The sequence below is a fragment of the Desulfosarcina ovata subsp. ovata genome, from assembly GCF_009689005.1.
Lineage (GTDB): Bacteria > Desulfobacterota > Desulfobacteria > Desulfobacterales > Desulfosarcinaceae > Desulfosarcina > Desulfosarcina ovata.
Genome location: NZ_AP021879.1, coordinates 2,536,962 through 3,459,707, shown reverse-complemented (window position 1 = coordinate 3,459,707; position 922,746 = coordinate 2,536,962). Strand labels below are relative to the sequence as shown.

Below are 922,746 nucleotides of genomic sequence, written 5' to 3'. Positions count from 1 at the left end.
ACGCGGGTCAAACCGAAGTTGATGATGTCCATCTCAACCGAATTGGGCGGGCAGTCGACGCTGCAGAGTCCCAGTGTGCCCTCGGGTACAACCGGCAGTTTTGGAAAATCAGCCGGCGCACCTTCCAGTCGTTTAATCTCACCGGTCGTGGCGTAGATGATATCTTTACGGCCCAGGTAGTAGTCGTAATCGACGCTACAGTTTGAGCCGTCCACAGGGTCGTCGCCGAGTCCGGTTCGACCGAAATTGACCAGGCTCAAATTGCCCAGGGCGATCTGCACCGGGGACATGGTCAGGCCACTGGTATTGGATGCGGGTGGGTTACCGCCGACGATCTCGTCCACGCCGTCGTCTACGTAGGTGGTGGCCCCGGAAGCGACCTCCTTGAGAAGCTGAAAGTCGGCCCGGTCGGTGTTCTGCGTGCCGCGGTAAACGCGATAGCCGGTGGCTCCATTGACCGGCAACCAAGACAGCTTGTTAATTTCACTGGCCAGGGTATCGCGGGAAACGACATCAGCCGGGTCATATTCGGTCTCACCTGAAGCGTCCAGGACCGTAACCTGGTAGAAGTGTTCCCCGGCGGAGGGATGACCGGATTCGCCGAACCAACCACCGTCCACGTAATCCGTACCTTTGATCATCTGCTTGGTATAAGTCCAGCGTACGGTATAGGTGGTGCCGATGGCCGGTTCGCTTCCCGATCCGAGCCAGTCCACATAATTGCCGGACTGCTGCCAGTCCACGCTTTCTTGAAAAACAGTTGCACCCTGGCTTACCTCGAGAATATCCACAACCGGATTCGGTGTGAGAAGGTCTTCTCCGCCTCCCACCGAGCCGCGTGTGATATTGGAGACAATCTCGACAATGGCTTCGACCTGAGTACTCTCCTTCAATGGTGTGCTGTTGAGCGCATAGCGCCTGGTACCGACGTTGTACGTCTTCTGCTCGCCGCGCACCGATTTGGTGGCGACGGATTTGGGGACCAACGTGGTTGTCGGCAGATCCTTTTGCAGGCGGAATCCCTGGATGTAAGCCCGCCCGGCGTTAGTGATCACCTCCACGTTGTCGCTGTCGTTATCACCGATGAAACTGTCCAGCCCCTTCACCAGGTAGCTACCGGCCTGGTCGAAGGTTCGTTCGGCCAGGTTCTGGAGCAGCGAGTTCAACCCCTCCGCCGCGGCAAAGGAGAGCTGATCCTCGGTGATGGAAGAGACCGTGATGCGACTGCCGGGAATCGTCCCCAGGAGATCCCGGAGGTACATGTTGGACTTTTCCTGGACCGTGGCGGTGACGTCACCTGTTTCCCGGTCGAACTTGTAAATAGGAATGACTTTGCGCTCGAGAACGTTATTGGGCAGCGTCTCACCGCTCGTGTCATGGTTTTTCTGTGTCAGAACCCATTTTTCACGCTCGGCGGTTGGTTCGCCCGTGGCCGGATTGATGAGCGCCGCGTCCTGGTTGTAACCGTAGTTGTATTTGAGCAACTCGACGTAAACGTAGTCCACACCCGATGTCTTGGCGGGATCGTAGGTCAGAACCGCGCCCGGAACCTGCTCGAGATAACCGTCGACATAGACAATCCCTTCGGCAACGGTCAGCACATTGTCGGTGACCGATACCCCAAGCCCGCTGATGACCGCCCCCTCCTTGAAGAGCATGTCGGCGATCTTTTTGCGTTCGAGGTTGATGATCTCCTGCTGTTCGTTCAATTCCGAGTCGAGCAGGTCGCGATCCTGGTGGTAGCGGATCTGTTTATAGTTTTTTGTCGGGTCGAATGTATCGCGCGAGATGGACATGGTTGTTCCTCCTAAATTTTAATGACCCCGACCAGCTCCACCCGCGTATCAGAGGTCTTGTTGAAGTCGGGGATATTTTTCACTTCGTACAGGTATCCGGACGTGAGCACTTCGCCGCTCGGATTGGTGTCCGGGTGGTAAACACCATTCGCTGCGTAATCCGATTGAAGACCATCAATATAGGCCACATCACCACCGAAGAATCCATACTCCCGAATGGTGATACCGTTGGCCTCGCTTTCCTCGAAACGGAAAAACACACCGATGGTCTGGGTCTCCTCGGCGGTCTCGATGTAGTGGATACCGTTGACGACGAGTGTCCCTTCCGGGTCTTCTTTGAGGAAGGTGCGCTTGTAGTGCTTCTTTCTCGCTCGTTCAGTTTTAAGCGCCGTCTGATCGATGTCCGGCGCGGGCGGGTTGAGCGGGTCGATGAATGTGGCGTCACCGTCGCCGATGGCGCAGTGAGTGATTCCGTCGATGGGTTCCCCCATTAGCAGCCTCGCGGTGAGGATGCGGCCGGTTTTAACAATAAGTCCCAGTGACATATGTATTCCTCCTTCAGGTCTGGATCGCGTGGCTTTCGTTGATCAGCACAGCGAAGATTGTTTGTCCGATGTCAAAATCGCTTTCCAGCTGATGAACCACGCGTTGTTCGGTGTCCGTGTGACGTTCGAGGGCGGCTGAAACCGCCTGCCGTGTATCGCCGTTGATTGAAAATGGGCGTATCACCAGCACGGAGATATCGGTTTCGTATTGAGGGATACGGACAACCCACATGCGGGCATCGAATTCCCGCAGCAGTGAATGCACAATCCTGGCTTGCGAGTCGGCTTCGACGATAAATGGCGTCCATATCCGCATGGCGGTATTCGCATTGTTTCTCACCGTTCTTATCGAACTGGTCGCACCGACGGCCTCGAAAACAGCCGCCGGAAGGACCGGTCCCTGGGCGCGGTTCATCGGAATCACATGTCCGGCTCGCGATTGGAATGTGAAACGATTGCCGTTATGGGTTGCCACGTCTCAGCCTCCCGCGAATTCGATACGCCACGCCGATCATCCGGGACATCCGAAATTGGGGTACGACCCGTGCGGCTTTCTTGGTTATTGCCTTCTTGTTTCCTTGTCTTACAGCCATCCCTCTACTCCTTCACCGCACACCAACCCGGTCCGGAGATATTGAAAATCCGGTAGGTCGTTCCGCTCATGTCGAGCACATCCTCTGAATCAGCGGCTCCGCTTCCGATGGCGTAGACTTCGATCAACTCACCGCGCAGCTCTTTGTAAGCGCTTGATGTATGGGCTACGAGCCACGGAAACATGGTGAGCAGGCCGTAACGTTTATCCGGGTTTGCCGCAGTGTGAAAATTGCCGTGCGCCGCCGCCGATGATCCAGTTTGACCGGATGTACTGGACCATCCGTCGAATTTGTTCAGAGCGTAGAAACTTCCCGGCGATTGGTAGCGGCCGATGATGACCGGCTGGGGGTCCTCGCCGATCTTCGCACCCACAGCATAGGCGTTTGCCAGGCTTGCTACTGTTACCGTGTTGGGCGTAACGCCTGTATCCACGGCGGTGATCTGAACCCTTTCGATTCCAGCGTCGTCTTTGATCAGGTAATATCCGTCCACGGTGAATATCGATGCGTCGTTTACCTGCAGGACGACGTCGCTTCCGGGAGTGGCTGCGGTCTGGGTCACTGCCACCGCACCGGACCAGAATCTGTTGATCAATCCGCTGTAGTGGCCGTAGTAGGTAGCCGTCACCTTCGTAACCACGAATACATGATCGAGGTCGGCGAAGAGCCAGTACAGAAACTGCGAAGCGTCCACGGTGCGGATATAGGTGTAGCTGTTGTGGTAAGCTTCTTTCACGCCCGCGTGTGCTGTGGCGTCCCAGAAAAGGCTCCCGCGCACGACGATCCGGTCGGTATTCGTATCGTCGATGAACTGTAGGTAAATGTCCTCGATGCCGGACTCGCCGACTGATTTCAGAACGTGGTAGGGATCAGGCTGTGCAGATCCGTCATCGTGGAGCGTCCACCCGACAACGGTCGTCAGAAAGTCTTTCAGCTTCACCAGGAAGTCGGCGGTGTTGTCTGCGGTACCGGATGTGCTGTGATAGGCCATTTATTCCTCCTACAGGATCGGGTTCTCTGTGCCGGTGACACGGAGCCTGAGATCCGTCTTGTTCTGTACAGGTGTTCCGGCAGGCACGATGCAGCGCCTCCATAGCGAGACGGTGACGTTGTGCGCCTTGTCGCCCATGTTGAGCGGTGCGCCGTGAGTGGCTGTGTCCAGTTCCGCTTGGGTCAGGGCCAGCGCATACCAGTCCGATTCGTCTCCGCCTACGGTATCGACAGGTTCAATTACCAGTCCTGTGTAGTCGTATCCGGAGTAGACCGCGGCCCCGGCGTCATGCGCGGCCGGGGCTGTTCCCCCGTAACCGCGCTCCACACCAAGCGTGGTGGTTCCAGCGCCGCTCAAAACACGCAGTTGTTCGTTGTCGATGATGATGACTTCACCATCGGCGAAGCGGGACTCATCCAGCTGCAGCGAGGTTTCTCCCGAAGCCAAAGCAACAGCCAGCGTTGTCTGCTCGTTGGCGAGGAAAAGTTCCTTGTCTTTTGATTCGCCGTCGGTCCCGTTGTAGGTGTCGTCATCGGGGTTTGAGAGGTCGCCCTCGGATACCTGCTGGACCAGAGTGATGTCTTCATATAAGTGAATCGCCATAAAATCCTCCTATGCCGCCGGCCATTGCGTGACAGTGTACTGATTGGCCGCCGCGTCGATTCCGGCCTGGACTTCCGCGTGGTCATCCTTTTGCCGGAAGCGCCAGCGCAGGCACGGCTCGGACAAGCGAAAACCGGAGCCGTTCAGCGGCATGCGGCCCAAACGCATCGGCCGGGTACGATCCACCGAAAGGCGGAGCCCAGTGTGGTTGAGCCTGCGGCTATTGAGAAGCAGTGTCTCCATGCGTCGGCGGCGGGGAATGCCTGTATCCACAGTCAGCTCGAACGATGCTCGAGCCTCGGTGATGTATGCGTCGGTGATTTCAGTTGAGTTCAGGGTTCGGCTGTTCAATGAAAATCCGGGACGACGAGCACGCCAGCGGTCCACCACGTCCCAGGCTCCAGAAACCTCCGGCCAGTCCGCATGGGCATAGGCAGTGATGAACAGATGCCTGCCGGCAGCCGCGCCGGACACCTTGTCTATACCGTTCACGCGGGAATGGCCCACTTTGAACCAGTGAGAAAGTCGTGAACGACGACCATAACGATGGGTCCGCCGGTTCCCCTGATTTTCCGATTCACTGTGAAGTGCCTCGGATACCAGATCTTTCTGTCGAAATTTTATCTTGCAGGCCGGAGCGGATTGATTGAGTCGAGACCGGTTCAGATCCTGACCCGCCAGTCGCACGACCGGCGTTGTGGTATCAGATGTTGGTTTGGTATCGATCCCGCAGCAGACGGCGAACTTTCGCTCGCTTATCCAGAGATTGGGCAGCCGGTCGGAATTGAGCGGTACACTATTTAACCGGAACCGCGGTGTGCGTCCGTGCCAGCGCGAGAGGCATACTCCGGCTCGTTCAATATCCTGCAGGAGCGTTGTGCCGTCCGTAATCCGCCACAAGCCCCAGGTCTTGTTCTTGCGGGTCAGGTGGTAGTCGGTGTTCAGCGCATTGTGATTGACCACGAAAGTTTCATGCAGATGGCCGAGACAGACGCGTTCCACCACCTTTTTAATAACCGCCTCAAAATCCGATTCCATAGACAGCAGCGAGTAGAGCCACTGCAGAAAAAAGACCCTGGTACTTGCCGGGTGATGGAAATCCAGTGCCGGACGAACCCCTTGTACGACGTTGTCGCTTTCGATGCGATAAACGCCGAGACTGTAGATCAACCCGGGCAGCTTTGAACGTCCCACCAGGGAGCGCCGATTAAGCCGCAACGCCTTGTGGAAGGTTTCTTCTATACCTCCCCGCCAACCGATGTCAGTGAGAGACCTGCTGATCGCCGGAATAGTCCCTTTACGCCGATAGATCTCCACGGCCTCACGAATGAGCCTGCGCTGGGTCGGGGCATCGGCAAGGGGATCGAAGCGATGTCCCACGATCTCTCCGAGGAACGGGAGAAACCTGTCTTCGCAGCGGTCGACGTCAAAGAGTTCTGGAAATCTATCGATCAGTTCCTTTATCTCATCGAAACTGGCCGCGGGGACATTGAGAAGAGTCTGCAGATCACCAGAACCGTCACGCTCGCGGTAAAGCGGGGGCAGTAAGTCGATGAGTTTTTTCTCGAAATAGGATGCCATCAAACAGCCCTCCTGACATCGAGATTCAGCGTGCCGATGACGGCGATTTCACCGGCTCGGATTTCAACATCCTGCTGCGGAGTGAACATGTTAACGTGGCTCACACCGCGCACGGCGTCGATCGCGGAAACCAGGTCGGAGAAATGCACCGGTACGCCGAAACTCATCCGGTCAAAGGCGAAAAAATCATCCAGCGCCTGCTCGACCCGGCTGTGCACCAGATCCAGGTCTTCTCCCGCATAGACGAATATCTCCGCGTCGATAACCACAGGCCGATATACCGGTTCAAAAAGATTGATCTCTACTGTGATGACCTTGCGCGATTCCAGATATTGGGCAAGGTCCTCTTTAAGAAGTGTTGAGGGTGGTCCGCCGCCGTCCGGGGCGACAGCCAGGTTGACCTGGTAATAACGGATATTTCCGCAGTCGTTGACATCGAGAATCTGTGCCTTGGCGACACCGGGATATCCCTCCGCAAGCGCCTGATAATCTTCCTTGGTGACCGCCTTCCACAGTGACCGCACTTCGGCAGGGGCCTGTTTGCGAGCGTGCTCCAGGGTCTCCCGGTCGGTCCCGCCGGTGGCCGGAACCGGGTTGTCGACTGTGAGAGCGACTTGTTGACTGTCGAGATAAACGGGCGTCAGCAGCTCATTAACCAGATTTACTCCGATGTTGCCAGACGCGCCCAGGGTTTCGAGATACGCCACCTCGATTTCCACTCCGGCGGTTGGAACAAATCCGCGCATGCCGTCACCAAAGACGATACGGGTCTTGTCCAGGGCGTCTGTGTCGGATTGAAAGTGAAGGGATTCGGCATCGCTTTCCTGGAAGTGAAGGACCTCTATCCACTCCCGGTCTTGTATCCGGATGCGGATGCTACCTTGAGCGACCGCCGTCCCGGTGAGATTGATCTTCTGACCAGGCTCGCCCGTGCCGGAAAAGGTTTCAGTTTTGCGAATCCCCTGGCGCGCGCCTACTTCGACCGTCATCTGGCCGGTCGGGATGGTGGCGTCTTTGGCCGTCTCAAACTCGACATCTTCGTCTTCCAGACGGGCCCTGCACGCTGTTCCTTCCGGTATGACCAGATCCGCGTCAAGAGGCGCGGCCAGGGAGAAGCGCAAATTGGTTGTGGCAGCCACCGGTGAGTCCAACCGGTAGCTGATATGTTTGCAAAGATTGATGACGTTTTGCCGCTGGCGGGCGGTGGGCAGAAAGGCTTCGGCGGCCTGAGCGTCCAGATAGTACGCCAGCATATCGCCGACGCCGCAGAAAAGTTCGAGAAGAACGACACCGAGGTCGGACGCGTTGAAATCCGTCCAGCGGTCGGTCAGCTGCGGCACCCGCGCCAGAAGTTCCCGACGCAAGGAGTCGTAGTCCTTGTTTGTATAAGCGATACTGGCTCTGCCCATTTCCGGTCACCTGTCGGTTTTAGCAACATGGGCTCCTCAAACTGCCGCAAATGACAGAGAGGACCCGCTTGTTACTTACCGGCAATGGCGCGGAACTGTCGGGGAGCGGAAACTTGAAGCGGCTCGCGATAGAAGGGGTAAACCAGGTTACCTTCCACCTGGCTCTGAATAACGCGGTAGGAGATGCGGACCGGCAAAATGTGGCGGTCGATATTCTGCGATGAGTCGTCAAAGGATACGTCGGTGATGACCACCCGCTTTTCCCAGCGTTTGACGGCCTCGATGACGTAATGGCGGATCAGGCCTTTCAGAACTTCATCGTTGGGCTCAAAAATGAGGTCCTTAAGCCGGGAGCCGAATTCGGGGCGCATGAATCGTTCGCCCGGGCGGGTGCCGAGGATCTGGATAATGCTTTCGCGGATGTGTTCATGTTCCAGCGAAGTGGCTGAAGAGATCTGCGCCCCACCCGAGCGTTGCCGGAATCTGAAGGGAAATTTCAGTCCCTTTCCGAGAAAATCGAGTCCCATCATTCACGCTCCTCACAAATCACAGGAGCGACATCATCGTTACCGTATTCATCTCCGGTTCCTGCGTTTTCAGGAAAATGAATGACGAGGTCAAGACCGTTCACCATGGAAAGATGGATCGTACCGTCGGCTTCAATGATCCCTTTGTGGCCGCTTTCGGCTGCGGTGAATCCCTTGGCTCCGCCGGGAACCAGACGCACCTGAATATCCTCACCGACACCTTCGATACGAACGATGGCGAGAATATTGACGGTACCGGCAGGGTTGCCGACAACAGCGGTACGTTCGTCGTGAGAGACATCGAGACGGTATCCACCCGGCAATTCAACCCGATAACGGCCTTGGGCCGTCTGGACCGGGTCGATATCGAGAGGCAAACCCTCGATTCCGGCGGCTTCATGCGTAACGCGGATCGCTTCCGGTTTAAGGGTGAGTTCCCGACTGTCAGGAAGCGTCACGATACCGCCGCTGGCAGGTTCAAGTGTGACGGCGGTTCCATCCTGGCTGATAGAGACAAGGCTGCCGTCTGCATTCACCCGCACAAGCACGCCGTCAGCCAGGGTGAAGATACGTCCGCCGTCCGGCAGATCCCGAACGGTGGTTCCCTCAGGCATGGATACAAAAGGGTGAAAATCCGGTGGATTGGGTTGTTCGACCTGTTGAATATACTCTTGGGCGCTTTCCGCGTGGGCTTCCAATACGGTCTGGGCCTCGGCACGGATCGCTTCTGAAGCGTTGTGACTCTGCTCCATGATATCCTTGATCGCAGAGAGGCTGTTCTTGACCTGAAGAAGATAGGGTTCTTCCTCCTCGCCGGTCACGCCAAGGCCGGTGGCCAATAACCGCGCCAGCGTCATAATTTCATAGTGGGACAGCGACGAACTGGTCTGTTCTATGATCGGCCCGCCTTCCTCACCGTAACCGTCTCCATATCCTGATCCTTCTTCATCCCACAGGGCCATATCACCTATCTCCTTTACACTGGCTCACCGTATCCACCGCCAAATTCCTCGATCACTTCTATCTCTACGTAACGAATACTGTCCCGCGACGGAGAATCGTAAACCATGATAATCGTAGCTCCCGTGCGCCAACCGAGCCGGACGCGCCCTTCCCAATCAACCCAGGCGATACTGGAATCGACGGTCTCATATTGCAGTTCGCCTTTTGGCGTTCCGCGAATCGAGAGGGGAACCGACATGGACCACCAACTGCGCGTCACCTTGATTTTTTTTGGAAACACATCCCAGTAATAAAACCCCAAATCTTCGTAATCCATCCGTCAAACCTCAGTTATCAGTGGTGTCCAGGCTGCCGGTGACAATGACCGCGCCGCAGGCGGTGACGTCGCCGATGCGTGCGTTGGGCATACCTTCAGTGGTCGTATCGAGGCTTCCGGTAACAATGGGCGTGACCCCATGACCTGGAATAGGACATGCGTGCAAATCACCCAAGCGTGCAGCGGGCCTACCGTTGACCACCGTTCTCGTTGCGCCGGTGATGATCACGCCGCCGTGGCTGGAAATGTCACCGAGTCTGGCTTGCGGTCTGGCCATGATCATTTCCCCGTCAACACGCGAATCAAAAAGCCGACCACACCGCCCACGGCTCCGCTGATGGCGAGTACCAGCCCCACCACCTTCCACATGGTCTCGACACCCATCTTCTGATTAAGACCTGTTTGCAGGTTTTTGATGTCGTCACTGTGACGACGCAGATCACCCTGGATATTGCGGACCACAAGATCGACGTTCTCCTTGTCCGATTTTTTCTCGATCTCGCGCTCGATTTTTTCCAACCGCGCTTGTATTTCCCGACGGTGATCTTCAAGAATCGCTCTGAACTCGGCTCGCCAGGAGTCGAAGGTGCGCGCCAGGAGACGCTCATTTTGCTCCCAGTTGCACGGCGTTTGGCCTTGATCGCGTTCATCCATCGGGTTCTCTCCTTTTCAGCGAGAAGCGTTCTCGAATTTGAAGATCGACCTCAAAGCGATCCGCCAGCCCCCTGCGCTTCAAAGCATTAGAAATGGCTTCCCGAGACCAGTGGACTTGTTCCAGCCGCATCTCATGGGAAATGGACCGGGGATGGACTCGATATTGGTACAGCGGCTTTTGAATGTGACGAATTTCAGTGACTTCAGATAAACGCAGGCATAGATCGTAGTCTTCGGCGCATCTGAAATCGGCATCGATACCGCCTGTCTGTTCGTAAACCGAACGGCGTATGAGCCGAAAATGGAAAGTCATAAAATCGAGAAGTAACCGGTCCTTGCTGTACGGAATACGACACCGTCGTCCGTTCCCCTTAACCCGCCCGACAGTGTCAATTAGCTGGTAATCTGTATAGACCATCCCCACCGACGGATTCTTTTTCAGGACCGCGACCATTTCTTCCAATGCCGTGGGTGCCAAAAGGTCGTCGCTGTCCACCCAGCACAGGTAGGCCCCGAAGGTATCCGCCACGGCGGCCTTCAAGGACTTAACAGCCCCCCGGTGATCGCATGCGGCGACACGGACGCGTCTGTCCTTCTTTGCATATTCGATGGCGATTTGGGCGGTCTTGTCGGTTGAGCCGTCATCCCAGACCAGCAGATCGAAGTCCGTATAAGTCTGAGCAAGCACGCTTTCGATGGCTTGGCCGATATATCGTTCTCGGTTGTAGCCCCTGATGATTACCGACACTGATGGATACATAAGATTTTCCCTCATGTGTTGATCAACACCTTATTGCTGGAGCGGACGATGATGTTGCCCATGACGCCGTCCATGAGGATGACACTGCCGGATTTGTCGGTGGCCTGTATTCGTTCTTGTCCGGCTGCGGCGTTCATGACCACCACCTGGCTGGCTTTGTCGGTCAGCTGGATCTTTTCTGCGCCGCTGGTGGAATCGATGAGAATCTCCTGAGTGCCGCAAAGCCCCCAGATATGAACTTTTTCCCGTCCCTTGGTGGTGTCGATGAGAATCTTCTGCCAGCGGGCCCGGGTCTTGTCGCAGGATTGGATATGGATTTTCTCCTTATCCTTCCATGCCTCCCAGCGCATGAACTGACGGCAGAGATCGGTGATTTCGATACGGCCATGCTGGTCCTTGATGTCGGCGGCGATGTCCAATTGATCACCTTGCTCGGCATTCTTGGTCCCCCGTCTTCGGGAGTTGCCGGTTTGAACATCCCGCTTTACCCGGCAGTCCATGTGAAGGATCTGCCCGGCGCGGTCGATGATCTTTAAAAATTCCTCTTCATCCCGGTCGTCAAAAACGATGGTGTGGCCGGTCTCGGTTTTGAGCAGTACCTTGCGGCGTGGGCAGTAATACGGCGGATGGCCGTGGTATTTCTTATGTTCGAGGTTGTCGTGGCTGTCCGGTTTATGTTCGACTTTATCCTCACAATCCCGGCAGGTGGGATCGCTGCAAACGCGTTTCGACTCCTCCGGCTGTTCACCGGGATTGCTCTTTGCCAGCCATACGCCCGACCAGATGGGGAACTGGACCTTGCCGCCTTCGAACTCCGCCCATACCGACGCGCCTTCTTCGGGAACAAGAAACACACCGATGTCCTCGTTCCCGCCGTAGGGAAAGCAGGGTGATGCCCAGTCCGACCAGTTCTCCTTGCCGGTACCGAGCACCGCCGGCACTTCCAAACGGCAGCGCCCGAGACGCTCGGGGTCGTTGTTATCGCGCACAAAACCTCGGTATTTGCCGTACCAGCGGTTCTTGTAACGCTCCTCATGTTGTCGGTCCTGGGTTTCGATCACAGACAATCCTCCCGCTTATTTCAGTGGCAGAACGCCGCGCAGTACCTCCCGCACCACACGGGTCGCAAGTCCATCAGCCTTCTTTTTCGGATCGGCCTTGGTCACCGCGTGACGAAGGGCATCCTTGGCCGCCGTCTGGAGATTGATTTCCTTGGTTGCGACTCCACTTTTCACCTCTTTTGCTCCCATTCGCTCAATGACACCGATAACCGCATCCAACGCCGCGGCCTTGGCTCGGCCCCACGAAGTCAGTTTGATAATCGCCAGAAGCGTCGCGAGAAAAGTCCCGATGAGCTCCTTGTGGTCCAAAATAAAGGTCAGAATCTGTTCAAGCTGTTGCATGGTCGTTTCCTCCTGTGTTTTTCAGCGCTTCTGCAAGCGCAACGTATTTCCCGTCGAGCTGTCCCCAGCGGGCCCGTCCGTCTCGCACATCCACATGAATAAATCCCTTGTCCGGGTAGACGCCGATACCGCCGTTGCGAAAGGCCTCAACGTCTTCGGCCAGTCGGTACATTTCGGTCGGGGTCATTCCTCTGACTGAGATGTCCGCCGCGGTTCCGAGCAGATGCTGACTTCGGGTTGCTCCGCCTATCGCCCGATTGTGTTCCGAACAGCGGTAACCGCTGGTGACTCGAACCGGCAGACCTGCGAGATCGCGCAGCTCCTGCAGCGCACCCACCAGCCGCTGGTTGATCTCGGCCCGGTCGCAGCATCGACATGCGAATTCATGCCGTGAAAAGTTCTTGCTTAGATTTCCCATTTATTTCAACTCCTTACCGTCGTTGCCCGCTATCCGCGTCGATGGTCACCATTTGTGGCGGTTCTTCCTGTGGGGTCAGCGGCGCTTCCTGGTCGTTTTGCTTACCCTTGGCCTCAATCGACTTGTCACCGGCTCCTTTGCCCAGAGCGTTTTTCTTGAGTTTGAGTTCGCACTGATATCCATTGTCACCGATGGCGTGACGGATCGAATGGCAGTAATAGATTCCGGAGAACTTCTGACCGACGCCCTTGACTTCCACGTTCTGCTTGGCCCGCAGCGCGGGAATGCCGATGGTGACGGCGACGGCCTCGACCTGGCGGAGCTCGGCTTCCTTGAACTTGCCTTCGGCCAGGTCCTGGGCGGGTTCCTGACGCGGCTCTTCGTGGAAGCCTTCGGACCGTTCGAAGCTGGGAACGATTTGTCCCGACTCCTGCTCTTTAAAGGCTCCCTCACCGGTATTTCCGTCGACCAGGTAGGTCCGCTTGCCGAGAGACGTGCGCTCCGGGGTGGTCTCGTTGTTGGCGGTATGTTCCACGGGTTCTTTCTTGCGTGGATCAACGCCGGTGGTCTTGGTCTCCGTTCCGGCTCCTTTTGCCCCCTGTGATTGGGTGGAGGGGCGAAAGGAGCGGAGCACGCCCTTACGGTCGGTGAAGTATTCAAGGACCGCGGCGGGCTTTTTCTCCAGCTCGCGGGGATGAAAGTGCAGTTCGTCGTCCTGGATGTAAAAGGCGTAACCCGTAACTCCGTCGCCATCCTGTTCACGGGCTTTGATTGCGAGTTCCTTGAGAAACTGGGCGTCGGAGATGTTGCTTTGCGCGACCCGCAGATGTTGTCCCTTGGTGGGCTTCACCACCGACGTCAGTCCGTTGGCGGAGCTAATCTCCTCGGCGATTTCGGAATAGAGGATGCCCGGAGCGGGCTTTTTCCAAACCTTCTGGTTCTCTTTGCCTGCCAGTTTGAAACCCTTGTCATAGGCCTTGATGCGAATGGTTGGGTCACCGCTCTCTGGAAAGTCGTAATCGATATCCTTGATGACTGCCTTTTTGCGCGGGGAGAGGTTGTCGACATATCCGAAGCGGGCGACGATCTCGTTGCCCTCCTGGAACAACGGATCATCCACAAACTGCAGGTTGCGGTTCGTGACCGACAACTCCAGGACATCGAGTTCCTCCTCGTTGTCCTCGAAGATGAACGAGGTTATCTCCTGCGTGATGTCCGCCGATAATGTCTGTCCCTCGATCTGAATCAGGAACGTCGGTTTGAATGTATCGAGATCCATGCGCCTAACTCCGGTTGTACCGCCGGCATGGCGGTCTTCACCGGATACTTACCGGAGCGTGGGGAAAGTTGTCGGCGCGAATGAGATGAAAGGCTTGAGTCAGCTCAGCAAGCGCATCAGAACATGTTCAACGGATGGAATTCGAAGCACGGTGCCGGGCTCGATCTCCAGGGGGAAGAAGATGTCGTTGTAATCGCAGATGATCCACCACAGATCGGCCCGGTCCAGGTAGCGGTGGGCCAGCAGATCCAGCCTATCGTCGTCAACCACCGTGTGGAAACGATCATCGGGACGGGGAGTTGTATCGACGCGTGGCCGGACTCCCAGAAACTCATCCCCATAATCCGTGTAAAGGATGCCCGAGGCATAACGGGAACGACGTCCGATCATCCGCGCACCTCCGAGTAATCCACCGACTCGTCGATGTACTCCTCGAGCACCATGTCGACTTCGGCATGTTGGGGAAGTAGATTGTCCCGGTCGAACAGGTGGAAAAAGCGCGCCTTGACCTGCCTGACCACGCAGAGCACACCGGGATAAAGATCACCAAACATGAACAGCACACGGTGCGGCGCGTTCTTGAGCATCGTTCCTGCGTGCTCCGGGTAGAGGAGAGAGCGCAGCCAGTCCACCGATTCCTTGACCGGTCCCTTGAAGAATAAAATTTTGAAGCTGATCTTACGGGGTTCGCCGGCCACATATTGGTAGCGGGGATGGCTCATCCCTGGAATCTTGATGGCGGCGTACGCGGTGCTTTTGTCGTCCACGATATCGTTGGGGTTATATTGGAAATCCAAGTAGTCACCCGTATCCACATCCACGATGTATGCTGTGATCTCTTTCTGGTCCCAAGCCACGGTCAGAACTCCTCGATCTCGACCACGGTCTTGCCAAGACAAAGGGCGTGGTCCATTTCTCTGCGCATGCCACTGGAAACCCCATCACCGATATAGGCCCAGACCTCGTCACAGGTTTTCATGAAAATCAGTCCACAGGAGATGCCGATCTCCCGCTCCGACGCCTTTTCATCGTCAAGGAAGCGGGTGAACAGAAGATGGGGTGCGAACGGCGCGCAGCCTTGTTCCACAGCCTTGCGACACAAGCGTTCGGCGACAGTTACATTGCGGGTGACGTCTCCCGCATAGCGACTGCAAATGAATATTTTCTTCATGCTATCCTCACAGCGTTTCGTAATTCTTGATTTTGCGCTCACGCAGATCGCGATAGACCGATTGGGCAACCTGACGTCCGTCGAGCAAGGTGGTCACCGAGACGTCGATGGGCCGTTCCGCGAGCGCGTCGAATTTGCTCAGGATGGCCTCCAATACCGGCAGGAGGTTCTCTCCGGTGGACGACTGCGTGAAACCGTTATTTCCTGCTCCAAGGACACCTCTGGTCTCGCCGAGAAGACGCGATTGTTCAGGAGGCGCAGCCTCCGGTCTCGTTTCCATGATCGCCGGCTCGGTTCCGAAGAGAGGCGTTCCCGCCGAAGGGATTTCACCAGCTACAACCGGCGTAAGCGCCAGTGTCCCGACCAGCATCGATGGTACGGCTACACGTCCCAACATATCGTTCATGAAACCGAAGGCTCCAGCGATTGCCTTAGCAGGAACCGCCGCGGCCTTGGCGATCCCTCCGGCCAGCGCTTCCAGTAGTGCTGATCCGCTACGAGTCAGATTGGCCAGCGGGCCCTCCTTGGCGTCGGAAAACGGCAACAGATCGCGAACAAAAGATAGGGCCGACTTGGCCGCCCGGTACGGTGCGGCGACCGCCGATTTGATCCCTTCTCCCACCGTGGTGAGAATGGCTTTACCGCTTTCAAACGCAGTGCCTGCCAGGTTGGATACAGTGGACGTCACGGAATTCCACGCTCCTGAGGCGGCGTTCTTTACCTTTTCCCAGGCGGAGGAGGCGACTGAAGCCAGCCCTTCGAACGGCGCTTTGATCCACTCCCATGCACTTTGCGACATTGATCTGAGACCGTCCCAAGCCATGGATGCGGCGTTGGTAATGTGACTCCACGCACTTGAAGCCGTATCGGCGACCCAGGTAAAGGGTTTGCTCACGAAGGACCACGCCGACTGAGCAAGGTTGCCGATCCCTCTCCACAATTCACTCGCCGTGGAACGAATCCCATCCCAAACGCTTCTCGCGACATCACCGATCCAGCGAAACGGCGCGGCCATGGCATCAAACGCCGACGCGCCGAGACCCTTGATTCCGTTCCAAGCGGAAGCGACCACGCCAGTGACACCACGCCATGCGGACGCAGCCAACTCGACGCCTTTTCGAAACGGCAAGGTCAGCGCCGAGAGGATGCCGGAACCCAAGGACTTGATGCCTTGCCATATCCAGCGAACAGCGGAGAACATCCCCTTGAGCGCCATACCGAGTATCTTGCCCGGCAACGAAAGGACGCCCAGCATGCCTTTGGCGAGAGTCTTGAGAATCGACGCACCTGAATTGCTCAGACTGGACAAAGGTCCTGTCTCGGCGTCTGAGAACGGCAGCAGTTTTCTGAGCCAACCAAGCGCCTTCTTGAGGAGCTCGAACGGATAGGTCACCGCCGACCAGATACCTTTGCCCAAAGCGATCAATAGTCTTTTGCCCGCTTCGAAAAAGGTCGTGTCGCCCGAGAAAAAGCTCCGCACCGCTCCGAAAACATTCCTTAAGGTTCGCACCAGCGGCAGGTCCATGAATGCGGCGACCAGCGACGATGCGATGCCGCTGAAGAACCGTCCGATAGACGAGAACAACCCCTTGATGAAATTCCAGACACCGACGATCACATCCAGGGCCCACCGAAACGGTGTGGCCAGGAAATCAAAAACGGCGCTGCCCATGGACTTTAATCCGTCGACTACTGAAAGGTCTCCGGTGAGCACCTGCCAGACCGTGTAAACCACCCGGCCGACCATGCGGAGCGCCTGGACCAGGAGGCGGATCGGCAGGAAGAACTTATAGATGAACTTCCCGGCTTCGATGAAAGCCGTGACAATGGTCTTACCCAGCCAGACGACCGCGCGCACCACCCAGGTGACGACCTTGACGACCGCCACCAGGTTGTAGATCACGAAGTTGAGCAGATACGCGCCCACCTTGGCGATGACACCCAGAACCGTGCCGAGCGTTTCTCCCAAACTTCGATAGGATGAAGCGTCGGCGGAAGATGCCGCCAAGCCGAAGATTTCCAGGACCGAAAAGACCGCCTTGTAGAGAGCGCCGTATGCCTGCATGAGCGCACTAACCGCCGGTTCAAGAATCGCCCGGATCTTTCCGAACGCGTTGGAAAAGGCTTGCCATAAACCTGTCAGGAATTGGCGCACCCGGTAATAGATGCGAAACACCGTAACTACGAGTCCCATCAATCCGGCCGCCTCTAACTTTTTGGCCAGCTCAGCCGACATCCGTCCGGACCCGCCGCTCAGGGAAGAGATCAGCTCACGGATACCGCCCACGACGAGTTTTACCTTTTCCCACGCTCCAAGAATCGTGTCGCGGATGCCGCCGAAGTTGCTCTCCCACGCCTTTTTGAGCAGATAGACGGCCAGCACCACGCCTCCGATGATGGCCACAACCGGCAGAAAATAGGTGGCGAACACCGACCCGACACCGGCCACAGCCGCTCCCATGGCCGCAAGACCGGCCTTGATGGCGGGAAGCATCAAACCGATAGTCCCCGCGGCGGCGATTACGCCGCCCACAACGACGAGCACCGCACCCAGGGCCATGGACAGGGTGAGAACGACCCTGGTCAACCCCGGCATGGACTTGGCCAGTTTCTGAAAGAAGAGCACGGCTTTGGAAATGCCCTGAATAATCGGCGTGACCACCGGGAGCAGTGTGCGACCGAGGATTTCAGACAGGTTGCCGATTTGCTGCCACAGGAGCTTGAACTGGCTGCCGATGTCCATGTTCATCGCCTGTGCCATCTCTTCGGTGACGGCGGTGCCGGTCTTCATGGCCCGCGCGACGGACTGAATATTGGTCTCCAGCGCCCCTACGCCCTGGGACATCTGTAAAAGGAACTTGACGGCTTCGTCGGAACCGAAGGCTTTCTTGATCTCCACCTGGGCCGCGGCCTGGGACAGGTCGGGGAAACGCCCCTTGATCTCCTGGAGGATGGGGATAATCCCTTTCAATCGTCCCGTGGAATCGATAAACGAAAGCCCGAGCTTCTCGCCGGCCTCGGCGGCTTTCATGATGAACGCCTTGTACAAGGTTCCGGCTTCCGAGCCGGGCATGGTGGTCTGCAACTGTCCAAGAATGGCGAGTTGTTCCTGCAATGGGACATTGGAAGAGGCAGCCACCGCGCCGATGTTCTTGATGGCGTCGGCCATCTGGCGGCCGTTGGTCTTGAAGGAAGCGACCGTCTGGGCCATGGCTCCGGCGAATGTCTTCGCCCACTGCGCGTCCGACATATCCTGCATGATGGGCTTGAAAATCCCGTAGGCCGTGGTGAAAGTGCCGACCATCTCTTCGGTGGTCGCCTTGGTGGCTTTGCCGGTGAGGGCGGCCATGGCGGTGAACGATCCGACCGCTTCGTCGGTCAACCCGGATAAAGCGGAGCGGACGTCATAAGCGGCGGTGATGAATTCGGCCTTGGTCGATCCGGACCAGGTGTTGGTGAAAGATTCCGCGGCGTCTTCAATGGCTCGCAGATCCTTGACCCCGAGGGAGGACAGTTCACCGAGCGCTTTCTGGGTGGCTGCCGTGGAAGCCACGAGACCGACGGGCAAGGCCATGAGCGCCAGACCCGTGCCGATCATCATGGTGCCTTTCTGGATACGGTCGAGGTTGCGCGTCATGCGCTCGCTGGAAGCTGCGACCGTGGCGTCCAAGGACTGCATGGACGTCTGGACCCGGGCCGCGTTCTGCGAAAACCCGTCCTTCATCGAAACAACGACACCGAGTCCAAGATCTTCGTTCATGTGCGATTGCGCTCCAGTTCCTCACGTTCAAAAGCAAGCTGCCGCTCCAGGGCTTCCACGAATTCGCGGCGGACCCGAAGCGGCAGCGCCCGTGTTTCCGAATAACTCCAATGGAGCCCGCCGTAAGCGAGAAAAAAGACGTCCCTTACAAGCGAACTCCGGGGAACAAAAAACCCGGTTCAGCCTCCAGACGCGTGCGGATACGGGTACCGCAGGTTTCGCACTCGGTCTCCACGGTGGTATCGACGCCCGCGTCAACCCGCAGCATTTCCTGCCGCAGGGCGCTGCGGTCGCGCAGGGACATATCGTTCATCAGCTTCTTGCTCGGGGCCGCGCCATCAATGTCGATGAGACGGATCAGCATGGCCGAAGAGATGGACGGTTCTTTAAGCGCGGCCAGTCTTTTTTCCTTTTGGCCGTCCAGATACCCGAACCGCACCTTGCGTTTCGAACCGGGCAGGTCAAAGGTGAACTCCCGTTCTTCACCGTACGGTGTAACCTCCAGATCATCCATGTTGACGGTCACGATGTTCGTGGTACGACAGGCTGTATTGGGACAGAGCAGCTCCAGCTCCGACTCATCCCCGAGAGATATCTGCCGCAGCTTGACCAGGATGAACAGACGGTCTCCGGACAGAAGATCGAGCACGTCTTTCATGGACGGCTCCTCGATCTCTCCCAGCCGGACGGTACAGTTCCTGAGCACTTGGTTTACAGCGTCACCGTTTCGGATGAGCCTTTGATTGGTAAGCAGTTCTTCCTCGGCTCCGGTCATTTCCCTGAGCTCGATTTCAGTTCCGCTTGGCAGTTCAAATATGTGCATGGCTTATCTCCTTGAATCATGTCCAGTACTGGTAACTGATGGTGAGTTTTTCGATGGTGTTGTCCGTGTTCGCGCCCTCGAGTTCGTCGTACTCCAGGACCTTGACCCATGCGCCGTGCAGGGTCCAACGCCGGGTTTCGTTCCCGGCGCGGTCGTAACGTACGATGTCAATGTCACGCATATAGTCGTTGGGCATTCCACCCACCACGGCGTTGACGTCCACCTGTTTCTTGGTCCATTCCCGCGCGGCCTCGTCGGAACCGTCCTGCAGGATGCCTTTTTCAAGAGTGATGTCCTCGAACTTCACCCGCCCGGCGACCTTCTGATCGAACATCGACCCGGCCGGTGCAAAGGCCACTTCCTCGAATTCGGTCTTGGGCTCCTGGCCTTTCTTGAAGAGCGCCACATCGAAACCGTTGACCTCGATGGCGAACTGCCAGTTCTGATACAGGCTCTTGGGCATATTTCCGCTACGCATGGGCTGCCTCCTTACGCTGTCTTGAAGATTTCTTTGAAGTCGGCCCCGGTGGCGGTGAGCACGAAATTGAGTTCGATGAATTCAGCCGTCTTCGTGGGTTTGACGAAGATGCGGGCCACCAGCTCGTTGCGGTCGATGACCGCCGGGGTGTTGGTTTCCTCGTCGCACTGGACCGCAAAGTCGTAGAACCCGCCCTTGTCCTTGATGTCCTGTAGAAAGGGATTGATCAGCCTGATCAGGGCCCGCCAGGTCTGCGGATTATTGGGTTCGAAGACCACGAAACGAGAGGATTCGGCGATGGCCTCCTCGATATACATCATCAGCCGCCGGACGTTTACGCGGTCCAGGGCGGATGGTTGACTCTGCAAGGTTTTCTGTCCCCAGATGTTGATTCCGGTGTCGGGGAAAGAAGCAATCACGTTGACACCCTCGGGGTAGATCACGTCCCTTTCACCCCGGCTGGCCTTGTAGCCAAGCGACAATGCGTTGAAGATTCGTCCACGATCGATACCGGCGGGGGCGTACCAGACATAGGTTTTCTGGTCGCTTCGCGCGTAACATCCGGCCACGGCCCCGGAGGGTGGAATCAGCTTTTTCTTGCCGGTAACCGGGTCGCTGATCTCAAGCCATGGGTAATATAGGGCCGCATAGGACGAGTTGAATGCCGCGTGCGAATACATGCCCTGGCCTTTGCGAAAATTGACTGTTTCCAGTGGTTCAAGATGGATGGGCGCTTCAGCGACGAGCATCAGGTCTTTGCGGTTTTCGGCATAGGTGATTCCGGCATGAATCACGTTGGCAGTGGTCACGCCGGGAGCCGTAAGCATGTTCAGAGCGTCGATCTCGTCAAAGGCGTAGAATCCGGTGTGCTGCGAGGGGTCTCCGATGTAATCGATGTCATTCAAATCGACCAGTCCGTCATCGCCGCCGGATAAACTGAATCCGCCGTTCGCAGGCCGATCGTCCGGTGTGCCGGACAGGGGTCCGAGATCCTCGACGCTGATAAATTCGGAGCGCTCGTTGATCGCCAGCTCCATATGACTCGACGCCGATTCATCCATGGAAAGGTCTTTGAAAACCTCGACGACCTCGTCCTTATATCGGACGACGAGATTGAATCCCGTGGCAGGGTCGAGTGTGCCGTCCTCAATTTGAACGCTGAGACGATCACCCCAGACGCCTTCGTTAACCGCGAGCGCGCGGAGGGTGTCCTGGGCGTCCTGTCCACCTGCAAGGTTCGCGGACGTAACTGGTTGCACGATGCCCGTATCCTCTGTGCTTGCTTGAACCAGGGCGTCCGCCTCCGGCTTCGCGATAATTGCCGCAACGACCTGGTCCGCGGTGGCGGCCGGATCGCCGGCGCTGTCCGTAGCCAGATTGACGGTGATTGCCTGACCTGTAACGTCCACAGAAAGTGGTGTGTCGGTTCCCGAAGCGACGAGTTCTATAGAGATACCGTTTCCATCGACACCAGCCTGCCGCGCAAGCCAGGTGATGCGATCCGTCCCGGCGGTCCCGGTTTCCAGCATCGCGGTCACAGCTCGCCGGTCCTTCAGCGTCACCGAGGATTTCACAGCGGTGAGGCTGCTCTTGTCGGTGGGGTCTGTCAGGTGGGCGATCCGGTTCACATAGAGAACCGACCCGCCGTTATCGAAGAAGGCCCTTGCGGCATAGGCCAGATAACCGGCCTGCAGGTAGGAGCCGAATTTGTTGATGAACTGTTCCCAACTGGTGACCAGCACGGGTTTGTTGATCGGGCCGCGCTCGGCCACGCCCACCATGCCGCAGGATGATGTGGAAATCTGTTTGACGTAATAACTGAAATCGATCTCGCGCGTGTAAACGCCCGGGGAAAGATAGGTGGCCATGATTTACCTCCGTTTCGTGCGCCGGGACGCCTGCGTTCCATCGCCCTTTGGTTTTGTCTTGGATTTTTTCGCGGGAGACTTGCCCGTTTTCGCTGAGGCTTCCGGCGGTTTTGCCGTCTCGGTCAATGAAATCAGCCCCCGCTTTGCCGCAGTTTCGATTTCAGGTGACAGCTGTTCATTGCCTATTGATTTGCGCTCACGCGGGTTCAGATGCAGTCCTTGCCCATCGCCCGCGAGGTGAAACGTGAGCGGCTGGAAAAGTAGATTTTTGATTTCAATCATTTTGGCTTCTCCTCGTTTATGGTGTGTAGAGACGGTCCTCTTCAACACCGTCACGGAATTCGAACTTGCGGTCCTTGATGAGCGGACCGACTTCAACGACCCCGTCATATACGGGGCAATCCTCGATACGGCAGCGACCGGAACTCTGGCGAAGATCTGAAAGGTTCACTCTGCGCAAACCGCCCAGGGCGGTGAGTTCGGTCAGGTTAAGCGATCCGCGGTCTTCCACGGTCAAAACCGGATGACGCTGATAGAAGCGGGCGACTTTCTCCTGGAGATCAAGCAGCTCGCCTTCATGAGCGGCGGTGACGACGACATCGAAGTCGAGGTGATAAAGACGGGGATAGCGGCATTCTTCATAGCTCAAGTTTGGGACATCTTTTTCCACCGTGCGGGCCTGGGTTCTCCGTTCGCCGTTTTCGATCAGCGTTGGTCCCTGGAGGATCAGGCTCGGTACATTGGGTACCTCGAACACATCGTCCGCGGCCACGAGCACCGCATCCGGGTCGATCTCGGCCTTTATCAGGCGAATAAAACTTTCAACAACTGTTCGAACGGTTTCCAACGATGCACCTCCGGTGATCCGGTTTCTTCTGGCTGTTACCTACCGGAACCTGTGTGGAAGTGTCGGAGTCGTCAGAGAACAAAGTGAATGGCCTGCCGGTAATTCTCGATAATCCGCTTGCGGTATTTCTGCATGGTGGGATGGAGAAACGGTCTGGGCGGGATCACAATCACCGCGCCGTTGGGATGTTGGATAGTGGCTCCGTATTCCATTACCGCCCCGATATTGACCATGTCATCACCGTCCTTGTTGACGGTGCCTCGCAGGAGTCCGACAAAGGCATGGTCGGCCATGATTTTTTGGGTGATGGCATTGACCAGGAATCCGGTATCGATCAGAGCCTTGCTGGAGCCCTTGCGTATGATAGTGCTTTCGGCGAGCTTGGCGAATGGTTTTCCGCCGGGGGCCTGGCTGCGGATGCCGCGTTTGATCTCCCGAACAAGCAGGATGGCGTTCTTGATGGTCGCTTGACGAAGCGCCAGAGCCAGCCGGGCACCGGGGGCATTGGCTAATTTCGCCCTGGCCTTGTCCCAGTCTCCGAATCGCTTAACCCCCATGGAGACGAACCAATTTGAGAACCTTGTGTGTTACCACGCCGAACAAACGCTCATCTTCAATGGTCTGAACACGAAACTCATTCGTACCGCTTCGGATGTGGTCTTCCGGCTGGATATCCATGTCCGGCAAAACGCAGGCGACGGCGTCGATTTTACTGCTCAGGTCTTCCGGTGGTGTCTCCACAAACTCCAGAGGGAACGGTCCGACTTCCTCGTATGTCGCGTCATCCGAACCGTAAAGCCGTTCACCAGGTTGGCTTCGAAGCAGTACCGCCTCTTGTCCCGATGCCAGAATCAAGTCCTGTACATCTTCCGCCGCCGAGATCTTTTCGTTATCGGTCAGCAGATTCACAAGTCGCCTCCCTGCTCATAAATGACCGGCTTCATATCTGAAGGGGAAATGATGTAGTCCTCGGGGCTCGCCGCGGCTCCCGGCTTGATTTCGCTCAGGCGCAGCTTGTAAAGAGCCTTGAGATCATCCTCGAGTTTCGCCCAATGCTCGGGTTGCTTGGTCTTGTCGACCCGCTTGTCGCCGCTGGAAAACGAAAAAGTGTTCGCCGTGGTCGCACGCATGACCTGGCAGGCGTGTATCTGCCCGAGCAGTAAAAGCAGTTCGCGCGTTTCGCCTTCAGGGTCCGGTACGACCTCGTCACCTACAACGGACAGCGATATTTCCAGATCACGGGCCAGGCGGTAGACGCCTTTATGGATGCATCGCTGAAGTACATCGTCCGCGAAAAGAGCGCTTTCAGGATCGGCCAGATCGATGCGAAGCGTGAGAACGAGGTCAGCTATCGCCACCTTCCACCTCCACCAAACGCTTCTTCAACGCATCGATAACCGTGCGTCGTTTTTCATTGGCGAGATGGGATTTGAGTCTGGCGGTATCGTTTTCACCACCGACCTTCGAGATGGCCTCGGCCGCCGGGAGTTTTGACCAGTCCAGTTCCTTCTCACCAGCTGTTTCTTCCTCGGGTTTGGTATTCGTGTCCGCGGGCGGATCTTCATTTTTTTCCGGCCTGGCGAGCAGACCGGCCGAGACCGCCCATTCCATGTGAGGGGTCAGCTCCTCGACTTCCAGCACGTGCCCCGGTTCAAGCCGAAGCCCGGCGTCGGCGATGATCAAAATTCCCGGACGGACGTTTTTCACATTGAACATAATAAGGCCCCTCCATCAGCCGAGAATCTTGATTTTTGCCATGATATCCGGACGCGTGATGCCTTGACCCAACTCGGACCATACCAACCAACCGGTCTTGAAACGGGTCTTCTGCTCGATAGCCTCGGTTTTGATATTTTCGCGCACCGGCATTTTGCCGACTTCCTCATCAGGAATCAGGAGAACCTCGTCTAAGGACTGGGCCGCGGTGAGCAGGATACCGCCGGTGCCGTAGTTCTTGATAACACCCTTGGCGCGCAGCTCGGCCTTGGTCTGAGGGTCGAGGTTCCAACTGCGAAGGTCGTTGAACCGCCGGCCGCGCATGACGATGTACTTCACCGACATCTCCATGTCCTCGATAATGGAGATCGCCTCGTTGAGCGCCTCCTCGGTGAGGCTCGTACCGGTGACCTCCACCGTATTGCCTGCCGGGACCGCGGATGAAATCACGGTAATGCTCCGTTTATCGATTTCTTTGCGGATTTCATCGGCAGCGGATGTCTGGATATCCATCAGGGTACCGATATTGCCGTTCTTGAGCACCGAAACATCGACCATCGGTGCGGAGTGGATGCGGTGGGTTGGAAACTCCACTTCATCCTTTCCCAGCTCCTGCTCCTGGGCCTCGCCCTCGTTGCTGATCCAGTACGCCTTGACCTTCGGCTTTTTCTGGTACAATGGCCGTTCGCCCTTCGGCAGGGTATGACGGGTGAGCAGGAGAGATGAAATCTCCTTGCGTTTGATCTCCTGTTCAATGGGTGCGGCGATGGCGGCGGCCAGAGCGCGCATCCCTTCCGGAGACTCCAGCGCCTCGGACATGAGGCGGGCCATGGTCTCCATGTATTCCTGGCTGTGTACGTTCACTTGAGTCTTCTCCATTTTAGGTCTCCTCCTGTAATCAGATGATAAGCCGGAACTTCAGCGTCCCGCCGGAGACGGAGACGGCCCGCGCGATAACCTCTTCACCGGCTTGAACACCCGAGGTTAGGACGCCGGTGGCCGATACCTTCAGGTCGTCGCCCGGATTGACGGTGCCCTCGAAGGCATCGGTCTCGTACACGCCGCCCATGCAGTAAATGCCGGGCATCTCTCCGTTCTTGTAGTCTTTGATCAGAATGCCGAAGGACTTGATGGTCGGATCGGTGTTCACGGCGAACAGATCGTCGCCGACGATCCTCACCACCTGGCCGAGTTGGCCGTCCCCCTGCATGTAGCCGTCGCCGTAAGCGAGGCCGCGATGGTTTGGGTTGATGTAAGGCATGGTCTATCCTCCTTATTAATCGGTTTGAACCGGTTCGCCGGTCGTAAGACCCACGCGTTGGTGATAAGCGGCCATGAAGCCGTTTTTGAGCTTGTCTTCGAGACTTTTCTTCCCGTCGTCCACGTCCCTGGGTCGAACACCCGCGTCGCTGCGCATCGGCTGATCGTCCCTCTCGTCATCCGCTTTCGCCTGCTTTTTCCCGGCGTTGTTTTCGGGTTTGTTCCCGCCGTCTTTGGCCTTCTCGGCGTCAGCCTTGATCATCCGATCAAAGGCGTCCTCGGTTGCGTTGAAGGCATCGTCTGAAAGCCCGGCCAGCCGGGTCAACTCGTTCGTACGATCTTCGTCGCTATCGAAGGTGATGCCGTGCTTTTCCACTTTGCTCAGGAGCTTTTGGGCCCTTGCACGGTTGGCCGCTGCTTTTTGCTCAGCTTCCATTTCTTCAACCTGCTTCTGTAGGGTGAGCACCTGTTGTTTGAGCTCCTTGTTCTCCTTTTCCAGCTCCTTGATTCGAGCCTTATCGTCAGTGGTGCCACCACCGCCGTCTTCGGTCTTCTTGGCGGCTTCGGCCGCCTCGTCTTTCGTTTTTTGTTTCTCGTCCATCGTCGGATCTCCTTCGTTAAGAGTTTCGGAAACCTCGCCCCGTTCAGAGGCGACCTGAGTGATACGTGCATTTTCATCAGCGCCTTTGCGGTCAAGAAGGCCGAGGCCGGTGAATGTCACACCGTGAAGAATCTCAAAGACGGGCTTTCCCTGGAATGCACCGCCTTTGTGCTTGCGCAGGTGAATGCAGTAGTCGTTTTTCGACTGCACCCGCTTGCCGCAGATAGAGCACTCCCCCTCTTCGTAGTCGCATTCCATCGAGACCTGGGTGATGATGCCCTTCCGGATCAGCTTGTACGCCAGTTGGGAATGTGGGCTGTCCGAGATAAAGAGTTCACCGGCGCACTCGATTCGCCCACCGTTATCGTCTTCGATGAAGTCAGCCGACACGATGCCGCCGACGATGTCCGTGAACTCCTGGGAATGTTTGAGATCGATCTTCTTGTTGACAGCTGTGGTGTAACGGGCCGCCAGTTCATCAGAGGTGAAGTGGTCACCGTTTTTGTTGGTCCCGGCGCGACAGAGAACAAAGGTAAACTGCGGATCACCGGTTTCCCTCACGACATCCAGCGCTTCCGCACTGAGGACCGTCGGCACTGACGCATTGATCTCCACCGGAAAGGAGGTATGGCAGGCCGCGGCGGAGGATGAAGCAGACGAACGAGGCGTGCTGCGTGGTTTGGATGAGACAAACAGCAGCTCCCGGGCATGTTTTCCTTCCCGGCCGATGTCCTTGGCGATGTTGTAATCCACCTCCATACAGCGCACGCGAACCAGGCCGTAGTGCTCGGATAGAATCTCTCGGATTTCCGCTTCACGAGGAAAGGCTCTGTCGCGGTATGACAAAAGGACCGTTCCATACTTGCCACGGGCGTCGGCGGCCAGCGTCTCCATCATGGACCGGATGGATTCCTTGGTGTACCTGGTGCGGGACGGGAAATTCTTGCGTGGGTTGGAATAAATCTTCTTGTCCGCCCAGCGAGTCATCAAACCTTCGATGAAATGAAGGGAATCCTCGTAATCGTTGCTGCCGAATTCGGTCACGTACGGCGGATCGAGATACAGGACATCCGAACCATAGCGCCGGACCGCTTCGGTCGCGTCCAGGTTGAACGCCTTACACTCTTTGCTGTTGTCAAAGACCAGATTGTTGAGCTGGCGGACGGTACGCTTGAATGACTCGATGAACTTCGACAGCGGGGGATTGGAAAGCTGGGACTGTTCCAGGCTCGCCTCAGATTCCAGGTCGGCTTTACGATGCATCTTCGAGCGGGAAAACTGCCCGAAGGCGCTCTTGGATTTCACGGTACTCCCGAGCGCGGCAAGAGCCAGGTCTTTCTTATATCCGTGAAGCTTCTGGATATTGGCCCACACCTGGTCGAGCCAACGGAGAACCGGCTTAGTGTAGTAATAGCCGTAGAATTGATCGACGATGAAGGTGCCGGCGTCCGGGTTGGGGGCAAGTAGCCTCTCCACATCCTCGTCAGTCAGCTTGTCGCTGGAGTTTTCGACCACGGCCTTGGCAAGGTGATAAGGGAACCGCAACAGGTCGTTGGCAATAACTTTCATTCCCTTGCGTTTGAAGTGGTAAGCCACGTTCGCTCCGCCGGAAAAAGCGTCGAGAAAACTCTCAGCGCCTTTGGGGAGCTGGCTTTCAATCCAGCCGAGCATCAGGTATTTGCTGCCCATAAATCCGGTGACACGAACGGTGTCCGCCTTGCCCGCCTGGCAAGACAGCAGGTTCAGGGAATCACCCAGTGGCGCATCGGCCAAAGCGCAGATATTATCTTCCACGCGCAGAGCGGCCTCGGTTGCAGCTGAGGCTTCGTGTTCCTTGATCCACTCCTTGGCTTTTTCAATCGTCCAACCGTCCGGGTTGCGCTCGGTTTTACGAACGAACCGGTAAGCCTGGAGCACCATTGAGCGGGGATTGTCGTTTTCAGGGACGAATTCCTTTTTGAATCTGCCGATGATGATGGAGACGCCATCGACTCCATCGAGCGACTTGCGCCGGAAACTGTCGGGATCGAATTGCTTCGGGTCCTTGGCGCGGTAGCGGATCTCGTTTTCGGTCTCATCCCAGACCGCCTCTGATCTCATGCTTTCGGCACTGGCATCCGCTTTGACGGATCGGCCTTTTCTGTGTTTGCAGATGAAAAGCCGTTCTTTGGCGTGGGAAGCGTCCCCGTGGCGCGAGGTGATGGAATAATGGTGATCGCGGGAACGCATCGCCGGCTCGAAACCGTGAGTTGTTATGATTCCCCGCATCTCCCGTTCGTTGGGATACGCGTGGTCCCGGTACGAAATAAGCCAGTTTGCGATGTGTCGGGCGTTGCCGAGGAAAGTCTCGAAAAACTCCTTGGCGTTGGCTCTGGAAACGGTTTGGTGGTCCGTCTTGTAGTGCTTGGTCTTTGAACCCTCGACCAGGGTCAACCCGTCCCAATACGTCATCAGCCCTTCCACGAAGTGGTAGGACTTCTCGTAATTGGTGGTCGAGAACTCAGTGGCATACGGTGGATCGAAGTAGGCCAAGTCTACGCGCACCTCGGACAACAGTCCGTTCACATCCTTCCGGTAGGCCTTGCACTCTTTGCCGTTGTCGAAAACAAGCGCGTTGATGCGGACCACATTCTTGCGGAACCGATCCTTGAACTCTTCCGGGGTGTCTTCGCGTTTTCCGTAGCGGGTTGAGGAGGAAAAATGGCCGAATCCGCCCTTGCCCGACATGCAGGTCTTGCCCAGGGCGAATAAGGCGATGTCCTTCTTGAATCCGGATAATTTGTCTATATTGGCCCGGACTGTGTCGATCAGTCCGTGGACGCCCTTGGCGAAGAATATCCCTTTGAAATTGTTGCGGATAAAGGAACCCGCCTTGGCGTTGCCGGCCAGGAGCGCTTCCAGTTCCTCGTCGGTGAGACGGACATTGCGGTTTTCAACGATGGCCCGAGCCGCGTGATAACAGTAACGAAGCCGGTCGTTAGCCAGGACACGCAATCCCTTGGTCTTGTACATATAAGCCACGACAGCCGAACCTGAAAACGCGTCCAGAACGGAGCCCACACCTTCCGGCGTGTGTTTCCAGATCCAGTCGACCAGCTTCTGCTTCGAGCCGATGTAATTGGTGATGTATTTTGGCCGTTTGGCCGGCGACGCCTCTTCTGTGACAGCCTCCTTGGCCTGGGCTTCAAGGGTTTCGAAGTCCAGATCAAGAGCGGCATCAGTCTCCAGCAGAAACGCCAGTCGGTCACGGTCGGTGGCAAAAAGATCCATTCGTATCTCCGGTCATGTCGCGACAATTTTCAGCTCTCCGCCCCGCGGAGCGGGTGCGAGAAAGCCCTGTCGCTGGATACCTACCGGAGGCCGTCGAAAAGTGTCGGAGGGGGTCTTGTTGGGTTCAGTTGAGAGGATCAGGGGCCGGAAATCGTAGTTGACATTTCCAGTGGAGCCACATAGCATATGCTATATTATTTGCAATGGCTTTTGACATTGGATGGTTTACATGATGAACACCGGAAAAAACACAATGCCTAAAACCGAAGAAAACGAATTGGCAAGAAAGATAAGGGGGTTACGCTCCAAATTAGGCCTGACCCAGGAGCAGTTTGCCGCCAAGGTTGGTGTAACCTTCAGTACGGTCAATCGCTGGGAGAGTGGAAAGAGCAAGCCCTCGCCCCTGGCCATGCAGCAGATTCATAAATTACAGCGTTACATCCAAGAAAAAGGGGGCTTAAAATAATGATATTTTTTCAGCCTTCTTCACAAAATGTTTTTAACTAAAATAGGAGGTAAAACTATGGAAGATTTTAATGCGGAGCGGGTTCTTGAATGCTTTATGGAACTACATACGTTAACGAAGCTCCGCCGGACTGGATGGTTACTCGTGGGTGTACCAGAGGCAGAGTCAGTTTCAGATCATTGTTATGAGGCGGCGCTTTTTGCTTTTATTTTATCCAAACAACTTAATGTTAAGGTGGATATTGGCCGTGTTGTATTGATGCTTCTTTTCCATGAGGTCGCAGAGGCAAGGATCACCGATCTTCCGAGAAGGTCTAAAGATTATATTGGGAAGGCAAAGAAACATGGAGAAACCGAAGCAGCAAAAGACATTCTTTTTGATGTAGCTGATGATGTTATAGAGCTACTTGATGAAATGCATGCGAAGGAGACGCCAGAAGCAAAACTTGCAGAAGCAGCCGAGGAGTTGCAAATAATTTTCAGAGCTTTGGTATATGCAAAAGAATGTCGTGGAGATATGTCGGAGTATCGACGTGATGTACAAAATTACGATGACTTTGGAATTCCTGCTGCTCGACAGATAGCAGATCTAATAGGAAAAAAATTAGATGAGTACTTGGCTGGAAAGCCTTACTGGGAGATCGGGTATTCGAAAAGACCCAAGGATGCTGACCAAAAATATTGAGGCTTACCAATGGACGATCTCGACGATAAAATTAAACGCCTATTAGGAGAAGCGATTGTGCCTCCCCTTTTAGCCAGTGAGGAACAATACCACTCCGCTTTTGACGAATCGGGTGTTGCAAAGGCGGATGATATTATTTCAGCTCTCTCTGCGGAAAAAATAGATCTTAAACGCTTTGCATACTTAAGTATTGGTGGGTCATCTGGGGCTGAAATCCTACATGTTCTTTCCAACACATCAATGGAATATGGCGTGTTGCTGGAGTATGACGATGCGGCAGGAGCTTTGGCTGAAAAAAAAGCTAAAGATTTAATTCCATCAAAAACCCTTCGAGTTCTTCGTGGTGACGCTACCCAAAAAATAGAAACATGTAGAAGGATTTTGCTCGATTTGAGGGATAATGGAAAAATTGACGGGATAGTCTGCTCCGTACAAGCTGTTCTCCATGAATTACCTACGAGAAGTCCAAAACATGAGCTTGAGTATTTGCTTGGTGAAGCGCTATGGGACTGGAATCCTTGCTTCTTTTTTTGCAGGGAGCCTTGCTCACCTCAAACTTGGCCTGAAAAAGTTAAACTTTCAGTTGGAAATCTTAGCAGTGAGCGTCTTGAAGCACTCGCCAATCATATTCGGGGAATGTTATCAATGCCCGGTGAGGTTAGACGGGCAGGGCCACGCTTTATCCTGCTTCATAAAGACCTCGCTGTCGAACTCCTATTTAAAATTTTTTACATAGACGATTATTCCTATGAAATTGATGAACGTGTTACATCACTTAACCCCCTTCTTGTTGCTAAAGTAGTTGAGGGAATTTTGGAAGGGGGCGAAGTTCGTTCTGAGTACCTTAACAGTGGTAGCTTTGAAAAGCTATATCGTAAGTTTCAAGTTATGGCAAAGGATCATAATGAAACACCGCTAAGGCCTCCGCTTACATTTGTCCGTATCTACGCAAAACGTTTAATTGGCCATGAGCAACAGGCAATTGACAATTCACAAGAGAATAGCTCCAAGAATGAACATAACAAGATTGGAACCAAAAGCGTCAAGACGCAGGCAGAGCGCCTTCTAAATTTATCCCTTCTCCCATGGAGCCCAAGGAAAAGTCCAAGCCTACGTGTTCTATGGCCAGAGCTTCTTGTAGATCCAGAATTATTACCCCACAAGAATTCAACCACCGCTGACAGACTAACAAACTGGGTTAAGTTTTTGCATTGGAATTCAAACGTGGCTCTCATTGGGGCCCCTGGGGCAGGTAAAAGCACAAGTCTTCGAAGACTTTTTCTTGATTTGGCTGCTAAAATCGATTTGCCTAATTCCCCTTTTCCTGTTTTTGGTCATGTTAGTGACTATGTGCAATATATTGATAGTCAGCAATCTTCATATCCACTGGAAATCGCGATTTCCGAAGCGCGGCTAAGTCAAAAGCCTATTATATATTTTGTTGATGGTCTTGATGAAATCGATTCTATATTAGTAGATAGGTTCTTTTCTGAATTTATCCAAAATTTCCAAACAACAGAATTCATATGGTGCGCATGTAGAACTGAATATTTTTTTAACCAACTTGGAGCACAAATAAAGTACACACAACATTTTCGTGAAGTACTCGAGTTTTGTCCATGGAGTGAAACCGACACACTTTGGTTTGTAAAAATGTATTCTGATCGGCTTGAAATTCCGGAACTCCCGAGTCGTTTTAATCGCCTTTTGTTATCTACACCAGAGGCCTCAGAATTTTCAAACAATCCATTTCATTTGACACTTATTCTTTACCTTTTAGGTGAAAATATAGAAACTGATAACGCTTTTACTAATGCATATTCGCTTTACAATAATTTTTACAATCATTGGCTACGCAGAGAGGCTCATAGAGGCACATCCTCTGCAGATGAAAGCGAAGTTAGGAGTTTTCATATTCAGATTGCTGAGAATCTTTTTGATTTAAGGGGAGCCGTTAAGGGAAGAACTGTGCTGTTAGATAAACCCACAAAGACGATGATTGAATCTCATACAGCGGCGGCTGACCTTCTACGTGTTGAAAGATTTCCTGATCGTATTTCTGGATTCCGACACGAAACAATTGGTGAGTTTTTGCTTGCGAATAATATAATTGAGGCATTATCAGATAGGAATACAAAACTCGATAATGTTTTACTTAGAACATACACTTATGAAATTAATCGTTTTGTTAGAGAAGCAATCAGCTTGATTGATGAAAATGGAAGAGAGTATCTAATTAAGCTGCTTTCTGAGCGTTATAAAGAATATTTGAATGATATGGAGAGTGAATTATCAAAATGCCAAGAAGACATATCTCCTACTTTGCGTATTCGAGAACAATTATTATACTATATTGGCAGGATTCCATGTTTAGAGTTTCCTGAGATACTACGTATTTCCTACCAATCGGAGCATCACTCGCTTCTCGTTCGAATAGCCGCTTTAGGGTCAATTTTACATGGTAATGAAGATATCGAAATGGACTACATTGAGAAACTTTCTCCTGGATCAAGTTGGGACATTGAAAATCGCTCGGTTCAACTTGTATATTTTGGCGATGTTTATGGCGATATTTATCATTTTACCGATAATGGTCTATATTCATGGGATAGAACCCGTGAGGCAATTTTAGCTCGTTTAAAAGGTAACAGTATTCGTGATCAAAGGCTTAGATGGTGGGACTTGCGCACTATTATGCTTTTTGCTGTCAGTCGGATGAATGGTTTTAAGTTCACTGCTCGCGAAAAAGAAATAATTAGAACGACGTTTATCGATCATTCAATTTCATCTAATGATAGAATTCAGCGCATTCAAGATGAAATACGAATAATTGAAGAAAAATTCAAGGAGGACAAATGAGTCAAATAAGATACGCAAAAATTCGCGTATCTTTGATTGCTCTATATTCATCAAGATACCCTGCTATAGGCGAAACGCATGCTTTATCTGTATTAGGAGGGGTTGCTAAAGCTTGCCTTGGTGAAAATCTAGAGCAATTAGACATATTTGACATGGTCTCTGTTTCACAAGGAAATTGTGATTTATTAATTGATTTTTTGGAAAATAGTCGGCCTGATATTCTTGGTATTTCTGTTGGATATGGCACTTTCTCATTTATCCTGAAAGAATATGAAAGGATTAGAGCTAAAGTTGGTGATAATTGCTGGATCGTCCTTGGAGGTCCTCTTCCTACTAAGATGGCCAGCGATTTGGTCCAAAAGCTCCCTAATATTTATGTAATTACAGGAGAGGGTGAATATGCCTTTAAAGAACTTTTACTGCAGCGTATAAAGGGTTTATCACTTGACCCGTCAAATATTCCTGGAATTGTTTACTTGCGAAAAAACCAAATTTCAAAAACTGATAGGCATCTGATAGATTTAGACCTTTCTCCGAACCCCTATCGGAAGCATATTCAATCTGTTCTTGACGGGGGTGGACAAATTTTCTGCGAGTTGAGCCGCGGGTGTTCCTGGTCAAAATGCAGATTTTGTCTAAGAGGTTTAACCGATTTTAAGGGTACGCGTGAAGAATATCGAAGATTTCCAAGCAACCGATTAAGAGATGACCTTCACAGTCTTTCCTTACTTGGTGTGCACAATATCACATTCGCCGATGAAGACTTTCTTGGAGCAGATATTAAAGACGCAAGGTCTGTCGTTGAAATTATAGAGGAGATTCAAAAAGAACTGCCTCATCCAATGAATTTTGACACCAGTATTATGCCATCATCGATTTTTACGAAAAGTATGAGCATATCAGAGACAGAAGAAAGACAATCAATATTGCGTCGATTAAAGGAATGTGGTTTGCGAAAAGTGTTTTTAGGCATTGAGTCTGGGGCCGATTCTCAACTTCAACGTTATGGTAAAGCACACACAGCAATTGAGGCTGCTCAAGCAATAGCGACCCTTAGAAAAATTAGCATTCATTTTGAAATTGGATGGATCATGTTTGACCCACTTAGCACTGTTGAAGAACTAATATTAAACACACAATTCATAAAGGATAACAATCTTGTACCGAGTATATCCTATATGTTTTCAGAATTAAGATTGCAGCCAGGCACAGGATATATTAAGGCGCTGAATAAAATAGAAAAAGATGTTAATTTTAAAATATATAACAGGAAAATAGATCCTGACACATTAAGTTTCAAATATAAATTTATTAATCAAGGCGTTGACCAAATTGTTTCCGAAACACATATATGGCGAGATAAAATCGGTTCTTTACATTACCCTTTGAAAAATCTAAGTCGGTTCGGAAAAGGTTCAGTACTTGGTGAGAACATAAATATTGCTTGGGAAATCCTATCCGATATTCGCTTTGGACTTTTTCAGGGCTTTGAATCACTGCTTACTACTAATGATTCTGACTACACTGTTAAAAACGATTCACGCACTATGGTACTCGACTCTGCAAGGGCTGCTTCAAATAAAATTATTCAATTAATTTGCCAATTACATGAAAAAAGTCAAAGACAACCCGTCGTTAGATCACTAAAAGAAGCAGCCTCAAAATTCTGCAACAATTGATGTGTAGTAGTTCAGCTTCTAATTAATTTTACCGCTACATTATTAAACTTCTCAAAAGCATCACTCATTATCGTTTTTTCAATCGCCTTGATAAGTTGCTGCTTATTCTTGGTCGTGGCGATGTGATATCTTTGCTTGGCTTCAATCAGGGACTTGCCTTTGAGTCCAGAATGGTCCACTTCTGGTTCCAGCTTATCGAGCAAGTCGATCACGTCCTGTCTTATCATGTAGATTGAAACGCCCTTTGTCCGGGCAACCTCCTGCAGTTCGTCCATAGTCAGCACATGAAGTCCTTCACCTTTCTTCAAGCGCTCGGATACAATCTGCGCCTTCTTCAGTGCCCTTTGCTTCTTGGCCAGGAGTTTAACCAGGTCATCCTTGGTTCGCAGCAGGCCGATTCTATGTTCTTTTAGTTTCACCTTCAGTGCGGCTCCGGTGAGATCCGAATGGTCGAAGCCCGGCTCGACCTGGTCGAGCAGTTTGATGAAGTCGGACTTTGTTCGGGCGATGGAAACGCCGTTCTGCTTCGACAGGGTCTGGAGCTGCTTCACAGTGAGTGTGTTCAGGTCCGCGACCTTCCCGCTCTCGAAGGCGGCTTTGAGCTTGGCGTTCTCCTTGGACTTCGCCTTTGCTTGATTTTCGATGGCCTGGGGAGGGAGGATGCATGCATCAGGTTCAGCCGCAACCTTAGCGCCCAATTCACCACCGCAAATCTCAAGCGGCCAAGCCACCACATTGGTGCAGCGACAGTTGGGATGGGCAGGCTGCTGGGGAAATCGGCCTGTATCGTAGACCTTTCCGTCCAGCGGGCCACAGATCGGGCAGACCCGCTCATCCTCCATGGTCATCCATTCGAGCTTTCGAACACCGACTTGGTCGTGGAATTTGATCCGCCCCTGGTTATGGGCTCGCAGCACCTCAGTGCGTGCGATTACCTCCATGCGGTACTGAGCCTTGGTGAACACTTTGGAACCCGCGTGGCGAAAGGATTCTGGGTCCTTAACAGCACGCCCGAGATCGCGGGCGATATCTTCGATACCTTTGCCAGTGGCGATGCCGTTCATCACGGCCCGCTTGATGCCGTCGGCCAATTCGCGGTGGACATCTCCGGCGAGCACCAGGTTGTAGTTGGTCATGAAGTCGAGAGCGTCGGTGTCGACGATGGTGAAGACGCGGGTGGCGAGCTTGTCGATGCCTTCCGGAGTCAAGTCACGGTAGAACGGCAATTGCGCCGCAGCAAATTCACCGATGCCGCGGTAGATGCCTTGGCGGAAAGAGGCTTTCGCTGTCTTTCGAAAAAGCAGTGTCTGATCCCGGTGCAGTCGGGACGTGGCCTCCCGGATATCCGCCTGGAGTTTCTTGAGCCCTTCCAGGGCTGCCAGCTTGTTGTCGGGAAGCGAGCCGAGGCTCTTGTACCGGAGGATGGCGCGACGCACCTCGTCTTCGGCGTCGACGAGCATGGCGGTCAAATCGGCGACCGTCTGCTCCGTGTACAGGTTCCTTGCCCGGACGCTTTTTTCAGTGGCTCTTCGGATAGCCTCTACCTGAGAGACGGTTTTTTTCGCTGCTAGTGCACCGATCATTTCTCGCACTCCGGGCAAGCTGTCGTCCTCTCTCGCTCCTCACCTTCCTGGTCGGATGGGATTTCCGAAGAAACGATCTTGGCGTCTAAGAAGCGGCACGCCGGGGTGTCGAAAGTGGTTTCATTTTGCTGGACACGACAGTGGTTGTGCTCGTCATTGAAATGAGCGCAGTCGTCACAAACGGCATTCCCTCTGTCGCCCCGGGCGAAAGGTCCGGCCCAAGACGCCTCCGTCCGGCTTCCAACGGGATTCTTCATCGGGTCGAGACCGAGCATCTCCTGTGCGGTTTCGACACCCATGATCCCGGCCAGGACCATGTCGGCGATGGGCTTGACCTGCTTTTCATCCAGCAGGTCCACCGAGCGTCGTTCGTTTTCACGATTGGCAGATTCGATATCCGGATCGAGGTCCATCTTGAGCTGGAGACTGGATCGGCTGATGAGTTTGCGGTCGTAAAGCTCGATAAGCAGACGCTTGAAATCCACCGCGTCCGAGAGATCGAGGTCGTTGAACAGGAACTGGAGTGTCTTGTCTTCGTGACCTTTAAGCTCCGCCCAGTCGTCGAAAATCCAGGAAAGAATGTTCCGTGCGGCCTGTTTGATCTCCCGGATCATCACGAGCATCTTCTGGAGACTGACCGAGGCTGTGGCGAAATTCGGACCGTCACCGGTGACCAGGGAACGCGAGAGTCCCAGGGCCACGACAATATCCTCCTTCACCTCCTTGACCTTGTCTTCGACGTTGAGGACTTGACCCTCGGTGCCGTGAGTTTCGACCGTGACATAGAAAGGCACGACTAATCCGCTTTTAAGGTCCATCTTGTTGACCATGTTGCGGACCTGTTCCAGCATCTTTTGATCGGGCATGACCATTTTTTGGCCGAAGGCGCCGCCGACCTTGAGCAGGCGGAACGGCGTGGCCCAACGCTTGGCGATGGCTTGTTCCGCCCGTCGGTAATCGCGCAGCAATTCAATGGACTGGAAAGCGGGCAGCACCTGCGAGTTGCCACGCGATGAAAAAGACGGTGCGTCCCATTTCAGATGGAGCACCTGGTCGACCGGCAGTTCCAGACCTTCACCGATTCCGGGATTATCGTCAGGATACTGGCGGGCCTCTACCATCTGTCCCTGGGCATACTTGACCTTCACGGAAACCGGATTGACGCATATGGCCTCTTCCAGATCCTTGCCGTCTTTGGTGTAGCGCTTGAATCCGACGGCGTCACCTTTGACAAGCAGTTGAAGAATCATGTCCTTGACAAACGCGGAGATGTTCAGCCGGTCGGCGAGGAAGACGGCGTCACTTTGCACATCCTCATCGTCGCTGGTGATTTTGATTTCATCACCGACAGCAAAGGTACGCCATGAGTTGACGCAGTTTTTGACCAGCGGCTCTTCGATGTAATACTCCCAGGCCTTGCGCGCCCGTTCCTCCCAGGTTGCGGGTATGGCCTCAATTGCGCTTACCTTGCTGAAGACCGAAGGGTCCAGGGCCGCCGCTGTAGCCAGAGGTGCGATTACCAATCCATCGGTTGACGGGTTGGTCGCGGGTCCGCTGCCATCAGCGGTAGTGGCCGTTTCATCTGAAGTTGTGCGCTCGTTTTGTCTCTCCACCAGTAACCTCACGTTTTCTTGGCCTGTGTGCGCGACATCTGCGCCGTGTGGCGAGATGAAGCTTGTCCTGGGGTTATCTACCGGAGGCGGGGAAGAAACGTCGGTTGGGAGGGGATGTGATGTCGGTTCAGATAAAGACCGGATCGGTCAGGATAGGTATCAGGGAAACGGTCTCCTCCCCGACCTGATCGAGGTTGGCCTGTTCCCGGGCCAGCAGGGCACAGCGGACGGCGTCGATAATGTGGTCGTTGCCTTTGGAATAGATAACCCGGCCGTCACGCAGCGTGTAGGTGTGGGTGGTGAATTGATCCTCCAATTCCAGGTCCTCCGCCGGAAAGACGATCTGCCGACGCTGGAGAGCTCCGTTGATGAGGCTAGTCATGAACTCCTTGGTACGCTTTCTTACCTCTTTCCCATCGCGCACTGCCAAGGTCGTCATCCCTCCGAAATCGTAGCCGCGCAATCGGCCGTCCAGCAGGAGGTCTTTGTATTTGTCCAGCGTGTGAAGCTCCTGCACCACGGCCAGTCCGTTGCCGCCGTTATCCACGCCGATACCGGTGGCGGTGTAGTATCGGTCCAGCAATGCGATGGTCTGGGCGATGTGCGGGTAGGCCACGTGTTTCATATGAACACGCAGGACGAGTTTAATGATTCTGCGCTCCCCCAGTTCCAGCTCCTGGAACACGACGAGTTCGGTCGGGTCGTTGGTATAGCCAAGGTCGCCGCCGATCCAGAACACGCCTGTCTGGGGTACAAGGTTGAGCAGCGCCTCAAGTCGGTCGTGCGATTCTTCTTCGGTATCGCAACCACTCAGCTCGTCGCCCGTGATAACCACTTTCTGATATTCCAGAAGTTCCTGACGGCAGAAGTTCAGATATTCAATGTTGAAGGCCCCATACGACGGTTTGCCGTGTTCCCCGGCCACCTCATGCTGCCACCCGGCGCTGTCCCGGCCACCATAAAATTCCAACAGCTCCGCTTCACGTTCCTCAGACCATATCGGGTTGAGCCAGGAGGGCCATCGAAACACCTTGAACTGTGTCGAGGTGGTCAGGCGATAGTATGTGCTGTTCCGCATCCCGTTCGGTGTGGAGTAGATTCGCAGCTTACCTCCGGATTTCAAACACTGGCGTAGCGCCTTCCATGCCCGCTCAGTGAGCCAGGCCCCTTCGTCTACCCAGACGCGTTCGACGTGAAGCGAGCGAAACGCGTCGCCGTATGCTCCGGCCGGGCGGAAATAGAGAATTGTGCCGTTGGTGAATTCGAGCCGGAAGTATGGTTTGCGATGAATCTTGGGCTTGCCGTATTTGGTCAGAGCGATGCTGGCCATAAGATCCGGATTGGCTTCCAGTTGGAACTCGATCTCCTCGGCAATAGTGTCGAGATGCCCCTGGTGCGGTGCGGCGATCAATCCCTGGCCGCCGCGGGTGGTGAAAGCAAAATGGAGCGCGTCGGTACCGATACAGACACTCTTGCCGACGTCGCGTCCATCCAGGTGGATGATGTTCTTGTCCGGACAAAGCAGGTCCTCCACCTGATGCGGCCAGTATGTTCTCTGGCTGCCGTCGCGATTGCCCAGGTATGCCTGACCCCAGAGCACGGGATCGGCCAGAGTCTGAGCCAGCTTGCGGTCCTTGGCGGATATCCGTGCCATCAAGCCAACCTCTCTACAAAAAATGCCCACGGTACCGTCTCAGCTAATATGGCCAGGGAGGCTGCTAAAATCGCAACTACGATGGCCCGCAATATAAGCTCCAATTCCTTTTTCATGAATGCCGTCCTCTCACTGCAAATACTTGTACATTCTTTAAGTAACCTGTGAATACGCTTTGACTTCCTTCGCACACGAAGCCTGTATGTGGATGTGTAATAACGTTGTAAATCAATGTGTTATAGAAATTTACAAACAATAACGGAGACAAGCCATGCACCGCAGAACCAGCAATAAAGACGCCCAGAAGGCATATCGAAAAAAACAGGAAGAGATCACAAAACTGATGGTCAGCATCCAGAGGAAACTGAGACGGCATGCCGGGGAATCCGTTCATTGGGGTCACGTTGGCGACCTTGGCCATGTTGAAGAGCTGCTTAGCCAGATCGATGAATTCCTTGGATAAACCATCACAAACAAAAAAGGAGGTACTATTATGATGGAATCTAAACTGCACGAGGCCGCGAAGGCCTACATTGAACATCTGAGGACCCAGGGCAAGACGGAGCGGACCCTCTACACCTATGGAAAGGATTTCGAACAGATCGAAGCCTTCTTCGGTGCTGAGCGAAAGCTCACCAGCATCCTCGTTCCCCACGTTGGGAAATTCTTCAAATCCGATGCGCTCCTGAAACTGCAAAACGGAAAGGAACGGGCCAAGCCCACGGTGGATAAGACCAAGCGCGTGTTGCGCATGTTCCTTATCTGGGCCAAAGAGACCGGTCGCATTGATAAACTGCCTCTGCCCAAGGGAACCCCCATGGGCCGGAGCGTAAAGAAAGGAGACAAGAAAAATGACGAACACAGCCAACATTCCGCTCCGACTCCTGCCCAGGCCTGAGCCTTTTGGGCAGGCGGTGGAAGCCTTCGGCAGAAGGCTCGCCGCCGATGGTCGCTCGCCGAACACAATCAACGCATACATGCGAGACCTGAAATGCTTCGCGGGGGTGCTCTCGGCCCGGCATCCGGGAATTGCAGTCAATGGGGTGACGACAGGTATGATCGATGAGGCGTTGACGGCACCGGCGGTTTTGCGCACTGTTTCAGACACGCCTCGCTCACCGGCTTCACTCCACCGCTTCAAAGCGGCGGTCAGGTCCTTCTTCACGTGGCTGGAGGAGACAGGCCAAGCTTCGGAGAATCCAGCCAGGTCGGTGACGCTGCACAGGATTCCACGCACACCACCATCCTTTTTGACTGAGGCTGAGAAGCGAAGACTGCTCAAGGAACTTCGCGGGCGGTCTTCGACATTGGCCATCCGGGACCGGGTTGTCATTGAGCTGTTCCTCGGCACCGGTATCCGGCTGCAGGAGCTTGTCGACCTGGACATCGATGACGTTGACCTTGACGCCAAGCATTTGCATGTTCGCGCCAAGGGCGATGTTCCACAGGTGAAATTCTTGAAATCCAAGCTTCGCTCCCTCCTACGCGGTTACCTGAAAGAACGCCGCAAACAGGGCGACGGGGAGTGTCAGGCGCTGTTCGTCTCTAACCGCGGAACACGCCTTTCCGAGCGCCAGGTTGCTCGAAGGCTCGAGCACTGGCTCAAAGCCGCGGGGATCGAGAAGCAGCTTACTCCGCATTCGCTGCGGCACACGTTCGCCACCCACCTCTACAGCCGAACCGGCGACATCCTGGTTGTCCAGCGCGCCCTCGGGCATCGCGACCTGTCTACCACCCAGATCTACACCCACCTTGTGGACGGGGTGCTCGAAGACGCCATTGAAAGACTGTGACCGGTCTTCCGGTCCGGGAATACGGCGGTCCTTCGGGACCGCATTCTCGTTCCAGGCTTCAGGAAGATGATGACAGTGTTGAGTGACAGTAGACTCACAGTGACGCGCCTGAACACAATTCTGGAGCATGATTGGATCATCACTGCGCAGCATCATGGGTGACGGGAAAAAACGATTGACTGATGTTTCCCGTTCTTGGGCTTTTTGGAATGTCAGAGAACACGTCTTATCTGACATTCCGGCAAACTGAAACGCCGTAAACCCGCGTGACTGGTGCTCTCTTTTCTGGATGGCTCTGGTGTTATCCGACATTATTTCTGCGTTTTCTTTTTCTTGGCCGACTTCCTGGCCGGTTTCTTTTGCGACTCGGCCAGCTTTTCCAGCAGAGCGGTGGCCCATTCGGCCGGAGTGGTTTCCGGTCCCTTGGCGGCTTCGCCCTCGCGGGCGATCTTGGTGGCCTTCAGGTCCTTGAGATGACAGCGGATCATGCGGTCGAGCTTCTCCGCAGCGTCCCAGTCCCCGGATTCCTGGGCCCGGCCCAGCTTGAGAAAGTAGACGGCCACCAGTTCGACCTGCATGAAGTCAGAGCTCTTGTTGAACACAAAGTCCTGATAGAGCTGGCCGATGATGGTCTCAAACAGCGGGCGCTCCTCGGGAGAGAGGAACCGGTCGGCATAGATGCCGTGGCGCAAGCTGTTCTGGTTGCCAGGAAGCGCTCCCGAGCCGACGCGTGCCTTGGCCGAACTGCGCACCTCCTCTTCGGATGCCGCGTTACGGTGCCAGCGGTCGAGCTGACCCGCATCCTGTTTTCCAATCTTGTTTTCAGCCTTGTCGTTAGCCATGATCTCCGCCGATTTCTGTTTTGGCACCTCGGGGTTCGGGGCGGAAGGCGAATTTCGCCTCCTGTCGCATCCTCACGGATGTCCCCACGGTTACTTACCGGAAGCCGTTTCAACCTGTCGGATCTCGGACGCTCTTCTGCGGTCGGCAAGGATTTGATTTACCCGTCGGGTGGTGACGCCGGCCAGATGGGCGATCTCCTTGGTATTGACGCCCTGTTCATGAAGGGCGATGACGAGTTGACGGCGCTCCTTGTAGAACCGGCTTGGGCAAGGAATCCAAAGCACGCCGGTGTGATATTTCTGGACCTCCTCGAGCAGTTCTTTGGGCAAAATCTTTCCCGCGTTGGCGTATCTTTTCATTTGTCAGTCTCCACTTTCTTTAACCATGGCTGCGAAACGTCCGGGTTGTGGAACCGTAGCGTGCTGGGACGCGGTGTGTTCGCACCATGGATGATCTCGATGGATTGTTTTGTAACCGCTCCGATTTCCCGGTCCTCGTCGACAAAACAGACCAACCCGTAATCCTGGCCGCAGGGGAACCGAAACCGTCCCTGGTTTTGATACAGCCGGGCTTCGGACCAACCGCAGGCCATGGCTTCATCGCGAATGGCGTCCACTTTGGCCACGGCCCGGGAAGTCACCGGCTGCTTACACTTCCAGGCTTCTTCCGCGGGATAAATCCAGTCCTTTTTTTGATGTATGGCAGGAACCTGGTAGGTCCTCGGGTTCATGCCGCGTATAGACTTCTGCAGGACGTCTTCACCGAATTCCTCAATGGCCAGTTTTTGTATCCGGTTGAATCGTTCCCGCAGGAGGTTCCATCGGTTGTCCGATAGTTTGCCGACCTTATGAGCGTTGCCTGCGGCCACCATCCTGGAACGAAGCCAGGCGAAATATTCAGGATCGAGACGGCGATAGATTTTTCCTTCGTATTCGATATCCCGGTTTCCGTCTTCTTCGCATTCGAGCTTTTGGAACTCCAAGTCGGTAGCCACGAAAAGGACTTCTGGAACAACGGATACTTCCTCGACCTGCGGAACAGGGCTTTGAACGGGGCACTCATCCTCCTTGCCGAGGTGGGCGATCATTGTTTTCATCAGACTCATAGGCGCATCTCCGGAAGTTGGGATTTACTGTTCTTCCCGTTACATACCGGAGCGAACGCGATACCGCCGGATTGCGAAGGTGCGAAGGTCTCCTACCGTCCTAAACACCTTCGCAGGGACCTTCGCAGTGCTGTAAGTGATTGATAAGATAGATAGATAAGATAAATAGAAGGTGAAGGTGCGAAGGGTATAGAGGGTATTACTCTCGTACGGACAGAAAAAACACGGGTAGATCGGAGGATGTCTGACAGGTAAGACGTGTGATATTTTTTTCGACAGAAGAGTGCGGACTCCTGAAACCCTTCGCACCTTCGCACAATCAGTGCAACTGGTTGAAATGACGGATGTTAAAGCTGCGAAGGTATATCGGGGTATGCGAAGGGTACCCTTCGCAATATTGTTCCGGGAAAGAAAAGGTGATCAGGCGATGTAGGTGATGTCGTAGGTGGCGGTGCGACGGACGGAATGATTGGGCCGGTTGACCGTAATGTCGAAACCGACCTGCCGGATGGTGTCCAGGTCGTTGGAGAACCGTTGGGCGAATTGCTGGACGGAATTCATGTGGAAGGAAAGGCCGAAATCCTTGGCCAGCCTTTTGATGGCGATGAAGAGGTCGCGAGCCAGGGCCCCCTTGATGGTTTCCTCGTCCAGAAAATCCAGTTGGTATCGTTCAAGGAAGGCGGCCTTGTTGGTCTTTGCCACATTGAGCGCGGTACTTTCCTGATCGGCTTCCAACGCGTGGCGGTAAGCCTTGAAGAGTGCGGCCAGGACCGTGGCGATAGGATTTGATTCCCGGGCTGTTTCCATGCTGATTCTGTTGAGTGAAGCGATCCGGTCGAGAAACTGCTGGGGCATGGTTTCAAGCGCCTGGTCGATCTCTTCCTGGGGTTCACCGGCCAGCATCATCAAATACATCAGGCTGAGATAATCGTTGCAGCGGCGTTTGCCGTGATTACCCAGAGTCTTGTGAAGAAGACGCATGACCTTCTCCTGCCCCCCTTCGTTGATCATGGCCAGAATCTGTTGTGTTCGTTTCATCAGCGCCGAGATAATTAGAGCCCGGTGTTCGCGAATGGCTGCCAGAACCTTGGCTTCCAGAAAACAGTCGCTGGCCTGTTCGTCCAGGTCGAAGCGGATGATAAAGGAACGGGAGAGGATCTCAGCCAATTCGCCTCCAAGTGGTTCGATGCCGGTGGTGTTCAGCAGACACTTGGTACGCTCGATGACAGTCTCGGTGTCGGTGCCGCTCTTGCGCTTTTCCTTGGCGATGCCCGTGATACTGGTGAGGATGAAGGTGGTCAGGTCCTCGGTCATCTGTTTGACTTCAATGTTGTCGAGGACGATGAGCGGATTCTGCGAACCGTCAGTGTAATTGGCCGCATCGGTGCTTTTCTTCTGCTGGGGCTCACCGTACAGCATAGCCGATATCAGTTTGCTGGCTGTGGTTTTACCCGAACCGGCCGGACCTTCGAAGCGTGTCATCGGTCGTGTCCCGGCGAAGTCGATGAGCAAAAAACAGGACAACCAGGATAGGATCAGGTAACGGTCGCCCGGTGGACAGGTCATATTGCCGAGAATGAGTTCGCTCAGCAATTGGTCGGCCTCGTCCGGGTCAGCGTCAGGCAGAAAACAAATGGGCTCCAGCTTGCGGGAGCCGTCCAGGATCACTCCGTCGGCGTTTCCGCCGTTTTTGAGTATCTCGATGCCACCCGGTGTGATCTTGGCTATCTCATGGTTGGGATTATTGAGGTTGAAATACACCGTGCAGTCGCCCACGTTGGTGTGCAGCCACGAAAAGTGGTCCCGTACCGGGCCTCGCTCGACGGCAAGGTTCGCCAGCACCTCGTAGAATGTCCGGCCGCCGCCGGTGGTCTGAACAAGCCCTGTATGTTTGTAGATGACCGAGGAGTAGAGCCTCTTGCGTCCGCGGTCCGGGGTGTCCATCCAGAATATGGCGTCCTCGAAAAACATGAACGGCTCGCCCTGGGGCGTGCGAAAGAAACGGGCTCCATTGGCGGCGAACCAATCGTAAGCGGCCTCGGCCACGCGGGGATAATCCGGCGAGCCGGATTCCTCCTCCGTTTCAAACATGATCTGCTTTATTCTGGCCCGGCAGGAGCCGGCAGGGGCGCTTGGCGTCCGTTTCTCCCGTTTCTTCTCCTGCTTGGCCTGAGCGCGTTTTTCCTTTTGCAAGACGCGAATCTGGTCGCGCAGAACAGCGAGAGAGAGATTGGATTTTCCGAAATGCTCCTGGATGAGTTTCAAATACCGGTTCTGCTCCAGAGGAACAAGCTGCGCCACTTCGTGTAACACCGACTCGAGTGACCGGTTCCTTTCCTCTTCGGACACGTCAGCGGGTAGGCGTGAAATCCCGAACTCCAGCGGCATTTTCGACTCAGCGATCAGTCCCTCGAAATCCACCTCAGTGTGCCCGGAGGCGAAGAAGTCGTTGACATCGATCTTGGCCGCGGCCAGAAGTTCTTCAGCTTCCTTGATCTCTTTTTCCGGACGTCCGGCAAGACGCTTGGTGAGATCTCGCGGACCCACCGCGGTATCCAGGCCGAAGCGCTCTTTGAGCTCTTTTCGTGCGTTTTCCCGATGCTCATCGAGGGGTAAGACTACCAGCTTGGTTTGGATCTTGTGCCCGGCAAGAACGAACGCGGTTTTAAGCGCACCGTGCAATCCGGCCTGGGATATCTCGTTGTCCTGGCAGATATAGACGGTCTTGACGCTGCGAAGGCGCGGCAGCAGCCGTTCCCAGTCGGCGGCCCGGATACGAACCGTGACCGGCGACACCGCTGCGAACCCATGCTCCATGAGCGAAATGCAATCGGTGACGCCCTCGGTGATAATCAACCGCTCAGGGTTGGCGAGCAGACAATCTTCGTTGAAGAGGTAGCCGTTGTTGATACACGGGGCGATGTGCTTATTCGAACTGTCATTATGGACCGGTAGCTTCTTGTATTTGCCATGCTCCCAGTTCCGGTCCGGAGTCCACGGCGTTTTACGGCCGATCATGAAGACCACGCGACCGCGGCTCCAATACGGGAAAACGATCCGTTTTTCAAAGAATGGGAAAAGGCCGTCCTGACCGGTCGGACGGAACGCGCCGGTCGCGGACAGCTCCCGCAAGCTGAAGCCATGTTTCTTATTGGTCAGTGTGGCGATGACACCTTCACAGCTTTCCGTATCTCCATTATTGTCCGCATAGCCAATAAGCAGGTTCTCAATGGTCTCATCCGTGATCCCGTACTGAGAATGGAGCCATTGAAGGACCTCGGGGTTTTCCTTGAGCCGTTGGTGATAGAACAAAGCGAGGTCGGTCAGTGCGGATTGAACACGCAGCTCCAGACTCCGCGCCGCTTCAGCTTCCGCCAATTGCTCCGGAGACAATCCATAGCTTGATAACGAAGGGAGACCCGCCTTGACGGCCAGGAAATCGCGGGCTCCCTGGTGGCTTTCCGGCATGGGACCGGATTGACCCCGCGTTACCACGCAGTCGTTGATGAACTCCACCAACTGCAGCACATCGCCGCCCAAGCCGCAGCCGAAACAGTACCATCCCTGCTTGTCCAGCATGACATGAAGCGACCGGTGAGACTGGCTCTTATGGTTCGGACAATCGCACTGCAGAAGGTTGGCAGACTCCTGCACGACTCTGCCACCCAGAAGCTCTCTTGCCACGAGGCCGATGTCTATCCCGGTGACGAGTCGATAATACTCCTTGACGTTGTTTGGTTGCTCCGATGCCATTCCGGCTCCGCTTCCACTGGTTTTCATATCTGCAGCTCAACCGAAACAGCCGGATCGTTTAGGGGCCCAGCCTGGTCGGGTGTAAGCAACAGCGAAAGGAATGTCTTTCGTTCATCCTGCCGGCGCTTTCGGGCGCAGTTCTGTATTCCCCACCGGTCTCCAATGACTACGGCTGTTTTTCTGGCTCGGGTGACGCCGGTATATAAAAGGTTGCGGTGGTGCATAAACGAATGCGCTTTATGGACCACAACAATGGCGCACGGAAATTCTGAGCCTTGGGCCTTGTGTATCGTGAGCGCGTAAGCCAACTGCAGGTCCTGCATATTCGGCGAGCCCGATTCGATATCTACCGGCACGCCATCGAATTCGATGGCCATTGAACCGTCTCGGTCTATACGGATCACGTTGCCCATCGCACCGTTCATCACACCGAGGTCGTAATTGTTCCGGGTTTGGATCACCTTGTCGTGGAGCAGGAACTTTGGTCTTCGGCCCGGTTTCGGAACCGGTGCTTCAACGTCCCAGAGTTTCTTTTGGATCAACCGCTGGAGTTCTGAGTTGAGTGATTTGGTCCCGAGCGGACCCTTGTGTGTCGGCGTCAGTACCTGGACGTCTTCCCGAAGGTCGTAACGCAGCCGTTTATCCAGTACATTTTCAAACAGCTCGAGGAGGAAGCGTTGCGCGTCCGTCTGATCCGTGAACTGATCCACCACATACCATGCTCGGCGATTGGAATCTTCCGGCTCGCTGGTCTTGCGCACCTCTCCGCTCAAGACGGCAATACAGTTTTCCTTGAGCACTCCCGCTTGTCGCACAACCGTGTCCAGCAGAACCATCGGAACGGCTCGTGACTGAGTGAGATCCCGAAGCATATTCCCCGGTCCCACCGGGGGCAGCTGGTTATGGTCTCCCACGAGAACCACCGCTGTGCGCTCAAGGTCGATGGTTCTGAACAAATGCCAGGCCAGCGGAATATCAACCATCGAGACTTCGTCGATGATGATGACATCGGCGTCGATAGGGTCTTCAGGGCCTCGCGCGTATGTCTTGCCGTTAAATCCCAACAGCCGGTGGATGGTGCTCGCGGAGTGTCCGACGACTTGCTCAAGTCGCTTGGCCGCCTTTCCGGTCGGTGCTGCCAGGACCACTCGAAGCTCGTGTTCCTCGAATATGTTGGTTACGGATGAAACGGTGAATGTCTTGCCGCTGCCGGCACCGCCGGAGATGACGGAAATGGAGTTTTTTAAAACGGTGTAAACGGCATCCCGCTGACCCTGGTTGAGTTGCGGTGCTACTCGTGAAATCAGTGATCGCAGATCATCCCCATCGTCGAAGTGGGGATTTGCCTGTTTCCCCTTTGCGAGAGTCGCCGCCAGATCCTCTTCCATTCGGCGAATCTCGGGTTTTGCCACGAGGAACCGTCCACCCCAGGAGATACACGAGAGCGAGCTGTCCTCTATGAGTGAGTCCAGCGACTTTTCGATCCGTTCACGGCTGTCAAGCACATCCATGACAAGCAGCGTGTTCGCCCGGTCAACCAATTCCTCGTACTCGACCCAGCAGTCACCGTCATTGAGGGACTCTTCAACACAATGAAGCAACCCTGCCCGGATGCGAGTGTCATGCTCCTTGGGCGTGCCCATCTTGCGGGCGATCTTGTCGACTCGTTTGAATCCGAAGCCGCGCACCTCCCGAACAATGAGGTAAGGATCGGCCTTGAGCATGCCGAGAACGTTGTTACCGAGCTTCTTGACCAGGCTTGCCACCTGGTGGTGGGTCAGACCGAAAGCGGCCAGCCAAGTGATCGCTTTATTGACCTCCCTGGTCTTTCGCCATTCATCACGTAGCCTTTCTACCGCAGCCAGCGAGAGTCTCGCAGCTTCTGCCACAGCCTCCGGTCGTTCAATGAGCGCCTGGTCTAAATCCTTTCCGAAACGCTCGGCGATAAGTCGCGCCTTGACCGGTCCGATGCCTTTGATCTCCGGATGATTAGCCAGGTAGTGGGCAAGTCCGTCCGTATCCAGCTCGAGGTCATACTCCATGGCCTCGACATCGAATTGACGCCCGTACTTGGGATGGGTGATCCAGTGGCCGCGGAGGACAACCGGTTCGTGCTCACGCACAAACAGCAGGCCCGCGAATTGGATATCCTCGCCGGAGGAGGTTGCCAGTCTGCCCGCTGAAAACCGCGGCCCGGCGTAAAACACAGCTTCGACGCGACCGCGTATGGTTATTTGATCACTGGTTGTTTTTCTTCGCATCGTCTCGATACCTTCCGGTAAAATCGCAATAGGAATTCCTCCACAAACCGGCAGGCGACTTGCCGGTCGGAGCAAAAGAAGACCGGGATTTGGAAGTCGACGACGATGGAAATGACGGTTCCAAGGACCGCGTTTGGATGGGCTCCTGATCGGTAACGTCCGGTCAAGACATCACGCAGGTCGGATTCGACCACAACGCACGCGGCTTCGTACTCTTCGAGACGCTGAAGCTCCCTGTAAAACCGCTTTCTTTGGCGGATAACGGTGGAAACGAAATCCTCGAGGGTTTTTCGCTCCACCGCCACAGAGTCTTCGAATCCTTCAATCGAGTAGTCTCCGGCTGGAAGTGCTCGGCGGACCACTTCACAGCTGGCACCGAAGGCGTAGGGCTCCTGTTCCCGTGTATCGACGACGACGGTAATCCGGTCCACGTTAAAACGGGGCCAAGGCGTCTTTAGCGGCGGTGCCGTACTCGTCGCTGCCGTCTTCGAGCACAATGCGTTTGTTGAGATATACGTTTTCGTTTTCACCCCGCGTGCGCTTGGTTACTTCGAGCTTGATGTTGATCAGTTTCTCGAGGTTGGCCGGAAGATCCGAGATCTTCTCAAGGCTCAGGCCGCAGGTATGCAGGTCGGTCTTGAGCCACTTGATATTTTCGCGGGAGACCATGACGTTGTTCCGCCACAGCAGACGCCCCCGGAACCGGGGCGCAATGATGCGCAGGGTCCATTTGAGCATGGGATTTCCCGAGGTCTGAGCGCGGGTAAGCTCCACCCGCTCGACGTTAACTTGGTACTTGCCGTCGGGAATCGGCTCAAACTCGCGATCTTCAACTTCCGCTTCGGCGAAATCATCGTCGAACTGCGCGAGATCGATGTCGTCCTGGTCGTAGCCTTGGTCATAATTTCCGTAGTTGTCGTTTTGCATGGTTCTATCCTCCAATCAGGGGTTTATTTTCCGGCGGAAGCAGGCACCTTGCTCTGCTTGTCCCCGGAGCCGACTTGAGATCGCGAGGCACTCACCTTGGGCGCGGTCGCCGGCATGTTGAACACTTCAATGAACTTGCTGAAATCGAGATCGATGGTCTCGGGCAGACGTCCGGTACGGTCACCGGCCTCATAGTTGGGGCTTGGTTTCGTCCGCATCACACGGCGGTATGTGGGATTCCCATCCTCGTCCTTGGTTATTTCCAGGTCGCAGAAGAGAATGAGATCGACCATACCGAGCACGATCTTCCGGGCCTTGTCGGGCAGGGTCGGAACAATGCGCGTGTGTTTGCCTGTACGGGTCTCGATCTCTTTTTCCACCGAATGCGAAACGAGAAAGAGGCCGTATGACATGAAGGCCATCTTGGTCAAAACGCGGTGGAACTCGTTGTTGATCAAGGCCCAGCCTTTTCCGTAGCCGAGATCGGATTCGTGCTCGATCTTGAATTTCTTGCAGATGTACTCGCTGCACATCCGGTAGGCGTTGTCGACCGTGTCGATAATGATGGTCTTAAACGGGTGTTTGCCCTCGGCGATATCTCCGCAGGCGGCAAGCAAATCATCCCAGCTGCTTATCGGTACCTGAAAAACATCCAGGGCGTTGAGTCCGGGTTCGGTCGCCAGGAACAGCGCACCGTCGGACTGCGAGCACCAGGTTGATTTGCCGATTTTGCTGCGGCCGTAGATGAGTACCGTGAGGTCGGCCAGGTCTTGTTTAGGTTGGGTTTTCTTTGTTGGTAGCATATTTATCTCCTTTTGATTGGTCCTCAGAATGCCGGGGTCTCTTCGATTGATTCCCCGTCCCGCAGTTCTTCATGCGGGGGGACTTGTTGGTACAGGTTTTCAATGATGTTGGGGTTGCCGCCGGAACGGCATAACGGGAAATAGGCGCAAGGCCGGTGGTAGTGGAAACAAAAGCCAGTGTTGCGGTAAAAGACGCCGCGCCTCCGCGCGTCCAAGAAATTCTGGGTCAGTTCCCAGAGATCCTGCTGCAACGACCTGAACTGATCGCGTGAGATGTAAAGGGATTCCCGGTGGAACATTCCGGGGTCCGCGTACTTGGCGCAAAGTCGATCCTGGAAGGTTTCGTCTGATTCAGGATGTTTCCGCTTGGCCGAACTCTTGCCGGTCTTTGACTTGGCGATAAGAATCCGGCGGCGTTCCTCAAACTCCGCCTCTGTTTCACCGCGACCTTGCTGAAGCCGGGCTTTGACCAGGATGTTGTAAAGAATGCCCGCAATGCGGAGCCCTTGTGTCTGCTCGATGTACCATGCGTATAGAATGATCTGGAAATCGGTCCATAACCGCTCCAGATAATCAGCGTCGATCTGCGATGCGGTCTTATGCTCCAACAGAAAGAACTCGTCGCCGATCCGGACAATGCCGTCGACTTTTCCGGCCAGGACAAAGCTTCGGGATGAAGCGCCCGTAGCGGGGTTGACGATCTTCCCTTTGAAGGTCTTCTCCAGCGCGATGACCTCGAACTCCTCGGTCTGGTAGCGTGCGGCGTAGCCCTTCATCATGGCTGTGGCCAGGTGCCAATCTCGTTGTTCCCGGTCCTCCTGAGCCCGGTTTGGGCACGCGCGGTCGATGAAATTCAGTACCTGCTTCAGGTCCCGATCACGGTGCCAAATCTCCAGGCATTCATGGATCAAAGAGCCAAAATTAAGATTGTGATTTCGCTTCAGCGGCACGAGTTCACGTTGGTAACGCCAGTCGCAGGCCTTTCGGCAGTTACGGAAGAGACTCCACATCGAGTAAGTGGTCAGCATTGGAGTGCTCATCACGCGGCCCCCGTTGCCTGGAGGCCGGCGTCCTGCTCACTGCCATGGCCCAGACGCTCGACCTTGAAAGCCTCCTCACCGAACTCGCGGGTAAGAAACCCTGTGAAGATCCGAGCGATGTGACGGCCAACTTGGGTACCGGCGTCGACGACACAGGACCTCTTCTTTTCTTGCAGGCAGAATGACGCGTCCAGACGAACCAGGGAGCGCCCGTGCAGGCTTTCCGTCGCAAGGACAGCTAGGAGTAACGACTCCTCCACGTCTCTTAGCGGAACGTCCGCGGTAAAGTTGTATCTGTAAATTTCTCTGTTCATGAGTTTGCCTCCGTTCCCTTCGGTTAACTGTTCGTGAAGGGGCGCGCCCGGGTCCGATGCTTCGATGTCTGTTTCGCTTCCTCCGAACATCCGACCCGCTTCTTACCTACCGGAACCGGTCCAAGAGCGTCGGGCGATCACAGGTAATCCTTCAGCCCCGCGTCCTCGAACAGCGTCCGCAGTTTCTTGATGGACTCGTAGATGGTCCCTCGCGGAATACCTGTGTCGCGGGAGATCTCCGTCACACTCTCGGTCTGGAGGCGCTTGCACAGCTCGCGCAGTTCAGGCGGCAGTTTTTCGACGGCACTGCGGACGTCGATGGACAGCCCCCGTAAATCGGATATGGGGCGGGAGAGTTTGCCGGTGCGTTGCAGGTAGTCGTCCTGATTGATGGTGTCTATCCGCTCGACGGAACCGCCTTCTTCGTTTTCAAAGCGGTCGTTCAATGAACAGGAGCAAAGTCGGTAATCCCGCATCCCGGCTTTTTGCGCCTCGATGATCGTGGCAACCTTGTGTTCGACCACCCGGGCGATGAACGTGTTGCGCTGGGCACGTTCGGGTTTGAACTTCGGTAAGCGACGGAGCAGGTCGAAGACCATCTCCTGCTCCAAGTCCTGGCGGTCCGATTCGGTGAACCCAACCCGTCCAACCAGTTGTCTTGCCTTGTACTTGATGATCCGGACGGCATAGTCGTCTATGCCCTGATAGCGATTTTCGTAACCCATTTGAGCCTCCTCGGGGCCGAGGAGGAGCTCGTGTGGGTGCCGACATTCGCCGGGAGAGACGCTTTACCTGTGACTTGCGGAGGTGTTGCGAGTTCGCCGGTTCTGGCGACACCCACAACGACCTCCGCTCTGCGGCCAGTCTGTTGTCTGGTGACCTTGTTTTTGGTTTCGAGCCCTATGCCCGAACCGTTTCTTTCACACTCATGCGGAAGGGGAGCCCGTGCTTGACATCCAGGCTCAGCACCGTTCCGTTCCCCAGGTAGTCGAGCTGCGCGAAAAGCTGGGTGGCCTGGGACTTTAAGGCAAAGTCTTCGACCGATACCTCTTGTCTCGGGCCGTTTTCTCCGCCGAACTTGATCTCACGAACCACTTGCGGAGGCGGATCAAAACTCGGTTCACCGTCGCGCACGGTCAGCTCTTCGATCCGCCCGAAATTGATTTCCTGCATCAGCTCCAAAAGGCGTCTCCGCCCTGGAGACAGCGATGCCTTTGTTGCCACTTTGGTCATGCCGAACCTCCTCTGCTGAAGACCTCCCGGAAGACAGGTCCGGCATGCTTTGTCCGGGTGAGGTCATGAACGTTTTTCTGTTCACCAGACCTGTCACCCTTCTTTGGCGAAATTTCGTTGGGACTCTCGATGGAGGCAGATTGAAGAATGGGAAGGCTGGCTAATTACTTAGGAAAACAGGGGGATAAGGGAATTAGAGGAGGGAAATTTTTCTTAACTTTTTTTGCCACCCCCCGGTGAAATTTCGTTGGCTTCGTTGATTTCACCGGGATCGGGCACAAAAAAAGCCGCCCGCGAAGGTCGGCTCATGTGTCAGTTTAATATTTGGTTTCGTTCAGGCTGAAGTGAAGCCGAACATGGCCCGTTGCTCATCCCAGTCCGTGGGGAAGGTTTTGGTCAATTTGGCAAGCGACAGACCGGCCGGCTCCTCACCGTTGAGGATTGCCTCGACGATGTCGGGGGCGAGTGTGGACAGCTTCAGGATGCGGGCCACATAGGAGTTGTCCACATCCAGGTTCATCGCGAGATCACTAATGGATTTTACTTCACCGCTCTCGATCACCTCCGCCCAGGATGACGCCCGGGCCAGGGCCTGCACGATGGCGGTCTGTACGGGTCCCGGACTGTCGGGAATATCGCCGTCAAGGGACTTGGGAGCGATGATGACCTTCCGTCCGCGCATCCGGCGGATCAACATTGGAATATGGATATGCAGATTGCCGTTCTCGGTAACAGTGATGGTCGGTTGTATGTTCATTTAACGTTCCTCCGTTCCTTGACTTCACACGCCAGTCCGGTCAGCTCGGTGATAAGGCTCGTCAAGCCGTTGGTTTTCAGTTCCATATCGATGCCGGTTTCCCTGATTTTTACACTCTCTACCAGCAATCGCACAAGCCGGTTACGCTCCAAGGGAAACAGGTCCTCCCAGAAAATCTCGATGCTCTCGAAAGCTTCCGACACATCCCGTTCCGTTACCTGATCGCTTTCGAACACCCGCAATCCGGCCGACACGTTTGCCAGATGTCGGGTCAGGGTTACCGCGCGCTGGTTGATCGTGGCCAGTTTTTCCTCCCGATCGGGTTCGTTTCCATCCGGCGACATCAATTCAAGTGCCCGTTTGCGAACCAGTGTAAGATCTTCTTCAAGTTGCTCTTTCTGTTTCGTCAGCCTGTCCCGTTCGGCTTCTTCCATCTCCTTGGCCGCGAAGTAGGTTTTGGCCACCAGCGTCGGAGTTCGGAATACAGCGCCCAGTTGTTCGAGCACAGCCTTCTCGATATCCCCTGCGGGGACCCGTTTCAACGGACAGCGGCTGACAGCCCGCTTGACGTCCTTCTCGCAGATGTAGTAGGTATAGCGCCGTTCGCCTTTTTGGGTGTAGGTCGGTCCCATCGAGCAGTCACAATGACCGCAACGAATCACTCCCTGCAGCGGTGAGATCATCTTGCTCCGGGCTTTGGTTTGCTTGGCCCTGGTATTTTCAGAGAGAATCGACTGGACCTTGTCCCACAATTCCTTGTCGACGATGGCATGATGCTCTCCGGGATAGCTATTCCCTTTGTGGACCACTTCGCCGTTGTAGATCCGGTTACCAAGTAAACGGTAGATGTGACCGGTATTCCATTCGGTCCCTTTCCGTTCTTTTCCTTTCTTCGTGGTCCATGACTTGGTTTTGTATCCCTGTTCATTGAGCTCCTGCGCCAGCTTTCTGGCCGATGCCAGCTGTGTGAATCGCCGGAAGATGTGCTGAACCAGGGGTGCTTCGTCCGCGTTGGTCAGCAGCTTCTTGTTTTCCCGATCCACGTCGTATCCGAGTATGGCCGGGCCGCCGCAGTATTTGCCCCGCCGCTTCGCCGCCGCCACCTTATCCCTGATACGCTCGGCGATGACCTCACGCTCGTATTGCGCAAAGGTTATCAGGATGCCGAGAAACATCCGGCCTGTCGGGTCGGTGGTGTTGAAGTGCTCGGTAACCGAGACGAAATTGATACCCTTCTCATTGAACAGATCTACCATTTTCATGAAGTCGAGCAACGAACGTGAAAGGCGGTCGATTTTGTAAACCACGATTACATCCACTTTCCCGTCGTCCACGTCATCGAGGAGCCGCTTTAGCGCCGGACGTTCCATGTTGCCGCCGGAGAATCCACCATCGTCATATCGGTCCGGCAACCCCTGCCAACCCTGCATTCGTTGGCTTTCAATATACGATTCTGAAGCCTCCCGCTGGGCGTCCAGCGAATTGAATTCCTGCTCCAGGCCCTCCTCATGACTTTTGCGGGTATAGATGGCGCAGCGCAGCGGCTTATTCCTGGTGGATGTTGTGTTGGTGTTATCGAGCATTCTTGCCACCTCCGTTCTTTTTGCCATAACTTTTTTTCAGGCCGAAAAAGACCTTCCCGTTCCAGCGGGTGCCGGTGATTTCCCGAGCCACCGCACTGAGTGATCGGAAGACCCGGCCGTCGTATTCAAAGCCCTTTTCCCGGGCGGTGACCTCGTATCGACGGTCATTCCAAACCCGCACGAACCGTGTTCCCGGCAGGATGTTTTCGTTGGATTTGCGCTCCTCGGATACCTTGCCCTCGACCGTAGCCACCGGATCATCCAGGGCGATTTGCCGCAGACGTGTCTTGGCGGTTTCCGACAGGCCACCGTAAAAGAGCTCCTGGATGCGATAGGCCAGGCGCTTGATGAGGAACTGCTTTTTGTAGCGGGGCGGGTCGCTGCCATAGATGTCGATCCATTTCTCGCGAAGTTGCTCCAGCGTCAGAGTCTGGAGCGTTGCCAGTTGCCGCAGGACGGAATTCCGGGTCCTTTCATCATTTTTTCCGTTGCGGGCTGTTTCTTGTAAGTCATTCATATACAACTCCTTATCCAAGGTTTCGGACGCGTTTGTCATGAATGAATGCTCGATTCCCGCAACTAATCAAGTCCTTCTCCGGTTGTTCCGGAATATTCTTCGATGTCCTCCAAGTTATTACTGGAAAATGCTTTGCGGACCTTTGAGCGCAGCACGGCAACCGCCAAAATTGAGGCGATGACATCCAGCCGGTTGCCAGGGGAAAGTCTCTTCGGATCAGGCTGTACACCTGCTTCGAAAGGTATGGGGATGGTAGTTTCAAAGGATAAATCGGCATCCAACATCGGTTCCTCCGGCGAATGTGACCGGGTTGTCGGTGTGGATGCCGGAATACCGTCATGCGGTTGGGATGCGTGGTTGCCGGCACCCACAACCGCCTGAGCTCTGCTCCCGGTCAGCTGTCTGGTTTCTAACTGCTCGTCCGGGCACGATGCCCGGCTCTGTCAGTGGTTACATACCGAGAGCGTTCCCCGACTGTCGGAAATCCGGCTTTATAAGACTTCTTGACCTGATAGGTATCAGGTTGTATATTGGATCTTTATGCGGCCCATTGGGCCTTTTCCTCTTTCTGAAAAATGGAATGAGCCATGGGCAGGAGTAAGACAGAGAAAATTACACCGCTGCAGCGGGAAACCCTTGAAGAGATATGCCGCTATATCAATGCGAAGGGCTATCCGCCGACGGTGAAAGAACTGAGCGTTACCTTTGGTATCAGCCATTCAAGCGTGCATGAACGCATTAACCAGCTGGTTCGAAAGGGGCATTTAAAGCGTGAAGGCCGTAAGGCACGCGGCTTGACCGTGGTCAAGCGGCCAAAGGATATGGCTGCCGATCTGGTGGCGGTTGCCGTGGTAAGGACGGTCGTAGCGGGTGAACCCGTCCTCGCGGAGGGGAACATCATCGGTGAAGTTCTGGTTGACGCCGTCACTGTCAAGTCCGGTGAGTTTTTCGCGCTCCGCGCTTCCGATGACAGCATGACGGGAGCGGGGATAAACGACGGCGACCTGATTATTGTGAGACGTCAGCAGCTTGCGGAAAACGGAGACATCGTCGTGGCTGTGCTGAATGGAGAAACCACCGTGAAACGGTTGAGGCTTGAGGATAGACGAATCGAACTCGTTCCGGAAAATCCAGGCCTGGCACCGGTTAAAGTCAGGCCGAAGGATGATTTGCGGATAATGGGTAAAGTTGTGGGCCGGAAACATAAATGAGAGCGCCCTATGAAGGAAGACTGACAAACTTAAGGTAGGAGACGACAATGGCAACTTTCAATCTGCGCCGCTTTTCGAAGCCGGGAATGCTACGGAGAATTGATCCGGAGCACCTGATCGCATTTCTTGAACCCCATGCGGACTATTTTTCAGATCGCGGTGTGGAGTTGCCATCGACTGATAACGGAGACGAGCTGGACTACAAAGCGCTGAGCCAGGCTCTACTCAATCCGAATGCGTCCACCCCGGATGACCTGGCCGAGGCTTTATATTACGTGAACGAAATGTCCACTCAGGAAGGATTCGACTCCCTCCAGGAGGCCATTGCCGATACTGATTTAGATGTGGTAATCGGCGAGAACGCCGCTCACGCGGACCTGGCAATTCAGGTATGGATGCAGGACCGAGAACTCGTCGAACGGCTTCACGCCGAACAGTTCCTCTTTCGACCTCGATCATTCGAATACTTCAAAACCAACAACGGTTCCGTCCCGGAATTTAAAGTACCTCCAGCTGAGACGATTCGAGCGCTGGAGGCCGAGTTGGACGAATGGTTCGCTAAAAAACGCCGGGGGAAACATTCAAAGGTCTATGTGTTTCCCAAAGAGGATTACACTTGGTTTCTGGTGCGCCACGGCAAACCTTATGCCCGTGAATCCGTGATCGAGGCAGGTGAGTCTGCGGCCCAGTATTTCCGTCCGGAAAAGTTCGATGTCATCGTGTACAACCCGGTTCATGGTGAAATTCGGATGAACGCCGAAACCAAGGGCGAGAAGGATCTCTATCGCACCAAGTTCGGCAAGTATTTCTTTGGTGACAGTGAATTTTTCAACGGCAAGAGCAAATTCACCCTCGAACCGTTAAGGGAGATCGGTGAAGATTCCATCCTTTGTGATGACATTGACGGTATGGAATGGGTGCGTCTCAAGGAGTATCAGATATACCACGGTGGTTCACAGAAAGATGTGGAGATCAGAAAGGCCGAGGATATCTTCGCCTCTTTACGTGAGCGAGAACGGTCGATTCCTCAAAGCGGCCCCCTTATAAGAGCCAGCTTTCTCATCAAGTTCAAAGACTCCAAGAACGCCAGGACATTGACCATCAGCTCCGGAAACCGGGCGCAGTTCAAGCGGGACGATGACGCTGAAATCATCGAGCAGTGGATGACCAACCGGGGTTTTATTGTCATGGATTCGGAGGGTGGCGGTGAGTGAATGTGTGCTCTGGCAATACCTGGAAGATCTGCCTGGGCAAGCCGCCCCCCTGGTCGAGTGGCATCAGCATCTTGATGGGTGGCCTGGGTTCCAGAATTTCCAAAACCGCTACCTCAAATTGACCCGAAATCATGCAACGGCCGTGGATTGCGCGACGCAATGTGGACTGGGATGCCCGCGCAAGGTGGTGACGCACGCGTCTAACGACATCGTGGCTGTCTGTCCAGAGCAGGAGGAAAAGCCATACCCGCTCAAGCGGCAGGACACCCTCATCTATTCGGTGAAGCGAACTTCCCTGCACAAGGATATCTGTTCAGCGTTGGCAATCGATCACCGCGAAAGTAAGGTTGACGGCTGCCGGCACACATGGCGCCTGGGTGATTTCGTGCCCACGGCCGGACTGGCATTTCCCGTATTCTTGACTCAACAGGAAGGTCAAGACGAACTACTTGAAATCGTGAAGAATCTTTGCCTGCTTCATGCCGATCCCTTTGTGCTCCTGACACCGACCCGGCGACGTTTGTCCCCTCCAGCTGAACAGATGCTGGCTCAACGCAAAGCCATCTTCCTGGCGCTGGAAAACGAGATGCCGTTCGACGTGCAGGGCTGCCTTCAGGTACGCCGGACTCCCGACGATTTGTTCGCTCCGTTTCACGAGGAAATCCCCGAGCCTGGCTCCGGTGGCATGGTTCATTTCGATACACCGGCTGGAATCAGTTGGAGTGGGATCACAATCAAGTTCGTGGATGGGCATACGGTCTCAATCCACACCAAGAAATCACACGGCCGATACAATTACACACAGATGGGGATGGCCAATACCCGAAACGGGAATCCCACTGTCCATTGGGCACTGTTGCTGGACTTTGCAGAAAATCGTGGCGTCATAGATAACACCAGCCCCAAGGATACCCCGTTCCATAACATGCCAAAACGCAAGCAGGACCTGTCTAAAAAGCTGAGGCAATTTTTCCGGCTTGAAGATGAACCCATCGAATATCTGAAGAAAGAAGGGTGTTACCGCTGCCATTTCACGATCAAACCAGAGGGAGATGATGAGTTCGCATAACGACTATCTCTGCCACTTTGATTTTGAAAAATCTATGCCTTCCTCAATTAAAAAGGCTGCGAACTGGGCATGGACCTGTCTTGAACGCCTTTCCTCATCTTTCTGTTTTTGTTTTTGCCAGCCAGAAACTAAATGTGTACTGCAGCATCATCTAAAAGCGAGTCATAAAATTGAGTTCGAGGAAGCTCAAAAGGCTTTCCATCAGGCACTGGCATATCTACCTGTAATTGATGTTGCCAATGATGAATGCCCAGCCTGCTTGGTTACGAATGCCCTCAAAACATTTCCCTTAATTGCTTCCAAATCAGAAATCGCTCCGGTTTCTGAACTCAAAATGAACGGAGTGGACTGCTATCCCGAAGTTGTCCCAATGGGATTAAATACAAAGAGGTCTTTCCCTTGCTGTGTAATAAATACATGGATTGGAGACTCAGAGTACGAAATAGAAAATCAATGCCGGGAAATAGCTCTTTTAAACTTGGACCTTGATGAGTTACCATCAATGCCTCCATGGGAATACGAAAACATCGAACATGCGTTTCTGCCCGGGCAGGCCGTTGTAAAACGACTGTGGGCAATCAAGCAGGGTGAACCTGAAGAAGAGGTCGGGAAAAGTGAACTCTTTCGGCACAATCTGTCGAATGCTGTTGCTGCGACAATATGTTTGAGAGATCTAGTACGAATAAAATGCTTTTATCCAGGTGCAATACCCGAAAGTGATTTTGACTCTTTGATGGATTCCCTTACTGAATGGATAAATTGCTCTGTTGAAAAGGAGCCTTTGCTAAAAAAAATATCCGATGAATTATTCAAAGCCGACACATCTGAAGTTTCAGCTTATTTGGATTCTCTTTCAGCACTTTATTCAGTGATGTTGCTTCACCATCCTGACATGCCTTTGATCGATAGCGACCAGGGTAAAACAAAGGATTCTATTTCAAAGATCATGAACAAATGCATTGAGGAATCCTTGCAACCGATCAAAGATGCTGGTGATTATATAATTAATGCAAAGCTGAAAAGTTGCATATATCCAACGCCAGAAGGCCAGCAACAATATCGTTCTACATCCAGATATTTTATGATGCTTAGAGAGTACTGGATGCTTTGCCAAAGAGCTATCACAGATCGAACTGGCCATCATGTGGCTTGGCACCCATACCCTCTGTCAACACTTGTGATCAATATTAAGCACCGAATTGATACCTGCATCAAAGGGATGTCGAAAACCGGATTCGAATTTAATGAAAATATCAAGAGTGACATGGATGAGCTGGTTGAGGCTCTTTTACACTGGGATGTTGATGAAATCACCATAGGTGGCGAGGATTTATTAAACAAGATCCAGACAGTAGCTTTGTGGTTGGAAGAGACTGACATTAAACTTGGGCGATGCCTTGTGGTAATGATTCCTGAAGAGCAGACTTATATTGAATATGCACGGCAGCTTTTTGAGAATTACGATAATGATGCCAAGACAGCGTTTAAGAGGATGTTGGATAACGCGGATAAACAAGCGGCAAAGCAAAAGGAAAACATTGCAGAAGATTCCCAAAAAGAAAAAACTACAGAATGTTTTCCGACGCCAGACGGGACAAGATGGTCCGATATAAAAATCCAGTTGGGTGCAATCCCATTTAGGGGCAAGCTTCAAATGTTCCTCGATTCAGTTGTAGCAAGTGTTCCAGCATATTATCCCAACGCCCGCAAAGTAATGTGCTCCTGAGAAAAAGCATGACCTCAGCGGTCTCACGCTTCCAAAAAATACCCGGCGCTTTCAACCGAAGATTGATCACGCGACGTATCGCGCTTTCAACACAACCGCTGCCGGTCGGCAGATTTAATAACCGAAAGGCCGCATACTGCATGCGGCGGAGATTTTTCACAAAGTAATTGTTGAACTTGTTCAATGCTTTCTTTAGCTTCGACGGATACGTGATGTACTGACGAATCTGATTTCGGATTTCCATCAAATTTCCTTGCCATAACAGGTCCTTCCAATTCTTGAGAATCGCCGTTCGCTCTTTGGCTTCAAGGGTTTTGGGAAGATGATCCGCGACAATATGCAAATTCTGTTTGGCATGGGTATAGTCGATCACTTGGAAACACGTCTTGGCTTCAAGCTTTTCTGCCAGTGAGGAAAATCGTTTCCAATATCTGCGATCGCCATCCGCGCAGAAAATTACTCCGTCGGCCTGGTCAACGCCGATTTGACGAAGATAATCTTCCAATAATTCAAACGCACCGTTGATGTCGGCCATCGTGGCATCGTAAAGCGGGGCAATTTCCTTGATCGGATTTGCCTGGGCGTCGAGCCATTGAATAACGATTTGTGTCGGCTCCCGCCAGTCGGAATAATATCCTCTCCGTTTTTGATGGGAAGCCAACCGCCCCTTTTTGGTCCGGCGTTCACGAAGGCGGCCACCATCAATGCACACGAACAAAACGCGGCCGGTTACATGGTCATTTTCCGATAATGTTATCCGATGCCGATTCTCCATGGAGCGATTGCCCATGTGCATACACAACCGCCGGATCGTTTTAATATCCATGTCGATGCCAACAGAAGACAAGGTCCGATTGGCAATCTCAAATGACGGACACAATAAGCTTGCCTGAACAGACGCCGATGCCAAAACAGCGCTGCAACGATCCATAAAACCCAGATAGGCCAACCCCAGGTGAATACCGCTTTTCGGTTTCCGTTTCTTCCTTTTACGACCACGGCGAGATTTCGGAAGCGCTTTGGCAAAATAAGGGGATTCAATCGGTAGCGATCGGCCGGATAAAAGCCGAATGCTGGTGGGTTTGAATCCCTTGAAGCGAAATCCGAGTTTTGCTGCCAGCTTTTTTACGGCTTTAAAAAAACATGGATCGGAAAACAGATTTTCAATGGAAGATACAATCAAGTCCTCAATTGTGGAGAAGAGGGCTGTGCGCAGATCGATGATCAGCCGGTTGGCATCGGAATGTGTCTGGAAATTGGAAAGGGTTTCATCAATGGTCCGTTGCAGCTTTTGAATATCGACAGTGGTCTCCATGGCTCGCCTCGCAGATAGCAGGTTCTCGAATGCCTGCCGTGCAAGTAGCGAAGCTTCAGCCTGCGGCACATAAGCGCTTTTTGAAATCGGCTGTCAACGGATAAACGTACAGGTCTTTGACCGGCACCTTCAACTTTCGATAGCGATCTTGACGGCTGCGGCCTTTGGTTTGCCCCAATTTTAGCCAGTTGGCAGCCTGATAACAGGTCCCTTCAAAGCGGGAACGATCGACGAAGGTTTCGACCAGGCACAAATCGTGACCATAGCGCGTGGACCAATCGGACCGCAACCGCCTGAGACAAGCGCCCAGAATGAAACTGGCCAAGTTGGGAATGCGAACCCAGGGTAGAATCAAAAACCGGGTGTTGTTGGTCAACAGCTTCAGATTCCCTTGGCGTGTAGCCACGTTCCATCCGATGTAACGGTCTCGTGGTGTTGTTTTCCAGGCTGCCGATCCAAAAAGCAGGCAGGCCAGGGGCCTTTCGTGGCGATCATAGACCATATACTTCATATGCTCGCCAACGTGACCCCGGCACCCCAAATAATGGTAGCGATCCATTAGACAATGAAAAAGGTGATCGTTGTCTGAACGGCCACTGACCATGATGATTTCAACAGGACGAAGATCGTCCAGCACTCCCTCGATGGGGTCGCGACGATGAGGCATGTCAGGTATCTGCCGGGAATGATTTCCCGGTCGCAACGGTGGCGGCAGCACGATGAACTGGCGTTGTTCTAGCTTACGCAACATTGAACGGCAGGCAATATCTTTGGGCTGACCTTTATCGGTGCGCCAATTCCACATTCGGCACAGTTCGATGGATAACCGACTGCGGTGCCAATCCGGATTGTCGGCCATCAGCCGACGAATCAGTTCAATATCTTCGGAAAATAATTTGCGCCCCTGAATGGTCATGCTCTCACTCATGGACGACACCTTATCGAAGATAGCGTTTTGAGTCCAGCTTTATTTTTCAAAGAGCGAGAAAATCGGTACCATTACGCCTGTTAGTAAATTTGCCCCAATTTGGGTTTACACCCATCCAGTTCAGGAACGGACACACGGTTACGATTTGGGCCGGTAGCCAAAGCGGGAGGTACACCTACTATCAAATGGGCATGTACAGCAAGAAGAATGGAGACTGTACCGTACAGTGGAAGCTCCTGGAAGCATTTGCCAATTCCAGAGGCGAAATCGATTGGAGCAGCCCGTTAGCAACTGACAAGTTGAAGAAACAGAAGCAAGAACTGTCCAGGCGCTTGCGGGAATTTTTCCGTCTCAAAGAGGACCCCATAGAGTGGGTCAAGGGCGAAAAGTGTTATCGTTGCCGGTTCCGAATCCTACCTGAAGGAGCCGACGAGTATTGAGCATTCCCTGCAGGGAAAACCACATCAATCCCATTTCTTAAATCCTGCGAGGGACTTTTGGTTCGAAAATTCGGGTGCTTTTCCGCACCACAGGCCGTATTTCCATAACTCTCAAAATAGACCGGTTGGCTTAACCTCTTGATATAACAGGAATAGCCCCACCGGACGAGCTTCAGACTTCGTCCTGAGAAAACAGAGAATCCGGAGGCGAACAGAGAATGAAAGGCTGGAAAATGGTGGAAATGAGGTGGGTGGAGAGGGGTTTAGGGTTGATGTGAAAACCGCCTAAGCCCTTTGAAAACAAGGGGAAATAGAAAACCCGTCGCCCCCGAGAGTGGTCCCGGAGAGACGGGTTGTCTTTTTTCAATTGGTGGAGGCGGCGGGAGTCGAACCCGCGTCCGAAAACATTCCACGCAGATATCTACATGCTTATCCTGATATCTAAGTATTGCCCTCACAAGTCTCCATCAGGCAGGGTACTGCAAAGGCTATCCTGCTAAAAGTTCGCCAATGCTGTAGCAGGCATTCAGTATCGGCTATCCCACTAGTCGACGTTCTATCCAGATTCGCGGGAAAAACCCGGTAGAACGGTAGCATTAAGCTGCTACGGCGTAGTTATAATCGTCTGCGATTATATTTAAGTCCCACCAGTTTTACGAGATGGCAGGAACTCGGCATGGGAATAATAGGGACGTCTCTCATTATCTAATCAACTTGATTTACCTCTCAACGTAACAGTTCGAGGGACGCCAAACCAAACAACTGAAATAAAATAGAAAATGTTTAAAAAGTAGGCCTAGTTAGGGCCAATATCGTAATTTTCGGGGCCAAAAAATGAATTATAGGGGCTGTGGCGGCACAGGCACGGTGTGGTTAACCCTGGAAAATACCGACGACGAGGAGATTGAAATCGTCACCGCGAGAAATTGGAGCAATACCGATTCCAACCAGATCGCCTTCACCCTGCTATATGAGGATGAGAACATGATCACCACGAAGAGTTTCCGCTATGGCAATTGGGATGCATTGAGGGGAGTTGGTGTCTATTGATATGTAGTACCGGTAACTTGGCTGAATCGAATCATCAACGCCGACATGGTTCATTATGTCACCAACTTTCCGCTTTATAATGTCAGGAGGGCTTCTAACAAAAAGACAAGCGGTGGCAAATCAGTTTGAATGGTTTCCCAGATAATTTTTTTGATGATTCCGAATTTTGTCAATAGCCTGGAGAATGTCGTGAATGCGGAAATCCCATCGTCTAGACGGCATGGATCGCCTCTTCCTTGATATCCGCTTTAAGATCCTTGTGCAGTGCATCGGGAGTGACCAGATCCACATCGCAGTTCAGAAGCTGGCCAAGCTCATGGCGAAGCCTTGAAAATTGAAACAGGCTTATGCGGGAATCCGGTATGAATTCAACGAGAAGGTCAAAATCACTGGTATCGATCGCCTCGTTTCTGGCAACCGATCCGAAAAGATAGATATGTTGAATGGAATACTTGCGCAACAGATCCGGCTGTTTTTTTAAAATGCTTATGATCTGCTGGCGTTTCATTTTGAATGAATAAGAAAGGGGTTATACGGCACGAAACGATAAATAAAAAGCAGGTCGCGTCGTCGCTTCCTGCTTATTTGATTCTAACCAAGCAATTGGTGGAGGCGGCGGGAGTCGAACCCGCGTCCGAAAACATTCCACGCAGATATCTACATGCTTATCCTGATATCTAAGTATTGCCCTCGCAAGTCTCCATCAGGCAGGGTACTGCAAAGGCTATCCTGCTAAAAGTTCGCCAATGCTGTAGCAGGCATTCAGTATCGGCTATCCCACTAGTCGACGTTCTATCCAGGTTCGCGGGAAAAACCCGGTAGAACGGTAGCATTAAGCTGCTACGGCGTAGTTATAATCGTCTGCGATTATATTTAAGTCCCACCAGTTTTACGAGATGGCAGGAACTCGGCATGCAATCTGAGCTTCTTTATCCCCGTCGAAGCCGTTTCGCCCCCAATTTTTTAAAGAACCTTTTATGACGCTAAACTAATTCAATAAATGTGAAATGTCAAGATCCGGTGGAATCGAAAAAGCCCCTGAATGCCTTTTATACAAAGGCTCAGGGGCTTTTTCGGTCAACCCGCCTTCAGATTTTATTCGCCCAGATAGGCCTTGCGGATTTCCGGGTTGTCGAGCAGCGTTTTGGCGTCATCCTCCAGGGTGATGGCACCGGTTTCGAGCACGTAGCCGCGAGAGGCGGCCTGCAGGGCCAGGTTGGCGTTCTGCTCCACCAGCAAAATAGTGGTGCCGTTTTTTTCGTTAATGTCGTGGATAATGTCGAAAATCTGCTGGACGATGAGCGGTGCCAGCCCCAATGAGGGCTCGTCCAGCAACAGCACCTTGGGCCGGGTCATCAGGGCCCGGGCAATGGCCAGCATCTGCTGTTCGCCACCGGAAAGGGTCCCGCCATGCTGTTTGCGGCGGTCCTGGAGGATCGGAAACAGATCGAACATGTGCTGGCGGTCTTTTTCCACATCGGCTTTGTCCTTGCGGTAAAAGGCGCCCAGTTCCAGGTTCTCGTCCACGGTGAGGCGCGGGAAGATCCGGCGCCCCTCGGGCACCTGGCACAGCCCGGTGGGCGGGAGGGTCTCGGCGGCCTTGCCGTGGATCGGCTCGCCGTTGTACCAGATTTCGCCCTGATCAATTGGGATCACGCAGCAGGTCGTCATCAGGGTGGTCGATTTGCCGGCGCCGTTGGCGCCGATGATGGCGACGATTTCCCCGGGATAGACCTTCAGGGAGATGCCTTTCAGCGCCTTGATGTTGCCATAGCTGGCATGGACGTCTTTGAGCTCGAGAATCGGTTGTGCGGACATCTATCCCTCCCTTTCTTCGGATCTCGAACCCATCCGTTTGGCCGGGATCAGGCCGGCGGGTCGGAACAGCATCATGACCACCATGGCCATACCAAAAGCGAGCATGCGGTAGAGTTCGAACTCGCGGAACACCTCGGGCAGCACGATCAGGGCGGCGGCACCGAGGATAATGCCGGGAATGGAGCCCATGCCGCCCAGCACCACCATGCTGAGCACCATGGCCGATTCCAGGAAGGTGAAGCTCTCCGGGCTGACAAAGCGCATGCGGGCACAGAAAAAGGCCCCGGCCAGTCCGGCGAAAAGCGCGCCCATGCCGTAGGCCAGAAGCTTGAGCAGGAAGGTGTTGACGCCCATCAGTTCGGCGGCGGTTTCGTCCTCGCGGATCGATTCCCAGGCCCGTCCGATTCTGGAATAGTTCAGGTGGCGCACCGCAATGATGGTGACGACCGCCAGGGCTAGGGCGATGTAATAGAGAAAGTGTAATTTTTTCAGAACGAACAGCTCGAATCCGAAACCGCCGTCAAAGGTCGGAATGATAATGCTGGGCGGCTTGACACCAAGAATGCCGTTGGGGCCGTTGGTCAGGGACATCCAGTTGTTCAGGATCAGGCGTACGATTTCGCCGAACCCCAGGGTGACAATGGCCAGGTAGTCTCCGCGCATACGCAGGGTCGGGTATCCGATGAGGCAGCCGGCGATCATGGCAAGGGCCGCGGCGATGGGCAGGCAGAGCCAGAAGGACATGCCGAAATGGATATTCAGCAGGGCGTAGGTGTAGGCGCCCACCCCGTAAAAGGCGATGTAGCCCAGATCCAGCATGCCGGCCAGCCCCACCACCACGTTTAACCCCAGACCCAGGCAGATGTAAATCAGCACATTGATGGCCACGTCCTGGGCATACCGGGAAGTAAATACGGGAAAGATGCCCGTTAAGACCAGTGCCAGGAGAATCCAGAACCATGTGGGAACGATACCGGCCGTTGCCGCGACGCGGCTCCGGGCGGCCGACAAGGGCGTGGTCACCGGTTTGAGGCTGCCACTTTGATTCATTACGTAGAGCAGCAGGCAGACGAAAGAGGCGGCAGCAATATAGAGCCAGAGGGTGAAGGCGTTGGCGAAGGAGAGGGTGCCATCGGCGTGGATGCCCACCAGCGGCCAGATAATGCCCATCAGCCACAGCAGGCCGATGGCGTAGCTTTTCCAGATTTTTTTAAACTCGTGTATCATCGACGTTCTCACCCATGATTCCAGTCGGTTTAAAGTAAAGCACGGCAATCAGTATGATGAAGGCGAATACGTCCTTGTACTGCCCGGAGATATAGCCGGCACCGAAGATCTCGACCATGCCGATGATCAATCCGCCCAGCATGGCGCCGGTGATGTTGCCGATGCCACCTAACACCGCTGCGGCAAATGCCTTGATACCGGGGACGAACCCCATGTCGTAGCGAACCGAACCGTAGTAGAGCCCGACCATGATGCCGGCGGCAGCGGCCAGCCCGGAACCGATGGCAAATGTGAGCGAGATGATCCGGTTGCTGCTGATGGCCACCAGGGACGTCATGATTTTGTCCTGGGCGGTGGCGCGCATGGCCATGCCGATACGGGTCTTGAAGACCAGCAGGTTGAGTCCCACCAGGAGCAGAATGGTCAGACCGACGATCATCATCTGTAGCACGCTGATGCGGATGTCGCCGAAAACCAGCCCGCCGGAGAATTTCTCACCCGGATAAGGCTTGTCGAAGACCCCCTGGGTCAGCATCAGGGCGTTCTGGAGAAAAATGGACATGCCCAGGGCGGACAGCAGCACGGCCAGCCGCGACTGATGACGCAGGGGTTTGTAGGCCACTTTTTCCACGGCCATGGCCAGAAATGCACAGTAGGCCATGGTGAGTGCCAGCGAAGCGGCGAGGCACAGCCAGGGATTGGAATCCATCAGACCACGACCGGCAAAGTAATTAAGAACAATCACCCCCACATACCCGCCGGCGGCGAAAAACTCGCCATGGGCGAAATTGATCAGCTGGATGACACCATACACCATGGTATACCCGAGGGCGATCAGCGCGTAGAGGCCGCCCAATGTCAGACCGTTTATCAGTTGTTGAATGAAATATTCCATATTGTCTTTATTTTGCGGGTTGGCCTGATCATTCAGGCGGACGTCGGGGCCGGCGGGTCCGGCTCGCTGCCGGACCCGCCGTGGATCGTGTCGCTTTGCTCAGTTTGCTGCGTTACTTCAAAATGCCTTTTTCCGGGGTCCAGTACAGCTTGTAATCGCCGCCGTCGATTTTGAACGCCACGTAGGAAGAACCGCTGTCCCCATTGGGTCTGAACTTCACATGCTTGGATGCGCCGTCATAATCCAGCTTCATCATCTCGGCTTTGATTTTTGCCGGATCGGTGGAACCGGCATTTTTAATGGCGGTCATCAGGGCGATGGCCGCATCGTAGGCATAGGTGCCGTATGCACCGATCTGGCCGTATTTGGCGGAAAAGCGTTTCTCATATGCCTTGTAGGCGTCGGTGGTTTTGTCGGTGTAACCATAGGTGACATAGACCCCTTCGGCCGCATCCTTGGCCACGCTGATGAAGTTGGGATGAAACATGGCGTCCTGGGAAATGATTTTGGACTTGAGGCCCATGCGTTTGGCCTGGATGGCCATCAGGGAGCCGGAGGCATGATTCTGCAGGCTCATGTAGAAAACGTCGGCATTCTTGTCTCTGGCCATGGTGAGAATGGCAGAGAAGTCTTTGTCGCCCTGGTTGACGTGGTCGCGGCCCAATACAGTGAGGCCCATCTCTTTGCAGGCTTTCTCAACGCCGTCGGCCAGCCCCTGGGAGTAGGTGGTTTTGTCATCCAGAATGAAAATGGTTTTGGCGCCCAGGGCCTCTTTCATGAACTTGACGGCGGCCGGGGCCTGGTCATCGTCGCGACCGCACATGCGGAACATGTAGGGCAGACCACGGTCGGTGACTTTCTCGTTGGTCGAAGCCGGGGTGATCATGATGATGTCTTCCTCGGCCAGGGTCTCGGACGCCGGGATGGTGGACGAGGAGCAGTAGGCCCCGATGACGCCGACCACTTCCAGGTTGATCAGTTTGTTGGCGGAGGCCACGGCCTGTTTCGGGTCGCAGGCGGTGTCCTGGGGGAACAGCTCGATCTTGTCGTAACCGGGGACGCCGCCCTGGTCGTTGATGACGTCGATGGCGCACAGGACACCGTTTTTAATGTCATTGCCATCGGCGGCATAGGGGCCGGTAAGGGGTCCCATGGAACCCAGTTTGAGGGTTTTGGCAGTTGCCGTGTCCATGAGAAAGGGAACCACCATGATACCAAGTACCAGTGCGACCAACAGTTTTCTTTTCATTTGATACTCCTCCTGATTTTATTGTTGTTTCTGACTTGCCGGTTGGCCCAGGTAGGCTTCGATCACCTGCGGGTTGGACTGAATCTCCTCGGGGGTCCCCTCAGCGATTTTTAGCCCATGGTCAACACAGACAATCCGGTTGCAAACACCCATGACCACTTTCATGTCGTGCTCCACCAGAAGCACGTCAATGCCCAGTTCCGATATGCGTGAAATATCCTTCATCAATGCCGAGCTTTCCGACGGATTCATGCCGGCGGCCGGTTCGTCCAGCAGCAGCATCTTGGGCTGGGAGGCCAGTGCCCGGGAAATCTCGAGGCGCCGCTGCAGGCCGTAGGGCAGGTTGGAGGCCACGGTGTCGGCATACGCGTCGACCCCCATGAAGGTCAGGGCCTCCAGCGCCTTATTCCGGATCTGGCGCTCTTCCCGGCGCTGGGAACCGGTCCGGAAAATGGCCCCGACCACTCCGATCCCCGAGCGGCAGTGGCGGGCCACCATGGCGTTTTCCACCGCGGTCATGGCCGAAAAGAGACGAATGTTCTGAAAGGTGCGGGCAATACCTCGGGAAAAGATCTCATGGGGACGCTTTCCCAGAATACTGTTGCCATCGAACCGCACATCGCCGCTGGTGGCTCTGTAGACCCCGGTCAGCACGTTAAAGACCGTGGTTTTGCCAGCCCCGTTGGGGCCGATCAGACCGACGATCTCACCGGTGTTGATGGAAAAGCTCAGTTCAGACAGAGCGACCAGTCCGCCGAATTTTACGGTGATGTTGTCCATTTCCAGTTGTGCCATAATCCGTAACCGTCACTCCTTGTCTTGCATGGCCTGATGCCAACATGCCGCCACCTGCCGATGGGACTTACTTCAGGTTTTGCTGTTCACGGGTTTCCATATAGCCGTTGAATCGGCTGACGTGGGCCCGGGCGATACTGCCGGCCCTTTTCGCGTCCCCCGCTTCCATGGCGGCCACCACATCTTCGAGATCCTTGAAGTTCTCGTTCATTTCCCGTTCTTCCATCACCAGATACTCGTCATAATATCGGCGAATGTTTTCATGGATGGTTTTGAGGATGGAGATATAGATGGGGTTGCCGGTCAGTTTGGCGAAGCCCAGATGGATGTTTTTGTCAGCCGTGAGGAATTCCGATACCGCTTCCGTTCCACGGTTGACGCACTGCCTGGCTTCCTCGAGAAGGTTTTTCAGGTATATCCTGTCCGATTCGGTCATTTGCCGGGTGGCTAGCTCGACCACATCGCCTTCGACCCGTTCACGGAATTCGGCGATGTGCCGCAATGAGACTTTCTGAGATCGGATCAAAAGATCCAGACTCTCGGCAACCATGTCCGATGATACGGCCTTGACCACCGCACCGCCACCCATGCCCAGTTTGATTTCAATCAGCCCTTTTTGTTCCAGTACTCGCAATGCCTCGCGCAGGGTACTGCGACTGGTCTGCAACATCTCCTTGAGTTCACGCTCGGCGGGAAGGCGGTCACCGACTTTAAGGCGGCCCTGAATGATGGCTTCCTGAATCTGCTCGACCACATCCTGGAAGATGCGGTTCTGTTTGGCGGCACGGAACAATGGGTTCATAGTTCTATGATTCAATTCCAGCTACACGGGATAAAACGAGTTGATCGTTTTTATGGGAATACTGAAAAACAGCAAATGATCGTTTGAATGGTCAGACCATTTACATGAGCATTCGCTCTTTGTCAAGATGGATTCTTTTTAAAATTACCATTTAGTTTATCTACCGTGTTGCAGTAAGCGTGTGGCAAATTTGAAACTATTTTTTTTCAAGTATCGCGCCAAACACAACAGATATATATTATCATACATAATAACAAATGGTTGTTTGTTATTATGTATGATATATTCGGCTGGTAAAGACACAAATATGTAGTTAGTATACTACTAATATGTCGAAAATGTCTGAAATGGAAAGATGTTGGATTTCGGGGTGGTGAGGCACAAAAATAAAAAGATCTTTCCGCATCTACGAAAAGATCTTTTTATTTTTATGTGGAACGCTTTCCCTCCGCCGGTGCCCGATGCGCGTGGCGGGGTGAAAAGCGGTATTGCCGATGTGGAAGTTAACCCGGCCGGCCTTTCGGATTGTCAACCAATCATTTCATCAACGGGCGTGTAGTCCAGTCCGAAGGCTTCGGCCACAGCCCGGTAGGTGATCTTGCCGTCGACCACGTTGGCGCCCAGGCGGATCTCGCGGCTCGCCTGCATGGCCGCCTTCCAGCCCTGGTCGGCGATCTTCAGGGCGTAGGGCAACGTTGCGTTGGTCAGGGCCAGGGTCGAGGTTTTGGCCACGGCGCCGGGCATGTTGGCCACACAGTAATGCACCACGTTGTCCACCACATAGGTGGGATGGCTGTGGGTGGTCGCCTTGGAGGTCTCGAAGCAGCCTCCCTGGTCGATGGCCACGTCCACCAGCACCGATCCGGGTTTCATGGTCGGCAGCATGTCGCGGGTGACCAGCTTGGGCGCCTTGGCACCGGGAATCAGCACCGCCCCCACGACCACGTCGGCCCGGGTGACCAGATCACGGATCGCCGCCGGGCTGGACATCAGGGTGAAGCAGTTGGCCGGCATCACGTCGCTCAGGTAGCGCAGCCGGTCCAGGTTCATGTCCAACAGGTAGACCTTGGCACCCAGGCCGCAGGCCATCTTGGCCGCGTTAACGCCCACCACGCCGCCGCCGATCACCACCACCATGCCCGGGTCCACGCCGGGGACGCCACCCAGCAGCACGCCCTGGCCCCCCTGGGCCATCTCCAGGTACTTGGCCCCCTGCTGGATGGCCATGCGGCCGGCCACTTCGCTCATGGGGGTGAGCAGGGGCAGCGTGCCGTCGGCCTTCTGGATGGTTTCGTAGGCAATGCACACCGCACGGCTTTTGATCAGGGCCCGGGTCTGGGGCTCGTCAGCGGCCAGGTGCAGGTAGGTGAAGACGATCTGACCCTCGCGAATCAGGTCGTACTCGGCGGCCAGCGGCTCCTTGACGTGCATGACCATGTCGGCCTTGGCGTAGATGTCCCGGGGGCTATCGATCAGGGTCGCCCCGGCCTTGGCATATGCGTCGTCGTCAAAGCCGCTGCCGGCACCGGCGCTGTTTTCAACCAAAACCGTATGGCCATGGTGGATCATCACTTCCACCCCCGCCGGGGTCATGCTTACCCGGTTCTCTTCCGCTTTGATCTCTTTCAGAATTCCGATAATCATGGTCACTCCTTGATGGAATCTACCTCATAAGAAACCGATATTAACGGTTGCCAACGGTGAGTCTGTTTGCTGATGATCAGCATCAAAGCAAAACGTTTGCCAGAAATGAAATCGAGCCTGGTTTGATGGGCGGGTCGGTGCCTGGAGGTCGCCGGTATGATTGTAAAGGTTAAAAAAAATAATAATGATGCAAAACGGTTATAGACATGCCGATATCTGCCGGCCAGATGCATGCGGAGCCAATTCGGCGTCGGGAAGGTTGGCCTGAAGCAGTGTTGCTGTTTGTCAATTGTGGAACAAAATAGTGCCAAAAAGTTTTCGCTTGTATGAAAAATTATATAAAATTTAATCATATAAGAAATATTGGAAACAAAACGTTAAATGGAACGAAAAAATTCCATTGCGCGCAGGCGGCGAGGTTTCACTGGGGCCGGCGACGATAACCACCACTGGCGGCGATTGCAGTTATCCCCTCTTGCCGCCTGGCCGGTCAACATTGGCCAGGCAGCTGTTTGCCGTTTACGATTCGGTTTCGGCATTTTCCCGGGGGGATGGGGTGGGCGCATTCTTTCCGCGCTTGCGGCGCCATTGAAGGGGTTTCCAGAGCTGATCCTTGGCAAAACAACCCCAGCCCCAGCGCAGCCAGGCCATCAGGCTGAACGCCAGCCAGAGGGACCAGAGCAGCATGAGCAGGTGATAGACCCATTGGGGCAGACTGATTACCCAGGCCATGGGCATGAGGCCATCAATGCGGTCCTGGGTCCAGTTGAGCTGGAAGCGGGTGGAGCCGTTGCCGCTGATCTGCATGTCCGGGATACCCAGAAGGCCGCGTTCGATGGCCGAATAGAGGGCGGCCAGGGCAGCCAGGGTAAGCAGGACCAGCAGGACCTGGCCCAGATTGAAGACCGCCGCCCGCGTGGACACCGCCTTTCGGCAACGGGCCCCCAGCGCCAGCAGCCAGCCGACCACGACCGCGGCCAGGGCGGCCGGGACTTGGGTCAGCCCCAGTCCCAGCAGCATCCAGTGATGGGTTCGCAGGGGGGTGAGCGTGGTTTTGCCAAGGCCGACGCCGGCAACGAGCACCACGATCACATAGCTCCAGAAAAGCACCGCCGGTCCAAGCTGCGGCCCTCCGGCAAAAAGGATCCAGCGATGGGCGGGCATATGCATGGTCATGGTGGCATTGACCGCTGTTCCGCCCACATGCACCCGGGGGGCTTCGAGGCGCGTGGCCGAGATGCTCAGCGCCAGCCACTGGACTTCGATAGCCTGCCTGCCCGGTTCGATGGGAACGGTTACCAGCTGGCCATCCTGGCGGATGGGCAGACTTTTGCCATTGATCGTGACTCCTTGGAGATTGGCTGCCGCAGGCAGTTCAATCTGATGGCGGCCGCCTTTGCTGGCGCGAATGGACAGGGCCAGGGTTGCCTTGATGAACCGCTTTCCGGGAGTCATTGAAAGTCGGGCGCTGTCGATGGTGAGCGTCCGCCCGGCAATCGCTTCGGGCCGGGTGACGGCGATGGTCACGGTTTCACCCGGCCAGGGCTGCCACTGGGGTTGCCAGTTGCGGGCCTGATCCTGGTGGTGGACCACGGTCAGACCCGAGGTCGTACATTGCCACATGGTGCCCGCATCCAGGATCCAGGTTTCGGTCCAGGGAGCATGGCCGGGTGCCGTCAGCCGGATGGTGGGGGTGATCGGCAGGCTTGCCGAAAACGTGGTCTGCATCGTTTCCGGTCCCAGGGTGAGCTGGGCAACGCCGCCTTCTACCTGGATACTGGCGGTTGTCACCGCGGCCCCGTCCGGCAGGGGGATGTTGAGCAGGACCGGCGTGCCAGGTCTGGTGAGCCGCTTGACGTGGGTGGTGACCTCCCATTGAATGCTCAGATGAAGGGTACGCGTGATCTGAAAAAAAGCGGGGATTTCGATTTTGGGAGCGGGCGCTGCCGCGGCGGATTCATCGCGATTCGTGCGGGTCAGGGAAACCGCGGCTTCCATGCCGCCGTCGGACCGGAAACCACGGGCCTGCCAGCCCACACCGGCGTAGGTCCCCTGATGGGGGCGAATGGGGAAGGCAATACGGATTTCGTTGGCGCTGCCCGTGGGGCCGACCATTTTGATCCGATGGACGCCCTGGGGCAGAACCATCCACAGGTTGCCGCGATCGTCACGGGCGAGGCTGCGGACCGGTTCGTTGTCCATCGTCAGTTGGGTCGGCCGCCACTGTTCCTGGGTGGTCGGCAGGGGAATGGCCGTATCGGTCAAGGCATGGGCATGCAGGATCAGGCGAATCTGATCGGGGGTGGCGGTCAGCTCCAGGCGGCTGATGTCCGCGCAGTGGGGCAGGCAGGGCGGTGGTTCGAGAAGCCGCTGGCGCAGTTCGTCCAGAAGCGGTTGGGGCGGAAAGCCCTGCACGGTGGTCTCGGCGCGCAGCCCACCCATCGGTGCCAGAAGCAGCAGAACCAGCGTGGCCATTGCGGCTGGCGTCGGAGTCGGCAGGTGACGGCGCCAGTGGCGCAGGTCCAGAAAGATCACGATCAGGAGAATTAAAAGCGCGACCCTGGCCAGTCCCAGAAGCAGATTGACAAGGGGGGAGATCAGCCACAGGCGGATCTGCTGCTGCTGATCCACGGGACCGTTCCAACGCAGGTCGACGGTATGCCAGCGCCAGGTCGGCAGACCGGGGCCGGTCTGAATCAGCGCATTCGGATCGGGGGTGAAGCGGTATGGCGGTTTGGCGACGGCAGACGGGGCGGCCTTAAACGATTGTGCCGTTCTCTGCATGGCTTCGCTCGCAACGGTGCGTTCTTTGTCGATCATTACACTTGTATCGAACCCCCCACCTTTTGAACCAAAAAGGAACGGGCTGATGGACCCGCCACGGGCCAGTTGCGGGTAAATGGCGCTGCGGACCTGCTGGATCATGAACGGCAGGCTGATGATCACTAGGGCCACGACCGCGCCGACGCCCCATACCGTCACCAGTTTTCGGAACCAGCCACAGGGCAGGTATTTGAGCAGCGCGGCCACGGCCAACAGATGCAGCCATACCAGGCGCGGTGCCCCCAGCTCATGAAAAATCATGACCAGGGTCACAAGGGCCAAAAGGCCGGTCATTCGGTTGCGAACCTTGACGGTGCTGATGGCGATGACCAGGATGAGGAAAAAGTCCAGCAGGGTCCATTGCTGCAGCCAGGCACCGGGAGGCACATCCACCCCGGCAGCGGAAAAGAGCGTCCAGCCCGGCGGCAGGTTGAGCGTTCCGCGTACCTGCTGAAAATCGTGATCCCAGCCGACGGCCGGCAGGCCGGCATTTTTTCTGGGCAGGCGGCTGTCGGCCTCCAGGGCAAGGCGGCCACGGCGAAGCTGAACACCGGGCAAGCCCTTTTCGCCCTGGCGGGTGATCAGCTGATCCTCACCGTCCAGGGCCACCCGGCCCAGGGCCATGGGCGGGACCATGGCCAGGTGCCAGGTGCGGCTCAGGGTGCCGTTGATGCGGTCGTGCAGGGTGAAGCCGCCACCGTCGAAATCGAGCCACCAGGTCCGCTGCAGGTTCAGTTGGTCCGGCGCCGGATCCGGGTCGCCCCGGCGGATGGTCTCGATGGCCAGTGTGCCGGCCGGTGCCATGCGGTAGGCCGGATAGCCTTTCCATGCATCGGGCATCCGGGTGCGTGACGGCTCAATGGCGGGTGCGCCGGAGAGTTTGACCATGCGCAGGTCGTGAAAGGCCCTGAAGGACCAGATCTCGTCCCCATAGGCGCCTTTGCCGGTGGTGAGCTGGTTGACGGGACCCTCTCGTCGCACCGTCGCCCGGATGTCCCAGCGACCGGGTTTGCCTTGCAGCACGAGCGTGTTGCCGTCGGTGATCCGGGCGGGCAGGGGGCTGTCGATGGCCAGCAGGGTCGAATCCTCGGGCAGCAGGTGGGGAAGACGGATATCCCGGGCGCGGCCGGATACCTCAAGCAGGATCCGGGTCGTGATGCGCAGGGGAATGTCATCTTCGATCAGCCGGAAGAGGGTGGCGGAAAAGGTGTCTTCCCGGCCGACCGCCTCGTCTTTGCCGTGCAGTCGCAGCCAGCCGCCTTCTTCCAGTTCCGGCAAAGCCACTTCATGGCCGGCCACGTTCAGGTCGACCATGCCCACGGCTGGCGGTATCTGGATACGTTCCGGCAGCCGGTTCCACATGAAGAGCCCGCGGATGCGGTGATCACCCGGTTCCAGCCAGACCCAGGGTTGCGCGTTCCGGCCGGTCACGGGCAGGCGGTCCTCTCCGTTGGTGACCGATTCGGGCCAGTGCTTCGGGTCGCCCGGAAGACGCATCCAGGTGGGCGCGTAAACGGTTACTTCCTGTTCGAATACGCCGCCCGTCACACCGGCATTTACCCTCAGCCGGGAGGGCCACCAGCAGCGCTGCTGCGTCCCGTCGTCAAAATGGGCCGGACACTGGCGTTCGGTCTTCCCGTGAAGCACCCACTCTTTCCAGGGGGCCAGGGGGGCGGGGACCTCAATGGCCTGCGCCGGCGCTGCAACACCGGCCAGGGTTTTTACGATACATCCCACAATCAGGGCAACCACAACCGCTCGCGTACGACTCATGAATCCTCCTCGCTGGGGTGGGCATCGGTCCTTCATCCGTCATGGGGCCTGCCGGTCTCCTGCAGGGCGGCGTGGGCCGCGGCCAGGCGGGCAATGGGCACCCGGAAGGGGGAGCAAGAGACGTAGGTCAGCCCCAGTTGATGGCACAAGGCGATGGACTGCGGATCCCCGCCATGCTCGCCGCAGATGCCGCACTCCAGATCCGGTTTGCTGGCGCGGCCTTTTCTCACCGCCATGTCGATGAGCTGGCCGACCCCGTCCCGGTCCAGGGTGGCAAAGGGGTTGGCCGGCAGAATGCCGCCCTCCATGTATTCGATGAGAAAACCGGCTTCGGCATCGTCCCGGGAGATGCCGAAAGTGGTCTGGGTCAGGTCATTGGTGCCGAAGGAGAAGAACTCGGCATGTTCGGCGATCCGGTCGGCGGTCAGGGCCGCCCGGGGCAGTTCGATCATGGTGCCGAATTTGTAGCCGATCGTCACGCCCTGCTCGGCCATCACCGTCCGGGCCTCGGCCTCCAGCACCGTGCGCTGGCGGATCAGTTCGTTGACATGGCTGGTCAGCGGGATCATCACCTCCGGGTGGACATCGATGCCCTCCTTGACCACCATGCAGGCCGCTTCGAAGATGGCCCGCACCTGCATGCTGGTCAATTCGGGAATATAGATTCCCAGGCGCACGCCGCGCAGCCCCAGCATGGGATTGGCCTCGCGCAGACTCAGGGCCCGTTTGCGCAGCTGCTCCTTCTGGCGGATGTCGCTCAACAGGGCATCAATGGCCGCCATGTCCGGGGCATGTTTGAGCTGGATTTTCAGGTCGGCCAGCTCGGCCACCAGCTCCACCAGGTCGGGCAGGAACTCGTGCAGGGGCGGATCGATCAGGCGGATGATCACCGGTCGCCCATCCATCACCCGGAAGAGTCCGGCGAAGTCTTCCCGCTGGAAGGGCAGCAGGGCCGCCAGGGCCTCGCGACGTTCCACCGGGTAGTCGGCCATGATCATTTTCTGGAAGTAGGGCAGCCGGTCGGTCTCGAAAAACATGTGCTCGGAACGGCACAGGCCGATTCCCTGGGCACCGTACTCCACCGCCCGCCGGGCGTCGCGGGGATAGTCGGCATTGGCCCAGACCCCCAGGGTGCGGAACGAATCGGCCCAGCCAAGCAGTTTGATCAGCCAGGGATCCTTGATATCCGGTACCATGGTGGCCAGCTGGCCTTCATAGACCACGCCGGCGGTGCCGTCAATGCTGATCCACTCGCCTCAGCTCTGACGCATGAATAAAAAGAATCAGGGGTTGGTCACGATTAGGGCCCCACTTTTCATCACCCGGCTAACGTCTTCACACTTTTATGACCAAGATTTGCTCCTCAGACAATTGTCATGACATAATCTCAATTATGTCTGACCGTGGACTCCCATCTCTTCCAGGCTTGAGAGGCTGTTTCGCTTTGTTTTGGTACGGCTACTGCTACACCAACCGAAGCTGAAAAGGGGCGGCCAGACGAATTTCCAGCCATTCATAATCCAACCAGGGGTTGGCTATGGTCTCGCGAATAAAGCGAATAAGGCCTCGCACGCCGGTATCTTTGACGACCTTGGCCAGCCGTTCCGAATAGCGAGCCAAAACGTTGAACATATGGCCCAGACGCATTAAATAGTGATATCCCTTCATGACATTCCAGTTATACGAAAAGCAGTGCTCATAGCGATATCCATGATGTTTTTCAACCAGGATACCGGTTTCGATGCCCCAGCGCGCGCGTGCGCCCAGATTGCACCGTTCGTGAAGATTAAACCGGTTCAACGGTTTGCTGGACAGCCACACGTGTCGGCTGCTTTTGTCCTCCAATTGCCCGGTTTGCGGGTTAACCTGTTGCCAGCGCTCTTGGCATTCGACGACGTGCAGGATTTGGCTTTTTTTATCGTTCGGACCAAACCGATAGTCGATACTGTTTACCCATTTGAACACCTGTTTTCTGTTGCCCCATCCCTGGCGGAAACGATTTTTTATCTCAAGTGCCGCAAGCGCTTCAAATTCACTCATCACGCTGGGAAGGGATTTGTCTTTCAGGACGATCATGAACTGCCATTTATTTTTGCGGCAAACCTCTACCACGGGACCCTTGGCGTAAAGCCCATCGATTAACACCATGATTTTCAGCGCCGGAAAGGCCGACTTCAGGCGTTGGGCCAATCGGTAAAAGGCTTTAAGCTCGCAGTCCTGTTTATCATTGGCGGTGTCGCCTTCGGTGTAGCTTAACATTTCACTCATCAACGGAATAGTCATGCCATCGCGAAACGCCAGATTGGCCTCTAAAATATAGACATGGTATTGAAGGTGCTCCCCATCCGCTTGCGTAACGGTGCGCTGCAAACACTCCTCGGCCCAAATCCAGTCACGCTTAAATTTGCCGGTGCCATCGATCGCGATCGGATAGCACTCGTCAATCAAATAGCGCCGAAATTTCTTTTTCCGGATCAATTGCCGGATCAACTCAAGATGCAACTGTTCGATTTGATTGACGTCGATCACCGCCAGTAACCGTTTGAGCGTGTCATGATGGGGCAAACTTTCAAGCTCTGGGAAGAAAAACTGCAGATTCTGCCAAAACAGCGGCCGGGACATCTCCCGGTTGGCCTCGCGACTAGAGCTCATCTGAAAAACAAACATCAGTATCCCATAGATCATCAGGGTCGACAGATTGTGCTTGATCTTTTTAGGATTTCTCGGGTCCTCGATTTTGGACAGTTGCTTAAGCAGCACAGGCATCTTGGCCCGAAAGATCCCTATTTTCTCGGCAACCGCCTCATTGCGGGCAGTGTACTCCTGCTCAATGCTTTCGTATTTACACTTGCCGTTTGAAATCGTGGCATGTGATGGCGCCTTAAAGCCCTTGGCCTTTTCATCCTGACGCAATTTTTTCTGTGCATGTTTGCGCTGTTTGATTTGGGCTTTGATCTGCTCACGACTGGGTCTGCGGCTGGTTTTTTTCATCCGTCAGCCCTCCCCTGAACATAACACTTGCCGAAAATTATCCGCCAGCGGATAAACAAAGATCTTTTTCGGACTGGTGGCGTAGCTTTGACCCTGTCGAATAAGCCCCATTCCGCGGGTCATGCCAAGATACCTAAAATTGGCCGCCCGGTAGCACGTCCCATCGAAATAGTGCGGATCGACAAAGGTTTCCAGCAAAACCGGCCGATAGCCCCAGCGCTCCTGCCAGTGCCGCCCCAACTCCCTGATCGCCTTGCCCAATGCGCAGCTTGCCAAGTACCTGACCTTTACCCACGGAAAAATCAAATACCGCCCATTGTTGACAACAAATCCCAGGTTCCGCAGTCGCTCGTTGGTGCTCCAGCCGATCCATTGATCTCTCTTGATTAGCGCTTTGGCCGCTCCTGAAAACAGCATACACCCCAATAGCGTGCCTGCGCCTTCGACAAAATAGCGCAAATAACATCCAAATGGCTTCTTGTCCCCCAAGTAGTGGTAACGGCTCAGGTATTCATTAAAAAGCGCCTTATCTGCTTTGCCTTGTACGACCCTGAGCCGGATCGGCCCGATATCCGAAAGCTTGCCCACGACTGGCTCTTGAGGCTGGATCCGATGGGATGCTATCGGCTGCTTGCCGCTTTTGCGGCCGCTATCGCGTTTAGCGGGCAATCGTATGCGCCCTTGCGCTTCCAAACGCTTGAGCAACTTCAGGCAGGCGTCCACTTTATTGCCGCCGGAAGCGGTGTGCCAGCCCAAATGCTCACATACCGTTTGGGCCAACTCCCACTGACTCAACCGCCAAAATGTCTCAACGGTTTCGCGAATTTGCGCAAGCTCCTCACTCTCAATCTGCCGTCCACACTGGACTATCAAAGCGACCTCCTTTTCAAGTGTAGCGTCACGACTAGGATGCGTGCTTACAAACATCCTATGCTACCTCTACCAAAAGCCCGATCGCTTGTCTATAGCTATTTTGAGACAAACTTTTTTTGATGTCTGTCTATCTCGCTGGTATCAGTGGGTTTAAATAGTTATGCGTCAGTGCTGCGGCAAAAAAAACGGTTAACCGGGATGACGCCGGTTAACCGCTAAGGAGGAGAAAAGATGAAAATTATTAGGTTGACAATCTACAAAAGCAATTGGCTTGCCAATAATGGGCGGCTGGATTGAAGAAACGCTGAATTTGTTAAAACATATTGAAATCAAGGTTAATAATAAATTTGTGGCGGCGGCGGGCATTCACTGGACCGTATAGTAGCGCCGTGTTTCCGGTTGAAAAAGTTCAAGATCATGAACCTCAAAAAGTCATCAACTTGATTAACATACTGAAATAAAAATTAAAAAATTAAGTTTGGGAAAAGTTCAAGATTTTGAACCCGTATTGTCCCTTCTTTGTGATTATATTCTATCTGATTGTATTATATATGTATTTATGTGGTTTTGATTTTTGAACGGCAGGCGTTGATCCCCAGCGGCCTGGGTCCGTCAGTGGGTTTTCCAGGCAATCGCATGTAACTCAGGTTTATCGAAATCGAAATCGAAATCGAAATCAAAATCGGGATCGAAATCGACGATATATTTTGGAATCACTGGTTGACAAAAGGGCGCTATACGGTTCCTGGTTTTCCGGTTTCCCATGGCACCGATTACCATTGACCGCAAGTCGATAGACATCCAGTCTGCATGTCTCCGTCCCATTTTTTTTTCGATTTCGATAGCGATCCCGATTTCGATTTGGATCATAGTAACGATCCGTACGCGATCACCCTGTAAAGCACATCACATACCAAGGTTACATGCAATTGCCCTGGTGGGTTGCCGGTGGTCTCTTGACAAATGGCAAATCGCCCCCATAATTGTTCATCGTAAAGGTCGAACTAATTATAACCATTGATAAAAGATCGATGAAGGAGCATTCAGGAGAGCCCATGGACGCAAAGAAGGAAACCCATCAGTTTAAGACCGAAGTGCAGCAAATGCTCAATCTGATCATCAACTCCCTCTATTCCAATAAGGACATCTTCCTAAGGGAGTTGATTTCAAATGCATCGGATGCCATCGACAAGGTCCGCTACAAGGCCGAGACCGAGCCGGGGATTCTGGGCGACGACACCGAGTTCAAGATTCATTTGAAGCCCGATGCCATCAAGCAGACCTTTGAAATTTCCGACAACGGCATCGGCATGACCCTCGACGAGGTTCTGGAAAACATCGGTACGATCGCCAAAAGCGGTACCGCTGCCTTTATGGAGGCCATGGAACAGGCCAAAGGCCAGGAGACGCTGATTCCCGAATTGATCGGCCAGTTCGGCGTCGGGTTTTACAGCGCGTTCATGGTCGCCGACAAGATCACCCTGGTTACCCGGGCCGCCGGTACGGCTGCCGATCAAGCGGTCAAATGGGTCTCCACCGGTGACGGATCCTACACCACCGAGACGGTGGAAAAGGCCACCCGCGGTACCACGATCACCCTGGAATTGAAAAAGAAGGGCAAGGACGACAAGGACTTCACCGACCAGTGGGTGATTCGCAACATCGTCAAACAGCACTCCGATTTCGTCAGTTACCCGATTACCATGGAGGTCGAACGCGACGAACCACTGCCCGACGAGGAGATTATCAAAGACAAGGACGGCAAGCCCATCGGAGCTACCACCCGTAAGGTGATGCGCGAAGAGACGCTCAATTCCATGAAGGCCATCTGGACCCGCAGTTCCAGCGAGGTCAAGGATGAAGAGTACGAAGAGTTCTACAAACATCTGAGCCATGACTGGAATGCGCCCATGGAGCGGCTGCATCTCAAGTTCGAAGGTACCACCGAGTACCATGCCCTGCTCTATATCCCCTCCAAGGCGCCTTTCGACCTGTTTACCCCCGAGCGTCGCCACGGCATCCACTTGTACTCCAAGCGGGTTTTCATCATGGACGACTGCAAGGAGCTGATGCCCGAGTATTTCCGTTTCGTCAAAGGGGTCGTGGACGCGTCGGACCTGAACCTCAATGTCAGCCGTGAAATTCTTCAGCAGGACCGCCTGGTGATCAATATCCGCAAGAACCTGGTGAAAAAGCTGTTTGATCTGCTGGAGAAAATGGAAGATGAGAAATACAACCAGTTCTACGATGAGTTCGGCGCTGTCCTGAAGGAGGGTATTTATACGGATCCGACCCGCAAGGAGAAGATAGCCGGGCTGGCCCGCTACAAGACCACCAAGTCCGAGGACAAATGGGTGTCTCTGGATGACTACGTCAAGAACATGGCTGCCGACCAGAAGGAGATCTACTACATCACCGGTGACAAGTTGTCCGCCCTGCTCAACAGCCCGCATCTGGAAAAACTGAAGGAGAAGGATTTCGAGGTGCTGCTGATGACCGATCCGGTGGACGAGTGGGTGGTGCAGTCACTGACCGAGTATGATGGCAAACCGCTCAAGAGCGCTGAAAAAGGCGATTTGGAACTGGATACGGTGGATGATTCCAAAAAAGAAGCCTACAATGCCCTCTTCGGTTTCATCAAGGGCGCCTTGGAAGAGAAGATCAAGGAGGTCAAACCCTCCAGCCGGCTTAAAGACTCCGTTTCCTGTCTCTCCGGGGATACCTGGGATACGAGTGCCTACATGGAAAAACTGCTCAAGGCCTCCGGCCAGAAGACCCCCGAATCCAAACGCGTCTTGGAGCTGAACATGGATCATCCGGTGGTCGAAAAGATAAAAAATCTGTTTGAAAGCGACCGCGATAATCCCGCGCTGAAGGATTACAGCCATCTGCTTTTCGACATGGCGGTAGTCGGAGAAGGCGGTAAACTGGACAACCCGGCCCGTTTTTCCAAAATGGTGGGCGATTTAATGGCCCGAGCCATGTAACCCCATCATCCGGGCGGCGTACTGATTGCCGCCCGGATGGTCAGATGGCGGGCGTGGTGCCCCTTAGGCGATTGGCGGATAAGAATATACCCGGATGCGCAGGATTTTTCATTCGTATTCAAGGCGGGCTTTTTTACGCATAGTGGGGCTATGTGTGGAAAAGCCCAACGCCGAAGACGGATGAAAAGACAAGAAGGCGGGTATATTCTTTGACAGAAATCGCCTTATTCCACGGAATACTTGAACGACAGATTGACCCGGGCGCGGTAAGCGGTCACTTTGCCGTCTTCGACGCGCATATCCAGTTTGGTGATTTCCGCGATCCGCAGATCTTTCAGCGATTTGCCAGCGGTTTCAACCGCATTTTTAGCGGCTTCCTCCCAGGACGACGGGCTGGTGCCTACCAGTTCGATGACTTTGTAAATGCTTTCACTCATGATATCCTCCTTTTGGTGTCTCAGTTGAAAAAAACGAAAACGACCGTTGAAACGACCGGTTCATTTCAACGGAAAGGACCCCAAGACAGGTGGTGCATCAACGACGTGGCAGCAGTTATAGCCTTCAAGATAGTGTTTTCGGGCGGCGTTATCGGTCGTCGCGGTATGGGTTATACAGCTTCCTCCCTCTGGCCTTGCCAAAAACATTATCTTAAAAAACTATAGGAACACGCACAATTCAGCGAAAAAGATGCTCGCAACGATCGGACATACACTGCGGACGGGAGAAAAACGATACTCGTAGTTTATTATGAGAGTCGTCAGCTGGTCAAGGACAGAATTGACGGCGGATTGAAATGCATATTGAAACCCGCTATTATCCACAGACGGATCCGGTTATTGTTCCCCCACCCGAATTGACGAAAGACGGCACCTCATGAAGCCGGTAAAGTGGTTGTTTCATCCGATCTCGGTGTTCATTTTTTCCGTGACAGCCCTGGTGGTATCGCTTTTTCTGTATATCTACTGGTACGTCGGGGTAAGCTCGGGGTTGCGGGCAGCCATGGTGCGCTTCAACCTGGAACAGGATCAGGTGTTTGCCGCCGATACCTGGGTGGTGATTCTGGTGCTTTCCATGCTGATCGGCACCATCTTGCTGGGGATCTTCATTATCTTCGTATTCAGTCAGAAAACCATGCAGCTCTATCGCCTGCAGAACAATTTCATCAACAATTTCACCCATGAACTCAAAACACCGGTGACATCGCTGCAGCTCTATCTGCAAACCTTTTCCAAACACGAACTGGCCCGGGCCGATCAGCTGAAATACATCCAGTACATGCTCCTTGACGTCAACCGGTTGACCGAGAATATCAACCGGATGCTCAATCTCGCCAAACTGGAGAGCAAAAGCTATATGGGTGAGTTTATCGTCTGCGACGTCGTCAAGACGATCAATCGGTTTGTCGAGGAAAACGTCCATCTCTTCAAAGCGTGCCGCATTGTCGTTCACGCACCGGAAAACGCCACCGTTTACCAGCACGTCAACCGACATCTTTTTGAAATGCTGCTCATGAACTTTTTGACCAACGCCATCAAGTACAATGACGCCAAATTCCCCCAGGTGGATATTTTTATCGAATCGGGCCGTAAGCAAACCCGGATCCGTTTTGTTGACAACGGGATCGGTTTCGATCGAAAGGAGATGAAAAAGATATTCCGCAAATTTTACCAGATCGGCCGGTCCGATGATATGACGGCCAAAGGCAGCGGGCTGGGCCTTCATCTGGTGCAGAACATTGCCCGTCTGCACAAGGGCAGGGTGGTTGCCGAGAGTCCGGGGCGGGGCAAGGGGTCCACGTTTACCCTCGTTCTGCCGGCCCTGGAATAGTATTGATTGGAATGAATCGCAGGAGAACGGTTATGGAGCAATCCAAAAAGCGCATCTTAATCATTGAAGATGACCTGCATATTGCCGAGGGTATTCAACTCAACCTGAGCCTGCAGGGCTATGAGGTCATTCTCGCATCGGATGGGGTTTCCGGTCTGAATCAGTGGAAAGAGACCTGCCCCGATCTGGTGATTCTGGACGTCATGCTGCCGGGTATCGACGGACTCTCCATTCTCCAGAGCATTCGCCTGACGGATGAGCGCCTTCCGGTTTTGATTCTTTCCGCCAAGGGGGACCCGGACGATCGCATCAAAGGGCTCGCCTTTGGCGTGGACGATTACCTGGCCAAGCCGTTCAACCTTGAGGAGTTGCTCTTGCGTGTCGAACGCCTGCTGAAACGGGGGAGCTGGAATCAGGAAAATGGAACGACGGTGGCATCGGTTTCCGAAACCTATCGGTTTGGCGACAACCGGATTGACTTTAAAACGCATACCGCCCATTGCCAAATGGGGGAAATCTCGCTGACCGAGCAGGAATCGAAGGTGCTGAAACTGTTCATTGCCCATCGCGGCAAACCGCTGTCGCGGGATAAGCTGCTCCAGATCGGCTGGGGCTACTCCAGAAAAACCTCCACGCGAACGGTAGACAATTTTATCGTTCGTTTCCGCAAGTACTTCGAGGCGGACCCACGCAATCCGATCTATTTTAAAAGTCTGCGGTCGATCGGCTATCTGTTCGATCATGCCGACTGAACGGTGTCTTTCTGCTATTTCCGTTTTAAACCGCCGTCGTCGCCAGGAGGGCACCGCAAACGGCCGGCAGTGTGGCGATCAGTCGCGGCAGAGTGACTGGTCCTTTCAGAAAAATGGTGGCCAGGATAAAGGTGAAGTCAGGCGCGCAGCAGAAAAAGTTGGATAAACCGCGGGTCGAGATTGCCGGCCCGTACCGGCGCGAGTTCCCGTTCGATTTCAGCGAACAGATCTTCGAACACCATTCCCAGCCGGTCGCCCAGATCGGTGGCTGATTCGCCGGCGGCGTCGGCCAGCCACTCGAGGAACCGGGCCTTGCGCGAATCGTCGATGATGCGTCGGCCCTCTTTTTCCGTCCACAGCCAGTCGTAGAACGTCCGGAATGCGGAGAGCGGGATGGCCAGTGGCGTCGCCGTCTCGTCCATGGCAGGACGATTCAGCCACGCCCGGGCCCAGAGGGTCAGGATCAGACTTTTATGGGTCAGGAACCGGCTGCTGCCCAGCATCGGTCTGGTGATGGACAGGCGTTCGAGCAGTGCGTCCACGGCCTTCATCTGCTTGAGTGCCCGGCCGGTGGCATCGATTTCCGCCATGGCCTGAAAATCACGGTAACTGGAACCGGCCACGGCGGGATCGTAGAATTTTGGCCGATCGAGCAGCAATCCGCCCAGCACGCCCAACCACGCTTCGTCCCAGAAGGTGAGTTCCAGCCGCATGGCCTGGAACCAGCTCGATGGGCGCCACCTTTCGGCCTGCCAGTGCAACTCCAGGGCGGCGGCAAAACCGGTTCTGAAAAGGTCGGCCAAAAAGTGGCGTTGCAGGAGCTTGGCCGCCATGGCTTCCCGATTGCCTGACCGGTTGGAGGTGGCCTGCTCAAGGCCGATACTCAAGTATCCGCTCACCTTGGTCACTGCCGCGGCCAGCTGGTCCCGTCCGCGGACGATCTGCCCATCGGCGGTAATGACCTGGTTGCAGAGGCTGGCCAGTTCCGTTTGCAGCAAGTCGATCACATAGGGGGCGTCGATGCTTTTCAGGCCGCGCACGAAGAGATTGTCACCTTCGAGAAACGTGGCCGCCAGGCTGGGCACCGGCAGCGGCATCTCATCGGCAGAAGGCCGATGAAAGCGTTTTTTGCCCCTTGCCGCCAGCTCTCCGGGGCCAAGGGGCTGATAGACGCCGATGGCTTCATGATAGGGCAGAAATCCTTTTTCGGCCAGGCGTCCGTTGCGCAGCCGAAACAGCTCCTCTTCGGTTTCGGCGGGAAGGATGCTTTCCGCTTCCATGAGAAGACCCTGGTAGCGGGGATGATCCCATAGGGAAAGCCGGCGAAACAGTTCGGCCAGCATGGCGTTGCGCTGGTTTTTCAGGGATTCCTCGGCCGGTGTCGATACCGGGTAGTCCACAAAACGCACATAAAAGGTGTCGTCATCGGTAAAATAGCCCTCTCCCAGGTCGGAGGGGGTCTGATCCGACTCGCGGACACACAGTTCCATGTTCCTGAACAGGTACAGTTCCATCAATTCGAGTTTTTCGTCAAAGCACCATTTGATCAGCCGATTCGGATCGGCCTGCAGCAGCAGATTCAGCCAGGTGGTGGCCATGGGGTAGTCCAGCTGGTCCCGCGTCCAGATTTCCGTGTCCAGGAAATATTCCCATTGCCGGTTGGATGCCAGGCCGATCAGGGGCAGGGCGTCGTGGATACCGATGTCGTGAATCAGAAAATGCAGATCCGTTTCGGTAAACGAGTGAACCAGGGCAGCCGGTTGCGGATGGTCAAGGATGGCGGACATGGCTTTTTCCGGTGGCATGGAAAGGATCTGCTGGCGGCTTTCGGCCAACTTCTGAACTCGCCGGGCATGGGTGTCTTGGGGATTTGGGGGCGTCGTCACGGGACGTCTTCTCCTTCGGATCCGGGATCCTATTGTAAAATCGTTGGCAAACGTGGGCCAACCATAATCAGAAATAATAGAAAAACAAGCGGCAGTCGTACGGGTCAGTCCGGATGGCGCCCGCCGATGCGCAGCAGCAGAAGCAGACCGGGAATGGCGATCAGGGTACACAGGATGAAAAATCCGACCCAGCCCAGCCGGGTGGCCAGATAACCGGTGGGTGCCGAGGCCAGCACCCGGGGAACCCCCATGAGGCTCGTGAGCAGGGCATACTGGGTGGCGGTGAAGCGTTTGTCGGTAATGCTGGCCATATACGCCGCGTAGGCCGAGGTGCCCATTCCGGCGGTCAGGTTTTCGAAGGCGATCACCCCGGACAATGCCGCCAGATTGGGGCCCAGAATCGCCAGCAGGGCGAATCCGGCGGTGGAGAGCGCCTGCAGAATGCCAAAGATCCACAGGCTGCCGATGATGCCCAGGCGGATGATCACGATGCCGCCCAACAGGGTTCCCCCGACCGTGGCCCAGAAACCGAACAGCTTGACCACGGCGCCGATCTGGGTTTTGGTGAAGCCGATATCCAGGTAAAAGGGTGTGGTCATGGCTGCCGCCATGGTGTCGCCGATTTTATACATCAGGATGAAAGCCAGCATCCACCACGCACCGGTGCGGCTGAAATACTCCACCAGAGGGTCCACCACGGCGGCTTTGAGGGTCGTCGGAAATTGGTTGACCGTCGGTTCCGGGGTCAGCAAGGTGGCGATGACCCCCGGCAGCAGGCACAGGGCCATGATCGTGTAGACCATTGAAAAAGGGATGTGGTCGGCCAGGATCAGGCCGCCACCGGAAGCCAGAAGCATGCCTACCCGGTAGCCGTTGATGTACAGCGACGATCCCAACCCCAACTCCCGGTCGGGCAGGTCCTCGCGTCGGTAGGCATCGACCACGATATCCTGGGAGGCGCTGCAGAAAGCCACCGCTAGGGCGGCGACGGCCAACAGTTCGGGGTGATCCAGCGGATCGCTGAAGCCCAGCCAGACCAGGCTGCCCATCAGCGCCAGCTGGGCGATCAGGAGCCATCCGCGTCGTCGGCCGAGAACCGGCAAGGCAAACCGGTCGAAGACGGGGGACCAGAAGAATTTGAGCGTATAGGGCAATCCCACCAGCGAGAAGAGTCCGATGGTGGTCAGATCGACACCGGCCTCCGTCATCCATGCCTGGAGTACCGACAGGGTCAGCAGCAGCGGCAGCCCACAGGAAAACCCCATCACCAGCGCCACGAGCATCCGGCGATTGAGCAGGCTGGTGATGATGGATGGTGGTGGCATGAAGATCCGGCCCTAATTGATCAAAGAAAAAAGCGGCAGAGTGATTTTCTGCCGCCTGGGTTGATAACGCGATACGTTCGACCAGCTCAATGATGGGAAGCGTCGGGCGTGCTTTTTCCCTTATAGAGTCTGTTTGATAAATCCGTCTAAGGCCCGCTAACGGCGTTGGGAAGTGTCTCAAAATGCTCACATATTACATATATGCTCCGCTTTCGAGCCACGTTCCGCCTTGTTATCGAGCCTGATCCAGACTTCTCAAACAGGCTCTTACAGAAAAAAGCCACGCCATTTGAGCATTCATCGATGTCTACATGTTCGACAACTGTTCCGGCGTGACGATGGGGCCGAATTTTTCCTTCAGGGCCACCAGGCCGTCGCGCTGTTCTTTCAGGACGTCGAAGAGCCGCGGGGGAATGTTTTCTTCTTTGGAATAAGCGGCTATCTGGAGATCGATCCGTGCCAGGATGTTGTCCACATAAAGAGAAAACTGACGGTTGTAGAGATCTTCCGGATAGGCCTTGTCGATCCGCGTCTCGAAAAGCCTCTGCATATCGGCGTAGCGGGGAATGAAGCCGATGGGCGTCTCGATGGCATCCACATCGCCGTGGGCCCGTTGCTCCAGCCAGGCCAGCCAGGCCTTGACATCCTTTTTCTCGCCCAGCAGTTTTTTGCCGCTGCCCCCCCGGGCCTCATGGGTGAGAAAGTAGTTCAATCCGGCCATGATCGGCCGCTTGCCGTCGGCAATGGCCGCACTGCCAAAAAAATCGAACTGCGCTTTCATGTAATCCCCCAGGGCGCCGGGGATAAAAGGCGCATTGGCCCACGGCGCCCGCTTGACTCCGCTGGCACCCACCTCGGTGGCCGTGGCCGCCGAGACGATGCAGGCCCCGATGGCAACACCGTGGTCGGAGTTCTTGGCGACCCACACCGGCGGCATGGTATCGCTGTCACGGCCGCTGTAAGTGATTACCCGGGTTTCGACCCCTTCGGCCGCTTCGGCTGCCTCCGAGTAGTTGGCCAGGGCCGAGGAGGAGATGGTGCAGCGCGCATTGGGGTGGGAAATGGGGATCTCCTTGCCATTGGCATCTTGCAGGCCCTTTTTCCAGGGGCCCTGGAAGTTGCGGCCCCGGATGGGCTGGGCTTCGCCGTTGCCGGTCCAGTGGGGGGTGCCGGTTTCATCGATCAGCACATTGGACCAGATCACCTCGGATCCGGGATTTCTCAGCCGGTCCATGAGCATGGGATCGCCCTCCCCATTGACATCCTCAACAATGCCGAAAATGCCGCACTCCGGATTGATCGAGCGTACGCTGCCGCTTTCGTCGATCCACATCTGGGCCAGATCGTCACCCACAAAGTGATTGCCGGCCATGGCGGTGGTGGTCTTGCCGCAGCCCGATGGGGCGGCTCCGGCGACCCAGGTAACGCGCCCGTCCGGACCATCGATGCCGGTGATAAACATGTGCTCGGCCAGTTCCCGCCCTTCTCCTTCGTAGACGGCTTTGTCCACGGAGAAACGGTGGTTGCCCTTTTTCAGCAGCAACGTGTTGCCGGCATAGGTGCAGTTGAAGGAGTAGGTGGTGCGGTGGCTGCGGTCCATGAAGACCCTGGCGTTGGGCAGATCTTCGGCCCGGTTGAGGCCCTCGCTGTGGATATTGGTGTAAAAGTGGCCCAGGCGTTCGACCTCTTTTTCAAAATCGTCGAACGCGTTGCGATAGAGAATCTCCGCGCTGTGTGATACATAGGCCGAACTGGTCAGTTCAAGGGCCGGGTTGGTGGCTGCGGCGCCAACCGGACCGCGCATGTAAAGCCCCACGACCATGGTGCCGCCACTCATGATACCGGCCATCTTGGTGCGTACCTCCACCAGGGCGTCGTCCCTGAGAATCTTGTTGGCCAGGGAACTGATCTTCTCGTCCGGATTGGCAATGTAGAAGGTCCGGTCGATGATGCGCCCCTGTTCCTCCTTGAGGTCGTAGTGGATGGTATGCCCGTCCATGGGCAGGACCGCCTCTTCGCCTTTGTTCAGTGCCAGCTGGCGAATGAACTGGCGATCCGCTGCGGAACCGGTGTTGATGTAAACCCGGGCAGGATCGCACATGGCGATGGCATTGGCGATTTTAATCAGAATTTCCGGTTGGCTCAGTTTGCGGATCCGGATCAAGTGGTCGCTGTCCAGCCGTTTTTCAAACAGGGCCTGGGCCTGTTCAACGTTCTGGATGCCTCCCAACTCCTTGACGATATCAATCCCTTCATTTTTTTTCAGCATGCAAAATACCCCTTTTTGGCTGTAATCCGTCGTTCTTGCACGATACCGTCCATTGCCCCGGGCATGGTGACAGGCCTCCATCCTGTCCGATCGCGCGGCTGTTGCCCACCTGCTGCATTTTAGTCCGTTTCAATGGTTGACAATCCATTGAACGAACCGCTGATTTCAGGTATTGCGCTGCTACTCGCCCTGGCAGCCGACAATTTCCGGTTCCGGCGTCTGGTAATCAATCCACTTGATGATCTTGTCAAATTCATCCCGAACCTCCTGCAAGGCCCTGCCGCGATGACTCACGCGGCCTTTCTCGGCGAGGGTCAACTGCGCAAAGGTTTTGTTGAGCGGTGCATAGAAAAAAACCGGGTCATACCCAAATCCATTGCTGCCCGCCGGGGCGTCCAGAATGGTCCCTTCACAGCGACCTTCGTAGGTCAATGCCGGCCCGGCGGGAACGGCAATGGAGATGACACACGCAAACGCCGCCTTGCGGTTGGGCTGGTTTTCCATCTCAGTCAACAATTTGCTGCAACGCTCGGCATCGGTGGCTTCGGGACCGGCCCAGCGGGCACTGTGCACGCCCGGTGCCCCCTCCAGGGCCTCCACCATCAGTCCCGAATCGTCGGCCAGGGCCGGATAACCCAGTACCCTGGCCGTGAAGCTCGATTTTTTATAGGCGTTTTCGTCGAATGTCTCCCCGTCTTCCACGACTTCCGGGATGGGACCGAAATCATCCAGGTTTTTTATGGTAATCGGGAAGCCGCTGAGCATGTCGCGGATTTCGGCCGTTTTCCCCTTATTGCGGGTGGCGATGACAAGTATCCTCGATTTATTCATAATGCCTCTGATTTGGAGGGTAGAAACCTAATTTTATTAACACAAAACCGATCGGATATCTACTATTAATCGTTTGTTCAAAACGGTTGGGAAAAATTAAATAAATTGTGACATTGTGGTACTTGATGATTAGCTTATTCTTGATCGACAGCGGAAGGTGCAGCGCTTTAGAACCGTTTCCGCGAGGATGCGGATGGTGAAATACCAAGCGCTTTCGATCATTCAATCCACTTATATCCCGCCACCGGCTTTTCAGCGCCGGAGCGTTGTATCTCAAAGGAGGTTTGCCATGTCCGATAAAAAACATGACCGTAAACGTGAGCATAAAGAGCAAAAAAAGCACCGCCACGCCAGCGCCGCCGATCGAAGCGGCTGCTTTTACGTGGTCGATGCATGCGGTTGCCAGGTGGTTGACCCGTGTGGCTGTTATGTCAGCCAGTGTTGCTGCTGACCCCTGTTTTCACTGCAGTTGATTCAACTTCTGACGGGGCTGCCGGATGGCAGCTCCCTTTTTATGGGATCAATACTGTGCTGCCCGTGGTTTTGCGGGATTCCAGGTCCTGATGGGCCTGGGCCGCGGCTTCCAGCGGGTAGGTCTGGCCGATGGCAATCTTTACGGCCCCGGCGGTCACCACGTCAAAAAGATCCCGGGCGTGGGCCAGCAGATCATCGCGCTTGGCCGTGTAGGCCATCAGACTGGGCCGGGTGAGGAACAGGGACCCTTTTGCCGAGAGGAGCCCCACATCCAACGGCGCTATCGCACCCGATGACTGGCCAAAGGAGACCATGGTGCCCATGGGCCGCAGGCAGTCCAGGGATTGCATGAAGGTGGCCTGGCCGACACCGTCGTAAACCACATCCACCCCCTGACCGTCGGTGATCTCCTTGACCGCCGCCACAAAATCGGTCTCCGCGTACAGAATCGGGTGCTGGCAGCCGTTCTGCTTGGCCAGTTCGGCCTTTTCCACGGATCCTACCGTGCCGATCACCTCGGCGCCCAGATGGCGCCCCCATTGGCATAAAAGGGTGCCGACGCCGCCGGCCGCGGCATGGACAAGGATGCGGCTGCCGGCTTTGACCGGATAGCATCCGACAAGCAAATACCGGGCCGTCATGCCCCTGAGCATCATACCCGCGGCCTGCCGGGTATTGATGCCGTCCGGCAGCTTGACCAGGCGATGGGCCGGAATGCAGCGTTCCTGGGCATAGGCGCCGGGTGGTACGCCGGCGTAGGCTACCCGATCGCCTGGTTTGAATTCGGACACCCCGGTGCCTACCGATTCCACGACACCGGCACCTTCCAGCCCCGGTACCGCCGGCAGGGCTGGCAGCGGGTAGAGCCCCGTGCGATGATAAATATCGATAAAGTTGAGACCAACGGCCTCCTGGCGCAAGCGAACCTCCCCCGGGCAGGGCTCGCCGGGGTCGAAATTTTCCCATTGCATGACCGTGGGATCGCCCGTTTGATGGATCACGATGGCTTTGCTCATTTTTCTCTCCTTTGCAAATAGACACCCGGTGGTGCGGATCACTGCCGCCGGAAAATAACAGCGGCTGTATCAAAACGAATATCATCTATTTTAAGCATCCTCACTCCAAAGCCAACCGATCTGGATTCGAAAAAGCAGCATACAAACAGGAGATTCACGCGATTAGGTGATCCACGCAGAAAAGCCAGTCGACCGCCGATTCCCATTGATCGCGGGTTGCAATATGCCCGGAGTGCTTGACAGCTGGTCGTTCTTCAGGTTACCCAGAAAGATACCTCCCATTGTTTTCGATTCCAACTTTTCGGGAAATTGCCGATTTGAAATGCGAAGCCATCGCTGTTGCCGATGAGTTTGTCGAGGTCCTGGCCCGGCCGCTCTGTGGAATATGGATATGGATACCGTTACCCAGATCGCCAATGCCTACCTGAGTTCAGATTTTCTGACCGGCGTGCGGGTCAATAGAGACCCGGAGATTTTGCTGAACAACATGTCAAAAACGCAGCAGGGCAGTCATTGGCTGATTTTGGAAAGGGATATCGTCAACGCTGGTGAAACCATCGGGACGACCACACTGCTGTTTTCCAAAGTGCGCATCGAGGAACACAGTGCGGACAATCAGGTCGGGTTGACGAACTCGGTCAAAATGATTTCATAAAGCTCTTCACCAATAGCGAGCCCCATGTCGATAAACTGCGGCCCGTAACGCCGACCGGTACGGGAGCGGAAGGTCTTGCGGATTTTTTTCAAAATGGCCATCCCCGCCGGGTAGTGATCCAGAAATGTTTTCAGCGACGGATTCGAGAAACTGACCATGTCCCAGAGGGTGTGGGTGAAGTTGTCCGGCCCCCAGCGGAATTTGTCTGCGTCATACAGGCAGTCGGAGAGCAGGCGTGCCTGCCGGACGGGCAGATGCTCCATCCGAACAAAGGCCTCGTGATTGCGGATCGCCGCACAGACCGCGGTGATTTCATCGGGGCCCAGTGGGTAGCCGTTCAGGATTTGGCGTGCGGTTTCGGCGCCCTTTTCTGCATGGTCTTTCTCTTTGCGGCAGATGTCGTGCAGCAGGCCGGCGCACTGGGCCAGCAGCAGGTTTCGGCGCACCTGGGTTTCGGCATGGCCGGCCCGTCGGCTTTCGATGATCACCAGGGTGCCGGCATCGATGGTCACTTTTTTCGCGTGGCCCATCCCGTGACCGAAATCGTTGTCCAGACAGTCGGTCATATTCTGGCGCAGACGTACGATGACGGCATCGGTCCGGTAGAAGCGCCGAGCATCCTTCGCCTCCGACGCATGGTCACCGTAAAAATCCGGCTGGGGATAACGGGCCACAATGTCGCGAGCGATTTTTCGAATTTCCAGGTAAACCGTGTCCATCCACAATCACCATCGCCAGAGTGCAGATGGTTACAAAAACGCCGGTTTCACGGCTGGGTGAAACCGGCGGCAAATAACATTAACTTGATTCAGGGGATTGATCCGCTGTTGCGCGCGCTGCGCATTTCCCGTGAGATATGCTGCTAAACACCCAGGGAAAGGCCATAGGGGGCGCCACAGACTTTCCATCGACCATTTTCTTTGACCAAATTGAGTGTCTCCTCGAAGCAGTAAGTCTCACCCATGCGGAACAGCCCGGCTACGTAGGCGAACACCGGATGGATGCAGGTCCGGCTGGCCCCTTTGAGATGAATGGTCGCCGAATCTTTATCCTGAGCCACGGTCTCGGTCTCCAAATGGGTAATGATCCGCTTTACCATTCCCTTGCCGAAACCCCGCTGCCGGGCCGTTTCGGTCATGGCCTGGATGTAGTTGGCCGAAACCGATTCGTCAGCCTCACCGGTTAGATCACTGCACAGATACCGCTCCATATCCGCATCGAGGCGGAAGTACGCCTTTGAAAAATCGACGGCCGTCCCCGTGGCGGTCTGTTTGCAGTCTGCGAAGACAAAAACCACCTGAAAACACACTGCCAGCACTGCGACCAGTATCCACATCAAATAGTTACTGCGGTTTGCCATGCTCAACGCCTCCTTGCAGAATCATCCCGGCAACACGCAACCTGCGCTGCCCGGCCCGGGTTATTGGTGCTTGGATAATTGGGATTTGAAATAAAAGGACAACTACTTCCGATACCACGCTTTATTCCATTAGACAAGTCCTATATGGCGGCCGCAGCAATTGTAATTTTGGAGCGTATCAATACAATATATAGATTAATACTAATTAATTAAGCACAATATATTGATAAAAGCAGGCCAAAATTACAATTGCTGGTGCTTGCAAACACCCTATGCCACCTCTACCAATGAAGGATCAATTGACAACATCGGCCAGCCGCTGATACGCTTTCATTCGAGATGATGTCAAATCCCCAAATGGTGAATCAAATGGAACTTCAATCGGTTTCCACACGCGGGCGAACCCTGGATCATGCCGCGCGGGTCTATGACCTCCTGGAGCCCTTGCTCCTTTTGGGCAAACAGGCCGAGTACGATCTTCATCTTCTCTCCCTGCTGAATGTGAGCGCATCGGATCGAGTTCTCGATCTGGGATGTGGAACCGGCGTACTCACGCGCATGATTGCAGACCGGTTGAATCCAGCCGAGGGAGGGGAAAGCGTGGGTATCGATGCGGCCGCCAGAATGGTTGCCGTGGCGCGCAAGAAACGGGCGTCGGAAAACTGCCGCTTCGAAGTGATGGCTGCCGAAGCGCTGGGTTTTGCCGACGCCACCTTCGATGCTGTGGTATCGAGTCTCTTTTTTCACCACGTTCCCCTGGATCTTAAGGAAAGCGCCCTGACCGAGGCGTTTCGGGTTCTCAAGCCGGGAGGCCGGCTGGTCATCGCCGACATGCACATTCCCACGACCCGGATGGGCGCTTTGGTCTCCCACGTATCGCGTTGGTTTTTCATGCAGCCCCAGATTGGTGAGAACATCCGCGGGGTCCTGCCCCGGGTTATCGAGGCGGCGGGGTTTGCACCACCTTCGATCGTGGCCGTCTATTTCGGATACATTGCCCTGTTCAACACCCGCAAACCGAATGCCTGAGATGAATCGCGGCCATCATCATGCGACCTTCCTGGCCAAGGCTCCACCCCTGCAGACGCTGCTGGCCGAACTGAAGCAGGGCCTTGCGCAGTACTGGACGGTCGCGGATCAAATTCTGCGACCGGCCGGCGTGGCCCTCGAACCGCCGGGAAGGGAATCCTTTGCCTGGCAGAAGAATTTTTTCTCACTGCTTTTTCTCTACTCCTACCAGCGGGCCGGCATCCCCTCCCGGCGCCGGATTCTCTATGCCGCCACCCTGCAGTGCCTGCGAGGCATGGTGACCGGTTGCGACAACCTGCTGGACGACGAGTACAAGGCAACCCTTGAAACCGATCTTCCGCCAGGCGGGTACCGCTTCCGCTCGGTGGTTGATATCATGGTTTCGGATCGGGTGCTTTTCCAGATTCTCATGGATGCGGCCGGGAAAGGAGACATTCCCATCGACCGGGTCACCGACGCAGCGGCGGCATCCATGCGCACCATGACCCGCAGCGGGAGACAGGAAGCCGGGGAAGAAGCCGGCATCGATACCATTCTGGCACCGGATGTCATCCTCGAATCGATCCATCACTATAAAACCGGCATTTTGTTCCAGTGTCCGTGGGACATCCCGCTGACGTTCGAAACGATAACCGAAAACAGGCTGGCTCCGCTGCTGGAAGGGCTGTACCGGATCGGCATGGGCTGCCAGATCATGGACGACATGGTCGATCTGGCCATCGATGTGGAAAAAAGAAGGCACAATTATCTGGTTTCACTGATTTATCACGATGGTCACGCGGCAGAAAAGGATCGGCTGAATCGGATCATGCGCACCAAACCGGCGTCCCTGCACGCCAGCCACTTTCCCGAGGCGCTGCATCAGGCCGCGACCCGCGCCCGCCTTTTGCTGGAACAGGGACTGGGCACCCTTTTCTGGCCCCAGCACCGCAAACTGATCCCCCCGGCCATCCGGTTTCTGGAAAAACGCATCGGCATGTCGGCACTGATGAATGAGGCCAGCGGGTGAAAACCGACGGCATCTGGCTCTGGATCCGGATTGCATTGTGCTTCCTCGGCCGCTCCGGCCGGGCAACGGCAGCCCTTTCGGTCATGGTGGTCACCGCCGTGGCGGCACTGATTTTTCTCGCGGCGCTTTCCGTGGGGGTCGAGGACGCCATGCTGCGCAATACTGTGGGGCTTTTTTCCGGGCACATTACCGTCACGGCCCCGTCCGTATCCGACCGTCCCGAGGGGTTGCGGATTCCGGACGTGAGCGCGGTGCTGGAACGGATCTGGGTCAACGGCGCGCTTTCCGCAAGCGATCATTTTCGGCCGGTGGTGCTTTGCGGCATCGATTCCGATAAAGAATGTGCCCATACGGCCCTGAAGCACAAAATCATCGCCGGCCGTTATCCGTTGGACAGCCGGGATGAGACCCTGATCAGCCGGGATCTGACTCGGGATCTGGATGTGGGAATGGGGGATACCGTCCAATTCGAGGCCCCATCCGTCCATCCGCCGATCCGCCTCCGGGTCGTGGGGATCTACCAGACCGGACTTGACGCCCTGGATCGAGGAATCGCCTTCTGCCCCCTGGCGTGCATTCCGGCCCGGACAGGCAAACGGACGGACGCCGTCTTCCTCAACACCGGCGTCGATACCGAAGCGGTGATCGAGGCATACCGGCGGCAGCTCCCCGGTACGGTCCATATCGAGGCCTGGTACGATCAGATGCCGGATCTGCGACAACTCATCGACCTGGAAGCGGTTTCCATGGCATTGGTCATTTTTATCGTTTTCGCCGTCGTGGCCATCGGTGTCGCCTGCTCCTTTGTCGTTTTCATCATCCGCAACATGCGCGAATACGGCATCATGAAGGCCATGGGCGTCAGCGCCACCGAAATGGCCGGACTCATCGTGATTAAAGTGGTTCTGATGAATCTTTTCGCCTGTGGTCTGGGAACGTTGATCGGAATTGCCGGCACCCTGGCCGTGGCCCACACCGGCGGGATCGATCTTGGCGCCTTCACCTCTCACAACCGCTATTTCACTGTGTCCGGGGTGATCTATCCGCGGCTGACCGTCTTCTCCCTGTTGGCTCCGCCGGTCACCGCGCTGGTCTTCGGCCTGATGTCGGCCATCTGGCCGGCGGTTATGGTAAGCCGCAAGAGGGTTGCGGAGATCCTGAGAATGATTTGAAACCATGATTGAAGTCAGAAATATCAGCAAAACATTTCGATCCGGGCGCGGTGTGGTCAACGCCATCAACAGGGTCTCCATAACCATTCGCGCCGGCAGCATCGCCGCGGTCATGGGCAAATCCGGATCGGGCAAATCCACGCTGCTCAACTGTGTCGGCGGAATTGACCTGCCGGAGAAAGGCGAGATCCACTGTTTCGGCACGCCGGTGCACCGGCTCTCTGCAAAATCGCTGAGCCGGTTTCAGCGGCGCCATCTGGGATTTGTCTTTCAACGGGGAAATCTGCTTTCATACCTGACGGTGGCCCAGAATATCGGATTGCCGCTGGCCCTGAACGGCATCGGGGGAAAGGTTCGACAGGCAAGGATCGAGGCCCTGCTGGAGGCCATTGACCTTCTATCCGCGGCAGGGGCGCTGCCCCATGAACTGTCCGGTGGCGAAACCCAGCGGGTCAGCGTAGCCCGGGCCATTGCCCATCGGCCGAAATTGCTGCTGGCCGATGAACCCACTTCCAATCTGGATACGGCCACCGGCGACCGGATCGTGCAGCTGATGGTTGGTCTGGCTGCACAGACCGGCTGCACCATCCTGATGGCCACCCACGACCGGGATCTGGCCCGCTTCACGGAAAAAATCATCGAGCTGAAGGACGGCAAGCGGACAGCGGATTCCTGAGCCGTCCGATCGCCGTTTTGTCAATGTCAACCGGGAATCAGGGAGGAAAAATGAAAACCGCATGGTGCTGCATGATTTGCACGATCCTGCTGGCAGTTCTGGGTGGCTGCGCCTACCGACACTATCTGGGACTGCACGGACCGTCCGTGCGTCACTATCCCGAGGTTCATCAAGGGATCGTTGAGGATGCCGAATGTCTGGACTGTCATCATCCGGACCGGGATCCCGTCGGCCCGCCGACCTCGCATCCCCAGTTTACCGGCTGCCTGAAGTGCCATAACGATCAGATCGAGGAAAAATAAACCTCCAATATTGGGGTAAAAACAATCCGCCTGACCGGGAAGTATTCACGGTCAGGCGGGTTGTGGATGATGGTGATGATCGTTTTCCTGCGATACCCGCATAGTGACGTGGTGGCTAAAAACGGACATAGAAAAACTCATAATCGCCGGCGTTGATATCGATTTTCAAATTGTATCCCCGGGCTTCGGCAAAAACGATCCAGGGTGGTCGTCCGTTTCCACCGCATTCGTATTTGGGCCAGAATTCACCGGTTTTGCCGCTGTGGTAGGAAAGCATCATGGCGTTGCTGTCCATTTCCCGGGCCGTGGTTTTGGCCAGGGCGCTGGCCGCGCCCAGATCCAGATCCGGCTCGTCGACCGTCAGGTTGATGGTATCGAGGGGGTATTCGTTGAAGGATGCATCAAGTTCAACCATCATGGGCTCCTTTCGTGTTGGCATCATACTGATTTGAAGATAAGATGGCTTCGTGATTTGTAAATTCGCAACCCATAGGCCCTGGAAAGGAAAATATGACAAAACCTCTGGAAACGGCCAACCTGGCCGTGTTCTGTGATTTCGAGAATGTTGCCCTGGGCGTTCGAGACGCCCGCTGTGCCCAGTTCGACATCAACAAGGTGATCGAACGGCTGCTGCTCAAAGGCAACATCGTGGTCAAAAAAGCTTACTGCGACTGGGAGCGCTACAAGGAGTTCAAGGCCGGCATGCACGAAGCGGCCTTCGAACTGATCGAGATTCCTCATGTGCGTCAGTCAGGCAAGAATTCGGCCGACATCCGTATGGTGGTGGATGCCCTGGATCTGTGTTACACAAAACTTCACGTCGACACCTTCGTGATCGTCAGCGGCGATTCGGACTTTTCACCGTTGGTCAGCAAGCTGCGTGAAAACAACAAGAACGTGATCGGGGTGGGGGTGAAGAACTCCAGCTCCGATCTCTTGATTGCCAACTGCGACGAGTTCATCTACTACGACGACCTGGTGCGAAAAAAGAAAAAAGCCAAGAAGGCGGCACGCAAACCACCGGCCAAGAGTCCCAAGACGCCGGCTCCGGAAACCGCGCCTAAGGAGGATGCCGAGACACTGACCCAGGAAGCCCTGGACCTGGTGATGGAAACCCTGGAGGCCCTGGCCGAAGAGCGCGGCTCGGAAGATAAAATCTGGGGGTCCATGGTCAAACAGACCCTCAAACGCCGCCGCCCGGGATTCAATGAATCCTATTACGGATTTCGCTCGTTCAAGCGCCTGCTCGACGAGGCCGCCAGCCGGGGGCTCATGGAGCTGGAACCGGACGAGAAATCCGGCGGGTATATCATCCGCAGCTTTCAGTCGGAGGAGTGACGGGATTTACCGCATCTTGCCGCAACGCAGGAGATAGACAAACCAGGATTTGGGCGTGATCGGTTCAGCCATGGGAACCGTTTTTTCTGACCGGGTGAAGAAAAATCGCGCGTACGGTTTGGCGGGACGAGCAGGGAGAACCAGCAAAAAGGAACAACAAAGGCCCGATTCTGTTTCGGGCCTTTGTTGTTCCTTATTTTCAACGACTAACCGACGTTAAAGCTCCATAGAATACCGGCACAGATGGCAGACCCGATCACGCCGGAAGAGTTACACGCCATGGCGTGCATCAGCAGATAATTGGTGGGGTCCTCTTTCTGGCCCATCATATGGACTTCTCTGGCAGAACCGGGAACGGCGGAAACGCCGGATGCTCCCAAAAGCGGGTTGATTTTGTTTTTGGAAAACAGGTTCATCAGTTTGGCGAAAAGCAGTCCGGATGCGGTCGCCAGGCTGAACGCGACTGCACCGAGAAAAAATATTCCGATTGCTTTGGTGGTCAAAAAGACGTCCGCCTGAGTACTGGCGCCGACCGTGAAACCCAAAAAGATCGTTGCCGTATCAATGATGGCATTTCTGGCCGTATTGGCCAGACGATCGACAACCCCACTGACTTTCATCAGGTTGCCGAAAAAGAAGGTTCCCAGAAGGGGAATCGATGCCGGTGCCAGAAAGCAGCACAGGAACACACCGATAACCGGGAAGATGAGCAGTTCCTTACGCGATACCGGTCGTGGGTCGGGCATGTGAATCCGGCGCTCCGCCTTGGTGGTCAACAGCTTCATGATCGGAGGCTGGATGATTGGAATCAGGGCCATATATGAGTAGGCCGCGATGGCGATGGGGCCGATGAGATGTGGTGCCAGCTTTGCCGTCAGAAAGATCGAGGTCGGGCCGTCTGCACCACCGATAATGGCGATGGAAGCCGCCTCCTTGGGCAGGAAGCCCAAGGCCAGGGCGCTGAGCAGGGTAAAGAAAATCCCCATCTGGGCCGCCGCGCCCAACAGCATCAGTTTGGGGCGTGCCAACAGCGATGAAAAATCGGTCATCGCGCCAAGGCCGAGGAAAACAATGGAGGGGTACACGCCGGTGGTAACGCCGAAATAGAGATAGTGAAGCACACTGTTGTTTTCGTAAATGCCCAGCCCGAAGCCTTTGAAAAAGGGAACATTGCCCACCAGCACACCAAAGCCGATCGGCAGCAGCAGCAACGGTTCGTAGTTTTTAGCGATCGCCAGGTAAACAAAAAAGATACCGATGCCCCACATTAGGAAATGACGGTAGTCGGCCAGATAATATCCTGTGTTTGTGAGAAATTGAATTAATAAATCCATTGATTGTGTCCTTATCGTTTACTCTGATTGGGATTTCCAGTAAAAAAGGCCCTCGCCGGCAGGGATCAAAATGCCGGCATCTCTGAAGCGATTGACCGAATAGTGGGGATTCGCCAGGTTGGCGTCCCGGCATTTGCGGTGCAGATCCGACAGGCTGAACGTTTCTCCCAGCCCTTCGGTCAAGGCCATGAAAATGGTGCATGCCTCTTCAATATCGTCCGGAATCTGATCCGGGACGACGACTGTGGGCGCCTGCTCTTTTTCAGGCACCGCTGCCGCTGGTTCCGGCTGCGGGGCTGCCTTCGGTTCGAACAGCCCGGTGAGACGCGGGAGTAAGGAAATCAGAAAAGAAAGAATCGCCAAGCCAGTGAGAACGATGCAGGCACCGGCTCCTGCCATGGCCCATCCGTTGGCCTGTTGAATTGCCGCTAACCCGTACATGTTACCCTCCTTATAGAATTGCTGACATGCTGCCCTTACCATTTGGCGCCCATGCATAAATAGCGTATTTCGACCCCAACCCCGTCTATGCTATGTAGCGTTGCAACATCTTGTATTTGCAGAGACATTGCGGTTTTCAGCAACGGGGCCTGAACCCAAATCGACCATTCATGGTCAGGCACTGAATGTCGAATTTTCCAATTTTTTGAGGATCAAAATCCGATATCGTAGAAAACCAAAATTTTTTAACGATCATACCCACAGGGAAATGTCAATGGATAAAGCGGAAAAATGACCGGCGCAGAGTCATTAATTTCCAAGGTTCTCCACATAGTCCAGTGGAATAGACGCCGACCGCTTTGCGTTTTTTCATGAATTGATCATCGTTTCGCCCAGAAGGTACCTGGTTCCCACGCTTTGCGTGGGAACCCCGATTCCAGTAAGAAATAGCAAGGCGCTCCCACGCAGAGCGTGGGAGCGAGGCGATGGCCATTTTGGAGTGGCCACAACGATGATCAAGGCCAAATATTCCGATTTGGTTCCCTCAAGAGGAATGGGCTTGATTGATCTCTTAACCTAAAATTTATCTCTAAGGGTTCAGTCAGAAATAAGTTCACATTTTAAAAGTTCTTCCCATCTCATAGCTTCTGCTTTTGCTGTTGGACATGAGGGCTTGATCGTATAGTTCCAATTGCCCAATTCCTTGTTCTTTGAAATATTGAGGCTTTTGAATTCCTTGTCTGGGACTTTTATCCCTTTGGCATATTCTCGCTCGTCAAAATATGCCTTGATTTGAAGCCCTGTTTCGGTATCGGTATCATTAATAAAATTGAGCATGATATCAAAACTTTCTAAAGGTATCCCGGCCCAATTTTTACTGATTTCGCTAAACATTCGATGCTCCACCGGGTTCCATTTGCTTGCTCCTGTCGGATAGTGCGAAACCGAAATTTCAAGACCATGCCCGTCGGCAAGCCGGTGCTGAAGAAACTTTTTAAATGCACGTGGCCTGGCTCCATTGCTTCCGCCGCTGTCGGCTAAAATTAGAACGCGTTTGGACCTTGGATATTGATGCTTGCCAGAACTCTGCCACCAAGTAGTGATGGCGTTGACCGCAAATTCAGGTGTATCTGCCGACTTTCCGATCACCACCACACCTTTGTTGAGCCCGACGTCATAGATGCCATAGGGGGAAGCTATACCCAATGCCTCGGATCGGAAGTCGTGATCTTTGACCTTGGTGGCTTCGTCGCACCACACGCGACCATTATTTTTGAACAAGCCGATCAATTCCTTCTTTTTCGTGTCCACGCTGATGATCGGATCTCCTGTCGCGCTGAAGTTTTCCCGAAGGCGCTTGATGATGTCGAACTGCTTGTCTCTGTCTGGATGCGATCCGGCCGAAAGGGCTTTGTTGTTGGCCTTCAATGAATAATCGAGCTCGTCTAATAGTCGCCGAACGGTTGCCGCCGACACGCGGATATCGAGACGTCTTTCAAGCAAGCGGGCTATCTTTGCCGGGGTTTGACGGGTCCATTTTCTCCCCGTGATCGGGTCTCCGGCGGTGTCGTATTCCAAAAGATTTCTGATCTCCTCGATCACTTCCGGTGTTTTTTTTCCACAGGTTTTCTACCGGCCCCTTTCTTGCGGGTGCGATCGACAACAATGTCTTGGTCAATGAGTTCCCGGCGGCCCTTGGCAACGGTTTGAGGATGCAGCCCCAGCAGATCCGCAATGCGCAGATCACCTCCATGACCCAGTTTTAACGATTCAAGTCCGGCGAAAAGTCGCCGCTGCTGTTCATCAAGAATGCTGACGAATAAGATAATCGCTGCTTTGACTTCGTCCGAAAAGTCTTCGGTATCCGAAAGCTTGACCCGACGAGCCAGCAATTGTTGCCTGCGCATAGAAGCATCGGCTGCGCAGTACAGGTAAACGCCGGAGACTTTTTTCCTATCGATTTTGCCTTTTTTTATCAGACGTAAAAGCGATTCCTTAACACTAACGGCCAACAGCGCTTCAAGTTCTTTGGCAAAAAAACCTGCTTCCGATCCTGCTATCAAGTGCTCAAGAGTTGAAAGCAGGTTGCCATGCTGTGAAAAGCATACAGACAAGTGACACCATAGGCCGTTGTCGTCGAACTTGGCGACTTTATCCAGGGTGTAGTATCTGCCCCCATGTGAGTAACTTGATCGATACGACAATTGTTTAAGTTTTCTAAAAGCCGTCATATCGACATCGGTGCCGAGCACTGTCTTAATCTCTTTTAACGTGCTGATTTTTTGACGTATTAAAAACTGCTCCAGGTCTTTTGATTGATATTTTTGAATGTTCATAATGTTATAGTGTCAACTTTAAATTGTTATATAGTTGACACTATAACATTTAAACCGCAGAGCGTCAAACAATCAAAGTCCTGTAACGCACCATATTTTAATAGTTTATTGTCGCAAACAATATTTTTAATAGATATTTGGATAAATTTAAAATGTTAGCATATCACCTTAATAGACGAAGTTATTTATAGGCTGTTCCTAAGATCAAAACCTGACCAACTATCTTGGGAAATTAAATTTAGCGAGATTCAAAAGAGCGACGTCGGTATTGACTTGAAGAAAACTAATATCGTAGTAGTCGTTAACATTTTTTTAAAAATGAGCCTGTGTCAGCTCATAAAACTGATATTGCAAAAGGAGTTTATTAAATGTTTAGAAAACTCAGTAAAAACATGCCAATTTTATTGTTCTTTTCTTTTCTTTTTTTATTTATCCTTTCTTGCGGAGACAAAGAAGGCCCCGGTAAAGACCTTGAAGAAAAAGTTCAAAAACTTTCGGATCGTGTTGATGAGTTGGCAAAACAAGTTGAAACTTTGTCAGAACAAATCAAAGCTATTGTTGAGAAACCAGTGCCAGAGGTTTCAGAAAAACCGTTGAAAGCCGGTTTCGTCTATGTCGGTCCGGTGGGAGACTACGGTTGGTCGCATGCCCACGATATCGGCAGAAAATTTGCCGAACAGAAGCTCCCCTGGCTGGAGAGCGTTTATATCGAATCGGTGGCGGAGGCGGATTCCGCGCGCATCATCGACCGATTCATCCAGGAAGAGAAATGCGATGTCGTTTTCACGACCAGTTTCGGCTACATGGATGATACGCTCAAAGCCGGCATGAAATATCCGGATAAAAAGTTCATGCACTGCTCCGGTTTCAAGCAAACCAAAAACGTGGGCACCTATTTTGCCGATCTTTACCAGGCCTATTATCTAAACGGACTGATGGCCGGCGCCCTCACCCAAAGCAACAAGATCGGTTATGTGGCGGCATTTCCCATCCCGGAACTGGTCCGGCACATCAATGCCCTGGCGCTGGGTATCAAGGCGGTGAATCCTAACGCGGAGATCCATGTCCGCTGGACCTACGCCTGGTACGGACCGGACAAGGCCAGGGAAGCCGCCGAATCGTTGATTGCCGAGGGGTGCGATGCGCTGGCCTTTACCGAGGACACACCGGCCGTCATCGAGGTCGGGCAGGAACACACCGAAAAAGGAAAACAAATTTACACCTTCAGTCATTACAGTCCGATGCAGGCCTATGGAAAGGACTCCGTCGTCTCCGGGCAGTTGGTCGACTGGGGCGTGATGTACGAAAAAATATTAAAAGACCTGCATGACGGCACCTGGAAGAGCGACGATCTCTGGTGGTTGGTTGCTGAAAAGGCGGTGATTCTGGGAGGATCGTTTGACGCGCCGATCAATCCCAAATTTATCGATGCATTGAAGGCCGTTCAGGTCGATACCAACGATTTTGGTTCGGTTTCCGTGTACGACTTGGTGATGAAACGCTACGATCAGATGAAAAAAGGGACCGATCTGTTTGACCCCTACACCGGCCCCATTGCCGACAATACCGGCAAGATCCGGATCAAGGCCGGTGAGCGAGCGTCCAAAGGCGATCTGCTGAGCATCATGTATTATGTCGACAATGTGGCGGGCAGTATTCCAAAATAACAATACAGGCTCCAATATCAAGAGGGGGGCGGGCAGCATGGTTCCGACTCCCTCTTTCTTTTCCGCCAATCGCCTAACGGGTTGCGGTGACGATGAATAAAATCGAAACGCTTGAGATGAAGGAGATTTCAAAATCGTTTCAAGGTGTGCGTGCAAATGACGGGATCTCTTTAAAAATCAGGTCAGGCGAAATCCTGGGGCTGTTGGGCGAAAATGGTGCCGGCAAGACGACGCTGATGAATATCCTGTATGGGATTTATCAGCCCGACGGCGGCGAGATAAGAATCAACGGCTGCCGGGTATCCATTGACTCGCCCCGGGATTCTATTGAACAGGGCATCGGGATGGTTCACCAGCATTTTATGTTGGTTCAGAACCATACGGTGATTGAAAACCTTGCCCTGGGGTATATCCGGTCACCGATGTTGTTTCCCCAGAAAAAGCTGCGCCAGCGGATCGCCACGTTTTCGAATAAATTCAATTTCGATGTCGACCCGGATAAAAAAGTGTGGCAGCTGTCTGCCGGCGAACAGCAACGCGTTGAAATTGTAAAAGCGCTGGTCAATGGCGCCGGGCTTCTGATTCTGGATGAACCCACCTCTGTTCTCACGCCCCAGGAAACCCGCGATTTTTTTCAGATACTGGAAAAAATGCGCCGTGACGGACAGATGATCATTCTCATCAGCCACAAACTGGATGAGATCAAAAAACTCTGTGACCGGGTGACTGTTCTGCGCAAGGGCCGCATCGTGGGGCATGCGGATACCAAGGACCTGGACAAGCGATCCATGGCAAAAATGATGATCGGCCGCGATGTCATCTTCTCCTTCAGCCGCGAGGCGCTTCCAAGGAAAGATAAGGTCCTTGACGTTTCCGATGTCACCATCGATGGCGACAAGGGCTTCCCGGTGGTGAATGGCATCTCCTTTGATGTTTACCGAAATGAAATTTTTGGGATCGCCGGTGTTTCCGGTAATGGACAAAGAGAACTGGTCGAGGCGATCACCGGGTTGAGAACCGTTTCCCGGGGAAGGATCCGCATCAACGGTGTGGATATCACCAACCGGTCCCCCCGCAAGATCCATAATACCGGAGTGTCGCACGTGCCGGAGGAGCGGATCCGGTTCGGGATTGCGCCCAATCTGTTTCTGTATGAGAATGCGATTCTCAAACAGCATCATCAGAAGAAATTTTCCAGCCGCCTCTTTCTTGCCTATGGTCGAATAAAGGCGCACACCCGGAAACTGATCGAGGAATTTCAGGTGGCCACGCCGTCGATCAACATCCAGACCAAAAACCTCTCCGGCGGCAACATCCAGAAATTGATTCTCGGCCGTGAAATTGCCGGCAACCCGGATCTTCTGGTGGCCTCGCACCCCACCTACGGATTGGATGTCGGCGCCACGGAGTATTTGCGCAACCAGTTGCTCAAGCGCAGGGCGGAAGGGGGCGCCATCCTGCTCGTGTCCGAAGACCTGGATGAGATCTTCGAGCTGTGCGATCGGATCGCGGTCATTTTTCAGGGGCGCTTCATGGGGGTTCTCGAATCCGACGATCCCCGGCTTTCCGATATCGGATTGATGATGGCCGGAACAACCCATTTGACGACAGGAGAGGGCGCGGATGGTTCATTTTAAAGTCACCGACCGGGAAGACGTCTCCGCCGCCGGTTCGTTTGTCACGCTGCTTTTGTCGCTGATTGCCGGCCTGTTGGTGATCGGGCTCATTTTTTTGCTGTGTGGCGTCAACCCGCTTTTCGCCTTCAAGAAAATTTTCCTCGGGTCCTTCGGCAGTTGGTACGGGATCAAGGAGTCGATCACCAAGGCCATCCCGCTGATTCTCATCGGCGGCGGTCTGGCGCTGGCGTTCAAGGCCAAGTTCTGGAACATCGGTGCGGAGAGCCAACTGCTGATGGGAGCCATTTTCGGTACCTGGGTCGGGCTCAACGTGGATCCGACGCTGCCCTCGATGATTCTGGTGCCATTGATGTTCATTGCCGGGTTTGCCGGGGGCGCGCTTTGGGGGCTGATTCCGGCGGTTCTCAAACTCCGCTTTGCCATCAACGAGGTCATCTCCACGCTGATGCTCAATTACATCTGCGCTGAATTTCTTACTCTTCTGATTGTCGGGCCCTGGAAGAGCAGCAAAAAATTCGGATTCCCCTACACCGACGATCTGCCGGAATCGGCGATCCTGACCCTGCTGCCGGGGTCCAGGATTCACACGGTGACCCTGGTCCTGGCGGTGATCGCCGTCGTCGTGCTGACCGTCGTGATCTACAAAACCCGGTTCGGCTACGAAGTCCGGGTCATCGGCGAAAATCCCGATGCAGCCAAATACGCGGGGATCGATTTCGGGCGGACCACGCTGCTGATCATGGCCATCAGCGGGGGCATGGCCGGCCTGGCCGGAGTGGGCGAGGTGGCCGGTATCCATCACTATCTGAGTTATCCAGACTCCATCTCCTCGGGCTACGGGTTTACGGCCATCATTGTGGCTTGGCTGGCCAAACTGAATCCGGTTTTGGTTATCTTTTCGGGGTTCTTTTTTGCGGCGATTCTCGTGGGTGGGGATGCCATTCAGATTTCCCTGGGACTTCCGGCGGCGACCGTGGATGTTTTCAATGGAACCATGCTGTTTTTTTTGATCATGGGCGATTTTTTCACCAAGAACAAGGTTCGTCTGGCATCGGACAAGGAAAGGGCCTAGTCCATGGAAGATATGAACATTCTCATTTCCGTGGCTCAGCGGACGCTGGTTGCCGGAACGCCCCTGTTGCTCGGTACGACCGGTGAGATTCTTTGTGAGCGATCAGGCATTCTCAACCTGGGTGTGGAGGGGGTGATGGCGGTCGGTGCGGTCAGCGCATTTATCGTCACCCACCACACGGGCAACCCGTGGCTGGGACTGTGCGTGGCCATGGCCGCGGGAATGCTGGTGTCGATCATCCATGCCTTCGCGTCGGTCAGCCTTCAATCCAACCAGGTGGTCTCCGGCCTGGCGCTGACCATGCTCGGGCTGGGAATCGCCGGCCTTTTGGGCAAACCCTATGTGGGTAAGCCCCTGGCCATTAAAATCAACAATCTGGCGATTCCGGGCCTGTGCGACATTCCGCTGGTGGGACCGGTTTTCTTCAACCAGAGCCCCTTTTTCTATCTGGCCATCGTGCTGGCCATCGGCGCCTGGTTTCTGCTCGAACACACCCTTTTGGGCATTCGCATCCGTTCCGCCGGTGAGAATCCCAAAGCCACGGAAACCCAGGGCGTCAACGTCTCTCGGGTGCGTTATCTCTGTGTGATTGCCGGGGGGGCGTTTTCAGGACTGGCCGGTGCGCATCTCTCTATTTCCTACAGCAAATCCTGGATCGAAGGCATGACCGCCGGCCGGGGCTGGATCGTGATTGCCCTGACCATCTTTGCCCTGTGGAATCCCACCCGCGCCATCCTGGGGGCGTTTCTTTTCGGCGGTATTTTCGTGCTGCAGTATCTGCTGCAGCCGCTGGGCATATCGCCGAACTTTCTGGCCATGCTGCCCTACCTGGCCACCCTTCTGGTGCTGCTGGTGGGCGGGATCAGGGACAGCCGCCGCTTGAATGCCCCGGCCATGCTGGGGGAGCCGTACCGGCGGGGCGAACGGTAGCGCCCATTTCCCGCGGCGTTCCGGCAGGGGCTTTTCCGGACAATCTCAGGCTGACGGTCAGCCGTTTGCTCACTTTTTCTTGAAGTGTGACGTCGCTTTGTCAAAGGCGCCGGCCAGTGATTTCCAGGCGTCTTCGACCCCGTCTTTCAGATCGCCCCAGGCATTTTCCCCGGCAGCGTCCAGCTCTTTGAGCCTGTCCTTCATCTGTGTCTGGTATTGGCGCAGAACCTCACGTTTTTCTTCGAATTTTTTAATGACATCGGCGCTCTCGTGCTGGGCTTTGGCCTCCAGTTTGTTGCGTTCGATATTCCACCGGTAGTTCAAATCGTCGAACTTTTTTTTCATCTGTTTCAACAACTCATCTTTGTCGATCATCTGCCACCCCCTTCTGTTGATGGTGTTCTTTTATGATGGCCCGGAAGGACATTCCGGGACGATTGCCCATGAAGAGTGTCTCACCGGGAGATGAGTTCCTCATACGCCTGTTGAATCTCTTTGAAGCGCGCTTCGGCCAACGCTTTGAATTCATTGCCCAGATGCTCTACCTTGTCCGGATGATACTTGCCGGCAAGGCGGCGGTAGGCGGTTTTGATCTCTTCCCTGGACGCGCCTGGAGGAATCCCCAAGACCGTGTAGGGACTTTGGCGGTCCGGGCCGTCTGTTTCGGTGGTGCGGTATTGCCGCTCGTCAACCTTGTCCCGGGCTTGTTCGGTGCCCTTTTCAGTGCGTTTCGGTTGCGGCTGGCGCCGATAATAGCGCCAGAGCAGATACAGCACGATCAGGTCGTCAAGCCAGCCCCAGCCAATCAGAAAATCAGGGACCAGATCGCTTGGGAAAAAAACATAAAGCAGGACTCCGATCAGGAGCAAACGGCTTTTGAGGTCATTCATTGGGCACTATGTCAAAAAAAACGTCGGATGCGGCTTAAAATCGTATCCGGCATTTCGAAAAGTGTGACGAACACATTCCGGCGGCCACCGCCACCGGCATGATCCAGTTTAAACTCGGTATACAGCTTTTTTCCGCACGAGGGGCAGGCCATCAGCATCCCACCGATTTTTTCCGGAATCCGTAACTGTTGACCGCATTTTGGGCACGTTTTTATTGTATGATCATTCATGGGTTGACCTGTCTGGGTTGAATAAAATAGTATGCCACACCATTTTGCAAGCTTCACTAGGAAAGGAAACCTCCATGCTGAAGGATGGCCAAAAAGGCGTCATATTACAGCGAGATAAAAAGACTTACGGTATTGCCCCGCACCTGCCATGCGGTCTTGTCACCCCTGAGATATTGGAAAAAATAGCCAACGTCGCCCGCAAATACAATATCCCGATATTGAAGATCACCAGTGCCGCCCGCATTGCGCTGCTTGGTATCGAGGAAGAAAACGTCGATGCCATCTGGGACGAACTGGAATTCGACAAAGGCTATGCCGTCGGTCTTTGCGTTCGCAGTGTCAAGGTCTGTCCGGGCATCGAGCATTGCCGGCTGGCCAAACAGGACAGCATCAAAATGGGTAAAAAAATTGACGAACTCTACCATGGGATGACACTGCCCAGCAAGATGAAGATGGCGGTGAGCGGCTGCAAGATCCAATGCGGTGAAAACTGCATCAAAGATCTATCCCTCTACGGAACCAAGAACGGCTGGAACCTGTTGGTGGGGGGAATGGGCGGGCTCAAACCGCGATTGGCCGAGGTTCTGTTCGAGGATCTCAGCTGGGAAGATGCCCTCGATAGGGTGGCCAGGACCGTCGCCTATTACAAAACGAACTCACGCCGCTATCGACTGGGGTTCATGATCGATGATATGGGGATCGAGGCGTTCAGGAAAGGTGTCCTGTCCGCTTCGTTAAATCCTATAGAATAGAATCATGGGAGCATGACAGCATGAAGGGGTGACCGTTGCCCGTTTTGTTTCTTGTTTCGGGTGGTTCAGCGGGATCGCTTACGGGCATAAGGCGATTGGCGGATAAGAATATACCAGGATGCGCAGGATTTTCATTCGTATTCAAGGCGGGCTTTTTTACGCATAGTGGGGCTATGTGTGGAAAAGCCCAACGCAGAAGACGGATGAAAAGACAAGCAAGCGGGTATATTCTTTGACAGAAATCGCCTAAGCATCGTGCCACCCCATTGAAACCGGCATCTGGTCATACAATTCAGCCCGCTTTGCCTCCAGCAGTTGTCTTGGAAGCCCCATGTAATCTGCAGCGCAATAGACCTTTCGACCGGCGCTTGCGGAAAGCGCATTCAGCCAAACGGTGCCTTCCTCGCTGCGCATCAAGTGGTGGTCGAGGATCACCACCTCAATGTGCCGCACCAGACGACGCGCGTTTTCCCAAGCGGAGTCGCGTGCGGTGTCGCTTAAGCGATCGAGATACAGAGGCGGCCCGGAAGCCAAAAGAATGTCCGGGTGCCAGTCGATCACCCGATCTACCGTCGGACCGTCCAGCAATTGAATGTCGGATGCATGCACGAATACACGGCGCCCCATGGTGACGCGGGTCATCATTACGGAGCCCATGTTGCCGCCGGCAGCACCATGGGGAACGGATCGGGAAAACGTCAATTCCCCCGCCGAAATTCCTTCGGCAACCCGCATCCGGGGCCCCAGCCGATCCGCCAGGTCATCAAATCGTTTTCGCATACCGGCTGACAGGCCGTCACCGGATTTGCTCCAGCAGCGCAATTGCCCGAAAGCCTCTGGCAGTTCTCCCATCGCCAGCTGGTAAGGATTCGCCTTCACCAGCGGCACATGATCGCCGTGGAAATGGCTGAAGACCACATCGGTGGCGCTGTTCAGCGCCCGCAGAATTTTCTCCCGGATACTGCGCCCGATCGCGATTTGGTACGGGTGGGGCTTTAGGCCGTTGCGCATATAACCCAATGCCACGCCCGGATCGATGATAATGCGCCGATGCGGCAGGGTCACCCGGCAGCAGAGGCTTCGCACCCCCAGGGATTCCGCACCAATGATTTCAATTTTCCGGTCAGCTGTCATCTCTTTATACGATTTTCCCGCAGGAGATATCTTTGCCCCAATATTGCAATATTGGGGTTTGGATGCCTCACAGTACGATTTCCGAACGAACAACATTGGACGTTTGAAATACGCCGATGGAATCGTTAGCCGGCGAACAGGCGATGAGTTTATCCAAAAAGGTCGTCCGCTCACCCACCGGCATCTCTTTGGCCAGATGGATTAAAATCGATACGAGTTCCGCTTTGGAAAATGGCTCGCAGTGTTTTTCGATCGCTTCCAGATAGGGTTTTAACGCCATTTTGTTTGTTGTCATACCGACCACTCTCCATTGGGCATTTATCATTTGCAACGCAGACGGAAACCGTCGGCTTTGCCTCGCTCCCATGCTCCGCGTGGGAGCGCTAATATGTGCCATCTTATCAGTCTGGTTTTCCACGCAGGGGCGTGGGAATCTGGCAACTGGAGTCTCATAGCTCATAATGTTTCCACGCTCAAGAATTCAGCTTCCATTAAAATCTGTTGGGTTTCGTACCTCCACCCAACTCACTATGTTGCTATAGTGATTTTTCCTTGACGAAACCTATCAATCCGACTTATTGGTTGAAAAAAGATAAAAAATCCTATTTTTTTCATCTAAAATGACATTGAATACCTTCTTTCCAACGGATATCGTGCTGCGCGTCACCGGTGCCAGTGCAAACCAGCTAAAATATTGGGTCAAGATCGGCTTGATCAAGCCGCTCAAGGAAGGGAAACGGTATCTTTACTCATTTCGGGACATTATCAAGCTCAGGGTCGTCACTAACCTAAAGAATAACGGGCTAAGCCTTCAAAAGATTCGAAAAGGTATTGATAACTTGGCGAAAGTGTTGCCCGTTGAAGATGATCCGCTTGCTCGGTTGGTGATTTTTACTGATGGCCAGGATATGATCGCCATGGAAAAAGGCATGTATTTCAGCGCCACATCCATGCAACGATATTTTCGTTTTGATCTTGAGCATCTACAAGCCAGCATTCTTGAAATCCAATCAGAGGCAGCTGATATGGACGACGAATCGCTAATAAAGATAAGCTCGGTGGGCACATAGGGCAGGCATCGTGGTGAAGAATACACATGAAATACGTGACCCTGTTCATGTCTTTATCAAACTCGATTCGCAGGAGCGCAACGTTCTTGATTCACCACCGTTTCAGCGGTTGAGGTGTATCCACCAGTTGGCAATGACCTACCTGGTTTATCCCGGAGCCACCCATCGACGGTTTGAACATTCGCTGGGGGTTATGGAATTGGCGGGGCGCGTATATGACATCATCACCGATCCCGAAAATTTAACCGATGAAATCCGAAATCTTTTTTCCCAAGTTCAAGATAAGGATGCACAGCGCTATTGGCGTCGGGTACTTCGATTAGCCGCTTTATGTCATGATATTGGTCACCTTCCCTTTTCCCACGCAGCAGAGGATTTATTGCCGGGCGGGATGGATCATGAGCAAATGACGCGCAACATCATCCTTAGCCCGGAAATGAACGCAATCTGGTCCGGTATGCGCCCGAAACCAGAGCCCGAAGACATCGTCAAACTGGCACTCGGAGCAAAAAAATCACCGGACTTGGAGTTCAGCGATTGGGAGTCCCTGCTGGCGGAAATCATTGTTGGCAATGCTTTTGGGGTAGATCGCATGGATTATTTATTGAGAGACTCCTTGCATACTGGCGTAGCTTATGGCAGGTTCGATCATTTTCGCTTGATTGACACCCTAAGAATTTTACCGCCACCTGCTCATGGCGACGAGGGGGAAAGGTCATCCGAACCGTATATTGGCGTTGAAGCTGGCGGATTGCAATCGGCGGAAGCGTTGTTGCTGGCTCGCTACTTCATGTTCAGTCAAGTTTATTTTCACCCAATCCGGCGGATATACGATATTCATCTGAGGGACTTTCTTGTGGAGTGGCTTGAAGGTGGATGCTATCCAACAGATACAGACCTTTTTTCTAAATTCACGGATGCAGAAATAACCAGCGCCATGCGAAAGGCCGCCAGTGAACCAGGGCACCCCGGACATGACCATGCTAAACGAATAATCAACCGCGGCCACTTTCATGTCCTTTATGAAGGGCTATTGAATGATATCATCGCTTCAGGCGGAATAATGAGGGGAAAACAAATTGCAGAAGCCGCAGCGGATAAATTTGGCTCTGAGAATGTCAGGTATGATGCCTATACGCCAAAGCATAGCAGAATCGAATTCCCGGTGCGCGAGCGTGACGGCTCTGTGGTTTCCTCGCTTGCCAAATCACAAGCATTGTCAAAGATTCCTGATGCGGCGTTTGACTACATCTTTGTAGAGAAGGCTATCTTGTCCGAAGCTGCCGACTGGTACCAAAGCAATAAAGATGAATTGGCGGCCGTTAGTGGAAAGGAGGAGTGATGAAAGAAGAACAAAATAGAGCCGTACTGCTGGCACTAATCGACTCGCTCCGTGAAGAAGGCAGCTGGTGTGGAGAGACCCATATCCAAAAGGCAGCATTTTTCTTGAAGAAATTGACAAAAGTTCCCATCGATTTTGATTTTATCCTTTATAAACATGGCCCCTTCTCTTTTGATCTAAGCGATGAGTTGAGTGTCATGAAAACATATGGATTGTTGGAACTCGTGTCGAAATACCCTTATGGGCCTAAACTCGTAAGAACTGGCAATGGCGAAGCACTTTGCAATCGGTCCACCAAGACGATTGCTCGGTACGGGAAACAGATTGGTTTTCTTTCGGATAAGTTGGGTGGTAAAGGTGTCGTTGATTTAGAACGTTTGGCTACGGCTTATTATGTGACCCTGAAAACTCCTGACGACGGTCCGGAAGAACGCGCAAAGGCAATTGTTAAACTCAAGCCGCACATTTCCTTGGACTCAGCCAAACAGGCTGTTCTTGAAGTTGATGGGTTTATTGCGGAGGTGAATGAGAAGCAACTGGCTGCAGCGTAAAATATGAATCCAGTTTTTGCGGCTCCACCATCCCAGGAAATTGGAAGTGCTTTATTAATGTACCATTCGAGACAGAAATGACTTTATATACAATAGGTTACGAAGGGCTCGATGAAAGGCAGTTCATCGCACATCTCACCAGGCATGGTGTCAATGTGGTCGCAGATGTTCGCAAATTACCACTCAGCCGTAAAAAAGGTTTTTCAAAAACCGCTTTGAAAGAAATGCTGAAACAGGACAACATCGAATACCTGAATTTTCGGGACTTGGGCGCCCCCAAAAAACTGCGCGACGAACTTTACCAAACCTGGAACTACGACCGCTTTTTTGAAAAATATTTGAAATGCATCGAGGACAAACAGGACATTCTGGAAGCCATTCATGGGCTGATCAATTCAGGTAAAAAAATTTCACTGCTATGTTATGAGCGTAACCCGGAACAATGCCACCGTAAAGTGGTGGCGGAACAGATAAAGAAACTTGATGGCAATGGTTTGGAGATCAAACATATCAGATCGGGTAAAACCGAACCAGCCGTTTCGTGTCGGCAATGACGCCGGCTGTGCAAACCGTTTCTGTATATTTGTTGCTGATTTCCGGATATGTCTTGACCACAATCAGAATGTCACTTTTCTTCATGGACGACTCCCGGGAAAAAAATAATGGCCCAGTATGGCTAATGGATTTTAATGGCAATGCGCCTTCGTGGCATACCAAAAGTGGATGTTGGTTCGTTTTCTCTCGTTCCCACGCTCCAGCTTGGGAACGAGAGAAAAGGTAATTCACACAAACCGCTTCGATGATCGCCATTTCACTATTACAAAAAATAGTCAGAATCGATTTTTTTGATTTCGTATGTCGCCACAGGATCGACCCCGACATTGTATTCAACCATCAACTCGGCCAGACGTTCACCGTCGATCAGGATGATTTTGGCATCTAGGCCTTTGACGTAATCTTCGGCTTCATGTGAGAATCTGGATGTGGTTAAGAAAATGCCTTTTTTGGCTGCTTTTCCCAAGAGCGCACCGGCAAATCGCTGTATCTCCGGACGTCCGACGGTGGTTTTATCCCAGCGTTTGGCCTGGATGTAGATAATACCGAGACCGAGTTTGTCCTCCCCTGATACGTAATTCCCTGATTTTCAGCCACTCGACATGCATGTCAATCATTGGCTACAGGCGCGTCATCACCGCGTAGAACCGGTTTCTTCCCATCCCAGATCACGGCATAGTGACCGAACCTGCGTTTTTTGTCCAGGGTCTCGGACACGGCTTTTTTCAATGATTTCAGACATTTTTTCGCGTTTTCGGTTGGTTCGGTGGATGTCATATTTTGGCCTCCTGCGATATCATTTCTCCTCGTTCCCACGCTCTGCGTGGGAACGCCCTGGCACCATATCCAGTTCTTGACCGTTCCCAGGCGGGAGCCTGGGAACGAGGGGGGATCTCGTTTACGCGATCCGTTCTCTTCCCTCGCTCTTGTGGGAGCACCCATTGACCATTATTTGACCGGACGAGGTTCCCACGCAGAGCGTAAGAACCAGACAATATTTTGGCAAATCACCTTATGCCTGCAACAAACGACGTTTGAAGGATTGACCAAAGGTATAATCCTTAAAAAGGTCTACGGTCAAGGCGGACGATGGACCTGCACATCCCGTATGCCCGCATGCCAAGTGGCGAATGGAGAGGGAAAAAACATTCGGTTTCCGGGGCAGTGACAATCGCCCGGATTCGTTTATTTACGAAAGCGGGAATCCATGGCAGAATGCTAATTTTCGAGCGCCGACCATTTTTCGGGAGATACACCATGTGGAGAAGCGTTCTTTTCATCCTGATGGTGGGTTGCCTGCTGCCGTACACGTTGGCGGCCAGGTCCGATGTTGATCTGCGTCGCCTCACATCCGAATGCGTCAGGGCATCAAACGCGTACCATCCGTTCCAGAACGATTTTGCCTACAAGGTACTGCACACCGTGCACTACACAGGCTGGAGCGGGGATATGGATCACTCAGACCTTCGATTAAGCCGAAGACGGAAGGGGGGCGCATGCGTCTCAATCGCAGGATTGTTTTTATGGTGGGTGCGTGCCTGGTGGGGGCCGGGTTCATGTTTTTTCTGGGTGTGATGACCGAGCGTCACTGGGCAGCCGAGCGGTTGCCGACTACTGATGGGCTCGATCTTGACGCGTTGATCAAGGCGTCTGATGAGGCGGCCGCCAATCAGACCATCGACATCCGGACTCTGGAATATCCCGAGGCGTTGAGATCGCGCGATTCCCTTCCCGATGATTTCAACACGCGTTAAGACGCTTATTGGGTTCCGTAACTGGCCAGCTTGCGCCGCAGGGTGTTCAGGCCGATGCCCAGCAGGCGGGCGCTTTTGGATTTGTTCTCGCCGGTCTGCTCATAGGCCTTGAGAATGTATTCCTTCTCCACTTCCGCCAGGGGGCGGATGGGGATGCTGCCCGATGCCGGCCCCTCCTCGACACACTCTTTGTGGGCGGCCATGATATGGGAGGGCAGGTGGGTCTCGTTAATCGGTGCGCCGCGGGCCAGGTTGGTGGCCGACTGGAGGATCGATTTCAGTTCGCGAATGTTGCCGGGGTAGGGATACTGCATTAATCTTTCCAGGGCCTCTTTTTCGATAAATCCGGAATGGTTGACATCGTAGTACTTCTCAAGAAATTTGCGCACCAAAGGAAAGATATCCTCGCGCCGCTCGCGCAGAGGCGGAAGATGCAGCCAGCCGCCACGGATGCGGTAGTAAAGGTCCTTGCGGAAACGCTTCTGAACGATCATCTGCTCCAGGTTCTCGTTGGTGGCGGCAATGAACCGCAGGTCGACTTTCTGCCGGTTGCTCGATCCGAGCCGGGTAAATTCGCCATCCTGAAGGACGCGCAGCAGTTTTCCCTGCAGGGGTAGGGGGAGGTCTCCGATCTCATCGAGAAACAGGGTTCCCTTGTTGGTGTATTCCAGGTAGCCGACCCGTCCGTTTTCGGCACCGGTAAAGGCCCCCTTGGTGTGCCCGAAAAACTCCGCCTCGAATAGCGAGCTGGTTAGCGATGACATGTTGATCGGCGTAAAGGGCTGCTGGGCACGCGGGCTGGCTCCGTGAATGGCGCGCGCCAGCAGTTCCTTGCCGGTTCCGCTCTCGCCGGTGATCAACACCGGGACCAGGCTGGCGGCATGCAGTTCCGCCTCCTTTAAAATCCGCATCATCTTTTTGGACTGGGTGATGATCGGCTTGAAGGGCGCCTCGTTCTCGAGAGTCGGCAGGTCATCGCGCTTTTCCAGGTCCAGCAGGTCGAGCAGGCGTTTGCGCTCCAGGGTGCGTTTGATGGCCAGGGAAAGGTCCTCGGTGGCCACGGGCTTGACCAGATAGTCATAGGCGCCCTTGTTCAGGCATTCGACGGCAATGCGGGCTTCGTTGATGGCGGTGACCATGATGCATTCGGTGGACGGAGAGTTCGCCTTGATGGTCTCCAGCAACTGCATGCCGTCCATTTCCGGCATAGTCATGTCGATCAGGGCCAGGTCGAATGCCGCCCCTTTTTTTACCTCATCCGCCATGCGCAGAGAACTTTCCTCCAGACGCACGCGCTTCAAGCCGATTTCGGCCAGTTTTCTCCCCAGAATCTCCAGATAGTCCCGGTCATCATCGATGACCACCACCGAACTGTTCATCGCTCACCCGCCTTTTGTTGGAAGGTATGCCAAAATGGACTGTGCCAGCTTGGCGTTGTTCTGATAAGCCGCTAAATTTTCAAGGCTTAGTTGATAAGGTAGTCCATTTTGGCATGGTTGTCCAGCTATTTTCAAACGCTGATTAACGAGGTCACAAAGGGTGCGAATATTAAAATTATATAGATAAAACAATAAGTTGATATATCCATGATCGGTTTTCAGATCACTGGCACAGGCCTTGCTGTTCCATAATGGCAGAAAATTACGACAAAATGGCCAATCTTTACAAAATGGCCTGTTGATTTTGGAAGGCGGTGATGGCCTTCCCGATCCAGCGTCAGTTTTTTCTCACCTTTTTTATTAACCGTTATCGCTCGTTTTTCGCAACCACCATGAGGGGATTGGCTTATGCACTTAAAAAACAAATTTGATGTTGGCAAATTCGCCATTCTTGCCGAGATGCAGCCGCCGAAAGGGGTGAATGTGTCCACGATGGTCAACAGCGCCACCCGAGTTCGAAAAGCGGTGGATGCCTTTCTGGTGTCGGAGATGGGCAATGCCGTGATGCGGATGAGTGCGCTGGGAGGGGCTATGATTCTGCAGAGCAGGGGCATGGAAACCATCATGCAGGCAAACTGCCGGGACCGCAACCGCATCGCCCTCCAGGCGGACCTGCTGGCGGCCTATGGCTGTGGCATCATCAACGTGATGGGGGTGGCCGGAGAGGATCCCAGCCTGGGCGATCACCACCAGACCAAGGCGGTCCACGACATCGATCTGATGACCCTTTACAGGGCCATTGCCGTGCTGCAGACCGGCAAGGACCTGGCCGGCAACGAACTGTCCGGGGCGCCGGATTTTTTCGTGGGGGGAAGTGTCAATGCCCGTGCCGCCGGAGACGAACTGGAGAATGTGCTGGCCCGTCTGAACGAAAAGATCGATGCCGGCGTTAATTTTTTCATTGCTCCGCCAGTATATGACGTCGGGGCATTCGCGGCGTTCATGGAAAAGGTCGATCTCAAAACCACCCGAATTATTCCCACCGTCATGCTGCTCAAGTCCGTGGGCATGGCGCGCTACCTGGACCGGCATCTCAACGTGACGGTTTCCCAGGACTTGATCAAACGAATGATGCATGCACCGGACAAAGCGACCGAGAGCCTTGCCATCGCCGCCGAAACCATCAAAGCCATCAAGGAGGCCGGTTTTGCCGGGGTGTTGATCTCAGCCATGGGTTGGGAAGACAAACTGGAAAAACTGGTGGACCTGATCTGATGGATGGCCGGGTTGACGCGAACCCAAAACCCTTAACCCGTTAACGAGGATCGCTACATGTCAGATAAAGCAAACCCCCAAGATAAGGACGTCGTCGGTTCCGTACTGGTGGTCGGTGGCGGTATCGCGGGCATCCAGGCGTCCCTGGACCTGGCCGATTCGGGCTACTTCGTCCATATGACCGAAACCAAATCGGCCATCGGCGGTGTCATGGCGCAGTTGGACAAGACCTTCCCGACCAATGACTGCTCCATGTGTATCATTTCTCCCAAACTGGTCGAGTGCGGACGCCATCTCAACATCGACCTCATGACCCTGACCGAGATCGAGGACGTGAGCGGCGAGGTGGGCAATTTCACGGTCAAACTGCGTCAGAACGCCCGTTATATAGAAATGGACAAATGCACGGCCTGCGGCGAGTGCGCCAAGGCCTGTCCCATCGAAACGCCCAACCTTTTCGATGAAGGTCTGCGCGAGCGTAAGGCGGCCTTCAAGCTCTACCCCCAGGGCATGCCCAGCGCATACGCCATCGACAAACGCGGGACCGCCCCGTGCAAGGCCACCTGTCCGGCCCACGTGAGTATTCAGGGGTATATCGCCCTGATCAACGACGGCCGCTACAAGGAGGCGCTGAAGCTTTTCAAACAGGATCACCCTTTTCCCGGTGTTTGCGGCCGGGTCTGCCATCATCCCTGTGAAGGCGAATGTTCACGCAACGATGTCGATCAGCCACTGGCCATTCGCGAGCTACACCGTTTTCTCGCCGATTTCGAGAAGCAGAGTGGAGAGACCTATGTCCCCGAGGTGACCGTAGAGAGGCGTGAGGAGAAGGTCGCCATCATCGGCTCCGGACCGGCTGGCGTGACGGCGGCCTACTTCCTGCTGCAGCAGGGCTACGGGGTGACCATTTTCGAGAAGATGCCCGAACCGGGGGGCATGATGCGCTACGGCATTCCCGAATACCGGCTGCCCCGCGACATCCTGGCTGGAGAGATCGATGTGGTTCGACAGATGGGGGCGGAAATCAAATGCGGGGTGGCTTTTGGATCGGATGTCACCCTGAAGAGCCTCAAGGCCGACGGGTATGGTGCCTGTTTCATGGCCATCGGCCTGCACGGCGGCCGCCGACTGGGCGTTGACAACGAGGATGTCGAAGGCGTGCTGCAAGGCGTCGATTTTCTGCGTGAAGCCGCCATGGGCAAGGATTTCGACCTGGGTGAGGATGTCATCGTGGTGGGCGGCGGCAACGTGGCCGTCGACGTGGCCCTGACCGCCAAGCGCAAAGGCGCCAAGAACGTCACCCTGATCTGCCTGGAAAAACGCGAGGAGATGCCCGCCTGGGAGCACGAGATCGAGGAGGCCCTCGAAAGCGACATCAAGATCGTCAACAGCTTCGGCCCCAAATCCTTTTTCATCGACAAGAACCAGCGCGTATCGGGAATCGAATTCAAGACCTGTACGGCGGTGTTCGACGGGAGCGGACGTTTCAACCCGAGTTACGATGACAATGAATGTCAGCCTTTCTTCGGCGACACCGTTATCGTCGCCATTGGTCAGAGCACTAACCTGGATGGCATCAAAGAACAAGGCGTTGCGATTTCGCGGCCCGGCGGCCTGGAAGCCGACCCGGTTACCCTGCAGACGCCCATCGACTGGGTATTTGCCGGAGGTGACGCTTTTTACGGCCCCAAATCGGTGGTCGACGCGGTCTCCTGCGGCAAGGAGGCCGCCGAGAGCATCCACCGCTTCATCAACGGTCTGGATCTGACCGAAGGCCGCCCGAAGGAGTGGGATTTTTACAAGCCCGATGTGAGCGAGGAACCCAAGAAACCGCGCACCACGGTGCGCTGCCTCGATCCCGAGGCCCGGGAGTGCAATTTTCTGGAGGTTTCCTACGGGTTCAATGAAGAGGAGGCCAAAAACGAGGCTCAGCGGTGCCTCAAGTGCGGTCTCTGCTCGGAGTGCTACCAGTGCGTGGATGCCTGTCTGGCCAAGGCCGTCAACCACGACATGGTGGCCGAACACAGGACCATCAACGTGGGGGCCATCATCCTGGCACCGGGGTTTACGCCGTTCGATCCCACGGCCCACAAGACTTATGCCTACGCCAGCCATCCCAACGTGGTGACCAGCCTGGAGTTCGAGAGAATTCTCAGCGCCTCGGGCCCGTTCGAGGGGCACCTGATGAGGCCGTCCGACCACAGGGAACCGGACAAGATCGCATGGCTGCAGTGTGTCGGTTCCCGCGATATCAACTGCTCCGACCACAGCTACTGCTCGTCGGTGTGCTGCATGTACACCAACAAACAGACGGTGATCGCCAAGGAGCACAGCGGCAAGCCCCTGGACACGGCCGTCTTTTTTATGGACATGCGTACCCATGGAAAAGAGTTTGAAAAGTACTACATGCGTACGCGTGAGGAAAAGGGTGTGCGCTATATCCGTTCCAAGGTGCATACCATCGATCCGGTCGAGGACGACAACCTGCGCCTGCGCTACGTGACCGAAGAGGGAGAAATAAAGGAAGAGGATTTCGATATGGTCGTCTTGGCCGTCGGCCTGGCGCCCAACAAGGAATCGGTGGACTTGGCCAAGACTATGGGGATCGACCTTAACAAGCACCTGCATGCGGCGACAAAGGCCCTCGATCCGGTCGCCTCCAGTCGTCCGGGTATTTTCGTCTGCGGGGCCTTCCAGGAGCCCAAGGATATCCCCCAGTCGGTCATGGAGGCCTCTGCCGCGGCGTCTACGGCCACCAGCCCGCTGGCCGAGGCCCGCGGAACGCTCATTCGCACCAAGGAACTGCCACCGGAGATCGATGTTTCCGGCCAGGAGCCGCGAATCGGCGTTTTTGTCTGCAACTGCGGAATCAACATCGGCGGGGTGGCCGATGTGCCGGCGGTGCGGGAGTATGCGCGGACCCTGCCCCATGTGGTGCATGTGGAAGATAATCTTTTTACCTGCAGCCAGGACACCCAGGACAAGATGAAAGAGGTGATCAAGGAGAACGACATCAACCGCGTGATCGTGGCCTCCTGTTCACCCCGTACCCACGAACCGCTGTTCCAGGAGACCATCCGCGATGCCGGCCTGAACAGATACCTGTTCGAAATGGCCAATATCCGTGACCAGAACACCTGGGTGCACATGAACAACCCCGAGCGGGCAACCGAGAAGGCCAAGGACCTGGTGCGCATGGCCGTGGCCAAGGCCGCCTATATCGAACCGCTGCATCAGGTCCGCTTGGCCGTCGTTCAGAAGGTGCTGGTGGTCGGGGGAGGCGTCTCCGGCATGGAGGCGGCACTCGGGGTCGCCGACCAGGGACTTCCGGTTTTCCTCGCGGAGCGGGGAAATTACCTGGGTGGCGTGGCCCATAACCTGGTTTCCACCTGGCAGGGTGAACCGGTGGCCCCCTATTTGGACGATCTGATCGAGAAGGTCCGCAGCCATGCGAACATCCGGGTTTTCATGAAAACGGAACCGGTGGAGACCACCGGAGGCATGGGAAACTTCACTACCACCCTGATGACCTCGGGGGAAACCCTGACCGAGACCGTGGTGGAGCACGGGGCCACCATCCTTGCCACCGGCGGCAAGGAGTACCTGCCCACCGAGTACCTCTACGGAGAGAACCCCGATGTACTCACCCATTTCGAACTTGATGCGATGCTCAAGTCCGATGACGAGCGGCTGGCCAAGGCCGGCAGTGTGGCCTTCATCCAGTGTGTCGGCTCACGAACTCCCGAGCGGCCCTACTGCAGCCGGCTTTGCTGCACCCACACGGTAAAAAGTGCATTGAGCCTCAAGGCGCGCAATCCGGAGATCGACATCTATGTCCTTTACCGGGATATGCGGACCTACGGCTTCCGGGAAGAGCTGTACAAGGAAGCGCGCGAAAAGGGCGTGATTTTCATGCGTTACAATTTGGAGGACAACGTTCCCGATGTCGGCACCGCCAACGACGGCCGGCTCAGCGTAAAGGTTCGGGATCATGTCCTGCAGATGCCTGTGGAGATCAACCCGGATCTGTTGGTTCTGGCCACGGCGGTACTACCCAACGAGAACAAGGACCTCTTCGACCTGTTCAAGGTGCCCATCAACGCAGACGGCTTCCTGGTGGAGGCGCATGCCAAACTGAGGCCGGTAGACTTCGGCTCCGAGGGGATCTTCATGGCAGGCCTGGCCCACTACCCCAAGCCCCTGGACGAAAGCATCGCCCAGGCCCGCGCATCGGTTTCCCGGGTCATGACGATCCTTTCGCAAGATGCCATCTGGGTGGGCGGCGTGGTGGCCGAGGTGGATCCGGAAAAGTGCGCGGTGTGCGTCACCTGTGTGCGCACCTGCCCCTATCACATTCCATATATCGGCGAGGAAGGCCACGCGGTGATCGATCCTGCCGAATGTCATGGCTGCGGCTGTTGCGTTTCCGAATGTCCGGGCAAGGCGATTCAGCTCAAGCATTTCACCGATGAGCAGATCGTGGCCAAAACCGTGGCGCTGTTTGAGAAGCAGAAGGGGCAGGCGGCCTGATAAAGAGGGAATATGGGCGCCAACAACCCGGCAGCCTGAGAACTCCGGGCGCCCAAAAATAAAAGCAGATAGGCTGAAGCGGTTTAGGCTGAAGACAAGCGTGAGACAAAATGTGAAACCGAAATGCGTTTGTTCCGCCTGAACGACTAACCACCTAATTTCTGGAGAAAAACCATGAATGAAACCTTCGAGCCCCAGATTCTCGCCTACTGCTGCAAGTATTGTGCATATGCAGCGGCCGATCTGGCCGGCTCCATGCGGCTGAATTATCCGAGCAACATAAAGGTGATTCAGGTTCCTTGCAGTGGTCGTGTGGATATTCTTCACCTGCTGACGGCGATCGAACGCGGGGCGGATGGCGTATACGTGGCCGGATGCATGGAAGGCGAATGTCATTTCGTCGAAGGCAACCTCAAGACCCGGCGTAAGGTGGAGTCGGTTCAACGAACCCTGCAGGAATTGGGTATCGAACCGGAGCGTGTTCAGATGTTCAACCTCTCGTCCGCCATGGGACCCCGGTTCGCCGAGATTGCCAGCGAAATGACGGAGAAAATCAAGGCGCTGGGGCCCAGCCCGATCAATACTTAAAACGGCCAGACGGCGAATCGCGCCGCATCTGGACTACGAAGAGGTGAAGCCATGATAGTTGCGGATCGAAAATCCCTGGAAGAGATAATGGACATGATCAAGCCGTACAACAAAATCCTCATAGTGGGGTGTAAGGGCTGCGTCACTGTTTGTAACGTCGGCGGCGCCAAAGAGGTCGGGGTATTGGCGGCCGCTTTAAAGATCGGCAGGAAAAAGGACGGAAATCCCATTGAGATCGACGAGAAGACCATCGAACGCCAGTGCGATCCCGAGTACATCGAACAGCTCCGTGACATCTATGATCGGTACGATGCAGTACTTTCCATGGCCTGCGGCGTGGGTCCCCAGTTTCTATCCGAAGCTTATCCGAGCCAGAAGTTCTTTCCCGCGGTCAACACCAAATTCTTCGGCGGGGCAGTCCAGCACGGCATCTGGGAAGAACGTTGTGCCGGCTGCGGCACCTGCATTATTCACTATTACGACGGTCTTTGCCCCATTGCACGCTGCTCCAAAAGTCTTCAGCACGGACCGTGCGGCGGCAGTGCCAACGGCAAGTGTGAGATTTCCAAGGATGTGGAATGCATCTGGGACACCATCGTCAAGAAGAAGATGGAGCAGGGACGCCTCGAGGATCTTCGGCAGATCCGGGCGGCCAAGGACTGGCAGACGGCCAGGGACGGCGGACCGCGAAAAAGCATACGGGAGGAGTTGGTGCAATGAGCAATAACGGATATAAATCAGGAAGTAATCTGGAGAAGGTGCTCAAGGCCGGCCACTTTGCCTTTACCGGTGAATGCGGCCCGCCCAAGGGCGCCAACGTGGAACACCTCAAGGAAAAATTCGAGCACTTGCGGGGCAAGGTGGATTCGGTCAACGTCACCGATAACCAGACCGCCGTGGTGCGCATGTCCAGTGCCGCCGCGTCGGCCATCATGGTGGCCAACGGTATTGAGCCCAATTTTCAGATGGTCTGCCGGGATCGCAACCGTTTGGCCATGATGGCCGATATCCTCGGGGTCTATTCCCTGGGGGTGAGAAACATGCTCTGTCTTTCCGGAGACCACCAGAAGTTCGGCAACCATCCCCAGTCCAAGAACGTTTACGACATCGATTCCATGCAGCTGATCGCCATGGTCAAGAAGATGCGTGACGAAGGCAAGTTTCTCAACGAAGAGGAGATCGACGAACCGCCGCGGATGTTCATCGGCGCCGCGGCCAATCCCTTTGCCGATCCGTATGAATTCCGTATCTACCGGCTGGCCAACAAGATCGATGCCGGGGCGGATTTTATCCAGACCCAGTGTATCTACAACATGCCCCGATTCCGTGATTTTATGAAACAGGCCGTGGACATGGGCCTGACCGAGAAGGCCTACATTCTTGCCGGTGTCACTCCCATGAAAAGCGCCCGCATGGCCCAGTACATGGCCAAGATGGTGCCGGGCATGGATGTGCCCGAAGAACTGATCAAGCGCCTCCAGGATGCCGGAAAGGGAAAACAGGCCGAAGAGGGCATCAAATTCGCCATCGAACAGATAGAAGAGTTCAAGGAGATGGAGGGGGTCGCCGGGGTTCATCTGATGGCCATCGAATGGGAACACAAGGTGCCCGAAATCGCCGAACGCGCCGGTGTGCTGCCCAGACCCCAGGTGAATTAAATCGTTGTCCGGATAAAAGCGGGTCGGGGGCCTTTTTGCTGCCGCCGACACCATTCCGGTCCGGTTAGGCAACCTGTTAATATGCTCAGGCTGCTGATGAAACAACAATCAGCGTGGAATAAAGGAGAATGATTATGAGTGAAAAGAAACGAATCTTGGTGGTGGATGATGAGCCCGATTTCTGTTCCATTGTTCAGGGAAACCTGGAGAAAGAGGGTTTTGATGTGGAGGTCGCTTACGATGGCGTGCAGGGGATCGAAAAGGTCAAGGCCAACCGCCCGGATGCGATCGTGCTGGACGTCATGATGCCGGAGAAGGACGGGTATGAGGTCTGCAAAGAGCTGAAAGGCGACGAGGGCCTTGCCGACATCCCCATCCTCATGCTGACCGCCGTGGCGTCCCACGTCTCTTCGACACGTTACTCGCATTTTGATGGCATGAGCATGGAAGCCGACGACTATCTTCCCAAACCGGCTTCCGCGGAGGAGATTACCGACAGCCTGAAGGCACTTTTGAACCTGTAGCCGGATTTTTCGCCGAAAGGGCCGCCGCCAAGGAGCGTATCAATAGCTGGCCCACCCCTCCTTGTCGGCTGGTCCAATCCGGTGCGATTGCCATCCGATTCAACCTGAATTGATGAATGCGTCAAATTTAGGTTCAACACCATAGCCGGGACCCTGCCAGATGAGCCACGATATAGGAACTCTGGATTCCGTATACGAGTACCAGACAAGGGTATTCTGTATCATCAGCGACCAGCGGGTATTCCGGTCGAAATCGCCGGAAATGTTCAGCGCGGTTTTCCGCCGTACGGGGATCAAAGGCGCCTATGTTCCGTTTATGGTTGATGCCGGCGACATCGGCAAGGCGCTGAACAGCCTGCGGGTACTCAATATTGCCGGTGCCAACATCACGGCGCCGTTCAAAGAATCCGTGTTGGCCTACCTGGATGTTCTTTCCGAAGGCGCCAACATCATTGGTGCGGTCAACACCATTGTGTGCAAGGGCGGCCAGCTCAAGGGGTATAACACCAATGCCATCGGGATCATGGATGCCCTCAATGCGGTCGGTTTCGACATTGCCGGGAAAAAGGCGCTGGTCATCGGTACCGGCGGCGCGGCCCGGGCGGTGGTGTTTATTCTCAACTGGCTGCGGGCGGAATCGATCATTGTTGCCGGCAGGGACGCGGCCAACACAGAGCGGATGGCCGATCACTTCCAATGTACGCCGCGCAGCCTGGCCGACCTGGCCGATTTTCCGGTAAGCGCGGATATCGTCGTCAATGCCACTCCCATTTCCAGTCGTGACGAAGAGGAGCCCTTGACCGATATCGCCAAACGCATGAATCCGGTCGGTTGCCAGCTGGTATTCGATCTCAATTACGGGGCCCGGGATAACATCTGGCAGGCCATGGCCGCCGACCATAACGTTCGCTTCCTGGACGGGCTTTCCACATTGGCCTACCAGGCCCGGCGGACATTTTTGCTGTGGACCGGCCAGGAGGTTCCCCAGGATGAGTTTGCAAAAGCGCTTTCCCCCTGATGGGCTCGTCACCATTCGCCCCCCATAGCGGGCGGCTGACGAATCCGTTTTCCACGCGCCTTACAAGGTTTGGGCAAACGCGCGTGCCGCTTCCAGGTGAACCGTGGCGCCGGTCTTGCTAAGGCATTCCATGCTCTCCTCCAGGAGTTTAGCGGCCTGATCGGGCTGCTCCATGATACTCAGGGTTTTTCCCAGGCCCAGCAACGACAATCCCTCCATGGCCAGGGCTCCCATCTCCCGGGCTTCCGAGATACACGTTCGATACCAGTGCAGGCATTGATCGGACGTCCTTTTGATTTGCGATGCATCCATGTTTTCAGTGGTCTGGCGGGCGGCCTGAAGCAGCCGTGCATAGACACCCGCCATCACATACCCGCAGGTCAGGTAGCGCAGGCGGCAACCGGTGGCCTTCCATTGGGCCAGCAGGGATTCCATGGTTTCCAGGCCGTCGCGGACCTGACCATTTAAAATGCGCGTCAGCCCTTTGAAAAAACGGGCCGGGTCGCCGACAAATTCGGCGCCGTTGGCCTCGTCAAACTCGATCAGCTGGTCCAGAAACGGCAGGGCCTCCTCGCTTTTTCCGTTACTGATGGCGCCGTAACACAGGGCCAGCTTGGGAAACTGGGAATACCAGGGGTCCGCAGAAATTTCCAACGCGGCGTTGAAGCTGGCAATGGCGCGATCAATATCACCGACCACCAGATTCTTCCAACCCGTGCAGCAGTGTCCGGAAACCAGGCTGCGGACGTTGGCATGGCGTTTGCCAAATTTGATCAAGCGTTCACCGATCTTCCCGGTCCGCGGAGCGTCGCCCTTATGCCAGTAGGCATAGCCTTTTCCATGGAGTGCATTGAAATAGATATACGCGTCCTGAACCCGGCCGTCGCCGTACAGGGTTTCGGCCCGTTGACTGTTTTCAATGGCTTCGTCAAAGCGGCCCAATTCGGTCAGCGGCCAGCTGATCCATGTGCTGGCATAGCCGGTCAGATAGGCATGCCTGGTCTTTTTGCCCAGTTCCACGGCTTTGGCGAGGCTCCGGTGGGCATCCACAAACTGGTGGCGGTGCCAGCGGGCGCATCCGTGCCAGGCATGGTGGAAGCCTTCGCGGACCGGATCATCCAGATCCCCAAGGAGGGACTGCTGGTGTTCGACCAGTTCGAGCAGTTTGCGATTCAGGCCCCTGTAGTAGAAGACGAAGGCCCATTGATTGACCACATCGAGCAACCGTTTTTTGGTTTCCGGCTTTGCCAGGTGCTGCTGCTCCAGCATGGCTTTGGCGGTTTTAAAATATTGATCCGACTCATCCAGGGCATAGCGGCGCAGCGCCTTTGTGCCCGAGCGGATCAGATAATCGGTGGCTTTGTCGGTGGCGATACTTTTTTGAAAATGGATCGCCAGAGTTTCTTCGAACTCCGACAGGCGATCGCGGTAGAGATGTTCGATGGTGCGGCCGATGCGCTCGTGAACCCGTTGACGCTCACGGCGCAGCAGGCTGCCGTAACCGACCTCCTGGATCAGCGCATGCTTGAACATGAACTCCATTTCCGGGTGCAGGGCACGGGGTTTGATCAGGCCGGCCCGTTCCAGTTTGTAGAGGCCGGCATCCACTGCGTCGCCATGAACGGAGATCCGCTTTAAAATGTCGTACAGAAAGGCCCGGCCGATCACCGCCGCTTCCTGCAGGATACGCTTGTCCTTGGCATCCAGTTGATCCATGCGTGAGGCAATGATGCCATGGATGGTCGACGGAATGTCGCTTTCCTTGAATGCCCGGCTCATCTGCCAGCGCTCGTTCTCAAAAATCAGCGCACTGGATTCCACCAGGGCATTTAAAATCTCTTCCAGATAAAACGGATTGCCTTCGGCCCGGTTGCGGATCAGGCGGCAAAGGTCGTCGGGCAAAAGGTCGGTTGCGAGCATCGATTCCATCATGCCTTCGGTTTCGGACCGGGAGAGTTCCTTGAGGCGAATTTCCGTATACATGGGAGTCAGAGACGCCTGTTCATGGCTGGTAAACAGGCTGGCGTGGGGTCGTGTGGTGCAGATCACCAGCGCCGGATGTTCGAAGTTGAAGATAATATCTTTGAGCAGTTTGAACGATGCTGCATCGCCCCAGTGAATGTCTTCCATGCAGAAGACGGTCGGCCGCTGACGGGCGATGGCCGAGAGCAGATTGAGCATGGCCGATTTCAACCGTTTGCGCCACTCTTCCGGGCTCATCCCGGCGGTCTCCCTGACCTCCTGCCCGATAAGGCCCTGAATGATGGGGATTTCCTCTGCGTTGGGGCCCAAAAGGGATCCGACCCGCTCGGCAATGCCGGCGCTCATCGCCTCGGCAGTGGCTGAGCCGTCGAGTGACAACCAGCGCCGCACAATCCCGGCCAGCGGGAAATAGGGTACCTGCTGGGTGTGGGCAAAGGCGTAGCCGGTGATCCAATTGATCGTTTTGGCGGCCTGTTCACGTTCGAATTCGTAGAGCAGGCGACTTTTACCGGTACCCGCCTCGCCCACAATCGAAATGATGCTGCCCTGTCCGTTTTCCAGCGTCTGCATTGCCTGGCGCAGCCGGGCCAGTTCGGCCTGACGCCCGATAAGCGCGGAGGAGAGGTTGAGTTTGCGCAGTCCGGTCAACGGACGGTTTTTCTCACCCCTGACGGCGTATACGGAGATCGGGTGCGATTTCCCCTGAATCGGTATGGTGGCTTTGGAATCGAACTCGAAAAAGCCGAAGGCCTGGCGGTAGGTTTCCGGTCCCACCAGGATTTCATTGGGTCGCGCCATGTCCGACAGTCGGGAAGCGATGTTCACCGCTTCGCCGGAGAGATTGTAGTTGCCGTTGATCGGGGTGGTGCGGGCGGTGACCACCAGCCCGGTGTTGATCCCGGTGTGCATGGTCAGCGGCTGGTTCAGCGGGATCGTGCTGGGTTTGAGGGCCATGATCGTGGCGTGGATTTCCCGGGCAGCTTTGATGGCCCGGATGGGATCGTCTTCATGGGCCACCGGAAGGCCGAAAAGCACCAGCATTTCATCGCCGATAATTCTTTCGATGTGACCGTTGTAAGCCTCGATGATCTGGATGCTGCTGCGAATGATGGATGTCATAAGGGCTTGTACATCTTCCGGGTCAAATTTTTCCATCATGCGGGTATAGCCGGTCAAGTCGGTGAACAGGATGGTCATGTGACGTCGCTCGCCCTGGGTGACAAAGCCGGTCTTGTCGGTCTCTGCGGATGCCTCCGGCTGCGGCTTTTTCGGTGGCGGCGGGCTGGCCAGGGGGATGCCGCACTCCGCGCAGAATTTACTTTCGGGCGGGTTGACGGATCCGCAGGATGGGCAGTCGAGTCGTACCCGACGGCCGCATTGACCGCAGAATTTGGCCGTTGGCAGGATCGTTGCCTGGCAGTAAGGACAGATCATGTCAGCACCTATTGGGAGAGCGTGGAATTGGAGAGCAACCGGAGCCTATTGGTAACGAAAAACAGTCTAAATTGTCAAACCGTTTAAACGGGATGCCCGAGGCAATCGCAAGTAAAATCAAAAACCGGCCGTTCCTGAACACGCACCATTCCCGAAAGTGGGAAAATGCCAAATGCCAAAGCCCAAATGTCAAATGAAGGATGAAATCGATTTAAAATAGATAGAATACCACTATTTGGCATTTTTCATTTGGTCTTTGACATTCATGGACGCTCTAATTTTGGGAAGAAAAGCAACCCGCAAATCTACATGCGATTGCCCTGACGGGATGCCGTTGGCACGCAAGAGCGGTCAGACGGCCGATATTGGCAAAAGTAAGGAGTTGACGGCGGCCCGCGCAGTCCCTGCATAAATGGCCGGGTGGTTCGACGGTCAGGGACTGGCGGGCGCTGCCGGATCAGTTGGCCGGTACCGCGCTGGAAAAGGCGCTCAGGTCGGTATGGGGCAGAAACAGGGCCGCCGTGAAGGCGTCCATGTATCCCGGGTTGCTGGAAAGAGTTACATCTTTTTCAGCAACTGGTTGGCGGCGGTAAGCAGGGGATCCCACACCGGGCCGAAGGGGGGAGCGTAGGCCAGATCGGTCTGAGCAAAGGTTGCCACCGACATGCCGGCGTGCAGGGCGACCGCTGCGGCGTTGATGCGATGGGCCGCCCCTTCGGGACCCACCATCTGGGCGCCGAGGAGTCTGCCGGTCTGCCGGTCTCCGATCAAGTGAACCCAAATGGTTTTCGATCCGGGATGGGCATGGGCGCGGGAGCGGCTTTTAATGGTCACGACCGCCGGGTCGAAACCGGATTGTTGTGCCTCCGCCGCGGTCAGCCCGGTGCGGGCCACTTCCAGGTTGAAGGCCTTGAATACCGCCGTGCCGGCCACGCCGTCCACACGGACCGCTTTGCCGCAGACATGGTCGGCAACGGCCCAGCCCGCCCGGTTGGCTCTGAGGGCCAGGGGGATCCAGACTTTTTTGCCGGTCACGACATGAATGGCGTCCGCGCAGTCGCCGGCGGCATAGATGGTTTCATCGGATGTCTGCATCTGCCGGTTGACGGTGATGGCATTGCCGGGTCCGGTCGGGATGCCGGCATCGGCGGCCAGTTCGCTGTTGGGTGAAATACCGATGGCCACCAGGACCATATCGGCGTTCAGGGAACAGTCGGCGCCGATGACGCGAAGCTGTTTTCCGTCCTGCTCGATACCGCTAATCGTCTGTCCCGCATGAAGGTCGACCCCGTTGGCGGCCAGTTCGGCCGTCACCACCTGAGCCAGTTCGCGTGGCATCCATGGCAGCAGGTCGGCACCGGGTTTGATCATCTCCACGGCGATGCCCCGTTCCCGCAGGGCCTCGGCCATTTCCAAACCCACATAGCCCATGCCGATGATCACGGCTTTTTGAACCCCGTGGTCACGGATATGGGCTTTAATGGCTTTGCCGTCTTCGAGACTTTTCAGCGCCAGCACACCGGGCAGGTCGAAACCGGGCAGGTCCGGAACTCTGGGACGTCCCCCGGTGGCGATGAGCAGTCGGTCGTAAAAAAAACGGAACGGCTCCTGGCTGTGGCGGATGGTTCCCGAGACCGCGCGGTTCCCGGGGTCAATGGATTCCACCCCATGGCCGGTCAACAGATCGATACCCTGTTTCTGCCGGAAGACGTCGGCCTGGCGAACCACCAGGTCGTCCATTTCCCGCCCGGCATCGGCGATGTTGTAAGGCATGCCGCAGGCGCTGTAGGAGACATCCCCGGTTTTTTCCAGGACAATGACCTCCATGTCGGGCATGGTTCGTTTGGCTCGACTGGCCGCACTCATTCCGGCCGCATCTCCTCCGATAATTACGAATTTCATAGTGCTCTCCAGTGGGTTCTCCGGCAATGCCGTATTTTTTTGCTGGTGATATGCCGGTTTCTGTCTTGTGACGGGTCTGGTGGTAATGGTCAACGGTCTGCCGCATCGGCCGCTGATGCGGGCCTGATCGGCGATTCTTGAAATTGTCTGTGTTATACGCCGCCGTGCCGGCAGTGGTCAAGGCGAGGCGGTAGCCATGCAGGGTGACCGCATTTGAAAACTGGATTAACGGTTGACCCGGCGGGCGGATTGTGAATAGAACATCAGGGTAACGCCTGGTAACGTTATCGTAACGCAACTTTTTCCGGGAATAAAGCCGTGACTGAAAAAATTCATGACATCTGGAATGCCCGTTTTATCAACCGGATCATCGACTCCATGGCCGACGGAGTTTTCACCATGGATGGCCAGGGGCGGATTTCTTCGTGGAATCCCTCCATGGAGCGTATCAGCGGATATTCGGCTCGGGAGGCGCTGGGCCAGACCTGCCAGATCCTCCAATGCAGCCGTTGTTTCGGCCGTAATTGTCCAGCCAATATAGAAAAATGCCAGATTCTGGAGATCGGCCAGTCCGAAGCCAAGGAGTGTTTGCTCCGGCACAAGGACGGGCATGATGTTCCGGTGATTAAGAATGCCAGCGTGGTCAAAGACGACGCGGGCCGGTTGGTCGGCATCGTCGAAACCGTCACCGACATGACCGAGCTAAACCGGGCCCGTGAGCGCGCCGAAGCGGCGGCGTTGCGTCTGGCGGAAGTCCATCAGATGAACAACATCATCGGCCGCAGCCACGCTATGCAGCAGGTGTTCGGAGCCATCCGCGTTGCCGCCGCCAGTGAGGCGACCGTGCTGATCTTGGGCGAGAGCGGCACCGGAAAGGAACTGGTTGCCGGTGCCATTCATTTCAACAGCGACCGGCGTGAAGGCCCCATGATCACCGTCAACTGCAGTGCCCTGTCGGAAAACCTGCTGGAAAGCGAGCTGTTCGGGCACGTCCGGGGGGCGTTCACCGGGGCCAACCGAGATCGTATGGGGCGCTTTGAAGAAGCGTCCGGAGGAACGATATTCCTCGACGAAATCGGTGAATTGAGCCCCTTTATCCAAGTCAAGCTGCTGCGGGTGCTGCAGGAGCGCGAAATCGAGCGAGTGGGGGACTCCCGCAAACGCAAAATCGACATTCGCATTATCACGGCCACGCATAAGGATCTTTATGCCCGGGTTCGCGAAGGGCAATTCCGGGAGGATCTGTATTACCGGCTGAAGGTGTTTCCCGTCCATCTGCCGCCGCTGCATGAACGCCGTGAAGATATCCCGCTGCTGGTCGATCATTTTATTCAGCGCATGAATAAAAAGACCGGAAAAAAGGTGGCCCGTATCTCCCATGAGGCGTTGCGCATTTTCATGGATCATCCCTGGCCGGGCAATGTGCGCGAGTTGGAAAACGCCATCGAGCACGCCTTTGTGCTGTGTGACCGCGAGCAGATCGAAACCTCGGATTTGCCCATCGAAATCCGCCAGCCGGGTGCCGCCGCCGCATCCCAGACACCAGTGTCCGCTCCCCAAAAGCGGCGTCGGAAACTGACCCGGACTGCCCTGATCGAATTATTAAACGAATGCGACTGGAACAAGGCCGAAGTGGGGCGTCGGATGGGGATAAGTCATACCGCCATCTGGAAGTACATGAAAAAATGGGACATTCCCTTGAAACAGCCTGCTTCTTAGCGGGCATGAAGGATTTCGGCCTGATCCAGCAGCAGCCGCTTAAACCGATCCAGGCTCACCGGCCAGGGGATGATCGGAATGCCCATCCAGTCGGAATACTCCAAAAACGTTTCCGGATTTTCCGCCATGAAGTCGTCCATGTACCCCACACCGTCCAGAACGATGGCCCCACCGGTGTGTTTGGGAAAATTCTCGTTGGCCAGGCCTTTGTCCCAGCCCTTGAACACATCCTTGCGGAATTTGATCCATCCCGGGGTCATCCACCAGACCGGCTCTCCCCCGGCTGCCTCGGCAGCTATCTGCTCCCGTTCGGCTTCGCTGGCAATCATATCCATGCAGTGCGTTGCTTCTATTCTGGCCACGGAGGGGCCCTGCTCGGTGATGATGGTCTGCATCAGACGCGTTGGTTGGTCGATGTTGACGTAACAGAACTTGCCGCCATAGACAACGAGTACATAGGGCGTTTTTTGCTTGGCCTGTTCGATCTGCCGGACCAACTGCCGCTCCAGTTCGGGGGTGTCCTGGTGAAGCCCAGGGCGCGTATACAGGATCTGGGGAGTGTCCAGAAACCCCTCTTTTTTTAAAAAATTCAACTCAAGGCTCATCGTTCCGCACGACACGATGGAAATATCATTAAATCGAGCCTCTGCCATAAAGTGCTCCTTTGGGTAACGTTACCATTTCAATGGCACGCAGGCATCATTGGACAACAAACGGCGTTTTGGGTGCCTCACCGGCAATCGCACTGTTGATCGCTGTTTCCAGGGCGCTACGGGATGACATACCGGTAATGCTGTTGACTACCTGCCCCCCCTGGAAAATCATCAGCGTCGGAATTGCCTTGATACCATATTTTGCTGCAATAGATTGATTTTCATCGACATTACATTTGGCAAAGACCATTTTTGCGGCGTATTCGGCGGCCAGTTCTCCAAAAACAGGCCCCATGGCTTTGCAGGGGCCGCACCATGGGGCCCAGAAGTCGATAATAATGGGTTTGCTCTGATTCAGTACCTGCTGGTCGAACTGGCTTTCCTGGATTTCAATTACGGATTCGGACATGGCTCACGTTCTCCTGCTCGGGGTTGTTGTTTTTGCCGGTCATCAAGGCGGTCGGACTGATACTGTCCGATACAAAATATGTGCCAGAAAAGGATGGCCCCGGTCTGGCGGGTATAGAATCCGTCAAACCGGGGCCTTGAGGAAGTGAGAGTAAGGTTGAGTGAATCAAAATGGAGGTAATGATTGGCTTACTCGACAAAGTTAAAAGCAAACCTCATGCCATAAAAAAGATTATTTCATTTGGATCAGGTCATGGATAAAGGGCATCAACTGTTCCCGCATGTCCGGCCGGTCCATGGAAAAAGAGAGATTGGCCATCTGAAAACCGGCTTTGTTGCCACAGTCGAAACGGGTTCCCTGGTAACGGTAGCCATAGATGGACTGGGTTTTAAGCAAGCGGGCCATGGCATCGGTGATTTGGATTTCGCCGCCGGCCCCTACCTCCTTACCCTCCAGGATATCGAAAATTTCCGGGGTCAGGATATAGCGCCCGATGATGGCCAGGTTGGAGGGGGCTTCCGTGGGCTGCGGCTTTTCCACCAACCCGCGGATTTTGGTAACACTGTCGACCAGTGGATCCGCATCCAGAATGCCGTATTTGCTGGTATCCTTCTCGGCCACCTCCACGACGGAGACGATGGACGACTGCAGTTCATCGAATTTTTCGATCATCTGTTTCAGGACCGGTTTCTCGGCCTTGATCAGATCGTCGGCCAGCAGAACGGCAAAGGGCTCGTTGCCCACGATATTGCGGGCGCACCAGATGGCGTGACCCAGACCCAGGGGCTGGTTCTGACGGGTGTAGATGATGGATCCCGAATCCGGGATCAGCGAGTGGATCGCCTTCAGCTCCGAGTCTTTACCCCGTGCCATGAGCATATGTTCCAGCTCGCAGGAGTGGTCGAAATGGTTTTCGATCGCCTGCTTACCGGCTCCGGTAACGAAAATGATTTGCGTAATCCCAGACGCGTAAGCCTCTTCAACGGCGTATTGAATCAGGGGTTTGTCCACAATGGGGAGCATCTCTTTGGCCATGGCCTTGGTTGCCGGCAGAAACCGGGTCCCCAGACCTGCAACGGGAAAGACGGCTTTTCTGACTTTCATTGAACCTCCATGATAGACATTGATAAACGGGAAAGCAGTCGATAATCCGATTAAAGGACTTCGATCCAGCCTTCGGGTCCTTCGGTGACGCCATACTGGATATTCTGAATGGTTTCGAAAAACTTGTGCGCCAGGGGACCGACCTTGCCCTCGCCCACGCTGATGACCGTATCTCCGTATTTCAGCTCTCCCACCGGAGAGATGACCGCAGCCGTACCGGAACCGAAGATCTCCTTGAGATGACCGGTGGTGTGGGCGTTGATCACTTCATCGATGGTGATGCGTTTTTCGGAGACCTTCAGTCCCCATGAGCGGCCCAGGGCAAGTACCGAGTCCCGGGTGATGCCGGGCAGGATGCTGCCGGAAAGGGCGGGGGTGATCAGTTCGTCGTCGATGACGAAGAAGATATTCATGGCACCGACTTCCTCGATGTACTTCTGTTCCACCCCGTCCAGCCACAAGACCTGGGTGTAACCCTCCTCGTGGGCCGCCTCGCCGGCATACAGACTGGCGGCGTAGTTGCCCATGGTTTTGGTGTCTCCCACGCCGCCCCGCACAGCGCGGACATGATCCTTGGTGACCATGATTTTCACCGGGTTGAAGCCTTCCGCGTAATAGGCTCCCACCGGGCAGAGAATTACGAAATAGCGGTAGGTGTGGGAGGCACGCACCCCAAGGAAGGGGTCGGTGGCGATGACGGTCGGTCGGATGTAAAGTGATGTGCCCGGCGCCGAGGGAACCCATTCCTGCTCCACCGAAATCAGCTGCTTGAGCGAATCCATGGCAAATGCTTCATCGATTTCGGGGATGCAGAGTTTGTGGTTGGAGTGGTTCAGCCGTTTGAAATTTTCCCGGGGGCGGAACAGCTGGATGCCGCCCTTCTGGTTGCGATAGGCCTTGAGACCTTCGAAAACGCCCTGGCCATAGTGCAGGACCATGGTGGAGGGATCCATGATCAGCGGGGCATAGGGCTCGATACGCGGGTTATACCAGCCTTTTTCGACGCTGAAATCCATATTGAACATATGGTCGGTAAAGATGGTGCCGAACCCCAACTGGTTTTCATCCGGTTTGGCTTTCATCTGCTCCGCTTTTTTAATTGTGACTTCCATTTCGGGTTCTCCTCGATACGTGATCCGCTCTCGATCCGGTGTCCGGACGGTGGAAAATAAATGTATTAAATGGCTTGGAAAATAACCGGTAGAACAACTGCTCGATCATAGGTACACCCATTTTTCCCGTGAATCAAGCCCATCAATATCTTAAAGTCCGTACCAACGATTTGAAGCACCCTTAACAATTATATAATGTCTTCTGACGGATTGTCAGGAAAATGATTGACAAGCGACCGACCGAAAGGTAAAAGCCTACTTCAAGTAGATTTTTCTAACATGACTATAGTTACCTTACGACCTGCGACCGTTTGGCGGTGCGCAGGGCAGTGAAGGCGCAAGAGAGCATGGCACAGGCAGCTTTCTCGCGCCTTTTGTTTTGTCTGAATCGAACAGGAGAAGCATGAAACCGTCCCGCATCATTGAAACGCTGAAAACACTGATCACGATTCGCCAGCCGGTGTTCGTATGGGGCGCACCCGGAGTGGGCAAGAGCCAGGTGGTTGCCCAGGTGGCCCGGCAGGCGGGGGTCGAACTGGTAGACATCCGCGCCGTTCTGTTGGACCCCGTGGATCTTCGGGGGCTGCCCCGTATCGATGACAGCAACCGGGCCTGTTGGTGCCCGCCCGATTTTCTACCCATCAACGGCAAGGGGGTCCTGTTTCTCGATGAATTGAACGCCGCGCCGCCGCTGGTACAGGCGGCCTGTTACCAGCTGGTCCTGGACCGGCGATTGGGCGAATACCGCCTTCCCGACGGGTGGAGTATCGTTGCCGCCGGCAATCGGGAAACCGACCGGGCCGTCACCCATCGCATGCCTTCGGCCCTGGCCAACCGTTTCGTGCACCTCAACTTCGAGGTAGACGATGCCGAATGGCTGGCCTGGGCGCAAGCCGCCGGGGTCGCCGTCGAAGTGAGCGCCTTCGTGCGGTTTCGCACCAACCTTCTGCACGCCTTCGATCCTCAAAAGGACGACAAAGCCTTTCCCACGCCCCGTTCCTGGGAATTTGTTTCCCGTATCATGAACAGCCGGACAACGGCCATTCCGGACCTGGAGTTGATCGCCGGTGCGGTAGGTGAGGGGGCTGCGGCCGAGTTTTGCGGGTTTTTGCGGGTTTTTCGTGACCTTCCGGATCCGCAGGTGCTCATCGACAGCCCCGAAACCGCCGACGTTCCCGACGATCCGGCGACGCTATATGCGGTTTGCGAATTGCTCTCCCAGAAAACCGATCTGGCCAACCTGCCGCGGATCATGACCTATGCCAAACGACTGCCGCCGGAATTCAGTGTCCTGCTGGTGCGCGATGCGGCCCGGATCAACAGCGCCATCGTCGAAACGCCGGCCTTCAATGACTGGGCCGTTGCCCATGCCGATGTCCTCATCTGAGAGGCGGTTTGAAACGTCTGGACCAAGCCCGATAACCAGTCGAAAGGTAACGCAAAAACGGGATATGAATAAAGAGGCCCATAAAAAAGTAATCCGTGCCCGGGCTGGCTTGGTTTTGGATCACCCCTTTTTTGGGCATCTGGCCTTGCGATTAAAACTGGTGGAGGACGCCAAATGTGACACGGCATGGTCGGACGGGCGCATTCTGGCCTATAATCCGCTGTATGTTCAAATTCTGCCCGGGGAAAAGCTCAAGGGACTCATGGGGCATGTGGTCATGCATCCGGCATGTCGCCATCACCTGCGGCGCAAATCGCGAGAACCGGGCTTGTGGAACATGGCCTGCGATTACGCCATCAACTGGATTCTTCTGGAAGCCGGATTGAGCCTGCCCGACGGCTACCTGGACGATCCCGGATTGCGGGGCAGGACCGCCGACAATATTTATGCTCACCTGGAGGCCGAACGTTTCCGTGAACGTTCCGATAACCAAGACCGCAGGGTCGAAAAGCAGGCCATGGAAGCCGGGGAGGAAGTCGATCTCCCCGACGTCGAAAGCCGAGGCAAACGCCGGCAGCGCATCGGCGAGTCTGAGGACCATGAAGAGGATTCAGGAGAAGCCGAGGCCATTGATCAGGATGGTCCCGATGAGGACCAGGGAGATCCGGGGCAAGGCGACCCGGGGCGGTCCGGAGAAGTCCGCGACGCGCCACCTGCAGAAGACGGCGCCGGGGGCATCGGCGAGGATACCACCGGGGAGAGCCAGTGGCGCATCAATCTGGCCCAGGCCGCCTCCCGTGCCCGGTCCATGGGAGATCTGCCGGCCGGTCTGGCGCGCATGATCGAACGACTGCTCAGCCCGAAACTGGACTGGCGGCAACTTCTCAACCGTTTTATCCAGGCATCGGCGCGTAGCGATTATGCCTGGATGCCGCCCAACCGCCGGTATCTTCACCGAAATCTTTATCTGCCGGCCATGCGCAGCACCGATCTGCCGGAAGTGGTGGTGGCTGTGGATACATCGGGGAGCGTGTCGTCCACAGAACTCAACCAGTTTGCCGCCGAGCTTTCCGCCATTCTGGAAACATGCGCCCAAAGCGTCCATTTGCTTTATTGCGACAGCCGGGTGGCCCGTGTGGAAACGGTCGGCAGGCAGGATTTGCCGCTCTCCCTGGTGCCGGTCGGCGGCGGCGGAACCGATTTCCGGCCGGCTTTCGACTGGGTGGAAGGCCGGGGCCTTGCCCCTCTTTGCATGATCTACCTGACCGATCTGGCCTGTAACCGATTTCCCCAACCGCCCCCCTATCCCGTTTTGTGGGCCTGCGTGGGAGAGGTGAGTGCGCCGCCGCCATTTGGGGAGTGGCTGTCGATAAACGGCTCGGAGTGACAATGAGAAAAGGATAAAGCCGATGAAGATGGAATGGACAATTGGGAAAAAAGCCGGGCACCTGCGGCCCAAACTGCATTACACGCTCACCCTTGAGGATTTTGAGATCGACCTGGCCGTTCCCATGGTGCGGATTACCAGTACCATCCCCAAGCCGCCGGATGCCGGCCAGCACTATGTCTGGCCGGGGACCAAAGAGTGCGGTAAGGAAGAACCCGAAGAAGTATACGACTTATGTACTCCTTCTCATAAAACCGGCCATTGCCGGGAGATGCTGATGCTGCCCATGCGGCCCGGCAACAACTATCCCGAGGTCGAAGTCTCCTTTCGTCAACTTCGCCGTGCATATGAGGAGGCCCTCTTGGCCGCCTATGCCAACAGTGCCTTCGAAATCGGGGGCCGGTTGGAGATGACGCCGGAAACCAAACGGCGCATGGCACCGGCCGTAGCCGCCCGGCGCTTTCTGGCGGTCGTCGGCCAAGTATCCTGAAAAATAAAAAGGAGGTCAATCCAATGCGTCTGAACGGACAATCTCAGTCGAAGTATGCGTGGTGGGGACTATTGACGATGATGCTCGTGGTTACGCTGATTCCATCTGCCGCCCTGTGCCATACCCTGTTCATCCAATCCAGCCGGTATCAGGTTACCGAGGGGAAGCAGTCGCCGCTGTTTTTTTGTTACGGCCATCGTATTCCGGTGGACGACGGGGTACGCGCCAAAAAACTGATATGGTTGAACACTTGTCAAGAGAAAAACCTATCCATACCCAAAAAACTTGGGCCAATAATTTTCATCGAGCGTTTGGATAGAGGCGGGGTCTGCAATAACGACGGTAGAGCACTCTGATATTCGCGGATTGGATACCGCATGACTAGGCTTCGTCGTGGAGCTGCCTCGGTCTAAAGACGGGAGTTTCGGCCTGAAGGCCTATTCCGATAGCTTTTTCGAGGGTTCTCCAAACCGCGACCGCGCCCCTATCCAAAAGCTCGATGGCTATATTTGTTCTTTGATAAAGCCGATCCTTTCTTGAGCATTTTTAAAATCAATAAGTTCTTTTTCTATTTGCATCATCGATTATAGAGAAGTACTTATCCAGCTTCTTGAGCCGGAGCAACAGTCGCGCTTCTCTCGCCGTCGCTAATTCCCACCCAGCGTGGAAAGTCAGGGCTGTCAAGGCTGCGACCTTAGGGAGCACCCTTTAGGGCTTGGCCTTGATAGGCCTGGGTTTCCACGCTATAACAAATCATCTTTCAGCGGCCACGATTGGAACAGCCCGGGCAATGGCCCAGATGAAACCGGCCAACTCGCGTGCAATCGCGGTGATGACCACGTTATGGTTTTTGCCCTTTGCAATCAACCTGCGGTAGCGGTGGCATAGTCGTAGCTGTGCATTCCAGGCAATATCCAAAACATCGTCCGGCAAGCCTTCCTGGCGTTTACGGATCGCCTTACTTTTCCGGGCCGGCATACGATAGGCCTGAGCCGATTCGATCAACGTCCTGCGGGCATGGGTATTGCCGGTTTTGGTAATGGGGCCTTTTTTGATGGTGCCACCGCTTGAATGCTCCGATGGGATCAGACCCAAATAGGCCATCAGCTGTGCCGGCGTATCGAAACGGCTCAGATCCCCCAGTTCAGCGACGACGGTCACCGCGCTGAGCAAAGAAATCCCCCTGAGCGCTTGCAGAGCCTCGATAACCGGAAGCAGTCGACTGGTTTGGCAACATTGCTCAATCGCTTTTTCGATGCGCTTAACGCGGGCCTCATGGTCTTCCATGGCGTCCAGGTATTCGGTAAGGGCAATATGCTGGGCAGGATGCTGCATTTTCAGCTCCGCCAGCCAATTTAAATGAGCTTTACCCCATTTGCTTTTACCTGGATAACTGATTCCTTGTCGCAATAAAAAGGCATTGATCTGTTGTTTGACTTTGCGGAGCGATATTTGGATGTCTTTTCGTGCACGTACCAGGTCACGAAGCGCTTCATCGGCCTGATCGGGGACATACACCGGCGTCAGTTCTCCGGAACGGTGGAGCGTCGCCAGGTGGGTTGCATCACGGCGATCATTCTTAACCCGATCACCTGTTTTTTTGGGGATCAACGCTGGAGCAACGACAACGCAATCGATCCCCTTGCTTGTTAAATGCCTATAGATCGGATATCCGCACGGACCTGCTTCGTAAACACAATGCAATTCGGCGTTTTGTGAAATCAGTTTTCGCATGACGTTATCAATCTGCCCCAGGTCGTTGCTGATTTTTCCATACACTCGAACGTTTCCGTCACGTCCTTCATCGGCGATAGCAATGGTAATCGAATCTTTGTGGACATCTAAACCAACATACTTTACTATCTTGTTCATGGCCTGCCTCCTTGATTTTGGCTCTGTAGTTAGGTTTTTTACGGACCGCTCACTATAACCCACGTTTTCAAGGTTTGGCAGGCCTTTTTATTGCCGTCTTGGTTAACGTTCAACCATATTGTCTAAAATCGGTGCGGGTGCATCCACCTGCCGGAGACGTGCGCCCGGTCCTCATTCGCAACGAAACCTGCCTGCATTCCTACATGGTGGACTACGATATTCCCGGCTCCTATGTCCTCTCAGCCGAAACCAACCCCGGTTATTACACCGTTTACGTGGATAAAAAAGGCCGCGAGCGCCATACCATCAAACCCAAAAGCGCCGTTGCCGACCAGGCCGTGGAAATCAAAATGAGTCTTTACAGCAAACAGTACACCAAGACCTACGTGGTTTGCGAACACCCGTCTCCACAATTTCCGGCTCGCATCGGGCTTCCCCTGGAGCTGGTGCCGACGAAAGATCTTTTTCAATTGAAAACGGGAGACGTTCTGGAGTTGAAGGTATATTTCAACGGTGTCCCGTTTGCCGGGTCGGGTACATGGGATGCCACCTATATGGGATTTTCCACCGAGCCCGAAGACAACGCGTATCCCAAAACAGAGGTTTCCGGAGACACACTGCGAATTCCGATCCCCGTCGCGGGCCGCTGGTTCGTTCGCTATTCTACCAAAACCGACGCCCAAGGCGAAGCCCGGGCGGACTACACCCATCTGAAACACACCGCAACGCTGGTTTTTCAGATTCCCAATTCGCGTAAGATGTCCGCGACGGGATCCCATTGACCCCAATGTTTCCACCTCGGGGTTAACAAGGGCTTGATGGTAAGAGAAGGATATGGAGGGTCGAAAACGACTTAAAAGTTAGAACGGTTTCATTAAAATAGGATGTTCCTTACGGCCTGTGGCCAACTGACGGTGCACAGGAAGTGAAGGCGCGAAAGGGTTGCTTTTATGCGACAACCCTCTCACGCCTTTTTTAATGCAGAAAGGAGGGCGCCAAACCGTAATTTTCACCGGAGTAAGAAGCCGCTGTCGGCCTTGCCGCCACAGCAACGGCAAAACCCAAATGAAACAAAATGCATTCGTTAAAAAAGGAGAAAATCGATGAAAAGAGCAATGACCCTTCTGGCCTGTCTGGCCCTATGCGGGATATTTTTTACTGCCACGGTTTACGCCGAAGCGATGTCCAATCAGGAGTTGTCCGACCGGATCCGGCAACTGGAAGCCAAATTGGGTGCCGAAGGCGGAATATTGCCTGATAAATGGAATGAACGCATCACCCTGAGCGGCACCATCGAAGTGGAGGCCGGTTATGTCAGTACCGACCCGGAGGGCGGCGACAGCACCGACGAAAGCGACATTTCCGTTGCCACCGTGGAACTGGGGGTTGACGCCGAAATCGTCAAGCATGTCTCCGGCCACATCCTGTTTCTATACGAAGACGGCGAAGACATTGTCATTGACGAAGCTACCATTACCCTCAGTGGCGAAGACGTGATCCCGGCCTTCCTGACTGTCGGCGAGATGTACGTGCCCTTCGGCAACTTCGAGTCCCACATGATTTCCGATCCCCTGACCCTGGAGATCGCCGAGACCCGTGAAGCCGCCATCCAGGTGGGCGTGGAGAGCGGTGGCTTCTATGGATCGGCCTTTATCTTCAACGGCGATGTGGATGAGGCGGACGAAGACGACGATCACATCGACAACTTCGGGGCCAATGCCGGCTACACCATGGAAAGCGATACCTTCACCATCGACGCCGGGATCAGCTATATCAACAACCTGATCGACGCCGACGGATGGGAGGACATCATCGATGAAGAGGGCCTGGAGCTGAACGACTATGCCGCCGGCCTGGGGGCATACGCCATCGTCGGCATTGGGCCGGTTACCCTGATCGGCGAGTATATTACCGCCCTGGACGAAATCGAGTGGGTCGGCGAGGCGCCCCAGGACGAAATTTCCGCCTGGAACCTTGAAGTCGGCTACACCTTCGCCATAGGTGAAAAAGAGGCCGTCGTGGCGGCAGCCCTGCAGGGAACGGATGAGGCCGAAAACGCGTTTCCAGAAACCCGCTACATGGGTTCATTCAGCCTCGGTATCTTTAAAGCGACCACACTGGCTTTCGAATATGCCCATGGCGAATTCGAAAACGATGATGAAGAGGATGCCTTTACCGCGCAGTTGGCAATAGAATTCTGACCAGTTTCAATGCATGACGGATTCGTAAAAAGCCCGATATCGGCGTTACGCTTCATCCTTCGTCACTGCGGAGTACGATCAGTACGCCTCATTCCTCAGGATTCGCAAGCCTTGATCTCGGGCTTTTTACGAATCCGTCTGAACGGAGATTTTTTACGAGACCATCAATGCATGCACGCCCACCGTTTGTCGGCAATCGGTGGTTTCCGGAGCCGGGAGATGCCTCCCGGCTTCGGCATTTAAAATCAAGTCTGGTTAAATCTTTTGGGTTGATGGCAGGTTACCGTGGCGGGAATGGAAAGCGGCGACAGTCATGTATCCACGTCGACTTCGATGAGTTTTGCCTCCGAGCGGCTCAAGGCGACGCTGCAATTGGCCACCCGACATTGAATCGGGTCGCCGAACGGGGCTCTTCGAATGACATCGACCTCGGCATGGGGCAGAAAGCCAAGGTCAAGCAGGCGCCGGCGCATGGCACCGGTAGCGTGGTGGCATTGGATTCTGGCCCGTTGACCGCATTTTACATCGTTAAGCATGCAGCATCTGCAGCGTTCTCGTTTTTTGCATCCGCGTCCTCGCATGCGTCCTCCATTCATGATCTTTTCAGAGAGTGATGTTTATACTCAGAAAGTAAGCCATGTCAACAGCTATTTTATATTTCTAACTTTTTCCCCAATGCTGAAAACGCCGGCGACCGCAGTTTATGGCGCGTATAATCCTGCCTTGATCGGCAGGTACAGGGAGAGGATGGGCAGCAGGGACAGAAGGATCAGGACGATCGCGTCCATGAGGACGTATGGGATGGCCTCTTTGGCCACACTGTCCACGTCACTGCCGATCAGGTTGGCGGCGGTAAACAGGTTGACGCCCACCGGCGGTGTGGCCTGCCCCACGGCCAGGGCTGAAATGAAAATCACACCGTACCAGACGGGATCGATGCCGAAAGCCTTGAGCACCGGGATGAGAATGGGCATCAGCAGGTAGGAAATGCTGATGGCGTCCAGCACCATACCCAGGGCCAGCAACAGCAGATCGACCAGAATGATCATCACCACGGCATTGGGCGCGATGCCCACGATCAGTGCGGCGGCCTTGTCGATGACCCCGATGACCGAGGCGGTCCAGGTGAAAATGCCGGCGAAGACCACGATGAACATGATTACCGAACTGGTGACCGCGGCGTCCACAAGCATGTCGATCATGTCACGCCAGTGGATCGAGTGGTAGACGAAGACGGCCACGAACAGGCTGTAAAAAACGGCCACCACCGCGGCTTCCGTGGGGGTGAAGATGCCCGAATAGATCCCGCCCAGAATGACCACCGGCGCCAGCAGCGCCCAGACGGATTTTTTAAAGGCCTGCCAGATTTCCGTGGGGCTGCCCCGTTCTGCCAGCCCCCGGTAGCCGCGTTTTCGGGATACCCAATAGGCCACCAGTACCGTCCCGAAACCGGTGATCAGGCCGGGGACGATTCCGGCAACGAAAAGGGCACTGACCGAGACGCTGGTGATGTTGCCGTAAATGATAAAGGCAATGCTGGGCGGCAGAATGATCGAGAGATCCGAGGCATTGGCAATGGTCGCGCCGGCAAAGCTTTTATCATAACCGTGTTTGATCATGGGGGCCAGGAGGATCATTCCCACAGCAGCCGTCGTCGCCGGTCCGGATCCGGACAGTGAGCCCCAGAAGATGCAGGTCATTACCGCCACCATGGCCAGTCCGCCGGTGCTTTTGCCCACCAGCAGTTCGAAGAAGCGGGCGATGGTCGCCGCGAGCCCGGCGCGATCGAGAATCACACCGGCCAGAACGAAGAAAGGAACCGCCAGCAGGGGGAAGGAGGCGATCCCCGAAGCGAAGTTGACGCCGAGCATTTCGATGCCCAGATCGAACTGGTAGATGGTGACCACCCCAGCCACCCCCAGGGCGGTGCCAATGGGGACGCCGAGCGTCATCAGGACCAGAAACACCGTGCTGATGAGCACAATTTCCATCAGGGCGCCGTCTCTCTGTCGAGCATGGCCAGACGGGCCAGGGTGCCGCGGTAAATGCCCCTGAAGACAAAAACTGAAAACAGCGGCACGCCGGCATAGTAGATCCACACCGGAATTCCCAGGGCCGCGCTGGTGGCGTGAAACAGGGTTAGTTCATCGTAGATGGCCTGAATCATGTACCCGCAGACCAGGACGAAGAGGCCCGCGCCCAGAAGCGCGCTGAACACCACCAGGCCTTTGCGCATTTTCAGCGGAAACCGGTTGAAAACGGTCACCATGCCCAATTGGGCCCCGCGCTCGAAGGCGATGCCCGTTCCGACCACCGTCATCCATACAAAGAGGTTGATGGTAATCTCTTCGGTGGCACCGATGGAGAAGTTGATGAAATAGCGGCTCAGGACGTTGATGAAGGCGATCAGGGCCATGCCCATGAGCAGCAGCGCGGCGATCCAATAGTCTGCGCGAATCGGCTTGTGTGATTTCAAGAAATACTCCCCACCCGTTTGGCATAAGGCTCGGGTTTTACACAGTGAGGGGCGGCCCCGGCCGCCTTGTCGGGGCTATCGGCCCATGTCAGCCCGGGCTTTGTCAACCAAGTCCGTTCCCAGTTTCCGGGCCCACTTCTTCAACACCGGGGCCGTGGCGTCGGCAAAGGCCTTGACCTGATCGGTGGACAGAAAGGAGACGGTCATGCCCTTGGATTCCATGAATTGAACCGGATCGGGCACCTCCATAGTGTGGTTGAATTCGTTTTTGAGAATGTCGAGAGATGTGTTGCCGTCCAGCCCGGCCCGGCACAGGGCGATTTCAAACCGGCCGGAGGTTTGGGCGGCCTCCTGAATCGCTTGCCGGATATCGCTAGGAAAGGCCTTCCACTGCTTTTGGTTCCAATAGATGACCAGCGGATCAACGAGGTAGTTCCACATGGTGGCGTAGCGGTGATACTGGTGGATCTGGACCGGAATCAATACGCCCACCGGGTTCTCCTGACCGTCGACAACCCCCTGCTGAAACGCGGTCTGGGCGTCACCCCAGTTCATGTTGACCGGATCGGCCCCCAACTGGCGAAAGGTGTCCATGAACATTGGATTGCCGACGACCCGGATGCGCAACCCTTTGAGGTCGGCCGGTTTCCCGATGGGGTGCTTGCTGTTGGTCACTTGCCGGAATCCGTTTTCGGCCCAGGCCAGCGGCTGGAGGCCGATTTTCCGCATGGCGGCAAACACCGCCTGACCGGACTGGCCGGCCTTCATTTTGTCCAGGTTCTCGAAGGTGTTGATAAAAAAGGGCAGGTGAAAAATGTTGGCTTCGGGTATGACCGGCGAGATGTTGATGGTCGACTCATAGGCACAGTCAATGACGCCCTTGGCCACCATTTGGGCGGATTTGAGCTGAGCCCCCTTGAGCAGGGCACTGCCGAAATAGGGCTTGATGTTGATCTGACCATCGGTCTTTTCCCTGACCAAATCGGCGAATTTTGTCGCACCGATGCCCCAGTAGAACGACGGCCCCACGTTGACTTGCAGCTTGTATTCCCTTTTGAATCCCGCCGCCAGTGCAAAGGGCGTCATGAACAGGGCCAACACCATGACCGCAACCATGGAGACAAGCCCATGGAAGAAAGCTCTTTTCATTGTCGTCATTTCCATCTCCTTTTTTGGCTTCAATTACCTGCATTTCCACCTCCAGAATAAAATACTCGAGCCAAGCGGACATGTCCATGCCGTTTTTCCTGCGCACTGGATTGATTTGGCGGCTGTTGAAAAAAGAGAAAAATTCCAGTCAGGTCTTTCCAGCTCTAAAACGAGAGCGAAACCGTTGCGTACATCGTAAACGGTGCACCCGTATGATAGGATGAGCCGAGGGTCTGATAATCGGCGGTATTGATGATGCTGATGTATTCCTTGTCAAAGATGTTATTGAGTGACAGAGAAATATCCATTTTTTTGATCGGTGTTTGCGGGAAGGCCTTGCTGTAGGTGACATCGAAATCAAAGACCACGGCATCGTCGATTTTTTCTTCCTGGAGAATATCTCCATATCTGCTGGAGCAGTACCGGACAACCGGGGAAAAGGAGAAATCGCCAAGGCGATAACTTACCATGCCTTTGACGAGGAATTCCGGGGCGTCCGGTACCTGATTCCCATCCACGGAAATCGTTTCGCCTGCCTTGTTGCTGATATCCTGGGAAAAATAGAAGCGGTTGTAGGAAAAGGATGCATAAATCGAGAGATTTTGCAAAGGCATGGCGCCGGCTTCCAGTTCAAACCCGTAGGCATCCGCATCAAAAATGGCGGCCGGGAAGGTTGCGTCGAGGGATGCATCATAATAGATGGCCGTTTTGTTTTTGTGCTTGGCATAATAGATGGTGGGAACGATATACAGTTTGTCTGTGATATATCTGAATCCGAAATCGAAATTGTCCGCGATCTCCAGTTCCTGATTGTCCCAGAGGTCCTGCAGGGTGATGCCCTTTGCATCGAACGCACTTTTCTGGGAAATGAAGTAGGGATAAAGAGCCACACTCATGCCATAGTTTCTGCCGTAGGAAAAATAACAGCTCAGTGAATCGGTCAGGACATAACTCACCCCGGCATTGGGAAGGATCTCATGGAAATCCTTGGATTGGACGCTCGCACTGGCTTCGATGGTGGTGGCCATTCCAAGGGCGGATTCATAACTGACGTCCGGAATGCCCTGGGTGTTATAAGTGGTTATCGAAGGCATGGAATAATTCAGATATTTCATGCCGGCTTCAAACTGGAACCGACCGATGGCATATTTACCGGAAACAAAAGGCGTTTTCTGACGATTGTGGGATGAATTGGAAAGAATCTGCCATTTGTCGAAAACGAGCCTGCCGTCGGACACCGTATATAATTTCCAGGAGGTGGGCGGTCCGGGTCTTTCCTGTTCAAGATAAAAATAGCCGATATCAAAATCCAGGGCGTTCAACAACTTCACGGAGTATTCCGCCTGCACACCGTTGAGGTCGTGATCGATGTCCCACCGGCGGATTCTGTTCTGGCCGTTTTTCATGGTTATCGTTTCCTGATAATAGCCCTTGTCATTCCAATAAAATGGCTTTAGCGTTATTTTCGAATTTTCCGTAACGGCATATTCGATATTGGCCAGAATATTGTGGTCCTCGAACTTGTTTTTGTTGTATCCATAATAAAAATAGTCAGATCGGTTGTCGCTAAAATCAGAATCGTAATTCTCGCCAAGTGATGAGGCCTGCTCAAAATCGAGCGGCCTGTACGGGTTGGCCTCTGTCTTGTTATAGCTGGAGAAGAATTCGAATTTGAGTCTGTCACCGAACATTTGCCTCAACCCCAGCATTGCATTCTGTCGCTTGGAATCTCCCTCCCCTTTCCACTTGTCCGCGGCAGTATTGGAATAGGATAAGAATCCGGCCGTTTGGGAAGGCAGGATCCCTGAATCAAGCCGCAAAAAGGTCCTCCTGGCGTCATGACTGCCCAAGGTCTGTTTCAGGTTGAACCCGAAGTCTTCTTCCGGCCGTTTGACCTCCATATCGATTTTTCCACCGATATTCGTGAGACCGAACCCCTTTTCCGCAGGCACGCCTCCCTTGTAAATGGAAATGCTGCTGAAGTTTTCCATGTCGTAAATATTGGCGCCGCCACCCGGTCTTGCCGACATTGGAACATTTTCCATGTTGACGGGCGTGGATGGGTTGCCGCCCCCCGTCGGTTCAATCCCTCTGAAGCGGAACGATTCGTGATAATTGCTGATATCCGCCAGACCCAGAGGGTCCACGCTTTGCTGATGCACGGATGGGATCAGGTTGATGGCCTTTGGTACGGACATCATGGACGTGGGCCCGAGGGCGCCTATCCCCTTTTCGGTGATTTTCGTCTTGGTGTTGGTTTCCGTGAAAAGAGGCCCCACAAATTCTTCTCTCTCGAATCGGCCTTGCACCACGACTTCGGGTAAGGTGACGACATCTTTTTCCTCATTCTCATCCTGAGCATTTACCGGCGTGAGAAACAGGGTCAACAAAACGAACAGCACAGATCCGATGCAAGTGAAACTTTTCATTAGCCCTTCCTTTTATCACGTTTATCCATGGTGTTAGCGCGTAGACCAATGCCAGACGGCACAAACCGTTATGACGAATGTTAAAATGTCGTTTTAAAACGTAGTAAATTATTGTTCAGAGTTATTGCCAATAACGTAATAACGGTAAAAAAGTCAAATAATATTTTAAAACGTTATTTTAGGTTTTTTGCCATGATGGCTATGATAGAATAATTTAAATTATATATTTTGAATTAAATGGCCTAAGTTTTATCGAAGAGAATTTATTGGCATCTCAGGAGATGGGAGGCATGTAGCGTTAAAAAACGTCATAAGGTGTATATAAATATTTATTGACTCACAAAAAGTCTCCGGGTCGTCATGCCGGATTTGGCCCGGTATCCTGAACCCGTTTAATGGCTGGTGTATTGGTCTTCTTCTCAAGTTGGGCACCCGGCGATGGTCAATATTGGGATCCGGCCGGGAAAGGTCCCACTGTTTTGGCGTGGGGTCGCATGGTGCGCTTGTCGTCAAGGGGTTTGTCTTCGCCTTTCCCCATGGCGATGGCCGTGAATTGTATCGACCAACCTTTCAATAAAATCTTTTGGCGTGAGCGTTTGCAAGCGAAGGTTAAAATGTGAGCTTAACTGAACGACTTGAGGCGGTAGCAAACCGCATTGTTCAAGGAACGAATGCTTTTCAAAGAGGTCGGCAACGCCCCCATCGAAGCATTTGCGGCCATTTTCAAGGCATACCGCCCGCAACATGTTTTCTGCAATGAAATCCATGTCGTGACTGATGACCACCACGCTTTTCCCATTGGATTGAAGCTGTCGCATGGCCGCTTTGAGCAGGTTGATTTCCCGAGGATCAAGGCCAGCGGTAGGCTCGTCGAGAACGACGATTTCCGTGTCCATGGCCAGGACGGAAGCGATGGCCAGCCGTTTGCGTTCACTGTAGCTCAGATCGTGGGGATTGCGCTCCTTCATGGTGAGAAGGTCGAAAGCGGATAGAGACGCATTCACTTGTTCGCGTACCCGCTCGTTTGCATATCCAAGGTTTTTCGGGCCGTAAGCCGTTTCATCCCATACCGTTCTTTTGCATATCTGATCATCGGGATTTTGAAACAAGAGGGCCACCACACCGGCAAGCTGCGCGACCCTTCTCTCGGTGGTGGGGATACCGTTGATTAACACCACCCCTTGCGAGGGGTGAAGAAGGCCGTTGAAGTGTTTTACGAGAGTTGTTTTTCCCGATCCGTTATGACCCAGCAAAGCAACACATTCCCCTGGTTGAATGGTTAGCGAGATATCTTTAAGAGCACAGACGCCAGTGTCATACCAATAAGAAAGGCCCTGTATCTCGATACCCATGATGAACCTCCTCTCAGTCTCTTCGTAATCCGTTTATGGTGTCTGCAAGGGTTGTTGCCAGGGGGCTGCCCTCGTGCCAGATGCCCTTGGCCCTTGCCAGATCGGCAATCGTGGTGAAACGGGTCCAGCCCAGTCCGATTTCTTTCAGGATCGGTGAAACCAGGATTTCGGCAGGAGGGCCGTCCAGAATTTTTTCTCCGTTGTTCAGGGCAATGACACGGTTTGCATAGATGGCGATCATTTCCAGGCGCTGTTCTGCGAGCACGATGGTTTTTCCCTGCCGGCGCAATCGATAAAGAATTTCAAAAACCTGCCTGGCGCTCAGCGGATCCAGGAAGGTCGTCGGCTCATCCAGTACCACGATTGGTGCATCGCTCGCCAGGGCTGCTGCCAGGGCTACCTTTTGCAGCTGACCACCAGAAAGGTGATGAGGGGAGCGATCCGCCACATGGGTCAGACCTGTCATGCGGAGCACGGCTTCAACCCGTTCCTGCATTTCGTGCCTGCTCATGCCCTGGTTTTCAAGACTGAAAGCGACTTCTTCACGAACAGTAAAACGAACACCGGAAAGCTGGTTCTCAGGCTTTTGCATGACCAGCGCGACAGACGATGGGCAGATCTTTGCAACGTTCGCTTCGGCGGTATCCATGCCGCATACACGCATGCGACCTTGCATGCGGCCATGATAGAGGTGGGGGATAACACCTGTAAGTGCAAGGCACAGGCTGGTTTTTCCGGAATTGTTGGCCCCGATGACAGCGACGAATTCGCCTTGTTCAATCTGCAATGAAAGCCTGTCAAGAGCCTTGTTATCCGCAGCCGGGTAGGTGTAGGAGAAATTTTCAGCCTCAATGATTGGCATCATTCAAACCGCCAGCCTGGACAGAAGGAGAAGTATGGATGCAAGTACCATCAGCCATCGAGTCGTCCGCTGCGCCTTTGAGTCGTGCACCATTCTCAGAGATGTTTTGGCACCCGACGCGTTGAAGCCGCGTATCTCCAATGCAATGGCGCGCTGCTCGATTTCGATGAGTGCGCCAAGCACGAAAGGCACGACCAATGGTACGAGCGATCGTATCCGTTTGAGCGGCCCCCCTTCGACGTCCAGCCCCCTGGCCCGCTGAGCGGCCTGGATGACACCGATTCTCGTGCGCATGGCCGGCAGCATCAGCAACGGGCTACCCATGAGGTAGGCCATGAAAGGCGGCCAACCGGCCTGGGTCAAAGCGGTTATGAAGTCCGCAGGGTGTGTGGTGAAGACGAAGAGAAGCGAAGCTGTGAAAACCGTCGCCAGCTGTAGGAGTTTGGTTCCGGAGAAGACTAACCCCTCCAGACCAAACAGGATGTTATGGTACGATACCAATGGCGTGTGATTACCGGGATACAGAAACCCATGGATGGGGATCATGAGCAGCGCAAGCGGAAGAAGCATGCGCCATGTGATCTTCCATACGGCGGAAAGAATACCGTTCGTTCCTGCTAAGACAAGGTTTAGCCCCAAAAGGACCGCATCCGGGATCCAGGCGCCGGGGGCACCATATGCCGCCAACCCTGCCAACAAGACATAGGCAAGCTTGTTGAAGGGGTGGTCGGAGTGAAGCGGGGATTTGCCCTCAATAAAGAGGGTGATGCTGCCTGAATGCAATGATATCTTCCATCACCTATTCATATTTGTCCGCCCATTATTCAGCGTCTACGGGTTGGTGGCGGTCAGCCGGGGAAAACGGGCCGATGTCCTTTCAGGCAGCGCCTTCACGATACCCCAGGCCAGCACAGCGGTGACCACTTTGTCCAACAGGTTTGACGTGAATACGGTGACCACCACCGATCCGAAAAGGTCCCTGCCCAGTGCCAGCATGTACGCCGTGATGAAATCCGCTCCGCTTCCGGTGATGCCGCCGAACATATAAAGCCTGATGGGTACGGCCACGATGGCGTTGAATACCGTGATGATCACGCCGGCAACAATGGCAAGCCACCAGTTTTTGAAAAGACCGTACCTGGCACACAGGCCAGCGACGATACCAATCACCATTGCCACCGGGGCAAACGCCGCAGCCACCGGGGAAGAGATTACGCCCCAGATCAAATTGGTAAACAGACCGGTCAGCCCACCAGCCCACGGTCCGGCAAAAACGCCTACCAGCACCGTGCCGATGGAATCAAGAAAGATGGGAAGCTTGAGAAGGGACACGAGTTGCCCGATAGCGATGTTGAGGACGATGGCGACGGCTATCAAGACCCAGGTGAATGTTGAAAAGTCCTTCTTCAGTTGTTCGTTAAATCCCATTTGATTACTCCTTATCAGGGGGTAACGGTTTGATTTCCAGTTCAGGGTAACCTGTCTGCTTGTCGAAGGTTCTCAAGAACCGGTATTGAGGGATAATTTCAATGATGATTTCGGCCGTTGTGTATATTTTGCACCCTTCAAGCAGATGGCCCCCGATGGTTTTGCCGTGCTTGTCGGAAATGGCGATATGAACGTGTGATCCGTGACGTGAAAGAACACCTGTGAGTGAAACGATTTCGAAGTGGCCATGCAGCAGGGTTGCTTCTTCCTGGTTGGCAAAGCGAAGTGTTGCGGTGGTAAGGCTGCCCACGCAGGTCAGAATGCCGGCGGCTTCAATGGCTTGTTCCCTTGCGATCCGTTCCAGTTCAACGAGGAGATCCTGTCCCGGGTGCAGTCGAAAGGCTATCGGCAACATTGACACTCATCCCTTTGTTCTCATGCACTTGCATGAATCGTACGATCCAACGATTAACGGTCCTATAGCATTCAAGATAATGTTTTTGGGCTACGTTATCAGTCGTCGCAGTATGGTTTATACGGCTTCCTCCCTCTGGCCTTACCAAAAAACATCATCTTCAATACTATATATATTTGTAATAGATTGACCACGATACGCATTTAAGAGAATCCCATTATATCATTTTGATCAACGCGACCAATTGATTGTTTTGATGGAGAGGTCGAATAAGAATAGAAAATAGCGATTCAGTAAGTGATCGTCTGATCGAGTTTTGCGGCGAGATCGGTCGTCGACCGAATCACTTCGTCCAGCAACGCCTCGAGCAGCGTTTCCTCTTCAGCGGTCATATCGTCTTCACCGAAAACATCAACGGCGTTCCGTATGACCTCAGCGAAGGACACGTTTCTATCCTTGGCGATTCGGTCAACCTTTTCGATCAGATTGGCCGGCATGAGAATCGGTTTTCGCAGCATGGCTGGATTATCCGCCGGCTGCGGTGTGTCGTCTGGAAACAATGGAAAAATCCCAGGACCAAGGTCCGAAATCTCAAAAAGCTTGGCATTTCGCATAAGGATGCTATGCGTTGCGGAAACGCCCGCAAAAAGTACTGGCGCATGAGCAAGGTCAAGTGGGTAATATTTGCTCTACCACACCGTTACTTCTTCGAACGAGGACTGTTCCTGCCTGCTCAATAACCTTCCTGATCAGCCGAATCGCCTTGGTACGCGATCCGTATGCCGGGTGGTGTGGGAGGGGGCAGCCGTGAGGTCACTCCCTATCCCGATGGGCTTTTCATCCTAATATACTGTTGCGACACGGTTTTCCACTGGATTGATTGAATTTAATTCGGCTGCTTCTGCCTGTTGAGCAAAATACAGATCCCATCTTAATTGAATATTCATCCAAAAGTCTGGAGAAACGCCAAAAAACTTGGACAATCTTAATGCTGTACTGGGAGTAACCCCTCGGCGACCATTGATGATTTCGTTAACTCTTTGATATGGAACGTGCATAGAATCAGCTAATTGCCCTTTTAGGCAGTGCTCGTATACTCGGCGCTTACGTACCGAAAGATGTGTGTTTACCCCGGGAGGCCCGCTGCATCTCGGGTACTGTCGTGTGAAATAGCCGATAAGGGGGAATCCGGCCAATTTCTGAGTCGTTCGGTAATCCCTCATCACCGCGGCATCAGCGCGAACACACCCCAGCCCAGGTATTCACGCGTGTAAGTGGCGTAGCGCTTGGGTTCTGAGGTTAGTTTGGCTCGAACATCTTTCGCGAACTCGTCGTCGGGATTGGCTTCAAGCCATCGGCGCATGGTGAGCCATTTGGCCGCCTCGTATCTGTCCCAGCCGTCTTGGTCAGCCAGAACCATTTCAACGACGTCGTAGCCAAGATGGTCAAAAGACACGAGAAGTTCTGAAAGCATGAGAAAGTCGGAGATCGAGTTAGCAAGACATCCCTTGGCAACATCTTCCGTCGGCGGTAACTGCCGCCAGTAGGGCTCGCCGATGAGGATGATCCCTTCGGTGCGCAGGCTCCGCGCCAGAAGCTCGATAGTGCCGACAACTCCTCCGGCGATCCAAGTGGCACCGACACAGGCTGCCACACTGACCTTCTCGTCAGAGACATAGCCGGCAGCATCGCCATGGATGAACTTGACTTGATCGGCGACGCCGAGTTCTTCAGCACGGAGTTTAGCTTGCTCGGTGAACAACTGGCTCATGTCGATGCCGATTCCGATGACGCCGTGATCGCGTGCCCAGGTGCAAAGCATCTCCCCCGAACCGCTGCCGAGGTCGAGTACCCGGGCCCCCGATTCAAGACGCAACGCCGCGCCGAGAGTGGCGAGCTTTGCGGGTGTGATCGGGTTGTGGATGCGGTGAGCACTCTCAATGATATTGAAGATCCGTGGAATATCCAATGCAGAAAATCTCCTTCCGGGTGTGAATAGATTCAGTCATTGATCGGGTAGCCGGGGGCTGTCACCAGCCCCGAGCCCCCTCAGAACCGTAGGTGACAGTTTCCCGTCATACGGCTCAAGCATTCATTAAGGCGTGCCTTTGCTGGGCAGCCCGGCCGTTTTCGTATTGAGTGAACTATGCTGGGCATGCTTGTTGTCCGTAGGCTCGCTTGAACCTGCGTCGTTTAAAGTACGTATCGTACTCTGGATCAAAGGTTTTGTCCTTTAATTTTTCAAACTCAATGCTATCAACCTGGCGGCAGACGTCCACAAGCAGAACAACGCCACCGTTCTTATCCATGACAGGGTCATATTTCCGGACATAATTCGCTTTGGGACCACCGTAACACCCCATTGTCATCAAAACCATGATAAAGCATAGAGTACGGACAAACATTTTCATTCCTTCCTTGCCATATGATGGTGCCAACGCGCTTCTCACCTGCAGGTGTGTAGCGGCAGCGGAACACCTGTCGGGTGAAGAAGAATGTTGTGTGCCGGGCACGGCACACATCTTAAAAGTGAGCCAAGCATATCAGTCGGTTGGATTGCTTGGCAAGTCTAAGAGCCCGTTTGATAAATCCGTCTAAAGCGCGCTAACGGCGTTGGAAAGTATCTCAACATGCTCACATATTACATATATGCCCCGCTTTTGAACCACTTTCCGCTTTGTTATCGGGCCTGATCCAGACTTCTCAAACAGGCTCTAAAAAATACGCCCTTACCGGATGGCGTGTGGGCTGGGTGATCGCTGCTGCCCGTTGGATGGAACAGATCATGAAGGTTCACGACGCAGCAACCATTTGCTCGCCCACCCCATCCCAGATTGCGGCCCTAGCGGCCCTGGAAGGCGATCAGGAATGCGTGCAGGATATGCGCAGCGAGCTGACCAAACGAAGGGCGCTTTGCTGCGAGCGACTTGACCGCTTGAGCGACTATTTCTCCTACGTGCCGCCCAAGGGGGCTTTCTACGTCATGTCCAAATACCGCTTTACCGATGACAATTCCCATGAGGTCGCCATCCGTCTACTGGAGGAGGCCAAAGTGATCACCATCCCCGGCGGTGCCTTTGGATTAGGCGGCGAGGGGCACTTGCGCTTGTCGTTTGGTTGTGAGGAAAAGGTGATCGATGAAGCCTTTGATCGAATCGAACGGTGGCTGCGGTGAGGAATGCTTAGGCGATTTCTGTCAAAGAATATACCCGCCTGCTTGTCTTTTCATCCGTCTTCTGCGTTGGGCGTTTCCACACATAGCTCCACTATGTGTAAAAAAGCCCGCCTTGAATACGAATGAAAATCATGCGCATCCTGGTATATTCTTATCCGCCAATCGCCTCAGGTTGAGCACTCGGTATCTGAAGCGATTGAAAAACAGGGTTTATACACGCGGCATACGATTTAAAATCGATCTGAAGTCATTTTTTTTTATGGTACCCATGTAACAATACCCTCATTGGGATTCTGTTCCATCCATCTCCAAAACGCTTCTAAGCTACGAACACCACCCTCAATTACGGATTGATAGATTAGAATAGACATTACTTTTTTATCAATTGGAATTGCGTTTTTTATCCGAAGGATTGCCTCGCGAGTCTCGTTTGTTAAAACTTTTGAAATGCGCTCAGCCACATTCTCAAAATAATCTACATAAAATGATCCGTTTAAAATATGGATCATGTCTATTTGCCATGAATTTCCATCCTGATCATCATAAAAAGCGTGCCACTCTATGCACTTATCTTCATCTTCGAGTAGATTTGTATAGCTAATTGTTTTAATACGTTTGTTTTCTGCAAATCTGGATACAGCTAAAAAGCTATCAGAAAGCTTGAATGGATTTGTGTAGATATGAAAATCGATGTCTCGATTATTTATCATCAACCCTGTTTTAAGTGAACCTACTAAATTAATAGTTGCTCCAATAGAGGTCCAATGTTTGACTACACCAGTTTCTTCAATAACAGACCAAGCTTTCTTTTGTATTTCCTTCGCGGTTTGCAAAATATCTCCCATGGATCTTAATCCCTTTAATTCAATGCCGAACGGTGGGGTGAGGGATGCGCAAAGAACCTATTCAGAAAAAGCCGCCACGTTAATTCGCGTCCAGCACCACTCTAAAGATAAATAAACCAATCACAAATATTGCAAACAATATTGCATTTGAACTACTTTCACTTATATTTTTTAAACCCATACATTATTATAGATATAGTAGAACTTATCACAGTACCAACGCGTTTGACTGAAAATGTTATTTTTTTATATGCTCAATATAGACGATCTTTATCTTTTGGTCCTTAAAAAATGGCGGATGTATCATCCAATCAACTAAACTAAGAAAAAGCAAAATTAGAAATATTCCAATTTTTCCCTGTGTACTATCAGATAACCTCATCTGAAAGTTTAAACCCTTGCTCTTCGACAATCCGCAGGCCCCTCGCCGCGGACTCCCTGGCCGTCGAGGCAGCGATGTTCAGTCGTTTTGATTGCTACCGTGCTCATCCCAAGTTCCCGCGTCGCCCAATAGCACAACACGCTGCGCGCCGTTACCGTTTTGCGTTGTTTTCCACCAGCCAACACGAATTCCAGATAGTGCCCTCTGGCCTGCGCGATCTTTTCGCCAAAAAGATTTAATACGTAATCAATATTATGAAATCCATGGATGACGTTGCCCATTATCACGCTATGACCGCAGTAAGGGTTGATATTCAACGCCTTTATTTCATCGACGATGCCGGCCCGCAAAGGATTGAGGTGAATATAGCGCACCAGTTCCAACAGGTAGGGATCTTCCTCGCACAAAATCGACTTGTAGCGATTCTGAAACAAGTGTCCAGATCGCCGATGCCGCCGGTTAAAACTAATCGCGTAACCGGTCAACAGCCTGCGCATCACCGTGGCGATGGGAACGGTTCCAGTCCTCCACTTAGATGACGGGTTCTGCCTTGCTATTCATAATGTGTCCACATACGGATAACTTTTACAATCTTTTGGTCTTCGATAACCTCATAGACCAGTCGGTGTTGAATATTTATACGACGGGAATATGCGCCAGCTAAATCGCCTACAAGTTTTTCATAGAAAGGAGGGGTCTGATAAGGATTTTCCCGCAATATTTCGATAATATTTTCGGCCTTTGTCTTGAAACCGGAGGCGGATAATTTTTTCGCGTCTTTTTGTGCTTGTTTTGTAAAAACGACCTTGTAATTTACCAATCGAGTTCCTCTTTGCAATCCTCAACAGGTGTTGCCAAACCTTCACGAATTGACTCGCGCATGCCTGGGATGTTTAACAGGTACATTGTTTCTTGGATTGCCCGCCAATCGTCCTCGGATAGAAGAACAGCATTGCCTCTTTTACTTGTAATTACAATTGGTTCATGGGACAAGGCGGTTTGGTCGATAAGACGGTAAAGTTTCGATCTTGCCTCAGTGGCTGATAAAGTCGGCATAAGTCACCTCAACATATTTTTCAAACAGCGTACGCTAATACGTACGACTTGTCAAGGTTTTTACAGGCAGAACGCCAAGTATAAGGCGCGGCGGCTTTTTGCCGTCGCTCTGGCCTTGATCATCGTTTCGGCCAGCAGTTTTGAACCTAAAACAAAGTCTTGTAAATATTCATAATAAATCTAGACATTTATGTTTTTCTAGGGTATATGCTTAAAGTATGACTCAAAAATAATACCCCAGAATCGTCGGCCAAGACAGGAAATCGCTGATATCATGGCAAAACATGAATCGGCATTCAAGGATAACCAGCGGGAAATTGCAAAACAACTTGGTATTCCTCGTTCAACGCTGCAGCATTGGATGGATCGAAAAGATTCTATTGATGCTGAGCCTGAGGTCAAGGCTTTTTTTGAATCACCAACCGGAACAGCCTTTTTACACCGATTGGTTGTCGCCGCTCAGTTTGTAATAACGCTTTTGGGGCCTGGGAGCGTTCGATTGGTCTGCGAATTTCTCGAATTGTCAGGCCTTTCGAAATTTATTGCCGCTTCGTACGGATCTCAGCAAAAAGTCTCGGTTGCTATCGAGCAAGCCACTGTCGATTTCGGCAATAAAGAAACCAATCGTATGGCAAAAGACATGGAACCTAAGGATATCACCGCTTGCCTGGATGAGACATTTCATCCTGAGACGTGTTTGGTTTCCATTGAACCGGAATCTAACTATATCTTGCTGGAAACATACGCCGATGGGCGCAAAGGTTCAGACTGGATGAAGGCGATGGAAGATGCATTGAAGGCTGTCGTTCATAATTATTTTATCAAGCGCAGAGATGAAACGACCCCAGCAGAAAGGTTTTTTGGTGCGAAGCCAAATGATTTGTTTTCTTTCTTGTTGGATAAAGCTGATATTCCGCGCAGGCCGGCAAAGAAACGTTTTAAACCAGAAGTAAAAAAGCCTCTCATTGCTGTGGGTTAGACGAAGTGGCCAAAACGATGATCAAGGCCACGATACGGTCATCGATCAATGAGTCGATGTATTGCAGTTCAATATCCTTAATGGCTGGATGAGGGCTGTGCTTTCCATAGAGTCTAAACAGTGGATCGGATTGGTGTTTGGCAATAAATTGCTGCCTAAAATCAAGGCTGACCCGCTACCTTATAAAGCCCAGGATGGACAAGTAAGGCGCCGCTACACTGTCCAAATTCAAATGGTTAAGAGACATCTGCAAATCTGTCTGCAGAAATATCTGCCGTTGATCAATAGCAATGCTAAAAAAGTTGCAAAGACATACAAACTAAAGTTTCCCCTTTTTGAAAGCAGCCCGGCGGGGTGAGTACTACTGAAGAATATTAATATTTCCTGTAATAACAGATGGTTAGCAAAATGGCGGTCGCCTGTAACCTATTGAAATCATTACAGATATCGGGACCGATTTTTGGCAATATGATCAAATATTTAGTTAATACAGTATGTTAATGTTGATTGCGAGGCTCGGTTGTGGTATGTTTCTTCTTCCACAAACAAACAACCCAACCGGAGGCCTCGCATGCTTATCCTACACGACATCCTTGAAAAACTCAAAAACGAATTTGCTCAGTCCAGTAAAGGTCAGGAACGGGGAATATGGTTCGTATACACGATCGTGGCGATCATTGTTCCTTTCGCCTCATCGAGGACCTCAAACATTCTACGGTGCTTGAAGACGGTGTTCGGCTTTTCCGGGATCAGTCGTAAAAAGTTCTATACCTTCATGGCATCCCCACGGATTCCATGGCAACGGTTATGGCCCACGCTGTGGAAATTGATTCCGCTGCCAACGACCGGTGGGCGGTTAATGCTGGCTCTGGATGACAGTATCAACGCCAAGACAGGCAAGAAGATTTTCGCCTGCGACAAGGTTTTCGATCATGCTGCCAAGCAAAACCAGTCCAGGTATCCGTGGGCCCAGAACATCGTTGCTGTGGGGTTGTTGAAGATGATCAAGGGACGTTGGGCCTGTCTGCCGCTGAGTTATCGTTTCTACCTCCTGAAGAAAACCATCGAACGAATGAACCGTGACAGCAATGGACCGGAAGTGACATTCAAGAGCAAGCTTGCCATGGCGGTCGACATGATCGGTGAGATTGCCGCGGTGTTTCCCAGAAAACGGATTGTCATCATCACCGACTCATGGTTCGGCAATGGCGGCCTGTGGAAGCCATTGAAAAAACAGTTGGGCATATGGGTGGATATGATTTCCAGGCTTCGATCCAACAGCACAATATTTGAACTGCCGCCACCTCCGACCGGACGACAAGGCCGCCCGCGTAAATATGGCCGCAAGCTGGGGAATGCGGCAGCGTTGGCCGTTCGATTCAAATCGCTGGCAAAAGAATACATCGTCAACCTGTATGGCCGCAACCGGAACATCGTAGCCTATGAACGCGTGGTGATGCTCAAGACCATCCGATGTGCGGTCAAGGTGGTCTGGGTCTATCGTAAGACACAGTGGGTGGCACTTTATTCCACCGACCTGTCCCTTTCGGCTGAGCAGATTATCGAATACTATGGGGCCCGCTGGAAGATCGAAGCCTTATTCAAGGAATTGAAAAACGACATCGGCAGCGCTGACACGCAAAGCCGTCATCCGCAGGCCGTCAGCAACCATCTGCACTTTTGCATGCTGGCGACCACCGTCGCCTGGATTTACGCCAGCCGGGTCGAGAAAACGCCATCTCGCCGGCATGCCGTCGGCGGCCGCCGTCATTTTGCCTTTTCGGATGTCCGCCGATCCGTTACAAAGGCCGCGATGGACAAGGATTTTGGTAGGCTCTTCCCGGTGCCACGCAAATCCGTCTTTAATTCTCTCGTGGACGTACTGCTGCGCATGGCGGCTTGATTGAATTTAGGAAACTTTAGATACAAATACTATTTGACCCGTTTTGGTAGCAAGGTGATCACCATGGGATTGAAGTTGAGCGATTGTCCGAGCTTGCCGCAGATACAAGGACTATGATTTTCCTCTGTAGTCGCCTATGCGGGAAGTCATCAGACGCCGTAGATGGGGTAAGATCGGAAATCTCGGAGGTTTTCCCATTTTGGTGTTTTAGGATGGCGTAAGGCACTAATATTGCTCTTGATTAAAAAATATCCAAAATGGGAGACGCTCAAATTAGGTATGATAAAAATTAAATCGTATTGACATGATGAATACGAAATATTAAGTGCTAAAAATTAATACGACCACAAAGACGCCAGCTCCAGGCGTAATTTTTTATTTAACTATCCTGACCGGTCGGCCGGTTGGGTGGATTCATATCATAATCAAATTTAAGTTCTTATTAACGCAAAAGAAAAAAGGAGGGGGTATGCAAGAGAAATGGGCCGGCACAACTGCCACGGGTTATTCTGCTTTTTCAATGGTTTGTCTGATTATCTGGTTGTCACTCAATAACTATATTCCCAAAGAGAATGTTCCGATATTTTTTGCACTCCTGACGGCAGGTGGTCTGGCTCAGATCCTTGCCGGTATGATTCAACTCAAAAGAGGGCTTGCCACTCCCGGAAACCTGCTCTTGACTTTTGGCACCCTGTTTATGCTGGGACCAGCGCTTACATTCCTTTTGGTCGGTTTGAAACTGGCTTCCCCAACTCCGCTGATCGGTTATGTGAATATCTTTTTGGGGGTTTTAATGGGCCTTTATATCATTCCTTTATTACGTGCGCCGTTAATTCCTTTTTTGATTGGCCCGCTCGGTTTTTTTGTATTATCAACCTTGGGTTTGACTGAAATCGGATATGTTGCATTTAAACCGGTCGCTTCTTTCCTTTTTGCCGTTTCCGTTATTTATGGACTTTATATGGTGGCCGTCGGTTTGGGTGAAGAAGTACAAATTCATTTACCGGTTGGCAAGCCTCTGATGCCTTTAAAAATGCCGGAAAATCAAAGCGCCGTTAAAACTGAGGATGGTCTTGTAAATTGATGGAAACGTGGCTATTCCCTTGATACAGAAATGTTAACCAACAAACGAAAATAACTTCTGTTTTATGATCTATCCAGCATGCTGCAACTTCGTCAGTTTCGGATAGTCCGTTTTCTGTGTTGACGATTCCATCTGGGCAAAGTTCAATATGGCTTCGATGTACGCAATGGGCAATATTACCGGGTCCACGGGAACCCCCAACTGGTCGAAAATGATCTGGTAATTCAAAAACAATTGGGTCCGTTCGTTTTTGATTTTCGTTGATGAGGGGGGGGAACCAACGGTTGATCTTTTCCACGGGGGTAAAAAAAAGGAGGGAACGAATCTGATCTTTTCTCCCGTGGTATTGCACGACTGAAATGGGTTATACATGGAAACAAAGTAGATGGCCGGACTGACGGAGTTGGCGGCAAATACTTTTTTATATTGCTCCATTTTGGGATATTGATGGTCCACGATAAAGTTGAGCAGCGCCTCGATCATTGAAAGGGTTAAATACTACACACCAACCGGGAAAACGACCTTGTCGAACAGCGACTGGGCCCGTTTGCGGTATTGGTAATAATCTTGTAGAAAAAGCTTTTTGCTTTTGGGCAGCGGCGGCCGTATTTTTTGCCGGCATTCGTAATGATTTAAAAAATTGTATATTTTTTCTTTCTTCTCCCAGCTCAATCCTGACAAACTGACGGGAAAATATTCCGTTACAAGACCTTCGGCATCATGCTGCGCTTCACGCCCATGGTGGTGGCGCCGGAAACCATCACCGTCCAGGTGGAGCCGGAGATCAGCACTGTGGACTACTCCCTGTCGGTGACCTCCGGCGGGGTCAACGTTCCCGGTCTCATGACCCGGCGGGGTTCCACTACCCTCCAACTCAAGGATGGCTATACTTTTGTCATGGCCGGTCTGCTTCAGGAGGATTCGTCCACCATCACCAACAAGATTCCCTTCCTCGGCGATATCCCCTACCTGGGCAGCCTGTTCACCAGCAAGGAGTTCGAGAAAAACGAGTCCGAACTGATGATCATCGTCACTCCGCGGCTGGTGCGGGCCCTCAATCCGGACGAAGTCCCCCGGCTGCCGGGAGAAGAAGAGATGGGCGTGGTCGGCGATGGTTTTTTTTTCTTAAAAACCGAACCGAGGTGAAGTCGGATGACGACCCTGAAAGCGAGACCGGCCAGGCTGCGGAGGAGCCCGAGATGATCGGAGGAAACGGATTTGCAAACGAACGCCCTCATATCTGCCCTGGTTTTTCTCGAACGTTATTTCCCGCCGGCCATTGCCAGCAATAACCTGGGCGTTATCTACGAGCGTGTCGGCTATCCGTCCAAGGCCCGCGGTATGTTCCCGCGGGCCCTGGAACACTATTCCGGCCTGGCCGTGGCCCGCCGCAACCTGAAGCGCCTGGAAACCAAGGAGGTTCGTCAACCATGAACCCGTAAACGCCGAACCGGTCATGGACGGTTTTTTACCGCATGCTGTTTGCCCTTATTTTTCTCTCTGCCTGTTCTGCTGCTCCCCAGCGGCTCGATTTCCATTTCGGACAATACGTGACAGCCGGGTTTTCGGCCCAGCCCATCAATCCGGACGCGCCAACGGATCCGACACCGGCCGAAACACTGCCCGGTGACCTGGCCGGCCACATCTATAAAAAGCGTTACATCAAAGGCATGACCGAAATACCTACGATTGAAAAATGAGTCGCATGGCAGACCCCGATAGGCCCCATCAATCGGGAAATCCCGGGAAAAAGGGTTGAATTCCGGTCCGGGCATGGTAGAAAGGCGCCAACTCAAGGGACGAATCAGTAAAGAATCATGACCGACAAACAACCCACCATTAAAGACTTTCGGCGCCAACTCGGCCGAACCATGCATGCGGACCGGCTGCTGTTGCGGCGCCAGCTGGACAGGCTGACCCGTCGCCGGAAATCGCTGGGCGAAGCGGCGTTTGCCCGCCAAATGGCCGATCTGACGACGCGCGTGGAAGCCGCCGTTTTGCGCCGTCAGCACCGCCAGCAGCGGTTGCCCCGTTTCGATGACCTCGACCATCTGCCCATCACCGCAGCCAAGGCCGACATCGTCGAGGCCATCCGCAATCATCCGGTCGTCATCATCTCCGGTGAAACCGGATCGGGCAAGACCACCCAGATTCCCAAATTCTGCCTGGCCGCCGGCCGGGGCGTCGATGGCAAGATCGCATGCACCCAGCCCCGGCGCATTGCCGCCACCACCGTGTCCGCGCGCATCGCCGAAGAGCTGGGCGAGGACCTGGGCCGTTCGGTGGGCTACAAGATCCGTTTCCAGGACAAGAGCGATCCGGACGCCTACATCAAGGTGGTCACCGACGGTATCCTTCTGGCCGAGACCCAGGGCGATCCCTGGCTCAACGAATACGACACCATCATCGTGGACGAGGCCCACGAGCGCAGCCTGAACATCGATTTCGTGCTGGGCATTTTGAAACGCCTGGTCCAGCGGCGAAGGAACCTCAAGCTGATCATTACCTCTGCCACCATCGATACCGAGAAGTTCTCAAAGGCCTTTGACGATGCGCCGGTGATCGAGGTTTCCGGACGGCTTTTTCCGGTGGAGACGCGCTATTTCTTTCCCGATGCCGAGCCCGAGGATCGGGAAGAGCGCACCACCGTGGAACTGGCGGCCCAGGCCATCGACGAGCTGATCCGCCGGCAGGGCCGGGGCGATATCCTGGTCTTCATGCCCACCGAGCAGGATATCCGCGAGACCTGTGAGGTCCTGGAAGGCCGCGGCTATCCGCGCACCCTGGTCCTGCCCCTGTTCGCCCGCCTGAGTCCCGGCGAGCAGAAACGGGTGTTCGCGTCCACGGGTTATCGCAAGATCATCGTGGCCACCAACGTGGCCGAGACCTCCATCACCATTCCCGGCATCCGCTATGTGGTGGATACGGGACTGGCGCGCATCTCCCAGTATGTGCCGCGCTCGCGCACCACCAGCCTGCCGGTGGTGCCGATTTCGCGCAGCAGCGCCGACCAGCGCAAGGGGCGTTGTGGCCGGGTGCAGAACGGGGTGTGTGTCCGTCTGTTTGCCGAAGAGGATTATCTGAACCGGCCCCTGTTCACCCAGCCGGAGATCCTGCGCGCCAACCTGGCCGAGGTGATCCTGCGCATGATCGCCCTGAAACTGGGCGATGTGGCCGACTTTCCCTTTGTCGACCGGCCGGCGGAAAAAAGCATTCGCGACGGCTTCAATCTGCTGGAGGAGCTGGGCGCCATCGGCCGGGTCGAGACGCGGCGCAAGGGGGCGGCTCCTTATCGACTGACCGAGACCGGTCAAATCATGGCCCGCATGCCCATCGATCCGCGCCTGTCGCGCATGCTCATCGAGGCCCAAAAAGAAAGCTGCCTTTGGCAGATGACGGTCATTGCCGCGGCCTTGAGCATTCAGGATGTGCGCGAACGCCCCCTGGACAGGGAGGCCCAGGCCGACCAGGCCCACCGACGCTTCGTAGATCCGCTGTCCGATTTTATCACCATTCTCAACATCTGGCAGGCGCTCCACACCGGGGGGGATGCGCCGCGCAGCATGAACGCCCTGAAAAAATTCTGCCGCCAGCATTTTCTCTCCTTCCGGCGTATCCGCGAGTGGCGCGACATCCACCGCCAGATCACTGCGGTGCTGCGCGAGCAGGGACTCGATCCCGGTGGCAATGGCGACGTCCCGGTCGCCGCCAAGGACGCCAAGGGGCGCTTTCACCCGCTGTATGCGGCCATTCAGCGTTCGATCCTGAGCGGTTTTCTCTCCAACATCGCCATGCAGAAGGAGAAGGTTTTTTTCCGGGCCGCCCGGGAGCGCGAGGTGATGATTTTTCCCGGATCGGGCCTGTTCAAGAACCCGGGCAGCTGGATCGTGGCCGCCGAGATGGTCGAAACCTCGCGGCTCTACGCCCGCACGGTGGCCACCATCGATGTGGCCTGGCTGGAGCCCCTGGGGGGCGAGCTGTGCCGCCGGAGCACCAGCGATCCCCACTGGTCGCGCAGCCGTGGGGAGGTGGTGGCCCAGGAGCAGGTGACCCTTTTCGGCCTGCCCATCGTTCAGGACCGGCAGGTGGCCTTCGGTCGCATCGATGCGGAGAAGGCCAGTGACATTTTTATCCGTAGCGCGCTGATCGAGATGGACGTCAAACAGCCCCTGGCGTTCATGCAGCACAACGCCGATCTGGTGGCCGAGGTGCGCGGCATGGAGGATCGCATCCGGCGGCGCGACATCCTGGTGGATGACGAGAGCCTGGTCGCCTTTTACCGCGAGCGCCTTCCCGGTGTGTGCGACATCCGTACCCTTAAATATCGTATCCGCAAACAGGGCGGCGACGGTTTCCTGCGTCTGGACCGCGAGATGCTGACCCGCTACCGGCCCGAGGAGACGGTGCTGGCGCAGTTTCCCCAGAAGCTGGACCTGGGGCACCGGGTGCTCGACTGCGACTATGTCTTCGATCCGGGGACCGACGCCGACGGGGTCACCGTGACCATCCCTGCCGAGACCACCGGCGACGTGCCCCGCGAGCAGCTGGACTGGCTGGTGCCGGGGCTGCTGGCCGAGAAGATCACCGCCCTGATCAAAGGCTTGCCCAAAGCCTACCGGGTCCAGTTGGTGCCGGTGGCCGAGACCGTGGAGACGATCGTGGACAAAATGCCCCGCGGCCGGGAGAGCCTGACGGCGGCCTTGAGTCGTTTTCTCTTCGAGCATCTGCAGGTGGACATCCCGGCTTCGGTCTGGCCGGTCGATCAACTGCCCGAGCATTTGCGGATGCGGCTTTCCATCACCGACGCCAAGGGACGGGTGGTGGCCAGTGGCCGGGATGAAACCCTGCTCGACCAGCAGTCGGCGGACCCGGCGTTGCCCCCGGGTCTCCAGGCGATCAAAAGAAAATGGGAACGCACCGGCATTGCCGACTGGGATTTCGGTGATCTGCCCGAGGTGCTCAGCGTGGACGACCGGCAGGGCACGCCGTGGCGCATCTACCCCCGCCTGGCCGTTGAGAATGAAGCGGTCGGGATCCGTGTCTTTACCGATTCCCGTGCGGCGGATGCGGCCCACCGCGATGGCGTGGCCGCTCTTCTGACCCGTCGTTTTGCCGATGACGTCAAATTTCTGAAAAAGAATCTCAAACTTCCGGGACTGCTCAAACGCCAGGTCGTTTATTTCGGCGGAATGGCCGCGGTTGAGGCGCAGCTGGTCGAACGGGTCACCCGCCAATTGTTTGCCGTCAGTCCGCTCACGGCGGCTGATTTCGATGCCCGGGTGGCCGAGTTGATGGCCCTGCGGGTGCATGGGTGTGGACAGGATTTTCGCGAGGCGGTGATCGCCGTGATCGAAGCCCACCACGAGGTCCAATGCCGCATCCTGGAGGTCGAACAGAAACGTATTTCCGCGCCGGTGGTGGCCGAATTCCTGGAGACCCTCAAGGGCGAGGCCCGCCGGCTGGTGCCCGACAACTTCGTGCAGCTGTACGACCGTCAGCGGCTGCTGCATCTGGTGCGCTACCTGAAAACGATTGCGGTCCGGGTCCAGCGGGGGCTGACCGATCTGGCCAAGGATCGCGCCCGCCAGGACCAGGTTGCCCCCTATACCGCCACACTGAACGAAATGCTCAAATCCATGAACGGCAGGGCCTCGGCCGACAAACGGGCGGCCGTGGAGGAATTTTTCTGGGCCATCGAAGAGTACAAGGTCTCCCTTTTCGCCCAGGAGGTGGGCACCGACGGGCCCATCTCGCCCAAGCGGCTGAAAAAGATGATCGGCGAGATCGAGCGCATGGTGTAGTAGAGCGTCGTTATCGGAACCCGGATGAGGATCATCTGGTCGCAGGCATGGCCAGCTCCTACGGAAAACGGTGTGGAATCAGACGATTGAAACGCGTCGGGGCGGGCCATGCCCGCGAAAAAACAAAAATCAATCCAATTTAAAATCGATTTCATCCTTCATTTGACATTTGACATTTGGCATTTGGCATTTTCCCACTTTCGGGAATGGTGCGTGTTCAGGAACGGCCGGTTTTTGATTTTACTTGCGATTGCCCTGGGGGCGGGAACTGCCGCCTTGCATTTCTTCCGCTTTGGGCGCTATTATACCGTTAGTCCGGGCGATTGACCCGGAGAGACATCGTTCAACGCGTCACCATACCGCCAGCCGCCCCTCGTTTCCTCGATCTCACCGCTTGCTGCACCAGCCGCGCGGTATGCCGGTTCTCATTTTTCACTTCCACAACCCAAGGAGGAGGATATGGCCGACATCTATCAGCAAATCTGGGATGCGGATCAGTCCGGTTCCGGTGTCAGACCCATTCTCGATACCGAGAGCGGCGATCCGTCAACGGGGTTCGTCAAGGTCAACAGCCGTCTGACGGCCACGGACAGGGACCTGCGAGTTCTCACCGAGACTGTCATTCCCGAAAGCAAACGCCGCTCCTATGAGCTGTGCCGGGTGCTGTTCGACAACTATGCGCTGCCCGAACGCGATGAGGAGCAGGAAACGGCCCAGGAGCGCGAGGAGGTGCACGATCTGGTGCACGCCATGGTGGATACGCCGCCCATGCTGGTGGCGCGCGACTATGTGGCCCGCGCCACGGAAACCAGCATCACTCGCGAGCGGTGGTACAATACCCTCATGGAGATGTGGTTCCGGCGGTTTTCCATGGGTGGGGATCCGCACCTGACAGGGTTCGAACACGTGGCCGTGGGCGAACAGGAAGGCGCCAAGGCACAGGGCTACCATTTCTGGTACAAGTACTACCTCGACGATGGCTTCGCGCGACAGGTGGACGGCGCGACCAACCATTTTCCCGGCCTGTCCGACGACCGTATCGTCTATCTGGGGTCCAAACAGTCCGCCGAACAGTCCCAGTTCCCGGAATCGGTGACCATCTCCTATCGCTGGCAGGCGCCGGATTACGACCGTGACGCCCTGCGCCCGCTGACCAAAAAAATCGGCGGGTTTTTCGTGGGTTGCAGCGTCGAAGGGCTGCTGGCCCTGGGGACGGTGCGTGCCCACGTCGGTGCGCGGGCTCCCAAGGACGCCGTGATCAACGGTGCGCGGTACCATCTGAAGGTCTTCCGGGATGACTCGAACCGCCACGTCAGAACCTTTTACCCGGTTTTTTCCGGGGCGGAAGGCCCGACCATCCCATCGACGCCTCCGGTGACCCCGACCGACATCGATATCCCCGTTCCACCGGCAACACCGGTGGTCGACGGCCGCATCCGCATCATCGCCGCCCTGGTCAACCCAGAGGGGCACGATCCGGGAAGTGAAAGCGTGACCCTGATCAATACCGGCAGTGCCGCCGCCGCCCTTGACGGCTGGCACCTTGAAGACCGCAACGCCAGGCGGCAGCCGCTTTCGGGCATGACCGTCGGTGCCGGTGAAACGCTTCGCGTGGTGCTCGATCCGTCCGGTGTCCAACTCTCCAACAAGGGCGGGAGCATCCGCCTTCTCGACGCCAATGATCATGCGGTCCATCTGGTGACCTACTCCAAAGGGCAGGTGAAGACCCAGGGCGAGACGATTTTGCTTTAAGTTCCCGGCAACCCAATACAAGGAGCAGCCATGAGCGCACCCAAGGTTCATGTGAAGCAGGCTGTCAGCGGCGGACGCCAAAAGATCGCCGCCGGCTGGGTGATCGGCTGTTGTCTGGTCGTTTTTGTCGCCGCCACCGTCTACGCCCTGAAGCAAATTCCCCGGCCGGATCCCTTCAAACCGGCTTCATTCAAGGAGACGTTCCTTTTCCCTTACGAGGAAAACGCCTTCATGCGCCTGCCCATGGTATCCGGTAATTTGAATGATGTGGTTATCGTTCCCGGAAGCGGGGTGATCTGGGCGGTGGGGGGCGGCGGCCTGATCCTGGTCAGCCGGGACAAGGGGAAATCATGGATGCGGCGGCCATTTCCTGCCGGTGTTGAGATTGCCGGACCACCGGAGGCGAGAAAAAATGCCGGGCTGAATCTTTTGGGGTGGGGCGTCCGCCCTGCCAGCGCCGCCGACCAGCCGGCATACAGGCAGGAAAGTAAAAAAAGTGTCCGGGACATCCGGCAGCAGGTGCCGGTGAAGACAACCCCTGAGAAATTGCCGGAAAAACCGCAACCGCAGGAACCACCGGAAAACACGCCATTGCGGGTTCCCGACCTGCAAACGGTTTTCTTCGTGGATGACACCTGCGGCTGGATAGCGGGAGAAGGCGGTACGATCCTGGGCACGAGCGACGGCGGCCGCACCTGGCAAGCACAGCCCAGTGGCACCGCCGCCGGGTTGTCAGATCTCCATTTCACCGATCGCGGGCACGGTTGGGCCTGCGGGGACAACGGCACGATCCTGTCGACGACCGATGGGGGGCAGCGCTGGCAAGAGCAGGATCGCGTTACCCGGGACCAGCTGTTCGCCCTCCATTTTGCGGATCAGGAACACGGCTGGGCCTGTGGGGACAACGGCACGATCCTGTCGACGACCAATGGGGGAAAGATTTGGCGGGAACAATCCAGCGGTCGGTACCCGCGCCTGTCGGCCCTCGATTTCACGGACGCTGAGCACGGCTGGATCTGCGGCGAATACGGCCTGATCCTGTTGACGACGGACGGTGGCCGGAATTGGGACGAACCGGCCAGCGGCACCACCACCGACCTGCATGCCCTTCATTTTACGGATCCTAAACACGGCTGGGCCGGTGGTAAAGAGGGCGTGCTGCTGTCCACCGGCGATGGCGGCCGCACCTGGCAGGTTCAGTCCAGCGGCACCGCTGCCGGCCTGTCGGCCCTTGATTTTAAGGACGCTGAGCATGGCTGGGCCTGCGGGTCTGACGGCACGTTTCTGTCGACGGCCGATGGGGGCCGGACCTGGCGTCCCCAGTCCAGCGGCACCGCTGCCGGCCTGTCGGCCCTTCATTTCACGGACAACGAGCATGGCTGGGCCGGTGGTTTTGACGGCACGCTGCTGTCGACGGCCGATGGGGGCCGGTCCTGGCACCCGCAGCCCAGCGGCATCACGGCCGATCTGTCGGCCCTTACCTTCATGGACGCTGAGCATGGCTGGGCCGGCGGGTCTGACGGCACGCTGCTGTCGACGACCGATGGGGGCCGGACCTGGCATCCGCAGTCCAGCGGTACCGATGTGTGGCTGTCGGCCCTTACCTTCACCGACGCTGAGCATGGCTGGGCCGGCGGGTTTAACGGCACGCTCCTGTCGACGACCGATGGGGGGCAGAGCTGGCGTGCGCAGTCCAGCGGTACCGATGCGTGGCTCTCGGCCCTATATTTCACGGACGGCGAGCATGGCTGGGCCTGTGGGTCCGGCGGCACGCTTCTGTCGACGATCGATGGGGGCCAGACCTGGCAGGTGCTGTTCAGCGACGCCCGTTTCTATCTGCGCGATCTTTATTTCACGGACGACGAGCATGGCTGGGCCTGCGGGTCCGGCGGCACGATTCTGTCGACGGTCGACGGGGGCCGGACCTGGCAGGTGCAGACCAGTGGTACCACTGCCTACCTGTTTGCCCTTCATTTCAGCGACCATGAACGCGGCTGGGTCAGTGGTGAAAACGGCACGCTGCTGTCAACGGTCGATGGTGGGCGCACCTGGCGTCCACAGTCCAGCGGCACCGCCGCCGATCTGCGGGCGCTGGATTTCACGGATGGTGGGCATGGCCACGCCTGTGGGTCAGGGGGTACGCTCCTGTCGACCGTCAATGGGAGCCGGACCTGGACCCTGCCCACGTACCGCCGTCTGCCGGCTCCCTGGTACTGGAGCCTGTGTTTGGTTCTGATCATCGTCTCTCTGTTCGTGGTCCAGCGGCGTGGCTGGCCCGAGGCGGCCGGCGAGACCGTGGCCGATCTCCTGGCCTCGGACCGGCCCCTGGCGGCCGGAGACCCCGACCCGCTGGACCTGGGCAGTATCGCTGCCGGCATGGCGCGTTTCATCGCCAACCGCAACACCGACCCGCCCCTGACCATGGCCGTGACCGGCGAGTGGGGAACGGGCAAGTCATCGCTGATGAACCTGCTCTTGCATGACTTGAAAATGCGTCGTTTCCACCCGGTGTGGTTTAACGCCTGGCACCATCAGAAGGGCGAGCAGTTGCTGGCCTCCCTTTACGCCCATATCCGCCGTCAGGCGATCCCGCCCCTGTGGCATCCCGGCGGCATCCTTTTCCGGCTGCGCCTGCTGTTCCGGCGGGGGCGGCGCAACCGGCTGGCCTTTGCATCCCTGGCCTTCCTGCTGTTCGCCGCCTATCCGTTTCTGGAAGGTTTGGTGGTTTCCCTGATCGGCACCCTGGGGGCCCTGGTCCAGGCCCTGCTCGCCGGCAACCCGGACGAGATCCGGCATCTTTTCAGCCTTTCCGATCTGATCCCCGATAACCCCGACAACTGGATCGGCGCCCTGCTGGCCTCGCCGGCGGTGGCGGCAGCATGGCGGGGCATCCGTGCCTTCGGCCTTTCGCCCCAGCGGTTGCTGACCCTGGGGGCGACGGAAGGCGGCAGGAAGGGCGGGCTCGACCCCGGTGCGCGCGCCCATTTCGCCCAGGAGTTCGAGGATGTGGCCGCCAGCCTGGATCTGGGGGCGATGGTGATTTTCATCGACGATCTGGACCGCTGCACCAAGGAGAACGTGGTCGAAATTCTGGAAACGATCAATTTTCTGGCAGCGTCGGGACGCTGCTTCATCATTCTGGGTATGGCCCGGCAGTGGGTGGAGACCTGCGTGGCCCTGCAGTTCAAGGAACTGGCCGAGGAAACGAACAACGGGAACGATGGGAGCAAAGACGGCTTCGCCCACCGGCGGCGTTTCGCTCAACAGTACCTTGAAAAACTGATCAACATCGAGGTGCCCGTGCCGGTGCCGTCGGCCGATGCCACTCGTGCCCTGCTCACACCCAAGGTAACGGAACCGCCTTCGCTGCTGGTGAGAATACTGACCGCTTGCGGTCGAACGGTAAAAAAGCAAATCCCCGTCCTTTGCCTGGCGGTCCTGGCGACCCTGGCATGGTACCTGTGGCGAATCATTCCCGATGGTGAGCCAGAGCAGAAGCCGGCCGAAACAGAGGACCTGCTCGTTCTGCCGGCCGCCACCGGCGGCGGGGAAGTGGTCCTGGATGACGGCCGCATCCGGATTCCATTGGACGCGTTGGGTTCGCCACCGGGCAGCCAGGACGGGCGTGCTCTGGAGATTGTGCTCAAGGGGGCGCGGCAGGCACTCGAAGAGGGGCTCCCCATCGGCACGCTGGGCAGGGACGACCGCAAGGCCGAGCTGGTATTGCGCCATGCACCCCGGAAGGAGGCCGCGACGCCGGCAACCCTAACTGAAGCGGAGCCGGACCGCCCGACGCCGGCACCGGAAGAGAAACCCACCGGCAAGGCCGGTTTTCGTCCGGGGGCCACGGACGAGAGCCCGACCGGTCTTTGGCTGGCCCTGCTGGCCGGGCTGGGGTTCGTCGTCATCGGCGGACGCTACCTGGTCCTGCGGCCACGACGTTTCACCAAAGATTCCCGTACGTTTCGCGACGCCCTGGCCATCTGGCATCCCTGGATCGTCCTGTTGCGCCGTACGCCGCGAACCATCAAACGCTTCCTCAACCGGTTGCGCTACGTGGCCATGCGCCTGCGCAGTGAGCCGGAAAACCTCAGCCTGTGGGAGCGTATCTGGCGGTGGGCCATCCACCGGAGAGACGATTCCGCGGCGGAAAAACGGTCTGAAGGCGTGCCCGAACCGGTTCTGGTGGCCCTGGGCGCGGTCTACCACGTGAACCCGGAGTGGGTGAAGGACGAAGCGGTGCTCAGGGATCTTTTTTCAGAAACCAGCCAAGACCTGATCGACCGCTTAACCCACGCTTTTGACCTTGTTGCGGATACCGATCCTGCGGTTCTGGCCGATACCGCCGCCAAACTGAAAGCGGCCTTCGAGAATTACCGGAAGACCTTCGGCCACGGCGTTGAATCCCTGATCCGGCACCGCGACGCCTTCCTGGCGGTACTGGCGGAAACGGGTCTGTGACGGGGAATTTGGGTTTGTTTCTGATCCGCGGATATTATAAGGGGGAAGCGAACTGCTGATCATTCCAGATGAGAAAGGATTGTGATGAACTACCGATTTCACCACCTTCACCTGTTGTGCGGCGATCTTGAAGCGACCGTCGATTTTTTTACCCGGATTTTGGGTGCCGCCCTGAAAGGATACCAGAAATTCGGTACGGCCGATGGTGCGTCCCTCGATCTGAACGGCACCATCGTCAATCTGCGGGTGGCCGCCGAAGGGGAAACCGTCAACACGGATATCACCGGCCCGGTTTACGGCTACCACCACATGGCCCTGGGGGTCGACGACACTGACGCCGCCTGCCGGGAGCTGACCGACAGGGGAGTCGAATTTGTCGTCCAGCCCCGCAATACGGATGACGGTCTGCGGGTGGCGTTTTTCAAGGGGCCGGACGATGTTCTCATCGAACTGGTCCAAGAACTTTGACGGATTCGTAAAAAACCCGATATCGGCGTTACGCGTATCCTTCGTCACTGCGAAGTACGCTCAGTACTCCTCATTCCTCAGGATTCGCAAGCCTTGATCTCGGGCTTCTTACGAATCCGTCTGAACGGCGAATTTTTACGAGCCCAGCAGCTGTAACGCCCCGACATCTTCCTTTGCCCCGGCCTGTTATCGGGTCTGACCGAGGGTATCCTCCAGGGCATTTAAAAAAATATTGGCCTCGCCGGCCGTCAGACACAGGGGCGGCCGCAGCTTCAGTGTGTTGCCGTACTTGCCCGCGGCACCGATCAGCACGCCGCGTTCCTTGAGACCGTTGATCACATCCGTGGTGATCGACTGATCCGGCCGGCGGGGGTCGCCATCCGCACACAGATCGGTGCCGATAAACAGGCCGCAGCCCCGGACAGCAGTGATCACCGGGTGGGACGCGCGCAACGTATTCAGCCCGGCCACGATCTGCCCGCCGACATTGAGGGCGTTTTCCATGAGCCGTTCCTCCCGGATGATATCCAGCACGGCCTGACCGGCGGCGGCGGCAACCGGATTGCCGCCAAACGTATTGAAATATCCCACATCTTCGCAGAACCGGTTCATATGTGCCGCGCGCGCGGCCACACCCGCCATGGGGAATCCGTTTCCCATGGGCTTGCCCATGGTCACCAGGTCCGGCCTCACGGCGTGGCGCTGGAAGCCCCACATGCATTCTCCCGTGCGGGCGAACCCTGGCTGAACCTCATCGGCAATGTAGAGCCCGCCGGCCTGCCTGACAACGTCGACCGCATCGGCCAGAAATCCGGCCGGGTCGCTGAATACCCCGTCGCTGGAGAAAATCGAATCGCAGATCAATGCCGCCACGCCGTAACCGCGTCGATCCAGCGTGGCGACAGCCTTGGCCATGGCGGCGGCAAACCCCTGGGCGACGCCGTCCTCGAAAACCAGCGGGCTGGGCGGCGGAATCGCCACCACATGATCGGGCAGCGGATTTTTTTTCAGGGCCGCCGGTGAGATGTCGGTCGTGGCCAGGGTGTTGCCGTGGTAGGCGGTTTCGGTGACGATGAACCCCCTGTTGCCGGTCCATGTCGAGGCGATGCGCAGGGCCAGGTCGTTGGCCTCGCTGCCCGTGCACGAGAGCAGAAGGTTGTCCAGGTGGCCGGGCAGGGTGGCTTTGAGCGCGTCGAGGTAATCGTCTACCACGCGGGTGAGGTAACGGGTATGGATGTTCAGGGTGGCCACCTGGTCGCTGATGGCATCCACGACCCGCGGGTGACAGTGGCCCACCGAAGGCACGTTGTTGTAGAAATCCAGATATTGCTTGCCGTTCTCCGCGACCATCCAGGCGCCGCGGGCGCGGACCATTTCGATGGGGGAGCGGTAAAAAAGAACCGATGCCGCGCCGAAATTCTGCAGGCGGCGTTCCAGCAGCGGATTGCCGGGGCCACTCTTCCGGCTGGCATCAAAGGCGTTCATGTCCAGTATTTGTCTGATTGCAGGGGGCATGGGGATCGTCGCTTCCTGTTAGCAATGGTGGTGGGTATCGAGGTATCTTGTTGCCAGCCGGATGGTGCCGCGGGTGTAGGCCGGGCCCAGCGCCTGGGCGGTTTCGGTCTCCGCATGGCTGGCGATCCAGGCGGTCAGCAGCAGGCGCCGGAGCATGATAAAGGTCGGGATCGCGGCTTCGTCCGCTGTGGAAAGCTTTTTGATGGAACGGTAGCCGGCGACCCAGCTGTCCTGCAGTTCGGGAATCTGGGGGTCCTCTTCAATGAAGCTGATGGCCGCAGCAAAATCGTACATGAACCAGCTGAAACCGCAGTCGTCGAAATCGATCACACTGAGGGTCTTGCCGTCGACCAGCAGGTTGGCCAGGCGAAGATCCGCATGCACCAGGCCGAAACGGTGCCCCTCCTTGCCATAGGCCGACAGCTCCTTTTCCAGGTGCCGAGCGGTCTCCTCCAGCAGCCGGCGGCCCTGGTCGTCCAGGCCCAACGCTTCCCGCCAGTCTCCCCACAGGGGCCGGTTTCCCAGCATACTGTCAAAATCCCAGGTTTTTCTGACGAATCCAGCGGGAACCCGCCAGCGCTGACTGTGGTCGTGAAGGCGCGCCGTAATTGCCCCCAGGGCATAGAAATCGCTTTTGAGATCGTTTTGCGGGGCTGGCTCGCTGCCCGGCAGAAATTCGAAGCCGACCACCAGGCGCGATTCACCATTGTAACTGAACTCGGCAATCCTGCCGCCGGAATTCAGGGGCAGGGGGGCGGCCGTCGACACGATTCCTGCTTTGCACAGGCTGTCGATCCAGCTCAGTTCCGATTCGATCTCCTGCCGGGTGTGGTAGCCGGGGCGATGGACCCGCGCGATGATCGACCGCTCACCCGCCGGATCCCGGGCCACAAAAGTGGCGTTTTCCGATATGTTCAGCAGTGATACACCGCTGCTCGCGGGCAGTTCCCATTCGTGCAGCAACGCTTCCACGCCGTGCTGCATCGCTTTGATAAACCTGTCATTGTACGTTTCGGCCATTTCCGCCTTACCTCTTTGTTACATTATTGTGTGGCAAGAACAACAAAATTGTCTGTGACTATAAAGAAAAAAAAGTCCAAAAACAACATTTTTTCTTGATTTAGTCATAAAAATCTGTGACTGTGCAGAAAATAATTTTGTTGTTCAAAAGAATGACGACGAACGCTGCTGATCAACCAACAATGCTTGACGACGATGGAGGTGGTTCCATGAGGATGACCCGACGCGATTTCAACAAAACAGTAGGACTGTCGGTGGCGGCGCTGGCCTGCGGCCTGCCCGGCAAGGTGTTTGCCGCAGACAAGAACGAGCTCAATATCCTGTGTTGGGAGGGGTACAATACGGACGATGTCCTGGGGCCTTTCCGCAAGGCGCATCCCAAGGCCACCGTGCGCGCGGAAAGCGGAACCTCGGATCCGGACATGATCAACAAGCTGCGCGCCGGAGAAGTCAAGGTATGGGACCTGATCAATGTGAACCAGCCCTGGGCGCGCAACCAGCTTATGCCCGAGGGGTTGATCAAGCCCCTCGACAAGGCGCGCTTCCTGCCCTTTTTCGAGAAGATGTCGCCTGAGTTCAAAAAGCCCTATCCACTGGCCTTTGCCGACAACGGCAATCTCATCGGCATGCCCCAGCGTTACGGGCCGTTCAGTTTTGTGGTCAACACCGACAAGATCAGCCGTAAGACGGCCGAAGAGCAGGGCTGGAAACTCTTTCTGGACCCCAAGATGAAGGGCCGTTACGGCATCCTGACCTATGACAACTGGAATATCATCCACATGTGTCTGACCGGCGGGCTGAACCCCTTCAAACCCCTGGATGCCGCTGGAATGGAGACCTTCAAGAAGACCGCCATCCAGATTTTCGGCGGCTCCAAGATGCTTTCCGACGATCTGGTGGCCATGAACACGGCCCTGATCAACGGCGAAATCGATGCCTATTTCACCGGTGGAACCTACACCGCCAGCCCGGCCCGCCTGGACGGCCTGACCAACGTCCTGGCGATCACCCCCCAATCGGGCCCCGTGGACGGCAAGGGCGGGGTGGCCTGGATCGAGCTGACCTCCCTGGTCAACAATCCCACGCCGTCTCCGCTGGCCGAGGATTTTCTCGAGTTCGTGCAGAAACCGGAAATCTGCAAGGCTGTCGGGTTCGCCGAAGGCACCTACAACCCGGTCAGTCAGATGGGCAACCCGGAGGTTTTCAAGCTCTGGAACGCCGAGGAACTCGACGCCATTCAGTGGGGTACGCTGGAAGAAGAGATGTCCCGCTGTCTGGAATACGACGTGGTCGCGTCCTATGACGAGCTGATCAAAATTTACTCTGCCGCCAAACGGGCCTAAGTGCTGCTCCCTCCGGGATCGTCGGCGACGCAACCGTTGCAACCGAGTCTGGCCGGTGAACAGCGATTCACCGGCCCTTTGAACCAATCCGACCAATAGGTGCCCCTCCGGAACGCCGCCTGTGGCTGACCCGGAACGGTCACCGGTGAGTGTTATGACCGAACTACCCATTCTTCAGATCGCCGGTCTGCGCAAGGAGTACGGCGGTTTTGTCGCGCTGAAGGATATCGACCTCAAGGTTCGCGAGGGAGAATTCTTCACCATTGTCGGCCCGTCGGGAAGCGGCAAGACCACCCTGATCAAACTGCTGGTTGGCATGGAGGAGCAGACCGAAGGCTCCATCTGGCTGCGCAACACCCGCCTGGATCGTGTGCCGGCCAACCGGCGTCCCACCTGTATGGTGTTTCAGTCCCTGGCGCTCTTTCCCCACCGCAGTGTCGGCCAGAACGTCGAATTCCCGCTGAAGATCAAAGGGATGCCCGCGGCCGAACGCAAAAAACGGGCCCTGGAACTGTTGTCCATGTTCCGTCTTCCCGAGAATTACTACGGCAAGCACATCAACCAGTGCTCGGGCGGTGAGCGCCAACGTATTGCCCTGGCCCGGGCCCTGGCTTTCGATCCGGAGATCCTCTTTTTCGACGAACCGCTGTCGGCGCTGGATTACCGGCTGCGCAAGACCCTCGAAAAGGAGCTCAAGGCGCTGCACCTGAGAACGGGAAAAACCTTTATCTATATCACCCACTCCCTTGAAGAGGCCATGGTGATGTCCGACCGCATCGCCATCCTGCGCGAGGGCCGTTTCGAGCAGATCGGACCGGCCGATGAAATCTACAACCGGCCCCAAAGCTGTTTCGTGGCGTCGTTCATGGGGGATGTCAACCTGTTCGCGGTGGCGCGTGATGCGGCTGGCAGCGGTGCCGCGATTGCCCATTTCAGCATCTCCGCCGAGGCGGCAGCGGCCATCGACATCGCCCCGGACAAAAAGAACACCCTGATGGTGCGTCCCGAATCGATCCGCATCCTGTCCGAAAACGATCTGGCCGATTTCATCACCCGGGGAAGGGTGGCCGGTCAATATTTGCTCGGATCGCGCACCCAGTACGAGGTCGAGCAGGAAGGCGGCCGGGCCCTTGTCGTCGAGGCCGCCAACCACACCCCCGGCGCGTCGGCCGGAGAAGTCATACGGCTGGGGTTTGACCTCAAACAGGCCCATCTGATCCAGGAGGCGGTTTCATGAACGGTCGTGAAGCGCGCCTGGGCGCTTTTTCCTCACTGCCGCTGACGACCCTGCTGCTGGTCACCTTTATCGCCCCGCTGTTGGCCATCGCCGCCTTTTCGATCATGCCGGCAAAGGTTTTCAGCCTTGCCCATGTCCCCGATTTCTCGGCTTATGCCGAGTTTGTGCGCGAAGGCTACTGGAAATCGCTGGCCTGGTCGCTGGGCATGGCCGCCGTGGCCACGGCCCTTTTGCTGGTGATCTGCTGGCCGCTGGCCTATGCTATGGTCCGCATTTTCAAGCGCTTCACCCTGGTGATCACCATTGCCGTGGTGATGACGCTGTTTGTCTCGGAGAACATCCGCCTCTTCGGCTGGGTGATCACCCTGATGAAAGGCGGCATGCTGGAAGGATACCTGCGCGCATGGACCGGAAACGGGTTCGACGGGCTGCTCTACAATGTGCCGGTGATCGTCTTCGGTCTGGTCTATATCTATCTGCCGTTCATGCTGTTCCCGCTGGCCCAGGGAATCAGCATGATTCCCGATGATGCCCGGCATGCCGCGGCGGACCTGGGGGCCAACCGCTGGCAAATTTTCACCAACATCGAACTGCCCCTGGCGTCTCCCGGGATCGTGGTGGGCGCTTTGCTCACTTTTGTCCTGGCCGCCGGGGCCGTGGCCGAATCCAAGCTGCTCGGCGGCCAAGCCGTCATCGTGATTTCCGATGACGTCGAAAGCGCGTTTACCTATGGTCAGAACTGGCCCCTGGGATCGGCCCTGGCCATGGTCCTGATCCTGGTGATCTCCATTCTGATCGTGATGACCCTGATGAAAATCGACCTGGATAGCGTGATGGGTAAGGGGAGGTAGCCCATGAAATCTCGACCGGCCAACGTCCTGTTCTATCTATACGGCCTCGGCGTTCTGCTGTTTCTCTATCTGCCGATCGTCGCCGTGGGCTTCGCCTCCATATCCAAGGCGCGCTACCTGAGGTTTCCCATCCGCAAGTATGCCACCGGATGGTATGCCAGTGCCCTGGCTAGCGACACGGTGGCCGGACTGGTCTGGACCTCCCTGACCATTGCCGCCATCGTTACCCTGATCTCGATTTTGTTCGGGTTTTTCGGTGCCCTGGCTTTCGCGCGCTATCAGTGGCGGTTCCGCAAGCTCTACCAGAAGCTCATTCTGCTGCCGATTTTCTTCCCCCAGACCGTGCTGGGGCTGGCCCTGCTGATGTGGTTCAACGCCCTGGGCATCATTCCCAGCTGGCACACGGCCATCGTCGCCCACCTGGTATGGATTACGCCGATCGTCACCCTGATCATCGCCATCCGGGCATACGGTTTCGACCCGTCGCTGGAAGATGCAGCCCGCGACATGGGCTGCACCAATTGGCAGATCATGCGCGAGGTGACGATTCCGCTGTTGATGCCGGCGGTCAACTCGGCCGGCCTGTTCGCCTTTTTGCTCAGCTGGGGCAATTTCCCCCTCTCCCTGTTCACCACTGGTGCGGATTCCACCCTGCCCGAGTGGCTGTACGCCAAAATGGTGTCGGGCTACTCCCCCCTGGTGCCTACGTTGGGGGTGCTCTCGGTGGCTGCCTCGGCACTGGTGATCGTGGTCGCTTTGCTGGTTCGTGCCCTGCTGCCGATGATCAAACGCCTGAAAACGGCCCGACCGGCCGTTCAACCCCATTAAATTTCAAAGGAGAACACCGTTATGTTGACTTCCATACAGAATCGTTCCGTCATTGTTACCGGCGCGTCCAAAGGCATTGGCAAGGGCATCGCCACGGTTTTTGCGGCCCAGGGGGCCAAAATTATGGTGGTCGCCCGGGGGGAAGCCGATGCGGTCAAGACCGTCGAGGAGATCAGCGCCGCCGGGGGTACCGCCGAATACACCCTTTGCGACGTTACCGACGAGGACCAGGTGGCGGCCATGGTCGCCAAAACGGCCGATACCTTCGGCGGTGTCGACATCCTGTGCGCCAATGCCGGGATTTTTCCCCAGAAAAAGATTATCGAGCTGACCGGTGACGACTGGGATGCCGTGATGCAGACCAATCTCAAGAGCACCTTTTTATGCGTCAAGGCCTGCATCCCGTATTTCGAGAAGAACGGCCGGGGGCGGGTGGTGGTGACATCCTCCATTACCGGCCCGGTGACGGCCTTTCCGGGGTGGGCCCACTACGGTGCATCCAAAGCCGGCCAACTGGGCTTTTTGAAAACCGCGGCCATGGAGCTGTCCCGGTACAACACCACGATCAATGCGGTCATGCCGGGCAACATCGTTACCGAGGGGTTGGAGGGCCTGGGCCAGGACTATCTGGACACCATGGCGGCCTCCATTCCGCTCAAGCGGCTGGGGGACGTGAAGGATATCGGGTATGCGGCGCTGTTTTTCGCATCGGACGAAGCCGCCTACATCACCGGCCAGTCCATTGTCGTCGACGGCGGGCAGATTCTGCCGGAGTCGCTCGAAGCCCTGGAAGAGATATAACTCCACGCCGAAAGGGATTTCCATGAACCAGAACAGGCACGCCGTCGGCCGCGCCCAGGCGCATTTCGGCTGGAACCATCAGCTCACGCCGGTGCTTCACGTGGCTCCCGGCGATATCGTCACATTCGATACCATCGATGCCGGGGGCGGGCAGCTGAATCGGAACAGCACTGTGGACGATATCGGCCGGTTCGAATTCGACCGGATCAATCCGACCTTCGGCCCGGTTTACGTCGACGGTGCCGAGCCGGGTGACGCCCTCGAGGTGACCGTCCTGAACCTGGAAATCGCCGATTGGGGCTGGACCGCCAACATCCCCGGTTTCGGCCTGCTGGCCGAGCGTTTTACCGACCCGGCCCTGCACATCTGGAAACTGGATCCGGTCGGGCTGGCACCCGCCGAGTTCAAGGCGGGCGCCAGGGTACCGCTACGGCCGTTTCCGGGTATCATGGGCAACGCCCTGCCGGAAGCGGGCACCCACAGCGTGGTCAATCCGCGGCGATTCGGCGGCAACATGGACACCCGCGACATCGGCGAGGGGAGTCGCCTGCTGCTGCCGGTGGGCGTGCCCGGTGCGCTGTTTTCCTGCGGTGACGGCCACGCGGCCCAGGGGGATGGGGAGATCTGCGGCACGGCCATCGAAACGCCCATGCGCATGACCCTCAAGCTGGATCTTGTCAAGCGGGCCAACCTCAACTTTCCGCGCTTTACCACCTCAGGCCCGGTGAGCAACCATTTTGACCCGGGCGGATACGAGGTTTGCATGGCCATGGGCGGCGATCTCATGACGTCGGCCAAAAATGCAGTCAGCGACATGGTGGATTGGGTGGCCGCCACTTATCAAATGGCGGATGTTGAGGCCTACCTGCTGCTCAGTGTGTGTGCCGATTTGCGTATCAATGAAATTGTTGATACACCCGACTGGGTGGTTTCCTGCTATCTCCCGAAAATCGTCTTTCAGCGTTAACCGACGAGTAACCCATGGCCAACAAAAAAACCTTACGCCAGAACGAAATTATCACCCTGCTGCGCGAATCCCCTGCGATGCGGGTCAACGAACTGGCAGGCACCCTGAACGTGACGGCCGAAACGATCCGCCGCGATCTGGATGAGATGACCGAAAAGGGACTGCTCGAGCGCACTTACGGCGGGGCGATTCTGCGCCTGGAGCAGGAACCGGGAATCAACGTGCGCCACAGCCTGCTGGTACGGGAGCGTGAGGCGATCGCCCGCCAGACGGTGAAAGAGATCAAAGGGGCGTCCCACCTGATGATCGGTTCCGGCGCCACCACCGTCCATGTCGCCCGCTACATTGCCGCCGAAATGTCCAACCTCACGGTGATCGTGCACTCTTTCGGCGTAGCCATCGAGCTGGTGCACAACCCCACCATTCGGGTGCTCATGGCACCGGGCGTATACAGCCCCACCGAGGGGGCCAATCACGGTGAGCACACCCTCCGTTTCCTGGAGAAATTCTGGGTCGACTACACCATCGTCAGCGCCAGCGGACTCAGCCTCGAGGGGCCCTGTGATGCGCTGATCGATGCCGGCGAGGTCTACGCAACGATGATGTCGCGGGCCTTCCAGACCGTGCTGACCGCCGATCAATCCAAATTCAACCTGAAGTTCCCGGCACGCTTCGCCTATTGGGGGGAGGTCGACCTGCTGGTCACGGATGCCCGGCCCACCGATCGGTTGGCCACCATGCTGGAGCGGCACGGGGTCAACCTGCGCGTTGCCCCGCCGCGGCCTTTTTAACGACGGGGGCCCTGGCTGCCGCGGAAAAAGGTCACGTTCCACCCGGATGGAACCGACCTTAAAACGTTCGATTTCATAAAAGGATCAAGCATGAAGAAAGTCTGCATTTACGGCATCGGCGCGGTTGGCGGATTTCTGGGGGCCATGCTGGCCCGCAGCGGGTGCGAGGTCAGTGCCGTGGCGCGCGGGGCCACCCTTGAGGCGCTGGAAAAAAACGGTCTGCGTCTGGAGATGGAAAACCAGCGGTTTACCCAGCCCATCCGTGTGAGTGAGGATCCGAAAGCGCTGGGCGTTCAGGACCTGGTGATCGTTGCCGTCAAGGCCCAGTCCCTTTCCTCCATCACCTCGGGGATCCCGGCGCTGATCGGACCCCAGACCACCATCCTGACGGCCATGAACGGCGTTCCCTGGTGGTTTTTCGATGGGTTTGGCGGCAAATGTGCCGGCCTCCGGCTGACCTCGGTCGATCCCACCGGTGCCATTGCCGCTGCCATTCCCACGGGGCAGGTGGTCGGTGGCGTGGTGCATGGCAGTTTTGCCCTCAACGAACCCGGTTTCGTCCGCCATGTGTTCGGGAAAAAAATGATCATCGGCAAACCGGACGGCACGCCAACCCGGCCGCTTCCGGAACTGGCCGGGTTGCTGGGTGAGGCCGGGATGGAGATCGATGTCTCCGAGCACATTCAGCGCGATATCTGGTTCAAGCTCTGGGGCAATATGACCATGAACCCGGTTTCGGCCATTACCGGTGCGACGTGTGACAAAATCCTGGACGATCCGCTGGTGAATCGCTTCTGCCTGAACATCATGGCCGAGGCTGCCGGGATCGGCGCCATTTTCGGATGCCCCATCGAACAAAGCGGTGAGGACCGCAATGCCATGACCCGCAAACTGGGCGCCTTCAAAACCTCCATGCTGCAGGATGTGGAAGCCGGTCGCGCCGTCGAGTTGGATGCATTGGTGGGGGCTGTTCAGGAGATCGGTCGGCATGTGGGGGTTGAGACACCCACCATCGACACACTGCTCGGTCTGGCGCGCCTGCATGCACAGGTACGGGGATTGTATCCGGTGGCCTGATCCAAATCACAGGGTCGTTTTATATCTTTTTGCTGTTTGATCAATCGATTTCAAAAATCGGAATTTGTGAATTGAAGCATGGCCGACTATAGCCACACAGCCCAGTCACCGTAGTCAAATGTTCCGCTGCCATGATGCAGTTTGCCCTCATCCTGCAACTGCCGAAAAGCATCACGCATTCGAACCAGAATCTCAGGCTGAATATCCAAAGTGTGATGTGCCGGAAACACACGCTTCACCGGGATCGCCGATACCCGCTCCAGAGAGTTGAGGTACGCCTCTGGATCGGTGGACGGAAAGTAGGCAAAGAGCGTGTCTTTATAGACCAGGTCACCGGTGAAAAGATAACCGCGCTCTTTTTCCCAAAAACACATATGCCCCGGAGAATGTCCGGGCGTATGCATTATTTGAACACAGCGGTCTCCAAGATTAATAACATCATTATCCTTTAGCACGCTTGTCGGTTTTCCCTGGAAGAATTCATATCCGTTGACGTCATAACCTTCCGGCAGGTCACAGCGGTCAACGACCATGCCTTTAATCTGCTCAATCGTCAAAGGGAATTCTCCGCTGAGCCAATTCAGTTCATCCTCATGCGCGTAAAAGTCTGGAAAGTATTTATGACCGCCAATATGATCCCAGTGAATATGGGTGGCCACTGCGGTAACCGGTTTGTCAGTCAGCTTAACGACTTTATCGTGGATGTTACAGATTCCCAGCCCGGTATCAATAAGCAAACTGGATTCAGAGCCATTCAGGAGATAACAATGGGTTTCCTCCCAGTGACGGTATTCGCTGATGATATAAGTTTCCTTGTCAATTTGATCTATTGTAAACCAATTGTTCATTTGGCTTTCTTTCCAAGCGCTTCCTCTATTTTGTTCACTGCAAGCTCATAGGTGGCCGGAGATTCTGTCTTCAGGGCTCTAATCTCCGATAGCATCGTGTCTATTTCTGACAAAAGATTTTTTGGCGTCTTCCATTTTTTCTTGACTTGCTCAATCTCTGAAATCATCTTCTCAAAGCGCCCAATGGTTTGTTTCTGGTCTTCCTGAAGATCTCCCATGGCGGAATGGTCGATTAGAACTTTTAAAACATCTGTAATCTGACCGATCTGTCGTCCGTAGCTCGCAACATCCTCAATGATCTCCTGTTCAATCCGGTAATCGGAAGACGTGACGTTTCTGATGTTAATGAATCCCAATTGGGAACTTAAGGATTTGATCCAGAAATCCCACGGATTGATCGACTGGGTAACAGCGCCTGATAACGGAAATTGAATAGAATTATCCACTGTTTTATCTCCTTTTAAAAAGTAATGTTGCATCCCTCGCCCCTTAAGCGCCGCCAAACGGCAAGCTCACTTACCGGCAGGGTAGCAGCGAATGGTATTAAACCACAAGAAAAATGGTCTTTTAGGGATGGGCTTTTGGGCACTGATAATAGGTTTTTTTGCTCTCCCCCCCCCCCTGCCATGATTAATGTTAAACCATTTTTAGTTTTTTTACCGTAGAAAGACCATATCGATGGCCAGCAATTGTAATTTTGGCCTGTTTTTGTCAATATATTGTGGCTAATAAATTAGTATTAATCTATATATTGTATTGATACGCTCCAAAATTACAATTGCTGATCGATGGCTTGACGAAGGGACACGTCGGAGCATATACTTAAAAAACTAGAGCTCTCGCCGCCGCGAACATTCGACGCTTTTTTCTTCCTCGCCCCCAGATCCTGCTTAAGCGACCACTTTGTTGTGTGATGTAATCATTAAATTTCTGTTTTCTTTACAAGCATCGAGTAAAAATTATGAAATACTTGGATGGGAAGCCCCCCCTAAAAAATCCAAAAGGAGATAACCCATGAATGTAAAAAAGATTTTATGGCCGACGGATTTTTCAAAAATATCTGAAATCGCCTTGCCTCACGTTAAATCGATGACTCAAAAATATGACGCGGAAATCCATATTCTTTATGTAATTGAGGATGTCGCCCATCATGACGGATGGTATGGTGCTTTTGAAGAAAAACGGGTACACGAACTGATGGAACATGCCAACAAAACGGCATCCAAACGGTTGGGTCAAATATGTGAAAAATATCTCGAGGGCTGTCCACTCTATATTAAACACGTGGCAATTGGTGATCCTGCAAATGAAATCCTGAAGCTTATGGCCAAGGAAAAAATGGATTTGGTGATTATGGCGAGTCACGGCGAGAAAGGTCACTTTCGGTTTGGTAGTGTAGCCGAAAAGGTTCTGAAGAATTCTACGGTTCCAGTGACCATAATTCCGACTGGGCCCAACGAGCAAGAAGGCTAAATAACGAATAGCGTTTTGGCCAACGTCCCGGTTTTGGCCATTGCGTTCGGCTGGTAAGGCCCGAATAATGAGTCTGTTGGTGGCGGGTTTCGAGGGCCAAATCCCCATCTTTTGGGTGTTCGGGCACACTCCACCGCGGCCTGCCGCCACCGGTGCATATCGGGAATATGTGCCTGTGGCGGCAACGCGGTGGACGGGCACAAAGACAAGCAGGATGGTGGAATAATTTCTTTCCCCCAGCCTAAGTAGAAATGGAACTGTATTTGCCTTTTGTAAGTTTGATTAAATCATCAGGTGCGAGTTCTATCTCCAGCCCTCTTTTCCCTGCACTTACAAAAATGCTTGCAAATTTTTTTGCAGTTCCATGAGTATATTCATGAATTGTAAAATCAATTTTTGCTTTCTTTGCGATTTTTATAGCTGGTGTCATTTTCTTTAAAAATAGATGTGTCAGAATTGGGAATATATGTTTCTCGCATGGCGTCAATTTTTTAATCCCAAAATTCCTTATCAATAAAATTTCATAGGAGCGATAGCCGCCCGTTCCCCCATTGTGCCAGATCATTTCCAAGCCGTTCGATCAAAATCCTTTGAATCTCCTCGTCGGATGGGACTGGAGATGCCAATACTGACCGTCCAAGGGCGGTTACTGATATAATCCATGCTCCACATCGTAATAGTACTCCCACATGAAATCCCGATGAGATTTAGAACGTCCAACAGAGCCAGTCCCGATTCGACCGCAGTCGTCTTCCCTTTCATCCGCTTGACATAAAAATCGGACAGCCTTCTCGTGGTTGCATACTCATCTTTTGCGACCGGATTCCAAAGAAACTGATGGAACGATGAAAGGGATGATGGATAAAATGGTGTTGAACAGAGCCGCCTGATGCCGTCGGTCAAGCTATGGATTTTATATAGCCTACCTGATGAAGAATGCAAGGGAACATTGGAAGTTTGGATCACGAAATCGTTTTCTGATCATCTCGTTCGACCTGTAGGTTTATATAAATGAGTCCGTCAAGGGCGGATTCCGATGGAAAATTCAGAGTCTTCGGGCCGCTCTTTAATGGGCGCCCCCTTTTTGACTTGGCCACGCAATCAATCAGTACTATGATATATTGCTACAGCGTCAGAATACAGTTGGATGCTAAGGCAAAAATAGTGTAACGGCCTACCCCGCCTATGCGGCAAAAGTGTAACGGTTGGTTCTACTATCCCGCAGCGAGACCCCGCCCCAAAAATCAATAAACCTACCACGCTACCCCGCCGCAATAGCTCCCGCCGGCAATCGTTTTTACCAAAAAGTTTTTGTAGGTTGTAACTTACATTTCGCATGGCGGGCGAATAATTTTTTAATTTTCTTATGTTTTTGTTTTTTAAAATCAATCAGGTAGCTTTAAATTGCCACCAGCCATCTTGAAAATAATTGTAGATCGCCTCGGGTATCTCCAACAACCGGTTGATAAGTTTGTGCATGTCACCGATTCCCTTCACCACTGATTGTATACATACGCCATTCCGGATTATCTGCGAGAAGTGGACATTACGATAGAAATAACGGATGTTATTCCAAGTCGGCTTTTTTGTATTCATCCCTTGGGGTAATATGGGCAGCTTGTCTATCTCCTCGGCTGTCATATTCATCCGTATCTTTCGTTCGATAAGGGACACAATCATCAAGGCTATAAAATATAAAAAGAGCATGGCTTCAATACGGTGCTCCTTTTTTAAAAAAACAGGCGCTACTTCCAGAATCGATTTTTTGGTATACATCCGTTTTTCAAGGAATGGTTGGTTTTTATATTTTCCTAATACCTCACTGGCTTCAAGCTGCGTATTAGTAATCAAGGGAAAAACGCCATCAGTTCGCGATGCTTCGGTAAGAGATTGTTCGTTTAACTGCCACTCAATGCGGTGGGTATATTTCCATTTATTTTTGTAGATGCTTTGTGGAGACGGTCTGCCGGGAGATACTTTCACCTTGATCTGTTTGCGATCGGTTACTATCCGGACCTCTACAAACTCTTTAACATCCTTGACAATCTTATCGATAGCGGCCTTGATTTCCCTTTTGGTTTTCAAATGATACGCATTGAGTTTAGGTGACAGGCTTTCTAACTGTTCAATGGCCTTATCGATCTTTTTCTGTCTTTTGGCTTCGTCCTCTTTTTGTTTGGAACTGCTGTGAACAAAAATGACCCGAAAGCCTTCTTCGGTCAGTTCGGTCTCATAGGTGCGGTAAACGGTAAACTCACCTTTCTTCCGTGAGTTTTCAACGCTAACGGCGTCTTCCCAAGGCACTTCGTTTTTTTTCAGATATTTGATGAACTGGATGTATTCCTTGTGATTCTTCGGAACGATGGTGATAAACAGCCCTCCTTCACCAGCGATGTGCTTTAGATTCTTTTCGGTTTTCAACTTGCAGTCGGCGATGTAAATGAAATCCTCTTTTCCCAACAATGTGCGCAGGCCGTTCCAGTTGGGAATATGGGTCACATCATCGGTCGTATTCCCGTCAAATAGCTGATAACTGAGTGGAACATGTCCGTCCGCCGTGATATTCAGACCAAATACAACTTGTTTGCAATCGGGTCGAAAATCCTTGTTGTGCCCATGCTTAAGCTTGACCGCTTCCGGATCGGGAGTTTTGTATTTGCCGATGAAAGTCACGGATGTGCTATCATTATGTATTTCCTCCGTAAGTAACTGGTGTACCGATATGGCATTGCAAGAAGCCTCGGTCATCAGCGTATGGCGGTCTGCATGAAATAATGCTGATAGTGCCCTGGCAAGACGATCATCGTTAAAAAAATTTGGCTCGACCGGTTCTGTTACAAGTCCATCTGTATATTGGCACAACCATTCTTGAATCTTGTATAGTGGTTTGTTGTCACATATGATGTTGGCAATTAAGATACACAAGCTTTGCGCATGCTCCGCAAGACTTCCGTCGGATGCCGGAACATACTTGGAAAAAAGGTTGAAAAGGTCAAGCTGATCCATGAAATACTTGACCATTGGCAATACATCAACTTGCTTGAATCGAGTTTCAAATTGCTCCATAACGCCTCCGTAGTCTCGGTTATGAGGCGCTTGGATATAGATGAAGGAATCATTTTACCAGCCTCATACATTGTATGCATAACAGATAAGGCCGGAATTGTCCAGTGCTTATTTAATTCATTTTTTCAATATGTTATAGACTTGCCCCGCCTTGAGCAATAAATTTGATAATTACCGTTTCACTCGTGCGAAATGTAAGTTGTAAAGTGGGTATTGTCATGGTCCAAGAAAATGAGGAGAAAGCCCGGAACCATCACTTCCGGGCTTTCAGGGTGAACTCCGTATCAAGGCCGGATGTTCATTAAGTAAATTACTTTAAACTCCGGCCACTTTCAAGGCCGGATGGTAAAGCTGATCCAAATATCCTGTCGTTGGTGCAACACCGTTTTTTGTGTGTGCCGGTGCTGCTTTCGTGGGCATGCTTATTGTTGCGATGCATGCCGCATCGCCGGTCGTCTCCAGTCCCGTCGAAAAGCGCAGCGACGCTACCGTAAAACCGATAAAGGTAAAAAAGCCCACCGTCTTGCCGAAAACCGTCGTCGGCATCGTGAAATCGATCCACGTAGAAAAAACATGGATGATCATACTTCAACAAGCCCTTTTAAACGGGTTATGTTGCCACCACAGATCGAAATTTCGGTACCTTTTCGCCTCGGTTTTCGATGCCGCTGCCATTTTTGCGGTCGGCCGGGTGAAATTGTGAGCCATTTTCCACGCCGTGGTTATGGATGAAATCTTTTTCAGGATTTTTTACGCAGATAAGGAGGCCAATATCATGAGACGACGGTTTACAGGGGGAGAACTGTTTCAACTGCGCAATCGGATCCCGGTTGACTGGCTGATCAAAGAACAGCTTCATATCCCATCTAAAGTGATCGAAGGCATTTTTCGTTTTCTATGCCCGCTATGCAATGAATTTCAAACCGCGACCAACCCCAAGACCAATCTCGCCAGGTGCTTTCTTTGCGAGAAAAACTTCAACCCGATTGATTTGGTCATGACCGTGAAAGGCCTTGGATTCGTTGACAGTGTCAAATATTTGCAAACCCTTGTACCAAACAGACCGGATCCTTTAACGGACCAACGGTTGGAATTGAATCAACTGCTTGGCGATATCGGGAAACGGATGAGCATCGGGTGAACAGATGGCCAACAACCGACTCACCCAATTGGAGGAGATCATCGCTGCCAATCAACACCATTTTCACCAAACCGGTAAGGCATTAAAGCAGATTCGAGACGATCAATTGTTTCGAGATTTGCTGTTCGATTCGTTTGAAGGCTATGTCAAGGACCGGTGGGATATGGCCCGATCCCAGGCATATCGTCTGATTAAGGCCGCCAATGTCATCGACAATTTGTCTCCAATTGGCGACGGCATCCTTCCGGAGAATGAATACCAGGCCAGGATTCTAACGCGTTTTACAAAAGAGGATCAACGCAAGATCTGGCGTGCATTTATCGCATCCGGCATGGCGCTCACGGCTAAGAATATTAGAAAGTACGCCCATCAAACCCTAAAGGCCAAGCATGTCAAAAAAAAGAATGCGTCTGTGGTCGATATCATCAGCGCAGACTATAAAACGGCCGTGATGGCCATGCTGGAACAGATTCGGTCGGCGCAAAACGATGATTGGCAAACGACATCCAGACAAGCGGCCTTATTCTGGCTGAAAGTGATGAAAGAGAAAATCATTCGTCATGAAAGACAAAGACTTTGAACAACTGCCCATGGACGACCGTTTCCTGATCTTGCTGCACAAAAAGATCATGGACAAAACCGGCAGCGCCAAACGCAGGGCCAAAAAATATTACATGGATCAATACCGTAAGACCGGCGTCATTCCCAAACCGCTGCTGCTTGCCGGCCAAGGCATCATGGAAGGCAGAAAGTGCAGCGGCCGGCGCCGGGTCTTGACCGAAAAAATCCAAAACCGCTTCATCGAGATGGTCAAGGCTTCCAGCGATCCATCGGACGATCGTTTTGTATTTATCACCCGCCATGGACGAACCATCAAAAATTACCACGCCTGGCTCGAACAAGAGTTCGAACGTAGCATCTCACTTAGCGCTTTAAGGCGTTTTGCCAGGCAAGCCAACCTCAAGGTCTATTTGGAAAAACCAGACTTCGAGGAAAAGAACGATCCCAGCGTCTGCTTTAAGGACGAACCGGTCTTCGATTTGATTCAAATGGACGGATGCAGGTTTCGCTATTTCAAGATTCGATCGGACGACGGCGTTTGGGCCAAGCCCCAGGTGATCGAGTTTTTTGACACCGGATCGCGCAACATGCTTGTGCTTGACGCCTATTTTTCCGAAAGCAGTCTAAATTCGGTGGACCTGTTCGAGAAATTTTTGGTGAGCACCCCCTTTCCGCAAAAAAAGATACGGCTGAGACCGGACAATGCAAAGGGTTTTGTCAACCTGAAACGCCCCATCAACGAACTGAACATCAAATTTTCATTGCCAGGCGGATTTTATCTGCAACCAAACTTCTCACGCATCCATGCGCCCAAGGACAAAGCACATCTGGAATCATCCCATCGCAGCATCCATCATTTTGAAATGCGGATCATCAAGCACTTTGAAGACCGCATCGTTAAGACAGAACCGGGCTATATCTACAAAAAGGGCAAAAAAGGAAAAATTACCATCACCTATCTCGACATCGATCTTGCAACGCTGCGCCAGAGTGGTTTACTCGAAGCCTATCGCCGGCAGCACAATGAGCAAAAGCACTATTATTCTGTGAACGGTAAAACATCGGCCTGGGTGCCCAAGGAGAAGTTTGACGACGGTCTTGCCCAATACGAGTGGATAACGTTCAGTGCGGATGACGTACGCCATTTCGTCAAATACGGCTATGACAAGATCAACGCCACCGTGGGGGCGAAAGGCATCATTACTTTCAAAAAGCAGACCTACTATGTGGCCGTTGGCGCGCAACACTTCAGCCGCCACAAGAGCACCAAGGTGTATATCTCCGATCTTGGCGACAAGCTGTTTATCTTCGAGCATAAGGAAAACGGTATCCTGCTGGGTGAAGCGCTGCGCCGGGAACCTTACGAAAAGCCGGTCAAAAAGGCAGGCACCGAACCCAACGCGGTTGAATTGATCAGCGCTTTTCTGCAGGAGAAAAAGATGGCGGTGGACAGGCCACGACTGATTGACATCCATCTTCGGGGTTTGACCCTCGATGCCGCCCAAACAATCTATCGGCAACACCGGAAACGATATATCGCTTACGCGATCAAACTACGCCAGCCTGAAACCATCACCGGCAAGGCGCTTTTCAATGCGTTCATTTTGGATTGCGAAAGACAATTGTCAAACAACCCTTTGGCCCCGTATGCCTCATGCAGCGAAAACAAAGTTTTATAAACGATAAGCGCCGGGTCTCCTATCTATCCGCGGTATACAACCGGATCTACCGGGGACAGAGCGTATTGATCGAGGGCGAATATGGTGTCGGAAAAACTCGTTTCCTCGAACTGCTCAAACCCAAAAAACTTCAAGGCGTATGGGTGGAGTCGCTTTTCAATGTGCATGAAATGTTGGCCTCCATCCTTCAAGGGTTGAACTACGAGGCGGTGGCCACTTATCGGCGCACGCCCCATCATTTGAAGCTGATCCGCAATCTGACCGATTATTACATCATCATCGACGAGGCCAATGACATCGAAAAAAGGGTTTGGCCCTACCTGAAACGAATCATGGACGCGCACGTGCCCATCGTTTTGGCCGGACTGCCAAAGGTGAGGACATATTTGACCAGCCAGCATCCGGATATCCTCAGCCGATTGAAAACCTTGATTCTGTATCCCATCGTAGTCGAGGATTTCATCCTGGAATACAAGGATTTTGAATCTGAAGCCATCGAACAGATTTATGTGGCCACCAGGGGCGATATGAGAAAATTCAAGGAAATTTGCACGGATTGCCGCGACAAGGCCAAAGAACTGGGCCATAGCTTCGTCGATTTAAATCTGGCGGTCGACTTTCTCGCCAATCTTCATCCCATGTAGGCTCCAAAAAACAATCTCTTCCCTCACTCTGCGGCGAATCAGCTTTCTCCCAAGACCTGTTAATCTAAATCCCACATCGTAACTTTTTTTAACTCTCGTAAAGTCGATTGTTATTGCATCGTTTCTCTATTAACCGCTAACGCGCAGCGGCATAAGATGCTTCAAGGCCTGAAATACGATGAAAAAGTTACATTATTTTGCAACGTCCTAAAGGCAGCCAATGATCACTAACGCATTAATATATTTGGGATATTTTTTAAACGGGGCCTGAATAAACAGAACGGGAAGCGTTACACTATTTTTGCCTTAGCAGTCCAAAGGCTATCATGAAAGCCATCAGTTAATAATGCAACAAATGAGTCCATAGTATGGAGGGCATTTTCGATCTCATTTTGCCACTCTCTTGTAGGATCAATATCCTCATGTGCCACAAAGCAAGAAATGCCGTAAAGTTTCAATTTGTCTTTAAGTCCAGCAGTTTCCGTTTTCACTTCCGCTTTATGACTGAGAAAAACACGAAAACATTTTTTATCCCATATCCTGCTTGCAACAGGGTCTGGAATGACTTTACTACGAGAGATTAAAAGGCCCGAATCTTTTCGCCAATCGTGATCTTCTGGAACCTCCATTTCAAAAAAAACTTCTTCAACAAATTCATTTTGTATATCGTGAATTTTATTAAGTCCCTCTCTGATTTCAGATTGTAATTCGGCTTTTTCGTTTACAGCGTTCAAATAGATTGATTCAGGAATCGCCAAATAAAGAGCATGCCCATATGTCCCACCATTCCAATTATCATAGCTCCATCCTTCATGAACCCTTGGTTTTGAATTGACTATTATTTCTTGTAATTGTTTTTGACCTTCTTTGCCGTAATATTTGGAAAGAGTTGCCAAATAACGATCAATCTTAGGGGGCAGTTCAAATTTGTCTTCTTGACCGATCATAATCTTAAGACCTTAGTTTCTTACAAAACCTATTGGTGGCAATATGTGGAAAATTTTCCACGTATCACACTTATTGAATGGAAAAAAATCCACATATTGGCGTATTAAGGGTGAAAAGTGGACACTGAGCCGAAAAATTATCCATTTTTGGTTTTTGGGATATGCTCAATCCGGAACTGCCAACTCAACCAACATATTTTTTTATGAAAATCAAGGGAATTCAAAGGAATCATGCAAGGCACTTGATTACCGTGTTCGCATCAAAACCGCCCATTATGCAAGACCAGATGTTTTTTCTTTCAATTCGCATTTCCCACTATTTTTGCTCAAAATACGCAATAACCAACCAAAATAATAGAGCATAAACACTTTTTTACCGACCATTTTACCCTTTAAGTAATCGCCGATGTACGCCAGGTTCGATGATGCCGGTGTCACTACCCAATGATACCAGAAAACCACCCACCGGATGATAGAAGGCTCCCAGTTTATCTGACCCCGCAAATAAGTAGGACAGCCCGGGCAGCCATAAACAACCGTGCTCCAGTCCTACAAATCAATACACAAGGGGGGTGAATGAAAAATGGGAAAACGAAAAAAGAAGTGGCCGAAGGGATTTAAACCCAAACTACATCAAGGCGGTGTGATCAACGAAAGCAAAAAACTCAGCATTGATGACGTGGTACCGAAAATCGAGCGGGATGGAAGAACGTTTACCACAAGGTTGGTGGACAGAAATGATCCGTATAATCTGCGAAGGAAATATTGAGGCGGGGTGCCGGCGGGGAAATTTTAACCGATCTCGGAATACATCCTGGCGATGATGCCCTGATCGGCGAAACTGTAATACCGAGCATCGTCCATGTTGATGATCAGGTGTTCGTGGACCTGGATGCCGATGACAGCGGCGGCCTGGATGATTTTCCGGGTGATGTTCATGTCATCAGGGGATGGTTCCAGATCGTTGGAGGGGTGATTGTGAGCCAGAATCAATGCCGCAGAATTGGCAATGATGGCGGGCTTAAGTACTTCACGGGGATAAACAGATGCTGATGAAAGGCCACCAACGGATACAATATTCAGTCCGATCATCTCGTTCTTGGCGTTGAGCAGGGCCACCACAAACTGTTCTCGGTCCGGCTGTCCTCGTGTTCGGATGAGTTCCTGGATCACGGCCTGAGCCTTCTGAGCATTGTTGATAATGGCTTCACCGAAAGAGACGGTGGCGTCTTTCACAAGGGATACTCGGTAAATGGAAACAAACCTATTGGCCGGCCGAGCGATGTAATCGGTGAACAGGTTCAGTTGGACGTAAGGTTTGATTGCTTTCACGGATAGGCCTCCAGACGCAAAGAGGGCAGCGGCCGGGTAAAACCAGCAACTGCCCTCTATGCTTGTTTCAGATGGGTTATGAACTTTTCCAGCACTTCAACCGGTAATGCTGGTAAGTCAGGTTTTCGATACACAGTTCTTTGAAGTCCGTAAGCTCGGTTTTCCATCCACGTTTCTCCATTATTCGTTTGGCCCGAAAAATGGCTTCTTCATAACGATCATGACTGAAAAAGCTGAGGGGATTTTCTACCAGGTGGCTGTTTTCGATGTTCCGCCAGCGGCTTCCGTCGCGGATACGGGGGATGTTCCAAATGGTGCGTTTGATGGTACGGGTGACGAACTGACAGATCTCCACTGACTTTGGCATGATGGATCTCCTTTCGTTTGGACATAAAAAAGGCGACCTGTCGTGGTGACGGGGTCGCCTAATGGTTGTGTTATGATTGAAAATTAGGTTGGGATTATATCAATAGGACAAGGGGCGGCAGGGACAGATTCGAGGGGCGCCGAATTCCCGAACAAATGAAAGCGCGGTTCGCCTACGCCGACGGATTCCGACGCGCCGGCCATCAGTGGGAGGACATGCTGGCTTTCTTCAAAAAAAACCACGGCCTGCCTTTCAAGGGTCAACTGATCAAATGGTGACCGGCAAACAAGGAGAAAACCCCATGCTGATCCAGTCAATCAACAGTCCGGTGCCCAAATGGTGCCCGCCCGGGTTCATTCCCAGGATATCGGCCGGAAAAAAAAAGCGCCGCCGGTCATTCCGGTTCGACCGTGCCGAGCGGCGATCAATGCGCAAACGTCCGCCGATACCGGTCAGCGAATGGGCGGAGCAACACCGCGTCCTGACCCAAAGCGTGATCCCGGGGCCAAGGATTTCATGAACAACTACGCCGCGCTGCCATGGAAGCCCTACGAGATCACCGATTATACGGACGCTGACGGGAACCGCTATTTTGTGCGCATGACCGTCCAGGATGCCATGGGCCACCGCACCGACGATGTCTACACCTTTGTCCGGGCACACAGGGGGCATCTTTTGGCGTTCAAGGGTGAGCAGCGCATGGCCCAACCGTTTGCCTTTTCGCAGGTGGATTACTTCCCCGGAACGAAAAAGGCTATTCCCGGTGGCCTGAAGTTGTGCCGAGCCGACGTCAACGATTACAAAAACATCCTGGCCGGCAAGCTGGCGATTGCGCCAGCGGACCCTGGTGCCTGGCATTACAATTCCGAGACCACCGACATCTGGCTGCGCATGCTGACTGTGGAGTACATCGATGAGAAAACCGGACTGTGGGACTGTCCGGACGGCAATGCCAATCATGGTTGGGACTGCTCGGTTTACGCATTGGTGGCGGCGGATGTGATTGGAGTGCGTTACTGGTCGCGGCCGGAGGCCAGGCCGGCAAAACCTGTAAAAAAGGCGGCGCCGGCGATTAATCCCTGATTATAACGGATTTTGGGGAGTTTGATTCCAATAAGCCGAACATACAGTGGCCTATCCCCCGACAAAAACACAACATGTTGATATTATTGAAGATTTGAGTCTAGACTTTTTACTAATAATTTTATATAGTTAGAGACACATCCCGCCAAAGGAGGTCTCTAACTATATGGGAATAGCAGATACAAGATCCGCTAACCGAAACAACAGAATCATATGTTTGCCCTTTTCTCAAGGCAATTATGAATGCAACATACTCAACCCGGTTGATTTCAGAACTTCCGTAAACAAAAGGATCGAACTGTTTCCGGAATTATTCCCGGCTGAAATCGAAAATGGATATCGGATGAAGGATCTTTATTACTCAAAAAAACAATCCATATGGATCCGTCGAATTAAAATATCCGGTGTTGCTTACACCATTCGTCCTTCATTTGTACTGCCATACCTCGTTGGATTTGTTGACGAAATCGAAGATGCAATGTTTTTTAGAAAGTTCGACATACCATTTTGGGCCATAAGTCGTGTTTTCGGAAAAGATCCCATGTATTGGTATCGAATCGAACAATCTATCGGGCGAAACAGCATTGTCGGAACAACTGTCCGAAATCCTCAAGATGTTCCCGAACATCTTGCCGCTGATGAAAAGCATACTCGAATTTTAGGTGAAAAAACGTATGTGGCCACGACAGTTGGTGATGGCTGTATTCTCGGTGCAGCCGTTGCCAAAGACGCCGGAGAACAAGCGTTAACAGATGCGTATCAAGTGTACAAACAAGAGGCCCAGTGTATAAAGCCGGAATATTCACCGGAAACCGTGAATATGGACGGCTGGAAAGCCACCCGAAATGCGTGGCAATTCCTCTTCCCGGCAGTAGTTATCATTTGCTGTTTTCTTCATGTGTTTATCAAAATTCGTGACCGTGCCAAAAAGAAATACCGAGATATTTTTGAAAACGCCGCATCAAAGCTATGGGAGTGTTATCGCGCTGAAAGTAAGGCATCGTTTTCCCAAAGAATAAGAAGGTTGTACGAATGGTGCGAAAAGAATGCTGTGCCATCCGTTATCATAGATCCCATAACGAAGTTACGGAAAAACATTGCCGCCTATCGTGTTGCCTACGATCATCCTAAAGCACACCGAACCAGTAACATGGTTGACCGGTTGATGCAAAGAATGGATCGCCACCTGTACAGTACCCAATATTTTCATGGATCGATGGATGCAGCGCAGTTGAGTATTCGAGGATGGACGCTCATCAATAATTTTTCACCATACAATCCTCGAACGGTTAAGTTGCACAATGGATTTAAAAGTCCGGCGGAACAGCTAAACCAATTCAGATATCACAACAACTGGTTGCAAAACTTGTACGTTTCGGCTTCTTTGGGTGGGTACCGGAGACCTCCCCAAAATCCGATATAATCAGATTAATCCTTATACCGGCCGGTCGGCACTGGTTCAGTTGAATAGGTGTTGTAAGTGCCAGAATATACATAAAATAGCTGGACAATAGAAGATAAAAAATGTACGGTAATCTACCCCAACCATGATGAGAAGGAGTAGATTATGCTGTTATTTACATGCAAATGTCCCAATTGTTCGTCTGAAAATATCCGACATGACTATGTATATCGCACAATTTCTAACGGTGATAGGGAAATGTTTCTTTGTCAAGACTGCAAATATTCATTCTCAGAAACAAAAAACACATTCCTGCAAGATATCAGAAAGCCTGTCAGTAAAATTTGGGAGGTCTTAAACGCCCGAACTGAGGGAACGTCACTCAATGCCACCTGCCGGATCTTTAAAATCGCTAAAAACACCCTTCTTGCCTGGGAAAGAAAATTTTCCTATCTTTATAGTACTTTATTTATCTATTCAATGGCGCATACGTTCATCCAGTCAGTCATCGAAGGTGATGAATTTTATACAAAAGTCAAAAAAAATGTTCCTGCTGAAGAATCTTCCGGATGGACTATTGTCCTCATGGATAGAGCCAGCCGTTTCATTTGGGAAATGAGCTGCGGTAAAAAGGACAGGTCCCTTTTTGAAAAAGCAATCAAAACCCTGGCGGAACTTGTCAACCAAACTGAAGACATAACCCTTCTGACAGATGGTGAACGTCGATATGGAAAAATTCTATTTGAAATATGCCACGAGCTTTTTCAAACTGGTATGCGTGGTCGTCCTCGAAAAGTGTTGAAAAAAGGAGTCACCGTCAGGGTAAAAAACAAAGGATCCCAAGCCCATAAGAAAGGACGCAAAAGACCAAAATACCAGACAACATGTCCTCAACACCCTGAGACCACAAACCATATTACAGATAAGGAAACACACGCCAACCACGTTGAAGCCAACAATGCTGCAATGCGCCGAAAATGTTCCGCCTATAGGAGAAAAACAAACACATATGCAAAATCAGAAACCGGTCTTCAACGCGTGTTGAACGTTTATTGGGTTGTCCATAACTTCCTCAGAGTTCACTTTACGACCAAAAAGGTTCCCGCTGTTAGTTTAGGAGTACTCGAATGCGAGACCACTCCAGAAGTACTTTTCAGTGCACAATATGTTTAACTATTCAAAATTATGACTAATTAATTGCCTATTCAACTGAACCAGTGCCGGCCGGTCAGCCGGGTATTTCAATTGATCTGAGGTGATGCCATGGGATTGAGTGTTGCGGTGATAAAAGAGGTACAGGGTATTTGGATGACATAATTTGCTAATCTGAATCCTATGCCACGTTCATCCCGATTAGATATGCCTGGGATTTTGCATCACACAACATATTGTATTTATATTGCTCTTGACTTACAGTGGGCTTCTCACTATACTTTATCGCGGAAAAAGCAAGTTCTTATCCTCTCTATCCTCCTTCACCCGCGACTCAGGCGTCGGAGGATTCCCGGAATGAACTCTGGACACGCTATAATAGCAATCGAGGACAAATCTCGATAGGGTTCGTCCATACAACAACATGCGGAGGGGCGAGCCGATGGGGTGGGAATCTACGACGTTGGACGGTCACACATATCAAGTCTATCGGCAGCACGACTTGAACAATTGTGGTCCAAGCAGCATCCTGATGCTTCTGAAGTATGCGATGAATCGCGACGTGGCCATCGGGTTCATCCAAATTATGTGCGGAAAGATGGAGATGGGGCGGTGCGGTACGTCGGCGACCCGATCAGACCAACGGTGGCACGAGTGGAGTTCAGACGGGACGATTGGGTGGGTGCTGTTGGACGCATTGCAGAAGAAGTGGCCAGCGCTCAACGCCACGGACTCATGGCCGATCTACGAGAAGCTGAAGACCTGTTCGGCAGGTAAACCCGCGATTTGCCGTGTGGCGTGGAACACCGGTTACGGGCACTTCGTTGTCTGTCTCGGCGCAAGTGGGGCGAACTTCATCTTTTTGGACCCCTATTATGGCATCGTATTCTCACCAGCCACGAAGAATCTGTTTGGTGGGGTGCACTACAAGACCAAGAAGAACTCATTCGCAAAGGGCGAGGCGACGGGACTGATCGACTACGCGATCTTCACCAATCTAACATAACAGAGTCGTCACCCTATGTGCCCCCCCAGTAGTCAGCGCGGAATCCCGCCAATCAGCCCATCGGCAGTCTGCCAATTTTTCTCGCGTCTCGGCTCCGGGCAGGGTTTTGGCGGTTCAGGAAGCCAGTACAGATATATCAAATTCCTTTCCCTTTATTTTTCGTTCCGTCCTGCAGATTATAAAATAGAATCTTCAATTAGCTCGAACGCCAGATACATGGCAAACAATCACACATTCTTTCGAAGTTGTCATTTGTACAGCCACTCTGTAACATACCGTCTATTCAACTAATTGTGATATTTTAACATATCACCGGCACCATCTGGGCCGATAATATTTTTGTGGTCGGTAACTACCGTGTGTTAGCATCAAAACCGTCCATTTTGCGAAAACAGATGTTCTTCCTTCCAATTCGCAGGTTACAGGTCGTTTGGTCAAAATGCGATAGAAACAACCGTAACCATTACGTATATTAGCGTTTTACTGTCTAAATTTCCCCTTTAAGTAAACGCCGATATGTGCTGTGCCTTGGCAGGTGCTTGTACGGGTGGTAACAAGAATGCGGAATAAGGCTGAAGCGGAACACACAAAAAAGACCAAACACCTGGGGGCCGATGAATGAGCGATTCCGTACTGCAATACGAAGAGAAAATGTGGGAACTGTTCGAAGTGACCAAGGAACAAATGCCAGACCTCACTGAAGCTTACTATGGTGCTGTCAAAGATGCCGTTTACAGAGATGGTGCCTTGGATCTGAAAACCAAACGGCTGATGTCGCTGGCTGTGGCGATACAGGCGGGCTGCAAGGACTGCGTTCTTTCCCAGACTTCCAAAGCTCTGGAACTGGGAGCAAAGCCGGCGGAAATTTTCGAAGCCTGTTCTGTCGCAGTCAGCATGGGCGGCACACTTGCATGGAGCAAGGTTCTCCTGGTTGCGGATTATTTGCAGGAGCGAGGCATAACCAGAAGCTAATCCTAATACGACCGTAAATTACTTGCCGAAAATGCCAGCGTTTCATATGGGGGAAACAGCTTTCCTGGCGTCACACTTTCTCACAACGTGGCCTCAGAGGCGGACGTTGTCCAAATCGTTGCGAAAGCGGTCAACCAACTGATTAAGCCGCCACAAAAGGCCTCCTGGGGCGGTTACCAGGGCTATTTCAAGGATCCCGACGGCTACTTGTGGGAGGTTGCCTGCAACCCGTTCTTCTGGGGCGGTCCCGGGGACAAAAAATAGCAAGGCTCAATTCCCACGTTGCTGGCTTGTTTGCAGAAAGTCGGCTTTTCCTGCATTTCGCATTTCCCACTATATTTGGTCTAAATATCACATAACAGACTGAAATATTAACGTATACTCACGATTTTTAGTGTTCATTTACCCTTTAAGTAAACGCCGCTGGGTGAAGGTTTGTCAGTGAGCAGTGCGAAAGCATAAACCACCATGGCAGAGACCAGTTGATCAGTGCTTGGGAAAGTACCGCACAGACAGTCGCTGTGGTCTGACTGAAGTGTTTATGTTGAGATATTCCAGATCCTGAAGCATACGCTTGTAGGTTGTGATGGTTCGTCTGCTCGTCCCTAACCACTCAGCCAACGTAGAGTCAGTCTGCCGGACCCTACGCTTTTTCGTTTGCTGTTCGATGACCAGCCTCAACCAGAGGATCAGTGCCGGCCCCAGATCAGTGTAGGCCTCCGTCCGCAGGAAATTAGCCGGGATGGTGAAAAACGCTTCCCCTGGTGGCTCTGTGGGCCGGTACTCCAGGCGTCCTGTGATTTCGTTGATTGTTTGATCCAGCATGGCTTTATTTCCGTGGGCGTAGGAAAGCAGCGGTAGAAAGTCGGCCACGCGGTAATAAAACTCCGTTGGTGAGGCCTCCTCGGGCCACCAAGCAGGTGCTTCCGCTTCGGCCGGGCTGAAAATCGTTTCCCGTTTATCCGGCGGCCCACAAGAAATAAATGACATGTGGATGGGCTTGTCCGTGGCGGGTTGATGCTTCTTTGCTGAAGCCATCAGGTGCCTGAGTGAAAATCCGTTGATGGAGCCGACCATGGGTTTCAGCTTTTCCGCTGGATCTTGTCCGGGTTGCATGCCACCCAGGTAATAGACCGTGCCACCGACCTCAGCCGCGATCCGTTCGATCCCTTTGCGGCCGGCTTCGTCCCAGTCATAGGCAACGATAAAGTGCTCCACCCCAAGCTGTTTGAAAATGCCCATCGCTTCGGCGGAAAGATAGGAACCCAACGTGGACACCACCACCGGCCGGCCCTGGTCCTGCAACAGGCGATAAAAGGCGAAATAGTCGAAGATCCCCTCCACCAGGATCACCGTTCTGTATTGCTTGATGAAGCGATATGCCTTGTCGATGCCGTAGAGCCAGCTTTTTGTGGTGATGGCACCTTCACCGGCCTGCTGTTTGAGCCAGCGAACGCCGCGATTGTCTGGCCGTCTGCCGATGATGCCGATGACCTCGCCAACGTTATTGCGTATGGGAAACACGATCCGGCCGGCGAAATAGTCGCCATAGTTCCGCGTGAAAGGGCTCCGCGTGGTGAAATCGATCTGCTGGAGATAAAATCCATAGGCACGAGAACTCTCGTCGTTAAGCAGCCGGACCAGGCAAGCATCCTGGAAGCGTTGGAACGTCTGGTAGTCAGCATCGAAACGATCCATGAACCCGCGAATGAGGGCTCTGCCGAGATAATTCTTGTCAATATAGGCTTGGGCTATAGCCAATCTGAAATCGTTCGATTATGGGGCTCTCAAGGCCTCTACGAGCGAGATATGTGAGAACTTTGGAATACTTCTCTGAATCAGAAAGAAGCAGTTCATTATAGAAGCCGGCAGCCTCGGCCAACGTGGCTTTGGTCTGATCGGTGGGTTCGGCGGGCTCCAAGAATTCAACACTATCATCGGGCTCTGGTTCTGCGTCAGGCTCTGGAATATTTTGACTCCGCCCGCTATGAAATTCCACATCCTTCAATCCCAGATAATCCGCCCAAATCCGTTGAGCCTGCCGGAAAGAACATTTTTCCCGCAACATGATCACGTCATAGATGTCCCAGTCTCCGCCACATGCACCGAAACAATGAAACCGGACCACATCGTTTCCGTCCACATACAGGCGGAAGCTGTCTTTGGTGTCCGCATGGAACGGACAGAAGGCACTATACCGGTATTTTTCGGTCGGCCTGAACCGGATGCCCAGATGGGCTTCGGCATAGTTGAGCATCGGATCGAGATACGCCACTGTTTTAATGTCGTTGTGGGATGGCATGGCGGAATAATCGGGAATAACGGGTGAGTGTGTCAAGATGGAATTGGCTGGATCAGGTATGGTGGTGGGCTGGTGAGGCGGGATGCTGGTTCAGAAGGAATTGTTTGCGGGTGCCTACCCTAGCCCCATAAAACGTGACAGGCGGTATTGTCTCTGTCACATATCTTACCACCCTGACACTATCAATATGGGCCGAAAATAGTCATGACCACGATACCCCTCGCTGACCATCAGGTTTGGACAGCGCTGTCCAATTGGGCAATCCTGGAAGCAGGGAAAAGGCCGGAGCCATTATAAATAATTGACAGTAATTGTGAATGAGTTTGGATACACGCCCTTCGACTCAAAAGAATGCAATCTGTTTTTAATGACAAAACTTACTTTCGACACCCCTTTTAGGTGAGTTAGAAAAACATGGCGTTGTTAAAATTGTAAAAGCAATTAACCTGCTGATTGATTTCAGCGGGGATTATTGATTTCTTTTTTTTAGTAGGTAAAGCTCCTTTTCAAGTTTGTTTAGCTCGATCTGTTCTCTTGCGAACCTTGCTTTAGCTGAACGATCTCTTTCCATCCATATTACTCTATAGCTTTCGTATTTTGCTCTCATAGATTCTGAAGAACTTGAATAACTTAAGCTATGATATTTTTGAACTTCAGAATTACAATAATCAGAATGATTCATAGCATTATGCATTTTATTCTTTTGTCTTTCAATTTGTGATTCAAGTTTTTTTATTTGCATATTTTGAACATAACTTGAATTGCTTTTTTTTGATTTATTCGCACTATTATTGAAAGTTTCATCTTTCATACTTCCATAATATGTATCTTCAACATTTGTACTTTTTAATCCATTTTCATTACATTTAAAAGATCTAATTTTATTTGGGCTAAAATAAATAATTTTATTCTTAATCAAAAAAGCGATATTTGATCCTTCAACCCACGATTTGCGAACAGTATATTTCCTGTTATCGTTTAAATATAAAATTCCTCCATCAGATTCATATGAGTATAGATCGCTATTATATTTTGAATCATCATTTGTATTATTAGAATATTCATGCTTTTCAGGATCTATAATTTTTTCAATGGCATATTTTCCCAAAGTAATTTCTTTCCCATCAATCTCTATTATTTTTTTTCCATCTTCCTCCCAATGGTCGTCAGCTAAAATAATTTTTCCATTTTTAAGTATGATGCAATAGTCATAAGAAAATGAACTATCTGCACTTAAAAGGAATATAATTAAGCTAATATAAATTAATTTTTTGGAATATTCAGCGATAGATAATTTAATTGCAAAAATCATCATACCAAACCTCCGGATGAAGAGTAATATTAATTATATTTCATTTTCAAAGTCCAATTGCTGTTGATACGTTTATTGAATTTTCTAAGTTAAATGAATTCGTTAGGTCGGCGTTCGTAAAATTCGTATTTTTTATATTTGCTTTATTAAAGTCAACCCGATTTAATTTTGCATTTTGTAGTATTGCATCGCTTAAATTTGTATTCACTAAAACTGATTCATTGATGTTTGTGTTACTTAAATTAGCGTTTGAAAGATTGCAATTTGTAAAATTTGAGCTGTGTAATTTAACGGACCTTAAGTCTAAGTTGGATAAATTCGAACCGCTAATATTTGTATTGCTCATGTCTATATTCTCTAAAGTAGATTTTCTAAAATCAGTATACTTTAATACGCTTTCAGATAAATACGTATTAATTATATGAGATCCTATAAACTTTGCTTTTTCAAAATTTGCTTTTGAAATTTCAGAACGATCAATAATAGAATATGAAAGATCTGAACCGAACAGGTCAGTATTTATCAATATAGTTTGCTTAAGATTTGCTCCTCTGAGTATTGCTCTTTGTAAATTTGCACCTGACAATATTGTTTTAAAAAGGTTGCATCCAGTCATATTTGCATTTTTCATGTTATAATTTCTTAAGTTTAAGTGCCTCAAATCAACTTTAGATAGATTTACATTTTCAAAACTAATTCCAAGGATATTGGCATTCTTTATTGTAGCGTTCGAAAAATTCGAATTCTCGATAATTGCATTATGAAGATTTGCATTTCTAAAATCAGAATTTGAGAAATTAGAGTGAACCATAAAAGCGCCTTCAAAAGAAACCCCTCTAAAGTTTCTATTTGAAAGATCTAATCCACTCAAATTTTTTCTTTCTAAGTTTTTTGTTGTTTTAAGCAAAAGTTCAATTTTCTTTTCTTCAATAGAATAATTATTTATTCTAGAACTCAAATTTCTATGTTTTTTATAATATTTAGCCCATGTCATTTCTTCGATATTAATACTTATTGAATCTGAAATAATACTTCCATCGTTAGTTATTAAAGTTGCAGTTATTATGTGATCACCGATAGAAAGATTATTATAGGTACATTTAGAATTACTACCAATTATTCCATCAATATTCGAACTCCATTCAACTGAACTAATTATCTCTTCTCCATTTTCATCATATGATTCAAAATCAATATCTTCACCATATAATGAAATAAAATTATTTTTTGGAAGTAAAATAACCAAGCTATCATTGTCTTTCTCAGCACATCCAATTAAGCAAAATAATAATAATAATACATAAAATTTATCTTTTGTTTTCATTATTAATCCTTAAAACTTAAATAAAAAATAAAAAGAAAATTGTGGCTATCAATTTTTGTCTGTCTGGTAAGGGCGAGCCCGGCTTTGTCGTGGAATATTAGGGTTTTCTTGGCATTCGTTTTTTATTGCTGGTTCAACTGCAGGAGCAGACTCTGGATTTTCACCTGTACTGGAAACTGGCGATATATTTTTTTCGGCAGGTGCTTTCGGTTGGGTTTTTTGAATGACCTTTGCCACTGGCGTATTCTTAGCCCTTGACGCAGCATCAAACGCTTGCCAAATCTGATCTTTTGGCACCGTGATGGTCACCGTGATTTGATTTTTCCCTGAGGCTAAGGCTGGTTTGATTTTGAATTCTCCATCGATATCTGATTTGTGGAAGGCTTCTTGGACTCTATCGACGATATCTTTATTCTTGTTTTGAAATTCTTTTCCGGCTTTCTTTCTTTCCAAGTCAGCATCGATTTCACTGGCATCTTTGACCAGAGATCCAGCTTTACCTTTAAGGATATCAGGGTATTCCTTGCCTGTCTTTCCGCGCAAGTGTTCAACGCGCTTTTCAAACTCCTTCTTTTTCAAGGAAAGGAATCCGTCCGCGTTTTTGCATTCCAGTACGGCAGCCAGGGACATTTTTGATTTGTCGCAACAATATTCAAGATTGCCATAGGCCTTTTCAAATTGCCTGGTTGTTTTGGGGTGAGCACCGAGATAATCCAGCAAGGCTGAAATATTTATAGGATCGTCTTTCACTAAATCTTTTTTCCCTATTTCAAGGGCCATAGTAGGTGAAATATTTCCGGAATGGACCGCTGCCTTGATTTTCTCATCTTGAATTGATGCCAGCTTCAGGTAGCGTCGCACAGTCCTTTTATCTTTCTGAATCAAACTGGCAATGTAATCGTCGATGTCACCCTTGACCTTTCCAGCTCCCCCCATTTTTTTCTTTATCTCGGCGCAGGCTTGGGCAATCTCCCACAAGGACAGATCTTTCCTGGCCAGATTTTCCGTGAAGCTGATCCGGTATGCGTCATCGTCCGATACCGTGGCATCCAGAACCCTTGCCCAGATGAGTTCATCCTCGAAACTAGCTGGATCATCTTTCGATGCTTTTAGCGCTGTTATCCTACGGAAGCCAGATATCAGCTGATACGGTTTTCCACTATTGTCGCTATACTTCTTGACGATGATATTATTCAAAATGCCGTTTTTTCGGATCGATTCGACCAACTGATGGAATTCGACTGAGTCGGAACCAATTTCATCAATCCTCACCTTGAACTTATCTTTGTCGAGGTCAATATCACCAGCCCTGATTTGCTGGATGATTCCATTTTGGTCAGCGCTGTCCGAAGACGTCTGTTTCGGTTTTTCTTGGGGTCTATGCAAAATCATCTTTGAAATGGCATCTGCAATGGCTTCAGCAGTGATAGCTGCGTGCTTGCCTGACTCCCGAAATTCTGTTCTCTTGATTTCGATTTGGATAGGGGTGTAAACCCAAATTGGGGCAAATTTACTAACAGGCGTAATGGTACCGATTTTCTCGCTCTTTGAAAAATAAAGCTGGACTCAAAACGCTATCTTCGATAAGGTGTCGTCCATGAGTGAGAGCATGACCATTCAGGGGCGCAAATTATTTTCCGAAGATATTGAACTGATTCGTCGGCTGATGGCCGACAATCCGGATTGGCACCGCAGTCGGTTATCCATCGAACTGTGCCGAATGTGGAATTGGCGCACCGATAAAGGTCAGCCCAAAGATATTGCCTGCCGTTCAATGTTGCGTAAGCTAGAACAACGCCAGTTCATCGTGCTGCCGCCACCGTTGCGACCGGGAAATCATTCCCGGCAGATACCTGACATGCCTCATCGTCGCGACCCCATCGAGGGAGTGCTGGACGATCTTCGTCCTGTTGAAATCATCATGGTCAGTGGCCGTTCAGACAACGATCACCTTTTTCATTGTCTAATGGATCGCTACCATTATTTGGGGTGCCGGGGTCACGTTGGCGAGCATATGAAGTATATGGTCTATGATCGCCACGAAAGGCCCCTGGCCTGCCTGCTTTTTGGATCGGCAGCCTGGAAAACAACACCACGAGACCGTTACATCGGATGGAACGTGGCTACACGCCAAGGGAATCTGAAGCTGTTGACCAACAACACCCGGTTTTTGATTCTACCCTGGGTTCGCATTCCCAACTTGGCCAGTTTCATTCTGGGCGCTTGTCTCAGGCGGTTGCGGTCCGATTGGTCCACGCGCTATGGTCACGATTTGTGCCTGGTCGAAACCTTCGTCGATCGTTCCCGCTTTGAAGGGACCTGTTATCAGGCTGCCAACTGGCTAAAATTGGGGCAAACCAAAGGCCGCAGCCGTCAAGATCGCTATCGAAAGTTGAAGGTGCCGGTCAAAGACCTGTACGTTTATCCGTTGACAGCCGATTTCAAAAAGCGCTTATGTGCCGCAGGCTGAAGCTTCGCTACTTGCACGGCAGGCATTCGAGAACCTGCTATCTGCGAGGCGAGCCATGGAGACCACTGTCGATATTCAAAAGCTGCAACGGACCATTGATGAAACCCTTTCCAATTTCCAGACACATTCCGATGCCAACCGGCTGATCATCGATCTGCGCACAGCCCTCTTCTCCACAATTGAGGACTTGATTGTATCTTCCATTGAAAATCTGTTTTCCGATCCATGTTTTTTTAAAGCCGTAAAAAAGCTGGCAGCAAAACTCGGATTTCGCTTCAAGGGATTCAAACCCACCAGCATTCGGCTTTTATCCGGCCGATCGCTACCGATTGAATCCCCTTATTTTGCCAAAGCGCTTCCGAAATCTCGCCGTGGTCGTAAAAGGAAGAAACGGAAACCGAAAAGCGGTATTCACCTGGGGTTGGCCTATCTGGGTTTTATGGATCGTTGCAGCGCTGTTTTGGCATCGGCGTCTGTTCAGGCAAGCTTATTGTGTCCGTCATTTGAGATTGCCAATCGGACCTTGTCTTCTGTTGGCATCGACATGGATATTAAAACGATCCGGCGGTTGTGTATGCACATGGGCAATCGCTCCATGGAGAATCGGCATCGGATAACATTATCGGAAAATGACCATGTAACCGGCCGCGTTTTGTTCGTGTGCATTGATGGTGGCCGCCTTCGTGAACGCCGGACCAAAAAGGGGCGGTTGGCTTCCCATCAAAAACGGAGAGGATATTATTCCGACTGGCGGGAGCCGACACAAATCGTTATTCAATGGCTCGACGCCCAGGCAAATCCGATCAAGGAAATTGCCCCGCTTTACGATGCCACGATGGCCGACATCAACGGTGCGTTTGAATTATTGGAAGATTATCTTCGTCAAATCGGCGTTGACCAGGCCGACGGAGTAATTTTCTGCGCGGATGGCGATCGCAGATATTGGAAACGATTTTCCTCACTGGCAGAAAAGCTTGAAGCCAAGACGTGTTTCCAAGTGATCGACTATACCCATGCCAAACAGAATTTGCATATTGTCGCGGATCATCTTCCCAAAACCCTTGAAGCCAAAGAGCGAACGGCGATTCTCAAGAATTGGAAGGACCTGTTATGGCAAGGAAATTTGATGGAAATCCGAAATCAGATTCGTCAGTACATCACGTATCCGTCGAAGCTAAAGAAAGCATTGAACAAGTTCAACAATTACTTTGTGAAAAATCTCCGCCGCATGCAGTATGCGGCCTTTCGGTTATTAAATCTGCCGACCGGCAGCGGTTGTGTTGAAAGCGCGATACGTCGCGTGATCAATCTTCGGTTGAAAGCGCCGGGTATTTTTTGGAAGCGTGAGACCGCTGAGGTCATGCTTTTTCTCAGGAGCACATTACTTTGCGGGCGTTGGGATAATATGCTGGAACACTTGCTACAACTGAATCGAGGAACATTTGAAGCTTGCCCCTAAATGGGATTGCACCCTTTGGATAGACTCGACCTTATCCCGCTCGTATTGTTTGACGAAAAACTGATTCATGATGTTTAGGTGCCAGCCGCAATAATCGGAACCTTTCTTTGATAGAGCGGCTTTTATCGGCTTGAGTGAATTGGATGCCAGACATTCAATCATTTTATCAACGGTTTTCTTGTTGGCCGTTCGTCTATCTGGCTCACCTTGACCAATGCCAATCAGCGCGTCCATACCACGCTGGCCACGTTCGGTATTTGAAGGGATCAAATTGTCATCATCAATGCCATGAATCCAAATAACTATTGCATTACCGAATTTTTCAATGATCTCATTAACGATATTGAGTAGCGGGGATTTGAACTCGGCTTCAAGATGTGGCTCGACCTGATTTCTCCGATTCAGATTGATCCACTTTTTTGATTTATCAGGATCATGTCGAACCTTTTTGCCATTCTTGTTAAAATAGTAGGTTCCATCATCGTTCTTTCTGAATGGCGGTTTCTGGTAGGTTTTGTTGACGATGGCGTATGAACCGAACGTGTCTGCGGCTTTCCTTGTTATAGAGTACGTCCTGCCATCATTGTCAGGATGCCCATGCGGCGCGATTAACAGGACGTTACAGCTTCCTTTACGATGTGGAATGTCGCCCTCAGTCCAAGAGGAAGGCCGGTGTGGCTCAACGGCTGCATCCTGGCTCGACGGATTCTGGCTCATGGCTATGCTCTGCTGATATTTTCTATATGGAACGGTTTACAATGTGGATCTACGAGGAACCTACTATCCATATCAGCATTTTTGCTTTCAGCTTGAGCAGATTTTATGGGTAAATGTCGAAAAACAGTAAATTCCCATTGAATTTACAATGAATTCGTGAGTAAAATAAATTGTTCTAACCTATACCCTCAATGGAAAAGGGTGCAATCCCATTTAGGGGCAAGCTTCAAATGTTCCTCGATTCAGTTGTAGCAAGTGTTCCAGCATATTATCCCAACGCCCGCAAAGTAATGTGCTCCTGAGAAAAAGCATGACCTCAGCGGTCTCACGCTTCCAAAAAATACCCGGCGCTTTCAACCGAAGATTGATCACGCGACGTATCGCGCTTTCAACACAACCGCTGCCGGTCGGCAGATTTAATAACCGAAAGGCCGCATACTGCATGCGGCGGAGATTTTTCACAAAGTAATTGTTGAACTTGTTCAATGCTTTCTTTAGCTTCGACGGATACGTGATGTACTGACGAATCTGATTTCGGATTTCCATCAAATTTCCTTGCCATAACAGGTCCTTCCAATTCTTGAGAATCGCCGTTCGCTCTTTGGCTTCAAGGGTTTTGGGAAGATGATCCGCGACAATATGCAAATTCTGTTTGGCATGGGTATAGTCGATCACTTGGAAACACGTCTTGGCTTCAAGCTTTTCTGCCAGTGAGGAAAATCGTTTCCAATATCTGCGATCGCCATCCGCGCAGAAAATTACTCCGTCGGCCTGGTCAACGCCGATTTGACGAAGATAATCTTCCAATAATTCAAACGCACCGTTGATGTCGGCCATCGTGGCATCGTAAAGCGGGGCAATTTCCTTGATCGGATTTGCCTGGGCGTCGAGCCATTGAATAACGATTTGTGTCGGCTCCCGCCAGTCGGAATAATATCCTCTCCGTTTTTGATGGGAAGCCAACCGCCCCTTTTTGGTCCGGCGTTCACGAAGGCGGCCACCATCAATGCACACGAACAAAACGCGGCCGGTTACATGGTCATTTTCCGATAATGTTATCCGATGCCGATTCTCCATGGAGCGATTGCCCATGTGCATACACAACCGCCGGATCGTTTTAATATCCATGTCGATGCCAACAGAAGACAAGGTCCGATTGGCAATCTCAAATGACGGACACAATAAGCTTGCCTGAACAGACGCCGATGCCAAAACAGCGCTGCAACGATCCATAAAACCCAGATAGGCCAACCCCAGGTGAATACCGCTTTTCGGTTTCCGTTTCTTCCTTTTACGACCACGGCGAGATTTCGGAAGCGCTTTGGCAAAATAAGGGGATTCAATCGGTAGCGATCGGCCGGATAAAAGCCGAATGCTGGTGGGTTTGAATCCCTTGAAGCGAAATCCGAGTTTTGCTGCCAGCTTTTTTACGGCTTTAAAAAAACATGGATCGGAAAACAGATTTTCAATGGAAGATACAATCAAGTCCTCAATTGTGGAGAAGAGGGCTGTGCGCAGATCGATGATCAGCCGGTTGGCATCGGAATGTGTCTGGAAATTGGAAAGGGTTTCATCAATGGTCCGTTGCAGCTTTTGAATATCGACAGTGGTCTCCATGGCTCGCCTCGCAGATAGCAGGTTCTCGAATGCCTGCCGTGCAAGTAGCGAAGCTTCAGCCTGCGGCACATAAGCGCTTTTTGAAATCGGCTGTCAACGGATAAACGTACAGGTCTTTGACCGGCACCTTCAACTTTCGATAGCGATCTTGACGGCTGCGGCCTTTGGTTTGCCCCAATTTTAGCCAGTTGGCAGCCTGATAACAGGTCCCTTCAAAGCGGGAACGATCGACGAAGGTTTCGACCAGGCACAAATCGTGACCATAGCGCGTGGACCAATCGGACCGCAACCGCCTGAGACAAGCGCCCAGAATGAAACTGGCCAAGTTGGGAATGCGAACCCAGGGTAGAATCAAAAACCGGGTGTTGTTGGTCAACAGCTTCAGATTCCCTTGGCGTGTAGCCACGTTCCATCCGATGTAACGGTCTCGTGGTGTTGTTTTCCAGGCTGCCGATCCAAAAAGCAGGCAGGCCAGGGGCCTTTCGTGGCGATCATAGACCATATACTTCATATGCTCGCCAACGTGACCCCGGCACCCCAAATAATGGTAGCGATCCATTAGACAATGAAAAAGGTGATCGTTGTCTGAACGGCCACTGACCATGATGATTTCAACAGGACGAAGATCGTCCAGCACTCCCTCGATGGGGTCGCGACGATGAGGCATGTCAGGTATCTGCCGGGAATGATTTCCCGGTCGCAACGGTGGCGGCAGCACGATGAACTGGCGTTGTTCTAGCTTACGCAACATTGAACGGCAGGCAATATCTTTGGGCTGACCTTTATCGGTGCGCCAATTCCACATTCGGCACAGTTCGATGGATAACCGACTGCGGTGCCAATCCGGATTGTCGGCCATCAGCCGACGAATCAGTTCAATATCTTCGGAAAATAATTTGCGCCCCTGAATGGTCATGCTCTCACTCATGGACGACACCTTATCGAAGATAGCGTTTTGAGTCCAGCTTTATTTTTCAAAGAGCGAGAAAATCGGTACCATTACGCCTGTTAGTAAATTTGCCCCAATTTGGGTTTACACCCATGGAAAACCGTAATAACCCCAATAACAATCTGGCACGAAGAGCAGAACGTGCGCGAAGGCAGGGTCATGCCGACTGTGCATCATGAGCAGGATAGGGCAGGGGGCTTGTCATGGCGGGTACATCGTGGCAGGATGGCAGATCGTAAATGTGGTGGTGTGGGTGCCGGTGGGAGACACTTTCGGCTTTATGTTTAAGAGTGGGAATGGGCGGAATAATTTTTCGGGTCAACTGTCGAATAAACCGGAAAACCCTGTGTCGGATTTGTGACATTTTGATTTGTCATGGTTGCCGTCATTGCGATTATTGAACAAGATCAGTGATCGTCTTGTTTTCTCTCAACCAACAGGAATAAAAGGGAAAGCCCGTCAATACAGCGTTTTCTCTAACTTATTGAAATAATTTCAAAAGAGGCTCATAACCCGAAGGTCTTTGGTTCGAATCCAGCCCCCGCTACCAAAAAATAAAAACAGGCACATACAAGAGATTGTGAGTGCCTGTTTTAGTTTGTGAAAAATGCCGCTTCCCACATTATTCCCCACAAGGGGAAGGTAAAATGGGGTAAATGGCTCTAAAAAATATGCTCATGGTTGAGCTGACCCACCAGAATCATCATCGCAATGAAAAAAGGAGACCGGACCATCCAGTGATGATCCGGCCGGGTGCAAGAGGTAGAGCGAAAGGTAGCTCGGGAAGCTGATGATGTTTTTTGCTGGGAATTTGTTTGGTTTTTATTAAGCCGCCAAAAATTGATCTGTTGCCAGGATAATTTCATGACCGGGAACGGAATCCAGGTTGACCCGCCGAACGCCTTAGCCAAACCATATGCTATGGCTTGAATGGTTCTTTTCTATTGGTGTCGGGAACCGGACATATACACACATCATCCTCTCCCGATTTATCGCTGGCAACTTTTCGTCCCCACTCCACGGCGTCGCTGAACTCCATGAGGATACTGACTTCATTACCGCCCGTGACTATTGTTTTTGCATTGGGGTAGCGTTTTTTAAAGACCCGCAGCATAGCTTTGTTTTCACGCAGCACGGTGGCCATAAAACCTGTAAAATTATTTTCCTTGGCAATGGGTTGCATGATGGCCAGGAGGTAGGAGGCGATTCCCATGCCCTGAAAATCCTCACGTACCACGAAGGCCACTTCGGCTCTGGGATTGCCTTCGTCTTCGTCGGCATAGGAACCGATAGCGATGATCTCCTGATGCCCACCGATGCGCACCTGGCCGATGATGGACATGTTTTTGCGGTAGTCCACGCTGGCCCACTGCTTCTGGACCACCTCATGGGAGAAAAGATTCATTTTGTAAAAGAAACGGAAATAGATGGTTTTTTCCTGTAGCGAGTAAAAAAAATTGCGATAGGCGAACTCGTCCGAGGGCAGCAGCGGTCTGAATTCGACGATTTTGCCATTCTTCAAAGGCATCTGGTTTTTGTAGCGTTCGAGAAAAATCAGGTCATCCTGGGTGGGCGGAAGCTGGTCGGAAAAAATGTAGTGGCGGGTTTTTGCCACCGCGATGATCTCTTCGCGGAATTTCGGATGCGAAATCTGAGCCAGTTCCATGACCCGCTGGTAGATGCTTTTGCCGGAGAGCTCGGCGATGCCGTATTCGGTGACCACAAAGTTGACGTCGCCACGCGTGGTGGCCACCCCAGCTCCCTCGCTCAAGTGCGGTACGATCCTGGACACTTGGTCATTCTGGGCGGTGGACGGCAGGGCGATGACGGAAAATCCGCCTTTGGACATGGCGCTGCCGCGTAGGAAATCGACTTGGTCGCCGATGCCGCTGTAGAACAGATGGCCCATGGAGTCCGTACAGACCTGACCGGTCAGGTCAATCTCCAGGGCCGAGCTGATTGAGATGAGATTATCGTTGAGGGCGATGACCGTGGGATCGTTGACGAACTCCGATGAGCAGAAAGAAAACATGGGATTGTTATCAACGTAGCGGTAGAGCTTTTCCGAGCCCATACACATTGATGTCAATACCTTGCCGGGATGCAGGGTCTTTTTCCGGTTGGTGATCACCTTCTGCTCGAGCAGCGGCAGGAATGCATCGGTGATCAGCTGGGTATGGATGCCCAGATCGCGTTTGTCGGTCAGGTTCCCAAGGATGGTGTTGGGCAGATGGCCGAACCCGATCTGGATCGTGGCGCCGTCGTCCACCAGTTGGTTGACGTAAAAACCGATGCGATCGGCCACATTCGGGTTTTTGAAATGGGGCCGGGCCTCGACGAGGGGTTCTTCGAATGGCACCAGGTAATCGATCTCATTGATATGAACCATGCTGTCTCCCCAGGTTCGCGGCATGCGCGGGTTGACCTGAGCAATGACCAATTTGGCATTCTGCATGCCGGCCAGGGTAATATCCACGGATACACCGAGACTGCAATAACCGAATTTATCCGGCGGGCTGACCTGAATCAGAGCCACGTCCAGGACGATACGGCGATTGGCAAAGTAACGTGGGATCTGAGAGAGGTAGGTGGGAATATAATCGATTTTCCCCTCGAAGGCCGCTTTTCTCATGTGGGCGCTGATAAAGAAAAGCTTGAGCGAGAAGCGTTTCATGAACTGGGGATCGTCCACATAATTAGCGAAGGTCCATGATAGCATCTGGTAGAGCATGATGTCCTGCATGTTCAGGTCTTCCACAATGGTTCGAATCAGATGCTGCGGCTCCCCACACCCAGAACCAATAAACACCCTGCTGCCGTTTTTGATTTTGGACATGGCGGTTTCTGCATCAACCAGCTTCTTCGGACAGGCTTTCTTCAAATCCATGGTTATCCTCCATGAAGGCTTGATGGCGCCGAAGGTGGCCGCGTGGAAAAATAGGTTTGCGAATTCATTAAAATTAGACATAGCATGACCCCAAAATAGAGGCGTAGTCAAGTAAGATGAGCTCGTAACAGCAATTCTAAGCAAACGTAACGAAAACCGTTTTGGATTCAGGGGGGGCACCGCTTAATGGACATATTCAGGGATTTTCCGGATCAGCGATATGGTTCTGAAAAAAATATGGGGGAAAACATGATGACTGCCACATTTTAAACGATCCCCTCCTGATGCATCAGGCGGCGCTGGCAGAACGTTACTGCCTCGATGATCCAAGCGCCTCGCTGACCAAGCTTCGGCTGTTCGGCGAACTGCTCGCAAAAAATACTTCTTGAAATGAAAGTCGAAAGCGATCTTCGTGCCCTGGGTAAGACCAAGCTCCTTGGCTCGGCGAACCAAATCGCAACGCAGAAGATGAAGCTGGTCAAATTTGAATTCCAGGGTGTCCTCGTAATAGCGTGAACGTGTCCCGAACATGCCCAAGCCGCTGGCAAAGGCCACAGATCGATCTCGGTTATTGCTTAGATGATTAATGCGCCGGTATCCGGACAGAATGCGAAAAACATTCAGCAGGGCCAAATTACTCAAGTCCTTACCGCGTAACCGCGCCGGGCCGTAGCTTTCCATCGCCTGCACGATCCCCAGGTCATTAACAAACGGCGCAAGCAAAATTGGGCCTGGATCGCATAAATGATAGGCATGTGTTCGCATCTTACCGCACCGTAACTCAAACTGCCGGTTTATCCGGCGCGATTCGAGCAACGACGCCTCACTATGAAGATGATACGCCGTCATGTCAGGAACAAACGGCTTCGCCTCGTTGTCCGACTCGGAACAGAATTGATTCAAAGCCACCGGTGCCCGCGTGCGGTCCGTTAAAGCCCAGCGAGAAAACACCCGGTTGACGGTAAATCTCGAGCAACGCAATTTCATAATGTTGATAATCCCCTGCGCCGATTCTCGAGGATGACGCAACTTGTGCAGGACAATGCTCAACTCGGTCTCATCGCTCATCGTATCCTTGCCGGGCGTATTGGCCGGAATGAGTGCCCAGGGTCCAAAAAGGCGATAGTCTTTCACCAAACGGTAATAACTGGTCAGCGATAAACCGTAACTCAAGCAAACCAGTTTAACTGCATTCGAGGACTGCAAAAATATCTCTCTAAATAATTCTAGACGCTTATGGCATAAATCGGCATCATGAAAAATTGCTTGTTGGGACAGGCTTGGCCGTGCCCTGCTGACCATAATCACCAAACGTTCCAAATCCGGTGCATCGATGTAAGCAGTGCTTAAAATAGAAGAAGACCTATCCAACGGAGGGTGTATCGTCCCTTTAAAGAGCTATTTATGGCGTGCATTAAGAGGGGCATTGATCCATAGCCTCACTTTTCATGCCAAAAACTAATCCTTTTTACCACGACCGATGAAAAGGTTGCTTGTTCTCTAACCTTTAGGCGTTCCAGAAATGATTCTAAAAATAATCGGCGTTGGCCATCGTCTGCAGCCAGCTTAGTTTTTTCATATAGCGCTTCCATATCTTTAGCCGGCCAGGGAGAAAGCACAAGAATTAACTGTTCCTTGATCATTCCTTCGGTTAACTGATCAAGTTTGCTCAGAAAAAGCCAGTCTCCGGAATCCGAAGGCACACTGACTCTGTCGAGTGTTGGGGTGATCGGATTTAATGTCCCCCAGAGTTGACTCGGAAACAAGCGATCCAGGTTTCCTACCGTGTCCAATTGAAAAAGATACAAATGCAAAACAGGTCTGGTTTCAGGGAAAGTTATTTCAAGGCGATAATAATCGCGGTGATTTAATCTTAGATTGTCTGTTGGCTCTGAATTAAGAGTCATTCGATGCAATTGAGGATTGTCATCCTTGCGAAAAATAAAACCGACTTGCACGTTTAATTCGATATTCAAATTATTGGAAATCTGTTTGGTCCACAGTTGATTTCTATCAGCCAATGCCAACTTTCTTTGCGCTTCATCATATTCACCATGAAAAATTAGTGATTGGATTTCATCTTGGCTGATATCTTTTTTATTTTGAAAAAATAGAACTAATGAGAAAGAAGCAATTAGCATTACAATGAATGATGATAAAATCCATTTTTTTGAATGGTTTTTTGGATTAATAGGGGTGAAAATAGCCTTCACTAATTCGGGTAGTTCGTTCGGTAGCACCTTAATTATTGATTTTTCTGATTGACTCGCGAGGCTGTTGAAATTTGGATCAGAAAATTGATCAAGGGTAAACGTTTTTGCTCCTTTAAAAGATGCAAGTTCTAATATCTTGGAATTGAAATTCGCTGCCGGTACGAAGAAGATTTGGTCATTGTTTTCAGGGGACAAAAAGGAGTTTAATTTCAACTCAAACCCGGTTGGGTCGACCTTGCGCAAAATCGGCTTCCCATCGCTTGTTTGTACAACCCCGGTACACCAAATATCGCCGATTGGATTAATCCGTAAGTTCCTGCTCCGGTGGATGTGGGCCAACAAATAGGCCAAATCGAGAGAATCGCCTTGGTATTGATGGTTTGGTTGATCTCTTTTCTCAAAAATGGTTTTTGTGGCAGCATAGCTTTCGGCCCCCATTGTTTGCAGGGCGTGTTCCAGGACCATTCTATTTGGGGTGTTGGGTGTCTCTTCCACCGAATGATATTCAGGCGGGCAGTCATCCTTTGGATCCATGGCGCGATACCGCCCACAACCAATAAAGCGTTTCTCTTTGGGAAGCACATTGGGATAAGCGAAGTGTGTTGTCATCGCGTTATTAGTTCCTATGGCTCTATTTTTTCCACAACAATAGAAACCGCCCATTTTTGGGCCGCCGGATCAAAACCCAACTCGTTTTGATCGAAGCGTTTTTCGCCTTCGAGATGCAGTCCCAAAGGGAATTCGGAATATGTGATTTGGGTCTCAGGGTTGACAAATCGAACCCACAGGTTGCTGGGAGAGATCAGATTTGCACGCCAGGTCAAACGGACATGGGGCTCGGATTCTCGGCTTTGTCCCTGCCAGAAGCAGGAGATGTTGATGTATTCACCATAGTCCATTTCAAACTGACGGGATTGTTCGGTCAGGTCCGCAGCGGTTACAGGTTGGCCGGCCAGCATCGGCTCCCAAAGGGGTGACGCCCATTCAATCAGTGATTCTTTTGTTTTTGTAAGTTTTTCTTGGAACCGGAGTCGTTGCTGATTCTCTGTCATAGCCGCTATTCTTTTCGCGCCACTTGGCCCCAAAACCGAATTCAATCCATGATCAGGGTCGCGGTCCATTATCATTTCAAACTCGGTCTGGTCGGCCGCAACTTTCATTTTTGCCATTTGACACGATTCACAAGTTGCAATGTGGTTTGAAATTTCCTGGCTTAAAGCATCACCCAGATCGCCATTGAGATAATCACTCAACAGCCCTTTTGATATACAGCTTTTTCGTGACAACACCCTATTGTAGATTCGTCCAGTACTGGTAACCAAACTTTGATATCTTTTCTCGACATTCATGATATCCTCTCATGATTGTATTTGATATTGCGAAGTGACGCACACCTTTACAGGATTGTAAACATCAGATTGGTAACGACGTTTGAATGTCGCTATGCTGACATTTTTTGTACTTAGCTTTTTATAAATTTTACCAAAAGAGATGCCTTCGAATTCATGCCGAATGAACAGGAGCCTGGCTTCGGGCAATAGTTTTTCAATGCATTTCATCAAAATTCGGCGTGCTTCTTGGCGAATTACCTGGTTTTCTGGGGAAATGCCCGCCCTTCCTTCTACCTGCGCAGAATTTATCGGTTCATCTTGTTGGCCTGAAAGCAACGATTCTTGGTTCTTGCTGATGTGGCTATCAATATCGACGCCACTGATAACCATTCGCAGGTTAAAACCTTCGACGATCATTCCTTCGATTTCTTTGACGGGTCGCCCCGTATGCTCCGCAATTTCTGATGCCGTCGGTTCTCGTCCCAAGTCCTGTTTCAACTCATGGACGATTTTAAACAACGTCCTGTTGGCTGGAGGGTTTTCTCTGAATATTTTTCTCTGGAGACTTGTCAGACGACGGGAAACCATAAAACGTACGTGATGATCAAATGGGCCACGATGATCATAAGCCTCACAGCATTCAAACATTATAATGAACGCCTCTTGGATCCAGTCATCCAATTCATGGCTTGCCGTGAAAGAATCCGGCATTTGATAAAATTTTCGGATGGCCATGCGGCGGACTTGTTTGATTAATGTCAGCAGGCGATACCGCCGGACCTCGATCGTGGTGCCGTTATCCGGTTCGCCATCCGCCCGGCTCAATGAAAAGCCTTTAGTAAGTGACCAAAAAGTTTCAAAAAAATTCTCTACCATAGCTTTACCCTTACCTCATGAACCATTCCCTTTGAATCCTTGTTTTTATAGGAAAAGCCGTCAATTTAGCCATGGATTTACATATTGGCGTGTCACACATTTTTTAGACACTGACCGCGGGCCAAGTTATCTTAACTATCTACGATTATTATAATAATCAAGAGGGTTCTTATCATTGGCCTATAGTGTGACGGGAACAAATAGGCCATTAGTTCAGAATGCCCATTTTTTACCTGTTTATTTATTATTTACCGGCCAGCGTTTTCCAAACACCGGCGACTTGGTCCAAGAACTCCAGGGCCCATTTGCCACCCTCATCACGCCGAGACCGAACCTGAATACCCATTTCATTGCGGCCTTCTTTCAGGCTGTCCTTGGCCATGTTGTTTAATGTAAATGCCATAATAAGCTTTCCGGACAAATTCCCATATTTTGAACCCATACCGTCTTTATTCAGCGTCCATATTTTATCGACAACGGCATTGGCATTGCCTTGGGAACTGTAAGGGTTTTTGGCCATCTTGGTCAACTCTGCATGCGTAAAATAGAAATTATGATAAATATAGTCTCCGCTGACTGTGCTGGAATAGGTAAACGGCTCATTGGTATCCACAGCGGATAACGAAACGTTGTTTACGAGTTCTCGTTTTCCAGTTGGGTCATAAACAGAATTTGGATTGGGAGCCATCGCGCGCAGATATGCCCGTAGCTTTTCAGTTAGATGCCACGGCATCAAGCCTGCCGTCATGTCAGTCTTTCCTTGAACTTCGGACATCTCAAATGCTCCCACGGAAACCTCACTTCCAGCCCCGATTTCGAGACCACCTGTTTGTGCGGTAAGATCCATCTCAATATCACCACCCACCGAGCTTTTTCGAATCAAAGCCGAGGCAACATCAAGTATTCCGCCTTTATAAACGGTTACCGTTCCTGTGTCGGCGTGGGTATTGATTTGCATGTCACCGTTTAAGGCCGCATTCTGAATTTTTACTGCCCCTGCCCGCAAAGCAGCATTTTTCTCTGCCACAGCCTGGCTGACATGAACTTGCGTGTCAACTGCCGTGTGATTCGGCTGCGCCAGTGCCGGCAGGTAGCTGCAAAGAGTGAAGCCCAATACGAAATGAAGCAGCCCAATCCTCGAAATCCTTTTCTGTTTCATCATGTCCTCTCTTTCCTAAATTGTTGTTGGGAATAAAGTTAGTCTAAACGCTCTATCGCTCTCCTATATCCGTTGGCTCAAAAATCTTTTAAGAGGTCGTCCTCAATCCAATTGTTCCCTCTCCCTATAATGGCAAATAGTTTTCAGCGAACGGGTTAGGAGGGAGTGCGCTCATCAAAATAAAATTATCAATTTTGAGCCAGCGGCGCTGAACGCGCGATAGGAAGGTTAAACGTTCACAAAGCAGAGCAACATGAACGGCAACCCAACAACATTTTTTCAAACCCTAAAGAGATGGAGGATGAACATGAAAGCAAAATCAATGATCTGTGGCGGCCTGGTCGTATGTGCAACTCTTTTTGCATCCAACCTGTACGCTCAAGATGGCGGTACCGTCGGAGGTAACCTACGGGTGACCCTGAATAGCACCACTCAAGACGTTGTCGCCGGTAAGAATACAACGGTCCACCTGGGATCTGCAAAACTCCAGCACTCATCAATTGGCGATGATGTTACGATCTACGGATATTCTCGTGTCAAAAACGTAAACGCTGACAAGAATGCTTCCGTAAGTGCGGCGGCATTAATGGTTTCAAATACAGAGATTGACGGAGACCTGAAGGCGTATATGGTCGGGCAAACACAAAATATTAAGGCAGACAAAAGCGCGCAAATTCGCCTGGGAAGCGCAGATATTGAAAATGCAACTTTTGGCAAAGATCTAAATCTTCACACCTATGGCTATGTAACCAATGGCATTACGGCGGGAAAAAACGCTGTTGTAAGCGTGGCAGGCCTCAACGCTCATGAAGTACGAGTCGATGGTGGCGATGCCAATTTTTACCTGCAAGCACGCACCCAGGAGGTCGAGGCCGAAAAGGGCAGCCGGGTCGCTGTTTCGACAGCTGAATTATCCAACACCACCTTTAAAAAAGGCGTCGACATTCGGACCAACAGCGAAATGGGCAGAATCAGGGCGGAAAAGGGTGCCAAAGTTAGCGTCGCATCTGCAAACCTTTCCAACCAGCGATTTAAGGGGAATTTTTACGCCAACATGACGGCTCGTATTCCCGGCGGAATCAAGGCAGGCAAAGGTGCTGATGTCGAAATCGGAAGCTTCACGATGGAATAAACACATTAGGGGGCACTGCAAGGTGCCCCCTAATGTGTTTATTCCTTGAAACTTGCCTTTCCCTTTCACCTAATTTATGACCCAATAGCACCTCAAAAGTCTGGAACTTCACCATGAAATATTCAATTGCGATAACATTTATTTTGATCATAGCAGGATACGCATTTTATCCTACTGTACCGGTCCATGCAGAACAGATTAATTCGCATACACGCAAGAACACCAAGTACCGAATGATCCGAACGAAGCACAGAGCCATGCGCGGGTTTACCAACAATGGTAGGATCCTGTATCAGTATGTTACCGATGCGGATGTGTCGGATCGCGATTCAAGCTGTATCGGAGAGGTCCGGATCAAAGCGGGGAAAAATATTGAGCGTTTTGCTAATGGAAACGTCAATATCGGTGCAAAAAGCAGGATCCGGCGGATTAACATCGGAGTTGACCTTAAAAAGATTTATCGTTTCGATGATCATGTAAAGATTGGTACGATTAAAGCCGGTAGTTCAGAATCCAGGCTCCAATCAATAGAAAGCAATGTGAATCTCCAGGCGCCTGTGAAGGTCCACTGATCGAAAATAAAATGATCGAAAAATAAGGTTTAGAGTCATGAAACCAAAAATCAAGATGGGAATTTTTTTAATTCTGACGCTGTTGCTGAGTGGTTGTAGCCTGACCCCTCGCTTGACTCAGGAGGAAAAGAATCAATTTCTGCGGCCACCGGCACCGTACACCAAAGCGACGGCATATAGCGATGCCTTGGGACATCTGGGGACCATGCTCGAAGCCTACAATCATCCCAGTGAAATATACGTAATCCAGGGTCGTCATGTAATCAACAAAACCGCCTGTAAAAACTTGCCCCTGGATATCACTGATATGATGAAGACCGCGGTGAACAAAGTTGGCGGCAATGTGAGATATACCAAATTCGATCCCGATTATATGATTGGCGAGGTGCAGACCGGCAATCCCAACCTTCAGCGCAAGCTTCCAATAGTCGTCCTCGAGGGGGCAATCACCGAGTGTGACGAAAATTTGGATAGCCAAGGTTTCGGTGTGGATGCTGACGTAATGTTTGGCGGCGGAAGCACTGAGACGGATGTTGGTGCCGGTGCTGACAAAGAGGTGGGGCGTTCCCGCATAGCTCTCGATCTTCATTTAATGGATTATGCCACCCAGACATTGATTCCACGAAAACAGACAACGATGGCCGTGGATGTCTGGAGTTTGGATAAATCATACAATTTTGGATTTCAGGTCAACGGAAGCGGATTGGGCCTTGATGGTCGACGCAAAATTACTCAGGGAAAACACGACGCCGTAACCCATCTTTGTCACTTTTTTCCGGAAAATTGCTGAAGAACCGCGTTTTTTACTACATATGAAATTATTTTATTAATAATTACAATATGTTGAAATTTTGCCGGCCAAAGTAGTGCCATAAAATTCACCGAAGTATTGACAATCGGTGTTTTTTCTGTAATTCAAGATGGCATGTATATCCGACGAACAACAATTAAGAGCAAAAAAGATGGCGAAACATATTTCACTCATCGCCTTGTTGAATCAGTTAGAGTTGGAAATAAGGTGAAGCAGCGCACTATTATAAATCTCGGTAAAAATTTTCCTTTTCCACGAGAACAATGGCCAGATATTGCTTGTCGTGTTGAGGGAATTATTAATGGTCAATCAAGTTTGTTTAAATTGCCGGAAAAAATTGAGCAAGCCGCACAGCATTATGCTGCACAAATCATACAAACCCGGTCGAGTCAAAACAACAATACAGACAAAAACGATAGTATAGATGCCCCCGATTACCGTTTGATTGATATCGATAGTCTTGAACTTATAAGACCGCGTAGCGTTAGTATTGAACATGTATCACATGAAACATTTCTCAAATTACAATTGGATAAAATATTTGAAGGTCTTGGATATAATAATCATCAAATAGCAGCTGCAATCGGAAGTATAGTTGGTCGAATGGCGGTTCCCGGCAGTGAGTTATCAACGCATTACTGGCTGCAAAATCGAAGCGGTTTAGGCGAATTAATCGGCTATGACTATGAAAGTATGTCGCTAAAACGAATCTATGAAATATCTGACCGTATTTACAAAGACAAAGAAGCGATTGAAAGGCATTTATACAACCGAGAACGTTTTTTGTTTGGTTTTGAAGAAATAATTACACTTTATGATTTGACAAACACATTTTTTGAGGGAAGCTGTAAGTATAATGAACTTGGCAAGCATGGAAAATCAAAAGAAAAACGCTCAGACTGTCCCTTGGTAACTTTGGCTTTAGTTTTGGACAGTAGCGGCTTTCCAAGAAGAAGTAAAATATTTTCCGGAAACGTTAGTGAGCCATCAACACTGGAAGAAATGATTTCAAGCTTGAATAAACCATCAGAAAGTTCATTAGAAGACGATAAGCAGATGAGTGTTTTTGATAAAAAGAAACCAGTTGTCGTAATGGATGCCGGGATAGCAACAAACGATAATGTACAATGGTTGCAGGCGAATCATTACCGATACCTTGTTGTCAGCAGGAAAAGATATAGAGAATTTGATCATGATAAAGCTGTTGAAGTAAAAAGAGATAAGGATTACATTGTTAAAGCGTACAAAAAATATGTCAAGGAAACAGAAGAGACTGAAATTTATTGTCATTCAAGTGAGCGAGAAAAAAAGGATCAGAGCATTCAAAATCGATTTTCAGAAAGATTTGAAGCAGACTTAAAATCATTGAACGATGGTTTAAATCAAAAAGGTCGGCTAAAGATTTATGAGAAGGTTGTTGAAAAAGTAGGACGGCTGAAACAAAAATATACCAAAGCTGCTAAAAATTATGAGATTACCATCCATAAAGATAAAGGATCAAAGAAGGCGACAAAGATTACCTGGAAGATAAAAAAAAATTCTGACTCTTCAGATTCAAATCCAGGCGTTTATTGTTTGAGAACAAACTTGAACGATCTGGATGAAACTATTCTTTGGCGTACATATACGATGTTGACTGATCTTGAAGCTGTATTTCGAAGTTTAAAATCGGAGTTGGGTTTACGGCCGGTGTTTCATCAAATAACGAGGAGAGTAAAAGGACATCTCTTTATCACATTATTAGCTTATCACCACGTTCATACAATCAGGTTTAGACTTAAAGAAAATGGGATTCATACAAGTTGGTCCGATTTGAGAAAAGAATTAGACGGCCAAAATCGAACAACAGCAGTAATGAGAAGTAAAAATGGCGAGACAATACATGTTAGAAAAAGCACAAAAGCAGAGTCTCGTCAACTAAAAATTTATGATGCACTGGGTGTGCCTCATAGTCCAGGAAAAGTGGTAAAATATGAGGTATAAAAAATAAGTAGTGCCATAAACGCCTTAGCGTATGACTCAACTATTAGAAATTACAGTAAATATTAAATTCAAGCGGAAAAGATGGGGTAAGGATTCTGGTTGAATTAAGCACGCTCCAGCTATTGGGACGGCTATTTGAAGTCCCTTACTGGCGCTGCATTCCGGGTGCCGAACCTGACCCCGTCGTGATCAAAATGGTCAGAAAAGATTTTGAGAATGTTTCCAGCGAGACTCAAATTTCAACCATCCAGGCATTGCTCAAACGACATGGATACCAACTGACTGTGACTGGTAAAATCGACCGAGAAACTCTTGATGCGATTCACCGGTATGCAAATGATATAGATGAGTATATTGATCGAAGAATAGGGCCGGATCTATACTGCCATCTGTTTTTGAATATGCCCCTGGCAACAGAATCGGTAAAAAAATCTGTGCCCCCTGATAGTATGTCAAAAAAGGAATCCACAGAATTTCAGTCGGATTCCTTGCCAATCGAATTGCATGCGGCCCTGATCTATAGTCCTCGTTGGTCCCCACAGCCCCTTCGCTTGAAATCAGGCGGCCGAATGATGTCCGGCGACCGCTACAAGTTCCTTATTATGCCCGAACAAGACTGTTTTTTATATATATTCCAATCTGATGCAGCAAACCAACTCTCCATGCTGTTTCCGATGGAAAGTTTTGGGGACGTACAGGTAAATAATCTTAATCCGGTCAAGGGACAATCCGCCTTCGCACTGCCTGGACCGGAAAGTAGTTTTATTCTTGATAAACAAAAGGGTATTGAGCGAATTTACGTCATTGCCGCGCCCAAAGCTGACACCAAATTGGAGGAACTCGGGCGGCAGCTTAACAAAGCTAATCATGAGACAGCCCGCAACGGGATCGGTGCCGAGTTAATGGAATATTTGGGTGCGAAGGAGTTGACCCGGGCAACTTTGCCGGGTGCAACGTTCACCATGGATGGCAACGGTGGGAGCGAGGTTAAAATTGATGCCGACAAATTTCAAACATCCAAGAAGCGGGTCTATCTGCTGGAATTCGAACATCGTTAAACTCCGATTTTAGGCAATATATTTGCCAACCGGTAGCTGATAACACCAAAACTAAAGTAATGATATGGAGGTTACCATGTATATGCTACGATTGTTCATATCTTGCCTTCTGTTAGCTTTCCTTCCCCTTGTTGCCCAGGCTGCGGAGTCTCTATCTGTTGATGAATTTACCGAAGCGTTGTCACCCCCTAAATCTGTAGCGTCTTCTGAAACTAACGAACCGGTCGAAAAGAAGCCAAGATTTAAATTCCGCGGAATAGGTGGTATCCAGGAGATTCCCTCTAAACCAAGTGTTACAATGCATTTGACGTTTGCCTTGGACAGCGCCAAGTTGAGTGAACGATCCAAAGCCGTGTTGACCAACTTGGGGCAGGCACTGGAGAAAAAGGCCCTGCGCGGATATTTATACCAATTGGAAGGCCATACCTGCGATTTGGGAACGGAGGAGCACAACATGGATCTTTCTCAAAGGCGGGCATTGGCTGTGCGAAACTATCTGGCAGACAATTTCGAGCTTGATTCCAAGCAATTTGAAGTAGCCTGGTTTGGTGAAACCCAACCATTGGGCCCCAATACCGACGAAACCGCACGGCACCAAAATCGGCGAGTAGTGATCAAAAACACCTTGAAAGCATTTGACCTGTCTATTGACGGTAATCAACCGGTTGTGATGCAAGTTAAGTGTTTGCGCGGGCAGGTTGAGGAAGTTGTTTCCGATGGCGAAACATTAGCCGCTGATGATCGCTATGCCGTGGAGTTTAAAACCACAGATCAAATGTATGTATATTTGTATCAGGTAGATACCATCGGGAAACAGCAACCACTTTTTCCGAACGCCAAATTCTCCGATAGTAACAATCCCGTTCCGCCGGATTCTTACAGGCGGCTGCCGTCGCCAGGGCAATGGTTTTTTCTGGACGATAAGTCTGGTAAAGAACAAATAATCCTTTTCGCAGCAAAAAAAACAATTGATGACCCGAATGCTTATTGTGCTGAACTAGTTTCCGATGAAGCGATGATGCCTCTAATGGCTGAAAATTCAAAAGGCACCTTTAAAACGAGAGGATTAGGTGGAATTGTCCATGAAACAATAGAAACCAAAAATGAACAAGACATTCGAAGTTCAAAGTTAGCAGAATCTAAGGCTGAATCAAGTGAAAATAATAATGTTTATATGGTGCGCCTTTTTTTCATCCATCGCTAATTAAAGCAGTAACCTTAAAAGAATAGTTTTCTTTAATGTCCAGTGTTAAAGAATGACCTTTAATTTGCATAAAAATTGTTATGAGAAAAATTATTTTTGACTCATTTGTGGTCCGCATAATTTTAATTTTCTTGCTTATACCATTTCTTGGTTGTCATAAAGCCATCAGTGTAAAAGATGCCCAAGTATTAACGCTGAAGTTTCATGGTGAAACATTAGAACCGCCACCGAGAAGACTTGGGACCAAGATCGAACAAATCGTGGAATATTACCAAAAAAATATTATATCACTATATGCGCCACCTGAATACACCTTGTCAGAATTTGATGAATTAGTAGACTTTTATAAAGGCTCAAACAAAGGGTATTTCTATCTGCAGGAAGATGCTCGAAGGTGCTATTTTTTAGGTTATATGGACCAAGCTATTCTTTATTCAAAAGCCAGCATAGGAGTAGCCCCCGGTCACTCTTCTCGAACAATTGCAGAACTACAATTTGATCAAGCTATGATTCTTGCTGAATCAGGAGATTTTATCGGAGCTAAACATGCGCTTGCCCGTGCTCGAAACAACTATTATGGATCGTTTGGCTCAAATAAATTAAAATGGCAATTAAAATCTTCTTATCTTTCCAGTCTATCATCGGCCTCAATTAAATTTGCAGAAGGAGATATGAAAGGTGCTGAAACATACTTCTATAAAGCGTTAGATTGTTTAACACAAATTCGACAACTTAGATCATCCATTCGATATTCAGGACAAAGCTATCTTTTGGCTCATGTCAAGATCGGCATAGCAAGTTCTTTGCTGTGGCAGGGAAAACTTATAGAAGCAGAGTCTTGGGCTCGAACAAGTTTAGAACACTCTGGTCACTATTACATGTTGCCGAGAATACTTATTACTTTAAGCCAAATTTTTTATGAGCAGGGACGTTTTGAAGACAGCAAAAAAATTGCCAATACTGTTATCAACATGTTTACCATGAATGATCTACCCAACCAATACTCTTCAGCCCCTGGATCCCTTGTATTAGCCTCATCACGCGAAGCATTATCCCGGGTCTTTATAGCGCAGGAAGACTATGCACAAGCCTTAGCACAGTATGACCTTATCCAAAAGGAAATGGCTGCCGATCCGAAAACCTATGAGCAGCTGTTTGAAGGTAGGGTTGATCGAGGAATGGCACTATTTTTCAATGGTTACATACAAGAAGCCCAGGATCAATTTTTATTAGCGTATGAAAAGGCCAAATTGCAATTTGGCAAAAACGATTATACCGTTTCAGAAGCCCAAGCTTTGTATGCATTAACTCTTTCAGCCAAAGGAAACGATGTAGAGGCCCTAAAAATTTTAGATCAATTTATGATGGATTTTATATCCCGCTACCGGGAACAATTAGGGGCCACCATAGGATACTATACCCGAAAAATTAGACTAGATCGGATTCTGGAAGGGTACGTAGAGCTATTATTTAGGACCGGTGATACCTTATCTGCAATTAAAGCGTTTGAGGCGGTCGATGCCATCCAGTGTCATTCAGTCGATCAGGCCTTGTCGCGAAGCGCTAATCGTTTTGCAATTGGGGATCCTGAATTGGTAGCCATCATCCGGCAAAAACAAGATTTGGAGATGAACATAACGGCTAACAAAAACCGGATTGCTGCATCAATGGGGATAGATGATATCAAGCACCGTGACAAGGTCATTAAAGAGCTTAAAACCAAGGGAGATGAATTAAGAGACGCTTTACATGTTTTGAACAAAGAAATTGCCTATCGATATCCGCAATATAATAAATTGACCTCACCGGGATCTGTTTCCTTAACGGATATCAAAAAAAAGCTTAAAAAAGACGAGGCGATTCTATCAATTTTCACAGGGCAGAAATCTACTTATGTCTGGGCATTTGGAAAAACTGGGGAAGTCGCCTTTGCCAGCATTCCCATTAGTTCTGAAGTTCTGGGGCGTGAGATTAGCCGGTTACGCAAATCGTTAACGCCTAACGATATTCGTACCGTTGAGGATATACCGACATTTGACACAGAATTGTCTTACAAACTTTACAGAAAACTATTGGCTCCCGTTAAACAGGGCTGGGAAAATTCACGTGTAATTATGGTAGCTGCTAATGCACCGATGGATCGCCTGCCCATTTCTCTTTTAATTTCGAAACCTGTCGGTTCAATTCAGCACAAATCCGATATTTGGTTTTCCGAATACAAAACCATTCCCTGGTTGGCCCGTACCCATGCCGTTTCGCAACTACCGTCAGTAGAGTCCATTCTTTATCTCAGAAATCGGAAATCCTCCAGCCAACCTGCTAACACATTCGCCGGGTTTGGTGATCCTTGGTTTTCACCTGATTCTGTTGAGGTGGATGATGGAGAAGTTGCCATCGCACAAAGGGGCCTGCATTTACGAGCGACGCCAGTTGCCAAGGGAGACAATCTTTCGTCATTCAGGCATTCAATGCTGCCCCGCCTTCCTGAAACTGCGGATGAAGTCAGGCAAATCGCTTTGGCCGTTGGTGCCGATCCCACCACTGACGTTTTCCTCGGGCTTGAAGCCACTGAAGCCCGTATTAAGAATATGGATCTAATGAATAAAAGAATAATCGTATTTGCGACTCATGGGCTAATGCCCGGCGACATTGACGGTTTAGGCCAGCCGGCATTGGCCTTAAGTCATCCATCATTGTTACATAACAAGGACGATGATGGCCTACTGACGATGGGTGAGATCATGTGGCTCAAGTTAAATGCCGACTGGGTTGTACTATCCGCATGCAATACCGCAGCTCCAAAGGGCAAAGGCAAGGAAATGCTCTCCGGGCTAGGGCAAGCTTTTTTCTATGCTGGTGCAAAATCTTTGCTTGCTACGAGCTGGCCAGTCGAAACCAACAGTGCAAAGGCTCTTACTACTGGACTTTTCAAATATATAGACCGAACTCCGAATATTTCCAAAGCAGAGGCACTTCGTCTGTCGCGTATCGCACTTATCGATGGCCCTGGCCAAGGGAAGTGTAGTTATGCCCACCCTATCTTTTGGGCACCGTTTATTCTTGCCGGTGATGGAGGGCTTTGAAAATTATTATCAGACAACTAAAAACCAAGTTTGGTTCCACCTGACCACTACAACCTATTTTTCGTTATGCAGGTTTATAAAGATTGCCATATATAGCCCCTCTGCTATTCCGCTTCTATCCGATAAAGATGTTAGGCCTTGTAGCCTTCGACCAAAGAAAACATGCGCTTATCCTGAAGCTGTTTTATTTTTGTAAATCCGGCTGCCGCGAGTCCGGCTTCGATTTCTCGGAATGTATACTCCTAAACTGACAGCAGGCACTTTTTTGGTTGTAAAGTGAACTCTGAGGAAGTTATGGACAATCCAATAAACGTTCAACACGCGTTGAAGACCGGTTTCTGATTTTGCATATATATTACGTTATTGTAATTTCTGAAGATATATATTACAGATATGTGATGGAATAATGCTGAACAATTGTGATCGAATACCAATAACTATATGAAATATTATCGTTATGTAATTTTGGCACAATGAATGCTTGAATGCGTAGTCAGCGTCGGAGGTTGCTCCTCCTCCAAATCATCCCCCTGGGGTAAGACCTCTTGGGGAGAGGTCTTGCCCACTTTATTTTGCTGAATGTGCCGCCTGCCACCTCCGGTATCCCTCATGGGCGCTGGCGTGCTGCTTTGTTGGAGGAAGTCCTTAAGGATCAGATCAAAAAATACGAAAACCACAAAATTAAAGGCGGTAGCAAATGCCAACTCAAATCTGCCCCCTTTGTGGGAAAAAAGCGAAATACGATAACCCGCCTGGTAATTCCGAAAAGTACAAATGTTTTTTGTGCCCGGTCGGCGGTAGTTTCGTCATCTCACTGATGGCAGAGGACCATCTCGCAAAATTTCCCATAATAGACAGAACGTATTATTCTGATAAAGCTAAGGACGCCAAAAAAGGAAAGGTCTTGATCATCCAATTTTGTGATGATGGACTTGAAGCACCGCTGATCCAGAGGTACGATGAGAAAGCAGAATGGTTTAGGCTCGGGGATGAAATTAATTGAACGTAATTGCGCCGGGCTTGTGTTCGTCTTCAAGACGCATCAAGGGTTGCATACCGGGAGTATGTGGCCGTTGATGCAACGCGGAAGACGGGCGCAAGAACAAGCAATTTCGTTTAATTAGGCGATTGGCGGATAAGAATATACCAGGATGCGCAGGATTTTTCATTCGTATTCAAGGCGGGCTTTTTTACGCATAGTGGGGCTATGTGTGGAAAAGCCCAACGCAGAAGACGGATGAAAAGACAAGCAGGCGGGTATATTCTTTGACAGAAATCGCCTTAATAAAATTCCCGATCCTTAGATAATCCATTTTGCGGGAGCACCTTTCCCTGGCATCACACAATCCCGCATGGGGTCGGAGTTAAACGCGGTCTATACTCCGTTGTGCTCCGACCCATTTTTTACCTGGCCCAGTCGTCAAGCGGATTTCATCGATCCCCACGCAAAACAGCCACCACCCGCCACTGCCAAAACTGCCAAAAGGTTTTGTCACCGGAAGCAAAACCCCCGCGCGCGTGGGGATGTGACGCGGCTTTATAGTTTTCGCCAATTCCGGCAAAAATCGGTGTTTCCACCGGGTTTATGATGATCACAGCAATTGTAATTATGCGGTTCAGGTTTGTACCAGCATGGCAATTCGATCAGTTCTTCGAAAAATTTAGTTCAGGTTATGATCAAAAAGTGCAACAAAACTGTAAGCAATTAGCCAGCCGATGAATAGTCAGCGATTCTTAGAAAAACAGCGGGAAAACAATGCTATTTTAAATGGATTGCTGTGAGGAAAAACGAGAGGCGTATGGGGAAGATGAAACAGTACGGGGCGCGGTGGGCTTGTCTGTCGATGGCGGCTGCAATACTGGCCGCTGCCACGTCGTGGGCCGCTGAAACACCCCCAGAGGCCGATTTTGTCCGGCGGCTGTCCGTCCTGGCGGGTCCCCGGGATGCCATCCTGGTCGCCGCGCCGGATGGCCGGATCATCGCCGCGGTCCATGAAGACCGTCCCCTGGTGCCGGCCTCGATTCTCAAGTTGCTGACGACCTTGACGGCCCTTGAGAAATTGGGTCCCGACTACCGTTTCAGGACCGAATTTTATCTGGATTCGCACAATAACCTGAAAATCAAGGGATACGGCGATCCCCTGTTGGTTTCCGAAACGATTGGAAAGATTGCCCGGCATCTGGCGACCCTCGTTCCAGCCGTCCATGACCTGGTTTTGGACGACGCCTTCTTTGCCAAATCGATCTACATCCCCGGACGCGGTACGTCCACGCAGCCTTACGATGCGCCCAACGGCGCCCTGTGTGTCAATTTCAATACGGTTGCCTTCAGAAAGGAAAACGGCGTCTGGGTCAGCGATGAGCGCCAGACCCCCTTGTTGCCATCGGTGATTCCCAAAATCGCCACCTCGGGTATCATCCGGGGCCGCATTACCCTGGCCGCCGACCGATCCGAAGCCCTGCACTATGCCGGAGGGCTTTTTCGTTATTTCCTCAATCAGGCCGGCGTGCGGGTTACCGGTACCGTCAGACCCGGCCGGGTCGATCCGGAATCGGATGTGTTGATGTGGTTGCACCGGTCCGACGCGACGCTGGATAAAGTGGTGAGCGAGCTCTTGAGGTTTTCCAACAATTTCATCGCCAATCAAATCCTTCTGGTCATGGGCGCGGAGATGGTGGGGCCGCCGGCAACCGTGGACAAGGGCCTGCAGGTGTTGAGAGGTTTTTACCGCGTTGATTTGGGAATTGAAACCGGGCGTGTCGTCGAGGCTTCGGGAATTTCCCGCGAAAACCGCGTTACCGCCCGGGCCATGCTGAAAATACTGCAGAACTATGAACCCTATCACGATTTGATACCCCGGAAAGGACGGCAGTTTTATAAAACCGGGCACTTGAAAGGGGTCCGGACACGGGCGGGCTTCTTGTCGGGCACCGACGGCGAACTGTACCGCTTCGTTGTCATGTGCAACACGCCGGGGAAAAACACGAACGCTGTTATGACGGCCATTGAACGACACTTTGAGCAGTAACCACTCATACCCGTGTTGGAAAGCGTCTCAATATGCTCGCCTAAGTTACATATGCTTACCCTGGTCGCCATCAGCGAAAGGATTGACAAAATAACATAACTCGAATATCTCATGTTTCTGGTTTGCTGCGGTCGGAGGAATGACACTCTGGACGTGGCCGCCGAATTTTTCATACGGTAATGTATTCAGGTGCGATACGCTTAATAGGGAACTCCGTTAAAATCGGAGGCGGATCTGCCGCTGTAATCCTGCCCGCTAACACCGGGAACGTCTTCAAGCATGAGGCCACTGTTTCAGGCTACTGAAATGGGAAGGCGCTTAAAGACGGGGGAAAGCCAGAAGACCTGCCAGAATGCATTGAGGGTGTTTAGGTGCCATAGGAAAGCCATAGCAGGACGAGGAACGTCCTACGAGCAGGCTAAACGCACTCTTCTACCGGCCATTGCTTCAGGAATTAAGTATGCCGGCAAATCAATATGTCCCTTCCATTGTGACATGGTTTCCACATGGGAACCATGATCATGTCAAGGCAGCCTGCCTCCGATACTTTTTCCCGAATCGCATTGGCATCTATTCTACATCAATCAACGTAACAAGGAGGAGATGTAAAATGAGAAAAAGTTTCATGGTTTGTTTGTTGGCAATGTTTCTGATGGCCTCAATGTCCATCCAAGCCCTGGCCTCCGGCGGCGGTCAACTGACCGAATCCAAAACCGCCATTATCCTGGCCAGTTTCGGTACCACCGTACCCGAGGCGGTGAGCGCCATCACCAATATTCAGGCAAAGGTCAAAAAAGCGTTTCCCGGCGTTCCGGTGAAGGTTACCTTTACGTCCAACATCATCCGCTCGGTATGGAAAGAGCGGCAGGCCGACGCAAAGACGTGGCTTGGCAAGGGCATCCCCGAGGAAATTCTCTACGTCAGGAACATTATCGCCACCTTTGGTGACCTGCGGGAAGAGGGGTACACGGACATCATCGTGCAGCCCACGCATATGTTCTTCATGGAACAGTCCCATGATCTGACGTCCTACGTCAATGCCATGCGCTCCATTCGCACAATGAAGCAAAAGTGGATGCCTTTTCACAAAATCGCCATGGGCCGCCCGGCATTGGGTACCGTGGGGCCGCAATACGACTATCATGAAGATGTGGAGAAAGCCATCAAGACCCTGGCCGACGATTTTGCCATGGCCAAGAAGAACAAGGCCACCCTGGTGTACATGGGCCACGGCAACGAGCACTGGTCAACGGGCATTTATAGCGAAACCGCCAAGGCCATGCGCGAGATGTATCCCGCCGTGAAAACGATCATCGGCTCCGTGGAAGGCTATCCGTCGATAGATGATGTGCTTAAATGTCTCTCCCGCACCAAGGGCGACAAGGTCATACTCAAGCCATTCATGATCGTGGCAGGAGATCATGCGACCAACGACATGGCCAGTGAAGAAGACGATTCCTGGAAAACCTTGATCGAGGAACAGGGATTGAAAGTCATGCCGGTTTTGAAAGGCCTGGGTTCCAATGACGCCTTTGCCGGAATTTTTGTCGAACATATCCGGGATGCCGCCAAGGATGCGGGCATTGCGCTGAAGTAAGCGCAAGCGCCTGTTCTGCAGAAATAAAAACGGCTCGATAGTCTGGCGGGAAGGGGTGCCCGCGCGATACTTTCGAGCCGTTTTGTTTGTCTATCACTGGCCACCGTAGCGCATAGCGGCAGTTGCGCGCAACTGCCTGAAACTCAAGTTCCTGCAACGTCAATTAAAATAGTGTCGGCGCCAGCCATTCCATTCCTCCCAGCAAAATCAGGGTTAAAAAGAGACAACCGGACCCGATCCGGTCCGTCCGGGAAAAAGAGAATTGATGAATACAATAGAACTTCCCTTTGAATCCCCGGCACAGCATGGACTGGTAGACCCGATCCGCCCTTGCCAGGGCGCGGACCAGCAGCATGCCGAACAGATAGGCATAGGTTTTATAGGTATTTATATTGGATTTGAGGGTGATGCGGGCCGCCAGGAGCAGACCTTCCCGGGTGCATGCCACCGGTCCCAGAAAAAACGCGATGGTTCCCTCGAAGGTAATGGGCAGCACCAGAAAAAGCACGATGTTGAAAATGTTAACAACGGTCAGCCGCCTGGCGACTTCCATCCGGGGAAGCCGGGATATCCACACCAGAATGACGGACATGGCCAGTCCGCTGACCAGGGTGGGAAACTTCAGGGACAGCGCCAAAAGGAATGAAAACAGCGTAGCAAAAACAATCCGCAACCGTGGATCGAGCCGGTGGAGCAGAGAGACTCCCTGAGCAAAGGATTCACTCAACATCGGCGTCTTTACCCGTGATTCAGGCTTTTTTTCGCCGATAATTGAAATAGGTCCCAATGCCCACCAGAACGAAGATATAACCAATGCCGCCGGCGATATCCTTAACGTTTGACCCGGTATTCTCTTTTACCGACAGTTTGCGGATAATGCGACGCAGCTTATTATCCAGGGACTTTTCCACGATCGCCTGAATTTCCTGTGCGCTAAGACCCGAAACCATTTGCGAATCAGCAGGTGCGGTTTTAGCCGCTTCGGTTGACGGTAACGCCGTCGGGGCGTCGCGTATCCTTTGCCGGGAAGGCGGCTGCCACCTCCTCCAGGGGGATAACGACCTTTTTGAGAAATCCAATACAGAATGCAGTGATAATGCCCTCGATGATCATTACGGGAAGGTGGGCGGTCACCACCAGGGCGGCGACTTCAAAAAAGCTCTCTTCCGTAAAAAGCAGGGAAAGTGCGACCATAAGTGACGTCAGAAGCACCGAAAGTGCCCCGCAGGCAAAGGCCCCGACAATGGCGAGTCCGGTGTCCTTCTGCACCAGCCGACCGAACAGGTATTAGCACAACACGGCCGGGCCGGCCACATTCAGGGTGTTTACTCCGAGAACGGTAATCCCCCCGAACTGAAAAAGCATGGCTTGCAGGGCCAGCCCCACGAGGATGGCTGCAAAGGCCCCCCATCCAAGCATCAGCCCCACAATACCGCTGAGCAACAGATGGACGCTGGACGGGCCGATGGGAACGTGGATCAGGGAGGCCAAGAAAAAGGTTGCCGACAGAATCCCCGCCTGGGCAACGTGCTCATAGTCCATTTTTTTTAATCCGATGGCAGTGCCTGACACTGTGAGGACGCCGCTGCCGATGAGAACCGGTGCTGAAATAACACCCTCTGATATGTGCATGATGCGTGCTCCTTTTAAATTTGCTTTTGAATTGTCAACTAAAAATAGGGACTCTGATTCGACTGTCCTGACACAAATTGGAATGGCCCTTGACAATTAGAAGTATTTGTACATAATGACTTTCTCATATAAGGTGCGCCACGGCGCTTAAAAGGGAATTCCGTGAGAATCGGAAGCGGACCCGCCGCTGTAATCCCGGCCCCTTTGTCGAGGGAACCTTTACAATACCGGCAGCCTCATATTTGTGCCCGCGAAGGAAGAAGATGGCTATCCACACCGTCGCCTTCAACGGCTCTTTGGACACGATATTGGTCACCGGTGAAACGCCACTGCTCTCGATCGGGGGGTGGGAAGGTTATTGTAAAGGCGGGAGAGCCAGAAGACCTGCCAAAAAAACTGTTTTCGCATAGGGTAAGTGCGAAAAGTAATTAAGAAGCCTAAAACGGGGCTTTTCTATCACATGCCAGATAGAAAGGTCCCGTTTCTTTTTTGCATGGCGGTTACAAGTGGATAAGTTACTGAAGGAGATAAGCATGAAAAAAATAACCGTTATTACCGTTATCGTTCTATCGGTGTTCTTTTTTATTTTGGCCACCCAAAAAAAACAAACGGAAGAAACGGATCGCGATGTTCTAACGATCGCAACGGGTCGGGATGCTACCCGCACCGGCGATTATTCCCCCTACGGCATGTGGGAACCGGCGGCGCTTATCTATGAAACACTGGTGAACCTGGATGCCGCGTGCAACCCGGTACCCTGCCTGGCCGAGTCGTGGACGGTCTCGGAAGACGGAAAGAGCTATGTGTTTTACTTGAGAAAAGGGGTCTCCTTTCACGACGGCACCCCCTTCGATGCCGCGGCGGTCAGGGCAAATGTAGAGAAACTCAAAAGCGGGAACTGGTCGAACGTCGTACGCGTTTTACAAAGCGTGAACGTCATTGACGCGCACACGGTCGAACTGGTCCTCAAACGGCCCCACCCCACCTTGTTTACCTTGCTGGCCAGTTCAACCAACGCCATCGTTGCGCCGGCCAGCATAAAGGCCGGCCCATCAACAGGCCCATCCCCCGCGATGAAGATGCCCAGGCCGAAAGCCGGATCTGAGAACAGCCCGGCCATGGCCATGATGAAGAAGTCCGTTGCGACCGACAAGTCGGCATCTCCTGGTTATGTCGTTGCCTGGCCGGTGGGGACCGGGCCGTATATCTGGGATGGGGAGCGGCATCTGAAAAATCGATGCTTCAGTGTGGTGCGCAACGACGTCTACTGGCAGGGGACGCCGCGATTCAGCCGGATTGACTGGCAGGTTGTTCCGGACGCCGCAGCGCGGGCGATCGCGCTGGAGTCGGGAAAAGTGGACCTTACCGGCGAAACACCCAACAGCACCCTCAGTGCCGAGAACATCAAGTTGTTGAAGAATAATGAGAAGATCAAGGTAACGATGGCCGACAACTGGGGCACACGCCTGATGATTGTGAACCACACCCGGCCGCCTTTTGACGATCCCCAGATCAGAAGTGCCTTGAAGTACGCCATTGATGTCAAGGCGATTCAGAAACTGTTGGGCGATACGGTTACGATCTGTCCCGGCCCCTTGGGCCCCACATCCCCCCTGACCGACCCCTCTTTGAAGCTGTACGACTATGACGTGCAAAAGGCGCGAGCCATTCTGGACGCCAAAAACATCATCGATACAAACGGTGACGGGATTCGGGAATATGGCGGCCGGGAGTTGCATCTGTCCATCCTGTCCGGAAAGGTGCCCACGGTTAGCGTGCTGATGCGGGAATTTTTCCGGGACATCGGCATCGATCTGACGATCGATCAGAAAGAAACGGGCAGTACCTTTCAAATTCTGGCCCAGATGCAGTTCGATATCGCCACCCACAGCAACATTCCCTCTTTCTACCTCAATCTCAGCCAGCAGTTCTCGAACAAGGGCGGACGGTGGTCCCTTCATATCGACGATCCGGCGCTGGAGGACGCGATCCAGAAGTATAATCAGAGCACCGATTGGAATACTTACAAAGCCTGTTCATTTGAAATCCAGCGACGCGTGCATGCCAAACAGATCATTCTTTTTGCCGTCAACGAGCAAAAAGTGGCTGCGTATCGTAAGGATCTCGGTGAGTTCGTGTTTCCGCCCGAAGAGTGGGTGGGGGCGGATCAAAATCTCTGGAACATGAAGAAGATCTGATCCATGGCCGGCTTTTTCCTCAAACGATTCGCCAATGCCGTGCTGGTTCTGGTTGGGGTGGTAACGCTCACCTTTTGTCTCATGCGCTTTACCGACGGGGACCCGGCAACCATTATCGCCCTGGACAAATACGGATCAACCCTGATTTCAAACACGGTGATCGACCGGTTGGCCGCCGAACACGGCCTGTGCGATCCGCTTCCCGTTCAGTATTTTAACTGGGTGCGCCGGGTGCTGAGCGGCGATCTGGGACGATCCCTGAGAAGTGACGCACCGGTTTGGGATGAAATCATGCAGCGGTTTCCCTACACTCTGCAACTGGCGGTGCTTTCCATCCTTTTCACATCGGCGTTGGCCATTCCCTTGGGAATATACGCCGGGGTTCACCAGGGCAGTTTCGTCGACCGGATGACCCAGTGGACGGCCTCAATTACGGTCTCGGTCCCGGACTATTATCTGGCCATCGTTCTGATCTACGGCCTGACAGTCAAATGGACCCTGCTTCCGTCATATGGATACGGGTCCGTCGCCCATTTCGTGCTTCCCCTGGCAGTCCTGGTGAGCTCCAGAGTCGGGTATACCACCCGCCTGGTCACCTCGACCACCGTTGACCTGATGTCGGCGGATTATGTGGCCTATGCCGAGCTGAGGGGGGTGCCCCGCCATCGAATTTTCTTTGTCCATATTCTGAAAAACGCCCTGATTCCCATTGTTACCCATCTTTCGCTTCAGTTTTTAATGGCGCTGGAAGGATCGGTGATCGTGGAGAGCATTTTCGCCTGGCCGGGTATCGGTAAGTGTATGACCGATGCGGTATTGGGGCGGGATTTTACCATGATTCAGGGGCTGGTGCTGTTTATGGGCGTGCTGATCGTGGGCATGAACTTCATTGTCGACCTGTTCTACATTCTAATGGATCAACGGGTGCAGGTTACCGGAAGCCGGGTGGGGGTATGAGCCTGCTAAAAAAACCTTATGTTCTGTTTATCCTTTTGCTGATCGTGCTGGCCCTCGGTGGTCAGCACCTGTCGCCCAACGATCCGTATCAGCCCCACATCGATCAGCGATTGTTGCCGCCGTCCAGCACTTTTCTATTTGGCACCGACGAGCTGGGACGCTGCATGTTCAGCCGCCTGATCTGCAGCGTGCGGGTGTCGCTGGGACTGGCGGCATCGATTCTGGCCATCTGTCTTCTCATCGGCGCATGCATCGGGATGGTTGCCGGCTATTTCGGCGGTCTGGTGGATGAAATTCTCATGCGCGTGACGGACACCATCATGGCGCTGCCGTCGTTTATCGTGGCCATGGTGCTGATCGGTACCATGGGGGCCGGTATCGGGAACATGATCTTTGTTTTCGCCCTTACCGGGTGGACCCGCTATGCCCGCCTGACCCGTTCCCTGGTACTAAACGTTAAAAATGCAAACCATGTCGTTACGGCCCGGCTGACCGGGCTAGGCAGCGTATATATCCTGCGCCGGTACATTCTTCCGGCCATTGCACGGCCGTTGCTCGTGCTGGGCACCCTGGGGATGGGAATGATGATTCTGATGACCTCTTCCTTGAGTTTTCTGGGACTGGGCATCACGGAGCCGACGCCGGACTGGGGGGCCATGATGACCAATGGCACGACCTATATCCGAAGCGCCGCCCACCTGGCGATTTTCCCCGGCATTTTGATTTGTCTGACCGTGCTCTCTTTCAATCTTTTGGGAGAGGCACTCAAGAAGGACAGCGCATGAGAAAAGATCCGGTCGTTCTGGATGTCAGGCAACTGCAGGTGAGCTTTACCACCTCCGAAGGGTGCGTACGGGCGCTGGCGGGTGTCTCCTTTCAGGTGGGCAAAGGGGAGGTGTTCGCCATTGCCGGGGAAAGCGGGGCGGGAAAATCGGTCGTCTGCCGCTCCATCGTCAACCGGCTGGAGCCGAGTGCATCGGTAGCCGGGGAGATCTGGTTCGACAACCAGCCGATACTCGATCTCGGGAAATCGGCGCTGCGACGCCTCTATGCCCGGGAGATCGCCGTGCTGCCCCAGCATACGACAGCCTTGAATCCTTTGATGAGCATCGGCGAGCATTTGTCGGAAACGCTAAGGGCCCATTTCCCGAAGATGAAAAAAAAGACGCTCCGGGACCGCTCGATCCATCTATTGGAGACATTCGGCTTAAAGGAGGCCGGCAGAGTCTACCGGGCCTACCCGTATCAGCTGTCGGGGGGAATGCAACAGCGGGTGCTCATTGCCCTGGCCTATTGCTGCGATCCCGTGCTGGTCGTTGCCGATGAACCCACCAAGGCGCTGGATCCGGTACTCAAGGAAACCCTGCTGGAAACCCTGTTGGAAATCAAGGCCTCCCGACGTGTGTCCATGGTGCTGGTGACCCATGACCTGACGGTTGCCCACCGGTTGGCGGATCATGTCGGCATTCTCTACCATGGACGTTTTCTGGAAAAGGGCGGTAGCCGGCAGGTGCTCGAGCAAAGTGCCCATCCTTATACCGCCATGCTGATTCACGCCATGCCCGAAAACGGGCTTGCCCCCGATCTTGACGAAAATATTGAAGCGACTCAAGGTGAACCCCACGACGGGTGCCCCTTTCAACCGCGATGCCAACGAGGAAAAGATGATGCCCCCCATCCCTATGCGGCCAGAAAAATTGACGCTAACCACACGGTATGGTGTACCCATGCTGGCAGTCAATAATCTATTCAAGGCCTTCGACGGCAGCCTGTTTTCAAGGTGTAAAATTACGGCCCTCGATGATGTCTCCTTTAACCTGAGGCGGGGCGAGACCCTCGGGATCGTGGGAGAGAGCGGATCCGGCAAAACAACCCTGGCATCGATCCTGCTGCGGGCGACGGCCCCGGACAGCGGACAGGTGATGCTTTCTGGAAACGATATTTTCGGCAAACGGCGGATGCCTGAAAGAGAATTCAGAAAAAAGGTGCAGATGATCACCCAGAATTTCAGCGACGCCCTTCATCCGGACATGAGTGTCATGGAGAGCATGCGGGAGGTGTTTCGGACGCTTGGCAAAAAGACCTACCAGTCGGTCAGTGAAACGGATATCGTCCGCCGGCTGAACGATGTGGGGCTGGGCAGGGAGCTGCTGCACCGCCGGCCGGCCCAGCTTTCCGGCGGGCAGTTGCAGCGCATCCTGATCGCCCGTGTGATTTCCCTCAGGCCGCAACTGATCATTGCCGACGAACCGACCTCCTGCCTGGACACCTCGGTGCAGGCCAGAATCATCCGCCTGCTGATGACCCTGAAACAGGAATACGGGTTTGCGATGATATTCATTTCCCACGACCTGCCCCTGACCGCGGCCATTGCGGACCGGATCGCGGTCATGTACCAAGGGCGCATCGTGGAGCTGGGCTTGCCACGGGAAATTCTCACAAACCCGCAACACGCCTATACGCATCGCTTTGTATGCAGCGCCGTGGGTAAACATTTTCTCAGTAGGGAGCCGATATGTCTTGCCGTTTGACGTTTGTTTGCATCTCAAGTGCCGGGCTGAAGTATGTGGACGAGGTGGTCGTTTACTTCCGCAAATCTCCTGAAATAAAGAGGGCGCTCAAGGACGAGATTACGATCGCCAGCTTTTACATCGGCGAGGCCAGGGACCATTCGACCAAACACGGGCCAATTCGGGAGAGTATCCTGGCATCGGATTTCGTGTTCCTGGATCTCATGGGAGCGGATTCAGCGACCGTGAACGTCATTGAAGGGGCCGTCCGCGAGTACCACAAGGACCTGGCGGTCATTGGCAGCGGTACGGAATACCTGAGGCGCCGAACCCGGCTGGGTGCCTTCGCCTTTGACAAATTCTCAAAAAAAATGGGTGCGGGCAAAAATAAAGCCGCGTCCGGCATGCGTAACATGGATCCGGACCGGATGATGAAAATGGCCGCGGTCGCGGGCAAGGTCAGCCGATCCGCCAGGGGCATGCACGACTGGTTGCTGCTGCAAAAGGCCTGGACCTTTGCCGGGTTCGAGAACATCCGCAACATGATTCTGCTGGTCTTGAAGCGGTATTGCGGGATGAAGGATTTGCCGGCACCCGGGCCCATTGTTGATTATTCGGACCTGGTGCTGTTCGATCCCCGGACCCAGACCGGTTACAAGCGCTTTGATGCCTTCAGGCAAGACGTCGCCTGGGACGACGGTCGGCCGACCGTGGGCCTGCTCTATTCCCTGAGAAATTATCCCTACCATAGTTTCGGCATCGTTTCACAGATCATGGACCGTTTGGCCGCCAACTGGAATGTGGTGCCCATGGGCGTGTACACGGGCGAGAAGAAATTCGCACTCATCGAAAAGCATCTGGCCGAGGGTCTGAAACTGGACGTGGTGTGGGATTTCCTTCCCTTTCGCTTCGGCGCCGGTCCCATGGGCGGCAACGAGGAGGCCGGGCTTTCCGTGTTCAGGCAGCTGGGGGTGCCGGTACTGCACCCGATTTTCATGAACAAACGCAAAATCGAAGATTGGAAAGAGCGGTTGACCGGCTTCGGACCGGCGGAGCTGATCATCGGTATCATGCTGCCGGAGCTCGACGGCGTGGTCGATACCATTCCCATCGCCGGGCTCCAGCCCGTTCCCAGCCAGACCATCCCGGACCTTTCCGAACTGACCCTGATTCCCGACCGGTTCGACAAAATAGAAGAGAAGTCCGCTTACTACGTCGCACTGCGAAAGAAGAAAGCCAAGGATAAAAAGATTGCCTTCATTCTCTATAATTATCCGCCGGGGGAGGCCAGCGTCGGTGGCGGGGCGTTTCTGGATACCTTTCAATCCGTTGAAAATATCTGCCGGTTTCTCGGACAAAACGGCTACGTCGTGGGCGATGTCACGGCCAAGCGACTCGAAGCGACCTTCATGGACGGGGGGTGCTGCAATACGGCCCAATGGTCTAAGCCATCAGAGGATTTGCTGTGCGTTGACCGGGATGCGCTTTTGCCCAGGTCCCATGAGACATTAAAGCGCCGTTTTCTGGAGCGGAGCACCGCCGAATGGGGCGATCCCACAGGGACCATTATGGCTGACGGAGAGCAGTATTTCATTCCGGGCATCATCGACAAAAACATCTTCATTGGGCTTCAACCCTCCCGGGGACGGTTCGAAGACCCGGCCAAAAATTACCATGACAAGGTGATGCCGCCCCAGCACCAGTACACCGCCTTTTACCAGTGGCTGGAGGAGGACTTCGGGGCGGATGCCATTGTTCACGTCGGCACCCACGGCAGCCTCGAATTTCTGCCCGGCAAGGAAAGCGGCATGTCGGCGGACTGCTACCCGGATTACCTGATCGGGACCTGCCCCCATTTTTACTATTACTATACCGGCAACCCCTCTGAGGCCATCATTGCCAAGCGGCGGACCCATGCTTGCCTGGTCTCTTACTCGGGCCCGGCCTTCAAACGGTCCGGCGCCTATGGAGACATCCTGGCCCTTGAGGAGTTGATCGCCGATTACGAGTCGGCCGCGAGCCTTGCGCCGGTGCAGCAAAAAGAGCTGTATGAGAAAATAATTCAAAAAGCTGAGCAGATGAAGCTCATTGCCGATGACCCGCACGATGTGGATGCCATCGCCGGCGAATTGATTCGTATGAAGACGTCCCTGATGCCCCTGGGGCTGCATCGGATCGGAGCGATGTTTTCAGATGCCGAGAAGGCGTCTTTTCTTTCGGCGATTTTAAGCTGGAAACGCGGCGACCTGTATCCCATACAAGAGATTATCCGGCCTTTGGTGGAAGCGGAAGTCCCGCCCATCCGGCGGGAAGAACGGGCCTGTGAGATCGCCGAGGCCCTGGTGGCGGACCACTATTTTGGCAGTGGCCGCTATGCGAAAGACGTCCGGGCGACGCTTTCCCCCGAGCAGGCCCGGGCGCTTGACAAGGCCCTGGCCTTTGGGCAAGTCTGCCTGCAGCGACTGGAAACGAGCGATGAGCTCGGCGGGCTCCTTCGCTGCCTGGAGGGTCGGTATCTGGACGCGCATCTCGGAGGCGATGTCATTCGGGACCCGGAGGTTTTTCCCACGGGCTTCAATATGTTCCAATTTGATGCCCGCCTGGTACCGTCCGAGGTGGCGGTGGAACGGGGGCGCCAGATCGCCGAGAGCACCCTGGCCTTTTTCCTCAAGGAAAACGGCCGCTATCCGGAAACCGTGTCCCTGGTGCTGTGGGGGCTGGAGACCTCCAAAACCAAGGGCGAGACCATCGGGCAGATCCTGCATTACCTGGGGGTGAAGATCATTCCCACCCAAAACGCCTTTGAAAAAAAGTTTGCCCTGGTTCCCCTGGAAGCGTTGGGCCGTCCCCGGATCGACGTGGTAATGACCATCTGCGGATTTTTTCGCGACATGTTTCCCAATATGATCGATTTTCTGGACGAGGTGGTGGACGCCGTGTGCACGGCCGACGAACCGGATGAAATGAATTTCATGAAAAAGCACGCCGACCGGCGGGAGGCCGAACTGAGCAAGCAGATGGGTGAAAAGGAGGCGGCGCAACTGTCCCGGGGAAGAATTTTCGGCCCCCCTGAGGGACAGTACGGAACGGGCCTGACCACCATGATTGAAAACAGGGCCTGGACGGATGAATCCGAGATCGCCGAGGGATACTTGAGCGCCCAGAAGCATCTGTATACCCGGACCCGACGGGGCGAGGCGCAGCGGTCCCTGTTCGAATCCAATCTCAAACAGGTGGAGGTGGTCTCCCAGGTGAGAAGTTCCGTGGATTACTCCATCACCGATCTGGATCACTACTATGAATACTTCGGCGGCCTGTCCAAAGCCGTCGGCGAGGTGCGGGGAGAAATGCCGGTTATGCTCTATACCGATTCGTCGTCCAGCAAAATATACACGGACGAGGCCGGCAAGGCCGTCCAGATCAGCGTCCGCACGCGGCTTCTAAATCCCGAGTATATCAACGGCCTGCTGGAGCATGGGGTGCACGGGGCCCAGCACCTGGCCGATCGGGTCGAAAATCTGGTGGGTCTGAGTGCCACCACAGGAAGGGTGGAAAGCTGGATCTTCAGTGCCGTGAAGGAAACCCTGCTTGATGACCGGGAGATGTTCAAAAAACTCAGTGAGAACAATATTTATGCGGTCGGCGATATTCTTCAGCGCCTTTTCGAGGCGCAAAAGCGAGGCTATTGGGACGCGTCGGAAGCGGAACTCGATTCTCTCCGGCAGATGTATCTGGACCTCGAAGGCGATATAGAAGAGAGAACGGATCAGGGCTAACGCGTACTCCCGATTTTGAAAAAACCGGAGGCGCCGGCGGTACAAGGGGGGGCATAACATCCATGATCCCCCGGCAGCGCCGGATCGGTTCTCCTCCGGCTTTTATTTAATGTTGATCAGAACGTGAACTCCGCGCCTGCCCAGAAATATCGTTCGGGGCCGAGATTGGAGCCGTGTACCTGGTATTCCTCGTCGAGAATGTTGTACATGGCGAATTTAAGGCTGTGCTTTTCCAGAATGTTGAGGCGCACGATAAAATCCATGACCGTGAAGCCGTCCAGTTTCTCCACGGTCATGTCGGTCATGCTGTCGACATAAGTGGTTTCCCCGCTGTACCTGGCATTGAGTGTGGTGTTCAGGACAAGGTGTTTCCCGATGGGGGTTCTGGTTCCCAAGCTTAAATTGGCCTGGTGCAGGGGAACATCCGCCAGGCGCCCCTCACCCTTTTCCACCGAGTGGGTGTAGGTGTAGTTCAGGTTGAAGGTCAGCCACGGCGTCAGCCAGCCCTCAATGCCGGCTTCGAAACCGTCAGTTTCCACCTCCTCCAAGTTTTCATAAATTCTCACCGTTTGACCGTCGATGATTGTCGGCGAAGTGCTAATGAGATCCTCGGCCTTGGAATAAAAGCCGGTCACGAAGAAATCGATTTTCGGGGTTATTTTTATTGTGGTTCCCAGATCGTAGGACCAGACGGTTTCGGGCTCCAGGTCCGGGTTTGAATAAAACAAGTACATGCCCATCAGCCAGGTCGGCTGGTACATTTCCTGAAGCGTCGGCGCACGAAATGCTTTCCCAGCGGAACCATGAAAACTGATCCTGTCGGACATTTTATAGAAAAGCCCGAGCTTGGGCGAAAAGGCGTCTTCCGACTCGGAATTGGCATCGTAGCGCCCGCCAAGGGTGATCGTCACCGGGGCCAAGTCGATTTCGTCCTGAAGGTAGACCGCGTAGTTCGTCATGGTTTTGTCCAGGGTCGTGTCGATCACCTCGCCGTCCTCATAGGTTTCCTTCCAGTACCCTTGCTTGTAATTAGCATCGATGCCGGACGTAATATAGTGTCTTGCAAAGATTGATTTGTTGGCCTTGATTTGCAGGCCGTTGTTGCGGCCCCAGAAATTCTGATGACCCATTTCATAGGACGACCCCATCATTCCGCTGCTGACCCGCTGTTCCTTGTTGGTGTCTCGCTCGTCGTAGTTGGTATAGAGCTGTAAATCTAGATCCAGATCATCCAGGAGGGTCGTGTGGGCGTTGAGGTTCAGGAAATAGGTGTCCTGCTCCTTGTCCCCGAGATCACGAACCGTAGGCAAATTCTCGCTTTTTCCCAAATTTTCGCTTGACGTGGCATAATTTCCTGAGAGAGTGAAGCCCGTGGTGTCGTCCACATCATAGTCGATGCGGGCGAATACCCTCGAGTTGTCGGAATCGGCATCCTCGATATCGGTATAAACCTTGGTGTACGTATAATTGCCCATCATGCCGCTTCTCTCATATTCCAGTTGTTGATCCCGGCGGTAGCGGTTGTCGAAGTGCTGCTGGCTGGCATTGATGGAATAGGTCAGCCTGCCCTTTCGGCCGATGACGTTCGACCCATACTCATAGAACCCGAAGTCGCCGGCGTCCATCCTGCCGGTAATGTCGAAACCGTCGGTCTCCCTTTTCTTGGTGATGACGTTGATTACCCCACCCATGGCGTTGCTTCCGTAAAGAGAAGAAAAGTTTCCCTTGACCACCTCGATCTGGTCGATGATACTCAGATCGATACCGGAAGTATAGGTAAAGTCGGACAATCCGGAATTCAACGGCACCCCATCGACCATCATCAACATGCCCCGGCTGCTGTCAATGCCCCTGATGTCAGTGGAAAACCATCCGCCCTGGCCTGTCTGCCCCCGGTTGTCCATACCGGGGATTCCCCGCAACAAATCCAGCAGGTCATTGCTGGACGAGTCGGCAATCTCCTCGCTGGAGATAACCTCCACGTCGGCATATATCTCAGCTGCCGATCTTTCCGATCTCGTGGCGGTGACGACGATGTCATCCATACTTACTATCTCTGCCGCAGGTTGACTGGCCTGGGATTCATCTGCCGTGACAGGATGTTGAAAGGCAAGCAAAATCAGACCGATCAGGAAAATAGAAGAGAAAAACCGCCTGTGATTCAACTGGATTACAAATCGTTTCATTCCGAACCTCCTCCGCTTCAACAATGAAAATGAGTCGCCGGATCGAAAAAAAATCCCGAACCGGTTGGTTACCGGTTCGGGATTCCCCGATTTTATCCACTGAACCGTCATGAAAAGGCCTTGCCCACGAAGGCTTTTCAAAAAGAGTCATGACGGCAGGTCTTCTGGCTTTCCCGCCTTTACAGCCGCCTTCCCATTTCCCTGCCGGGAAACAGTGGCATCATACTGCTGTAAAGGTTTTCTTCTTAAGAAATACGGGATTACAGCGGCGGGTCCGCTCCCGACTTTAACGGGATTCCCTATTAAGTCCTCAAAGGACACCCATGACCGTACGCGTGTTTGCCTGAACGTCACGACCGAAGTCCGCTTAGGATCGGGGATGAAATTAATTGGACGTAATTGCGCCGGGCTTGTGTTCGTCTTCAAGGCGCATCAACGGTTGCATACTGGGAGTATGTGGCCGTTGATGCAACGCGGAAGACGGGCGCAAGAACAAGCAATTTTGTTCAATTAATAAAATTCCCGATCCTTAACCAAAAACATTCCAAAACGATCGCATCATAGATGCGATGCTACGCATGGAAGTATTTTTTGCCTTGTCGTCGGGTTTTGGTCGAGAGGGTTACAAACACATCTAAAATGAACACTATCCCATAATGGGATTGGTCTTGATTTGTCAACAGAAATATTTCTTGCTACCGATCAGTAACCTCCTCAATCTTCCCCTCCGCGTCTAAAAAGGCTTCCCGCAACGCGTCCAGCGTTTCCTCATCCGCCTGCCACATGCCCCGGGAGGCGGCTTCGAGCAGCTTGTCGATGATGTTGTGCAGGGCATACGGGTTGACCCTTTTCATCCAGGAGGCCATTTCCGGGTCCAGGGGCACTTTTTTGGCGAACCGCCGGTACATGTGGTCATCCACCACGTCGGCGGTGGCGTCCCAGCCGATGATGATATCCATGGCCTTGGAGATATCACCGGCCCCCTTGTAGCCGTGGCGCTTGAGACCTTCCAGCCATTTGGGATTGAGCAGGCGGGCGCGGAAGATGTGCCGGGCCTCCTCGGTGGTGGTGCGTACGACCACCTGATCGGGGTCCGCGCTGTCGCCGGCCAGGGAGAAGGGACGCCGGCCCTGAACCGCATGCACGGCAGTGATCAGGCCGCAGTGATAGTTGTAGAAATCGGTGCAGGCCATCATGTCCTTTTCACGGGTGTCCTCGTTCTTGACCGTGACCGACATACGCCCCAGGGTCCGCCGGAAAACGGATTCGGCGGGCTGACCATTTTTTTCTCTCCGCCGTACAATTTGCAGGTGATCCGGTTCTCAACTCCGCTGTTTCAGGCCCCGACCTGGATAGGAATAACAGACGTCTCGAGATCAATCAGAAGATTGTTGGCGCCAGCCATTCCATTCCTCCCAGCAAAATCAGGGTTAAAAACAGACAACCCGACCAGATCCGGTCCGTCCGGGAAAAAGAGAATTGATGAATACAATAGAACTTTCCTTTGAATCCCCGGCACAGCATGGACTGGTAGACCCGATCCGCCCTTGCCAGGGCGCGGACCAGCAGCATGCCGAACAGATAGGCATAGGTCTTATAGGTATGTATATTGGATTTAGGGACAAACCCCCTGATCCGGATGGCCGTGCTCAGTCGTTGGTATTCCTGTTCCAGCACGAATACATAGCGATAGGCAATCAGCATCAGATAGACGATTTTCTGCGGCATGTGGAGCCGGTTCAATCCATGCCCCAGGGTGGCAATGGACATCGTGGCGACCAGGGCAATGAAAATCATGAGAATCGAATTGGATTTGAGGGTGATGCGGGCCGCCAGGAGCAGACCTTCCCGGGTGCATGCCACCGGTCCCAGAAAAAACGCGGTGGTTCCCTCGAAGGTAACGGGAAGCACCAAGAAAAGCACAATGTTGAAAATATTGATGACGGTCAGCCGCTTGGCGACTTCCATCCGGGGAAGCCGGGAGATCCACACTAAGATGACGGACAGAGCCAGTCCGCTGACCAGGGTGGGAAACTTCAGGGACAGCGCCAAAAGGAATGAAAACAGCGTGGCAAAAACAATCCGCAACCGTGGATCGAGCCGGTGGAGCAGAGAGACTCCCTGAGCAAAGGATTCACTCAACATAGGCGTCTTTACCCGTGATTCAGGCTTTTTTTCGCCGCCGATAATTGAAATAGGTCCCAATGCCCACCAGACCGAAGATATAACCAATGCCGCCGGCGATATCCTTAACGTTTGGCCCGGTATTCTCTTTTACCGAGAGTTTGCGGATAATGGGACGTAGCTTATTATCCAGGGACTTTTCCACGATGGCCTGAATTCCCTGTGCGCTAAGACCTGAAACCATTTGCGAATCAGCTGGTGCGGTTCTATCCGCTTCGGTTGACGGCAACGCCGCCGAGGCGGCAGGCGTATCCTTTGCTGGGAAGGCGGCTGCCACCTCCTCCAGAGGGATAAGGATCTTAGCCTGATGTCCCATGCCGGCCTTTACTTTAATGTGCAGGGCGCTTTTTTGGGGAATTGTAAATGAACAGATTCCCTCATCATCGGTGGTAGTGGAAAGAAGCAGGGTGCCCGCGTCGTCCAAAACAAGGACTTCGGCATTGTGGGGAATGTCTCCGTTGCCAAAAGCCGCCTCAAGAACAACCGTATCCCCCTCCACCCATCCGCTGGCGAGAAACTTGTGGGCCAGTGCGGGACCCGTTGCGGCCAGAATGAAAATAATGGTTGGCAAAACTGTCCGGATGAGACATCTGTTTGCCTGGTGTAGCACTTTTTTTTTGTTTCGTTTCATAACGTTCTCCTTATTGGACAGTGCTTTCCCCGGGGCTTGTTGAAAAACCAGGCAGTGAATCGGGTTTGACCTTTTTGAGAAATCCAATACAGAATGCAGTGATAATGCCCTCGATGATCATTACGGGAAGGTGGGCCGTCACCACCAGGGCGGCGACTTCAAAAAAGCTCTCCTCCGTAAAAAGCAGGGAAAGTGCGACCATGAGTGACGTCAGAAGCACCGAAAGTGCCCCGCAGGCAAAGGCCCCGACAACGGCGAGTCCGGTGTCCTTCTGCACCAGCCGACCGAACAGGTAGTAGCACAACACGGCCGGACCGGCCACATTCAGGGTGTTTACCCCAAGAACGGTAATCCCCCCGAACTGAAAAAGCATGGCTTGCAGGGCCAGCCCCACGAGGATGGCCGCAAAGGCCCCCCATCCAAGCATCAGCCCCACAATACCGTTGAGCAACAGGTGGACGCTGGACGGGCCGATGGGAACGTGGATCAGGGAGGCCAAGAAAAAGGTTGCCGACAGGATCCCCGCCTGGGCAACGTGCTCATAGTCCATTTTTTTTAATCCGATGGCGGTGCCTGCCACTGTGAGGACGCCGCTGCCGATGAGAACCGGTGCTGAAATAACACCTTCTGATATGTGCATGATACATACTCCTTGTTTGCTCCAAAAAAAATCCCCGCACCTGTTAGGGCACGGGGATACCGTTTTTTATCCCGGACCGATCGACTCTATTGGGGTAAAACACCATCCTCCACGTTGGGTTTTACCGATTCATCAAAGGCGGGTCTTCTGGTTTCATCCGGCTCCTGGCGGCCTTCCCGTCCATGAAAAACGGAACAGTGGCGTATTGGCCAGCAGCGTCGTTTCCGGCATGCGGTGGAAACATGGATGTCACAGCGGCGGGTCCACTCCCGATTTACACGGGATTCCCCATTAAGTCCTGGCGGACACCTTTAATTGAGAGAACAATGATTCCTATTCGAGAATTTAAAGGATTGTCAATAGAATTCTTAATGTAACCCCATCTCACAGATCTGCCAGCGCTGCCAAATACCCTCTAACGTTGACATGCAAACAAATTCCTGGTACGGCGGTATGATTTTAGAAAAGAGAAGAGGATCAGGTGCGAGTCCACTTGCTGTTGAGAACTATGCAAGGGGGATTGCCAAGAGGGAACCCCGTGAAAGTCGGGGACGGACCCGCCGCTGTAACCGGGGACGAAAGCTGCACATTGCCACTGACCGACAGGTCGGGAAGGCGCAGCCGGTAGGAAGATCCGGGAGTCAGAATACCTGCCTGAACCCGAAGAGGGTCGACCACGAGGACGACGTCGAACCTAAGTACTATCTGTGGATGTAAAAGGGAGATCCCGGATCGATTTTTGCGGTCCGGGTTTTTTTTTATCATGACCGCTAATACACGCAGTATTCCGGCTTTCGGCATTCTGGCCCTCAGCGGGGTTTCTGGATGTGAAGCGGTCATATCCGGGGATATTACGGGATAAAGCGTATCAAGTTCGATAGTGATAGCTATAAATCCAGCCGGCGAGTCGCTCCTCTTGCGAGTCGCTCCTCTTGGAAGACAGCAACGAGTTGAACCAATAAAAGAATGAAGGAGGAGTTACTATGGTTGGAAACACGCGATCGATGAAATTCATGTTACGACTTTTTTTGTACGGCACTCTTGTTCTTGTTATGATGCCTGCCTGTTTGGCCCTATCTTTTTCGGAGACGCAAGAGCTCGAAGAAATGGTTGTCGAGGGGAGGAAAATAGAGGAACGCCTGTCGGGCGAACTGGAGGAGTTCGGTCACAAGGTGGAAATCGTCACCGGTGAAGAGATAACCGCCGGAGGATATGCTGATGTCAACCAGATATTGGAAAGCCTGGTGCCGGGTCTCTATGTATCTTCAAAAAGCGGTCGCGGTGACTATATGCGTATGAGTATGAACGGAGGGGACACCAAGCGGGTGATTTTCCTGATCGACGGCGTCCGGATCAACAACCGGCTTTACGGGAGGGGCTATCTGGACACCCTTTCCGTGAAGATGATCGACAGGATTGAGGTGTTAAAGACCGGTGAGGGGCTGTATTACGGCACAGACGGCACATCAGGCGTGATCAACATCATCACCAAACCGGTCACCAAAGAACGACATGGAAGCCTGGGGGCCGGATATGGGAGTTATGATGCCGCCGAAGCCCATGGGTACCTCTCGGAAACCATCAACGAAAACGGGTTTCTGATTTACGGATCCTACGATGCATGGGAGGGGTATCAGACTTTTTGTGACGAAGATTACGATCATATCGAAGGGGCTGCCCGAAAAGATCGCGGTTACATAAGAAATAGCCTGTTGGCCAAGTACGAGAGAAACGTCGATTGGGGAAACGGGGCGGTCTTGCGGGGTTCAATCCTGCGAAACGAAGCGGAAGCCGATTTCATGAGAGTCGACGAAGACAAGGCGGTAAACGATCGGACCGAATATGTGGGTATTCTAAAATGGGATCACGATATTGCAGAAGATTTATCCTACTACGTTAAAGCCTATTATCACGAGTGGTGGACCGAATACACCCGGCAAGAACTCGACGGCACGTTTGTTTACAACGAAGCCTTGTGGGGATATGAAGATTGGGGTGTCAATCTGATGGGAAGCTGGTTCTTTCTCGAAGAAAACGAGCTGTTGCTGGGCTTTGATTACCAGAATTACTGGGGAAAAGACGAGGTTGTTGTCATCAAGGGTGATCACGAGGAAGTATACGCCGGTTTTTTTGCCCTTCGCCCGCACTTCAATTTTATTCCCGACCTGAAAATGTCCCTTGGCGGCCGTTATAATCAGACGGGAGGAAGCGACAGCTTTGTATGGAATGCAAGTGCGCGATCACCGATTTTCGGGCCGTTTTTCGCGAGAGCTGTAGTGGGTACGAATTTCCGGCTGGCCAACGCCTATGAGCTTTATGCCGACGAAGATTATGCCATCGGCAATCCGGACTTGGATCCCGAAGAAAGCTTAAATGTCGAAGCGGGGCTCGGGGCTACCTTCGGCCTTTTTACGGCTGCAGTTGATTACTACTATTCAGAAATCACAGACATGATTGCCGTGGGTGACGACCTGGTTTTCGAGAATACCGATGGTGAAACGGATTTGGAGAGTTGGGCAATCAGCCTTTCATCGCAACCCTATAAAGGTTTCAGTTTCGTTCTAAGCGCGGTTTACACGGATGCGACCAACAAAGATGACGATGTTCAATTGACCCATATCCCCGAATCCTTCTACAAAGGATTGCTGCGCTACTGGCATCCCTCCCGCCGGTTCGGCGGGGATCTTTCCGTTCGCTATATTGGCGACGTTTACGGCACCGACTACCCGGAATTCGGGGCCGTCAATTACGGGAAGTACTGGGTCACGGACATCTCGGGCTTTGTCCGTTTCGGAAACGATCTGGCCCATACGCTGACCCTTCGCGTGGATAACCTTTTCGACAAAGATTATACCACATATGGGTACGGGAGAACCACCGGTTCGGATGGTGAACCCTTTATTTATGAATACCAGGGCACTCCGCTGGCGCTGATGCTCAGCTACACATATGATTTTTAGATCGATTCAGTAATAATTGACTCGACGTTACAACCTTTGAGTTGGCAGACCCGGCGTGCAGGCCGAAAGGACTGCACGCCAGTTTGACGTTTTATTGCCAAAGGGATGTGTATGCTTCGCAAAGCACATAAAATCCTGGGACTTACAACCGGTCCGCTGATGATCCTATGGTTTCTGTCCGGAATTGTGATGATGTATGTCGATCATCCGAGGTTTCACCGAACCTCACGGGATCGACTGCCCCGGACTGCACCTTTGATTGCTGACACGATTGCCATCGATTTTCGGGAAGCATGGGCGAAAACCGGTTTGTCCGAACCTCCGATAGAGGCCCGGCTCAATATGCTTATTGACAGGCCGGCCTATTTTTTTCGTACGAAAGAAAGCCGTCGGAACGTCGTTTATGCTGACGACGGTTCGATATTGGATACTATTTCGCCCGAGTCTGCCATAAAATCCGCATCCCACTATTTAGGCAAAACGATCGATGTCGCCGAGATTCGCTCTTTGAACGGCGTGGATCAGTGGACCGTCGGTACGGCCACTGGTGTCTGGTACCGGCCCTTGTACAAATTGTGCTGCCGGGATGAGGATGCCACCTGGGTGTATGTGTCGAAGACCAGTGGAGAAGTCTGCCAGGTCGTCACAAAACAAGAACGCGGCCTGGTTTGGTTGGGATCGATTCCACACTGGCTGTATTTCACAGTTCTGCGCAAACATCTGGAACTATGGCGGCAGGTAATTATCTGGCTTTCAGCGATAGCTACACTGGCGGTGCTGCTGGGGTTGTGGATCGGGGTTGCTGGCTTCCGCTGGAAAGGATATGGACGTCGCCGTTACAAAAGATCCAGCCTGTTTATCGGGATCAGAAAATGGCACCATTACCTGGGATTGGTCTTTGGCCTGACGACGCTGCTGTGGGTGTTTTCAGGCATGATGTCCCTGTCTCCATTTAACTGGCACAGTAACACGGCACCAAAGAGTGAGGAAACCTTGGCGTTATCAGGCGGGGACATCGATCCAACCCGGTTCGCATTGCATCCAGCCAAAGCCTTGAACACAAGTCAGGCGCACGATATCGTTCGTCAAATGGATCTGTTGTACTTCAGGGGAACAACCTATTATCGGTGCTGGACATCACCATCCGAATCGTTCCTGATTCGGGCCGATGCGTCTGGACATTCCCCCATCGCCTGTTTTTCCCTGGAAGATATCTTGGCTGCATCACAGGGGCTCGTGACGGGGCATCAACCGATCGACCATCGTATCTTGACTACATACGACCGCTATTACGTTGACAAGAAACGACAACTGCGGCTCCCGGTGGTGAGGCTCACATTCGACGACCCGGCGCATACCCTGTTCTATATCGACATGCACGACGGCACCATCGCCAGACGGTATGATGCTTCCGCACGGCTCAATCGATGGCTTTACCGATTCCCACACTGTCTGGATATTCCGTTCTTATTGCGGCACCGTCTTATGCGGGATGGACTGATGTTGTTTTTTCTATCCGGTGGAGCTGGGTTGGTAATAACCGGTCTTTACTCACCGATTAGCGATCAGTAACCTCCTCGATCTCCCCCTCCGCATCCAGATACGCATCGCGCAAGGCTTCCAGGGTATCCTCATCGGCGTTCCACATGCCACGGCCGGCAGCTTCCAGCAGCTTGTCGATGATGTTGTGCAGGGCGTGGGGGTTGACCTTTTTCATCCAGGCGGCCATTTCCGGGTTCAGGGGTACTTTTTCGGCGAACCGCCGGTACATGTGGTCATCCACCACGTCGGCGGTGGCGTCCCAGCCGATGATGATATCCATGGCCTTGGAGATATCACCGGCCCCCTTGTAGCCGTGGCGCTTGAGACCTTCCAGCCATTTGGGATTGAGCAGGCGGGCGCGGAAGATGTGCCGGGTCTCCTCGGTGGTGGTGCGGACGACCACCTGATCGGGATCCGCGCTGTCGCCGGCCAGGGATAGGGGCCGCCGGCCCTGAACCGCATGCACGGCGGTGACCAGGCCGCCGTGGTAGTTGTAAAAATCGGTGCAGGCCAGCATGTCCTTTTCACGGGTGTCCTCGTTCTTGACCGTGACCGACATGCGCCCCAGGGTCCGCCGGAAAACGGATTCGGCCGGCTGACCAAAGGTGTCCCGGCCATAGGCGTAAGACGACCAGCGGATATACATCTCACCCAGATCGTCGGTGGTTTTCCACTGCTTGGACTCCACCAGTTGAGCCACGCCGGCGCCATAGCTGCCCGGCGGCGACCCGAAGATGCGGAAGGTGGCCTGGCGGAAGGCGGCGGTCTCATCCAGGCCGTCGGCGGTGAGATCCGCGACGTCCCGGATGACATGCCGGCGGATGAAATTATGCTCCGGTTTTTCCTCCAGGGCCGCCACCATTTGAACGGCGGTATCGATCAAATCCACCAGCAGGGGAAAGGCGTCGCGGAAGATGCCGGAAATGCGCGGCGTCACGTCGATGCGCGGCCGACCCAATTCCGCCGCGGGAATGATTTCCACACCGCGCACATTGCCCGATCCCTTCTGCCATACCGGACGCACACCCAGCAGGTAGAGAATTTCGGCCACATCGTCGCCTTTTGAACGCATGGTGGGGCTGGCCCACAGGATCAGCCCCACATTGTCGGGATAGCGGTCATGCTCCTCCCGGTACTTGTCGATCAGGGCATCGGCGAGCCGTTTGCCGGTCTCCCAGGCCGCCTTTGTCGGAATCTTCTGGGGGTCGACGGAGTAGAAGTTGCGGCCCGTGGGCAAAATATGGGCCTGGCCCCGGCTGGGCGCGCCCGACGGGCCGGGCGGCACGAAGCGACCTGCCAGGGCATCCAGGCAGGCGGTCTGCTCGCCAGATGTCTGCTCCACGCGGGGCAGGAGGTCATCGCGGATGAAGGCCAACGCGTCCGTAATATCGGGGGTGGCTTTGCCCAGGTGGCGCTGCTGAACGGTTGTCACCACGTCCGGATCATGGCTGCCGGCCAGCAGATCGGCCACCAGGGCTTCACACAGATGGTGCGCCCTGTCCAAAAGCTGGGCGCCCGTGGCGCCGGAGGCGGTATCGATGACCCGGCCACGGTGTTGGGTGAGAAAATCCGCGTCATGGCCCAGGGCGGCGGCAACGGCCCGGCGCAGGGGCGGCACCTCGCCGTTGGCCAGGCGGGTCATCTGCACCAGGGTGCGAACCAGGGGCTGCCCGACCGGTGCCCGGCCAAGGATATGCAGGCCGTCGGCAATGGCCGTGTCGGCAATTTCGCCCAGGTAATGGTGCAATGTTTCCAGAAACGTCTCCATGTCGCCCAAGGCGGTGGTTTGATCAAGATTCAACTCGCCGGTGATTTCCGCTTTTTCGGCCGCTTCCCAGATCATCGGGGCGAGCAGATCGAGTTTGCCCTGATCCTGGATCCTGGCCGCCTGATATTCCGACAGCAGGTTTTCCACTTCTGCCAGATCTTCGTAAAGCCCGGCGTTGGTCAACGGCGGGGGCAGGTGATCAATGATGCAGGCGTAAGACCGGCGTTTGGCCTGGGTGCCTTCGCCGGGATCGTTGATGATGTAAGGGTAGATGTTGGGCAGATCACCGATGGCCAGATCCGGGTAGCAGGTCGCGGACAGGCCCACGGCTTTTCCCGGCAGCCACTCCAGGCTGCCGTGCTTGCCCACGTGAATCACGGCATCGGCGCCGAAGGTCTCCGTGATCCAGCGGTAGTGGGCCAGGTAGTGGTGGGGCGGCGACAGGTGCGGATCGTGATAGAGTTTGTCCAGTTGCTCGAAATATCCCCGGGGCGGCTGGATGGTGAGAAACACATGGCCGTTGATCAGCCCGGGGAAGAAAAGGCGCCCGTCGTGGACGAACAGATCGCCGGGTATGGGCTGCCAATCGTGGGTCATCTTCTCGCGTACCGTTTGGGGCAGCTTTTCATGCCAGCCGGTGTATGTCCCGGGGCCGGCCGAGGCCCGGGCACGCGTGGCCATCTGGTCCATGGGCAGCCAGCGCCGGTCACAGGTCATGCCGGCCAAAAGATGGTGGGCCAGGGCGTCGCCATCGGGGTAGTCGGTGTCGACACGGTATCCCTGTTTTTTCATGGCGCCGAGCAGATCCACCACGCTGGCAAAGGAGTCCAGTCCCGCGGCGCAACCGATGCGGTCATTGCGCGGCGGGTAGTGGTGGAACACAATGGCGACCTTTTTCTCGGCGTTGGGTTTGCGCCTTAAGCGTGCCCAGTTCAGCGATAGACGCACCATCCGGGCCATGCGTTCGGGAATGGCGACGTATTTGTTGACCGCCGCGCCGGTCAGGGGGTCGATGTCCACACACTGTTTGGAGGCCACCGGCACGTTGATGATCACCCCGTCCAACTCGGGCTGGGCCACGCTGATGGTGATATCCACATTGTTGAGGCCCTGGTCGCTGGCCTCCCATTCGGCAATACTGCGACCCGTTGAGATCGCCTGGATGACCGGTACGTTCAGACGCGCCAGTAAGCCTTTGTATTCCGGTGCCGCTGTCTGCAAACTGAACATCACCGGATTGACGAGCACATCGATGACCGGCCGGCCATCGTTCATGAAAAAGTGCTTGACCACGTAATCGGGCCCCTGGTTGCCCAGTACCGTGTCCTTGAAACGCATGTGAAAGACGCAGATCACGTTGGCCCCCTGGGATTCCACCTCCCGGACCATGGCATCGATATGCGCTTTGTTGTTGCTGGTCCAGAAATTCTGGTAAAACCAGATGCCCACGGTGGGTTTGGCAGGGTCCAGGGCCGATCGGTAAGCGTCGGCATCACAGATATGGCCGTGGTCCGGATGATACAACCCCTCGTAGGGCGGCTGACGGGGCGCCGTGACCGCAACACTACCGCCGCATGCCCGCCGGTAGAGAAAGCGCAGCAGGTTGCCCAGGTTGTCGACTCCGCCATAACGGTAGTAACGGCTCAGGGTTTGCCAGGCATCATCGTCATGGCCGTCGGAATGCTTCTGAACCAAAGTCAGGGTGTCCGGATTGCTGCCGGTGGGCTGGATATGCAGGTAGGGAAGGGGGCGTTTTTGATCACGCCGATCGGAAAGAGCTTCGGTCAGTGCCTCCCAGGCCGGGCAGGAGTGACTCCCGGCCATGAGGGTGATGATCACGGCATCGGCCGCCAGGGCCCGGCGCACGAATTCAGCCTGACGTTCCGGGTTGTTCTCGAGCTGGGTGCGCGTGCGGGCGAATATGTCAAGCGCGGCGACATTTTCGACAAACAGCCTGGCGGCTTCGCTCAGGTTGGGGATTTCATTGGAGGTGACACTGAAGTAGACGAGTTTCAATGGGGGGCTATCTTTCTTCCGATTTTGGTTTTTCAATTCCACATAGCACTTTTCTCGATTCATTGGTTTCTCCTTGGACATGGTTGCGACCAAGGCGATAAAAACCATGAGAATGGCATTGGATTTGAGGGTGATCTGGGCCGCCAGGAGCAGACCTTCCCGGGTGCATGCCAAAGGCCCCAGAAAAAACGCGATGGTTCCCTATAAGGTAATGGGCAGCACCAGAAAAAGCACGATGTTAAACCGGTTTGACTTTTTTGAAAAATCCAACACAAAATGCAGTGATAATGCCCTCGATGATCATCACGGGAAGATGGGCGGTCACCACCAGGACGGCGACTTCAAAAAAGCTCTCTCCTAACGATGACAACTGAACGGCCATACTCGCCGAGCTCTCCGCCTTTCGCGATCCCTTGGTAAAGCCGGACCTGGCATCCGCGTCAGTCTTCAGTCATTCCAATCAATGCCGCGCCCAAGGCGCCGTTGAGCTGGGGGTATTCCGGCACATGGATGTCCATCAAAAGGGCCTCGTCGAGAGCACTGGCGATACCGGCGTTGCGTCCACCACCGCCAGTAAGAAGAATCCCTGGTTGTGCGCCTGCCTTGCGGGCCATGGCCGCGATGCGTTTGGCCAGGGAGTGATGGATGCCGGCGACGATATCCTCGCGTTTCTTTTTACGGGCCACCAGGGAAACCACCTCCGACTCGGCAAACACCACGCAGGTGCTGTTGATGCTAAGTGGCATGTTCGATTGAAGGGAGAGGGGGCCCAGTTCACTGATGTCCAGCTCCAGCACCCGGGCCAGGGATTCGAGAAAACGGCCGGTTCCGGCCGCACACTTGTCATTCATGGCGAAATTGAGGATTTCATTGTCGCCGTCCAGGACGATGACCTTGCTGTCCTGCCCGCCGATGTCGATCACCGTGCGGATACCGATGCTATTAGGGGCGGACCAGGCCGCGCCGCGGGCATGGGCCTTGATTTCCGTTACCGTGTCCCTGGCCATGCTGATGATGCGCCGGCTGTAGCCGGTGGCGATGATATTTTGGATGTGATCCGCAGGAATGCCGTTGGCCTCGGCCATGGCCGCGATCATCTTTTGCGATGTTCCGTCGGCGTCAATGCCGGTCGGTCGCTGGTCAAAGGCCACCAGGGCCTGGTTTTCGTCCATTAATGCGGCTTTGACATAGGTGGAACCGGCGTCAATGCCGGCGAAGTAGGTTTGGCTCATTTTATTTTCCTCATCTACGAGACCGCCTGTTTCGTGCGGCTGCGTTTGGATTTGAGCATTTCGATAAATGCCTCGATGCGTGTCCTAAGCTGTTCCACGTCTTCAGGGTTGTAGTCGGTTTCGACACGCAACAACGGGATCTGATTGTTCCGTAGCGCGTTTTCGACTCGGTTGACTTCGAAATCATAGACAACGCACCCCTTGAGTACATGGTACAACACCCCGTCCACGGCAAAGTCGGTTATCATGCGCTGGATCAGGGTCAGCCGATCGTCGTTGGGGGTGAAGGATGGGCAAACGCACGGGGCCAGGTAGCGGGAGGCCACGCCGAGCATCTGGTCGTTGAGATTTTTTTCCGTGCTGCCCACCGGGTCATACAGGTAGCGGTCGCCGGCACAGGACTCGTCGGCCACGACCACACCGCCCATCTCCTCCACCAGGGTGGGGATTTTGAGATTGGGAAAGAGCGAGGGGCTGCCGGCAATATAGATGCGCGGTCGCCCGCTGTCCGCCATTGGCTGATCGTTTTCGGCCATGGCTGCCAACCGGTTGTTCAGCCGTGTAACGGCTTCGGTCCACCGGTTGACATGCGCGTAGGCAAAGGCGTTGACCACGGCGGTGGCCTGTCGGCCCCAGATAAGCGGCTTTTCGGCGGATCTTAACGAGAGCAGACGCCGCATTTCCGCTTGGGCACGGGCCGTGTCCTGGATGGCGGCGGCCATGCGCCGCGCATTGATCCGCTTGCCCCGGGTTCCGTTGCGTTTGACGGTTTCAAGTTTTGCCTTCAGGGCGTACATCTGCTCCATCCAGATGCGCCGCGAGAAGTCGGCATCTTTGATGTGGGGAGTCTCGATCATCCAGACTTCCTTGAATGCCGAGAGTTCTTCGCCCAGTTTGCGCTTGGCATCGCAGGTCGTGGGAATGGCCACTATGTCGCACAGGTCGAAAACCTTGAGCCCCTTTTGCATGGACAGGCCCATGGATGATTTCACCAGGGGGCAACCGTCCCTGGGCACCCGGTCCTCGCCGATCTGGGAGGACTCGAAGCATCCCGCGCACAACCGTACCGGAATCGCGCCGGCGGCATAGATCAGCTCCTCGGGAACCACCATGCAGTAAACGCCCACAAACAGGTCTTTGTCCGGCCGCGCATCCAGCATCGGCGCAGGATCGTTGCGTACATAAGCCGCTTCCAGCACATCGTAGAAAAAGTTCAATTCCTCCGGTGTGCCGGGGATCGAGCGCAACCGTTCCAGTTCGACGGCGGCGCTGCGGGCGACACCTTTCAGCAGACGTCGGGTCCGTTTGGCCACCATATCACTGATTTTCATTTTGCTCACCTTGGGCAAAAGGGTTATTGGAAAGGGACCGTTTATGATTGGTTCGATGGGCCCGCTTTCTTAGCCGAATCAATCGCAACTACAATTTGAAGCTCAAGCCAACACCATAAGTCCGGTCAATGGCCGGATAGCCTGTCGCATTCAGATAGGATTCGTCGAACAGGTTCTTGTCATCGCCCTTGTGCTTGAAATCCTGCCAGGCATAGGTCAGATAAAAAGATAGCGGATCAATAATGTGACCGTTCAGCTCCACATCCACGCCGTTGCGGTGGACCTTGTCCACGTTGGTGGCGCTGACAAAATAGTCTTTGATTTCATAAAAAGAGTAATCGATCTTGATGGCAACATCGTGCCACAATCGGCGGCTGAGGATCAGGTCATAGCCCATGCCATGTTCGGGCTCCAGATCTTTACCGACCCTGCTTCGGCCGCGATAAATGAACTGAGCATCCGGGGCATGCCAGATTTTGCTTACGCCAGCCGACAGGGAGGTGTCGTGCAGCCAGGCGGCCAATACGCCCAAATCCCAGGTTACAAAAGACTTGGGGATCAATTCGGCAAAATGACGTTCATAAATTTGGTCGTTACCGCTCATCCAGACGTTCAAATCTTCATAGCGCACCCCCAGTTTGAGATTCAGCCAGGGCCGGATGCGCCACTGGTGCTGCAAAAAGCTGCCCTGCTTGTCAATGCGCTTGGTCTTCTCATCTTCAATGAGATCATCGTGCATCAGTGCGTAATCAAAGCCCAACGTCGTCGTGTGATTGGCCGTCCAACCCACCGTGTCGGTGATCTTACCGCCCTGCTGCCACCAGTGTGTGTCATAATGAACAAGTTTGGTGCCGCTGGTATAGTACCGATCCCGGTTGGCTTTGCCGTAAAAGGCACCCAGGTTGATACGGCCGATGGGCAGCGCTTGCTGGTAATTGAGACGGTAGTTGTAGGAAAGGCTATCCCAGGTTGGATTCTGGCCCGGGTCAAGGGAGGTACCGCTGGTTACGGGATAGTCGGGATCGTAGTCACTGCCGTCTTTAGCAGGATTGTTGACCGGCCGTTCGCGGTCCGCATCCGAGTAAGAAGCACCAAGGGTGATAAAGCCGTCCTGCGGCAGCACGAGGCCTAAACGGCCGTAGACGGTGTCCATGTCGCTGGCACTGTTGCGCAGGTAGCCGTCCGTGCGGTATTTACGGTAAGCTAGGTCGTAGCTGACCTTTGAGACCGCGCCTTGTGCCGACAGGGTGCTGTTCATCGTGTTGTACGTGCGGTAGCCGCCTTTGACAATGAGATCCGGCTTAAGGCTTTCCGTAGTTTGTGGCGCCTTGCTGACAAAATTGATGGCACCGCCAATGGCCTTGGCGTCAACCATGGCCGAATGCGGCCCAGGGATAATCTCGACCCGGTCAATCAAAAATGGCGGTAGCGTGGCGTAGTCGACGAGATTGCTGCCGCCGTTGCCGCCGGTACGCTGAATGGTCACCCCATCCAACGCCGTCACGAAGCGATAGCTCTCAAAGCCGCGTAAATAAATGCTGTCAACCCCGGGGTCGAGATCGTTTTCGCCTCTAAAATCGACCACCGCCTGGGTTTTCAACACATCCATTACATTGTCGGTGTCTCCGATGACCGAGAATTCGTCAAGTTCGATGGTTGTCTTGCCAGGCTGCATTGAAATGCCGGGGTTGATGTCGCTGCCATGGACCACCATTTCTTCGAGTTGTTGTACCGTGGTTTGCCCATCCTCCGCCAGACAGGTAAAGACACTCACCGCATTGAGCATTACCGCCGATATTACCAGTTTGAGCAGAATACACCATTTCCCATGTCTCATTTGTTTCCCATACCTCCTTCAGATTCAGTGGGTGTCAAATTAACGCCGCGTTTGATAAAAAATTTGCCGGGTGAGGACCGGTAAATAGTCTTGCCCAGGTAGGTGGCTTTCAGCGCGCCTTCCTCGGGGCAGTTTTCGACGCATTTCAGGCACAGCATGCACTCGGCCGTGGTGACATCCGTTTTCCCCTGGGAGCGAAAAACTTCCGTGATTTCCGAGGGACAGACGTTGTAGCAGATTTCGCAGCGGGTGCAGGCGGCGTCATTTTTCTTGAGTTTGATGAAACTGATTTTGCGGTACCACCCCAGAATCAGGCCCAGGGGGCAAAAGCCGCACCAGAAGCGGCGCTTGATCAGTGCCCCGAGCAGGGCGACCATCGAAAAAGTCAACCCCAAGATGGACATTACCACATGGGTGCCATTCTCATAATTGACCGATATCCGGTCGGGGTTGCCCACGCATAAGGGCAGGATGTACTTGCCAGGGCAAAGCTGGCAGAAGGGTATTTGCAGCCCCAGGGCCACGGCCGGGCACATCACCGGAAAGGCGACCCATATGGGCAGGAGAACGGCAACCGCGAGAAAGGCCCACTTGATCCACGCCAGACCGCCGCGCAGCTTCTCCGAAAAGCGGACATACCCCAAGCCCACGGCTTGCCTCAGACGGTCGAGCAGGTCCTGAACAAAACCCAGCGGGCAAAGCCAACCGCACCATGCCCGGCCGAGGAGAATCACCAGAAGCGAGAAGAAAATAAACTGCTTGAGTAGAATGAACATACTTTCCCAGGTGAACATGCCCAGCGTCCGTTGCAGGGTCAGCATGAAGCAGGTGCCGGCCCGGGCGCGCACCCAGCAGCAGGAGAAAGTCGGCAGGAAATAACCAAAGTACAACCCACCATAGGCGCCGAAAAGCAGGATGACAAAGGCGGCGGTCAGGATGGTCCATCGCAGGGTGGATATCTTCATGGCAGATCCCTTTGAATTCTGTGATTTTCGAAGACGATCAGCGCCTGACGGTCCCGGCGCCGGCGTCGGCGGGTCAGGCCGGCCACCATCAGTAGGGTGACACCGGTGCCGATGATGGACCAGAAGGCGAACCCCATGGCCTTGGAGCGCCATTCGGGTTGGTTCCTATAGACAACCGTGGGCAGGGTGGCGACATAGTAAGTGTGCGTTTGGCGATCGAGATGAGTGGCCGTGTAAAGGTAGTTTTGCCATTCACGCCGGGAAAAACGGTCATCGGTGGGCATGATTGCGAATTTGCCGGCCTTGTCGGTGATGAAGGTCTTTTCCCATTGGCTGCCTTCGGTGGTTACCGTGACGGCTGCTCCAGGCAGGGGGCGACCCTGGTATTTGACCATCATTTCATACGTCTCGTGGGGAATCTGCATGCCGCCTCCGAATTTTGATTTGGCCGTGTTGATGGCCGGGCCGATTTCGAGGGGCATCTTCCCGCCATCATCGAAAAAGACCACTGAGGCGTGTCCCATCCGTCCGCCATGTCTACGATGAACGACCAGATGCTTGGCGCACAGAAAGACGGACTCGCTGATGCCGTCGGCGTCCACATCGTGCTCTCCTAAGGGAATTCGGGCGCCGAGCAGATACCGCCCCATGAGCATGTTGTCTTCGGGAAGGCCTATGCTGTCTTTTTCTGCGGTCATGGCGGGGATCTGGGAGATATCCCCGTTGGGATCGCGTACCAGGATACTGGCCTGCACCAGGTACTGCCCATCGAGTTTTCGCATGTCGCCGATATTGCCTGAAGGGGGCAGGGCATTAAGCGTCAGAAACTTGGTCTTCTTGCCGGCATCCATGTTCTGCCGGCGAATGTTCCGAATTGTCCGCCAGCCGAAACGCTCCAGATCGAAGCGATGGATGTAGCGCTCCTCATCCAACAGTTTCCAGTAAGCGACGGGCACGGTGCTGTCGGCAAAGCTGATGTCAGGGGCACCCATAAAAACGGCCACGGCCAATACGATCGCGCTGAGTGTTTTCATATTCTCGTTCTCCCAAAAAAAAATCCCCGCGCCTGTTAAAGCGCGGGGATACCGTTTTTTATCCCGAACCGAACAACTGTAGGGTAAGTAAAACACCATCCTCCACGTTGGGTTTTACCGATCGATCAAAGGCAGGTCTTCTGGTTTCACCCGGCTATTGGCCGCCTTCCCGCTCGAGAAAAATCGAACAGTGGCGTCTTGGCCAACAGCGTTGTTCCCAGCATGGGCTGAAAACATGGATGTTACAGCGGCGGGTCCACTCCCGATTTGCACGGGATTCCCTATTAAGTCCTGATGGACGCCCTTGATTATTTTTTTTGCATTGCGAATGCTATGAGGCAGCCAAGCGTTGATTGCCTGTCAAAAATTTAAAACACTACTTTGTATTCGAGACTTTTGGGAATTGTCAAGGGAATTGTCCGTGAAACGCTTGCCCAACGCGAGGCTATGGCGGATCGTTTCGTTACTGCCATAACCGACCTTGGCTGTGGCTTCCAATTTTTCAGGCACACTGGTGATAATGTTGATTACGCCAACGATAGCACAGCGCGTTTGAAAGTGAATGAGTGCTTATGCCGTTAGAAAAAAACACCGTGAAGAACCATCACGCCGGTGTTGACAACCTGCCTTTCTCCGGCTATGCATACCAGCCAACACCAATCAGTATACTTTCATTGTTTATCATGGCCATCCGTTATCTTATTCTTGCATTGACCCACCGCTGTAACCTGCGTTGTGCCTATTGCTACAACGGTGACGGAAATAGCGAAACGGACATGCCTGAAGCCGTGATGCGGCAGGCCATCGGCCAGGCGTCATCCCAGAAACCATTTCATCTTCAGCTTACCGGTGGCGAGCCTACCCTGGTTCCGTTGTCCATCGAAAAGGCTGCCATTCTGGCACGGAAGACCGGCCGATGCCGCAGCCTGGGAATTCAAACCAATGCCACGTGCCTTACGCCGGATTTGCTGACGCTGTTCAAAACATATAATTTTCAAATCGGGGTCAGCCTGGACGGCCCGCCTGCGATCCACCAGCAGCAGCGTGGGATGGCTGCCGAGACCTTGCGCGGGTTACAGCAGTTGGAAGGTGCCGGCATTCCTTTCCGGGTCACCACCGTGGTCACCCAGGCCAGCGCCGCAACCCTGGACCGTTTGGTGTTGACCCTGGCGGGGTTTGGTTGCGTCCGGGGTGTCGGCCTGGATCTCTTGGTCGGCAAAGGCCGCGCCGGTCAAGGCGGCGTCGCCATGCCCGCCGATCCGCAGGTGTTGGAAACCGGGATCCACAGCATGCTGGCGGCGTTGACTGCCGTCAACCAGCGTCGGCGAATTCCCATTCGGCTGCGGGAACAGGAACTGCTTCGGGCGCGGCGCAAAAGGCCTGTTTTTTGCCACGCGTGCGTCGGCGAAAGTATGGCCGTCGATCCCGGAGGGGACGTTTATCCCTGCGGGCAGACCATGGGGGACGCACGATTCGCCGCAGGTACCGTCTGGCAGCCGCAGTACCCGCGGCTTGCCGCCCTGCACGAAACAAAGCCCCGGCAGACGGCCTGTGCCGGTTGTGCGCTTGAAGCAATCTGTCCGGGGGATTGTCCCAGCCGGATCCACTATAACCGCCAAAACGAGCGGATGCTGGTCTGCCGGCTGTATCGAACCATTTGGCGATGGAATTGCGATAACGCCGCCCAAAAGCAGTATCCTGAAGGCGATAGCGAAACCCATTCGATCCTTTCCATGTCGCCCTGAAGGGGCGACAAAACAAACCGCACGGAGACGAGCATGATCGTATTCGATAAATCCCGACAGAAAGTTGTGCACAACCGCAGCATCGATACCGTTATTTACGAGGGGGCTTCCGGCGACACCATCATTGTTGAAGGTGCGCTGCAGGATCGTCGCTTCCTCGACTCTCACCACCCTTCCGGAGAAATTCGCCCGCCCTACACTGTTCACCACATGATTGTCCGATTGGAGCTCACGGTGCCGGAGATGGTCATCAAGGATGTCGAGGTGGAAATGCCCGAATTTCCCCACCCGGATTGCATCGACACCCTGCATACGCTTACCCCGCTTAAAGGGATGTGCATTGCCGGCGGATTTATGGCCCGGATCAGGAAACTGGTGCCGCGCAAAGGCGGATGTACCCACCTGCATGAGCTGCTGACGGCCATGGCACCGGCCGCCTTTCAAGGCGCCTGGAGTTACAGGATCAGCAACCCCATCGATTATGATACCTTCAAGATGATGTCGCGCGGGTTGAAAAACAATTGTTATGCCTGGCGCGAGGGGGGGGACCGGGCCCGGGAGTGGATCGATGACGAAGTCGAATCATAACTCGGTCCGACGGCTGCCGGCATTGGCCGGGTTATGCAAAAGCAGACCGGGTGCGTAGCAGAGCAATCGCATGTAACCCAACTATCGGGAACCATTGTCGCAGGCAAGGTCAGCTCCTGCAGCAAAAGCTGTAAATTGGCGCATTTACAGGAAACTGTAGGAGCGGTCCATGACCGCGAAAAAAGAAATCAAGATACATGCGATTGCCCTGGGGTGCGTAGTGGCCGGGAGGCAAAACGCGTTCTGATTCCAAGGAGGCGCATGGCGAGAAAAGCGATTCACGGACAACGTTCACCAGGAGTGACCACGGGAGAGAGTCGACTGGCCCGAATCATACTCGATTCCCTGTCCGCCCATGTGGCCATCCTTGATGAGAACGGATTCATCCTTGAGACGAATCGGGCCTGGAAAGCCTTTGCCGAGGAGAATCGCATCGGCATCCGGCCGGATACGCTGAACGTCAATTATCTGGAGATTTGTGACAGTGCCGGCGGAGACTCGGCCGAGGCGTCTTCGTCCGTTGCCCAGGGGATCCGGGATGTGATCGCCGGCCGCATGGAAGAGTTTGTTATGGATTATCCCTGCCATTCACCACGGGAACGGCGCTGGTTCTACATGCGTGTGACCCGGGCCGCCGGCCCCGGTCCCGTGAGGATTGTGGTCAGCCACGAAAACATTACGGCCCTGAAACTGGCTGAGGAACGCCTGCGCCGGAGCGAACAGGCCCTGTGGCAGGAGAAACAAAAACTGGAAGAGTCCAACACGGCCCTCAGGGTTCTCCTGCGCCAGCGGGAGGTGGATCAGCGGGAGATGGAGGACGATGTGCTCGACAATATGCGTCGCATGGTTCTGCCGGTGCTCGAACGGATGGCCCGTCTGCCCCTGCCGGCAAGGGCCCGTCCGCTGGTGGCAAGTCTGGAGGCACGCCTCGGGGATCTGACCCGGCCGTTTCTGCGTCGCCTGTCGGCGGCCCAGGCGGTATTGACACCCCAGGAGATCGAGGTCGCCGCCCTGATCCGGGAGGGCCGCAGCAGCAAGGAGATTGCCGATCAGCTCAACCTCAGTCTGGCCACGATCAATTTTCACCGGCGCAACCTGCGCCAGAAGTTAAACCTGCGCAACACCCGCACCAACCTGCAAAGCTTTCTTATGGGGCTCAGTGACTGATGGGTTTTGCCCGTCAGTGACCCGTCAATCCGCCAATATTGCCCTCTTTCCCCGGTTGGATTAGATTTGATCCATACTCACCGATCCTTAACCCAAACCCGAGGAGGACCCAGCCATGTTATGTTCCCTTGACACCACCATGAACGAAGCCACCTTAAAAAGCATCACCGACCTGGAAAAGGACCTGGGCAAGACCCTGCTTGCCTTCAAGTGCCACGACCTGAAACCGTCGACACTCAGCGAGGATCAGCTGCAGAAAGTCCAGGCGGTCGAGGCCAAGCTTGGCGTGTCCCTTGTGGCAGTGGACGGATGACGGCATTGCCATCCCGTGCAAGGCAATCGCATGTAACTCAGGTTTATCGAAATCGAAATCGGAATCGGAATCGAAATCGGGATCGACGATGCATATTGGAATCACTGGTTGACAAAAGGACAATAGACGGTTTCCGGTTTTCCAGTCTCCTATGGCGCCGACCACCATTGACCGCAAGTCGCTATACATCCAGTCTGCATGTCTACGTCCCATTTTTTTTCGATTTCGATAGCGATCCCGATTTCGATTTGGGTCATAGTAACGATCCGTACGCGATCGCCCTGTAGGGCACATCAGGGCTTGGTTATAGCTTCGTCCACCTGGATTTAGGAACGATTAAAACGGGCTGATCCCATATTACCTCTCGTTCCCACGCTCTGCGTGGGAACGTATAAGGCCAGCCATTCCCACGCAGAGCGTGGGAACGAGGGGGTAAGTGGACGAAGTTGGAACCAAGCCCGCACATCACATACCAAGGCTACATGCGATTGCTCTGCCATCCCGAACGATGCCCCTTGCCTCTTTCTGATCAACCTGCCTCCGGCCGTTTTTTCAACTCAAGTTTGTCCCGTAACCCACCGAAAGTGGTATTCATACCAACCGCATTCATCTTGATTCCTGTGCATGCGGTTGGTATCATAAAATGGCATGTGAGGGTCAATACCATTCCCACTGCGCTGCAATCCTTCTTTTCGCACGTTCTGGCATCCTCCGCTTCCTCCTGACGACCTCCGTGTTTGATCCCTATCCGGCGTTGGCGGTAACTCCCCATGTTGCAACATGGGGTTAACCTGTAACGGTTCACTGGCCCTGGGGCGGCTTTTCCCTTGCATTCCCCACCACGGTGAATCTTCCGCAACGCGGCAGTCCGTCATGTTATGGGAGTATTACAGATGACATCCATACGTCCATCATCACCGGCGAAAGAGCAATCCCAGGCCATTAAAAAGACGCTTCTCATTATTCTACCAATTTTTTTGCTGGTTCTGGGCTGTATCGCAACGGTCTACTGGTTTGAACTCCGCAACCATCAACGAGCCGTTCTGGAAAATGAAAAAGCCAGCGTACTTCTGGCCAAACAGATCACCCTGAGGGCCCTTGCACCGGTGATCGCGGACCTTCGATTTCTGGCAAGCGAGGTGGCGTCAAGCGGAGTGCTGGGCCCGGAAACAACGATGTTGGCAAAAATCCGGTCGGATATGGAAGCCCGGTTTATCAATTTTTCGTCTGCCCATAGCGACTATGATCAGATTCGCATCATCGACCGGGCGGGCATGGAGGTGGTGCGGATCAACCAAAATAACGGTGCCCCTATGGCCGTTGCCGATCGTGAGCGCCAGGCAAAAAAGCATCGCTACTATTTTGCCGAAACCATGAGACTGACCAAAGGCGGGATTTATGTCTCCCCACTGGATTTGAATATTGAGCACAACCAATTGGAAACACCGCGCAAACCGATGATTCGTTTTGCCACGCCGATTTACAGTCGCCAAGAAGTAAAGAGCGGTATGGTTATTATCAATTATACCGCTCAACATTTGCTGAACCAATTCTCTCCGGCGAGCAAGGGGAGCGATTCACAACTGATGCTGCTCAATGCCGACGGATACTGGCTCAAGGGTGCCACCCCGGAAGATGAATGGGGATTTATGTATCCCAATGGTCAGAACCTCACCCTGGGCAGGAGGTATCCTGAGTTGTGGGCGCGGATCAACACCGTGAAACACGGCCAGATGGTCACCGATCAGGGGATTTTCACCTTCGGTACCATTTACCCGTTGGAAGAGTGCCCTGGATGTGCGACGACACCAAAACCGAATCAATTATCCGACACGCGGGATTATTCCTGGATCATCGTTTCCCAGCACGCTTCCATCGGCTTTCGTCAGGGGCAGAATCGTTTTTTCATGAAGGCGGTGCTGGCATCTGTGGTTGCGTTTTTGGTTCTGGTTTTTCTCTCTTTTCGATTGACGGTTTCCGATTTCCATCGTCGCTCCTCGGAGGCCCGGTTGCGCCGGTCCAAAGCGACCCTGGCCCAGGCGGTTGTCGCCAAGACCAGTGAACTCCAGTCCAGCAATCGGGCCCTGCGGACCCAGATCGATGAACGCTTGAAGGTCGAAACGGCGTTGCGCGAAAGCGAAGAGAAATACCGTACGCTGATAGAGACCATGCGTGAGGGCATCTGCCTGATCAATGGCAATGGCCGCTTTGCTTTCGTCAACCGTCAGTTCTGTGCCATGCTGGGATATTCGCAGGAAGAGATCGTCGGTCATGAATACAGGGAGTTTCTTGACCCGGTGAACCTGAAAAAACTGAATCGAGAACGCGAAAAACGGATGGCCGGCGAAGCCGAACCCTATGACCTCAAGTGGATAAAGAAGAACGGGAAACCGGTTCTGACCTACATTTCACCAGCGGCCCTGTATGATACGGGCGGCGAATTTTCAGGCAGTTTTGCCGTGGTGACCGACATCACTGAACAAAAAACGTTGGATAAGGAGAAAGCCGGTCTGGAAATGCAGCTTCGACAGGCACAGAAAATGGAGGCGATCGGCGTGCTGGCCGGAGGCATTGCCCATGATTTCAACAATATTCTCATGCCCATCATAGGGTACGCGGAACTGATCCGGGAATTGTTGCCCGACGATCACGATGCATGGGGGTACATTCATCCGATTCTCGAAGCCAGCCGGCGCGCCAAGGAGCTGGTCGCCCAGATTCTTTCGTTCAGCCGGCAATCCAACGATGAACTGAAACCGACACCCATCGCACCGCTGGTGGCCGAACCGCTGAAACTGCTGAAGGCTTCCATTCCGTCCAATATTGAGATCGAACCGGACATCGACGCCAAGGATGCCATGATCATGGCCAATCCTGTTCAAATTCATCAGGTGGTCATGAACCTGTGTACCAATGCCTATCATGCCATGGAAAACACCGGCGGCAAGCTGTCGGTCTCGCTGAAGAAAGTTGAAAGTTCCCACTCCAGGGAGCGGGCATCCGACCGGCAACCGGATCGATTTGCCTGCCTGACCATATCCGATACCGGGCCCGGCATCAAACCGGAGTACCTGTCCCGAATTTTTGAACCCTATTTTACCACCAAGGAACAGAGCAAGGGGACGGGACTTGGCTTGTCCGTCGTCCATGGCATCGTCAACGCATGCAACGGGGAGATCCGGGTGGAAAGCCATCAGGGGAAGGGAACCACTTTTTATGTTTTTCTGCCGCTGCTCTCTTCCGAGGCGGCCGGTAAGTCCGACGATCAGCACAAGATTCTACCCGGTGGGGCGGAAAACATCCTTCTGGTAGATGACGAAGCGCCCATTGTGCAACTTGAAAAACGCGTGCTCGAGCGGCTGGGATACACGGTGACCACCCGCATGAGCAGTGTGGATGCCCTTGAGATATTCCGGATCGATCCGTATCGTTTCGATCTGGTGATCACCGATCTGACCATGCCCAACCTCACCGGTATAGACCTGGCCAAGGCGATGACCGACATCCGGCCGGATTTGCCGGTATTGATGCTGACCGGATTCAGCGAACAACTCAACCGGCGGATGGTGGAAAACGCCGGCATCCGCCGTGTCCTCATGAAACCGGTGCTTGCCAAGGACCTTGCCGCGGCCATCCGCAGTGTGTTTCCGGGAGAGTAGGGTCAGTGACCTAAGAGCGCAGGCGGGCCACCAGATAGCTGTCCATCATCAGATGAACGATGTGGTGCAGGACGCACACCAGAAGGGCAGTCCCATAGGTCGGAAAGCAGGTGATCTGGAGCATTACCGCCAAGGGCAGGGTCTTTTGGGATCCCATGAAAATGACCGCTTCGCGCCGGCCCGGTCCGATTGCCAGCAGCCGGCAGGCCGTGGCGGCCAAGATGAGCAGGATCCCGTGAAATACCACCACCAATGGCACGATGACCAGCACCGCCCCGGCCCGGGTCATCAGCACCTGCCTGGCACCGGACAGCGACATGAACACAATCGCCAGTACCATCATCTGGTTGATCATGCCCAGGCGTTTTTTCAGCGGGATCGTAATGGTCAGGCCAAAGCGTTTTGCCCCCATACCGGCCAGAAGGGGACAAAGAACCAGCAGCAGCAGCTTGATGAAGATCGCCCGCTGATCGATGGAAAGATCCGCCGCCAGATGGCGGGGCTGCAGGAGCAGGGGCAGCACCAGGGGGATGGAGACGATGGCCACGCAATTGGAGAGGATGGTCACAAAAAGGGCGTGGGCAATGTTGCCGCCTGCCTGGCCGGTCATGACCACCCCGCTGGAGAGGGTTGTCGGCATGGCCGCCACCAGGAAGAGCCCCAACACCACACCGGTTTCCAGGGGCATCCGGGAAAGGCCGATCGCTACCAGGGGGGCCAGCAGCGCGATCAGCACCAGGGCGGCGGATGTGGCCTTGACATCCCGGATGCCCGCGCTGATCTGTTCGACTTCGATGATCAGGCCGGAGAAAAAGAAGATGACCACGATCATCACAGATGCGCCGTGATGGGCCTTGAGCATGATTCCGATTTTTGCCAGGCTGAGCGTGCCGTCGAGGAGCACAGCGGCGAAGATCAGTACCATACCGATGAGAAACCACTGTTTTTTCACCGCATAGGGAAACCATCGTTTCATCATCCGGAATTTTCTACGGGCCGCTCCCGGCTTTGTCAAGGTCCATTTTTGCGGCCCGGGTGGGCCCAGGGCAATCGCAAGCAAAATCAAAAACCGGCCGTTCCTGAACACGCACCATTCCCGAAAGTGGGAAAATGCCAAATGCCAAAGCCCAAATGTCAAATGAAAGATGAAATCGATTTTAAAATAGATAGAATACCACCATTTGGCATTTTTCATTTGGTCTTTGACATTCATGGACGCTCTAATTTTGGGAAGAAAAGCAACCCGGAAATCTACATGCGGTTACCCTGCGGGTGGGCCTGAATCTCCTTGACTTGAGCCGTGCGAATATTATAGTAACCAATGCATTCAAGGCGTACCAAGAAGGTGCGGCAGCACTAAAAAAACAATTTTTTATCAGGCCACGAAGGCATCGACAGGCGCATCGCATTGTCGGACATGTGGCCTTTTTTTTGTTCAGGGCACCCGTCGGATAGCGCGGAACCGGTATCTATTGTCAGTTGAAAAGAAGGTTATGGCGAGAAAACGCGTTTGTGTCATAGATGGACAGGGGGGCGGCATCGGATCGACCGTGATCAAATACATCAAAGCCGCCTATGGTGAACAGATCGAACTGATTGCCCTGGGGACCAATGCCATCGCTGCATCTCAGATGCTGCGGGCCGGCGCCAACAAATGCGCCTCGGGGGAAAACGCGATCTGCCACACGACGGCCAATGCCCATTGTATTGTCGGTCCGGTAACGATCACCTGGGCCAATGCCATGCTTGGCGAGGTGACCCCCAAAATGGCTGCCGCTGTTTCCAGCAGTTCGGCGTTCAAGCTGCTGTTGCCCCTTTTTCAGGAGAACGCCGAGATCATCGGGGTGATATCCGAACCCCTGCCGCATCTGGTACAGACCCTGGTGGAAAAACGATTACAGGAGGTACTCGATCATGTGTGAAGCCAACGCCTATATCCTCAAGAATGGAGAAGAGACGCTGTTGATGAAATCGGTGGACCTGGTAGAGCCCGAACCGGACGGCACCTTCCGTTTGGTGGGCATCTTCGGCGACCAGATTGTCGTCAAGGGCAGGATCAAACGCATGAATCTGGTGGATCACCGGATTTTGTTTGAGGAAGAGGAATACGCCTGATCTCTTCGTGCCCTGTTTGCCGATTGATCAGAAATGAGTTATCCGATCAAATGAACGCATCAGCAGGCCGCCCGTCACCGGCTGTTTAGCCGGTGGTGTTGCCTTTGTCTGCCATATGGCCTTGAACTGCGGAACACACTGAATAAGCTGGAAATCGTATTTCTGGCCGGCATGTGTCTATTTAAAATCTGTGCCGACATGCAATTTTCATTGCTTTTTATCTTCGCAATCCCTACCATCGTTTATCATTCCTTACCGCAATCTTACAATTCACTTAAGGAAATCATGGCGGCAACCAACGACAAATGGCTGACCATCGACGAACTGGCAGCCTATCTCAAGGTGGGGCGAACCAAGCTCTATACCATGGCCCAGAAGGGAAATATTCCAGGCAGTAAGATCGGCAGCCAGTGGCGATTTGACCGTGAAGAGATCGATGCATGGATCAAATCGGGGCGGGCTGCGAAATGATGAGTAGCCAGCGGACTCAGCGGGAATGAAAACCGAACAGCAGACGCGTCAGGAACTCATTGATATCGCATTGAAGGATGCCGGATGGAACGTGGATGATCCATCTCAGGTGATCCAGGAATATGATATCGTGGTGGATCCCGCCAAGGTCGCCGAAGCCGCCACGCCGTATGGAGGCCACCGGTTCAGCGATTACGTTCTTCTGGGAAAGGACCGCAAGCCGCTGGCCGTCGTCGAAGCCAAAAAGACCAGCAAGGACCCGGCCCTCGGCCGTGAACAGGCCAAACAGTATTGCTACAATATCCGAAAGGATAAAGGCGGTCCTCTGCCCTTCTGTTTTTACACCAATGGCCTGGAGATTCATTTCTGGGACCTGGAAAACTATCCGCCACGCAAAGTAGTCGGCTTTCCGACCTTAGACGACCTGGAACGTTTGCACTACATCCGTCAGCGCCGCAAACCGCTGGCCGACGAATTGATCAATACGGATATCGCCGGACGGGATTATCAGATCCGTGCCATTCGTGCCGTTCTCGAATCCATCGAATCAAAAAAACGCGATTTTCTGTTGGTCATGGCCACGGGCACGGGAAAAACACGCACGGCCATTGCCCTGGTGGATGTGCTCATGCGGGCGGCGCACATCGAGCGGGTTCTTTTTCTGGTCGATCGCATCGCCTTGCGTGAACAGGCACTATCGGCATTCAAGGAGCATTTGCCCAACGAACCCCGCTGGCCCAACGTCGGTGAAAAAATCATCGCCAAGGATCGGCGGATCTACGTTTCGACCTATCCGACCATGCTCAACATCATTCGGGATCCGGCAAACCGGATGTCACCCCATTTTTTCGATCTGGTCATCATCGATGAAAGTCACCGCTCCATCTACAACACCTACAGCGAGATTCTCGACTACTTTAAAGCCATCAATCTCGGCCTGACAGCCACGCCCACCGATGTCATCGACCACAACACATTCAAGCTGTTTGCCTGCGAAGACGGCCTGCCGACCTTTGCCTATACCTATGAAGAAGCAGTCGGTAGCACCCCACCCTACCTGTGCGATTTTCAGGTCATGAAGATCCAAACCAAATTTCAAAAGGAGGGGATCAGTAAGCGCACCATCAGCCTGGAGGACCAGAAAAAACTCATCCTCGAAGGCAAGGATATCGAAGAGATCAACTTCGAGGGTAGCCAGCTTGAAAAGCAGGTCGTCAACAAAGGCACCAACACGCTGATCGTCAAGGAATATATGGAAGAGTGCATCAAGGACCCCAACGGTGTCCTGCCGGGCAAAACCATTTTCTTCTGCACCTCCAAGGCCCATGCGCGCCGAATGGAAGAGATTTTCGATGCCCTCTATCCACAGTACCACGGTGAATTGGCCAAAGTGCTCGTATCGGAAGATCCTCGGGTTTACGGGAAAGGCGGTCTGCTCGACCAGTTCATGCATCTTGACATGCCGCGCATTGCCATCAGTGTGGACATGCTGGATACTGGCATCGACGTGCATGAGGTGGTCAATTTGGTGTTCGCAAAACCCGTCTATTCTTACACCAAATTCTGGCAGATGATCGGCCGCGGTACCCGTTTGCTGGAACCGTCCAAAATCAAACCCTGGTGCATCGAAAAAGATGTTTTTTTAATTCTCGACTGCTGGGATAACTTCGAATATTTCAAGCTCCAACCCAAGGGCAAGACGCTAAAGCCCCAGCTCCCGCTGCCCGTCCGGTTGGCTGGCCTGCGCATCGATAAAATCGAAAAAGCCCTGGCCCGGGAACAAGTGACGATCGCTGAAAAGGAAATTGCGATCCTGCGCGGCCAGATTCAGGATCTGCCGGCATCCTCAGTGGTCATCATCGAGGCGGCAGCGGCGCTGGATCGGATTTCCGACGAAAATTTCTGGGCACGGCTCACACCCCAAAAGATCGAGTTCTTGCTTGATCAAATCAAGCCGCTTTTTCGAACCGTCTCTCAGGTTGACTTCAAGGCCATGCGGCTTGAGAAGGATGTGCTCGATATTTCCGTAGCCCTTTTATGCGCTGAAAAAGCGAGATTCGACACTTTGAAAACCGGGCTCATCGAGCAGATCGGTGAGCTTCCGCTCTCGGTTAACATCGTCGCGAGGCAGGCGGCGCTGATTCGAAGCGCGCAGCAGGAGCATTTCTGGACGTCCTGCACGGACGCGGTCCTGGACGACCTCTCCGAACGACTGGCTCCCCTGATGAAATTCCGCGAACAACAGGGACCCGGCCAGGAAACGGTCAACCTGGATCTGACCGATGTGCTGCACAACAAAGAGATGGTTGAATTCGGCCCGCAAAACGAAGCTGTCAGCGTGACCCGATATCGCGAAATGGTCGAAGCTCTGGTGTTGTCGCTTACCCGCAGCAATCCCATCCTGCAAAAAATCATAGCCGGTGATGCGATCTCTGAAAAAGAAGCCGAGCAATTGGCCGATCAGTTGAATAAGACACATCCACATATCACCGAAAAACTATTGCGGGTGGTATACAGGAACCGCAAAGCACGCTTCATTCAGTTCATCCGCCACATTCTGGGGCTCGAAATCCTGGCCAGCTTTCCCGACACGGTAGCCCGTGCCTTCGACCAGTTTCTCACCGAGCATACCGACCTCAACAGTCGCCAGTTGGAATTCCTCAAACTGCTCAAAGACTTCATTATCGAACGGGAAAAGGTCGAAAAGCGCGACCTCATCCAATCGCCTTTTACCATTATTCATCCGGAAGGGATTCGCGGTGTGTTCAGGCCCGCTGAAATTGAAGAGATCCTCCAGCTCACGGAGCAATTGGCAGCATGAAGTACCGCAAAACCACCGACAAAGAGCTGGCCCTCATCCTTGAAGAAGGCGAAGGCTATACGCTGGAATTCAAGCAGAGCGTCAATGCCGACCTGCCCAAGGAACTTGTGGCTCTGGCCAACGCCTCGGGCGGCCGCATCCTCATCGGCGTCAACGATAACAATCAAGTTATTGGCACCGATCTGTCCAACAAAACCCTGGCCCAGATCGAGGATATGGCTGCCGCCTGCGATCCGCCCGTGGCCATTCGCGCTGAAAAACTCACCAAACACAAGTTGCTGGTCATTCACGTGCCCGAAGGCGCCAATCGGCCCCACCGCTGTACCAAGGGGTTCTATTTACGCAACGGCGCCGGCTCCCAGAAGATGAGCACCCAGGACATCACAGCCTTTATCCAGGCCGAGGGCCGGGTTCGCTTCGATCAGCAGCTCCGGCTTGACCTGGACTGGAAAAAGGTGATCGACCAAAAGCGCCTGGAGCACTTCCTGAAACTGGCCGGCATCTCCCCCAAGAAGGATATTGCCAATCTGCTGCTCAATTTAGGGGCCGGTGATGAAAAAGAGGGCCAATTCTACCTCAACCAGACCGGCGTGCTTCTCTTCGCCAAGGAACCCACCCAGCGCCTGTTCCATGTAAGTGTGGTCTGCGCGCTGTTCAAAGGCACCGGCAAGGCGTATATCCTCGACCGCAAGGAGCTTACCGGCAATCTGCTTGAAAATGTGGAAGAAGCCCTGATTTTCCTTAAAAAGCACCTTCAACTGCGCTGGGAGATCACCAGCGCTTCCATCCGCCGCCAGGAGATCCTGGAGCTTCCTGAGGTAGCTCTGCGCGAAGCCATGGTCAACGCCGTGTGCCATCGCGACTACAACGAGGCGGGCGCCCATGTCATGGTAGAAATTTTCGATGACCGGGTTGAAATCTACAACCCCGGCGGCCTGCCCAAGGGACTGCCGCCCAGGGACTTCGGGCGCCGTAGCGTGTGCCGTAACCCCAACATTGCCGCGCTGCTGTTGAGATGCGACTACATCGAAAAGATGGGTACTGGCATCGAGCGCATCCGCGCGGCCCTGGAAAAGGCCGACTGTCCGCCGGTCAAAATCCGCTTTGACAGCATGTTTACCCTGGAGTTCCCCAGGCCGACCTACGCAGGGAAATCTTCCCCGCAAGTCACCCCGCAAGTCACCCCGCAAGTCACCCCGCAAGTCACCCCGCAAGTCACCCCGCAAGTCGAACGCCTGCTGGCGGTCATTCAGGGGGAAATGACACGCGGGGAGCTTATGGAGGCACTGAGTCTAAAGGATCGCACGCACTTCAGCAAGGAATACCTGGCCCGTGCCATGGAGGCAGGGGTCATCGAAATGACCATCCCCGACAAACCCAATAGCCGCTTGCAAAAATATCGATTGACCGCAAAAGGAAAGACTGATGCTGCAAAATAACCCTGCATTGAAATCAAAAATCGACCAGCTCTGGAACAAATTCTGGGCCGGTGGCATTGCCAATCCCCTTACCGCCATCGAGCAGATCACCTATCTGCTATTTATGAAACGGTTGGACGATCTGGACCGGAAGCAATAGGCCGATGCCGACTTCACCGGTGACCCCTTCACCTCCAAGTTTGCCGGCACCTGGGTTCCGCCCGAACATCGCTTTACCTCCAACAAAAAAGATCCGGTCGAGGCGGAGAAAGAAAAAGCGGAACGGGAAAAGCCTTTTGCAATCGACCGCCAGACCCTGCGCTGGAGTGAATTCAAACGCATGGCCGCCGACGAGATGCTGCCGCATGTTCTGAGCAAGGTGTTCCCGTTTCTCAAGGATATCAACGGCAGCGGTCCCACTTTACCGAACACATGAAAAACGCGGTCTTCATGATCAGCAAGCCATCGTTGCTGGTCGAAGCGGTGAAGGCCATCGGCGATATCTATGGGGAGATCGAAAAGGATTCCCAGAACAAGGGCCAGGCATTTCAGGATATCCAGGGCGACGTGTACGAATATCTGCTCTCGGAAATTGCCACGGCCGGCAAAAACGGCCAGTTCCGCACCCCGCGCCATATCATCAAGCTCATGGCCGAACTGGTGCAGCCCCAACTGGGCCACCGGATTTGCGATCCGGCTTGCGGTACCGGCGGATTCCTGCTGGGAGCCTTTCAGTATATCGTTACCCAGTTGGCCCTAAAAAAAGGCGCCAAGAATCTCAAGGCCGACGAGGACGGATTCGTGCGCACCTCGGTCAGTGCCGGCCTCACCGAAAAGGCCAAGCACATTCTCAACGAGAGTCTGTGGGGCTATGATTTCGATAGCACCATGGTTCGCCTGGGCCTGATGAACCTGATGATGCACGGCATCGACGACCCCCATGTCGATTACAGCGATACCCTGAGCAAAGGTTTCAACGCGCCAAACCAGTACGACATTGTCATGGCAAACCCGCCCTTTACCGGCAGCATCGACAAGGGCGACATCAACGAATCCCTCAGCCTGAAAACCACCAAGACCGAACTGCTCTTTGTCGAAACCATCTACCGCCTGCTCAAGAAAGGTGGAACCGCCGCCATCATCGTGCCTCAGGGGGTGCTCTTCGGATCATCTAAAGCATTCGTGGCGGCACGCAAAATCCTGGTGGACCGCTGCGATTTGAAAGCCGTCATAACTATGCCCAACGGTGTTTTCAGACCCTATGCCGGGGTGAGCACGGCTGTCCTGCTCTTCACCAAGATTTATGACAAGGAAGACAAGGTCAGCGAGCCGGGGACTGAACATGTCTGGTTTTATGACATGAAGAGTGATGGGTACTCTCTGGACGATAAACGTAACAAACTGGACGGGTTTGGCGACTTACAAGAGATCAATAAGAAGTTCAAAGACCGCGATTCAGAAAAGGATACCGACCGCACCCGGAAATATTTTGTGGTGCCCCGGCAGGAGATCGTTAATGAGAAATATGACTTGAGCCTGAGTCGGTATAAGGAAGAAATCTTTGAAGAGATTGTATATGAAAAACCGTCGGTTATTCTGCATAAGTTGTTGATGAGTGAGGTGGGAAAGGAGTATGACGAGAAGGTGCTTGCTGATGTTAAAGGTGGAATTGTGAAGGAGTTGTTGGAGTTGAAGGGAATGATAGGATGAAAAACATTGCCCTTGGTAAAATATGCAGGGTGGTTTCCGGTGCGACTCCGAGAAGGGTAAAAAAGGAATATTGGAATGGTGACATCCCTTGGGTTACTCCAAAGGAAATCAGTTCTTTGAAAAGTGCTTTCCTTGAGGACTCGGTCGAAAAAATCACGGCAGCAGGTTATAAATCATGTTCGACTGAAATGTTGCCACCGGGATCTCTTTTGCTAAGTTCTCGAGCTCCAATAGGCTTGTTGGCAATCAATAAGATCCCAGTTTGTACCAACCAGGGATTTAAAAGCCTTGTGCCGTCAAAAGACATAAACGTGGTTTTTCTTTATTACACATTAAAAAATCGAATTGATCAATTACAGGCAAAAGGCAAAGGAGCAACGTTTAAGGAACTCTCGAAGGCTGATGTAAAAAGATTTAAAATTCCTCTTCCACCTTTAAACGACCAGATCCGTATCGCCACACTGCTCAGTCGCGTCGATGCGCTGATTGCCAAACGCAAAGAGAACCTGCGCCTGCTGGATGAATTCCTGAAAAGCACCTTTCTGGCAATGTTTGGTGATCCGGTACAAAATAGCAAAGGATGGAAAAAGAGACCGTTAAGAAAACTGTTATCTGCTATAGAAAGCGGCTGGAGTCCAAAATGCGAGAATCGACAAGCTGAAGAGGATGAGTGGGGTGTTTTAAAGTTAGGCGCTGTCACTGCATGCAATTTTCTTGAAATTGAAAACAAAGCTCTTCCACAAAGTGTCGTCCCGAAACCCGAAAAAGAAGTGAAAAATGGCGATCTTCTTTTTTCACGAAAAAACACTTACCAGTTAGTCGCTGCCTGTGCTTACATTTTTAACACAAGACCACATTTAATGATGTCAGATCTGATTTTTCGCCTTGTTGTACAGGATAAAAATATAATAAATCCTATATCCTTATGGAGGCTATTGATAAATCCAAAACAACGCGGACTTATCCAATCTTTGGCTGGCGGGGCCGCAGGATCTATGCCTAACATCTCAAAACAAAAATTAATGAGTGTATCCTTGCCCGTCCCTCCGATAGAAGCCCAAAACCAATTCGCTGAAATAGTTAAGAAAGTAGAGAATCTAAAATCCATATACTTACGAAACCTCAGAGAGTTGGAAAACCTCTACGTTGCCCTAAGCCAAAAAGCTTTCAAAGGTGAACTGGATTTAAGCCGGATTCCGTTGGAAAAAGTATTTGAACCGCAAATAGATTATGATGAAAACGAATCGGAAGCAGGGACACCTTCTTTTACTTCTTTGGAACATGAGGCGATATCCGATCCGGAGGAACGAAAAAGATTGCTGCGACAAATCTTCGAAGACTATTTCACAAGCGAACCGAAGCGGTTTTCGTCTTTTAGCGATTTCTGGTCAAGAGTCGAGTTCAATATACTGGACTATATGAATGAAGAGAGCCCACCTTTGGGTATTGAGGACTACGACCAGGTCAAAGTATGGCTGTTTGAGCATCTAAAACGTGGTGAAGTCGAACAAACCTTCAATGAACATGAAAACCAAATAAAGTTGCGCCCCAAGTCATGAAACTGCTGCGGCTACACATCGGCGAACCGTTTCGTTGCCTGCAAGCCGGGTTCGAACTCCACTTTCTGCGGGAGTGGGACCGGGATAGTGCCGATCCCTTTGCGCCCTATGTTCTGGCCGGCCCCAACGGCTGCGGCAAATCCAACATTCTGGAGGTGCTGGCCGCCATCTTCTACCAAATGGAGTGCCAATACCTCACCTATCTTCCCGATGCTTTAGCAGCGAACAACGCCGATGAGGATTCCGACGAAGCTCTTGCCGAGCCCGAGGAAGCGGAAATCCGCAGTCCCAATAGCTTTGAGTTGGAATATTTGATTTTGGTGCCGGATCGTTTGAGAACCAGTAGCAGCGAGAGTGTTGCCCATATTAAAATCAGCAAATCTCCCGGTCAAAGCGCTGAAATGTTCTGGTTGAACCACCCCGACCACGGCGAAACGAATCCACTCACCCGGCAGGATGCCCGTGATTTCCTGCCGGACTATGTTCTGGGGTATTCCTCGGGCGAGAATGAAATCCTGAGCCTGCCCTTTTTCAAGCTGCGCTTTATCCAACTGGATGAGTATCTGCACAGTTTGAAAGAAGATCTTTCATATGGTGGAAAGCCCGAAGCGCGCCACGCGTTTCTGGACAACGCCTTTAATCAGGCCATCCTGGTCAGCAACCTGATTTTTGAAACACAGGATATCTTGCAGCAGTTCAAGGACGAGGTGGGGGTCGAGGGTCTGGAGCAATTTCGCATCGTCCTGAAAAAGAGCATCGTAATCACGGCGGCCCAAGTCAATGAGTACCCTGAAGGGTTTGTCCAGGTGGATGAAGGGGCAGATGGTAGTAAAATCTATCGAATCCCGATTCTGAAAAAATTCGAACCTGCAGATGAAAGGGACAAAACCGCGCTATTAGACCGGTTGGAGCGGTGCGCCACCTGCTCCTATCTCGATGCGGAAACCGACACCCTTTACCTGGACTATCTGGTCACCGAAGCTATCCGCGGCGCCTTTGCCAACAATTTCGACTCGGCCATGGATCTCTTTCAATCCCTGCAGATGTTGCTGACCCTGAACCTGTATGAGGTCAATGATGCATTAAAGAACGAACTGTATCTTTCCGACAGCCTCTATGTAAACGAGACCGTTCCCACTCTGCCGGCGGATGAATTGGTGATTCGTTTTGAAGAACTGGTCCTGAAAAAGGCCGGTGTGACCGAACCCATCTATGCCAAATCCTTGTCCGACGGCGAGTATCAGTTCCTGCATAGCCTGGGGTTGTGCCTGTTGTACCGCAACTCCCATAGTCTTTTCCTATTGGACGAACCCGAGACCCATTTCAATCCGGACTGGCGCTCCAAGTTCATCACCCGCTTGCGAGATTGCTTTAAAACGGCAAATCCCAAAGTCCGACGCGAAGTACTCGTCACCACCCATACTCCGTTCCTGATTTCCGACAGCACTCCCGAGCAGGTGCTCGTGGTAAACAAGGAAACGTCCACTGGTATAGTCAGCGTCAATCGCCCCGACTACAACACCCTGGGTGCGTCCATCAACAAAATCACCATGAAAACCTTCGGCAAGCGTGAAACCATCGGCGGTTTTGCTCAACAGAAAATGGGCGCGCTGAAAAAGCGTTTTGAAGCGTTGAACGAGGCAGGTACCGATGCGGAAAAGAACGCCTTGATCGATGAGATCGAGCTGCAGTTGGGCGATTCCGTGGAAAAGATGCTGCTCATCAAGACTATTCTCGATAGCATGCAAGGAAGCGACGATTAATGCTGTTTGCTTATACGTATGTGCCCCATCCCATGGAAAAAATGCAGGAATTCATCGAATTCATCTTTTTTGAAGTGTGGTGCAAAGCGCCGGGTGGTCCCCCATTCTCCCTCGATTTATTCGACGCAGCGCCCGAGTTGAAGGACGTTATGGAGGCGTTTCACTACTCCGATACCAAAGGTGCGGATTTTTTCAATGGCCATATTGAACGGATCTATGGCCTGTTTGCGGACCTTTCGCCTGAGCAGGTCGGCCAACTTCAAGCATGGTTCAGAGGTAACAACGACATTGCCGGTTTGTGCCGCAACGATCCGACTGTGGCCATCGCCAGGTATGACGATCTGAATACGTTCAACCCGCCTTTGGCAAACGAATTGGCATCTTTCTTCAAAGGTCTGTACAAAAAGGATTTGCTGGAATTGGAAGTGTTGAGGAATGTCATCGGCGAGATGAATGATCACCATACGCAATTCACCACGGTCAATCGGCAGGGCAAATGTCCTTTCTGCGGCATCAATGATGTCAAAGGCGTTTATCACAGCCGCCGGGAAGCCTATGACCATTTCCTGCCCAAGGGGAAGTATCCGTTCAATTCAATCAATTTCCACAACTTGGCTCCTGCCTGCCACGAATGCAACAGCTCCTATAAACTGAACAAGGACCCTTTGTATGATGCCAAAGACCCCTTGCTGACCAAGAATGGTCGACGAAAAGCGTTTTATCCCTATCAAACAACACCACCCACCATCGATATTGAGATTGCGCTGAATACCAAAGACTGGACGAACATCACACCGGACGACGTCAACATCTCCACAGGACCTGAAATGGCCAGAGAGGAGATCGATACCTGGCTGGATGTTTATGGAATCGAAGAGCGTTACAAGGCCAAATGCTGCGGTGATAATGAGGGCAAGTACTGGATCGAGCAGGTAAAGGACGAATGGGCAAACGGTGGCAGAACGCCGGAGGAATTCCTGACCACACTGTCGCGCCAAGCCAAATCGCGGCCTTTTGCCGAAGCGAATTTTCTGAAACTTGCCTTTCTGGAAGGCTGCAATCGATCAGGGTTGTTCACCTGACAGTATCTTTGGCACCGGTTAAAGGGCGGCTAACCACGGAACACACGAGCACACAAAAATCCAATTGCCGTGTGTTCGGTGTGTTCCGTGGTTTCCAATGAATGATGGACGACAATCTAACTATAGGTTACCCGGCCACAAACTTCTCGAACGGCCAGCAGACCACCCCGCCATCCATGTAGCTCACGTTGGGATAACCGGTTCCGGTAAGCAGCCGCTCCGCCTCATACCCGCGCAGGGAGATTTTGCAAAAGGCCACGATCTCCTTTTCTTTGGGAAGCTGATCCAAGGATTCGCGCAATTTTCCCAGGGGGATCAGCTTGACCCGCGGGTCTTCGATGCGCATCTCCTCGAATTCCTGGGGCGAGCGTACATCCAGAAAGATGAAATCCTCATTGTTGTCGATTTTGGCCTTGACCTCCATGGGCGTGTAGGACTTGCCAAATCCATTGAGCTTGTTCTCGGCGATATTGGCCGCGGTAATGATGTTGTCCATGGCCGGTGAGAAGGGTGGCGCATAGGCCAGGTCGTATTGGGCAATGTCAATCACGGTGCCGCCGGAGGCGATATTGCTCACGGCTACCTCCATGCGTTTGGCCACGTCACCCGGCCCCACAATCTGGGCGCCCAGAAGTTTTTTGGTGTTGCGGTCGACCACCAACTTGATGATGATCAGCTTGGCTTCCTTGAGAAAGTGGGCCCTATCCGGTGAGGGGTTGAGCACCGTGATCGTGTCGTAGCCCAGATCGGCGGCCATTTTTTCGGTCAGGCCGGTGCGGGCGACGTTGACGTTGAAAAGCTTGCAGATGGCGGTCCCGCAGACGCCCTTGGACCGGGAGTCGATGCCGCAAATGTTATCCGCGATGATGCGGCCGTGCTTGTTGGCGGTGGACCCCATGGGTGCGTACATGGGCTTTCCTGTGATTCGGTTGATGTTTTCCGCGCAGTCGCCGCCGGCATAGATGTCCGGATCCGATGTGCGCAGGTTGGCATCGACCTTGATCGCGCCGGTTTCGCCGATTTCCAGTTCCATATTTTGGGCCAGTTGGATGTTGGGCCGCACTCCCACTGAAATAAGGACCATGTCGGCCGGATACTCGCCTTTGTCGGTGGTTACGCTTTTCACGTTTCCGCGGTCGTCGCCGTTGATCTTGAGCACCCGTTCACTCAGTTTGAGGGGGATTCCGTTGGCGGCGAACTCCTTGTGCACATGGTAGGCGATTTCCGGATCTAGCAGCTGACCCATCACCTTGTCGAGCATCTCGATGACGGTGATTTCCATGCCCTGCTTCTTAAACGCCTCGGTCACCTCGATGCCGATCAGGCCGCCACCGATAATGACGGCTTTTTTACCTTTCAGGGCGCCACTCTCATTGCGGATTTTGCGCGCATCTTCCACGGTTTGCAGGAAATTGACCCCGTTCAGGTCCGTGCCCTCGATGGGCGGCACCTGGGTTTTGCTGCCGACGGCAAGAATCAGTTTGTCATAGGGAATCTCAACGTTGGCACCGGAGAGGATACTGATGGCGTCGATGCATTTGTTTTTCCGGTCGACACGTTTGACCAGGGTATGGTTTTTGATCTCGATGCCTTTGACCTTATGGAAAAAGAAGGTGTCGCGGACCACGCCGGTGGGCGTGGCCATCAGTTCATTGTGACTTTCCACCTCTCCTGAAATGTAAAAGGGGAGTCCGCAGCCGGCGTAGGAGAGCAGTTCCCCTTTTTCGATGATGGTTACCTCGGCATCGGGATTGAGACGTTTGATTCGTGATGCGGCTTTGGGCCCACAGGCCACACCGCCGATGACAACGATTTTCTGTTTGCTTGGCATATCGATCCTTTCATGGAATATGGGCGCATAATAACGATTGTCGATTGCGGTACCGTCGCAATTATAAGACTCACACACGGGTGTTGCAACCATGATCCGGTCCAAAAATGGCCGTACCGGTCTTTTGGGCATCACTGCGGCCGGACATGGGCGCATCGCAAGGACACTTTGCGACCCGGAAGGCTCGCCTTTGCAGTCTGTTATGCATGCGGTATTGGCGTGAAGGCGTTTTAAAACGAAATTATTTGAGTTTATTGCGGCGTTTTTTGGCTTTTTGCCTGCGGTGGCACGAACGATGCTCTATTATGTCGGGTCATCATCCCGAACCATTTGGGGATCAATTTTCACGCTTTTTACGAAAGGATATTTTCCATGCACGTTGGTAATCTTTACGCGACTCAGCAAAAACCGGCCATCTCTTTTGAATTTTTCCCTCCCCGGGATGAAAAAGCCGCCGAAAAATTTGGCGCCGTCGTCGACACGCTTGCCGAATTATCACCGGATTACATGTCCATCACCTTCGGTGCCGGCGGATCGACCCGGGACGGTTCCTATCAGGCCGTCAACCAGCTTCTGGTGGAGAAAAAAATCCCCACCGTCGCCTATATCGCCGGATTCGGCCTCGCACCGGATGAAATGACGCACGAGCTTGACCGATACCGGGATCTGGGCGTTGAGACGATTTTTGTCATCCGTGGCGACAAGCCCCAGGACCCGGATTTCAAGCCCCATCCCGAAAGCTTTTCGTATGCATCGGAAATGATTGCGTTTATCAAGTCGCGTTACGACTTCTGTCTGGGCTGCGCCGGATACCCCGAAGGCCATATCCAGGCGCAGAGCCTGGAGGCGGATATTGGTTTTCTCAAGCAAAAGCAGGACAACGGTGCCGAATATGTCGTCACCCAGTATTGTTATGATAATGACACCTTTTTCCGGTATGTGGAGAAGTGCCGCTCGGCGGGCGTGTCAATCCCGATTATTCCGGGGATCATGCCGGTCTATACCCTCAAGTTGACCCAAATGCTGTCCAAGATTTGCGGAACGACCATCACCGATGAAATGCAGCGCGGGTTGGACCAACTGGACGCGACGGACAAAGATGCAGTACTCGATTTTGGTGTGGATTTCGCGGTTGAACAATGCCGCGGGCTACTGAAAAAGGGGGTTACCGGATTGCATTTCTACACGATGGATCGCAGCCGCTCCACCCGAGCAATCCTCACCCGTCTTCGCGAGGAGAACCTGGTTTAGCTATAAGATCCGTTTGCCGGAACAATGCGGGATGGCCGGTGGCCACAGGGATACCGCCATGGGCCAAAGGTCATCCCTGAACGAATTGTTTATCGTACGTTGTCATTTGTTTTTCGACGGCTCTGTTCCCGGCGGCAGATCCATCCCACCGTGCTGACATAGGTGAATCCGTTGCTGTGCTCATGCCGACGTTCCATACCGCTTCGCTGGTTAACGGACTGATTTTTGGTAAACCCATCAAATACGTTCTCTTTTTTCTTTTCCTGTCCTTTCATGCGGCACCCCCATCGTTTGGTGTCAACGTGACCGGATCCCATTGGATAAATGGTGGGAAAGCAAGGCAGATTTATCGGGTTCGGCGTTTCGGTTCGCATCCAATGTAGAAATTATACTACCAATGATGCATGGTCGTTGGCAAGGATTTAAACTTCGGATGTTCAGAAATAGGTATTAATGCCCATTGCCATTTCCCGCTGGCAATGGGTGCCATGCAGTTCGGACGGGTGTGCGTGTGGGATTGCGTCAAGACGATTGATCGGGGTCTTTTTTGCTGTCCGGCTGTCCGAATGTGTCGAATACGGAACGAAACGGATTCATCTCAACGAGGTTTTTTTTGGTCGCTTCGGACATATTGAGCCCCATGCCCAGCCATTGACGGAACTGGTTGTCCATGGCCTTCCTGTGGTTGACAAAATTTTCCACGACCAGTGCAAGGTACTTTTCAAAAAACTCACCGAGAAGGTTGTCTCCATAGCGAATGATCAGATGTAAAAAGGGTACCGGCAACAGAGCGTTGTTTTTTTTGGCTTCTTCCAGAACAATTTGGGTTAGGATAAAAGCGGTGACATCTTCTTTTGTTTTGGCATCGACAATGGAGACCAGTCGTCCTCGGCGAATATAGCCTGACACATCGCTTAAAGTGACATAGACACTCTTTTCAGTATCATACAAGCGACGGTTGGCGTATTTTTTCAGTACTACCGTTTGATCCATGCTTTCTCCCGACCTGAAATGGTTTGCAGTGATTAAAACATCCATCATAATGCCAAAACGCGGTCAAGTAAAGAATTGTGAACAAATTCATGAGCGTAGCCGGTCAGGGGCGTGCAAAATGAGCAAATAATGATGCAACGCACAAAAATGCTTGACAGTCATATGGATGGGGCATACAAAATAATAGCAGGTTGGATTGCGGCCTGTTGGTGCAATGCCGCATAACAAGAATCCTCAGCAAAAGGAGAGGTCCATGGAATACAGCCAGATGACGAAACGGGTGATTGATTTCCAGAAGATGTCTTTCGACAATTGGTACAATGCCGTTACGTCGCTTCAAAATCAGGCCGTCTCAATGATGGACACGGTGCTCGATCAATCCCGCTGGCTACCCGATGATGGTCGCAAGGCGATTCAGAGATGGATCCATTTATGTGAGCAGGAGGGGGGGCGGTTCAAGACCTATGTGGATGATGGTTTTACCGGGATTGAAAAGTATATCAGTGAATCAAAAACGACAGCCCCGACGAAAACCAAAACAACAGAATAGTTACAGGAGGGATGTATCATGGACCAGAAAGAAATGGTAAAACAGGTGCTTGATTTCAACCATGCCACGTTCAACAATAGCTTCAATGCCTTGGTTCTGCTGCAGGATCAATTTGAACGGGTCGCCCAGACCGTCCTCTCCCAGACCGGATGGCTGCCGGAAGAGGGGCACGAGGCCATCAATGAATGGGTGAATAATTATAAGGCCGGTCGCGACCAATTCAAAACCTACGTCGACGACAACTACACGAATATGGAAACGTTTTTCGCCGGTTAAACTTAAGGCTGGCGGAAAGAAATCATTCCACCATCCTGCTTGTCTTTGTGCCCGTCTACCGTGTTGCCGCCACAGACATATATTCCCGATATGCACCGGTGGCGGCGCCTTGTAGACGACCCCAAATCCAGCGCGATCTGGGGGAATTATTTCTTTCCGCCAGCCTAATGCCCGGGTGAAATGCGGTCTTTCAGCAGGCCTGGCCGAAAGCCCACGGTCAAGACCTTTAACATCCGGGCCGCTTTATGTGCCTGGATCGGCGCAGGGAGACGTGCGGATACGCTTTCGGGCCTTCCCGCAAATGCAGCATGTTTCAATGCCTATCATTTACCCTGATGGGGCATGGTTGGCCTTTTTCTGTGGCCGGTTCAGCCGGATGCCCTGCGATCAATCGTGTAAGGAGAGGAGAGGGGACCCCGTGACAGAACCGATATGGAGCCGGCAATGGCAGGAGACCCTTGCTCCGATCAACCTGCTTAATGCATGCCAGACGGGTACGGCAACGCTGACACGATATGCCAATGCGTTTTACATTCCCTTTCTGCTGGCAGCGAGCTATTTTAACCGCGTGGAGGGCCAACGGTTTTGGCAGCGCAATCCTTTGGATAATCTGGCCGCCTACACCAAATTGGGACAGATGAATCTTGAATTGGTGGACCGGGCCCTTCGGGGCAGCTGTTCGGCGGCGAACCAGTTTGTTCAAAGCGAGGTCAATACGGCTATGGAGGCCTTCCTGTCCGGCAGTCCGGATGCGTGCAGCCGTTTTGCCAAACGGATCAACACATTGGTGGAGGGCGTGGCCTACACCTATCCGAAAGCCATTGATGATATCGAAGCGGAGTTCGGTTTTCATTTCGAACGGCAGCCTGCCGGGACAAAAATTGACGAAACCGACCGTTTCGAGCTTTATCAGGTGTTACCGCGAAACTTAAAAACGCCGACGCGCCGGGATGGAAAACCGCTGTTGATCATGCCGCCTTTTGTTCTGGGGGCCAATATTCTCTCTTTTTTGCCGGGGGAAGGACGCAGTTACGCGCATGCGTATGCCGATCAGGGCATTCCTACCTACGTCCGCATTCTCAAAGATGTGGAGACCTCGCCCGCGGTTCAGCTCATGACGTCGGAGGACGACGCCCGCGATACCCGCCGTTTTTGTGAAAACCTGAAAGGCCGGCATGGTCGCGCGGTGACCCTCAACGGATATTGCCAGGGCGGATTTGCCGCACTGTGTGATCTGCTTAGCGGAGAACTGGACGATCTCGTGGATGCCTTCATCACCTGTGTGGCACCCATGGACGGCACGCGAAGCAAGGGGTTGGCCCAATTTCTCCGTGATCTTCCCGTAGTTTTCAATGATTTGTCTTACGGGACCAAAATTTTGTCCAATGGAAACCGGGTAGCCGATGGCGATCTGATGGGCTGGATCTACAAACTGAAAAGTATTGAGATTGAAATTCCGTTACTGGTCATGTGGCGGGACATGCTGTTGGTGGCCAATAACAACGGCAAGACCAAGGGTGTCGGCAAAACCGCCGCAGCGCTGAATTACTGGCTGATGTATGAGCGCAATGATCTGCCCATGGAAATCACGCGGATGAGCTTTGCTTCCTATAATACGCCCATTTCTGCTGACGGTATCCTGCCGGTAAGGCTGTTCGGCCGCAAGTTGGCGCTCAAGCGCCTGCAGGCAAAGAAAATTCGCTGGTTGATCTGCTATGGGTTAAACGATGACCTGGTGGAGCCGGAAACCGCCCTGGCACCGCTCGATTATGTCGATGCCGAGGTGACCCCGTTTCCCAAGGGGCACGTTGCCATCGCCACTTCCTGGAGTTATCCCGACTCAGCTTATGCCCTGCACCATCGTTATCCCAAGGAGGGGACCCGGGGGCCGGTGCGGTTTCAACTGGACCTGCAGGATGATACGCCTGACCCTTCCCGTTGACCGATCCTGCTTGCCCCCCCTGGGGACATCACGGAGTTAGGTTGCCGGAAATAAATAATTCCTCCATCCTGCTTGTCTTTGCGCCCGTCTACCGCGTTGCCGCCACCCGCACATATTCCCTGATATGCACGGGTGACGGCGCCTTGTAGACGACCCCAAATCCGGCGCGATCTGGGGGAATTATTTATTTCCGCCAACCTTAAACGCCTTTTGCCGCTACGGATGGTTGTGTTCTCGGCACCGGCTTTTTTATCGGTGCGGATTTGGGGCCCTGTGCTTCAAGCGTTTTCAAGTGAGCGGCCTGCCGATTCAGTTTTTCTTCCAGCGTCTGAATCGCTTTGTCTTTTTCGCCGATCTCTTTGAGTTGCTGGGTTGCCGTCGCCGTCTTTTTGCTCAGAGCTTTTTCCTTATTGGTGAGGGCGCGCTTCAGGTTGGTGAGTTCCTGTTTTTGCGCCTTTAGTTTTTCCTGGGCCGCCTCGTATTTTTCTTCCAGCTCGGCGATTTCTTTTTCATTGTGATCGGATTGTTGTGACGACGTCGTTTTTTCCCAACTCTGCAAGGCCATCTTCCATTGATCGTTGAACGCCATGGCCGCATCCATCCAGATCTGAATAGAGGGGGCGACCTGGGCATAGGGCTGTAGTAACGTCCACGAGTCGATCCATTGTGTCGACCACTGCTCAGCCTGCTTCAGGTAATCGTTCCAGTCCCAGGCCGCCATGGTTTCTTCCAACAATGCTACCCATTGATCACTTTCCATCACGATCTCCTCCTTTATTAAATGAAATAATTGCCAATTGCCTGGCATTGATGTGCCGCCGTCAAAACATCGCTTCCGGAAGTTCTTCTGGAAGCATAAAGTTGGTCTTCCGGGGATAAACACTGATTGTAAGCAATTGATGAGGATACCGGACTATTCTGTGATAACTTCCGATAAATATCAAGGAAAACCTTCAGGAGAGGCTATTTTTCTTCATTCACCGGCCTGCTGATTCAGTTTTTTTCCAGGGCCTGAATCTATCTGTCTTTCGGGACGGTCATACTTAGGATCGGGGATGAAATTAATTGGACATAATTGCGCCGGGCTTGTGTTCGTCTTCAAGGCGCATCAAGGGTTGCATACCGGGAGTATGTGGCCGTTGATGCAACGCGGAAGACGGGCGCAAGAACAAGCAATTTTGTTCAATTAATAAAATTCCCGATCCTTACCTTCCAAGCAAGCAGCGCCAGTTCATAATTTCCCTGCAACAAGGCCGCGCAGGCCAGCAGGCGGCGACTCGACCGGGTTCGGTGGAGAGAGAAGGCGCGTCGGGCATGATGCAGCATGGTTTCAAAACGGTTGGCGGTGTAAGCCTCGGCCGCCAGCTTGAGATGCGCCTGCGCCTGTTCGGCGGCTTCCAGCGCCTTGCTCACGTCGGTCCTGCAGCGTTTGCAAATCCGATTTCCCTTCAGAAGGGCTTTGCAGGTGGGGCAGTATTGCACGGATACGCCTTTTAGTCTTCTATGTAAAACAGCAGATCATCCAGGGTATCGCGATGCTGCCGGGCCCGGTCCGAATCGCCGGCCTTGAGGGCGTCACGGATATCTTCGATCAGGTTGACGATTTCTTCGCGATCCTCTTCTTCGATGGTGCCGTCCAAATGCCCTTGGGCGCGACGGACAAGGTCGGTATATTCGGATGGAAGCGTATCTGTTTCCGGTTGCGCATCGCTGCCCGGCGCCTGGGGCCATAGCGCATCGATACGCTGGCGGGTCTGGTCCAGGTCTTCTTCGTCCAGGCGCGGAAGCGCGTTTTCAATCACCGCATCGATATATTTCCCGGTGTGTTTTTCCAGCGCTTTGAGTTTCAGAATGCCGTTGAGATTGAGGTCGAAGTAGAGGGCGATCTGGCTGCCGGCCGGTGCCTTGGTCAGGTTGAACAGATAGTTGCCCAAAAGGACGTTTTCGGTGGCATCGGGTTCTTCCCCCTGGTAAACCGTGACATCCACGGCTTCCTGATTGTCGTACATGGTATAGAAGACTTCACTGCGGCTGGCCGGCAGTTTGGTGTTTCGCCGGATCAACGGCACAAATTGGGACATGCTCGGTTCACCGTTGACTTCCCCGACGGCCGAGGTGCCGAAGGTGTACGGAGTGATGTCAACCAGTACGCTGGCATGGTCCTGCCCCGTCTCCCGGGCCGACTGGATGCCGGCACCCATGGCGACGCACAGATCCGGGTCGATCTCTCCATGGGGAGGGATACCGAATTTTTCTTCCAGGAGCTGGGCGATCCTGGGAATCCGCGTCGATCCACCGACCAGAATGATCTGATCGATGGCCCCCGGCAGCATATCGGCATCTTTCAGGGCGCGGGTAACGGCTTGCATGGTTCGGGAAAGATCCGCTTCGATGAGGGTTTCGAAATGGTCGCGGTTCAACTCCATGGAGAGATGAATTACCTGGCCGTCTTTGCTGGTAAGGTGGTCCTCTTCGATCCGGGTATACGGTTCGGTGGAAAGCGCACATTTGGCGGTCTCGGCGGCCCGCAGAAGCCGGGCCATGACAAAACGATCGCCGGAAACGTCCATCCCGTATTTGTTTTTCAGGTGGGTCACCAACTCGGCGACGATTTTCTTATCAAAGTCGTCACCGCCCAGTTTGTTGTCCCCGGTGCTGGCCAGTACTTCCACCACACCGTTTTCAATTGTTACGATGGAGACATCGAAGGTTCCGCCCCCCAGATCGTAAACCAGCAACCGACGGGTCTGGGTGTTGCCGCGTTCGTAGGTCAGTGCCGCTGCCGTGGGCTCGTTGATGATCCGAACCACCTCCAGGCCGGCGATTTGGCCGGCTTCCCGGGTTGCCTGGCGTTGGACATCGGTAAAGTAGGCCGGAACGGTGATGACCGCCTGGGTCACGGGCCGGCCAAGGTGCTTTTCCGCCCGCTGCTTCAGGGCCTTGAGGATAAAGGCCGAAATCTCCTGAGGGGAAAACCTGTTTTCGCCAAGTTCGATCACCGCATCGCTGCCCATACGGCGCTTGATGGAAAGAACGGTCCGCTCCGGTGCGACCACCGCTTGATTCATGGCCTGCCGGCCGACGATCACGGCTCCGTTTTCGTCCATCCCGACCACCGAAGGGACAATGCCGTTGTCGTCATTGGTGATGATCGATATCTTGCCGTCAGCGTAAACCGCAACTTCCGAATTGGTGGTTCCCAGATCGATTCCAACGATTGTTGTCATGACATTCCTTCCGGATGATTACTATGCGTTGACCACGACTTCGGCTGTGCGCAGCACTTTTTCCGCGCGAATGAACCCACCGGCGATTTCTTCGATGACGATTCCCGGGGCGCTGTCGGCAACATGGCGTTTGTCCACCGCCCGCATGCATGTGGCATCAAAGGGCCGGCCCGTAGTGACGATCGGCGTGATGCCCAACTGGTCCAGGGCATGATCGAAGCGCCGCCGTGCCATGGCATACCCTTCCGCTAGGGTATCGATGCCTTTGGGTGCGCGCCGCCAGAAACCGCGCTTGCCGGCCACGCTGCGGGTGGCCTTTTCGCCTCGTACCAGGGCGTCGCGGATATCGAAGAACGCCGCCGCCGTTTTTTCTTCGATGCCCTGGCAAAGGGCGTCGCGAATCTGGTCCAGCTGGGCGATACGGACATCGAATTGTTCACCGAGCCGGCCGAATTGCTCGGCCAGTTCCGTCTGTGATCGTAAGGTTTTGCGCTGCTGTCGGGTCTGCAGGTTGATTTCCTGGCGCAGGGCCGCAAATTCGGTGAGCAGCGTGTACAGATCGCACGCCTGCGGATCGGGTTCGCCATCGGGACCCGTGTCCGGGAGCGCCGCCAGCCAGGATGAAAAATCGTCCATCGCCTTTTCTTTCCACTTGCCGGATGCGACGGACGAGTCATTGGCACTGGCGGCCCAGTGCAGAAAAAGAGTGGCCGTGTGCCGGAGTGAAGGCGCGATCCATGTTTGAAAGCACCATTGCCAGCCACGGCGGATGTTGTGGGTCAATATCGATGGTTTCATTTCAACCCTACAAGAAGGAAAGGAGCCTCATTTCGATCGGCCCGCGTCGGTTTTTTTCAGTGCGTTCAGCAATGCCTTGAGTCCGGCACGATGGCGGGACGGTTTCGCTGCCCTCGCCAGGTAGCCCAGGGATGCCTCCACATCGCTGGCCGCCTGATAACCGAACAACTGGTGACGGATGCGGCTGTGCCTGTCTTTCAACCGTTCATAGGCCAGGGTGATATCCTGAAACCCCTGCGGGTCATGCTCCGGTGGATGGATTTTGATCATGGCCAGGTAGCGTTCGCGAACCGCCTCGTCGGTGGCTCCCGGTTCCAGGCCGAGCATCAGATAATCTGCCAGCAAAATCCACCCCCTATCCGAAAAGCAGGTAACGCGCCTCGTCCGAAAGCCGCATGGCCACGATGGGCGGTATGGTTTTGGCCATGTCGGCCAACATGGTTCTGCTTTGGTAATCGTTCATCATCTCCTTGCGCCGCCGCTTGAGTTCCCTTGGGCTGGCCCCGCGCAGATCGAGCGTGTCGACAAAGGCTTCCGCCATCGAGGCAAAAACCTGGTCAGGATGGTTTATTTCCGATATCAGGCTATCCAGGTAGTCGTCATCGGTCCAGTCGTCGATTTCCTCATCAAAGTCATTCATGTCTGCCCGGCCTGAGCAGATCGGGCAGTTGCATTGGGAATCCAGCAGCTCGAAATCGAAGTGTTCCAGTGCGGCACGAAGCGGCCACCGGGCCGATCGGGAGAGCCGCCGGGCCGCACTGCGAAACATCTCCTTGTGTTGTGACGGCACACCATCGATGAGGGCGGAAAAATCGGCGGCAGTCGATCGGGACGAACCGATGTTGTGCTGCACCACCATCCGGTAGAACCGGAGGAGGGTCAGATACGGTTCGGACGCATATTTCAGCCGGCGTTGGATCTCTTTGAGGCACACATCCTCGCTGTGCATTTCGATGAGGGCCTCCACCACCGGAAGGGCATCCTTATCGCTGAGGGGCTCGAAGATCTGTTTATAGCGGCTGACGAAAATATCAAGCCATGCCGCCTGCCCAAAACCTGCCGGCAACGTGTCGATGTCGGGTAATAATAAATTGTGCATCGCTTTGGAGGTCAACGTGCCGATGGCCGCCCTCCGGCTTTTGAAACACTGCTCCAGGCATTTGTTCCGGGCCTTGTTCCAGATTTCCGGGCGTTGCTGCCGGTCAATGTCCATGATGCCGAGGGCAGCGAACTGCCCGGCTGCGGACAGGGGGGCGGTATGCCGGTCAATGATTGTCGGCAGCGTCTCCTTTTCTCCGGGTTGGATGCCGTCGCCGAAGAGGGACAGTTGGCCGGTATGCGCCATTTCCAACAGGATGTGCCGGGCCGCCACATGGGCAGCCAGCTTTCTGGCGTTCAGGGCCTCGACCTTTCCCAGGTCCGTTTTGACCAGATGGAATTTGGCGCGCTTCAAATTGGTATCGATCGATCGGAGCAGGGTCAGGACATGCATTTCCTTGACCTGCTCGTCGTGAGGTGCCCGTCGTTCCGCTTCCCGGAGATGCGTTTCGGCTTTGCGCAGGGCGTTTTTTTTCAGATAGAGCCTGGCCAGGGCGATACAGGCCGCCGGATCGTCAGGGTGCTTTTCGACCAGCTTCAGCAGCCCGGTCTCCTTCAAGCGCTTGGCCTCGCGTGAAGTCCCCGGCAGTCGGTTCAGCAGGTTTTGGGCCTGGGCGTTTTGCGGATCCAGTTCGATGGCCCGGAGAACGATTTCCAGTAGCACGAGCGCCGGTTCGTTGGATGTCGCACCGAGACGTTTCAGCGCACCTTTTGCAAACCGGCTGGTGTGGACCGCCTCATATTGAATCCCCTGCTCGACGACCCATTCCACGGACGCTGAAAGCACCATGGACGTGGCCACGGCACGATCCGCCGGGTCGGGAAATTCCACATCGAGACGATCAATGTAGGTGTCCGTGTCCGCAAAATAATCATCGAACGCCAGAAAATCGAACTTAGCGGCAATGGCCCCCCCACGCGGATCGGGGAGCAGAGTCTCGGCCAGATTCACAAAATCATAAGCATCCAGGTACTGTCCCGTTGCCAGGGGAAAAAGCATGCAAAGCAACTGCTCGATGGCGGGCAGCGGATCCTGCGGGCGTATCGCCTGGGCCATTCGCCTGATGATTCGGGCCGCACCGGAAGCTTGGGTATCTTTAAATGTTTGCAGGAGGAAGTGGATTTGATCGGTGGTGATGGACTGGCCCTGCCATAGGGGAGACAGCCGATCAGAGGCGGTTTTCAGGCGTTCCACCAGCGGGTGAAGGGGAAAACGATCGGGAATCATCGCCAGGGCGCGCTGCATGCCGTCATCGTCTTCCTGATAGAAGCAAACCATAGCCCGGCACAGCAGTTTGGCCGGGGCCAGGGGGGATCGGCGGGTGACGGGTTTCAGGCAGTCAAGGGCCGCCTCCCAGTCGGCGCTGTCCATCAGCCGGGCGGCTTCCCGGAGAACCGGTAGATCGGGCTTGAGCAGCGCCGCATCGGCCATTTGGGTGGCGGCTTGCCAGTCATTCGTCTCCAGGAGGGTGCCGGAAATGATGGTTTCCGCCTCGCCCACCGGTGGGTGATGGGCCAGATATGCGTTGTAAAGGGAAATGGCGTTTTGCAGATCGGTCGCTTCAAGAAAAAAAAGCAGGTCCGCTGCTTCCATTACCGCCACGTCGGGCCGATGTTGGCGGACCTGGTGGTGCAGGGCCTCGGCCTCTTTCAGCATCCCTTTTTGGCGCAACTGAGATTCTCTGAGCGCATAGGCCCGGACCAGTAGGCGTTGCGCCTCGGTATCGTCCGGAGCCTTCTGCAGCGCCAGTTTCAGGGAATTGATCGCCTCGCGATAGTTTCCGCCGGCCAGCAATGCTTCGCCTTTTTGCCTCAATTGCCCGGCCGGCATTTTCTGCAGGTTCTGCTTGGCCTGTTTGCGCGCTTTCCGGCTCTTGTTCTTTTTTGCCATCGATCACTCTCGACCACACGGAAATCGATTCATCGGGAAAAATATCGAATCGCGCAACTATGTCCAGATCGCGTTGTGATGTCAACCCTGAAAATAGGGCGATATGGCCTGAAAGGGCTCCCTGCATGAAAACGATTACCCACGATTCCAATGGAATGGGTCGGGGCAAGGGGGAAACCCTATTTGCCGTTTCGCCGTTTGATTTTCCATCCGTAAAGCAGGCCGAACAGGCCGAAGATGATTCCGATTCCTGCAACGATGCCTTCCCGGCGGGAGACCGGGGCGGGTTTGCCCGGCTGGACAGGGGCGGTTTCCTTTTGCTCAGGGTTCAATGATTCGACCTGATGTTCCAGTGCCAGCCGATGCCCCATGCCATCGCTGACCACGATGCACCATTTCCCGGGCTGGTCGGGGACGAACATGAAAACACCGTTGCGATCGGTGCGGCCTTTCTGGAACACGACATCACCCTCCGGGGCGGATATCTCAACCGCCGCATAACTCATTGGCTCGCCGTCATCATATCCGGCGTTGACCCGGACACCGTCAGCCGATTGGGTGTACCCGATTGTTCCATGGCCCCATGCCAGGGAGGATAGCGTCAGTGAAATAGCAAGCCAACAGATCCATAAGAAAACGTTTTTCATGATTGTGTCTCCAACTTTGTGTTTGTTGACGATAAAAGAGCCTGTGTATACGGATGGGCTGGATGGTTCAGGATATCCGTCGTTTTTCCGATTTCAACCAATTTTCCGGTGAACATGACCGCCACTGCATCCGTTGTTTGACGAATGAAACGAAGACTGTGCGATATAATGAGAAAAGTGGTTTGCTGCTCTGCTTTAAGGCGATTGAAGAGCGCCATGACCTGCGCTTGTCCGATGAGATCCAGGGAGGCGATCGCTTCGTCAGCGACGATAAATTCCGGTTTGATACTGATTGCCCGTGAGATCGCGATTCTCTGCCGCTGTCCGCCGGAGAGCGCGTTGGGATAGCGACCAAGCAAGTCGGCGGGCAGGTTTACCTGTGCCATCAACGCAGCGGCGGTTTCCTGCGCCCGTCCATTTAGCTGCCTGTGTACTTTCAAGGGCTCCAGGAGAAGATCCTTTACCGTCATTCTGGGATTTAAAGCGCCATCGGCGTCTTGGAAGATAATCTGCATCCGCTTGCGAAAGGGGCGGAAATCGCCGTTCATGGCCAAGATATTTTTCCCTTTAAAATAGATTTCACCGGCCGTCGGATCGATTAATCGAAGCAGGCATCGGCCCAGAGTGGATTTGCCACTGCCGCTTTCGCCCAAAAGGCCCAGGGCCTCTCCTCTTTTGATCCGAAATGATACCCCATCCACGGCGCTTACCTTTTTGTTGCGGAACAGGCCGCCTTGGAAATCCTTTTTCAGGTTGATGACTTCAATAACAGGTTCAATCATAGATGGCACCTGACTCCATTTTTTACCTGCGGTTCCACTTCATGGCAGATGCGCATCCTGTTTTTACAGCGTGGATGAAACGGACATCCGGTCGGCAATTTTGTCAATTCGGGAGCCATGCCCCCGATGGGGGCGGATGCGTCATTTGAAAAGGCATGCATCAGCGCCTGGGTGTAAGGGTGCTGGGGCATTTTTTGAATATCTTCGATCTGACCGCTTTCCACGATTCTCCCCGCATACATGATTGAGATGTTCTCACACAGTTGGAACGCCAGCCCCAGGTCGTGGGTGATCAGCAGAAGCGCAGTGTTGAACTCAGCGACGAACGTTTTGATCAGCGATACAACATGCGACCGGGTAGTGACATCGAGCGCGGTCGTCGGTTCATCGGCGATGAGCAGTGCCGGTTTCAGGGCCATCGCCATCGCGATCATCGCGCGCTGCACCATACCACCGCTGTATTCATGCGGATATTGGTCATATCGTTTTCGAGGGTCCGGTATATTCACCTGGGTCATCAGCGTGATCGCCTTCTCACGTGCCGCGGATGATGAACACCGCTCATGGATTCTCACCGCTTCAGACAGTTGATCTCCCACCGTATAGACCGGGTTGAAACAGCTCTGGGGTTGTTCGAAAACCATGGCGATGTGATTGCCCCGAATATCACGCATTTCCTTTTCAGATAGATGAAAAAGATTCGTGCCGTTAAAGATAATTTTGCCACGGGTTATTGCATTTTTCGGAAGCAACCGCATGATGGCAAGGGCGACGATGGTTTTTCCACAGCCGGATTCTCCGGCGATACAGTGGGCTTCCCCCTTTCCTATTGTCAGGGATACATCGCGTGATGCCTGTACAACGCCGGAAGCCGTCGGCAGGCTCACATTCAAATTGTTGATATCACAAAAGATGACCATGCTATTAAGTGCCAATCTTCTGTATGCTGAGGTCAAAAAGATCGCGAAGACCGTCGCCAAGAAAATTGAAGGCCATCACGGTAACCATGATCATCAGGCCGGGGAAAATCATCAAGTGAGGATATGTTTCCATGAATGGCTTTGCCTCATTGAGCATGACGCCCCATTCCGGTGTCGGTGCTTGAATCCCCAGGCCGATGAAGCTGAGTCCGGCGGTAGAGATGATAATGGTCCCCATATTCATGGTCGCCAGTACGATAATCGGCGAAACGATATTTGGCAGCATATGGCAGCATGCAATTCGCAACTTACCGCATCCGATGGCCCTGGCGGATTCGATGAACGGCTCTTCTTTCACGGCGAGGATCGTCCCGCGAAAGAGCCTGGCGTACTTTCCCCAGCCGACCGACGATAGTGCGACAATCAAATTCATTGGTGACGCGCCCCGAATTCCAACGATGGCCAAGGACAAGATGATACCCGGAAAGGCCAGCAAGATGTCGACGAGCCGCATTAATAGTTCATCAACCAGCTTTCCGAAATAGCCGGCGGCAGTGCCCACGATCAAGCCAATCAACGTCTCAAAAAAGACAACAACTGCTGCGATCACCAACGATATTCTGGTCCCATATATGATTCGGCTCAGCATGTCCCGGCCCACCGCGTCCGTTCCCATGGGATGGTTGATGCTTGGCGGTAACAATCGCGCGCCCAGATTCAATTCCAATGGATCATAGGGAGAGAAGACTGGCGCCATAATTGCCGTCATTGAGAGAAAGAACAGTATCCCTAAGCCTACCAATGCCAATTTGTCCTGAATGAATCGATGAATCATTTCTATTAAACCGTTAACGATTGCCAAGATGCCGAACACGGGGATCGCAAAGGGCGTAAATCATGTCAACAAACAGGTTTGTGAGAACGAAAAAGAGGGCGATGAGCAGCACAAAGCCTTGAATCACCGGATAATCCTTGGCATGAATCGCTTCTATGAGAAAATGACCGATTCCAGGCCAGGCAAAAATTTCCTCCACGATCACCACACCGGAAAGTAGATGAGCAAACTGTATGCCGATAATCGTGATTACCGGAATCAAGGTATTCTTAAAGGCATGCTTGCCGATTACCATGAACTCATCGAGTCCCTTGGCCCTTGCGGTTCGGATATAGTTTTTGTTCAATACGTCCAGCATACTGGCACGCTGCAGACGCATCAGTATTGCAGCCAACCCCGTTCCAAGGGTAATGGTGGGGAGAATCAGGTGCGGCAAACCGCCATAGCCAAAGGTGGGCAGCCAACCGAGGCCGACGCCGAAAAACAGGATCAGCATCATGCCCAGCCAGAAATTTGGTATGGATACGCCTCCCAAGGCGATCAGACGACTGAGATGATCCAGTCGTGAGTTTTGTTTGACGGCAGAGACAACGCCCAGCGGCAGTCCGAGGAAGATCGCCAGTACCATGGATGCGGTGGCCAACACCAGGGTCGCGGGAAATCGCGACCAGAACTCTTCGGCCACCGGCTCCCCGGTTCTCAGGGAGGTACCCAGATCCCCCCTGGACAGTCGACACGCCCACTGCGTTAGCCGAATCAGCACTGGACTGTCCAAACCGTGCGCCTCAGTGAAAAACGTAAGTTCTTCCATACGCGGGTCATCTACCCGAACCGCTGAAAGGATCGATTCGGCGGCATTGCCCGGCGCAAGGGAGATCAGCGCGAAAGACAAGATGGCCGCACCCAGCATGACAACCATCGAAAGCAACAATCTGCGCAGGATGAATGCAATCATGGGTGGATGAAAACCCCGGTCAGGTCCATGTCGAACATGGTCGGCCCATGCCGAAAGCCCTTCACCTTTTTATTCATGACCACGGCCTTGGTCACATCGTAAAGCGGAATACATGGATTGGCATCATGAAGCAGCCGCCAGATGTCATCGCATTTGCGACGTTGCTTGACGGGGGCGGTGGTGGTAAAGGCCGCTTCGATCAGCTCGTCAAGAGCCTTTGAATGAAAGGCGTACGGCCATCCGCCGGCCGAGTAATATTTCCCTCCGATACCGATGCCTCCCGGAATCGAAGGCAGGCATCCGCTGTGGTGCAGAAACAGGTCGTACGTACCGCTCATCTGTTTGCCCGTGCCATCCATGGATGTCTCAATCCGCATCCGGATTCCCATTTTTTTCAATTGCGACTGGACCACCAGCGCAATCATGTCTCCATTGGCCTCTCCCGTGGTAACAAGAAGATTAATGTCGAAGGGCCGGCCATCCTTATCCAAGATACCGTCACCGTCGTTATCGACCCATCCGGCTTCCTGGAGCAGATGTTCGGCTGTTTCAGGATCGTAGCGGTACCCGACGTTTATATTGGACGGCCCCCAGACAAACTTGGGATCTGTTATCAGACCACATGGATCGGTGATATCACCAAAGAGCGAGCGCACCATGGTCTCCCGGTCAATAGCGCAATTCAAGGCCTTTCGTGCGCGCTGATCGTCAAAAGGCGCTTTACGGCAGTTGAATTCAAGTACCTGGTAGCGGCCATACGACTGGGTAGTGACGACCAGTTCCGGATTGGAAGAGAGTTCTCCAAGCTTCATGAAGGGGACGCTGGAGTGGTGCTCGGGAACGCCGATGATATCGAGTTCACCGGCCTTCAACGCCATGATCTGCGCATACGGTTCCGGGGTATATGTCCAGACGATCCGATCCAGAAGTGCGGGCTTGCCCCAATAGTCCGGGTTTCGGATCAGGGTGGCATCCCGGTCCTTGCGGTAATCCGCGAGCTTAAATGGCCCGGTACCGGCGTATTGGACGATCCTGCCCGCCGGGTCCCCGGACGGATCCACGGCGGTCGGACTGATGAAACTCTCCGGTTGCGCTACCCCGGCCATATCCAGCAGGAAGGTTGGAAAGCAGGTATTCAAGGACACCTTCAAAATGAATTCATCGAGCACCGTGATGTCGTCGACGTATTTGGCCCAATATGCATCGACCATTGCCCGCTGCAGATTGAATTTGGCGGACGCGGCGTTGAATGCCGCGCCGTCGTGATACCGGACACCTTTTCTCATCACAAACGTCCAGGTCTTGGCGTCCGGAGAGATCGTCCATGACTCCGCCAGTTGGGGCTGTATATGACCGACCGCATCGGGTGACGCCAGGGATTCGAATATCAGGTGCTTGCCTTCATAGACGGCCATGAAGTCCTTCTGCGCGCCCATGACCAAGGTCTGTGTGTCGTCACCGTGGCAAACACCCCAGTTGAGGATAACCATAAGGACCGCGTAGGCCATCGGGATGAAAACGGATTGTTTGGTAACACGGATCATCGGCTGCTGCCCATCCTTTCTCATTTGCTTGCCGTCATTCATCAGACCCGGATATGGGTCCATTGGCGGCGACGGATAAACGCCTTCTTAAGCTGTTTTGACACCGTTCACCACGAACTGGTATTGGCTGTGCTTGGAATAGCCGTATTTCATGTATTTCAACAAAGAATACTTCCGTGGCAATTTGACCTGGTTGACGTCGGCCTTGAACCCCGCTTTTTCGAGAATTTCGATATCGGCGGCCGGGCGTTCCCGTTGCCGCATGGGCAGGTGCGTGTCCAGATCCCGTTTCCACCGCGGATCCCTGAACTCAGTCAGAAGGATCAGAGGCATCGCCATGTAGCGCCACGCCTCCTGCAGGAGCGTTCGCTTGGATTTCCCGAAATTACCGTCGATGATGACGATCCGCCCTCCCGGCTTCAGGACATCTCGCCATGCATCCACCGCTCGCTCCGGGTTGGGGAGGGTCCAGAGCAGATGCCGACAGACGATCGCATCGAACGATTCCTTTTCAAAGGGCGGCGATTCGGCATCCCCGATCTTGAAATCCGCATTCAGAGAAGCCGTTCGCGCTTTATTATGCGCCCGCGCCAACATCTTCTCTGAAAGATCGATACCGACCACATTATGGTTCATTTCCGCCAGCAGAAGCGCCAGGGCGCCGGTACCGGTTCCCACGTCCAGCACCGTCAGGTTCGTCTTGTGGTCAAGGGCGGCGGACAATATGTTCACCCACGCTTGTTTTTCGCGTTCGGAATGGATTCCATGCCCCGGCGACAGGTCATAGGTTCGTGCCCGGATACTCCAACGCGTGGCGATGACTCCTTTCAGATCGGTTTCGTAAATCATCTACCCCTCCTCCTGTTTTGATTAAATGACATCGTTCAACAACGATTACACGGCCGACGGTTCTTCTGCCAGGGATTGAACAACGCTGTACCGCTTGGCGACAACCCCGTTCGGCAAGCCCCCACGACGCTCCATGCACAGAATCTCATCGCAAAACGCATTCGCCAGGGCCATGTCGTGGGTGATAAAAAGATAGGCCGTATCGTGCTCCCTGTGCAGGTCCCGCAAGGTATGGATAACGGCGGCCTGTACCGAGACATCCACCATCGAGGTCGCTTCGTCCAGCACCACAAGGGCGGGTTTGGTGAGGATGGCGCGGGCGATGGCCAAGCGCTGGATCTCTCCGCCGGAAAGCTGCATCGGGTGACGTTTGAGAAGTTCGGGCGGTACGCACACATGCTGCAGCGTGGCCTCAAGGTAGTCCGCTTGTTCATGGCGCGGGCAAACGGCATGAAACCGGAACACCTCCCGCAGACTGGCGCCGATGGAAAGGCGCGGGTTGAAGGCGGCATCCGGATGCTGGGGAACCATCTGCACGTTTTTGCGGAATTCCATTTTTGACGAGCGGTTCATGTGCCGGATATCCCGGCCGTGAAACAGGACCCTGCCTCGATCCGGTTGTTCAAGCCCTAGGATGATATGGCCCAGAGTGGACTTGCCGCATCCGGACGGCCCGACCAGTCCGATAATCCGCCCTTGTGTCAAGAGCAGGGAAACATCGGCCAGCACCACGTTTCTACGACGGAAACCGGTGGGGTAGGATTTGGTGATCGACTCAAGCGCGAGCATATAGCCAACACCTCACCAGGCTGTCATCGCAACCGTTGATCGGGGGATCCAATCGGCCACAACGGGCCGTCGAGAGCGGGCAGCGGGGATGGAACACGCAGCCCTGGGGCCTGACGCCGGGCCTGGGGGCTACACCGGGAATCGGAAGCAGACCCCGTTCCGGCATGGCTTGCAGCAAGGCGCGGCTGTAAGGATGCAGCGGCTGGTCGAAAAACCGGCCGGCATGGGTATGCTCCACTACCTGGCCCGCATACATCACCGCCACTTCGTCGCTGATTTTTTCGGCGAGGCGGATGTCGTGGGTAATCACCAGAACGGCCATGTCCGGGCTGCGTTCCCGCATCCGGGTGAACAGGTCGATCACCTCCTGTCGGCGGTAGGCGTCGATGCCCTTGGTGGGCTCGTCGGCGATCAACAGATCGGGGGTGACGGCAAGGCCCATGGCAACCAGGACTCGCTGGCGCATCCCTCCGGAAAGCAGGTGCGGATACGTATCCACCACCGATGGCGATAGACTGAGCCGACCCAGTAAATCACGGGTTAAGCGAGCCGATTCGTGCCGGTTCCGCCCCTGGCGATAGGCGTAGATTTCCGCGACCTGACCGCCGCAGGTCATGGTGGGGTTCAAGGAGAGCCCGGCACTCTGCGGCACGAAGGCGATGCGCCGGCCCCGCAGATCGCGCATCCGATCGGCGTGCAGATCCAGGAGGCTTACGTCGTGAAACACAATCCGGCCCGAGACCATGGCCGCGTTGGGCAGGAGACCGCAGACGGCCAGGCCCATGATGGATTTCCCTGAGCCGCTTTCGCCGATAACGGCAACGGTTCGGCCGGCCGCAATATGCAGACAGGCGCTTTCCACCGCGGTCATCACATCGGCATCTCGGAGCGCGAACCGCACGTTGAGATTCTCAATCGATAGCACGCAAGCCCTCCCCGTCATTCTGCAGCCCCTTTTCCAGGGCCCGACCGACCAGGGTGAACACCAGGATGTAGGCAAAGATGAACAGCCCGGGAAAAACCGCCGTCCAGGGCGCACGCATGATATAGGGTTGGGCTTCCATGATCATGGCGCCCCATTCCGGCGCGGGCGGCTGGAGACCGAGCCCAAGAAAACCAAGGCTCGCGATGGACAGCAGGGTATGCCCCATGTGCAAGGCCGCCAGTCCCACCACCGGCAGGATCACGTTGGGAAGCAGGTGGCGCAGGCAAATCCAGGTGAATCCCGCGCCAAGGACCTTTTCACAAAGGATGAAGTCCACGTTTTTCAGTGCCATGACCTGGGCGCGGATGATGCGGCTGTATTTTACCCAGCCCGGCAGTACTAGGGCGATGATAAGGCCTGTCGGGTTGTAGGAGAGATACAGCATCAGCACCATGGCCAGGACGATGTGCGGAAGGGATAGAACCACATCCATGACCAGGGTCAGGAGATGATCGACCCAGCCGCCGGCATAAGCGCAGACAAGGCCTAACAAGACGCCGATCAGGGCCGATGCGAACGCCACCGACAGGCTCAAACTGATGTCCCAGAAAAAGCCGTGGGCCACACGTGCCAGGATGTCCCGTCCCAGATGATCCGATCCGAAAGGGAGGTCCGGGCTGGGCGGGGACAAGCTCAACGGCAAGGTCATGGTGACGGGATCGCGGCCCAAGCCCCAAAGGATCAAGGCGCTGAAAAAGATTGCGCAAGCGATCAAAGGCCGATTTCTCATGGTGAGCACTTTCATGTCGCCCTCCGTGCTCTCGGGTCCAGCAGCCTGACGCATCCATCGGCCAAGAGGTTGGACAGGGAAAAGGCCAGGGCGATGAAAGCGACGCAGGCCTGGATCGCGGGCAGGTCCCGGGTCTGAATGCTGGTCACCAGGTAGTTGCCGATACCCGGCCAGGAAAAGACCGACTCCACCACCACCACGCCGCCCAGCACGTACCCCAACTGCAGGGCCACATAAGGCGCCACGGGCACCAAGGCATTGCGCAGGATGTGCCGCCGGAAAACCGTCGCCCCCGGCAGCCCCTTGGCCCTCGCGCTGAGGATGAATCCCTGCCGGCGCACATTGGCAATGGCGTCGTTCAGGATGGCGGTGGTGTAGCCGAACAGCGTCAGGCCCAGGGTGAGGACGGGCAGCATGAAATGGGCCGGGCTGCCGTAGCCCGAGACCGGCAGTACATCCAACTTGACGCTGAAGACAATGATCAGCACGATGGCCAAATAGAAATTGGGAACCGCGACACTGGCCGCGACCCCCATATCAATCAGTTTTTTGGCCCATGGGTTCTTCATCAGTCCGGCTACGGTTGCGCAAGCCACGGTGAGGATCAGCGAAAGCCCCATGGCCAGGAGGCTTAAGGAAACCGTCGGCCAAAGGCGCAGGCCGATATCATCGCGGATGCGCTGGCCGGTGCGGAAGGAATGTCCCAAGTCACCGCCAAGCGCGGCCCTAAACCATGCCCCGTATTGCCGGTACAGGGGCGAATCCAGCTCAAAACGTCTGACGATGGTCTGTCTTGCGTCTTCATCCGCAATGTAGTCCTCCGGACCCACAAAGACTTTTTGCAGGATCAGTTCCGCAGGGTCGCCGGGGGAAAGGCGCAGCATTACGAAGCACAAAAACGTAGCTGAAACCACGGTGAGTACTGTCAGGCCCAAACGTTTGACAAGGTATGGAACGGGCATAACGCGATTATTTCTCCAGGGTCATCTGGGTGTTGAGCATGTAGTCGTGGCACACAGGATTGAAGACAAATCCGTTGACCTTGGGGCTGGTGATGATATTGACCCCGTAATAGGAGACATGGATCAGGGGCTGGTCCTCAACGACCAGGGCCTGGATTTTTTTATAAGTCTCAAGCCGCCTGGCCGGATCCTTCTCCCGGATACCCTCGGAGAGCAGGTCCTCGACCGTTTGGTTGACATACCCCCACTGGTTGTCCGGACTGGTCCTGGCGTAAAGCCTTCTCAGGTAATAGTCCGGATCCGGTATCATGGCCGTGGCATTTGCGCCCAGGCGCGCGTCGCCGGGTTTCATTTCCATGCCTATCGCGGACCAGTTCATTACGCGCACGTCGGATTTGACGCCCACGGCCATCCACTGCTGGGCGATGGCCATGGCCATGGGCTTCTGTCCCGGGCGCTGGGGATGCGTGTAGAGCGTCAGGGCCAGAGGCCGGCCGTCTTTCCGGCGAACGCCGCGCCCCTCCGTGTCAACCCAACCGGCTTCCGTCAACAGCACGTTGGCTTTTCCTGGATCAAAAACGGAAGTATTCAGATCCTTATTGGCGAACATCATATTCTCCTCGTACGGCCCTGCAGCCGGCTTGCCCATGCCGAAGAGCACATAGCGGACGATATCCTCTCGGTTGATGGCAAGACTCAAGGCCTTGCGTACCCGGACATCGGCAAAAGGAGTGCCCGTAAGACTGCCGAAAGAGATCTGATAGACCCGCGCGGCGTTCGCGATGGTCACGCTCAGGCCTTTTTTGCGTAACAATTCCAGATCGCCGTAGGGCGCGTCCGGCACCAGGTCGATACTGCCCTTTTGAATGGCCAGGCTCCGGGTGGCCGGATCGGGAATGGCGCGGAATTCAATTCGGGCGATTTTTGGCTTTGGCCCCCAATAGGTCTCGTTACGTGTCAGCCGTACCGTCTGTTCGGCCCGTTTCCACGCCACCAGTTGATAGGGGCCGGTGCCGATAGGATGGACGATGATGCCCTGATCGTTGGTCTCGGACTCGGGATGCACAATGGCCAGATCCGCGTAAACCAGAGCGGCCGGCAGGGCCATGAAGGGTCCGTCGGTTCTGATTTGAAGGGTCTGTTCACCGGTAGCGGCAACGTTCTTGATGCGCGTGATCCCGGCGATAGCGGGATTGATGGCAAGGGCGCGGGTGATGGAATCCGCCGCCGTCCGGGCGGTCAAGGCCGCGCCGTTGTGAAAAAAGACACCCTTTCTCAGCCTGAATTCCCAGACCGTGTCGGAAACCATTGTCCATGATTCGGCCAGGCCCGGGATTAGGGTAAAATCGGGGGCAGGTTCGACAAGGGTTTCGGCGATCAGGGCCTTCTCCTTGACAAAGGTGCCGCCCTGGGCCGGATCGAGACTGTCGATCTCGAACATTTCACCCACCCTGAGGGTTTCGGCGGCAATCGGCGGAGCGTATACGGCGCCCAGCACTGTGATCACAAGCAAGAGTGTAATGAAGCGTTGATGCATGGTTATTTTTTCCATCTTTGGATATGGTTTATGCTGTTTTTCGACCACTGATCAGATAACGCCGGTTTTTCGCATGGGCAATGCGGTATTCCATGGTGCCGAAGCGGCGCTCGTGATCTAGGATGGCGGCCATGTCATTGCGTCGGATGTCCGTGAATCCCGCCGCCTCCAAAAAGGCCTCAATTGTTTCCGGCTCGGCACCACCGAAAAAGGGCAGGTCGCCTTTTTTTCTCATGTACTCCTTTTTCCAGGCTGAATGACGCTTGAAATTTTTTAGGCGTCTGATCAAGTGCGCCACAAAAGAACGCACAAGTCCGGGGAAATCCCTGGGTGTCCATACCCCGTCGATGACCACCACCCGGCCTCCGGGGGCAAGCAGGTCTTTCCAGGCGCGGAGCGCCCGGCCGGGGTACGGCAATGTCCACATCACATGGCGCGAGATAACGGCTTCAAATGTCCCCGGGGGAAAATCGGGTGCCTCCGCGTCCCCTTTCAACAAGTTGACCTTAAGGCCGGCGGCCTCGGCCTTGCGTCGGCCTTCGGAGCGCATGGCCTCGGAAAAATCAATGCCCGTGACGTCCAATCCGATTTCCGCTGCGAGAAGCGACAGAAAACCGGTGCCGCAGCCGACATCCAGAATTTTGGCACCAGCACCAGCGGGCAGGTATCGGGCAAGGAGGTCAAGCCACAATTCTTTTTCACCGGCCGAGTGGATACCGTGGCCGAATTGATTGTCGTATCCATTCGCCGACCGGTCCCAGTAGTTTTGGATCCGCACCTTCATATCAACCGCAGCAAATTGTTCCATTTAGATTTCCTTTCGACCAGGCCATGAAATCGGCCGGTCGTTTTGAACAAGGCGCCCAGCCAAACCCGCTTATCCTCGCTCCACCGTTCATCGATTCCATGGTCAATGAACGTTCATCACCGTCAAGACCGACGTGATCACTTTCTCATCATACTGGTCGTCAACGCCTTTGGCCGGATCGGCGTGCCTGACCTTGAACATCCAGTTTCCCGGCTGATCAAGTGGAACGATCGCCGTCCCATCGGCGCCCAGGACGGTTTCAAGCCCCTGGCCGTTGTCGCCGCTGACCGCCACGGTCAATGCGCCGCCGGCCAGAACCGCACCGTCATAGAGCACTTTCAAGGTGATGGCCTCGTCCACATGGTAATGGCCATCGCCCATGGCGATGATTTCAAGTTCCTGCCCAATTGCCTGGCTGGATGCTTCGACCCCATGCCCGGGAACGATGGTTTTGGCGTATTGGTAGTAATAGCCGCTGCGTTTGACGTTCTCGTAATCCTTTTTCTCCTTATGGATGAGCGTTGCGGCTCGTTGGATAAAACACACCTACCACCGAATGTTCAGCGCCTTTTGAAACGTAGTGGTGCCTGTTCCTGCGATCACTCCAGCTTAATGCCGGAATGATCGAAGGAACGCGATGGGTTTTTATTTTACTTCAAAGGTCAGTGATGCGGCCCATCTCTGTTGGTCACACTTTGCCGCATCCGGATAGCTATCCTCGGCCTTGACGATCAGTAACCAGACGCCGTCATGAATCATTTTAACCTCGGCGACGCCGTCCTTGTCGGTGCGGGTGGCATAAGCGAAGGTGTTGGCGGCCTCGGTGAATCGGGCGTAGGTGCCGAACACGATGGTCCGGGCCGGCTTCCCTTCCAACAGGACCTTGACGGGCAGGACATCACCGGTTTTCAACAGCGACGGGTCCTTCATGGGGATAATTTCCATGGCATGTCCCAACGGTTTCGAATAGGCGTCACCACCGGGTTTGCCCACTGAAAAGACCGCCTTGGCGAATTTCTGCGAGTAGCTGCAGGCGATAGGATCTTTGACTTCCTGGCGGCTCTTTCCCCGCTGATATCCATCGGGGGTCTTGGTGGAAAATCCGTTGACCGGAAGGGCCACGGCAACATAGGTTCCTGTTTTTTTAAAAGGTGTTTGGGAACCGTAGACGCCTTTTCCACTGTCCGCTGCGACCGCTTGCCGGCCTTCGGGAGAGACAAACAGGAAGCGTTCCATGCGTTCGGGGGATATGGCATCTGCTGCCGGGGCCGGGAAGTGATGGCTGCTGAAAACCGTTCCCTTAATGGTTTTATTTTGGTCGATCTGGTAGTTGTCCATGGTGATCCACAGATCGTGTGCCAGGACCGGAGTGGCGAAAAGGATTGAGGACATGAACAGGGCGATCAGAAAAAGGGTTCGTTGGGTTCTGTTCATTGGTGATTCCTTTCTTTAATTTTTTCTGATTATATCGGATTTTGGGGAGGTCTCCGGTACCCACCCAAAGAAGCCGAAACGTACAAGTTTTGCAACCAGTTGTTGTGATATCTGAATTGGTTTAGCTGTTCCGCCGGACTTTTAAATCCATTGTGCAACTTAACCGTTCGAGGATTGTATGGTGAAAAATTATTGATGAGCGTCCATCCTCGAATACTCAACTGCGCTGCATCCATCGATCCATGAAAATATTGGGTACTGTACAGGTGGCGATCCATTCTTTGCATCAACCGGTCAACCATGTTACTGGTTCGGTGTGCTTTAGGATGATCGTAGGCAACACGATAGGCGGCAATGTTTTTCCGTAACTTCGTTATGGGATCTATGATAACGGATGGCACAGCATTCTTTTCGCACCATTCGTACAACCTTCTTATTCTTTGGGAAAACGATGCCTTACTTTCAGCGCGATAACACTCCCATAGCTTTGATGCGGCGTTTTCAAAAATATCTCGGTATTTCTTTTTGGCACGGTCACGAATTTTGATAAACACATGAAGAAAACAGCAAATGATAACTACTGCCGGGAAGAGGAATTGCCACGCATTTCGGGTGGCTTTCCAGCCGTCCATATTCACGGTTTCCGGTGAATATTCCGGCTTTATACACTGGGCCTCTTGTTTGTACACTTGATACGCATCTGTTAACGCTTGTTCTCCGGCGTCTTTGGCAACGGCTGCACCGAGAATACAGCCATCACCAACTGTCGTGGCCACATACGTTTTTTCACCTAAAATTCGAGTATGCTTTTCATCAGCGGCAAGATGTTCGGGAACATCTTGAGGATTTCGGACAGTTGTTCCGACAATGCTGTTTCGCCCGATAGATTGTTCGATTCGATACCAATACATGGGATCTTTTCCGAAAACACGACTTATGGCCCAAAATGGTATGTCGAACTTTCTAAAAAACATTGCATCTTCGATTTCGTCAACAAATCCAACGAGGTATGGCAGTACAAATGAAGGACGAATGGTGTAAGCAACACCGGATATTTTAATTCGACGGATCCATATGGATTGTTTTTTTGAGTAATAAAGATCCTTCATCCGATATCCATTTTCGATTTCAGCCGGGAATAATTCCGGAAACAGTTCGATCCTTTTGTTTACGGAAGTTCTGAAATCAACCGGGTTGAGTATGTTGCATTCATAATTGCCTTGAGAAAAGGGCAAACATATGATTCTGTTGTTTCGGTTAGCGGATCTTGTATCTGCTATTCCCATATAGTTAGAGACCTCCTTTGGCGGGATGTGTCTCTAACTATATAAAATTATTAGTAAAAAGTCTAGACTCAAATCTTCAATAATATCAACATGTTGTGTTTTTGTCGGGGGATAGGCCACTGTATGTTCGGCTTATTGGAATCAAACTCCCCAAAATCCGTTATAATCAGAATTTTTTAAGGTGAGGAAATTAAAAATCGACGGTAAAGGAGAGATAGGCACTCAGTGGCAAGCCTGGAGAATAAGATGTTGATCCGCTCCAATAAGACTCGCACGCCGGATATTTCTCGTCAAAAACGTTCAGGACCTCTAAGGCAATGGTGTATCTGGGATCATTGCCGAAGCGATAGAAGATATTCGCATCGATTTTGTCCCACGATTCGCCCTTGAGGGTGTTGGCGTCGTCGAGCATCCCACCGTCTTGATAATGGTACCTGAGTCTTCCACCAAAGCCTGTTACCGGATTGTAGCCTATTTCGATGTTAACGATATCAGTTGGCACCCCTGAAAGATCGTTGCCGTCATAAGACACGCCCCCTGATGAGTAGTCTTCATAGGTGGCGTCGATATAGCTGTAGTCGCAGTGCAGGTAGCCGAAATCGAAAGCATAGAAATCAAGCGTCAATTCAATTCCGTCGCGTCTGGTTTCACCCTTATTTTCATATTCGCTGGTAACCGGGTCCTGAATAAAGTCATCGGTCGTATCCAGGCGAAAACCGATCAACTGACCGTTAAACCAGTCCACCGGTCTTACCCGCATGCCGATTTCATATTGCGTCCTGATTTGCGGATCCCAGCTGTCCTGGGTGTACTGCGCCTGCTCTGCGAAACCGGACATCATGGCAAACCCGCGGGAATAATTGCCGAACAGTTCCAGGCGATCATCCAGCAGGGTAATCAGCAGGCCTCCCTTGGGGCTGAATATATCGGTGTCATCCATGGAAGACTCCTGGTCGTCCAACAGGTGATCGGTCAAATCCCCGGTGAAGTGATCGTAGCGGCCCCCGATGATAATCTTGAGTGGATCGATGACCTGGTAGTTGATATCGGTATAGATTCCGATCGACTCGAAGTCGATATGGTAGTCGATGTATTTCTCGCCTTTTTCACGGCCGTTGCCCGCCGTTAGCCGCCATCTGTTGCGGTCGATGTCCTCCATCATATAGTCGGCGCCGGCCGTAAAGCTCATCTGCCGGCCCAATAGATCGCCAAGAAAATTGTAACTGACGTTGGAGCCATAGGCCAGCCGGTCAAAATCGCGCACATTGCCGATGTTGGTCCCCACCTCCACGCCTTCGTCCCTGCCGGCGTAGTACCTCACGAAATTCTGGTCATAGCTCCAGAGCTGGAAGAGAAGTTTCGAGTCGCTGGAGAGCATATAGTCGACGTCAATTTTGCCGGATTTGTAGTCCTTGCTTCCGCCATTGGCGTCGTTGACGGATTTTTCGGGGTCGTCTTCATACTCTTCTTCGTTGAGCCACCCGGGGGCGTCCCAGTCTGAATTGAATCCGCGCAAACTCAGGCGGATATTCAGATCGTCGGTCAGATGGTGGGTAATCCGGGCGGCGCCGTTCAGCTTATCCCAATCCGAATTGTCCTGGTAGCCATCGGTGTGGTAGGTCATAAACGAATAGACATGGTCCGTCTTCCCATCTTTGCTGGTAAACCCGCCCACATAATTGCCTTCATACGTGTCGTAGGCGCCATACTGCAACTTGACGTGTTGATGGTCCACCTTGTTTTTTGTGTGAAAATGGACAACACCTGCCGACGCATAATTTCCGTAAAGGGGCGAAATCGGACCCTTGATCACTTCCACCCGTTCCAGTTCTTCCGGGTTGACGATATTGGTGTCTGCATACCCGTCTCCCTCGTTAAGCGGGATACCGTCAATGTAAAATGCGGCATCGGAACCGTGCGAAACGGAGGTAAATCCCCTCATTTGAAGACTGGACGCCGTCCCTCCCTGCTTGTACTGGTTTATCGATACGCCGGGAACCAGGCCAATGATTTCCACGGGATTATCATACACACGGTTGGTAATTTCCTCACTGGTCAATACTTCCGATGAGGACGCATCCAGGTTTTTCTGGCTCAGGTCACCGCGCACCACAACATCTTCAAGTTTGTACGGTTGTTCCGAAGTTTCATCACTGGCTTCTTGAGAAAATGAAGGTTCAACAGCAATAATCGGTACAACCAGAAACAGAACGAACACGCACCATGTAATTATTAATCTTTTCATCTTTCCTCTACGCTCCTTCTCCTTGATATCGCTCAATGGCAGATCATGGGCACACCCCAGGTGCTGGGCTCAGACGGGAATCCAAACCGATTGCTTGGCTGGGATGGGTTAATGGTGGGCCCTATAGACAGACCGGGATAGACCAGCAATTGTAATTTTGAAATGGCTCTCTTTGCTACCCAAACGGAAGTTTTTTTCAATCAAAGTTCGATGCATTTATTTTCTGTATTATTTCAAAATGTTCTGGACACAGAAGCTTGTAATGGATATAAGAGGGTGAATACTCATCCACTTTTACCAAAAGCGAGCCAGGGCCATGCGATTGCCAGAACAAGAAGAAAACCGCATCCTACTTGAAAGGAAACATGCAGAATTCACATTTGACAAAGTGATCCAATTTTTTCGCCAAACTATTTCTGCATTTCCTGACCGGCGCATCGGAACTAATACCAGCTACAGCATAGAAGACGCAGCCCTGGGAGCTTTTTCTGTTTTCTTTACCCAAAGCCCATCCTTTTTAGACAATATGGTTGAACGTTAACCAAGACGGCAATAAAAAGGCCTGCCAAACCTTGAAAACGTGGGTTATAGTGAGCGGTCCGTAAAAAACCTAACTACAGAGCCAAAATCAAGGAGGCAGGCCATGAACAAGATAGTAAAGTATGTTGGTTTAGATGTCCACAAAGATTCGATTACCATTGCTATCGCCGATGAAGGACGTGACGGAAACGTTCGAGTGTATGGAAAAATCAGCAACGACCTGGGGCAGATTGATAACGTCATGCGAAAACTGATTTCACAAAACGCCGAATTGCATTGTGTTTACGAAGCAGGTCCGTGCGGATATCCGATCTATAGGCATTTAACAAGCAAGGGGATCGATTGCGTTGTCGTTGCTCCAGCGTTGATCCCCAAAAAAACAGGTGATCGGGTTAAGAATGATCGCCGTGATGCAACCCACCTGGCGACGCTCCACCGTTCCGGAGAACTGACGCCGGTGTATGTCCCCGATCAGGCCGATGAAGCGCTTCGTGACCTGGTACGTGCACGAAAAGACATCCAAATATCGCTCCGCAAAGTCAAACAACAGATCAATGCCTTTTTATTGCGACAAGGAATCAGTTATCCAGGTAAAAGCAAATGGGGTAAAGCTCATTTAAATTGGCTGGCGGAGCTGAAAATGCAGCATCCTGCCCAGCATATTGCCCTTACCGAATACCTGGACGCCATGGAAGACCATGAGGCCCGCGTTAAGCGCATCGAAAAAGCGATTGAGCAATGTTGCCAAACCAGTCGACTGCTTCCGGTTATCGAGGCTCTGCAAGCGCTCAGGGGGATTTCTTTGCTCAGCGCGGTGACCGTCGTCGCTGAACTGGGGGATCTGAGCCGTTTCGATACGCCGGCACAGCTGATGGCCTATTTGGGTCTGATCCCATCGGAGCATTCAAGCGGTGGCACCATCAAAAAAGGCCCCATTACCAAAACCGGCAATACCCATGCCCGCAGGACGTTGATCGAATCGGCTCAGGCCTATCGTATGCCGGCCCGGAAAAGTAAGGCGATCCGTAAACGCCAGGAAGGCTTGCCGGACGATGTTTTGGATATTGCCTGGAATGCACAGCTACGACTATGCCACCGCTACCGCAGGTTGATTGCAAAGGGCAAAAACCATAACGTGGTCATCACCGCGATTGCACGCGAGTTGGCCGGTTTCATCTGGGCCATTGCCCGGGCTGTTCCAATCGTGGCCGCTGAAAGATGATTTGTTATAGCGTGGAAACCCAGGCCTATCAAGGCCAAGCCCTAAAGGGTGCTCCCTAAGGTCGCAGCCTTGACAGCCCTGACTTTCCACGCTGGGTGGGAATTAGCGACGGCGAGAGAAGCGCGACTGTTGCTCCGGCTCAAGAAGCTGGATAAGTACTTCTCTATAATCGATGATGCAAATAGAAAAAGAACTTATTGATTTTAAAAATGCTCAAGAAAGGATCGGCTTTATCAAAGAACAAATATAGCCATCGAGCTTTTGGATAGGGGCGCGGTCGCGGTTTGGAGAACCCTCGAAAAAGCTATCGGAATAGGCCTTCAGGCCGAAACTCCCGTCTTTAGACCGAGGCAGCTCCACGACGAAGCCTAGTCATGCGGTATCCAATCCGCGAATATCAGAGTGCTCTACCGTCGTTATTGCAGACCCCGCCTCTATCCAAACGCTCGATGAAAATTATTGGCCCAAGTTTTTTGGGTATGGATAGGTTTTTCTCTTGACAAGTGTTCAACCATATCAGCTTTTCAATCCGCTATGCAGCAAACAAAAGGCAAAAACAATGCGCAATCACTTTTCGGCCTCACTCAAATTCCCTGTACCAACCACATCAAAAGTTTAATGGACGAGGTCCATCCCTCTTATGTCACGCCCGTGTTCAAATATCTTTTCGACGGATTGGAAAAATCCGGTCATCTGGACGGGTTTCGCTCATACGACAACAATTTATTGGTTGCCTTTGACGGAACGCAGTATTTTGCTTCAAATACAATTCATTGTGATAATTGTAGTCGCAAGCACCATAAAAATGGAACCGTAACCTATTCGCATTCAGTCGTGACCCCGGTGATTGTGGCACCGGAAAACAATAAGGTGATTGCTTTGCAACCGGAATTTATTACCCCCCAGGATGGCCATGATAAACAAGATTGCGAAAACGCGGCAGCAAAACGCTGGATCGATCAATATGCGGCGGAGTATCAACCTTTTGGCATCACTGTATTGGGCGATGATCTATACTGTAAACAACCGATTTGCAAAAAACTATTAGATCAAGAACTTGATTTCATTTTGGTCTGTAAACCCGATTCTCATAAAACCCTTTACCAGTGGCTGGATGAATTGGACGCCATGCAGACCATCGAAACCGTGGTGGAGAAGCGCTGGACCGGCAAAACCCATGAAATCGATACGTATCGCTTTGCCAACAAACTGCCGCTACGTGATAGTGAAAACGCCATTGATGTTAATTGGTGCGAACTGACAACAACCCTGCCCGATGGAAAAATCGTGTACAAAAACGCATTTGCAACCAATTTTGAAGTTTCAAAGAGCAACGTCAAGCAAATTGTCAAAGATGGCCGAGCACGCTGGAAAGTCGAGAACGAAAATAATAATGTTTTGAAAAACAGAGGCTATAATATTGAACACAACTTCGGTCACGGGAACAAGCACCTTTCATCATTATTGCTGACCTTCAACTTGTTAGACAATATGGTTGAACGTTAACCAAGACGGCAATAAAAAGGCCTGCCAAACCTTGAAAACGTGGGTTATAGTGAGCGGTCCGTAAAAAACCTAACTACAGAGCCAAAATCAAGGAGGCAGGCCATGAACAAGATAGTAAAGTATGTTGGTTTAGATGTCCACAAAGATTCGATTACCATTGCTATCGCCGATGAAGGACGTGACGGAAACGTTCGAGTCTACAGGGTCAGAATGCAGTTGGGTTTTTTAACCCACTGAAATGTAAGCAAATATATCGTTATATTCATTCATAATTGTATCGCTGTTCGATGATTATGACGGCACTAAAAAATGTAACCATTTGATATTATTAAACCCGAGGATTGACATGGGAGGGCTAAATTGATACGATTGTTTGAATAATTTACATTCAAACAAATAATTGTATCATGAGGCCATATGCTCTCACCTGAAGAATCCAAGACAGTACTTTGGAACTTTTTCAATAAGAAGTATATCGCAGATATTGGCCAGTTATATCATTTACTTCAAACGACGTCGCGAATGAGTGTTTTTCGAAGACTCAAACGCATGGGATATTTAACGAGTTTTACGGATGCCGGTCGTTATTATACGCTTCAGGATGTACCGATTTTTGATGAGTGGGGATTGTGGTTTCATAAGGGGATTGGTTTTTCACAATATGGCACGCTGAAAAACACCATCATCAAAATCGTCCATTCTTCAGATGCCGGCATGATGCCCAAAGAAATGCTGAATTTGTTGAAAATAAGAATTCCCAACACGTTGCATAATGCACTGCATGGGCTGGTTAAAAACAATCAGATCGGTCGCCGTCGGCTGGAACGTTTCTTTCTATATACAGATGCAAATCCTGAAAAAGCACAACTGCAGTTAAATACGCGCCGTTTTCTTTTGCAAAAGACAGCACCGGTTGTTGAACCACCATCAGCAGAATTAACCATCGCCGTGCTGATTGAAGCGTTTAAAACCGTAAAGATCAGGGTGTCTCCAACGTTGGTTGCTGAGCGCCTGGACGTACGAGGGATGTCGGTTACAGTCGAGCAAGTCAAACAGATTTTTACTCGACACGGGATCCCGACAGAAAAAAAAACGGCAAGCCTCCCTTAAACGTCCTGAGCGATTTGAGAGATGAGGCGCGTCGTTTGAATGACCGTTGTTGTAAACAGGCTTTCGGACTGACCGATGTTGTTGTTTCGGCCAAAGAGGAGCGTGGACGCTGTGAAATCTGTCATGGCCCAATGAAAGTTCAGAAAACATACCGCCATGAAGGCAGGACCCTTCGACATGGAGTATTCGAAGTATGTGAAACAGTGTATGTTTGTGCCGGCCGATGCCATCATCCCGTCGGCACCTTGGTGACCCAAAGATCTTTATCCGTGTCGCAAACTATTATGCCAAACTGCAATGCCGGCTATGATTTGATGGTTTTTGTCGGACGCCAGCGGTTGCTTGAACATCGGCAGCGAGAAGAGATCATGGCAGCGCTCAATGACGACTATGGCATTCGTATCTCAGCTGGTGAAGTCAGTGACTTGGCCATGCGGTTTTCACAATATTTTCTACGGCTTCATTATGCAAAAGCCGACCGCATAAGAAAAATATTGGAAAATGACGGTGGATGGCCGATGCACATCGATGCAAGCGGAGAAAACGGCCGAGGCACGCTTTTTGTTGTGATGGCCGGTTGGCGAAAATGGGTGCTTGGCGCATGGAAGATAGCCACTGAGAAAGCTGAACTTATTTTGCCATGTCTGCGCGACACCGTTGAAAGATTCGGCCCGCCTTGTGCGGGGATGCGAGATTTAGGGCGAGCGGTCACACCGGCGCTGAACGATTTGGTTTCCGAATTGGGATTGGAGATCCCTGTTTTGGCCTGCCATCAGCATTTTCTGGCGGATATCGGCAAAGATCTTTTAAATTCTGACCATTGTGCCCTTCGCGACCTTTTTCGCAGAACCAAGGTTCAGGCCGACATTAAGCGCCTGATTCGCGAGTTCGGCGGAAAGATTGGTTTACAGATCGATGATGCTCGGCAAACGGTTATTGCATGGCAAGAGATGGAAGACCATACATATCAATTGCCGCCGGGAAAAAATGGGATAGCGGTTGTCCGTGCGCTAAGCCAATGGGTGATCGACTATCATGCCGACGCCTCCGGGCTGGATTTTCCATTTGACCGACCCTATTTCGATTTTTTTAACCGCTGCATGATCGGATCAAAAGCGATTGATGCGTTTCTTCGTATCCCATCCGATGATCGAAAAGTAACGGGTGCACTCAAACGGCTTGGCCGGATTTTGACCAAAGTTGCATGTGAAGTTCCTTTTCGTCACATCATCAAGCGTCTTCAACGCCGTGCTGAGCTATTCGATGAATTGCGGGATCAACTGCGGACCGCGAAAAAACTGCCCGAAAATGAAACAGTGGCAGACATTGATTTGATGCGGAAACGATTTTACGATTGGACGGCATCGCTCAAAGAACGTCGTCCCAAAAGAGGCCCGGCCCAAGATATGCGTGATGCCATTGATATCATCTTGAAACATATCGATGTTCATGGCGAACACCTTTGGGGCCACGTTATTACGTTACCGGAGAACGCCCCTTCTCGAATGCGACTTGTGAGTCGTACAAACGAAATTATAGAAAATTTTTTCGGCACCATAAAACATGGCGAACGACGCAGGAGTGGGCGGAAAAACCTCACACATGATTTTGAACGATTACCGGCTGAGGCAGCGCTGGTGTATAATCTGAACCAACCCGATTATGTCAGTGCCGTTTGCGGATCCATTGATCGTCTTCCTCTTGCTTTTGCACAACTCGATAAAGAAGAAGCGCGGAGAAAAGAAAAAGGGTTACCGTCCCAAAAGATGTCAAATCTGGATAAAATACTTCAACTTTCCACTTCATCTTTATCTTCCGCTGATCGCCATGTTGTAAGAACGGAAAATATGAATCAACGCATCATCAAGGCAGCCAGAAGCCGCGCTCCGCACGTCGCGTGTTGAAAATAATGGAAAATCCAACCGCAAAATGACGCTTAAGGTTCGAGTGTATGGAAAAATCAGCAACGACCTGGGGCAGATTGATAACGTCATGCGAAAACTGATTTCACAAAACGCCGAATTGCATTGTGTTTACGAAGCAGGTCCGTGCGGATATCCGATCTATAGGCATTTAACAAGCAAGGGGATCGATTGCGTTGTCGTTGCTCCAGCGTTGATCCCCAAAAAAACAGGTGATCGGGTTAAGAATGATCGCCGTGATGCAACCCACCTGGCGACGCTCCACCGTTCCGGAGAACTGACGCCGGTGTATGTCCCCGATCAGGCCGATGAAGCGCTTCGTGACCTGGTACGTGCACGAAAAGACATCCAAATATCGCTCCGCAAAGTCAAACAACAGATCAATGCCTTTTTATTGCGACAAGGAATCAGTTATCCAGGTAAAAGCAAATGGGGTAAAGCTCATTTAAATTGGCTGGCGGAGCTGAAAATGCAGCATCCTGCCCAGCATATTGCCCTTACCGAATACCTGGACGCCATGGAAGACCATGAGGCCCGCGTTAAGCGCATCGAAAAAGCGATTGAGCAATGTTGCCAAACCAGTCGACTGCTTCCGGTTATCGAGGCTCTGCAAGCGCTCAGGGGGATTTCTTTGCTCAGCGCGGTGACCGTCGTCGCTGAACTGGGGGATCTGAGCCGTTTCGATACGCCGGCACAGCTGATGGCCTATTTGGGTCTGATCCCATCGGAGCATTCAAGCGGTGGCACCATCAAAAAAGGCCCCATTACCAAAACCGGCAATACCCATGCCCGCAGGACGTTGATCGAATCGGCTCAGGCCTATCGTATGCCGGCCCGGAAAAGTAAGGCGATCCGTAAACGCCAGGAAGGCTTGCCGGACGATGTTTTGGATATTGCCTGGAATGCACAGCTACGACTATGCCACCGCTACCGCAGGTTGATTGCAAAGGGCAAAAACCATAACGTGGTCATCACCGCGATTGCACGCGAGTTGGCCGGTTTCATCTGGGCCATTGCCCGGGCTGTTCCAATCGTGGCCGCTGAAAGATGATTTGTTATAGCGTGGAAACCCAGGCCTATCAAGGCCAAGCCCTAAAGGGTGCTCCCTAAGGTCGCAGCCTTGACAGCCCTGACTTTCCACGCTGGGTGGGAATTAGCGACGGCGAGAGAAGCGCGACTGTTGCTCCGGCTCAAGAAGCTGGATAAGTACTTCTCTATAATCGATGATGCAAATAGAAAAAGAACTTATTGATTTTAAAAATGCTCAAGAAAGGATCGGCTTTATCAAAGAACAAATATAGCCATCGAGCTTTTGGATAGGGGCGCGGTCGCGGTTTGGAGAACCCTCGAAAAAGCTATCGGAATAGGCCTTCAGGCCGAAACTCCCGTCTTTAGACCGAGGCAGCTCCACGACGAAGCCTAGTCATGCGGTATCCAATCCGCGAATATCAGAGTGCTCTACCGTCGTTATTGCAGACCCCGCCTCTATCCAAACGCTCGATGAAAATTATTGGCCCAAGTTTTTTGGGTATGGATAGGTTTTTCTCTTGACAAGTGTTCAACCATATCAGCCTTTCTGTTCCATACCGTTCTTGAACTGATGGATGAGAAGTACAGCTTGGTTCGTGCTGAGTTACCAACGCGCAAAACCTTTTTTGACGATGTGCGCGCTTTGACGCGATATATGTATTTTCCCAGTTGGGAGGCGATGTTAACTTTTATGATGCGAGGCCTGGAGATCGAATACGCAGACACCAGTTAAAATCCTTGGCAGATTTTCACATCAAACCGTACGAGTTCCTTTATTAACCAATGGATAGGTTTGATCAAAATTTCTGATACAGAGAGCCAAAAATGAAGAAATTCATCGGCTGGCTAATTGCGTACAGTTTTGTTTCACTTTTTGATCATAACCTGAACTAAATTTTTCGAAGAACTGATCGAATTGCCATGCTGGTACAAACCTGAACCGCATAATTACAATTGCTGGGGATAGACACGTCTGCTTGTCATCGGAAAGCGCGGATGGTAAGATGTTTAGCATGGCGCTCCTATCCAGGGGCCCTCACCGGGGAAGGCAGCCGAAAAACTCTGGCCGGAGCCGGCTGCCTTCCCCTTCCTCCATTGGTTTATAGGGTTGTATCACCCCCTTTCCACTGAATCCCGGCAATGTTGATCACCCGATCGCAGATCCTTTTTATCAACTGCGCATCATGACTGATCACCATCGCCCCGATATTTTTCTTTTTGGCAACGGCCAACAGGGCCGTCCATATTTGGACCTGGGTGATGGCGTCCAACATGGTGGTAATCTCATCGGCCAGAAGATAGCGGGTTCCGGTTCCTAATACTCTTGCGATGGCGATGCGCTGCAATTCGCCGCCGGACAACTCATGGGGTTTTCTTTCAAGCCATTCTTTTTTCAACTGGAAATGGCGCAGTCGTTCATCCGGTACTGTGCCTGCTTCTAAAAGAGAATCCCGGATACACCAACGGGGGTTAAGAACGGTTTCGGGATGCTGAAAAACCATCTGAACCGGGCAATACCCTTTGCTTGGCAGCGGTGCTTGATCCACCCGGACCGTTCCCTTGTCCGGCATCAGATAGCCGGCCAGGATTTTTGCCAACGTGGTTTTGCCTTCTCCACTATGTCCATGGAGCCCGACGACTTCCCCGGGTGCGATGCGCAAGGTGGCATTTTGTATGATCCAGGGCTGGGTATCGGCAAACCGGTAACTGATATGTTCGGCTTCAAGCATTATGGCACCTTACAAATCCGCCGTTCAGCCGGCGGCCAATTGGCGGCTGGATTGCGCACAGGTCGGTTTTTGCAGCGCAGTATTGATAAAGTGGACAGCCTTGTACAAGCGAACCGGGTCCTTCCCGTGAAAAAAAAGAGGTTTTAAATGCATTGCCCGGCAGCGCTTCCCACAGTGCGCGGGTAAACGGGTGCCTGAGGTTTTTTCCGCCATGATCGAAGTCGTTTGCCGACGCCTCTTCCAAGATTGTTCCGCCGTAGAATACCGCTATTTTATCCGCTACATGGAGGACGGCATCTAACTCGTGGGTAATCAACAGAACCCCTTTACCGCTGTCGGCAAGCTCGCGAAAATGGCTGAGGGATTCGCTGACAATCTGCGGTTGAAGACCGGGCGTCGGTTCATCGGCGATGAGCAGATCGGCGTTGCCGACAGTTGCCGTGGCCAGCAGTGCTCGACGGACCATACCTCCCGAGAGTTGGAATGGGAAAAGACGGGCTGTTGATGGAGGCAGTTGGTAACGCTCGAAAGCGGCTTTCTGACGCAGGATAGCGGTTTTTTTATCTACTCCGCTTAAGATCGCCGCACGGCGTACCTGTTCGCCGATGCGTTGCAGCGGGTCCAGGAAGGTAATGGATTGCGGAATCAGCGCAATTTCCTTCCCACGAACAGCTTGTTGCCGCTTGTGTGTCAGGGGGGCGCCTTTGAATTCCATCGTTCCGGTCAGATTTGCGTTGGCCGGAAGAATTCCAAGCACGGCATGGGCAAGGAGGCTTTTTCCCGAACCACTGGCACCAACGACCCCAACTAGTTCATTTTTTTTAACAACGAGATCCAACCCATTCAAAACAGGCAGCTCTTTGCGGATCAAGCCGGTTTCGTAGCGGGTAAAAGAGAGGGTAATATCGTGGAGCGACAGCATTTGTTTTAATCCTGACTGGTTCTTGGCGTAAGAAGGGTGCGGATGTTTTCTCCCAGAATATCGAAGGATTTGACCATGATCAGCAGCGCCGCCCCGGGTATGACCGCAAGCCACCAGTAGCCGGTCGAAAGGTGGCGGAGCGATTCTCCCAGCAAAATACCGACGGATGGCATATGCGGGGTCAGGCCGATGCCGATGAAACTCAATCCCGCTTCGTGCAGGATTGCATGGGGAAACATGAGAATCAGTCCAACGAGAAATTGCGGTACCAGGTGCGGGAAAAGGTGGCGTCGTGCAATCCAGAATCGGGAATGCCCCAGCTTGGCGGAAATCAAGACATAATTGTTTGTTTTCAGATGCAGGGCTTCGGCGCGAATGATCCGGGTCAGCCCCGGCCAGTGGGTAATGCCCACGGCCAGAATCACTCCGGGCACACCCCCGCCCACCGCGAAGCAGATCAGTATCTGGAACACCAGGTGGGGGAGGCTCATGAATAGATCGACAAGCCAGATGATCACCGTATCCACCACGCCGCCCAGCATGGCGGCCGTAAGACCGAGAAACATTGCTAAAACAGTACTGATCAGCGCGGCGACCAGACCGACTGAAAGACTCAACCGCAGGCCGAGCAGAACCCGGGTGAGCATATCCCGGCCGAGCCAATCGGTCCCGAACAGATGTCCCCATCCCGGCGGTTGGTTGCGCTGCGACAAAGCAGTCGAAAGCCCTGTCTCACCGACGAGGACTCCCCATATCAGGATGGCGGTCAGCAAACCGAGGCAGGAGAAAATGGCCAGCAGGGTACGTCCGCGCCGGGTCGCCAGGATGTACATCCATTTTTGTTGATCCGGCATGGCGGCAGGAATTTGTTGCGAAATGGTGTCGGCGGTGTTCATGTTCTCCCTCCGATGCGGATACGCGGGTCGACGACGCGATACGACAAATCGGCCAGGGTGTTGCCGGTAAAAACAAAGATGGCGCTGAAAAGAACGACGCCCAGCAGCAGGGGCACGTCGCTTCGCAAACCGGCCTGGATGACGGTTTGTCCGAGGCCTGGATACGAGAACACCTGCTCGGCCAGAACCGCGCCTCCGAACAGTTCGGAAAAGGATGCGAACTGAAGGGTCAGGGCCGGCAGCGAAATATTGCGCAAACCGTGATGACAAATGATGCCCCAGGTCGTATCCCCCTGTGCCCTGGCAAAAAGGGCATAATCGCTATGCAGGACGTCGATGAGTTTTTGGCGGGTGTGCAGGGCGACGTTGGCGATGCCGATGATACTCAACGTGGCCGCAGGGAGAATCAGATGATGAATCCACTCCCACAAAGAAACTTCGGCGGCCGGTTTACCTGGCGGTGCGGCACAGCAGACCGGGGTAACCTGGAGTTTCACGGAAAAAACGATTAAAAGGAGCATGCCCAGCCAAAATGCCGGTGTGGAGGCCAGGGTGTAGGCGTAAAAGCGAATTGCGCGATCAAGCGCTGATCCCTTCCATGCACCGGCGATGATCCCGAGGCAATAACCGAAAATTCCCGATAACAGCCAGGCCATTCCCATGAGCCATAAGGACCGCGTGAAACGTTCGCCGATGACGTCGATTACCGGTTTGTTGAAGATCAATGAGTCGCCCAGGTTTCCTTGGGCAATCTGTCCCAACCACTTGAGAAATCTCGTCGGTGCCGGTTGACCGCTCCCCCATCGCTGGGCGATCTGCAGGCGCTGTTCGGCAGACATGCGCGTCATGTCATCACCGATGTAAGCACGAACCGGATCGATGGGAGAAAGGCTTACCAGGGTGAAAGAAATGATGGCGACTCCGATCAGCAGCGATATCAGCTGAATGGTTTTACGTCCGATGTATCCCAGCATCGATTCCTCGACTTTCGTTTTTTGGCTCATCGCGGATTAGTGTGAAAATCACCTAATCCTGCGAGTACCCGTATCCTAAAGTTGTTGAAATTTCTGTAGCCGAATGCCATGCGTATAATAGCCCTGAGGGAATTATTGGTACCTTCAACGAACCCATTTGTAATTCTTTCGATGAAGTAATTTAAGATCTGCTCTCGCCAGTTCTTCAAGGTCTTACAGAACTTTGAAAGATATTTATCACCTGTACGTTCGGCCTTCAAACACCATACATCAAGAAATCGGGCTGCCTTTTCTCTGCATCTGACTTTCTCAAAAATCGTGCGGAACTCCTCCTTTAAAAGGTACAATGCGCGAAGATCAGGACACAATTCCAATATTTGATCCAAGTGATCAGCTTGCTTTGTCGACAATTCGGATCGGTTACGCACGATGAGCCAACGGCTACCCTTGAGTATCTTTTGTGTTTCAGGATCGCACTGCCTTTGAAATCTGGTTCGAAGTTGGGTCAGACGGTGGTTGAGTTGTTTCATCACATGGAACCGGTCGACCACCACCTTGGCATGGGGAAGCTTGTTGCAAGCGGCTTGATAATAGGGCGCCCACATATCGATGGAAACAAATCGGATCGCCTTTTTTTGTTGATCACTCAGCGATTCGATCCAATTTTCCAGTGTCTGTTTCTCCCTGTCAGGCAGCACTGCGAGAATGCACTTTCTGGAAATATCCGAAATCACGAGAACGAATTGCTTGTGGCGTTTTTTAAGCGAAATTTCATCGATTCCCAGCACCCGGGTCAGGCCGTCAACGCCAACACTCTTTTTCAATGCCGCGAGACGATTGAAGATCTCTTTAACCGTGGATTGGCTTAACCCCTCACGTTTAGCAACATCCTTACGTGTACTGGTAAGGCAAGATTGATAGACACGCATCTCAAAAGCAGAAGATTGCCTACGATGGGAATCAACGAATGGTAATTCCTCGGTGAAAACCTTACCACATTGATCACATTCGAAACGGCGGGACAGGAAATGCAAAAAGGTCTTTTTACCCCAAACATCCAAATGTCGTACGCAACGAGGCTCCTCCTGATGAACTTTTGTTGAAAGAGCCCCACAATGGGGACACAAAGCAACCTCTTCACGATGGGCACATCGAAGATGCAGCACGTCTTCATCCCCTTCGCGACGAAGGGCATACATAGTAACGAACAAGGTCGCTATGCCCAGCAATTCTGTCAATGTGTTATCTGCGACACTTGTGAATTCCTGCTGGCTAATTCGTTTCACGGACTTTGCGGCGTCCTTTACAAATGATGTTATGTACGGCAGTAGTTTCATGGGAAATCCTCCAAAGAGTTTTTCCCATTACATATAGTCACAAGCAGTTCCTGATGTCCAGTAAAATGTACCTGTATATCTCGGAATCACACTATTCCGCGATGATCCCGTTTTTTTAAAGGTGACGGATTCGCAACAAGTCGAAGTTCTCATCTTTTCGTCATTCCGGCGTAGGCCGGGCACGAAGTGAAGCTTTAGCGCTATCCATTCATTTCAATAAGTTCTGGATGCCGGATCAAGTCCGGCATGACGAGAGCGGCACTTTTTACGAGTTCATCAAAGGTGAGCGCCGAAAAATGCCGGCCGGCCCGAATCAGGTGCCGGATGCACACGGCCGGGACGGAACCTTCCACCGCCATTGGGGCAGATTGGCGATTATGTAAGATCCGTGCTGTTCCGTGCATGTGTGCCCGATATCGAGGTGTTGGCTGATAAAATAGGTGTGATCCAAGTTGACCAGCCAGGCCCAGGCCGCATCGCCCCGGGTCGAGAAGCCGGTCTTTCCGTCCCACTGTGCCTTTTGCCAAAAAGGAATGGCGGCATTCTCGGTAGGTGCCGCCATGGCCGCGTTCAGGTAACCGTCAACGGTTTGATTGGCATAGAATCCCGGGTTATGCAGCGCTTCTTCTTTTCGTCCGCCGAAATAGAGGTTGTGCATTTCCGTCTGGTCGAAACTGCCGAATCCGAAAAGGACCGCATTGCTATGCATCAACTTGTAGATGTCATCCCAACTCTTGCCGGTGACAACGATCTCGATACCGATTTTTTTTGCTGCGTCCGAGACGGCCAGGGCCAGGGCTTGCCGGATACTGTCGTTGGCGTCGTAAAGCAGGCTGAAAGATGCCGCGATGCCATTTTTCTCGACAATACCGTCCCCGTTGTTATCCTGCCACCCGCCGGCCTTCAGGATCTGACGGGCCGTTTCCGGATTGTTGTCCCGAATGGCGCTATCCGGTTGGTCCCAGGGCAACATGTTTACCGGCCCATGGGCCGGGGAGCCGAATCCTTCCAGTATACCGTCCACCAGTTCCCGCCGATTCACCGCATGGTTGATGGCTTTGCGAATGGCCGAATCCGCCGTTACCGGGTTGCCTACCGGATATCCCTGCGGTGATTGCCAATTCTGTGGAGGAAGGCACGGAAAACAGATCCCCCGATTATCGACACTAGGGACGGCATGGCGGATCATCCCGGGGATTTCCTGTTTGGCCAGCATCTGGGGGGCGCGAAAAACATGAACGGTGCCGGCCTTGGCGGCGGCAAAGGCGGCGTCCTCCTCCATGAAAAGAAAAACGACCTTTTCGATTGCCGGCTTCTGACCGTAGTAATACGGGTTGGACGCCATGACCATCTGCCGTCCCTCGTCCCATTGTACCAGTCGATAGGGGCCGGAGCCGACGGGATTTCGGCCATACGATTTGCCGTAAGCGTGCGCCGGAACAATCCCCAGGGTAATGAGCCGGTTGATGAAGGTGATCTGAGGGGTCTTAAGACGAATCTCGACCGTGTAAGGGTCGATGACGACCGCCTGTTCAAGAACTGTAACATCGGTTTTACCGGCGGTCTTCGCCGCCTGGTTGAACGTAAAGGCGACGTCTGCGGCCGTTAACAGCGTTCCATCCGAAAAAACGGCATCATCCCGGATGGTTATTCTCCAGACCCGGCGGGAATCGTCAAGTTCCCATGCTTTGGCCAGGTCGCCGGAGACCGATTGATCGGCATTGCGCCGAAGCAGTGTACTCTGGAAGAGGGGCGTTCCATAGCTCCCCCATCCCATGAGCGGGTCGAATCCATCGTCCGGTTCGATATCCAGGGCCAGCAAGAGCGGTTCATTGGTATTGATCGCTGGGGGAGAAGATGTCTTCCCCGTGGTCTCGAGCGGTCCTTCGGCAGCCGTTTCATCGCCGGTTTTGTGGCAGGCCGAACAGATCAGTATAACGAGCATGACGAGACAAAACAGATTGATTCTTTTCATTCTTTTCCGGTCCATGTATTCCATTAAAAATTCGTTGGGTTCTTGAAGTACGACTCACAGGGACAGCCAATGGGGTGCCGCAAGTGGGTACGGCACCCCGTTGACGAAAAGCGTGTTATTCTGCGTTTTCGTTTCAGAACTCGTACATAACGCTAAAGTAATAGGCGCGCGCATTGCTGCCTGCATATTGGTTTTCTCCCGACCAATAACCCACAAATTCTGAATAGGTTTCATCGGTGAGGTTTTTAATATCCAGAGAGAGAATCCATGATTTGGCCAATGTCTGAATAATTTTAAGGTCAATGGTTTCATAGCCTTCGTAGGAATGCTCGTTGGTCGCATCCGTTTTCCACTCGCCGACATCATCTTTTTCTCCTTCTCCTCGCTCATTAGTGTACTTCAACTTCAAACAGCATGTAAGGACGGTAATTCGCATAATCGGCATAGGGACTTTCAGGTGTGTTGACCTCATGTTTTGCGTAAATCAGCTATTTGCTCGAACGGTCTATATTTTATATTGGCAGCTCCAGCGGCCAAAGCGCCAGTTTTGACCAAGTGGTCCGAATGATCCTTGCATTGCTTCTTTTTAAGTAGATAAGGGCAGTTCCACACTCGTCCCGGAACACGTCAACCGTAACCGTTCAGGACGTGCAACACGGTGGCGAATCAGACGCAGATTGGCAGTCCAGGGAACTGTTTTTATCCATCGATTTTTGTGATGGATGGAATGTTTCCGCAAAAACGGTTTGAAGGCGGGGTGCTGAGGTGATATAAATAGACCATTGCATCCCTCGCCCGCGAGGGACTTCATGGGGATGGCAGCCAAAAGACTCTGGCCGGAGCCGGCTGCTTTCCCCCTTTCTTTTTTATGTTTCCCTGTTTTATCACTCCCCTTTTTGTTTTTGGGTACAAGCCTGACTTTCCATGCTCGATCCTTGCCATCACTTCAGATCGGATGATTGGCGTCAGGTCAGCTCGAAAACGATGGTCAGTTCCAGGGGCAGGTCGCCTTTGAACAGGTTGGATGGTGGCCGGGGAAACGGGGCCGCCCGTTCGACCGCGTCCAATGCAGCCATGTCCAGGGAACGATGACGGGCGCCCCTGGACACGGAGAGATCGCGTACATTGCCGTCGGCGAGCAGGATGAAACGGATGGTCACGCGACCTTCAATGCTTCTCGCCTTGGCGGTTTCGGGGTAACGCTTGCGGCTTTCGATTTTGAGCCGCACCATATCCAGGTAGCTGGATGTAGTCATATATTCGCCGCCTACGGTCTGAGCATGGGGGCCGGGGACCCAGGCGGCGCTCTCCACACCCGGTGTTTGCGGGACGTCCGGGGCGCTGATGCCCTCCATCAGACTGTCGGGCAGGTTGCTCTCCACCGGCGCCATGGCCAGGGGCCTGAAACGGGGCACGGGACGGGCAACGGCTTTGAGCGCCTTCACTTGATCCTGGGGTTCGGGTACTTTGGGTCGGGGCCGCGGCCGAGGAATATCCCTTGCGGCCGGCCGGGCGATATTCTGCAGGGACATCTCTATATAACTCAGTGCCTGGGTGCGGTAGATGCCTGACAGGTGCATGAACATCACCCCGTGGATCGCCACGGAGAGGATGATCAGCGTCCTGAGCAGCCAGTTGGGGGGGGATGGGCGATCCATGGCCGATAGGTGCAAAGATGCTTCCATGGCTTACAACTCCTTTTCCGTTGCCAGGCAGAGCCTGCCGGCACCGGCGGCCTTGGCGATGTCCATGACCTTGACCGCCTGGTTGAGAATTACCGTACGATCGGCGCGGACGACCACCAGTTCATCCTGCCGGCCGCCGATTTTTTCCTTGAGCCGGTCGAACAAGCAGTCCAGGGCAAGCCGCTCCTCTCCGATAAATGCCTGCCCTTGGGAATCCACATAGACCGTGATGGTTTCCTCGGTCTGGGGGGCTGCTGCCCGGGCCTGGGGCAGCTTGATCTTGATGCCTTCATCGACCATGAAATTGGTGGTCAACAGGAAATAGATCAGCAGCATGAAGACGATATCGATGAGCGACGTCATGGGCATTTGAACGGCGTACCGTTTTTTGGGTTTTGCATGTACAAGCATGAAGCGACTCCGGATGGGAAATGGTTATGGATGGGCATGGGTGTGCGTATGGGTGTGGTCTTTCCCCGTGTGGAGATGGCCGTGGATCCGAAAACCAATGGCTTTGAGAAATGTCACCGTTCCGTCCTGGAGCTGGGCTTCGTAACGGTCGACCCGGGCGCTCAGGTAGCTGTGGGCCACCATGGTCGGCAGGGCCACGGCCAGTCCGAGGGCTGTGGTCAGCATGGCTTCCCAGATACCGCCGGCCAGGACGGCCGCGTTGACCTTGCCGCCCATCTCCTGGATCACCATAAAGGCCTTGATCATGCCCATAACGGTGCCCAGCAGACCCAAAAGGGGCGTGATGTTGCCGATGGTGGCCAGGGTCTGGAGATAGCGGGAGAGGTCGCGGGATTCCGCTTCGGTGGCGTGCACAAGCACCGCTTCCAGGGTTTCGCGATCCTGGTTCTTGACTTCCATGGCCTGGGTGAGAATACGGCCCATGGGGGAGGCATCCTGGCTGACCAGGTCATAGGCCTGCTGATCTTCGCCTTTTTGGATAAACCGGGCCATGCCGGCGACCAGACCGTTGCCGCGGACTTTAACCCGTCCCAGGCGAATGAGACGTTCCAGAAAAAGGGCCAGAGCAATCACGGAACAAAGCAGAATGGGCCCCACCAGAACGCCTCCCTTGGCAAGAAAATCGAACATCGTTGGCACTCCTTTGAAAAGAGATAAATGGGTCGAGGACTGAAAGGTTTCAGATCCAGTTGGAAAAAACTCAGCTACCGCCGGCGCTTTCGGTGAAATCCACCTCACCGTCGTAGTTCAGGTCCTTTGACCGAGCCACCAGGGCCTCTGCCTCGTCGTAGGTTTCCCACAGGTCGGCTTTGCCGTCGCCGTTGGTGTCCTCGGCCAGGCCGGCCAGTCGGCTTTGGCGATAGTCGTACCAGATATCCGGCCGACCATCCCGGTCGCGGTCCTTCTCCGCCCGGATGGCGGTTTCGTTTTCGTCATAGATCCAGGCCAGGGTGAAGCGGCCGTTCTCGTCGGGCGCCTCTTCACTGCGGGTGATGCGACCCTTTTCATCGTAGATCTCCTTGAGATCGAAATGGCCGTTGCCGTTTTCGTCCACCTGCTTTTCCCGTAGCACACCGTCTTTATAGCAGTAGCACCCCTCGGGCGCGCCGTTCAGATCGGCGTCCAGTTCCATGACCATGGACCAGGGGGGCCGGTCGAACCACTGGGTGGTCTCGAAGCGGCCGTCATTGTCGCGGTCCTGGACCAGTTTGCGGCGCTCGGCGTTGCGATAGAAAACCTTCAGATCCACCCGGCCGTTGCCGTTGCTGTCCCGCTCGGCCCGCACCAGGGCCTGGCCGCGGTAATACTCCCAGGCGTCGGGTTTCCCGGAAAAATCCGTATCGCTTTCAACCCGGGCCTTCTCTCCTTTTTTGTTAAAAAAGATTGTCATGTCGGCCCGGCCGTCCTTGTTCGTGTCCTGGGTCTGGGTGGCGATTTTGCCCTTTTTGAAAAACGAGGTGGTTTCCAGAAAACCGTCACCGTCGCTGTCGGTGATTACCCGTTTTACCATACCGTCCTGGTAGTGGCGGATGCGGTCGACGTGCCCGTTGTAGCGGGTGTCCTCCTCCATTTTCAGGGGCTGTCCGGCGCTGTCGAAGACCAGGGTCACATCATTGGTGCCGTCAAAATTGGTATCCTTCTCTTCGCGGACCGGCTGTCCGGCCTTGTAGCGGGTGGTCACATCCACGCGTCCGTCAAAGTTGGTGTCGCGGGTCTGCAAGGCTGGCAGGGCGTTTTCGAACTGCACCACCGTGTCCGGGGTGCCGTCGTCGTTCTCGTCCTTTTCCTGCCGGGCAATTTCCCCATCGCGGTAGTGGCGTACGGTTTCGAAGCGGCCGTCCACGTCCAGGTCGTGCCGGGACAGGCGCGGCTGGCCCTTTTCGTCGAAGTCGACGATGCGTTCGACGCGGCCGTCGCCATCGCCGTCGGTTTTCTGTTCCAGGGGAAGGTCGTTGCGGAAGGTCTGCCAGACATTGATTTTGCCGTCACCATCCGTGTCGCGGGTCGATCGGGCCAGCCGGCCGGCCTCGAATGCGTGGTGGGTGTCGAAGCGGCCGTCAGCAGTGGTGTCCCGGTCCATGGTCAGGGGCCGCTCCTGATCGTCAAAGCGGATGATCTGCTCCACCCGGCCGGTCTTGGGATTCATGCGTTCATGGCGCACACGTTTTTCGTTCTCGAAGGTGTCGCGGGTATCCATCGACCCGTCATGGTTCCGGTCGCTTTCGATGGCGGTCAGTTTGCCGTCGCGGTAATGCTGGATCTTGTCGAAACGCCCGTCCGCGTTGCTGTCGATCTCCAGGCGCAGGGGATTGCCGCGCGGGTCCATGAGGGCGACTTGGTCGATTTTACCGTCATCATCGGTGTCCCGTTCGACGCGTTTGTCTTGGGCGGCATGGGCGGATAGGCCGTAGGCTGAAAACAGGACAACCAGCAGAATTCCTGGAATGATTTTTTTCAAGGACGATTCCTTTTATCTGAAAATAAAAACGCCATGAAACGAACGGACTTCAGCCCGTGCGCCTTCATGGCGTTAAGCGGTTTTGTATTCGATTGTCGTTCAGATTGGATTAGGCATTTTCATAATGCCGGTGATTTGAAGCAATTCTTTATTGCGTCCAATATGATAGGCGAAGCCGGCATTTTTGTCAAGCGCCATTTTTTATTAAAAATCCAAGGCCATAATTATCCATGCAAAAAATAGGCAACATTTCGCAGGTTTCCCAGGGAATTCAACAAGGTGTGACTGTTGTATCCGACCGAACCACGAAAAAAAGCCTCTGGGTTGTTGATCCGGGGGCTTTTTCCATAGCGGCGATGGTTGCTTGGGGCGTTCTCTTGGGTGCTTACGACGAGCAGCAGCTACCGGCAGTGCCGCAGCTTTGGCAGCCGCCGCTCAGTTCAAGATTGGACGAGATGCGAAAACTCGTGTTGGCATAGTCGATCTCCACGGGTTTGGCCTGTTCCAGCAGGGTCTGATTCATAATAAACTGAAAACCACCGGCCTCGTGTACGGCATCGGCATCGCCTATCGTATCCAGGGCCATGGAGAGTTGCTGCCCCCCACAACCCTGGGTGAGAAAGATGCGGATGGGTTTGACATCCATGTCTTTAAAATACTCGCCTACCGCCTGAATAGCGGTTTCGGTGACATTGAACATGGTGATTCCTTTCAATGGGTTGTAAATTATTGGCTAGTTTCCATTCACCAGGCCGCTGAAAATAACTCTCAGATCGCGGTCATCCAGTGGCGGAATCCAATCCTCTTCCGGTTCTGTTTTATCCGTGCAGTGCGTTTCTTTTGCCGGGGATGCCTGGGGGATCGGCCGTTTAACTGTTCGACTGCGTTCGGCAATCATTTCCAATGGCAGATGGTCGCGGTTGTTTTCAATCCAGCGGGAGCACTCGTCGTGGGTGCCGGCAAAAAGCAGGTAGAGGTCACTGTCCTGTTTCAGCGTTACCAGGCGGTATCCGGCACCCAGGTTGAATTTGCGGCACCCCTTGATGCGCGCCTCGCCATTGCGGGTGAAGGCACAGACCTGTTCCGGCAGGGTGCCGCCTGTTTTCAGCGCGTCAATAATGGTCTCCACCCGATCGGCGGCCAGACAGGCCCGCCGGCTGCCCTTTTTAAGAGTTACCAGGCACTTTTTCAGTTTGGGGTCCAGATGTATTGTTTCGATCATCCGCGAACTCCTTCGGCTGTGGGTTGCCTCTCAGAGCCTGTTTGAGAAGTCTGGATCAGGCTCGATAACAAGGCGGAAAGTGGCTCAAAAGCGGAGCATATAGGTAATATGTGAGCATTTTGAGACACTTCCCAATGCCGTTAGCGGGCTTTAGACGAATTTATCAAACAGGCTCTCAGGCCTTTTTGGCATTGATCTGACCGATCACATAAATGGTCAGTTGGGGCCGCAGGGCACTGTCGGTCCTGATCATAACCCGTCCCCGATACTGTCCCGGTGTGGTCATCCGGTTGTTAATGGCAATCCGGTAATCGGCTCCCTGGCGCTCCATTCGGACGTCGATATTATCGGCAATACGGACATCGGGCACAATCTCCAGAATCCGGAACGGATGATCGGGATTCGGGGTGATGGTTGCCTGGGCCTGTATGGCGTCATCCGGTGTGCCGCGCAAAACGATCTTGAGCGGCACAATGTGGGCAAACTCGGCCACCGGCCCTTTTATCCACAAGCGGATCTGTGGTGCGACCGGGTCGTTGGTGTAAACCGTGATGGACTTATTAAAGTGCGTGCCGCCGTACCCACCGGTGTTGCCATTGACAACGAGCTCCCCGCTGGACCCCGGAGCGATGGCATTGGGCCGCTGGGCGGTGGTGCAGCCGCAACTGGTTCGGACCTTGAGCACCTTCAGCGGAGCGGTGCCATGGTTTTCGATAACAAACGCATGGGTGACCGCCATGCCTTCAAGCACCGAGTCAAACGTGAACGTTTTCTCGGGCACAACAGCAACGGGTGCATCGGCCGGACTCTGCTTCGTGAAACGATCGGCCGGTCGCTGCCCGCAACCGGAGGGGGGGCGATTCCCAACAGCAATACAAAGATAAAAAGTGCATACCGCTGCATGCGATGATTCTCCTCCGGGATCAGCTTGACAACGGTCCCGCTTATTTCCGGGTATTTACCGTTTTGTTTTATCTCCCTTCAAAGGGATTGGGCGTGCCTGGCTCGCCGGGCAGCCAGACTTCCTGAAGATCCTCGCCCAGGTACACCCTTTCGGTATCGGCCAGGGCGCCCAGGGATAGGGCCAGTAGGGACCACAGGTGAATCGTGTGATAGCCGCCGTTGAAATGATCGTTCAGGTCATGAATCTGGGCATGGCAGTTGTGGCAGGGGGTGATGACGTACTTGGCACCGGTGGCCATGACCTGATCGAATTTGATTTTGCCATACTGGTGTCTGGCTTCGTTATATCCCGATTGCAGGTATCCACCCCCACCGCCGCAGCAGAAGTTGTTGGACCGGTTGGGGGTCATGTCCACGAAATTTTCTTCGCCGACGCAGGCTTTAATCACGAAACGCAGGTCTTCGGCCAGGGGATCGCCAAAGCTCTTACGCACCTGCTGGCAGGGATCCTGGCAGGTGAATTTAATTTTCATGTCCTTGTTCCAGTCGCTGCTGGGTTTGAGCCTGCCCTCACGAATCCAGCGGGCATAGTAGGGAACGATCGGTGCGATCTCCAGATCGGTCTTTATTTTGTGGCGCTGGACGCCCATCCAAACCGCATAGGTCGCATGTCCGCACTCGGTGTTGAGGTAAATTTTACACCCTAACGATTCCGCCTTGCGGATTGATAGCTCCGTAGTTGCTTTCCAGTTCTTGTCGTCGGCCAGGAACATGCAGTAGTTCTCGCCGCCCCATCCGGTGCTGCCATAGGTCCAGTCGACCCCGGCCAGATGCAGGATTTTCCATAGTGGTGCCATCTCTTCGGGTTCGGTGACCGGCTCACGGGAGTTCTGGGTAAGAAAAAACTCGGCGCCTTCCTTGTCCATTGGCGCTTCAAGATTTTCCCAACCCGGCTGGTCGGATTTGACTTCCTCGCAAACATCCTCAACGACAAAGATGAAATCGTCGGGCGGTGAGCCCATGGCACTGCAGCTGTCGTTGCGCAGAGCCATGTCACAGGAGGCCAGGATCCCCTTGGGGCGCTCCTCCCGCGGCCAGAGCATTCGGGCTTCGTTAACCAAGGCCGGAATATTGATGGACATGGGACAGACATAAACACAGCGTTGGCACAGGGAACACATCCAAACCCAGGGATGGCCGGTGATTTCGTCGTCCAGGCCCAGGGCTGCCATGCGCAGGAATTTACGCGGATCCATGTTCTCCAGGCCCGTCGCCGGGCATCCCGACGCGCAGGCGCCGCAGGTGAGGCACAGGTTCAGGTTGCCGCCTTCCGGGAGAATCTCTTTTACCTTTTCAATAAACGTGCTCTTTCGATTGTTTTTGATTTTTATCGTGGCTTCGGCGTTACTCATGGTCACTCCTCTCTTGGGCATCCTTAGATCTATCTAATGGTATCCAGGCTGATGACGGTCAAATCCGTTTCCCATACCCATCCTTGCCCCGGTCGAATCGCCGGGCAGGGGTTGACATCCATGGGACGAAAGTATCGGGACAACGCCGACCGACAACCCCATACGGGTGACGTGTCGGGCGTGCCAAACGGCTGGTCACAACGGATCAGTGGTGTCGAACAGCATCTTCAATTAACGGGATGTCGCGCAGAAATGCAGCCTTTCAGTCTTATCCAGTGCATACCGACCCGGGCAGCAAACCTGAGCACCGTCATGTAAAACCGAAAAGCCGAAGCATGGGTAAACCTTTATATCGTAGGTTGGTTAATGGTCATCCATTCTCTCAAGTGCCGGGAAATGTCAAATTAATAATGCCGATAAGTACGGCTGGACGAATAGATATAAACTGTTTGACTAATCTTGTGGTGCCCTCTAATTGCAGTTAATCAACCCTTCTCTGCGTGCTCGAGCGAAGCGGGCGAGAGAAAAACAGGCTGCCGAAATTGATTCCGGTCGGAACCCTGACAGGCGGTTTTGCCTGTCCGACAATGGCGTTTGAACAACCAAATTTAAAAGGGTAAAATCATCGAATACGGACAACCCGCAATCCAGTGCGGTGTTGACGAGGAGACAAAATGAGTGAAAATTATAATGCCATGTGGACCGACTTGGGCCTTGATCTCGAAGCCCACGATATGCTCCTGAATGTGTTGGGCCAGGCCTATCAGGATATCTACCTGGCACAGGAGAATCGGCCCGAGGGAATGGGCTATTTCGATTTTGTGATGAGCGAAGTCCACGGCCTGCGCATTAAGGAACTGATGGACGAGAAGGCTATCGGTCGCAAGATTATCGGTTCTTACTGCGTCTTTGTTCCCGAGGAGATCGTGCTGGCGGCCAATGCCACCCTGGTCGGTCTCTGTTCCGGTGCCGATTTCGCCACCGAGGATGTGGAACGGCTGTTGCCGCGCAACACCTGCGCATTGATCAAGTCGTCCTTCGGGTTCAAGGTCGGCAAAGTCTGCCCGTATCTGGAGAGTGCCGACATGATCGTGGGCGAAAACACCTGCGATGGCAAGAAAAAGTCCTATGAGACCCTGGGCGGCATGGTTGACAACCTCTATGTGATGGACCTGCCGCAGGTCAAGTCCGAAAACGGTAAGGCGCTGCTCAAGGCCGAATATCAGCGATTCAAGGCGGCGGTTGAAGATCTCACGGGTGTCGCCGTGACCGCCGGGTCCCTGAAAACAGCCATCCAGACGGTCAATGCCAAGCGCGCGGCCCTGCATCGGCTTTTCACCCTTCGCAGGGCCGACCCGGCCCCGATCTCGGGCCTGGATGCCCTTCTGGCCAACCAGGTGTTCTTTTATGACAATCCGGAACGATTTACCGATTCGGTGAACAAGATCTGCGATGAACTGGAAAAACGGATCGAATCCAAACAGGGCGTATTTGCGGAAAAAACCCCCCGTATCCTGGTTTCCGGCTGCCCCCAGGCGGTGCCCAACTGGAAACTGCCCATGATCGTCGAAACCGCCGGCGCGGTGATCGTCGGCGAGGAGTCCTGTGTGGGCGAACGCGGCACCCGCAACCTGACCGATGAATCCGGCGAGACGGTGGAAGAGATGATCGATGCCATTGTGGACCGCTATTTCATGGTTGACTGTGCCATTTTCACGCCCAATCCGGACCGGCTGGCGCATATCGAGCAAATGGTGGCCGATTACCGCGCCGATGGCGTGATTCATTACGGCCTGCAGTTCTGCCAGCCCTACCTGATGGAATCTATTCCTGTCGAGACGGCCCTGGAAGAGAAGCAGATCCCCTGTCTGCGTATTGAAACCGACTACAGCATGGAAGATGTCGGCCAGCTGAAAACGCGGGTGGAGGCCTTTGTCGAACAACTCCGATAGGATGGACAAGTACTCCACGCCACTCAGGCAAACGATCGATCGTATCGGTTCGACATGCACGGATTGCGGGGCGTGCCAGGCCGGCTGCGCCTTTCTGCAGCATTACGGGACACCAAAGGCGATTATCGAGAAATACGACTTCTCCGATCCGGCGAATCAGCAACTGGCCTTTGAATGCAGTCTCTGCGGCCTTTGTGGCGCCGTCTGTCCGGAAAAGCTGGATCCGGGGGAGCTTTTTCTCGCCATCCGGCGGGAGGCCGTGATTCATGAAAATGGCAACTTCGCCTCCTATCGCACCATACTGGCCTATGAGAAGCGGGGCTCGTCAGCGCTCTTCTCCTACTATGGGCTTCCCGACGGATGTGATACCGTTTTTTTCCCCGGCTGTACCTTACCCGGAACCCGTCCGGAATCCACCTGGCGGCTATTCGCCCACCTGCAGCGCAGCATCCCGGCGCTGGGCATCGTTTTCGACTGCTGCACCAAACCCAGTCATGATCTTGGCCGGCAGGGCCATTTCGATCGGATGTTTGCTGAAATGCGGGACTACCTGCGCTCCAACGGCGTCCGAAGGGTGCTGACTGCCTGCCCCAATTGCCACAAAATTTTTAAGCAGTACGGCAACGGGTTGGCGGTGGAAACCGTCTATGAAATTTTAAGCCGGGGAGAACTTCCCGCCGCTGCCCGAGGGGATGGCGAACTGGCCATCCACGATCCCTGCCCGCTTCGCAGGGAATCCGCCGTTCAGGACAGCGTGCGTACCATCCTGAGGCGAATGGGACTCACCGTGACTGAGATGAAACATCGCCGTGGCCGCACCCTCTGCTGTGGCGAAGGCGGCAGTGTGGGGTTCATGCGTCCGGAACTGGCCCGGAACTGGAGGCGAATCCGCAGCCGGGAAGCGCAAGGCCGCAAGCTGGTCACGTATTGTGCCGGTTGCGCCGGGTTTTTAAATCGCAAGACCCCGACCGTGCATCTCGCCGACGTGCTTTTTTTTCCTGAAAAGGCGCTCAACGGGAGTATGCGGGGGGCCGGCAGTCCGCTGACCTACATCAACCGTCTGATACTCAAGCGGCGCTTTAAAAAGAGTCTTGCCGCCGCCACCCAGCGGGCGGGCAGGAATCCTAGCTGACCATGCGTCCTTTTCAGACCACAGGAGTATGAATCGCAATGGCGAAACGGTTTGCAGGTATCGACATCGGATCGCGCACCATCGAACTGGTGGTGGTCGATGAGGCCGATGAAATTTTAGAGAGCCACCAGGCCGACACCGGTTTCGACCCCATGGCCGAGGCCAAGAAAATGATCGCGGGAGTGGCTTTCGACCGCATCATGGCCACCGGCTATGGCCGCAACCTGTTCGAGATATCCTTTGATGCGTCAACAGTGACGGAAATCAAGGCCCACGCCCGGGGCGCCCGTGCGCTGTTTCCCGACGTTCGAGCGGTTATCGACATCGGTGGGCAGGACAGCAAAGCCATTGCCATGCTGGATAACGGCCGGGTGAAGAAATTCGAGATGAACGACCGCTGTGCCGCCGGCACCGGAAAATTTCTGGAGATCATGGCCCGCACCCTGGGATTTGCCATCGACGATTTCGGCCGCGAAGCGCTGCTGGCGGAAAAGGGCCTCAACATCTCCAGCATGTGCACGGTTTTTGCCGAATCCGAAGTGACCTCCCTGATTGCCAAGGGGGAGAACCGCCGGGAGATTGCCCGGGGATTGCACGCCAGCGTCATCCGCCGGGCAGCCGGCATGATCAACCGTGTTTCCACGGAAGGGGATATCGCCTTTACCGGCGGCGTGGCCAACAACCCTTGTATGCACAAACTGCTGGAAGAAAAGCTGGGGCGCACCATTCGGCTGCCGGACGATCCCCAACGGGTGGGTGCGCTGGGTGCGGCACTGCTGGCCAAGGAGACGGCATAGTAAAAGAAGAGCAAATACGCTTGACTTTTCGCTTCTTGTTATGTAGTCGGAAAATCAAAATTTATCTGGTGCCGTTGGCTTAATAGGGAATTCCGTGCGATTCGGAAACGGGCCCGCCGCTGTGATCGGTGACAAATGCTGCACAATGCCACTGTTGATATAACGGGAAGGCGCAGCATGAGGATGATCTGAGAGTCAGAAGACCTACCTGATAAAACGTTGAGCAACCGTGTATGGCAATGCCGGTTACTCAGGATCTATCTGGATAAAAAAGGGATATCCCTGGATCGTAACCTGTTTGCGATTCAGGGATTTTTTATTTTTTATATGCAGAAATGTGAGGCCGAAAAAAAAACGGAAATATCGCAAGATGATCCCCTTGATTCCCAAACTATGGGAAAAGGCTGCGTTGAGCAATGCCTGAGAATTTCACAATGTCTCGGTGAAGGGACGATGAAGGCGTATCACTTCAAAAGTGGAATTCACGTATTTATTAATAATTATAATATATTTCATAAGGTTAAAATCGAGCACGGCGGTGATTGCCCCACATACGGTTTCAGTTTCTGGCTTTCCGGAACTACAAAATTAGATCTGTATTGCTTAAAAAAAAGTTTGGTCTTTAAGAATAGGGAAAGCGGATTTTTCTATTTTCCAAGCCGCGAAGGCTTTTTTGAAGACATGCCCGGAACCCGGATAAATAACATTGTCGTATTGATAGATCCCTATTCCTTAGGTGCCTTGATGGAAGAGGAGTTGTACAATATCCTCATTAACTTAAAAGTCCCTTTAAGAGACAATGGGAGTATAAGCGAACCGTTTGATTGCACGGATAGTATCACCCCTTCTATGCACATGATCTTGCAACAAATCATTCATTGCCCTTATCAAGGGGCAGGCCATCGAATTTTTATCGAGGCCAAGGCAATGGAGTTGATTGCGTGCAAGCTTGACCAGCTTAACCCGAGCATACGCAAACAAGAAAAGACCGCTCGATTAAAATCCTGTGACATTGACAGAATACATTACGCAGGGGAATTGTTGGTAAAAAACCTTCAATCCCCTCCGAATATAATTGAACTATCTAAGGCAATAGGTGTCTCTCGTACAAAATTGTATCATGATTTCAATCTGTTCTACGGCACAACACCTACGGAATATCTTCGATTCAAGCGTATAGAAAAGGCCAAAAGGATGGTTCAGAATAAAAATTTGAGCTTGACTCAAATTGCCTATTCCCTTGGCTATTCAAACTCCAGCCATTTTGCAAAAGCGTTCAGGGAACATTTTGGCATGCCTCCCAGCCGGTATCGTCAAAATGAACGATGATGACAAAAAAAATGGACCTGTATGGTAGCCCTCCTTTTTTTTTATGCCTATAGATACCTCCACGATTGTCTATAACCAACCGGTTTAAAACAATAAACGCAACTAACTTACCATCATCATGGGCAATGAGGATTGGAGCTGCCCCATCAGTCTTCAAACCGGCACCAAGGAGGAATCTGTGACTTTTCAATCGATTAAGCTCAGTATACTTTGCATTCTTTCTGTAAGCTTGGCATTTTCAATACTCACAAAGGAGGTGAATGCCGATGAGAATGAAAGCTATCGCCTTGATGAAATAACGGTTACGGCAAATAAACATGAGGAGAAAATTCAAGAAATTCCCGCATCCATAAGCGTATTTACGGCAATAGATCTTGAGGATGCCAATATAACGACCCTATCGGATCTCCTGAATTTAGTTCCCAACCTTAAGGCAAACGACAACAACGGCATTAGAGACATTAGTTTCAGAGGATTGGGCAGCAGCAGATATACATTTAAGAACCCTGTAACCATCTATATAGACGGCGTCCCCAGTGACAAGGTGTTGTTTACGGACATTGATTTTAACAACGTGGAAAGAGTGGGTGCAATCCCATTTAGGGGCAAGCTTCAAATGTTCCTCGATTCAGTTGTAGCAAGTGTTCCAGCATATTATCCCAACGCCCGCAAAGTAATGTGCTCCTGAGAAAAAGCATGACCTCAGCGGTCTCACGCTTCCAAAAAATACCCGGCGCTTTCAACCGAAGATTGATCACGCGACGTATCGCGCTTTCAACACAACCGCTGCCGGTCGGCAGATTTAATAACCGAAAGGCCGCATACTGCATGCGGCGGAGATTTTTCACAAAGTAATTGTTGAACTTGTTCAATGCTTTCTTTAGCTTCGACGGATACGTGATGTACTGACGAATCTGATTTCGGATTTCCATCAAATTTCCTTGCCATAACAGGTCCTTCCAATTCTTGAGAATCGCCGTTCGCTCTTTGGCTTCAAGGGTTTTGGGAAGATGATCCGCGACAATATGCAAATTCTGTTTGGCATGGGTATAGTCGATCACTTGGAAACACGTCTTGGCTTCAAGCTTTTCTGCCAGTGAGGAAAATCGTTTCCAATATCTGCGATCGCCATCCGCGCAGAAAATTACTCCGTCGGCCTGGTCAACGCCGATTTGACGAAGATAATCTTCCAATAATTCAAACGCACCGTTGATGTCGGCCATCGTGGCATCGTAAAGCGGGGCAATTTCCTTGATCGGATTTGCCTGGGCGTCGAGCCATTGAATAACGATTTGTGTCGGCTCCCGCCAGTCGGAATAATATCCTCTCCGTTTTTGATGGGAAGCCAACCGCCCCTTTTTGGTCCGGCGTTCACGAAGGCGGCCACCATCAATGCACACGAACAAAACGCGGCCGGTTACATGGTCATTTTCCGATAATGTTATCCGATGCCGATTCTCCATGGAGCGATTGCCCATGTGCATACACAACCGCCGGATCGTTTTAATATCCATGTCGATGCCAACAGAAGACAAGGTCCGATTGGCAATCTCAAATGACGGACACAATAAGCTTGCCTGAACAGACGCCGATGCCAAAACAGCGCTGCAACGATCCATAAAACCCAGATAGGCCAACCCCAGGTGAATACCGCTTTTCGGTTTCCGTTTCTTCCTTTTACGACCACGGCGAGATTTCGGAAGCGCTTTGGCAAAATAAGGGGATTCAATCGGTAGCGATCGGCCGGATAAAAGCCGAATGCTGGTGGGTTTGAATCCCTTGAAGCGAAATCCGAGTTTTGCTGCCAGCTTTTTTACGGCTTTAAAAAAACATGGATCGGAAAACAGATTTTCAATGGAAGATACAATCAAGTCCTCAATTGTGGAGAAGAGGGCTGTGCGCAGATCGATGATCAGCCGGTTGGCATCGGAATGTGTCTGGAAATTGGAAAGGGTTTCATCAATGGTCCGTTGCAGCTTTTGAATATCGACAGTGGTCTCCATGGCTCGCCTCGCAGATAGCAGGTTCTCGAATGCCTGCCGTGCAAGTAGCGAAGCTTCAGCCTGCGGCACATAAGCGCTTTTTGAAATCGGCTGTCAACGGATAAACGTACAGGTCTTTGACCGGCACCTTCAACTTTCGATAGCGATCTTGACGGCTGCGGCCTTTGGTTTGCCCCAATTTTAGCCAGTTGGCAGCCTGATAACAGGTCCCTTCAAAGCGGGAACGATCGACGAAGGTTTCGACCAGGCACAAATCGTGACCATAGCGCGTGGACCAATCGGACCGCAACCGCCTGAGACAAGCGCCCAGAATGAAACTGGCCAAGTTGGGAATGCGAACCCAGGGTAGAATCAAAAACCGGGTGTTGTTGGTCAACAGCTTCAGATTCCCTTGGCGTGTAGCCACGTTCCATCCGATGTAACGGTCTCGTGGTGTTGTTTTCCAGGCTGCCGATCCAAAAAGCAGGCAGGCCAGGGGCCTTTCGTGGCGATCATAGACCATATACTTCATATGCTCGCCAACGTGACCCCGGCACCCCAAATAATGGTAGCGATCCATTAGACAATGAAAAAGGTGATCGTTGTCTGAACGGCCACTGACCATGATGATTTCAACAGGACGAAGATCGTCCAGCACTCCCTCGATGGGGTCGCGACGATGAGGCATGTCAGGTATCTGCCGGGAATGATTTCCCGGTCGCAACGGTGGCGGCAGCACGATGAACTGGCGTTGTTCTAGCTTACGCAACATTGAACGGCAGGCAATATCTTTGGGCTGACCTTTATCGGTGCGCCAATTCCACATTCGGCACAGTTCGATGGATAACCGACTGCGGTGCCAATCCGGATTGTCGGCCATCAGCCGACGAATCAGTTCAATATCTTCGGAAAATAATTTGCGCCCCTGAATGGTCATGCTCTCACTCATGGACGACACCTTATCGAAGATAGCGTTTTGAGTCCAGCTTTATTTTTCAAAGAGCGAGAAAATCGGTACCATTACGCCTGTTAGTAAATTTGCCCCAATTTGGGTTTACACCCGGAAAGAGTTGAGGTGTTGAGAGGTGCACAAGGTGTTTTATACGGTAAGAATTCCATCGGTGGTATTATCAACGTTATCACCAAACAGTCGGGAAATGCCGTGGAAGGAAAAATCAATACCGAGTTTGCAGAGCACCAGACCTATGGTGCGAAGGGGTGTGTCAATGCCCCCCTAATAACAAATAGACTGTATTTGAGTCTTTCGGACAATTATAGAAAAACAGACGGATACATGACAAACGATCACCCTGATGAAGACACATACGGCGGTTATTATGAAAACAGTTTCAGAACCAGGATGAACTGGTTGCCGACGGATATGTTGGAAATGGATTTTAATGCATCTTTTTACAAACACTCAGGCGATCATACCTCAACGATTTATGGCAACACGAATGAGGTCGTCTATCATTCATACAAAGATCCCGATGATGAACTGTCAAAGGACTCATTGAATTTAAGCATGAGCATAAACTACAGCTTTGAAAAGGCAGAATTAAAAATTATCAGCACGTATACGGATGCCATGTATGACAGGTTCAGCAAAAGGCTCTATGAAGGGGCTTCCATGATAGACGGTGGCATGAAGCTGGAACTCGATACCTTTACCCAGGAAGTTCGTATTCAATCGGCTGCTGATAATTCATTCAAGTGGATGGCTGGGCTGTTCTACTCAAATGAAGATATTGATAATAAAAAACAGTTTGCCGTCTATGATACCCATGAAACGTTGGGATATGATAAACATATGAACTGGCCTACCAAAACCTATGAAGACACCATTGCCGCATTTGGAGAGGTCACCCTACCCTTTGGAAGATTCAACCTCACTACGGGTATCAGATATGAACGAACCGATGCGGCAATGGATTACCGATATGAAGAAAGCCGGGAAGACACAGGAGCGTTGGTCAAGGACCCGGTCACCTATCATACTGAGGATGACTGGGATGTCTTGATTCCCAAAGGTGTTCTGTCTTGGCAGTACAGTGACAACTGCATGATCTATGCAAGTATCGCCAAAGGCTATCTGGCCGGGGGATACAATTTGGCTGAGGCCGATGCGGATTATGCAAGGATTGATAATCAAACATCCATTAATTATGAAGCAGGATTCAAAACAATGCATTTTGGCAACCGAATAATGTTGAATGCTGCGATATATTATATGGATATTAAAGATATACATGTTCTTATAGAGGGGATTGATACTGGAACATTTATTGCCTCAAATGCAGGGGCGGCACATAGTCAGGGCATTGAAATCGAGAGTGTCTTCAATGTTATGAAGGGTCTTGATTTGATGGCATCCTTTGGGATTATCGATGGTGAATATGATGAGTATCTTTATGATAAAAATACGGACTATTCCGGAAATAATCTCATACGTACACCGGAGTATAGTTTTAATGTCGGCATATCATACCGGCATGATTCAGGACTCTTTGCACGCGCTGATGTTTGCGGATATGGTGATACGTATTTTAACCCTGGCAACACTAAAAAACAGAGCTCATATGAAATATATAATGTTAAAATAGGCTATGAAGCTTCATCATGGGAAGTCTATGGTTATGGCAAAAATATTTTTGATGAAGAATATTTTACCAACATGGATGTATTGAATACCGTCGGAGCACCCAGCACATTTGGTATAATTGCCACCTTAAAGTATTAAGGTGGCAAAGCTCAACGCAGAATACGGATGAAAAGACAAGCAGGCACAATGGGTCTCTTTCTGAAGGCCAACGGGTTGCTGAAGATGGTCATGGACCGCGGCATCGGGTTGCACTACCATATCGATGGATTATGGGGCAAACTGTCCGTCGGAATCGCCATTGCCACCATCGCGGCCGATTATAAGAATGAGGGCCAATGGATAAAACCCACCAACAAGAATACACCCAAATGCGGCTGCCCTGCCGCAGGCGGATTAGTGCCTTGTCTAAAACCGATACCTGTGGAATAATATTTCAGATTACTATCCCGCCTTGATCGAATCAGGAACCAGGAGCGAGGAGGCAACCATGCGCCAAGCACCGCAGAACCGATTCCACCTCAAGCATTTCAAAGCCATCAGCCTGGCCATTTCCCAATATGAAGACTTGGATATGCTTATGAACCATTTTGTGGAAGGGCTGTGCCTGACCTTTAAAATCAAAGGGGCCAGTGTGCTGCTCCATGACGAACAGGAGTCCCAGCTGTTCCGGGTGGCCAGTTACGGCGTCAGTGAGGACTATCTGGCCAAGGGGCCGCTGTTTGTGGATACCAAGGACGACGCATTCACCCAGGGACGGCCGGTTTTCATCAACGACATGCTCAGTGATCCGCGCGTCCAGTACGGTGACGCGGCGCGCAGCGAGGGTATCGTCGCCATGCTCTCCTTCCCCATCAAATGCCGCAGCACGGTAGTGGGCCTGATCCGCTGTTATCACACGGCACCCATCACGCTGCACGAAGAGGATGTGGATTCCGTTGCCGTTCTCTCCCAGCTTCTGGGGCTGGTGATCGAAAACAACGGTCTGAAGAATTTTGTCAACCATGTGCAGATCGCCGTGTCGGGCCTGCCCCTGCGACTGCGCAAGGGAAATGGATGATGGCTGCGGCCCGTTGCTTCAGCGATACATCGGATTTCCTCTCCATTCGTTCCGGGGATCATATCCTGCTGGACGGCCGGCGGTTTCTGGTAACCGGTGAAGAGCGCGAACGCCGTTTCGGAATCGAAGACCCGAAGTTCTGGGTCAAGCGGGTCGTCGAGGAGGAGACCGGCGACCGCAAGATCGCCAAATTGTCGTTTTTTGAGAGTTTCAATACCCGGCTGGGAGAACTGGTGATCCGGTGTTACCGCAGCCCGGAGAAGGAGGAGCGCATCCTCGACCTGTGCCGGAATCACCCGGGCTTCATGCAGGGGGTCACTTTTCCGGATGCCAAAGGCAACCGGGTACGAGTCCTGGAAATTGTGCGCGGGAAAAACTTCATGCTCTACCTGGACAGCCTGCGGATGCCCCACGTACAGTACTTTGAAACCGAACTGCCCGGCATCCTGCGGCACCTGTGCGAGGCCTTTGCGGCCATCGGTTTGTTACATGCCCATGGTTTTCGCCATGGCGACATTCGCAACGATCATATTATCGTCGAAAGGCGGTCCGGCCGTTACGTCTGGATCGATTTCGATTATGATTTCGAGGCTCCGGAAAATCCGTTCGGCCTGGATCTGTTCGGGATCGGCAACATCCTGATCTATGCCGTCGGCAAGGTGTTTCACAATTCGTATATGATCAAAAACGATACCTACACCTACCACGACCTGATCGAACGCCTGGAACCGGACGATTTCTCCATTTTGCATCCCAACCGGCTGGTCAATCTGCGCAAGCTCTATCCGTATGTTCCGGTGATGCTGAACAATATCCTGATGCACTTTTCCGCCGGCACATCCATCACCTATGCGTCGGTTGACGAAATTATCGAAGATCTTGGTGGTTACCTCGCTTCCCTGTAAAGGAGGAGGCCCATGAAGCAATCCATACTGGTCGTTATGAACGACACCTCCCATTCAACCATGGTGGTCGATTTCTTAGCCCGCCTGCCGCTTGTTTTTTCCGAGGTGCAGGTCACTTTGATGCATGTCTTCAGAAAGCCCAGCGGCAGTGAGGAGATGATGGGGAAAAAGTTCATGCAGGCCCAGCAGGAGAAAACCGAGATGGCCATGTCCAGTGCCCGCCGGCGCCTCATGGAGGCCGGCTACCTGGCAGACCATATCCACACCCATCTGGAAACCGAGCCCTATGCGACGGTGGCCGACGGGATCATCGCTGAAATCGGGAAGGGCCGTTACGATATCGTGGTCATCAGTCGCCGGAAGATGTCCCGGTCGGAGGAGTTTGTGCTGGGCGATGCCAGTATCAAGGTGATTCGGGCGCTGGATCAGGCGGCCGTGGTGGTGGTCAAGTGTTGACGAATCCGACTGAACCAAACTGAACGGCCGATCTGCCCGAAACATCCCCAACGACCGGAGGTGATGATGGTTGCCAGCGAACTGATTCCCAAGATCAAAATGGTGGCCCCCGGCACGCTGTTGCGCCGCGCCCTGGATGACATTGTGATGGCGGAATTCGGTGCCCTGTTCGTCTTTCTTGACGATACCCAGGCCCAGGAGGAAATCCTGCAAGGCGGATTTTACATCGGGTCCAGCTTCTCGCCGGAGAAGCTGTATGAGCTGGCCAAGATGGACGGCGCCATCATCCTGGACGAAAGTGTCACCCGGATTCTGGCAGCCAATGTTCAACTGGCGCCCGATTCCTCGCTGCCGACCGATGAAACCGGCATGCGTCATCGGGCGGCGGAACGCACGGCGCGCCAGACCGGCAAATTCGTGCTGACCATTTCCCGGCGCAGGAAAGTCATTACTCTGTACTACAGGGACCACAAACACCAACTCCACGACATCAATCATCTCATCACCCGGATCTACCAGACCATCGGCACGGTGGAACGTTACAAGGGCAATCTCGACAAAAAGGCGGCGCGGATTCAGCGCGATGAATTTCTGGATCAGGTTCAGCTTGTCCAGGTGACCGAATTGATCCGCGACGGCGTCGCCATCATGAACCTTTTGGCCGAGATCGACCCGTATGTCATCGAAACCGGGACCGAGGGCCGCCTGCCGGCCATGCGCCTGAACAGCGTCAGGGAAGAGGTCGATGCCATGCTGCAGCTTTTTATCAAGGACTACGGCGTCCCGAAATACACGGACGCCGAAGTGGCCGGGGTGATCGACGCACTCGGACGCAGGGAACCAGCCGACAGCATCCGCATTGCAAACCACTTGGGATGGCGCGCGGTAACGGAGACCGACCTTCACGATATCGCAGTGACACCCCGCGGCTACCGGCTGCTCAAGCAGGTGGCCAAGATCCCGCTGGCCACGGCGGAAAATGTAATCGACCGTTTTGAGAATCTGACCAATCTCGGCTTTGCCGATAAGGATGCCCTGATGACGGTTGAGGGCATTGGCGAGAAACGCGCCAAATCCATCGTCGAGGGGATTCAGCTCATGCGCGATCGCGGGGGGTACCGCTAAGGCGATTGGCGGATAAGAATATACCAGGATGCGCAGGATTTTCATTCGTATTCAAGGCGGGCTTTTTTACGCATAGTGGGGCTATGTGTGGAAACGCCCAACGCAGAAGACGGATGAAAAGACAAGCAGGCGGGTATATTTTTTGACAGAAATCGCCTAAAAAAGGTCGGAAGCGGTATCAACCATACCGCTTCCGACCGATAGCGACTCTCAAAAACATTATCTTGAATGCTATATTTTCTTACAGGGACAGGTTGATCGTGCCCAATATCGTCTGGCCGGGGGCCTTGTAATATTCATAGTATTCCTCATCAAACAGATTGTCCACAGACAGGGTCAGGGAGAGTTTTTTACTGGGTTTGACCGTTATTTGGGCATCCACGACAAAAGAATCCGTATAATCATTGAACGCGTCGCTGGCATAGGGATCCCGATCATCATCATTGTCGTAGCTCACGAACTCAGAGACTCGCATCTCACGGACTCAGAGACTCAGAGCTCACTGACTCAGAGGCCCACGGACTCAGAGACTCAAAGCCCACTAACCCACTGACTCATTTTCAATTGTAGAAAAAAATATAGAACAAATAATCACGGCTCAGTCCTCCTCACCTCACTCACTCCGAACCTCCCATCACATACCTTGGCAATCGCATGTCCGCCCCCTTCAATTTTCATTCAGAGAGTTATCAAAAACAAAATCCGGTGCTCAGCATTTTTCACTGAAGCACCAGTTCATTTGTTCACCCGTAGAAAAAGGGTATTATACAGGGAGTTACAAACCGATTAGGAGGCGGGCTACAGAATTCGTCGATAAGGATGAAGGGGGCATTGGCCTGCCCCCTTCGGCAACCAAGATGGAGGCACCCATCCCGATCACCATAGCAATTACCAATGCTACTTACATTTGCCTTTATTCGCAAGGACTTCTTGACGATTATCTGGCCGAGACGATCTGTCCAAAATGTTCTGTCGATTGCGCCTGCCAGCAACCACCGCCATCACTTGAATTGACCAGATCCACCGTTTGTCGGACCTCCTACAAACTTGAAAAGGATCAAGAGGGTATCGATACGGTGGTCAAGGATATGGCCCAGATTGTTCTGGTTAGATGCCCCATATGTAAAAGCCGGTTCCGGTTGCTCCCGGCGGATATTCTTCCCTACAAACTTTACTCACTACCGGTTATCGAGCGTTCGGTAAGCCTATACAATCGAGGAGACATGGCATTGCGCCAAGTGGTTTGGAATCATTTTTACGGTGATCAAACCCCTGGGCACACGACACTTCACGCATGGACAGAAGGTTTGGGTGCTTGGTGGCTGGGCAGGCCGATGGGGGAAACGACCTTTTCCATACCGGCCACTCGGATCCAGGCGGAGTTGGAAATCCGTTACCCACAAATGTGTTCATTGCATGGTCAACCGGTTTGGATCAACCCGCATCGTTACCGCAGCCAGGGGCGCCGGGAACGTCTTGAAGCCTGCAAAAAATTTGAATTTGTCGGTTCGCTGATCGCGTCCGAAAATCCGCCAAACTTCGTTGAACTCGACTGTCTCATCGTCAGTTGGGGCAATTCGTTCGGCCTTGGCTTTAAAACCGGCATTCGCTGCACGGCGGCTGAACACATCGATTTTAAAAATATGCTAGCATGGGGCCAAATTCTTCCAGAGGAGCCCTTGTCATGTCCGATTCATGGGAGATCGCCGCCTGGCGGTTCGAAATGATCAGTCCACTTGTGGACGACAAACTGACCGAAGCGGAAAAACGGCGCATTCTTAGCGATCGTACGCGGAAGTCTGTTCAATGGCCGTGTTCGTCCCCAAAAAGGCCCATCGGCAGAAGCACACTGTTCCGGTGGATGAAAGATTACCGCGAAAAAGGCTTTTTGGGGCTGATGCCCAAGGTCAGAAAAGACAAGGGGCTGGCCCGCACCGACCGCAGTGAACAGGTGAACTACGCCCTGGGGCTTTTGTACGAAGAGCCCGGGCGCTCTTTGACCCAGCTGATGATTTACCTCGAATTGGAGTTCGGTGAGCTGTCCATGAGTCGCTCGACCCTGAGCCGTGATCTTCGCGCACACCCGGCATTTTTGGGCATTTTGCAACGCCGAAAGGCAGCAGGCAAAAAGCTGCGGGACCTGTACGAGACAGATCAGCCACACGAGATCTGGCAGATGGACGCCAAAGGCCCGTTTTCGGTAATGTTGACCGACGGCCAAACGATCCGGGTCCATGTGCTGTCGATCCTCGATGATTTTAGCCGATACATTCTGGCCGCCATCATCGCACAGGCTGAAAATATCCAAGCCGCCGTCAGGGTCTTTCGCCTGGCCGCATCCAAGTGGGGGATTGCCCTTCGCATGCAGTTTGACCGCGCCTCGGCTTATGACTCCGAAGTCTTCCGCACCGGCCTTGCCTTTTTGGGGGTTCATCGAAACTGGGTAAAATCCCGCAACCCAGAGGCACAAGGGAAAATCGAAGCTTATCACAGATCCCTGAAAAGATGGTTCGTCAAAGAGCTGCCAAACCAGGAAGTGGTCGATATCCATCATCTGGAGGCTCTGCTTCAGGCGACGATCGCTTTGGTCTACAACCGGCACCACCATCGTGAAATCAAGATGACCCCGGAACAAGCCCTGGCCCGACGCCTCTCAACACGGCGCGTCGGTGCCGAACAACTTGCCCAGGCATTTAAAATCGCCGTCCAGGCCAAAAGCCACCCGAAAACCGGCCAGGTGAATCTACCCAACGGCCTTTTCCGTGTGCCGACCCGCTTTGCAGGAAAAGAATGTGATTTTCGCTACGATCCGGTCAACACAGACCAAGCCTTGCTGATCATCGATGATGCGCACCAGATCCCGCTTGAACCCTTCACCAAAAAGCACCCCTTCGATTTTCAAAAGACAGAGGAAAAACGGGGCACCGGACAGCTGCAAAAACTTTTGGATGTCTGGCAGGGTCACTGCCGACCCAATGCCCAGCCCGGCTTCGGTTTGCCGGAAGTGTTTCGTGAGTTAAGCCGGCTGCTGCAGCGCCCCGTCCCCATCGACCAACGCGAAGCCGCGGCCATCGAAGCCTTTTATCGACAAAACGGCCCCTTGCCCGCACAGCCGTTTCACCAAGCGATCGACAAAACCGCCGACGCCCTTGGACCCAACCGTGCCCTGAAAACCTATCTGCAATACCTGGAAAGGCTTGTAAAGGCACAGGCAAATAAACCCGATCCCCAGGAGGACTCTCTATGAACCCATCGTCCTACTTTGTCTTTGACGACTTTGCACGGGCGCTTGAAAACCTTGAAAACGCCTTTCGAAACGAAAACGACCGTTATCTCATGTTAACCGGTGAGACCGGTGTCGGCAAAACCTGGCTGTGCCGGCAGCTGAACACCGTCCTGGACCGCTGCAGGCATCGCGTGCTGTATTTTTCTCACGCTCGTCATCTGAGTGCAACCGCCCTGGTCCGCGTGCTGGCCACCTGGATGAGGCTGCCCACCCGACGTTCTCACAGCGAAACGCTCCAGGGCCTGATATCCGCGCTTGGCGAACAACCCCACCAGTTACTGATATGGTTCGACGAAGCACACGAATTGGCCGATGAAACCCTGCTGGAGGCAAAGGCGCTGGCCGAAAGCAATCTTGACGACAGCTGCCCGGTACGCATCCTGCTGATCGGTATGCCTTTGCTGCGGGACAAAGTTCAGGCCATTGCCCCTTTGTGGCGACGTATCGTGGTTAGGGAAGAGTTGACCGGTTTGACATTCGATGAACTGCCTCCTTTTATCGAATATCACTTCGGCCCCGAAAATTTGCAGCGCATCTGTCAGCAGGGGATGCATATCCTGTTTGAACGCGCCAGAGGCATCCCGGGCCTGGTTGTCCCTATGCTCAAAAAAATCTTGGCCGAAAGCAAACCGGACGGCCCCATCGATCCCTTTACCCTCGACGACATCCTCCAACGCTGGGAACTGACATGAAAGGAGATATGCCATGAACCCGCAGCAAGCCGAAATCCTGCGTGACATCGTACAGCGCATGATGGCACGCTACATCACCGTCAAACCTCTGGGCATCGATCTGGGTGACAAAAGAAAACTGATCCCAGCGCTTGACTGCCGGATCCTTGATTACGGCGCCGCCAGAACGCTCTACCGGAACCGACGCCCTGTCTGCCGATCTCTGGATGCCGTCAAACCCATCAATGATCAGGAAAAACTCTGCCAGAAATGTATCGATAGAGAACCATGTACCGGCCAGGTGCGCTTGGATCTGTTGTTCGACAACACCCCTTACAGACTCCTGATCGCCTACACTTCCGCTAAAAACTTCCTGATCTACACCGGTAAACTCGTTGAAAAAAAACTTGAAATTCGATCCATCAATACCAAGATCGTCGTTGTTAACAGAGGCTCATGGGGTGAGTTGCGCTTCTGCCTTGCTAATATGTAGAGGAAAAATATACTGACTTCTTGTTGTAAGTCGGTTTTTTACGGTAGTTGCTTTTTGCATAGTTGGCGAAACGCCATCCACGCGGTAGGCTGTATCATCTGGTCATTTGAATCCGTCTTTATTATGGTCGATATGATATATGCTAACGTGACGATATCGAATGCTACCTGGATGGTCTCATGAAACGTGGGATGACAGTCTCAAAAAACGTGGCACACGACAATCATCATAAACACTGTCAGAGTATCTTAAGTTAACCGAAGCGTCCAGAAAATCGGTGAAATATCCTATCCAGAAGTTGAAGATATCCGTGGGCACCTCTGCCACCTCCCATCCAGCTTCATTGACTTCGGTCTGGGTATACTCGGACCAATGATGGGTGTAGTGGATACCGCCTTTCAGGTTATAAGGCAGGATAGCTTCAATGGCCGCTTCTATGCCGTCGACGTCAGCGGATTCGGCGTTGGTCCGTCTTTTTATGGTAACGGTCTCGCCGTTAATTACGTAATTTCTTGAAGCATTGACAATGAGGTCCTCGAACTCGTTCTGAAAATACGTGGCTTTGACGCGCAGGTGTTTGTCAAAAAACTCCCACTCCGTGCCGACTTCCCAGGATTTGTTTGTCGTAGGATCCAAGTCCGGGTTGCCCGCGGCATAAGTCGTTTCTCCCCCGATTGAATAACTATAGCTGGCGATTCGGTAATACAGGGAAGGGGCGGTAAATGATTCACCGTAAGAGGCACGCAACACGCCGTTCTCCCCCAGCCGGCAAACCACGGAGGCTTTGGGGCTGAACTGGCCGTCATCCGTATCCTCGCCGACCTCATGGTTTCCGTTAATATCATAATACTCCGTATCCGTGGCCCACCAATGGTCATACCGTCCCCCCAGATACAGGGTGGTAAAATCAACGGGCGTATATTCGGCCTGAACAAAGGTACCCCAGGTCAGACTTTCTCCCGAATCCTGCGACTGGGTGGATGCCCAACTGTCCGAATCACTGGGGCTGGACAAATTGTATTTGGTGACCTCAGCCGTCTCTTTTACCCCCTGGGTGCCCACGGTTAAAAGGACCCGGCTGTCCATCATGTAAAAGGTGGCGGACAGGTCGGCCTGGATGAGGTCGTTGTCTTCCACCTTGGTGTAGGCACTGGCAACCGAATGTGACTGGGTTTCTTTGTCGTTGTACCCCACAATGGCGTTGACATCCACCTTGCCCGGTACAGAGTAATCATAATGAAGGGTGTGGACAAAGGACTCTTTTTGATAGGCGGTTGCTGTAAACGTGGTGTCGCTCAGACTGGTCAGATAGTAGTCGGAGCCATCCTGGATGTATACATCGCCAGATGTAATCAGGTCACCGCTGTCATCGGTCAAATAGCTTTTCCCTCCCTCCCATCCATACTCAAATTGGCTGATATTAAAACTGTACCAGACTTTGGAATCATCGGAAAATTCATACCCGGTTTTTAAAAATGCACCGTAATCCTCATACCAGTTGTCCCCCTGGGTTCCGACAATGTAGCGGGTGTCTCCGGTCTGGGGATTAATATCAGAATCCACGTTTGTCGCAACAGGAATGGATGAGTCCAAGCCTCCGGTCACCGGGGCCGACAGCGTTTTATAGGTCGGGTTCGTTTCGTAACCGTCCGTGGTCCGGTATTTAAAACTCATGGAAAAGAAAAAATTGTCTCCAAGGTTTTTCTCCGCCCAGGAAAGACTCTCAGGATCGTCCGGGGCGGCAAAGGGACGGGCGGCAACGCGGGCGCTATAAAACTGTGTATTATCTTCCCCATAGGTAAAAGAGCCCTCGGCCTCCATGTCATAGGGAATCTTGGTGATATAGTTGATCACACCGGTCTGGGCAAGGGTGCCGTACAGGGCCGAAAAAGGACCCCGGACCACCTCGATTCTTTCTATATCCTTCATGGGGATGGCCCCGGTGTTGTAGTAATGGCCGTAATCGTACCAGTTAAGCCCGTCAACCATGACCAGGGCCCTGTTTCCACGAATCATCGGACGGGACCAGTAATCGGCAAGCCCTCTGTACTGGCGGGGATAAATCCCCTCTATTCGGAACAGAGGCTTGAAGGGATGCTCCGAATTAAAAGCCTGAATCTCGTCTTCGGAAATCACGGAAACCGATGCCGGTGAATCCAAGGGTGCTTTGGGCGTTTTCGTGGCAATTACCGTAATGGGCTCCAGTTGAAATACATCGTCCGTTTGTTCGCCGGCATCATCCACGGCATTGGCCGAAGTCCCCAAAGATAGCCCCCCAAACAGAAAAAATAGAACAAAAACGAATAGCTTCATACCTCTCACCTTCACCTTCATCTCCATGCCTCCTTTTTCCCTTATACAGTGCCATAAAAACCAAGTGCGCAAACAAATGACGGATTCGTAAAAAACCCGATATCGGCGTTACGCTTCATCCTTCGTCACTGCGGAGTACGATCAGTACGCCTCATTCCTCAGGATTCGCAAGCCTTGATCTCGGGCTTTTTACGAGTCCGTCTGAACGGCGACTTTTTACAAGACCATCAACAAATGCCTCTTCAACCCACAGGCAAAAGTGTTTAACCCACTGTATCCAAATACAATTAAGCTACGCGGTCCGATCCCGCCGGGGAATACCGAAACCTTCGTGGTTTGGATGTGATCCATGCAACCGGTTTGCCTGAATGCGTAAACGGTTCATGGGCGCAATGGTTGGTTTGGTGCAGAATATAAAGAAGAACGGCTTCGGCCGTCAATTGGTTAAGTAGACATATTGAATTGACCGATGGATGTCAAGCCATTACGACGGAAGGGCCAGGGCAATCGCAAGTAACTCAGGTTTCGCGGAATCGCTATCGAAATCGACGATGTATATTGGAATCACTGGTTGACAAAAGGGCGATAGACATCCCGTCTGCATGTCTACGTCCCATTTCTTTTCGATTTCGATAGCGATTTCGATTTGGATCAGAGTTAATGATCCGTACGCGATCGCCCTGTAAATCACATCACATACCAAGGTTACATGCGATTGCCCTGACGGAAGGGCAAGTTACAAAACAGACCTGCAGTACTCGGTGAATAATTGTGCCCAATTGCGCTGGATTGTGGGGCGTCTACAAAGCGCCGGTACCGGTGCATATCGGGGAATATGTTCCGGTGCCGGCAACGCGGTAGACGGGTACAAAGACAAGCAGGATGATATTTTGTTTGCTATTTTCCAGCGTGCCGAAAATATATGGACAGCCGATGCAATCTTCACGTAGTATAACGGAACGGCCCTCCTGGGAAACCCAGGCCCCGTTGACCGTCCGCCCGGCGGACTTCAAGCTGCCTGCCAGCGGGCAACGACTGGCAGATGGAACGGGAAAAAATTGAGAACGTCTGCCGCGCCTGTCACGGCGATTCATGGATCAACGACTTCTCTACCAGGGCTTCGACAAGGCGGTGGAGGAGTACAAGGAGGTCTACTTCAAGCCGGCCAAGGCCACCCTGGACGATCTGTACGGCAAGGGCCTTCTGAACAATGGCGCCTACTTCGACGAACATTTGGAACGGCAGTTTTACGTATTCTTGGCAGCCCCGACCAATCTGCTGCAGGAGAGATCATGACCACCGCCCCCCGTTTTCGTCTAAAATTTGGACTCAAATTATTTTTAAGCCATTTCCTGGCCGTTCTCCTGGTATCCGGCAGCATCGGCACGTTCTTTTACTTCAACGCCATCGACAGCCTGGTCCAAAGCCTGCGTTCACGCCTGCAGAACAGCGCCGCCTTTCTAAGCCAGGGCATCGATGCCCGGAATCTGGAAGACATCCGCTCGGCCGACGATGTCAAAAACACCGTCTATGTGGACACGCTGGGCAAACTCCGCCGATTGCGCAGGTCCAACTCCGACATCGCATTTCTCTATATTATGCGTAAAATTGATGATCGTATCGTCTTCGTGGTCGATTCCGACGAGACCGACCAGCAGGCGTTGCCGGGTCGCGAATACACCAAGGCCCCCGATCTGTTGCGATCAGGTTTTACCGCACCTTCGGTGACAGACAAACCCTATCGCGATGAATGGGGGGTTTTCCTCTCTGGCTACGCCCCGTTACGCAATGGCGACGGCAAATACCTGATCGGTATTGATATGCGCGCCGACGAGGTGGATCGCAAACTACACGAGATCCGTTTGACCGGTCTGCTATCGCTCTTGGCCTCCCTCCTGCTGGCCCTGATTTTTGCCCTGTATTTCTCCAAAAACTTGACCGGCCGTATCAATCCGATGATCCGGCGCTGTCAGCAAATCGCCATGGGTCGGTTCGATGGAACCATCACCATGCGCACCTTCGACGAATTCGACGAGTTGATCGCAGCCTTCAACACCATGAGCGACGAGTTGGTCCAGGCTCGCACCCGGGCCGATCGGGCCATCACCGACCTGGAACACGCCAGGGACAATCTGGAAATTCATGTTCAGGAACGGACCCGGGATTTGAAAGATGCTCTCGAGAAGGTCCAGGTGCTCACCGGAATGTTACCGATCTGCAGTTCCTGCAAAAAAATTCGCGATGACAAAGGATACTGGCAGCAGGTGGAGCAGTTTGTGTCCATGCACACCGGCGCCCAGTTTTCCCATGGTCTTTGCCCGGAATGCGCCAACCGGCTGTATGGGGACATTTTAAAGCGGGACGATCCGCTATCCGAATAATCGTGGGCCATCGGGTACCAGGAGAATCTGAACGCCGTGAGCAGGATTTCAATCTGCCACGGTCCAATCCATCCACTGCATAGCTGAAATCATTTCTTTCCGATATCGATGTCCAACACTCCCAAATTGCTTTCAATGGAAAAACTTCTCACCGATTTGAATCCGCATTGCACCATCGTTTCGGCAATCATACCCTTGGGAAAAATCATGTCCATGCCGGAAAGCTCATAAAAAAGGAAATCACAGATGTGATCGCCCGGTCGGGTTCTTTCGTGAGAGGCTTCATTATGCAGTGACATAAAAACACCGCCGGGGTTCAGGCCATTATATATTTTTCCAATGATTTCGTTGAGATGAATCTTCGCAAAATACAGGGTTCCGCTGGCAAGAATCAAATCGTAACCATCGCCGATTGCATCGGCCGTGTAATCGCCGGCCATTACCGACACGCGATCGCCGGCGTCATATTCATGGATGAATTCCCGGCTGATATCGGCAACCGGCGGCAGGTCGAAGACCACCCCGGTCATGGTTTCATGGGCGGAAACGATGGCCATGGCGTAAAACCCCGCCCCTCCCCCCAGATCAAGCATCTTGTTCATCCGCGGAAATTCAGGTAATGAACGCACGATTTCGGCAATCTTCTGCGCAGGTCCGCAATACTGGTAGGCGGAAGCCTCCCGGGTAAACGCCACCCAGTTGGTATCATCGACCCGGCCTGCTTGCTCGCCGGGACCGCTCTTCAAAAGCGCCTGCATTTGTGCCGGCGATTGGAACGATTCATACCAATCGTGCACCCGGCAAAAAAACGTTCCCAGGTACGCGGGGCTCGATGTGACCATGAATTCATTGCTCACCCCGGTGTTGGCAAACAACCCGTCGTGCTTCTCTATGAGACCCATGCCGACAAGGGCGTTGAGAAAAAGTTCCGTATTTTTTGGATGAAGGTTAAGCCGTTGGGCAACCGAAACCGCCGCAACCGGTTCAGACAGGCAGTCGAAGACATTGCATTTGATTGCCGTAACCAGGACCGCGCCTTCAACCTTCATTTTCAGGAAGCGGTAGATGGTGCCCCATGAGTGTTTGATTATCGGAAAGGGTTTCATCTGATCGTAGCCTTCGTACTCATCATATTCGGCATCGGTCCAGCCAAACTGCGCGGTGATATCGTGTCCTTTGAGCGGTCTGGCCATCATCTCGACTTCGATCCCTTTACTATGGGCCTCACCTGCGTTGGAGGCCACGAAGACATAAGGCTCGGGCATGCTGTAGACATGCATATCCTCGATATCCATATAAAATACTGCCATATTAAAAGTCAAGCGATCGTCGAGCCATTGAGTCTTTGTCCCGAATTCATAATCGATGGAGATCTGCTCATCAAATTTCGCGCGCTCTTTCACGGTATCATAAGGGTTTAGACCGCCTGCCAGATATCCTCTGCTTATGCTGGCATAAATCATGGCGTTATCCATTATGTGCCAGGAAAGAGTACCCTTGGGGAGAAGTGCGCTCCAGTCATCCTCGATATCATAAGCTATTTTCGTTGTCTGATTAGTATCAAGGCGGGTCTCCGTATACCGAAAGTTCAACTCCTTGTACACCCTTTCGTATCTTAACCCTGCTGTAAAATGAAGTCCTTCGATGGCAACCAGTTGAGAAGAACCTTTGTTCGCCAGCTTTCGTTATCATCGAAAGTATCCTCCCCGGGGTAGTGGTTTTCCATGAAGCCTTCCGTTTGGCTCCATGAACCGGAAAGACCCAGAAAAAGACGATCCTGCACAATTGGACCGTCCGCATAAGCCTTGACCTTGTAGGTCTCATTTTCGGCATATTCGGCAGTAACCTTTGCATCCACCAGATTATTCGGTCGCTTTGAAACAACATTGATAATGCCCCCAATGGCGTTTTTACCATATAATGCGCCTTGGGACCCCCTGAAGACCTCGACGCGCTCGATATTGTTTAGATCGGCATCAAAACTATACACATGGTCATGGGGAATACCGTCAATGTATATGATGACAGGATTTTTATAGGTAAATTGGCTTGGTCGTATTCCTCTGAATATGGTTTCCCCCCCAAGAAATGTTTCACCAAAGGTCATGTTAGGTACCCGATTGATGACTTCACCGATTTCGTCAATACCGGCATCCTCGATCACTGTCTCAGTGAACACCGTTATTGCCGATGGAATTCTCTGGACTTCTTCCTCTTGCTTCTCCCCAGATACAGTGATCGTCTCCAATTGTATTAATTCCGATTGATCATCTTGTGCAAAATCTGGTGTCGCCCATATCATTCCACTCACAATGCACAGTAGCCAGTAAATCCCTGCTGATTTATGCCGCAGCATAATATCCTCCCATAATTTCATTTCCAAGAAAAAGCCCTAAGAGCCTGTGTGAAGATTCTGGATCATGCCTGATAAAAAGGCGGAAAGGGGCTCCAAAGCGGGTAGCGGGCCTTAGACAGAGTTTTTAATCAGGCGAACAACTATATGCATAGGGAAGCAGTAAATACTATCACAGGCGTCCATTTATTTATCAACAGTGTCCGTTTTTTCTACGCATGCTCATTTTGGCGCTAATGAGGAGGGGACACGCCCAAAAAAACCGAAAGATCAATGTAGAAAGCCCCATACATTCCGATCAGTCTTTGTTTTAGGCTGCCGGAAAGATTGTCATAATATAGTATGACAATATGAAGTTAACCCGAAACCAATCGAACCCCTTGGGCGTCAAGGAACAGATCAAGCGGCAAATCAAAGGCTTGATCGAATCCGGCAGCTTGAAGGCCGGTGCGCCGATTCCTCCCTCCCGGGATTTGGCGCTCACCCTCGGCGTTAACCGGAACACCACTTGGGCCGCTTACCGGGAATTGACAAAAGAGGGCTGGTTGAGCACCACGACGGGTTCGGGAACGTATGTGAACCAGATGAAAACCACAGTGACATGTTGAAGACATGTACCGTGGTACTGGCCTCGCACTACGTTTACGAACGCTTCAAGGCCATCGCCGGCCAGGAAATTGAAATCATCAAGGTGGCGCTGGTCCCGGATCCAGCAGGAATAACAATGGTGCGGGAGTACCTTGCCAGCCGCTGACCGGCATTGAACGAAACACCGTATCCACGGATATAAGAACCATAACTTTCTTGACAAGCCAATGGATATTCATTACCCATGGTTTACACAAAGGTCATAAAAGCCATTTATGACCTATATATGAACCAAGGGGAAAGCGATGCCAAAATCCATCCCACGGACGTATTCACGCTATAGCCGCGATGCGGCCACGCTCCTCGGCTCATTGATCCGCGAAGCGCGCACGGAGCGCAAGCTCACCGCCCAGGAATTGGCCGACCGCGCCGGTATTTCCAGGAGCATGCTGCAGCGCATTGAAAAGGGTAACCTCAAATGCGAAATCGGCGCCGTCTTCGAAGCGGCGGCCGTCCTTGGTGTCAGGCTGTTTGATGCCGATGAAGCCACACTGACCAAACATTTGCGTCAAAGCAATGAAAAGCTGGCGCTCCTGCCAAAATCCGTGCGCAAGAAATCCAAGGCGGTGAAAGATGACTTCTAGCGCCGGGAAAGAAGCCTTTGTCTGGATCTGGCTGCCGGACGAAACCGAGCCCGTGGTGGCCGGGCGGCTTGAAGCGGATAACGGCAATATTCTGTTCAATTACGGCAAAAGCTACCTGAACCGGATCGGAGGCGGCAATCCCGCGATCGCGATCTATGAACCTGAGTTGCCCTTAAGGGCCGGGGTCTTGCCGTTGCCCGAGGGCATGACCATGCCCGGCTGTATCCGGGATGCCGCGCCCGATGCCTGGGGCAGGCGTGTGATCATCAATAAGAAGCTGGGGGTTAAAGGCGCGGGTACGGACACGGGCGAACTCGATGAGTTGACCTACTTGCTGGAGTCCGGATCGGACCGGATCGGCGCGCTCGATTTTCAGCGATCTCCCACCGAATATGTGCCGCGTACATCTGAAAACGTCAGCCTGGAGGAATTGATCGAATCCGCCGAACGGGTCGAAAAAGGCGAGCCCCTCACACCGGAACTGGATCAGGCGTTATTCCATGGCAGCTCCATCGGCGGTGCGCGGCCCAAAGCCTTGATTCAGGACCGGGACAAAAAATACGTGGCCAAGTTTTCATCCAGCTCCGACTTGTACAGCGTCGTCAAGGCCGAATTCATCACCATGCGTTTGGCCGCAATGGCCGGGCTGGAAGTAGCGCCGGTAAAACTGACCAGGGCGGCAAATAAGGACGTGCTCCTGATCGAGCGTTTCGACCGCGTGCCCAAGGATGACGGGTGGACACGCAAGGCCATGGTCTCGGCCCTGACGCTGCTTGGCCTGGATGACATGATGGCGCGTTATGCCAGCTATGAAACGTTATCTGAAATCATCCGCCACCGGTTTACCGATCCGAGGCAAACGCTGAAGGAGCTGTTCTCCCGGCTCGCTTTTAACATCCTGTGTGGCAATACCGATGACCATGCGCGAAACCATGCGGCCTTTTGGGACGGCAAGGCGCTGACCCTGACGCCTGCCTACGACATCTGCCCTCAGGGCCGCGCCGGCAACGAGGCCTCACAGGCCATGCGCATTGCCGGCAACAACAATCTGAGCCAGCTTAAAACGTGCCTGCAAACCGCACACAACTTCCTTCTTTCCGAAGAAGAAGCCCTCGAAATATTCGGCAACCTGATGGCTGTCATCCAACAGCATTGGCAAACCGTCTGCCAGAAAGCCGAGTTGAGCGACGTTGATCGGAAGCTTCTCTGGAGACGGCAGTTTCTGAACCCCTATGCAACAGAGGGAACCCTTTAACAACGAGCAGCTTCGCCTCCTTGTATAATCCCTGTATAATCAGTTTCGCACTTTCCTCTATCTGTACGTCCAGTCCATCCACTGCACGGCGCGCAGCTTTTCAGCCGTTTGCTCATTCACACCGTAAACATTGCGGTAGAAGTCGATCAGCCAGTCGGCCAGGTCGATGTCGAAGAACCGGTCCGGATAGGCCGTCTTGGCCATGACCATGATGTCGATGGGATACTTCAGGCGTTTATCGCAATTGCAGGGAGTAAAAGACAGGGCGGCCACACGGTGGTTCTTGACCGCCGTCATCTGACGCAGATCGGCATAGTACGGGGCCTCAACCAATTCCTGGGGTGGATGGTAGCCCCAGGCGGTGGGCAACAGGATGGCATCGGGCGCAAGGGCCAGGATCTGCTCCGTTCCCAAAACCTTGAAGTTACCGCTTTCCTGGAAGGCGTTGACCCCACGAACGATGTGTTCGAGCAAAAAGGTATCGGTGGTTCCCCTTCCGACGGCCATACCGGCCCCACCAGCTTCCCGCGACTTGGGGGAAAGCCCTAACAGCAGCACCCGGGTGCGCCGGGCTTCGGGGATACTGCCGGTTCGCCGGCTAACGGTGTCCACCTGGGCGCGGAGATATCGGACCAGCGTGGAGGCCTTCTCTTCTCTATCGAACAATTGGCCGAGGATCTCTATCTCGTTGTATAGGGTCGCCAGGTCTGGTGCGTCGTAGGTGTTGGGACTCTTCAAAACGACGACGGGGATGCCCAGGGACTCGATCATCCGAATGGATTTGGCGACCTGGTCATCGTCCCGCCAATGCCAACAGGAGCCCACCCGGATAATCGCAAGGTCAGGATTCAGGCTTGCGATCTTTTCATAATTGGGTGCGCTGTTCCATACCGCGATCAAGGGCAAATCGGCGATCCAGGGGTTCAACAAGGTGACGGTATGCATGCCTTGCGCATAGTCCCGGGTTTGCTCGCCCTCCAGCGGGAAAGAAAAACGATAATCTTTTTGGGTGAGGCAGGAAGAGCCGACGCCGACCAAGCGTTTCTGAACGCCGAAAACGGTCATGACGCCCTCGATGAATCCGTCGCTGATGGTGACCACCCGATCGATGCGCGGGGGGAGGGTTACGCGAACTCCCCGGCTGTCGACAATGCTGCACAAATTGGTTTGGGAAGGCTTTGAGTCGGCGGCATGGCTGCAGATAGGCGTTGCAATCAGGATGACGAGTAAAACGATCATTCTTCCGTTAATGCGCATGAACAGCTCTCCTCATAAAATCATTATTCCAGGTCCAAGGCCGACCGTCGGGCCACCTCGCGGAGCAGTACCAGTTCACCTTGCTCCCATGCAGAGCATGGGAACCAGACAACTCGTAAAAAAGTCGTTGTTCCGACGGATTCGTATCAGCCATTATTCCAGATCAAGGGCCGACCGCCGGGCCACCTCGCGGGGCAGTACCAGTTTGAGTTCTCCCGTTTGCCCGACGCTGCAACTGCCCCCATAGATCGTATCCAGGAGCCTGTGATTCAAGATCTCCATGGGATCGCCCTGGGCGGCGATCCGTCCATTCTGGATGACCACCATCCGGTCGCAAAACCAGGCCACGTGGTTGGGGTCGTGGGTGCAGGCCAGGATGGTCGTGCCCCTCTCGGCCATTTCCCGCATCACCTGCCAGATGCGAATCTGGTTGTTGAAATCCAGGGCCGAGGTGGGCTCGTCCAGGACCACCAGGCACGTCTCCTGGGCCATGGCCCGGGCAATCAGAACCAGTTGACGCTGCCCGTTGGACAGCTGATTGTAGGGCCGGTCCGCCAGATGGTCAATTGCCAGACGCCGCAAGGCATCGAAGGCCTTTTGTTTGTCCATTGCGCCGGCACCAAAGATGCCGTTCAAATGCGGCGTGCGCCCCATGAGAACGACCTCCTTGACCAAAAAAGGAAACGGGGGGCGATGCTGCTGGGGAACATAGGCCACCTGCCGGGCGATCTCCTCGACCCGCAGGGACTTGACATCGCGCCGGTTCAATACGACCGATCCTTGATGAAAGGCCAGAAACCGCAGGCAGCATTTAAACAGCGTGGTCTTGCCGCATCCATTGGGGCCGAACAGCGCGCATAGTTCGCCTTCCGGCACATGGAAGGAGACCTCCTCGAGGACATTCCCGTTCCCATAGGAAAAATACAGATTGTTTACCGTCAACATGATTACGCACCAAACGCGGTCTTGCCCTTGGCCCTGATCAGGAAGAAGAGATAAGGCGCACCGGCAATGGAAGTGATGATTCCCACGGGAATTTCGGCACTGGTCAGGGTCCTGGCCAGGGTATCGCAGACGATCAGGTAGCCGCCGCCCAGAAGGCTGGCCAGGGGCAGTACGAAACGATGATCGGGCCCGGCCGTCATGCGGGCGGCGTGGGGTATCATCAGTCCCACCCAGGCGATAATGCCCACCACCGAGACGGCCAGGGCGGTCATAAGGGTCGCCAGGGTCAATAGCAGCAGCTTGATTTTCTCCGGGTTGACGCCCAGGGAGCGGGCCTCCTCGTCCCCCATGGACAATACATTGAGTTTCCACCCCAGGGCCCAGGAAAGGAAGAAACAGCCGGCGATGATGGGCGTGATCAGCCGCACGTCATCCCAGGTCACATAGTAAAAGCCACCCATGAGCCAGAAGACGATTTCCCGCAGGGCGGCATCCTGGGCCACGTATTTCATGATTCCCACCAGGGCCGAAAACACCGACCCCACCACGATTCCCGCAAGGACCAGGGTGATGGTCGGTATGCGGCCCCTGACGCGCGCCATGCCGCAGGTACAGATCACCGCGACGGCTCCGCCGGTGAAGGCCAGCACCTGCACCGAAACCGGCAGCCAGGGAAAGACAATGCCGACGGCGGCCCCGAAGGCCGCGCCGGAGGAAACCCCGAGGATGTACGGTTCGACCAGGGGATTCCTGAAGCACCCCTGAAAAATGGCGCCGGCCGAGGCCAGGGCCGTGCCCACGGTGATGCATAGCAGCACCCGGGGCAACCGGATTTTCCAGACAATGGTGTTGAACAGCGGGTTGATCGCGGATGCGTTCTCTCCGCGGATCAGATGTGCATCGAGCACCGCCAGGATGTCCGGCAGACGGACCGCATAGGCGCCGCAGGAGATGGCCAGGCCGGACAGAACCAGCAGCCCGGCGATCGCCGCAACCAGGAGCCAAATCTTGTTGGTCACGGCAAAACAGGCCGTTGCCGGGACGGCCTGCGCCTCGGCGTCTGTCCCGCCAGTAAAGACAGCCGGAACGCCTTCGCCTTGGGTCGTATCGGCCTTCATGCGGTTAGGCCTTTTCCCACCACAGTTTCATGCTCTGCCATGTATAGGGGAGAATTACCTTTCCATTCTTTTTCTCCACGATTTTTTTATAGTAGGCCTTGAGCGCGGACGCCTGTTCCGCGGACAAATCGGGCATGCGCATCATGATATCCGCGAGTGCATCGTCCAGGCTGTCGTAATAATGATCCATCCGTCCGGGGAAAACATCCACATGGGGATAGATGCCCATCTGATAGAGGAGGTTGAAAATGATATCCGCCTGGGGCATTCCCGGGTACTCCCGGTCAAAAAGAGTCTTGAAAAGATATCGGGATTCCCGATCCCACGAAGACGGACCGGCAAACCACAAGAGAAAGACATAGCCTTGCGACACCCGCTGCATCTTTTCGATGGCGGCCCGAATGTCAGGCATGCCCAGGGAAAAGGAGGCGATGACCAGATCGTAGGGTGGCGAAAGGTCCTTTTTCTCGTCGACCTCCTCCCAGCGCTTATGGACGCAGTCGACGTTCCGCAGTCCGAATTCGTCGATGTTCTCATGCAGCACATCGGCCATGGCGCCGGCCGGCTCCACGGCGGTGATGTGCGCCACCTTCGGCGCAAGGGGCACCACCAGGGTACCGGGGCCGGATCCCACATCCAGAATGCGGCAGTCCTTGTCAACGGGCAGCCCTTTCAGGATATCGTCGATCACCTCCCGGGCATCCAAAACCATCCGCCAGTAGTTGCGGGCCGAGGCTTCGTTATTCCACGCCCGGGCGCAATCGGATCCGCCCATGGCCGCAACCGAGGCCGCCATTCTTTCTTTCCATACCTCGCCCCAATCCATTTGCTCTGCTGCCATATTGTTACTCCTCTTAAAACTTGAATCCCAGGTTGACGCCAAACACCCGATCAGTCGCCGGCACCAGATACTGCTCTTCGTATTCCGCATCGAAAAGGTTGGTCACGTATACCTTGACATGGGCCTGCTGGTTCCAAAAGCGCTGTTCCACGGCCAGGTCCATGGTGGTGAAGGCATCGATCTCTTGGTTGAGGCTGGTCTTCCGCTTGTCCACATACCGGACGTTGGCCAGCAAAATGGTATTTTCCAGCACCGAGTAGTCGACGCCCAGGGTGGCCTTATGGCGAGGAAGCTGGTAGTGGTCGTCGTAAAGCTGATCCTCGGGCACCCGGGTGTCACCCAGTTCAGAATTCTGATAGGTGTAATTGATATAGCCGTTGAGCCGATCGAACAGGCTGAACCGCAATTCCGCCTCCACGCCCTGCAAGATCAGATAGTCGGCATTGAAGACCGCATCTTCGATCCGGCCGGAATACAGCAACGGGTAAGGATCGCGATTGAACATGATGTAGTTGTCGATTTTATAATAGTAATATCCCATGCGCGCGGTGATATCCCTGGCAAGCTTCTGGATAATGCCGCCTTCGTATTCCATGGCGGTTTCCGGGTCGATGAAAAGGCCGGTGGGCGCCCCCATCCAGGTAAACTCCATGCCGGTGGGGATGCGAAAAGCCTTGCTGACATTGACATATCCCGTGGTTCCGGGCCGGAAGGTGTAGTTCAATCGTGATTTGGGAGACCAGGCATCCATGTCCTTGGTATAGTCATCGTACCCGGCGAAGTCGATGTCCACATCCATGTCGACCCGGTCGTAACGCAGTCCAAGGGCCAGGCTGAGCTTGTCCGTGACCTGCCAGATATCTTCTATAAAAGCCGCCTGGTGAGTAATCATCTTGGTCTGGGGGACATGCCACTCCTGCCCCAATGCGTATGCGTTGTATCCAATCTCATACTCCCGTCCTTCCATTCCGATGGTCACGTCATGCCGGTCAAGGAGGGTAAAACGGTCGTGAATGATCCACCCCCAATCCTCGAAATTGACATCCCATGGGTAGTCATAGAAGAGACCATAGCTGGAACTGTAGTTGTAATGGCTGACGTCACGAAATTCCTCGGATTTATAGAAATGAAGCTTCCAGTCTCCGATGGGTGAGGGCTGCTCGAAAAACAGGTCGAAATACTCGGTCTCGCGTTCCTCGAAACTGTCGCTGCCCGGATAATTGATGCTCGATCCGGAAGTCGCCCCTTCGACAATCGGGTAGTCGCTGTCATAGAGGTCACCCACCAGGGCGTTATCGGGATCATTGACCACATAGGGTTCCTTTTCCTGGAAACTACCCTTGTAGCCAAAGGTCAATCGGCCGTCGAAGGGAAAGGTGTACGAAATGCGACCATTGACATCCTTGAGTTCGTATGCGCTGTTTTTCAGGAATCCGTCGGATTCCCGATAGGCTCCGCCAAAAGCATAGCCCAGGGCATTGACATTGCCGGCCACCCCGGCCGAGTACTTCCGGGTGCCGTATTCGGAGATATCCGCCGTTGCCTGAACCTCCGGCCGGTTGTCGGCACGGAAACTGCCTTTTTTGGTCACGATGTTGATCGTTCCGCCGATGGTCTCTCCGTACACCGCCGAATGCCCGCCCCGGACCACTTCCACACGTTCCACGTTTTCGAGGGTCAGGGAGTTCCAATCCACCAGCTTGTCCCAGAAGCCCCCGGCATTGCGGATGGGCCGACCGTCGATACGCACCAGGATCCGCCTGGCCCCCATGCCCCGGATCTTGACCACATCCTTGCCGTCGGACAGGGTCGAGTCACCCCGCTGAATGTCAACGCCGGCCATGCTCTCCAGAATATCCTGAACGGTCTGGGGTGTCTTGGCGCTTTCATAGGTATCGATCACGACGGTGGTGGCCGTGGGATCGATGGCGATCCCGGTGGCCTCCCCCTCACGGTCCGAAGTGACGACGATTTCGCCCAGCTTGTAAGTTTCCGGCAAGGCCCTATCCGAGTTCTCATCCGATTCGGCAACTGAGGCCAGCATGGGCAGCAATATCAACAGACCCGCAGCCAGGATAAAAGGTTTTCCCATAAGCGGTCTGCGCAATAACCTTAAAAAATGTATCCGTTTTTCTCTCATCCGCCACTCTCCCTTTCCCGTTTGTTCGCTACGCCGTGGGTTTAGCCAGAAAGTTTATCTTTCTATCAAACACCCGGACTGTAGTCTTTCATCAGATGCACGATTTTTTGTATTTACCGCACTTCTTGGGGGCGGGATCAAAGTTGGCCGGCAACGATCAAACGGAACAGATTGAACGCGTCCTGATCATTATGCCGTCGTGCAGAATCGAGTGGCGGGCAAACAGAACGGCGCAAGGAATCGAACTTGGCAGGTGTACATTTCCGAAAGGTTTTGGGCGGAATGCCGAACTGTTTGACAAAGGCGCGGGTAAGATGGCTGTGGCTCTTGTAGCCAGCAGCATAGGCCGCCTCACCGATGTTCAGGCTTCCCTGGGCCAGTAGCTGCAAGGCCTGGTCAAGTTTTTCCCGGCGAAAGACACCGAATACGCTGTCACCATATCGTTCCCTGAACCGCTTGTTGAGTTTGTTGCGGTTCATCCCGGCAATCCGTGCAAGGGTGTCGAGGTCCGGAGGATTTTCCAAATCGTTCAACAGATGAAAATGGGCCGCCTCGACACCGTCCCGCTCCTTTTTGCTAAAAGCGTTCCTCGATTCGGTCTTGGCTCCGCCATGGGCAAGGGCTATGGTAATCAATTCCAGAGATTTCCCCTCCAGGTACATCCGACCGAGAACACCTTGATAGGGACAATTCATGATCCCCTGGACAACAACAGCCATCTCCGGGCTGGTTGATGCGAGTTGGCCAATTGGCCTGGCCTTCCCCGATTTCTCCTGAAGTACGGAAAGGACTGGTGCCGGAAGTCCGTTCCATTGCGCCTCGGGATAAAAGGTACGCAGAAAGTCGGCGGTGATATAGATGGTCATCGATAGATGGTCCTGATCGCCAACGCCTCGCATCTCGCCATGGCAAAAGGGAAAATGGTTGACGGCAAATTGACCGGCCCCGGCAATACCTTCCCGTCTGTCCGCATGACTGCATACAATACGGTATTTTCTGGTACCGCGAATGTGGAAGTGCAACTCCAGCGGCACGTCGCCAAAGGCAAACTCGACCTTCGGCATCCTGCGGGCCGCCTCCCGACTGACGACCAGATCGAACCCGGGCCGCAGATTAAGGCAACCGAAGCTATCCTGATCATCTCCCTGCCACTGAAAATCTGTTTGCCGCGGTCCTTTTATGGAGCCCTTCCGGTCGGTTTGCTTTTCAAGATTGATAGTTACCTGCATTGAGCAGCCCTTTCAAGGTAGCACTAAAAGACCATTCATAACTGGATGAACTTATTAAATAAATGCTGGACAAACCCACCCCCAAAATATACAGTAAAAAAGAAAAACTGTATTATTTGGGAGGTGACATCATGTTGAGTCCTGTTTTTACGCCGTTCATCAAGAATTCTCCGATTTCTGTCATGGCTCGTGGTTTGATGGAGAAGGTACTGAATCCTGAGCAATTGGACGAATGGTTCGAGAACACCGCTAAAGAACAATACACAAGGGACCTTTTGTTTTCGACGCTTTTTTACCTGATGAGCCAGGTCGTTCAGGGAAGCCAGCGATCAATTCACGCAGCCTTCCAGGCTTCAAAAGAGGATATTGCCGTTTCAGTTACCTCAATCTACAATAAGTTGAACGGCATGGAACCAAGTACATCGGCAGCTTTGGTCCGATATGCCGCCGAGCAGGTGGAACCTATTATTCAAAGATTGTTGGGTAAACAAAACTCCCCTTTGCCTGGCAAACGAATCAAACTGCTTGATGGCAACTGTATCGAAAAGAGCCATCACCGAATCAAAGAGTTGCGGTCCATAGCCTCAGGTCCTCTTCCGGGGAAATCATTGGTTGTGTACGATTCGATGTTGCACCTGCCCATCGATGTGTTTCCTTGCGAAGACGGCCATGCGCAAGAACGCTCATTATTGAAAACGGTGCTTGAAACTATTGTTGCCGATGATGTTTGGGTTGCCGATCGCAATTTCTGCGTGGTTGAATTCACCTGCGGCATCGATAAGCGGGATGCGTGGTTCATTATCCGTGAGCATGGGAATTATCCTCTCGAGCTAATTGGAAAGGAAAAATATATCGGCAAAATCGAAACAGGAACCGTATACGAGCAACCCATCCGGGTTCGTGATGAAGCTGGCGAAGAGCACGCCTTCAGGCGGATTCGCGTGAAGCTGAAGGGTGAAACCCGTGATGGTGATACCGAGATTTTCATCATCACGAATCTATCAAAGAGCGCAGCAAACGCTAAAACAGTTGCCCGGTTGTATCGGGATCGATGGACCATCGAAACGGCCTTTCAGCGTCTCGCTGAATATTTAAACTCTGAAATTAATGCATTGGGCTATCCTCGTGCCGCTCTTTTCGGTTTTTGCGTTGCTCTGGTCGCCTATATCAGCATGTCCGTTGTAAAAGCAGCACTGGGCAGTGTTCACGGTGTCGATTTCATAGAACGGAACGTATCTGGTTATTACATCGCCAATGAAATCGAAGGCGTCTACCAAGGGATGATGATCGTTATCGAAAGCGACCATTGGGTCGTTTTTAGAGACATGCCAGAAAGTGATCTGGTTCGGTTGCTTGAAGAATTAGCTGGCAACGTAAAATTATCAAAGTACCAGAAGCATCCTCGAGGTCCCAAAAAGCCCAAACCGAAGCGGGTTGCGATGAAAAACAAGCCACATGTTTCAACCGCGAAAATACTCGCTGAGAGAAAGAAGTCATAGTACTACCTTGAAAGGGCTGCTGCATTGAGCTATCCTGTTTTTTTGCGCATTTGTTTTTTCTCTTCTGCATGGGCAATAGCTTCCCGGTTGTCTGCATAACTGCATACGATTTTGTGTTGTATGCTGCCAAAGCAACAATCCTCATCGCCTGCGGCAAATCATGATTTCGGAGCCCAGCCGATCGCCGAATTTGGCCAATGGCGGTGTAGCGAACGCCCCGGCATCGATGATCGCCACGACTTCGAACTTTTGCTTTAGTCGTTCCATGTATGCTTCCTGGCACAAATCCCGATCGAATGCATACAGGAAAACTTGCTAAATCTCCAGTTGGATACCGACCATCACGTTGGCGCCGGGCATGGGATAGCCGGGTTGGTACTCATAATCCACATCAGTCAGGTTCTCACCGGCCACAAACAGTTCTCCTTTATATTTGCCGGCCAACCCGTCGAAGGCGTAGCTGAGTTTGCCGTTGACCAGGGTGTAGCTGCCCACGGTATCATTGTTCTCGGTATCGGCCTTGCGTGTCTGTGAATTGACATGGATCGAGGATACATAGGATCCATCCAGGCTCAATTTGAAGCGGTCGAGGAAACGCCAGTTGGCTCCGCAGCTGACCGTGGTTTCCGGGGCATAGGGCAAATCGGTCGGGTCGGTGTCCAGCAGGGTGATACCGGCGAAAAAGGAGAGACTTTCGAGTGGCTGCCAGTTGACCGTGGCCTCCGCGCCCTGAATGGTGAATTCTTCCACATTGTCGTATGTGGGTGGGAAAGGTGGAGCGGGGACAATCACGTATCGATCCTGGCCGTCGTCGTAGAAAAAGATCAGGTCCGCCGTAAGCCGCCGGGTAAAGGTGTATGCGATTCCGATCTAGTAATGGTCCACCACTTCCGGTTCCAAATCCTCCCAACTCTCCCCCAGGGCCGGCAGGACCGCTTCGGACATGACCTCGACCTCCAGGCCGGGATAGAGCACTCCGCGGGAATACCCCACATGCACCTCGGCCGGTCCATAGGCGGCGACCAGCCCGGCATGGGGCGCCCATTGACTGTCGAAAAGACTGTGATCGTAGTAGCGGATGCCGGCCGATGGGATCACTTGCAGGCCGTTTTCATCACCCCATCGCCAGCTGATGGCCGCGTAGGGAGAGAGGATGTCGAAATTATCACCATCCCAGGCATCACTGCTGCCGTCGCTGTATTCCTGGGTATAGTCGCCTTCGGTATAGTCCCAGTCCAGACCCGCCAGCAACTCGGTGCCATGGCCCAAGTTCACTTTCTCTTTGGCTTTGATGCCGTAGTAGAGAAAATCATTGTACAAGTCCTCGCGGACGCCCTCCGTATCGGTGGGCTGATCCAACCAATCGCCTTCTCCGGCGCTACGGTAGCCCTTTATCTCGCCACTGAATCTCTCGTAATCGTGTGACAGGGTCAGGGTGCTGAGAAAGGCGCGGGTCTCATAGCGGCCCTCGCGCGCGTCGGGGTCGGCACCCTCGGCGCCGGGATCGTCAGCGTAGTTGTCATTCCACATGGCGAAAAGGGACGCGTCCCAATTTTCGTTCAACTGCCTGCCAAGCCGGCCGTAGGCGTTGTCCAGTTCGCCTTCGGAATTGTCGCGATGCCCGTCAGACTCCCTGTGTCCGCCACCGATGTAGTAGTCCCATCCGCTGATTTTGCCACCATGCTCGGCCTTGGCCACCAGTGTGTCGTAGCTGCCAAAAGCCACCTGGGCCTTGGTCGTGTAACCTTCGATGGTTTTGCGTTTGGGAACGATGTTGACCACACCGAAGGCATTTCCGAAATGCTGAGGCTGCGGGCTTTTGTATACTTCGATAGAACGAGCGCTGTCGATGGACATCAGGTCCAGCAACGGGTGGTTCCAGACACTCATGAACATGGGGGCGCCGTCGACCAGGGTTTTGATCTCCGCTCCCGGACGGCTCGACCCCATGCCACGGATGAACACCCCGCCGCCTTCTGCACCGCCGAAAGAGCCGACGGGATTGAAACGGGACATGTTGACGCCGGGGGTTTGTCTCAGGGCCGTCTCGATATCCTGGGCGTTGAGATCGTCCAATTGCTCTTCGGTAATCACCGTCTTCACACTGCCATAGTCATCCCTGCGGTTGCCTTCGATAATCGGTCTTGCCGTCACCCAAATAGGTTCCAGCCGGGTGACCGGTTCGCCCTCATCCTGGGCGTTGGCCAATGGAAGAATCCATCCGCCAATCAACAACATCAATACAGCCAGGTAACTTTCGATCCGATGGGTAAGCATCAATCTCTCCTTTTCTAGATTCAGCAGCATTGCACTTCGGTGAGATGTCCAATACCGCGGCCGGGTGCCAGCAACCACAATCCGGGCGGAGGCATTGAAACATACAGCCTTGACCCGATATGCGTCGGTTTGCCTGTTGCGTACCGTTTGTCTGATTATTTGTCTGTCTGCGTGTTCGCAGGCGACCTTGTGGATCGAGAAAGAGAAATCCACGCCGTCCCTGATTTCAGAAAAAGTCAATCCAGGCCTTCATGGCATGCCGGGCGGTACTTCAGTATGCTGCCCTGGTATTTTGGGATTGGTTGCCGGCCTTCAAGCCGGCTTTCGAAATATTTCCCTTTAGCGGTTGAGCTACACAATGTCAAACCCTTTCCATGAGTCGGTGATGCGGCGATTGTCCATTGACAAACGCGCCCATGAAACGTAAGAAAAGGTGCATCAATCGAGCCACGAAGGCCACCGGGAAAAGTCTCCCGGCGGACGCGTGGCTTTTCTCTTTTGGTCACGGCGAAAAAAAGGAGGACACGATGTCCCGGCGCTTTTTGTTGATAGTCCTTGTCCCGGTGATCTGGCTCACCACGGTCACGGCGGTCGCCCACTCGGCGACCCTCATCGATATGACGCAACGCGAGGTGACGATTCCCGGAGATGCCGACCGCATCCTGTGCCTGGGTCCGGGGACCTTGCGGTTGATCGTCTATCTCCAGGCCGAAAAAAAAGTGGTTGGCGTCGAGGCGCTGGAGAAGAATTACCCCGGTGGCCGTCCCTACTGGCTGGCCCATCCCGAATTGGCGTCACTGCCGACCTGCGGACCTGGAGGGGTGGCGGCCATCAACCAGAAACCGGACCTGGAGACCGTACTCAAATTGGCGCCCGAGGTGATCCTCGTCACCTACATGGATGCAGCGCTCGCCGATGATGTTCAGACCGTTTTGAACATTCCGGTGGTTGTCCTGAGCTATGGGGACTTCTCCACCTTCGATGAAACGGTTTACACCGCCCTGCGGCTGGCCGCGGCCATCGTCGACCGGAACGATCGTGCAGAAGCGGTAATCCGCTCGATCGAGGCCTGGCGCGCGGACCTTTCCCGCCGCAGCGTCAATGATGCCGGAGAAAAACGCCCGAAAGCATATATCGGAGGCATCGGCTTCCGCAAAGTACAGGGCATCGAAAGCACCCAGCACAACTACCCACCATTGGAATGGATCAATGCCGACAATCTGGCCCGCCGGATGGAAACGAAGGCAGGCAGTCATGTTGTCGTGCCCAAGGAGATGTTGCTGAATCTCGATCCACCAACAATCTTCATCGATGGCGGCGGTCTTGGCCTCGTTACCGGTGATGTCGCCCGCAAGCCAGAATACTACCGGATGCTGACGGCCTTCGCCAAACGGCGAGTGTTTGTCCTGCACCCGTTCAACTGGTACACCACCAACATCGATACGGCACTGACCGACGCCTATGCCATGGGCAAGATCCTCTACCCGAAGCGCTTTGCGGACGTCGATCCCGAGCGCAAGGCCGATGAAATCTATACCGAATTGGTGGGCCGCCCGGTATACGAAAAGATGAAAGCCGATTATGGACCCAACGGCCGGGTGGCACCCTTCGTCGATTGAATTTTGGCAGGATCATCCCAACCCAAAGCAGCAGGATGGCGCCGGCGGGGTGCTAGCGCCGGCGCCGTTTGCTGAAGCGACGGAGGGACGCAGGACGCGCCACTGGCGCTTTCAGGGGAGGGCCAATGGTAATGTTAAAAAAACAAATTTGACTTTACAGAAGAAAGTGATCTTCTCCTCTCTGAATCCATTGATGATTCTCCGTACCATTCCTGTGCAAGCAAAAAAGGCCACGAAGAGTCCGTCTCTTTGTGTCGAGACATGGGCCTTCGTGGCCTTTAAAACCTGTTTGTTGTTGTAACTGCGCCACCTACTGGTGGGTGATGGAAATGACCATGTTAGTTCGGTACGAGTTCCAACCGTACCCGATTTCAGCCCGGGTTCATCTGTTCAAAAGGGCACTCAATAAGTATCCATTGTCATCATCCTGCCATTGTTCGATGGTCAGCCGGCACTGCCCGCACCACCTCTGCATGATCTGTTGAGGAGGCATCAGGTCTTCGGCCACGGCGGTACCGGCCTTGCGGTGCACATCATTGATTTCGGCAAAGGAAATAAAATGAGAAATCACCAGCCGCCCCGCTGGTTTGAGCATACGCACGAGCGTTTTGAGAGCAGCCGCCCGATCTGCAAAATGGGGAAACACCTGGTGGCAGACAATTTGATCAAATATGCCCAACTGATCCGCCATCGTCTCCACCGGCCCCATGCGAAGGTCCACATTGGCAAACCGCATCAATCGCCGGCGTGCCGCAGCCACCATGCGCGGGCTGATGTCCATGGCCACCACCCGACCATGGGGGCCGACCTTCTCGGCCAACACCGCAGTCAGCCGACCCGTGCCGCAACCGGGTTCCAGCAACCGCAGCCCGTTCAGGCAACCGGTGACCGCAAAAAGCCGCTCCAGTTTTTCAGCTTCATCACCGCCATAAGCCTGGGCCGCCCAATCAGCCTGCACCTGGGCATCAAAAAAACAAGCTTTGGCCAGATAAGAATCATCTTTCTGGTTGTTCATCATACCCTTTTCTAAATTCTAATAAGTGCAAAAAACGGGGAACCGCCCCCCCGCGTCCAGCGCGCTTGCCGACAGGATGAACGTCGGGGCCTTCTTGGCTTGTGTTGTGGAATTGTCGATTATGGAGAAAGAATTGATGAGCCGATTTTCTAATCGGCCTTTCGTAATTTGGCTTTACTACCTTTTGGTGAACGGATTGTCAAACATTTTTCATTGACTGATTTACTCGATTTTACTTTTTACTCATAGCGCAAGGCGTCAATAGGATCCAACCGGGCCGCCTGCCGGGCCGGAAAATACCCAAACAAAACGCCCACAATGGCTGAAAAAAGAAAAGCGATAACGATGACGCCGGAATTCAAAATAAACGGGACTTTCAGGATATGGGCACCAATGGCGGCAGCCCCCAATCCCAGCGAAATGCCCACCAGGCCACCAAAAGCCGAAAGGACCACTGCCTCGATGAGAAACTGCATCAACACCTGACGGGCCAGCGCGCCGATCGCCAGGCGGATGCCGATTTCGCGGGTCCGTTCGGTAACCGAGACCAGCATGATGTTCATGATGCCGATACCGCCCACCAGCAGGCTGACAGCCGCAACAGCTCCCAAAAGGGTGGTCAGAACCCGGGTGGTGCCGGTCAAGGTACTCATAATCTCCTGCATATCGCGCACGTAAAAGTCGTCTTCCTTATTTCCCGTTATTTGGCGCCGCTGGCGCATCAGACCTTCGATATCGGCTTTGATTTTCTCAGTCGAAACCCCATCCCGGGCGGAAAGGTAGATGGTACTGACATCCCTGTTCCCGGAAATCCGGCGCTGAAAGGTAAGCATCGGAATAAGAATAAAATCGTCCTGGTCGGAACCGAAATTGGACTGGCCCTTGACCCCCAACACCCCAATCACTTTGAATGTCAATGTCTTCAGCCGGATGGATTCGCCGGTAGGATCCTGGGCGCCGAACAGTTCCTTGCGGACGGTTGCGCCAATGATGCAAACGGCGCCACCAGCCTGCAGCTCATGACCGCTAAAAATACGTCCCATGTCCAATTGCCAGTTGCGCACTTTCAGGAACGCGTTGGTGCTGCCGGTAATCGACGTGGTCCAGTTGGTGCTGCCGTAAATCGCCTGGGTGCTCGAATTTGCGGCCGGGGCCACTGCTGCCAGACCGGAAATTTCATTTTCGATGGCAACGGCATCGGCGATCTCGAAATTGTCCGCTCCGCTTCGGGTGCCGCCGGGCCCGCGCAGGCGCTGGCCGGGACGAACCTGGAGAAGATTGCTGCCCAATTTGGAGATATCCGCCGTCACCTTGGCGGTGGCGCCGCCGCCCAGCGTAACCAGGGTGATGACCGACGCCACGCCGATCACGATACCGAGGATGGTCAGCGAAGAACGCAGCGCATTGCGTCGGATTTCACGTTGGGCGAGAAGAATTGTTTCCCATAGCATAATGGCACCCTTCAACGCTCGTTTATTGCCCCATCGGCAAATCGAATCCGCCGTCCGGCATAGGCGGCCATCTCCGGCTCATGGGTCACCATAATAATGGTGATGCCCCGCTCGCGGTTCAGGCCGGTGAGTAAATCCATGATTTCCCGGCTGCGGGCGGAATCGAGATTTCCCGTCGGCTCGTCGGCCAAAATGACCTTGGGCGTCGTTGCCAATGCCCGGGCAATGGCCACGCGTTGCTGCTGACCGCCGGAAAGCTCTGACGGCGTGTGTCCTTCCCAGCCTGCCAAACCGACGGAGGCCAATGCGTGCTTTGCCTGACGATGGCGCTTGCCGGCCGGGATACCGCGGTAAACCAGCGGCAACTGGACATTTTCCAGCGCCGACGTCCGGTTGAGCAGGTTGAAACCCTGAAACACGAAGCCCAGGTAGTGACGGCGCAGCAGGGTCCGCTGGTCGGCAGTCAGCGTTCCGACGTCGACCCCCTGAAAGTAGAAATGCCCGCCGCTCGGCGTATCCAGGCATCCGAGAATATTCATGCAGGTGGATTTGCCCGATCCGCTGGGTCCCATCACCGCCACGAATTCACCTGCCGCGATTTCGAGATCGATGCCTTTCAGGGCCATTATGGTGGCATGGCCCCTGCCGTAACGCTTGGTGACGTTCTGCAGCCGAATCAGCGGTACGGCTGTCATGGGGTCACCGTAATCCAGTCAACCACAAGATGATCACCGGGCGCGAGTTCCCCTCCGGTCACCACGGTTCGGGTGCCGTCCGTCACGCCGATAGTGATGAACACGGGCGAGAGTTGATTGTCGTTCAGCCTCCAGACGCGATGGCGTTTCCGGCGTTCATCCCCCCGTGAGGACGGCCGGCGATTGCTGCCTGTCCGGGGCCTGCGGGACAGAAGCCTCTGGATCAGGTCGCTCTTTTGGCGGGTCCGTTCCCGGCCGTCGGTCGGCGGCGAGAATCGTAAGGCGGCATTGGGAATCAGCAGGGCATCCGCCACCTGCTGAACGGTTATTTCAGCCGTTGCCGTCATGCCGGGCCGCAGGCTCAAATCCGAATTGTCGACATTCAGAACCGTGGCGTAAGTGACCACGCCATCGACGGTTTTCGCCCCATAACGCACCTGCGTGACGTGGGCCGGATAACGACGATCCGAATAGGCATCCACGGTAAATTCAGCAGCCTGGCCGGCGTTGACGGCCCCCACATCGGCCTCATCAACGTCCACAATCAGTTCCATGCGGGTGAGATCCTCGGCCAATGTGAACAACACCGGTGCCTGTAGCGATGCCGCCACGGTCTGTCCCGGCTCGACATCCCGTGAGAGAACGATGCCGTTGACCGGTGAGACGATCACCGCCTTGGAGAGATCGGTTTTGTCCTCCTCCAGCGTCGCCGCGGCCAGTTCGACGGCTGCCTCGGCCATCGCCTCATCGGCCCGGGCGCGGGTCAAGGCAGCCTTGGCTGCATCCAGGTCATTCTGGGATACCGCCTTGCTGCCGCTGATCTCACGGAAACGGTCGAGGCGGCCAACCTGGTTGCGGGCCTCCTCCACCGTGGCCCGGGCCGACAGGACCTTGGCGTGCGCCGACGCCAGAGATGCTTTTGACTGCAACACCTTGGCCTTCAGTTTGGTGGTATCCAATATCGCCAGCGGCTGGCCCACCTCGACACGATCGTTGTAATCCACGTTTACCCGCTCAACGATGCCGGACAACTCGCTGCCCACCTCAACCTGGTTGGTGGGGACCAGATTACCGGTGGCGGTGACGCTGACTGTCAGGTGGTCGCGCTGAGAGGCTTCGGTTTTATACTTTGTCCGGGCTTTCGGTGCTTCCCCATGGCGCCAGATCCAGAACACCGCACCGGCAACCATGAGAAAAAGGAAAACCAGCAGCAGCGGGAAACGGTGCCGGCGGCCGCCGCCGTCTTCCAGACCAAGGGTTTCAGCGATTTCGGGATCGGGAAGAGAATTCGAATCGTTCACGGGGATGGGATTCCTTTATTTGTCATCGCGGGCGTCCAACCGCCGCCCAATGCCTTGTACAGCCGAATCAGGTTGGCGGTTATGGTTCCATCACTCTCGACCAGTTGCTCCTGGAAGGAAAGCAGGCTCCGTTGCGCCTCCAGGACCTCGGAAAAGTCGATCAATCCGGCCATGTATTTGCCGCGCGCAAGTTTTTCGGCGCACTCGGCCGCCTCGGCCGCCTCGGCCAGGCGCAATCGCCGCAACTGCTCCTGGGCGAATGCGGTCATCGCATTTTCTACTTCCTCCAGTGCTTCCAGCACGGCACTTTCATAGGCAATCCGTGCCTGCGCCTGCAATGCTTCCTGGGCGTTGACGGCATTTCGGATGGCGCTGGCATCGAAGATGGGCCAGGAAATTCTCGGGCCATGATTCCAAAAGAGCGTGCCGGATTCGAAAAGATCCGCCAGCTTGCTCGCTTCGATGCCAATGGAGCCGCTGAGACGGATCTGGGGATAGCGTTCCGCCTCGGCTTCACCGATTCGGGCGGTCTGGGCGGCCAGTTCACGCTCCGCCCGGCGAATGTCCGGGCGACGCTGTAACATGTCGGCGGGGACCCCCACGGCAATGGTGACCGGCGCCACGGGAAGGGGCTGCCGCTCGGCCAACAGCCGATCCAACTTCCCCGGCGCCTGGCCGGTCAATACGGCCAGACGATTGCGTGAGGCAACAATGCTGGTGAGCAGGCTGGGGACCCGGCTGCGGGTGCTTTCCAGATTGTAGCGTGCCTGCTGCAGGTCCAGTTCGTTGCTCAAACCAACCGAATAGCGGCCTTGTATCAGGTCATGGGTCTCCTGCTGTGAATCGATATTGGTGCGGGTCACGGCCAGGCGGGCCTGATCCATGCGCAGATCCACGTAGCCGAGACCGACTTCGGCGGTCAACGACACCATGACGTCGTACAGATCTGCCGCATCGGCCTGCAAATCGGCTTCGGCCGCCTCTTTGGCACGCCGGAGGCCGCCGAACAGATCCAGCTCCCAGCCGGCGTCGAGACCGCTGCCATAGGCGTCGCCAGCGGGATCGTTGCCACTGCGGCTCCAGGTGGCGTCGGCGGAAAGGTCAAGGTTCGGAAACAGGGCGGCGTCACTGATGCCGTAACGCGCCCGTGCTTCGCGCAATCTGGCCAGGGAATTTTGGACGTCCAGCCCTTCGGCGATGGCGCGTTCGATCAATCCGGAAAGGATGGGGTCATTGAAATTGGCCCACCAGCATGCCAGATGTGACGGGTCAGGCAGCTCCGGCTGCGCGTTCCCAGCGAATGTGGTCTGCCAGTTGCCGGAAACAGCGATCTCGGGTGCGGCATAGTCCGGTCCCACGGGTGCGCAACCGGTCATGCCAAGCAGCATCGTCAGGGCAATAAACACCACCATCGAATCTGTTTTGATGTCGGGCCTCATATTGCAACCATTTCAGCAGTCACGATGGCTTGAATCCAATGGGGTTTTCAAACCGCCTCTTAGGTGCTCAGATGTCAGGCCACACAGGAAAAACTTCAGGCAATTCTTCTTCCAGTTCTCGTCTTCGAGGGGCGATCGAATCGAATACCAATCGGGAGAGTTTATTGCGATAGGACCATCTACTAGTCTTATTTTTTGGTGTCAAATGATTTGTGCCGAAAACGTTTTTTTAATAGCGACAAAACGGCGAAACGGAACGCAACCGGTTCCCGGAAACAAAACCGGCCCTCGCAGGGCAATCGTATGTAGATTTCCGGGTTGCTTTTCTTCCCAAAATTAGAGCGTCCATGAATGTCAAAGACCAAATGAAAAATGCCAAATGGTGGTATTCTATCTATTTTAAAATCGATTTCATCCTTCATTTGACATTTGGGCTTTGGCATTTGGCATTTTCCCACTTTCAGGAATGGTGCGTGTTCAGGAACGGCCGGTTTTTGATTTTACTTGCGATTGCCCTGCCGGCCCTCGTTTATTTCCTTGACGCTCGAACCGGGGTGATATAAGAATCGTTATTCGTCAGGCGGTATACGATTACTGGTGCAATGAAGGTGCTTCTTCGCTTGACGATCTGTAGTTTTTTATCCCGACATATACAAATCAGCCACCATAACAATATGCACAGCCACGAAGGCTTGGGTGTATCAGCCCTGTTTTTGTGGCTTTTTTTGTTTGAATAGAAGAAAAACAGGCACGGTATTTCATTCGGTTGTATTTTAACGTGTCGCTCCGGAAATCGGAAGCGTTGACGGATAGGCACAACATGAGAAAAGGCAGCCCCATCCCGGCCAGGACGTATGGGCTGCCTTTAGGTTAGCGTCCCCGGTAAAGGGGCTGCTTCTGATTTTCTACACCGAAGCGCCCCTGGCGTCAATCCATGATGCTTTATTGCCGGTTTTCGCCCGTTACCGTGTTATTACAAAATTCAGGGAGGAGAACGGAAAATGAAACGGATTAGTACGTTGGCGGTGTTGATTGGTTTCGTAATCAGCATATGTGGCGTTTGGCCTGTGTATGCGCAACAGGACGATTCAAAATCCGGAACTGCCGGTCAATCGGAACAGGCATCCGAATCCGAAGGGGAAGCGCTTAAAAAACTGGAAGATATCGTGGTTACGGAAAAAGGGGGCATCCAAGGCATTTACGTCGAGCCCGGCGAAACCACCATAAATGTAGACGATTATTCAGCCATCGGCGACAAAAGCAACATCCAGGACCTGCTCAAGACCCAGGCCATTTTCGATTTCCGGGGAGACACCGACCTGGTGCCCGATGACGACACCATGACCATGCGCGGCTTTTCCAGCGATCGATTTGTGATGGCCGTGGACGGGTTGACCGTACAAAAAACCGGTGGTCGCAAAAGCTCGCATATTGTAGATTACAGTTTACTCTCACCCCTGCCCATTGAAAAAATCGAAATCATCGCCGGTCCCCATTCCGCGCTCTACGACAGCAAGAGCATCGGCGGAGCGGTGAATATCGTCACCCAGGCACCCCGCCGCCGTGACAGCCTGGTGCCGAATGTCAGACTCAGCACGAGTTACAGCTCATATAATACCCAGAACCACAAGTTGAACGTAAACGGGGCCATTGACATGGTAACCTATGCCTTTGACGCCCAGAAGAATACCACCGACGGGTATCTGCGCTATAACGAAACCGATATCGAAACGTATTCGGGCAGCCTGGGACTGCTTTTGCCTTACGAGGGATATGTGAATGTGAGCGCCTCCCGTTCCGACATCGATCGGCAGGTTGCCGTGGTCAACACCGGCGACGATTACGATTCCAGCTATCCGGAAGTCACGGATTCCTCATGGGAGCCCTACCAGGACCCCACCTGGGATAAAGAGGCGTGGTCCTACAAGCTGAATTACCTCCAGAACCTGCCCATCGGACACTTGACCCTGGGCGCCTATAAAAGCATGGAAAATCGCAATCGGGACTATGACGATTGGGTGGACGACGACGATCATTCCCTTGGAACGGAACGAACCTATTGGAAAACAAACTGGCGACAGAAGGGCGGCAAGATCCAGGATATCTACAAGTGGTCGGACAGCCATGAAACCACCGTCGGGTTTGATATGGTCAAGATGTACGATGGTGAGGACCTGGATGAGCGGATCAACAAAAAGGCGGGTTATCTCCAGCACCAATGGACCATCACGCCTTATTTGGAAACAAAGTTGGGGGTGCGTTACGAGGATGTCAAAATATGGGTCAGCAACAGTTACATTGACTATCTACCGGAGTGGGTCGAACGAAACTGGGACCAATGGGTGCCCAAAACCTATACCACACTGAAGATGGATTCGTTTGCCGATTGGCTGCGCGATACCTCGTTTTCGCTGGGCATCAGCAAGATCTGGCATGCACCGGATTACCATGGCGTATATAATGGCCAAGGCCGGCCGTCCGGCGTGTGGCTGGATCCGGAACATGGAATCGGGTATGACTTTGTGCTCAATCGGCGCCTGTGGCGGGATATCTCCTTGATGGTCGATTACTCTTTCTATCAGATCAAGGATTACATTGTCGCCAACCGCAGTTACTACGAAGATAAAGAAAATTACAGCGATTACAAAATCAATCTCGAGGAGGTCTATCGTCATGGCATCGAACTCTGTCTGGGCGGGCATTTGTTCGAGGATCTCTCGTTTTATGTGACCTATGCCTGGCAAAAATTCGACAACCAGGGCGATGAGCCGGCCGGCGTGACGGAGCTGGACGATGAGGCCGAACATCGGGTGACTGCCGGACTGCGCTACCAGCTTTTCGAGAAGACCGCCCTGAAGCTGGACTATTACTATCAAAGCGAGGAAACCCAGGAGAATTCCGAGGAAATCGGCGAAGACGAAAACGGGGATCCCATCTATTCCTATTACCAGGTGGACAATCCGTCCTACAACCTATTTAATTTCGCCGTGGAACAGACCTTGTTTCAGGAAAAATGGCACGTAAAGGATGCACGGTTGCAGTTCTTCATTAAAAACCTTTTTGACGAAGAGTACTACGATTCCCGGGGGTATCCGGCCACAGACCGGACTTTCGGCGTCAATTTGAGTTTCCGGATGTAGGTTGATTGCAAGGTGTTTACCGTAAAATATGGAGAAAATCGCATGAATGGCAAAAAAACGAGCAAACGGATCTGGATCGGTGGCCTGCTATTGATCCTGGCATGGATGTTTGTCATCGGGTGCGCGGCCAATCCGCCGTTGACCGGAGACAACCAAGAAAAAACACCCGGAAGCTATACGGTCGTGGGGATCGGGCCGGGGGATGGCGATCTGCTGACCCTGAGAGCGGCGGAGGCCATCTGCCGTGCGGATATGGTTTTCTGCAACCCGAAAACTCAACAGAAACTGGCCGCTTACGTCGATTTTTCCGGCAAACAGGTGGTGGACGGCTATGGTGTTCTGTTCCGCTATTACGGCAGGGACTGCAAGAAAATCAGCCAGGAGGAAAAGAAACCCAGGCCCCCGATGGACCAGGAGAAAAAAAGGCCCAGGGGACCGATGCGCTGCGAGGAGTTCCACCGCAAGCAGGCGGAATTTGCCGCCATGGTAAGGGACGCCGTATCATCGGGCAAGCATGTGGTCTTGCTGAGCGGCGGCGATCCCACCATTTACGGGCCGGATATGTGGACCGTGAAGGAACTGAAAGAACTCAATCCAACGGTCATTCCCGGGCTTAGCGCGTTCAACGCCGCCAATGCGGCCCTTAAGGTCAGCCTGGGAGAAGTGATGCTTACGGCGCCTTTCAAAAAAGAGGGCAGCCGGGATACCATCGAGCAACTGGCCGGTCATGAACGCGCCACCATGGTCATTTTCATGCCCCGGGACATGCAGGCGCTGTTTGCGCGTCTTTCAGCGTCCTACCCGGCCCAAACCCCGGCGGCCATTATCAGCCATGCCGGTGTGGTCGGGCAGGAGAAGGTCACCATGGGCACGGTGGGCGGGTTTGCCGCCGATACTTCCGGGATCGATCGATGGCGATCCATCGTCTACGTGGGCGAAGCGGTGGGTCGGGCGGCATTCAACCCTGGCTTGTCATTGCAATCAGCTGCCCAGGGAAAATTCTATTTGGTGGGCGTAGGGCCCGGCGACGCTGATTTGATCACCCTGCGGGGGAAAAAAGTAATCGAATCGGCCGATCTGATCTTCGCCCACCAGCGGCTCAAGGATAAATTCCAGGACGTTTTGTCCGGCAAGGAAGTTCTCACCGGTTATCACCGTCTTTTTCCCTTTTACGGAAAGCCCTGTGCCAAGGTACGGCCCGGCGATCAAAGACGGGAGCGCATGAGCTGCGAGGAGTATCACCAAAAGCAGGAAGAATTCGCCGCCCTGGTGCGCGCGGCAGTGGCCAAGGGCAAAACCGTGGCCATGCTCGACAGCGGCGACCCCTTGGTTTACGGTCCCTGCTCGTGGTCGCTGACCGAACTGCGCGATATCGAGACCGAAGTAGTACCCGGCCTGAGTTGCTTCAACGCCGCCAATGCGGCCCTCAAGGCCGGCGTCACCGAAGGCAAGACTTCTCATTCTGTAATCCTGGCCTCGGGTTGGTCGGTGGAGGAAATGGCTGTCCATCAGAGTACCATGGTGCTGTTTACCATGCGCACGCAGTTTAAGAAATTCATTGACGGCCTTTCCGCCCATTATGATGCAGACACACCGGTAGCCATCGTTTTCAGTGCCGGTTATGCTGAAAAGGAGCGGGTGATGCAGGGAACCCTGGGGACGATTTCGGATCAGGTGGGAACCGGCCGGCTGCCCTTCGAGTATCTGCTCTATGTGGGCGATTTTTTGTCTGATGGAGGGCGCGTTGCCCATTAATTACTCTTGCCCGAAAAAAAATCGCCTAAAACAGCAAACAGGGAGAATTGAAATGTTGCGAAAAACCTACGTCGTTCTGATGGTCACTCTATTTTGTTCGCTTGTATTCGGCGGTGCCGTCCATGCCCACAACTTGTGGCTCAATCCCGATAATTACTTCCCAGCGGTTGGCACGACCGTCGAAATCGGCATCGGCTGGGGGCACAAGTATCCGGCCAACCGTGTCGATCAGCAGATTCGGGACGGGCAGCTGGAAGCCATCCAGGCGGTCGATCCCAATGGCGGAACGGTTGATCTGACCAAAATATCAACGGGGAAATACCAACTGGCCATCGACAAGCCGGGCGCCTGGCTGATCACCGCCCGGATCAAGCCGGGTTTCTTCACGATGACGCCCGAAGGCCGCAAATGGGGAAATAAGAAGGCGGTGGAAAACGCCGTCAAGTGCACCAACTTTCACATCCAGGCCAAAACCGTCCTGATTGCTGGCGGCAGCGCCAAGAACCTCGGTGGTGCGGCCGGTCAAAGCGTCGAGATCATACCGATTACCGACCCATCGGGGATAAAGGCCGGCGATGAATTGGCGGTTCAGGTCCTTTTCAATGGGAAACCGCTTGCCGATGCGTCTTTAAAGGCAACCTACGCCGGTTTTGGCCCCCAAGGTATGGACCATCACCATCAAAAACCGCCGGCAAAGCCCGAGGGCGCGCCCCCGAAGCCACCAGCTGATGGAAAGAAGCCTCCGCGTCACAAAAGTCATTATCCGGTGGAAACAACTACCGACGCCCAAGGCAAGGCCGTGTTGCAATTAAAAAATTCCGGCTACTGGATGATCATGCTTTCCCATCGTTGCCCCTTTGCCGACTCGGCAACTTGTGATGAGTATATGTACAACATGGCGTTTACTTTTGAAGTTTCCAAATAGAGGCACTTCAACGTATTGCCGAAGGAGAACTGAATGAAAAACAACGGACCCCAAATAGCATTTGTTGTTCTTTTCGGTTTGACGCTCGTCTTTTCGTTCATGACACCAACCGCTTTGGCCTACCAGCAGACCGAAAACCACTTCTATCTGGTCAGTCTCGGTGTCGGTGACCCGGATCTGATTACCCTCAGGGCCATCAATACCATCAGGGCGTCGGATGTCATTGTCTGCCGGGACCGGACCAAGGACGAGTTGGTCGAATACCTGAAAGGCAAGACGATTCTGGATCCATCCATGGCAGGCTGGCGTAGGTATCGCAAGGATTGCGCATCCATCAAGGATCCCAAAGCACGGTCAGAATGCCAAAAAAGAGCCGAATCACGGGCGCAATTGATCAAACAGATCCGTGACGCGGTTGAGGCGGGTCAAACGGTTTCGGTTTTGGGCAGCGGCGACCTGATGATTTATGGCGGTCCGTACCGTTGGTATCTTGAGGAATTCAAGGATCTCAATCCGAAAATCATTCCCGGCGTGAGCTGCTTCAATGCGGCCAACGCGGCCCTGGGCAAGGACATCATGTCCGGCAAGGCGTGCCATTCAGCGGTGTTGACCACCTTTCGCGAGATCGACAAATTGGCCGGCGCCCATCCCACCATGGTTATTTTTACCATGCATACCCAATTCAATGAGTTGGTTGAGAAGCTGAAGACCCATTATCCTGTCGACACCCCCATCGCCATTGTGTTTCACGCCGGGTATAAGCAAAAGGAGCACATCGTCAGGGGGCGCCTGAATACAATCATCGAGCAGACAAAGGATAAAAAGTTTCCTTTCGAGCATCTTGTCTATGTCGGCGATTTCATGAAATAGCGGTTAAAAATGTCTAATGGACTGAAAAGAGAGCTGGGTCTGTTTTCGGCAACGGCTTTGGTCGTTGCCAACATGGTCGGGACCGGTATTTTTACGACCTCCGGATTTATCATGGCCGAACTGGGCGATCCGCGCGCGCTTATCTTGTGCTGGATTTGTGGCGGTCTGTTCGCCCTGTGCGGCGCCCTTTGCTATGGAGAATTGGGAGCGCGGTTTCCCCGGGCCGGTGGTGAGTATGTCTTTCTGAAGGAGTGTCTGGGCCGGCCGGTGGGTTTTCTCTCCGGCTGGATTTCCCTGATCGTCGGGTTTTCCGCTCCCATCGCGGCGGCATCCATGGCTTTTGCCACATACTTTTTCCAGACTTTTGCCATTCCCTCGGGCAATGAGGGGTTTGTTTTCTCGATGTCGGGCATTCCTTTGGTGACCTTGTCGCCCTTGACCCTGACCGCCATTGGCGTAATCGTGCTCTTTTCCTTGATTCACTACCACAGTCTGCATGTCGGCAGCCGGGTACAGAACGGATTGACGCTGTTTAAAATCATTCTGGTGGTCGTGTTTATCGGTGCCGGATTGTTTATGGGCAACGGCTCCGCCGACCATTTTGCGGTCACCGCAACCACTGCCTGGTCGTCGGAGAAGTTTGCCGTGGCCCTGATTTTCGTCTCCTTCGCCTACAGCGGTTGGAATGCTGCCGCGTATCTGGGAGACGAGATCGTCGATCCGCAAAAAAATATTCCGATCTCTTTGTTTGCGGGTACCGTGATCGTGATGATTTTGTACGTCTTGCTGAATGTTGTCTACCTATATGCATTATCTCCCGAAGCCATGCAGGGGATAATGGAGATTGGCGCCAAATCGGCGAAATCGCTGTTCGGCCGGGGAATCAGCCGGCTGTTCAGCGGCGCCGTTGCCCTGGGACTGTTGTCCGTTCTGAGCGCCATGATTCTGACCGGGCCGAGAATTTACTACGCCATGTCCAGGGACCGATTGTTTTTTCAAATTTTCGGGAGACTGGATGCGAATCGAAACACTCCGGCCAAATCCATTTTCCTGCAAGCCGCCATTGCCATCATGATGGTGGTCTCGGCTTCCTTTGACAGCCTTTTGCTGTATATCGGCTTGACGCTTTCGTTGTTTGCCATGCTGGCGGTCATTGGATTGATGCGCGTTCGTCGGCAATCTCCACTTTCCGGAGGATCCTACCGCACATTCGGATACCCATTTACCCCGTTGCTCTTTATCCTGGGCAACCTATGGATCATATTTTTTTCAATCAAGAGTCGGCCGATCACGGCCCTGTTCAGTCTCGGCACTATCGGATTGGGGATTGCGGCCTACCTGTATTTTACTTGCCGTTATCATCCGGAAGACGAATCGGCTGTAGTGGGGGGCACGGCAAATACCGAAAGCCAACCGTTGCTTTGAGTTTTGAAAGGAGAAGCGCATGAGAACCCTTTTCATTGTATTGGGCGCGATGGCGGTTGTCGGCGGCAAGCTGACCGTTTCCGTTGGCTGGTGCCATGGCGTCGAGGGCTATGTGGCGCGGGATTGATTAACAATTGAAACCCGTTCCATCACATCGTTCATCTATTCCCGTTGACGGGAAAGTGCTCTCCGCCTTTGTGGCCGGCTGCTTTTTTCTCTCCGGTGCCGCCGGTCTGGTCTATGAAGTCATCTGGGTGCGGCTGATCGACAAAATCATCGGCAGTGCACCGTTTGCCGTGGCCACGGTGCTTTCCGTATTCATGGCCGGATTGGCTTTGGGCAGCTATCTGTCCGGCCGGATCGTCGATCGGTTTGCCCGACGCGGCACCCTGCTGGCCCTGTACGGCGGTATGGAAATCAGCATCGGTTTATGCGCCATGCTCGTGCCGCTCTTGATCCAAGCGGTTCAACCGATCTACCAGTCCATTTATGATCGACTCCTGAACCACTTCTGGTGCTATCCGCTTGCCGCATTTATCGGCTGTGTTTTCATCTTGATCGTGCCCACCGCACTCATGGGGGCGACCCTGCCGGTGCTGTGCCGATTTTATGTGATGCGTCTGGACCATATCGGCGCCCGCACCGGATGGCTTTATGGCCTTAACACAATCGGGGCGGCACTGGGCGTGATATTGTGCGGGTTCGTGCTGATCAAAAGCCTGGGCGTTTTCATGAGTCTGCTGCTGTTTGCCGGTATCAACGGGGTAATCGGCCTGTCCTGCATTCTATGCTCGCGGTTTCTATCTGTCGATAGCGCATCACCGGAACCTTTGCGCCAAAAAAAAGCAGCGAAAACCGATGCCCCGCAATCCGACCATACCCATGACGGCCCCATCCACTGGGGCGTGCTGATTTTTGCCGCTTCCGGGTTTTGCGCCATGGCTTACGAAGTTTTGTGGACGCGTCTGTTAGGACTCATTGCCGGGCCGACGACGTATTGTTTCAGCCTTGTGGTGGCCACCTTCATCATTGGCCTGGCCGCAGGCAGTATCCTGTTCGGCCGCCTGGCGGACAGGACACGCCATGCATTGGGTTGGCTGGCCGGGACGCAGATGGCGGCCGCCATGACGGCGCTTGCCGTGAGTCAATTGCTGGGCAACGGACAGTTCTTTTTCGCCAAGTTGATTCATACCTACCATGGACAGTTTTCCCATCTTGTTCTCATGCAATCCCTGGTGCTGTTCGCTGTGCTGTTGTCTCCGACCCTATTTTTGGGAGCGGCCTTCCCCCTGGTAAACCGCCTTTACGTACAATCGATCGACGACATGGGGCGTCGTCTGGGAACGGCCTATGCCCTGAATACCGTGGGCGCCCTGGCCGGTTCCTTTGTGGCCGGGTTTGTGCTGGTTCCGTGGGTGGGCAAGATGAATGGATTGCGCCTGGTCATTTTGTTGCAGTTTTGCCTGTCGGGCCTGCTGCTGTTATACTTAACCGCCGTGAAATACAGGCGCGGCCGATACCGGTTGGCCATCGTGGGGCTGATCGGTATCGGATGCATGCTGATCGGCCTTTTCCCGAACTGGCGCACCGACCTGCTGTCACGGGGATGGTATCGTGACTTTGACGCGCTTGGGTCGGAACTGGACCGCGTTGGGTGGGGAGAGGCATTGATGCAAGGTTCCCGGCGGATTGCCGATCACCGTCAGGGACTGGATGTCGTTTTCCAGGGTGAGGGCGCCAACGGATTTACCACGGTCGAAAGGGAGACCACTAGCTTAGGAACCGTGGAATTCGCCCTGTTCAACAGCGGCAAGGCCGATGCCTCCTCCCATGGGGATCGCTCCACGCAAACGCTATCGGCACATATTCCCATGCTGTTCCATGCGGATGCCCAGAAGGTCATGCTATTGGGGCTTGCCAGCGGCATGACCGCCGGAGAAATACTGCTCTATCCGGTAAAGCAATTGGATGTGCTGGAAATCAATGAAGCGGTTGCGAGCGCCTGCCGGAACTATTTTCAACCTTGGAACAATGACTGCCTGGAAAATCCACGTACGCGCCTGATGATTCAGGACGGACGCAATCATCTGGCCCTGACCGGGCAGCGCTACGATGTGATTATCTCCGAGCCTTCTAATCCATGGATGGCCGGGCTGGCCAATTTATACTCCCTGGACTTTTTTCAGTTGGTCAGGCAACGGTTGACCGCCGACGGACTTTTCGCCCAGTGGATCCAGGCCTATGAAATGGATAAAGAGACATTTTCTCTGTTGGGGCGGACGTTTACTGCTGTTTTTCCCAACAGTTCCTTGATCAAGGTGGGGCCCGTGGATTACCTCATGCTGGGGTTCAATAACGATCACGGACGATTGAACTGGGATGTGGCCCAGCGCAACGCGGTTTATGCCAAAAAGTCCAGGTTGGTTACTTTTTCAGGTATCGATTTTCTTGTCCATTTGATCATGACCGAGGATTTAAGCCGGCTTTTCGGCAAAGGTCGGCTGCATACGGACGACCACCCCTATCTTGAATTCTCGGCACCACGGACCCTATATCAGGGCAGTGGGGATGTCGAACGCATGATCGGCGACCAGCGCTGGTTGTCGGCCGACACCCAGCGCCTTTTACACAGCCACAACGATTTCACAACCCTGATGGATCTGGTGGAATTTGCCGCCTCGGCCAATGTGCCCATGTTCAATGTGCTCCCCTGGCCGCAGCTTGAAAATGGGCAACAACTGCGCTACCGGGAAATCGTCGACGGCTATTGTCGGCGTGTCTTGGTGCCTTCCTATGGAATCTTCAACTGCCCGGACCTCAAGGCCGCTTGTGCCGGAATTCAAGCCACGGCGATTCAAAAAAAAATCACGGCCGATGATCATGCCACGGCCATCGATCATTATAACCTGGCCCTGGCTCAGATCGCTGGTGGAGAGAATACGCTGGCGGCGGATAGCCTGCACACGGCGATCAGGCTTGACCCGGATAATGAACCGGCCCTGACTGCCCTGGGCCTGTTGCTTGCCGAAACCGGATCGTTTGATGAATCCGCGCAGCTTTTAAGCAATGCCATCGGCCTGGCGCCGCAAAAGGCCGCCCCTTACAAATATCTAGGAATGGTGGAATTGCGCAGAAGCGCTCCCGAACGCGCAGTGATCAACCTATCTACCGCACTTGCCCTGGCGCCCGATGATGATGTTATTCTCAGCGAATTGGGCACCGCCTATCTAATGCAAGGCAACAACGAGAAAGCAGTTACCTACTTGACAAAAGCCTTGGATAAAAACCCGCATGACGATCAAAGCCGGTACTATTTAAAATTGGCCAAACGAAATCTTGAAGCCGGAAAAGAGATCTCCCACGCTGAGTAGTTCAAGAATAGGCGCCACTCTTTTCTCTTTTTCCCCCGCCCTTATCTTTCATTGAGCCGATCTTTTAATTCTTTGCCGACTTTGAAAAAAGGGAGTTTCTTGGGCTTGACCTTAATATTTCCGCCGGTTTTCGGATTGCGACCAATATAGCCGGGGTAGTCCTTGACGGAGAAACTGCACCAGCCCCGGACCTCTACCCGCTCGCCTTCCGCAAGGGAGTCGGTAATTGATTGGAAAAAGGTGTCGACCACCTTTTGCGCCTGAGGCTTGGTAATGCCCGTGACCGCCCGCAATCTTTCAGTCAGTTCATGTTTATTCATCGCGATAGTCCTCACCCGTGCAAAAATGGCGGCCCAATAGAAAAAGGCCATGAGATCTTTCCCGGATTACAGGGGAATAGACCTTCATGGCCCTGATCATAAATTGATGCATGGATTGCCGTCATCTGAATTGAAGAGATGATCGTTTGGTAATTTTTTAATCATGTTGGGGTAAGGGTTAACCGGTATATTGAAAACAACAGGCAAGCTCAGAAGAGCTTATTCCTCTCTTTCCCCTTCCCCAATCCGGACCATCGCATCGATGGTCCGGATTCCCTACAAACAGACCCGACATCAGCTCTTCGTTTCAAGTTCCCTGAGAAGCGCTGCTGAAGATGCCGGTTCGATATTGGGCCGACATCTTTTCGATGGGTCAAATGATTTCCAAGGATAAAGGATTTCTTCCCGAGGACGTATCGAGAGAGACCGAAATGTATCGAAAGGAAAAGGCATCGCGGAAATGACACCTCGCGTTGTTTTGGATTCCAATGTGATCATCTCGGGGTTTCTATTCGGAGTGCCACCGGCTCATCTTCTTGAATGCATTGTGAATGGTACGATCCTGATCGTATCGGGCGACTCGCATCTATTGGATCTCGGTCGTTGGGAACATATTCGAATATTGTCACCGTCCAACGCGTTAAAAGATAGTTAGGGGCCAGCATTGGAGTAAATCCCCTTATTCCCATGCTCGGCGTGGGAGCGATGTTGGTAATTACGGCAATGTGACCGGCAGGGGGGCAAGCACCTCGCTCACCACCGGCAATACCAGTACCAGGCCGCAGAGACCCCTTTTTCCTCACCGATGGTCATCCGGGTTCGCCTGAAATGACTGGCCAGCAACAGGTCAACCCCTTCCGGTGAAATTCCCCACGGCCTGCCGTTGACAAACCGGGGCAGCCAGGCAAACAGCAGGTACCATGCGCCACTTTTTAACGGCTACGAAATCGATCACTTCAGAAGGCGTGGACCCGTCATCCCATGGGGTTTTCCCGCGCATGTAGCGCCACTGGTACCGCCATCGGCGACGGTTTAACAAAGGCAAGGCTGAAATCAACATCCGGTCATGCTCCGCGTGAAACCTGTTGCTGCCCAGTTCCGTCTGTAACGTCTACGATAATTCCATTAACTATCGCAGATCAAAAGTAATGGTGCAAGTAAAATGGACCCAATACATCGTCTCAATCGAGATAGCGTGCCCCCATCCCGTATAGAGGCGTATTCCCGTCGTCAATGTGCCGCAGCCATCTCACTTCCGCCAGGCAAATCGTTCGGGGCTGTCTGCAAGCGGTCGGGCATATCCGGTTGAAACAGCAAGTAGTCCTGACAAACAGGATGGTCCCGGAGTCAAATTGCTTATTCGTCTCAATGTAAAACCCCTGGCTTGAGAAGTTGCGCATGACACCATTGGTCACCCCCATCCCCCCGGTACTGGCGTATGGCTGACAGGAAATCGATGCTTCCACGGGATCACGCGCACAAGCACGTTGGCAATATGCATTCACCATTTGCGGTTTGCCCATATAGTTGATGTGGTGCGCGGTCAATGCAGGTGATCGCGCAGGCACCCGGCGTTCATTTGCTGCAGGCAGGAAATGCAGTATATTTTATCCTGATAGTTAACCGCATGACTACCGAGCACCTGTTCGTTGCATCGACAACAGGTCAGATATATGCTTGGCACCTCGGGGATCTGCGGCTCTTTTTCAATCGATTCGATCCTGAAAAGGCTTTCCGGCGGCTGTCGGAGCAGGTATTTGACCCGTTCGTCAAGAAGTATTTGAAGATTCACGACTTCATCCATCACAATCGTATTGGCAAGCATTTTTCCGGACAACCGTTGGTACGTTTCTTCATTTTCGTAATCCTGAACGGTCAACCTCATCCGGAAACTGGTGGCCACCGATTTAGGGATGATGGTGTAGTTGTGTTTGCCGATATCCATGATCTTCAGGCGTTGGTTGCCCAGGGTCGTTCCGAGCATGATCTGGATGGCGTCCAGTGCAGAGGTACTGTTCTCCGCAATGATGGCCGTTATGCCATTGGCCGGTTCCGTGGGCGGCAACCGCTGTTGGATATACTCACACAACTTGCCGCCAAGAACGAGATCCGGGCACAAATGACCATGAAAATCGGCAATCCGTTTGAGGGCCATATTTACAATCATTTTGCGTTCCCTCCTGTATAGAGCCCATCACTTTCCGTTTGTACCCAACTTGACTGGCCGACCGCTTTGCAGATCAGGCTTCCATTTGAATGGGCTCCGCCCCGGCAAGTCCCATTGCCGCCTGTTCATGCCCGCCTTTCAACTCCATTGCCAGAAGTTCCCGGCGGACTCGCCTGACCGCCATAGCAATGGCACCACGGACCGGTTTGGAGATTTCATACCCATTTGTGTTTTCCGGCTCAATCCAGATAAAAACCAGTTTGCGCGCAAGTCCTCCGGCCAGATCCGCCCTTGCCAGGGCAGAGAGCAGGCGATCGATGGCCGGATCTTCTCCAGCCACCCATGCGGCATGCTGTCTGAAGACGCGACCATTCCAAACATGCAGGCTTCCGGGTATGCCAGACAAACTCAACGTCCCGACAATAATCGCCAGATCGGTCTTATACAGCAGCCCGCCCGCGAAAGCCGGGTTATCTCCCAGGTAGGAAATGTGAATATTCTCACCGGATATCTCGTTGGCCACAGTTTCCAGGACATAGCAGGCGGCACCGCGGTCACCTTGAAGCACATCGCCCAGTCCGAGGATGGTAATCTTTTTCATCATCGCCTCCCTGATTGAACGGATTGTAACGATACGACCGGCCTACAATTGCAGATCCCTGAAAACCGAATCCATGGTGCGGCAGACCCGATGGGCCTCGGGCTCGGATCCGGCAAAACCGATCCAGCACTGCCAGATCTCGTCCTCGTTTTTCCATCCGCTGCCGTCGGGTTTCAGTAAGTCCTCATGGTTACAGTTTTCCAGGACCCGGTTGAACAGCGCGATCTTCCTGATCAGGTTCTTTTCTGAATCCTCTCCGCCGATATTCTGATATTCATGATAGAGCTTCTCCCTGACGTGATTGTACAGTCCGTATTTGAAATCGTGAACCCGGCGGGGAATGTTGGACAGTACCCAATGCTGGTTTCTTCGGACCAGTTCTTTGCGGGTTTGAGTTCTGGCCTCATCCACAAGGGCGGCCACTTTCTTCTTCAGCTCCGCGATATCGATCTTACCTTTTTCCAGAACGGGCACGAAGTTATCATGCCATTGGTTGAAATCCGCCATGAGCGCCGATCGGATATCGGACTCAGCCAGTTGACCGGCAATGTTTTCCGGATCGGGAACAAGGGCTTCGTCGAGATCGATGCGCAGTGATTTTACCATCCAGTCATACGGTTTACCGGTTTGTGAGTCCTTTCCAGGCTGATTCAAGAGAATTGCAACCTGTAGGTATGGCTGGCCTTTTGCATCGGAGATAATACGGAACCCCCAATCATGGGTAACCGGCGGCCGTGTGGCAAACGTTCCACGGTCGTTAAGGTCAAATATGCAAGGCACTTTGTATTTGGGTTGGAAGATAACGACATCGCCTTCATTGAGTTTCATGGTTGCATCCTTTCCTTAGGGTGGCGGCAATGTGTCCGGACGGCCTAATGCCGACCGACGACACCGGTCCGCTTTTCAAGATCATCGCGTGGAGACTTGCTCAACGCACGCCGGGTGAACATTCAGGTGGCTGACAACCGAAGGGTAATGCCGAAAGAGATAAAAAAAACCATGCCGGCCTTCCGGTGATCAGCGGGTTGGCCTTCATGGCTCGAATAGGTATGAATGGATCGAAGATTGCGACGCGATTATAAGGCGATTTCTGTCAAAGAATATACCCGCCTGCTTGTCTTTTCATCCGTCTTCTTCGTTGGGCTTTTCCACACATAGCCCCACTATGCGTAAAAAAAACCGCCTTGAATACGAATGAAAATCCTGCGCATCCTGGTATATTCTTTTCCGCCAATCGCCTAAACTACCATTTTCCGAATGGCAGTTCTTTCTTTCTAAATGAAATTTATGAATCTGTAAATACTTTTTTCTTCCTGTCGCTTATGTCCGGCTGTCCCACCGGTTTCGGAACCCGTCCCCCAATATATTGAAGGCCAGCACCGTCACCATGATGGCAACGCCCGGAAACACGGAAAGGTGCGGCGAGCTCAGGATATAGTCCTTGCCTTCCATGAGCAGCATCCCCCACTCCGCGTCAGGGGGCTGGACACCAAAACCGAGAAACCCGAGGGCCGAAACCGCCAAAACCGACTTACCCAGCCCGATGGTGGCCAGAACGATAATGGACGGCATGCTCGCCGGCAGCACATGACGCCACAGGATAGTTGCCGGCCGGACACCGGAAAGCCACGCGGCCCTGACGTACTCACGCTCGCGCACGGAAAGCGTAATTCCGCGAACCACCCTGGCGTAACGCATCCAACTGGCCACCGACAGGGACAGCAGAAGATTCACTGTTCCCGGTCCCATCAGTCCGGCAATGGCCATGGCGGCGACGATTTCAGGAAAGGCGAAAAAAATATCGGTCAGACGCATGAGCAGTTCATCCACAAGCCCACCGGCATAACCGGCAACCAGCCCAACCGCCACGCCCATCACCACGGAGAGCAGGACGACCGAGACACCCAGGCCAAGCGATGCGCGGGCACCGACCAATATACGCGAGAACAGGCAGCGGCCCAATGCATCATTGCCAAAAGGATAGTGCCAGGAAGGTGGCGCCAGCCGCATGCCGATGTCGGTGGCAAGCGGATCGTGGGGGCAGCACCAAGGGCCAAAAACAGCCATGCCCACCACCAGTACGACAGTCAGTGCTGCCAGCGTCATCAGGGGGTTCGAAAAAACGGTCCGTCGCCATTGTCCGGCGGACCGATTCTCCTCCGGCAGATCAAAATGATGAGCAAATCCCTTCATCGCAAGCGAATCCGTGGGTCCAGGTAAAGGCAGACCAGGTCGACAATCAGATTGATACCCACAAAAACAGCCGCCGTAAACAGCACGAGGCCCTGGATGAGTGGATAGTCGCGATTGCTGACGGCACTAACCATCAGCCCTCCCAATCCCGGCCAGGCAAAGACGGTTTCGGTGATAACGGCGCCCTCGAGAATCATCCCGAACTCCAGGCCGACCACCGTGACGACCGGGATGAGCGCATTTTTCAGGATGTGTCTGGCCAGCACCAGGCGCTTGCCGACGCCCCTGGCACGCAGGGCCGTCAGATAGTCCGCGTGAATGGCTTCAATGATGGCGGAACGCAGCATTCGTGTCGTGTAGGCGGTCAGTCCCGTTCCCAGGGTGATGGCGGGCAGGATCAGGTGATGCCAGTCCCCACGGCCGAAGCTGGGCAGCCACTGCAGCTTGACGCAGAAAACAATGATCAGCAAAAGGCCCAACCAGTAATTGGGCATGGAGACCCCCAGCACGGCAACGCTGACCCCCATCGTATCCATCCAGGTGCCCTGTTTGACACCGGACAGGATACCGATGGGAATGGACAGGCAAAGGGCCAGGCCAATGGCCCATACGGCCAGTTGCAGGGTTTTGCCAAAACGGGACCGGATCAGCGTCCAGACCGGCACCTCTTCCACAAGGGAATTACCGAAGTCCAGGACCGCGACATGCTTCAGCCAACTGCCGTACTGGGCCAGCATGGGACGATCCAGCCCCTCCTTTTGCCGAATCCATTGGATGGTCGCTGGATCGGCCCGAACCGCATCGCCGTACCGGGCCATGGCGATCTCCAGCGCGGCATCCCCGGGAGCCAGCATCATCAGGGCGTAGGTGATGAAGGTGGCGCCGAAAAAAACGAAGATGGCGGTAAGCGTGCGTCGGAAAAGAAAATGAACCATCATTGGCGCTGCTCCCGGATATCGTTGCCTGCCGGACGGCCATTGAAAAGATGGCAGCAGACCGTATGCCCACCGCCAACCATCCTTGGCCGGGGCGCGGTGTGGGTGCAGACGGCCAGGCGCCGGGCACAGCGGGGATGGAAAACGCAGCCGTCGGGGGGACGCCGGAGTGACGGCAGTTCGCCGTGCAGCACGATCCGTTCCCCCTGCCAGAGACCGGGCCGCAGAACACTGGAAAGCAAGGCCTGGGCATACGGATGATAGGGATGGGCAAAGAATGACGCTGCCGGGGCTTGTTCAACCAGGGTGCCCAGATACATCACGGCCACATGGGTCCCGATCTGGCTGGCAAGGGCCAGGTCGTGGGTGATTAAAAAATAAGTCAACCGAAACGCCTCCTTGAGTCGACAGAGAAGCGCCACGATCTGCTGCCGGGCAACCGCGTCCAGGGCGGTGAGCGGCTCATCCAGGACCAGCAGCTTCGGTCGTGTGGAAAGTGCCCGGGCAATGCACGCCCGTTGATTCTGTCCGCCGGAAACCTCCCCCGGTCGGCGGCCGAGCAGGTCCTCGGAAAGACCGGCCAGGCCGGCCAACTCGCAAACCGTTTCCCTCCGCCGGCTTGACCCCATGCCCTTGGCCCCCAGCGGTTCTTCAATGGACTGCTGCAGGGTCAAGTGCGGGTTGAGCGACGCCGCCGGCGACTGGAAAACCATCTGGCAGTCGGCGCGCAGGCGTTGGTGGGCCGTATCGTTGCTCCTGTTTATGGTCGATCCGTTATGGGCAATCTGGCCGGCATGAAAGGGATGCAGACCGAGGATCGCACTGGCCAGGGTAGTCTTCCCCGATCCGCTTTCGCCCAGCAGGCAGAAGGTTTCACCAGCCTGGATATCGAGGTCGATGTCATGGATCGCCAGGGTCGAACGGCGCCTGAAAATGCCGCCGCGACGGTCGGCAAAGCGGACCGATAGGTTGCGGATACGCAAAAGGGGCGGGGCTGTCACTGCCGCTCCGCCGCATTCGGACCCGCCGGGTCCGCGGTACTGGAAACCAGCAGCCGGGTGTAGGGATGGGCCGGTCGCCGGAAGATGTCGCCAGCCGTTCCCGTTTCCACGATACGGCCGTTGTGCATCACCGCCACCCGGTCACAAATCTCGGCGGCCACAAAAAGATCGTGGGTGATCAGAATCACGCCGGTGTGGCGGGTCTGTTTCAGGCGCATGATCGCATCCAGAATCTGCAGGCAGACCGTCGGGTCCAGCGCGGAGGTTACTTCATCGAGGATCAGCACCGCCGGTGATGCTGAAAACGCCATCACCAGTTGGGCGCGCTGCAGCATCCCGCGGCTCCACTGGTGTGGATACTGGCGGCAGCGCCGGCGGGCATCGGCGATGCCCACGGAGTGGAGCATGCGTTGAATGACCGACAAAAATCGCCGCTGCTGCCGCCGTGCATCGACGCGGTCCGATGTCCAGACTTTACGGAACTGGCTCTCCATTCTGAAGACCGGATCCATGGCCCGTTCCGGGTGCTGCAGCACCAGCGTAATCTTCTTGCCGCGCAGGGGTTCCATCTCCCGTTGGGTCCTGGCACACAACTCTTCACCCTCCAGCAGGATGGTCCCCGCGGTGATCCTGGCCGGTGACTCCAGTCGTACCAGCGACCGCGCCAAAAGGCTTTTGCCCGAACCCGATTCGCCCACCAGGCCGAAGATTTCGCCCGATTTCAGCGTCAGGTCGACCCCTTGCAGGACATTGCACGATTCCGGGGTACCGGGAAAACCGACAGTCAGCCCTTCCACCCGGAGGATGGGTGCGGAAGGCGGTGAAAAGGCATTCATGCTATCGCCGCCCCAGCTCCGGGGTAACGATATACTTCTCTGCCGGATGAATGCGGTAGTTCTCCACATGGTCGTATACCGCGGAAACCATGGATTTGTGGAAGAGCACGATCACCGGACTCTCATCAAAAACGATCTGCTGGATACGGTTGTAGATGGCTTTGCGCTTTTCCGGATCAACCGTGGTCTTGCCCTTTTCGGCCAGATCGTCCAATTCGCGGTTGGCATATCCCATCACATTGGAACCGGCACTGCGGGTAAGAATGCTGGTGATAAAGAAATCGGGATCGCCCTGGGGAGCGGTGTTCCACATCTGAAGGTTCAGATGCACGTCGCCCCGCTGCATGGCCAGGTTGATGGGCGAGGCCCTGCGTGTCACCTTGAGCCGGCTGGCGATTCCGCAGGCGGCCAGTTGCGCCTGCACCAGTTCCAGCGTGGGCTTCAGCGACGGCCGCGAATCGTAGGTCCACATATTCAAAGATAGCGGCCGGCCGTTGATTTCGAGGATGCCGTCCCCATCGCTATCCCGGGCCCCGGCTTCTTCCAGCAGTTGTGCCGCCTTGCCCGGATCATGGGGACAGGGTGCCAGCTCAGGGTTGTTCCAGGGCAGGATTTGCGGAAAGATCGAACCAGCGGGGCTCCCCCCGATGCCGGCCAGCACGGTCTCCACGATCTGCCGGCGATCGATGGCATAGTTGATGGCCCGACGGATGCGTCCATCGGCCAGGGGGCCGTCTTTCACCCTGACGAAAAAGAAACACAGCCGATTGGTGGGGTGGGATACGATATCGACATGCTCGCGATTTACAATCCGCCGGGCGTCGTTTTCCGGAAAACTGGCGGCTACGTCCACCTGCCCCGCTTCAAAGGCCAGCATGCGGGTTGCCGGATTCTGGATCATTTTGAGACAGACCCGCTCAAGTTGAGGCGGCGTCCCCCAATATCCGGAAAACCGGGACATGACCATCTCTTCCTTGGGAATCACCTTGCGCAGAACGAACGGACCGGTGCCATAAACGTAGTCCATCTTCCCGCGGGGACTCAGGCTCGCCGTATCCGGAGAGGCCAGGGCGCTCAAAAACGCGGCGTTGGGCCGGCGGGTACGGAACCGGAGGATTTGGTCGTCGACCACGGTGATGGTGTCGATATCGAGCATCTGCTGGACCCGCTTGTTGAACACGGCACTCTTCTCATCGATCAAACGCATGATCGACCATTTGACGGCCGTGGCGTCAAGCGGTGTCCGGTCATGAAAAAGCACCGCTGACCGCAACTCAATTTCCCATGTCAGGGGATCGATATTGCGATAGGACTTTGCCAGCCAGGGGACCAGGCGCATGTCGAAATCGATCCTCAGGAGGGTCTCGGTTACCCCGGCCTCACTGGTATACCACCCGTTTGACCCCTTGGCCGGATCCGGCACCGGCACGGCGGGTCCGAATGGCGTGGCAATGACAAGACTGGCGCCGTCTTCAGCAAAAGTGAGCATTGGAAAAACGGCCAGAACCGCCCCGAGCCCCATCCATAGCAATAAAGCAAATCCTTTCACAACATCCTCTCAATCCTGGGTAGGCATAGTCTGCCTTAGCACGATGGGAGATATGGGGTCAACGGATTGCCGATGCGATAAAAAACGGTGGGGCGGCCCTCTTTGGAACCGAGGCACCGTAAGGGTGGATCCGTAACTGGCTGGTGTCATAGGGGGTGACGGCTTCAAACCGGGCCGCTTGCATAAGAGCGAGGGCCGATTCCAGGCTGACCCCTTCGTAAAAGGGAAGTCTTTTCTGAAGCGACGCGTAAGTGTAAAAGAAACGCAGCGAAATCCGACTGCCGTTGCGGCCCATGTCCTTTGCCAGCTTGAAAACCAGCCGGGGAACGCGTTTCCAGGTGGTGTTCATCCACAAACCGTCGGATAGCATCAGCCGGCCACCCGGTTTCAGCACCCGCCGCCATTCCATCAGGGCCTGGTACGGCCGGGGAAGGGTCCACAAAAGATTGCGCGAGACAATGACATCAACGCTTTGGTCGGCAAAATCCAGGGATTCGGCATCGCCGGTCTGAAAATCGATTTGAAGTTGCTGATCGGCGGCATAACGCCGGGCTTCGGCAATCATCGCCTCTGAAATATCGATGGCGGTAACCTCGTATCCGGCGCGGGCCAGATAGACGGCCAATTGCCCGGTACCGGTACCGATATCCAAGGCGCGCTTGCCCGGCGCCCCGTTTATCAGCTGGTGGACGATGGATTGCCATTGATTGGCAATGGCTGCCGATTTGTCCGCATCAACACCGTAGCTCGAGCTACGCCAGTTCCAGTAGTTTTTTATGGATGTCTTTATTTTGTTCATCGGTCCTGTTCTGCATTAATATTGGCGATCAGTGATCAGATGGACGTTTGCGGGAAAATTGTTTCAATCGATCGGAAAACAAAAAAACCACGCGTCCGCCTTCCCCATGGGAAATCGAAACCTTCGTGGTTTTGGTTCACCGATCTGTCAGCAACAGAGCGGAGGGTACTTTATTTGTGGATCTTGATTGACCGAACCTAAATCGCCGCAGCTTCAGCTGCGTTTTGGCTGCCGACGATACTCAGAGATGGATGACATGTCAATATTAATCAATATTTTCCGATTCCGTTTTTGCAAAATAGATCGTATTTCTTGTTTTCTCAAGATGATGGCAACAGACGATAGATATCCATCAGCGCCGTATCATCATGCAGCACAGGTTCCAGATCGGAACCCCGTTCGGCCAGGCGCCATGCGGCTTCGGCGAATATGGAATCGCGTTTTACGACACAGTAGTTCACCCCCCGACCGCGGAGAAGGTGGATCGATTCGGGGGCGGGGAATGCGGCCATGGGCATCTTCAGGTCGAGAAAGGTTCTGGGAAAATGCCCGGAGTAGCCATTGACCATCTTACGCCCGTGGAAGGTCTGCCAGTACATCCACTGCGTCTCCTGCTGGTAGCCGGCCACATCGGGCCTGAAAGGAAAGGGAACACAAACGATGACGCTGTCAGCGGGGGTACGGGTGGCCAGCCAGTTGACCCAGTGCCGGTTTGCAGCATCATCCGGCGCCTGGTAAAGGGGTTGTGCACGCGGCAGTACTTCCACCGCCGCCAGCAAGCCGGTGACGATGGTCACGGTGATGGCCAGGCGGCGCAATCCGTCCCGGCAAATATGCCGGCGAGCGAGGGTCAGCATTCCGTGCACGCCCATCATGGCGAGCAGCACCGCCATCAGGTGAACCAGAACGCCGAATCGAAAGACATTGCGCGCCTGGCCGAAGCCGGGCAGATGGTCCACCAGGAGCATATAGGGCTGCCAGCCGGAAATCTGCAACAACGGACCCAGCGAGAGAGCGAAAGCCACGCACAGCATGGAAAGGCAGAAAAGGGTCCACCTTCGCCGCCGCCGTGCCAGCAGGCCGAACACCATGCCGGCAGACGCCAGCCCCAATTTCAGATAGCCCGGGCATAGCCTGAACCCGGCGTAACCGCCCGTCCCGGTTTGGTCGGCGGCACCGGACCAGTGCGGCCAGGGCGGAACGAGATAATCCGGAACCATTGCCGAAAGCTGGGCCAGGTATTGCTCCGTATGGGCCGACCGGTCACCGTCTGTGATTCGCCCCTGGCGCATGGCAAAGGGCAGGCAGATTATCCCGCCCACAAGCAGGGCGGCAAGCAGGGCTCGCCACATACGCCATTGGCGGATACGACAGCCCAGCAGCCAAACCGCGGAAAGCATTAACGGCAGCAACAGGAACAGACCGTAGTAGGCACACATGAGATAGGTGACGGAAAATGCGCCCCCCAGCACCATGCCGCCAACCGGGGTGGGCCGGCGGCTGAGCCGGTAAAGCGCCGCAACGGTCCAGAGAATGCCGAAAACCGGAACCAGTTGCAGCACCCCCAGCCAGGAATGGATCAGGGGCAATAGCGTCACCATGGCACCGCCGATCCAGGGAATCGGCCGGTAAAAATGGAACCGGCGAAGCAGGCGATAGGCGACCCAGCCATTCAACCAGAGACACACAATCAGCAAGGTATTATAGGCCAGGACGCGATTGCCAGTGATCCATAGGATTGGCGCGGCCACAACGCTAAGCGGCATGGGTTCGGAAAAGGAGAAGGCGCCCGTTTGGGGGTGAAATATGGGCGCATCCCAGTATCCGTCGTATCCGGTGGCGGCGCGGTCAGCGTTCCACCACACGGTCCACACGTTGAACAGGGGAACCGTGGCGCTGGATTCCGTGCCCATGGGCAAACGGCTGGCCGGCGACGCGGCCAGCGGCCAGGTGGCGGCCAGGGCCAAAAGGAGGAAAACGGCTGGTGCCGCCAGAGGGCGCGCCAGCCGTTTAAGCATCGTCATGGGCGACCGGTCCGGCCGCCCATAACGATGGTTGTGGTTTGTTTTTCTATTGGATTTCAAAGGTGCAGTCTGCAAGGAAACTTTCCGTATCACACATTTCCGGATCGGAGTAGGGGATCTTATAGCTTACCTTGATGAGCCATGACCCCGGGGCGAGAATGCGGATTTTTCCCATGCCGTCCTTGCCCGTGGAAGCTGCGTAGGCAAAAACATTGTGCTCCGTGGAGAACCCACCGTAAGTCGCCAGAAAATCGGTCTTGAAGGGCTTGCCCTTGAACAGCACCTTGATGGGCAGGTAATCGCCGGGGCGCAGATCCGCCGGGTTGGCCAGGGGCACGATTTCCAAATCATGGCCCACGACGGTGTCAACCTTGCCGCCCGCATCGCCCACGTTGGCGATGGCCTTCATGTATGCGTGGGACAGGGAGGAACTGAGCACGTTTTTCAATCCTTTTTTCGGCTGGCGTTTATAGCCTTCGGTAGTTTTGGTGTAAAAAGTGCTTTTCTTCTTTGCAGCGATAACATAAGCACCTTCTTTTGTTAATGAGCTTGGGGATTTCATTTGAATCCCGGAAAGATCCTTTATTTTTTGGGTGCCGCCGGGCCCCATAATGAGCACTTCTTCCAACTCTTCTCCGTCCATGAAACCGGCAAGCGGAAAACGGTGGCCCCACCCAATCACCCAGCTAAGGGGCCTGCCCGGAGAAATGTTGCCGTCTTCCAGAAGAAGCCAGGGAAAGTGGGCCTGAACCTGCGGGGTGGCGAAAATACAGATTGCCAGGGCGGCCAGGGCGATCATCCAGATGTGATTGTGACGGTTTTTCATGATGTGTTGTCTCCTTGTTTGTTTAGAATTCCATGTCCATGCCGACCGTGAAAGTCCTGCCGGTGCGGGTATACCGATCATCTCCATGGTCGGAGTCGAAGATGTTGTCCATTTCAAATGTGATTTTGGCCATTTTGCTTAACCGTTTGAATATTTTGCCGTCCACAATCACGTGGGCGTCCTGGGTGCGTGTGTTGTCGGTATCTGTGTACTGGTCGGACGCGTATGCCAGCGTTCCGCTGACGCCCAGGCCCCAAGGCATGTATTCATAGGCGGGGGATATGCTGAACGCATGGTCGGGGGTATAGGTCAGGTCGTTGCCCGTGGACTCGTCTTCCGAGTCGGTAAAGGTGTATCCGGCTGTGAGGGAAAAACTGTCGTTGGGGTAGAATTGGGCCGTGACTTCCACCCCCTGAACCGTGGCCTCCTCCACGTTCTCGTAGATGTACAGAGGCGCGTCTTCGTATGTCTGTCCGGTCGTGTCCGTAACCACCATGTCGGTTATTTCATTGCGGAAGTAGGAGATGTTGACCATCCCCTTGTTGTCGAACAGCCACTGCTCGATGCCCGCCGAGTAGCCGATGGACTCTTCCGGCTCCAGGTCCGGATTTGACGCAATCCAAAACGGGGAGTGCCAAAAGGGTACGTCGTAATACAACTGTCGGATGGTTGGGGATTTAAAGGACTTGCCCACCGAGGCGCGAAGGGAGGTGTTTTCCAGCACCCGGTACATCACGTTCAATTTGGGGTTGAAAGAATCGCCGAAGGTGGAGTGATCGTCCCAACGAAGGCCGGGAACCAGTACCAGCTTGTCGAACAGGGTCCATTCATCCTGCAGGTATACACTGAAGGTATCCACGTCCTCCTTCACTGTGGTCGTGGTTTCCACGGTCACATCGTTGACGGTCGCGGTGTTGTTCATATAGTAGTCAATGCCCTGGCGCTGGAATTCACTTCCGAGGGTGAGTACATGGCCGACCCCCGTATTCCAGGTATACTGGAATTCGATCTGGTCAAAACCGATTTCGCCGTCCCGGCTAGAAGTGGAGAACTCATCGAGGTAGTGGTAGCCCTTGAACATGAGCATGTGATTTTCCGAAATATCGAAGTCCAGGCCGGCGGCGATACGATAGCTGTCTTCCGCGGTGACACTGGTAGTCGTTCTTTCAAATTCGCTGATTTCGCCCTTTACCCAGGCACTTACCGTATCACTGAAAACAACGTCGAACTTGCCCATGGCAGAGTCCCGGTTATAGTCATAGGGGCTCGTGCTGGTGCCTTCGGAATCTTCATGGTCATAGTTGAACAAAAAACCCATGCTGTCGTTGATTTTGTTGCCGGCGTAGGCATAGGCGTTTCTAGCGATACGGTGTTTGCCGTAATCCGAGGGGGTGACCTCCGCGTCGGTATAATAGTTGAGACTCTTAGAAACCTTGTACCAGCCGTATTTCACGCCGGCACCCGTCGTGGCTTTTTCAGGCACCTTGCGGGTGATGATGTTGATCACGCCGGCCATGGCGTCACTGCCGTACAGGACTGAGGAAGGTCCCTTTACCACTTCGATCCTTTCGATCATGGAAACGGGAATCTGGTTTAGCCCCACGGCATACTCTCCATGTGCGCCGCTTTGACTGCTGCCATGAATCCGCTGGCCGTCGATGAGGATCAGGCCATAACCGTTGTTAAAGCTCAAGCCCCGCAGCCTGGCTCGGGAAGAGCCGGAACCAAAAATGTCGTCGGTACCCGTTGCAGACAGGCCGGGAATGGTTTTGACAATGTCGGTTACGGTCTGAGCGTTGCTCTTCTCGATGTCCTCACGGGTAATCAGGGTGGTCTCCACCGGCACATCCTTGATTGCATGGGAGGTACGCGTGCCGGTCACCACGATCTCTTGGAGCTTGGTGACCGATTCGGTTTCTTCTTCGGCCCAGACCCCGCTGGGTAGCAACAATAATAATAACATCGTCAGAAGCAATCCAATTCGTTTGCAGTGCATGTTGCAAATTTTCATTTTCTCTTCTTCTCCTCCTCTTTCTTCAAAGTTACGGGTAAACAGACGCAACAGTCGCCCCCGGCACAGGTACCGTCACCATTCAGCAGCTTATGGGCGCAATGAATCAATTGACAGCAAGCTGTGCCAGATAGAAATAAAACTGTTTATCTTTCTTTGCAGGAAGGGACCGCCACGGGAGGACCTGGATAATGTGAGGACATTACCTCAATAAAAAAGCCACAAAGGCCAACCCGTTAAAACGGAGATCACAGCCTTCATGGCATATTCGGTTAGAAAAAGTATGATTTGTTTTTACAACCGTTTTCGCGTTGCTCCATGCAACTTCATAACGCCGCCATATAACGCATCTCTCTCTTTGTGTCAATATAATTTTGGTATTTGTAATATCGATTTTTATAATACATCATTGGCGCTTGGCCATTGCGACCAAGGCAGCCCCAGGGCCCCGTTGAGCTGGAAATATTCCGGCACATGGATATCAGCCATCTGGAAAATAAAAGGGCCACGAAGAATCCGCCCAACGAAAGCCGCCGTGGGCCGCCACCCTGTCCAGTTCCCGTTTGTATCGGGCATAATTTCGCGGAGCCATGGCCACTAACGGCTCCCAATTCAGCTTGCCTTCGTATCTTCCGGATGGGCCGGCCGATCAATAAGAATAAACGTTTAAACATAGCACCCCCGGGCATCGACAGGTTCCGTTTCAAACTCGCCGTGCGTCGTGAGGAGATAAAACGTATCATACTGATTGACGCAATGACTCACCGCAACGGGAACAATACTCAGCCGCTGTCCGATCTGGGGCGGCTTTGGGCAGCGGCTGACGTCGACCCAGCCATGTTCCTCGTGGAGCCGGAAAATCCGCGCCTCGGGATATTCGGGGATAAACCCCATCTCGAGGTTCTCGTTCCGCAAAAGCGGTTTGGCGGACAGGGCCTTGGCGCCGGCATCGATAATCACCTGCCCCGGGACCACGTCCGAAACCACGGTGGCGACAACGCGGACCGCACAGTCTTCGAGGGTGCAATGACCAAATTTCAGGCTGAAAGCATCCTGATAAACCGCCGTACCGACACGGATCTCGTTAACATGCCGGACCCGGTGGGTGTTGAAGAGCGATGGGGTCGATCCGGAGGAGACGATTCGCGGTCTGAGACCGGCGGCGCAAAGGGTGTCATGGGCCGGCTCCCACAAACGGTTGATCGCGTCGTAACTGTCGGCCGACCGGGCGGCATCACCATAAAGGTGTCCCAGGTAAATCTGAATGCCGTCAAAACGTAGCCCCTTACGGGTGGCCGCCAAACGGGCGAGACGGGTGAGTTGACCGGGATCGGCGACGCCGCAGCGATGCAGCCCCGCGTCGAACATGATCAAAATGCCGATGGTGGTAGCCTGCTCGCCGGCGGCATGGGCCAGTTCCTCGATCAGGTACTCGGTATCGGCGGCCACGCTGATTTTGTGATGCTGTGCCAGCCTGGCCAGGGATCCGGCACGCTGGGCACCCACCGCCGGATAGGCAACCAGGATGTCCAGATTCTCAATTGCCGACATGACCTCGGCCTCGCCCACCTTGGCTACGGCAACGCCGACCGCGCCGGCGTCCAGCTGCATGCGGGTGATGCGCAGGGATTTGTGCGTTTTGACATGCGGCCGCACGGCAAACCCGTGATGGTCCGCATAATCCTGGACCTGGCGGATGTTTTTGCGGACAATGGCCTCGTCTACCAGGAGAAAGGGGGTTGGAATGGATGCGGTAAGGACGTCCAGGACGTTATCGTTAGCCATGTCCCTCCTTGATCACGAACACCGACGTATTGTTCACCGGCGGCTCGGGACGAATGCGCCGGTATTCCTTGAGGGGGTGAGGAAGCCCGCCGACATGATCCCGGTCGAACAGACGCCTGAAGCCCTTTTCATAAATGCGGTAGGAGAGTTTCATCCCTTCCGGCAGGGTACGGGCGAGATGTTTGAATATCTCATCCTTGGGGATGGCATCGGCACCGACCATGACGAGGTTGCACGGCCGGGACAGGGGCAGCGTGAAGTGGTCCCCGAGAAGGATGTTGATGCTGTCGCCGAGTTGCAGCCGCTCGATCACCTTTCGTGAAAGATCGGCATTGAAGGGATCCCGTTCGATCCCGACCCCCGTAACGGCATGACCGCGGACCATGCTGATGAGGCTGAGCGGCACCGGACCGCAGCCCAGAAAGACCACCCGGTCACCGGCCTTCAGTTCGGCGCCCCGGCATTCCATTTCCGCCAGTTGCAGATAATTGGGGTAGTAGACGAATCCCCTGAGGGTTTCCCATGGATCGCCGCTGTCGATAATGGCCCCGGCCCGTTGGCGCTCCAGCCGCAGGGCGTGGATCTGCTTGAGCGCGGCGATCTTTTCGATGACTGGCTGCAGGGTGTTGTCGGCAACTAGGGCATCGACCTGGCTGTCATCGACATCCAGGGTGGCCAACCGATTCAAGGTTTCCATCTGCTCATAAAACACGTCTTGCGGATCGCCTATAATCTGCTGATCGGAAATATGGCGGCATTCCGCGAAGATCGCCAACAATTGGGATTTTATATTTTCCAACATGACTTATCCGTCCAGTTTGGCTATCACCACGGTGTTGTTGACCCGCCCCATGGGAAAAAACCGGCCGACGATGGTAAACCCATCGATGTCGTCGGCGGCCACCGGCGCATGCAAAATGGCCCGCATACCGCTGTAGGTCCGGTAAAACACGCTTGCATCGGTTTTGCCCGTTTCCATCAGGATACGCCGCAAATTACCAAAAATCCGTTTTTTGGGCATGGCCATGGCAGCGACCAGGATCGTGTCCCAATCCAGATCCCGCAGCAGGGTTTCGTCGCCATGCACGATGTCAATTTCATGTTCCAATCCGAGGCTGCCGACCACCTTTCTCGATAACGCAGCAGTAGCGTCGTCGATTTCCAGCCCCACGGAACGGATACCGGCCAGGTGATTCAGGAGAATCAAGCTGGAAGGCACCGGACCGCAGCCGATAAATGCCAGGCGGCTGCCGGGCTCGATGTTGTACAGTTCAATCTGGTTTTTCACCAGGGCTTCGTAGCGGGGGTACAGCGGAAAGGACTTCAGGGTTTCCCAGGGAGCGCTGGTGTGGAGCAATCGCTCGGCCAGGTGGACTTCATGGATGCTGAAAAAGGTATCGTAATAGGCACGAATCTCCGGCAGGACGGCGTTTATCTCCGGTTCGGCCAGAATCAGTTCGGCCAGATGCTCTCCGGCGTCCATATGGGCCAGGTCGTCGAGGATCAGAAAAAGCCGATACAGGTCGTCGGCGGGCAGTGCCCTGAGCGCCGCTTCATCATATTGTCTGATTCTGTCGGCAAACGCCATGATATGGGGTTTGATGATTTCCAGGCTGTGCTGGCAATCCTTGCAGCAGCCCAGAAACTCGTGCTGGGTCAATTCGTGGTCGTGATGAAAGTTGACATCATGCATGGGTGTGTCTTCCGGGTTAAACGTTATTTTTCGTCTTCTGGTTTCGAATCATTTCCCATGGTGTCGGTCATGGACGGTGCATCCTGGGCTGAATGGGCATGATCGTGGGCACCATGCTCGCCGTCATGCCGATGATCGTGATATCGCCGGCTGGCACCATGGCGGTGCGGATCATCTTCACCGGGATGGCTGTGCGCAAAACGGTGCCGGTGGGTGTGCTCGTGCTTGTGGAGATGGTCGTGATTCACTCTCTCGTGTTCATGCGGATGGTCATGCAGATGCCGGTGAAGATGGCTGTGCGCGTGCTCATGCTCATGCTGCAAGGCCAGGATCGCCTCGCCGCAACGCTGGCGAAAGGAATAGGCCAGGCCGTTGAGATTACCCAGCCGGTCATCCTTGAAAAAGGCCTCGGTGGCCAGATCCTGACAGATCGCCCCCTGGTGCATGACCACCGTTCGATGGGTCAGTGCGCCCACAAAGAACATGTCGTGACTGACCAGCAGTTGGGTCACATTCAGGTCGCCGAGGATCGACAGAAGCAACTCCTCCCCCTGGGGATCGAGCCCGGCCGTGGGTTCGTCCAGAATCAGCAGCTTGGGGGACATGGCCAACACACAGGCCAGGGCCAGGCGTTTGCGCTCGCCGCCGGACATGTGCAGGGGAACCCGCTTTTCAAACCCCTCCAGGCGCACCCGGGAGAGCGCTTCCTCCGTGCGTTGACGGATCTCGCTTTTGGATGCGCCCATCTGCTTCAGACCGAAGGCGATCTCCTCTCCGGCACTCGGGCAGAACAACTGGTCGGCACAGTCCTGAAAGACCATGCCGATGTTGCGCCACAGATGTTTGCGCAGACGGCGGGTCACCGGCTGTCCTTCGAAGCAATAGGTACCGGTCCCTTGCTGCAACCCCAGCAGGCAGGCGAGCAAGGTGGTCTTGCCGGCCCCGTTTTCACCGACCAGGGCCATGCGCTCGCCGGGTGCGATGGAAAAATCGACCCGGTCCAAGGCATGGGTGCCGTCCGGATAGCGGAAATCATAGTTGCGCATTTCAAGCATGGGCGCCGGGACGTTTGTCTCAACCGGTGCCACCGGCGGGCAGACACGCACCGGGTGGCCGTTTGCCATGCCATCGGAAGGGGCTTCCAGACGGAAGGAAAAATCCAGCCCATGGGACCGCAACCGGCTGCGCTGGGCCACGAGGTCGTTCATGGTGTAGTCGTGGGCAATCTTCCCATTTTTCATCACCACGGCGCGCTGGCACAGCTCGAAGAGGAAAAGCAGGTCATGACTGATGCAGATCAGCGTGCCCTTGAAATCCATGAGCAGATCCAGGAAAACCTGCTCCTGGCTGGGATCCAGGTTGGTGGTGGGCTCGTCGAGAAGCAATACTGCCGGCTGCATGGCCAAGAGGCCGGCCAGGGCGGCCCGTTTTTTCTGTCCGAAACTTAAGTGATGCGGCGCCTTGTATGCCCTGTCGGCCAGATGGACCCGTCCCAGGGCCCGCAGGGCGGCCTGCCGGGCACGATCACGGGATAGCCCCTGATTGGAAGGGCCAAAGGCGACATCGTCGATCAGGGTGTGCCCGAAAAGCTGATCGTCGGGATCCTGAAACAAAAGCCCGATTTCCAGGCGGCTGCGATCCAGGTGGTCGCCGACAAGGGGACCGCCCTTGAAACGGACCGTGCCGTCCTCGGGCAGCAGCAATCCGCAGAGCTGTTTTATCAGGGTGGTTTTGCCGGAACCGTTTTGCCCCACCAGGGCGATACGCTCTCCCCGGGCAATCTCGAGATTGATCCCGCTCAAGGCCAGGGGGCCGTTCACATAGCGATAATTCAAATCGGTCAGTCTGAACAACGGGGTGTCGGGATCGGGAAGCGGCATTCCGGTAGCTGCAGCGTCGATCATCGAACCTCTCCTACCACGCCATGCGATCGTAAACGAGCAACGCCACGCCGATGGTCAACCACAGGCCTGCGCCGACAATATCCACGGGGCGCAGGCGCAACTCAGCCTGTTCCGGGAAACGCCCCTTGTAGCCACGCGCGCGCATGGCGTCGAATACCCGTTCGGTGCGCTCGAAACTGCGCACGAACAGCATTCCCAGGAAATTGGCCATGGCCTGGACCGTGGCCAGGCCGGTGCGTTTGCGAAAACCGCGCACCTGCATGCCGGTGGACATGCGCCGGGCCTCGTGGCGGAACACATTCAGATACCGGTAGCTGAGCAGCACCATCTGACCGACCATTTCCGGCACACCGAGCCGGGATAGCCCCTGGAGGGTTACCGGCAGGGGCGCCGTGGCCAGCAAGGGTTCCATGAGCAGGGTGATGGCCACGGCCTTGGCGGCAATGGTCGCGGCCAGATGGAATCCACGCATGCTGAAATGAAGCCATTGCAGACCACCGAAAACGATGACCGTATCACCGTTTTTCAGGGGCACGGTAAAGGGCATGACCAGCAGGAACATGGCGATGAATCCGACGATGGCCAAAAGCCGCATGAGCACTCTTGCCAGGGACACCCGCGCCACGACCAGCACCAGGCACGACAACCCAATGGCCGCAAGCGCCGTTGGCATCTTATGGATGGCCGTGATCATGAAGCTGTAGACGAGGATGGTGACAATCTTGCAGCGCACATCCCAGCGGTGAAGCGGCGTGTTGCCGGCACGACCCTCCAACTGGGGCACCGACCAGTCCGGCTCGCCTTTTTCCATACTGGCAGCGCGGGCCACGCGCTTCAGCACGGCCACAATGACGGCCAGCACCACCACCGGCAGGCCCACCATGGCGAGAAGTTGCCAAAGCGGCAGTTGGACAACGGTCACCTCATCCATGGGCCTGTCCATGCGCCGGCTCCAAGCCGTGCAGCAACAGGGCCGGTTTGACCCGGGCCAGGAAACCGATCGTCAAGGCGCTCACCGCGCCTTCGATGATGATCACCGGCACATGCGCCGCCAGGGCGAGCTTGGCCACACCGAAAAAATCCTCGCCACCGGTGACCAGCAACACCGCCAGGATCAGGGCCGCCAACACCGTTCCCCCCGCACCGACCAGGCCGCCGACCAATGCCTGGCGTGAGGGACTGCTGCCCTTGAATGCCTGGAAAAACCAGCCGCACGCGAGCGCGGGTACCCCCATCATCAAAGCGTTGGCGCCCAGGGCCGTCAGGCCGCCGAATTGAAAGAGCAGACTCTGCAAGAGCAGGCCCAGGCCGATGGAAAGAAAGGCCGACGGCCCCAGAATCGCACCGGTCAGCCCCGGAATGATGAGATGCACGCTGGTGGGGCCGAAGGGAATATGGATCAGGGAGGCCACAAAGAAGGCGGCGGTCACCACCGCCAGTTTGGGCATTTCCTCACTGCGGGTCTTGCGGGCACTCCAGACGGTCAGGCCAAGGCTGACCGCATAACTGCCGATGGACACGGAAACGGGCAGAACCCCGTCGGATATGTGCATAATTTACTCCTTCGTTTGGGATCATGAGCCGACATGTTTGACGAAAATGGCATCCAGCGGGCATGCCTCGATACAGTCCCAGCATCCCATGCACATGTCCTGAAAAACCACCGGTGATTCAAAAGGACCATCCAGCGTTTTAATCACCTTGTGGTCGCACGCCGGCGCCGCCAGACAAAGCCCCTTGTCGGGGTTGCATTGGTCCGGATGGCATTTTTCGTAGTCAATCGATGCAAATGTTTTTTTAGACTGCATGTTCATGGTTACCTGTCAGGTGTGGTAATATTTTTCAATCTTGTGCGTTTCCAGGTTGCCTCAGATAGGGGAAACCGCCGCATCTTTCAGCCGACGCGTCAAAGCGGCACCGGTCATGGCCAGGCTTTCCGGATCAAGATAGTACTCGGCCTGTTTCTGAAAGAGAGTGGTGCCATAAGCGGGAAAATCCTCGTCGCCGTCAGCAAAGAGCAGCAGCAGGTCAATCCGTGGCAGCGCCGTGAAGCGCAGTACCAAATCGTAGTTAAACAAGCCTTCCTCACGAACACCCCCAAGTTTTTCGCCGGCCTCGAACAGAGCATCGATGCGGCCCGTGAAAGCACCGACAATGGCCTTTTCCGTATCGCTGGCGAAATAGTTAACATTGGTGAAGTGAGATTCTTTTTTAAAGTCCCGGAAGGCACACCAGTCTTCATCGCGATGGATTTGCGCAGGGCAGCGAAGAAGGTATTTGGCCAGGATAACACAGACGCCATAGGACGGCGCCGTACCTGATTCGTCAACAAAACCCTCCTTCGAAATCAGATACGGCTGTCCGAAAAAAGTTACCGAGAATTGATCACCCCTCGATTCCAGCCCAAGAATCGGGGCAGCGGAGGTCAGATCGAGGTTGGCGATCTGAGCAAGGTAAGTTTGATAATTTTTTTTAAAAACATCCGAAGTCATGGCCATGGACTTGGCCTTTGCTCCCCGACCATAAAACTATCGGTCGCCAATGGGTTTTCATATCGGACACAATCAAGCCAGGCATCCCCGGCAAACCATGGTTCCATCGACGGCTTCCAGTTTGGAGGCCATGGTCGGTTCACCGCAGCGGCTGCAGGGCTGGGAGGGTTCGATGCGGGCCTTGTCGGGCATGCCGGCCGTTACCGGCATAACGACAAAAAGATCCTCGGCCGGGATGTTGAGCACCTCGGCGGTCCGTTGGGCCCCCAGTTCATCAAGTTCGGCCCGTTCCGCCTCGGTAATCTTGCCGTCGCGCGTCTTCTTGAACAATTCGATCTGGCGTTCGTTGACCCGAAAAGAATCGGGCTTCATGGCCAGGCGTACGCCCGTTCCGGTGCGGCGGTTGAAAAAAGTGAACCCCATCTTGCCGTAATCCTTGTAGATCAGATTGCCCTTGCCGAAGGTACAGCCGGTCAGCACCTGGATGGCGTCCACGCAGCAGGCATCGGTTTCCACGATGGCCACCAGTTCCTCATCCAGGGCGCGCTGTTCTTCCAGCCAGGCCAAGCCGGTCGTGGCCGCCTTGTATCCGATGGCCAGTCCGCCGCAGATGTGACCATGAAAGGTCGCACACCGCTTGAAATCATCACTTTCCAAAATCTCCTGTGCGTTGTTCATTGCAGTTTTCCTTATGGTAATTTCAATTAATCGGCTTCCATTTCCCGATGGATCTGTTCCATCCAGGCCGGCATGGTCAACTTGTCCACCGTCATGTAACTTCTGGAATAGGGCTTGATATCGATAATCGGGCTGCCATCCACCGCTTCCAGTCCTTTTACCGTAATCACATTTTTCTCTCTCGCAACCAGCGGAACCGCCGACACCAATACGGGGTTGGGACGGGCCGGGCTGCAGGTGGCGAAAATGCCCTGCCGGGGCAGGTCCTTGCGTCCCATGGGATGGACTTTCTTCAGGTTCCGCCGGGCCGGATCGATCAGGTGCGGCCAGTAAAGCACCAGCACGTGGGAAAAGCCCTCGATACCGTCGAGCAGTTCCGCATAGGCGGCATCGATGACCACTTCGACAACGGCATTTTCAACCTGGCGGTGATAAATCTTGATATTCTCCATGCGGTCGGTCAGCGAGAGCCCGGCTTCATCGGCCGACAGCATGGGGGTTTTAATGGGGCTGCGTACCACACCGATGGGGGTGAGTTGCATGGCTGGCATCGTCATCATTTCATTTTCCATCATCGTCTCCATCAGATTTCCAACGACACGGACAGCAAACTGGTGAAGGGCGCACCGGCGTAGTAACTTGTGCTTCCCGACCGGCTGTCGTCCATGGCGTTGATCAGTGAAACGTACTCCTCGTCGAACAGGTTAATGAGTTCCAGGGAGACCTTCAGCGATTTACAAAAGGCGAAGTCTTTCAGGGTGTAACCGACCTTCAGGTTGGCGACCACATAGTTGTCGACTTCCTCCGTGTTTTCGGCGTCCCCGTATCGGTCGTCCAGGTAGCTCAGCATGGGCACCACCTCGAAATTCCTCCAGCGCAGGATCAGGCCGGTCTTGAACATCCACTCGGGCGTATCCACCACCTGATTGTCCTCGGTATCCATGGTGGCCCCGGCATAGGTCAGGTCTTCGTCATAGGTCAGGGAGGTGTAGGTGGGGTTGAAGAAAAAGGTCACGTGGTCGCCCAGGAAAAAATTGGTCTCCAACTCGACGCCGTACCCGGTGGCCTCGCCCACATTCTGATAATAATTCACGCCAGTTGTGCCGATACGGGGGTCATGAACGGTCGTGAGCAGGTTCTTGTGTTTGGTGTAAAAGAACGTGGGCATGATTTCCATCCAGGATAGACGGAAACGGGCACCCAGCTCGATGTTATCGGAAGTCTCCATGTCGTAACCGCTGAACATGTCGTCCAGTGTCACCCCGGCGGCCTGGAAAGCGGCCCGGTTTTTGTTATAAACGTTAACCAGCGGTACATAGGCATAGGGCCGGATCTGGTTGCGGCCATAGCTGGCGAAAAGTTCGATGTCGTCGCCGATGTGGCAGTTGACGCCCACCGTGGGCAGCAGCTCGTCGTAGGTCTTTTCCTGACGGTACAGATCGGACGCCTTGACCAGTTGATAATCCGGCGCCGAGGCCGTATAGCCCTGGCTGGCGGGATCGGTGTAGTGGAAGTACTTGAGGCCGGCCTGCCAGTCAAGGGGACCGGTGCTGCCGGCCAGCTTGAGATAGGGGCTGTGCACAATGCCGTCATCCTCGTTTTCCATCACCATGCCGTAGCCGGCAAAAGCGTGTGTCGCGACATTGTAGTACTTTTGGCTGATGACCATATCCGAATCTTCAAACCAATACCCCAGGGACGCGGTCAGCCAATCGAAACGGTAGTCGAGCTGGGAGATCAGGCCATAACGCTCGATATCACGCATGCGTCGCTGCACGACGTAGTTCCCGCTGACGGTGGTTCCACCGAGGATATCGGTATCTTCCTTGGAGTAGTAGGGTTTGACGGTCAGCTTGAACGCATCGGTAAAAGAGATGGGAATCACGGAGAGGAAATCGCGGTTGCGGTAATTGCCGCGGTTGTAGTCGAAATAATTGATATCCTGCGAGGCGATGCCGGTCAGAGACCCGTTGTAGTCGTTGTCATAGTTATCGCCCAGATCCTTGACCTCATCGTAGGTCAGCGGTTTGTAGAGGTTCTGGTCGAGGTCGTTGAGGTTGAACCAAAGCTGGATCGTGTCGCGGTCGTTGATGGGCTGGCTGAGCATGATGTTCGCATTCTTGCGCGGCCCCAGGTCGCCGGGCCCCTTCCATTTCTCGGCATCCGTATAGGAGCCGGAAACGGACAAGCGCGTACTGACCACCGGCAGAGCTCCCGAATCCAGACGCAGGAAGGTCCGGCTGTAGGCATTCTCGCCGATGCCCTGGCCGAATTTGACACCCCATGTTTCCTCGGGCCACAGGGGACGCAATTCGATGGCACCGCCGCGGGCCCCGACACCGGTTCCCAGATCGGCCGGCACGGCCCCCTTGTAAACGGCAATGCTTTCAAAATTCTCCATGTCGTAAAGGTACTCCCGGGGTCCCATGGGATTTCCGCCATAATTGGGAATCCCGGCCACGGTCATGGCGCCCAGAAAACCGCGCACACCGCGGATGCGGATGTTTTTCTGCTCGGCGGCCAAACCAAACGGGTCGATACTCTCGACGCTCACGCCAGGCAAAATATTGACGGCTTCGTAGACACTCACCGCGGCCTTGGCTCCCTGGGCATCGATACCCTCCCGAATGATCTCGCTGCCGGTGTAAACTGTGTCGTTGGTCTGTTTGGTCGGCTTGACCAGTTTCTTTTCACGGACAACGATCGACTCCAGCGTCACCGGCTCTTCCGCCATCGCCACCGTAGGGAAAAGCAACAGCACACCCATGGTCACAAAACAAATCGTCCTTTTCATCCCTCCTCCTCCATGTCTGTTTTCAGTAATACAGGTTCCCGGCGACACTGGTCCGTTCGGCCTGACTGTTTCTGAAATGACCGTCCGTATCGAGAAAAACTGCCGCCCACCGAGTCCGTGCGCGCCGCTCCCGAGGCATTGATGGAAACGGATGGGTTGTCGATGGATGCCTTCACGGCACCTGTTTTAAGGTATTGTTTACCGAGAAAACGCGGCCGCCTGGCCGATGGGACCATACACCGCAGCCATCTGTGCATACACCGGTTTGCCGACCAGGAACGTATAAATGGCATCGGCCTTGGCGAATAGGTCTACATCGCTGAAGTGCTGTGGATAGATCGTCTTGCCGATGGCATAGGCATCGGCCATGGCCGTGCCGATGTTGGTAGTATAAAAATTGAACGGCAGCAGGGTGAAGACCCGCTTTTCCCGGAATGCCTTGAGTACCTGGTAGAAGTCCGGTTTTTTGCGGTAATCCTCCGCTACCAGGGCTAGCCCGCCACCGTCGATGAAGATCACGTCGGGATTGAGCCCCAAAAGGGCCTCCTTGTCCACCACCACGTGGCTGCCGCCGGCCGTCGATCCGACGTTTCTGGCCAGGTTGACGGCGTGGTTCCAGTCCAGGGGAATGTACTGCCGCTGGGTGCTCTCGATACCGTGAGAGCCGCGATAGCCGATGCCGCCCACGTAGGCGCGTGGTTTTGCATCCTCGGAGATGGCGCCCGTGCGCCGATCCAGATCCTGACGCAGCCCCTCGAGATAGGTCACAATCGCCTCGGCACGCTCCTCGCGTTCCAGCAGGGTGCCGACCAGATGCAACGAGGTGTAGACGGCCGTATCGAAAACAGCCAGTTCGCCATAACTCAAGACCGCCACCGGGATGTTTAGGGTCGTGGCCACCTCGTCGGCCAGTGAGCGATTCATATAGGTTACGAAAATCAGATCGGGTGCCACGCGCAACACGGCCTCCATGTCCGGTTTTTTATTAATCGCTCCCGGCCCACCCGGTCCGATGACGGGCAGGGTTTTGAGTTGCGGTTGGGCCAGCCAGTAAGGACGGCCGTCCGGTTCGCGCAGTTCCATGGATTCCACACCCACCACCACATCCTGGGCCTGGAGATAAACGATCAGGCGCAAGGCCCCCGGACCGATGCAGATGATCCGCTCCGGCTTTTCCGGCACGGTCACGGTCCGGCCGACCAGATCGGTCACCGTGCGTTCCCCGCCCATGGCCGGAACACAAAACAATACAACACTCAGCAACACCAGCATGCACGCAGTTCTACTTCTCATTACACCTCTCCCGCTTCCATCGTATTCCTTCTTTCATCCATCCATCAAACCGGCACCACCACCCGCTGGCCGGCCACCGTCTGCATCGTCACCGGCAGACCGTAGACTTGCTCGATCGTTTCCGCATCCAGTTCGTCCCGTGCGGCCAGCCGATGGATCCGGTGGTCCTTGACCAGCAGAAAATGGTCGGCAAACCGCAGCGCCAGGTTGAGATCATGGATGGCCATCACGGCCGTCAACCCCTCGACATCGACCACGTTTCGCACCAGACGCATCACCTCCATCTGATTCTTCAGATCGAGGTTGCTGGTGGGTTCGTCCAGAAGCAGGATCTGCGGCGATTGGGCCAGGGCGCGGGCGATCATCACCTTCTGCACCTCACCGCCGCTAAGATCATCGACGTGGCGAAGGGCCATGGCCGACAAGCCCATGCGCGCCAACACCGCCTCCACCACCGCGTAGTCGGTCTTGCCGGCGGAAAGGCCCATGTGCGGCCGCCGGCCCAACAGCACGACCTCGTACACGGTCAGGCGCTGCTGTTCGTGCTGTTGCGGAACATAGCCCACGCGCCGGGCGATGGCGTTCTGGGAAAGCCCCAGGAGATCCTCGCCGGCCAGAAAAATCGCACCTGCCTGGGGGCGCAAAATACGGTTGAGGCATTTGAGCAGTGTCGATTTACCGGCCCCGTTGACGCCCAGGATCGCCAGCAGTTGTCCCTTTTCCACACTGAAGGTGACCGCGTCCAGAACCGGATGGCTGTTGTAGGCAAAATTCAGGTTGGCCACTGAGAGGATCATCGCCGCCCCCGGATCAGGAGATAGAGAAACATGGGAGCCCCCATGAAGGAGGTGATGATCCCCACCGGCAGGGCACCGGAGCCGATCATCGCCCGCCCCAGGGTATCGGCGGCCAGCAGCAAAAGAGCGCCGATCACCGATGAAAAGGGGATCACCAGCCCGTGGTCGGCGCCCACCAGGCGCCGGGCGATGTGGGGGGCGATCAGCCCGACAAAACCGATCACGCCGTGAAAGGCCGTCACCACGGCCGCCATCATGGCCGCTGCCAGCATGCCCACCAGGCGCAGGCGGGCCACCCGCACGCCCAAGCCGCTGGCGGTCTCCTCGCCGGCGGCCATGGCGTTGAGGTCCCAGCGCCGCAGCATCAAAAAGAGGGTCACCCCGACCACCACCAGGCTCAGGACACCGATCTCTCTCCAGCTGGCCCGGGTCACATCGCCGAAGGTCCAGAACACCACCATGGCCAGTTGGGTGTCCGAAGAGAGGTACTGGACCAGCACGGTCCCGGCCATGAACAGGGAGGTCAGGGCTACCCCGGCGAGGATAATGGCATCGGCGGAAAGCCGCCGGACGCAGGCCAGCAGCATGATCACCATGGTCGATCCCATGGCGCCGGCAAAGGCGCAAACCGTCACCCAGACCAGTCCCGAACCAAGCAGCACGATGGCGACCGAAGCACCGAAGGCGGCACCGTGGCTGATACCCAGGGTCATGGGCGAGCCCAGGGGGTTTTTCAGCAGGGATTGGATCGTCAGGCCGGCCAGCGAAAGCCCCCAGCCGGCCACCAGGGCCGCAACGATCCGTGGCAGGCGGATCTTCCAGACCACGATATCGGCCGGCCCGGCCGCCGCGCCGGAGAGCACCTGCAAAAGGTGATCGAGGGTGATGTCGTAGGCGCCCTGGGTGATGGCGACAATCGCCAGCCCGATGGCCAGGGCAATACCGCCGAGCAACAGAATCTTTTTCCGGCGCACATGACCGAGAAAAGTGGCCGTCACCCGGCCCGGAGGCTGCGCCATCGGTGACGGTTCGGATTCGTTGTTGTCAAGCGATGCATCGTTGTTTTTCATGGTCGAAGACAGGCCGGTCATAGGCGCCTTTCGGGTTGCATCCGTCCAAAAAATACAAAAAGCCACGCAAAAAAACGGGACGGTCGGGTCCCGCTGACATGGCCTTCGTGGCTGGATTCTTGATTGTGGTTTACAACACGATCTGGTGAATTGTTCAGCTTCTGCCGAACGGCTTTAGACAGAGCATATACCCGGCTATGACTGGCTCTGTCAACCGCTTTCGGGCAACCTCACAGGGCAATCGCATTCAGATCGATTTTCTATTTTTCGCGGTCATGGACCGCTCCTACAACTCCCAGTGGTGTCATTGTTTATTGTGGTTTGCTGTAAGAGCTGGCCATGCCTGCGCCCCCTATTTTGTATAGCATTCAAGATAATGTTTTTGGGCTGCGTTATCGGTCGTCGTAGTATACCAATACGACTTCCTCCCTCTGGCCTTGCCAAAAACATTATCTTAAATACTATAGAATAAGTTCCAAGTGCGGTTCGCCTGGGCATTCTCATGGGGTGGCGGTTTCCGCGTCCGCGTGAGCATCCGGAACGCCGATCCCCGCCACCCGTTCCAGTTCGGCCATGGCCAGTTGGCAGGCAACAGCAGCCTGGAGAACATTGAATTCGGCTTCTTTCTGGGACACGACCAACGCGTCGCGGACCGATGCGGTAATCAAACGGGCCTCCAGCTGGTCGCTGCCGATGCGCAGGCGTTCGTTTTGCAGCGCCAGCGCCTCCCTGGCCACATCCATCATCATTTTTGATTGCGCCAGTTTCCGGTAGGCCTTTCCCACTGCCACGTCCACCTGCTGTCGGACTCGTTTGAGATTTTCCTCGGCCTGGGCCAGCTGCATCTTGCGCTGCCCCAGCACGGCACGTTTCTTCCCCCCGTCGAAGATCTCCCAATCCATCTTCAGGCCGACAACGCCGATGTCCTCCCTGACAAAGGAGACCCCGTCCTGATGGATGTAGCTGCCGAAAACACCGATGTCAGGGATATAATCGTGCCAGGCCGCATCCACGCCATTTGCCGCCTTGCCGACCGTTGCCCGGGCGGCCCGGATGTCCGGGTTTCCGGTCATGGCCGTGTCAAGATACCATTGCCGGGGCAAGGGATCGGCCGCATCGAAACCCGGATCGCTCAACGCGTAAGTCGTATCCAGCGGCAGGCCGGTCAGGTCGCTGAGTTCGGCACTTCGATCAGCCATCTGGATGTCCGCGGCCAGCAGGGACTGCCGCGCCTGGAGCAGCTTCACCCGTGAACCGGTAACGGCCACCGGGAGCACGGTTTCGGATGTCTCGGCATCCCTGCTTTCACGGAGTTTCTCCTCTGCTGCGGCAATCGCCGCTCGCGCGGTCGCCTTCCGCTTTTCTGCCAGAAGCAGTCCGAAATAACATTGCTTGACAAAAAAGATAACATCCACCTCGGCTTTATATCGCTGTGCTTCCGAAACCCCCTGCTCGGCGGCGGCAACACGTTCCGCATCCCGCACCTTGAGAAGTTGCGTCAACGGCTGCTTGAGGGTCAACGTATTGAGAAGTGTGGCGCTCGATCCCTGTGAGATGTCGACATCCGACAGCGGAAACGCACCCAGGCCGGGAACGGTGCCCAGTGCGCCCGCCGGAATGGTGATAATCTGGTTGTCCGAAAGCACCGAATAGGCGGCACTGTCCGAAAGGTTCGGGAAGTAATCCGAACGGGCGGCCGCCTTCTTCCGGGCGCTTTCAAGCACCTTGGCGGTGGCGATCTTAAGGGCCGAATTCCGGGCACGGGCCAGTTGCACCGCCTCGGTCAGCGTGAGCGGCCGGGTATCGGCGGCGGCCCTGGCAGGACCGGCCAGCCCGATCAGGACGACCAGCAGAACGGCCGCCACCGGCACGGTATGTTTTTTCAGGTGGGAGCAGATCAGTACATACAGCACCGGCACCACCAACAGGGTGAAAAACATGGAAACAATCAGACCGACGGCGATCACGCTGGCCAGCGGGCTCCACAGGCTTGACCGGGATAGGATCATGGGCGCCACCCCCACGGCGGTCGACATGGTGGTCAGGAAAATGGGTCTCAGGCGCCGCTGCCCCGCTTCGGTGGCGGCTCGCACCAGGGTGTGCCCCTCGCCGATCTTCTCATTGATGTAATCGACGAGGATGATGGCGTTGCGCACCACGATACCGGTCAGGCTGATCAGGCCGACGAAGGCGGTGAATCCGAAAGAGTTGCCGGTGATCAGCAGGCCGAAAACCGCACCCGGCAGCATGAGCGGAATGGAGCACATGATGACCAGCGGCTCGAGAACATTACGGAACTGCAGCAACAGCACCAGGAAAATCGCCAACAGGCTGATGCAAAGCGCCGTCACCATCCTGGGAAATGTCTCGTCCTGGTTGAATTTTTCTCCACCGTAGGAAATCGCGTACCCGTCGGGAAGCGCGAGGGCCTCGATCTTGGGCCGGATGGTCTTGAGCAGCTCCGAGGCGTAATGCCCCCGGGTGACGAAACTTTGCACCGTAATGGTCCGCACCCCGTTTCGTCGCACGATGCGACCGGTCTCCCACGATGGCGTCAGGGTGGCCACCGAACGCAGCGGCACGCTGGCCCGGGTAAGGGAAGAGGTGACGTAGGCATTGTCCACATCCTCAAAGGTGGCCCGCTGATCGTCCTCGAGCCGCAAAACAATGGTCACGGGCCGGTCGCCCTCCCAGAAAATGCTCACCGGTAGGCCGTCGAAGGCCCCGGACAGGGTCCGGGCCACCATGGCGTTGGTGAGCCCCAGCCGGTTGGCCAGCTCGGTGTCGATGTTGACAGCGGCCATAAACGCGTCGTTGAAATAATCCCGGTGAACATATCGGGAGAACGGCACGTCCCGGAGAATTTCTTCGACGGAGGCGGCGATCGTTTTCAACGCGGCGATTTTTTCGCCGGAGATGCGGACCTCCACGGGCGCCTCGATGATATTTCCCTGCTGCAGCTCCTTGACCACCACCATGGCCTCGGGCACCCTTTCGGCCAGTTCGCGGCCGAGCGCCTCCACGATGGCCGGGGTCGCTTTCTCCGAGCGGGTCCGGACGATGAGTTGGCCGTAGGCGGCATCCGGCTGCTGGGGATTGACGTTGTAATAGAATCGGGGGGCGCTCTGACCGATGAAGCTCGCATACTGGTTGATGTCGTCACGACCGCCAAGATAGGCTTCGATCCGCCGCATCGCCGCGTCGGTGGCCTCGATACGGGTCCCCTGGCGCATCCACACATCGATGACAAACTGGTTCCGTTCAGCCGAAGGGAAAAACTGCTGCGGAACCGTTTTGAAAAAGAACATGCCCAGAGCAACGGTAACCACGCCCAATGCCACGGCGACGGTCCAGTGACGCATGAGAAACTCGATCGCCGTTGCGTACACGCCCTGGAGCCGGTCAAACAGCGAGGTGTGGGTCCTGTTTTTCTCACCGGAGGGGGCGCTGTCGTGGAGGCCCTGGCGCACAAAGAACCGGCACAGGATCGGTGTCAGCATGACGGCCACGGCAAAGGAGACGCCAAGGGCGATGGCGACGGTAAGGGGCAGCGCCCGGATAAACTCGCCCACGGAGCCGGTGAGGATCAGAAGCGGCAGGAAGGAGCAACTGATGGTTACCGTAGCCGTGAAAACCGGCACGACCACCTCCGTTGCCGATCGCCATGCCGCCTGTGCCCACGGCACCTGATGGTCGAGCAGCTCCACGTAATTGTCGGCAATTACAATGGCGTCATCGACGATGATGCCGAGCACCACGATCAGGGCGGCGATGGAAACCTGGTGAAGCTGGATGCCGAAGGTGTTCATGATCCCGAGGGTCGCGGTCAGGGTAACGGGGATGGCCACGGCCGACACCACCGCCACCCGGATCGGCAGAAGCAGGATGGTGACCAGGATCACAGAACCGATGGCCAGCAGGAACTCATGGCTCAGGGTGGTGATGCGGTTTTTGACCACTGCGGGCTGGTCGGCAATGATGTCGAGCGCCAGATCAGGCGGCAGCATCGCTTCGAGCCGGCCGAGAACCGCCGAGATGCGTTCGCCGAGATGCACGATGTTGTGCCCTTTTTGCATTTCGATGGACAGCAGCACACTCGGCTCGCCATTGCAGCGCACGAGAAAGGTCGGGTCCGCATAACGGCGGGTGACATCGGCAATGTCACGGATGTAAACCGGCTGGCCATCCCTGGATACGTTCACCATCACATTGCGGATATCCGCCTCGCTGCCGAACACCCCGGTGGTTCTCAACGGGGCGTCCACCGGTCCTGAATCCAGGCTGCCCGACTCGCTGATCACATTGCGCTGCTGCAACGCCCGGAGCACCTGGACGGGATCGGCCAGGTGCTGGGAAATGCGCGCCATGCTGCTGGTGACCTGGATCTGTTCGGTCTGCCCACCGTAACGGGCCATTTTGCCGATCTGCCGGACCTTGCGGAGCTCGTCTTGAATCCGGTCCACAAAATCCTGAAGTTCCCGGTAACCGTACCGTTTCCCGTGCACGGCGATGAGCATGGCCACCGTATCGCCGAAATCGGAGTTGACGATCGGCCCCCGGACGCCGGCAGGCAGTTCGGTGGCCGCGGCTTCGTTCATTTCATGGCGCAGTTTGGCCCAGAAGAGATCGGTGTCCTTTACATTGTCTTCCAGTTCCACGTTGATCACCACCAGGCCGTGGCGGCTTGTTGAAAAGGTCCTGTCCCGGCGCACCTCGGGAAACTTGAAAATATGCCGTTCCAGGGTTTTGGTGACCTGCTTTTCGACCTGCCGGGCAGTGGCACCGGGATACTGGGCCAGGATCAGCCCGGTGCGGATGGTGATGGACGGGTCCTCGGTTCGCGGCATGTTGAAAAACGCATAAATACCGATGGTGAAAATCAGGGTCGCGAAAACCAGGGTCACGGCCGGAAATCTCAAGGAGCTTTTAATCGGGTTCATCAAGTGGGTTTCCTCACTCGGCACTCGGAAAAAATAAATTAAACAATCCGAGCGTCTTAGTTCACCGTTCCGGCACCCGTCACGACAGACACCGGGACACCGTCCCGCAACCGGTCCTGTCCGGCAACGACAATTGCCTCATCGCCGGACAATCCGTCCATGATCTCCACACCGTCCCCGATCAAGGCGCCGACGGCCACCCGTTTGGCATAGACCCGCTTCTGGTCAGGATAATAGACAAATACCTGGGTGGCCCCCTGGGGGTCCCGGACGATGGCATCGACGGGCAGGGTCATGGCGTCCCGCTGCCCGCCTCCGATAATTTCGGCCTCCGCCACCATGCCAAGCCGCATGAGGTGCTGGGGATTGGGGACTGAAATGCGGGTCATGTAGGTTCGGGTACCCGCATCGGCGCTGATGTTGATAATGCGAACCGTCCCCTCGAAGGTCGTCTCAGGCATCGCCGGCAGGGTGACGACCGTCTTCTGTCCCACGGCCACCCGGTGAATGTCCGTTTCCGGCACGCCCACCAGGATTTCCACGGGGTCGAGACGGACGATCTCGAAGACGGGCATACCCGCCGCCACACTCTGTCCCGGTTCGACGAGGCGTCTTGAAACATAGCCGCCCACCGGGGCATCCAGCCGGGCATCCGCAAGCCGCTTTTTCTCAACCCTTGCGGCGGCGACGGCCTGGTCCAGCTGCAAAACGGCGGCGTCACGGGCCGCTTTGAACTTCTCGAAATCATTGCGGGCAAGACTCTTGCGCTCGAAAAGAAAGGCCATGCGTTCGTATTCGTTCCCGGCGCGGTCGGCGGCGACCCGGGCCTGCCGCACGGCTGCCGTGGCAGCATCCACGGCAAAGCGGTAAGCCGATGGATCCAGGGTGGCCATCAGGGCCCCCTTGCGGACAAACTCTCCTTCCCGGAAAAACGATTCCTGCACCTTCCCGGCTACGAGGAAAGCGACGCGTGTCGGCTCGTATGGGGAGACCACGGTGCCGCTGACCGGAACGATACGGAGGGTTTTGACATGGCCGACATCGCCAATGGCAATCGGCACGGAAGCGACGTTTGGGTTGGCCGGCGCGTCACCGGAACAGCCCGCGGCAATCAGCCCCACAAACAAGCAAAAAAGAAAGCCCCCCACGGGCCGGGCGAACCTCATTCTCGCCGGGCATGATTTGCGGCCTGTATTCATACCAGAAGGTAGCATCCTAACGTTCTCCCATCTGCACCCGGGGAAAGCCTTGCAAAGCTCTTTCCCCCATGCCATTTGGAATGCGATGGCCATCTTGTTCGCACAGCCACCACGTTGTCTCTATGGCAGGGCACGCCCGCCGTTCTTCCTGAGCCCGCCGAGGATAAAAGCGGTCATCTGGCGGATCAATGTCCCGACATCAATGCTGTTGTTCAATTCGATGAAGTAGAACAGGCTGTTGTGAAATGGAATTTGAATTCAGTGCAGATATTCAGGAAAATATCATCTTTGGATTTAAAGTAAAGATAGAAGGTGCCTTGGGCCACATTCGCCGCGGTCACGATGTCCGACACGCGGGTTTTCTGAAATCCCTTTGCGTGGGAAATATCGATGGCAACATTGATCAGGTCGGTTTTCGTGTCTCTCTGCCGAGGTTTGGTTGACATGCATGGTCCTCGCAACGGATTGATATGACTAACGCGTCAGTCATACTAGTGGGGGTGGATGCTCCTGTCAAGAAAATAGAGGGATTCTATAGCATTCAAGATAATGTTTTTGGGCTGCGTTATCGGTCGTCGCAGTATTATAATACAACTTCCTCCCTCTGGCCTTACCAAAAACATTATCTTAAACACTGATATCCACGCGAGACAATGATATTGAATGTTCGAATACCACCCTGCCGGTGTATTCAAATTATAAATTGGACTTCGCCTGCATTCCATGCGACGTGGGCTTTTACTCATAATAAAAGCCAACAATACAAAAGCCTGCAATCGGTGGAAGGAGGAAATTGCTGCGATGAAAAACTTTTTTGCCAGCCGTTGGGGAATCATCAGCGTGGGCGGCATTATCGGCATTCTGGCCGCACTGCTTCAGAAACTGGGCAACCCAGGAAACATGGGGATCTGCGTGGCCTGCTTCGAGCGGGACATTGCCGGCGCCCTAGGGCTGCACCGCGCCGGAGTGGTGCAATACATCCGCCCGGAAATCATCGGCTTTGTCATCGGAGCGATGATCGCCGCCTACCTTTTTAAAGAGTACCGGCCCCGCGTGGGCTCGGCGCCCATCGTGCGCTTCGTCCTCGGCGTCTTTGCCATGATCGGCGCCCTGGTCTTCCTGGGATGCCCGTGGCGGGCCGTCCTGAGGCTGGCCGGTGGTGACGGCAACGCCATTTTCGGTCTGCTTGGCCTGACCGCCGGGATCTGGATCGGCACACTTTTCCTGAAAAACGGGTACAATCTTGGCCGAACCCAGACCACCCACGCCGCCGTCGGATGGATGCTGCCGCTGATCATGCTCGGGTTCCTGATTCTCATGCTGGTTTTCCCACAAGTCGAGGGACAGGGGAAAAACGATATCCTTTTTTACAGCCTAAAAGGGCCCGGCGCCATGCATGCCCCACTCTTTCTGGCCCTGATCGTCGGTTTAGGGATTGGATTTATCGCTCAGCGCAGCCGATTCTGCACCATGGGGGCCATCCGCGACCTGGTGCTGTTCGGTCAGATTCACCTTCTTACCGGATTCATCAGCCTGGTGGTTTTTGCCTTCCTGACCAACCTGGCGCTGAAACAGTTCCATCCGGGCTTTGCCGGACAACCGGTGGCGCATACCATGCAACTCTGGAATTTCGGAGGGATGATGCTTGCCGGGCTGGCCTTCGCCCTTGCCGGCGGTTGCCCGGGCCGCCAGTTGTTCCTGTCCGGTGAAGGGGACGGAGATGCCGCCGTTTTCGTGATGGGCATGATCGTCGGCGCGGGGTTCGCCCACAATTTCGGCCTGGCCAGTTCGCCCAAGGGGGTCGGCCCCCACGGTATCGCCGCGGTGATCATCGGTCTTGCCGTCTGCCTGTTCATCGGCTTCAGCATGCGTAAAAAAACGACCTAAGGCTGGCGGAAAGAAATAATTTCGCCAGATCGCGCCGGATTTGGGGTCGTCTACAAGGCGCCGCCACCGGTGCATATCGGGAATATGTGCCTGTGGCGGCAACGCGGTAGACGGGCACAAAGACAAGCAGGATGGTGGAATTATTTCTTTCCGCCAGCCTAAGAGGAGGCTACCCATGAGTACGACCATTGATGCCCGCGGCCTGTCCTGTCCGCAGCCGGTACTGATGACCCTTGACGAAATCAAAAAAGGCAGCGATACAGAAATCGTTGTTTTGGTGGACACGGACACATCCAAGGAGAACGTCGCCCGCGCCGCCCAGAGCCAGGGGTGCACGGTCACCCGTATCGATCCGGACGGCGACGGCTATCAACTTTTCATTAACAGGGCCTGAGTGTGGCATTTTTCAATTTTTTCAAACGCTCGGCACCGGGCCAGCGGCCGGTGGAAGTGCGCCATGAGGATCGCGGGTTTTTGGTGTTCGAAAACACCAGCGAGGTGATTCAGGCGGAAAATCGGCTGAAGAAGGAAGGCTGGCACGTCCAGGTCATGGGTCCACCTCCGGAAATCCACTCCGGCTGCGACCTGGTGATCACCTTCCCCCTGATCGAGGAGTTGAATATTCTGCGGCTGCTCGAACAGGCCGATCTCACCCCCTTGTCGGTGGTTCCGGTCACCGGACCGCTGCTGGAACCGGTGGGCCTTTTCCAGGTGAAAGACTTTGGGGAACATCTGATGGTGCGCGCGGCCAACATGAAACTGGTGGTCGAAAAGAAAAGCCGCCGGATCGTCAACATCTCCGGCGGCGGTTGCCCGGATGTTCCTTACCTGGCCCAGGAAATGGTGGGCAGAACCCTTGACGATGCGCCCCGGCCAAGGGCTATCGGACACACCCTGTGCGGCTATGCCCTGGAGTTGGCTTTTGCGGAGACCCTGAACCAATGCGCGCCGTAGTCGGCACCGTGCCATCCGCCGATTTTCCCCTGACCGTGGGTGAGGTTTCTCTATCCGGGGATGCGGTGCACATTGAGGGGCAACGGGTGTCCGTTAACCGCGGGACACCAGCGCTGCTGGCGGCGGCGGTCGAAGCAATGGCGATCACCGGCCAAGGGCCGTTGATCGGTTTTCTGGTCGGGGATATCGGCCTGGGAGACGGCAGCCGCCGCCTGTATGAATTCCTGTCGCACCATCTGGATCGCTATGATCTGGAAAGCATCACCTTCCACTACCTGCAACCGGATGTGGACTGGCATAACCGGGTCCTGTTTGCCGTCGAACGGATGTCCCGCCCGCCCCTGCTCATCGCCGACGCCGGCTTCATGTATGCCGCCAAAATGAGCGGCAGTGCACCGGCCTATGACCTGTTCACCCCGGATGTGGGCGAGCTTGCCTTTCTGGCCGATGAAGCCGCACCGCATCCGTTTTATACCCGGGGGTTCATTCTCCACGACGAAAACCAGGTGCCCGATCTGATCCAGCGGGCCTATGCCCACGATAACGCGGCCCGGAACCTGCTGGTCAAGGGGAGTATCGACCGTCTGGCAGATCGTTCAGGCGTGCTTCATGCCGTTGACCGGCCGTCCGTCGACGCCATGGAGGCCATGGGCGGCACCGGTGATACCTTAACCGGCCTGGTAACGGCCCTGATCGGTGTCCATGACCTGTCCATCCCCCAAGCGGCCATGGCGGCGGCCCGGATCAACCGGGAAGCGGGGTTGCTGGCCAACCTCTCTCCAGCCAGCCAGGTGTTGGAACTGATCCGGCAACTTCCCCGGGCCATGGGAAGTGTTCTGGAAAATATTGTGTGATGGCAGAGAGACAAAGTGGTCAAAAAGGCTCGATTAAGGCGTATGTTTTTCAGCCCTTTCAATCAAGCACCGATCTTTTCAATCCATTTACAAAAAACGGGGTCATAAATCCGGTACTCTCCGTTTTTGCTGACCAATTCCCTTTTCTCGAGCACTTTGATTGCGGCGGTCGCCAGCATGCAAAAGTGCAGATGGTTGCTGACGGCCTGCGGATGACGGGTTTGCGTGTCAGCGCTGCCGATGTCGTTTTTCAATTCCTTGAACAAGGCTTCGATCTTCCAGCGGGCCCCATAGTATTCGCCAATCGCCTTAGTCCTCACATGCGGTAATCAGCAATTCGCCTAGTAAATCAATGTATGTCGCATTCTTGCCATCAAGTCGATCAAGAGTAGTGCGAAGCAGGGTTCTAATGGATGGCATCGCCGTTTTTCGCCAGTTGCAGGCCCTTTCGGCGAATCCCTGCTCATAGATCGTTCCAATCGACCAACAGTGGGGAAAACCGTAGATAAAGGGAACGATAAGACCGTCGGCTTCCACGACCAAAGAAGGAACCAGATCGACGAACGGCACTGTCTCGCTTAAATTTTGATCGCATGCTGTTCAGGTGGCCCGTCAACACTGACGGAAACGAGTCCTACGTGGTCACGCAGCTGTTTGACAGACGATTCATCTATCAGGGTCCCATTGGTCGTAATCGCCGTCGAGAACCCCAATTCACGGACATCATGCAAAAACGCATAGAGTCCGTCCCAGAGGAGGGGCTCCCCTCCGGAAACGCCGACAAAGTTGTAACCCAATTCGGCAGCTTCCCGAAAGAAGCCCTCAATATCCTCGGGGATAAGATCTTCAGCGCTGTTTGAATGACCCGCGGAATAACAGTGCAAACATTTCAGGTTGCAACGATGGGTTGGGTGAATCTCAATTACCCGCATACCATCCGGCGATAATAGAAATGGCGTCGTTAGCGTGTTTTCACCTTTACTTCTACCCCTCCATTCATTTTGCTACCATATGTTCATTCGGATTCGCCTTTTTCGTGCCTCTTGACACCGGGAATAGCGCCTGCGGTAGACTGCCCACATGAGAGATGTCTGTCCTTAACGCAGGTCTGTATAGGCAGTTTAGCCGGATGACTCTTCCGACGGCCGAAGCTCCAAGCCGATGTCGACATGAAAACCACCCGAGCCGACACTCGCCTTGGAAATCTGCGACGTTTTCAAGATTGTGCCCTGCTTGGTGATGCTACTGGAACCGCTGCCGGATGGGGACTGATCACCGGACTCCACATCTTTGCCTTCAGGCAACGGTCCGACATGTATCTGGAACCTTTTCGTACGGATGAACATGGGTGCCGGTTCACGGGCCGGCTCGCTTTCCCCGTCCCGCTTGCGTTCGGCCTCTGCTTCGGCTTCCGTTGCTTTACCCTGGTTCACCATTTTGAGGGTCACCGAGTAGGAACCTGGCTCATCAAATTGCAGGACATTTTCATAGACGCCGTTGGCCACACGGGCAAGGGACCTGGAGGCGTTTCCGGATACCGGGGTTTTCACCGTTCGCTCTTTCAGTACAACCGTCTGCGCGCCCTTCAGGAGACCCAGTCGCCCCACCGTAAGCGTTTTGGTTCCGGGGGGCTTGAGATCAATGCTGGCGATGGGGCTGCGTAGCGCAGTCAATGGGGTTTTGAAGACAACTTGGCTTTGCAGCTTTATCGTATCCATAACCCTATAGGCGCGATTGATACCATTGATGCCAAAGGCGATATCCCGATTCTCACTGAATGCGAAGATTTTAAAAGGAATCGCACCGGTAGCCTGACCGCGGGTTACGCGCATCGTCCAGAATCCGGAGGCGGGTTTGCGTACCACATAGAACGCGTAGGGAGCGTAAGTTGGATTCACTAGGGTGACGTCCGTATCCGTTTGCGGGTTGACCAGGGTGCCGTCTGGAGCGGTGAGGAAAAAATTCACAGCGGTTCCTTCCTTGTGGCTTACGACAAAGGTAGCCCGATCGGATCCCGATTCGATGTATGCTCTGTGATCGAAGCCCGTCGAGCGCACCCGAAAAGCCAGGGGGATCTTGCCGACAGCGGCCAGGGTCGTCTTGGAGCTTCCCTTCAGGCGAACCACATCTTTAACCGCTGCAAATTCCGACGCTGCCGGTTCGGGCAGCAAGCCCGGCATCATGGTTACAATTCCACTTCCGTCCCTTACTTCTCCAGAAATTTCGATCAGGTAATTTTGAATTTCGAGCTGCCCCGCATCGCTATCCGGATCGGCATCGATGAACTCAAATCGTCCTCCCGTATCATCGGCGATCTGTTCCAGTCGGGCCTGATCAGCGTATGGTCCGAACCCGATCGTGTAAACCCGCACCCCGTTTTCGACCAAATCGTCAACCACACTCTCCGGCGGCGTTCCCGTATTGTGCAATCCGTCCGAGAAAAGGATGGCGACTTGCGTGGCCGCCCGGTCCCCCGGACTCAAAATTTGCATCAGCCCGCTGTCGAGGGCACCTCCCACATTGGTAGTTCCACCCGGTGTGATACTCCCAATGGCCGTGAGCGTAGATCCCAGATCGGTGGTTGCATCCAGGCTGGTCAAGGGTAGGATGACATCCTGACCGTGGTTGTAGGCGATAATGGAGAGACTGTCACCGGAAGTAGCGAGGTATTGGGTCCAGTAATCGGCACCGAATCGAACGCCACTGATGCCGTTGCCGGCCGACATGCTCCCCGACTTGTCCAGTAGCAGGACGAAGCGCGGGTCTTCCGCCAGCAGAATCCAATCGACGTCTTCATGACCGCCGGGAACCGGTCCGCCGGGCAATCCGTCCGGGATCGCAACATCTGGGAAATTGGTGTGAATGGTGTTCCAGCATGGCTCCCCATGAATACTCTCTTGGTCCGTATCGCTGTCCGGATCGTGGTTGTCTTCGACACAAAACTCATTCACCGGGCCCGGGGTGAGCGTACCGTCGTCGGCGATCTGATCGCCATTCCAGTAACCGTGCTCCATGATGCAGGCACCACCGCTTGTCGTCCCTGTACACTCGGCTGAACCAGACGGACCGATATATTCGTCGTACAGCCCGAATCCGTAGTGACCGAATTCATGAATCACGACAAAGGGTTTGTTTTTTTCGTCCGACTTGAGATTCATGTGCAGCCCAGGTATCCCCAGGGCGTTAACAAAAGACGACGATGTACCTTCATCGGGCAGAAGCCAGGCATCAGCCTCCGTCCCTCCGATACTGTTGTTTGCCACATAAAGCTTTCCGAACTGCATCTGTCCGTCGGTTGCATCGAAAAGAATTTCCGACGCGCGACGGAAGGAACGCTCCCATTGTCCGATCCGTGTGGCATCGGCATTGTGGCGTAACGAAAGGATAAGATCGAATTTTCCGTTTTTGTAGCGTCCTAAACCCATGGCGTCCTCCTTCTGTCTATGGTTGCCTGTTCGTGTCCCCGACCATCTGTCCGGTTCGACTGTCGATAACGGATTCAAGGAATGGGGAGATCTTCCTCAAGACCGTTTTCGTGTGACCAACTTTAGCGAAATTCTTCTTTCTATCATGCCATCTCTGTTTCGCTGTAGGAGATCGAAATTGAATTGCTCTTCTCGTTTGGCATTAGGCCTGGTATGGCCAATTATCACCATGAAAGACAAACTGAGTCTAGGCCCATGCTTGTATGCGGTAGTCGACAAAAAAACACGGATAATACCAACACCACGCAGACTGATCAGAGTTTTATTGCTTCAGTTGGGAAGTTTTTGTATGTTACTGATAGTAACGCTCATCATGGCCCAAGGATATGACGATACTCACACCAATGGTGTGATTACACTCACAATTCAACTCAACAAAATGGAGACAGTAAGAATCCCGTTAAAGAGGATTAACGAGTTGTATAGTATTCAAGATAATGTTTTTGGGCTGCGTTATCGGTCGTCGCGGTAATCATTATACAGCTTCCTCCCTTAAGGCCTTGCCAAAAACATTATCTTGAATGCTATAGTTGATCATTGCAGGCTGTGAAAGACACCTTGTTTCGGTTACTGCTTTGGGATCGACATCATGTTGCCCTTAATCCGGGCAACGGCAATTGTACGCACAGCAGTCCAGGGTCGTTCTCATAGCCTATTTTGTCGGGAAATGAAATCAATCATCTTACGGGAGGGGGCACTGGCCTCCAAATTTTTCCTTTAATGCTGCCCTTACATCCGTTGGACAGTCTTTTCCGGTCCAGTATACTCCTCCCTCACCTTCATGACATAAACAGATGATGGGGTTACTATGGTAATACCCAAACACAGCAATCGATCCTGCTATCATACCGATAAAAAATGTAGCCCCTAATAATATGAACCTTTTCATCGCCAATTTCCTCCTTTGTGAAAATGATGGTATTGTAAAAAATTGCCCAAATGCTATTTTTACAAATTGCCATCCCATCTACATTCATAACAGAGTATTTAAGATAATGTTTTTGGCAAGGCCAGAGGGAGGGAGCCGTATTGTAATACTGCGACGACCGATAACGCAGCCCAAAAACATTATCTTGAATGCTACAGAATAGAATCGTTGTCAGTTTCTCTTTCTCTCGTCTTGCACCATGCAACCTGCAGTCAACAGCTCAATAGTTCAGCACGACTCTGACAAAAAACGTTCTCTCCGGCAAAAACGGCTGAATAACATTAAATTTATCCGATGTTTTAAAACTGGCATCCTGGAAACGAAATTCCTCGTTAAGGAGATTGCAAATTTCAAAGCTTATCATGCCCAGGCGATTGGGCAAGCGATAGCCGATTGCGGCATCGACGACCACGAAGTCATCTTTTACTTTTTCCTGAGGCTCGGTTCCAGTTCCCATCTCTTGCCACACAAACGTTGGGCCGATCTGACCGAAGAAGCCTATCGGGCTGAAATAGCGAATTTCAAGCGGCACTGAAGTCGTCTCCAGTTCAAAAGACAAAAGATCGCGCTCAAATTGATATTCGGCATTAATGGACCAATTGGAAAATAGTGCCCAATTAAGGTATCCACGATATGTTTTCTCATCTCTTTCTGATGCTTCGGAAAGATCACGCTGGATAAATTCAAAGCCGGTGTAAAGCCCATTCGTTAGTTTTGCATCTATTGCGATCCCGGAAAGCTTTGACCAAGTGCCGTTGATATCATCAAAAAATTGGTTAAAGCCTGCCACCTGAGTCGGTTCGATGGTTTGATCCACGGCCAACATCCGCTTGATGTTTCTAATATATGCTGCCCTGAAGCGAAACCTTTCAGTGAGATCCCACTGCAAGCCAAGCTTTGGGTTCACACGTTCCAAATTGAAACGCATATCGGTATCCTCGTAGGTTTCGTAACTGAGACCTAATGTCCAGACAATCGATTCCGGAACCTTTATATTCGCATAAATATAAAGGGTGTCACCATTGATTGCATAATTACCCTTCTCAGAAGTGGAAGTTGCAGGTATCGGTGGAAACGGAAATGGCAGAGGGATCTCCTCAGTAGTCATTGTGTATTCATACTCAGCATCGACTCTGTATGCACCCCCACCTATTAAGACGTTGAACGTATCTTCATGGAACAGATATTGTACTTCGGTATCATAGCCCTCCCTACCATCGTTGTTCTCCACTCGCTGATCTGAAACTTCGCTCAGATACCATTCTCTGCGGTCGCTATAGAAGAAGGACGCGATAACATCATTCCGGGATGAGAGCGATAAATGCAAGCCGGCGCGCCAGATGTCGTGTTCCAGATTCCTGCTGTGTGGCGGAATAGTAGCCGGGTATAGGAAAAGCCGAAGATCCCCTTGGGACGTTTCGCGGCGACGATACTCGAACTGCATGTTCATCTTGTTCGTGATGGCGACCTGCGTGAAAGCATTGTAAATATCATGCTCAACATTGCTGTTTTCCCGAAAGCCATCATTTTGGTAGTGAAACTGGCCCAGGCTGTAAGAGAAGGGACCTTCTATTCCGGAGAGCACCGCTTCATCGCCGTAGGTATCATTGTTTCCGACTATGCCGGCCACCGTCAATTGAGGCTTATTTCGCTCGAACAATGGAGTGTACTCATTGAAGGCAGCTTCTCCCGGACCAACGCCGGAGACCGTGCTTATCCCTTTAATGGACAGCCTCGGTTGCACTGGGTTGATATTGACCGGCTGCAGCAATTGGGCTTGCAGGAGCTCACTGACCTGTGCGATCTGATGCTGTGGCAGCCGCATATAGGTGTCAGATAAAAAGCGATGAGCAGAGTAATTGGTTGGATCGATGCTCAAGGATTTAGTGCTTTCCACAAGGGACCTCTGCTCAAAACCGAGATCATCATATATCCGTGCCAGACTGACTCCACGCGCTGCTCTGTCCTCATCCAGCAACAAACGCGACCGATAGATTGCCCGATTATCGTTCAATTCAATCGATTTCTGCAGGCTCTGCAACGCCTCCACCGGCCGGTTGGCACTCTGCAAACGGATGGCATCGTAGAGCCAGGGGGTAGGGTCGTTAGGATCAAGACTTTTTGCAATCTCAAGCTGCCGTTCGTCCAGCGGTCCACGTTTCTCATCGAAATAAGCCTTTCCCAGATAGCTGCGGATCAAGGCATTGTTGGGATCCAGGCCGGCGGCGATTTCAATTTGGGCCCGGCCTTCTTCCAGATCGCCGTCGCGGATGGTGGCCAGCCCCAAACCCAACCGCGGCAATGGCGCGGCCGAATCCAGGGTGATGGCATGATTGAATGCATCGCGGGCTTTGCCGGTCTTGATTTGGGTCAGGTAGGCAAATCCCAGGATCGTATGGGCGTGCGCCGTATGCGGGCTCAGATCGGCGGCCTTCTGGGCGGCCTCTACCCCTTTGTCCAACTCGCCCACGCAAATCCGCAGTTCGGCAAGGCGGGCCCAGGCCACCCCATCACCGGGCACCTGTGCCGTTGCATTTCGTGCGGCTTCGAGCGCCCCCGGCAAATCGAGATCGGCCTGCAGCGCATAGGACAGGGCAATCTGCGCCGCCGCCGAGCGGGGGGCCAGTCGCACCGCTTCCCGGGCCAGCCGCAGCGCATCGGCGTTGCGGTTCTGAACGATGGCGATGACTGACTGCAAGGCCAATGCATTCCCGCTGGCAGGGTCCACCTCCAGGGCCCGGCGGATGTCGGATCCGGCCTCGACCACACGGCCAACGCAGAGCAGCAGTGCGGCACGCAAAACGAAAAACCGGGCACTTCGCGCTTGAGGTTCCAGATCTTCCAAACGCGTGAGGGCTTCGGGAATTCGCCCCTGATTGGCCAGTGATAGCGCGGCGTTGATGTCGGTTGACCGTTCATCAGGGCTCAATGCCGGTATCGGCGGGTAGTACAACGCCCATTGGACGCTGTCTCGCGGGCGGACGAGAACCTGAAACTGCGGTGCGCGGCCAGCCAGGGCCACGGCACCCTGTCCCGGTACCAGTTGAAGCGAGCCATAAGGGTTCTCGGCCAGGATCCGACCCTCGAACAGATCGATGCGGGTCTGGTCGGGATCGACGCGAACAAAGAATTCGGTACCTTCAATTATGGCATTGACGAAAGGTGTGATAATTTTAAGGCTACGTGGCCGATGGCTGAAAAAATGAACGGCCCCTTTGATCAACCGGATGAAAAAGGTTGACGGCTGCTCGATTTCGGTCATGATCAGCATCGTTTGCTGATCCAGTCGCAGCAGGGCATCGTTGACCAGCCGGATGCCGGCCCGGCTGTTGGCTTCGACATAGATCTGGTCACCGACGAAAAAGGTGTCGTCGAGCAGGACCGGCTGCCAGACTGTTTCTCCCTTTCGTCTGACCCGAACACGACCCTGAAGGGAAACCATTTTGCTTACCCAGCCAGCGTTCGATTCATCGGCCGCCGTTGTCTGGGGCACTCCTGTAGCTCCACCAATTAGAACGCTCATTAGAACAATAGTCCAGATAACCATCCAATGCCGTATCATTCCCTCTCCCTTAAACAACATACAATGGAGAGCTATTTTCATAACAGGCAACTGGAAAATTGTTGGCAATGGAAGTAAAATATCTATTGCATGAAATACAGGAAACTTTATTAGCTTTGCCATTTTTAAACTTTGTATATGTGCCGGTGTCGGCAACGCGGTAGACGGGCACAAAGACAAGCAGGATGGTGGAATTATTTATTTCCGGCAACCTTAGCTCTGTTGGGTTGTAGAAGACTCTCAAATGCAATCCGCGCTACCACGTCCTGTTCTCTATTCTCATCAAAGACTATTTTAAAAGATCTCACTGAGCTGGATCGACAAGGACAGCAGAGAGAGGATGGCGGAGGTTGCGCCCACCCACTTGAACACCGTGCCGGTGACATGCCACCAGCGGTGTCTGGCCTGCGGAGAGCGGCAATGGGGCAAATCCTGGCCCCTGGTTGAATCGGTTCCCGGCAGGCCCGGCACAGTGCCTCCGGATGTTGGTCGCCGACATACTCGGCGGATTGGCCGGCCTTTTGATCATCTGTCTTAGAGCCTGTTTGAGAAGTCTGGATCAGGCCCGATAACAAGGCGGAAAGTGGCTCGAAAGCGGAGCATATACGTAATATGTGAGCATTTTGAGACACTTTTCAACGCCGTTAGCGGGCCTTAGACGGATTTGTCAAACAGGCTCTTAAGGCTCATTTTGGACCGTCTTCTCCCCATACCGCATAACCATTTCCCGAGGTGAGCAGATCATCCACCGGGTCCCACCTGCTTCCCGTCGGAGACCAGCTTCCCGGACCGATTTTGACCGCTATCTCCCCATGATCTCCGAAAATGTAGGCGGCATAGCAATCCCCCTTGCCCGCCCTGTCGATCCAGACCTTGCTTTCCGAATGGATGCCGTAGCTTTTACGAATCGAAATAAGCTGCTTGATTCGCCTTTCACGCTCCGGACCCGTATCGAAGATATCCTTCCAGAACACACAAGGGGTTCCGGGGTGCGTCAAAATAAATGCATATCCCTGAAGCGTCTGATCCCCGTCGGGAAATGGGGGCGCGTAGGCACTGTTTCTGGCCTCTTCCGTGTCGTGGTTTTCGATAAAGGTTACCGCCTTGTCGCTCCAGAGGCCGATAACCCCGGCTCCCCGGTCGTGATATTTCAGCCAGTCATAATTGCCCCAGGCGATCGCCTGGTAAAGAGCGTTTCTCAAGGGGAAGTCAAACGCCGTCGTTCTTTTCTGCCATTCGCGGTGGGTGGAATCGATCCAGTCGATCACTTTTGCCGTATCGTCATCGAAGTATTCGCCGACTGCGAACGCCGGCAGCGTATGATCGTTATAGATTTCGATGGCCCAACCGGCATAGCCCTTGACCATGTCATACCGCCAGCCCGCAAAGCCGACGTCATTTTTCAACCACGCCATCCAGGATTTGATTCCGTTTTGCGTTTCCGGGTTTTTATGATCCAGGTCCCGGGAGAAGGGGGCCGGATTGCCAAGATCGGTGTTGATGGATTTCTCTCCACCCCATTCGTCGTCACGGACGATCGTAAACGTGGACCAGTCGGGATTGGTGAAATCCGCCCAGCCGTTGGTGCCGGACCGATGATTGATGACGATATCGGCAAGCACGTTGACTTCGGGACTCAAGACCCGGATGGCTTCTCTCAGTTGGGCCTCAGTGCCGTATGCACTTTGTAAATTTCGCAGTTGCGTGGGCTCGTACCCCTGGGGTGACGCCGATGCAGACGGGGGAGGGAACCAGACAAGATTAAGCCCGGTCTCTTTGATCCGTTGGGAATTCTCAAGAATAATCGTGTACCATCCCTGGGGTACGGCACTAGACTCCCAGTGAAATCCCTGCAGCATGATATGATAGGTGCCAGGGTAGGCAGAAAGAGGAACAAAGGAAAAGGATGTAAATAGTAAGATAGCGAAAAAGATACGTCGATTTTTCATGACTCCCCCTTTTTCGGCAGGGATTTTCACCGATGAGGTCTTTTTTGCTGTCAAATAACTGCGCCAGGGGAGTGCGTAGCAGCCGCTCCATGGTCTCCCCAATAAAGAGAAACGATGATAGTCGCCTTGCCATTCGTAATCGCGTGTCGTTTCGGTTGGTGAAATCATGATATTTCCTTTTTTTTCTTTTCACTCGGAGAATTTCCTGATTGTCTGACCTTCATGAAGCGGTTAAGCATATCAAACCAGAAAGGCGCGCCAAGGGCGATGGCGAAGATGCTGATCAAGAGGCCGACGATTTTATGGACCCACGCCCATCCTTTTGGCGGGGTTTCCCAGCCAAAGCGAAGACCGGCGTTTTCCATCGTCGATTTGGCCTTGTTATAGGCCGCGATGGCCTCGGAAAGTTCCTGCCTTTGCGCGGCCAAGAGTGGATCCGATGCGGCGGCGGGCAGTGGTATGGCGAGTACCGCCGGTATTACGCCTGAACCGGGGAGCGCTGTATCTTGCATCGCCGTTGGCGCCGATTCGCTTTCGATAATTTTTTCGGCTTGGGATATCAGGCCTGCACGAATCTCGGGATTGGTATAGAGTGCTTTGGCAATGGAGAGGGTGTCTACGTTGGCGCTAAGGACCAGGAGGGCGGAAGCGATCAGGGCGACGGTCTGCTGTCGGCGCTTGACCCAGCCGGCGGCCCGGTCCATGGCGGCATCGAAGTGGGTCTCGACCGCCTTGCGGAAGGAAATCAGGTCCAGCTCTCCCTGGGCCACGAAGGTTTTTAGCATTTCCTTGACCCGGGTTGCTTGACCCGTCTTCGCGATATCGGGGAGTCTCTCGATTGCCTTGACCAGCGATACGTCAGGGCCGTTTTTCAGCAGCAGCGACTGGATCACCCGCCCGACGACGTCGGTGGGAAGATAGGAGGGCCGTCCGTCCGGTCCCTTGCTCAGCGCCTGGACCAGCGGATGGGCGTAGAAAGCGTCGACAAAGGGTTTGTTCGCTTCCAGTTCACCGTCAAGAAGTTCTTTCAACCCTGCTTCAAGGTTTTTGCTGCGCAGGTTCATCCAGGACGACAAGGCCTCGACGATGGCCGTGCACGCCAGGGCAAAGACGAGATAGATGGTGACCAGTCCGATCAGTACGTCGATGGCGGCGATTCCAAACATGTTTGTATCCTCCCTGCACTACTCTGTTAAATGAAATTCCGTCTGCCAAACATCCAACCCGATCGCCCGGCGGTGGTACTCCCAGGCGTCGTCCAGCAGCAGGAAATAGCCGAACAGCTGATATTTATATTCGGCCGGGTCGACGGACGAGTGGTAGGGCACGTCCAGGGCCGTGGCGTAGATGAGTTGGCCCAGGAACAGGCCGTCGGCGATTTCGACCAGCTCGTCCAGACACAGTCCGATGGGCACGGGCCCGCCGACCATGGGGTAGCGGTAGTGGAACTGGAAGACCTTTTTCCGGCGTCCGTCACTGTGGTTCATGGGCAGGATCGATTCCCGGTCGGATGTTCCGAGGAAGATGTATCCCTGCCGGGCGAAGGGCGACGGGCCGGCTTCGGAAATGGCCTGCAGCGACGGGTCGGGGATGCGGTAGTTCATGTCGATGATGCGCATCAGGGGATCGGCGGCGATGATGCGTCGGTCCTGGATGTTGTTGCCGTCGACCCATCGCGTGGCGGCTTCATTTTCCCAGAAGGCCTTGTCCGCATCGCTCATGCCGTGGTCCCAGCTGCCGTTTTCAAGATGCGCCGCATAAACGCCGGGGTTTTTCCAGTGCCCCCCGGCGGCCTTCTTCACCAGGGCGTAGTGGGGCGCACTGGCCAGGTGGGTTTTCAGCTCCCGGACGCGTGCCGGGTAGCGCTTGGCCAGGTCGGGGCTTTCGTCGAGGAACATGCTCAGTTTGCGACCGCTGATGCGTTCGAAGGATTTTCCCGCCCAGGGGAAGATGTATTTCCCGATGCTGTGCCAGACCATGTCCAGCACGTTGGGCGGTGCGTCGGGTTCGCCGGTCAACAGGCCGGCCAGGGTGCCGGGAAACAGCTCGTTCTCTTCGAAGGACGAATCACCGGAGCCGTGCAGGGTTTCCCTGAACCCCAGATGCAGGTTGAGGTTGGCCCCGTGGTAGTAGCCGAATCCGTGGGCAACGTCCGCCTGACCATACCAGTCACGCGGCTCCGTGCCGTCCATACGGCAGTTGTAGCCCGGGCGTCCATGGCCTTGGAAGAGGCCGTCGACCACCTGCGGGGCCACGCCGGCCCGGAATAGCCGGTGAAATTTTTCGAAATGGCGCAAACGGTCGTCGCCGGCGGTGCGTTCGGATATTTCCCGGCCGATGCGTTGAAGCATCTGCAGGATCGATTCCCCATCCCGGCGCATGGCCTGTATGGCTTCCACGGACGACGATGGCAGGTCCGGTTCCAGGAGGAAAGTGGTAAACTTCTCCTTGAGGTCCGTATGGTCCCGCCAGCCGTCGATCCATTCCGTGACTTCGGGCCAGCGGCCGGCGGCACGGCCGGGCGCGGCACCGGCACGATCCGGCGAGGAGACGTCATACCCCAATTCGCGGTAGCCGCTCTCTCCCCGGCGGGGCCGAAGCTGGGGAAAGGCGCTATCCGCATATACCGCCTTTGCATAGGCTGGATCCATCATGAGAAAATAGCCGTTGTTTTGGTAGCCGTAGTCAACGGTCCGGTCTCCGGAGAAGAGATCGAAAAGCGTGCCTTCAGTCTTCTCCTTCTCACCCGCGTAAGCCTTGCCCAGGGGAATGGCCGGTATTCCGGGACGGTCCGGAAAGTGCAAGCTGCCCAGGCTGTAATGCCGGGTGGCGAACACCAGTTGTCCCAGATAGATGCCCTCGGCAATCTGGACCAGTTCATCGATCAGGCGGGTCATGGGATAGGTGGGGCCGAGCTTCGGCCAGCGGTAGTTGAGCTGGTAGACCGCCTTTTCGTTCATTTCCGGCACCACGGACCGTCCGGGCGCGGCAAGAAAAATTCCGCCGGTCATCGAATAGGGAATATTGACTTCCTTTTCCAGGTTCTCGATGGTCAACTGGCCATCGAACCCTTTCTCCGAGGTGGACAGGGGGCGCGGTTTCAGCCCCCACAGGGCGGTGAGCGCGGGCAGGCCCAGACGCTGGAGCGGGTCGGGCTGCCCGGGTTCGCGAAAATAGTTACGGCCGATGCGGCTGGTCGCAGGACAGTATGCCTCCAGGGTGGCCCTGTCGCCATCGGTCTTGTCCGCCACCACGGCCTTTGACACCGGCTCGAAGGTCTTGCCCATCCAGAGGCCGGTATCGGCAAAGGTCATGTTCCAGGCGCTTGCCATCCACTCGATATTGGCGAGGCTGGAACGTGTACGGCCCATCAGCTTTGCCGTTTCACGGAAGTAATCGCTGTCCCGGATGGACACCGACATGCCGATCATGGGGCCGTCGACGGTGGCATCGGTGCCGCATTTGAACAGGGTTTCCAGTTTCCGGTGGATGGTGGGCCAGCGTGAATGCTGCCGGTTGTCGGCCAGGATGCGCTGGTAGCCGCCCAAAAGGGCAAACATATTACCCTTATAATCTTCTTTCAGCAGGGTCTCCAGTTCCGTGGCCAGGATGACCGCCGAGGCGGAATCGACTGCCGGAAAGTTCTTACTGTTGAGATAAGGAGTATTCATCTTGTTTCCAATCCTTGGATGGGTTGATGCCAAGTGGCCGCAACGCCGGCGGGCATATGCGGTCATATCAGGTTAAATGGTACCGGTCGTTTTACGGGTCGGGCACGGCGGGTGAATGAAACAATCACTTTTTTCCCGCCGGATCGTCTGTCGATTTCAATGGACAATGGGTAAGATCGTTTTTTAACGCGTCGCACCGAACATGCGCTCAGAGAAGAATGCCACATCGGGATGATTTCACTATCATCAGAGTTCATCTGCTTGTGCAGTGATGGCGGTCACATGGATGGTGTGACCGCGGTCACAATCCGTGGATACCCAAAATTTGCCCTTTTGGCGAATGAATTACAGTCGAATCTGGTATTTTTTCATTTTTCGCCACAGCGTGGTACGTTCCATACCCAGTTCCCGGGCGGCTTGCTGGCGGCGGCCGCCGGTTTTCTTCAGGGCGGACAGGATGCGATGGTATTCGGCAGCGTCCCGGGCAGGCACTGCGGCGGATTCTTGAAGCGTGCGGCGGCCATTTCGCTGGCGGACATAGTCGGGCAGGTGGTCGGGCTGGATCATGACTTCACGGCAGATGATCAGGGCGTGTTCCAGGATGTTTTCCAGTTCGCGCACGTTGCCCGGGTAGTCATAGTTGAGCAGAATCTGCATGGCCGAACGGGAGATTGCCGGTGGTGTCACGGCACGGGCGGCACAGAGGCTGCGGGCGATGTGGCGGATCAGCAGGGGCAGGTCGCCGCGTCGTGCCGCCAGCGGCGGCAGTTCGATCCGCATGACGTTGAGCCGGTAGTAGAGATCCTGTCGGAACAGGCCCTGATTCACCAGGTCGGTGAGCGTGCGGTTGGTCGCCGAGATGATGCGCACATCCACCTTTTGGGTGCGGCGGCTGCCCAGGGGGTAGAACTCGCGGTCCTCCAGCACACGTAGCAGTTTGGCCTGCAGGGAAAGGGGCAGATCCCCGATCTCGTCCAGAAAGATGGTGCCGCCCTCGGCATCCGAAAAGCGTCCCGGTTTGTCGCGCTCCGCACCGGTGAAGGCGCCTTTGACGTAACCGAAGATTTCCGATTCGATGAGGTTTTCGGGAATGGCTGCGCAGTTGACTTTTACCAGCGGTTTGGCCGCTCGCCTGCTGGCCGAATGGATCACCCGGGCCATAAGATCTTTGCCGGTGCCCGTGGCGCCTTCCACCAGCACGGTGGCGTCGCTGGGCGCCACGACCGAAACCATATCGAAAATCCGGTGCATGGCCGGATCCTTGCCGATCATGTCGTGGAAGGTGTAGCGGTTGCTGATGGTCTGGTTGAACTGATGGGCCAGGGTCATGTCGTGAAAGGTCGCCAGCCCGCCGATGATGACATCCGTTTCGTTTTTCAAGGCCATGTAGTTGGCGCGAATGGGAACGTTGACGCCTTCCCTGTCGATCATGCATCCCCGGCAGCGGGTGCGGGCCTTGCCGCTGGCAATGGATTCCTTCAGCAGGCAGACATCCTCGGTTTCCGTGTCGGGAAAGAGCATGGCAAAGGATTTGCCCAGCACCTGGTGGCGATCATAGCCCGAGATGGTTTCTGCCGCGCGGTTGAAAAAATTAATCAGGCCGCCCCGGTTAACGGTGAAAATGCCCACATCGAGGTTGTCCAGGATAATTTTGAGACGATGCTCTTCGTAGTGCAGGCGATCGATCAGATGGGTGATCGGGGAGTGGTCCTGAAGGATTGTCATGCATCCGGCAATTTCCCCCCGACCGTTGGTGATGGGCGTGGCCATGCGGGTGATCAGATGCCGCCGGTTTTCCTCATCGGTGACTTCCAGGTCCGGATTTTTTTCACCCGAGGCGTCCGGGTGATCGAGGACGCAGGTCACGGTGCAGGGAACACCGGTGAAAACTTCCCGGCAGTCACGGTCAAGGACTTCCGTTTTGTGCAGGCCGAGCAGTGCCTGGGCACTGAGATTGATGGCGGTGATCCGGCGCCGGCCATCGGCCACGAATGCGCCGATGTTCAGCTCGTCCATGACGTCCAGCCAGTGGTCGCATCGGATTCCCAGCCATTTTTGCAACGTCGTTTCGGCCGTTTTCATGACACCGCTCCGGACTGCATGGGGTCTGATGGCGACAAAGGGAGCCGGATTTCGAACCGGGTCCCCTGGCCGGGTTGGCTGGCGGCCGTCAGGGTTCCGCCGTGGCGCTCGATGATGCCGTAAGTCGTGGAGAGGCCCAATCCGATGCCGCTGCCCTCCTGTTTGGTGGTGAAAAACGGTTCGAAAATATGCCCCATGTCCGCCTCGCTGATTCCATGGCCGGTGTCCTGCACTGTGATCGCCACCATGCCGGCGGGCGTATCCGTCCTGGCTGCCAGTGTCAAGGTTCCTCCCCGGAGCATGGCATCAACTGCGTTGAAGATCAGATTGAGCAGGCACTGCTGAAGCTGGTTGGCGTCTCCGCGGATGGCGGGAAGATGGTCGTCAATATGGGTGGCCAGTTCGACATTGGCCAATTCCAGGCGATGGCGGGCCAGTACAATACTGCGCTCCAATACTTCTTCCACCGACACCGGTCCCATGGAAACCGGGGATTTGCGGGAAAACGTGAGCAGACTGGAAACGATTTTCGCACAGCGGTCGGTTTCGGTCTCCACCAGTTCGAGATAATCCCCGAACCGGGCCTGCTTCTCCGCCGGAAGCGGGCCCTTCTGCACGGTGCGCTGCATCAGCCGGATGTAGTTGAGAATGCCGGCCAGCGGATTATTGATTTCGTGGGCCACGCTGGCGGCCAGTCGACCCAGGGACATCATTTTATCCTGGTGCAGCAGGCGCGCCTGGTCGGCCATCTCCTGCTGCAGACGGTGGATGCAGCGCAGGTCGCGTACAAAACAGACCCGGCCGGCGGTCGGATCCGCTTCCGTCAACGGCGTGGCCGACAACTGCACCGGAACCGGCTGGCCGGCCTGGTCCAGAAGGCGGGTTTCGTAAAGCATCAGCCGACCGGCACCGCCATGGCCGGTAGCGGCAAGGTCCTTTTCGAAGCGGTGGTATTCATCAGGACGGAAGAAGTGATCCATCCGTAACCGGCCGATGACCCGGCTGCGATCGATCCCCAGCATCTGTTCCATGCTGCGGTTGAAGATGACCACCCGTCCCTCGGCATCGCAGCCGCAGATGCCGTCCATGGCGCTTTCGATGAGACGTTCGAGGTAGGTGACCGTCTCCTCCAGTTGCCGGGTGGTACGGGAAAGCCCCTGCTCTAGCTGGCGGGTGTGGGCTTTCAATTGCCGGCGGGTGGTGTAGCGGCGACGGGCACGGGAGAGGGCCACCATCATGGCGTCGTTGTGGATTGGTTTGGTGATGAAGTCCGAGGCGTCCAGCTGCAGGGCCCGGATGGCGGTATCCATCTCACCGAAAGCGGTGGCAACGATGACTTCGGTGTCCGGGAAGCGCGCCTTGACGGCTTCCAGTACCTGGATGCCATCCATGCGGGGCATGCGGATATCGGTGATGACGATGCGCGGAGCAACGGTTTCGCAGCGTGCCAGGCCGTCCTTGCCGTCGACGGCGGTCTCCACCCGGTATCCGGCGTCCCTGAGCGTCAGGGCGGTCACCTCGCGGATGTCCTCTTCATCGTCGATGATCAGTACGGACCAGTCGTCGGTCATGGCGGCTGCTTGCTCCCCGGCTGTGGGGCCGTTATCCGGACGATTCAGTCGTTTGCTTTTCGAATTGTCGGGCTCATAACCTATAAAATATATCATAGGGAACCAGGCACGATAGATCAATTGTGATGTGAATCATATTTTATTTGTTACAAAGTGTAATACATATTAATATAACAATGTCTTCTCGACAATACCGATTTCCCCGATCCGGAGCGATTCGGAAACCGCCGAACCCAATGCCAGTTGCCAGAACGGCGGACCCTATTTTTTGACCACCCCCGCGTATCCGGTTTCGGGTCGTATTGAAAAACAACCGATCATCAAATTGCCGGGTGCACCGCAGACCCAATGACAACAGGGGGCCACCTATCATGCATCCATCTGTTCTGATCGTTGCTTGCGACGGTCGTCCTTCGGATTTTATGGCCGACCCGTCGTTATCCCGTAACCTCACCTGGGTGCACACGACACCGGGAGAATCCGTCGTTGCCGCCATGGACCGTCATCAGCCGGGGCTGGTCCTTGTGTATAGCGGAACGGCAGCGAATTCACGGGTGTTGGCATCCGTGAGCCACATCAAGCGTCGTTTCCCGACCACACCGGTGTTCCTGGTTGCCCGGGAGAGTAGCGAGTCACTGGCCATCGGCGCCCTGAAAGCCGGGGTTGATGACTATTTCAAGTATCCGCTCCGAGCCAAGGCCCTGTTGGCGCAGATTGAACAAAAACTGGGATCGGATAACGAGAACTTATCAAAAGGCACATTATCAAAAGACGCATCCAAAGGATATTTTCCCGGAAAGTTGGTTGGCGAAAGCCGGATCATGGAAGAAATAAACGGTCTTTTGGAACGGATTGCGATTGTTGACAGTACCGTGCTGATCACCGGGGAAACCGGCACCGGTAAAGAACTGGCCGCCGGCATCATCCACACGAAGAGCACCCGTACCCGCCAGCCCATGGTCAGCGTCAACTGTGCCGCGCTACCGGACAGTCTGGTGGAGAGTGAATTGTTCGGCTACGAAAAAGGAGCCTTTACCGGTGCGGTAACCCCAACCCGGGGACGTTTCGAGCAGGCCCGGGGCGGCACGGTGTTTCTCGATGAAATCGGGGATATGACCTCCTTGGCCCAGGCGAAAATCTTGCGGGTCATCGAGGAGAAGGCGATCTCCCCGCTCGGCGGCGGCGATCCCCGGCCGCTGGATTTCCGTCTGGTGGCCGCCACCAACCGGGATCCGGAGACACTGATCGCCGAGGGTGTTTTCCGTGAAGATCTGTTCTATCGACTCAACGTGGCGCGGGTGCACATGCCCAGCCTGCGGGACCACCCCGAAGACCTGCCATCTTTGGTGGCACATGCCATTGACTGTCTGAATCTCAAGTTCGGACGCAGGGTCAAGGGGTTGTCCACCGCCGCCATGGATGCCCTCGGTCAACACAGTTGGCCGGGAAACGTCCGTGAGCTGATGAACCTTTTGGAGGCGACCTATATCAACATGCCCGCGGACACCATCCATTTCGCCGATCTGCCGGTACAATTCCAACGCTGCCTGGAAGATAGCCGCCACATGCCGGAGAACGAGCGCGCCGCGATACTTTCCGCTCTCATGGAAACCAACTGGAACAAAAGCACGGCGGCCAGAAAGCTCAACTGGTCGCGAATGACCCTGTACCGTAAAATGGCCAAGCACCGCATTGTGGAAGAACGCCGCCATCCTTGAGAATTGTGTAACTTTGTCACCCGACGGTGTAACAGGCCACGGTGGAAGCCGGGTGGCGCGGGGCAGGGGGTGCCACGAGGGTGAGCAGAAGGGGTTGACTGTAACATCCATCCGCTGTCGATACCGGCAGAAAAATATGGGGATTTGCTCCCTACCAGTATTCAACTGCTTGATACAAAAGCGATTTTTTTTTCCGGCGGATGACTCTTGAAGCGGCATTTCCTTTGCAAAGTAATTTGCGTCCAGCCGACCCATTAATCGCCGAGGAATTTATGCTGTGGACTTCTTCTCACCGAGAGACGGATGGCAAGGGCCATCCGGAAGGACGTTACGCCAACTTTTTCAAAGTGGGTCACAACGCCTATGAATTCGTTATTGATTTCGGGCAATCCTATGCGGATGACCCCCAGCGGGAATCGATCCATTCTCGGGTCGTGACCAGTCCGGCCTATGCCAAGGTCCTGCTGAAGATCCTGCAGGATGCGATTGGGCGGTATGATGCTAAATTCGGAAGTATTATTGACGCTGAGTGATTAACCGCCAATTGAGATGACCCATAATGCAAGCCTACACGCGCGGGTTCGCTTGGGCCCGGCCGAAAACCCTATTCTCTTTTTGACTGAAAGGAGAACGTTATGCCCAGTTATTTACACCCGGGAGTTTATGTTGAGGAAATTCCCAGCGGCGCCAAGCCGATCGAGGGGGTCGGGACATCGACGGCCGCCTTCGTCGGGTACGCCACCAAAGGGCCCATGGCCCAGCCCACCCTGATTTACAAATGGGATACTTACGATGAGCAGTTCGGCGGCCTGCGCGACACCGGAAAGTCCGCTCAGGGCGATCCCATGGGGTTTGCCGTGTACAACTTCTTTCTCAATGGGGGCACCGCGGCCTATATCGTGCGCGTGGCCCAGGAGGACAGCGCCGACACGGCCGAGGGGTTTTTGCTCAATCCCGACGACAACAGCCAGATCATTCGGTTTGTCGCCGCCAACCCGGGAGAGTGGGGCGATGCGCTGGAGCTGCGTTTCGCACCCAAAGCGGACAGCACGACCTATTTTACTTTGAGAATCGGATCCCTGGACGATGAAGGCGAATTCAAGGAACTCGAACGCTTTACCGACCTGACCGTGGCGGATGCGGACGCCGCCGATTTCATCGAGAGCAAGGTCAACGATGCGTCGGAGTGGGTGCAGGTGGAGGTCCAGAATGTCACCACTTACCTGCTCGGGACCAGCAGCAGCCAGGATCTTGGTGCCGTCAGCGATTTCAGCGTGCTGAACGACAAGACCATGACGGTCAGTGTGGACGCTACGGCCCGGCCCGTCGCCTTCGCGGCCGACGCGTTTGATGGCACCAACACCCTGGCCGACGTCGCGGCAATGATTCAGACGCAGGTTGTCGGCAGTGTGGTGGCCAACCCGGCGGTCGAGAATTTTACCTGCCAGGCGGTGGGCAGTCAGCTGGTGTTGACCTCCGGTACCCGGCTGCCGGCCTCGGCGGTGGTGGTGACCGGACCCGGCGACGGTACCGATGCGTCCATCGATCTTTTGCTCGGCGTGGCCAACGACGGCACCGAGCTGACCGGGCAGGCCTCGTTGAACCTACTTTTGTCCGGCGCGGCGGATGAAGTCTCCCTGAGCGGCGGCTCGGACGGCAGCCTGCCCGACAAGGCCGCTTATGATGCGGTGTTCAGCGCATTCGAAAAATATCGCGACATCAGCATCCTCTGCCTGCCGGACCAGACCTGGAACACCGTCGGCGAGCAGGCCATCATCGATGCCGCCGTGGCCCATGCGGAGAAGATGAAAAGCCGCATGGTCATCATCGATCCGCCGGCAGGCACCGAATTCACCACCGAAAAAAGCGTCACCGACCTCGGCTTCAAACCCAAGACGTACGCCGTGGTCTACTACCCCTGGGCCAAGGTGGCCAATCCCTTCTACAACGCCGAAACCAATCCCGGCGTGCCGACCACCCTTTTGGTCGGGCCGAGCGCGTTCGCCGCCGGCATGTGGGCCAAGACCGACGGCCGGCGCGGCGTCTGGAAAGCTCCGGCCGGCGTGGAAACCTCCCTTTTGGGTGTCGCCGGTCTGCAGTATGTGGTCGAGGATAGTGAACAGGACAGCCTCAATCCGCTTGGTATCAACTGCCTGCGGCGCATGCCCGGATACGGACCGGTCATCTGGGGGACGCGCACCCTGGCGACCAAGGCCGAGCCTGAATGGCGCTACGTGCCGGTCCGGCGCACCGCCATCATGATCGAGCAGAGCATTTTCAACGGGATCCAGTGGGCGGTATTCGAACCGAACAACCATAACCTGTGGGCCTCCCTTCGAGGCAACATCGGTTCGTTCATGGACGGCCTCTTCCGGGCGGGTGCTTTCCAGGGAGAAAAAGCGTCCGATGCCTATTTCGTGCGCTGCGGCCTGGGCGACACCATGACCCAGGGCGATATCGACCGCGGCCAGGTGATCGTGATCGTCGGCTTCGCCCCGCTCAAGCCGGCCGAATTCGTCATTGTCAGAATCCAGCAAAAGGTTGCCCAACAATAAAGGAGGCTACGGATGGCTGCTCCCCTTTTTCCCGTCAACACCCATCGTCATGATCCCTATCGGACCTTCAAATTCCAGGTGGTCATCGATGGCCAGGTGGTGGCCGGGCTCAAGAAGATGAGCGCGCTCAAGAAGAAGACCGAACCGGTCAAGTGGCGCGCCTCCAACGATCCCTCCCATGAGCGGATCATGCCCGGCGGCACCAGTTACGAGCCGGTCACCCTCGAGCAGGGCCTGACCCACGATCCGGTTTTCGAAACCTGGGCCAACCTGGTGAACAACATCGAGGGCGACGGCGGCATGTCGCTGAAGAATTTCCGCAAGGATGTCATTATCAATGTGCTGAACCTGCAGGGGCAGGTGGCGATTGCCTACAAGCTTTACCGGGCCTGGGTATCCGATTATCAGGCCGTGCCGGATCTGGATGCGGGCAGCATGAATACCGTGGGGATTCAGACCGTCACCCTGCAGCACGAAGGCTGGCAGAGGGATACCAGCGTTTCGGAACCGACGGAATCCTGATGCGCCTGCCGGGTGGATTGTGGCATGACGGCCGACGGCACCGTGAGGTCGGTTTCCGGCCGCTGACCGGGGCGGTTGAGCTGGCCGTCAGCGAGGCCTTGCAGACCGCCGAAACCCTGCCCGAGGCGACCACCATGATCTTGCAGGCTGCCTTGGCGCATATCGGCGACCTGGCCCCGGAGACACCATGGGTCGATGCGCTTTGCGTCGGCGACCGGCAGTTTCTATCCGTTTGTCTGGCCGGACGGCTGGGCGAGGACGAGGTCTGGTTCACGGTCGAATGCACGGCCTGCGGCCAGCGGTTCGACTTCCCGCTGCGGTTTTCGGCCCTGCCGGTCAAACCCGCCGGGCCGACCTATCCGTTTTGTGAAACGGACCTTGCCTCCGGGGCATACCGCTGGCGCACGCCCAACGGGGCCGACCAGAAAATCCTGGCTCGGTTCGCCCCTGACGACACGGCGGTCGCGACCTTGCTGCAGCGCTGCCTGGTGCGGGAAGACACCGACGCCCAGGCAGCGGATGCGGCCGATCTGGTGGATGGGTTGACGGCTGCGGAAATCGACTGCATCGAGGCGGCCATGGAAGCCCAGGCTCCCGAGGTGACCGGCCAGGTGCAGGCGACTTGCACGGGTTGCGGCCGGGTCAATGTCATCGATATCGATCCGCTTTTCCATCTGAAGCGGCTGCTGCGCGATGTGAACGTGGATATCCATCGGATCGCCTCCACGTATCACTGGAGCGAGGCGGAAATCTTGTCCCTGCCCCGGCAGCGCCGTCTGCGCTATCTCGAGTTGATCGACCGGGCGCGGGGCATGGCCGTTTAATCAATACGCCAGAAGATGAGACGTTTTGCGAGTTCATTAATTTAAACGAGGTGTTCAGGCGGTGGGATTTTTTTTCAACATCATCCGCATGAGCCAGCGACCGCTGGGACATGCGGCTTCGGACAGCGCGCCGCGGATTACGGTTGCCCCGGCCGGGATGCCGGCCGCAGCGGGTGAATCGTCCGGGCCGATGGATTCTGGCGACGGTCTGTCCCACAGCCACGCCCCACCTCGACCGTTTTGGGAGGAGGGCCTCGGACAACGTGGCATTGCGCACAGCGTTGCGCAGCAGCCGCTGGGGTCCGAGGTCCGCCAGGTGGTGGGCCCTTCGCCTTCGGAACACACCGAGGATTCGGAGCTTGCGAAGGCGCCGGGAAGTAAATGCAGTTCTCCCGTTATTGGGAAGCCGAAGCAGACCGGTCTCAACAACCGCCGCGATGCAGCTGTTCGTCCTTGGATGAATCGAGACCCGAATCTTCATGGCCTTGTGTCAACTGACGGTGTTGTTTCACGCTCGGAAGACGCGTTTGGTGTGGAGCCGGTAACGAAACGTTCGGAACGGCATGAACGTGGAAAGTCAGTGGAAGCGACGCATAGGAGCCGGCAAGCGGGTCAGACCCGTGCGGGCGCCACCACCCCTCCCGATCCCATTTTTATGGACGGGCCGGCGGTTACGCCGGTTCGAGCCCCAAGGCCGATGGACGCGCCGCCGTTGTCCGGATCCACTGACCGGCCGTTGCCCGCAGTCCTTCAACCGGGGGGCGAACCCGTGGTGCCGGACAACCCGCAGCCCATGCCCGACATGGTGCCGGAGGCTGCGGGCATAACGGATATCACCGGCGGGAATCTTCCCGGAGTTTTGGAGGCCGATGCATCCTCGGCCCGGGCCACGTCGGTCGCGGCGATGGCGCGTGAGGGGTTTGCGGCGCCCTTGCCTCCTTCCGCCGACCGGCCGCGTCCCCAGGTCCGGGCCATAGAAACGCCGCCGCCGTCCCGTGACGACCCGGCCGTGACCGCAGCGGCCCCGGGCCCCCGGAACGAGGCGGGTGAGCCGGCGGTCCACATCGGCCTGGTGGAAGTGGTCGTCCTGGCACCGCAAAATGGTGGCACCGGGGCCCGTGCCAAATTCAGGCAAGGGAACGATTTCGCCAGTCGGAACTACTTACGGAACCTGTAAACCATGGCTCTACCAACCTCATCCCTATCCCAGGTCTGTCGTGAAATCGCCACCGTGATCAGCGACGGCCTCAACGCCAGCGCCAATTCGATCCGCGTCATGATCGGCAGCCCGGCCGATGCCGTACCCGGCCAGTCGGATACCCAGCACCGCATCAATCTTTTCTTTTACCGCATCGAACCGTCGGGGTATTTTCCGGGGAGTCTGCCGGGTGAGCCCTGGTGGCTCCGGCTGTACTGCCTGGTGACCGGTTTCGGTATTCCCGAGGATCAGATCAGCGCCGGCGAAAACGACCTGCGCCTGTTGGGCGAGGTGATGCGCCTGTTCCACGAAACCCCGGTGCTCGAGGCCTTCACCGTCGACGGCGAAACCTTCCGCCTGGAGGTGATTTTCCAACCGCTGAATCCCGATGACCTCAACCATATCTGGTCGACCCAGGGGGAGGTCAGCTATCGACCGTCGGTGGTTTACGAAATGGCCCTGGCGCCGGTGGTCCCCCGCGAACGGACGCCCGGGAGCCCGCTGGTGGGCGCGGTCGGCTCGCAATTGCGCGGTGATATGGCGAAGCGCAGCGAGCCTTTCGACGGCGTGGCAGCGGGACCGGCTGTTCATCGCACGGTGGTGGATGCGTCCCGCGAGGATTGGGCGCCGGCGATCTGCCTGGTGGTCGACGACCACTGCGCCCATAGTCTCGCCTTTGTGGACGGCAGTCCGGCGCTGGCCGCTTTCACGCCCTCCATCTGGGTGGCCGGCGCGCTGAACGCACCGGTGGAGCTGGTTTGGGAGAAATGGACCAGCGCCCAGGGATGGGAACAGCAGCCCACGACCCTCGACGCCGTGGCCACCACTACGACCATCGACCCCGACGCGGTCGACGGGGCGGTGACGGCCGCTTTCGATCTGCCCTTCGCCGCCCATGAAACCGGCCAGGCGGTCCTGTTTGCCCGGCGGACCTATCAACGTGCCGTCGACGGCCAGGCGATCGTCGTTCGCAGCAATCCGATCCTGGTCACCATTTACGCGGAGGCGCCATGAACCCGTCGTCCGCAGACATCGCCGCCGGCCTGCTGACGCCGGAATGGGAGCGGGTGGAGCTGCTCGGCCACCTGTTGGCCGCATCCCGGCGGGGGCGGCCGGCACCGGCGGATCTGTTGGATCGGTTGCGGACGCTGCAGGGGCGGCTGGAACAGGATCGGCGGCACGGGCGGGGGCTGTGTGGCGCGGTCCCCTCGCCGCTGAGCGATCTTGAACTCGATGTGCTGGCCTGCGTGATGGCACCGGAAGCCGAGCCGCGCCTGGGATGGCTGTTTCAGACCCTGCAGCCCGGAACCCCGCAGCCCTATCCGTCCGTCGCGCTGCTGCAGGAACTTTTGGATATCGACGCCGGGGCCGCGGGCGACCTGTATGCGGCCCTGGCCGAATCGTCTCCCCTGCGCCGGTTCGGTCTGGTGGATGTCGACGGCGCCGATCCGTTTCAGCCCCTTCGTCCGGCCAGCGGTCTCACCGCGCGCCTCTTGGGGCGTCCCCCGGTAAACGGCAATTTGCCGGGGGCGGTGCCGGTGGACATCCGGGCCGGCTGGGACGACCTGGTGCTGCCGCCGGACCGGCTGGCCATGCTGCGCGAATTCCTGCTCTGGATCACCCACAAGGAGCGGGTGGTCGGACAGTGGGGCGGCCAGGATTGCGGCGGTCCGGTGGCGCTGTTTTGCGGACCCTCCGGCACCGGCAAAACCTTTGCCGCAGCCGTGATCACCAACCAGCTTGGCTGGCCCCTGTATCGGGTCGATCTGGGGCGACTGGTCAGCAAGTACATCGGCGAAACCGAAAAAAACCTCAACCGCCTCTTCGACGCGGCCCACGGCCGGCCCATGGTGCTCCAGTTCGACGAAGCGGACAGCCTGTTCAGCAAGCGCGGCGACGTTAAGGAGGCGCGCGACCGCTATGCCAACATGGAGGTCAGCCACTTGCTGGCGCGCATCGAGTCCCACCAGGGACCGGTGATCCTGACCACCAACCTGCGCAATCATCTCGACCCGGCCTTTGCCCGCCGTTTTCAGGTGGTGGTCGATTTTCCCCGGCCCGATGCCGCTGCCCGCGGGCTGCTGTGGGAGAAACTGCTTCCGCCCCGGGCGCCGCGGCAGCCGAACCTTGACTGCGGTTTCCTCGGCCGGGCGGTCAACCTCACCGGCGGCAACATCCGTAACGCCGCCCTGATGGGTGCCTATCTGGCCGCCGACCAGGATGCGGCCATTGGCCTGGACCACGTCGCCCTGGCGGTCTGGCGGGAGCTGGGCAAGGACGGCCGCGAACTGGCCCGGGCGGATCTGGGGACCCTGGCCAGCCATTTGCCCGAGGGGGCTTTATGCTGAAAATCGATCGCCTGCAGCTGCGCCTTCCCGCTGAATACCGGGACCAGGCCCATTTGATCGCCCGCTGGGTGGCCGAGGAACTGGCCGGTATGCCGGTGGAAGCCGCCAGCACCCTCGATCGGCTGGCCGTTCCGCCCATCAACGCTGTGCCGGGAACCGGGGGCCGCCATATCGCCCGGCAGATCGCCGCGGCCGTGGCGGATCAGTTGAACACCAGGCCGGGCCGCGATCCCCAAGCGGGTGGTTGATCCATTTTTTACGAACCCGTTAAAACCGTGTCAGAGGTTTCTATGCTCAACACCATGAAAGGCATGCTCATCGAATACGCCCTCTCCCTGCCGCCGCTGGTGCTTGTGTTCGAATTCAACCCCGAACGCCTGACGCGCACCCGTACCATCACCCTGCGTACGGGAAGCGCGCCCGGCACGCGCGGCGGGTATGACTTCGCCCTGCCGACGGAGACGGCGCGGGTCGCCCAGGGGGTGACCGTCCAGCCGGAGCGCTTCAGCATGGAGATCCTGCTCGACGCCACCGATCGCATGAACGATGGCGATGCGATCGCCTCCCAGTTCGGCGTCGAGCCGGAACTGGACACGTTGCGCAGCATGGTCGAGCCCAAGTCCCAGGGCCCGGGGGGCTTGCAAACCCTGGCCAGCCTTGGTCTCGGGGGGCAGCGGGCCTTCCAGCGCAGCGAGTCGGCCTCGGTTCTGTTGCTGGTGTGGGGCACGCATATCCTGCCGGTTTTTCTCACCAGCGTCGAAATCACCGAACAGGCGCACCTGCCGTCGCTGGTTCCCTACCGGGCCAAGGCCACCTTGAGCATGCAGGTCATCGAAGGCAACAACCCGTTCTATACGGTGGAAAAAGTGCGCCAGGTGGTCGGCGCGGCCTTGAATACCGGTCGAACGGTGGTCGGAGGAATTTTCTGAATGCTGAAAAAAGGCTCACGCTACGAAAAGACTCGGACCTTTGATGCGGCAACCGACGGGTCGACACCGTTTGAGGGGCTCCGGCCGCGTGATATCGCCACTGCCACGGGCGTCATCGAGCACGTGATCACGGCGGGTGACCGTCTCGATCTTTTGGCCAGCCATTATTACAACGACGACCGCCTGTGGTGGCGCATCGTCGACGCCAATCCGGAGTTCCTTTACGGGGGCGACATGGTGCTCGAATCCATGCAGGGGCAGGTCATCCTGATCCCCAAAGCGAGGGAATAAATGGGATTGCTGGATTTCCTGGAAGCCAGATTCCGTGAACCGGCCGAATGCATCATCAAGGTCGGAACCGCCTCTTCGGAGATTGCCGATCTCTACCCGTTTTTAACGGAAGTTGCGGTTTCGGCCAGCCGCAGGCGGCCTGCGGTGGCCACCCTGATCTTCGAAACCCGCCGCGACGCCCAGGGGCAATGGGAGGTGCAGGACAGCGGCGTTTTCGCTCCCTGGGAGCCGATCGTCATCGAAGCGGCCTTCGGTTCCACCACGGAGGAAGTCATGCGCGGTTTTGTGCGCGAGATCCGGGCCGATTATCCCGAGGAGAGCGGCGCGGCCACCGTTACGGTGCAGTGCCAGGACGATTCCCTGCAGCTTGACCGGGGGCACGTGCGCGAGGTCTGGGGCGGCGATGTGCCCACCAGCGATTCCATCATCGTCACCACCATCCTGGCCAACTACGGACTGACGCCCGATCCGGACAATGGTACCGGACAGAGCGATTTGACCCTCAACCAGGACGAAACCGACATCGCCTTTCTCAGGCGGCGGGCCGAGGCCAACGGTTACGATCTCTTGTTCCGTGACGGCGCGGTCTATTTCGGCCCCATGCAGCTCGATGCCGAGCCCCAGGAGACCATCATGGTCTATGCCGGCGAGGCCACCAATTGCCAGCGGTTCGACGTCCGCGACGACGGCCACCAGGCCGACCAGGTGCGCTTCGACCGGGCGGAGACGGCCGGGCAGGGGACCGTGTCGGAGACCGTGGCACCCGCCCTGCCGCTTTTGGGCAACGAACCGGCCACCGGCCAGGGCGCCGGGCTGGCGGAATTTTCCTGGCGCATGCGCCGTCAGGGGGGACTCAGCGAAGCGGAGTGGATGGCCCGCGCCCAGCGCCGGGCCGACGACCTCTCCCTGCGGGTCCGGGCCGACGGCGAAATCGACGGCTCGCTGTACGGCCATGTCCTCAAGGTCGGCCTGCCGGTGGGCGTCGACGGCGTGGGCGACCGTTACGGCGGCATCTATTTCGTGGATGCGGTGCATCACTTGTTCAACGCCGACGGCTACCGCCAGCGCTTCCGGCTGCTGCGCAACGCCTATGGCGACAATCTTGACGGCGGCAGCGGGCTGCTGTCCGGTGTGCTGTAACCGGATCCGGGGCAGTGGCGCGACAATGATCCGTGGAGAGCATCAATGGAAGACCTTTTACTGAACCTGGCCCGACAGTTTCAAAATAAATATTTCGGGAAATACCGGGGCTTCGTGGCCGACAATGACGATCCCGAACAGGTCGGCCGCCTGCGCCTGACCGTTCCCGCGGTTCTTGGCGAGGCGACCAGCGGCTGGGCCCTGCCGGCGCTGCCCTTTGGCGGGCTGGCCGACCAGGGCTGGTTCGTTATCCCCGAGGTCGGCGCCCAGGTATGGGTCGAGTTCGAGGCCGGCAATCTCAACCAGCCGATCTGGACCGGCACCTTCTGGCAGGCCAGCGGCGATCCGCCGACCGAGGCGGCCCTCAGCCCGCCGACCACACGGGTGTTCAAGACTCCCTCGGGACACACCCTGCAGTTCGACGACAAGGACGGGGAGGAGAAGTTTCGCCTGGCCCACCCCGCCGGCACCGAGACCACGGTCGACGAAAACGGCACCGTCATCATCGCCGATCCCCAGGGCAACACCCTGACCCTCAACGCCGACAGCAACGAAGTGGTTCTGGAAGATGCCAACGGCAACACCCTGACCATGAATTCCAGCGGCACCACGGTCGAGGACAGCAACGGCAACAAGATCGAGATGGCCGCCGCCGGCATCACGGTCAAGGGCACCCAGGTGGTCGTCGAAGGCCAGCAGGTCATGCTCGCCGGCAGCGGCGGCGAACCGATCATCAAGGGACAGAGTTTTCTGACCCTGTTCATGACCCACATGCACCCCAGTGCCATGGGACCGACCGGCCCGCCGATTCCGCAAGGGGAGATGAGCACCCTGTCGATGAAGGTGATGACCTCGTGATGGTGATAACCCATAGGAGGACCGACCCGCATGCAGCAACTCAGTGATCCGTCCTATCTCGCGTTTCCGTTCCGCATCGGGACGGACGGCGCGAAAACCAGCACCCGGGCCCGGCATGTCCGTGAACAGATCGAGCAGGTGCTGTTCACCAACCCCAACGAACGGGTGTTTCGACCCGATTTCGGTGCCGGCGTGCGCAAGCTGATCTTCGAACCCAATGCCTCGGCGTTGTGGGAGGTGACCCGCAAGCGGTTGATGGCATCGCTTGCCGAGGCCTTGCAGGGCGAGGTCGATCCGCGCACCCTGGATGTCAGCGTGAGCGGCGACGGGGAAAAACTGCTGATCGAGATTGCCTACCGGCTGGCAACCCTGGGACAGACCGAACAACACAGTTTTGTGGTTGGATGATGAGGATGCCCAATGGCCGAGAATCCCAAGATAACGCTTGAATTCGGAGGACGCTGTCCGGACTGCGCCCAGCGCCGGGTCTCGCTGCCACAGCCTCTGCCGGCGGTGGGGGACGATTTCGACTGGCGGGTGCGGGATTTCGACAGTTTCCGGCGGTTCATGCTCGAAGAACTGGCCGCGCGGTTTCCCGAGCGGCAGCGCTGGACCCCCGGCGATTTCGAGGTGGTGCTGGTGGAGATCCTGGCCGCGGTGCTGGACCAGCTCTCGGACATGGCCGACCGAACGGCGGCCGAAGCCATGCTGGAGACCGCCCGTCGCCCGGAATCGGTGCGCCGCTTGCTCGGTCTGATCGGCTTTGACGCCGCCACCGAGGCCGGGCTGGAAGATGACGCGGACACGGGCCGCTCCAAGGAAGATCTGCTCGAACAGATGTGGCGTGGCAACCTCGCGCTGATGACGGCGGCCAAGCGCGAGGGGCCGCTGGCCATTCACACCCAGCGGCGCATGGTTTCGGTGGCCGATTACGCCAGTCGCCTGATCGACCATCCGCTGGTGCTGCGCGCCTTTGCCTGGGAGGAGTGGAGCGGGGCCTGGAACCGCCTGCGGGTGGCGGTCGTGCTGTGGCAGGACCAGTCCCTGGATGCCGACGGGCCGGATTTCCCCGTGGACATCAAAGACGATGTGGAGCGGCTGAACAGCAAGCATCAGCTGCCGGCGCCCCAGTGGGCGCCCGCGCCACCAACCCTCCGGACGCTTTTAAGGCCCTATTTGGATGCCTTTCGCATGGTCGGTCAGGAGGTGATTCTGCAGGATGCCGAGCCGGTGGGCATCAAGATGTCGCTTTCGATCCGCGTGCGCGACCATTTCTTCCAGTCGGAGATCCGCCACGCCGTCGAACAGGCCCTGGGCACCGATCCGGGCGGTTTTTTCGAGCCGGGCCGGCTGGATTTCGGGGAGCACGTCTACGCCAGCGATATCTTTCAAACCCTGATGGCCCTCGACGGGGTGGACAACGTCTGTCTCAACCGTTTCAAACGCCTCGGCAACGCCTATCCCGACCAGGCCAATACCGGTGAAATCGCCCTGGAGGGGCTTGAGATCGCCGTTTGCGACAATGATCCCGGCCATCCCGAGCGGGGTTTTTTCAACCTTAAACTCAGTGGAGGACGGCGCGGATGAACGGTCGAACCGATTTGACCCGTTGGAACCGGGCCAGCCTGAATCGCTTCCGTTATATCGACGGCAACGCCATGACCTTCCTGGAAACCCTGCGCCAGGCCCTCTTGGCGCGGTTTGCCGATCCGGCGGCCGCGACCCTTACATGGGGGGATCTGGTTCCCCGGCGGGCGGGTGACGTCGCCGATGCCTACCTTCGATACGAACAGGAACAACTGCGGCTGGCGGCGGAGACCGAGCGCGAACGCCTCGATCGCCTGGAGGCCCAGTATGATGGCGACCGGCGCGACTGGGCCTGGGAAATCGCCCGGGTATTGGCCCGCGCGTCCCACGTGTTGACCGAGCACATGGATGCATACGCCAACGAGGGTTACCTGCGCACCGCCACCCAATGGGACAGTGTGCGGCGGCTGGTCGAGATGCTCGATTACCACCCTGCGCCGCCCGCCTCGGCGTCGACCCGACTGGTGATCGAGGCCAAGGCCGGGGCGGTTGGACCGCTGGCCAGCGGATTCCAGGTCAAATATGCGCCGCCCGACGGGGGCGCGCCGGTGATTTTCGAAACCCTCGACGATATCGACCTGGATGCCGGCCTCAACCAGCTGCGACCGGCCGAATACAATCGCAATCCCGATCGGCTAAGTGGCGACCTGCTCTGGCTGGAAACCCTGGTGGAGGACCTGGCCATCGGCGATCCGCTGGTCCTTGAGGACGAGAAGACCGGGGTGCTGCGTGCCCACCTTATTGCAGGGCTTCAGGTGGACGGCGGCCTGACCCGGCTCAAGGTGTCGCCGCGCCTTTCCCGGCGTCTGCAAACGGGATACACCCGGGTGCATCTGAAACCCAAGGATCAGCTCGCCCCCCTCGGTCCGGCCGCCAAGGGGGCCGAGGTCGAACGCGTGCTGCGCCTTACCGAAACGCCCCAGGATCTTCTGCCCGGCATGGTCCTGTACATTACCGACGGCGTCGAGGCCAGCTACCGGCGCCTCGTGTTCCTGCGCGGCAAGCGCCTGGTGCTCGACGCCGACGTCGGCATCCTGCGGCTCGACCAGGGCCTGGTCAGCCAGCCGGTGACCCTTGCGATCAGCCAGCAAGAGGCCGACCCGCGGACCGTCAGCGGCGGTCAGACCGTCATCTACGCCTACAGTGTGGCCGGTGACTGGTCGCGGCTGAGCGGCGCCCTGGTGGCCGACAAGCGCAAGGACGACGAAGGCAAAATCCATTTGCCGGTTTACCGGGTCACCGATGCCCGCTACCACCCGGCGGATGGAACCCATGAACGGCGCGGATACACCATCTTGACCCTGACCTGGGATCAAAACGCCCACGATTTTGCCCTGGACAATCCGCAGACCCTGCTGGCGCCGCCGGCCACGCCCGGCCCCTTTCAGGTGGATACCTATCTGGAAAAAGTCAGCGGCCATCTGCCGGAGACCCTTTTGGCCGAAAAACCCAAAAAGACCAGTGCCGGCGACCTGGCCGTGGTTGCCATGGGCCGGCAACTGGCCTGGACGCGATTGGCGGCGGTATCCGTTGATGAGGAAAACAAAACAGCTTCCCTTGTGGCCGAAGATGGCTGGTTCGATCGCGGGGGCGGTGACTTTTTCCTGACCGAGACTACTCTTTACGCCCACTTCAAGGAGATCGTTCGCCCCAAGGAGTGGACGCTGAACACGCGCTCCCTCACCGGTCGGCGAATCCCCCTGGCCAGCCTTCCTTCCGGGCTGGAAAAGGGCCGCACCCTGATGGTGAAAAACCTGAGCGACGCCTCGGCGGCCTTTTTCGTCACGGTTGCCGACATCGACCGCTCCACGAGTCCGGCGGAACTGGTCTTGAGCGGCGACCTGCCGGCGGGATTCACGCGGGGCAACATGTCCATCGCCGGCAACGTGGTGTTGGCCGGCCACGGCGAGACCAAGGGCGAAAAGGTATTGGGCAGCGGCGATGCGACCCGGCTGAGCCAGGTTTTCCGGTTCGCGGAAAGCGAGGTGGCCTTTGTCGCCGATGCCACCCAGCCGTCGGGAGTGCGGGCCGCCATCGTCGTGCAGGTGGCCGGACGGGCCTGGGAGCAGGTGGCCGGTTTTCAGGACAGCCGGCCGACCGATTTCCACTACACCGTGCACATGACCGAAGACGCTTTCCTGAAGATCACGTTCGGTGACGGCAAGCGCGGCCGGCGGTTGCCCACGGGAAGCAACAACCTGCGCATCACCTTCCGCAAGGGGGCCGGGCTTGCCGGCAATGTGGCGGCGGACAGCCTGACCCAGCCCGCCAAGCCGCACCGATGGGTCGACACGGTACGCCAGCCCATGGCGGCCACCGGTGGAAACGATATGGAGACGGTGGCATCGTTGCGCGAGAACGCCCCGGCCACGCTCCTGACCCTGGAACGGGCCGTGTCGCTGACGGATTTCGCCTTCCTGGCCATGAGCCAGAGCAGTGTCTGGCAGGCCAAGGCCTTTTCACGGCCCACCGGCCTGGGACGCAACCAGAAGGTCGAGGTCGTGGTGGTCCCGGCCGGTGGCGGCGGCCTTGGCACCCTGGGCGACACCCTGACCCGGTTCCTGTTGGCGCATGCGATTCCCGGGATCGAGGTGGCCGTTCTGCCCTACGCGGAGGTGACCTTCTCCTTGGAGGTGCTTCTCACCGTCGATGCCGAACAGTTCATCCCCGAGGCGGTGGTCCAGGCGGTTGAGGATGCGCTGCAGGCGGCCTTTTCGTTGCAGCAACGGGAATTGGGACAGGATCTGTTTCTGAGTGAGATCTATGCCGTCGTCGAGTCGGTCGAGGGCGTCAGCCATTCGGTGGCCGTGGTCAACGGCGACAAGACCCTGCGCCGCCTGGCGGCCACGGACCGTCAGGTTCTTGTTCTGGGGACGCTCAGGATCGATGTCGAGGGCAGTGCGGCGGTACAGGCGACGTCCGCGACCCCGACATCGGAAGCAACTGTCGAAGCATCTGTCGGAGCAACGGGGCCTCTGGTGGGGCGCCGTCCCGTGCAGATGATCCAGGGGGTGGGATCACGCTACAGCCAGATGCTGAGAAGTCGGGGGGTGCGAACCTTGGACAACCTGGCCGGCTTGGCGGATGATGCGCTGCCGGGAATCTCGGCGACCCGTCTGGCCGAGTTCAAAGCCAAGGCCCGGTTCATTCTTGATATCGAGATCGGTGACGCCGCCATCGCCGCTCTCAAGGACCGTTCGGTGCAGGCCCTGCTGGCGGCCGGACCGGCCGCAGTGGCCCGTGACAGCCGGCAGTCCCTTGATGCGGCGCAGCGCTTGGACGATCGGTTGCGGCTGCTTCAGGCGGTGGTTGATGAACACTACCTGACCTTGCTCACCCTGAGAGAATTCTCAACCTGAGCGGCCGTCGGACCCGTATAGGAGGACCCTTTCATGGCCACGGACAACCTCTTTAGCACCCGCATGGGAAAACAGCTCTACGGGCTTTTGCCCGAGGTCTATCGCACCCGGGACAGTGCCGCGGACGATGGTGGCGGCGACCTGGCCTGTTTTCTGGATGCCTGTGGCCATCTGCTTGACCTGATCCGTCAGACCCTGGACCAGCGTCTGGCCGACGCCTTTCCCGACAATCCCTCCTCGGGCGAGGCCTGCCAGCCCTGGCTGCTGCCCTATTTCGCCGATCTTTTGGACGTGCGCATGGTTTCGCCCGATGACGCCGGGCGCCGCGACGAGGTGGCCCATGCGGTGGCCTGGCGCCAGCGCAAGGGAACCCTCAAGGCGCTGGAACAGATCGCCGAAAACGTGGGGCGCCTGGAAGTGGAAATCCAGGAGGGCTGGAAGCGCGTGGCGACCACCCCGCAGGTGGGCCTGCCGCGGCTTTTGGCGCCGGCGCTGGGTGAATCGGCGCTGCACGACGCCTTTGGCGACCATCCGGGCTGGGCCGCGCGGCATCCCGGACTGCCGGCGGTCACGGTGGATTTTCGCTATCCCTCGCGGGCCATGCAGGTGGCGACCGACGGCGGCGCGGCACCGCAGAACCCGGCCGCCAAACAGACCACCTTTGACGGACAGGCGGTCTGGTGGCGCCAGGTCAACCGCCATGGGGCGCCGTGTTTTCCAGGCAGTTATGAAGACGTTTCCCGCCGCACGCCGGATGTGCGTACCCCGACCTGGTCCCGGGGGCATGCCCACCCCAAGCGGGTATTGCTCCACGCCCCGCCGCCGCAGGGCTTTTTCGGGCCCGACCCGTATACCACCGTTTCCGACCTCGATTACAGCGCGGAGGGCGAGCACCTGCTCGAGGATCACCATGTCCAGGGGACCCTCACGGTGGGTGCCGGTCGTCTGACCCTGCGGCGCTGCACGGTGAAACATCTGGTGGTCACCGTGTCATCCCATGATGATGTGATCCTCGCGGCCGAGGAAACGCTTTTCGACACCGTGTCGGTGGGTGCCGGCGCGGCCAGCTTCGAAGGTTGCACGGTCCTGGGGGCGACCACGGTTTTCCGGCTGACCGCCGCCAACTGCATCTTCAATGGCAGCATCTTTGCGGCGGCGGGCGGGTCGATCCGTTACTCCAGGATCCCGGCCGGCCTGGACGAAAGTATTGAACAGGAGGCCGGCACCACGGATGTCGCGAATTTTTTCAGCGCATTTTTCGACGATCCCGGTGCGGGGGTGCTGCGACCGGATGCTCCAGCGACGATTCTGTTCGGTGCCGAGGACGGCGGCGAGATGGGGGCCTATCATGGCGGGCGGGAGGACCGACCGGTACGCGTCCCGATTGTCGGGACCGTGACCATGGATTTGTCGGCATCGTCCGGCTATACGCTCAAGGATCTGATTTTGGAAGGCAGCGGCTCCCTGCGGGTGGCCCAGGGGGTGCTCACCCTGGAGCGGGTGGCGGCCTTTGATCTGCAGGTAGAAAGTATATCGCCCACCGACGAGACCGGCATGTTCCAACCGGTGTTGGCCGCCGAAGACTGCCTGTTCGACCGGTTGGCGGTTTCATCTGGCCTGGCCCGGCTGGTCTACTGCACCGTTTTGAATCAGTGCCAGAGCCGCTGCCTGCAAGCCAGTGACACGATTTTCGCCGCCGGCCTGGACCTTGCTCCGGGAACCGATGCCAATCCCCACTGTATCCGTTTTTCACGTATTCCCGAAGATGTGGACGTGGCCTATTTGCGGACCCTGGAGAACACCACGGAGCCGCCGATTTTCTACGAGTTTGCCTTTGACGAGGGGGACCAGGTGGTGCAGCGCCGGCCGGTGTTTAGCGAGGCGGGATGCGCCACCCTCCACCCGGCCACCAGCGAAGCGATTCGTTTCGGTGCCGAGGACGGCGGCGAGATGGGGTGTTACCACGGCTGGCGGTACAGTTTGCTGATGGCCGCCGTGGCGGACAAGCTCAGCGATTTTCTCCCCGTGGGGATGGAGGCCGTCATCGTTCCGGACCTGCGGCTGCATCGGCTTCCCAGGGAAGCCTGTGTTGAATAAATTTGCAATTGTTTTCATCATGACCTGACGGGGGACCCATGAAAACCCAGATATCCAAAAAATCCGTTGATGCGCAGAAGCGCTACGCCGGGGTCTATCAGCAGCAGGGACGCATGCTCACCGATGCTGACTGGAACAGCCTGGTCGACGTCCTCAAGGCGCAACTGGCCGAGGCCCTCAAGGATGTGGTCGGCAGCGGCACTCCCCGAAGCGGCGCCCTCTCCATCGCCGACAACCGCAACATCCAGCCGGGCGACGTCTACATCGACGGGTTGCGCGCCGTGCTGCCGGGCACGACGGCGTTTGTGGCCAGCCTGCAGCCCGATCTGCCGGGAAGCGGCGATCTTCCCTCCACCGGGCCCTACGTGGTTTACGCCGACGTCTGGGAGCGCGCCCTGACGGCCCTGGAAGATCCCGATTTGCGCGATGTGGCCCTCAACGGGGCCGACACCTGCACCCGCACCCAGACCATGCTGCAAGTCAAGACCTGTGGCGGCGGCGTCAATCCGGAGACCGACATCCCCCAAAAGGGGAATGCCGCCTTGAGCCTCGATCTGCACGATAATCTCGAAGCCAGCGATCCCTGCGACCCCTGCGCCGGTCTGGTGGGCGCCGGCGCCGGCCGGGTGGGCAATTACCTCTTTCGCCTGGAGGTGCATGCCGTGACCGGCGCTGCCGACAATCCCACCGCCCTGACGCTGAAATGGTCCAGCGAAAACGGCGCCGAGCAGTTCAGTGCCCAGACGGAGGGGCTGATGCCTCCGGGATTCGTCAATGCGCGCTTTCTCTACGAATTTTTTGATTTAACCACCGAAAAGCATGCCGGCGTTCACCTGACTTCAGGATTCTCGCCGCTGGCCGGGATCCTTAACACCACCTACGCCATCCCGGATGGCGCTGCGGACCCCAAAGCCTTCGTGCGACGCTGGGACGGGTATTGCGAACTGAGCCGCAGCGGTTCCACCTGGACCCTGGTGGACGGTTGGGACAAGGGCGTGGACCTGTCCACGGGCATCTCCTCCACCCAGCCCGGATATGTGGCCCTGGGGCCGGGGTTGACGGTCAACCTCGAAGCCTTTCGGATGAACCTGGAATTGAGCGGCCGAACCTTTGTCGTGGGGGATTACTGGCTCGCGCCGGTGCGTGAGGCGGTTCACACGGCCGGCAGCGCCGTCTGCAGCGGAACCTTGCCCGACGGGATCGACCACCACTACCTGCGCCTGGCGGGCGTGGCCGCCGACGGAACGGTCACGCGCCATGTGGACGACGCCGACCGGCGGCGCCACAGCTTTCCGCCGCTCACCGATCTGCATGCCCACGATATCGATTACCAGACCGACTGCACCCAAGGGCTGTTTCTGAATTTCCAGGGAACGGTCAAGCAGGCGCTGGACACCATCTGCAGCATCCAAGCCGAGCATGTCGGCTTCACCAAACCATGCAACACCAGTCTTTATCGGGGACAACCCATCGCCACGGTGGCCGATGCCCTCGGCCTGCTGTGCGATATTCGGGCCCGGCACGTCGCCTACGATACCGGTGCGTGTGCTTTCCTGAACCAGCCGGAGATCGAGACGGTACAGGATGCCCTCGACGCCCTGTGCCAGCGACCGGCCGGTGGCGGATGCAAGGTCACCGTCGGCGAGGAGGGGCAGTTCCCTACCATCGCCGCAGCGGTCAAGACGCTGACCGCCGAAGGCATCTTCGATATCTGCCTCTGCCTGTTGCGCGGCGACCATGCGCTGGAACAGGTTGAGAAAGAGAAGAACTTTCCATACCTAAATCTATCGCTGACCGGGTGCGGTCCCGGCACGCGGATTCAGCCGGGCGAAAAGGCGGCATTTGTCGGCATCGATGAATTGCACCTGGACGATCTGTGGATTGTCAGCCTCGAGCAGGAGCGCCCGGTGGCGATTGAAGGCTGTGGCGTGGTCGATCTGGATCGCGTGCATCACGTGGGCATGGCGGCCGAAACGGCTTTGCTGGAGGTCAGCGGCACCGCCGCATTTTCCATGAACCACTGCACGCTGGAAGCCCACGCCAAGGCGGAGCTGAGCATACCGGCGACGATCTTTGCCTTCGACGCCGACCTGGCAGCGTTGTTTGTTCATCCCGAGCGCCGGACGTTCCTGGCTGAGGCAGGCCTCGAAGCCCAAAGACTGGCCAAGTTGAACGCCAATGGCCGCCAGAAAATAGCCGAACAGCTGCAGGCGGCACTCGAGACGGCCGGTAGGCTCTCACGCAACGAACGCCTGAGTTACGAGCGCCTGATCCAGGTGCTGGAGCTATCGGAAACCGGCAATACCCATTTCCTGGACGCGCTGTGCGATATCCGCGATCAGGCCCATCACGCCACGGCCGGCGGTGCATTGCTGCTGGCCGATGCCCTGGCCCGGGTTTCCATTCTGAACAGCCGGATTTATGGTCAGGTCAGCCTTTACGGTGCCTCCGGTGACAGCCTCGATGAGGAGGAGCTCAAGCAACTCCAGGAGATGCTGGCCAGCGCCGGTGTGTTGACCCTGGTTGCCCAGGCCGCCGATTTGAGTATCCAGGGCACGATGCTGACCCGCCTGGCCCTGGCGAGGGAACGGGTGGATGAAATCCGCCAGATCATCGAAGCCGGCAAGGGGATCCTGACCGATCTTTATAAGGCGATCCTGATCTCCGATTCGATGATTGCCTGGAACGGCAACCTGGTGTTGTCCGCGGACGTCACCTTGAATGGCAATACCATGGAATCCCTGCATACGATCGTCGGCAGCGTGATCGCAGAAACCGTGATCTATAGCGGCAACCGGGTGCAGCGGCGCATCCGCAACAACGAATGGGTGGGCGGGGGACGTTTGCTTACCGCAGCGCGGGATGCGGTGAAAGCGGCCAACATGCCGGAGGGTAGCTGGTAGCCTGGGTGGCTTCACCCCAATAAGGAGAGGTGCATGCGGACCTTTGCCTGGAAGCATAAAAAAACCGCCCATGGGTATCGCAAGGCGGTTTTTCCACCCTATCGTCCATGGTCCGGCAACCAACGGACGGCGACCGTGGGGTCGATTTTGCGTTCGACTGGAATCCAGGCCAAGCGGAAGGCCGGGGCCCCAGGTGAACCTTACGAACTGGATGCGGACCGGGCGACCGGAATCGAGGCCATCAAGGCCGGCGGGCGTCCCTTGGATCCCGTATCCCGGACTTTTTTCGAGTCGCGCTTGGGACGCGATCTGGGCCAGGTTCGGCTGCATATGGATCCAGCGGCGTCGGAGATTGCCGAATCCATCCAGGCGCGGGCCTTTACCATTGGCAACCATATCGTTATCGGGCGCGGTGGCTGCCCGCCCCACACACCCACGGGCCAACGATTGCTGGGACACGAATTGACGCACGTGATCCAGCAACGGGAGGATCGAATCTCGATTGGTGGCGTGTCGACCAAGCAACGCGCGGCCGAATCCAGTCACGACGCCGGTCGTCAACAGGTGATCCGCCGGGACCTGATTGACGATATCCGCGAGGGGGCCGAAGCCATCGGTACGGCACGTTTGCGGGCACTGGCCAATAAGCCGACCGGTTCGGGCGGCTGGACCGGTGCGGATGCAAGCTGCCATGCAAACTTCTGCAGACCTTTCGCCGACGTCAACGAGGCGTTGCGTGACCTGGTCTGGGCCGGGCCGTTAATCCTCGCCGGAATCGCCACCAAGGTAAATCCCAGGGTCGTACCGCTGTGGGCTACGTATATGACCGGCGGCGCCGCTGTGGAAGACTTGAGTGGCCGTTTTGGTGCCGACTTCTCCAGCTCACCAACCACTCAGGCGACGACGCGTTTTCTCATCGACGCCTTACGCCGCCTTGTCGAGCGGGACCATGCCACCCTGATGGGCGGTGCATCGAGGGTGACCCTCGATGTGTCCAGCCATCTGATCGACGCCCGGCGTGCGATCAATGCATCGGGCGGACCGGATGAGATGAATTTCAACTATCCCACGGACATCGCGGGCAACATCGCCGGCGGCATCGGCAGCGACCAGAGTGCCCATCCTTTCGGGGCCCGTCCTTCACCGGTCGACGATTCGCGTGCAGCGGTCATCACCGCCACCCTGGTGCGGGATCCTTCCGGCACCATCACCGTGACACCTTCGATTCGTTACCGTGTCACGGACACCATCGATTTGTGCCCCGGTAACTGCGGTACGTCGAGGGAACAAGTCGCTACGGTGCCGCTTTCACGCTTCGAAGCCACAAACCTGGTTGGCGATGTCCCCTTCACCATTGATTTCGACGCACCGGCCGCCGAACTGGCCAGCTTTACCGTGACTCCGGCGCCTGCCGTCGCACCCCCGCCCGCCACGGTGCACGGGGTGGTCACCGCCTCGGCCCTGCGTTACCGTGCCGCACCGGACACGTCGTCGGCCGTTCTCGGCCTGTACCCACGGGGAACCGATCTGACGCTGCTGTGCCAGACCCGCGGGACGTCCGTGCTGGGTGTCGACACGTGGTATCGTACCGCCGATGGTTTTGTATCGGGACGTTACGTATCGTTGACAGGGGCCGGCACGCTGGCGGCGTGCTAGGTCGGATGGCGTTTTGCTCACTTGCGGCATTGACTTTCTGCTCCAGCCGAGAGCAGCCGTCGATGAATGTGATCGGAAAACGTCAGACGGAGGATACGGCCGATGAGAACCTTTGCATCCCCAACCAAGAAAAAACTGCCGGCACGATCGACCCACACCCTTCGGCCGCCGGTTTACGGTCTTGACCGCACCCGGCAAGCCGGGACGATCCGCCACATCCTGGAAACCTCCCGCATTCAACCCCAGTTAACCGTGGGGGCAGCCAACGACGTCTGCGAGCAGGAGGCGGACCGCGTGGCCGATGCGGTGATGCGCATGCCGGACGCGGCCTCGGCCCGTCGACCACTGGAAGACGATGCGCGGGTTCAGTCTACTCCCCTCGGCAACGATGCCAACGGTGCCGATTTGCAGCGCCAGGTCGAGGAAGAAGAGGAGGAGGAGGAAGAACTCCTCCAACCCAAAAGCGAGGGCAGCGATCGTCCACCCGTGACGCCGCATCTCGAAGGGGCAATCGCCGGCCGTCGGGGAACCGGTCGGCTCCTGCCGGCAAAGAGTCGGGCATTTTTCGAGTCTCGCATGCAGTTTGACTTCAGCAAGGTCAACGTCCATACCGACAATGAAGCGGCTCAGATGAATCAAGAGTTGGGTGCCAGGGCATTTACCTATGGCCGGGATATTTTCTTTGGGGCCGGTGAATATGCGCCGGAGACCCAATCCGGCGAACACCTGTTGGCGCATGAGTTGGCTCATGTCATTCAGCAGGGGCGAAGCGGTGCCTATCCCGCCACCGTGGCGCAACAGGCAGGTCTGGAACAGGCGGCAGACATTGCAGCGGATGCATTGACCGCCACTGATCATCGATTCGTCAGCGTTTCAGGGGCGTCCGCTAACTGGCTGGCGTGTAACCGGCGTTCATTGCGTGGTTCGCATGGGTTGCGCCGCGGCACGGCCGATGGCGTGCAATTCCAGGAAAGTCCGCGCGATGTGATCGCCCTTCGCCTTTCGAACATCAGTGGTGATATGTCCAGCATCCTGTCGAGTATCGATGCGGTGATGGCTAATTTCGGCAGTGCTGACCGGAGCTATGTGCGTGCGCTGGATTTCGCAGCATTGCTGGAGGCGCGTTTGGCAGAGCTGGGTCACCCGGCTGCGACAGGCGGTGGCCCGCGTATGAGCCGTGACCGTTGGCTGACCATTCGCGTCCGGATTGTTCGTGGCCAGGGTGGGCGTATCGAAGGATTGCGGCTGATGCCGCAGGCGCGGGTGACCGAAGCACCCGAGGGGCTGGAGATTGAGGGGGAGCAGCCGGAACCCGTGCTCGAGGTCCGCCCCCCGGTTGTGGAGGCTCCCCGCGAGGAACCGACCGAGCCTGTCGGCTGGCGCGGATGGGCCGAGAGCATCGGCGAGGGCCTGGAAGCAGCGGGTGATTTGGTCAGTGGACGTTGGTTCTGGGATCCGATCATGGACCAGATGGCCGAGTGGGAACGCGACCTTGCTGCGATTGGCGAAACCGAAGGTCGTACCATCGAGGTGTCCGGCACGGAAGCCGCGTTGATACCGATCGGCATCCTGTTCACGGTGATCTACGGCATATTGGGCACCGCTAACCTGCTGGCGGAGGTGAACCCATACAATTTGGTATTGCAGGAACTCTCCCGTAGGGCGCGTGCCCTGTCCGGTTCTTATACTCGTGCACAATTCGAAAGGGACATGCGTGTTGTGGGTGAAGAGGCATGGGGGATTCTGACCCTGGGCCTGGGCAGGGCGATCGATCATATGCGGGAGGGGATTCGTGACGCCAACACCTTCCGCACCACCCAAGCGGTCACTGAGATTGTGATGGCAATCGAAGCGGTGATTGGCTTGGTCGCGGGCGTGCGAAGCATGTCGAGCAGCGCACGCATGTCGGCAGCCGTGGAGGCCGAGGCCGCCACCGGTGTTGAGGCAGGTGCCGTGGAGGCCGCCACTCGTCCTACTGAACCCGGTCCAGGTGCGGTGGAACGATCCACTGTGCCAGAGCCTGACCTGCCTTATCGCACCACTGAGCCCGGTGCTGGCGCAGCCGAACGCGCCACCGTGCCGGAGCCTGATCTTCCCCATCGTGCGACTGAGCCCGGAGTTGGCGCGGCTGAGCGTACTACCGTACCTGAACCGGGGCTGGCTGAAAGACCTACAGAGGCGGGGCCGGCGCCTACAGAGAGGACGACGACTCCCGAACAGGGTCCCCCAACAGAGGGACGTCCCACCGGACCCGCTGGCGGCCTTCGCGTAAGGCGCCCCATCCGAGATCTGGCCGAGGCGCGCCAGCTGCGCGATCGTTTAGTCAGCGAAGCGGAGGGGGTGGAGCTGATGCCGGATCACGCCTATTTCGCCGAGGAGTACCGTGCCCTGGGGGGAACAGGAGAGGTTCCCTACGCCTATGAGCAGACGAACGGACGTGTGGTGGTCGATACCACCCGTGTGGGCTGGCCGTCGCAACAAGCGTTGCGAAGAGGTGCTGTGCACCAGTCGGCCAGAGCACGTGCTGCTCGGGAGGCACGCGTTGCTGCTGAGGCGGCCATGCGTGAAGCTTCTGCAGTTAGATGGCAACAGCGTATCGACACGCCAGTGGAAGCACGCGCGGTCATAGACAGGCAACTCGAAGCTGGCATGCGGCGGCAGGTAAGACTCCTATTGAGTGAAGAAACGTATTTGTCCAGGTGGCGTGCTGCAGGAGGAGGAGACCCCGTGCCAGTTGCTTTTTTCGACACGGAGGGTGTGTTGTGGGTCAATCAACCGGGTTTGGGAGGGATGTAAGTTGTGCTTTTTTGTTCTATCTTAAAGAGATAGAGACAGAGACAGGTACGGTATCCTATCGTATTTAAGATAATGTTTTTGGTAAGGCCAGACGGAGGATAAGGCCGATGAGAACCTTTGCGTCCATATCCAAGAAAAAATTGCCGGCGCGATCGACCCATACCCTTCAGCCGCCGGTTTACGGTCTTGACCGCACACGGCAAGCCGGGACGATCCGCCACATCCTGGGGACTTCCCGCATTCAACCCAAATTGACCGTGGGGGCACCCAACGACGTCTACGAGCAGGAAGCGGACCGGGTGGCCGATGCGGTGATGCGCATGCCGGACAAAGCTTTGGTCCGTCAACCGCTGGAAGACGATGCGCGGGTTCAGTTTACTTCCCTCGGTTACGATGCCAACGGTCTGGATCTGCAGCGCCAGGTTGAAGAAGAAGAACTCCTCCAACCCAAAAGCGAGGGCAGCGATCGTCCGCTCGTGACGCCGGATCTCGAAGGGGCGATCGCCGGCCGTCGGGGAACCGGCAGGCCCCTGCCGGCGGAGAGCCGGGCATTTTTCGAGCCGCGCCTGGGCCGGGACCTGAGCCGGATACGGATCCACATCGGCACCCAGGCGGCGCGCTTGGCCCGGCAGATAGGCGCCCGCGCATTCACCCTGGGGAGCGACATCTATTTCGGCAGCGGCCGGTTTTCTCCCCAGACAGCCACGGGCCAGCACCTGTTGGCCCACGAGCTAACCCACACGATCCAGCAACGCGGCGAGACTGCCGGCTGGGGGGCGGTCGTGCGTCGAATTCCCGGGGATGAAACCGATGCCGACGAAGTCGAGACCCCCACGCCGGTGCTGAGCAATCCCCGTTTTACCGGAAACCGCGCGCTGGAGCGGATCCTGGACGGCCGGACGCCCCGGCTCTCGTCACGTCATGACGGCCGCCGCGGCGCCGTGTCCAAGGTGCAGCAGGCGCTCGTCGATCTGGGATTCGAGCTGCCCATGTACCGTGTCGACGGGCAGTATGGGGACGAGACCGTGGAAGCCATCCGCCAATTCCGCGATCGATACGGTCCCTCGCCGGGAGACGAACTGGATGGTGCCACGCTGGCCGTCCTGGATCGTGTGGCCCCTGCGCCCGGCGAGCGGCATGAGCACACCGTCGACTACGACCGATTGCTGGCCGACGGCCGGTTGGACATCACCGTTGGCATTGGCGCCACCGACACCATGGTGCACCGGGAGACCCGTCCCGGCCACTACGAAAGTACCGACCGTCCCACCGAGGATTTGATGGCCGAACGGTTTCGCACCTGGATGGAGGGGCAGGGGTTCAGCCTCGAGCTTCTTGGCCTGTCGGGCAATGAGTACTGGACGGCGACGCGCACCATTACGTGGACCGATGCCAGTGGCGTCGAACAGAGCCGGGAGGTGACCATCTGGATCAACCTTGTCGTTCCGGCCGCCGGCGCCGCCCGTGAATTCGGACGCGGGCTCAGCGAGGACGAGATCACCATTTACAACGGTCACGCCCGTTATGGCTCGGGGCCTGATTTCGACGCCAAGGCCAGCCCGTTGGAGAATTTCCGCATCGGCATCGACAGCGCCCTTGAGGCCGCCGGCCGCCGAACCCGCGTTGAAGAGGCACGCCGCCACGGCGTCGCCATCGACGAGGAACACGACCTGCTCGACATGGTCAGCAGCGGCAGCTTCGATCCGAACCGCTATCGGGTGCTGTTTTTCGAAGCCTGCACCTCGCTGGCGTATCTGGACGAGATCCGCGAGCATGTGGGGAACCCCGAGGATGCCGATGTGATTGCCACCCGCCGGCCGTCACGGTTCACCACCGTCGAGTCCGATGTCGGCATGCGCGAGACCCAACGTTTCCTGGAAGGTATTTTTGCCGCCGAGTCGGTTGAATCGATGATCAGCGCCCTGAACGATATTCAACGCGAGCTCCACGGGACAAGTGCTCGTTTTCCGCGAGGCGGCGTTTTTACCAGTTCGGGGATGGGTGACAACCCTCAGAAAAATTAGACTATTTCAATATGAGAAATGAGAGGGCAATGAGCGTAGTTCAAATAACTTATGAAGAAGCACGGTCAAAAATGCAGGCTGACCTATACCAACCTATTTTGGAAAAGAAGGGTTTAACATGTACACGGTAAAATTCTACAAAGGCGATTACTCCAAACGCCAAAACGATGCCAACCAGGACAAAGCCGTGGCCTATGTGGAGCACCATTTCAACAGCTTTACGGCGACGTCCAACTATGCCGTGGTGATCACCGGATCGAATGCGTCAACCACCAGCAAGAACTGGGGCCGCTGGTATGCCAGGGAGGTCGCCGAGCACTTCGGCATTCCGGTCGGTGGGGATAACGGCATCAAGGTGGGCGGTTTTGGCGGTCGCGGTGACGGCAGCATCAAACATACCGATATGCCGGCGGTTCTGCTTGAGCCGTTATTTGCCAGCAACCCCCAACACGCGGAAATCATCAGGAGCGAAAGCGGGCAGTCTGCATTGGCACAGATCCTGGTTGAGAGCATTCGACGGTTTTTCCCCGATGGTGGGTTGATTGCTTTCAGCGTCGGACACAAATACAAGGATAGCAGTCCGCACGACCGTGGCGCCCCTCTTGCCGGCCGCGGGAACGAGGCCGATTTTGCCGAAAAGGTATTGGAAAAAGCCCAGGCGCTATTGCTTGCTGCCGACCACCCCGCCGAAGGTCGGATCGTTCGGGTCATGCAGGGGGACACGCTGTTGTTTGAAAAGCGAATCGACGAGGATGCGGTGGTCACCTGGTCATCGGGTCGCGATCTGTTGTTCATTCCCGAATGAAAATAGCTCGCGCCATGACCGTTCCAATAAAAAAAACCTTTGCGGCCAGCAAGACGTGGTGCGCCACTCTTGGTGCCATGACCTTGGTGACGTTGTTTGTGTTTGTCACTCTCATCTCGGGATGTACCTCCAGGCGGGGTGTTGTCGGAGACAAGGCGGTTGCAGCGATAAACGTCTATTTTTACAACGAGCGCATGGCGACGGACCCCATAGATTGTGCAGCGACCTTTGCCGTCGAAAGATATGTGCCGGCGACGTCCGATCTGGTTGCGGAAGCACTGCGCCGTCTGTTTCGAGGTCCCACGCCCAAAGAATTGGAAGAGGGGTATTGGTCGTTTTTCTCGGACGAAACGGCGGGTTTGCTCAAGCACGTCCGTGTCGAAAATGGAATCGCCTACCTGGATCTTAAGGACATGCGGCAGATTCTATCCGGTGCCACGTCAAGCTGTGGAAGCGCGGCGTTTTACTCGCAGGTGGAACGTACGCTGCTGCAGTTCCCGAATGTCAAAAAGGTGATATACGCCATCGAGGGTGATCCCAGGGTATTTTATGACTGGATGAACGAAGCGTGCGGTCCGGACAATCAGTATTGCGATCCTTCCCCTTTCAGCAAGCAATAGCTTCGGTTATCGACGGTATCGAAGGCAAATGATCGTGTTCATATGATACAGCTTCAATGTCTGGCATGAGGGGAGATAGACCGTATCGATCCGGCGATCCCATAATAACGCTGTAGGAACACTGCTTGACGGTATGTGAAAACATTATTACCAAACACAGTTGATTCGCAGGCGGGCTGATAACCCGCCCGGTTGAAGTCACGGGGAGCCCGGGATATTCTTAAATATCTAAATAAAAGGTCGCGATATCACCATTATAAACATATGAGTGGAAACAACGGACGGGCAAGGCCCGCCAAACATTGCCCGTGCGGAAAGGAATCGACACAATAAGACTGAATTCCGGTCGAAGTGTTGGACTGATTGACAACAGCCAACAGTGTTGGTATTGTTTCCAACATGAAAGCCGTGAAACTCATTCACACACGTATTATATATTCCGAATCGGCATTTGCGGAATTGATTTTGTGGCGTCTCCCAAAGCAGCTGATTGGGTCTTCACACGGGTTTAAATACAGGCTTGCGTATGTTGTGCGTGGCGAATGTGTTTTGCGCTACGATAATGAGACCGGTAAGGGCGATCATCGCCATTTTGGTGGAAAAGAACGCGCCTATGTGTTCACAACACCGGAACAGTTGGTCGTTGATTTCCAGCATGATATCGAGAGGTGGAACCATGAAAACCGTAACCCTTGATGTACGGACGCCTGCCGATGCGATGGCGGATTTTACAAAGGCCTGGGAGACAGGAAAACCCGAAGGTTCCGCACGCATCAGCTTTGCGACGCCGGAATTGCTTTGGAGCGTATTAACCGCCAAACGCTGGGAGTTGCTCAAGGTTCTTTGCGGCGCGGGGCCTGTCTCGATTCGCGAAGCCGCTCGGCGTGTCGGGCGTGATGTAAAGGCCGTTCACGGAGATATTACCGCCCTCCTGAACGCTGGAATTCTCGTTCGTACCGACGAAGGGCAAATCGTTTTTCCATTCGATGCCGTCAAAGTCGAGTTTCTGTTGCATGCGGCATAGCGGAACCCGGCGAGGATGTTTCGGATCACCTTGCATTTTTTCAATCTTTCTACCCGATAGCGGTGGGCCACAAATGTCAAATGTCCAATGAAAAATGCCAAATGGTGGTATTCTGTCCATCTTATAATCGATAGGATCCTTCAATTGACATTTGGATTTTTGCATTTGGCATTGATTGAATCAGAGCGGTTGGGTTTGCGATCACGCCACCGACCAGAATACACCCAAATGCGATGCCCTGATTATCAGGCAAATATGTCTTGACAACTTTACATATTGATGGCAGATAGTTTGCCATCATGCTGAATCCCCAATCCCCCATACCCCTGTACCACCAACTGGCCGACATCCTCATGGAAGGGATCCGCACTGGTGACTATCCACCCGGTGCGCGGATCCCGTCCGAGACGCAGTTGGCAAAAGATTACGGCATTGGTCGGCCCACGGTGCGCCAGGCCATCGATCTTCTGGTGCGCCGGCATCTGCTGGTCCGGCGTCGCGGATCGGGGACCTATGTGTGTGCACCGGAGCGGGAGATCGATCTTTTCTCCCTGGCCGGCACCAGCTCGGCCTTTCACAAGCAGGGCATCGATGTGGCGGTGGACCTGCTCGATCCGCCATCTAACATTCGGGTTGATGGAGGCGATGGGAATCCCTTTGCCGGCGGTACGGCTTTTTTTCTCTCCCGGCTCAGCCGGGTGGCGGGAGACCCGGTGCTGCTGGAGGAGATCTACCTGCACCCGGTGCTGTTCAAGGGCATCGAAGGGATGGATCTGACCGGCCGCTCCCTTTCCCAGGTGGCCGAAACCCAATTTTACCTGCGTCCGGCGGACGGGCGGCAGACCTTTCGCATCGACTATCTTGATGACCGGCGCAGGGCGCTGATGGATGTCCGCAGCCGGACGCCCATTCTCACGGTCCATCGCTATCTTCACTTCAAACAGGCACAAAATGCCGTTTTTTCGATCCTTTACTGCAACACCGATCGGTTTGTTTTTTCCCAACAGATAGGAGGCCTGAATCATGAATAAGCGGGGCTATTTCGGCAACTTCGGCGGTGCGTTTCTGCCCGAGATCCTGGTTGCCACATTCGACGAACTCGAACGGGTCTACACCGAGGCCAGAAACGACCCCATTTTCTGGCACGATTACGAGCAGCTGATGTCCAGCTACTCCTGCCGGCCCACCCCGATCACCTATGCCGAAAACCTGACGCGCCACTTCGGCGGGGCAAGGATTTTTATCAAGCGCGAGGACCTCAACCATACCGGCGCCCACAAGGCCAACAACGTCATGGGCCAGGGACTTCTGGTCAAACGCATGGGCAAAACCCGCGTGATCGCCGAGACCGGAGCCGGTCAGCACGGGGTGGCCACGGCCACCATGGCGGCGCGCTTCGGTTTTGACTGCACCATTTATATGGGCGAAGTGGACGTCGCGCGCCAGCGACCCAATGTGTTCTGGATGGAGCAGTTGGGTGCCACCGTGGTGCCGGTGACCGATGGCACGCGCATCCTCAAGGATGCCATCAACGAGGCCTTTCGGGACTGGGTGACCAACATGGACGCCACCCATTACGTGCTCGGTACGGCTTGCGGCCCGCACCCCTTTCCGGAAATGGTCGCCTGGTTCCAGTCCATCATCGGCAAGGAGGCCCGTCGGCAGTTCATGGAACGGGAGGGCCGGCTGCCCACCCGGGTATTTGCCTGCGTGGGCGGCGGTTCCAACGCCATGGGCATATTCAGCGGTTTTTTCGACGACGATGTGGAACTGGTGGGCGTGGAGGCGGCCGGCCGGGGCCTGAACTCCGGCGCGCATGCCTCGCGGCTCTGCTCCGATGACGCCAGTGTGGGGGTGGCCCAGGGCTACAAAACCTATTTTCTGCAGGATGACGACGGCCAGATGCGTGAGACCCACTCCATCGCCGCGGGCCTGGACTACGTGGGCGTATCGCCGATCCTTTCCGATTTCAAGGAGAAGGGGCGGGTGCGGTTTGAAGGCGCCACGGACCGTGAAGTGATCGAGGCGGTCCGCCTGACCATGCGCAAAGAGGGGGTCATCCCGGCTCTGGAGTCCGCCCACGCCTTTGCACGCGCCTTTAAGGAGGCTCCGACGATGTCACCCGACGACATCATCCTGATCAACCAGTCCGGCCGCGGCGACAAGGATATCTTCACCATCGCCGATGCCATGGACGATCCCAAATGGAAACAATTCATCATTGAAAAGGCGAAACAATACCATGCTTGAATCCCATATCCGATCACGACTGAAAGAGAAGAAGATCCTGCTGATGACCCACATTGTCATCGGCTATCCCTCCCTTGAGGCCTCCCTGGAAATCGTGCGCACCATGGTGGCGGCCGGGGTGGACCTGATGGAGCTGCAGATTCCCTTTTCCGAACCGATTGCCGATGGGCCGGTGATTCTCAAAGCCAACCAGAACTCACTGGCCGGTGGGGTGAGCGTGGCCCAGTGCCTCGAATTCGGCCGCACGGTGGCCAGGGAATTCCCGATCCCGTTCCTTTACATGACCTACTACAATATTTTGTTCAAATATGGCGTGGACCGGTTCGTGGACGAGATGCGGGATGCCGGCCTGAAAGGGTCCATCGTTCCGGATCTGCCGCCGGAAGAGGCCGATGGCTACCTGAGCGCCATGCAGCGCAACCAGCTGAGCCCGATTTTCATCTACTCGCCGACGACCTCCGAGGCGCGCCTTACGGCCATCGCCAAGGTGGCCGACGGTTTCGTTTACTGCGTGGCCCGCAAGGGGGTGACCGGCGACCAGACCGAGTTCTCCCAATCCCTGGATGCCTACCTGGCCCGCTGCCGCACGGCCACCGGGCTTCCCCTGGCCCTGGGATTCGGGGTGAAAGACAAATCCGACATCAAGTTTTTGGAAGGCAAAGCCGATATCGCCGTCATTGGAACGCAGGCCCTGCGGCTGATCGAAACCGAGGGGATCGCCGCATTGGGTCCTTTTATCCGTGATTTACAGACATAAATATCGGGCCCGCCTATGCTGATTGTCCCCATTTCCGGAAAAATCGGTTGGAAAAATCCCCCGCTTGTCACCCTGGCGATTTTGGTGATCAACTGCCTGGTCTTTTTCCTGTTCCAGATCAATGATGACCAGGCCCGCCTGGAAGCCGAACACTTCTACCTGGAATCGGGGCTCGCGGGGATTGAGGTTCCCCGGTACATGGATTATCTGGAGGCGACTGGAACGGCCACCGATGGGGACCTGGCGGTGGACCCGGACGATGCCGAAGGGCTCATGCGGCTTCATTTCGCGCTGGAAGCGGACGCCATTTTCCTCAGCCGTCTCAAGGGGGAGCAGGTGATCACCCCCCGGGATGCCGTTTATGAAAGGTGGCGCATGCTGCGCCATGACTACGAGGAAAAATGCAATCGCAGTGTTGCCTTTGCCCACGGACTGCGTCCGGCCACCCCGCGGGTTTCGACCTTTTTTACCTACATGTTTCTGCACGGGAGTGTCGGCCATCTGGTCGGCAACATGGTGTTCCTCTGGATCCTGGGTTGCATGATCGAGATCGGTGCCGGGCGGTCACTTTTTACGGGGATCTATCTTGCCAGCGGGCTGATGGCGGCGGGATTGTTCTGGCTGGTGTATCCCACCAGCACCGTCCCCCTGGTGGGGGCCTCCGGTGCCATCGCCGGTCTCATGGGCGCCTACACGGTGCTATACGGTCGCAAAACGGTCAGCGTGTTCTATTCACTGGGATTTTACTTCAATACCGCGCGGATTCCGGCGATCATTCTGCTGCCCGTGTGGATTGCCAACGAATGCTATCAGCTCTTTTTCAGCGGTGCCAGCCATGTGGCCTATGTGGCCCACATTGGGGGGTTGGCCGGTGGCGCACTGCTGGCTTTTTCAGGCGCGCGGCTGGTGGGCGGCGTGAACCGCGACAGTTTCGAGGAGGCCGCCGAAGACAAGGTCGGTCCGCTGATGGACGACGCCCTGGAGCATATGGCCCATCTTGAAATGGACAAGGCCAGCTGTTTGTTCGAACAGATTCTCGACTTGTCGCCGGAGCGTGCGGATGTGCTCACCCACCTGTTCAACATCCACAAGCTGACCCCTGAGTCGGATGCGTTTCACGACACCACCAAACGCCTGTTGCAGGTCCAGCTTAAAGATCCGGCCACCCACGCGGCCGCCATCGGCGTTTATCAGGCCTATGCCGAACGGGTCCGTCGGCCGGCCCTCTCTATTCCGCTTTACCTGCAGGTTGCCGGGGCCATGGCCACTGCCGGAGAAATCGCCGGTGCCGAAAAGATCCTGCTGGCGATCCTGAAGAAACGGCCCCAAACCCCCGGTCTGCCCACCAGTCTGGTCAAGCTGGCCAACGCCTTTCGCGAAGGCGGACAGGTGGACGGCTGGAAGCGCTACCGCACGCTGGTGTGCAAGCATTTCCCCGACTCCGTGGAAGCGGCGATCATTTTGCGCGCCAACTCCCGGGCCTGAAGCCCCAAACCCTTGTTTATCCCATCTGACCCAGGTAACGCTCCACGAAGGGGATGATGTCGTGATCCGGGTACTTTTTGAGTAATCCGTTCAGGATCTTTTTGGCTTTTTCCGGGTTGAGCAGATTGTCGTTGAATATCTGTGCAGCCCGGAAGTAGGCTTTGGGAACCAGTGGATCTTCAGGATAAACCTTGGTCAATCGATTAAACGCGCCGATGGCCTCCTTGCGCTTGCCGCTTTCGTTGAGCCACCCGCCAATTTTGAACAGGGTGCCGGCTTCCGGTGCAAAACCAGGGTCCCTGGCCAGACATTCCAGATACGCTGCCACGGCCGCTTCTTTTTGCCCGCCCTGCGCAATCAGATCCAGGTGCCGGCGCCCATGCTCGATCAGTTTTTCAGTCGGGCCGGTCATCTTCAACAACGTGAAGTAACGGTCCGACAACACCGGGTCGCTGATGCCGTCCTCGGCCGTCTCATTTTCGATGAGGTCGCGGGCACCGTCGTGGTCGCCATCTTTGATCAGCTGATTGACGCGCCGCTGCAATCGGATTTCGGAATCTTCTGCTTCAAGGGCCGCCTGCAGGGTTTCGGTCTCCTCATCCTTGAAATCGTCAAAATTAACCTCATAGCCGATATCTTCATGATACTGCAGGATCACGTAACCCATGAGGTGATAAACGATGAAGGTATAGTAGATTTTAACCAGCGTGAAGAGGAAAACCTGCAGAATCGGTGGCAGGTATTGGATCACGTGACGGCCCAGCAGGGCGGGGGCCCCGCCGAGAATGGAGTAAAAAAGGTACATCAGCAGGTAGCCCCAACCGATCCTAAAGGCCAGGGTCACGAACATCATCGGATTGATGGCCTGAATCAGTGATTCGGTGGTGACCAGCAGGATGATCATGGCCGGCAGAAACAGGGTGGTCAGAACTAGAAAAATTGCTCCACCGGCGATTCCCAGACGGGCAAAGACCACCCCCGCGGCAGCGGCAATGGCCACATAAATCCCCACTTGTTTGACGACCGGTGCGAAATTTTCCGAAAGGGTGTGTGAATTCAGCTTTGGGGCGGTCAGATCCCCGCTGGCCGTGGCTTGTAAAATGGCGTAGGCATACTTGAAGGTAATGCCCCATACTACGATTTGGCACAGGACGCCAAGCAGCCCCGGGCGCAGCAGCAGCGCGGACAGCACCGACAGTCCCAGCATCAGTATTAACGGGCGTTGGGAAAACGGATAAATGAAAAAGTCGGAGATGCGTTTCCAGAAAGGATCGATGATGTTGGCCACTCCCAGCCACTGCACTTGCTGATTGCAGTTGGGGCACATGTGCAGTTTCTCCCCCTGGCGGTACCCGCCCATGTCCCTGGTATCCACACACTGCGGGCAAAGGGCTTTGTTGCACTTTTCGCAATACCAGTGTGCCGGTTTTGTCGGGTGGTACTGGCAGAACTGTTTCATAGCGACTTCCTTTTCCGCTCTCTATTGGTCTGGCGTAGAAGCGTCCCGCCAGTATGATGATCTCTCAACGTATCGTCCCTTTTTGACATTTTCTAAAGAGTTCAGTACACACCCCAAATTGTCCATTAGGGGACCATGAATTCCAACGCTGTCAGAGAGGCTCCGGATGCGTGACGCATTGTCTTTTACCACGATGCCAGCGCCACGTTCCAGTGACCCGATCCGGCAAATGCTTTTTTTTACGATGCTGAGAACAGGATCAACACTTTGGCACTGGCTGATCCGGCTGGTTTGCGGGATTCTCGCCGTGCTTGTGCTGTTGCCGGTGGTCGTCGACGATACCCAGGCGCTGTTCCAGCCCGGTCAGTGTCCCGACGCAGCCTTTTCTCTCCTGGAAAATGGTGCTCATCGGTGATCCGTTCTACCGTCCGTTCTCAATTTTACCATAAACGCCTGCCGGCCGGTGATCCGGCCTGATCCAGGCTTTTCAAACCGCCTCTGAGAAGAAAATGAAAAATTCACTGTGGATGGCAAACCGTCAGGGGGTGAAAATGGATCTCATCGGTCGATGGGAAAAATAAAACCGGTGCAAAACGAAGATCTACCGGTCACATTTAAGGCGATTGGCGGAAAAGAATATACCAGGATGCGCATGATTTTCATTCGTATTCAAGGCGGGCTTTTTTACGCATAGTGGGGCTATGTGTGGAAAAGCCCAACGTAGAAGACGGATGAAAAGACAAGCAGGCGGGTATATTCTTTGACAGAAATCGCCTAAGATGGATCGAAAATCGATTGGCGTTCCGGATATCGATTTTATCGATGACGTAGCGTAAAACGGTGTGTCTGATAAATGATCATCCATGCGCATTTCTGCCGGCACCGTGAGAAATACGCATGGCCTGTGTTATTCGATGATTTCGAGAACGGTGCGTTTTCTGACTTTGGAGGAAACGGCGCTGAGGATGGTACGCATGGCCTGGGCTGTTCGCCCCTGTTTGCCAATCACCTTTCCCAGGTCTTCCTTGGCCACGGTCAGTTCCAGCACGGTGGTCTGGTTGCCTTCTACTTCCGCTACGGTGACTTGCTCAGGCTTGTCCACCAGCGATTGGGCAATGTAGGTTACTAACTCTTTCATTGAAATCATCCCCTTTTCCGTTGATCGTTCCGTCGTGATCGTTTGCATCTTTGGGTTCCAGTAGGGCATAGGTATACGTATACAAGGTGATCTATATTTTTGGTTGGAAGCAAAAGGTGTTCTGGTGTTGTTGAAAGATTATCGAATTATATAGGGTTTAAGGTAAATCACAATACTAAAATATTTCGTAAATACCACGTATATAAATAGCGTGGTATGAGTCTGTTTCAGGGAACTGCATGATCGGATAAAATCTTGGCCGGTAATTTGTACCTGAGTGACGGAAAGAAATCCAGTCCGCGCTTTGCGCTTGTTTCCCGACAGGCTGGATGATAAATCTGCTGATATCATTTTGTGACAGAGTGAATTGCGATTATTTTAAGGGGTCTTGATCATGCGCGCAATAACTGGCTTCAGTGGATTGATTCTGATTCTGGGAATTCTCATGTTGGTTTCATGTGCCCCCTTCCAGCCGGAGCGGATTCCTGATGCGCCGGGACCCCTTCCCGGGACCTTTGCCATTTATAACGCGGCGGTCGATGTGACCCTGCCATGGTGGCCGTCACTGGGCTCCCCGGAACTGAACCGGTTGATCGATGAGGCGCTTTCGGGCAGTTTTACCCTGAAGGAATCCTGGGCCAGACTGCGCCAGACCGAGGCATTGGCCATTCAAGCCGGCGCCGAACGTTTCCCGGCCGTGACCGCTTCGGGCTCTGCCGAGTCCACCCGTGGTCGTACGCGGACCACGAGCAACACCTCCCTGTGGCGTGAAAGTTATCTCCTGGCGCTGGCCGGCAGTTATGAACTGGATTTCTGGGGGCGCATCCGCAGCGCCCAGGAAGCGGCCCTTCTGGACGTATCGGCCTCCCGGGCCGACCTGCAGACGGCTGCGATGACGTTAACCGCAACGGTGGCCGACCGCTGGCTGCAGATTCTTTCCCTGAAACGCCAGGAAAAACTGCTGAGAGAACAGCTGCAGAGCAGCCAGACCTTTCTGGAACTGATTGAACTGCGTTTCAGAAAGGCCATGGTTTCGGCCCTGGATGTTTACCAGCAGAAACAGGTGGTCGAGAACATCCGCGCCAAGATTCCCCTGATAGAGGCGGAAACCCGGCTGCTTGAGCATGAGTTGGCTGTATTGATCGGGCGGCCCCCCCGTGCGGACCTGGAACTGACGCAGGCGCAAATGCCGACGATCGGGCCGCTCCCCGCGGTCGGCTTGCCGGCGGACCTCCTGGCCCACCGCCCCGATGTGAGGGAGGCCGGTTTGCGTCTCAGGGCCGCCGGGTGGCAGGTTGCGGAGGCCCGTGCCAATCGCTTGCCCAAGTTGCAGCTGGGCGCTGATCTCCAATACGGCCCCAATGAACTGGATCTGTTTTTCGATACCTGGCTGATCAGCTTGGCGGCCAATCTGACAGCCCCCATCTTCGATGGCGGTCGGCTGGCAGCAGCGGTGGACCTGACCCGTGCCCAAGAGGACGAAAACCTGTGGGCGTATCGCCAGGCCGTATTGACGGCGGTGAAAGAGGTCGAGGACGCGCTGGAGAGCGAAGCCCGGCAGCGGGAACATATCCATGGGCTGGCGGCGGTCATGGAAGCGGCCCGCCGGGGCTTCGAGGAGGCCGTCCAACGCTATCGGCGCGGATTGAGTGATTACCTGCCGGTGCTGACCCAGTTGATCGCCGTCCAGGACCTTGAGCAGAATCTGATTCAGCAGCAGGAAACGTTGGTTCGCTACCGGATTGCCCTGCATCGGGCGCTGGGCGGAGACTGGCATGGTATGACCGAGCCGATGGTGCCGAAAGATCAAGGATAAGGGCAGATGAACCAATCCACCTTATACCCACCGGAAGAAACCGCAGCATCAGGTGCCACCGCCGTATCCCGCCTGCGAACGCTGATTGCCTGCACCATGATCATCGCCCTTGGCATTGCCGGGGCCGGCTACATTATGCGAACCGCCCCCCAGGCCCAGAAGCGACCGCCGCAACGGGCGGCGATGCGCGTGAGTACCCAGCCCCTTTTCCCGGGCACCTATCAGGTCACCGTATCCGCCATGGGCGCCGTTGTTCCGGCCAGGGAGATCACGCTGAAAACCCGTGTGTCTGGAGCGGTCCAGTCCGTCCATCCTGAATTTGTCGAGGGGGGCCTGATCCGGGCCGGGCAGAAAGTCCTCAAAATCGACGCCAAGGATTACCAGCTGGCCATCGCCCGCCAGGAGAGTGCCGTGGTTGATGCCGAATACGCCCTCAAGGTCGAAATGGGGTACCAGGATGTGGCCCGGCGTGAATGGGACCTGCTTAACCCGGGACAGCCGGCCGATGCCCAGGACGCGGAACTGGTTCTTCGAAAACCGCATCTGGCCAAAGCCCAGTCCGACCTGGCGGCAGCGCGGGCCGAACTTGAGCAGGCCCGGCTGAACCTGTCGCGAACCGACGTGGTCGCACCATTTAACGCCGTGTTGCGGGTGAAAAACGTATCCGTGGGCTCACAGGTGACCACCCAGGATGCCCTGGCCGAGCTGGTCGGTACCGATGAATACTGGATTCAGGTGTCGCTGCCCATGGAACGGCTGGCCTGGATCCGGATTCCACGGACACGGGCGCAAGCCGGTGCCGAGGTGACCGTTTTTTACCGCGGTCACCAGCGCAAAGGGACCGTGGCCCGGCTGCTCAGTGATCTGGAAACCGAGGGGCGCATGGCCCGGATTCTGGTCTCGGTCAAAGATCCGCTGGGACTGGCTGACAAGGCCGGGGGGCCGCCCATGCTCATTGGCGAGTATGTGCGCGTGGAAATTCAGGGGCGTCGCCTGACCGACGTGTACCGGATTCCCAGAACCGCTCTGCGGGACAACAGCACCATCTGGATTCTCTCCGACGACAACCGGCTGGTCGTGCTGCCGGTGAAGACGGTGTGGCGTGATGCCGATTATGTGCTGATGAAAAATGGCATTACGCCGGGGCAGCGGCTGATCGTATCCGATCTGGCCACCCCGGTTGAAGGCATACCGCTGATGGAGGGTGACGGCGGTGAGTTGGAACCGGCTCCCGGAAAATCCTCCCCAGGGGGAAAATCCGATGGATAGAGATCTGCTTGGCCCTGAAACCGAGGGGGATCGCCGTAAATCCGGTCCCATCGCCTGGATGGCCGGGCACACCGTGGCGGCCAACCTGTTGATGGTTGTTTTTCTGGTGGGTGGCCTGATCTTTTCCCGGCAGATCAAAAAAGAGGTGTTTCCCGATTTCGAACTGGACATCGTGACCGTTTACATGGCCTACCCCGGCGCCAGTCCGGAAGAGGTCGAACGCGGGATTGTGCTGGCCGTCGAGGAGGCCATCCAGGGGATTGACGATATCAAGGAAGTGACCGCGGTGGCCAACGAAGGCTCTGCCACGGTGACGGTTGAAGTCGTCGAGGGCAAGAATATCCAGCGGGTCGCCCAGGACATCCAGAATTCGGTGGATCGGATCACTTCGTTTCCCGATGAGGCCGAGGACGCCCGGGTGACGGTAACCCAGCGCCGACGGTATGTGGTTTCCCTGGCACTGTTCGGCAATCCGGGAGAGCGTATTCTGCGAGAGACGGCGGAGATGGTCCGCGACCGCCTGCTTCAGGATCCGGGCATCACCCAGGTGGATCTGTCCGGTATCCGGGATTATGAAATCAGCATCTCCGTTCCCCAGGCCACCTTGCGGGCGTACGGACTTACCCTGGAGGGCGTGGCGGCGGTCATCCGGCGGGCGGCCATCGAACTTCCCGGCGGCTCCATTAAAACCGACAGCGGGGATGTGCTGGTGCGCATGACCGAGCGGCGCGATTTCGGTCCGCAGTTTGCCCGTATCCCCATCATCACCGCCAATGACGGCACCCAGGTGCTTCTGGGGGATATTGCCGACGTGGTCGACGGTTTCGAGGATACGGACAGTTTCGCCACCTATAACGGCCAGCGGGCCATTCTGATCGATGTCTACCGGGTCGGCGAGCAGACCCCGCTGGCGGTGTCCGATGCCGTGCGTCGGAAACTGGTCGAGATCCGGCCGGACCTGCCCCCGGGCATCGATCTGGTTTCCCGTAACGACCGATCCGACATTTACCGTCAGCGCATGGACCTGATGCTGCGCAACGGCTACTTCGGTCTGACCCTGGTGTTCATCCTGCTGGCCATTTTCCTCGAACCGCGGCTGGCCTTCTGGGTTAGCCTGGGGATTCCCATCTCCATCCTTGGCTCGCTCTTTTTCCTGCCCGCCGCCGGGGTGAGTATTAACATCATGTCCATGTTTGCCTTCATCATCACCCTGGGCATCGTGGTGGACGACGCCATTGTGGCCGGTGAGAACATGTACCACCACCGCCAGGCCGGGAAATCCTGGATCCGGGCGGCCGTGGCCGGCACCCGCGAGATTGCCATGCCGGTGACCTTCAGCGTGCTGACCAACATCGTGGCCTTTGCTCCGCTGTTTTTCGTTTCCGGCATCATGGGCAAAATCTTCCGGCAGATTCCGGTGGTCGTGGTGGCCGTTTTCGCCGTTTCGCTGGTCGAGAGTCTGCTGATTTTACCGGCTCATATCGGTCATCGCAAACCCCGTTCGGAAACGGGCCTCTTCGGCTGGATCCTGCGTCAGCAGGAGCGCTTCAGTCACTGGTTTTCCCGTTTGGTGCGCACCCGTTACGGCCCCTTTCTTGACCTGGCGTTACGGCAGCGGTTCATCGTGATCTGCATCGCGATTACCGTTTTGATGCTGACGGTGAGTTACATCAAAAGCGGGCGCATGGGATTTGAGCTGTTTCCCAAGATCGAATCCGATTACGCGCTGGCCACGGCGGTGCTGCCCTACGGCTCGGCCGTGCATAAAACCGAGGCCGTGCAGCAGATGCTGGTGGCATCGGCCCGGCAACTGGCTGCAGAAAATGGCGGCGATCGCCTTGTCGAAGGCGTTTTTGCCGATATTGACGGCAACCAGGCCCGGGTGCGCATCTATCTCACGCCGCCCGACGTCCGTCCCGTTTCCACGGCCCGGCTCACCACCCTCTGGCGGGAGCGGGTGGGACCGGTTACCGGTCTGGAATCCCTAAAATTCGAGTCCGATGCGGGCGGCCCGGGACGGGGGGCGGCCATCTCCGTTGAACTGAGCCACCGCCGGGTGGATGTGCTGGCCCGGGCCAGTGCCGAGGTGGCCGAGACATTGCGTTTTTTCGCCAATGTGAGCGATATTGACGACGGTTACTCACCAGGCAAGCGCCAGCTGGACTTCAAGATCCGTCCGGAAGCCCGCAGCCTGGGGCTGCGGGCCCAGGACGTGGCCCGGCAGTTGCGCTACGCCTATTACGGTGCCGAGGCCTTGCGGCAACAGCGTGGCCGGAACGAGGTCAAGGTGATGGTGCGCCTGCCCAAAAGTGAGCGCATTTCCGAACATCACCTGGAAGAGATGATCCTGCGCACGCCGGCCGGCAAAGAGATCCCCCTGCTGGAGGCTGTGGACATTCAGCAGGGCAGGGCCTACACCTCCATTGACCGGCGCAATGGCCGGCGGGTGATCACCGTGAGTGCCGATGTGCGTCCGCGTAGCCAGGCCGATCGGGTCATGGGCTCTCTGATGGGCGAAACATTGCCGGCACTGCAGGAGAAGTATCCCGGATTGACGTACAGCTTCGAGGGACGACAGGCGGACCGGCGCGAGAGCATGCAGAGCCTGATGACGGGACTGGTGTTTGCCTTAATGGTGATCTATGCCATGCTGGCGGTTCCTTTCAACAGCTTTGTCCAGCCGCTCATCATCATGATTTCGATTCCCTTCGGTATCGTGGGGGCTGTCATCGGCCACATGATCATGGGCTACAGCCTGAGTGTGATGAGCATGTTCGGTGTGGTGGCCCTGTCGGGCGTGGTGATCAACGACTCGCTGGTGCTCATCGATTTCGCCAACCGCCGGCGCCTTGGCGGTATTTCCGTGCACGACGCCATTCAGCAGGCGGGGATTGTCCGTTTTCGTCCGATTCTGCTGACCACCCTGACCACGTTTGGTGGGTTGGCACCGATGATTTTTGAAACATCCCGCCAGGCCCGTTTTTTGATCCCCATGGCCCTATCGCTGGGGTTCGGCATTCTCTTTGCCACGGTGATTACGCTGGTTCTGGTGCCGTGCTTTTTTGTTGTGGTCGAAGATTTGCGCCGGGCGCTTGGATTGGCCCAGGAGCAGCCTGAAGGCACTTCGGAGGTAATCGATCGTGAAAAACAATCAGCTGCTTGATTGGCCACCACTCTTTTAAATAATGATCAGTGTGGAATCAGTAAGGCATAGCTGCTACATTTGAATTGGGAAAACAATATGGAGGCTGGGCATGCTTACACGCCTTAAAGTTCATGGGTTCAAGAATCTAATGGATGTCGATGTCCGTTTTGGCCCATTTACTTGTATTGCTGGAACCAATGGTGTCGGAAAATCAAATTTGTTCGATGCAATTCGATTTTTGTCAGCTTTGTCAGATATGACTCTGCTGGAAGCCGCATCATCAGTCCGGGATGAAGGTGGAAAAGCGCCGGACGTTCGTGGGCTTTTTTTTAGAACGGGCAATAAGCCTTTGAATAAAATGTTTTTTGAAGCGGAAATGATCGTTCCTGAAAAGGTGATAGACGATTTTGGTAAGGAAGGGACTGCCAAAATTACAATTCTTCGATACGTTTTAGAATTAAAGTACCGGGCAGCAGATTCCAGAAAAGCAACAACAATTGGTGGCGATCTTGAAATTGTCCGTGAAGAGCTCGTGTATATTCAAAAAGGGGAGGCGTTGAAGCATCTTCTTTTCAAACCAAGCAAAGAATGGCGTGAAAGTGCTGTCATCGGCGCAAGTCGCACACCATTCATATCAACAGTCGAAGAGGATGGGCGGACAATCATCAAACTCCATCAAGATGGGAGTGGAGGGCGTCCCTCTCACCATGTCGCGGAGTCGTTGCCGAGAACTTTGCTGTCTTCCGGAAGTGCAAGCGAAAGCCCAACCGTATTGTGTGCGCGGCGCGAGATGGCTTCATGGCGATTATTGCAGCTTGAACCCTCCCGCCTTCGTCAACCGAGCGAATTCAACAGCCCCAACCAGATCAGTCCCGCAGGTGATTACCTTTCCGCCACCCTATACCACATGGCACAGAGCGCAAAAGATCAAGGTGTTGCACCAGATGAAGATTCTGTTTATTGCCAAGTTTCAAATCGGCTCAGTGAACTGATTGGGCATGTCGATTTGGTGAGAGTGGATCGGGATGATAAAAGAGAATTGTTTACTTTAATGCTAAGGGAGACGCGCACAACAGAGTTCCCCGCACGGGCGTTGTCTGATGGGACATTGCGGTTCTTAGCCCTTGCGGTTATTGAAATGGATATTCGAAGTGGCGGCCTTATCTGTTTGGAAGAGCCTGAAAATGGCATTCACCCAGTGCGCATCCCGGCGATATTGCGTTTGCTAAAAGATGTGGCAACTGACGTGAAAGAACCCATAGAACCAGGAAATCCATTGAGGCAGGTCATCGTCAACACGCATTCACCGGCGGTGGTCAGCGAAGTCCCTGATGATTCACTGATTGTAGCCGAAGTCGTAGAAACGATAATCAATGGAAATCGTGGAAATAAAGTCCGCTTTTCATGTTTGGACAAAACGTGGCGTTCAAATGCCCCCGAAAAACCACCTATTGTGGCAAAAGGGAAATTGCTGTCCTATTTAAACCCCCGGGTTATCTCGTCAATTGCTGATGAAGAATTAGAACCGATCAGTCAGAGAGTTGAGCCGCGTTTCTGTAAAGTCCGCAACCGTGAGGATCTTCAGCAACTTTCATTGCCGCTTGAGAATCCATCATGTCGCTAAAATATACATTAATTACAGATGGCCCTTCAGACCGGGCGCTTCTTTCGGTCCTGAATTGGGTTTGCCGAGAGCAATACCCAGGCCCAGTTGAGAGCCAATGGTTTGATCCTAGACCGCTATCTGCTTCTTTGATGCCTTTGGGAAAACGATTACGATTGAGCATTGAACTTTATCCTTGCAATATCTTGTTCGTTCACCGGGACTCAGAAGGCCAAGATCCGCAAACTCGGTATGACGAAATATCGGAAGCCGCCGAATCGCTTTCGACGGCTGGAGAGAGCATCCCATTTATATGTGTGGTACCTGTAAGAATGACTGAGGCTTGGTTTCTTTTTGACGAAAAAGCAATTCGTTGGGCATCGGGAAATCCAAATGGGAAAACTGCATTGGATCTACCGATATTAAAGACGGTTGAACGTTTGCCGGATCCCAAATCACGGCTTTTTGAATCCCTTAAAACGGCAAGCGGTCTAAACACGAGAAGGCAGAAAAAACTAAAATTATCTCAATGCAGGCTTCGACTTGCGGAAAGAATCGTTGATTTTTCGCCGTTACGTGTCCTTCCTGCTTTTCAACGTTTGGAGAACGATGTTCAGTCATTTTGCCGAGTATTAAACGAAAATGGATTCCAACGATGACCTGCCGGCGCTGCGGGACCTGTTGTGAAAAGGGCGGGCCGTCCCTGCATCATGCGGATTTTTCCCTGGTGGCCGACGGCCTGATCCCGGCCCGCTGTCTGTTTACCATTCGGCAAGGCGAACGGGTGCGGGACAATGTGCGCGATCGGCTGATTCCGCTGAACCACGAAATTGTCAAGATCAAAGGCCGCGACGGCAAATGGACCTGCTGTTTCTATGACCGTGACCGGCGGGGATGCGGGATTTACGCTCACCGGCCATTGGAGTGCCGGGTACTGGATTGCCGGGACACACGACAGATTGAAGCGATCTATGAGATCGACCGGCTGACCCGCAAGGAACTACTGGAACCGGCGCCGGCGGTGTGGGAGCTCGTCACGGCCCATGAACAGCGCTGCAGTTACGCCCTTTTGGGGCGGCTGATCGGATTGGGTTGCACGGACGGCCGCTACCGGGAGGAATCGGCCATTTTCGAGATGTTGCGCTACGATGCCCACCTGCGCGAACTGGTGGTTGGCAACGGCGGGATGGACGCGTCCATGCTGGATTTTATTTTCGGCCGTCCGCTGTCGACGACGATTCATATGTTCGGCGTCCGGCTGGTACGGGGAGACGGGGATTATCGACTGGTCGAGTCCACCGCCACTGCCGGCACGCGCCCATCATTTTCCACCTGACCCAAAAAATATGTATTTTCTACAATGGCAACCGCTTGAACAGGAGAAGGCGATGCAGAAGCGTTGTTTTTTTATTTTGGCCCTATTTGTTTTTTACGTTCAGTAGGGGCGCGCTGCCATTTTTCCCCCTCGCCACCCTCGCTGGGGGCCGGGGTTATCCGTCCAGATCCTCATTCTGGATTGGCTGGCGGTACAACTCGGGACGCCGGTTGGGCAGGAAATAGCGCATCCGGTGATTGCGGACATGGTCGATCTGCCGGCTGTTCAAATCGGTGATGAGCATTCCCGATTTTCCGGTAAGCAGGGTATCGATGATTTCACCGGATGGAGAGAGGACCACGGCATTGCCGGGAAAGGTCAAGCCGTTGGTGTTGTCGCCGGTCTGGTTGCAGGCAACGATGAAAAGGGCATTGTCAAAGGCCCGGGCCGGGAGGTGGCGCATCCATGACTGATGTTTGTCCGCTGCCTGACCGCGTGGCGAGGCATGCGGAAGGAAAATCACATCGGCGTGGGCTTCGGCCATACGGGTGGACAACTCCGGGAAATGAGCATCATAACACAGCTGGATACCGAAGCGGATGCCTGACCAGTGGAACACCGGCAGGTGCGTACCGGCACAGAAGTATTCCACCTCCGGCGGGGCCAAGTGCAGTTTGCGGTAAATTCCGGTGCGTCCCTGGGGGGTGATGACCATGTGGCTGGCATAGAGGGATCCATCTCCGGTTTTTTCGGCAAATCCGACCAAAAGGGCGATTTCCTGGTTTCGGGCCAGATGGATCAGGGTGCCGATCTCCGGTCCCCGGGCGTCGATGGCATGGGGTGTTATTTCCCGGCGGTTACTGTAACCGGTCAGATTCATTTCAGGGAAGCAGACCAAATGCGCCCCGCGTTTTTTGGCCCGTAGCACCCAGTTGCGGACTCTTTCCAGATTGCGAGCGGTCGAACCCACAGGGCAGCGGCAGACCACGGCGGCAATGCGGATGTCGCGCTTCATCATGCCCCGATCAGGCGAATGTCCAGTTTTCGGGTTCGAGGCCCGTCAAATTCACAGAAAAAAATTCCCTGCCAGGTTCCCAGCACCAGTTGACCATCTTCCACGGCAATGGTTTCCGAAGAACCGACAAGGGTGGTTTTCAAATGGGCCGGCGAGTTGCCTTCCATATGCCGATAAGCCGCTTTCCAGGGAACCATCTGGTTGAGTACCATGAGAATGTCTTCGCGGACAGCCGGGTCGGCACTTTCGTTGATGGTTACGGCGGCGGTGGTGTGGGGCACGAAAACCACACACAGGCCGTTGGCGACGCCACTTTCGGTGACCTGCTGCTGGATCCGGGCGGTGACATCGATCATTTCGGTTTGCGTGTGGGTCTTGATGGGGATACGCATGGACGGCCTCGAAGGTCAAGGGGGAAGGTTCCTATGGGCTTCGGCTGCAGGAAAAAATTCCGGAATTTCCTGCAGCGGTCCTAAACGGCCATAGCCCAAACGGCTACAAAAAAGGCTCCGCTTGTTGAACAAGCGGAGCCTTTTGTCTCTCAGAATCAGGTGATGATTAGACGCAGCCGGTGGGTTTCGGCAGGCCAGCCATCTTACAGGCTCCTTTTCCAGGTCCTGAAGGGAACAGCTCGTAAATGTGTTTCAGTTTGAAGCCGGTCACTTTGGAGAGCACGCGAACCATGGGGGCAATGCCATTTTTCTCATAGTACTCGCGGAGTACGGAGACGACTTTTTTGTGTTCATCATTCAATTCGTCAATACCTTCTTCCTTTTTGACAAACTGAACCCACTCTTCAGACCAGTTGGTGTAATCATCAATGAAACCATCTTCGTCAACGGTAAAACTTTTTCCACCAAATTCGATTGTCGGCATGTTACTCAATCCTCCTTTACAAATTTGTTAGCAATTCCGGCACACTGCCGTTTAAATTTTGAATTATGAGTCTGAGCTTAGTAACGAATTAAGTTTTCAATGTCAATATGAAATCCGATGAATCTACCGTTTAACCGGAGCTAGTATTCTCTCGGGGTCCGATTAATCTGGTTCAGGGTGAAGACCGGGCCGTCCTTGCAGACCAGTTCCTTTCCGATACCGCAGCGGCCGCACATGCCGAAACCGCACTTCATGCGGTTTTCCAGGCTCATGATGATATGGTCATGGTCGTAGCCCAATTTCTCCAGCACCGGCTGGGTGAACTTGATCATGATCGGCGGGCCGCACACAATGGCATAGGTGTCCGCGCCGCCCGGAGGGGCCTTCTGCTCGGTGATGGGCGGCACGAACCCGATGTTGTATTTCCAGTCCGGATCGTCGGTGCCATCCACGGTGATGTGCATGTTGATGTCGTCACGTTTTTCCCATTCCACCAGTTCGTCCTTGTAGAGCAGCATGCCCGGGCTGCGGGCCCCGTAAACCACGTCGATATTGCCGAACCGGGAACGGTTGGCCGGATCGAGCATATAGACAATCGACGACCGCAGGGTGGTGAAGGCGAACCCACCGCCCACGATGAGGATGTTTTTGCCCTCCAAAAGATCCCAGGGATAACAATTGCCCAAGGGCCCCCTGAGGCCCATGCGATCGCCCGCGCGCATGTTGTGCAGGTGGGTGGTGACCACACCGGCACGGTTGACGGTGAATTTGACGAATCCCTTTTCCACGGGCGAGGAGGCGATGCCGATGGGGATTTCCCCCTTGCCGGGGATGGAGAGCTCGGCGAACTGGCCGGCCCGGTAAGCGAATTGATCTTCGTCGCCATCGTTCAAAAAGACGAATTTGAACGTCTTCAGGCTTTTGTCCTCGGCCTCGACGGTGATGTCGTCAATGCGGACCGGATAGGGTAAATATGGATTTTGCATTTTTCTTTATCTCCCTGCATGGGATTTAAAATCTAATTTGTGAGTCCCCCCCCTTATTCCCAACGCAGACGCCCATCGGATTCAAGAGAAGGGTTCCGGTAAGGCCAGAGGGAGGAAGCTGTATTGGTCATACCGCAACGACCGATAACGCCGCCGGTACCCTTCTCTTGAATCCGATCATCCCTGCGCAACGCAGGCGTCGGCTGGCTTGAAACTGTTCATCAACTCGCACACCCGGCGGATATCGATATTGACCGGGCACTGACGCACGCACCGTCCACAGCCCACGCACATGATGCCGGTCTGGTACTTGTCCACAAAGTACTTGAGTTTGTGCATGAAGCGCTGGCGTACCCGCTGGGTCTTGGTGTCCCGGGGATTGTGGCCGGTGGTGTGCACGGTGAAAATGGGAAACATGCAGCTGTCCCAGTTTTTCATGCGCACGCCGGATTTGCCCTGGACCTCGTCCTGGATGTCGAAACACCAGCAGGTGGGGCAGGTGAAGGTGCAGGTGCCGCAGTTGAGGCAGGCAAAGGCGATGTCATCCCAGAACGGCGCCCCGTGCAGGTCGAGTAGGTCGGTATCGGCCAGGTTGTCCGTACTGATCGTGGAGACCATTTTCGCCTCGGCCGCTTCCTTGGCGGCCACGAACGCCTCGGCCGCCTCGGGGGTGGCCTGGTTCCAGCCGGCCGTATCGGCGAAGGCCTTGCCCTTTTCGGTGAAAATCTTGGCCAGGTAGGTCTCGCCCCGGTCCATCATAAGGATGTCCAGGCCCTCCGCGTTGTACGGACCGCATCCGGCAGAGGTGCAGAAGCAGGTGGACAGCGGCGTATCGCAGGCCATGCCGATGAAGGTGGTGGCCTCATAGGCCTTCAGCCAATAGGGGTCCTTGACATCCGGCGTGTCGAAGTTGAGCTTGACCAGTTGAATCGCCCTGGCATCGCAGGGACGCATGCCGACCACGGCCCGGGGGGCGTGATCCGTATGGGCCTCCTTCATGATATGGTGGTCCTCACGGGATTCGTCCAGCGAGTACGTGAGCATGATTTCGGACTGGGGAAAAACCAGGTCCTTGGGCGACAGGCGGGTGTTCACCAGGTCCAGGTCGGGGAGCCGGCCCTTTTCCAGCGCCTTGAACTGGTGCTGGTCCTTCTCCTTGACCGGCCCGAACAGCCGGTAATGATCCGCCGCAGCCGCCAATCCTTGCGTCCAGTGGTCTTTGTCAATCGTTAGCAGCGTCATGTTTTTAACCTTTATATGGAATTGCAGGCGGGAAGCGTCCTGCCCGCTAAAATTCATCATGGCTACAAGTGCTTGGCCTGAAATGCCGTTTCAGGTCAGGCACTACTTAATAAAGTCGCCCGGATCATTGGTCTGGTAGACATCCAGGGCCGGACGCTGATCCAGGGAGAGCCCGGCCTCCCAGCCGAACTGCTCTTGGCAGTCCTTTTCCAGTTTGCGGGTCAACAGCCGCATGTCGATGCCCACCGGGCAGGCCCGCTGGCAGGCCCCGCAATCGGTGCAGCGCCCGGCGCAGTGGTAGGCCCGCAAAAAATGGAAGGTCCGCACATCGATGGGATCCTGGCCCTTGCCCACCCACTGGGGTTTGGATTCGTCCACGAAACAGGTCGGACAGTAGCACAGCGGGCAGGCGTTGCGACAGGCGTAGCAGCGGATGCACGGTGAGAGCAGGTCATCGAAAAACTGCCACTTCTCCTTGGAATCCATCTCCTCGATTTTGCGGACGTCCGCGTAGCGGTCGATGTCGGTCTGCTCGGCCACCGGATCGGCGACCATCTCATCAAAGATCACCGGGTTGCGGTGAATGCACAGGGCGCAGTTCTGCTGCAGCACCTCGCGTTTGTCGAAAAGCGTCTCCGCTTCCGCCGTGCGCACCTTGATGGTGTCTTCGGTCTCGGTGGTCTCCAGGATCTCACCGTTCACCATGCCGGTGATCTTGCGCTTGTCGATCATCCCCGTGCAGGGCACGCCGACGATGTGCAGCTGATCGCGTTTGATCTTGTTCTCGACAATGTGGTTGACGATGTTGCGCGAATCGCACCCCTTGGCGAAAACGGCGATCTTCTCTTTTCGATTGGTCAGGTAGTTGGCCAGGTTGATCCCGCAGTTGCTGTCCCAGACCAGCGACGGGACCTGTTCGGGGTTGGTGACGAAGCACGGCTCGTTCATCATGGGCAGGGTCCCCTTGCGGAATCCGATGACCATCTGGACACTGCAGTCGCCCAGCAGCCGGCCGGCGATCTCCCTCATCTTTTCTGTGTATCCGGACATATCACGCTACCTTCGCCTGGTGTTTGACAAAACGGGTGTTCGGACCCAGGGCACGAACCGCGTCGGTTACCCGGGTCACGACATCGATAAATTTGGTGGCTTCGGCCGAAGACACCCACGACATGTGCAGGCGATCTTTTTCGATCCCCATGTAATCCATCAGGTTGGTAAACAGGGCAAATTTCCGTCGGGCGTAGTAATTACCTTCCAGGTAATGGCAGTCACCCGGATGTCACCCGGACACCCACACCCCGTCAGCACCATTGCGCAGGGCCGCCAATGCAAATTTCGGGCTCATCCGGCCGGTACACGGGATGCGGATGATGCGCACGTTGGACGGATACTGCATCCGACTGACACCAGCCAGATCGGCGGCACCGTAGCTGCACCAGTTGCACAGAAAGGCAACGATCTTCGGTTCCCATTCAGACATGGTTTTCTCCTTGTTTTCAGATCCGTCCGGTGAGGACGTTCCACCGGACGGTAATTAATTAGATGGCATCGAGCATGGCAAAAATCTGATTGTTGTCAAATCCGCTGAGATGGATGGCACCCGAGCGGCATGAGGCCACACACAAACCGCATCCTTTGCACAGAGCCGCGTTGATGGTGGCCCGGCCGGCAAACATACGCGCATCGGCAGCGATGAAGCTGGGTGCCGAGTAGGGGCAGATGGAAACGCAAACCCCACAACTGGAGCACATCTGCGGATCCACCGAGGCGACTTCGCCACTGGTAAAAATATGCTCCTGGGCCAGCAGCGTCACCGCCCGGGATGCTGCCGCCTTGCCCTGGGAGATGGCTTCGTCGATGGACTTGGGATAGTGGGCCAACCCGCAGAGGAACACCCCGTCGGTGGCGAATTCGCAGGGGCCCAGCTTGGCGTGTTTTTCCACGAAAAACCCATCGTCGTTGAGCGGAATTTTGAAATACTGGGCCAGCCGTTCGTCGGCGTAGGGAACAATTGCCGCTGCCAGGGTGATCAGGTCCGTGGTGATTTCCAGGGGGAAGCCGAGCACATGGTCGGTGACGCGAACTGCCAGCCGATCGCCGTCGCGCACCACCTGGGGTTTGTTTTCCAGGTTGTAGCGGATGAAGATCACACCGGCCGCACGGGCTTTTTTATACAATGTTTCCCGTTCGCCGTAAGTCCGGATATCCCGGTAGAGGATATAGACGTTGGTATCCGGATTCCGCGTCTTGATGGCCAGGGCGCTTTCGATGGAATGGGTGCAGCAGACGCGCGAGCAGTAAGGCCGCTGGGGCTCCCGGGAGCCCACGCACTGGATGAACACCGCCGCGTTGAGGGTGCCCAGCATGGCATCGTCGGTCAGCATTTTGCGATCCAGTTCCAGGCTGGTCAAGATTCGCGGATCTTCACCGTAACGGTATTCATCGGGTTCGAGCTCCCTGGCACCGGTGGCCACCACGGCGACGCCATGGTCGATGGCGGTTTCGGCGTCACCATTTCTAATAACGGTTTTGAAGTTGCCCACAAACCCTTCCACATCGGCCAGCTCCGTGTTCAGGTGCACGTGGAGCCGCTCTTCGGCATTCACCTGGACGATCAGTTCGGCCAGTCCGCTTTTTATGTCCTCCCCTTTCCAGGTGCGGAAAAGGCTGTTGGCCTGTCCTCCCAGCTGATCCGTCCGTTCCACCAGATGGGTATCATACCCCTGGCGGGCCAGGCTCAATGCCGCGGTCATACCGGCGATCCCACCACCAATGACCAGTGTGGCCTGGCCGACGGTCAGTTCGGTTTCGGTCAAGGGTTCCTTCAGGGCCACTTTGTTAACGGCCATGCGTACCAGATCCTTGGCCTTCTGGGTGGCAATATCGGGATTGTTCTTATGCACCCAGGAATCCTGGTTGCGGATGTTGACCATTTCGAACAGGTATTTGTTGAGCCCCGCATTGATCAGGGTTTCCTGGAACAGCGGCTCGTGGGTCTTTGGCGTACAAGCCGCCACGACTACCCGGTTGAGATTTTTCTCGCGGATGATGGCCGTCATGCTGTCCTGGGTGTCCTGGGAGCAGGTGTACATATTATCGGTGACATACTCCACGAACGGCAGGCTGGCCGCGTAATCGCGTACCGCCGGAACATCCACCACACCGGCGATATTGATACCGCAGTTACAGACGAAAACACCCACCCGGGGACGCTCGCCGAGCACGTTCACTTCGGGTATCACCTCGGCCGTACGGGTTTGCGTGTTCCTCGCGGAACTGAGCATTTCACCGGCGGCAGACGCCGCAGCACTGGCATCCACGACGGCCTGGGGAATATCCTTGGGCCCCTGAAACGCGCCACAGACGTAAACCCCGTTGCGGGTGCTGGTTACCGGAGCAAAGGTCGTGGTGTTGCAGAAATTGCCCGGAGTGAGTCCCACGTCAAGCGATTCGGCCAGGGCGACCACTTCGGGGGAGGTCTCCAGCCCCACGGAAAGAACGACCAAATCAAATGTTTCCGTCTGCATTTCACCACTTTCGGTGACATAACGGATGGAGAGGTCGTCACTGTTCGGTACGCTGTCGATGGTATGCACCTTGGACCGCAGGAACCGGACCCCCTGGCTTTTCGCACCTTCGTAATAGCGTTCGAAATCCTTCCCGTAGGTGCGCATGTCCATGAAAAAGACGGCGCAGTCCAGATCGTCGCCGGCGTGCTCCTTGGCGATCACCGCTTCCTTAATGGCATACATGCAGCATACCGAGGAGCAGTACTCGTTCTTGCAGCGGTTCTGGTCGCGGGAACCCACGCACTGGAACCAGGCGATCTTCCGGGGATCCTTGTGATCCGAAGGCCGGGCCACATGGCCGCCGGTGGGACCGGAAGCAGAGAGCAGGCGTTCGAACTGCATGCTGGTGATGACGTTGGGATGCCGGCCATACCCGTAGAAGTCAAGCTTGGACGGATCGTAAGGGGAAAACCCGGGTGCCAGAATGACCGATCCCACATTGAGATCGATCCGTTCGCGTTGTTCCTGATGCGTTTCCAGGGTCACGGCGCCGGCGCCGCAGGCCTCAACACACTGGTAGCACTCGCAGCAGTAGCCGCAGTTCAGGCAGCGCGCCGCCTCGGCCTGACCGGCCTCGGGGGTGATGCCCAGTTCCACTTCGTTGAAGTTGCCCTTGCGCGCCGCGGGTTCCAGCTCGCGCGGCTTGACCCTTGCTACAATCGGCTCGCCCTCGGGCACCGGACGGTAGACCGGCTCGGACCGCTCGATGGGCTCGCGGCCCGCGGCCATGTCCGCACCGTCCAGGTAGCGCTCGATGGACTCGGCCGCCTCCTTGCCCGCGGCAATGGCGCCGATGGCCACCCAGGGCCCGCTCTGCAGGTCGCCGCCGGAAAACACGCCCGGCCGGCCGGTGGCATAGGTCACCGGGTCCACTTCCGTGGTGCTCCAGCGGGTGAATCCCACGCCGTCCACATCCTCGATGGAGGAAAGGTCCGGCCGCTGGCCGATGGCCGGGATCAGCTGGTCGATCTCAAGGTCGTATTCACTGCCCGGTACCGGTACCGGACGGCGGCGTCCCGAGGCGTCCGGCTCGCCCAGTTCCATGCGGATGCAGCGCAGGCCGGTCACCTTACCGTTTTCGGAAAGAATTTCCTGGGGAGCGGCAAGATAGGTGATCTCGGTCCCTTCGGTCTCGGCGGCCTGGATCTCTTCTTCCCAGGCCGGCATCTCCGCACGGGTCCGGCGGTAGATGATCTGTACTGTCTCGGCGCCCAGGCGCACGGCCGAGCGGGCCACGTCAATGGCCACGTTGCCGCCACCGACGATGGCCACGTGCTTGCCCACCGGTGCCTTGCCGGTGAGGTTGACCTCACGCAGGAAATCCACACCCTGGCGCACGCCCGCGGCCTTTTCGCCGGGAACCCCGAGGGTGATGCCCTTGTGGGCGCCCAGGGCCAGGTAGACCGCCTTGAACCCCTGATCGAAAAGGCTGTCCACGGTCAGGTCGTTGCCCAGGGGCGTATTGGTCAAAAGTTCCACCCCCATGTTGGTGATGATTTCGATCTCCTGGTCCAGGATCGCTGGCGGCAGGCGGTGATCCGGAATGCCCACCCGCAGCATGCCGCCGGCCTTGGGCAGGGCCTCGTAGATCGTGCTCAAAATGCCCCGGCGGGCCAGATGATAGGCCGCACTCAGACCGGCCGGACCGCTGCCGATGATGGCCACGCGTTCCCCGCGCTTTTCTGCCATGGGGATCTCGATGGTGCGCGGATCGACCTGGTCGGCGGCCAGGCGTTTGAGCTCGCGGATGGCCACCGGCTGATCCACCTCGCAGCGCCGGCAGGCGTCCTCGCAGCCGTGGGGGCAGATGCGCCCCAGCACGCCGGGCAGGGGCAGGTCGTCCATGATGATCTTCAGGGCCTCGGCATACTTGCCCTGGCCGACCATCTGCACGTACCCCTGGACGTTGATGCCCGCCGGACAGGCCAGGCGGCAGGGCGCCTTGTCGGCCTTCTGGATGGCGTATGCACCGGGGATGGCCTGGGCGTAACGCTTGTAGGTGGCTTTGCGGAAATTCAACCCCTGATTGTATTCGTCGGGGAGGGAGACCGGGCAGGCTTCGGCGCAATCTCCACAAGAAGTACATTTGGCGGGATCGATAAAACGGGGGCCTTTGTCTACGGTAACGGTAAAATTGCCCTCGGTTCCTTGAATCTCTTTTATTTCAGCACAGGTAATAAGATTGATGTTGAGATGCCGGCCGAACTCGACCAGTTTGGGGGAGATAATTCACATTGCGCAGTCATTGGTGGGGAAGGTCTTGTCCAGTTCACTCATCACCCCGCCGATGGCAGGAGATTTTTCTACAACGTGAACCAAATACCCGGAATCGGCCAAATCCAATGCGGCCTGCATACCGGAGATGCCTCCACCAACAACCAAAACGGAACCAACTGTGTTCGTTGCCATAATACGTCTCCTGGTTGCGCATGAAACGCGTTCTGGTAAGGTGTTAAGAATATTAATGTATTAAGTGAAAATAATGGATTAGGAGATGTTTTCTCAAGAAAACCATACCTATATGGCCCAAAACGGCTTGTCAACAGATTTTGCCATTATAGTTATGGCTTCATCCATTCCCTTTTGTGTATATGCCCCAAAAAGAAGATAGAATCAAGTTTGATCTGTTTTTCTGACTTCAGGCCGATTATACGAATAAAACCCTTTATCAATATGCAGGCCAATTTGTATTTGATCATTGTCAAACAATTGGGATGCCTCGATAACTATATGATAAAATGTTTTAAGTTTTTTTTCATCTGTTTGTGTCGTATGCATGCAGTGGGTCAGTTTGATACAACGAGAAAAATTGTCTCGGGTCAAAATGACTCAGATCGGTTTAGCGCCCGATCTATTTTCTTTAGAAACAACCCCGACTGGTTTTAAAATCGGCTTGATCGACAAATTGTGGATATGATAACATAGTTCAAAAAATTCAGTAAGTTTATTAGCTGATTGGTTTTCATTATTTAGGGGCGAAAATAATGATGGAGAACGGCACGGTGCTCATCAACATTGCCTTGATCGGTGGTGGTAGTTATTGTGAAGCGGTGTTGAAGATGACTACGCTTGCTTTTCTTCAGGACCAGGTCAATTCCCGGATTGTCGCTGTGGCCGATGCAGATGAAAACGCTCCCGGCGTTCGCCTGGCCCGCCGCTGGGGGTTGAAGATCGTTTCCGATTACCGGCAGTTGTATGATCCTGCGTATGGCATTGACCTGTTTATTCTCCTCGACCCCGATCCCGATCTGCTGCAACGGATTCTGGAGACAAAGCCGGACCGCCTGCGGGTGCTCGCCTATCCGGCCTTCGACCTTTTCTGGCGGGCCTTCAAATCCAGGGAAAAACTGGTCCAGCAGCGTTCCGAGGAGATTCAGACCATTCTCAACGGAATCCAGGATCTGATTCTGGTATTTACCCCGGATCAGGAAATCGTCGATGCCAACGATGCGTTCCTCAAATATATGGGGTATGAGAAGCAGGACGTTATCGGGAAGAAATGCTACGAGGTTTACCACCAGACCCACCAGTCGTGTTATGGAGAAGAGAACGGTTGCCCGTTGAAAAGCGTGATCCAGAACCGGTTGCCCGCCGAGACCATTCGTACGCGCACCGGGCCCGACGGGAAAGTTCATTACATGGAAGTGTCCATTCATCCCATCTGGGAAAAGGGCGGCAAGATTTCACGGCTGATCGAGATCAGCCACGATTTCACCGAACGCCGGCTGCAGGAGGAAGAGAATCGGCGCCGGCTGGAGAAGATGGTTGACGAACGCACCCGGCAACTCCAGGAGACCCACGCCAAATTGCTCCATCAGGACAAGATGGCCTCCCTTGGCAAGCTTTCCGCTTCCGTGGTTCACGAAATCAACAATCCCATTGCCGGTATCCTGAATCTGATTTTGCTGATGAAGCGGATCATGAAGGAAGAGAAGGGGGACCGTGATCCCGAACTGTTTGAACGCTACCTGTCCCTCATGGAGGCGGAAACCCGCCGGATCAGCCGCATTATTTCCAATCTGCTGACATTCTCACGCCAGTCCAAAATGGAGCCCGGCGCCCAGGATATTAACCAGTTGATCGAAAAGACGCTGGTGATCAACGAAAACCTGCTGAAAATCCACAACGTCAAGGTGAAAAAAACGCTCGACCCGGGCCTGCCTGCGGTGATCGGGTCTGCCGATCAACTGCAGCAGGTGTTCATGAATATGGTGTCCAATGCTGCCGAGGCCATGGAATCGGGGAGGGGCGGCCTGCTGACGATCAAGAGCTGGTGTGATGAGCCGGCAAAGACGATTCTCGTCTCCTTCACTGACTCGGGGATCGGCATTTCCCCGGAGTACCATGACAAGCTCTTCGAGCCGTTTTACACGACAAAAACAAAAGGCAAGGGGGTCGGCCTGGGACTGAGTGTTGTCTATGGCATTATTAAAGCCCATAACGGCAGTATTACGGTCGATTCCCGGACGGGGCACGGCGCGACCTTTACGATTCAACTGCCGCTCTCCTTGGAGCCCGTTTCCCCTTCGACAAAAACGGAGCGATGATCCTGTCAACCCCAACATTGGGGTGAACTGACCATGCAATCAGCGCGGAGGCAAGATGAGTAGAACCCGGATCATGGTGGTGGACGACGAATTGATCATTCGGGAGTCGCTGGCCGGTTGGTTGGAACGGGACGGCCACCACGTGGAAACTGCCGCCAGTGGCGAAGATGCCCTAGAAAAATTGACTGCCGCCCGTTTTGACATCATGCTGGTGGACATCAAGATGGAAGGCATGAGCGGGCTCGATCTGCTGAAAATCGTCAATGATCGCGACCTGGATACCGCGGTGGTGATGATTACCGCCTATGGCTCTATCGCTACCGCTATCGAAGCCATGAAACGCGGGGCGGTGGAGTATCTGCTCAAGCCTTTCGACCCGGAAGAGATCGGCCTTTTGATCGAAAAAATTATTTCCCGTCAGGAACAGGAACGGGAGAATGCCTACCTGCGTGACGAAGTAAAACAGCGCACCCGCTTTGAGAGCATGATCGGCCAGTCCCGGGCCATGCAGCGGATTTTCGATCTGATCAACGATGTGGCCCCCACCGATTCCACCGTTTTGATTACCGGTGAAACCGGAACCGGGAAAGGGCTGGCGGCAAAGGCCATTCATACCTGCAGTGGCCGCAACCGGGGGCCTTTTGTGGCGGTCAACTGCGGGGCCATTCCCGAACACCTGATGGAGAGCGAACTGTTCGGCCACCAGAAAGGTGCGTTCACGGATGCGCGGGAAACCAAAAAAGGGCGTCTGGAAATGGCCGACGGGGGTACGCTTTTCCTGGACGAGATCGGCGAGGTCAGCATGCGGATGCAGATCGATCTGCTGCGCGTGCTGGAGGATCGTGTTTTTTACCGCGTGGGGGGCACCCAGCCGTTGGAGGCCGATTTTCGCATCATTGCCGCCACCAACAGCGATTTAAAAAAAGCCATTGCCGAGGGGACCTTTCGCGAGGATCTTTTTTACCGCCTCAACGTGATCTCGCTTCGCATGCCGGCCCTGCGTGAGCGCAAAGAGGACATCCCTCTGCTGTGTGACCAATTTTTGCTGCGCTTCAGCCAGGAGACCAACAAGCCGATCCAGAAAATATCCCGGCCGGCCATGGATGAAATGATGCTTTACGATTGGCCCGGAAATATCCGTGAACTGGAAAACGCCATCGAGCGGGCCGTGGTGGTCGGCAAGACGATCCAGGTGATGCCCGAGGACCTGCCGATTGCCTGTATTCCGGAACCGGGCAAGCCTGCCGACCACTCCCTGAAATCCATTGAAAAACATCATATCCGGCAGGTTCTTGACGACAACGACTGGAACATCTCAAACAGTGCCCGGATACTCGGCATTGACCGCTCAACCCTATACAGCAAGATTAAGCGCTACCATCTGCAGGCCCCCGATTGACTGCCACCTTCAGCCGAACGGTTATCCTTTCACCCATCGGCCATTTCGATGCCGATATCCTGTGCGCCGTCGAGAAAATGGTACGACGCTCAATGGGCCTGCCCTGCCGAATCCAAGGCCTGATCGATACTATCGACTTTGCCTGGGATGCCAAGCGCAGGCAATTCCATTCAACGGCGATCCTTGCGCAGTTGAGCGAACAGGCGCCGGGGGATGCCCTCAAGGTACTCGCATTGACCGATCGGGATCTGTTTATCCCGATTCTGACCCACGTTTATGGAGAGGCGCAGCTGGGGGGACTCAGTTGCATTGTGTCCACCTTTCGCCTGGCGTCCGAGATTTCAGCCACCGGCGAGCGGCGGCGTTATCTGGCACGCATCGTCAAAGAGTGTGCCCACGAACTGGGGCACACCTTTGATCTGCGGCACTGCAAGGACAATCAGTGTTTGATGCACTACTGTCGCAGCATCGCTGATGTCGACCACAAAAAGGACCAGTTCTGCCGCTATTGCCGCGTCATGCTGGCCGATGGGCTGAAGGCGCTTGATGGTCATCCCGATGATACAACATTTTCCCGGCATACAGGGTAACTGCCTTTGCCTTTCTGTCGTTCTTTTTACCTGATAGCGGCTGGTTAAGAATGTCAAATGTCCAATGAAAAATGCCAAATGGTGGCATTCTATCCATTTATAATCGATCCGATTTTTATGACCATGAGAATTGAGACCGGTCAGCTTTTCAGGATCTGCCGGGTTACCGCTTCCCATGCTGTGCGCGGCAACGTTTTAAGGAGGTCGTCACAAAATTGGCCGCCGTCGGCGGCCAGTGGCCCCAGGTGGGGTTCCAGGGCCCGGTGAAGACCGGCGATTTCATCCCTGATAAAGGGGGCTGCCTCTTCATCGCCCATCTTCAGCCGGCGCAGTTCCTCGCGCAGGTTTGCCGGCTGTACCATCAGCAGCCAGCCTTTGCCGTAAGGATCGTCCGCCAGCGATTGGGGATTGTCACCGACCTCGGGATTGAATGCCGTGACCACGCCACTGACCGGGGACAGCAAACCGGCCTTCAGCGAACCGCGGTGCAGGGTGATGCCTTCCTGGTCCTGGGTCAGGGCCTTTCCCATCAGCGGCAGCTCGATGCGGTCCATGGGGCCCAGCAGCCGGACGGCAAAGTCGTTCAGGCCAATGCGCACCTGGCCTCCGGCGGCCATTCCCAGCCACGCATGGCCGCGGTGCAGGTAGATGCCCCGGGGAATCCGATACCCTTGGATCGTATTGATATCGACGGGCTTGAGGGCGGCATGGACCAGGAACTGATCCTGAAAGTACTGGTCGAATTCACAGTTGCTGCACACGTAGTCGTTGGTACAGGGGCGAAACGCGATGCGGCGTTTGAGGTGATGCACGCAGGGCCGCCGGTGAGCCGGCAATTCCTTGAGCTTGTCGGCCCAGTAGACGATCCGTGCCCGTCGCTCCGCCCCGGGGGGATTGCCTGCCGAGGGGTGTCGATTTTCCCGGGCCAGCTGCCGCAGGACCCTGTCGAAGCGGCAGCCGGCACAATGATAGTCTTTGGTGCATGTCTTGGTTCTGACCACGCCGGCCTGCATCCAGATGCAGGGGCCGGCCGGTGATCGCTGTCGTTGATGTGCCATGGGATCAACCTGTTTTCAAGAAGGTGCGGGCCAGTTGATGCCAGTCCAGGCCGGGCAGATTTCCATAAATATCCGGCCCGAAGGTACCCCCGTCGGCGGCCAGGGGGCCGGCCACGTCGGTGACCATCTCTTCCAGAATCGAGACTTCGTTGTTGATCCAGTTCAAACTGGCCTCATCATCCATCAGGCGTTTGGCCGCTTTTTTGACATCCGGCGTGCGCACCAGAAAGAGCCATCCGTCGCCATACGGCTCCCGGTTGGCCAGTCCCGGATTTTCCATCACCCGGATGTTGACCTCCATGATCACACCATCGATGGGGGCGCGCACGTCCGCCAGATGATGCTTTCTTTTCAGGCCCCAGCCGATCTGATTGTGATTCAGTTCCTTGCCCATCAAGGGCAGGTCAAAACCATCGGCCTGACCGAAAACCTTCAAGCTGAAATCATCCAACCCGATCCTGAGGTTGCCCCCGCTTTCGATCCGCGCCCATGTGTGGCCGTTGTGGAAATGGTAATGACGCGGAACATCAAAGCCTTTGACGCGGGCGATGTCGGTGGGTGCACTCTGGGTTTTGGCTGCCAGGACATCTTCGAAGTACTGGTCAAAGTCGCATTTTTCGCAATGAAAATCGTATGCGCAGGCCCGCTGGGCGATCCGCCCGGTCAGGCTGTGCCGGCAGGTGCGCGCCAATGCCGGCTGCCGCCGCATGCTGTCCTGCCAGCTGACTTGTTTGCCCAGGGCCACCTTGTTCTGCATGGCATGGTCATACTTGCAGGTGTTGCAGTCGAAATGATTATTGCAGGTTTTGTACTTGACCGCACCGGCCTGCATCCACAGGCATGCATTCTCGGGAACCGCCTTTCTGTCCGGTTGAATGACCCATACCTGACCTCCCAGGACGGAGCCGATGCCGGGGCCGCTTCCCACCTCGTGACGTTCTCCGCGGTGGTAAGATGATCCGTAGCCGATCCGGCTTCTTTGACGTTTGTTGGTTTTTTCGCTCATTTCTTCTCTCCTTTTGCATGCTGCATGATAAATGCTTTGGCTCGGGGTGGCTTGATTCGCATTGACCGGGTGTGATAGTTACCCATACCAATTGGGTTCGTATTCACGTTTGTCATAATGTTCAGCAAACGCCGTGCCGTTTCTATAAATAATTGAATATAATACTAAAAAAGTATTTTTCGGGTAGATTGTCGCCGATAATTGGCGCAGCGACTGGGGGATTGTCCAACAAGCGATTTCATGATTCCGACCATGGAGGCCGGGAACGTAGCGATATTATGTTATTTTTCAATTGGTTAACTCCGTGTCGGAATTTCCCGCAACGGGTGTCGGTTTTTCCTACAGGGAAAGGCGGATTGGTATCTTTTACTTTAGCAAACAATGCATCTATGGATGACTGATCGTTGATGAGCCCCTTGTCGAAAAGTAAGATTGTGGTTGTCTGTGGTCCGACCGGCGCCGGAAAGACCGGTTTCGCCATTGATCTGGCCCGCCGGTTCAATGGCGAAATCATCGGTGCCGATTCCATGCAGATTTACCGCCACATGGACATCGGCACTGCCAAACCCACGCCGGCAGAGCAGGCGGCGGTGCTCCATCACATGATCGATATTGTGGATCCGGACGAGGATTTCGACGCGGCTGCCTATGCCGCCATGGCTGGAGATATCGTCCGGCGAGTGGTCGCTCGAGGCCGTCGTGCCTTTGTGGTGGGAGGGACCGGGCTTTACATCAAGGCGTTGATTTATGGTCTTTTCGAACAGGGGCCGTCCGATGCGGCCGTCCGTGAGCGCTTGCGGGCGCAGGCGCAGGCCGACGGCGGCGAGGCCATGTACCGGAAACTGGCCCGCATCGACCCCACTGCCGCCGGCCGGATTCACCCCAACGACACCTATCGTACCCTGCGGGCGCTGGAAATATATAAGATAACGGGTAAGCCCCTGTCGGTCGTTCAACAGCGGCATGGCTTTCGCGAACCGCGTTTCACAAGCCTCGAAATCGGCCTTTCATGGCCCCGACCGATATTGTATGATCGGATTAACCGGCGGGTGGATGAAATGATGGCGCAGGGTTTTTTGGATGAGGTCGGGCAACTCCTGGCGGCGGGCTACACAAGGGACCTGAAATCCATGCAGAGTCTTGGATACCGTCACTTGGCGGCGGTTATCGAGGGCGAGGCTATTCTGGATGACACCCTCCGGACCCTTAAGCGGGACCATCGCCGATACGCCAAGCGTCAGTTGACTTGGTTCGGTGCCCGTGAGGGGATCCACTGGCTGACCCCCGACCAGTCGGCTAAGGCGGCTGAACGGATCCAGACATTTTTTGGGTGAGCCCTAAGCACCGGGCGGTGAACCAAAAATGGCCATGGCCGTGCCGGTTGCCTGGCCTGATGGATCAGGATATGATGGGGTAAAGGCCATTTCGGCGGGAACGCCGAGCAGAACGATTCACCGAAACAGTTATCCAGGCACCGGGAGGCGCCATGTCATCAGCTATTCGTGTGTTGGTCGTTGACGACGAACCATCCATCCGTAACAGTCTTGTTGAGTTTCTCGAAGATTTCGAGTTCGATGTTTTTGCCGCGGATAGTGCCGAAAATGCCCTTGATCTGATTGCCCGTTTTCCCATTGACGTTGCCATTGTGGATATCCGGCTGCCCAAACTCGATGGCGATTCGTTAATTCTCCAGGCATACCAGCTTCGTCCGAATATGCGTTTTCTCATTCATACCGGCTCTGTGGAGTACAAATTGGATCAAGATCTGAGAGATCTCGGCGTCACTCCCGAGCATGTTTTTCTGAAACCACAAATGAATTTATCGGTTTTCCGCGACGCCATTGCAAAGTTGATGAAATCGTAAAGCGGATAGGTTTCAGCGGAGATACCGTCGATGTCTACGACCATTCATTCCCCCGACGATGTCGTTACTGTGTGTCCCGAAACGGGATTGCCCATTACTTCCCGGCCCGAGTGGACCCACCGCCGATTCGGCAACGATTTTTGGCTCACCAGCCGGGTGATCGGCGATCGGATCATCCTCAACCAGCCTTCCGGTTATGCTGAGCTGGAGGGGCTCATTGAATCGCTCAAAATGACCGACACCGTCATCCGGTCATCCATCGACTCTTCAACCGGTTACGTTCATATCTCGGATTATTCGGGCATGCGGGGCGTCTCCCGCGAAGCCAGAAAATACTACATCAGATATGTGGAGCAACGCGAGCATTTGCTGGGGATCGCCTATTTCGGCGTCAGTCCGCTGTTTCGGATTATGATCAACATGGCCAAGCGGTTCAGTTGGGTCAAATGCAATGTCCGGATCACCAGGGACTACGCCACGGCCATTTCGGCCGCCGCACAGTTGCTCGGTGGCGAACCGCAGCTGGCGGCAGCCGAGCCCCGGCCCCGGAAACAATGGGCGGCCGGAATTACGGAACACTTTGAAAGCGGCCATCACGTCTTGCGGTGTGACCGCTGGCGTCTGGCGTTGGATGGTTATACCCTGACCGTCGAAGTCATCGATCGACGGATCTACCATGCCATTTCCACCGGAAGGATGGAAGCTCACCATATTGCGTCCGTGGACCGGCTGCGGGAACGTGTCCGCCAGATGCTCGGCTTCGATGCGGGTTTTCCCGTGCTCATGAGTACGACCACCGGTGGTCAGTGCAGCGACCGCCATGTCCGCACCCAATACATGGACGCGCTGAAACGCTGGCATGCCCGTTATCCGGTCAAACTTTACCTCCTTTACGATGCCAACTGGTCGGTGCGCACCGCAGCCATGCTGGCCAGCCCGTTTATGCCATTTCGGGTAAAAACGGTATCCGGCTTTGATGCCGCCCTGGCCATGGCAGACCGGGTCGTCGGGTTCGCCCCTGTTGCTTCCCCCAACGCCTTGCCAACACCAGATATCCCTGCTGACTCTTCGGTACCCGAAGTCCGTCAACTGCTGCAGTTCATCGGTGATATCGATTGGGAGCGTAACGGGGTGACCCTTCCGGACCATGTCGATGCCGCCCACCCCTTTCGTCCTGTGTTTGACGCCATTGCCCTGATCAAGGGGGAGCTGGATGAGGTTCTCCAGGCGCGTCATCAGGCTAAAGCGGCCCTTCGCGAGAGCCAGCAGCGTTTTGAGGAGGTACTTCGCCATTCGCGCGATATTCTATTCAAGCGGAACCTCCGGCAGGGCACCTACGACTATGTCAGTGATTCGGTACAGGAACTTTTGGGGCTTTCTCCGCAAGAAATATACGAGATGGGGTTCAGTGGCGTGCAGGCGCTGGTTCATCCCGACGACCGGAGCCGATTTATAGCCCTCAGCAGCCAACTGATGACCGGTTCCGATGAGGCGCGAGCAGGGATCGGTGGCCTGTATCGGATTCGTGGCAAGCAGGGAAATTACCTCTGGTTTTCCGATAAACGAGCGATTGTCCGCGATTCGGAGGGGCGGCCGGTGGCGGTTTTGGGCAACCTTCGCGAAATTACCGAACAGAAGCTGGCCGAGGAGGAGCGCCGGTCATCCCACGAACGTTTAACGACGGTGCTGGACAGCATCACGGCACACATCTATGTGTCCGACCTGCAGACGTTCGAGATCCTGTTCATGAACCGGGCCATGCACGATGTCTTCGGCGACTACCCGGCGGGTTCGCGCTGCTTTGAATTTTTCCGTCATGCCTCCAAGGCGTGTGACGGCTGCATTGTCGACAAGCTGGTAGACGGCCAGGGTCATCCCACGGGGGTCCACATCTGGGAAGGCCAGCATCCCGTGAAAAAATGCTGGTACCTGAACCATGACCAGGCCATCCGTTGGGTCGACGGTCGAATGGTGCGCGTGCAGATCGCCATGGACATCTCACGACTCAAATCCCTGGAACGCGAGCGCCTTGAGATTGCCGAACAGCTGCGGCAGACACTTAAGCTGGAGGCCGTCAGCACCCTGGCCGGAGGAGTGGCCCACAATTTCAATAACTTGCTGATGGTGGTGCTGGGTAACCTGGAACTGCTGCGTATGGATATGGGAGAGAACAGCGACCAGCTGCGCCGAATCGATGCCGCCGAAAAATCGGCAACCAAAGCGGCGGATCTGAGCAGCCTGATGCTGACCTATGTGGGTCAGACCAAAATCAACCCTCAGCCCCTTGACCTCAACGCCACCCTCAAAAAAATGGTGGACCTGATCAATACCACCGTGGCCGACAGTGCCTCCTTAACACTTGACATAAACGATGGTCCGACATGGATTCATGCCGATTCCGCCAAGGTTTACCAGGTGATCACCAACCTGGTGACCAATGCCGTGGAGGCCTCCGGGGACCAGCCCCTCGAAATCCGTTTGAGCGTCGGGGCCCAGTATTGCGATACTGCGCAATTGTCGCGGCTGGCACCCGGTGATCGCCTGCCCGAGGGCCGATATATCTGGTTGCGGGTGTCAGACAACGGCCGGGGAATGGACCCGGAGACCCTGGAAAAAGTGTTTGATCCCTTTTTTACGACCAAGTTTACCGGGCGGGGACTGGGCATGGCTGCTGTGATGGGCATCATGCGCGCCCACCGGGGCGGTGTGCGCATCGACAGCCGGCCCGATGCCGGCACGGCCGTTACCGTATATTTTCCGGAACGAGAGGCGGTTGCGGCCCTTGCTCCCAAGACTCCGCCCGTCGACGCCGCAACCCGCCGGAAACAGCGGGGGACAGCGCTTCTGGTGGACGACGAGCCGCTGGTCCTGGAGCTGGGTTCCCAGATGCTCGAACTCTTGGGATTCGATGTCATCACGGCCACTGACGGCGTCGAGGCCCTGGCCGAGGCCGAGGCCAATGCGGAGCGCATCGGTATTGTCCTTTTGGATATCAACATGCCGCGCATGGGGGGACGGGAAACCCTGGAACGGCTGCGTGCCATGGGGGCCGCCTTTCCGGTGCTGGTGACCAGTGGTTTTACAGAGTTTCAGGTTCGCGAAAAGCTGGGCGATGTCCAGGTGGACGGTTACATCAACAAGCCTTTCCGCATGGATCAGCTACAGGAGAAGATCAGCGCCGTGCTTGATCCTTCCGGCCGGTGAGGTGTACTGTGGAGAAATGCCGCAATGGCGAGGACGGACGCGTAAATAGGAAGTGTAGCGTTTTGGAAGTAGTGCTTCCGTATCAACTGATGTCGAAGGGGGTCAAAATTCGATGACCACTTTTCCCATATCTTTCGTGTCGTAACCACCTATCTGAGAAAATTCTTCCTGGAATGCTTGCGAACGAATAATGTTTAGTAAAGATTGTATTTCGTATCGATCCGCATCTTCGCGTCTGAACACAATATCGTATCGCTCTTTTTTAATGGGTACAAAATCAATCCCTTCCACCTGTTTTGCTATTTTTTCGGTTCCTATTGCGACATCAGCTTTTCCAGAGGCCACGATGCTTGCAACCGTAAGATGGGATTGGATTTCCTGATCATATCCAGCGATATCTTTCCCGAATACGCCTATCAATCGAAGGTTTTCATCAAGCAATACCCGTGAGCCAGCCCCTTGTTCACGGTTCACCATTGTAATGTCATCTCGCCCAAAATCTTCCCAGCTGGTAATCTCTTTCGGGTTTCCTTTCGCAACATAAAAGCCCTGTATACGGCAGGTCAAATGAACAACCACAGCAGGGATTCCAGGTAATAATCGCCGAACGTAAGGAACATTATAGGTATCTGTATCGCTGTCCCAGAGATGAGCAGAAGCGACATTTACCTGCTTACGGTAAAGCGCAATCAAACTGTCATAGCTTCCAATATATGCCCGCAGTGCAGGGACTCCGCGTTGACGCATATAATTCGAGAGTATGTCTAAAATGATATCCTGGCCGCATAGCACGAATCCCTCATTACGGATTGGGGTTAGAATTTCCCGGTTTTTAACAAGATCCCCTTTTTTCGAGTTTTGAATGTATGACTTTATGTCATCTTCCGAGAAGCGAACCTTGCGGCCTACTTTGTAGGATTGCAGTTCATTGCTTTTTATCATGCTGTAAATTTTGCTTTTACTGACTTTCAGGATGCCGGCAACATCTTGAACGGAAAGTTCGTCTTTCGTCTTCACAAACACTCTCCCATTTACAGTTAAATCTTGACTGAAAGCACCAAATTATATAATCCAATACATAAAATTTATTTTATATTCTATTTCGTATTATTACGTATTAAATAACACACAAAACTAAATATCAAGTGTTAAATAGCATGAAATGAAACAAATAGTTTAATCTCTAATCTATTAAAAAAGGAAGAGAGAATGAAGAAGTGGATTATTGCTGGGCTAATAGGTGCAGTGGTTATATTTTGTGTGGGAGCAAATGGTTTGGCCGATATGCAATCCATAACCGTATTTTGCGGCTCTGCAAATAAGCCGCCAATGGAAGAGATTGCAGCAAAATTCAAACAAGATAGGAATGTTGAAGTAAATATGATTTTTGGTGGATCTGGCACATTACTTTCTCAAATTGAACTATCTAAAAAGGGAGAGATCTATTTGCCAGGATCGCCTGATTATATCATCATTGCCGAAAGAAAAAAGCAGATCATAGAAAACAGCGATCAAATCGTGGCCTACCTTGTACCGGCAATTATTACCCCGGCGGGTAATCCGGCAAATGTGAAAGGGTTGGAAGACCTGGCGCGGCCTGGGGTTCGGGTCGGAATCGGCAATCCAGAGACGGTTTGTTTGGGTTTGTACGGTATAGAAATACTGGAAACAAACAACTTTTTGGAACCGGTTCTGAAAAATGTGGTTACCTTCGGCGGGTCCTGCTCAAAAACAGCAAACTTGGCTGCGTTGAACAAGGTCGATGCTATCCTCGGATGGCGAGTGTTTCACTACTGGAACCCCGAACGCATGGAATTTGTCGCTATCAACCCGAAACAAATCCCAAGGATATCATACATACCGATTTCAATTCCCAAATATACCAAGGATATTAACCTATCAAAGGCTTTTATTGAATATACGCTTTCTCCCATAGGACAATCTATATACAAGAAATACGGATACTTGAGTAAATTAGAAGATGCGAAATCGTTTGCGCCGCAGGCTAGTGTTGGCGGTGAATATACCCTTCCTGACAAGTATTTCGAAATTATCAAGGATCTATGGAAAAATAAATGAACCGCACCTTTGACACTTTTATGTGGGGTGCGGCTGCATTGCTTATATTCGTATTTGTCAGCCTTTTCGGCAGCATGCTTTTTGAATTGGTCGGAACAAAGGCGATCTCCGCCCCCCATTTTGACCGTGTTTGGTTTGCCATTAAGCTCTCACTGCTAACGGCCACGATTTCCTCTGCCATTGCCATCCTGGCCTCAGTACCCGTTGCTTATTTGTTTTCGCGCCACTCTTTTATCGGCAAAGCCTTTATTGACACACTGTTGGACTTGCCCATCGTGCTTTCACCAATAGCTCTTGGTGCAATGTTGCTCATTTTTTTCAACACCGCTATCGGCAAACAAATTGAGCAAATTTTTGGCTCCGTTGTCTTCGAGGTCAAAGGGATCATTGTGGCACAATTTTTTGTGATCGTGGGACTGTCCATACGATTACTAAAAAACACCTTCGACGGAATCGATACAGAATATGAAATTCTGGCTCGGACGTTAGGCTACAGCAAAATGCAAACCTTTCTAAGGGTTGTGATTCCCATGGCAAGCCGGGGGCTTATCGGCTCTTTTTTGTTGGTGTGGGGCAGGGCGATCGGTGAATTTGGCGCAACGGTTACATTGGCAGGGGCCACGACTATGAAAACCGAGACGATTCCGGTGGCGATTTATTTAAGCTTCGAGTCAGCCGATGTCACCGGGGCTTTAATTTATATAACCATTCTCGTGACCATGTCTCTGGCCATTCTGCTCTTCGTCAGGTCTGTCAACGGGGGGAGACTATGACGGCTCCCCAGTTGGATATTCAGTCGCTGAATCTATCGTTGGGTAAATTTTCCCTGCGCAACATTAACCTCTCGTGCGAGAAGGGAGAATACCATATTCTGCTCGGTCCCACCGGTAGCGGCAAAACGTCCTTAATGAAATGCATTTTGGGGTTTTACAGGATTACCAAAGGAAAAATATTTTCAAAGGATAAAAATACTCGAGTTTTCGAAAAATAGTGCGGGACATTATTCTCAATATGTGCGATAATATTTCTGGAGGTGTATAACATGCTGAAATAGAAGGGATAATAAGGATGAAGATTCCGTGCGCTAAGCCGCTCGCATTCCTTGTCACCGGGCTGTCCTTTTTGAAACCAGGGCTAACCAACATTCAATTTGATAACATGATACTGGTCGCAACGGCCTTGGTATTGGGTTCTGGATTCAACCTGAGCCGCATTAGTCGAATGTGGTTGGAAGAAAAGGCGGTTAGCACGCTTTCTTATTTTTTATCCGATGCAAAATTTTACATCCCCGAGTTGCAATTGCTTTATGCCAAACGCATCCAGCAAATGTACACCCTTCAACCAGGTTATTTTCTGATCGACGACACAATGAAACACCATACCAAATTCTGCAAATGGATTCACGGTGTGTTTGTTTTATTCGATCATGCCTTTGGAACGAACATGAAGGCAACCTGCCTTGTTTTTGTGTATTACAGTGATGGAAACCTTATCAAATTTCCAATCAATTTCAGAATGTTTCACAAAGAAACGGGGACGATGCCTTGGCAAAGAGGGAAAGCCCATCCATACAAAACCAAGTATGCGCTTGCCGTCGAGATACTGGAGTGGGCATTGGAAGTCGGTTTCCCCCCTTCCATGGTGTTAGCGGATTCCTGGTTTTGCACAGGGCCGTTTATCAAAGAACTTAAACGCCTTGAGCTCAGTTATATTATCGAACTCAAACCCAATTACACGGTCAGGGTCCCATGCCAGCCCCCTAAGCTCACCCCCAAAGGGCGATTGTCAAAAAATCAATATTACACGCGGTCCCTGCCCGAGGTTTATAAATCCATTTCTTACGTTGAAAAATACGGCTTTACAGCAGACCCGGCAACTGGTAAAGCTCAAAAAGTTCTTTATCACACGAAGACTAAGACGCTTCGTTTAAATTCTATAACTGGCAAGCATTGTGTTGTTGAAAGTGTTGATCCCACCACTCAAACCACGAAATATTTACTTACCGATCAACTCACTTGGGAAGCCGGTAAAATTCTCATCACTTACAGCCATAGATGGGTAATTGAAGAGTTTTTCAGGAATGCGAAGCAGCTAACCGATATGGAGGGAGCCACTATCAGGAGTGAGCAAGGCGTATCAATAACGATATGCCTGGTGTCCTGGATTGACTCCCTCCTCCATTTTGAAAACTACAAGCAAAGCACTGCTGGAAAACTGTCAAAGGGATCATTAACGATCCCCTCAATTATACGTCAATCCCAATACGAAAATTTCAAGGCAGTATTTGAGAGACTGAAGGCGGACGAAGATTTTTATCGCAAGTGGTTAGAAGTGGAAGAGAAAAATATCTTCAGGTTCCGCAAACCGAGAAAAGAAGTGGAGTTGCTCGAACGGAACCAGAATCTCAACCCCCAAGAGGCTGCATAGCAATGAAAGTGCCATAATCACAATTTGTCAAAGAACTATTTTTCGAAAACTCGAGAAAATATTACCAACGAAATCCCCGAGCGCCGCTGTATGGGTTATGTCCCACAGAATTATTCTCTTTTTCCCCATTTGAATGTAGAGGGAAATATCAGGTTCGGTTTTCACGCAAGAGACAACTTTATTCAAGATCCGGACGCTATTGTCGATAGACTGTGTTCAATTTTGGACATTCATAAACTCCGCACCCGAAACGTTCATCATCTATCGGGTGGAGAAAAACAGAGAGTCGCCTTGGCCAGAGCACTGGCCATACAACCGGATATTGTATTGCTGGATGAGCCTTTTTCTTCAATTGACGAAAGCGCCAAACGCAACCTTTGGGTCGAACTGAAAACAATTATTAATGAAATCGGTATAACTGCGTTTCATATCACCCACAATCTTGAAGAAGCTTACAGCATGGGTGACAGGATATCGGTGCTGCTAGATGGTGAGCTGCATCAAAGTGATCGAACACAGATTATATTCGAAAAACCGGCTACGGAAGGCGTTGCCCGGTATCTCACCTACCGCAATCTTTTCTCCGGAATCGCCAAAGCGCACAACGAAACAACAATTGTCGATTTGGGACATTTCAGCATTGTGGCGCCCCAACAAATACCATCAGGGGAACAAGTCAAATTATGTATTATGCCACAGGATATCAAAATAATTAAGGAAGAGCGGCCTGTTAAGGGAGGGCTGAGAAAAAACATCTTTCAGGTTGAAATTGTCTCAATTTTGCCTCTTCCGGATTATTTCCTAATATACACCAAACTACTTGAAAGCCCAAAGGAATTTGATTTTGAAATGAAAGTGCCAAGATATCTCGAAAGAAAATATAATTTGTTTAACGGGAAGAAGATTCGTGTCGCAATACCTGAAAAACAAATTGTCTTGGTGTCATCACAGATACAAACAGGCGAATGAAATAATATGCTATTTCCAGTATCAGGCGTAGAAGTTCACCCGCTTATTCCTTTTTTTGTTGCTTTCATTGTATCCTTTTTCACCTCGATGGGCGGCGTTTCGGGAGCTTTTCTTCTTTTGCCTTTTCAAATGTCGTTCCTCGGATACACCGACCCTTCGGTCAGCGCTACCAACCAGGTATTCAACATTGTAGCCATCCCAAGTGGTGTTTATCGCTACTGGCGCGAGGGTCGGATGGTGTGGCCCCTGACATGGGTGGTGATTGTCGGGACCCTGCCCGGCGTTTTTATTGGCGCCCTCCTGCGAGTAGTCTACCTGCCCAATCCGAGTCATTTTAAGCTTTTCGCCGCCGGTGTCCTCCTATACATCGGCCTAAAAATGGTGCGTGACCTGCTGAAGAAGAACACAAGCGGGGACGCCAAAACTGACAGTGAAAAGCGCTTTCAAGCGTTGATGAAAAACTATCATTCGAAAAGCGTTGCCAAGGAAATGTGTTTGAAGAAAACGTCGGTCGCGCATTTTAACTTCAAGCGGCTGGGATATACGTTTTATGATGAATCGTTCGATGTTTCGTTTTGGGGAATTTTTATCCTCAGTTTTATCGTGGGCATTGTAGGAGGCGTTTACGGCATTGGGGGAGGATCTATCATCGCCCCGTTTTTTGTAACCTTTTTCGGTCTGCCGGTTTATACCGTGGCCGGAGCGGCCCTGATGGGCACTTTCGTCACATCGGTGGCCGGTGTCGTTTTTTATCAAACCATAGCGCCGCTGTACCCGAATATTTCGGTGGCTCCGGATTGGCTCTTGGGTGCATTATTCGGTTCAGGGGGAATGGCCGGCATGTACCTCGGAGCGCGCTGTCAGAAATTTGTTCCCGCCAAGGCCATCAAATGGATGCTTTCTATGATCATCGTTTTTACAGCCCTTAAATACGTTGCTGCGTTTTTAGGGTATTGAAGCGGCCCCCTCTTTGCCAATGTAAGTGAGATACCCGCCTAAAAGCCCAAGTAATTGTCATCCATTTCTGCAACAAAATCCCCTGATCGTGTTTGCAAAAATTAACCACCACAGGTGGTTTATCAAATTGACGCTTGAGAAAACTTTTAAATTCAGGCTGATATGCGAAGTCAAGGCAATCGATTTGATTTGAATTGACTTTTGTGGATGCAATTGTTTATAACGGCCCATCAAGATTAACTTTCACATCTATTCATTATGCCACTAACGATCCGTCGAATAGGGTTTACCTGAGGTGCCTGGCACTAGCGTGTCCGGGTCGACACGCATATGGTAATTCCCTGGTGACGGAATCGCCTTTTTTCTCGATTCCCCGCCACAATTGATCAAACGCCACTGATCATCATTTTTGCCTTCACGACCAACGGCGCGAGGATCGTTTAACTATTGGCGCCTCCGCGCCAACAGGTCGGAAAACTGCGCCCAGAGGAGTTCGATAATGAGCCAAACCCTTTTCATTAACGGCAATGAGTTTCCCTTTTCAGCCGGTGAGACGATTCTGGATGTTGCCAAGCGCAACCAAATCGATATCCCCACGTTGTGCCATTTGAAGGATGCCACACCCACCGGTGCCTGCCGGATCTGTGTGGTGGAAGTGGCAGGATCGCAAACTTTGCTGACCGCGTGCACAACGCCGGCGACAAACGGCATGGCGGTAAAGACCGAATCTCCTGAAGTCGTGGCCGCACGGCGGCAGATCATCGAGCTCATGCTCAGCTCGGGTAACCACAACTGCGCCATTCGAACGGGCAATGATTCCCAGTGGTCGGAACTCCAGCTCAAAGTTGCCAATGAGGACATGAGCGGCGAACTGTGTCCGGTATGGGGAGATTGCCGCTTGCAGGATTTGGCGTATCGGTATCAGGTGAGTACGGAGTATGTCGATCATCGACCGACGCGGTATCCCTTGGAAAGCGTCAATCCGTTTATCGTGCGGGATTTTTCCCGTTGTATCCAGTGCGGCCGCTGTGTTCAGGCCTGTAACGACATCCAGGTAAACAATGCGATCCGCTTTGGCTATCGTGGCAAGGACGCCAAAATCATCACCGCCGGCGATCGACCGCTAAGCGATTCGGATTGTGTGTTTTGCGGGGAATGCGTCCAGGCCTGTCCGGTCGGCGCATTGGTCGAAAAGGATGCCCGCTACACCGTACGCCCCTGGGAAACCCGCAAGGTGCGCACCACCTGCAGTTACTGCGGTGCGGGTTGCCAGCTTTACCTGCATGTCAAGGAAAACCGGGTCGTGAAGGTCAGCGGTGTGGATGCCGCCCCGAACCACGGCCGCCTGTGTGTCAAGGGACGTTTCGGCTACCACTTTATCGGATCACCCGACCGTTTGACCCAACCGCTGATCAAGGAAAACGGCAGTTTTCGGGAAGCGTCCTGGGATGAGGCGCTGGGGTATGTCGCCCAGCGATTATCGGCGATCCGTGATTCCAGCGGCCCGGATAGCATCGGTGTGCTGACGTCGGCCCGGATGTCCAATGAAGATAATTATATAGCTCAGAAATTTGCCCGTAGTGTGCTTAAGACCAATAATGTGGATCATTGCGCAAGGCTTTGCCATGCTTCCACGGTGGCGGGTCTGGCGGCCAGCTTTGGCAGCGGGGCCATGACCAATCCCATCGCCGATTTGAGCAAAGCTGATGTGATTCTGGTCACCGGATCGAACACCACCGAAACGCATCCGGTGACGTCCACATATATCAAACGCGCCGTGCGCTTCGGAAAAGCCCAGTTGATTGTGGTCGACCCGCGCGACATTCCCTTGTCCAGGCATGCCGTCTTGAAGATGACCCAGAAGCCGGGCACCGATGTGGCCTGGATCAATGGTCTCATGCATGTGATCCTAAAAGAGAACTTGCATGATGCGCAATTCATCAAAACCCGAACAGAAGGCTTCGATGCATTCAAAAAAGCCCTTGAACCTTATACTCCGGATGCCGTATCCCAAATCACCGGAATTCCGGCCGATCAAATCGTTGCCGCGGCCAGGCTTTATGGCACGGCAGGCGTCGGCAACATCGTTTACTGCATGGGGATCACCCAGCACAGCACGGGTACGGATAATGTAAAAGCCCTTGCCAACCTGGCCATGCTTTGCGGCAACCTCGGAATTGACGGGGGCGGTGTCAATCCGCTGCGCGGCCAGAACAACGTCCAGGGGGCCTGTGACATGGGCTGCCTGCCCAACGTATATAGTGGATATCAGTCGGTGACGGATACAGCCGCTGCCCAAAAAATGGAGGCCGCCTGGAACACCACCCACCTGTCCGAGAAGATGGGATTGAAGGCCACGGAGATGATTCCAATGGCGTTAACAGGCGACATCAAAGCCCTTTACATCATTGGCGAGAATCCCATGGTTTCGGATCCGGACCTGAACCATGTGCAAAAAAGCCTTCAAAACCTTGACTTTTTTGTGGTTCAGGACATTTTCCTGAGCGAAACGGCCCGGTTGGCCGATGTTGTCTTCCCCGCCACCTGTTTCGCTGAGAAAGCGGGAACCTTCACCAACACGGAACGCAAAGTCCAGCGGATTCGTCCGGCCGTCCCGCCGCCGGGTGAGGCCCGTGATGACTGGTCAATCACCTCGGCCTTGGCAACCCGCATGGGGGTACCCATGGAATACGCCGATGCCGAGGCGGTGTTCGATGAAATCAGCCGAGTGACACCATCCTATGGCGGCATTTCCTACCACCGTATCGATGCCGACGGACTGGTCTGGCCATGTCCCACGGACGACCATCCAGGAACACCGGTGCTGCACATCGGAAAGTTCACCTCCGGACTGGGGAAATTTCATGCGGTCGAATTTATTCCCCCGGCTGAAACGCCGGATGACGATTTTCCGTTTACCCTGACCACGGGCCGCCTGCTTTACCACTATCATACCGGCACCATGACCATGAAGAGTGACGATTTGAACGAGCGGGCGCCGGAATGCCGGATCGAAATCGCCGATTCGGATGCCTTGCGCCTGGGTGTTGTCAATGGAGAGATGCTGAGCATCCGTTCGCGCCGGGGGACGATCCAGGCACGGGCCACATTGACGCCAGCCATTATGCCGGGAACCGTGTTCATCCCCTTTCATTTCGCAGCGGCGGCGGCCAACCGGCTGACCCATGCCGCGCTGGACCCCGTATGCGCGATTCCGGAGCTGAAAGTCTGTGCCGTGGCGCTGTCGCCCGCAAAAATGGATGCGAATCCATTGAACGCCTAAGAATTGTTGAAAACAAACGTATTTTGAGAAAATTCACAATGAAAGGAGTATTTGAGAATGAAAACGGGGTACGAGTTCAGGCCGAAAATTTTGGGGTTTTTGTGTAATTGGTGTTGCTATGCCGGAGCGGATCTGTGCGGGATTTCGAGGTTCCAGTACCCGCCTTATATGAAGGTGGTCCGCTTGATGTGCTCGGGCAGGGTTGATCCACTGTTCATTTTCAGGTCGTTTTTGAACGGCATGGATGGGGTGTTCATCGGCGGCTGCTGGCCGGGCGAGTGCCACTATTCGACCGAAGGCAACTATGACGCATTGACCAAGAAGTATATTTACAAAAAACTGCTGGCCCACATCGGCATCAACCCCGAGCGTTTGCGGCTTGAATGGGTATCCGCCTCCGAAGGTATTCGTTTTGCCGAAGTCATGAACGACTTTTCGCAAAAATTGATCAAAATGGGGCCCATCGGCAAAGCCGAAGGCTTGACCGACGATGAACTGAAATCGAGACTCGACGTGGCCTCCAGCCTGGTCCCCTACCTGAAGCTGGTTGAAAGGGAGAAAATCCGGGTCCGTTTTAAGACGGAAAAAGAGTATGATGAATATTTCAATAGTGATGAATTCTCCAAACTGTTCAATGAAATGATCGCGGAAAAAGTGACAACCGGCCAGTTGATCGCATCTTTAAGAAAACAAGATCATTCAATTGAGGAAATCACCCGTGAGTTAAAGTTGGACCGGTCCGTGGTCATCAAACAACTGCATGCGTCAGTTCGGCAAGGTTTCATCAGTTTTGACGAAGACAACAAACGATATTGCGTTGGCAGCTAATCAGATCGCCAGGTTAGGTAGTGCCCATCCAGAAATAGGCAAATTGGGTTGAGATCAAGGCGCCAGAAAAATTTTACCACAGGCATATGGTTGATATTCCGAGGATAAAATTTTTCGGGGAACAAAGATATCGGGCAAATTGGTCATTTCTGGATGGGCACTATTCAAGCCTTCGCCTGGGTATCAACGGGTATGGTCCTGGGAATCCGCACCGTGAACGTGGCCCCTTTCCCGGGCATGCTTTTGACCGTTATGCTGCCGTTGTGCTGGCCGACAATACGGTTGGCGATGAACAATCCCAGGCCGGTGCCCTTGCGCTCCTTGGTAGAGTAGAACAGGGTGAACAGTTTTTCGCGGGTTTCCGGGTCCATGCCGATGCCGTTGTCGGCAATGGTAAAGACCACAGTTTCCCGGTCGGCGTGCACGCTTAAGTCGATCCTGGCGGCTTCGGCGGGTGTGGTTTTGAGGCAGGCATCCACGGCATTGTCCAGGATGTTGACCAGCGCCGCCTGCAGGTAATCGGCGTCCACGTCCATGGTGTCAACATCCGCCGCCACATGACAGATCAGCTTGATGCCGAAACCGTCGGCCCGCGGGCGGACTATCGCCACCAGCGCCTCGGTGAAGGCCGCCACCTGAACCGGCTTGCACTGCAGCTGCCGTTCCTTGGCGTAATAGAGGATGTCCAGCACCATCTTGCGGATGCGTTCCGCCGTATTGGCGGCAGCCTGGCAGCCCTCGCGGGCGCGCTCGATATTATCCTTCTGCAGACCCGACGAAACCAGGTAGAGTCCCCCCTCCAGACTGGTGAGCAGTCCTTTCATCCCGTGCGATATGGATCCGATCATCAGGCCCAGGGACGCCAGATGGTCCTGCAGCTCGGTCTTTTCGCGAACCAACTGCTCAAGGCTGCGGGTGTAGGCCTGCAGTTTCCGGCGCATGGAGATCTTTTCCAGCGCCCGGTTCAGGGCGATATCGAGCACGTCCACATTGATGGGTTTGGTGATGAAATCGGTGGCTTCATATTTCAGACTGCGGATGGCCAGGTTCATGTCTCCATGGCCGGTGATCATGATGACCTCGGTTTCCGGGTTTTCGCGCTTGATTTTGCGGAGCAGTTCGATGCCGTCCCCTCCCGGCATCTTGATGTCGGTGACCACGATTTCCGGAGAGGATTCGATAAAGACCTCGAAGGCCTGCATGGCGTTTTCCGCCTCCAGGGTGAGGTAACCCATATCCATTAGAGAAATGGTCAGCACGTCGCGGATGTCGGGTTCGTCATCGACAATCAGGATCGTCTTGGGTGCGGTTTCATCCATGGGTTGATTTCTTCTCTTAGGTGTTGCCACCGTTCTTTTCTGCCGTTTCACCGGCGACCGGAAAGCGCAGGATAAAACAGGTGCCGTGGGGAACATTGGCGGTGGCCTCGATGGTACCACCGCACTCCTTAACAATACCATAGCTGATGGAAAGACCCAAGCCGGTTCCCTTGCCGACCTCCTTGGTGGTGAAAAAAGGTTCAAAGATTTTCTCGACGATGGTTTCGGGCATGCCGGTTCCCGTGTCGCAGACCCGGCAGGTAACCCGGCTATCCTCCATGCCGGTCCAAAGTTGGATGGTTTTGGCGTTGTCGGCGTCGGTTGCCGGGGCGTCGCTCCACTGCGATTCGATGGCATCGCGGGCATTGAGCAGCAGGTTGATGAAAACCTGCTCCAGACGGCTGGGATCACCGTGGATGCGGGGCAGCGTTTCACAGACGTCCCACTCCACTCGGATGCCGCGTACCTTGAGCTGCTGACTGAAGATCTCAAAGGCGCTTTTCAAAACCTCGTTGAGCTGGATGTGATCCATCTGCATGTCCGATTTGCGGGCGAACTGGCGCATGTGGTTGATGATCCGCGTGGCCCGGTCCACGTTGTTGTCCACTTTGCCCAGCATGGTCGACAGGATCTCTTCGGCGATGGGCTCGGCGGCGTTGATTTTGCGCATACAGAAACTGCTCACGGTTTTGATGACCGACAGGGGCTGGTTCAACTCGTGGGCCACACCGGTGGCCATTTCACCCAGGGTGGCCATCTTGCTGGCCTGAATGAGCTGCTGTTCGGCTTCCAGGCGTTTGGTGATATCGCTGGTGGTGACCAGGAGGACTTTCTGCCCGGAATACTCCGAGGGAGAGATGCGGATGTTGACAAAGAGCCCCTTGCCCTCCCGATTCAGATGGCGCGCCTGGTTGATCATCGAACAGGTCACCACCTTGAACGCGTAGTGGTCGCGCTCATCGGGATGAAACAGGGTCATGAAGGAACGGCCGACCATCTCTTCCACACTGAAACCGTAAACGGTGGTGACGCTGCGGTTGCAGTCCACGATCCGGAGTGTTTCCAAATCGAGTACGAAAACCGGGTTGGGAATGTTGCTGAAGATGGCATGGTACTTCTTCTCCGACTTCTGCAGGTCCACTTCCAGTTGCCGGCGTTGGGTGATGTCCAGGGAGATTTCCATGGCGGCAACGATCAGGCCGCTGGCGTCCTTGATGGGGGAGGTGCGTACCAGCCAGTGTTTGGTGGAGCCGTCCTTGTCCACCCCGCTCTCCTCGGTATGGTGAGAAAGGCCGTCGGCAAAGGTTTTGTCCACCGGGCAGGCAACGCATTTTTCGCTCCGTCCCTTGTATGCATGGTAGCAGAAGTCACCCGGTTCGGGTGAGAACCGCTGGGAGAATTCATGGTTGTAGCGCAGCAGTCGGTAGTTGTGGTCCTGGACCGTAATCAGGCAGGGGACCCGTTCAAACAGGTTCTGATATTCGTCGCGCTGGTTGTTCAACTCCCGCTGACTGGAGGCAATTTCATCGGACATCTGGTTGACGGCCACGGCCAGTTGACCGAGTTCATCGGCCTGGGGCAGGCGTACTTTGCTGGCGTAATCGCCGCGGGCGATCCGGCGCGTGCCGTCGATGAGACGGCGGATGGGCTGGTTGACGAAACGCAGGACAAAGACGAAGATCATCGCCGAGGTAATCAAAAAGACAAAACCGGCCAGGCCGATGATGCCCCGTTCCTCCATGAGCAGTTCGCGGTCGGTGCTTTCCAGGGAGATGACCACGTCCAGGGCGCCCAGGATCTTTTTGTCCTCGGGGTGTACATGGCAGTCGCCGGTGCTGCATCCCGGCTCGTTGCGGATCGGGCTGATAATGCCCAGCAGGCGGTAGCCGGCCGGAGAGGGGAAGATGCGCGTGCGTCCTTCCAGCGGGACATCTGCCATCGGCGGGTCGGTGCGGTGGCAGATGTGGCAGGCCTCGGCCTTGATGTTGGTGGTCTGCTCGACCTCGTTCGGATTGTTGGTGTACTTGATTTCGCCGGCCTTGTTGTAGATGCGGATATTCTTGATTTCCGGCTGACGGCCGATGTTGTTGATGATCTGGTTGATTTCGTCCCGGGAGTTGAGCATCATGGCATAGTGGGTGCCCAGGCGGATGGTGGTGGTGAGGCGATCCGTGCCGGCCACCATGTTTTTCATCATTTTCTCCTTCTGGTAGCGGATATTGAAAAACGCCCAGGTGGCGATGGTGATCAGCAGGACGACGCCCACCGCGAGGATCAGTTTGGCGGCCAGGCTGTTGCGGATTCTGAGAATCAATTCGATCATAGGACCTTTCAGGAATGTCAAATGGCAACATCCAAATGTCAATTGAAGGATTGTGTCGTTTTTTTTCTCATCGATAGCATACCATCAATTGGCATTTGTGATTGAGATTTTGACATTCATCGTTCTATCTTTTCACGAACCCCTTCCAGGATTACCAGGTTGAGATTCAGCCCCAGCGCTTCCGCAGAAAGTCCCATGGCCAGCCCAAGCAGCTGGGGCAGGTAGAGGACGCTGATGGACAGATCCTCACCGGCAATGCGGGATGCCTTGGCCTGCCAGGCATCCAGGTTGATCTGGCACATGGGACAGACGGTGACGATCAGGTCGGCGCCCTTGGCGGCCCGCAGGATGGCCGCAACGCGCTTCAACCCCGCTTCCGGCTGGGTGTTGACCAGCGCGGCGCCGCAGCAGCGGGCGCCCATCTCCCAGGCAAAGACATCGGCACCGGTGGCTTCGATCAGCGGCGCCATGCTGACGGGCCGTTCCGGATTGTCGAATTCCACGAACGGCCGCAGGCACTGGCAGCCGTAATAGGGGGCCACGCTCAGGCCGGAGAGCGAGCGGGCCATCAGCGGTGCAAGACCGCCGGATCCAAGGTCGGTGGCGAGTACGTCCAGCAGATGGCGCACCCGTCCCCGGCCACGGGCGGTCAGATTCACGGCGGACAGGGCCGCATTGATCCTGGCCCGGCCGTCGGCATCGGTTTTCAGCACGGTATGGGCTTTTTTCAGATTGAGATAACAGGCACTGCAGGGGACCAGGACGTCGCCATCGCTTGCCATCCCTTCGGCCAGGGCCAGGTTGCGGGCGCTCAAGGAAAGAGAGAGAAGATGGCTGATGGGCGCCGCTGCACTGGCCCCGCAGCAGGTCCAGTCGTCGATCTCAGTCAACGTCGCTCCGGCAGCGGCCAGTACGGCACGGGTGGCCAGGTCGTACTCGCGGGCCGAACCGGTGAGGCTGCATCCCGGGTAGTAAAAATAATTCATGCCTGATCCTCCTCGGCGGCGGATTCGGGGGCCGCCTGATCCATGGCCGCCACCTTGTCGAACAAGGGGGCCAGGGGCGTGTCCGTGGCATGGCCGAACCCCAGTTCGACTTTGCCTTTTTGTATCAGCTTGAGTCCCATCGGCGCGAAACGCAGGGGCACCATCGGATTACGGACGGTCGTGAAATAGCGGCTCATGAATTCCAGTTCACGGATACGACCGTGGCGGCGCACGGTGGCCAGGAATTGTTCGTAGAAATGCCGTGGATGGCGATGTTTTTTTTCCTGACGGGCAAAAGCGATGCCCTTGAGCATCTCCATGGCGTCGGTCAGGGGCAGGCCGCGCGGGCAGCGCAGGGTGCAGGTGTAACAGTCCGAACAGAGGATAAACGTGCGACTGGTCATGATCCGATCCAGGTGGCCCATGATGACCCGCCGCCACATGTGCCGCGGGGTCAGATCCATCTCGTCGGCGTTGGGACACGACCCGGTGCAGGTGCCGCACTGGATACAGGCCCGGACCATGGATTGGATGGCGGCCAGGGGATGGGTGTTCGGTTCATTGGATTGGTTCATTTTTCCCTCCGTAGGGGCACGGCGCGCCGTGCCCCTACCTGTTTACATGGCCGCCATGGCCCCGTCGATGGCCCCGAAGAGGCTGCGCTGGGAAAATCCCTCCACGATGGAGGCATTGTTCAGACAGACCGTGGCGCAGTCGCCGCATCCCTGGCACTGGGCCGGATTGACCTGTACCTGCTGCCGGTCTTCATTCAGAAAACGCGCACCGTAGGGACAGGTGTCGATGCAGCGCAGGCACAAGGTACAGAGGCTGTGGCGCACCACGGCCGTGGTGCGTGCGGCCGGCAGGCGGACGCTGTTCAGCATGGCCAGGGTTCGGCCGGCCGCGGCGTCGGCCGTGGCCACGGATTCAGCAATGGACCGGGGGGCGAGGGCGATGCCGCAGGCCAGAACGCCGGCCTGCATGGCCTCCACTGGCCGCCATTTGGAGTCGGCTTCCTGAAAGAAACCGTTTTCATCCGGCGCCAGACCATAGGCCAGGGTCAGTTCCATGGGCAGGCGGGACGCGATGCCGGTGGCCAGCACCAGCAGGTCGGCAGTGATGGCCACCGGTGCGTCGAGGATCGGGTCGTGCAGACCAATGGTGATCGTTTCCCCTTCACCGACCGTCACCACGGGCTTGGCTTCCGGCCGGTACTGGAAGAAGAGAATGCCCTGCCGCCGGGCTTCGGTGAACCAGGCCTCGGTGGTGCCGCAGGTCATCATGTCGCGGTAGATGATGTAGACCGCAAGCTCGGGATTGCGTTTCTTCAGCCAGAGGGCCTGCTTCAGGGCGGTGGGGCAGCACACCCGGCTGCAGTAGTTGCGCGGGTCTTCCCGGGACCCCACGCACAGGATCATGACCACAGCCTTGAGGCTGCCGGCATCCAGTGTGTCATCGCCAATGCGCTGTTCCAGTTCTCGCTGGGTGACCACCCGGTCGCTGGTACCGTGGCCGTAGGCATCGGTGGTCGCCTCGCCGCCGCCGGTGGCCAGGATCACCGCCCCGTGTTCCAGGGTTTCGGTGGGCCCGCCGGCGGTTTCGATGGTCGACAGAAAATGGCCCGCCTGGCCGAATGCCCCGGCCACTCGGCTTTCGGTTATCACCCGGATGCCCGGATGCCGGTCGATGCGACCGACGGTCTCCTCCAGAAAGGGCCGCACCGCGAGGCCATCGATGGTTTCGTGAAGCCAGGTGAGGTTGCCGCCCAACCGGTCGCTCGTTTCCACCAGGGTTACCGGTACCCCGTGGTCGGCAACTGCCAGTGCCGCGTGCATGCCGGCGATGCCGCCACCCACCACAAGGGTGTGATTCACCGCTGCCTGGCTGGGCGGTGCCTCCAGGGCGCAATTTTTCAAGCGGGCGATGCCGGCCAGAAGGGCCGCGCGGTTGGTCGGTGCGTCGGCGGGAAGGTGCTCGTCCATGATCGCCGCATCCACCAGTGCCGGGGCCAGCGAAACGGTGCCGGCAAGCTCGCGCATGCGCCGGCCATAGGCGAAGGGCCGGCAGACGCCGAGCAATACCCGGTTGACGTCGCCGGTGTCCAGGGCGCTTAGCGCCTTCCATCCATCGGCCGTGCAGATGTGGTCCATGGTGTTTACCCGGACCACGGCCGGGTCTTTTTCCAGATCCGCGGACAGGGCGTCTACGGCCGCATCGGTATGTTCTCCGCTCTGGCAGCGGCAGAGCAGGACCAGGATGCGTGGTGGCTGTCCGGAAACATCCCGGCAGGCCGTGGGTTCGCTTTTCTCTTCGGCCAGACCGCCACCGGCGCGATGGATCGCTTGCGACGCCCCAAGGGCCGCGGCCGATGCACGAATGGCCGACTCGGCAATGTCGGTGGGACCGGTGAGGGTGCCGCCGGCAAGGATGCCTGGCCGGGCCGTGCGGGTTTCGGAAAAAGATGCCGTTTTGACGAAGCCAAACGGGTCAGTCTCGATTCCCAGGGCCTCGGCCATTTCGGCCACGCCCGCCGCCGGCCGCTGGCCCACCGAAAGCACCACCAGGTCGAAGGCCTCCTCATGGACCGCTTCCGATGCCGTGCTCCAGCGCAGGGTCACGTCGTCGCTGCCCGGAGTGGGGGCGATGGAGTGGACCCGGCCGCGGATCAGGCGGACGCCGTCGGCGGACATGACCGCCTGACCGTAGCGGTCGAAGGATTTGCCGAAGGTGCGCAGGTCCATGTAAATCATGCTGGCCTCAAAATCGGCGTCTGCCGCCTGGCGGGCCAGGGTCATCTCCTTGAGGGCGAACATACAGCAGATGGTACTGCAGAAGTCGGCACCGCACTGCAGGTCCCGGGACCCCACGCACTGGATCCACACGGCCTTTTTCACCGGACGCTTATCCGAGGGGCGCAGCAGCTGTCCGGCGTCCGGCCCGCAGCCGCTGAGCATACGCTCCAGTTCCAGCCCGGTGACCACATTGGGCACGACGCCGTAGCCCATGGGATTCTTTCCTGTGGAGGGATCGAAACAGACCGTCCCGGTGGCCAGCACCACCGCGCCCACGGTGTGTTTCAAATGGGTGGTGGCTTCGAAGGCGTCGTACACGGCCGTCACCTTGGGGGTCAGATCGTCGGGTTCGAAAGGCTTGATCAGGTAATCCATGGCGCCGATTTTCATGGCCTCCACGGCGGTTTCCACAGTGGCGTAGGCGGTCATCATCAGCACCTGCAGGTCCGGCTGGATCGCCCGGGCCTTCTCCAGCACCTCGACCCCGCTCATTCCCGGCATCTTGATGTCCACCAGCATGAGATGGAAGGGACCCTCGGAGAGCTTTTCCACGGCCTCGGCACCCGAAGCCGCCAGTGTCACATTGTAGCCCTCTTCGTCGCCCAGCCAGGCATCCAGGGAATTTCTGATGATTGCCTCGTCGTCCACCACCAGAATGCGAAATGCCCGGCGCCCCGTGGCCGACAGGCGGATTGCCTCGGTGGGGCAGACCGGCTCGCAGGCTCCGCAGCGGGTGCAGGCATCGGTATCGATGGTGTAGGTGTTGGGAAGGTTGTGGGGCACGGGCAGGTAGATGGCTTTGCGCTGGGTGAGACCGGCGTTGAAGGCGTCGGGGACCGCCACCGGGCAGACCGCCGCACATTGGCCACAACCATTGCAGCGCTCGGGATCGACGGGGGCGGGCGCCTGTTTCAGGATGACGTCGAATTTGCCCGGTTCCCCGTCCACCGCGATCAGGGTCGTGCCCAGCAGGATGTCGATGCGCTCGTGAAAAAGGCCTTTGCGCAGGCAGGTCTGGATGCCGCTGTCCCGGTCGGTCATGGGCAGCATGCGGCACATCCCGCAACGGTCGGAGGGGAACTGGCGGTCCAGCTGGCTCAGGATACCGCCCATGTGCGCGGCCCGGTCGATCAGGGTGACGCCGTATCCCATCTGGGCCAGATCGATGGCCGCACGGATACCGCTGATGCCGGCGCCGACAACCAGGGCCTTGCCGATTTTCTGGTTCATGGTGCGCTCCCTTCCAAGGATTCCAAATCTCAAATCTCAAATTTGAAATTTCATAGCCCCACGATTTCCGGGTATTCCTCTTCCTCAAACCCGTTCATGGGCGGACGGGCGTTAATATCCAGGCCGGCCCGGTAGTCAAAGGCACCCTGGGTATGCCGGGCCACATAGGTGAACAGGTCCGATAAGGGGATGTCGTTGGGACAGGCATTGGTACACTGGCCGCAGCCCACGCAGGCACAACTCATGTGGGCCATGCGGGTCAGATGGAAAAAGAGGGTGTCCGTGGGCATCTTGATCTCCCCTTTGCGACGGGCCCATTGCACGTACTGGAACGGCTCGTGGCGGAAGGTGTCGGTGCTGAACACACAGGTCGTGCAGTAACACACCGGGCAGGCCCCGCGGCAGTTGTAACAGTTGACGCAATCGGCCAGGTAGGTACTCAGGGCCGGAATCGTGTTGGTGGCTTCGGCCACTTCGGCGAACATCCCGTCGCGATATCTCCTGCGGACCGCCAGAATGGACTGGATGGCGGCTTTGCGGCCTTCGGCGGGCGCCTGTGGGGGAGGGAAATCGAGGCCCGTGAGCGCGGCTTGCCCGCTTTCCGTATGGGCCCGCGCCACCGGATCGGTTGCCTGATCGTCACCGAACCGTTCGATGCCGATGTCGCCACCATCGCAAACCGGATGGTCGCATGCCCGGCAGGCACTTGTGACTTCCGGCAGATCGCCTGCCGGAGCGCTGGAAAAGGCCGTGGCGGCAAATGCCCGGGAGGCGGCGTCCAGGGAGTCGTACCCATCGGCAAAAGTTCTGAAATCGCTGTTGGACAGGGCACCCGGGCAGTCGAGGCTGATGATCAGCACATCCTCACGACGGCCCTGGTTCAGCTTGACCAGCTCGTTGAAGGCCCGCACCTCGCAGGGGCGCAGGACCGCGGCCAGGCGCCCCCCGGCCGGTTGGCGGGTAAGCCGGGTGAGCTGCTGGGCGGCGTTGACCGGAAACGCCGGGGAGAGCGGATCCGCCTCGGTCAGGCACGCCGGATCCGATATCAGCATGGGCATGATCCGGTTCTTTACGGACAGGCGGGCTGGGACCAGAATAGCGTCGATCCCGGATTTTTCCATGATGGCGGTCAAAAAGGAACGCATGCCGGTGAGAAGGTCATGATCCTGGATAGGAATGCTAACTGCCTGTGTCATATTGCCTCCGGATGTTCGGTTTCACCACGCCGTGTCAGATGACCATTTTTAGGTCGGGGAGCATGGGGCCCAATTCCCGGGTCTGTTCCACGAGCTCTCCCATGATGTGCGAAAATTCAATCCCGTCGCTGGCACCAATCCAGGTCAGACGCAGCCGCCGGTCGTCGATACCGAAGCGGGGCAGGATCTCCTTGAGCAGCTTGACCCGCCGGCGCGCCTTGTAGTTGCCGTTGATGTAGTGGCAGTCACCGGGATGACAGCCGCTGATCAGCACACCGTCGGCCCCTTCGAGAAAGGCCTTGATAACGTACTGGGGATCGACCATGCCCGTGCACATCACCCGGATCAGGCGGATGTTTTTCGGATAGGCGAGCCGCGAGGTACCGGCCAGGTCGGCGGCCGTGTAGGTGCACCAGTTGCAGACGAAGGCGATGATGGCGGGTTCGAAAGGTTCCATAAAAATCTCCGATTTTTATTCAGTTTTAACCAACAGCCGAAAGCGCATCCATAATTCCATCCAGTTCGGCAAACACCTGTTTCCCCTTGAAATGGCTGACCTGCGCCGCATTGGATGGGCAGGCCGTGCTGCAGCTGCCGCAGCCCTTGCACAGGGCGCCGTTGACCATCGAGACCTGGCGGCGGGCATCGAAACTGATGGCACCGTAGGCGCAAAGGTCGATGCAGGTCTGGCAGCCGGAACAGATGTCCGGATCGATCCAGCTGATCGCCGAGGGCACCTGGACCTCGCCGCGGGTGGCCAGGGAAAGGGCCTTGGCGGCCGCGCCCGACGCTTGGGCCACGGTGTCGGGGATATCCTTGGGACCCTGGCAGGCACCGGCCAGGAAGACGCCGTCGGTGGCGGTGTTCAGCGGCCCCAGTTTGGGGTGCTCTTCAAGGAAGAATCCATCGCCGCCCGGGTTGACGCCGAACAGCCGACCCACATCGGTGGTATCGCTGCGGGCCTCCATGGCGCTGCACAGCACCACCATGTCCACCGGAACCCGGATGCGTTCGCCCAGAAGCGTGTCCTCGGCAATGGCCACCAGTTTGCCGGCTTCTTCCGGGGTTTCTCCCTTATCGGTGATCTCGGCCACTTTGCCGCGGATGAACACCGTGCCCTCCTCCTGGCAGCGGCGGTAGAACTCCTCGTAGCCTTTGCCGAAACAGCGCTGGTCGATGTAAAAGTCGTAAACTTGGGCGTGGTGGCCGACCTTCTCCTTGATCAGGTGGCTGTACTTCAGGGCGTACATGCAGCAGACCCGTGAGCAGTAGGGGTGGTGGTTGACATCGCGGCTGCCCACGCAGTGGACCAGGGCCACGCTCTGCGGCGGCTCACCGAACCGGCCGCTGTCGTCGCGCGTGAGAATCTGGCCGCCGGTGGGACCGGTGGCATTGCTCAGGCGTTCGAACTCCAGGCTGGTGAACACGTTGGCGTAGCGGCCGTAACCCAGCGGCTGGATGGGACCGGGATCCATCAGATCGTAGCCCGTGGCCAGGATGATGCTGCCCACTTTGAGGGTTTCCCGGGTGGGGGCCATGGTGTGGTCGATGGCCCCCGCCTCACACGCCGTCACGCAGGCCATGCATTCGCTGCACACCCCGCAGTTCAAACAGCGGGACGCTTCCTGGCGGGCCTCGGCTTCGCTCAACCCCCGATCCACCTCATCGAAGGTCCTTGCCCGGGCCGGGTCCGTGACATGGGCGGGTGTGGCCCGGGGTTGCGGGGCGATGGTGTCGGCGATATCGGCCCAGTCCTGGCCTGGTGGCGGCCGGTCGGCCAGGTCCCGGGCGAACCGGTCCATATCGGCCCCTTCGATGTAGCGTGCCATGGCCGCCGCCGCCTTGTGGCCGGCCGCCACCGCCTCGATCACCGTGGCCGGGCCGCTGACCGCATCGCCGGCGGCAAAGAGGTGGGGGATGGAGGTCTGCATGGTGCCGGGCGCCACGGCAATGGTGTTTCTGGCGGTCAACTGCAACTCGGGGAGCTGGGCCGACCAGGAGGCGTCGATTTTCTGCCCGATGGCCGGGATCACCGTGTCGCACTCAATCACAAAGGCGGAGCCTTCCACCGGCACCGGGCGTCGCCGGCCCGTGTCGTCCGGCGGCCCCAGCTCCGTGCGCATGCATTCGAAACCGGTGACCCGGTCGCCCTCGGCCAGGATGCGCACCGGTGCCGTAAGGGTGGTGAACCGGATGCCTTCATTCCGGGCTCCCTGGATTTCCTCGGCATAGGCGGGCATCTCCCGTTCGGACCGGCGATAGACCACGGTGACCGTTTGGGCGCCGAGCCGTTTGGCCACCCGGGCCGCATCGATGGCCACATTGCCGCCGCCCACGACGACGATCTGCTGGCCCGGTGCCTGCCGGTCGCCCAGGTTGACCTCCCGCAGAAAGTGCATGGCATCGACCACACCTTTGGCGGTGGCTTCACCGGGAATGCCCAGGGTCATGGCGTGGTGGGCGCCGATTCCCAGGAACACGGCCTGGTAGCCCTGGTCCGCCAGGTCCGTCAGGCTGAAGTCGACGCCGAAACGCATGCCGGTGCGGGCTTCGATGCCGTGGGCGAGCAGGTGGTCGATTTCACCGTCGAGTACCGCCGGCGGCAGGCGGTAGTCGGGGATACCCACCCGCAGCATGCCGCCCAGCACGGGCAGTGCTTCGAAGATCGTCACCGGAAACCCCTGGCGCCGCAGGTCATCGGCCACGGTCAGTCCGGCCGGGCCGGAACCGATGACGGCTACCCGTTCGGGCCGGTCCTCAATGGCCGGAACGGGCAGATCGGCCAGGCTGACCTGGTCGGCGGCAAACCGCTTCAGGTCGCGGATGGCCACCGCGCTGTCCACCTCCTGACGCCGGCAGACCGATTCACAGGGATGCGGGCAGACCCGTCCCAGCACGCCGGGAAGGGGTAGGCGCTGGCGGATCAGTTCAACGGCTTCGCGATACTTGCCCTGGCCGATGAGTTGAACGTAGCCCTGGACATTGATGCCCGCCGGACAGGTGGTGGTGCAGGGGGCCCGGTCCTTCTTGTCGATGGTAAAGGTGATCGGCACGGCCTGGGGAAAGGCCCGGAAGATCGCCTTGCGCTGGGAGAGCCCCTCGTCCCATTCGCTGGGCAGCGAGACCGGACACACCTTGGCGCACTCTCCGCAGCCGGTGCAGACGCCCTCCTTGACGTAGCGCGGCCGGCGGGTGACGGTGACGTCGTAGTTGCCGATGTAACCGGAGACATCGGTCACCTCGCTGTAGGTCAAAAGTCGGATGTTGGGATTCTGGGCCACCTCGACCATTTTGGGCGTCCCGATGCAGGCGGCGCAGTCCAGGGTGGGAAAGGTTTTGTCGAACTGGAGCATGTGGCCGCCAACGGTGGTCTGACGCTCCACCAGGTAAACCGTCAGGCCGGCGTTGCCGATGTCCAGGGCCGCCTGCATGCCGGCGATACCGCCGCCCACCACCATCACATCGGGATGCACGTCAACGGTGCGGGTCTCCAGCATCTGGTGGAAATTGACCCGGTTGATGGCCCCGGCGGCCAGGGTTTTGGCCTTGCGGGTGGCTTCGTCCTCGTCGGTGGTGACCCACGAGACCTGTTCGCGCACCGACGCCATCTGGAACAGGTATGGGTTCAGCCCGGCCCGCTGGCAGGCCCCCTGGAAGGTCTTTTCGTGCAGTCGCGGCGAGCAGGAGGCGACCACCACCCGGTTGAGTCCATGGGTGCGGATATCGGTTTCGATCATCTCCTGGCCGGGATCGGAGCACATGAATTTGTAATCGCGGGAAACGACCACGTTTTTCAGGGTGCGTATAAAATCGGCGACCTCCTGAACCCGGACCTTGTGAGCGATGTTGATGCCACAGTGGCAGATGTAGAATCCAATCTTGATAGACATGCCGCCTCCCTCATCCTTTTGTTGCACAGAGTCGGTTAACCACAGCCAGCAGTTCGTCCGCTTCGGGTGGTTTCTGCAGGTATGCCTCGGGTTCGGGGATATGACGCCCCGATGGCGAGCGCCGGGTTCCCGGCCAATGATAAAACATGCTTTTGTCCACTGTGGACAACATGACAATCGGAATATGGCACAGGCGGTCGCTGCACCGCAGGCTGCGGTAAAGGCGCAGCCCGGCTTCGCCGGGCAGCATGGCGTTGATAATCACCAGATCCGGACAACCGTCCACCGCCTTCTTGAGGCCTTCGACAATTGTGCTGGCGCAGATCGGGCAGAATCCGTTGGCGGCGAGCAGGTTGGACAGAAAGATGCTCGTGTCGGGTTCATCTTCGACCACGAGGATGGTCTTGGCTGGCTGCTTTGCTGACACCATCGCTCCTCGCTGGCTGGGCCGCCGGGGACCCGATTGAAGGGCATCGTCCGTTGATTGCGGATCGAACATGCCCTAGCGATTGTTGACGTTTCAGGTGCCGTTGCCGTTTATCGGCAGTGTGGGTAAATGTGGAATGGCGCGACGTTGCTCATTGGGTACAGCATAAGCCATGCCAGTGGGGATTTCGCAGGAAACCGGTTGTTTTTAAAGGCAAAAGGCTTTTGCCAAAAGGCTATGGGGAGGAGTGTTGCGTTGCGGTTTCTACAACAGAGTCCGGCTGACGAATGAATTAAGGCTCTGTTATCGTAGAATAAATATTTTGCAGCAAATGTCTTCGCGGTGTTGCATTATGTTGCGCAACAATCGCTGTTCTCCGGAATCGGCCAACTGCGGTCACCCATCTGAAAGATGAGTCCGTTGGCTGTCTCTTTCAGGTGTGACGCCAGGGTCAGAAGCGCACGGTCAGAAAATTTGATGCGTTCGACGCCCCGCACCTGGTAGAGCTGGTCGTTTTCAATGCACAGTGCCGGCGGATCGATGATGATCGCTTCGCCGGTATTGAGAACCCCCTTAAGGTCCGTCTTTTCTATGATGCGAACGACAAAAAGGGGGGTGTCCGCATAGTGGAAATAGACCTTTTCGCGAACATTCCCCCGCACCTGGGTAACGTAGTAGCCGTCGCCGTCGCGGCGGATGGCCTGGTTGAAGTGATCGATGATGCGTTTATGCTCGAACCGGCCGTGGCGATTGTGCCAGCGGCCACGGTCGTCCATCCAGAAGACAGCGTTCTCTTTGGGAATGACCACGTCGATGAGGGAATCATTCATGGTTGCGTGCTTTTGGCTTTGGCTTTGTGTTGGTGACTGCCGCCCGGTTTGTTGGCGTCCTTCCGGAAACGGGCAGAACGGGCCATTCATGGCGGACAGCCACTGATTATCCCAAACCCGGCCGATTTTCAAGACCGATACTGTTATGCACAGGTCAATCGCAAGTAAAATCGAAAACCGGCCGTTCCTGAACACCACCATTCCCGAAAGTGGAGAAATGCCAAATGCCAAAGCCCAAATGTCAAATGAAGGATGAAATCGATTTTAAAATAGATAGAATACCACCATTTGGCATTTTTCATTTGGTCTTTGACATTCATGGCCGCTCTAATTTTGGGAAGAAAAGCAACCCGGAAATCTACATGCGATTGCCCTGCTGTTAGCAGCGTTGGAGTTCATTTTGGCTACACCGGCCGGTTGTATCGATGTAATTGGCAACACCTGTCTAACCTGCCGTATTCAAAACCGAAATATTGATGTGGAACCCGTCTGCGGCCACTGGGGTGTAGCCGTTTTAAACGCTTCGTTCGCGCCGTTCGGGCGTGTCCGATCCCGGCGGGATTCAAAAACAACGAATATTCTATAAATTCAGTGGTTAATAGTTAAACTGACAGGGGCTCGGTATCTGGCAGACTGTTTGCTATACAAAATTGGTGAAAACCCGCAACCCAAGGAGGATCACCATGAACGTTTCCCCGAAAAAGAAGCCGGTTTCGCCCAAAAAACGCGTGGTCGGGTTCAATGTCATGGAGGATCGTTGCATTTGGATGAAGGCCGGAGTGGTCAATTATCACATCTGTGACAATGCCTTTGACTGCAATGCCTGCCCGTTCAACCGGGCCATTCGCCAGGCCATGAAAATCGACCCTTCCGTTGACCATCAAACGGCTGCATCAAAATGGGTCACCTACCTTGTCGAACGCTACGACGGCGCCAATCGGCCCTGCCGGCACGCACTGACCGGCCGGATCGCCGCCCCGAAAACATGCCCGTACAATTATAACTGTTCCAACTGCGCTTTTGATCAGATGCTCGACGAGATGGATCTGGGCGCCGATCTGGGGGAACCGACCTGCAACGTGGTGGCCGGATTCAAAATTGCCGATGACTATTACTATCACATGGGGCACAGCTGGGTCCGCTTTGAACACGGCGGACGGGCCAGGATCGGCCTTGACGATTTTGCGGCATGTGTGTTCGGCCATTTGAGCCAAGTCGACCTGCCGCCCCTGGGAGCCAAGGTGCAGCAGGACCGGGTGGGGTGGACGTTCGGCCGGGATGATCATCGGGCAGGGGTACTCTCTCCGGTGACGGGTACTGTACTGGCGGTGAATCACCCGGCACGGGAGCATCCGCAACTGGTCAACGAGGATCCCTATCATACCGGATGGCTTTTCATCGTCGAGCCGGATCTGCCCAAACGCAACCTGAAACGGCTTTTCTTCGGTCAGGAGTGCACCCAGTGGATCGATCAGGAGCATCGCAAGCTGCTGGGCCTGATGGGACCGCCGTACGAGGATATGGCCGCCACCGGCGGATCGGTGGTGCGGGATATTTACGGCGCCATTGACACCCTCCGATGGGATGACCTGGCATCGCAATTTTTGCACACCACCAAGAAATGATCGTGGCCTGAACCCAAGACGGTTGCCCTCCCTTCAGGGGGAGGCCAAAGCCCGGTGCAGCGACCGCCGGCAATAGCGGCAGAAATTGAATGGTGTTTGGTCCAGATTGTCCACTGTGTCGGAAAAGTTCATCAGGCACAGGGGATCGGCGCAGTGCAGCAGGTTCAGCAGGTGCCCCATTTCGTGCAGGGCGATTTTGGCGGCCCGCTCCAGGATCCGGTCAGATGGCGGGCAAGATCCGTCGGCGTGGATGGACAGGCGATAGAGGGAGATCGCGGCAACCCGCCCGTTCTGCCGGGCTTCCCCGAAAACATGGGTAAACAGGGGGATGAACAGATCGACGTCAAAAAGGGCGACAATTTTGAACGCATTCGTCATATCCGCCGCCTCCAGGGTCTCGATGATCCGGGCGGCGTTGTATTGCAGCCGCTCGCCGTCCAGGGCGTCGGGGGGGATGGGCATGCTCGGCAAGGTTTCCGCGTCCATGTTCAGATAGCCGGAAATGTGCGCGGCGATCACCTTGGCGGCAATAACAGGCGTCTGGCCGAAGGGAATCACGGTCACCAGCGGCTTTTTGCGATCCACGCGGTCGTCGTCTGGCATGGGCTATTGATTGTCCCTGCTGCCGGCCTTCAACTGGTAGCGCCGGATTTTTTTGTGCAGGGTGACCCGGTTGATGCCCAGGGCCTTGGCCGCCTGGGTGATGTTCCATCCATACTGATCCAGGATATCGAGGATGTGGTGTTTTTCCATATCGCGCAGGGCGGGGCCATGGGCGGCGGCTTTTCCGGGCGGCTGCAGAAAGGCGAAGTCCGCTTCGTCGAGCATCCTCGATTTGGAAAGCACCATTGCCCGTTCGATGGCGTTTTCCAGTTCCCTGACGTTGCCGGGCCAGTCGTATGCCTCGAGGAGCTGCAGGGCACGGGGAGAGATGCGGTCCACGCGTTTCGTGGTTTCGTGGCACAGTTTCTTTAAAAAATGGTCGGCCAGCAGCTGGATATCGGCTTTGCGTTGCCTGAGCGGGGGGATATCGATTTGAATCACGTTGATGCGGTAGTAGAAATCCTCCCTGAAATGGCCGGCGTCGATCTGGGCATCCAGATCCCGGCTGGTTGCCGTCACCAGCCGGAAATCGACCGATACGGGGCGACGGCTGCCCACCCGGGTGACGGTTTTGTCTTCAAGCACCCGGAGCAGATCGACCTGCATTTTGGGGCTGATTTCGCCGACCTCGTCCAGGAAGAGGGTTCCGCCGCCGACCACCTCCAAAAACCCCTTGCGATCGTGGGTCGCGCCGGTATAGGCACCTTTCTGGTGCCCGAAGAGTTCGCTTTCCAGGAGGGTATCGGGAATGGCGCCGCAGTTGATGGCGATAAATGGGAGGTTGGCGCGCGGGCTCTTGGCATGAATCGCCCTGGCGATCAGTTCCTTGCCGGTGCCGGTCTCCCCGGCAAGAAGCACCGATGCATCGCTGTCGGCCACCTCGGCGATCATTTCGAAAACCGCCGTCATGGCTGCCGACTGCCCGATGATGTTGTCGAACCGGGTGATTTTTTCCAGCCGTCCCTTCAGGTAGTTGTATTCGGATGAACGCTTCTGGTGCTGGGCCACCTTTTCCATGACCAGGGAAAGCTGGTCGGGCTTGAACGGTTTCACCAGATAATCGGTGGCGCCGATTTTCATTGCGTTGACGGCCGATTCGATGGACCCGTAGGCCGTGATGATGACCACCAGGGTTTCCGGATAGCGTTCCTTCACCGCTGCCAACAGTTCGATACCGTCCATGCCGGGCATCTTAATGTCCACGAAGAGCAGGTCAAACGGAGCCTGGGTAAGCTTGTCCAGCGCTTCGGCGCCGGATGCCGCCGTTTCCACCGTGTGCCCGCTTTTCTGGAACCAGTGGAAAAAGGATTCCCGGATGATTCTTTCGTCATCGACAATCATGATCTGCATGCGGCCTCCCTATCCCTTGTTCCGGCCAGGTGCATCGGCCTTTCCCACAAGCGGAAGCTGAATGGTAAACGTGGTGCCCTGATCAACGGTACTATCGACCCGAATTTCCCCCCGATGGTTTTTTACGACCCCGTAAACGATGGACAGGCCCATGCCAGTGCCTTCTCCCATGGCTTTGGTGGTGAAGAAGGGATCGAAGATGTGGTTCAGGTGTTTGTGGGGGATGCCATGGCCGGTGTCGTGAATGGCGACCTCGGCCAGCTGCTTGTCGCTGATCAGGTGTGATGTGATGCCGAGGTTGCCTCCCGGGCGCATGGCCTCGATGGCATTGAAAATCAGGTTGAGAAAACATTGCTGCAGGCGGTTGATGTCCCCATGCACGAAAAGTGGCGCATCGGTGAGGGTCATCTTGAAGTAGAGATCCTGCAGTTCAATGCGATGCCGGACCAGGTCGACCACCGTTGAAACGACCTCATTGAGATTGACGGCCCGGAAGGCCTTGTGGGATTCGCGGGAGAAAGAGAGCAGGCCGCTGATGATCTTGCCGCAGCGTTCGAGTTCATCGGCCATGAGTTCGGTAAATTTGCGCATTTTCCCGATTTCCGTCGGATTCAGGCTGTCGGCGGTCAGCATTTCCTTCATGATGTGGCTGAAGGTGAGGAGCCCTTGAATCGGGTTGTTGATTTCATGGACACAGCTGGCCACCAGCTTGCCCAGTGAGATCATGCGATCCTCCTGGATCAGTTTGTTCAGATCCGATTTCAGTTCCTGCTCGCGTTTTTTCCAGCGGGAGGCGATTTCCCGTTCGATGTCCATCCAGAGTTCAATGACCCGTACGGTTTCGCCTTTGGCATTGCGTACCGGGTAGGTGACGATGTCATAGAGGGTCGACACTGTTTCCCCGGTGGTCATCGGATGGATGCCCTGGGTCGATTGACCGGTGCGCAGGGTTTCCAGCATGGGACAGACCATGCCGTTGCGCAGGGCGTCGCAGGGGGCCGCCAATCCGTGGATCACCTGGTAGCAGGGCGTGCCGATGACCTCGTCGCGGGTTTTGTTGACGGTTTCGAGATAGGCGTCATTGACCGAATCGATGGTGAAATCGGTGTTGATCACCACGATGCATTGTTGATTCTGCTGAATCAGGAAGTCGCGCAGCGCTTTTTCAAACACAATCTGCTGCTCGGCCGAGCGGAGTTTCTGGTCAACCGTGAACAGGTCCCGGAGCAGGCGGCCGATATTGTGCTCGACGATCCCGATACGGGGAGGGCGAAGCTGAATCAGTTCGACCAGCAGGTCCCGATTGCTGGTTAGTTCGATGATGCCGTCCAGGCCCTCGAGGGAAAATAGATCCCTGAAATCGGTGGTGGTGTAGATTCCCATGCGTTGGGCCATGCGGTACCCCTCGGCCCGGGGGTTGATGTCACAGACCCCGATAATATCAATCTGCAGGTAAGGCAGGTTGCCCAGGCGAATCAGCTTGAGGAAGAATTTACACGCCCGCCCGCCACCGACAATGGCCAGTTTCAGGGGCAGTTTTACTGAAAGTCGTTGGTTCATCGTTATTCTCGGACAACCCGAAGCGTTACCGCGTCTGCCGTCTCGAATGGCCGGTGGGACGCGTCAGGGAGAGAATGCCCCGGGTCTCGGAAATGCGTCGTGCCGTTTTGCGGCAGTGGCCAGGGCCCGGAGGGTGTGCGGGGAACAGGTCTGAAATGATGAGAGATCGCTTGCGAGCCCCTATGTTGTTGGCATATGCCAAGCTTATTTTTCTCCGGGTCGGTTGTCAACTGTCGCGCGGTTGCCCCGGGATCTTTATGGCGGTGCTTTATTTTTTTAAGGAAGGTCGATATAGTCGTTTTACTGGTGGCCGTCGGAACCGGCACTTACATGATCGGTTGACACATGGCCAGCCAGGTCGTGCAGAAGATGGATGTCGCCGGTTCGCCCCCAGGGCAATCGCATGTAACTCAGGTTTATCGAAATCGAAATCGGGATCGAAATCGACGATGTATATTGGAATCACGGGTTGACAAAAGGGCGATAGACGGTTCCCGGTTCTCCCGTTTTCCATGGCGTCGATGACCATTGACCGCAAGTCGCCAAACATCCCGTCTGCATGTCTACGTCCCATTTCTTTTCGATTTCGATAACGATCCCGATAGCGATTTGGATCATAGTAACGATGCGTACGCGATCGCCCTGGTTCGCCCCCTACCGGTTGTTGTCACTGCTCTGGAGTGAACATATATGTTGAGATTTACACAGTTTTGTGCTAGGGACAACGATAATGAAGCAATATGTGATTGACGAGATCCGTTATCCGGATTACGAAAAGGTAAAAGCCTATCTGGACGAGACCTTCGGTGTGTCAGGTGTGGATGGGCTTTACTGGATTCCCCTGGACGAGACCCTCTATTCCAATGTCCAGCAGGCCCATACGGGCTGCGCGCCCTTTTTCATGGCCCTTGAACTCGAGGAGAACCGCCTGGTCGGTGAACTGTTGATCCGAACCCGCAACCGGGTGCGTTGTGATTGTATCCACTATGCCGACGGGCGGCAGCGAGATTGGCTGATTCAAACCATGGATACGATTTTCGAGAAACTGGACATTATCACCTGACCGCGCAGGATGCCGCTTCCCATGCTCAAATCCCTGATCGATAAATTGCAGACCGCCGTCATCGTCGTGTGGACGATTGTGGCCACGACCGCCATCGGGATCACCGTCATCCTGTGCTCTTTTTTCAGCCATACAGGCAATTTCCCGCATCTGCTGGCACGGTTGTGGGCCAATTCGATCCTGTGGGTGAGCCGGGTGAAAATTACGGTCGTCGGTGCCGAACGGCTGGATCAAAAGCGATCCTACATTTACATGGCCAACCACCAGAGCAATGCTGATATCCCCCTGCTGCTGGGACGCCTGCCGGTCCAGTTCCGCTGGCTGGCCAAGGCCGAGCTGTTCAGAATTCCCATTTTCGGGCGCGCCATGCGCGGGGTCGGGTACATCAGCATTGACCGCTCCAACCGCAAGTCGGCTTTTGAGAGCCTGACAAGGGCCGCACGCACCATTCGCGACGGAACCAGCGTGCTGATCTTTCCCGAAGGCACCCGCAGCCCCGACGGCAATCTTTTGCCCTTCAAAAAAGGCGGCTTTGTGCTGGCGGTGGATTCGGGGGTGCCCATCGTTCCGATCGTTATCCGGGGCACCCGGGACATCGTTCCCAAAGGCCACTTCATGATCCGGCCCACGCCGGTGCGCATGGAGATTCTCGATCCATTGGAGACGGCCGACTACACCCGCAAAACCAAGGACGCCCTTTTGCAGCGGGTACGCACCATCCTTACGGAGCACCTCGAAAACGGCCCACAGGAGTCCTAACGCCATGCTCAAACTGGTCCCCCTGGGCGGCCTCGGAGAAATCGGCCTCAACATGATGGTCGTGGAGTACGGCGATACCATCTTTGTCATCGATGCCGGCCTGATGTTTCCCGAAGCTTACATGCTGGGCGTCGATTATGTTATCCCGGACATGGACTACCTGCGGCAGAATCGCAGCCGGCTCTCCGGGGTCATCCTTACCCATGCCCACGAGGATCATATCGGCGCACTGCCGTTTTTGCTGCGGGAGATCAGCATCCCCGTGTTCGGAACGCCGTTTACCCTGGGAGTGGTGCGACACAAGCTGGAGGAGCACGATCTGCTGGCCAGTACATCGATGCATGAGGTGCTGCCGCGCGAGCGACTTAAAATTGGCCCCTTTGATGTGGAATTCATCCGTGTCAACCACAGCATCGTGGACGGGGTCGGGCTGGCCATCCGAACGCCGGTGGGCATGGTGATTCACACCGGTGATTTCAAGATGAGCCACACCACCATGGACGGCATGCTCACCGATGTCAACCGGTTTGCCCAGTGCGGCGAGGAGGGGGTGCTGGCCCTGTTGTCGGACTCCACCAACGTGGAGAAGGAAGGTCACACCATCTCCTCCCAGGAGATCGGCAACGAGTTGGCACGCATCACCGAGGCGGCCAAGGGACGGATCATCGTGGCTCTGTTCGCCTCCAACATTGCGCGAATTCAGCAGATCGTCAACATCGCCCGTATGCGCGGCCGCAAGATCGTTTTTAACGGCCGCAGCATCGAGGTCAGTGTTTCCATTGCCCGCAAGCTGGGCTACCTGAACATCCCCGAGGGTATGGAAATCGATATCGACGAACTCAGCGGCTACCTCGACGACGAGATCATCATGGTCACCACGGGCAGTCAGGGCGAGCCCATGTCGGCGCTGTCGCGGATGTCCGCCGGCACCCACAAGCAGATCAAGATCCACTCCGACGATACGGTGGTGCTCTCTTCCAAATTCATTCCGGGCAACGAAAAAGCCATTGGCAACATCATCAACAATCTTTACCGGCAGGGCGCCGATGTGGTTTACGAGAAAATTTCGCGGATCCATGTTTCCGGCCACGCCTTCCGGGAAGAGCTCAAGATGATGCTCAACCTGACCAAACCGAAGTTTTTCATGCCCGTGCATGGCGAATACCGCCATCTGGTGTTGCATACCCGGCTGGCCCGCGAGGTGGGCATTCCCGAAGACCACCTGATCCTGGCGCAGAACGGGCAGGTCATCGAACTGGATGAGAACGGTTTTCAGATTCGGAGCAGCATCGGTGCCGGACGGGTGCTGATCGACGGCAAAGGTATCGGCGACGTGGGCCGTAGCGTGCTCAAGGAGCGGCGGATTCTTTCCGAAGAGGGGCTGGTGGTGGTCAACATGGCCTTTGACGAGGAGACCGGCATTGTCGTGTACGGACCGGACATTGTGTCGCGCGGGTTTGTTTTTGAAACCGAGACCGGCCACCTGCTCCAGGATGCCCAGTGCGTGATCCTGGAAATTGTGGAAGATGTGACCCCGGATGTGCCCAATCGCGTGGATAAGATCCGGTCACGGCTCCAGACGGCCCTGCGTCAGTATTTCTTTTTCGCCATCGGCCGCCGGCCGGTGATTCTCCCCTTTCTGGTGGAGGTGTAGCGGCACATCCGAACCGTGCCCCAACGTCCAACCACGAGCCCGACGAAAAATGCTTTTCCGAGGGCCGATAGACAGCAATGAAAAAAGAGATTACCGGTATTTTTTTCTTCTTCATGGTAGTGTTCAGCCTGATCAGCCTGATTTCCTTTGACCCGGCTGATCCCTGCCTGTTTTTCAAGACCGGTGGGGTCGGCAAGGTCAACAACCTGTTCGGCGTATTCGGCGCCAATTTTTCCGGTATTCTCGTTGGTTTGTTCGGCATCGGAGCATTCTGGGTGCCGTTTCTTTTTCTTCTGGGCAGTCTCCTTTTTTTCGGCAAACATTCCGGCCAGGCGTTGTTGCCCCTGACCGCCGGCGGATTCCTGCTGGTTCTCACCACCGGCAGCCTGCTGGCGCTGAAGCAGGAGCACTACGCCCTGTTCGGCAACCGATTTTCGGCCGGCGGCATCGTCGGTATTCCGCTCAAGTCTTTTGTGGTGCACTATTCCAATCCTGCCGGCGGCTCCATCATTCTGCTGCTGGTCTGGCTGATTGGCTTCATCATGGCCACGGGTTTTTCCGTGGTGGCCTTCTACCGGCGCTGCAAGTCCGCCAACGGGGCCTTTTTCGATCGCGCGGCCACGACGCTGATCAAATTGAAGGAGCGCCGCCAGAAGAAGGCCAAACTGCGCATTGTCCTGAAAGAAGAGAAAAAGAAGAAAAAGCAGAAGACCATCCGGATCAAAACGCCGGACCCCCGGCCCGTGCCCAAACCGGTGCCCAAGCAGGCGGTGTTCGAATTCATGAAAAGCGATGCCGGCTTTTCCCTGCCCTCGGTCAATTTTCTCGACGATCCCAAGCCCCGCCCCCAGTCCACCAATGAGGAAAACCTGCGCATGCAGTCCCGCCTGTTGGAGAAAAAACTGGAGGACTTCGGGGTTCACGGCAAGGTGGTCACCGTTACCCCGGGACCGGTGATTACCACATTCGAATACGAACCGGCGCCCGGCGTCAAGATCAACCGCATCGTGGGACTGAGCGACGACCTGGCCCTGGCCCTGCGGGCCATCAGCATCCGCATCGTGGCCCCGATTCCGGGCAAGGCGGTCATCGGCGTGGAGATTCCCAATGCCGATCGCGAAACAGTACGCTTCAAAGAGATGGTTCTCTCCCCGTCATTCCAGGAGACCAAGAGCGCCCTGACTCTGTGCCTGGGCAAGGACATCGTGGGCAACCCGGTTTCCGCCGGACTTGAGAGAATGCCCCACCTGCTCATCGCCGGGGCCACCGGTACGGGCAAGAGCGTGGCCCTGAACACCATGATCTGCAGCTTGCTCTACCAGCTCACGCCGGACCAGGTGAAACTGATCATGGTGGACCCCAAGCGCATCGAGCTCTCCATGTACGACGGCATCCCGCACCTGATCACCCCCGTGGTCACCGACGTGAAAAAGGCCACCAACGCCCTGTTTTGGGCCGTGCGCGAGATGGAGCACCGCTACGAACTGCTCTCCCAGATGAAAACCCGCAACATCGAGCAGTACAACCGCAAGATCGTTAAATCGCCGCCCCCGGCGCCGCCCGAGGGTGCGGACGAGCCTGCGGAGCCACTCAAACCGCTGCCTTATATCGTCATCATCATCGACGAGCTGGCCGATCTGATGATGGTTGCCTCCCGGGACGTGGAGGTGGCCCTGACGCGCCTGGCCCAGATGGCGCGCGCTGCCGGCCTGCACCTGATCCTGGCGACCCAGCGGCCGTCGGTGGACGTGCTTACCGGCATCATCAAGGCCAACTTTCCCACCCGTTTGACCTTCCAGGTCTCTTCCAAGACCGATTCGCGCACGATTATCGACACCAACGGCGCCGAAAGTCTTCTGGGCAACGGTGACATGCTCTTTCTGCCGCCGGGCACGGCGCGCCTGCAGCGCATCCACGGCGCCTACATCTCCGAAGCGGAGCTGACCCGGGTGGTTGAATTCCTCAAGAAACAGCAGCCCCCCGATTACGACAAGAGCGTTATCCAGGCGCCGGCCAAGGCGGCTGAGGAGAACGGTGAGAAGGAGTACGACGAGCGTTACGACGATGCCGTGGCCCTGGTGACCCAGGCCGGCCAGGCCTCCATCTCCATGGTCCAGCGGCACCTGCGCATCGGGTATAACCGGGCGGCCCGGATTATCGAGATGATGGAGCAGGAGGGCATCATCGGCCCCCAGGACGGGGTCAAGCCCAGGGAGGTGCTCGCGAGGAGTTATGATGATATGTCCTGACGGGTGGGTGTAGAAGCGGCATCTTTTGGCCCAGGCCGGCGTTCTCAACGCTGCCGAAATCCTCACCGTAGCGCTGCTACGCCTCAGGTTTCGGCAGCGTTGCGGCCTTGTCCTGAACCAAAATCTACCCCTTCTACACCCACCCGCGGCGAAATGGAAATGCTTTCCTTTTTAATGAAACGTTTCATTGACCATCTAAGGTTTTGTAGGAGCGATCCTTGACCGCGACCCAAGAAGGAAAAACCCCCTTGCCAATCGACCCGATCAAGGGCTTCATGGACCCGACCGAAGGCCAGGCGCTTTACGATATTGCCTTGGAGGCCTCCCAAAAGGGTCCCTGCCTGGAGATCGGCAGCTATTGCGGAAAGTCGGCGGTCTGCCTGGGCAGTGCCTGCCGCGAAAACGGGGCCGTGCTTTTTTCCATCGACCACCACCGCGGCTCCGAGGAGCAGCAGCCCGGTGAGGCGTACTTCGATCCCGCGCTGTTCGATTTCAATACGTTTACCATGGACACCCTGCCGCATTTTCGCCAAACCCTGGCTCTGGCCGGCCTGGAGGAGACCGTGGTGCCCATTGTCAGCCGCTCGGAGGTGGTGGCCAGAAACTGGGCCACGCCGCTCGCCCTGGTCTTTATCGACGGCGGCCACGCCTTTGAGACGGCCCGCTGCGACTACGAATGCTGGGCCGACCACATCATTTCCGGCGGCTACCTCTTGATCCACGACATTTTCGAAAACCCGGCCGACGGCGGCCAGGCGCCTTGGGAGGTATACAAATTGGCGGTCGCTTCGGGTTCGTTCGAGGAACTGCCGCGCATCGGTACGCTGGGGATTCTGAAGCGGAAAGGCGAGCCTGGCTGACTCTGGCAAGGCATTGCGTCCTGAAAACGATGATCCGTTCCATAAAGGCAACAGGCATACTGAATCAAGTGACGACAGGGACTTTACAATGATTACCCTCATCGAAGCCAATAACTATCGCTGTCTACATTACATCAGGCAACATCTTGAACCTTTTCAAGTTTTGGTTGGGCCGAATGCCAGTGGCAAAACAACCTTTCTGGACGTCGTATCCTTTTTAGGGGATTTTGTCTCGGAAGGACCGATATCAGCGATCAGCAAAAGAACTAAAAATTTTGAGGACCTGCTTTTTTGGCGAAAAGGCGACGGTTTTGAATTGGCCATCGAAGCGACCGTGCCAGAAAAAATACGTGATTTGTTACGTGACCCTGACTTTAAAACGATCCGCTATGAAATCGCTTTGCAATTCGATCAAACCAGCCAGGAAATATCGATCCGTGCTGAAAAAGTGCTTTTAAAAGTTCTGGAGCGCAAACCGGTGGAATGCCAGCGGTCCCTTTTTCCATCGGCATTAAACCCTCCTGAAACGATAATAACAGCGTCAAGGCTAAAAGGCACATCGGTCATTGTCAACAAAGTTCCAGACGGAAATGACAATTACTACTCCGAAGTTTACCGTGAAAAGGGGAAGGGCTGGGCGCCTTCTTTCAAACTAGGCCCCCAAAAATCCGCTTTGGCAAATCTTCCAGCGGACGAGGCCAATTTTCCGGCGACATCCTGGCTGAGAAACCTGTTAACTGAAAATGTCACCCAGCTCATGCTTAATAGCTTGCTGATTCGCCAGGCAAGCCCACCGGGACAGGGGCGTAACTTCAAGGCTGACGGATCAAATTTACCTTGGGTAATTGATCGATTAAAAAGTACCGATGAGAATCGCTTTACGCACTGGATATCCCATTTGCGTACGGCCTTGCCGGATCTTGAAAATGTCCGTACCATAGAACGGGAAGATGACAGGCATCGCTATTTGATGCTTGAATATTCCGGTGGCCTCAAAGTGCCTTCGTGGATGGCCTCAGACGGTACCCTGCGATTGATGGCGCTCTCCATCCCGGCCTATCTCCCCAATTTTTCGGGCATCTATCTTATCGAGGAGCCGGAAAACGGCATCCATCCACGAGCGGTCGATACGATGTTCCAATCCCTTTCATCGGTCTATGACGCCCAAATTCTCGTGGCAACACATTCACCGGTTGTGCTCAGTTTAGTAGAACCCAGAAATGTTTTGTGTTTTGCCAAGACCGATCAAGGAGCCGTCGACATCGTCAACGGTGATGAACATCCGGCCCTGAAGGATTGGAAAGGGGAAGCTAATTTGGGCGTTCTGTTTGCAGGCGGGGTGTTGGGATGAATGCATATGAAGCAGATTTGGCTGTCCTCACGGCGGACAAAAACATGAAATTTGCCTTGGAGGGGTTGCTCAGCCGCCCACAGGCGTTGGCTGTTCGTCCCATATCCGCGGTCTTTTATATCCATCCGGAAAGCGACCCCGGGTGCCTGCTGCATGCCGATGCATTTCTGCGCCCTTTTGCCAGGCGATTTGCCCATGCTATCGTCATGTTTGATCGTGAAGGCTGTGGACAAGAAGAGAAGCCCAGAGACGAATTGGAGAAGCAAGTCACAACCATACTTTCGCAATCCGGCTGGGCGGAGCGGGCAGCCGTCATTGTTATCGATCCGGAACTGGAAAACTGGGTCTTCAGTGACTCTCCAGAGGTAGATGCCGCCTTGGGGTGGAAGGAGAACAATCCACCACTTCGAAAGTGGTTGGAAAATAAGAATTATCTTTTAGCTGATCAAATAAAACCAGCCCGTCCGAAGGAAGCCATGGAAGAAGCGCTTCGATACATCCGTATGCCGCGGTCTTCTTCTATTTATGGACGCATTGCCCGAAAAGTCAGTGTCGGGCGGTGCACCGACGATGCTTTTCAGAAACTGAAGGCAAAGCTTCACGAATGGTTTCCGCCTATTGATTGATCAAAAAAACTCGCTGAAGCGTGATTTCTATGCTGAGATTTGCAGAGTCCCACAATGCAATCGCAGCATATATGACTTTAAACGCGCTCTTCGTCAAACCCCACTATTAAAAAAACAAATCAAAGTTATAGAAGAGTTGACTCGAATATACAAAATGATTATTATAATTAAGGCTCCAAAAAATGGGATAATTGATGACGAATTTATCACGATTTGATTTTTCGGTTGTTCGTACCCTTCGCTTGAAAAGGGGCTTAACCGCCGACCAACTGGCCAGGAAAGCCGGTTTGACCAGAGCGACGATCATAAAGTTAGAAGGCGGATACGGCAATCCGACATTGGATACGATTGAGTCCTTGAGCCTCGTTTTTAAATTGTCTTCGAGCGAATTATTGCGGCTTGCCGAGGTCGCCCAGTGCGAGCAAGGAGCCGTAAAAACATTTAAGGAAGAAGGCAGAAACGTTTCCCACACCTGGTTTCCAGACTTCGAGATCTATCACATTCAAGCAGAAAAAGGTGTTCGGGGTATGTCGGAACCGGAGCGGCATGAAAACACTGCTGAAGTGTGTAAAGTGCTATCCGGAAAAATCAAGGTGTACCTGGCCGGGCAGGTACACGAATTGGCCCCGGGCATGGCAATCCGCTTTAAAGCACTGCAAGAGCACCGCTTCGATATCATTGAGGCCGCCGAGTTTCTTTTGATCCATCACAAATAGTTTTCGGTATGGCAAACCCATTAATATAAAAAGGAGAAAACAATGGCAAAGAATAAAGATGATCGAAGAAAAGAAGTAATCAAGGTGTTGAATCAGGCCAGGGCCATGGAAATGCACGCCATAAGCCAGTACATGAATCAACACTATAATCTGGATGACATGGATTACGGTGAACTGGCTGCCAAGATCAAATTGATCGCCATCGATGAGATGAGACACGCAGAGATGTTCGCCGAACGCATTAAAGAACTCGGAGGAGAACCCACCTCTGATTTGGCCATGGAGGTAACCAAGGGACAGAAAGTCAAAAGCGTTTTTCCATTCGATTCAAAACTGGAGGATGACACCATTGATGCTTATAACGGATTCCTTCAGGTCTGCCGGGATAACGGGGACAGCACTACCATGAAGATCTTTGAGACCGTTATCGATGAAGAGCAGATTCACATGAACTATTTTGACAACGTCGGCAGCCACATTGAACGCTTGGGCGATTCATACCTGGCCCGGATTGCCGGCACCTCGTCTGCAACCGGTCTTGGGAACAGCGGCTTTGTTGTTACCTCAGAAGGTGAGTAGCCCCCAAAGCGGCAACATTAGGGCAAGCAGAAAAACAATTTCCCCGGCTATCCGATCCTTTTTCCATCCCCCAACCCCATAATAAAAAGAGGTCCTGCCATGGAAAACGATGAACGCAAACCCACAACAACCGATGCCGGAATTCCTGTCGCCAGTGATGAATTCTCACTCACTGTCGGGCCCGATGGCCCCATCCTGTTACAGGACCATTACCTGATGGAGCAGATGGCCAACTTCAACCGGGAGATGATCCCGGACCGCCAGCCCCATGCAAAGGGGTCCGGGGCCTTCGGCGACTTCGAGGTAACCCAGGACGTCAGCGCTTACACCAAGGCGGCGGTATTCCAGCCGGGCATGAAGACCGATGTCCTGGCCCGTTTTTCCACTGTCGCTGGTGAAAGCGGCAGCCCCGACACCTGGCGGGATGTGCGCGGCTTTGCGCTCAAGTTCTATACCACCGAGGGCAACTACGACATGGTGGGAAACAACACCCCTGTTTTTTTCATCCGCGACCCCATGAAGTTCCAGCATTTCATTCACTCCCAGAAACGCCGGGCGGACAATGGCCTGCGCGACAACGACATGCAGTGGGATTTCTGGACCCTATCACCCGAGTCGGCCCATCAGGTCACCATTCTGATGAGCGATCGTGGCGTTCCCAAAAGCTATCGGCACATGAACGGCTACACCAGCCATACCTACATGTGGGTCAACGCCAAAGGCGAGCGCTTCTGGGTGAAATACCACTTCAAGACCGACCAGGGCATCGAATGCCTCATGCCGGCGGAGGCCGACCGGATTGCCGGTGAGGATGCCGACTACCACCGTCGCGATCTGTTTGAGGCGATCAGTCGGGGGGACTACCCCAGCTGGACACTACGAGTCCAGATCATGCCCTTTAACGAGGCCGAGACTTACCGGTTCAACCCTTTTGATCTGACCAAGGTTTGGCCTCACGGCGACTACCCCCTGCATGAGGTCGGACGACTCACGCTGAACCGCAATCCAAGCGATTTTCACAGCGAGATCGAGCAGGCGGCCTTTGAACCGAACAACCTGGTTCCAGGTATCGGTCCCAGCCCGGACAAGATGCTTCTTGCCCGCCTGGTGTCCTATTCCGACGCCCACCGGGCGCGTTTGGGCGTCAATTACAAACAGATCCCGGTGAATCGGCCGAAGAGCCCGGTACACAGCTACAGCAAAGGGGGGGCGATGCGGGTTGAGAACGTCACCGATCCGGTCTATGCGCCCAACTCAAAGGGTGGCCCCAAGGCAGACCCCGAACGGTATCCCGAAACGGCCGTCTGGAGTGCCAGCGGCGAGTTCATCCGAACCGCCTATACCAAGCGCAAAGACGATGACGATTTCGGACAAGCCGGCACCCTGGTGCGCAATGTCATGGATGACAAGGAGCGCGACCGACTGGTCTCCAATGTGGTGGGGGGACTGAAAAACGGCGTTTCCGAGCCCGTGCTGAAGCGTGCTTTCGAATACTGGCGCAGCATCGACAAGGAAATCGGTGACCGTATTGTAAAAGGTGTGACCGGCGGGTGATGTATTATTCCATGAACGCGGAACCACTGATCATCTGCTATATAATCAAAACGTATTAAGGATCGAAGTAATATTTCTCAACAATCCTTTCAGATCGAAAAGGAGCCAAGCATGGGATGCGAGACTGGCATAAAGCCACGAAAACCGATTGAAACTGCAAAAAATGTCAATAGTGAACCACAAAAGGAGGCTGAAGCAATGAGTTCAACGATGGTGCGGCGGGAAATGCCGAAATTTACAATGGATGCATATGATGCAAAAACTGGGCACTTCACAACCGTTTCAAGTGATGATTACAAAGGCAAATGGTCGGTAGTATGTTTTTATCCTGCTGATTTTACGTTTGTCTGCCCCACTGAAATCGCTGCCATGAATGCGAAATACGATGACTTTCAGGAACTAGGCGTTGAAATATTGGCCGTGTCGGTTGATTCTAAATTTTCTCACAAAAGATTTGTAGAAACAGAACCGCTCTTAAAAGATCTGAAATTGACTATCGGCGCGGATTCAAATCAGGAAGTCAGCCGCGCATTCGGTGTGCTTGTGGAAGAAGAGGGCGTCGCGCTTAGAGGCAGGTTCCTGTTCAATCCTGATGGGCTTTGCGTCGCCCAGGAGGTTCAGGCGGATTCTGTTGGGCGAAACGTAAATGAATTTTTACGACAAGTGGAAGCCTGGCAATATGCAACGAAAACAGGAGAAGTATGCCCAGCAGGATGGAGACCGGGCAAAAAGACACTTCCAGTGAAAACCGATGGGGAGCAAATGGCCGGTCATGTCGGAGATTATATTACAATAGAAGAAATTATGAGTTGAACAAAACTACTTTTTCCATAGCTTTCAAGATCATGCCTTTGGCAAGGCAAGAGGTGGGAAGCGGTATTAACCATACCGCTTCCCACCGAATAGCGCAGCTCCAAAAGACATGATCCTGAATGCCATAGCGCCCACTTCTTATTCTTCCCTTCTGTTTGGTTCTGTAAATAGCTTCCAACTCATTTTTTATGATTGCGCGTCCATTATTGTATCTCTCACATGGTGCCGGGCCAATGCCCCTGTTGGGAGACGATGGGCATCGGGAGATGGTCGACAACCTGAAAAGGATTGCCGCCAAGATTTCAAAACCTTCTGCCATGACACCTGCTCGAATCCAAACCTCGAAGAGAATCAAAGAAACCGGCGTTTGATAGAATGGGAAAACGCGCCTTCGGCCAGATTTTGCCATCCCAGGGAGGAACATTTGTTACCGCTGCATATCTGTTATGGTGTGGCCAATTGTGCTTGCAGTGAATTCTTCGAATTGGAAATCATCGGCAAAAAGGCCAGTGCTTTTCTATGGTGAAATTCTCGCTAACACAATCCTAACGCCCAGGTTTTATACCCGTCTCAGCTCCTGAAAATATCTCAGGACGGTTATGGACAGCATTCAAGCGGCTGTCCGAAATTATTTTTTGCCTGTACCCATACGCAAAGCGAGAAAGGGAGACGGAAGATGAAAAAACTTGGAATTGCAGCAGTGGGGCTCATCCTGGTCCTGATTCTATCGCCGCTATCGGCCTTTTCCAAAGGCCCGAAACACAACCCCATAAGAACACCGACGGCGTTGTTTCAGCACGTTGGAACCTTTGATGTGATGGCGGGGAACGGCTCCGCCGTGGCCGAGATCGTTGATGTCACGGTCAATGGCAAACAGCTGGTCTACACCGACAGTGAAAATGGGGCCATCGGCTTTGTCGATATCTCCGACCCGGCCCATCCGGTTGCCCAGGGCACCGTGGCGGTCGGCGGGGAACCGACCAGCCTGGTGGTTCTCGATCCCCTGGTTTTGGTGGGCGTCAACACTTCGGAGAGCTATGCCAGTCCTTCCGGAGAACTTGTGGTCGTGCACCGTAACAATCGAAAGATTGTCGCCGTTTATGAACTGGGTGGTCAGCCCGACTCACTGGCCCTGGCGCCGGACCGCAAGCGGGCCGCCATCGTGATCGAAAACGAGCGCGATGAGGACTTTGACGACGGACTGATTCCTCAATTGCCGTCGGGCACCCTGCTCATCGTCGACCTTCGCGGGCCGGCCAAGAAGTGGAAAATCACTGCGGCCGATCTCTCACCGGTGATGGAGAGTGCCTTTGCCGGCAGTGATCTGGAAGCCGAGTTCGTCGACATCAACAATAGAAATCAGGCAGTTGTGTCCTTTCAGGAAAACAACCATTTGGCCATCATCGATCTCGTCACCGGCAGGACCGTCAACCACTTTTCGGCCGGGTCGGTGGAACTGAAAAATGTGGATACGAAAGAAAACGACCTGATCGAATTCGACACCCCGATCACCAAACGGGCGGAGCCCGATGCCGTTGCCTGGATCGACGATGACTCGTTCGCCACCGCCAATGAGGGCGACTATGAAGACGCGGAGGGCGAGGAAGGCGGCAGCCGGGGATTCACCGTTTTTAACGTCGACGGATCGGTCGAGTACGAATCCGCCGAGTCTTTCGAGCATTGGCTGGCGTCCATGGGGCATTACAACGAGGGGCGTTCGGAAAACAAGGGGTGCGAACCCGAATCGGCCGAAATGGGCGTTTACGGCAACGGCCGACACGGCCGGACGTTGCTTTTCGTCGGCTCCGAGCGCTGCAATGCCGTTGGGGTTTACGATGTCAGCCACGGCTTTCCGGAGCCCCTGCAGGTCCTGCCCACCGGCATCGGTCCGGAAGGGCTGAAAGCGATTCCGAAGCGCAATCTGTTCGTTGCTTCCACGGAAACGGATGTGGCCGATGCCGGTATCCCCACGATGATCAACATCTATCGCCTCGGACAGGCGACTGCGGCCTATCCCATGATCGCTTCGGATGACGACGACAACGGAACTCCGATCCCGTGGGTGGCCCTTTCGGGCCTGGCCGGGGATCCGGAGGATGCGGACACCTTGTACGCGGTAAGCGATTCTTTTCTCGCCGAGGGGTTCATCTACACCATCGATGTCTCCTCCCAGCCAGCCAAAATCGTAAGCCGCCTGCAAGTGACCGGTGCCAGCGAATCCCTTGATCTTGAAGGTATCGCCGTCGATCCCGACGGAAACTTTTGGCTGGGCAGCGAAGGCAACGCCGGATCGCGGCCCAACCTGGTTCTCAAGGTCAATGCGTTGACCGGCGCGGTGATCAGTGAAATTCAGCTGCCCGCCGGTCTGGAAGAAAACGCCCGTAAGAACGGTATCGAAGGCATCGCCGTGACCGGTGAAACCGAATCCGAAGTCGTCTATGTGGCCATCCAGCGCGCCTGGCCGGATGCCGGCGACACCGACACGGTCAACACCAAGATCGGTCGTTACGACGTGGCAACCGGGGAATGGGGCTTCCTGCACTACCCGTTGGAAGCGGAAGGCAACGGCGGCTGGATCGGCCTCTCCGAGCTGGCCCTTCTTCCCGACGGAACGTTTGCGGTCATCGAACGCGACAAGGGCTGGGGGCCGACTACGGGCCTGAATGCCGAACTCAAGGCGATCTATGGCGTCGATCTGGCCGCTGCCGAATTCCGGGCGTTCGACGATACAGAGGGACTGGTCACGATCGATAAGACCCTCCTGCGCGACCTGTTGCCCGAGATGGCGGTCGCCAGCATCTGGACCGCCGAGAAGCTCGAGGGCCTCGCCGTTGCCGCTGATGGCCAAGTATATTCCGTAACGGATAACGACGGTCTTGACGACGCTCCCGGCGAGACCCTGTTTCTACGCCACGGTGATTGGTTTTAACGCGCCACTATCATTTTTTAGCTGAATAGAAAAGGGCCGGCGATGAATCGCCGGCCCTTTTTTCTTTCAGTTGATGGTACCGAATCGTTGGTTTGTGCGTTTCAGATGGCTACGCCGGCCTGGCGGTACCTTTTTGCCAGATCCATGGCAAAATAGAATCGGTCGATGAGCACTTTGATGACGTGAAACGCGAAGGTGGGGTGTTCACGAAAAAGGTATTCCGCCCGTTTTTGGTCAATGGGGATCAGCTGGCAGTCGGTAATGGCGACGGTCGTGTCTTCGTAGTCGCGGCCGTCGATGGATCCCATCAGGCCGATCAGGTCGCCGGGACCCAGTTCGACGGTGTGCTTGCCGCCAATCAGATCGATCCGGGCGGTACCGGATTTCAGCAGGTAGGTATGCTCTCCCGGCTGCCCGATATTGACGATGGTCTCACCTGCCTTTTTTTCGATGGTATCCTTTCCTTCGCCAAGCAGGTTCAGGAAAAACGTTCGTTCCTTTTTCATTCTCTCTCCAGCCATGGCGTTGCCTCCTCATGGATTTTTTCTCAGCTTTTTATCAACATCTGCTTTTTCGATTCACGCTCCAGAAATCGGGAGAATTTCTTTTTTATTTTGGGAAGCTTGTAATACACCCCAATGAATGTCTTATGGGTTTCCTTGGCCAGGCTTGATGGGTCGAAATAGGCCTTGGCGTTGTCCACGGTGAGTACGAAAGGCGGCTTTCCATTCCGGACCAGAATACAGCTCATCAACAGCGCCCCGGACCGGTGGTTGCCCTCTTCGAACAGTTGCGGCCGGCTAAGCTGCAGGATATAAACACCGGCCGCCCGTTTCCAGGGGGTGTCCTGTTTGTGTCTTTCCGCCCAGGCGCGGACGTTGGCGATGGAGAAATGATCCTGCGTGTAAAACCGTCTTTTGGTGGCTTCGATATAACCGCTGTAGTGGAACCGGGCTTGTGGGTCGGTGCCGCAAAGGACGATATTGTTGAGTTCCAGAAAGTGATCCAGCTGTTTGGGATGCAGAGGATTGATGTCCTGTTCCAACAGCATGTTGACGTAAGTGTAGCCGGCGAGCATGTTGGTCACGATGTCGTCCTGCATCGCTTCCCGGCGCATTTCCAACGTGTCATTAATGCGATCGAATTGTCGTTGCACGGCCCGCAGCGATTTTTCGACCCGGCCGATGTCTATGCGGCATTGGCACGCCATTCACGACTCCGTCACGTAAGCAGAAGTACATAAAGCAGGGGATCGCTTTTTCGATTCATGATGCCATTGCCTCCGGATCAGGAAAACTCGCCCTGGAGATACTCCTTGGTCAATTTCTGCTTGGGACGTTCGAAGAGTTCGCCGGTAGGTGCCATTTCCACGAGGTACCCGGTTCGTCCGCCCTTGGAGATGTCGACGGCAAAAAAGGCGGTCTGGTCGGCGACCCGTTGGGCCTGCTGCATGTTATGGGTCACGATGGCCACGGTGTACTTCTCTTTCAGCGCCACCATCAGCTCTTCGATCTGCCGGGTGGCAATGGGATCGAGTGCCGAGCAGGGTTCGTCCATGAGCAGCACCTGGGGTTCGGTGGCAATCGCGCGGGCGATGCACAGCCGCTGCTGCTGGCCGCCGGACAGGGAGAGACCGTTGTTTTTGAGCTTGTTCTTGACCTCGTTCCAGAGCGCCGCTCCCCTTAAGGCCTTTTCGACTTTCTCACCGACATTGCCTTTGAAACGGTTGAGCCGCAGGCCGAAGGCGACGTTTTCATAAATCGACATGGAGAAGGGATTGGGCTGCTGGAACACCATGCCGATGTTGCGCCGTACGGAGACCGGATCGACTTTTTTTTCGTAAATGTCCATTCCGTGGAATTGTACCCGTCCGTCAAAGCGAAACCCGCGGATGAGGTCATTCATCCGGTTGATGCTTTTTAGCACCGTGCTCTTGCCGCATCCTGACGGGCCGATGAAACCGGTGATCTGGTTTTTGCAGATGGGCACATGGCTGTCACGGACCGCCAGAAAATTGCCATAGTAGATCTTCTCGGCGAAGCAATCGAGGACCACATCGCCGGGGGTGTTATCCGCAGTGGGTTGTTCGTTAGTAGCGAGGGTGGCGGAATCCATTGGTATTTCCATTCGTTGACGTTGAATTAAATTTTTTTGCGCCGGCCAATAATGCGGCTGACGACGTTCAGGACCAGGACCATCAGGACGAGAACCAGTGATGCGGTCCAGGCCAATTCGATCTGATTGTCGAAGGGCATGCCGGAGTAATTGTAGATCAATACGGCCAGCGACGCGGTGGGTTCGTTGGCCTGCAGCCAGTAGTCGCTGAACAGGGCCGTGAAGAGCAAGGGGGCGGTTTCGCCGGCTGCACGGGCGACGGCCAGAACGACACCGGTGATGATGCCCGGTATGGCCACCGGCAGAACTACCTTGACCATGCTCTGGGAGGGGGTGCAGCCCATACCGAGGGCAGCGTCTTTCATGGATTGCGGAACCATCTTGATGGCCTCTTCGGCGGTGAGCATGACCACCGGGATCATCAACAGTGACAGGGCGATGCCTCCGGCCCAGGCCGAATAACTGCCCATGACCAGTACGACGGCGGCATAGGCGAAAACACCGGCCAGGATGGACGGCAGGCCGGTCATGGTTTTGGCGCAGAAGCGGGCGATCTGCGACACCCGGCTGTACGGTCCCAGTTCGGCCAGGTAGACAGCCGCCAGAACGCCGAAGGGAACGCTGATCACGGAGGCGATGCCGACCATGAAAAGGGTCCCCACGATGGCATTGCCGAACCCGCCGCCCATTTCGAAGGCCGTGGGTGGCAAGGCGTAAAAGATTTCGAGGCTCAGCCGCTTGCCACCGCGGTAGATCAGCATGATCAGGACAGAGAAGAGCGGAATGCAGGCGGTGACGGCGGCGGTGACGGTAATGGCGCTCAGGACGATCGACTTGAGCGCCCGCGGCTCCATGGGTTGCCGCTCGAGGTTCGGCAGACGGATGGTTTCGGTCAGTGTGATTGGTGTGTTCATCGTTTCACTCCGGAACTGGTGCTGGCCATGATCAGTGAACCGGCAATGTTGACCACCAGGGTGATCAGCAGCAGTACGCAGGCGGCGTACATGAGCACCGGCGTTTCAAGTTCTCCGGCTTCGGGAAAGTTGAGCGCCAGCAGGGCGGCCAGTGTGTTGGCCGGAGAAAACAGGGACAGGCTGATCTGATTGCTGTTGCCGACCAGCATGGCCAGGGCCATGGTTTCTCCCAGGGCGCGGCCGAAGCCGAGTACCAGGGCACCGAAGATGCCCGTGGATGCGGTGGGCAGCATGACCCTCAGGATGGCCTCCCAGCGCGTGGTGCCCATTCCAAACGCGGCTTCCTTGGTTTTGTGCGGTATGGACCGCAAGGCATCCTGGGAAACCGCGGCGACGGTGGGCAGAATCATGATTGCCAGCACCAGGGCCGCCGGCAGCAGGCCCGGACCGCTCAGGCTGGTCGAGAAGAACGGAATGAAACCCAGGGTTTCGTTGAGAAAATCAGCCAGGGGACGGATCAGGGGAATCAGACAAAAAATTCCCCAGAGGCCGTAGACCACGCTGGGAATGGCGGCGAGCAGTTCTATGATGGTTTTCAGAACCATTTCCACATTGTAGGGCAAAAAATCCTGGGTCAGAAAGATGGCGATGGTGATACCGAAAAAACCGCCGATAATCAGCGCCAGGATGGAGCTGTACAAGGTGCCCCAGATCTCGGGAAGAATGCCGAATTGGCCGGCATTGACATCCCAGGTGGTCGAGGTGAGAAAGCCGATTCCGTAGTCGGAGAAGGCCGGCAGTGCTTTGCCACCGATCTCGAAAACAATGTATCCCAAAAGCAAAATGGTGGCCAGGGTGAAGGTGTAAGTCAGCCCCCGAAAAGCTTTGTCGAAAAAGATGTCGGTGGATGACGGCGGCTTGGACAGGGGCGCCGTATTTTCGAATTCCGTGAGTGGGAGGGTCGTCATCGATCATGCTCCGTTAGAGTCGGGTGCCTTGCCGATTGATCGCTCGGCACCCGACTCGTGTGGCTATTGAATGTTTTGCGAGGCTTTGCGCACCTTTTCGATCACATTGGCCGGCAGGGGAATATATCCGGCCTTGTCGGCGATTTTCTGGCCTTCGTCCAGGCAGTAGACGACCATATTTCTCAGGGCCTCGGCTTTTTTCGGGTCGTCGTATTTCTTGTAGAAAAGCATCCAGGTGTAGGTGGCGATGGGGTAGGAATCCTTCCCCGAGGGATCCGACAGCCAGACGATCATGTTTTCGGGAATTTCGGCATTGGCCAGGGCCGCCTGACCGCCCTCCAGGCCGGGAGCAACATAGTGGCCGTCCTTGTTCTGCAGGCTGGCCATGGCGAGTTTGGCCATGCGGGCGAAGCCGTATTCAATGTAGCCGATGGCGCCGGGGGTCTGCCGGATCAGTGCGGTGACGCCGTCGTTTTTGGGCCCCTTGACCAGATTGGCGTCACTCGGCCAGTTCACGGTTTTGCCGAAGCCGGGACCGTTTTTGAATTCCGGGGAGATGGCGCTGAGGTGTTTGGTGAACACGAAGGTGGTCCCTGAACTGTCGGCCCGGGTGACCACGGTAATGTCCTCATCGGGCAGGGTCACACCGGGGTTGGCGGCGGCGATTTTCGGGTCGTTCCACTTTTTGACCTTGCCCAGGAAGATGGCCGGGTAGATGTCGCGGGGCAGCTTCAATTCCGGGACGCCTTTCAGGTTGTAGGCCAGAACCACTTCACCGGCCGTCATGGGCAGAAGCTGGACGCCGCGGTCGACTTTCGCGATCTCTTCATCGGTCATGGCCGCATCGCTGGCCGCGAAATCAACGACCGCATTCTGGAAATCGCGGATACCGGCCCCGGACCCCTTGGATTGGTAGTTGATTTGGACATTTTTATCGGCACGGCTGAATTGCTTGAACCAGGTGGTATAGATCGGTGCCGGGAAGCTGGCACCTGAACCGACGATGCGAATCTCGGCCATGGCTGGGGCGGCGAACAAAGCGGCAGCGAAAAGACAGATCAGGCATTGGGCGATGGTTCGTATTCTCATTTTTTATTCTCCTCGGTAGATGGTGGAATCTGCGATAGTTCCTTTCGGACGGATCGGAATGAATAATCGATGATGCCAATCGGCGATTGGAATCGCAGCGCGGTTGCTCCTTTGATGCACGCCGACGGGAAATGAATCGGAATATAAATGTTTACGTCCGAATTGTTAAAAAATGATTAGCGTGCGTCGAAAAAGTGCCGCATTGGCGGGGAGGGTGACATTCTCAGAGTCTGTTTGAGAAGTCTGGATCAGTCCCGATAACAAGGCGGAAAGTGGCTCGAAAGCGGAGCATATACGTAATATGTGAGCATTTTGAGACACTTTCCAACGCCGTTAGCGGGCCTTAGACGGATTTATCAAACAGGCTCTCAGACAAAACTGCCCGAATTATCGCGGAAAGACCGAGGTGCTTACCGTCGCATGGTCTGCTTCGTACGGCTAATTTTGAGACGTACCCGGGTAACGCTGGGACCTGATAATGCGGTCAAATTTGCGGGGATTATCATTGATCAGGGCAATATATTCGTTGACCAGGCACATCCAGTCCGGTCCGCCGTGGTGCTGAAGTTTTTCCAGTGCCACGATCAACAGTTTTGCAGCCGCCCGAATCTCACCGTCCTTTGCATTGTCATAATGGGAGACCAGCTCCGCATACAACTGATCGACTTTTTGAAGTGGATTTGCCTGGCAGCAGTCAGCCTCGTTTTGCATGAATCGACGTCTCTGAAGGGGTTTCGTATGGCCTAAAAAATAAGCAGAATGTCTTGATCGATAGGACTCAGCCCGCTATTACCATAGAATAGCATTGAACGAAAGCCTTGCCGCCAGCCTTAGGCCAGTGGAAAAAAATAGTGCCCCAAGATGGCGACGGGTGTGATGTTGTCCACAAGGCAGACGGGATGGTGCATATTGAAATATTCGCCAGCGGGGCTAACGCCGTGGACGGGACCACAAACAAGCAAGATGGGGAATTATTTTTTTCCACTGGCCTTATATGCCGGTTACCTTGTTTCTGCCCGATTTTTTGGACCTGTATAGCGCCTGATCCGATCTATTGATAAAATCTTCTGCAATTTCGGAATACTTGAAGGCAGTAACCCCGAAACTGAGCGTGATTGTGCCTACCCGTTCACCGGTTCTTTTCTTTTTTAAGTCGAGCTGCTCAATAGCCAGGCGCATGTCATTGGCGAGTTTCATGGCGCCATCGAAGGGTGTATTCGGCAGTAGAATTGCAAATTCTTCTCCGCCGATTCGCGCAGCAAGGTCTTTGCCTTTTATGGATTCCCTGATCGTGGATGCAACCATGCGTATGACATTGTCCCCAACCAAATGCCCATGCGTATCATTGATTTTTTTAAAGTGATCGATATCTGCCATGATCATACACAGCGGATTCCCTGAATCGTTTGCCTCATCCAAAGCCAATTTCAGCCTATTTTCGAAGCTTCGCCGATTATCAAGTTTGGTCAACGGATCTTTTTGTGCTTCATCCCTGTAGCGATCCAATTTCTTTTTCAGTCGATCAATTTCGCAATTTGCTTTTTGAAGATCCTCTTTAAACAAATTGCTTGAAGATTCGAGGCGTTTGATTTCCTGCTTGATTTGAATAACGAGATGATTGATATCGGCTTCAGTGAGATTGTGAAATGGCGCTTGATTCATTACATCCAGATTGTTTCCAGACTCGGTGAACATTCGGTTTGTTGTATCGATTGCCTTAAAAAGGTTGGAAAAAACATTCTTTAATTCATTTTGAATTAATTCGTTACGGGCCTCTTGTCGATTTAAAATATATTGGTTGAAGTGCCTTTTGCTTATGTTTGTTGAAAAGGTTCTGTTGCTCTTCAGGTAATCATCAATAGACTTGTTAAGTGCACTGTTCTTGCCGGACGAATACTCATACCAAATGCAATAATTCAATGGGTCTGTGGGTAGTTCGTATTTACCGATTTTTTCCAGAGCAAGCCGAAGGTACAGTCGTGAGTCTTGGATACTGTCGTTATAGAACATCGCTCAAATTCCTTCCAGTGCATTCAACGGGTTATCTCGGAACGGTGAATCAAATAGTCGCTCAAAAAGATTGCAGATCAAATCGATTGTAAAAAATTAACGGAAGAATTGTTTGAAATCCCTATTGGCATTGAAGGATCAAATATTTAGCTTCAGGCGGTTTCTAACGAAATTCTAACACAAGAAACCGTTTCGTTTTACCGATAATTCTTTGCGACCACCGAAATACACCAATCTCTGAATTGATTTACAACCGAGACATAGCTGAAGAAACCGGAACGCTTCATGGATAGAGGAAACGTCGTGAGACCAACGAATGTCGCCCCCCAAGATTTTTATGACCGGTCCAACCAGATTAACATCGGAGACCTCAAAGGAAACGTTCAACTGGCCAACCGCAATACCAAGGTAAGTGAAATAAAAAAAGTTTTCAGAGAAGACGAACCCATCAAAGCGGTTGTCATCGTTTCGGGGAAAAAGCCGCTTGGGCTGGTGATGAATATTCATCTGGACAGAACGCTCAGCCAAAGATTCGGCGTTGCCCTGTATTACGATAAGCCGATTGACGCAATCATGGATGTCGAGCCCCTGATCGTGGATGCCAACATACCCGTGCCAGAGGTTGCAGATATGGCCATGAACAGGGAAAAATCCAAGATTTTTGACCATATCATCATTACGGAGCAGGGCGAGGTGTCTGGGATTGTGTCCGTTCAGGATATCATGAGTGCCATGTCGAATATTCAGCACAGATATGCAGACGCCATGAATCGGGTCAATGAGCAATTGCAAAAGGAAATTGATGAGCGCAGCAAGGTTGAGGATGAACTCGTTACGCTCAATCAGGAACTGGAAGAAAGGGTAGCAAAAAGGACATCCGAAATACAGGAATCCAATCAGAAATTGAAAAATGCGGTTTCGGTCGCGGAAGCGGCAAATAAGGCCAAGAGTGATTTCTTATCGAATATGAGCCATGAACTTCGGACACCGTTGAACCATATCATTGGATTTACGGAGTTGGTGTTGGGACAGCATTTCGGGGGCCTTAACGAGACACAATCCGAATACCTGACGGATGTTCTCAATAGCAGCAATCACTTGCTTTCTCTGATAAACGACATTCTCGACTTGTCCAAGATTGAAGCCGGCAAGCACGAACTGTTCATTTCTGAAATCGAAATTCGCCCCCTGCTGGAGAAAAGCATCGTCATGATAAAGGAGAAGGCCCAGAAACATCGCATCCAAATAACAACCGAATTTGATGGTGTCCCGGAAATCATCGAAGGGGATGCCCGTAAGATCAAACAAATCATGTATAATCTTCTTTCGAACGCCGTAAAATTCACCGGAGATAATGGTCGCATCTGTCTGCATGCGAAACGGATCGCCGATGTATCTGAATTGCCCATGCATCAATGCCATCCAATGATTTCCGCCTGTGAGGCGGACTTGATTGAGATCTCAGTAAAAGATTCTGGCATTGGCCTCAAATCGGACGACCGGGAAAGGATTTTTAATCCTTTTGAACAAGCTGACAGTGCAAAGAGTCGGAAATACCAGGGAACCGGTTTGGGACTCTCGCTGACAAAAAAATTAGTTGAACTGCACAATGGTTTTATCTGGGTTCGAAGTGACGGACAAGGCATGGGGTCGGATTTCCGATTTATCCTTCCAAGCCGGCAAAAAGCCGGCAATCAGGCTCACCCACCAGTAACTTTTCCCGCTGATGCGTGCCCATCCATAAATTGAAAAATCGGATCTTTTTTTAACATCGCCTCATTCTGAGAGGGATCAGCGGATTTTGAGGAAGGCGAACAAAAAATGATGTCGGATGAATATCGCAAAACCATACTCGTCATTGAAGACAATCCCCTTAACCTGAAGCTGGCCAGGGATCTTATAAGAATACAGGGCTACGATGTATTCGAAGCCCAAAATGCAGAAACGGGAATCGAACTGGCCACGCTTCACGATCCGGATTTGATTCTGATGGATATCGAACTTCCCGGAATCAGTGGCTTGGAAGCGACGCAAAGGATTCGTAACGATCCTGAATTGTGTGAGATCCCCGTGATCGCCTTAAGCGCCAACGCCATGGAAGAAGACAAAGCCAAAGCCCTGGCGGCAGGATGCGATGATTATATCACCAAGCCCATCGACATCAGATCTTTTCCTGAAACCATCCATCGCTATTTGCCAAAACCTGAAGACCGTGAAAATCCCCCCGAAACATCGCGTGGTCATCGGATTCTGGTTGTCGATGACGACCATCTGAATATCAAATTATTGGCTGCCCAACTGGTTTCCAAAGGCTACCTGGTGTCAACCGCCAATGATGGCGAGGCGGCGTTGACGATCGTGGCAACGGATCGACCGGATTTGATTCTACTTGACATTATGATGCCCGGTATCGATGGCTATGAAGTAACCGAACGGTTGAAAGCGGATGCAGAAACCCGGGATATCCCCATCATTCTGGTTACCGCCCTCACCGGAGATGATGAAAAGAGAAGGGGACTTGAAGCCGGTGCCGATGAATTTATCAACAAACCCCTGAACTATCCCGAACTGGAGGCAAGGGTAAGCTCTCTGCTGAGGCTCAAGGAGTATCAGGATCAGATTGTTTCCCGAAAACAATCTGAAAACCTTATGGTTAAAGGTTTGATCAAAAAGGAGGACGCCATTTTAGAGGACCCCAATTTGCCGACGGTCCTCATTGTTGAAGATGATTTGACCAACGCCAAGTTGCTATCCCGGTATTTGACGATGATGCCGTGCCACCTGGAGGTCGTCAACACCGGGGAGCAAGCCATCCAGATTGCCGCCTTAAAAAAGATCGACATCATGCTTCTCGACATCATACTGCCGACCATGGATGGTTTCGAGGTCTGCAAAGCGATAAAAACGAGTGAGCATACCATTCCCATCCAGGTGGTGATGATCACCAGTTTGACGGATACTCAAAGCAAGCTGAAAGGCATTGAGGCGGGCACTGATGACTTTTTGGTCAAACCCATAAACAAGGATGAGCTTCACGCCAGACTCCGGTCGCTGCTGAAAAAGAAGGCTTATATCGATCGGCTTCGCGCAAAGGTCGAAGGTGCGCTTTATGCTGCGATTACCGATAAATTGACTGGTGTTTATAACCATGGATACCTAAAACATTTTCTTGAATTGGAATTCAATCGTTCAAAAAAACACAAACACAATCTTGGCCTTCTTATGGTCGATGTTGATGATTTTAAAAAATTCAATGATCAATATGGGCATCAATGCGGTGATCGTGCACTCAGTATGATTGCAAAAACAATGAAGAGCAAAATAAGGGATATCGATCTGATTGCCCGTTATGGGGGAGAGGAGTTTTCGATTGTATTGCCTTATGCCGATCTGACCGTTGCAAAAAACGTCGCGAGCAGGCTGTTAGAAGCGGTATCCAACCACCTTGAAATTGATACGGCACCGGTTGCAAGACTATCGGTAAGCATTGGAATATCCATTTTTCCTGATCTTTGCGAAACGCCGGAAGACTTGTTAAAAACAGCGGATCTTGCTCTGTATCAGGCAAAAAATAGAGGCAAGAACCAATACTGCGTTTATGAAAAAAATGAAATGCTGCGCAATTAGAAAAGAGCTTTATCATGCCCATAACAACGATTCGCCAAATCGAATCTGTCTATAGGAGCCAAACCGATTCTTCATTCAGAGACAGCCTCACGGGATTATTCACTTATGGATTCTTTTTGGCCTATGTTGAACAGGAATTTCAACGCCTGAAGCGATATGGGCATTCTTTTTCACTGGCTGTCGTGGACCTGGATGCTTTTGGTCAATTTAATCATCAACATGGTGCGATCCATGGAGATAAGGCCCTTAAAAAGGTTGGGCAGATCATCCAGAAAAATATCCGTACCGCAGATATTTCATCGAGGTATGCTGGGGACCAATTCGCCCTCTTTTTCGTAAATACCACCCCTGACAATGCCATAACGGCCGCCGAAAAGCTGATATGGTTGAACACTTGTCAAGAGAAAAACCTATCCATACCCAAAAAACTTGGGCCAATAATTTTCATCGAGCGTTTGGATAGAGGCGGGGTCTGCAATAACGACGGTAGAGCACTCTGATATTCGCGGATTGGATACCGCATGACTAGGCTTCGTCGTGGAGCTGCCTCGGTCTAAAGACGGGAGTTTCGGCCTGAAGGCCTATTCCGATAGCTTTTTCGAGGGTTCTCCAAACCGCGACCGCGCCCCTATCCAAAAGCTCGATGGCTATATTTGTTCTTTGATAAAGCCGATCCTTTCTTGAGCATTTTTAAAATCAATAAGTTCTTTTTCTATTTGCATCATCGATTATAGAGAAGTACTTATCCAGCTTCTTGAGCCGGAGCAACAGTCGCGCTTCTCTCGCCGTCGCTAATTCCCACCCAGCGTGGAAAGTCAGGGCTGTCAAGGCTGCGACCTTAGGGAGCACCCTTTAGGGCTTGGCCTTGATAGGCCTGGGTTTCCACGCTATAACAAATCATCTTTCAGCGGCCACGATTGGAACAGCCCGGGCAATGGCCCAGATGAAACCGGCCAACTCGCGTGCAATCGCGGTGATGACCACGTTATGGTTTTTGCCCTTTGCAATCAACCTGCGGTAGCGGTGGCATAGTCGTAGCTGTGCATTCCAGGCAATATCCAAAACATCGTCCGGCAAGCCTTCCTGGCGTTTACGGATCGCCTTACTTTTCCGGGCCGGCATACGATAGGCCTGAGCCGATTCGATCAACGTCCTGCGGGCATGGGTATTGCCGGTTTTGGTAATGGGGCCTTTTTTGATGGTGCCACCGCTTGAATGCTCCGATGGGATCAGACCCAAATAGGCCATCAGCTGTGCCGGCGTATCGAAACGGCTCAGATCCCCCAGTTCAGCGACGACGGTCACCGCGCTGAGCAAAGAAATCCCCCTGAGCGCTTGCAGAGCCTCGATAACCGGAAGCAATCGACTGGTTTGGCAACATTGCTCAATCGCTTTTTCGATGCGCTTAACGCGGGCCTCATGGTCTCCCATGGCGTCCAGGTATTCGGTAAGGGCAATGTGCTGGGCCGGATGCGGCATCTTCAGATCCGCCAGCCAATTTAAATGCGCTTTACTCCATTTGCTTTTACCTGGATAATTGATCCCTTGTCGCAATAAAAAGGCATTGATCTGTTGTTTGACTTTGCGGAGCGATATTTGGATGTCTTTTCGTGCACGTACCAGGTCACGAAGTGCTTCATCGGCCTGATCGGGGACATACACCGGCGTCAGTTCTCCGGAACGGTGGAGCGTCGCCAGGTGGGTTGCATCTCGGCGATCGTTTTTAACCCGATCACCGGTTTTTTTGGGGATCAGCGCCGGAGCAACGACAACGCAATCGATTCCCTTGCTTGTTAAATGCCTGTAGATTGGATATCCGCATGGACCTGCTTCATAAACACAATGCAATTCGGCGTTTTGTGAAATCAGTTTTCGCATGACGTTATCAATCTGCCCCAGGTCGTTGCTGATTTTTCCATACACTCGAACGTTTCCGTCACGTCCTTCATCGGCGATAGCAATGGTAATCGAATCTTTGTGGACATCCAAACCAACATACTTTACAATCTTTTTCACGGCCTGCCTCCTTGATTTTGGCTCTGTAGTTAGGGTTGTTAACGAACGCTTACTATAACCCACGTTTTCAAGGTTTGGCAGGCCTTTTTATTGCCGCGGTGGCTAACGTTCAACCATATTGTCTAAGAGCCATAACCGAGGCGGAGAGCAATGGCCAGATCACCATCAGCATCGGTATTTCTTCTTCTGCCATCAATGTGCAGGATGGTCCGGAAAAAATATGGATCATCGCGGAATAGTGTGATTCCGAGATATACAGGTACATTTTACTGGACATCAGGAACTGCTTGTGACTATATGTAATGGGAAAAACTCTTTGGAGGATTTCCCATGAAACTACTGCCGTACATAACATCATTTGTAAAGGACGCCGCAAAGTCCGTGAAACGAATTAGCCAGCAGGAATTCACAAGTGTCGCAGATAACACATTGACAGAATTGCTGGGCATAGCGACCTTGTTCGTTACTATGTATGCCCTTCGTCGCGAAGGGGATGAAGACGTGCTGCATCTTCGATGTGCCCATCGTGAAGAGGTTGCTTTGTGTCCCCATTGTGGGGCTCTTTCAACAAAAGTTCATCAGGAGGAGCCTCGTTGCGTACGACATTTGGATGTTTGGGGTAAAAAGACCTTTTTGCATTTCCTGTCCCGCCGTTTCGAATGTGATCAATGTGGTAAGGTTTTCACCGAGGAATTACCATTCGTTGATTCCCATCGTAGGCAATCTTCTGCTTTTGAGATGCGTGTCTATCAATCTTGCCTTACCAGTACACGTAAGGATGTTGCTAAACGTGAGGGGTTAAGCCAATCCACGGTTAAAGAGATCTTCAATCGTCTCGCGGCATTGAAAAAGAGTGTTGGCGTTGACGGCCTGACCCGGGTGCTGGGAATCGATGAAATTTCGCTTAAAAAACGCCACAAGCAATTCGTTCTCGTGATTTCGGATATTTCCAGAAAGTGCATTCTCGCAGTGCTGCCTGACAGGGAGAAACAGACACTGGAAAATTGGATCGAATCGCTGAGTGATCAACAAAAAAAGGCGATCCGATTTGTTTCCATCGATATGTGGGCGCCCTATTATCAAGCCGCTTGCAACAAGCTTCCCCATGCCAAGGTGGTGGTCGACCGGTTCCATGTGATGAAACAACTCAACCACCGTCTGACCCAACTTCGAACCAGATTTCAAAGGCAGTGCGATCCTGAAACACAAAAGATACTCAAGGGTAGCCGTTGGCTCATCGTGCGTAACCGATCCGAATTGTCGACAAAGCAAGCTGATCACTTGGATCAAATATTGGAATTGTGTCCTGATCTTCGCGCATTGTACCTTTTAAAGGAGGAGTTCCGCACGATTTTTGAGAAAGTCAGATGCAGAGAAAAGGCAGCCCGATTTCTTGATGTATGGTGTTTGAAGGCCGAACGTACAGGTGATAAATATCTTTCAAAGTTCTGTAAGACCTTGAAGAACTGGCGAGAGCAGATCTTAAATTACTTCATCGAAAGAATTACAAATGGGTTCGTTGAAGGTACCAATAATTCCCTCAGGGCTATTATACGCATGGCATTCGGCTACAGAAATTTCAACAACTTTAGGATACGGGTACTCGCAGGATTAGGTGATTTTCACACTAATCCGCGATGAGCCAAAAATATTCAAGGAAGCTCAATCCGCTCTCAAACAGGCAAAAATCAAGGGAAAAAACAGGGTTTTTCATTATCGACAACTGAAGAAGAAAGAATCTGAGAAACACCAATCCAGCATTTTGCTTGTTGACGATGAGCCATTGAATCTGAAACTCATGCAGGGTCTTCTTCAACCGCTGGGATATACCCTCTACACGGCAAAAAACGGTTTGGACGCTCTGTATAGGCTTGAAAAAGCGGAGATCGACCTCGTTCTTTTGGACGTCATGATGCCGGATATGGATGGCTTTAGCGTTTGCCGCACAATCAAAGCCAACGAAGAAACCCGGCTCATACCCGTAGTATTGCTTACCTCTCTCGATGACGTTGAGACCAAAGTCCAAGGGATCGAAGCAGGCGCTGACGATTTTATCACCAAGCCTCCGCACAAATCGGAGTTAATCGCTCGGATCAAATCACTACTCCGGGTTAAACAACTGAACAGCAATTTGACAAGCATTGAAAACGTTCTTTTTTCAATGGCGAAAAGCGTTGAAGCCAAAGACAGTTATACACAGGGACACGTCGACCGTGTATCCGAATTGGCCTCTTCCATCGGTAGAAACATGAGCCTTTCAGAAAATGAAATGGAGGCGCTGCGCATAGGAGGCGCCCTTCACGATGTGGGAAAACTGGGTGTTCCCGAAGAGATACTCAACAAACCGGGTCCCCTTGATAATGGTGAGTGGACCGTCATGAAAACCCATCCTGAGATTGGATATAAAATCTGTCTGCCACTAAAGAAAAACTTGGGACAGGCATTGGATATTGTTCGGCACCACCATGAAAAGCTTGATGGGAGCGGTTATCCTGATGGATTAAAGGCAGACGAGATACTGATGGTTACCCGCATTATGACGGTCGCGGATATATTCGACGCGCTTACCTCTGATCGTCCGTACAGGAAAGCAATGTCAACCGTCAAAGCTACCCAAATCTTGCTCAAAGAGGCCCAAAAGGGAAAAATCGACAGTGTCGTAACCAGATGCTTGCTGCAATTGATGTCGAACCAGAATATCACCAACGATGCTGACAAGTTAAATAGTGTCCATCCAGAAATAGGCAAATTGGGTTGAGATCAAGGCGCCCGAAAAATTTTACCACAGGCATATGTTTGATATTCCGAGGATAAAATTTTTCGCGCAACGACGATATCGGGCAAATTGGTCATTTCTGGATGGACACTAAATATCGAGGCGGCTGCCAACGCATTGGCCAATTAAACCGTCTTGTTCAGCTGGCCCTGAAATTGCGGTTCGTGGAGAATTTCAATTGGCTTCAGAAATGGATTTTCAGGGACAGGGACAGGGTGTGCCCGCTCAGGTTTAACTCCTTCGAAGAATATGAGCTTTCGGTATCGTCGTTAACTGCCGAGATTAAATCCTCGTCAACCTCCTCACCTTGCAACAAGGTATACTTGTACTGCAAACCGACGCTGACCGGGAATTTTTTCTTGACGATGAAATACTCCGCACCGAGGCAGGCATGGCCCCCGAAAAGCGTTTGGGAGTAGTCCAGACGATAAGACTCGTCTTCGTTGGTGTAAGCGATTTCGCCATCGATAAAATGGATGTCCAGCCCGATACCGCCAAACAGGAAGAGGGAATTGGTTAAAGGGAAGTACCGCTTGACAGAAAAGAGCAAATAGTAGGTCTGCATATCAATGGAAACGCTGTCATCGTCTTCCAGCCGGTTACCGCCACTTTCATCGATGTCCGTGTAGCCCAGGACAAATTCGAGCCCAATGTTTTCCCAGAATCTGATTTCATACCCCACGCTGCTGGGCAGAAGCGTACTGGAAGGATCAGAGTCGACTCCCCAGAAATCGAAAAAATCAGTATCCGTGTAATGCTGATAATCCCAGTTCAATGCAACGGACATGGTTTTATCCGAATTCCAACGGATGGGGCGCGCCATGTAGGTGTTTTCGTCCTCACCGAACCCGGTTCCGCACATCAGCCATAGCCAAACCACCGTAAATATAACGCACTTTTTTCCTTGTGGCATACCGTTACCCCGATTCGCTACGTCGTGTATATTAAGGGAAGATGGCATCTATAACGAAGCCACGTGTAAAGTCGTTGATCGTGTAGGAATTGCCTGTGATCCGGTCGCTGTTGTTGATCGCGACACCCACACTGAAGATAAAGTCGGCATCATCGCTTTCCACCACGCCAAGATCGTAGATCCCGCCGTCATACCAAGCGCATGCATGATAGATGTTATACGTCTTGCTGCCGGTTTCATACGTCTCGCCCGTTTCGGAATAACCGATGACAACGCCGTTGTCGTTTATCGCAACGGCATAACTGTTGTCTCCGCCCAGAGTATCGAGATCTGTGATGACGGCTTCGCCATCCTCGTACTGCCAGACAAAGGCGTGGTAATCGCCATCGTCATTGGTGGCATATCCCACCACCTGATTGTCATTATTGATGGCCGTGGCCACGCTCACGCCGTCCGCCTGATCGTCACAGAGGTTGCCGCAAAGGGTCATGTTGCCGTTCTTCCAGAAAAAGGCGTCATCGCCGGAGGTCCCGGCAATGTTGCCGGCGTCGTTGATCGCCACGGCATAGATATCGTCGGCGCCGGAAAGCGGTTCCAGGGTCTCGGAATTGGCGTTATCGATGTCATAAACGATGACCCTGTCGCCATCGCCGACGTTCACTATAGTCTGATTGGCGTCGTTAATGGCAACGGCTTCGGAATCGTCGCTGGTTTCGTTTCCAATCATTTGATAGTCGGGCACGCTGATTTCCACGGAATCCGGTTCCGCATCGACGTCGTCGTCATCGTCATCGTTGTCGTCGTCGCTATCTCCATCAACATCATCATAATCCTCGTATTTCTCATCGTACACCTTTATCGTTGTGTATGACTGTTTATCCCAGTAGTAGGCATGGGTGCCATCTTCGTCTTCGAGGTTGACCAGGATATAGGTGCCGTTCATGGCGATGGCTTCGGAATTGTTTTTAACCACATGCCCTTCATAGGTCGTTTCGTTTCCATCGTCGTCCACAATTTCGAAATCGATAGTGTAATACATGGGGGGAAGATCTACGAAGGTGTCATCTTGCCAGTAAAAAGCCCGTTTCTCGCCATCCTCGGTGGCCGAATTGCCGATTACCGCGATGGTGTCATCATCGGAGTAAACCGCAACCGCCGCGCTGGCGGTAAAACTGGTACCACTGTCATCCTCTTCGCTGAGGCCGTAATAATTTTCGTAGGTGTATGCATAATTGCTGTTATCGACATATTCTTCGTTATGGATACCCAAGTAAATCATCTCTTCGGTGTCCGATTCCCAGAGGAACGCGGCCTCGGAAAGATCGCCGTTATCGGCCTGGCCCACGAGATTCCCGTTTTCATCCATGGCGAGGGCCAGGGTTTCTCTCAAGCGGTCGTCGTCGTTATCGAAATCGCCGATATCCACCAAGTCGCCCAGGGTCCCTGAATCATAGATATCTGTACCGTTGCCCGACGTGTCGTCCGACAGGCTGCTGCCACTACCGCCGCAGGCAATCAGGCAAACCACCCCGACCCACAACAAAATCGCCGCCAGGCGTATCCAAATCCGTTTTTGTGTCTTCTGCTTCACCGTATCATCCTTACTCTGTTCGGGGAGTTATCGTTTCGATCCTTCACGGTCGTTCAGGCCGTTCGGCACTCCTGAATTATTCACTGGGTTCGAGAACGATATGAATGGCTCTGTCTTTCTCGGCGAGAGGCGCGTAAATCACCTCCGAATCCTCATAGCCCGCCTTTTTGACTTGGAAGTACCAATTCTCGTAATTTGCCTTGGAATTGGCCCCATCCTCGATCCAGGGTGTCAAGCGGCGGGTGTTCCGAAGATTGTCCGGAGATTCGCCCCAGTATATCTGGGCATCGGAAGGATCCGAGGTTATCTTGGTTTTAATTTTCTCTAACTTGAAGAAGTTGATGGTTCTGTTTTCGTCCCCATCGGGCCGACAGACGATCTTTGACGGCAGATACCCCCTTTTACGAACCTGATAACACCAGGATTCCCAGTATTCGCCTTCCATGGAGCGTGAATTGAGGGTGGTATAGGGGGTCGGCATCAACTCGTCCGCCGTTTTTCCCCAATAGATTCCGGCCCCCTCGGGAAATGAGGTGATCACTTCATAAACGAGGTGCTTGGTGCACCCGCAAAAAAGAAGAAGCATCGACAGAACGGCAATCAAAGAAGATGAACGTTTCATGATGGGACTCACCAATAAAGGTGATCGTGTTTGACCGCGATCATTGAAGGTTTAGCCAATTGTCCAAAACGGTCTCTATTTTTTATCACACGGCTTGTCAAATGATTAAGTGTAACGGTATTTATTGTTATATTGAACATTTGTAAATTTCTCAGCACTCATTCGGTTTACGACCCAATCCGCCCCTTGCGATATTCAAGCATGATTCCACAAACCGTGATACCACCGGCTACAGCCTCGGCCTCATGCTGGTGGTCATCGCCGGCGCGGAGCTGTTTACCGGCAACAACCTCGTGGTCTCCACCATCACCTGGAGCGCCTTTTTGGTCAAAAACCTGGTTCCCGTGACCATCGGCAACGTTATCGGTGGGGCTGTGTTCGTCGGGCTCGGTTACTGGGGGGCGTACCTGCGACCTTCAAAATAGCCTGAATGCATTCGGATGCGAAGTGGATGACCACTTCGCTGCAACCGGAGAGATACTATCCAAAATCTGGATGAGGAGAATACCGGCCATCCGGATTACCTATTTGACTTGGTTCCGCCGACCATGGAAAAAGATGTATTTGTCCTCAACCAGGAGAATTTGCATTGATGAACAAACCCGGTAATGGCCAGGGTGCCCGGACGATCCTGAACCGACTGCAACAGATTACCGAAGAGAACCTTCTGGACATCGAACGGCTGAAATCCGACGGCCGTTCGGCGATCGGTTTCTACTGTCTCTACTCCCCCACGGAGATTGCCGTGGCGGCCGACGCCATCCCCCTGCCGCTGTGCGGCACCCGCAACGATCCCATCCCGGAGGCCGAAGCGGTCCTGCCGCGCAACCTCTGCCCCCTGATCAAAAGCAGTTTCGGTTTTGCCATCACCGATACCTGTCCGTTCTTCCGCTTTTCGGACATTATCGTTGGTGACACCACCTGCGACGGCAAGAAGAAGATGTTCGAGCTGCTTGGCGCGCACAAGACCACCCATGTGCTGCAACTGCCCCAAAGACAGGATTCGGCCATGGCCTTTTCCCTGTGGCGTAGCGAACTGGAACGGTTCAGGGCCATCGTCGAGGCGCAGACCGGGATCCCCATCACCGACGCGCGACTCGGCGGCGCCATTGACCTGATGAACCGGGAACGGCGAGCCCGCAAGGCGGTAATGGACCTCAACCAGAGGATGCCGGCGCCCTTGAGCGGATCCTTGCTGCTGGAGATTCTCTTCAAGGTCGGATTTCTGGCCGACAAGGAGAAGGGCATCGCCCTGATGAACGCCGTGGTTGCCGAATCCGGAAGCGGCGCCTTCCGGCCCAAGGGTAAGTCGAGCCGGCGCCGCAGGCGCATCCTGATCACCGGCGTCCCCATCGGCCTGGGCAGCGAGAAGGTGGTCAAGATTGTCGAACAGGGCGGCGCCGACGTGGTGGCTTTCGAGAACTGTTCCGGATACAAACAGGCCTTTGAGGTGGACGAGAAGAAAGCGCCTATGGATGCCCTGGCCGAACAATACCTGGCCACGCCCTGTTCGGTGATGAGCCCCAATGCCGGCCGATTCACCCTTCTGGCGCAGATGATCACCGATTTTGCGGTGGACGGGGTCATCGACCTGACCTGGCAGGCCTGCCACACCTACAATGTTGAGGCGTATTGCATCAATACGTTCATCCAGGACAAATTCGGTTTTTCCAGCCTGCACCTGGAGACCGACTACGCAGAGAGCGACACCGAACAGCTGCGCGTGCGGATCGAGGCTTACTTGGAAATGCTTTAGGTTGCCGGAAATAAATAATTCTCCCATTCTATTTTTAACTATCAGGAATAGTTTGCGGTTTTTTCCTTTCCCCCTGATTGCGACGATTGTGAAAAGCGATGTTCAACGCTACCCGCCAAGGCGCTTCCAATCCTGATCGGTTTTTCAAAAATCGAGGCATCACCGGATAATCCCGGCGTTTGACAGGGATACGTCTGGAGAGAAACGGAAAAGAGGTGTGAGATGACGCCCCCTGAATTAAGTTTGACTTTTCGGCGGTATCAGTTTATTTTTACACCCACTTGCAAGCCAGCCGAATACAAGCCAGGAGTGCCTGAATGAAGAAAAAGCTGACCTACGCCGATGCCGGCGTCGACATCGACAAGGCGGACAACCTCGTTGAGAGCATCAAGCAGATCGCCAAACAGACCCGCCGGACCGGTGTGATGGGTGAGATTGGCGGATTCGGGGGGTTGTTTTCCCTGAACACCAACACCATGGAAAGCCCGGTGCTGGTCAGCTCTACCGACGGGGTGGGCACCAAATTGAAAATTGCCTTTCTCATGGATTGCCACGATACGGTGGGCATCGACCTGGTGGCCATGTGTGTCAACGATATTGCCGTACAGGGCGCACGGCCCCTTTTTTTCCTCGACTACCTGGCCACGGGAAAACTGAAAAGCGAAACGGTCACCGATATCATCAAAGGAGTCGGTGAGGGGTGCATCCAGGCCGATTGTGCCCTGATCGGCGGAGAAACCGCCGAAATGCCGGGGTTCTATCGCGACAACGAATACGATCTGGCCGGTTTTGCCGTAGGGCTGGTGGACAATCCCAAAATCGTGGACGGCTCCGAAATTCGTCCCGGCCACCAGATCATCGGTATCGCCTCCAGCGGCCTGCACAGCAACGGGTTCTCCCTGGTTCGCAAAATCTGCTTTGATGTACTGGGCCTGACGGTGGACAGCCATGTTCCCGAATTGGGCAAAACCCTTGGCGAAGAGTTGATCATTCCCACCCGCATCTACTCGGAAACCATTCAGCACCTGGTCCGTGACCTGCCCATCCAGGGGTTGGCGCACATTACCGGCGGCGGCATTATGGACAACATTATCCGGGTTATCCCCCAGGCCTGCGGCATCACCATCAACAAGGGGTCCTGGGAAATCCCGCCGATCTTCGGATTCCTGCAGGCCGCCGGCAACGTGGATGAGAAGGAAATGATGCGCACCTTCAACAATGGCATCGGTCTGGTGGCAGTGGTTCCCGAGGAGAACGCCCAGGATGTTCTCAACCGGCTTGGCGGCAGCGGAGAAAAAGCCTGGGTAATCGGCGAGGTGACCAAAACCCGTAAAAATGCCCGATCCCGCGTTCAGTTGGTCTGATCCTTTCGTAGGCTCGGGATGGGCCGTCCTGGAGACAAACCGTCATGTTAAAAAAAATTACCCGCCTGTTCGAATGGATTGCCGAGGGGCAGAAAAAACAGCCCATCTGCAAGTCCTGAGCGCCCGGCATACGGCATCCCGGTGCGGGACCTGCAAAAAAAGCGGCAACAGTGAAACCGGCGCCATCCAAATAGGCGCCTCTCGGATTGGGTGAAAAACCGGTTTAGCCGGAACGGGTCGGTGCAAACGACCGTCGTTCCGGTTTTTGTTTTTTACGCGTTCATTTTTATGCGACATTGGGGTTTATTTTACAGGGAAAAAGTATGATCGTTTTGGGTATTGAATCCTCCTGCGACGAGACGGCAGCGGCCGTGGTTCGCAACGGATGCGAAGTGCTGGCCTCGGTGGTGGCTTCACAGGTCGCCGTTCACCATCCGTACGGCGGTGTGGTGCCGGAATTGGCCTCGCGCAAGCATATCGAAGCCATCGTCCCGGTGGTCGATCAGGCCATCGCCGAATCGGGCATCCCGGCCAAGAAGATCGATGGTGTGGCCGTCACCCAGGGGCCCGGCCTGATCGGCTCCCTTCTGGTGGGATTCTCCTTTGCCAAAGGGTTCGCCTTCGGCCATGGAATTCCCTGGGTTGGTGTGGACCATCTGGAAGGGCATATCAATTCCGTGTTTCTGGAGGCCGACCCGCCGGCCTTTCCCTTTGTGGCCCTTTTGGTCTCCGGTGGCCACACCAGCATCTACCATGTCACCTCCCACCGCGACTTCCACCCCATGGGCCAGACCCGCGACGACGCTGCCGGCGAAGCCTATGACAAGGTAGCCAAGATGCTGGGCCTGGGGTATCCCGGCGGTGTGGTCATCGACCGGTTGGCCGCCCAGGGTGACCCGACGAAGGTCGTGTTTACGCGTCCCTACCTGGACAAGGCCGAGTTCGATTTCTCTTTCAGTGGGATCAAGTCGGCGGTCATGCGCCACCTGCAGCTCCACCCGGATCCCTCACCCGGCGACCAGGCCGATATCGCCGCCGGTTTTCAGGCCGCTGTGGTGGATGTACTGACCTTTAAAATCATTCATGCGGCAAAGGCCAAGGGGTGTGCGCACCTGGCCGTGGTGGGCGGGGTTGCCGCCAACCGGGGGCTACGCGAGGCCGTTACCCGTGATGCGGCCGCAGACGGGATCCGGGTGCACATCCCGTCCATTGAGCTTTGTGGAGACAATGCCGCCATGGTGGCTGCGGTAGGCTACCATCGTCTGGCTACCGGTGAACGCGCCGGCTTGGATGATGATGTGTATTCTCGGGTGAAGTTCCGGCCCCGGGGATAATCCGGGCCGACATGGGGCACGACCGCCGGTCGACGGACGCCAGGTTTCAATGCGATAGTAAGAAGTGAACGTTCAGGCGGCTTCCAGGGCCAACATGCGCCGTTTGAGATCGGTATCGCAGGCCCTGCCGCCAAAACCGCCGATCGATCCATCGCTCTTGATTACCCGGTGGCAGGGAATTAATACAGGATAGCGGTTGTTCGCCATGGTATTGCCTACGAACCGGGCCGCCCGGGGCCGGTTGGCCATTTTGGCCACCTGACCGTAGGATAAGGTCTGACCGTATGGGATGGTGGTCACGGCACGGTAAACGGCCTGTTGGGAAGGGGTAAAACCGGACAGGTCCATTACCGACCAGGGGATCTCGATGCGTCCACCGTCAAAATAGCGCACCAGGCTGGCCCCGATGGCCCGGGCATCGGCATCGGCATTGTCGATCCGCCCATACTGCTCGTCCATTGCCTGACAGAGAGAATTCAGATCGGTCCGCGGCAGGTGGACCGCCAGCAGCCTGAAGGGCCGGGCATCAAAGGCCACCGCTGCATAGCCGAAGGTTGTTTCGACAATCTGATAGCGTTGCATGTTCCCCCTGTCCTCAGAAAAAAGAAACCCCCGGCGGATCGGTCCGACGGGGGTTGGAAAATTTTGGCAGCCGCAAAAGATTAGGTCTCTTCGACGCTGATGGCGCCCTCTTCGCACACTTCCACGCAGCTTTCGCAGCCGAGGCACTCTTCCGCGTTTACCGGAACGGATTTTTCATCCTGCATCTCGAATACTTCCACGGGACAAACATCAACGCACTCTTCGCAGCCTACGCATTTTGACTCGTCAACGCTCGGGGTAAAAGCCATGTTAAAAGCCTCCTTTCAATTAGGTTCAATTCGTGTTGATCCAATTATCAACATCTGTTCTCATTTAATGGAAAAGGGCTTATACTAAATAAAACAGCCCGTCAAGCGTTGAAAATCTTTTTTTCAACGCTCCCCGAAATCGCTATTTATTCCTTGTCAGCTGGGCCTTTCATCGGATTTTTGGTCAGTTTTGCACCAATAGAATCAAGGTGTGACGCGTCGCCTGCCCGCTCCCGTTTTCCTCACCGCGCAAGACAGCCCCCGGGGCCATGGCAGCGATCACGGCAGCCGGACGGTGGCCGACCGCGGCCAGCAGGGTGACCGTGACGGCCGTATGGTCTGGTTCCGATTCGGCCAGATCGGTAAAGGGGGCAAGGTCATCCGCCGAAAAATCGGCCTGGCCGGTCAGGTCGGACAGCACCGCATTTAGCGGCGGCACCTCCGGGGCGTCCGGTAACGACATCCGGATCGTGGCCAGTGTGTCGAGGCGAAGCGTGTCGGCGAAAGTTTCCTGCAGGGTGTCGACGACCGCCGGACTGGTGGTCACCAAAAGGTCGGGCAGCCTGCTGTCCGCCAGGGCCAGGGTGGACCAGGCGCGGATGCGCTGGATGGTCTGCCGGGCGCCCGGATCCTCCCTCCAGAGCTCACCGCCGGCGCCATGCCGGTTGAAGCCGGCTTCGTCCGCGCCGTCCAGGGAGTCGAGGAAATCGGCTTCCATGGCCTTGAACCGGTTGAGATCGTTGTCCAGACCGTCGGTGGTGCGATCATTGTCCTGGGCCACGGCCAGAAACAGGCGGGCGCTGAATTCTGAATCATCCGGCTCGCTTCCGGCGTCCGGTGTGCCGTAATTTTTTATGTCCGAACGGATCTGGTTGATGGTGCTTTCATCAAAAAAGGGCACCTCCCCCTGCCGGGCACTGAAAAAACCGGCCCCGGCGGTCGTTTTTCCGGGATTGAGGCGCGCCCACTGGGTGAATTCGGCCAGGGCGGCCTCCAACCGCTCATCGTCCCGGGTGATGGGCGTGCGGATGTCGATGCCGCCGTCGGCGGCCAGGGCGGTGAGCCCTTCGGAAATCCCGCTTTCAACCGGCTGGTAAACGACGAGCGTCCCCACCAGTCGGTTCAGGCGGCCGGCGGTGGCTGCGGACAGGTAGGTGAAGGGCATATATACGGGTGTCATGATATTCTCCGGAAACATTATCTTATACACTGATAGTAGCGGAACTGTGGTCAGGCTCCAGTTTTTTCATCGCGCAGGACCACGCCCATGGCCAGCAACTGATCCCTCAGGCGGTCGGCCAGGGCCCAGTCTTTTTCCTGCCGGGCCCGATCGCGCTGGTCGATCAGCTGCTGCACCGCCGGATCTCGGATCTCGTCTTCGAAATCGAAAATATGGATCACCGTGTTGATGCGTGCCAATGCCTCCAGTACTTTTTGCGCGCCGGCGGCATCGATATCGCCATCCAGGATCAAGGTGTTGATGCGTTTGACCACGGTGAACAGCACGGCCAGGGCTGCGGAGATGTTCAGGTCGTCATCCATGGCGGTGGTGAAGCCGTTTTTGATGTCGTAGCACAGCTGGTCCAGCTCGGCATACGGAGTGCCGCCGCGAACTCCCTTGAGCGCACGGATGCAGGCGTCCAGGCGGGCCAGGGTCTTGCGTGCCCGATCGAGGCGCGCCACCGAAAAGATCACCGGCTTGCGATAGTTCACCGAAATCAGCCAGTAGCGGATCTCGCGGCCGCTGAAGCCCATGTCCAGCAGGCTCTGGACGGTCAGGCGATCCCCTGTCTCCGCCACTTTTTTTCCGTCCACCAGCACGCGGTCGCAGTGAATCCAGTAGCGGGCCAGGCTTTTGCCGGTCAGGGCCCCGGCAATGGCGATCTCGTTTTCATGGTGCGGAAAGACCAGTTCCCGGCCGGCACAGTGGATGTCGTAGTTATCCCCGAGATAATGCATGGACATGGCCGCACACTGCAGGTGCCAGGAGGGGCGCATGTTGCCCCAGTCGGTTTTGGTGTAGATCCCCCGCTTGAGTTCGGACAGGCGCGTGCGCTTGAGCAGGGTGAAATCGCGCGGGTTGTCTTTTTCGTATTCCTCCAGATCCACGGTGGCACCGATGCGGATCTTGTTGATATCAACCCCCGACAGCCGGCCGTAATCCTTGAAACGGGAGATATCGAAGTAGATCGAGCGCAGCTTCTCGTAGGCATAGCCTTTCTTAACCAGCCGTTCGGCCAGATGGACCATGTCGTCCACATGTTCGCTGGCCTTCGGATAGTGATTGGCCGGCCGGACCCCCAAGGTGGCCAGATCCCGGTGAAAGGCCTCGATGTGCATGCCGGTGAAATCCTCCAGGGACATGCCGGCGGCCTCGGAGCCCTCGATGGTCTTGTCGTCCAGGTCGGTGATATTCATGACCTGTTTGACCGCATAGCCCCGGTAAGCCAGGTAGCGGGCCAGAAGGTCGTTGAATACGAAACGGCGCGCCTCGCCCACATGCATGCGATCATGGGCCGTGGGGCCGCAGGCGTACATGGCCACCTTGCCCGGGTTGATCGGCAGGAAACGTTCTTTCTTGCGGGTCATGGTGTTGAAGAGAACCAGGTCGATCTTCTCCTGCACGTCAAACAGGGGGGTGGAAAGGTACCGCTCGCCACCGTCCGGAAAAATGACCACCACGGTTCCGCTTTCCAGTGTGCCGGCAACTTGGGTGGCCACCAGCATGGCGGCGCCGCTGCTCATGCCCACCATGAGGCCCTCCTCGCGGGCCAGGCGCCGGGTCATCTCAAAGGCCGGCTCATCCTCCACGTTGACCTTTTCGTCCAGCTGGTGTTTGTCGAAAATTTCCGGCTGGTAGGCCTCCTTCATGTTTTTCAGACCCTGCAGGCGGTGCCCCAGGTACGGTTCTACACCGATGATGCGGATGGTGTCGTTGAATTCTTTTAGCCGCCGGGAGAGCCCCATGAGCGTTCCCGACGTGCCCATGGTGGCCACCAGATGGGTCAGTGCCCCGCCGGTCTGCTCCCAGATTTCCACGGCCGTGCCGTGGTAGTGGGCCTGCCAGTTGGCCGGGTTGTTGTACTGATCGGTCATGAAATAGGTGTCGGGATTTTCCCGGGCCAGCCGGTAGACCTCCTCGATGGCACCGTCGGTCCCCAGGTGGCCGGGTGTGAGCAGGATTTCGGCCCCGCGGGCGCGCAGAATCTTCTGACGTTCCACACTGGCCGCCTCACTCATGGCCAGCAGCAGCCGGTATCCCTTGACGGAGCAGACCATGGCCAGGCCGATGCCGGTGTTGCCGCTGGTTGCTTCGATGACCGTCTTGCCCGGTTTGAGCTCGCCGGACCGCTCGCCGGCCTCGATCATCGACAGGGCCGGCCGGTCCTTGATGGAACCGCCGGGGTTGAGGTACTCCAGCTTGGCCAGGATACGCACCTTGGGGTTGGGATTCAGGTGGCGGATCTCCACCATGGGGGTATTGCCGATATGATCAAGAACGCTGTGGGTGGTCATGGGAATGTCTCATCGTGAAAAATGTGCCGCCAGTGCGGCTTCGATCTGCCGGGTTACCGACGGCGGGTCCTGGACGGCATCGATAACGGTGAACCGCTCCGGCTCGCGCCGGGCCAGATCGAGATATCCGGACCGAACCCGCTGGTGGAAGGCCAGGGTCTCTTTTTCAAAGCGCGATTCGCGGGCATGGGCATCGTCGCTGTGGATCCGTTGCCAGGCGCGGGTCAATCCGGCTTCTGGATCCAAGTCCAGCAGAAGGGTCAGCGCAGGCTGGAGGTTACCGCAGGCCAGCCGGTGCAACTGGCGGATCAGCGCCCGATCCAGCCCCCGGGCATAGCCCTGGTAGACCAGGGTGGCATCAAAAAAACGATCGCACACCACCACCTTGCCGGCTGCCAGGGCCGGCCGGACTACGGTTTCCAGGTGCTGGGCCCGGTCGGCCACGTAGAGCAGCAGCTCGGCGACCGGGGCCATACCCGTATTGTCCGGATGGAGCAGCACCGAGCGGATCTGGCCGCCAATGGCGGTGCCGCCGGGCTCCCGGGTGGTCAGCACCTCATGGCCGCACCCGGCGAGCCAGCCGGCAATGGCGTCGATCTGGGTGGTTTTGCCGCTGCCTTCGATGCCTTCGATGGTGATGAACATAAAATCCTTGTGGGCAAGATCAATCATTTCCCGTGTCAGGACCTGGACCTTTGTAAAAGTGACGTTCCAGCAGGCGGTGATAGGGCGTCCACGATCCGTCCGAAGGGTCCTTGGCCACATATTCACGGATGCTGTTGACCCTCGAGTCCATCTCGTCGATATGGTTGAGCAGCACCGCTTCGATGGTCTTGGGTGGCTCGGGGGATCCGAACGCCCGGCTGCCGTGGTGACTGACAATCATGTGCTTGAGCAGTTGGGCCTGGACGGGCGGGAAGTCGGGCACCTGGCCCAGTTTTTCGTCGAGCATGGAAAGCCCGATGATGATATGGCTGAGCAGCCGGCCTTCATCCGTATAATCGATGCGGCGGGCATATTCCAGTTCGCGGACCTTGCCCACATCGTGAAGAATCACGCCGGCCAGCAGAAGATCCCGATCCACGCCGCTGTAATGCCCGGCCACCATCCCGGCCAGTACGGCCATGGAGAGGGTATGTTCCAGAAGGCCGCCGATGTAGGCATGGTGCATCATTTTGGCCGCCGGGGCGCGGGTGTAGGCGGCGACAAATTCATCGTCGGCCCAGAAGACCTCGAAGAGCCGTTTCAGGTGCGGGTTCTGCATGCGGCCGGTCATTTCCCGCAGCCGGTCGAACATTTTTCCCACGTCGCGGCTGGTGGTGGGTAGGAAATCGGCCGGGTCCACCTGATCGGCCGGCACCCGCAGCATATCCTTGACCACCATCTGCAGGCCGCCGCGGTATTCGCCCACCTGGGCGCGGACATGCACGAAATCTCCCTCGGTGACGGCGGCGGCGATCCGCTCCACCTGGTCCCAGACCACGCCCTTGACCTGGCCGGTCCGGTCGGCCAGGGTGACGGTAAGAAAAGGATTGCCGTCTTTTTTGTGGGCCATGTTGCGTTCGGCCAGCAGAAACACCGCATCAACGGCGCTGCCCGCCACCAGTTCGGATACAAAGGGTTTCGGCATCGCTCTCTCCGTGTCAGGGCCGGTTGTCATCGGTCGGCCTCGGGGTCGGGGGACAGGGGAATCTCCCACTCGGACAGGGTCCGCAAGGTGTCGTAGTCGGTCATATCGCATTTGATGGGCGTGACGGAAATAAACCGTCCGGCCAGGGCCCCGCCGTCGACATCCGTCTGCGCATACCCATCCTGCTGGTCGCATGCCTGCCAGTAATAAGTGCGGTCACGCGGGTCGCGGCGCTTTTCGAAGTGCTGAGCAACCCCATCGGTGCCCTGGCGGCTCCAGCGAACCCCACGGATTTCGTCCATGGGCAGGTCGGGAAAATTGAGGTTGAGAAACGTGCCCGTCGGTATCCCCCTGGCTATCACCTGCCGGGAAAAGCCTTCGGCAAAACGGGCCGCCGCCGCCAGGTGGTCGCGGCCCGGGGCCTTGATCGATACGGCGATGGCCGGGATGCCGGCAATGGCCGCCTCCTTGGCCGCGGCCACGGTCCCCGAGTAGTTGACGTTGACGCCCACATTGGCCCCCGGATTGATCCCGGACAGAACCAGATCGGGACGCCGGTCGAACAGCTCGGCCAGCCCCAGTTTGACGCAATCTGCCGGTGTGCCGCTGACGGCATAGCCCTGTGCGCTGCCGTTGACCCGGGCGGATTCCAAACGGATGGGCTGATGCAGGGTGATTCCATGACCCACGGCACTGCGCTCGCGGTCCGGTGCTACCACGGTCACCGCATGGTGCCCGGCCAGGGCGTGGTGGAGGGCCCACAACCCGGGTGCATGAATCCCGTCGTCGTTGGTTAAAAGTATCTGCATCGCACCTTGCCCTTTCGGTTTGCGCGGTCCGGCGGAATCCGCTGCCCGCTGCTGGGCCAAAACTATTCTTGCAATTTCGATCAGGATAGCTCTATATTGAATTTTTCATATATGTGCAAGTGGTTATCCTGTGCCCACCCCCGGCGGGATCCATACTGAAACCATCGCTTTTTCCCTAAACCCCTTGGTGTAGAATTAACTGATGCGGCCGTTCAAATTCAGATCATTGTCGTGTGCCAGCCCTCCGTCTGCAGTTATTTTGCCTTTTTTTTTAATAATATTCAGCTTCCTGGGGATTGGCTGTCCGGCTGCTCGGGCCGCCGATCTGACGGATCACCTGAGCGGTGATGCCAAGGTCCCCTGGCAGATCAGTGCCGATACCGTGGAGTACGACGCCGCCAACACCACCTACCACGCCCGCGGCAATGTGGTCATTGAAAAACAGAAAACCCGCCTGGTGGCCGATCGGGTCGCGTTCAACCGGCAGGCCATGACCGCGTCGGCCACGGGCAATGTGGTCATGACGGTGGACAACGACGTATTGACCGGCAATCAAATCGATCTGGACATGAACCACGAAACCGGTGTCTTGCACGACGGCAGCATCTTTTTCAACAAGACGCACTTTTACATTCGCGGCCAGTGCATCGAGAAAACCGGCAAGGACACCTACCGCGCCGAACGGGCATCGGTCACCAGCTGCGATGGCGACCGGCCGGACTGGGTCATCACCGGCCGTCAGGTCAAGGTTACCGTCGAAGGATACGGCAGTGCCAACCACGCGCTGTTCAAGGTTCGTCAGGTGCCGGTCCTATATACGCCCTATATTCTCTTTCCGGTTAAGACCAAACGCCAGAGCGGCCTGTTGATGCCTGAAATGGGGTATTCCGACCGCAAGGGGGTTTTTTGGGATCAGCCGATCTTCTGGGCCATCAATGACAGCAGCGATGCCACGGTGTACGTCAATCCCATGGAGGAACGCGGTACCAAAGTAGGGCTGGAATACCGTTATGCCCTGAGCGATCTCTCCTTCGGAACCATTATGGCCGACGGCCTGAAGGACCGCCGTACGGACGACGGCACCGAGGAAACCGAGCGTTGGGCCTATGATGATGACACGTATAGTCGGCCCAACACGGATCGCTACTGGCTGAGGGCCAAAATTGACCAGGAGCTGCCCGCCGGATTTTCAGCCTATCTGGACCTGGACATCGTCAGCGACCAGGACTACCTCGACGATTTCAAAGGTGGCCGCAGCGGCTACCACCGCACCTTAGATTACTTTGAGAGCGTTTTCGATCGCGATCTGGATACGTTGGAGGACAACACGCGTACCAACAAGCTCAACATCAACCAGACCTGGTCCCATTACGTTTTCAACGCCGATCTGTTGTGGAACGACAATGTGGTCAAGCGGCGATGGGCTGAGGAGGACGACACCTTGCAGCAGTTGCCGGTGGTGATGTTCAACGGATTGAAGCAGGAGGTGCTCGACAGCGGGCTGTATTGGGACATCGATTCCGAATACACCTACTTTTATCGTGAAGACGGTGAGCGTGGCCATCGCACGGACATCCACCCGCGGGCCTACCTGCCGCTCCGGTGGAACAACTTTCTCTCCATCGAGCCGTCGGTTGGATGGCGACAGACCACCTGGGTCATGGATCGTCGGACCGACGATGATCTGAGCCGGACCAGTACCCGTGAGATCTACGACTTCGAACTGGATCTTTCCACCGAGATCTCGAAAATCATGGCCTCACCGTTCGGTATCGCCGACCGGATCCGCCATAGCATCAAACCCGAGGTGGTTTACGCCTACATTCCGGAGCAGGACCAGTCGGACCTGCCCTACTTCACCAGCTCGGATCGCATCGAGGAAGCCAATCGGATTACCTATTCGCTCACCAACACGTTTACGGCCCGCATGGCCAGACCAGCGCCACCGTCCTCGTCGCCATCCCCCGGAGCCGACGAACCCGCAACTGCACCGCCACCCTCCCCGACACTGCCCCCCCAGGACGCAGAAACGGTCCCGTCGCCAGAAACCGTACCGGCGTTCAACTATCATCGTTTCTGCCGTTTCTATCTGGAACAGAGTTACAACATCGCCGCCGCACGGGAGAATGAGCGCGAAGTGCTTTCGGACATTTACGGCGAGCTCGAAATCGATCTGGGACGCTATCTATCCGTCGATGCGGACGCCGAATATGACACCTACGACACCCGTTTTTCAGCCCATAACGTAGAGATCCGTCTGAAGGATAACCGGGGTGACCAGTTATCGGTGGAGCACCGTTATAAAACCCGGGTCAATAAATCCATCTGCGGAACCCTGTCCGTGGTGTTGACCGACCGGCTGACAGTCAGGGGCGAGTATGAACGTAACCTGATGGAGGAGAAAGACATCGTCCAGGGCGTCGGTTTCCTCTACCAGGCCCAGTGTTGGGGGATGGATGTTTTCTTTGCCGATGAGGATGGCGATTTGAGCGTGTCGGTCCTGATCAACCTGATGGGGGTCGGCAATATTGGCAAATAATTCCTTTTGGCACTTGTCATTGAGCATTTGACATTCAAAGGTGTTGTGTTCGGGTGGGGAAACGGATGCGGAAACCAAATGCGATTGCCCTGCCCGGGCGGTGGATCGCCATTGCCTTTTCTCCCAACTGATGGTACACGAAGTCGCCTTTGATCCCGAAACCAACCACGGGAACCTAACATCAACAGCCCCAGTGACAATAACGGAACGAATCCATGGTCGGAGATATACTGACGCGTGCCTGGTATGCCCTGCACACCAAAAGCCGCTTTGAGAATGTGGTCAACGAAGGCCTGGCCAAAAGAAATCTGGACGTTTTCCTTCCGAAAATCACCGTGAAAAGCCGGCGCAAGGATCGCCACAAGATGATTCGGGTGCCCCTGTTTCCCGGTTATGTTTTCGTCAGGACCGATCTGAATCCATACGAGCATGTCGAAATCCTCAAAATTACCGGTGCGGTTCGGCTGATCGGCAGCACCCGCGGACCGGTCTCCATTGCCGATGCCACCATCGATTCACTCAAAATCATGGTGGGCACGGGTGAAGAGGTGATCACCGGTACCCAATTTAAAAAAGGGGACCGGGTCATCGTGGTCAACGGCCCCTTCGCCGGGGTGACCGGTGTTTTTTCGAGTTACCGGGGAGACGGCCGCGTCATTGTCAACATCGAGGCCCTGGGGCAGTTCGCTGCAGTCAACGTCCACGCCGACGATGTGGAGAAACTACCTGAAATATTATCATAACTACTTGACTTTGTATTAAGTTCTGGTCTATAAAAATCAATTTTAGACCTGCAGACATCTGTGAGCGTTCAAGGAGGATACATGAATAAACTGGAGCTCATCTCCGCTTTGAAGACCCAGGCCGATATCTCCAAGTCCGAAGCGGCAAAAGTGGTCCAGATTTTTTTTGACAGTATGGCGGAAGCCATGGCCAATGGCGAGCGGGTTGAAATTCGCGGGCTGTGCAGCTTTTTCGTCAAAGAGTACAAGAGCTATACCGGGCGAAACCCAAAGACCGGCGAAAAGGTTACCATCAAGCCCAAGAAGCTGCCTTTTTTCAAAGCCGGAAAAGAGCTCAAAGAGCGGGTGGATCAATAAACGGCATGCAACCCCCGATCCGGGTGGCCGTGCCTGCCTGGCTGCAAATTCCCGTTTCAGGCGGTGCCACGCCGGTTCCATTCACCGGGATCCACAGAGAATGACGACGGCCACCGGATTTGACGCCATCGTTGGTCAAGAGCCGCCCATCAGACTGCTCAAGACCTTTATCCGTAAGGGTACGCATCCGCACGCACTGCTCTTTACCGGGGATAACGGGGTAGGGAAAAAAATGACGGCCACGGTGTTTGCCATGGCCTGCAACTGTCTGGCATTGAAAGCGACCCTTGGCCGGCAGCCGTGCACGGCGTCTATCGATCCTGCATCCATAGAGGCCTGTGGTGCGTGTTCCTCCTGCAGAAAGATCATTGCCGGTCAACATCCCGACATTCTCCACATCGCTCCCCAATCATCGGTCATCCGAATCGATCAGATCCGAATCCTGCTCCAGACGCTGACCCTGAAACCCAATGAGGCCGCGCAGCGGGTCGTGATCATCTCCGATGCGCAGGCCATGAATCCGGAGGCAGGCAACGCCCTGCTGAAGATACTCGAAGAGCCGCCGGATGGTACGCTGTTGGTGCTGACCGCCCCCGAGGCGTCAGACCTACTGCCCACGGTGGTCTCCCGTTGCCGCCAGATCCGCTTCAGACCCCTGGCGGCCGAGGATATCGCACGCATGCTGACGGCATCCGAAGAGATCGACCCGCAGACGGCGCAAACCACGGCAGCCCTGTGCGGCGGCAGTTACACCCGGGCCCTGACCCTGATCGACCCGCGTTGGCAGAAACGCCGGGCCTGGGTTATCGAGACCCTGAACCGGTTGGCCACCCAACCATCGGGCAGCGTCCGGGGCTGGCTGGCCTTTTCGGAAAAATTGGCCGCCAAAAAGGATCTTATTGAAGAATGGCTGGAAATCATTACAATGTGGCTGCGGGACCTTCTGGTCGCGGGCGTCGACCCGATCCGGGTTCTCAATCAGGATCGGCTGGGAACGCTCACCACGGCCGCAGGACAGGTCGGACGGGCGCGACTGCTCGAACAGATCGATGCCGTAGATGACGCCCGGGTCGCCCTTCGATCCAATACCAACGCCAGACTGACCCTTGACGCCATGGTCCTGAAAATGGCCGGGGTCGGCAACTCATACGTGTGATAGCATGATAAAAAAAGTGGGCATCCGATTCAAAGACGGCGGCAAGATTTACGATTTCTGTTGCGGGGCCTTTGTTCTCAATGTGGGCGACCACGTGATCGTGGAAACCGAAAAGGGCCTCGGTTTCGGTACGGTGGAAACCGCGCCGGAGGTGGTTGAAGCGCAGAACAAACCGGCCAAACCGCTGAAAAAGGTTTTTCGCAAAGCCAACGAAAAAGATCTGGCCCAGGTGGAGCATAACCAGGCCCTGGAACGCGAGGCGCATGCCTTCTGCCTGAAAAGCATTAAAAATCTCGGGTTGCAGATGAATCTGTTTTCCGTCGAAAGCACCTTCGACGCCAGCCGGTTGACGTTTTTCTTCACCGCCGACGGTCGCGTGGATTTCAGGCAACTGGTCAAGATCCTGGTCAAACAGTTCCGGGCGCGTATTGAAATGCGGCAGGTGGGCATCCGCAACCAAGCCAAAATGTGCGGCGGCCTGGGGCGTTGCGGGCGGGTTTTCTGCTGCTCGTCGTTCATGGACAAATTCGAGCCCGTGTCCATTCGTATGGCCAAGCAGCAGGGGCTCTCCCTGAACCCGACCAAAATATCGGGCCAGTGCGGCAGGCTGATGTGCTGCCTGACCTTTGAAAACGAGACCTATCGCCAGCTGAAATCGAACTTTCCCAAGATTGGGAAAAAGATCAACACCAAGAGCGGTCACGGAAAGGTCACCCGGCACAACGTGATCTGCGGCCGCCTATCGGTTCGGCTGGACGAAGGGGGCGAAGTTGAAATCAGCCTCGACGACATTATCAAAGACAAGACCAAAGAGAAGACCAAAGAGAGAACCAAAGACAGGAGATAACCCATGGCCACGCCATTTTATATAACCACGCCCATCTACTATGTTAACGCCCGCCCCCATCTGGGACATGCCTATACTACCATTGCCGCGGATGTGGTCCGCCGATTCCATGCCATGTCCAGTGACCGGACCTATTTTCTCACCGGCACCGACGAGCATGGGGATAAAATCGTGCGGGCGGCGAAAAAAGAGAACTGCACCCCGCGGGAATATGTCGATAAGATCAGCGGCCTCTTCCAGCATCTGTGGCCGGAGTTGAACATCTCCAACGATGCCTTCATCCGTACCACCAACCCGGCCCACATGGCCGTGGTGGAGACTATTTTGCAGCGGATTTACGATTCGGGCGACATCTATTTCAGCGAATACGAGGGGCTTTACTGTTTTGGCTGTGAACGCTTTTACACCGAACGCGAACTGGTCGACGGCTGCTGCCCGGATCATCAGACCCCGCCCGAGACCATCAAGGAGTCCAACTATTTTTTCAAGATGGGCCGATATCAGCAGTGGCTGATCGATCATATCGAAAAACACCCGGATTTTATCCGGCCCGAACGGTACAAGAACGAAGTGCTGGCCTTTCTGCGGGAACCCCTGGGCGATTTGTGCATCTCCCGGCCCAAGTCCCGCCTCAAGTGGGGCATTACCCTGCCTTTCGATCATGACTACGTCACCTACGTCTGGTTCGACGCCCTGCTCAACTACATTTCCGCCCTGGGGTATCCGGACGGGGAACTGTACCAGACGTTTTGGCCCGTGGCCCAGCACATTGTGGCCAAGGATATTTTAAAGCCTCACGGCATCTACTGGCCGATCATGCTCAAGGCCGCCGGCCTGCCCATCTACCAGCATTTGAATGTCCACGGTTACTGGAATGTGGACCAGAGCAAGATGAGCAAAAGCATCGGCAATGTCATTGAACCGCTGGAGATGAAAAACATATACGGACTGGACGCGTTCCGTTTTTTTCTCATGCGCGACATGGCTTTCGGGCTGGACTCCAGTTTCAGTGAAGAAGCATTGGTCCAGCGCATCAATGCCGACCTGGCCAACGATTTGGGCAATCTTTTCTCACGGGTGCTTTCCATGGCCCACAAGTATTTTGGCGGTGTTATCCCCGAGCCGGACCCGGCCGTGGAGAAGGAGATGGATCTGGGGCTGGAGGAGAATTCCCGAACGGCCATCAAGGCCTTCTCCGCCGCCATGGACGTGTTTGCCTTTCACAAGGGGCTGGCCGCCGTATGGGAATTTATTACCCACATGAACAAATATGTGGATGTCACCGCACCCTGGACTCTGGCCAAAAACAAGGCGGCCCGCAAACAGCTGGAAACGGTCATTTACAACCTCTTGGAGGGGCTGCGCATCATCTCCGGTCTGATCTATCCGGTGATGCCGGATACCGCCGTTACCATGCAGAAGCATCTGGGAATGACCGGCGAGGACAAATTTTATAAGCTTGAGCGACTGAATGCCTGGCGGGGAATCACCCCCGGTGTGAAATTGAGGAAGTCGGTATCCCTGTTTCCACGCGTCGATCCGGAGAAAAAGAAGCAGGTCCCCGAAGCCGTGGCGGCGCCCGCAAAACCGGCCAAACCCATCAAACCGGAGATCGGCATTGACGATTTCGCCAAGGTCGACCTGCGGGTGGCCACGGTGGTTTCGTGCCAACCCGTTCCCCGGGCCAAAAAACTGCTCCAACTTGAGGTCGATTTGGGCGAAACCCGCACCATCGTTTCGGGGATTGCCGGTAATTACGCCCCGGATGAACTGGTCGGCAAGCAGGTCATCGTCGTGGCCAATCTGAAACCGGTCAAACTGATGGGGGTCCTCTCCAAAGGCATGCTGATCGCTGCCAATGACGCGTCCGGGGTGACCGTGGCCACGCTGGACAAACCTGTAACCCCCGGAACGCCCCTCAGTTGACGGGCGGCGGAGCGTTTTTCCCCCATGAGCGGCATCTATCGTCCCGAAGGCGGCCATTCGTTCCGTCCGCCCAGCTGGAAGAGCTATCAGGCGCGGCTGCAAAGAGAGCGCCGAACCTCCGGTTCACGACGGCAGATTCGGCGGCGACCGCTGCTGGCGGGGCTGCTGGTCATTTTGCTGATCGCGGTGGGCTGGGCCTGGCTTTCTACCGGCAGCCGTCCCCCGGTTGAATCACCCCCGGCTGATGGCCCACCGACGCCGGCGGCCGCCGGCCAGATCGAAAAGTCCGATGTGAAAATCCTGCTGGGCAAGAACCACCTGACCAACGTCGCCAAAGAGCCGGTCACGGTGGTGTTCGACGGCCGGCCCTACGAGGTTGACACCAGCCTTGATATCGGGCTTCAGCAGTATCTGCTGAAAAAAATGGATCGCGTCAACTCACGCTATATCGGCATTGTGGCCATCCAGCCGGATACGGGGCGGGTCCTGGCCATGGCCGGATTCAACAAACGCGATCCGCAAAACGATCCCTGCCTGATTGCCGACTACCCGGCGGCCAGCCTGTTCAAGATCATTACGGCGGCGGCGGCCGTTGAGAAAAAAGGCTACACGGCGCGTTCGAATTTCAAGTTTAACGGATACAAGCACACCCTGTACAAACGGCAGCTGACCGACACGACCAACCGTTACACCACTTCGATCACCTTGGAGAAGGCATTTGCCCAGTCGGTCAACCCGGTGTTCGGAAAACTCGGTGCCCTCTATCTGGACCGGCAGACACTGCAGTCCTGTGGAGACGCCTTCGGGTTCAACGGCCAGGTCGGCTTCGAGCTGCCCTGGCCCACCAGTCACCTGGCCATCGATGACGACACCTACCACCGGGCGGAGATTGCCAGCGGATTCAACCGGCAGACTACCATTTCGCCCCTGCACGGCGCCGTGATCGTGTCAACCGTGCTCAATGGTGGCCGCCCGGTTGAACCGACCCTGGTGGACCGGATCGTGGATGATACCGGCGAGGTGATTTACCGCAGCCAGCCCCGCTTTCTGCCGGCGGCCGTCACTGCCAAGACCGCGGCGGTCCTGAAGACACTGATGACGGCCACGATCACATCGGGTACCGCCCGCAAGCAGTTTCGTGGCTACAGCCGCAGCAAAGTGCTCTCGCGGCTGAAACTGGGCGGGAAGACCGGTTCCATCGCCAATCGCGGCCACGATGCCCGTTTCGACTGGTTTGTGGGTTTTGCCAGTGAGAAAAAAGGACCCGAGAAACTGGTGGTCTCGGTGATGGTGGCACATGAGGAGTACATCGGCATTCGTGCCGGCCAGTATGCCCGCATGGCCATGGAGCACTATTTCAAGGATTATTTTGCCAGACAAGATGACGCCGGCAAGGATTCCAGCGGATAGCGGGTTCTGCTCCGGCGCAGTAGAAGGAGAAATATCATGCCCGGATTTGAGATTTTCGGTGACGAAGAGCGCAAAGAGGTAAACGATGTATTGGAGACCGGCGTCCTTTTTCGTTACGGATTCGACGCCGCCCGCAAGGAACACTGGAAGGCGCGCAGCTTCGAGACCGAACTGGCCGCCCGGCTGGGGGTCAAGCATGCCCATCTTTGCGCCAGCGGCACCGCGGCCCTTTCCACGGCTCTGGCCGCCTGTGGGATTGGGGCCGGTGACGAAGTGATCGTGCCCCCCTTCACCTTTGTGGCCACCATCGAATCGGTTCTCATGGCCGGGGCCGTGCCGGTGTTCGCCGAGGTGGACGATACCCTGTGTCTCTCTCCCGAGGCGGTGGCGGCCGCCCTGACCCCGAACACCCGGGCCGTTGTGCCCGTGCACATGTGCGGTGCCATGGCGCGCATCGACGAACTCAAGACCCTTTGCGACCGCAAGGGGCTGGTCCTGCTGGAAGATGCCTGCCAGAGCGTCGGTGCCAGCTACCAGGGCAAAGCCCTGGGCAGCTTCGGCAAGGCCGGCTGCTTCTCCTTCGACCCGGTCAAGACCATTACCTGCGGCGAGGGCGGGGCGGTGGTCACCGATGATGCGGCGGTCTATGCGGCCACCCATGCCTTTGCCGACCACGGCCACGATCACATCGGCAGCGACCGGGGCGCCGAGGACCATCTGATGGTCGGGTCCAACTTCCGCATCAGCGAACTCAACGCCGCCGTGGGGCTGGCCCAACTGCGCAAACTGGACTGGATTCTGGAAACCCAGCGCCGCAACAAGGCGGCCATTAAAACCGCCATGCAGGCGATTGACGGCGTCACCTTCCGGGCCCTGCCCGATCCTGAGGGGGATTCGGCCACCTTCCTGACCTTCTTCATGCCCGATCTGGACAAGGCCCGCCAGGCGGCCGCGGCCCTGGGCACCGCCGGCGTCGACGGCTGCTTTCACTGGTTTGACAACAACTGGCACTACATCCGCAAATGGGAGCATTTCCACACCCTGAAAGCCGCGGCCCGACTGGCCGTCCAGGCCCTGCCCAACTGTCCGGACTTTTCCGATGTGCGGTTGCCCCAATCCGACGGCCTTATCGGCCGGGCCATCTCCATGCAGATCAAACTGGGCTGGAATGCGGACCAACTGGCGCAGCGGATCGAGGCCACGGTCGAGGCTCTGAAGGGGATCTGAGTTCTCTTCTCAAGTAAAGCAAAAAACAACCGAAAAGGAAAAAATATCATGTTCCGCAATTTTAAAATGGTCTCAAAGATGGTTTTCGGCCGGGGGTGCTTCGCCCAGCTGGGAGACATTCTTAAGGAACAGCGGCGGGCGGACCGCTCGGTGATGGTGTTTCTGGTGGACGATGTGCATAAAAACAAACCGCTGAAGGACCGTCTCCCACTGGAAAAGGACGACCTGCTGATCTGGGTCAATGTGGATGACGAACCCAAAACCAAATACGTGGACCAGCTTGTCGGCCAGGTCCGGACGCATATGGAGGAGAAGACCGGCGATCTGCCGGCCGGTGTTATCGGCATCGGCGGCGGCAGCAGCATGGATCTCTCCAAGGCGGTTGCGCTGATGCTCACCAACCCGGGATCGGCCGCCGATTATCAGGGCTGGGACCTGATCCAGAATCCGGCCGTGTACCACGCCGCCGTGCCCACCCTGTCCGGTACCGGCGCCGAAGTGTCCCGCACCACGGTGCTCACCGGCCCGGAGAAGAAACTGGGCATCAATTCCGACCACACGGTCTTTGATCAGATCGTCCTGGATCCGGAGCTGATCGCCGGTGCTCCCAACCCTCAGCGCTTTTACACAGGCATGGATTGCTACATCCACTGTGTGGAATCCCTCGAGGGCACGTATCTCAACAGCTTCTCCCAGGCCTATGGAGAGAAATCCATGGCCCTGTGCCAGGATGTCTTTCTGGCGGACCCGGAAGATGCCGACGACAAACTGATGATGGCCTCCTATTGCGGCGGCATGAGCATTGCCTACTCCCAGGTGGGCATCTGCCATGCCCTCTCTTACGGGCTGGCCTTCGTGCTGGGGCTGCACCACGGCATTGGCAACAGTGTCGTTTTCGACTATCTGGAAGACTACTACCCCCAGGGCGTCCGGGAATTCCGCCAGATGATGGAACGCCACCGCATCGACCTGCCGCGCAACCTGACGGCCAACCTGTCCGATGCCCAGATGGAGAAGATGGTGGATGTGGCTCTGGTCCTCGAACCGCTTTGGGAAAACGCCCTGGGCAACGACTGGAAAACCATCATAACCCGTGAAAAAATCAGGGAACTCTACCGAAAGATGTAAACCATGACAAATCGATCACTCGCCAGCCTGACCCTCATGCTCGGACGCACGACTGACCGGGCCATCCATGGACTACGACAGATGGGCGGTTTTTGCCGCCAACCGCCGGCCATCCACTGGGGCCGTCATCCATCCGCGGTGACCGGGCCGGCAGTGATTCTCTTTCCCTGCCAGCCCAACCGGATGTGCTGCGGCCTAGCCGGAATTATTGCGGTAAAGGGGGGAGCGCAGCCGGCCGCGTTGGAGCTGGATGCTTTGGAGCGGCTCGTTGATGCGGCCGAGAAGGCCGACCTGGCGGCCTGCGCGGATCATCCGGATACCATTGCCGAGTGCTACCTGGGGGGGGCGGACACGCTGAACGAGTTGCTGACCGCCATCCGCCGGCTCAAGCAGGAGAGGCCGTTTCTCACCCTGTTCAAAAATCCGGCAACCCAAACGCGTATGGCGGATCTGGGCTCCCGGCTGTCGGCGCTCCTGAAAAGGGAGCAGGCTGTCCTGGCTGACCAGGCGGGCAGCCTTGAAAGTGCCACGGTGGAAGTCGTCTCCTCCCATATCGAGATTCTCAAGGACATGATCTGGTGCCTGAACGTGGAACTGGCCGCCAACATCGGGCGCGTTGCCGGTTTGATGGACGGCAGCGCGGACCACGGCCCGGACAGCCGCATCACCCTTTTCCGGCAGATCAACGCCGTGCTCAACAGCATCGACCGGCTGGAGGTGCGCGGAAGAGATTCGGCCGGCATCTCGATCCTCTTCATCCTTCCGGCCGAGGCGTACAACGCCCTTGAGGAGACATTCGCCGACCAGAGCCTTGGCGAGTCTTTTGCCCGGCGCATGCAGCGCGATGTGCTGAGCAATACCAGCATCAGCTGCAACCGGACGACGGACGCTGACGGAAATCCCATTGTTGCCCTGACCGTGGTTTACAAGGTAGCCGCCGAAATCGGCAGCCTGGGCGACAACATCCGCTTTTTGCGCCGCCAGATCCGCGAGGATGAGATCTTTCAGCGGATCAGTGCATCCGCACACACGTTTCACTCGGTTTCCTGCCATACCCGCTGGGCTTCCATCGGCGCCATCACCGAACCCAATTGCCATCCGGTGGACAACACCCTGGCCGGCGGAACCATGCAAGACCGCCCCATCATCCATGCATGCCTCAATGGCGACATCGACAACTACCTGGAACTGAAAACCGCCCTGGAAGAAGGCGGTGGCAGCATTCCCGAAGCGATCACCACCGACACCAAGATTATTCCGCTGCAGATCGAACGCTACCTGAGAACCGGTGTCGACGTGTCCGAGGCCTTTCGCCTGGCGGTGAGCGACTTCCAGGGGTCCCATGCTATCGCCATGCATACCGACCTGGCGCCCGGCCGCTTCTTCCTGGCCCAGAAAGGCAGTGGCCAGGCGGTTTTCGTGGGGCTGGCCGAGGATCATTACATGCCGGCATCGGAAGTTTACGGATTTATAGAAGAGACGCCCCGTTTCCTGAAGATGGACGGAGAAAAGGTGGTGGATGGGAAGAACGGCAAGACCCAGGGACAGATTTTCGTCCTGGACCAGCGCACCGGCGGCGGCCTGGCCGGCGTCACGGCCATGTACTACGACGGCACGCCGATTACGCTGACCGACGCGGATGTCAAAGAGACCGAAATTACCACCCGGGATATCGATCGCCAGGATTTTCCGCACTACTTCTTAAAGGAGATCTCCGAAGCGCCGCTGTCCGTGGAACGCACCCTGCTCAACCGCTGGAAGATCACCGAAGCCGATGACGGGCCCCACTACGTCGTCCAACTGGACGAGAAAACCTTTCCGCGCGCCCTTGAGACGGATTTTACCGAAAATCGCATCCGGCGCATCTTCTTCGTCGGCCAGGGAACCGCCGGCGTGGCCGCCCAGGCCTGCGCGGATATTTTCAAGGCCTATCTGGCTGATCCATCCATTCAGTTACGGGCCCTCAAGGCCTCCGAGCTGAGCGGCTTCGAGCTGAATGAAGGCGATGACACCACCAGCATGGCCGACACCCTGGTGGTGGCCATCAGCCAATCGGGAACCACCACCGACACCAACCGCACCGTGGACATGGTCCGTGCCCGCGGCGCCCGGACCCTGGCCATTGTCAACCGGCGGGATTCGGACATCACCTTCAAGGTGGACGGTGTGCTCTACACCTCCAGCGGCCGGGACATCGAAATGAGCGTGGCCTCCACCAAGGCCTTTTACTCCCAGATCGTGGCCGGCACCCTGCTGGCGCTCAAGGTGGCCGGTATCCGGAGCAACCGCTCGAAGGAATTTTTCTCGGACCAGATCGCCGAACTGCTGCGGATCCCCGACCACATGCGCACGGTCCTGGCCATGGGCAATCAAATCCAGATGTCGGCCCGGCGACTGGCGGCCACCAAGACCTATTGGGCAGCCGTGGGCAGCGGACCCAACAAGGCCTCGGCGGACGAAATTCGCATCAAGCTCAGCGAACTGTGCTACAAAACGATCAGTTCGGACTACGTGGAGGACAAGAAGCATATCGACCTCTCCTCCGAACCGCTGATCATCGTCTGTGCCGCCGGAACCCGGGGAACCGTCATCGGCGACATTATCAAGGACACGGCCATCTTCAAGGCCCACAAGGCGGCGCCGGTGATCATTGCCGACGAGGGCGAGGAGCGATTCACGCCCTATGCCGAGGACGTCTTTCACGTGCCCCAGGTGAGTCCTCAGTTTGCCCCCATCCTCAACACCCTGGTGGGCCATATCTGGGGCTATCATGCGGCCCTGGCCATCCATGAAGGCTCGCGCTTCCTGCACGATGTCCGGGCCTCGATCCACGACACCCTCGACCGGCTGGCCGGCCAGGGGCTGGACGTCTACGAAGTGGTCCTGGAGAAGAGCTTCCGCGAAGAAATTCTCGGTTTCTATCAGGCGTTCCGCGAAAAACGGCGTACCCGGACATTCCCCACGGCGATCACCCACGCATCCGATCTGACCCTGCTGTTCAAATATCTGTCGGGCCGGCTGCCGCTGACCGATTTCGAGCTCGATTTCGGGATCCGCGGTACTGCCAAGAACGTCATCGATACCCTGTTCCGCGTGCTGGGAGAGTCCATCAACCTCATGTCCCGGCCGGTGGACGCCATCAAGCACCAGGCCAAGACGGTCACTGTGGGCACCAGCCGCATCAGCGAGCGGGTGGAGGGCATCCTCTTCGATACCCTTGCCGACCACGCCCTGGAGACCGCCCAGATTGTCAACCGCAACGTCATCGTCATGAAAAACATCCAGGGGGTCATCGAGCGGATCAACGGCAGTATTCTTTACCGCATCGACGGGCTGGGCCTGCTGGGCGACCCCACGGACCAGACCACCATTGCCATCCTAAAAAAGACCGGCATCCTAGCCGAGATCCCCTCGCGGGTGGAGCAGGATCCGGTACTCAAAGGCAGCAAACGGATCATTGTCAGCCAGGGCAATGTCTATATCGGCAAGGGCCGCAAGGACGGACGCAGTATCGTGGTCATCCCGGCGACCTCCGAGGATCCTGCCGACGGCAGCCGCATCCGCTACCTGCTGCTGCTCAATATCGGCTTCAAGGCGGAGATTCCCCTGGCGACCAAAATCAGGGCCCTGGGCGGCAAGTACGAGCACATCAAAAATATCGTCCAGGAGAATAGTGTGCCCTGGGCCGACAACTACCTGGACGACGTACCCGTGGATGACCTGTTCGGCCACTCGGCGGAAAAACTGGCCGAAGGGATGGTGGCGCGGCATCGATAGGATTCTGTCATTCAACGCCTATCCACAGCAACCGTTGAATGTTGCCAGTTTGTTCCGCTTTCTGGAGTTCCAACCTTCATGAGAAGAGGAAACAATCATTATGCAACTGGTCATCAACACCCCTGGCACCCTGATTACCCAAAAAGACGGCATTTTTCGCTTAAAAAACCAGGACAAACGGTTCGACGTCTCGCCCCTGAAGGTTGAATCCATCGTCATCACCAACAAGGCCATGCTTTCCACCCAGGCGGTGGCCCTGTCCCTGGAACATAACATCGACATTGTCTTTTTGGATGGATACGGCGATCCGGTGGGCCGGGTATGGTTTGCCAAAACCGGCAGTACGGCGATGATTCGGCGCAGGCAACTCACCGCTGAGGTTAATGGGGAAAAGGGGCTTGCCCTGGTCTCGGATATGATCAGCCAGAAGCTTGATAACCAGTTTCAATATCTTAAGAAATTGATGTATGCGCGCCCCGGAAAGGAGGCTCAATTCGAGAAACCCCTCGCGACGATTAACCAGTCGATCGAGGAGCTAAAAGATCTGGAGGCTAGGGATGAAAATATCCGTAACCGGCTGATGGGCTATGAAGGCACTGCCGGCCGGGCCTATTTCCAGTGCCTCTCCCAACTGTTTCCAGAGAAATACCGGTTTTCCGGACGCTCCCGCCAGCCGGCCAAAGACCCCTTCAACGCGGTCCTCAATTACTGCTACGGCATCCTTTACAGCCGGGTTGAAAAGGCCTGTATCCTGGCCGGTCTCGATCCTTATGTGGGGTTTCTGCATACGGACAATTACAACAAGAAGTCCCTTGTCTTCGACCTGATCGAGCCTTTCCGCATTTTCGCCGAACAGTCCGCCGTCTACCTGTTCACGGGACGCAAAATCAAGGACGATTATTTTGACGTCTCGGAAAACGCCGTATCGCTCAACACCCAGGGAAAACCGATTGTCGTTGAATCCATGAATACCCACCTCGAAGAATCTGTCCGCTACCGGCGTAAAAACGTCAAACGCAAACACATCATCCAGCACGAAGCCCACCGGTTGGCCAACATCCTGCTGGCCGACGAGGATGAAAAACGGCCCGAGTGGCTGGAAATCAAGGAGTTTTGATCATGTCTTCCGTCCTGGTCTGGATCGTTTACGATATTGTCGAAGACGGCGTACGCAACCGGGTGGCCAAGCAATGCAAAAAGTTCGGCCTGCAACGGGTCCAAAAAAGCGTTTTCCTGGGCCGCCTGGAAAATAACCGTTTCGATGAGCTGGGTGAGATATGCCGCGACATGATCGACGAAGACACCGACAGCGTCTACCTGTTCCCCTTCTGCCAGGAGGATTTCCGGCGTATCAATGTGCTGGGCCAGGGGTTTGACCGCAAACTGGTCAATGATGAAATTTTGGCGAAGTTTTTTTAATCGGCGCTGATGGACTCATCGAGCAGGTCCGCTACCCACTGATTCAGGCTTTTCCCCTCTGCGGCGGCGCGGGTAACGATACGAGCGTGCAACTGTGGAGATACACGCAAGTTGAATTTACCGGAAAACGCCTTGCGCGGATCCACCCCGTCTTCCTTGCACATGTCCAGGAATACCTTTAGTGACGTTTCTCCCTCTCTGCGAAGCCCATCAATATCGCCGGCATAAAAATCGGCTCCGCCGTTAAGACCGATGAATTCTCCACGAAACATTTCAATTTCCGGGTCATATTTGATGACCGCCTGATAGCCATTGATTTCCATAATGTTCATCATGGTGTTACTCCGTTGTCCGCCAACCATTTTCGAATGCTGGCGACAGCCCCTTTGTCCGTATTCGGCGAAGGATGCGGTCGGTGAAACACCCTCCTTTCACCAAACAGGCGAACGCGGACGATGCCGACGGTCATCGGGCGGTAATTTCGTCGGTGAAACACCCTCCTTTCACCAAACAGGCGAACACCGATTCGTGAACCTTCACGTTCGCTTAATTCGGCACCCAATTCAACGAACAAGGCTTCAATATCACGCCATTTAATATTACCTCCCACCGGTCTTATAAATATGGCGTCCAAGATCTTTTGATGTTTGCGTTTCACAATAAAGATAGTACCATATATCAGTACCGTTTCAAGAAATAAATGCCTTTCATACACCTTTGTATCTTTTCAAACGCAACTCTGCAGTTGACAAATTCAATATAAAAATGGATTGTTAACGAAAATAATCAATACCGTTCGGCATACATATTGCCGTAACATCTTGTTATTAAAATAAAAAATAGCGCTGGACAAAAAGATCGCTTTGTGTTTTAATCATGGTGGGTACAATTAATTAACCAGGAGGTCTCCATGAGCGAACACATCGACAAAAATGTTTTTCAAACAATTCTATCACCGGTGCTACCATTGATTGAGGTTACTCAAAATAGTCTCCATAATGATTTGGACACTTACAAGCTTTCATTATCATCGTTCACCACAAATTTGCTTTTTGGAATAATAACCAGAATTAAAAGCGTTGGACAAATCGTCACTGAGATCAAAACATCACCAACTGCTAAGGCATTAGGATTGGTCGTCGCATCGAAGTCTATGTATAATGAAGCGTTTAATCGTTATCCCCCAGAAATATTTAAAGATATATTCCATCAGTTGGTAAAAGAATTGGATTTGCATAAAATTCCGGAAATCAGTCATCTTGGAAAAATGCTAATTGTAGATGGTTCGCTTTTTCCGGCCATTTCCAATATGGCATGGGCTTGTTACAAGAAAACCGCTAATGCGATCAAAATGCATTTATCTTTTGAACTCAACCGAATGATTCCAACCGAATTTATCAGTACGGAAGGTAACTTTTCCGAAAAAGAATTTGTTAAGCAAATTCTTCGCGAAGGCATTACATATGTCTGTGATCGAGGCTATATCGCTTTCAATCTGTTCAAGCAGATATCCGACAGCAATGCATTTTTTATTATTCGCGGAAAGTCGAATATGACGTACACTGTAAAAGAGTGTCTCACTGCCACCGTACCGGATACATTCTTGAAATTTTTCAGTGACATCACAGATTCAAATATAATATTCAATAGCGATGAAAACAAAGCAAGTTATCGTATTGTTAGCTTTACGGCTATGGGCGAAAACTACATTTTGATCACAAACAGAAATGATTTGACAACTTACGAAATTATAATGCTTTACGCTTACAGGTGGCAAGTGGAACTTTTTTTTCGCTTCATAAAAAGAACCTTCAAGGGAATTCACTTAATGAGCCAATCTCCTCATGGCGTACAGATACAATTCTACTTGTATATGATTGCTTATCTATTGTTATTATCATTCAAACAAGATACGGAAATAATAAGCAGAGAAAATGAAAAAGATGAGCATGAATCTGAAGAAAATAATAAGAACGAAACCTTGCTAACTTCATCTTCATGCTCCAATTCAAATGCAAAAAGACCATATGTTTGCGGGTTAGTAACTCTTCTTGGAGAAAAATTAAAACAGTTTTATAAAATTGGTCTTCACTGGTTATTAGCAGTAAAAAATAATTTGTTAGAAATATTTGATGTGAATATCGCCAAAGTTATTGCTCAATACTCTTATCAATGACTGTGCCGAACAGTATTGGAAAATAATCGAAACATCTCAATAAATTGTTGCAGATATGGTAGATCGGGTTGAGCGTAGAGATACCCGACAACAGACAGCAACAATTTATTTAACAGTTCCAGCCACGACCAAAATTAGATAGTACCTACCGTTCCATTTTTTTTACGATGACACCAATTGTGTGGCGAGTCTTTCTCTACAGGTGAAAGGGTTCTGTGATCAGCCATGAAAAAGAATCGACACCAAATAAGAGTGGGCATAGAGACGGATGCACCATACTTTTAAAGTAGCTGCCGGTTTAGTTAATGAGCCCGTAAAAAGTGCCTGACTCGTCATGCCGGACTTGATAAGCCTGCCCCGGACCCGATCCGGGGGCATCCATTGAATTGTGAAATTCAGATTGGACGAAAATGAAAATCGCCACGCTCTATTTCAGCAATGTCCGCTTGAGGCCGTCTCAGATCCACAAATTGCGCGGCTATGTCGGCAACGCCTTTAAAAACCATGACCTGATCCACAACCATGACCTCACTACCGACAAGGTCATTTACCGTTATCCGTTGATTCAGTTTAAACTGATCGATAATGTTCCGGCCATCATTTCCATAACTGAACGCGCAATTAAGGTGTTTGGCGAGATCTTCATGCAACTGGACCATATCCGCATCAACGGATGCGATATTCCCGTTTATGAGAAGAACCTGAAGGTGGACGATGTCGAATTCGGATTTTCCAATGAGACGTTTATGTACGAATTCGTATCGCCCTGGATCGGGCTGAATCAGAAAAATTTCGCATCCTACAAATCATATAAAACGGAATCGGAGCGCAACAACCTGCTTAGACGGATACTGGTCGGCAACATGCTCTCCATGTCCAAGTACCTGGATGTTTATCTTGAAAAAGAGCAGAAAATAACCGTGGATCTGAAGCTGAAACCTCAACAGGTAAATCTCAAAGGAAAACAAATGACGGCCTTTAAGGGGATTTTTAAAACCAATTTTATGATCCCCGATTACCTTGGGTTGGGGAAATCAGTTTCGAGGGGATTTGGGACCGTAAGGAGAATGCTATGATCAACGCCATCGCCGAACTTGGTCGGTATGCCAAGGAACAAGATCCTCAGATGACGGATTTCGATATCTGGTTGGAAGATTCCTATGATGGGGGTAAGTATGACATTGTCTTTTTCATTGTCCTGGAAAGAGCCGATGACACTAAGGAGTGGGGCTACAAAAAGATCGATGTCCATGAGAACGGTTCCCATTTAAAAGATAATCTGGTCTACAAACGTGGAACTTCCAGGGGAACTGACAAGACACCCACTGCAAAAGTTGCCAAAAGCATATCCGGTACATTTAAGCAAAAAGTCATGGCGTGGTTTGTCTCCAATAAAGATGCAGAATTCCTTGAACCTCCGGAAAAGGAGTACTTGGATAAAATTCATTCAGCATTGATTCAGAATGAAGAACGCATAATAGGCGATTTGGAAGATCAGCACAAACTGACCGAAGCCAAAGGCGTTGTTCTCTCACTCCAATTGATCGAAAACGAAAACAAAAAATATATCGGCGATATCCCATCCATCGCTGCGTTTATCATTCAGGAGAGTAAAGCATCTTACAAGTTTTCAAAAACATTTAAAAAGTATTCCTATTCCACTGATAAAGTTTGCTCCATATGCAATGATTTTAAAAAAGAGGTCTTCGGATATTTCACATCATTGGGTTTTTATACGGTGGATAAACCGGGAATGGTTGCCGGGGGATTTCTCCAGGATCAGAGTTGGAAAAATTATCCGGTTTGCCTGGAGTGTGCGCTCGACATCGAAACGGGAATAAAAGAGAAGGAAAACTATTTTGATTTTAGATTTTATGGTTGTCGCTATTATCTCATTCCAAGGCTTATCCATAATATCGGCAGATCAGAAATCATAGACACGATTAAGGAATACAACCAGAAGCTGGCGGTGTCTGACGAGGCAAGACACACAGTTCTGAATCCGGAGGAAGATGTTATTTGGCTTCTAAGGGACAATCAAAATCATGCGCAGTTTACTTTGCTGTTTTACGACAAACCCCAAAAAGGCGTATTCCGAATCGTTGAAAACATCGAAGAGGTACTCCCCTCCAGAATCAAACGTCTATATGATGCGAAATCACTTATTGATGAAATATTTATTTTCAAGCTCCCCCAAAAAGATGGAAAGCGAATCTTTCGTTTCAGCTTCGGTGTGCTTAGGTTGTTTTTTCCGAGAGATAAAGCCCGCGGCAACCACGACAAGGATTTCCTGCAAATTGTTCACAAGGTTTTCGCAGGTATGCCGATCCAATGGGACTTTCTAATCAGCCAAATCATGATTGCCGTCCGGAATCGTTTTGCCAACGCTGAAAACGAATGGTTTCAGGTTCTCAGCGGTTTCATGATGATAAGTTACTTTTATGAGCTTGGACTATTAAATGACTTTGAAGGAGCAAGCAAAATGGCAACAGAGTTTTATAATTCTTTTGAAATCAGAAAAGAAGATGATTATGAAGGCAAAGTGGTTGAGTTTTTTATTCAATTTGAGGATTTTTTTGGAACTCACGCAAAGAAAGCCATTTTCCTGACCGGTGTATTGACGAAGTTACTTCTCAACATTCAGCAGGCCACAAGGGAATCAACTCCGTTTAGAAGCCAACTAAAAGGATTAAAGATGGATAGTGCGGATATTCAGGGCTTGCTTCCCAAAATCGAGGACAAATTGGCGCAGTACAAACACTTTGGTTACAAAAATCTACGTATAATGATTTCACAAGAGTTCCTATCCGCCGGTGACGATCAAAAATGGAGCCTGACTATCGATGAAATGAATTATATCTTTGTATTAGGAATGAATCTTTCCGACTATTTTAAAGTCAAAAAAGAAGATGAGGAGGATTAGGCCATGGCTGATGTGACAAAACGAACCGAATTGCTGTTCCTCTACGATCTTGAAAATGCAAATCCCAACGGTGATCCCAACGACGAGAACAGACCAAGGATCGATGAAGAAACGGGTAAAAACATCGTCACCGATGTTCGTTTGAAACGCACTGTCCGCGATTACTTATTGAAAAACGGGCAGGACATTTTCGTGCGCGAAAAAATTTACGACGAGGATGGCCACATCCAGGATGCCAAACTCAGGGCTTCCGATTATCTGCCGGATGATGCAGACGAATTGGCCGGAATGTCTGCGGAACAGCAAAAGAAAGCAATCGCTTCAAAAATCCTGGATTCCTGCATTGACGTGAGGTTGTTCGGAGCGACCATCCCACTGGATTTAACGGTTAAAAAAGGAAAAAAATCGGAAAAAGTTACAAGCTCATTGACTTACACTGGCCCTGTACAGTTTCGTATGGGGAAATCCCTGCATGCTGTCAATCTTCAATTCCTGAAAGGCACCGGAGCGTTTGCTTCTAAACAAGGTGCGACCCGAAAAACATTCCGGGAGGAGTATGTTCTTTCCTATTCGCTGATCGGATTCTACGGCATCGTCAATGAAAATGCCGGAAAACATACCAGCCTCACTGAATCGGACATCCTTGATCTAAAAAAGGCCATGTGGATGGGGACCAAAGGATTGATTTCGCGATCCAAATTCGGGCAGATGCCACGACTGCTACTTTCTATCCGGTACAAGGAACCTGATTTTTTCATTGGTGAATTGGATAACCGAATCCGGCTGCAATCCGATATGGTCCATGCAAAAATACGCACCCCCGAAAACTATTCAATTGACATAACAGAATTGACTGACAGCATAGACAAGGTAAAAGATCATATTGAGTCTGTATCATTTATTCTGATTATAACGGATTTTGGGGAGTTTGATTCCAATAAGCCGAACATACAGTGGCCTATCCCCCGACAAAAACACAACATGTTGATATTATTGAAGATTTGAGTCTAGACTTTTTACTAATAATTTTATATAGTTAGAGACACATCCCGCCAAAGGAGGTCTCTAACTATATGGGAATAGCAGATACAAGATCCGCTAACCGAAACAACAGAATCATATGTTTGCCCTTTTCTCAAGGCAATTATGAATGCAACATACTCAACCCGGTTGATTTCAGAACTTCCGTAAACAAAAGGATCGAACTGTTTCCGGAATTATTCCCGGCTGAAATCGAAAATGGATATCGGATGAAGGATCTTTATTACTCAAAAAAACAATCCATATGGATCCGTCGAATTAAAATATCCGGTGTTGCTTACACCATTCGTCCTTCATTTGTACTGCCATACCTCGTTGGATTTGTTGACGAAATCGAAGATGCAATGTTTTTTAGAAAGTTCGACATACCATTTTGGGCCATAAGTCGTGTTTTCGGAAAAGATCCCATGTATTGGTATCGAATCGAACAATCTATCGGGCGAAACAGCATTGTCGGAACAACTGTCCGAAATCCTCAAGATGTTCCCGAACATCTTGCCGCTGATGAAAAGCATACTCGAATTTTAGGTGAAAAAACGTATGTGGCCACGACAGTTGGTGATGGCTGTATTCTCGGTGCAGCCGTTGCCAAAGACGCCGGAGAACAAGCGTTAACAGATGCGTATCAAGTGTACAAACAAGAGGCCCAGTGTATAAAGCCGGAATATTCACCGGAAACCGTGAATATGGACGGCTGGAAAGCCACCCGAAATGCGTGGCAATTCCTCTTCCCGGCAGTAGTTATCATTTGCTGTTTTCTTCATGTGTTTATCAAAATTCGTGACCGTGCCAAAAAGAAATACCGAGATATTTTTGAAAACGCCGCATCAAAGCTATGGGAGTGTTATCGCGCTGAAAGTAAGGCATCGTTTTCCCAAAGAATAAGAAGGTTGTACGAATGGTGCGAAAAGAATGCTGTGCCATCCGTTATCATAGATCCCATAACGAAGTTACGGAAAAACATTGCCGCCTATCGTGTTGCCTACGATCATCCTAAAGCACACCGAACCAGTAACATGGTTGACCGGTTGATGCAAAGAATGGATCGCCACCTGTACAGTACCCAATATTTTCATGGATCGATGGATGCAGCGCAGTTGAGTATTCGAGGATGGACGCTCATCAATAATTTTTCACCATACAATCCTCGAACGGTTAAGTTGCACAATGGATTTAAAAGTCCGGCGGAACAGCTAAACCAATTCAGATATCACAACAACTGGTTGCAAAACTTGTACGTTTCGGCTTCTTTGGGTGGGTACCGGAGACCTCCCCAAAATCCGATATAATCAGCATTTATTGTAGATGAAAAACTCAGGTTCAACAGAAATGGTAAAGACGTTGAATTGAAAAATCTTGACCTTTTTAAGGATGAATCCGCCGAGGTACTGAAATGACCCGGGTCTTGGCCTTTAAGCTATGGGGGGATTACGGGCATTTCAGAAAATATTATACTACGACATCGCCGCTGACTTTTGAATTCCCGCCGCCAACTTCGGTGGTCGGTATTGTTTCTGCCATCATCGGGCTTGATAAGGAACAGTATCCAGCCCTTTCAAGGTAGCACTAAAAGACCATTCATAACTGGATGAACTTATTAAATAAATGCTGGACAAACCCACCCCCAAAATATACAGTAAAAAAGAAAAACTGTATTATTTGGGAGGTGACATCATGTTGAGTCCTGTTTTTACGCCGTTCATCAAGAATTCTCCGATTTCTGTCATGGCTCGTGGTTTGATGGAGAAGGTACTGAATCCTGAGCAATTGGACGAATGGTTCGAGAACACCGCTAAAGAACAATACACAAGGGACCTTTTGTTTTCGACGCTTTTTTACCTGATGAGCCAGGTCGTTCAGGGAAGCCAGCGATCAATTCACGCAGCCTTCCAGGCTTCAAAAGAGGATATTGCCGTTTCAGTTACCTCAATCTACAATAAGTTGAACGGCATGGAACCAAGTACATCGGCAGCTTTGGTCCGATATGCCGCCGAGCAGGTGGAACCTATTATTCAAAGATTGTTGGGTAAACAAAACTCCCCTTTGCCTGGCAAACGAATCAAACTGCTTGATGGCAACTGTATCGAAAAGAGCCATCACCGAATCAAAGAGTTGCGGTCCATAGCCTCAGGTCCTCTTCCGGGGAAATCATTGGTTGTGTACGATTCGATGTTGCACCTGCCCATCGATGTGTTTCCTTGCGAAGACGGCCATGCGCAAGAACGCTCATTATTGAAAACGGTGCTTGAAACTATTGTTGCCGATGATGTTTGGGTTGCCGATCGCAATTTCTGCGTGGTTGAATTCACCTGCGGCATCGATAAGCGGGATGCGTGGTTCATTATCCGTGAGCATGGGAATTATCCTCTCGAGCTAATTGGAAAGGAAAAATATATCGGCAAAATCGAAACAGGAACCGTATACGAGCAACCCATCCGGGTTCGTGATGAAGCTGGCGAAGAGCACGCCTTCAGGCGGATTCGCGTGAAGCTGAAGGGTGAAACCCGTGATGGTGATACCGAGATTTTCATCATCACGAATCTATCAAAGAGCGCAGCAAACGCTAAAACAGTTGCCCGGTTGTATCGGGATCGATGGACCATCGAAACGGCCTTTCAGCGTCTCGCTGAATATTTAAACTCTGAAATTAATGCATTGGGCTATCCTCGTGCCGCTCTTTTCGGTTTTTGCGTTGCTCTGGTCGCCTATATCAGCATGTCCGTTGTAAAAGCAGCACTGGGCAGTGTTCACGGTGTCGATTTCATAGAACGGAACGTATCTGGTTATTACATCGCCAATGAAATCGAAGGCGTCTACCAAGGGATGATGATCGTTATCGAAAGCGACCATTGGGTCGTTTTTAGAGACATGCCAGAAAGTGATCTGGTTCGGTTGCTTGAAGAATTAGCTGGCAACGTAAAATTATCAAAGTACCAGAAGCATCCTCGAGGTCCCAAAAAGCCCAAACCGAAGCGGGTTGCGATGAAAAACAAGCCACATGTTTCAACCGCGAAAATACTCGCTGAGAGAAAGAAGTCATAGTACTACCTTGAAAGGGCTGGGAACAGTATCTTAAACGGTTTTTGAACCCATCTGACTATCATGTGGCAATCTGCCTCATCAATCCGGTAAACAAAGTAAGGTGGACACAAAACCTGATAGACACTAAAAGGCATTTCTGGAAAATCCACAACCGAACACAGATCCGTACAGAATTTTTAAAAAATCCTCGCTTTAAAATTTATTTCTCCCACAATGATCAAGAAATACATGATCGTCTTAGGGAGAATCTTGCTGCCCACAAGTCATATTATACTGTATCTCTTGGTTTAAGCGAGCTGCTGGCCGATTTCGAATACTGTGGTGAGCATACAATTTCTTCTTTGAGTGATCAAAAACAGCAAATTGTTAATTCCGTCATTCCTTGTTCCGCGCTGCAGGATGATACTTCTGTTGAATTCGAAAATGGAAAGGAAATATTCAAAATCAATTACCCCGTGGAAATGACACCTGAGCGTGTGGTGACGCGGCGCGAGGATGTGCTTTTCGAAAGAAGGGGCTTGCCGATCACTTGCAGCGTTAAAGGACTCTATCAAACAGAAAATGGAGAGAACGTTGTCTTTTTCTGAAATATGCTCTCATCCGGGTATTCCTCTTGAACAGCACTTGCTGAACGTGGCATCCCTATGTGAAAATACATTCCGGTCGACTAAACTCAATTTTGAATTCGGCGTTGATCAACAAGAATGGCAGATGCTTGTCTGGATGATGGGCTTTTTGCATGATATCGGCAAGGCAACCCCGTTTTTCCAAAAATATCTGGCGGAAACGGATGAATCCGAAAAAGCCCGCATGAAGAATGAAAAAGAGACCCGCCATGGTTTTATATCGGCAGTCATCGCTCATTTTATCATCAGCGGGCTTGTTGATAAAGCAAACACGGAAAATGTCTTATGGGAATTGATGCCGTTTTTCACATTTATGGCCATCAAGCGCCATCACGGCAATCCTTGTAACGCGGTCAGAATGCCGAACAACAACGATAATAACGAATTAGACGATGAATACGAATATATTGACAAACAATTTGCATCCATAGACACGGATATATTCGATCATCTGATGGTTTTCCCGAGGCAGATATGGGGCATAGAAATACAAAAAGCTGATTTCCCGGGAAAATTATCAGCCTATTTCAAGCAGAACATTTATCGAAATGAAAAATCACGGACAAAACGACTCCGAAAAAAACTATCTTACTTTTTTATTTTTCAATACCTCTTTTCGCTATTGATTCAGGCGGATAAAAAAGAGGCGATTTTCAGCGACCGCTATACATTCAACAAAGTCGATATCAATAAAGACATTGTAAAAGAGTATATCCAAAGCGAATTCGGACCTCCCAAAACAGAGATGGATATAATCCGCAGCAATATTTTTAACGATGCGGACAATACAATTTCAAACATTGATATTGATGCCGGAAAAATTCTATCCTTGAATGTTCCTACTGGTACAGGGAAAACTTTTACCTGCCTTTCAACGGCACTCCAGCTTAGAGCACGCCTTGAAAGAGAGAAAAATCAGCGTGCGCGGATTATCTATACACTACCGTTTACCAGTATTATTGATCAGAATTACCAAGTGTTCGAAGGTATTTTATCCAATCCTGAAACAAACGTATTACTTAAGCATCATCACCTTGCGGATATTTATTTCAAGGCTGGCGATCATGAGTTCGAAACCGACGAATCCAAGTTTCTGATCGAAAGCTGGGAGTCTGAAATTGTGGTCACGACCATGTTTCAACTTTTTCACTCAATTCTGACAAACCGCAATAGAATGATGGTCAAGTTCGAAAAAATGGTCAACGCCATTGTCTTATGCGATGAAATTCAGTCCTTGCCATATAAATACTGGAAACTGGTCAAGCATATCATGTTCAGTATCTCAAAACTGTTCAATACATGGTTTATCCTGATCACGGCAACGCAACCAAAAATATTCGACTCAACTGAAATTCAGGAACTCGTTCCCTCTAAAGCTAAATATTTTTCTCAATTGGACAGGGTGGATATCTCATTTGAAAAAGATCCGTTGACTCTTCAGGAGTTCAAGCAGGTGTGCAAAGAGGCAATTCAATCTACGGATGAATCCTATTTGTTTGTCATGAACACGGTGAATTCAGCCCTGGAATTATTCGAAAGCCTCCGTGAAACCCGTATCAAGGCTCAATATTATTTTTTGGCCACCAATATCGTTCCCATCGAGCGTCTCAAGCGAATTGACGGAATTCGAAAGAGCAAGCAAAGAAAAATTATAGTTTCAACCCAGATGATTGAGGCCGGCGTCGATATCGACATAGACAATGTCTGGCGTGATATGGGGCCGCTGGAATCAATCAACCAGGTTTGTGGTCGGTGCAATCGCCATCTGGGATCTAAAAAAGGAAAGGTAAGAATTTTTCAGGTGCTTGACGATGCCAATAAGAACAAACCATTCGAAACATATATTTATGGGAAAAATCCTCTGTCAATGCTTCAGACGAGAGAGGTACTAACTGGAAACGATACTATTTGCGAAACCGATTTTCTAAGAAACATGAGTACATATTACGCCAAAATCGAGGAGCGCATGAGCCCTCAAGAATCCGACAAAATTCTTGAATTCATGGAAAATTTACAATTTTTAAGTGTCTACAACAACTTCAAACTAATTGAGGAAGAAGGTTACGAACGAAAAGACATATTCATAGAGCTGGATAGCAATGCGCAAAAAACCTGGGCAACATACCTTTCCATAATGCAAATCGAAGATAAACTAGAGCGTAAAAATAAATTTTTGGCTATCCGTAAAGATTTTTATGATTATGTTATATCCGTACCCGCGAAATACGTTCACGAGAAAGAATTTGAAGAAACCAATTTTGTGTTTGTCAACGAAGAACAAATGCCGACCTGTTATGACAAAGAAACCGGATGGATCAGAACAATTGATGATGTTTATACGTTCTAAATTGAGAAAAAATTTGCAACAAGGTAAATCCTAATGGATCGGAGTGAACTCAATCTAACGGCAACACACTTGCTCGAATATTTATACTGTCCGAGATTCACCTATTTCGAAAATGTCCTCGACATTCCCGAGCACCAGGAAAACCGCTTCAAAGTTCAAAAAGGCCGCGATGTGCATAATAGGATCCGAAAGACTAATCCGGATTACCTGCGTAAAAAGATAGGCGTGGTGGATAAACAAAGCGATGTATATCTGTCGAGCCCTTCCGGCATTCGTGGAATTGTGGATGAAATTCTATTTCTGGATGATGGTACCGCCGCACCACTTGATTACAAGTTCGCCGAGTATAAAGAAAAGCTTTTCAAAACCTATCGAATGCAGTTGGTTTTTTATGGTAGATTGATCCAGGATAATTTTAATGTTCCGGTTAACAGGGGCTTTATCGTGTATACCCGCAGTCGTAACAAGTTGGTAGAGGTCTCTCTTGCGGATACCGATTTCAAGGAACTTGACAAAACCATCGAAGGATTGTGGAATGTAATTGGCCGCTGCAGGTATCCCCAACCTACCCGATATAAGCGGCGTTGTCCGGATTGTTGTTACAGAAATATTTGCGAAAGGAATATTTAGAACAAAAACCTCCTGATATCTGAATGTTAAACATACTTTGCCGAGGTGTGATCCCATGGCTGAATGGGTAAAAAAAGTAAAATTTTGCTTTATAATGGTCGGGAAGAAAACAGACAACATACTGAAAAACAGGAGCAAATTCAAAAATCGGCGTTGAAGAAACCGATCCAACAAAACAAGGATTGAAACCCACATTGTATTACACCGGGTTACAGGATTCAAAGGTTGAAGAAACCGATCCAACAAAACAAGGATTGAAACATTTCATGTCGGTTCGATTCCAGCCCCAAGTATCAAGTTGAAGAAACCGATCCAACAAAACAAGGATTGAAACAACTATACGCTTGAAGTTCTGCAGCCCATTTATCAGGTTGAAGAAACCGATCCAACAAAACAAGGATTGAAACTGGGAACGGCAAGGTTTTAATGCGTTAACGACTGCTAGTTGAAGAAACCGATCCAACAAAACAAGGATTGAAACTGGTAAGGTTTTTTTCAACCCTTTATCCAGCAAAACGTTGAAGAAACCGATCCAACAAAACAAGGATTGAAACCATAGAGAAGTGATAATCTGATAACAAACAGTCGGTGTTGAAGAAACCGATCCAACAAAACAAGGATTGAAACAACTCAGCCGTAGCACGATCAGCCAATTCCATAAGGTTGAAGAAACCGATCCAACAAAACAAGGATTGAAACTAATAGGTTCCCTCCCAGGATGCAGTCTGAAGATTGTTGAAGAAACCGATCCAACAAAACAAGGATTGAAACATAATCCATAATACTCCATACATTCTTTATACTTAGTTGAAGAAACCGATCCAACAAAACAAGGATTGAAACTGTGGAAGATCCGCTGGCAGGACAAGAAAGATGGGTTGAAGAAACCGATCCAACAAAACAAGGATTGAAACCCAAAATGTGGCTCGATGCGGGTGTTGACCGTTCGGGTTGAAGAAACCGATCCAACAAAACAAGGATTGAAACCCGCATTGTATTACACCGGGTTACAGGATTCAAAGGGTTGAAGAAACCGATCCAACAAAACAAGGATTGAAACGTATTTACCGGATAGGATCCCGGCGTAGATTTCTTGTTGAAGAAACCGATCCAACAAAACAAGGATTGAAACGTGTCATGAACACCTTTCTCTATCCATGCCATAAGTTGAAGAAACCGATCCAACAAAACAAGGATTGAAACTTGATCATCTCCATGGTTCACCAATCTCCTTACGTGTTGAAGAAACCGATCCAACAAAACAAGGATTGAAACACGCGAGCTTCAACGACCTCATTGTAGGTTTCCTTGTTGAAGAAACCGATCCAACAAAACAAGGATTGAAACTTGAGGAACGCGTACAGGGCTGAGCCCTTAGGGGGTTGAAGAAACCGATCCAACAAAACAAGGATTGAAACATTCCCTCTGATCTACGCGAGGTGTTAAGTGCTTGAGTTGAAGAAACCGATCCAACAAAACAAGGATTGAAACATCCCTTTGAATTGGCTTTCATCACTGTGCGTCATGTTGAAGAAACCGATCCAACAAAACAAGGATTGAAACGAGCAACCATTCATGGACTCCCATGAGGCCAAGTCGTTGAAGAAACCGATCCAACAAAACAAGGATTGAAACTCGAAGATCTTGGATGCCATCTTTGAGCTGGCCTGGTTGAAGAAACCGATCCAACAAAACAAGGATTGAAACATGATTACATTTATCTTCCCATTTCAAGTGAAGTAGGTTGAAGAAACCGATCCAACAAAACAAGGATTGAAACCCAACTTCAGGGACAAACAACCCATCAGCATCATAGTTGAAGAAACCGATCCAACAAAACAAGGATTGAAACTGATGTTAGATTGCGGGTACTTTGAACGAAAAACCGGTTGAAGAAACCGATCCAACAAAACAAGGATTGAAACCCCATTAATGCTGGGCGTCGTGCTCGATAATAGCAGTTGAAGAAACCGATCCAACAAAACAAGGATTGAAACTTTGTACTCGGGTTCCGATACCACAACTATCCATTGTTGAAGAAACCGATCCAACAAAACAAGGATTGAAACAACATTTCCTTGGAAATGGTTGCGGTGGTGAGGTCGTTGAAGAAACCGATCCAACAAAACGTAAGCGTTCACGGGGTATATTGGGCGCTCAATCCGGCGCACTTTTTTCGCTCCGCTAACCTCTCGTAATTTCAACATTCCCATACAAAATCAATAACTTGTTGAAATAATTAAAAATATCTAGACTTTCCATTTCTGGTATGCTATCGTGCTTTTCATGAAGTCCGATAGACCCATTTCAGATGCCGATTGGCAAGCTACTGCTGAACCGGTACGCCAGTACATCGTTTCTCTGGAAGATGAGCTGCGGGCGATTAAAACTCAAAACGACAAGCTGGAGAAAAACAACGAGAAGCTTGAAAAGCAAAAACGCCAAAACTCGACCAACTCCAGCAAACCGCCCTCATCCGATCCGCCCTATAACAAACCCAAACGCGAAAAGCCCAAAGGCGAGCGCAAACCGGGCGGACAAAAAGGACACCCGGGGCATGGGCAAATGCTGCTAACGCCCAACAATACTCAAAATGTGATGCCCAAGTGCTGCGGTTGCGGTCTCCATTCATCAGATTGGGATAATCTGCGACCCTTTCATACTCACCAACATATCGAATTGCCTGAAATCGAGATGGACATCACCCATTTTGTTCTGCACCAAGGTCAATGCCCTCGGTGCGGCAAGATTGTCAAAGCACAGGTTCCGGAGGCGTTTAGCACCGGCTACGGCCCGCGGTTTTGTGCGTTTATCGCCGAACTGAGTGGCATCAAGGCCATGAGTCGGAGAAATGTGCAGCAACTGGTCCACTCCGTGTTTGATATCAAAATCGCCACCGGCACGATCCAAAAGGTTATCGACCGCGCTTCCGAGGCCATTGCCTCCACCTATGAGCGTATCGGCCAGGTGGCCCGCAGCAGTGAGTGCAACTTCATCGATGAAACCAGCTGGTTTGAAAAACACAATCTGCAATGGCTCTGGGTAATGGTCAATACGATGGTGGCCTTTTTCCGCATCGATCCGAAAAGATCCAAACAGGCCTTTCTCGAACTGATCGCCGACTGGAAAGGCATCTTGATCAGCGACGGTTATGGCCTTTATTGCAAATGGGTCCATGGCCGGCAAACCTGCCTGGCCCATTTGATCCGAAAGGCCAAGGCGTTAATCGAGAGTAGAAAACTCAACGAAAGGCGAGGCGGCAAGTTAATTTTGGCACATTTGAATACCCTGATCGAATTTTCAAAAAACAAACCGCCACCTTTAAAATGGGAGCGTTTTTATAACTCCTTGTTGCTCATCCTCAGCCTTTTTGAAGACGACACCGATGATGCCGGACGCCTGGCCAGGCAAATAATACGAGAAATTGACGCATTGTGGACCTTTCTCGAACATGATGGCGTCGAACCCACCAACAACCGTGCCGAACGCTCTCTGCGCTTTGGCGTGCTATGGCGCAAATGTAGTCTGGGAACGCAAAGCGACAAAGGCAACCGCTGGGTCGAACGAATCTTGTCTGTAAAAGAAACCTGCCGACTGAGAGATAAAGCCACATTCCCGTTTCTGGTCGAATGCCTGGAATGTTACTTTGCAGGCATCTCTGTTGATGTGAGTTGGATCTAAGCCTCTCTTCAGCTAATAGCCCCGTGACCGTTTACAACAAAACAAGGATTGAAACCGGTATGCCTTTAATGCTGGTTATTGGCATGGAGGTGTTGAAGAAACCGATCCAACAAAACAAGGATTGAAACGTACCAATGGCCGACCATCAGCATCCCGCAAATAAGGGTTGAAGAAACCGATCCAACAAAACAAGGATTGAAACCCGCATTGTATTACACCGGGTTACAGGATTCAAAGGTTGAAGAAACCGATCCAACAAAACAAGGATTGAAACTGGTAAGGTTTTTCTCAACCGTTTATCCAGCAAAAGTGTTGAAGAAACCGATCCAACAAAACAAGGATTGAAACGGTATCAGTTTAACCCTATCCCCCTTGATAACAATGGTTGAAGAAACCGATCCAACAAAACAAGGATTGAAACTTAACCGCCCCGGAAACCACCTCGGCACCGGTCATGTTGAAGAAACCGATCCAACAAAACAAGGATTGAAACAGATCCAACGCAGTCTTTACAGCATCTGATGATGGGTTGAAGAAACCGATCCAACAAAACAAGGATTGAAACTTGGTACTTCTCTTCGGGCCACATACCAGCTTGGTGTTGAAGAAACCGATCCAACAAAACAAGGATTGAAACCCGATTGGGGAAACCGGTAACGGTCTCCAAGGTCTGTTGAAGAAACCGATCCAACAAAACAAGGATTGAAACTCCGCATCTCTTGCGCATTCGGCATCACACATGACAGTTGAAGAAACCGATCCAACAAAACAAGGATTGAAACAGGATACATCATGCAACCCTGCCCAAAATGCAAAAAGTTGAAGAAACCGATCCAACAAAACAAGGATTGAAACCCCAAACAACCTGCTTGCCAGTAACGGCGCAAAATGTTGAAGAAACCGATCCAACAAAACAAGGATTGAAACATGGAATGATTAACTGAGGAGTAAAAATGAAAAAAGTTGAAGAAACCGATCCAACAAAACAAGGATTGAAACCCATCCCTATTGAATTGAGTCTCATAGGATTCCAGAGTTGAAGAAACCGATCCAACAAAACAAGGATTGAAACTCCAAGGATTTCCCGCCCCAATCTTCCCGGCATAGTTGAAGAAACCGATCCAACAAAACAAGGATTGAAACTCACCGATGCTGTCAGGGGCGCCTTGAAAGAAAATGTTGAAGAAACCGATCCAACAAAACAAGGATTGAAACCCATCCCTATTGAATTGAGTCTCATAGGATTCCAGAGTTGAAGAAACCGATCCAACAAAACAAGGATTGAAACTTTGTACTCGGGTTCCGATACCGCAACTATCCATTGTTGAAGAAACCGATCCAACAAAACAAGGATTGAAACTTTCCGTTAAATACTTTTTCGGTCATTTCGGTGAAGTTGAAGAAACCGATCCAACAAAACAAGGATTGAAACTTCACATATTGTTTTTACTGCCGATATGGTTGAAAGTTGAAGAAACCGATCCAACAAAACAAGGATTGAAACGTGACAAAGGGTGGCGAGACTGTTTTGAAGGCCAGTTGAAGAAACCGATCCAACAAAACAAGGATTGAAACATTCAGGCGGTATCCCTCCGGTGATGATATTCCTGGGTTGAAGAAACCGATCCAACAAAACAAGGATTGAAACTGGAAATGATTGGAGTGTGGCCCGCAGATAAGACATGGTTGAAGAAACCGATCCAACAAAACAAGGATTGAAACTTAAAGACGTTTCAATAGCAATGAATGCTTCCGGTGTTGAAGAAACCGATCCAACAAAACAAGGATTGAAACCCATTACGGTCGGATTGCAGGAATACATATCCGGCTTGAAGAAACCGATCCAACAAAACAAGGATTGAAACGAATCCTCTTCCCCCCTCTTTGGTGTAGAATGCCTCGTTGAAGAAACCGATCCAACAAAACAAGGATTGAAACAGCATGGGGAATGGTGTAGCACCTCCGATGGTTCATGTTGAAGAAACCGATCCAACAAAACAAGGATTGAAACACAACAACGATAAGCTTGTTGGACTCACGCCTTTGGTTGAAGAAACCGATCCAACAAAACAAGGATTGAAACTCAGTATCCCCACCCTGGAAGGCACTCACCGGGCCGCTTGAAGAAACCGATCCAACAAAACAAGGATTGAAACTGTCTGCCAGCGATAATCTGATTTTGTCTTCTTCCTGACGATCTGAAAATGTCAGGTTATCCCCGCCTTAATTTTCTTCCACAATAGGTTTAAAACCTATCTTCTTCTCTTTTTCTTCACCAATTTTCTTGCCTAAATCCGGGCCCCCAAATAATACCAACTTTTGTTACATTGGCACGTAGGAGGAGCGTGCCCAATGTCCAGGATAAAGCGGAAAAAATGTCGGCATTGCCATCGGTTATTCGTTCCTGACCCGCGAAACAGAAAACGTCAAAGGTACTGTCGCAGACCCGCGTGCCGTAAGGCCAGCAAAGCCGATAGCCAGAAACGGTGGTGCCAAAAACCAGAGAACGTTGATTACTTCCGCGGGGCGGATAATGTCGAACGGGTTCAGCGGTGGCGCGAGACCAATCCAGGATACTCGCGCCGAAAGCCCAAAACCTGCGTCGATGCGTTACAAGATCCCTTAAATCGACAACATGCAGAAAATACAGACAATAATACCGATTTTACAAACCATGCGTTACAAGATCTCTTAACATGCCAATCCTCTGTATTAATTGGAATTATCGCTCAATTAACCGGGTATGCGTTACAAGATGACATCGCAATGGCCGCCCGTCGTATGCAACAATTTGGCGACGATATCCTTAACCCTCAATATAAAGGAGGCCATCATGGTAACCAAGCACCCAATTTGCCCCGATCGTATCCGAAAAGTCCCAAAACAGTTCAGTTGGCTCGATCACCGCCTGGTCAGTGAACACTATATCGATCGCTGCACTCACAAAGCGGCGGCATTGTATCTGTTCCTGGTCACCGTCTCCGATGCAAAAGGTATGAGCTATTACTCCGACCGAACCCTGGCCCAGCGCCTGGGGATGGACGAACCGGAGGTCATACGGGTTCGCAGCGAACTGGTTGATATCGGCCTGATTGCCTATCGAAAGCCGTTATATCAGGTTTTAGCCATCGACCCCGAGCCGGTAAGAACCAGCGGTGGCCTTCAGTCGGTTGAACAGATTTTCAAGCGCATCGCGGAGGGTCGGTCATGATCGATTATGCCCTTTACTGCAAAATCAACCATCTGAGCGCAAACGACGGATTGACGGCCCCACAAATCGCCCGTGAACTGTCCATGGACGTCAGAACCATCCGAAAATGGCTGAATGAAACCCAGTATAAGCCACGCCAGGGCACCCCGCGCCCCAGCAAGCTCGACCCCTTCAAAAGGGATATTGTCCGCCTGCTCGAAACCCATCCCTATACCGCGACACAGATCTTTCAACGCATCCGGGAACAGGGCTTTACCGGCCAATATTCCATCGTCAAGGACTACGTCCGCAAAGTAAGGCCGCCCAAACCAAACGCCTTTCTCACGCTATCATTCGCGCCGGGAGAATGCGCCCAGGTCGATTGGGGATCCTATGGTTCCGTCAATGTCGGCAATACCCGAAGACGGCTCAGCTTTTTTGTCATGGTGCTTTGCTATAGCCGCTTGATGTATGTGCAGTTCACCGTCTCGCAAACCATGGAACATTTTTTGGGCTGCCATCAAAGTGCCTTTGAGTTTTTCGGCAAGGTTCCCCAACGAATCATGGTCGACAATCTCAAGAGCGCCGTGCTCAAGCGCATTGTGGGAAAGGCGCCGGTGTTCAATCCCAAATACCTGGACTTTGCAAACCATTACGGCTTTACGATCACAGCTTGCAACGTGGGCAAGGGAAATGAAAAGGGGCGCGTGGAGAACGGTGTCGGCTATGTAAAAAAGAACCTTCTGGCCGGATTGGATATCTCCGATTTTTCGGCCATCCACCCAGCGACCCGGCACTGGCTCGACACGGTGGCGAACGTACGTACCCACGGCAAAACCAATGAACAGCCCATTGCACGTTTTGAAAAAGAGCGCTCCTGCTTAAACCCGTTGCCGGCAAACCGCTTCGACATCGCTACGGTCTGTCAGGTCCGGGCGTCGAGCCAGTTCCGCGTACCGGTTGATGGCAACCATTACTCGGTGCCGGCCGAGTATGCCGGTCGGCAACTGACCTTGAAAACCTACCCCGACCGGATTTGCCTTTACGATGACAATAAACTGATTGCCCGCCATATCCGCAGCTATGATCGCCGCGAGGATATCGAAGACCCGGATCATCCCAAACAACTTTTGCTGTGGCGCAAAAAAGCCCGTGAACAGAAAATCGTTATGCGGTTTTTATCCCTGTCGCCCAAATCCGCGCAGTACTATCAAAAACTCGAACAACGCCGCATGAACCCCTATCATCACGTGCAAAAAATCGTTGCCTTGAGCGAAATTTACGATCCTAACAGTGTCGCCCGAGCCCTGGAGGACGCCTTTACCTTCCAGGCTTTTTCCTGTGAGTACATCGCCAACCTGCTCGAACAACGAGGCCGTCAACTCCCCCAACCCGGCGCCCTGCACCTGACCCGCCGTGAAGATCTCTTGGACCTGACGGTGGAATCACCCGATTTGAGCATTTATGAAAAGGAGACATCATGACTGACCAGCAACTCCCGGAGCCGCCCCTTGACCGGAATCTTAAATACCTGAAGCTGCCGTTTATGCGCGAGCAGCATGACCCACTGGCCCAACAAGCCGCCAAAGGCAATTGGTCCCACGAGGACTACCTGGAAAAACTGGCCGACGGGGAAGCGGCTTTGAGAAAAGACCGATCCACCCAGCGCCGCATCAAAATGGCACGCTTCCCCGTGATCAAAACCATAGATGCATTCAACTGGACCTGGCCGAAAAAAATCAACCGCCTTCAGGTCCAGCAATTGTTCAGGCTACAATTTATCGAGCAGTCGGCCAATGTCATTTTTCTCGGTGGCGTGGGCCTTGGAAAAACCCATTTGGCTTCCGCTTTGGGGTACGAGGCCTGCCTTAAGGGATATACTGTCCTGTTCGCCACCGCCATCGACGTGATCAATACGCTCTCCGCGGCTCAAGCCGCAGGACGCATGAAACAGGAGTTGAAAAAATACATCCGCCCCTCGTTGCTGATCCTTGACGAGCTTGGATTTTTGCCCATCGATAAAACCGGCGCGGATCTGCTATTCCAGGTCATCAGCCAGCGCTACGAGCAGGGACCGATTGTTATCACATCAAATCGTGCCTTCAAGGACTGGCCGGAAATCTTCAACAACGACAGCACGCTGACCTCAGCCATTCTTGATCGACTGCTTCATCATGCCGACACGATTCTTATCCAAGGAAAAAGCTATCGCATGAAAGAGCAAATAGATTGATTAATGTCGCGTAAAAAGGCTGCCGGATGCTCATTATACAGAGATCCGGCAGCTAAAATTGCCAACTCATGGTTAAGCAAATTCAAACCGCCGAAAATACAGCATCTTCAGACCGCCGCTCACACTGTCCATGTCCTCAGATAGGGCCATGAAGCTAACCGTCTTGAAGAAACCGATCTAACAAAACAAGGATTGAAACTTTGACCAAACGATACACTGGGGTTAAGGACATTCTGTTGAAGAAACTGATCCAACAAAACAAGGATTGAAACCATCCACTCTAAAAGAACAAGGCTTGAACCATGAGTAGGGCTCTTAACCATCAAGAGTACGGAATATGCTCGCTTGTGCTTTTTACAAGTATCTGTAATGGGGCTGAGGCTTCGATAGGGTATCAAGGGTAACCAACAAAAACAGCACTACCCGGCAACCCTATCCCGAAGCCAGCTTAACCTTCGTGGCCATGTCGGTAACCGACCAGCTGGTCTGCGCGGGCACTTGGCTGTTCGGGTAACAAGTCTGGATATGGATCTCCGACATCCCCCGGTCGACGATCATCACCACGCCGGTGGTCACGCCGGTTCCCAGGTTGGAGGTATTTTTCTTCTTGCCGCCCTTGGCCAGGACTACGGAGGGGGCCGTGGTCTCCGGCAGAAATCCGTGCTCCTTGATGTTCGCCACCTTCAAAAAGAGACGCAGTTTTTTTCCGGTATGCGCCGGAGAGTCGAACACCGCGAGACCGTTTTGGCCGGCCGTCGAATTGAGCGCCTGGGTGGCCGCGGAACCCTGCAGGATAAGATTCGGGAAGGCGGAAGTCAGCGTCTTGCCGCCCCGCTTTTTAAAGGCGTTTTTGCTTTCACTTCCCATCCAAGTAACCCGGTCGAGCATATCGGTATCGGTGACACCCTCCCCGCCGTGGATCGATTTGGCATGCAGTATTCGTGAGTGGGCATCCTGGCCGGTTACCGGCGAGACGACACCCTCGGCGCCTTTCAGCAATTCTCTTACTTCATAGGTTTCGTACTTTCTTGCGTAGGCCATGAATCCCCCCCTGCCATCCTTTCCTGCAGAAAAGCTATAGCATTCAAGATAGTGTTTTTGGGCTGCGTTATCGGTCGTCGCGGTATGTTTTCGCTTTTTCTGTAACGAAGTATAGTGAGCCGCCCTGGGCAAGTCAAGAGCAAAATAAATACAATATGTTGCGTGATGCAAAGGCGAACAGGCAACTGCCTTTCATTCCTATCGTCCTGCCGCTGATCCGGCCTGGATTGCTCACAGCGGCGATTTTCGCCTTCATTGCCAGCTTCGATGAATTGATCACGGCCCTTTTTATCAGCGGCGCACGATCGACAACCCTGTCCAGGCAGATGTGCAGGACAACCGCAAGTAAAATCAACAACCAGCCTTTCCTGAACATGCACCATTCCCGAAAGCGGGAAAATGCCAAAGCCCAAATGCCAAATGAAGGATGAAATCGATGATTCATGATTTCTGAAAACAGGTCTGAATATTGACAAGATGGTAAATGACAGCTATGCCACTGACTATAGATTAAGACGATTAAATGTTAAGGCGGTGCCCGAATGGTGGACCTAAAAGAAAATCAAACGCTGTATCAGCAGTTGAGCCAGGCCGTGATAGACTATGATGAAGCCCTTAGTGAACAGCTTTGCAAAAAGGTGATTGATGCGGGGTTGGACCCCGTTTCCGCGATCAAACAGGGGTTGACGGCCGGCATGGCTAAGGTCGGAGAATACTACAAGGCCGGCAGATATTTCATACCGGAACTGCTGCTTTGCTCGGATGCCCTGTATGCTGGTCTGGATATTCTGAAACCCCATCTTAACGCGCAAAACCAATCGCAACAAGCGGGGAAAATTATCATCGGCGTCGTTGAAGGCGATATCCATGACATCGGCAAGAATCTGCTCAAGGCCATGTTTATCGCTTCGGGCTGGGACGTCTATGATCTGGGCAAGGATGTCTCCTGCCAGACATTTGTTGAGCAGACGAAAGCGGTTCAGCCGGATATCGTGGCCCTGTCGGCACTGATGACGACCAGTATGATGGTCATGCCTACGGTTATTGAGAGCATCCGAGACCTGAATCCTGATATAAAAGTCATGGTTGGCGGTGCCCCCATGTCACAGGACGTGGCCAGAAAATTCGGCGCGGACGGGTATGCACCGGATATTGTCGCCGGCGTCAATGAAGCCGAGCGCTTAATGTCCTCTACAGTGCAGGAGTAAGACAATGGACGACTGGTGGGAAAAACTCGCAGCCACGTATCGTTTTGACCCGATGACGACGATGGCCCTGGGCAGCATCGACACCGGCTTTACCAGTGTTGCGGCAGGGTTGTCCGTTGCCGATGCCTGATTATATCGGATTTTGGGGAGGTCTCCGGTACCCACCCAAAGAAGCCGAAACGTACAAGTTTTGCAACCAGTTGTTGTGATATCTGAATTGGTTTAGCTGTTCCGCCGGACTTTTAAATCCATTGTGCAACTTAACCGTTCGAGGATTGTATGGTGAAAAATTATTGATGAGCGTCCATCCTCGAATACTCAACTGCGCTGCATCCATCGATCCATGAAAATATTGGGTACTGTACAGGTGGCGATCCATTCTTTGCATCAACCGGTCAACCATGTTACTGGTTCGGTGTGCTTTAGGATGATCGTAGGCAACACGATAGGCGGCAATGTTTTTCCGTAACTTCGTTATGGGATCTATGATAACGGATGGCACAGCATTCTTTTCGCACCATTCGTACAACCTTCTTATTCTTTGGGAAAACGATGCCTTACTTTCAGCGCGATAACACTCCCATAGCTTTGATGCGGCGTTTTCAAAAATATCTCGGTATTTCTTTTTGGCACGGTCACGAATTTTGATAAACACATGAAGAAAACAGCAAATGATAACTACTGCCGGGAAGAGGAATTGCCACGCATTTCGGGTGGCTTTCCAGCCGTCCATATTCACGGTTTCCGGTGAATATTCCGGCTTTATACACTGGGCCTCTTGTTTGTACACTTGATACGCATCTGTTAACGCTTGTTCTCCGGCGTCTTTGGCAACGGCTGCACCGAGAATACAGCCATCACCAACTGTCGTGGCCACATACGTTTTTTCACCTAAAATTCGAGTATGCTTTTCATCAGCGGCAAGATGTTCGGGAACATCTTGAGGATTTCGGACAGTTGTTCCGACAATGCTGTTTCGCCCGATAGATTGTTCGATTCGATACCAATACATGGGATCTTTTCCGAAAACACGACTTATGGCCCAAAATGGTATGTCGAACTTTCTAAAAAACATTGCATCTTCGATTTCGTCAACAAATCCAACGAGGTATGGCAGTACAAATGAAGGACGAATGGTGTAAGCAACACCGGATATTTTAATTCGACGGATCCATATGGATTGTTTTTTTGAGTAATAAAGATCCTTCATCCGATATCCATTTTCGATTTCAGCCGGGAATAATTCCGGAAACAGTTCGATCCTTTTGTTTACGGAAGTTCTGAAATCAACCGGGTTGAGTATGTTGCATTCATAATTGCCTTGAGAAAAGGGCAAACATATGATTCTGTTGTTTCGGTTAGCGGATCTTGTATCTGCTATTCCCATATAGTTAGAGACCTCCTTTGGCGGGATGTGTCTCTAACTATATAAAATTATTAGTAAAAAGTCTAGACTCAAATCTTCAATAATATCAACATGTTGTGTTTTTGTCGGGGGATAGGCCACTGTATGTTCGGCTTATTGGAATCAAACTCCCCAAAATCCGTTATAATCAGCCGATGCGTTTAAAGATCCGGAAAAGAGCTTTAACGCCAGGCTTGAGGGAGAAAAGCGTTTCGGTTTTGCTCCCCTGCCTCGGATCATCCGCCATACCATTCTGGGTGCCCATGACTTCGGAGGGGATGTCCGGCTGCCATCAAGCCCACTTGACCAGGCCATGAAAGTGGTTGCCCACCCGGTCAGTGACGAATCAGGCGTTCTGGCGCTCGAGGCACCAGACCCGAAAACCGCCGGGGGAATTGAAACCGCTATGCAGTTCTCAAGGCTTCAACATCGAACCGGCGGCATTGTCTGGTTTCACCACCGTTCACCCTTTACCATGGCGGCCAATATCTGCGGTATGGAATGGTTTGGCCGATGGATGATCAGAAAGCCCGATCTGTGTGACCATTTGATTGACATGGCGTTTGACCATATCTTCAACGTGCTGGATTATTGGATCGAGACCTTTGGCAGTGAAAACATCGCCGTGTATAACAGCAGCCCCATGGAAAGCAACCAGCTGATCTCCCCCAAACATTTTGAACGCTTTGCCCTGCCCAGTCATCAAAAATATATCAACCGGTTAAACCGGTCAGGAATCACGCGATATTTCTTCCATATCTGCGGGGAGCAAAAGCGAAACCTGCCCTATCTTTCAAGCATAGCCGACTGGCACCATCCGGCCATCATCAGCATCGGCCATGAGGTGGAGATCAATGAGGCAGCCCGTTTTTTCCCGGAAGATATTATCTACGGCAACGTCGATCCCCAGATCATCCAATCCGCTTCTCTCCAGAAAGTAGATGAAATTTGCCGGAAATCCCTTGAGCAAGGCAAAAATGTTGATGCGGGTTTTATTCTGGCGCTGGGATGCGACCTCCCGGTGTTTGCACCTGTGGAAAATGTTTATGCTATAAAGCATTCCGTAACAAAATTTCGGGAATCCATATTCTGATTATTGCCGAGAGGCGTATTCTGAAAAACCTGCGATATACGACCGAATCACAAGCTAATCACAAATATTATGAAGGAAGACCAGCCATTACATATTGGGGTTGGTCTTCTTTGTTCGGTTACACGATTTAATATGTGGCATTAACGCATATAGCCATAGTTCTGCAGCAAGCCTGAACCTGAAAATCGATCTTGAGATCTCGGATGAGTGTACGGATTATTTAGTACGCCGCTTCACGAAATAAAATACAAAACAAGCATTTAGAATGAGGCTCAATCCGGCCACCGCCTTGATCCCCGTGGCCATGGAGCCTTGTCCTGTGAAGGATGCAGGGACCGACGGGACCGTGGTCGACCCAGAAGCCTTCTCCGGCTTGACCATGACGGTTGCTTGTTCCGCATGCCCCATGCCGTCACTGACCTTGACCACCCACTGCCCCGTTGCGTCGGGACAAAAAACAAACTTGCCGTGTTGATCGGTGCGTGCATATTGGTGCTCCACCTCCGCGTCATTGGGGCTGAACACCAATGCCTCGGCATAGCGCATGGGGGTTTGATCGGAATAGTAAAATTCCAATGCTACCAGGTGTTCACCGTTTAAGACCCTGTGGCCAGTACCGTGGGCATCAACCTGTGCAGGCATTCCCAGGGCAGTAATCAACATAAGGGCAAGACCTCCGAAAAATAAAATAACCTCTTTCATCACTTTGCCTCGAATATGAAAAAAGTCATGAATTTCAGGTAGTCAATCTCGGAATTATCTTTGACCGGCACGATGTGCTTGGCAGCGATCAGCTGCCGGCCCGATTGCTTCACGGCAAACCTGGCAATGCCCTGGGCATCAGTTTCCGTTCGGGTTTGATCGTTTAGGGAGACCACGGCGTGCTTGAGCGGCGCCCCGTCAAAGAGCAACTTTACCTCCAGTGGCTCATCCGGACCTAGCCGGTAGGGGCTTTTGAGCGGCACCACCTCGAAGACCAGCCCCAAAGGGTTGCTGATGGCTGTCGTTTCCGCGAACATCGTCTTCGAAGTCTGTGTGGATGTGAAGGCCTTGAGGACCTTGAAACCCTGCTTTTCGGCTTCTTGCCGGGTCATCAGTTTCTTGCCCCGGGTGGTTTCGACCCGGCCACCCCACTCGCAGCGCACGGCCGCCAGGCACGTCGGACGTTCCGCCCGAAATAACGCCTTTTCTTTTTCCGCAATCCGCGTAATCGGGATCTCACCGCCTTCCCGGTCTACTGCTTTGATCATCTTTACAGCTGTCGGATCATCGGATCATAGGAATCCAAACGATCAGGAAGTGCGCCACGGGCAACCATATATCCATCGCCATTCTGGATAATCCAGAGGTGATGTCCAAAGACTGTACCGGTTGAAATCAGAATACTGAGCAAGGAAATACCTGCAACTACAAGTCGAGTAAATCTATTTGTCTGTAATGCCATGGATCGTTCTCCTTTTCACATCGATGCCTCGTGCATTTTGGAAGGCTCCTGTGGCGAAGCCGGTTAAGTGTTCAACGGACACATTCGCCAATGACCACAAGTCCGAGCCATTTTTCATCTATTTGTTTTATGGGGCTTGGTTCTAACTTCGTCCACTTACCCCCTCGTTCCCACGCTCTGCGTGGGAACGAGAGGTAATATGGGGTCAACCCGTTTTAATCGTTCCTAAATCCAGGTGGGCGAAGTTAGAACCAAGCCCCACCCATGCCGGGAATGACCTCATATAGTATTCAAGATAATGTTTTTGGGCTGCGTTATCGGTCGTCGCGGTAGTCATTATACGGCTTCCTCTCTCTGGCCTTGCCAAAAACATTATCTTAAACACTGATAGTAGCGATCATCCAGCCCAACAAGCAGACAGCCCAATGTGGGACCATACACGCAGGCATCTCCCCCGTCAATCATGGCAACGGTTTTTCCATATTACATCTCGATCTATTGTCGTGAAGGGCGCTTTTCTATAAGCGAAGTTAAAAATCGATCTGAACCGAACCGTAATACAATGTTCCATCCTCGATATACTCGTCCTCATCCGTGACATTTTCCACATTAAGGCGTAGGGTAACCATATCAAAGAACGTTCTCCAGACGGACAGATCAAGGGTCATGTAGTCGGGGACTTTTTCAGTGTTTTCGGAGTCCGCGTATTCATCGACATTGTACCTGAAAGCAATGGATGCATTGATCAAGTCGGGATTTCGATAAGTCAGACCAGCCCTGTATTTGTGTTGGGGCTCTCCCGAAAGGTATTTGCCTTCGAGTTCAGGATTTTCTTCGTCCTTGGCGATTTTGGAAATATTGTAATTGTAATTGAAAAACGTTGTCAGACCATACCCGATATCATATTCCAACTCCGCCTCCACACCGTGGATGTCGACATCGCTGATATTATCGTACGTGCTTTCTTTATAAGTTTTGCTTCCAACAGTATAGGTTCTCAGGGTTCGGCTGCCGATGTAATCGGTAGCCCAGGATTGGTAGTAGGCCAGTCTTGCCCACAACCTATTGAAAAAGAGCCGCTCACCGCCAATATCCCAGGTGACGATCTTTTCGGGATCAAGGTCTGGATTGGGAAACCTTATGCTTGTCCCCCCACCGCGCACATGCAGTTTATATTGGTCGAAGAGACTGGGCGCCCTGAAGCCGGTGCCAATTGATGTGCGTAGACTTGAAATTCCTTCTGGGCGAAAAACGATGCCGGCTTTTGGAGAAAAATTGTCCCATGTTTGCGAATCATATGTATCATTAGAATTGGTGCTTGTATCCCAACTTTGACCATCATAGTTACGAATATAATCATAACGGATACCAGCGTTGATGATGAGCCTTGCGTCAAGGAATTCGCTTGTCAAATCCATGAAGGGAGACAGGGTTTCCTGCCGCCCGGAGGCGCCGACATCGCGGTCGCTGGTCAAATAATCCACATCATAATCCATGGCGATGCGCTTGTAGGCCAAGCCGGTTGTTAGCGTGAGGCTGCTGAACAAACGCGCCGTATTTTGAATTTCGGCGCCCCAGACCTGGTTTTCAGGAAACGTCTCTTCACGGTCAGGGATATAGGAACCGGTTGAATTGACGAATTTGTCCTGATAGGCGGTTTTTTCGGCACGGTTCAAGTACACCAGGCCTGACCAGTCCATTCGGTCTCCCCGATGGGTCAGCCCGATGCGATACTGATCCATTTGCAGATCGTCATAAAAATACTCACGCCCCTTACCCATTTCATGTTGATAGTAAAGCGCGCTTAACGACAGATTGGTGTGATCACCCAAAGTATAGGTCATTTTGCCCAGCCCTTTGCCGACCTCCCGGTAGCGCCTCAGGGTATAGTCTTCAATTCCCTCGGGATCCACCATGTAGAAACCGTCGCTTTCTTCGTAACCACCAGACAACAGATACCCGAAACGGGATATGCTTTGGGAGTGAAAAGCCGTACCGCCATAGGTATCTTCCGATCCCGCGGTAAATTTCAGACTGGTTTCCTGTTTCTCCGCTGGCTTTTTGGTAATGATGTGGACGACGCCACCCAAAGCCTCCGATCCATAGGCGGCGGATGTCGGTCCACGTACGATTTCGATTCGCGCGATACTTTCTTTGGGAATCAGGCCCCAGGCCACCCATGCAATCGAATTGCTGAAATTGTCATTGAGTGGAACGCCATCAAGCAACATAAGCGTGCGGTTACGGCCGACCCCTCTAAATGAGAAATGACTGGACACGCCACCGGTCTGTTGCCCATAATGACTAAAGTTCTGGAATCCAACGGTGTACCTAAGGATATCTTCGAGTCTTTCAAATGGCGATGCCATGATTTCCTCTTCCGAAACCACGGTAACGCTCTGGGGCGCATCAAAAACAGAAGTTTCCGAACGTGTGGCTGAGATTACTACTTCGTCGAGCTTGTAGTAATCGGGCGGCTCATCAGCACAGAGCCCATTGACGGGATTGATAATCTGGGCAATCATCCCAATCCATATATAAAATATCCCACGCTTCATCTGACGCCTCCTTATCTACTTCATTATGAATATGTGATTATGAAATTTCAGCACTCGTTCACTGGTTAGACATTGCTATAGAAAATAAAAAACCACGAAGCTGTTTCTCCAATAGAGGATAACAGACCTTCGTGGTGCTTTATCTTCGGTTATTTTGAATGTCCTGCCCTACAAGGCAGGATATTTGATTCGCTTCGGCTGATTTTTTTTAAAGTTATGGTGTGCAGCTTCGGCTGCGAGTTAGGGAAACTTTTTTATCTAGTTTTTGCTCATAAGTCAAGGTGTTCTTAGTATCGCGAGTAAATAGGCTTAACGTATAAAAATAATAGGTTGTCTCTATAATAAGACGTTTATAATATGACTGCTCCCCAAAAAAGGCCCCAATCTCGAACAATGTTCCCAATATCCAATCCGGCGTGACTGTTATTTCCGTATACACCTTAGGCGATTTCTGTCAAAGAATATACCCGCCTGCTTGTCTTTTCATCCGTCTTCTACGTTGGGCTTTTCCACACATAGCCCCACTATGCGTAAAAAAGCCCGCCTTGAAGACGAATGAAAATCCTGCGCATCCTGGTATATTCTTTTCCGCCAATCGTCTTAATAAGGGCAGGTCGGAATTTGTGATATCGGAGATAGGCCAGGGCAGATAGCCAAGAATTCCATTGACAGCCGCCGATCGTTCATTTACATGCTATGCCAGAATTAGATGATGCTTTGCGGTGCCTTTTGTTGAGGATAATAGGGAACCCGGTGTGATTCCGGGACGAACCCGTCGCTGTGAACGGGGACGAAAGCTGCCATGACCACTGTATCGTGTGGACCTGATCGAAACGATGCGGGAAGGGGCGGCCGGTAGGACGATCCGTGAGTCAGAAGACCTGCCGTGAAACAATGTGTCCTGGTGGTGACGGCAAAACCCCAGACGGAAATTTCCAATTTCGGTCCGGGGTTTTTTTAATTGGGCGAGCCCCGCTTTGCGCCCGGTTCCGAGCACAGGAAGGGAACTCACCATGAAGACACAGATTGAACTGGCCGGGGAAGGCATCCTCAGCAAGCAGATGCAGACGGTGGCTGCCGACGAGAACATCGACGCGGAAACCATTCGCCAGCGTGTGGCCGAGGGCCAGATCGTCATCCCCAACAATCCCTATCGAAAAATGCAGAAGGTGGTCGGCATTGGCCGGGGCCTGCGTACCAAGGTCAATGCCTCGCCCTGCCCACCGAGAAGGAATTCTATCGGTTGATTGCCGAAGGAGGAACCCATGAATCTGATTGAGAAAAGTATTGCCACCATCAAACCGCTGAATGAAACCGTCTATGCCCAGGCCCGGCAGCGGCTGGCCGACCAGGCCCGGCCGGCGGGAAGCCTGGGTATGCTTGAGGATGTCTCGGCACGGCTGGCGGCTATTTTCGGGACGCTGGACGTGCATCTGCCCCATAAGGTGATCATCACCTGCGCCGGAGACCACGGCGTGACCGAGGAGGGGGTGAGCCTGTTTCCCCAGGAGGTAACGCCCCAGATGGTGTTCAATTTCGTCAACGACGGGGCGTCCATTAACGTCCTCGGCAAGCATGCCGGGGCGCGGGTGATCGCCGCCGACCTGGGGGTTAATTACGACTTCGACCCGCAGCTGCCCATTTTCCACAAAAAGGTGTCCAAAGGCACGGCCAACTTCGCCCGCGTGCCGGCCATGACCCGCGAGCAGGCCGAACAGAGTGTGTCCGCCGGTATCGAGATCGTGAACGAACTGATGGCCGAGGGGCCGCTGGACATGCTCGGCACCGGCGATATGGGCATCGGCAACACCACGCCGTCGTCGGCCGTCATCGCGGCTTTTTCGGGAATTCCCGTGGAAAAACTCACCGGGCGGGGTACCGGCATTGACGATACCGCCCTGGCCAACAAGATCCGCGTGATCGAAAAGGCCCTGGACCTGCACCGGCCGGACCCCACTGACCCCTTGGACGTACTGGCCAAGGTGGGCGGGTTCGAAATTGGCGGCCTGGCCGGCTTGGTCATCGGTGCGGCCGCAGCGGGAATTCCCGTGGTCTGCGACGGCTTGATCGCCACGGCCGGTGCGCTGATTGCCTGCGAACTGGCCCCGGCGGCCAAGGCGTATCTTTTTGCCAGCCACCGCAGCGTCGAGGTGGGCCATGCCTTCATGCATGAACGCCTGGGCGTCGAACCCCTGATAGACCTCAGGTTTCGTCTGGGGGAGGGGACCGGTGCGGCCGTGGCCATGGAATTGCTCGATGCGTCGACGCGGGTGCTCTGCGATATCAAGACATTTGAAGAGGTGGCCATCGCGGATGCACAAAAACCATAGTCAACAATCGCTATCGAAATCGATTTCGATAGCGATCCCGATTTCGATTTTGGTTCTGAAACAAGATGGATCGGTAGTCGTAGCCAGCTCTCCCGGCGGTTTCTGGTGCCCGGCGAAGTGGACTACATAGGCGATTTTATTCTCTACCGCGGTTACATGAAGGTCGGCTGGTCCGGCCTGACATCGGCGGTGGCATGGCCGGACCGCCCCCCTGAACCCGGATCGCTGGCTATCCACAGCGACTATGCGACGCGTAATTTTCACTATGTGTGCGCCATAATGAGAATACTGATAATCCAGTGTCCCACTTCCCATCTGTGGGCCGGTGAGAAGGTCTACCCGCTGGGACTGGCGCGGCTCAGCGCCCTGGTCCCTGCGGATGCCGCAAAACAATGCCTGAACATGAATCTTTATCCCAATCCGTGGCCGATCCTAAGCACATAGGACAAGAACTACAGATATACTGAGCCATATTCTAGCCAACTGGAATCTGGCGAGGTACAGGTTGCCCCCACGATCATTGCCACGAAAGTCGAGAGTCCACCTAATTTCTTGACGGTATCACACTGCAGCGGTTATAGGCATTTTGTATATTTTTTTTCGAGATGGGGCATTCATCGCCGCCATTGCCAGCCTGCAGGTGACAAGGAATGACAAAAGATTTGAACAAAGATAAAAAGGATTATACCGAAGTTATTGAAAGGCAGTTTAGAGAGCTGAACAGTCTTGCCGAGATGAATAAGAAGATCCATTCGACCATGAAAATGGAACGGCTTCTCCAGATTATGGTGGAACTGGCGGTCATCGGCGTCAACTTCGAGAGGGGGCTGATCTATCTTCTGGAAGATAATTTTCTCCGTTGCGTTGCATCCCTTGACCGCATTAAAAAGGAGAAAGGCTTTACCGTTAAAAATCTGAAGGGCTTTAAAATGGACGAGACGGCAGTTGAAGTATTGGTCGTCCAGTCCGGAAGATCGATTTATGTGAGCGATGCCTGGACAGATAAACGGGTAAGCCGGAAACGTTTGAAAATCACTGACTCAAAGGAGTATTGCGCTGTTCCACTGAAAGGCCGTTCTGGAGTTCTGGGCGTGTTGACAGCAGATAAGGTTTATAGCCGAAAACCAATTATGCCTGAAGAAATCAAGACCCTTGAACTGTTTGCCGGCCATATCAGCCTTGCCATTGAAAATGCCGCACTTTTTGAGGAAAAGGAGCGTTTTACCTCCTTGCTTGAAAAGAAAATATCTGAAAGAACGCTGGAACTCGCCCAAACCAATGAGCAGTTACAGCTAAAAATGAAAGAGTTGTCCACTCTTTTTGAGATTTCCGGCAGCCTGAACAAGAATATTGGTGTGAATGAGGTCCTTGAGCTTACCCTTTCCCTGGTTAAGGGATTGGGTCATCCGGTCTGTGCTGTCCACTTGTGGGAGGGCGAAAGGTTTGGGAAGGCATTTCAGATCGGGCTGGATGATGCATATATGCAAACAGAATTTCCAATACTGGAAAAGGAAATTAAAAAAACAGGATTACAAAAATCGGGGGCATTCCTGCTAAATGACAAGCCGACTCAGGTAATTGTTCCTTTGCGATCAAAAGACAGATTGCTTGGAATTCTGGTGGTCTTCATCTCAAAAGGACATGTTTTCGGAAAGGAGCAGGAAGAGTTTTTTTCCGCGTTTGGCTTGCAGGCCTCCATGGCCCTTAAAAATGCCCTGGCTTTTCAGGAGATCCTTGATCAAAATAGCCGAATGGAGAATTTGTCCCGAAAGCTTGAACAGGAGAATATCTCCCTTAGGGAAAAAATGAAGGCGGAGCGGGAGAAGAAGTTCGTGATCGGGAAAAGCCCTGCCATGAAAAAAGTAATGGCGCTTGTGCAGAGCGTTTCTTCAACAAATACAAGCGTCATTATTTATGGTGAAACCGGCACCGGAAAAGAATTGATAGCCAATACGATCCATGAGATCAGTACCCGCAAGCTGAAACCCTTGATTAAGGTAAATTGTGCCGCCATTCCTGAGGAATTGCTGGAAAGCGAACTGTTTGGTCATGAAAAAGGTGCTTTTACGAGTGCACATGACCGAAGGACGGGTATGTTCCAGCTCGCACAGGGAGGAACGATTTTTCTGGATGAAATCGGCGATATTTCCCTTAAAACGCAGACCAAGCTTCTCCGGGTGCTTCAGGAGAGTGAAATACAGCCACTCGGATCGACAACATCCATAAAAATGGATGTCAGGGTAATTGCCGCGACCAACAAGGACCTGAAAAAAAAGATAGAACAGGGTACATTCCGCTCCGATCTATTCTATCGGCTCAATGTATTTCCCATTATAATGCCTCCCTTGCGGGACAGGCTGGAAGACATTCCCCGATTGGTTGAGTTCTTCATCAACAAATACGCCCATCTAAAAAAAGGGAAAGCGCATATCGATAAGGATGTCATCGGAATCTTCCTGAAATATTCCTGGCCAGGAAATATCAGAGAGCTCGAGAACATCATTGAGCGACTGATGATTATTTCGGGTTCAGGTAATATCACCATCACGGACCTGCCACGGGAGATGTCTGCGGAGGCCACGGACAAGGTCGTTGTCAGGCCTCTGAACGAAGCGGTTTTTAATTTTAAGAAGAGCCTTGTCCGGCAGGCCCTTTCAGAGAGTTCCGGGAAAAAATCCAATGCGGCCGCAATGCTGGGAATGCCCCGATCCAACTTTTCAAGACTGTTGAAACAGCTTGGCATAACCTGAAAGTGTAGGCTGGCAAAACTGATGGCCAGCCGGCTGCAATCCCATTCATCAGCCTGGTCAAACGGCTCGCGCTCAATGATGCTATCAAATTGATAACAAAGCACGGCAGGCTGTTCTGCTTCCGTTCTTAGCGTTTCGTTTATCTCGCTGATTTTATAATATTTTAAAGTCTCGCGAGGGAAACGTTGATTTCAGGTAAAAACCAACAAATTATCATTATGATAGCGCCATTGTTATCATAATGATAATTTGTTGGCTGGTAGTAGTTGAAGTACATCCGCGTTATATTTTAACCAACTGAAATATAAAATAATATTATGTGTATGTTCATTTGGCATCCCAATTGCCTTAGTGCTCTTTACAAAAGGCATCTATTTGTCGATTAAATTAAAAATTCTGCAAAGGGGACGGTCAAATGAAAGCAAGAAAAGAAATCCTGACGGACTGTACGCTGTGTTACCATAGTTGCGGCATCAAGGTGGCCGTTGAAGACGGAAAAGCAGTTGAGGTAAAAGGGCTGGCTTCTCACCCGATTAATAAAGGGGAATTGTGCCCGAAAGGCGAAAACATTTTAGACACCATTTATCACCCTCAGCGCATCAAATATCCCATGAAAAAAGTAAATGGAAAGTTTGAACGCATTTCATGGGAAACGGCCCTGGATGAGATTTCTCGAAAATTGTCAGATTTGAAAGAAGAATTCGGGCCCCAAATGATGGGGATGTTTTCCGGTTCAATCGGCGTGGAAAACATGGAGATTGCCGGATTGACCCAGCGCTTTAAAACCGCTTTCGGTTCGCCCAACTTTTTTTCCGTAGAAAGCGTATGTTACCGGATGCGCATCAGAACCCGCCAGATCACATTCGGCAAATACCCCACCGAAGAACTGGATTCAAATCTGTATATCCTCTGGGGGCACAATCCGGATGCGTCGGATCTGCCGCTAAAGATGGCCATTGAGAAAAACATGCAAAAAGGTGCCAAAGTGGTGGTCATCGATCCCAAAAAGATCCCCATGTCCAAAAATGCAGACATGGTCCTTACCATTCGTCCCGGATCTGACGGCGCCCTGGCCCTGGCGATGATCCATGTGATCATCAAAGAAAAACGGTATGACCGGGCCTTTATCGACAAACACACCAAAGGTTTTGAAAAGCTGGTTCCCCACATTGAGCCCTTTACACCGGAATGGGCCCAAAAGATCACCTGGGTGCCCGCGGATAAGATTCGAAAGCTGGCGCGAATGTTTGCCGCCACAAAGGGCGCCGCCATCTACCAGGGAACGTGCACCCAGGATCAGACCGCCAATGGAACCCAGAACAGCCGGGCGTTTTCCATTCTTCAGGTGATCACCGGAAATATCAATGTACCCGGCGGCTGGGTGATCAGTCCCCGGCCCTATTTGGGTAATGTGGGACTGGCCGGAGACGGAGATCCCTTGGGCATCGATAAGTACCCCTTGTTCATAGAGTTGTGGGGCAGGAAAAGTCCTTACGGCGTTGTGACCATGGTTCCTGAAAATATCCCGGATCTGTTAAAAAGCTTTATCGTGGTCGGCGGAAATCCCCTGGTGTCCATGCCGGACAGCAATGCGTTCAAGGAGGCATTCAGGAAACTGGATCTGTTGGTGGTCCACGATCTGTACATGACCGATACGGCAAAGGAAGCCCATTATGTTTTGCCCGCCTGCTCCAACCTGGAAAAATACGGCGTGGCGTATAATTACAATGTGTGCCACTGCATTCCCTATCTGATGCTGCGCAAAAAGTGCATTGAACCATACGAAGAAAGCTGGTCCGAATGGAAATTATTCACGGAACTGGCAAAACGTCTGGGGCTGGAAGAATATTTCCCCTGGGCATCGGAAGAGGAACTGGTTGCCTTTGAACTGGGCCAGACCGGGTTTTCCTTTGACTACCTGTTAAATGAGAAACCCGAAGGCGATTACTACCAGCAAAAATCCTACACGATCCCGGACGGCACGTTTAAAACGCCGTCCAAAAAGATTGAAATTTACAGTGATGCCATGCAGCAGGCAGGATTCGATCCCTTGCCCACATACCTGGAGCCGCTCAAGAGCCCCCAGTCAAAAAAATACAGAGATCTAAAAAAATATCCCCTGATCCTGGGAACCGGCAACCGCAGCTATTATTACACCCATTCCCAGCACCGCAATATTGATGCGCTAAATGGGCAAGACCCGCATCCCATGGCGGAACTGAGCCGCAACACCGCCAAAGATTTCGGAATCAAACAAGGCGATGATGTCAGCGTTTCCACGGACCGGGGAACCGTGTTCATGAAAGCCAGTGTGGTGGACTGCGTGGCCGACGGCATCGTGTTTGTCCCCCATGGCTGGTCCGGGCAGGCCAATGCCAACCTGTTAACAGACGCCAAATGCAGGGAGCCCATCCTGGGGTACCCGGACATGAAATCGCTAATGTGTGCGATCAAGAGCGTGGAAATCAGCAGGTAATAAGGGCCTCGGCAAAAAATAATTGCACCATCTTGCTTGTTCTTTGGTCCATCAAATCTGGCACATCATCCAAAGATGCCATAAACGGGAATTCCTGCTGAAATTTAAGCATGACCGATATCGATGGATTCAATGGCTCTTTGAGGCCAAGCGGCTCTCGAAGAAATTGATAACAAAAGGCAAAGTCGCTGGACGGAGAGTGTTGCCGTTGGAAATAAGTCCTTCATTCAACGCATAAAGAACGCCATGGGAGTGATGGCAAAAGGCCGCTTGGTCCAACCCACCGAAGAGGCATTTGAGCTGCGGGAGACGCAATCGGCCTATAATGCGATTTTTGGCCCTGAAAATCGCAAAATAGCCCCCAAATAGACCACCTTTTTCAGTATTTTTGCCTTAATTGCAGATGGTTGGCGTGACCCGCACTTTAATGGGCGTCCCCGGACCTACTCCCGGACCTCTATTTTCTCGTATCAGATCGAGCTTAAAATGTTCCGCACTATTTTTTCCCAATCATCAATTGTTATGCATAATCAACCTGATATAGTTCTTCAGCGGCCCCTTCAATCAACCAACGTAGATTCCATGCATCATGATACCGATACCAATAACCCTATATTGGGCTTGCTATCCGTCCCTTCACGGAAGAATTGTTTGGCCGGTACGGTTCAACTCCTCCTCCACTCAACACATAGATCGGTTTTCATTTGCACATACCAGATAGAGTATGGTGAAGAGTTGTGCTTTACATTGTCAATGAATAAGCTTTACATTAACCTTTACATTGATGAAAGAAGCAACCGCAGTGAACGATCTGGTGTTTTTACCGGTAGGATCATTCAAATCTCATGTCACAGGCCATGCCCGACCTCAATGCCCTCAATGTATATCAACCAAGAAATCCGCGCGCTGGAGGGTACTATCAATGCGTGGAAGACCATTTCGAGGAATTGGAACGGATCTGGGACGATAAATATGCAAACCGCTTTGGTTTCTGGCAGGACTATGTCACGAATGTCATTCACCGGTACCTGGAGTGCGGGGATCTTCACTTTGGTTTCGCGCGGGTTAAATGCGAAGCGTGCGGTCATGAATATCTCCTGGCATTTTCTTGTAAGCGGCGTCACTTCTGCCCATCTTGTCATCAGAAACGGGTGGTGGAATACAGCGAGTGGCTGCTTGGAAATGTTCTGAAAGCGGTCCCCCACCGGCAATGGGTGTTCAGCATTCCCAAAAGGCTCCGGATCTATTTTCTGTATAATCGCAAATTGCTGTCGAAATTAAGCAAATGCGCGTGGAATGTCATACGTGCATGTCTTGAATCCACCGCCTTACAAGATGACGCGACACCTGGAGCCAGCATCGCCATTCATACTTACGGTGATTTCCTGAATTTCAATCCTCATGCGCACGCAATCGTGCCGGACGGCTGTTTTCTGGGAGACAGCGATTTTCAGATGGCGCCCATGATTACGGGTAAAGATCTGTCAGAGGCGTTTCGGCATGAGGTTCTCACCATGCTCAAGAAAGAGGGGAAAATCAACGACGCGGTTATCGAAAACATGATGTCCTGGCATCACAGCGGATTTCACGTTCATATCGGCGAAAGGATCTGGCCGGAGGATGAAAAGGGATTGGAAAATCTGGCCAGATACATCATCCGGGCCTGTTTCTCACAGGAGCGGATGGTTTATATCCCGGTTACGGAAGCCACAGACGGCGTGGCCAAGGTTATCTATACCTCCAAGGACGGAAAAACTCGGAAAACCTTCGATGCATTGGACTGGCTCGCTCATTTAGTTACGCATGTTCCCGGCAGGTATGCTACGTCCCAGTTTAGTTGACCCTGTTTGTCTCGAATTATCTGACTTTCCTTCATTCCCACAATAATTGAGTCCCATTGCCCTCCTGCCTATTGATCGGTTAATCAACTCATCCAATGGGATCTTTTTTTCAATCGTTCCACCGCATCGACGAAGCTGCAATGGGTAACGGCCATGACCAAATCAATCGGATTGAAGTTCTTCGCGCAATCAAAACATCGTGCCAGGTTGGTTTTCGGATTTGTCGCCGTATGAAAGCGATCGCACAATGGGCAGCGAAAGCGTAGCAAGGTTTCATCAGGGCGGATATCCAGCCGTAACATGTCGACAATCACGGCATCGATGGGGATGCGATTTCTTAGGGTCCGCAAGAGACTTGCTGAGTAATGGTTAGGCATGGTTTCTCCTATGGCAGATTAAATTCGCTCATGGTTTCGTTAACCAGGGCGTCATCGATTTTTTTCAGGTTGCGCGAGGCGGCATTAATCAGGCAAGCCGTGGCGACATTGTTGATTTGGCGAGGGACGCCGCCGGTGTAGTCATGAATCAGGTTTTTGGCCTCGCTTTCGAAGGTTTTGGCTGTTCCACCGGCCAAGGTCATACGGTTATCGATATAGGCGCCGGATTGCTCTTTTGAGAGCGCATGCAAGGCAAACCGCAGGGTGATCCGCTGAACCAGATCGGCATGCGAGGCACGTTTGAGGACATCTTTCAGGTTCTCCTGACCACACAAGACAATTTTCAACGATACCTCTTCATCGATGGAGGATATCAACAGGCGCAGATCGGTAAGGGTGTTAGGATCGATCAGATGGGCCTCGTCGACGATTAAAAGGGTGCACTTTTCGTTTTGTTTGATCCGTTCGAGGATCTGCAGCAGCATACGGTCCTTTCCCATCCTGGGTTTTTCGCCGAGTTTGGTGACCATGAGCCGTAGAAAGGCGTTGGCCTGGAGGGGAGTGAGATGAAGGTAAAGGGGATGATACCGGTTGTGTGGCAACTCGTGGATGAAGAGCCTGAGCAGTGAAGATTTGCCGAGTCCAGTCTGGCCGAGGATCAAGGCTAGGGCGCCTTGTTGTTCGAAGAATTTAAGCCTTGCCAGCGCCTGTTCGATCCGGGGATCGCGTTGCAGCCATTCGATGGGCGGTTTTTCGGCAAACGGGTGGGCAGTTAAAGAAAAATGGGCTAAAAACATTATCGGTCTCCTTTGATGAGTTGTTTGAGTTCGGCGACGATGTAGGGCACACTTGGCTGCCTTGCGTTTTCAAAGGCTTGCTTGACCGTCTGCCGGTCGATGGCTGAACGTTGATTATAGACCTTCTTGAGCATTTCCAGATCGCCGGAGCAAAGCCCGGTCAAGCCGGCTTTAAACCCGAGAAGCTGGGCCACGGTGTTGGCGAATTGGTGAAAAGGCCACCGGCGGTGTTCGACGATTTTGCGATAATCGATGCCGGCGGTTTTTTCGGCCAGTTCCTTTTTGTGCTGTTGGATTAACAGGTCAGTATAGCTGTGCTTGGGTTTACCCCGGTCTTGGCCTGGTGCGAGCGGCAGACCGGTTTGGCGTTGATGCAGCACTCCGGTGCCCAGATACTGCCCGTCCAGGGAGTGGATCTGGACCTTGTCCCAGGTTGAAAACGGATCGAAGCGGACCTCTACCCGGTCTCCGCGCAGTTTGGGATCCACCCGGTAGAAGCGTTTATTGATTTGGACATCGGAAAAAGTCCGGTTGACGGTACGGGGGATGGCTTGCATGAATGATTCGATCACACGGCTCATATCGACCTGGCGGATGATGGTCAGACCGTTGTGATATCGATCTTCAGGACGTTCTCCAGTCTGGCTGTGGATGTCTTTGTGGTAAGCGACGGACAGCCAGGCAGACAGCGCGCGATTGAGTTGTTCCAGGGTGAGCAAATCTCCGGCGCGGACCTCGGCCTCGAACTGCTGTTGGGCGGTCTGAAAGAATCTCTCAATCAGGCCACCGGGCGCCGGGTCCCGGGGCGGTCGGTGGAGCAGCCGGGTGTTCAGACGATAACAGGCGGCCTTGAGCCCGTTGGCATGGTACACCTTGGCATTGTCCAGGTACAGTTCGAGCGATGCGCCATGGTTTGACCATGCCCGGATCAGCGAATCGATGAGTACATCCAGGTTTTGCCTGAAGTAATAGCGCGCCTCGACAACAAAGCGGCTGTGGCAGTCGATGAAGGCGGACAGACAGGTAGGTACGACATCGTTTTTCTCGATGACGTAGGGTCCTTCCTCGAAGTCGCCGACCCACAGATCATTGGTGTGCTCCCGGGTCCAGCGTTTGCGGACCTTCAGCTTGGTAACGCCCAGCTTGATCCGGGTGGCGCCGGCGGCTTTCAGGTGACGGTAAAGCGTGGAGCGGGGCACACAGGTCGCATACGTGGTTTGCAAAAAGCGGTTGATGGCCTTGGGGCTGCGGTAGGGCTGCTCTTTTTTCAGTTCAATGGCCGTTGCGAGGACCTCGGGGCTCACGCTGCGGGGCTTTCCCTGATCGCTACGCGTTTGTCGTTCAAGGCCGTCGAATCCGCTTTGTCGATAACGGTTCAGCTTTCGTCTCAGCGTGGATAGCGAGGGTGTTTTGATCTCTCCGTCAGGGAAACGAAGCGGCTCTTGGGCCAACTCCTTGAGAAACCGGTTCGTCGCTTTCTCGTCGATCTCTCCGAAAATCACCGGGCTTAAGAGATCGCACCAAAAGATGGCCCACTTTTCTTGTTCTTTATCCATCGGATCACCTCCTTTGATGTCTTGGAGGCGACCCTACCTCAGGTGAACGCGCAGCGTATTGCCAGGTTGGTGAAAATTGACAGGTTGAAGGTGGCCTTGAAAAAAGCCTCGACGACGATCAATCGCAAGCAATCGAGCAGTTGCTTTTTACGGGATGGACATTTGAATTTGCCGGTCGCAATCGTCAATTGGGCCAAATCGCGGTATGCCCTCGTGGCCGGGTTTTCCTGGCCGATCAGGTTCAATGCTGTCTGCGTGGTATGGGCCAGCCCCGACAGCGCCGTCACCCATCGGTGAACCGTTGATGGTGCAAGGCTTTTTTCTCCACCGGGATATCCCGGCACGCCAAGCTGCTCCATGTCCATGATGGCCTGCTGATAGGTGGTTGTATCGGACGCGAAATAGTTTTCGGTAAATCCCATGATCGATTGACGGGTATAGTGTTTGTGCGGGAGGGCAAAATCGGGATAATAGGACACCGTCTTCTTGCAGACCGGGCAACGGAAACGGACCAACGGCGCATATTCGGGTTGTACGGTCATGTCGACGATAATCAGGAAACGGCGTTCCCGATAGGCGTGAATCTTAAAGTAGCATGCCGCAAGACCGCATTGGGTACAGTCGGGCAAACAATGGGGTTTGATTTGGTCCTTTTCGACGCGCTTCAGATATGTTGTAATGTCCTCATGTGTCGCTGTCGGCGGCATGGGGGTATCCTTTTTTGGTGGTTGGGGGTTGTGGTGACCTTCCCATTTACCAGGGAGGATACCCCATTTCAATTGGCGGGGTAGTCTGGACTGTCGTCCCAAATCATAAAACCGAACTGAACTGGCGGGGTATCAGGACCTTGCGGGATAGCTGTAGGGCGGGGTTGCTGGGTCGCTTATTCTAAGACTCTTCACTCCAATTATTCGAAGATTTAGCAGGTATGAACAAACGGTGAGGTATTATGGCTATTACAGCAATAAATCCAGGGGTATGCGAAAAAAGGCGGAAACCGATGACGCCATTCCCGTTATCCTGAAGAATGACATTTCATCCAAAAAGTGGCGACAAAATTGGGCAAGATTGATCCAGAAGGTCTACGAGGTCGATCCACTGATATGCCCGAAGTGTCAGGGAAAAATGAGGATTATCGCCTTCATCGAGGACGAGCAGCTCATCAAAAAAATATTGAAACATCTGGATCTGTGGGAAATACGCAACCATGGTCCGCCCGATCGAGACCCCACACATATCCCCGAACTGACCTACGATGACGACTATTCCCAGATACCCACCGTCGATTACTGGATTCAATAATTTAAAACAACAATCGAATCCCGGGCGGTGGCGCTCATTCAAATTTCGTGAAAAACCCCATTTTTTCACAACCTCGACGTTGAAAATAAGGTTTTGACACTCCGTTGTCGGAAGTCTCCCAAAAGCCCTCCGTCCCCTTTCATGGCAGGTACAATATATTGTGGCCCTTTTGCATTGACAAACTATTGTGAGATTGCCATATACTTGACTCCAAAAAGCAAGTTCCTATCACTGCCAACTTGGTGTTAGTAGACGGACTCTTGAGTACAGTTTTCGCTACAGCATCGACCAATCGCCTGCTGCATATTTACGTTCAATAAAATTCAACGAAATTCGTCGGGCCTTTTTATCGCCCGATAATGCCCAAAAGTCGATTGGGGATATTGTTGCGAATTGGGGCATCTAGCACCTTAGCCATTTTGCGCAATATTATCAAAAACAGTTTAATGAGCTTCCTTCTGAAACCCGTAAGATATGGCGGTGATTGGTTTGTCCTCAGTAATGGTAATACCTGCGTGAACCCCAGGCGACCTTGATTGACAATTTACGGGGGTTGCGCAGGGCGATGCAAGGATTTGGCTTGCGAAGATGCCGACATGCAACAATTGGAGCGCAACTTGCTCGCTGCAGTCCGTTCTTATTGACCGGTATATGGGGCGGGGCTTAGATGTAAACGTAGGGGGGGGCTTAATGGATGTTCCTATCTTCCCTATCTTCAAGTTAAGGTGAAAGTCATGAAACACATAAGATTATTAATCATTATTATTTTAATTTTGACGTGCTACAATATCGAATCTCCCATCGCAGATGAAGAATTAAATGTGTTTAAGGCTGTTTTATCAGATGACTTACAATCTTTGAAAAAATTGATTGATGATCATGTCAATATAAGTCAAATGAACGAAAATGGTGAAACCCCTTTACATATTGCCGCAGAAAGAGGAAATCTCAACATTGCCATCGCATTGATCACTGCTGGAGCGAACGTAAATTCGACGGACAATACCAACAGAACACCTCTGTTTATAGCTGTTAATAATGAATATATAGACTTGATCAAACTTCTGATTGTGAAAAATGCCAATGTAAATAAATCATTAAACAATGGCAATTCACCACTTCACAATGCCTGCATCCATGGAAATATTCTGATTGTCAAATTACTTTTATCTAATGGAGCCAATCTTAATTCTAAAAATAGCGAAGGCCATACACCTTTATTTTTGGCCGAGAAACATGAAAATTATGATGTAGTTGATTTTTTAGAAAACAAGAAAAATGAAATTACCTATGAAAGGTTTAAAAATTCTTATGATAAGTATAACAAGTTAAAAGAACCTGTTGAATTAGATGAAATTACCAAAAAAAACGAAGATTCATTTTCGCACTCAAATAATAGCAAAAGTACTCAAAGAAACTCACCTTACGAACCTAAAACTAAGGAAGAACGAGAAAAGTATAACAGAATTTTTAATGATATTCTAAACAATCCAGATATAAATAGCTATATAAATAGCGTAAAAAATAAATTAACACCTTTTACAAAAAGCCAATCAGATTATAAAATTAGAATATCTAAATCAACATATGTTAACGGATGGTCTCAATCTTCTAATTTAATAACTATTACAAGAGGAATGCTTCACACAATTTTCAATGAAGACGAGTTAGCATGCTTTATTAGTCATGAAATAGGACATGCCGAGTTAAATCATTTATGGGAAGGAGGAACGTGGCAAGATAAAGAGAAAGAAGCTGATATCTATGCTATAGCGCTATGTCTTCAAGCAGGTTATCAACCATATGCATATGCTGATTTACTTAATAGATTAGCACAATTAGTTGACAAACAGGCGGTTTGGAAAGCCGAAGGAAAAAATCGATCTCACCCCCCTTTAATTGAAAGAGCTGAACTCATAAGAAAATTTTTATTACAAAAACAGTATGTTGACTCTTTTAAAAGAAGAGAAAGACGATACCAGCAGAATTTGGCAGTTCTCCATGACTTAGCAGAATTTATGGACGATGCAGTGCGTTCAGATCGGCCTTTGTGGCCCAAAATATATTCTGATAAAAAAATTACAGGGCCGGATTTTCTCGGGCCTCATTCCCGAGAAGCGTTGGAGAACATTAATGAACGTCTTCGATTTATCGGAGGTTTAGAAAAATCGCTTATATGGGCTCCACTAGTAGAATTCTTCGCTAGCCCAGTATTGGTGACTGGTGCAAAACGCGGTTATCCTCTCGAACAACAAGCAAATTCTATCGGCGTCCTTCCAGATATTGTCAAAAAGGTAATTGCGAATGGAATAAATGATCTCATGTGCATGTATGGTAATGACTTATCGGCTGAAGAACAAGGTTATTGGGAAGGAATATATGATGTTCTTTATTTCCAAAACGACTGAGCTATTCTGATATGATCAATCATGGCCCCATCACTTACCAATGGGCAGGATTGGCCGGAATTCAGATGGTAATGGAATAGAAAGGATCGTTGCTGTAATGCAAAAGCCTATAAAGGACAAAAGGTGGATAAGCGCCTAGTCGAGTAAGCCCCGAAATAGCGGGAAGAGAACGGTTATAAATCGCTGATATTATATAAATCAACCGTTTATTGTTTTAATAATAAACTACATATCAGTATGAAAACAATTCAATTATTCAATGGAGATGAAGCATGATTAACTTATTGCTAAATGTTCTAAGGATTAGTTTTTTTTTGTTTTTAGCTGTAAATGTTTTACCGGCTGAAGAAACTGATAAAACAGATAACAATCGACATAATATAGTAATTATATGTGATACTGAATTGACTGGTAATGGCAAACTTCCACCTAAGGAGAAACACGATGAAGCGGTTAGGCAAACTGCCGCTTTAAACGATAAATTGTGTTCAATTATTAGATTGGCTTGTTTCAAAAGCAGATTGTTTGATTTAGTAGATAGGAAAAATATTGATTATCTTCTGGAAGAGAAAGGAATAGTAGCGTCAGGATTGGCAAACAACCCCAAATATCGAGAGATTGCAAAGCTTGCTGGCGCAGATGCAATTTTGTTGTGCAATTTAAAGTTTGACATTATAAACCCTGGAGGGACTGCATCTTCTCAATTTGGTACGACAACTATTGGTGCCTATGCAAAGACGATGCATGAGATAAAAATGATTGATGTTGATACCGGGAAAATACTCTGTTTGTCCATAATTGAGAAACACATAAAAAAAGAAACAGGTCTTCGTGGATTAGACCCAGATTTCTTTAGGCAAGGAATGCAATCTATCAATGATTTATTGTTGGAATGTTATAATAACATGCCCGATAATTGATACCTGTAGTAGGGGAAGGGGCGGAAACGGAAATTTTACCAATCAAAAAAGCACCCACAATTTCTTGTAAGTGCTTGAACTTATATGGCGCGCCCGGCAGGGATCAAACCTGCGACACCTAGCTCCGGAGGATAGTGCTCTATCCACTGAGCTACGGGCGCTTTCGGATTTGTCGTCGCTAAATAGAGGATTGGCGCATGCAAGTCAACCCTCTTGTGTACAGCTTGGGCAAAAGTAATGTCCTGGCATCACAGCGGATTTCACGTTCATATCGGCGAAAGGATCTGGCCGGAGGATGAAAAGGGATTGGAAAATCTGGCCAGATACATCATCCGGGCCTGTTTCTCACAGGAGCGGATGGTTTATATCCCGGTTACGGAAGCCACAGACGGCGTGGCCAAGGTTATCTATACCTCCAAGGACGGAAAAACTCGGAAAACCTTCGATGCATTGGACTGGCTCGCTCATTTAGTTACGCATGTTCCCGGCAGGTATGAACAAACGGTGAGGTATTATGGCTATTACAGCAATAAATCCAGGGGTATGCGAAAAAAGGCGGAAACCGATGACGCCATTCCCGTTATCCTGAAGAATGACATTTCATCCAAAAAGTGGCGACAAAATTGGGCAAGATTGATCCAGAAGGTCTACGAGGTCGATCCACTGATATGCCCGAAGTGTCAGGGAAAAATGAGGATTATCGCCTTCATCGAGGACGAGCAGCTCATCAAAAAAATATTGAAACATCTGGATCTGTGGGAAATACGCAACCATGGTCCGCCCGATCGAGACCCCACACATATCCCCGAACTGACCTACGATGACGACTATTCCCAGATACCCACCGTCGATTACTGGATTCAATAATTTAAAACAACAATCGAATCCCGGGCGGTGGCGCTCATTCAAATTTCGTGAAAAACCCCATTTTTTCACAACCTCGACGTTGAAAATAAGGTTTTGACACTCCGTTGTCGGAAGTCTCCCAAAAGCCCTCCGTCCCCTTTCATGGCAGGTACAATATATTGTGGCCCTTTTGCATTGACAAACTATTGCGAGCTGTGCGGACCATGCCCAGGATGGATATTGCACAAAGGGCTAACCAAAAATTAAGATATGAAAATAGGTTCGGAATTGACTGGACATCATTAAAGATAAATGCGATGTTTTGGTAGATCACTATCTCAAACCCCGAGACGGAGGCTACCAATGAGCAAATACAAAATCGAAGTCATGGTGAACCTGGTTGAATGTGATGAGGAAACGGACGATAAGCCCATTGAACTGGAAGATGGATGTTATCAATACACTGTAAACGCTGATGCCGGTGAAAATATAGACGACTGCGAAATAGCAATTTTAAATACGGCATACCCTGCAATAAGAGCCGCCATAGCACGACACATGGAAAAGGTGTCTAAAAAAAAGTCCTGACTTTCAGTGGGGCTAATCAAATTGAGGTAAATGAAAGCCCATATCTGGTGGATGGCGCCGTGGGGCGTTTTGCGTTTGAAACCCACTTCGCATTTGATGAAAATGGCGTTCGGTTTGACAGTAGTCAATCGATATTTGCCCCATTAGGAACGAATCAGTTTTATTTGACCACGGGCTTTAAGGAACGGGCCATGATTATGGGTAATACGGAAGGATCCTTCCGGAAAACATCAAAATGGCTCAACTTCATACGGCACCAAATAGAAGGCGGTACGCCACATCGCACATTGCATGATCAGACCCAGAAAGAAGGTCGGGAATTGATCGACCATTTAAAGCAAAAGGCCGATGATTTGAATCATGGCAACTTCAGCGCTGACGGATGTTGTATCAACCCAGATATTCCCAGGGGCGGAGAACCGATATCAATTCCCATGGATGAAGTTCACAAGGCCCTTTCTAAAGGATCTTTCGACTATAATCCGATTGAACTGTTGAATAATCCCGTCATTTACGAAGAACCCAGTCAAACGGTCAACATAAGCATAGACGACGTAACCCCCAAAAGGCAGAAGGGTACACGAGAAAGCCCAAAAATCACTGAGCATACGCGAAAATATGTACATGATACCGTATGCCACATTGAACATGGAGGCCCAAAATACGTATTGGCAGCTGATGGCACCAAATCATGCTTGTGGTTGCTAATCGCGTTTCTTTTGTCAAATTTTCTATTCGGCAAACGTCTTCAGATTTTTACCGACGGCCATAAGGCGCTAAATGCTGCCATCGTCAAGCAATTTGGTTGGTACAATAATATGCAGATTGTTCTTGATTGGTTTCATCTATGCAAGAAGTTCAAAGAAGAATTGAGCATGGGGATGAAAGGCAGAAAGTTGAGAAATGAAACGCTTCGCGCGGTTATGCCGTTGTTGTGGCACGGCCTTACAAACAAGGCCATATCATATCTTGAAAACATCCCGGCATCCGAAATCAAGGATGAGAATCATATTCAAAAGCTCATTGACTATTTGGGTCGGAATAAATCCTCGATTCCCAACTATGATATGCGCAAACGGTTAAATCTTCGGAACTCGAGTAATGTGGGTGAAAAGATGAACGACCTCGTCGTTTCAAATCGCCAAAAGAAGAATGGAATGAGTTGGGCGAAGAAAGGCTCTCTCAATCTGGCTATCATCACAACTTTGAAAATCAACGATGAGTATCACAATTGGTTCAGCAATAAGGAAGTAAAATTTAGCTTAGCTGCTTGACCATTTAAGATATCTTCGTCCGCACAGATCGAACTATTGTGAGATTGCCATATACTTGACTCCAAAAAGCAAGTTCCTATCACTATCACTTGAGGTCGAACGGCCGCAGGTGGTTGCAGATGCGGCAACAGTCCTGGGCTTCGACAGGGTATTTCTCATGTGAACGCAAAATCCCAATACCAACCACACTACCTGAACGGTGGCGTCCAACGGTGGAAGCGGATTTGATCGAAGCGCAGCGTGTTTTCATAAGTGGCCTTATTGACGACGCCGGTGCATATCGCCGTAGTGGAGTGGAGGTAATGGGGGATGGACAGGTCCTTCATATGGCGCCTCCCGCAAATTGTGTCCCGAAGCTGATGCACGACCTTTTCTCCTGGCTGAATGGCTCTGATGATCACCCACTGATTACCAGCTCGGTGTTTCATTACGAATTCGAGTTTATCAATCCGTTCGCCGATGGCAATGGCCGTATGGGGCGATTGTGGCAGACGCTCATCTTGACCCGCTGGAATCCGCTGTTTGCTCACATCCCGGTCGAAAGACTGGTCCACGAGCACCAGGCCAACTACTATCAAGCCCTGCAAGACAGCACCGACGGTACCGATTCGGCGCTTTTTGTCCAATTCATGCTGGAGATGATCTCCGACGCGATGTCGTCGGTACCCCCCCAAGTAGCCCCTCAGGTTACCCCCCAAGTTCAGCAAGTATTGCGTGCATTTGACGGCGAGATGCCCCGTTCACAGTTGCAACGTGCAGTTGGCCTCAAGGACCGAAAATCGTTTCGGGAACGTTACATCAGGCCGGCTCTGAAAGAAGGGTTGATCGAAATGACGCTCCCGGACAAACCCAACAGCCCTTTGCAGAAATACCGTCTGACCGACAAGGGGATGGAGATGCGTCGGCATTTGTTTGGCTAACGTTTTTTCAATGAAATGCCGATCTTCCTAAAAATCCGGAATGACAATCCATTGGATCACAACAATCGTAATCGAGGACGGAACAACTTTAACCGCAGGCGCTTAGCAATAGTCGATACTTGTTCTTGTCGAAAGGGAGTTGTAAACTGTAATGCGTTATTTATCTTCTTTCATTCCAGGCATTTTGGTTTTTATCAGTTTGGGAATCGCCTTCTCAATAATAAAGATACTGAAGGCTTATCATGGGCTTAAGAAACGCCGGTCTCCCTTTACCTCCAAATTTCTGAGGGCACCAGGTCAATCATTGATCGAAAAATTAGACGACATCAATGACGATTTGGTCGCTTTCATGGCAATGCTGATCGCCATGCCCATCCTCTTTTATGCGCTCTATATCTCGGATCTCTATTTTCAACGGCGGCCCTTATCGCTTAACTCGGCCCTGGTCTACATCGTTATTGGGATTCTGTTTGTTGGAGGGCTGACTTTCAAGATGGTCAAGCGGTTCAATCTTCGACGCAAAATGCGTCTCGGCTACGACGGTGAGGTGGCCACCGGCCAGGAGCTGAATAGATTGATGCTCAATGGATACCATGTCTATCATGATTTCGTGGCTGACAAATTCAATATCGATCATATCGTCGTTGGACCGGCTGGCGTGTTTGCCGTTGAAACCAAAGCCAGGGCCAAGCCGACGTCCAACAACCGAAAAGAAGATGCCCAGGTTATCTATGACGGCGGATGCATTCGTTTCCCGACTTGGAAGGAAATCAAACCATTGGAGCAGGCCAAGATCCAGGCGGAGTGGTTGGCGCGATGGTTGTCCTCGGCCACGGGTGAGCAAACGCAAGTCCGAGCGGTCCTGACGCTTCCCGGGTGGTTTGTCACGCGGACCGCGTCAGACGGCATCCCGGTCATCAATCCCAAACAGTTTATGAGTATCGCCAAACCAGTCAACGGAAAGTTGTTGGACGATCGTCGGATCAAAAGCATCGTCCACCAGATCGATCAACACTGCAGAAATATAGAGTCCAAGACGGTAAAAGGCTTGGGAGGGCGGAATTGACAGGCTTCACGCAAAGCCGCGAAGAACGCTAAGATATACAAAAAATAGTTAAAGGGCAGAAACATTATCTATTGAACAGTGTTTTTAGGACGAGCAATCATCAGAAAACACTCGTTTTCTTGACAAAATAGGCAATCGCAGGTAATTTTCAGCCATACATGGAATAGCGATATTTTGGGACCACAAAGAAACCGATCCCTTAAATCTTATTAGGGTAAAATCAGATGACAATGGCCAAGATCGACATCCCAAAAGAACGACTTGCTGAATTTTGCCGCAAGAACGAAATCCAAAATCTGTCCTTGTTCGGTTCTGTTTTACGTGATGATTTTGGGCCAGACAGCGATGTAGACGTTCTGGTTGAATTCAAAGCCGGGACCAGAGTCGGTTTGATCCGGCTAACGAGCCTTGAATTCGAGCTCGGTGAAATTATCGGTAGAAAAGTCGACCTGAATACGCCAGGCTTCATAAGCCGCTATTTTCGGTCCGAAGTCATGGCAGAAAGGGAAGTTCAGTATGCCGAGGCATAATGACGCCATCCCTCTTTTACACATGCTTAGCCATGCGCGGGAAGCCGTTGACATGATAGCTGGGAAAGACCCAGAATCGCTCCCTAAAGAAAGGATGCTTGAACTGGCCTTGATCAGGTTGGTGGAAATCATCGGTGAGGCTGCAGGAAGGGTGAGCCAGGCAGGACAGGAGAAATACACTGAAATCCCCTGGCGAGAAGTGATCGGCATGCGGAACCGGCTTATTCATGGCTATGACAGCGTCGACTTGGCAGTCTTATGGGATACGATCGAACTCGATCTTCCACCCCTGATTTCTCAACTTGAAAAAATCCTGCGAAAATAGATCTGTCACGCTTTGATTGCCCATTTAACATTTGCGATCAGGCGAACGCTGAAAATATGGCTTTCGATAAATACCTGAAAAAGTTTTCCTGCCTCAACGGCCTGGTGGCCCCATATTCAAATTTCAAGGAAGTTCACGTTTATTCAAAAGAAGCGAAAGACGTCGGGTTGTTAGAAAAAAGATTGAATCTCAAACCGGTATCGCAGGGGGCTAATCTGGGCATCATGAGGCCCTATTACAGCAATTCGGTTTTTTACAATTTTTTACCAGGGACATCGATCTGATGGTCAGGCCAAAGGTCCCGGTGAACGGACATAAAACCATCGACAGTGCACTTTCGGAAGCTGGCTTTAAGACCGTGTTCAAGAGCATCAGCAATTCTTCGCTGATCCACTATGAAGGATTAATAGACGGGGTGGATGTTGAAATCGAGTATAATACTCCCCAAAAACTGGACAGTTGTTTAAGGTCAGAGAACTTGATTTCCTACAAAAGCATTTACGAGTAAAAATACAATTTACAATCAGCGTTTCAAATGTTTAGCATTCTGCTTCAAAAAATTGTTCATTTTTCTTCAGGAAAATAATAATGATACCTTACCGATAATTTGAGCCTTAAATTTCACTGCACTGTAGTTAAAGCAATAAGGAAGGTGTCATGCCCCAATTAATTCTTCCGCTGATACCAGAAGGAGCTACACAAATCAGCGATCTGGTGACCGTCTATCGAAGCGAAGATCGATGGACTTATTATATGGGGTTAACCCCGATTTACACGCATGCTGCCGATGACCACCGGCTGTTCAGGCTGATTACATCGATGATGATCCACGCTGGCACGTGCCGTCACAAGGATATTATTGAGACCTTCGGTATTTCCAAAAGCAACGTCAACCGGGCTTTGAAAAAGTTGCGGGAAAGAGGCCCGGAGGCTTTTTTCCAAAGAAAACCAGGTGGTCGTAAAGGCCATATCCTGAAGCCGCAGGTGCTCGAACAAGCCCAGTCCCTTTTGGATCATGGCTTCACGCGTCACGATGCCGCTCAGCAGTTAGGCGTTAAGCTCGACACCTTCCGCAAGGCCATCAACGACGGGCGCTTGCACGAGCGCCCATATGTCGAAGCATCCAAGGCGAGGGCAGGCACGGATAAATCATCGCGCAGCGCGGTGGATGCGGCCGCGGCCAAGGGCATGGGTACGGCCTGCACTCGGGTTATGGATCGGGCTTTAGCCTCAATCGGTCAAGGCGAAGCGCAGGTGCGATTCGAGCCTTGCCTGGATGTTCCCAAGGCAGGGGTTTTGTGTGCCGTGCCGGCACTTTTGGCCAACGGCATTTTGGAAGGCGCCGAAAAGCTTTTGGGCAAGATCCGAGGATATTACACCATCTTCCAAATCTTGCTGGTGCTGGCCTTCATGACGCTTTGCCGGATCAAGACGGTTGAACGCTTGCGCGAGAATCCGCCGGGTGAATTCGGCAAGCTTTTGGGTTTGGATCGCGTTCCGGAAGCACGGTGCCTGCGGAAAAAGATGGATACTTTGAGCGAAGCCAATGCGGCCGAGATATGGGCCGCGCATCTTAGCAATCACTGGATGCAGGCCGAGCCCGATGCGGCCGGTACCCTTTACGTCGATGGCCATGTTCGCGTTTATCACGGCAAGCTGACCAAACTACCGCGGCGCTATGTCACCCGACAGCGGCTGTGTTTGCGAGGCACGACCGACTATTGGGTCAACGATTCCATCGGCCGGCCTTTTTTCCTGATCGAAAAGCCGATCGATCCCGGACTTATCCAAGTAGTCGAGCACGACATCGTGCCACGGCTGCTCGACGAGGTTCCCAATCAGCCCGATGAAAAGGCGTTGGCGGCTAATGCCCATCTTTGTCGTTTCGTTTTGGTTTTCGACCGGGAGGGCTACAGCCCGGCCTTTTTTGCCCGGATGTGGCGCATGCATCGGATTGCCTGCATCACCTATCACAAGCACCCCGCCGAACCGTGGCCGGAGAGTTGGTTTGAGGAAAAAACCGTGATCATGCCCAACGGCGAGACAGTCACTATGCGTTTGGCCGAGATGGGCAGTTTGCTGGGCTCGGGCAAGAACGCGTTTTGGGTGCGTGAGGTTCGCAAGCTGACCGATTCGGGCCATCAAACCAGTCTGATCAGCACCGCCTACGATCTGCCGCATACCCAACTGGCGGTACGCATGTTTAGCCGGTGGTGTCAGGAAAATTTCTTTCGCTATATGAAGCAACACTTTGAAATCGATATGCTTTGTGAATATGGCGTCGTGGAGATTCCTGACACCGAAAAAGTGGTCAACCCCAGCTGGCGGGAATTGAACCGCAGCCGTAATCAGGTGCAAAGCCGGATGCGCTACCGCCGGGCACGCTTTACCGAAATGACCATGCACCCGGAAAGCGAAACCAATCCGGAGAAATACCAAAAATGGCTGAAGCGAAAAAGCGAACTGCTGGAAGAAATCGACCAGCATGAACATCAGTTGGTAACGTTGAAAGCACAATTGAAGCAGACACCAAAACACATCACCTGGGGGGAACTGGAGGACAAGGACAAGTTCAATCGGCTGCTTCCAGGTCGCAAGCGATTGATGGACACCGTGCGCATGATCGCCTATCGAGCCGAAACGGCCATGGCGGCAATGTTGCTCGGCCCAACGGTGGATATGCCCGATGCCAGGCAACTGCTGCAGGGCCTGTTCGTCACCGATGCCGACCTAATACCCGATATGGAAAACAATCGCTTACGCGTACGAATTCACAATGCCTCGACGCCGGCGGACAATCGATCGATCGCCTCACTTTTAGACGAACTCAACAAGGCTGATATAGAGTATCCCGGAAGTAATTTTCGTCTCACTTATGAGCTAGTAAATAGTGATATTTGAGGCTGCGCTGGTGTCGTTTTAATTTTCACGGAGGTAAGGTGTTCTGAAGGTGGAAAGTGAGCGTATCCTGACCGGTCCAAAGGAGGCTCATCAGTGGGAAAAATTCGGAGGAACCAGAGCGCTGCATTTAAAGCGAAGGTCGCCTTGGAAGCGATCAAAAAAGAAAAAACGATTGCCCAGCTGTCCAGTGAATTCGGGGTTCACCCAAACCAAATTACTCAATGGCGAAAACAGCTGGATTTCAATTGCGAGGCAATGCGAGCTTTTGGGGCCCTGATGCGTTCGAAACCTTTCGAAATGAATCGCTCCGATGGAAACCAGTAATCACAGCCATATCTTGCACCGATGATTTGTGGTTTATGTGGGATTGTATCTCTACTTTTCCCTTTCATAAAACTGCTGCAATCTTTTGTTCACTTCCGAAAAATCTCCAACACTGGAGTAAGCGTTAAGCGTTTCAACCCTCAGCGCATCGTCGATCGTTCTGCCGATTATCTCCAGGATCGTTTCCTTGGCAGAGCGTATCGCCTGCTGACTATTTTGTAAAATTTGGTTCGCCAATTCCTCGGCAGCGGCCATCAGTTGTCCATCCGGTACGACCCGGTTGACCAGGCCCAATCGATATGCTTCGTCCGCGTTGATCATGCGACCGGTCAGGGCTAAGTCCAATGCCACGGCTAAACCGGCAATAGCGACGATCCGTACGATACCTCCGTCACCCTGATGCAGACCGCGACGCGTCTCAAACGAAGCAAACCGAGCGCTCTCACCGGCAATCCTGAAATCGCAAGCAAGTGCGATTTCCAGCCCTCCGCCTACAGCAACTCCGTTCACCGCTGCGATGATCGGTTTGTAGATTCTGTGTTGTCCGCGTGTAATTCCACCTCCAAAGCCGCGTCCCATGTTCTTGCGAATGTCGAGCATGTTTGCGCCTTCCCATTTGGGGAGCCAAGTATTAAGGTCAGCTCCAGAACAAAATGCTTTTCCCGCTCCTGTAACGATAGCGACATCCACAGCATCGTCAGCTTTAAATTCAGACCATACGTTCCATAAATTTTGATCCAGTTCATCATCCACTGCGTTAAGGGTTTCAGGACGATTTAAGGTTATATAGGCTATCCTACCAATTTTTTTGTACAAGACTTTATCCATTGTCTTATCCTCCCATTTTTCTGTGAGCGCCAACTAATGCCCATCCAGAAATGTCCAATTTGCCCGATATCGGAATTTTTACGAGTTCGTCAACTACCTGACCACTGCCTTTAATTAATGACAATATATCTTACCGGTTGTGACTGAAAAAAAGCATCCACAAGAATTTAGCGTTCACCCGGTCACAAGGATTGCTTTTTCAAGTCAATATCTAGTATGGCTATTAATCCATGCACGTGTATCAATGGTAATCCGTTTGTCGATTAGGCTTGCATCGAAATTGCAAGTCACAAATATTGTTATGAATTGCATAATAAAAAACCGTTTCCTACCAATTTCGATCAATGGATTTTTAAGAAACAATGGGCAATAAAAAAAACCATCGACCGACCATAGAAGAAGTGATCCATGAGGCTTTAGGAGGATCGAACGATGCTTTTGAGGAAATCGTCCAGCGTTTTCAGGATAGTATCTATGCTTTATCCCTACGCATGCTTTCTCATCCGGAAGATGCAAAGGACGCAACCCAAGAGATTTTGATAAAAGTAATTAGAAATCTGGAATCTTTTCGGTTTGAAGGCGCTTTTAAGGCGTGGGTATTTCGAATTGCTGCAAACCATTTGAACACCGTAAGGAAAAGCAGGATGGAGCGGTTTGAGGTTAGTTGGGAAAAAGCCGTTCAGCTAGTTGACCAAGCAGAGGCCAACGGTTGGTTGGCCGATCCCCCCGCCGTCCCATCTAAAATGCTCGAAATTGAAACACGTCTTAGATGCACCCAGGCGTTATTGACGGCCATGAATCGACCGCATCGGTTGGCCTTCATTTTAGGCGTTATCATGGATGTATCCAGCCAGGAAGGGGCGTATATATTGGAAATCAGCCCTGAGGCATTCAGAAAAAGAATTTCCAGGGCGCGTGGACACTTGAGAACATTCTTAAAACAACACTGTAGCCTCTTCGAGAGCGTCAATCGATGTTCTTGATCGGGTGTACTGGCCAACCATCTGCAAAATGGATGGACAGTACCCGACAAGCCGGTTTTCATGAAAAACGGATACCAGACACAAACCAACGAAATGCTCAAGGACTGTCTGAGGGAATTGGATGAATTGAGCAAAGTGGCAATTCTATTAAAAGCATTCCCTGAGAGTCCTCACCCTCAAGATCAATCCCAAAAGATCAAAACAATCTTAAATAACAACAAGTATCGAGTTTTGGCAAGTGACGGCTTTTAAGGCGACCAGTTCATCCCGCGCTTGTGAAGACTGTTGAGCTGCAGGGACTGCGTTGCTTGATGGGGCAAATCAGAATTACCGATAAAAAATATGTCCAAAGGCCGCTGCCGGGGTGAGGGCAGATGTCGCCGCGTCGATTTCCAAGGGCTCAGCTGGCCTTATCATATTCCTGCGGGCCTAATGCTGAGCCTTTTCGACCCATTTTTTATTGCCCCGTGCCCTGCCAGGTAATCCAATGGGCCCGGGTGAATTCTTCCATGATATAATCCCCGTTGAATCGGCCGATGCCGGAATTTTTCTCGCCACCGAAGGGCGCTAACGGCTGGTCGTCGACGGTAATATCGTTAATGTGGGTCATCCCGGCGTAGATACCCCTCGCGAAATTCAAGCCCCGCGCCATATTTTCGGTAAACACCGCACTGGACAATCCGTGATGGGTATCGTTGGCCAATTGCAGGGCATGGTCCTCATTTTCGGCGACGGTGACCGGAACCAACGGTCCGAAGGTCTCCTCCTGGCACAGTTGATGGCTCCCGTCGACCGGGCTGAAAACGTGCGGAGGGAGCAAAAGGCCGTCTGCCTTGCCGCCATACAGTAATTTGACATTGCCGTCCTGAGAGGATTCTATTTTTTGGATCAGCCCGTCCAACTGGGATTGATTGATGATCGGGCCGATGACGGTGTCCGGTTCTGCCGGATTGCCCACTTTTAATTGTTTGACCCCGTTCACAATATGTCCTGCCAGCGTGCTCCAACCTGGAAAAATACGGCGTGGCTTATAATTACAATGTGTGCCACTGCATCCCCTATCTGATGCTGCGCAAAAAGTGTATTGAACCTTACGAAGAAAGCTGGTCTGAGTTGAAACTTTTCACGGAGCTGGCAAAACGTCTGGGGCTGGAAGAATATTTCCCCTGGGCATCGGAAGAGGAACTGGTTGCCTTTGAACTGGGCCAGACCGGGTTTTCCTTTGACTACCTGTTAAATGAGAAACCCGAAGGCGATTACTACCAGCAAAAATCCTACACGATCCCGGACGGCACGTTTAAAACGCCGTCCAAAAAGATTGAAATTTACAGTGATGCCATGCAGCAGGCAGGATTCGATCCCTTGCCCACATACCTGGAGCCGCTCAAGAGCCCCCAGTCAAAAAAATACAGAGATCTAAAAAAATATCCCCTGATCCTGGGAACCGGCAACCGCAGCTATTATTACACCCATTCCCAGCACCGCAATATTGATGCGCTAAATGGGCAAGACCCGCATCCCATGGCGGAACTGAGCCGCAACACCGCCAAAGATTTCGGAATCAAACAAGGCGATGATGTCAGCGTTTCCACGGACAGGGGAACCGTGTTCATGAAAGCCAGTGTGGTGGACTGCGTGGCCGACGGCATCGTGTTTGTCCCCCATGGCTGGTCCGGGCAGGCCAATGCCAATCTGTTAACAGACGCCAAATGCAGGGAGCCCATCCTGGGATACCCGGACATGAAATCATTAATGTGTGCGATCAAAAGCGTTGAAATCAGCAGGTAATCGCTTTTCAGAAATCCTTTATTTTCATGTGATCTCCAATGGGCAGGCCCATATCCTGGGCGCGAAGCGCGCGTCGGAGAATTTTGCCGGATCTTGTTTTCGGAATTTCTTCCATAAAAACGATCTCTTTTAAAACAACTTCCGACGATAGCTTTGCCTTGACAAAGGCTTTGATCTCCTGATTGAGGCGGGCGGAAGGAGTAACGTTTTTATTGATGGAAATAAAGGCCTTGATTCGAGGTTCACCGGGGTGTGCCGGTTTGGATATGACGGCCGCCTCGCGAACCGCCGGATGTTGACACAGGGCGCGCTCGATTTCATAGGGCCCGATAAGTTTGACGCCAATTTTAATCAAATCGTCGGTGCGTCCCTGGTGGTAGTAGTAGCCATCCGGTTCACGGATGGCCATATCGCCGGTGAGAAACCATTCCGGAAGCCTGAAATAATCCTTATAGCGTCTCTCATCTTCCCAGATGCCGGTCATCATGGCAGGCCATCCGGGTTTCAAGGCCAGTTCTCCCATGGTCAGGTCCGGAAGTCGCCGACCTTTTTCATCGATGATGGCGGCTTCGATGCCGGGCAAGGGTTTTCCCATCGAACCGGGTTTGATTTCCATGGATGGGAAATTGGCGATACAGATCATCCCGGTCTCTGTCATCCACCATGTATCATGCGGGGTGATCTTAAAATTTTTTTTGAACCAGTAGATGATTTCGGGTGCCAGTGCTTCCCCCACCACGGCAATGTGTTTCAGGGATGAAAAATCGTATCGGCCCACCAGGTCTTCACCGGCTTCCATCAGCCGCCTCATCGCTCTGGGCGTTTTATACCAGACGGTGATGTTGTGCCGTTCCAGGGTTCGGTACCAGGTGGAGGTTAAAAACGGGTCGGCCTGGATCACTGATGTGGCACCGCAGAGCCATGGGGCAAAGGCACCGTAAACAGTGCCGGTTACCCAGGCCGGATCGCAATCGGCCCAGAGGACACTGTTGGGTGTCAGGTTCAGAACATATCTTGCGCTAATCAGTTGTCCGATCATGTCCCGATGCGCGTGGACGACCCCCTTGGGCGGACCGGTTGAACCGGAGGTATAGAGCAGGTAAAGGGGGGTTTGGGCGTCCACCCATCGTGTGGAAAATTGATCCGTCATGGAATCGGCAAGCCCCTCCACCACCGTTTCCTTGGCTGAAAGCCCGGGGGCCGGGCCATGGGTCAACAGCACATGCTGGACCGCTTGCATGTCGTCATGGGGCAGCCATTCATCCATATCCGGGTTGGTCAAAATGCCCCGGGGTTTTCCGTTTTCGATGCGTTCTTCGAGCTCATCGTATCCCAGAGAAGCAAAAAGCGGACAAAAAAGCACCCCCAGTTTGGCGGCGGCCAGCATGGCAAAATAGATTTCCGGGCAGGGATCTAAAAAAATAAAGAGTCGGTCACCGATTTTAAAACCGTATTGTTTGAGCAGATTGGCCCATTTATTGGAAATTATTTTAAGATCCCGGTACGTGTAGGTCTTTATCTCACCGCTTTTTTCAAAGATCAGCGCGTTATGGTTTGCCGTATTCGGATTGTCTGCCCATCGGTCGATGGCTTCGTGAGCAATATTGAGCTGATGCGTGTGATACCAGGTGAATTGTTTCTCGACATCGCCCCAGGAGAAACGGCTGCAGATTTCATCGTAGGAGCCAAGGTTGGCTTCCGGATTCTGGGGCGCTATTTTTGCTTTGATCATGAATGGTGACTCCCTTTTGACGACTCCCTGTCCATCAATGGGTCCAGATTCGATAGGGGGCGTGAATCGTCCGGGTCTTTTTTACGATGGTGTCGACTCGCTGACTCGTTTCAGGGATATGAACGGACTGGTTCTGTTTGGTGGTCAACACCGTTAAAACGGCGCGAACGCACTCCGTCAGGGCTTTGGGATGATACCCGCCCTCCAGGGCCATCAGAACGGGCGGATCCCCCGATGCCTTTTTCAAGTCGAGGATCAGGTGCATCAGCCCTGAAAATGCGTATTCCGTCAATGCGGATCTTCCGATGGGATCGAGACGATGGGCGTCAAAACCGGCCGCCACGAAAATTAGTTCCGGGCGGTAATGGGCGATCATGTCCGCTAACAGAATCCGGTATAGGTGAAAAAAATCCGCATCGGTCAGGTTTCGGGGAATCGGCACATTGACGGTGTAGCCCTGGCCGTTGCCTGTGCCGGTTTCGGCCCAGTCACCGCTGTAAGGATAAAGCCGGGTGTCATGGGTTGAAAAGTAAAGCACCGCGCTTGAATCGTAAAACATCTCCTGCAGGCCGTTGCCGTGGTGAATATCCCAATCGATAATTAGAATCCGATTAATATGATGCCGCTGGGCCGCATATCGCGCAGTGATACCAAGATTGTTAAAAACGCAAAAACCGGCGGCGCGATCCGCCAGTGCATGGTGTCCGGGAGGGCGAACCAGTGAAAAACAAACCTTGCATGTTTTATTCACCAGTGCGTCCAGACCGGAAATACAACCGCCTACGGCAAGACTGGCGGCATGCCAGGTATTTTCCGAAGCCGGTGTATCGGGCGCCAGGCTGGTAAACTGGTGATTGGCTGTTTTCAACACTTTTTCGATGTACATCGGCGTGTGGACATACTCCAGGTATTCCAACGGCGCGAGTTGGGGTTCAATCCGAATCAGGCCATGGGCAAACTCCGCATCCAACATCTTATAGACGGATTTGAGGCGCGTGGGGTGCTCAGGATGAATCTGTCCCGTATTATGCGCCAGAAACCGATCGTCCCGAACGATTCCTGTTTTAATGGCCATGGTCATTGCGCCTTCGATAAAAAAAATCGTAATTTGAATCCGGTATCATCACAATGAAAGGATCATGGTTCGCTCGGAGGCCGAGCAGTGTTCTTGTGAAAATTGAAACCCAAATCTTTTGTATAGCTTTATCCCCCTGAAATTATAGGCATCCACCGTTAGCCAGATCTTCGTTAAGGCCAATTGCCCGGCTCTTTGAAGGATTTTGCTGGTGAGTTTTTTGCCCACTCCCATGCCACGGTTGTCCTGGCTGACAAATATCAGGTATTCGGCGTCCAGTTTGGAGAAATCAGGGATTATCGCCACATGGCCGATGACACGGTCTTCCAACCATGCGAGGGCGTTTTCACCACCTGCGACCAGGTTGTCGATCCATTGGATTCGGGTGGCTCTGTTCCGCGGGGGCATACCCTGGAACTCTCCTTTGGGTCTGAACGCGTCGTACATTTTTACCAGGCCTTCATAATGCTCGGGCCGGTAAATTTTCACCTCACACGGCGTTTTAATAGGGTTGCCTGCGTTCATTGCGCCCACTCCGACGGGTTGGGTTTGGTCAAAGGAAGGTATGGCGTTTTATATACCCTGAATTTTTTTACGTTCTTCGATCAGACCTTTGATCACGACCGGATCGGCGATAACGGATGTATCTCCCAGATCATCGACCCGGTTTGCCGCTATCTTATCCAGGACCGTTCTCAAAAGTTTTCCGCTGCGGGTTTTCGGCAGGGCATCGGCCCATTGAATCACATCGATTTCAGCGATCGGACCAATATCCGTTCGTACTTTTCTGATCAGCTCTCCTCTCAAGGCATCGGATTTATCCAAGCGGCGGTGAAGCGTAACAAAGGCATAGATACCGATTCCTTTCACGGGGTGCGGAAATTTCACCACTGCGGCTTCCGAAATTTTGGGATGCCCGTACAGAACGGCTTCCAATTCCTCGGCATTCAGTCCGAACCCGGTAATATTGATCACATCATCGACCCGCCCCATGATCCAGTAATAGCCGTCTTCATCCTGCCTGGCCGCATCACCGGTAAAATACATGTCGAGGGCACGGCTGAAATAGGGATAAACATAGCGTTCGTGGTCGCCGTAAACCGTCCTGGCCATCCCTGGCCAGGGTTTACGGATACAAAGCACCCCCTCCTGGTCGGGAAATTTTGTCTGTTCACCCGTATCATCCAAAATCACCGGATCGATGCCGAAAAAAGGCAGGCCACAGGAGCCGGGTTTCAACGGCGCCACACCCGGAAGCGGTGTCAGCACATGACCGCCGGTTTCAGTCTGCCAGTAAGTATCAACGATAGGGCATTTGCCGCCTCCCACCACGTCGTAATACCATTTCCAGGCCTCGTAACCGATGGCTTCACAACCGCTGCCGAGAAGCTTTAACGATGAAAGATCGTGGGCATGTACAAAATCATCGCCTTGACGGGCCAGAAGACGCACCAGTGTCGGTGTCGTGTAAAATTTGGTAACGCGGTATTTTTCCACCATCTGCCAATACCGGTCATAGTCCGGGTAAGCGGGCCCCCCTTCGTATAATACGCCTGTTGCACCGTTTAACAGGGAACCATAAACGGTGTAACTGTGCCCGGCGATCCGTCCGATATCGGTCGTGCACCAGAAGATATCGTCATCTTTCAAATCGAAAACCAATCGCGTGGTCATGGCGCTATAGAGCAGATATCCGCCGTGGGTATGAACCAGACCTTTGGGATAATCGGAAAAGCCGCTGTAGTAGAAAACAAACAGAGGATCCTCGGCATCCATGGGCTCAGGATCCACCGACTGGTTTGCTGAAAATCTTTCCATCCCCTGATGCCACCAGGTATCCCGTCCGCGGATAAGCGGGGTTTCCTTTCGCCCACGCTGCAATACCAGAACTGACCGAACGTCCGGACACGACAGCAATGCGTCGTCCACATGCTTTTTGATTGGAACGACCTTACCGTTGCGATACCCTTGATCGGCCGTGATAATGATTTTTGCCTGACAATCCTGGATGCAATTGGTCAGCGGTTTTGCAGAAAATCCGGTAAAAACGACACAGTGGATGGCGCCGATCCTTGCACAGGCCAGCATGGCGACCGCCTGTTCCACCACCATGGGCATGTAAATGACAACGCAATCCCCTTTTTGGGCGCCCTCCGCCTTCAGCCACAACGCCAACCGATTCACGTCATTGTACAGTTCGCCATACGTGACCGTTTTTGTTTCAGCGGGGTTTTCGCCTTCCCAGAAATAAGCGATCTTGTCACCCTTGCTACCATGCAGAAGGTGCCGGTCCAGGCAGTTGAAGGACGCATTCAGTTTTCCACCACCGAACCACTGGAATCTGGCTTCATCGACGTCTTGGCGAAACACAAAATCCCATTTTTTATCCCAGTCCAGGTAGTTGTGGGCCTGCTCCGCCCAGAATATCTCGGGGGTATCCAAGGAGCGCCGATAAAGCGCTTCGTATTGCTTGAAACTCTTTATTTGGGCGTCTTGCCTGAATCCCGCAAGATGGGCGTCATACCATTTTTTATGATTTTGCATGGATGAACCTCGGTATTCGAATGAGAGAGCTGGTAAAGGAAGATAATTGCTAATACCGTAGCAAGTTATGAATCGGTATGCCAGAGCCCATTCAGCCAGCGAGAAATTGCAGAACAAAGCTCGACCCTGCAATAAAAAATTCTATCGATGCCGGGCCGTTGGTCAAGGACTTTTTTGTAACCAGTTGCCAGATAACCAGTGAATGCTGTATTGTTGATTAAAATTGAGAGGAAAAAGAATATGAGCTGTTGGAATATGCCTTCCCTGGTGTTTATTGTGGTTATGTCTCTGTTTTTTTCCCTTCCAGGATATTCGAGCGCCGGAAATGAAAAAACAGTTGCCCTTGTCATGAAAGCGCTGTCCAACCCTTTTTTTTCGAAAATGGAAAAAGGGGCAAGAATCTTTGCCCAGGAAAATGCCATTCAGCTTGAAGTGTTTGGTGTTGATCGGGAGACAGATATCGAGCGGCAGATCGGGATCGTGAATAATCTCATCTCCAGAGGCTACGGTGCCATTGTTATTGCACCTGCTGATTCAAAAAAGCTGGTTTCCATATGTAAAAAGGCAATAGACAGGGGAATCATTGTCATCAATATAGATAATCCCCTGCATAAACCGACCCTGGACCAGCAAGGTATCTCCATTCCCTTTGTTGGTTCGGACAACTTTGCCGGCGCATATATGATTGGGGAATATGTAAAAGCAAAACTCGATGGCATGGGGCGGGCTATCGTCATAGAGGGGATCAGGGGGGTGGAAAACGCCGATTTGCGCAAAAAAGGATTCATTGAGGCTGTTACCGCAGGAAGTTCAATTGAAATTGTCGCGTCGGAAAGTGCCAACTGGCACACTGACGAATCCCTGTCCCTCACCGCCGACTTACTCGCCAAACATCCCAATATCGATGCCATATTCTGTGCAAATGATTCCATGGCTCTGGGCGCCATTCAGGCCATTGACCTTATGGGATCACTTAAAAAAATAGTCGTTGCCGGATACGACAATATCGATTCGGTGCGTACGGAAATCAGAAATGGCCGTATCCATGCCACCATTGAACAGCACCCTGAGCTAATGGGTGAGTATGGTGTCCATATGGCGTGGCAACGGCTCAATGGGTTAAGCATTCCCGACAATCGTTCCACCCCGCTGGATTTGGTCACCTACGAGCATTTTGGCAAAAAAGTGGCGTTTTCGATCTCAACGCTCCGGAATCCTTTTTTCTCCATCATGATACAAGGGGCAAAAGAATCTGCGGATCTCTTCGGGATGGAGCTGATCGTTTTGGACGCTGAAAATCAGGATGCCCAGCAACTAACTGATATGGCAGAAACCCTTAATCAAAAAGTTGATCTCCTTATCGTTAATCCCACAAACACATCGTGCATCACTCCTGGTATTGAATATGCGAATAATGAAGATACACCGGTAATTACCGTGGATCGAAAAGCTGCCGGCGGAACCGTACTATGCCATATCGAGTCCGACAATTCCCAGGGCGGTAAAAAAGCAGCTCATTTTCTGGCACAAAAGTTAGGGGGCAAAGGCAGGGTTATAGAGATGGAAGGAATCCCAGGAACTTCGGCAGCCCATGAGCGGGGAGCAGGATTTAATGAAGCTCTCAAGCAATGCGCTGAAATCAAAATTGTCCACCGCGAAAACGCCCATTTCGACCGACAAACGGCAAAAGCCATAACACTTCAGATTTTAAAAAAAGATCAGAAAGTTGATGGGGTCTTTGCCCACAATGACAACATGATCCTTGGTGTAATCGATGCTTATGAGGAATTGGGAATAAAACTGCCGAAAGCCATGATCGGGTTTGACGCAATTCCTGAAGCACTACGATCAATTCGGCAGGGCAAACTGACGGCCACCATCGCCCAAAAACCCCAGACCATGGGAACCTTGGCCATTGAGACGGCTGCTCGCTATTTCCGGAGGGAAAAAATCAAACCCTTAATTTTGGTGGGTATTTCATTGGTCAAAAATTAGGAGCCACCCCTTTGCTTCGATCCATCAACAGTAAATTTTACGCTGTAACGTTGTTGTTGGCTGTTTCATTTGCCATTGGTTATGGCATCCTGATCTATTTTTTACATCAGCAAACACAGAGTGTCACCCTTGCCAGAGACACTATTTCCCTTGAAAGGCGTTTCAGCGAACTGAACACCCTTTTTCACGAGGTGCGCTTCTGGGAGAGGGTCATCTTCTCACAAAAAAATCCTGATGCAGAAATGCAGTTTGGATCAATAATCGAACAAATCAGGAACATCTTGGACACGTTAAGCGAACGTGTTCTGGATGCTAATACCAACCATACCTTGAAACGGATTAAGGTCGGCATTGATCAATACGAAAACAATTTCAACCGCCTGATCCAACTCAAGACGAAACAAAGTCTACTGATTACACGGATGGAAATGAACTATCGTTCAATGGTTTCCATCATTCTGAACAGTAACGACGCTGAACTTTTAAAACCATTATTCAACCTTACCCATTTTCTAATTGCCTACCGATCCAGTCGAGGGGTGTCCAGGTATCAGGCGCTTAAACTGGTAATCAATTCATTTGAGAGAAAGTTTCTTGCAACCGAAGCATCCGATGTTCGTATGAAAGGGTACTTGCAGAGTTTCAAGGAGATACTCGATGAAGATCATGGATTGGAAGGCGAAATTATAACCATCAACGAGGCGGTCGAAAATTTAAGCGTCCAATTAAACGACCATTTCGCCATCATTAAAACTAGTTCGAAGGCATTGTTGAGTGCCAAATTTGAAGAAACAACCGCCATAAAAAAAGAACTGCAGGGCATTTTGCTCATTGCGGCGGTGTTCGGCATCACGACCCTTATGGTCATTATTTGGTTTTTGGATAAAAACATCATTTCTCCCATCCGATCAATGGCTTCCTTGATGCAGAAGGTAGAAGCCGGAAGTATCGGTATGCGATTTCAAAATATGGCAGGGTATAGTGATGAGATTGTTCAATTGGGTTTTTCCTTTAACAATATGCTGAACAGTCTCGAATCCAACAGCAGAAAACTAATCGACTATCAACAAGAACTTGAGAAGAAAATTGATGAAATTTCAGAGCAGGAGTTAGAAAGCCAACGGTTGACCGCCCGACTTCAAAGGGCTCAGAAAATGGAATCCCTGGGGCTTTTGGCAGGAGGCGTAGCGCACGATCTCAATAATGTTCTTTCAGGAATTGTCGGCATTCCGGATCTGCTCCTGTTTGATCTTCCCACAGACAGCCAAATCAGAAAATCCGTTCTCATGATTCAAGAGGCAGGCAATCGGGCCGTAGCCATTGTTCAGGATTTGCTGACCGTTGCAAGGGGAGTGGCCATCGCTAAAGAACCGATCGATCTGAATCATCTCATCGATGACTTTTTGAAATCACCGGAGTTCAGGCAACTTAAAACGTCATACCCGAACGTTTCCATCAAAACCGAACTGGACCCTGAATTATTGGATATCGCCGGCTCTCATATTCACATTAAAAAAGTGCTCATGAATTTGATTTTAAACGCCATGGAGGCAATTGATATCCAGGGAGTCGTAAATCTGTCGACAACCAATCGATATATTGATCGTCCGTTAAAAAAATATGATGATGTCAACATCGGCGAATACGCCGTTATATCTGTTTCAGATGACGGAAAGGGAATTTCACACAAGGACCTTGAACGGATTTTCGAGCCTTTTTACACTAAAAAAATTATGGGGCGAAGCGGGACCGGTCTTGGCCTGGCCATTGTCTGGAATGTGCTTCTGGATCATGACGGGTACATTGATGTGAAAAGCGGCCCCAATGACGGCACTGTATTTGAACTCTATTTTCCCATTACGAGAGAAGCGATTACCGGAAAAAATCTCTCGCTATCCATCGACGACTATTTTGGAAACGGCGAAACCATTCTCATTATTGACGATGTGGAAAGCCAACGGGAGATATCAAGTGACATGCTCAATAAAATCGGATATCACACCGTAAGCGTAAGTAGCGGTGAGGACGCGGTGGAATATATGAAAAATCACTCCGTCGACTTACTGTTGTTGGATATGATTATGGATCCCGGAATCGATGGTCGTGAAACTTACAAAAGGATCATTGAGATCCATCCAAATCAGAAGGCTGTGATTGTAAGTGGATATGCGGAAACCGAGGCGGTAAAAAAGACCCAGAATTTAGGTGCTGGAAATTTTGTTAAAAAACCTTTTACTATAGAAAAAATTGGACTGGCCGTAAAACAGGAGTTGAACAAGTGATTACATAGTTTTTTGTTTAGAGCCTGTTTGAGAAGTCTGGATCAGGCTCGATAACAAGGCGGAAAGTGGCACGAAAGCGGAGCATATAGGTAATATGTGAGCATTTTGAGACAGTTTCCAACGCCGTTAGCGGGCCTTAGACGGATTTATCAAACAGGCTCTTAGAATAAATTCATCACTTCTGAATGGACACCATTTGCTGATCCTGATATAGGGGCATCCATTCAAGACTGACGCGGAATTCAAAATCACGCGATGCCACTCACCGGTGAGGCGATTGACAGAAATCGCCCGAGACCTCGAAACTCAATCCACTTGCACCTGATCCGTTTTTTGGCAGTTCTCCTGGGGGTATAGGGAATCGTAATAAGGGTTTGCCCCAATGTTGCAACAGTGGGGTTTATTCTCAAAGGCTTTACTTTCACCGGCAACGCCATCGGGCAAGGTTATGGGAGATGATGAAAACATATGTTGTTGCGGGCGTCTGTTTGTTCGTGTCGATTTGGCTTTCGGGGTGTGGCACACATGAGGAAAATCCGGGCGCTGAGGCCATTCCTCGTTCCGTAAGCGTCCAAACCATTGCCAGCCGTGATCTGCCGATCATGGTCAATGCCGTCGGAAGACTGATTCCCAACCGGGAGGTGATTCTCTCGGCGGAAGTCTCCGGAATTCTTTTGCGGTATCATGCCGATGTGGGCGCCAAGGTCGCCCGGGGTGCGCTGCTGGCCAAACTCGACCCCACGGACTACGTCCTGGCATTAAAAGAGGCCGAGGCCAATCTGCTCTCCGCCCGGATCCAGCTGCCGGTAAAACAAAAATCCTTTGCGCGGGCCAGGCGCCTGCTGCCGGAAAAGGTGATTACCCCGGAATTGTACGACCAGGCCGAGGCGGGGTTCAAGTCTGCCGGCGCCCTGGTGACCCAACTGGAAACCCTGGTGGCCCAGGCCCGGCGGCGCCTGGAGAAAACCGCCATTACGACCCCGTTCGGCGGACACGTCACCCAGCGGTTCGTTGAAACCGGCCAGCGGGTGGCCATCGGCGATCCGGCCATGCAGGTGGCCGACATGCAGACCATGCGGGTTAAAATCAGCATTAACGAGCTGGACTACGTGCATGTGGATGCCAACGACCCGGTGCGGGTCACCGTGGAGGCCTTCGCCGGGCGCAGCCTGCCCGGCCGGGTGGACAAGATCGGCATCCAGGCCGACGCCCGTACCAATACTTTTGAAATCGAAATCCTGGTGGACAACCCGGATCTGCTGCTGAAGGCCGGACTGACGGCGCGCGTGGCCATCGAGACCGATGTGATCCCCGATGCGATCATGATCGGCCAGGACAGCGTCCTGTTCCGGGAAGACAGAAAAGAGGTCTTCATTGTCGATGCCAACCTCACGGCGGTGGCGCGGGAAGTCAAGCTGGGACGCATGGATGGCTCCGATGTGCGCATTCTGGAGGGGCTGGCTGACGGAGACCGGCTGGTCATCGCCGGTGCCCAGTATCTCAAACCGGGCGACACGGTGAGGGTCGCGCCATGACGTTTATCTCCCTGGTGATCCGACGCTGGCTGATTTTTGCACTGCTGGTGATCGCCCTGCCCATCGTGGCCGGGACGGTCGCCTACCAGACCCTTCCCAAGGAGGGCGAGCCCGAAATCTCGGCGCCCGTGGCCATCGTGGTGACCCTCTTTCCCGGCGCTTCCCCCAGCGAGGTGGAGAGTCTGGTCACGAACCCCATCGAGGAAGAACTCAGCGATCTCAAGGATGTCGAGGAGATGCGCTCCAATTCGGCCGAGGGGGTATCGGTGGTGGTGATCGATTTCGAGGCCGAAGCGGATCTCGAACGCTCCTTGCAGAAAGTCCGCGAAAAGGTCAGCGACGCCAGGAAAGAGCTTCCCGACCAGGCCGAGGACCCGGAAGTCAACGAGGTCAGTTTCTCGGATATTCCCATCATGATCGCTTCGGTGGTGGGCGATATCGATCCGGTGAAGCTCAGGCGGCTCACCGAACGGGTAGCTGACGAAATCGAGCTGATGCCCGAAATCCTGGCCGCCGACGTGGCCGGCGGTCTGGTGCGCGAGATTCAGATCTACCTCGATCCCCAGCGGATCAACCAGTACGGGCTGACCATTCTGGACGTCTTTGATGCCGTCAAGCAGTCGGATATCAACATTCCCGGCGGGCAGGTCAACCTTGAGGGCCGCCGGTTGCTGCTGCGGACCCTGACGGAAATCAAGCATGTGCCCGATTACGCCAAGGTGCCCCTGGTCCGTCAAGGGGACCGGGTGGTGTTCCTGGGCGATGTGGGAACGGTCGTCGACGGCCACTCGGAAGATGTCAGCTACTCACGGGTGGGCGGGGTAAACTCGGCATCCATTGCCGTCAAGAAGCGCAGCGGCGCCAATATTCTCGAAACCACGTACAAGGTCCGTGACAAGCTCAAGGAGCTGGAAGCCTCCTTTCCTGCCGGCGTCACCACCACGATTACCGCCGAGAAGGCTAAGTTTATCAAGCAGGGTTTCGACCAGATGAACAACTCCGCCGTGGTGGGTCTGATCATTGTTGTTGTGGTGCTCTATTTTGCCATGGGGCTGAGAAATTCGGTGATCACCTCGCTCTCCATTCCCCTGTCACTGCTGCTCACTTTTGTCTTCCTGAAGGTCTTCGGGCTGTCCAACAACGACATGGTCCGGTTCGCCCTGGTGCTGTGCATCGGCATGCTGGTGGACAATGCCATTATCGTCGTTGAGAATGTCTACCATCACTTCCAGCTGGGCAAGGACCGCATCACGGCGGTAATCGACGGAACTTCCGAAATCGCCATGCCGGTGATATCCGCCACCCTGACCACCATGGCCGCCTTTCTGCCCATGCTGCTCATGACCGGGGTCACCGGCGAGTACATGGGCTTTCTGCCCAAAACCGTGACCATCGCCCTTTCCGCATCCCTGGTGATTGCCCTGATCGCCAATCCGCTGATCCTGAGCCGCTTCATGAAACAGACGGTCAAGGCCGGGCAGATCGTCAAGCCCGAGGAAGATCTCAAACAGCTCAAAAGGCTCTATGTGCGTGTTGTTTCATGGTCGCTGAACCACCGCTTTCGGGTGGTCTGCCTGATCGTGCTGAGCCTGACCATGGCGGTGGGCCTGGTGGCATTGAAGCTGGTCAAGGTCGAGATGTTTCCGGATGCTGATTTTGACTACATCTACATCACCGTGGAGACTCCCCGCGGCACCGATGTGGATGTAACCGATGCCGTGGCCCGGCAGGTGGAGCAACTGGTCGCGGCGCACGTTCCCGAAGCGGTCCAGACCGTGGCCACCGTCGGCCAGCAGGGCCAGAGTGCCTATGAATTCTCCGTGGGTACGGGCATCGACAGCCATTTTGCCGAGATCACGGTGGAGCTGCAGGACGGCAAGGAGGTGGCCCGTGCATCCCATCGGCAGATCCAGGAGCGCCTGCGGCCCTATCTTCAAAAAATCCCCGGCGCCGATATCCGCTTCCGGGCCATCCAGTGGGGGCCGCCCACCGCCGCACCGGTACTGATCAAGATTATCGGCCCGGAAATTCCGGAGCTGCGTCGTCTTACCGCCCGGACCCGCCGCATCATGGAAGATGTTGCCGGCGTCGTGGACATCAAGGATGACTTCTCGGATGCGGCGCCCGAACTGCGCGTATCCGTGGATCGCGCCAGGGCGGCGGCCATGGGCATTTCTCTCGAAGCCCTGGCCTACACCCTGCGCGGGGCCACGGCCGGGCTAGAGATCCGCGAATTTCGCGACGAGCGCGATGTCTCCAAAAAATACGATCTCAAGGTGCGTTTCTCACAGGAATCCAGGACCCGCCCATCCATGCTCGACGATGTCAAGGTGCGTGCCGATACCGGTGAACTGGTGCCCCTGTCCACGATTGCCGAATTCAGTCAGGGCAGCGGACTGAATGGCATCCGGCACTCCGACCGGCGCCGTATCGTGAGACTTTCGGCCAACAATCGCGGCCGCTCCGCGGTGGAGATCACCCAGGAACTGATCGAAAAACTCGACCGGCTGGATCTTCCCGCCGGCTACCGTTTCGATTACTCGGGAGAATATGAAGAGACGGCCGAATCCTTCGAAAGTCTCGGCCTGGCCTACATCGTGGCGGCGATCCTGATTTTCACCCTGCTGGTCTCGCAGTTCGATTCGCTGGCCCAGCCCTTCGCCATCCTCACCTCGCTGCCCCTGTCCATTGTCGGCGCCATGGTGGGGCTTTACGTCACGGGCAACAACTTCTCGATCATGAGTTTCATCGGCCTGGTGGGCCTTTCCGGTATCGTGGTCAACGACTCCATCGTTTTGGTGGACTGCATCAACCGCATGCGAATGAAAAGCCTCGACCTGTTCGAGGCGATTGTGGCCGGCGGACAGCAGCGCCTGCGCCCGATCATCTCCACCACCGTCTCCACCGTCGGCGGTATTCTCACCCTGACCATCACGGACGAACTCTGGGAAGGACTCGGGGTCGTGATCATTTTCGGCATCTGCTTTGCCACGGTACTGACCCTGGTGGTGGTGCCGGTCATGTATTCGCTTTTTGAAGGCGCGCGCTATTCCATTGTTTCCGCTTTCCGCGGCCCGCGCTGGACCGAGGCGCCCCGGGGAGAAAGCTACTTCTTCTCCCGGCGCCGCTATGCCCGCCTGGTGTTCGTTTTTCTCATGACCGGGCAACTGGCCGTGCTGGTCGCCGGTATCGCCGCTGTTGCGCCGTCCATGATCGCAACGATTGCGAACACCCCCTTCCAGGCCCCCAGCATGTTGAAGCTGGTCATCGAAATTATCGTTTTCGGGCTGGAAATGCTGCTCAAGGCCGCCGGCCTCCTGGCGGTGCTGCTGCTGCCCACCTGGGTGGGGCTGGTCTATGTGATGGCCAAACGCAGCCGCGAAGGCTATTATGTGGACATCACGCCCCAGGGCGTTTTCATCGGCACCCCGGCCGACCGGTTTTTCATCGAGAAAAACGCCATCACGGCGGTCAAGGCCGCACGGTTTTTCCCGGCCATTCCATCGATCAGCATATACAGCGGCCGGCGCCGCATCATCGTGCGCAAACTGGTCAAGGCCGGCGGTACGCCAGAGAAAAAGCCGCTGAAGGCCTGGCTTCTGGCCAGGGCACCCCAGCGCGCCGCGATCCGCGAGGGCATGCACGATCTCAAACGGGCACTGGATGCCCTGGTGGCATCTTAGGGCCAAGAATCATATTGGGCTTGGGGATTGGCTTTCAGTGTGCTACCACAACCGGAGGATGGATCGTGAACGATCATCCGACCCGAAACAATTAATTGTCCAGGATGGTGTTATGGATTTCGTTCCCGCATTTTCCGCCCCGGTCGGTGAGGATCGACCGATCCTATGGTTTATTTTCGAGAAGAACAAACTGCTGGTCATCCGTGATAACGGCACCTGTGCCATTCCCGACGCCGAAGATCTTGCCGCCCGGGGGATCACCCCCATCCGCAGGATCTTTCTTGGTTTTCTGGAAGAGAAGGCCTGCTATGCCGCTGAATTGGACGCGGACGCGACGGTTGCCGAGCCGTATGCCTGGGTGAACCTGCACGCCCTGATGAGTACGATCGGTGACGAGCTGTTCTGGATTGCCGGCCGGGCCAATCATCTCATGGACTGGGACCGGTCCCACCGTTTTTGCGGGCGCTGCAGCCAGCCCACCGAGGACAAACCCGATGAACGGGCCAAGGTGTGCCCGTCATGCGGCCTGGTCAACTACCCCCGCCTGAGCCCGGCGGTGATCGTTGCGATACTCAAGGACGATCAGATTTTGCTGGCGCGCAACAAACGCTTCCGGGGACCGTTTTACAGCGTGCTGGCCGGGTTCGTCGAGCCGGGTGAGACCCTGGAGCAGTGCGTCCATCGGGAGATCCGTGAAGAGGTCAGTATCGAAGTCAAAAACATCCGATATTTCGGCAGCCAGCCATGGCCCTTTCCCAACTCCCTGATGGTGGGGTTTGTGGCCGACTACGCCGCTGGCCAGGTCCAGGTGGACAATGCCGAACTGATGGAGGCGCACTGGTTTTCGGCGCACACCCTTCCCAAAATTCCCCCGCGGATCAGCATTGCCCGCCAGCTTATTGAGTGGTTTGTGGAGAAGCAATCGTAACGGATTCGTAAGAAGCCCGATATCGGCGTTACGCGTATCCTTCGTCACTGCGGAGTACGCTCAGTACACTGCCTACGGCACCCGCGATAGCGGTATTCTCAGGATTCGCAAGCCTTGATCTCAGGCTTCTTACGAATCCGTCGGAAATGTGACTTTGTTGCTGGAAACCCCTGTTTACGGCTTCGCCGGTACCATGCCTCGAGAAATCCCCACAACCGAAAACGGCGCCCAGAACATGGGGTGGCGGTAGGCTGACGGCGACCCGGCCATCATGGACCGCATGGCCCCGGCCAGGGCCTGTGACCGGTCCCCGCGCTGCCGGGTCTGCCACTGCTCGAAAAAACGGGTCATCAGGGTTTGGGTGGCCCGGCTGCTCACCGGCCAGTATGACACCAGCAGGCTGCGGCCGCCGGCATAGATGAATGCCCGGGCCAGCCCGGAAAGGCCTTCCCCATCGGCACTGCCATCGGGTGCGGCGGAATTGCAGGCCGAAAGGATGACCAGGTCCGCATCCAGGTGAAGCCCGGCGATCTCGCTGACCGTCAGCAGGCCGTCGTCGTTCCCGCTGGCCACGCGGGGCGGCGTCAGCACCAGCGCCGGCTCGTGAAGCCCGGGCAGGTCCCCGGCCGACAGAGCATGGGTGGCAAAGGCGAGAATGCGAAAGTGGTTCATGGCCATGGACCGGACCCGCCCTTCGGTGGCCGCGTCGCCCAGAAAAAGGCTTTCCGGACCGGCATTAACCATACGGGCCACGGCACGCAGTTCGCCGGCGGTCTCCGGAAGTCGTAACAGACGCCTGACATCGGCGATCCGCACCGCGTTTTTTCCCCGGGTGGCAGCGCTGCGGTGCCTGCCCCAGACGTCCGTCAGCACGGGATCGCCGAAGCCAACGAAAACCGAGTCTGCCGCCGACGGAGCCACCGTGCGCCGCAACATCCCCAATGCCCCTACGGTGGGCAGGCGGCTGATGCTGAAATGGTTGATCAGCCAGTTCACCTGCGCGTAATCCGGGGAGCCGTCGTCCGTCGACGCCTCAACGCTGCGCACAAGGACGCTCAGCGGCAGGGTGGTCAGGGGGCCGTCCACCACCGTAACAAGACGGGTGAGGTCGAAAAGGGATGCCTCTACGGAGGAAAAAAACTAACAGTATAACTGGTTGGACAGTTTGATGTCAAAGGGGCGCAGGTCATCGGCAAACAGCACATCGGCCTGGTTCAGCCCCTGTTTCAGACGCGCCACCGTCTCGGTCAGCAGTACGCGTCCGGCTGGAATCCGTGCCATGGCAATGCCTTTGCCTCGCAGCAGCCAGACATAACTGTCGCGCTCACCGGTAAGCACCAGCAGCACCCCCTCATGGGGGCCCAGTAACCCCTGCACCGTTTCGGCCGTTTGTACGGTTGGCCTTTCAAGGGCCATATAGTCGGGAAAGGCACGCGTGAGGGTATCGGTGATCCCGGTCAATTCCACAGCGATACGGTCAAGCTGGCGCTGAACCACCCCCGGCTGGCCGGCGGCGGCCGTTTCGTCAGGCGTCATCAGCATCTGCGTCAACATCCGTTCCAGATGGCCCTGCCGGATGAGGAGGTCCTGGCGTTGGCGAACCCCATCGGCCAGTTCTCCGGATCCGGCGGCAAAGCGCGTTGCCAGCTGGCTGAACGCCTCTCCGGCCCGGCTGGCCATGGCCCATTGCGCCACTGCAAACGCCTCGCGGGCAAACGCCTGGGCCTGTTTGGGCTGCTGATCGGCAAGGCGCTGCAACAGGTCGATGCGGTTGACCAGCACATGCCGCAGCAGGCGCCGGGCACGCGGATCCGCGGGCCCGTATTGAAGACGCTCCCGGACCAGGGTCGCCGCCTGCCGGCTGTAACGGTCGGCAGCGGAGAGATCCTTTTGGGTCACGTGAAGGGCCGCCAGCGAATTGAGCAGTTCGATCCGCCGGGGGTGGGGCGGGGGCAACACCCGGGTCGCGATGGCAAGGGCCCTGTCAAGCAGCCTGGCGGATTCAGCAGCATCTCCCTGATCCCGGCGCACGGCCGACAGGTTGGCCAGAATATCGATCAACTGGTAGTGATCGTCGCCCAGCCGGGCGGTCAGACGCAGGGCCCCGCGCAGGTGGGTTTCCGCCTTGCGTCCATTTCCACGGCGCGCGGTCAGTAGCCCCAGGTTGTTGTGTACCGCGGCGATCCACAGTTCCGGGGGATCCTCCTGTGCCTGCCATATTTTCAGGGCCTGGGAAAAATGGGATTCGGCGTCGGCCAGATTGCCCATGGCCAGTTCCAGTTCGCCGAGGTTGTTGGATAAGGCGGCCCTGTTGCGGTGATCCGGCCCGGTGGTCCGGTCCTGTATGGCCAGGGCCTCGCGGTAGAGGGTGCGGGCCTCGGAAAACCGGTTCTGGTCCCGCAGGAGCGATGCGAAGCCGTTCAGCACCCCGGCCATCTCGGCGGGCCGGGCCTGCGGTTGCTGCCGATAGGCGGAAATAGCCTGGCGGAACAGGGTTTCGGCGGCCTCGGCGTTGCCGCTGTCCCGCTCAAGCATGGCCAGGTTGCCCCGGATGCAGGCCACATCCAGGTGGTCATCGCCACCGACGGCAACCATGTGGCCAAGGGCCCGCGTGTAGTGATCCATGGCCGGGACGAACCGTCCCTGCAGCTTTTCCAGCAGGGCGATGTTGTTATGGAGACCGGCCAGGTGGCGGTGATTGTCGCTTTGGGCGGCCTCGTAAATGGTGATGGCCCGATGCAGCAGCGTCCTGGCCTGCACAACGTCTTCCCGCGCCTGCAGGATGGCGGCAAGATTGTTCAGATCGTCGGCTGCCGCAAGGCTGTCCGATCCGAAGCGCTGTTGGTCGATGGCCAGTGCCTTGCGCTGCAGCGCCTCCGCCGCCGGCAGGCGGCCCAGGTCCGTGTAAACCGATGCGAGGTTGTTCATGGCCAGGGCCAGTTGCGGATCGTCAGGGGGATAGTTCTCGGTTTTCAACTGCAGGGCGGTCTCGAAATGGGCTGCGGCTTCGGCATGGCGGCCGAGCCGGTGCAGCAGTACGGCGGTTTCATTGTGCAGCGGGGCCAGACGCGGATCGGCGTCTCCCAGTGCCGCGACACCCATGGCCAGCGCTTTCCGGGCATGTGCCAGGGCCTGGCGGTCGTTACCGGCCGCCGCCAGTTGGCGGGCCATCCGGAAGTGCGCAAAGACCGCCTGGCTGGGGTCATTAACGGTTTCCCCTGCCGGCCTTGAGAGGGTTCGGATCCCCGCCTCTTCGGCCATCCGGGCCATGGGACCCGCGGAATGGCCGGGGATCGCCCCCATGATCCAGCCGGCCAGCAGGAGGACAGCGACGTCGAGCCAGCGGTTCATGCTACGGCCGGTCAGCTTCCGGCTTTGATCGTTACGTTGATGATTTGGGAAGAGATGTTCCCGGTATCGTCGGCAATAGAAAGAATCAAGGTGTGCTCCCCTTCCGGCAGATCGGCCTGGGGGATCCGGATTCCGCCGGGGGTGAGGTAGGGCGCCACCCGCTTGGTGATGTCGACCTTGAAAAGCTTAACGTAAACGACCTTGAGGGAATCCGTATCCACGCGGGTGTTCTCGCGGGGTTCGAATCGGATATCAATGGGTACCGGCGGTGCATACATCCCTCCGGCCTGGGGGCTGTTTACCAGAATACGCGGTCCCTGCTGCTGGCTGCGAAATCCAAGCAGTTTTTCCACCGGCAGACCGGGCAACTCGGCCTCGGTGGGCAGGATCAGGACCATGGGGCGGTCGACGAAATTGCCGTGAACCAGCAGCATGCAACCGGACAGTAGTGCGCAGACGACGGGAAGCATCCGTTTGACCAGTGAAATGAATGCCCTGCGATAATCCATATCTGATATCCTCTTCGGCTGATGAGACAAGGCTACGCGCCGGGCCGTTCTTTATGCAGCGCCTGCCCCTTGAATGGTCTGTCACCGGATGTACACCGGTATCGTATGCCTGTTTTATCGGCGATGGCCGGGCCGACTTGAGCGTTGTCTGTGTCGTCTGCGCCTTCAATTTGTGGAAAAATTGTGCGTTGTTGTGTTTTTTCCGGGGATGCTGATGGTTGCCGGCAAATGACCTTGATTTTCGGAGAAAAATTGTGTTGGCTGGAATCGATGCCGTTGAACCCCCGTGGCGGCGTGTGTTTGGCTGCCGGATGCGACGCTGCGGTCTCTGGCCTGCCCGATGAAATGGGCACCGCCGTACCATGAGTTCGCCCAAGGACCCGCTTATGCCGGAAGAATCCGATAGCGCTGAATACCGGATGATTCATCCTGACGGCCGCGATATTCATCTGCGCTGCCCTCTCAGCCTCCATTCCGACGAAAACCGGTGGTGCCGGCGGAGCAATGGCGATGGTTGAGGACGCCACCGATCTGGAACGGACCGAAGCCATGCTGCGGGACAGCGAAAAGCGCTATCGACAGCTTTTCCAGTCCGCGCCCATCGCCTTGATCGAGTGGGATGTCTCGATGCTGAAGGCGTACATAGAAACCCTGCATGCTTCCGGCATCGACGACCTGGCTGCCTACCTGACGCAACACCCCGGGCAGGTGCGGCACTGCTGGTCGCTGATTCGAACGGTGGATTACAATCAGGCCTTTCTGGAACTGATGGGCATCGCCGGTCGCAACAAGCCGGTGGACGCGTTTTTGCCGACAGACGCAGATGATTTTATGCGCATGGCCCGGGAAGTGATTCTGATGGCCGCCGAGGGGAAGACGGCCGTCGAACGGGAGGAGACGCTCGTGACCACCATCGGCGAACGTAAAACCGTTATCGGAAAGTCGATGGTGGTCTCCGGTCATGAGGAGACATTGTCCCGGGTGGCCATCGCCCTGGTGGACATCTCAAAGCGCAAGAAAGCGGAAGCGGCCCTGCGCGAAAGCGAACGGCGCTTCCGTGAACAGGCGTTCCGGGACGGACTGACCGGCCTGTATAATCAGCGCTACCTTTACCGCTCGCTGGCCACATGGATCGAGCGGGCCAGCGCCGGCGATATGCCGCTTTCCCTGATTTTCATGGACCTGGACCGCTTCAAGACCGTCGTCGATACCCATGGCCATCTCAATGGCAGCCGGGTCATCCAAAAGGTGGCGCAGACCATCAACGGCTGCCTGGCCCCGCCGGCCTTTGCCGTGGCCTACGCCGGAGACGAGTTTGTGGTGGTCATGCCGGAGTCGAACCTCCCGCAGGCACTGGAAAAAGCCGCCCAGATCCGTTCGCGCATGGCCGATACGGTTTATGCGCTGGGCCAGGGGGTCGAGGTGCGGCTGCAGGCCAGTTTCGGGGTTGCCACCTATCCGCAGCACGCCAGCGACCTGAACGGCCTGATTGCCGCCGCCGATCATGCGCTTTTTGCTGTCAAGGCCACCGGCAAGAACGCCATTGGCCGGTTCCGCGGCTGACTATGCGCCGTTTTTGGACCACGCCACGAATTCAACGCCCAGTTTCTTGAACGCCCGGAACGACAAGCCCTTGCGGATGCCCTCGAACACCGGCCCTATGGAGACGATCCGGCAACCGGCCAGAACATCGGCGCCATGGGAAAAAAGCACCGGCGACAGCGGTGTCGTGGGACCGATGACAATCGTGTAGGCCTGGGGCGCTTTTCCCAGGTAGGCGGTCATGGCCCGGGTGAGCAGGGTGGTTCCGGTGAGGCCGAGCACCTGGCAGCGGCCGAGGATCGCGTCCCACTCGGCCGGTGAGGTCGCTCCGGGCACGTCCCGCAATTCGAAAAGATGAAGGGTTTTGACCTGCTGGCGCAACTGGTTGACGAATGGGAATTCCCCCACCAGTACGGTTTCCCCTTCCTGACCCTTTTCGGCCATGATCGTTGACGCTTCCAGGCCCGGCTGGCTTTCGGGAGGCACGATGCCGGCATTCAGGGCCGCTGCCCCGAGACTGATGGAAAAGGCGCTGCTGGTTTTCAGCAGGCCGGCGGCCTCCTTCAGGGATTTGCCGACCAGCTGGTCCACCAGTTGACGCTCGTCTGCCGACGGTCCGGCGCCCAGGGTTGACGCCAGGCCCGCACAGACGCTGCCGTCCGCATCGGCGCGGATGCCGATGAAATGGGCGCCCACGGCAATTTCGGCGATGGTCGCCGCCGGTCGGTCCAGGGCGTCGATCAGCTCATTGGCCAGTTGGCGTTCGCTGCCTTGGGCCGGTCGGTCCAAGGGCAGGGCAGGGCCGTCGTGGTGACTGCATTGGTGTGTCATGGGGTTCCTTTCCGCCATGCATGGATTTGATTGAATTCGTTATCAATGGGCCGTCAACTCCAGCGCGGACCTTGCAGACCTTCGGGTTGAGGGCCAATTTTTTCTTCCCCGGACGGGCAGGGCACGAACAGAGACGCGCCGTCGTCGGTTTCCACCCGGCGGGTGGGGGTCTGGTAGAGCCGGCTGACCCAGGTTTCGGTCATCACCGTACCGCTATCGCCGCTGGTCAGGATCCGGCCGCCCGAGAGCATCACCACCTGATCGGCAAACCGGGCGGCCAGGTTCGGATCGTGCAGCGAGGCTACCACCCGGGTCCCTTTTTCGCGGCACAGACCTTTGATTTTTTCAAGCAGGCGGTACTTGTTGTTGAAATCGAGATGATTGGTCGGCTCGTCCAGGAGCAGGGTGCCGTCTGCCTGGAGGATGGCCCGGGCCAACAGGGCGATGCGCCGCTCCCCCCCGGAGATGCGGTTGAAATTGCGCTCGGCCAGGGATTCGGCGTCCAGATCGACCAGTACCTGCCGGGCCGCCGCGTAATCTTCCGGACCGGGCCGCTGGGCGAACCGGAAGGTGGCCGTGCGTCCCATGACCACCACGTCTATCACGCGGAAGGGGAAGATGTCGGCGTGCTCCTGGGGAACCAGGCTCACCCGCCGGGCGATCCGGGTCCGGGAGGCGCCGGCCAGATCGAGGCCGTCGATGGTTACCGATCCCCGCTGGGGATGCAGCAGCCCGGCCAGGCAGTAGATCAGCGTGGTCTTGCCCGAACCGTTGCGACCCAGCAGCACGCAGAAGGCGCCTTTTTCAACCGTAAGATCCACGGCCGATAAAACGGCGTTGCCGCCATAAGCGAAATGCAGATCTTGGCAGACCAGGCTCATGACCACCCGCTTCCCCGGTTGCGGTAGAGCAGATAGGCGAAAAGGGGAGCCCCGGTAAAGGCGGTGACCACGCTGATGGGAAGTTCGGCCATGGTCAGGCAGCGGGCCGCCGTGTCGGCCAGGAGCAGAAAAATTCCGCCGCTGAGCACGGCCACCGGCAGCATCTGCTCGTGATTGGGACCCACCAGGGTGCGGGCGATATGGGGCATGACCAGCCCGACCCACAGAACCTGGCCGCAGACGGCAACGGACACCGAGACGGTGATGGAGCTGAGGAAGATGAAAATCAGCCGGTCGCGCCTGGGGTTGAGGCCCAGGCTGCTGGCCTGGAGGTCGCCCAGGGAGAGGACATTGAGCTTGTAGCGCATGACATGGATCAGCACGAGGCTGCCGCCGATCACCGGTGCCGCCAGCTTGAGGTCTCCCCATTGCACCCGGCTCATGCTGCCCATGATCCAGAACACGATGGCCGGCAGTTCGTTGTACGGGTCCGAGAGGTATTTGAGCAGGGTGATGGCGGCGTTGAACACCGACATGACCACCAGCCCGGCCAGAACCAGGACCAGCATGGGGCGTACCGCCACGATGCGGGCGATGAGCAGGGCCGATCCCACGGCAACCAATCCGCAGCCAAACGCCAGGGCCTGAATGGTCAGCCAGCTGCTGCCGGCCATGAGCAGGCCCAGGGCCGCGCCGAACGTGGCGCCGGCCGATACGCCGAGGATGTCCGGCGACACCAGGGGGTTGCGGAACAGCCCCTGGTAGACGGCACCGGCCGCCGACAGTCCCATGCCCACCAGCACCGTGGCCAGTGACCGGGGAATCCTCACCAGCCCGAGGACCAGGGCCTTGCTGGCGATGGTCTGGCCGGTATCGTTGCCGATCCAGGCCCGCACAATGGGGCCCAGCTCGTCCGGGGCGATGGGGACCCAGCCGATCCACAGGGAGAGCAGCAGCAGGAGGATCAGGCTCACGGACAGACCGGTCTGCAGGCCGGTGCTGCCGGGCGCTGTTGGGATGGCGGTGACGGACGTATTGGTTTCCGGTTGCATGCCCGTCTCAATCGCCCAGTGTCCCGCCCAGTTCGTGAAAACCCTTGCCGAACAGGGTCCGGTGGAGCCGGTCGATTTCAGCCTCAACGTCAATGTCGCCAAACTGCTCGGGGTAGCATTTCTCCGCCAGCCAGAGGATCCCGGCCACCGAAAGCGGTGACGGAAAATCCCAGGGCGCGATATTCGAGGGGAAGTCGAAAATCCGGCCTGCGGCCACGGCCGACACACCGGCAAACTGCGGTTGCTGCAGGACGCGGCGGGCGCGCTGGGCCGTGGGCCCGGAAATGACCACCAGATCCGGGTTCCAGGCGATGAACTGTTCGGGTGAGATTTCACGGAAGTAGCCGCTCAGCCCATGACCGGCATGGATGCCGCCGGCCAGGGTGATCATCTCATCCTGGAGGAGATCGCCGGTGGCGGTGGAGAAAACCCCCAGGGCCGAGGCGAAATAGACGGTTTTGCGCTGCGCCGGCAAAACGGATGCCACGCGCTGGCCGGCCAGCTCGACCATGCGCCGGCAGGCGGCCACGGCCCGGTCGGCTTTTCCCGGCTGGCCGGCCGCTCCGGCAATCAGGTCCAGGGTGGCGTAAAGGGATTCGATTTTCTCGGGCAGAATCACGATGGCGGCCACCCCGTGGTCCCGCAGCCGGTCGGCGATGGCAATTCCGTCTTTCTGGGCGAAGAGCACCACCAGGTCCGGATTGACCGCCAGAATGGCCTCGAAGTTGATCCCCGTGGATTTCTGTCCCACGGCCGGCAGGTCGGCAATCGCCGGGTTGACGGCCAGCTGGAGCCGGTCGCGTTTGGAATCCGTGTCAATCGCCACCAGGTTGTCCTGAAGGCCCAGTGCGGTGACGCACAGCGATGCGGGCTTGAAGGTGGTCACCAGCCGCCGGGCCTTGGCCGGTACGGTCACGCTGCGGCCGACCATGTCGGTCACCTGGCGTGCGGCCGGGCCGGCGTGGGCATGGGCAGCGAAAAAAAGAAGCAGGCAAAGGCCGGCAATCGGTCCGATCGGTCGTTTCATCAACTCTCCTTTTCAGTTTCGGGCCGCTATGTCCGGAATGAACGATCGAAGCGTTCGTATTGAATCCCGTGGGTGCCGAGAACCTGGTAAATCTCCATGCGATCTTTCCTTCCGGAGGGCTTGTCCTCACATTTTGCCAGGCTCCCTTTCTACTCCCAAAGCCGGCCCCGGTTCAATGGTTTTTCCAAAACCAACCGCGCCGCAGGCGGTAAGGCCGGCGGCGCGGATGGATTTGGGTTCGTGAGGGTTGGTTTGGGTTCGTCGGTTCCTGAGGATTCGCGTTTATGCGCCTTCTTTGCCGGCGAAACGCATGCCGATCATTTTGTAGATCAGTTTGGCCGTGGCAAAGGCCGAGTTGGGATCGTGGTCGCGGTGGGCCAGTTCGACAACGTCAAAGCCGATGACCGTCTTGGTGTGGAACACCGTTTCCAGGATGTCCATGGCCTCGTCCCAGAGCATGCCGCCCGGCTCCGGCGTTCCGGTGCTGGTGATCACGCTCCAGTCGAACACATCCACGTCCACGGTAATGAACAGTTTTTCCGGCAATTGGGCCAGTTCGGCTTCCAGATCGAAATTGCCCTTGCGGTAACGATGCATCGTGCATAGCGCCAGATCCTCATCCTTGATCCGCTGAGCCTCTTCGACCGACATGCTGCGGATACCGATTTGCAGGGTCCGGTCGGTCATCTCGCGGATGCGCGCCATGCTGCAGGCATGACTGAAGGGGCTGCCCTCGTAACTGTCGCGAAGGTCCGCGTGGGCATCCAGCTGGAGGATGCCGAAGTCCGCGTTATGCCTGGCCAGGGCCCGCACATAGCCGGTGGTGATGGAGTGGTCGCCGCCGACGACGACGACGAACTTCTCCCGGTCCAGCAGGGGCGCCACGGTCTGCTCCAGGGTATCCAGCATGGCCTGCGGATCGTCGGGGATTTCCGGCTGGGCCAGGGTGGCGATGCCCACCCGGCAAGGCTCCTCGTCGAGCACCTCGTCGTAGAGTTCCAGGTACTGGGACGCCTCGATCACGGCAGCCGGTGCGCCGGCGGTGCCTTTGCCGTAGGAGACACCGCCTTCGTAGCCGTAGGGCACCACCACCACCCTGGCAGCGGCCAGATCGCTCTGACCCTCGGGCAGCCCCAGAAACGGGGTCGGGTGGGGGGTCATCGGGCCACCTCCAGTTTCCTGACCCAATCGCCCATGCGGCCGCACAGACCGGCCGGTGGCCGGGGCGGGCACAGGTCGGTCACATAGGCGGCCAGAAGGGGAAAGATGATGCTGTACTCGCCCCACACCTGCACCAGGTTGGCCTCGTCGGCCTGCTGGTACTTGCCCCAGGTGACCGCTTCGCCGAAGGTGCAGCTGGAGAGGCTGCCCTCCCGTTCCACGGCCGTGCCGATCTGGATTCCGCGGTCAGCGCCTTCGAAGTCGATGCCCAGGATCTGGCTGATGGTGGGGCCGGTCTGCTGGATGAAGTTTTTGGGGCCGCCGCCACCCAGTTCGACGAAACCGGTCTGCTCGGCACCAAAGGCGATGGCCGCCGAGTGAACGATATCCTTCTGGGCCGAAAGCTGGACCGGCAACCCTTCGCGATCGGTGCGTGCCAGGTTCATGGCGATGGAGTGGTTGGCCAACGAATCCCAGAAGAGCGGTACTCCGCAGCGGGCCGCGGCAGCGGTGAAACTGAGCTCGGGATGGGGCGCGGTTTCGGCCACCCAAAGTCCCAGCTGGTGGTTGAATTCCCATGAGGAGAGGGGGCCTTGGGAGAGCTGCTCGTAGCGTTCCTTGACGAATCGCCGCACAATGGCGTCCTGAGCTTCCAGGGTCTCCTTCTCCCGGATCCCGATATCGTAGATGCGCGTGTCGCCGTGACGACGCAGCTGGTCGTCGTCCCAGTTGGGATGGATCGACTTGACCGGCAGGTCAAAAGCGAAATGCAGGTCGTGATAGACCTGGGCGCCGGTGGAGCAGATGACATTGACGAAACCGGCCTCGATCAGCGAGATGACCATGCCGCCCATGCCACCGGCGATGCCGGCCCCGGCAATTCCCAGCCAGATGGTGTCCCCCTGATCGATCATGCGCCGGAAAAGCGTGGCCGCCCGGCGCACATTGCGGGCCTCGAAACAGGTCCGGCCCATCAGATCCACCAGATCGGGGACGCTCAGGCCTTTGGCCAGTTTTTCGGGCACGATATCCGGGGCGTGTCTGAACAGCGATTCTTTACTCATGGGATGTTCCTTTAATGGATCCGGGCAGACCGCTCGAAAGCGACCTGCTTTGGTGGCAATGCGATTTACATCTACACCAGCAGCATGACGGCCAGCGCCACTACCGTGGTCCACAGCCCGTCCTTGTGGCCGTGGGCCGATTTGGCGACGCTGCGGCTGACGAACTGACGGTCCTTGCCGGCGATGTAGAGCTGTTTGCGCTCGTCCCAGGCCTTGTCCGCATCGAGTTCGAAACCCAGGGTGGAGGCCAGCATGGTGGCGGCCAGATCCTCGGCGAAGTCGCCGGATTGCTGGCTGTTCTGGCCAAAGCCGTGGTGCTCGGAAATATAGCCGTACTGATCCTTGTTCATCGGACGGGCCAGACCCACGGCCGCGTGGACGAGGCGTGAGGGCTCGTTGGTCTCCTGCCTGGCCATGACCACGAAGGTGATCTGTCCGGGGACCAGGTTCTGCACCCCCTCCTGGCGGGAGATGATTTTGCACTGGGGCGGGTAGATGCTGGAGATGGTCACTAGGTTGCAGATCTCCACGCCGGCGTCGCGAAGGGCCAGCTCGAAACTCTGCAGTTTGTTGCGGTGATAACCGACGCCCTTGGTGAAGAACATGCGTTTGGGAATGAGCTTTTCCATCTTCCGATCCTTTCTCCTGATGAGGATGAAAATACCAAGAAATCGCCGCCGCATTATATCAAACATGCGTTAATTACAAATCGAAAATGCAGGGAGATTAAAAATGTCTCCTTCAATTGACACCCATACCGATCCATGTTATGAATTTTGCTCATTTACTCACAAACAATTCAGATAAAAAAGGAGACTGCCATGGGGGAGACACTGGACATCAAGGCCGTGGACCGAGTTGAGATCCTGACCTTGCAGGATAACACCATCGACGTGCTCCAGCAGGACAACAGCCAGGTGATCCAGCGCGCCATGCCGGTGGTGGATGGAGAGATGAAAAACAGCATCCTGGCCGAGCACGGCTTTGCCTCCATGGTTACCGTCAGCCGTGGAGACACGTCCCGCAGCATGCTTTTCGATTTCGGCTACTCGGCCCACGGCGCGGCCTTTAATGTCGATGCCCTGGGGGTGGACCTGGGCCGGGTGGAGGCGGCGGCACTCTCCCACGGGCACCTGGATCATATCGGCGGGATGGAGGCCCTGGTTGAGAAGACCGGCAAACGGGATCTCCCGCTGGTTGTCCATCCAGCGGCGTTCCGGGGGCCACGTTTTATGAAGACGCCCACCGGGGTCCGCATCAACCTGCCCGGATTAAGCCGTGAAAAGGCCGCCGCCGCCGGTTTGGCGGTGATTGACAGCGAAACGCCAACGCCCATGCTGGACCACATGGCGGTATTCCTTGGCCGGATTCCCCGGTCCACGGAGTTTGAACAGGGAGCGCCCAACCTGTTCTGTGAAATCGACGGCAAGGCGCAGCAGGATCCATTTGACGATGATTCGGCCATGATTTTCAACGTGCGCGGCAAGGGCCTGGTGGTGCTTTCCGGCTGTGCCCATTCGGGGATCGTCAATACGGTGATCCATGCCCGCCAGGTGACCGGTATCGATACGGTGATGGCCATCATGGGCGGCTTTCACCTGGCCAATGCGGACGTGGATCGAGTGGTTCAGCCGACCATCGATGCCCTCAATGCGTTCAACCCGACCTACGTCGTTCCCACGCATTGCACGGGCCGGCGGGCCGTGCAGCGGATCGAGGCAGCCATGCCGGAGCGGTTCATCCTCAACATGGCCGGTACCCGGTTGGCTTTCAGCGCCTGACGTTCAGTCTCGGCAGGGCAACCCCCTTGAATGTCAAATGCGAAATGACAAATGTCAATTGGTGGTATTCTGCCCTTTTATAATCGGCCGGATCCTTCAATTGATATTTGGATGTTGGCATTTGGCGTTCGTCGGTTGTCTCGGCAGGGTAACCGCATGTAACTCAGGTTTATCGAAATCGAAATCGGAATCGACGATGTATATTGGAATCGCTGGTTGATAAAAGGGCGATAAAGGGTTCCCGGTTTTCCAGTTTCCCATGGCGCCGATAACCATTGACCGCAAGTCGCCAAACATCCCGCCTGCATGTCTCCGTCCCATTTCTTTTCGATTTCGATAGCGATCCCGATTTCGATTTGGATCATAGTAACGATCCTTACGCGATCGCCCTGTAAGGCCCATCATATACCAAGGTTACATGCGATTGCCCTGGCAGTCCCGGTCACGCCCCTTGCACACGACCGACGTTTTGTTGTATTGTCCTTCTCATTCCTGTCTGACCGATTCCATCCAGAGACCATGGCCGGGCAGCGGTTCCGGTATTTTTCTCACGGGCGGTTTTACCATTTTTTAGTAAAAGGAATTTTATGTATCGACATCTGAAGTGGACCATCATGGTGGCGGTTTTTCTCATGGCGCCCACTGTTTTTGCAGCCGTGGAAGTCGAAACCCTTTTCCGTGCTGACGTTGGTGCTCCCATTCTTGACGTGGCCACCAGCCCGGAAAATGGACTGGCCTTTCTACTCACCCCCAAAGCGGTGCTGATATACGCCATTGACGACCAGAAAACCGTTGACCGCATCGCCATTGACGCCGATTTCGATCGCATCGCCATCCTGGACAACGAGCGGCTGGTGCTGACCCGCTCCAAATCCGCTGCGCTGACGGTGATCCGTTTCAACCGGATTTACGACATCGACCTGACCGACCGCATCGTCAAGGGGCCAGCCGATGCCCGGGTTACCGTGGTGGTTTTCGACGATTACCAGTGCCCCTACTGCGCCCGCCTGGAGAAGTTTGTCGAGGAGCAGATCCTGCTCCAGTTTTCCGAAGATGTCCGTTATGCCATCAAACATTTTCCCCTTGGCAGCCACCGGTTTGCCCGGCAGGGGGCCATGGCCGCCCTGGCGGCCGGCAAGCAGGGGAAGTTCTGGGAGTTTCACAGCAGGCTGCTGGAAAACCACAATCAGGTCAGCGAAGCCAAGATCATGGAGATCGCCGGCGAGCTGGAACTGGACATGGAACAGTTCGGGAAAGACCGCCAGTCGGAGGCGATCCGCAAGGTGATCAACGAGGACGTGGCCAACGGAGAGGCCATCGGGGTGACCGGCACACCGTCGGTTTTTCTCAATGGCAAACGGATTTCCAACCGCGACCTGGGCCGTCTGCCCGAATTGATCATTCGCGAGTTGGACCGCTGATCCGTTTGGCTGCCAAAGGTACCTTACGGGAAAAGAGGCTTTAATGAAAACATCCCCCTTTTTATTGGTCGTGACGGCAGGCGCCATCATGGGTATGGCGGCCTGTACCCACAAGCCCTATCATCCCACCAAACCCGATCGTATGTGGGCGTCCGATCACGCCGACTGCGAGATGTCGGTGCGTGCCGAGATCCGGGACGAGCCACCGACCACCTACGACGCTTACGATGAGATGAAACTGATCAAGGCGTGCATGAAGGCCAAGGGATGGCGCTGGGAGCGGGCCAGTTGGTTCAAACCCAGGAAAGCGTCGGATGAGTAATTCTTACTTGTCTGTGGGGTCAGATGCGCCGGTGGTGTCGCCCCCGGGCCCGCTCTCGGCCGCACTTTGAGCCAACAGCCGCCGCATGGCCTTGAGATATCCCGGTGCGCACTGCAGATAGAATGAAAGTCCTTTGGAAAAATTCATTCCCACCACGCCGTCGATAAACATCTGGCTGATTTCCCGCTCGCGTTTGAGAATTGCCTGACAGCCCGCCAGAATTCGCTTTTCTTCATCGGAAAGAGTTTTGAACAGGTATTTGAATGCCGTCCGCGCCCGGGGTTGGTACATCCAAAAGTAAAGCAGGTCCAGAGCGCCGATGACGATCAGTTTTTCCAGCCCCTTGGTGTCGGTGTTGGCGTCGATGCGGTTCTGCTCGATGGCGTCCAGGGTTTCCCACACATTGAGTTCCGGCAGCTGCGTCTCCAGCTGACCATAGGTGGCAAACAGCTGGGACAGGGTGTCCGCATAATCCTGAAAACGGATTTCGATGTTGCTGAAGCGGTCCACCGTGCCTTCGATGATGCCGGCCACCGTGTCCGATGCAGCCTTCGAGATGACCGCGGCCCACTTTTGTAGGTGGCTTTCGATGCCCACCACACCGAGCACCCCCATGACCGCACCGATGAGCATATTGAAGAGGATGGCGATCGGAATCGAGAGCACACTGCGAAAAAAATTGGCGTAAACCGCTCCCCGGGGAAAGCCGCGGAAGAGGTTGTGGCTGGAGAGATAGATGCCGTTGGCCACGGCCATGACCGTATACAGCAGTATGGGGTTGGTGGCCGTGGTCACCCCCATGAGCCGGTCCAGCAGGACGGTTTTGACCAGAAAGTCCAGAAGCGGCACGGAAAATCCGGTAAACAGCAGCGAGTCGGAGATGCGTACCCAGCTGACGTACTCATTCCAGTGCAATAGGGGGGAACGCCCGATGCCACCACCGCCCAGTACCGACTGGACGATGTTGCGGACGCCGGTAATGCCGAACCAGATAAAGGCCCCCAGATAGGCCAGAACCCACCAGTCGTTGGTCAGGTAAAAAGAGAGAAAGGCCGGAATGAACCCCAGGAGAATTTTAAGGCCGTTGCTGACCTTGCTGTTCAAATAGGCGGGGAAACACCTGCCTTTGGATTTTTCGCTTTGCTCAGGGAGAAGACGCAGGCCGTTGTCCGACCGGTTGGCGATGCCGCCCAGGGTGACCACGTTGCCCTTAGGAACCATGCGGGTCATATGGGGTTGGACCAGCCAGTCCAGCTGACGGGTCTTGCCCAGCAGTTTGAGCATCGGCAGCCGCTGCTGCAGCCGCTGGTAAATACCCTGGGATCCCTTGGGACTTTCGTAGGGGACATAGGTGATGCGTTTGTAAACCGGGATCTGAAACGGAATCAATCGTCGCCTGGAACGTTCATCCGAAGCGCGGGAAAGGGGGGCGATAATCGGGTCCGTTCCCGTCACCGCCTGTCCTTTTTTGCGGCAGAGCCGGCGGGCCGTTGACGGCAGGCTCTCCAGGATCGCCAGCCCCATGCCATACATGCGTGCCGAGTGGCCGGTGGAGTCGCTGCCGAGACGCGGTTCGAGATGCATGGGCGCATACATGGCCGAGAAGGCGGAGATATCGTGAAGGATCATCCCCAGTTTTTCTATCCGGTCCGTTTTTCCCTCGGCCGGTGGCGCGGTGGCCAGTCGCTTGACCATGTGCCGGATCACCCGCTTCAGGTTGATGGCGTTGCCTTGGTTGATGGCCAGCTGAAGTTCGCTGATTTCCTCGATATGGCCGGCTTTGCCGCTGGTGTAGTCCTTGAGATTGAAAATTTCGAGACGGGTGATCAGCCCGTCACAGTCGTAGAGGATCTCGACCACGTCTTCGGGCAACAGATCGGTCAGGTTCAGGGTCACCCGGTATCCGGTGTGCAGATCCGTGACCCGCTCCAGGAGCTGGCGCGGAGAGAGGCACAGCAGCGCCGGTGTATCCGGGTCATTGCGCACTTGGTTGGGGTCGGGGATCTCGGGGTTGGCCGAGGCCCGCAAAAACCGCCGTACAATGATTTCCGAATCGAGGTCGTTCATCCGGTCGACCTGCGTGGCAATGGCTTGACGGCGGCGCTCATCGCCCTGGGTATAGGCTTCGCGCAGATCCGCCACCCGCCGTTGCATCAACGGCATGAGCCGGAGATGAATGTACTTGGCCAGGTGCAGAATGGAGGGCTGGCCGGGCCGCACGAAATTCAGGAATGCGCCGGCATCCAACGGCGGCAGGTCGATCCCGAGGTCGGCATTGATCGAGCGCCGGTGCGTCCGGTTGAAGGCCTCCAGAATGTCAAGCACATACCGCTGGCGGTAGCGGGTGACCTCCCGGCCCTGGTCCATGAGTCTGCGCACCGCTTCTTCGGCCAGGAAGCAGAGGAACGACTGGGCGTCATGGAATCCTCGCGGAACCCAGATCAGCTGGATGTACTTGTCCCGGAAACGGGCCGAGAACTCGATTCCGATCCGCATCTGTACGCCCATGATCTGGGCGGCTTCGAGCAACTCGGCGGCCGACGGCGGGTCGATGAAGTTGTAGTAGATGACCCGCAGCCTGCGGATGCCCTTGATCCAGGCATCCATGATCAGGTGCGAGGCCGACTTGCGACCCTTGGTGTTGATGTCGTGCACGTGATCGTCGAAGCCAAGCTGATTCCAGGTTTCGGGCATTTCCAAAAGGTGGTAGCGGCGCAACATGGCCCGGACAATGCGGGGCATTCCGCTGGCCACGCGCCTGAAATCATGGGCCAGGCGAAGCTGTTCGGTTTCGTCCCCATGGGCGCGGACCAGGTCCTTCATGATCGAGAGCAGCACCCGGGCGGCATTTTTGGGCATGCTGCCGGCCGACGCGTGCAGCACTTCGTCGCGCAGGCTGCGCAGGGCGCTGAGGCGGTCCTCGATGTCGCCGGCATCCAGGGATTTGAGCAGGTGGATGACGGCGTAGGCGATGCGCAGCCCCCGCGTTTCGGCCAGTTCCTTGATGCCGTGGGGGTGAAACCAGGGAAACAGGCCCTTTTTGCCAATGGTGTCCGGTGTGGACTGGCTCAGCACACCATTGACGATGTTCAGCAGGTCGCGGTCGCGTTTGTCGAAGAGAATGCTCAATGGATCTCCGTGGGAAATTGACCGATCCGGAAAAACCGGTCCCAGGCCAGGCACAACATATTGGGTAGGGAAACGGGAGGCCGCGCCGACGAAAAAATGATCCGGGCTGGGGCCGTTTCCTTATAATGCCCGATAAACGGTTGGCTATTTCGTTTCAGGCGGAAACTGGGCCAATATGTTTTCCACCAGGCGGTCGATGTCCGCCGTGGCCGTGGCCGGATCGTCATAGGCCTTGTAGCGGTGGGTGCCGGTACCCCGCCAGAGCATCCTGTCGGATCCATCGGCGATCACGTCGATCACCAAGGACGCCTCATCGTATGTGTCCACCGCGCTGCCCGTGCCCGTGCCGATGGCGATACCGCCACGGCGGCCGAAACTGCCGACACCGACACCGAATCCGACGCCGCCGCTGCTGCCACTGGTGTTGATTCGCTGGCGCAGCACGTATTGATAACGCACCCGAAACGTCGGTTTGCTCAGGGTTACCAAGCGGTAGCCCTTTCCGCTGAGCGTCCGTTCCACGGACCGGCGGATACGGGTATCCTGAAGTGGATTGTCGATGCGCGGATCACCGGTTTTTTCCTGGGTGGGAGTGGCCCAGGCGAACGTTGAAAGCGAAACGAAGTCTGTCGCCGGGTCATAGTCCTGGCTGACCTGGACGCCTGCGCATCCCAGGGTGGTCAGTACGGCTACGGCGATGGCGAACCATCCTCTTTTCATCTTTTCTCCCTCCGATGGCTGAACTCTTTTACAAGCGTGATGGCGTGTCGCCCCCTTTAATTAGCATATTTGCCGGATAAGTGGAAACAAGCGAATAGATAAAAAGTGACAAACCGGGACCGACACCATGGGGCGGATGGAAACGGTCGACCAGGGGGGCTATTGCGAGGACGAGCCGAAACAGGACGAAATGGATCGGGGCTTCCGCCAGATCCGGTCCGTATCGGCGTACATGGCCTGCATCCGGTGTTGCACATCCATCCGCAAGGTTTCGAAGGCGTCGGCATCAAGTCGCCGGGGCACTTCGATCGGCTTCCCGAACCGGATGATCACCTTTGAAAAGGGCTTGGGCACCATAAAGCGGTCCCAGCTGTTAAAGGTCCAGCACCGCTGGGCGGATGTAATCACCGGAACGATGGGCGCACCGGCGAACTGGGCGATGGTGACGAGGCCGGGTTTGACCACGCCGAAGGGACCCTGGGGACCGTCCACAATGTGGCCGATGCGGTAGCCCTGACCGGTCAGCCGGCGGATTTCCTTGAGGGCGCGCGTACCGCCTCGTGATGACGATCCGCGCACGGAGCGCCAGCCGAGGATATCCACGACCCGGGCGATCATCTCCCCGTCTCGGCTCTGGCTGATCATGATGGCGATGGGTTTGCGGGTGGCAAAAAAGGTGATACCGGGAAAGAAACGCTGGTGCCAGGAAGCGTAAACCACACTGCCGTAACGATCGAGCGCGGCCTGTTCGTGATGCTGATCCACCAACCGGCGGCGGTAGGTTTTCGAAATCAGCTTTACCAGCAGCAGTCCGCCCCGCGGAAAGACCTGCCGGTAGGCCACATCTTTGAGGGTGTCTTTGATTTTCATGGAATAAGGAAGCCCCGCACTGGTTGTTGGTACGCCTCAAACCCGGTGCCCCGCTATACCGCATTCCGTGCGGGACCGTCAACCAAACCGGTATTTTACCTCAGGGCAATCGCAAGTAAAATTAAAAACCGGCCGTTCCTGAACACGCACCATTCCCGAAAGTGGGAAAAGGCCAAATGCCAAAGCCCAAATGTCAAATGAAGGATGAAATCGATTTTAAAATAGATAGAATACCACCATTTGGCATTTTTCATTTGGTCTTTGACATTCATGGTCGCTTTAATTTTGGGAAGAAAAGCAACCCGGAAATCTACATGCGATTGCCCTGCATTTTACCTGAACGCCCGCCCGTTTACCAGAACACCTTCGAATCTTCCAGTTTGATCTCCAGCTCGGCGAGGGTGACTTCGCTCAGGCCGAAGTAATCGGCTTCGGGGGTGGCGGCAAGGACGCACGCATCTGGGGGGTGAAGGCCGATGCCCAGGCAATTGGTGGTTTTATCGGCCAGGCGGACCATCATCATCAGGCCGTTTCCCTTCTCCGGTCCGGATTTGTGATGGTCCCGGGCAATCCGGCAATAGGCGTCGGGCAGGTTCCAGTGGCGCAGCAGGGCGTACCCGTAGAGCGCATGGAAATTGTCCATCACCTCGCTGAGCAACCGTTCCGCCGGCATCTGTTTGAGCATGCCGTTGCGTTTTACCGCGTCGGTAACGGTGAGGATGAGCAGTTTGCCCATGTCGTGCAACAGACCGGCCGTAAAGGCTTCCTGGGCCTTGGCTTTGAGACCGCAGCGGTTGGCGATCCATTGGGCGCTGATGGCCGTGCCGACGGAGTGGCGCCAGAGATTCTGCATTAACGCGTTGATGAACGGTTCCTTGGCCTTGAACTGTTTTTTTTGGGATACCAGGATGGCAATATTGGCGATTTCCTGGTTGCCCAGGCGGACGATGGCGGTGCGGACGGTGGCCACTTTCTGCAGGCCCTTGTAAAAGGCCGAATTGCTGATGCGCAGAATCTGGCTGGTCAGAGACGGATCACAGGTGATCATCCGTTCGATGACACCGGTATCCGGTTCCGCTTTGGCGGCCTCACGCTGAATTTTCATGCCGGTGGCGCTGAAAACGGGCAGCACGGCCTTGCTGCTGCCCAGATAGGCCTTGATGATTTCAAGAAAAGAGGGTTCCTGTGGTTGCATGGGCGATTACTTTCCGAGCAGCCGCTCCAATTCACCGAGCGGGCGGGGTTTCTGGAAGCGGGGCAGGCAGCGCATGATTTCCTCGATGGTGGTGATTCCCCGGGCCGCCTTGTAGAGTCCATCTTCAAACAGGGTGACCAGCCCCGTGGTTTCCGTACAGATGTGCCGGATCTGGTGACTGGTTTTGCGCTGAATCAGCCCGTCGCGCACCGCTTCGTTGAGGACCAGCACCTCGAAGGCGGCCACGCGTTTGCGATACCCGGTGTAGCGACAGTGGTTGCAGCCGCGTCCCTTGCGGAAGGTGGCTCCCTTCAGCTGGGACATCTCGCAGCCGATGCGCAAGAGATCCATGGGAGAGAGCTCATACGGCTGAGCGCAATGGGGGCACACGCGCCGCAACAGACGCTGGGCGACCACGCAGACCACCGTGGACGAGATCAGAAAGGCGTCGATGTCCATGTTGAGCAGGCGCAACAGACCACCGATGCTGTCCTCGGTATGGAAGGTGGTGAGCACTTTGTGGCCGGTCAGGGCCGCCTGCACGGCCACCTCGGCCGAGAAGGAATCCCGGATTTCGCCGATGACGATGATGTCCGGGTCCTGGCGGACGATATGGCGCAGGGAGTCTTCGTAGGTGAGGTTGATTTTCGGGTCGATGGAGCATTGGCCGATACCGTCGATGACATACTCCACGGGGTCTTCGGCGGTGATGATGCTGGTTTCCATGGTGTTGAGGTGGTTGATGCAGCTGTATACCGTGGTCGTCTTGCCCGATCCGGTGGGGCCGGTGATCAGGATTACCCCGCTGGGCCGGTCCAGGGCATCTTCGCGAAATCGGTGCATCACCCGTTTGGACATGCCGATCTGGCCGATGTCGAGCAGTTCGGTCTGGCGGTTCAGCAGCCGGAAAACGATTTTTTCACCTTTGACCGTGGCGTAGAAGGAGACCCGGATATCCATCTGGTGGCCCTGGTGGTCGAACAGAATCCGGCCGCCCTGATGGCGTCTTCGTTCGGCGATGTCGGCCTTGCAGAGGACCTTGATGCGGCTGCTAAGGGCTGCGGCGATGCTCATGGGATAGTCCCGGTGATGGACCAGCACCCCGTCCAGGCGAAAGCGGACGCGCAGCCGGTCCGAAAGGGGGTCGATGTGGATGTCACTCACATCGGCCGCCTCAATGGCCTCGACGATGATGGCGTTGACGATGTCCACCACCGATTCGCCGGTTTCCGCCAGGATGTATTCGGTAACCACCTGCTGGGGGTTCAGCTGCTCGATGGCGGCGCGGATGGAGGGTTTGGTGGCGATGGCCGGCGTGACCGGAAGACGCAGGGCCTGTGCGGCGGCGTCCAGATCCCGTTTGTCCAATGGATCGGCAAAGGCCACGAGGATGTGGTCATCCTCGTGGCGTACCGGAATGAAAAAGTGCCTTTCATATAACTTAACGGAGCCGCGCTTGAACAGTTCCGGATCGATCTTGAGAGAATCGGGTTCAATGAAGGGGAACCCCAGTTGCAGGGAAAGCACCCGGATCAGGGCGCGTTCCTCAATGAGATTGTGCGCCACCAGGACTTCGCCCAACTTGCGGATATGTCCCTCCTCCTTTTGCAGTTGGAGGGCCATTTCCAGATCCCGCGGAGCGATAATGCCCAGTTCCACAAGGAAGTCGCCGATCCGTAAGCTGGGGGTGTGCTTCTGGAGCGCCTGGCGAACCTGCTCATCGGTGATGTAATCCAGTTCCCGGATGACCTCGAGCAGGGATTTCTGTGTTTTTATTTTGGATTGGACCCGCAAGCCATACCGAACCTGTTCTTCGGTCAGCATACCGATCTCAATCAACAGATCAACGATTTTGCCGTAACCGGTTTGCGATGGGCTGCCAGTGCTCACATGCCCGCCTTTCTGGTCGTTTTTGCTTTGTTGCCATACCCTTTTAAATGGACCGATGGGGTGTCAAAACCTATTATCGGTCAAGCGCTTGGGTCCTAAAGCGCTTTGGTGGGCGGCCCATATTTTTTTATTCTGGTGCGGGGAGCGAGCGTGAATGTGCCGGAAAATTGTGCAGTTGCTGCGTTCGATGATGGTTTTGCCGTTACGGATCAGATTGCCTGACCGGTCTTTCGGGCCTCCTGTTTTTTCCCGCCCGCATCCTTTACTTGAACCTGCCGGCCGTCGAGGCGGGCGTTTTTCAGGCGTTGTGGGATGTTGTTGGCGGCGCCACGGGCCACTTCAAAAAAAGAGAATTCGCGCTTGAGTTCGATGCGACCGATCTGGTTCGAGCGGATGCCGGCGTGATCGCATACCAGACGCACGATGGCACCGGCATTGATTTTGTCCAGGCGGCCCACATTGATGAAAAAGCGACGGGCTTCCGCCACCCGCGGCCGATGGGCTGCCGGTTTGCCCGCCGATGGTTTTGCGATCGGCGGTCGTTTCCTGGCCGATGGTTTGGATTCGGCGTCGATGCTGTCCGTCTGGCGGTAATCTTCCAGCAGCCGGCCGACGCCGGCAGCCATGACCCGCAGGATCAGCTCGTCGCGGTCAAGTCCCGCCAGGGCTTCGCGAACGGCCGGCAGGTGATCGCCAAGAGCCTCGAGGTTGACCGGTGGATTGACGATCCGCTCCACGAAATGGTCCAGCTGTTTCTTTTCAGATGTCGATCTTCCCTTTATCCATTATTCGGGATACAATACCCGACAGGTTTCAACGGACATATACTACCGATTCACAACAACACCGAACCATCAGACAGGAAGTATTGCCTTGGATCGATTCCGTTATCATTCGAAGAGAGAGTGGCACGCCGCGGCCCAGCGCTCCGTCGTCATGGGATGTGCCGGGATGGTCGCCACCAGCCAGCCGCTGGCCTGCATTTCCGGGTACCGGGCCATGCTCGGCGGTGGAAACGCGGTGGATGCGGCCGTGGCCATGGCCGCCACCTTGAGTGTGGTGGAACCCTATTCGGTAGGCATTGGCGGTGATTGCTTCGGGCTGTTTTACCGGAAGGATCAGGATCGGCTGTTCGGCATGAACGCCAGCGGCCGGGCGCCCATGCGCGCCGACGTGGATGTGCTGCGCGGGTTGGGACATGCCGGCATGCCGGCCCATGGTATCCTGTCGGTGACCACGCCGGGGGCCCTGGCGGGATGGGCCGATGCGGTGGCCCGATTCGGGCGCCTGAACCTGGCCGACGCCCTGCAGGACGCCATCCGGTATGCGGAAAACGGGTTTCCGGTAAGCGAGGTGATTGCCGGTGAATGGGCCCAGGAGGAGAACATGCTTGCCGGCCACCCTGCTTCCGCCGGAACCTACCTGATTGCCGGCCGCGCGCCGGAACCGGGCCAGGTGTTCACCAATCCCGACCTGGCGGCCACCTACCGGCATATCTGTGATGCAGGGCCGGAGACGTTCTATCGCGGACGGCTGGCATCCCGCATCGCCGCATTCTCGGCAGCCGAAGGCGGTCTGTTGAACGAAGACGACCTGGCCCGGCATCGGACGACCTGGGTGGAACCGCTGACCATGGGTTTCAGGGGCATGACGGTCTGCGAACTGCCGCCCAACGGCCAGGGTGTTTCCGCCCTGGAAATTCTCAATATCCTCTCCGGGTATGCGCTCGACCAATTGCGCCCTGACGGAGCCGAGTACCTGCACCTGCTGGCCGAAGCGATCAAGATCGCCTTTGCCAACCGGGATCATTTTCTCACCGATGCGGACCATTGCCGGCTTCCCCTGGACGAAGTGTGCTCAGCGGCATACGGACGGCGGGCCCGCCGGCTGATCCATCCCCGGCGGGCCATGGCTTTCCCGCCGCCCGGTGCCGCCTTGAACGGATCGGACACGGTTTACATTGCCGCCGCCGACGCAGACGGCAATGTGGCCTCGCTGATCAGCAGCATTTTTATGCCCTTCGGCTCGGGGATGGTGGTGCCGGGCGCCGGCTTTGCCCTGCACAACCGGGGCAGCTCCTTTTCCCTGGATTCCGGGCATCCCAATTGTTTGCTTCCGGGAAAGCGTCCCATGCATACGATCATTCCGGGAATGCTGATGAACGGCGGGCAGGTTCAGATGGCCTTCGGCGTGATGGGGGGCGACATGCAGCCCCAGGGCCACGCCCAGTTGCTTTTAAACCTTCTGGTCCATGGCATGAACCTGCAGGAGTCCATTGACGCGCCTCGTCTGCGGTTGATGCCGGACCGGTCGATCTATCTCGAAGCGGGGATCCCGGCGGCTGCCCGTGACCGCCTGACCAAATGGGGCCACCAACTCGACCGTTCCCCCACACCGGTCAACAAGGTCGGCGGCGGGCAGGCCATCTGGCGGGACCACGCCCAGGGTGTCTGGCTGGGTGCCTCCGACCGGCGCAAGGATGGCTGCGCGCTCGGATGGTAAGATAGTGATCGGTTACGCGACGTTAACCGCCAAGGATGCGTTCCTGAAATCAGGCTGCGGATTGCTTCACGGGAATACCATGCCGGACGGCGATTATCGCCAGCACCAGGGATAGACCCATTCCGACCATGGGCAGGCTTTTTGCCCAGAACCCGGGGATGAGTTGGCCCAGACCATCGACGACGGGGGCGATTTTGGGCAGCAGACCGAAGAGGCCGCCGGTGAGGACGGCCGCAAAGGACCATTTGGGGGCCAGTCGTTTTTTCCGGATCACCATGAGCGCCACGAAAAGCGCCGGAACGATTCCTGCCGTATAGAACTCAAAAGCCTCCAGTAGCAGTCCGATGATGTCCCAGTTCCCCCACAGGGCGGTGAGATAGCCCAGGCTGCCGAGGAGCAGCACCAGGGCCCGGGTCCGGTTCATATCGCTTTCGAACGCGGTGGATTGGCGGCTCAGCAGATCGTGCTCGATGATTGATGCCGTCATCACCAGGCAGGTGTCGGTGGTTGAAATGACCGCCGACAGAACGCCCAGAATCAGTATCAGGCCGCCGGCCCTGGGCAGTTCGTTGAGAAAAATATATCCCAGGACACCGCTTTTCCCCGGATCGACGCCCCTGTTTTGGGCCCACAGGCCGATCAAAACGATGAGAAATGCAAAGACCAGTACACCGAATCCGGCAATCAGGCTGGACCTGCGGGCGGTTTGCGGGGTTTTTGCGGTGAGCAGCCGGCTGAACATCATCGGGCAGATAAAGTAGGAGCCCATCACGATGGTCAGATAGTAGAAAAGATCCCGGGCAGTATAAACATCGTTGGTCAGCTGGAAAGAGATCGCCCGTACATCGACGGGTTTGGCCGTGTAAAGAAAAAGGGCGGTGAAAAGTACTGCCGCGGCTAGGGTGGCGAACTGAAGAAAGTCGGTTTTCAGGATCGAGGCCTGCCCGCCGAGAAACGAATAGACCACGATGATCACGGCGGCAAGAGCGAGGATTCCGCGTGAATCGACGCCGGTCAGGGCGGCGAGAATTTTTCCCGTGGCGATGAACTGGGCCGCGATGATGCCGATCCAGGTCACCACAATGATCAGTGCGACCAGAAACCGGGTTTGCGGCCCCATGGTCTGCTGGGCCAGATCCGGCAGGGTGACGGCCCGTGACGCACGAACCTTTTCGGAAAGCAGCCAGGCCTGAAGGATCAGGCCAATACCCCCCACGGCCAGAAACCAGATCGCGGGAAAGCCCTTGGAAAATGCCTTGTCGGCCAGTCCGATGGTGGAACCGCTGCCGATCATGGATGCCATCAGCGAGACCGTGACAATGGCCAGCTTCTGGCGGCGTCCGGCCAGGACATAATCATTGAAATCCTGGACTTTGCGAAAATCGATGATGCCAACGCCCAAAAGAAAAATGAGATAAATCATCAATACCGTCATAACCGGTCGCTCCGAATGCCTATAGATTTTAAGAGCCTGTTTGAGAAGTCTGGATCAGGCCCGATAACAAGGCGGAACGTGGCTCGAAAGCGGAGCATATAGGTAATATGTGAGCATTTTGAGACACTTTCCAACGCCGTTAGCGGGCCTTAGACGGATTTGTCAAACAGGCTCTAAGAGAATGTTTTCATACCGCCATATCACACCGCATTTCAAATTGCCCTTAAAAATTTGAGTTGCGGCTTCACCATGGTCATTTCGAACGTCGCACCTGTACCTTGCTTATTCCTCTTGGAATTTCCATCGCCATCGTATGCATCCGATCCATGGGTATTTTAAAATGGCCCTTTTGGGAGAAAATCAGGTCACCGTTGAAAGCCTAAAAACTGAATCATAATCATAAAAAAATAAAATATTGACAAGATATATCTTACATTTCGCATGGCGGGCGAATAATTTTTTAATTTTCTTATGTTTTTGTTTTTTAAAATCAATCAGGTAGCTTTAAATTGCCACCAGCCATCTTGAAAATAATTGTAGATCGCCTCGGGTATCTCCAACAACCGGTTGATAAGTTTGTGCATGTCACCGATTCCCTTCACCACTGATTGTATACATACGCCATTCCGGATTATCTGCGAGAAGTGGACATTACGATAGAAATAACGGATGTTATTCCAAGTCGGCTTTTTTGTATTCATCCCTTGGGGTAATATGGGCAGCTTGTCTATCTCCTCGGCTGTCATATTCATCCGTATCTTTCGTTCGATAAGGGACACAATCATCAAGGCTATAAAATATAAAAAGAGCATGGCTTCAATACGGTGCTCCTTTTTTAAAAAAACAGGCGCTACTTCCAGAATCGATTTTTTGGTATACATCCGTTTTTCAAGGAATGGTTGGTTTTTATATTTTCCTAATACCTCACTGGCTTCAAGCTGCGTATTAGTAATCAAGGGAAAAACGCCATCAGTTCGCGATGCTTCGGTAAGAGATTGTTCGTTTAACTGCCACTCAATGCGGTGGGTATATTTCCATTTATTTTTGTAGATGCTTTGTGGAGACGGTCTGCCGGGAGATACTTTCACCTTGATCTGTTTGCGATCGGTTACTATCCGGACCTCTACAAACTCTTTAACATCCTTGACAATCTTATCGATAGCGGCCTTGATTTCCCTTTTGGTTTTCAAATGATACGCATTGAGTTTAGGTGACAGGCTTTCTAACTGTTCAATGGCCTTATCGATCTTTTTCTGTCTTTTGGCTTCGTCCTCTTTTTGTTTGGAACTGCTGTGAACAAAAATGACCCGAAAGCCTTCTTCGGTCAGTTCGGTCTCATAGGTGCGGTAAACGGTAAACTCACCTTTCTTCCGTGAGTTTTCAACGCTAACGGCGTCTTCCCAAGGCACTTCGTTTTTTTTCAGATATTTGATGAACTGGATGTATTCCTTGTGATTCTTCGGAACGATGGTGATAAACAGCCCTCCTTCACCAGCGATGTGCTTTAGATTCTTTTCGGTTTTCAACTTGCAGTCGGCGATGTAAATGAAATCCTCTTTTCCCAACAATGTGCGCAGGCCGTTCCAGTTGGGAATATGGGTCACATCATCGGTCGTATTCCCGTCAAATAGCTGATAACTGAGTGGAACATGTCCGTCCGCCGTGATATTCAGACCAAATACAACTTGTTTGCAATCGGGTCGAAAATCCTTGTTGTGCCCATGCTTAAGCTTGACCGCTTCCGGATCGGGAGTTTTGTATTTGCCGATGAAAGTCACGGATGTGCTATCATTATGTATTTCCTCCGTAAGTAACTGGTGTACCGATATGGCATTGCAAGAAGCCTCGGTCATCAGCGTATGGCGGTCTGCATGAAATAATGCTGATAGTGCCCTGGCAAGACGATCATCGTTAAAAAATTTCGAGCTGTGCGGACGATATCTTAAATGGTCAAGCCGCTAAGCTAAATTTTACTTCCTTATTTCTGAACCAATTGTGATATTCATCGTTAATTTTCAAAGTTGTGATGATAGCCAGATTGAGGGATCCTTTCTTCGCCCAACTCATTCCATTCTTCTTTTGGCGATTTGAAACAACGAGGTCGTTCATCTTTTCACCCACATTACTCGAGTTCCGAAGATTTAGCCGTTTGCGCATATCATAGTTGGGAATGGAGGATATATTCCGGCCCAAATAGTCAATGAGCTTTTGAATATGATTATCATCCTTAATTTCGGATGCCGGGATGTTTTCAAGATATGAGATGGCTTTGTTTGTAAGACCGTGCCATAATAACGGCATAACCGCGCGAAGCGTTTCATTTCTGAGCTTTCTGCCTTTCATCCCCATGCTCAATTCTTCTTTGAACTTCTTGCATAGATGAAACCAATCAAGAACAATTTGCATATTCTTGTGCCACCCAAATTGCTTGACGATGGCATCATTTAGCGCCTTATGGCCGTCGGTAAAAATCTGAAGACGTTTGCCGAATAGAGAATTCGACAAAAGAAATGCGATTAGCAACCACAAGCATGATTTGGTGCCATCAGCGGCCAATACGTATTTTAGGCCTCCATGTTCAATGTGGCATACGGTATCATGTACATATTTTCGCTTATGCTCCGTGACTTGTGGGCTTTCTCGTGTATCCTTTTGCCTTTTGGGGGTTACGTCGTCTATGCTTATGTTGACCGTTTGACTGGGTTCTTCGTAAATGACGGGATTATTCAACAATTCAATCGGATTATAGTCGAAAGATCCTTTAGAAAGGGCCTTTTGAACTTCAGCCATGGGAATTGATATCGGTTCTCCACCCCTGGGAATATCTGGGTTGAAACAACATCCGTCAGCGCTGAAGTTGCCATGATTCAAATCATCGGCCTTTTGCTTTAAATGGTCGATCAATTCCCTACCTTCTTTCTGGGTCTGATCATGCAACGTGCGATGTGGCGTACCGCCTTCTATTTGGTGCCGTATGAAGTTGAGCCATTTTGATGTTTTCCGAAAGGATCCTTCCGTATTACCCATTATCATGGCCCGTTCCTTAAAGCCCGTGGTCAAATAAAACTGATTCGGTCCTAATGGGGCAAATATAGACTGACTACTGTCAAACCGAACGCCATTTTTATCAAATGCGAAGTGGGTTTCAAACGCAAAACGCCCCACGGCGCCATCCACCAGATATGGGCGTTCATTTACCCCAATTTGATTAGCCCCACTGAAAGTCAGGACTTTTTTTTAGACACCTTTTCCATGTGTCGTGCTATGGCGGCTCTTATTGCAGGGTATGCCGTATTTAAAATTGCTATTTCGCAGTCGTCTATATTTTCACCGGCATCAGCGTTTACAGTGTATTGATAACATCCATCTTCCAGTTCAATGGGCTTATCGTCCGTTTCCTCATCACATTCAACCAGGTTCACCATGACTTCGATTTTGTATTTGCTCATTGGTAGCCTCCGTCTCGGGGTTTGAGATAGTGATCTACCAAAACATCGCATTTATCTTTAATGATGTCCAGTCAATTCCGAACCTATTTTCATATCTTAATTTTTGGTGAGCCCTTTGTGCAATATCCATCCTGGGCATGGTCCGCACAGCTCGAGATTTTTCAACAATGTCCGTTTCAGCGAAGGATACGGCTCCACGGAAACCGGTGCGCTGACCACATTGCGCCATAAGGACCAAATGCGTAAGGTGCGCAGTATCGGTCAAGCCAACCCGGGGATCGAGATCAAGCTTGTCGACGACGCGGGCAATATCGTCACCGAACCGAACCAACAGGGGGTGTTGTGGGCCAAGGCCCGCTCGGCGTTTATCGGATATTACAATGCGCCCGAGAAAACTGCCGAGTCCATTGACGGCGAATGGGCCACCGCCGGGGACGTGGCCTATTTTGACGAAGAAGGCTATTACTATTTGGCTGACCGCAAGCACGACATGATCATCAGCGGTGGGGAGAACGTCTATCCGGCCGAGATCGAGGAGGTGATCACCCAGCTTCCCCAGGTGTCCGAGGTGGCCGTCATCGGTATCCCGCACGCCGATTTCGGCGAGGAAGTCAAGGCCCTGGTCATCGTGAAGAGCGGCGATTCCATCACGCCCGAAGAAATTCTGGAGCATTGTGCGGCCAACCTGGCCGGGTATAAACGGCCCCGATCGGTCGAGATCGTGGATGAGTTTCCCCGTACTGCCACGGGTAAAGTGCTTAAACGCATTTTGCGCAAGCCCTATTGGGAGGGGCAGGAAAGAAGTATTTAGTGGCTATCTACATTATAATTGAAACCATCAAAAGTATGATAGCTGAAAAGGAATGTAGCCAATGACTGATACAAACTCTGCGAATAAAGTACTCGAAGATATAACGATTCTTGATTTCAGCCGTTTTGCCGCCGGCCCGTATTGCACCATGCTTCTGGCCGATATGGGCGCCCAGGTTATTCGAGTGGAACAACCGGGCGGAGGGGCCGACCGTGAATTCGGTCTTCTGGCTCCGGATGGCGAGGCCTTTTCGATCAAGATAACGGCTCGGAATAAGAAAGGCATCACGCTTGACATCTTGAGCGATGAAGGACGTCAGCTACTGTCCGAACTCCTTAAGAAGACAGATGTCATCGTGCATAATTTCACTTTGGAAAGTGCCGAAGCCAAGGTGCTGAATTATGAGACCCTCAGCAAGGAGAACCCGGCGCTCATCATGGCTTATATAACCGGCTTTGGCAGCGGCGGGCCTTACGCCTCAAAAAGTGCCTTTGATTTCAGCGCCAAGGCAATGACCGGCGCCATGTGGCTAAACGCAATGCCCGGCGGCGGACCGGTCAAGGAACCCGTGCCTTACGCTGACCTGGGGACCGGCTGCCTGGCTGCTTACGGTATCATGGTGGCGCTTCACCACCGGCTGAAAACAGGCAAGGGGCAATTGGTCGATGCATCTCTCCTTGACACGGCCGCTTCATTTGTCGAGGCCATCGGGGCGGTCGCTTTATACTCGGTGCATGGTGAAGTCCGTCACCAGCTGGGCAATCACGGCTTTGCAACCTATATGAATATTCTCGAGGCAAAAGATGGCTATATCGTCATCATGCCATATGGGAACAGGATTTGGCGACGACTTTGCAGACTTCTGGAACGTGAGGATATGATCACCGACCCCCGGTTTGTCAATGATGGCGAACGGCAAAAAAACTCCGAGATTATTGATGCGATCATGGTTCCGTGGTGCAAGGCCCTTACTGTAGACGAGGTTCTTAACAAGCTGGATAGTGTCCGGGTGCCTGCCGAAAAGGTGGATACCATAGCAGATTTTGTGAATAATCCTCAGGTACGGGACAGGAACCTGATCGAATACCTTGAGTATCCGGGGGTCGGTTCCTTTGCTGCGCCGGCAGTATTGCCCAAACTTTCCTCAACCCCCGGAGACATCGTTCGTTTGGCACCCAAAGTCGGGGAACATAATCAAGAGATATACAATGGATTGTTGCAACTAAGCGAAGCGGATTTATCCCGGTTGGCAACCAAAGGGATTATTTAATCCTTTTATGCATCAAAGCAGCGATTATTGAATAAAATTCAAAAAATACGATCAAGAAACCAAATATTATTAACCCACTTTAGAGTGAATAACAAAGGAGATAAGGGATATGGCGTGGACAGAATGGGAAAAGGTAGAGGGCTTCGATCTTAAGGAAGTGATTTACGAGAAGAAATTCCGTGATACGCATGGCGGTGTGGCCAGGGTAACCATCAACCGACCCGAGAGAATGAACGCGTTTACCCAGGATACGCTTGAGGAATTAGGCTTGGCCATTGATGATGCCGATCACGACCCGCTGATTGGAGTGATACTGCTTACCGGAGCCGGCGACAATTTCGGCACTGGCGGGGATGTGGTTTGGGAAAGCTCGGGGTCGGCATTTCGTAAAGGCTTTTACTATGGGGTGGACCCGGACCACTATGTAAAACTCGCCAGAAAGCCGGTAATTGCGGTCGTGAGGGGGTTTTGCATTGCCGGCAGTCATCACCTGGCATACTTTTGCGATCTCACCCTGGCCGCTGACAATGCAATCTTTGGACAGAATGGCCCCAGGGTGGGCAGCCCGGCGGATGCATACTGCGTTGCCTACGCCTCCCGGGTAATGGGCGAAAAGAAGGCCCGCGAGATGTGGATGCTGTGCAGGCGCTATTCGGCTCAGCAAGCTTACGAAATGGGTCTGGTCAACAAGCTGGTGCCTGAGGATAAATTAGATGAAGAAGTCGATCAGTGGTGCGATGAGATTCTGTCCTTGAGTCCGGACTGCATAGAGGTCGTTAAGGCCAGTTTCGATGCGGAGATCGAGACCCTGCCGGCAGGACGTTTGGGGCTGCAATCACGGTTAATGCTGCCTGATTGGTTTGATGGAGAGGAAATACAGGAAGGGCAGCAGGCGTTCCTGGAAAAAAGGCAGCCTAATTTCTGGAAGGTTAGAGAGGCCAAGGCTGAAGCGAGGAAGAACAAAAAAAATAATTCATAAAAAATACAGGAGGTTATGAAAATGGATCTCGGTCTAACACAGAAGACGGTAATTGTTACTGGGGGCGCTTCGAACATCGGTCGTGCCATCAGCCTTGGCTTTGCCAGAGAAGGGGCGAACGTTATCATCGCAGATATAGATGAGAATCAGGCGAATAAAACGGTCGAGGAGGCAAACAGCTCTGCGGGTCGGGCCGTGTTTTATAAAACAGACCTGACCAATGTTGACATGATCACGGCAACGGTCAAAAAAGCGGCGGAGGAGTTTGGTGGAATAGATGTTCTGGTGAATAACGTCGGTTGGGAGCATACAGCGATGTTCACCGAGAAATCCCTGCCAGAACTGCAAAAGGAGGCCGACCTTACCTTATGGAGCATGGTAAACTGCACCAAAGCGGTTCTTCCTTTGATGATGGAGCGAAAACGCGGTGCGATTGTGAGTATCGGGTCTGATGCGGGACGGGTCGGTCAATTTAAGCAGGTTTTTTATTCCGGGTGTAAAGGCGCTGTTATTGCGATGTCCAAGTCCATTGCTCAGGAAGTCGGCCGTTTGGGAATAAGGATCAATGTGGTCAGTCCGGGAGCCACTTTTCCGGCGAGGAGTGAAGATATCGGTGATAATAGCCTGTGGCAGGTCGAACTCCCCCCGGAAGAGGTTATCAAGAAGATCGCCAAAGCCTATCCGTTGGGTCGGATCGGTAGAGCCGAGGATACCGCCAACGCCGTGCTATTCCTGGCTTCGGATGCTGCCGATTGGATTACCGGGCAGACGCTGAGCGTCAATGGCGGCTGGTCAATGATTTAATAGCATTCAAGATTAGGGGAGTGTAAAAAAGGAATGAACTTCCAGACTTTACTTTGCGAAAAAGATAACGGCATTGTTACCATAAGCTTGAATAGACCAGATCGTATGAACGCGCTTAGCAAACAGCTCCTGCAAGAACTGGGGGCTGCCATGGAAGAGATCGCCGAGGACGAAGAAGCAAATGTGGTGATCATTACATCTCAAGGGAAGGCATTCTGCGCTGGAGCTGATATTGCAGAGACAGACCTTTCAGCACCCAACGCTGCCTTAAAGACGACTAAAGTATTTCGTACTGTATTTAATAGTATCGAGGCTCTTCCCAAGCCGGTGATTGCAGCAGTGAATGGGTTCGCTCTGGGTGGTGGCTGTGAATTGGCCTTGGCCTGCGACCTCAGGATTGCTTCCGATAAGGCTTCTTTCGCTTTTCCTGAGGTAAAGCTGGGGCTCATCCCCGGAGCGGGTGGGACCCAAAGACTTCCGCGCATCATCGGGATGAGTAACGCACTGGAAATGCTTTTAACCGGCAAGCGGATTAATGCTGAAGAAGCTTACCGCTTTGGTCTGGTTAACCGGGTCGTCCCCGCCGACAATCTGTTGGAGGAGGCGAGAAATTTAGCCGGCAAGTTGGCAGCGGTACCCCCCCTTGGTATAGGGATGGCTAAAACGGCTGTTAGAACCGGAATGAATATGGATATCGGCTCGGCCCTCGAACTTGAGCAGCAATGTTTCAGGTACCTGACGACCACCAAAGACTACGGGGAAGAAAGAAATGCCTTCCTTGATAAGTGACGGTAGAAATCTGAATATTGCAAGGGGAGGACCCGTTAATAGATAGACCGGACTCCCCGGGTTGAGGACATTCAATAGAAAATTTTAACGGTGTTGCTTGTTATAGGGAGGTAAGAAATGGATACAATTTTCATTTGCAGAGATGCCTTGGCAAATTCTCTGATTAGTAATTTGGTACTAGCGATGGAGGCAAAGAAAGCTGGAGCGGAGGTGGGAGTCATATTCACTGAGGAAGCGCTGTTGGCGCTGAGTGGGCAGACTTGGGCATGGTCCCCGTTAATGGGCGATCGGGACACTCGGATGGCAATTGCTAAGAGTGCCAAAAAGATGGATATTCCGATGGTGAGCGCCAAAGACGCCCGTCAAATAGATACCAAGGTATTATTGGAATCAGCCAGTGAAAGTGGGGTTCGTCTGATCGCTTGTTCACTCTGGACATCATTGCTGCCGGTTGAGGGGAAGTTGCCTCCATTCGTAGAAAAAGTTGACCTTGACGCCGCTGTTAAGACGTTAGCCGAGAGCAAGACCGTGATTGGAAGTCTTTGACGCGATTCACTGTAAAAAACGTTAAGCAGGCTTATCCAAGGAGGAAAGCCTGCTTTTTGTTAAACATATCTATTCCGGCAGCCTTAGCTTCAATCCCATGATGGTCACATTATCTTGAATGCTATAAAAAGGTTGAACGGCCAATCAGCCATGAGCTCAAGGACGAGTAGCGCAAATCTGAAAGCAGCTTCAGAAGTACTTCAATAAAGAATCTTAACTGTTGACTTACGCAATTCCATGGGAGGGTGCAATGGCAAAAAGCTTTGAGAACAGAGTTGCTGTGGTGACGGGTGGCGGTTCAGGGATTGGCAGGGCTTCTGCGCTAGCGTTTGCTATGGAGGGGGCGAAGGTTGTCGTTGCCGATATAGATGTGAAAGGTGGCGAGGAGACAGTCCGGATGATCAAGAATGCCGGCGGCGAGGCTATCTTTGTCAAAACTGATGTGTCGAAGGCACAAGATGTAGAGGCAATGGTCAATAAGGCGATTGAGGTTTATGGGCGACTGGATTACGCCCACAATAATGCCGGGGTCGAGCCCTCCGGTCATTTGATAGCTGACATGCCCGAAGAAATGTGGGACCGTGTCATTTCTATCAATCTCAAAGGCATGTTCCTGTGTATAAAGTACGAGGTGGCACAGATGCTTAAACAAGGTAAAGGTGCCATCGTAAATACATCATCCATAGACGGGTTAATCGCCATGCCCTGTACTTCGGATTACACTTCCAGCAAACATGGCATCCTGGGGCTGACGAAGGCAGCAGCATTGGATTATGCCGCCCAGGGTATACGGGTTAATGCTATATGTCCAGGTACTATCCAAACGCCGCTGATCATGCGTCTGATTCCTGACCCGCAGGTTGAAGCAGCGAAGATGCCCATGGGAAGACTGGGAACTCCGGAAGAAGTAGCTCAAGCCGCAGTATGGCTGTGCTCAGACGCAGCATCGTTTGTAACCGGAACCCATTTGAGCGTGGATGGCGGCTGGGCTGCCTGGTAAACTATCTATTTAAACCGACCACAAATAATTAAGGAGGGTGCAATGGCAAAAAGTTTTGAGAACAGAGTTGCTGTGGTGACTGGTGGCGGTTCAGGGATTGGCAGGGCTTCTGCGCTAGCGTTTGCTATGGAGGGGGCGAACGTTGTCGCTGCCGATATAGATGTGGAAGGTGGCGAGGAGACCGTCCAGATGATCAAAAATGCCGGAGGCGAGGCTATCTTTGTCAGAACTGATGTAACAAAGGCAGTCGAGGTAGAGGCGATGGTCAACAAAACTATTGAAGTTTACGGTCGACTGGATTGTGCCCACAATAATGCCGGGATCGATGGAACCGGCCTTCCGGCAGATGAACTGTCCGAGGCGGATTGGGACCGCGTCGTTTCCATTAATCTCAAAGGAACCTGGCTGTGTATAAAGTACGAGGCTCCCCAGATGCTCAAGCTAGGTAAAGGCGCCATCGTAAATACATCATCCATATTCGGGTTAATCGGAGGCTTTCCCAATAATGCGGAGTATGTCGCCAGCAAACATGGCATCCTGGGGCTGACGAAGGGAGCAGCATTGGATTATGCCGCCAAAGGCATACGGGTTAATGCCATATGTCCAGGCGCTATCCGTACGCCGATATTAGAACGCCAGATGCCCAACCCGGATGCTCTGAAAATGGTTACCTCGCTGCACCCAATAGGCCGCGTGGGAAATCCGGAAGAAGTAGCTGAAACGGCAGTATGGCTGTGCTCAGACGCAGCATCGTTTGTAACCGGTGCCTGTTTGAGCGTGGACGGCGGTTGGGCCATTACATAGTAACGATTCACTCCCCTCCCCAGAAAAAACAGATTTTGTACGGCTGGGGAGATGCAACAATTTAGGCGATTTCTGTAAAAGAATATACCCGCCTGCTTGTCTTTTCATCCGTCTTCTGCGTTGGGCGTTTCCACACATAGCCCCACTATGCGTAAAAAAGCCCGCCTTGAATACGAATGAAAATCCGGCGCATTCTGGTATATTCTTTTCCGCCAATCGCCTTATTTTTACGAAGAGATGGCCAGGTTGACGCCTTCTCCTGAGACCAATCCACATCTAAACCCCCACGAATCGCACGTTAGGCAATTTCAGTGTCGCGCTTGCCACCACATGCATAAGGAATCAGAGAGTATAGGGATTCCCATTTTTTAGGCTACGTTTCCCCGGACACGAAAATATACCTGTTGAAATGGTACTTGAGAATTGTTACTGAACCTTAATTGATTCAATTCGATCAGATCTAAAAAAAGGACTTTTTTTGAATGCCACATATCAATAACCCTATGGAAATCTACAAATTGTTGAATGGTTCCAACTGTAGAGAATGTAATGAAAAAACCTGCCTGGCATTTGCAGTGGCCGTGTTTAAGGAAAAAAAATCGATAGATGCGTGTCCGTATTTGGATAAAGAGGTGATTGACCGGTATGGGGGGGCAGTTGAGAAACCCAACACCATTGATGAATATAAAGCCGAAGCCATTGAACAACTAAAACAAAAGATATCTTCAATTGATCTTTCCGAAGCGGCGAAACGCCTGGGAACCCGGTTTTCCAACAACAAACTGACCATAAAAATTTTGGGTAAGGATTTCAGTGTTGATCCCAAGGGCAACATATCCTCTGAAATTCATATCAACGCGTATATGGTCGTGCCGGTATTGAACCATCTTTTGAACGGATCGGGAAAATCTCCGGACGGGAATTGGATCACATTCCGGGAGTTGAATGGCGGGCCTTCCCGATATGCTCATTTTCAACAATGTTGTGAAAAACCACTAAAACAGGTTGCTGATACCTATCCGGATCTTTTTAAAGATATGCTGGAAATTTTCGATGGAAAACAAATTGTCAGTCATATCGATTCAGATGTTTCAATTGTTTTGCATCCCTTGCCGCTTTTCCCCATAATGGTTTGCTACTGGAAACCGGAAGATGACCTTGAGTCCGATCTTCACATCTATTTTGATTCTACATCCGACGATCATCTTGACATTGAATCCATCTATACACTTAACGAAGGTCTGGTCTTGATGTTTAAGAAGATCGCCTTGCGGCATGGTTCGTAACAAATGACTATCCGATCACATCCAGCGCCCACCGTACACTGTCAGCCAGATATTTCAGCTCTTCGAGATCGACTTCGGTCAGATCGTTTTCTTCTTTGTCAATCAGATCTAGACAGCTTTTTTCAGAACTGGGAAATTCATCCAAATTCAATTGAAAAGCCGTAATGGTCAGCAGGTTCAGCGTATCTTCAAGTGTTGTGATGGTGCCGCCGGTTTCAATGTCAATGGGGTTTTTCCTTCTCAGGTGGATCAGGGTGGCGTTTATTTTCTGAAAAAGTTCGGCTTGCGAGATGATCATTTTGAATGCCTGCTCCCTAACGGTTTCGAGTTTGCTGTCGTGTCGGTTTGCCGTCGTTTGAATATTCCGTTTGCGGTTGGGTTACCCAAGAAAAGCACATAAGAATCGGTAAGATTGGAATGTTCCATATCGGTTCCGTCGTTAATGGATGGTTTCCCGCCGGTTGTCAACCGATTAAAGGACAATTGTCAGGGCGCCCTGGCAGACTTTATGGCTTGCCTTGAGTTGTAGACCCATTTCCGATACACTGTTTCTTGATGCATAAGGACTGTGTCTGCCCCATTAATTCATCCAGATATACCACTTCAGGGAGGCCTATGCAGATATCCCGGCAGAAGAAAATGGAAATGCTCCGGTCGTTGCTGCTTTCTCGACGGTTCGAGGAGGAGCTGACGGAACTGTGTAAAATCGAGCATAAAATTCCAGGCATGATGATTCTGTGTACCGGTCAGGAGGCCGTCGGTGCGGGCGTTTGTGCGGCACTTCAACCGGAGGATGTGATCGTTACCAACCACCGCAGTCACAGTCACCTGCTGGCCAAAGGGGCTGACCCGAACGCGTTGATGGCCGAAATCCTCGGTAAGCGGACCGGTTGCAACAAGGGAAAAAGCGGAACGCTGCACATGGCGGTTCCCGAGGTCAATGCCCTGTGTACCACCACCGTGGTCGGCGGCGGACCGCCCATCGCCGTCGGCATTGGCTTTGCCCAGCAGTACCGGCAGGAAGAGCGGGTAACCGTCTGTTTTATCGGTGATGGCGCAGCCAACGAGGGGTCCGTTCACGAAGCGCTGAATCTTGCGAGTGTCTGGGCCCTTCCGGTGATCTTCGTGTGCGAGAACAATCGTTACGCCGGTGCCCAGCGATATGAAGAACACACCAAGGCCCCGAACATCGCCGACCGGGCAGCCGGTTACGCCATCCCCGGTGTTGTGGTCGATGGCAATGACGCGCTGGCGGTATACCGATCGGCCCTGGACGCACGGGCGCGTGCCGTGAACGGCGACGGACCCACGCTGATTGAATACAAGACCTACCGCTGGCGGGGCCATGGCGAAGCGGATTGCCAACTCTATCAGCCCAAGGATGAGATCGCGGCATGGCAGGCCATGTGCCCCATTCCTAAACTGCGCGGCGATATGCTGGCCCAGGGGGTGATCAGTGAAGACGAATTGCGGGAGATGGAAACCCGCATCGATGCCGTTGTTAAAGATGCCGTGCGCTTTGCAGAAAAGAGCCCTTATCCCGAGCCGAACGAGGCCCTGGAGGATGTATTCGCGGGATCGTGAACGTTCCCAATGAAAGGAACAAACGCATGCAGTCATTTGGAATGGGACAGGCCATCAATCAGGCACTCAGAGAAGAAATGCTGCGGGACGCCGGTGTGTTCCTGGCCGGAGAGGGCGTCGGGGTGGGCATCCACAGCAGCCCGATGCTTCCCACCGCCGGCTTGTTGGACGCGTTTGGCGCCGGACGGGTGAAGGACACTCCCGTTTCGGAGGCGGCCATCGCAGGACTGGCCGTCGGGGCATCCGTGGCCGGGCTGCGACCGGTGGTGGAAATTATGTTCAATCCCTTTTTTACCTTGGCTTCGGACATGATCGTCAATCATGCAGCCAAGCTGCGCTACCTATCCGGAGGCAAATCCGCTTTTCCACTCGTCGTACGCATCAAAAGCGGTGCCGGATTCGGTGCCGGCTGTCAGCATTCACATAACCTGGAAGCGTGGGCGGCGCACTGCCCGGGGCTGAAAGTCGTCATGCCCTCAACGCCGGCCGATGCCAAGGGACTTCTCAAGTCCGCTATCCGGGATCCCGACCCCGTTGTTTTTATCGAGGACATGATGCTTTATTTTGTGCCCGGTCCGGTTCCGGAAACGGACTATCTCATCCCCATCGGACAGGCCGATGTCAAGCGCCAGGGAAACGATGTGACCGTGGTGACGTGGTCCAAAATGGTGGGGGTGGCCCTGAAGGCGGCTGATCAGATCGCACGCGAGGGCATTGACCTGGAAGTCGTGGATCTGCGCACCCTTGTTCCGATGGATAAAAAGACGCTCATTGAGTCTGTTCGCAAGACCGGCCGCCTGGTCGTGCTGCATGAGGCCACGCGAACCGGCGGATTTGCCGGGGAGGTGGCCGCTGTGGTGATGGAAGCGGCATTTGATCATTTAAAAGCGCCGCTCCGGCGGGTGACCGGGCCGGACATCCCTGTTCCGGCCAGTCCGCCACTGGAGCGCTTTTACATCCCCAGTGAGGACGACCTGATTGCGGCGGTCAAGGAAATCGTTCGGTAGCGAACGGAAAAGCCTGGCGGAGGGTTACCGTCAGCCAGGCTTTTTTATTGCTCGGATTGGATTTTGATTGGCAGGCCGGATTCCCTGCACCTTTTCGTCACACCGAAGGATCAACGCGCAATCAGCCCACGATTTGTCGGCGGATCACCGTGTCTTTCTTCCAGCGCTGGTCCTTTTGGGGATAGCCGATATTGTAGTGCAGGCCGCGGCTCTCCTTGCGATGATCGGCGCACTTGATGATCAGTTCGGCAACGGTGGCGATGTTGCGCAGCTCGATCAGATCCGGTGAGACCTTGAAATTCCAGTAGTACTCGCGGATCTCTTTCTGGATGTTGTCAATGCGCCGCTGGGCGCGGGCCAGGCGTTTGTCCGAGCGCACAATCCCCACATAATTCCACATCAGGCGCCGGATCTCATCCCAGTTGTGGGCGACCATGATCTGCTCGTCACTGTCGGTGGTGCCCACATCGTCCCAGTCGGGAACTTCCGGACGGACAGCTTTCTTTGCTTCGGCGAGGTCCTGGATCGACTGGCGGGCAGCGGCTTCGGAATAGACCAGCGCCTCCAGAAGGGAGTTGCTGGCCAGTCGATTGGCACCGTGCAGGCCCGTGCAAGCGGTTTCCCCCACGGCGTACAGGCGGTTGATGTCCGTTCTCCCGAGCATGTCCGTAGCCACGCCGCCGCACATGTAGTGCGCGGCCGGCACCACGGGGACCGGCTCACGGGTCATGTCGATCCCGAAGGAGCGGCATTTCTCGTAAAGGTTGGGGAAGCGGTCGGTGACAAACGACGCCGGTTGGTGGGAGATGTCCAGGAACACGCTGTCCTGCCCGCTGCGCTTGAGTTCGGTGTCGATGGCCCGGGCCACCACGTCCCGGCAGGCCAGATCCCGCTTGGGATCGTAGCGTTGCATGAAGGGCTTGCCGTCCGCATCGATCAGGCGGCCCCCCTCGCCACGCACGGCTTCCGAGATGAGAAAATTTTTGGCCGCCGGATGATAGAGGCAAGTGGGATGGAACTGGACGAATTCCAGGTTGGCCACGGTGGCGCCGGCCCGATAGGCCATGGCGATGCCGTCGCCGGTGGCAATGTCCGGATTGCTGGTGTACAGGTACACCTTGCCGGTGCCGCCGGTGGCCAGAAGGGTGATGCCGGCGCCGAACGTCCTGACCCGCCTGGTTTCCCGATCGAGCACATAGGCGCCACAGCAGTAATCATCGTGGGTGGTGGTGACCAATCCGCGCTTGATGCGCGTAGAGAAAGTGATCAGGTCGATGGCAATGTGGTTTTCATAAAACCGGATGTTCTTGTTCTGCCGGGCCCGCTCGAGGAGTACCCGTTCGACTTCACGGCCGGTCATGTCCTGGGCATGCACGATGCGGTTACGCGAGTGACCGCCTTCGCGTCCCAAGTCAAATGGCTTGCCGCCATTTTTTTCCGGGGCATCCCCGTCGACGTTGAAACCGACGCCGATGGCCTTCAATTCGCGGATCCGCTCGGGACCGCCGGTGACCACCTGGTGGACCACATCCGGATTGCACAGGCCGTCGCCGGAATCGAGGGTGTCCTGGATGTGCAGGTCGAAGGAGTCCTCAAGATCAAAAACCGAGGCAATGCCGCCCTGGGCGAGGTTGGTGTTGCTGTCCACGGCCTGCTTTTTGGTGACGATGGCCACCGTGCCCTTGTCGGCCACTTTGAGGGCGTACATTAACCCGGCAACGCCGCTGCCGATTATCAGAAAATCCGTTTGTGTATCCATAGATGCTCTTTCCATGCCACAGATGATTTTTCAATGCCACTGGTTCGCTTGGCGGCTAACGGCCGTGGACGGTCTTCGACGCGTTCCCGGGAAGTAATCTCGCCGGGACGGCTTCAGTAGAGCGATGAGCGCTGTTTGCGCCGGCTGGAGCTGAACAGCCCGATAAAAAAGCCCACCAGCATGATTCCCCCGCCGGTCAGGACCCATTGAATGATTCGGTTGCGTTTCATCTGCATGTTTTCTTCATCGAGCTTGGCGCTGCGGGTTTTCTCCGCCTCCAGTTCCTGGGTCACCTCCTGATGCCGTTTTTTCAGCTTGAGAAATTCAGACGATTCCTTTTTCAGGGTCGCGTAGGACTGGCTCAATTCGTCGCGCTCCTGGCGATTCTGGGAAAGATCGGCATCAAGGACTTTTTTTTCGGAGGCAAGGGTGTTGTATTTTTGTTTGAGGTCGTCGTGCATGGCCACCAGAACGTCATAATCCTGGCGGACCCGCTCCAGCACCATGGCGCACGGTTGGCTGGCAGTCAGGTAGCGGTTGAGCACCCAGCCTTCCTTGCCGCCCGGTTCCCTCACCATGGACCATTCATCGCCCTTTTCGACCATCTGCAGGGCCTTGCCGCTTTGAATCAGCGAAATGATTTTACGGTCCGTCGCGGGACCGGTCCGCATGGTGATTTCAAACTCTTCGGTGACATAGACGGTTTGCGCGAGGCATACGGCCGGCAGGATCAAAAGGCTCATCAGAACCAGCCAAAATCGTGCTTTGTTTTTTTTTATCACAACAGTACACTCCATTTGATAGGGGTTGCTTCCGCCGCCGGAAAAAAATGCACCCATTTTGAGTTGAAAAAAAAGCATCTGTCAATAATTTCTTTTCAAAAAACAGACCCTGTGATAACCAAAAAAGTCCAACAGAAACAGGCAACTGAAGTTATTATGATCGCATACGACCTGCAATGCAGCAATGGCCACCGATTTGAAGGGTGGTTTGAAGACAGCGAGGCTTTTGAGCGGCAAAAGCGTGAGGGGCTGGTTTCCTGTCCGGTCTGCGAAGATACCGCGGTGGCCAAAGTCCCCTCGACCTTCGCCATTAAGGGCGCCTCCGGGAATTTACCCTCCGACATGCGCGAGAAAATTGCGCTTGCCGCCCTGGGCCGGCAGATTGTCGATTTCGTGGAAAAGAACTTCGACAACGTCGGCGCCGATTTTGCCCGGGAGGCCCTCAAGATGCATTACGGGGCCAGTGAGCCGCGCAACATCCGTGGGGTCAGTACCCCGCAGGAAGAGGAAACCCTGAAGGCGGAAGGGATCAATTTCGTGAAAGTTCCGTTTCCCGAAAAAAAGTCGGATGATGATCCGGAGCCCGCCTGACCGTCCCCCTTTTTTCTCTTCGGTTTCAGTCCATTCACTTACAACTGCGGATTCAGGCGCCGGGCCAGCATGGAGCGTCGCTGGCGGGGCCGGTCGTTGCCCAGGGCCACCCTCAGTGCTTTGGTCGTGCCGACGATGACCACCAGCTGTTTGCCGCGGGTCAGGGCGGTATAAAGCAGATTGCGCTGCAGCATGATATAGTGCTGGGTGAGCAGCGGGATGACCACCGCCGGATATTCCGACCCCTGGGATTTGTGCACGCTGATGGCATAGGCCAGGGTCAACTCGTCCATCTCGACAAAATCGTAGGGGACGATGCGTCCGTCATAGTCCACCTCGACGCGTGTTTTCTCCGGATCGATGCTTCGCAGGATGCCGATGTCGCCGTTGAACACCTCCTTGCGGTAGTTGTTGCGCAGGTGCATCACCTTGTCGCCCACGTGAAAGCGATTGCCCATGACCGCTACCTGGTCACTGTCGGGGTTCAAGGCCAACTGCAGAACCCGGTTAAGATTGAGGGTGCCCACCAGGCCGCGGTGCATGGGGGTGAGGATCTGGATGTCGCGGATGGGGTCCATCCGGAAGTGCTCGGGGATCTCCTGGCGGCAAAGATCCACGACCGTCTGCACCGCTTTTTCCGGGGCGGCCTGCTCGATGAAGTAAAAATCCGAAAGGTGCTCCGCATCATCGGGGGGCGCCACCACAGGCGGCTTTCCCCGCCGGATCCGGTGGGCGTTGACCACGATGGGGCTCTGTTCGGCCTGGCGAAAGATGTCGGTCAGCTCGAAGGTGACGATCTGTTCCGAGCGAATCAGGTCCGCCAGCACGGTTCCCGGCCCCACGGACGGCAGTTGGAACACATCGCCCACCAGGATGAGGGATGCGGTCATGGGTACGGCCCGGATCAGGTGGGCCATGAGCAGGGTGTCGATCATGGAGGCTTCATCGACGATGACCACATCGGCGGTCAAGGGATCGTCTTCGGTACGTTCGAAACAACCGTCCGCCAGATTGTAGCCCAGTGTTTTGTGCAGGGTCGCCGCCGGCCGGCCGGTGACCTCGGACAGGCGGCGGGCGGCCCGGCCCGTGGGGGCCGCCAGCATCACCCGGTGTCCCAGCCGTTCCATGACCGCCGTGATCGAGCGGATCAGTGTGGTTTTCCCGGTACCCGGACCGCCGGTGATCACCGATACCCGGTGGGCCAGGATGCGGGTCAGGATCTCCTCCTGGCGGTCGGACAGGGTGATCGCCAGGGTTTTGAGCACTTCGTCGGTAATCAAACGGCTGTCCGGCGGTGCCTCTGTCCGGGGGATGCTCTGCATGGCCGTGATGCGCCGGGCAATCATCGCTTCGGCCTGGTCGAGCAGCCGCAAAAAGACCGGCGGCGGGCCACCGTGGGCCATCTCCGTGGCCACGACCAGATCGTCCCCGGCCACCAGATCGGAAAGGGCCGCGGCAGCGGTCTCCGGAGCCACATCAAAGGTTTTCAGGCAGGTATCGAACAGCATCTCCCGGTCGATGTAGGCATGCCCCTGGTCCACGGCCCGGTCGAACAGGTGCAGCATGCACGCCTTGGCCCGGTCGGCTTCGTCCACCGGGGTGTCGGCGTTGCGCACGATGGCGTCGGCAATCATGAAACCGATGCGTGGAATATCCTCGGCCACGCGGTACGGGTCGTTGCACAGGATGTCGACGGCGTCGTTGCCATACTCCCGCAGCAGCCGCGCGGTGTGGGCGACGTCTACGCCATTTTCCTCCAAAAAGCGCATCAGCTGGCGGGCGGCGTGGTGGGCTTGCCAGGCATCGGCAATGCGGGCGGCGGTTTTTTTACCGATGCCGGCCACCTCGCAGAGCCGCTCGGGGGCGGATTCGATGACTGTCAGGGTATCGGCCTTGAAGTGACCGATGATCCGTTCCACCAGCTTGGGGCCCACGCCCTTGATCAATCCCGATGCCAGGTAGTTGCGGATGCCGTCCACCGTTGCCGGCAGGATCGGCTTGAACGTGGAGAAACAGAGCTGTTGGCCATAGCGGGCGTGGGCCTCCCAGCGACCGCGCACCTCGATCGATTCGCCCACCTTGGGTTCCGGCATGGTCCCTTTGATGGTGATCAGATGGTGGTTCTCATCGGTACGCAGCCGGGCGATGGTGAAGTGGTTGTCACGGTTGTGGTAGGTGATTCGCTCGATGCGGCCGGACAGGGCGATGGTTTGGGCAGCGGTCATGGGGAATTATGCATCCCCGTGGGCAAGAATCCAGTCGGCGGCCGCCGCAAGGTCGGCGGCAATGTGGTCCGGCCGCTGCCCCGCTTCCTCAAGTGTGCGCATGGCGGTGGGGCCGTTGCCGGTTTGTACCAGCACCGTGCGGCCGCAACCGGCTGCCTTGCCCGCCAGGATGTCCTTGGCGCTGTCCCCCACCATGACGGCCCGGGAGAGGTCGATGGCGTAGCGCTCACGGGCGCGTTCGATCAGGCCCGGTTTGGGTTTGCGGCAGTCGCAATTCTCGTCGGGACGATGGGGGCAGAAGAAGATATCCGTGATCCGGCCGCCGTGCTCGGCGACCAGTCGGTGCAGTTTATCATGGATCGCCTGCAGTTCGCGAAGCGGCACCATACCGCGGTTGATCACCGACTGGTTGGTGATGACGATGATATTAAGGCCGCCGCGGGTCAGGCGGCCAATGGCGGCCAGGCTGCCCGGGATCGGGTGGAATTCGTCGCGGCACTTGATGTAGTCGGGGGAATCGACGTTAATTACACCGTCGCGGTCGAGAAATACGGTTTGGATGGGCACGGGCCGTCGGTATCCTATTCCGCCACGATGAATGCGTCCGGATAACCGCTGTTCGCCAGGCTGCGCTCATACTCTTCGGCGGACGCCAGATCGTCGCAACGTCCCACGCGCACCCGGTAGAAGACGGCATCGCCGCGATCGTAAGGGGTGACGTGGGCATTGGTGAACCGCTGCTGCAGCCGGGTGCGCAGCCGTTCGGCATTGTCCCGGTTGGCAAAGGCGCCCACCTGGAAGGTGAACGCCCCGCTGTAGTAGTCCATGGGGACGTAGGCGTCACCGCTGGCGGTTTCCCGCCGCTTCCCCAGGGCGACGATCTCCACCCGGGCGGTTCCCGGGCCGACGATGGCCAGTTCCTTGGCGGCGGAGTAAGAGAGATCGATGATCCGGCCATGGACAAAGGGACCCCGGTCGTTGACCCGGACGACCACATCGCGATTCGTGTCCAGCCGCCGTACCCGGACCCAGGTGCCCAGCGGCAGGGTCTTGTGGGCGGCGGTCATGGCATACATGTCGTAGACCTCACCGCTGGAGGTCTTGCGGCCGTGAAATTTGCGGCCATACCAGGAGGCGACCCCCTGCTGGGAGAATCCCTGGGCATCGCTCAGCGGTTTGTACCAGGTGCCGTATACCCGGTAGGGTTTGGGCTGGCCCGGTGCGGTTGCCGGCGGGGGCGTCGACACGGTGGGCGGAGACGAGGTGCATGCCGAAACGAGCAACAAGACGATGGCGCAAAGCATCCGCATCAAGCCCCTTGCGCCCCGCCGGGTCGATACCGATGGGATCGTCACTGGTTTTTTCTCCCTATGCAAGGCCCTATCCGTCGATGGCGATTTTGACCACATCGATCATCTTCTCCATGAAGTGGAACTCGATGTCGTCACGAACTTTTTGGGGAATGTCGATCAGGTCCTTTTCATTCCATTTGGGCAGCAGGATGGTCTTGATGCCGGCCCGATGCGCCGCCAGCACCTTCTCCTTGACGCCGCCCACGGGCAGCACCTGTCCCCGCAGGGTGATTTCGCCGGTCATGGCCAGGTCTTTGCGGATGGTTTTCCCTTTCAAAAGAGAGACCAGGGCGGTCAGCATGGTGACGCCGGCCGAGGGGCCATCCTTGGGAATGGCGCCGGCGGGCACATGGATGTGGATATCGTGCGAGTCGAAGAAATCCTCGTCCACGCCCAGCCGTTTGGCATTGGAACGGATGAAGCTCAGCGCCGCCGTGGCCGACTCCTTCATTACATCTCCCAACTGGCCGGTCAGGGTCAGGCCCTTCTTGCCCTTCATGGCCGTGGCTTCGATAAAGAGCAGATCGCCGCCGGTGGGTGTCCAGGCCAGGCCCATGGCCACGCCGGGAGTGGTCATGCGGGCCTTGGCCTCGGGCTGAAGCTTGACCGGCCCGAGATATTCGGCCACGTCTCCCACCTTGATGGTGGCTTTTTTGATTTTGCCTTCGGCGATGCCCGCGGCCACCCCCCGGCAGATAGTGGCAATCTCCCGTTCCAGGTTGCGCAGGCCGGCCTCACGGGTATAACCCGAGATGATCCGCCGGATCGCGCCCACATTAAAACCGATCTGGCTGGACTTGAGGCCATGGGCCTCCCGCTGCCGCGGGATCAGGTAACGGGAAGCGATCTTGACCTTTTCGTCTTCCGTGTATCCGAGCAGTTGGAGGACCTCCATGCGGTCGAGCAGGGCCGAGGGAATCGTCTCCAGCACGTTGGCCGTGGTGATGAACATCACTTTGGACAGGTCAAAGGGTACGTCCAGGTAGTGGTCCGAAAAAGAGAAATTCTGCTCCGGATCCAGTACCTCGAGAAGCGCCGAGGAGGGATCGCCGCGAAAATCGGAGCCCACCTTGTCAATCTCGTCGAGCATGAAGACGGGGTTGTTGGATCCGGCTCGCCTGAGCCCCTGAATGACACGGCCGGGCAGGGCGCCGACGTAGGTGCGGCGATGGCCGCGAATTTCGGCCTCGTCCCGCACGCCGCCCAGGGAAATGCGGTGAAAATTGCGACCCAGGGCCTTGGCGATGGAGTTGCCCAGGGAGGTTTTGCCGGTTCCCGGAGGGCCGGCGAAACAGAGAATCGGCCCCTTGGAGTCGGGCTTGAGTTTTCTCACCGCCAGGTATTCGATGATTCGTTTCTTGGCTTTTTCGAGGCCGAAATGGTCTTCGTCAAGAACCTTGCGCGCCTTGGCGATATCCAGGTTGTCCTCGGTGCTTTCGTTCCAGGGCAGTTCGGTGAGCCAGTCCAGGTAGGTCATGGCAACGGTGTACTCGGCCGACGAGGGATGCATGCGGCCCAGCCGATCCAGTTCGCGTTCGGCCTCCTTGACCGCCACCTCGGGCAGGTTGCGCTCCTTGATCTTGGTCCGGTATTCTTCCAGTTCCACGCCGGCCTCGTCGGTTTCGCCCAGTTCCTCCTTGATGGCCTTGAGCTGCTGCCGCAGGTAGTACTCGCGCTGGCGTTTGTCCATGTCCCCTTTGACCTGGGACTGGATTTTGTTGCCCAACTCGAGAATTTCCAATTGATGGTGAACCAGCTTGGTGACCGCCTTGAGACGTTTGGTGGAATCCTTGGTCTCCAGGATCTGCTGCTTCTCTTCGGCCGAGGAGTTGATCGTGGAGGCCACCATGTCCGCCAGGGTGCCGGGTTCCTTAATGGAGGTGGCCATGGACGCCATCTCCTGGGGCAGGCCCGGGGACAACTGCACGATGCGGCCGAACTGTTTGATCACGTTGGCCATCAATGCCTCGGTTTCATTATCCATGTGGTCGATGTCGTCGAAATGTTCTATATCGGCCACCAGGTAGGGCTTGTCCTTGTGGAACGACTTGACGCGGAAGCGGCTGAGCCCCTGGACCAGAAGCTGAGCGCGGTCGTCCTCGGTTTTGGCCATTTTCAGAATCAGGGCCGCGGTGCCCACGGTGGCCAGGTCGCCGCTTTCGGGATCCGGCTTGACATTCTCTTTCTTCTTGGCCACCAGGAGGCCGATCATGCGGTCCTTGGCCATGGCTTCGTCGATGAGATGAACGGATTCCCCTTTCATGACCACCAGGGGCAACACCATTTTGGGAAACAGGGTCGCGTCGAAAAGGGGCAGGATCGGGAGCTCGGTCGGCAAATTCTCGGTATTATAGTCCAATGATGGTTGCTTGTCTTGCATGGTGCCCTCCTTTAAGAAAGGGTCGGAAGTGGGTGATGCGCCGGGTTGCCCACCAAAGCGGACAATGCGCACGGGCATGCCATAAGCGGTGGATGGAAAGGCTTATTCCTCACTGATGGGAACCTTGTGCACCTTGTCCAACTTGAGTTTGGCGATGCGGATCTTGAGCAGCCCATTGACATAGCTGGAAGAGACCACCTCGGTGTCCACCGGTGACGGTAGGTAGAGAATTCGTTCGAACCGGCCGTACTGGATTTCAGCCAGCCGGTAAGTGCCGTTGGACACCCGGGACATCTCCCGTCGGATGCCGGAGATCTTCACCGCCCGGGAATTGATCTCCAGGTCCAGATCGTCCTTCTCCACGCCGGAGATCTCCGCCCAGATCATGATCTCTTCCGGCGTCTCGAAAATATCCATCTGCGGTGTCCACATGTGCTCACGGGACGAAAACATGGGGTTGATGGGACGCGGCCGGAATATCTCTTGGATGGTTTTTCCCAGATTCTGGCCGGTTGGATCAAAATTGCTGCCGAATTTAATTTTGATATAGTCCATGGCATTTTTCCCCGAAACAATCTTCAGTTATAGAATAGGCGCAATTGCTTCCTTAAGTTTGGCGACTCGGTAAAACTAACACCGAATCGGGGGGTTGTAAAGCCGTGAAGGCCAAACCCTTTGATCCGGTTGCCTTTGCATGAATCGGTGTTATCTTTGAGCACTCCATCGGAAGCACTTTTCGTGCGTCAAACAGGGTATAACCGGTAAACAAGGAGAATTTGACATGGGTAACCAGCTCAAAACCACGCTCTTGCTGGCCGTGATGACGGTATTGATCATGGTTGTGGGCAACCTCCTGGGCGGCCGCCAGGGGATGATGATCGCCCTGGTACTGGCCGCCGGGATGAATTTTTTCAGCTACTGGTATTCGGACAAGATCGTGCTGAAAATGTACCAGGCCCGCGAGGCGACCCCGCAGCAGGCCCCTGAGTTGTACGGCATGGTCGAGACCCTCGCCCGCCAGGCCGGGCTGCCCATGCCCAAGGTCTATATCATCCCCAAGGAGGCGCCCAACGCCTTTGCCACCGGCAGGAACCCCGATCACGCCGTGGTGGCCGTTACGCAAGGGTTGCTCTCCCTGATGGACCGTCAGGAGGTGATGGGGGTGCTGGCCCACGAGATGGCCCACGTGAAAAACCGCGATATTCTCATCGGCACCATTGCCGCCACCATGGCCGGCGCGATCATGATGCTGGCTTCCATGGCGCGCTGGTCGGCCATTTTCGGCGGCATGCATCGGGATGACGACAATGGCGGCGGCATGGGTGCCATCGGCATGATCGCCATGTCCATCATCGCGCCCATGGCCGCCATGATTGTCCAGATGGCGGTTTCGCGTTCCCGGGAGTACCTGGCCGACGCCACCGGCGCCCGCATTGCCGGCAGTCCCGAAGGGCTGGCCCGCGCCCTGGAGAAGCTGGACGGTTACGCGCGGCGGATTCCCATGGATGCCAATCCGTCGACGGCGCATATGTTCATCGTCAACCCGCTCTCCGGACAGAGCTTGCAGCGCCTTTTCTCCACCCATCCGCCCATGGCCGAGCGCATCAGCCGGCTGCGCGGCGTGCGGCCCCCGAGTGGTTCCGGTATGGGACCGGCCGTCCCCCCACCACCGCCGATGTCCGGTAAAGACCGACAGGCCGACGCCGGTCGTGCATTCTGGGACAAGCTGAAAGGGGAGTAGGGTATCGGAACGCCGATCAGACGCCAAGGGGCTGAGACAGGTTCAGTGCCGTTTGGGGAAAACGCAGGCCATGTCCGTCAAAGCGGCGTTCAGGATTTCTCTTCCGCACATCGGCATCGGGCATCGTCCGGAGCGGCGGGGCAGTCCGTTTCCGACCCGCTGCGACAGACCCGACAGCGGGTCTCATCGCACCACTGGCACGAAAAACAGGTCCGGCAGGGATGTTTTTTCGGTGTCGGTCCGGTTTCGTCGGGCACATACACTTTGCCGGTGATGCCGGGAAGGGTGGTCCAGGCCATGATGGTCCTCGCTTTCCATTCAATCAGGAATTAAATTCGCTGTGTCGAACATGGGAAGCCGGCCGGTGGTTGTCAACCGTTCCATCGGCCTTTAATGTATGCTAAAGGTCTTGCAGGAAAAGGAGACGGTTTGCGGGTGGACCCACTTTATGACGATGCGACCAGCGATGCCCTGGCCCGGCTGAAAGATGATGCCGCGGCCCTGACCGAACTGCTTGGCCTGGATTCGCAGCCGGCCATGGACCAATGGATGGCGGCGGTGGAGGGGCGTCTGCTGCCCCGGCTGCAGCCTGGTTTTCCCCTGGTGGCTGCCATCTGCGGGGGCGGCTCGGCGGGCAAAAGCACGCTTTTCAACAGCCTGGCCGGCGACGCCCTCTCCCCCACCGGCGGCCGGGCCGGCATCAATCGCCGCATGCTGGTCGCCCTGAGTGCTGCCCATGAGAATCGATGCGGAGTTGTCGAGGCCCTCTTCGATTCGTTTGACGAACTTCCGCAGTTGCTGGACGATAAGGAACAGTTGCTCTCCCCGGGCGGTCCGTTATTTTACTACGCCAAAGGGCTGCCGGCGACCGTGGTACTGGTGGACACGCCGGATTTCGATACCGGTGCAAAGGGCAGCTATCAGAACCGGGAACGGGTCGAAGGGGCCCTGCGGGCCGCCGATGTATTGATCTACATCTTCACCAACGCCAACTACAACAACCGTGACAATACCGATTTTATCGCCCGCATGTTAACCGCCGTGGGCACCCGCCGCTGCTTTCTCGTCTACCGGGTCGATGCCGCCTTCAGCGACCAGGAGGTCCATGCCCATGCCGATACCGTTGCCCGCAACCTGTATGGTGATCAAGCCGGGCAGCATGTTCTGGGCGTTTACCGCGCCGATGAGGACAACCGCGTGGCCGACGGTGTGCGCAGCATGACCCTGTCGCCGCTGGGCACTGGTCACCCCCAACTGGTGGATGCGCTGGCCGCAATGGATGCCCGGGACGTGCGCGGTGAGCTGAACCGCTCCATTTTCAGGGACGTGGTCGAGCAGGCCGGCCGGTTTCTGCAGGACTCGCGGGAGTCGTGCCTGCTCATGGAACTCTATCTCGACGGGCTGCGGTTCCTGCAGCAGCAACGGGTGCGCGAGGCCCTGGGGCACTTGCCCATGGATGCGGTGGTGAGACGATTCTCGGAAATCTGGCAGGCTGGCGATCCCTCGCATATCCGGATCATGCGCAAGACCGGGCGAGTGGTGGAAGCGCCGGTGCGGCTGATGATCAGCACGGCCCGATGGCTGCGCGGCAAAAGCGGCACGGACCGGATGGCGGATCGCGGAAAAATGAGCGCGGCCGTGCAGACCGATCTGATCCGGGCGGCCAACCGGCTGCGTCAGTCCGTCCTCGATCCGGTGATCGCCCTGAACCTGCCGGAAACGGAGCCGCTGGCCGCCTCCCTGCGGGAACGCGCGCGGCAGTTGACCGGCAAGGCCCGGGTGGCGGTCCAGCGCAGTGACACGGGCACCATCTCCCTTGAAATCCCGCTCCCGCCGGCCTTGGCCGGGCGCCAGGCCGCCCTCGGCCAGGCAGACTGGTCGGCAATTGTGGATAAACTGCTTGCCCGGCAGGAGATCCTGCTCAGCCTGACCGATGGCCTGGAGGATGAACTGCAGCGCCTGGCCGCCGAGCAGCGCCGGCGCCTGACCGCCATCGACCAGATCCGGCAGACCGTTGCGGCCATGCTCAATATCATTCCTGCCACTGCGGCGGTCACCTATGTGCTGCACACCGGCGACCCGGTGGGGGCCGTGGGCATCAAGGTCAAGCTGGCCGGCATTTTCGGCCTCAACGACCTTTACGCCCTGGTGGCCATTCCGGCCACGGCCGGCATGAAGAAAGCCGACCTCAAGCAGCTGGAGGCGCTGTTGGGGCCGGTGGCACAGACCTGGCTGACCCACAAACTGACCGCCCTCGAGGGGTTGTTTGAAACCGAAATTACCGCAACGCTGCTGGAGGCGGGACGAACGGTGATCGACCGGGCCACCGGCCGCATCGCATCCATGGAAAACGCGTTGTCCCGTTGCCGCCATGCACTGGAGACCCCATCATGATCGATGCGCAAATGACCCGACTGCGGGCCGTTGCCGAACTGGAAAGCGTCCGCGCCGATATCCGGGGCATGGCCGATACCCTGGCGCGGGTTTCCCTGTGGCGGCCTGCCGCCGGCCTGCAAACGGCCTGCAATGAGGCCATTGCCATGCTGGACCGGCTGGCCGAGCGTTTTGACCGCAAGCTGGTGGTGACCCTGGTGGGACCCTGCGGATCGGGCAAGTCGACCCTGCTCAACTCCCTGGCCGGCGATGACCACCTCTCCCCGGCAGGTCACCAGCGTCCCACGACCCAGCAGGTGGTGGCCTTCTGCCGCCAGCCTGCCGATGCGGCCCAGCTGGTCGATCAACTGGGCCCGGAGAACATTCGCGTCCGGGCCAGCGAAGCGGCCGAGCACCTGGAGAATGTGATCCTCATCGACACCCCGGATACGGACAGCACCCATCAGGATCGGCACATTCCCATCATCCACCAGGCCATCACCCTCTCGGATGTCCTGATCTGCGTGTTCGACGGAGAAAACCCGAAGCGGCGCGACCATACCGACTTTCTGATTCCCTACGTGCGGCTGTTCGGCGGCAGGAGCCTGGTGGTGGCGGTGAACAAATGCGACCGGCTAAACGAAACCGAACTGACCGACACCATTATGCCCGAATTCAGCGATTACATCCGCAAGGCGTGGTCTACGGATCCGTCGGATATTCTGTGTGTGTCCGCCAGGAGTCACCTGCACCGCCCCGGATGGACCGAGCAGGCCCGGCCGCGGCACACCCGCGACCAGTTTGACCAGTTGCGCGGGCTGATTGTCGACACTTACAACCAGGCGGGTTACTCTGTCGACCGGCGTCTGGAGAACGCCCACAGCCTGAGAAACAGCCTTGAGCAGACGATCCGCAGCGAGGCGGAGAAGGAGAAAGCGCGCTTGTCGGAGGCCATCGACCAGATGGCGGCGGCCGAGGCCGAGGCCATGGGGCAGGCCGTGGCCGCCTTTCAGGGGGCCGGCGGCGCGGCCACGGGCGTCAATGTGCGCCTCTACCAGCAGTTGGCTCAGCGCTGGCTCGGGCCGGTGGGGTGGCTGGTGGCCATCTGGGCGCGGATTCTGGTGTTCGGTTCCGGGATCGCCTCCTTGTTGCGTTTCGGCAATCCGGTGCGCCAGGTTTTTGGGGCCGTTGCCACGGTCAAACACTATGGTGAGTCGAAAAAAGCCCTCGCCGCCGCCGAGCGGGGCGCGGGCGCCGGGACGGCCCTGGTGCGTTACGATGCCGCCATGGCCCGGGCATGGCCGGATGTTGCCGAACGGCTGGTGGCCGCCCGGTTTGCCCCCCGCGTGCGTGATGAGCGACAGGCGCCGGGAGACGGTGAGGCCATTGGCGAACAACTCGCGCGGATTTGGAACGAGGCCCTGGAGGAGGAGTTGGAACAGGCCGGCCGGCGGCTCAGCGGCGGCGTGCTGCAGCTTTTGTTCAACCTGCCGTCGCTGGGGGTGATCGCTTATACCGGGTGGCTGACGGCCGCCAATTTTTTCACCGGCACGATTCTGACCAGCAACTTTTTCGTGCATGCGTTCTGGACCATCACCCTGATCCTGCTGCTCAGCTTTTTTCTGCTTCAGGGGGCGATCCGCCTGGCCGCCGGCCGGGAACGGCTGGTGGCGCGGGTGTTCGTCCGTCTGCGGGAAGCGTTGGACGGCCAGACGCATCTCACGGACCATCCGGTCTGGCGGCAGGCCCGCATCGTTCTGGGGCTGGCGGCGTAGGGGCACGGCGTGCCGTGCCCTTGCGGAAGGGCATCGGCGATCCGTTATCTATTTTCCGTGCGGCTATTGCTTTTCGGTGTGTTGCTTCATCTCCGCCATTAACCGGCGGGTATGCACTCCCGGCCGGCCGTTGCCGATCGTTCCGTCGTCCACCTGAACGACCGGCACCAGCCCTTTGCTGGTTCCGGTGATGAAAACCTCGTCGGCGGCCAGCAGTTCACTTCTCGAAATGTCACGGATGTCGATGGGAAAAAGCCCTTCGGCCAGATCGAGAACGACTTTGCGGGTCACCCCCGAGAGGATCCCCCGGCCGGGGGTGACCAGCCGCTCGCCCACAAAGGCGAAAATGTTGGATGTGGTGCACTCCAGAGCCAGGCCCTTGCGGTCGATGTAAAGCGCTTCAATGCCTCCGGCGGCGGCAGCCTTTTTCAGGGCCAGGCTGGCCGAGATGTAATCGATGCTCTTGGCGCCGGGGATGGGCCGCTCCACCTCCCAGGAGACGATTTTTACGCCGTCGGTGTACCAGCTGTCGGGCAGCTTGGGCACCGGTGAAACCAGTACCAGCAGGCGGGGTGTTCCCGACGGGGTCATGAAATCGGTACTGGAACCGCCGGTGACCACGATACGGATGTTGGCCTCGGGGATATCGTTTTTCGCCAGGGTTTGTTTGACCACCTCGGCGATGTCGTCATGGGACCAGGGCAGGGGGAGCTTAATTTTGCGGGCCGAGTTCTCCAGCCGGTCGATATGGGCATCCAGAAAATAGGGCTTTCCGTCGTAGGTACGCAGCAGATCGAATACGCCGATACCGCGCAAAATGGCCAGGTCATCCACGGGAATGACCGCCTCTTCGGCGGGAACGAATTTGCCGTCAACATAATAAACAGGCACAACAACCTCCCAGAGAATCATTTCAAATTCGGACAAAGGGTCCGAGCGCCCCTGTTACACCATCGGCCAAAGGGGCTCAAGGGCTAAAATGATAAAAGGAGAGGCCGAAACGGACTGCCATGAATTGCGATTTTTTGCCGGTATCTCAATCGGACATGCGACAGCGCGGGTGGGATCGGCTGGATGTGATCCTGATTACCGGCGATGCCTACGTGGACCATCCGGCCTTTGGGGTGGCCCTGATCGGCCGGGTGCTGGCCGCCCATGGCTATCGGGTGGGAATCATCGCCCAGCCCGACTGGCGCAATGCCGATGATTTCAGGCGCCTGGGGCGGCCACGACTGTTTTTTGGTATCACCTCGGGCAATGTCGATTCCATGGTGGCCAACTACACGGCCAACAAACGACCCCGCCGGAAAGATGCGTTTTCACCGGGTGGACGGGTGGGGATGCGGCCCGACCGGGCCCTGGTCGTCTATGCCAACCGCGTGCGCCAGGCTTTCAAGGGCGTGCCCGTGGTGATTGGCGGCCTGGAGGCCAGCATGCGCCGGCTGGCCCATTACGACTTTTGGGACAACCGGGTGCGGCGGTCGATCCTGTTCGATGCCCGGGCCGACATCCTGGTTTACGGCATGGGTGAGGCGCAGGTGGTCGAGATCGCCCGGCAACTGATGGCGGGTGAACCCGTGGATGGCCTGGACGGCATCGCCGGAACGGCGGTGATCCGCAAAGACCCGGAATACTTGGGTGAGATTGTCGCGTTGCCGTCATTTGAGGATGTCGGCGAATCGGCCGATCGCTTCAACGAGGCCTTCCGGCGGTTTTACCGCCAGCAGAACCCGTTCACCGGCCGGCCGGTGGTTCAGGCCCACGGGGACCGCTGGGCCGTGGTCTTCCCGCCCCCGAAACCGTTATCCGAAACCCAGCTGGACGCCATTTACGACCTGGACTATCCGCGCCGTTGGCACCTCGATTATGATGGCGACGGCGGGGTTCCCGCGTTGGAGACGGTTCGTCACTCCCTGGTGACCCACCGCGGTTGCAGCGGCGAGTGCAATTTCTGCAGCCTCTATTTTCACCAGGGGCGCGTGGTTCAGAGCCGCAGCGAAGCCTCCATCCTGCGGGAAGCCCGGCGCCTGGTCCAGGACCCGGCCTTTCACGGTACGATCACCGACATGGGCGGCCCCACGGCCAACCTGTACGGGGCCAATTGCCCGCGCTGGTCCAGGAAGGGGTTTTGTGCCGACCGGCGCTGCATGGTGCCGGCGACCTGCTCGCGCCTGGATCCCGGGTACGCCAGGAGCCTGCCCTTGTACCGGCAGGTTCGCGGTCTGCCCGGGGTCAAGCACGCCTTTATCGGCAGTGGATTCCGTCACGACCTCTTCGGCGATGCGTCCACGGATGCCTGCCTGGAAGAGCTGTGCCGGTTTCACATCAGCGGCCGCATGAAAGTGGCCCCCGAGCATGTTTGCGACATGGTGCTGGATGCCATGGGCAAACCGCCCATTGCGGCCTATGACGCTTTTGTGGCGCAGTTCAAACGGGTGGGTCAGCGTCTGCCCGCACCCTGCTTTCTGGTGAATTATTTTATCAGCGCCCATCCCGGGGCCACCCTTGGCGATGCCCTCAAGATGGCCCGCTATTTGATCGAGCGGGGCATGCACCCCGAGCAGATCCAGGATTTCATCCCCCTGCCGTTGACCCTGTCCGGTGCCATGTACCACACCGAAAAAGACCCCTTCAGCGGCAGACCACTCCATGTGGCCAAAACGTTTCGCGAACGCAAAATGCAGCGGGCCCTGATCCAGTACAACAACCCGGCCAACCGGCCATTGATCCGCCAGGCCCTGAAAGCGCTTGGTGCCGAGCACCTGGCGCCGATGTTTTTCAGAGGAAAAGGGGCCGCACGCAAAACCATCCGACGGTCCGAAGGCCGGAAGCGGCCAACGCCGGGTCCCCCTGGCCCGCGGTCTTCAACGCCCCGCAAACCGGCGGCCCGGCCTGGCGCACGGCCATCGGCCAAACGACCGCGAAAATCACGCCGCTGAAACGGTGTGATTTTTTTCCACTATGAAAAAATAGACATATACAATTGTGGTCAATTTTACCGTTTTTTGAGCAGCGTATGTTTAGATATTGTGTAATATGTTGAATTTGTTTGAATGCTTACGATTCCTATGCTGGGTATAGTAATTGCAGGCTATGACTCAAATAGCTGCCACAACGGCCACCGTCGAAACCGTATAAAATGACCCATTGGCCTATTTCTGGACGGACACCAAATAGAGTTGGGAACCAGATGCAATCCGCTCACGCACACCTTTTTGGGAAACTGACGCTTATTGACAATGGCGGGCGGCGGATCGGGGGAGATCGCCGTTTATACTCCTACAACGGCTATCTGCCCGAACGCCGATCCGGCAGGGACCGTCGCTGTGGTGAAGACCGCAGGAAAAAACCGCGTACTGTGTTTTCCCTTTCAACGCCTTGAGATTTCCAGTCCCTCTTTTCAGTGCCGCCACTAGTGCGGCCCGATGGTCCGGGGCTCGATTTACGCCCCACCGCCGGCCAGCGCCCGTTTCTCCTCAACCAGGGTTGCGGTTCCGATGGGTTGGCTGAGTCGCAGTACCACGGCACCTTCTTCTCTGCGCAGCACAGTGGCTTTGAAGCGAATATTTTTTCCACAAAGCAGCCGGATTTCTCCGGTCGTTTTTCTCTTGAGTGTGGTAGCCGAACTGGCATTGAGGCGCACCCCGCCTTCCGACAGGTCTCGGACCGTAAAGGTAATGCCATCGATGGTCAGCAGGGCGTAGTGTGTGCCGGTATAGTGGATGCGCACCGCTTCACGCTTGACGATGCCGTCGGCTTTGGCGGAAAGCGTCGGCAGGATGGCGCGTTTATCGATGAGCAGGGTCAGGATGTTGATGAAGGGTACGGCGAGCAACAGGAAGAGCAGAAAAATGACGAGGCTGCCCAATTCCGGCCCCCGGATGAAGAAAATAAAAAGGATGATGGCCAGTTGGATGATGTTGGCAACAATGGCGGTAATTTTCATCGACAGACATCCTTTGTCCGAATAATCTCCATCGGCTGATATCGGCAATCCATCCGACGACCAACCGTCAGGTACGTTAACACAAATCATTAACTATCGCAAATGGTTAAGCGCCTTGTTGCAAGCCATGTTGACAAAGCCGTCGGCGGCTTTTATGATCCGCTGGCACAACGAGCGTCACGTACAGGAACAAGGCTTTCAATTTAGAGGAGATCGGAACCCATGGATGCGCCCAATGAGACATCGGATTTCTGGCAGGACCACTCCCTGGCTTTTCTGGAGATGGCATTTCGTAACGACCACCGGGAACGGCTTGAACAGGCCGACGGGCACGGCAAGAAAACCGGTGATTGTGGCGATACGGTGGAGTTCTTCATGAATCTGCGGGGGGATACCATTCGCCATCTGGCCTATGATATCAACGGCTGCATGAACACCAATGCCTGCTGCAATGCGGTGATCTCCCTGGTCGAGGGCAAATCCATGGCCGATGCATGGGAAATCACACCCGAGCAGGTGGCCGATTTCCTTGAAACGCTGCCGGACGATCATTTTCACTGTGCCGAACTGGTGGTGGGGACATTATACCTGACCTTGGCCAACGCACGGGATAATCAGCGCTCCCCGTGGAAGAAGATGTATCGCTGATCGGGGCGGATTCAGCGTCGCGACGCCTTATTTGTCCTTGACAGAAAAGGGCAAGTTGACTATAGATTCGAGCTTGAATTCGGCTGATTTCCAGTCGTTGCACAGTATATCCACCAAAACAATCCGAATTGAAAAGCTGAGGTTGAAATTGCGGCACCCGTGCATTCGCAGCGGGGCCACCGGGGTGAGATCGCAGATGAGTTCAGCAAAGTCACTGGCCACAAAGAGGCAGGAGATCCTGAAAAACTGGTTTCAGGTTACGGTGGATTCTTATCCGCCCGACACGGCGCGTTTTCTGAAAAGTCAGAAAGATCCTTTTGCCAACCCGGTGGGACAGACCACGCACCAGAGTCTCGAGGCCTTGCTGGATGCCCTGATCTCGGGCGCCGGTCGCGACACCATGGCGGCCGCCCTTGACCCGATTCTGAGAATCCGGGCGGTGCAGACGTTTACCCCCTCCAAGGCCACCAGTTTTATTTTTCTCCTGAAACAGATCCTCCGCAAACATCTCGCGGAAGATGGTCGTGAATCGGGTGAGACGATGGACGGCCTGGACCGGCAGATCGATGAGATGGCCATGACGGCTTTCGATATTTACGTGGCCTGCCGGGAAAAGATATACGAACTCAAGGCCACGGAATCTAGAAACCAGTTTTTCGGTTCGTTGAAGCGTGCAGGATTGATCGTTGAGACCGAGGCAGACGGGCCCGGTCTCTGAAATTTTCCATATAAACTTTCGATTCAGGCATCCGGCAACAGTTTTGAATGGGCCGCGATTCCGCTCCGTCCGACCCCGTTTGGTCTCATGGATGAGGCCAACAAAAGGATGAGAGACGATTGCGCCGCATTCAGCTTTGCCAGGGCCAAGGAGTGAGGTGCGGTTCGATGAATAAAAATTACATGGTTAGCCTCATAGCGGTTATCGTGCTGTTCCTGATCGCATATGTGGGCACGCAGCAGGGGGCGGGCCTGCAGATGGTTTTTGGGATTGTTGTGCCCTATCTGGCGGTCATTCTGTTCGTTGTCGGATTTGCCCGGCGCGTGATGGGATGGTCCCGGTCGGCGGTGCCCTTCCGAATCACCACGACATGCGGGCAGCAACCTTCTCTGCCTTGGTTCAAACAGGCAAAAATCGACAACCCGTCCTCCACTTTCGGCGTGATCATCCGGATGTTTCTGGAGATCGTCTGCTTCCGGTCCCTGTTCCGTAACACCCGTATGAAGCTTAAAAACGGGACGCATATGACCCATCAGCTGGAGTTGTTCCTGTGGATCGGCGCCTTGGCCTTTCACTATGCCTTTTTCACCGTGGTGGTGCGGCACCTGCGCTTTTTCACCGAACCGGTGCCCTTCTTCGTCACCCTGCTTGAGAATGTGGACGCCTTCATGCGCATGGAAGTGCTTTACGATGCTGTCCAGTCGGGCCTTCCCGGCGTCTACATGTCCGGGTTGGTGTTGCTGGCCGCGGCATTCTACCTGTTCCTGCGGCGGGTACTGTTGCCCCAGGTCCGTTACATTTCCCTGGCGTCCGATTTTTTTCCTCTGTTTCTGATCATGGGAATCGCCCTTTCCGGTATTTTCATGCGTTACTTTGCCAAAGTGGATATCGTTGCGATTAAAGAGCTGACCATGGGACTGGTGACCTTTCGGCCCTCCATTCCCGAAGGTGTCGGCGGACTGTTCTTCGCCCATCTGTTTTTGGTCAGTGTCCTGCTGGCCTACTTCCCGTTCAGTAAGTTGATGCACCTGGGCGGCGTGTTTCTCAGTCCGACCCGGAACATGACCGGCAATACCCGTCAGGTCCGGCACGTGAACCCCTGGAACTATCCGGTCAAGGTTCACACCTATGAAGAATACGAAGACGATTTCAGAGAGAAAATGGTCGAAGCCGGCCTGCCGGTCGTAAAAATGCCCGAAGAACAGGCTTAAGACAAAAGGAGCAGATAATGGCAGATGAGTTGATCACACCCGATGAACTATTGTCAAAGATAGATCATCGTCCGTCCGGCGCCGGTTGGATGGACACGCCCGTGGAAATCCGCAAGGGGATGTACTGCTACGCGTCCAATCCCAAAAGCGTCGAGACCTTGGGCCTCCCCAACGCGCGAGCCTGGAACCCGTTGGACGACGACTGGAAGCTTCCGGACAACTGGCAGCAGATCATCTTCGAGGGTTTTCGCGAGCGCCTTGAAAAGTTCCGGTCCTTCAAGGTTTACATGGACATCTGTGTCCGCTGTGGCGCCTGTGCCGACAAGTGCCATTTTTTTATCGGTACCGGTGATCCCAAGAACATGCCGGTTTTGCGGGCCGAACTGCTGCGCAGTGTCTACCGCAACGATTTCACCCGAGCCGGGAAGATTTTGGGACGCCTGGGCGGCGCCCGCCCCATGACTCTGGATGTCCTGAAAGAGTGGTGGTACTATCTTTTTCAGTGCACTGAATGCCGGCGCTGTTCGGTCTTCTGTCCCTACGGGATCGACACGGCCGAGATTACCATCATGGGCCGCGAACTCCTCAACCTTTTGGGGCTGAACATCGACTGGATCGCCACCCCGGTCGCCAACTGTTACCGGACCGGTAACCACCTGGGCATCCAACCCCATGCGTTCAAGGACATGCTCGACTTTTTCGTCGACGATATCGAGGAAATCACCGGGGTCCAGGTGAATCCCGCCTATATGGAAAAGGATGCCGACATCCTTTTCATCACCCCGTCCGGGGACGTATTCGCCGATCCGGGAACATACACCTGTATGGGCTACATGATTCTCTTTCACTATCTGAAAGAAAAGTACGGCCTGAAGATTACCTGGAGCACCTATGCGTCGGAGGGCGGCAACTTCGGTTTCTTTACCTCTCACGAGACCATGAAACGGCTTAACTCCAAGATGTACGCCGAGGCCAAACGCCTGGGGGTCAAATGGATTCTGGGCGGCGAGTGCGGGCACATGTGGCGGGTGATTTCCCAGTACATGGACACCATGAACGGCCCGGCCGATTTCCTCGAAGTGCCGGTCAACCCCATCACCGGTACGAAATTCGAGAACGCCAGTTCCACCAAGATGGTGCACATTGCCGAGTTTACCGCCGACCTGATCAAACACGGCAAACTGGAACTGGACCCCAGCCGTAACGATAACAAAATCGTTACTTTCCATGATTCGTGCAACCCCGCCCGGGGCATGGGTTTGCTCGACGAACCCCGCTACGTGATTGAAAATGTGGCCAACAACTTCTACGAGATGCCGGCCAACACGATCCGCGAGCAGACTTTCTGCTGCGGCAGCGGTGCCGGTCTCAATGCCGGTGAGAACATGGAACTCAGAATGGCCGGTGGTTTTCCACGGGCCAACGCCGCCAAATATGTCCACGAGAAGCACGGCGTCAACATGCTGGCCTGTGTCTGCGCCATCGATCGCGCGGCCCTGCCCGCTTCCATGGAGTACTGGGTGCCCGAGGTCGATGTGTGCGGGCTTCACGAACTGGTGGCCAACGCCCTGATTCTGCCCGGCGAAAAGGAAAGAGAAACCGACTTGCGCGGCGAACCGCTGCCGGGAATGGAGGAGTAGCCGATGAAGGATAAGAATAAGATTATAGCGGGACTGGTTGTTTTTATCGCCGCCATTACCTTTCCCTTCTGGTTCAACCTGGGAAAAGCCGCCCCCGCTCCGGAACTTGTGCTGACCGCGAAAGCCAAGGCTGCCAAGACCTGTGTCATGTCTACCGAGTTCATGAAAGCGAACCACATGCAACTCTTGGACGTTTGGCGGCATAATGTGGTGCGGCGCAGTGAGCGCATGTTTGTCAGCCCCGACGGCAAACTTTACGACATGAGCCTCTCTAACACCTGTCTGGACTGTCATTCCAACAAGGCCGAATTCTGTGACCGGTGCCACGACTATGCGTCAGTAAGCCCCTATTGCTGGGATTGCCACATAGATAATCCAAAAGGAGAATAGTATGAAAAACAGCAGAAGACGCTTTCTTCAGATAGCTGGCGTTTCCGCGCTGGGTCTTGGGGCAAAACCCGTACTCAATGCCTTCGCTTCGGGAGGTGCTGAGGGGCCCGGCTACCATGTGGCCAAAGGGGAGGATGCCCGGTCGGCCAAACAATGGGCCATGGTGATCGATACCCGTAAACTGCAGACCGCCGAGGCGCTGGAGCCGATTATCGAGGCCTGCAACAAGATCCACAACATTCCCACGGGAATCGAGAACAAGAATCACGAGATCAAGTGGATCTGGGAAACCCATTACCACAACGCCTTCACCGACAAGGCCAGCAGCTTTCTCGATGAAGCGGTCGAGAACCGGCCATTTCTGTTACTGTGCAACCACTGTGAAAATCCCCCTTGCGTGCGGGCCTGCCCGACCAAGGCAACGTTTAAGAATGAGAACGGCATTGTAATGATGGATTTCCATCGCTGTATCGGCTGCCGTTTCTGCATGGCTGCCTGTCCCTTTGGTGCCCGCAGCTTCAACTTCAGGGACCCGCGTCCCTTCATCAAGGAAACCAACAAGGAATTCCCCACCCGCATGAAGGGTGTGGTTGAAAAATGCAACTTCTGTGCGGAACGGCTGGCCGTGGGTAAACAGCCTGCCTGTGTGGAAGCCTCCAACGGCGCCATCGCTTTCGGCGATCTGTACGACGAGCACTCGGAAGTCAGAGAACTGTTGAAGGAAAACTACACCATCAGACGGAAACAGACCCTGGGAACAGAGCCGGCCGTCTACTACATCGTGTGAGGTGAGCATGCTTGAATTAGCCGTAAAAGGAAACAAATGGTACTGGGGATGGGTGGTCGTCCTTTTGGGTATCATCGGAGCCGGCTTCGGCATCTATATGATGCAGCTCAAGTTCGGCCTCGGTATCACCGGCATGAGCCGGGACGTCTCATGGGGATTCTATATCGCTAACTTCACCTACCTGGTCGGTGTGGCCGCCGGAGGGGTGATGGTGGTACTGCCCTACTATCTGCACAACTACAAGGCCTATGGCAAAATTACCATTTTGGGTGAATTTCTGGCCATCGCCTCCATTGTCATGTGTCTGCTTTTTATCATGGTCGACCTCGGGCAGCCCATGCGCGCCCTCAACGTTCTGATTTACCCGACACCCAACAGTGTGCTGTTTTACGATGCCATTGTGCTCAACGGGTACCTCTTTCTCAACCTGGTGATCGGATGGAACGTGCTGGAGGCCGAGCGTAACGGCGTTCATTACCAGGGTTGGCTGAAGCCACTGATTTACATCTCGATCCCCTGGGCCGTGAGTATTCACACGGTGACCGCCTATCTGTACTGCGGTCTTCCGGGGCGCCATTTCTGGCTGACCGCCATCCTGGCCCCCCGGTTTCTCGCGTCGGCCTTTGCCGCCGGCCCGTCCCTGCTGATCCTGCTCTGCCTGTTTATTCGCCGCTTCACCAACTTCGATCCGGGCAGAGAGCAGATTCAGAGCCTGGCCAAAACCGTGGCCTATGCGATCAGCATCAACGTCTTCTTCTTTCTGTGTGAAGTGTTTGTCGCTTTCTATAGCAACATTCCCGGTCATACCACGCACCTCAAATACCTGTTCGTCGGCCTGCATGGCCACGGTGCCCTGGTGCCCTGGATGTGGGCGTCGATGATTCTGATGGCGGCGGGTATCGTGCTTACCGTCACCCCGGCCACCCGCAAGAACGAAAGCTCGCTGATGATTGCCTGCTTCGTCATCATCCTGGGTACCTGGATCGACAAGGGCCTGGGCATGATCTCGGGTGGATTTGTGCCCAACCCGATGCATGAGGTCAACGAGTACGCGCCCACCATGCCGGAAATCGGCATTACCCTGGGCGTTTATGCCATCGGTGCGCTGGTGCTGACCGTACTTTACAAAATGGCTGTGGGCGTAAAGGAAGAGGCACACAGCTGATCGATCCGCGATAGACCATCTGAAATTAAGAAATGGCGGGGTTTTCCCCGCCATTTTTGTTTTTGCAACGTCCCCATTTTACGGTTACGCTGACCGATCGCGAGGTGCGGCTCGTTTATCGGGGCGAATAATGTTTGACACCTTTCGGGGTCCATTTTAGCATAGGTAATATAGCCGCAAGCCATTGACCGCTTCATGCCGTTGACCCTGCCGTTCCTGTTGAAGCTGGTTGGAAGGACGTTAACCGTCGTTTTGATGCATCGTTCTTTTTCGCCCTTATTGTTAATCTGATTTGCTGATAGTGCCTGTTTCTACCGGATTTGCGGCGCGTTGACTAACCCTTTCAACAGGAAAGGAGGGCGCAATGGCAACGTTTCGGATTCTACTTCCCTACAACTATTCTCCCAACGATCAGAAATCGATCCGCTTTACCATTGACACCTTCGCCGGGCACAAGGATGTCCACATCACCCTTTTCCACGCTTACCCCCCCTTGCCCGACATCGATCTGGCCGCCAGCCCCGAAAACAGGAAGATGAGAAGCGGGATGACCTATCTGTCGGCGGAACTCAAGGAGCGCGAAGCCGCCCTTGGGGCGGTGGCGGAGACGCTGGCCGCCGGCGGGTTTGATGCGGATGCGATCTCCTGCGTGTTCAAGAAGCGGGTCAGGAGCGCGGCGGAAGAGATTGTCGAGCAGGTTGCCGGCTGCAACGTTCTGGTGCTCAGCCGGGGGGGCGGGAAAGTGACCCATTTTTTTACCCGCAGCATTTACGCCCGCGTCGTCGGTGCCCTGCGCGGGGTGACCATCTGTGTCGCCACCTGAAAGGAGGATGAAATGGCATCTGAAAACAGAGTCAATATCGATATTTTCAAGTCAGTCACCCGAGCCATCGCCCATAGTGAAGATTTGGACATCATGACCAACCATTTGTGCCAATTGCTCACCGCCGGGCTGGACATCAAGGGCTGTGCCATTTTCGTGCTCAATGCGGTTACCGAAGAACTGGAGATTCTGGCCAGTTTCGGGCTTTCTGCCAAATACCTGACCAAAGGACCGCTCAGCACCCCCAAGAGCATCAACGCAACCTTTCAGGGAAACCCCGCGGTGATCTCCGATATCGGTCAAAAGAACCATGGGTTGCAATATCCGGACGAGGCCCGCAAGGAAGGGATCGCGGCCATTGCCTCTTTGCCGATCATCCATTTAAACGAGGTGATTGGTGTGCTGCGGCTTTACCACTACGAACCGTGGAAAGTCTCGGATCAGGATCTTGAATCGCTGCAGATTCTGGCGGGGATTATCGGCCTGGCCATGATGTACACCCGTTTCCACAACACGGTACACGCCATTGCCGAAGTGCTGGGGCATACCTTCCAGGTGCAATTGACGTCCAAGGCGGGAAAGCGATAGATATGGTGGGCTGAAGACCGGCCGGTTTCCAGCCCACCGTTTTGATGCTTACATTTTTTTCAGCCCCTTGAGTATTTTCTCCGGGGTGATGGGCAGGTCCGTGCAACGGAACCCGGTGGCATGGTGCACCGCATCGGCAATGGCCGGAGCCGTGGGCGATACCAGGCCTTCACCCGCCTCCTTGGCCCCCATGGGCCCCTCCTCTTCATAGGTGTCGATGCACACCGAGTTGCTCGGCGGCATGTCGGCCGCATGGGGCATCTTGTAATCCAGAAAGTTCGTATTAAGCGTTTTGCCGCCGTCCATGACGAAATTCTCGGAAAGGGCATAGCCCAGACCCATCTGGATCGAGCCTTCCAACTGACCTTCCACGGACATGTGGTTGATCACCGTCCCGCAGTCGTGGGCCGTGTTCATCTGTTTGACCTGGATCTGGCCGGTCTCCTCATCCACGTTGACCTCGGCCACCTGGGCGCCGAAACTGAACGCCGGGCTGACCAGACCCTTGTCTCTGGGGGTGTAGTAGCCCCGGGCGACCACCGGCTCGCCGCGCTGCATCTTCTGCACAAACGCCACGGCTTCTCCGAGGCTCATGCCCCGATCAGGCTTGCCTTTGGCAAACACCCGGCCACCTTCGAATTCAATCGCGAAGATCGAGTTGAGGTTGAACTTGGCGGCTACGGCGCCGGCCAGCTTCTTTTTGATCTTATTGGCGGCATCCAGCACCGCATTGCCGTTGAAGAGGGTCAAGCGGCTTCCCCAGGCGCCCAGGTCGGCCTGGGGGGTGATGGCCGTATCGGCGGCGGTAATGCGGATATCCCCCATTTGCAGGCCCAGTGCTTCGGCCAGAATCTGGGTCATGACGGTCTCCACCCCCTGGCCGATATCCGCGGCCATGGTGAGCAGGTGGGCGGTGCCGTCTTCGAACACCTTCACCTCGGCGGCCGAGAAGTTGTACTGGGTATTGAACCAGTTGAACACACCACCGGAGATGAAGCTGTAGCAGCCGATCCCAATACCCTGTCCGGGTTTGGGATTTTTACGGATCTCGTCCCAGTTGCTCATTTTGCGAACTTCTTCCAGGGATTCGATGAAACCGCAACTGCTGATGGTCGCCACGCCGGGCAGGACATCGCCGGTCACCTGGGCGTTTTTCAGGCGCAGGTCGATGGGATCGATGCCCAGGTCCTCGGCGGCCATGTTCATCTGGGTCTCGGCGGCAAACAGGGTCTGGGGCGCGCCGAAACCGCGCATGGCGCTGGCCGGCGGTTTGTTGGTGTAGACGTGCTCGCCCAGGTAACGGTAGTTGGGATAGCGGTAGAGCATGGCGCCGAAGTTGCCGGCCAGGAAGCAGGCCGTGGGGCCCATGGCATTGTAGCCGCCACCGTCCAGGTAGATGTGCAGGTCCTTGGCCATGATCGTGCCGTCTTTTTTAAATCCGATCTTGGAGCGGATGGTCATGGGATGGCGCCGGCGGCCGGCCATCAGCTCTTCTTCACGGGTCAGGGTGAATTTCACTGGGCGGCCGGTTTTTTGGGCCATGAAGGCCGAGCAGACTTCCCAGGAGCGCAGTTCCATTTTGCCGCCAAACCCGCCACCCACAGTGGGCTTGATGACCCTGACGTCATTCTCCCGCAGATTCAGCGCCGAGGCCAGCAGGCATTGAACGATATACGGCGTCTGGGTGGAGGTCCAGATGGTGACGCGTCCTTCCTGGTCCGCCTGGGACACGCAGGAACAAGGTTCCATGTAGGCGTGGCTCTGGGCCTGGACGGTGAACGTGTCTTCGCGCACGTAATCCGATTCGGCGAATGCTTTGTCCGGATTGCCGTATTCGATTTTGCGATCGATGCTGATATTGGTTTTGTACCCGTCGTGAAGGAGCGGTGCGTCATCTTTCAGCGCACTTTCGATGTCATAAACGCCGGGCAGTTCTTCGTATTCCACCTCGATCAGTTCGATGGCCGCCTCGGCAATGTCCGGATCCGTGGCCGCCACGGCGGCCACTTCATCGCCGATATAGCGAACTTTGTCGATGGCCAGGGCATACTCATCCTGGGTTTTGGGAAACAGCCGCCAGTTGCCGGTGGTGACCTTGGGCAGATCCGCGCCGGTAATGACCAGGCGTACGCCGGGCAGGGCAGCGGCCTTGCTGGTGTCGATGTTGACAATGCGGGCGTGAGCCAGAGGGCTGCGGAGCAGTTTGCCGTGGAGCATGCCGGGAAGTTTGATATCGTCGGCATATACGGCTTGTCCGGTCGCTTTGGCCTTTCCGTCGGTTCGTGGAATGTCTTTTCCGATGATATTGAACGCTTTCATGGGCAATCCTTTTATGGCTGTCGGTATTTGGGGCAACAGCGGTATGCGAACGATAGGGAATTATTTTTTCCGCTTTGCCATTTTGCGAGCATCGATCAATGCCCGGATGGCGATGACGGTGGTGACTTTTTGACGATACTCGGCAGAGGCCCTGACGTCGGTGATGGGAGATGTTTCATCCGAGGCCTTCTGGGCTGCCTTGCGAATCAGGTCGTCGGTCAACTCCTGGCCGACCAGCATTTTTTCAGCCGCTTTGGTCCTCAACGGGATCGGCGCGCAGGCACCCACCACGATGCGGACATCCGTGCAACGGTTGCCATCCATGGTGACCCTGGCACCCAGGCCGATGGCCGAGCAATCCAGTTGGCCGCGTTGGGAAATGCTGATATAGGCGGTTCCCGTATGGGCGGGCGGTGTGGGCACAACAATCGAGGTGACGATCTCCCCGGTCTCCAGGGCGGTGATGCCCGGACCGCGGAAGAATTCGTCCAGCGGCATGCTGCGGGTCCCGTTCGGGCCGGTAATGTTGACCGCAGCGTTCAGTGCAATCAGTGTCGGCGCGTTATCGGCCGAGGGCGAGGCGTTGCACAGGTTGCCCACCACGGTGCCCATGTTGCGGACCTGAACATTGGCGGTGGATTCGGCGGCTTCGGCCACGGTGGGATAGTGCTTGCGAATCATCGGGTGGCTGGCCACATCGGCCAACAGCGCCGTGGCACCGATGGTCAATCCGCTTTTTTCGTCAAAGGTGATCGCGTCCAGACCGTCAATGCGTTTCAGGCTGATGAGCTGTTTGGGAAACAACGCCCGGTGGCGAATCTTGACCATCAGGTCGGTGCCGCCGGCCATGACGCGGGCGTCCTTGCCGCCCTTGACCAGTGCGGCAACCGCCTCGTCTACAGTTGTTGGGGCGAGATAGTCGAAATGGGGTGCTGGCATTACCGTTGTCTCCTGTTTTATTGTTGGGATTTCATTCGTTGGCCGGCATCGGCGATCGCATCCACGATCTTGTTGTATCCGGTACAGCGGCAAAGGTTGCCGGAAATGGCATGCCGGATCTCTTTTTCATTGGGATCAAGGTTGCTGTTGAGCAGGTTGAGGGCGGACAGCTCCATGCCGGGGGTACAGAATCCGCACTGGATGGCACCCTTTTCGATGAAGGCGTCCTGGATGGGATGGAGCTCTTCTCCGGAAGGAGCCAGGCCCTCCACGGTGAGAATCTCTTTGCCATCAGCTTCCACGGCCAGGGTGAGGCAGGAACTGACGCTTTTGCCGTCGATCATGACCGTGCAGGCACCGCAGTCACCCGAACCGCAGCCCAACTTGGTTCCCGTCAGATTCAGGTCTTCGCGAAGCACCTCGTTGAGGGTCCGCCAAGGCTCGACGTAAAGGTCATAGATGTCGCCATTAACCTTTAAACTGATCTCTTGTTTCATCGGTGACTCCTATCAGGTTAAGACTTGAGGGTTAACAAAAGCATTCCATGCAGGAATACGTTGCTCATGCTAAAAGGGAGTGAATCAGGGAAATATTGACGGATCTGCAAAAAGCCCAATATCAGCGTAAAGCTTTTTCACCGAACTGAACCTTAACGTGTTAAACATCATTGTATTAAATGTTGTCAAGGCAATTTTTAAAACCAAAATCGTTTATTATCCATGAATGTTAATCGATATCGAATGCTAATCGAGTGGGAACGCCTGCTTTTGGGTTGAAGATGTAGAAAGGGAAAGGTTCATAATAATGAACATTTTTTGCTTGGAAAACAATTTTGGTTGGATTTTATCATTTGGTATTAAATGAATCCAGATAATTTTTTTTGGTGTTATTCAAAAACAAGAATGAAATCCAAATGCGGTTGTCCTGGCGGGTGTCAGACCATTTCTTGACATAATCGCTGCAGGTCTTTACCCTATCCGGTAATCGGGTGATATCGTTTTGATAATAATCAATAAGGACAATTATGGCTGAATCGAGGACCATCCGCGCCCTGGGACTGTGTTCCGGGGGCCTGGACAGTATTTTAAGCGCGCTGGTGTTGCGCGAACAGGGCATTGAGGTGCACTGGGTCTGTTTTGAAACCCCTTTTTTTTCGGCCTTCAAGGCCAGGAAAGCGTCGGAACAGACCGGTGTGCCGTTGACCGTTCAAAAAATAACACCCGTATACATGCAAATGATGCGATCGCCGTCGGTGCGCTACGGCAAGAACATGAACCCCTGTATGGATTGTCACGCCCTGATGTTTCGCTTGGCCGGAGCGATGATGACCGACAAGAGCTTTGATTTTCTTTTCTCCGGCGAGGTATTGGGACAGCGCCCCATGAGCCAGAACCGCACGTCGCTGCGCTATGTGGAGAAACATTCCGGTTTCGACGGCTACATCCTGCGGCCCTTGTCGGCGCGCTGCCTGCCGGAAACCATCCCCGAGCAAAACGGCTGGGTGGACCGCAACCGACTGCTGGACATCTCCGGCCGCTCGCGCAAACCTCAGCTGCAATTGGCCGAAACCTATGGGGTGAACGAATTCCCGGCGCCTGCCGGCGGCTGCCTGCTTACCGACAAAATATTCAGTCGGCGATTGCGGGACCTGTTCGACCAACAGGCCGACTGCCCGGAACGGGCGTTGCACCTGCTCAAATTCGGCCGCCACCTGCGCCTGGGGCCGCAGACCAAGATCGTGGTCGGCCGCACCCGTCAGGACAATGAAATGATCAATCGCAACGTCGATCCCGAGCGCGACCTATTGCTGAAAGTGGAAAACTACCCGGGACCGCTTGCGGTGATTCCCGATGGCGCCGAGGAGGGTACGGTCATGCTGGCCGCCAGCATCTGCGCCGGCTACAGTAAGGCCCCGAACCATGAGCCGGTCACGGTCAGCGTGCAGGGTGCCGGCACCGACCGCAAGGTCACCGTCCTGGGGGTTCCTCCCGGGGGGAGCAAGCGCTATATGATTTAGGGGGCGGCCTTCCAGCAGCCCTGTTTCCGGACAGACGCTAATGCGTCCGGTGCCGGAACGTCCCTGCGGCCGCCGGCAGGGTCAGGCCGGCGATGATCAGCATGGGCCAGAGCTCGGGCCAGATCGCGGCCGTATCCGCACCGGCCAGAAATACCTGGCGGAGCGCGGCAACCACATAGCGCAGCGGGTTGGCCAGGGTGCCCGTCTGCAGCCAGGGGGGCATGTTTTCGATGGGCGTCGTGAACCCGCTGAGGATGACGGCGGGCATGATGAACATCAGCGCGCCCAACAGGGCCTGCTGCATGGTCGTCGACAACGCGGATACGAACAGGCCGACCCCGACCACGGCGATCATGAACACCGCCAGTGCGGCACACAGCGCGGTCAGACTGCCACGGAAGGGGATATGGAACCAGAAAACGGCGGCCGCGGACAACAGCAGGGCATCGGCCAGTCCGAAGACAAGTCCCGGCATGGCCTTGCCGATCAGGATCTCGACGGGGCGGAAGGGGGCCACGAGAAGCTGGTCGAAGGTGCCGAATTCCCTTTCCCGGGCCACAGATAATGCGGCCAGAATCATCACCACGATCATGCTGATGGTGCCTCCCAAGGCGGACACGATGGTCCAGCGGCTCTCCATGTTTTCGTTGAACCAGACCCGTTCCACCAGTTCCAGCTCGGGTCTCGCGGGGTCGGATCCCGCTTCCTGAACCAGTTCCTGATTGTAACCCTCTACGATGGTATTCACATAGCCCAGGGCGACGGACGCCACATTGGAGTTGCGCCCGTCGGCGATGACCTGTAGCACCGCGGCACGGCCCGTATGCAGGCGTTTGCTGAAGTCGGCCGGCAGATGGAGAACGAGCCGTACCCGCTGGCGGTCGATCACTTCGCGGATCTGCCGGTCCGAATCCAGGATGGCGACGCATTTAAAATTCGCCGAGCCTTGGAACCGGGCGAGCAGCGCCCTGGATTCCACGGTTCGTGATTCATCCAGCACGGCGTAGCCAACATCGGTCAGATCAAAGGTCGCCGCATAGCCGAACACGAAAAACTGGATGATCGGTGGTACGATGACGACCATGCGGCTTTTGGGATCGCGCATGACCATGGCCAATTCCTTGATGATCAGGGTGAGTATTCTGCGAAGGGCGTTCATGGGACGGGCAACCTCCTTACCAATTTTCGCCGGGCCAGGCCGAGCAGTACGCTGGCCATCAGGGCCAGGATGCCGGCGGCGGGCAGCAGCACCGGCCAGACATTGCCGGCCAGGAACAGGGTCTGGCTGATGGTTACGAAGTAGCGTGCCGGGACGATATGGCTGATGATCCGGATGGCCAGGGGGGTGCTGTCCAGGTCAAAGAGCAGCCCGGACAGGAAGAACGCGGGCAGAAAACCGGCGATGACCGACAGCATGGCCGCCACGAACTGGACCCGGACGGCGGCCGAAATCAGGAGCCCGAATCCCAGGCAGGCTAGTAAAAACAGGCTGCTGAAGGTAATCAGGAGCAGGACCGATCCGCGCAGTGGTACGCCGAACAAGGTCACCCCGAGAACCACGCACAGCCCCATGCCGGTCATGCCCAGGACAAAATAGGGCAGCAGTTTGCCGATGAGGATTTCCACGGGTCGGAGGGGGGTGGCCAGAATCGCTTCCATGGTGCCGCGTTCCCATTCACGGGCGATCACCAGAGCGGTCAACAGGGTACCGATCAGGGTCATGATCAGGGTCAGCAGGCCAGGAACGAGAAAATCGGTACTGTTTCTGGCGGCGTTGAACCACATGCGGTCGCTGACCGTAACCATCGCTGCGGCCGCGGCTTCGCCACGGCCGCGGCGGACGCCGATCCATTTGGCTACGATTCCCCGGGTGTAGCCCTGGATGAGGCGGGCCCGGTTGGCATCCACGCCGCTCTGGATCAGTTGAACCGGTGCGCGGCCGTTTTGGGCGAGCGTCGACGAAAAATCGTTGCGGATACGGATGATGCCGTCCACGCGACCCTCCCGGATCCAGGCCTCGGCGTCGGCCATGCCGGGCGCGGCAGTCGCTTCGATATACGGCGACAGATCGAAGCGGGTGGCCAGGTCGCGCGCCTCCGGACCGTGATCTTCCATCACCAGGGCCATGGGAACGTCCTTGGGGTCCAATGACACGCCGTAGCCGAAGATGAAGAGCAGCAGTACCGGAAGCACGATGCCGAGCAGCAGACTGCTGGGGTCCCGACGGATCTGCAATACTTCCTTGCGCAGGAAGCCGTGCAAGCGCATGGGCGAAATTTTCTGATCAGCCATTTCCAAAAGCCTCCGGTTGAGGATGGCCACGTTCGTCGGTCAAGGCGATGAAGGCATCTTCAATGGTGGGATCCGGGTTGGCCTCGGATCGCGCAATGGACCGGATTTCCGTGGGGGTGCCCTTGGCCAGGGTCCGGCCGTGGGCCATGATGATCATGTGATCGCAAAACTCCGCTTCCTCCATGAAATGGGTGGTGACGATCACGGTGACGCCGGAGCGGGCAAAGCCGCTGATGCGCAGCCAGAATTCGCGCCGGGCCAGGGGATCCGCGCCGGAGGTCGGCTCGTCGAGAAACAGGATATCCGGTTCGTGCAGCATGGCTGCGGCCATGGCCAGACGCTGCCGATAGCCGCCGGGCAGACTGCCGGCCGGCAGACGCCGCCGCGTTTTAAGATCAAATTCGTCCAGGGCCCAGTCGATACGCCGGCCAAGCGTTTTTCTGCCGAGTCCGTATGCCTTGCCGTAAAAGCGCAGATTGCTTTCCACGGACAGTTGGCGGTAAAGAGAGAATTTCTGGGCCATGTAGCCGAGACGGGTTCGCGCCTCGGCCGGCGAATGACGCAGGTCACGGCCGGCAACGGTGATTTCGCCGCTACTGGCGGGCAGCAATCCGCAAAGCATGCGGAAGGTGGTGGTCTTGCCGGCGCCGTTGGCCCCCAACAAGCCGAAGATTTCGCCGCGTCGCACTTCGAAACCGATGCCCTGGACCGCCGCAAAGGCACCGAATCGTTTCGTAAGGCCGGCGACGCGGACGACGACCGTCGGATCGCCGGTCAGGGGGGGTGCCTCTGTCAAGCCATCCGCCGGCCAGTCCCGCTTCCGGCCGGCGCCTTCCGATACCAGGCGGTCGACAAAGGCGTCTTCAAACACCGGGCGGACCGGTGAGATCCCGGATGCGACGCCGTCCGGCAGGGTGGGCAGGAGACCGGAGGCCGGCTGACGGAAAACGGTTCGGATGCGCCCGCAACTAATCGTCGCATCGATCACGTCCGTCCGTCCCGCCAGTGACGAGAGGGCATCCCGCGGCTTCATGCCGCTTGCCGGCGTCACCAGATAGACCCGCTGCCTGACCCGCCGGTAAAACCAGTCGGGCGGCCCTTCGTCCAGCAGTTTCCCCTCGTGGAGCAGGGCCACGTGGTGACAGCGTTCCGCTTCGTCCAGATAGGCGGTGGTGAGCACCACCCCGATGCCGTCCCGTTCCACCAGGGTATAGACGATATCCCACAGATCCCGACGCGACAGCGGATCGACCCCCACGGTCGGCTCGTCCAGAATCAACATCCCGGGGGATTTGACCAGACAGCAGGCCAGGCCCAGCTTCTGTTTCATGCCGCCGGAAAGCCGTCCGGCCTGCCGGTCGGTGAACGGTTCGAGCCCGGTCATGTGCATCAGGTGCGCGTATCGTCCGGTCCGCTCGGATGGCGGCACGCCCTGCAGATCGGCATAAAAGTCCAGGTTTTCCTGCACGGTGAGGTCTTCATACAGTCCGAACTGCTGGGGCATGTAGCCGATGCGGTCGCGTACCGAATCGATGCCCGTGGCCACATCGGCGCCCAACACCGTCATGTGCCCTGCCGTGGGCATCAACATCCCTGCGGCGATTCGCATCAGGGTGGTCTTGCCCGCTCCGTCAGGACCGACGATTCCGGTGACGCGTCCCGGCTGGGCCGCAAGGGTCAGCCCGTCGAGGGCGTTCACCGGACGGGCTCCCTTGGGAGAGAAGGTCATGCAAAGCCCCCGCGCGGCCATCACCGAACGTTCCATTCCGGCATTGCCTGTGGCCGTTGCCAACATCATCCCTCCATTCCCGGGCGGAACCCCTTCTTCGGATTTTCACTTTGCGCGATGGATGGGGGAACGCTGATTGTTACGGTCACGGGCATGCCGAGCCGCAGCTCGTCTGCCGGATCGTCTGTCCAGATGCGCACTTCGTAGACCAGCTGGGTCCGCAACTGGGCGGTCTGTACGCTTTTGGGCGTGAATTCCGCCTGGGCGGAGATGAAGCCGACCCGTCCGTCGAAAAAGCGGTCATCGAATGAATCGCTGTGGATCCGCGCCGTCATTCCCTGGCGGATGTGTCCCAGTGCCGGCTCGGGCAGGTAGGCGCGAACCCATTTTGGCTCGCTCAGGGCCAGCACAAACGCCGGCCGGGTGGGCATGGCCATTTCACCGGGTTCCAGGATGCGGCTCAGGATGATCCCCTTTGCCGGTGCGTGAAGCACGGTATCCGCCAGCCGCTGCCGCAGCAGGGAGAGATGGGCGTCCCGGGCTTCAAGTACCTGTTTCGCTTCGGCGATCTCCTCTTTGCGGGTCCCTTCGCGGGCAAGCGCCAGGGACTCCTGGTGCACGTTCAGCGCTGCCCGGGCCATGTCCAGGCTGGCGCGGGCATCGTCCAGGTCCTGCTCGGTGCTCGCCCCGACCGGAGCGGTCTTTTCCAGTCGCCGTACCCGGCGCGCTGCATTGCGCACCTGCACCCGGGCTTCGACCACCCGTGCCTCGGCCTGTTTGATTTCCTGACGCCGGGTGCCGTTGGTGAGTCGCCGCACCACCTCCTGCTGGGCGGCATATTGCGCCTCGGCCTCTTTGAGCTGGGAGGTCAGCCGGTCGCTGTCCAGTCGGGCGAGAATCTGCCCCTGGGTGACCGTGTCGCCTTCCTCGACCAGCACCTCGCGGACGACCTCCTGTTCCTTGAACGCCAGTTGTGCATCCCGGATGTCAACGTTTCCGTAGAGGGTCAGCCCATCATCGGCCGGCTCATGCGACCGCACGGTTTTCCACAGATAGCCTCCGGTCCCGATGGCCAGCAGCAGTATCAGCACCCCCATGATCGTTTTCTTTGGTTTCTTCATCTTCGGTCACCTCCTTGAATGGCGGCAAAGGCGGCCCGACCGGGGGCAGTCGTCTCCCACCCGCCGCCCAGGGCACGGTACAGGCGGATGATACCGCCGAGTTGGTGCTGCCTGGCAATTATCAGCGCATCTTCGACAGTGACCCGATCACACTGCGCATCGATCACCTGAATCAGGCTTTCCAGGCCCGCGTCATAGCGTTGTTCGGCGAGTTCGACCTGCCTGCGGGCATCCTTGTCGGTTTGGCGCAAATGCGCCACCCGCTGTTGATTCTGCACGACCCCGACCGCCGCATCCTCCACTTCCCCGACTGCCTTGAGCAAGGTCCCCTGAAGGTGGAGACGGGCCTGTTCGGCCTGGGATTCACGGACGCGGATCGTCTGTTTGATCTGGCCGCTATCGAAAAGGGGAAACCGCAACCCCGGTCCGAGGGAATAAATCAGGGCGTCCATATCAAAGATGCCATCGGCGCTGTCGGTTTGAAAATACAAGGAACCGGACAGGGATAGTCGGGGATAGCGATCCGCCACCGCCGCCCCGACGCGGGCCACGGCCGCTGCATATTGCATTTCGGCCCGACGGACATCGGCCCGACGGGTAATCAGATCCGCCGGCAGTCCGATGCCGATCATGTGCGGCGGCTTTGGCAGCGTGCCGGGCGGAATGAGTTCCTTCGTGGGCGGCGTTCCGATCAAAACGGCGATTCGGTGCATCGCCACGCCCCTGGCCCGAACCAGTTCGGGCCGCTTTGACCGGATCTGGTCGAGCCGCTGTTGTACCTGCATCAGCGCCAGCTCCGTCCCGGATCCCACCTGCCGGCACAATCGGCTCAGTTGCAGGGATTTTTCGAGCAGTCCGAGTTGCCGATCCAGCAGGCAAAGCCGCGCTTCCAGGGCGCGCGCATCCACGTACCCGAGGGCCAGTTCCGCGGCCAGGGATACCCTGGCATGGCCGTAATCGCCGTATTGGGCCTCAATGTCGCGGTCAGCGGCTTCCGCCAACCGGGCCACACGCCCCCACAGATCCAATTCCCAGCCGGCCAGGGCACCGACCGAATAGACGTCTATTTCTTCGCCGGGTGAGGGGCCCTGAAAATTCAAGGCCTCTTCCCCGGTCCCGGCGGTGCGCATGGCCGCCTCCACATCCACCTGGGGCAGGCGGTCGGCATTCACGATGCCGCGGCGGGCACGCGCCTCGACAATACACTGGCGCGCCTCGGCCAGATCGATATTGCTCGCGAAGAGCCGACCGACCAGCCTTTCAAGCGCGACATCCTCGAATTGCGTCCACCACCGGTTCGCCGGTGTGGACGGCGTCAATGAGGTGGTTTCTGCGTGTTGCGGATGCGCGATCCAGTCTGCGTGATGCTGCCCGGATAGATCGGGTGTCTCGTAATCCGGTCCCACGGTCGTGCAGCCGGCGACGACCAGCAGCCAGGCGGCGAACAATACCAAGCTCCGGTATGGGAAAAACCATTTGCGATGGTCAGATGGTCTCATCCTGAACCTCCAGCTTTCATTCCGCTTGATCCGACGGTGGCGTGTCTTTCGAAAGAAACCGGCCGAAACCGGTGATGGTTTTCTGCAGGATTTCCGGAAACCGTGCCCGGTCATCGTCCGTGAGCAGTGCGGATATGGTCTTCAGGTTCGCCAGATGCTTCGGAATGAAGTCCATCATGAACCTCCGGCCGGCGTCGGTGATTCGGATGTTCACCTTGCGGCGGTCGGTTGGATGGGGTAGCCGCTCGATCATGCCGTCCTTTTCCAGGGTATCCAGGACGCCGGACATGGCCGCGTAGGTAATCGGGTAAAACGGCCGTAATTCGGAGATGCTTTCCCCTTGGGGAGAATCAACGGCGAGCAGACGAATCAGGATGAGAAAGCGCCCTTTGGAGGTTCCGACGCTCTGGAAGTAGCTTTCGGTCAACACCATGAGGGTATGCAGCATCAGCATGGTACTGCCGAAGTTCACCATGAAATTCATGTCCAATTCCGGAAACAGCGCCTTGAACCGGCGGGAATATTGATCCACATCCATTCGCGTGGTCAGCCGCTTGATTTCCGAATCCATTGTTCCCCCTTTTTTATTTTGCGCCCTATTATTTAGTCACATATTATTTATGAGGCTAAATAATATGTGACTAAATAAATGTCAACCTCTTTTCGGCCCCGCGCACCCATGCCGGCGCAACAGGCTTTCGTGAAAAGCGGTCGTTACCGAAAGATCGTTATTTGCCCTCGGATACCAACTTGGCTTTCAGCTGGCCGCAGGCGGCGCCAATGTCCTGACCCTTGCTGTGGCGGACGATGACCGTATAGTGATGGGCGGCCAGAAGTTCCTGAAAGGCGCTTATCTGGGAAGATGAAGGGCGTCGGAAGTCGCTGCCCGGGTGTTCGTTGAAGGGGATCAGGTTGATTTTGGCCTTGACCGGGCGCAACAGCTTGACCAGGCGCCGGGCATCCTCAAGGCTGTCGTTGACGCCTTTCATAAGGATGTATTCAAAGGTGATCTTACGCCGGGGGGGCAGGGGATAATCGCGGCAGGCGGTGATCAGGTCGGCAAGGGGAAACCGGCGATTGATCGGCATCAGCCGGCTGCGGGTCTCGTCATCGACGGCATTCAGGGATACGGCCAGGTTGACCCGGGTGTCGCGTCCCAGATCCGGCAGCTTTGAAACCAGGCCGGCGGTGGAGACGGTCACCCGCCGGGTGGAAAACTTGAGGCCGAAATCCCCGTCGGTGATCACATCCAGGGCCTGGACCAGATTGTCATAGTTGGCCAACGGTTCGCCCATGCCCATGACGACAATGTTGGAAAGGGGCATCTCCCCCTGGCGGTCAACGCGTTTTTGGAGGTCGCGGACCTGGGAGATGATTTCGGCCGCGGAGAGATGGCGCACGAATCCACCCTTGGCCGTCATGCAGAACCGGCATCCCTGGGCGCAGCCCACCTGGCTGGAGACGCACAGGGTATAATGGTCTTTCTCAGGGATCAGCACGGTTTCGATGTGCTGCCCGTCGGCGAGCCTGAAGAGCAGTTTCCGCGAGCCGTCCTGGCTGAGCGCCTCGTTTTCCACTTCCAGCCGCGGATTGATGAATGCTGTCTCAAGATCGGCGCGCAGCGCTTTTCCCAGGTTGGTCATCTCGTCGAAACGATCCGTCTGGCGCGTGTAAACCCACTGCCAGATCTGGTTGGCCCGGAAGGGGCGGATGCCACGGGCCGCGAGCCAGTCGCAAAGCTGCTGCCGGGAAAGTGTTTTGATGTCGATTTTACTTGATATTATGACCATGATATGGGATCCACGGGCCGGACCGACACGAGCGACCCGGAACGGTTAACGATTAATTGCAGAGGCTGGGTTCGGCGGTGGCCCGGCATCGATTTTTCCTTTGATCCGGTGCGCTTTCCCATCCCTTTTTAAATCTTGACATACCATTTAAAAAAATCTACTTTCAAGGTTTTAGTTTACCAGGCTGGTGGAATGTCATGTTTGACACGTTAAGCGACAAACTAAATTCGGTCTTCAAGCAGCTCAAGGGACATGGCAAGCTTTCTGAAAAGAATATTGCCGACGGGCTGCGGGAAGTCCGCATGGCCCTTCTGGAGGCTGACGTCCACTACCAGGTGGTCAAGAAACTGGTGGCTGACATCAAGGCCCGTGCCCTGGGGCAGGAGGTGATGGGCAGTCTGACCCCTGGCCAGCAGGTGGTCAAGATTGTCAACGAGTCGCTGACCCAGCTCATGGGGGAGACCCACGAGGAGTTGAACCTGGCCGGCGAAAAGCCGGTGGCGGTCATGCTGGTGGGCCTGCAGGGGTCCGGTAAGACCACCACGGCCGGAAAATTGTCGGTGATGCTGCGCAAAACCGGCAAGCAGCCGTACCTGGTGCCGGCGGACGTCTACCGGCCGGCGGCCATCGACCAGCTCAAAAAGCTGGGCACCCAGCTGGATGTACCGGTGTTTGATTCCACGCCGGACATGGATCCGGTCAAAATCTGCCAGGAGGCCCGGGTGGCCGCCCAGAAGGCCGGTTGCGACACCCTGCTGCTGGATACCGCCGGACGGTTGCATATCGACGATGCGTTGATGGAAGAGCTGTCGCGAATTCGTACCACGGTGCGCCCCACGGATATCCTGCTGGTGGCCGATGCCATGACCGGTCAGGATGCGGTGAATATTGCCAAGACCTTTGATGAACGGCTGGACATCGGCGGCGTGGTACTCACCAAAATGGACGGTGACGCCCGGGGCGGTGCAGCCCTGTCGATCCGTTCGATTACCGGTAAACCGATCAAATTCATCGGGGTCGGCGAAAAGCTCAGCGAACTGGAGGCGTTTCATCCGGATCGCATGGCGTCCCGCATTCTCGGCATGGGGGATGTGCTTACCATCATTGAAAAAGCCCAGGAGGTGGTGGACGAAAAGAAAGCCATCGAACTGGAAAAAAAGCTGCGCAAAAATCAGTTCACCCTGGAGGATTTCCGTGACCAGATGCGCCAGATCCGTAAAATGGGGTCGCTGACCGATATCCTGGGAATGATTCCCGGCATGGGCAAGATCAAGCAGATGAAAAATCTGCAGGTGGACGAAAAGGAACTGGTCCACATCGAGGCCATCATCAACTCCATGACCCCCCGGGAACGGCGCCAATACTCGATCATCAACGGCAGTCGCCGCAAACGCATTGCCGCCGGCAGCGGCACTCGCGTTCAGGATGTCAACCGCCTGCTGAAAAATTATGCGCAGGTGATGAAAATGATGAAAAAAATCAATAAAAGCGGCATGCGCGGGTTGGGTCGCGGCATGCTGCCATTCTAAAGGAGAACAATCATGGCAGTAAAAATCAGACTGGCCCGCCACGGGGCAAAAAAAAGACCCTTCTACCGCATTGTCGCCGCCGACAACGACAGCCCCAGGGATGGTCGCTTTCTGGAAAAGCTCGGTACTTACAATCCGCTTCAGGATCCGGCCCAGGTCGTGCTGAACGCGGAGCGGGTCAAATACTGGATCAGCCAGGGGGCCACCCCCACCGACACGGTGAAAACGATCCTCAAGCGCGAGGGCGTTTTCAACCCGGCAGAATCATGATGGACAGATAAACCGTCGAATTTTGCCGCACCTGATTCTCAGCCGCAACACAAGGAGATGGGTCCATGAAAGAGCTGATCAAGTTCATTGCGCAAGAGCTGGTGGATTACCCTGATCAGGTTTCCGTTGAGGAGATCGAGGGCAACCAGACCTCCGTCATCGAACTGAAAGTGGCCAAAGAGGATCTGGGTAAGGTGATTGGCAAACAGGGGCGGACGGCACGGGCCATGCGTACCCTGCTCAGTGCGTCGGCCGCCAAGATAAAAAAACGAACCGTTCTTGAAATCATCGAGTAAATCGAAGGGCGTGGACGATTTCATCCTCATTGGCCGGGTAACCGGCGCCCATGGCATTCGTGGGGGGGTGAAGATCCACTCCTACGCCGAATCGATGGCGCTATTTGCGCCTGGTGAAGATCTTCGCCTGACGATGCCCGATGGGGCGGTTCGTACCCTGACGATCCAGTGGGCCCATCCCCATGGCAGGGGAATTCGCCTGGGCCTTGAACGGGTGACGGACCGCGATCAGGCCGAAAGCCTGGCCGGTGCATCGCTTTTTGTGCCGCGGACCCGGCTTCCCGAACTGGACGATGATACCTACTACTGGTTCGAACTGGTGGGGCTCAGCGTGTACGATACCGACGGCCGGCTACTGGGACGCCTCGACGAAGTGATCCCCACGCCGGCCAACGATGTTTACGTAGTGAAGGGGCAGATCGCTGGACAGTCGAATGAGATGCTGATCCCCGCCATCGGCAGTGTGGTTCGCAGCATCGATCTGGAGCGCCAGACCATGCTGGTGGACCTGCCGGAAGGCCTTTAGGGCGGGATTGGGGTTGGAACCATGAAGGTCTGTGTGCTCACGCTTTTTCCCGAACTGTTCGATCCGTTCTGGGCACACGGCATCATTCGACGGGCGGTTCAGGCAGAGCGGCTGATTCCCCGGACCATCAACATCCGTGACCATGCCCAAGGGCGCCACCGGGTGACCGATGACCGGCCTTACGGGGGCGGTTGCGGAATGGTGATGAAACCGGAACCCCTCACCGCTGCGCTGGCCGACGCCCGGGCCGGATTGCCGGCGGCAACCACCCTGCTGCTTTCACCCCAGGGAAAACCCTTTGACCAGGCGGCGGCCCAATCGCTGGCAGGGGCGGAAGAACTGATTCTGGTTTGTGGCCGCTATGAGGGGGTGGATGAGCGTTTCATCGATGCCCATGTGGACGCAGAAGTCTCCATTGGCGATTTTGTGCTGACCGGTGGCGAACTGGGGGCCATGGTGGTGATCGATGCGGTGACCCGGCTGATTCCCGGGGTGCTGGGTAATGCCGAATCGGCCGGCAACGATACGTTCAGTGACGGACTGGTGGAATATGCCCATTATACGCGGCCGGCGACATTCGACGACCGGGCCGTGCCCGAGGTGCTGCAGTCCGGAAACCACCAGTCCATCGCCCGGTGGCGGCATGAGACCGCCCTGATCCGGACGGCATTGAAACGGCCGGATCTGTTGCACGGGCGGGATTTTTCAGCCGAGGAACGGGCGATACTGATGAAATGGCGGCGGAACCTTGACAGACTGCTTGGGTAGCCGCTTATACGTTGCGCTGGTTCATTATCCGGTGATCGACAAAAACGGGGCGACCATTGCCTCGGCGGTAACCAATCTGGACCTGCACGATATCGCTCGGGCATGCCGGACATACGGTGTTGCGGGGTATTTCGTCATTACGCCCCTGGAGGACCAGATGGTGCTGGTCCAGCGGATTCTCGACCACTGGACCATTGGTGCGGGGGGGACGTATAACCCCAAAAGGCGTCAGGCCCTGGAGCTGGTACGCGTCCGGGCCACCTTTGACGCGGCGGTTGACCAGATCTCCGGGGCGCATGGTCAGCGGCCCTGTGTCGTGGCCACTACGGCCAGGCGGGATTCGGGAAACCTGAGTTGCCATGGCCTGCGTGAAATGCTTGCCGGTTCGGCGGTGCCGGTGCTGCTTGCCCTGGGAACGGCCTGGGGGCTTTGTGGCAGCTTTATTGACGCCGCCGATTACGTTCTGGAACCGCTGAAAGGAACATGCGAATATAATCATCTGTCGGTGCGGTCCGCTGCGGCAATTATCCTGGACCGGCTGCTGGGTGAATGAAGCAGACGATTTCATTTATAACAACAACATCGGGAGTTATCATGGAAACCATTAAAAACATTGAAAGAGAACAGATCCGCATGGATCTGCCCCACTTCACAGCGGGGGATACCGTTACCGTGCATGTGAAGATCCGCGAGGGCAACAAGGAGCGGCTCCAGGCTTTCCAGGGGGTGGTCATCAGTAAGAAAAAGGGACTGGCCAACGCGACCTTCACCGTGCGTAAAGTCTCTTACGGCGTTGGCGTGGAAAGGGTCTTCCCCATGAATTCACCCATCATCGACCGTATCGAAGTCGTGACCCGCGGCCGCGTGCGTCGGGCCAAAATTTACTACCTGCGCAAGTTGCGGGGGAAAGCCGCCAGAATCCGGGAAAGGCGGTTCAACTAAGCCGCCATCGGTGGATGGGCGCATCTTTGCACGGAATATCAGTCATGCCGCGTATCGGGCAACGGCGGATCAAATGAAATCAGACCTGTGGGTATTTGAGATCGAGGCACAGAAAATGGGCCACAGGTGCATCGCCGGTATCGATGAGGCCGGCCGGGGTCCCCTGGCCGGCCCTGTCGTTTCAGCGGCCGTGATTCTTCCTGAGAATGCTGATCTTCCGGGAATCGACGACTCCAAAAAATTGACCCCGACCCGGCGCAACCGCCTTTATGATCGCCTTTACGGTGTCGCCCGGGCAATCGGAGTCGGGGTGGTGGATGCTGCTGAAATCGATCGGGCCAACATTTTACAGGCCACGTTGCGATCCATGGCCATGGCCGTTGCCAACTTGTGTCCTCAGCCGGATTGCCTGCTCATTGACGGGATTTTTCCGATCGCCACGGATCTGCCCCAGAAAACCATCAAAAAAGGGGATTCCCGGAGCATCTCCATCGCTGCGGCGTCGATCGTGGCCAAAGTCACCCGGGACCGGATTATGACCCAGGTGGACCTCCTGTTCCCTGAATTCGGTTTCAGCCGGCACAAGGGCTATCCCACCCAAAGCCATCGTGCGGCCATTGCCCAATACGGATGCAGTCCCATCCACCGGCGGACATTCAAAGGGGTGCGGGAGCACATCTTAAAGGGATCCAGCCATCATTAACCGTAAGCCTTCAGCACAATTCCCTCAACGGCGACCCAACCATGCTCAACCGTCAGCAACAATTCGGAAAAAAAAGTGAACGGCTGGCGGCGGAATATCTCAAGCTCAATGGGTATCGCATCCTCGAAACCAACTACCGGACCCGGCAGGGGGAAATCGACATCATTGCCAGGGAGAAGGGCACGATTGTCTTTGTGGAGGTAAAGGCCCGCAGTTCGAGGAGTTTCGGCAATCCCAAAGGGGCGGTGACACCGGCAAAACAACGCAAGATCTCCATGGCTGCCCTGGAGTACCTGAAACAGTCCGGGCAGACCGGCGCAAGTGCGCGCTTCGACGTGGTCGCCATCGACACAGCCGCCGGCACAACCGATATCGAGGTGGTGAAAAATGCCTTCAGCCTTGCCTACGGATGATCGCCCGGTAACCGGTTGCGCCAGCGGCCTTTACATTGTGGCCACCCCCATCGGAAACCTGGAGGACATCACCCTGCGGGCCATTCGCATTCTGGGTGGCGTGGACCTGATCGCCGCCGAGGACACCCGGCACACCACAAAACTGCTCTCCCATTATGACATCCATACCCCCCTGATTTCCTGCCATGAACATAACGAGCAGCAGCGCACGGCCGAGTTGATCGAAAAGATCCGCTCCGGTGCCTCCGTTGCGCTAGTCTCCGATGCGGGGACACCATCGGTCTCCGATCCCGGTTATCGACTGGTGTGTGCCGCCGTCGAGGCCGGGCTGGATATTTTTCCCGTTCCGGGGGTGTCGGCGGCCATTACGGCCCTCTGTGCATCCGGCCTGCCCACCGACCGGTTTGTGTTCGTCGGTTTTGCGCCCAGGAAAAAAGGCCGGCGTCTGGAACTGCTGCAATCCCTGGCCGCCGATGACCGAACCCTGGTATTTTACGAATCCCCCCGACGGATCATGGCTTTCCTGATTGAGCTGCAATCGGTGATGGGGGACCGACCGGCCGTTCTGGCCCGTGAGATGACCAAACTGCACGAAGAATTCATTCGTGGACCGTTTTCCCGGATTATGGAGGTGCTGAGGCCTCGTCCGGAGGTTAAAGGGGAGTGTACGATTCTGGTGGCCGGTGCCCCGCCTTCCCGGCCAATCGATACCGACGCCCTCGGCGATCTTTTGCGTGAACGGTTGGCTCGGCCGGACGCACGCATATCCAGCATTTCCAAAGAACTGGCCGGCCTCCACCAACTGCCGCGCAAGCGGGTTTATGAACTGGCCCTGCGCATTCAGAAGGAAATCCGGAACGAAAGTGAGGAATCGTGATGGCTGCGTTAACGACCCTCTATCCGGTGATCCTGCCGGTTTCTGCGGCCCACCAAGCGCAGGACCGCCGTGAGCGGGTCAAAACCCTGAGTCGTCTCGCCCGCGAGGCGCTGAGCCGGTCCTGTGAGATCAGTACGTTTCACCTGGCCACCTTTCCCAAAAATTCCGATGGGGTGCCGCTACCGGTGGATGGCATCTACTGGTCCCTGAGCCACAAAACAGAGGTGGTTGGCGGCGTTGCTGCACCAACGCCGGTGGGAATCGATCTGGAGACCATCCGGCCGGTGAATGAGGCCCTGCTGGCCCGGGTGGCCGACCCGCAGGAGTGGAGCCAAACCGATGGCGATCCCCAGAAGAATTTCTTCCGTTTCTGGACCGCCAAGGAGGCCGTGCTCAAGGCGGTGGGCAAGGGGTTCGCCGGCCTATCGCGCTGCCGGGTGAATGAGGTGATCGATGACACCCGCATGATATTGACCTTTGACAATATCCCCTGGCCGGTATTGCATCATTGGTTCGGCAACCACGTCGCCGCCATCACGGCAATCGATTTCAAGATCGACTGGCAGATGATGCGGTAATCCGGGCTCTATTTCAGCGGCAGTCCATACGCATCAATGCCCAGAAGGGCGGTGGCATCGCGTCCGAAGATATCCAGGAAGGTGCTGTCGGCCATATTACAGCGGAACCCCCGGCAGGTGCGCGGTCGGTGGTGATAGATTTTGCAGTAGTACTTGTCGTTGCGCTTTTCAAGAAAGATGCATCCCTTGTCGTCGGGGTGGATCATGTAGACTTTCCCTTCTGCCTTTGCCGTTTCGATCAATTCCTGCAAGGAGCGCTGACGGAGTTCGGACAGGGAGGCATCGACGCCCACATGGCCGCCCATCTTGCGAATGAAATCCACTTCGTCAGGCTGAAGGACGATTTTACGGTAATTTTTACAGCAGGAACCGCATTGCCGACAGTCTTGGAACAGGGTCTTCAGCGCGCTCGCATCCACTGACGATGATTTTTCCATTATTTCGCTTTCTCATTTTAGAAGGTCCAGAACTGCCTGGCAGGATGATCGCTGATCAGCCGGGCGGCCCGTTCGGAGGGCAGTATCCCGACCCGCCGCGGATTCGTTTCGCCCAAAGCCTCCAGGACGGCCAGCACCGATGGCTCCAGGGACGCCGGGTTGTAACCGCCTTCCAGGATCATCAGCAGACGGCCGTCACAATAGGTGGCGGCCAACTGACGGACCAGCCGCGTGACCGTGGCGAACCAACCGGTGCTTAAACAGGTTTTGCTGATGGGGTCGTCAACGTGGCCGTCGAATCCGGCCGAGACAAGTATGATCTGTGGCAGGTACTGTTCTGCCAGGGCTTGCAGAATCCGGCCGGCCAGATAGGTGTATTCGACATCGCCGTACTGGGCGAAAACCGGGACATTGACCGTGTAGCCCAGGCCGGTCTCCTCGCCCAGGTCCGATGCTGACCCGCTGAAGGGGAACAGGTCGTTTTGGTGGATCGAAAAAACGAGGACTTCGTTGGAATTGTAGAAGGCCTCCTGATTGCCGTTACCGTGATGGACATCGAAATCAATGACCATGATCCGACTCAGGCCGTAGGTCTGGCGGAGCCATGCGGCGGTGATGGCCACGTTGTTGAGCACACAGAATCCCATTCCCCGGCCCGGTTCGGCATGATGACCCGGTGGGCGGATCAATGCGAAGCCACTGTTTACGTCCGCGTTCATGACCGCTCGGGCCAGTTCAAGGCAACTGCCGGCCGCCAGAAGGGCACAGTCCAGGGTCGCGGGCATCACATAGGTGTCCCGATCATAGGCAAAGGGGTCGGTCGATCGGGCATACTCCTCGATCTGATCCAGGTAAAACCGTGAATGGACCGCCTGCACCGCCGCAAGGTCGGCACTTCTGGCCTCAATGTGTTCGAAGCGGTTGCGCTGGGTTTCAGATTCCAGGATCCGGTAAAGCGACCTCAGCCGTTCCGGGTTTTCCGGTGAGTGCCGGTTGGCCACGTGTCTGAAGAGGCGACGGTCCAGGACAACACCCGGCTTGTTACTCATAGTGGTACCTGTATATGGCAGCCCTTTGGAATGCCTTCCGGGTCAGCCGGTACAGGTGGCCGGTCCGTGTGACACCGTGGTCACCATAGGTCAGCGACCGATCGACGCTAAATCCGAGTTTGGCCAGGCAGCGCTGCTGGGCTTTATTGTCGATGTCCGTGTACATTTCCACCTGTGTGACGCCGACCTGGTCAAAGAGCTGAATGATCAGGAACTTCTGCGCCTCGGTGCCATAACCGCAACCCCTCTGTTCCGCCGTGGCAATTTTTACCGCGACAACCGCACACCCCAGCTGATCCGGTTTTAACCAATAATGAATGGTTCCGATGGGACGGACCGGATTCCGTGTTTCAATCAACAGGGTTTTGTCGTGGCGATTCCAGAAAAGGTTTGTGGCAAACTGCTCCTTCAACCGTTCGGCATTCTGACGTTCAGGGGTCAGGTATGGCCCGAATGCCTCCTGGCAATTGCTCCAGGTGAGAAGCAGTGGGAGATCCGTTTCCCTGATCCGGCGCAGTTGAAGCCGGCATGTGTAGATGGCGTCTCCAAACACGTCATTCAACTCCATGGCGTAATGGCTGGGGGTGATATTTCCGGCATGTGCCGGCGATGGAGTCTGCCGGCACACGAAACCTTGGCCTCGGCGGATGGGAATTTGCTGATGCATATCGGTTTACCGGGTGCTGACGGCTTCTTCAAGGGCTTTACTGGAGTCCATCAGGCGGCTGAGGACTTGCACCGTTTCACTGATCGTGGATTTGACGTCGTGGGATGAATCGGTGTTTGTTTTGGATGAAATGGCCACCTTTTCGATGTCCTTCATCACATCACGGCCCTTTTCACTCAACCCGTCGGCGTTGGTCTTCAGATTTTGTGCACAGTCGGCAACGTTCGAAATTTCACTGGAGATCTGGTCCATGGCCTCCAGGGCGGTGTTGATGACGTCCCCGCCTTCCTTGAGCATTTTCATGCCGTCTTTCATCGCCGATATGGTGTCGCGGGATTCATTTTCAACCTGTTTGACAATATTTGAAATATCCACAGCAGATTTGGAGCTGTTCTCGGCCAGTTTGCGAATTTCATCCGCCACCACGGCAAAACCGCGCCCGGCATCACCGGCCCGGGCTGCTTCGATGGCTGCATTGAAGGCCAGCAGGTTGGTCTGGGAAGCGATTTCCTTGATAATATCCACGAACCCGCTGATCTTCTCCAGTTGCGCCACCAGGTTGGCCACCATTTCGTTGTTGGCCTGCATGGAGTCGTTGATGCTTTGCAGTTTCTTGCCCGCTTCGGTGCCGGCTTTTTTACCGCTGTCTGCATCCTTGGCCACCTGATTGGTCACTTCCGAAGCATTCTGGGCCAGTTTTACCATCTCCTCGGCCGACGCCAGCATGGTGTGGACGGTGGCGGCCGATGTGTCCAGGAGCGACACTTCGTTCTCCAGGGACTTGATCATCTCGTCCATGGCCGATACCCCCTGATCCATTTTGGCACCGGTGTCCAGCACCAGGGAGCCCACCTCTTCACTGGCCGAGCTGATCAGCATCTCCACTTTGGCCTCCTGGGTCACGTCGACTAGGTACTCGAGGCCGCCCTTAATGTTGCCCTTGGCGTCCTTGATGCTGACGCTGGTGGCTTTTACGTGAATTTTCCTGCCCATGATGTTGGCCACCGTCTGGTCGTTAATGGTGCTGTCCATCTGCATGGCTCGCTTGACGCCGCACTGGTCGGTTCGGCAGCGTTTGGTGGCGAACAGGTCATAACACTTGCGGCCGATGGCATCTTCAACGGTGGTGTGGGCGATGGCAGCGCCCGCAGGGTTGATATAGGTGATGTTGTGTTGGGTATCCACCGCGTGGATGGGCGTGGGAATGGCGTTGAGGTTTTCTATTTTTTCGTTGGCATCCTGGCGCTGTTTGGCTTCCTCGGTGATGTCCATGACAAACTCCAGCGCGCCTTTGATGTTTCCCTTGGCATCCTTGATAGGGGCGCCGGTGTATTTGATGGGCATGATGACCCCTTCGGCCGGTCGGGCGATGGTCTCCTCGGAGAAAATCGTGTCTTCCTGCATGGCACGCATACAAGCGCATTTTTCGGTCTTGCAGTGGGGGGTCTTGAAAAGATCATAACATTTTTTTCCGATGGCCTCGTCAGGCGTCAGGCCCACTATCGCGGCCCCTGCCGGATTCATATAGGTGATCGAATGATCCGTGTCGATGGACAGGATGGGCGTGGGAATGGCGTTGAGGTTTTCTATTTTTTCGATGGCATCCTGGCGCTGTTTGGCTTCCTCGGTGATATCGAGGACAAACTCTAGGGCCCCCTTGATGTTTCCCTTGGCATCCTTGATGGGCGCGCCGGTGTACTTGATGGGCATGATCACGCCTTCGGCCGGCCGGGCAATGGTCTCTTCGGATACCACCCGATCGGACTTCATGGCCTGGGCGCAGGCGCATCTTTCAGTCCGGCAATGGGGCGTCTTGAAGAGATCGAAACATTTTTTGCCGGTGACTTCATCCGGTGTGGTCCTCAGCACAGACGCCCCTGTCGGATTCATGTAGGTGACCGTATAGTCGGTGTCGATGGCCATGATCGGGGTGGGAATGGCGTTGAGGTTCTCGATCTTCTCATTGGCGGTCTGACGCTGCTGCATCTCCTCGGTGACGTCGAGCACGTATTCCAGGGCCCCCTTGATATTCCCCTTGGCGTCCTTGATGGGCGCGCCGGTGTACTTGATGGGTACGATGACCCCTTCTGCCGGTCGGGCGATGGTCTGTTCGGTGATCACACTGTCGGTTTTCATGGCTCTGGCGCAGGCACACTTTTCCGTCTGGCAATGGGGGGTCTTGAACAGGTCGTAGCATTTCTTCCCCTCCACCTCGTCGGGTGTCATGCCGACGACACTGGCCCCAGCGGGGTTCATGAAAGTGACCGTGTACTCGGTGTCGATGGCCATGATCGGGGTAGGGATGGTGTTGAGGTTCTCGATTTTCTCATCGGCGGCCTGTTTCTGGCGGACCTCATCGGTCACATCCAGGATATATTCCAGTGCGCCCTTGATATTGCCCTTGGCGTCCTTGACGGGTGCACCGGTGTACTTAATGGGTACGATAACCCCTTCGGCAGGTCGGGCGATGGTCTGATCGGTAACCACGTTGTCGATTTTCATGGCCCGCGTACAGGCGCATTTTTCGGTTTTGCAATGCGGTGTTTTGAACAGGTCATAGCACTTTTTGCCCTCGACCTCGTCGGGCGTCATGCCGACGACACTGGCGCCGGCAGGGTTCATGTAAGTGATCGAAAAGGTGGTGTCGATCTCCATGATCGGCGTCGGGATGACATTCAAATCGGTCTCCAACTGGTGCAGGCGGGCCTCGATGGTTTTCTTCTCGGTAATGTCCGACAGGGTTACCAGAGTCAACGCATCATCTCCCTGTATGGGAACTGCCCGGGAGCGGAAATAATCCACCCGGTCATCGCCATTGGATCGGATCACTTCCGCATCCACCGGTTTGCCGATGCGCTGTGACTTGCTCACTGGACAATTTTTGGTGCCGCACAGATGAGTTCCGCAGACCTCTTCGCAGGTCATCTTCTGATCAACGGGATTCTGAGCAAGGTGGTAGGCGTCCAGAAACTGCGCATTGCTCCATGTGATCAGGCGATTTTCATCGACAATGAAGCTCGGATCGCTGATCAGCTCGAGCATTGATTCGTTTATCATCCCTGCATGATTATCCATATTGAGATCACTCTTTTCTTTTGCTTGATGGTTTTGTCGGTTACGCTGAGTTGTCGCCATTGCTGTTCTCCTTCACCGTTGCTTGATCTGTCGTTGATTCATAATTTGCAGAAAGGCCCAGGTGGTTGTTCATCATGGCCCCGACATTGATGACCAGGACGTGCTCGGTGATGCCCGATTCATCGGAAAATTCGATCAGACGGTCGAGGGTGTCCTGTTTGCCGCTGAATTTCGGATTCAGGGACGGGGTCTTTTGGAACTGAACCTGTTTATAGATGGTTAAAATCTGATCCACCTCCAGGGCGATCAGTTGATCGCCATTTTTGGCAATGATCAGTTTTTGATTTTCAGGTGCCTCATCCGTGTCGAATTGATAGAAACAGCGTAGGTTGACCACCGGAATGACGCTTCCTCTCAAATTGAGTGCCCGCTGATCCACCCCGCCTGCCGCCGGGATATTCATCAATGCCGTGGGCTCAATGATTTCCTGGACATCGTTCAGTTCGACAGCAAACTTTCTGCCAATGGAAAAAACCAGATAGCAGTCCGCTGTGATAAGGTGGCGGGTATCGGCCCTGACGGCCGCCGCTGCATCGTCGCCGACACGGGATTTGAGCCTTGCGACGGAACGCAGTCCCTGTTGCTGGTCGCCAATCAATTCATTTACCCGGATTAGCATGATATTGCTGCCATCGGCCTGCTGATAGACACCGCTCACGGCACTGTTTCCGGAGTGGGGCAGGCACATGACGTCATCATCGGCGATACAGATAATCTCGCAGATGCGATCGACAATCAGGCCATATTGGAATTCCTCGGAATCAAGGACCAGTACGCGTGTTCCCACGCCCGGGGAACCGCTATCCAATTTTTGCTGAAAGAGATGGGCGGCATTGATGACCGGTATGGCGTGGCCGCGAAGATCCAGGGAACCTTCGATGGAATCGCTTTTGAAGGTTTTGTCGATCTCTGAAAGAAAAGTGATCTCCTGTGCCTGTTCCACCGGTATTCCGTAATGCTGATCCCTTACGGTGAAAACGACGAAACGGGAAAAGGTTCGCTGCTTGCCCGGGATTGCAGCGGCGGTATCCGTATCGACGGCCTGGCATTGACGGGCGACCTGGGTATCTCCGAAGAGGCGCTGCAGGTTCAGCAGCTGCAGGGTGCGCTGACCATTTTCGAGTTTGATCAAATTGGTGATCAGGCTCATCTCGGTGAGCAGTGCCGGGTGGATGGGATGGATATTTTCATCGGAGACCATCAGGACATCCCGGATATCATCAACCAAAAGACCGAAGCGAAAACCGGACATCCCAACCACCGCCACTTTTGCTTCGGCGATGTAATCGGTTCGGGTGAGCCCCAAACGTTTTTTCAGATTGATAACCGGTATGGTGTCTTCACGCAGGCGCATCATTCCTTCCAGAAAGTCAGCCCCGGTGGCCAGGGGATGAAGATCCCTGCTGATGCCGGTCGCCTCCAGCACCATTTCTGCGTCGATGGCCACTTCAGTGCCTTTCTCACGATCAAGGATAAACGAAGCGAATCGCTGCTCTCGGTATTGGGTCGAATCCATTCGAACCTCCAACGGGTTAGCAGATACGGTCATGGGTGTGATGGCAGGGGGCCTGGTTCAGGCATACACGCTGCAGAACGGCGGCGACCTCACCAAAATCACCGTCATAGTAGGTGAGGAAGCTGGGGCGAAATTTGTGCCCCTTGGAGAGGAGGGTCTCTTCCCGTTGCGGAAGGATGACGATGGTCCGTGTATTCTCAAACAGTTCACGATGATGGATCAATCGGTCCAGCTCCTCGGCACCGTCGGGCATGATGATGATAATATCCGGTTGATGGGCTATGGTTCTGAAACGTTGGCAGAATTGATTGAGTTGCCCGTAAACCTCAAAGGATTGATCCAGGTCCAGCGACGCAATGGCATGGTTGAGGCGTTGGTATGGAGAACTGTCGGAATGGGCAAATATAATAATGTTCATCAAGGTGCTCCTTCCAATTGGTTCTTTGGTCGGATAGATCAACTACAAATTTGATGCCATGATTTAAATTATTAAATAACAAAATAAAATCATTTAGTTATTTGCTTTGCAGAGGAATGAAGACCATTGGGAAACGGTGGCGTAGAGAGGCTTTTGCCTTGCCTGGCAGGACAATGTCCTACCGGGCAGGAAACGGCAGGGCGGTTTTCGTTAGTGTTACGCTGATGGCCCTACGGCAAGGTTCGAGACCGAGGTGTGCCCATGTTGTGACGGGAGGTGATCGGGTTGGCCATCACGATTCGGGAGGACGACGCATGCGCGCAATCCAACCACATCGAAATTGAAGGCGGACAGTGGACTATGCACTTTGGGCGGTGCGATTCAGCTCATATGTCTTAAGTAGATGGTACAACCGGGAACGGGACAGTCCCGAAATCCGACACGCATCCTGAACATTTCCAGCCACCGATTGCATGAGTGCCTCAAGGTAGCGCTTTTCGACTTCTGCGACGGCGTCATTGCGGACATCCTGAAGGGGACGGTCGAGCCGGATGCCTTTGTCCGGCTTCTCCATGCCATCGCCATTGCCCGTTTTAAGGCCCTGCCGGGCAAGGTGAACACGGATCGTATTGGGAAGGTGTCTGACAAAAAGTGTTTTTTCGAATCGTGCCGCAGAAACCGCATGCTCCATGGCATGGAGGAGCTCGCGGACATTGCCCGGCCAGGGGTAGTACAAGAGACTGTCGAAGAAATCCTCGGCAAATCGCTTTGGCCGGATGCCGGTTTTGTCGCAGATTTTATCATTGAAGTGAATCGCCAGATCGCGAACGTCTCTCGACCGGTCTCTCAAGGGGGGCAATTCGATGGGCAGCGCACGAATCCGGAAGAGCAGGTCCCCGCGGAATTTGCCGGCCTGGACCATTGTTTCCAGGTCACGATTGGTGGCCGCGACCAGACGGAAATCGCTGTTTACCTGCTGGTGGCTGCCGACCGGTCTGAATCGGCGTTCCTCGAGAACCCGGAGAAAACTTTTTTGCAGGTCGAGTGGCAATTCTCCGACCTCATCGAGAAAGAGCGTGCCCCCATCGGCATGCTTAATCAGGCCGTTACGGGTTTTTTCCGCACCGGTGAAAGCGCCTTTTTCATGGCCGAACAGAATGCTTTCGACCAATTCGTGAGGCAGGGCCGCGCAATCCACAACAACGAAATTGTTTTTTGCACGCAGACTGTTGGTGTGAATCGCCTCGGCAAAGACTTCTTTGCCGGTTCCGGTTTCACCGGTAATCAGGACGTTGGCATCACCCATGGCGGCTTGCGCCACCTGGTCCAGGCACTCGGTAATCTGAGGGCTCCCGCCGACAATGCTTTTGCGATCAAGGAATACCGGCGCCTTGGTGCATTTTTCCGCCCGATACTCCAGTGCCTGTAGCAGGGGGGCGGTGATATTTTGAATTGATGTGGATTTTTCAATATAATCCCATGCTCCACTCTTGATCGCCTGTTCCGCACCATCGGGATCACCGGCGCCGGTGAAAATAATTACTTCCGGGTTTGATGGCAGCCGGCGAATCTGCTCCATGGCCTCGAGGCCATTGGCGTCAGGCAGATGAACGTCCAGCAGCACAATATCCGGCCTGACCGCCTGACCTTTTTCCATTCCCTCATCCAGGGTATGGGCGACAACAGCGGTGTGGGCAATTTTTTTGACTACCTTTTCTATCAGATGACACAAGGACAAATTATCGTCTATGACCAGAATCTGAGCCATGGTTATCGTTTATCCTGACTGGTTGAACGCTTTGGTTTTGCCTGATCGAAAAAACAACTCATTACACGTCGTTTTCAGAGAATACGACTATGCTATCGCCAATATTTATTGAAACTATATAAGTAAAATTGACAATTCCCGAAATTTTTTTACGGCCCCTATGAGGGGGGACAGAATGGTGGCGAAAGTGGCAGGGGCAAACGCGCTGTTGTGGGGGATTAAAAATAATCACGCCCGCCCGTGGGTAAACGGGCGGGCGTGATCTGCATACCGTCAGATTCGCGTTGTCATTGTGGGCAACGCGAAGGCGTTAGTGTTATCCCTTGGTGATCCGCGGCAGAATCATCTGGTGCTGCGGACAGATCGATTTCGGGTTCTGATAGGCGGCACCGGCGAAGGCCCTCAGGTAGCTGCGGATTTGGTTGAGCGGTACGATCTCATCAACCAGGCCTTTCTGGGCACAATAGATCGGCCGCGAGTTGTCATAGTAAGACTTGGCCATTTCGTTCATCTTGTCCACGACCGGTTGCAGGTCGCGGCCGGCGTCTTTTTCTTTGACCAGGCGCCGTGAGTAGGATGCCGCGGAGGCGGTTTCGCCGTGCATGACGTAAATTTCCGTGGTGGCCACACCCAAGGTGAAGGCATTGTGGCGGTTGGCCGTGGGGCCACCCATGACGTAGTGGGCCGCTGCCGTGCCTTTGCGCAGGACGATGAGAATCTGGGGCACGTCGGTCTGCTGGATGGAGTAGATCAGGCTTTGGCCGAGGCCGAGCAGTTCGGCTTTTTCGGCGATATCCCCCACATCGATGCCGCTGGTGTCCTGGAACCAGACGATCGGAATGCGGTCACGACCGCACAGGGTGACAAATTCGTTCATTTTGATCAGGCCCTGGCGGTAAAGCTTGCCGCCGATGCCAGGGTAGTCGGCATACTCGGGATAATCCGGTTTGAGAAAGCCCTGGCGGTTGCCGATGGCGGCCACCAGATAGCCGTCCACCTTGACCAGGCCGGTGTAGACTTCCGGGCCGTAGTCCGGCCGGAATTCCATGTGCTCGCTGCCATCCACCATGCGGGAGAGCAACTGCTCGAAGCTGTAGGCGCGTTTCTGGTTGAAGGGCAACAGGTGGTACAGATCGCGCTCATCAAGGATCGGTGCTTTGGGTTTGGCGACCCGGAAAAATTTGGGCGCGTAAGCCGGAATCTCTTTCATATACTCCTTGAGGCCATCCAAAACGCCCTCTTCCGTGTCGAAGACATGGCGGAAAAAACCGGTTTCATCGTAATGGATCGAAACCGATCCCGGGGGCTTGGCCTTGTACTGCTTGGCCGCTGAAATCAGGGCCTCGGCACCCTCCACGTCAAACGCGCCCTTTGGTGACATGCCAGAGAGGATTCCGCCGCCGCCGACGGCAATGTTGCAGTCCTTGTGGGCGAAAAGGATCGTGGGGCTGATACCCTGGTAGCCGCCGCCAGCGGGGTTGGTGCCGTAGATCCCGGCCAGGACGGGAATGCCCATCTGGTTCAATTCGGCATGGCGGTAGAACGGGGTTCCGCTGCCGCGCCGGTTGGCGTAGAATTTCTCCTGTTCGGGCAATTTGACGCCGGAGCAGTTGACCACCCAGACCAGCGGGACGTTGAGCCGCTTGGCCAGATTGGTTACGCGCAGGATGTTGTCCGGCTGGCCGGCAACCCAGGCACCGGCCATGTACTTGTTGTCAAAACCAATGATCACTGCCCAGCGGCCGGATATCTTGCCCAGGCCGTCGAAGACGTTGGTATGACCCTCTTGGTTCTCCGCCGGGTTATACAGGGTGTGCAGGGGGCACCAAGTTCCCGGATCAATCAGGTAGCGTAGCCGCTGCCAGACGGTCAGCTGCCCGCGGGCATTGATCTTCTCTTCGGGAATCCCAGTCAGTTTCACTTTCTGGACTTCGGCATCCACCTCTTTTTCCACCGCCAGAATCTGAGCGGCGTTCTCGCTGGCTTCTTTTTTCGCCTGACTCGTCAGGGGCTGTCCAAACTCGGGCATCTTTTCAAAATAGGGTCTCATTTTTGATCCTTTTTCGGATTTAAAATTTGATCAAATTTGTGATTGGTAACTTCTTTAGCCAACACGATACCATCTGTCAATCATTTTCCCGAGTTGGCTTTTGCACGATACCAGAATTATTTGCGATTCAACCGAAAATAATGCCAAATGTCAATGCCTAAGGACATCGTCCGGGATGGTAAATCGACGAATCAGCCGTCCATTTGCCGGATTGGGGTGATCCTTCAATTAAATGCGGTTGCCCTGTTCGATGGGCAATGATCGCTTGCCATCGTCTGTCCGATGAAGCTATAAATTGAACAGCCTGACCGGCAACACCGGCGGCCACTGTTCAAGCCCGTTTTCCTCATCTTTATTACGAAGCCCATCTTTCACTAACGTTCAAACAACCCCAAGGAGGTGCTCCATGGATAGTGAGAATACCAAAAGGCTGGGCGGCTATCCGCTTACGGCCACGGCAGACCTTCCTGACGATCGTGACTGGGCCTACACGCCGCCGCCGATCCCGTTGCGGACCGCCATGCTCAAGCCGCGGACGCTGACGATCCTGGACCAGCGGCAGGAGGGGGCCTGCACCGGATTCGGCCTGGCGGCGGTGATCAACCTGCTCAACCAGAAGCGGCAGAACAAGGTGCAGGTCAGTGCGCGCATGCTTTACGAGGTGGCACGCAAGCACGATGAATGGCCGGGTGAGGAATACAGCGGGTCGTCGTGTCGCGGGGCGATCAAGGGCTTTGCCAATATGGGGGTCTGCCGCGACAGCTATTGGCCATATGTAGAAGGCCAACCGGGCACCCTCAGCGTCAAGGCAGCCAAGGATGCCCATAGCAATACTATCGGCGCCTATTACCGGCTGAACCAGCGCATCAGCGATTTCCATGCCGCGCTCAACGAAGCCGGAGCGATCTATTGCTCGGCCAACGTGCATGACGGGTGGAACACGTCGGCTATTCAGAACGGAGCGATTCCTCTTCGTGAGGAGACCCGTGGCGGGCATGCCTTTGCCATCATCGGATACAACCGCAAGGGGTTCTGGATCCAGAATTCGTGGGGCAAGGACTGGGGACGGTCCGGCACCGCCCTGTGGACCTACGAAGACTGGTATGCGAACATCACCGATGCCTGGGTGCTCAGCCTGGCGCTGCCCACTCCGCAGATCTGGGCCCTGGGGGACCCTGATGCGGGACGGATGCGGGGCGCTGCGGCGGTCGGGAGCAGTGGTCCTCCACGCGGCAGAATCGCCGGTCATTTCGTGCACATCGATGATGGCCTGTTTCATGACGCCGGGAGTTACTGGAGTAACCGTGCCGACGTCGATCTCACGGCCAAGAACCTCGGCGCCAGCAGCAACTACGATCATCTTTTGATCTATGCCCATGGCGGACTGAACAGCACCAAGGACTCGGCCCGGCGCATCGCGGCCATGCAAGACACCTTCAAGGACAACCGCATCTATCCCTTCCATATCATGTACGACACCGGGATTCTGGAAGAGCTGAAGGACGTGATCGTCTCCCGCGGCGAACGGGCCGGCAAGCGGGTGGGCGGATTGAGCGACTGGTGGGATCAGTTGATCGAACGCCTGGCCCGGCGTCCCGGACGGGCCCTGTGGCGCGAAATGAAGGCCGGTGCCACCAGCGGATTTGAAAAGGACCATGCCGGTGTACAGACCCTCAAGGCCTTTGCAGAGCATCTGAGCGAAGGGGAGGGATTCACACTCAACCTGCATGTGGTGGGCCACAGCACCGGGGCGGTTCTCCTGGCCCATTTGCTGGCGGCATTGAAGACGCTGGCGCCCCGGTTGCGGGTCAAGACCTGCAGCCTGCTGGCCCCCGCCGCCACCATGGCACTTTATCACAGCCACTATCATCCCCTGCTGACCGGCAAGGCCGGCGATTTTGGTATCGATCAGATGACGATCTACAACCTCAGCGAAACCCTCGAGGTGGACGATACGGTCGGTCCCTACCGCAAGTCGCTGCTCTATTTCGTCTCGCGCGCTTTTGAGGAGGATACCCCGGCGCCGATTCTGGGCATGCAGCGCTATTGCAATACCCTGGACGATACCCCGCCGAAACTGGAAATCCTCTACAGTCAGGGAGATGCGGACAAACAACCGCGGACGCTGAGCACGGCGCATGGCGGCTTCGACAACGATCCGGCAACGCTGAACGACATCCTGACGCGAATCCTGGGCGGGCCGCCGGTACAAGCGTTCAAAAAAGCCGATCTGGATATCGGATAATGACGGACCATCGTCAATTTTTGACCAGGGTATCGCGTTTCTCCTCTAACTCGATATAGCCCCGCAGTTCATCGATGCGCGGTTTGATGTATTCGCGTGGAATGTGGGGCAACAGGCCGTTGGCGCGCAAATTCCCACACACGGTCAACTCGCTGTTCAGGTTCACGTGCTGGGGAATTAGGCCAAATTGCCTTTTGTCCGCCAGTGTTTTTTTAATCATCATTAAACGATTTTAATCTGTCTCTCCACCGTTTGAATGCCCGTATTTGTCTGATAAAATATCCCATGGGGCAAATTAATACGCAGTATGAACGTCCGCCCAGCAAGGGAATGCCGATGACGAAATAGAAGAATTCCGCTGTAATAAAATACAGCAGCTTTTGGGCTGTGCGCATGGGTTCAATGATGTCAGGCACACAGATAAAAGCGATAAGCGCAGCCGCCATCAGCGCCAGATAAAACGGTGGAATGATACGACCGAGTTTGAGAAATTTGCCCGGGCGGCGGGAGAAGAGTCTTCCATAGGTTTCGGAAAAGAAAGCACCGTGAGGGCACAAATAACCGCAAAATAGCCGGGCCCCCCACCAATAAGATACAAATGGAACGAACAGAAAACCGATGAAAAGGCTGATTACCATTGCCGACCGCGGTGTAGCAGGGTCGAAGCTTTGGAGGGAGTGAGGCCAGGGATAAAGCAGGCAGGTCCAACTCCAGTTGTTGAAAATCATCGGCAAGGCCAGTATTACCGTGAAATGGCAAAGGGAAAGCACAGCAAGCCGAATTCTGCGCTTTGGGTGGGTGATGAAAAAATAAACGGACAGGCCTGCCATCGCCAGTTCGATGAGCAATAGACACGACCAGAAAAATAGATGCGCCATGCCCAGCGGCTTATGGCCTGCATTAGGGTCGAGATCCAGGACGATCTTCACGAGTTCCGCTGTAAAGGTCAAAAAAAAGAGAAACCATAGTGAAAATAATAATGTTTTCTTTAATCGCATATCAGTATTCGGTTGGCAGAAGCCGATCCGTTTTAACCAGAAATGTCCTTCCGGCGCGGTAATTCCGTTTGTTCCCCCTTGCGTCAAGGGGGTGATGGAAATTGTTAAATATCATTTGCGCCACAATTTTTATGAAACAAATAAAACTAAAATGTCTTCAGGATTTTCATTCGTAATGGCATTTTCAATTTCTCTAGCGTAATAGCTTTCTTTACGTTCATAAAACAGTTTTATGGCCTTTCTTAAATAATTAATGGCATTTTTTTTGTCGCCTTTTTTCCATAGTGTTAATCCCATATTTTTAGTTGCCAAGGAATATGTTCTAGAACAAGCATCGGGGTAAATATGCTCATTGATAGCGATAACTTTCATGAAATCTGATTGCGTTTTTTCATATAAGCCCAAATTGTAATAGCATTTTCCCCTGCCATTAAATCCTTCTGATGAGATATCATCGATCCTTGATTCACACATTTTGGTGTATAATGAAATTGCCTTTTCAAATTCAATTTCAGCTGTTTCTTTTTCATTTGTTTTGGAATATATTTTCCCTAAATACCTATGAACTTTTGCGAGACTATATCCATGACCTTCTGGGCTTCCGGTGGATAGGGAAAGATTTAAATCTTCCTTGGCTTCTTCATATCTTCCTAACAAAAAAAGAATTTTTCCCCGAATAAAATAATTTGAACCTATATATTGATATTCTTTATATTTTTCATCTGTTTTTATTAAATTTATTTTTTTATTTTGATACGATAGAGCAGCATTAGAAGAAAAAATATAGCGTTTAATTTTTATATTCATAAGCATCACTTGTTTTTTAGGTTTAGTACTCCCACTTTATTTCCAGTGAAAACATTCTACCACTAAATGGATGATACCTATGAACAAGTTCATCTGTTATATTATCTACAGATAGTGATGCAGTCCAATGATTTAAAAATCCGTAAGATAATTTTGCATCAAAAATAAGATACCCTTCATCTGTTCCAAAACCATCGTTGCGCAAATCACTGTTATCCATCTGCCTATATGGATAACTGCTGTATTTTGCTGCGACAAGCCCTGAAAGATTCTCTATCGGAGTTGTAAAATTCACGTAAGCATTACCTGTCCATTCCGCAACTCGTGGAATCAGTTTTCCTTCGGAATCCGGATATCCACTATTTTTAACAATTTTTGGATCCATATAGGTTATATTAAATCCAGGATCTAAATATTTTCCAATTTTTTTTCTGACATCTAATTCAACGCCTCTTATTCTTACTTGTTCAATGTTTTGATAATAGCTTGTGTTGGTATATATGTTAGATTGTCGCCAGATGTAATCATCAATATCATTTTCGAATACACTCAATCTAATTTCACCATTACTTATAATTCTTTTAATTGTGAAATCTTTGGCAAATGTTTTTTCGACTTTAAGATCCGGATTTGTTTTTATAGCCATTCCAGTACTTGAATCCATTGATCCATAAAATAACTCATATGTTGTCGGGAATTTATATGCCTGAGCCAATGACAAACGAAAACTCCATTTATCGAACGGTTGGTATGTTACTGCAAATTTGGGTGAAAAATAATCTTCGTTTCTTGAATCTATATTTTCAGTTATTTTATTGCTCTCGCTATCGATTCCTGAAATACTTCCATCATAGGATTTCCACCACTCATAACGTCCACCGAAATATATCGACCATTTATCCGTCAATGTCCAATCGTCTTGTAGGTATATCGCACATGTTTGAGTTTTTCCGGCTGAACCTTTTGAATACGCTTGAATGCTATCTTCATCTTTCCAATCGGAAATAGTCCATGTATCACTATCGATAAAATAGTTATCGTAGTGAATGCCGCCTTTTACATCGTGGGATTTGCTAAAATTATACGATGCATTCCATTCGACATTATACCATCCATTGTCCGTATCTGTTAGTGTTCCTGATCCACCATGTGATGCAATTGGATATGAATTGGAAGAGCTTCTACTTTTGTATTTATAATTATCTACATAACCTAAAACAAATTGTGTCTTTAGTGCCTCTTTAGGATCTCTTTTGTATACGATTTGATAAACATTTCCTTCATATTCCTGTTCCTGACATCCGTAATATGTTGGTGAATACACTAACCCATTAATTTCAACCTTGCCGCTCCAAACTTCATTTCCATTACTATCCCTTAGATATGTATGAGGATCATTGCTGTCTAAATTTCGCCTCCAGTGCCGAAATTCAGCAGAAATCGTTGAAACATCATCTAAATCATATCCTACTTTTATTTTTCCGAGCATTTCAATTTCTTCTCTTGTTCCCTGATCTCCAAATATGTAACGGGGATTGCCCGTCTGAGGATCATCGTCTTGCATCCAGCCAGTAACAGGAACGCCGTCGCCGCTAGTATCACTATCGACTGTTTTCATGCTAAAACTATAAGGCAATGCATCAATATCTATAACGTTCATCATTCCTAAGAAGCTAAATTTTTTAAATCTATCACCAAACTGAAAATTTGCTTTATAGTATGGCAAAGTCTCATCATAACCATAATCTTTATAATTCTGAAACCCGTATCCTGTCCTAATGCTAGCAAATTTTTCTTCAGGTTGTTTAGTTGTTATCGAGACCGCTCCACCGATTGCGTTTCCCGGATAAAGCGCAGAAAATGGACCATATATGACTTCGACATTTTCGATTTCATCAGGTGCTATTTGATTCCACATTACATCGCTATATGAAGAAGTTAAATCCGTTAATGACATCCCATCCGATACGGTTATCGTTCTTCCTCCTCTTCCCAATCCTCTAATAATAACCCTTGATTTTCCTCCAACATTGTATTTTCTGGCATCTATAGACGGTAAATATCTCAAAACATCAGACGTATCTATTATTTGTTTTTTTTCAAGATCTTCTTCATTCAACTTAATTGCAAAACCTGTTTCTTTATTTTCCAGTTCATTTTTTATCTCCGATACAACTATATCTTCTAATTTTCTAACATCCTTTTTGGTTTTATTAACTTCGCTGTTATCTTGAGCCCAACCCGCACAACTGAAAGAAAGAAATAATAGCAACGTGACTGTCAACTTAAGCTGTAGCATGATATTTTCCTTTTCAATAGATTTAAGCTTATAATATGCCACTTATTAATAATAATATTACAAATCCAAATGATATTTACATGAATAATTTTATCATTATATTCTATCTACCCTTTCTATTTTGGTAAGACAAAGAGATAGGTTAAACTTTGAGTAAATAAAAGATGGCCAGAAAGAAGAAAAAGTTTTATGGCCTTTTTTATATGGAAATATCCTTATAAAAACCATAAGGCTACCCATTAAAATTACAAATGGAAAAGACCTTCATAGTCATTTTAAATATGATTTTATCTAACTGAGAATTACTAAAAAATTTTTAGCTGATAAGATGGGGCGGCACTCTATTGATGAGTCTGATGCATAAATTCGTAAGTAAATTCATTTTACTCATAATCTTCGAACTTAAGCAAAGATAAGTTATAATAATAACGAGAATAAAGTCAAGAAAAATATTAAAATACTCAAGAATAAAAATGGGAGTCTGATAGTTTGTTTGGCATTATTTCAATTTCAATAATAAACATATTAATCTGATACAAAAAGATGCTTGAAACGAGAATAGAAACGCAAAAAGAAGGTCAGCGTCACCTATTTTATATGGATGTTACCCATATAACCTTTCCGGCTATGGCGGACAGGTCTGTCGCATACCTTGATGAAAGGTGACTGAAATCACAATATCCCAGTTCAACCTGATCGGCCATCTCCTTTAACAAGGCATCGACATATTGCTCGGCTGTTTCCGGTTTATACCGGTTTTGATAAAATCCACAGAAAAGACAGTGTCCCTTGCAGAAAGGGATATGGATATAAATGGTGCGCAGGGGCTGCCCGGAATGATCCGCGGACATCACCTCATTCCAGCACTGCAGAAGGTTTTCGGGAGGGATTACCTTGTTGCGGGGCATGGCATGCACGGAGATCTTTCGGTCAAAAGCCTCATGCAGCGGGTAGTTGGCTTCATTTTCAAAAAAATGCCGGTTATCGCTCAGATGCATGGTTTGCCGACGGTTCATACCCATATTGAATTCGGAAGGGCCGTCTGGAGCAGCGGTTTCTTCCCGATCGGAGCGGCCCATTACGTTTCGGCGCACCTGCTGAACGGTGCCCATTCCTTTTTTTTCTGGCGTAGGCGTCCACGGATTTGCGGGCCATTTTGCGTACGAAGGTCGGCACTTTTTCCATGGCGATGTTTGCTTCCGGTGTCCAGTCCATTTCGGAATCAATAGCTCCCTTTCATGCGGACCATGGTTTTTTCTACAAACTCCCAGACTTCGGCCTTGTTCATCAGTGTACGATAAGGCACATCATCCACGTCACGCTTGAGGATTTTGGTGTAAAAATGCATGAGCAAAGCGCGGTCTTTTTCCGATAAATTCTTTGGGTTGATTTCTCCATGCAGGATATCGGCGTAAATGGGAGTGATGTTTTCCAGGGCCTCCAGAAGCGGACTCAGGTAAAGCCAGCCACCCCAGAACCGGCCTTTCATATAAACCCCACGGGTATCCATACAAACCGCGAAGAGTGCTATTTTTTTCTTTTCCAGTGCGGTCAGGTGGGTTTCGGCATATTGGACAAGCGCCTTGTCAACCTGTTCGTTGTAAACACCGCCGCCTAGGAAAATAAAATCGTATCCATCCGGTTCAGGCGCCTCCTTAACATGAAAAAGCGCCACATCGTTCCATGGCAGACGTTCGGTGATCCATCGACCGATTTCCATCGTAGATCCATAACGGGATGCGCAGATAATCAATGTTTTCATCTATCACCTATTTTCGCGTAAGGTTTAGCCGTCGGTCCTGTTCATCCGAGATTTTTCCTGTAAAGCTCGGCGGCGCTTTCTTGGTTTCCGGGGATGCCACAGGCGTCCGCGCGGCACTGTTTGCATAAAAGAAATGTCGGCAGCGGCGTCCTGTCGCGGGCGTTTTGAAGCTCCATTTGCGTGGGAAATCTTCCGTAGCCGTTTAACGGTATCAGGGGCATGATGTTATGAATCACGGCACCGTATCGCTTCCCAAGACTTCCAATCTCCTTGATTTCCATTTCGTTCACCCCCGGAACCAGGACCGTATTGATCTTCACCTTGGCGAAGGGGGATAGTATTTTTATTCCCGCAATCTGATTGTTGATATGTCTCTCAAATCCGGCCCTGCCGGTAAGCACCTTTTCCTTATAAACAATATGCTTGTATATCTTCTCCCAGCTTTCTGGGGATACCGCGTTGACGGTAACCGTTACGCTGTCGGCCAGGTGTCGCACCGTTTTGGCGTATATGGGAAGATTGACCCCATTGGTACATAGGCATCTCAGCACATGAGGATATTTTTCGCGTACAAGCGTCAGTGTTTCGATGGTCTCCGGATTGGCCAAGGGTTCCTTGGGACCTGAAATGCCAACAACGCCTTGCGCATCGTTTGCGAGGTGATGAATCGCTGCCAGGGAGTCCACCGCCTCCTCCGGGCACATGACCCTGTTGCTTGCACCGGGAATGAATTCACGATCGGTATTCGTTCCGCAATACCTGCAGGCCGCGTTACACCTGAATGCGACCGGCAGGTGGAATCTGGGGACTTCATAGTGGGCCTTATGATCAAAACAGGGGTGCAGGAAAGACATCGATTCTTTCTCCTGGACAGATGAGATACTATCTATGCAATGTTGGCTTTGCCACGCCGGCGCTTACAAGTTCATTACACTGGTTGCAATTTGTTTTGACATCGTTTCCATTTGTTCATCCGACAGAACCTGCGGCACTTCTCCACCTTCATCGTCAATAATTTTTTGTGCCGCATCTTGAAAAACATGTGCAATATCGGAATCCGGATAGGATTCAATTACTGTCTTCATCTCGGTTTCCGCCTTTAAAATAAAATCGCTGCGTGGAATATCCGCTATGACCTCGGAGCCCACGGCCTTCGCAAACTCGTAGACCACCTCCTTGCTATCGCCCTTTGCTCCCCTGCAATTATAAATAATGCCTCCGAGCTTTGCACCGCCCCGTTTTGCAAATTTGGATATCCCGTTGCAAATATTGTTGGCCGCGTAAAGCGGCATGAATTCGCCGGATGTGACGATATAGATTTTTTCCGCATATCCCTTTCTTACCGGAACGGCAAAACCGCCACAGACAACATCGCCCAGGACATCATAAACCGTGACATCCCATTCGTTATTGAATACGCCCATTTGCTCAAGGGTCTCGACCATTGTGATGATCCCCCTGCCTGCACAGCCCACACCCGGTTCCGGACCGCCCGCTTCCACACAGGCCACGCCATCGAAGCCGTTAAAGACAAAATCGTTCTCTTTATAAAATGTCAGTGAATAGCCCCCGTTGCGCAACGTTCCCAGAACCGTCGGTATGCGCCCGCCCATCAAATTTCGGGTCGAATCCGCCTTTGGATCACAGCCGATATGCAATACCCTGAGGCCGGCCTTTGAAAACGCCGCGGACAAATTTGAAGCAATGGTGGACTTTCCGATACCGCCCTTGCCGTATATGCCGATTTTTATTTTCGTTTTCATCTTACCAGACCTCCTCGGAATACTTATTCAGGAATAGATTGAGAATTTTTTCAATGATCACGATCTCCCCGCGATAACCCATATAAGGCGCCTCATCATAGAGAGATACATCATCAAAAGAAGGATAGGAAACCCGGATTAGGGCGGCGTCCAACTCGGCCGCGATTCGCTTTTGAAAAGTGGTGCCCAATATCAGCCGAAGTCTGTCGCATCCGGTTTCCGCACCCTTGAGCAACTCATCGATCTCAAAAAGCCCGACACTTTTTTCCGGATGGAGGGGAGAACCCGAGATGGCCGCGCTGACAACCACTTCGCAACCCAGTTCAATCTCGAAAAACTTCGACAGCGCGATGGCCCTTGCATCATCGGCGATTACGGCCACCGGCATCTCATACATCTTCTGGATAAACAGATAGGCGCGTTCCAAAGAGGGCATGATATCCTCTTCATAGACGGCATCCGAACCGGTTACTTTCCGTAAAAATTCCCTGGTCAGATATTTCCCGTATGGCATCTCAACGATTTCATAGGGCGTGCCGAACCGTTCCCGCATAACTTCCGCCAATCTCAATCCGTATCCGCCCAAAACGATGTTTCTCTCCACATTGGGCATATTCTCGATCTGCATTGAGTCGGCGTTTACGCACAGGACCGTATTCGTCCACCAGCCCGACTTCGCCACCAGCCTTTTCAGCTCGGCCGCATCGGCCCTTGCCCTTGGCGATACGGTGTCGAATCCAAGGATATTCACGGTCCGCTCTTTTTTTTCTCCCTTCTTCATCATACCGATAAGCTGGAGCAGGGCATCTTCATACCCTTGCCATTCCTCGCCCTTGAAACCTGCTCCGTCTACATGCAGGGCATCCGGCGCAAATTCTTCTTTTACGGCCTCTATATCATCTCCGATAATGGCCGGTACACAACATCCCAGGATGGCCAGCTTCTTGTCTCCATAGAGAAACTGGGCCTTCTCGATGAGTTCTCCGAGTTTTTGCTCTCCACCGAAGACCACTTCCTTGTCATGGGTAATGGAGGAGGTGATAACCCCCAGGGAGCTTTCATCCTGGGCCAATTGGTGGTATGCCGCGCCATAATAGCAACCGATCGGTCCATGCATGAGCGAGATGATGTCCCTTATTCCTGAAAAGGCCTTCATCGCCCCGAATATCTTGCATCCACGCAAAGGTTCTATTGGCATCTTTTGCCTCCTTTTTTAACCGCGCACTGAAGCTCTTCGGATATCTGAATGGGAATGCCGACCTTCCGGATGTATGGAAAATAAACCGGGTGATAATCAATCTCATTGAAGATGAGTGGCTTTTTCCTTGTCAGGTTTTCCTTCTTCATCTCCAGGCATATCTCTTGGGCAATATTTTGCAACCCGCTGAAGCCGGTAAAGAAAGTAAAAAATTGGGGGGAATAGGCAGGTACGCCCAAGGCATGTATTTGGGGCTTTCTTTCCTTGGCGCAGACCACAAGGTCCGGCTTGTATTTCTCCATGATTTCCTTCAGTATCCCGAACGGCTCCACATCTATAATATCCGGATCAACACCCAGTTTTCCGAACAAATCCAAAATGGTCTCACGGTGTTGCCTGCGAAGTTCCTCAGAGATTCCCCGCCTGACGAGGGGGCCCTGGTCCAGCGAAACCGCTTCGATCTTCAGCCCCAAATCCATCATGATGGACAGGGAGCTGTCCAAACCAAAAAATCCGTAAACATTGCCCCCGCCGAGGATGACCACGCGCTTGCCCCTGAGAAAATCCCGATAGGGTTGCAACTGCCTGCTCGTCAGATCCATTTTGTCATCCATTACCCTCTTCATCCGTTCTTCGATTCCCAGCTTTTCCCCGGTTTCCATATAGAAGCTCCTGATCTTTTCCTGGTGGGAAAGATGAGAGAATCTGAACTGATTATATACCGTATCGATGCCGAACCTATCTTTCATGATGTGCATCCATCGCCCAACCCTGAAACCGATGTTCACGCGGGCGCAAGAAGACCGTTTTACCTTTTCGCAGTCCACGTCGCGAAAGAATATCGTATTGATTTCGGCACCTGCTTCCCGCAGGATTTCCATGCGTTCTTTTGTCCGGTCAATCCCCCATCGCCTCGTGCCCATCCCCACGATATTCACCCCGTTCTCAATGATACCGCCATATTTTTCCGCCGGTTCCATTAACTGGGTTGCCAGGGAATTGATTACCTCCACCTGACCACACCCCTCCATGTTACGGGGCGTGTAGTCTTCCGGATTCTTGTAATTGTGAAGCCATTCCTTCAAGGTTCGCTCCGTTCTGAGTTCCCGGAACTTGAAACCCGATGTATCCGCCCAGACAATATCCGCTTTGACCTTGCCCGCTTCCTTTACATCTTCAATCACGCCTTCCACGTCATCGCCGATGATACCGGAAAGGCAGGTCAAGAGGACGATAATAAGGTCCGGATGGTATTTTTCATCGACCTCGTCTATCGTTTTTCTCAATTTGTCCATGCCGCCGAATACGGTGTCATTTTCATCCATGTCCGTGCATGGCAGCGCCTTCATGTCCAAAAACGATTTCATCACCGGAATCCGATGGTTAAAAGCACAACCAATGGGCCCGTGGATGATGGGAATAGCGCCCTCAATCTCGCTGGCGGCATAGACGCCACCGGAAAGTTTACAGTGAATGCAGAATCTGTGCATCATCCAGAGCCTGGTGCTCATGAACTCCACACTCGCATCTTCATAGCTATTCATAGTATTATTTCCTTTTTGACTTAAATATCGACTCCCGGTCTCGTTTTCTCTTACGGTAATAACCGCCGCTAACACCGACAACACCAAGGCTTGCTCCAATGATGCCCCAGAACCCGAATCCTTTTGTTTGGCTCAGCCAGATTCCTTCATGAGACCACATTCGTAATGTGATAGGTAAGGTTGCACAGTGATATTCGCCAGTTGATGGATCTTTGTAGGCCACCATATACAGTAATCTATCTTCTGCCCTGTATCTGCCATGATATGTTTTGCCGTTATCTCCGGCCTTAGGTTCTCTGTTATAAAACTGTTTGGTATTACCTTGTTCCCCACCGGACCGATCGATGGAGATTTTTTTCTTATGGTTGCGAAATTGTGCCGGGTCCATCATGGTGGCATGCGTTTTGGGGATAGTGACCGATATTACTCCCTCGGAATCGGTCATAAAGGTTTTTCGCCAGCCGCTTTTACTCAAAATAAATACTTGAGTATTCGCAAGGGGGCTCCCTTTGTAAAAAACTTTCATTTGCTGCTCCTTGAGCGGGGATTGCGAGACGTTTCTCACATAACCGATGTCGGATCCGCTTCTAATGGAACGGGGGATGGGACACCCTGATCTTTTTTTAAATATTTTTTCAGGTAAATACGGTCCTATTTCAAGGGTAATTTTATCCGGGCTTTTAAAAAACATATCCGGGTTTTCGCCTTTTACTCCATTTTTTTTGGAATAGCTTACCAGACAGTTGGAATAAAGATGAACCTTCTCATCAATACCGTCGAGATCAAGATCCAAAGTGCCTGCATCCAAATGGACGCCCACGAGGTAATTGCCGGTCACTTCGCCCGCATTAAGGTCTGAAGGCAGATTCAGTGCTATAGGCTCACTCCTTTTTTCCCGGGACAGCGTGACCTCTGATATCTCTCCATTAGGGTTCCTGACCCAAATCCTGGCGTTGCCGGTTGCCAATGACCGGCCGTTTTGTTTCTCATCATATCCTGAAGATGCTAAGGTTTCTTGAAGCAGTATCAATTTCCTGGGTTTCTCAAGTGCGGCAATCCTGTCGGATCTGCTTATATCATTGTCATAATAATAATCGAGGTTGGTAGATTCGAGTTCCCATAAAATTGCTTGGCCCGGCACTGAAGCGTAAGCACGGGCCGCAACCACCACAAACAAAATAAGTAAACAAAGGAATAGGTTAAATTGTTTCATGAATGGTCCTCCTTGCATTATAGAATCTCCTTTTCATCATGTTTACAAACCGCCTTAAAAAGTTGCTACGGAACTTCCCCCGAGAAGGATCAATATCACGCCTGAGATCTTCTGAAACATCATTCTATATTGTGGAACCCGGGTCTTGATCTTCCCGGAAAACCAGCCTGCTGCCATGGAAATGATTAACAGTGGAGAAACCGCGGTTCCGATGCCGAACAACAGCATCAGAATACTGCTTGACATGACTGACTGCATCTTCAGGCAATAAAGAAGCATAACCAGCATCGGCGGACACGGAACGATTGCAAGCGCGGCTCCCATAACAAACAGGTGGGTTGAAGGGTTGAATGCAAAACGCCCCGGCAACCAGGCAGGCCACCTGTTTTTGTCTTCTGTCCACCTGCATGCACAAACAGGGCTTAAAAGCATCAATCCCCCTATGAATATAATCACCCAGCCATAAATGATTGAGCTGTATTCAAAAGCTTTTGCCCTGCCGATGAATGCTCCGCCGATAAGGCCTACGGCAACACCGAGCATTGCGCACATAAAAACTCTTCCGGCCGAGAAAACGGTAAATGACTTGAACCCCTCACGGAGCCCTTGTCTTGATCCCATGATATAGGTACTGACAGCCGGTGCGCAAAAGACAGCACATTGTCCGAATCCGGTGGTAATTCCAAGCCATAGTGCAGTAAAACAGGGCGCTGCCGATTGTGTTGCCATGGGTTACGAATCACCTTTCCTGTCCATTGGAATTCCTGCCCAGGAAAGCAGCGCCGATGGCACCGTTGAGCTGAGGATTTTGCGCAACATGGATGTCCATCATCAACTCATCTTCAAAGGCGGCCACAAGACCCGGATTGAGCGCGCCTCCACCCGTTATAAGCACATCGCCTTCCAAACCGGCCCTTCTTGCCATCCCTGAAACCCGTTTGGCCAGCGATCGATGGATTCCGGCAATGATATTCGCGCGGTCCTTTCCCCTGGCAAGCAGCGATATGACCTCTGATTCCGCAAATACCGCACACAGGCTGTTTATTTGACACGGAGTCTGCGCCTGAAGCGAGAGAGGACCGAGATCTTCAACAGATACCTCGAGAACACGGGAAAGGACTTCCAGAAAACGACCTGTGCCGGCAGCGCATTTATCATTCATGACAAAGTTTTTTGTTTCACCTTCCTCGTCAATGATGATGACCTTGCTGTCCTGCCCGCCGATGTCAATGATTGTTCCGACTTTTCTTCCCTGGGGTGCCGTCCGGATGCCTCCTGCGGCATGGGCTTTTATCTCGGTCACGTCTTCACTTGCGATATCGATCAGTCTCCGCCCGTAACCCGTAGAGATAACCGAAGAGACATTCGACGCTAAAATACCCAATTCATCGAGCAGTTGGCCGAACACCTCCCTGGCGGTCGTACGGCAGTTTATCCCTGTGGGAACGACCTTATGCCCTTGTATGCCGCCGTTATTGTCCACTATGGCCGTCTTGATATATGTTGAGCCTGCGTCAATACCACCGTAATATTCCATATGATCACCCTCTTTTCATCTTTCTTTTCTTTGTCCTTAGCATCTCTGTGAAGGCTTCGACGCGGGTCCTGATCTGTTCGACGTCTTCAGGGCTGTAGTCCGTCTCCACCCGCAAAACGGGAATGTTCCTTTCTTTCATTATGTTTTCGACACGAATCAACTCGAAGTCATAATTTACGCATCCTTTGAGGACATGATAGACAATACCGTCAATATGAAACTCTTCAACCATCTGGACCAGTCGAATAAGCCTGTCTTCATTTGGAGCAAATGACGGACAGACACAAGGCATAAGATACCTGGAAGCCAGACCCACCATCATGTCCGTCATGGATCTTTCGGTGATCCCGACAGGATCGTAAAGGTAACGGGTGCTCATGCACGACTCATCAGCCGCGATCACGGCACCCATTTCTTCAAGAAGAAAGACAATCTTCCAGTTAGGAAAGATTGGGGGTGAACCGGCAAGCAGTACGCGCGGCGCATCTGCCCTGCAAACAGACATCCCTTTTTGACGACGTGTTTCCAATTCATCATTTAATTCGGTCATTGCATGGGTCCACTGGGCAACCGCATCATAGCTGTAGGCATTGACGGCAAGCATTGCCTCGCGCCCGAGGACGACGGGCGGAGACGATTTCCTGATTTCATAGAGCCTGCGGGCCTGGTGCTGGGCCCGGCCCACCGTCTTGATGGCTGCATCGAGTGCTTTGTGTCCGATTTTTTTTCTCCCGAATCTTGGACTTGTGAGTTTTTCAATATTTTTCTTTAAGGTAAAAATCTGCTCCAGCCATTGCCTTCTTGCGCCCTCACTCTCTTTGACATGGGGCACTTCAAGCATCCAGACCTCGGTAAACTTTGAAAGTTCCTCCCCCATTTTGCGCTTTGCATCACAGGTGGTCGGAGTGATGACCACATCGCAAGCCTCATACAAAGGTATGAGATTCAAAGCTGTAAACCCCAGGGAGGCTTTTACTACGGGGCATGTATCCCGGGGCACACACTCATCTCCAAGGCAAGACGCCTCAAAGCTTCCGCCGCAAAGCCTTACCGGTATGGCTCCGGCCGCATAGATCAGCTCTTCGGGAACCATGACACAGTAGGTGCCGATGATTTTTTTATGACCGGCGACTTTACCACCCGGCGGGATAACATGCGGACTTAACTGACCTTTTACGAATAGCTGCTTGATGATAGTAATAAAATACGCCATGCCCTGCGGCAGGTCGGAACCGCCTTCCAGTTCGGTGAGGGCTGCTTGCGCCGAATGGGCAAGCCCTCGGACAAAACGGGCTTTGCGTCTCTCCGATTGCTCCGGTTCCTTTTCAATGCTTTCTCTGTACATCCATATGCTCCGAAATTGATTAATTTGAATCAGAATTTTTTGTGAGTGTTCCCTGCCTTGAAAAGAAACCCTTGCGGGAAGACCTGTAGATTGTTTTGCCAAGAAAAGTCGCCCTTAGCGCGTCGTCCTCGGGGCAATATTCCACGCACCTGAGACAGAGATTGCAGTCGGCAAAGGTTACATCCTCTCGTTCACGTTCCTTAAAGACCTGTTCGATATCCACAGGGCAAACATTGTAGCAGATCTCGCACATGGTGCATTTCTGATCATCTTTTTTGAGTTTTATGAAGCTGATCTTCCGGTACCAGCCAAGAAGCAGTCCCAGTGGGCAGTAGGGACACCAGAACATCCGTTTTGAAAACGCCCCCATGATGACGGTAACGGAGAAAATAAGGCCCAGCAACGACATGACGATGGTGGTGGCACTGCGGAAATTAACAGCCGTATAATCGATGTTGGCCGCAAAAAGGGGAAGGATATATTTCCCCGGACATAACTGGCAGAAAGGCTGACCAAGATCACGCGCCACCAGTGGAGCGAAAAAAGGATACGCCACCCAGAGGGGAACCAATAAGGCGATGAAAAAAAATATCCATTTGACGGAATTCAGACCGGAACGGAGCCGTTCAGGGAACCTGATGTAACCGAAATGGAGCTTTCGCCTGATAAGATCGAGCAGATTCTGAAGAAATGCAAGGGGGCATATCCATCCACACCAGGCCCGGCCGATGAGGATGACAAGAAGAGAAAAATAAATAAAAAGTTCACCCAGTACCTTAATCGCCTCCCAGGTTCCGGCCCCAAGCAGATATTGGAGTCTCCATAAAAAACAGATCCCGCCCCTTGCCCCGCCGATATAAGTACAGGCAAAGGTAGGGAGAAAACCACCCAGATTAATCCCCACCAGCCCCCCCAACACAAGGACCAGAAAGGATATAGTCAGTATTGTCCATCTTAATTTTGTGACCGTCATTTACCTAACCCCTTCCAATCCGATACCGCTCAAATTCAAGCATGGTCTTATGATCGCGTCTCGCCTTGCGGTAAATCGTCCAAGTCACATAAACGATAAAAAGGCCCGAACCCAGAGTCGCCCAAAAATCAAACCCGCCTGCTTTGCTTATCCATAGCGGCGGCGGGGCCGTTATCATCACGGAAAGATTGGAACAGTGATGCTCCCCGGTCGATGGGTCCTTGTAACAAACCGTATATAAACATCTTTCTGCTTTTGTATGGTTTTCAATCGGCGTAATTGAAAAGGTTCCCTCGGCATCGGTTTTCACCCGTTTTTCCCAACCGCTTTGGGTCACGATGGATACATCGGCATGAGCAAGCGGCTTCTCATTATACAAGACCTTCATTCTGTATTTTTTGCGCGCTTCCTGAAAGCCCGCCTTAAGGAAGGATTCCTTTTCTCCCGTTCCCGGGGTATCAAGCGGACCAATTTCAAGGGGCATCTTTTCCGCGTCTTTAAAGAATGCGTCCGGCCTTTTGCCTTCGGCGGTCTCTTTATTCCGGCAGCCGATCAAATACTTCGCATAATAATGGACCATTTTGTCTTTTCCCTCCGCGTCCGTATCCACAGGTCCCGCATCCATGCGGGCAAATGCAAGATAGCGGCCGTTTAACCCGGCAGGGTTAAGCTCTGAGGGGAACTCCAGGGCCACGGTTTTTTCTCCCTGAAACAGACCGGCCTTTAAAACCGTGCCGTCCGGAGATCTGATCCACGCCGAGACGCTGTTCAGGTGAACCGACTCACCAACGGCGTCTCCACCCTGTCCATCAAGCGGAAACTGTCCCCGGTAAAGGGCCAGCCTTACGGGATTTCTGGCGGAAACTGCGGCCGGTTTGTTCCTGCCTTTGCTTTCCCACCAGAAAAGGCAGGTCTGCGCCACGGCAAAACTTTCCGAAAAAGCAAGCAAGGCTGAAACAAGCAAAACCAGAAAGCATACTTTCCGATTTGTCGGCTCAATACTTTTTCCCTTGCATTTTTCCGTGCTTGCCATCATGAAAAGAGGTCCTTTACATCTCCTGTCTTCAAGGCCTCCTTGAGTTCCTTGGCCTGATATTTTTTCCCACTATCCTCAAATAATCCTGCCGCCTTGTTAAGGTATTCATTTGCCTTCTCCATTTGGCCCATCTTCCAATAGACCAGTCCTAAATTTTTATGTGCCTCTGCATAGCCTCTGTCCTTTTGGGCATCAAAAGGCGTGTTTAAAGCCAACGTATTTTCAAAATCCGAAATTGCATTCTCATATTCCTCAAGGTCTATCCAGCATGCTCCCCGACCGGTATATCCGCCGGACGCAACCCGCTTAATTTTGGAGTCCGTTTTGTCGCCATACAACTTGATTGCTTTTTCTAATTCATTTTCCGCGGCTTGTCTTTTCCCGGTGCTAAGATAAGTCTTACCCAAATACCTGTGTACTTCGGTGATGCTATACCCATGTCCTTCAGCGCTGCCGGAACTTAGAGCTTTGTGGTAATCTGCTATGGCTTTGTCATATTGGCCGAGCAGATAGTATGTTTTTGCTCTTCCCGCATATGACCGGCCGATTCCGCTGAAATTTTTGAACTCAGAATCATTTTCTATCAAATCAATTATCTTATTGTATGCTTCGATCAGTTTGTCGTAGTTTTTAAGTTGAAACCAGACCGATGCCCCGTGACCGCTGGGAGCCGTGGATCTTGGGTCAAGTTCAAGGACCTTTTCATAATCCGAACCCGATTTCTCAAGCTCGTTCAGGGCGATATAATTTCTGGCTCGACTGGAAAATACTCCGGCCAGGGAATTCTTACCCCACTTCTCCACGATCTTATCCTTTAGCTCGATCGCTTTGTTATATTCTTCCTCGGCCGTATTCCAGTCGCCGTGCCGATAATAAGCATTTCCTTTTCCGGCAAAGGCAAGCGCGTAGCCGGGATCCAATGCCAGCGTTCGGTCAAAATCGGAAAGCGCCTTCTGGTAGGTCCCCTCAACCTCATCGGTAAACGGTTTCCTGTAGTAATGAATGGATTGATTATAGGTGAGTCCTCGATTATAGTAGGCATCTACTATTTGTTTTGGGTCGAGTGCTATTGCTTTGGTGAAATCGATAATCGCTTTATTATAGATTTGGTCTTTTTCCGTGGTGCCCGGAACGCTGGTGCTCTTGAAATGGGCGAGCCCTCGATTGCAATACGCCACGGCGAAATCCGTATTCAATTCCAAAGCCTTATCGTAATCGGACAGGGCCTTTTTATATTCCTTGAGTTTGAAATAGGCCAACCCCCGATTGTTATACAAAGACGCATTGCCAGGGTTGGACGCTATCCCCGAGGTAAAATGCTTGATGGCATTTTTGTAATTACCCTGCCCATATTCGGCAATCCCCAGCTCTTGGTGTTTCCATTTCGATCGGGTGTCGATCATTGACCAGACAACCATCCCGATAAGGATAATCAGGGCGATCCCGATTATGCTCTTTGTCTTTTTGCTTTTATTTTCCATGGTATTATTCTCCTTCATGAGTCTGATGCAAGTCGCTCCTTACCACCGGCATTTGCTGCATATGGGATGTTTTCCCATCGTTTTAACAAAATCAGCATAGCGTTTTGAAACCATAATCTCTTGTACGCCGTCTTTGACAGCATCTCCCAGGTAAGACTCGGGAAGGAAACAGCAAGGCGTGGCTTTTCCTTCGGCCGTAATAAAAATACAATGCTTGACCACTTTGCAGGGCAATGAATGTCTTTGCGGTAGATACAGATTCAAGCTTTTCTTTTTCGCCTGACTTATGGCCTCTGCGACTAAACTTTTTTCCGCTTTCATGGAGATGTATTCAGCAGAGCGAGATACTTTGTAAACGTTAAATAACCTGTGTAATATTACTGCATCCACTCGCAATTCAGCAGCAAGATCCAAAAGCTCGGGGATATGATCAACGCTCCCTTTAAATATGGTGATATCCATATAAATTTTTGGCAGTTTAAGACCTTGCCGATCTCTTTGGTCGACCAGATTTCCGATATGCGGCAAAACAGATAAAAAAAGTTCCTTATCGTAAACCCCAAAAGCAATTTCCCTCAAGCCGCTGCTGAACACGCCGTCGATATTATTTTCGATCATTGTCCCATTGGTGGTAAGATTCGTATAAATCCCTTGCGACTCGGCATACGTTATCATCTCGAACAGGTGGGGATTCAAGAGAGGCTCTCCCCATCCATGCAAACCCACATATTGAAAACTTCCGGACTTCAATATCTCTTTGAAATCATCCAAGGAAAGCGTGCTATCGCTGTCACTCAGATTTCTCCTCATGCAAATTTTGCATTTCAGGTTACACCTGCGCGTCGGCTCGATTTGTAACGTTAGCGGATATTGTCGGAACATATCTCCTATCCAGCACCCTTCAACTCGTCTGTTTTTACATTGATGTTTTGGAGATCGAGGAGGCACACAATATGCCGGGCCTCCTCGAACTCCATGCGTTAACTTTCCATGGGCTGTTCTTTAATTTTCATAGGCGGTTCTTTGCTTTCCCGGGAACCAAATCCCCAGGTAAAGTTCCACACCAGCCCGGCACCTAGAACGACCAAGGCGCTGATCTGAGGCCATAAGCTGCACAGCCCCTGACAGCCGCTTACTTTTCCTGCTGTAGCGACGCTAACCGGAACACACATATTTCTCACCTCCTTTCCCTTGAATATTCTTCATGGAGAAAAACCCGTGCGGTTTTTTCCCATGACTTTGAGCGGCCTTCCGGACTAATAGCTCCACTTCAATTCAAACGAGTACATCCGTTGATTATATGGGTGATACCAGAAAACCTCTTCGTCCGTGATATTATCCACGGCCAGGGAGAGACGCCAGTTTCTGTTGAACTGATAAGCGACTTTCGCGTCCAGGATCAGGGAACCGTTGTAGCCACCGTAGCCGTCTTCCCGTTCGTCGCTGTTGTCAAGTTCGCTGTATGCGGTGCTGCGATACCTGCCCCCCAGTAGAACCGAGAGTTTTTCCATCGGTGTAAACTCCAAGGTCAGGTTGCCGATCCACTGGGCGACACTGGGAACAATCTTTCCCTCCGAATCCGGATAACCGCTGTTTTCCCGTATCTTGGGTTCCAAAAAAGTAACGTTGAAACTGGATTTGAAATAGCGAGTGAACCTTTTGCTGATATCGAATTCCACGCCCCGTATTCTGACCTTTTCGATATTCTGATAATAATTCACTTGGGTGTCGATGTTGGTCTGCCGGTAAATGTAATCGTCTACGTCATTTTCAAAAAGGCTGAGCCGTACGGAGCCGCCGTCTATCGTCCGGGTTATGGAGATATCCTTGGCGAAGGTCTTTTCCGTTTTCAGATCGGGGTTGGTTTTGGTGGTATATCCCGTTGACGAGTCGATGGATCCATAAAACAGTTCGGCTGTGGTCGGAAAGCGATAGGCCTGTGCCAGGGACAAACGGAGACTCCATTTCGGATTGGGACGGTAGGTAAAGGCCAGCTTGGGAGAGAAATAGTCTTCGTTGCGCTCTTCTATATTCTGGGTGATGATATTCCCGTTGCTGTCGACTCCGGATAGGCTTGCATCATACCCCTTCCACCATTCATGGCGACCGCCAACGTATAAGGAATATTTATCTGAAAAAGTCCATTCATCCTGTAAAAACAGGGCGTAACATTTTGTTTTGCCATCCGATCCGCTAGAAAATTCCGTCTTGGAGTCTTCATCCTTCCATTCGGATAGTTTCCATGATTCGCTGTCGGTAAAATATTGATCGTAATGAAAGCCGCCAGCGATTTCATGCTGTTCGAACATGGTGATAGAGCTTTGCCAGTCGATATTGTACCACCCTGTGGAAGCATCGCTCACCTTACCCTCGCCACCGTCTAGCGCTTCCGGCATGGTTCCCGAGGAGCGTAGGGTCTGGTCTTTATAGTTATCCACATAGGCGGCCGTCACCCTGGTTTTCAGCCCCTCTTCGGGTTCGCGTTTAAAGGCGAGTTGGTACACGTCTCCCGCAGCTTCGGATTCCCTTGGGCCTGAGTAACTCGGATTGTAGGTTTGGCCATCGACCTCAACGTTTCCGCTCCAGATGGGATTGCCCTGGCTGTCCCGGAGATAGGTGTCGGAATGGTACATCTCCTCGTCCTCCGTCCAGTGGCGATATTCGGCGCTGATCGTGGTAAATTCATTCAGATCGAAACCGAAGCGGAGCTTGCCCATATACTTCAGTCTTTCCCTTTCTCCCTGGTCTCCGAAGATATAGCGCTTTTCGCCGGTAAGGGGATCGGTATCAACATCCCATCCGGTGGCCGGCTCTCCGGTGCCGCTCGACGTACTGCTCTCGGTTTTGGTGCTGTAAGTGTATGGCTGCACATCCACATCGAAACGGTTCAAAAGGCCAAAAATGTGGAACCGGCCGATTCTGTCTCCGTAGGTGACGTTTATTTTGGAATAGGGTAGTGTTTCCGAATAGTTGTACATCGAATAGTTCTGGAAGCCATACCCCGCCGTCACGGACATTTCTCTTTTCTCGGGGTCCTTGGTGGTAATGGCCACGGCACCGCCCATGGTGTTCCCCGAGTACAAGGCGGAAAACGGTCCGTAGACCACCTCGACGTTGTCGATCTCTTCCGGTGCGATCTGGCTCCAGTTGACATTGTTTCCGCTTGATGTGAAGTCGGTCATGACGATACCGTCGGAAAGGGTAACCGAACGCGCCCCGCGGCCCAGACCTCTGATCGTAACCCTGCCACTGGCTCCGGGCTCACGGCTCGTCACATCAATGGATGGGACGTATTTCAGGATATCCGATGTGGAGGTAACCTGTTTTATTTCAAGGTCCTCTTGGTCGATTATCTTTTCCACCCCCGTGGCCTTGACTTCTCCCTCGGGCCTTTTGTCGGTCACCATGATATCTTCCAATTTTTTTACAGGCTTGTCGGTTTCAGCGATTTCCTCGGCCCGAAGGTCGCCTCCGGCCGTCAACATGAGCCCGATTACCAACAGGACCGATATCCAATACAATTTCGAGCTCTTTTGGATCGTTATCATTTTTTTCTCCTGTTCTGCATCGATTGTGCTATATACTTAACAAATTGGCTCGTGGGGGAGTGGGGCGGAATGAATTCATTCTTATCGACCCCACCGTTTTTTACGGCGGCAACATGCCTTGCCCCGCAGGCCTCACCGGGAAAGCAGCCTCGACGCCTTGGCCGGGGGAGAGGCTGCTTTCCCTTCCACACTAAACTGTTGAGTTTTCACCTCCTTTCAGGCTAACTCATTAGAACCGGGAACTGACGAGTTTGATATACTCAAGACCCGATTCGTTCATTTTTTCCGAGCTGTCATCCATCATGCCGATGGTAATTTCCTTAATACGAAGATCATCCGGAATATCCCCGTAACTCTGCCGGTAATCAGCCGAAAGGGATCTTCTCCGGACCGTCCATTTGTTTTCGGGGCTTTGCACAAGCAGCGTTACCGACGGGAAGAATCTCAGACGACCCTCCGCATCCCGGTATGTTTCTCCCTTGTAGGAGACATAGCGCCCTTTTTCATAGGCCCCCGGTTGACCGGCGTCGGCGGCCTTGTAGTAAACGGTCCGGTTATTGCCGAATCTGATCCGGATCCAGAAGCGGTAGTCACCGGTGTCATGGGCCGCCCATTTCCACTCCAGCACGGTATCCGGATCGATTTGTGTATCAAGCGGCATGGTCCATTCACCACCCCCCACATGTTCGATGGTACCGGTGTGTAAATAAAGCATTCGGTTTTCGGATCTTGTTTTGCTTCCTTGAAAACCGTTCGCCAGAAAAGGTATGCATGCCTCACCGTTGATGTCGGTCCGGGTGCATTTTGTCTCCCATCCCGACACGGCGTCGAATTCCTCATGAAACGTGACTCGTTGTCTTCGAAGATATGGGTACAGCCCTGCCGCGCCCAGCACGATGACGACCAGAATTGCAACGACCGTTTTTTTTTGTCTCTTTTTATCCATTGCCGTTAGATGTAGTTTGCCGCAATTTCATAGACCCACCGGAATTGCGGGTTATAGTAAAAGTTATTGGCATAAAGCCAGTAGAGCAGTTTAAACACAAACACGGGCAGAACCGTCAGGCTGCACACCAGGAGCAGCCGGTCAACAGGCCTGAAACCAAGTCGGGCCCCCTTCAAATAGGTCCGGGACCCATCGGGCTGAAAAGATCTTCCCTCAACGGAAACCGCCAGTTTTGCGGACCGGCGTATACAGTTGGCCAGGATGGGGACCAGGGCCAGGAATAAGGTCCGGATCCAATTGGTCATCCGGAAGGGCGAATATCCCTTGAGCCGTTGGGCCCTCAAGACGGTGATGGCTTCCGATATGAGAAGCGGAATAAACCGAAGGGAGGTGATGGCCATGAATGCCAGCCCATAGGGCACTTTCAACAGAATCAGGCCGGAAAGCATGGCACTGGGGTTTGTCGTCCAGTAAAACAGAAGCGCCAGGGAAGTGGTGGTTGCAAACCGCATGGATTGAATCGCCCCATACTCGATGCCTTCCCGGAATACATGCAGCCCCTCCCAATGCATGCCCAAAGAGTCCTCCGCAAGAATTGTGAACAGGATCGTCCGGGGATGCTCCTGATAAAACAGGGACTGGGAATAGATGGTCCCCCAAACGAGCAAAAGCAGAAGAACCGCCAAGATTTTGATGTTCCGGATCGGAATTCTTGCCAAGGGATAACCGAGAAGGGACAGGCCGAACAGGGCCATCAAAATCTCCGGTTTGTCGATCAGCAGACAGAGAATGGAAACCGACGTCAACGCGATCAGCTTGGCCCGTGGATCCATGCGGTGCACCAGCGTGTCTTTCAGGCTCGGCTCCAGAATTTTTCTTACATTAAGCATGGGCCGTCACCGGTTTTAACTGCCTTGCCAGATCATTCACGCATAAGCATGGGGAAAGTCCCAGGCGGGTGCTGAGGGTGATGCTTTGCGGGGCCTGGAGCGCGGTTCGGTTCAGGATATCGAAATCCAGAAAGATCTCCCTGGGATCGCCGTCCGCGATGATTTTTCCGTCATCCAGGATGATGATCCGATCCGCGAATGAAAGGGCGGTTTCCATGTCATGGGTAATGAAAACGGTCGTGATGTTTTCCGTGGACAGGAATTTCAGATGCTCCATGAAACGGATGATGTTTCTTCTGTCCTGTCCGCTGGTGGGCTCATCCAGCAACAGCATTCTGGGGCGCATGGAGAGAACCGATGCCACCGCGGCCCGTAGCCGTTGCCCCCCGCTCAGGGATTGGGGCGGCCGGGACCTTTCATCCTCCAGGGTCATCACCTTCAAGGCGTTTTGTACACTTTCTTCCAGGTCTGGGCGTTGCATGTTCATGTTGTGCGGACCGAATGCGATTTCCTTCCAGACCGTGTCGCAACAGAGCATCAGGCTCGGGTCCTGGAATACGACCGAGACCTCGCCCACCAGAGACTCCGGTCGCATTCCCCGGATGCTCCTGCCGAAGACGGATACATCTCCCTGGCCGGGCTTGAGGATGCCGCACAGGTGGAGCAGCAGGGTGGATTTTCCGGATCCGTTGTTTCCGAGAAGGGCGACAATCTCTCCTCGTCGGATCCCGAGATCGATGCCTTTCAGGATCCAGTTCCGATCCTCGTAGGCGAACCAGATATTTTCCATGCGCACGGCCGAATCCGGGCATGTGATTTTTTGCGAGGGTTTTTTCGGATCTGAAATGCCGAGAAGGGGCCCATTTTCCGGATGGCCCGGAATCTGTTCTTCTCTTAAGGCGAACAAGGCTTCCTCCGCTGTCAGGGGCAGGCCCTCCAGTTCCAGTTGATAAAATAGTTCGATGGTTTCCGGCAATCTCAAGCCCAGTCGATAAAAAAGGTCGATATGGTTTTTAAAAACCTGGTCCCGATCCGCATCCAGGACAATGCATCCCTTGTCCATGACGATGACCCGATTCACCAGATGCGCCACTTCGTGAATCCGATGTTCCACCAGCACGATGGTACGCCGGGTCTCGGAATGGATGCTCGCAATGACGGACAATATATCCCGCGCTCCTTTGGGGTCCAGCTGACTTGCCGGTTCGTCCAGCAACAGAACATCGGGTTGCATGGCCAGTATGGAGGCGATCACGACTCTTTGTTTCTGGCCGCCGGACAGGGCATTGACGCTTTGCTTCCGGTAGGGGCGCATCCCCACCTGGCCGAGGGCCGTATCGATCCTTTGCTCGATTTCGCCAATGGGCAGGCAGAGGTTCTCCGGTCCGAAACCGACTTCATCCTCCACCGTAAGAGAAAAGATCTGGTCATCGGGATTCTGTTGCACCAGGCCCACCATCTTTGCCAATACAGGAAGGGACGCGTTTTTGGTATTGACGCCGTTGAGCACGACGTCTCCTGTCAGTGTGCCTTCCGACGTATGGGGGATGATGCCATTGATACATTTTAAAAGCGTGCTCTTGCCGCATCCCGTGGGTCCGGTAATCAGGACGCATTCTCCCGGATCGATTCCCAGACGAACGTTTTGAAGCGCGGTCCCGGATTTGCCGGGATAAGTGAAAGACGAGATATCGACCTGAATCATTCCGTGGCGACCCTCCGTAGTCTGTTGCCCAGCATGACACCGGCCGGAGCGAAAAGTGCTGAGTACAAGAAACCGACGACGATAATGTTTGCCAAGACAAACCATTTGGCATAATAGAGCCTGTGGAGGAGCATAAGCAGGTTGTAATCCACAAACGTGGCAAAGGCATTGGCCGCTCCCACTCCCAGCGCAGCCAGGAGCAGGGCCGTTTTGGTTCGCGTAAATTCATCTCCCTTTTCGCGGGTAAACCCCGTGAGGTAAAGCGCGATTTCCATGGTGGACATGGAAACGGCCATGAACAGAATGTAGACCGGACTGAAATTCCCCATCATGCAGATCAATACCATGGACATGAGCATGGAAAGGGTCACCACGCCGGGAAGGGGAACCAGCACAACCAGGGCCATCACAAACACGCTCGTCATGCCTTCCCGGATCAAGCCGGTTGCAAAGCCGGAGAACGGTCCCAGAAGTCCGTTGAACAGTTCATTGAGAAAAACGCGGGGGACCAGGGAGACCATGAACTTGACAGATCCGAAAAGTGCGATCAGGATCAACCATCGGGTCTTGAACCGTCGCAACAGCCTGGGATGGCGAGCCATCAGAAACAGACCCACAGCGATGGCAACACCGATGGCGTAGAGGGTCGTTGCAATGGAAGACCAGCTCATTTTCCTGACCGTCAGCGCGAATTCCCGGGACAAGAGCATTGTTTCGCTTCCGAAGAGTTTCATGTATACTCGACCCACGTACCGACCCGCCAATACCCTTTCCCGATCCGCGAAAATGGGAAGCGTGAAATCGATGGCTTGTCCGGCAGGCGCCAGGATCTGGGAGTAGATCCGGTCATCGCCGCCGCCATGAAGTTCCAGAAACTTCTTGGAAATCCGGAACCCCCGGGCCTCCTGCCCGGTCGTTTGATCCAGTACTTCCCAGCCGATCAGGACGGCCGCGTCCTCGTCCGCGCGATTGATCATGTGCACGGCCACGAATGAGACCGGAAGCACATCGTCATCTTCTCCCGAACCCAATAATTTGCCCAGGAATCCCAGTCCGGAGCGCAATACCAGACAGTTTTTTCCCTTTTTTTCATCCATTTTTCCTTCCATGTCGGCGGGAATGTTGATGGATGGAACCATAAGGAGTCGATCCAGTTCCTCTGGGGCGACGACCCGGATCGTCGCCTGCCGATCGATAACCGCGTTTTGTGTTTTGCGGTTCGGACCGGTGAGGCAGGCCTTTGCCCGGATGAGATATTTGTCGGGTTTGATGGTGGCGGGAATCCGAATATGCAACAGCCGGTACCAATCGTCGAATTCCGTAACCAGCCTGAATCGGGCGGAGAGCACGTATTTGTCCGCCTCTTCCCGTATTTCGAATTCCTCGCCGGTTTTTACCGGAAGGAAGGGCTTGGGGATCTCCACGGTCAAATTCGCATCAAAGGGGGCAGGGCTGTAGCTTTCCACGATCACCATGGACGTTATCACGCTATCCCGGACGACGAGTCCGGTGCTGTTCATGACATCGCTATTCTTTATGCCATAGGGAACCTGAAGAATCACCTGGCCCATCGGGCTGTCGCTCCCGGGCGAGGGCAAACGCATGCCCGTGGCCGGTTCAACCATGCAGAGCAGCAAGAAAACAACAAATAGGCCTATAAGTCCCTTGGTCATGACAGAATGATCAACCTGTGCTTCCCCCTGATATCTTCCTTCAACGGGTCCGGATCGACGTCAAAAGGCCCTTCCAGCACCACGATGGTTTTACCGTCCGGACTGATGTCGCCCTTGTAGGCAAACCCTTCCGTATGGTGGAACCAGTCCAGCTTGGCAGAGGCGCCGCCCGGCCTGGACAGTTCAAATACATACACGCCCATACCCTCCGGGTCGGCAAGGGCATTGCTTGGTACCACCCCAATGGGCAGGACCAGATATCTTCCGTCCGTCGAGATGATCCCCTCGCTGTTCCAGGTTCCGTCCCCTATTTTCCATTTCCATTTCAGGTTGCCGTTAAAATCATATACGAACAAAGTATCCGCATCCGGATGCATGGCCGGGACCGCCGTGGGGCTCGTACTCCTTCCCGTCGCCTGGGCGCGGTAGGTACTGAAAATCAGTTCCGTATCGGTCAACTCTATGTTGATGCTGCTGGTACCGATGGGAATCCCTCCCACGTCCAGAGTTTTGAGAAACTGGTTTTTCCACAACAGCTCCGGTCGGCCGGACTCAATGGACTTTGTGTTGTCAAATAAAAAAGTTGTGCTCGGGTAGGTCTGATTGATCGCCACATAGCGGCCGTCGGGCGATATGGCGCCATTGAAGCCTGTGCCCCAGCGGGATCGAGGCCCTTTCGCCGGGCTGGTGAATGTATATTGCCAAAGCGGTGTTCCGGACCGGGTGTCCAGCACGGACAGTACCGCTTCCTTGGCAAAACCGATTTCGGCAAATACAAACCGCCCGTCCCGGGACAGGATCAGGCCCCAGGCCGAGGTGTTGATGGGAAATCTCCAGACCGGCTCTCCGTTTTGGGTGTTCAGCCGGCATACCAGGGCGGTTGTCATGGATTTCCTACGGCCGTTGACCGTTTTCTCAAGGTTGTGACGAATCATCACATAGACGTTGCTTTTTGCGTCCACGCAGAGGCCCCAGCAGACCAGGGGATAATTGGGAAACCGGTCTCCCATGGTTTTGGGGTGGAAACCTTGCATATCGAAATCATTGGCGCTGCGATACGTCCAGAGCAGGTCCCCGCTGTTCACGTCAAAACAATACACGTTGCCATCCCGGCTTTCTTCGGCGGCGATCAATTTCCCGTCATTCGTAAAGGCGACCTTGGAGACCCTCCCTTCCGGGATTTTGTGCTTCCATACAATTTTTTTGGAAGACACCCGGACCAGATACACATATCCTCCTTTCGATCCCACGCCGATAAACGCACCGTCCGGCGAAAACCTGGCCTGTGCCCCGCGCCAGGCATAGTACAGGTACTCCATTTCTTTTTTTTCCAGGTCTTCCAGGGGGATCTCAGCGATCTTGACGGGACTTGGTTTTTCAGGCGCATAGACCGGCATTGCCAGTGAGGCCTTATCCGTCACCACCTCCAGATCATATTTGGTATTATTGCACCACGCCAAGTCGATCAGCGCTTGACCGGCGGTTCCCGGGGAATGGGTAACAAGTATCCGGCCGTCTTTGGAAAGCACTACCTTTTGGATGGATACGGGCTCGCTCATCTTCAGAAAAAGGCCGGTCCGGGTAAACACCACGGAATCAATCGTCAGATTTTCATCTCCCTGGTTCCCTTTTTGGGCGCATCCTGAAAATATAAGCACGGCGATTATCGCCGTGGCGCATATTTTAAAGCTTTGCATAAACCTCCTCCATTTTTTCTTTCCAGCCGGGAATATCGGCGGAGGTTATGATATCCACGGCACCGCCCTGAAAATCACCTGTCACGTCACCCATCCGGTCTTCCAGCCACCCCTCGATTTCAAGGTAAATCTCTTTTAACTGCTCCATGATTTCCGGGTCAGCCTTCCATAATCCCCGGCTTTCGGCTTCCAGCAACCGGCGGCCGATTTCTTCCAGGGCCCAGGGATTGTTTTCTTCAAAAAACTGACGGTTCTCTTCATCTATGAGAAATTTTTCAGCGATGCCGTCGAAGACCCAGTTGTCCACCTGTTTGGTGGTGGCCTGCCACCCGTACATGTGGTTGGCCCGACTGGAAATATCGCCGGCCCCTTTGTACCCGTGGCGCTTCTTGCCTTCGATCCAGGCCGGGTTCAAGAGCCGGGTGTGGGCAATCCTGGAAAGTTCCTCGTTAAGGGTGCGGATGGCCGGCCGGTTCGGATCACTGGTGTCGCCGTAAAGGGTTTTTACTTTCTTGCCTGAAGCGACTTCAGCCGCATTGGTAAAGCCGCCGTGCCACCCGTTGATGTGGCAGCAATCGAGCAGATCGATTTCGTCGGAATCAAACTTTTCGAAAGTGATCGTCACCCGGCTGCAATTGTGAATCAGTTCATCCACCGCTTTGCGGGCGTAAAGGTCCTGGCCATAGGCATAGGAGGCATTTTGGAAATAGACCCCGGCCAAATCCTTTTCATCCTGCCAGGCGGATGCGGCAATGGCCGTTTCCACGCCTGTGCCGTAAGTTCCCGGTGCCGCGGAAAAAATCCGCAACGTGGCAAGACGCCTGGCATCCTGGGCATCATGTTCGCCGGCCAGCTCTGCCTCGCGTTCGAGGACATGCTTGCGCACATAATTCTGCTCCACCGGCTCATCTAACTCGGCTGTCATCTGGACGGCCTGGTCAATCAATTCAAAGGCCCGGGGCATCCCGTCGCGCAGCATGGAGGACAGGTTGACCGTGCAGTCGATGCGCGGCCGTCCCAATGTTTCCAAGGCAATGGGGGTAAGACGGATGACCCGCCCGGCCGACCAGACCGGTTCAACACCAAGGGTATACAGAATCTGGCCGAGCATTTCGCCGTCCGAACGGTAGGGGTCCATGGCCCGCAGGGTCAGGCCGACGGTTTCAGGATAGGCGCCTTCATCTTCGATATACCGGGCAAAAAGATCGTCTGCCAGCCGTTTCCCGACGGCCCAGGCCGCTGCCGTGGGCATCCGCCAGGGATCGATGGAGTAAAGATTTCGCCCGGTGGGCAACACTTCCACTTTCCCGCGGGCCAGGGCGCCTGAAGCACCGGGTTCGATAAACTCGCCGTTAAAGCCGCAAAGCAGGTTCTTCATCTCATCGGTGGTGCGGCAAACCAGGGGAATGATGCGCAAGGCTTTGGCCAGTACGGTTTGAAGTGAATCGCTGTTGTTGAGGACAGAAAGGTGGCACCTTTGCGTAAAATCCGTCAGGTGCTTTTGGGCCCGCTCCATGGCTTCGTCTGCCGCATCGGGCGGCATGTCGAGGATGTCGAGGATCATATCGCACCCCAGCCGATCCAGGTCATCCATCCGTTTGCCGTTGGTGGCGCCGGCAACGGCGGTTTGCTCGGGCGCCTCCTGCATGGCATCGAAGTTCCACCCGAACTGCTCCGCCAATGCCCGCCGCAAAGCCGGGCAATCGGGCTGATCCAGCTTGAGTACCGTGTTGAGCATTTCGGCCAGGCCCTCGCCTTCGGGTGCCTGCCCGAAAATATGCAGCCCGTCACGGAACTGGCTTTCCCGCAACAGGGTAAGCTTTTCATGCAGCACATCCGGATCGGCTGCCTTGTCTTCGGGCAACAGCTTGGCAGCCCTGGCCTTTTCTTCAATCTGCGTCAAAAGCGCTGCCGTGCGCGCCTTCTCCTTCAGTTGGGCGGCCTTTTGATAATCCTCCAGAAGCTCTTCCAGGTCGGCCAGATCGTCGGAAAGACGCATGGTGGCCAAGACCGGCGGCATGTGGTCGGTGATGACCGCATTGCTGCGGCGCTTGGCGACCACCGCCTCCATGGGGTTGGTCAGGTTGTAGATGTATAGATGGGGCGCCTTGCCGAGGGAAATGCGCGGGAAGCAGGACTCGGTCAGGGCCGTCGTCTTGCCCGGCAGCAGTTCGAGTACGCCGTGGGTGCCCACGTGCACCACCACATCGGCGCCGAAGTCGTTTTCGAGCCACTGGTGCCATGCCAGCCACTGGTGGGGCGGGGGCACCTCGGGATCATGCAGGATCTTGCAGACCTCTCCGTCACAGCGCGATCCGGCGCAGCCCCGCTTGGGCTGCACGCCGATAAAGACATTGCCGTTTTTAATGCCCGAGATGACGATTTTACCCTCATGAAGCCCGAAGGAGAGCTTTTGAACGCCCGAAAGCTGCCGGGTCGCATCCGGGTCGCCCCAGGCGGCCGACACTTTTTCACGGGCATCGGGCGGCAGGGTGGCAAACCACTGCCGGTAGGTCTCAAGCGGCACGAAATCGGCTGCCCCGCCTTTGGACACGATCTCATCGATGGTGGTCCAGCGAAAATCGGGAAGGGCCTTGCGCCCCATGATTTCATCGATCAGCTCCCGGCCGTTTTCCGGGACCCAGTCAAGCCGATAACCCGCCGCCTGCATTTTCTGCATGATGCGGGCCATGCTCTCCAGGCTGTCGAGACCGAAGGCCGTGCCCACCGTGGCCTCGACGCTCTTGCAGGGAGAGTTGAGCAGAACGAACGCCACCTTTCTTTCGGCATTGGTTTTATGTCGCAACGCAATCCACTGCATCAGCCGATCGACCAGATAGGGCACCTGTCCCGCCAAGGGCTTGGCCGGCGCATAGTCGCCGGTGCCGTCGGAGCCGCCCACCAGGATCGGCTCGATCAACCCGTCAAATTCGGGGAGGGTGATGCTGATGATCACCTGGGGCAGGTTCAGCCCTTGGGGTTCGGCCCGCCATTGTTCCTCGGTCTGGCGGGCGGCATGAATCATCTTTAAAATCGGTACATTGAGCTGTTTCAACACATCGGTCGTCGCTTCCCGCTCAATGGCCGCCTGCTTTTGGCGGGATTTGAGAAAGAAGGCGCTGTAGGACACCAGTGCTTCTATCCTGACCCGATGATCATGAATAAAAAACTGCCGGATGACATCATCGTTTTTTACCTGGCCGAACCAGCCATCGCTGAAAACAGGAATCACGCCAGCGCCGCGGCTTTCGATTTCATGAACAATGGCGTTAAAAGCGGCCAGATTCTCCTCGACCCAGAAGGTCCGGGGAAATAACAGGCCGACCAATGGTTCCCGCTTCTTGTACCAGGTTAGATAGTCCTCGAGATCGGTGAAATACCGGTCGGTCCCGGGATGGTAGATGCCCGCCCGGGGAAGATCCTTGGGTCCGTTCGAGGTCCCGGCCGGCACGTTGCCGGCCAACTCTCCCAGCCAGCTCAGGAATTGTTCGATATTCTCCTTGCCGCCGTACACATGATAATTAAGCGCCCGTTCGATGATATCCGGCGGCAGGGTTCCCATTGCGGCCAGCTCGGGCGTTACCGGGATCACGGGTTTGTCCAGTTCTTTGGTCAGATTGCCGAAAAGTTCGCCAAGTGCCTTGAAGTCCGATGGGAAACCGAAAAAGACCGCATCGGCTTCTTCTCTGGCAAAATCCAGCCATTGTGAAGGCGGCAACGGAACACCGGCCGCCGCCGGCTGGCAGTAGCGCAAATCGATGGTCATCCCTCGGGAAGTGGATTTTTCCGCGGACTGCTCGTAGATCCGCCCGATGGTACTCGGGCCGTAAATCACCCTGAACCCGGCAATCTTTATTCTTTTTGTCTCGTGTCCCATTATTCTTCTCCTAGAATACAATCTGGCCCTGACATTCATATCCAATGCATGAGCACCGGTCGGCAGTTGAAACGGACAATCTTTGGACCACCGGCATGCCCGGCAGGAGGCGGGCCAGGGCGCGTACGGCCGTGCCTTTCCCGCCGCGGAGCAGCACGCCGCCGATGCTTGAATAAACACGCCGGCATCAGGATGCGGTTGCCCCGTAAGCTTTTATTGGATGACTAATTGGGTGGGATGTCTGGTTCGCTCTATTGACGGCCGAAGGCCTTCGGTGATAAGAAGCCGTTCATCCCCTCCCCGCGAGGGGGTATGCACCGGCGGCCGGTTATTCTTTGCCGGGATACCGGCCGCCACTCCAAACAGAAAAAGGCCACGACGCCACTTCCTTTTACGGAAGCATGACCTTCGTGGCCTTTGATTTTTCGTCTTTTCGTTTTTCACCGCTTTTGGGGGCGGATTTCTTAGACGCTCAACAATCCAAACGCGACTTCTGCCGCTATTCAAGGCTAAAAAATTATATTCGTTGGACGTCGTGATGTCAAGAAATTTTCTCTTTGAGCAAGGTGACAATACCGTTCCCCGGCGCGCGGTTTTTGAGAAAATGTGGGTAGAATAGTACTTAACACTGTTCCATCACCCACTGCCGGCGGTCAGGGACTTCAACCGGGTTTGCCTCCTCCGGATCAACATCCCTTTCTCCATGTATCAGATACCGGGTATGGGGATGCCGCGGCGTCTCCAGTACCTGTTGTTTGGCTCCGTATTCGATCAGCTCGCCTTCGTGCAGCACTCCGATGGCGTCGCTCATGTGGGCCACCACCTCCAGGTCATGGGAAATGAACAAGTAGGCAATTCCCAAGGATTGCTGGATCTCCTTCAGGAGGCCCAGGATCTGGGCCTGGCAGGATACGTCGAGCATGGATGTGGGTTCGTCCAGGATGATGAGCCGGGGATTCAAACACAACAGGCGCGCCAGCACCGCCCGCTGAATCTGCCCGCCGCTGAGTTGGTGCGGGTAGCGGTCGAGAAGCTCTTCGTCGAGTCCTATCCGCCGGGCCATGTCGATGACGTCTCTGCCGATCGCTTTTCTCCCCGGATTTTCGTGGATGCGCAGGGGTTCGGCCAGGCTCGCTTTCAGTTTCATTTTCGGGTTGAACGCGGTCTCGGGATTCTGAAATACGATCTGCAGCGATTTCCTGACCGAGCGGATCTGTTTGCTCCTTGCGCCGGACAGGGACGTTCCGTCGAAGACAATCCGGCCCGCGGTCGGTCGAAGCAGCCCGGCGATCAGGCGTGCCAGGGTCGTCTTGCCGCTGCCGCTCTCACCGATCAAACCCAGGGTCTCTCCCTTGTCGATGGCAAGGGAGACCTCTCGTACCACCCATCGCTGTTTCCTCTGCAAAAAACCGGAGGTGAGGCATTTGGTCAGCTTTTCCACGGTTAAAAGCGGCATTCAGATACACCTCACGTAACGGTCCTCGCCCAGTGGCCTGAGCTGGGGGTGACGTTGCGAACAGGCACGCTCCCTTACTTTGCAGCGGGGGTGAAACCGGCACCCCGCGGGCAGACGGGTCAGCCCGGGGGGCTGACCGGCAATGGGATGCAGACCCGCGGCAGGCAAGGCGCCGATCAGTCCCTGGGTGTAGGGATGGGCCGGGCCGTGGAAAATTCTCTCGGTGCGGTCGATTTCCACGATTTCGCCGGCGTACATCACCGCGATGCGGTCGCAAAGGGCACGGGCCACCTGAAGGTCATGGGTGATCAGCAACATGCTGCGCCTTGCTGTCACCTCCCGGATCAGGTTGACGATCTTCCACTTCACCGGCCGATCCAATCCCTTTGTGATCTCATCGGCCACCAGCAATCGTGGTTGAAAGGCGATGGCCATGGCGATCATCACCCGTTGCAGCATGCCGCCGCTGAACTGGTGAGGATAGTCGTCCAACCGCTCCGCGTCGATCCCCACCCGCTCCAGAAGGTGAACGGTCATGGCCCTGATGGACTGGCGCGGGACCTTGAGCCGGTAGCGGTAGACTTCCATCAGCTGTTCATAAACGGTCAGCACCGGATTGAGCGATGAATGGGGATCCTGAAAAATCATCGCGATGTGCCGGCCCCGGATATTTTGCAGGGCCGCTTCGGGCTGTGCCAGCAGATTCTCGCCGTCATAAATAATTTTTCCGGTGGCCACGGCGTTTTCGGGCAGTAACCCGACCAGGGCGTGACCGAGGATGGATTTTCCGCATCCGGTTTCGCCGATCAGACCCAGACGTTCATCATGGCGGATGCGTAAATTGACGTCGCTGCTGGCCGCGACCATGCCGGCACGGGTTGCCAGGCGGACATTCAGGTGCTGAATATCTAAAAGCGCCATGGCTAGTAACCGTTCTTTCGATTTGATTGGACGTCCATGATATCTCTCAGCCCATCACCGAGAAAATTGAAGGCCAGTACCAGAAGCATGATGGCCAGGCCCGGAAAAATGACCAGGTGCGGCGCGCTGCGCATGTAAAGGAGGCTCTCCTTCAGCATCGCCCCCCAATCAAAATTGGGGGCCTGGCAGCCCAGGCCCAGAAAACTCAAGGCCGACACGGCCAGAATCGCCCGGGCCACGCCGAATGTCGCCAGTACGATGACCGGCGCCAAGCAGTTGGGAATGATATGCACCCGGATGATGTAAAGATGCGAGGCTCCCAGGGCATTTGCGGATTCCACGAAGGGCAGGGGCTTGATCGTCAGCACACTACCGCGCACGATCCGGGCGTAGGCGGCCCAGGCAGTGACTGTCAGTGCCAGCATCAGGTTGAGGATTCTGGGCCCCAGCAGGCCGGCGATGATCAACGCCGGCAGGATTCCTGGCAGTGCAAACATGACGTCCACCAGGCGCATGATCACCTCGTCGACCATCCCGCCGTAGTAGCCGGAGACGACGCCCAGGATCATCCCGACCAGGGCCGAGACCAGCACAACGCCCACGCCCACCGCCAGGGTCACCCTGGCCCCGTAGATCATCTGGGAGAGAACGCAGCGGCCGAGTTTATTGGTGCCCAAGGGAAAGGTGCGGTTGGGCGCCGTCAGGCTCTGCTCCAGATCGGTTTGCCGGGGATCGTGGGGCGCGACATGGGGTGCCAGCACCGCCATCAGGCTGACGATCAGGATGAGAATACCGCCGACCAGGGCGAGCCTGTTTTCTGCCAAACGGCCGATGGGTGAAAGGAGGTCAGTCACGGTCATTGAGCCTTACCCGTGGGTCGAGCCGGGTGTATAAAAGGTCGATAAAAACGTTGACCAGGCAAAAAACGATGGCGATGTAAAGCACGCAGCCCTGGATCTGCGACACATCACGGTTGTGCACGGCCTCGATCAGCAAACGGCCGATGCCCGGCCAGGCGAATACCATTTCGATGATCACGGTTCCCTCCAACAGATGGCCCAGTTGTATGCCGGCGATAGTGATAATGGGAATCAGAGCATTTTTGATCACATGCCGGCCTAAAATGACGTGGCCGGGCAATCCCTTGGCCCGGGCAGTTTTGATGTAGGCTTGGCCCAGTACGTCGATGACGGCCGAGCGGGTCAGGCGTGCCGTGATGCCAGCCATGGAGATGCCCACGGTGGCAGCGGGCAGGACCAGATGGGGCAGGGTTCCGTATCCGAATGTCGGCAGCCATCCCAAATAAAGGCCGAACACGAGAATCAGGATCAGGCCCAGCCAGAAGTTGGGAATGGCAACGCCGATCAACGATGTACCCGTGGCCAGATGGTCCCAGCACGTGCCCCGCTGCAGTGCGGCGACAATGCCCAGCGGCAGTCCGACGCACAGGGATATCACCAGGCTGGTACCTGCCAGATAGAGCGTGGCCGGTAGCCGAACGTTGATTTCCTGCCACACCGGCTTGCCGGATATGCGCGATATTCCCATGTCGCCACCGAGTACTCCTTTGAGCCAGCGGGCATACTGGAGTACAACCGGCTGATCCAGCCCTTCCTGGCGGATGAGATGATCGATGGCCGCCTGGGTGGCGTCCCGGGGACCGTATTTGGCAATCGCCAGCATTTCGGCGGGATCTCCGGGCAGCACAAACAGCAGCAAAAAGGTCAGCAGGCTGACGCCGGTGATGGCGATGACTGAGGAGACCATCCGTTTTAATAGATACTCGTCCATGAGCAATCCGGTCCAGGCTCCTTATCAATGCACAAACCGGGCATACGAGAACGCGCCGGACATGCCGCAATGGGTTTTAAAGCCTTTCAGGTCGCTGCGAAAGGCCATGGCGCCCTTTTGGATATACAGGAAAATACCCGGTGCGGTCTCCTCCAGCAGTGCTTGAAGTTGGTAGAGCACCAGCCGGCGATCCTCCTCGTCAACGGTTGTCGCCAGCCGGTCGATCCCGGCATCGATGGCCGGGTTCTCGATCACGCAGTAGGCCCGCTGCTTTTTGGAGTGGAAATAGTACTCATACCACGGCGAGGGATCGTTGTGGGGGCATATCCCGGCCAGCTCGATCATATCGTATCGCTTCTCCCGGTAGGCCTGAAACCGGGCGCCGGATTCCAGTACCCGCACCCGCACATCCATGCCCACGGCGGCCAGCTGGCTCTGCACGGCTTCGGCGATCTCGGTCCCCTCGGCGTACAGCAGCGAGGATATCAGCTCCACCTTGAGCGACGCGCCTTCTTTATCCAGGATGCCGTCGCCGTCCGAATCCTGCCAGCCGGCCTCGGCCAGCAACCGTCGGGCGGCCACCGGATCATAACCGTACCATTTGAGATCCGGATGGACGATGTCCGCGAACAGCGGCTGGGAATGGGGGCCGCGGGTGGCGGGAACGGCCAGCCCGGGCAGGATGGCGTTGATCAACCGGTCGACGATGGCCTGAACATCGACGGCATAATTGACCGCTCTTCTCACCCTTACATCATCGAAGGGCGGCCTGTTGGTGTTCAACCCGATCCAGTTGGGACAGGGACTGGGTGTTTTGCGGGCCACCGTGAAGCGAGGATCGGCCTCGAGCGTCTTCAGAATTTCGGCCGGCAGGTAGTCGGCGATGTCGATCTCTCCCGATTCCAGGGCCAGGGAGCGGGTGTTGAAGTCCGGAATGAATTTGAAAACCACCTTTTCCACCCCGGGCTTCGGGCCCCAGTAATCATCGTTGCGCTGGTAGACCAGCTGCCTTCCCTGGGTATACTCGACGAATCTGAACGGCCCGGTTCCCACCGGCTGGATAAAATGGCCGTTTTGATCCACGCAGGACGGGCTCATGATGGGCAGCGAGGAGAGGGTGTGGATGAAGACAGCGTCCGGGGTATTCAACGTCAGGCGCACGGTGTGATCGTCGATGGCCTTCATCTCACCGATATCGGCCAGGTGCGATCCGGGACTCGCCATATAGCGGATGGAGAAGATCAGGGCGTCGGCCGAAAGTGGCGTGCCGTCCGTGAAGCGCACGCCCTTACGCAGATGAACGGTCCATGTCTTCGCATCATCAGCGGGTGTCCAGGCGGTGAACAAGAGCGGCTGCATTTGATAGTTCTCGTCAAAATAGACCGGCGTTTCATAAATCAGCAGCTTGGGCGCCCGGCAGGGGCCGCCGAGGCCCTGCCGGGGGTCGACACTGCCGCCGATGTCGAACTGGGAACCGATGACCAGTTGCGACGGCTGCGGTTGGGTTTCTTCCGCCTTGTCGGAACAGCCGGCGACGAGGGTGCAGACCAGAAATAGAAAGGATCGAAGGACAAACCACCTTATGTTTATTTTGAAAGTCATGCGGGTTCCTCTGCGATTTTTCTGCCGCCGTGCATATTGGAGTATATCTCTTCAACGCTAACCAGGAGGGCGGATCGGACCTTATATTTTTTCTTGTGTCCGGCCTTTTCGCGTCTGGCCCAGGCATTTTCCGAAACTAGCTTGGCTTCTTGAAGATATTCACCATCCATGTAAAATTTGGCCGTTCCTTTTAGTTGGCAGGAGATGGGTTTCTCGCGTTTGAGATCTTCGACGATGATCGCGACAAGCGGATTCTCGAGGATGTTTTGCTTTGTCTTATTCAGCAGCACATCCACGATGAGCAGGGTTTGGTCATCGATGAGCTTTTTGCCGCCGATGGGCACCACGTTGGGGATGCCGTTCTTCGATGCCGTGGCCAGATAGATGATGCTGTTTGCCAGCACGTCCTGGATTTCATTGTTTATTCTCATGATTTTCTACCCACGAAAAGCATGGACGGTTTTGATGGCGACGAGATATCGACACCCTCGACGGCAAAACCGGTTGACTCTATTTCCTGACGCCATTCCGTGCGGGTATAGATGTGGCCGGAGAAATTGCCCATCAAGGAGACCATCAGATCGAAGTATACCGTGGTGTCCGGCGAGGTGCGTTCATCATCCATCATCCAGTGTTTGGAAATGAACAGCCCGCCCGGGTTGAGCGAATCCTTTATTCTGTTCAGAACCGGTACCAGAACTTCCGGGGGCCGGTACAGACAGTCCGAGGCAAAGACGATATCGACGCCTTGTCCCCAATCGTCTGTCGTATAGTCGCCGGCCACGGCCGTCACCCGGTCCTGTATCGCATAGGATTGAATGTAGTCGCTGGTGACGTCCACGACCTGGGGTAGGTCGAACACCACGCTTTGAAGGTTGGGGTTGGCCTGGGCGAAGGCGATGGCGTACAAACCGTGCCCGCCGCCAATGTCGACCAGCTTACTGGCCGTCTGAAATTCGGGCAGCGCCGTCACGGTCGCGACGGTGCGGTGCAAACCGCCGCGCATGGCGCCCTCGGCCATGGCCTTGATGAAGCGGGCATCGAAAACCTGGCGTCGATCGTTTTTGGGTTGCAGCGGGCCCTCTTTCAGGCACTTCCCTAGGTTGGACCAACGTTCCAGCCGGGTTTTCAACATCAAGCCGATCAGGTTGCCCTGATAAAAGGGCTTGCCTTCAATAAAGCAGGCCGAGGAAAGCGGGCTGTTTTGAAATGTCGAATCGGTTTTGGTCAACAGTCCGGCGGCGGCCAACGCGTTGAAAAACTTTTCCGTCAAACCGTCGTGGGTGCCGCGTGTCGAGGAAAAATCCGCGGCGGTTGCCGGTTTTTCGCAAAACTCGAATACCTCGTGATCGATGGCGGCCTTGATCAGAAACAGTTTTTCGCCCCCGTTCAGGGATTGATGAAATGTTTCGATATCAATATCGGGAAGTTCGGGTACGGGTATCATCGATTTCTCCTTTAAAGCTTGGCCTGAATCGCCTCCATTTTCTCCTTCCAGCCGGGAATATCATCGGCGGTCATGATATCCACGGCGCCGCCCTGGAAATCGCCTTCCACATCCCCCATGCGGTCTTCCATCCATGCCTCGATTTCAAGATAGCGCTCCTTCAGTTGCTCCAGGGTGTCAGGGTCGGCCTGCCACAATCCGCGGCTTTCGGCTTCCAGCAGGCGCCGGCCGATCTCCTCCAAGGCCCAGGGATTGTTCTCCTCGAAAAACCGGCGGTTGGCCTCGTCGAAGATGAATTTCTCGGCGATGCCGTCGAACACCCAGTTCTCCACCTGCTTGGTGGTGGCCTGCCATCCGTACATGTGGTTGGTGCGGCTGGAGATATCGCCGGCGCCCTTGTAGCCGTGGCGTTTTTTGCCTTCTATCCAGGCCGGATTCAACAGCCGGGTGTGGGCGATGCGGGAGAGTTCCTCCTTAAGGGTGCGGATGGCCGGGCGGGCCGGGTCGCTGGTGTCGCCGAAATAGGTCTGTACCGATTGCCCCGAGGCCACTTCCACCGCGTTGGTGAACCCCCCGTGCACGCCGTACATATGGCAGCAGTCCAACAGATCGATCTCGTCGGAGTCGAATTTCTCGAAGGTCACGGTCACCCGGCTGCAATTGTGGATCAATTCATCGGTTGCCTGCCGGGCATAGACGCCATCGCCATAGGCATAGCTGGTCCACTGGAAATAGACCCCGGCCAGGTCCTTTTCCTCTTTCCAGGCCGAGGCAGCCACGGCCAGTTCCACGCCGGTGCCGTAGCTGCCCGGCGCCGACGAGAAGATCCGGAAGGTGGCCAGTCGCCGGGCCTCCTCGACGTCATGGTCGGCGGAAAGCTCCGCCTCTCGTTCCTGCACATGCTTGCGCACGTAATTTTTCTCCGGTGGTTCGTCCAGATCGGCGGCCATGCGGACCGCCTGATCGATCAATTCAAAGGCCCGGGGCATGCCGTCGCGCAGCATGGAGGAGAGGTTGATCGTACAGTCGATCCGGGGACGATCGAGTTGATCCAGGGCGATGGGCCTCAGTGTCACCACCCGTCCCGCCGACCATATGGGCTCGATTCCCAAAAGATAGAGAATCTGGGCAATCATTTCGCCGTCCGAGCGATAGGGATCCATGGCCCGCAGGGTGAAACCGATGGTTTCCGGGCAGGCGCCCTCATCCGCGATATAACGGGCGATCAGGTCGTCGGCCAGGCGCATTCCCACGGTCCAGGCCGCAGCCGTGGGAATCCGCCAGGGGTCGATGGAGTAGAGGTTGCGGCCGGTGGGCAGGACTTCCACCTTGCCCCGGGCCAATGCGCCGGAAGCGCCGGGCGGAATGAACGCGCCGTCGAAGCCGCGCAGCAGATGCCGCATTTCATCGGTGGTGCGGCCGACCAGGGGAATGATGCGCAGAGCCTTGGCCAGCAGCGTTTGCAGCAGTTCGGTTTCGTCCTGCAAAACCAGATCGCGGCTTTCGGCGAAGGCGCCCAGCACCCCCCGGGCGGATTCGATGGCCCGGTCCACGGTATCGGGCGGAGTCTGAATCAGGGTCAGCAGGATATCCCGGCCCAAGCGATCCAGCTCATCCAGCAGCTTGCCGTTACTCACGCCGGTGGGGCCGGTTTTCTCCGGGGCATTGAGCAGGGCATCCAAATCCCATCCGAAGCATGTGGCCAGGGAGTCGCGCAGGGCCGGGCAGTCGGGCTGCGCCGTCTTGAGCACGGTGTTGAGCAATTCGGCCAGGGCCTCGCCTTCCGGCGCCTGGCCGAAAATATGCAGCCCGTCGCGGAACTGGCTCTCCCGCAACAGGGTCAATTTCTCATGCAAACCTTCAGGGTCGGCGGCCGCATCCTCTGCCAGCAGACCGGCAACCCGGGCCTTCTCCTCGATCTGGGTGAAGAGTGTCGCGGCCCGCGGTTTCTCCTTCAATTGGACGGCCTTTTGATAGTCTTCCAGCAGTTCTTCCAGATCGGCCAGATCCTCGGAAAGGCGCATGGTGGCCAGCACCGGCGGCATGTGGTCGGTGATCACGGCGTTGCTGCGGCGCTTGGCGACCACGGCTTCCATGGGATTGGTCAGGTTGTAGATGTACAGATGGGGTACCTTGCCCAGGGAGATGCGCGGAAAACAGGACTCGGTCAAGGCCGTGGTCTTGCCCGGCAGCAGTTCCAGAACTCCGTGGGTGCCTACATGCACCACAGCATCGGCGCCGAAGTCGTTTTCCAGCCACTGGTGCCAGGCCAACCACTGGTGGGGCGGTGGGACCTCGGGGTCGTGCAGGATCTTGCAGACCTCGCCGTCGCAGCGTGACCCGGCGCATCCGCGTTTGGGCTGAACGCCGATAAACACGTTGCCTGTTTGAATACCGGAAATGACGATGCGGCCGTCGTGGAGTCCGAAGGAGAGTTTCTGAACGCCGGACAGATGGCGGGTCTCGTCCGGATCCCCCCAGGCGGCCACGACCTTGTCGCGGGCTTCGGCGGGCAGGGTGGCAAACCAATCCCGGTAGCGGTCGAGGGATACGAAATCCGCCGCCCCGCCCTTGGAGACGATCTCATCGATGGTGGTCCACCGGAAGTCGGGCAGGGCCTTGCGCGCCATGATCGTCTCGATCAGTTCTTTTCCGTTTTCCGGCACCCAATCCATCCGGTATCCGAGGGCCTTCATCTGGTGGAGAATGCGGGCCAGGCTTTCCAGGCTGTCCAGGCCGAAGGCTGTGCCCACCGTGGCCTCCACGCTCTTGCAGGGCGAATTGAGCAGCACGAAAGCAATCTTTTTCTCGGCAGCGGGTTTATGGCGCAGGCGGATCCATTGCACCATGCGGTCCACCAGATAGGAGATCTGATCCGGGAAGGGAATGGCTGGTGCATAGTCGCCCGTGCCCTCGGATCCGCCGACCAGGATCGGTTCGATCAGGCCATCGAACTCGGGCAGGGTAATACTGATGATCACCTGGGGCAGGTTCAGGCCCTGGATGTCGCTGCGCCACTGTTCCTCGGTCTGGCGGGCGGCATGGATCATTTTCATGACGGGGACGTTGAGCTGTTCCAGGACGTCCGTGCTCGACTCCTGTTCGATGGCCGCCTGATTTTGGCGAGACTTGAGAAAAAAGGCGCTGTAACTGATCAGGGTCTCGATGATCGCCTGGTCGCCGCGCATGAAATACCTACGAATCACGTCGTCGTTCTTGACCCGGCCGAACCAGCCATCGCTGAACACGGGGATCATCCCCAGGCCCCGTCCCTCGATCTCCTCGATCAGGGCGTTGAAGGAGGCCAGGTTCTCCTCCACCCAGAAGATGCGGGGAAACAGCAACCCCACATACGCCTGCCGCTTGGGATACCAGGCAAGATAGGCGTCGAGATCGTCGAAGCTTTTTTTGCTTTCCGGATGGCAGATGCCCGCCCAGGGCATTTCGCGGGGTTCATTGGATTGACCCGGCGCCGATTTCCCGGCCAGTTCTCCCAGCCAGCCGAAAAAGGCCTCGATGTTCTCCCGGCCGCTATAAAGATGATAGTCGACGGCGCGCGCAAGATCCGCTTCGGCCAGGTTGCCCAGGGCGATGACTTCGGGGGAAACCGGGACCACCGGTTTGTTCAGGGTCCGAGCAAGATCCTCGAAAATTTCTTGGAGAACCTTGAACTCTTGGGGAAAGCCGAAGAACACCGCGTCGGCTTCGTTTTTGGCAAACTCGATCCACTCGGGCGAGGGAACCGGCATGCCTATGGCCGGCGGTTGGCTGTATTGCAGTTCCACCCGTGTGCCCTCGCGCGTAACGTTTTCCGCCGCCCGATGATAGACCCGCCCGATGGTGCTCGGCCCGTAGATCACCCTGAAGCCGGCGATTTTTAATTTTTCGCTGTCGTGTGTCATCCTTTTCTCTTCTGATGCTGTATGCCGTTAAAAGGAATGTGTCGTTAACCAATGGATCGCCGGAACTGCAGGGTTGAAATCAGGACCATCACCAGGGCGAAGGTGAGATTGACCGCCAGTCCCGGAAGGATCTGATCCCAGACCCATCCCTCCACCACCAGGGTGCGCATGGGGGTGATGGCGTGGGTCAGCGGATTCCAGTCACAAATTACCTTCATCCAATCGGGCATGGCCGCCCTTGGGAAAACCGCATTGCTGGTGAACATCAGGGGCATGCTGATGAAATTCAGGATGGGATGGACCCCCTCGAGGGTCTTGAAATGGATGGCGATCGAAAGTGAGATTCCCGCCATGGCAAAACTGAAGATGCCGGCGATGATCACGATCATGAGAAAACCCAATACTCCGGACGAGAAATGCACGTTCATGCAAAGGGCGATAATGCCGATGATGACCACCTGAAGGGCGATCTGGATGGCGGTGGCCGTCATCTTGCCCACGGGAATCGCCATCCGGCTGACCGGCGCGACCAGCATTTTGTACAGGAAGCCGAACCGCCGATCCCAGACCAGGGAAAAGCCGCAGAACGTGCCGCTGAACAGTGCCGTCATGATCATGATGCCCGGCGTCATGAAATCGATGTATCGCGCCCCGGCCAGCATGCCGGTTCCATGGGCGGAGCGGGTCATCCCGGACATGATGTTGCCCATCAGTACCAGCCAGATCAACGGCTGAACCAGGGTTAGGAGAATTCTCGAGCGTTGCGAGAAGAAACGCTGCATGTCCCGCCAGCACACATGGTAGATGTCACTTAAAAAGGCCGGCATGGTCAGGACCTCATTCGTTGCAGGGCTCTGCGGGTCCGATGCGCATCCGCCCCGCCGCCCGATTCGTCTCTGAGCGCCTTGCCGGTGAAGGCCATATACACATCGGCCAGGCTGGTCTTTTCGGCGGCCATGAAACTGATTTTCACGCCTGTCGAAAGGCTGGAACGGCAAATGCACGGGATGGCCGCGTCACTGCTCTTGACCACGGCCGTGAATTGACCACCCCGTTTCTCGATACGTTCGACGACATCCAGTTCGCCGATACGGCGCAATGCATCGCTAAGACCATCGCCATCCGATTCGTCGAAGCGCATGCGCACCATTTCGGTGCCGATCTGGTTCTTCAAGTGCCCGGGTGAACCCATGGCCTTGATCGTGCCATTGTCGATAATCGCAACCCGGTCACAGAGAAAATCGGCTTCCTCCATGTAGTGGGTCGTCAGAAAAAGGGTCATTTTTTTTTCCGTTCGCAGATAGTCGATATATTCCCAGATCTGACTTCTGGTCTGGATGTCCAGCCCCAGGGTGGGCTCATCGAGAAACAACACCCGGGGCTGGTGAATGAGGCCCGATACGATATCCAGTCGCTTGCGCATTCCACCGGAATAGGTCTCGACCGCATCGTCGGCACGGGACGCAAGATCGACGAGGTCAAGCAGCACCTCGATTCTTGCGGCCGCCTTTTTTTTGGGCAGGTGATAGAAACCGGCCTGGAGCATTAAATTCTGTCTGCCCGTCAAGTGGTCATCGACGGCGAGATCCTGGGAGATGTAGCCGATGTTGGGCCGGACCTGATTGGCCTGGGTGCGGACATCGAAACCGGCAATCTTGGCCCTGCCGGAACTGGGTGCCAGAAGGGTGGTGAGCATCATGATGGTGGTGGATTTGCCGGCGCCGTTGGGCCCGAGGAATCCAAAAATCTCGCCTTCCTGAACATGGAAGGAGGCCTCCCTGACCGCACTGACCCCGTTGGCAAAGGTTTTTGACAGATTTTGAACCTCGATGATGTGGCGCAATTTTTCATTTCTTTCATCAGGGTAAAGGCGGGCTGTTAGCCGTTAGCAATTAGCTGATAGCTCACATCACAGACCATTGCAGGAGCGGCCCATGGCCGCGACAAGGATGTTGGCCGGATCGATCGGGTCGCAGGCATGGCCAGATCCTACAGGCGGGCATGGAAGGAATTTGGGCAATCGTCGAGACAGACCGCATACCGCCCGTCCTTCAGCCTACGGCCTAAACGGCTAAGCAGCTGATCGTTGATCGGGCCATGCCCGCGAAAGATTGAAATGTTTAGAGCCTGTTTGAGACTTCTCAAACAGGCTCTTAGGGCAGGCTCTTAGGGCACCTCGAATGTCAGGGTTGAGATAAAATAGAGCTTGGAACACTTATCCTTGAATTCGGCAGTTGCCGGCAACTCCAGTTTGGCTGTTACAATCCAGGGGCCGGAACAATCCATGAGCTTTATTTTTCCGGTTTCCTTGTAGGTCAGGTTATCGACGACGGTCAGCAGCGGTTTGGCGTAAGGGGATGCGGAAATTTCCACTCCCCTGGCCGGTTTCCCATCCAAGAGCACGTTGAACGTGAGCCAGTCGCCGGGTTTCAGGTCTTTGGGGTCCTGCAGGGGGACGATTTCGAAACGTTGACCGATCGGTTTCAGGAAAACATCATGCTTGGAAGATCCCACGGCGATCAGTGCCTTGGCATACATTTCGTATCGCATCTCATAAAAATTCTTTTTCCCCTTAACATCACCATGGAAGCCCGGTTTGACGGATGCGGCGATGACACGGCCGCCTTCGTTTTTCATCAGCAGTTCCGTTGCCATGAACCCCCCCTTGCCGGGTTCGAGTTCGGTTTTGTTCCCGGTGGGATCAACCATAAGGAGCGTATCGAGATAATCGTCACTGAACAGGTCGGAAACTGGCAGCTTATGGCCCCAACCAAAATAGATAACGGTCTTCGCCCGAGGCTGGGGGGCGTATTTGGGGTGAGAGAAAATTTCCGGGTAGTAGTCTGTGGCGTTGAGCCACAGTTTGTGGGCATTCACTGTTGTGCTCAGGCAAATGCAGATGCCCACAAGAACAATAATGGCCATGGTTTGTTTCATGCGCTTCATTGAAAAGCCTCCTTACGGGTTAATAGTTGATGCTGTAACTCACGTAATAATAACGCTCTCCGGGATCCAGGGGCGATCCGCCCTTGGTATAGTTGGCCGGGGTTTCCTTATCGAACAGGTTGTCGATACCCACGCTGATCAGATGGTGGTCAAAGAACCGATAGTCCAGTTTGACGTCGACAACGTCAAAGTTGGAATTCACCGGGTCCGAGCCCCGGGGTAAATTGGGATCCGAGCCGTAATAGTCATGGATCCAGCGGTAGTAGGCATGCAGGGAAAGGTCGCCCATGTCGTCGTTTTTCAAGCTGGTATAGGGCTGATCGTCCTCGAGACGGTAGTCGCCCCGTTTTTTAAATTCCGTCGAAAGCCGGTGGTGGGTGTTGCCGACAGCACCCAAGTCGCCCGTGGCCCGCACAATGGTTGTCTCACGATCACCGTTCTCCGCCATACCACCAATGATTTTGCCGCTAAACGATCTTTTTTCACTGGCTTTGCGCGTCACGATGTTGATGACGCCGGCCATGGCGTCCGAACCATAAAGGGCAGACATCGGACCGCGTACGATAAGATATTCTCTTCACCTTGGTTCTCCGCCAAAGCCGCCATCCTCAAAAATAAAATACTCGATATCACGCTAATGCCATATAAAAACCACTTGCCGACAGTCTTGCCCTTTTTCAATTCTTTCATCTCTTCGCTTTCACCTCTGTCTCCATGTAAAGCCTGTATTAGTATTCTGCATCTGGACGAGATCAATTATGATCTGGGACAGATTGACCGCCCAGAACGCTCCCGCGCGCGTAAGATGAAGCACGCCGTCGTCCATTCGGATCAAGCCCACTTTTTCCCACTGATCGACCACGTGGCCCGTCATGGCGAAAAGGTCCATTCCATGCCGAGCCGATAGGGATTTCATGTCGCAGTATCCCAACTCGATCTGGCAGGCGATGTCCCTGAGCAGCAGGTGGTGCTGATCGCCGCCGTATCCCATGACGAGGGGTTTTTTACCTGTTTGTACCCGCTGGATATAGGCGTTTAAATCTCCTTCCAGGAAGAACATGTGTTTGCCCAGCCAGCCACCAGCGCCGGCGCCCAGGGGAATACATTCGCTGCGGCCCCGGGACAAGGCGTTATACAGACTTCGCTCGCGGGTATTTCGTGCCCAATGGGTGATGGACAGCTGGCGTTGGTGGGCGGCCGATAAACGGTCCACACCGCATTGATAAAAATCGGCCTGTTCCCGTAAGGTGGCCGGCCTGGGCAGGGTCTGGTTACGAACGGCGCTTTCCAGCGGCCCGCCGGCGAATATGTTGAGTTGATACAGGTCGCAACCATCGATCTCCAGATCAAGATAGGTCTTAAGATCCTTTTCCCAGATGTCCATGGTTTGACCGGGAAGGCCGTAAATCAGATCAATGATAATCGCGGCGGCACCTTGATCCCGCAGGTGGGTCAACATTTGAATTAATTTCTCTTCTGGTTCCCGCCTGCCGAGGGACTTGCGGATTGCGGTGTCAAACGTCTGCACGCCTAAAGAAAAGCGGTTCACGCCGGCAGTCAGGGCAGCCTCGATTTTGTCTTCGCCGAAATCGTGGAACCGGCCCTCCAGGGTCAATTCACAATCATTGGCCAGAGGAAAAAAGGTCTTCACGCCACCCACCAGCCGGTAAATATCATTGGCGGGCAGGGCGGTCGGTGTGCCGCCACCGAAATAAACGGCCTGAAACGGTGCGCGTTTTGCGAAGGGTTCCTGCGCGGTCCCGGCCATTTCCTCGAGAAGGGCATCCACGTATTGGTGCGCCTTTTCAGGCTGGTAGGCATTTTGATAAAATCCGCAAAACAGGCAATGACTCCGGCAGAAGGGGATGTGGATATAAATGGTGCGCATCGGCTGGCCCACATGATCTTCGGACATGACCTCGGCCCAGTACCGGTGAAGATGTTCAAGCGGAATTGTTTTGTTGCGGGGCATGGCATGAACGGCCAGTTTGCGGTCAAATGCCTCGTGAAGGGGATCGTCGGTTTCATTGGCCAGAAAAGACCGCTGGTCGGTCAGGTGCATGGTCTGACGGCGGTTCATGCCCACGTTGAATCCGGACAAGCCAGCGGTGGCGCGGTCCTCGTTTTTTGAAAACCGCCCCATCATTTTTTCTTTTGCCTGTTGGACAATTTCCAGGGTTACCGTGCCCATCCCCTTGTCCTTGGCATAGGCCTCCACTGCCTTGCCAGCCATTTTGCGAACAAAAGGCGGTACTTTCTCGATCGCTCGCTTTGCTTCCGGGGTCCAGTCCATCTTAATGTTTTCCTTATGGCCGAGTCTGTGTTTCCCTATAGGAGAGTGTTAAGTGTAAAGTTTTAGGTGTTAAGTGGAGGATGATGACCGTTTTTTATTTTTGTGCGTGTAAAAAACGGTCTTTTTTTCTTGTCCGGCTTTCTGTGTAGGGGCGAAAAATTTTTCGCCCCTACGGACGATATCTGCATTATCCTGCCAGGAAAAACGTAAAGCAATAAGGGTTAAGGAAGGGACGAGACTCTTTTTTAGAATCGACAGAATTCCTCAACTTAACACTGATATTTTGTGCTTCTCCGCCGATCACTGATCACCGGTCACCGAGTAGCAGTCCGTTTCTTAAGCGCCTGAACATTATCCGCAATCTCCATCAGCGGCTGTCGGCGTACCCGGTGGGGCAGGGCCAGTTCGGCGGCGTTGTCGATATCGGCTTTCTCCACCTCCTCACGCCCGTTCCAGGCGGCCAGGGTCTTGGCCGTCTTGAGGATGATGATGTCTCCCCGGTGGCCGTCCACGCCGACGTCCAGGCAGCACTGGGCAATGGTGAAGAGCAGATCGCGGGCGATGGTCACCTTGGGATAGAGGGCAATGGCGCGCTCGATGCGTTCGACCACGACTTTCGATTCGGCCTCCCAGGCGGTGCAAAACGACTCTGGATCCTCGTCAAAAGCGGCCCGACGTTCCATGATGGCCACCCGGTCTTCGGCATCCTGGATGCCTTCAATATGCACGCACAGGCCGAAGCGGTCCAGCAGTTGGGGCCGCAGTTCGCCCTCCTCCGGGTTCATGGTGCCCACCAGGGTAAAGCGGGCCGGATGGGAGAAACTCACCCCTTCGCGTTCGATGGTGTTGACCCCCATGGCAGCCGAGTCGAGAAGTACGTCCACCACGTGATCATCCAGCAGGTTGACCTCGTCCACGTAAAGAATGCCCCGGTGGGCAGCGGCCAGAATGCCCGGTTCGACCTGTTTTTCTCCTTTTTTCAGGGCATGCTCCAAATCCATGGTGCCCACCACGCGATCCTCGGTGGCGCCCACGGGCAGTTCCACCACCCGAATGCCGCGCGTGTGGATGTCCACGGGCTCGCTGTTCAATATGGCCCGGCTGCAGTCGATACGCGAGCACTCCCGGCAGACGCCGTCGGCCTCACCTTCGGGAAGTTGAAACGGGCAGTCCCGGACCACCGGGATCGCCGGCAGGATGCGGGCCAGGGCACGCACGGCCGTGGATTTGGCCGTGCCTTTCTCTCCGCGGATCAGCACGCCGGAGAGCGTCGGGTTGATGATATTGAGGATCAGGGCCAGCTTCATCTTCTCCTGACCGACGATGGCGGTAAACGGGTAAATCGGTTGGGTTTTCATTGAACGCTCTCCTTGGCAATGTTGATCAGGGTGTCGGCTTTGAGGTCTTCGATCTGGAAATAGTCGGCATCCATGGCGCCGGCCAGTTTGCGGGCCATACCGAAGCGGATCAGCCCGCGGCTTTCGGTGTCCACCACGATGAAGCGGATGCGGGCATCGCTGGCCAGGCGCTCGGCCAGCAGCACGGCTTCATCCAGCGGTTTGGCCTCCCCCAGGGCCATGTTGGACTTGCCGTCGGTGATCATGATCACGATCGGCCGGGCCGTGGGTTCCCGCAGGAGGATGTTGCGCAGCACTTCATAGGACTTGGCCAGACCGGCCGAAAGGGGGGTGCGGCCGCCCACGGGCATATCCTTGAGCAGGGTGGCGGCCAGTTCGATGGAGGTGGTGGGCGGCAGGTTGACCACGGCCTGGTCCTTGCGGAAGGAGACCATGGCGATGCGATCGCGTTTCTGGTAGGCATCCAGGAGCAGGGACATGATGGCCCCCTTGGAGGCGGTCATGCGACCCCGCGCGCCCATGGAACCGCTGGCATCCACCAGAAAGAGCAGCACGTTGCCCACCCGTTTCTCACGGATCTTCTCGCGAATATCCTCTGACTTCAGGTGGACGGCCAGACCAACGCCATTGCCGTTTTTGCGGCGCAGCTGATAGGGCGCCGCCGCCCGCAGGGTGGCGTCCAGGGCGATGTCCCCGGATTTATGGTCCATGGTGCTTTTCACGTAACGGCCCTGCTTCTGGGCGATGCGGGTGCGTGAGCGCCGGCCCGAGCCGCGCCGGAAGACCCGGTCCTTGGGTGAGGCGAATTTCTTCACCTTGAAGGTCTCGCCCACATCGAAGATCTGCTCCATAACGCTGTCCGGCCGGTTTTGCTCCTCAGGCTGCGCGTCGGACTCGTTATCCTCGTCCTGCTCGGGCGGCGCGTTTTCCTCACTGGGCGGGGCCTGGGCCTCCTGGGGTTGCTGCTGGTTTTCCTGAGGCGGCTCTTCAGGATTTTCCAGGTCCTCGTTCTGGTCGTTTTCCGGCGGCGGGTCATGTTCGTGGTCATGCTCGGGTGGCGGTGGGGGCGGCGGCGGCGCGACATCGCGCCGGCGATGCACAAGGGCCAGGGCCGATACCCCGCGGATGTCGTCGACGGTGACCGAACGCCGGCCGCCCAGGGCGGCCAGGGCCCGGGACGCCTGTTCCATGACCAGATCGGCCCGGTGGCCGGCCACATGGTTTTCGGTGCAGATTTCGGCGATCAGGCCGCGCAGGTGCGGGGGCAGGACCACCTGGGGCAACAGATCCCGCCCGGCCGCGATCTGGCGGGCCACCACGGCGTTGTCCTTCTCGTAGCGAATTTGGAATTCCGTTGGATCGAGGTCAAAGGCCTCCCGGCGCAGCATCAGTTCGGTGCGCAGGTCCGGCTCCTTTTCCGAGGCGGTCTCTACGCACAGGCCGAAGCGGTCCAGGAGCTGGGGACGCAGTTCGCCCTCCTCGGGGTTCATCGTGCCCACCAGGATGAAGCGCGAGGCATGGGCGATGGAGATGCCCTCACGCTCCACCCGGTTGCGACCCGATGCGGCCGCATCGAGGATCACGTCCACGATATGGTCGTCGAGCAGGTTGACTTCGTCCACGTACAGGATGCCCCGGTGGGCCATGGCCAGCACGCCGGGAGAAAAACAGCGCATGCCGCTTTTGACCGCCTGGTTGAAATCAATCCCACCGGCCACGCGGTCCTCGGTAGCGTTGAGGGGCAGGGTCACCACACGGATGCGGCGCCAGTCGATCCTGCGTGTCTTCTCACTGCCCCGGCAGACGTCGCACCACTCCTCTGACCGGTCCGGGTCACAGCCAAAGGGACAGCCGCGCACCACGCGGATTTCAGGCAGCAGGTCGGCTATGGCGCGCACGGCCGTGGACTTGGCCGTGCCTTTCTCGCCGCGGATCAGCACCCCGCCGATGGCCGGGTTGATGGCATTTAAAATCAGGGCCTGTTTCAATTGCGTTTGGCCCACGATGGCGGTGAAGGGATAGATGGGAGTGTGTTGGGTCATGGTTTTCTTCCTATGGTCGCCTTCCAGATCCCCATGGACAGGTCCCATCCCAGCGGCTGGGGTTCGAAATCTTTCAAATACGCATGGTTCCAGGCCACCACATCGTATCGCTCGAAGAAAAGGGGAAATGCCCGGCTCCCCACGATGAGTTGTTGGGTTCGGGCGAGTGCCTGAAGCCGCAGCGGCGCGTCGCCGTCATGCAGGTAAGCGGTGAACGCCTCGTCCAGGTCCGGGCTGTTGTACACGTTGAGCCACGATGGATGACCGGTGTAGAAAAACATGTGATAGCGCATCATGGGCCACAAGGCCAAATCATAGGTGCCGTCGCGCATGACCGTGATGTGCGCGCCCAGCTCCATCATCTGCAGCTTCAATTCAATACCCACGGCCTTGAGCTGGGCCTGAACGATTTCGGCCACGGTTTTGTACTGGGGGTCGAACGAATTGAAGCACAAGGCAATGGCAAGGCGCTGCCCGTCTTTCTCGAGAATACCGTCCTGGTCGCTGTCCGCCCATCCGGCGGTGGCCAGCAACTGGCGGGCCTTTCCGGGATCGAAAGGGGCAGGGTCGATATCCGGCGCACAGTCGGGATGATCCTTGGGGAACGGGCCGTGGGTGGTTCGCCCGGTTTCGGACATCACCTGGTCCAGGGGATTCCGGTCGATGGCCAGGCAAATGGCCTGGCGGATATCCTTGTCCGTGAAAGGGGGCCTTTTGTAATTGATGGCGATGTAACTGATCGATGGATGATCCATGCTGGTCATGCGATGGGTCGTCACGTTGGGCAACGCCCGCAGGCGAAGGACGGATTCGTTGGGAATTTTGTCGAAATGGTCGTACCCGGTCATATGGATCTCGCCGGCCTCAAGGGCGATGGCGCGCGTTTCGGCATCCGGAATGACCTTGAGCCGGATCCTGTCGATGGCCGGTTTTCCCTGCCAGAAATGCTCATTTCTCACCAGGGTCATATATTGCGTCCGTTTGAAGACCTCGATTCTATACGGCCCGGTACCGATGTATCCCGTGACCGGCTCCGTATCGTCGGCCTTGAGCACCGGATACATGTGGGTGGTGGCCAACTCGCTTAAGAACAGGGTGTATGGCCGGGAGAGGTTGAAGCGCAGGGTGTGATCGTCGATCTCATCCATGGACCTGAAGGCAAACCACTGCGGCAGATGGTAGCGCTGGTTGTCGAACACGCCGTATTCCTTGTTGAGTCCTTCATCGCCCTTGCCGGGGGGCGGCCCGGCGCCTTCCGGTTTGGCCGGCGGCGGTCCACCGGATCCGGCACCGGCAGGACGGCCCGACCCCCGCTTGCGTTTTTTGGTTTGCTTATACAAAAACGATGTTTTTACCTGCCGGGCCGTCACCGGTGTGCCATCCGAAAAGACCGCCTTTTTGTTCAGGTGGAACGTATAGCTCGTGCCGTCCTCGTTGACTTCCCAGGAATCGGCCAGCAGCGGCTCTATGGTCCCCTCCGCGCCGGTCTTGACCAGGGTCTGGAAAACCAGGCAGTTGAATCCCTTGTGGGAGAAGACATCGGTGGTGCGAAAATCCTGGCTGACGCCGATTACCAGTTCGGCGGGCGAATCCTTTGACTCGGTCTTGCTGCAGGCGGTCAGCGCCATAGCAAATAAAATTCCGGCAGTAACCATGATGACGGTTTTGTTCATGATGCAAATCTCCAGGGGCGAAACGCATTATCGACAAGTTCACGGCAGTAGGGGGTACGGGGCGCCGAAAGCACCTGGCCGCAGGCGCCGCTTTCGATGATCTTACCATTTCTCATTACCGCCACCCGATCACACATGAAGCCAATGGCCTGAAGGTCGTGGGAAATAAAGAGCATGGTAAAGGCCAGTTGTTTCTGGATCCGTTTGAGCAGTTCGAGAATCTGCGCCTGAACCAGAACATCCAGGGAGGATGTGGGTTCATCGGCGATCAGCAGCGTGGGACGCAGGGTCAACAGGCGGGTGATTACCGCCCGCTGGTTCTCTCCGCCGCTGACTTCGTGGGGATAGCGGCCGAGCAGGGACTCGGGCAATTCGGCCATCTTGCAGCAGCGCGAGAGGATCGCCGCTTCATCCTTGCGCCTGACCCTGGCGTAATAGCGCAGCGGCTCCATGATGCTGTCCTTCAATGGGAGGCGCGGGCTCAGCGAGGTGTCCGGGTTCTGCCAGATGATCTGATAATCGGGCCGCAGCCGGTTGAGGGCGCGTTTGCCCAGGCGGGTGATATCCTTGCCGTCGATCGTGATGGACCCTGCGGTGGGCTCGACCAGCCGCAGGATCAGCATGGCCAGGGTGGTCTTTCCGCATCCGCTCTCGCCGGTCAGTCCAAAGACGCTGCCCTTGGGAACCGACAGGTTTACCCCGTCCACGGCCCGGGTGAGACGTTTGTTCACGATGCCCGACGTATAATGCTTGCTCAGGTGGCGCACGTTTATCATGGGGCGCACCGCCTTTCCGGGGCGCTTTCGATCGCTGATGAGAACAGATCGTACGCCTCGACCAGGCGTTTTGAATAGGCGTGATCCGGGCAAGCGAAAAACGACTCGGTGGCGGCGGTCTCGACGATGCGGCCGCCGACCATGACCGATACCCGATCGCAAAGGCTGTGGGCGATTTTGAGGTTATGGGTGATCAGGAGCAAGGTAATCGAAAAGGTCTGGCAGATCCGGTAGAGGGTGGCGCCGACCTGTTGTTGAAGCCGGGCGTCGAGCCCCTTGAACGGTTCGTCGGCAATCAACAGGTCGGGGCGGCAGATGATGCCCATGGCGATGGCGACGCGCTGCAACATGCCGCCACTGAGCTGGAACGGGTAGGATTGCATCACCCGCTCGGGATCGGGCAGCTCGCAGAGGGTCAAGGCCTCGAGCGCCCGTTGCCTGGCCTGCGCGTAGGTGACGCCTTCATGGCACATGGGAATCTCGCACAGCTGGGTGCCCAGATCCAACACCGGATTCAAGGTGGCCAAAGGGTTCTGGAAAATCATCATGATGGCCTTGCCCCGGATTTCGCGCATGGCCTCCATCGAGCAGGATAACAGCTCCCGGCCCTTGAAAAATACCTCGCCGCGGATCCGGGCGTTATCCGGCAAAAGGCGCAGGATCGACAAGGCCAGGATGGATTTGCCCGCACCGCTCTGGCCGATCACGGCGTGCCGGCAGCCGCGATCGACGCTCAGGCTGACGCCGTTTACGGCGGCTACCGGACCATTTTCCGTATCGAAGCGGGTTTCAAGATTCTGAATGTCGATTAACCGCATACAGGCTCCTGGAAAAAAAGTTGATCTTGAATCGCGGATCCATGGCATCCCTCAGGGCATCGCCCAACAGGTTGAATCCAAACGTGGCCGCCATGACCGCCAGCCCGGGGAAAACGGTCAGGTGGGGGGCGCTGCGCATATAGGCCCGGCCCTCGCTCAGCATCACCCCCCAATCGGCCAGCGGGGGCTGGGAGCCCAAACCAAGGAAACCGAAGGCCGCCACCAGCAGAATCACGAACCCGGTCGACAGGGTGGCCAGCACGATGACCGGGGCGAGGATATTGGGGATCACGTGACGCCGCAGAATGTAGAGGTCGGAAAAACCGAACGCCCGGGCGCTTTTGATGAACTCTTTTTCCTTGAGCGCCAGAATATCGCCGCGGACGATGCGGGCGTATTCGGACCAGCCCGTGATGCACAGGGCCGCCGTGATCCCGGCCGGGCCCGGTCCCATGATGCCGGCCAGCACCAGGGCCAGGGCCAGGGAGGGCAGGGCCATCATCACGTCCACCAGACGCATGATCAATCCGTCCGCCAGGCCGCCGAAATAGCCGGCCAGCGCCCCCAGGCCCAGTCCCAAGGCCACCTGAATGCCCACGATGAGCGCGGCGATCTGAAGGGAGATGCGGCTGCCGAAGATAATCCGGCTCAATACGCAGCGTCCCAGATAGTCGGTGCCCAGCGGAAAATCGGCTGACGGCCCTTGAAGGCGCCGGTCGATATGCTGCGCATAGGGATCCTGGGGGGCCAGCAGCGGGGCAAATAGCGCCGCTACAGTCAGGACCACCAGGATAACCAGGCCGATCCTGGCCTTCCTGTCGTCGATTACCGCTCTGATCATCAGGCAGGACTCCCTTGTTTTTCCGACAGCAACCGGATTCGGGGATTCAGGTACAGGTACAGCATGTCCACGGCAAAGTTGGTGAGAACAAAAACCGCGCCGACCAGCAGCACGCATCCCTGGATCATGGGAAAATCCCTGGCGAAACAGGAATCCACCATCAACTTGCCGATCCCTTCCCAGGCGAAGACCGTTTCCACGATCACCGCCACCTGAAAGGTGCGCGCCAGCTTGATGCCGCTGTAAGTGGCGATGGGAACCATGGCATTTCTCAGGGCATGCCGCCAGATGACCGACTTCTCGGGCAGTCCCTTGCCCCGGGCGGCCAGTATGTAGTCCTGACGCAGCACTTCGAGCATGCAGGTCCGGGTCAGGCGGGTGGTGGTGGCGGCCATGCCCAGGGCCAGAACGGTGACCGGCAGCACCATGTGGGCCGCCGTGCCCTGGCCGCAGACCGGCAAAAGACCCCAGTTGACCGAAAAGAGCAGGATCAGCAGCAGGGCCAGCCAGAATCCGGGAATGGAGATGAACACAATGCTTCCCACCATCACCGCATGATCCACCATGGAATTCTGCTTGATGGCCGCCACGATGCCCAGGGGCAGGGCGATGAGAAGGGAGATGGCAAATCCGCTCAGGCCCAGCGTCAGCGTGGCCGGCAGGCGGTTCAACAGCTCCGAGACGACGCTCTGGTCGCTGCGGATGGAATTGCCCAGATCACCGGAGAAGAGGTGGCCCAGCCAGATGACATACTGAACATGAACGGGCGCCGACAGTCCCATCTCCTTGCCGATCCATTCGATCTGCTCGGGGGTAATGTCGTTGCCGAAGCGGGACATGGCCATCATGATGCGCGGATCGCCAGGGGCCATGTGGATGAGAAAAAAGGTAAACACCGAAACCACGAAAAGCACCATGCCCATGGCACCCATGCGTTTGAGAATATAGGGTCCCATTACCTGGCCACTTTGTATTGATCGATCTTGACAATATCGATATCGCTGCCCTGAAAATCGCTGGTGACATCTTCCATGCGATCTTCCATCCAGCCTTCCACCTCCAGGAAAACTTCCCTGAGCTGCTCCAACAGCTCTGGATCGGCCTGCCATAACGATCGTTGTTCGGCCTCGATCAAACGGCGGGTGATGCTCTCCAGGGCGTACGGGTTGTTGGCCTCGAACCAGCGTCGCATTTCCTCATCCAGGGCGAACGTCCGGGCGATGTCGTCGAACACCCAGTTGCCCACCAGCCGGGTGGTGGCCTGCCACCCGTAGATGTGGTAGATGCGGTCCGCCATGACCGTGGCACCCTTGTACCCGTGCTGTTTTTTGCTCTCGACCCACGCGGGATTCAACAGACGCGTGCGCGCGACGCGGTCCAGTTCATCGGCCATGTCGCGGATGCGGGGTCGATCCGGATCATGGGTGTCGCCGAAATAGACGTCGACCTCTTTGCCGGACACGGTTTTGACGGCCTGGGTGAAACCGCCGTGGCTGCCGAAGATGTGGCAGCATTCCAGGATATCGTATTCATCCGAATCCCACTTGTCATAGGTGACGCTGACGTGCTTCAGATTGGCGGTGAACGTCTGCTTGGCCGCCACGCCGAAGCTGCCCTTGCCGTAGGCATAGTGGCAGGTGTCGATGAAAATATCGGCCAGGTCGTCTTCGGTCTCCCAGGCCGACGCGGCCACGGCCGTATTGGCGCCATAGTCGTACACGCCGGGGGCCGCCGTGAAGACGCGGAACGTGGCCATGCGCTTTTGGGCCTTGAGATCGTCCTGGGGGGCCATTTCCTGTAGTCGCTGCCGGACGTGCTTTCGGACGAAGTTCTTCTCCGGCGGCTCGTCCAGGTCGGCCACCAGCTGGACCGCCTCGTCCACCAGTTCAAAGGCGCGCGGGCAGCCGTCCCTGAGCATGTTGGAGAGTTGCACGGTGATGTCGACCCGGGGTCGCTGGAGCGTTTCCAGGGGAATCACCTCCAGCCGGGTAATCCGGCTGCCGTCCCAAACCGGCTTGACGCCCAGGGTGTACAGCATCTGGGCCAGCTGTTCGCCGTCGGCACGAAAGATATCGAAGAAGCGGAAGACGAAACCGATGGATTCCGGGTAGTCGCCGTGTTCGTGCAGATATTTGTGGAAGAAGGTCTCCGTCAGCCGGATGCCCACGTTCCAGGCGGCCGGCGTGGGGATCTTGAACGGATCGATGGAAAAGAAGTTCCTGCCCGTGGGCAGGGTTTCCACCTTGCCCCTGGCCAGGGCGCCCGACGCCCCCGGCGGAATGAACTCACCGCTTAATCCACGAATGAGATTGTCGATCTCGTCTGTGGTCTGCGCGATGGCCGGGACCAGCCCCATGCCGAATTCAACGATATCCATCAGCGCCTGTGTTCGATCGGCCGGCATGGTTGACACGTCGATGCCGTAAAGCGCCTGAACGGTTTGAACCGCCGAGGAGACGATCGAATCGCTTTGGTCCGGATAATGTTGCAGCGCGTCCCCAATGATCTGTTGGGCCGCATCGTCGGCCAGTTCCAGGAGGCGGGCGTGGGTGCGGTCCAGACGCGGATCGACCCGTTCGGGCGTTTTCAGCACCTTGTCCCAATCCAGTCCCAGCGACTCGATGATCCAGCGCCGCATCGAGGGCACCTGCCCCTGATCGAAGCGCAGGATCGAGGCCAGCATGCTGATCAACTGGTCATCAACCGGCGGCTGGCCCAGGGTGTGCAGCCCGTCCCGGAACATGGTTTCGCGAAGCATGGTCATCTGGCCGTGCAGGTAGTCCACAAAGGCGTGGAAATCATCGAACTGCCCGGCGGTTTTAACGATGGCTGCCTGTTGGGCCTTTTCGCTGATGATGGTTTCCAGTTCCTTGAGACGTCCCCTTTCATGGGCGGCCCTGGCCCGCGCATACTCTTCCAGGGGATCTTCCAGATCTTCCAGGGGACCGTAGAGCTTGACCGTGGCCATGACCGGGTGGAGATGATCCACGATCACCGCCAGGCCACGCCGCTTGGCAATGGAGCCTTCCATGGGGTTGCTGACCACGTAGATGTACAGGTGGGGCAGCGAGCCTACGGCAAAGTGGGAAAAGCAGGCCGGCGACAGGCCCACGGACTTGCCCGGCAGCAGTTCGATATTGCCGTGGGTGCCCACATGGAGCATGGCATCGGCACCGAAATCCTTTTCGATCCATTTGTAAAAGGCCAGGTATTGGTGCGGCGGCGGCACTTCCGGGTCGTGGAGAATCTTGCACACACTGCCGTCACAGCGTGCGCCGGCGCACCCCCGTTTGGGCTGCAGACCGATGAAAACATTGCCCAGCATCAGCCCCGGGATGGTGATGCAGCCATCATGCAGGGCCAGGCTCGATCGCTGGAGGTCTTCCAGCTCTTCTATGTCGGTCTCAAAGGGGTTGCCCCATCCTTGAAACAGCGTTGATCGTGAGGACTCGGGCAGTTCTTCCAGCCACTGCCCGTAGCGCGACAAGGGCACAAACCCGGCGGCACCGCCTTTCTGAATGATCTCGGAAAGGGGCGTCCAGCGAAACTCGCTGATGGCCTTTTTCTCGAGGATGGTTTCGATCAATTCCCTGCCGCTTTCGGGGACCCAGTCCAGCTCGTAGCCTTCGCGCTGCATGCGCTGCAGCAACAGAGCCACGCTTTCCAGGGTGTCCAGACCGAAACCGGCGCCCACGGTCGCCTCCACGCCGCTGCGGCAGGGCGAGTTGTGCAGGATGATGGCGATCTTCTTCCGGGAGTTGGGTTTTTCCCGCAGGGCGCACCACTTGCGCACCCGCCTGACCAGGTAGCTGATCTGGGCGTCCAAGGGGATCGGCCGCATGACCTTGGCACCGGTGGTCGGGTCGATATGGGCTTCGGACACCCCCACCAGCACCGGCTGGCCGATGCCGTTGAACTCGGGCAGGGCCACGGTGATGATGGACTGGGGGATGGTGAGCCCCTCGGCGCTCTGCTCGTATTCCGCCTGGGTCTGCAAACTATTGATCATTAAAAGGGCCGGCACGTTCAACCGTTCCAGGATTTTTGACGCCTCCTGGTGGATGCCGGCGCCGTCTTTCTCGCGGCTCGATTTCAAGAAGAAGTAGGCCTGATAAATCACGGCGTCCACACAGGCCGTGCCGTCCGCGATGAAGAACTTCTCGATGACCGCGTCATCCCCGCCGCTTTTGAACTTGTCGTTGAACACGGCAATGACATTCACGCCATCTGCTTCCAGTTTTCCGATCAACGCATCGAATACGGCCAGGGCATTATCGATCCAGTAGGAGCGGGGAAAAAAAAGACCCACCGTGGGCGCGCCCGCTTTCGGGGGCCGCCACTGGCGGTAGGCGTCCAGACTGTCAAAGCTTTCAAGGCTCTCCGGATGATAGATCCCGCAAAGGGGCATCTCCTCGGGGGGCGGCGGCGTGTCATCCGGGCCCAACCCGCTGACATGGATCGCAAAGCGCAGCAGATTGCGCACATTGGTCATCCCGCCGTTGCCATGATAGGCCCACAGGGTCTTAACGGTTTGCCGGTCGATCCCCCCGGCAATGGACGCGCACTCCGGGCTCAAGGGGATCACGGGCTTGCCGGTTTTCTGATGAAGCGCCTGCAATTGGGTGAAGACGGCATCGTAGGCCGCCGGAACGTGCGCCAGGACCATGTCGGCATCGTCATCAAGCCACTCGATGAACGCGGGATCCGGGTCCACGGCGGTTTGATCGGCACCGGCCATGTTGTCGATACGCACCTCGAGGGCCAGGCCGGTCTCTTTCAACTGCTCCACGGCCCGGCCATAGGTGAGGGCCATGATTCCCCGTGCCGGCCCGAAGGGCGCCAGCAATATGCCGATTTTTATTTGGTTGCTTCCAGTCTCGGCGATTTTCTCCATCGCTGCACCTATATTTTGAATTCACAGCCAATCAGGAACACCCGGCCGGGCTGATAGCGCGTATAGGTGAACTCGCGGTAATCCGAATCGAACAGATTGGTTCCATTGGCGAACAGACTCACATGCGTTCCGATATCCAAACCCAGGGAGAGATCCCAGACAAAAAAACCGGACACTTCGCGGGGTTCATCCACGCTGTATTCGCCGATATAGATATCATCCTGGCCACGGCCCCTGAGGGTCGTCCAGAAGCGGAAACGATCGAACGACTGATCGTAGGTATAGGCAATGGACCCCAGCCAGTGCGGACTTCTCTCCAAGCGATCGCCCGTTTCATCGTTGGTCGCCTCCATATAGGTCAGCGTGGCTGAGATGCGGTGGTTTTCGGCGAGATCGAGAGAGAATTCCGATTCAATGCCCTTCATCGTGGCTTCGTCGATATTGTCATGATACTCAATAGAAACTCCCACGCCACAGTACGTACTTCCAGCTCATCCACATCCACTGCTGCCGAGACCGCACGCAACACGCAAAGCGACATTTCCCCTCTCCGGAGGATGTCGCCACCCAACTATTTTTCACTTGCCTATTTCACCAAAAAAAGAAGGCCGATAAGCAAACAAAAAGGCCACGAACGCTCTTTCCCCTGTCGGGAATAGAGACCTTCGTGGCCTTTTGTTTCCTATCCGATTAAAACCGTAAGGGCGTTCGAACCGAAACAGCTTCTATAGTAAATTATCGAATCATCAGGTCGACTTCAGCCGCCTTGCGTGATCCGTTCAGTAATGCAGTCCGGTTGAGAAGTCAAGGCGTTTTATTGGGCATATAATCTTGACGTGACCGGCACCACTTTGCTATAGGCAGTCTGATTGGTCATGAAGGCCATTTCTGTTTTTGATCGACCCAAAAATACAAATCAAACCAAACAGCCATGAAGGCGAATGCCCCTTTGGACAAAGGGCCGCTGCATGGCTGTTTCTTTTTTCAGGACCGGTATGAACAGACCCGGATTCACCTTTATTATCAACGCCTCCTTGACCGAGTCCCTGCTGGAAGGCGTGGAACGCTTTTACCAGGTGCATGGCAAACTGTTTTCCGCCCGTCTGTTCTCAACCCATGATATCGAAGAAGAGGCCATTTCTCCAGATGCCGTCCGGTCGGCACTGATATCCGCGTCCATGGTTTTCCTGGATATCCGGGGTGGTGGAAAAGCATTGGGCGTGGCCGCCGGCGCATTGGCGCAAACGAAAACACCCGTGGCGCTTCTGGTGGGTGGCTCGCCGGAATGCATGTCACTGGTACGACTGGGATCGTTTTCCATGCGGCAGGCGATGGCCCGCGCCGGGAAGAAAGGGAAGGGGTCGCGTCCGGGGAAATCGTTCAATCTTCGCTCCGCACGGCGAATGATGGATTGGATCGAGAAAGGCGGAACTCTTTTTCCCTTCGGCAAGCTCCGCCACGCCCGCAACTGGGCCCGCATGATGCGTTACTGGCAACATGGGGGCGGGGAAAACATCAAGAACATGCTGGCCTTCGCCGGGCGGGAATATGCCGGGTTCAAGATTGCCAAACCGCCGGTCCCCCGGGAATACCCGGATTGCGGCATCTACGACCCGCTGTCCGGATTCACTCACGATGATTTGGATGCCTACGTCGCGTCCATTGATTGGAACCCCGACCTTCCCACCGTCGGTCTTTTGTTTTACGGGGGGATGCATTTTTCGCAAAGTGTGGTTCCCGCGCGGGCGCTGGCGCAGTGGTTGAGATCGCACCAGATGGCCAACATCGTGCCGGTGTTCTCCACCGCTACCGACAACATGCAGGCCATACGAAAGTATTTTTTCGATCACCAGACCCCTTTTGTGGATGCCGTGGTCTACTTGCAGTGGTTTTCCCTGAACACATTTACCGACGCCGCCCCGGATCAAGCCGTGGCGCTCCTGAAAGAACTGGGTGTGCCCGTGTTTTCCGGGGTCCCCATGTTTGGCCGGGAAATCGATGCCTGGCGCGAATCCGTTCAGGGCCTGTCGCCCATCGAGGTGTTGACGACGGTGATCCTGCCCGAAACCGACGGAATGATCGAACCGCTGCCCTCCTGCGGCCTCGTGGAACAATCTCATCCGGAAATTGAGGGGGCGGTGAAAAAGGTGGTTCCCATTCAGGGCCGCATCGCCCACATGGCCGGCCGGATCGGGAAATGGACGGCCCTTTCCCGCAAACGCAACAGCGAAAAGCGGGTCGCTTTCATTGTCTACGACAATCCGCCGGGTGAGGACAACCTGGGCAATGCCGCCTATATTGACACGTTCGCCAGCTTGAAAAAGCTATTCGGTATCATGGCCGAGCGTGGCTATAGCGTGTCGGGCGTGCCGGAGAAGCAAGGCTTGCACGAGTATTTCCTTTCCCGCCAACTGGTCAATCTGGCCCGCTGGGGAGACGTGCGGGAGTCGTTCAAGCACGGCCGGATGGTGAGCGTCAACCAGTACCAAGGCCTGCTGGAAACCCTGCCGGCCGGCGACGAGATCGCCCCCCAATGGGGGCCGCCGCCCGGCGAAATCATGTGCGAAGATGACCGCTTGCTGATCCCGGCGGTCGAATTCGGCAATCTGCTGGTGGGTCTGCAGCCGGCGCGCGGGTACCATGCCGACCCGGACAAGATCAGTCACGACAAGACCCTGCCGCCCCACCACCAGTATGTGGCTTTCTACCGCTGGCTGGAAGAACACTGGCGGCCGGATTGCGTCGTCCACGTCGGTACCCACGGCACCCTTGAATTTCTCAAGGGCAAGGAGACGGGCATGAGCGGCCGCTGCTTTCCCTCATCCCTTCTGGGGAACGTGCCGCACCTTTACTTCTACCATGTGGTCAATGCGTCCGAGGCCACCATTGCCAAACGGCGCAGCCTGGGGGTCCTGGTCAATTACAACTCCCCGGCATTCACGGCCGGCGGCCTTTACGACGAGTACGAGTCCCTGGACCAACTCATCGCTGAAACCATTGAGGCGCGCACCCTGGAACCGGCACGCGCCGAAAGACTCTCCGAACGCGTCATGCAGAAGGCGGCCCAACTCAACTTCGCCTGCGAAACGGTGGAGTCGGTTCAGGAAGAGATTTCGATGATGAAGCGCGCCATCATTCCCAAGGGGCTTCATCTCCTGGGCGAAGGAATCGATGCCAACGGGCAGCTGGATTTCGCCACCTTTTTTCTGCGTTATGACAGGGGCCGAACGCCTTCCCTCCACCGCCGGCTCTGCGAAGCACAAGGCCTTTCCTATGAGGATCTGCTCCGCCCGGGAAAGGCCGGCAATGCCGTCGATCCCCGTGCCCTCGAGAAGATCGATGCCAACGTCCGTACCATCGTCGAAGCGGCATGCAAAGACGACTGCCTGCCCGGGACAGAGCCCGAACGCAGCGCCGTTTTACAGGCCATCACCGCCGCCAAAAACCTCGGCGGGGATTTGGAGATTGAGAATTTCCTGGCCGGTCTTTCCGGAAAATATATCGCGCCCGGCCTGGGCGGCGACCCCCTGCGCACGCCGGAAGTACTTCCGACCGGTCGCAATTCGTACCAGTTCGATCCCCGGCTGGTGCCTTCGGAAGAGGCCTGCCGGCGGGGGTGGGAAATCGCCGACAACACCCTGGCCCATTATTACGCCTTGAACGGTGCCTACCCGGACAGTACGGCGGTGATCCTCTGGGGATTCGAAACCACCAAAACCCGGGGAGAGACCGTAGGGCAGATTCTGGCCTATCTTGGGGTCCGAGTACGCCACGATTCCAACCCCTACTACAAAAAGCTCGAAGCGGTGCCCCTCGAGGAACTGGGGCGTCCCCGGGTGGACTGCATGGTGCAGATCTGCGGGTTTTTTCGCGATATGTTCCCCACGGTCCTGTCCATGATCAACCGCGCCGTGGACCTGGTGGCGGAACTGGACGAGTCCGAGGACAAGAATTTCGTCCGCAAAAACACCCGGGCCATGAAGGCGCGGCTGGAGGGTTCGGTCGCTCCGGAACAGCTGGACCGGATTGCCCGCGGCCGGGTGTTCGGGCCCAGGCCGGGAGAGTACGGCACGCGGACCACCGGACTGATCGAAACCGGGGCCTGGACCAGCGAAACGGAGATCAGCGATCTTTTCACGGCCACGATGAGTCATCTCTATGCGGATAACCTGCATGGCCAGCGCTGCCTGGATGCCTACCGGCATCGTCTCGCCAGCGTGGATCTGGTCAGCCAGGTCCGGGATACCCACGAATACGAGATCATGGATCTGGACCACTACTACGAATTCTTCGGCGGCCTCTCCCGGACCGTTGAATCGGTGAAAGGCCGGGCGCCTGCCATGCTGATCACCGATACCACCAAGGAGATCCTGCTTACCGAGACCGTGGGCGAGTCCCTGAACCGGGGGATCCGGTCCCGTCTGCTCAATCCCCGATGGATCGACGGACTGCTGGCCCACGATTATCACGGTGCCCAGAAGATCAGCGACCGTGTGGAATACCTGATCGGTTTCGCCGCCACCACCCACGCCGTGGAAAACTGGATCTGGTCCAAGGTGACCGAGCGTTACATCGCCGATTCTGAGATGTTCGCCCGCATGTGTGCAAACAACCGGTTTGCCGTGGAGTCGATGATCAAACGCCTGCTGGAGGCGGAAAAGCGGGACTATTGGAATCCCACGGAAACGGAAAAACAACTGCTCATGGATCGCTACATGGAACTCGAAGGCATGATCGAAGAAAGGATGGAGCCGTGAGAGATGCAACCGCTTTGACCGAGCCGGCCGGCAGTCCGCCGGCAGCCGCGCCATCCGGGCCGGGCGCTCTATCGGCAGTGAAACCCACGTCCCGGAAGACCTATTGGGAGACCCGCGAATACGTGTTCGCCGCCATGATCGCCGCCGCACTGCTGGTGGTGGCCAGTGTGGTCATCCCCTTCACCTTGCCCCTGCGCATTCCCGGGCTGGCCAATGCGGTCAACGGCCTTTTCGGCTCTTTTTTCGTGGTCATCGGGCTGGCGCGGCTGCGCCGGCCGGGATCGCTGATCCTGATTACCGGCATCTACTCCCTGATCTGCCTGATGGTATCGCCGATCATTTTCGGGTTCGTGCTTTGCGGCGGGCTTTTCGGGGAAGTCGTCTGCAGCCTGCTGTTTCGCGGATACAGGGGAAAAATCGCCCCGGTGGCCGGTGCGGTGCTGTACGAAATGGGGATGTTTCCGGCCGCCATGCTCCTCTCCTTTTTCTTCTTGCCCGACCGCTATTCCGGGATCGCCTGGTGGGTCTTTATCGTCGCCGAGGCAGCAATTTTCTGTACCAGCCTTGCCGGAGCAATGGCCGGTCTCAAGGTGGCCAAAGAGCTTTCCATGGCGGGAAAGCTGCGCCTGGAAAAGTGACCGGTGATCGGCGCATTCCCATCGGCCCGAGAGACCGCCGTCCATCGCCTGCATCCGTTTTCCAAGATGGCGGTGGGGATGGGCGTGACCGTGTATGCGCTTATCCTGGTGGACCCGGTGGCGCTGTTTATCCTCCTGGCGTTTCTCCTTTGCGTTGCCGGTATGGCCGGCGTGCGCATTTCCGCTCGTCGATGGCTGGGCCTGCTGATCTTTTTTACCATTTTTGCCGCCTTGAATTTCTCGGCCAGCGATGATCATGCCCATGCCTTGGCCTATTGCCTGCGCCTTGCGGTTTTCATGGCTGCGGTTCCGGTCATGGCGGCAACCACCGCGCCCCAGGAGATGGTCCGTGCCCTGACCCGGGTTCATTTGCCCCCGGGACTGATTGTTTCCCTGCTCCTGGTCTGGCGGTTTTTTCCGGTCATGGCCGCCGAGGTCAGGGAGATGCGGCAGGCGGCGCTTCTTCGGGGCAGGCGCATGGGTGGCGTCTGGATGCGTTTTTACCGCGGATCGATGGTTCCCCTTGCCTTTGCCGTGGTTGAGTACAGTGACAAGATCGCTTTGGCCCTTGAAATCCGTGGGTTTAATCCCGGTGCCAGGCGCTCCTGCTATGCGCTGCCCCGGTTTAAGCGCGGTGACGCCGTCTATTTGGCCCTTGCGGCCGTCGTCTGCCTGCTGGCGGCGGGCATTCAATGGGGAGGGCGGCCTTGATCCGGGCTTCGCGCATGCGGTTCCGATACCCGGGCCGCGGCGAAGATGCCTTGGCCGGCCTGGATCTGGATGTGGGGCCCGGTGAGATCGCTCTCATATCGGGGCCCACGGGATGCGGCAAATCGACACTGGGGATGGCCTTGTGCGGCGCCATTCCTCATTTGATTGCCGGTTCGCTGGATGGGGATTTGAACGTTTGCGGCCAGCGTCCGGACCGGCGGGCGGTCCGGGAGACGGCCCGGGATCTGGGGCTTCTCCTCCAGAACGTCGAGTTCATGACCTTCACGGAAAAGGTCGATGACGAGATCGCCTTTGGTCTGGAAAACTTCGCCGTCGAGCCGGACCGCATGGACGCCCTGATTCAAGGGGCGCTGGATCGTGTCGAGGCGGCCCATTTGCGGCATCGAAAAATCGTGACGCTTTCGTCCGGTGAACGCCAACGGGTGCTGATGGCCGCCCTTCTGGCCCTGGATCAGCGCGTACTGGTCCTGGACGAACCATTGGCTTTTCTCGACCGGCAGGCCCAACGACGGCTGCTTGCGATTCTGACGGAAATCGCCCAATCCGGCCGTACGGTGCTGGTCTTCGAGCACCGCCGGGACATGCTCCGTTCCGTGGCCTCGACGGAATTGTACATGACCGGTGGCCGCTGGGACGACGCACCGGAATCGGTTTCGCGCTTTGCGGTCATGCCGGAAGGATCGGCCGGCGAAACCCTGCTGGCCTTTGACGATGTCGCTTTTGCCTGGCCGGGGGATTCGCGGCAACTGTTCACCGGCCTATCCTTTGCGGTGCGTGCCGGCGAGAGTGTGGCGCTATTGGGAAACAACGGATGCGGGAAGACGACCCTCTTCCGCCTGGCCATGGGACTGCTGAAACCCTCGCAAGGCACCGTTCGGACCTGTGCGCTGGACCCTTCCAAAGAGCCCCCCGCCCGGATCGCCGAACAGGCGGCCTATATTTTCCAGCAGCCTGACCATCAGCTTTACCTGACCACCGTGACGGATGAGGTGGCTGCCCAGTCAAACGGATGGGCGGCGGCCGATCGTGAAATGCGCGACCTGGACCTGTTGGCTTTGGCCGACCGGCACCCTCGCTCCCTCTCCATGGGACAAAAGCGGCGCGTTACCATCGCTGCCGCCTGCGCCCGCCGGCCGAAACTGATGTTGCTTGACGAACCGTCGGTAGGCCTTGACGATCGGAGCCTGGCGCTGGTGCTGGCAAGACTTTCCCGGCACATCGAAGGCGGTGGCGCGGCACTGGTCGCCACCCACGATCAGCGCGTGGCAGACGCCCTGGCCCACCGGCGGGTGAGGTTGCAGATGCAGACAAAAGGCGCATGAAGCGCCATTTTAGAAAAAGGAAAACAAACTTATCGAAAGGACCGGGCCACGTCGGCAGCGAAGGCCATCGGATGAAAAACGGCCCATGACCAACCAGAAAAGGGGATTGAAGATGAAGCAGAAATGGATTTTTGTACCGGTCTTCGTGTTGTCGCTGTCTTGTTTCGGGGCGCCGCGCGTCCATGCCACCAGCGAGCCGACCAAATTGGAGCCCGTGATCGTGACCGCCACCAAAACCGAAAAAGACCTAGAAAAGGTACCGGCCGTGGTCACGGTTATCAGCCAGGAGGAGATTCAGCAGACCCCGGCCCGGACCGTCGGCGACCTTCTCGCCAACCTTCCCGGCGTCTATGTCAACGAACCGCAGGGGGTCGGACTGGTGACGCCCCAATCCATGACCATCAGCGGACTGGGATCGGCAGGGCACACCCTGGTCCTCATGGATGGCCAGAAGGTCAACACGCCCTTTACCGATTACGCCTATTTGACTACCCTGCCGGTGCGGGCCGTGGATCGGATCGAGGTGCTTCGGGGTCCCTATTCGGCGCTTTACGGCTCCTCGGCAGGGGGCGGCATCATCAACATCATCACCAAGGACGGTGGCGGTCAAAACTACATTCAACCCTGGGGTGATGCGGGCAACTTTGATCGCTACGATTATGGGCTGGACGCCGGCCTGAATTTCGGAAATTTTTCATTGGGAATTTTTTACGATCATAAGGAAGTGGACAACTACATGCTTTACGAAGATAAAGGCGTCGATACGGAAAACCGGGATTATGATCACGACCGTTTTCACGCCAAGCTCACCGGTACCCTTGGTGACAAGACCAACATCGCGATTTCCGGTGGTACCGTGGATGGCGAGACCCAATACGGCGTGGGCGACAATCTGGGTGTCTATTGCCATCAGGATATCAAGCACCCGTACGTGAACGCGCAACTGGAAAGCTTCCTGTCGGATCGGTGGATCCTCAAGGCCCAGGCGGACTGGCTGCGGTCCGAGCACAACTATTCCGGCGAAACCCTGGAAACGATCAACTGGATCAACACGGGATACGCCACCATTCCCAACTTTGTGTACAAGGAATCCTTGAACGACACCGTGGCGGACCGCTACCATGGCGATCTCAATACCAGCTGGACCTTTGCCGACCAGCAGATTCTGACCCTGGGGGCCGAGATCTCCTATTTCTCCGTAGAAAAGAAAATAGTGGATGCGGACACGGGAGCGATACTCGATGTTCAGGGCAGGGAAGGAGATGTGACGGACGAGGATGAGACTCAGTATTCGTTTTACGCCCAGTGGGACGGTACTTTTTTCGATACCCTGGAACTGGTTCTCGGCGGGCGATTTGACGATTACGATTCCTATGGAAACGAATTTTCACCCAAGGCCGCCATCCGCTGGAACTATATCCCCGGCGGTAATATCAAGCTTTCCGCCGGAAAGGGCTTCAAAGCTCCCTCCCTGAGCCAGCTCTATTCCGTGCCGTGGTCAATCTCTTCGTTTATCGTGTACCAGGGAAACCCGGATCTTGATGCTGAAACCGTGTGGGCCTACCAGGCATCGGTCGAACAACGCCTGTTTGATGACGCCTTCTTTGTCCGGGTGACGCCCTATTTTTCCAAGGCCGACGATTTTATCACCAGCGTGCGTTATGATGATCCGCTCAACGATGGCGGCCAGATCATGCAACCGGAAAATGTGGATGAGGTGGAGATCAAGGGGGTGGACGTCGAACTCTCCTACGACATCTCGAGCGGACTGACCCCATTTATCAATTACAACTACAACGAAACCCGGGACAACAACACGAATGCGATCTTAGACGGGTATCCCCGCAACAGTGCTGCCATCGGCCTGCGCTTCAACCTGCCGGTTGCCGACTGTTGTCGAACTTACGGTTCCTATGCGGCCCGCTATCGCGGATCGTGGACCAGCAGCAGTTGGGGGCGGACAACCGTAACCGAGGAAGTGGGCGATTACTGGTATCATACGGCATCCATCGCCTTTCTGTTCAATAAAATGATCGAGGTTAAAGGGGAGTTTTTCAATATTTTCAACGACCGTTCTACAACGGATATCGACGATTACCTTCCTGAATTCAATTATTTGATTGGCGTGTCGTTTAAATATACCTTCTAACCACGCGCGAAAAGGGCCATGGCGGTTCCCTACATCCGCATTTACTAAAAACGGGAACCTTTCATGGCCCTTGTTTTTTGTCCATTGGCGTCAGATGTCCCTAACATCCTTTCCCATCAATGGTTCCGGTTCAATCAGTATTTTGCAAAAAACAACCATGTTCCCCGATCAAGCCTGAGGTGCTGGGTTGCCCAGGTTAATATGACAATTAAAAGCATTTACAGTCATACACAACTATTATATCAGGAGACGGGATGGGACCACAGCTGCTGAAAGATTCTTTGAGGAAAAAACGAACGATCTTTTTGAATTTATCTTGAAAACCGATGATCCGGTGACGGGGGGTGACATCCTGAAACGAGTACCGGGCGAATCGTCCAACCGCGAATTCAGAAAGGCGGATCTGGGCTACTGACGCATTTTCGGAAATGGAGCTGAAATGAGCGATGATCCACAGTCCCGCACCGGTGGTGGACGGATGGCCATACTGGCAGGAAGCCTGATGTGGGCCGTATGTGCCATTGTGCCGGTGATCCTGTTGGTGTCGCCCGCTATGGCCGTACCTGTGGGATCGGATGGGACGGTCGCCCCGCCAACCAACGCTGATACGCTGCTTTTGATCGCCTATGTTTCACTGGCGCTGGGGGTATCGTTTCTCTGCTCTGTGGCCGAAGCGGTCCTGCTCAGTGTTACACCGGCCTATATCGAGAGTTTGAAACTCAGGCGTCCTGACCGGGCCACCCTTTTGAAGCGGTTGAAACAGGACAACGTGGATCAGTCCCTGGCTGCCATTTTGACCCTCAACACCATCGCTCATACGGTCGGGGCCATCGGGGCCGGTGCCAAGGCAACCACCGTTTTCGGCAGCGCTTGGTTCGGACTGTTCTCTGCCGTGATGACCCTCATGATTCTTTTTCTCTCCGAGATCATTCCCAAAACCATCGGTGCCGTGTACTGGACGAAACTGGCCGGGATGGTCGCCCTTTTCGTGCGTGGCATGATTGTTTTGCTTTATCCAATAGTGTGGATATCGGAGCGGCTGACACGACTGGTGGCGGGAGACAATCCGGTTCATGTGTTCAGCCGTGAGGAGTTCCTCGCCATGGTTCGGGTCGGTGAACAAACCGGCCAGCTGCAAAACAAGGAGTCCCGGATCATCCGCAATCTGTTTCGCTTCGACTCCCTTAACATCGCCGATATCATGACCCCGCGTACCGTTATTTCCGCATTTCCCGACACCATGGCCATGGCTGTGGCCACCGATCGGATGGCAAAATCACCGTTTTCCAGATTTCCGATTTACCGCAAGGACATCGATGATGTTAGCGGCTTTGTGCTTAAGGACGATGTCCTGGTGCTCAGTGCCAAAGGACGCGGCGAGGAACCACTGTTGTCGGCGAGACGCGACATTCTGGCCGTTCCGGAAACCTTGCGGCCGTCCATTCTGCTGGAGACGTTTCTCAAGGACCGGCAGCATATCGCCCTCGTTGTAGACGAATACGGCGGCACCGAAGGGATCGTGACCCTTGAAGATCTGGTTGAGACCCTGATGGGCATGGAAATTGTTGACGAGCGGGATACGGTAGAAGATATGCGCGCCCTGGCGCGCAAGCGATGGGTGGCCCGGGCCCGGGCGCTGGGCGTTGAAATAGAGAAATAGTAACCGATTTATTTCCGGCAACCTTACTATTCTGACGGCCGACAAAATGGAAGTCAATCTCCAGCCGCGTTTTGAACGGTCAAAGCCGGCCGGTTGAATTCGGTTGCCTGCACCGTTAGCTGATTCTGGGGATCGTGCCCATCTGATCGTTCCCCCGTGATTTTGAATCTGTCTGGCCGCGACGTTGCCATTGGCGGTGGGCCAGATGGCGCCAGCCTAAACCCTTTTCTCTTCCCTATTCAATTTATCTCAAATGGGATATTGACAAGAAATAAATTCGATGTATACTTGTATTAACAAGTTAACTCTCGTAGAGAGGGATCGAAACAATCATTCGAGTAAAGCCTTCTGTTGCTGAGGCAATTCAAAAAAGAGCTGTTGAGGCAAGTCAATGCGGGAGGGGCGATTGTCTGGATATCTGCTCCGTTACGAAATCTACCGCGGAATATGATGTATTTGGTTGGCTGATTGATCTTTCTCAGGGTGCAACCGAGACCCCGATTCGTATCGATAGCCCTGATCCTAATTCAATTCATCTTGAGTGGGATGTTGACAAAAGAAATAATTTCGGTGTATACTTGTATTAACAAGTAAACTCTTATAGAGGGAAAGGGCGAAGAAATGTTTATTATTGGCGAAAAAATCAATGGGGCAATACCTTCTGTTGCTGAGGCAATTCAAAAAAGAGATGCTGATTTTGTTCGCGATCTCGCGTTGAAGCAAGTCGATGCGGGTATCAATTATTTGGATATTTGTGCCGGCACCAAACCTACCGAAGAATATGATGCGCTTTGTTGGCTGATCGATATTGTTCAGGGCACAACCGATACCCCGATTTGTATCGATAGTCCCGATCCCAATATGATTAAAAGAGTATTTCCGCGGATCAGCCAGGCGGGCATTATAAATTCAGTTTCCGATGAAGGCAATAAATGCGACATATTATTTCCGTTGCTGCAAAATACAGATTGGCAAGTTATCGCGCTAACTTGCAATAATGATGGCATTCCCGCCGATGCGGATACCAGAGTACATATTGCTTCCGAATTGATCGATAAGGCTGCCGGTTATGATATCAGCCCAGAGCGCCTCCATATCGATCCATTGGTAATGTCTCTTGCCACGGTAAGTAAGGCAATGATGATTTTTATGGAAGCTGTCACACGTATTAAAACCGTATATCCTACCGTGAAAATCGCTGCTGGCCTTTCCAATATTTCTTATGGCTTGCCGGTTCGGAAACTCATTAACCAGAATTTCCTCACGCTAGCTCTTTCGGTAGGACTTGATACGGGTATTCTCGATCCGTTGAATCGCGATCTGTATGGGACTCTTTTGGCAGCAGAAGCTTTGCTTGATAAAGACAAACATTGCAGAAAATACAATAATGCATGTCGCACCGGCCGTATTGGTTCCATCAAAAAAATAAAAAAGGAGGGGAAATGATGCTTGACCAAAAAAGACTCAAAGAGGTAATGGGCGATTTGAAAGAAGAAGAGCTGTATGCAATTCTCAAGGATGTCATGAAAGACGGTGGAAAGGATGCCCCTAAAGCAATGGATGCTTTGCGCGAGGGCATGGATGTCATTGGTAAACTCTATGAGAGCGGGGAATATTTTGTTAGCGATTTAATCTATGCGGGTGAATTGATGACCGAATCCGTCGAAATCCTAAGAGATGCGCTTGTTGGTCCGAACAGCACTACGAAGAAAGGCAAACTGTTAATTTGTACCGTTGAAGGAGATCTGCATGACATTGGCAAGAATATTGTCAAGGCAATGATGGTTGCCGCCGGGTTTGAAGTGGTCGATCTTGGAATTGATGTTAAACCCGAAGAAATTGTCAAGACGGCAAAAGAACAGGGTATCAAGATCATTGCTCTGAGCAGTTGCCTTACGCTTGCGGTGGAATCCATGGAAAAGACCGTTGCCGCCTTTAAGGAAAACGGCATGCGCGATCAGGTCAAGATTTTGATCGGCGGCAATCCTGTGAACGAAGCAATCTGCAGCTATATCGGTGCCGATGCTTGGGCCCATAGTCCACAGCAAGGCATCAATACCTGCCAGAGCTGGGTCTAATTTTAAGAAAGGAGTGGAAAAACAATGGATAAAAAACAAGCAGAAGCGTTATATCTGGAAAGATGTAAGCTGTTCAGGGATACCATTGCTTTTAAAAAACCGGCGCGTATTCCATATTATGCGAACATTTGGACGTGGAGATGGACCGATGCCGGGTATACGGTATCTGAAGTGTGCCATGATTATGAAAAAGTCAAGATTGCCATGGATCTTTTTTTCTCAAAGTATAAAGTGGACGCCGTTGTTGACTCCGGTGTAAGAAATCCTTTCCCGCTGGTCAATACATTGGGCGACTCCTGGTATGATGATCTTGGCAAAGAAAAATTCAATTGCGATGACAAATATTGTTTTGAGGCGGAACATCTCGATGCCATGAAGGAAAATTTCCTTAAAGCCTTATGGGAAATCGGTCAGTTCAAAAAATTTCCGAATGCTAAAAAATATACCCCCGAACAGTATGCCCAAGCGGCTAAATCCCTGCAGGAATTGTTCGATGTTCGCGACTGGCTCGTACATGATCTTGCCAGAGGCAAATACGGCTGCTATTGTGGCTGGACGCCTAACGTAGTCGGTTTCGAGGTTATGTATCTTTTCTTCCGAGGGATTAAGGGCGTGTCTCTTGATTTGCGCAGAAATCCCCAAAAACTGATATGGTTGAACACTTGTCAAGAGAAAAACCTATCCATACCCAAAAAACTTGGGCCAATAATTTTCATCGAGCGTTTGGATAGAGGCGGGGTCTGCAATAACGACGGTAGAGCACTCTGATATTCGCGGATTGGATACCGCCTGACTAGGCTTCGTCGTGGAGCTGCCTCGGTCTAAAGACGGGAGTTTCGGCCTGAAGGCCTATTCCGATAGCTTTTTCGAGGGTTCTCCAAACCGCGACCGCGCCCCTATCCAAAAGCTCGATGGCTATATTTGTTCTTTGATAAAGCCGATCCTTTCTTGAGCATTTTTAAAATCAATAAGTTCTTTTTCTATTTGCATCATCGATTATAGAGAAGTACTTATCCAGCTTCTTGAGCCGGAGCAACAGTCGCGCTTCTCTCGCCGTCGCTAATTCCCACCCAGCGTGGAAAGTCAGGGCTGTCAAGGCTGCGACCTTAGGGAGCACCCTTTAGGGCTTGGCCTTGATAGGCCTGGGTTTCCACGCTATAACAAATCATCTTTCAGCGGCCACGATTGGAACAGCCCGGGCAATGGCCCAGATGAAACCGGCCAACTCGCGTGCAATCGCGGTGATGACCACGTTATGGTTTTTGCCCTTTGCAATCAACCTGCGGTAGCGGTGGCATAGTCGTAGCTGTGCATTCCAGGCAATATCCAAAACATCGTCCGGCAAGCCTTCCTGGCGTTTACGGATCGCCTTACTTTTCCGGGCCGGCATACGATAGGCCTGAGCCGATTCGATCAACGTCCTGCGGGCATGGGTATTGCCGGTTTTGGTAATGGGGCCTTTTTTGATGGTGCCACCGCTTGAATGCTCCGATGGGATCAGACCCAAATAGGCCATCAGCTGTGCCGGCGTATCGAAACGGCTCAGATCCCCCAGTTCAGCGACGACGGTCACCGCGCTGAGCAAAGAAATCCCCCTGAGCGCTTGCAGAGCCTCGATAACCGGAAGCAATCGACTGGTTTGGCAACATTGCTCAATCGCTTTTTCGATGCGCTTAACGCGGGCCTCATGGTCTCCCATGGCGTCCAGGTATTCGGTAAGGGCAATGTGCTGGGCCGGATGCGGCATCTTCAGATCCGCCAGCCAATTTAAATGCGCTTTACTCCATTTGCTTTTACCTGGATAATTGATCCCTTGTCGCAATAAAAAGGCATTGATCTGTTGTTTGACTTTGCGGAGCGATATTTGGATGTCTTTTCGTGCACGTACCAGGTCACGAAGTGCTTCATCGGCCTGATCGGGGACATACACCGGCGTCAGTTCTCCGGAACGGTGGAGCGTCGCCAGGTGGGTTGCATCTCGGCGATCGTTTTTAACCCGATCACCGGTTTTTTTGGGGATCAGCGCCGGAGCAACGACAACGCAATCGATTCCCTTGCTTGTTAAATGCCTGTAGATTGGATATCCGCATGGACCTGCTTCATAAACACAATGCAATTCGGCGTTTTGTGAAATCAGTTTTCGCATGACGTTATCAATCTGCCCCAGGTCGTTGCTGATTTTTCCATACACTCGAACGTTTCCGTCACGTCCTTCATCGGCGATAGCAATGGTAATCGAATCTTTGTGGACATCTAAACCAACATACTTTACTATCTTGTTCATGGCCTGCCTCCTTGATTTTGGCTCTGTAGTTAGGTTTTTTACGGACCGCTCACTATAACCCACGTTTTCAAGGTTTGGCAGGCCTTTTTATTGCCGTCTTGGTTAACGTTCAACCATATTGTCTAAAAGAAGTTTGCTTGGCCATTGATGAAGTGATCCTCGAGCCTGTCAATGAAAAACTCCGCTCTTTGCCGCGTGGCTATGATATGGAAAAGCCTTTTGATGAATTCAGTTTGATGCTGGCCCATACGGTTCTCAGTGAAAAACAATTTGCTGATATTTATTGGCCGGCTTTCAAAAAATACATCGATACCTTTGTAGAAACCGGTAAACAACTGTTTGTTTTCTCAGAAGGCAATTGGCTCCGCTTTGCTGACTTTTTCGACGAAGTGCCGCGCGGTGTTGTTGCCCTTCAGGTTGAACTGGATGACATTTATGAAGTGCGGAAGAGAAATAAGACGATTACGCTTTGCGGTGGCCTCCAAAATGCGGTCATGAGCCGTGGGACTCCGCAGGAATGCGTGGAAATGGCGAAGAGAGCGATCGATACCCTTGGCCAGGAAGGTGGCTTTATCCTTTCCGAAAATAAAATGTGCTCGTATCCCAACGATGCCAAATCTGAGAACGTGAAGGCCGTCGCCGAATTTGCGTCTCAATATTGGCTGTAAGCGAGGAGGTGTTATCAATGGAAGATAAATATCAGACGGTTGAGAGTTTTGATTCCGTTAAGGAAATCATGAAATACATGGATTACTGCCCACCGGGAACTACCGATGAGGAAAAGCTGAATTACCTGATCAAGTTTGTCCTCGTGGCAATTATTGAATTCAGCGTTTGATCTTGTCTGGAAATGATGAAAACCAGCGCTTTATTCGGTATCGCCGAATAAAGCGCTGCTTGCTTGCGTAGGAAAATAATTTGGCTATGAGGATGGCAATTGGAATAGATACCGGTGGAACCTACACGGATGGCGTACTGATCGATATTGATAAAAAGGAGATGCTTAAGACCGCCAAAACGCCAACCACACATGAAGATTTACGGATATGTATCGATCGCTTATTGACTGACCTGCATCCGAACAAGGGCGGAAATATTGCATTGCTTTCTCTTTCCACGACCTTGGCGACGAATGCTTGTGTCGAGAAAAAGTTTCGCCGCTGCGGACTCATCTTGTTTGGTTCGACGGACAAGGATTTGCAGGCATATGGCCGGTCCGTCGGTTTGGATACCGCTCCGGATACATTTTTTGCCAAGGGTGGTCTTGATATGAGCGGAAACCTCTGCGAAGAGCCCGATTGGCCTGAATTTGAACGGCATATGATGCAATGGCAAAAAGGATTTGATTGCTTTGCCATTGTTTCCAAATGGGGAATGAAGAATACTATTTTGGAAATGACCGCCAAAAAAATACTCTTCGATCTTTGCGATAAACCCATTGTTTGCGGTTGCGAGCTCTCTTCGGAACTGAATTATCTTTGTCGCGCCGTCAATGCTTATTTAAATGCGCAACTCTCTCCTGTTTTTGCAGAATTCATGGATAGTGTAAAGCAGAGCCTGGCGCGCAGGGGGATGTATCCCCAGATCTGTATCGTGCGGGGGGACGGCACGGTCATGAGCGAGGAATATGCCAGGCAAAAGCCGGTGCAAACCTTGCTTTCAGGGCCGGCGGCCAGTGTTTTGGGAGCAGTTGCGCTCTTACCTGCGATGCAAAACGCCGTGGTCATTGATATCGGCGGAACCACCAGTGATGTGTCGATCGTGGAAAATGGTGCCGTGCGCATTTGTGAAACGGGCGCCCGGATTGATGCGTTTCAGACTTCCACGAAAGCCATCGATATTAGTACCGCCTTGCTCGGTGGTGATACGGAAATCGTGGCAGACCTTAAAAATGGCATTCATTGGGGCGAAGGCCGGGTTTGGCCGCTTTCCATGATGGTCGGGCGGTATCCTGCCGTCAAAGAATATTTTGCGGCATTGGATGTCGATCATGGGGCCCATCCTATGGAAGATCTGGTTTTTTATTGTTTGCATAAGGAACCGGGGGCAGCGGCTGGTTCGGCCTTAAACGAAACAGAGCAAGGCACGATTCAACTGTTGAAGGATTGCCCCCAGAGCCTGGGCGCATTAAGAAAACGATTTGGGCATGCGTCTGTGGATCTTGGCCTTGGCTATCTGGAAACCAACGGTTATGTCCGAAAGAGCGCTTTAACACCTACGGACATCATGCATGTGCGTGGAGATTTTATCTCCGGAGATAGGGCAACAGCGGAGAAAGCCGTGCGGTTTTATGCGGACAGATGTGGCTGCGATGGGGAATCGTTTTGCGCGATGATCTATGAAATGATCGCTCAGAAACTGTATAAGCTGGCTGTCAAAAAACTGATAACCGCCGAACCCTCGCTTTTTGCTATTGCTGATTCCGCGGAGATTGACCGCTTATTGGATTTTTCCGCAGGTAAAAGCAACCGATATCTTCATCTAAAATTCAATTCCGATTTTTCCCTTGTCGGTATTGGCGCACCCGCCGGGATCTTTATTCCGAGAGTGGCGGATTACTTCGATGTTTCCTGCCTTGTACCGCCGAATGCGCAAGTTGGCAATGCCGTCGGTGCAATACTTGGGGAAATTTTGGCCAAATGTGAGGTGGAAATCCGAGGTTCTTCTCAACCTTATGAGGTTTCCTGTGTCTCAGGTGAAAAAATTGAGGTCTGCACAACGCTAACGGATGCCGAAGCAGTTGCGTCAAAAGCAGCCAGGAAGGGCGTGCTGAAAGAGTTTTATAAGCGGGGCGGTGTTCATCCGGTGGTAACCGTGGAAAAGAAAAATTTAGAAGCGATTCCGTTTGTTTCCAGCCTGCAAAGTGTTTTCTGCGCGACGGCAAGGTGCAGTATTTTAGATATGATTTCCTGAAATATATAACGTGTCACCGGGAACCTATTCGGTATTATGGATGAGGCGAGACATGCAAGAAACGGTCAATGTAAATTTTGTTTTCGATAATCATGTTTTTAAGGCGGAAAAGGGGATGCTGCTTTCGGAGATATGTTCTCTTGCAGGATATCCGCAGGATATGGTTTGCGGCGGGAAGGGGACTTGCGGAAAATGTGTGGTAGAAATCATTGACGCCGACCAGCCGAAAACCGTATTGTCCTGTCAGTATCCGGTTGTTGATGACATAATCGTGCAGCGCATCGTCAATCCCGCAAACAGAAAAGTGAAGATATTGACAGTGAATACCAGGCTCGATTGCCGTATCAATCCTGACCTGTCTTATCTGCGTTTGACGAAATCGGATTTTGAGCCTGGCTATTGTTCTTCTTTTGCCGCGAAACTCTTGGAAAAATATCAATTGACAATTACCTATCCGGCCCTTAAGCAGCTTTCCCATTTGACCCGGCTGGAAAATCCTGATCTTACTTATACGCTTGTAACCTATAGGAATAAAATTATCGACGCCGTGATCGATGAGGCGAATATACATATTTACGGCGTCGCCATTGATATCGGCACCACGACGGTAGTATGCTACCTATACGATATGACCAATTTTACATTGGTCGGCACGTACTCGGCGCTCAATCAACAAACGGCGTTGGGCGCGGACGTCATTACAAGGATTCATTACTGCGTGAATCACCGGCAGGAGCAAGGGGTCAACGTGCTTCGCCGGCAAATTGTCGATACGATCAACGATTTGCTCAATCAATCTGTCAAGGATGGTGTTGCTCTTAACCATATATACCAGGCAGTATTGTGCGGTAATTCCACTATGCAGCACCTTTTCCTCGGTTTATATCCGGAAAGCCTGGGCATGGTACCGTTCGTTTCAATGAGTCATGATTTTATAGAGGTCAGCGGAAGAGAGGCCGGCCTGCATATCCACCCGGAAGCGGTGGTAACGTTTCTACCGCTGATGGGTGCTTTTGTGGGGGCGGATACAATGAGCGTTCTGGTCAGTCTCCCTGACGATGATAAGGTACGACTGATGTTCGACCTTGGAACCAACGGGGAGATTGCCTGTGGTTCCGCCAAACGATACATGGTCACTTCGACCGCATGCGGACCTGCGTTGGAAGGTGCCGGGCTTGCCTGCGGCATGAGGGCTTCGGCGGGCGCCATTCAGCATTTTCATATAGATGAGAATAAAAATATTCTGCTTGATATCATTGACGATGCACCGGCGATCGGGATATGTGGCAGCGGTATTATAGATATTTATGCGGAACTGCTCAAAAATGGCGTCATCAATGCCCGGGGTCGGATGCTGACTGAGGAAGCCTACGAAAACGAATACGGCAAAGATAATCTCTCATGCCGCCTGGCCAGGGTACATGTGGCCGATCATGAAGTGAACGCGTTTATATTGGCATTTCCGGAAGAAAACGGAAATCATGCGGCTGTTTATTTTACACAATTGGACGCCAGGGAAATACAGAAGGCGAAGGGTGCCATTGCCGCCGGATGTCGTATTCTCACCAGCACTTACGGGATATCGATAGAAGAAGTCGGTGAAATATGCTTGGCCGGCGCGTTTGGAAATTACTTGGATATCAAAAACGCGCAATTTATCGGGCTATTGCCCCAATGCAAAACGGTTGCCGTACATTCGATCGGCAATGGGGCCGGCACCGGGGTACAGTTGTTTTTACTGGACAAGGCGATTTCCCAAAAATGCCGGAAAATACAGAAAAATGCCGTACATCAGGAATTGAACTTGCATCCGGATTTCAATAGAATCTATTTAGAGGAAATGCAATTCATCCATACGGAACGCGCCGATGCAAAAGTCATATAATTTCATGGGGATAAATCCGTACGTAGCCCCCTTGGAACAAAATCATCGTGGTAAGGAGACCAAAACGATGGACAAACGGGAGACGTTAATCAAAGCCATGAAAGAATTGGAGGAGGATGAGCTTTTTTCATGCATGGAAGATCTCCTCGCATCCGACTCTGATCGCTGGATGATTATGGAATGGCTGCAAAAAGGAATGGGTGAGGTTGGTAAACTATTTGAACAAGGGGAATATTTTATCGCAGATCTGATTGTGGCCGGGACCCTGTTTCGCAAAGCCATTTCCCTTTTTCCGCCGTCCGTGACCTTAAAAAAACGAAACTTACCGCTTGGCCGGATTCTTATCGGTGTTATGGAGGGGGATATTCACGATATTGGCAAAGATATTGTCTGCCAGACGTTGGAAACCGGGGGATTTGAAGTGATTGACCTTGGCGTTGATGTCAGTACAGAAATTTTTATTGAGGCAATAGAAAAATACCACCCCGATATTGTCATGCTATGTGGTCTGATGAGCTTCGTCGTTGAAAGAATGGAGCAAACGATCGATAAACTTACGAGGCTTTCTTTGCGCAACTCATTTGTTGTCATTGTTGGCGGCGGCTGTATAGATCGTACCACAAGCCAGGACATTGGCGCTGACTATTATGGCGGGCAGCCGATTGAGAACATGCAGCTTTGTAAGAAAATAATGGATGAAAGAAAACATAATGAATAGCAGTGGCCAACCCGTTTACCAAAGTGTTGCTAACGACATAAAGAAGATGATTGTTAAGGGTGAGATCAACCCATCGGATATATTACCCAGTGAAAACACTTTGGCCCAATCCTATAATACAAGCCGCGTAACCATAAGAAAAAGTTTGCGGATATTGGAACAGGGCGGTTTTATTTATTCGTGGCCGGGTAAGGGTTACTTTGTTTCTGAGCCTGAACACGACGTGTTTACCCTTGTTTTCAATGAGGAAGGCCGCGCCCATGATATTGCCTACAAGAATGTCACAGTGATCATCCCTGACCCGGAAGTTCAAAAGGCGTTGAATTTTACGGCGCCAAATAAAGCGATTAAAATCTGCCGTGTTATTAAACAAGATAAACAGCCCCTAGCTTTTGACGTCAAATATCTTCCGTACGATAAAGGTACCCCCATCATTGAAACTGAGCTGAATTATGCCGTTTTCCCGGAGATTGCAGCGGCGAAATCTGCGCCGTTCGCTTTTTATACAAAAATGGAAATAACGGCAGAACTCCCGGATGATGAGACCGCCAACATCTTAAGATGTGAAAAGAAGGTGCCGTTGCTCGTTGTAACCAGGCGCTTTATTGATCAAAGTGGGAAATGTATTGGTTACGGCAAGGTGAGTATGCTTCCGTCATACGGCCCTCTGAAAGCGCACTCCGGTTATCATCATGATAAATCAGCCTTATGAGGATTGCCCAATAGGGGCAGCCCCAACCAAACGACGATTACCTGCCTGAATTTTATTACCTGATCGGGGTGTCATTCAAATATACCTTCTGAACGTATGCCAAAAGGGCCATGGCGGCACCCTCCACCCACCTTTGCGGAAACGGGAACCTTTCATGGTACTTGCTTTTTGTCCATATCGCTTCGATATCGGCCATCCGGACCGCCGGACGCCTTTTGGCGCTTGTTTTTTCCCTTCCAATGGCCGATAGTTGTCTTCGTTGACGCAGATGATATCCACGCAGAAATCGAGAAAGGACAGGCGGCCATGCACATCACGTTTTACGGGGCGGTAAGGGAAGTGACCGGGTCGATGCATCTTTTGTGTACGGACCATGACCGGATTTTGCTGGATTGCGGCATGTTTCAGGGGCGGCGCAAGGCTGCTGCCGAGAAAAACCGGGTGCTGCCCTTTGATCCGGGAATTCTCACCAATATGGTCCTGTCCCACGCCCATATCGACCATTCCGGCCGTATTCCACTGATCACCCGCAATGGATTTACCGGCAGGGTCTACTGCACCCGCGCCACTGCCGATGCCAGCGCTTATCTGCTGCCCGATTCAGCCCACATCCAGGAAAGTGATGCCGGGTATCTGAACTATAAAACCGTCCGTTCGGCGCTTTCCCAGATGCGTCCCGGCGAAGACGGCAAGACGAGCAAACGGGATCTCAAGGAGATCAAAAATCTGCTTAAAAAGAACAAGCACGGGCTCAATGCCGATGTGATCGGAAGCTACATCAAACGATTTCACCTTCAAGGCGTCGAACCCCTCTATACGATCACCGATGCCGAGGAGGCCTTGACATTTTTTGAAGGGATCCCCTATCGCAGTCCGGTGACCATCGGGAAAAAAACCACCTGCACATTGTATGAAGCCGGCCATATCCTTGGATCGGCGATTGCCATGATCCGCAGCGAGGTCAACGGCAATCCCCGTACGGTCTGTTTTTCGGGTGATATCGGCCGTTACGGAAAACCGATCCTGCGCGATCCGGCCAGCCGGTTCGATTCTGCGGGCAGCGACGTGGATCTTCTGGTTTTGGAGAGCACTTACGGCAATCGGGATCATGAACCGGTCGTCGATTTGCGGCCGCGGCTCAAACAGGCCCTCAACGAGACCTTTGATCGGGGGGGCAGCGTGCTGATTCCTTCATTTGCCTATGGCCGCACCCAGGAACTGCTCTACGTGATCCACGAGTTGTATGACAGCGGTGAGGTGCCGCGCAAGCCGGTCTATGTGGATTCGCCCCTGGCCACCAACATCACCAAGGTGTTCGGTGAACATCCGGAAGTATACGACCGCGAGGCCCACGAGCAGTTCCTGCAGCAGGGCAAAAATCCCTTCTCTTTCCGGCAGGTGCAATTTGTGGAAAGTGTCGAGGCCTCCATGGCTCTGATGCGCGAGGAATCCCCCCACATTGTCATTTCCGCTTCAGGCATGTGTGAAGCCGGACGTATCCTGCACCACCTGCGTTACAAAATCCACAATCCCAAAAACACCGTTCTCATCGTGGGGTACATGGCCAACCATACTCTGGGCCGCCGGATCCTTGAGTTGGGCACCGCTTACGAAAAAGCGGGGCGCAGCGGCGAGCCGCCCATCGTCAAAATTCTCAACAAGGAGTACCCGCTGAAGGCCCACGTGGTCAAAATCGGTGGATTTTCCGCCCATGGCGATCGCAACGAGATGCTTCGTTTTCTCAAACAATCCGGCCTGAAGATCAAACGGATCGCCGTGGTGCATGGCGAAGAGGATCAGAGCCTAGCCTTTGCCGAACAGCTCAGAAGTGAAGGCTACGCGGCTATGGTGCCGCGGATTGGCGAGACACTGACGATATGATCCGTTTTTATTCAAATCCTTTGATCAGATAGTAATTGCACAGTGTCACCAGGCTCCAGATCGCCGGTGAGGAGAGCGCCCGTTCGATGGAGCGGTCGAAAAGAATCGAAATTCGCGGGGGGAATTCCCGGCTTCCCAGCCAGAGCAGGTAGTAAAGCGGTATTCGCGGAAACGGGGTGAGCTGAAAGGCCACATCGGCCATTTTTTCGGGCTTGCCGCCCAGGTGGCGTCCCACGGCGGCAAAACCGTTGGGATCGTCACCGTAACGGGCCAGCAGCGCGGCGGTGTTGAGCCGGCCGCGCTCCCTGAAATAATGGGCGCCGGCCAGGTCGTCGGGGCCCACCATTTCCCGACCCATTGGAAAAAGACGGTCCACAAGGGCAAAATATTCCAGCACGGTCAACTCCAGCAGCACGACCGAAATTTTTTCCCAACCTTGTTGGGCCTTTCCCCGCAGACATTTTTTGTGGGTGTCCACGAGAATATCCCGGTTCAGAAAACGAAAGCAGATTTGCCCGGACGCAGGATCGATGTCGGTCAGGGTGAAGTTGGCAACCGTGGGCATATCCCGCCGGCGCAGTTGCTCCCATAGATCGGCGGAAATCTGGATCGGCCGGCGCGAGGGATCAACGGCCGGTGGTCCCTGGTTGCGGCGTCGCTGCTGCATCTCCAGAAACCCCTTGCCATAGGGATACTGCGATGCGGTAAAATTGTCGCAGGGAAAGCCCGGGCAATCCCTGGGGCAATAATCGATATGGTTGAGCCGGGCACATTCGAGGATTGCACAGGGATGGCCGAAACGCCGCGTTTGGGCGGCACTTTTTTCCGTTGCCAGGTCGCTTCTTCCAGGTCCGCAGGTACTGCAATGACCCAGCAGGTTGAGTTGGCAAACGTCACAATCGATGCCGCAGGCGCCAGTGGCCATATCGGTCTCCTCAATCGTTATTTCGCTTCATACGGTCAGGGTGGTGATGCCTGGGGGCCGACCGCTCTCAGGTCATACCGACCGCCGTTTTCAAGCCGGCCGTCCATCAGCAGCCGGATCAGGCTGGCCGCGACACGCTCCGGCAAAGCCAACTCACCGCTGGCTTTCAACTTGAGAAATTTGTCCACCCGGGCAAACTGATCGCTGCGGCATCGGCGGATGCTGGCCTGCATGTCGGTATCCACGGTTCCCGGTGCCACCGCACAGGCTGCGAATGCCGGGTCGATGCGGTCAAATTCAAGGGCTATGGCCCGGGTCGCCATGTCCATCCCGGCTTTGGCAGCACCGTAGGCGGACCATCCTTCGTAAGGGACCTGGCTGGCCCCCGAGGTGATGTTGATGATCCACTTGCGGCCGGGCAGGGTCTTGCTGAACTGGAAAAAATGGCGGGAAAGAATCAACGGCGCCGTCAGGTTAACCCGGATGTTCTCGGCCAACTGGCGATCGTCGCAGTCGCCAATGGGACCGATGGGATCAAGCACGCCGGCATTGTTGATCAGCACGGTATGCGTCAGACCATCGCGTTGGCTCGGGTCGATGGCAATCCGCTTGAATGCCGGGCCGATGGCATCGATGTCGTTGAGATCGACACGGATATTCTGCTGGTTGCCGGCGATAAACGGGAGACTCCGGGAAAGCCCAACCACTATGCTGCCCGGGCGATTTCGTGCGTCAACAGCCAGTGCCCGGCCGAGTCCGCGGGTGGTCCCGGTGATGATAAACAGGTGGGTGATCGACGGTTGATGCATCCGTACAGCTCCTGTCTGGTTTGCACCGATTTTCTCTGCAGGATCGCCGAATGTCGTACCGCGACTCTTATTCCACAATCCTGAACAGCAGATGGTCGATACGGCTCTGCCGGCAGCGTGGGCAGCGCCCGGGCCGGGTCAGCCGGCGGCGCTGGGAAAAGGTAAACCCGCATGCCAGGCAGCGACAGGGCGTTACCGAGAGTTTGCGGCCCTGGCCGGCGACGCTCTTTTCGATATGGGTGAGATGCCGGTAGACATCTTTTTCGGCCACGCGCACGGTTTGTGAGAGTTCCTGCGCCGTCATGGTTTCCAGGGTTAAAAGGTCGATGATCTGCTGGCGGATGGTTCCCTTGAGCGTGCTCACGATTCCTTCAGTTCCACCTGCCGCTCGACGTAGGCAATCAGATCGGGGAGGCACGCCAGGATCCGTCGGGCAGTGGCTTCGTAGGCGGCATAGGAGAGGCCATAGGGGTCGTCGATTTCCGGGTCCGTCCAGTCCGGTGCAAAGGTGCCGAGCAGACGGGCGTGCTTGCAGCGAAAAATAAAGAGGCTGTTGATTCTGTCCAGGTGATATTTTTCCATGGCCAACACCAGATCGGCGGATTTGATCATGGCCGTGTCCAGCATGCTGGCCCGGTGTGCGCTGATATCGGCCCCATGGGCGGCGGCCGCCATAACCGCTTCCGGTTGTGCCCGGTTGCCGTGCAGGCCTTGGGTGCCGGCCGACCGGATACCAACCTTTTCTTTCAACCATTCCGGCAACCGATGCCTGAGCAGCCCCTCTGCCATGGGGCTGCGGCAGATATTGCCGGTGCAGACCATCAGTATTGAAAAAACCAATTCACCTCCTTACCCCCCCTTGGATCGATTCATCAGCCGTGACCCGGACCTTCTCCTCAACTATAGAGATGGCCGGCGGCAAAGTCAATCCGGCCGTGAACCCAGGGCAGGGCAATCGCATGTAACCTTGGTATGTGACGTGCCCTACAGGGTGATCGCGTACGGATCGTTACTATGATCCAAATCGAAATCGAAATCGGGATCGCTATCGAAATCGAAAAAGAAATGGGACGGAGACATGCAGACTGGATGTCTATCGACATGGGAAACTGGAAAACCGGGAACCGTCTATTGCCCTTTTGTCAACCAGTGATTCCAATATACATCGTCGATTCCGATTTCGATCCCGATTTCGATAAACCTGAGTTACATGCGATCACCCTGGGACCCAGGGTGACCGCATTTGGTTTCTCCGCATTTCTTTCCCCGTCCAAGCGCAACGCCTTTGAATGTCAAATTCTCAATGACAAATGCCGAATGGTGGATTTCTGTTCAATTTAATCGATTTCATCCTTCAATTGACATTTAGATTTTTGCGTTTGGCATTCATCCGTCCGAAAACAAGCGTCGCCGATAAATTTGTTAAGCGGAATCCTTTCCAATGGGGTTCCCCTGGCCATGGCCCCGCTGGCAATGGGAGAGATGACGAATTTGTTATTTGATCTTTTTAGCCGGGTTTACTATATAGATACCCATCTATCGTACCGAGTCCATTCTTCCTGAACACCTGCGGAGATAAGCATGTCTGATATCCGAATCCTTTTTGTTGATGATGACCGGGACATATTGGCCATGGTCGAGCAGTATCTGACGATCAAAGGCTACGATGTGACCACTGTGGACAATGGTGTTGATGCCGTCGGGATTGTCAAGGACAAACAGATCGACATCGTCTTTACCGACTACAAAATGCCCGAATTCAACGGCCTGGAACTCCTCGTGGCCATCAAGAAATACCGGCCCCAGACGGAAGTGATCATCGTGACCGGGTACGGATCCATGGAATCGGCCATTCAGGCAATGAAGTTCGGAAGCTACGACTACCTGCAGAAACCGTTCAAACTGGATCACCTGCGCATGATCATCGACCGGATCAGCGAAGAGCGCAAGATCAAGGACAAGGCCCAACTGATTCGTAAAATTGCCCGTGAGCGACACCAGTATGGCAAGATGATCGGCCTGTGTCCCAAAATGCGTGAGATCTACGAGGTGATCGACACCATCAGTATCGACAACCCCATGGTTCTGGTTCATGGGGAAAGCGGCACGGGGAAGGAACTCGCCGCCCTGACCATTCATGAGAACAGCAACCGCAAGGAAGGTTCCTTCGTACCGATCAATTGCAGTAGCCTGGGTAAGGGGACTTCCACCCAGGAGGAGATCGACCGCTACCTTGCCGATATGCTCTCCTCCGTCAATGGCGGGACCCTGTATCTGGACGAAATCGCCACCCTGTCAGCCGGTGTGCGTGAACGCATGCTGGTGCTGTTGGGGGACTGGACCGGTGATATAGCCCAGCGGCCGCGGCTGATTGCCGGGACCAGCCGGGAACTGGATGAAGTGATCGCCAGTGGCGCCATGAAAAAGGACCTGCTCGATCTGTTCAATGCCGTTTTCATCAAACTGCCCCCCCTTCGGGAACGCAGGGAAGATATCCCGCTGCTGATCAACCATTTTCTTTTCAACGACCCGCCGGCGGCCAAAACACGGATTTACGCGGTGACGCCTCCCGCCATGGATATCCTGCTCGAGTACCACTGGCCGGGCAACCTGATTCAGCTGCAAAATGTCATCGAGCGCGCCTTTGCCATGGGGGTCGAAAACATCATCGGCCCTGACGATTTGCCGGAGGAGATCCGTACTTTCGGTAAGATTTCGCAGATGGGCTGATGCCCGGGCCCGGGTATTATTTTTCATAGGATTTTCCGTTTGCCGCCATGGTCGATATTCTCCTGATCCAACCGCCCATGGCGGACTATTACCGCACCGCCAAACGCACGATTCCATACGGTCTGGCCTGTATCGCCGCCGCTGCAACGCAAAAAGGCTTTTCGGTGGCCATCCTGGACGCCATGGCCACCGCCAAGTCCCGGGTTGTGTCCCCACCGGATAGCCTGGCGCATCTCGGTCCCTTCTACGGACGCGCGGACCGTAGCCCCATGGCCCTGTTTCACCACTACCGCCACTTCGGGTACAGTCTCGAGCATATCGGGCGCCAGGTCAAATCCTCGGGCGCGTTTCTGGTCGGCATCGCATCCCTGTTTACCGCATACAGCGACATGGCCCTGGCCGTGGCCCGAACGGTCAAGGCCAATCTGCCCGGCTGCACGGTGGTGATGGGCGGCCACCATCCCACGGCCCTGCCCGAAACGGTGCTGGCCGAGCCGTCCGTGGATCTGGTGATCCGCGGGGAAGGGGAGACGGCCCTGCCGGCCCTGGCCGAGGCCCTGCGCGCCGGTGCATCCCTGGATGGCGTGCCGGGAATCTGCTATCGCCATCCAGACGGTTCGCTTACCGTGAACGCACCAACCCTGGTCGCTGAGCCGGACCGGATGCCCGTACCGGCGTTCGATCTGATCCGGCGCAAGTTCTACCAGCGTCACGGTCTGGACAGCCTGGTGGTCACAGCCGGCCGCGGATGCCCGCTGGCGTGCAGCTACTGCGCCACCAGTGTGCACTCGTGGATGGGGTTTCGCAAACGCTTGGTACCTGCCGTGCTGGCGGAGATCCGGGCCGCCAGCACCGGTCGCCGGGTGGGGTTCATCGATTTCGAGGATGAGAACCTGACCATGGACCGCGCCTGGTTTCTCGAGCTGATGGCGGGGATCGGCAACATTTTCGGTGATCATCGGCCGGAGCTGCGCGCCATGAACGGCCTGTTTCCTCCCAGCCTCGATGAGACCGTGGTCCAGGCCATGAAAACGGTGGGTTTTACGGCCCTGAATCTCTCCCTGGGCAGTGCCGACCGTGAGCAGCTGCGGCGTTTCCATCGGCCCGACGTTCGCGCTGCCTTTGACCGGGCCCTGCAGTACGGCCGCCGAGAGGGGCTTTCGGCCGTCGGATACATCATCGTCGGCGCGCCGGACCAGGATCCCCTGACCTCCGTGGATGATTTGCTCTTCCTGGCGCGTCGGCCGGTACTGGCCGGGGTGTCGGTGTTTTATCCGGCGCCGGGCAGTGTCGATTACCGGCTCTGTAATGACCTCGGACTTCTGCCGGATACTTTTGCCGCCATGCGCGCCACGGCCCTGCCCATCGAACAGCGCACCTCGCGTACCGATTCGGTGACTCTGCTGCGGCTGGGCCGGATACTCAATTTCATTAAAGCGCTGCTCGCCGCTGATATTCCGGTCCCGCCAGCGTCGCCAATCGATGCGCGGGTGGATCCCAGATTGGATCGGCAGGCCCTGGGGCGGAAACTGCTGGCCGCCTTTCTGCACGACGGGGCGATCCGGGGCATCGATGCCGATGGGACGGTATATCGTCACCGGGTGTCGACCCGGCTTTGCCAACACTTTTTGGAAGGATTGCAGGACGGGCCGGTTTCAGCCGCTTAGGATCGGGGATGAAATTAATTGAACGTAATTGCGCCGGGCTTGTGTTCGTCTTCAAGGCGCATCAACGGTTGCATACCGGGAGTATGTGGCCGTTGATGCAACGCGGAAGACGGGCGCAAGAACAAGCAATTTCGTTTAATTAATAAAATTCCCGATCCTTAATCGGCCGGCGATCGCCACCAGGCCGAAAGCGGTCAGGACCAGGCCGGAAATCCGGTTGATCCAGCCCATGACCGCGGAGCTGATGCCGTCACGCAAACGGCCGCTGATCGATGCCAGGATGACCCACCAGGCCATGGAGCCGGAGAAGACACCGGCCACCAGCCATGCTGCGGTCGTGGGGCCGGCACTGTTAAGGCCCAGGCCCATGCCGGCGAAGACAGCGGCAAAGGAGAGGATCGTCATGGGGTTGGTCAGGGTGAGCAAAAGGGCCGAGAGATAGCCGGCGGTGCTGCCGGGTGCCTTGGCCGCCGCTGGAGTCGTGCCGTGGCTGAGGAGGATGCGCAGGCCCAGCCAGCAGAGAAACAGGCCGCCGATCAGTTGAATCCAGAGTTGCTGCCCCACGAGAACGCCGGTGACGCCGGCCAGTCCGAAAGCGGCCATGCAACCGTAAACGGCGTCGGCCGTGGCCGCCCCCATGCCGGTGAGCAGACCGGCCTGCCAGCCGCCGGCCAGGCTTCGGCGGATGCACAGGATGCCGATGGGCCCCACCGGTGCGGCGATGGAAAGACCGAAAATCAGTCCCTTGATGAAAAATGAGAGGTTCATGGCGGCCACTGTATCCCGGATCGGGTGACCGGTGCCATGGGCAAACAACGGTTTTCAGGGGGCGGAACCTTAAAAAACAAGGAAATGGAGGCCATGGACCGTCTGATTGAAAAAATGCTGGACGGGATCGGCCGCAAGATCCTTGCCGCACTGCAGGAAAACGCGCGCATTTCCTTCAGCCGGCTGGGTAAACGGGTGGGGCTTTCATCGCCCGCCGTGACCGAACGGGTGAAAAAGATGGAGGAGGCGGGCGTCATCCGGGGATATCATGCGCACATCGATCCGGCTGTTCTGGGCCGTGCGGTGACGGCGTTCATCCAGCTGACCACCGACGCCCGGCACTATCCGGCGGTCCAGAAAGTCGCTGCCGGCCTGTCCGAGGTCCTGGCCTGCCATCACATCAGCGGCAACGCATCCTTTCTCATCCAGGTTCGGGTCGGCGATGTGGCCGACCTGGAAACCGTGGTGGCCCGTTTCAGCCCCTATGGTCAGACCCGTACGGCCATCGTACTGTCGACATCGGTGGATAAGGGAGGACGGCTGCCGCTGGAATGATCCGGTTATGTTCCATTTTTATTCCGACTCCGTATTCACCACCTCGCGAACCCGGATAGGGCGCTTTTTGGGTTTGGGGGAGAGGTTGTTGTTGATCAGAAAACCCTTGAGCCAGCCCTTGGCCTCCTTGGCGGTGTCAAGCTCGTTGTAGTAGGCTTTGATGTTCTTGATTTCCGAGTAAACCGTGTCCACCCGCTGCCATTCATTGGGGGCCATCTTGGCCTCCAGAGCATAGAGTACGCTTTTGCTTTCTACGGCCACCAGGCGGATATTGGGTCCCAGTTTTTTTTCCAGGGTTCGGATGGTTGCGAGGTCTTCTTCACTCAAGACGGCAATTTTGAGGTCGTCCAATCCAGTCATGGAAGTATTGTCCTTATGGGGTTACGGTACCGCTTGATTGATGTTTTGCGCATATCAAACCAGAATCGTTCCGGCTTGTCAATTTTTCGACCGGATTGGAGATCAGGGATTTTTACGCGCCTGCGGGTTTTGACAACCTTTTCTTGATGGTTACACTAGGGAAACCATTTATGAAGACCCATGATGAAAGCGAGAGTCAACCCATGCATGATATCTGCCGGTCCGAAAACGAGTGCCGAATCCAGGCGCGTGACCGACTGTCCACGGTCGCCGAACGCATCATCGATCACGCCGAAAGCAGCCCCTGTTACACGCATATTGACAGCGAGCCCATTCCGGCCGAGGGGTTCGCCACCGACATCATCGATATGTTTCGCGAACTGCTTTTCCCGGGATATTTCAGCCGTGAGAAGCTCGATACGGTGAACCTGCGCTACAGTTTGGGCCAGACCGTTTCTAAGCTGTACGACCTTCTGGCCGACCTGATCACCCACAACATCCGCCACGACTGTCTGCGTTTCAACCAGTCGTGCAGTGGGTGCGAGGATCAGGGGCATGACATTGCCCTGGCGTTGATGGATGCCATCCCCAACATCCGGCAGGTGCTGGCCCAGGACGTGCGGGCGGCCTTCGAGGGCGATCCGGCGGCCAAAAGCCATGATGAGATTATTTTCAGCTACCCGGGTGTCTATGCCATCAGTGTGCATCGGGTGGCCCACCGGCTGTTTGAACTGGGCGTGCCCATGCTGCCCCGGATCATGAGCGAGCACGCCCACAGCATTACCGGTATCGATATCCACCCCGGCGCCACCATTGGGGGGCGGTTCGTCATCGACCACGGCACCGGCGTGGTGATTGGCGAGACCACCCGGATCGGAAATAACGTGCGCATCTACCAGGGGGTGACCCTGGGTGCCCTGTCCCTGCCCAAGGATGCCGGTGAACGGCTGCGCGGCAAGAAACGCCACCCGACCATCGAAGATGACGTGATCGTCTACTCCGGGGCCACGATCCTGGGTGGGGACACGGTGATCGGCGCCCGTTCGGTGGTGGGCGGCAATGTCTGGCTGACCGAGTCGATTCCTCCCGACACAACCGTAATGCTGGAGACCCCCCGGTTGATCATCAAGGAAGCCCGTCGCAAGGCCGGTTGATTGGCCGCTACGGCCATCCCCGTTGCAGCCGTAAAACGTACGCCAAAGGAGTATCCCATGACCATCCATCAGGCCATTGCCACCACCATCGGCAGCACCCCACTGGTCCGTTTAAACCGGATCGGTGCCAACCTGTCCGCTGAAATCATCACCAAACTGGAATTTTTCAACCCCCTGGGCAGTGTCAAGGACCGCATTGCCGCGGCCATGATCGACGATGCCGAATCCCAGGGGCGGATCACGGCGGATACCCTGATCGTCGAGCCGACATCCGGTAATACCGGTATCGGCCTGGCCTTTATCTGTGCTGCCCGGGGATATCGGCTGTGTCTGACCATGCCGGAAACCATGAGTGTGGAGCGTCAGAAGCTGCTGCGCCATCTGGGTGCCGAGCTGGTGCTGACGCCAGGGCCGTCAGGCATGGCCGGGGCCATCGAAAAAGCCGCTGCCATCGTGGCCGAAAATCCCGGTGCGTTCATGCCCAACCAGTTCGAGAACCCGGCCAATCCGCACATCCACCGGGAGACCACTGCCGTGGAGATCTGGAACGACACGGCCGGCGACGTGGATATCCTGGTGGCCGGTGTGGGGACCGGGGGCACGATTACCGGCGTGGGCGGCTATCTCAAGGAAAAGAAGCCGGGCTTTCGTTGTGTGGCGGTCGAGCCGGCCGCGTCGCCGGTGCTTTCCGGTGGTGAGAAGGGGCCCCACAAGATTCAGGGCATCGGCGCGGGGTTCGTCCCTCAGGTGCTGGATCGCAGCATTATCGACGAAGTCGTCACGGTGCCTGACAAAAAGGCGTTTGAAACAGCCAGGGAACTGGCGGCCCGCGAAGGCATCCTGTGCGGTATCTCCTCGGGGGCAGCCGTGTGGGCGGCCCTTCAGGTGGCGGCCCGTGCGGAGAATGAAGGCAAACGCATCGTTACGATACTGCCGAGCACCGGCGAGCGCTACCTGAGCACGGATCTTTTTGTATGATGCAAATCGAGCCGGCAACCAACATGTCCAAGGAAGCGGTCGCGGCATCCCCGATCATATTCTATGATTTTAAATATTTCCCAAGGCAGTCAAATTATATTATGAAGCATTGAAACATAATCTTTTTAGATTTAAAATAATCGCAGGCCCGGCAATCGTTGTACCATAAAAATATATGGGTTTATTATATTTCTCAGCATATATAGTTAGTCTTTCCAGGCAATTATTAACAATTGTGGAACCTGTTGCGAGAAGAACATCACTGGTTTTAAAAATTTCTTCCTCCATTGTTTTTCCATCCCAAATAGAAATCCCGTACTTTTTTTTGCCAATGTTATCTTTATCCAGGTCTGTAACCTTTACTTTTCCAGGTGAAACAATTTTTGAAAAGTTATCAATAATTGCGGGCTGAAATCCTATGATACCAATATTACTTTTAATTCCGTATTTATTAATAACACTTTTAGCAATTTCCTTTGCACACATTTCAGGTTCTTTATTTTTACAGTGAATAGTTTTATCTGCCTTTTCAAGGTGCCGCATAACAGCATTTAGGGCTGAAATGAAAAGAGCACGTTCTCCGTTATTACTCAGCTTAATCTCAACTATATCTTTAATCTTTCCTTTAAAATTCATTGGGATATCTGTGAAAGCCTGACCAATTGCACCTTTAAATTCAGCCTGCATCAAACTTTCCTTCCCTTGCAAAAGAGGGAAATCTTTTCTTTCCGTTTCACCAATGGCCTCTCTGGGGGTCAATTGTCTGGCTGTAATATTAACTTCGGTTTCCATCAGTCCGCTTTCATGGGCGATCTCGATAAATGATGATTTAAGCTGATTAAACATATTTATTCCTTTTGCGGGTTCATCAGTCGTTCAGTTGAATATCCTTCCCCGACAGCACCCGGTTCATGTTCCGTACGGCGCACATTTTGCCACACATGGTGCAACTGTCTTCATGTTCGGGGGTTGAGCTTTCGCGATAGCGACGGGGCTTTTCCGGGTCCATGGCAAGGTCCAGCATCGTTTCCCAGTCCAGGGCCGCCCGGGCCCGGGACATGGCATTGTCCCAGTCACGGGCGCCGGGAATGCCCTTGGCGATGTCGGCGGCATGAGCGGCGATGCGCGTGGCGATGATGCCTTCCTTCATGTCATCCCGGTCGGGCAGTCGCAGGTGCTCGGCCGGGGTGACGTAGCAGAGAAAATCGGCGCCATTGGCAGCGGCAATGGCTCCGCCGATGGCGCTGGTGATATGATCGTAGCCCGGCGCCACATCGGTGACGACGGGGCCCAGCACGTAGAAGGGGGCGCCGTGGCAAAGGCGTTTTTCCATCATCATGTTGCCTTTGATTTCGCCCATGGCCATATGCCCCGGTCCCTCGATCATTACCTGGACGTTTTTCTCCCAAGCCCGCAAAGTCAGCTCGCCCAGGGTGATCAGCTCCTCCACCTGGCAGGCGTCGGTGGCGTCGTTGAGACAGCCGGGGCGGCAGCCGTCGCCCAGGCTCAGACTGACGCCAAAGTGCTGGCAGATTTCCAGCAGGCGGTCGAAATACTCGTAAAAGGGGTTCTCCCGGTCATTCATCTGCATCCAAGTGAACATAAGGCTGCCCCCCCGGGAGACGATGTTGGTGATACGATTGCGGCTGTTGATCTTCTCGGCGGTCTGGCGGTTGAGGCCGGCGTGGATGGTGAGAAAATCGACGCCGTCCTCGCAGTGGCGCTCGACCACTTCGAAAATCTCGTCCACGGTCAGGTCCTTGATGTTTTTCTCGTAAAACCCCACCGCATCGTAGATGGGCACGGTACCGATCATGGCCGGCGACAGGGCCACCAGCTTGCGCCGGAACTCGCGTGTCTTGCCGTAACACGAAAGATCCATGATCGCCTCGGCCTTGAGATCCAGGGCCAGGCGGACCTTGTCCATCTCCAGGTCCACGTTGCAGCAGTCCTTGGAGATACCCAGATTGACGTTGATTTTGGTGCGCAGCCCCTGGCCGACGCCCTCCGGATCGAGATTCGTGTGGTTTTTGTTGGCCGGGATGATTACCTTGCCGGCGGCGATCGATTCGCGCAGGGCCTCGGCATCCATTTTCTCTTTCCGGGCAACGATTCGCATCGGGTCGGTCACGATGCCTTTGCGGGCGGCATCCATTTGGGTGGTGTAGTGCATGGGGATCCCCTTGTTCAGCGGGTTCAATAAAAAAGGGGGGCACGGCGGCGGACCAATAAAAAAGGCCCGCCCGAAAGACAAGCCTGACAAAGAAAGGTGCGAAAACGATTTTCTTGTCGCGCTTCCCTACGGCAGTATGATCTGCATCAGGTTCAAAGGGTCGGCGCTGCTGCGCCATCTCAGCCCCGTCTGCGGGACCCCCCCAGCAAAAAAAGTATTAACAAACTGTCTATAATGCCTGCGGGCTGACAAAGTCAATAAAAGATTGTGGCGAAGCCAGGGCAATCGCAAGCAAAATCAAAAACCGGCCGTTCCTGAACACGCACCATTCCCGAAAGTGGGAAAATGCCAAATGCCAACGCCCAAATGTCAAATGAAGGATGAAATCGATTTTAAAATAGATAGAATACCACCATTTGGCATTTTTTATTGGACATTTGACATTTGTGACCCATCGCTATCGGGTTTTGCGTGTCACCCGCGCACCGATCTGTTGAAATCGGTTTTCAATGTCGAAATGACCGCGGCCGATCTGGTAGACATTGCCGATGGTGGTGGTTTCCGGGCAGGCCAGCCCGGCCAGCAGGATGCACGATGCCGCCCGAATGTTGTCCGGACGGGTGTCCGCCCCCCGGAAGGTGGTGGGGCCGTTGACGATGGCCAGGCCGTCGTCTTCGACCAACTCGATATCGGCACCCAGTTTGCGCAACTCGGCCACCTGGCTGAAGCGCTTGTCGAAAATGCGTTCGCGGATGTAGCTTTGGCCGTCGGCAATGCACGAGAGGGCCATGATGGCCGGCTGGAAATCGGTGGCAAATCCGGGGTAGGGGCAGGTGAGCACGTTAACCGGTTTCAGGTTCCGGCCCGGTGATTCGACATCCAGCACATGCCCGTTGACGCGGATTTCGACGCCCATCTGCACCATTTTTTCGATCAGCAGCCGAAGATCCTCGGGGACCACGCCGATGATGGAGACCTTTCCTCCGGCAATACCGGCGGCCATCATGAACAGGCCGGCGTCCAGGCGGTCGTTCATGGCGTAGTAGTCGATGGGGTTCAGAGCCGTGACGCCCTCCACCGTTAACGTGCGCGTACCCAGACCGTGGATCGTTGCGCCCATTTTGATCAGGAATTTGGCGAAATCGTAGATTTCCGGATCAGCGCCGGCATTTTCGATAACCGAGACCCCCTTGGAGAAACCGGCGGCCATCATCAGGTTTTCCGTGCCGGTGTGGCTGGGAAAATCAAGATAGAGAGAGGTGCCGTTGAAATCCTCACCGCTGATGACAAACGCATCCCCGCTGGTGATGGTGGCTCCCAGGCGGGCAAACCCCCGGTAGTGGTAGTTGAGGTTGCGGCTTCCCAGCGGGCAGCCGCCCACGCTGGGCAGGCGGACCTCGCCCAGTCGTTTAAGCAGGGGCGGGATGAACAGTACCGATGCCCGCAGGCGGCAGGTGAGCGATTCCGGCAGGTCTGAGCGGGTCAGGTGGGTGGCATCCACACAAACCACCTTTTCACCGGGGAAGTAGTCCACCTGGGCGCCCACGTGGCGCATGAGTTCAAAGGCCACCAGAATGTCGTTAAGCGGAGGCACATTGCGGATTACGCTGCATCCGCTTTCGGGAAGCAGGGAGGCGGCCAGCATGGGCAAAATGGCATTTTTGGATCCCTGGACGCAGACACTGCCGCTCAAGGGGCGGCCGCCCTGAATTTGAATAAACTCTTGGTCGGTCATTGGATTGGCCTTTTCTGATTCGCCGTCGCGCCCGCTTCAAAGGGTACCGGCGATATTGATTATTGGCTGCACTTGACGGCATCGCCAAGCTATAGACACCATGGGACGCAAAATAGACACAAAACCCTATTCACGGCAACCGTTTTTGCGGGCCCGATCAGAGCAACCGAATTTGGATGTATTATCATTTTCCAAGGCCCGGCACTTTGCCGGCCAGTGCCGCCACGGTGCGGTCGTTCTCAGAAATTTACAGGGAATGGGTTGCCGGCCGTTACTGACAGGTTTGCATAAAAGCAGGCTGCGGGCAACTGCTTTCAGGAAAGAACGGGCAACAGGCAGGACAAGGAGATGTCATCGGCTGCTTTACCTCAATGTTGCAACAACGGTGAGGCAGATTTACGAGGAATTCTGGATGATTTCCAGAATCGCTTCACCCAAATGGTCGACAGACAGGATGTGAATTTCCACGCCGGCGCTGGAGAGCACATATCCCGGCCCCTTGAGGGAGATATCCTCTTTTATGCCAATCTGTTCGATGCCCTGCGCAACCAGCCATTCCGCAACGCGAATGCCTTTTGCGGTGCCGACCTGCCGATAGGGATTTTCAATCAGCGTCTGTTCCTGGATGGTATTGTCGCTTCTACGGACAGATACAATGCTGAAGTAGGGGGCCTCGCCGAAGTGGCCGCTGATCAGGCCCTTGCGGTTTTCGAGAGGCAGCGCAATCCGGTCATGGGTGCGTTCGCGAGGCTCATAGTGAATGATCACTTTTTCGATGTGCGTCACCTGTTGCCGGATTTTCTTTTCGATATCCTCACTGATTTGGTGGGCTTTATTCAGATCTTTCGTGTCTACGGTAATGGTGGCCTGGATAAACCGGAACCGGCCGGCATTTCTGCCGATCAGTGAGTTGATGCCGACCACCAGCGGTTCATTGCGGATAATCTTACGAATTTTGTCCATTGTCGGAAAGTCGATGGTTGCATCGAGCAGTACGCGCATGCCATCGAAAAGCAGTTCCCAGCCTGCGCGGACAATAAAGAGCAGAATCAGTGCTGCGCCCAACTGATCGATGGTTAACCCGGATACGTTGATATGTATGTTCAGATAGCTGGAAACCACCGAAATCAGAACCACCATGGAGGAGAGAAAATCCACCTGGCGGTGACGCCCCTCGGCAACCAATGTCGGCGACTCGGTTTTGCGTCCCACCGCAATGGCGTACTGCCCGAAAGCGAGAGTGGCCAGGCTGCCGGCGGCAAGCAGGACAATGTCGGGAATCCGGATGTGCGGGATACCACCGCCGGCGGTGAAAATTTCACGGATGATTTCGTATCCGGCAATGAAGATGAAAATCGCAATGAGCACCGAGGCCAGGTTTTCGAGTTTGTACAGGCCCAATGGAAACTTGCGCGTTTTTTTCGTGGAGAGCTTGACCCCGGCATAAATCAGCAGCGAGGCCACGGAATCGGTTGCCGAATCAATGGCGCTGGCGATAATGGCGAGGCTTCCCGATAAATAGGCCAGCACGATTTTCATGACGGCAAGGGCGAGGTTCAGCAGGAATGCGTATGCTGCAATCCGGTTAATCTGCCGGGTCTCGTCGTGTCCGGAAGAAGAGGGCGCCATTTGAATGACTCCTTTCACATCAATGCGGAGCTGCGGTTGCAGTGCATGGTGCTTCATTTGCCTGGAGAATCCAGGGATACGTTGGCATACTTATGTGATTCCGGCAATGAATTTTGCACAATGCTGCCGGCGACATCGTGCATTGACGAAATACGGCTGACCGTGGAAACAAATTGCTTCCGGTGCCTGTAGGAGCGGCCCATGGCCGCGAAGATGAAATGCGGTTGATTTGATGGTCGCAGGCGCTGCCAGCTCCTACCGGGGGGCATGGATGGGAAATCGGGATGTTTTGACCGGCCGCATTCGACCTGCCCTTCAGCCTGCCACCTAAACGGCTAAGGATCGGGGATGAAATTAATTGAACGTAATTGCGCCGGGCTTGTGTTCGTCTTCAAGGCGCATCAAGGGTTGCATACCGGGAGTATGTGGCCGTTGATGCAACGCGGAAGACGGGCGCAAGAACAAGCAATTTCGTTTAATTAATAAAATTCCCGATCCGGCACTGGTTCAGTTCAATAGGTGATCCAATAATATCAATATGTTATAGCAGGCTTGAAAAACCAGTCATATTGAATATAACTATCTGTTATTAAAATGAAAAATTGTACCCCCTTAGCTAAATTACCTATTGAACTGAACCAGTGCCCCCGATCCTAATCACCTATAAAACAAAACGCTTCTACGGACCGCAATCCGCGAAAGCGTTTTGTTGTTTATACGATGGGTGCAGGTTTTTAGTGGTGGCCGTGGCTGCCTTTGCCTTTGACCGTATCGACAACGGCCTTGATCACGCAGTAGGTTATGCCGATGCCGATGATATTCAGGGCGTACCAGAGACCGCCGTGAAAGACCATGTGGCCGGCGTCCCAGATCCATTCAAAACTGAAAGGAAACATGTCATCTTCTCCTTTTGAGGGCTAGGCTTTCGCCGGTTCAAGGTCAGCGGGGGCGTCGGCTACGGCCTCGACCTCCGGTTCATCGTCAATGGGGTTCAATTCCGCTTCCTGGGGGAAAATCGGCAGGTAGCGGTAGGAGATCATGATCAGGATGATGCCGTAGGCCACGGGCAGGATCGTGGTGGCGACTTCCTGCCAGCTGGGGTAGTACAGGATCCACTGGTCGAAGGTCATGACCGGCGCGGCCATGACCTGGAGGACCATCACCCAGCGGTTCAGGGAGACGCCCAAAACAGCCAAAATGATCGCCGTTACCCGCCAGACGGGGTTCTTGCGTAGCGGCGCGCTGATCAGGATGATGGCCGGCACCAAGCCGCCGAGCACGACTTCGGCGAACAGGATCCAGTAGCCGTAAAAGGCGGTCCCGGTGTAGAAGTCGGCCAGGGTCTGGCCCAGACCCGGGGCGGTGATGTTGGCCCAGCGGGTGGTGTCGCAGATTTTGGCGATGGTGTAGGTGAAGATCATCCAGCCGGAAATCTTGGCCAGCAGCTCGACCACGTTGTCCTTGACCAGTTTCTTGCGGGTCACCTTCTCGGTGATCCAGGTGATCAACAGGGTGAAACAGGGGCCGTAAGCGGCGGCGGACCAGGTAAAGAGGAAGAAGGTCCACGGCCAGATGAGCAGTCCTTCGCGGAAGGAGAAGGGACGGCCGAAGAGTACACCGGCGACGCCACCCAGGGAGCCCTGGTGGAAGAAGGAGAGGAATGCGCCGGTGGCTGCGAAGACCGCCATGGTTTCGTGCATGTTGTGGCCAAGGTTGTGGAAAAACGGCACCTTGTCGATCTGGCGGTTTTCCAGGATCAGCGGAATGTACTCGATGGTCAGCACCGAGAAGTAACAGGAGAGACAGAAAGCCACCTCGGTGAGCATGGAGTGGACGTTGGCGTGCCAGAAAATAAACCAGCTCCGGAGGGGCTGGCCGACGTCGATGGCCAGGATCAACAGGGCCGAACTGTAGCAGATGAAACCGATCAGCACGGCATAGTTGATGATGTTCTTGAGCTCGTCCTTGCCGATGATGTACTTGAGCAGACCGCTGAAAAAAGCGCCGCCGCCCACGGCGATGACGGCCAGGTCAGCCCAGATCCACAGGGCGAATCCGTAGTAGTCGTTCATGTTGGTCTGATTCAATCCCTTGAACCAGCAGAGCAACATGGCATAAACGCCCCATGCGAGCACAGCGCCCACAATGCCCAGTCCCAGAAGGAACTGCCACATCGGGCAACGTTTGACTCCTTTGGGTATTAAAGCAGAATCCATAGGGTAAGTACTCCTTGATCTGTACGGTTTGCCGTTTTTATACAAAAGCCTTTACCGTAAAGGCGCTTTTTATTAATGGTGCGGCTTGGAGACCTGTCCGGTTTTCTCATGTTCCAGATAGTTGTCCCCGGCCCGCCGGACCCATTCCCGACTGGAAAGATAGTACACCTTGGTGTTGGTGCCCAGCCGCTCCAGAAGCCGGAAGGCACGCGGATTTTTCGATTTGTTGCCGTTGTGCGGATCGGGCTTGACGATCTGATGCACCTTATGCGTCGGGTTGTTGAGATCGCCGAATACGATGGCCCCGGCCGGGCAGGCCTGGGTGCAGGCCGTCTGGTAGGCTTCTTCGGGAACCCGGCGTTCACCGTCGAGGTAGGCCTTGTTCTTGGCCTGCTGGTAGCGGTGGAAGCAGAAACTGCATTTTTCAACGACCCCGCGCATACGGGGTGAAACGTTGGGGCTGAGGGATTTCTCCATCCCGTCAGGCCAGACCGGATCCCACCAGTTGAAGTAACGGGCATGGTAAGGGCAGGCGGCCATGCAGTACCGACAACCAAAGCAACGGGTGTAGATTTGGCTGACGATACCGGTTTCTTGGCTGTAGTCGGTGGCCGTGGCCGGGCAGACCGACACGCAGGGGCTGTGTCCGCCGTGGCCTTCGCAATGCTGGCAGGGCCGCGGCAGATAGCAGATCTCCGTATCCGGGAAGGATTTGCCGTTGGTCAATTTATAAACGCGGATCCAGGTGATGCTGTCCAGCTTGTTGGACTCATCTTTTTTGAACGGCACATTGTTTTCCGACATGCAGGCCACCATGCAGGCGCCGCAGCCGGTGCACTTGTCCAGATCAATGGCCATTCCGTACTTCATGGGCGGATTGTGTTTCTGCTCGTGTTTCATCAGAACCTCACGTCAGGTTGGTTAGGCTTTGGCCAGCTTGGCCCGGATTCCCCAGGCGGCATCGAGGCCGGATGACGGATCCTCAACAGGGCCGATGAGTTCGTTGACGTTGATCCCCTTGTCTGCCAGGAAGCCGTCGTAGGCGGTGTGCCCCAGCCCCTTGGCCATGGCGATCACGCCGGGTTTGATTCCCTCGAAGAGGTGGACGCGCACCGGCGCCTCCCCGCGGGGGGTGGTCAGCGTGGCCAGGTCGCCTTCACTCAAACCCATTTCACCGGCGGTCTGGGGGTTGATCTCAACGAAACCGTCTTTGCCTTTAATCACGGTGTCAGCCACCGTTTTAATCATGAAGGGGGTATCCCCGATGTATCCGCTGGAAATTCGTATGGAGTCGTAAGGCATCAGCAACAGTGGAAAGGTTCCCGCATCGCCTTCGATCTCGACGGCCGGCGTATCCAGGGCGGCCATTTGTAACGAACTGCCCGCAGTGGCGAAGTCATCGTCGACCCAGACGCCTTTTTGCATGAGGACATCCCATTTGTCGGCCAGGGTTTCCTGCAGGCAGGTTTCGTAGTTTTTCCACGGGAAGGATTCGGCCACGCTGCCGCCGACGGCCTGAGCCAGATTGATCAGGGTTTCGCCCAGGTGCCGGGTGTTGAACTGGGGCGAAACCACCGGTTTGCTCAACCCGATGGTCTGGCTGGGCAGGCCGGCGGCCACGGGAACGTCGGCGTAGCGTTCCAGGTAGACATGATCGGGCAGCAGCAGGTCGGCCATGGCCGCGGTTTCGTCGTTGAACGACGAAAAGCTGACGATAAAGGGAATTTTATCCAGGGCCGCCTTGAATGCGGCGGCATCGTGCAGGCTGTGGCAGGGGTTGGCATCGGCGACCATCAACACCTGGATCGGATAGGGCCCGTTGCCGTTGAGCCCGTCGGGCAGACGCTGGAGCAGATGGCGCGCATTGGCGTATTGACCACTGCCGGCACCGTCGAAACGGGGTTGGCGCAATCCGGCGGAGGCCGCTTTGTCGCGGGCCACCTCGGGCCACTGGATATAGTCGGCCGGGGCAATGGCCCACATCCCGCCTTCCTGGTTGACGTTACCGGTCAGACCGTTGAGCAGGTAAACGGCTGCGGTTTCCCGCAGGCTTTCCGGACTCTGGGCCTTGCCCCGTCCGCAAAGGGCCAGGGGCCGGTTGGCGCGGGCGAAGTCTTTGGCGATCTCGACGATGGCTTCGACGCTGACACCGGTGGACAGGGAGACCTTCTCCGGTGCGTAGTCGGTCAAGAGCGTGTTTTTTATGCCGCCCAGTCCGGAAACCGCGCCGCTGCCGACCAGGTTCTTGGCGATCATCACGGCGGCGATGCCCAGGGCCAGATCGGCCTCGGTGCCCGGGGTGATCGGCACCCAGCGGGTGGCTTTGGCGGCACTGTTGGAGAGGCGCGGATCCACCTGAACCACGGGGACGCGTTTTTCTTTCCAGAGGCTGCAGGCCTTGATCATGCGCACGGGGGAGCCCCAGCCGTCGGCGATGCCGCTGCCGAAGCTAAGAATGTAATCGGCGTTTTCCAGGTCGAAACCGGTCCGTCCGGCCTCACCGAAAAGGGTGCCCACGGCCAGCTCGTCCGTATCCTGATAAGAGGGGGTGCGGATGAAATTGGGCGATCCAAAGGCGGCCATGAAACGTGCCAGGAGCGCGGGAACCGTGCCCTGATCCGATCCGGCGATGGCGGCCACGGTATGGGCCTCCTCGCGTTCGCGAATGGCGGTGAGCTTTTCGGTCAGCATTCCCAGGGCCTCGTCCCATGAGATCTTCTGCCACTTTCCCGCGCCCCGTTCGCCCATCCGTTTCATGGGGGCTTTGATGCGGGTCGGTCCGTAAAGCATTTGGAGCCCGGAGAGTCCCAGGATACAAATCCCGCCGTCATTGACGGGATGGCCTGGCTTGCCTTCGATTTTCACGGCGCGGTTGTCGATCTTTCGCACGGTAATGCCGCATCCGCCCGGGCACAGGGAGCAGGTGGAATCCTCGTAAACCACCTCACCGTCTGGTGGCACCGGTGTCCAGGGCCACATCTGCGACCAGATGGAAGAGTCATCCATCAGTTTCCACGGCAATGGCGACAGGGCCGTACCCGCTGCGCCGCCGATGACGAACGATAAGAAACTTCTTCTGTCAACTTTCATGAATTTTTCCCTCACCTTATATCCAAAGCAGACGCTGCAATCGTTAACCGGATCGTGCCTGTGCGTGTCCGAGCGCGCTTACTTATGGCAGACAAAACAGGCATCGCGCTTAGTCTGAACGCTGGAGGTGTGAACAATACCGGCCTCCTTGTGGCATTGAGCACAATCGTCCATCTTCATGCGATCCCAGCTGTTTTTCTTGAGACCGGCGATGTTTTTGCCCCAGATGTCACGGCTGTAGCCGGTGATGCGGTTGTATTCGTAGGGGCGGGAGCTTTCCGATTCGCCGATGTGGCCGTGGCAGGTGACACAATCCATTTTGGCGCCGACCACATGGGCGGCATGGGAAAAGAAAACACAGTCAGGCTGGCGGGAATAGGAATACCAGGGCACTTCGCGTTCCTCCCAAACATATTGCTCAACGAAGGTTGCTTCCGCTTCACTCTCGCCCATGGTCTCATCATGGCAACCAGTACACTGGGCCAGTTTGGGAATCCCTGAAAAGCTGCCGTCGTCCCTGAAGAAATGACAACTCTCACAGCCATTATTCACTTCGGCAACGTGCATGGCGTGGTTGAAGCTGAACGGCTGCTGTTTTTGGGAGTAGAGGAGTTTGGGGAAAGCGACCCACCCCAACACCATGCTGGCTGCGAAACCGATGATGAAGAACAGGATGATATATCCGCTGGCCCCGGACTCGTTTGCGCCCTTGGCATGCGCCGAATCATCATCCATCACCTCTGTGGCCTTCTCGTCTAAGGTACTCATGGAATCTCCGTCAACCGCTGTGTGATGGCCTCGTAGCGAAACCATCACCGATTAAACTTAATACCCCTGCACCAGTTTCCGCATCAATCGATGGCCCAGGCGGTTCTTTCGCGAACACGCCGGATTCGTTACCGATGCTTTCATGCTTATCAATTTCAAACGGGATGCGATCCCGTCCATGGGTGAAAAAACACGGGAGGTGAAGCTTGCGACTTAGTATCGGCAGTCGGTCCTTTTGTCAAGAAAAAATCCTTGAAAACAGGCCGTTGAACGAGCTTGCAGCAACTTGTGCAAACATCGACGCGCCGCCGTTTTATAGCATTCAAGATAATGTTTTTGGGCTGCGTTATCGGTCGTTGCGGTATGCTGGATACAGTTTCCTCCCTTAAGGCCTTGCCAAAAACATTATCTTGAATACTGATAGCCGCTGCTCTGCCTCCTCTCCGACAACGGTCGGCCACCTCAACAGCGTCATCAGCGAGGGATTGCCGGGTATGGTCGACCGGAGAGACCAACAGACTTGACATATCGGGGTGAAATATTATTTTTCACCAGTTTTTGCAAGCCGTCATCTGTCGGACGGGTGGAGATTGCCCGTCGTGGGGGGCTGCAAACATGTATCCGATTTTTCAAAACAAACGGTTGGACACCATGTTGCTCGGTGCCGGCAGCCTGTGGGGCAGTCGCCATCAGCGAGGCGATGGTGTGTTGCCATTTGTTTCTGCAGGCATCTGTTCACGATCATCAATAGGCCAAGGAGTTCGCATATCCATGATTGAAGTGAAAAATCTGACCAAACAGTTCGGCCATCACCTGGCGGTGGACGATATCTCCTTTAGCGCCGATAAGGGAGAAATTCTCGGATTTCTCGGCCCCAACGGGGCTGGAAAGTCCACTACGATGCGCATGATCACCGGATTTTTTCCTCCCACCGCCGGAACGGTGATCATCGGTGGCAGCGACATTCAGACCGACTCCATCGCTGCCCGCCGTAAGATCGGCTACCTGCCTGAAAATGCACCGGTCTACCCGGACATGACGGTCAGCCGGTACCTGGATTTTTGTGCCGCGATCCGGGGGTTTTCCGGTGCCGACAAGCGCCAGCGGGTGGGCGAGACCATCGAACGCTGTTTTTTGGGCGGGGTCCGTCAGCAGTCGGTGAGCACCCTGTCCAAAGGGTACAAGCAGCGCGTCTGCTTTGCCCAGAGCATCCTGCATGATCCCGAATACCTCATCCTTGATGAGCCCACCGACGGACTCGATCCCAACCAGAAACATGAAGTCCGCCTGATGATCCGTGAAATGAGTGCCTCCAAGGTGATCATTTTCTCCACCCATATTCTCGACGAAGTGGATACGGTATGCAACCGGGCCATCATCATCGCCGGTGGCAAGGTGGTGGCCGACGACACGCCCGACGGATTGCGGCGCCGGTCGGCCTTTCATGGGTCGGTGGCACTGACGCTGACCGGCGATGCGATCGATGCCGCCAAGGCGCGTCTTGAGGAAATGGCCGGTGTGGCGTCGGTGTCGGCGGTGGCGCACGACGGTGATCGTTGCACCCTGCGCATTTTTCCCGACGATCCGGACGTGCCGATTGCCGACCGGATCATTACCGCCGTCGGCGATGATGATGGCCTGCGAATTGCGTCGATATTCGTCGAACAGGGGCGTCTGGATGACGTGTTTCGCGATATCACCACCGGATAAAGGCGCAGGGTTCGCCTTCGTTCCGTATTTCTACCCGGTCATCGGAGGTTCATTGGCGCGACCCTGCTTCAGGGCAACCGTGAACATCTCACCGGCCGGTAACCGCTGTTAACCGATGGAGTGGCCCATGCAACCAAACGGCAATTTGATTAACCACATCTGCACGATCGTAAAACGCGAACTGGGCGGATATTTCGGATCACCGGTGGCCTATGTTTTTATCGTTATCTTTCTGATGCTGACCGGTTTTTTCACGTTTTACATCAGTAACTTTTTTGAAGCCGGGCAGGCGGATCTCAAGGGATTTTTTCAGTGGCATCCCTGGCTGTTCATGTTTTTGGTCCCGGCCGTGGCCATGCGCCTGTGGGCTGAGGAGCGGCGCCTGGGCACCATCGAACTGCTCCTCACCCTGCCGGTGACCGTTACGGAAGTGATCCTGGGAAAATTTCTGGCGGCCTGGATTTTTATCGGCATTGCCCTGGCGCTGACTTTTCCCCTGGTGCTGACTGTCTGTTATCTGGGCAATCCGGATCTGGGGGTGATTTTTTGTGGCTATGTGGGATCTTTTCTCATGGCCGGCACGTTTTTAAGTGTCGGCAGCATGACGTCGGCGCTGACCCGCAGTCAGGTGGTCAGTTTCATCCTGGCCGTGGTGGCCTGTCTGTTTCTCATCCTGGCCGGGTTTGCCCCGGTGACCGCGATGCTTTCCGGGTGGGCCCCGCTGTGGCTGGTCGATCTGGTTTCCGCCACCAGTGTGCTCTCCCATTTCTCTTCCATTGCCCGGGGGGTCCTGGATGTGAGAGATCTGGTCTACTACCTGTCGGTGATGGTCTTCATGATCTTTGTCAACGGCGTTATCCTGCAAAACCGGGAATCGGCATAAAGGAGGCCTCGATCCATGAGTGATGGAAAAAAACGAATTCGCAAAACCGCATTCTCGGCTGGCAGTGCCGTGCTGGTACTGCTCATCGTGGTGCTGGTGAACACTCTCCTGGCCCGGACCACCTTGCGCTGGGATGCCACGGAAGACAACCTCTACTCCCTTTCCGACGGCACCCGGACCATCCTTGCCGACATGGACCAGGATGTGGTGATCAAGGTCTTCTACAGCAAACACGTGCCCACCGTTCCTTCCCACATCAAAACGTTTGCCCAGCGGGTGATTGATTTTCTCTCGGAATACGAGCACTACGGCAAGGGACGCATCAAGGTTGAAATCTATGACCCCAAACCCGATTCCGAAGAGGAGGAGTGGGCGATAAAATACGGGATGAAAGGCGTCAGCCTGCCCTCCGGTGACCCGGTTTACCTGGGACTGGTGGCCCTTTCGGCAGACCAGGAAGCGGCCATGCCCTTCATCGATCCCACCCAGGAGACGCGGCTGGAGTACGACCTGACCCGCCTGATCGCCCGCGTGCAGACCGCCGAGCGCATGAAGATCGCCGTATTCAGCGGCCTGCCGGTTTTCGGCAGTGCACCGAACATGATGATGGGCGGTCCCCGGCAGGGGCAGGCGCCCTGGTTTTTCATCCAGGAACTGAAGAAGACCTATGACCTGATCCAGGTGCAGGCCGCTGCCGACACCATTGATCCGGCGGCCAAACTGCTGATCCTCTTTCATCCCAAGACCATGTCAGATAAACTGGCCTTTGCCGTGGATCAGTACATTTTGGGCGGCGGCAATGCCATCGTCTTCGCCGATCCGCTTTCCCTGATGGATGACCCGCGCATGGGGCCGGAGGGCTCCATCCCCGATAAATTGTTCAAGGCCTGGGGCATCAGCATGCCCACCGGCAAGGCGGTTGCCGACTACACCTTTGCCACACGCCTGCGCAACCGCGAAAACCAGGTGGAAAACAACCCCATGTGGCTGTCCGTGCAGGCTGATGGATTCAATGGCGACGATCTGATTACCGCCAATCTGGAGTCGATGCTCCTGCCGGTGGGCGGCGCCATCGACATCTTGCCGGACGGGCCCTGCACCATCGAACCGCTGATCCACTCCAGCCCCAACAATGAGCTGGTCGACGCGTTTTCCCACAACCAGGATGTGTCCGCCCTGCGGCGGCAATTCAAACCCTCGGGAACGGCGCGCAACCTGGCGGTGCGGATCAGCGGTACCTTCAAGACGGCCTTTCCGGACGGACGGCCGGGCCCGCCGGAAGGAACCGCTGAGGAAACGCCCCAAACCGACCCCGGGGCACCGGTGCTGAAGACCGGCAAATCCCCATCGGTGGTCGTGGTGGTGGCCGACAGCGACCTGCTTTATGACGGCTATTACCTGAGCCAGCAGAATTTTCTGGGGTTCAACATTTCCAACGTCTTCAACGACAACCTGAACTTTATGCTCAACAGCTGCGAGATGCTTACCGGGAATCCCGCCCTGATCGGTATCCGTTCGCGGGGGACGTTCGAGCGGCCCTTTACGAGGGTTCAGGCTTTGGAACGCAAGGCCCAGGACCGCTGGCTGGATCAGGAGCAGGCCCTGGAACGCCAGGTGGAGGCGACCAACGAGAAACTGCACATGCTGGAGCAGCAGAAAGATGCCTCCCAGCGGGCCATTCTGAGCGAGGAACAGGAGCAGGAAATCGCCCGGTTTCAGGAAGAGAAGCTCAAGATCAACAAAGAACTCAAGGTCGTGCGCCGCAACCTGCGTGCCGAGATCGAGCAATTGGGTACGATGGTCAAATTCATCAATATCTTCCTGGTGCCGATTCTGATCGCCATGGGTGGAATCATTTTCGCTATTACGCGCAAGAGAAAGGCATAATCGATGAAAGGCAAAACGTTTCTGATACTGTTGGTGGCCGCAGGGGTGCTGGTGGCCCTGGCGGCGATTCGACTGGGGGACAAACCCGCCGGTGAGACCAAAATGGGTGCCAAGCTTTTTGCCGATCTGCCGGTCAATGAGGTGGCGACGGTCATCATTGCCGATACGGACAACCAAGTCACCTTGAAAATGGGCGATACGGTCTGGCAGGTGGAAGAACGCAGCGGCTACCCGGCAGATTTTGGCGAACTTCGTGACACGGTGGTCAAACTGTCGCGACTGAAGATCGGCCGCAGTTTCACCGCCACACCGGAGAGCCTGGTGCGTCTCTCCCTGCTGGCGCCATCGGAGAAAGCAGAGAAGGGGCACGGCACGGCCATCACCCTGAAAGATGGCAACGGAAAAATTCTCGCCGATGTCATTTTGGGACAGACCCGCACAGCCGAGGGTGGCGGTACGGGCGGACAGTACCTGAAGCTCGCCGACGGGGAAACGGTGTTCCTGGTTGACGGCGATTTCCGTTTCCTGAAAACCGCTCCGGAAGAGTGGCTGGCCGATGAGATCCTGAACATCAAGGCCGACAGCGTGGCCGCCGTGACCGCTTATGCGGCGGGTGCCGATGCGCCGGTGTACACCCTTACCCGACCGGAGAAGGACAAGGCCGCCGAGATGGATCCCGTTTCCGCGGGAAGAACCGTCGATCAGACGAAGATCGACCAGGTGCTCGATGCCCTGGCCCCGTTGAACCTGTCCGATGTCCGGCGGGCTGAAGGGGAGGCCCCTTTGCAAGGGGACCGCCTGGTCTATCGTCTTTTCGATGGCCGTGAGATTACCATTTTCCCCCGCTCCGACGGCAAGGAGACGTACACCCTGCGCGTGGTGGCGGATGCCTTACCCGTAACCCCCGAAACTCCGGAAACTGCGGATACGGTCGCCGCCGACGCCGATGACAGCGAAACGGCGCCGGTGGACGACAAGGCCGACGGGGAGAAGACGCCGGCAGCGCAAAAGCCCCCGGCGGTGATGACCGCCCAGCAGATCAACGACCAGCTGGGGCCCTGGATCTTTTCCGTGAAGAAATGGCAGTACGACAGCTTTATTTTCGATCCGGCAGCCCTGCTGAAAAGCGTTGAGTCAAAGGATGGGAAAACGTCCTGACCCGATCCGACAAGTCCGCCTGAAATCAAAAAACGCGTCCCGGTCAGGGGCGCGTTTTTTTGTATTACGTTTATGGTGCCTTCGGTGCGATGACAACCGCAGCGGCACGCTCCGGGATCAGATAGGTGGTGGCCAGCCGGGACAGTTCGTCGACGGTGATCGCCCGGAAGTCGTCCACGAAACTGCGGGCCCATGCAAACTGCTGGGGCGATCGGCCGGATGCGGTCATGACACTGTTGAGCCAGTAGCCGTTGGTCTGCCGGTACTGCTTGATGGAGGTGAGCATCGGATCGATCGCGCGCAGCCGTTCATCCTCGGTGACGCCCTTTCGAACCAGATCGGCGGCAATGGCCTTGACTTCCTGGAGCACGGCGCTCGTCTGGTCCGGTGCCACATTGACATACGCCTGGAAAAGGCCGTAGCCGTCATAGGCCCGACTGGCCCGGTTGAACGCATAGGGGGAATAGGACGCACCCAGCTTTTCACGAATCCGTTCCCGCAGGCGTTCGGAAAAAACGTCGGCCAGGACCGAAAGCCGTCGGGTGCGGTGGATGTCCCAGAAATCCTCCGTCTGCCAGGCTGAAACCACCAGGGCTTTGGGGATCTGGGTATCGACCGCGATCCTGCGGATGCTTCCTGCGGGCAGATGGGGCAGGGTGGTTCTCATGGTGACGTTGGATTCGCTTTTGGCCGGCAACGCCCCCAGATAGCGGCGAGCCAATTCGATGACGGTCGCTTCATCGATGTCACCGACGATGGACAACTCCAGCGGAGCGCTGCTCAACTGAGGTATGATCCAGTTGCGGATGTCGGCCAGATCAATGGCCCTGATGGCTGAAAAGGAGGAGGGCATGCCGAAACGGCTGTCGCCGCCGGCGAGAAAACGGGTGCCTTCGATTTTCAGCATGCCTTCGATGGACCGGCTGGCCGACTGGTAATCCTGGTGCAATCGCTCGCGGGCCAGGGCCAGGGCATCATCACGGAAACCGGGATCGATGATATGGGCGTAGAGCAGTTGGAAGAGCAGCTCCATTTCATCGCTGACACTTTCAGCAAAAAAATTGAAATAGGTCTCGCCAATCCGGAAGTCCACATAGGTACTTTTTCCTGCCATGGCACGTTCCAGTTTGTCGGTGTCCATGCCGCCCAGACCACTTTCATTCACCGTCGGTTCGGCCAGCAGGCCGAGTCCCGGACGCGACTCGGGTTCACTGGACCGGCCATGGCCGAAAATCAGGTTGGCCAGGACTTCGTTGGTTTTGTAATCGGTCCGTTTCAGGTTGATCCGCACGCCATTGGCCAGCTGAATTCGTGTAATCCCCAGATCCGCCAGGACGTCACGGGAGGCCACCTGGCCGATGTCCGCCGGTGTCGGCAGGTAGGGGAACGGAGTTGCCGTTTCCGCTTCAGGGGGGGAGACCGCAACTTTCGCAGCGGCCAGGAATGCGTCCCTGATTTGCGCCTGGGGGGAGGGGCGTGACGTTTGGGTGAGATCGGCATTGCCCGTTACCAGCACCAGCCGATGCGTGGCGGACCAATTGTCCCGGAACGCCTTTTGGACCTGTTCCAGGGTGGCCGACGCCACCAGGGGGGCCAAAAGGGACTCCTCCTGTTCGGGCGACCGGATGACCCGGTTTTCGGCGATATTGTGGATAATGGAACGGGCCAGTGTTGTACTGTTGCGGGTCGGTGTTTCGCGTACGGCATTGTCCAATTGCTTCAAAACATCTTTTCTGACCCGTTCCAGTTCTTCCTGGCGGAATCCGTAAAGCAACGCCCGGCGCAGCTCCTGCTCGATGGCAGCCAGGGTCTGCGACCATTTTTCGGCGCTGCTGTCGGCCGAGATGTCACTGTAGCGGATGTGGTTCAGGTAGGTTCCACTGCCCACGGCGGCCGAGGTAAACGGCGTCTCCGGTGCTTTCAGGCGGCTGTCCAGGCGGCTTTGCACGATGCGATCGGCCATCGCTTCAATCATCCGCTGATGCCTTGCCTGCGCCGTATCTGCGGCCGGAGGTTCGGACCGGATGGTTTCGATGCTGACGGATGTGCCGCCCGCTTCGGGCTCATGGTGGTAGAAGACCTGAACTCCCTGATGGGCGATATGACCCAAAACCGGCGGCTGTGCCGCTGCCGCCCGGGCGGTGAATGGGCCGAACCGGGATTCGATCAGCGGCTTGGCGGTGGGAATGGAAAAATCACCGACCATAACCAGCATCATGTTATCCGGCCGGTACCAGGCGTCGTAAAACGATTTGAGCAGTTTGCGGTTCGCATGCCGGACCACCGTCGCCTTGCCGATGGGCAGCCGTTCGGAGACCAGAAAATCGGGAAGCTCAAACGTTAAGGTGGCCTTGAACGTCCGATATCCCGCTGAATCGCGCGACCGCATTTCCGATAGAATGACGCCGCTTTCCCGCTTGACTTCCTCTTCCAGAAGCAGCGCGCCCATGGCATAATCCTGCATGACAAGAAGGCCTTTTTCGAGATTTTGTGCATCTCCCTGCGGAAGGATAACATCGTAAACGGTTTCGTTGAATCCGGTATGGGCATTGGCATCGTTGCCGAATTGCATGCCAATGCTCTGGAAGTAACGGATCAGTTCTCCCGGTGGAAAGTGAGTGGACCCGTTGAACAGCATATGTTCCAGAAAGTGGGCCACACCCCGCTGATCTTCGGTTTCGTTCAGGCTGCCGGCATGGACAAAAAGATGAAGGCTGACCCGGTTTTCCGGTCGTTGGTTTTGCATCAGTACGTAGCGGAAGCCGTTGGATAGCCGGCCGAATACGATGTTCGGGTCGGGTTTAAGGTCGCTGGTTTCATGGGCCCAGCCCGGTCCGGGTGCCGTTGCCGGTCCCGCTACAGCCGGCTGTGGAGAAAAGATGCCCGAATGAAAGACGCCGGAGTGATTTGCGGTGGGACCGAACCCGCCGAAAATAATCAACAGTACCGTGAGAAGCGCCGTATGTCGATACCACCGGTGCGATCGGGTCAGGCCGGCAGCGATATGGTGGGACATGGAAATTCCTTCAGTTGTTTTGGCAAGGCAGTGGACGAAGAAAGCCCCCCACTGCCTATTCAGGAATGATTGCAGTGGAAGGCCTTACTGGACTGGATGAATCAAGTCGGGGAATAGTCCGGATCTCCGGGGATGCTGGTATAGCATTCAAGATAATGCTTTTGGGCTGCGTTATCGGTCGTCGCGGTATGACTAATACAACTTCCTCCCTCTGGCCTTGCCAAAAACATTATCTTAAATACTATAGGAAGTCGTCAGCTTTTCTTTTTCACATAAAGCCCCCGGGAAATGGTTTCGACCTTTCCTTTTTTCGTCAGCTTGTACAAGGCATTACTGACTTGACGGGCTTCAAGTCCGGTTCGTTTTTTCAGCCGTTCTACCGTAATACCGTTACGACTCCTGCTGATCATTCCGAAAATACTTTCCAGCATGGTCGCCGAATTGTCAGCCGCAGCTGGTGTTACCGGTGCTGTATCGGCGGGTGCCTTCTTTTTCGCGGCTCTTTTTTTGGCGGGTGCTTTTGCTTTTTTTGCCGCAAGCTTTGCTTTTTTTGCCGGGGCTTTTGCTTTTTTTGCAGGAACCGCCTCCCCGCTTGCTTCTGCATCAAGCACTTCAGATATCTTCTCTACTTGTTTTACAAGAGAAGATAATGCGTTGGAAACGGCTAAAAGTTCTTTTTGAACATCTTTCATTCGGTCAAGCCTCCTTATTAACACGGTTTTTGCTAAGAATTGAGTTATTTAAATTGAGGCCTAATATATTTCTTCTCGGTTGTCAACCTTTGTTTGGAGAAATTCGCCGGCATTATGCTGCTACGCAAATTACTGTTCGATCCTTGCGGTAAGCGAGTTTTTTGCATACGCCTGCCAAATTATCCGCTTGCTCGGTGACCGCAAGCCCGGTTTTGCCAGCCACATTGAATGTCGTATTTGTTCGGCCTGCTTTGTTTTGGGGGGCTGTCCGGATGGGCTCCGGTGGTTAATGCTCCCTTAAAAAGGCCCACCAGATGTAAAAGAAGAAAAACGCCCAAGCGGCGATAGCGGTGAGATATCCTTTCCAGTCGGTTTTGCGTGACGCTTTGCCATGCCGATCAACCCTGCCGACAGGAAGCTTGCAGGATGGGCACCTCGTTGCGTTCAGGGGCATGTACTCCATACACTCCGGACATTTTTTTGCAATGTACCCGCTGGACTTTCCGGATTCCGTGGAACCGTGTGGTGATTTCATTGTGACCTCACCATGTCCTTTCTGATACCGGTGAAAACCGGTAGTGAATGCACTTCTATTCGGTGTACCCTTTTTCGACGGTCACCTGACTTTCGGCCCGGCGTGCTGTCATCCAGTCCTGAAGCACGGTTTGCTGTTTCTGTCTCAGAAGCAGGTCGCTGATTTTCTCTTTTTCATTGTCAAACCCATCACTCGGGGGTGCTTTTCGCTCCGCCAGATGAAGCAGATAAACGCCTGCGTGTCCTTCTACCGGTTCTGTACCGGTGGCATTGTCGGGGGTCAGCGCGAAAGCGGCCTGGGTAAATGCGGGGTCCGATCCGATACCGGGGATCGAGGCGTCGCGTTTGAACAGACCGGTCTGGTTGACAGTCAGGTTCCGGCCTGCCACGATGTCGGCAAATGCTTTGCCGCCTTCGATTTCCACGGCCATGGCCGTGGCGGATTCAAGGGCCTTGTCAGACTGCATTTTCTTTTTCAAGTCTGCCATTACCCGGGCGTTGACCATTTCCAGTTCCGGAATGCGCGCCGCGATGGTTTCGGTTGTCTGAATCAGGTAGTAACGGCCGCCGATCTCCTGGATATCGCTGATTTCATCCACGCCAAGGCCAAATGCGATTTTGGCAAAGGCTTCCTTGCCGCGACCCAGTGCTTCCGGACCGCGACGCGAGAACGCCCCGGTTTCCAGCACGCCAAGATCAAAGGTTTTTGCATTTTTGATCAGGTCTTCTTTTTCGAAGGTGTTTTCGTAAAACTGCTCGGCGTTGTCGTAGGCTAGGGTTTTTGCTTTTGTGTCGGTCAGGGTTTTGACCATCTGTGCCCGGGCCTGCTCGAGGGTCTGGGTTGCGGCCGGTTCCACGGATTCCACTTTGATGACATGCCAGCCGAATTGGGTTTTCACCGGATCGCTGATTTCACCGGCTGCCATGGAGAATGCCTTGTCGGCAAAGGGTTTGACCATCTGAGCCTGGGTGAATTTGCCCAGATATCCACCCTGGGATTTGGTCGGGCCTTCAGAAAAGGTCTCGGCCAGTTTGGCAAAATCCTCGCCGCTTCTGGCCTTTTGGGCAACGGCTTCAGCACGGGCTTTGGCCTCTTGCTCCGTTGCTTGATCGGCGTTCGGATCGACCTTGATCAGGATGTGGCGGGCTTCGACTTTCTTTTCGTTTTTGAACTCGTCAATGTGTGTGTCATAGTAGTCGGCGATTTCGTTTTCGGTAACCGATACCTGCTTTTTATAGGCATCAGGGTCAAAAACCACATATCTGGCCTTGACCAGGGGATCGGTTTTATAATTCTCTTTCTGTGCCTCGAAGTAGTCGGCAACCGCTTCGGCCGAAGGCTCAATGTCGGTGTAATCGTTCGGACGGAACAGGACATAGTCGACGTTCACCGTTGTGTTCCGCCAGTCGTACCACTCACGGGCTTCCACAGCGGACACTTTTGCAGCGCCGGTAATGATGCGGGAGAGTTTTTCGCTCAGCAGCGCATTTTTCTGATCGGCTTCGAACTCCTCCGGCGTCAGATGTATCTGGCTAAGGAGGGCGCGATAACGGCGGTTGTCAAACGTGCCATTGCTTTGGAAGACGGGTAAGCGGACGATGGAATCGGCAACCTCTTCATCGGAAACCCTGAGGCCCAGCTTTTTTGCCTCCTGCAGAAGAATAGTACGGTTGATCAACTGCTCGAGCGTCTGCTGCTTGATCCTCAGCATTTCCAGCATGCCGTCATTGAGACTGGACCCGAACTGCCGGCGATACTGTTCGATCAGGTTGTTATAGGCCCGCTGATATTCAGTTACACCGATAATTTCATCATTGACGGTTGCGACTTTGGATGCCTGGCGGGAACGGAAACTGCCGACCCCCCAGAAAGAAAACACGATTACGATGGCGAAAAGAATTATTTTGATCATCCAACTGCCAGCATGTTTCC

At 54.5% G+C, this 922,746-nt stretch carries 786 protein-coding genes, 1 tRNA gene, 2 other RNA genes, 10 pseudogenes, 2 CRISPR repeat arrays and 9 riboswitches (2 of these 810 running past the window's edge); of the genes and pseudogenes, 357 read left to right on the top strand and 442 right to left on the bottom strand.

Annotation, left to right across the window (positions count from 1 at the left end; genetic code table 11):
* From GN112_RS15360 to GN112_RS33600, 33 genes are all read right to left on the bottom strand, one after another.
* Nucleotides 1–1,796, bottom strand: the start of a protein-coding gene (locus tag GN112_RS15360) for a DUF4815 domain-containing protein (protein ID WP_155311018.1). It extends 1,798 nt beyond the left edge of the window; only the first 1,796 of its 3,594 coding nucleotides appear in the window; it begins with the start codon at nucleotides 1,794–1,796; its stop codon lies off the left edge, out of view.
* Nucleotides 1,797–1,807: 11 nt separating this feature from the next.
* Nucleotides 1,808–2,341 (bottom strand): BW3TFN family phage tail fiber component, encoded by a 534-nt coding sequence (locus GN112_RS15355; protein ID WP_155306441.1) that lies wholly within the window; start codon nucleotides 2,339–2,341, stop codon nucleotides 1,808–1,810.
* Between the two features lie 13 nt (nucleotides 2,342–2,354).
* Nucleotides 2,355–2,816, bottom strand: coding sequence for a hypothetical protein (locus tag GN112_RS15350; RefSeq protein ID WP_155311017.1), 462 nt, complete (start codon nucleotides 2,814–2,816; stop codon nucleotides 2,355–2,357).
* Between the two features lie 122 nt (nucleotides 2,817–2,938).
* Nucleotides 2,939–3,925, bottom strand: coding sequence for a hypothetical protein (locus GN112_RS15345; protein WP_155311016.1), 987 nt, complete (start codon nucleotides 3,923–3,925; stop codon nucleotides 2,939–2,941).
* 9 nt (nucleotides 3,926–3,934) lie between these two features.
* Entirely contained in the window at nucleotides 3,935–4,528 is a 594-nt protein-coding gene (locus GN112_RS15340; RefSeq protein WP_155311015.1) for a hypothetical protein, read from the bottom strand.
* 9 nt (nucleotides 4,529–4,537) lie between these two features.
* The gene (locus GN112_RS15335) at nucleotides 4,538–6,109 is read right to left on the bottom strand and encodes a phage tail protein (RefSeq protein WP_155311014.1); all 1,572 of its coding nucleotides are present in this window, start codon (nucleotides 6,107–6,109) and stop codon (nucleotides 4,538–4,540) included.
* Nucleotides 6,109–7,518 carry a baseplate J/gp47 family protein gene (locus GN112_RS15330; protein WP_155311013.1) on the bottom strand — a complete coding sequence of 470 codons (1,410 nt, stop codon included), beginning with the start codon at nucleotides 7,516–7,518 and terminating at the stop codon, nucleotides 6,109–6,111. Before GN112_RS15330 ends, GN112_RS15335 begins: the two co-directional genes overlap by 1 nt.
* 71 nt (nucleotides 7,519–7,589) lie before the next feature.
* On the bottom strand, nucleotides 7,590–8,048 hold the full coding sequence (locus tag GN112_RS15325) for a GPW/gp25 family protein (RefSeq protein WP_197743330.1): 459 nt from the start codon (nucleotides 8,046–8,048) through the stop codon (nucleotides 7,590–7,592).
* Entirely contained in the window at nucleotides 8,045–9,007 is a 963-nt protein-coding gene (locus GN112_RS15320) for a hypothetical protein (RefSeq protein WP_155311012.1), read from the bottom strand. Before GN112_RS15320 ends, GN112_RS15325 begins: the two co-directional genes overlap by 4 nt.
* 14 nt (nucleotides 9,008–9,021) lie before the next feature.
* Nucleotides 9,022–9,324, bottom strand: a complete 303-nt coding sequence (locus tag GN112_RS15315) for a hypothetical protein (RefSeq protein WP_155311011.1) — start codon at nucleotides 9,322–9,324, stop codon at nucleotides 9,022–9,024.
* Between the two features lie 10 nt (nucleotides 9,325–9,334).
* Entirely contained in the window at nucleotides 9,335–9,601 is a 267-nt protein-coding gene (locus GN112_RS15310; RefSeq protein WP_155311010.1) for a PAAR domain-containing protein, read from the bottom strand.
* 2 nt (nucleotides 9,602–9,603) lie between these two features.
* On the bottom strand, nucleotides 9,604–9,978 hold the full coding sequence (locus GN112_RS15305) for a hypothetical protein (protein ID WP_155311009.1): 375 nt from the start codon (nucleotides 9,976–9,978) through the stop codon (nucleotides 9,604–9,606).
* The gene (locus tag GN112_RS15300; RefSeq protein ID WP_155311008.1) at nucleotides 9,971–10,738 is read right to left on the bottom strand and encodes a glycosyltransferase; all 768 of its coding nucleotides are present in this window, start codon (nucleotides 10,736–10,738) and stop codon (nucleotides 9,971–9,973) included. Before GN112_RS15300 ends, GN112_RS15305 begins: the two co-directional genes overlap by 8 nt.
* Before the next feature lie 11 nt (nucleotides 10,739–10,749).
* Complete coding sequence (locus GN112_RS15295) at nucleotides 10,750–11,799, bottom strand: phage baseplate assembly protein V (protein WP_155311007.1); 1,050 nt, start codon at nucleotides 11,797–11,799, stop codon at nucleotides 10,750–10,752.
* A 15-nt stretch (nucleotides 11,800–11,814) separates the two neighbouring features.
* Nucleotides 11,815–12,141, bottom strand: a complete 327-nt coding sequence (locus tag GN112_RS15290) for a hypothetical protein (RefSeq protein ID WP_155311006.1) — start codon at nucleotides 12,139–12,141, stop codon at nucleotides 11,815–11,817.
* Nucleotides 12,128–12,559 carry a YcbK family protein gene (locus GN112_RS15285; protein WP_155311005.1) on the bottom strand — a complete coding sequence of 144 codons (432 nt, stop codon included), beginning with the start codon at nucleotides 12,557–12,559 and terminating at the stop codon, nucleotides 12,128–12,130. Before GN112_RS15285 ends, GN112_RS15290 begins: the two co-directional genes overlap by 14 nt.
* Nucleotides 12,560–12,572: 13 nt before the next feature.
* On the bottom strand, nucleotides 12,573–13,838 hold the full coding sequence (locus GN112_RS15280; protein ID WP_155311004.1) for a phage late control D family protein: 1,266 nt from the start codon (nucleotides 13,836–13,838) through the stop codon (nucleotides 12,573–12,575).
* A gap of 99 nt (nucleotides 13,839–13,937) precedes the next feature.
* Nucleotides 13,938–14,228 carry a LysM peptidoglycan-binding domain-containing protein gene (locus tag GN112_RS15275; protein ID WP_155311003.1) on the bottom strand — a complete coding sequence of 97 codons (291 nt, stop codon included), beginning with the start codon at nucleotides 14,226–14,228 and terminating at the stop codon, nucleotides 13,938–13,940.
* A complete protein-coding gene (locus GN112_RS15270; RefSeq protein WP_155311002.1) occupies nucleotides 14,225–14,695 on the bottom strand; it encodes a CIS tube protein in 471 nt (156 codons plus the stop codon). The genes GN112_RS15275 and GN112_RS15270 overlap by 4 nt, the downstream gene beginning before the upstream one ends.
* 2 nt (nucleotides 14,696–14,697) lie before the next feature.
* Nucleotides 14,698–15,009, bottom strand: coding sequence for a DUF7768 domain-containing protein (locus GN112_RS15265; RefSeq protein WP_155311001.1), 312 nt, complete (start codon nucleotides 15,007–15,009; stop codon nucleotides 14,698–14,700).
* A gap of 7 nt (nucleotides 15,010–15,016) precedes the next feature.
* Nucleotides 15,017–18,769 carry a phage tail tape measure protein gene (locus GN112_RS15260; RefSeq protein WP_155311000.1) on the bottom strand — a complete coding sequence of 1,251 codons (3,753 nt, stop codon included), beginning with the start codon at nucleotides 18,767–18,769 and terminating at the stop codon, nucleotides 15,017–15,019.
* A gap of 145 nt (nucleotides 18,770–18,914) precedes the next feature.
* On the bottom strand, nucleotides 18,915–19,592 hold the full coding sequence (locus GN112_RS15255) for a T4 family baseplate hub assembly chaperone (RefSeq protein ID WP_155310999.1): 678 nt from the start codon (nucleotides 19,590–19,592) through the stop codon (nucleotides 18,915–18,917).
* A 16-nt stretch (nucleotides 19,593–19,608) separates the two neighbouring features.
* Entirely contained in the window at nucleotides 19,609–20,070 is a 462-nt protein-coding gene (locus tag GN112_RS15250) for a phage tail protein (protein ID WP_155310998.1), read from the bottom strand.
* An 11-nt stretch (nucleotides 20,071–20,081) separates the two neighbouring features.
* Nucleotides 20,082–21,938: a phage tail sheath C-terminal domain-containing protein gene (locus GN112_RS15245; RefSeq protein ID WP_155310997.1), complete on the bottom strand. Its 1,857-nt coding sequence runs from the start codon at nucleotides 21,936–21,938 to the stop codon at nucleotides 20,082–20,084.
* Between the two features lie 3 nt (nucleotides 21,939–21,941).
* Nucleotides 21,942–22,220, bottom strand: coding sequence for a hypothetical protein (locus GN112_RS15240; protein ID WP_155310996.1), 279 nt, complete (start codon nucleotides 22,218–22,220; stop codon nucleotides 21,942–21,944).
* 16 nt (nucleotides 22,221–22,236) lie between these two features.
* Entirely contained in the window at nucleotides 22,237–22,785 is a 549-nt protein-coding gene (locus GN112_RS15235; protein ID WP_155310995.1) for a hypothetical protein, read from the bottom strand.
* 71 nt (nucleotides 22,786–22,856) lie between these two features.
* Nucleotides 22,857–23,342, bottom strand: coding sequence for a phage virion morphogenesis protein (locus tag GN112_RS15230; protein ID WP_155310994.1), 486 nt, complete (start codon nucleotides 23,340–23,342; stop codon nucleotides 22,857–22,859).
* Entirely contained in the window at nucleotides 23,332–23,694 is a 363-nt protein-coding gene (locus tag GN112_RS15225) for a hypothetical protein (protein WP_155310993.1), read from the bottom strand. Before GN112_RS15225 ends, GN112_RS15230 begins: the two co-directional genes overlap by 11 nt.
* Nucleotides 23,691–24,143 carry a hypothetical protein gene (locus tag GN112_RS15220; RefSeq protein WP_155310992.1) on the bottom strand — a complete coding sequence of 151 codons (453 nt, stop codon included), beginning with the start codon at nucleotides 24,141–24,143 and terminating at the stop codon, nucleotides 23,691–23,693. The genes GN112_RS15225 and GN112_RS15220 overlap by 4 nt, the downstream gene beginning before the upstream one ends.
* On the bottom strand, nucleotides 24,130–24,501 hold the full coding sequence (locus tag GN112_RS15215; RefSeq protein WP_155310991.1) for a hypothetical protein: 372 nt from the start codon (nucleotides 24,499–24,501) through the stop codon (nucleotides 24,130–24,132). Before GN112_RS15215 ends, GN112_RS15220 begins: the two co-directional genes overlap by 14 nt.
* A gap of 15 nt (nucleotides 24,502–24,516) precedes the next feature.
* Nucleotides 24,517–25,380, bottom strand: a complete 864-nt coding sequence (locus GN112_RS15210; RefSeq protein WP_155310990.1) for an HK97-fold major capsid protein — start codon at nucleotides 25,378–25,380, stop codon at nucleotides 24,517–24,519.
* Nucleotides 25,381–25,399: 19 nt separating this feature from the next.
* The gene (locus GN112_RS15205; RefSeq protein WP_155306468.1) at nucleotides 25,400–25,762 is read right to left on the bottom strand and encodes a hypothetical protein; all 363 of its coding nucleotides are present in this window, start codon (nucleotides 25,760–25,762) and stop codon (nucleotides 25,400–25,402) included.
* A 15-nt stretch (nucleotides 25,763–25,777) separates the two neighbouring features.
* Nucleotides 25,778–29,632 (bottom strand): DNA adenine methylase, encoded by a 3,855-nt coding sequence (locus tag GN112_RS33600; protein WP_162458952.1) that lies wholly within the window; start codon nucleotides 29,630–29,632, stop codon nucleotides 25,778–25,780.
* A gap of 229 nt (nucleotides 29,633–29,861) precedes the next feature.
* Here GN112_RS33600 and GN112_RS15195 point away from each other — a divergent pair, with 229 nt between their 5' ends.
* The 4 genes from GN112_RS15195 to GN112_RS15180 are packed head-to-tail and all read left to right on the top strand — an operon-like array spanning nucleotide 29,862 to nucleotide 35,320.
* A complete protein-coding gene (locus tag GN112_RS15195; protein WP_197743329.1) occupies nucleotides 29,862–30,098 on the top strand; it encodes a helix-turn-helix domain-containing protein in 237 nt (78 codons plus the stop codon).
* 57 nt (nucleotides 30,099–30,155) lie between these two features.
* The gene (locus tag GN112_RS15190; protein WP_162458951.1) at nucleotides 30,156–30,782 is read left to right on the top strand and encodes an HD domain-containing protein; all 627 of its coding nucleotides are present in this window, start codon (nucleotides 30,156–30,158) and stop codon (nucleotides 30,780–30,782) included.
* 9 nt (nucleotides 30,783–30,791) lie between these two features.
* On the top strand, nucleotides 30,792–33,641 hold the full coding sequence (locus GN112_RS15185) for an NACHT domain-containing protein (RefSeq protein WP_155310988.1): 2,850 nt from the start codon (nucleotides 30,792–30,794) through the stop codon (nucleotides 33,639–33,641).
* The gene (locus GN112_RS15180; protein WP_155310987.1) at nucleotides 33,638–35,320 is read left to right on the top strand and encodes a B12-binding domain-containing radical SAM protein; all 1,683 of its coding nucleotides are present in this window, start codon (nucleotides 33,638–33,640) and stop codon (nucleotides 35,318–35,320) included. Before GN112_RS15185 ends, GN112_RS15180 begins: the two co-directional genes overlap by 4 nt.
* Nucleotides 35,321–35,331: 11 nt before the next feature.
* Here the strand turns inward: GN112_RS15180 and GN112_RS15175 are convergent, their stop codons facing one another.
* The 3 genes from GN112_RS15175 to GN112_RS15165 all read right to left on the bottom strand — a co-directional run bounded on the left by GN112_RS15175 (nucleotide 35,332) and on the right by GN112_RS15165 (nucleotide 40,170).
* Nucleotides 35,332–36,903: a phage head morphogenesis protein gene (locus GN112_RS15175; RefSeq protein WP_155310986.1), complete on the bottom strand. Its 1,572-nt coding sequence runs from the start codon at nucleotides 36,901–36,903 to the stop codon at nucleotides 35,332–35,334.
* Nucleotides 36,900–38,516 (bottom strand): hypothetical protein, encoded by a 1,617-nt coding sequence (locus tag GN112_RS15170; RefSeq protein ID WP_231717034.1) that lies wholly within the window; start codon nucleotides 38,514–38,516, stop codon nucleotides 36,900–36,902. The genes GN112_RS15175 and GN112_RS15170 overlap by 4 nt, the downstream gene beginning before the upstream one ends.
* Before the next feature lie 127 nt (nucleotides 38,517–38,643).
* Nucleotides 38,644–40,170, bottom strand: coding sequence for a terminase large subunit domain-containing protein (locus GN112_RS15165; RefSeq protein WP_155310985.1), 1,527 nt, complete (start codon nucleotides 40,168–40,170; stop codon nucleotides 38,644–38,646).
* Between the two features lie 271 nt (nucleotides 40,171–40,441).
* Here GN112_RS15165 and GN112_RS15160 point away from each other — a divergent pair, with 271 nt between their 5' ends.
* The 3 genes from GN112_RS15160 to GN112_RS15150 are packed head-to-tail and all read left to right on the top strand — an operon-like array spanning nucleotide 40,442 to nucleotide 41,963.
* Nucleotides 40,442–40,633 carry a hypothetical protein gene (locus GN112_RS15160; RefSeq protein ID WP_155310984.1) on the top strand — a complete coding sequence of 64 codons (192 nt, stop codon included), beginning with the start codon at nucleotides 40,442–40,444 and terminating at the stop codon, nucleotides 40,631–40,633.
* 30 nt (nucleotides 40,634–40,663) lie between these two features.
* The gene (locus GN112_RS15155; RefSeq protein WP_155310983.1) at nucleotides 40,664–41,068 is read left to right on the top strand and encodes a hypothetical protein; all 405 of its coding nucleotides are present in this window, start codon (nucleotides 40,664–40,666) and stop codon (nucleotides 41,066–41,068) included.
* Nucleotides 41,022–41,963, top strand: a complete 942-nt coding sequence (locus GN112_RS15150; protein ID WP_155310982.1) for a tyrosine-type recombinase/integrase — start codon at nucleotides 41,022–41,024, stop codon at nucleotides 41,961–41,963. The genes GN112_RS15155 and GN112_RS15150 overlap by 47 nt, the downstream gene beginning before the upstream one ends.
* A 311-nt stretch (nucleotides 41,964–42,274) precedes the next feature.
* Here GN112_RS15150 and GN112_RS15145 read toward each other — a convergent pair whose 3' ends face one another.
* The 16 genes from GN112_RS15145 to GN112_RS15070 form a co-directional block, all read right to left on the bottom strand.
* On the bottom strand, nucleotides 42,275–42,805 hold the full coding sequence (locus tag GN112_RS15145; protein WP_155310981.1) for a hypothetical protein: 531 nt from the start codon (nucleotides 42,803–42,805) through the stop codon (nucleotides 42,275–42,277).
* A gap of 90 nt (nucleotides 42,806–42,895) precedes the next feature.
* The gene (locus GN112_RS15140) at nucleotides 42,896–43,165 is read right to left on the bottom strand and encodes an RNA polymerase sigma factor FliA (RefSeq protein WP_155310980.1); all 270 of its coding nucleotides are present in this window, start codon (nucleotides 43,163–43,165) and stop codon (nucleotides 42,896–42,898) included.
* On the bottom strand, nucleotides 43,162–43,911 hold the full coding sequence (locus GN112_RS15135; RefSeq protein ID WP_155310979.1) for a hypothetical protein: 750 nt from the start codon (nucleotides 43,909–43,911) through the stop codon (nucleotides 43,162–43,164). Before GN112_RS15135 ends, GN112_RS15140 begins: the two co-directional genes overlap by 4 nt.
* 420 nt (nucleotides 43,912–44,331) lie before the next feature.
* Nucleotides 44,332–47,664 carry a CHC2 zinc finger domain-containing protein gene (locus GN112_RS15130; protein ID WP_155310978.1) on the bottom strand — a complete coding sequence of 1,111 codons (3,333 nt, stop codon included), beginning with the start codon at nucleotides 47,662–47,664 and terminating at the stop codon, nucleotides 44,332–44,334.
* A 23-nt stretch (nucleotides 47,665–47,687) separates the two neighbouring features.
* Entirely contained in the window at nucleotides 47,688–49,925 is a 2,238-nt protein-coding gene (gene recD2 / locus GN112_RS15125) for an SF1B family DNA helicase RecD2 (protein WP_155310977.1), read from the bottom strand.
* Nucleotides 49,895–50,356 (bottom strand): ERCC4 domain-containing protein, encoded by a 462-nt coding sequence (locus GN112_RS15120; protein WP_155310976.1) that lies wholly within the window; start codon nucleotides 50,354–50,356, stop codon nucleotides 49,895–49,897. The genes recD2 (GN112_RS15125) and GN112_RS15120 overlap by 31 nt, the downstream gene beginning before the upstream one ends.
* A 1-nt stretch (nucleotide 50,357) precedes the next feature.
* A complete protein-coding gene (locus GN112_RS15115) occupies nucleotides 50,358–50,852 on the bottom strand; it encodes a DUF669 domain-containing protein (RefSeq protein ID WP_155310975.1) in 495 nt (164 codons plus the stop codon).
* A 23-nt stretch (nucleotides 50,853–50,875) separates the two neighbouring features.
* A complete protein-coding gene (locus tag GN112_RS15110) occupies nucleotides 50,876–51,655 on the bottom strand; it encodes an ATP-binding protein (protein WP_155310974.1) in 780 nt (259 codons plus the stop codon).
* 23 nt (nucleotides 51,656–51,678) lie between these two features.
* Nucleotides 51,679–52,695, bottom strand: a complete 1,017-nt coding sequence (locus GN112_RS15105) for a PD-(D/E)XK nuclease family protein (protein WP_155310973.1) — start codon at nucleotides 52,693–52,695, stop codon at nucleotides 51,679–51,681.
* Nucleotides 52,695–53,009: a hypothetical protein gene (locus tag GN112_RS15100; protein WP_155310972.1), complete on the bottom strand. Its 315-nt coding sequence runs from the start codon at nucleotides 53,007–53,009 to the stop codon at nucleotides 52,695–52,697. Before GN112_RS15100 ends, GN112_RS15105 begins: the two co-directional genes overlap by 1 nt.
* A 137-nt stretch (nucleotides 53,010–53,146) precedes the next feature.
* Entirely contained in the window at nucleotides 53,147–53,734 is a 588-nt protein-coding gene (locus GN112_RS15095) for a sigma-70 RNA polymerase sigma factor region 4 domain-containing protein (RefSeq protein ID WP_155310971.1), read from the bottom strand.
* Between the two features lie 175 nt (nucleotides 53,735–53,909).
* On the bottom strand, nucleotides 53,910–54,242 hold the full coding sequence (locus GN112_RS15090; protein WP_155310970.1) for a hypothetical protein: 333 nt from the start codon (nucleotides 54,240–54,242) through the stop codon (nucleotides 53,910–53,912).
* A gap of 334 nt (nucleotides 54,243–54,576) precedes the next feature.
* Entirely contained in the window at nucleotides 54,577–54,999 is a 423-nt protein-coding gene (locus GN112_RS15085) for a hypothetical protein (RefSeq protein ID WP_155310969.1), read from the bottom strand.
* The gene (locus GN112_RS15080; RefSeq protein WP_155310968.1) at nucleotides 54,996–56,582 is read right to left on the bottom strand and encodes a recombinase family protein; all 1,587 of its coding nucleotides are present in this window, start codon (nucleotides 56,580–56,582) and stop codon (nucleotides 54,996–54,998) included. The genes GN112_RS15085 and GN112_RS15080 overlap by 4 nt, the downstream gene beginning before the upstream one ends.
* Nucleotides 56,572–57,099, bottom strand: a complete 528-nt coding sequence (locus GN112_RS15075) for a DUF2924 domain-containing protein (protein ID WP_155310967.1) — start codon at nucleotides 57,097–57,099, stop codon at nucleotides 56,572–56,574. The genes GN112_RS15080 and GN112_RS15075 overlap by 11 nt, the downstream gene beginning before the upstream one ends.
* Nucleotides 57,100–57,161: 62 nt before the next feature.
* Nucleotides 57,162–57,383 (bottom strand): hypothetical protein, encoded by a 222-nt coding sequence (locus tag GN112_RS15070; RefSeq protein ID WP_155310966.1) that lies wholly within the window; start codon nucleotides 57,381–57,383, stop codon nucleotides 57,162–57,164.
* A 303-nt stretch (nucleotides 57,384–57,686) separates the two neighbouring features.
* Between GN112_RS15070 and lexA the strand changes: the two genes are divergently transcribed.
* From lexA to GN112_RS15050, 4 genes are read left to right on the top strand one after another with little or no spacing between them, the layout of a single operon-like run.
* Entirely contained in the window at nucleotides 57,687–58,310 is a 624-nt protein-coding gene (gene lexA, locus GN112_RS15065) for a transcriptional repressor LexA (RefSeq protein ID WP_155310965.1), read from the top strand.
* A 47-nt stretch (nucleotides 58,311–58,357) separates the two neighbouring features.
* The gene (locus GN112_RS15060; RefSeq protein WP_155310964.1) at nucleotides 58,358–59,524 is read left to right on the top strand and encodes a hypothetical protein; all 1,167 of its coding nucleotides are present in this window, start codon (nucleotides 58,358–58,360) and stop codon (nucleotides 59,522–59,524) included.
* A complete protein-coding gene (locus tag GN112_RS15055) occupies nucleotides 59,517–60,593 on the top strand; it encodes a hypothetical protein (protein ID WP_155310963.1) in 1,077 nt (358 codons plus the stop codon). Before GN112_RS15060 ends, GN112_RS15055 begins: the two co-directional genes overlap by 8 nt.
* On the top strand, nucleotides 60,577–62,319 hold the full coding sequence (locus tag GN112_RS15050; protein ID WP_155310962.1) for a hypothetical protein: 1,743 nt from the start codon (nucleotides 60,577–60,579) through the stop codon (nucleotides 62,317–62,319). Before GN112_RS15055 ends, GN112_RS15050 begins: the two co-directional genes overlap by 17 nt.
* On the opposite strand, the gene GN112_RS15045 is transcribed toward GN112_RS15050, so the two are convergent.
* From GN112_RS15045 to ssrA (GN112_RS15030), 3 genes are all read right to left on the bottom strand, one after another.
* The gene (locus tag GN112_RS15045; protein ID WP_155308406.1) at nucleotides 62,231–63,634 is read right to left on the bottom strand and encodes a hypothetical protein; all 1,404 of its coding nucleotides are present in this window, start codon (nucleotides 63,632–63,634) and stop codon (nucleotides 62,231–62,233) included. The genes GN112_RS15050 and GN112_RS15045 overlap by 89 nt on opposite strands.
* 55 nt (nucleotides 63,635–63,689) lie before the next feature.
* Nucleotides 63,690–64,562 carry a Druantia anti-phage system protein DruA gene (locus tag GN112_RS15040; protein WP_155308407.1) on the bottom strand — a complete coding sequence of 291 codons (873 nt, stop codon included), beginning with the start codon at nucleotides 64,560–64,562 and terminating at the stop codon, nucleotides 63,690–63,692.
* Nucleotides 64,563–65,370: 808 nt separating this feature from the next.
* Nucleotides 65,371–65,700, bottom strand: a transfer-messenger RNA (tmRNA) gene (gene ssrA / locus GN112_RS15030).
* Nucleotides 65,701–65,836: 136 nt separating this feature from the next.
* Here ssrA (GN112_RS15030) and GN112_RS15025 point away from each other — a divergent pair.
* The gene (locus GN112_RS15025) at nucleotides 65,837–66,052 is read left to right on the top strand and encodes a hypothetical protein (RefSeq protein WP_155310961.1); all 216 of its coding nucleotides are present in this window, start codon (nucleotides 65,837–65,839) and stop codon (nucleotides 66,050–66,052) included.
* A gap of 211 nt (nucleotides 66,053–66,263) precedes the next feature.
* On the opposite strand, the gene GN112_RS15020 is transcribed toward GN112_RS15025, so the two are convergent.
* The 13 genes from GN112_RS15020 to GN112_RS14960 all read right to left on the bottom strand — a co-directional run bounded on the left by GN112_RS15020 (nucleotide 66,264) and on the right by GN112_RS14960 (nucleotide 82,942).
* Nucleotides 66,264–66,560, bottom strand: coding sequence for a nucleotidyltransferase family protein (locus tag GN112_RS15020; RefSeq protein ID WP_155310960.1), 297 nt, complete (start codon nucleotides 66,558–66,560; stop codon nucleotides 66,264–66,266).
* A gap of 96 nt (nucleotides 66,561–66,656) precedes the next feature.
* Nucleotides 66,657–67,009: a transfer-messenger RNA gene (gene ssrA / locus GN112_RS15015) on the bottom strand.
* A gap of 138 nt (nucleotides 67,010–67,147) precedes the next feature.
* Nucleotides 67,148–67,870 (bottom strand): ABC transporter ATP-binding protein, encoded by a 723-nt coding sequence (locus GN112_RS15010; protein ID WP_155310959.1) that lies wholly within the window; start codon nucleotides 67,868–67,870, stop codon nucleotides 67,148–67,150.
* Nucleotides 67,871–69,097, bottom strand: coding sequence for a high-affinity branched-chain amino acid ABC transporter permease LivM (livM, locus tag GN112_RS15005; RefSeq protein ID WP_155310958.1), 1,227 nt, complete (start codon nucleotides 69,095–69,097; stop codon nucleotides 67,871–67,873).
* Nucleotides 69,081–69,992: a branched-chain amino acid ABC transporter permease gene (locus tag GN112_RS15000; protein WP_155310957.1), complete on the bottom strand. Its 912-nt coding sequence runs from the start codon at nucleotides 69,990–69,992 to the stop codon at nucleotides 69,081–69,083. Before GN112_RS15000 ends, livM begins: the two co-directional genes overlap by 17 nt.
* Before the next feature lie 112 nt (nucleotides 69,993–70,104).
* Nucleotides 70,105–71,241 (bottom strand): branched-chain amino acid ABC transporter substrate-binding protein, encoded by a 1,137-nt coding sequence (locus tag GN112_RS14995; RefSeq protein ID WP_155310956.1) that lies wholly within the window; start codon nucleotides 71,239–71,241, stop codon nucleotides 70,105–70,107.
* A gap of 18 nt (nucleotides 71,242–71,259) precedes the next feature.
* Nucleotides 71,260–72,036 (bottom strand): ABC transporter ATP-binding protein, encoded by a 777-nt coding sequence (locus tag GN112_RS14990; protein WP_155310955.1) that lies wholly within the window; start codon nucleotides 72,034–72,036, stop codon nucleotides 71,260–71,262.
* A 67-nt stretch (nucleotides 72,037–72,103) separates the two neighbouring features.
* Nucleotides 72,104–72,838: a FadR/GntR family transcriptional regulator gene (locus tag GN112_RS14985; protein ID WP_155310954.1), complete on the bottom strand. Its 735-nt coding sequence runs from the start codon at nucleotides 72,836–72,838 to the stop codon at nucleotides 72,104–72,106.
* A gap of 528 nt (nucleotides 72,839–73,366) precedes the next feature.
* Nucleotides 73,367–74,482, bottom strand: coding sequence for an alanine dehydrogenase (gene ald / locus GN112_RS14980; protein WP_155310953.1), 1,116 nt, complete (start codon nucleotides 74,480–74,482; stop codon nucleotides 73,367–73,369).
* A 519-nt stretch (nucleotides 74,483–75,001) separates the two neighbouring features.
* Entirely contained in the window at nucleotides 75,002–79,078 is a 4,077-nt protein-coding gene (locus GN112_RS14975; protein ID WP_155310952.1) for a hypothetical protein, read from the bottom strand.
* A gap of 32 nt (nucleotides 79,079–79,110) precedes the next feature.
* A complete protein-coding gene (locus tag GN112_RS14970; protein WP_231717033.1) occupies nucleotides 79,111–80,301 on the bottom strand; it encodes a putative PEP-binding protein in 1,191 nt (396 codons plus the stop codon).
* A 241-nt stretch (nucleotides 80,302–80,542) separates the two neighbouring features.
* Nucleotides 80,543–82,069 (bottom strand): transposase family protein, encoded by a 1,527-nt coding sequence (locus GN112_RS14965; RefSeq protein ID WP_155310218.1) that lies wholly within the window; start codon nucleotides 82,067–82,069, stop codon nucleotides 80,543–80,545.
* A gap of 3 nt (nucleotides 82,070–82,072) precedes the next feature.
* Nucleotides 82,073–82,942 carry a Druantia anti-phage system protein DruA gene (locus tag GN112_RS14960; protein ID WP_162458872.1) on the bottom strand — a complete coding sequence of 290 codons (870 nt, stop codon included), beginning with the start codon at nucleotides 82,940–82,942 and terminating at the stop codon, nucleotides 82,073–82,075.
* 1,055 nt (nucleotides 82,943–83,997) lie between these two features.
* Between GN112_RS14960 and htpG the strand changes: the two genes are divergently transcribed.
* A complete protein-coding gene (htpG, locus tag GN112_RS14955; RefSeq protein WP_155310950.1) occupies nucleotides 83,998–85,929 on the top strand; it encodes a molecular chaperone HtpG in 1,932 nt (643 codons plus the stop codon).
* Between the two features lie 224 nt (nucleotides 85,930–86,153).
* On the opposite strand, the gene GN112_RS14950 is transcribed toward htpG, so the two are convergent.
* Entirely contained in the window at nucleotides 86,154–86,366 is a 213-nt protein-coding gene (locus GN112_RS14950) for a dodecin family protein (protein WP_155310949.1), read from the bottom strand.
* Between the two features lie 436 nt (nucleotides 86,367–86,802).
* Between GN112_RS14950 and GN112_RS14945 the strand changes: the two genes are divergently transcribed.
* Nucleotides 86,803–87,756: a sensor histidine kinase gene (locus tag GN112_RS14945; protein ID WP_155310948.1), complete on the top strand. Its 954-nt coding sequence runs from the start codon at nucleotides 86,803–86,805 to the stop codon at nucleotides 87,754–87,756.
* A 32-nt stretch (nucleotides 87,757–87,788) separates the two neighbouring features.
* A complete protein-coding gene (locus tag GN112_RS14940) occupies nucleotides 87,789–88,508 on the top strand; it encodes a response regulator transcription factor (protein WP_155310947.1) in 720 nt (239 codons plus the stop codon).
* Nucleotides 88,509–88,645: 137 nt separating this feature from the next.
* Here the strand turns inward: GN112_RS14940 and GN112_RS14935 are convergent, their stop codons facing one another.
* The 4 genes from GN112_RS14935 to GN112_RS14920 all read right to left on the bottom strand — a co-directional run bounded on the left by GN112_RS14935 (nucleotide 88,646) and on the right by GN112_RS14920 (nucleotide 94,819).
* Nucleotides 88,646–90,394, bottom strand: coding sequence for a DUF6178 family protein (locus GN112_RS14935; protein WP_155310946.1), 1,749 nt, complete (start codon nucleotides 90,392–90,394; stop codon nucleotides 88,646–88,648).
* Nucleotides 90,395–90,498: 104 nt separating this feature from the next.
* Nucleotides 90,499–91,719, bottom strand: coding sequence for an AmpG family muropeptide MFS transporter (locus GN112_RS14930; RefSeq protein ID WP_155310945.1), 1,221 nt, complete (start codon nucleotides 91,717–91,719; stop codon nucleotides 90,499–90,501).
* 307 nt (nucleotides 91,720–92,026) lie between these two features.
* Complete coding sequence (locus GN112_RS14925) at nucleotides 92,027–93,988, bottom strand: phosphoenolpyruvate carboxykinase (GTP) (protein WP_155310944.1); 1,962 nt, start codon at nucleotides 93,986–93,988, stop codon at nucleotides 92,027–92,029.
* A gap of 180 nt (nucleotides 93,989–94,168) precedes the next feature.
* The gene (locus GN112_RS14920) at nucleotides 94,169–94,819 is read right to left on the bottom strand and encodes an XTP/dITP diphosphatase (RefSeq protein WP_155310943.1); all 651 of its coding nucleotides are present in this window, start codon (nucleotides 94,817–94,819) and stop codon (nucleotides 94,169–94,171) included.
* A gap of 289 nt (nucleotides 94,820–95,108) precedes the next feature.
* On the opposite strand from GN112_RS14920, the gene GN112_RS14915 reads away from it, so the two are divergent.
* Entirely contained in the window at nucleotides 95,109–95,270 is a 162-nt protein-coding gene (locus tag GN112_RS14915) for a hypothetical protein (protein WP_155310942.1), read from the top strand.
* A gap of 61 nt (nucleotides 95,271–95,331) precedes the next feature.
* Here GN112_RS14915 and GN112_RS14910 read toward each other — a convergent pair whose 3' ends face one another.
* Nucleotides 95,332–96,309: a quinone oxidoreductase family protein gene (locus tag GN112_RS14910; protein WP_155310941.1), complete on the bottom strand. Its 978-nt coding sequence runs from the start codon at nucleotides 96,307–96,309 to the stop codon at nucleotides 95,332–95,334.
* 391 nt (nucleotides 96,310–96,700) lie between these two features.
* On the opposite strand from GN112_RS14910, the gene GN112_RS14905 reads away from it, so the two are divergent.
* Nucleotides 96,701–96,964 carry a hypothetical protein gene (locus tag GN112_RS14905; protein ID WP_155310940.1) on the top strand — a complete coding sequence of 88 codons (264 nt, stop codon included), beginning with the start codon at nucleotides 96,701–96,703 and terminating at the stop codon, nucleotides 96,962–96,964.
* Here the strand turns inward: GN112_RS14905 and GN112_RS14900 are convergent.
* Both GN112_RS14900 and GN112_RS14895 read right to left on the bottom strand, forming a co-directional pair.
* A complete protein-coding gene (locus tag GN112_RS14900; RefSeq protein WP_155310939.1) occupies nucleotides 96,925–97,683 on the bottom strand; it encodes an HD domain-containing protein in 759 nt (252 codons plus the stop codon). The two genes, GN112_RS14905 and GN112_RS14900, sit on opposite strands and share 40 nt — an antisense overlap.
* Before the next feature lie 143 nt (nucleotides 97,684–97,826).
* Entirely contained in the window at nucleotides 97,827–98,324 is a 498-nt protein-coding gene (locus GN112_RS14895; RefSeq protein WP_155310938.1) for a hypothetical protein, read from the bottom strand.
* 369 nt (nucleotides 98,325–98,693) lie between these two features.
* On the opposite strand from GN112_RS14895, the gene GN112_RS14890 reads away from it, so the two are divergent.
* From GN112_RS14890 to GN112_RS14870, 5 genes are read left to right on the top strand one after another with little or no spacing between them, the layout of a single operon-like run.
* A complete protein-coding gene (locus GN112_RS14890; protein WP_155310937.1) occupies nucleotides 98,694–99,353 on the top strand; it encodes a class I SAM-dependent methyltransferase in 660 nt (219 codons plus the stop codon).
* Nucleotides 99,346–100,362, top strand: coding sequence for a polyprenyl synthetase family protein (locus GN112_RS14885; protein WP_155310936.1), 1,017 nt, complete (start codon nucleotides 99,346–99,348; stop codon nucleotides 100,360–100,362). Before GN112_RS14890 ends, GN112_RS14885 begins: the two co-directional genes overlap by 8 nt.
* Nucleotides 100,359–101,534 (top strand): ABC transporter permease, encoded by a 1,176-nt coding sequence (locus tag GN112_RS14880; RefSeq protein ID WP_155310935.1) that lies wholly within the window; start codon nucleotides 100,359–100,361, stop codon nucleotides 101,532–101,534. Before GN112_RS14885 ends, GN112_RS14880 begins: the two co-directional genes overlap by 4 nt.
* Nucleotides 101,535–101,538: 4 nt before the next feature.
* Nucleotides 101,539–102,210, top strand: a complete 672-nt coding sequence (locus tag GN112_RS14875) for an ABC transporter ATP-binding protein (protein ID WP_155310934.1) — start codon at nucleotides 101,539–101,541, stop codon at nucleotides 102,208–102,210.
* A gap of 50 nt (nucleotides 102,211–102,260) precedes the next feature.
* Entirely contained in the window at nucleotides 102,261–102,512 is a 252-nt protein-coding gene (locus GN112_RS14870; RefSeq protein WP_155310933.1) for a cytochrome c3 family protein, read from the top strand.
* A 115-nt stretch (nucleotides 102,513–102,627) separates the two neighbouring features.
* On the opposite strand, the gene GN112_RS14865 is transcribed toward GN112_RS14870, so the two are convergent.
* The gene (locus GN112_RS14865; protein ID WP_231713862.1) at nucleotides 102,628–102,930 is read right to left on the bottom strand and encodes an AF1514 family protein; all 303 of its coding nucleotides are present in this window, start codon (nucleotides 102,928–102,930) and stop codon (nucleotides 102,628–102,630) included.
* Nucleotides 102,931–103,022: 92 nt separating this feature from the next.
* On the opposite strand from GN112_RS14865, the gene GN112_RS14860 reads away from it, so the two are divergent.
* Nucleotides 103,023–103,850: an NYN domain-containing protein gene (locus tag GN112_RS14860; protein WP_155310932.1), complete on the top strand. Its 828-nt coding sequence runs from the start codon at nucleotides 103,023–103,025 to the stop codon at nucleotides 103,848–103,850.
* Nucleotides 103,851–104,056: 206 nt separating this feature from the next.
* Here GN112_RS14860 and GN112_RS14855 read toward each other — a convergent pair whose 3' ends face one another.
* The 4 genes from GN112_RS14855 to GN112_RS14840 form a co-directional block, all read right to left on the bottom strand.
* A complete protein-coding gene (locus tag GN112_RS14855; protein ID WP_155310931.1) occupies nucleotides 104,057–105,184 on the bottom strand; it encodes a sodium ion-translocating decarboxylase subunit beta in 1,128 nt (375 codons plus the stop codon).
* A gap of 18 nt (nucleotides 105,185–105,202) precedes the next feature.
* A complete protein-coding gene (locus GN112_RS14850; RefSeq protein WP_162458949.1) occupies nucleotides 105,203–105,625 on the bottom strand; it encodes an OadG family transporter subunit in 423 nt (140 codons plus the stop codon).
* A 597-nt stretch (nucleotides 105,626–106,222) separates the two neighbouring features.
* On the bottom strand, nucleotides 106,223–107,203 hold the full coding sequence (locus GN112_RS14845; RefSeq protein ID WP_162458776.1) for an ISAzo13 family transposase: 981 nt from the start codon (nucleotides 107,201–107,203) through the stop codon (nucleotides 106,223–106,225).
* A gap of 20 nt (nucleotides 107,204–107,223) precedes the next feature.
* A complete protein-coding gene (locus GN112_RS14840; protein WP_155309062.1) occupies nucleotides 107,224–107,961 on the bottom strand; it encodes a hypothetical protein in 738 nt (245 codons plus the stop codon).
* 569 nt (nucleotides 107,962–108,530) lie between these two features.
* On the opposite strand from GN112_RS14840, the gene GN112_RS14835 reads away from it, so the two are divergent.
* The 4 genes from GN112_RS14835 (at nucleotide 108,531) to GN112_RS14820 (ending at nucleotide 113,267) form a co-directional block, all read left to right on the top strand.
* Nucleotides 108,531–109,628: a BMP family ABC transporter substrate-binding protein gene (locus GN112_RS14835; RefSeq protein WP_231717032.1), complete on the top strand. Its 1,098-nt coding sequence runs from the start codon at nucleotides 108,531–108,533 to the stop codon at nucleotides 109,626–109,628.
* Between the two features lie 92 nt (nucleotides 109,629–109,720).
* On the top strand, nucleotides 109,721–111,265 hold the full coding sequence (locus GN112_RS14830; RefSeq protein WP_155310929.1) for an ABC transporter ATP-binding protein: 1,545 nt from the start codon (nucleotides 109,721–109,723) through the stop codon (nucleotides 111,263–111,265).
* A complete protein-coding gene (locus tag GN112_RS14825; RefSeq protein WP_155310928.1) occupies nucleotides 111,252–112,337 on the top strand; it encodes an ABC transporter permease in 1,086 nt (361 codons plus the stop codon). The genes GN112_RS14830 and GN112_RS14825 overlap by 14 nt, the downstream gene beginning before the upstream one ends.
* A 3-nt stretch (nucleotides 112,338–112,340) precedes the next feature.
* On the top strand, nucleotides 112,341–113,267 hold the full coding sequence (locus GN112_RS14820; protein WP_155310927.1) for an ABC transporter permease: 927 nt from the start codon (nucleotides 112,341–112,343) through the stop codon (nucleotides 113,265–113,267).
* A 69-nt stretch (nucleotides 113,268–113,336) separates the two neighbouring features.
* Here the strand turns inward: GN112_RS14820 and GN112_RS14815 are convergent, their stop codons facing one another.
* From GN112_RS14815 to GN112_RS14805, 3 genes are all read right to left on the bottom strand, one after another.
* Nucleotides 113,337–113,642 (bottom strand): sll1863 family stress response protein, encoded by a 306-nt coding sequence (locus GN112_RS14815; protein ID WP_155310926.1) that lies wholly within the window; start codon nucleotides 113,640–113,642, stop codon nucleotides 113,337–113,339.
* Nucleotides 113,643–113,722: 80 nt separating this feature from the next.
* Nucleotides 113,723–114,157 (bottom strand): YkvA family protein, encoded by a 435-nt coding sequence (locus GN112_RS35555; RefSeq protein WP_155314250.1) that lies wholly within the window; start codon nucleotides 114,155–114,157, stop codon nucleotides 113,723–113,725.
* Between the two features lie 11 nt (nucleotides 114,158–114,168).
* Nucleotides 114,169–114,387, bottom strand: a complete 219-nt coding sequence (locus GN112_RS14805; protein ID WP_155310925.1) for a hypothetical protein — start codon at nucleotides 114,385–114,387, stop codon at nucleotides 114,169–114,171.
* Between the two features lie 74 nt (nucleotides 114,388–114,461).
* Here GN112_RS14805 and GN112_RS14800 point away from each other — a divergent pair, with 74 nt between their 5' ends.
* Entirely contained in the window at nucleotides 114,462–115,139 is a 678-nt protein-coding gene (locus GN112_RS14800; protein ID WP_155310924.1) for a ferredoxin-like domain-containing protein, read from the top strand.
* A gap of 246 nt (nucleotides 115,140–115,385) precedes the next feature.
* Here GN112_RS14800 and GN112_RS14795 read toward each other — a convergent pair whose 3' ends face one another.
* Nucleotides 115,386–116,273, bottom strand: a complete 888-nt coding sequence (locus tag GN112_RS14795; RefSeq protein ID WP_162458948.1) for an MBL fold metallo-hydrolase — start codon at nucleotides 116,271–116,273, stop codon at nucleotides 115,386–115,388.
* A gap of 67 nt (nucleotides 116,274–116,340) precedes the next feature.
* Nucleotides 116,341–116,568 carry a hypothetical protein gene (locus tag GN112_RS14790; protein WP_155310922.1) on the bottom strand — a complete coding sequence of 76 codons (228 nt, stop codon included), beginning with the start codon at nucleotides 116,566–116,568 and terminating at the stop codon, nucleotides 116,341–116,343.
* Nucleotides 116,569–116,926: 358 nt separating this feature from the next.
* Between GN112_RS14790 and GN112_RS14785 the strand changes: the two genes are divergently transcribed.
* The 4 genes from GN112_RS14785 to GN112_RS14770 all read left to right on the top strand — a co-directional run bounded on the left by GN112_RS14785 (nucleotide 116,927) and on the right by GN112_RS14770 (nucleotide 119,790).
* Complete coding sequence (locus GN112_RS14785; protein WP_162458947.1) at nucleotides 116,927–117,343, top strand: helix-turn-helix domain-containing protein; 417 nt, start codon at nucleotides 116,927–116,929, stop codon at nucleotides 117,341–117,343.
* Nucleotides 117,344–117,353: 10 nt separating this feature from the next.
* A complete protein-coding gene (locus GN112_RS14780; protein ID WP_155310920.1) occupies nucleotides 117,354–118,685 on the top strand; it encodes an HD domain-containing protein in 1,332 nt (443 codons plus the stop codon).
* On the top strand, nucleotides 118,685–119,236 hold the full coding sequence (locus tag GN112_RS14775) for a hypothetical protein (protein WP_155310919.1): 552 nt from the start codon (nucleotides 118,685–118,687) through the stop codon (nucleotides 119,234–119,236). Before GN112_RS14780 ends, GN112_RS14775 begins: the two co-directional genes overlap by 1 nt.
* Before the next feature lie 77 nt (nucleotides 119,237–119,313).
* Complete coding sequence (locus GN112_RS14770) at nucleotides 119,314–119,790, top strand: DUF488 domain-containing protein (RefSeq protein WP_155310918.1); 477 nt, start codon at nucleotides 119,314–119,316, stop codon at nucleotides 119,788–119,790.
* 263 nt (nucleotides 119,791–120,053) lie between these two features.
* On the opposite strand, the pseudogene GN112_RS14765 reads toward GN112_RS14770, so the two are convergent.
* Nucleotides 120,054–120,350 (bottom strand): annotated as a pseudogene (locus GN112_RS14765) (restriction endonuclease); the annotation flags it as partial.
* A gap of 50 nt (nucleotides 120,351–120,400) precedes the next feature.
* Nucleotides 120,401–120,568, bottom strand: a complete 168-nt coding sequence (locus tag GN112_RS33800; RefSeq protein ID WP_174247662.1) for a hypothetical protein — start codon at nucleotides 120,566–120,568, stop codon at nucleotides 120,401–120,403.
* Nucleotides 120,569–121,287: 719 nt separating this feature from the next.
* Between GN112_RS33800 and GN112_RS14760 the strand changes: the two genes are divergently transcribed.
* Entirely contained in the window at nucleotides 121,288–121,545 is a 258-nt protein-coding gene (locus tag GN112_RS14760; protein WP_155310916.1) for a hypothetical protein, read from the top strand.
* Between the two features lie 5 nt (nucleotides 121,546–121,550).
* On the opposite strand, the gene GN112_RS14755 is transcribed toward GN112_RS14760, so the two are convergent.
* Nucleotides 121,551–122,924, bottom strand: a complete 1,374-nt coding sequence (locus GN112_RS14755) for a sigma-54-dependent transcriptional regulator (RefSeq protein WP_155310915.1) — start codon at nucleotides 122,922–122,924, stop codon at nucleotides 121,551–121,553.
* Between the two features lie 408 nt (nucleotides 122,925–123,332).
* Between GN112_RS14755 and GN112_RS14750 the strand changes: the two genes are divergently transcribed.
* The 7 genes from GN112_RS14750 to GN112_RS14720 all read left to right on the top strand — a co-directional run bounded on the left by GN112_RS14750 (nucleotide 123,333) and on the right by GN112_RS14720 (nucleotide 132,517).
* A complete protein-coding gene (locus tag GN112_RS14750; RefSeq protein WP_155310914.1) occupies nucleotides 123,333–124,199 on the top strand; it encodes a methylenetetrahydrofolate reductase in 867 nt (288 codons plus the stop codon).
* A 57-nt stretch (nucleotides 124,200–124,256) separates the two neighbouring features.
* Nucleotides 124,257–128,729, top strand: coding sequence for an FAD-dependent oxidoreductase (locus GN112_RS14745; RefSeq protein ID WP_155310913.1), 4,473 nt, complete (start codon nucleotides 124,257–124,259; stop codon nucleotides 128,727–128,729).
* A 174-nt stretch (nucleotides 128,730–128,903) separates the two neighbouring features.
* The gene (locus GN112_RS14740; RefSeq protein ID WP_155310912.1) at nucleotides 128,904–129,317 is read left to right on the top strand and encodes a hydrogenase iron-sulfur subunit; all 414 of its coding nucleotides are present in this window, start codon (nucleotides 128,904–128,906) and stop codon (nucleotides 129,315–129,317) included.
* A gap of 51 nt (nucleotides 129,318–129,368) precedes the next feature.
* Nucleotides 129,369–130,037, top strand: coding sequence for a methylenetetrahydrofolate reductase C-terminal domain-containing protein (locus GN112_RS14735; protein WP_155310911.1), 669 nt, complete (start codon nucleotides 129,369–129,371; stop codon nucleotides 130,035–130,037).
* Nucleotides 130,034–130,975 carry a methylenetetrahydrofolate reductase gene (locus GN112_RS14730; RefSeq protein WP_155310910.1) on the top strand — a complete coding sequence of 314 codons (942 nt, stop codon included), beginning with the start codon at nucleotides 130,034–130,036 and terminating at the stop codon, nucleotides 130,973–130,975. Before GN112_RS14735 ends, GN112_RS14730 begins: the two co-directional genes overlap by 4 nt.
* Nucleotides 130,976–131,109: 134 nt before the next feature.
* Nucleotides 131,110–131,499 carry a response regulator transcription factor gene (locus GN112_RS14725; protein WP_155310909.1) on the top strand — a complete coding sequence of 130 codons (390 nt, stop codon included), beginning with the start codon at nucleotides 131,110–131,112 and terminating at the stop codon, nucleotides 131,497–131,499.
* Nucleotides 131,500–131,659: 160 nt separating this feature from the next.
* Nucleotides 131,660–132,517, top strand: a complete 858-nt coding sequence (locus GN112_RS14720; RefSeq protein ID WP_155310908.1) for a shikimate dehydrogenase family protein — start codon at nucleotides 131,660–131,662, stop codon at nucleotides 132,515–132,517.
* A gap of 60 nt (nucleotides 132,518–132,577) precedes the next feature.
* Here the strand turns inward: GN112_RS14720 and GN112_RS14715 are convergent, their stop codons facing one another.
* Together GN112_RS14715 and GN112_RS14710 are read right to left on the bottom strand one after the other, a co-directional pair.
* The gene (locus GN112_RS14715; RefSeq protein ID WP_155310907.1) at nucleotides 132,578–135,934 is read right to left on the bottom strand and encodes an AAA family ATPase; all 3,357 of its coding nucleotides are present in this window, start codon (nucleotides 135,932–135,934) and stop codon (nucleotides 132,578–132,580) included.
* 558 nt (nucleotides 135,935–136,492) lie between these two features.
* The gene (locus tag GN112_RS14710; RefSeq protein WP_155310906.1) at nucleotides 136,493–137,836 is read right to left on the bottom strand and encodes an FAD-dependent oxidoreductase; all 1,344 of its coding nucleotides are present in this window, start codon (nucleotides 137,834–137,836) and stop codon (nucleotides 136,493–136,495) included.
* Between the two features lie 318 nt (nucleotides 137,837–138,154).
* On the opposite strand from GN112_RS14710, the gene GN112_RS14705 reads away from it, so the two are divergent.
* The gene (locus tag GN112_RS14705) at nucleotides 138,155–139,555 is read left to right on the top strand and encodes a sigma-54 interaction domain-containing protein (RefSeq protein WP_155310905.1); all 1,401 of its coding nucleotides are present in this window, start codon (nucleotides 138,155–138,157) and stop codon (nucleotides 139,553–139,555) included.
* Here GN112_RS14705 and GN112_RS14700 read toward each other — a convergent pair.
* From GN112_RS14700 to GN112_RS14685, 4 genes are all read right to left on the bottom strand, one after another.
* On the bottom strand, nucleotides 139,552–140,208 hold the full coding sequence (locus tag GN112_RS14700) for a DUF1638 domain-containing protein (protein ID WP_155310904.1): 657 nt from the start codon (nucleotides 140,206–140,208) through the stop codon (nucleotides 139,552–139,554). The genes GN112_RS14705 and GN112_RS14700 overlap by 4 nt on opposite strands.
* Nucleotides 140,209–140,254: 46 nt before the next feature.
* Nucleotides 140,255–140,617, bottom strand: a complete 363-nt coding sequence (trxA, locus tag GN112_RS14695) for a thioredoxin (protein WP_155310903.1) — start codon at nucleotides 140,615–140,617, stop codon at nucleotides 140,255–140,257.
* A 231-nt stretch (nucleotides 140,618–140,848) separates the two neighbouring features.
* Nucleotides 140,849–141,721 (bottom strand): UTP--glucose-1-phosphate uridylyltransferase GalU, encoded by an 873-nt coding sequence (galU, locus tag GN112_RS14690; RefSeq protein WP_155310902.1) that lies wholly within the window; start codon nucleotides 141,719–141,721, stop codon nucleotides 140,849–140,851.
* Between the two features lie 50 nt (nucleotides 141,722–141,771).
* Entirely contained in the window at nucleotides 141,772–142,833 is a 1,062-nt protein-coding gene (locus tag GN112_RS14685; RefSeq protein ID WP_155310901.1) for a branched-chain amino acid aminotransferase, read from the bottom strand.
* A 403-nt stretch (nucleotides 142,834–143,236) separates the two neighbouring features.
* Here GN112_RS14685 and GN112_RS14680 point away from each other — a divergent pair, with 403 nt between their 5' ends.
* The 4 genes from GN112_RS14680 to GN112_RS14665 all read left to right on the top strand — a co-directional run bounded on the left by GN112_RS14680 (nucleotide 143,237) and on the right by GN112_RS14665 (nucleotide 146,453).
* Nucleotides 143,237–144,220, top strand: coding sequence for an AAA family ATPase (locus GN112_RS14680; protein WP_155310900.1), 984 nt, complete (start codon nucleotides 143,237–143,239; stop codon nucleotides 144,218–144,220).
* A 64-nt stretch (nucleotides 144,221–144,284) separates the two neighbouring features.
* A complete protein-coding gene (locus GN112_RS14675) occupies nucleotides 144,285–145,607 on the top strand; it encodes a vWA domain-containing protein (RefSeq protein WP_155310899.1) in 1,323 nt (440 codons plus the stop codon).
* 22 nt (nucleotides 145,608–145,629) lie between these two features.
* Entirely contained in the window at nucleotides 145,630–146,097 is a 468-nt protein-coding gene (locus GN112_RS14670) for a hypothetical protein (RefSeq protein ID WP_162458946.1), read from the top strand.
* Nucleotides 146,098–146,120: 23 nt separating this feature from the next.
* Complete coding sequence (locus GN112_RS14665; RefSeq protein WP_155310897.1) at nucleotides 146,121–146,453, top strand: hypothetical protein; 333 nt, start codon at nucleotides 146,121–146,123, stop codon at nucleotides 146,451–146,453.
* A gap of 397 nt (nucleotides 146,454–146,850) precedes the next feature.
* Here GN112_RS14665 and GN112_RS14660 read toward each other — a convergent pair whose 3' ends face one another.
* The gene (locus GN112_RS14660; protein ID WP_155309156.1) at nucleotides 146,851–147,969 is read right to left on the bottom strand and encodes an IS110 family RNA-guided transposase; all 1,119 of its coding nucleotides are present in this window, start codon (nucleotides 147,967–147,969) and stop codon (nucleotides 146,851–146,853) included.
* A 131-nt stretch (nucleotides 147,970–148,100) separates the two neighbouring features.
* Here GN112_RS14660 and GN112_RS14655 point away from each other — a divergent pair, with 131 nt between their 5' ends.
* Both GN112_RS14655 and GN112_RS14650 read left to right on the top strand, forming a co-directional pair.
* The gene (locus tag GN112_RS14655; protein ID WP_269434976.1) at nucleotides 148,101–148,751 is read left to right on the top strand and encodes a DUF4198 domain-containing protein; all 651 of its coding nucleotides are present in this window, start codon (nucleotides 148,101–148,103) and stop codon (nucleotides 148,749–148,751) included.
* Nucleotides 148,752–149,072: 321 nt separating this feature from the next.
* Nucleotides 149,073–150,170 (top strand): LbtU family siderophore porin, encoded by a 1,098-nt coding sequence (locus GN112_RS14650; protein WP_155310895.1) that lies wholly within the window; start codon nucleotides 149,073–149,075, stop codon nucleotides 150,168–150,170.
* 311 nt (nucleotides 150,171–150,481) lie between these two features.
* Here the strand turns inward: GN112_RS14650 and GN112_RS14645 are convergent, their stop codons facing one another.
* From GN112_RS14645 to GN112_RS14575, 15 genes are all read right to left on the bottom strand, one after another.
* Nucleotides 150,482–150,706 carry a FeoA family protein gene (locus tag GN112_RS14645; RefSeq protein ID WP_155310894.1) on the bottom strand — a complete coding sequence of 75 codons (225 nt, stop codon included), beginning with the start codon at nucleotides 150,704–150,706 and terminating at the stop codon, nucleotides 150,482–150,484.
* Nucleotides 150,707–150,871: 165 nt separating this feature from the next.
* Complete coding sequence (locus GN112_RS14640; RefSeq protein ID WP_155310893.1) at nucleotides 150,872–152,161, bottom strand: TRAP transporter large permease; 1,290 nt, start codon at nucleotides 152,159–152,161, stop codon at nucleotides 150,872–150,874.
* A complete protein-coding gene (locus tag GN112_RS14635; protein WP_155310892.1) occupies nucleotides 152,161–152,646 on the bottom strand; it encodes a TRAP transporter small permease in 486 nt (161 codons plus the stop codon). The genes GN112_RS14640 and GN112_RS14635 overlap by 1 nt, the downstream gene beginning before the upstream one ends.
* Nucleotides 152,647–152,721: 75 nt before the next feature.
* Nucleotides 152,722–153,804 (bottom strand): DctP family TRAP transporter solute-binding subunit, encoded by a 1,083-nt coding sequence (locus GN112_RS14630; RefSeq protein WP_231717030.1) that lies wholly within the window; start codon nucleotides 153,802–153,804, stop codon nucleotides 152,722–152,724.
* Between the two features lie 155 nt (nucleotides 153,805–153,959).
* A complete protein-coding gene (locus tag GN112_RS14625) occupies nucleotides 153,960–156,224 on the bottom strand; it encodes a TonB-dependent receptor (protein ID WP_155310891.1) in 2,265 nt (754 codons plus the stop codon).
* Between the two features lie 249 nt (nucleotides 156,225–156,473).
* Complete coding sequence (locus tag GN112_RS35265) at nucleotides 156,474–156,737, bottom strand: DUF1287 domain-containing protein (protein ID WP_155310890.1); 264 nt, start codon at nucleotides 156,735–156,737, stop codon at nucleotides 156,474–156,476.
* Nucleotides 156,734–157,576: an energy-coupling factor ABC transporter ATP-binding protein gene (locus tag GN112_RS14615; RefSeq protein WP_155310889.1), complete on the bottom strand. Its 843-nt coding sequence runs from the start codon at nucleotides 157,574–157,576 to the stop codon at nucleotides 156,734–156,736. The genes GN112_RS35265 and GN112_RS14615 overlap by 4 nt, the downstream gene beginning before the upstream one ends.
* 13 nt (nucleotides 157,577–157,589) lie before the next feature.
* Complete coding sequence (locus tag GN112_RS14610; RefSeq protein ID WP_197743328.1) at nucleotides 157,590–158,441, bottom strand: energy-coupling factor ABC transporter ATP-binding protein; 852 nt, start codon at nucleotides 158,439–158,441, stop codon at nucleotides 157,590–157,592.
* A complete protein-coding gene (locus GN112_RS14605) occupies nucleotides 158,442–159,221 on the bottom strand; it encodes an energy-coupling factor transporter transmembrane component T family protein (protein ID WP_155310888.1) in 780 nt (259 codons plus the stop codon).
* Nucleotides 159,222–159,269: 48 nt separating this feature from the next.
* Complete coding sequence (locus tag GN112_RS14600) at nucleotides 159,270–159,866, bottom strand: ECF transporter S component (RefSeq protein WP_155310887.1); 597 nt, start codon at nucleotides 159,864–159,866, stop codon at nucleotides 159,270–159,272.
* Nucleotides 159,867–159,870: 4 nt separating this feature from the next.
* Nucleotides 159,871–160,281 (bottom strand): PPC domain-containing DNA-binding protein, encoded by a 411-nt coding sequence (locus GN112_RS14595; RefSeq protein WP_155310886.1) that lies wholly within the window; start codon nucleotides 160,279–160,281, stop codon nucleotides 159,871–159,873.
* Nucleotides 160,282–160,571: 290 nt separating this feature from the next.
* Entirely contained in the window at nucleotides 160,572–160,799 is a 228-nt protein-coding gene (locus GN112_RS14590) for a hypothetical protein (protein ID WP_155310885.1), read from the bottom strand.
* Between the two features lie 324 nt (nucleotides 160,800–161,123).
* Complete coding sequence (locus GN112_RS34860) at nucleotides 161,124–161,504, bottom strand: HigA family addiction module antitoxin (protein WP_155310884.1); 381 nt, start codon at nucleotides 161,502–161,504, stop codon at nucleotides 161,124–161,126.
* Entirely contained in the window at nucleotides 161,504–162,250 is a 747-nt protein-coding gene (locus GN112_RS14580; protein WP_155310883.1) for an SAM-dependent methyltransferase, read from the bottom strand. The genes GN112_RS34860 and GN112_RS14580 overlap by 1 nt, the downstream gene beginning before the upstream one ends.
* Nucleotides 162,251–162,425: 175 nt before the next feature.
* Nucleotides 162,426–162,719, bottom strand: a complete 294-nt coding sequence (locus GN112_RS14575) for a hypothetical protein (protein ID WP_155310882.1) — start codon at nucleotides 162,717–162,719, stop codon at nucleotides 162,426–162,428.
* Nucleotides 162,720–162,958: 239 nt separating this feature from the next.
* Here GN112_RS14575 and GN112_RS14570 point away from each other — a divergent pair, with 239 nt between their 5' ends.
* Nucleotides 162,959–163,456: a pyridoxal phosphate-dependent aminotransferase gene (locus tag GN112_RS14570; protein WP_269434914.1), complete on the top strand. Its 498-nt coding sequence runs from the start codon at nucleotides 162,959–162,961 to the stop codon at nucleotides 163,454–163,456.
* Nucleotides 163,457–163,713: 257 nt separating this feature from the next.
* Here GN112_RS14570 and GN112_RS14565 read toward each other — a convergent pair whose 3' ends face one another.
* From GN112_RS14565 to GN112_RS14550, 4 genes are all read right to left on the bottom strand, one after another.
* Complete coding sequence (locus GN112_RS14565) at nucleotides 163,714–164,301, bottom strand: nucleotidyltransferase domain-containing protein (protein ID WP_155310880.1); 588 nt, start codon at nucleotides 164,299–164,301, stop codon at nucleotides 163,714–163,716.
* A gap of 390 nt (nucleotides 164,302–164,691) precedes the next feature.
* Entirely contained in the window at nucleotides 164,692–165,066 is a 375-nt protein-coding gene (locus GN112_RS14560) for a hypothetical protein (protein ID WP_155310879.1), read from the bottom strand.
* 170 nt (nucleotides 165,067–165,236) lie between these two features.
* On the bottom strand, nucleotides 165,237–165,503 hold the full coding sequence (locus GN112_RS14555; RefSeq protein ID WP_155310878.1) for a Txe/YoeB family addiction module toxin: 267 nt from the start codon (nucleotides 165,501–165,503) through the stop codon (nucleotides 165,237–165,239).
* Complete coding sequence (locus tag GN112_RS14550; RefSeq protein ID WP_083456022.1) at nucleotides 165,497–165,739, bottom strand: type II toxin-antitoxin system Phd/YefM family antitoxin; 243 nt, start codon at nucleotides 165,737–165,739, stop codon at nucleotides 165,497–165,499. The genes GN112_RS14555 and GN112_RS14550 overlap by 7 nt, the downstream gene beginning before the upstream one ends.
* Nucleotides 165,740–166,013: 274 nt before the next feature.
* Between GN112_RS14550 and GN112_RS14545 the strand changes: the two genes are divergently transcribed.
* The 12 genes from GN112_RS14545 (at nucleotide 166,014) to GN112_RS14490 (ending at nucleotide 182,187) form a co-directional block, all read left to right on the top strand.
* Nucleotides 166,014–166,718: a DUF6399 domain-containing protein gene (locus tag GN112_RS14545; RefSeq protein ID WP_155310877.1), complete on the top strand. Its 705-nt coding sequence runs from the start codon at nucleotides 166,014–166,016 to the stop codon at nucleotides 166,716–166,718.
* A 61-nt stretch (nucleotides 166,719–166,779) separates the two neighbouring features.
* On the top strand, nucleotides 166,780–167,076 hold the full coding sequence (locus GN112_RS14540; RefSeq protein WP_155310876.1) for a hypothetical protein: 297 nt from the start codon (nucleotides 166,780–166,782) through the stop codon (nucleotides 167,074–167,076).
* Nucleotides 167,077–167,289: 213 nt separating this feature from the next.
* Entirely contained in the window at nucleotides 167,290–168,621 is a 1,332-nt protein-coding gene (locus GN112_RS14535) for an IS701 family transposase (protein WP_155308529.1), read from the top strand.
* Between the two features lie 469 nt (nucleotides 168,622–169,090).
* Nucleotides 169,091–169,705 carry an acetate uptake transporter family protein gene (locus GN112_RS14530; protein ID WP_155310875.1) on the top strand — a complete coding sequence of 205 codons (615 nt, stop codon included), beginning with the start codon at nucleotides 169,091–169,093 and terminating at the stop codon, nucleotides 169,703–169,705.
* Nucleotides 169,706–170,398: 693 nt separating this feature from the next.
* A complete protein-coding gene (locus tag GN112_RS14525; RefSeq protein WP_269434975.1) occupies nucleotides 170,399–170,851 on the top strand; it encodes a secretin GspD/PilQ domain-containing protein in 453 nt (150 codons plus the stop codon).
* A 72-nt stretch (nucleotides 170,852–170,923) separates the two neighbouring features.
* A complete protein-coding gene (locus GN112_RS14520; protein ID WP_155310873.1) occupies nucleotides 170,924–171,139 on the top strand; it encodes a hypothetical protein in 216 nt (71 codons plus the stop codon).
* A 41-nt stretch (nucleotides 171,140–171,180) separates the two neighbouring features.
* Nucleotides 171,181–171,405 carry a hypothetical protein gene (locus GN112_RS14515; RefSeq protein ID WP_155310872.1) on the top strand — a complete coding sequence of 75 codons (225 nt, stop codon included), beginning with the start codon at nucleotides 171,181–171,183 and terminating at the stop codon, nucleotides 171,403–171,405.
* 117 nt (nucleotides 171,406–171,522) lie between these two features.
* A complete protein-coding gene (gene hrpA / locus GN112_RS14510; protein ID WP_155310871.1) occupies nucleotides 171,523–175,506 on the top strand; it encodes an ATP-dependent RNA helicase HrpA in 3,984 nt (1,327 codons plus the stop codon).
* Nucleotides 175,507–175,614: 108 nt separating this feature from the next.
* Entirely contained in the window at nucleotides 175,615–175,833 is a 219-nt protein-coding gene (locus tag GN112_RS14505; protein WP_155310870.1) for a hypothetical protein, read from the top strand.
* Between the two features lie 132 nt (nucleotides 175,834–175,965).
* The gene (locus tag GN112_RS14500) at nucleotides 175,966–177,258 is read left to right on the top strand and encodes a lamin tail domain-containing protein (RefSeq protein WP_155310869.1); all 1,293 of its coding nucleotides are present in this window, start codon (nucleotides 175,966–175,968) and stop codon (nucleotides 177,256–177,258) included.
* 30 nt (nucleotides 177,259–177,288) lie between these two features.
* Nucleotides 177,289–181,719: a YCF48-related protein gene (locus GN112_RS14495; protein WP_155310868.1), complete on the top strand. Its 4,431-nt coding sequence runs from the start codon at nucleotides 177,289–177,291 to the stop codon at nucleotides 181,717–181,719.
* Nucleotides 181,720–181,803: 84 nt separating this feature from the next.
* Entirely contained in the window at nucleotides 181,804–182,187 is a 384-nt protein-coding gene (locus tag GN112_RS14490; protein ID WP_155310867.1) for a VOC family protein, read from the top strand.
* A 186-nt stretch (nucleotides 182,188–182,373) separates the two neighbouring features.
* On the opposite strand, the gene GN112_RS14485 is transcribed toward GN112_RS14490, so the two are convergent.
* A complete protein-coding gene (locus GN112_RS14485; RefSeq protein WP_155310866.1) occupies nucleotides 182,374–183,702 on the bottom strand; it encodes an aspartate aminotransferase family protein in 1,329 nt (442 codons plus the stop codon).
* Nucleotides 183,703–183,720: 18 nt separating this feature from the next.
* A complete protein-coding gene (locus tag GN112_RS14480; protein ID WP_155310865.1) occupies nucleotides 183,721–184,722 on the bottom strand; it encodes a phosphotransferase enzyme family protein in 1,002 nt (333 codons plus the stop codon).
* 209 nt (nucleotides 184,723–184,931) lie between these two features.
* On the opposite strand from GN112_RS14480, the gene GN112_RS14475 reads away from it, so the two are divergent.
* From GN112_RS14475 to GN112_RS14440, 8 genes are all read left to right on the top strand, one after another.
* On the top strand, nucleotides 184,932–186,065 hold the full coding sequence (locus GN112_RS14475; protein ID WP_155310864.1) for an ABC transporter substrate-binding protein: 1,134 nt from the start codon (nucleotides 184,932–184,934) through the stop codon (nucleotides 186,063–186,065).
* 154 nt (nucleotides 186,066–186,219) lie between these two features.
* Entirely contained in the window at nucleotides 186,220–187,302 is a 1,083-nt protein-coding gene (locus tag GN112_RS14470) for an ABC transporter ATP-binding protein (RefSeq protein WP_155310863.1), read from the top strand.
* Entirely contained in the window at nucleotides 187,299–188,153 is an 855-nt protein-coding gene (locus GN112_RS14465) for an ABC transporter permease (RefSeq protein ID WP_155310862.1), read from the top strand. Before GN112_RS14470 ends, GN112_RS14465 begins: the two co-directional genes overlap by 4 nt.
* Before the next feature lie 3 nt (nucleotides 188,154–188,156).
* Nucleotides 188,157–188,981, top strand: a complete 825-nt coding sequence (locus tag GN112_RS14460; RefSeq protein WP_155310861.1) for an ABC transporter permease — start codon at nucleotides 188,157–188,159, stop codon at nucleotides 188,979–188,981.
* A 21-nt stretch (nucleotides 188,982–189,002) separates the two neighbouring features.
* Nucleotides 189,003–189,782: a 3-oxoacyl-ACP reductase FabG gene (fabG, locus tag GN112_RS14455; protein ID WP_155310860.1), complete on the top strand. Its 780-nt coding sequence runs from the start codon at nucleotides 189,003–189,005 to the stop codon at nucleotides 189,780–189,782.
* A 22-nt stretch (nucleotides 189,783–189,804) separates the two neighbouring features.
* Nucleotides 189,805–190,749, top strand: coding sequence for an acetamidase/formamidase family protein (locus GN112_RS14450; RefSeq protein WP_155310859.1), 945 nt, complete (start codon nucleotides 189,805–189,807; stop codon nucleotides 190,747–190,749).
* Nucleotides 190,750–190,763: 14 nt separating this feature from the next.
* On the top strand, nucleotides 190,764–191,540 hold the full coding sequence (locus GN112_RS14445; protein WP_155310858.1) for a DeoR/GlpR family DNA-binding transcription regulator: 777 nt from the start codon (nucleotides 190,764–190,766) through the stop codon (nucleotides 191,538–191,540).
* A 90-nt stretch (nucleotides 191,541–191,630) separates the two neighbouring features.
* Complete coding sequence (locus GN112_RS14440; RefSeq protein WP_155310857.1) at nucleotides 191,631–192,617, top strand: 2-dehydropantoate 2-reductase; 987 nt, start codon at nucleotides 191,631–191,633, stop codon at nucleotides 192,615–192,617.
* A gap of 86 nt (nucleotides 192,618–192,703) precedes the next feature.
* Here GN112_RS14440 and GN112_RS14435 read toward each other — a convergent pair whose 3' ends face one another.
* A complete protein-coding gene (locus GN112_RS14435; protein ID WP_155310856.1) occupies nucleotides 192,704–193,465 on the bottom strand; it encodes an MBL fold metallo-hydrolase in 762 nt (253 codons plus the stop codon).
* Complete coding sequence (locus GN112_RS14430; protein WP_155310855.1) at nucleotides 193,462–193,944, bottom strand: hypothetical protein; 483 nt, start codon at nucleotides 193,942–193,944, stop codon at nucleotides 193,462–193,464. The genes GN112_RS14435 and GN112_RS14430 overlap by 4 nt, the downstream gene beginning before the upstream one ends.
* Nucleotides 193,945–194,479: 535 nt before the next feature.
* Between GN112_RS14430 and GN112_RS14425 the strand changes: the two genes are divergently transcribed.
* The gene (locus tag GN112_RS14425; RefSeq protein ID WP_155310854.1) at nucleotides 194,480–194,938 is read left to right on the top strand and encodes a universal stress protein; all 459 of its coding nucleotides are present in this window, start codon (nucleotides 194,480–194,482) and stop codon (nucleotides 194,936–194,938) included.
* Nucleotides 194,939–195,179: 241 nt separating this feature from the next.
* On the opposite strand, the gene GN112_RS33850 is transcribed toward GN112_RS14425, so the two are convergent.
* The 3 genes from GN112_RS33850 to GN112_RS14410 all read right to left on the bottom strand — a co-directional run bounded on the left by GN112_RS33850 (nucleotide 195,180) and on the right by GN112_RS14410 (nucleotide 198,550).
* Nucleotides 195,180–195,509 carry a YbaK/EbsC family protein gene (locus GN112_RS33850; protein WP_176603542.1) on the bottom strand — a complete coding sequence of 110 codons (330 nt, stop codon included), beginning with the start codon at nucleotides 195,507–195,509 and terminating at the stop codon, nucleotides 195,180–195,182.
* Nucleotides 195,510–196,327: 818 nt separating this feature from the next.
* Nucleotides 196,328–198,004 (bottom strand): IS1634 family transposase, encoded by a 1,677-nt coding sequence (locus GN112_RS14415; RefSeq protein WP_155310853.1) that lies wholly within the window; start codon nucleotides 198,002–198,004, stop codon nucleotides 196,328–196,330.
* Between the two features lie 315 nt (nucleotides 198,005–198,319).
* Nucleotides 198,320–198,550, bottom strand: a complete 231-nt coding sequence (locus tag GN112_RS14410) for a hypothetical protein (RefSeq protein WP_155309029.1) — start codon at nucleotides 198,548–198,550, stop codon at nucleotides 198,320–198,322.
* A 229-nt stretch (nucleotides 198,551–198,779) separates the two neighbouring features.
* Here GN112_RS14410 and GN112_RS14405 point away from each other — a divergent pair, with 229 nt between their 5' ends.
* From GN112_RS14405 to GN112_RS14390, 4 genes are read left to right on the top strand one after another with little or no spacing between them, the layout of a single operon-like run.
* Nucleotides 198,780–199,145 (top strand): hypothetical protein, encoded by a 366-nt coding sequence (locus tag GN112_RS14405; protein WP_197743251.1) that lies wholly within the window; start codon nucleotides 198,780–198,782, stop codon nucleotides 199,143–199,145.
* 4 nt (nucleotides 199,146–199,149) lie between these two features.
* Nucleotides 199,150–199,725 carry a plasmid partition family protein gene (locus GN112_RS14400; protein WP_155309688.1) on the top strand — a complete coding sequence of 192 codons (576 nt, stop codon included), beginning with the start codon at nucleotides 199,150–199,152 and terminating at the stop codon, nucleotides 199,723–199,725.
* On the top strand, nucleotides 199,706–201,385 hold the full coding sequence (locus GN112_RS14395; RefSeq protein WP_155309035.1) for an integrase: 1,680 nt from the start codon (nucleotides 199,706–199,708) through the stop codon (nucleotides 201,383–201,385). Before GN112_RS14400 ends, GN112_RS14395 begins: the two co-directional genes overlap by 20 nt.
* Nucleotides 201,361–202,029 carry an AAA family ATPase gene (locus tag GN112_RS14390; protein WP_155309036.1) on the top strand — a complete coding sequence of 223 codons (669 nt, stop codon included), beginning with the start codon at nucleotides 201,361–201,363 and terminating at the stop codon, nucleotides 202,027–202,029. The genes GN112_RS14395 and GN112_RS14390 overlap by 25 nt, the downstream gene beginning before the upstream one ends.
* A 290-nt stretch (nucleotides 202,030–202,319) precedes the next feature.
* On the opposite strand, the gene GN112_RS14385 is transcribed toward GN112_RS14390, so the two are convergent.
* From GN112_RS14385 to GN112_RS14375, 3 genes are all read right to left on the bottom strand, one after another.
* Nucleotides 202,320–202,976, bottom strand: coding sequence for a toll/interleukin-1 receptor domain-containing protein (locus GN112_RS14385; protein WP_231717028.1), 657 nt, complete (start codon nucleotides 202,974–202,976; stop codon nucleotides 202,320–202,322).
* Between the two features lie 792 nt (nucleotides 202,977–203,768).
* Nucleotides 203,769–204,308, bottom strand: a complete 540-nt coding sequence (locus GN112_RS14380; RefSeq protein WP_155310852.1) for a JAB domain-containing protein — start codon at nucleotides 204,306–204,308, stop codon at nucleotides 203,769–203,771.
* Nucleotides 204,309–204,384: 76 nt separating this feature from the next.
* On the bottom strand, nucleotides 204,385–204,675 hold the full coding sequence (locus GN112_RS14375; protein WP_155310851.1) for a hypothetical protein: 291 nt from the start codon (nucleotides 204,673–204,675) through the stop codon (nucleotides 204,385–204,387).
* 301 nt (nucleotides 204,676–204,976) lie between these two features.
* Here GN112_RS14375 and GN112_RS33595 point away from each other — a divergent pair, with 301 nt between their 5' ends.
* The 7 genes and pseudogenes from GN112_RS33595 to GN112_RS35050 all read left to right on the top strand — a co-directional run.
* The gene (locus GN112_RS33595) at nucleotides 204,977–205,195 is read left to right on the top strand and encodes a hypothetical protein (protein ID WP_162458945.1); all 219 of its coding nucleotides are present in this window, start codon (nucleotides 204,977–204,979) and stop codon (nucleotides 205,193–205,195) included.
* Nucleotides 205,192–205,758 (top strand): terminase gpA endonuclease subunit, encoded by a 567-nt coding sequence (locus GN112_RS14370; RefSeq protein ID WP_162458944.1) that lies wholly within the window; start codon nucleotides 205,192–205,194, stop codon nucleotides 205,756–205,758. The genes GN112_RS33595 and GN112_RS14370 overlap by 4 nt, the downstream gene beginning before the upstream one ends.
* A gap of 166 nt (nucleotides 205,759–205,924) precedes the next feature.
* Entirely contained in the window at nucleotides 205,925–207,181 is a 1,257-nt protein-coding gene (locus tag GN112_RS34380) for a hypothetical protein (RefSeq protein WP_231716904.1), read from the top strand.
* Between the two features lie 144 nt (nucleotides 207,182–207,325).
* Nucleotides 207,326–208,333, top strand: a complete 1,008-nt coding sequence (locus tag GN112_RS14360; RefSeq protein WP_155310849.1) for an IS1 family transposase — start codon at nucleotides 207,326–207,328, stop codon at nucleotides 208,331–208,333.
* 511 nt (nucleotides 208,334–208,844) lie between these two features.
* A complete protein-coding gene (locus GN112_RS14355) occupies nucleotides 208,845–209,318 on the top strand; it encodes a hypothetical protein (protein WP_162458943.1) in 474 nt (157 codons plus the stop codon).
* Between the two features lie 618 nt (nucleotides 209,319–209,936).
* Nucleotides 209,937–210,290 (top strand): carboxymuconolactone decarboxylase family protein, encoded by a 354-nt coding sequence (locus tag GN112_RS14350; protein WP_155310847.1) that lies wholly within the window; start codon nucleotides 209,937–209,939, stop codon nucleotides 210,288–210,290.
* Between the two features lie 78 nt (nucleotides 210,291–210,368).
* Nucleotides 210,369–210,554, top strand: a pseudogene (locus GN112_RS35050) (VOC family protein); the annotation flags it as partial.
* Nucleotides 210,555–210,776: 222 nt separating this feature from the next.
* Here GN112_RS35050 and GN112_RS14345 read toward each other — a convergent pair.
* From GN112_RS14345 to GN112_RS14325, 5 genes are all read right to left on the bottom strand, one after another.
* A complete protein-coding gene (locus GN112_RS14345; protein WP_155310846.1) occupies nucleotides 210,777–212,051 on the bottom strand; it encodes a toprim domain-containing protein in 1,275 nt (424 codons plus the stop codon).
* A complete protein-coding gene (locus GN112_RS14340) occupies nucleotides 212,026–212,592 on the bottom strand; it encodes a CHC2 zinc finger domain-containing protein (protein WP_155310845.1) in 567 nt (188 codons plus the stop codon). Before GN112_RS14340 ends, GN112_RS14345 begins: the two co-directional genes overlap by 26 nt.
* A gap of 469 nt (nucleotides 212,593–213,061) precedes the next feature.
* Nucleotides 213,062–213,907, bottom strand: coding sequence for a hypothetical protein (locus GN112_RS14335; RefSeq protein ID WP_155310844.1), 846 nt, complete (start codon nucleotides 213,905–213,907; stop codon nucleotides 213,062–213,064).
* A 43-nt stretch (nucleotides 213,908–213,950) separates the two neighbouring features.
* On the bottom strand, nucleotides 213,951–215,228 hold the full coding sequence (locus tag GN112_RS14330; RefSeq protein WP_155310843.1) for a pentapeptide repeat-containing protein: 1,278 nt from the start codon (nucleotides 215,226–215,228) through the stop codon (nucleotides 213,951–213,953).
* A gap of 48 nt (nucleotides 215,229–215,276) precedes the next feature.
* Nucleotides 215,277–216,620: a ParB/RepB/Spo0J family partition protein gene (locus tag GN112_RS14325; protein WP_155310842.1), complete on the bottom strand. Its 1,344-nt coding sequence runs from the start codon at nucleotides 216,618–216,620 to the stop codon at nucleotides 215,277–215,279.
* Between the two features lie 205 nt (nucleotides 216,621–216,825).
* Between GN112_RS14325 and GN112_RS14320 the strand changes: the two genes are divergently transcribed.
* The gene (locus tag GN112_RS14320; protein WP_155308407.1) at nucleotides 216,826–217,698 is read left to right on the top strand and encodes a Druantia anti-phage system protein DruA; all 873 of its coding nucleotides are present in this window, start codon (nucleotides 216,826–216,828) and stop codon (nucleotides 217,696–217,698) included.
* A gap of 55 nt (nucleotides 217,699–217,753) precedes the next feature.
* Entirely contained in the window at nucleotides 217,754–219,157 is a 1,404-nt protein-coding gene (locus GN112_RS14315) for a hypothetical protein (protein ID WP_155308406.1), read from the top strand.
* Here the strand turns inward: GN112_RS14315 and GN112_RS14310 are convergent.
* The 9 genes from GN112_RS14310 to GN112_RS14270 all read right to left on the bottom strand — a co-directional run bounded on the left by GN112_RS14310 (nucleotide 219,119) and on the right by GN112_RS14270 (nucleotide 230,909).
* The gene (locus GN112_RS14310; protein WP_155310841.1) at nucleotides 219,119–219,874 is read right to left on the bottom strand and encodes a hypothetical protein; all 756 of its coding nucleotides are present in this window, start codon (nucleotides 219,872–219,874) and stop codon (nucleotides 219,119–219,121) included. The two genes, GN112_RS14315 and GN112_RS14310, sit on opposite strands and share 39 nt — an antisense overlap.
* A 213-nt stretch (nucleotides 219,875–220,087) precedes the next feature.
* Nucleotides 220,088–221,491 (bottom strand): hypothetical protein, encoded by a 1,404-nt coding sequence (locus GN112_RS14305; RefSeq protein ID WP_155308406.1) that lies wholly within the window; start codon nucleotides 221,489–221,491, stop codon nucleotides 220,088–220,090.
* 55 nt (nucleotides 221,492–221,546) lie between these two features.
* Nucleotides 221,547–222,419 (bottom strand): Druantia anti-phage system protein DruA, encoded by an 873-nt coding sequence (locus GN112_RS14300; protein WP_155308407.1) that lies wholly within the window; start codon nucleotides 222,417–222,419, stop codon nucleotides 221,547–221,549.
* A 940-nt stretch (nucleotides 222,420–223,359) separates the two neighbouring features.
* Complete coding sequence (locus GN112_RS14295) at nucleotides 223,360–225,327, bottom strand: bifunctional acetyl-CoA hydrolase/transferase family protein/GNAT family N-acetyltransferase (protein WP_155310840.1); 1,968 nt, start codon at nucleotides 225,325–225,327, stop codon at nucleotides 223,360–223,362.
* A gap of 183 nt (nucleotides 225,328–225,510) precedes the next feature.
* Nucleotides 225,511–226,698 carry a hypothetical protein gene (locus tag GN112_RS14290; protein ID WP_155310839.1) on the bottom strand — a complete coding sequence of 396 codons (1,188 nt, stop codon included), beginning with the start codon at nucleotides 226,696–226,698 and terminating at the stop codon, nucleotides 225,511–225,513.
* A gap of 68 nt (nucleotides 226,699–226,766) precedes the next feature.
* A complete protein-coding gene (locus GN112_RS14285) occupies nucleotides 226,767–228,149 on the bottom strand; it encodes a hypothetical protein (RefSeq protein WP_162458942.1) in 1,383 nt (460 codons plus the stop codon).
* Nucleotides 228,150–228,163: 14 nt separating this feature from the next.
* A complete protein-coding gene (locus GN112_RS14280; protein WP_155310837.1) occupies nucleotides 228,164–228,889 on the bottom strand; it encodes a zf-HC2 domain-containing protein in 726 nt (241 codons plus the stop codon).
* 9 nt (nucleotides 228,890–228,898) lie between these two features.
* The gene (locus GN112_RS14275; protein ID WP_155310836.1) at nucleotides 228,899–229,747 is read right to left on the bottom strand and encodes a sigma-70 domain-containing protein; all 849 of its coding nucleotides are present in this window, start codon (nucleotides 229,745–229,747) and stop codon (nucleotides 228,899–228,901) included.
* Nucleotides 229,748–229,991: 244 nt separating this feature from the next.
* The gene (locus tag GN112_RS14270) at nucleotides 229,992–230,909 is read right to left on the bottom strand and encodes a hypothetical protein (protein ID WP_155310835.1); all 918 of its coding nucleotides are present in this window, start codon (nucleotides 230,907–230,909) and stop codon (nucleotides 229,992–229,994) included.
* Nucleotides 230,910–231,213: 304 nt separating this feature from the next.
* Here GN112_RS14270 and GN112_RS14265 point away from each other — a divergent pair, with 304 nt between their 5' ends.
* From GN112_RS14265 to GN112_RS14235, 7 genes are all read left to right on the top strand, one after another.
* A complete protein-coding gene (locus GN112_RS14265; RefSeq protein WP_155310834.1) occupies nucleotides 231,214–232,038 on the top strand; it encodes a hypothetical protein in 825 nt (274 codons plus the stop codon).
* A 113-nt stretch (nucleotides 232,039–232,151) separates the two neighbouring features.
* A complete protein-coding gene (locus GN112_RS14260) occupies nucleotides 232,152–232,610 on the top strand; it encodes a hypothetical protein (RefSeq protein ID WP_155310833.1) in 459 nt (152 codons plus the stop codon).
* 37 nt (nucleotides 232,611–232,647) lie between these two features.
* Nucleotides 232,648–233,400, top strand: a complete 753-nt coding sequence (locus GN112_RS14255) for a hypothetical protein (protein WP_155310832.1) — start codon at nucleotides 232,648–232,650, stop codon at nucleotides 233,398–233,400.
* 99 nt (nucleotides 233,401–233,499) lie between these two features.
* Nucleotides 233,500–235,404 (top strand): IS1634 family transposase, encoded by a 1,905-nt coding sequence (locus tag GN112_RS34375; protein WP_155309797.1) that lies wholly within the window; start codon nucleotides 233,500–233,502, stop codon nucleotides 235,402–235,404.
* 122 nt (nucleotides 235,405–235,526) lie between these two features.
* Nucleotides 235,527–236,462 (top strand): DUF4384 domain-containing protein, encoded by a 936-nt coding sequence (locus tag GN112_RS14245; protein WP_231717027.1) that lies wholly within the window; start codon nucleotides 235,527–235,529, stop codon nucleotides 236,460–236,462.
* Between the two features lie 76 nt (nucleotides 236,463–236,538).
* Entirely contained in the window at nucleotides 236,539–237,666 is a 1,128-nt protein-coding gene (locus tag GN112_RS14240; RefSeq protein ID WP_162458941.1) for an OmpA family protein, read from the top strand.
* Between the two features lie 80 nt (nucleotides 237,667–237,746).
* Nucleotides 237,747–240,749: a CHAT domain-containing protein gene (locus GN112_RS14235; RefSeq protein WP_155310829.1), complete on the top strand. Its 3,003-nt coding sequence runs from the start codon at nucleotides 237,747–237,749 to the stop codon at nucleotides 240,747–240,749.
* A 168-nt stretch (nucleotides 240,750–240,917) separates the two neighbouring features.
* Here the strand turns inward: GN112_RS14235 and GN112_RS34370 are convergent.
* A pseudogene (locus GN112_RS34370) lies at nucleotides 240,918–241,106 on the bottom strand (hypothetical protein); the annotation flags it as partial.
* Between the two features lie 340 nt (nucleotides 241,107–241,446).
* Between GN112_RS34370 and GN112_RS14225 the strand changes: the two are divergent.
* The 3 genes from GN112_RS14225 (at nucleotide 241,447) to GN112_RS14215 (ending at nucleotide 245,375) form a co-directional block, all read left to right on the top strand.
* Nucleotides 241,447–241,752, top strand: coding sequence for a hypothetical protein (locus tag GN112_RS14225; RefSeq protein ID WP_155310828.1), 306 nt, complete (start codon nucleotides 241,447–241,449; stop codon nucleotides 241,750–241,752).
* Nucleotides 241,753–242,548: 796 nt separating this feature from the next.
* Nucleotides 242,549–243,778 carry a D-alanyl-D-alanine carboxypeptidase gene (locus GN112_RS14220; RefSeq protein WP_155310827.1) on the top strand — a complete coding sequence of 410 codons (1,230 nt, stop codon included), beginning with the start codon at nucleotides 242,549–242,551 and terminating at the stop codon, nucleotides 243,776–243,778.
* Nucleotides 243,779–243,948: 170 nt separating this feature from the next.
* A riboswitch (cobalamin riboswitch) is annotated at nucleotides 243,949–244,144 on the top strand.
* Between the two features lie 244 nt (nucleotides 244,145–244,388).
* Nucleotides 244,389–245,375, top strand: a complete 987-nt coding sequence (locus GN112_RS14215) for a sirohydrochlorin cobaltochelatase (protein WP_155310826.1) — start codon at nucleotides 244,389–244,391, stop codon at nucleotides 245,373–245,375.
* A gap of 163 nt (nucleotides 245,376–245,538) precedes the next feature.
* Here GN112_RS14215 and GN112_RS14210 read toward each other — a convergent pair whose 3' ends face one another.
* The 3 genes and pseudogenes from GN112_RS14210 to cbiM (GN112_RS14200) all read right to left on the bottom strand — a co-directional run bounded on the left by GN112_RS14210 (nucleotide 245,539) and on the right by cbiM (GN112_RS14200) (nucleotide 247,007).
* Entirely contained in the window at nucleotides 245,539–246,105 is a 567-nt protein-coding gene (locus tag GN112_RS14210) for an energy-coupling factor transporter transmembrane component T family protein (RefSeq protein WP_155310825.1), read from the bottom strand.
* Between the two features lie 19 nt (nucleotides 246,106–246,124).
* On the bottom strand, nucleotides 246,125–246,286 hold the full coding sequence (locus GN112_RS14205) for an HI_1622 family ECF transport-associated protein (protein WP_155310824.1): 162 nt from the start codon (nucleotides 246,284–246,286) through the stop codon (nucleotides 246,125–246,127).
* A gap of 61 nt (nucleotides 246,287–246,347) precedes the next feature.
* Nucleotides 246,348–247,007, bottom strand: a pseudogene (gene cbiM, locus GN112_RS14200) (cobalt transporter CbiM).
* 114 nt (nucleotides 247,008–247,121) lie between these two features.
* Nucleotides 247,122–247,413: riboswitch (cobalamin riboswitch) on the top strand.
* A 127-nt stretch (nucleotides 247,414–247,540) separates the two neighbouring features.
* Here cbiM (GN112_RS14200) and GN112_RS14195 point away from each other — a divergent pair.
* Genes GN112_RS14195 through bchH (GN112_RS14170) form a run of 6 tightly spaced genes read left to right on the top strand, consistent with a single transcriptional unit; the run spans nucleotide 247,541 to nucleotide 256,448 of the window.
* Nucleotides 247,541–249,205 (top strand): ABC transporter substrate-binding protein, encoded by a 1,665-nt coding sequence (locus GN112_RS14195; RefSeq protein ID WP_155310823.1) that lies wholly within the window; start codon nucleotides 247,541–247,543, stop codon nucleotides 249,203–249,205.
* 3 nt (nucleotides 249,206–249,208) lie between these two features.
* The gene (locus GN112_RS14190; protein WP_155310822.1) at nucleotides 249,209–250,162 is read left to right on the top strand and encodes an ABC transporter permease; all 954 of its coding nucleotides are present in this window, start codon (nucleotides 249,209–249,211) and stop codon (nucleotides 250,160–250,162) included.
* Nucleotides 250,159–250,947, top strand: a complete 789-nt coding sequence (locus GN112_RS14185) for an ABC transporter permease (protein WP_155310821.1) — start codon at nucleotides 250,159–250,161, stop codon at nucleotides 250,945–250,947. Before GN112_RS14190 ends, GN112_RS14185 begins: the two co-directional genes overlap by 4 nt.
* Nucleotides 250,944–251,906, top strand: a complete 963-nt coding sequence (locus tag GN112_RS14180) for an ABC transporter ATP-binding protein (RefSeq protein WP_155310820.1) — start codon at nucleotides 250,944–250,946, stop codon at nucleotides 251,904–251,906. Before GN112_RS14185 ends, GN112_RS14180 begins: the two co-directional genes overlap by 4 nt.
* Nucleotides 251,890–252,693 carry an ABC transporter ATP-binding protein gene (locus tag GN112_RS14175; RefSeq protein ID WP_162458940.1) on the top strand — a complete coding sequence of 268 codons (804 nt, stop codon included), beginning with the start codon at nucleotides 251,890–251,892 and terminating at the stop codon, nucleotides 252,691–252,693. Before GN112_RS14180 ends, GN112_RS14175 begins: the two co-directional genes overlap by 17 nt.
* On the top strand, nucleotides 252,678–256,448 hold the full coding sequence (gene bchH, locus GN112_RS14170; protein WP_155310818.1) for a magnesium chelatase subunit H: 3,771 nt from the start codon (nucleotides 252,678–252,680) through the stop codon (nucleotides 256,446–256,448). Before GN112_RS14175 ends, bchH (GN112_RS14170) begins: the two co-directional genes overlap by 16 nt.
* Nucleotides 256,449–256,564: 116 nt before the next feature.
* Here bchH (GN112_RS14170) and GN112_RS14165 read toward each other — a convergent pair whose 3' ends face one another.
* From GN112_RS14165 to cbiM (GN112_RS14145), 5 genes are all read right to left on the bottom strand, one after another.
* Nucleotides 256,565–258,634, bottom strand: coding sequence for a TonB-dependent receptor plug domain-containing protein (locus GN112_RS14165; protein WP_162458939.1), 2,070 nt, complete (start codon nucleotides 258,632–258,634; stop codon nucleotides 256,565–256,567).
* Between the two features lie 135 nt (nucleotides 258,635–258,769).
* Nucleotides 258,770–258,974, bottom strand: a riboswitch (cobalamin riboswitch).
* A 355-nt stretch (nucleotides 258,975–259,329) separates the two neighbouring features.
* Nucleotides 259,330–259,938, bottom strand: a complete 609-nt coding sequence (locus tag GN112_RS14160) for a cobaltochelatase subunit CobN (protein WP_269434974.1) — start codon at nucleotides 259,936–259,938, stop codon at nucleotides 259,330–259,332.
* 76 nt (nucleotides 259,939–260,014) lie between these two features.
* The gene (cbiQ, locus tag GN112_RS14155; RefSeq protein ID WP_155310815.1) at nucleotides 260,015–260,779 is read right to left on the bottom strand and encodes a cobalt ECF transporter T component CbiQ; all 765 of its coding nucleotides are present in this window, start codon (nucleotides 260,777–260,779) and stop codon (nucleotides 260,015–260,017) included.
* 19 nt (nucleotides 260,780–260,798) lie between these two features.
* Entirely contained in the window at nucleotides 260,799–261,449 is a 651-nt protein-coding gene (locus tag GN112_RS14150; protein WP_155310814.1) for a NikL family nickel/cobalt ECF transporter subunit, read from the bottom strand.
* 10 nt (nucleotides 261,450–261,459) lie between these two features.
* Complete coding sequence (gene cbiM / locus GN112_RS14145) at nucleotides 261,460–262,089, bottom strand: cobalt transporter CbiM (RefSeq protein ID WP_155310813.1); 630 nt, start codon at nucleotides 262,087–262,089, stop codon at nucleotides 261,460–261,462.
* 120 nt (nucleotides 262,090–262,209) lie between these two features.
* Nucleotides 262,210–262,417: riboswitch (cobalamin riboswitch) on the bottom strand.
* Nucleotides 262,418–262,551: 134 nt separating this feature from the next.
* Nucleotides 262,552–262,761: riboswitch (cobalamin riboswitch) on the top strand.
* A 434-nt stretch (nucleotides 262,762–263,195) separates the two neighbouring features.
* On the opposite strand from cbiM (GN112_RS14145), the gene GN112_RS14140 reads away from it, so the two are divergent.
* Both GN112_RS14140 and GN112_RS14135 read left to right on the top strand, forming a co-directional pair.
* Nucleotides 263,196–265,049 carry a TonB-dependent receptor plug domain-containing protein gene (locus tag GN112_RS14140; protein ID WP_162458938.1) on the top strand — a complete coding sequence of 618 codons (1,854 nt, stop codon included), beginning with the start codon at nucleotides 263,196–263,198 and terminating at the stop codon, nucleotides 265,047–265,049.
* A 111-nt stretch (nucleotides 265,050–265,160) separates the two neighbouring features.
* The gene (locus GN112_RS14135) at nucleotides 265,161–266,621 is read left to right on the top strand and encodes a PepSY domain-containing protein (RefSeq protein ID WP_162458937.1); all 1,461 of its coding nucleotides are present in this window, start codon (nucleotides 265,161–265,163) and stop codon (nucleotides 266,619–266,621) included.
* Here the strand turns inward: GN112_RS14135 and cobN (GN112_RS14130) are convergent.
* The 7 genes from cobN (GN112_RS14130) to GN112_RS14100 form a co-directional block, all read right to left on the bottom strand.
* Nucleotides 266,608–270,438: a cobaltochelatase subunit CobN gene (cobN, locus tag GN112_RS14130; protein ID WP_155310810.1), complete on the bottom strand. Its 3,831-nt coding sequence runs from the start codon at nucleotides 270,436–270,438 to the stop codon at nucleotides 266,608–266,610. The genes GN112_RS14135 and cobN (GN112_RS14130) overlap by 14 nt on opposite strands.
* Nucleotides 270,439–270,613: 175 nt before the next feature.
* Entirely contained in the window at nucleotides 270,614–270,757 is a 144-nt protein-coding gene (locus GN112_RS14125; RefSeq protein ID WP_155310809.1) for an energy-coupling factor ABC transporter permease, read from the bottom strand.
* Nucleotides 270,758–270,815: 58 nt separating this feature from the next.
* Nucleotides 270,816–271,607 (bottom strand): acyl-CoA dehydratase activase, encoded by a 792-nt coding sequence (locus GN112_RS14120; RefSeq protein WP_155310808.1) that lies wholly within the window; start codon nucleotides 271,605–271,607, stop codon nucleotides 270,816–270,818.
* A 14-nt stretch (nucleotides 271,608–271,621) separates the two neighbouring features.
* Nucleotides 271,622–272,938: a 2-hydroxyacyl-CoA dehydratase family protein gene (locus GN112_RS14115; protein ID WP_155310807.1), complete on the bottom strand. Its 1,317-nt coding sequence runs from the start codon at nucleotides 272,936–272,938 to the stop codon at nucleotides 271,622–271,624.
* Between the two features lie 88 nt (nucleotides 272,939–273,026).
* On the bottom strand, nucleotides 273,027–274,775 hold the full coding sequence (locus GN112_RS14110) for a TonB-dependent receptor (protein WP_155310806.1): 1,749 nt from the start codon (nucleotides 274,773–274,775) through the stop codon (nucleotides 273,027–273,029).
* A complete protein-coding gene (locus GN112_RS14105; RefSeq protein WP_155310805.1) occupies nucleotides 274,772–275,740 on the bottom strand; it encodes a 4Fe-4S binding protein in 969 nt (322 codons plus the stop codon). Before GN112_RS14105 ends, GN112_RS14110 begins: the two co-directional genes overlap by 4 nt.
* Nucleotides 275,737–276,774 (bottom strand): carboxypeptidase-like regulatory domain-containing protein, encoded by a 1,038-nt coding sequence (locus GN112_RS14100; protein WP_155310804.1) that lies wholly within the window; start codon nucleotides 276,772–276,774, stop codon nucleotides 275,737–275,739. Before GN112_RS14100 ends, GN112_RS14105 begins: the two co-directional genes overlap by 4 nt.
* Nucleotides 276,775–276,887: 113 nt before the next feature.
* Nucleotides 276,888–277,095: riboswitch (cobalamin riboswitch) on the bottom strand.
* Between the two features lie 251 nt (nucleotides 277,096–277,346).
* On the opposite strand from GN112_RS14100, the gene GN112_RS14095 reads away from it, so the two are divergent.
* The 5 genes from GN112_RS14095 (at nucleotide 277,347) to GN112_RS14075 (ending at nucleotide 284,246) form a co-directional block, all read left to right on the top strand.
* Nucleotides 277,347–278,519, top strand: a complete 1,173-nt coding sequence (locus tag GN112_RS14095) for a radical SAM/SPASM domain-containing protein (protein ID WP_155310803.1) — start codon at nucleotides 277,347–277,349, stop codon at nucleotides 278,517–278,519.
* Between the two features lie 33 nt (nucleotides 278,520–278,552).
* Complete coding sequence (locus tag GN112_RS14090; protein ID WP_155310802.1) at nucleotides 278,553–279,107, top strand: DUF2889 domain-containing protein; 555 nt, start codon at nucleotides 278,553–278,555, stop codon at nucleotides 279,105–279,107.
* Between the two features lie 261 nt (nucleotides 279,108–279,368).
* Nucleotides 279,369–280,274: a helix-turn-helix transcriptional regulator gene (locus tag GN112_RS14085; protein ID WP_155310801.1), complete on the top strand. Its 906-nt coding sequence runs from the start codon at nucleotides 279,369–279,371 to the stop codon at nucleotides 280,272–280,274.
* 115 nt (nucleotides 280,275–280,389) lie between these two features.
* Nucleotides 280,390–280,587 carry a hypothetical protein gene (locus GN112_RS14080; protein ID WP_155310800.1) on the top strand — a complete coding sequence of 66 codons (198 nt, stop codon included), beginning with the start codon at nucleotides 280,390–280,392 and terminating at the stop codon, nucleotides 280,585–280,587.
* Nucleotides 280,588–281,480: 893 nt separating this feature from the next.
* Nucleotides 281,481–284,246: a hybrid sensor histidine kinase/response regulator gene (locus GN112_RS14075; protein WP_162458936.1), complete on the top strand. Its 2,766-nt coding sequence runs from the start codon at nucleotides 281,481–281,483 to the stop codon at nucleotides 284,244–284,246.
* Nucleotides 284,247–284,256: 10 nt separating this feature from the next.
* On the opposite strand, the gene GN112_RS14070 is transcribed toward GN112_RS14075, so the two are convergent.
* A complete protein-coding gene (locus tag GN112_RS14070) occupies nucleotides 284,257–285,225 on the bottom strand; it encodes a bile acid:sodium symporter (protein WP_231717025.1) in 969 nt (322 codons plus the stop codon).
* 514 nt (nucleotides 285,226–285,739) lie between these two features.
* Here GN112_RS14070 and GN112_RS14065 point away from each other — a divergent pair.
* The 10 genes from GN112_RS14065 to GN112_RS14025 all read left to right on the top strand — a co-directional run bounded on the left by GN112_RS14065 (nucleotide 285,740) and on the right by GN112_RS14025 (nucleotide 297,185).
* Complete coding sequence (locus GN112_RS14065) at nucleotides 285,740–286,168, top strand: DUF3842 family protein (RefSeq protein WP_155310798.1); 429 nt, start codon at nucleotides 285,740–285,742, stop codon at nucleotides 286,166–286,168.
* A complete protein-coding gene (locus GN112_RS14060; protein ID WP_155310797.1) occupies nucleotides 286,161–286,361 on the top strand; it encodes a CooT family nickel-binding protein in 201 nt (66 codons plus the stop codon). The genes GN112_RS14065 and GN112_RS14060 overlap by 8 nt, the downstream gene beginning before the upstream one ends.
* A gap of 285 nt (nucleotides 286,362–286,646) precedes the next feature.
* Entirely contained in the window at nucleotides 286,647–286,832 is a 186-nt protein-coding gene (locus GN112_RS14055) for a helix-turn-helix domain-containing protein (protein ID WP_155310796.1), read from the top strand.
* 25 nt (nucleotides 286,833–286,857) lie between these two features.
* Complete coding sequence (locus GN112_RS14050; RefSeq protein WP_155310795.1) at nucleotides 286,858–289,653, top strand: type I restriction endonuclease subunit R; 2,796 nt, start codon at nucleotides 286,858–286,860, stop codon at nucleotides 289,651–289,653.
* Nucleotides 289,650–291,092: a Fic family protein gene (locus tag GN112_RS14045; protein WP_155310794.1), complete on the top strand. Its 1,443-nt coding sequence runs from the start codon at nucleotides 289,650–289,652 to the stop codon at nucleotides 291,090–291,092. The genes GN112_RS14050 and GN112_RS14045 overlap by 4 nt, the downstream gene beginning before the upstream one ends.
* Nucleotides 291,079–291,231 (top strand): type I restriction-modification system subunit M N-terminal domain-containing protein, encoded by a 153-nt coding sequence (locus GN112_RS34365; RefSeq protein ID WP_231717024.1) that lies wholly within the window; start codon nucleotides 291,079–291,081, stop codon nucleotides 291,229–291,231. Before GN112_RS14045 ends, GN112_RS34365 begins: the two co-directional genes overlap by 14 nt.
* A gap of 290 nt (nucleotides 291,232–291,521) precedes the next feature.
* Nucleotides 291,522–292,781 (top strand): HsdM family class I SAM-dependent methyltransferase, encoded by a 1,260-nt coding sequence (locus GN112_RS14040; RefSeq protein WP_231717023.1) that lies wholly within the window; start codon nucleotides 291,522–291,524, stop codon nucleotides 292,779–292,781.
* The gene (locus GN112_RS14035) at nucleotides 292,778–294,340 is read left to right on the top strand and encodes a restriction endonuclease subunit S (protein WP_155310793.1); all 1,563 of its coding nucleotides are present in this window, start codon (nucleotides 292,778–292,780) and stop codon (nucleotides 294,338–294,340) included. The genes GN112_RS14040 and GN112_RS14035 overlap by 4 nt, the downstream gene beginning before the upstream one ends.
* A complete protein-coding gene (locus GN112_RS14030) occupies nucleotides 294,337–296,103 on the top strand; it encodes a restriction system-associated AAA family ATPase (RefSeq protein ID WP_155310792.1) in 1,767 nt (588 codons plus the stop codon). Before GN112_RS14035 ends, GN112_RS14030 begins: the two co-directional genes overlap by 4 nt.
* Nucleotides 296,103–297,185, top strand: a complete 1,083-nt coding sequence (locus GN112_RS14025; protein WP_155310791.1) for an HNH endonuclease — start codon at nucleotides 296,103–296,105, stop codon at nucleotides 297,183–297,185. The genes GN112_RS14030 and GN112_RS14025 overlap by 1 nt, the downstream gene beginning before the upstream one ends.
* 127 nt (nucleotides 297,186–297,312) lie before the next feature.
* Here GN112_RS14025 and GN112_RS14020 read toward each other — a convergent pair whose 3' ends face one another.
* Entirely contained in the window at nucleotides 297,313–299,016 is a 1,704-nt protein-coding gene (locus GN112_RS14020) for an FAD-dependent oxidoreductase (RefSeq protein ID WP_155310790.1), read from the bottom strand.
* A gap of 372 nt (nucleotides 299,017–299,388) precedes the next feature.
* Between GN112_RS14020 and GN112_RS14015 the strand changes: the two genes are divergently transcribed.
* The gene (locus GN112_RS14015) at nucleotides 299,389–300,267 is read left to right on the top strand and encodes a methylenetetrahydrofolate reductase (protein WP_155310789.1); all 879 of its coding nucleotides are present in this window, start codon (nucleotides 299,389–299,391) and stop codon (nucleotides 300,265–300,267) included.
* An 89-nt stretch (nucleotides 300,268–300,356) separates the two neighbouring features.
* Here GN112_RS14015 and GN112_RS14010 read toward each other — a convergent pair whose 3' ends face one another.
* Nucleotides 300,357–300,542, bottom strand: coding sequence for a hypothetical protein (locus tag GN112_RS14010; protein WP_155310788.1), 186 nt, complete (start codon nucleotides 300,540–300,542; stop codon nucleotides 300,357–300,359).
* Between the two features lie 247 nt (nucleotides 300,543–300,789).
* Nucleotides 300,790–301,305, bottom strand: coding sequence for a polyhydroxyalkanoate synthesis regulator DNA-binding domain-containing protein (locus tag GN112_RS14005; RefSeq protein ID WP_231717022.1), 516 nt, complete (start codon nucleotides 301,303–301,305; stop codon nucleotides 300,790–300,792).
* 208 nt (nucleotides 301,306–301,513) lie between these two features.
* On the opposite strand from GN112_RS14005, the gene GN112_RS14000 reads away from it, so the two are divergent.
* The 3 genes from GN112_RS14000 (at nucleotide 301,514) to GN112_RS13990 (ending at nucleotide 304,028) form a co-directional block, all read left to right on the top strand.
* Nucleotides 301,514–301,810 carry a hypothetical protein gene (locus tag GN112_RS14000; RefSeq protein WP_155310787.1) on the top strand — a complete coding sequence of 99 codons (297 nt, stop codon included), beginning with the start codon at nucleotides 301,514–301,516 and terminating at the stop codon, nucleotides 301,808–301,810.
* A gap of 18 nt (nucleotides 301,811–301,828) precedes the next feature.
* A complete protein-coding gene (locus GN112_RS13995; RefSeq protein WP_155310786.1) occupies nucleotides 301,829–302,086 on the top strand; it encodes a hypothetical protein in 258 nt (85 codons plus the stop codon).
* Nucleotides 302,087–302,504: 418 nt separating this feature from the next.
* Nucleotides 302,505–304,028, top strand: coding sequence for a metal transporter (locus GN112_RS13990; RefSeq protein WP_155310785.1), 1,524 nt, complete (start codon nucleotides 302,505–302,507; stop codon nucleotides 304,026–304,028).
* A 199-nt stretch (nucleotides 304,029–304,227) separates the two neighbouring features.
* Here GN112_RS13990 and GN112_RS13985 read toward each other — a convergent pair whose 3' ends face one another.
* The 23 genes from GN112_RS13985 to GN112_RS13875 form a co-directional block, all read right to left on the bottom strand.
* Nucleotides 304,228–304,788 (bottom strand): hypothetical protein, encoded by a 561-nt coding sequence (locus GN112_RS13985; RefSeq protein ID WP_155310784.1) that lies wholly within the window; start codon nucleotides 304,786–304,788, stop codon nucleotides 304,228–304,230.
* A gap of 422 nt (nucleotides 304,789–305,210) precedes the next feature.
* Nucleotides 305,211–305,441 carry a hypothetical protein gene (locus tag GN112_RS13980; protein ID WP_155310783.1) on the bottom strand — a complete coding sequence of 77 codons (231 nt, stop codon included), beginning with the start codon at nucleotides 305,439–305,441 and terminating at the stop codon, nucleotides 305,211–305,213.
* Nucleotides 305,442–305,521: 80 nt separating this feature from the next.
* Nucleotides 305,522–307,255 (bottom strand): Hsp70 family protein, encoded by a 1,734-nt coding sequence (locus GN112_RS13975; protein WP_155310782.1) that lies wholly within the window; start codon nucleotides 307,253–307,255, stop codon nucleotides 305,522–305,524.
* Between the two features lie 21 nt (nucleotides 307,256–307,276).
* Nucleotides 307,277–308,053, bottom strand: coding sequence for a nucleotide exchange factor GrpE (locus GN112_RS13970; protein WP_155310781.1), 777 nt, complete (start codon nucleotides 308,051–308,053; stop codon nucleotides 307,277–307,279).
* Nucleotides 308,054–308,080: 27 nt separating this feature from the next.
* Nucleotides 308,081–308,398, bottom strand: coding sequence for a molecular chaperone DnaJ (locus GN112_RS13965; protein ID WP_155310780.1), 318 nt, complete (start codon nucleotides 308,396–308,398; stop codon nucleotides 308,081–308,083).
* Nucleotides 308,399–308,408: 10 nt separating this feature from the next.
* The gene (locus tag GN112_RS13960; protein WP_155310779.1) at nucleotides 308,409–311,042 is read right to left on the bottom strand and encodes a tetratricopeptide repeat protein; all 2,634 of its coding nucleotides are present in this window, start codon (nucleotides 311,040–311,042) and stop codon (nucleotides 308,409–308,411) included.
* 179 nt (nucleotides 311,043–311,221) lie between these two features.
* A complete protein-coding gene (locus tag GN112_RS13955; RefSeq protein WP_155310778.1) occupies nucleotides 311,222–311,689 on the bottom strand; it encodes a hypothetical protein in 468 nt (155 codons plus the stop codon).
* Nucleotides 311,686–312,471 carry an ATP-binding cassette domain-containing protein gene (locus GN112_RS34855; protein ID WP_155310777.1) on the bottom strand — a complete coding sequence of 262 codons (786 nt, stop codon included), beginning with the start codon at nucleotides 312,469–312,471 and terminating at the stop codon, nucleotides 311,686–311,688. The genes GN112_RS13955 and GN112_RS34855 overlap by 4 nt, the downstream gene beginning before the upstream one ends.
* Nucleotides 312,468–313,406, bottom strand: coding sequence for an ABC transporter ATP-binding protein (locus GN112_RS13945; RefSeq protein ID WP_155310776.1), 939 nt, complete (start codon nucleotides 313,404–313,406; stop codon nucleotides 312,468–312,470). Before GN112_RS13945 ends, GN112_RS34855 begins: the two co-directional genes overlap by 4 nt.
* Nucleotides 313,396–314,265: a nickel transporter permease gene (gene nikC / locus GN112_RS13940; RefSeq protein ID WP_197743327.1), complete on the bottom strand. Its 870-nt coding sequence runs from the start codon at nucleotides 314,263–314,265 to the stop codon at nucleotides 313,396–313,398. The genes GN112_RS13945 and nikC (GN112_RS13940) overlap by 11 nt, the downstream gene beginning before the upstream one ends.
* Nucleotides 314,240–315,181, bottom strand: coding sequence for a nickel ABC transporter permease (gene nikB / locus GN112_RS13935; protein WP_155310775.1), 942 nt, complete (start codon nucleotides 315,179–315,181; stop codon nucleotides 314,240–314,242). The genes nikC (GN112_RS13940) and nikB (GN112_RS13935) overlap by 26 nt, the downstream gene beginning before the upstream one ends.
* Nucleotides 315,178–316,725, bottom strand: coding sequence for an ABC transporter substrate-binding protein (locus tag GN112_RS13930; protein WP_162458935.1), 1,548 nt, complete (start codon nucleotides 316,723–316,725; stop codon nucleotides 315,178–315,180). The genes nikB (GN112_RS13935) and GN112_RS13930 overlap by 4 nt, the downstream gene beginning before the upstream one ends.
* 87 nt (nucleotides 316,726–316,812) lie before the next feature.
* A complete protein-coding gene (locus GN112_RS13925) occupies nucleotides 316,813–317,574 on the bottom strand; it encodes a class I SAM-dependent methyltransferase (protein WP_155310773.1) in 762 nt (253 codons plus the stop codon).
* Nucleotides 317,575–317,619: 45 nt separating this feature from the next.
* Nucleotides 317,620–318,363, bottom strand: coding sequence for an ABC transporter ATP-binding protein (locus tag GN112_RS13920; protein WP_155310772.1), 744 nt, complete (start codon nucleotides 318,361–318,363; stop codon nucleotides 317,620–317,622).
* Nucleotides 318,350–319,288 carry an ABC transporter ATP-binding protein gene (locus tag GN112_RS13915; RefSeq protein WP_162458934.1) on the bottom strand — a complete coding sequence of 313 codons (939 nt, stop codon included), beginning with the start codon at nucleotides 319,286–319,288 and terminating at the stop codon, nucleotides 318,350–318,352. The genes GN112_RS13920 and GN112_RS13915 overlap by 14 nt, the downstream gene beginning before the upstream one ends.
* A complete protein-coding gene (locus GN112_RS13910) occupies nucleotides 319,275–320,093 on the bottom strand; it encodes an ABC transporter permease (RefSeq protein ID WP_162458933.1) in 819 nt (272 codons plus the stop codon). Before GN112_RS13910 ends, GN112_RS13915 begins: the two co-directional genes overlap by 14 nt.
* The gene (locus tag GN112_RS13905) at nucleotides 320,090–321,040 is read right to left on the bottom strand and encodes an ABC transporter permease (RefSeq protein ID WP_155310769.1); all 951 of its coding nucleotides are present in this window, start codon (nucleotides 321,038–321,040) and stop codon (nucleotides 320,090–320,092) included. Before GN112_RS13905 ends, GN112_RS13910 begins: the two co-directional genes overlap by 4 nt.
* Nucleotides 321,041–321,047: 7 nt before the next feature.
* Entirely contained in the window at nucleotides 321,048–322,577 is a 1,530-nt protein-coding gene (locus GN112_RS13900; protein WP_162458932.1) for an ABC transporter substrate-binding protein, read from the bottom strand.
* Between the two features lie 28 nt (nucleotides 322,578–322,605).
* Entirely contained in the window at nucleotides 322,606–323,385 is a 780-nt protein-coding gene (locus tag GN112_RS13895) for a class I SAM-dependent methyltransferase (RefSeq protein ID WP_155310767.1), read from the bottom strand.
* A 102-nt stretch (nucleotides 323,386–323,487) separates the two neighbouring features.
* Nucleotides 323,488–323,931, bottom strand: a complete 444-nt coding sequence (locus GN112_RS13890; protein WP_155310766.1) for a DUF4198 domain-containing protein — start codon at nucleotides 323,929–323,931, stop codon at nucleotides 323,488–323,490.
* Between the two features lie 99 nt (nucleotides 323,932–324,030).
* Entirely contained in the window at nucleotides 324,031–324,819 is a 789-nt protein-coding gene (locus GN112_RS13885; RefSeq protein WP_155310765.1) for a DUF4198 domain-containing protein, read from the bottom strand.
* Nucleotides 324,820–324,848: 29 nt separating this feature from the next.
* Nucleotides 324,849–326,105 (bottom strand): hypothetical protein, encoded by a 1,257-nt coding sequence (locus GN112_RS34350; protein ID WP_231716904.1) that lies wholly within the window; start codon nucleotides 326,103–326,105, stop codon nucleotides 324,849–324,851.
* Between the two features lie 190 nt (nucleotides 326,106–326,295).
* On the bottom strand, nucleotides 326,296–328,350 hold the full coding sequence (locus tag GN112_RS13875; RefSeq protein WP_155310764.1) for a TonB-dependent receptor: 2,055 nt from the start codon (nucleotides 328,348–328,350) through the stop codon (nucleotides 326,296–326,298).
* A gap of 316 nt (nucleotides 328,351–328,666) precedes the next feature.
* Here GN112_RS13875 and GN112_RS13870 point away from each other — a divergent pair, with 316 nt between their 5' ends.
* The 7 genes from GN112_RS13870 to GN112_RS13845 all read left to right on the top strand — a co-directional run bounded on the left by GN112_RS13870 (nucleotide 328,667) and on the right by GN112_RS13845 (nucleotide 335,701).
* Nucleotides 328,667–328,891: a hypothetical protein gene (locus tag GN112_RS13870; protein ID WP_155310763.1), complete on the top strand. Its 225-nt coding sequence runs from the start codon at nucleotides 328,667–328,669 to the stop codon at nucleotides 328,889–328,891.
* A gap of 102 nt (nucleotides 328,892–328,993) precedes the next feature.
* Nucleotides 328,994–330,112 carry an IS110 family RNA-guided transposase gene (locus GN112_RS13865; protein ID WP_155309156.1) on the top strand — a complete coding sequence of 373 codons (1,119 nt, stop codon included), beginning with the start codon at nucleotides 328,994–328,996 and terminating at the stop codon, nucleotides 330,110–330,112.
* A gap of 459 nt (nucleotides 330,113–330,571) precedes the next feature.
* The gene (locus tag GN112_RS13860) at nucleotides 330,572–331,618 is read left to right on the top strand and encodes an ISNCY family transposase (RefSeq protein ID WP_155310762.1); all 1,047 of its coding nucleotides are present in this window, start codon (nucleotides 330,572–330,574) and stop codon (nucleotides 331,616–331,618) included.
* Nucleotides 331,619–331,720: 102 nt separating this feature from the next.
* Entirely contained in the window at nucleotides 331,721–331,855 is a 135-nt protein-coding gene (locus tag GN112_RS34850; protein WP_269434912.1) for a hypothetical protein, read from the top strand.
* A gap of 180 nt (nucleotides 331,856–332,035) precedes the next feature.
* Nucleotides 332,036–332,728 (top strand): hypothetical protein, encoded by a 693-nt coding sequence (locus GN112_RS13855; RefSeq protein ID WP_155310761.1) that lies wholly within the window; start codon nucleotides 332,036–332,038, stop codon nucleotides 332,726–332,728.
* Nucleotides 332,729–332,763: 35 nt separating this feature from the next.
* Nucleotides 332,764–334,632 (top strand): hypothetical protein, encoded by a 1,869-nt coding sequence (locus GN112_RS13850; RefSeq protein ID WP_155310760.1) that lies wholly within the window; start codon nucleotides 332,764–332,766, stop codon nucleotides 334,630–334,632.
* Between the two features lie 25 nt (nucleotides 334,633–334,657).
* Nucleotides 334,658–335,701, top strand: coding sequence for an IS110 family RNA-guided transposase (locus GN112_RS13845; protein WP_155310759.1), 1,044 nt, complete (start codon nucleotides 334,658–334,660; stop codon nucleotides 335,699–335,701).
* Between the two features lie 1,078 nt (nucleotides 335,702–336,779).
* Here GN112_RS13845 and GN112_RS13840 read toward each other — a convergent pair.
* The 15 genes from GN112_RS13840 to GN112_RS13770 all read right to left on the bottom strand — a co-directional run bounded on the left by GN112_RS13840 (nucleotide 336,780) and on the right by GN112_RS13770 (nucleotide 351,664).
* The gene (locus GN112_RS13840) at nucleotides 336,780–337,409 is read right to left on the bottom strand and encodes an ABC transporter ATP-binding protein (RefSeq protein WP_174247661.1); all 630 of its coding nucleotides are present in this window, start codon (nucleotides 337,407–337,409) and stop codon (nucleotides 336,780–336,782) included.
* Nucleotides 337,402–338,331 (bottom strand): ATP-binding cassette domain-containing protein, encoded by a 930-nt coding sequence (locus tag GN112_RS13835; protein WP_155310757.1) that lies wholly within the window; start codon nucleotides 338,329–338,331, stop codon nucleotides 337,402–337,404. Before GN112_RS13835 ends, GN112_RS13840 begins: the two co-directional genes overlap by 8 nt.
* A 5-nt stretch (nucleotides 338,332–338,336) precedes the next feature.
* Nucleotides 338,337–339,227 carry an ABC transporter permease gene (locus tag GN112_RS13830; protein ID WP_197743326.1) on the bottom strand — a complete coding sequence of 297 codons (891 nt, stop codon included), beginning with the start codon at nucleotides 339,225–339,227 and terminating at the stop codon, nucleotides 338,337–338,339.
* Nucleotides 339,224–340,201: an ABC transporter permease gene (locus GN112_RS13825; protein WP_197743325.1), complete on the bottom strand. Its 978-nt coding sequence runs from the start codon at nucleotides 340,199–340,201 to the stop codon at nucleotides 339,224–339,226. Before GN112_RS13825 ends, GN112_RS13830 begins: the two co-directional genes overlap by 4 nt.
* A gap of 26 nt (nucleotides 340,202–340,227) precedes the next feature.
* Nucleotides 340,228–341,538 carry an ISL3 family transposase gene (locus GN112_RS13820; protein WP_155310574.1) on the bottom strand — a complete coding sequence of 437 codons (1,311 nt, stop codon included), beginning with the start codon at nucleotides 341,536–341,538 and terminating at the stop codon, nucleotides 340,228–340,230.
* A gap of 313 nt (nucleotides 341,539–341,851) precedes the next feature.
* Nucleotides 341,852–343,513, bottom strand: coding sequence for an ABC transporter substrate-binding protein (locus GN112_RS13815; protein WP_197743324.1), 1,662 nt, complete (start codon nucleotides 343,511–343,513; stop codon nucleotides 341,852–341,854).
* Between the two features lie 133 nt (nucleotides 343,514–343,646).
* Nucleotides 343,647–343,916, bottom strand: coding sequence for a TonB-dependent receptor (locus tag GN112_RS13810; protein WP_162458931.1), 270 nt, complete (start codon nucleotides 343,914–343,916; stop codon nucleotides 343,647–343,649).
* A gap of 562 nt (nucleotides 343,917–344,478) precedes the next feature.
* Nucleotides 344,479–345,198, bottom strand: coding sequence for an energy transducer TonB family protein (locus GN112_RS13805; RefSeq protein ID WP_155310754.1), 720 nt, complete (start codon nucleotides 345,196–345,198; stop codon nucleotides 344,479–344,481).
* Between the two features lie 3 nt (nucleotides 345,199–345,201).
* The gene (locus tag GN112_RS13800; RefSeq protein WP_155310753.1) at nucleotides 345,202–345,609 is read right to left on the bottom strand and encodes an ExbD/TolR family protein; all 408 of its coding nucleotides are present in this window, start codon (nucleotides 345,607–345,609) and stop codon (nucleotides 345,202–345,204) included.
* Between the two features lie 24 nt (nucleotides 345,610–345,633).
* Nucleotides 345,634–346,299: a MotA/TolQ/ExbB proton channel family protein gene (locus GN112_RS13795; protein WP_155310752.1), complete on the bottom strand. Its 666-nt coding sequence runs from the start codon at nucleotides 346,297–346,299 to the stop codon at nucleotides 345,634–345,636.
* Between the two features lie 70 nt (nucleotides 346,300–346,369).
* The gene (locus tag GN112_RS13790; RefSeq protein ID WP_155310751.1) at nucleotides 346,370–348,127 is read right to left on the bottom strand and encodes a hypothetical protein; all 1,758 of its coding nucleotides are present in this window, start codon (nucleotides 348,125–348,127) and stop codon (nucleotides 346,370–346,372) included.
* Nucleotides 348,128–348,512: 385 nt separating this feature from the next.
* Complete coding sequence (locus GN112_RS13785) at nucleotides 348,513–348,827, bottom strand: IscA/HesB family protein (RefSeq protein ID WP_155310750.1); 315 nt, start codon at nucleotides 348,825–348,827, stop codon at nucleotides 348,513–348,515.
* 33 nt (nucleotides 348,828–348,860) lie between these two features.
* Complete coding sequence (locus tag GN112_RS13780; protein WP_155310749.1) at nucleotides 348,861–349,349, bottom strand: hypothetical protein; 489 nt, start codon at nucleotides 349,347–349,349, stop codon at nucleotides 348,861–348,863.
* 175 nt (nucleotides 349,350–349,524) lie between these two features.
* The gene (locus GN112_RS13775; protein ID WP_155310748.1) at nucleotides 349,525–350,130 is read right to left on the bottom strand and encodes a DUF1573 domain-containing protein; all 606 of its coding nucleotides are present in this window, start codon (nucleotides 350,128–350,130) and stop codon (nucleotides 349,525–349,527) included.
* Between the two features lie 190 nt (nucleotides 350,131–350,320).
* Complete coding sequence (locus tag GN112_RS13770; RefSeq protein WP_155310747.1) at nucleotides 350,321–351,664, bottom strand: (Fe-S)-binding protein; 1,344 nt, start codon at nucleotides 351,662–351,664, stop codon at nucleotides 350,321–350,323.
* A 674-nt stretch (nucleotides 351,665–352,338) separates the two neighbouring features.
* Here GN112_RS13770 and GN112_RS13765 point away from each other — a divergent pair.
* From GN112_RS13765 to GN112_RS13745, 5 genes are all read left to right on the top strand, one after another.
* The gene (locus GN112_RS13765; protein ID WP_155310746.1) at nucleotides 352,339–353,616 is read left to right on the top strand and encodes a double-cubane-cluster-containing anaerobic reductase; all 1,278 of its coding nucleotides are present in this window, start codon (nucleotides 352,339–352,341) and stop codon (nucleotides 353,614–353,616) included.
* Complete coding sequence (locus tag GN112_RS13760; RefSeq protein WP_155310745.1) at nucleotides 353,597–354,748, top strand: (Fe-S)-binding protein; 1,152 nt, start codon at nucleotides 353,597–353,599, stop codon at nucleotides 354,746–354,748. The genes GN112_RS13765 and GN112_RS13760 overlap by 20 nt, the downstream gene beginning before the upstream one ends.
* 38 nt (nucleotides 354,749–354,786) lie before the next feature.
* Complete coding sequence (locus GN112_RS13755) at nucleotides 354,787–355,545, top strand: acyl-CoA dehydratase activase (RefSeq protein WP_155310744.1); 759 nt, start codon at nucleotides 354,787–354,789, stop codon at nucleotides 355,543–355,545.
* A gap of 49 nt (nucleotides 355,546–355,594) precedes the next feature.
* A riboswitch (cobalamin riboswitch) is annotated at nucleotides 355,595–355,771 on the top strand.
* Nucleotides 355,765–356,874, top strand: coding sequence for a helix-turn-helix domain-containing protein (locus GN112_RS13750; RefSeq protein ID WP_231717021.1), 1,110 nt, complete (start codon nucleotides 355,765–355,767; stop codon nucleotides 356,872–356,874). (Overlaps the previous riboswitch by 7 nt.)
* A 178-nt stretch (nucleotides 356,875–357,052) precedes the next feature.
* Nucleotides 357,053–357,562 (top strand): TonB-dependent receptor plug domain-containing protein, encoded by a 510-nt coding sequence (locus GN112_RS13745; RefSeq protein ID WP_162458930.1) that lies wholly within the window; start codon nucleotides 357,053–357,055, stop codon nucleotides 357,560–357,562.
* On the opposite strand, the gene GN112_RS13740 is transcribed toward GN112_RS13745, so the two are convergent.
* Both GN112_RS13740 and GN112_RS13735 read right to left on the bottom strand, forming a co-directional pair.
* Nucleotides 357,474–358,877: a hypothetical protein gene (locus tag GN112_RS13740; RefSeq protein WP_155308406.1), complete on the bottom strand. Its 1,404-nt coding sequence runs from the start codon at nucleotides 358,875–358,877 to the stop codon at nucleotides 357,474–357,476. The two genes, GN112_RS13745 and GN112_RS13740, sit on opposite strands and share 89 nt — an antisense overlap.
* A 55-nt stretch (nucleotides 358,878–358,932) precedes the next feature.
* Nucleotides 358,933–359,805, bottom strand: a complete 873-nt coding sequence (locus GN112_RS13735; RefSeq protein ID WP_155308407.1) for a Druantia anti-phage system protein DruA — start codon at nucleotides 359,803–359,805, stop codon at nucleotides 358,933–358,935.
* 126 nt (nucleotides 359,806–359,931) lie between these two features.
* Here GN112_RS13735 and GN112_RS13730 point away from each other — a divergent pair, with 126 nt between their 5' ends.
* The 6 genes from GN112_RS13730 to disA all read left to right on the top strand — a co-directional run bounded on the left by GN112_RS13730 (nucleotide 359,932) and on the right by disA (nucleotide 365,001).
* Complete coding sequence (locus GN112_RS13730; protein WP_155310742.1) at nucleotides 359,932–361,596, top strand: TonB-dependent receptor; 1,665 nt, start codon at nucleotides 359,932–359,934, stop codon at nucleotides 361,594–361,596.
* Nucleotides 361,597–361,623: 27 nt separating this feature from the next.
* Nucleotides 361,624–361,887, top strand: coding sequence for a hypothetical protein (locus GN112_RS13725; RefSeq protein WP_155310741.1), 264 nt, complete (start codon nucleotides 361,624–361,626; stop codon nucleotides 361,885–361,887).
* A gap of 58 nt (nucleotides 361,888–361,945) precedes the next feature.
* Complete coding sequence (locus GN112_RS13720; protein WP_155310740.1) at nucleotides 361,946–362,515, top strand: GAF domain-containing protein; 570 nt, start codon at nucleotides 361,946–361,948, stop codon at nucleotides 362,513–362,515.
* Nucleotides 362,512–363,420: a protein kinase family protein gene (locus GN112_RS13715; protein ID WP_231714176.1), complete on the top strand. Its 909-nt coding sequence runs from the start codon at nucleotides 362,512–362,514 to the stop codon at nucleotides 363,418–363,420. Before GN112_RS13720 ends, GN112_RS13715 begins: the two co-directional genes overlap by 4 nt.
* A gap of 12 nt (nucleotides 363,421–363,432) precedes the next feature.
* The gene (locus tag GN112_RS13710) at nucleotides 363,433–363,876 is read left to right on the top strand and encodes a universal stress protein (RefSeq protein WP_155310739.1); all 444 of its coding nucleotides are present in this window, start codon (nucleotides 363,433–363,435) and stop codon (nucleotides 363,874–363,876) included.
* A gap of 63 nt (nucleotides 363,877–363,939) precedes the next feature.
* The gene (gene disA, locus GN112_RS13705) at nucleotides 363,940–365,001 is read left to right on the top strand and encodes a DNA integrity scanning diadenylate cyclase DisA (RefSeq protein WP_155310738.1); all 1,062 of its coding nucleotides are present in this window, start codon (nucleotides 363,940–363,942) and stop codon (nucleotides 364,999–365,001) included.
* 241 nt (nucleotides 365,002–365,242) lie between these two features.
* Here disA and GN112_RS13700 read toward each other — a convergent pair whose 3' ends face one another.
* Nucleotides 365,243–365,476 (bottom strand): TonB-dependent receptor, encoded by a 234-nt coding sequence (locus tag GN112_RS13700; RefSeq protein WP_155310737.1) that lies wholly within the window; start codon nucleotides 365,474–365,476, stop codon nucleotides 365,243–365,245.
* A gap of 382 nt (nucleotides 365,477–365,858) precedes the next feature.
* Here GN112_RS13700 and GN112_RS13695 point away from each other — a divergent pair, with 382 nt between their 5' ends.
* Genes GN112_RS13695 through GN112_RS13680 form a run of 4 tightly spaced genes read left to right on the top strand, consistent with a single transcriptional unit; the run spans nucleotide 365,859 to nucleotide 369,451 of the window.
* Nucleotides 365,859–366,728 (top strand): hypothetical protein, encoded by an 870-nt coding sequence (locus tag GN112_RS13695; RefSeq protein WP_155310211.1) that lies wholly within the window; start codon nucleotides 365,859–365,861, stop codon nucleotides 366,726–366,728.
* Entirely contained in the window at nucleotides 366,686–368,248 is a 1,563-nt protein-coding gene (locus GN112_RS13690) for a DDE-type integrase/transposase/recombinase (protein ID WP_162458929.1), read from the top strand. The genes GN112_RS13695 and GN112_RS13690 overlap by 43 nt, the downstream gene beginning before the upstream one ends.
* Complete coding sequence (locus tag GN112_RS13685) at nucleotides 368,245–368,979, top strand: ATP-binding protein (protein ID WP_155310208.1); 735 nt, start codon at nucleotides 368,245–368,247, stop codon at nucleotides 368,977–368,979. The genes GN112_RS13690 and GN112_RS13685 overlap by 4 nt, the downstream gene beginning before the upstream one ends.
* 13 nt (nucleotides 368,980–368,992) lie before the next feature.
* Entirely contained in the window at nucleotides 368,993–369,451 is a 459-nt protein-coding gene (locus GN112_RS13680; protein WP_155310207.1) for a hypothetical protein, read from the top strand.
* A 177-nt stretch (nucleotides 369,452–369,628) separates the two neighbouring features.
* On the opposite strand, the gene GN112_RS13675 is transcribed toward GN112_RS13680, so the two are convergent.
* The gene (locus GN112_RS13675; protein ID WP_155310735.1) at nucleotides 369,629–371,764 is read right to left on the bottom strand and encodes a TonB-dependent receptor plug domain-containing protein; all 2,136 of its coding nucleotides are present in this window, start codon (nucleotides 371,762–371,764) and stop codon (nucleotides 369,629–369,631) included.
* Nucleotides 371,765–372,856: 1,092 nt separating this feature from the next.
* On the opposite strand from GN112_RS13675, the gene GN112_RS33845 reads away from it, so the two are divergent.
* Both GN112_RS33845 and GN112_RS13665 read left to right on the top strand, forming a co-directional pair.
* Nucleotides 372,857–373,060 carry a hypothetical protein gene (locus GN112_RS33845; RefSeq protein ID WP_176603541.1) on the top strand — a complete coding sequence of 68 codons (204 nt, stop codon included), beginning with the start codon at nucleotides 372,857–372,859 and terminating at the stop codon, nucleotides 373,058–373,060.
* The gene (locus tag GN112_RS13665; protein ID WP_155310734.1) at nucleotides 373,057–374,145 is read left to right on the top strand and encodes a HAMP domain-containing protein; all 1,089 of its coding nucleotides are present in this window, start codon (nucleotides 373,057–373,059) and stop codon (nucleotides 374,143–374,145) included. The genes GN112_RS33845 and GN112_RS13665 overlap by 4 nt, the downstream gene beginning before the upstream one ends.
* An 89-nt stretch (nucleotides 374,146–374,234) precedes the next feature.
* Here GN112_RS13665 and GN112_RS13660 read toward each other — a convergent pair whose 3' ends face one another.
* Both GN112_RS13660 and GN112_RS13655 read right to left on the bottom strand, forming a co-directional pair.
* Nucleotides 374,235–375,749: a TonB-dependent receptor domain-containing protein gene (locus tag GN112_RS13660; protein WP_162458928.1), complete on the bottom strand. Its 1,515-nt coding sequence runs from the start codon at nucleotides 375,747–375,749 to the stop codon at nucleotides 374,235–374,237.
* An 11-nt stretch (nucleotides 375,750–375,760) separates the two neighbouring features.
* Nucleotides 375,761–376,501 carry a TonB-dependent receptor plug domain-containing protein gene (locus GN112_RS13655; protein ID WP_162458927.1) on the bottom strand — a complete coding sequence of 247 codons (741 nt, stop codon included), beginning with the start codon at nucleotides 376,499–376,501 and terminating at the stop codon, nucleotides 375,761–375,763.
* Between the two features lie 347 nt (nucleotides 376,502–376,848).
* Here GN112_RS13655 and GN112_RS13650 point away from each other — a divergent pair, with 347 nt between their 5' ends.
* The 4 genes from GN112_RS13650 (at nucleotide 376,849) to GN112_RS13635 (ending at nucleotide 378,985) form a co-directional block, all read left to right on the top strand.
* Nucleotides 376,849–377,106 carry a GntR family transcriptional regulator gene (locus GN112_RS13650; protein ID WP_155310731.1) on the top strand — a complete coding sequence of 86 codons (258 nt, stop codon included), beginning with the start codon at nucleotides 376,849–376,851 and terminating at the stop codon, nucleotides 377,104–377,106.
* Entirely contained in the window at nucleotides 377,100–377,252 is a 153-nt protein-coding gene (locus GN112_RS13645; protein ID WP_155310730.1) for a hypothetical protein, read from the top strand. Before GN112_RS13650 ends, GN112_RS13645 begins: the two co-directional genes overlap by 7 nt.
* 139 nt (nucleotides 377,253–377,391) lie before the next feature.
* Complete coding sequence (locus GN112_RS13640) at nucleotides 377,392–377,730, top strand: helix-turn-helix domain-containing protein (protein ID WP_155310729.1); 339 nt, start codon at nucleotides 377,392–377,394, stop codon at nucleotides 377,728–377,730.
* On the top strand, nucleotides 377,720–378,985 hold the full coding sequence (locus GN112_RS13635; protein WP_155310728.1) for a type II toxin-antitoxin system HipA family toxin: 1,266 nt from the start codon (nucleotides 377,720–377,722) through the stop codon (nucleotides 378,983–378,985). The genes GN112_RS13640 and GN112_RS13635 overlap by 11 nt, the downstream gene beginning before the upstream one ends.
* Before the next feature lie 57 nt (nucleotides 378,986–379,042).
* Here GN112_RS13635 and GN112_RS13630 read toward each other — a convergent pair whose 3' ends face one another.
* The 6 genes from GN112_RS13630 to GN112_RS13605 form a co-directional block, all read right to left on the bottom strand.
* Nucleotides 379,043–380,242, bottom strand: a complete 1,200-nt coding sequence (locus GN112_RS13630) for an ABC transporter substrate-binding protein (protein ID WP_155310727.1) — start codon at nucleotides 380,240–380,242, stop codon at nucleotides 379,043–379,045.
* 153 nt (nucleotides 380,243–380,395) lie between these two features.
* Nucleotides 380,396–381,187 (bottom strand): ABC transporter ATP-binding protein, encoded by a 792-nt coding sequence (locus tag GN112_RS13625; RefSeq protein ID WP_155310726.1) that lies wholly within the window; start codon nucleotides 381,185–381,187, stop codon nucleotides 380,396–380,398.
* A gap of 2 nt (nucleotides 381,188–381,189) precedes the next feature.
* Nucleotides 381,190–382,305 (bottom strand): FecCD family ABC transporter permease, encoded by a 1,116-nt coding sequence (locus tag GN112_RS13620; RefSeq protein ID WP_155310725.1) that lies wholly within the window; start codon nucleotides 382,303–382,305, stop codon nucleotides 381,190–381,192.
* Nucleotides 382,306–382,309: 4 nt separating this feature from the next.
* Nucleotides 382,310–383,146 carry a class I SAM-dependent methyltransferase gene (locus GN112_RS13615; RefSeq protein ID WP_162458926.1) on the bottom strand — a complete coding sequence of 279 codons (837 nt, stop codon included), beginning with the start codon at nucleotides 383,144–383,146 and terminating at the stop codon, nucleotides 382,310–382,312.
* Nucleotides 383,147–383,159: 13 nt separating this feature from the next.
* A complete protein-coding gene (locus GN112_RS13610; protein ID WP_162458925.1) occupies nucleotides 383,160–385,238 on the bottom strand; it encodes a TonB-dependent receptor plug domain-containing protein in 2,079 nt (692 codons plus the stop codon).
* 185 nt (nucleotides 385,239–385,423) lie between these two features.
* Complete coding sequence (locus GN112_RS13605; protein WP_162458924.1) at nucleotides 385,424–386,152, bottom strand: helix-turn-helix domain-containing protein; 729 nt, start codon at nucleotides 386,150–386,152, stop codon at nucleotides 385,424–385,426.
* A gap of 6 nt (nucleotides 386,153–386,158) precedes the next feature.
* Between GN112_RS13605 and GN112_RS33590 the strand changes: the two genes are divergently transcribed.
* On the top strand, nucleotides 386,159–386,518 hold the full coding sequence (locus GN112_RS33590) for a hypothetical protein (protein ID WP_162458923.1): 360 nt from the start codon (nucleotides 386,159–386,161) through the stop codon (nucleotides 386,516–386,518).
* Nucleotides 386,519–386,577: 59 nt separating this feature from the next.
* Nucleotides 386,578–388,014 carry an IS4 family transposase gene (locus GN112_RS13600; protein WP_197743311.1) on the top strand — a complete coding sequence of 479 codons (1,437 nt, stop codon included), beginning with the start codon at nucleotides 386,578–386,580 and terminating at the stop codon, nucleotides 388,012–388,014.
* Nucleotides 388,015–388,155: 141 nt separating this feature from the next.
* On the opposite strand, the gene GN112_RS34845 is transcribed toward GN112_RS13600, so the two are convergent.
* From GN112_RS34845 to GN112_RS13590, 3 genes are read right to left on the bottom strand one after another with little or no spacing between them, the layout of a single operon-like run.
* On the bottom strand, nucleotides 388,156–388,281 hold the full coding sequence (locus GN112_RS34845; RefSeq protein WP_269434911.1) for a hypothetical protein: 126 nt from the start codon (nucleotides 388,279–388,281) through the stop codon (nucleotides 388,156–388,158).
* A 48-nt stretch (nucleotides 388,282–388,329) separates the two neighbouring features.
* Nucleotides 388,330–388,878: a TonB-dependent receptor domain-containing protein gene (locus tag GN112_RS13595; protein WP_269434973.1), complete on the bottom strand. Its 549-nt coding sequence runs from the start codon at nucleotides 388,876–388,878 to the stop codon at nucleotides 388,330–388,332.
* Nucleotides 388,879–388,884: 6 nt separating this feature from the next.
* Nucleotides 388,885–390,291 (bottom strand): TonB-dependent receptor, encoded by a 1,407-nt coding sequence (locus GN112_RS13590; RefSeq protein WP_162458922.1) that lies wholly within the window; start codon nucleotides 390,289–390,291, stop codon nucleotides 388,885–388,887.
* 527 nt (nucleotides 390,292–390,818) lie between these two features.
* Between GN112_RS13590 and GN112_RS13585 the strand changes: the two genes are divergently transcribed.
* Complete coding sequence (locus GN112_RS13585; RefSeq protein ID WP_155310719.1) at nucleotides 390,819–391,910, top strand: ABC transporter substrate-binding protein; 1,092 nt, start codon at nucleotides 390,819–390,821, stop codon at nucleotides 391,908–391,910.
* A complete protein-coding gene (locus tag GN112_RS13580) occupies nucleotides 391,873–392,211 on the top strand; it encodes a hypothetical protein (RefSeq protein WP_155310718.1) in 339 nt (112 codons plus the stop codon). Before GN112_RS13585 ends, GN112_RS13580 begins: the two co-directional genes overlap by 38 nt.
* A gap of 81 nt (nucleotides 392,212–392,292) precedes the next feature.
* Here the strand turns inward: GN112_RS13580 and GN112_RS13575 are convergent, their stop codons facing one another.
* The 5 genes from GN112_RS13575 to GN112_RS13555 all read right to left on the bottom strand — a co-directional run bounded on the left by GN112_RS13575 (nucleotide 392,293) and on the right by GN112_RS13555 (nucleotide 397,811).
* Nucleotides 392,293–392,928 (bottom strand): class I SAM-dependent methyltransferase, encoded by a 636-nt coding sequence (locus GN112_RS13575; protein WP_155310717.1) that lies wholly within the window; start codon nucleotides 392,926–392,928, stop codon nucleotides 392,293–392,295.
* A gap of 236 nt (nucleotides 392,929–393,164) precedes the next feature.
* Nucleotides 393,165–394,376, bottom strand: coding sequence for an ABC transporter permease (locus GN112_RS13570; protein ID WP_155310716.1), 1,212 nt, complete (start codon nucleotides 394,374–394,376; stop codon nucleotides 393,165–393,167).
* An 11-nt stretch (nucleotides 394,377–394,387) separates the two neighbouring features.
* Nucleotides 394,388–395,071: an ABC transporter ATP-binding protein gene (locus tag GN112_RS13565; RefSeq protein ID WP_155310715.1), complete on the bottom strand. Its 684-nt coding sequence runs from the start codon at nucleotides 395,069–395,071 to the stop codon at nucleotides 394,388–394,390.
* A complete protein-coding gene (locus tag GN112_RS13560) occupies nucleotides 395,068–396,372 on the bottom strand; it encodes an efflux RND transporter periplasmic adaptor subunit (RefSeq protein WP_155310714.1) in 1,305 nt (434 codons plus the stop codon). Before GN112_RS13560 ends, GN112_RS13565 begins: the two co-directional genes overlap by 4 nt.
* Nucleotides 396,369–397,811 (bottom strand): efflux transporter outer membrane subunit, encoded by a 1,443-nt coding sequence (locus GN112_RS13555; protein WP_155310713.1) that lies wholly within the window; start codon nucleotides 397,809–397,811, stop codon nucleotides 396,369–396,371. The genes GN112_RS13560 and GN112_RS13555 overlap by 4 nt, the downstream gene beginning before the upstream one ends.
* A gap of 1,001 nt (nucleotides 397,812–398,812) precedes the next feature.
* Between GN112_RS13555 and GN112_RS13550 the strand changes: the two genes are divergently transcribed.
* The 6 genes from GN112_RS13550 (at nucleotide 398,813) to GN112_RS13525 (ending at nucleotide 409,297) form a co-directional block, all read left to right on the top strand.
* On the top strand, nucleotides 398,813–400,951 hold the full coding sequence (locus GN112_RS13550; protein WP_155310712.1) for a TonB-dependent receptor: 2,139 nt from the start codon (nucleotides 398,813–398,815) through the stop codon (nucleotides 400,949–400,951).
* A 42-nt stretch (nucleotides 400,952–400,993) separates the two neighbouring features.
* Nucleotides 400,994–402,706 carry an SAM-dependent methyltransferase gene (locus GN112_RS13545; RefSeq protein ID WP_174247660.1) on the top strand — a complete coding sequence of 571 codons (1,713 nt, stop codon included), beginning with the start codon at nucleotides 400,994–400,996 and terminating at the stop codon, nucleotides 402,704–402,706.
* A gap of 52 nt (nucleotides 402,707–402,758) precedes the next feature.
* Nucleotides 402,759–403,631 (top strand): DUF4198 domain-containing protein, encoded by an 873-nt coding sequence (locus GN112_RS13540; RefSeq protein ID WP_162458921.1) that lies wholly within the window; start codon nucleotides 402,759–402,761, stop codon nucleotides 403,629–403,631.
* 33 nt (nucleotides 403,632–403,664) lie between these two features.
* Nucleotides 403,665–404,501 carry an SAM-dependent methyltransferase gene (locus GN112_RS13535; RefSeq protein WP_155310710.1) on the top strand — a complete coding sequence of 279 codons (837 nt, stop codon included), beginning with the start codon at nucleotides 403,665–403,667 and terminating at the stop codon, nucleotides 404,499–404,501.
* Between the two features lie 9 nt (nucleotides 404,502–404,510).
* Nucleotides 404,511–405,926: an APC family permease gene (locus GN112_RS13530; protein WP_155310709.1), complete on the top strand. Its 1,416-nt coding sequence runs from the start codon at nucleotides 404,511–404,513 to the stop codon at nucleotides 405,924–405,926.
* 134 nt (nucleotides 405,927–406,060) lie between these two features.
* Nucleotides 406,061–409,297, top strand: coding sequence for a fused MFS/spermidine synthase (locus tag GN112_RS13525; protein WP_155310708.1), 3,237 nt, complete (start codon nucleotides 406,061–406,063; stop codon nucleotides 409,295–409,297).
* Nucleotides 409,298–409,338: 41 nt separating this feature from the next.
* Here GN112_RS13525 and GN112_RS13520 read toward each other — a convergent pair whose 3' ends face one another.
* The 31 genes from GN112_RS13520 to GN112_RS35255 all read right to left on the bottom strand — a co-directional run bounded on the left by GN112_RS13520 (nucleotide 409,339) and on the right by GN112_RS35255 (nucleotide 445,650).
* Nucleotides 409,339–409,668 (bottom strand): HU family DNA-binding protein, encoded by a 330-nt coding sequence (locus GN112_RS13520; RefSeq protein WP_331457528.1) that lies wholly within the window; start codon nucleotides 409,666–409,668, stop codon nucleotides 409,339–409,341.
* Between the two features lie 1,130 nt (nucleotides 409,669–410,798).
* Nucleotides 410,799–411,125 carry a PilZ domain-containing protein gene (locus GN112_RS35260; protein ID WP_414736126.1) on the bottom strand — a complete coding sequence of 109 codons (327 nt, stop codon included), beginning with the start codon at nucleotides 411,123–411,125 and terminating at the stop codon, nucleotides 410,799–410,801.
* 35 nt (nucleotides 411,126–411,160) lie between these two features.
* Nucleotides 411,161–411,784: an FmdE family protein gene (locus GN112_RS13510; protein WP_155310706.1), complete on the bottom strand. Its 624-nt coding sequence runs from the start codon at nucleotides 411,782–411,784 to the stop codon at nucleotides 411,161–411,163.
* 73 nt (nucleotides 411,785–411,857) lie between these two features.
* Nucleotides 411,858–412,385 carry a hypothetical protein gene (locus GN112_RS13505; protein WP_155310705.1) on the bottom strand — a complete coding sequence of 176 codons (528 nt, stop codon included), beginning with the start codon at nucleotides 412,383–412,385 and terminating at the stop codon, nucleotides 411,858–411,860.
* Nucleotides 412,386–412,427: 42 nt separating this feature from the next.
* Entirely contained in the window at nucleotides 412,428–413,213 is a 786-nt protein-coding gene (locus GN112_RS13500) for a hypothetical protein (RefSeq protein ID WP_155310704.1), read from the bottom strand.
* Nucleotides 413,214–413,705: 492 nt separating this feature from the next.
* On the bottom strand, nucleotides 413,706–414,578 hold the full coding sequence (gene nikC / locus GN112_RS13495; RefSeq protein WP_155310703.1) for a nickel transporter permease: 873 nt from the start codon (nucleotides 414,576–414,578) through the stop codon (nucleotides 413,706–413,708).
* Nucleotides 414,575–415,516 carry a nickel ABC transporter permease gene (gene nikB, locus GN112_RS13490; protein ID WP_231717020.1) on the bottom strand — a complete coding sequence of 314 codons (942 nt, stop codon included), beginning with the start codon at nucleotides 415,514–415,516 and terminating at the stop codon, nucleotides 414,575–414,577. The genes nikC (GN112_RS13495) and nikB (GN112_RS13490) overlap by 4 nt, the downstream gene beginning before the upstream one ends.
* Complete coding sequence (locus GN112_RS13485; RefSeq protein WP_155310702.1) at nucleotides 415,513–416,514, bottom strand: ABC transporter ATP-binding protein; 1,002 nt, start codon at nucleotides 416,512–416,514, stop codon at nucleotides 415,513–415,515. The genes nikB (GN112_RS13490) and GN112_RS13485 overlap by 4 nt, the downstream gene beginning before the upstream one ends.
* Nucleotides 416,511–417,350 (bottom strand): ABC transporter ATP-binding protein, encoded by an 840-nt coding sequence (locus GN112_RS13480; protein ID WP_162458919.1) that lies wholly within the window; start codon nucleotides 417,348–417,350, stop codon nucleotides 416,511–416,513. The genes GN112_RS13485 and GN112_RS13480 overlap by 4 nt, the downstream gene beginning before the upstream one ends.
* 1 nt (nucleotide 417,351) lies before the next feature.
* A complete protein-coding gene (locus tag GN112_RS13475) occupies nucleotides 417,352–418,899 on the bottom strand; it encodes an ABC transporter substrate-binding protein (protein WP_231717019.1) in 1,548 nt (515 codons plus the stop codon).
* Nucleotides 418,900–418,957: 58 nt separating this feature from the next.
* The gene (locus GN112_RS13470; protein WP_155310700.1) at nucleotides 418,958–419,698 is read right to left on the bottom strand and encodes a class I SAM-dependent methyltransferase; all 741 of its coding nucleotides are present in this window, start codon (nucleotides 419,696–419,698) and stop codon (nucleotides 418,958–418,960) included.
* A gap of 320 nt (nucleotides 419,699–420,018) precedes the next feature.
* Nucleotides 420,019–421,722, bottom strand: a complete 1,704-nt coding sequence (locus tag GN112_RS13465) for a hypothetical protein (protein WP_155310699.1) — start codon at nucleotides 421,720–421,722, stop codon at nucleotides 420,019–420,021.
* 46 nt (nucleotides 421,723–421,768) lie between these two features.
* The gene (locus GN112_RS13460) at nucleotides 421,769–422,548 is read right to left on the bottom strand and encodes a DUF4198 domain-containing protein (protein WP_162458918.1); all 780 of its coding nucleotides are present in this window, start codon (nucleotides 422,546–422,548) and stop codon (nucleotides 421,769–421,771) included.
* Nucleotides 422,549–422,570: 22 nt separating this feature from the next.
* Nucleotides 422,571–424,559, bottom strand: a complete 1,989-nt coding sequence (locus GN112_RS13455; protein WP_155310697.1) for a TonB-dependent receptor plug domain-containing protein — start codon at nucleotides 424,557–424,559, stop codon at nucleotides 422,571–422,573.
* A gap of 666 nt (nucleotides 424,560–425,225) precedes the next feature.
* The gene (locus GN112_RS13450) at nucleotides 425,226–426,344 is read right to left on the bottom strand and encodes an alanine racemase (protein ID WP_155310696.1); all 1,119 of its coding nucleotides are present in this window, start codon (nucleotides 426,342–426,344) and stop codon (nucleotides 425,226–425,228) included.
* On the bottom strand, nucleotides 426,337–427,146 hold the full coding sequence (locus tag GN112_RS13445; RefSeq protein WP_155310695.1) for a nicotianamine synthase family protein: 810 nt from the start codon (nucleotides 427,144–427,146) through the stop codon (nucleotides 426,337–426,339). Before GN112_RS13445 ends, GN112_RS13450 begins: the two co-directional genes overlap by 8 nt.
* 3 nt (nucleotides 427,147–427,149) lie before the next feature.
* Nucleotides 427,150–428,037, bottom strand: coding sequence for a nicotianamine synthase family protein (locus tag GN112_RS13440; RefSeq protein ID WP_155310694.1), 888 nt, complete (start codon nucleotides 428,035–428,037; stop codon nucleotides 427,150–427,152).
* A gap of 23 nt (nucleotides 428,038–428,060) precedes the next feature.
* On the bottom strand, nucleotides 428,061–429,941 hold the full coding sequence (locus tag GN112_RS13435) for an energy-coupling factor transporter ATPase (RefSeq protein WP_155310693.1): 1,881 nt from the start codon (nucleotides 429,939–429,941) through the stop codon (nucleotides 428,061–428,063).
* Nucleotides 429,942–429,951: 10 nt separating this feature from the next.
* Nucleotides 429,952–430,884, bottom strand: coding sequence for a cobalt ECF transporter T component CbiQ (gene cbiQ, locus GN112_RS13430; protein WP_231717018.1), 933 nt, complete (start codon nucleotides 430,882–430,884; stop codon nucleotides 429,952–429,954).
* Nucleotides 430,865–431,494: a cobalt transporter CbiM gene (gene cbiM, locus GN112_RS13425; protein ID WP_155310692.1), complete on the bottom strand. Its 630-nt coding sequence runs from the start codon at nucleotides 431,492–431,494 to the stop codon at nucleotides 430,865–430,867. Before cbiM (GN112_RS13425) ends, cbiQ (GN112_RS13430) begins: the two co-directional genes overlap by 20 nt.
* A 21-nt stretch (nucleotides 431,495–431,515) precedes the next feature.
* The gene (locus GN112_RS13420; RefSeq protein WP_162458917.1) at nucleotides 431,516–431,749 is read right to left on the bottom strand and encodes a 4Fe-4S binding protein; all 234 of its coding nucleotides are present in this window, start codon (nucleotides 431,747–431,749) and stop codon (nucleotides 431,516–431,518) included.
* Between the two features lie 60 nt (nucleotides 431,750–431,809).
* On the bottom strand, nucleotides 431,810–432,439 hold the full coding sequence (locus tag GN112_RS13415) for a DUF3786 domain-containing protein (RefSeq protein WP_155310690.1): 630 nt from the start codon (nucleotides 432,437–432,439) through the stop codon (nucleotides 431,810–431,812).
* Between the two features lie 66 nt (nucleotides 432,440–432,505).
* A complete protein-coding gene (locus GN112_RS13410) occupies nucleotides 432,506–433,111 on the bottom strand; it encodes an FmdE family protein (protein WP_155310689.1) in 606 nt (201 codons plus the stop codon).
* 26 nt (nucleotides 433,112–433,137) lie between these two features.
* Nucleotides 433,138–433,671 (bottom strand): tRNA (N6-threonylcarbamoyladenosine(37)-N6)-methyltransferase TrmO, encoded by a 534-nt coding sequence (tsaA, locus tag GN112_RS13405; protein ID WP_231717017.1) that lies wholly within the window; start codon nucleotides 433,669–433,671, stop codon nucleotides 433,138–433,140.
* Between the two features lie 23 nt (nucleotides 433,672–433,694).
* Nucleotides 433,695–435,905: a TonB-dependent receptor gene (locus GN112_RS13400; RefSeq protein ID WP_155310688.1), complete on the bottom strand. Its 2,211-nt coding sequence runs from the start codon at nucleotides 435,903–435,905 to the stop codon at nucleotides 433,695–433,697.
* Between the two features lie 198 nt (nucleotides 435,906–436,103).
* Nucleotides 436,104–437,198 (bottom strand): iron ABC transporter substrate-binding protein, encoded by a 1,095-nt coding sequence (locus GN112_RS13395; RefSeq protein WP_155310687.1) that lies wholly within the window; start codon nucleotides 437,196–437,198, stop codon nucleotides 436,104–436,106.
* A 44-nt stretch (nucleotides 437,199–437,242) separates the two neighbouring features.
* Nucleotides 437,243–437,995, bottom strand: coding sequence for an ABC transporter ATP-binding protein (locus tag GN112_RS13390; protein ID WP_155310686.1), 753 nt, complete (start codon nucleotides 437,993–437,995; stop codon nucleotides 437,243–437,245).
* Nucleotides 437,992–439,086: a FecCD family ABC transporter permease gene (locus tag GN112_RS13385; protein WP_231717016.1), complete on the bottom strand. Its 1,095-nt coding sequence runs from the start codon at nucleotides 439,084–439,086 to the stop codon at nucleotides 437,992–437,994. The genes GN112_RS13390 and GN112_RS13385 overlap by 4 nt, the downstream gene beginning before the upstream one ends.
* 479 nt (nucleotides 439,087–439,565) lie before the next feature.
* Nucleotides 439,566–444,005, bottom strand: a complete 4,440-nt coding sequence (locus GN112_RS13380; RefSeq protein WP_155310685.1) for an efflux RND transporter permease subunit — start codon at nucleotides 444,003–444,005, stop codon at nucleotides 439,566–439,568.
* Between the two features lie 56 nt (nucleotides 444,006–444,061).
* The gene (locus GN112_RS13375) at nucleotides 444,062–445,171 is read right to left on the bottom strand and encodes an efflux RND transporter periplasmic adaptor subunit (RefSeq protein ID WP_162458916.1); all 1,110 of its coding nucleotides are present in this window, start codon (nucleotides 445,169–445,171) and stop codon (nucleotides 444,062–444,064) included.
* 245 nt (nucleotides 445,172–445,416) lie between these two features.
* Nucleotides 445,417–445,650 (bottom strand): TetR/AcrR family transcriptional regulator, encoded by a 234-nt coding sequence (locus tag GN112_RS35255; RefSeq protein ID WP_155310683.1) that lies wholly within the window; start codon nucleotides 445,648–445,650, stop codon nucleotides 445,417–445,419.
* A 355-nt stretch (nucleotides 445,651–446,005) separates the two neighbouring features.
* Here GN112_RS35255 and yedE point away from each other — a divergent pair, with 355 nt between their 5' ends.
* The 4 genes from yedE to GN112_RS13350 all read left to right on the top strand — a co-directional run bounded on the left by yedE (nucleotide 446,006) and on the right by GN112_RS13350 (nucleotide 448,899).
* Nucleotides 446,006–447,091, top strand: a complete 1,086-nt coding sequence (gene yedE, locus GN112_RS13365; RefSeq protein ID WP_155310682.1) for a YedE family putative selenium transporter — start codon at nucleotides 446,006–446,008, stop codon at nucleotides 447,089–447,091.
* 175 nt (nucleotides 447,092–447,266) lie between these two features.
* The gene (locus tag GN112_RS13360) at nucleotides 447,267–447,485 is read left to right on the top strand and encodes a sulfurtransferase TusA family protein (RefSeq protein ID WP_155310681.1); all 219 of its coding nucleotides are present in this window, start codon (nucleotides 447,267–447,269) and stop codon (nucleotides 447,483–447,485) included.
* A gap of 2 nt (nucleotides 447,486–447,487) precedes the next feature.
* Nucleotides 447,488–448,045 carry a putative Se/S carrier protein gene (locus GN112_RS13355; protein WP_155310680.1) on the top strand — a complete coding sequence of 186 codons (558 nt, stop codon included), beginning with the start codon at nucleotides 447,488–447,490 and terminating at the stop codon, nucleotides 448,043–448,045.
* On the top strand, nucleotides 448,033–448,899 hold the full coding sequence (locus tag GN112_RS13350; protein WP_155310679.1) for an NAD(P)H-hydrate dehydratase: 867 nt from the start codon (nucleotides 448,033–448,035) through the stop codon (nucleotides 448,897–448,899). The genes GN112_RS13355 and GN112_RS13350 overlap by 13 nt, the downstream gene beginning before the upstream one ends.
* A 140-nt stretch (nucleotides 448,900–449,039) precedes the next feature.
* On the opposite strand, the pseudogene GN112_RS35550 reads toward GN112_RS13350, so the two are convergent.
* The 10 genes and pseudogenes from GN112_RS35550 to GN112_RS13300 all read right to left on the bottom strand — a co-directional run.
* A pseudogene (locus tag GN112_RS35550) lies at nucleotides 449,040–449,198 on the bottom strand (transposase); the annotation flags it as partial.
* Nucleotides 449,199–449,477: 279 nt separating this feature from the next.
* A complete protein-coding gene (locus GN112_RS13340) occupies nucleotides 449,478–449,831 on the bottom strand; it encodes a radical SAM protein (RefSeq protein WP_155310678.1) in 354 nt (117 codons plus the stop codon).
* A gap of 189 nt (nucleotides 449,832–450,020) precedes the next feature.
* Nucleotides 450,021–452,324, bottom strand: coding sequence for a vWA domain-containing protein (locus GN112_RS13335; protein ID WP_155310677.1), 2,304 nt, complete (start codon nucleotides 452,322–452,324; stop codon nucleotides 450,021–450,023).
* 742 nt (nucleotides 452,325–453,066) lie between these two features.
* Nucleotides 453,067–453,351, bottom strand: a complete 285-nt coding sequence (locus GN112_RS13330) for a hypothetical protein (RefSeq protein ID WP_155310676.1) — start codon at nucleotides 453,349–453,351, stop codon at nucleotides 453,067–453,069.
* A gap of 181 nt (nucleotides 453,352–453,532) precedes the next feature.
* Nucleotides 453,533–456,805 carry a TonB-dependent receptor domain-containing protein gene (locus GN112_RS13325; RefSeq protein WP_162458914.1) on the bottom strand — a complete coding sequence of 1,091 codons (3,273 nt, stop codon included), beginning with the start codon at nucleotides 456,803–456,805 and terminating at the stop codon, nucleotides 453,533–453,535.
* A gap of 755 nt (nucleotides 456,806–457,560) precedes the next feature.
* Nucleotides 457,561–458,991 (bottom strand): alpha-amylase C-terminal beta-sheet domain-containing protein, encoded by a 1,431-nt coding sequence (locus tag GN112_RS13320; protein WP_155310674.1) that lies wholly within the window; start codon nucleotides 458,989–458,991, stop codon nucleotides 457,561–457,563.
* A complete protein-coding gene (locus tag GN112_RS13315) occupies nucleotides 458,988–459,989 on the bottom strand; it encodes a hypothetical protein (RefSeq protein WP_155310673.1) in 1,002 nt (333 codons plus the stop codon). Before GN112_RS13315 ends, GN112_RS13320 begins: the two co-directional genes overlap by 4 nt.
* Before the next feature lie 18 nt (nucleotides 459,990–460,007).
* Nucleotides 460,008–462,494: a hypothetical protein gene (locus tag GN112_RS13310; protein ID WP_155310672.1), complete on the bottom strand. Its 2,487-nt coding sequence runs from the start codon at nucleotides 462,492–462,494 to the stop codon at nucleotides 460,008–460,010.
* Nucleotides 462,495–462,839: 345 nt separating this feature from the next.
* Nucleotides 462,840–464,576 (bottom strand): sigma 54-interacting transcriptional regulator, encoded by a 1,737-nt coding sequence (locus GN112_RS13305; RefSeq protein WP_155310671.1) that lies wholly within the window; start codon nucleotides 464,574–464,576, stop codon nucleotides 462,840–462,842.
* Nucleotides 464,573–466,147, bottom strand: a complete 1,575-nt coding sequence (locus GN112_RS13300; RefSeq protein WP_231717013.1) for a hybrid sensor histidine kinase/response regulator — start codon at nucleotides 466,145–466,147, stop codon at nucleotides 464,573–464,575. Before GN112_RS13300 ends, GN112_RS13305 begins: the two co-directional genes overlap by 4 nt.
* A 371-nt stretch (nucleotides 466,148–466,518) precedes the next feature.
* On the opposite strand from GN112_RS13300, the gene GN112_RS13295 reads away from it, so the two are divergent.
* The 25 genes from GN112_RS13295 to GN112_RS13175 all read left to right on the top strand — a co-directional run bounded on the left by GN112_RS13295 (nucleotide 466,519) and on the right by GN112_RS13175 (nucleotide 497,401).
* Entirely contained in the window at nucleotides 466,519–467,865 is a 1,347-nt protein-coding gene (locus GN112_RS13295; protein WP_155310669.1) for a sigma-54-dependent transcriptional regulator, read from the top strand.
* A gap of 200 nt (nucleotides 467,866–468,065) precedes the next feature.
* Nucleotides 468,066–468,398 (top strand): DUF3467 domain-containing protein, encoded by a 333-nt coding sequence (locus tag GN112_RS13290; protein ID WP_155310668.1) that lies wholly within the window; start codon nucleotides 468,066–468,068, stop codon nucleotides 468,396–468,398.
* A 102-nt stretch (nucleotides 468,399–468,500) separates the two neighbouring features.
* Complete coding sequence (locus tag GN112_RS13285) at nucleotides 468,501–470,420, top strand: phage tail sheath C-terminal domain-containing protein (protein ID WP_155310667.1); 1,920 nt, start codon at nucleotides 468,501–468,503, stop codon at nucleotides 470,418–470,420.
* Nucleotides 470,421–470,432: 12 nt separating this feature from the next.
* Nucleotides 470,433–470,942 carry a phage tail protein gene (locus GN112_RS13280; RefSeq protein WP_155310666.1) on the top strand — a complete coding sequence of 170 codons (510 nt, stop codon included), beginning with the start codon at nucleotides 470,433–470,435 and terminating at the stop codon, nucleotides 470,940–470,942.
* Nucleotides 470,942–471,766: a T4 family baseplate hub assembly chaperone gene (locus tag GN112_RS13275; protein ID WP_155310665.1), complete on the top strand. Its 825-nt coding sequence runs from the start codon at nucleotides 470,942–470,944 to the stop codon at nucleotides 471,764–471,766. Before GN112_RS13280 ends, GN112_RS13275 begins: the two co-directional genes overlap by 1 nt.
* Nucleotides 471,767–471,827: 61 nt before the next feature.
* Nucleotides 471,828–472,943 carry a hypothetical protein gene (locus GN112_RS13270; protein ID WP_155310664.1) on the top strand — a complete coding sequence of 372 codons (1,116 nt, stop codon included), beginning with the start codon at nucleotides 471,828–471,830 and terminating at the stop codon, nucleotides 472,941–472,943.
* Between the two features lie 3 nt (nucleotides 472,944–472,946).
* On the top strand, nucleotides 472,947–473,978 hold the full coding sequence (locus GN112_RS13265) for a Pvc16 family protein (protein ID WP_155310663.1): 1,032 nt from the start codon (nucleotides 472,947–472,949) through the stop codon (nucleotides 473,976–473,978).
* Nucleotides 473,975–475,312 (top strand): ATP-binding protein, encoded by a 1,338-nt coding sequence (locus tag GN112_RS13260; protein ID WP_155310662.1) that lies wholly within the window; start codon nucleotides 473,975–473,977, stop codon nucleotides 475,310–475,312. Before GN112_RS13265 ends, GN112_RS13260 begins: the two co-directional genes overlap by 4 nt.
* Nucleotides 475,306–475,560 (top strand): hypothetical protein, encoded by a 255-nt coding sequence (locus GN112_RS13255; RefSeq protein ID WP_155310661.1) that lies wholly within the window; start codon nucleotides 475,306–475,308, stop codon nucleotides 475,558–475,560. Before GN112_RS13260 ends, GN112_RS13255 begins: the two co-directional genes overlap by 7 nt.
* 27 nt (nucleotides 475,561–475,587) lie before the next feature.
* Nucleotides 475,588–476,241, top strand: a complete 654-nt coding sequence (locus GN112_RS13250; RefSeq protein WP_231717012.1) for a hypothetical protein — start codon at nucleotides 475,588–475,590, stop codon at nucleotides 476,239–476,241.
* Nucleotides 476,242–476,532, top strand: coding sequence for a LysM peptidoglycan-binding domain-containing protein (locus tag GN112_RS13245; RefSeq protein ID WP_155310660.1), 291 nt, complete (start codon nucleotides 476,242–476,244; stop codon nucleotides 476,530–476,532).
* Nucleotides 476,533–477,672: a phage late control D family protein gene (locus tag GN112_RS13240; RefSeq protein WP_155310659.1), complete on the top strand. Its 1,140-nt coding sequence runs from the start codon at nucleotides 476,533–476,535 to the stop codon at nucleotides 477,670–477,672. It abuts the gene before it with no gap.
* A 45-nt stretch (nucleotides 477,673–477,717) separates the two neighbouring features.
* A complete protein-coding gene (locus tag GN112_RS13235; RefSeq protein WP_155310658.1) occupies nucleotides 477,718–478,530 on the top strand; it encodes a phage baseplate assembly protein V in 813 nt (270 codons plus the stop codon).
* 30 nt (nucleotides 478,531–478,560) lie between these two features.
* Nucleotides 478,561–478,938, top strand: coding sequence for a GPW/gp25 family protein (locus GN112_RS13230; protein WP_155310657.1), 378 nt, complete (start codon nucleotides 478,561–478,563; stop codon nucleotides 478,936–478,938).
* 12 nt (nucleotides 478,939–478,950) lie between these two features.
* Nucleotides 478,951–480,117 (top strand): baseplate J/gp47 family protein, encoded by a 1,167-nt coding sequence (locus GN112_RS13225; protein ID WP_155310656.1) that lies wholly within the window; start codon nucleotides 478,951–478,953, stop codon nucleotides 480,115–480,117.
* A complete protein-coding gene (locus GN112_RS13220) occupies nucleotides 480,114–483,476 on the top strand; it encodes a baseplate J/gp47 family protein (protein WP_155310655.1) in 3,363 nt (1,120 codons plus the stop codon). The genes GN112_RS13225 and GN112_RS13220 overlap by 4 nt, the downstream gene beginning before the upstream one ends.
* Before the next feature lie 33 nt (nucleotides 483,477–483,509).
* Nucleotides 483,510–485,573: a phage tail protein gene (locus GN112_RS13215; protein WP_155310654.1), complete on the top strand. Its 2,064-nt coding sequence runs from the start codon at nucleotides 483,510–483,512 to the stop codon at nucleotides 485,571–485,573.
* Between the two features lie 38 nt (nucleotides 485,574–485,611).
* Entirely contained in the window at nucleotides 485,612–488,476 is a 2,865-nt protein-coding gene (locus GN112_RS13210) for a DUF6519 domain-containing protein (RefSeq protein ID WP_155310653.1), read from the top strand.
* Between the two features lie 33 nt (nucleotides 488,477–488,509).
* On the top strand, nucleotides 488,510–490,132 hold the full coding sequence (locus GN112_RS13205) for an eCIS core domain-containing protein (RefSeq protein WP_155310652.1): 1,623 nt from the start codon (nucleotides 488,510–488,512) through the stop codon (nucleotides 490,130–490,132).
* Nucleotides 490,133–490,234: 102 nt separating this feature from the next.
* Complete coding sequence (locus GN112_RS13200; protein WP_155310651.1) at nucleotides 490,235–492,928, top strand: eCIS core domain-containing protein; 2,694 nt, start codon at nucleotides 490,235–490,237, stop codon at nucleotides 492,926–492,928.
* A gap of 107 nt (nucleotides 492,929–493,035) precedes the next feature.
* Complete coding sequence (locus GN112_RS13195) at nucleotides 493,036–494,952, top strand: eCIS core domain-containing protein (protein ID WP_155310650.1); 1,917 nt, start codon at nucleotides 493,036–493,038, stop codon at nucleotides 494,950–494,952.
* Nucleotides 494,953–495,070: 118 nt separating this feature from the next.
* Nucleotides 495,071–495,757, top strand: coding sequence for an N-acetylmuramoyl-L-alanine amidase (locus tag GN112_RS13190; RefSeq protein WP_155310649.1), 687 nt, complete (start codon nucleotides 495,071–495,073; stop codon nucleotides 495,755–495,757).
* A 14-nt stretch (nucleotides 495,758–495,771) separates the two neighbouring features.
* Nucleotides 495,772–496,377, top strand: coding sequence for a GerMN domain-containing protein (locus GN112_RS13185; RefSeq protein ID WP_162458913.1), 606 nt, complete (start codon nucleotides 495,772–495,774; stop codon nucleotides 496,375–496,377).
* Nucleotides 496,378–496,740: 363 nt separating this feature from the next.
* Nucleotides 496,741–497,073, top strand: a complete 333-nt coding sequence (locus GN112_RS13180) for a toxin-antitoxin system TumE family protein (RefSeq protein ID WP_231717011.1) — start codon at nucleotides 496,741–496,743, stop codon at nucleotides 497,071–497,073.
* Nucleotides 497,054–497,401, top strand: coding sequence for an HVO_A0114 family putative DNA-binding protein (locus GN112_RS13175; protein ID WP_155310647.1), 348 nt, complete (start codon nucleotides 497,054–497,056; stop codon nucleotides 497,399–497,401). The genes GN112_RS13180 and GN112_RS13175 overlap by 20 nt, the downstream gene beginning before the upstream one ends.
* A 121-nt stretch (nucleotides 497,402–497,522) precedes the next feature.
* Here GN112_RS13175 and GN112_RS13170 read toward each other — a convergent pair whose 3' ends face one another.
* Nucleotides 497,523–497,702 (bottom strand): hypothetical protein, encoded by a 180-nt coding sequence (locus GN112_RS13170; RefSeq protein ID WP_155310646.1) that lies wholly within the window; start codon nucleotides 497,700–497,702, stop codon nucleotides 497,523–497,525.
* Here GN112_RS13170 and GN112_RS13165 point away from each other — a divergent pair.
* Genes GN112_RS13165 through GN112_RS13150 form a run of 4 tightly spaced genes read left to right on the top strand, consistent with a single transcriptional unit; the run spans nucleotide 497,701 to nucleotide 501,893 of the window.
* Nucleotides 497,701–498,432, top strand: a complete 732-nt coding sequence (locus GN112_RS13165; RefSeq protein WP_155310645.1) for a GntR family transcriptional regulator — start codon at nucleotides 497,701–497,703, stop codon at nucleotides 498,430–498,432. The genes GN112_RS13170 and GN112_RS13165 overlap by 2 nt on opposite strands.
* Nucleotides 498,425–499,651 (top strand): tryptophan synthase subunit beta, encoded by a 1,227-nt coding sequence (trpB, locus tag GN112_RS13160; protein WP_155310644.1) that lies wholly within the window; start codon nucleotides 498,425–498,427, stop codon nucleotides 499,649–499,651. Before GN112_RS13165 ends, trpB begins: the two co-directional genes overlap by 8 nt.
* Nucleotides 499,644–500,408 (top strand): tryptophan synthase subunit alpha, encoded by a 765-nt coding sequence (trpA, locus tag GN112_RS13155; protein ID WP_155310643.1) that lies wholly within the window; start codon nucleotides 499,644–499,646, stop codon nucleotides 500,406–500,408. Before trpB ends, trpA begins: the two co-directional genes overlap by 8 nt.
* 15 nt (nucleotides 500,409–500,423) lie before the next feature.
* Nucleotides 500,424–501,893, top strand: a complete 1,470-nt coding sequence (locus tag GN112_RS13150) for a rhomboid family intramembrane serine protease (RefSeq protein ID WP_155310642.1) — start codon at nucleotides 500,424–500,426, stop codon at nucleotides 501,891–501,893.
* A gap of 16 nt (nucleotides 501,894–501,909) precedes the next feature.
* Here GN112_RS13150 and GN112_RS13145 read toward each other — a convergent pair whose 3' ends face one another.
* Complete coding sequence (locus GN112_RS13145; RefSeq protein WP_155314231.1) at nucleotides 501,910–503,352, bottom strand: tetratricopeptide repeat protein; 1,443 nt, start codon at nucleotides 503,350–503,352, stop codon at nucleotides 501,910–501,912.
* A 166-nt stretch (nucleotides 503,353–503,518) separates the two neighbouring features.
* On the opposite strand from GN112_RS13145, the gene GN112_RS13140 reads away from it, so the two are divergent.
* Nucleotides 503,519–503,767, top strand: a complete 249-nt coding sequence (locus GN112_RS13140) for a hypothetical protein (RefSeq protein ID WP_155310641.1) — start codon at nucleotides 503,519–503,521, stop codon at nucleotides 503,765–503,767.
* A gap of 492 nt (nucleotides 503,768–504,259) precedes the next feature.
* Here GN112_RS13140 and GN112_RS13135 read toward each other — a convergent pair whose 3' ends face one another.
* Nucleotides 504,260–504,490 (bottom strand): KH domain-containing protein, encoded by a 231-nt coding sequence (locus GN112_RS13135; RefSeq protein WP_155314230.1) that lies wholly within the window; start codon nucleotides 504,488–504,490, stop codon nucleotides 504,260–504,262.
* A 394-nt stretch (nucleotides 504,491–504,884) separates the two neighbouring features.
* On the opposite strand from GN112_RS13135, the gene GN112_RS13130 reads away from it, so the two are divergent.
* The 6 genes from GN112_RS13130 (at nucleotide 504,885) to GN112_RS13105 (ending at nucleotide 513,659) form a co-directional block, all read left to right on the top strand.
* Complete coding sequence (locus GN112_RS13130) at nucleotides 504,885–506,306, top strand: efflux transporter outer membrane subunit (protein ID WP_155310640.1); 1,422 nt, start codon at nucleotides 504,885–504,887, stop codon at nucleotides 506,304–506,306.
* Nucleotides 506,307–506,312: 6 nt separating this feature from the next.
* Entirely contained in the window at nucleotides 506,313–507,575 is a 1,263-nt protein-coding gene (locus tag GN112_RS13125) for an efflux RND transporter periplasmic adaptor subunit (RefSeq protein WP_155310639.1), read from the top strand.
* Nucleotides 507,568–510,738 carry an efflux RND transporter permease subunit gene (locus tag GN112_RS13120; RefSeq protein ID WP_155310638.1) on the top strand — a complete coding sequence of 1,057 codons (3,171 nt, stop codon included), beginning with the start codon at nucleotides 507,568–507,570 and terminating at the stop codon, nucleotides 510,736–510,738. The genes GN112_RS13125 and GN112_RS13120 overlap by 8 nt, the downstream gene beginning before the upstream one ends.
* 91 nt (nucleotides 510,739–510,829) lie before the next feature.
* The gene (locus tag GN112_RS13115) at nucleotides 510,830–512,344 is read left to right on the top strand and encodes an AAA family ATPase (RefSeq protein ID WP_155310637.1); all 1,515 of its coding nucleotides are present in this window, start codon (nucleotides 510,830–510,832) and stop codon (nucleotides 512,342–512,344) included.
* Complete coding sequence (locus GN112_RS13110) at nucleotides 512,335–512,982, top strand: DUF4276 family protein (protein WP_155322736.1); 648 nt, start codon at nucleotides 512,335–512,337, stop codon at nucleotides 512,980–512,982. Before GN112_RS13115 ends, GN112_RS13110 begins: the two co-directional genes overlap by 10 nt.
* Nucleotides 512,979–513,659: a YkgJ family cysteine cluster protein gene (locus GN112_RS13105; protein WP_155310635.1), complete on the top strand. Its 681-nt coding sequence runs from the start codon at nucleotides 512,979–512,981 to the stop codon at nucleotides 513,657–513,659. The genes GN112_RS13110 and GN112_RS13105 overlap by 4 nt, the downstream gene beginning before the upstream one ends.
* 154 nt (nucleotides 513,660–513,813) lie before the next feature.
* Here the strand turns inward: GN112_RS13105 and GN112_RS13100 are convergent, their stop codons facing one another.
* The 8 genes from GN112_RS13100 to GN112_RS13065 form a co-directional block, all read right to left on the bottom strand.
* The gene (locus tag GN112_RS13100) at nucleotides 513,814–514,656 is read right to left on the bottom strand and encodes a nitrilase-related carbon-nitrogen hydrolase (protein WP_231717010.1); all 843 of its coding nucleotides are present in this window, start codon (nucleotides 514,654–514,656) and stop codon (nucleotides 513,814–513,816) included.
* Entirely contained in the window at nucleotides 514,653–515,045 is a 393-nt protein-coding gene (locus GN112_RS13095; protein WP_155310634.1) for a secondary thiamine-phosphate synthase enzyme YjbQ, read from the bottom strand. Before GN112_RS13095 ends, GN112_RS13100 begins: the two co-directional genes overlap by 4 nt.
* Before the next feature lie 166 nt (nucleotides 515,046–515,211).
* Complete coding sequence (locus tag GN112_RS13090) at nucleotides 515,212–515,529, bottom strand: TusE/DsrC/DsvC family sulfur relay protein (RefSeq protein WP_155310633.1); 318 nt, start codon at nucleotides 515,527–515,529, stop codon at nucleotides 515,212–515,214.
* 140 nt (nucleotides 515,530–515,669) lie between these two features.
* Nucleotides 515,670–516,515, bottom strand: a complete 846-nt coding sequence (locus GN112_RS13085; RefSeq protein ID WP_155310632.1) for an FAD/NAD(P)-binding protein — start codon at nucleotides 516,513–516,515, stop codon at nucleotides 515,670–515,672.
* 177 nt (nucleotides 516,516–516,692) lie between these two features.
* Nucleotides 516,693–517,757, bottom strand: a complete 1,065-nt coding sequence (locus GN112_RS13080; protein WP_155310631.1) for a 4Fe-4S dicluster domain-containing protein — start codon at nucleotides 517,755–517,757, stop codon at nucleotides 516,693–516,695.
* A gap of 102 nt (nucleotides 517,758–517,859) precedes the next feature.
* Entirely contained in the window at nucleotides 517,860–518,807 is a 948-nt protein-coding gene (locus GN112_RS13075) for a 4Fe-4S dicluster domain-containing protein (RefSeq protein WP_155310630.1), read from the bottom strand.
* A gap of 1 nt (nucleotide 518,808) precedes the next feature.
* Nucleotides 518,809–519,240, bottom strand: coding sequence for a hydrogenase iron-sulfur subunit (locus GN112_RS33965; RefSeq protein ID WP_155310629.1), 432 nt, complete (start codon nucleotides 519,238–519,240; stop codon nucleotides 518,809–518,811).
* Nucleotides 519,241–519,298: 58 nt separating this feature from the next.
* Entirely contained in the window at nucleotides 519,299–523,738 is a 4,440-nt protein-coding gene (locus GN112_RS13065; RefSeq protein ID WP_155310628.1) for an FAD-dependent oxidoreductase, read from the bottom strand.
* A 575-nt stretch (nucleotides 523,739–524,313) separates the two neighbouring features.
* Between GN112_RS13065 and GN112_RS13060 the strand changes: the two genes are divergently transcribed.
* The 3 genes from GN112_RS13060 to GN112_RS13050 are packed head-to-tail and all read left to right on the top strand — an operon-like array spanning nucleotide 524,314 to nucleotide 527,865.
* On the top strand, nucleotides 524,314–525,876 hold the full coding sequence (locus tag GN112_RS13060) for an ATP-binding protein (protein ID WP_155310627.1): 1,563 nt from the start codon (nucleotides 524,314–524,316) through the stop codon (nucleotides 525,874–525,876).
* Nucleotides 525,877–525,931: 55 nt separating this feature from the next.
* Complete coding sequence (locus GN112_RS13055; RefSeq protein ID WP_155310626.1) at nucleotides 525,932–527,275, top strand: sigma-54-dependent transcriptional regulator; 1,344 nt, start codon at nucleotides 525,932–525,934, stop codon at nucleotides 527,273–527,275.
* Nucleotides 527,272–527,865 (top strand): archaemetzincin family Zn-dependent metalloprotease, encoded by a 594-nt coding sequence (locus GN112_RS13050; RefSeq protein ID WP_155310625.1) that lies wholly within the window; start codon nucleotides 527,272–527,274, stop codon nucleotides 527,863–527,865. The genes GN112_RS13055 and GN112_RS13050 overlap by 4 nt, the downstream gene beginning before the upstream one ends.
* Nucleotides 527,866–528,005: 140 nt before the next feature.
* On the opposite strand, the gene GN112_RS13045 is transcribed toward GN112_RS13050, so the two are convergent.
* A complete protein-coding gene (locus GN112_RS13045) occupies nucleotides 528,006–528,923 on the bottom strand; it encodes a glycine cleavage system protein H (protein WP_155310624.1) in 918 nt (305 codons plus the stop codon).
* Nucleotides 528,924–528,927: 4 nt separating this feature from the next.
* Nucleotides 528,928–529,929 (bottom strand): glycine cleavage system protein H, encoded by a 1,002-nt coding sequence (locus GN112_RS13040; protein WP_155310623.1) that lies wholly within the window; start codon nucleotides 529,927–529,929, stop codon nucleotides 528,928–528,930.
* Between the two features lie 407 nt (nucleotides 529,930–530,336).
* On the opposite strand from GN112_RS13040, the gene miaA reads away from it, so the two are divergent.
* From miaA to GN112_RS13025, 3 genes are all read left to right on the top strand, one after another.
* On the top strand, nucleotides 530,337–531,263 hold the full coding sequence (gene miaA, locus GN112_RS13035) for a tRNA (adenosine(37)-N6)-dimethylallyltransferase MiaA (protein ID WP_155310622.1): 927 nt from the start codon (nucleotides 530,337–530,339) through the stop codon (nucleotides 531,261–531,263).
* A 152-nt stretch (nucleotides 531,264–531,415) separates the two neighbouring features.
* The gene (locus GN112_RS13030; protein ID WP_155310621.1) at nucleotides 531,416–531,793 is read left to right on the top strand and encodes a response regulator; all 378 of its coding nucleotides are present in this window, start codon (nucleotides 531,416–531,418) and stop codon (nucleotides 531,791–531,793) included.
* Between the two features lie 30 nt (nucleotides 531,794–531,823).
* Nucleotides 531,824–534,997, top strand: coding sequence for a PAS domain-containing hybrid sensor histidine kinase/response regulator (locus tag GN112_RS13025; protein WP_155310620.1), 3,174 nt, complete (start codon nucleotides 531,824–531,826; stop codon nucleotides 534,995–534,997).
* A 102-nt stretch (nucleotides 534,998–535,099) separates the two neighbouring features.
* On the opposite strand, the gene GN112_RS13020 is transcribed toward GN112_RS13025, so the two are convergent.
* Nucleotides 535,100–536,014 carry a substrate-binding domain-containing protein gene (locus tag GN112_RS13020; RefSeq protein ID WP_155310619.1) on the bottom strand — a complete coding sequence of 305 codons (915 nt, stop codon included), beginning with the start codon at nucleotides 536,012–536,014 and terminating at the stop codon, nucleotides 535,100–535,102.
* A 192-nt stretch (nucleotides 536,015–536,206) separates the two neighbouring features.
* Between GN112_RS13020 and modA the strand changes: the two genes are divergently transcribed.
* The 8 genes from modA (at nucleotide 536,207) to GN112_RS12980 (ending at nucleotide 545,540) form a co-directional block, all read left to right on the top strand.
* Nucleotides 536,207–537,076 carry a molybdate ABC transporter substrate-binding protein gene (gene modA, locus GN112_RS13015; RefSeq protein WP_155310618.1) on the top strand — a complete coding sequence of 290 codons (870 nt, stop codon included), beginning with the start codon at nucleotides 536,207–536,209 and terminating at the stop codon, nucleotides 537,074–537,076.
* Complete coding sequence (locus GN112_RS13010; RefSeq protein WP_155310617.1) at nucleotides 537,073–537,849, top strand: ABC transporter permease; 777 nt, start codon at nucleotides 537,073–537,075, stop codon at nucleotides 537,847–537,849. The genes modA and GN112_RS13010 overlap by 4 nt, the downstream gene beginning before the upstream one ends.
* Nucleotides 537,846–538,067 carry an ATP-binding cassette domain-containing protein gene (locus GN112_RS13005; protein WP_155310616.1) on the top strand — a complete coding sequence of 74 codons (222 nt, stop codon included), beginning with the start codon at nucleotides 537,846–537,848 and terminating at the stop codon, nucleotides 538,065–538,067. The genes GN112_RS13010 and GN112_RS13005 overlap by 4 nt, the downstream gene beginning before the upstream one ends.
* A gap of 77 nt (nucleotides 538,068–538,144) precedes the next feature.
* On the top strand, nucleotides 538,145–539,503 hold the full coding sequence (locus tag GN112_RS13000) for a transposase (RefSeq protein WP_155310081.1): 1,359 nt from the start codon (nucleotides 538,145–538,147) through the stop codon (nucleotides 539,501–539,503).
* A gap of 24 nt (nucleotides 539,504–539,527) precedes the next feature.
* Nucleotides 539,528–540,472 carry an ABC transporter ATP-binding protein gene (locus GN112_RS12995; RefSeq protein WP_269434910.1) on the top strand — a complete coding sequence of 315 codons (945 nt, stop codon included), beginning with the start codon at nucleotides 539,528–539,530 and terminating at the stop codon, nucleotides 540,470–540,472.
* Nucleotides 540,473–540,478: 6 nt separating this feature from the next.
* Nucleotides 540,479–541,429, top strand: coding sequence for a sulfite exporter TauE/SafE family protein (locus GN112_RS12990; RefSeq protein WP_155310614.1), 951 nt, complete (start codon nucleotides 540,479–540,481; stop codon nucleotides 541,427–541,429).
* A gap of 499 nt (nucleotides 541,430–541,928) precedes the next feature.
* Nucleotides 541,929–544,712 carry a formate dehydrogenase subunit alpha gene (gene fdhF, locus GN112_RS12985; protein WP_155310613.1) on the top strand — a complete coding sequence of 928 codons (2,784 nt, stop codon included), beginning with the start codon at nucleotides 541,929–541,931 and terminating at the stop codon, nucleotides 544,710–544,712.
* 57 nt (nucleotides 544,713–544,769) lie between these two features.
* Complete coding sequence (locus GN112_RS12980) at nucleotides 544,770–545,540, top strand: hydrogenase iron-sulfur subunit (protein ID WP_155310612.1); 771 nt, start codon at nucleotides 544,770–544,772, stop codon at nucleotides 545,538–545,540.
* Nucleotides 545,541–545,704: 164 nt separating this feature from the next.
* Here GN112_RS12980 and GN112_RS12975 read toward each other — a convergent pair whose 3' ends face one another.
* The 10 genes from GN112_RS12975 to GN112_RS12930 all read right to left on the bottom strand — a co-directional run bounded on the left by GN112_RS12975 (nucleotide 545,705) and on the right by GN112_RS12930 (nucleotide 560,533).
* Nucleotides 545,705–546,859 carry a sensor histidine kinase gene (locus tag GN112_RS12975; protein WP_155310611.1) on the bottom strand — a complete coding sequence of 385 codons (1,155 nt, stop codon included), beginning with the start codon at nucleotides 546,857–546,859 and terminating at the stop codon, nucleotides 545,705–545,707.
* Nucleotides 546,860–546,875: 16 nt separating this feature from the next.
* Nucleotides 546,876–549,182 carry a PAS domain S-box protein gene (locus GN112_RS12970; protein ID WP_155310610.1) on the bottom strand — a complete coding sequence of 769 codons (2,307 nt, stop codon included), beginning with the start codon at nucleotides 549,180–549,182 and terminating at the stop codon, nucleotides 546,876–546,878.
* A gap of 116 nt (nucleotides 549,183–549,298) precedes the next feature.
* Nucleotides 549,299–550,168: a CoB--CoM heterodisulfide reductase iron-sulfur subunit B family protein gene (locus tag GN112_RS12965; protein WP_155310609.1), complete on the bottom strand. Its 870-nt coding sequence runs from the start codon at nucleotides 550,166–550,168 to the stop codon at nucleotides 549,299–549,301.
* Complete coding sequence (locus GN112_RS12960; protein WP_155310608.1) at nucleotides 550,165–550,743, bottom strand: 4Fe-4S dicluster domain-containing protein; 579 nt, start codon at nucleotides 550,741–550,743, stop codon at nucleotides 550,165–550,167. The genes GN112_RS12965 and GN112_RS12960 overlap by 4 nt, the downstream gene beginning before the upstream one ends.
* Nucleotides 550,744–550,785: 42 nt before the next feature.
* Nucleotides 550,786–554,190, bottom strand: coding sequence for a response regulator (locus tag GN112_RS12955; protein ID WP_155310607.1), 3,405 nt, complete (start codon nucleotides 554,188–554,190; stop codon nucleotides 550,786–550,788).
* Nucleotides 554,191–554,240: 50 nt separating this feature from the next.
* Nucleotides 554,241–555,386 (bottom strand): 4Fe-4S dicluster domain-containing protein, encoded by a 1,146-nt coding sequence (locus GN112_RS12950; protein ID WP_155310606.1) that lies wholly within the window; start codon nucleotides 555,384–555,386, stop codon nucleotides 554,241–554,243.
* Nucleotides 555,387–555,420: 34 nt separating this feature from the next.
* The gene (locus GN112_RS12945) at nucleotides 555,421–555,843 is read right to left on the bottom strand and encodes a hydrogenase iron-sulfur subunit (protein WP_155310605.1); all 423 of its coding nucleotides are present in this window, start codon (nucleotides 555,841–555,843) and stop codon (nucleotides 555,421–555,423) included.
* 25 nt (nucleotides 555,844–555,868) lie between these two features.
* The gene (locus tag GN112_RS12940) at nucleotides 555,869–559,276 is read right to left on the bottom strand and encodes an FAD-dependent oxidoreductase (protein ID WP_155310604.1); all 3,408 of its coding nucleotides are present in this window, start codon (nucleotides 559,274–559,276) and stop codon (nucleotides 555,869–555,871) included.
* Nucleotides 559,277–559,286: 10 nt separating this feature from the next.
* Complete coding sequence (locus GN112_RS12935; RefSeq protein WP_162458912.1) at nucleotides 559,287–559,706, bottom strand: response regulator transcription factor; 420 nt, start codon at nucleotides 559,704–559,706, stop codon at nucleotides 559,287–559,289.
* Nucleotides 559,707–560,053: 347 nt separating this feature from the next.
* On the bottom strand, nucleotides 560,054–560,533 hold the full coding sequence (locus GN112_RS12930) for an MFS transporter permease (RefSeq protein WP_155310602.1): 480 nt from the start codon (nucleotides 560,531–560,533) through the stop codon (nucleotides 560,054–560,056).
* Between the two features lie 683 nt (nucleotides 560,534–561,216).
* Between GN112_RS12930 and GN112_RS12925 the strand changes: the two genes are divergently transcribed.
* Nucleotides 561,217–562,158, top strand: coding sequence for a glycine cleavage system protein H (locus tag GN112_RS12925; RefSeq protein ID WP_155310601.1), 942 nt, complete (start codon nucleotides 561,217–561,219; stop codon nucleotides 562,156–562,158).
* A 33-nt stretch (nucleotides 562,159–562,191) separates the two neighbouring features.
* Here GN112_RS12925 and GN112_RS12920 read toward each other — a convergent pair whose 3' ends face one another.
* Genes GN112_RS12920 through GN112_RS12910 form a run of 3 tightly spaced genes read right to left on the bottom strand, consistent with a single transcriptional unit; the run spans nucleotide 562,192 to nucleotide 565,671 of the window.
* Nucleotides 562,192–562,761 carry a zinc metallopeptidase gene (locus GN112_RS12920; RefSeq protein ID WP_155310600.1) on the bottom strand — a complete coding sequence of 190 codons (570 nt, stop codon included), beginning with the start codon at nucleotides 562,759–562,761 and terminating at the stop codon, nucleotides 562,192–562,194.
* 3 nt (nucleotides 562,762–562,764) lie between these two features.
* Complete coding sequence (locus GN112_RS12915; RefSeq protein ID WP_155310599.1) at nucleotides 562,765–564,111, bottom strand: sigma-54-dependent transcriptional regulator; 1,347 nt, start codon at nucleotides 564,109–564,111, stop codon at nucleotides 562,765–562,767.
* A gap of 9 nt (nucleotides 564,112–564,120) precedes the next feature.
* Entirely contained in the window at nucleotides 564,121–565,671 is a 1,551-nt protein-coding gene (locus GN112_RS12910; protein ID WP_155310598.1) for an ATP-binding protein, read from the bottom strand.
* 730 nt (nucleotides 565,672–566,401) lie between these two features.
* On the opposite strand from GN112_RS12910, the gene GN112_RS12905 reads away from it, so the two are divergent.
* The 12 genes from GN112_RS12905 (at nucleotide 566,402) to GN112_RS12850 (ending at nucleotide 580,824) form a co-directional block, all read left to right on the top strand.
* Entirely contained in the window at nucleotides 566,402–566,734 is a 333-nt protein-coding gene (locus GN112_RS12905) for a hypothetical protein (RefSeq protein ID WP_174247659.1), read from the top strand.
* Between the two features lie 21 nt (nucleotides 566,735–566,755).
* A complete protein-coding gene (locus GN112_RS12900; RefSeq protein WP_162458911.1) occupies nucleotides 566,756–567,493 on the top strand; it encodes a lysophospholipid acyltransferase family protein in 738 nt (245 codons plus the stop codon).
* Between the two features lie 4 nt (nucleotides 567,494–567,497).
* The gene (locus tag GN112_RS12895) at nucleotides 567,498–569,147 is read left to right on the top strand and encodes a ribonuclease J (protein WP_155310595.1); all 1,650 of its coding nucleotides are present in this window, start codon (nucleotides 567,498–567,500) and stop codon (nucleotides 569,145–569,147) included.
* A gap of 77 nt (nucleotides 569,148–569,224) precedes the next feature.
* Nucleotides 569,225–571,396, top strand: a complete 2,172-nt coding sequence (locus GN112_RS12890; protein ID WP_155310594.1) for a DNA translocase FtsK — start codon at nucleotides 569,225–569,227, stop codon at nucleotides 571,394–571,396.
* Between the two features lie 218 nt (nucleotides 571,397–571,614).
* A complete protein-coding gene (locus GN112_RS12885) occupies nucleotides 571,615–572,256 on the top strand; it encodes a class I SAM-dependent methyltransferase (RefSeq protein WP_231717009.1) in 642 nt (213 codons plus the stop codon).
* A gap of 88 nt (nucleotides 572,257–572,344) precedes the next feature.
* The gene (mads3, locus tag GN112_RS12880) at nucleotides 572,345–573,607 is read left to right on the top strand and encodes a methylation-associated defense system AAA family ATPase MAD3 (protein WP_155310593.1); all 1,263 of its coding nucleotides are present in this window, start codon (nucleotides 572,345–572,347) and stop codon (nucleotides 573,605–573,607) included.
* Entirely contained in the window at nucleotides 573,604–574,233 is a 630-nt protein-coding gene (gene mads4 / locus GN112_RS12875; RefSeq protein ID WP_155310592.1) for a methylation-associated defense system protein MAD4, read from the top strand. The genes mads3 and mads4 overlap by 4 nt, the downstream gene beginning before the upstream one ends.
* 194 nt (nucleotides 574,234–574,427) lie before the next feature.
* The gene (locus GN112_RS12870; protein ID WP_155310591.1) at nucleotides 574,428–574,949 is read left to right on the top strand and encodes an XRE family transcriptional regulator; all 522 of its coding nucleotides are present in this window, start codon (nucleotides 574,428–574,430) and stop codon (nucleotides 574,947–574,949) included.
* Between the two features lie 42 nt (nucleotides 574,950–574,991).
* On the top strand, nucleotides 574,992–575,528 hold the full coding sequence (locus GN112_RS12865) for a ferritin-like domain-containing protein (RefSeq protein WP_155310590.1): 537 nt from the start codon (nucleotides 574,992–574,994) through the stop codon (nucleotides 575,526–575,528).
* Nucleotides 575,529–575,627: 99 nt separating this feature from the next.
* Entirely contained in the window at nucleotides 575,628–577,082 is a 1,455-nt protein-coding gene (locus tag GN112_RS12860; RefSeq protein WP_155310589.1) for a catalase, read from the top strand.
* Nucleotides 577,083–577,193: 111 nt separating this feature from the next.
* On the top strand, nucleotides 577,194–577,895 hold the full coding sequence (locus GN112_RS12855; RefSeq protein WP_155310588.1) for a peroxiredoxin: 702 nt from the start codon (nucleotides 577,194–577,196) through the stop codon (nucleotides 577,893–577,895).
* Between the two features lie 676 nt (nucleotides 577,896–578,571).
* The gene (locus tag GN112_RS12850) at nucleotides 578,572–580,824 is read left to right on the top strand and encodes an esterase-like activity of phytase family protein (protein ID WP_155310587.1); all 2,253 of its coding nucleotides are present in this window, start codon (nucleotides 578,572–578,574) and stop codon (nucleotides 580,822–580,824) included.
* 101 nt (nucleotides 580,825–580,925) lie between these two features.
* Here the strand turns inward: GN112_RS12850 and GN112_RS12845 are convergent, their stop codons facing one another.
* The 8 genes from GN112_RS12845 to GN112_RS12810 all read right to left on the bottom strand — a co-directional run bounded on the left by GN112_RS12845 (nucleotide 580,926) and on the right by GN112_RS12810 (nucleotide 587,920).
* The gene (locus GN112_RS12845) at nucleotides 580,926–581,330 is read right to left on the bottom strand and encodes a Crp/Fnr family transcriptional regulator (protein WP_162458910.1); all 405 of its coding nucleotides are present in this window, start codon (nucleotides 581,328–581,330) and stop codon (nucleotides 580,926–580,928) included.
* Between the two features lie 41 nt (nucleotides 581,331–581,371).
* On the bottom strand, nucleotides 581,372–582,034 hold the full coding sequence (locus GN112_RS12840; protein WP_155310585.1) for a hypothetical protein: 663 nt from the start codon (nucleotides 582,032–582,034) through the stop codon (nucleotides 581,372–581,374).
* Between the two features lie 77 nt (nucleotides 582,035–582,111).
* Nucleotides 582,112–582,939: a phosphate ABC transporter ATP-binding protein PstB gene (gene pstB / locus GN112_RS12835; protein WP_197743322.1), complete on the bottom strand. Its 828-nt coding sequence runs from the start codon at nucleotides 582,937–582,939 to the stop codon at nucleotides 582,112–582,114.
* 26 nt (nucleotides 582,940–582,965) lie between these two features.
* Nucleotides 582,966–583,853 carry a phosphate ABC transporter permease PstA gene (pstA, locus tag GN112_RS12830; protein WP_155310583.1) on the bottom strand — a complete coding sequence of 296 codons (888 nt, stop codon included), beginning with the start codon at nucleotides 583,851–583,853 and terminating at the stop codon, nucleotides 582,966–582,968.
* Complete coding sequence (pstC, locus tag GN112_RS12825; RefSeq protein WP_155310582.1) at nucleotides 583,850–584,821, bottom strand: phosphate ABC transporter permease subunit PstC; 972 nt, start codon at nucleotides 584,819–584,821, stop codon at nucleotides 583,850–583,852. The genes pstA and pstC overlap by 4 nt, the downstream gene beginning before the upstream one ends.
* A gap of 63 nt (nucleotides 584,822–584,884) precedes the next feature.
* Complete coding sequence (gene pstS, locus GN112_RS12820) at nucleotides 584,885–585,910, bottom strand: phosphate ABC transporter substrate-binding protein PstS (RefSeq protein ID WP_155310581.1); 1,026 nt, start codon at nucleotides 585,908–585,910, stop codon at nucleotides 584,885–584,887.
* 438 nt (nucleotides 585,911–586,348) lie between these two features.
* Entirely contained in the window at nucleotides 586,349–586,621 is a 273-nt protein-coding gene (locus GN112_RS12815) for a hypothetical protein (RefSeq protein ID WP_155310580.1), read from the bottom strand.
* A 279-nt stretch (nucleotides 586,622–586,900) separates the two neighbouring features.
* Nucleotides 586,901–587,920 (bottom strand): GGDEF domain-containing protein, encoded by a 1,020-nt coding sequence (locus GN112_RS12810; RefSeq protein ID WP_155310579.1) that lies wholly within the window; start codon nucleotides 587,918–587,920, stop codon nucleotides 586,901–586,903.
* A gap of 303 nt (nucleotides 587,921–588,223) precedes the next feature.
* Here GN112_RS12810 and GN112_RS12805 point away from each other — a divergent pair, with 303 nt between their 5' ends.
* From GN112_RS12805 to GN112_RS12795, 3 genes are all read left to right on the top strand, one after another.
* On the top strand, nucleotides 588,224–589,669 hold the full coding sequence (locus GN112_RS12805; RefSeq protein WP_162458909.1) for an ATP-binding protein: 1,446 nt from the start codon (nucleotides 588,224–588,226) through the stop codon (nucleotides 589,667–589,669).
* A 72-nt stretch (nucleotides 589,670–589,741) separates the two neighbouring features.
* Nucleotides 589,742–591,547, top strand: coding sequence for a response regulator (locus GN112_RS12800; protein ID WP_155310577.1), 1,806 nt, complete (start codon nucleotides 589,742–589,744; stop codon nucleotides 591,545–591,547).
* Between the two features lie 14 nt (nucleotides 591,548–591,561).
* Nucleotides 591,562–592,047, top strand: a complete 486-nt coding sequence (locus tag GN112_RS12795; RefSeq protein WP_155310576.1) for a GGDEF domain-containing protein — start codon at nucleotides 591,562–591,564, stop codon at nucleotides 592,045–592,047.
* Nucleotides 592,048–592,444: 397 nt separating this feature from the next.
* Here the strand turns inward: GN112_RS12795 and GN112_RS12790 are convergent, their stop codons facing one another.
* Entirely contained in the window at nucleotides 592,445–593,563 is a 1,119-nt protein-coding gene (locus GN112_RS12790; RefSeq protein ID WP_155310575.1) for an IS110 family RNA-guided transposase, read from the bottom strand.
* A 330-nt stretch (nucleotides 593,564–593,893) separates the two neighbouring features.
* On the opposite strand from GN112_RS12790, the gene GN112_RS12785 reads away from it, so the two are divergent.
* Nucleotides 593,894–595,204, top strand: coding sequence for an ISL3 family transposase (locus GN112_RS12785; protein WP_155310574.1), 1,311 nt, complete (start codon nucleotides 593,894–593,896; stop codon nucleotides 595,202–595,204).
* Nucleotides 595,179–596,321: an HD-GYP domain-containing protein gene (locus tag GN112_RS12780; protein ID WP_155310573.1), complete on the top strand. Its 1,143-nt coding sequence runs from the start codon at nucleotides 595,179–595,181 to the stop codon at nucleotides 596,319–596,321. Before GN112_RS12785 ends, GN112_RS12780 begins: the two co-directional genes overlap by 26 nt.
* Nucleotides 596,322–596,523: 202 nt before the next feature.
* Here the strand turns inward: GN112_RS12780 and GN112_RS12775 are convergent, their stop codons facing one another.
* The 3 genes from GN112_RS12775 to GN112_RS12765 form a co-directional block, all read right to left on the bottom strand.
* Entirely contained in the window at nucleotides 596,524–597,252 is a 729-nt protein-coding gene (locus GN112_RS12775) for an outer membrane beta-barrel protein (RefSeq protein ID WP_162458908.1), read from the bottom strand.
* Between the two features lie 31 nt (nucleotides 597,253–597,283).
* On the bottom strand, nucleotides 597,284–598,843 hold the full coding sequence (locus GN112_RS12770; RefSeq protein ID WP_155310571.1) for a DUF3466 family protein: 1,560 nt from the start codon (nucleotides 598,841–598,843) through the stop codon (nucleotides 597,284–597,286).
* Nucleotides 598,844–598,919: 76 nt separating this feature from the next.
* Entirely contained in the window at nucleotides 598,920–599,465 is a 546-nt protein-coding gene (locus GN112_RS12765; RefSeq protein WP_155310570.1) for a hypothetical protein, read from the bottom strand.
* A gap of 245 nt (nucleotides 599,466–599,710) precedes the next feature.
* On the opposite strand from GN112_RS12765, the gene GN112_RS12760 reads away from it, so the two are divergent.
* The 4 genes from GN112_RS12760 to tsaD all read left to right on the top strand — a co-directional run bounded on the left by GN112_RS12760 (nucleotide 599,711) and on the right by tsaD (nucleotide 603,919).
* The gene (locus tag GN112_RS12760; protein ID WP_231717008.1) at nucleotides 599,711–599,890 is read left to right on the top strand and encodes a formate/nitrite transporter family protein; all 180 of its coding nucleotides are present in this window, start codon (nucleotides 599,711–599,713) and stop codon (nucleotides 599,888–599,890) included.
* A gap of 167 nt (nucleotides 599,891–600,057) precedes the next feature.
* A complete protein-coding gene (locus tag GN112_RS12755) occupies nucleotides 600,058–601,221 on the top strand; it encodes a double-cubane-cluster-containing anaerobic reductase (RefSeq protein ID WP_155310569.1) in 1,164 nt (387 codons plus the stop codon).
* Nucleotides 601,222–601,538: 317 nt separating this feature from the next.
* On the top strand, nucleotides 601,539–602,585 hold the full coding sequence (gene purM / locus GN112_RS12750) for a phosphoribosylformylglycinamidine cyclo-ligase (protein ID WP_155310568.1): 1,047 nt from the start codon (nucleotides 601,539–601,541) through the stop codon (nucleotides 602,583–602,585).
* A gap of 323 nt (nucleotides 602,586–602,908) precedes the next feature.
* Nucleotides 602,909–603,919 carry a tRNA (adenosine(37)-N6)-threonylcarbamoyltransferase complex transferase subunit TsaD gene (tsaD, locus tag GN112_RS12745; RefSeq protein ID WP_155310567.1) on the top strand — a complete coding sequence of 337 codons (1,011 nt, stop codon included), beginning with the start codon at nucleotides 602,909–602,911 and terminating at the stop codon, nucleotides 603,917–603,919.
* 72 nt (nucleotides 603,920–603,991) lie between these two features.
* On the opposite strand, the gene GN112_RS12740 is transcribed toward tsaD, so the two are convergent.
* The 7 genes from GN112_RS12740 to surE all read right to left on the bottom strand — a co-directional run bounded on the left by GN112_RS12740 (nucleotide 603,992) and on the right by surE (nucleotide 610,725).
* Entirely contained in the window at nucleotides 603,992–604,501 is a 510-nt protein-coding gene (locus GN112_RS12740) for a methylated-DNA--[protein]-cysteine S-methyltransferase (protein WP_155310566.1), read from the bottom strand.
* Nucleotides 604,502–604,581: 80 nt separating this feature from the next.
* Nucleotides 604,582–604,770, bottom strand: coding sequence for a ferredoxin (locus GN112_RS12735; RefSeq protein WP_155310565.1), 189 nt, complete (start codon nucleotides 604,768–604,770; stop codon nucleotides 604,582–604,584).
* A 184-nt stretch (nucleotides 604,771–604,954) separates the two neighbouring features.
* Nucleotides 604,955–605,950 carry a hypothetical protein gene (locus tag GN112_RS12730; RefSeq protein ID WP_155310564.1) on the bottom strand — a complete coding sequence of 332 codons (996 nt, stop codon included), beginning with the start codon at nucleotides 605,948–605,950 and terminating at the stop codon, nucleotides 604,955–604,957.
* A 50-nt stretch (nucleotides 605,951–606,000) separates the two neighbouring features.
* On the bottom strand, nucleotides 606,001–608,286 hold the full coding sequence (gene cysS, locus GN112_RS12725; RefSeq protein WP_155310563.1) for a cysteine--tRNA ligase: 2,286 nt from the start codon (nucleotides 608,284–608,286) through the stop codon (nucleotides 606,001–606,003).
* 9 nt (nucleotides 608,287–608,295) lie between these two features.
* Nucleotides 608,296–608,958: a dTMP kinase gene (gene tmk, locus GN112_RS12720; protein WP_231717007.1), complete on the bottom strand. Its 663-nt coding sequence runs from the start codon at nucleotides 608,956–608,958 to the stop codon at nucleotides 608,296–608,298.
* The gene (locus GN112_RS12715; RefSeq protein ID WP_162458907.1) at nucleotides 608,951–609,916 is read right to left on the bottom strand and encodes a 3'-5' exoribonuclease YhaM family protein; all 966 of its coding nucleotides are present in this window, start codon (nucleotides 609,914–609,916) and stop codon (nucleotides 608,951–608,953) included. Before GN112_RS12715 ends, tmk begins: the two co-directional genes overlap by 8 nt.
* A gap of 26 nt (nucleotides 609,917–609,942) precedes the next feature.
* A complete protein-coding gene (surE, locus tag GN112_RS12710) occupies nucleotides 609,943–610,725 on the bottom strand; it encodes a 5'/3'-nucleotidase SurE (protein WP_155310561.1) in 783 nt (260 codons plus the stop codon).
* A gap of 259 nt (nucleotides 610,726–610,984) precedes the next feature.
* Between surE and GN112_RS12705 the strand changes: the two genes are divergently transcribed.
* From GN112_RS12705 to cas2, 12 genes are all read left to right on the top strand, one after another.
* Nucleotides 610,985–613,264 carry an LPS-assembly protein LptD gene (locus GN112_RS12705; RefSeq protein ID WP_162458906.1) on the top strand — a complete coding sequence of 760 codons (2,280 nt, stop codon included), beginning with the start codon at nucleotides 610,985–610,987 and terminating at the stop codon, nucleotides 613,262–613,264.
* 215 nt (nucleotides 613,265–613,479) lie between these two features.
* Entirely contained in the window at nucleotides 613,480–614,007 is a 528-nt protein-coding gene (locus tag GN112_RS12700; RefSeq protein ID WP_155310559.1) for a UpxY family transcription antiterminator, read from the top strand.
* Between the two features lie 81 nt (nucleotides 614,008–614,088).
* On the top strand, nucleotides 614,089–614,364 hold the full coding sequence (locus GN112_RS12695; protein WP_155310558.1) for an HU family DNA-binding protein: 276 nt from the start codon (nucleotides 614,089–614,091) through the stop codon (nucleotides 614,362–614,364).
* Between the two features lie 100 nt (nucleotides 614,365–614,464).
* Nucleotides 614,465–615,520 carry a DNA polymerase III subunit delta' gene (gene holB, locus GN112_RS12690; RefSeq protein WP_155310557.1) on the top strand — a complete coding sequence of 352 codons (1,056 nt, stop codon included), beginning with the start codon at nucleotides 614,465–614,467 and terminating at the stop codon, nucleotides 615,518–615,520.
* 4 nt (nucleotides 615,521–615,524) lie between these two features.
* Nucleotides 615,525–616,367: a PSP1 domain-containing protein gene (locus tag GN112_RS12685; protein WP_155310556.1), complete on the top strand. Its 843-nt coding sequence runs from the start codon at nucleotides 615,525–615,527 to the stop codon at nucleotides 616,365–616,367.
* 3 nt (nucleotides 616,368–616,370) lie between these two features.
* Nucleotides 616,371–618,293 (top strand): methionine--tRNA ligase, encoded by a 1,923-nt coding sequence (metG, locus tag GN112_RS12680; protein ID WP_155310555.1) that lies wholly within the window; start codon nucleotides 616,371–616,373, stop codon nucleotides 618,291–618,293.
* Between the two features lie 24 nt (nucleotides 618,294–618,317).
* On the top strand, nucleotides 618,318–619,703 hold the full coding sequence (locus tag GN112_RS12675; protein WP_155310554.1) for a penicillin-binding transpeptidase domain-containing protein: 1,386 nt from the start codon (nucleotides 618,318–618,320) through the stop codon (nucleotides 619,701–619,703).
* A gap of 36 nt (nucleotides 619,704–619,739) precedes the next feature.
* Entirely contained in the window at nucleotides 619,740–620,930 is a 1,191-nt protein-coding gene (locus GN112_RS12670; RefSeq protein ID WP_155310553.1) for a DegT/DnrJ/EryC1/StrS family aminotransferase, read from the top strand.
* Nucleotides 620,931–620,978: 48 nt separating this feature from the next.
* The gene (locus GN112_RS12665; RefSeq protein WP_155310552.1) at nucleotides 620,979–622,058 is read left to right on the top strand and encodes an iron-containing alcohol dehydrogenase family protein; all 1,080 of its coding nucleotides are present in this window, start codon (nucleotides 620,979–620,981) and stop codon (nucleotides 622,056–622,058) included.
* 3 nt (nucleotides 622,059–622,061) lie between these two features.
* Nucleotides 622,062–625,835: an SIS domain-containing protein gene (locus GN112_RS12660; protein ID WP_231717006.1), complete on the top strand. Its 3,774-nt coding sequence runs from the start codon at nucleotides 622,062–622,064 to the stop codon at nucleotides 625,833–625,835.
* A 100-nt stretch (nucleotides 625,836–625,935) separates the two neighbouring features.
* A complete protein-coding gene (cas1, locus tag GN112_RS12655; RefSeq protein ID WP_155310551.1) occupies nucleotides 625,936–626,952 on the top strand; it encodes a CRISPR-associated endonuclease Cas1 in 1,017 nt (338 codons plus the stop codon).
* 2 nt (nucleotides 626,953–626,954) lie between these two features.
* On the top strand, nucleotides 626,955–627,254 hold the full coding sequence (cas2, locus tag GN112_RS12650) for a CRISPR-associated endonuclease Cas2 (RefSeq protein ID WP_155310550.1): 300 nt from the start codon (nucleotides 626,955–626,957) through the stop codon (nucleotides 627,252–627,254).
* Here cas2 and GN112_RS12645 read toward each other — a convergent pair.
* Nucleotides 627,251–627,589, bottom strand: coding sequence for a type II toxin-antitoxin system HicB family antitoxin (locus GN112_RS12645; RefSeq protein WP_173179393.1), 339 nt, complete (start codon nucleotides 627,587–627,589; stop codon nucleotides 627,251–627,253). The two genes, cas2 and GN112_RS12645, sit on opposite strands and share 4 nt — an antisense overlap.
* A complete protein-coding gene (locus tag GN112_RS12640) occupies nucleotides 627,586–627,969 on the bottom strand; it encodes a type II toxin-antitoxin system HicA family toxin (RefSeq protein WP_197743321.1) in 384 nt (127 codons plus the stop codon). Before GN112_RS12640 ends, GN112_RS12645 begins: the two co-directional genes overlap by 4 nt.
* Nucleotides 627,970–628,164: 195 nt before the next feature.
* On the opposite strand from GN112_RS12640, the gene GN112_RS12635 reads away from it, so the two are divergent.
* The 14 genes from GN112_RS12635 (at nucleotide 628,165) to istB (ending at nucleotide 649,143) form a co-directional block, all read left to right on the top strand.
* A complete protein-coding gene (locus GN112_RS12635) occupies nucleotides 628,165–629,430 on the top strand; it encodes an IS4 family transposase (protein WP_155309288.1) in 1,266 nt (421 codons plus the stop codon).
* A gap of 410 nt (nucleotides 629,431–629,840) precedes the next feature.
* Nucleotides 629,841–630,506 carry a CRISPR-associated endonuclease Cas6 gene (locus GN112_RS12630; protein WP_155310549.1) on the top strand — a complete coding sequence of 222 codons (666 nt, stop codon included), beginning with the start codon at nucleotides 629,841–629,843 and terminating at the stop codon, nucleotides 630,504–630,506.
* Nucleotides 630,503–632,353 carry a TIGR02556 family CRISPR-associated protein gene (locus GN112_RS12625; RefSeq protein ID WP_155310548.1) on the top strand — a complete coding sequence of 617 codons (1,851 nt, stop codon included), beginning with the start codon at nucleotides 630,503–630,505 and terminating at the stop codon, nucleotides 632,351–632,353. The genes GN112_RS12630 and GN112_RS12625 overlap by 4 nt, the downstream gene beginning before the upstream one ends.
* A gap of 3 nt (nucleotides 632,354–632,356) precedes the next feature.
* Nucleotides 632,357–633,358 carry a type I-B CRISPR-associated protein Cas7/Csh2 gene (gene cas7b / locus GN112_RS12620; protein ID WP_155310547.1) on the top strand — a complete coding sequence of 334 codons (1,002 nt, stop codon included), beginning with the start codon at nucleotides 632,357–632,359 and terminating at the stop codon, nucleotides 633,356–633,358.
* Between the two features lie 68 nt (nucleotides 633,359–633,426).
* The gene (locus tag GN112_RS34330) at nucleotides 633,427–634,683 is read left to right on the top strand and encodes a hypothetical protein (protein ID WP_231716904.1); all 1,257 of its coding nucleotides are present in this window, start codon (nucleotides 633,427–633,429) and stop codon (nucleotides 634,681–634,683) included.
* 104 nt (nucleotides 634,684–634,787) lie between these two features.
* Complete coding sequence (gene cas5, locus GN112_RS12610) at nucleotides 634,788–634,958, top strand: CRISPR-associated protein Cas5 (protein WP_231717005.1); 171 nt, start codon at nucleotides 634,788–634,790, stop codon at nucleotides 634,956–634,958.
* Between the two features lie 41 nt (nucleotides 634,959–634,999).
* Nucleotides 635,000–636,436, top strand: a complete 1,437-nt coding sequence (locus GN112_RS12605; protein WP_197743311.1) for an IS4 family transposase — start codon at nucleotides 635,000–635,002, stop codon at nucleotides 636,434–636,436.
* Between the two features lie 62 nt (nucleotides 636,437–636,498).
* Entirely contained in the window at nucleotides 636,499–637,023 is a 525-nt protein-coding gene (locus GN112_RS12600; protein ID WP_231717004.1) for a type I-B CRISPR-associated protein Cas5, read from the top strand.
* Nucleotides 637,010–639,409 (top strand): CRISPR-associated helicase Cas3', encoded by a 2,400-nt coding sequence (cas3, locus tag GN112_RS12595; protein ID WP_155310545.1) that lies wholly within the window; start codon nucleotides 637,010–637,012, stop codon nucleotides 639,407–639,409. Before GN112_RS12600 ends, cas3 begins: the two co-directional genes overlap by 14 nt.
* A gap of 33 nt (nucleotides 639,410–639,442) precedes the next feature.
* On the top strand, nucleotides 639,443–640,039 hold the full coding sequence (gene cas4, locus GN112_RS12590) for a CRISPR-associated protein Cas4 (protein ID WP_155310544.1): 597 nt from the start codon (nucleotides 639,443–639,445) through the stop codon (nucleotides 640,037–640,039).
* Between the two features lie 152 nt (nucleotides 640,040–640,191).
* Nucleotides 640,192–642,108: direct repeats of the CRISPR family, unit length 37 nt; unit sequence GTTGAAGAAACCGATCCAACAAAACAAGGATTGAAAC.
* Between the two features lie 217 nt (nucleotides 642,109–642,325).
* Nucleotides 642,326–643,720, top strand: a complete 1,395-nt coding sequence (gene tnpC / locus GN112_RS12585) for an IS66 family transposase (protein ID WP_155308548.1) — start codon at nucleotides 642,326–642,328, stop codon at nucleotides 643,718–643,720.
* Between the two features lie 91 nt (nucleotides 643,721–643,811).
* Nucleotides 643,812–645,876: direct repeats of the CRISPR family, unit length 37 nt; unit sequence GTTGAAGAAACCGATCCAACAAAACAAGGATTGAAAC.
* A 677-nt stretch (nucleotides 645,877–646,553) separates the two neighbouring features.
* The gene (locus tag GN112_RS12580) at nucleotides 646,554–646,931 is read left to right on the top strand and encodes a helix-turn-helix domain-containing protein (RefSeq protein WP_155308628.1); all 378 of its coding nucleotides are present in this window, start codon (nucleotides 646,554–646,556) and stop codon (nucleotides 646,929–646,931) included.
* Nucleotides 646,928–648,394 (top strand): IS21 family transposase, encoded by a 1,467-nt coding sequence (istA, locus tag GN112_RS12575; protein WP_155310543.1) that lies wholly within the window; start codon nucleotides 646,928–646,930, stop codon nucleotides 648,392–648,394. Before GN112_RS12580 ends, istA begins: the two co-directional genes overlap by 4 nt.
* Nucleotides 648,391–649,143 carry an IS21-like element helper ATPase IstB gene (gene istB / locus GN112_RS12570; RefSeq protein ID WP_155310542.1) on the top strand — a complete coding sequence of 251 codons (753 nt, stop codon included), beginning with the start codon at nucleotides 648,391–648,393 and terminating at the stop codon, nucleotides 649,141–649,143. The genes istA and istB overlap by 4 nt, the downstream gene beginning before the upstream one ends.
* Nucleotides 649,144–649,575: 432 nt before the next feature.
* On the opposite strand, the gene GN112_RS12565 is transcribed toward istB, so the two are convergent.
* Together GN112_RS12565 and GN112_RS12560 are read right to left on the bottom strand one after the other, a co-directional pair.
* Nucleotides 649,576–650,184: a hypothetical protein gene (locus tag GN112_RS12565; protein WP_155310541.1), complete on the bottom strand. Its 609-nt coding sequence runs from the start codon at nucleotides 650,182–650,184 to the stop codon at nucleotides 649,576–649,578.
* 133 nt (nucleotides 650,185–650,317) lie between these two features.
* Nucleotides 650,318–650,560 (bottom strand): hypothetical protein, encoded by a 243-nt coding sequence (locus tag GN112_RS12560; protein ID WP_155310540.1) that lies wholly within the window; start codon nucleotides 650,558–650,560, stop codon nucleotides 650,318–650,320.
* Between the two features lie 166 nt (nucleotides 650,561–650,726).
* Here GN112_RS12560 and GN112_RS12555 point away from each other — a divergent pair, with 166 nt between their 5' ends.
* Entirely contained in the window at nucleotides 650,727–651,392 is a 666-nt protein-coding gene (locus GN112_RS12555) for a cobalamin B12-binding domain-containing protein (RefSeq protein WP_155310539.1), read from the top strand.
* Nucleotides 651,393–651,396: 4 nt separating this feature from the next.
* Entirely contained in the window at nucleotides 651,397–651,522 is a 126-nt protein-coding gene (locus GN112_RS34840) for a hypothetical protein (protein ID WP_269434909.1), read from the top strand.
* Here the strand turns inward: GN112_RS34840 and GN112_RS34325 are convergent, their stop codons facing one another.
* Nucleotides 651,523–652,779, bottom strand: a complete 1,257-nt coding sequence (locus GN112_RS34325; RefSeq protein ID WP_231716904.1) for a hypothetical protein — start codon at nucleotides 652,777–652,779, stop codon at nucleotides 651,523–651,525.
* Nucleotides 652,780–652,969: 190 nt separating this feature from the next.
* On the opposite strand from GN112_RS34325, the pseudogene GN112_RS12545 reads away from it, so the two are divergent.
* Nucleotides 652,970–653,890, top strand: a pseudogene (locus GN112_RS12545) (uroporphyrinogen decarboxylase family protein); the annotation flags it as partial.
* Between the two features lie 216 nt (nucleotides 653,891–654,106).
* Here GN112_RS12545 and GN112_RS12540 read toward each other — a convergent pair.
* From GN112_RS12540 to GN112_RS12525, 4 genes are all read right to left on the bottom strand, one after another.
* Complete coding sequence (locus GN112_RS12540) at nucleotides 654,107–654,592, bottom strand: hypothetical protein (protein ID WP_155310537.1); 486 nt, start codon at nucleotides 654,590–654,592, stop codon at nucleotides 654,107–654,109.
* Complete coding sequence (locus GN112_RS12535) at nucleotides 654,592–655,140, bottom strand: DUF4198 domain-containing protein (protein ID WP_155310536.1); 549 nt, start codon at nucleotides 655,138–655,140, stop codon at nucleotides 654,592–654,594. The genes GN112_RS12540 and GN112_RS12535 overlap by 1 nt, the downstream gene beginning before the upstream one ends.
* Nucleotides 655,141–655,142: 2 nt before the next feature.
* Nucleotides 655,143–655,334 (bottom strand): hypothetical protein, encoded by a 192-nt coding sequence (locus tag GN112_RS12530; protein WP_155310535.1) that lies wholly within the window; start codon nucleotides 655,332–655,334, stop codon nucleotides 655,143–655,145.
* 530 nt (nucleotides 655,335–655,864) lie between these two features.
* Complete coding sequence (locus tag GN112_RS12525; RefSeq protein WP_155310534.1) at nucleotides 655,865–657,892, bottom strand: TonB-dependent receptor plug domain-containing protein; 2,028 nt, start codon at nucleotides 657,890–657,892, stop codon at nucleotides 655,865–655,867.
* Between the two features lie 703 nt (nucleotides 657,893–658,595).
* Nucleotides 658,596–658,795, top strand: a riboswitch (cobalamin riboswitch).
* A gap of 110 nt (nucleotides 658,796–658,905) precedes the next feature.
* Here GN112_RS12525 and GN112_RS12520 point away from each other — a divergent pair.
* From GN112_RS12520 to GN112_RS12495, 6 genes are all read left to right on the top strand, one after another.
* Nucleotides 658,906–659,139: a phosphomethylpyrimidine synthase ThiC gene (locus GN112_RS12520; RefSeq protein ID WP_155310533.1), complete on the top strand. Its 234-nt coding sequence runs from the start codon at nucleotides 658,906–658,908 to the stop codon at nucleotides 659,137–659,139.
* Between the two features lie 18 nt (nucleotides 659,140–659,157).
* Nucleotides 659,158–660,222: a nicotinate-nucleotide--dimethylbenzimidazole phosphoribosyltransferase gene (cobT, locus tag GN112_RS12515; protein WP_155310532.1), complete on the top strand. Its 1,065-nt coding sequence runs from the start codon at nucleotides 659,158–659,160 to the stop codon at nucleotides 660,220–660,222.
* Between the two features lie 105 nt (nucleotides 660,223–660,327).
* Entirely contained in the window at nucleotides 660,328–660,666 is a 339-nt protein-coding gene (locus tag GN112_RS12510) for a hypothetical protein (RefSeq protein WP_155310531.1), read from the top strand.
* A gap of 206 nt (nucleotides 660,667–660,872) precedes the next feature.
* A complete protein-coding gene (locus GN112_RS12505; RefSeq protein ID WP_155310530.1) occupies nucleotides 660,873–662,972 on the top strand; it encodes a sigma-54-dependent Fis family transcriptional regulator in 2,100 nt (699 codons plus the stop codon).
* Between the two features lie 415 nt (nucleotides 662,973–663,387).
* Entirely contained in the window at nucleotides 663,388–665,448 is a 2,061-nt protein-coding gene (locus GN112_RS12500; RefSeq protein WP_155310529.1) for a molybdopterin-containing oxidoreductase family protein, read from the top strand.
* A 926-nt stretch (nucleotides 665,449–666,374) separates the two neighbouring features.
* Entirely contained in the window at nucleotides 666,375–667,289 is a 915-nt protein-coding gene (locus GN112_RS12495; protein WP_231717003.1) for an IS91 family transposase, read from the top strand.
* 83 nt (nucleotides 667,290–667,372) lie between these two features.
* Here GN112_RS12495 and GN112_RS12490 read toward each other — a convergent pair whose 3' ends face one another.
* From GN112_RS12490 to GN112_RS12475, 4 genes are read right to left on the bottom strand one after another with little or no spacing between them, the layout of a single operon-like run.
* Nucleotides 667,373–667,666, bottom strand: a complete 294-nt coding sequence (locus tag GN112_RS12490) for a CHC2 zinc finger domain-containing protein (protein ID WP_155310528.1) — start codon at nucleotides 667,664–667,666, stop codon at nucleotides 667,373–667,375.
* An 8-nt stretch (nucleotides 667,667–667,674) separates the two neighbouring features.
* Nucleotides 667,675–668,463, bottom strand: coding sequence for an ExeA family protein (locus tag GN112_RS12485; protein WP_155310527.1), 789 nt, complete (start codon nucleotides 668,461–668,463; stop codon nucleotides 667,675–667,677).
* The gene (locus GN112_RS12480; RefSeq protein WP_155310526.1) at nucleotides 668,463–670,019 is read right to left on the bottom strand and encodes a helix-turn-helix domain-containing protein; all 1,557 of its coding nucleotides are present in this window, start codon (nucleotides 670,017–670,019) and stop codon (nucleotides 668,463–668,465) included. The genes GN112_RS12485 and GN112_RS12480 overlap by 1 nt, the downstream gene beginning before the upstream one ends.
* Nucleotides 670,020–670,057: 38 nt before the next feature.
* Complete coding sequence (locus GN112_RS12475; RefSeq protein ID WP_155310525.1) at nucleotides 670,058–670,726, bottom strand: DUF6431 domain-containing protein; 669 nt, start codon at nucleotides 670,724–670,726, stop codon at nucleotides 670,058–670,060.
* 271 nt (nucleotides 670,727–670,997) lie between these two features.
* On the opposite strand from GN112_RS12475, the gene GN112_RS12470 reads away from it, so the two are divergent.
* The 3 genes from GN112_RS12470 (at nucleotide 670,998) to GN112_RS12455 (ending at nucleotide 674,649) form a co-directional block, all read left to right on the top strand.
* A complete protein-coding gene (locus GN112_RS12470; RefSeq protein ID WP_155310524.1) occupies nucleotides 670,998–671,321 on the top strand; it encodes a hypothetical protein in 324 nt (107 codons plus the stop codon).
* Nucleotides 671,322–672,055: 734 nt separating this feature from the next.
* A complete protein-coding gene (locus GN112_RS12460; RefSeq protein WP_155310523.1) occupies nucleotides 672,056–673,729 on the top strand; it encodes an ankyrin repeat domain-containing protein in 1,674 nt (557 codons plus the stop codon).
* A gap of 272 nt (nucleotides 673,730–674,001) precedes the next feature.
* Entirely contained in the window at nucleotides 674,002–674,649 is a 648-nt protein-coding gene (locus GN112_RS12455) for a CsgG/HfaB family protein (RefSeq protein WP_155310522.1), read from the top strand.
* Between the two features lie 85 nt (nucleotides 674,650–674,734).
* On the opposite strand, the gene GN112_RS12450 is transcribed toward GN112_RS12455, so the two are convergent.
* Nucleotides 674,735–674,810 (bottom strand) — tRNA-Arg (locus GN112_RS12450).
* A gap of 76 nt (nucleotides 674,811–674,886) precedes the next feature.
* On the opposite strand from GN112_RS12450, the gene GN112_RS12445 reads away from it, so the two are divergent.
* The 9 genes from GN112_RS12445 to GN112_RS34835 all read left to right on the top strand — a co-directional run bounded on the left by GN112_RS12445 (nucleotide 674,887) and on the right by GN112_RS34835 (nucleotide 683,423).
* On the top strand, nucleotides 674,887–675,516 hold the full coding sequence (locus GN112_RS12445; protein WP_155310521.1) for a transposase: 630 nt from the start codon (nucleotides 674,887–674,889) through the stop codon (nucleotides 675,514–675,516).
* Between the two features lie 342 nt (nucleotides 675,517–675,858).
* Complete coding sequence (locus tag GN112_RS12440; protein WP_155308746.1) at nucleotides 675,859–676,083, top strand: hypothetical protein; 225 nt, start codon at nucleotides 675,859–675,861, stop codon at nucleotides 676,081–676,083.
* Between the two features lie 47 nt (nucleotides 676,084–676,130).
* Nucleotides 676,131–677,357, top strand: a complete 1,227-nt coding sequence (locus tag GN112_RS34320; RefSeq protein ID WP_231716912.1) for a hypothetical protein — start codon at nucleotides 676,131–676,133, stop codon at nucleotides 677,355–677,357.
* A gap of 224 nt (nucleotides 677,358–677,581) precedes the next feature.
* Nucleotides 677,582–678,277, top strand: a complete 696-nt coding sequence (locus GN112_RS12430) for a Fic family protein (protein WP_231717002.1) — start codon at nucleotides 677,582–677,584, stop codon at nucleotides 678,275–678,277.
* A gap of 304 nt (nucleotides 678,278–678,581) precedes the next feature.
* Entirely contained in the window at nucleotides 678,582–679,343 is a 762-nt protein-coding gene (locus tag GN112_RS12425; RefSeq protein ID WP_162458905.1) for a nuclease-related domain-containing protein, read from the top strand.
* A gap of 230 nt (nucleotides 679,344–679,573) precedes the next feature.
* Nucleotides 679,574–679,873: a nucleotidyltransferase family protein gene (locus GN112_RS12420; RefSeq protein ID WP_155310518.1), complete on the top strand. Its 300-nt coding sequence runs from the start codon at nucleotides 679,574–679,576 to the stop codon at nucleotides 679,871–679,873.
* Nucleotides 679,860–680,198, top strand: a complete 339-nt coding sequence (locus GN112_RS12415) for a HepT-like ribonuclease domain-containing protein (protein ID WP_155310517.1) — start codon at nucleotides 679,860–679,862, stop codon at nucleotides 680,196–680,198. Before GN112_RS12420 ends, GN112_RS12415 begins: the two co-directional genes overlap by 14 nt.
* A gap of 657 nt (nucleotides 680,199–680,855) precedes the next feature.
* Nucleotides 680,856–683,099, top strand: a complete 2,244-nt coding sequence (locus GN112_RS12410; RefSeq protein ID WP_155310516.1) for a putative transposase — start codon at nucleotides 680,856–680,858, stop codon at nucleotides 683,097–683,099.
* 93 nt (nucleotides 683,100–683,192) lie between these two features.
* Entirely contained in the window at nucleotides 683,193–683,423 is a 231-nt protein-coding gene (locus GN112_RS34835) for a transposase (protein ID WP_155310515.1), read from the top strand.
* A 51-nt stretch (nucleotides 683,424–683,474) separates the two neighbouring features.
* Here the strand turns inward: GN112_RS34835 and GN112_RS12400 are convergent, their stop codons facing one another.
* Nucleotides 683,475–684,251, bottom strand: coding sequence for an enoyl-CoA hydratase/isomerase family protein (locus GN112_RS12400; RefSeq protein ID WP_155310514.1), 777 nt, complete (start codon nucleotides 684,249–684,251; stop codon nucleotides 683,475–683,477).
* Between the two features lie 362 nt (nucleotides 684,252–684,613).
* Between GN112_RS12400 and GN112_RS12395 the strand changes: the two genes are divergently transcribed.
* Complete coding sequence (locus GN112_RS12395; RefSeq protein ID WP_155310513.1) at nucleotides 684,614–685,234, top strand: RNA polymerase sigma factor; 621 nt, start codon at nucleotides 684,614–684,616, stop codon at nucleotides 685,232–685,234.
* Nucleotides 685,235–685,691: 457 nt separating this feature from the next.
* Here GN112_RS12395 and GN112_RS12390 read toward each other — a convergent pair whose 3' ends face one another.
* Entirely contained in the window at nucleotides 685,692–686,219 is a 528-nt protein-coding gene (locus tag GN112_RS12390; protein WP_269434972.1) for an aldehyde dehydrogenase family protein, read from the bottom strand.
* 38 nt (nucleotides 686,220–686,257) lie between these two features.
* Between GN112_RS12390 and GN112_RS12385 the strand changes: the two genes are divergently transcribed.
* Nucleotides 686,258–687,022: a molybdopterin dinucleotide binding domain-containing protein gene (locus GN112_RS12385; protein ID WP_197743319.1), complete on the top strand. Its 765-nt coding sequence runs from the start codon at nucleotides 686,258–686,260 to the stop codon at nucleotides 687,020–687,022.
* Between the two features lie 7 nt (nucleotides 687,023–687,029).
* Here the strand turns inward: GN112_RS12385 and GN112_RS12380 are convergent, their stop codons facing one another.
* Genes GN112_RS12380 through acs form a run of 4 tightly spaced genes read right to left on the bottom strand, consistent with a single transcriptional unit; the run spans nucleotide 687,030 to nucleotide 692,373 of the window.
* Nucleotides 687,030–688,754: an AMP-binding protein gene (locus GN112_RS12380; protein ID WP_155310511.1), complete on the bottom strand. Its 1,725-nt coding sequence runs from the start codon at nucleotides 688,752–688,754 to the stop codon at nucleotides 687,030–687,032.
* Between the two features lie 34 nt (nucleotides 688,755–688,788).
* A complete protein-coding gene (locus GN112_RS12375) occupies nucleotides 688,789–689,829 on the bottom strand; it encodes a histone deacetylase family protein (RefSeq protein WP_155310510.1) in 1,041 nt (346 codons plus the stop codon).
* A 48-nt stretch (nucleotides 689,830–689,877) separates the two neighbouring features.
* Nucleotides 689,878–690,354 (bottom strand): GNAT family N-acetyltransferase, encoded by a 477-nt coding sequence (locus GN112_RS12370; RefSeq protein ID WP_155310509.1) that lies wholly within the window; start codon nucleotides 690,352–690,354, stop codon nucleotides 689,878–689,880.
* 48 nt (nucleotides 690,355–690,402) lie between these two features.
* Nucleotides 690,403–692,373 (bottom strand): acetate--CoA ligase, encoded by a 1,971-nt coding sequence (acs, locus tag GN112_RS12365; RefSeq protein WP_155310508.1) that lies wholly within the window; start codon nucleotides 692,371–692,373, stop codon nucleotides 690,403–690,405.
* A gap of 240 nt (nucleotides 692,374–692,613) precedes the next feature.
* Here acs and GN112_RS12360 point away from each other — a divergent pair, with 240 nt between their 5' ends.
* From GN112_RS12360 to nudC, 5 genes are all read left to right on the top strand, one after another.
* Nucleotides 692,614–694,368, top strand: a complete 1,755-nt coding sequence (locus tag GN112_RS12360) for a substrate-binding domain-containing protein (RefSeq protein ID WP_155310507.1) — start codon at nucleotides 692,614–692,616, stop codon at nucleotides 694,366–694,368.
* Nucleotides 694,369–694,379: 11 nt separating this feature from the next.
* Nucleotides 694,380–696,650, top strand: a complete 2,271-nt coding sequence (locus tag GN112_RS12355) for a hybrid sensor histidine kinase/response regulator (RefSeq protein WP_155310506.1) — start codon at nucleotides 694,380–694,382, stop codon at nucleotides 696,648–696,650.
* A 455-nt stretch (nucleotides 696,651–697,105) separates the two neighbouring features.
* Nucleotides 697,106–698,185, top strand: coding sequence for an efflux RND transporter periplasmic adaptor subunit (locus tag GN112_RS12350; RefSeq protein WP_155310505.1), 1,080 nt, complete (start codon nucleotides 697,106–697,108; stop codon nucleotides 698,183–698,185).
* Nucleotides 698,182–701,868 carry an efflux RND transporter permease subunit gene (locus GN112_RS12345; RefSeq protein ID WP_155310504.1) on the top strand — a complete coding sequence of 1,229 codons (3,687 nt, stop codon included), beginning with the start codon at nucleotides 698,182–698,184 and terminating at the stop codon, nucleotides 701,866–701,868. Before GN112_RS12350 ends, GN112_RS12345 begins: the two co-directional genes overlap by 4 nt.
* Nucleotides 701,869–701,980: 112 nt before the next feature.
* On the top strand, nucleotides 701,981–702,796 hold the full coding sequence (gene nudC, locus GN112_RS12340) for an NAD(+) diphosphatase (protein WP_155310503.1): 816 nt from the start codon (nucleotides 701,981–701,983) through the stop codon (nucleotides 702,794–702,796).
* Nucleotides 702,797–702,970: 174 nt separating this feature from the next.
* Here nudC and GN112_RS12335 read toward each other — a convergent pair.
* From GN112_RS12335 to GN112_RS12320, 4 genes and pseudogenes are all read right to left on the bottom strand, one after another.
* Nucleotides 702,971–703,897, bottom strand: a pseudogene (locus tag GN112_RS12335) (CHAT domain-containing protein); the annotation flags it as partial.
* Between the two features lie 39 nt (nucleotides 703,898–703,936).
* Nucleotides 703,937–706,147 carry a tetratricopeptide repeat protein gene (locus tag GN112_RS12330; RefSeq protein WP_155310501.1) on the bottom strand — a complete coding sequence of 737 codons (2,211 nt, stop codon included), beginning with the start codon at nucleotides 706,145–706,147 and terminating at the stop codon, nucleotides 703,937–703,939.
* Between the two features lie 11 nt (nucleotides 706,148–706,158).
* Nucleotides 706,159–706,656 (bottom strand): hypothetical protein, encoded by a 498-nt coding sequence (locus GN112_RS12325; protein WP_155310500.1) that lies wholly within the window; start codon nucleotides 706,654–706,656, stop codon nucleotides 706,159–706,161.
* 32 nt (nucleotides 706,657–706,688) lie between these two features.
* Nucleotides 706,689–707,105, bottom strand: a complete 417-nt coding sequence (locus GN112_RS12320; protein ID WP_155310499.1) for a hypothetical protein — start codon at nucleotides 707,103–707,105, stop codon at nucleotides 706,689–706,691.
* A gap of 55 nt (nucleotides 707,106–707,160) precedes the next feature.
* On the opposite strand from GN112_RS12320, the gene GN112_RS12315 reads away from it, so the two are divergent.
* Nucleotides 707,161–708,219, top strand: coding sequence for a GGDEF domain-containing protein (locus GN112_RS12315; protein ID WP_155310498.1), 1,059 nt, complete (start codon nucleotides 707,161–707,163; stop codon nucleotides 708,217–708,219).
* On the opposite strand, the gene GN112_RS12310 is transcribed toward GN112_RS12315, so the two are convergent.
* From GN112_RS12310 to GN112_RS12280, 7 genes are all read right to left on the bottom strand, one after another.
* The gene (locus GN112_RS12310) at nucleotides 708,220–709,029 is read right to left on the bottom strand and encodes a Rossmann-like domain-containing protein (RefSeq protein ID WP_162458903.1); all 810 of its coding nucleotides are present in this window, start codon (nucleotides 709,027–709,029) and stop codon (nucleotides 708,220–708,222) included.
* A 53-nt stretch (nucleotides 709,030–709,082) separates the two neighbouring features.
* Nucleotides 709,083–709,910 (bottom strand): ABC transporter ATP-binding protein, encoded by an 828-nt coding sequence (locus GN112_RS12305; protein WP_155310496.1) that lies wholly within the window; start codon nucleotides 709,908–709,910, stop codon nucleotides 709,083–709,085.
* Nucleotides 709,907–710,962 carry a FecCD family ABC transporter permease gene (locus GN112_RS12300; protein ID WP_155310495.1) on the bottom strand — a complete coding sequence of 352 codons (1,056 nt, stop codon included), beginning with the start codon at nucleotides 710,960–710,962 and terminating at the stop codon, nucleotides 709,907–709,909. Before GN112_RS12300 ends, GN112_RS12305 begins: the two co-directional genes overlap by 4 nt.
* Before the next feature lie 7 nt (nucleotides 710,963–710,969).
* On the bottom strand, nucleotides 710,970–711,989 hold the full coding sequence (locus tag GN112_RS12295; RefSeq protein ID WP_155310494.1) for an ABC transporter substrate-binding protein: 1,020 nt from the start codon (nucleotides 711,987–711,989) through the stop codon (nucleotides 710,970–710,972).
* A 282-nt stretch (nucleotides 711,990–712,271) separates the two neighbouring features.
* A complete protein-coding gene (gene speB / locus GN112_RS12290; protein WP_155310493.1) occupies nucleotides 712,272–713,150 on the bottom strand; it encodes an agmatinase in 879 nt (292 codons plus the stop codon).
* Nucleotides 713,147–714,214, bottom strand: coding sequence for a deoxyhypusine synthase family protein (locus GN112_RS12285; protein ID WP_155310492.1), 1,068 nt, complete (start codon nucleotides 714,212–714,214; stop codon nucleotides 713,147–713,149). The genes speB and GN112_RS12285 overlap by 4 nt, the downstream gene beginning before the upstream one ends.
* 71 nt (nucleotides 714,215–714,285) lie before the next feature.
* The gene (locus GN112_RS12280; RefSeq protein ID WP_155310491.1) at nucleotides 714,286–714,843 is read right to left on the bottom strand and encodes a pyruvoyl-dependent arginine decarboxylase; all 558 of its coding nucleotides are present in this window, start codon (nucleotides 714,841–714,843) and stop codon (nucleotides 714,286–714,288) included.
* A 192-nt stretch (nucleotides 714,844–715,035) separates the two neighbouring features.
* Between GN112_RS12280 and GN112_RS12275 the strand changes: the two genes are divergently transcribed.
* The 3 genes from GN112_RS12275 (at nucleotide 715,036) to GN112_RS12265 (ending at nucleotide 717,738) form a co-directional block, all read left to right on the top strand.
* On the top strand, nucleotides 715,036–715,995 hold the full coding sequence (locus GN112_RS12275; RefSeq protein WP_155310490.1) for an MBL fold metallo-hydrolase: 960 nt from the start codon (nucleotides 715,036–715,038) through the stop codon (nucleotides 715,993–715,995).
* Nucleotides 715,996–716,582: 587 nt separating this feature from the next.
* Nucleotides 716,583–717,416: a DsbA family protein gene (locus GN112_RS12270; RefSeq protein ID WP_155310489.1), complete on the top strand. Its 834-nt coding sequence runs from the start codon at nucleotides 716,583–716,585 to the stop codon at nucleotides 717,414–717,416.
* 43 nt (nucleotides 717,417–717,459) lie between these two features.
* Nucleotides 717,460–717,738 (top strand): hypothetical protein, encoded by a 279-nt coding sequence (locus tag GN112_RS12265; RefSeq protein ID WP_155310488.1) that lies wholly within the window; start codon nucleotides 717,460–717,462, stop codon nucleotides 717,736–717,738.
* A 3-nt stretch (nucleotides 717,739–717,741) separates the two neighbouring features.
* Here GN112_RS12265 and GN112_RS12260 read toward each other — a convergent pair whose 3' ends face one another.
* The 6 genes from GN112_RS12260 to GN112_RS12235 all read right to left on the bottom strand — a co-directional run bounded on the left by GN112_RS12260 (nucleotide 717,742) and on the right by GN112_RS12235 (nucleotide 726,279).
* Nucleotides 717,742–720,867, bottom strand: a complete 3,126-nt coding sequence (locus tag GN112_RS12260) for a hypothetical protein (RefSeq protein WP_176603540.1) — start codon at nucleotides 720,865–720,867, stop codon at nucleotides 717,742–717,744.
* 144 nt (nucleotides 720,868–721,011) lie between these two features.
* Entirely contained in the window at nucleotides 721,012–721,587 is a 576-nt protein-coding gene (locus GN112_RS12255; protein ID WP_155310487.1) for a DUF4136 domain-containing protein, read from the bottom strand.
* A gap of 159 nt (nucleotides 721,588–721,746) precedes the next feature.
* Entirely contained in the window at nucleotides 721,747–722,457 is a 711-nt protein-coding gene (locus GN112_RS12250) for a lysophospholipid acyltransferase family protein (protein ID WP_155310486.1), read from the bottom strand.
* Nucleotides 722,458–722,809: 352 nt separating this feature from the next.
* Complete coding sequence (locus tag GN112_RS12245; RefSeq protein WP_155310485.1) at nucleotides 722,810–723,652, bottom strand: HDOD domain-containing protein; 843 nt, start codon at nucleotides 723,650–723,652, stop codon at nucleotides 722,810–722,812.
* A 6-nt stretch (nucleotides 723,653–723,658) separates the two neighbouring features.
* Nucleotides 723,659–725,542 (bottom strand): GspE/PulE family protein, encoded by a 1,884-nt coding sequence (locus tag GN112_RS12240; protein WP_231717001.1) that lies wholly within the window; start codon nucleotides 725,540–725,542, stop codon nucleotides 723,659–723,661.
* Between the two features lie 209 nt (nucleotides 725,543–725,751).
* Nucleotides 725,752–726,279, bottom strand: coding sequence for a DbpA RNA binding domain-containing protein (locus GN112_RS12235; protein ID WP_155310484.1), 528 nt, complete (start codon nucleotides 726,277–726,279; stop codon nucleotides 725,752–725,754).
* 136 nt (nucleotides 726,280–726,415) lie between these two features.
* On the opposite strand from GN112_RS12235, the gene GN112_RS12230 reads away from it, so the two are divergent.
* Nucleotides 726,416–728,044 carry a gamma-glutamyltransferase family protein gene (locus GN112_RS12230; protein WP_155310483.1) on the top strand — a complete coding sequence of 543 codons (1,629 nt, stop codon included), beginning with the start codon at nucleotides 726,416–726,418 and terminating at the stop codon, nucleotides 728,042–728,044.
* A 49-nt stretch (nucleotides 728,045–728,093) separates the two neighbouring features.
* Here the strand turns inward: GN112_RS12230 and GN112_RS12225 are convergent, their stop codons facing one another.
* The 4 genes and pseudogenes from GN112_RS12225 to GN112_RS12210 all read right to left on the bottom strand — a co-directional run bounded on the left by GN112_RS12225 (nucleotide 728,094) and on the right by GN112_RS12210 (nucleotide 732,928).
* Nucleotides 728,094–729,479 carry a sodium:solute symporter family protein gene (locus GN112_RS12225; protein ID WP_155310482.1) on the bottom strand — a complete coding sequence of 462 codons (1,386 nt, stop codon included), beginning with the start codon at nucleotides 729,477–729,479 and terminating at the stop codon, nucleotides 728,094–728,096.
* Between the two features lie 494 nt (nucleotides 729,480–729,973).
* Nucleotides 729,974–731,374: pseudogene (locus tag GN112_RS12220) on the bottom strand (IS1634 family transposase); the annotation flags it as partial.
* 55 nt (nucleotides 731,375–731,429) lie between these two features.
* Nucleotides 731,430–732,644, bottom strand: coding sequence for a hypothetical protein (locus GN112_RS34310; protein ID WP_231716959.1), 1,215 nt, complete (start codon nucleotides 732,642–732,644; stop codon nucleotides 731,430–731,432).
* A gap of 59 nt (nucleotides 732,645–732,703) precedes the next feature.
* Nucleotides 732,704–732,928, bottom strand: a complete 225-nt coding sequence (locus GN112_RS12210) for a hypothetical protein (RefSeq protein WP_155308746.1) — start codon at nucleotides 732,926–732,928, stop codon at nucleotides 732,704–732,706.
* A 106-nt stretch (nucleotides 732,929–733,034) separates the two neighbouring features.
* On the opposite strand from GN112_RS12210, the gene GN112_RS12205 reads away from it, so the two are divergent.
* The 10 genes from GN112_RS12205 (at nucleotide 733,035) to GN112_RS12160 (ending at nucleotide 741,217) form a co-directional block, all read left to right on the top strand.
* Nucleotides 733,035–733,739 (top strand): class I adenylate-forming enzyme family protein, encoded by a 705-nt coding sequence (locus GN112_RS12205; RefSeq protein ID WP_231717000.1) that lies wholly within the window; start codon nucleotides 733,035–733,037, stop codon nucleotides 733,737–733,739.
* A gap of 61 nt (nucleotides 733,740–733,800) precedes the next feature.
* Nucleotides 733,801–735,009 carry a CaiB/BaiF CoA transferase family protein gene (locus GN112_RS12200; RefSeq protein ID WP_155310479.1) on the top strand — a complete coding sequence of 403 codons (1,209 nt, stop codon included), beginning with the start codon at nucleotides 733,801–733,803 and terminating at the stop codon, nucleotides 735,007–735,009.
* Nucleotides 735,010–735,118: 109 nt separating this feature from the next.
* Entirely contained in the window at nucleotides 735,119–735,988 is an 870-nt protein-coding gene (locus tag GN112_RS12195) for an enoyl-CoA hydratase-related protein (RefSeq protein WP_155310478.1), read from the top strand.
* A gap of 15 nt (nucleotides 735,989–736,003) precedes the next feature.
* The gene (locus GN112_RS12190) at nucleotides 736,004–736,792 is read left to right on the top strand and encodes an SDR family NAD(P)-dependent oxidoreductase (RefSeq protein ID WP_197743318.1); all 789 of its coding nucleotides are present in this window, start codon (nucleotides 736,004–736,006) and stop codon (nucleotides 736,790–736,792) included.
* A 33-nt stretch (nucleotides 736,793–736,825) separates the two neighbouring features.
* Nucleotides 736,826–737,581, top strand: coding sequence for an enoyl-CoA hydratase/isomerase family protein (locus tag GN112_RS12185; RefSeq protein WP_155310477.1), 756 nt, complete (start codon nucleotides 736,826–736,828; stop codon nucleotides 737,579–737,581).
* A gap of 117 nt (nucleotides 737,582–737,698) precedes the next feature.
* A complete protein-coding gene (locus GN112_RS12180; RefSeq protein WP_155310476.1) occupies nucleotides 737,699–738,127 on the top strand; it encodes a hypothetical protein in 429 nt (142 codons plus the stop codon).
* A gap of 250 nt (nucleotides 738,128–738,377) precedes the next feature.
* A complete protein-coding gene (locus GN112_RS12175) occupies nucleotides 738,378–739,127 on the top strand; it encodes an SDR family oxidoreductase (RefSeq protein WP_155310475.1) in 750 nt (249 codons plus the stop codon).
* 42 nt (nucleotides 739,128–739,169) lie between these two features.
* Entirely contained in the window at nucleotides 739,170–739,931 is a 762-nt protein-coding gene (locus GN112_RS12170) for an SDR family oxidoreductase (protein WP_155310474.1), read from the top strand.
* 237 nt (nucleotides 739,932–740,168) lie between these two features.
* A complete protein-coding gene (locus GN112_RS35245; protein WP_155310473.1) occupies nucleotides 740,169–740,303 on the top strand; it encodes a cytochrome c3 family protein in 135 nt (44 codons plus the stop codon).
* A 110-nt stretch (nucleotides 740,304–740,413) separates the two neighbouring features.
* Complete coding sequence (locus GN112_RS12160; RefSeq protein WP_155310472.1) at nucleotides 740,414–741,217, top strand: DUF3786 domain-containing protein; 804 nt, start codon at nucleotides 740,414–740,416, stop codon at nucleotides 741,215–741,217.
* A gap of 7 nt (nucleotides 741,218–741,224) precedes the next feature.
* Here GN112_RS12160 and GN112_RS12155 read toward each other — a convergent pair whose 3' ends face one another.
* The gene (locus tag GN112_RS12155) at nucleotides 741,225–741,515 is read right to left on the bottom strand and encodes a hypothetical protein (protein ID WP_155310471.1); all 291 of its coding nucleotides are present in this window, start codon (nucleotides 741,513–741,515) and stop codon (nucleotides 741,225–741,227) included.
* Nucleotides 741,516–741,832: 317 nt separating this feature from the next.
* Here GN112_RS12155 and GN112_RS12150 point away from each other — a divergent pair, with 317 nt between their 5' ends.
* On the top strand, nucleotides 741,833–742,801 hold the full coding sequence (locus GN112_RS12150) for a thiamine pyrophosphate-dependent dehydrogenase E1 component subunit alpha (RefSeq protein WP_155310470.1): 969 nt from the start codon (nucleotides 741,833–741,835) through the stop codon (nucleotides 742,799–742,801).
* A gap of 26 nt (nucleotides 742,802–742,827) precedes the next feature.
* Nucleotides 742,828–743,808: an alpha-ketoacid dehydrogenase subunit beta gene (locus GN112_RS12145; protein WP_155310469.1), complete on the top strand. Its 981-nt coding sequence runs from the start codon at nucleotides 742,828–742,830 to the stop codon at nucleotides 743,806–743,808.
* 121 nt (nucleotides 743,809–743,929) lie between these two features.
* On the opposite strand, the gene nadB is transcribed toward GN112_RS12145, so the two are convergent.
* Nucleotides 743,930–745,567, bottom strand: a complete 1,638-nt coding sequence (gene nadB, locus GN112_RS12140; RefSeq protein WP_155310468.1) for an L-aspartate oxidase — start codon at nucleotides 745,565–745,567, stop codon at nucleotides 743,930–743,932.
* A 113-nt stretch (nucleotides 745,568–745,680) separates the two neighbouring features.
* Nucleotides 745,681–746,349, bottom strand: a complete 669-nt coding sequence (locus GN112_RS12135; RefSeq protein WP_162458901.1) for a TIGR04211 family SH3 domain-containing protein — start codon at nucleotides 746,347–746,349, stop codon at nucleotides 745,681–745,683.
* A 156-nt stretch (nucleotides 746,350–746,505) separates the two neighbouring features.
* On the opposite strand from GN112_RS12135, the gene GN112_RS12130 reads away from it, so the two are divergent.
* Nucleotides 746,506–746,940, top strand: coding sequence for a DUF1178 family protein (locus tag GN112_RS12130; RefSeq protein WP_155310466.1), 435 nt, complete (start codon nucleotides 746,506–746,508; stop codon nucleotides 746,938–746,940).
* A gap of 38 nt (nucleotides 746,941–746,978) precedes the next feature.
* Here the strand turns inward: GN112_RS12130 and recD2 (GN112_RS12125) are convergent, their stop codons facing one another.
* The 5 genes from recD2 (GN112_RS12125) to GN112_RS12105 form a co-directional block, all read right to left on the bottom strand.
* Nucleotides 746,979–749,165: an SF1B family DNA helicase RecD2 gene (gene recD2, locus GN112_RS12125; protein WP_155310465.1), complete on the bottom strand. Its 2,187-nt coding sequence runs from the start codon at nucleotides 749,163–749,165 to the stop codon at nucleotides 746,979–746,981.
* A 6-nt stretch (nucleotides 749,166–749,171) separates the two neighbouring features.
* Nucleotides 749,172–749,732, bottom strand: a complete 561-nt coding sequence (gmhB, locus tag GN112_RS12120) for a D-glycero-beta-D-manno-heptose 1,7-bisphosphate 7-phosphatase (protein ID WP_155310464.1) — start codon at nucleotides 749,730–749,732, stop codon at nucleotides 749,172–749,174.
* Nucleotides 749,733–749,746: 14 nt separating this feature from the next.
* Nucleotides 749,747–750,520 (bottom strand): septal ring lytic transglycosylase RlpA family protein, encoded by a 774-nt coding sequence (locus GN112_RS12115; RefSeq protein ID WP_197743317.1) that lies wholly within the window; start codon nucleotides 750,518–750,520, stop codon nucleotides 749,747–749,749.
* Between the two features lie 25 nt (nucleotides 750,521–750,545).
* The gene (gene lon / locus GN112_RS12110) at nucleotides 750,546–752,897 is read right to left on the bottom strand and encodes an endopeptidase La (protein WP_155310463.1); all 2,352 of its coding nucleotides are present in this window, start codon (nucleotides 752,895–752,897) and stop codon (nucleotides 750,546–750,548) included.
* Between the two features lie 102 nt (nucleotides 752,898–752,999).
* Nucleotides 753,000–753,452: an Hsp20/alpha crystallin family protein gene (locus tag GN112_RS12105; RefSeq protein WP_155310462.1), complete on the bottom strand. Its 453-nt coding sequence runs from the start codon at nucleotides 753,450–753,452 to the stop codon at nucleotides 753,000–753,002.
* A 226-nt stretch (nucleotides 753,453–753,678) separates the two neighbouring features.
* On the opposite strand from GN112_RS12105, the gene htpX reads away from it, so the two are divergent.
* On the top strand, nucleotides 753,679–754,638 hold the full coding sequence (gene htpX, locus GN112_RS12100; protein WP_155310461.1) for a zinc metalloprotease HtpX: 960 nt from the start codon (nucleotides 753,679–753,681) through the stop codon (nucleotides 754,636–754,638).
* Nucleotides 754,639–754,727: 89 nt separating this feature from the next.
* Here the strand turns inward: htpX and GN112_RS12095 are convergent, their stop codons facing one another.
* The gene (locus tag GN112_RS12095) at nucleotides 754,728–754,937 is read right to left on the bottom strand and encodes a hypothetical protein (protein ID WP_155310460.1); all 210 of its coding nucleotides are present in this window, start codon (nucleotides 754,935–754,937) and stop codon (nucleotides 754,728–754,730) included.
* 136 nt (nucleotides 754,938–755,073) lie between these two features.
* Between GN112_RS12095 and GN112_RS12090 the strand changes: the two genes are divergently transcribed.
* Nucleotides 755,074–757,032 (top strand): dynamin family protein, encoded by a 1,959-nt coding sequence (locus GN112_RS12090; protein WP_162458900.1) that lies wholly within the window; start codon nucleotides 755,074–755,076, stop codon nucleotides 757,030–757,032.
* Nucleotides 757,029–758,786 carry a GTPase domain-containing protein gene (locus tag GN112_RS12085; RefSeq protein WP_155310458.1) on the top strand — a complete coding sequence of 586 codons (1,758 nt, stop codon included), beginning with the start codon at nucleotides 757,029–757,031 and terminating at the stop codon, nucleotides 758,784–758,786. Before GN112_RS12090 ends, GN112_RS12085 begins: the two co-directional genes overlap by 4 nt.
* A 63-nt stretch (nucleotides 758,787–758,849) precedes the next feature.
* Here the strand turns inward: GN112_RS12085 and GN112_RS12080 are convergent, their stop codons facing one another.
* Nucleotides 758,850–759,677, bottom strand: coding sequence for an aminotransferase class IV (locus tag GN112_RS12080; RefSeq protein ID WP_155310457.1), 828 nt, complete (start codon nucleotides 759,675–759,677; stop codon nucleotides 758,850–758,852).
* A 119-nt stretch (nucleotides 759,678–759,796) separates the two neighbouring features.
* On the opposite strand from GN112_RS12080, the gene GN112_RS12075 reads away from it, so the two are divergent.
* Nucleotides 759,797–761,725: a YgiQ family radical SAM protein gene (locus GN112_RS12075; RefSeq protein WP_155310456.1), complete on the top strand. Its 1,929-nt coding sequence runs from the start codon at nucleotides 759,797–759,799 to the stop codon at nucleotides 761,723–761,725.
* Nucleotides 761,726–762,228: 503 nt separating this feature from the next.
* Here GN112_RS12075 and GN112_RS12070 read toward each other — a convergent pair.
* Nucleotides 762,229–762,732 (bottom strand): PilZ domain-containing protein, encoded by a 504-nt coding sequence (locus GN112_RS12070; RefSeq protein WP_162458899.1) that lies wholly within the window; start codon nucleotides 762,730–762,732, stop codon nucleotides 762,229–762,231.
* A 222-nt stretch (nucleotides 762,733–762,954) separates the two neighbouring features.
* Between GN112_RS12070 and GN112_RS12065 the strand changes: the two genes are divergently transcribed.
* From GN112_RS12065 to GN112_RS12025, 9 genes are all read left to right on the top strand, one after another.
* Nucleotides 762,955–763,380: an iron-sulfur cluster assembly scaffold protein gene (locus GN112_RS12065; RefSeq protein ID WP_155310454.1), complete on the top strand. Its 426-nt coding sequence runs from the start codon at nucleotides 762,955–762,957 to the stop codon at nucleotides 763,378–763,380.
* A gap of 196 nt (nucleotides 763,381–763,576) precedes the next feature.
* Nucleotides 763,577–764,098 carry an RsbRD N-terminal domain-containing protein gene (locus tag GN112_RS12060; protein WP_155310453.1) on the top strand — a complete coding sequence of 174 codons (522 nt, stop codon included), beginning with the start codon at nucleotides 763,577–763,579 and terminating at the stop codon, nucleotides 764,096–764,098.
* Nucleotides 764,099–764,265: 167 nt separating this feature from the next.
* Nucleotides 764,266–765,309 carry a sulfate reduction electron transfer complex DsrMKJOP subunit DsrM gene (dsrM, locus tag GN112_RS12055; protein WP_155310452.1) on the top strand — a complete coding sequence of 348 codons (1,044 nt, stop codon included), beginning with the start codon at nucleotides 764,266–764,268 and terminating at the stop codon, nucleotides 765,307–765,309.
* A gap of 17 nt (nucleotides 765,310–765,326) precedes the next feature.
* Nucleotides 765,327–766,949, top strand: coding sequence for a sulfate reduction electron transfer complex DsrMKJOP subunit DsrK (gene dsrK / locus GN112_RS12050; protein WP_155310451.1), 1,623 nt, complete (start codon nucleotides 765,327–765,329; stop codon nucleotides 766,947–766,949).
* 3 nt (nucleotides 766,950–766,952) lie between these two features.
* Nucleotides 766,953–767,339, top strand: a complete 387-nt coding sequence (dsrJ, locus tag GN112_RS12045) for a sulfate reduction electron transfer complex DsrMKJOP subunit DsrJ (RefSeq protein WP_155310450.1) — start codon at nucleotides 766,953–766,955, stop codon at nucleotides 767,337–767,339.
* Between the two features lies 1 nt (nucleotide 767,340).
* Nucleotides 767,341–768,126 carry a sulfate reduction electron transfer complex DsrMKJOP subunit DsrO gene (gene dsrO / locus GN112_RS12040; RefSeq protein WP_155310449.1) on the top strand — a complete coding sequence of 262 codons (786 nt, stop codon included), beginning with the start codon at nucleotides 767,341–767,343 and terminating at the stop codon, nucleotides 768,124–768,126.
* 7 nt (nucleotides 768,127–768,133) lie between these two features.
* Entirely contained in the window at nucleotides 768,134–769,291 is a 1,158-nt protein-coding gene (dsrP, locus tag GN112_RS12035; protein ID WP_155310448.1) for a sulfate reduction electron transfer complex DsrMKJOP subunit DsrP, read from the top strand.
* 364 nt (nucleotides 769,292–769,655) lie between these two features.
* Nucleotides 769,656–770,114, top strand: coding sequence for a universal stress protein (locus GN112_RS12030; RefSeq protein ID WP_155310447.1), 459 nt, complete (start codon nucleotides 769,656–769,658; stop codon nucleotides 770,112–770,114).
* A gap of 12 nt (nucleotides 770,115–770,126) precedes the next feature.
* On the top strand, nucleotides 770,127–770,702 hold the full coding sequence (locus GN112_RS12025; RefSeq protein ID WP_155310446.1) for a GAF domain-containing protein: 576 nt from the start codon (nucleotides 770,127–770,129) through the stop codon (nucleotides 770,700–770,702).
* Between the two features lie 48 nt (nucleotides 770,703–770,750).
* On the opposite strand, the gene GN112_RS12020 is transcribed toward GN112_RS12025, so the two are convergent.
* From GN112_RS12020 to GN112_RS12010, 3 genes are read right to left on the bottom strand one after another with little or no spacing between them, the layout of a single operon-like run.
* On the bottom strand, nucleotides 770,751–773,021 hold the full coding sequence (locus tag GN112_RS12020) for a xanthine dehydrogenase family protein molybdopterin-binding subunit (RefSeq protein ID WP_155310445.1): 2,271 nt from the start codon (nucleotides 773,019–773,021) through the stop codon (nucleotides 770,751–770,753).
* Nucleotides 773,022–773,081: 60 nt separating this feature from the next.
* Complete coding sequence (locus tag GN112_RS12015; protein WP_155310444.1) at nucleotides 773,082–773,960, bottom strand: FAD binding domain-containing protein; 879 nt, start codon at nucleotides 773,958–773,960, stop codon at nucleotides 773,082–773,084.
* A 17-nt stretch (nucleotides 773,961–773,977) separates the two neighbouring features.
* The gene (locus tag GN112_RS12010) at nucleotides 773,978–774,457 is read right to left on the bottom strand and encodes a (2Fe-2S)-binding protein (RefSeq protein ID WP_155310443.1); all 480 of its coding nucleotides are present in this window, start codon (nucleotides 774,455–774,457) and stop codon (nucleotides 773,978–773,980) included.
* A 527-nt stretch (nucleotides 774,458–774,984) separates the two neighbouring features.
* Here GN112_RS12010 and GN112_RS12005 point away from each other — a divergent pair.
* The gene (locus tag GN112_RS12005) at nucleotides 774,985–775,977 is read left to right on the top strand and encodes a DUF814 domain-containing protein (RefSeq protein ID WP_155310442.1); all 993 of its coding nucleotides are present in this window, start codon (nucleotides 774,985–774,987) and stop codon (nucleotides 775,975–775,977) included.
* A gap of 37 nt (nucleotides 775,978–776,014) precedes the next feature.
* Here the strand turns inward: GN112_RS12005 and GN112_RS12000 are convergent, their stop codons facing one another.
* From GN112_RS12000 to rlmN, 7 genes are all read right to left on the bottom strand, one after another.
* A complete protein-coding gene (locus tag GN112_RS12000; RefSeq protein ID WP_155310441.1) occupies nucleotides 776,015–777,136 on the bottom strand; it encodes an ABC transporter permease in 1,122 nt (373 codons plus the stop codon).
* The gene (locus tag GN112_RS11995) at nucleotides 777,133–778,269 is read right to left on the bottom strand and encodes an ABC transporter permease (protein WP_155310440.1); all 1,137 of its coding nucleotides are present in this window, start codon (nucleotides 778,267–778,269) and stop codon (nucleotides 777,133–777,135) included. Before GN112_RS11995 ends, GN112_RS12000 begins: the two co-directional genes overlap by 4 nt.
* On the bottom strand, nucleotides 778,262–780,067 hold the full coding sequence (locus GN112_RS11990) for an ATP-binding cassette domain-containing protein (RefSeq protein WP_197743316.1): 1,806 nt from the start codon (nucleotides 780,065–780,067) through the stop codon (nucleotides 778,262–778,264). Before GN112_RS11990 ends, GN112_RS11995 begins: the two co-directional genes overlap by 8 nt.
* Nucleotides 780,064–781,119 carry an HlyD family secretion protein gene (locus GN112_RS11985; RefSeq protein ID WP_155310439.1) on the bottom strand — a complete coding sequence of 352 codons (1,056 nt, stop codon included), beginning with the start codon at nucleotides 781,117–781,119 and terminating at the stop codon, nucleotides 780,064–780,066. Before GN112_RS11985 ends, GN112_RS11990 begins: the two co-directional genes overlap by 4 nt.
* Nucleotides 781,116–782,618: an efflux transporter outer membrane subunit gene (locus tag GN112_RS11980; RefSeq protein ID WP_162458898.1), complete on the bottom strand. Its 1,503-nt coding sequence runs from the start codon at nucleotides 782,616–782,618 to the stop codon at nucleotides 781,116–781,118. Before GN112_RS11980 ends, GN112_RS11985 begins: the two co-directional genes overlap by 4 nt.
* Before the next feature lie 16 nt (nucleotides 782,619–782,634).
* Nucleotides 782,635–783,189, bottom strand: a complete 555-nt coding sequence (locus GN112_RS11975) for a MarR family winged helix-turn-helix transcriptional regulator (RefSeq protein WP_155310437.1) — start codon at nucleotides 783,187–783,189, stop codon at nucleotides 782,635–782,637.
* A gap of 157 nt (nucleotides 783,190–783,346) precedes the next feature.
* Nucleotides 783,347–784,408, bottom strand: coding sequence for a dual-specificity RNA methyltransferase RlmN (gene rlmN / locus GN112_RS11970; protein WP_197743315.1), 1,062 nt, complete (start codon nucleotides 784,406–784,408; stop codon nucleotides 783,347–783,349).
* Between the two features lie 197 nt (nucleotides 784,409–784,605).
* On the opposite strand from rlmN, the gene ffh reads away from it, so the two are divergent.
* The 11 genes from ffh to GN112_RS11915 all read left to right on the top strand — a co-directional run bounded on the left by ffh (nucleotide 784,606) and on the right by GN112_RS11915 (nucleotide 791,310).
* The gene (gene ffh / locus GN112_RS11965) at nucleotides 784,606–785,937 is read left to right on the top strand and encodes a signal recognition particle protein (protein ID WP_155310436.1); all 1,332 of its coding nucleotides are present in this window, start codon (nucleotides 784,606–784,608) and stop codon (nucleotides 785,935–785,937) included.
* Between the two features lie 12 nt (nucleotides 785,938–785,949).
* A complete protein-coding gene (rpsP, locus tag GN112_RS11960; protein ID WP_155310435.1) occupies nucleotides 785,950–786,207 on the top strand; it encodes a 30S ribosomal protein S16 in 258 nt (85 codons plus the stop codon).
* Nucleotides 786,208–786,272: 65 nt separating this feature from the next.
* Nucleotides 786,273–786,503: a KH domain-containing protein gene (locus GN112_RS11955; RefSeq protein ID WP_155310434.1), complete on the top strand. Its 231-nt coding sequence runs from the start codon at nucleotides 786,273–786,275 to the stop codon at nucleotides 786,501–786,503.
* The gene (rimM, locus tag GN112_RS11950) at nucleotides 786,487–787,029 is read left to right on the top strand and encodes a ribosome maturation factor RimM (RefSeq protein WP_155310433.1); all 543 of its coding nucleotides are present in this window, start codon (nucleotides 786,487–786,489) and stop codon (nucleotides 787,027–787,029) included. The genes GN112_RS11955 and rimM overlap by 17 nt, the downstream gene beginning before the upstream one ends.
* Before the next feature lie 21 nt (nucleotides 787,030–787,050).
* Nucleotides 787,051–787,797 (top strand): tRNA (guanosine(37)-N1)-methyltransferase TrmD, encoded by a 747-nt coding sequence (trmD, locus tag GN112_RS11945; RefSeq protein WP_155310432.1) that lies wholly within the window; start codon nucleotides 787,051–787,053, stop codon nucleotides 787,795–787,797.
* Nucleotides 787,778–788,350, top strand: a complete 573-nt coding sequence (locus GN112_RS11940) for an RNA methyltransferase (protein WP_231716999.1) — start codon at nucleotides 787,778–787,780, stop codon at nucleotides 788,348–788,350. The genes trmD and GN112_RS11940 overlap by 20 nt, the downstream gene beginning before the upstream one ends.
* A 41-nt stretch (nucleotides 788,351–788,391) precedes the next feature.
* Nucleotides 788,392–788,739, top strand: a complete 348-nt coding sequence (gene rplS / locus GN112_RS11935; RefSeq protein WP_155310431.1) for a 50S ribosomal protein L19 — start codon at nucleotides 788,392–788,394, stop codon at nucleotides 788,737–788,739.
* Between the two features lie 73 nt (nucleotides 788,740–788,812).
* Nucleotides 788,813–789,442, top strand: coding sequence for a ribonuclease HII (locus GN112_RS11930; RefSeq protein WP_155310430.1), 630 nt, complete (start codon nucleotides 788,813–788,815; stop codon nucleotides 789,440–789,442).
* Between the two features lie 41 nt (nucleotides 789,443–789,483).
* Nucleotides 789,484–789,855: a YraN family protein gene (locus GN112_RS11925; RefSeq protein WP_155310429.1), complete on the top strand. Its 372-nt coding sequence runs from the start codon at nucleotides 789,484–789,486 to the stop codon at nucleotides 789,853–789,855.
* Nucleotides 789,830–790,732 carry a 16S rRNA (cytidine(1402)-2'-O)-methyltransferase gene (gene rsmI / locus GN112_RS11920; RefSeq protein WP_155310428.1) on the top strand — a complete coding sequence of 301 codons (903 nt, stop codon included), beginning with the start codon at nucleotides 789,830–789,832 and terminating at the stop codon, nucleotides 790,730–790,732. Before GN112_RS11925 ends, rsmI begins: the two co-directional genes overlap by 26 nt.
* Nucleotides 790,732–791,310, top strand: a complete 579-nt coding sequence (locus GN112_RS11915) for a 4'-phosphopantetheinyl transferase family protein (RefSeq protein WP_155310427.1) — start codon at nucleotides 790,732–790,734, stop codon at nucleotides 791,308–791,310. The genes rsmI and GN112_RS11915 overlap by 1 nt, the downstream gene beginning before the upstream one ends.
* Nucleotides 791,311–791,318: 8 nt before the next feature.
* On the opposite strand, the gene GN112_RS11910 is transcribed toward GN112_RS11915, so the two are convergent.
* The 8 genes from GN112_RS11910 to GN112_RS11875 form a co-directional block, all read right to left on the bottom strand.
* Nucleotides 791,319–791,747, bottom strand: coding sequence for a YkgJ family cysteine cluster protein (locus GN112_RS11910; protein WP_155310426.1), 429 nt, complete (start codon nucleotides 791,745–791,747; stop codon nucleotides 791,319–791,321).
* 17 nt (nucleotides 791,748–791,764) lie between these two features.
* A complete protein-coding gene (locus tag GN112_RS11905; RefSeq protein WP_155310425.1) occupies nucleotides 791,765–792,796 on the bottom strand; it encodes a histone deacetylase family protein in 1,032 nt (343 codons plus the stop codon).
* Complete coding sequence (locus GN112_RS11900) at nucleotides 792,789–793,463, bottom strand: GNAT family N-acetyltransferase (protein WP_231716998.1); 675 nt, start codon at nucleotides 793,461–793,463, stop codon at nucleotides 792,789–792,791. The genes GN112_RS11905 and GN112_RS11900 overlap by 8 nt, the downstream gene beginning before the upstream one ends.
* A 6-nt stretch (nucleotides 793,464–793,469) precedes the next feature.
* Nucleotides 793,470–796,520, bottom strand: a complete 3,051-nt coding sequence (locus tag GN112_RS11895; RefSeq protein WP_231716997.1) for a PAS domain-containing protein — start codon at nucleotides 796,518–796,520, stop codon at nucleotides 793,470–793,472.
* Between the two features lie 58 nt (nucleotides 796,521–796,578).
* The gene (locus GN112_RS11890; RefSeq protein ID WP_162458897.1) at nucleotides 796,579–798,114 is read right to left on the bottom strand and encodes a chemotaxis protein CheW; all 1,536 of its coding nucleotides are present in this window, start codon (nucleotides 798,112–798,114) and stop codon (nucleotides 796,579–796,581) included.
* A 16-nt stretch (nucleotides 798,115–798,130) separates the two neighbouring features.
* Complete coding sequence (locus tag GN112_RS11885) at nucleotides 798,131–798,532, bottom strand: hypothetical protein (RefSeq protein ID WP_155310422.1); 402 nt, start codon at nucleotides 798,530–798,532, stop codon at nucleotides 798,131–798,133.
* 358 nt (nucleotides 798,533–798,890) lie between these two features.
* A complete protein-coding gene (locus tag GN112_RS11880) occupies nucleotides 798,891–800,300 on the bottom strand; it encodes a sigma-54-dependent transcriptional regulator (RefSeq protein ID WP_155310421.1) in 1,410 nt (469 codons plus the stop codon).
* A 316-nt stretch (nucleotides 800,301–800,616) separates the two neighbouring features.
* The gene (locus tag GN112_RS11875) at nucleotides 800,617–802,350 is read right to left on the bottom strand and encodes an acyl-CoA carboxylase subunit beta (RefSeq protein ID WP_155310420.1); all 1,734 of its coding nucleotides are present in this window, start codon (nucleotides 802,348–802,350) and stop codon (nucleotides 800,617–800,619) included.
* 406 nt (nucleotides 802,351–802,756) lie between these two features.
* Here GN112_RS11875 and GN112_RS11870 point away from each other — a divergent pair, with 406 nt between their 5' ends.
* On the top strand, nucleotides 802,757–804,595 hold the full coding sequence (locus GN112_RS11870; RefSeq protein WP_155310419.1) for a C1 family peptidase: 1,839 nt from the start codon (nucleotides 802,757–802,759) through the stop codon (nucleotides 804,593–804,595).
* 13 nt (nucleotides 804,596–804,608) lie between these two features.
* Here GN112_RS11870 and GN112_RS11865 read toward each other — a convergent pair whose 3' ends face one another.
* From GN112_RS11865 to GN112_RS11630, 48 genes and pseudogenes are all read right to left on the bottom strand, one after another.
* Nucleotides 804,609–804,818, bottom strand: coding sequence for a P-loop NTPase family protein (locus GN112_RS11865; RefSeq protein WP_155310418.1), 210 nt, complete (start codon nucleotides 804,816–804,818; stop codon nucleotides 804,609–804,611).
* Nucleotides 804,808–805,593, bottom strand: a complete 786-nt coding sequence (locus tag GN112_RS11860) for a 4Fe-4S binding protein (RefSeq protein WP_155310417.1) — start codon at nucleotides 805,591–805,593, stop codon at nucleotides 804,808–804,810. Before GN112_RS11860 ends, GN112_RS11865 begins: the two co-directional genes overlap by 11 nt.
* Before the next feature lie 129 nt (nucleotides 805,594–805,722).
* Entirely contained in the window at nucleotides 805,723–806,400 is a 678-nt protein-coding gene (locus GN112_RS11855; RefSeq protein WP_162458896.1) for a tetratricopeptide repeat protein, read from the bottom strand.
* 22 nt (nucleotides 806,401–806,422) lie between these two features.
* A complete protein-coding gene (locus tag GN112_RS11850) occupies nucleotides 806,423–808,699 on the bottom strand; it encodes a TonB-dependent receptor (protein ID WP_155310415.1) in 2,277 nt (758 codons plus the stop codon).
* A 593-nt stretch (nucleotides 808,700–809,292) separates the two neighbouring features.
* The gene (locus GN112_RS11845) at nucleotides 809,293–809,811 is read right to left on the bottom strand and encodes a hypothetical protein (RefSeq protein WP_231716996.1); all 519 of its coding nucleotides are present in this window, start codon (nucleotides 809,809–809,811) and stop codon (nucleotides 809,293–809,295) included.
* A gap of 16 nt (nucleotides 809,812–809,827) precedes the next feature.
* Nucleotides 809,828–809,914, bottom strand: a pseudogene (locus GN112_RS35240) (PCP reductase family protein); the annotation flags it as partial.
* A gap of 7 nt (nucleotides 809,915–809,921) precedes the next feature.
* Nucleotides 809,922–810,461, bottom strand: coding sequence for a flavodoxin domain-containing protein (locus tag GN112_RS11835; protein WP_155310412.1), 540 nt, complete (start codon nucleotides 810,459–810,461; stop codon nucleotides 809,922–809,924).
* Between the two features lie 41 nt (nucleotides 810,462–810,502).
* Nucleotides 810,503–811,315: a radical SAM protein gene (locus GN112_RS11830; protein WP_155310411.1), complete on the bottom strand. Its 813-nt coding sequence runs from the start codon at nucleotides 811,313–811,315 to the stop codon at nucleotides 810,503–810,505.
* Nucleotides 811,316–811,378: 63 nt separating this feature from the next.
* Nucleotides 811,379–812,224, bottom strand: coding sequence for a nucleotide-binding protein (locus GN112_RS11825; RefSeq protein WP_155310410.1), 846 nt, complete (start codon nucleotides 812,222–812,224; stop codon nucleotides 811,379–811,381).
* A 1-nt stretch (nucleotide 812,225) separates the two neighbouring features.
* On the bottom strand, nucleotides 812,226–813,422 hold the full coding sequence (locus tag GN112_RS11820; protein WP_155310409.1) for a nitrogenase component 1: 1,197 nt from the start codon (nucleotides 813,420–813,422) through the stop codon (nucleotides 812,226–812,228).
* Complete coding sequence (locus tag GN112_RS11815) at nucleotides 813,413–814,966, bottom strand: nitrogenase component 1 (RefSeq protein ID WP_155310408.1); 1,554 nt, start codon at nucleotides 814,964–814,966, stop codon at nucleotides 813,413–813,415. The genes GN112_RS11820 and GN112_RS11815 overlap by 10 nt, the downstream gene beginning before the upstream one ends.
* A 4-nt stretch (nucleotides 814,967–814,970) precedes the next feature.
* On the bottom strand, nucleotides 814,971–816,179 hold the full coding sequence (locus tag GN112_RS11810) for a hypothetical protein (RefSeq protein ID WP_155310407.1): 1,209 nt from the start codon (nucleotides 816,177–816,179) through the stop codon (nucleotides 814,971–814,973).
* Between the two features lie 54 nt (nucleotides 816,180–816,233).
* Nucleotides 816,234–816,908: a sulfite exporter TauE/SafE family protein gene (locus GN112_RS11805; RefSeq protein ID WP_155310406.1), complete on the bottom strand. Its 675-nt coding sequence runs from the start codon at nucleotides 816,906–816,908 to the stop codon at nucleotides 816,234–816,236.
* Between the two features lie 10 nt (nucleotides 816,909–816,918).
* On the bottom strand, nucleotides 816,919–817,716 hold the full coding sequence (locus GN112_RS11800) for an acyl-CoA dehydratase activase (RefSeq protein ID WP_155310405.1): 798 nt from the start codon (nucleotides 817,714–817,716) through the stop codon (nucleotides 816,919–816,921).
* Nucleotides 817,717–817,720: 4 nt separating this feature from the next.
* Nucleotides 817,721–819,061 carry a double-cubane-cluster-containing anaerobic reductase gene (locus GN112_RS11795; RefSeq protein WP_155310404.1) on the bottom strand — a complete coding sequence of 447 codons (1,341 nt, stop codon included), beginning with the start codon at nucleotides 819,059–819,061 and terminating at the stop codon, nucleotides 817,721–817,723.
* Between the two features lie 19 nt (nucleotides 819,062–819,080).
* The gene (locus GN112_RS11790) at nucleotides 819,081–820,034 is read right to left on the bottom strand and encodes a 4Fe-4S binding protein (RefSeq protein WP_155310403.1); all 954 of its coding nucleotides are present in this window, start codon (nucleotides 820,032–820,034) and stop codon (nucleotides 819,081–819,083) included.
* Nucleotides 820,035–820,038: 4 nt separating this feature from the next.
* Nucleotides 820,039–820,728, bottom strand: coding sequence for a hypothetical protein (locus GN112_RS11785; protein WP_155310402.1), 690 nt, complete (start codon nucleotides 820,726–820,728; stop codon nucleotides 820,039–820,041).
* 338 nt (nucleotides 820,729–821,066) lie between these two features.
* Nucleotides 821,067–822,551 carry a tetratricopeptide repeat protein gene (locus GN112_RS11780; RefSeq protein ID WP_162458895.1) on the bottom strand — a complete coding sequence of 495 codons (1,485 nt, stop codon included), beginning with the start codon at nucleotides 822,549–822,551 and terminating at the stop codon, nucleotides 821,067–821,069.
* Between the two features lie 39 nt (nucleotides 822,552–822,590).
* Nucleotides 822,591–823,433 carry a radical SAM protein gene (locus GN112_RS11775; RefSeq protein ID WP_155310400.1) on the bottom strand — a complete coding sequence of 281 codons (843 nt, stop codon included), beginning with the start codon at nucleotides 823,431–823,433 and terminating at the stop codon, nucleotides 822,591–822,593.
* Nucleotides 823,434–823,807: 374 nt separating this feature from the next.
* Nucleotides 823,808–826,099 carry a TonB-dependent receptor gene (locus tag GN112_RS11770; RefSeq protein WP_155310399.1) on the bottom strand — a complete coding sequence of 764 codons (2,292 nt, stop codon included), beginning with the start codon at nucleotides 826,097–826,099 and terminating at the stop codon, nucleotides 823,808–823,810.
* Nucleotides 826,100–826,328: 229 nt separating this feature from the next.
* Nucleotides 826,329–826,814: a hypothetical protein gene (locus GN112_RS11765; RefSeq protein WP_155310398.1), complete on the bottom strand. Its 486-nt coding sequence runs from the start codon at nucleotides 826,812–826,814 to the stop codon at nucleotides 826,329–826,331.
* Between the two features lie 236 nt (nucleotides 826,815–827,050).
* Nucleotides 827,051–827,935 (bottom strand): energy-coupling factor transporter transmembrane component T family protein, encoded by an 885-nt coding sequence (locus GN112_RS11760; protein WP_155310397.1) that lies wholly within the window; start codon nucleotides 827,933–827,935, stop codon nucleotides 827,051–827,053.
* Nucleotides 827,928–829,640: an ABC transporter ATP-binding protein gene (locus GN112_RS11755; RefSeq protein ID WP_162458894.1), complete on the bottom strand. Its 1,713-nt coding sequence runs from the start codon at nucleotides 829,638–829,640 to the stop codon at nucleotides 827,928–827,930. The genes GN112_RS11760 and GN112_RS11755 overlap by 8 nt, the downstream gene beginning before the upstream one ends.
* Entirely contained in the window at nucleotides 829,637–831,313 is a 1,677-nt protein-coding gene (locus tag GN112_RS11750) for a hypothetical protein (RefSeq protein ID WP_155310395.1), read from the bottom strand. The genes GN112_RS11755 and GN112_RS11750 overlap by 4 nt, the downstream gene beginning before the upstream one ends.
* Nucleotides 831,310–833,010: an outer membrane protein assembly factor BamB family protein gene (locus GN112_RS11745; RefSeq protein ID WP_155310394.1), complete on the bottom strand. Its 1,701-nt coding sequence runs from the start codon at nucleotides 833,008–833,010 to the stop codon at nucleotides 831,310–831,312. Before GN112_RS11745 ends, GN112_RS11750 begins: the two co-directional genes overlap by 4 nt.
* The gene (gene cobN / locus GN112_RS11740; RefSeq protein WP_162458893.1) at nucleotides 832,997–836,887 is read right to left on the bottom strand and encodes a cobaltochelatase subunit CobN; all 3,891 of its coding nucleotides are present in this window, start codon (nucleotides 836,885–836,887) and stop codon (nucleotides 832,997–832,999) included. The genes GN112_RS11745 and cobN (GN112_RS11740) overlap by 14 nt, the downstream gene beginning before the upstream one ends.
* Nucleotides 836,888–837,509: 622 nt before the next feature.
* Nucleotides 837,510–838,343: an ABC transporter ATP-binding protein gene (locus tag GN112_RS11735; RefSeq protein ID WP_155310392.1), complete on the bottom strand. Its 834-nt coding sequence runs from the start codon at nucleotides 838,341–838,343 to the stop codon at nucleotides 837,510–837,512.
* Entirely contained in the window at nucleotides 838,344–839,264 is a 921-nt protein-coding gene (locus GN112_RS11730; protein ID WP_155310391.1) for an ABC transporter ATP-binding protein, read from the bottom strand. It abuts the gene before it with no gap.
* 2 nt (nucleotides 839,265–839,266) lie between these two features.
* Entirely contained in the window at nucleotides 839,267–840,124 is an 858-nt protein-coding gene (locus GN112_RS11725; RefSeq protein WP_155310390.1) for an ABC transporter permease, read from the bottom strand.
* On the bottom strand, nucleotides 840,111–841,055 hold the full coding sequence (locus GN112_RS11720) for an ABC transporter permease (RefSeq protein ID WP_155310389.1): 945 nt from the start codon (nucleotides 841,053–841,055) through the stop codon (nucleotides 840,111–840,113). The genes GN112_RS11725 and GN112_RS11720 overlap by 14 nt, the downstream gene beginning before the upstream one ends.
* A gap of 24 nt (nucleotides 841,056–841,079) precedes the next feature.
* Nucleotides 841,080–842,657 carry an ABC transporter substrate-binding protein gene (locus tag GN112_RS11715; protein WP_155310388.1) on the bottom strand — a complete coding sequence of 526 codons (1,578 nt, stop codon included), beginning with the start codon at nucleotides 842,655–842,657 and terminating at the stop codon, nucleotides 841,080–841,082.
* A complete protein-coding gene (locus GN112_RS11710) occupies nucleotides 842,654–843,088 on the bottom strand; it encodes a pyridoxamine 5'-phosphate oxidase family protein (protein ID WP_155310387.1) in 435 nt (144 codons plus the stop codon). Before GN112_RS11710 ends, GN112_RS11715 begins: the two co-directional genes overlap by 4 nt.
* Nucleotides 843,085–844,104: a methyltransferase gene (locus tag GN112_RS11705; protein ID WP_155310386.1), complete on the bottom strand. Its 1,020-nt coding sequence runs from the start codon at nucleotides 844,102–844,104 to the stop codon at nucleotides 843,085–843,087. Before GN112_RS11705 ends, GN112_RS11710 begins: the two co-directional genes overlap by 4 nt.
* Before the next feature lie 11 nt (nucleotides 844,105–844,115).
* Nucleotides 844,116–848,006, bottom strand: a complete 3,891-nt coding sequence (gene cobN, locus GN112_RS11700; protein ID WP_155310385.1) for a cobaltochelatase subunit CobN — start codon at nucleotides 848,004–848,006, stop codon at nucleotides 844,116–844,118.
* Between the two features lie 44 nt (nucleotides 848,007–848,050).
* A complete protein-coding gene (locus tag GN112_RS11695; protein WP_155310384.1) occupies nucleotides 848,051–848,833 on the bottom strand; it encodes an ABC transporter permease in 783 nt (260 codons plus the stop codon).
* A 2-nt stretch (nucleotides 848,834–848,835) separates the two neighbouring features.
* On the bottom strand, nucleotides 848,836–849,849 hold the full coding sequence (locus GN112_RS11690; RefSeq protein ID WP_155310383.1) for an ATP-binding cassette domain-containing protein: 1,014 nt from the start codon (nucleotides 849,847–849,849) through the stop codon (nucleotides 848,836–848,838).
* 323 nt (nucleotides 849,850–850,172) lie between these two features.
* Complete coding sequence (locus GN112_RS11685; RefSeq protein ID WP_155310382.1) at nucleotides 850,173–850,952, bottom strand: DUF4198 domain-containing protein; 780 nt, start codon at nucleotides 850,950–850,952, stop codon at nucleotides 850,173–850,175.
* A 19-nt stretch (nucleotides 850,953–850,971) separates the two neighbouring features.
* Complete coding sequence (locus GN112_RS11680; protein WP_155310381.1) at nucleotides 850,972–851,502, bottom strand: TonB-dependent receptor; 531 nt, start codon at nucleotides 851,500–851,502, stop codon at nucleotides 850,972–850,974.
* A gap of 150 nt (nucleotides 851,503–851,652) precedes the next feature.
* Nucleotides 851,653–853,245: a heme anaerobic degradation radical SAM methyltransferase ChuW/HutW gene (gene hutW, locus GN112_RS11675; RefSeq protein ID WP_155310380.1), complete on the bottom strand. Its 1,593-nt coding sequence runs from the start codon at nucleotides 853,243–853,245 to the stop codon at nucleotides 851,653–851,655.
* 314 nt (nucleotides 853,246–853,559) lie between these two features.
* Nucleotides 853,560–854,603: a magnesium chelatase ATPase subunit I gene (locus GN112_RS11670; protein WP_155310379.1), complete on the bottom strand. Its 1,044-nt coding sequence runs from the start codon at nucleotides 854,601–854,603 to the stop codon at nucleotides 853,560–853,562.
* Nucleotides 854,600–856,645: a putative cobaltochelatase gene (locus tag GN112_RS11665; RefSeq protein ID WP_155310378.1), complete on the bottom strand. Its 2,046-nt coding sequence runs from the start codon at nucleotides 856,643–856,645 to the stop codon at nucleotides 854,600–854,602. Before GN112_RS11665 ends, GN112_RS11670 begins: the two co-directional genes overlap by 4 nt.
* Nucleotides 856,642–858,318, bottom strand: a complete 1,677-nt coding sequence (locus tag GN112_RS11660; protein ID WP_155310377.1) for an ABC transporter substrate-binding protein — start codon at nucleotides 858,316–858,318, stop codon at nucleotides 856,642–856,644. Before GN112_RS11660 ends, GN112_RS11665 begins: the two co-directional genes overlap by 4 nt.
* Complete coding sequence (locus tag GN112_RS11655; RefSeq protein WP_155310376.1) at nucleotides 858,315–859,094, bottom strand: ABC transporter ATP-binding protein; 780 nt, start codon at nucleotides 859,092–859,094, stop codon at nucleotides 858,315–858,317. The genes GN112_RS11660 and GN112_RS11655 overlap by 4 nt, the downstream gene beginning before the upstream one ends.
* A complete protein-coding gene (locus tag GN112_RS11650) occupies nucleotides 859,091–859,912 on the bottom strand; it encodes an ABC transporter ATP-binding protein (protein ID WP_162458892.1) in 822 nt (273 codons plus the stop codon). Before GN112_RS11650 ends, GN112_RS11655 begins: the two co-directional genes overlap by 4 nt.
* On the bottom strand, nucleotides 859,884–860,753 hold the full coding sequence (locus tag GN112_RS11645) for an ABC transporter permease (RefSeq protein ID WP_155310374.1): 870 nt from the start codon (nucleotides 860,751–860,753) through the stop codon (nucleotides 859,884–859,886). The genes GN112_RS11650 and GN112_RS11645 overlap by 29 nt, the downstream gene beginning before the upstream one ends.
* Nucleotides 860,753–861,709, bottom strand: coding sequence for an ABC transporter permease (locus tag GN112_RS11640; protein WP_155310373.1), 957 nt, complete (start codon nucleotides 861,707–861,709; stop codon nucleotides 860,753–860,755). The genes GN112_RS11645 and GN112_RS11640 overlap by 1 nt, the downstream gene beginning before the upstream one ends.
* On the bottom strand, nucleotides 861,709–865,647 hold the full coding sequence (gene cobN / locus GN112_RS11635) for a cobaltochelatase subunit CobN (RefSeq protein WP_155310372.1): 3,939 nt from the start codon (nucleotides 865,645–865,647) through the stop codon (nucleotides 861,709–861,711). The genes GN112_RS11640 and cobN (GN112_RS11635) overlap by 1 nt, the downstream gene beginning before the upstream one ends.
* Nucleotides 865,648–865,655: 8 nt before the next feature.
* Complete coding sequence (locus GN112_RS11630; protein ID WP_155310371.1) at nucleotides 865,656–866,117, bottom strand: TonB-dependent receptor domain-containing protein; 462 nt, start codon at nucleotides 866,115–866,117, stop codon at nucleotides 865,656–865,658.
* Nucleotides 866,118–866,642: 525 nt separating this feature from the next.
* On the opposite strand from GN112_RS11630, the gene bchH (GN112_RS11625) reads away from it, so the two are divergent.
* The 10 genes and pseudogenes from bchH (GN112_RS11625) to GN112_RS11585 all read left to right on the top strand — a co-directional run bounded on the left by bchH (GN112_RS11625) (nucleotide 866,643) and on the right by GN112_RS11585 (nucleotide 879,751).
* On the top strand, nucleotides 866,643–870,404 hold the full coding sequence (gene bchH, locus GN112_RS11625) for a magnesium chelatase subunit H (RefSeq protein WP_162458891.1): 3,762 nt from the start codon (nucleotides 866,643–866,645) through the stop codon (nucleotides 870,402–870,404).
* Nucleotides 870,401–871,042: a hypothetical protein gene (locus GN112_RS11620; RefSeq protein ID WP_155310369.1), complete on the top strand. Its 642-nt coding sequence runs from the start codon at nucleotides 870,401–870,403 to the stop codon at nucleotides 871,040–871,042. The genes bchH (GN112_RS11625) and GN112_RS11620 overlap by 4 nt, the downstream gene beginning before the upstream one ends.
* A gap of 3 nt (nucleotides 871,043–871,045) precedes the next feature.
* Nucleotides 871,046–871,753 (top strand): energy-coupling factor transporter transmembrane component T family protein, encoded by a 708-nt coding sequence (locus GN112_RS11615; RefSeq protein WP_155310368.1) that lies wholly within the window; start codon nucleotides 871,046–871,048, stop codon nucleotides 871,751–871,753.
* On the top strand, nucleotides 871,750–873,096 hold the full coding sequence (locus GN112_RS11610) for an ABC transporter ATP-binding protein (protein WP_162458890.1): 1,347 nt from the start codon (nucleotides 871,750–871,752) through the stop codon (nucleotides 873,094–873,096). Before GN112_RS11615 ends, GN112_RS11610 begins: the two co-directional genes overlap by 4 nt.
* An 85-nt stretch (nucleotides 873,097–873,181) precedes the next feature.
* Nucleotides 873,182–875,245 carry a TonB-dependent receptor plug domain-containing protein gene (locus tag GN112_RS11605; RefSeq protein WP_155310366.1) on the top strand — a complete coding sequence of 688 codons (2,064 nt, stop codon included), beginning with the start codon at nucleotides 873,182–873,184 and terminating at the stop codon, nucleotides 875,243–875,245.
* A 217-nt stretch (nucleotides 875,246–875,462) separates the two neighbouring features.
* Nucleotides 875,463–875,660, top strand: a pseudogene (locus GN112_RS35235) (DUF6399 domain-containing protein); the annotation flags it as partial.
* Between the two features lie 24 nt (nucleotides 875,661–875,684).
* Nucleotides 875,685–876,905 carry a hemolysin family protein gene (locus tag GN112_RS11600; RefSeq protein WP_231716994.1) on the top strand — a complete coding sequence of 407 codons (1,221 nt, stop codon included), beginning with the start codon at nucleotides 875,685–875,687 and terminating at the stop codon, nucleotides 876,903–876,905.
* Between the two features lie 621 nt (nucleotides 876,906–877,526).
* Entirely contained in the window at nucleotides 877,527–878,351 is an 825-nt protein-coding gene (locus GN112_RS11595; RefSeq protein ID WP_155310365.1) for a methyltetrahydrofolate cobalamin methyltransferase, read from the top strand.
* A complete protein-coding gene (locus GN112_RS11590; RefSeq protein ID WP_197743314.1) occupies nucleotides 878,348–878,983 on the top strand; it encodes a cobalamin B12-binding domain-containing protein in 636 nt (211 codons plus the stop codon). The genes GN112_RS11595 and GN112_RS11590 overlap by 4 nt, the downstream gene beginning before the upstream one ends.
* 24 nt (nucleotides 878,984–879,007) lie before the next feature.
* Entirely contained in the window at nucleotides 879,008–879,751 is a 744-nt protein-coding gene (locus GN112_RS11585) for a uroporphyrinogen decarboxylase/cobalamine-independent methonine synthase family protein (RefSeq protein WP_155310364.1), read from the top strand.
* A gap of 397 nt (nucleotides 879,752–880,148) precedes the next feature.
* On the opposite strand, the gene GN112_RS11580 is transcribed toward GN112_RS11585, so the two are convergent.
* Nucleotides 880,149–881,267, bottom strand: coding sequence for an IS110 family RNA-guided transposase (locus GN112_RS11580; RefSeq protein WP_155310363.1), 1,119 nt, complete (start codon nucleotides 881,265–881,267; stop codon nucleotides 880,149–880,151).
* A 137-nt stretch (nucleotides 881,268–881,404) separates the two neighbouring features.
* Here GN112_RS11580 and GN112_RS11575 point away from each other — a divergent pair, with 137 nt between their 5' ends.
* The 7 genes from GN112_RS11575 (at nucleotide 881,405) to GN112_RS11545 (ending at nucleotide 889,376) form a co-directional block, all read left to right on the top strand.
* A complete protein-coding gene (locus tag GN112_RS11575; RefSeq protein WP_155310362.1) occupies nucleotides 881,405–881,935 on the top strand; it encodes a uroporphyrinogen decarboxylase family protein in 531 nt (176 codons plus the stop codon).
* A gap of 17 nt (nucleotides 881,936–881,952) precedes the next feature.
* Complete coding sequence (locus tag GN112_RS11570) at nucleotides 881,953–882,105, top strand: hypothetical protein (RefSeq protein ID WP_155310361.1); 153 nt, start codon at nucleotides 881,953–881,955, stop codon at nucleotides 882,103–882,105.
* 92 nt (nucleotides 882,106–882,197) lie between these two features.
* Nucleotides 882,198–884,180 carry a hydantoinase/oxoprolinase family protein gene (locus tag GN112_RS11565; protein WP_162458889.1) on the top strand — a complete coding sequence of 661 codons (1,983 nt, stop codon included), beginning with the start codon at nucleotides 882,198–882,200 and terminating at the stop codon, nucleotides 884,178–884,180.
* A gap of 52 nt (nucleotides 884,181–884,232) precedes the next feature.
* Nucleotides 884,233–886,065, top strand: a complete 1,833-nt coding sequence (locus GN112_RS11560; RefSeq protein ID WP_162458888.1) for an ASKHA domain-containing protein — start codon at nucleotides 884,233–884,235, stop codon at nucleotides 886,063–886,065.
* Nucleotides 886,066–886,132: 67 nt separating this feature from the next.
* Nucleotides 886,133–886,783 carry a cobalamin B12-binding domain-containing protein gene (locus GN112_RS11555; protein ID WP_162458887.1) on the top strand — a complete coding sequence of 217 codons (651 nt, stop codon included), beginning with the start codon at nucleotides 886,133–886,135 and terminating at the stop codon, nucleotides 886,781–886,783.
* Entirely contained in the window at nucleotides 886,761–887,495 is a 735-nt protein-coding gene (locus tag GN112_RS11550; protein WP_155310357.1) for a GntR family transcriptional regulator, read from the top strand. The genes GN112_RS11555 and GN112_RS11550 overlap by 23 nt, the downstream gene beginning before the upstream one ends.
* A gap of 306 nt (nucleotides 887,496–887,801) precedes the next feature.
* Nucleotides 887,802–889,376: an MBL fold metallo-hydrolase RNA specificity domain-containing protein gene (locus tag GN112_RS11545; protein ID WP_155310356.1), complete on the top strand. Its 1,575-nt coding sequence runs from the start codon at nucleotides 887,802–887,804 to the stop codon at nucleotides 889,374–889,376.
* Between the two features lie 7 nt (nucleotides 889,377–889,383).
* On the opposite strand, the gene GN112_RS11540 is transcribed toward GN112_RS11545, so the two are convergent.
* The 4 genes from GN112_RS11540 to GN112_RS11525 all read right to left on the bottom strand — a co-directional run bounded on the left by GN112_RS11540 (nucleotide 889,384) and on the right by GN112_RS11525 (nucleotide 891,950).
* The gene (locus GN112_RS11540; RefSeq protein ID WP_155310355.1) at nucleotides 889,384–890,301 is read right to left on the bottom strand and encodes a DUF3786 domain-containing protein; all 918 of its coding nucleotides are present in this window, start codon (nucleotides 890,299–890,301) and stop codon (nucleotides 889,384–889,386) included.
* Between the two features lie 35 nt (nucleotides 890,302–890,336).
* Nucleotides 890,337–891,110, bottom strand: a complete 774-nt coding sequence (locus GN112_RS11535) for an SDR family NAD(P)-dependent oxidoreductase (protein WP_155310354.1) — start codon at nucleotides 891,108–891,110, stop codon at nucleotides 890,337–890,339.
* Between the two features lie 67 nt (nucleotides 891,111–891,177).
* Nucleotides 891,178–891,474, bottom strand: a complete 297-nt coding sequence (locus GN112_RS11530; RefSeq protein WP_197743313.1) for a transcriptional regulator — start codon at nucleotides 891,472–891,474, stop codon at nucleotides 891,178–891,180.
* Nucleotides 891,471–891,950 (bottom strand): low molecular weight protein-tyrosine-phosphatase, encoded by a 480-nt coding sequence (locus tag GN112_RS11525; protein WP_155310353.1) that lies wholly within the window; start codon nucleotides 891,948–891,950, stop codon nucleotides 891,471–891,473. Before GN112_RS11525 ends, GN112_RS11530 begins: the two co-directional genes overlap by 4 nt.
* Nucleotides 891,951–892,691: 741 nt before the next feature.
* On the opposite strand from GN112_RS11525, the gene GN112_RS11520 reads away from it, so the two are divergent.
* Both GN112_RS11520 and GN112_RS11515 read left to right on the top strand, forming a co-directional pair.
* Complete coding sequence (locus GN112_RS11520; protein ID WP_155310352.1) at nucleotides 892,692–893,840, top strand: sigma-54-dependent transcriptional regulator; 1,149 nt, start codon at nucleotides 892,692–892,694, stop codon at nucleotides 893,838–893,840.
* Nucleotides 893,841–893,887: 47 nt separating this feature from the next.
* Nucleotides 893,888–895,507 (top strand): B12-binding domain-containing radical SAM protein, encoded by a 1,620-nt coding sequence (locus tag GN112_RS11515; RefSeq protein WP_155310351.1) that lies wholly within the window; start codon nucleotides 893,888–893,890, stop codon nucleotides 895,505–895,507.
* A 135-nt stretch (nucleotides 895,508–895,642) separates the two neighbouring features.
* Here the strand turns inward: GN112_RS11515 and GN112_RS11510 are convergent, their stop codons facing one another.
* Nucleotides 895,643–896,275 (bottom strand): LysE family translocator, encoded by a 633-nt coding sequence (locus GN112_RS11510; RefSeq protein WP_155310350.1) that lies wholly within the window; start codon nucleotides 896,273–896,275, stop codon nucleotides 895,643–895,645.
* A gap of 36 nt (nucleotides 896,276–896,311) precedes the next feature.
* Here GN112_RS11510 and GN112_RS11505 point away from each other — a divergent pair, with 36 nt between their 5' ends.
* A complete protein-coding gene (locus GN112_RS11505; RefSeq protein WP_197743312.1) occupies nucleotides 896,312–896,830 on the top strand; it encodes an Lrp/AsnC family transcriptional regulator in 519 nt (172 codons plus the stop codon).
* 18 nt (nucleotides 896,831–896,848) lie between these two features.
* Here the strand turns inward: GN112_RS11505 and GN112_RS11500 are convergent, their stop codons facing one another.
* On the bottom strand, nucleotides 896,849–897,190 hold the full coding sequence (locus GN112_RS11500; protein WP_155310349.1) for a hypothetical protein: 342 nt from the start codon (nucleotides 897,188–897,190) through the stop codon (nucleotides 896,849–896,851).
* Between the two features lie 170 nt (nucleotides 897,191–897,360).
* Between GN112_RS11500 and epsC the strand changes: the two genes are divergently transcribed.
* Both epsC and cysK read left to right on the top strand, forming a co-directional pair.
* Nucleotides 897,361–898,344, top strand: coding sequence for a serine O-acetyltransferase EpsC (gene epsC / locus GN112_RS11495; protein ID WP_231716993.1), 984 nt, complete (start codon nucleotides 897,361–897,363; stop codon nucleotides 898,342–898,344).
* Between the two features lie 57 nt (nucleotides 898,345–898,401).
* Complete coding sequence (gene cysK, locus GN112_RS11490; protein WP_155310348.1) at nucleotides 898,402–899,322, top strand: cysteine synthase A; 921 nt, start codon at nucleotides 898,402–898,404, stop codon at nucleotides 899,320–899,322.
* Between the two features lie 99 nt (nucleotides 899,323–899,421).
* On the opposite strand, the gene GN112_RS11485 is transcribed toward cysK, so the two are convergent.
* From GN112_RS11485 to qrcA, 9 genes are all read right to left on the bottom strand, one after another.
* On the bottom strand, nucleotides 899,422–900,168 hold the full coding sequence (locus GN112_RS11485) for a Rossmann-like domain-containing protein (RefSeq protein ID WP_155310347.1): 747 nt from the start codon (nucleotides 900,166–900,168) through the stop codon (nucleotides 899,422–899,424).
* Between the two features lie 22 nt (nucleotides 900,169–900,190).
* Nucleotides 900,191–901,495, bottom strand: a complete 1,305-nt coding sequence (thiC, locus tag GN112_RS11480; RefSeq protein WP_155310346.1) for a phosphomethylpyrimidine synthase ThiC — start codon at nucleotides 901,493–901,495, stop codon at nucleotides 900,191–900,193.
* A gap of 106 nt (nucleotides 901,496–901,601) precedes the next feature.
* A riboswitch (TPP riboswitch) is annotated at nucleotides 901,602–901,709 on the bottom strand.
* A 243-nt stretch (nucleotides 901,710–901,952) separates the two neighbouring features.
* Nucleotides 901,953–903,230, bottom strand: a complete 1,278-nt coding sequence (murA, locus tag GN112_RS11475; RefSeq protein WP_155310345.1) for a UDP-N-acetylglucosamine 1-carboxyvinyltransferase — start codon at nucleotides 903,228–903,230, stop codon at nucleotides 901,953–901,955.
* Nucleotides 903,231–903,626: 396 nt separating this feature from the next.
* Nucleotides 903,627–904,859: a cation diffusion facilitator family transporter gene (locus tag GN112_RS11470; RefSeq protein ID WP_155310344.1), complete on the bottom strand. Its 1,233-nt coding sequence runs from the start codon at nucleotides 904,857–904,859 to the stop codon at nucleotides 903,627–903,629.
* Between the two features lie 734 nt (nucleotides 904,860–905,593).
* Nucleotides 905,594–905,755, bottom strand: a complete 162-nt coding sequence (locus GN112_RS33785) for a hypothetical protein (protein ID WP_173179339.1) — start codon at nucleotides 905,753–905,755, stop codon at nucleotides 905,594–905,596.
* A gap of 21 nt (nucleotides 905,756–905,776) precedes the next feature.
* Nucleotides 905,777–907,075 (bottom strand): menaquinone reductase integral membrane subunit QrcD, encoded by a 1,299-nt coding sequence (gene qrcD / locus GN112_RS11465; RefSeq protein ID WP_155310343.1) that lies wholly within the window; start codon nucleotides 907,073–907,075, stop codon nucleotides 905,777–905,779.
* 72 nt (nucleotides 907,076–907,147) lie between these two features.
* Nucleotides 907,148–907,975 carry a menaquinone reductase iron-sulfur cluster-binding subunit QrcC gene (qrcC, locus tag GN112_RS11460; RefSeq protein WP_173179337.1) on the bottom strand — a complete coding sequence of 276 codons (828 nt, stop codon included), beginning with the start codon at nucleotides 907,973–907,975 and terminating at the stop codon, nucleotides 907,148–907,150.
* Between the two features lie 21 nt (nucleotides 907,976–907,996).
* Complete coding sequence (gene qrcB / locus GN112_RS11455; protein WP_155310341.1) at nucleotides 907,997–910,165, bottom strand: menaquinone reductase molybdopterin-binding-like subunit QrcB; 2,169 nt, start codon at nucleotides 910,163–910,165, stop codon at nucleotides 907,997–907,999.
* A 78-nt stretch (nucleotides 910,166–910,243) separates the two neighbouring features.
* Nucleotides 910,244–910,933, bottom strand: coding sequence for a menaquinone reductase multiheme cytochrome c subunit QrcA (gene qrcA / locus GN112_RS11450; protein WP_155310340.1), 690 nt, complete (start codon nucleotides 910,931–910,933; stop codon nucleotides 910,244–910,246).
* 771 nt (nucleotides 910,934–911,704) lie between these two features.
* Between qrcA and GN112_RS11445 the strand changes: the two genes are divergently transcribed.
* The 4 genes from GN112_RS11445 to GN112_RS11430 all read left to right on the top strand — a co-directional run bounded on the left by GN112_RS11445 (nucleotide 911,705) and on the right by GN112_RS11430 (nucleotide 916,571).
* Nucleotides 911,705–912,643, top strand: coding sequence for an ABC transporter ATP-binding protein (locus GN112_RS11445; RefSeq protein ID WP_155310339.1), 939 nt, complete (start codon nucleotides 911,705–911,707; stop codon nucleotides 912,641–912,643).
* Nucleotides 912,644–912,770: 127 nt separating this feature from the next.
* Entirely contained in the window at nucleotides 912,771–913,526 is a 756-nt protein-coding gene (locus tag GN112_RS11440; protein ID WP_155310338.1) for an ABC transporter permease, read from the top strand.
* 15 nt (nucleotides 913,527–913,541) lie between these two features.
* Complete coding sequence (locus GN112_RS11435; protein WP_155310337.1) at nucleotides 913,542–915,413, top strand: Gldg family protein; 1,872 nt, start codon at nucleotides 913,542–913,544, stop codon at nucleotides 915,411–915,413.
* A gap of 3 nt (nucleotides 915,414–915,416) precedes the next feature.
* Nucleotides 915,417–916,571 (top strand): DUF4340 domain-containing protein, encoded by a 1,155-nt coding sequence (locus GN112_RS11430; protein WP_155310336.1) that lies wholly within the window; start codon nucleotides 915,417–915,419, stop codon nucleotides 916,569–916,571.
* Nucleotides 916,572–916,641: 70 nt separating this feature from the next.
* On the opposite strand, the gene GN112_RS11425 is transcribed toward GN112_RS11430, so the two are convergent.
* From GN112_RS11425 to GN112_RS11410, 4 genes are all read right to left on the bottom strand, one after another.
* Nucleotides 916,642–919,587, bottom strand: a complete 2,946-nt coding sequence (locus GN112_RS11425) for a M16 family metallopeptidase (protein ID WP_155310335.1) — start codon at nucleotides 919,585–919,587, stop codon at nucleotides 916,642–916,644.
* 254 nt (nucleotides 919,588–919,841) lie between these two features.
* Nucleotides 919,842–920,279: a hypothetical protein gene (locus GN112_RS11420; RefSeq protein WP_155310334.1), complete on the bottom strand. Its 438-nt coding sequence runs from the start codon at nucleotides 920,277–920,279 to the stop codon at nucleotides 919,842–919,844.
* A gap of 286 nt (nucleotides 920,280–920,565) precedes the next feature.
* Entirely contained in the window at nucleotides 920,566–920,814 is a 249-nt protein-coding gene (locus GN112_RS11415; RefSeq protein WP_155310333.1) for a hypothetical protein, read from the bottom strand.
* A gap of 55 nt (nucleotides 920,815–920,869) precedes the next feature.
* Nucleotides 920,870–922,746, bottom strand: partial view of a peptidylprolyl isomerase gene (locus GN112_RS11410; RefSeq protein ID WP_269434971.1) — the 3' portion only. Its footprint extends 4 nt past the window's final position; 1,877 of the gene's 1,881 nt are visible here — the last part of the coding sequence; its start codon lies beyond the right edge, outside the window; its stop codon occupies nucleotides 920,870–920,872.

Excerpts from the sequence above, each read along its gene's own strand:
- GN112_RS15355 (WP_155306441.1), bottom strand. The coding sequence starts at position 2,341 with ATGTCACTGGGACTTATTGTTAAAACCGGCCGCATCCTCACCGCGAGG.
- GN112_RS15345 (WP_155311016.1), bottom strand. The coding sequence starts at position 3,925 with ATGGCCTATCACAGCACATCCGGTACCGCAGACAACACCGCCGACTTC.
- GN112_RS15340 (WP_155311015.1), bottom strand. The coding sequence starts at position 4,528 with ATGGCGATTCACTTATATGAAGACATCACTCTGGTCCAGCAGGTATCC.
- GN112_RS15335 (WP_155311014.1), bottom strand. The coding sequence starts at position 6,109 with ATGGCATCCTATTTCGAGAAAAAACTCATCGACTTACTGCCCCCGCTT.
- GN112_RS15330 (WP_155311013.1), bottom strand. The coding sequence starts at position 7,518 with ATGGGCAGAGCCAGTATCGCTTATACAAACAAGGACTACGACTCCTTG.
- GN112_RS15325 (WP_197743330.1), bottom strand. The coding sequence starts at position 8,048 with ATGATGGGACTCGATTTTCTCGGAAAGGGACTGAAATTTCCCTTCAGA.
- GN112_RS15320 (WP_155311012.1), bottom strand. The coding sequence starts at position 9,007 with ATGGCCCTGTGGGATGAAGAAGGATCAGGATATGGAGACGGTTACGGT.
- GN112_RS15315 (WP_155311011.1), bottom strand. The coding sequence starts at position 9,324 with ATGGATTACGAAGATTTGGGGTTTTATTACTGGGATGTGTTTCCAAAA.
- GN112_RS15310 (WP_155311010.1), bottom strand. The coding sequence starts at position 9,601 with ATGGCCAGACCGCAAGCCAGACTCGGTGACATTTCCAGCCACGGCGGC.
- GN112_RS15305 (WP_155311009.1), bottom strand. The coding sequence starts at position 9,978 with ATGGATGAACGCGATCAAGGCCAAACGCCGTGCAACTGGGAGCAAAAT.
- GN112_RS15300 (WP_155311008.1), bottom strand. The coding sequence starts at position 10,738 with ATGTATCCATCAGTGTCGGTAATCATCAGGGGCTACAACCGAGAACGA.
- GN112_RS15290 (WP_155311006.1), bottom strand. The coding sequence starts at position 12,141 with ATGCAACAGCTTGAACAGATTCTGACCTTTATTTTGGACCACAAGGAG.
- GN112_RS15285 (WP_155311005.1), bottom strand. The coding sequence starts at position 12,559 with ATGGGAAATCTAAGCAAGAACTTTTCACGGCATGAATTCGCATGTCGA.
- GN112_RS15280 (WP_155311004.1), bottom strand. The coding sequence starts at position 13,838 with ATGGATCTCGATACATTCAAACCGACGTTCCTGATTCAGATCGAGGGA.
- GN112_RS15275 (WP_155311003.1), bottom strand. The coding sequence starts at position 14,228 with ATGATCGGACGTCGTTCCCGTTATGCCTCGGGCATCCTTTACACGGAT.
- GN112_RS15265 (WP_155311001.1), bottom strand. The coding sequence starts at position 15,009 with ATGAAGAAAATATTCATTTGCAGTCGCTATGCGGGAGACGTCACCCGC.
- GN112_RS15260 (WP_155311000.1), bottom strand. The coding sequence starts at position 18,769 with ATGAACGAAGATCTTGGACTCGGTGTCGTTGTTTCGATGAAGGACGGG.
- GN112_RS15255 (WP_155310999.1), bottom strand. The coding sequence starts at position 19,592 with ATGCACATATTTGAACTGCCAAGCGGAACTGAAATCGAGCTCAGGGAA.
- GN112_RS15250 (WP_155310998.1), bottom strand. The coding sequence starts at position 20,070 with ATGCGTAGCGGAAATATGCCCAAGAGCCTGTATCAGAACTGGCAGTTC.
- GN112_RS15245 (WP_155310997.1), bottom strand. The coding sequence starts at position 21,938 with ATGGCCACCTATCTTTCCCCGGGCGTTTACACGCGCGAGATCGATTTC.
- GN112_RS15240 (WP_155310996.1), bottom strand. The coding sequence starts at position 22,220 with ATGATTGAAATCAAAAATCTACTTTTCCAGCCGCTCACGTTTCACCTC.
- GN112_RS15230 (WP_155310994.1), bottom strand. The coding sequence starts at position 23,342 with ATGGGGGTTAAGCGATTCGGAGACTGGGACAAGGCCAGGGCGAAATTA.
- GN112_RS15215 (WP_155310991.1), bottom strand. The coding sequence starts at position 24,501 with ATGTTCAATGTGAAAAACGTCCGTCCGGGAATTTTGATCATCGCCGAC.
- GN112_RS15210 (WP_155310990.1), bottom strand. The coding sequence starts at position 25,380 with ATGGAGAAGACTCAAGTGAACGTACACAGCCAGGAATACATGGAGACC.
- GN112_RS15205 (WP_155306468.1), bottom strand. The coding sequence starts at position 25,762 with ATGCCTTACATCAACCCAAACCATCGCGGCCTCGCTTACGGCGACGGC.
- GN112_RS33600 (WP_162458952.1), bottom strand. The coding sequence starts at position 29,632 with ATGGATCTTTTTGCCACCGACCGTGACCGACTGGCGTTTCTGCTGGAG.
- GN112_RS15195 (WP_197743329.1), top strand. The coding sequence starts at position 29,862 with ATGATGAACACCGGAAAAAACACAATGCCTAAAACCGAAGAAAACGAA.
- GN112_RS15190 (WP_162458951.1), top strand. The coding sequence starts at position 30,156 with ATGGAAGATTTTAATGCGGAGCGGGTTCTTGAATGCTTTATGGAACTA.
- GN112_RS15185 (WP_155310988.1), top strand. The coding sequence starts at position 30,792 with ATGGACGATCTCGACGATAAAATTAAACGCCTATTAGGAGAAGCGATT.
- GN112_RS15180 (WP_155310987.1), top strand. The coding sequence starts at position 33,638 with ATGAGTCAAATAAGATACGCAAAAATTCGCGTATCTTTGATTGCTCTA.
- GN112_RS15175 (WP_155310986.1), bottom strand. The coding sequence starts at position 36,903 with ATGATCGGTGCACTAGCAGCGAAAAAAACCGTCTCTCAGGTAGAGGCT.
- GN112_RS15165 (WP_155310985.1), bottom strand. The coding sequence starts at position 40,170 with ATGGCACGGATATCCGCCAAGGACCGCAAGCTGGCTCAGACTCTGGCC.
- GN112_RS15160 (WP_155310984.1), top strand. The coding sequence starts at position 40,442 with ATGCACCGCAGAACCAGCAATAAAGACGCCCAGAAGGCATATCGAAAA.
- GN112_RS15155 (WP_155310983.1), top strand. The coding sequence starts at position 40,664 with ATGATGGAATCTAAACTGCACGAGGCCGCGAAGGCCTACATTGAACAT.
- GN112_RS15150 (WP_155310982.1), top strand. The coding sequence starts at position 41,022 with ATGACGAACACAGCCAACATTCCGCTCCGACTCCTGCCCAGGCCTGAG.
- GN112_RS15145 (WP_155310981.1), bottom strand. The coding sequence starts at position 42,805 with ATGGCTAACGACAAGGCTGAAAACAAGATTGGAAAACAGGATGCGGGT.
- GN112_RS15140 (WP_155310980.1), bottom strand. The coding sequence starts at position 43,165 with ATGAAAAGATACGCCAACGCGGGAAAGATTTTGCCCAAAGAACTGCTC.
- GN112_RS15135 (WP_155310979.1), bottom strand. The coding sequence starts at position 43,911 with ATGAGTCTGATGAAAACAATGATCGCCCACCTCGGCAAGGAGGATGAG.
- GN112_RS15130 (WP_155310978.1), bottom strand. The coding sequence starts at position 47,664 with ATGGCATCGGAGCAACCAAACAACGTCAAGGAGTATTATCGACTCGTC.
- recD2 (WP_155310977.1), bottom strand. The coding sequence starts at position 49,925 with ATGCGAAGAAAAACAACCAGTGATCAAATAACCATACGCGGTCGCGTC.
- GN112_RS15115 (WP_155310975.1), bottom strand. The coding sequence starts at position 50,852 with ATGCAAAACGACAACTACGGAAATTATGACCAAGGCTACGACCAGGAC.
- GN112_RS15110 (WP_155310974.1), bottom strand. The coding sequence starts at position 51,655 with ATGCTACCAACAAAGAAAACCCAACCTAAACAAGACCTGGCCGACCTC.
- GN112_RS15105 (WP_155310973.1), bottom strand. The coding sequence starts at position 52,695 with ATGAGCACTCCAATGCTGACCACTTACTCGATGTGGAGTCTCTTCCGT.
- GN112_RS15100 (WP_155310972.1), bottom strand. The coding sequence starts at position 53,009 with ATGAACAGAGAAATTTACAGATACAACTTTACCGCGGACGTTCCGCTA.
- GN112_RS15095 (WP_155310971.1), bottom strand. The coding sequence starts at position 53,734 with ATGGGTTACGAAAATCGCTATCAGGGCATAGACGACTATGCCGTCCGG.
- GN112_RS15090 (WP_155310970.1), bottom strand. The coding sequence starts at position 54,242 with ATGACCAAAGTGGCAACAAAGGCATCGCTGTCTCCAGGGCGGAGACGC.
- GN112_RS15085 (WP_155310969.1), bottom strand. The coding sequence starts at position 54,999 with ATGAACATACAACCGACCATCACTGTTACCGAGAACGGCAATCTGCAT.
- GN112_RS15080 (WP_155310968.1), bottom strand. The coding sequence starts at position 56,582 with ATGCTCGATAACACCAACACAACATCCACCAGGAATAAGCCGCTGCGC.
- GN112_RS15075 (WP_155310967.1), bottom strand. The coding sequence starts at position 57,099 with ATGAATGACTTACAAGAAACAGCCCGCAACGGAAAAAATGATGAAAGG.
- GN112_RS15070 (WP_155310966.1), bottom strand. The coding sequence starts at position 57,383 with ATGTTGGATGCCGATTTATCCTTTGAAACTACCATCCCCATACCTTTC.
- lexA (WP_155310965.1), top strand. The coding sequence starts at position 57,687 with ATGGGCAGGAGTAAGACAGAGAAAATTACACCGCTGCAGCGGGAAACC.
- GN112_RS15060 (WP_155310964.1), top strand. The coding sequence starts at position 58,358 with ATGGCAACTTTCAATCTGCGCCGCTTTTCGAAGCCGGGAATGCTACGG.
- GN112_RS15050 (WP_155310962.1), top strand. The coding sequence starts at position 60,577 with ATGATGAGTTCGCATAACGACTATCTCTGCCACTTTGATTTTGAAAAA.
- GN112_RS15045 (WP_155308406.1), bottom strand. The coding sequence starts at position 63,634 with ATGGAGACCACTGTCGATATTCAAAAGCTGCAACGGACCATTGATGAA.
- GN112_RS15040 (WP_155308407.1), bottom strand. The coding sequence starts at position 64,562 with ATGAGTGAGAGCATGACCATTCAGGGGCGCAAATTATTTTCCGAAGAT.
- GN112_RS15025 (WP_155310961.1), top strand. The coding sequence starts at position 65,837 with ATGAATTATAGGGGCTGTGGCGGCACAGGCACGGTGTGGTTAACCCTG.
- GN112_RS15020 (WP_155310960.1), bottom strand. The coding sequence starts at position 66,560 with ATGAAACGCCAGCAGATCATAAGCATTTTAAAAAAACAGCCGGATCTG.
- GN112_RS15010 (WP_155310959.1), bottom strand. The coding sequence starts at position 67,870 with ATGTCCGCACAACCGATTCTCGAGCTCAAAGACGTCCATGCCAGCTAT.
- livM (WP_155310958.1), bottom strand. The coding sequence starts at position 69,097 with ATGATACACGAGTTTAAAAAAATCTGGAAAAGCTACGCCATCGGCCTG.
- GN112_RS15000 (WP_155310957.1), bottom strand. The coding sequence starts at position 69,992 with ATGGAATATTTCATTCAACAACTGATAAACGGTCTGACATTGGGCGGC.
- GN112_RS14995 (WP_155310956.1), bottom strand. The coding sequence starts at position 71,241 with ATGAAAAGAAAACTGTTGGTCGCACTGGTACTTGGTATCATGGTGGTT.
- GN112_RS14990 (WP_155310955.1), bottom strand. The coding sequence starts at position 72,036 with ATGGCACAACTGGAAATGGACAACATCACCGTAAAATTCGGCGGACTG.
- GN112_RS14985 (WP_155310954.1), bottom strand. The coding sequence starts at position 72,838 with ATGAACCCATTGTTCCGTGCCGCCAAACAGAACCGCATCTTCCAGGAT.
- ald (WP_155310953.1), bottom strand. The coding sequence starts at position 74,482 with ATGATTATCGGAATTCTGAAAGAGATCAAAGCGGAAGAGAACCGGGTA.
- GN112_RS14975 (WP_155310952.1), bottom strand. The coding sequence starts at position 79,078 with ATGAGTCGTACGCGAGCGGTTGTGGTTGCCCTGATTGTGGGATGTATC.
- GN112_RS14965 (WP_155310218.1), bottom strand. The coding sequence starts at position 82,069 with ATGAAAAAAACCAGCCGCAGACCCAGTCGTGAGCAGATCAAAGCCCAA.
- htpG (WP_155310950.1), top strand. The coding sequence starts at position 83,998 with ATGGACGCAAAGAAGGAAACCCATCAGTTTAAGACCGAAGTGCAGCAA.
- GN112_RS14950 (WP_155310949.1), bottom strand. The coding sequence starts at position 86,366 with ATGAGTGAAAGCATTTACAAAGTCATCGAACTGGTAGGCACCAGCCCG.
- GN112_RS14945 (WP_155310948.1), top strand. The coding sequence starts at position 86,803 with ATGAAGCCGGTAAAGTGGTTGTTTCATCCGATCTCGGTGTTCATTTTT.
- GN112_RS14940 (WP_155310947.1), top strand. The coding sequence starts at position 87,789 with ATGGAGCAATCCAAAAAGCGCATCTTAATCATTGAAGATGACCTGCAT.
- GN112_RS14930 (WP_155310945.1), bottom strand. The coding sequence starts at position 91,719 with ATGCCACCACCATCCATCATCACCAGCCTGCTCAATCGCCGGATGCTC.
- GN112_RS14925 (WP_155310944.1), bottom strand. The coding sequence starts at position 93,988 with ATGCTGAAAAAAAATGAAGGGATTGATATCGTCAAGGAGTTGGGAGGC.
- GN112_RS14920 (WP_155310943.1), bottom strand. The coding sequence starts at position 94,819 with ATGAATAAATCGAGGATACTTGTCATCGCCACCCGCAATAAGGGGAAA.
- GN112_RS14915 (WP_155310942.1), top strand. The coding sequence starts at position 95,109 with ATGTCCGATAAAAAACATGACCGTAAACGTGAGCATAAAGAGCAAAAA.
- GN112_RS14910 (WP_155310941.1), bottom strand. The coding sequence starts at position 96,309 with ATGAGCAAAGCCATCGTGATCCATCAAACGGGCGATCCCACGGTCATG.
- GN112_RS14905 (WP_155310940.1), top strand. The coding sequence starts at position 96,701 with ATGGATACCGTTACCCAGATCGCCAATGCCTACCTGAGTTCAGATTTT.
- GN112_RS14900 (WP_155310939.1), bottom strand. The coding sequence starts at position 97,683 with ATGGACACGGTTTACCTGGAAATTCGAAAAATCGCTCGCGACATTGTG.
- GN112_RS14895 (WP_155310938.1), bottom strand. The coding sequence starts at position 98,324 with ATGGCAAACCGCAGTAACTATTTGATGTGGATACTGGTCGCAGTGCTG.
- GN112_RS14890 (WP_155310937.1), top strand. The coding sequence starts at position 98,694 with ATGGAACTTCAATCGGTTTCCACACGCGGGCGAACCCTGGATCATGCC.
- GN112_RS14885 (WP_155310936.1), top strand. The coding sequence starts at position 99,346 with ATGCCTGAGATGAATCGCGGCCATCATCATGCGACCTTCCTGGCCAAG.
- GN112_RS14875 (WP_155310934.1), top strand. The coding sequence starts at position 101,539 with ATGATTGAAGTCAGAAATATCAGCAAAACATTTCGATCCGGGCGCGGT.
- GN112_RS14870 (WP_155310933.1), top strand. The coding sequence starts at position 102,261 with ATGAAAACCGCATGGTGCTGCATGATTTGCACGATCCTGCTGGCAGTT.
- GN112_RS14865 (WP_231713862.1), bottom strand. The coding sequence starts at position 102,930 with ATGATGGTTGAACTTGATGCATCCTTCAACGAATACCCCCTCGATACC.
- GN112_RS14860 (WP_155310932.1), top strand. The coding sequence starts at position 103,023 with ATGACAAAACCTCTGGAAACGGCCAACCTGGCCGTGTTCTGTGATTTC.
- GN112_RS14855 (WP_155310931.1), bottom strand. The coding sequence starts at position 105,184 with ATGGATTTATTAATTCAATTTCTCACAAACACAGGATATTATCTGGCC.
- GN112_RS14850 (WP_162458949.1), bottom strand. The coding sequence starts at position 105,625 with ATGTACGGGTTAGCGGCAATTCAACAGGCCAACGGATGGGCCATGGCA.
- GN112_RS14840 (WP_155309062.1), bottom strand. The coding sequence starts at position 107,961 with ATGAACATTCAAAAATATCAATCAAAAGACCTGGAGCAGTTTTTAATA.
- GN112_RS14830 (WP_155310929.1), top strand. The coding sequence starts at position 109,721 with ATGAATAAAATCGAAACGCTTGAGATGAAGGAGATTTCAAAATCGTTT.
- GN112_RS14825 (WP_155310928.1), top strand. The coding sequence starts at position 111,252 with ATGGTTCATTTTAAAGTCACCGACCGGGAAGACGTCTCCGCCGCCGGT.
- GN112_RS14820 (WP_155310927.1), top strand. The coding sequence starts at position 112,341 with ATGGAAGATATGAACATTCTCATTTCCGTGGCTCAGCGGACGCTGGTT.
- GN112_RS14815 (WP_155310926.1), bottom strand. The coding sequence starts at position 113,642 with ATGATCGACAAAGATGAGTTGTTGAAACAGATGAAAAAAAAGTTCGAC.
- GN112_RS35555 (WP_155314250.1), bottom strand. The coding sequence starts at position 114,157 with ATGAATGACCTCAAAAGCCGTTTGCTCCTGATCGGAGTCCTGCTTTAT.
- GN112_RS14805 (WP_155310925.1), bottom strand. The coding sequence starts at position 114,387 with ATGAATGATCATACAATAAAAACGTGCCCAAAATGCGGTCAACAGTTA.
- GN112_RS14800 (WP_155310924.1), top strand. The coding sequence starts at position 114,462 with ATGCTGAAGGATGGCCAAAAAGGCGTCATATTACAGCGAGATAAAAAG.
- GN112_RS14795 (WP_162458948.1), bottom strand. The coding sequence starts at position 116,273 with ATGACAGCTGACCGGAAAATTGAAATCATTGGTGCGGAATCCCTGGGG.
- GN112_RS14790 (WP_155310922.1), bottom strand. The coding sequence starts at position 116,568 with ATGACAACAAACAAAATGGCGTTAAAACCCTATCTGGAAGCGATCGAA.
- GN112_RS14775 (WP_155310919.1), top strand. The coding sequence starts at position 118,685 with ATGAAAGAAGAACAAAATAGAGCCGTACTGCTGGCACTAATCGACTCG.
- GN112_RS14770 (WP_155310918.1), top strand. The coding sequence starts at position 119,314 with ATGACTTTATATACAATAGGTTACGAAGGGCTCGATGAAAGGCAGTTC.
- GN112_RS33800 (WP_174247662.1), bottom strand. The coding sequence starts at position 120,568 with ATGACATCCACCGAACCAACCGAAAACGCGAAAAAATGTCTGAAATCA.
- GN112_RS14760 (WP_155310916.1), top strand. The coding sequence starts at position 121,288 with ATGCGTCTCAATCGCAGGATTGTTTTTATGGTGGGTGCGTGCCTGGTG.
- GN112_RS14755 (WP_155310915.1), bottom strand. The coding sequence starts at position 122,924 with ATGAACAGTTCGGTGGTGGTCATCGATGATGACCGGGACTATCTGGAG.
- GN112_RS14750 (WP_155310914.1), top strand. The coding sequence starts at position 123,333 with ATGCACTTAAAAAACAAATTTGATGTTGGCAAATTCGCCATTCTTGCC.
- GN112_RS14745 (WP_155310913.1), top strand. The coding sequence starts at position 124,257 with ATGTCAGATAAAGCAAACCCCCAAGATAAGGACGTCGTCGGTTCCGTA.
- GN112_RS14740 (WP_155310912.1), top strand. The coding sequence starts at position 128,904 with ATGAATGAAACCTTCGAGCCCCAGATTCTCGCCTACTGCTGCAAGTAT.
- GN112_RS14735 (WP_155310911.1), top strand. The coding sequence starts at position 129,369 with ATGATAGTTGCGGATCGAAAATCCCTGGAAGAGATAATGGACATGATC.
- GN112_RS14730 (WP_155310910.1), top strand. The coding sequence starts at position 130,034 with ATGAGCAATAACGGATATAAATCAGGAAGTAATCTGGAGAAGGTGCTC.
- GN112_RS14725 (WP_155310909.1), top strand. The coding sequence starts at position 131,110 with ATGAGTGAAAAGAAACGAATCTTGGTGGTGGATGATGAGCCCGATTTC.
- GN112_RS14720 (WP_155310908.1), top strand. The coding sequence starts at position 131,660 with ATGAGCCACGATATAGGAACTCTGGATTCCGTATACGAGTACCAGACA.
- GN112_RS14715 (WP_155310907.1), bottom strand. The coding sequence starts at position 135,934 with ATGATCTGTCCTTACTGCCAGGCAACGATCCTGCCAACGGCCAAATTC.
- GN112_RS14710 (WP_155310906.1), bottom strand. The coding sequence starts at position 137,836 with ATGAAATTCGTAATTATCGGAGGAGATGCGGCCGGAATGAGTGCGGCC.
- GN112_RS14700 (WP_155310904.1), bottom strand. The coding sequence starts at position 140,208 with ATGGCAGAGGCTCGATTTAATGATATTTCCATCGTGTCGTGCGGAACG.
- trxA (WP_155310903.1), bottom strand. The coding sequence starts at position 140,617 with ATGTCCGAATCCGTAATTGAAATCCAGGAAAGCCAGTTCGACCAGCAG.
- galU (WP_155310902.1), bottom strand. The coding sequence starts at position 141,721 with ATGAAAGTCAGAAAAGCCGTCTTTCCCGTTGCAGGTCTGGGGACCCGG.
- GN112_RS14685 (WP_155310901.1), bottom strand. The coding sequence starts at position 142,833 with ATGGAAGTCACAATTAAAAAAGCGGAGCAGATGAAAGCCAAACCGGAT.
- GN112_RS14680 (WP_155310900.1), top strand. The coding sequence starts at position 143,237 with ATGAAACCGTCCCGCATCATTGAAACGCTGAAAACACTGATCACGATT.
- GN112_RS14675 (WP_155310899.1), top strand. The coding sequence starts at position 144,285 with ATGAATAAAGAGGCCCATAAAAAAGTAATCCGTGCCCGGGCTGGCTTG.
- GN112_RS14670 (WP_162458946.1), top strand. The coding sequence starts at position 145,630 with ATGAAGATGGAATGGACAATTGGGAAAAAAGCCGGGCACCTGCGGCCC.
- GN112_RS14665 (WP_155310897.1), top strand. The coding sequence starts at position 146,121 with ATGCGTCTGAACGGACAATCTCAGTCGAAGTATGCGTGGTGGGGACTA.
- GN112_RS14660 (WP_155309156.1), bottom strand. The coding sequence starts at position 147,969 with ATGAACAAGATAGTAAAGTATGTTGGTTTAGATGTCCACAAAGATTCG.
- GN112_RS14650 (WP_155310895.1), top strand. The coding sequence starts at position 149,073 with ATGAAAAGAGCAATGACCCTTCTGGCCTGTCTGGCCCTATGCGGGATA.
- GN112_RS14645 (WP_155310894.1), bottom strand. The coding sequence starts at position 150,706 with ATGCTTAACGATGTAAAATGCGGTCAACGGGCCAGAATCCAATGCCAC.
- GN112_RS14640 (WP_155310893.1), bottom strand. The coding sequence starts at position 152,161 with ATGGAAATTGTGCTCATCAGCACGGTGTTTCTGGTCCTGATGACGCTC.
- GN112_RS14630 (WP_231717030.1), bottom strand. The coding sequence starts at position 153,804 with ATGACGACAATGAAAAGAGCTTTCTTCCATGGGCTTGTCTCCATGGTT.
- GN112_RS14625 (WP_155310891.1), bottom strand. The coding sequence starts at position 156,224 with ATGAAAAGTTTCACTTGCATCGGATCTGTGCTGTTCGTTTTGTTGACC.
- GN112_RS14615 (WP_155310889.1), bottom strand. The coding sequence starts at position 157,576 with ATGGGTATCGAGATACAGGGCCTTTCTTATTGGTATGACACTGGCGTC.
- GN112_RS14610 (WP_197743328.1), bottom strand. The coding sequence starts at position 158,441 with ATGATGCCAATCATTGAGGCTGAAAATTTCTCCTACACCTACCCGGCT.
- GN112_RS14600 (WP_155310887.1), bottom strand. The coding sequence starts at position 159,866 with ATGGGATTTAACGAACAACTGAAGAAGGACTTTTCAACATTCACCTGG.
- GN112_RS14595 (WP_155310886.1), bottom strand. The coding sequence starts at position 160,281 with ATGTTGCCGATAGCCTTTCGACTGCACCCGGGACAGGATCTCCTCGTT.
- GN112_RS14590 (WP_155310885.1), bottom strand. The coding sequence starts at position 160,799 with ATGCTGCGAAAACCGATTCTCATGCCGGCCAATCTGATCGAAAAGGTT.
- GN112_RS34860 (WP_155310884.1), bottom strand. The coding sequence starts at position 161,504 with ATGAGGGATTACCGAACGACTCAGAAATTGGCCGGATTCCCCCTTATC.
- GN112_RS14565 (WP_155310880.1), bottom strand. The coding sequence starts at position 164,301 with ATGGGAGATATTTTGCAAACCGCGAAGGAAATACAAAAGAAAGCTTGG.
- GN112_RS14550 (WP_083456022.1), bottom strand. The coding sequence starts at position 165,739 with ATGCCGACTTTATCAGCCACTGAGGCAAGATCGAAACTTTACCGTCTT.
- GN112_RS14545 (WP_155310877.1), top strand. The coding sequence starts at position 166,014 with ATGGCAAAACATGAATCGGCATTCAAGGATAACCAGCGGGAAATTGCA.
- GN112_RS14535 (WP_155308529.1), top strand. The coding sequence starts at position 167,290 with ATGCTTATCCTACACGACATCCTTGAAAAACTCAAAAACGAATTTGCT.
- GN112_RS14530 (WP_155310875.1), top strand. The coding sequence starts at position 169,091 with ATGCAAGAGAAATGGGCCGGCACAACTGCCACGGGTTATTCTGCTTTT.
- GN112_RS14515 (WP_155310872.1), top strand. The coding sequence starts at position 171,181 with ATGCTGTTTGCCCTTATTTTTCTCTCTGCCTGTTCTGCTGCTCCCCAG.
- hrpA (WP_155310871.1), top strand. The coding sequence starts at position 171,523 with ATGACCGACAAACAACCCACCATTAAAGACTTTCGGCGCCAACTCGGC.
- GN112_RS14505 (WP_155310870.1), top strand. The coding sequence starts at position 175,615 with ATGCCCGCGAAAAAACAAAAATCAATCCAATTTAAAATCGATTTCATC.
- GN112_RS14500 (WP_155310869.1), top strand. The coding sequence starts at position 175,966 with ATGGCCGACATCTATCAGCAAATCTGGGATGCGGATCAGTCCGGTTCC.
- GN112_RS14495 (WP_155310868.1), top strand. The coding sequence starts at position 177,289 with ATGAGCGCACCCAAGGTTCATGTGAAGCAGGCTGTCAGCGGCGGACGC.
- GN112_RS14490 (WP_155310867.1), top strand. The coding sequence starts at position 181,804 with ATGAACTACCGATTTCACCACCTTCACCTGTTGTGCGGCGATCTTGAA.
- GN112_RS14485 (WP_155310866.1), bottom strand. The coding sequence starts at position 183,702 with ATGCCCCCTGCAATCAGACAAATACTGGACATGAACGCCTTTGATGCC.
- GN112_RS14480 (WP_155310865.1), bottom strand. The coding sequence starts at position 184,722 with ATGGCCGAAACGTACAATGACAGGTTTATCAAAGCGATGCAGCACGGC.
- GN112_RS14475 (WP_155310864.1), top strand. The coding sequence starts at position 184,932 with ATGAGGATGACCCGACGCGATTTCAACAAAACAGTAGGACTGTCGGTG.
- GN112_RS14470 (WP_155310863.1), top strand. The coding sequence starts at position 186,220 with ATGACCGAACTACCCATTCTTCAGATCGCCGGTCTGCGCAAGGAGTAC.
- GN112_RS14465 (WP_155310862.1), top strand. The coding sequence starts at position 187,299 with ATGAACGGTCGTGAAGCGCGCCTGGGCGCTTTTTCCTCACTGCCGCTG.
- GN112_RS14460 (WP_155310861.1), top strand. The coding sequence starts at position 188,157 with ATGAAATCTCGACCGGCCAACGTCCTGTTCTATCTATACGGCCTCGGC.
- fabG (WP_155310860.1), top strand. The coding sequence starts at position 189,003 with ATGTTGACTTCCATACAGAATCGTTCCGTCATTGTTACCGGCGCGTCC.
- GN112_RS14450 (WP_155310859.1), top strand. The coding sequence starts at position 189,805 with ATGAACCAGAACAGGCACGCCGTCGGCCGCGCCCAGGCGCATTTCGGC.
- GN112_RS14445 (WP_155310858.1), top strand. The coding sequence starts at position 190,764 with ATGGCCAACAAAAAAACCTTACGCCAGAACGAAATTATCACCCTGCTG.
- GN112_RS14440 (WP_155310857.1), top strand. The coding sequence starts at position 191,631 with ATGAAGAAAGTCTGCATTTACGGCATCGGCGCGGTTGGCGGATTTCTG.
- GN112_RS14435 (WP_155310856.1), bottom strand. The coding sequence starts at position 193,465 with ATGAACAATTGGTTTACAATAGATCAAATTGACAAGGAAACTTATATC.
- GN112_RS14430 (WP_155310855.1), bottom strand. The coding sequence starts at position 193,944 with ATGCAACATTACTTTTTAAAAGGAGATAAAACAGTGGATAATTCTATT.
- GN112_RS14425 (WP_155310854.1), top strand. The coding sequence starts at position 194,480 with ATGAATGTAAAAAAGATTTTATGGCCGACGGATTTTTCAAAAATATCT.
- GN112_RS14415 (WP_155310853.1), bottom strand. The coding sequence starts at position 198,004 with ATGGAGCAATTTGAAACTCGATTCAAGCAAGTTGATGTATTGCCAATG.
- GN112_RS14410 (WP_155309029.1), bottom strand. The coding sequence starts at position 198,550 with ATGCCGACGACGGTTTTCGGCAAGACGGTGGGCTTTTTTACCTTTATC.
- GN112_RS14405 (WP_197743251.1), top strand. The coding sequence starts at position 198,780 with ATGAGACGACGGTTTACAGGGGGAGAACTGTTTCAACTGCGCAATCGG.
- GN112_RS14400 (WP_155309688.1), top strand. The coding sequence starts at position 199,150 with ATGGCCAACAACCGACTCACCCAATTGGAGGAGATCATCGCTGCCAAT.
- GN112_RS14395 (WP_155309035.1), top strand. The coding sequence starts at position 199,706 with ATGAAAGACAAAGACTTTGAACAACTGCCCATGGACGACCGTTTCCTG.
- GN112_RS14390 (WP_155309036.1), top strand. The coding sequence starts at position 201,361 with ATGCAGCGAAAACAAAGTTTTATAAACGATAAGCGCCGGGTCTCCTAT.
- GN112_RS14385 (WP_231717028.1), bottom strand. The coding sequence starts at position 202,976 with ATGATCGGTCAAGAAGACAAATTTGAACTGCCCCCTAAGATTGATCGT.
- GN112_RS14375 (WP_155310851.1), bottom strand. The coding sequence starts at position 204,675 with ATGCCAAAGTCAGTGGAGATCTGTCAGTTCGTCACCCGTACCATCAAA.
- GN112_RS33595 (WP_162458945.1), top strand. The coding sequence starts at position 204,977 with ATGCTGATCCAGTCAATCAACAGTCCGGTGCCCAAATGGTGCCCGCCC.
- GN112_RS14370 (WP_162458944.1), top strand. The coding sequence starts at position 205,192 with ATGAACAACTACGCCGCGCTGCCATGGAAGCCCTACGAGATCACCGAT.
- GN112_RS34380 (WP_231716904.1), top strand. The coding sequence starts at position 205,925 with ATGGGAATAGCAGATACAAGATCCGCTAACCGAAACAACAGAATCATA.
- GN112_RS14360 (WP_155310849.1), top strand. The coding sequence starts at position 207,326 with ATGCTGTTATTTACATGCAAATGTCCCAATTGTTCGTCTGAAAATATC.
- GN112_RS14355 (WP_162458943.1), top strand. The coding sequence starts at position 208,845 with ATGCTTCTGAAGTATGCGATGAATCGCGACGTGGCCATCGGGTTCATC.
- GN112_RS14350 (WP_155310847.1), top strand. The coding sequence starts at position 209,937 with ATGAGCGATTCCGTACTGCAATACGAAGAGAAAATGTGGGAACTGTTC.
- GN112_RS14340 (WP_155310845.1), bottom strand. The coding sequence starts at position 212,592 with ATGCCATCCCACAACGACATTAAAACAGTGGCGTATCTCGATCCGATG.
- GN112_RS14335 (WP_155310844.1), bottom strand. The coding sequence starts at position 213,907 with ATGATGATTTTTGCAATTAAATTATCTATCGCTGAATATTCCAAAAAA.
- GN112_RS14330 (WP_155310843.1), bottom strand. The coding sequence starts at position 215,228 with ATGAAAACAAAAGATAAATTTTATGTATTATTATTATTATTTTGCTTA.
- GN112_RS14325 (WP_155310842.1), bottom strand. The coding sequence starts at position 216,620 with ATGATTTTGCATAGACCCCAAGAAAAACCGAAACAGACGTCTTCGGAC.
- GN112_RS14320 (WP_155308407.1), top strand. The coding sequence starts at position 216,826 with ATGAGTGAGAGCATGACCATTCAGGGGCGCAAATTATTTTCCGAAGAT.
- GN112_RS14315 (WP_155308406.1), top strand. The coding sequence starts at position 217,754 with ATGGAGACCACTGTCGATATTCAAAAGCTGCAACGGACCATTGATGAA.
- GN112_RS14310 (WP_155310841.1), bottom strand. The coding sequence starts at position 219,874 with ATGAGCCAGAATCCGTCGAGCCAGGATGCAGCCGTTGAGCCACACCGG.
- GN112_RS14305 (WP_155308406.1), bottom strand. The coding sequence starts at position 221,491 with ATGGAGACCACTGTCGATATTCAAAAGCTGCAACGGACCATTGATGAA.
- GN112_RS14300 (WP_155308407.1), bottom strand. The coding sequence starts at position 222,419 with ATGAGTGAGAGCATGACCATTCAGGGGCGCAAATTATTTTCCGAAGAT.
- GN112_RS14295 (WP_155310840.1), bottom strand. The coding sequence starts at position 225,327 with ATGGATTTGAAGAAAGCCTGTCCGAAGAAGCTGGTTGATGCAGAAACC.
- GN112_RS14285 (WP_162458942.1), bottom strand. The coding sequence starts at position 228,149 with ATGACAACACACTTCGCTTATCCCAATGTGCTTCCCAAAGAGAAACGC.
- GN112_RS14280 (WP_155310837.1), bottom strand. The coding sequence starts at position 228,889 with ATGAATGTCGAGAAAAGATATCAAAGTTTGGTTACCAGTACTGGACGA.
- GN112_RS14275 (WP_155310836.1), bottom strand. The coding sequence starts at position 229,747 with ATGGTAGAGAATTTTTTTGAAACTTTTTGGTCACTTACTAAAGGCTTT.
- GN112_RS14270 (WP_155310835.1), bottom strand. The coding sequence starts at position 230,909 with ATGATGAAACAGAAAAGGATTTCGAGGATTGGGCTGCTTCATTTCGTA.
- GN112_RS14265 (WP_155310834.1), top strand. The coding sequence starts at position 231,214 with ATGAAAGCAAAATCAATGATCTGTGGCGGCCTGGTCGTATGTGCAACT.
- GN112_RS14260 (WP_155310833.1), top strand. The coding sequence starts at position 232,152 with ATGAAATATTCAATTGCGATAACATTTATTTTGATCATAGCAGGATAC.
- GN112_RS14255 (WP_155310832.1), top strand. The coding sequence starts at position 232,648 with ATGAAACCAAAAATCAAGATGGGAATTTTTTTAATTCTGACGCTGTTG.
- GN112_RS14240 (WP_162458941.1), top strand. The coding sequence starts at position 236,539 with ATGTATATGCTACGATTGTTCATATCTTGCCTTCTGTTAGCTTTCCTT.
- GN112_RS14235 (WP_155310829.1), top strand. The coding sequence starts at position 237,747 with ATGAGAAAAATTATTTTTGACTCATTTGTGGTCCGCATAATTTTAATT.
- GN112_RS14225 (WP_155310828.1), top strand. The coding sequence starts at position 241,447 with ATGCCAACTCAAATCTGCCCCCTTTGTGGGAAAAAAGCGAAATACGAT.
- GN112_RS14220 (WP_155310827.1), top strand. The coding sequence starts at position 242,549 with ATGGGGAAGATGAAACAGTACGGGGCGCGGTGGGCTTGTCTGTCGATG.
- GN112_RS14215 (WP_155310826.1), top strand. The coding sequence starts at position 244,389 with ATGAGAAAAAGTTTCATGGTTTGTTTGTTGGCAATGTTTCTGATGGCC.
- GN112_RS14210 (WP_155310825.1), bottom strand. The coding sequence starts at position 246,105 with ATGTTGAGTGAATCCTTTGCTCAGGGAGTCTCTCTGCTCCACCGGCTC.
- GN112_RS14195 (WP_155310823.1), top strand. The coding sequence starts at position 247,541 with ATGAAAAAAATAACCGTTATTACCGTTATCGTTCTATCGGTGTTCTTT.
- GN112_RS14190 (WP_155310822.1), top strand. The coding sequence starts at position 249,209 with ATGGCCGGCTTTTTCCTCAAACGATTCGCCAATGCCGTGCTGGTTCTG.
- GN112_RS14185 (WP_155310821.1), top strand. The coding sequence starts at position 250,159 with ATGAGCCTGCTAAAAAAACCTTATGTTCTGTTTATCCTTTTGCTGATC.
- GN112_RS14180 (WP_155310820.1), top strand. The coding sequence starts at position 250,944 with ATGAGAAAAGATCCGGTCGTTCTGGATGTCAGGCAACTGCAGGTGAGC.
- GN112_RS14175 (WP_162458940.1), top strand. The coding sequence starts at position 251,890 with ATGCTGGCAGTCAATAATCTATTCAAGGCCTTCGACGGCAGCCTGTTT.
- bchH (WP_155310818.1), top strand. The coding sequence starts at position 252,678 with ATGTCTTGCCGTTTGACGTTTGTTTGCATCTCAAGTGCCGGGCTGAAG.
- GN112_RS14165 (WP_162458939.1), bottom strand. The coding sequence starts at position 258,634 with ATGAAACGATTTGTAATCCAGTTGAATCACAGGCGGTTTTTCTCTTCT.
- cbiQ (WP_155310815.1), bottom strand. The coding sequence starts at position 260,779 with ATGTTGAGTGAATCCTTTGCTCAGGGAGTCTCTCTGCTCCACCGGCTC.
- GN112_RS14150 (WP_155310814.1), bottom strand. The coding sequence starts at position 261,449 with ATGAAACGAAACAAAAAAAAAGTGCTACACCAGGCAAACAGATGTCTC.
- cbiM (WP_155310813.1), bottom strand. The coding sequence starts at position 262,089 with ATGCACATATCAGAAGGTGTTATTTCAGCACCGGTTCTCATCGGCAGC.
- GN112_RS14140 (WP_162458938.1), top strand. The coding sequence starts at position 263,196 with ATGGTTGTCGAGGGGAGGAAAATAGAGGAACGCCTGTCGGGCGAACTG.
- GN112_RS14135 (WP_162458937.1), top strand. The coding sequence starts at position 265,161 with ATGCTTCGCAAAGCACATAAAATCCTGGGACTTACAACCGGTCCGCTG.
- cobN (WP_155310810.1), bottom strand. The coding sequence starts at position 270,438 with ATGAATCGAGAAAAGTGCTATGTGGAATTGAAAAACCAAAATCGGAAG.
- GN112_RS14125 (WP_155310809.1), bottom strand. The coding sequence starts at position 270,757 with ATGGCCGTTCAGTTGTCATCGTTAGGAGAGAGCTTTTTTGAAGTCGCC.
- GN112_RS14120 (WP_155310808.1), bottom strand. The coding sequence starts at position 271,607 with ATGAGCCAAACCTACTTCGCCGGCATTGACGCCGGTTCCACCTATGTC.
- GN112_RS14115 (WP_155310807.1), bottom strand. The coding sequence starts at position 272,938 with ATGAAAATCAGTGATATGGTGGCCAAACGGACCCGACGTCTGCTGAAA.
- GN112_RS14110 (WP_155310806.1), bottom strand. The coding sequence starts at position 274,775 with ATGAGACATGGGAAATGGTGTATTCTGCTCAAACTGGTAATATCGGCG.
- GN112_RS14105 (WP_155310805.1), bottom strand. The coding sequence starts at position 275,740 with ATGAAGATATCCACCCTGCGATGGACCATCCTGACCGCCGCCTTTGTC.
- GN112_RS14100 (WP_155310804.1), bottom strand. The coding sequence starts at position 276,774 with ATGAAAACACTCAGCGCGATCGTATTGGCCGTGGCCGTTTTTATGGGT.
- GN112_RS14095 (WP_155310803.1), top strand. The coding sequence starts at position 277,347 with ATGCCGTTAGAAAAAAACACCGTGAAGAACCATCACGCCGGTGTTGAC.
- GN112_RS14090 (WP_155310802.1), top strand. The coding sequence starts at position 278,553 with ATGATCGTATTCGATAAATCCCGACAGAAAGTTGTGCACAACCGCAGC.
- GN112_RS14085 (WP_155310801.1), top strand. The coding sequence starts at position 279,369 with ATGGCGAGAAAAGCGATTCACGGACAACGTTCACCAGGAGTGACCACG.
- GN112_RS14080 (WP_155310800.1), top strand. The coding sequence starts at position 280,390 with ATGTTATGTTCCCTTGACACCACCATGAACGAAGCCACCTTAAAAAGC.
- GN112_RS14075 (WP_162458936.1), top strand. The coding sequence starts at position 281,481 with ATGACATCCATACGTCCATCATCACCGGCGAAAGAGCAATCCCAGGCC.
- GN112_RS14070 (WP_231717025.1), bottom strand. The coding sequence starts at position 285,225 with ATGATGAAACGATGGTTTCCCTATGCGGTGAAAAAACAGTGGTTTCTC.
- GN112_RS14065 (WP_155310798.1), top strand. The coding sequence starts at position 285,740 with ATGGCGAGAAAACGCGTTTGTGTCATAGATGGACAGGGGGGCGGCATC.
- GN112_RS14060 (WP_155310797.1), top strand. The coding sequence starts at position 286,161 with ATGTGTGAAGCCAACGCCTATATCCTCAAGAATGGAGAAGAGACGCTG.
- GN112_RS14055 (WP_155310796.1), top strand. The coding sequence starts at position 286,647 with ATGGCGGCAACCAACGACAAATGGCTGACCATCGACGAACTGGCAGCC.
- GN112_RS14050 (WP_155310795.1), top strand. The coding sequence starts at position 286,858 with ATGAAAACCGAACAGCAGACGCGTCAGGAACTCATTGATATCGCATTG.
- GN112_RS14045 (WP_155310794.1), top strand. The coding sequence starts at position 289,650 with ATGAAGTACCGCAAAACCACCGACAAAGAGCTGGCCCTCATCCTTGAA.
- GN112_RS34365 (WP_231717024.1), top strand. The coding sequence starts at position 291,079 with ATGCTGCAAAATAACCCTGCATTGAAATCAAAAATCGACCAGCTCTGG.
- GN112_RS14040 (WP_231717023.1), top strand. The coding sequence starts at position 291,522 with ATGATCAGCAAGCCATCGTTGCTGGTCGAAGCGGTGAAGGCCATCGGC.
- GN112_RS14035 (WP_155310793.1), top strand. The coding sequence starts at position 292,778 with ATGAAAAACATTGCCCTTGGTAAAATATGCAGGGTGGTTTCCGGTGCG.
- GN112_RS14030 (WP_155310792.1), top strand. The coding sequence starts at position 294,337 with ATGAAACTGCTGCGGCTACACATCGGCGAACCGTTTCGTTGCCTGCAA.
- GN112_RS14025 (WP_155310791.1), top strand. The coding sequence starts at position 296,103 with ATGCTGTTTGCTTATACGTATGTGCCCCATCCCATGGAAAAAATGCAG.
- GN112_RS14020 (WP_155310790.1), bottom strand. The coding sequence starts at position 299,016 with ATGCCAAGCAAACAGAAAATCGTTGTCATCGGCGGTGTGGCCTGTGGG.
- GN112_RS14015 (WP_155310789.1), top strand. The coding sequence starts at position 299,389 with ATGCACGTTGGTAATCTTTACGCGACTCAGCAAAAACCGGCCATCTCT.
- GN112_RS14010 (WP_155310788.1), bottom strand. The coding sequence starts at position 300,542 with ATGAAAGGACAGGAAAAGAAAAAAGAGAACGTATTTGATGGGTTTACC.
- GN112_RS14005 (WP_231717022.1), bottom strand. The coding sequence starts at position 301,305 with ATGGATGTTTTAATCACTGCAAACCATTTCAGGTCGGGAGAAAGCATG.
- GN112_RS14000 (WP_155310787.1), top strand. The coding sequence starts at position 301,514 with ATGGAATACAGCCAGATGACGAAACGGGTGATTGATTTCCAGAAGATG.
- GN112_RS13995 (WP_155310786.1), top strand. The coding sequence starts at position 301,829 with ATGGACCAGAAAGAAATGGTAAAACAGGTGCTTGATTTCAACCATGCC.
- GN112_RS13985 (WP_155310784.1), bottom strand. The coding sequence starts at position 304,788 with ATGGAAAGTGATCAATGGGTAGCATTGTTGGAAGAAACCATGGCGGCC.
- GN112_RS13975 (WP_155310782.1), bottom strand. The coding sequence starts at position 307,255 with ATGACAACAATCGTTGGAATCGATCTGGGAACCACCAATTCGGAAGTT.
- GN112_RS13970 (WP_155310781.1), bottom strand. The coding sequence starts at position 308,053 with ATGAAACCATCGATATTGACCCACAACATCCGCCGTGGCTGGCAATGG.
- GN112_RS13960 (WP_155310779.1), bottom strand. The coding sequence starts at position 311,042 with ATGGCAAAAAAGAACAAGAGCCGGAAAGCGCGCAAACAGGCCAAGCAG.
- GN112_RS13955 (WP_155310778.1), bottom strand. The coding sequence starts at position 311,689 with ATGAAAAACGTTTTCTTATGGATCTGTTGGCTTGCTATTTCACTGACG.
- GN112_RS34855 (WP_155310777.1), bottom strand. The coding sequence starts at position 312,471 with ATGATTGAACCTGTTATTGAAGTCATCAACCTGAAAAAGGATTTCCAA.
- nikB (WP_155310775.1), bottom strand. The coding sequence starts at position 315,181 with ATGATTGCATTCATCCTGCGCAGATTGTTGCTTTCGATGGTTGTCATG.
- GN112_RS13930 (WP_162458935.1), bottom strand. The coding sequence starts at position 316,725 with ATGATCCGTGTTACCAAACAATCCGTTTTCATCCCGATGGCCTACGCG.
- GN112_RS13925 (WP_155310773.1), bottom strand. The coding sequence starts at position 317,574 with ATGATTTACGAAACCGATCTGAAAGGAGTCATCGCCACGCGTTGGAGT.
- GN112_RS13920 (WP_155310772.1), bottom strand. The coding sequence starts at position 318,363 with ATGCTCGCGCTTGAGTCGATCACCAAATCCTACCCCACCGGTTTCCGT.
- GN112_RS13910 (WP_162458933.1), bottom strand. The coding sequence starts at position 320,093 with ATGAAAGTGCTCACCATGAGAAATCGGCCTTTGATCGCTTGCGCAATC.
- GN112_RS13905 (WP_155310769.1), bottom strand. The coding sequence starts at position 321,040 with ATGCCCGTTCCATACCTTGTCAAACGTTTGGGCCTGACAGTACTCACC.
- GN112_RS13900 (WP_162458932.1), bottom strand. The coding sequence starts at position 322,577 with ATGCATCAACGCTTCATTACACTCTTGCTTGTGATCACAGTGCTGGGC.
- GN112_RS13895 (WP_155310767.1), bottom strand. The coding sequence starts at position 323,385 with ATGGAACAATTTGCTGCGGTTGATATGAAGGTGCGGATCCAAAACTAC.
- GN112_RS13885 (WP_155310765.1), bottom strand. The coding sequence starts at position 324,819 with ATGAACAGAACCCAACGAACCCTTTTTCTGATCGCCCTGTTCATGTCC.
- GN112_RS34350 (WP_231716904.1), bottom strand. The coding sequence starts at position 326,105 with ATGGGAATAGCAGATACAAGATCCGCTAACCGAAACAACAGAATCATA.
- GN112_RS13875 (WP_155310764.1), bottom strand. The coding sequence starts at position 328,350 with ATGAAAAGATTAATAATTACATGGTGCGTGTTCGTTCTGTTTCTGGTT.
- GN112_RS13870 (WP_155310763.1), top strand. The coding sequence starts at position 328,667 with ATGCGATTGCCAGAACAAGAAGAAAACCGCATCCTACTTGAAAGGAAA.
- GN112_RS13865 (WP_155309156.1), top strand. The coding sequence starts at position 328,994 with ATGAACAAGATAGTAAAGTATGTTGGTTTAGATGTCCACAAAGATTCG.
- GN112_RS34850 (WP_269434912.1), top strand. The coding sequence starts at position 331,721 with ATGAACAAGATAGTAAAGTATGTTGGTTTAGATGTCCACAAAGATTCG.
- GN112_RS13855 (WP_155310761.1), top strand. The coding sequence starts at position 332,036 with ATGCTCTCACCTGAAGAATCCAAGACAGTACTTTGGAACTTTTTCAAT.
- GN112_RS13845 (WP_155310759.1), top strand. The coding sequence starts at position 334,658 with ATGACGCTTAAGGTTCGAGTGTATGGAAAAATCAGCAACGACCTGGGG.
- GN112_RS13840 (WP_174247661.1), bottom strand. The coding sequence starts at position 337,409 with ATGCTTGAAGCCGAACATATCAGTTACCGGTTTGCCGATACCCAGCCC.
- GN112_RS13835 (WP_155310757.1), bottom strand. The coding sequence starts at position 338,331 with ATGCTGTCGCTCCACGATATTACCCTCTCTTTTACCCGCTACGAAACC.
- GN112_RS13830 (WP_197743326.1), bottom strand. The coding sequence starts at position 339,227 with ATGAACACCGCCGACACCATTTCGCAACAAATTCCTGCCGCCATGCCG.
- GN112_RS13825 (WP_197743325.1), bottom strand. The coding sequence starts at position 340,201 with ATGCTGGGATACATCGGACGTAAAACCATTCAGCTGATATCGCTGCTG.
- GN112_RS13820 (WP_155310574.1), bottom strand. The coding sequence starts at position 341,538 with ATGAAACTACTGCCGTACATAACATCATTTGTAAAGGACGCCGCAAAG.
- GN112_RS13815 (WP_197743324.1), bottom strand. The coding sequence starts at position 343,513 with ATGAAAAGAATCAATCTGTTTTGTCTCGTCATGCTCGTTATACTGATC.
- GN112_RS13805 (WP_155310754.1), bottom strand. The coding sequence starts at position 345,198 with ATGGAAGCATCTTTGCACCTATCGGCCATGGATCGCCCATCCCCCCCC.
- GN112_RS13800 (WP_155310753.1), bottom strand. The coding sequence starts at position 345,609 with ATGCTTGTACATGCAAAACCCAAAAAACGGTACGCCGTTCAAATGCCC.
- GN112_RS13795 (WP_155310752.1), bottom strand. The coding sequence starts at position 346,299 with ATGTTCGATTTTCTTGCCAAGGGAGGCGTTCTGGTGGGGCCCATTCTG.
- GN112_RS13785 (WP_155310750.1), bottom strand. The coding sequence starts at position 348,827 with ATGTTCAATGTCACCGAAACCGCTATTCAGGCGGTAGGCGAGTATTTT.
- GN112_RS13780 (WP_155310749.1), bottom strand. The coding sequence starts at position 349,349 with ATGATCGAAACAATACATCTGGACCCCAAACTGAAAAAGTGCCTGGTA.
- GN112_RS13770 (WP_155310747.1), bottom strand. The coding sequence starts at position 351,664 with ATGAGTAACGCCGAAGCCACGATAAAAATCAAAAACAATCGAAAGAGC.
- GN112_RS13765 (WP_155310746.1), top strand. The coding sequence starts at position 352,339 with ATGAGTGAAAATTATAATGCCATGTGGACCGACTTGGGCCTTGATCTC.
- GN112_RS13755 (WP_155310744.1), top strand. The coding sequence starts at position 354,787 with ATGGCGAAACGGTTTGCAGGTATCGACATCGGATCGCGCACCATCGAA.
- GN112_RS13740 (WP_155308406.1), bottom strand. The coding sequence starts at position 358,877 with ATGGAGACCACTGTCGATATTCAAAAGCTGCAACGGACCATTGATGAA.
- GN112_RS13735 (WP_155308407.1), bottom strand. The coding sequence starts at position 359,805 with ATGAGTGAGAGCATGACCATTCAGGGGCGCAAATTATTTTCCGAAGAT.
- GN112_RS13725 (WP_155310741.1), top strand. The coding sequence starts at position 361,624 with ATGAAAAGACAAGCAGGCACAATGGGTCTCTTTCTGAAGGCCAACGGG.
- GN112_RS13720 (WP_155310740.1), top strand. The coding sequence starts at position 361,946 with ATGCGCCAAGCACCGCAGAACCGATTCCACCTCAAGCATTTCAAAGCC.
- GN112_RS13715 (WP_231714176.1), top strand. The coding sequence starts at position 362,512 with ATGATGGCTGCGGCCCGTTGCTTCAGCGATACATCGGATTTCCTCTCC.
- GN112_RS13710 (WP_155310739.1), top strand. The coding sequence starts at position 363,433 with ATGAAGCAATCCATACTGGTCGTTATGAACGACACCTCCCATTCAACC.
- disA (WP_155310738.1), top strand. The coding sequence starts at position 363,940 with ATGATGGTTGCCAGCGAACTGATTCCCAAGATCAAAATGGTGGCCCCC.
- GN112_RS13700 (WP_155310737.1), bottom strand. The coding sequence starts at position 365,476 with ATGCGAGTCTCTGAGTTCGTGAGCTACGACAATGATGATGATCGGGAT.
- GN112_RS13695 (WP_155310211.1), top strand. The coding sequence starts at position 365,859 with ATGGAGGCACCCATCCCGATCACCATAGCAATTACCAATGCTACTTAC.
- GN112_RS13690 (WP_162458929.1), top strand. The coding sequence starts at position 366,686 with ATGTCCGATTCATGGGAGATCGCCGCCTGGCGGTTCGAAATGATCAGT.
- GN112_RS13685 (WP_155310208.1), top strand. The coding sequence starts at position 368,245 with ATGAACCCATCGTCCTACTTTGTCTTTGACGACTTTGCACGGGCGCTT.
- GN112_RS13680 (WP_155310207.1), top strand. The coding sequence starts at position 368,993 with ATGAACCCGCAGCAAGCCGAAATCCTGCGTGACATCGTACAGCGCATG.
- GN112_RS13675 (WP_155310735.1), bottom strand. The coding sequence starts at position 371,764 with ATGAAGCTATTCGTTTTTGTTCTATTTTTTCTGTTTGGGGGGCTATCT.
- GN112_RS33845 (WP_176603541.1), top strand. The coding sequence starts at position 372,857 with ATGGATCAACGACTTCTCTACCAGGGCTTCGACAAGGCGGTGGAGGAG.
- GN112_RS13665 (WP_155310734.1), top strand. The coding sequence starts at position 373,057 with ATGACCACCGCCCCCCGTTTTCGTCTAAAATTTGGACTCAAATTATTT.
- GN112_RS13655 (WP_162458927.1), bottom strand. The coding sequence starts at position 376,501 with ATGCTGCGGCATAAATCAGCAGGGATTTACTGGCTACTGTGCATTGTG.
- GN112_RS13650 (WP_155310731.1), top strand. The coding sequence starts at position 376,849 with ATGAAGTTAACCCGAAACCAATCGAACCCCTTGGGCGTCAAGGAACAG.
- GN112_RS13645 (WP_155310730.1), top strand. The coding sequence starts at position 377,100 with ATGTTGAAGACATGTACCGTGGTACTGGCCTCGCACTACGTTTACGAA.
- GN112_RS13640 (WP_155310729.1), top strand. The coding sequence starts at position 377,392 with ATGCCAAAATCCATCCCACGGACGTATTCACGCTATAGCCGCGATGCG.
- GN112_RS13635 (WP_155310728.1), top strand. The coding sequence starts at position 377,720 with ATGACTTCTAGCGCCGGGAAAGAAGCCTTTGTCTGGATCTGGCTGCCG.
- GN112_RS13630 (WP_155310727.1), bottom strand. The coding sequence starts at position 380,242 with ATGCGCATTAACGGAAGAATGATCGTTTTACTCGTCATCCTGATTGCA.
- GN112_RS13625 (WP_155310726.1), bottom strand. The coding sequence starts at position 381,187 with ATGTTGACGGTAAACAATCTGTATTTTTCCTATGGGAACGGGAATGTC.
- GN112_RS13620 (WP_155310725.1), bottom strand. The coding sequence starts at position 382,305 with ATGAAGGCCGATACGACCCAAGGCGAAGGCGTTCCGGCTGTCTTTACT.
- GN112_RS13615 (WP_162458926.1), bottom strand. The coding sequence starts at position 383,146 with ATGGCAGCAGAGCAAATGGATTGGGGCGAGGTATGGAAAGAAAGAATG.
- GN112_RS13610 (WP_162458925.1), bottom strand. The coding sequence starts at position 385,238 with ATGGGAAAACCTTTTATCCTGGCTGCGGGTCTGTTGATATTGCTGCCC.
- GN112_RS13605 (WP_162458924.1), bottom strand. The coding sequence starts at position 386,152 with ATGACCATCTATATCACCGCCGACTTTCTGCGTACCTTTTATCCCGAG.
- GN112_RS33590 (WP_162458923.1), top strand. The coding sequence starts at position 386,159 with ATGGTCCTGATCGCCAACGCCTCGCATCTCGCCATGGCAAAAGGGAAA.
- GN112_RS13600 (WP_197743311.1), top strand. The coding sequence starts at position 386,578 with ATGCTGGACAAACCCACCCCCAAAATATACAGTAAAAAAGAAAAACTG.
- GN112_RS34845 (WP_269434911.1), bottom strand. The coding sequence starts at position 388,281 with ATGGAACGACTAAAGCAAAAGTTCGAAGTCGTGGCGATCATCGATGCC.
- GN112_RS13590 (WP_162458922.1), bottom strand. The coding sequence starts at position 390,291 with ATGCTTACCCATCGGATCGAAAGTTACCTGGCTGTATTGATGTTGTTG.
- GN112_RS13585 (WP_155310719.1), top strand. The coding sequence starts at position 390,819 with ATGTCCCGGCGCTTTTTGTTGATAGTCCTTGTCCCGGTGATCTGGCTC.
- GN112_RS13580 (WP_155310718.1), top strand. The coding sequence starts at position 391,873 with ATGGACCCAACGGCCGGGTGGCACCCTTCGTCGATTGAATTTTGGCAG.
- GN112_RS13575 (WP_155310717.1), bottom strand. The coding sequence starts at position 392,928 with ATGATGAACAACCAGAAAGATGATTCTTATCTGGCCAAAGCTTGTTTT.
- GN112_RS13570 (WP_155310716.1), bottom strand. The coding sequence starts at position 394,376 with ATGCTATGGGAAACAATTCTTCTCGCCCAACGTGAAATCCGACGCAAT.
- GN112_RS13565 (WP_155310715.1), bottom strand. The coding sequence starts at position 395,071 with ATGACAGCCGTACCGCTGATTCGGCTGCAGAACGTCACCAAGCGTTAC.
- GN112_RS13555 (WP_155310713.1), bottom strand. The coding sequence starts at position 397,811 with ATGAGGCCCGACATCAAAACAGATTCGATGGTGGTGTTTATTGCCCTG.
- GN112_RS13550 (WP_155310712.1), top strand. The coding sequence starts at position 398,813 with ATGAAACGGATTAGTACGTTGGCGGTGTTGATTGGTTTCGTAATCAGC.
- GN112_RS13545 (WP_174247660.1), top strand. The coding sequence starts at position 400,994 with ATGAATGGCAAAAAAACGAGCAAACGGATCTGGATCGGTGGCCTGCTA.
- GN112_RS13540 (WP_162458921.1), top strand. The coding sequence starts at position 402,759 with ATGTTGCGAAAAACCTACGTCGTTCTGATGGTCACTCTATTTTGTTCG.
- GN112_RS13535 (WP_155310710.1), top strand. The coding sequence starts at position 403,665 with ATGAAAAACAACGGACCCCAAATAGCATTTGTTGTTCTTTTCGGTTTG.
- GN112_RS13530 (WP_155310709.1), top strand. The coding sequence starts at position 404,511 with ATGTCTAATGGACTGAAAAGAGAGCTGGGTCTGTTTTCGGCAACGGCT.
- GN112_RS13520 (WP_331457528.1), bottom strand. The coding sequence starts at position 409,668 with ATGGCCTTTTTCTATTGGGCCGCCATTTTTGCACGGGTGAGGACTATC.
- GN112_RS35260 (WP_414736126.1), bottom strand. The coding sequence starts at position 411,125 with ATGGTGAATGCATATTGCCAACGTGCTTGTGCGCGTGATCCCGTGGAA.
- GN112_RS13510 (WP_155310706.1), bottom strand. The coding sequence starts at position 411,784 with ATGATTGTAAATATGGCCCTCAAACGGATTGCCGATTTTCATGGTCAT.
- GN112_RS13505 (WP_155310705.1), bottom strand. The coding sequence starts at position 412,385 with ATGAAAAAGATTACCATCCTCGGACTGGGCGATGTGCTTCAAGGTGAC.
- GN112_RS13500 (WP_155310704.1), bottom strand. The coding sequence starts at position 413,213 with ATGAAACTCAATGAAGGCGATGTCGTTATCTTCCAACCCAAATACAAA.
- nikC (WP_155310703.1), bottom strand. The coding sequence starts at position 414,578 with ATGAAGGGATTTGCTCATCATTTTGATCTGCCGGAGGAGAATCGGTCC.
- nikB (WP_231717020.1), bottom strand. The coding sequence starts at position 415,516 with ATGATGGTTCATTTTCTTTTCCGACGCACGCTTACCGCCATCTTCGTT.
- GN112_RS13480 (WP_162458919.1), bottom strand. The coding sequence starts at position 417,350 with ATGAATGCCTTTTCACCGCCTTCCGCACCCATCCTCCGGGTGGAAGGG.
- GN112_RS13470 (WP_155310700.1), bottom strand. The coding sequence starts at position 419,698 with ATGAACAAAATAAAGACATCCATAAAAAACTACTGGAACTGGCGTAGC.
- GN112_RS13465 (WP_155310699.1), bottom strand. The coding sequence starts at position 421,722 with ATGACGATGCTTAAACGGCTGGCGCGCCCTCTGGCGGCACCAGCCGTT.
- GN112_RS13460 (WP_162458918.1), bottom strand. The coding sequence starts at position 422,548 with ATGAAAAACCGTCACAATCACATCTGGATGATCGCCCTGGCCGCCCTG.
- GN112_RS13455 (WP_155310697.1), bottom strand. The coding sequence starts at position 424,559 with ATGAAAATTTGCAACATGCACTGCAAACGAATTGGATTGCTTCTGACG.
- GN112_RS13450 (WP_155310696.1), bottom strand. The coding sequence starts at position 426,344 with ATGGCTAACGATAACGTCCTGGACGTCCTTACCGCATCCATTCCAACC.
- GN112_RS13445 (WP_155310695.1), bottom strand. The coding sequence starts at position 427,146 with ATGTTGGAAAATATAAAATCCCAATTGTTGGCGATCTTCGCGGAATGC.
- GN112_RS13440 (WP_155310694.1), bottom strand. The coding sequence starts at position 428,037 with ATGCATGATGTCAACTTTCATCACGACCACGAATTGACCCAGCACGAG.
- GN112_RS13435 (WP_155310693.1), bottom strand. The coding sequence starts at position 429,941 with ATGATCGACGCTGCAGCTACCGGAATGCCGCTTCCCGATCCCGACACC.
- cbiQ (WP_231717018.1), bottom strand. The coding sequence starts at position 430,884 with ATGGACAGGCCCATGGATGAGGTGACCGTTGTCCAACTGCCGCTTTGG.
- cbiM (WP_155310692.1), bottom strand. The coding sequence starts at position 431,494 with ATGCACATATCCGACGGGGTTCTGCCCGTTTCCGTGTCCATCGGCAGT.
- GN112_RS13420 (WP_162458917.1), bottom strand. The coding sequence starts at position 431,749 with ATGCAGTCTAAAAAAACATTTGCATCGATTGACTACGAAAAATGCCAT.
- GN112_RS13415 (WP_155310690.1), bottom strand. The coding sequence starts at position 432,439 with ATGGCCATGACTTCGGATGTTTTTAAAAAAAATTATCAAACTTACCTT.
- GN112_RS13410 (WP_155310689.1), bottom strand. The coding sequence starts at position 433,111 with ATGAACAACGCACAGGAGATTTTGGAAAGTGATGATTTCAAGCGGTGT.
- tsaA (WP_231717017.1), bottom strand. The coding sequence starts at position 433,671 with ATGATGACGATGCCAGCCATGCAACTCACCCCCATCGGTGTGGTACGC.
- GN112_RS13400 (WP_155310688.1), bottom strand. The coding sequence starts at position 435,905 with ATGAAAAGGACGATTTGTTTTGTGACCATGGGTGTGCTGTTGCTTTTC.
- GN112_RS13395 (WP_155310687.1), bottom strand. The coding sequence starts at position 437,198 with ATGAGAAGTAGAACTGCGTGCATGCTGGTGTTGCTGAGTGTTGTATTG.
- GN112_RS13390 (WP_155310686.1), bottom strand. The coding sequence starts at position 437,995 with ATGATCCTCTCAGTGGCCAACCTGAATTTTGCCTACAACAGCCATCCG.
- GN112_RS13385 (WP_231717016.1), bottom strand. The coding sequence starts at position 439,086 with ATGACCGGCCTGTCTTCGACCATGAAAAACAACGATGCATCGCTTGAC.
- GN112_RS13380 (WP_155310685.1), bottom strand. The coding sequence starts at position 444,005 with ATGAACCCGATTAAAAGCTCCTTGAGATTTCCGGCCGTGACCCTGGTT.
- GN112_RS13375 (WP_162458916.1), bottom strand. The coding sequence starts at position 445,171 with ATGAGGTTCGCCCGGCCCGTGGGGGGCTTTCTTTTTTGCTTGTTTGTG.
- GN112_RS35255 (WP_155310683.1), bottom strand. The coding sequence starts at position 445,650 with ATGTCAACCAAACCTCGGCAGAGAGACACGAAAACCGACCTGATCAAT.
- yedE (WP_155310682.1), top strand. The coding sequence starts at position 446,006 with ATGAAAAACTTTTTTGCCAGCCGTTGGGGAATCATCAGCGTGGGCGGC.
- GN112_RS13360 (WP_155310681.1), top strand. The coding sequence starts at position 447,267 with ATGAGTACGACCATTGATGCCCGCGGCCTGTCCTGTCCGCAGCCGGTA.
- GN112_RS13350 (WP_155310679.1), top strand. The coding sequence starts at position 448,033 with ATGCGCGCCGTAGTCGGCACCGTGCCATCCGCCGATTTTCCCCTGACC.
- GN112_RS13340 (WP_155310678.1), bottom strand. The coding sequence starts at position 449,831 with ATGCGGGTAATTGAGATTCACCCAACCCATCGTTGCAACCTGAAATGT.
- GN112_RS13335 (WP_155310677.1), bottom strand. The coding sequence starts at position 452,324 with ATGGGTTTAGGACGCTACAAAAACGGAAAATTCGATCTTATCCTTTCG.
- GN112_RS13330 (WP_155310676.1), bottom strand. The coding sequence starts at position 453,351 with ATGGGATGGCAATTTGTAAAAATAGCATTTGGGCAATTTTTTACAATA.
- GN112_RS13320 (WP_155310674.1), bottom strand. The coding sequence starts at position 458,991 with ATGATTTCACCAACCGAAACGACACGCGATTACGAATGGCAAGGCGAC.
- GN112_RS13315 (WP_155310673.1), bottom strand. The coding sequence starts at position 459,989 with ATGTTTGGAATCGCCGCCATCGACGTACTGATCGGACTGGTCACCATC.
- GN112_RS13310 (WP_155310672.1), bottom strand. The coding sequence starts at position 462,494 with ATGAATACTCCTTATCTCAACAGTAAGAACTTTCCGGCAGTCGATTCC.
- GN112_RS13305 (WP_155310671.1), bottom strand. The coding sequence starts at position 464,576 with ATGAAAACGGCCGAAACGACGTTGCAAAAATGGCTGGGAATCCGATGC.
- GN112_RS13300 (WP_231717013.1), bottom strand. The coding sequence starts at position 466,147 with ATGACCGACGACTGGTCCGTACTGATCATCGACGATGAAGAGGACATC.
- GN112_RS13295 (WP_155310669.1), top strand. The coding sequence starts at position 466,519 with ATGCATCCATCTGTTCTGATCGTTGCTTGCGACGGTCGTCCTTCGGAT.
- GN112_RS13290 (WP_155310668.1), top strand. The coding sequence starts at position 468,066 with ATGACTCTTGAAGCGGCATTTCCTTTGCAAAGTAATTTGCGTCCAGCC.
- GN112_RS13285 (WP_155310667.1), top strand. The coding sequence starts at position 468,501 with ATGCCCAGTTATTTACACCCGGGAGTTTATGTTGAGGAAATTCCCAGC.
- GN112_RS13280 (WP_155310666.1), top strand. The coding sequence starts at position 470,433 with ATGGCTGCTCCCCTTTTTCCCGTCAACACCCATCGTCATGATCCCTAT.
- GN112_RS13275 (WP_155310665.1), top strand. The coding sequence starts at position 470,942 with ATGCGCCTGCCGGGTGGATTGTGGCATGACGGCCGACGGCACCGTGAG.
- GN112_RS13265 (WP_155310663.1), top strand. The coding sequence starts at position 472,947 with ATGGCTCTACCAACCTCATCCCTATCCCAGGTCTGTCGTGAAATCGCC.
- GN112_RS13260 (WP_155310662.1), top strand. The coding sequence starts at position 473,975 with ATGAACCCGTCGTCCGCAGACATCGCCGCCGGCCTGCTGACGCCGGAA.
- GN112_RS13255 (WP_155310661.1), top strand. The coding sequence starts at position 475,306 with ATGCTGAAAATCGATCGCCTGCAGCTGCGCCTTCCCGCTGAATACCGG.
- GN112_RS13245 (WP_155310660.1), top strand. The coding sequence starts at position 476,242 with ATGCTGAAAAAAGGCTCACGCTACGAAAAGACTCGGACCTTTGATGCG.
- GN112_RS13240 (WP_155310659.1), top strand. The coding sequence starts at position 476,533 with ATGGGATTGCTGGATTTCCTGGAAGCCAGATTCCGTGAACCGGCCGAA.
- GN112_RS13235 (WP_155310658.1), top strand. The coding sequence starts at position 477,718 with ATGGAAGACCTTTTACTGAACCTGGCCCGACAGTTTCAAAATAAATAT.
- GN112_RS13230 (WP_155310657.1), top strand. The coding sequence starts at position 478,561 with ATGCAGCAACTCAGTGATCCGTCCTATCTCGCGTTTCCGTTCCGCATC.
- GN112_RS13225 (WP_155310656.1), top strand. The coding sequence starts at position 478,951 with ATGGCCGAGAATCCCAAGATAACGCTTGAATTCGGAGGACGCTGTCCG.
- GN112_RS13220 (WP_155310655.1), top strand. The coding sequence starts at position 480,114 with ATGAACGGTCGAACCGATTTGACCCGTTGGAACCGGGCCAGCCTGAAT.
- GN112_RS13215 (WP_155310654.1), top strand. The coding sequence starts at position 483,510 with ATGGCCACGGACAACCTCTTTAGCACCCGCATGGGAAAACAGCTCTAC.
- GN112_RS13210 (WP_155310653.1), top strand. The coding sequence starts at position 485,612 with ATGAAAACCCAGATATCCAAAAAATCCGTTGATGCGCAGAAGCGCTAC.
- GN112_RS13205 (WP_155310652.1), top strand. The coding sequence starts at position 488,510 with ATGCGGACCTTTGCCTGGAAGCATAAAAAAACCGCCCATGGGTATCGC.
- GN112_RS13200 (WP_155310651.1), top strand. The coding sequence starts at position 490,235 with ATGAGAACCTTTGCATCCCCAACCAAGAAAAAACTGCCGGCACGATCG.
- GN112_RS13195 (WP_155310650.1), top strand. The coding sequence starts at position 493,036 with ATGAGAACCTTTGCGTCCATATCCAAGAAAAAATTGCCGGCGCGATCG.
- GN112_RS13190 (WP_155310649.1), top strand. The coding sequence starts at position 495,071 with ATGTACACGGTAAAATTCTACAAAGGCGATTACTCCAAACGCCAAAAC.
- GN112_RS13185 (WP_162458913.1), top strand. The coding sequence starts at position 495,772 with ATGACCGTTCCAATAAAAAAAACCTTTGCGGCCAGCAAGACGTGGTGC.
- GN112_RS13175 (WP_155310647.1), top strand. The coding sequence starts at position 497,054 with ATGAAAACCGTAACCCTTGATGTACGGACGCCTGCCGATGCGATGGCG.
- GN112_RS13165 (WP_155310645.1), top strand. The coding sequence starts at position 497,701 with ATGCTGAATCCCCAATCCCCCATACCCCTGTACCACCAACTGGCCGAC.
- GN112_RS13170 (WP_155310646.1), bottom strand. The coding sequence starts at position 497,702 with ATGATGGCAAACTATCTGCCATCAATATGTAAAGTTGTCAAGACATAT.
- trpB (WP_155310644.1), top strand. The coding sequence starts at position 498,425 with ATGAATAAGCGGGGCTATTTCGGCAACTTCGGCGGTGCGTTTCTGCCC.
- trpA (WP_155310643.1), top strand. The coding sequence starts at position 499,644 with ATGCTTGAATCCCATATCCGATCACGACTGAAAGAGAAGAAGATCCTG.
- GN112_RS13150 (WP_155310642.1), top strand. The coding sequence starts at position 500,424 with ATGCTGATTGTCCCCATTTCCGGAAAAATCGGTTGGAAAAATCCCCCG.
- GN112_RS13145 (WP_155314231.1), bottom strand. The coding sequence starts at position 503,352 with ATGAAACAGTTCTGCCAGTACCACCCGACAAAACCGGCACACTGGTAT.
- GN112_RS13140 (WP_155310641.1), top strand. The coding sequence starts at position 503,519 with ATGCGTGACGCATTGTCTTTTACCACGATGCCAGCGCCACGTTCCAGT.
- GN112_RS13135 (WP_155314230.1), bottom strand. The coding sequence starts at position 504,490 with ATGAAAGAGTTAGTAACCTACATTGCCCAATCGCTGGTGGACAAGCCT.
- GN112_RS13130 (WP_155310640.1), top strand. The coding sequence starts at position 504,885 with ATGCGCGCAATAACTGGCTTCAGTGGATTGATTCTGATTCTGGGAATT.
- GN112_RS13125 (WP_155310639.1), top strand. The coding sequence starts at position 506,313 with ATGAACCAATCCACCTTATACCCACCGGAAGAAACCGCAGCATCAGGT.
- GN112_RS13120 (WP_155310638.1), top strand. The coding sequence starts at position 507,568 with ATGGATAGAGATCTGCTTGGCCCTGAAACCGAGGGGGATCGCCGTAAA.
- GN112_RS13115 (WP_155310637.1), top strand. The coding sequence starts at position 510,830 with ATGCTTACACGCCTTAAAGTTCATGGGTTCAAGAATCTAATGGATGTC.
- GN112_RS13110 (WP_155322736.1), top strand. The coding sequence starts at position 512,335 with ATGTCGCTAAAATATACATTAATTACAGATGGCCCTTCAGACCGGGCG.
- GN112_RS13105 (WP_155310635.1), top strand. The coding sequence starts at position 512,979 with ATGACCTGCCGGCGCTGCGGGACCTGTTGTGAAAAGGGCGGGCCGTCC.
- GN112_RS13100 (WP_231717010.1), bottom strand. The coding sequence starts at position 514,656 with ATGATGAAGCGCGACATCCGCATTGCCGCCGTGGTCTGCCGCTGCCCT.
- GN112_RS13095 (WP_155310634.1), bottom strand. The coding sequence starts at position 515,045 with ATGCGTATCCCCATCAAGACCCACACGCAAACCGAAATGATCGATGTC.
- GN112_RS13090 (WP_155310633.1), bottom strand. The coding sequence starts at position 515,529 with ATGCCGACAATCGAATTTGGTGGAAAAAGTTTTACCGTTGACGAAGAT.
- GN112_RS13085 (WP_155310632.1), bottom strand. The coding sequence starts at position 516,515 with ATGCAAAATCCATATTTACCCTATCCGGTCCGCATTGACGACATCACC.
- GN112_RS13080 (WP_155310631.1), bottom strand. The coding sequence starts at position 517,757 with ATGACGCTGCTAACGATTGACAAAGACCACTGGACGCAAGGATTGGCG.
- GN112_RS13075 (WP_155310630.1), bottom strand. The coding sequence starts at position 518,807 with ATGTCCGGATACACAGAAAAGATGAGGGAGATCGCCGGCCGGCTGCTG.
- GN112_RS13060 (WP_155310627.1), top strand. The coding sequence starts at position 524,314 with ATGATGGAGAACGGCACGGTGCTCATCAACATTGCCTTGATCGGTGGT.
- GN112_RS13055 (WP_155310626.1), top strand. The coding sequence starts at position 525,932 with ATGAGTAGAACCCGGATCATGGTGGTGGACGACGAATTGATCATTCGG.
- GN112_RS13045 (WP_155310624.1), bottom strand. The coding sequence starts at position 528,923 with ATGGCACATCAACGACAGCGATCACCGGCCGGCCCCTGCATCTGGATG.
- GN112_RS13040 (WP_155310623.1), bottom strand. The coding sequence starts at position 529,929 with ATGAGCGAAAAAACCAACAAACGTCAAAGAAGCCGGATCGGCTACGGA.
- miaA (WP_155310622.1), top strand. The coding sequence starts at position 530,337 with ATGAGCCCCTTGTCGAAAAGTAAGATTGTGGTTGTCTGTGGTCCGACC.
- GN112_RS13030 (WP_155310621.1), top strand. The coding sequence starts at position 531,416 with ATGTCATCAGCTATTCGTGTGTTGGTCGTTGACGACGAACCATCCATC.
- GN112_RS13025 (WP_155310620.1), top strand. The coding sequence starts at position 531,824 with ATGTCTACGACCATTCATTCCCCCGACGATGTCGTTACTGTGTGTCCC.
- modA (WP_155310618.1), top strand. The coding sequence starts at position 536,207 with ATGAAGAAGTGGATTATTGCTGGGCTAATAGGTGCAGTGGTTATATTT.
- GN112_RS13010 (WP_155310617.1), top strand. The coding sequence starts at position 537,073 with ATGAACCGCACCTTTGACACTTTTATGTGGGGTGCGGCTGCATTGCTT.
- GN112_RS13005 (WP_155310616.1), top strand. The coding sequence starts at position 537,846 with ATGACGGCTCCCCAGTTGGATATTCAGTCGCTGAATCTATCGTTGGGT.
- GN112_RS13000 (WP_155310081.1), top strand. The coding sequence starts at position 538,145 with ATGAAGATTCCGTGCGCTAAGCCGCTCGCATTCCTTGTCACCGGGCTG.
- GN112_RS12990 (WP_155310614.1), top strand. The coding sequence starts at position 540,479 with ATGCTATTTCCAGTATCAGGCGTAGAAGTTCACCCGCTTATTCCTTTT.
- fdhF (WP_155310613.1), top strand. The coding sequence starts at position 541,929 with ATGAGCCAAACCCTTTTCATTAACGGCAATGAGTTTCCCTTTTCAGCC.
- GN112_RS12980 (WP_155310612.1), top strand. The coding sequence starts at position 544,770 with ATGAAAACGGGGTACGAGTTCAGGCCGAAAATTTTGGGGTTTTTGTGT.
- GN112_RS12975 (WP_155310611.1), bottom strand. The coding sequence starts at position 546,859 with ATGGATGAAACCGCACCCAAGACGATCCTGATTGTCGATGACGAACCC.
- GN112_RS12970 (WP_155310610.1), bottom strand. The coding sequence starts at position 549,182 with ATGATCGAATTGATTCTCAGAATCCGCAACAGCCTGGCCGCCAAACTG.
- GN112_RS12965 (WP_155310609.1), bottom strand. The coding sequence starts at position 550,168 with ATGAATTATTTTTACTACCCGGGATGCAGCCTCACCGGTTCGGCCCGC.
- GN112_RS12960 (WP_155310608.1), bottom strand. The coding sequence starts at position 550,743 with ATGAACCAATCCAATGAACCGAACACCCATCCCCTGGCCGCCATCCAA.
- GN112_RS12955 (WP_155310607.1), bottom strand. The coding sequence starts at position 554,190 with ATGAACCAGAAAATCGGCAAGGCCCTGGTTGTCGGCGCCGGCATCAGC.
- GN112_RS12950 (WP_155310606.1), bottom strand. The coding sequence starts at position 555,386 with ATGACACAGGCAGTTAGCATTCCTATCCAGGATCATGACCTTCTCACC.
- GN112_RS12945 (WP_155310605.1), bottom strand. The coding sequence starts at position 555,843 with ATGGAACCTTTCGAACCCGCCATCATCGCCTTCGTCTGCAACTGGTGC.
- GN112_RS12940 (WP_155310604.1), bottom strand. The coding sequence starts at position 559,276 with ATGTCTATCAAGATTGGATTCTACATCTGCCACTGTGGCATCAACATC.
- GN112_RS12935 (WP_162458912.1), bottom strand. The coding sequence starts at position 559,706 with ATGGTGTCAGCAAAGCAGCCAGCCAAGACCATCCTCGTGGTCGAAGAT.
- GN112_RS12930 (WP_155310602.1), bottom strand. The coding sequence starts at position 560,533 with ATGAATGATTCCCTCATCGACGTGGTCATTCCCAAAGAGAACGCTGTC.
- GN112_RS12925 (WP_155310601.1), top strand. The coding sequence starts at position 561,217 with ATGAACGTTTCCCCGAAAAAGAAGCCGGTTTCGCCCAAAAAACGCGTG.
- GN112_RS12920 (WP_155310600.1), bottom strand. The coding sequence starts at position 562,761 with ATGCCAGACGACGACCGCGTGGATCGCAAAAAGCCGCTGGTGACCGTG.
- GN112_RS12915 (WP_155310599.1), bottom strand. The coding sequence starts at position 564,111 with ATGCAGATCATGATTGTCGATGACGAAAGAATCATCCGGGAATCCTTT.
- GN112_RS12910 (WP_155310598.1), bottom strand. The coding sequence starts at position 565,671 with ATGAACCAACGACTTTCAGTAAAACTGCCCCTGAAACTGGCCATTGTC.
- GN112_RS12905 (WP_174247659.1), top strand. The coding sequence starts at position 566,402 with ATGAAGCAATATGTGATTGACGAGATCCGTTATCCGGATTACGAAAAG.
- GN112_RS12900 (WP_162458911.1), top strand. The coding sequence starts at position 566,756 with ATGCTCAAATCCCTGATCGATAAATTGCAGACCGCCGTCATCGTCGTG.
- GN112_RS12895 (WP_155310595.1), top strand. The coding sequence starts at position 567,498 with ATGCTCAAACTGGTCCCCCTGGGCGGCCTCGGAGAAATCGGCCTCAAC.
- GN112_RS12890 (WP_155310594.1), top strand. The coding sequence starts at position 569,225 with ATGAAAAAAGAGATTACCGGTATTTTTTTCTTCTTCATGGTAGTGTTC.
- mads3 (WP_155310593.1), top strand. The coding sequence starts at position 572,345 with ATGATTACCCTCATCGAAGCCAATAACTATCGCTGTCTACATTACATC.
- mads4 (WP_155310592.1), top strand. The coding sequence starts at position 573,604 with ATGAATGCATATGAAGCAGATTTGGCTGTCCTCACGGCGGACAAAAAC.
- GN112_RS12870 (WP_155310591.1), top strand. The coding sequence starts at position 574,428 with ATGACGAATTTATCACGATTTGATTTTTCGGTTGTTCGTACCCTTCGC.
- GN112_RS12865 (WP_155310590.1), top strand. The coding sequence starts at position 574,992 with ATGGCAAAGAATAAAGATGATCGAAGAAAAGAAGTAATCAAGGTGTTG.
- GN112_RS12860 (WP_155310589.1), top strand. The coding sequence starts at position 575,628 with ATGGAAAACGATGAACGCAAACCCACAACAACCGATGCCGGAATTCCT.
- GN112_RS12855 (WP_155310588.1), top strand. The coding sequence starts at position 577,194 with ATGGGATGCGAGACTGGCATAAAGCCACGAAAACCGATTGAAACTGCA.
- GN112_RS12850 (WP_155310587.1), top strand. The coding sequence starts at position 578,572 with ATGAAAAAACTTGGAATTGCAGCAGTGGGGCTCATCCTGGTCCTGATT.
- GN112_RS12845 (WP_162458910.1), bottom strand. The coding sequence starts at position 581,330 with ATGAAAAAGGAACGAACGTTTTTCCTGAACCTGCTTGGCGAAGGAAAG.
- GN112_RS12840 (WP_155310585.1), bottom strand. The coding sequence starts at position 582,034 with ATGGCGTGCCAATGCCGCATAGACATCGGCCGGGTCGAAAAATCGCTG.
- pstB (WP_197743322.1), bottom strand. The coding sequence starts at position 582,939 with ATGGATTCCGCCACCCTCGCTACTAACGAACAACCCACTGCGGATAAC.
- pstA (WP_155310583.1), bottom strand. The coding sequence starts at position 583,853 with ATGAACACACCAATCACACTGACCGAAACCATCCGTCTGCCGAACCTC.
- pstC (WP_155310582.1), bottom strand. The coding sequence starts at position 584,821 with ATGACGACCCTCCCACTCACGGAATTCGAAAATACGGCGCCCCTGTCC.
- pstS (WP_155310581.1), bottom strand. The coding sequence starts at position 585,910 with ATGAGAATACGAACCATCGCCCAATGCCTGATCTGTCTTTTCGCTGCC.
- GN112_RS12815 (WP_155310580.1), bottom strand. The coding sequence starts at position 586,621 with ATGCAAAACGAGGCTGACTGCTGCCAGGCAAATCCACTTCAAAAAGTC.
- GN112_RS12810 (WP_155310579.1), bottom strand. The coding sequence starts at position 587,920 with ATGTTCTATAACGACAGTATCCAAGACTCACGACTGTACCTTCGGCTT.
- GN112_RS12800 (WP_155310577.1), top strand. The coding sequence starts at position 589,742 with ATGATGTCGGATGAATATCGCAAAACCATACTCGTCATTGAAGACAAT.
- GN112_RS12795 (WP_155310576.1), top strand. The coding sequence starts at position 591,562 with ATGCCCATAACAACGATTCGCCAAATCGAATCTGTCTATAGGAGCCAA.
- GN112_RS12785 (WP_155310574.1), top strand. The coding sequence starts at position 593,894 with ATGAAACTACTGCCGTACATAACATCATTTGTAAAGGACGCCGCAAAG.
- GN112_RS12775 (WP_162458908.1), bottom strand. The coding sequence starts at position 597,252 with ATGCCACAAGGAAAAAAGTGCGTTATATTTACGGTGGTTTGGCTATGG.
- GN112_RS12765 (WP_155310570.1), bottom strand. The coding sequence starts at position 599,465 with ATGAAACGTTCATCTTCTTTGATTGCCGTTCTGTCGATGCTTCTTCTT.
- GN112_RS12760 (WP_231717008.1), top strand. The coding sequence starts at position 599,711 with ATGCTGGTGGTCATCGCCGGCGCGGAGCTGTTTACCGGCAACAACCTC.
- GN112_RS12755 (WP_155310569.1), top strand. The coding sequence starts at position 600,058 with ATGAACAAACCCGGTAATGGCCAGGGTGCCCGGACGATCCTGAACCGA.
- purM (WP_155310568.1), top strand. The coding sequence starts at position 601,539 with ATGAAGAAAAAGCTGACCTACGCCGATGCCGGCGTCGACATCGACAAG.
- tsaD (WP_155310567.1), top strand. The coding sequence starts at position 602,909 with ATGATCGTTTTGGGTATTGAATCCTCCTGCGACGAGACGGCAGCGGCC.
- GN112_RS12740 (WP_155310566.1), bottom strand. The coding sequence starts at position 604,501 with ATGCAACGCTATCAGATTGTCGAAACAACCTTCGGCTATGCAGCGGTG.
- GN112_RS12735 (WP_155310565.1), bottom strand. The coding sequence starts at position 604,770 with ATGGCTTTTACCCCGAGCGTTGACGAGTCAAAATGCGTAGGCTGCGAA.
- GN112_RS12730 (WP_155310564.1), bottom strand. The coding sequence starts at position 605,950 with ATGACACCCGTATATATGCCCTTCACCTACCTGTCCGCAGCCACCGCC.
- cysS (WP_155310563.1), bottom strand. The coding sequence starts at position 608,286 with ATGACCACCCACAGCGTTCTTGATCATATCGGCAATACCCCCATGGTG.
- tmk (WP_231717007.1), bottom strand. The coding sequence starts at position 608,958 with ATGATTGATCTTGCCCACAAGGATTTTATGTTCATCACCATCGAAGGC.
- GN112_RS12715 (WP_162458907.1), bottom strand. The coding sequence starts at position 609,916 with ATGCCGAAACCCTTTGTATCCGAACTGGTGGCGGGCAGCGCCGTTGAT.
- surE (WP_155310561.1), bottom strand. The coding sequence starts at position 610,725 with ATGCAGATACTTTTAACCAACGACGACGGGATTCATGCACCCGGGTTG.
- GN112_RS12700 (WP_155310559.1), top strand. The coding sequence starts at position 613,480 with ATGGTCGGAGATATACTGACGCGTGCCTGGTATGCCCTGCACACCAAA.
- GN112_RS12695 (WP_155310558.1), top strand. The coding sequence starts at position 614,089 with ATGAATAAACTGGAGCTCATCTCCGCTTTGAAGACCCAGGCCGATATC.
- holB (WP_155310557.1), top strand. The coding sequence starts at position 614,465 with ATGACGACGGCCACCGGATTTGACGCCATCGTTGGTCAAGAGCCGCCC.
- GN112_RS12685 (WP_155310556.1), top strand. The coding sequence starts at position 615,525 with ATGATAAAAAAAGTGGGCATCCGATTCAAAGACGGCGGCAAGATTTAC.
- metG (WP_155310555.1), top strand. The coding sequence starts at position 616,371 with ATGGCCACGCCATTTTATATAACCACGCCCATCTACTATGTTAACGCC.
- GN112_RS12675 (WP_155310554.1), top strand. The coding sequence starts at position 618,318 with ATGAGCGGCATCTATCGTCCCGAAGGCGGCCATTCGTTCCGTCCGCCC.
- GN112_RS12670 (WP_155310553.1), top strand. The coding sequence starts at position 619,740 with ATGCCCGGATTTGAGATTTTCGGTGACGAAGAGCGCAAAGAGGTAAAC.
- GN112_RS12665 (WP_155310552.1), top strand. The coding sequence starts at position 620,979 with ATGTTCCGCAATTTTAAAATGGTCTCAAAGATGGTTTTCGGCCGGGGG.
- GN112_RS12660 (WP_231717006.1), top strand. The coding sequence starts at position 622,062 with ATGACAAATCGATCACTCGCCAGCCTGACCCTCATGCTCGGACGCACG.
- cas1 (WP_155310551.1), top strand. The coding sequence starts at position 625,936 with ATGCAACTGGTCATCAACACCCCTGGCACCCTGATTACCCAAAAAGAC.
- cas2 (WP_155310550.1), top strand. The coding sequence starts at position 626,955 with ATGTCTTCCGTCCTGGTCTGGATCGTTTACGATATTGTCGAAGACGGC.
- GN112_RS12645 (WP_173179393.1), bottom strand. The coding sequence starts at position 627,589 with ATGATGAACATTATGGAAATCAATGGCTATCAGGCGGTCATCAAATAT.
- GN112_RS12635 (WP_155309288.1), top strand. The coding sequence starts at position 628,165 with ATGAGCGAACACATCGACAAAAATGTTTTTCAAACAATTCTATCACCG.
- GN112_RS12630 (WP_155310549.1), top strand. The coding sequence starts at position 629,841 with ATGAAAATCGCCACGCTCTATTTCAGCAATGTCCGCTTGAGGCCGTCT.
- GN112_RS12625 (WP_155310548.1), top strand. The coding sequence starts at position 630,503 with ATGATCAACGCCATCGCCGAACTTGGTCGGTATGCCAAGGAACAAGAT.
- cas7b (WP_155310547.1), top strand. The coding sequence starts at position 632,357 with ATGGCTGATGTGACAAAACGAACCGAATTGCTGTTCCTCTACGATCTT.
- GN112_RS34330 (WP_231716904.1), top strand. The coding sequence starts at position 633,427 with ATGGGAATAGCAGATACAAGATCCGCTAACCGAAACAACAGAATCATA.
- cas5 (WP_231717005.1), top strand. The coding sequence starts at position 634,788 with ATGACCCGGGTCTTGGCCTTTAAGCTATGGGGGGATTACGGGCATTTC.
- GN112_RS12605 (WP_197743311.1), top strand. The coding sequence starts at position 635,000 with ATGCTGGACAAACCCACCCCCAAAATATACAGTAAAAAAGAAAAACTG.
- cas4 (WP_155310544.1), top strand. The coding sequence starts at position 639,443 with ATGGATCGGAGTGAACTCAATCTAACGGCAACACACTTGCTCGAATAT.
- tnpC (WP_155308548.1), top strand. The coding sequence starts at position 642,326 with ATGAAGTCCGATAGACCCATTTCAGATGCCGATTGGCAAGCTACTGCT.
- GN112_RS12580 (WP_155308628.1), top strand. The coding sequence starts at position 646,554 with ATGGTAACCAAGCACCCAATTTGCCCCGATCGTATCCGAAAAGTCCCA.
- istA (WP_155310543.1), top strand. The coding sequence starts at position 646,928 with ATGATCGATTATGCCCTTTACTGCAAAATCAACCATCTGAGCGCAAAC.
- istB (WP_155310542.1), top strand. The coding sequence starts at position 648,391 with ATGACTGACCAGCAACTCCCGGAGCCGCCCCTTGACCGGAATCTTAAA.
- GN112_RS12565 (WP_155310541.1), bottom strand. The coding sequence starts at position 650,184 with ATGGCCTACGCAAGAAAGTACGAAACCTATGAAGTAAGAGAATTGCTG.
- GN112_RS12560 (WP_155310540.1), bottom strand. The coding sequence starts at position 650,560 with ATGTTCAGGAAAGGCTGGTTGTTGATTTTACTTGCGGTTGTCCTGCAC.
- GN112_RS12555 (WP_155310539.1), top strand. The coding sequence starts at position 650,727 with ATGGTGGACCTAAAAGAAAATCAAACGCTGTATCAGCAGTTGAGCCAG.
- GN112_RS34840 (WP_269434909.1), top strand. The coding sequence starts at position 651,397 with ATGGACGACTGGTGGGAAAAACTCGCAGCCACGTATCGTTTTGACCCG.
- GN112_RS34325 (WP_231716904.1), bottom strand. The coding sequence starts at position 652,779 with ATGGGAATAGCAGATACAAGATCCGCTAACCGAAACAACAGAATCATA.
- GN112_RS12540 (WP_155310537.1), bottom strand. The coding sequence starts at position 654,592 with ATGAAAGAGGTTATTTTATTTTTCGGAGGTCTTGCCCTTATGTTGATT.
- GN112_RS12535 (WP_155310536.1), bottom strand. The coding sequence starts at position 655,140 with ATGATCAAAGCAGTAGACCGGGAAGGCGGTGAGATCCCGATTACGCGG.
- GN112_RS12530 (WP_155310535.1), bottom strand. The coding sequence starts at position 655,334 with ATGGCATTACAGACAAATAGATTTACTCGACTTGTAGTTGCAGGTATT.
- GN112_RS12525 (WP_155310534.1), bottom strand. The coding sequence starts at position 657,892 with ATGAAGCGTGGGATATTTTATATATGGATTGGGATGATTGCCCAGATT.
- GN112_RS12520 (WP_155310533.1), top strand. The coding sequence starts at position 658,906 with ATGAAGACACAGATTGAACTGGCCGGGGAAGGCATCCTCAGCAAGCAG.
- cobT (WP_155310532.1), top strand. The coding sequence starts at position 659,158 with ATGAATCTGATTGAGAAAAGTATTGCCACCATCAAACCGCTGAATGAA.
- GN112_RS12505 (WP_155310530.1), top strand. The coding sequence starts at position 660,873 with ATGACAAAAGATTTGAACAAAGATAAAAAGGATTATACCGAAGTTATT.
- GN112_RS12500 (WP_155310529.1), top strand. The coding sequence starts at position 663,388 with ATGAAAGCAAGAAAAGAAATCCTGACGGACTGTACGCTGTGTTACCAT.
- GN112_RS12490 (WP_155310528.1), bottom strand. The coding sequence starts at position 667,666 with ATGCCTAACCATTACTCAGCAAGTCTCTTGCGGACCCTAAGAAATCGC.
- GN112_RS12485 (WP_155310527.1), bottom strand. The coding sequence starts at position 668,463 with ATGTTTTTAGCCCATTTTTCTTTAACTGCCCACCCGTTTGCCGAAAAA.
- GN112_RS12480 (WP_155310526.1), bottom strand. The coding sequence starts at position 670,019 with ATGGATAAAGAACAAGAAAAGTGGGCCATCTTTTGGTGCGATCTCTTA.
- GN112_RS12475 (WP_155310525.1), bottom strand. The coding sequence starts at position 670,726 with ATGCCGCCGACAGCGACACATGAGGACATTACAACATATCTGAAGCGC.
- GN112_RS12470 (WP_155310524.1), top strand. The coding sequence starts at position 670,998 with ATGCGAAAAAAGGCGGAAACCGATGACGCCATTCCCGTTATCCTGAAG.
- GN112_RS12460 (WP_155310523.1), top strand. The coding sequence starts at position 672,056 with ATGAAACACATAAGATTATTAATCATTATTATTTTAATTTTGACGTGC.
- GN112_RS12455 (WP_155310522.1), top strand. The coding sequence starts at position 674,002 with ATGATTAACTTATTGCTAAATGTTCTAAGGATTAGTTTTTTTTTGTTT.
- GN112_RS12445 (WP_155310521.1), top strand. The coding sequence starts at position 674,887 with ATGTCCTGGCATCACAGCGGATTTCACGTTCATATCGGCGAAAGGATC.
- GN112_RS12440 (WP_155308746.1), top strand. The coding sequence starts at position 675,859 with ATGAGCAAATACAAAATCGAAGTCATGGTGAACCTGGTTGAATGTGAT.
- GN112_RS12420 (WP_155310518.1), top strand. The coding sequence starts at position 679,574 with ATGGCCAAGATCGACATCCCAAAAGAACGACTTGCTGAATTTTGCCGC.
- GN112_RS12415 (WP_155310517.1), top strand. The coding sequence starts at position 679,860 with ATGCCGAGGCATAATGACGCCATCCCTCTTTTACACATGCTTAGCCAT.
- GN112_RS12410 (WP_155310516.1), top strand. The coding sequence starts at position 680,856 with ATGCCCCAATTAATTCTTCCGCTGATACCAGAAGGAGCTACACAAATC.
- GN112_RS12400 (WP_155310514.1), bottom strand. The coding sequence starts at position 684,251 with ATGGATAAAGTCTTGTACAAAAAAATTGGTAGGATAGCCTATATAACC.
- GN112_RS12395 (WP_155310513.1), top strand. The coding sequence starts at position 684,614 with ATGGGCAATAAAAAAAACCATCGACCGACCATAGAAGAAGTGATCCAT.
- GN112_RS12380 (WP_155310511.1), bottom strand. The coding sequence starts at position 688,754 with ATGATCAAAGCAAAAATAGCGCCCCAGAATCCGGAAGCCAACCTTGGC.
- GN112_RS12375 (WP_155310510.1), bottom strand. The coding sequence starts at position 689,829 with ATGGCCATTAAAACAGGAATCGTTCGGGACGATCGGTTTCTGGCGCAT.
- GN112_RS12370 (WP_155310509.1), bottom strand. The coding sequence starts at position 690,354 with ATGAACGCAGGCAACCCTATTAAAACGCCGTGTGAGGTGAAAATTTAC.
- acs (WP_155310508.1), bottom strand. The coding sequence starts at position 692,373 with ATGCAAAATCATAAAAAATGGTATGACGCCCATCTTGCGGGATTCAGG.
- GN112_RS12360 (WP_155310507.1), top strand. The coding sequence starts at position 692,614 with ATGAGCTGTTGGAATATGCCTTCCCTGGTGTTTATTGTGGTTATGTCT.
- GN112_RS12350 (WP_155310505.1), top strand. The coding sequence starts at position 697,106 with ATGATGAAAACATATGTTGTTGCGGGCGTCTGTTTGTTCGTGTCGATT.
- GN112_RS12345 (WP_155310504.1), top strand. The coding sequence starts at position 698,182 with ATGACGTTTATCTCCCTGGTGATCCGACGCTGGCTGATTTTTGCACTG.
- nudC (WP_155310503.1), top strand. The coding sequence starts at position 701,981 with ATGGATTTCGTTCCCGCATTTTCCGCCCCGGTCGGTGAGGATCGACCG.
- GN112_RS12330 (WP_155310501.1), bottom strand. The coding sequence starts at position 706,147 with ATGAACCGCTGGCTCGACGTCGCTGTCCTCCTGCTGGCCGGCTGGATC.
- GN112_RS12325 (WP_155310500.1), bottom strand. The coding sequence starts at position 706,656 with ATGGATTATCGCAGGGCATTCATTTCACTGGTCAAACGGATGCTTCCC.
- GN112_RS12320 (WP_155310499.1), bottom strand. The coding sequence starts at position 707,105 with ATGAATATCGCGGCCGTCAGGATGAATCATCCGGTATTCAGCGCTATC.
- GN112_RS12315 (WP_155310498.1), top strand. The coding sequence starts at position 707,161 with ATGGCGATGGTTGAGGACGCCACCGATCTGGAACGGACCGAAGCCATG.
- GN112_RS12310 (WP_162458903.1), bottom strand. The coding sequence starts at position 709,029 with ATGACACACCAATGCAGTCACCACGACGGCCCTGCCCTGCCCTTGGAC.
- GN112_RS12305 (WP_155310496.1), bottom strand. The coding sequence starts at position 709,910 with ATGAGCCTGGTCTGCCAAGATCTGCATTTCGCTTATGGCGGCAACGCC.
- GN112_RS12300 (WP_155310495.1), bottom strand. The coding sequence starts at position 710,962 with ATGCAACCGGAAACCAATACGTCCGTCACCGCCATCCCAACAGCGCCC.
- GN112_RS12295 (WP_155310494.1), bottom strand. The coding sequence starts at position 711,989 with ATGAAACGACCGATCGGACCGATTGCCGGCCTTTGCCTGCTTCTTTTT.
- speB (WP_155310493.1), bottom strand. The coding sequence starts at position 713,150 with ATGACCCCCCACCCGACCCCGTTTCTGGGGCTGCCCGAGGGTCAGAGC.
- GN112_RS12285 (WP_155310492.1), bottom strand. The coding sequence starts at position 714,214 with ATGAGTAAAGAATCGCTGTTCAGACACGCCCCGGATATCGTGCCCGAA.
- GN112_RS12280 (WP_155310491.1), bottom strand. The coding sequence starts at position 714,843 with ATGGAAAAGCTCATTCCCAAACGCATGTTCTTCACCAAGGGCGTCGGT.
- GN112_RS12275 (WP_155310490.1), top strand. The coding sequence starts at position 715,036 with ATGGGGGAGACACTGGACATCAAGGCCGTGGACCGAGTTGAGATCCTG.
- GN112_RS12270 (WP_155310489.1), top strand. The coding sequence starts at position 716,583 with ATGTATCGACATCTGAAGTGGACCATCATGGTGGCGGTTTTTCTCATG.
- GN112_RS12265 (WP_155310488.1), top strand. The coding sequence starts at position 717,460 with ATGAAAACATCCCCCTTTTTATTGGTCGTGACGGCAGGCGCCATCATG.
- GN112_RS12255 (WP_155310487.1), bottom strand. The coding sequence starts at position 721,587 with ATGAAAAGAGGATGGTTCGCCATCGCCGTAGCCGTACTGACCACCCTG.
- GN112_RS12250 (WP_155310486.1), bottom strand. The coding sequence starts at position 722,457 with ATGAAAATCAAAGACACCCTCAAAGATGTGGCCTACCGGCAGGTCTTT.
- GN112_RS12245 (WP_155310485.1), bottom strand. The coding sequence starts at position 723,652 with ATGCAACCACAGGAACCCTCTTTTCTTGAAATCATCAAGGCCTATCTG.
- GN112_RS12225 (WP_155310482.1), bottom strand. The coding sequence starts at position 729,479 with ATGACGGTATTGATGATTTATCTCATTTTTCTTTTGGGCGTTGGCATC.
- GN112_RS12210 (WP_155308746.1), bottom strand. The coding sequence starts at position 732,928 with ATGAGCAAATACAAAATCGAAGTCATGGTGAACCTGGTTGAATGTGAT.
- GN112_RS12200 (WP_155310479.1), top strand. The coding sequence starts at position 733,801 with ATGACTGATACAAACTCTGCGAATAAAGTACTCGAAGATATAACGATT.
- GN112_RS12195 (WP_155310478.1), top strand. The coding sequence starts at position 735,119 with ATGGCGTGGACAGAATGGGAAAAGGTAGAGGGCTTCGATCTTAAGGAA.
- GN112_RS12190 (WP_197743318.1), top strand. The coding sequence starts at position 736,004 with ATGAAAATGGATCTCGGTCTAACACAGAAGACGGTAATTGTTACTGGG.
- GN112_RS12185 (WP_155310477.1), top strand. The coding sequence starts at position 736,826 with ATGAACTTCCAGACTTTACTTTGCGAAAAAGATAACGGCATTGTTACC.
- GN112_RS12180 (WP_155310476.1), top strand. The coding sequence starts at position 737,699 with ATGGATACAATTTTCATTTGCAGAGATGCCTTGGCAAATTCTCTGATT.
- GN112_RS12175 (WP_155310475.1), top strand. The coding sequence starts at position 738,378 with ATGGCAAAAAGCTTTGAGAACAGAGTTGCTGTGGTGACGGGTGGCGGT.
- GN112_RS12170 (WP_155310474.1), top strand. The coding sequence starts at position 739,170 with ATGGCAAAAAGTTTTGAGAACAGAGTTGCTGTGGTGACTGGTGGCGGT.
- GN112_RS35245 (WP_155310473.1), top strand. The coding sequence starts at position 740,169 with ATGGCCAGGTTGACGCCTTCTCCTGAGACCAATCCACATCTAAACCCC.
- GN112_RS12160 (WP_155310472.1), top strand. The coding sequence starts at position 740,414 with ATGCCACATATCAATAACCCTATGGAAATCTACAAATTGTTGAATGGT.
- GN112_RS12155 (WP_155310471.1), bottom strand. The coding sequence starts at position 741,515 with ATGATCATCTCGCAAGCCGAACTTTTTCAGAAAATAAACGCCACCCTG.
- GN112_RS12150 (WP_155310470.1), top strand. The coding sequence starts at position 741,833 with ATGCAGATATCCCGGCAGAAGAAAATGGAAATGCTCCGGTCGTTGCTG.
- GN112_RS12145 (WP_155310469.1), top strand. The coding sequence starts at position 742,828 with ATGCAGTCATTTGGAATGGGACAGGCCATCAATCAGGCACTCAGAGAA.
- nadB (WP_155310468.1), bottom strand. The coding sequence starts at position 745,567 with ATGGATACACAAACGGATTTTCTGATAATCGGCAGCGGCGTTGCCGGG.
- GN112_RS12130 (WP_155310466.1), top strand. The coding sequence starts at position 746,506 with ATGATCGCATACGACCTGCAATGCAGCAATGGCCACCGATTTGAAGGG.
- recD2 (WP_155310465.1), bottom strand. The coding sequence starts at position 749,165 with ATGACCGCTGCCCAAACCATCGCCCTGTCCGGCCGCATCGAGCGAATC.
- lon (WP_155310463.1), bottom strand. The coding sequence starts at position 752,897 with ATGCAAGACAAGCAACCATCATTGGACTATAATACCGAGAATTTGCCG.
- GN112_RS12105 (WP_155310462.1), bottom strand. The coding sequence starts at position 753,452 with ATGGACTATATCAAAATTAAATTCGGCAGCAATTTTGATCCAACCGGC.
- htpX (WP_155310461.1), top strand. The coding sequence starts at position 753,679 with ATGGGTAACCAGCTCAAAACCACGCTCTTGCTGGCCGTGATGACGGTA.
- GN112_RS12095 (WP_155310460.1), bottom strand. The coding sequence starts at position 754,937 with ATGGCCTGGACCACCCTTCCCGGCATCACCGGCAAAGTGTATGTGCCC.
- GN112_RS12085 (WP_155310458.1), top strand. The coding sequence starts at position 757,029 with ATGATCGATGCGCAAATGACCCGACTGCGGGCCGTTGCCGAACTGGAA.
- GN112_RS12075 (WP_155310456.1), top strand. The coding sequence starts at position 759,797 with ATGAATTGCGATTTTTTGCCGGTATCTCAATCGGACATGCGACAGCGC.
- GN112_RS12070 (WP_162458899.1), bottom strand. The coding sequence starts at position 762,732 with ATGAAAATTACCGCCATTGTTGCCAACATCATCCAACTGGCCATCATC.
- GN112_RS12065 (WP_155310454.1), top strand. The coding sequence starts at position 762,955 with ATGGATGCGCCCAATGAGACATCGGATTTCTGGCAGGACCACTCCCTG.
- GN112_RS12060 (WP_155310453.1), top strand. The coding sequence starts at position 763,577 with ATGAGTTCAGCAAAGTCACTGGCCACAAAGAGGCAGGAGATCCTGAAA.
- dsrM (WP_155310452.1), top strand. The coding sequence starts at position 764,266 with ATGAATAAAAATTACATGGTTAGCCTCATAGCGGTTATCGTGCTGTTC.
- dsrK (WP_155310451.1), top strand. The coding sequence starts at position 765,327 with ATGGCAGATGAGTTGATCACACCCGATGAACTATTGTCAAAGATAGAT.
- dsrJ (WP_155310450.1), top strand. The coding sequence starts at position 766,953 with ATGAAGGATAAGAATAAGATTATAGCGGGACTGGTTGTTTTTATCGCC.
- dsrO (WP_155310449.1), top strand. The coding sequence starts at position 767,341 with ATGAAAAACAGCAGAAGACGCTTTCTTCAGATAGCTGGCGTTTCCGCG.
- dsrP (WP_155310448.1), top strand. The coding sequence starts at position 768,134 with ATGCTTGAATTAGCCGTAAAAGGAAACAAATGGTACTGGGGATGGGTG.
- GN112_RS12030 (WP_155310447.1), top strand. The coding sequence starts at position 769,656 with ATGGCAACGTTTCGGATTCTACTTCCCTACAACTATTCTCCCAACGAT.
- GN112_RS12025 (WP_155310446.1), top strand. The coding sequence starts at position 770,127 with ATGGCATCTGAAAACAGAGTCAATATCGATATTTTCAAGTCAGTCACC.
- GN112_RS12020 (WP_155310445.1), bottom strand. The coding sequence starts at position 773,021 with ATGAAAGCGTTCAATATCATCGGAAAAGACATTCCACGAACCGACGGA.
- GN112_RS12015 (WP_155310444.1), bottom strand. The coding sequence starts at position 773,960 with ATGCCAGCACCCCATTTCGACTATCTCGCCCCAACAACTGTAGACGAG.
- GN112_RS12010 (WP_155310443.1), bottom strand. The coding sequence starts at position 774,457 with ATGAAACAAGAGATCAGTTTAAAGGTTAATGGCGACATCTATGACCTT.
- GN112_RS12005 (WP_155310442.1), top strand. The coding sequence starts at position 774,985 with ATGGCTGAATCGAGGACCATCCGCGCCCTGGGACTGTGTTCCGGGGGC.
- GN112_RS12000 (WP_155310441.1), bottom strand. The coding sequence starts at position 777,136 with ATGAACGCCCTTCGCAGAATACTCACCCTGATCATCAAGGAATTGGCC.
- GN112_RS11995 (WP_155310440.1), bottom strand. The coding sequence starts at position 778,269 with ATGGCTGATCAGAAAATTTCGCCCATGCGCTTGCACGGCTTCCTGCGC.
- GN112_RS11990 (WP_197743316.1), bottom strand. The coding sequence starts at position 780,067 with ATGATGTTGGCAACGGCCACAGGCAATGCCGGAATGGAACGTTCGGTG.
- GN112_RS11985 (WP_155310439.1), bottom strand. The coding sequence starts at position 781,119 with ATGAAGAAACCAAAGAAAACGATCATGGGGGTGCTGATACTGCTGCTG.
- GN112_RS11980 (WP_162458898.1), bottom strand. The coding sequence starts at position 782,618 with ATGAGACCATCTGACCATCGCAAATGGTTTTTCCCATACCGGAGCTTG.
- GN112_RS11975 (WP_155310437.1), bottom strand. The coding sequence starts at position 783,189 with ATGGATTCGGAAATCAAGCGGCTGACCACGCGAATGGATGTGGATCAA.
- rlmN (WP_197743315.1), bottom strand. The coding sequence starts at position 784,408 with ATGGTCATAATATCAAGTAAAATCGACATCAAAACACTTTCCCGGCAG.
- ffh (WP_155310436.1), top strand. The coding sequence starts at position 784,606 with ATGTTTGACACGTTAAGCGACAAACTAAATTCGGTCTTCAAGCAGCTC.
- rpsP (WP_155310435.1), top strand. The coding sequence starts at position 785,950 with ATGGCAGTAAAAATCAGACTGGCCCGCCACGGGGCAAAAAAAAGACCC.
- GN112_RS11955 (WP_155310434.1), top strand. The coding sequence starts at position 786,273 with ATGAAAGAGCTGATCAAGTTCATTGCGCAAGAGCTGGTGGATTACCCT.
- trmD (WP_155310432.1), top strand. The coding sequence starts at position 787,051 with ATGAAGGTCTGTGTGCTCACGCTTTTTCCCGAACTGTTCGATCCGTTC.
- rplS (WP_155310431.1), top strand. The coding sequence starts at position 788,392 with ATGGAAACCATTAAAAACATTGAAAGAGAACAGATCCGCATGGATCTG.
- GN112_RS11930 (WP_155310430.1), top strand. The coding sequence starts at position 788,813 with ATGAAATCAGACCTGTGGGTATTTGAGATCGAGGCACAGAAAATGGGC.
- GN112_RS11925 (WP_155310429.1), top strand. The coding sequence starts at position 789,484 with ATGCTCAACCGTCAGCAACAATTCGGAAAAAAAAGTGAACGGCTGGCG.
- rsmI (WP_155310428.1), top strand. The coding sequence starts at position 789,830 with ATGCCTTCAGCCTTGCCTACGGATGATCGCCCGGTAACCGGTTGCGCC.
- GN112_RS11915 (WP_155310427.1), top strand. The coding sequence starts at position 790,732 with ATGGCTGCGTTAACGACCCTCTATCCGGTGATCCTGCCGGTTTCTGCG.
- GN112_RS11910 (WP_155310426.1), bottom strand. The coding sequence starts at position 791,747 with ATGGAAAAATCATCGTCAGTGGATGCGAGCGCGCTGAAGACCCTGTTC.
- GN112_RS11905 (WP_155310425.1), bottom strand. The coding sequence starts at position 792,796 with ATGAGTAACAAGCCGGGTGTTGTCCTGGACCGTCGCCTCTTCAGACAC.
- GN112_RS11900 (WP_231716998.1), bottom strand. The coding sequence starts at position 793,463 with ATGCATCAGCAAATTCCCATCCGCCGAGGCCAAGGTTTCGTGTGCCGG.
- GN112_RS11895 (WP_231716997.1), bottom strand. The coding sequence starts at position 796,520 with ATGATAAACGAATCAATGCTCGAGCTGATCAGCGATCCGAGCTTCATT.
- GN112_RS11890 (WP_162458897.1), bottom strand. The coding sequence starts at position 798,114 with ATGGATTCGACCCAATACCGAGAGCAGCGATTCGCTTCGTTTATCCTT.
- GN112_RS11885 (WP_155310422.1), bottom strand. The coding sequence starts at position 798,532 with ATGAACATTATTATATTTGCCCATTCCGACAGTTCTCCATACCAACGC.
- GN112_RS11880 (WP_155310421.1), bottom strand. The coding sequence starts at position 800,300 with ATGGCTCAGATTCTGGTCATAGACGATAATTTGTCCTTGTGTCATCTG.
- GN112_RS11875 (WP_155310420.1), bottom strand. The coding sequence starts at position 802,350 with ATGAGACCCTATTTTGAAAAGATGCCCGAGTTTGGACAGCCCCTGACG.
- GN112_RS11870 (WP_155310419.1), top strand. The coding sequence starts at position 802,757 with ATGGATAGTGAGAATACCAAAAGGCTGGGCGGCTATCCGCTTACGGCC.
- GN112_RS11865 (WP_155310418.1), bottom strand. The coding sequence starts at position 804,818 with ATGATGATTAAAAAAACACTGGCGGACAAAAGGCAATTTGGCCTAATT.
- GN112_RS11860 (WP_155310417.1), bottom strand. The coding sequence starts at position 805,593 with ATGCGATTAAAGAAAACATTATTATTTTCACTATGGTTTCTCTTTTTT.
- GN112_RS11855 (WP_162458896.1), bottom strand. The coding sequence starts at position 806,400 with ATGAATATAAAAATTAAACGCTATATTTTTTCTTCTAATGCTGCTCTA.
- GN112_RS11850 (WP_155310415.1), bottom strand. The coding sequence starts at position 808,699 with ATGCTACAGCTTAAGTTGACAGTCACGTTGCTATTATTTCTTTCTTTC.
- GN112_RS11845 (WP_231716996.1), bottom strand. The coding sequence starts at position 809,811 with ATGGGCACCGTTCAGCAGGTGCGCCGAAACGTAATGGGCCGCTCCGAT.
- GN112_RS11835 (WP_155310412.1), bottom strand. The coding sequence starts at position 810,461 with ATGAAAACATTGATTATCTGCGCATCCCGTTATGGATCTACGATGGAA.
- GN112_RS11830 (WP_155310411.1), bottom strand. The coding sequence starts at position 811,315 with ATGTCTTTCCTGCACCCCTGTTTTGATCATAAGGCCCACTATGAAGTC.
- GN112_RS11825 (WP_155310410.1), bottom strand. The coding sequence starts at position 812,224 with ATGAAAACGAAAATAAAAATCGGCATATACGGCAAGGGCGGTATCGGA.
- GN112_RS11820 (WP_155310409.1), bottom strand. The coding sequence starts at position 813,422 with ATGCCAATAGAACCTTTGCGTGGATGCAAGATATTCGGGGCGATGAAG.
- GN112_RS11815 (WP_155310408.1), bottom strand. The coding sequence starts at position 814,966 with ATGAATAGCTATGAAGATGCGAGTGTGGAGTTCATGAGCACCAGGCTC.
- GN112_RS11810 (WP_155310407.1), bottom strand. The coding sequence starts at position 816,179 with ATGAAACAATTTAACCTATTCCTTTGTTTACTTATTTTGTTTGTGGTG.
- GN112_RS11805 (WP_155310406.1), bottom strand. The coding sequence starts at position 816,908 with ATGGCAACACAATCGGCAGCGCCCTGTTTTACTGCACTATGGCTTGGA.
- GN112_RS11800 (WP_155310405.1), bottom strand. The coding sequence starts at position 817,716 with ATGGAATATTACGGTGGTATTGACGCAGGCTCAACATATATCAAGACG.
- GN112_RS11795 (WP_155310404.1), bottom strand. The coding sequence starts at position 819,061 with ATGTACAGAGAAAGCATTGAAAAGGAACCGGAGCAATCGGAGAGACGC.
- GN112_RS11790 (WP_155310403.1), bottom strand. The coding sequence starts at position 820,034 with ATGACGGTCACAAAATTAAGATGGACAATACTGACTATATCCTTTCTG.
- GN112_RS11780 (WP_162458895.1), bottom strand. The coding sequence starts at position 822,551 with ATGGAAAATAAAAGCAAAAAGACAAAGAGCATAATCGGGATCGCCCTG.
- GN112_RS11775 (WP_155310400.1), bottom strand. The coding sequence starts at position 823,433 with ATGTTCCGACAATATCCGCTAACGTTACAAATCGAGCCGACGCGCAGG.
- GN112_RS11770 (WP_155310399.1), bottom strand. The coding sequence starts at position 826,099 with ATGATAACGATCCAAAAGAGCTCGAAATTGTATTGGATATCGGTCCTG.
- GN112_RS11765 (WP_155310398.1), bottom strand. The coding sequence starts at position 826,814 with ATGCTTTATTTACACACCGGTACCATCGAACATGTGGGGGGTGGTGAA.
- GN112_RS11760 (WP_155310397.1), bottom strand. The coding sequence starts at position 827,935 with ATGCTTAATGTAAGAAAAATTCTGGAGCCGAGCCTGAAAGACACGCTG.
- GN112_RS11755 (WP_162458894.1), bottom strand. The coding sequence starts at position 829,640 with ATGATTCAGGTCGATATCTCGTCTTTCACTTATCCCGGCAAATCCGGG.
- GN112_RS11750 (WP_155310395.1), bottom strand. The coding sequence starts at position 831,313 with ATGACCAAGGGACTTATAGGCCTATTTGTTGTTTTCTTGCTGCTCTGC.
- GN112_RS11745 (WP_155310394.1), bottom strand. The coding sequence starts at position 833,010 with ATGCAAAGCTTTAAAATATGCGCCACGGCGATAATCGCCGTGCTTATA.
- cobN (WP_162458893.1), bottom strand. The coding sequence starts at position 836,887 with ATGGGACACGAGACAAAAAGAATAAAGATTGCCGGGTTCAGGGTGATT.
- GN112_RS11735 (WP_155310392.1), bottom strand. The coding sequence starts at position 838,343 with ATGCCGCTTTTAACCGTGGAAAAGCTGACCAAATGCCTCACCTCCGGT.
- GN112_RS11730 (WP_155310391.1), bottom strand. The coding sequence starts at position 839,264 with ATGGCGCTTTTAGATATTCAGCACCTGAATGTCCGCCTGGCAACCCGT.
- GN112_RS11725 (WP_155310390.1), bottom strand. The coding sequence starts at position 840,124 with ATGACCGTGACTGACCTCCTTTCACCCATCGGCCGTTTGGCAGAAAAC.
- GN112_RS11720 (WP_155310389.1), bottom strand. The coding sequence starts at position 841,055 with ATGGACGAGTATCTATTAAAACGGATGGTCTCCTCAGTCATCGCCATC.
- GN112_RS11715 (WP_155310388.1), bottom strand. The coding sequence starts at position 842,657 with ATGACTTTCAAAATAAACATAAGGTGGTTTGTCCTTCGATCCTTTCTA.
- GN112_RS11710 (WP_155310387.1), bottom strand. The coding sequence starts at position 843,088 with ATGAGAATAAACAATGAAATCCAGGACGTGCTGGCAAACAGCATCATC.
- GN112_RS11705 (WP_155310386.1), bottom strand. The coding sequence starts at position 844,104 with ATGATACCCGTACCCGAACTTCCCGATATTGATATCGAAACATTTCAT.
- cobN (WP_155310385.1), bottom strand. The coding sequence starts at position 848,006 with ATGACACACGACAGCGAAAAATTAAAAATCGCCGGCTTCAGGGTGATC.
- GN112_RS11695 (WP_155310384.1), bottom strand. The coding sequence starts at position 848,833 with ATGCCGGCCTTTTTAAGTGACATCTACCATGTGTGCTGGCGGGACATG.
- GN112_RS11685 (WP_155310382.1), bottom strand. The coding sequence starts at position 850,952 with ATGAAGCGCATGAAACAAACCATGGCCATTATTGTTCTTGTGGGCATC.
- GN112_RS11680 (WP_155310381.1), bottom strand. The coding sequence starts at position 851,502 with ATGTCTGCCCTTTATGGTTCGGACGCCATGGCCGGCGTCATCAACATC.
- hutW (WP_155310380.1), bottom strand. The coding sequence starts at position 853,245 with ATGGACTGGACCCCGGAAGCAAAGCGAGCGATCGAGAAAGTACCGCCT.
- GN112_RS11670 (WP_155310379.1), bottom strand. The coding sequence starts at position 854,603 with ATGAAAACCCAACCGATTTACCCGTTTACCGCCATCGTCGGTCAGGAG.
- GN112_RS11665 (WP_155310378.1), bottom strand. The coding sequence starts at position 856,645 with ATGACCCAACACACTCCCATCTATCCCTTCACCGCCATCGTGGGCCAA.
- GN112_RS11660 (WP_155310377.1), bottom strand. The coding sequence starts at position 858,318 with ATGAACAAAACCGTCATCATGGTTACTGCCGGAATTTTATTTGCTATG.
- GN112_RS11655 (WP_155310376.1), bottom strand. The coding sequence starts at position 859,094 with ATGATAAACGTGCGCCACCTGAGCAAGCATTATACGTCGGGCATCGTG.
- GN112_RS11650 (WP_162458892.1), bottom strand. The coding sequence starts at position 859,912 with ATGCGGTTAATCGACATTCAGAATCTTGAAACCCGCTTCGATACGGAA.
- GN112_RS11645 (WP_155310374.1), bottom strand. The coding sequence starts at position 860,753 with ATGATCAGAGCGGTAATCGACGACAGGAAGGCCAGGATCGGCCTGGTT.
- GN112_RS11640 (WP_155310373.1), bottom strand. The coding sequence starts at position 861,709 with ATGGGACCCTATATTCTCAAACGCATGGGTGCCATGGGCATGGTGCTT.
- cobN (WP_155310372.1), bottom strand. The coding sequence starts at position 865,647 with ATGGAGAAAATCGCCGAGACTGGAAGCAACCAAATAAAAATCGGCATA.
- bchH (WP_162458891.1), top strand. The coding sequence starts at position 866,643 with ATGAACAGACCCGGATTCACCTTTATTATCAACGCCTCCTTGACCGAG.
- GN112_RS11605 (WP_155310366.1), top strand. The coding sequence starts at position 873,182 with ATGACCAACCAGAAAAGGGGATTGAAGATGAAGCAGAAATGGATTTTT.
- GN112_RS11600 (WP_231716994.1), top strand. The coding sequence starts at position 875,685 with ATGAGCGATGATCCACAGTCCCGCACCGGTGGTGGACGGATGGCCATA.
- GN112_RS11595 (WP_155310365.1), top strand. The coding sequence starts at position 877,527 with ATGTTTATTATTGGCGAAAAAATCAATGGGGCAATACCTTCTGTTGCT.
- GN112_RS11590 (WP_197743314.1), top strand. The coding sequence starts at position 878,348 with ATGATGCTTGACCAAAAAAGACTCAAAGAGGTAATGGGCGATTTGAAA.
- GN112_RS11585 (WP_155310364.1), top strand. The coding sequence starts at position 879,008 with ATGGATAAAAAACAAGCAGAAGCGTTATATCTGGAAAGATGTAAGCTG.
- GN112_RS11580 (WP_155310363.1), bottom strand. The coding sequence starts at position 881,267 with ATGAACAAGATAGTAAAGTATGTTGGTTTAGATGTCCACAAAGATTCG.
- GN112_RS11570 (WP_155310361.1), top strand. The coding sequence starts at position 881,953 with ATGGAAGATAAATATCAGACGGTTGAGAGTTTTGATTCCGTTAAGGAA.
- GN112_RS11565 (WP_162458889.1), top strand. The coding sequence starts at position 882,198 with ATGGCAATTGGAATAGATACCGGTGGAACCTACACGGATGGCGTACTG.
- GN112_RS11560 (WP_162458888.1), top strand. The coding sequence starts at position 884,233 with ATGCAAGAAACGGTCAATGTAAATTTTGTTTTCGATAATCATGTTTTT.
- GN112_RS11555 (WP_162458887.1), top strand. The coding sequence starts at position 886,133 with ATGGACAAACGGGAGACGTTAATCAAAGCCATGAAAGAATTGGAGGAG.
- GN112_RS11550 (WP_155310357.1), top strand. The coding sequence starts at position 886,761 with ATGAAAGAAAACATAATGAATAGCAGTGGCCAACCCGTTTACCAAAGT.
- GN112_RS11545 (WP_155310356.1), top strand. The coding sequence starts at position 887,802 with ATGCACATCACGTTTTACGGGGCGGTAAGGGAAGTGACCGGGTCGATG.
- GN112_RS11540 (WP_155310355.1), bottom strand. The coding sequence starts at position 890,301 with ATGGCCACTGGCGCCTGCGGCATCGATTGTGACGTTTGCCAACTCAAC.
- GN112_RS11535 (WP_155310354.1), bottom strand. The coding sequence starts at position 891,110 with ATGCATCAACCGTCGATCACCCACCTGTTTATCATCACCGGGACCACC.
- GN112_RS11520 (WP_155310352.1), top strand. The coding sequence starts at position 892,692 with ATGTCTGATATCCGAATCCTTTTTGTTGATGATGACCGGGACATATTG.
- GN112_RS11515 (WP_155310351.1), top strand. The coding sequence starts at position 893,888 with ATGGTCGATATTCTCCTGATCCAACCGCCCATGGCGGACTATTACCGC.
- GN112_RS11510 (WP_155310350.1), bottom strand. The coding sequence starts at position 896,275 with ATGAACCTCTCATTTTTCATCAAGGGACTGATTTTCGGTCTTTCCATC.
- GN112_RS11505 (WP_197743312.1), top strand. The coding sequence starts at position 896,312 with ATGGGCAAACAACGGTTTTCAGGGGGCGGAACCTTAAAAAACAAGGAA.
- GN112_RS11500 (WP_155310349.1), bottom strand. The coding sequence starts at position 897,190 with ATGACTGGATTGGACGACCTCAAAATTGCCGTCTTGAGTGAAGAAGAC.
- epsC (WP_231716993.1), top strand. The coding sequence starts at position 897,361 with ATGAAGACCCATGATGAAAGCGAGAGTCAACCCATGCATGATATCTGC.
- cysK (WP_155310348.1), top strand. The coding sequence starts at position 898,402 with ATGACCATCCATCAGGCCATTGCCACCACCATCGGCAGCACCCCACTG.
- GN112_RS11485 (WP_155310347.1), bottom strand. The coding sequence starts at position 900,168 with ATGTTTAATCAGCTTAAATCATCATTTATCGAGATCGCCCATGAAAGC.
- thiC (WP_155310346.1), bottom strand. The coding sequence starts at position 901,495 with ATGCACTACACCACCCAAATGGATGCCGCCCGCAAAGGCATCGTGACC.
- murA (WP_155310345.1), bottom strand. The coding sequence starts at position 903,230 with ATGACCGACCAAGAGTTTATTCAAATTCAGGGCGGCCGCCCCTTGAGC.
- GN112_RS11470 (WP_155310344.1), bottom strand. The coding sequence starts at position 904,859 with ATGGCGCCCTCTTCTTCCGGACACGACGAGACCCGGCAGATTAACCGG.
- GN112_RS33785 (WP_173179339.1), bottom strand. The coding sequence starts at position 905,755 with ATGTTTCCTTTCAGTTTTGAATGGATCTGGGACGCCGGCCACATGGTC.
- qrcD (WP_155310343.1), bottom strand. The coding sequence starts at position 907,075 with ATGGATTCTGCTTTAATACCCAAAGGAGTCAAACGTTGCCCGATGTGG.
- qrcC (WP_173179337.1), bottom strand. The coding sequence starts at position 907,975 with ATGAAACACGAGCAGAAACACAATCCGCCCATGAAGTACGGAATGGCC.
- qrcB (WP_155310341.1), bottom strand. The coding sequence starts at position 910,165 with ATGAAAGTTGACAGAAGAAGTTTCTTATCGTTCGTCATCGGCGGCGCA.
- qrcA (WP_155310340.1), bottom strand. The coding sequence starts at position 910,933 with ATGAGTACCTTAGACGAGAAGGCCACAGAGGTGATGGATGATGATTCG.
- GN112_RS11445 (WP_155310339.1), top strand. The coding sequence starts at position 911,705 with ATGATTGAAGTGAAAAATCTGACCAAACAGTTCGGCCATCACCTGGCG.
- GN112_RS11440 (WP_155310338.1), top strand. The coding sequence starts at position 912,771 with ATGCAACCAAACGGCAATTTGATTAACCACATCTGCACGATCGTAAAA.
- GN112_RS11435 (WP_155310337.1), top strand. The coding sequence starts at position 913,542 with ATGAGTGATGGAAAAAAACGAATTCGCAAAACCGCATTCTCGGCTGGC.
- GN112_RS11430 (WP_155310336.1), top strand. The coding sequence starts at position 915,417 with ATGAAAGGCAAAACGTTTCTGATACTGTTGGTGGCCGCAGGGGTGCTG.
- GN112_RS11425 (WP_155310335.1), bottom strand. The coding sequence starts at position 919,587 with ATGTCCCACCATATCGCTGCCGGCCTGACCCGATCGCACCGGTGGTAT.
- GN112_RS11420 (WP_155310334.1), bottom strand. The coding sequence starts at position 920,279 with ATGAAAGATGTTCAAAAAGAACTTTTAGCCGTTTCCAACGCATTATCT.
- GN112_RS11415 (WP_155310333.1), bottom strand. The coding sequence starts at position 920,814 with ATGAAATCACCACACGGTTCCACGGAATCCGGAAAGTCCAGCGGGTAC.